Origin of the sequence: Hoeflea ulvae (assembly GCF_026619435.1) — a bacterium.
In the GTDB taxonomy this organism is placed as follows: domain Bacteria; phylum Pseudomonadota; class Alphaproteobacteria; order Rhizobiales; family Rhizobiaceae; genus Hoeflea; species Hoeflea ulvae.
Map to the genome: position 1 here is coordinate 2971371 of NZ_JAOVZQ010000001.1, position 908732 is coordinate 3880102.

A 908732-nucleotide genomic window follows, 5' to 3' on the forward strand; every position below is an offset into this window, starting at 1 on the left:
CGTCATCGATCAGCCAGTACCCGACATGGCTGCGGCGCAGATCATCAGCCGCTGCGCGCGCAAGTTCCAGTGCAGCCTCGATCACCGCGATCTCGTCCATGCCCGAACCGGTACCGAGCATTTCGACAGCCTGCCGGTAGCGGTCGCGCGTCTCGAAATCCATGCCTGCATAGACAGTGGCGGGATCGGAGCGCAACAGCGCCTCCGACATGCTGGCCTGATCGACAACATCGCGCCATTCGATCCCGCGCACCGCGATGATCGCGGTGATCGCCTGAGAAACGCAGCTGGCCGGGTCCGGCGGTAGGTTTTCGACAGCGAAACCGCTCAATTCGAATGGCGCTTCGAGGTTCTCGTCAAGTGCGGTGAAACCGTGCGCCAGGATCTCCAGACCGGCAATGCGCAACATCGAGGGCAGTGCCCAGAGTTCGGCTGTCGTCAGCGGAACGGTTTTCTGGTAGGCGCAGAGAAATTCGACAAGGCTTGTCACGGAGAGCTGAAACCGCGTGGCTGTCAGGATCGCATAGGCAATTCCAAAAATGCGCGGAAGTGCGGATCCACCATCCGCCATGACATGCAGCCGGTTGTAAAAGGCCGCGGGCATATCGTGATCGAGTTCACGAATGGCGCGTGAGACCTGGTAGTCATTGTCAAGCAGCCAGTCCGCGGCACGGGCTTGGTCGGGCCTGGGGTCATCCGCGCAGAAACGCCTTACCTTTTCCAGCCAGTCCGGAAGCGCGCCAACCTTCTGCAGCAGATCGAGCGCTGCCGCTGGCGGCGGCCCATAGCGGGTGGATTGGGCCAGAGCGCGGGCCGCAAGAACCACGGTGTCGGATTCGGTGTGTGGGGCTTCGGGTTTCATTGCGCCAGCGTTCCCGGACTACGGATGCCTTTCGATCGGGCTTGCGCGAAGGCATGTGTTTCAGCGGCATTTCCGGAAAACCGGATGACCATGGTCGGAATGTCGGAGTTTTTGATCAGGTAGTTGGCGACATCCCCGAACGGCACATCGTCAAAACCGCTATGGCCATGGGAGGCCAGAACCAGAAGGTCTGTCCCCTGCTCCACGACTGCAGCAGCCAGTTGACGGCGGACATCACCGCCGCAGAGCACCAGGCTCCTGACACGCACGCCGTCCGCGCAAATGCGTTCACACAAATGCTCAAGATATTTCCTGGCGACACGTTCATTGCGCGCGTTGAACCGGGAAATCAGCTCCTTGTCACTGGGCTCGCCAGGCCCGGCATCGGTGAGAACCGGCTCGGGCACCGCATGAACCAGCACGATCTCGGCATTTTCCGACCGGGCGATCTTTTCGACCAGCGGCAGGATGCGCTCCGATCGCCGTGAGCAATCCAGCGGCACCAGGATCCGGGAGAAATCTGGTCGTGACTCGACCCCGAACGGCACCAGGAAAAGCGAATTGCTGCCGCTCTCGAGCATCTCCCGCGCCGTCTGGCCAAGACGCGCGCCGGCTTCGTCCTGCTGGCGTCCGAGCACAGCAATATCCTGCGCCCGGCTCGCCATCACCTTGCCGATCTGTTCGGTGCAGTTTCCTTCGAGCAGGTGTGTTGCAAGCGCTTCCTTACCGTCCGCGTGCTCGGAGGCGAACCGCTCCATATGCGCCTTGGCCTCACGGCGCATGATCTCCCACTCGACCGGATCGATCGGGGCCCCGTTCGCGGCGTGGCGCTGCGCCTTGATGACGTGGACAAAGGCGAGGTCCGCATTGAGCGCCCTGGCGATCGTCTTGGCAGGCGAAATGATTCCCTGCGTTTCCTTCGCAAGATCAATGCACACCAGGACGCGCGGCGTCTCGCATCCATTGGCGGCTGAGGAATTGTGCTGCATGATCCGGTCTCCTTGAAAACGTAAACGTTCAGGAACAGCAGCCGCGCGCGGCTGCTTGCAGGCAGAATTGACCCTGCAGAGTATCTGTCGGCGGACTTTTTGGCGGCATTCCGGCAATCGGCAAATCACTCGTGACTTGACCCTATCGGCTGCGATCGCCGATCGCTTTGACCTTCATCAATTACGGGTCCGCTTGCCGCCGGTCCCGCACGTCAAACAATGGCAGCACTGATGTGCCCCGATTGTCGCAGCATCAGATTTCGGTCGGCCCGATGCGAGGGGCGCTGATCGCCCTTGACGGCAGGCCCTGACGGTCTTGACTGTTTTCAAAGCAGGTCAGCGCATCACATGCACCGAACATTGCGCATGGCGCACCACCCGCGCCGCCGTGCTGCCCAGGAGATAATCCTGCAGGCCCGGGCGATGCGAGGCGATGATGATGCAGTCGACCGCATTGGCCTTGGCCCACTGGACAATCGTGCGCCCGGCGTGCCCCTCGACCAGCACTCCCTTCGCGTTCTTGAGCCGCGCTGTTAGACCATTGAGCCGGTTGTGCATGGCCTCCATCACGCCGGTCTCATGGCCTTCCGGCAAATAGGCGACCACATAGTTGGGAACCGATTCCTTGACATGCAGGATCGTCACACGCCCGTCCCCGGCGGCCAGAACCTCGGCTGCCTGCAATGATTGTTCCGGATCATGCTCGTCATCGAGCGCCACAGCCACCAGGATATGCTTGTACATGGTCACCTCCAGTTTTGATCTTTTCATCCTATGCCAGAGCAATCCGAGGTCGCATTGATCGAGATCACGGATCTGTCCATCGTCAGGCAACAGGCGGCGGGAGGAGACGTCATTGATCCACATCAACGAAACCGGCATGAGCCCGATTCGGCCGATGGACCGTGCCCCTTGAGGGGAATTTTCTGTTCGAAAAGGGGGTGGTCGGAGCGGCAGGATTCGAACCTGCGACCCTCTGGTCCCAAACCAGATGCGCTACCAGGCTGCGCTACGCTCCGATGCCTGCGGTGTGACCCGGATACACCGGAACGTTATACCCCGCAACCTTTAATCGTCGCGCAGGCTGTGTTTATGCAAATCAGTTGGAAATCGCCCGGTGCCGCGCCTTGTCGCCCACCGATATGCCGCGATTGCTGGTTGTGCCGGCATTCAATTCAAGCACATAGCGTACCGGGCCGGGCGAGGAGATGATGGCTTCGGAAAAGGGAACCGTGTCGGCGGCAATGCCGGTGATGGTACCCAACTCGTCGAGAAACAGCATGTCCAGCGCCAGCGGTGTGTTCTTCATCCACATCATCACCGCGCGGGTCTGATCGAAGCGGAACAGCATGCCGCGATCCGCCGCCATGCTTTCGCGGTACATCAGGCCGACCGCGCGCTCTTGCGGCGTCAGCGCCAGTTCCACCGAAAACGATACGGGCCCTTCCCCGGTCTCGATGACAAGAGGCTCTGCATCAACGACATTGGTCGCAGCAACAGCTGCGGCGCTGACCATCAGGGTGAAAAGCAGGGCAAAAAGGGTGCGGAGGCTGCGCATGGCGGCTCAGTGCGAATTCGGGATCGGCGAATCGATATCGGGATGGATCTCGGCAGCCATCAGGCCTTTTTCGCCGTCTCCAAAACGGACCAGAACCACCTGCCCGGGCCGAAGCTCGGCCAGTCCGTACCGGCGCAGCGTCTCCATGTGGATGAAGATATCCTCGGTGCCCTCGCCCCGGGTCAGGAAGCCAAATCCCTTGGTGCGATTGAACCATTTGACGATGGCGCGCTCCAGACCGCTTGAGGGCGTGACCTGAACATGGGTGCGCACCGGCGGCAATTGCGACGGGTGAACGGCGGTGGATGTGTCCATGGAGATGATCCGGAACGCCTGATAACCGCGTTCGCGTTTCTGGATCTCGCACACGATGCGGGTTCCCTCAAGCACGGTCTGATAGCCATCGCGGCGCAGACAGGTGACATGCAGCAACACGTCTTCCATGCCGTTGTCAGGGACAATGAAACCGAATCCCTTGGCGACGTCGAACCATTTGATGGTCCCGGTAATCTCGATAAGATCCACCGCGTCGGCGTGGGCTTCCGCTTCCGCCTGATTCTTGTCTGAGGACCTTTCCCCCATCCGGCTGCCTCTCCAATACGCGTCACAAAGAAATGAAGTGATTCTTGACCAAAACATTAACATTGTATTGCGCTGGCAGTGCAAGCCCTGCAACGAAACTTGTTGATCCGTCCACTTCTATTGTACGGGCATTGCCTCGAACGCAATTCCGCCTATCGTAGACTGATCCAAATCAGAATCATGGGAAAAGCCAATGCGTTATCTGCACACAATGGTCCGTATCACCGATGTCGAGGCATCGCTGGATTTCTACTGCAACAAGATGGGTCTTGTGGAAACACGCCGGATCGAGAACGAGTCGGGACGCTTCACGCTGATCTTTCTTGCCGCTCCCGGCGACAAGGACCGTGCAGCTGCGGAACAGGCGCCATTGCTTGAGCTGACCTACAACTGGGATCCGGAAGATTATTCGAGCGGCCGCAATTTCGGCCACCTCGCCTATTCCGTCGACAATATCTATGAGCTTTGCCAGAAGCTGATGGACAAGGGCGTGACCATCAACCGGCCGCCGCGTGACGGACACATGGCCTTCGTCCGCTCGCCGGACGGCATTTCGATCGAACTGCTGCAGGAGGGCGACCGGCTCGAGCCGGCAGAGCCGTGGAAATCGATGGGCAACACCGGCGCCTGGTAATCCGGCGAGGTAAGCCCTGATCCGCCTGGCTATAGATCTTTGCGCGGTAAGCTTCGCGCAAAGATCACCGTTTAAGTGCTTGGTTAGGGTCATGCTTTCGCCGCATTTGCGCCGCATCGCATGCTTTTGCCGTATACGCTCAATTGTCCGGTCAAGATGCCGGGTTTGTTCGTTTACAAAAACGTTGCAAGTCGGTAGGCATCTTTCAAGGCCCTCGGGTCTGCCATTGCAAGAGATCGGGGACCTCAGAGATTGCAGACGGACGTGAACAAAGCAGTCAGGCGTAGCTTTGGCATCAACGCCCTTGTCATGACAGGCGCAGTTGTTGCCCTTAGCGGGTGTGTATCGGCCGGAGATCCGGCAATGTTTGCCACTCAGGGCTTTGCCCCCGGCGCTCCGACGATGATGACGGAAAGTTCCCGCATCGATCAGGCCGATGCGCTGCAAATGGCAACTGCGGCCGAGGCCGCGACATCCGGCAGTGTTCCGGTCCCGGTTCCCTCTCCCTCAGCCTCCGATGCAGACAGCCGCCAGGCCGTTGTGGCCGAAAGCGACACGGTCGGCCAGCTGGTCATGGCCAGCACATCCATTGACGCGGTCAACCAGGGAATTACCCAGTCCCAGCCGGCCCAGTCGACCGCCAATCTCTACAGCGCCGCACCTGTCGTCACCCAGCTTGCCGCGCCGCCGGCCGCAACTCCGGAGCCGGCCCCGGCCCCGGCACAGGCGCAGGCACCGGCAGCAGCCGAAACCGCTTCGGCGCCTGAGCCCGAGCAGGTTGAAGCCAAGCCGCAGGTGCAGGAACTCGCGGTCATCGCACCGCCGAAGAAGCCGTCGATATTTGCGCGCCTGTTCGCGCCGCAACCCAAATCCGCCAAGAACGCGCCGGCAGGAACCAAGAAACGTGTGGTTACGCCCAAGACGTCAAAGGTCGTCGTGGCCTCGGCCTCGATGGGCAATTCCGGGGCATTGCCGGGTGTTCGCATGTCCGCTGAATTCGGTCCCGGCTCGGCCAATGACGCCACCGCGCTGTCTTCCGGCAACATTCAGCTCGCGTCGGCGGCGGGTCTCGCCCGGCTCGCGCCGAACGGCCTGCACCTGCAGACCGACAAGGTTGACGCCGCCTGCTTCAAGCCGCAGCTGGTGCGCGTTCTCAAGACCATCGAGGGCCACTACAAGCGTCCGGTGGTGGTCACCTCCGGCTATCGCAGCCCGAAGCACAACCGCCGTGTCGGCGGCGCTTCCGGATCGCGCCACACCTCCTGCGAGGCAGCCGACATCCAGGTCGAAGGCGTGTCGAAATGGCAGCTGGCCAAATATCTGCGCACCATGCCCGGCCGTGGCGGCGTCGGCACCTACTGCCACACAGAATCGGTTCACATCGATATCGGCAATACACGCGACTGGAACTGGCGCTGCCGCCGCCGCAAGTAGAAAAATGCCGGTTCTGACGCGGGCTTTTCGCGTCGCCGAGCCGGAGAATTGCCTGTCCTGAAACCAAACCCGAATTCAATGTCATTTTTTTCGCCGAGACATCAATTATCCGCTTGCGGTCGGAAAGCGGGCTGACTATAAGACGGCCACATTGTACGCGCCCTTCGTCTATCGGTTAGGACGCCAGATTTTCATTCTGGAAAGAGGGGTTCGACTCCCCTAGGGCGTACCACAATCTTTCAAGCACTTCGCTTGGTTACCTCACCTGAAATTTGAGCTTTCTTGCCGCCTGCGGAACACCTGTTTGTGTTCCGCCTGGGTCATGGCTTCGGCTGTGTGGCGGCTGCCGCCTCAGCGCACCCGCGCAGCGTCGATCAGCCGGATCTGGACCCGTCGCACACCTTGCCAGTGATCAGCCGAGATCGAACCGGCGAAATGAAACTGCATGCCGCGGCCGTCGAGCAGCGCCGCACCCATTTCGGTGTCGGCAGCGCGAAAGGCTATTCCATTGAGCCGGCCGCCATCAGCACCCGACAATGTCACCTTGAGGTGATTCTGTCCGACCACCCGGACATCGCTCAGTGTATGCGCAGGCACGGCGAACACCGGCTGCGGATGACCGGCGCCATAGGGTCCGGCCCGTTCGATCATGTCGACAAGCTCGAGCGTTGCGCCGGACGCCGAGATAGCACCGTCAAGCTTGAGCCGGTGCGATGCGGTGAGGCCAGCCACGGTCGCAGCGGCGTTCTCTTCGAAGAATGCCCGCAACGCGCCCAGACGGCCTGCTTCGACTGTCAGGCCCGCAGCCATGGCGTGACCGCCGCCCTTGAGCAGCAGGCCGGTTTCCACCGCCTTGCGCACCAGCCGCCCGATATCGAGGCCGGGCACGGAACGGCCGGATCCGGTCCCCTTGCCGTTGCCGTCAAAGGCAATGGCAAAAGCGGGCCGGCGGTAGCGTTCCTTGAGCCGCGATGCCAGCAGGCCGACCACGCCCGGGTGCCAGCCCTTGCGCTCGGTGACGATGATGGCGGGACCATCACCGCTGGCCATTTCGGCGGCAGCTTCGGCATCTGCCTCTTCCAGCATTGCCGCCTCGATCGCCTGGCGTTCCTTGTTGAGCAGTTCCAGCCGCTCGGCAATCGCCTCGGCCTCTGCCGGGTCGTCCAGCGTCAGCAGGCGGCTTCCCAGTGCTGCGTCGCCGATCCGGCCGCCGGCATTGATGCGCGGTCCGATCAGATATCCCAGGTGATAGGGTGAGATCGGCCCGTTGACGCCGGCACGCTGGCACAGGGCTGCAAGGCCGACATTGTTCATCGCCCGCGCCGCCAGCAATCCCTTGACCACAAACGCCCTGTTGAGCCCCTTGAGCGGCACCACGTCGCAGACAGTGCCCAGTGCGACCAGATCCAGGCAGCCGAGCAGGTCGAACGTCCCTGCCCGCGTGTCGCCCTTCCTGCGCAGCAGCCGCAGCGTGCCGGCCAGCACCATGAACACCACGCCACAGGCACACAGATGCCCAAGGCCCGACAGATCGTCCTCACGGTTGGGATTGACCAGCGCGCAGGCCAAAGGCAATTCGCTCGCCACCTGGTGGTGATCGATCACCACCACGTCAACGCCGCGCCTGGCGGCTTCCTCGAGCGACTCATGGCTGGTGGAGCCGCAATCGACCGTGATGATCAGACCGGCACCGCGGTCGATCAACTCGCCGATGGCCGTCGGGTTCGGGCCGTAGCCTTCAAAGATCCGGTCGGGAATGTAGATTTCGCTGACAAGACCGAAATGGCGCAGGAACCGCTGCATCAGGGCCGATGAGGTTGCGCCGTCGACATCGTAATCGCCGAAGATCGCCACACGCTCACCCCGCGCTATCGCCCGGGCAATCCGGTCGGCTGCGGTGTCGCAATCGGTCAGCCTGGACGGATCGGGCATCAGCGACTTGATGGTGGGATCGAGAAATGCGACCGCGTCCCCCATGGCGACATCGCGGCCGGCAAGCACGCGTGCAATCACTTCCGGCAAGCCGGTGGTCTGGGCGATGGTGATTGCCTTGTTCTCACCCGTCATATCGAGACGGGCGATCCACTTCTGGCCGGTCAGCGATTCCTCGACCCCGAGAAACGCCCGGTCAGATGCACTGCTGCTGCCTGCCATGGAAAAACCAACCTGCCATCATGCGCGAGACCCCGATGGCCGCGCCGAAGACAATGCTCTTAGCGCAAACCGACCGGCGCGGCAAAGCATGACCGCAGGCCAGGCTTCAAAGCTTCTCAATCAGGATCGTCAGCGAAGCGGATCAGTCGAACTTGGCAAGATCCTGGTGCCGCGCCTTGATTTCGCGCACCGTGCGCGAGGACGACCGCATGACGATGGTATGGGTGATGATCGCGTCCCTGGTGAACCGGACCCCCTGCAACATGTTGCCGTCGGTTACGCCGGTGGCGGCAAACAGCACATCGCCGCGGGCCATGTCTTCCATGGTGTAGAGCCGGTGCGGATCGGAAATCCCCATCTTGGCGGCGCGTGCGATCTTCTCTTCGGTGTTGAGCTGCAACCGGCCCTGCATCTGGCCGCCGATGCAGCGCAGCGCAGCGGCCGCCAGAACGCCTTCTGGCGCGCCGCCAATGCCGATGTAGATGTCGATGCCGGTCTCGTCGGGGTCCGTCGTGTGGATCACGCCGGCAACGTCGCCATCGCCGATCAGCCGGATCGCAGCCCCCGTGGCGCGGACCTCCTCGATCAGTCGAGCATGCCGGGGCCGATCGAGAATGCAGGCGGTCACTTCGGCCACCGACACGCCCTTGGCGCGGGCCACGGCATGGATATTCTCTGTCGGGCTCGCGTCAAGTGACACCGTATTGGCCGGATAGCCGGGACCGATCGCGATCTTTTCCATATAGACGTCAGGCGCGTAGAGCAGGCTGCCCTTTTCCGCGATCGCAATCACCGCCAGCGAATTGGGCAGGTTCTTGGCGCAGATCGTGGTGCCTTCGAGCGGGTCGAGCGCGATGTCGACCTTGGCGCCGTCGCGGGTGCCGACTTCCTCGCCGATATACAGCATCGGCGCTTCGTCGCGTTCGCCTTCGCCAATCACCACGGTGCCGTCGATCGGCAAGCGGTTGAGTTCCTGGCGCATGGCATCAACGGCGACCTGATCGGCCGCCATCTCGTCGCCGCGTCCGCGCAGCCGGGCTGCGGCAACGGCGGCGCGCTCAGTGACGCGGGCGATTTCCAGCGTCAGGATACGGTCCAGCCCGCTTGTCTCTGTCGATGTGCCTGCCATGGTTCCAATCCCCCAAGCTATGTGGTTTGGCCGCTCATACAGCCTAAAAACATGGCAAGGCAATCCAAAATCCGGCAAAAAAGCCGTTGTTTTTCAGGATTTTGACCTAATCCAGCACTAAATCGATTGAACTGCGGCGCTGGCAGCGAGGCCTTGATGAAGGCTCTGCGGCTCCCCGACTGGCGCCTCAGTTCTCGCGGGTGCGTTCAATACGGATCACCTGCGGCTCGCCAGAGAGATATCCCTCGGTCTTGATCCCGTCCACGGCCGCGCGGACCTTGGACTCGGTCGTTGCGTGAGTGACCAGAATGACGGTCTGGGCATTTGCCTCGGATCCGGCCGGCCGGGCCCGCTGGACGATGGATTCGAGCGAGATGTCGTTCTTCGCCATCATCGTCGCTATGGCGGCAAACACGCCCGCCCGGTCATCCACCTTGAGCGAGATGAAATAGCCGCCTTCATGGCTCTGGATCTGGGCGCGCTGGTAAGGCTCGAGCTTGTCGGCTGGCCGGCCGAGCGCCGGGGCATGCTGATGGCCGGGACGGCTCTTGGCAATGTCGGCAATGTCGCCGAGCACCGCTGACGCCGTGGCGTCGCCGCCCGCACCCGGGCCCGACAGCATCAGTTCACCCAGGATGTCGGTCTCGATCGTCACCGCATTGGTAACGCCCTCGACCTGGGCGATCATCGAGCCCTTCGGCACCATGGTCGGATGCACGCGCTGCTCGATGCCGGTCGCGGTGCGTTGCGCCACGCCCAAGAGCTTGATCCGGTATCCGAGCTCGTCGGCGGCATGAATGTCGTCGATCGAAATATTGGTGATGCCTTCGATATAGACCTCGTCTGCGGCAATCTGGGTGCCGAATGCCAGGCTGGTCAGGATCGAGAGCTTGTGCGCGGTGTCATCGCCTTCGATGTCGAAGGTCGGATCGGCTTCGGCATAGCCCAGGCGCTGGGCTTCGGCAAGGCATTCGGCGAAACCGAGATTGTCGCGCTGCATCCGGGTCAGGATGTAATTGCAGGTGCCGTTGAGGATTCCGTAAATCCGCGTGACGGCATTGCCGGTCAGCGATTCCCGCATGGCCTTGATCACCGGGATTCCGCCGGCCACCGCCGCCTCGAAATTCAGGAGCACGCCATTTGCCTCGGCCAGCAGCGCCAACTCGACACCATGCTTGGCCAGCAACGCCTTGTTGGCGGTGACCAGATGCCGGCCGGCGGACAGCGCAGCGATCGCTGCGGCATGGGCCGGATCGGCATCACCGCCGATCAGTTCGACCAGCACGTCGATGTCGGCGTCACGCGCCATCACAACCGGATCATCGTACCAGGTCACGCCATCAAGATTGAGACCGCGGTCGCGGCTGCGGTCGCGGGCGCTGACTGCGGTGATCAGGATCTCACGTCCACAAATTTCGGTCAGCAGATTGTGCCGGGTGGTGATGGCGCGAAACAGCGCCGCACCGACGGTTCCAAGTCCTGCAATGCCGATTTTGAGGGCATCAGTCATGATTACAATCCACTTGTCTGGCTTCGTGTCGGAAAGGTCCGCGGCGATGGCGCGGACCGAAGAAATGCAAGGGCGGGTTTAACGGTGGACAGTCTGTCGGTCAACGCCGGGCGGACAAGGGCACCACGTTGTCACTGCCGCCACCGGTCTCGGTTGCGAAGAAGCGCTTGATGTTGCGGGCCGCCTGACGGATCCGGTGCTCGTTTTCCACCAGCGCGATGCGCACATGCTCGTCGCCATATTCGCCGAAGCCGATGCCCGGCGCGACTGCGACATCGGCCTTCTCGACCAGCAGTTTGGAAAATTCGAGCGAACCGAGATGCTTGAACTGCTCGGGAATCGGCGCCCAGGCAAACATGGTTGCCGGCGGCGGCGGCACGGCCCACCCGGCCTTGCCGAAACTGTCGACGAGCACATCGCGGCGGCGTTTGTAGATCGACCGGACTTCGGCGATATCCGAGCCGTCGCCATTGAGTGCCGAGGTGGCGGCCACCTGGATCGGGGTGAAGGCGCCGTAATCGAGATAGGACTTGACCCGGGTCAGCGCCGAGATCAGCCGTTCATTGCCGACAGCAAAGCCCATCCGCCATCCCGGCATCGAAAATGTCTTCGACATCGAGGTGAACTCGACGCAGATGTCCATCGCGCCCGGAACCTGCAGCACCGACGGCGGCGGCGTCTGGTCGAAATAGATCTCGGCATAGGCAAGGTCGGACAACACGATGATGTCGTGCTTGCGGGCAAAGGCCACGACATCCTTGTAGAAGTCCAGCGTCGCCACATAGCTTGTCGGATTGGACGGGTAGTTGAGAATGAGCGCCAGCGGCTTCGGAATCGAATGTCGCACCGAACGCTCCAGCGCCTTGAAGAAACTGTCGTCCGGCACCACGTCCAGCGACCGGATAACGCCGCCCGACATGATGAAGCCGAAAGCGTGGATCGGATAGGTCGGGTTGGGGCACAGGATCACGTCGCCGGGCGCGGTGATCGCCTGGGCCATGTTGGCAAAGCCCTCTTTGGAACCGAGCGTGGCGACGATCTGGGTCTCGGGGTCGAGCTTGACGCCGAAGCGGCGCTGATAATAGCTGGCCTGGGCCCGCCTGAGCCCGGGAATGCCGCGCGATGTCGAATAGCGGTGGGTGCGCGGGTCACGGACCGCTTCGCACAATTTGTCGACAATGGCGGTTGGCGTCGGCAGATCCGGATTGCCCATGCCGAGATCGATGATATCGGCCCCGCCTGCCCGCGCCGAGGCTTTCAGTCTGTTGACCTGCTCGAACACATAGGGTGGAAGTCTGCGGACTTTGTGAAATTCTTCCATGGAATTCCCCAGAATTGTGGGCTGCTGGCTCGCGCCCTGATTTGACGGGTTTGCGTCCAAAACGGCGCAAACGCAAGACCTAAAGCGGCCCGGCGGAAAAATGCCGCGCTATTAATTCTCGATTTGCTGCTGCGTATCGCTGGCATGGCTGGCCGCAAGCGCGCGCAGTTCGCGAAGCCGTGCTTCGTATTGTGCCCGCGCATCCGGCGTCGCTGCCCGGGAGCGCAGCAATTCGGCCATTTCCGCCTCGGCAGCAAGTTTCTCAGCATCTGAAAACTGCGCGCTGGCCGTGTTGGGCAAGCGGCCGATGGTCGGATACTGTCCTGTGCGGCTGGCGCCTGACGCCACAAATGCCTTGTTTTCCACCGGCGCGGTCTTCTCGATCGGCACGACCGAAGTGAAACCCGGATTGCGCCGGATCACGGTGGATTCGGTTGCCGGATCAGGGTTCGCGGCAACGTCCCGGGCCGCCCCTTCGGCCGCCCTGGTCGTGGGTGGCGCCGTCGGCGCAGCACTGGTTGCGACAGGAGGGGCGGCAAGAGCGCCCTTTGGGGCTGCATCTTCAAGCGAGGCGGTCTGGCAGGCGCTGGCAATAAGCGCAACAAGAGTGACAAACGCCGGGCGGATATTCGATATCATGATCACGTATTTTCCGGTCTCCACCAAATGGTGGTCATGACACGGACAAAAAAAGTCCGTATCAAGAAAGCACTGTAACTTTTTATGGCAAAGAAGCACCATAACGAAGCCGATTTAAGGCAGAAGACAGGTCGGAGGCAAGCTCTGGATCTTAACAGGAGGCGCTGACATGGCGGACAAGGGCAAGAATCCGGCATCGGAAACCAAACCCGACAGCGGCGCATCATCGGCTGAAGCCTATGTCGTCAAGGATCCCGAAGCCTTCGCACGCAACATAGCGCGGATGCTGGAGGAACTGGGCAAGGCAGCCTCGGCCTGGGTGGAACCGCGCGAAAAGGGCGAAGTGGCCGACACCATGTCCGAGCCGATGACCGACATGGTCAAGACCTTTTCCAAGGTCGGCGAATACTGGCTGTCCGATCCCAAGCGCGCAATCGAGGCGCAAACCTCGCTGCTCACCGGCTATTTCGACATGTGGAGCCAATCGGTCAAGCGCATGTCCGGCGAAAATGCTGCGCCACCCTCCAGGCCGCGCAGCAAGCATTTTTCCGATCCCGACTGGGAGGAAAACCCGTTCTTCGAATTTCTCAAGAACGCCTATTTCATCACCTCGGACTGGGCCAACAAGCTGGTCGCCGAAAGCGACGGGCTGGACGAACACACCCGCCACAAGGCGGCCTTCTACATGAACCAGATCACGGCTGCCCTGTCGCCGGCCAATTTCATCGCCACCAATCCGGAACTCTACAAGGAGATGGTGGCTTCCAATGGCGAAAACCTAGTCCGCGGCATGCACATGCTGGCCGAGGATATTGTGGCGGGAAAGGGCGAACTCAAGCTGCGCCAGTCCGACTCGTCAAAATTTAAGGTCGGTGAAAACATCGCGGTTTCACCCGGCAAGGTCATCGCCCAGAACGACATCTGCCAGGTCCTGCAATATGAGCCCAAGACCGACACCGTGCTCAAGCGGCCGCTGCTGATCGTGCCGCCATGGATCAACAAGTTCTACATCCTCGATCTCAACCCGAAGAAATCCTTCATCCGATGGGCCGTCGAGCAGGGCCACACGGTATTCGTGATTTCCTGGGTCAATCCCGACCAGCGCCACGCCGGCAAGGACTGGGAAGCTTATTCGCGTGAGGGCATTTCCTTTGCGCTCGACACCATCGAGGACGCGACCGGCGAACGCGAGGTCAATGCCATCGGCTATTGCGTCGGCGGAACATTGCTGGCTGCGACACTGGCGCTGCATGCCCAGGAGGGCGACAAGCGGCTTGCCACCGCCACATTCTTCACCACCCAGACCGATTTCACCTATGCGGGCGATCTCAAGGTGTTCGTCGATGACAGCCAGATCGCCTCGATCGAATCCGCCATGGAGAAGAACGGCTATCTCGACGGCTCGAAGATGGCGACGGCCTTCAACATGCTGCGCGCCTCCGACTTGATCTGGCCCTATGTCGTCAACAACTATCTCAAGGGCAAGGATCCGATGCCCTTTGATCTGTTGTACTGGAATTCGGACGCGACGCGGATGCCGGCGGCCAATCACTCCTTCTATCTGCGCAACTGCTATCTCGAGAACAATCTCTCCGAAGGCCGGATGAAGCTGGCCGGCAAGACGCTCGATCTCGCCGATATCAAGATCCCGGTCTACAATCTCGCCGCCAAGGAAGACCATATCGCCCCTGCCCGTTCCGCCTATATCGGCGGCAAACTGATGGGCGGCGATGTCACCTTCGTGATGGCCGGGTCCGGCCATATCGCCGGCGTGGTCAATCCCCCGGAAGCAGGTAAATACCAGTTCTGGTCCGACGGACCGAAAAATGCCGAATTCGAGGACTGGGTGGCCGGCGCCACGGAAACGCCGGGCTCGTGGTGGCCGCACTGGAATGAGTGGATCCGCTCCAATTCCGGCGAGGAAGTGCCTGCGCGCAAACCCGGCGGCGACAAGCTCACGCCGATCGAGGACGCGCCAGGCTCCTATGTCCGCGCACAGGTCTGACAAAAGCAGCGGGTGCGGCGGGAGCTTGCCCGCCATGCGCGACATCCCGCCGGATTTGCAGCCCGTTGCAAAGCCTGTTATCTGCCCGCCGCATGAAATTTGATCCGCCGCTCGTTCCGGCCACCCTCATCCGCCGTTACAAGCGCTTCCTCTTCGATGCCGAGCTCGAGAGCGGCGAGCTGATCACCGGGTCCTGTCCCAACACCGGCTCGATGCGCGGCCTGACCACGCCGGGATCAAGATGTTACCTCACCACCCATTCCGGCGGCACCCGCAAATATCCCCACGCGCTGGAACTTGTCGAAGCCGACGGCACCCTGGTCGGGATCAACACCGGACGGCCCAACCGGCTGGCCGAGGAGGCCATCAGCCAGGGCCTGGTCGGATCACTGGGTCGCTATGGCGCGCGCAGGCGTGAGGTCAAATACGGCGTCAATTCGCGCATCGACATTCTCCTGGAAGATGCCGAGCTGGGCCGCGCCTATGTCGAGGTCAAGAATGTGCATTTCTGCCGGACGGCCGGTCTGGCGGAGTTTCCCGACAGCCCCACCCTCCGCGGCGCCAAGCATCTCGAGGAACTCGGCGACATGTCCGAGGCCGGTCACCGCGCCATCATGGTCTATCTGATCCAGCGCTCCGACGTGGAGCGGTTCAGCATCTGCGCCGAATTCGACCCCGCCTATGCCGTGGCGTTTGATCGCGCCATGAAACGCGGGGTTGAAGCTTGCGCCTTGCGATGCAAGATCACATCTGAGCAAATAGCTGTTGAATCGCTGGTTCCCGTTGAAGAATCCGGTCTAAACAGCGTATCATGAAACCCCGCCTCAGCACCGGCCGGGACAAGACAAAGCGAGCCTGCCATGGTTACCTATATCGACGCTGCATCGGCCCCGATGAAAAACACCGGCCAGATCCGGCTTTACGGCCCCGACGGCTTCGAGGGCATGCGCAAGGCAAGCCAGGTCACGGCCCGCTGCCTCGATGAACTTGTCTCACGGGTTGTGCCCGGCGTGACCACCAACGAGATCGACCGGTTCGTCTTCGAATTCGGCATGGACAATGGCGCCCTGCCCGCGACGCTGAATTACCGCGGCTACACCAAGTCCTGCTGCACATCGATCAACCACGTCGTCTGCCACGGCATCCCCAATGACAAGCCGCTGCGCGAAGGCGACATCGTCAATATCGACGTCACCTATGTGCTCGACGGCTGGCACGGCGATTCCAGCCGGATGTATCCGGTCGGCGAGATCAAGCGGTCGGCCGAGCGGCTGATGGAAATCACCCATGCAACGCTGATGCTCGGCATCCATGCGGTCAAGCCCGGCGCCCGCATCGGCGCCATCGGCGACGCCATCCAGCGCTTTGCCGAGGCAGAGCGCTGCTCGGTGGTGCGCGACTTCTGTGGCCATGGCGTAGGAAAGCTGTTTCACGACGCGCCCAACATCCTGCATTACGGCCGCCCCGACGACGGCCCGGAAATGCGCCCCGGCATGATCTTCACCATCGAGCCGATGATCAATCTGGGCCGCCCGCACGTCAAGGTCCTGTCAGACGGCTGGACCGCGGTGACGCGGGACCGCTCGCTGACCGCCCAGTATGAGCACACCATCGGCGTTACCGAGGATGGCTGCGAAATCTTCACCCTGTCGCCTGCCGGGCTGGATCGGCCCGGCCTGCCCGCATGACATCACGCCGCCACCCGGGCCAGTCCGATAATGGGCCGGGTGACGGCGGCATCAGGGATGAAGGCCTGGAGGTCGCGCCGGAGGACGAGCGCAGCTTTTTTGCCGAAACCAGGCCGGGCAAGCCAAAGGGGCTTGCGGTTGACGCCACCACGCCCGGCCCCGCCGTGTCCGGAGAGCATTATCACGGCCATCGCGACCGCCTGCGGCAACGCTTTCGCGACAGCGGCGACCGGGCGCTTGCCGATTATGAACTGCTGGAATTGCTGCTGTTCCGCCTGATCCCGCGCCGCGACACCAAGCCGATTGCCAAGGCGCTGCTTGCCCGCTTCGGTTCGCTGCCCGAGGTGCTCGGCGCGCCGACCCATCTGCTCACGGAGGTCAAGGGCGTTGGCGACAGCGTGGCGACCGATCTCAAGTTGGTGGCAGCATTCGCCCATCGCATGCTCAAGGGCGGCCTAAAGGACCGTCAGGTCCTTGCCTCCTGGTCATCCGTGATCGAATATTGCCGCGCGGCCATGGCCTTTGAAGCGCGCGAACAGTTCCGGGTGCTGTTTCTGGACAAGAAAAACACCCTGATCGCCGATGAAATACAGCAGACCGGCACGGTCGACCACACCCCGGTCTATCCGCGCGAAGTGGTCAAGCGCGCGCTCGAACTCTCCGCCACCGCGATCATCCTGGTCCACAACCACCCCTCGGGCGACCCGACGCCCTCGCGCGCCGACATCGAGATGACAAAGCTGATCATCGACACCGCCCGGCCGCTGGGCATCACAGTCCACGACCACATCATCATCGGCAAGGACGGCCACGCCAGCCTCAAGGGACTGAAGCTGATCTAGCCGGGCGGACCATTGTCCCATCCGCGCATCTGCTGGCTTTCGAGAAACCGCCCGGAATCGTCCCTGACCTCCTTGAGCCGGTCTTTCGACATCTTGCCGAGCGATCCCATGATCAGACCCATGCGGTGGTTCTTCCGCAGAACCTGCTCGTTTTCCGACAGGAAGTTCCAGTACAGATAGTTGAACGGACAGGCCTTTTCGCCGCTCTTCTGCTTCACGTCGAACGCGCAGGACGCGCAATAATCGCTCATCTTGTTGATATAGGCGCCGGAGGCCGCATAGGGTTTTGACGCGACAAAACCGCCATCGGCAAACAGCGCCATGCCGACCACATTGGGCATTTCCACCCATTCATAGGCATCGGAATAGACGATCAGGAACCATTCCTGGACCTGGCGCGGATCAATGCCTGCCAACAGACAGAAATTGCCGATGACCATCAGCCGCTGAATGTGATGCGCATAGGCATTCGACCTGGTTTCGCAGATCGCCTGACTCATGCAGTTCATCGCGGTTTCACCAGTCCAGAAGAATCCGGGCAGTGCTCGCTTGGCCGCAAGCGCATTGGCCCCGGCATAGTCCGGCATCTTCAACCAGTAGACACCGCGAACAAACTCGCGCCAGCCGATGATCTGGCGGATGAACCCCTCGACCGCGTTGAGCGGCACCTCCCCCTCCCGGTAGGCCGTCTCGGCCCTGTCGCAGCATTCGCTCGGTCCGAGCAGTCCGCAATTGATCAGCGTCGACAGATGGCTGTGAAACAGCAGCGGCTCACCCTGCTTCATGGCGTCCTGCCAGTCACCGAACCCCGGAAGGGCGTCGGCAATGAACCAGTCGAGATAGGCGAGTGCATCAGTGCGCGTGACAGGATAGTCGAACGGTTCGATATCGCCGAAATGATCGCCAAACCGGCTGGAAACCAGCGCCATCACCTCTTGCGTGATGCTGTCAGGCTTAAACTCCGGACGCACCGGGATGCTGACCGATTCCGGCAGAGACTTACGATTGTCCTGGTCATAGTTCCACTGCCCGCCCACCGGCGCGCCATCCTTCATCAGATATCCGGTGCTGCGGCGCATCTCGCGATAGAAATATTCCATCCGCAGCGATTTCGGCTGCGCGCCGCTGTCCGTCGTGGCCCAGCTTACAAAATCCTCGTGGCTGGCGAGAAACCGGTCATCAGCGAGTATATCAAAATCGACGCCGAGTTCCTCCCGCCAGGTCTCCGCGGCCTCAAGCACCCGCAGCTCGGACGGTTCCGTGATCACCACGCGGCCTACCCCGTTGCGCTCGACTGCGGCGGCCAGTGCGCTCCCGAAATCACCGGGATTGCCATCGGCATCCAGTTGCACATAGTCGACCACAAATCCTTCCCTGCGCAGATCATCGGCGAAATGCCGCATGGCCGAAAACACAAAGGCGATCTTCTTCTTGTGATGCCTTACCGAGGTGGCCTCGCCCATGACCTCTGCCATGAAGACAACGTCGCGACCGGGCTGCGCTTCATAAAGGCTGGAGATGTCACGAGACAGCTGATCCCCAAGGACAAAGCGCAACACTTTTTCATCAGACATGGGCAACTCCGGCACAAACGACACCCGCCGCCCGGAAATGACGGCGGCTTGTGGGTGCTTACGGTCTCAGCCCCCAAATGGATTGTCCAAAACAGCAATCATCTGGTCCAAGGCCTTCACCCCGCCCCGAATCCGGCCCCAAACGCAAAACGCCGGGGCATTGCCCCGGCGTTTCAATGGTCTGGATTGATCCGGCTTATTCGGAAGCCGGCTCTTCCTTCTTGGCGGCCTTCTTCTTGGCAGGCGCCTTTTTCTTGGCAGCAGGCTTTTTCTCTGAAGCTTCCGCTTCATCATCAGCCATCAGCTCTTCCTTGGTCACGGTCTTGTCCGTCACGTCAATGACGGTCATCAGGTGATCAATGGTCTTTTCTTCAAAGATCGGGGCACGCAGCGATGCAACAGCGCCGGGGGTCTTCTGGAAATATTCGTAGATTTCCTGTTCCTGGCCCGGGAACTTGCGGACCTGCTCGAACAGCGACCGCTGCAGTTCCTCGTCGCTGACCTGAATGCCGGCTTCTTCGCCGACCTTGGACAGAACCAGGCCGAGACGGACCCGGCGCTCGGCCAGCGTGCGGTATTCCTCGCGCGCGGCTTCTTCCGTGGTGTCTTCGTCCTCGAAGGTCTTGCCGTTGTCGCTCAGTTCCTGGTTGATCTGGCGCCAGATACTTTCAAATTCCGCATCCACCAGCTTGGAGGGGGCTTCGAACTTGTGGGCTTCATCGAGCTGGTCGAGAATCTGACGCTTCAGCTTCTGCCGGGTTGCCTGGCCATACTGGTTTTCGATCTGCGAGCGAACGACTTCGCGCAGCTTCTCAGCCGAATCGAGGCCCAGCGTCTTGGCTGTCTCGTCGTTGATCTCCAGTGCGCCGGGAGCCGCAACCGCCTTGACGGTGATGTCGAAAGTGGCTTCCTTGCCGGCCAGATGTGCTGCCTGGTAATCGGCCGGGAACGTCACCGTGATGACTTTCTCGTCGCCGGCCTTGACACCGATCAGCTGTTCTTCGAAGCCGGGAATGAACCGGTTCGAACCGATGACCAGTTCGGCGTCCTGATCAGCGCCGCCTTCAAAGGCTTCGCCATCGATCTTGCCAAGGTAATCGACAGTCACCTTGTCGCCGTCGGCAGCCTTGCCCTTCTTGGGCTCATAGCTGCGGCTGTTTTCGGCAACCCGCAGCACCTGCTCCTCGACTTCTTCCGCCGGCACGTCGACAACTTCGCGTACGACCTTGAAGCTGGAGAAATCTGCGATGTCGAATGTCGGGATGACTTCATAGACCATGGTGAATTCGAAGTCGGCGCCGCCGCTCAGGATCTTGTCGGCTTCCTTCTCGTCCTCGGTCATGGAGATTTCAGGCTGGGTTGCAGCCCGTTCGCCACGCTCGGCAAGGATTGCGGTCGGCTTTTCCTGGATCATTTCATTGACCAGCTGCGCCATCATCGAGCGGCCATAGACCTTCTTGATGTGCGAGATCGGCACTTTGCCCGGGCGAAAGCCTTTGATCTGCATTTTTCCCTTGGCTTCGGCCAGCTTCTCGTTGAGCTGCGCTGCCATGTCATTGGCGGGAACGACGACCTTCAATTCGCGCTTCAGCCCTTCGGCCAGCGTTTCGGTAACCTGCATGTTCAAACCTTCATTTCCTCGCGACTGCGACCGTTCGGGTTGGCCCCGCGACTGGGCCGGTTATCCGGCGTCGCTTGTGGCATTCTTCAAAATAAGCTCCAAACCGGATCAACCGGCTGGACACTTTCTCGTGCTCGCCCTGCCCTCCTGCGCCGAGTGGCGGCCGGACCGGACAACAAACTGGAGTGGCTAGATCTCGTCAATCGGGTCAAACATGTCTGCCATCTCTGGCATCAACCCACTGATTGATGTTGGTCTTTCCTCTTTTGCAATCTTCGCATTCAGCGTCGTGGGTCCCAATCAGACAGTCCAATTGCGCCCCATTTTCCGCAAACAGATGCTCCGGCGAAACCAAGCCTCGCCGACCTGCCCCGCAACTATGCGATTTTGCTCCAAATGGCAAGCCTAGAGCGCCGTTCGATTCATGCTGCCGGACTTCAATCCGTGCCTTGCGGCGCGGTTTGCGGCGAATCGGCCGATGTCGCTAGGGCTTGATACCCATCATGATGTCATGGGTCTTGGAAAAGCCGTCCAGTGACAGTTCGAAGACGAAATCCTCGCCATCGAGAGATTTCGCCGAGATCTTCAGTTTGCTGCCCTTTCTCAGGGGATCGGAGAGTTTTGCGTCGAGCGGAAACGTCGCATAGCTGCCCGAAGCGTCCGCATGGGAAATGGTGGCCACCGATTTAGGCCCCTCGTCAACCCAGAAGGTCACGCCCTGATCGAGCAGAATGCCGTGCGGGAGCGACAGCGTGGCGACAATCTGGTCCGGCTCGGACGGGTTCCGGACCAGTTTCATCGCCAGCAGTCTTTGGCCTGAGGCGGCGACAAACAGTGTCTGTTCCATCGCGCATTGAAACACGCCGGCGCTGTTGGCATTGCTGCAGGAGACGATCCAGGCCGGCAGGCTGGCCGCCGCCTGCGCGCGCGGGCCTTTCTGCGTTTCCGTCTGGGCCAAGGAATCGCTGCCCGTGACCATGCAAAGCATGATCACGGCAGCAGAGAGAACGCCGTTCAGCATCGGGTACACTCCACGATCGGACAGAGCACCCTCAGAACTGCAGTCTCAGATTGGCCGTGATGCGGCCGCCCAGCAGATCCTTGTTGAAGGTGAGGTCGCCGCGGATACTCGCACTGACCTCCCGCAACCCGCCATCTTCCGCGTCAAGGATATTGCGATAGTTCACACCGGCCGAGAACTCGCCATAGGTCCCGAAATTGGTCGTCGTGGTCGGGGTCACAGCCAGGCTTGGCGCAATGTAATTGACAACAGGATCGCTGGCGAAATCATTGTAGAGTGTCGCCGTGACGAAAGGCTGCAGCGCCGATGTCTCATTCGGAAGGATGTAGGTCTTGGCAACCGATACACTGGCAAAGCCGACCATGTTCTCGACATCCTCGAACTGCAGCGTGCCGCCAGGAGCCGCATCGATGGTGACATTGTCCGCCACCGTGCGCGAGTAGCTGAAGCCGGCCGTGGGAACGACGGAGACATCATCAAACGAGAATGCGTAGCCCATCGACCCACTGACGGTGAAGCGGCGGGTGTCGAAATCCTCGTCGTCGACAAACAGCTGGCCACCGGCGGTCGAGGTTGATATCGAAGCGGGTCCAGTCAAACACCGTCTGCACATCCGCGAAGAACCGGCCCTTGGAATAGGTGGCATAGGCGCCGATATTGCGTGAGGTGAACCGGTTGCTCGAGACGATCTGGTTCTGGTCCTGGTTGGCCGTGCCGAGGGCGACGCCGCCAAGCATGCCCAGATTGACCGCTGCGCCCTCTCCGCCGATGTTGAAGCAACCCCAGTCGGCTCCGGCCTGGAACCCGCCGTAATTGACATCGACTTCCGATTGCGCCGAGGCGGACAAGGGGCTCGACGTTGTCGCTGTCGCTGTCGCCGTACCGCCGGTCAGGCGGCCATAGACGCCTGGCGAACAGGTATCGGGCTCGACGCCGATCGGAGTGGCGACAAAGGCGCTGGTCGGCCGGTTCACCGCGGAATTCACGATATTCTGAACCGAACTGAGACTGCCGACAAGGCCGCCCAGAGTGCCGAGATTGAGCGTCGTGCGGATGACATAGTCTTCGCCGCTGTCGACAAGATTGTACTGGACGAAGGGACCGCTGATCAGCCCGCTGACGGCGCCAAGCGAACTGGCGCTGTTGTCGGTCGAGGAGATCACCAGCGTGTCGCCGGGGGTATCACGGTTCGACGTGACCGTCGGGGTGAAGTTGACATTGACAGTGCCGCTCAGGGCGCCGTTGATGGTCACGGTATCAACCAGGCCGGTCGCGGCATTGGTCAGCGCCAGGTCGAGATTATAGGTGCCACCTGCCCCGTTGGCGACATTGCCATTGATCGTCAGGGCGTCATCCGTCGCCCCGTCAAGCAGCGATATCGTGCCGCCGGTATTGGTCACCGGACCGCCGATCGTGCTTGCGCCCAGCGCGTTGAGCGTCCCGGTATTGTTGAACGCCTCGATGGAGGCGATCGTGTTGTTGTTCATGTTGAAGGTGCCGGTGTTGTTGAACGTGTCGGCAGCCCCGGCAAGCGTCGAAGTGGCGCCCGCATTCAGCGTCCAGGTTCCGGCATTGTTGAACGTGGCGGAGGTAACGCCCGCCGCAGTCTGGAAATCACCCAGAACCGTGTTGTTGTTGGTGAATGTGCCCGAGCCCAGATTGGAGAAATTGACCGCATTGGCAGCCGAGGTGACTGTCCCGGCATTGTTTGCCGTCAGCACGCCCCCGGTGAAGTTGACCGCATTGGCGCCACCGGTGATGGTCGTGCCGGCGCCATTGATCGAAAGTGCCACGGCACCGGTGCCTGAACCGAGCCGCACACCATCCGTGGATGTACCCGTCACACTGTTGGCCACAGCTACATTGACCGCGCCTGTCCCGGTGGTGGTGGCGACAATGCCGTTCGTACCGCCGGTCACAGTCGCACCCGCTGCGGTCTTGGTGACGGTCACATTACCGTTGCCGCCCGACGAGGTGGCGCTGATGCCTGTACCGGTCGTGCCTGTGACGGATCCGCTGCCATTGACGACGACATTGCCTCCGGCAAGAGCTGCGCCGGCCGAGATACCGGTTGTACCGCCGGTCACTGCGGCGTTGTTGGTCACTGTCGCGGTGCTGCTTGCCACACTGGCTAAAATACCGGTCGCCGTGGGTGCCGTGGTGTCGCCGACGGCGGCATTTGTCGTGATCGTGACATTGTTGTTGGTCGCTCCGCCCTGAATGCCGACGGAGCCGCCATTGACCGTTCCTGTGGTGTCGATGGTGGTTGTCGCATTGCTGCCGCCGGCAAGAATGCCAATTCCGGTTGACCCGGCTGCGAGGGTCACGCCCGCGCTGTCGACATCAACAGTGCCGCTGCCACTGTTGCCGGCGTTGATACCGTTCGACGCACCGGTGCCGGTGGAAGTGATCGCGCCTGCATTGACGACGACATTACCGGTCGCGCCCGCTGCCGTAATCTGCGCATTGATGCCGGTTGAGCCTGTACCAGCGATCGTCATTGGAGCGATGCCGGTGACGGTGATATTGCCGCTGCCGGTGAGATTAGATGTGGCATTGATGCCCATGGTCGCCCCGGTGCCGGTGTTGGAAATCGCCCCGGAGCGGTCGACCAGAATGTTGCTGTTCTGTGCGCCGCCGCCGGTGATTTGCGCATTGATCGCGGTGGACCCGGCGCCCGAGGCCGTCGTTGTTCCACTACCGGAGACAGCCACGCTGCCGCCGATCGACTGCGCGTCGACGCCGAAGGTTGCGCCGGCAATCGAGCCCGCGCCATTGACCGTGTTCGCGCCCAGATCGGTGCGGCTGATGACACCGGCATTGTTGGTTCCGGTAATCGACTGGCCCGCAAAGGATGTCACGGTCACTGTTCCGGTGCCCGCGCCGCCATTGGACGAGCGCGCATCAACACCGGTGGTGTTGCCGAGAATGGCGCCGTTCCGGTTGATCAGCACGGTGCCGTTGCCGTTGGTTGTGTTGGCCAGAATGCCCTCCGCCAGGGTGCCGGTGACATTGCCCGTACCGGTCACGCTCAAGTCACCCCCAAGGGTCGAAGTCATGACGATGCCGGGATCGCCGGTGATCGTGCCATTGACCGAAATCACGGTTGCGCCCGAGGTCGCGGTAGTCTGGATGCCGTCGTCACCGGCCGCATTGCCGCCGGTGACATTGCCGTTCCCGGCAATGGTGATCGTGCCCGTGCCCGTGGCCGTGGCGTTGATACCGTCGTCGCCGGCCGTCACATTGCCGCCGAGCGTGACCAGATTGGCGCCGTCAACCACATTGGTGACAATGCCGTTGCCGGTTGGCGCCGTGGCGTTGCCAATGTCGGCAGCCGTGGTCACGGTCACTGTACCCGCGCCCGTGCTGGACGCATTGATACCGGTGGCGCCGCCATTGACTGAACCGGAGATGTCGACGGTGACGATACCGGCATTGATCGACACGGCATTGATGCCGGTGCCGGTCGAGGCTGCGGCGAGCGTCACGCCAGCGCTGTCAACGTCGACCAGACCGGAACCCGCATTCTGCGCATTGATGCCGATCGAATTGGCGGTGCCGGTGGATGTGATCGCGCCTGCATTGACAACAACATTGCCGGTCGCCCCGCCTGCCGTCATCCGTGCATTGATACCGGTCGAATCCGCACCGGCAATCGTGATTGTCGACGTGGCGACGGACACATTGCCGCTGCCGGTGAGGTTCGACGTCGCGTTGACGCCGGTGGTCGCCCCGGTTCCGGTGTTGGAAATCGCCCCGGAACGATTGACCAGAATGTTGACATTCTGGGCACCGCCCCCGGTAAGCTGGGCATTGATCGTGGAGGATCCTGCACCCGACGACGACGTCGTGCCTGTGCCGGAGACGTCGACACCGCCGCCGATCGACCGCGCGTCGATGCCGAAACCCGCGCCCGAGATCGAGCCCGCGCCTGTGACCGTGTTGAGCCCCAGATCCGTGCGGGTGATGACGCCGTCATTGTTGGTTCCGGTGATCGACTGCCCCGCAAATGAGGTGACAGTCACCGTGCCGGTGCCCGCGCCGCCATTGGAGGAGCGTGCATCGACGCCGGTGGTCGTGCCCAGGATGGCGCCATCGCGGTTGATTGCCACATTGCCGTTGCCGCCGGTGGTGGAGACCAGAACACCCTCGTCGCCGACACCGGTCACATTGCCTGCGCCGACGAGGCTGAAATTCGCGCCCGCGGCGGAATTGAACAGAACCCCGGGATCGCCCTGGATGGCTCCGGTGAGGCTGATCACGGTGGTGCCGTCAGCAGTGATGTCGATGCCGTCATTGCCCGCGCCATTGCCGCCGGCGACTGCGCCGGCGCCGTCAATCGTGACGGTACCGCCGCCTGTGGAGGTGATGTTGATCCCGTCGCCGCCAAGACCGGTGACATTGGCGCCAAGCGTGACCAGCACATCGCCGCCGGTCGAATTGTCCAGCGCTATGCCGTCGCCGGCGCCATTGTTGATCGTCCCGGTCCCGGTCGTGGTCACGGTGATGCCATCTGCCGTTGCATTGCTGGCCACAACACCACCCGCCCCGACCGGATTAACGGTGCCGCCAATGGCGACGACGCTGATGCCGGAGCTTGTAATGATCGTCGAGTTGTTGGTGCCGCCGGTCTGCACGAAGGTGGCGACATTGTAGGTTCCGGCAGCGATCGTACCGGATGCAAGATTGATCCTGGTAAGCGTTTCGGTTCCGGTCGATGTCAGCGTTCCGCCGGCCACATTGACCGTCGCCCCGCCCGCCAGCGCGCCGCCATCGGTGGACAGGGTCCCGCCAGTGATGTCGATGGTGGTCGAGGCGAGCGCACCAGAGCCCGTCAGATCCAGCGTTCCGTCGCTGACCGTGGTCGTGCCTGTGAAGGTATTGGCACCGGTCATCGTCATGGTGCCGGTGCCGTTCTTGGTAAGCCCGCCGGCGCCGGACGCGACACCGGAAAATGTGGTGGAGGTGTTGTCGCCACCGGTCGTCAGCGTGGCGCCCAGCGTCACACTGCCCGCGCCGGCCAGTGACCCGATCGTCTCGGCTGCAGTCACATCCAGCGTGCCGGTTGCAGCGACGACAACAGCGCCGGTATCGGCAATCGCCGCTCCGCCCGCCAGGGCCAGCGTTCCGGCGCTCACGGTGGTGGTGCCGGTATAGGTGTTTGTTCCCGACAAGGTCAGCGTGCCCGCACCGATTTTTTCAAGCGGCCGCGGACCGGCTGTCTCGGAAATGTCCCCCGACTGCGTCGCAGTGCCTGCAAGAACCTGCAGCTGAGTGGTGCCGGAATTGATGTTGATCGCATTGGCGACATTGATGCCATTGGCATAATCGATCACCGAGCCGGTTGTGGTGATGGTGCCGGTACCGGCCGCGCCGCTGGTGCCCAGCGCCAAGGTGCCGCCGGCAACCGTGGTGCCGCCGGAATAGGTATTGTCGGTGGACAACGTCAAGGTGCCGGTGCCGGACTTGATCAGCGCGCCCGTGCCGGAAATCGTGCCCGAATGGGTGGTTGACGTGTTGTCGCCACCGGCAGTCAGGGTATTGGCATTGAGTGTCACCGCGCCCGCGCCCGCCAGAGAACCGATGTTCAAGTCTGTCGTCATATCAAGCGTGCCGGTGGCATTGACGGTCACCGCGCTGTTATTGCCCAGGGCGGATGCATTGCCAGCACGCAATGTGCCGCTGGTGATTGTGGTGGTGCCGGTATAGGTGTTGGCGCCACTGAAGACATTCTCGCTGCCTCCAATGTTGACCACGATATTGCCGGTCCCGGAGATGACGCCTGTCGCATCTACCAAAAACGGTGACACAGACCCATTCAGAGTCAGCGTATTGCCATTCAATTCCGTGGCGCCGTTTAGATTAAGCAGTCCGATGGTTTCATCAGAGAGCAGTGTAAAATTGCCGCCCCCATTAATAATCTGGTTGTTCCCGATGGCATTTCCGCCTGAGACCTGAAGCACGCCCGCGTTGATGCCGATTCGCGCCGAACCGGTCATGGAGTTGGTGCCGCTCAATGTCAGGGTACCGGCACCATTCTTGTTGAAAGCAAGCACGCCTAGGGTGGAAGCACCGGTGAAATTGCCGGCGAAGGTCTGGTTCGCCGTCTGGGTGACGGTCAGCGAGCCACCGGCCACGATATTGATCGTGCCGCCGGTGCCCGACAGATTGGCTACGGTTTCAGCAAAACCCTGCAGATCGAAGGTGCCGCCATTGACGATGAGATCCGATGCATCCGCGATCCGCTCGTTGGCGCCGATTTGCAATGTACCGGCCGACACGGTCGTTGCGCCGGTATAAGTGTTGGCAGCGCTGAGGATCAGCGTCCCGTCTCCGATCTTTTCGAGCGGCCGCGCACCGCCGAGTTCCGAAATCACGCCCGACTGTTCCGCCGTCACGCCCGCCAGAGCCTGCAGCTGGGTGGTATCCGAGTTGATGGCAATGGGCGTCGCGACATTCACGCCGTTTGCGTAGTTGATCACCGAGCCGGTGGTGGTGATCTGGCCGCCCGCACCGCCGGCCGCGTTGTTCGAGCCAAGCGTCAGTGTGCCTCCGGCGACAGTGACACCGCCGGTGATGGTGTTGTTGCCCGACAGCGTGCTCGTCGTCCCGGAGGAAACCGTCACGCCGCCCGTCACGATCAGGTTGGAGGAAATCGTGCCGCCATCCATCTGCACCGCATTGGCCGCCGCCGAGGTGACCGTCAACGCGCCGGTGCCACTCACGGTGCCGCCGGACGTCGCCAGCGAAGTGATGGACTCCGCCACCGTGTTGATCGTCAACGCGCCTGAGGAAATACCAGCGGTGGTGCCAGCCGCGAGGCCACCATTATCAACCAGCAGCGTGCCGCCGTTGATTGTGATGTCGGTCGAGGCCAGAGCACCTGCACCGGCAAGCGTGAGCTGGCCACTCGTCACTGTTGTCGTGCCTGTATAGGTGACCGCAGCCGTCAATTCCTGCACAGCACCATCGACGACGAGGCTCCCCCCACCGGCAATGTCGGCCGACATGGTAGCGCCCACACCAACGCCGCCGAGTGTCAAGGTGTTGCCGTTGAGATCGAAAGTTCCCGCGGCGTTGCCGAGCAAAAGGCCCACGGTTTCATTCGCCAGCAATTCCAGCGTCCCGCCTGCCTGGACGAAAACGATGTTGCCGTCACCGATCGCGTTTCCGCCTGCAACCTGCAACGTACCGGCGTTGACCACAACCCGTCCGTTCCCGGATGTGCTGTTGGTACCCGACAGAGTCAGCGTGCCCCCTCCGGACTTTGCCAGATAATCCACGTTCAGCGTGGTGGCGCCACTGATGTCACCCGAATAGGTCAGATTGCTGGTCTGGTTGACAATGAGCCGCCCCGACGCGCCACCGGTAGAGATCGTGCCGGTGCCGGACAGATCCGCCACAGTCTCGGTGAAGTTGTTGAGGTCGAACGTGCCGCCGCCCATGACCAGACTGGAGGTGTCGGCGATTCGCTCACTGGCGCCGATCTGCAGAGTGCCAGCGGTTACCGCGGTCGCACCGGTATAGGTATTTGCGCCCGAGAGAATGCTGGTGCCACTATTGTTACTAAGACTGCCCGTGCCGGCTATGACCGCGCTCACATTGGCGTCAGCAAACAGCTGAACTAGAGTGTCGATTGACAAGGTTCCATTTTGCGCCGTAGCGCCGTTGCCGACAATAAGAGAGTTCTTGTTGACGGTAAGACCACCAACGTCGAGAACTGTTCCCGCGCCATGCACCTCGACATCGGGCCCCGCACCCAGGGCCGACGCATTGCCGACGGTCAGCCGACCCGCTGTAATATTCGTCAAACCAATATAGGTGTTGACGCCACTCAGCGTCAGCTCACCCGCACCTGTTTTGTCCAATCCGCCTGCACCGCTGATGTTGGACGAGATGGTGGCGTCATTGCCGGCTCCGCCGCTCACATCCGACACATTGAAAGTGGTGCCGCCCCCAGCGAGAGAAAGATCACCACCCGCAATGGTGAAAATCGTGTTGTCACCGGTCGTGCCAAAGACAACGTCGCTGGACAGTGTGATCCCGCCCGCGTCCACCGTCACCGTACCGCCGGTTGCAGTCCCGGCGGCTCCGCCGCCGAAATTGGTGGAAACCGCGGTGTTGTACGCAGCATTGTTGTTGCCGTCGGTATCGGTCCAGTTTGTCGTTGCATTGTTCCAGTCGCCACTGCCGCCATCGATGGCAGCATCGGCGACCGTTCCGGCACCGTCAAAAAACTGTTGCGCCGATGCCGGATTGGCAAACAAAGCCAGGGCAACGACTGAAAGCGCCGTGCTGGAAAACAGGCCGCTCCTCAATCTCCCCGCACCGCCAACAGCTTTTTCCGAAGAATGCCTCGATTGCCGGTCCACACCATTCGCCATGTCAGTCCCCATTTTCCTACATGCCTACCCGGACGCAAGCCGAATACATAGATATGCAGAATCATATCTTGATTACCCGGAATTGAATCCCATGCACTCTCTCGCTACACGCAATTTAACACATTCGCAACCACGTTATTGTCTGGAGCCGCCCATTTGCTTCGTGTGAATATCACTGTTGCATTCGCGCAACCGCATTTTTGAGCAACACCACTTCAGTTTTTCAAATGTAATCTGCTATCGCATTGGCATGATTATCTATTTTATTACATCCGGTCAGAAACGGCTTGGCCGGGACGCAGGCTCCGGCGTGAACTGGCTCGAATCAAATGGACACACTGACAGCGAAAATGTCTGCGCCTCGCCCTGCCTCGCAGACTGCGCCTGGCGGCAACACTGCACTTGCCTTCTGGTTGCGCGAATCCGGCAACAAGCCTGGCCCGGCATGGTTGCAAATTCGGAACACTCGGTGAAGATCGTCCTCATAACGCACCAGGTGTGAGACGGCACCGGTGTGATATTGCGAAGCATCGGGTGCTTCAGACACCACCCAGCAGCGCCAGCAGGGTCTTGCGGTAGAGCATGAATTCCGGTGATGTCTGCGCCACCGAGCGGGTTTCCGGCCGGCGCGACGCCCGCGCCACGCCGCGCCGTCCCGACATCTTGCGCTCGGCCCAATCCTTGATATAGGCCACGTCCTTGCCGGTCAGGAACTTGTTGGCGGAAATCACGCCCGAGCCGAGCAGCGACAGCAGGTCGGTGGCGTCATCATTTGACAGCACGATGCGCGCCCCTTCCGGCCCGAGAAAATGCGCCAGATACAGCCGGCCTGCCGTGATCGAATGGCCACCGGCTTCCAGATAGGCCTTGTTTTCCCTTGCCAGGTTGGCAACCATTTCCCGCGACAGGGTCGGATCGAACCGCAGCGCCAGCTGCTTGTCCCGCGGAAGCGAGCTGGCCAGATCCGGCCGGTAGGTCCGCATCATCCGCAGCCAGGTCGAATCGATGAACTGGCCCAGCCCCGTTGCCGAAGACAGCGGGTTCTTGGCCGTCGCGTTGCCGCCGCTTTCCACCTGCACGATCCTGTCGACCAATTGTCCGACGGCGCCCGGATCCGAAGCGGCACTTGCCGTCTCGGCCTCCAGCGGATTGACGGCCGTGCCGCCCCGGTAGAATTCGAAATGCAGATGCGGGCCGGTCGACCGTCCGGTGGTGCCGACATAGCCGATCGTCGCTCCCGCCTTGACCGCCTGGCCCGCAGCCACCCCCTCTGCGAAGCGGCTGAGATGGGCGTAGCGGGTCTCGGTGCCGCCCGGGTGGGACAGCTTGACCATGTTGCCATAGCCGCCGGCGTCGCCGGCATAGGCCAGAGTGCCGTCATAGGCGGCACGCACCGGCGTGCCACTCGGCGCGGCCCAGTCCACGCCCTTGTGCATCAGCACCTTTTTCAGGATCGGATGCCGGCGCGGTCCGAAACGCGAGGTCATAACCCCGCCAGAAACAGGCGTCACCATGCCATTGCTGACCGAAATCGTGCCGGTTTGGTCATGCTCGTCAAAACAGTTGAAATCATTGGCATCGGCTGGCTTGAAGATGAAGCACCTGATCGGATTCTCGGCCCTGTCCAACGCAACATACAACACCTTGCCGGCGCTTTCTCCGCCCTGGCGCGCCGTATCGGCGAATACAAGTGTCAACATGTCCTCCGGCGAGGCGAAATCGCTCAGGTCGTGCTTGCGCGACAGATACATGATCACTTCGCCGACAATGCTGCTCGGAACCCCGCTTCGCAGTCCGGTTGAAAACACCGCATCCAGCAGCCGGACCCGGACCTGAGCCGTCTGCGGCTCATCCTCGATCCGTTCGAACAGATTTCGCTCGACCCAGGGATCGACCGCCGACTTGAAACTGCCATCGGTGGTGACCGCCAATGCGCCGAGAAACCGCTCCGGCAGATAGACCGCAATCTGCACCAGCTTGCGGTCGTCGGCGCGGCCGCCGCTGCGAAGCTGCCGCATGGCGACAATCGAGCCGGCCTGCAGTTCCTCCATGTCGAGCGCCGTCCTGAAGGCGTCGCTGACCCGGGTCGAATCAAGCAGGTTGATGTTGTTGTCGGTGAGGAAGGCCTTTGGTGTCGAGGGAGCAACCACATGCACGAAAACATCCTCGGTCGGCTCATAGCGATCAGCTTCCCGTATCAGCCTCACGGCGGTGGTGTTGTTCTGGATTTCGGTCTGCTCGAATTCGGCATCGGCGCCGGATATCCCGGCGTCCTGGATGTCGCCCCAGCCTCCCGTTTCATCTCCGGCCACGGCCCCTTCTTCGCCGATCCCTGTTGCATCCGGGGCATTGTCTGCGTCGATCTCGGCGTCGGCAGGCTTCGCGTCCGCCGCGGGCTCCAGCGCGGCCTGGTCGCGTTGCGACTGGAAGAACGCGAAATCCTGCTGGGTCGAGGGCACACTCAGCGTCAGCCGCTTGCCCGACTCCATGATCCGCACCGAAACCAGGTGCAGCGGACCGGACACCCCTTGCGCCGCCAGTGGTGCAGGCACGCGCAGTTCCTTGACCGCGCTGCGGGCATGGGCGCCCAGATCGATGCGGATCGGATCGCCGGGCAGATCGATGATGGTCGGAACATAGACAGGAACAATCGCCTCGGCGACCTCGGTCGCTGTCATCTCCTCGTCGCCGGAGCCACTGTCATCGGGACGGTCAAGCCAGTAGCCGATACCCAGCACCGCAAAGACAAGTATACACAATACAAATCCAGCAAGAACACGCAGCCGTAGCGCCCGCCGGCGCCGCTTGAGCTTGGCGGTCTCCTTGTGCAGCCGGAAACTGGTGTCCAATTCATGCATTGGTCAAGACTTTGGCACACTCCGGTCGGACAGACCAACAACAGCTGCGTCCAGAAACCGGGTTGCCGGCAGCGGCGACAGCGAACCTACCTGAAAGCGCCAATCATGCTGCCGCTCTTGAGTTTCTTCGACTTCGATGCCGGCGCCTTGGCTGCCACGGCCTTCTTGGGCGGGCTCGACCGTTTCGCCACCGGCTTGGAGACTTTGCGAGTCGTTTTCGCCGCCGGCGCAGTGGCCGTGCTCTTTTTGCTGACTGTGGGCTTCGCCTTCACCGTGGTCTTGCACACGACGGTGGTTTCGGCAGACAGCATGCTGATCAGCGCTTCACTGGGGTCGGTCTCATCCGGCGTCAATTTCTGTTCGGCATAATAGCGGAGCAGCGCGCGGGCCGATTTCGGGCCCCAATCGCCATCAATGGCGCTGCGGTAACAGCCCAGCCTTTGAAGCTCGGTCTGGGCCTTCATCGCCAGCGACTTGCGCAACTCCTCGAGATCAACCACCGGCGCCGGTTCAGGCAACGGCGATTCCGGCACCATCTCGAGTGCGCCGGGACCGGAGGTCGCAGGGTCGAGCGCCGCCAGTTCGACCACGGCTTCGGCAGCAGGCGAAGCCGGCGTCGGCGCAGGCGTGGCAGTCGGCGTGAGAACCGGCGCGGCTCCCTCAGGCTGCGCCAATGTGGCCTTTATATCCGGTAGTGGCGCCGCAACCGGCTTGTCCGCTCCGGCCTGGACTTTTCGCTCCGGGACCGGGTCTGGCGCAATGGCTGCGATGACCGGCGCCGCGCTGAGCTGGCTTGGCGGCGTGAACTCCGGCATCAGCGCTGCGACATCCACGGGCGCAAGCTCCGGCGGAACGGTCGAAGGCAAGGGCTCGGGCGCGACGATCATCATTGTCGGTCTCGGCGCGGGTTCGGGGCTGGGCAGCGCACCATCCGCGGCCGCCGGATCTTCGGCTGTTGCCTCTTCGCGTGGCGCACCGGGCTCCGTCACCGGGTCGTCGGAAATCACGTCAGGGGGCGCAAGCTGCAGCCGCCCCGTTGGTCGGGCTTCCGGCACCGGAATTTGCGGCGTCGCCACGGCGGGGGCAGGCACCGCCGGCGGCGCCGTGGAGAGCACGATTTCCGGTGCTGCCAATGCAATCTCGATGTCCGGCTCCGGTGCCGGATCCGGACGCTGCTGCGGCAGCGGAATGGTGAAGTTCAGGCCGTCGCCGGCGGGGTCTGCGACAATCTCGGCATCATCACCGGATACACCCGCCGACGCGGCGGGAACAGGCGCGGGCGCGATTGCATCCCCGGCCGGATCGCTGCCTGCTGCGGGCGGCGCAGGCTGCGGCTGCGCGCCGCCGCCCGAAATCACGAGACCAGGCGTGATCAGGAGGCCCGGCTTGGCGGCCGGCATGTCCAGCAGGGCAATATCCGTCGGACCCTGCGGCGCATTCTCCGCCGGCACATCGGGCATGGCACGAACGGTCGTTTCCGCCTCGAGATCGACAGCCGGCGTCAGCGACAATTCGGCATTGACCATCTCCGGTATCGGCTCGCTCGCAGCCTCGATGCGCAAGGCCGGAACAACGGTGGCGACCATCTCGGACTGGGGTTCGCCATCGTCAGCCTCTTCGAAATTGAGGCCGAACCGCTTCTTGAACTTTTCCAGAAGCTCGGGATCGAGTTGCGCCAGCAGTTCGAGATCCTCGTCCGTCAGGGCGTCGCTGTCTTCCTCCAGCGCATTGAAGTAGAACTGCGACCGCAGCGAGGACTGGTCCCACGGCGTCTGCTTTTGCAGCGTCGTTTCCTCAACCGTGTTGCGCACCCTGATCATCATGTCGGAAATACTGATGCCTTCCGTAGGCATGTGCTCGGCAAGTGCGAGACTGAACGGGCTGTTGGCGCCGGCACCATCATTGGTGATGTTGCCGGGCTGAGTGGCAAAGGCCACGAAGGTGCCGCTGCCGGTCTCTATCTGGGCAAGTCCGTCATTGAAGGCATTGTCCCGCGATGCGCGCGGCAGCGGATTGTTGCGGCAGGCATCAAGCAACAGCAAGGTTTGCCGGTCGCGGCTTTGCAACTGGCCGATCAGGCTGTCGAGCGACAATGTCTCTTCCGAAATCCGTGCCCTGTCCGTCAGCGTCGCGTCCGTTGGCACCAGATAATTCCGTCCGCCGAGCTGAAATCCGTGACCGGCGAAATAAAACAGGACCGCGCTGGTGTCGGGGGCTTTCGCGAGCGCTTCCGACACCGCCGCCTCGAAGCCATCGCGGTCCAGATCGGTTTTCTCGATGACATCGAAGCCCAGATCCCGCAGCGTCGACGAAATCAGCGCAGCATCGCGTTCGGGATTCTTGAGCGTGGGAATGTGCTGGTAGTTGGAATTGCCGATCACCAGCGCCAGACGGCCTGCGCCGACACTTCCCGCCTGCGCCTGCGCCGTCAGCGGCATTTGCGTGAACACCAGCGCAACAGCAAGCAGCGTCCGAAAGACGACAACAAGTCCTGATTTGAACCACGCGCTCATTCGAAACAGTACCTCTGGCTGTCGCAGACCATTACAGTCCCGATCCTGGAGGGTTTCCGGCTCCGGTCGTCCACGATCGCAGACATTGGCCGACATGCAGTCCCGGGCCCATTACGGACAGGCGGAGATGAATACTTTTCCGGCTGCATCCCTGAAGAAACAGTTGCCCGGCTGCGAACTCACCTTGCCAACCAAGTCAGGTTTAGTTGCCTTGGGGACCTCGGGCGCACTTGTCGTGCTACATCCGGCCATTGATACGCAGGCCAACGCGACAAAGACAACAACTCTCATCTACCGGCTCCCTATCATCATCTCTGTTATTAGAGACGACACAGGGAAAGCAATCAAGTCTTATCTAGAGGCCAAGAATGCAGAGACTGTTTTCTTAAGCTTAGCGAAACGAACCGATGACCGGCGGCAGTGCCGACGGGATCCGTCGATCGGCGGCGGCAAGATTGCGCGCATTCTGCCGGCTCGCTGCCACCTGGCTCGGAGTTTTCAGAGTTCTGAGCGATGGAGCGACCACAACCGGCTGCTCTGTCGTTGTCCGCGTGGTAACCTCGGGCTTGGGCGTGGGAACCGGTGCGCGGCCAAAAAGAATGGAAAACATCGGAAATCCGCTTTTGACGGAATCATCAGCCGCTTTTCCGGATATACTGGAAACGACCTCCATCGACACGCCGGGGACAGAATCCGCCGCAGTCGAGTCGGCCAGAACCGGAGAAGTGACAGATGCTGCAAGCACCAGACCGACAGCAAGTGTCTTTGCGCAGGATGTCATCGCAATTTCCTTTTCCTTATTTGTCCAATCATCTCATGACAACTGGTGGTTTTCAATGCAACTCATTTTTGATGAACAACCAATAATATCAGTTGAACACTACAGCATAATTTTCGGACTGGTGTACAGATGGTTAAGTCGGGATGCACAAATCAGATGAATTCGGCATCGGGATTGAGCGACACGAGGGATGCCTTGCAAGGAATGCTGAAACTCTACGCCGCGTTGCTTGTTCTGTTGCTTGCCGCAACCCACCCGTCCCGGGCCGAACTCGTTGTGTGCAATCAATCACTTGACGTTCTCAACGTGTCGCTTGGCTATGAGGAAACCGGTGAATTCCAGACCGAGGGATGGTGGAGCATTGGCGCCAACCGCTGCTCCGAGATCATTCGCCAGCCGCTGCAAAACCGCTATTATTACCTCTATGCAGAAGACGTTTTTGCCCAGCCGGTTCTGGCAGGCGACGTGTCTGCCTGTGTGGATGTGGCCAAGTTTTTCATCCGGGGCACCGAGGAATGCTGGGTCCGCGGTCACCGCAATGCCAATTTTCTGGAAGTCGACACCCAGTCGCAAGAGCGCTGGACTGTCTTCCTGAAGGGCTCAGAATAGGGTTGCGGCCGGCCCGCGAATCAGGACTTTCCCACCAAGGACGGGCCGTCTGGGACAAGTGGCCTTCGCCCTGCCCCTTTATCAAAGTTCCTATGTTCCTCCCAGCAGGAAGAAGGAAAATGCGTATTCGAGCTCGATATCGTCGCTGCGGATGGATTCCAGCAGCTTCGGCATGAAGGTGGCGACCGTTGTCGGTTGGGCCAGCGCCGCGCCGCGGATCGGCTGCTCCGAGGTCAGTGCAATCACCACCTGCGGCAATGGATCCCGGCTCGCCAGCTCCACCAGCTTGATGTTGAAGCTCCCGGCGTCGCCATCCCGCTTGAGGAATTGATCGATCTGGTAGACGAAGCCGTCATTGTCGATCAGGTAGAGCACCGTGTTCGGCTTGGTCAAGCCCGAAAGCTTGCCCTGCAGCGAGTCCCCGCTCTTGAGCTGGTCGCTGTTAAGCTCCATCCGAACCGTCGGCAGGTCATCGACGGCCAGGCCGGCGAGGAACCGGGTGATGCCGCATTGCCGCTCCACGATCGGGCGAACCTCGATGCCCGGCTCAAATCCGAAAGCGCCGGTGAAATCACGCTCCAGAGCGGCAAATTCGGCATTGTTGTTGCCGATGCCCTCGATCCGGATTTCTTCGGCGCCGGCGGCTGTTCCGCGCGCGAAAAAGCAGTCACCACCATCATATTCCCGCACCCAGGCAAGCCGCGCACCAATCTCTCCGAGCTCGCCACGAAGGGTTTCACTGTCGGAGCCCGGTTCCGGTGCCTCCACGTCCGGCGGCGGCGTCAGCTTGCGTGGACGCACCGGGGGCTCCGGCGGGGTCAGCAGCGCAACATCGTCATCGCCAGCAGAACCACCCTCACTCGCGTCGTCCCTTTCCACCGTCGGCGTCAGGCCCGAGGACCTCCCTGTATCGGCATCCGGCCCGCCATTCTGGTTCACATACCAGTAGCCTCCACCAAGGCCTCCGGCCAACACCAACAACGCTGCAATCAGCATCCCGGCCTTGCCGGATCGCCTGGCCGGAGGCGGATGCCGGGTTGCGGGCGGCACCGTATCGCCGCGCGCCTTGCTCCGAGCCGCAATTGCAGGCGGCGTCAGCGGCAATGGGTCGTGATCGGCCGCAGCAGGCTCCATCGGCAACGGCTCGGCCTCAATCTTTGCCGCCCCACCCTCCGGGGCCATCAATGGTTTGAGAAGTTCATCAAGGTCGTCCGGGCCCGGACTGTCCGGGATGTTCGCGACGTCGCCATCAGGCCCCGGCGCAGCTTCACTGCCGGCCGGAGCGGCTCCGATCGCAGCCTCCGCTCCCGTGTCAGGAGTGCCGGGCGCAAGTTCGTGATCAGTAAGCCCGGCCTTACCTTGTGGCCCCGACTCCGCGGCCAGGTCCTCCGGTCCGGGCATGCCGGTTTCCGGCAAGTCATCACCGGGCGTCGGCAAGGGGTCGGTCACCAGGCCGTGCTCCTCGATCGGCGCGGCATTGGGAGCTGGCGCCGCGGCTCCGGGCTGTTCACTCACCCGCACAGCCGGCTGATCCGGGACATCCGCCACGCCATCGGGGGTGTTGCAGTGTCGAGATCCTGCTCCAGGAAGGGACTTGCAGCAGTGACCGGCATTGCCGCGGGCTTGTCCATCCCGGCGTCCTTGCGATATGGCTTGGGCGGTGCGGTCGGAATCGGCCGGGGTGGCGACGAGCGCTCCCGCCGCTGGATGAACCAGTCGGCAATATCGGCCATGGTCACGGTCCGGTCGGCCGGATTGGGCTGCAGCATCAGCTCGATGATGGGCCGCATCGTCGCGTCGATATCGGAAATGTCGGGAACGCTGCGGCGTTTTTCGATGATTTCGACCTGGGTTCCGTTCATGTCGATCGGCGTGCCGCGCAGCGCATTGACCATCAGCAGGCCGAAACTGTAGATGTCAGTGGCTTCCGAGATGTTGCTGTTGAACAGCCCCAGTTGCTCCGGCGACACGAAATTGTACTTGCCTGCAAATTTGCCGTCGAGCAGCGTCGCGCTCTTGCTGGTTCGCGCAATGCCGAAATCGATGATCTTGGCATTGGCGACTGCACCGCCGGCAAGGATGACATTGTCGGATGAAATGTCGCGGTGAATGACGCCAAGTTCGTGCGCGGCATCAAGCCCGGATGCCAGCCGTCCGAACAGGTTCTTGGCTTCCTCGAGCGCCAGCGGACCTTCTTCCAGCCGTTCGGCCAGCGAGGGCCCGTTGATGAATTCCATCACCAGATAGGGCCTTCCGATCGCCGGATCGGTGCCGAACGCCATGTAGCGGACGATCGCCGGATGATTGAAATCGCGCAGGATCCGGGCTTCCTTGTTGAACAACCCGACAATCGTTTCGTCCTTGGCCAGTTCCGACAGCACGATCTTGATGGCGATGGGATGGCCGCTCATGATCTCGTGACCGCGAAACACCTCCCCCATTCCGCCGGACGCGATCTTTTCATCGATCTCGAACAACCCGTTCAACTGGGTGCCCGGCCCGAGACCGACGATCGACTTGATAAGGGTTTTTTCCTGGTCACTCATAGACCCAAATTCTCCTTTCAGGCCTGTTCCAGGAAGTTGACAGGTATCGTCGCCTTGGAGGCATGAAACTGGACAGCATTGACGGTGACATTATCGGTGCCGCCCCTGTCGAGCGCAAGCTCAATCAGGCATTCGCACATTTCGCGCACCCGCCGCCCGGCCATGATTTCTCCGATCTCGGGGTTGGAAACATGCGTGGTCAGCCCGTCACTGCACAATAGGAAAGTATCTCCGGTCTGAACCCGGCCGTCGGCCACATCGAAATGCGGATTTTCACTCACCCCGACGGCACTGGTGATGACATTCTTGCGCGGATAGTTCGCTGCTTCTTCGGACGTCAGCATGCCTCGATCGAAAAGGTCCTGAACCTCGGTGTGGTCGCGCGACAATTGCGTCAGCGTGTCTCCACGCAAAAGATAGGCCCGGCTGTCTCCCGACCAGATGCAGCGATAGGCGTCGCCAAAGCACAAGAGCCCGACGACCGTGCTGCCGATGACCACATTGCCCCGGTCAATGGAAAGCTGCCGGATCTGGGCATTGGCGCGCAGGATGCGCTCGCGAAACTGCTCGTCGAGGGAAACGGCCGAGGTCGCATCCTTGAGATCGCGCAGCCCCTGGACAATCGCCTCGCTGGCCAGATCCCCGGCATCGTGGCCGCCCATGCCGTCGGCGACGACCCAGATGCCTGTCTTGGGGTCAGCGTAATACCTGTCTTCGTTGAGCCGGCGCACACAGCCGACATGGGACAATGAATAACTGTTGATCTGAAACGGGCGGCTGTTCATTCACTCGTCCTTTGTCTTTTCAGTTCAGTCATCAACACTGCGGCGCTCTCCTCAGGTCTTGTCCGGCCAGCCGGCCTGGGCTTCCGCAGAACTGCCGGACATCATGTCCGCCATGAACCAGACATCCGGCATCCCGGTGAAGACGGCCACCTGGGCGGGAACAGTCTCACTGCCCGATGTCCACCACACCGACGTCATCCTGTCGGTCTGCCTGGATCCGATCTCGCTAATGTGTCCAAATGCTGCCTTGAGCTCACCCTCCGCAAACAGCGTCCTTTGCCCGTTGGCAATCGTCGACACACCGGCGGACTGGTCCGCTGCCAGGCATCCCGGCTCGGCCACGCCATCAAGAAGCTCGCGCGGCTCGCCCGGAGCTTCTTCATCAAGCGCATGCAGCAATCTGTCATGAACATCGGGGAACCAGTGGTCGGGGTCGAGCACGCCAATCGACGGATAGCCGCCCGATTCCTCGGGCGCGTGCGCCAGGATCACCAGCGGAAAGGTCCGCCCGACGCCGTCGACCGATGGCGCCATCGCCCCCAGGCAATCGACGCCCGTGATGGAAGCCCCCAGCCGAAAGCTCCAGATCGGCTGGATCATGTAATGATCCCCCCAGGCACGGCCGAGTTTCTCCTTGCTCGCGGCAAGCCCGGACTGGATCCATTTCTCCAGCGGCTGGAGCACCGGGCGCGGCATGTTCAAGGCAATGAAATCGCGCTTTTCCGGATACTTGCCGTACAATCCCACCGGCATCTCAAAAGCCCGCCGGACATTTGAAATCATTCAGCGCAGGCAGGGTCAGCGGGTTCCTGAGCGAATTGACCTCGATCTTGTAGGACACCTCGCGCCCGCCGATCACGAATCTCACGGCAATGCCGTCGCCGCTGCGGCTGGCCCCGCCCTTTTCGATCAACCGCATGAAAGCCCACTGTCCGGATTCCGTGATGGTGGATTTCCGGCCCGGCAGCTCCGGAAAGATCGTGATGCTGGCCGAACCGGCGCCGGTGCCCGGCCAGGTCATGCTGACGGGCGCATTGCCGACCTGCTGCGACTGAATCACCGTTCCATTGACCTCCATCAACGCCAATTCGGCATTGCCGGAGATCGTGTTGGGCCGGACCACCATGCTCAGCCCGATCTGCGGCGAGCCGGATGGGAAGAAGGCATCGCGGATTTCCGACGCGCGCTGGAACTCGCGCAAGGTTGCCTTCGACATTTCCTGGGCGATCACCGAATCCACTTTCCAGTCCCACTGCTCGCCAGACATGTCGACATAGGTGGCCAGACGGTTGGCAAAGAACTTGTCGATGGCGCCATTGGGCGCAAACACGCGGGCAAATTCGGACATCTGGACATCGCGCCCGCTGCCGCGCGCAAAAGGATAGCGGTTGGCCGTCACATCCTGGCACACCCGGGTGACCTCGCTGTTTAACGCCTGATTGAGCTGCGATATCGTGGAGCCGGCCGCATCCCCCTCGAAATCGGACACCGCGACCTCCATCATCCGCTGCAGCGGCGTCGGCAGGCGTGACGCATTGGCGCGGAGATTGACGATCTGCACCTGGAGATTGGCCGTCGCCCGTTCCGTTTGCGACGGGTTCGTGGCCGCCAGGATCAGGCTCTGGTAGATTTCGTAAAGCGTCGTGATCAGCGTGTCGATCGGCCGCCGTCCCACTTCGCCGTCCACAAGCTGGTGATAGGGGCGGAAATAGCCTTCGATGTTTTCGCCCGGCACGGTCGGCCGTTGCGCGGCCCCGCCTGCGCCGAGGCGGCTTTGGGATTTCTTCAGCGCCAGGTTGATCCCGATTCTGGACCATCCGGTGGCCCGGTCGCGGGCGCGCTGTACAGCGATCCGCGCCAGTTCCGTGCCAAGGCCGGGATCGGTGGCGCCATCGACCAGATCCGCAACGCCTGCGCCAGCAGCGCCATCGGGTTCCTTGGTCAGGCTGGTCTCTCTTGCAACAGACAGGAACAGGTTGCGGATCGGCGAATTGGCTGACGAGGCGAAGGCGATTGTGGTGTATTCCGGCTTGTCTGCCGACATCCGCTTCAGCCGCACTTTGCCGAACAATCCTTCCCAGGCAGCAACGAAATCCTGGCGGTATTTTTCGAGCAGCATGTTGCCGAGCGACTGGAACTGCGATTCAACCTTGGCCTTGGCGCCTTCCTCGCCGAGCACCCAGCTTTCGGCAGACAGCTTGGTGGCGACCGCACCGAGCTGGTCGAGAAAATAGTCGTGGAACCCGCCATAGGTGAACAGGCCGGGAATGCGCAGATCCTCGACCGGCGAGCCGTCTACCGTTTCGAACACCAGCGCGGTGTCGCCGCCGCCGGCATCGACCAGCGACCAGTCGGGAATATTGGCACCACTGGCCTCCCCCTTGATCAGCGAATAGGCGCGATCGACCAGCGACAACCGCACCAACGCCTTCTGTGCCGATGCAACAAGGGCGCCGTTGAGCTCGATCTGGGGCTCTTCCGCGTCATCCAGTTCCAGCATGGCCCGCAGATGCGCTTCGAGCTCCTCGCGTCCGCGCTTGTTGCCCGCCCCCTGGTAGAGATTGTCCTCCCAGTCCCTCACCATCCATGAAATGATGAATTCATTGTCTGTCTTCGGCGCCTTGCCGCCCAGCATCAGATAGACCTTGAGCGCCTCATAGATCACCGCCGGATCATTGATGCTGGCTTCGATCTGCCGTTCGAGGCGGTAGACGAGGCGGGAGCGGAAAGTGCGTTCGAGCGCGGCGCGATAGGCTTCGTTTCCGGCCGCAGTCAATCTTGCCCGCTGGCTCAGCCCGAAGGTCTCGAGATAGCCCGGTTCCTTGTCCTGATTGGCATAGCCGGTTTCGAGATTGCGCAATTTGTGCAGAAGGTCGAGCACCGTGTGCAAATCATTGTCGCTGACCACGTCATCATTGAGCGCCGCACCGGCAATGCCGCGATATTCGGCAATCGAGGCGTTGGCTGCCGCCACCAGGTTCCGGTTCTGGTAATAGCTCCACAGCCAGGCCGAGGTCAGTCCGATGGCCCCCAGCGCCATCACCGCGATGGCGCCATAGCGGACAATCTGCGAGCGCCGCACGGCCTTCATGTCCTGCGACACCCAGCCCGACTCCTGAAACACAACCTTGGTCAGCAGGTCATGCAGGAAGTAGCTCCTGCCCCGGCCCGACATGTGGGCAACCGGTTGGGCGGAAAAGTCCTTCCCCATCGCGCCGAGCACCTGGTCGAACGGCGTGCCTTCCTGCGTGCCGGACGAAAAATAGAAGCCGCGGAGATGGGCATTGGCGTGATAGCGGGTCGGCTCGAAAATCGATTGCAGGAATTTCGACACCGGATCACGCAGGCTGGCCATCTGCGCCGGAAATCCGAAAATCGCAATCCGCGCCATCGGATCGGGCTCGGCCTGCAACCGGTCGGCGGTTTCCTCGGTCAGGCGCATGACCAGATCGTCGAATTCACTGGACACCATGCCGACGCAATTCTTCTTGCGATCATCGGTCTGGAAGGTCGCACCCCAGACCTGGCGTCGCCGCTCATCCGGAAATGACGAGAAGAATTCGTTGAATCCGGCGATCAGGTCGGACTTGGTAAACAGCGCATAGACCGGAAAATCGATCTTGAGCTCCTGGTAGAGTTCAAGCAGCCGCTTGCGGATCGCGGTCGCATGCGCATCGATCTCCTCCTGCGGAAGACGCATCAGGTCTTCCAGGCTTGTGGCCAGGATCACGCCGTTGATCGGTTGTTTCGGCCGGTTGTTCTTCAGCAGAGACAGGAAAGACAGCCAGCTCTTGGTATCGGATTCCGCGTCGGTGTCCTGCGTCGTGTAGCGCCCTGCGGTGTCGATCAGCACCGCATCCTCGGCAAACCACCAGTCGCAATAGCGCGTGCCGCCGACGCCGGCCACGGAGGCGTTCTCGCCATCGGCCGCCAGCGGGAATTTCAGCCCGCAATTGACCAGCGCCGTGGTCTTGCCAACGCCGGGAGGACCGATGATCACATACCAGGGCAGATCATAGAGAAAGTTCCGGCCGTCCGAAGCCTTGCGCAAGGTCTCCACCGCATCCGACATGCGTTGCGACAGTTCCTCGTCATCTCCGGCCTCCGGCTCGGCGACAATGGCCTGTTCCAGCGCCTTTTCGGCCTTGCGGCGCTTATAATATTTCCAGGCTGTCAGTCCCAGATAGACCGTCCAGATCAGCAGGATGATCAGCAACCGGGTCCAGAAACCGGCCAGCGGCGGATAGTCGGCAATCTCGATCAGCGGTCCGGCGAACCAGATTGCCAGCGAAAAGATGACAAGCGCCAGCGGCACAAAAGCCCAGCGAATGAACTTTTTCAGTTTCGTCCGCATCACGTGGCTGCCCTCATCATCGCGTCTTCGCTCACAGGGACTCCTCCCGGGGTATGTTGATCTCCACCCTTCGGTTTTTGGCCCGGTTCTCCGCAGTGTCATTACTGGCGACCGGATCGTCCTCGCCGCGGCCGGTCACAGTGATCCGCTCCGGCTGGGCAATGAATTTGAGGATCAGGGCGGCCACGGACTCGGCGCGTTTGACCGACAGGTCATAATTCGACTTGAACCGGCTGGTGGCGCGCAGTTTGACATTGTCGGTGTGGCCGATGATGTTGATCGGCCCCGGCTCCTTGTCCAGCGCGACTGCGATCCGGTTTGCCAGAGGCTCGAATTCCGGGGTCACATCGGCGCTGCCCGAGGGAAACAGCAGCACGTTGCTCACCGCCACGACGATTTTCTCACCCTTGATGAAAGCGTCCGCGAGGCCTTCCTCGATTTCCGGCGCCAGCGCGTTGCGAATGCGGTCGAGCTGGGCCTGGTCGGCCTCGAACACCTCGGCCACCATCGGAGTGAATTCCTCTCGGCGGATTTCGATGGCCGACTTCGGATGAAGCTGCACCATGGTCTGCGCCATGGCATCGCCCTCACCGGCAATGATGAAGCGCAGCAGCATGTAGACCCCGGCCAGAAAGGCCAGCATCAGCCCCGCGATCGCCCACAGCGGCATGCCGCCGCCCGATACCCGCATCTTGGTGATGACGCCGCGCCAGCGCGGTGAAATCTCGTCGGTTCCCCGCGGCTTGACAGTCCGAAGCGTCTGGAAGACATCCCGCCGGATCCGCTGCAACTCGATGTCGCCGCCGGCTGCGGAGCGGTATTGTCCCTCGAAGCCTAGCGAGAGACAGGAATGGATCAGCTCCAGCAGATCGTAATAGACGGTCGGATTGGCCAGCAACTGGCGGATCTTGTCAAACAGCACCGTGCCCGAGGTCCGGGCGCCGAAAAACTGTGCCAGCATGCTGTATTGCAGCCAGACATGCTTTTCGGTTCCCGGCAGGTTCTGGACAATGTCATCGGCGGTGGCGCACAGGGTGTATTTGGCGATCTGCACCTGTTCCTGGTCAATGCCGCGCGCCAGCAGGGTGCGTTCGAATTCATTGATCGAGCGCGCGACATGCTGCATCAGCGGCACTGCGTCCATGTCCACAACCAGCTGCCGCAACCGACCCAAAAGCACCAGCAGCGGCACCGCAGCCTGAGTGATCGGATTGGTGGTCTTGACCTCGGCATTGCTGTGGGCGGCAATGGCGACATTGAGCGGGATCTTGCGTGTCGGTCTGGGCGGTGCTTGTTTCGGTGCGGTTTCAGGCGATTGCTGCGACACCCAGTCGGTGGGACCACCAGTGTTTGCGGCAGGCGAACCGAATGGCTGGTTGGAGAAAACCGTCGACCCCGGGCTCGCCGGCGCCGACCCGAAACCGGAGGGGCTCGCGGCCCCGCCGGGTCTGGGACGGATCACCGTCCTGTTGCCATTGCCGGCGCCGAATGGATCGTCAGGATCGCTCATTGCCGGTCATCCAGGATCGCCCACAATTCAAGCTGAAGATCCGGCCAGTTGCCGGCAAAATGCATCGCCAGCCCGCTTGCCACGCTGAATTCCGGCCACAGCGGCGTGTTCTTCTCCAGCTGGAAATAGACATGATCGGTGATCGTCCGGATCTGCCGCGGCGGTGTCGGCATGTGCACGACTGCAATGCCCGGAAGATGTGTCTGGACGATTTCCTTCATCTTGGTGTTGGGACCGACCTTGACCAGGTCGGGAAACTGCATCTGGATCTGCGACAACGGCATCGACGCGGCAACCTCGATGATGAAGGTCGCCTTGCTGAACAGCGTCCGGTCATTGACATTGGCCATATAGGCATTGGCCCGCACTTCGGTCAGGTCAAGCCGGATCGCACGGCCGATATCGAGACTGAGCAGGCGCTGGATGGTGCTCAGCAGCGGCGCGAAGATCTCGTGCAGATTGTCATGGTCATATCGCGGAAATTCCGGAACCAGCCGGCTTCCGGAGAAGGTCGACAGCTCCCCCGCCAGCCTGAGGAACTCGATATAGAGTTTTTCGGGATGGACATATTTGGAAGCGCGATAGTGCTTGAGCACGTTGATTTCGCGGTTGAGCATCTGCAGCATGAAATAATCATAGGCTTGCAGACCGCCGCCGGAACTCGGATCGGTGGCATACCGCGCCAGCGATTCGAGCCGGGTATCGACCCAGCCGATCACCCGGTCGAGCCATCCCATCGGCTCCGGATGCGCATGGCAGACCAGCACCGGCGGCGCGATGGTATCATCGAGGATGATGGTCTTGTCGCGGACTTCGACGATGCGCGAAATCAGCAGATTGTTATGGCGCGGTTTCGGCACCTCGCTGATCGAAATCTCCACCCGCGGATGGGCAATTTCGATCTCTTCCTCGACATGCATGCCCGACGATGAATCCATCACCCGCTCCAGCGAGCGGGTAAACCGGCTGCCGCTCTTGCCCTCGGGCATGTCGATCTCGCGTTCATTCGGCTCGATGCCGGGCAAGGTCAGGTAGACATAACGCCGTTCCGACCCCTCGGGCACATCCACAGGCGCGGGAACCGGGGAGGTCTCGCCCAGATCAAACGGTGTGCCGTCCTGGAACACACCTGAAGCGCGCCTGATTCCGAACTTGTTCTGCTGGGCAAGGTCCCGGTCGATCTCGAGCGAAGCAAAACCCCAAGGGTAAGGTGTCGTGTGGCGCACGCGCAGATCCAGCAAATGCTCAACATAACGGTCATTCTGCTGAAGGTGGTGCTGCCGCAGAAACAAACCTTCAGACCAAACAACCTTGCTGTACCATGACATGCGACGCAATCCCCCAATTTTATCGTTGCGCTACGCTATCAAACACTTGGCGGTTTGTTCAACTAAACATCGATATCGGAATGATTTTAATTTGGTCCTTAATCATGCGCGGCTCCACACTACGTCCTGGAATGCTGCTTAGAAAATATGGTTGCGAACTCAAATCAAGTCCAAGGATTCAAGTGCTTCAACTATCGCGTTGTTGAGTTCAGCATATTCATGCCGTGTCTTCGGGTGCACATCCATTTCAAAGCCGCCCAGGGAATCTGCCGCGCGTGCATCAAGCGAGGGAAACATCAATCCGGCACTGAGTTCGTCGGCATCACCGGACCGTGACGCGGCTTCAAGCAGCGCGATGTCGGTCTGCAAGAGGTCGGCGAGCCGGCTTGCCGTGGGGTCAGCCTCACCGGCATCTTCGAGAGCAGCCTTCAGCTCCGCAGCTCTCGCAAGAACCCGCTTGACGTCATCAAGTGCCATTTTGGTTGTTCCATGGTGTAGGTTTCGGGGTCAAAGGTGCTTTGAGTGTACCCGGAGGTATCACGAATTGATCTGCGCCGCCTTTCAATGCGCTGACGCCGTCCGATGAGCGTTGCGCCCGCGCAGGTCCCATCCATCCGTTGAGCCCCTCTTTTCCCACCGTGTGTTCGACATAGGCGCCGTCTCCATTCCAGTCATTGAGGACGGCTGATCCGGAGCGCCAGTCCGCCTCGCTTCGTGGCGGCGGCTCCAGACTCCAGAATGCCCCGTCGGGATTGGATTCAGCGTCCACCACACGGTAGAGCTTCGTGCCCGGTTTCAGGGTCACTGCTTCGGGATCGCTTTTGAACGTGCCACGCTCCTGCCCGCGCAATGTCGGCCAGCCGGGTTTTTCGATCGGCCCTTTTGCACGGGCTTGCGCAGCGCCATTGATCTCCTTTCGCAAGGCCGGATCCATCGGAACCGCACCGGGCTCGCGCTGTCCGGTCTTCCTTTTCATGAAGGGTTGGCGATTGCGCCCCGGGGATGCCTGGTTTGGCGGCTCCTCAGGAGGGTCGGATTTCTCGCGGACCCTGTCGCGCTGCCTTGTCTTCGGCTCCTGCTTCGCAACACTGGGCTTGGCATCCGAATGCCCGCCGGTCTTGCCGACGCCCTTGGTCAGGCTCTTGGCCTTGAGCAGACGCCCGAGCACGCCTTCGACGATCAGCACCGACAGCACCGCCGCCATGGCGATCGCCGCCGGCTTGAGTTCTGCGCGCGATTTCGCATCGCGGACTTCGCCGACAATCTCATGGGCGCGCTCGAGCGCATGCAGGACGGAGGCCGAAAGGAAAAACAGATCAAAGGCCAGCACGGCGATGTTGACGCCGGGTATGAAATGGGCGCCAACCCAAGCGACGACCGCGCCGACGATAAGCCCCATGCCCAGGTCGCGAACCGCATTCTCGAAGGCCAGCCGCGTCTCACCCTCCATATATTGCGGCGCCATCTCGAAGACGATCATCATCCGGTCCGACAGATCCGGCGGCAGTGCCCCGCCGGCAATCGGCTTCACCGACGCCTGTTTGAAATCCTCGTCCAGGCTGGCGCCGGCAAAGCTCAGCGTCACGTCGGGGACCTTGGCGATGCCGATGGCGCCGCTGCTGGCGGACCGGGCCAGCGCATGGATCAGCGTATGACGTGTCGCAACCCGCAGCGAAACCGGGTCCATGCCCCAGTTCCTCAGATGCGGACGGATCAGTTGCTCCGAATTTGGCCGGCTGAGCAGCACCTCCAGCGCCTGCAGGATCGAAAAGCGCTCGCGCAACACCACCGAAGCCGCCTGTGCACCAAACGCCGACAAGGGACCGATCAGGATGGTTTCCCGCCCCGTGCTGATCGATACAATGTCCGTTGATGAACGCATACCGTTCCTCAGCCGCCCCGCAATCCCGACAGAAAACCGCCAAATATATTGACGAACCTAAAGAAACACTCTGGCCGCTTCAACACAATTCACGGAGCACTACTGGGGCGCAACCAGAGCAACAGCATCGCCGTTACTTGCGCTTGGTTCCCGTCGCCTCCTGATAGGCCTCGGAGAAATACAGCAGGAACACGTCAAGCATGCCGTTCTCATGCGCTTCCACCTTGGCGTCCCAGCGCTGCACGAATGTTTCCCAGGCCTTTGCCTTGCGGTTGGAGAAGGCGGACTTCTCGACCTTGGCTTCGATGGATTCCGGCGACATGTCGGCAAGCAGCCGCGACAATGCCTTCTGCATGGCCGAATAGGTGGCCAGTTCGTGCGACTTGATATCCTCAAAGGCTTCGCGGAAGGCCCGCATGCCGTCGAGATAGCCGGAACGGTCCTTCGCCAGCATCGCCTCGAGCGCTTCTGTCGGGTCGGCCATGAATTTGAGCGGATTGTTGTCAAGCGCACCGATCACCGTCCGGTCGGTGGTCCGCACCATCGCCTTGGCCGAAGCGCGCGCCTTGAGCAGCAGCGCCGTCTGCTCGGCAATCAGCAGCATCATCGCGCCCAGTTCCTGCGCCACTTCCTGGCTGTTGCGGTTCGCCAGGGCATGCGAGGGCAATCGCGCGCCGAGCTTGAATGCGGCAAGCATGTCATTGCCGCCCACGGCAGAGCCGGCGCGGCTTTCAGGCCGGGGCGACGGCGGAGGGCCTGGCTCGCGGATCGGTTGCGGCTCTTGCGGAAACCCGGGGTCGGCTGCCGGCGCGAATGGATTGGCCCCCGGCGTCGGACGCGCTTGCTGTGGCGCAAACGGATCTTCCGCCGACCGGGCGGGCGGCAGGTCGAGATGGGATTTGACGAAATCCGGATGGACCGGCTGATCCTGTCGTTTCGGTTTGAACACGCTGCGATCCACCGGCGCCGGACCGGTCGTGGCTGCTCCCCAGATATCATCGTCATCGGCCGCCGGCGCAGGTGCTGCCGACATCCACGCATCACTGGACGTGCCGCCGGAGGCAGCTTGCTGCACATCGCTGATCTGCACCGTGATGATGTAATCGCCTATGGCAAGCTTGTCGCCGGGTTGCAGCGTATAGGGGCTTTTCACCCTTTGCTGTGCCCCGTTCAGAAAAGTGCCATTGCGCGAGATGTCGTTGAGGATGTAGTTCTGCCCGTCGAACCGGATATCGCAGTGGCGCGATGAGATGAACAGTTTCGGATCCGGCAATGTCCAGTCGCTTGCGCTGTCACGGCCGATTTCAAACGCGCGGCCTTCGGAGCGGTAACTCAGCGGGCCACCATCGGGCAGTCTGTCCAAATTGCTGATCAAAAGCGTAATCGACTTCATTCCACACTATTCCAAACTCTGTAGGTCCCGATCCTGCCAACCATTGTGCAGGCCATTGTATTTTTTGGCAATTGAGCATGTCCATTGCGCATACGCCGCCCTCACCCGACATTCGACCGGTCGGCTGCGACATCGCGATATTTGTTGCGCAGCATGGCTTTCTGCTTTTCAGCTTCGAAATGACCCGACATCCAGTCAAACACCTTGGCTGACCCGGACTTCTCCTGTTCCAGCGTCACCTTTGTCTTGTTGGCATGGTGCTGCGACCGGGCCAGCACCGACAATGGCATCGGCAGCAATATCATCATGCCATGCGATATCGTGGTGTTGCCCTCATAGATCTTGCCGTCGGATCCGGCTGACGTCCACGGGGTGCCGCCGACGGCGCCATGGGTGCAGTGAAACCACTTGGAGTGATAGACTGTAGACCCCTTGTGGTATCTGACCCCGCAATTGCCGAAGAACTCCCGGGATTCAGCCGAAGTGGAGCGCCTTGCGTGGTAGACGCTGCGGACATTGGGTGAAACTGCATCCACATCAAGCCCCACCGCGCGGTCGACCGCGTCGAACAGGAACATGGCATCCACGGTGATCTTGCTGTCTGCCAGAACCCTGGCAGCCCAGATGGCGGCTGCACCGCCACGGCTGAATCCCGTCAGAAACACGCCGACCTTCGCGCCCTTGCGCTGCATCGGAGCCAGCGCCTGCACCAGTTGCCGGGCGGCTTCCTCACCGCGTGGCTTGGTCGAAGCCCCCTCCATCGAAGGCCCCCTTTGATAGTGACCGAAACTCGGCGGCCCCACATTGGAGGAGAACTGCTTGACATAGCTGTTGCGAAAATGCCGGCTGTACTCCGCATCATTATAGGCTCCGGTGCCGTCGATACCTGCGATGACATACATGGTCAGCCCCTATTCCAGCGCGTAAGTGTAGTTGCCGTCCTTGTGGTCGACCGTCACCGTCCTGAATTCCGCCTGCTCCATCGAGCTGTGCAGGAAATGCCGGGCAAGATCGGGCAGCAAGGTGTTGGTGATGATATTGTCGATCATCCGGCCGCCGGAATCGGGATCGTTGCAGCACGAGACGATGTAGTCGATCAGCCCGTCCGTGCAGATCAGTTCGGCATTGTGATTGTCGCGCACCCGCCGCTTGATCTGCTCGAGTTGCAATTTGACAATCCCGCCCAGCATGTCCTGGGACAGCGGGAAATAGGGGATGGTGACGATGCGGCCAAGCAGCGCTGGCGGGAAAACCTGCTGGAGATAGGGACGCAACGCTTTTGACAGCTCCTCCACGTCGGGCCGTGTCTTGCCCTCGGCGGCCAGTTGCATGATCGCCTCGGTGCCGACATTCGAGGTCAGGATGATCAGGGTATTCTTGAAGTCGATCACCCGGCCGGTGCCGTCCTCCATGCGCCCCTTGTCAAACACCTGGAAAAACAGCTCGTGCACGTCGGAATGCGCCTTTTCGACCTCGTCGAGCAGTACGACGCTGTAGGGCTTGCGGCGCACGGCTTCCGTCAGCCGTCCCCCTTCGCCATATCCGACATAGCCCGGAGGTGCGCCCTTGAGCAGCGACACCGTGTGGGCCTCCTGGAATTCGCTCATATTGATGGTGATGATGTTTTGCTCGCCGCCATAGATCGCTTCCGCCAGCGCCAGCGCGGTCTCGGTCTTGCCGACCCCGGACGGGCCGCACAGCATGAACACCCCGATCGGCTTGTTGGGATTGTCGAGCTTGGCGCGGCTGGTCTCGATGCGGCGGGTGATCATGTCGATGCCATGCGCCTGCCCGATGACCCGCTTGTTCAGCGTCTCCGACAATTTCAGGATCGATTGGATTTCATCGCGGACCATGCGGCCCACGGGAATCCCGGTCCAGGCCGACACCACGGCCGCAATCGCCTGTTCGTCGACATGGGCAAAGACCATGCGCTCGTCGTCGCGGATGTCGCTCAGTGACCTGTTGAGCTCCTCAAGCCTCAGGCCGGTATCAGTCTCTGACGGCTCAGCGGCCCCTGCCGGATCTTCCTCCGCCGCGGCTTCAGGTTCTCCCGGCTCATCCGCAGTCACATTTTGATCGCCTTGCTCGGCGGTGACTGGTCCCTGAGCTTCAGGCGTCTCCATGGACGGCGCGGCCGCGGCACGCAGAGCAGAGCGCGCGGCGATGATCTCGTCCACCAGCTCCTTTTCCCGGTCATAGGCTGCCCGCCGCTCGGCAAGCTGTGCCTCCTTCTCCGCAACGAGCTGCTCGAGCTCGGCGATCCGCTCGGGATTGGTGCTTCCCAATTCGCTCTCATTGCCCAGCGCGTCGAGCTCCTTGCCGGCCGCTTCGATGGACACCCTGATATCGGCGAGTGCCGCCGGCGTGGTGCTCTGGCTGATGGCGACCCGGGCGCAGGCCGTATCGAGCAGGCTCACCGCCTTGTCCGGCAATTGCCGCGCCGGAATATAGCGCGCCGACAATTGAACCGCGGCGACCAGCGCGGCATCGGAGATCCGCACATTGTGATGCTTTTCCATCGGCCCAAGAATGCCGCGCAGCATGTAGCAGCATTTCTCGATCGACGGCTCATCGACATGCACGGGCTGAAACCGCCGCGTCAGCGCCGGGTCCTTTTCGAAATACTGGCGATACTCGGCCCAGGTGGTGGCGCCGATTGTCCGAAGGGTGCCGCGGGCCAGCGCCGGCTTGAGCAGATTGGCAGCATCCCCGGTGCCTTGCGCCCCGCCTGCGCCAACCAGCGTGTGGGCTTCATCGATGAACAGGATGATCGGGGTGGGCGATGACTGCACCTCGTCTATCACCGAGCGCAGGCGCTGCTCGAACTCGCCCTTGAGCGACGCGCCGGCCTGCATCAGGCCGATATCCAGCGCCAGAAGCCGGACATTGCGCAGCGCCGGCGGAACATCGCCCGATGCGATGCAATGGGCAAAACCCTCCACCACGGCGGTCTTGCCGACACCGGCCTCGCCGGTCAGGATCGGGTTGTTTTGCCGCCGCCGCGACAGCACATCGATGATCTGGCGGATTTCCTCGTCGCGCCCGACAATCGGGTCAAGCTTTCCCGATGCGGCCTGCGCCGTCATGTCGATGGAAAACCGGTCGAGCGCGGTGGTGCCCTTTGCCTCCGTCAGCCCGTCTTCGCCGCCATCCGCCGCACCACTGGGCGAAAACCCATCCATCGGCCTGAGATTGGACTCGTCCGAACGCTGCCAGAACTCGCGATGCTGGGCAATCAGCGCATCCGCATCGATCGCCCCGAGACTGCGCGATGCCGATGCGATCGCGCGCTTGATGCTCGGCGATTTCAGCGCCGCCACCAGCAGATGGCCGCTGCGGATCTGCAACTCGCCAAACAGCAGCGTGGCATAGTGCCAGCCCCTGTCCAGAAGATCGATTATCTGGGTGGAGACCCCGGGCATCTCGGTTTCATTGGCCCTGAACCCGGAGGTCGTCGCCACCAGCTCGGCCACGACCGCGGATTTGTCGATACCCAGATGGGTCAGCGTATGGGCCACATCGGTTCGCTCGTTCTGCACCAGATGCAGCAGCAAATGCGCCATTTCGACATTGCGGTTGCCGGCGGTCCTGGCCTGCCTCAGGGCCTTCATGAAGGCGTCGTAACCGACGGTGTTCAGCTTTCCTGCTACGGTTTCCAGGCTAATCTCGTTCATTGGTCGCCCCCCATCTGGTCGGATTAACATCACGCATGCGCTTGGCCCGCCTTGCTGCCGGGCGCCATCGGATTGAACCGGGCTTCAAACAGGTGATCCGGACCCTCGACGGTGCGCGCGCCCTGCAGCCAGGAAGTAAGCCCCAGCTTGCCAGCACTTCCCAGTCTGATCGATGGCGCCTGGTCGCGCGGCAATCCCAGCTCCACATCGAATTCGGCCCGGTATCCGACATAATAGAACGCCAGATCGGCAAGTTCCGAGGCAAGCGCCGACCCGGGCAGCAAGCGCTCATACTCGTCCTGATCCCGGCAGCGGATGCGGATGCGGAACTTTTCGGTGATGCTGTAGATCCGCTTGCCGACAAAACTGTCCACGCCCAGCCGCGCCGATTGACGTCCCATTGCGGTGCGCTCCGTGACGTCCAGCGACAGCCAGGTGCCAACCCATTGCTCGATCTCGACGTCAAGCTTGAGCAGCCCCTGCAGCAATTGCTTCAGGCGCGATGCGCTCTTGACGTGCGAATTGACCAGCCCGGTATAGGGAATGCGGCCAATCTGCGTGCGCGCATCCGCATGGCGCATCGTCTCCGTGCCGACGCCACCAAAACTTGCCAGAAAAACCTGAAAACGGTCGAGTTCAGGACGTTCAAACTGGGCAATCGGACGTGAATCGGCCCATGCCCGGTAGAAAAGCTGCAGGAAACGGGTCGACAGCACATCGACGAACCGGGCAAAGGACGGATCCTTGCCATTGGCCCAGATCTGCGAGGTCTCGGTAATGTGCAGTGGCAGCGCGCCTTGCGGGCCGAACATGCCCAGAAACCGGATCGACAATCGCGACCCGCCGCTTGGCGTCGGTTCAATCGCGGCAATGTTGGAGGCCGGAAACGCCGTGTAGGGATCCTGCGACAGCACCACGATGTCATCCTTGACCGTGACGCCATCCCCGATCCGGGGTTTTGACGCCGCATGCCGTTCGAATTCGCGCAGGACGGCGTAGAAATTGTGGCGAAACGGATCGGCCTTGATGTCCTCTATCAGCTTCACAGCAACTGCCTTTCCCCGACGACCGGTTTCCAGACCTTGATCTGGCCCCGTTGCCGGGAGCGGATGGCGGTTTCGACAAAGCTGTTAATCGCCGCATATTCGGCCAGAAACTTGCTCAAAATCGTGCCGAGCAGAAAGGCGCCGCTGCCCTCGAAGGCGGTTTCGTCAAACTCGATGGTCACGCGGATACCGCGCGCCGCATTGTAACCGGTATCCTGTTTGATCTTGCGGACCACCGGCTCGGTCGAGACATCGACAATGCCGCGAATGCGGCGTTCGATATCCGCATTGGACGCATCGGCGAAAACCATCAGCATTTCGCGCAAGGCCGCAGCGCCATCGCCTTCAGGGCGTCCGGCCAATCCGAGATGGTTGAATTGCAGAAAATTGATCAGCTTCCACAGGATCGCCCCGGTCGGATCGGCGCCGCGGCCGCGGAAACTTCCCGACAGCAGCGAATCCCGCGGCGGGGTCGGTCCGGCGATGCACTCGAATTCCAGCTTGGTGTCCTCGACCGCCACGAAATCCGCCCTGCCGCGCCGCACCGGAAGCTGGTCGGTCAGATGCCGGTTGCTCACCAGCGCCCTGACATTGAGCGACCTCACCCGCTCGGCAACATCTTCCTCCGCCGGTTCGCGCAAGGAGATGAAGGTGTCGGTGCCCAGATAATTGCTGACCAGCCCGGTGCGGCGTTCGGCATCGGTCTTTCGCCGTTCTATCTGTCTCGACGTGTAGAAATGCGCCTTGTTGAGGGGCATGTTGCCAAGCGGCGCCGAATAGAGCGGCGACACCGGGATCTTGTCCTTTCGCCGCGGAAACAGAGCATTGACCTCGAGGATCTTGTAGATCTCGTATTCCAGCGGCCGGCTGCGGTCCACCACGACCACATGTTCATGATCCTGCGTCCGTATCGGCACCGGCGTGCATGTCGCCTCGAACAGGTTTGCAACCGGCGCGGCATAGAGCGCGAAACTCTTGGCCTTGATGATCGAGGACATGCGCTTGGACGAGGATTCGAATTCGAAATAGATTTCGAACCGGTCCGCTTCGATATGTTTGAGCTTGTCCGCAAGTCCCCTCAGGCGAAACCCGAGAAACCGGTGCGGAAACAGGAAATATTCCTTCAGCTGGTTGAAGCCGGCAAACACCTTGTCGTCATGGCCGAACAGCGATTTGCCTTCTTCAAAGCCGATCTCCTCGATCGCGGTGGCCGGCAGGATCTCGAATTTCGGCGCCATCCCCTCCTTGGCGTGACGGATGATGATCCGTCCGAGTTTTGAAAACAGCAATTCGTACAGCGTCGCCGAATCCGACACCGACTCGACCAGATGAAAGGTCAGCTCGTCCGGCGTGCAGCTGTTGACCGGTGGTCCGGGTGCCGCATCCTTGGAAACCGGCCCGCCGCGCAGCGACAATTCGAGACACAGGCCGCTGGCCACGGAGACCGAGGTCTCGATGCCGCGCGCCTGCATTGGCGCGGTGGTGGAAAAATATTCCGCCTTGGTCACCTGGTAAGGCCACAAGGCCAGATCGGTGACCAGCCGGTAGCGGCAGGCAATCCGTTTTTCGCGCTCGACGAAACTCGTGTCCAGATAGTCGCCGGCCTTGAGAAACACCCCGTCGCGCAGGCCGGGATCTGAGAAATCCGGCATCGCGCGGACCATGGCGAAGGAGGGAATCGGCGCCAGAAAGCCGGGAATCAGGTGTTCCAGCATTTCGGTCGTGAAGGTGTCGAACTCGCTCTTGATCTTGAGCTGGACCCGGGCGGCAAGGAAGGCAGCCCCCTCGAGCAATCCGACCAGCGTCGGATCCATCTGGTCCTCGGTCAACGCTCCAAGACGCGCCGCCACGCCGGGAAATTCCTCGGCGAACTCCTTCGAACGTTCATAGAGAAGTTTCAGTTCGCGGTCGTAAAACTCTAAAAACTCTCTGTTCATGACAAGGTGGACGCCTTCAGCAAACTGACCTTGCTCGCGCCGATGTCGATTTCCGCGACGAATTCGATCGGCACTTCAAGGTTGAGGAAGGACACTTCCGCATAGATCGACAGACGCAGTTTCTGGTCGACATCATTGAACTGTGTGTCACGTCTGACCCTGAGCGTTTCCTTGTTGATCCGCGGCTCGTAGCATAGCAGCGCCGCCACCACGTTCTGTTCCAGCGTTGCAAGGCTCATGTCCTCGCTGGTCAGGTGAGAAATGTCGTAAAGCCCGTAATTGAGAATGGATTTGGAAGCATAGTCCAGGCCGGTAAGGTCCACGGAGCTCTGCAGATCAATGGTGTTGACGACGTCGATGAGCGAGTCCATCACCTGCTGCCGCACCTCGGTTTCGCTCAGGCCCTTGCGGCGCAACCGGTCGGCGGCCGACATCATGATCCCCTCCTCCCGGGCCACTGCGGCGCCTTTCCTGCCAGCGCGCTTGTCCGAGCGGGATTCGACCTTCTCGGATCGAGAATCCCCGTTGTAAAAAGCATCCTGGAAACAATGCAGCAACGGAACGCGAAATCTGTCATTGTCGGCCATTGTCACCAAACATCATCCGTGCTCCCCGTTGAGCCGGGGAGCACTATAGAGAAAGGGTCGCAGCCATGATGATCCGCCGGTGCAAATCCCGGCTGGTCCAGCGTTACGCGGCAGACCGGTTTTCGGCGACATTCCAACCCTGGGTGGTCGTCGGACCGGCAGAACCATCCTCGGCCTGCTGGGTGTAGGTGACCACGTATTCGGCGAAGTTCAACGACACATCCACGGCAACCTCGTCGCTTCCCAAAGCGCCCGAAACGGTGTGATTGGTGACCAGAACCTGCTTCATCACGATCTTCACATATTCAACCGTGGTCTCGCCGCCCGCTTTCTCGCAAAACAGCGTGATTTCGGGAATATGCTTGCCGCTGCAGCAATGCTGCATCAGCGCAGCGTCGGATTTGCAGATGCTCTTGGTCAACACCACGTCGCGAACCGAAACCCGGCCCGCGCCGGAACCGTGGCCATGGCCGACAGAAGCCTGCTGATCCATCCCGAAGGCCCAGCTGGTGATCTCGATCTGTCCTTCATGCCCCTTTTTTCGGGATTCACCTTCGATACTGTCGATTTTCAGATGCATGTTTGTAGCCATGGCTGTCTCCTCTCATGGGCTCTCTTATCGTCCGCGCACCTGCCAATTCAAACGCGGCAGGAACACCGCATTACTTCTTTTCCGACGGAAGCTTGGATACGAGGCTGAGTCCGATATCCATTCCCTCGAGCTGGAAATGCGGTCTCAGGAAAAATTTTGCGCCGTAATATCCCGGGTTTTCGGGATCTTCGAACACATCGACCCGGGCATCTGCCAATGGTTTCCGGGCCTTGACTTCCGAGGTTGAGTTGCGCGGATCGCCATCGACATACCGCATGATCCAGGTCTGCAACCAGCGCTGCAGATCTTCCCGCTCCTTGGTGTCGCCAACCTGATCGCGCACCATGCATTTGAGATAATGGGCAAACCGCGAGCAGGCGAACATGTAGGGAATGCGCGCCGACAGATTGTCGGACGCCGTCGCCTCTTCCGTGCTCATCTTGCGCGGCTTGTAGAGTGACTGGGCCCCGATAAAGGCAGCCTTGTCGGAGTTCTTCCGGTGAACCAGCGGAATCAGGCCGGATTTGGACAATTCGCCCTCGCGCCGGTCGCTGATGGCGATTTCGGTGGGGCACTTCTGGTCCACAGAACCATCATCGGTCGGGAAAGTGTGGAGCGGCAGGTTGATCACCTCGCCGCCCGAATTGACACCCCGGATCCGCACCGTCCAGCCATATTCCTTGTAGGCTCGGTTGATATTGGCCGCCATCGCATAGGACGCATTCATCCATGCATATTTGCGCCCGTCATGACCGTCGACCTCCTCCTCGAAATTGAACTCCTCGACCTTGACGGTCTTGGAACCGAAGGGTTCGCGGGCCAGCACGCGCGGCATGCACAGCGCCACGTAGCGCGAATTCTCCGAATCGCGCAACGAGCGCCAGCCGGCATAATCTGGCGTTTCGAAAATCTTCGACAGGTCGCGCGGATTGACCAGCTCGTTCCAGGAATCCCAGCCGAACAGGTTCGGATCGGCGCCGGAAATGAACGGACAATGCGCGGCAGCCGCAACCTTGCCCAGATCCCGCAGCAAGGCCACATCCTGGCTGGTGTGGTCAAAGTAGAAGTCGCCGACCAATGCGCCGTAAGGCTGGCCGCCCAATTGCCCGAACTCGGCCTCGTAGAGCTTCTTGAACAGCGGGCTCTGGTCCCACTTTGCACCCGGATAGCTCTTCAGGTCACGGTAGAGTTCACTCTTGGAGACATTCATCACCCGCAGTTTCAGCGTCGAATCCGTCTCGGAATTTGTCGACAGATAGTTCAGCCCGTTCCAGGCGCTTTCGACCGCCTGGAACTCCGGGGCATGCATCACCTCGTTGAGCTGCGCCGACAATTGCTCGTCCAGCCGGCGGATCATTTCGCCGATCGTGTCGAGCACATCCTCCTGAATGACTTCACTGTCCGCCAGCGCGGTCTTGACCAGCGTGGTGATGGCATTGTCCACCTCGGTCGCCGCTCGTTCGGTCTTCGGCTTGAAGGACTGCTTCAGCAGAGAAGAAAACTCGCCGACTTCGACCTGGGTCTCCAGGACTCCCGCCTGTTTTTGATTGGATTCTTGCGCCGACATCGTACCCCCAATTTCAGTTCACAGCCCCGACGGCCTGAGTTAGTCGGTTTTGTCTGCATCTTCAGACGGATTTTCCGCATCCGCATTCTGCTTCGCAGCGCGGTGTTCGCTCATCGCCCGCATCATTTCCGGATTGGACAGAAGCTCTTTCAGCTTGTCCTCCGCAGCCACCTTGCCGTCCATGTAGCGTTGCAGGTTGGCCAGTTGCTCGCGTGCTTCCAGAAGCGCGTTCAATGCCGGAATCTGGCGAACGACGGCGGCCGGTTCGAAATCCGCCATCTTCGAGAAGGTCAGGTTGATCCCGAGCTTCTCGTTGCCAGCGTCTTCGCCCAGCTTGTTGTCAACCTTCATCGAGATGGCCGGCTTGATACTCGCCATGTATGCGTCAATATTGTCCATATCGACGTCGGAGAATTTGCGTTCCGACATAGATGGCTTTTCAACAGGCGAAGCATTGCCAGAAAGATCGGCCATGACACCCATTACAAATGGCAATTCTACTATCTTTTCAGCGTCGCCCGGGTCTTCATAGGAAATCTGAACGCGCGGCGGACGATTGCGCTTGATAAACTTCTGTCCACTATCCGAAGCCACTGTAATCTCCCCTTTTTATGTGATAGAAAGCCAGATAGAATTAGCGTTGTCAAACAAAACTATCACCGTCCCGACTTCTTTACTGACCCTCAGTTTGATTGAAATAGTCACTGAGCAGTCCACTGAAATCTTTGTTCATCAATGAGCGTGCGCGCGACAACAACAGCGGCACCGGACTTGTCGGCTCGAGAACGGCGAGGAACCGTTCGATCGACTGCATGGCGCTGCTGGCAGCCTCGCGGCTGGTCACCGCCACCGCTTCCGGCTCATCCCCTGGACCGGACTCCTCGGGCTGAAACAGCGCCGACGCCGTCAATTGCCGCATGCGGTCTATGCTCAGCGTGAAGCCGCTGCCGGTGTCGACGATCAAACGCGCCGCGTCGACGCGTGACGGAGCCAGGGCCTCGAGTGCCTCCACCAGCGGTCGTCCCAGAAGCTTGCGGGCCTGATGGACCAGGATCAGGGCCGGCGACGAGGGCTCGAAATTGCAGAAATATCTCTCGATCTGGGTCAGCAGCGCCGCGGCCTGGGAATGGCTGGAAATATCGGTCAGCGGCAGAACTGCCGCCGCCGGCGGTGCGGCAGCAAGGCTCGCCGGCGCATCGCCGCCAATGGCTTCCGCGTCCCCCGCGAGCATGTCTTCGGCACCGGGCTCTGTCTCCGGCAACAGCCACGGCGCCTCGCGCTCGAGCATGGCAATCACGTCATCGATCGCGCCCAGCGTTATGCCGAAAGATGGCACATTGTCGAAATCGATATTTTCCAGGAACACAGAGCGAATGCCCTTGAGCGCCGATTGCAAGCCCTTGAACACATCATAGCTGGCCTGCACCTGGCCGCGCCCGGCCTCGCTGTTGAAGGCCTCGGAAACCTGCAGCGCCTGCATCGGGGTTTCGGCGGGAAGTTTCAGCTCCGGCTTCTGCGCAATTTCCCAGACCCGGTAGCTCACCGGCCCGATCTTCTTGTCATTGACCAGCGGGAAATAACCGATCGGGATCGCGACCCTCGACCGGTCGTCCAGCGCTTCGACCATCGACCGGCGATACCCGAAGTCGCCGTCAGTCGCAGCGGGATGCACCTCCTCCCAGAAGGTCTCCAGCATCCGCTGCATCAGTTGCACGCAGACCAGAACCCCCTCGGGCTTGAGCAGTACCGCGTGGCACTGCGCCAGAGCCGCGACAAGGCGAAGGTCGCGGCTGCGCTCCAGCAGCCCGGATATGGACTCTATGACCTCATCAAGCTTGATGTTGGAACGGTCCGCCGGCTTTCCACCTGTCTCCAGAAAGCGCTGCGACAGCAGCTCCTCAAGCGGGAACATGAAATTGGCGTAGTCAGCGTCATCCTCGAAATCGAGATCGGGTCCGCAGACCGAATCTGCCGAAACCGGCTCCAGAAACCTTTGAAGCGCCTCGGCAAATGCTGTGTCTGCTGCGTTTGACACCTACTCCACGCTGAGACTCAGTTCCACACGCCGGTTGTCGGGATCCAGCGGATCCGCGGTCAGGGGCGCACCTTCACCAAATCCTTCGGCAACGATGCGGGAGCGGTCGACATTGCGGGAGACCAGGAAGTCCGCGACCGACCGGGCGCGCGCTACCGACAGGCTCATGTTGTAGTCGTCGGAGCCGCGGGCATCGGTATGGCCTTCGACCTTGAACTTGGCCACCCTGAGCCGGGCATCCTTGAGCGCCGCCGCAACGACCTCCAGATTGGCCTTGGCCTCCGGCCGCAATGTGCTGGAATCGAGATCGAATGTCAGCCGCATGTCGAAACCCTTGGGTTTCGGCTGCGATGCGGCGCATTCCGACTTGGTGCCGATGCACAGCGCGCGGGCACTGCCGAGATCGACCTGCTCCACCATGAAATTTACCAATTCATCGGCAGTATAGGCTGGCTCAGAGGTGTTTTGCGCTTTCGCATCCAGAGAAAACGAAGCCAGCGCCAATACCAACGGGGTAATGGTCCATAAACGCATGTCAAAAGCCTCCATGAGAATTTTCTCAACTATAGGATTGGGATTTTTTCAAGTCAATGCCGCACAAGATGCGCTTCAATTCACAAGATGTCCAAATGGGCGTACTGATATATTGATTCTTATAATCTTTTTTCAGTTTTTCGCAGTCAGACATCTCCGAATGTGACCATCACTTCGGATCGATACATGAGCCTTCAAGACATCCATCCCGCAATGCAGGCCGGTAAGCATGCTGCCGTTTGATGCCAAATGACCGGCCCTCCCGAACCAGTTCGGGACATTCTGTATGTCTTTTTCTATAAACTTATTGAAAACATTGATAATCGTGCAGTTATTGACCGTGACTTTCAGAAATTTGTATCAACAGGCTCACTTCCGAAAACCAACGATATTTTCCGTATGATTCGGGCATCGCCATTCATCCGGTCCTTGCGTTGTATGTCTAGATTTACATGACGTATTTTGACGTTTGTTGTCTCCGCGCAAATGCACGATTCTACCCATAACTAAAATATTTTGCCGATATTCGTATTTCAAACGGACCTATTCTGGTTGTCCGGAACGCAATGGCAATTGCCAAGAAATCTAAACAGTGGGAAGCTGATCTGGCAACACTTCCATGCTTCGACGGGAAAGCAGCATGTCCGAGGAAATGGTCGATTCGACTGGGCGTTTCAGCATTATGCGGCGCGAAAACTCGGCCGGACTGGACGAAGATGAGATTATCACCCAGTATTGCTCAAGCAATGACATGGGTCTGGTCCGGGGGAGTTTTGTTGCCGATGTCGAGAACCAGCCGGCAGCCGCACGCGGCCAGGCCTGCCACTGGGCGCGGAGGGGTTGATGAACGCTGTTACTCTTAAACAGGACAAGCGCGCCGGGGTTCTTGAAACGCCGTTCGGCAAGGACGTTCTCGTGTTGTCGCGTTTCGATGGCTCGGAAGGTGTCAGCGAACTGTTCGAGTACCGGATCGAGGCGCTGAGCAACGAAGGCGGCCTAGATTTCGACGAGGCCATCGGCAAGAATGTAACCTTGACCATCCATGGAACCTCCGGCGGCAAGCGCAAATTTGACGGCATTCTGACCGAAACCCAGTGGCTGGGCGTCCGCGACCATTTCCATTGCTACCGGCTGGTGCTGCGGCCCTGGCTGTGGCTGCTGTCACACCGGGCCGATTGCTTCATCTTCCACGAAAAAACCGTCACCGACATCATTTCCGAAGTCTTCGGACGCCACGGCTCGCTCGCCGAATTCGAGGACCGTACCGCCGGCTCTTTCGAACCGATCGAATATTGCGTGCAGTACCGCGAAACCGACATGGCCTTTGTCTGCCGGTTGATGGAGGAAAACGGCATCAGCTGGTTCTTTATCCACGAGGACGGAGCGCACAAGCTTGTACTGTTTGACAATATCAGCCAGTGCGAAGCAACCCCTGGCGGGTCCCGCCCCTATTTGCCGCTGGCCGGCCAAGACCGGAGGGCCAGCGAATGCATCCACCATTTCATTCCCGAGCGGCGCTTTACCTCCGGCAAGGTGTCCGTCCGCGACTACAATTTCAAAACCCCGTCGGCCAAAATGGAAGGCGTCCACGACGGTACCGCCAGCTACGAGCATGCCGACAAGGAAATCTATGATTACCCCGGACGCCATCTTGACCAGGGTGCCGGCAGGACCGTGGCACAGATCCGGATGCAATCCGAAGCTGCCCTTGACAGACGTTGCATGGGATCTGGCAATTGCGTCACCCTGTTTCCCGGCAGCCTGGTCGAGCTGACCGACTACCCCTTCGAGGCCTACAACACCGAATATGTGGTGCTGCGCTGCCAGCACAGCTTCATCTCCCAGCAGTACCGCACCGGCGCCGGCTCGACCGGCGAGGACAGCTATGAAGGTCAGTATGAGTTTCTCGACAGCGAGATCGACTTCCGGCCGATGCAGATCACCCCGCGCCCGCTGGTGCACGGGCCGCAGACCGCCAAGGTGGTGGGCAAGGAAGGCGAGGAGATCGATTGCGACGAATATGGCCGCATCCTGGTGCGGTTCCACTGGGACCGCGAGGATGACCAGTCGATGCGCTGCCGGGTGGCGCAGAACTGGGCCAGCAAGCAATGGGGCGGGATGATCATCCCGCGCATCGGCATGGAGGTGATGGTCGAATTCCTCGAAGGCGACCCGGACCGGCCGTTGGTCACCGGCTGCGTCTACAACGCCGAAAACATGCCGCCCTACACCCTGCCCCAGTTCAAGACCCGGTCAACCTTCAAATCCGATTCGCACAAGGCCGGCGGCTACAACGAGTTCCGCTTCGAGGACGAGGCCGGCGAGGAAGAGATCTTCCTGCATGGCCAGAAATATTTCAACAGCATCATTCTGGACGACGAGACCTGGGATGTCGGGGGAAATCGCGATTTCCACGTTGCAAAATCCCAGTCGCAAAGGATCGATAGAGACAAGGACATGACCGTTCACGGCGACCACCGCGAGGAGGTGGGCGGCAACCGTGACGAGACCATTGGCGGCTCGCAGACACGCAACATAGGCGGCGACGAAAATCTCACGGTCGGTGGCGACCGGCTGGTCGATGTCGGCAGCAATCTGCAGCACGAGATCGGCAACGACCTGCTGTGCAAGATCGGCAGCAAGGGTCATGTCGATGTCGGCCGAAGCTATTTTGTCGACGCCGGAACAGAGGTGGTGATCGACGCCGGCACCAGCATCTGCCTGTCAGTCGGCGGAAACTTCATCAAGATCAGTCCCGCTGGCATCCAGATCGAGGGAACGCTGGTCCGGGTCAATTGCGGCGGCGCCCCGTCGCGCGGCAGCAAGGTGAGCAAGAGTACCGTACCGCGACCGAAGAAATGTGCAGAACCGCACGCCAAACGCTATCCGAGGTCGTCGGAAAAATGACCGCCGCAGCACACAGCCCTGCGCCGGTCCGCACGGGACGGCCGACATGACAAGACCAGGGAGAACTTGATGGGACAACCAGCCGCGCGCGTGAGCGACATGCATACCTGCCCCATGGTCAATCCAGGTCCGGTACCACATGTCGGAGGCCCGATCCTGCCTGCCTGCTCGCCAAACATTCTCATCGGCAACCTGCCCGCCGCCCGGGTCACCGACAAGGCGCTATGCACCGGCCCGATCGATATGATCGTAAAGGGCTCGGCGACCGTGCTGTTCAACAACCTGCCCGCCGCCCGCCTGGGCGACACCACCGCCCATGGCGGCGTGATCATCTCCGGGATGGTGAGCGTGCTGATTGGGGATGGCGGCGGTGGACCGGGATTCGCAAAAGTCTCCAAACCCTGCCTCAAACAGGCGGCGAGCTCCGGCTCGCCCTTCGTCAAGGGCTGATCATGCCGGGCACCGATACCACCGAGGAACTGATTGAAATTCTCGACGGGATCGAAGGCCGGCGCTACGCCGTGGTTGACGCCGCCCATTTCGACAATCTGCAGGATTTGCTCACCGATGCAGGGCTGCCGTTTCACCCGCTCTATCTCGACGAAAAAGACCCCTCACCCGACACCGAAATCGCCGGCCCGCATCTGGTGGAACTGCCTAGCCGCAGCTCGGCCCGCAAGCTGATTGCACTGGCCGACAACAAACCGGCGATTGTCTGGTGGGTCTGGCCGGAACACGGCGAAGCGACAACCGACGAGATCTATCGGCATCTGCGGCGGTTGAATGTGGCCGAGATTCCTGGAAAGCCAAAAGATCCGGACACGACCGGCGATGACGACGAAACCAAATCGACCGAGGGCGCAGCGTCCGCTGAAGCAGCAATCCATGCGGGCGATCATGAAAACCATAGCAATCACACACATGATGATAATGAACCCGTTGCACCGCCCGACAGCTACAACATCGTGATTTTCCGGCACAGCGATCCCCGCGTCATGGCAATGCTGCTCCCGTTGCTGGATGCGGCCCAGGTCTCGCGCCTGTTCGGCGATGCAGAAGCGATCGTGATCGACCAGGACAAGGTGGCAAGTTTTCCGCGGCCACGTCAATTGCCATTGAAACCGCGCGGTTTGCTTAGAATTCTGCCGGAGCAATACGGTACCCTCGACAAGCGAAATCAAAGCCGTAACGACGACTTTATCGCGAAATATTTGCAGCGGGTCTTGCCCGAGGCCACACATGAGTTGTCGAGAGATCAATTGTACGAAATGGTCCGCCAAGCAGAAGCAAACCGACGCAGTCTGGGAATCAGAAGCCAGAAATCTGCCGCAAAATGGGCATATCTGGAGATGTTCACTGGCGGCCGCATACTTCAACAAGACGGAGTGCGTCGCTACATGACAAACGGTGAGCATACTCCTGACAGGAAGGTGGACTTAATGATGCGCTCATTGTCCGCCGCCTACCGTCAAATTGGGAAGACCGGCCCATGAACGCCGCAGCTTTACCTCTCGTTGCGGGTGGACCGCCAGGCTGGGTTCTTTTCGGCATAATATCCGCAGTTACGCTCGGTGCTGGTGCGCTGGTGGTCGCGAACTCAATCGACAATGCTTCAGATGAAGCGGATGAAACTTCCTCGACCTCTACTACAGATGAAAGCTGTGCCGAGTGTAATCCATGCCCGCAGTGTTCGCCGCCTGCCGGAACGGAAGAGCTCGAGCGCATTGACCGTGTGCCTCCGAGCAGACCACACTATCCGTGCCCCGGTGATCATGCCCACTACCGGGTTATGCGTCAAAATCCTCGAACATGTCAGTGCTTCTGGAACAAAGGACGGGTAGAATGTCTGTAGATCCGTCCGCTAGGCGGTGGGCCCATGCTCGACTGGGAATGCGCAAGCCGCCCCAATTAATCGGCCCTGCAGGAGTACGGCCTCCATATTTGGACGGTGATGACCGGGTCTCAATGCCTGAAAAACCGGGAGGACATGATGCTGTTATCTGAGGTGCCGGAACGTCCTCTTGCTCTCGACCTGCGCATCGATCGCGCCAAAGCCGCGCAGCGATGGGCGGCAGCCGGGGATTATTCGCTGTGGCCCGACGCCCCGTTCGGCTGCTCTGTGGATGTGGCGGTATGGCCAAGCGTGTTCGTCGGCCCTGACGCAAGCTTGCCGGGCAGGATATCGGTTCCGCCGCAGGCCGAATACTGGTCCGCATTCCAGCTTTGGGACGATTTGGGTGAGCTGCTCGGCTATGTGCCGCCGGACCATGCTTCCGGCGAGGTGATCCTGATCTGCATTGACCGCGCGTTCATCGGCAAAGCCGAGCCCAACACGCTGACACCGGCTCTGCTGGATTCGAAAATAAGCGGAATAAGAATGGATCAGCACCTGACGGCACTGGGCTATGACATATGCGACACCTATCTATCCAGCATGATCCTGAACGCGGGCGCGGATGACCAGCTTCGCACATTGGCTCCGTCCAGGTCCGACTCCGGCCTGATCAGGGAGCGTGATGCAGCCCTGGCTCTTGTTCCGGAGCTCGAAAGGCGCGATCCCGGTCATGCGCCATTGCTGCTGATGGCGGTATATTCGCTGGGTCTGGCAAGTAACGTCGCTTTGGCACTGAGACCAGCCGGCTAGCGGTCCATTAACCCTGCACGACTCTGCATCTGACAAGCCCGGCCGGAAGATCATGCGGATGGCGAGCGTCATTCGAGCCGCTGCCAGCCGTTCAGAACTATCAATCAATCAGGAAAAACAAAATGGTGCGGGTGAAGGGACTCGAACCCCCAAGCCTCTCGGCGCTTGGACCTAAACCAAGTGCGTCTACCAATTCCGCCACACCCGCACTGCAGAACCATCGGGCCGCATGCATGCGGCGGCTCTGAACTGGGCGGTCTATAGCACCCGTTTGGCACTGATCAAACAAAAAAACGTGGCTCTTGCCATCGCGTCGGGCGACCGTGCCGCGGGCGGTTTTGCCGGCGGCTGGGTCAGTAGAGGGGTTCCTGGTAGAGCGCCTCGCCATCGATCATCAACCGCGCGATCTGCGCCGTGCCGTTCTTGGATACCCGAACCGCCACCGTGGTGCGGCCGGCATTGCGCGCAGCCTCGATCTCCAGCCCCTCGCCTTCGGGCACATAATAGCGCTCGATGCCGAATTGCAGAGGCACGCTGGCATTTTGCGCGGAGCGCTCGCCATAGAGCTGCACCGGCTTGCTTTTGAGATAGACAGCCGCGGGATTGCCGGGCACCGGCTTGTCACGGGTGATGGCGGTGGGCACAGCCAGCCCGTTCTTGTCGGTTTCCAGTGTCAGCCACACGGTCACAGGACCGGGCTTGTCGGGCCACTCGCCTTCAAACAGCGCGGCGTCCGCCACCGAAATGCTTTCATAGGCGAGCCTGACATAATCGCCGCGCATCAGGTCACGCGGATCGACCGGGCCGGCCTTCAAGATGATCTCGGCGCCGTTCTGCAAAATCGCCGCCCGGCCCTGGATCATCACACCCAGCATGCCGATCAGCACCACTGCGGAGACAAGGGCGGCGATCACCGGATTGATGTCGCGGCGCAGGAACTGGCTCAACCCCGTCATGACCGGCCCTCCCCGGCCTTGAAACGCCTTTCGATCTTCATCACCGCAAAGGCGATGACCGCCAGCACCAGACCGCCAAGGAACAGGAAGCCGGCGCTACCGAGCAGGCTGCCCAGGGTTTCGCTCACCACATAGATGGTCTCGCAGGCGAAGCAGACATAGGCAAATCGCCGGATCAGCCGGTTTTCACCGCCGGCCACCACGAGGATGCCGACACTGGCAAGCAGGATCACCGCCGCAAATGCCATTTCGGCTGCAAGGCCCACATCGCCAGGATCAATCTGGACCAGGCCCAGCCCGGATAAAAACAGCACCGCGCCATAGGCCGATAGGGTTCCATGCCGCCGCATCATGCCGGGCGGCAGCGACGGCGTGAGCGATCCTGCGGCAAACGCCGCAGCCCCGATCACGATCAGCACATGGCGTGGATCGAGATCGGTGGCCTCGTCGACGATCCACATCACCCAGCCCAGAAGCAACACCGCACACACATGCCCGGCGAGCCTGGAGCGCGCGCGCCAGGCCGCAAGTCCGGTGACCAGGGCCACCGCAAGCACCGTCATATACCCCGGCAGATTGAGAAGCTCTATCGAACCGGACATGAAGATGGCCGATTCGGCCAGCAGAAAGCCCAGGCCCAGCACACCAGCGCTGATCGCCGCCATGCCCGAGGCAAAGGCCAGCGACACCACCAGGGCGCCGATGGTCCAGGCCAGCATGAAACCGGCATCATCGCCGCTGAGATGATACATCTGCCCGACCAGCGCGATCCCCGCGCCAAAAACGAGTAGCGTGAACACAAGGGCTGCTTCGGCGATCCAGCGGGCATTGCGGCGCAGCGCGACGGCAGCAATGCCAAGGCCGGCGCCAATCAGCCCGGCAATCACCGCCACCCGCAGCGGCCGGGCAATGGCCTCCCAGTTCGCCGCAACCAGCGCAACCACCGCGGCGCCGAGCAGCACCGCGGCCAACACGGCCAGCACGCCCGAAAGACTGAACCCGGTATGGCGACGGTCATGATCCGCAAGCAGTTCTTCCGCCTGTCCGGGCTGCAACAGCCCACGGCTGGACCAATGGCCGATTTCACGCGCGAGATAGCTGCGGAACATGACGCGATTCTTTCCTTGAAGATCTCGATTTGCAGACTACATCATGCGGCACAACGGACAATGGCCGCCAAAAACGGCATGTCGCCTCCGGCACATGACGGAATCGCACAGCTATGAGGCAGATTTTGCCGAACAAGCCCGCAGCCATGCAAAAACGGAATGGCTTCTATGAGAATATTGCACTGCACAAATCGATTAGATGCCCCTATATTCAAAACATCGGAACGCCACGGTGGCGAACCACACAACAGCAGGACCAGAGGAGAGTATCCATGAACTTGATCCGCTCCTACGCCAGCTGGCGGAAATACCGCGAAACATGCGTCGAGCTGAACAGGCTTTCGGAACGCGAGTTGAGCGACATCGGCATGTCACGGGGCGATATCCCATTCGCCGCACGGCGCGCCTTGTAGAAATTCAAGAATTCGGAGCGGCACCTCCTCCTCCCAAATAGCCGCTTCGATGTGACTGGTGTTCATCCTCCTCCCGAGCATCAGTCTCCCAAAATGACGCCCACCGGATCCTCCTCCCCCGGTGGGCGTTATTTTTTTGCCCCCTTCCACATCTGTTCTCCATGCCATCCGACCCATTGTCCGGGCCGCGCTCTCCCGTGCCCGGAACGGGCCCGCCGATCTCAATCGAGCGTTGAGTTTGGCGTCAAGTTATCAATCTTTAACAACAGGTTAACGGCGTGACTTGCAGATTTCGCATGGCTCCTTTGCATTTTTTTGCACTGCACAATCCGAACAACGCACCTATATTAAAATCATGAAACGCGGCGTCGAATTCCCGGCGCCAATCTGAAAGGAAAAGACCATGAACTTCCGTAAGGCTTACAAAGACTGGCGCGACTACCGCAACACTGTCAACGAACTCGGCCGCATGTCCGAGCGCGAACTCAACGACCTCGGCATCTCCCGCGGCGACATTCCCTTCGTTGCCCGTCGCCCGGCCAACTAAGACCAAGAACGTCTGACCGGGTTTAGTCCGGTCATTTAAAACGGCGCCCTGGAGACAGGGCGCTGTTTCCGTTTGTGCAGGTCTCAATTGCACTGGCGCAGGGAGTTCGGGCTGCGACAGCGCAGGACGATGCTGCTTTTTTGGGCACGATCCGAAACTGAACAGCATGCTGACCAGCCATTCGGAAAGCGCATAACAGGGCTGCGATTATTGCTCTGCACAAATGAGTGGCAAATGCCTATATGACGGGCATCAGATTGATCGCCCGCAACGGGCCCACCCGAGGAACACGACCATGAGAATCATCAACCGCGCACGCAGCTGGATGAAATCGCGCCAGACCGCTCAGGAACTCTCCAATCTTTCGAACGAAGCCCTTGCCGATATCGGCCTGAGCCGTTTCGAAATCGATTCGGTTGCCCGCGGCCTTCGCAACCGTTAATCGCTTCTGCAAACGACCGTTCGTTACGGCGTCCTTCTGGGCGCCGTTTTCGTTTCTGCCGCCGCACATATCCTCGTTGAGGCGCGATCGCGCCCGTGATAAACGGACGCCATGACCAAAACCAGTTCTTCCCGTTCCCCCATCCACGTCATCGGCGGCGGCCTCGCCGGCTCGGAAGCCGCCTGGCAGATCGCCCGCCGCGGCCTGCCCGTCATCCTGCATGAGATGCGGCCGGTCCGCGGCACCGAAGCCCACAAGACCGACAGCCTGGCGGAACTGGTCTGTTCCAACTCGTTCCGCTCCGATGACGCGGAAAACAATGCCGTCGGCGTCATCCACGCCGAGATGCGACTGGCCGGTTCGCTGATCATGGCCTGTGCCGACCGCAACCAGGTTCCTGCAGGCGGCGCGCTCGCCGTTGATCGCGAAGGGTTTGCGCAAGCCGTCACCGATGCGATCGAAGCCGAACCGTTGATCACCATTGCCCGCGAGGAAGTCACCGGTCTGCCGCCGGCCGACTGGGGCCAGACCATCATCGCCACCGGCCCGCTGACCGCTCCCGGTCTTGCCGAGGCGATCAGTGCCGAGACCGGTCAGGATGCGCTCGCCTTCTTCGATGCGATCGCGCCGATCATTCACACAGATTCGATCGACATGTCGGTGTGCTGGTTCCAGTCGCGTTACGACAAGGTCGGCCCCGGCGGCACCGGCAAGGACTATATCAACTGCCCGATGGACAAGGATCAGTATGATGCCTTCATCGATGCTCTGATCGCCGGCGACACCACCGGCTTCAAGGAATGGGAAGGCACGCCCTATTTCGACGGCTGCCTGCCGATCGAGATCATGGCCGAGCGCGGCCGCGAGACCCTGCGCTACGGCCCGATGAAGCCGATGGGGCTGACCAATGCCCATCAGCCCGACGTCAAGGCCTATGCCGTGGTGCAATTGCGCCAGGACAACGCGCTGGGCACGCTTTACAACATGGTCGGTTTCCAGACCAAGCTCAAATACGGCGCCCAGGGCGACATCATCCGGATGATCCCGGGCCTGCAGAATGCCGAGTTCGCCCGGCTTGGCGGCCTGCACCGCAACACCTATCTCAACTCGCCGCTGCTGCTGGATGGCAAGCTGCAGCTCAAGAGCCGGCCCGGCCTGCGTTTTGCCGGCCAGATCACCGGCTGCGAAGGCTATGTCGAAAGCGCCGCCATGGGCCTGCTGGCCGGCCGCTTTGCGGCAGCCGAGGTTTTGGGCGAAGAGCTTGCTCCACCGCCGGTCACAAGCGCTTTCGGTGCGCTGCTCAACCACATCACCGGTGGCCATATTCTGAGCGATGACGAACCCGGCAAACGCTCGTTCCAGCCGATGAATGTCAATTTCGGACTGTTTCCGCCGCTCGACCCCGGCGCTATCGTCAAGCCCGAGGGCGGCGGCCGGTTCCGCGGAAAGGACAAGGCAAAGGCCAAGAAACAGGCCATGGCCCGCCGTGCCTTGGCCGATTTCGGCGAATGGCTCGATCCCGCTGCGGCTCAGGATGCGGCGGAATAGGTTTTCCGGCCCTGCGCTGCAGTTCTGTCAGGGTTTGTTGACAACCATCAACAGCTATTCGGCCGGCGCAACCGGCCGGCCTGTTGGTACATCCGCGCCGGGCAAACCCGGCATTCCGGCTGAACCGGGATTCTGCGCCACATAATCGGCTTTCAGCGCTTCCGACCCCTTGCGCGATCCGTCATGGCTCCAGCCCGGCGGCGCCAGCAGATAGGCCAGCCTTTCGGTCATGGTCAGCCCCGGCTGAAACGCATCGCGGAACATGTCGATCCATTCGTGAAAGGCGACCTTGAGCGGATTGAAGGTGCCGATGTTCTTGACGATGCCGTAGCGCGGCATGTCGGCATCGAGTTCCGGCACGAAACTGCCGAACATCCGGTCCCAGATGATCAGCGTGCCGGCATAATTGGAATCGAGATAGCGCGGATTGGTGGCGTGATGCACCCGGTGATGCGAGGGCGTGTTGAAGATCAGCTCGATCGGCTTCCACATCCTGCCGATGGCTTCGGTGTGGATCCAGAACTGATAGACCAGGTTGAGCCCACCCACGAACAGCAGCAGCACCGGGTGAAACCCGATCAGCGCCAGCGGAATCCGCAGGATGAACATGCCGGTGAATGTTCCGGTCCAGCTCTGCCGCAGGGCCGTCGACAGATTGTAATGCTGCGAGGAGTGGTGGTTGACGTGCTCGGCCCAGACCCAGCGGCAACGATGCGCAATCCGGTGATACCAGTAGTAGCGCAGATCATCGAGAATGAAGCACAGCGCAATGGCCCACCAGGACGTGCCGAAATCATAAATCCGGTACTGCCAGGCCCACATCAGCACGCCGAACGCCACGAACCCCAGCAGCAAGCCCGCAACCACATTACCGACCCCCATCAGCAAGGATGTCATGGTATCGCGGGTCTCGTAGTCTCCGCGGCGCTTGAGCACGCGAATGACCAGCAATTCGAGCAGAATCGCGCCGACGAAGAACGGTATCGCCAGTTGCGTGACATCGGGGAAATCCTTGAGATCAGGCATTGCCGCCCTCGCCCGGCTCGTCAAGTTTCGGACTGGCGAGCGCAAAACTGTCGCACAGCCACAGCGAGACCTCTGCCGCCTCATCCGTGCTGTTGAACACGTAATCGCCACCCTGAAGCGTGGAATCGTGAAACGCGATGCGTAGACCCGGCTGATCCTCGAGCGGCTCCACCGAAGCCGAACCGGGAAGAATCAGCCTGGCGACAAAATGCCGGCCCATGGCTTGCATGAAGCCGGTCTTGCCATCTGCCAGCCGCAGGAAACTCGCGCGCCCGTCTTTGGTCATCGAGACGGAACGGATCGCCTCGCCCGGATAGGCTCGGGCGAATTCCAAAATCACCTCGCCATGATCGCGCGCGTCCTTCTGCGTCGACCCGCCTGAATAATGAACGGCGCCGATGATCAGAATCACGCCGAAGGCAACCACCACTACCAACACGCCAAGGCTCATGCATTTCCTCCGCATGACGCAGCACGCCGCCACGTCAACAGTGTGTGACTATGCCGCGCTGGCCTTTGTTGTGCAAGACTGGCAGGCATTGCCGCGCGCCTGACCCTGCTGCACATCCATTTCGGGAGAACAAAACGTCAAATCAGACCCGGCCGCGCCGCGCTGAGCGCCACAAGTGCCACTGTCGCCGCCATTGTGAAATGCGAATCGGCTTGTCGAGACAATCGGCGCCCAGGGTTTCGGCGCGGCGCAGCACCGCGTCGACCAGGGCGACAGGCAGATAGGCAGGAAACACCGAAGCCGGCAGTTCACCGAGTGCAGCACGCGCCTTGCCGAGATGGTCGCGCCCGAAACCGGCAAAGGCCCGCACGGCATTGGAAACCGCCGCCCGGTCGGTGCCTGCCAGAAAGCCGCCGCGGTCAAGCCCGGTGGCCGCCAGCAGATCACCGGGCAAAAACAATTGCCCACGGCTGCGTGACAATGGCAGCAGCATCAAATGCCCCGCCACAGCCTGCGCCACTCCGGCATGGCCGCTGGCCGTGGCGCTATGGTCGGAAGCTTGTGCATCGAGCAGAAATGCTGACGCCTGCAGGATCGTCGAGGCGGTCTCGCCGGCATAGCCCTCATAGCTGGTGCGGTCCGGCATTGGATCGTCATAGAGGTCAAAGATCCGCGCTTCGCACATGGCGCTCAAGGGAGCCACCGGCAAGGCCCGGCGCTCGACCAGATTCAGCAGTGCCGCGGCAACCGGATGCGCAGCCGCCTCGGCCTGGCGTCCGCCTTCGAGAACATCGCTCCACCATTGCAGCCGGATTTCACCGGGCAGCGGCTCGCGGATCCTGTCGCGGATTGCGGCGATCTCGGCATTGAACAGGAACAGGGCGGCAATGTCGGCCTGCACCGGTTCCGGCATCAAGAGCAGCGCCAGATAGCGGTCGATATCGACCTCGCGCAAGGCCGCCAGAAGTGGCTCACGCGCGCCCGTTGTCGGCGCGCCGGATGGAACTGTGCCGCTCATCCCGCTTACACGGCAATCAGCGCGGCGGCGACTGCGCGCGATTCGGCCAGCATCACATTGTAGGTGCGCACTGCAGCACCGGTGCTCATCGGATCTGAGGAGACATTGCCGGCCCGCAAGGACGTTTTCAGCTCCGCGGGAAGGAACCGGATCGACATTCCGGTGCCCACCAGCAGAAATTCGATGTCGCCGGCTTCGGCCAGCACCTTTTCGAACAGGGACGCATCCAGCGCGTCGCCCTCGGTCACATCCCAGCCATAGATGCCCGAAGGCAGGCACAGGATCGAACCGCGATGCGACATGTCGGCAAAGCGGAAGCCGCCATTGCCATAGGCTTCAATGGGCGCGCGGCCGGGGAAATGGGCTTCCCGTATTTCGATGCCGCGCGCCATGTTCTCAGGCCCTGCTCGGGTCAGACGTCTCCGGAATGGCTTCGCCTTCCGTCTCGGCGTCCAGTCCGACGCGGAAATTGTCGGCCCGCAGCTTGAACAGGATCAGCACCGGTGCCGCGATGAAGATCGACGAATAGGTGCCGACCACCACGCCGAAGATCATTGCGAAGGTGAATGACCGGATGACTTCTCCGCCGAAGATGAACAATGCCAGCAGCGCCAGCAGCGTTGTCACCGATGTCAGGATGGTACGCGGCAGCATCTGGTTGATTGATGTGTCGAGCAGGCTGGTCAGCGGCATCTTCTTGTAGCGCCGGAGGTTTTCGCGCACGCGGTCATACACCACCACGGTATCGTTGAGCGAGTAGCCGACAATCGTCAGCACCGCAGCGATACTCGACAGGTTGAACTCGATCCCCGTCACCACGAAAATCCCGATGGTCAGCACCACGTCGTGCACCGTCGCAATGATCGCGCCCAGGGCAAACTGCCACTCGAACCGGAACCAGATATAGACCAGGATCGCCAGCAGCGAGGCAATCACGGCGATGGTGCCGGCCTGTGCGAGCTCACCCGACACCGTCGGGCCGACCACTTCCACGCGGCGGATGTCGTAATCGCCTTCCAGCTCGGCACGAACCAGAGTGATGACGGTCTGCTCGGCATTCTCGCCACCGCCCTGTGCCTGCATCCTAATCAGCACCTCACGCGGCGAACCGAATTCCTGCGCCTGGATATCGCCCAGATTGAGCTCGCCCAGCCGCGCCCGGATATCGCCGACATCGGCATTGCCTTGCTTGGCCTGAACCTCGATCATCGAGCCGCCCTTGAAGTCGATACCGTAATTCATGTTGATGGTTGCAAACAGCGCCATCGAGGCAATTGACAGCACGGCCGACAGGACGAAGGTAAAGCGGCGGATTTTCATGAACCGGAAGGTGAAGTCCCGGACAATCGCATCCAGCGCACCCCGCGGCATGGCCTTGGGCCGTCTGCGACGCACCCATTCAGCGACCATCCAGCGAGTGAAGGTGAAGGCGGTAAACACGGTGGTCACGATGCCGATCGCCAGCGTGATGGCAAAGCCCCGCACCGGCCCGGTGCCGAGATAAAACAGGATCACGGCCGCAATCAGCGTGGTCACATTGGCATCAAGGATGGTGGCGAAGGCTTTCGAGAAGCCCGCGTCGATCGCCTGGATCAGTGACCGCCCTGCCCTGTGCTCCTCGCGGATACGCTCATAGATCAGCACGTTGGAATCAACCGCCATGCCGACGGTCAGCACGATTCCGGCGATGCCCGGCAAGGTCAGCGTTGCGCCCAGCATGGTCAGAAGCGCGATGATCATGGTCACGTTGGCAATCAGCGCCAGATTGGCGATGAAGCCCAGCATGCCATAGGCAACGAACATGAAGGCCAGAACCAGAAGCGCGCCGATGATGCCGGCAATCTCGCCGGCAGCGATCGAGTCGGCGCCAAGGCCGGGACCGACCGTGCGTTCCTCGATGACGGTAAGCGTCGCCGGCAAGGCGCCCGCACGAAGCAGGATCGCCAGGTCATTGGCGCTTTGGACGTCGAAATTGCCCGAGATCTGCCCGGTTCCGCCCAGGATCGGCTCGCGGATCACCGGCGCCGAGATCACCTGCTCGTCGAGCACGATGGCAAATGGCAGACCGACATTCTGTGTGGTTGCCTGGCCAAAGCGCTGGCCACCCTTCGAATCGAAGCGAAAGCTGACGACCGGTTCATTGGTGCGCTGGTCATAGCCGGCCTGCGCATCGACAAGGTTTTCACCCGAGACCAGCACCGAGCGCTGGATCAGATAGGGAACCGGCGGATCATCAGTGGAATAGAGAATTTCGGATGTCGATGGCGGACGGCCCTGAATGGCCTCCTGCACCGGCATCGAGCTGTCGACCATCCGGAATGCCAGCTTGGCGGTCTGGTTGAGAAGGCCCTTCAGCCGCTCCGGATCGTCAAGACCCGGCACCTGCACGAGAATGCGGTCGACACCCTGCCGCTGGATCAGCGGTTCGGTGGTTCCGAGCTCGTCGATACGCTTGCGCACCACCTCGATGGACTGCGCCACGGCCGAAGACACGCGGTAGCTGATGCCGTCATCGGTCAACAGGATCCGCAATTGACCCGGCTGGGTCTCTTCAATGGTGACTTCCGAGACCGTTCCACCGCCGAAAAGGCCCGAACTGACGGGCAGTTCGAGCTCGGCAAGTGCTGTCTTGGCTTCCTCGACCCGGGCATCGTCGCGGATCCGCACCTGAACCATCTGGCCGGTGCCCGACAGGCCGGTGTAGCCGATGCCTGCATCCCGCAATATCCGGCGCACATCGTCCACCGTTGTGGTCAGCCGGTCCTTAATGATGTCCTGCCGCTCGACCTGCAGCAGCATGTAGGAGCCGCCCTGCAGATCCAGTCCCAGTGTCATCTTCTTGGAAGGCACCCAGTCCGGCAAATTGTCGGCTTGCTGCTGGTTCAACAGGTTCGGGAAGGCGAACACCACGCCGGCGAGAACCGCTAGCCAGATCAGGGTTGTTTTCCAACGGGAGAAATACAGCATGTTGCTCTCGGTTCATCCCAGCGGGACGACATAGGGTGAGAAATCTGGGCGTCGGCAAGGACCGGGCAGGATCATTCTCCTGCCCGGTCTTTGCGGCTATTCCTTGGCAGGCTCGCCCTTGGCGCGCACATCGGCAATCAGGCTGCGCAGCAGACGGACCTTGACGCCATCCGAGATCTCGACTTCGAGCTCGGCATCATCAACCACCTTGGTGACCTTGGCCAAGATGCCGCCGCCGGTGACGATCTGGTCGCCGCGGCGCACATTCTTGAGCATTTCCTCACGCTTTTTCATCTGCGTGCGCTGCGGACGAATGATGAGGAAATACATGATCACGAAGATCAGAAGGAATGGCAGGATCGACATCACCATTTCGCTGCCGCCGCCGCCCATAAGGGACTGGGCATGTGCCGGGGTCACAAACATGAAAAACTCCTTGAGAATAAGTATGGAGGCCCGAAAGCGCCCCCTACAGTCGAGCGGAATATAGTGGCAAGATAGCCGATTGCAACGCAAACATGGGACACGGCGCCCCAATTTGCCTGCCTAAACAACTTTTCTGCACCTGCATGTCATGCTACCCGCTTGCCACGCCATGTCGGCAAGCCACCCGAACCCCGGACCATCGCATGCAAGATGAAATCGCCCGCCAGATCCTCGCCGAACTCGCCCGCCTGTCCCGCGCCGTGGAATCACTGGCGCCCGCAGCCCCGCAGACCAATGATTTTGACGCGGCCGAATGCTTTGTCTGGGATGCAGACACCCACCATCTCGCCCCTGTCGGCAAGCCCAACCGGATCGACATCGGTCTGATCAAGGGCGTCGATCATGTCCGTGACATCCTGGTCGACAACACCCGCCGCTTCGCCCATGGCGTTGCCGCCAATAATGTGCTGCTGTGGGGCGCGCGCGGCATGGGCAAGTCCTCGCTGGTCAAGTCGGTTCACGCCACGCTGAGCGCCGAGGACGGGCTTGTTGCGCCGCTGAAGCTGGTCGAGATCCATCGCGAGGACATCAACTCGCTGCCGGCGCTGATGAGCATTCTCAGGCCGGTTTCAGCCCGCTTCATCCTGTTTTGCGACGATTTGTCATTCGACCATGACGACACCGCCTACAAGTCGCTCAAGGCGGCGCTGGATGGCGGCATTGAGGGCCGGCCCGACAATGTCCTGCTTTATGCCACCTCGAACCGAAGGCACCTGCTGCCGCGCGACATGATCGAGAACGAGCGCTCCACCGCGATCAACCCCAGCGAGGCGGTCGAGGAGAAGGTCTCGCTGTCAGACCGGTTCGGCCTCTGGCTCGGCTTCCACAAATGCAGCCAGGACGAATATCTGGAGATGATTTCGGGTTATGCTGCCCATTACGGGCTGGACGGCGATCCGGAAGGATTGCGTGCCGAGGCGCTCGAATGGTCGACCACACGCGGCGCCCGCTCGGGACGCGTTGCCTGGCAGTTCATCCAGGATCTCGCCGGCCGCTCCGGCAAGGCGCTCTGAACCGGACCAGCATTACCATGACAAAAAGGGCCGGCGCTCAAAACGCCGGCCCTTTGTATTGAAGCCCTGAGGGGCTGCTATTCGAGATAGGTGGTCGGATCGACCGGCGCCGCATTCTTGCGCACTTCGAAATGCAGCCGCGGGGTCTTGGCCGCACCGGTCATGCCGGAACTGGCAACCACCTGACCGCGGACAACCTTGTCGCCCCGATTGACATTGAGCGTCTGTGCATGGGCATAGACCGTCACCAGGCCATCGTCGTGGCGGACCAGAACGGTCTTGCCATATTCCTTCAGCCCGTCGCCGGAATAGATGACCACACCGTTTTCTGCGGCCTTGATCGGGGTTCCGGCAGGCATCGAGATGTCGATGCCGTCATTGCGCTTGCCGTTTTCGGACTTGGCGAAGCCGGTGATCACCTGACCGCGGGCCGGCCAGCGCAGCTTGCCGATGCCGGTTGCTGCCGGCGCAATCGAGGCCACGTCAGCCTTGGTCTTGGCGGCGACGCCATCGGCGGCGGCGCTGACGGGCGGAGTGTAGGATTTCGGTGCATTTTCGGTCGGGATCGAGGCCGTAGATGTCTGGTCCGGCGTCTGCGACCCCGCACCCGGAATGACAAGCGACTGACCGATGCGGATATTCGAGCCGGAGATGTTGTTGGCCGATTTCAGCGCATCAATGCCGACACCCTGTTCACGGGCGATCTTGCTCAGCGTGTCACCGCTCTTGACCGTGTAGGCGCCACCGGCAGACGCGGGCGCTTTTGTGTTCGAAGCGGTGTCGCTGACCACTTCTTCCGACATGGTGCCGGTTGACGGATTGCGCAGCGACGGAGCGGCCGGCAGCACGGCGGCATCGCGGTGCGGCGCCGGTACCGGCATCGGAAGATTGTCCTGCCTGGCCTCGCCCTGCAGCCCTGCGCTCGACTTGGCCGACCGTGTTTTCGGATTGCTGTCAGGAGCGGATACCGGAGCCTGCCGCGAATAGACATAAACCGGGATCAGCAGCTGACGGCCCGATGCCACCTTGGAAGGATCGGAAATGCCGTTGGCCTTGATGATCTCGCTCGCCGGAACGCCATAGCGCTTGGACAGGTTGTAGATGGTCTCGCCGGGTCCCAGCGTGATGCGGGTGCCTCCGGCTGTCGTCCACCCTGCCGAGCTCGGCGCCGTGCCGGTGACAATCGGATCAGGCGCCAGAACCGGCTGGCTGTTGTTGCTGTAGACCTGTGCGACCGGGACGTTCGAGGACATCGGCGCGGGCCGTTCTGGGAAAGCTTGCGGCGCAGGGTTGCTGGGGGCAGCGAGCGCTGGCTGAGCCATGGGTTCCAAACTCCGTGAGGCAATATTCTGTGGCGATGGCAAAACCTGACGCGCAACCGATTGCTGACTCGGAATCAGGTTCGATGAGGAAGACACCGATCGCGCCACGGAACCCGGGATCGATCCGGTTGAAGTCGGTTCGTAACCCTGCTGCGCCTGCGTGCGGTAATCGCCGGGATAGGCCTGCGAGACAGAGGACGGCGCCTGCGGATAGGCTCCGGAGAAGCCTCCGGGCGGCACGGGATTGTCACCGCCCATCGGGGCGAGCGAGTCCGAGGATGGCGACGGGATCGAAGCGGTGAGCAACTGATCCGTGTTCTGATATGCAAAACGACTTGCATCCGAACTGCATGCCGCAGCCGACCCCGCCAGCAGGGCGACGCCGAACAAACGGAACACAGAAACATTCAGGACGACAGATTGTCTGAGACGCATAACACTACCCAATCAACGCAAAACCAACTGATATGATTAAAGCGTGTTAGTGTTACTCATCAGTTAAGACGAAGCATTTCCATGTAAATTATGACGCTGGATGGGTCATAACGCGGCGGCGACAGCCGGCGTCAAGGCCCGGTAGGGAACCTCGAAAAGATCTTCCCGCTCGAAACGGCTGCCGATCTTGGTCAGCCGCGCCATCTGCGCCCGGCCATCATCCTTGAGGATCGGCGCCAGCATCACACCGCCTGACGCAAGCTGGTCGACGAACAGGCGCGGCATGCCCTCGAAGGCGCCGGTGGAAATGATCCGGTCAAAATTCCCCTCGCCGCTCAACCCCTTGGTGCCGTCCGCCTGACGCGCCGTCACATTGGACAGGCCGAGATGGGCGAAACGCTGCTGCGCAAGTTGAACCAGGGTCTTGTAGCGGTCCACCGTCAGCACCCGTTCGGCAAGACGCGCCGCGACGGCGGCGAGAAAGCCGCTGCCGGTGCCGATATCGAGAACCCTGTGACCCGGCTCGATGGCCAGCAGCGACAGCAGCCGCGCCACCAGGTCAGCGCTTTCGGCAAAGCCGCCGCAATCGATCGGCAAGAGCCGGTCCTGATAACAGGCATCGGCATAGGCGGCGGAGACAAACAGGGTTCGCGGCGTCTGTTCAAACGCCGTCAGCAGCGGCTTGTCGGCAATGCCTTCAGCCCGCAGACGCAGAAACAGGCTGGCAAATCCTTCTTTTTCCAGCAGGCGGACATTCATCGATCAAGCTTCCAGGGCACTGGCGATTTTCTCCTGGACCAGATGATTGGTCAGATCCAGCTTCAGCGGGGTAACCGACACATAGCCCTTCGTGATCGCCTTGATGTCGCTGTTGGCTTCCGGAGAAAAATCACGGCGGCCGAACTTCAGCCAGAAATAGGGAAAACCGCGGCCATCATGGCGCTCTTCGATCGACAGTCCATGGGTCAGTTGACCCTGATCGGTGACAACCACGCCCTTGACCTCATCCACCGCGCAATTGGGGAAATTGATGTTGAGCAAGGTGCCTGCAGGCAGGTCGATCTCGATGAGTTTCTTCAGCAGCGCCGGCGCCAGCGTCTCGACCACGTCCCAGGGCATGATCCGGCCATCCTTGAACGCATAGGCCTGGCTGATCGCGATTGACCTCACACCGAGCAGCGTGCCTTCCATGGCGCCGGCCACGGTGCCGGAATAGGTCACGTCATCGGCGACGTTCTGGCCGGAATTGACGCCGGACAGCACCAGATCCGGCGCCCGGTCCATCAGCCGCTTCACCGCCATGATCACACAATCGGTCGGCGTGCCGCGCAGCGCAAAGGTCTTCTCGCGGACCTCGCGCAGCCGCAGCGGTTCCGACAGCGTCAGCGAATGCGCAAGCCCGCTCTGGTCGGTCTCGGGCGCAACGATCCAGACATCGTCGGACAGCGTCCGGGCGATGCGCTCCAGCACCTCAAGTCCCTCGGCATGAATGCCGTCGTCATTGGTGATGAGTATGCGCATGGCCGTTTCCCTCAAAAGTTGCCGCGTCAGACCGCTTTCCCGATTGTCGTCAGCCCGCCCATATAGGGCACCAGCGCCTCGGGCACGGTGATCGAGCCATCGGCATTCTGATAGTTTTCCATCACCGCAATCAGGCAGCGGCCCACGGCCACGCCGGACCCGTTGAGCGTATGGACGAAGCGGGTGGCCTTGTCGCCGGCCTTGCGGCACCGCGCATTCATGCGGCGACCCTGAAAGTCGCCGCACACCGAGCAGGACGAAATCTCGCGATAGGCGTCCTGCCCCGGCATCCAGACCTCGATGTCATAGGTCTTCTGTGCGCCAAAGCCCATGTCACCGGTGCACAGCACGATGGTCCGGAACGGCAGACCCAGCCGCTCGAGCACGGTTTCGGCGCTGGCGGTCATCCGCTCATGTTCGGCAAGCGATGTCTCGGGTGTTGTCACAGAGACCAGCTCCACCTTGGTGAACTGATGCTGGCGCAGCATGCCGCGCGTGTCGCGGCCTGCCGATCCGGCTTCGGAACGGAAACAGGCGGTTTGCGCCACATAGCGCTTCGGCAGCTCTTCCTCGGCAATGATCTCGCCCGCCGCCATATAGGTCAGCGGCACCTCGGCCGTCGGGATCAGCCAGCGGCCATCCGTGGTGCGGAACAGGTCGTCACCGAATTTCGGCAGCTTGTCGGTTCCGTAGGCCGCGGCATCATTGACCATCAGCGGCGGATTGACCTCCGTATAGCCGTGCTCGCTGGTGTGAAGATCAAGCATGAACTGGCCCAGCGCGCGCTCAAGCCGTGCCAGCGCACCGGTCAGGATCGTGAACCGTGCGCCCGACATTTTCGCCGCGCGCTCGAAATCCATCAGTCCCAGCGCTTCGCCGAGCTCGTAATGTTCCTTCGGTTTAAATCCGAGATCAGGCTTTTCGCCGACCTTGCGCACTTCGACATTTTCGCTCTCATCGGCACCGACAGGCACCTCGTCGAGCGGAATGTTGGGCAGCACCGACAGCGCATGCTTGAGCGCCTCGTCGAGCTCGCGCTCCCCGGCTTCGCCGAATTGCAGCTCGTCCTTGATCGTGGCGACTTCCGCCTTCAGTGCATCCGCCGTGGCCTGGTCCTTGGCGGCCATGGCCTTGCCGATATCCTTGGAGGCAAGATTGCGGCGTTCCTGCAGCGCCTGAAGCGCGCTGACATGGCTGCGGCGGGCTTCATCAAGCTCGATCAGCTTCTGCGCCTGGGGCTCGGCCCCGCGCTTGGCCAGTGCCGCGTCAAGAGCTGCGGGGTTGTCTCGTATCCATTTGATGTCAAGCATGGCTGGTCCCGGTAGTCGAATGGCAGCGCCCACCCTGGAACCGTGCCGTCAGCCGGCACGGTGCAATGTCCAAACCGAGGCTCAGGCGTCCCCTTCGGGATCGGCATCCGCAGACGAAGATGTTTCGTCAGTTTCCGCCGACGCCGCTCGCGCAGCGCGCTGACGCTCCACGAGGCGGGCGCAATAGATGGCAATCTCGTAAAGAAGGATGGTTGGCAGCGCAAGCCCGATCTGGGAGACCGGATCGGGCGGTGTCAGGATCGCGGCGGCAATGAAGGCTGCAACGATCGCATATTTGCGCTTGTCCTTCAGGCCCTGGCTGCTCACCAGGCCGACCCGCGCCAGAAGCGTGGTGACGACCGGCAACTGGAACACCAGGCCGAAGGCAAAGATCAGCGTCATGATCAGGCTGAGATATTCCGACACCTTCGGCAGCAGCATGATGGAGGCTTCGCCCGTGCCGCCGGTCTGTTCCATCGACAGAAAGAACCACATCACCATCGGCGTGAAGAAGAAATAGACCAGTGCCGCGCCCAACAGGAACAGCAGCGGCGAAGCCACCAGGAACGGCAGAAAGGCGCCGCGCTCGTTCTTGTAGAGCCCGGGGGCCACGAATTTGTAGAGCTGTGCCGCAATCATCGGGAACGCCAGCACGAGACCGCCGAACATGCCGATCTTGATCTGGGTGAAGAAGAATTCCTGCGGCGCGGTGTAGATCAGCTCGATCTTGCGGTCGCTCATTCCGGCCCAGTCCACCGCCCAGGTGAACGGCTGCACCAGCATGTTGAACAACGGCTTGGCGAAGCCGAAGCACAGCAGGAACGCCAGAAAGAAGGCGCCAACGGCCCACATCAGCCGATTGCGCAGTTCCATCAGATGCGACAGCAGCGGCTGCGGCTTGTCTTCGATATCGTCGGTCACGCCTGGCCCTCGCCTTGCTTGGGTTTCCGGGCGCGAGGCGCAGCCTTGGGCTTGGCCGGTGCCTTGGCGGCAGCGGCAGGCTTGGCCTTGGCTGCCGGTGTGGATGCTGCACCGGTCTTTGATGCCGCCGGCTTGGACTTGGACGAAGCTGTCGAAGCCGCCGGCTTGGTTTTGGCTGCCGCCTTGGCCGGAGCCTGTGCCGCGGCTTTGTCGCCGGGCTTGCGCACCGAACCGGCAGGCTTTGCTGCTGGTGTCGTGGGCTCGGCCCCGGCCGCGGTTTCGGCTTTGACCGGTGCCGGCTCGGCGGATTTGATTTCCGGCGGACCATCGGCAAGCTTCATTGTCGAGGGCGGAATATCCACCTTCGGCTGGTTGGCCACGCCCGCAGCCGGCGACTTCACCGATTTTTCCAGATCCGCGCGGATGTCCTTGGCGGAATCCTTGAGCGGATTGACGGCATCGCGAATGCTCTGCATCGGATTGAGCTTCTTGGCGTCGTCGAATGTCTTCTTGACATCACCAAGCTCGGCTTCACGCAAGGCATCATCGAACTGACCCCGAAACTCGTTCGCCATCGACTTGAGTTTCTTGGTGGTGCGGCCGAAGGCACGCAGCATCGGTGGAAGGTCCTTTGGACCAACCACGATGATCAGCACGATGGCAACGACCAGAAGCTCTGGCCAACCTATGTCGAACATTCAGGCGTCTCCTCACCCGTCAGGGTAACGGGATTGGGGTGTCAGCCGCGATCCTTGGCTTCTTCAGCCTTGGCGTCGACAGTCTTGGACTCGACGGTCTTGGTCTCGGGCGCGGCGTCATCGTCGCCCATGCCCTTCTTGAAGCTTTTGATTCCCTTGGCAACATCGCCCATCAGTTCCGGGATCTTGCCGCGACCGAAAAGAAGCAGAACGACGACCAGAACGATAAGCCAATGCCAAACGCTGAATGAACCCATGATACTCTCCTGTATGCATCCTACCCTGATTTAGGGTGTTTATCCGTTTGTTTCAAACACCAAAATGTCACGCTGGTTGACAGTAACCGAAACATCGCGGGCGCCTGCCCTTAATTGGCCAGCGCGGATGCGTGCGTCAATAGGACTTTCGCCCCCTGCAACAACCAAGGTCACCAGCTCTTCAACTCCCAGGAACCGGCGTGCGACAATTCGTGCTGAGACGCCGCAGGGCGTCTCGGTGATTTCTACGCCGGGAAGCCTTATGGCAATCGAGACGCTCGCGCCATCAGAAAAACCCTCCGCCTGCACCGGACCCACAGGTGTCTGCGCGATTCCGCCTGAAACCGAGCTTTCGAACACATTGATTTCAGAGAAGAATCCGGCAGCAAACAGGTTGACCGGCCGATGGTAGAGGTCTTCGCCGGTTCCCACCTGCTCAAGCCTGCCGTCGCGCAGCAAGGCAATGCGGTCGCCCATCCGCATGGCTTCCTCAGCGTCATGCGTCACCACGATCGCTGTCGCCCGGGCTTCGCGCAGGATGGCCAGCGTTTCGGCGCGGACACTGTCCTTGAGCCGCGAATCAAGCCCGGAGAAAGGTTCATCCATCAGCAGGACCGCTGGCCGTGGCGCCAGCGCCCGGGCCAGCGCCACGCGCTGCTGCTCGCCGCCCGACAGCGCATGCGGGAAATTGTCGGCGTAATGGATCATCCCCACCCGGTCGAGCGCCGCAAGTGCCTCGCGCCTGGCGTCAGCCTTCGACAAAGCGGTCAGGCCGAAGCGGACATTGTCGAGAATCGTAAGATGCGGAAACAGCGCGAAATCCTGGAACATCAGACCGATGCCGCGGCGTTCGGGTGGCAGGTTGACCGACGGCCCGGCAATCTCGCGGTCATTGAGCAGCAGCCGTCCCCGGCCCAGGGGCTCGATCCCGGCCGCGATCCGGAGCAAGGTGGTCTTGCCTGACCCCGACGGGCCGAGCAGGCACAGCACCTCGCCCGGTTCAGCGGTCAGGCTGACGCCACGCAATGTCGGCAGGTCGCCATAGCAATGATGGACATCTTCAAACGCCAGACGCGCGGCAAAGGTGACACCTGCCGTTCTGCGCGCGATCGCCGTTCTTGTCTGCTGTATCACGGTGGTCCGGACCCTTGCTTTGACCAATCAACCGCTCCGGATGGAAACCGGAACCGCAGGCTTAGTCCTCTGCTTCTCCCATCGGAGTCAAGAGACCAAGCTCTTCGAGATCCATTTGCGTGATCGGATCCTCCTCCTCGGTGAGGTCGTCATTGGCCGGCGGAATCGGCGGATGGAAATTCGACGGCACCCGTCCCGACAGCAGCCCGGCGCCCTTCAGCTCATCCATGCCCGGCAGGTCGCGCAGGTCTTCCAGCCCGAAATGGTCGAGAAAGGCCGCCGTCGTGCCATAGGTGACCGGACGCCCCGGTGTCCGCCGTCTGCCGCGCATTCGCACCCAGCCGGTTTCCATCAACACATCCAGCGTGCCTTTCGACGTGGCCACGCCGCGCACATCCTCGATCTCGGCCCGGGTTACCGGCTGATGATAGGCAATCGTCGACAACACCTCGAGGCCGGCGCGCGACAGCTTCTTGATTTCGGTTTCCTCGCGCCGGATCAGGAATCCGAGATCGGCAGCGGTGCGAAACGCCCAGGCATTGTCGACACGAACCAGGTTGACGCCGCGATCGGCATAGAACCGGGCCAGCCGCGCCATCACCACGCCGACCGGCGCGCCGTCGGGCAGTTTGCCGGCGATCAGGTTTTCCGCCACCGGGTCGGTCGAGGCAAAGATCAGCGCCTCAGCAATGCGCTCGGCCTCGTGCAGGGCGCGCTCCCTGAGCGCATCGAGTGCGTCCGACCCCATGTCGTCATCCTCCGCGTGGTCGGCATCGCCGGGATAGGCCATTGCCGTTCCGTGACCAGGATCCATTGTCATGGCTTGCTCCCTGCGCTGACGGCGGGCTGCTGCGGCCGCCGCATGAAGATCGGTTGAAAGGCGCCGTCCTGGCGGATTTCGAGCCGCCCTTCCCGCACCATTTCCAGGCTGGCGGCAAAGGAACTGGCGATCGCCGTGGTGCGCTCCTCCGGATCCGACAGATAGCGGATCAGGTACTGGTCAAGCGCCGTCCAGTCCTTGAGCTCGCCGATCAGGCGAAACAGGATGACCCGGGCGTCGCTGAGCGACCAGACCCGCCGCCGCGAGATCGTCACCTGGGTGAGTGACTGGCGCTGCTTCTGCGCCGCATAGGCGGTCAGCAGATCATACAGCGTCGCATCGAAACTCGACGTCCGGTCGATCACCATCGGCTCGGGGTCGCCGCGCCCGAACACGTCACGGCCCAGCCGGTTGCGGTTGACCAGACGCGTTGCAGCTTCCCGCATGGCTTCGAGCCGCTTGAGCCGGAACGCCAGCGCTGCCGCCATTTCCTCGCCGCTGGGCTCGTCGCCCTTTCCGCTCTGCGGGATCAGCAGCCGGGATTTGAGATAGGCAAGCCAGGCGGCCATCACCAGGTAATCTGCTGCCAGTTCCAACCGCAAGCCGCGCGCCTTTTCGACAAACTGCAGATATTGCTCTGCGAGCGCCAGCACCGAGATATGGGCCAGATCCACCTTCTGGGTGCGTGCCAGATGCAACAGCAGATCCAGCGGTCCTTCAAAACCCTCGACATCAATGACCAGCGACGGATCGCTCAGGGCGCGCTCGGTATTGGCATTGTCCCACACCGCATCCATGGGTGTGACGCCCCTGGCCATCCTGCCGGGCGCTCCGCCTGTGTTGCGGTTGCCGTTGCTCACCATTGCCGCCTTTCAGCCCGAAGGTTAGGAGGCTGCCATCAGCCCCTCGAATTCATCACGCAATGCCGCTTCGTCGCTTGCATCGGGGTCGCCAAACGCCGCCGTCACGGCGTGCGCCCGCCGCAAGCTGTCCGCGGCCAGAACCGGGCTTGCCGAGGCCACGGCCTCCATTTCAGCCCGGTTTCCATTGCAGTGCAATGTGACATCGCATCCCGCGGCGAAAATTGCACCCGTCCTCGTGGCGAAATCCCCAGAAAGCGCGTTCATCGACACGTCATCGGACATCAAGAGACCGTCAAACCCGATCTCGGAGCGGATCACCTCCTCCACCACGCGGCGCGATGTGGTCGCCGGCTGGTCCGGATCGATGTCGGTGAACACCACATGCGCCGACATTGCCATCGCCTCGGCGGCAAGCGCCTTGAACGGAACGAAGTCACGCGCGGAGAGCTCCGCGCGGGAGGCATCCACATGCGGCAGCTCGTGATGCGTGTCCGCACCGGCACGGCCATGGCCGGGAATATGCTTGATCACCGGCAGCATTCCGCCGGCCTTGAGCCCCTCGCAGGCCGCCTGCCCGAGCGCCGCCACCACCTCTGGCGTGATCCCGTAGGCGCGGCTGCCGATGACTTCGTGACCACCCGGCGACGGCACATCAAGCACAGGCAGGCAGTCAACAGTGATGCCCAATGGAAAAAGGTCAAAGGCATGCAGACGCGACATGATCCAGGTCGCGCGCAATCCCGCTTCCCGATTGGCCAGATACAGGGCGCCGAGATCCGCACCGGAGGGATATTGCGGCACCAAGGGTGGCTTGAACCGCTGCACCCGGCCGCCTTCCTGATCGATCAGCACCGGCGCATCCGCACGCCCGATGCTGTCGCGAAGACTGGCGGTCAGATCCGCGACCTGGTCCAGGCTGATGATGTTCCGGCCGAAGAGGATGAATCCCCATGGCTGGTTGTCGGCAAAAAACGCCGCTTCGCCGGAACTCAGCTCCGGTCCGGCGCATCCGAAAATGACTGCTTTTGATTCGCTCATGGGCCAATGGTAGTCGATCGCAAAAGTTTTGACAGAGTTCCTCTGCGTGCGGCACCACCGACTGGCAAAAGGGGCGCGCTTTGCAGCGCACCCCTTATTTCAAGTCCATCTTGTTCAGGCTTCAGCGCGACACGAAACAGCTTCCGCCGGCCGCCTTGTAGCGACTGCACAAGGCATTGGCCTGGTCGCGGGAACCGGCTGGAACCCTGACCCGGTGGAACACGCCCTTGCCGGGAATATCCGCGCGCTGGATGTCGACGGGGAGCCCGCCAAGCACCGAGTTGTAACGGCTCGACAGAGTGTTCCAGGATGCCTGAGCCCCTTCTGCGCTGGGCTGCGAGGCGATCTGCATATAGTAGCCGCCGGGATTGGCCACCGGCGCCGCTGCGGCGGGAGCGGCAGCCACTTCCACCGGCTGAGCCTGCGCTGGCGCCGTCGCAGCCGGGGTTTGAGGTGCTGCGGCAACAGCGCCGCCCTGGGTGACCGTACCAACCACATTGACCGGCTGATCGGCAGGACGGCCCTGCGGGATCGGCGCATTGGACACAGGCAGGATCTGCTGTGTGGTGACCACGCGCACCGGCGCGATCGAAGTGTTGTCGTCTGCGGTGGCGGTGCCGTTGGCATCGGCGCTGGCTTCGGTCGAAGCCTGTTCCATAACAGGAGCCTCGGCCACGACATCATCGGGCTGCGACAACTGCATGGTGGGAACCTTCGGCTCGGCCGTTTCGGCGGCGGTCTGGTCCGGGGCTGCAAGCGGCTCTGCGGCACCCGTCGGGGCTGCCTCGGCGGTCTGCGGTGTCTCGGTCACCGGCTGCGCGGTTTCTGCCACCGGATCGGGATCCTCGCGGGCCACGATGGAGCCGTCAGGCTTGACGATCATGGTGCGTACCTTGCGCGGCGAAACCACCGCAGGTGCAGCCACATTGGCGTCGGATTCCGCCATCGCCCCATCGGCGAGCAGCCGGTCTTCGGATTTGAGCGGCACGTCGCCACGGCCTTCAAGCGGCAGGATTTCGGGATCGAGCGTGCGCTGGACCACATCCACCGGTTCTTCGGCCGAATTGATCAGCGTCGGCTGTCCGGTCGAGGCGCCATCACCACCGGCGACACGGTCATAGACCGCCTTGTCCTGGTTGGGCACGGTCACGCCACCGGGGTTTTCCGGCAGCACCTTCACCGGATCGGTGTCGGCCCGGATGATCCGCGGTCCGCCGTCGGCGGTTGTCTCGTCGTTTGACCACATGCTCCAGCCCAGGGCGCCTGCACCGGCAACCAGGGCCACGCCAAGCACCACCAGCGCCAGCACCGGGCCACGCGAACTCTCCGTGCGCTCGCGCTCGCTGTCGACATACATCAGGTCGTCCTGAAGATTTTCCAGCCCGCTCAGCGCCTCATCGTGATGAACATTCGAGACCTCCTCGAATTGCGCATGGACATTGTCGACGCCGAGTTCGCGTTCCAGTTCGATATAGTCCGGCGAGTGCTCATAGCCCCGCGCAGCCGAAGCGCCGCGGTTCCATCCTTCGGCACTGCCAAATGCGCCGGTGGCGCTCGGAGCGGCCACCGCTTCGCTTTCCGGTTCATGCCGGTCGACGATATCGGCGAAGTCCCGTTCAATCTCGCTGTCATAGTCGGGATCGATGGTCTGCGGCTCGTCATGGAACAGTTCGGGCACATCGATCTCGTTGACCGCTTCCAGCGTATCCTCAGGCTGCGAAATCAGGTCGGCGTCGAAATAATAGCCGTCCTCATCCGCCTGGACCGCGGGTTCCGACATATCTGTTCCAGTGTCCATATCTTCTTGCGGCGTCACGCCGACAGTCCGCGGCGCGACAAAGGCAGCCGCGACAGCCGCCGCAGCCAAGCCCGAGCGATCATCCCCGTCGGATTCGGACGAAGTGCTCTGCGTGTCCGCGTCCGCGTCCGGATCGGTGAACGAGAACCCGGTCTCACCGGTGTCAACCTGCGGGTCGGCCGGCTCGTCGTCAAACTGCCAGTCCACCATATCCGTGGCGTCAGCAGCGTCATCAGCGACAGCGACCGGCGTTACCGCCACCGGCTCGGGTGCCGCCTGTTCATCTTCGACCACCGTATCAGCCAGCACTTGTTCGATATCGAGCTCGAACTCGTCCGCATCGTCAAAGCCGTCATTTGCGGGCGCGTCCATGCTGGCGGAAGAGCCGGAGAGATCCTCAAGTTCCTCGTCCATGGCCTCGGCAACACCGTCCTCGATGCTGTCGGACAACCAGTCGTCTGCGCCATCAGTCTCGACCGTATCCGCAGCACGGACCGTGTCGTCATAGGCGATATCGGCCAGAAGCTCCTCGGCGGCATCGTCGAAAACCGACAAATGCTCTGCCTCGGACTCCACAACCTGCGCTTCCTGGGTGGTGACCGATTCCGTCTCGGCTTCCGCGTCAGGCTCTGTTGGAGCTGCCGCTTCAACCTCGGCGCCGACGGCCGGGGCGTGTTCATCATCATTGTCCATGGCGACTTCGTGCTCGAACACATCAAGCTCGGTGGACAGATAGCTTTCGAAATCCATTTCCGCGTCGAGCGCCTCATCCGCCGGAGCGGTTTCATCGGCAGGCGCGGCGTCCGCTTCAGGCGCCTGATCGATCAGATCGGCCTCCGACCCTTCCAGGTCGCCCCCAAAGCCGCTTTCGAATGGCGACACTTCGTCAAACACTTTCGCGTCTGCCGGGTCGCCCTGCTCCGATGCGGGCTCGACTCTGAGATGAGTGATTTTCGGATCGGCTGGCGCAACCTGGAACCGGTCCATGTCGGCCAGAACGCTGTCACCGGAATCATCCGGCAACACGACCGGACGTCCGGCGCCGAAATCCGCAGCAATGACTTGTCCTGACTTGTTGAGGACCTGGTCGACGGGCACCGGCTTGCCGGTTGCCTGCGACATGGCCTCTTCCAGCCGACTGTCAAAATCGGGAATCTCCAGATCATTGATCATGTCATCGGCCTGGTCGTCGTCAGACCTGGCCGTATCCGCCGATGTCACGCCTGGCTCGTCATCCGCATCCAGATCAAGCTGAACCTCCCCGGCGTCAAAATCCGCGACAGAAACCGCCTCAGGATCGCCTTCCCCGGCATCAGGCTCGGCAGACGAGATCACATCGGCGCGCGAGTCGGCGGCCAGGGCCTCGACAGCCAGCGCTTCGGCGGCAAGAGCCTCCGACAGATCCCAGTCCAGGGAATCATCTTCGTCGTCTTCGGGATAGGAACTAGGCTCGACCGGTTCATCAGCGACCGCCATATCGTCGGCCTCTACAGGCTCGGTCATGACAGGTGAAGATGCGACCGGAACCGCCTCTTCCGCATCCGTGTCAGACGCCATCTCGGGCTCGGACGCGTCAACGTCACCCGTCTCGGGCTCGGGAGCTTCGGAATAGTCCCAGTCAGGTCCGAGATCGACGACGTCGTCACCCCAAGGGTCTTCAACATCCGCCTGCGAAACCGGCTCCTCGGCTTGCACCATTTCCTGGCGTGCAATCGGAGCTGCCTGGCGTGCAACCGGCGCGTTGTCGGAAGGACGTTCGACAGGCAGGTCCCGCTCGCGTGGTTCCGCAAGCTGCGGCACGTCAAGCTCGCGCATCAGCTCTGCTTCGAGATCCAGATCGCTGGAGTCGGGTTCCTCAACCGGCTTTTTCACCGGCTCGACGGGCCGCTCGTATCCGATGATCCGGGCAAGTTCCGCCAACGGATCATCGACTTCGGCATCCGGATTGGGGGACCGGCTGTTGCTATCCAATTGATCAACCATGCATCACTCACATACTCTTGCACAAATTCATGCCAGAGCAATGTGGGGAAAAGGTGACAACTAGCGCATTTCTACCGGAGCGTCAGTTCCCGTAATCGAGAGACCTGACTTCAATACCGAAGCGACAGCATACACCAAACCCAATCTGGCAATTGTGGATTGTCGGTTTTTATCGTTAACAAACCGCAAACTTGGCTCATCACGGCCCTTGTTCCAGTGAGAATGAAGCAATGCGGCCAGTTCATAGAGATAAAAAGCCACCCTGTGCGGCTCCTGACCAGCAGCTGCAGCTTCGATCATCCGCGGATACTCGCCGAGCTTGGTGATCAGTGCCAGTTCGCTCTCATGTGCCAGGTCAGACAGGTCTGCGGCAGCCAGCGTTTCCGGCGACAGGTCCAGATCGGGAAATGTCTCGAGCCCCTGGCGCAGCACCGAGGCGCATCGCGCATGCGCATACTGTACGTAGAACACCGGATTGTCCTTGGACTGCTCGGTGACCTTGGCGAAGTCGAAATCCAGCGATTCCGAGCTTTTCCGGTACAGCATCATGAAGCGGACCGAATCGACGCCCACCTCCTCGACCACGTCCCGGAGCGTGATGAAGTCGCCGGAGCGCTTCGACATCGCGACCGGTTCACCGTTGCGGAAGATCTTGACCATCTGGCACAAAAGCACCGTCAGCTTCGCGTCACCGCCCGACACGGCCTTGGCGACAGCCTCGAGCCGCTTGATATAGCCGCCATGGTCGGCGCCCAGCACATAGATCATCTCGCTGAAGCCGCGCTCGAACTTGTCGCGGAAATAGGCCACGTCGGCCGCAAAATAGGTATAGCTCCCGTCCGACTTGATCAGCGGCCGGTCGATATCGTCGCCGACATCGGTGGAGCGGAACAGCGTCTGCTCGCGGTCTTCCCAGTCCTCAGGCAACTGTCCCTTGGGCGGCGGCAGCTTGCCCTTGTAGACATGGCCCTTGAAGGTCAGGTCATTGATGGCCTGCCGGATGGCGCGTTCGCCATCGGCATGCAGGCTGCGCTCGGAAAAGAACACGTCATGCTCGACATTGAGCGCCTTCAGGTCGGCGCGGATCATCGCCATCATCGCATCGATGGTGCGCTCCTTGATGATCGGCATCCGTTCTTCATCCGGCATATGCCGCAGCCGGTCGCCATAATCGGCGGCCAGCGCCTGCCCGACCGGCACCAGATAATCGCCCGGGTATAGCCCGGCGGGGATTTCGCCGATGTCGTCGCCCAGCGCTTCGCGGTATCTCAGAAAGGCCGATTTGGACAGGACGTCAATCTGCGACCCGGCATCGTTGACGTAATATTCCTTCGTCACCTGATAGCCGGCATAGCTCATCAGATTGGCCAGCGCATCGCCGACCACGGCGCCGCGGCAATGGCCGACATGCATCGGACCGGTGGGGTTGGCCGAGACATATTCGACATTGACCTTGCGGTTGTTGCCTGCGGTCGAGCGGCCGAAATCAGCGCCTTCGCGCATCACGGTGACCAGCAGCCTGTGCCAGAAATCCGCGGTCAGCCGGAAATTGAGGAAGCCCGGACCGGCCACGGTGGTTTCAGCGACATCGGCATCGCCGTCAAAGCGGGCGGCGATCAGCTCGGCAAGCGCGCGCGGGTTCATGCCCAGCGGTTTGGCCAGAACCATGGCCGCATTGGTCGACATCTCTCCGTGCGCCGGATCGCGCGGCGGTTCCACGGTCATGCGTTCAAAGCTGACTTCGCTGCCCTTTTCCTTAAAGACATCAAGGGCTTCAACAGCCTGCTTGATTCTCGATTCGAAGTCTTTGAACACATTCATGGGATCAGTCCGATATGGCGGTAAAGCGGGATGAAACAGGCGCTCGCGCCGGTCGACCGCTGCCTATCTCAATTCCGGGGTATCGTCAAACAAACGCCGGTGCGCGGCGATCGCATAGGTATCGGTCATTCCTGCGAGATAATCCCGCACAGCCTGCGCCCGCCGCTCGCCCGGCAGGTCGTCGATCCCCGCATATTCGTGCTTCTCCCCCATGGCGGAGGGATCGGCCATGAAGACGGCAAAGAGGTCCCGGACGATCCGGGTGGCATGCGCCCGCACCCGCATCACGTCGGGATGGCGGTAGAGATGCCTGTACAGGAATTGCTTGATGTCCCGGTCGGCGGCAACAAACGAGTCGGAGAAACACGCCATCGTCTGCCCGGCATGACGGATGTCATCGGCCGATTGCGGCTTGACGGCAAGGATGTTGGACTGCGCGACGCCGATCACATCCTCGACCATTTCGGTGATCTGCCGCCGCATGATCTCATGGATGAACCGCGGTTCTTCAAGTCCCGGATAGCGGCTGCGCACCTCTGCCATCAGCCGCGCGAGCAGCGGCAGCTCCTCGAGCATTTCCAGCGTGATCAGTCCGGAGCGCAACCCGTCGTCGATGTCATGGGTGTTGTAGGCAATGTCGTCGGCAATGGCGGCCACCTGGGCCTCCAGACCGGCATGGGTCGCCAGCCACAGATCATGGGTCTTGTTGTAGTCGAGAATCGGGCCCGGCACCGGTTCGCCGCCCTCGACGATCAGCGGGCCATTGTGCTTGACCAGACCTTCCAGCGTCTCCCAGGAAAGATTGAGCCCGTCGAACTCCGCATAGCGCTGCTCCAGCTTGGTGACGATGCGCAGCGACTGGGCATTGTGGTCAAAGCCGCCGGCATCGGCCAGCAGCTCGGCCAGCGCCTCCTCGCCGGTGTGGCCGAAGGGCGTATGGCCGAAATCATGCACGAGCGCCACGCCTTCGGCCAGGTCCTCGTCCAGCTTCAGGGCCCGCGCCAGCGCCCGGGCGATCTGCGCCACCTCGATGGTGTGGGTGAGCCGGGTGCGGTAATGGTCGCCTTCATGCGCGACGAAGACCTGGGTCTTGTGCTTCAATCGCCGGAACGCGGTTGTGTGGATGATCCGGTCACGGTCGCGCTGGAATTCCGAGCGGGTCGGGCTTGTCGGCTCGGCAAACAGCCGGCCGCGGCTCGCCCAGGGATCCGTCGCCCATGGCGCTCGGGTCCCGTTTCCAAAACCAAGCTTTGCGATGTCGTATTCCATGCCTATCCCGTCAACAGGCCCCAACCATGTTCATGCCCGGCCTATCCAAGCATTGACGTCGGGCCACCGCCTTCATACCTATAGAGCGAATGATTTGAAACATGTCTCTGCCGGACCTTGACCCCGGCAAGGAGGTCACGTGCCTGAATCCCCATCTGTCACCCTGTCCGAATCGGCTGCCCGCCGGATCAAGGAAATTGTCGCCTCCGAGGCCGGCAAGTCCGCGCTGAGGGTTTCCGTCGAAGGCGGCGGCTGCTCCGGCTTCTCCTACAAGTTCGATCTGGCCGATCAACCCGCCGAGGACGACGTCGTGCTTGAAAGAGACGACGCCCGTGTGCTCATCGACCAGATCTCTCTGGTCTATATGGCCGGCTCGGAAATCGATTTCGTCGACAATCTGATGGGCCAGGCCTTTCAGATCAAGAATCCCAATGCGGTCGCCTCGTGCGGATGCGGAACCAGTTTCTCGGTCTGATCGGACCGCCAGCCCCCGCACAACTGCATGAGTCACGCTGAAGGATACCCGCCTTGAAAATCGTTACCTGGAACATCAACGGCATCAAGGCACGGATCGAGAACCTGCTGGCCTGGCTCAAGGAGAGCGATCCGGACATTGTCTGCCTGCAGGAGATCAAGTCGGTGGACGAGGGCTTCCTCAGGCTCGAAATCGAAGCCATGGGCTATCACGTCGAGACTCACGGCCAGAAGGGTTTTAACGGCGTGGCGATCCTGTCCAAGCAAAGCCCCGACGAGGTCAATCGCGGCCTGCCCGGTGACGACAGCGACGAACAGGCCCGCTTCATCGAGGCGGTGTTCTCCGTTGACGGCGGCGTGCTGCGGGTGGTGTCGCTCTATCTGCCCAACGGCAATCCGGTCGACACCCCGAAATTCGCCTACAAGCTGGCCTGGATGCAGCGGCTCGAAGCCTTTGCCGCCGAGCGTCTGACGCTTGAGGAGCCGCTGGTGCTGGCGGGCGACTACAATGTCATCCCCGAGCCGATCGATTGCCACGACCCGAAGGTCTGGGAAGGCGACGCCCTGTTTCGCCCGGAAACCCGGACCGCGTTTCGGCGACTTGAAAATCTCGGCTTCACCGATGCGTTGCGCGCCGTCAACGACCGGCCCGAAACCTACACCTTCTGGGACTATCAGGCCGGTGCCTGGCCCAAGAACAACGGCATCCGCATCGACCATCTGATGCTTTCGCCCGAAGCCGCCATTCTGCTGCAATCGGCCGAGGTTGAAAAACACGTGCGCGGCTGGGAAAAACCCTCCGACCACGTCCCGGTGGCGATTTCACTCGCAGTCTGAACGGCTTGACTGCGCACCGGCCAGGACCGGTGTGAAACTTGCCAATTTGCGGCTGGAAGCGCATTATATCGCCATGAAACATGCGCGATCACTGCAAATTGCATTGGGCATCTGTTTTCTGGCGCTGCCCGGTCTGTCGCTGGCCCCGGCCTTTGCCGGCGATGACTGCGAATGTCTGGGCAATGGCAAGCGCATCAAGCAGGGCGGCGTTGTCTGCCTGCAGATCGGCTCATCCCAGCGCTATCTGGCGCGCTGCGAGCGCAATCTCAACAACACGAGCTGGAAGAAAATCTCGGATGGCTGCCCGGTGGCGCAAACACAGCCTCCGACCACCGCCAAGGCGACCCTGCTCCCGGGCTGAAGCGAACAGATCCGCTTGCCCACAGATACAGGATAATTTGGCAAATCTGGGAGGTATGAACTCCGCGCATACGGCGGAGTGCAGGCGCTTTAATCAGTTCAGGCCCTTGGCCAGCATATCCTGGGCCAGGGCCACGGCAGTCCGGCGGTCCGCTTCGCCGGCCAGCGAGAACGCCCGCTCCTGCAGGGACTGGATCCATGGCTTGTCCGCCGGCGGCGAACGCTCGAGAGCCGTGGTCATGAACGCGAGCCCGCGCACCACCTGGCCCTCTTCGAACACCACATTGCCCAGCACTGCCGATGCTGCCGGGTGACCGCTGACGCGGGCCCGGTTGAGCCATTTCTTGGCCTGCTGGATATCATTGGCGCCGCCCTCGCCTTCGAGGATCATCCGGCCCAGGCGATATTGCGCTTCGGGAATGCCGAAGGCAGAGGCAGCCTGGAAATAGAGCTGCCGGGCAGCACCCAGATTGGCCTTGACCGGGCTTCCGGGAATGCCCTTCTGGTAATAGGTCGCCAGCGACAGCAGCGCATTGACGAAATAACCGGTGTCCTGCGACCCCGGCTCGACGCCCTGCCGGGCGATATCGTCATAGATCTTGAAGGCCTCGTAGTCGTTCTCGACCACGCCATCACCATAGGCATACATGTTGGCCAGCGCCCAGCGGGCGCCCGGATGGCCCTTGTCGGCGGCATATTTATAGGCTTCGACAGCCTCGTCCTTGCGGCCCTTCTTGTAGGCCGAGAAGCCGAATTTGAACAGGTCGAACGGCCCCGATTCGCGGGTCACGCCGGCATTCGGGTCAAGCGCCAGCGCCGGGCCGCCAATGCCGATGGCGGCCGTCAGCACGGCACAAAAAAGCTTGGTTCGGGTACGACTAGATGTCTGCATAGACGTGCTTTTCTTTCGCTCCGCCCGGGTGGGTTACAGCGCCGTTTCGCGCTGATCCCACCGTCTGGGCGTATTTCCACAGCGCACCCGACGCATAGTCGGTCTCCCGCGCTGTCCAGTTTTTCCTGCGTGCAGCCAGTTCCTCATCGGACAACTGCACATTCAAAATGCCATCGACAGCATCGATCTCGATGATGTCGCCGTCCTGAAGCAGGCCGATTGGCCCGCCTTCTGCGGCTTCCGGTCCGACATGGCCGATACAGAACCCGCGCGTTGCGCCGGAAAACCGGCCATCGGTGATCAACGCAACCTTGTCGCCCATGCCCTGGCCATAGATGGCCGCGGTGGTCGACAACATTTCCCGCATGCCGGGACCGCCCTTGGGGCCCTCGTAGCGGATCACAAGGACCTCGCCTTCCTTGTAATTGCGGTCCTTGACGGCCGCAAAGCACTCTTCTTCCGAATCGAAGCAGCGGGCCGGGCCGGTGAATTTCAGCCGGCTCATGCCGGCAACCTTCACGATCGCACCGTCAGCGGCAAGATTGCCCTTCAGTCCGACGACGCCGCCGGACACGGTGATCGGCTTGTCGGCCGGATGCACAACATCCTGTTCGTCGTTCCAGCGAACATGCTCCATGTTTTCGGCCAAAGTACGGCCTGTCACGGTCATGCAATCGCCATGAAGATAGCCGTGATCGAGCATGGTCTTCATCAGCACAGGAATGCCGCCGGCCTCGAACATGTCCTTGGCGACATATTTGCCGCCCGGCTTCAGATTGGCGATATAGGGCGTGCGTTCGAAGATCTTGGCGACGTCGAACAGGTCGAACTCGATGCCGCATTCATGGGCGATCGCCGGCAGATGCAGCGCCGCATTGGTCGATCCGCCCGTGGCCGACACCACGGCGGCTGCGTTTTCCAGCGATTTGAGGGTGACGATGTCGCGCGGACGAATCTGCTTGGCGATGAGTTCCATCACCTTCTCGCCCGCCGCATAGCTGAACTTGTCGCGCATTTCATAAGGCGCGGGCGCGCCGCAGGAATAGGGCAGCGCCAGGCCGATGGCCTCGGCCACGGTCGCCATGGTGTTGGCGGTGAACTGGGCGCCGCAGGATCCTGCCGACGGACAGGCCGCCTGTTCGATCTCGAGCAGATCCTCATCGGAAATATCGCCGACCGAATGCTGACCGACCGCCTCGAACACGTCCTGCACGGTGATCTGCCGGCCGCGATAGCTGCCCGGCAGGATCGAGCCGCCATAGATGAAGATCGAGGGAACATTGAGCCGGACCATGGCCATCATCATGCCCGGCAAGGACTTGTCGCAGCCCGCGAGTCCGACAATGGCGTCATAGCAGTGGCCGCGCATGGTCAGCTCGACCGAATCGGCAATCACGTCGCGGCTGACCAGCGAGGACTTCATCCCCTGGTGCCCCATGGCTATGCCGTCGGTGACAGTGATGGTGCAGAATTCCCGCGGCGTGCCCTTTGCGGCGGCAACGCCCTTCTTAACCACCTGCGCCTGGCGCATCAGCGAAATGTTGCAGGGCGCGGCCTCGTTCCAGCAGGAGGCGACACCGACCAGCGGCTGCGCAATCTCCTCGGCCGAAAGTCCCATGGCGTACAGATAGGACCGGTGCGGCGCGCGCGCAGGACCGACCGTCGTGTAACGGCTTGGAAGTTTGGACTTGTCAAAAGTGCTGGCGGTCATGTGATCCTCAAACGCGTCTTGGTCATAAAAACCGAGCCGCGGGGGGCCTTAACTGATGACCTGCCCTGCGCCTCGTTTGTGGCGGGAAATGGGCACAATCTGCCCCCGCAATTGCATAGCAGATGCTTTCACAAAATGTGTTGCGGAATCGTCACATTGCGTGATCTCCGGTGCATTTGGCGGCAAAATCAGCCCGAAATGCAACGTGTTTTCAGCCGCCTCGCACAAACCGGGTCCTCCAACGCAAAACCCCGCCACATGGGCGGGGTCGAGCAAAACCGATGAAGGTCGGATCAGAACTTGATCTTGGCCGAAGCGGAGACGGCTCCCACCAGATCGTTGCCGAACGAATACGTCAGGTTGTTGGCCGAGTCGCCACCTGTCGGCAGCGAGGTACCCGAGGTCATCACACCCAGAGCTCCACCGACGCGCAGTTCGACCATCTCGGTCGGGTTGTAGGCAACGCCGCCCGAAACCGTCCAGGTGTCTGTCTGGCTGCCCGAAGTCGTGGAAGTTCCGCGATCCCAGGAGATGGCAACCAGGCCGGAGACCTGATCGGTGAACTTGCGTCCGACGCCGCCTGTCACGGTCCAGCCGTCACGATAGAGCGGGTCGAAGGACAGGTTGGTCGGAGCGCCGGTTGCAGGGCTGCGGCCGCCGGTGATGGGGATGATGCCGAGCTTGCCCCATTCCTGCCATTTGACATTGAAGAATGCCAAGGTGCCTTCAGCAATGCCCGACTGCAGCTTGAACTCGACCGACTGCGGAATTTCCGTTGTCGCCGCGATCGGCAGTGTAGCGGTGCCCGGGATGAGCGGGCCGAAGCCGGTGTTGTTCTGGATACCGGTCAGGTCGTATTCATAGGCCGAGCTGTAGACCAGCGAGGCGCGGAACGCGATTTCCGGGATTTCGTAAGCTGCGCCGATGCGCCATCCCCAGGCTTCGCCGCCAATGTCGAACGTGCCCAAGCCGCTTGTGTTGCTCACGCCACCGACGCTGGTGATGCCCAGATTTGCAAAGTCCTGAAAGCTCTGACGTGCAAGGAAGCCATCCAGTTCCTGGTAGGACACGCCGCCGATCAACCGGATCTGACCCTTGCCCAGCGATGTATCGCCGGCCGCAAACTTGTAGGAGCAGGTCAGGCCGTAATCGTCGGTGTCGAGGGTGAATTTCACGGCTGTCGCCGAATAGGCATTGTTCGTGCCGTATCCGGTGTCGGCGCCGTAGCCCTGGCTGAATGTCGCAAGGCAGTCCACGCCATCGACGAGGGTCATCTTTGCGCCAAGCCGCGGAACGGCAAAATCGGAGTCCACATCGATCGAGGCGGACGAGGCAGGCTGCACACCAGGTGCGAACGGCGATGCGGAGTTGGTGCCGCGAACGACATTTTCGATCTTCCGCTCCGGGATGACATAGGTCACAGCCGCTTCGGTGGCGATCCGCGAGTCATCATACAGAAGGTCGGTGTTGACGCCGCCGCGATCAAATCCGCCTGCGAGCGCAACCGAAGACGTTGCGACGCCTGCAGCCAAAACTGAGATGACGGATTTTACAGTGTTGCGAATCATGAATCCCCTCCAGGATGTAAAGCTTACGATTGCCCGGATTAGGTAATGTATTCGCGTCGTTTGTAAACAGTGGCAGGAACTGCGGCCGATGAGCGTCACGATCCGATTTGGTCAAAATTCGCCAGAATCGGAGATTTTCCTCACAAATTCGGCGCTCTTGGCCGCCTCAAGGGGCATTGAAGCGGCAAAACCCGCCCAATTTTCGCCCGCGCCTCGGTTTTGTTGCATTTCGGTCACATTTGCCGTGATTTTACGCGTTCTGCCGCGCAGCTGAGCAGGCGTGGACCGGCTTTGCCGGAAAACGCCGCCCGACGCGTCAGCCGGACTGGCTGACGCGTTCGATGGCCTGCACCATCTTTTCCTTTTGATCGAGAAGGCCGGTCAGTTTCTCGCGTTCGGCCAGAACGACTTCCGGCTTTGCATTGGCAACAAACTTCTCGTTGCCGAGCTTGCGCTCGATCTTGTCGATGTCGTCACCGAGCTTGGACAAGGCCTTTTCGAGGCGTGCCTTTTCCGCCGTCAAATCGATCAGCTCGCCAAGCGGCAGGCAGGCAGTCGCCTCACCCACGACGATCTGCGCCGATCCGCCCGGCACCGCGTTTTCGAGCACGATATCGGTCACCCGGGCCAGTTGCCGGATCGCCGGCTCGTGGCGAACCAGCCGCTCGCCGGTCGTCGCGCTGGTTCCGACCATCACCAATTGCGACTTGGCAGATGGCGGCACGTTCATTTCCGCGCGAACCGAGCGCAAGCCGGAAACCAGTTCGATCAGCCAGTTGATTTCGCCGGCGGCTTCGGTGTCCTCGAACACAGGCTCCGGCCAGGACGCATGGCACGCCAGTCCGGCGTCAGCCCCTGCCAGGTGCTCCCAGAGCTCTTCGGTCATGAACGGCATGAACGGATGCAGCAGCTTGACCGCCTCGCTCAGCACATGTGCCGCACAGGCACGCGCCTCGACCTTGGCGGCCTCGTCCTCACCGTTGAACACCGGCTTGAGCAGTTCCAGGTACCAGTCGCAGACCTGGTTCCAGACAAAGCGGTACAGCGCGCTTGACGCCTCGTTGAACTTGTAGGCCTCGATCGCGGCCTTGACCTCGTTCGAGGTCCGGGTCAGTTCGGTCAGGATCCAGCGGTTGATCGTCAGCTTGGCGCCGGCCGGATCGAAACCGGGATCGAGCACCGCACCGTTCATGTCGGCAAAGCGCGTGGCGTTCCACAGCTTGGTGCCAAAATTGCGGTAGCCGGCAATGCGCGAAGGGTCGAGCTTCACGTCCCTGCCCTGGGCTGCCATGATCGCAAGCGTGAAGCGCAGCGCATCTGCGCCATATTCGTCGATCAGGTCCAGCGGATCGATCACATTGCCCTTCGACTTGGACATCTTGGCGCCATGCATGTCGCGCACCAGCGCGTGCACATAGACCGTGTGGAACGGCTCTTCCTTCATGAAGTGCAGGCCCATCATCATCATCCGGGCGACCCAGAAGAAGATGATGTCGAAACCGGTGACCAGCACGTCGGTCTGGTAGTATTTGTCGAGTTCGGGTGTCTTGTCGGGCCAGCCGAGCGTCGAGAACGGCCACAGCGCCGAAGAAAACCAGGTGTCGAGCACATCCTCGTCGCGTTCGAGGATCTCGCCGGGCTTGAAGTTCTCGAGCTTCTCCTCGACCCAGGCCTTCCATGGTCCTTCATGGGCAAGATAATGCTGGATTGCCGCTTCAAGCGCGGTTTCCTCGTCCTTTTCGACAAACACCTGGCCATCGGGACCGTACCAGGCCGGGATCTGGTGTCCCCACCACAATTGCCGCGAGATGCACCAAGGCTGGATGTTTTCCATCCAGTCAAAATAGGTCTTTTCCCAGTTCTTCGGGACGAAATTGGTCCGCCCTTCGCGCACGCTCTCGATCGCCGGCTTGGCCATCTCGGAAGCATTGACATACCACTGGTCGGTCAGGAACGGTTCGATCGGCACGCCGCCGCGGTCGCCATGCGGCACCTGGTGGGTATGCGGCTCGATATGGTCGAGCAGCCCGATCTCATCCATTTTCGCGACAATTTCCTTGCGCGCGGCAAAGCGGTCCATGCCATCGATTTCCTCGATGACCTCGATCAGCTTGCCTTCGACCTTGAGGCCGTCGAGGAAATCCTCATTGTCCTTCAGCGTCACCCGCGCGTCGGTGGTCAGAATATTGATTGCCTTGAGATGATGCCGTCGGCCGACTTCAAAATCGTTGAAATCATGCGCTGGCGTAATCTTGACAGCGCCCGAACCGGCCGTTTCATCGGCATAGTCATCACCGACGATTTTGATACGGCGGCCGACCAGCGGAAGGATCGCGTCCTTGCCTATCAGGTCTTTGTAGCGGGCATCCTCGGGATTGACCGCGATGGCCGTGTCGCCGAGCATGGTTTCGGGCCGCGTGGTGGCGACGATGATGTAATCGCGGGTTTCATAGCTGTAGGCCTCTGTATCCTCGTCAAAGGACACCGGAAACTCATAGGTGGCACCATCGGCCAGCGGATAGCGGAAATGCCACAGATTGCCCTGGATCTCGATCTGCTCGACTTCCAGGTCCGAAATGGCCGTCAGCAGCTTCGGGTCCCAGTTGACCAGCCGCTTGTCCTTGTAGATCAGACCTTCCTTGTAGAGGCTGACAAAGACCTCCAGCACGGCGCGCGACAGCCCCTCGTCCATGGTGAAGCGTTCGCGCGACCAGTCGCACGATGCACCGAGCCGCTTGAGCTGGTTGAAAATGATTCCGCCGGATTCATCCTTCCAGTTCCAGATCCGCTCGACAAAGGCCTCGCGGCCGATCTCATGCCGGTTGGGCTCCTGGCGCTCGGCCAGTTGCCGCTCGACCACCATCTGGGTGGCGATGCCGGCATGGTCCATGCCCGGCTGCCACAACACATCGCGGCCGCGCATGCGCTGAAACCGCACCATGATGTCCTGGAGCGTGTTGTTGAGCGCGTGCCCCATATGCAGCGAGCCGGTCACGTTCGGCGGCGGAATCACGATGCAGAACGGTTCCGCGCCGGGCTTGGCGCCGGCGCCGGCTGCAAATGCATTTGCATCCGCCCAGCGTGTCGCGATTTTGGGTTCTATGGCGGCGGCGTCATAGGTTTTTTCGAGCATAATCGGGGAACCGTTTGCATCTGAAGGGACTGGTCAGTGATAAACCGGAACGGGGGTGTGAAGTCAACTGAACCGCACTGCGGCCTGACGTCATCCTGACCGCGATATCGCGTGCAGCCCGACAGCTTCGCCCCCCGGCTCAGCCAGCAAGGCGGGATCGGACGCCGCTGTCGCCGCGCCACAGGCCCCGCGGGGCCGAGGCTTTTAAAAGTTGATTGTCAGGAACAGCCTGGCGTCAGCGGTTTCCGCGCGACACCCGCTCGATTTCTTCCCGCACCAGCCGTTCGACCAGCGTCGGCAGGTTGTCGTCAAGCCATTGCGTCAGCATCGGCTTGAGCATTTCCTCGGCAATCTCGTCAAAGGACCGGCGTTGCCCTGCAGCGATGGCGGCACCGAGCTCGTCAAAGGCGGCAGCCACCTTTTCTCCGGTGTGCAGCGAGACCAGCTGACCGGTGCTCTCGGACGGCCGCGCAGCAGCAACCGGTTTGGGTTGCGCCGGAGCAGGTTCGGGTTGGGCGGTTTTCGCGGATTCCGGCTCGGGGCGCGCCGCTTCCGCAGCAACCGCCGCTTCGGGCCGTTCCTGCCGGGTTTCAGGAGTTACCATCATGCGCAACACCGGCGCTTCCACCGGCTCGTCGGAGGTCAGCGCGTCGCGAAGCTCTTCCGCTGCGGCGTCGTCCATATCGGCAAAAAATTCGGCGCCGGCGTCACTTTCGACGCGATCGATGGCCTGGCTGGCCGGTTCCACCATCTTCGGTGTCTGGGCGACAAGACGAGCATGGGTCGCAACTTCAGCCAGCGATACCGGCGCGGCGGCCGGTGCCCGCGCGGCTTCCACATCCCCGGCGTCCGCAGTCTCTGCATCGTCCATCATCTGCTCGGGCGCATGGTCGTCCTCGGACTCCTGGTCGGCCGTTTCATCGGAAGTTCCGGCCCGGTCGAACCTGTCCATCTTATCGAATGCGGTCGGGGTCTCGCCTTCCTCGGGCTCATTGTTTTCAATGATCCTTCGGATGGAAGCCAGAATTTCTTCCATTGACGGTTCGCGCTGTGCGCCTGCCTGACCCATGATTACGCTCCATTACTCTCGTCACCTGGCTCTTGCGAACCGGCGAATCACCTGATCAGTCTACGGCATTGCCGACGACATGAGAATCACGCCGTGGCAAGTCTGCGTCTTCATGCACAGGAATTCACATTGCCGCGGCAGGCGGCGGCGGCGGCGCCGGCCCCGCCACGCCAACCCGCGCAAGAGGCGCCGGTGCGGGCAGACAGGCCGTGTGAGCGGCGGGCCCATGAAAAAGGGCGGGAAATCCCGCCCTGCAATCTGTTTCGGTCAGGAACCGGAAGCTGCCGGTTCAGCGTCCGTCGACCGTGCGAAGGCCGAACCAGCGGTCCTTTGTCGCTTCGTAGTGAATCTCGGGCTTGTAATTGGCCACCTGCAGGCCCAACCGGTCGATGGTCAGCTTGCCGGTGGATGCCAGCACCGAATAGGCGGCGACGATGGCGTTGCGTTCCGACTGCGAAATGGCTTCCTTGGCGTTGAGCACGGTCTGCTGCGCATTGAGCACGTCGAGCGTGGTGCGCTGTCCGACGCGGCGTTCCTCGACCACGCCGTTCAAAGCCAGGTTGGATGCGGCGAGCTGCGCCTTGTTGGCTTCAATCGTCGCGAGTGCGGCTTCCATCTGGGTCCAGGACGAGACCACCGACTGCTCAATGGCGCGGCGGGCCCGGTCCACCAGAATGCGTTGCTGGCCGAGCTGCTCCTTGGCCTGCCGGACGGTCGCGGAGGCCGCACCGCCCTGGTAGAGCGGAATGGTCACTTTTGCCTGCACCTGCGCGGTGCTGACGCCGCCGTCACCTTCGGCAACCAAGCCGCTGACGCTGACGCCGGGCAGAAATGTGCCTTCCTTGGACTTGACGTTGAAACCGGCCGCATCGACGCCGAAAAGGGCGGCCAGCACCGTTGGATGTTCGGTTGTGCCCTGTGCAACCGCCCGGTCCAGAGTGCCCGGAAGCAGCTTGCGCGGCAGCGAAACCGACTGCAGGCTCTTGGGAACCGTGCCGACGATCTGGGCGTAGACCGCGGCACTGGACTTGGCCTGGGCAATGGCGGCGGTCAGGCTGGCGCGGGCGCCGGCAAGCTCTGCCTCGGACAGGCTGACATCGGTCCGCGTGCTTTCGCCGACATCAAACCGCGCCTTGGCTGCGGAAAACTGTTCCTGCAGGAAGGCGATGTTCTGCTGACGATAGGCCACGATCTGGTTGTCGCGGTTGACATTGGCATAGGCCTCGACGGTGGCGAGGAGGATGTCGATTTCCGTGCCGCGCAGGTTTTCCCGGCCGGCAAAGACCTGGGCCTCGGCGGCACGCACATTGTTGCGCGTCTGAAATCCGTCAAACAGCGACTGGTTGATCGACACGCCGATGCTGGAGGAATTGGTGGTAAACCCGCTTGTGTTCGTCGACGTGGCGACCGCTTCCGCCGCAATGGTCGGACGGTAGCCCGATTTCGCGAGCGCCACCCCTTCGTCGGTCGCGCGCAATCCCGCGCGGGCCGCATTCAGATCCGGATTGTTCTCGTAGGCCTTGGCCATCGCCTGGTAGAGCGATTCCGCGGAAACGGGCTGGGCAGCCAGGACTGACGCCGAAATCAGGGCGAGGCAGGCAATCGAATTTTTGACAAACGACACGAATAGATACTCCAACATGCGCGGAACCAATGTCCAAGACTGCGCAGGACACGATCATGGTGTAGATATAACATATGATGGCTAGCGCCGCCTGACGCAATCACACAAGTCCGGCATTGGCCAATAATCCCGGCCACGTTGCCGTCGCGCAACAGCGCGACAATTGGCAGCATGACTCCGCAGCTTCCCCGAACAGGTTTAGAAAACGAATTCTGCCGCCTTGCGAAAACCCGGCAACGGCTTGACGGATATGTTGAATGCGGGCCGGCCCGAAACAACGCCGCCATCCTTGACGAAGACATAGGCCTCTGCCGAAAGCCCGGTGCCAATGGCCGCGACCAGTCTGCCGCCCTCGCGTAATTGCTCGAACAGCGTTTCGGGGATTGTCTCGACAGCGCCATTGAAGAAGATCCGGTCATAGGGTCCCTCGCTGGGATAGCCCTTTTCCAGATCACCGGTGACCACGGCCACATTGTCATAGCCGGTGTCGCTGAGCTTGGCGCTCGAGGCCTCGGCCAGCACCGGATCGCACTCGACCGCAACCACCGAGCCCGCCAGCAGCGACAGCAACGCCGCCGAGTAGCCGACGCCGGACCCGATCTGAAGCACCACGTGATCGCGGTTGATCTGCGCCAGCTGCAGCATCTTGGCCAGCGGCGAAGGCTCCATGACGAAACGGGGAACGCCGTCTTCGCCGCCGGACGAGATCTGCAGGTCGCTATCGATATAGGCCAGCGGCTTGAGCGGCGTGGGAAGGAAATCCTCGCGCGCAACCGTCAGAAACGCTTTCAACACCGAATGCGATGTGACGTCGGTTGTGCGGATCTGGTTATCCACCATCTTCTGGCGCGCGTCTTGATAGTCGGTGCCCATTTGGTCTCTCCGGTGCATCTCGTCTGGGCTTTCATTAAAGCGCCGTACCGGGAGTTTCAAGCTGAACCATGCCGGGGCGGACCGAATTCACTGTTTTCAACCGGCCCACGACAGCAGAAAGCGGGCCTTGCCGCCAAGATGCCTCTTGCGCCGGTGTGATTCTCCGTCTATTTGCCAGCCGTCCGGTCATTGATCGGCCAGAGGCCTCGTGGCGGAGTGGTTACGCAGAGGACTGCAAATCCTTGCACCCCGGTTCGATTCCGGGCGAGGCCTCCAATTCAATCACCAGATTCATTGCTTTCAGTAGTCTTGGTTACCGTGCTGGCCGCGTTCTTCCCCCGGCGGCGTTCGGTGCGCACCACGAACTGCCTGCGCCAGCGCCGCACAGCGGGCAGATCCTGCGACAGCACCAGCAGCCCGAGCGGAATCATCCAGAACCCGAGGATCGGCAGGAATCCCAGCGTTCCGCCTGCAACAAGGCCGGTGCCGAGCGCGATGCGCATCCGCGGATGGCGCGGCAGCCGGAAATTCCTGCCGCCGATGCGGACGTCGCCACGGGCGGCGTTGAACTGGAAGAAGCGTTTCGTCATTTTGCTGACCGGGCCCGTTCGAAGCGATTGCGATGCGTGTTCCATACCCCGAGAGATGGGATTTCGGACGCCTGAGAACAAGATAGTCGCTTTTTCTTGAAAAACAGCTTGGCAAATCAGAGAGGCATTTGTTATAGGCCCCACACGCTGCTTCAAGCAGTGATCCCCGGTAGCTCAGTGGTAGAGCAATCGACTGTTAATCGATCGGTCGCTGGTTCGAATCCGGCCCGGGGAGCCAAATTTCCAAAAACCGCGCCCTTTTCGGGTTGCGGTTTTTTTTGATCTCGCGCCGCAAGCCGCAACCTCGTGAAAAATCAGCGGTCTTTCGCAAAAGCTATGATCCGATTTTCCGCTTGGGCCGTAAGACAGGTTCATGCAGGCTCGGCGATGTTCGCCCAATCGGAAATCAGAATTCAAGATGGAACACGAGACAGACATATTGACGAAGACGGCCATTGTCTGGTTCCGCAATGATTTGCGGATCCACGACAATGCCGCGCTGGTTGCGGCAAGCCGCCACGCAGCCGTCATTCCGCTGTTCATCCGCGAGGCCGACGGCCCTGCCCGGCCACTCGGCGCGGCGCGGCGCTGGTGGCTGCATCACTCGCTTGCCGGCCTGAGCGAAAAACTCGAGCGGCTCGGTGCGCCGCTGCACCTGATCAGCGGCGATCCCACCGAGGTGATTCCCGAGCTGGTCCGGGCCACCGGCGCATCCGCGGTCTACTGGAACCGGCGCTATGATCCGGCGCATCAGTCCACCGATGCGGATCTGAAAAACCATCTGCACTCCCTGCACATTGATGCCGACAGCTTTGCCGGACAGCTCCTGCACGAGCCGACCCGGCTTCGGACCGGTGGCGGCACTTATTACAAGGTTTACAGTCCCTTCTGGCGGGCGCTTGAATCAGATCTTGAGACCAGTCCGCCGATGCCGCTCCCCGCGCCGGGATCTCTTGCCGCCTTTGACGGCGCGACCGACCTTGCGTCCGAATCGCTTGACGACTGGCAATTGCTGCCGACCGGGCCAGATTGGTCGGGCGGCATTGCCAAGGCCTGGACACCCGGCGAGGACGGCGCCCACGACCGGTTGTCGGAATTCTTGGAAAACCGGCTGCGCGGCTATGCCGAACGCCGCGACATTCCCGGCAAGGCTGCAACGTCCGGCCTTTCGGCCCATCTTGCCACCGGCGAGATCACCCCGGCGCAGATCTTTGACGCCCTGAGCCAGACCGACAATGACGCTTCCAATGAAGACCGCTCGCGGTTTCGCAAGGAAATCGCCTGGCGCGAGTTCTCCTGGCACCTGCTGGTCAACAATCCCGGCCTGCCCGACACCAATCACAATTCCAAATTCGACGCATTCCCGTGGGTCGCCGATGCCGATGCGGTATCGGCCTGGCAAAAAGGGATGACCGGTTATCCGGTGGTCGATGCCGGCATGCGCCAGCTCTGGCAGACCGGCTGGATGCACAACCGTGTCCGGATGATCGTCTCCTCCTTCCTGATCAAGCATCTGATGATCGACTGGCGCGAGGGCGAAGCCTGGTTCTGGGACACGCTCGTCGACGCCGATCCCGCCTCCAATGCCGCAAGCTGGCAATGGGTGGCCGGTTCAGGTGCTGATGCTTCGCCCTATTACCGGATCTTCAACCCGATTCTTCAGGGCGACAAATTCGACGGCGACGGCAGCTATGTGCGCGAATTCGTCCCCGAACTGGCTGGATTGCCCGACAAGTTCATCCACAAGCCCTGGACGGCGCCGGAAGACGTATTGCTTTCAGCCGGTATCCGCCTCGGCGAAACCTATCCACGTCCCATTGTCGACCATCAGGCAGCGCGCCAGCGTGCGCTCGCTTCCTATAAAAGCATCAAGGATGCCGCATGACCCTTCATTTGCCCCCACACACTGTCAAGGCCGGTCCGGCGCGCATGAAAATTGCTGTCATCGGCTCGGGCATTTCAGGTGCCTCCGCGGCCTGGGCGCTGCACGGCCTGCATGATGTCACCGTCTATGAGGCAAACAAGCGTGCCGGCGGCCATACCGCCACCGTGGATATCGACTATGACGGCGCGGCAATTTCGGTCGACACCGGCTTCATCGTCTACAACGAGCTCAATTACCCCAATCTCACCGCCCTGTTTGCCCATCTGGGCGTGAACACCCATGATAGCGACATGAGCTTTGCGCTGTCGCTCGATCACGGCAAGCTGGAATGGGGTGGCGACACCCTGTCGACCCTGTTTGCGCAAAAACGCAACCTGCTGCGCCCCTCCTTCCTGCTGATGCTGCGCGAGATCCTCCGGTTCAACAAGATCTGTCTTCAGGACCGTGCCGACGGCCATCTTATGGCGCGCTCGATTGGCGACTATCTCAACTGGCGCGGTTTTTCTCCGGGCTTCATGAACAATTATCTGGTGCCGATCGCCGCAGCGATCTGGTCGACGCCGGCAAAGCGGATGCTGGAATTTCCGGCGACCTATTTCGTCAATTTCTTTGAGAATCACCGGCTGATCTATGCCGAGCGCCCGACCTGGCGCACGGTGACCGGCGGCAGCCGCAATTACCTCACCAAACTGCTCAGCCCTCTTGGCGACCGGGTCCGGCTCGACACCGGCGTCGTCTCCGTGCGCCGCGCCGCCAACAGCGTCAACATTCTCGACACCACCGGCCACACCGAAACCTTCGACCGGGTGATTTTTGCCTGCCATACCGACCAGGCCTTGCGCATCCTCGACCGCCCGACACCACAGGAACGCGACATCCTCGGCGCCATCCCCTATGGCCCCAATCGCGTGGTGCTACACCGCGACGAGCGGCTGATGCCGAAGCGCAAGAAGGTCTGGGCCTCGTGGAATTATCTGCGCTCGTCGGATCAGCGCAGCGACGCCAATGTCGCGGTCTCCTACTGGATGAACCGGCTGCAGGGCATTGATCCGGCAAAACCGCTGTTTGTCACCCTCAATCCCGACCGCGAGCCGCGGCCGGACCTGGTCTTTGGTGACTACAGCTTCGACCATCCGCAGTTCGGCGCTGATGCCATGGAGGTCCAGATCCGGCTGAAGGCGATCCAGGGCGACAACAACACCTATTTCGCAGGCGCCTGGACCGGTTACGGCTTCCATGAGGACGGCCTGAGCTCAGGGATTGCCGCCGCCGAAGCTCTCGGCGCCACGGTGCCCTGGCGCGCCGCTCCTGCCGCGCAGACGGCCCTGGCTGCCTGAGCGTGACCGCCCCGCTCAAACACCCGGTGCAGATCGATACCGACACAAGGGCGCCTGCATGTCTTTATGTCGGCGAAGTCATGCACCAGCGCATGAAACCCGTCGGTCACCGTTTTGCCTACAAGGTCTATTCGCTGCTGCTCGATCTTGACCGGCTCGAGGAAGCCAACCGGCTGTCGCCGCTGTTTTCGGTGAACCGCGGCAATCTCATGTCGTTTCACGAGGCCGATCATCTGCGCGGCACGACAAAAACGTCGCTGCGCGCCCATATCGATGCACTGCTCAAAGAAGCTGGCCTCGACCAGCGCGCGGCACGGATCGAACTGGCCTGCTATCCCCGCGTCTTCGGTCAGGTCTTCAATCCGCTGTCGGTCTATTATGCCTATGATGGCAACGAGAAGCTTCTGGCGCTCGTCTACCAGGTCCGCAACACCTTCGGCGAAAGCCACACCTATGTCTGCAAAATTGAACCCGGCGAAATCACCGCAGCCGGCATCCGCCAGAGCCGGTCCAAGCTCTTCTATGTCTCCCCCTTCATCGAAATGGACATGCACTACCATTTCCGCATGAGCGTCCCCGGAGAGCATCTGCGCTGGCGCATTCTGGAAACGGATCAGTCCGGCCCCTTGCTTGCGGCGACCTATAGCGGCGCCCGCAAGCCACTGGGTACGGTATCAATTTCGGCTTGCCTCTTGCAGATTCCGCTTCTGACGTGGAAGATTGTCGGCGGCATCCACTATGAAGCGCTGAAATTGTGGCTCAAGGGGATGCGTCTAGTGCCGCGTCCGGCGCCGCCCCCAACTGCGAGCTTTCGCGATCAGGGAAAGTTCGATCGTCAGGTGGCAACGCCGCGGCGCACCGACAAATGGCGAGACGGAGGAGGCTGCGCGTATGAAGACTGAAGCCACCTGGAATCAGCAAAACGCCCCTGAGCGGCTGTCGGCCGACAATATTTCGGCCTATCTGCGCGGATTGCCTGCCAAGGCCAAGATGATGCTGCGCGGCCTTTTGCACATGGGCCATGGCAAATTGTCGATCCGGATGCCGGATGGTCGAACCGTTCGCGTCGAAGGCCATTCGGAAGGCCCCGAGGCGACCCTGATCCTGCACAACTGGAATCTGGCGCACCGGGCTTTGACCGGCGGCACCATAGGTGTGGCCGAATCCTATATGGACGGCGACTGGGAAAGCCCCGATGTCACCGTTTTCCTAGAATTGTTCCTGGTCAACATGGAGCTTGGCGACAAGCTCGCGGGCGGCGCCCGCGGCATTGCCCGCGTGGTCGAGCTGATCCGCCACTGGCTGAGGTCGAACTCGCGCAGCCAAGCCAGGAAGAACATCTCCGCCCATTACGATCTCGGCAATGCCTTCTATTCAAAATGGCTTGACGAGACGATGACCTATTCCTCGGCGCTCTACGCCGACGGCGCCAATGATCTGGCCAGTGCGCAGACCGCCAAATACCGGGCGCTGGCCCAGGCTGCCGGCATCAAGCCCGGCGATCATGTGCTCGAGATCGGCTGCGGCTGGGGCGGTTTTGCTGAATATGCGGCGCGCGAAATCGGCTGCCGCGTCACCGGACTGACCATTTCCAACGAGCAGCTGGCATTCGCCCGCCAGCGCATCGAAAAGGCCGGACTGTCCGACAAGGTCGAGTTCCGCTTCCAGGACTACCGCGACGAAACCGGCCAGTATGACCGCGTTGTCTCCATCGAGATGTTCGAAGCGGTCGGCGAGAAATACTGGCCGGTCTATTTCAACAAGGTGCGGCAATGCCTCAAGCCCGGCGGCAAGGCCGGACTGCAGATCATCACCATCGCGCCGTCGGCCTACAAGGCCTACCGCTCCAATCCGGACTTCATCCAGCGTTACGTCTTTCCCGGCGGCATGTTGCCGACGGAAAATCACCTGGTCTCGCTCGGCGAGGCCGCGGGGCTCCGGCAGGTCGGCCACCGCGCCTTCGGTCCCGATTACGGCCGCACGCTGGCCGAATGGCGGCAACGCTTCTGGGACGCCTGGGAGGACATCCAGCCGATGGGGTTCGACATCCGCTTCAAGCGGCTGTGGGAGTTCTATCTCTATTATTGCGAGGCAGGCTTCCGCTTCGGCCACATCAATGTTCGCCAGGTCGTCTACAGCTGATCAGCCGGGAGCGCTGACCGGTCCGCCTCCGCAGCAAAGCTGCGGCGGGTGAACCATTTGCGCCATAGGTTCGTAAACACCATCACAGTTGAAACCGTCACCGGTCCTGACCGCAAGGCTCCGGCCATCATTTGGATGAAGCATTGGCCACAGCCTCCACCCCTGCGTCTGCGCGGCAGCCCATCGCCCTGCCAAAAATCATCGCCTATGCGCTGCCGGCCATCCCGCTGGCGGCCCTCACCCTGCCGCTCTATGTGCTGGTTCCTACTTTTTACACCGAAACCCTCGGGCTCTCGCTCGCCTCCGTTGGCTTCGCGCTGCTGCTTGTCCGGATCTTCGATGCCGTCAATGATCCGCTGATCGGTTGGGCCGCCGACCGCTTCCGGCCCCGCTTCGGCCGCCGCCGCTCGTTGTTTGCCCTCAGCCTGCCGCTGACGGCGATCTCGGCCTTCATGCTGTTCTGGCCACCAGTTGGTGTGACAACGGCCTGGCTGGTCGGCTGGGGCCTGATGCTGTCGCTTGGCTATACCGCGGCGCTGATCCCGTTTTCGGCCTGGGGCGCGGAACTGGCAACCGATTACCACGGCCGCTCGCGGGTCACCGGCTGGCGCGAAGGCCTGACGCTGGTCGGTACCCTGATCGCCATCGCCCTGCCCTTTGCCATCGGCTTTGATCGGGCCACCGGCGTGCATGGACTGGCAGCTCTCGCGCTGGTCATTCTGATTGCCTTGCCACTGTTTGGCACTGTGGCGATTATCTTCACGCCCGAACCGGCGGAACATTCGCGCAGCCGGGTCAATCTGAAATCGGGCCTCGCCCACCTTGCCCGCAACCGGCCATTTCTCCGGCTGATCGCAGCCTTCTTTCTCAACGGCCTGGCCAATGGCATACCGGCGACGCTGTTTTTGTATTTCGTCTCGGCCCGGCTCGGCCTGCCCGATGCCCGCGGCCCCTTGCTGTTTTTCTATTTTCTCTGCGCCATCGCCGGTGTGCCGCTTGCCACCTGGGCAGCGCGTCGGGTCGGCAAGCACCGGGCCTGGTGCTACGGCATGCTGGCTGCCTGCCTGGCCTTTGCGCCCGCACCCGTGTTGCCCGAAGGCAGCCTGATCGCCTTCGCCGCCATCTGCGCCATCACCGGTCTGTTGCTGGGCTTTGATCTGGCACTTCCGCCCGCCATTCAGGCCGATGTCATCGATGTCGACACCGCAGCCTCGGGCGAGCAGCGCTCGGGAACCTATTTCGCCGCCTGGAGCCTTGCCACCAAACTCTCGCTCGCCGGCGGCGTCGGCATCGTGTTTCCGGTTCTGGCCGGGTTCGGCTTTGATCCGGCCTCAAGCAGCGAAACGGGCGCTGGCCTGACGGCGCTGGCAATCGCCTATGCCTGGGTTCCGATTGCCGCAAAGCTCGTCAGCATCGCCATCATGTGGAATTTCCCGCTCGACGAAGCCGCGCAAAAATCGCTTCGGGGCCAGATAGAGGCTGGCTGAAGACCAGCCTTACTCAGTCTCGAGCGGCCGCTTCTTCCACCCCGTCGCCGCATTCATCAGCGCGAAATAGGCCGGATAGGGCAGAAACTGCAGCGCCTTGAGCACATAGGTAAACCGGCGCGGGAATGTGATTTCAAAAGAGGTTGATTTCAGCCCCTCGGCGATCCGGCGCGCGGCCTCCTCGGGCTGCAGCAAGGCCGGCATCTCGAAGGCATTGTCGGCCGTTGCCGGGGTGTCGACAAAGCCGGGATTGATCACCTGTATCCGTACCCCGAACTTGTCGAGATCGAATTTCAGGCTCTCGGCCATATTGATCAGCGCCGCCTTGGTCGCGCCATAGGCCGCACTTGTCGGCATGCCGCCATAGCCGGTGACCGAGGACACAATCGCGATCTGGCCACGCCCGCGCACCTTCATCCTTGCCACCGCTGGCACCAGCCCATTGACCACGCCCGACAGATTGACCGCAAAACTCTTGTCGAAATCAGCCACCTTGAGCGTCTCGCCATGCACCGGCAGGTAGACCCCGGCATTGAACACGGCAAGTGCCAGGCCATTGCCGACCGCGTCGATCAGGCCGGCAAGCTCCGCCATCGCCTGCTCATCGGTCACATCGCCGGGTGCGGCGCGGATCTCGCCCTTGAGCGTGCCCGACTCCCGGGCCAGCTCTTGCAGCGCGTCTTCACTGCGCGCGGTGGCGTAGACCGTGTAGCCCTCACGCGCCAGTTTGAGCGCCAGGTCCCTGCCGATGCCGCTCGAGGCACCGGTCACCCAGGCTGATCCGTCCGAAGGCGTGGCGGTATAGCTGCTCATGCGTGTCTCCATTAAAAAAGCCGTCCGGAACTGACTACGTTCCAAACGGCCCTTTGGTTCAAAAACCGGGGGAATTATCGCTGGTCAGCCGATGATGTCGCCGATCAGCTGGCGGAAGGAACCGGTCAGCTTCAGCGGTGCATCCACCACCGCGAATCCGATGCAGGGCCCGCCAGTATCGGCATGCGGCCGGTGATCGACGGAATCGTCGGCGACGGAAATATCGCCCCGCGCATAATGCCCGCGCCCGTCGCTGAAGGCACCTTCCAGCACCAGCGACAACTCACTGCCCTCATGGGTGTGGGCCGGCACTGTGCGGCCCGGCTTGATCCAGAACAGATTAACGTGGCATCCCTCGATATCGCCGAGATCATATTCCTTGAAGCCCGGCAGCTTTGTCCGCCACGGCACATCGCCGGCATCAAAGCCGACAAAATCATAAAGCGCCTTCGGGAACACACGGGTTTCATCAGCCAACACCGGTGCAACGCTGTCAGGCACAGCCGATCCCAGCACCGCCGCCAGCATGGCCGCGCGGTCATCAAGCGGATCCGGCTCGAGCGCCATAAGTTCCAGCCCGGCCATCGCCTCCAGATTGCGCACCTTGATCAGGTTTTTCGGCTTGAGCTGCAGATGTGCCTCGACCAGCACCCGCGCCGGTGTCGGAAGCGTTCCCGCAACGTAGCGCGCCAGCAGCGCGTCGATCGTATCAATATGTTCACGCACCATGCGTCGGCAGCTTTCCCTGGTCTCAACGTTAACGCCGCTTGAAGCGGCGGCCGTCTGCTGTGTCTTGTCCTTGTGCCACGTGTTACGCTGTGCGGCGCAAACCGGATCACCGGTCCATGGCATTTCTCATTTTTGCCGTTCCAAGGCAAATATTCCCGCTTATGGCACGATCGGCAACAGGTGTTTTCTTGCATCCGCCCCCTTGAGAAGCCAGAACTGGCTGCCTAGTCTGAACCAGCGTGCTCTCGCAGCCAACACAGGAAATTCCATGCCAGCCCTCGACTCCGTTCTCGACGCCATCGGCAACACTCCGCTCATTCGCCTCAAGGCCGCGTCGGAAGCCACCGGCTGCACCATTCTAGGCAAGGCCGAGTTTCTCAATCCGGGCCAGTCGGTCAAGGACCGCGCGGCGCTGGAAATCATCCGCGATGCCGAATCAAAAGGCCTGTTACGCCCCGGCGGCACGATTGTAGAAGGCACTGCCGGCAATACCGGCATCGGGCTTGCGCTCGTCGCCCGCGCGCTGGGCTACAAGACCGTCATCGTCATCCCGGAAACCCAGAGCCAGGAAAAGAAGAATGCGCTGCGCCTGATGGGCGCCGAACTGGTCGAAGTTCCGGCAGCGCCCTACCGCAACCCCAACAATTACGTCCGGCTGTCGGGCAGGCTGGCCGAGCAGATCGCCAAATCCGATCCCAATGGCGCCATCTGGGCCAACCAGTTCGACAATGTCGCCAACCGCCAGGCGCATGTGAAAACCACCGCGCCTGAAATCTGGCGCGACACCGGCGGCAAGGTCGACGGCTTCATCTGCGCGGTCGGCTCCGGCGGCACACTCGCCGGCGTTGCCGAAGGCCTGCGCAGCGTGTCCGGCTCGGTCAAGATCGGCCTTGCCGATCCCGATGGCGCGGCCCTGCACAGTTTCTACACCACCGGCGAGATGAAATCCTCCGGCGGCTCGATCACCGAGGGCATCGGCCAGGGACGCATCACCGCGAACCTGGAAGGGTTCACACCCGACATGTCGTTCAACATTCCCGACGCCGAAGCCATTCCGCTGGTCTTCGACCTGCTGGAGCACGAAGGCCTCTGCCTTGGCGGCTCCTCGGGCATCAATGTCGCCGGCGCCATCCGCATGGCGCGCGAGATGGGTCCGGGCCACACCATCGTCACCATCCTGTGCGACTACGGCAACCGCTACCAGTCCAAGCTGTTCAACGCCGAGTTCCTGGCGTCCAAGGACCTGCCGGTGCCCGAATGGCTGACGCGCACCAGCGACATTTCCGTCCCCTATGTGAACGAATAGGCAGCCATGACATCCCTTTTTCTCGAAGACGCCTATCTCTCGACGGTTGAGGCGAACGTGACCGGCGTGCGCGAGGATGGCGGCATCGTGCTCGACCAGACCTGTTTTTACGCCACCTCCGGCGGCCAGCCCGGCGACACCGGCTTCTTCGAACGCGAGAACGGCGACAAGATCATCATCGCCGGCACCGTCACCGGCGACACCAAGGCCGAGATCATCCACGTTCCGGCCCCCGGCCAGGCTACGCCCGATATTGGCGAGAAACTTGTGCTGCATATCGACTGGGACCGGCGCTACAATCTGATGCGCATGCACACCGCCTGCCATCTGCTCTCGGTGGTCTGCCCCTATCCGATCACCGGCGCTGCGGTAAGCGAGACCGACAGCCGCATAGATTTCGACATGACCGAGACCATCGACAAGGCCGAGGTCACGGCCAGGCTGATGGAACTGGTTAAGGCCAATCATCCGATCTTCAACCGCTGGATTTCGGAAGCCGATCTGGAAGCCAATCCGGATCTGATCAAATCCAAGAATGTCCGTCCGCCCCGCGGCCAGGGCGACATCAGGCTTGTCTGCATCGGCGAGGAATCCGTCATCGACAGCCAGCCCTGCGGCGGCACCCATGTCGGCGAAACCGCCGAGGTGGGTGAAATCCACATCGGCAAGATCGAGAAAAAAGGCAAGGAAAACCGCCGCTTCCGCATCCGCTTCGGCCCGGCGCCGGCCTGAATGGCGGCGCCGGCACAGATAATCCCGGCACCAGGGCGCTAATCGTGCCGATCCGGCCAATCTTAGGGAATGGATTGAGGATTCGTTAACAGGGTGGGTCTAACGGTGAGAGTGCGCCGTCAGAGCAAGTTGTGCCTGCCGGTCAGCGTCATCTGCTTGAAGCCGTCGTGTTTCGGGCAGCCAATCACCGCGAGGCCAGTTCATGCCATCCATACAGGGCAATTCCTACACGGTCTCCGCTTTGGTGCCCAGCATGACGCCGTCGGCTCCGGCTGCGACCAACGACACGAAATCGACTGCATCCAAATCCGACGCTGCGCGCTCCACCAGCCAGGTAGAGGCTACGTCGAGCCGCACCAACACGACCTCGGACCGCGTCAGCGCATTTCTGGCCACGGAACAGTCTGCAAAGACCGACGAGACCCGTCCCAACCGGCCGCCACCGCCGCCTCCGGGCAGTGGCCCGCAAAAAAGTGGTGCATCCGGCGGTTCCGCCAACCAGACGGAAGCCCTCGACGAGATCCGAGACAGCGCTGCTCCTGCTGGAAACGGAAGAGACCGACGATGAGGACGAGACGGTCGAAGAGGCCGGCTCGGAGTCCATCTCGATCCTGTTTGATGACGCCGAGACCTATCAGCCTTCATCACTGTATTAGAATCGCGCAAAAGCCCGAATGGATTGCCACGGCAATCCGTTTGCAGGCAAGAACCGGCAATCTCTCATTGCCGTAGGCCGCACCCATCGCTTAAATTGCGTTGCGGCCAAAGCTGGCTTGTCGCCCTGCCCCTGATTCTAAGGACACCATCATGACCGTCCCGCCCGACCAGAGCCCGTTTGTGGTTTCATTCGACTGGCTTCAACAGCGGCTCGGCCAGCCTGACCTCAAGATCGTCGACGCGTCGTGGTATCTGCCGGCGCAAAACCGCGACGGCAGCGCCGAATATGCCGAAAGCCGCATCCCCGGCGCCGTGTTCTTCAATCAGGACAGCATCGTTGACCCTAAATCGGACCTGCCGCACACCATTGCCGGTTCAGACGATTTCGCCCGCGCAGCCGGTGCGCTTGGCCTGTCGGAAACCGACACGATCGTGGTCTATGACGGCCCCGGCATGTTCACCGCACCGCGGGTCTGGTGGCTGCTGCGCATCTTCGGCGCCGGCAAGGCCTATGTGCTCGACGGCGGTTTCGACGCCTGGAAGACACAGGGACTTCCGGTGGAAACCGGTCAGCCTGCCGCACCCGAACCTGCCAGCTTTACCGCAAGCCTCAACGCCCGCGCCGTTTCCGGCCTTGACGAGATGCGGACGATTGTCGAAACCGGGGCAGCCCAGATCGCCGATGCCCGCGGTCCCGGCCGCTTCACCGGCGTCGAGGCCGAGCCGCGCAAGGGCATGCGCTCGGGCCATATGCCCGGCGCCCGCAATGTTCCGTTCAACACGCTCTCAAAGGGCGGAAAACTCAAACCCCTCCGCGAGTTGCGCATGGTTCTTGAATCATCCGGACTGGATCTGCAAAAGCCGGTCGTGACCACCTGCGGATCAGGCGTCACCGCCGCCGTCATCACGCTGGCGCTGCAGTCACTCGGCCATCGCGACAACACGCTCTATGACGGCTCCTGGTCGGAATGGGGCGGCCGCGACGACACCGTGATCGTCACCGGAGAGGCTTGAGATGGCAAGACCCGCCAAACCGAAATCGCTCAAGGCAACCGTCACCCATCTGCAGATGACCCGGCGTCCGCGTGCGATCACGCCACTGCCGGTCAATCTTCATGCAACGCTGATGAAGGCCACCGACATTCCGCTGCATTTCTACCGCTACCTGCAATGGCAGGTTGGCCGGGAATGGCACTGGGTCAACCGCCTGCGGATGAGCGACGAGCATCTGTCGAAAATCGTCCACGCCAGGACCACCCGCATATTCGTGCTCAGCGTCGATGGCGCGCCCGCGGGCTTCTTTGAGCTGAGCGACATCGATGACGCGACTGTCGAATTGTCGTTTTTCGGCCTGATGAGCCATGTGCGCAGACGCGGACTGGGCGAATGGATGCTTGGCCAGGCCGTCTCCACCGCCTGGGCCTCGACACCTGTGCGCGTGCTGGTCTCGACCAACACGCTCGACCACCCCGCCGCACTGCCGCTTTATCAGAAGATGGGCTTTGAACCGGTGAGCCAGAACCAGGCGATCGTCCGCCCGCTGGCCGACGCGGAAATCCTGGCGCTGATGAAGGCCGAAACGCCCGCCAGTGGCTGAAATCGGGTGGCGCGCAAGCGCGGCATCGGCCTAACTCGCAGCTCAACGTGAGCAAGCGAGGACATCATGCAAATCCGATTTGAACCGATGGACATGGCCACTGCCGAACATCTGCGCGGCGGCGGCGCCGACAGCTATGGCAATGTGGCGGAACGCAAGGTCTCCGATGGTGCAGGCGTACCCTGCCGCTGCTGCATGCGGCTGGTCGGCAAGGGCGAGCCCTATCTGGTTGCCGCCTGGCGCCCGTTCAGCGCCACCCACGCCTATGCCGAAACCGGCCCGGTGTTTCTCCACGCCGAGCCCTGCACGGCCGCAACGGTCGAACCGGATCAGCTGCCTGCCTTTCTTGAAAGCCCCGACTACATCCTGCGCGGCTACGACGCCGACGAGCGCATCGTCTATGGCACCGGCGGCGTCATCCGGCGCGAAGCCATCCCGGCCCGCATCAGGCAACTGCTCGGTGCGCCCGGGGTCAAGGCCGTTCACATCCGCTCATCGCGCAACAATTGCTACCATTGCAAGGCAGTGGCGGACTGACCCGCACCACAAAAGACCCGCCCGCACCATCTGGTGCGGACGGGCGCAGGCTTGTGGGCAGCCTGCCGGAGGAACGATTGGCCGATCAGGCGACCTTGAGCACCTGGTCCATGTCGGCAAGCTCATAGCCGAGCGCATCGGCCACCGGACGGCTGGTGATCCGGCCCTTGTGGACATTGAGACCGGCGCGCAGATGCCGGTCCTCGGCAATGGCCTTCAGGCCCTTGTCGGCCAGCATCAGCCCGTAATGCAGCGTCGCATTGTTGAGCGCATGCGCCGAGGTGATCGGCACCGCGCCCGGCATGTTGGCGACGCAATAATGGATCACGCCGTCAACCTCATAGGTCGGCTCGGCGTGGGTGGTGGCGTGCGAGGTCTCGAAGCAGCCGCCCTGATCAATGGCGACATCGACAATGACCGAGCCTTTCTTCATGCCCGAGAGCATTTCGCGGGTGACAAGCTTGGGCGCCGCGGCACCGGGAATCAGCACTGCGCCCACCACCATATCGGCGGAGAAGACTTCCTCTTCCAGCGCCTCGATGGTCGAGTAGCGGGTGTGAACCCGGCCGTTGAAAATGTCATCAAGCTGGCGCAACCGCGGCAGCGAGCGGTCGAGAATGGTGACATCTGCGCCCAGGCCGACGGCCATCTTGGCCGCGTTCAATCCGACCACGCCACCGCCGATAACGGTGATCTTGGCCGGCAGCACGCCCGGCACACCGCCGAGCAGAATGCCGCGGCCGCCGGTGGCCTTCTGCAGCGAAGTAGCGCCGGCCTGGATCGCCAGGCGGCCGGCCACTTCCGACATTGGCGCCAAAAGCGGCAGGCCGCCGCGGTCGTCGGTTACCGTTTCATAGGCAATCGCCGTGCAGCCGGAAGCGAGCAGGCCCTTGGTCTGGTCGGGATCGGGAGCCAGGTGCAGATAGGTGTAGAGAAGCTGGCCTTCGCGCAGCTGCGCCCATTCGGACGGCTGCGGCTCCTTGACCTTGACCACCATGTCGGCGCGCTCGAAGATTTCCTTGGCGCTGCCGACGATCTTCGCGCCGGCTGCCTGATAGGCCGCGTCATCGGCGCCAATGCCCATGCCCGCCTTGGTCTCGATGATCACTTCATGGCCATGCGCCACATATTCGCGCACCGCGCCCGGTGTCAGACCGACGCGATATTCATGGTTCTTGATTTCCCGGGGCAGCCTACACGCATTGAGATATTCCTCCGAAAGATCATCGGCGTCTTGCGCGCCGGATCCGGTTTCAATGCGGCCTAGTCAAACATTTCGGCCATGAGAGGTCCTTGCAAAGTGAGGTTGTCGGGATCACAAAATTCGAATATTGTTGCGCCAAATCGACAATTGTTCGGATTTCCTGCGCATGAACCAGCTCGACGCACTCGATATCGAGATTCTGAAGGTGTTACAAACACAGGGCCGGATCTCCAACGCGGCGCTGGCCGAGCGGGTCGGCCTGTCAGCATCGGCCTGTTCGCGTCGGCTCGACATCCTGGAAAAATCCGGCGTCATCAAGGGCTATCACGCGCGGCTGTCGCACAAGGCGCTCGACTACCGGATGATCGCCATCGTCCATATCTCGCTCTCGGGTCAGTTCGCCAAGACGCTGGCGGAATTCGAATCCGCAGTCAAACTCTGCCCCAATGTGCTGGTCTGCTATCTGATGAGCGGCGAATATGATTACATCCTGCGGGTGGCCGCGCGGGATCTCGAGGACTATGAGCGCATCCATCGCGACTGGCTCTCCGCCCTTCCCCATGTGGTCAAGATCAACTCGAGCTTCGCGCTGCGCGAGATCATCGACCGGCCCAATGTCGGGCTGAATTAAATAGGTGAGTATTTTTGTCATGTTATTTTCCGCATGATCTGCTAGAGACGCTCGCAAAGTTGAAAATCAGGAGCTAGATCATGGCACGTCCCGAACCCCGCACGCTGCATGTCACCGGCAAGACCCAGGTGACGCCCAACATGCTGCGTGTCACCCTTGGCGGTCCCGGACTGGCCGGTTTTCCCGATCAGCAGACCAGCGCCTATATCAAGCTGCGTGTGCCCGATGCCGACAGCGGCCGCGAGGTCGTGCGCACCTACACCGTGCGCAACCACCGCGCTGACGAGATCGACGTGGATTTCGCCCTGCATGAAATCTGCGGTCCGGCCACATTCTGGGCGATGAACACGCAGATCGGCGACAGCATCGAGATCGGGGGACCCGGACCGCGCAAGCTGGTCCATGCCGAAGCCGACTGGTTCCTGCTGGTGGGTGACATGACCGCGCTTCCCGCCATCTCCGGCAATATCGAGATGCTGCCCGACACCGCCATCGGCACCGCGGTGATCGAGGTCATGGACGAGGCCGACATCCAGGATATCGCCAGGCCCCGGCATTTCGACATTCAATGGGTGGTCAATCCGCATCCGGGCCAGGACAGTCATCTGCTGGTCGACCGCGTTCGAAACGTGGACTGGTCCGCTGGGACCCCGTCCGTCTGGGCCGCGTGCGAGTTTTCGACCATGCGGCAATTGCGTGATTATTTCCGCGGCGAACGCGGTCTGGAGTCCGGCAATCTCTATATCTCCAGTTACTGGAAACGCGGCAGCAACGAAGACAACCACAAGATCGCCAAGCGCGAGGACGCCATGGCCTGAGCGGCCGGCTCCTTACAAACAGATCGACCGCCGGACGTTCCGACGGTCGATCATATGCATGGCATTCTGCGCCACGTCCGCCAGGCTGTGCGACGTCCGCACCTGCCCGATCAGCGCATCTGGCTGATCAGCGCCAATAAGGCGGCTGGCCGTAATGGGCGTAAAGCCGTTCCTGCTCCGTCAGGGTCCAGTCATAGTCGGAACCACGGTCATATTTCGGCGCGCCTTCAACCTGTTCCTTGGTGACATCGACCCGGTAGCCGCCGAGTTCCTCGTCATATTTCAGCTTTTCCCAGGGCAGCGGGTAGTGATCGTCGCCGATGCCGAAGAAGCCGCCGAAGCTCAACACGGCATAGGACACCTTGCCGCCGACCTTCTCGATCATCACTTTTTCGATGGAGCCGATGTGGCGGCCCGAGCGGTCATAGACCTCGGTGCCTGCAACCTTGTCGCTGCCGATCACGGAGGAATTTTCCTTGGTGAGTGTGGACATGAGTTTCTCCTTTGGATGTTCTGCTTTGGCCGGCTTTCTTGAGCTTCCCGATCTGGTGTTTGCCCGTGTTGCCTGCCATGCTGAGACAACGCTGTGACCGATGGCTCGTTCCCGCAAAGATTGTGATATTTTCGCGGCGGACCACCCAATTGCGGTCGCATTTTGCGACTGGAAAAACACGCGGGCGTCCCGGCAACCGCCGCCTAGCTTGACACCGGCTCACCGCCATTGGGGTGCAGCACCTGGCCGCTCATATAGCTTGAATCCTCGCAGGCCAGGAAGAGATAGCACGGCGCCACCTCATTGGGCTGGCCCGGCCGTCCCAGCGGCGTGTGACGTCCGAAACTCTCCACCTTGTCGGGCGGGAACGTGGCGGGAATGAGCGGCGTCCAGATCGGCCCGGGAGCCACGCCATTGACGCGAATGCCCTGCGGCGCGAGTTTGTGCGCCAGCGCCCGGACCAGCGCCACAATCGCGCCCTTGGTTGCCGAATAATCGATCAGCAGGTCCTGGCCGCGATAGGCGGTGACCGAGGTCGTGCAGATGATCGCCGACCCGGCGGCAAGATGCGGCAGGGCTGCCTGGATGATGAAGAACTGGCCGAACACATTGGTCTCAAAGGTCTGGCGCAGCTGTTGCTCTGCGATGTCCGCAATGTCTTCCCGGGCATGCTGCTCGGCGGCATTCGCAATGACGACATCCAGCCTGCCGAAACGCTCGACCACCTTGTCTACCGCATTCACGCAGAACGCGCAGTCTCCCACGTCGCCCTGAAGGGTGATGGCTTGAGCGCCTTCCTGCTCGACCAGGCGCCGGGTGTTCTCGGCGTCTTCCTGCTCTTCCTTGTAAAGGATGGCGATCTGCGCGCCTTCCCGGGCAAACAATTGCGCTGTTGCGCGCCCTATGCCCGAATCGCCACCGCTGATAAGCGCCACGCGCCCGGCCAGTCGCCCCGAGCCGGGATAGCGTGGTTCATGTTCGGGCTTGTCCTTCATCCTGGCTTCATGGCCTGGCTGATCCTGCAGGGCGGTTGTCATGGTCCTCTCCTGGGTTCGGTTGAACATCTCCAACAAAACTCAGCCCCGACGCAAAAGTTCCGGCCGCCGACCCCGGCAAGAGGTGCGCGGGGGAACGCTCACGCGGATCGGGCGTTTTCCCGCAGGCGCACAGTTGAAACGAAAGGAGTTGATCATGCCCGCCACTTCGAAAGCCCAGCAGAAGGCCGCCGGCGCCGCCCTGTCGGCCAAACGCGGCGAAACCAGACCGTCCGAGCTCAAGGGCGCATCGCGCGACATGTATGAGAGCATGAGCGAAGAGGAACTTGACGACCTGGCGTCGACCCCGCGCGAGGATCTGCCCGACCGCGCCTCGGACGACTGACCGGACAATACGTGAGCGACAGGCGATACCTGTGCCGCTCACGCCATAGGGTGGCGCGCGCCGGTCAGCTGCGGAAACGACCACCGGTCATCACCCCCGACGATGCCGTGCCACGACCGCCTGTGCCGCTTTTGATCCCTTAAAGAAACAGCGATTCGCCCTGCTCGTCGATCACCTGCCGGGCCTTGCGCAGCGTCGCCGCCTCGACCTCCTCCCGGTTGGAAAACACGTCGGCGCGCACCAGCTTGTGCTCCTTCGCCGCCTCGCCCTCACCCTTGACGATGCGTCCGGCAAGCCGCCACTGCCCGCCCTCGGCGATCGGCTCGGCAAAAATCAGGAAATCCTTGTAGACCTCCGGATCATTGGCCGCCTGCGGCGGGTTGGACGCGGAACTGCCGCCGAAAAGGGTTCGAATGCTGTCCAGGATTCCGGCCATGTCATCTCCTCAAGCTCTGTGTCTTCATCCGGCGATCGTCACCGCACTTCGTGTCAAACCGGTTGCGCAAGTGTCATGTCCGGATCACACTTGGCGATTATGCCTGACCGGCACAGGCTGCGCACAGCCCCGGGTGCCGGTTCGATTGCCTGCGCCGGCAATCCGCATGCAGTTCTTTTTAGTTCAACAGTGAGGAGAAAGTCCATGAAAGACCAACGCGTTCTCAACAGGCTGCACCCGATCTCGCGCCGTGCGCTGCTCGGCGGCATGGCCGCAACCGGCACCCTCGCGCTGGTCCATCCCTTTACCGCCCGCGCCGCCGCCAACCAGGCGCATCTGCGGATCATGGAAACCACCGATCTGCATGTGCATGTCTTTCCCTATGATTATTACGGCGACAAGCCCAACGACACCATGGGCCTGGCCCGCACCGCCTCGATCATCGACCAGATCCGCGCCGAGGCGCGCAATTCGATCCTCGTCGACAATGGCGACTTCCTGCAGGGCAATCCGATGGGCGATTACATCGCCTATCAGCGAGGCATGAAAGAGGGTGACATGCACCCGATCATCTCCGCCATGAATGTGCTGGGCTATGACGGCGGAACGCTGGGCAATCACGAGTTCAATTATGGCCTCGACTTCCTGTTCAACGTCATCGCCGGCGCCAATTTCCCGATGGTCTGCGCCAACCTGACCAGAGGCACACTCGCCGCCAATCCGCGCGACGATGATCTGTTTTTGAAACCCTACATGATCATTGACCGGATGATCACCGATGGCGCCGGCGCCGAGCATCCGGTGAAGATCGGATTGATCGGCTTCCTGCCGCCGCAGATCATGACCTGGGATTCCCGCCACCTGGCCGGCAACGCCGCCACCCGCGACATCGTCAAGGCAGCCGAAGCCTGGGTGCCGCAGATGCGCGAGGAAGGTGCGGATATCGTCATCGCGCTGTCGCATTCGGGCATTGGCCAGCAGGACTGGGCCGAAAATCTCGAAAACGCTTCTGTGCCGCTCGCCGCCGTGCCCGGCATCGACGCCATCGTCACCGGTCACAGCCACCTCGATTTTCCGGGACCGAAATTCGACGGCTTTGCCGGCGTCGACAATGCCAAGGGCACCATATCGGGCAAACCCGGCGTGATGGGAGGCTTCTGGGGATCGCATCTGGGTCTTATCGACCTGATGCTCGAACGCGACGGCAACAGTTGGACCATTGTCGGACACTCATCCGAAGCCCGGCCGATCTATGACCGCGTCGACCGCAAGGTCGTGGCGCTGGTGGCCGACAAGCCGGAGGTGCTGGCCGCCGCCCAGGCCGAGCATGACGCGACGCTCGCCTATGTGCGCACCGCCGTCGGCAAGACATCGGCGCCGCTGCATTCCTATTTCGCCCTTGTCGCCGATGATCCCTCGGTGCAGATCGTCAGCCAGGCGCAGACCTGGTACATCACCGACATGCTGTCGCAGACCGAATGGAAGGACCTGCCGGTGCTCTCCGCCGCCGCCCCCTTCAAGGCCGGCGGCCGTGGCGGCGCCGATTACTACACCGACGTGCCCGCAGGTGACATCGCCATCAAGAATGTTTCGGATCTCTATCTCTATCCAAACACGGTCCAGGCCGTACTTATCACCGGCGCCCAGGTCCGCAACTGGCTGGAAATGTCAGCCGGCATCTTCAACCAGGTCACGCCCGGCGCAACCGATGTCGATCTGATCAATGGCGATTTCCCGTCCTACAATTTCGATGTCATCGACGGGGTCACCTACCAGATCGACCTGACCCAGCCGGCCCGTTACACGCCCAAGGGCGAGCTTCAAAACCCTGACTCCAACCGGATTCGAAATCTCAGCTTCAACGGAGAACCCGTTGATCCGGAGCAACGATTTGTGGTCGCCACCAACAATTACCGCGGTGGCGGCGGCGGCAATTTCCCCGACATCGGTCCCGACAAGGTGATCTTCCAGGCCCCCGACACCAACCGCGACGTCATTGTCCGCTACATTGTCGACAAGGGCACCATCAACCCCTCCGCCGATGCCAACTGGAGCTTCGCGCCGGTCGAAGGCGCTTCCGCACTGTTTTCCACCGGAGCGAAGGCCCGGGAGTTCTCGGCCGCCGTCGAGGGCGTTTCCATCGAGCCCGCAGGCGATGGCGCCGACGGATTTGCCCTGTTTCGCATCACGCTGTGAGGCCTGGTGAAGCGGGCGGTCCCGGCCCTCTGGCACCGGAACCGCGCAAGCCCGGACTGCGTCTGTCTGCTGTCCGGCGCCGCGGCGCGGGGTCAACCGGCATCCGTCCGCACCCCCAATAATAAGGGGCTAAGATTTCGCCCCGGCGTTAGCCATTTGATCACCGGGCCATGAAATCCTGCGCCTTGTTGAGCCCACGGAGGGAAGACACATGCAAGGCATCATACGCCGCGCGACACCGCGCAGCAAAACACGGATCCGGGCAAGGATTGCCTGCCGCGGTCACAAGACCGTCGGATCGGTGCTGGATCTCTCCGAACTCGGTGCATGCCTGTACCTTTCCTTCGACATTCCGGTGGCCTTCGGCAACACCATCACCATCGACACCCCGGAAATGGGCCATTTGAGCGGCACCGTGCGCTGGACGCGCGAGTCCCGGGTCGGCGTGCAACTCGAGCACTCGTCCAACACCGAGGCCAAGGTCGGCAGCTACTTCAAGCAGATCGGCCGCTGACAGCCAGGCTAGCGCCCCGCTTTGCCGCAATCGCTTCTGCCCGCGGCAGGTGGCTCAAACCAGCCGCACGGTCCAGCCATGGCCTGCGGCTGCCGCGCCGCGGTTCACCGGGTCTTAACCGCGTCGGATTTTCGGATTTCCCATTAGCGATTTGATTACCGCGGCTTGTCACACTGCCGCTCTGACAGACAGGGAGCGGATGAGATGAAGGGATTCAAGGGGCGCACCCTCAAGCGCGACAAGACACGCCTGCCGGCACGCATCGACTGCATGGGCCAGAAGACCGCCGGCGCGGTGCTCGATCTCTCCCAGCACGGCATCTGCCTGATGCTCTACCACAACATTCCAGTCGGCCCCGGCGACAAGATCACCGTGGAAACCGAGGAAATGGGCCTGCTGATCGGAACCGCGCGCTGGAACCGGCCACCGCGCATCGGCGCCGAACTGGTGCTCACCTCCAACAATCGCGCCAAGGTGGAAAGCTATTACCGGATGTTCCGGGACAACCGCCAGCCGGCCTGACACCATAAAACATCCCGACAAGGGCCGTGGCATACCACGACCCATTGCGCGCCAAATTTACCTAACCTAAGTTCACGTCAATTCAGGCAACGGCGACCGGTGCCGGCATGACAAAAGGTTCCGCATGGCGAAGCAGGCTTCAAGGACGCGCAAGGTGCTGTATTTCATCGGACTTCTGATTGTCGCCGGCGTGACGGCCTATGCCCTCGGGCCCCGTCCGGTGGCCGACACCACGATCAGTTTTGATGAGGCCGCCCTCCCCGACGACCTTGATGCCCATCTGGCGCAGTCCGAAGCCCGGTTCGAGGATCTGCGGCCCGGCAATGAGCGGCAGATCGTCTGGGCCTATCCGGCTTCGAAAGCCCGCACGCCGCTGGCCATCATCTATATCCACGGCTTCTCGGCCAGCCCGGGCGAACTCCGCCCGCTTCCCGATCTCGTCGCGGCCCGGCTCGGCGCAAATCTCTATTATGCCCGGCTCAGGGGCCATGGCCGCAGCGGCGACGCCATGATCGAGGCCAGCATCAATGGCTGGGTCAATGATCTCGCCGAGGCAATCGCCATCGGCCGCAGACTGGGCGAACGCGTCGTCATCATGGCGACCTCGACAGGTGCTTCGCTTGCGGTATGGGGCGCAGCACAGCCCGAGTTGATGCGCGATGTCGCCGGACTGGTGCAGATTTCGCCCAATTACGGCGTCCAGGCGTCCGGATCGAGACTGCTGACGATGCCATGGGCGGAAAAGCTGGTGCCGGCGATCCTCGGCGAGCGGCGCTCCTTCGAGCCGAAAAACGCCACCCACGCCAAATTCTGGACCACGGACTATCCGAGCCTCGCAGTGGTGCAGATGGGCCTGCTGGTGGATCTCGCCAGACAGGTCGATGTGCGCAAGCTCGAGATCCCGACTTTGTTTGTCTACTCCCCCCAGGACCGCATCATTCAGCCCGAACTGGCCGGCAAACGCGCCGCGGACTGGGGCGGCCCCAGCCAAACCATCGAGGTCACCGACAGCGATGATCCGAACAATCATGTGATTGCCGGGGACGCGCTCTCGCCCTCGACCACGGAGCGTCTGGCGCAACAGGCCGCGGACTGGATCGCTGCGCTTTAGATGATCAGATTGGCAATGATCTCGTTGTCGGTGATATCCTGGTAGCTCAACCCGGCCTGGTCGAAGACTTCAATCAGGCGATCGAAATTGCCGGGCTTTCGGGTTTCGATGCCGATCAGGATCGAGCCGAAATTGCGCGCCGATTTTTTCAGATACTCGAAGCGCGCAATATCGTCTTCCGGCCCCAGAAGGGCCAGGAAATCGCTCAGGGCGCCGGGCCGTTGCGCCAGCCGCAGAATGAAATATTTCTTGGTCCCGGCATAACGCATTGCCCGTTCCTTGACGTCGGGCAGCCGTTCGAAATCGAAATTGCCGCCCGAGACCACCGCCACCACGGTCTTGCCGGCAAGCACCTCCGGTCCCAGCATGTCCAGTGCCGACAGCGACAGCGCGCCGGCAGGCTCGAGCACGATGCCTTCGGTGTTCAGGATCGTCGTCATGGTCAGGCAGATGGCGTTTTCCGGTACCACCAGCACCTGGTCGGGACGAAACCGCTTCAGGATCTCGAAATTGCGCTCGCCGATCTCCGCCACTGCGGCGCCATCGACGAAATTGTCGATCTTGGTCAGCTTCACCCGGTGACCGGCCTCAAGGCTCTGCTGCAGGCTGGGCGCGCCGGCAGGCTCGGTGAGCAGGAACCGGTCATTGTCCACCCGCCCTTCGAAATAGCGCGCCATGCCCGCCGAAAGCCCGCCGCCGCCCACCGGCAGCACGATCAGGTCCGGGGCCTCGCCCTCCGGCAACTGGCTGGCAATCTCGGCGCCGACCGTCGCCTGCCCCTCGATGATGTCGTCATGGTCGAAGGGCGGCGCCATCAGCGCGCCTTCGGCGACGGCATAGTCCCGCGCCGCATCATAGCAGGCGTCGAAAAAATCCCCGATCAGCCTGATCTCGATGAACTCGCCGCCAAAGATCCGGGTCTTGTCGATCTTCTGCTGCGGCGTTGTCACCGGCATGAAGATCACCCCCTTGCGTGAAAAATGCCGGCAGACATAGGCAAAGCCCTGCGCGTGATTGCCGGCCGAGGCACAGACGAACAGCGCCTGGTCCGGATTGGCGTCCAGCGCCTTGCGGATGAAGTTGAAGGCGCCGCGGATCTTGTAGGAGCGCACCGGCGACAGATCCTCCCGCTTCAGCCAGATCCGCGCGCCGTATCGGGCCGACAGATGATCATTGAGCTGCAGCGGCGTGGCCGCGAACAGGGAGCGCATGTGCTCAAGGGCGCCATCGGCGCAGGCACGGAAAGCATCAGGTGATTGTTTTTCGGTCATCGTCGGTCTATGCCACGGGAACCCGGCGGTTGCCAACCAGAACCGGCTCGATCCGGTTATCATGAGGGACACGGCTTGCACGCCCAGACCATCCGATCCGCGGTGTTCATTGCATCCATGGCGGGACTGTATCTCTCGGCAGCCATGCTGGCGCCGGCGGCGGTGGATTTCTATTTCGGCAATCCCGACTGGCAGGTCTTCACCGTCTCCTCCTTTTCCGTCGGTGCCGTCTGTCTCGCCGCGGCCGCATCCACCCGCGGCGCCAATGCGCCGTTTTCACGGCGCCTGGGCTTCCTGCTGGTAAATCTGTTGTGGATCGTGCTGTCGGTGACCGGCGCCATTCCGTTCTACCTGGCCTCGCTCGGGCTCGACATGGCCGATGCGCTGTTTGAATCGGTCTCGGCTGTCACCACCACCGGCGCCACCGTGATCTCGGGCCTTGATTCCGCTCCGCCGGGACTGTTGCTGTGGAGGTCGCTGCTGCAATGGATCGGCGGCATCGGCATTGTCGCGCTCGGCCTTCTGGTGCTGCCCTATCTCAAGGTCGGCGGCTTCACCGTGTTCAAGATGGAATCTTCCGACACTTCGGAAAAGCCGTTCGAGCGCTTTGCCGTCTTCGTCCGCGCCTTCTTTGCCATCTATATCGGCCTGACGCTTACCTGCGCCATTCTCTACAAGGTGCTCGGCATGAGCGATTTCGACGCCATCAACCATGCCATGACCACCATGGCGACCGGCGGCTTCTCGACCCATGACGCATCCTTCGGCGCCTTCCAGTCCGCGGGTCTGATCTGGACCGCAACCATCTTCATGGCCATTGCCGGCCTGCCCTTTTCGGTGCTGATCCTGTTTGCCGTCCGCGGACGCCTCGATGCGCTACGCGATCCCCAGATCTATGCCTATGCCGGCCTCGTCGTGGTGCTGACCCTGACCATCGCGCTCAGCCTGCGGCTGTCCCAGGGCGAGAGCTTCGGTCCGGCGCTCACCCATGCCGCCTTCAATGTCGTCTCGATCATCACCACGACCGGCTTTGCCAGCACCGACTACACGCTGTGGGGGCCGCTGGCGGTGGTAATCCTGTTCATGGCCACCTTCCTGGGCGGATGTTCCGGCTCCACCGCCGGCGGCATCAAGGCCTACCGGCTGGTGATCATCTACGGATCGATCCGCGCCGGTCTGATGCGGCTGATCTATCCCCACAGCGTCCGCCCGGTGCGCTACGGCTCGGTCGCTGTCGAACCGGACATGCAGCGCACGGTGTTCCTGTTCGTCTGCGCCTATGTCGGCATCTGGGCGCTCGGTTCGGTTGCGCTGGCTGCCACCGGGCTTGATGTCGAGACAGCGATTTCCGGCTCGATCACGGCGCTGGCCAATGTCGGCCCGGGTATCGGACCCGTGATCGGGCCCGCCGGCAATTTTGCCTCGCTTGGCGATCCCGCCAAGATCATCCTGGTGTTCCTGATGCTGCTCGGTCGGCTCGAAATCCTCGCGGTTCTGGTGCTTTTGCTGCCCGCCTTCTGGCGCGAATAGCCCCAGAACAACACAAATTATCACCCCTCATTATTCACTGGTTAACCAAGCTCTGCTTTCCTTTCCGAGGGTGGAGGAAATTCAAAATGCAGGCTGTGCAGGTTTCTTGTCTTAACGAACCGGCTGTCGCCGCTGATGCGGGGCCGCCAATCATTGTCGATGCCGAGGCGCCGGCCCAGGATCAGGCCCGGCTCGAACGCGCCATGAATGTCATCGGATCGCAGATCGGTGAATTGTCGATCAACATTGCCGACACCAGCGGCATGATCGGCGATGTCTCGGGCTCGCTCTCGGTGCAGGCCGAGGAGCTGCACGCGCTGACCCGCGACGTCTCGATGATCGCGCGCTCCAACCAGACCGTGGCCGAGGCCTCCAACGGCGCAATCGTGTCGGCCAAATCCACCCACAAGGGGCTGGAAACCACCACGCAGAGCGTCAGCGGCATTCTCATCAATGCAGTGTCAGACATCAAGTCGATGGCGACCAATGCCACCGAGACCACCGGCGTGCTTGACGCCGTTGCGAGCCAGATCACCGAAGTCCACTCCTTCTCGGAGGCCATTCAGGGAATCGCCACCCAGACCCAGATCCTGGCCGTCAATGCCGGCATCATGGCAGCACACGCGGGCAACGCCGGCCGCGGCTTCGCCGTCATCGCCGACGCCGTCAAGCAACTGGCCGAACAGACCGGAACGGTCTCGCGCGACATGGTGGCCAGGCTTCAGGCTTTGCGCGAGATCGTCGACCAGATGCAGAAACAGAACATCGAAAACGAAACCGCGGCGACCGCCGCGTTCAAGCGCTCGACCGAAATCGAAAGCGAGCTGAAGAAGTTCTCCGGCTTCAGCCAGAGCGTCGCCGGAATGATCACCGAGATCGAACGCATCGCCAGTCCGGTCGAGGAAACCACCCGCGCCTGCGCAACCGTGCTGGCCAAGGTCTCCGACCTCGACACCCAGGTCCATACCAGCGCCGAAATGCTGACCGCGGCCAGCACAAAGATCGACCGCCTGGTGTCGTTTTCGGAAAATGTGATCGGAGAGGTTGCCGAGAGCGGTGTGGTCACCGCCGATACGCCGCTGATCCGGCACTGCATGGAAAAGGCCGAAGAGGTGGCCGCCCTGTTCGAGCAGACGATCAGATCCGGGATCATGTCGATGGCGGATCTGTTTGACGAGAACTATCAGCCCCTGCCCGGCACCGATCCGCAGCAGCACATGACGCGGTTCACCCGCCACACCGACCGGCTGCTGCCACCCATTCAGGAAGCCATGCTGGAATTCGACCCGCGTGTGCTGTTTTGCGCCGCCGTCGACCGCAACGGCTACCTGCCGACCCACAACCGCGTGTTCTCCCGGCCGCAGGGCCCCGACCCGGTCTGGAACACCGCACATTGCCGCAATCGGCGGCTGTTTGACGATCGCACCGGACTTGCGGCCGGACGAAACCGCAAACCCTTCCTGCTGCAGACCTATCGCCGCGACATGGGCGGCGGGGTATACAGCCTGATGAAGGACCTTTCGGCACCGATCATGGTCAATGGCAGGCATTGGGGCGGCCTGCGCATCGGCTTCAAGATCAGTCTCTGAACGGCAACCGGCCGCGGCAGCTGTTTCAGCAGCGCCGCGGCCGGGGCCGTTTTATCGCCTGAAAGATCAGGCCCGTGTCAGACCATCGATCAGTTCAAGCTGCGCGACGGGTGCGGTCAACGTATTCATCGACAATGTAGTTGTGTCTTCCACGTCGCTGAAGGCACCCCAGAGCACCCAGGCCGCCACCAGCGCCAGCGCCAGGCTGACCACCAGAATGAGCAGCACCGGCCTGCCCTGCCGCGCCTGGCGGACATTGATCGGATCGATTGGTTCTTTCATGTGTAAACTTCCCTGTTGATCGGGCCTTGCGGGTCAGCTGCGGCTGGACCGGGTCAAGGCGCCTGCTGCCAGGCCGATGACCAGCCCTGCAATGATTGCGGTTGTCTTGTTCTGGGCGATCGCATTGGACGCCGATGTAATGGCAAAGGCGGAGGCTGTGCTTGTCACCGCGATCCGCTGACGCCGTCTGGCGCGCATGCGCAGCCAGGCACGGACAGCCAGGGCCAGCAGGCCGAGGACTATTGCCAGGCCGGCTGCCGCCAGCAGTCCGTAGATCGCCCCATGGGTCTCGGCGATGGACAGGGCAAAGGCGCCGAAAAGGGCGCCGCTTGCCATCAGGGTCATCAACCCGACAAAGGCAAGCACCATGGCATCACGTTTGATCTGCCGCGCCTTCGCCCCGGCAAAAGCCGAGACGATGGTCGCAATGGGGATGTTTGAAAACATCTGCTGCTCTACCGGCGCATCACGAGAGCGGCCAGGAAGCCGGCAGCAACGGCAATGCCGACGGCCTGCAGCGGATTGTCACGCACGCCTGCAGAAACCTTCCGCTCGGCGCTGGAAAGCTGGCCGGACATTTCGGAGACGAGCTTTTCGCCATTGCGCAGGATTTCGTCGACGCGCGATTCGGCGGCTTCGCGGGCTACACCGGCCTTGAGCGCGCCGGCGCCTGCCAGGGCTTCTCCGAGCGCGGCAAGCTCTTCCCGGATCCGGGCGGTGCGCTCTGCAATGTCATCAACCATCGGATTGGATTTGTCGTCGCGTGTGGATTTGCCTAGGGCCATGGAAAAGTCTCCTTTGATTGGGTTCACCGCACCAACGCGCCACCACCCTATCGGTTCCCTGCAATCGTCTGCTTCATGCAAAAAGGCCGCCGGATTGCTCCGGCGGCCCTTTGATGTTGCACTGGTACCGGATTAGCCGGCAGTCGGTGCAATCATGATCACCGAATCACGGTCGGTTTCCCATGTGTCTTCATTGTATTCCGGCTGGCCTTCAAGCTGCTCCTGGGTGAAGGGCGTGAAGACAGTCAGGTTGCCATCGGCATCAGCGCGGATGTCGAGGTTTTCCGGCGAAACTGCCACTTCCTTTTCACCCATGCCGAGGAAACCGCCCACATCGAGGACGAAACCGTCGATCTGGTTGTCGGCGCTCAGCAGCACGTCGCCGATTTCGCCGATGTTTTCATCATTGGCGCCATAGACGGTGCGGCCGATCAGATCGTCTGCACTGATGTCGCCAACGGTGACGGCGGTCATCGACATGCGGTCGATGGTCATGGTCTTTTCTTCGGCTTCGGCAACGGCGCTTTCGCCGTTTTCGACCCGTTCGGCAGTGGTGTCAGCGGCAGTGTTGTCTGCAGGAGCTGCCGGCACTGCTGCCTGGTTGTTGTCAGTGGCCATCGGCTGGGTGTTGTCTGCCGCCATGTTCTGGGTGGTGTCGACACCTTCAGGCTCGGAGCGGGCTTCGTCGTAGATCAGCGTGCGGTCGAAGGCCGGTGCAGCTTCAAGCTGTTCGCGGGTCATGTTGGCCACGAGCCAACGGTCGCCGTCGCGGTCGGCCCATTCGATGGCGCCGTATTCGACTTCAACGTCCTTTTCGCCGATTCCGAGGAAACCGCCGACTCCGATAATGACGGAGGCAACTTCGCCTTCAGGGCTGATGACGACGTCGTTGACGTCACCGATCATGTCGGCATCTTCTGCTGACGAGCCGTAAACGGCCGAACCGATCAGATCGCTGGCGAGAGTGGCGCCGTGCTGCGTGACGTTGGAGTGAGCCATGTCGGCTGTGTCGGACGTCGCTGTGGTCGCCGCATTGGTGTCGGTGGTTGCAGCCGCATTCGTATCCGTGGTTGCAGCAGCATTGGTCTCTGTTGTGGTCGTCGCAGCTGCATTTGTGTCGGTCGCAGATGTGTGGCTGGCTGCAAATGCAGACGTGGCGACAAGGGCGGTAAGGGCGGTACTGGCCAAAAGCGTCTTAATCATGGTAAATTCCTCTTTGCATCGAAAGGTGCTCGCCGGGCGGGTCCGTGTGTGAGAGCGCTGGGCCGGCTCGGCGGCGTTGACAGCATAGGAACGCCGTCCACCCCTCGCGAGTTCCGAAAGATTTCAATTTTTTTCGTTACAACCCTGTGGCCCGTCGGTGCGGCAGGGAGCGGCACGGCGTTGCGCATCACCGCGTAACCGATGAGCAGGAACGGCACCGCGAGCAGCCCGCCAATGGGTCCCCAGAGCCAGATCCAGAAGGCCAGTGACAAAAACACGAAGAACGGATTGAGCGTCACCGCCCGGCCGATCACCTGCGGAGTGACGAACTGCGCCTCGATCATGTTGAGGGTCAGATAGACCGCCATCGGAAAGAAGATCGCCGGCGGGCTGTTCCAGGTCGCCAGCCCGACACCGAGCAGGATGCCGGCCATGACAGCGGGGCCGATATAGACGACATAGTTGAGAATGAAGGCCAGCATGCCCCACAGGAACGGCTGCGGCACGCCCAGCATCCACATCGCCGCCGACGTCGCGAGGCCCAGCCCGGCATTGATCACCGAAATCGACAGGAGATAGCGCGACACGAACCATTCGGCGTCGCGGAAGATGCGTGCTGTTTTCAGCCGCGAGCGGCGGCTGAAGCACAGCGACAGCACGCTGATCCGGATCGAGTGCCGCGTCGCCAGGAAGAAATAGAGGCTTGCCAGATACAGGATGATCTGCGCCACCAGCGCCGGCGCCAGCGTGGCGATTTCCTCGATGGCCGAGCTGTCCTGGATGTCGACCGTCATCTCGGCCTTGCCGCCGGCAATGGTGCGGATCTGTTCCTGCACGCCGCCCAGCGTGTCGAACACCGTGCGCCAGTCCAGCAGATGCCGCTGCAACTCGCGCCAGATTTCCGGCAATTTGTCGGACCAGATCGACAGCGGCATCGAAAAAAGCGCAACGGCGGACGCGATCAGGCCGAGAAACAGCACCACCACGATGGCCGCCGACATAGAGGCCGGCAGACGGCGCTCCAGCATCGAGGCAACCGGCGAGGCCATCAGGCCGGTAACGACTGCGAGACAGACCGGCGCCAGCAGCGGCTGGGTGTAATCGAGTGCGGCGAAGATCGCCACCACGCCAATGGCAATGACCGCAACGCGGGCCATGGATTGCAGGCTGGCGTCCATGTTTGAACGCGCAGCGATGCGGACCACTGGCGGATCGATACGATACGGTCGTTTCATCAAAAATTTCCCTGTAAAGGACCCCAACGCGCAGCCTTGGCTTAGGTTCCGGACAGCCGCCCGCTACCGCAGCCGGAGCCGCGCGCAGCCTGGCCAGAGGAGTCATCTTTACGGAAGAAAAACAGCACCATGCCCGCCTCCCGGCCGGGCATGCCCCCTATTCCGCGCGGCGCTTGCGTTGGGCCTTGGTCGAGACCGGGGGCTTGCGTCGGGAAATCACATTGTCGAACGGCACCGTGATGGTGACGTCGATGCCGTAGCTGTGCGGCGCACTGGATATCGCGCCGCCGAGTTCGATCCGCATGGTGGCATCGAGCAGCCGGGTGCCGAAACCGCCCTTGTGGCCGACCACCTCCGCCTCTTGCGGCTCCAGCGGCTGCTCGCTGCGCTCGGACCAGTTCAAAACCAGCTCGCGCGGCTGACCCGTGGCCCGCTTCAGGGTCCAGGACACTTTCAGAATGCCGGAATTGTAGCGCGCCGATCCATATTTGAGCGAATTGGTCGCCAGCTCGTGGAACGCCAGGCCAAAGGCCTGGGCGGCAGTTTCATTGAGCTCGATGGCCGGGCCGTTCAGATGTGCCTCATCCAGCTCGTCGCCGAAAATTTGCTTGAGTTCCTGGCTGAGCAGGGTCTTGAGATCGGCTCCCTGCCAGGAGGTTCGCGCCAGCAGATCCTGCGACGCGGCCATTGCCTGCAACCGCGCATTGAAGGACTGGGTGAAATCGGGAAGGGATTCGGACGAACGCGCGGTCTGCCGCGAAATCGCCAGAACCCGGGCGATCATGTTCTTGATCCGGTGCTTCATCTCCTGCAGCAGGAACTCGCGTTCGGTCAGCGCCCGTTCGGTTTCCTGGCGCAGCGCCTCGCCCACCTCGATGTTTCGTTGCTGCGACCGCGACGAAGTCGCAAGCGCGGCCGCCAGCAGCAGCGAAGCGATCGCCAGCATGAAGGAACGGGTCTGGTCGACCGGCGAGCGGTAAACCTCCGAAGGCCGGATCTCCAGCGTCCAGGTCTGCCCTGCCACGTCGATCGTTGTCATCACCGTGTGGGCCGCACCGAGGCGCTGGCCCGGATCTCCGAGCGATTCATAGATCAGGTTCGAGGTTTCTGGCTTGCCGTCCCAGGCGGTCACATGGATCGGCAGCACCGGAATACGCTTCAGCGCGGATTCAAACAGATTGGTGACGCGGAAAGGCGCATAGACGAAACCCAGAGGCCGTCCGGAATTGACCGCGAAGAACGGCATGTAGATGAGAAAGCCCGATTGCGGGTCCCCGGCCGTTTCCTGAACCAGCTGGAGCGCGGACGAAGCGCGCATGCGCTGCTCGATCAGCGCCGCGACAATCGCCTTGCGCCGCGTCGGCTCGGAAAACATGTCATAGCCAAGGGCTGCGACATTGCGGTCGGTCCTGGGCTCCAGCAGCACGATCGGGGTGCGGTTTTCCTCGCTGGTTTCGGGCCAGGGTGCGCGCAAAATGCCGTAATTGCGATCGAGCTCGGCAGCGATCGCCTCGTCCGACTGCGGTCCGGTGCGCACATAGCGTGCAAAACCGATGCCCTGAACGCCGCTGAACTGTTCGGTTTTCTGCAGCCGTCCGATAAATACCCTGAACTGTTCGGCGCTTGGCACCTCGCCCAACCCGGCAAACAGCGCTTCGGTGGATTTGATCAGCAGCATGTGGTTGTCGATGCGGTCGCGCAGACGCTGCACCGAGCGGTCGGCCATCGCCGCAAAGCTCATCCGGTTGGCCTGGTCGATCGTGTACCACGACGCCGCAGCCGTCAGCAGGCCGACCAGCACGACCACGAAAAAAACCAGTGCTGGCTGCAATCGATACAACACACTCATACTCTTCTTCACAAGTCCGGACACAATCCGCCAGGGCGTTCGGGCCATTTTGGCCAGGGAGGGGAGAACAGCTATGCGTATGACGAACCTCCAAATGCCCGCGGTGGCCCCGACTTGTCGGTTACTTTTGGCCGGAAGATCAATCGCACACTTAGGCGCAACCGAGAAGCCAGTCTATTAAACAGGTTAATCGAAAATCAATTTCTGACCGTCCGCCCCTTCAAGTTGGGCGTGCCGGAAATGGCGGAAAAATCCATCAGGAAGCGCTGGTCGAAATCGGCAAATGCGATCGCGCGCTTGAGCTGCGGAAAGGTCATCATGCCCTTGTCGTTCTGGATCAGTTTCTCCTTGGTCAACCGGCTGAGCGAGCGGTTGACGTGCACGGTCGACAGTCCCATGCAATCGCCGATCTGCTCCTGGGTGAGTTCGAGCTCGAACCCCTTGTCGGTTGCCAGCCCCACCTGCTCGAGCCGGACCCACAGTTCCAGCAGGAAATGCAGGATGCGCTGTGCCGCGGTGCGAGCGCCCAGCGACACCTTGTGTTCGGCCAGAATATTGGAGTGGCGCACCGTCATCCAGTCCAACCCCGAGGCCAGCACCGGAAAGCGGCGGTGAATCTCAAGAATCCGCACCGGATCGATCAGCGCCAGCGACACATTGGTCAGCGCAGCAGCAGTGAATATGGATGTGTGATTGAAATTGACATGCAGGCCGATGAAATCGCCCGGCAGCGAAACGCCGATGATAAGCCGCCGGCCCTCGGGCGTCACCCGGTAGCGGATCACCCATCCCTGACGGACCAGAAACGTGACCCGCAAGGGTTCGCCATCCTGGACGAAACTGTCACCACGGGCGATCGCAGCCTGGTTGACCTGCATGGTCTCGAGATAATCGACCTCTTCCGAAGTCAGAAGAACCGCCTTGCCCAAACGCCGAACCAGGGGACTCGCATCATCGGGAATCGCACTCTGGTTCTTGACGCGCATCGGGATCACTTTCAAAACGAAAAACCCCGGCAGACCATGCTACCGGGGTTTTCTGGAAACGGACGATTAGCCCTGGTTGAGCCAGGAATCGATTTCCCGCTCGGCTTCGTCGCGGGTCTTGCCATAACGGGCCTGGATCTTGCCGGCCAGCTCGTCGCGGCGGCCTTCGACAACGTCGAGATCGTCATTGGTGAGTTCGCCCCACTGTGCCTGAGCCTTGCCCTTGTATTCGTTCCACTTGCCTTCAACGATATCCCAGTTCATCTCAAAACTCCTTGTGACGGTTAATTCGGTAGCCGGCTGCGAGACTGCAGCGGCTTGCCTCATCAACGTCGCGTGAGGCGTTTGGTTCCCTGGGCTGCCGGCTTATTCGAAATGCTTTGGAAATTGCGATTCCTCGCCAGGCTGCAGCATGGCAGTTGGAGCGACCGGCCAACCCTGTTAATCAGGGCAAACGATGCTGCCCCGTGGCAGATATCCGCCGACCTGAAGGACGCGTCGATGAAGATGAAATCATTTGTCACCCTCAACGGCTTGCTCGGTGTCCCGGGCGGCATCGCGATTGCCTTGTGGGTGCTGGCCATTCCGCTTGTCTGGCTGGACGCGCGCTTTCCCATTGTCGGCGATCCCCTGCCCTTCTGGCTGGCGATATCGACCGACACCGCCAGATCGCTGCTCGCCACCATCGCCACCGCCGCCATCACCACGCTGGGCCTGGTCTATTCGATCATGCTGGTGGTGTTCACGCTTGCCGCCGGCAACATCGCGCCGCGGCTGTTGCAGCGGTTTTCGCGCGACCGTGTCAATCAGATCACCGCCGGACTTCTTGGGGGAACATTCCTCTACGCCCTGTCGGTACTGCGCGCCACAGGGCCGGAGTTCCGCCCCGAACTCTCCGTCGCCGTGGCCTTTCTGCTGGCGGCGATCTCCGTCCTGCAGGTCATTCATTTCGTGCATTCGGTCTCGCAAAGCGTCACCATCGACGCCGAAGTGGCGACGATTTCCGAACAGCTCGAGCAGCAGGTCAACCGGCTGCTGGTCGAAACCGGCGCCGATTCGGGGGATTTCAAGGATGACCATCTCGACACCGTCATCAAGGCAGAACAGTCAGGCTATGTCACGCTGATCAACGAGGCCGACCTGCTCAAGCTGGCGCGCCAGCGCGAAAGCTATATCTCGGTTCGCGTGGCCCCGGGGGATTTCGTGCTGACCGGGCAGACCTTGGCGATGGCCGGGTTTTCCGCCGATGACGAAAAGGCCGTCAATGCCGTCTCGAGATCAATCAGCCTGGAACCCTATCGCGGCGCCGTCGACGACATCCGCTTTTCGATCCGCATTCTGCTTGAGATCGCGCTGCGTGCGCTCTCCCCCGGCGTCAATGACAGCTTCACGGCCGTTGCCTGCGCCGACCGCATCGCCGCGGCCCTTGTCAGGCCGGTCTCTGAGGGTCTGCGCGGTGACGTGCGCTGCGACACCGATGGCGTCGCCCGCCTCAAGGTGCCCGGGCTGTCGCTCGATGATCTGCTCAACATGACACTGCATCCGTTGCGGCAGGCCGCCGAAGGCAATGTGCTGATGCTCGACCACCTGGCAACGGTGCTCAATGCGCTTTATTCCGTTGCCGGCACCGATGCGAAAAAGCTGATCGCGTTTCACGGCAAGGCCCTGCTTCAGACTGCCGGCGCGGGCGAACCGATCGGTTCTGATCTGGATTTCCTCAAGAGCCGGCTTGATTTCGCTGTCGAGGATTGAGGCGCCGCGATCATCCGCGGTCACCTTGAATTTTGGGGTCAGTTGTACTGGCTGGCTTTGGCCGGTGTTTCGGCCTGGGCAACAGCGGCGATGCTCATCTCAGGGTTGATCAGCTCGATGGCGACCTCGATGCCACCGGCAGCGGTCACATCCCAGACGATCTCGGCATCTTCGTAAAACAGCGCCGGATCAATCTCGACACATTTGCCGAAAGTCTTTTTCTGAAGCTGCGCCATCGATGCCATGGCTGGGGAAAGATCCTGCCTGCACTGCTCTACTGTCTCATAGGCTTCGACGGGTGCGGGCTGCTCCGAACAGGCCTGCAGATCATCGCTGCAGGCAATCAGCAACATGAAGGCTGCAATGTGTTCCATGACGTGTCTCCTTTGGAGAGTAAACGCCCCGGCAGCTTGCGGGTTCCGCAAAAGCCGGTGGAGACAGCGATTTTATGAACAAAAAGTTAATGGCAGCATGGCCGGTCGGTCAGCGTTTCAGTGCTTGAAACGGACCTCGTACTGGCTTTCGGGAATGGTCAGCTGGTAAACCATCCGGTCGCTGACCAGCTCGTGATGCACCTCAGCCGACAGCGCCTGCGGGACAACCCGGCCAAGCACGGTGCGGGAAAATCCAGGGCTCTGGCTCGCCGCGATATCCTGCTCGCTCAGCGGCCCGGCAAAGGTCTCGGTCCAGGTCACGACCAGTTCCGGCTCGTTGCTGTCGTTGGAGCGCTCTTCGGCGGCCAGTTCTACAGTGCCGCCACCCGGGCCGAGCGCACCCCTGGCCAGCGAATCGATCGCCAGTTCGTGCAGCGCCAGTCCCAGATGCAGCGCCGCATTGGGCGCCAGATAGGCATCCTCGCCGACCATGTGAAAGCCCGAGGGCAACACGCCGAACAGCGGCTGCAACTGGGATTTGGTCAGCGCAAAAGCTCCGCCCCGCGCCAGTCGGATGCGGTCACGAGATCCTGCGACTGGGCCATCGACTGGATGCGGTTGCGGAAGGAATAGAGAAAGCCCGGCAGATCGTCTGACGACCGCGCGGTCTGAGTGGCGATCGACTGGACAATGGCCAGAAGATTCTTCGAGCGATGATTGAGCTCGCGCAGAAGCGTCTTGAGCACCGCCTCGCGATATTTGACATCATCAATGTCAAGTATAGTGGTGAACACGCCGATGACCACGCCGTCAGCATCGATATCGGGAACCATCTTCAACAAGAACCAGTGCGGATCCTGATCCACGTCGCGCAGAATCTCGAGCTTGCTCGGCTCACCGCCCTCCAGCACCCGGCGCTTGGCCGCCGCCACCTTGGCGGCCTGATCACCAAACAGCGCGCTGTCATTCTTCCCGTCGAGATCGACTTCGCTGGGCCATCCGGCCGGGAAATTCGCGACGAAGCGGATCGCCAGTTCGGCGTCCTGATACATCGTGAACACACCGGCGCTGCGCAAGCCTGCGAGCTTTATCCTCATCCGGTCGGAATCTGTGAGCGGCTTGCTGGTCATGGGACGTACTTTAAGCTTTTGAGCCTGCTGAAACGGACGGCGGACGCTGGGTTTTGTCCAGCGCCCGCGGTCACTTTGCAGTTCCCGTATCGGGCGGTCATACCTTGCGGACAAAATTCAGCACCAGAGAGATGACCAGGAATGCAAGAAACAGGAAGAAAAGGATCTGCGCGATGCCAGCCGAAGCGCCGGCGATGCCGCCAAATCCGAAAATTCCCGCGATGATGGCAACAACCAGAAAGACGAGAGCGTAGTACAGCATCGAAAATCTCCTTTGTCATTCGATGTGCCACCAACGCCCGGTTTTCCAATTGGTTCCGACCCTTAAACCGTTTCCGCCGCGCTGTTGAAGAACAGGGCCTGGCTGATCAGCGCCTTGACCATGTCGGGATTGAAGGGCTTGGTAACGAGAAATGCCGGCTCTGGCTTCTCGCCCGTGAGCAAACGCTCGGGGAACGCCGTGATGAAGATCACCGGCAGCGTGTCGTTCTTCAGGATGTCATTGACCGCATCAATGCCCGAGCTGCCGTCGGCGAGCTGAATGTCGGCCAGCACCATCTTCGGCTTGGTGCGATTATACAGCTCCAGCGCCTCGCCATGGGTGCGCGCGATGCCCGTCACCCGGTGACCGAGGGTCTCGACCATTTCCTCGATATCCATGGCGATCAGCGGTTCGTCTTCGATGATCATGATGTCGGTGGCGACCTGTTCGGAGATTTCCTTGGCGGCCTTGTCGATGAGCTCGGAGATGCCTTCCTGGTCCACGTCCAGGATCTCGGCGGTCTCAGCCGGGGTGAAACCCTCGACTGCAATCAGAAGAAACGCCTTGCGGGCATCCGGCGTCACGTTTTCGAGATTTGCCGCGGCCTTCTTCTCCCAACCGAAAGGGGTGGTGTGTTCGGGCATGGGAACCGAAAGGCTGTCAAAGAGTTTGGAATACAGGCTGTAAAGCGCAACGCGGTCGTTGCCGGTGTTTGGAAAAATGCTGAGATCGGCAATCAGGGCCTCCAGCATTGCGGCGACAAAAGCATCGCCGGATGTCTGTGAGCCGGTGACGGCGCGTGAGAAGCGGCGAAGGTAAGGCAAATGCGGCGCAATGCGCATGGAAAGTGTCGACATATTAGACCTCTTGGTTGTCCCGTGGACGTGGCAACATGACAAAAACGCACTGGCTAAAAAAAGTTCCGGAGGCTTGGAACTTTTTTTCATCTCGCGCATTCTGCATGCATGTGTTCATTTTGAAAGAGCTGGGTGGCAATGATCGAAAAATCAAACAAGGGCGGGGCAAATCCCGCCGATCGCGGTACGACAGATGCCATCGGTTCGCAACTGAAACGATATTACAAGTCGGTCGAACAGGAGCCGATTCCGGATCAGCTGCTCGACCTGCTGGAAAAGCTCGACCAGGCAGAACGTTCGGGTGGCAAAAATGGCGCGAATTGAATCTGGCGTCTCCGACACCATCACCTCCGACGCGACGGACACGTTTTCCTTCCGCCGGGAAATGCTCGCCACGCTGCCCAGCCTGCGTGCGTTTGCCTTCTCGCTTGCCCGGCGCCACGACCGTGCCGACGACCTGATCCAGGAAACCGTGATGAAGGCCTGGGGCAAGCAGGAAAGTTTTCAGCCCGGCACCAATCTGCGCGCCTGGCTGTTCACCATCCTGCGCAATGAATTCTACAGCCAGATGCGCCGCAAGGGCCGGGAAATGCCCGATCCCGATGGTGTCTTCGCCGCCAATCTCGCCACTCATCCCGAGCAATATGGCAAGCTGGACATGGCCGATTTCAAGGAAGCGCTGGACCAGTTGCCCGATGATCAGCGTGAAGCCATCGTGCTGATCGGTGCCTCCGGCTTTTCCTATGAGGAAGCCGCCGAGATCGCCGATGTCGCTGTCGGCACCATCAAGAGCCGGGTCAACCGGGCACGTGCGAAGCTGCAGGAAATGCTGACCATCACCGGCGAAAACGAATACGGCCCCGACAACACCTCGGCCCCGCTGGTCAACAAGTCCTTCCCCGGCAGGTAAGCCGCAACTGACCAACCGAACCGGCTCCGTTGCCGGTCCGGCCGAAGTCTCTGCATCACAAGCGAAATAAGCGTTACGGGGTTTCCTGGCCCCGTCACGTGATTCCGATTGCTGGGCAGTCGATAAGCTATCGTTCAAAGCAATTGGTGCGGACGACGGGAATCGAACCCGTACAGCCTTGCGGCCGAGGGATTTTAAGTCCCTTGCGTCTACCAGTTTCGCCACGTCCGCATCTCCCCCAAACCGGTAGCCGAGGTTCGCCGTGCAGGCAAGGGCTTCGCCGTCATTGGCCACAACAACAAAACGCCCCGCTGCGAGAAAACAGCGGGGCGCGTTCTGTCACCGGATCAGCGCCGGTTCGGCATTCATGCCGGTCAGGCGCTGAGCTTGGCGGCGATTTCCGCCACCCGCTTGCCCTGCACCCGCGCGCCTTCAAGCTCGACATCGGACGGTTGCCGCGATCCGTCGCCACCCGCAATCGTGGTTGCGCCATAGGGCGATCCGCCCTTGACCTCGTCGACGCCCGACTGTCCTTCGAAGGAATAAGGCAGGCCGGCGATCAGCATGCCGTGATGCAGCAGTACCGTGTGGAAGCTCAGGATTGTCGATTCCTGGCCGCCATGCTGGGTGGCCGTCGAGGTCATCACCGAGCCGACCTTGCCGATCAGGGCGCCCGAGGCCCACAATGCGCCGGTCTGGTCGAGGAAATTCTTCATCTGCGAGGCCATCATGCCATAGCGTGTCGGCGTGGCGAAAATGATGCCGTCATACTCGGCAAGCTCGCCCGGATCGGCCACCGGCGCATCCTGGTCCATCTTGTAATGCGAGGCCTTTGCAACCTCTTCGGGGACAAGCTCCGGAACCCGCTTGAGGGTCACTTCGGCACCGCCGGCCTTTGCGCCTTCAACGGCGGCCTTGGCCATCGCTTCCACATGTCCCCAGCTCGAATAGTAAAGCACCAGAACTTTCGCCATCTTAGTCTCCATTTGGTTTGGCCGCACCAGGCGGCGGATCATCCCCCACAGATAGGCGATCTGACGTTCACTGAAACCCGCTAAATACTGCACGGATTGTTCACAATTTAAGCACACCAGCCTGAACCCGGCATCGCTTGCGCCGGACCCGGAAAGCGGTTTATGCAAACATACCCAACCAAGGATCCCGACCATGAGCGAAGCCCCTGCCCCATCCGTCACCGCAGCCGCGCTCGCCATCGGTGACGAATTGCTCTCGGGCCGCACCAGGGACAAGAACATCGGTCATCTCGCCGAATTGCTGACGGCGGCCGGCATCGATCTCAAGGAAGTCCGCATCGTGCCGGATGACCAGGCGCGGATCATCGAGGCGCTCAATGCGCTCAGGTCGCGCTATGATTATGTCTTCACCTCGGGCGGCATCGGCCCGACCCATGACGACATCACCGCCGATGCGGTTGCCGCCGCCTTCGGCGTGCCCTGCAGCCATGATGCCGGGGCCATCGATCTGCTTGGCGCCCATTATGCCGAGCGCGGCATGGAATTCACCGACGCCCGCCGCCGCATGGCGAGGATGCCGGTGGGCGCCACCCATATCGACAATCCGGTCAGCCGAGCGCCCGGCTTCATCATCGGCAATGTCCATGTCATGGCCGGCGTCCCGTCGGTCTTCCAGGCCATGCTCGACAATGTTCTGCCGGCCTTGAAATCCGGTGCAAAAGTCTATTCCGACAAGGTCGATTGCCCTTATGGCGAAGGCGATATCGGCGACCCGCTGACGGCGGTGGCCAAGGCCCACCCGGATGTCAATATCGGCTCCTACCCGCGGTTTTCCGGCACCACCTTCTCCACCGAGATCGTCATCCGCGGCCGCGACCAGGCCGCGATCGCGGCGGCCAAAGCCGATGTCGAAACCATGCTGGCAGACGTCGGAGCAAGGCTCGGGCCCCGCTAGGTTTGATCGGGATCAATGCGCGCTCCGGCAGCAAAGCCCATGATTGACGGATCGTTTCCCGGTCGGGGCGTCTCAAAGGAGCAGATTATGACCTATCACACGATACTCGCCGTTTATTCCACACCTGCCGATGTCGCTCCGGTCACCACCGCCATTGCCGATTTTGCCGGCGGCAGGGAAGTCCATGTGCTTGGCTGTCATGGCGAACCGTCACAATTCGTCGTGCTCTCGGCGCCGATCGACGTCCCCGACGCCGCCACCATTGCCGCGCTGTACGAACAGGCCGACGCTCGCATGCGCGAGGTCGGCGACGCCTTCGACAAGGCCTGCGATCTGGCCGGCCTGTCGCATGAATGGCGTCCGGTGCGGTCTCCCGGCGGCGACAGCGCCGTCTCGGCACTGGCCAGCGCCCGCTCCGCCGACCTGGTGGTCGTGCGCCAGCCCGACCGCAAGGCCAATGAGGACATGGCCACCAATGTCGAGGCCCTGCTGTTTGAAGGCGGACGCCCGGTGCTGTTCCTACCCTCAAGCGGCAAGCTGGCAACGCCGATCAAGCGCATTCTCATCGCCTGGGACGGATCGCGCGAAGCCGCCCGCGCCACCCACGATGCCCTGCCGCTGCTCAAGGCTGCGGATGCGGTCGAGATCGTCGTGGTCGACCCCGACAAGCTGCCCGACATCGATGCGCCGCTGGCCGGCACCGACATCGCCAGCTGCCTGTCACGTCACGGCATCCACGCCAATGTGACAACGGTCTCCAGAGGGACGGGCTCGACCGCCGAAGCCATCTCCACCCAGGTGAGCGCCACCAATGCCGATCTGGTGGTGATGGGCGCCTATACGCATCAGCGCCTGCGCGAATGGCTGTTTGGCGGCGTCACCCGCGCCTTCCTGGAAAACTCGCCGGTGGCTGTGCTGATGTCGCGCTGAGTGATCCGGCGCGCGGGGCCTTGCGAAAGCCCGCGCGCCATTCAGCCAAGCATCATCCACAGCGCGACGCCTGCCAGCACGGATGCAAATGCCAGGTTCAGGCGCCGGGCGCTGGACTCGCTGCGAAACAGCCGTCCCAATCCATCGCCGGCCAGCGTCCACAGCAGGAACGCCAGCAGATTGTTCAGCGTGAACACCACGGAAATCAGCAAGACGCGTTCGACCATGTCGGCGGGCCCCGATGCCCCGAACTGCGAAAACATCAACAGAATGATGACATAGGCCTTGGGGTTGAGAATAAGCAGCGAAGCACCATCGGCAAAGCCGGCCCTGTTGTCGCCGGCTTTGGCGCTGGAACGGCCCGATATCGCCATTTTCCACGCCAGCCAAAGCACATAGGCGGATCCGGCCAGTTTCAGGACGTCAAACAGCGCAGTATCGGGATGAATCACCGAAATCAGCCCTGCCCCGACAAGCCCGGTCACCACCAGTGTCGCAGCATGATAGCCGGCATTGGCCGGAAGCGTCGCCATGGTTCCGAAACGCGCGCCAAGGGCAGCAAAGAACAGATTGCCGGGTCCGGGGCTGTAGGCCAGCGGAAGCAGAAAGGCCAGCAGGGTGAGAACATACAGGGTCATCGGATCATCCTTGCTTTGCGGTGATGATCGATGATGGCCCGCCGCGCACTCCGCAGCCACCCGATTCCAGCCGCGAAGCTCACACACCGCCAAATCATCGAGCGATCCACAGGACAGTGCATGAAAATTTCGCCGACTTGCTTTCGGCAGCGGATTCCGGCTATTTGCGGCGCTTAAGTTTGCAACTGCAGCCGACGGGGCCGCCCCAAAAACCAAGGAAGTCAGCCATGTCCCTTCCAGACAAAGCCTTTCCGGTCTCCTGGGACCAGTTTCATCGCGATGCGCGGGCGCTGGCCTGGCGGCTGAGCGGAACCGGCCATGCCTGGAACGCCATCGTCTGCATCACCCGTGGCGGTCTGGTTCCGGCGGCGATCATTTCCCGCGAGCTCGACATAAGGCGCATCGATACGGTCTCGGTCGCCTCCTATCATGACTATGTAAATCAGGGCGAAATGCAGGTGCTCAAGGAAATCAACTCCGATATCCTCGAGACCGAGGGCGAAGGCGTCCTCATCGTCGACGACCTGACCGACACCGGCAAGACCGCGGCCATCGTCCGCGCCATGCTGCCCAAGGCGCATTTCGCCACCGTCTATGCCAAGCCGAAGGGCCGGCCGCTGGTCGACACCTTTGTCACCGAGGTCAGCCAGGACACCTGGATCTATTTCCCCTGGGACATGGGCTTTGCCTATGTCGAACCGATTGCCAAGGATTCCCGCGGCTAAATCCCGGTTCTATGCGCCGGCGGGCATGCTGCAAGGCTTGGTCCCGTCCGCGCGCCGATTGGCCCGGCAAGCGGCTCCGCTGGCTGCCGGCCGGACCGTCCTGTCCGTGACAGGGCTTCGGCAAAGCAGCGACCGTCACAACGGCGAGCTGCATTTTTGATACGCTTCACCCGATTTTCGCGCCGGTCTTTAACCTCCCCTTATCCCCCTGCTGGCAGTATCGACCGATCGCGATCGATCCACCCGTACCGGCACGTTGCACATGCACACCCAGACATCGGCTTCAACCATGAGACAGGTCCGCATTGTCGGATTGAACCTGGCTGTGATCCTCATGGTGCTGGGCGCCGTTCTCGTCACCCCCCGCCAGGGCAAGGCCGTCGTTCTGGTCGCTCCCTGGAGCGAACCGGGCCGGGCGATCGAGGTGATTGCGGCCGCGGGCGGCTCGGTCCTCAACGGAACCGGCTCGCCCCATGCGGTGATCGCCCATTCCGACGAACCCGGTTTCGCGTTTCGATTGTTCCAGTCCGGCGCCATGCTGGTTCTTGACGGCAGCCTCGCCTTTCTATGCAGGAGTACATCCGCCCCATGATCTACATGAACAAGCTCCGCAATCAGGCAGCCATCGCAATCGTCTCGCTGCTCTGGATCAATCTCGGCCTGATGGGGCTGCGGGCCTGGTGGGGCATGGATGCCGATCCGGCCATCCTGCTCGGCGGTGGCGCGGCGATCGCCGCTGCCGCAACCCTGACCTGGTGGCATGACCGCACCGGCACCGCCACCCAGGTCTCCACCGCGCTGGCGCTGGCCGCAAGCGTCGCCCTGCTGGTCTATGCATTTTCCGGGTCGCCGCTGCAGATCGATGTCCACATGTATTTCTTTGCGAGCCTGGCCATCTGCGCGGCCTGGGTCGACTGGCGGGCAATCCTGGCCTTTGCCAGCTTTACCGCGCTGCATCACCTGGTCCTCTATCTGGTGCTGCCGGCCGCAGTCTTTCCCGGCGCCGCCGATATCGGCCGTGTCGTGCTGCACGCGGTGATCCTCGTTGTCGAAGCCGGCGCCCTGCTGGCATTGGGCCGCTCGCTGGCCAAGGCCTTTGTCCAGAATGACAAGGCAATCCGCAAGGCCCAGATTGCCACCGACCAGGCGGCGGAACTGTCAAGCAAGGTCAAACTCGCCCAGCAACAGATCCTCGACGATGCCGATCTCCGCGACAGTGAACGCAGCCGTGACAATGAGCGCCTGCAAACCGCCATGGACGCGCTCGGCCGCGGCCTGCATCAACTGGCCCAGGGCGACCTCCGCTTCCGCCTCACCGATAGCTTCGACGGATCCCTCGACAAGCTTCGCGGCGACTTCAACTCCTCGATGGAAACGCTTGAGCAGCTGGTGGCGGGCCTCAGCCGCTCCGCCCGGGAAATGCGTCATGGCTCCAACAGCGTCTTTGCCGATGCCGAGCACATTTCCCAGCGCACCGAACAGCAGGCCGTTTCGCTGGAACAGACCGCCGCGGCGATCGACCGGATCACCGGCAATGTGCAGACCGCATTCACCCGCGCCGGAGAGGCTTCCCAGCTCGTCGTGGAAGCGACCGAGGAGCGCGTCGGATTCCGAAGCCATCGTCACCAATGCGGTCAACGCCATGACCGAGATCGAGAATTCATCCTGCCAGATCGGCACCATCATCAAGGCGATCGACGGCATTGCGTTCCAGACCAACCTGCTGGCACTCAATGCCGGTGTCGAGGCCGCCCGCGCCGGTGACGCCGGCCGCGGCTTTGCCGTGGTGGCCCAGGAAGTCCGCGAACTGGCCCAGCGCACCGCCGCTGCCGCCAAGGAGATCAACGCCCTGGTCGAAACCTCATCCACCCAGGTCAGCCGCGGCGTCACACTGGTCAATCAGACCGGCGCGGCACTGCGCTCGATCGGCGAGCAGATCAACACCATCAATGACTGCATCTCCAACATCGTCGAATCCGCCCGCGATCAGGCCAGCGAGATTTCCGACATCAATTCCGCGGTCGTCAACATGGACCGCACCACCCAGCAGAACACCGCGCTGATGTCGGACACCACCTTGTCGATCCGTCACCTCGCCGCCGATGCCGACAGCCTGGTCGCCAATCTCGCCGTCTTCCAGGTTCAGGAGACCGGCACGGCCGATGGGAACAGGTCCGCTCGGCCGGGCCGCGCGCCGCTCGACCCCGCTCCCCGGTCGGCTTCCCGGCCTGCCCCATTGCCATCGGCCCGGCCTTCGCCGCCGGCGCGGCCGAAGCGCACCCTTGCCCCTGCCCACGGCAATGCCGCCGTCGCCTTTTCCGATGAATGGGACGGCTTCTGAGCCTGGCGGCGCACGCCGCCGGCCACCGCCCCGCAAGCAGCCCGTCCGGGCTGCCGCGCCCTGCTGCTGTCCCGATTGTCTCAACATTTCAGACAATAAATCAAAATTGGTCATATTCGCATGCCATCATCAGGCAGGAGGCGAATCGTTCGACATGACCGCATTTGACAGAATCAGACAGCTACTTGATCTCTTCCGCAATCCCGACGGACATGCCGGCCGCAAGCCGAAGCGTCAGGCTGCGGCCGCGGTATTCCGCGGCTCCGGCGACGGGCGCGAACTGCTGCTGATCACCAGCCGCGACACCGGCCGCTGGATCGTGCCGAAAGGCTGGATCGAAAAGGGCGAGGACGGTGCTGCCGCCGCCATCCGCGAGACCTGGGAAGAAGCCGGCTTGATCGGCGAAGTCCTGCCCGGCGGACCGGTCGGGCACTACCGCTATGTCAAGCAGCGGCCACGGCGTGGCGACGCCATCTGCGATGTCGATGTCTACCTCGTCCGACTCATCGAGGAAGGCAGCAACTGGCCCGAAAAAGGCCAGCGCCGGCGCAAATGGTTTCCCGTCGCCACCGCCATCGGGCTGGTAGGCGAGGAAGGACTCAAGGACGTGATTCGCGACGGCTTCCTCTATCTCAAGGCGGCCTGACCCGGGCTTTGTCCGATACCGTTCGGACAAATTTGTTACCCGCGATTTATCCGGCAAAAAAAGCTTGCCCTGCGATTCAACCAGCAGCCGAAACGCATGAATTCGTCATGAGCCCCGCAGTTCTGCGGTTTCTCAATCGGCAATGGGGCGGGATGCAAAAACAGGGTTTTTCCTCGTTTTCCACAATCCACAACCACAAGATATAGTGGACGCAAATCCGTCACAGACAAGCCCTTGACGCACCCACCCGAGTCGATGCTTATAGGACAAACGTTGCGGCGGCGGCGTGGCTGGAATGTTTCGAGGCCAGTCAATTCCTGAGTATTTTGGTTCAAGACATCTGGCTCTGCGCGGAAATGCGTAGGGAACGGAAACCTGCGTTTTGACCCCGGATATATCTCATCGGGACGCGAAAATAGGGCTGGCAGTAAGAACCTGTTAATACTATATTTAGTGTTTGCAGCCACCCTGACCACAAGATACAGGATTCTCCACCACGGGAATCACACTATGTGACCGAGTAGAACAACCGGCTGCGCAATGAGTGCGCAGCCTGCGGAATAGCTATTGTCGTGACGCAAGGACTGCGCTCGGCTCCGGATTTGATAAAGAGGACTACCATGCGCATCGAACGTCGGTTCACCAAGGACGGCCAGTCAGCCTATGCAGAAATCGAATTCCGCAAGGCGACCAGTGAAATCAGGAACCCGGACGGCTCGATCGTGTTCCGTCTCGCCGACATCGACGTGCCGGTCCAGTTCAGCCAGGTTGCAGCCGACATTCTCGCCCAGAAATATTTCCGCAAGGCCGGCGTTCCCGCGCGTCTGAAGAAGGTCGAGGAAAATTCGGTACCGTCCTGGCTGTGGCGCTCGGTGGCTGACGAAAAGGCGCTTGAGGAACTTCCCGAAGACGAGCGTTACGGCTCGGAAATCGATGCCCGCCAGGTCTTCGACCGGCTCGCCGGCACCTGGACCTACTGGGGCTGGAAGGGCGGCTACTTCACGTCCGAAGACGACGCCCGCGCCTTCATGGACGAGCTTGCCTATATGCTCGCCACCCAGCGCGTCGCACCCAACTCGCCGCAATGGTTCAACACCGGCCTGCACTGGGCCTACGGCATTGACGGCCCCGGCCAGGGCCACTTCTATGTCGACCCCTTCACCGGCAAGCTGACCAAGTCGAAATCCTCTTACGAACACCCGCAGCCGCATGCCTGCTTCATCCAGTCGGTCGAGGACGATCTCGTCAACGAGAACGGCATCATGGATCTGTGGGTGCGTGAGGCGCGTCTGTTCAAATATGGCTCCGGCACCGGCTCCAATTTCTCCTATCTGCGCGGCGAAGGCGAAAAGCTTTCGGGCGGCGGCAAGTCCTCGGGCCTGATGAGCTTCCTCAAGATCGGCGACCGCGCAGCCGGCGCCATCAAGTCGGGCGGCACCACCCGCCGCGCCGCCAAGATGGTGGTGGTCGATGTCGATCACCCCGATATCGAGGCCTATATCAACTGGAAGGTCAAGGAAGAGCAGAAGGTTGCGGCCCTGGTCACCGGCTCCAAGATCGTCGCCGGTCACCTCACCGCCATCATGAAGGCCTGCATCAATTGCGAGGCCGACAATGACGCCTGCTTCGACCCGATGCAGAACCCGGCGCTCAAGCGCGAGATCAAGGCCGCCAAGAAGAACCAGGTGCCCGAGAACTACGTCAAGCGCGTCATCCAGTTTGCCCGCCAGGGCTACACCGACATCGAATTCAAGACCTATGACACCGACTGGGATTCGGAAGCCTATCTCACGGTTTCCGGCCAGAACTCCAACAACTCGGTCTCGGTCAAGGACGACTTCCTCAAGGCCGTTGAAAATGATGGCGAATGGCACCTCACCGCCCGCAAGGACGGCAAGGTGATGAAGACGCTGAAAGCCCGCGACCTGTGGGAACAGATTGGACATGCCGCCTGGGCCTCCGCCGATCCCGGCCTGCATTTCAACACCACCATGAATGACTGGCACACCTGCCCGGCTGAAGGCCCGATCCGCGCCTCCAACCCGTGCTCGGAATACATGTTCCTCGACGACACCGCCTGCAACCTGGCCTCGCTCAACCTCTTGCAGTTCAAGGACGCCGGCACCAAGCGCATCAACATTGCCGATTACGAGCATGCCGTCCGGCTCTGGACCATCGTTCTTGAAGTCTCGGTGATGATGGCGCAGTTCCCGTCCCACCAGATTGCCGAGCGCTCCTACAAGTACCGCACGCTCGGCCTCGGCTACGCCAATATCGGCGGATTGCTGATGACCACCGGCATTCCCTATGATTCCAAGGAAGGCCGCGCCATCTGCGGCGCGCTGACCGCGATCATGACCGGCGTGGCCTATGCCACCTCAGCGGAAATGGCCGGCGAGATCGGCACCTTCCCCGGCTACAAGGAAAACAAGGCGAACATGCTGCGGGTGATCCGCAACCACCGCCTCGCCGCCCACGGCAAGTCCACCGGCTACGAGAATCTCTCGGTCAACCCGGTCGCACTGATCCATGACGAATGCCCCGACCAGGACCTGATCACCCACGCAACGGCTGCCTGGGACAAGGCGCTGAAACTTGGCGAGAAGCACGGCTTCCGCAACGCCCAGGCCACCGTGATTGCCCCCACCGGCACCATCGGTCTGGTGATGGATTGCGACACCACCGGCATCGAGCCCGATTTCGCGCTGGTCAAGTTCAAGAAGCTCGCCGGCGGCGGCTACTTCAAGATCATCAACAACGCCGTGCCCGAAGCCCTGCGCACGCTCGGCTATTCCGAGGCCCAGCTCGCCGAGATCGAGGCCTATGCCGTCGGTCACGGCAACATCAACCAGGCGCCCACCATCAATCCCGGCACGCTCAAGGCCAAGGGCTTCACCGACGAGAAGATCGCCGCCATCAACGGCGCCACCAAGGCCGCCTTCGACATCAAGTTCGTGTTCAACAAGTGGACGCTGGGCGAGGATTTCTGCAAGGAGGTCCTGGGCCTCACCGACGAGCAGATGGATGATTTCTCCTTTGACATGCTCGCAGCCATCGGATTTTCGCGGAAGGACATCGAAGCCGCCAACATCCATGTCTGCGGCGCCATGACGCTGGAAGGCGCGCCCCACCTCAAGGTCGAGCATTATCCCGTGTTTGACTGCGCCAATCCTTGCGGCAAGGTCGGCAAGCGCTATCTGTCGGTCGACAGCCACATCCGCATGATGGCGGCTGCCCAGCCCTTCATCTCCGGCGCCATCTCCAAGACCATCAACATGGCCAATGACGCCACCGTCGATGATTGCAAGAACGCCTATATGCTGTCGTGGAAACTGGCGCTGAAGGCCAATGCGCTCTACCGCGACGGCTCAAAACTCTCCCAGCCGCTCAATTCCTCGCTGATCGAGGATGACGAGGACGAGGATGACGCCATCGAGGCGCTGGTGGCCCAGCCGGCTGCCGCCCAGGCCGTCACCGTGACCGAAAAGATCGTCGAGCGCGTGGTCGACCGGCTTTACCGCGACCGCGAGAAGCTTCCCAACCGCCGCAAGGGCTACACCCAGAAAGCCGTCATCGGCGGCCACAAGGTCTACCTCCGCACCGGCGAATTCGACGACGGCCGCATCGGCGAGATCTTCATCGACATGCACAAGGAAGGTGCTGCCTTCCGGGCGATGATGAACAATTTCGCCATCGCCATCTCGCTCGGCCTGCAATATGGCGTGCCGCTCGAGGAATATGTCGAGGCCTTCACCTTCACCAAGTTCGAGCCGGCCGGCATTGTCCGAGGGCAATGACGCCATCAAGAACGCCACCTCGATCCTCGACTATATCTTCCGCGAGCTGGCCGTGTCCTACCTGTCACGGCACGATCTGGCCCATGTCGACACCTCCGACTTCGGCAACACGGCGCTTGGCAAGGGCATTTCCGAAGGCAAGGCCCAGCCCTTTTCCAAGGGCCTGACCCGCGGCGCCTCGCTCAAGGTCGTCAACAGCGCCAATGCCAATGCCAGCGCCGGCACGGGTGCCGGCGGCGCGGCCGGCGGTTCCGCCGAACCCAAGGGCCAGGCAGCCCCCGCCAAGCCGGCGCCAGCCAAGGCGGCCCCCGCCAAGGCGTCGCCATCCGGCGCCTCGGTGATTACCGCCTCCTTCGCCGGCAAGGGCAGCGGCAATCTGGCGGTGAGATCCGAACCCGAAGCCGTCAGCGATGACACCGCCGTCGCCTTCAAGCGCGATTACGAGGATCGCGCCGAGGTGCTGGCCGCCGAAATCGCCCTGGTCGAGAATGACGCCACCGAGCTGTTCTCCGACATCGCCGAAGCCGAGGCCCGCGACGCCAAAGCCAAAGCCTCCGCCCGCCGCGCCCGCTCTCTCGCCCAGGGCTACACCGGCAACATGTGCACCGAATGCCAGAACTTCACCATGGTGCGCAACGGGACATGCGAGAAATGCGACACCTGTGGCTCGACGAGCGGGTGTTCGTAAGCAAAAGGAATACAGGGATAAGTGGCAAAGCTGCTTTTCACTTGCATGAACTGAGATACAGTAACCCTGTGGTGATTGAGTTCACTGCAGGGTTACATCTATTAGGAATGACAATGGACAACAAAATCTACCAGATCTTCATAAGCTCGACATATTCCGACTTACAAGAGGAAAGAAGAACGGTAGCAGAAGCAATATCTAAGTCAGGTCAAATTCCAGCAGGAATGGAATACTTCCCGGCTTCAAGCCAACATCAATTTGAATATATAAAGCGCATTATAGACCGATGTGACTATTACGTTCTTCTGATAGCAGGAAGATATGGTTCACTTGCACCATCCGGAATTTCTTATACAGAAGAAGAATACAGATATGCATTATCAAAAAAAATACCTGTACTCGCTTTTCTCTATAAAAATGTCGGGAAAATACCCTCCGAGAACGTTGAAACTCAAGAAGACAAACTGGATAGCTTGGAGAGATTCCGCACTGATGTCGCATCAAATCGGATCGTCGACTTCTGGGAGGATGCCAAAGAGCTGCCCGGAAAAGTCGCCATCTCAGTTACGCAAGAAATAAATCTGAACCCAGGCAAAGGCTGGATACGCGGTGATATGGCCGCTGCGCCGGAACTATTCACAGAGTTGGCAGAATTGCGTCGCGAGAACGAAAGTTTAAAAACAGCCAAAATACATCAGGTACCCAGCGATACTGCAATGTCCAGCACTGATAGAAAATTGGCCTTAGAGTACGAGAAAAGTGGCCCCTTATTCACGTCAATTTCGGACCCAAAAAATGTGAGAAACTTTGCGAAGTTCGAAATATCCATCAAGGAAATATTGATAAAATTTCACAAGGAATTAATAAAAGATAACCCTAAAATAGATCTAAATGAAATAATACCAAATTACAATTCAAATTCATACGGCCATCAATCCAAGCAAAAACTAACGGATGAAAGCAGAGATAAGGTATTATTCTCTCTGAAGGCTTTAAATCTAATAAGTTTCGAACGATCACATACTGGAAATCCACAAAAAATTGAAATAACAAAAGAGGGAAAAAGCGCACTAATGGACATAATGTCAGAATGAAGCATAATTTACATTGCACATACGGATAGGAATACACCATATTGTCTCGTAATATTTCATAGATGCCGGGACTAAAAAAGTAAACTGACGAACCCTACCTCTATCCCTGGTAGGAGAGAAGAATAAATCGCGACCTTAGCGTGAGCTAAGTCGCAGATTTTGTTGGTGAGAGGGTCAATGCCGTGATGCCAAATCGCCGTTCACAGCTGAACCCGCAAAAACCCCCTCACCTGCAATTTCTAGCACTTAGCCTGCGGCTAAGGCGCTGAAATTGCTTCCTCTCCCACAACGGGGAGAGGCAAAATCGCGGAAATCCCGGCATCCTCTCCTCGCCCCTGGTGGGAGAGGATACAAAATCGCGATCTTAGCGTGAGCTAAGCCGCAGATTTTGTTGGTGAGGGGGTCAATTCCCGGATGACAAATCGCCGTCCACAGCGAATTCCAAAACAATCCCCTGGAAAATCTACGACTTGGCTGAAGCCAAGACCGCAATTTTCCCCCTTCCACAAGGGGCGAGGTGAAATTATCGACCCTCGCCGGTATTTCTCAGCTCCGCCAAAATCGTCAGACAGACGCCATCGATGTTGGTCTGAACTTCCTCGTTCCAGAACCGCAGAATACGAAACCCGTCGGCGACGAACACGGCGTCGCGACGACGGTCATGCGGGCTGTCGGCATGCTGCCATCCGTCGACCTCGACAATCAGCTTGCGCTCAAAACAGACAAAATCCAGAATGTAGCCCTTGAGCGGCACCTGACGACGGAACTTGAAACTCTCCAGTTGTCGACCGCGCAGAGCATCCCAGAGCTTGGCTTCAGGCGGCGTGGCATCCGCGCGCATCCCTTTGGCGCGCTGCCGGTGCAAGGCGGGTGGTTGATGACGCATGGCATAATCTCCACACCTGCAAGAATAGCACCGGTCCCCTTACGTGAAAACACGTGTGCCTATCTGATGGGAGAGGCCGAATCGCGGAAATCGCTTCACCCTCTCCTCGCCCCTGGTGGGAGAGGATACAAAATCGCGGCCTTAGCGTGAGCTAAGTCGCAGATTTTGTTGGTGAGGGGGCCAATGGCCGGATACGAAATCGCCGCCCACAGCGAATAGCAAAACAATCCCCTCACCTGGAAAATCTACGACTTGGCTAAAGCCAAGACCGTGTTTCTCTTCCTCTCCCACAAGGGGGCGAGGAAAAACCTGCAAAAAACCCGCCCCCACCGCCAGCAATTCCAGCCACTTGCCCAAAATCCACGCCGATTTCATCCACACACCGCCCACCCGTGCGACATTACACACGCCTTTGCCAGATCGGATGTTGCGGGACCACGGATCCCGGAGCGGCACAGGACGGTTGATCCGGTCGGCGCGGAGCCGAACCGTGCCGGGCCGGAGGGATTGAGGAACGACATCCCGGCGTGTTCCTGTCTTCAGACAGCCACGCCGGTGCCGGCGAGCAAGCTGCCCCGTGTCAGCCGCCGGCAGGCCCGCATGCTAGAGGGCAGCTATGCTTGAAGGCCTGCGGGAAGGACGGGTTCGGCGGTGCGGGCCGCGCGAACGGTAACGAACCGTCCGCAGCGCGTGATCGGGACTTGATTCAGGAACCACCCGGCGCCCGGAAGGCCCCGGGTCCGACACCGGCGGGGCGCCGCGCGAGCGCGCCAAAGCCACCCCTAGCATTCCATCCGGGCCCGCCCCGGGCGCCCCGCATTCCGGCCTGTCGCAGACAGCCACCGGACCACAAGAGCTCAAACCGCCGGTGACGATTGTCACGCGCGGATCCTGGTCGTGTCGTTGGGGATTGAAAATCCTGGGAATTCCCCTCACCTGCAATTTCTAGCACTTAGCTTGCGCTAAGACACTGAAATTGCTTCCTCTCCCACAACGGGGAGAGGCCGAATCGTGGAAATCTCGGCACCCTTTCCTCTACCCTTGGGGAGAGGATACAAAATCGCGGTCTTAGCCGCAGGCCAAGTCGCAGATTTTGTTGGTAAGGGGGCGCTATCCGACAATCCGAAACAATTCGCGCAAGCGCGGCGCCTGCCCGGCAAGAGGCCGGGCACAGCGAAAACTACCGGGCCTTGCGGGCGGCATAGCGCTTGTCGCGCTTTTCCTTCATCGCGGCCATGTCGGCGACGGCGCGTTCGGCGCGGGCCTTGTCTTCGGCCTCGCGGGCCAGGCGTTCGGCATGTTCGGCGGCATAGGCGGCTTCGGCATCGGCAGCGTCCTGGGCTGCCTTGCGTTCCTGCTCTTCGGCCTTCAGGCGGGCGCGTTCGGCCTGGCGCTCGGCGCGCGCCTTGGCAACCGCTTCGCGCTCGAGGCGCCGTGCAATAACTTCGGGATCATCCGCCTTCGGTGCGGCCTTGAGTTTCTCCAGAAGCTTCTTCTTGGCTTCCATGGCGTCCTCACGGCGGTCGGTGAAGGTGGTGCGTACTTGCTTTTTCAAACGAAATTCGTCCTTGGTTGGGAGTGGTGCCAATGCGGCCAACCGCCAAAACCGGCGGTAGATAAGGTATTTGACGCTTCAACGGCAACTATACAACCCCATCGGGCTGTTTTGGGCGAGACTATTTTTGATCCGCAAGCGCTGGTGACAGCCCAAATCGACCCGCAGCCACCGGACCGGACAGCACTGAACCAGCGCCGGGGTCAGCACCCGGTGAATGCAAATTGCCATGCCGCCCTTCCCCGAATCCCTTGCGCGCGCTAGACCGCAGTCCTATCAATCCGAAAGGCATGTAAGATGAGCGACGAAACCCGGGATTCCAATGGCGCAGTTCTGGCTGACGGCGACAATGTCACCCTGATCAAGGATCTCAAGGTCAAGGGCACCTCCTCCACGCTCAAGCGCGGCACCATGGTCAAGGGCATCAGGCTCACCGGCAACCCCGACGAGGTCGAATGCCGGGTCGAGAAGATCAAGGGCCTGGTGCTCAGGACCGAATTTCTGAAAAAGGCCTAGCTGCCACTGACACATGCGGTAGGAGAAAAAATCCTGCCGCATTTAACCAGAGAATGCATTTCTTCCAGTTTCAATAGATTTGTTTGTCGAATTAAGGCCATTGAAATACTGCGCGCTTTCGTCAAGGACGATAGCACCGACATCCATTGAAAGTTTTCCTGCAAGCTCAAGGAGTTCAACCTCATTTCCGTCTCTTAAAAATTTGAGCTTTTCAATTTTGGCACTATTCACCGCAGATTCTAGCTGAAATTGCGCGATACGGTGACTCCTCCAAGAGTTCTCCCAAGCAAAAAAACTCGACAATGAAATGGTTACAGCGCTGGCAAATGCAAAAAGGGAAATAAGTTTGTTCCGTTTATAACCGAACAAAACCTCTGGTTTGTCTGACGAGGAAGCTGAAAGATAGGCTACAAAAACGGCCGACAAGATGGCAAACACACCTGAGAATCTATGCAACCAGAATTTCAATGTGCCATTCCATTGATACCAGTAAATCTGCGATTCAGCGTATGAAAAGGCAATATCAAGGGCGTCCAGTGCTTCTTTCATATTAACTTCCTCCCAACCAAAGATGCCATAAATACAGATATCATCCTATCTCTATTCCCCCTCACCGCTTGCCGATGCGCCTGGCAAGCGGCGTTGAACTCAGGCCGTGGGCGAGGATCGACAGGGCCACGGTCATCGAGACGCAGGCCAGCAATTCGGCCTCGTCGGGAAAATCGAATTCATCCATGATCACTAGGGTGAACAGGATCGAGGCCAGTCCGCGCGGACCGAACCAGCCCAGAAAAAGCTTGTCCCGGGTCTTCAGCCCGGAGCCCAGAAGCGACAGCCAGATCGCCCCCACCCGCACCACGGTGAGAAACAGCACCGCGATCACCACGGTCTTGAGCGAGGCATGCGCCAGCCCGTCGGGCAGCAGCAATGCGCCAAACACCAGGAATGACGACATGGTCAGGATCTGCCCCGCACCTTCCATGAATTCGCGCACGAAATGGATATTGTGCCGGTAGGAATTGCCAAAGATCATTCCGGCGACGAAGGCGGCGATGAAGCCGTTGCCGCCGATCACTTCGGCCAGCACATAGGCCGCAAAGGCGGCCGCCACAAACACCACGCCTTCCGCCGCGGCCGCAATCAGCCGGCGGGATTGCGCCAGATCCATCAGCCGCGCCACCAGCCAGCCGGTGGCAATACCGGCCAGCGGACCGAGCACGATCTGGGTCAGCGCGTCGCGCGCCAGCCCGTCGGTGCTGGCCTGCATCATCCCCGCCGAGGCGAGAATCGCGCCAAGCAGCACAAAGGGCAGCACCAGCCCGTCATTGAGCCCGCTTTCGACATTGATGGTCTCGCTCAGTTCCTCGGGAACGCTGGAATTGGTGACAACGCCCTGCGCCAGCGCCGCATCGGTCGGCGTCAGCACCGCTGCGGTGAGCAACGCCATGGCGACGCCGCCTTCGGGGCTGACCAGAAAGGTCACCAGCGTGCCGAGCAGGATCGACAGCGGCAGGCCGATCAGCAGCATCCGCGCCGGCAGTTTCCAGTTCTGCCTGAGTTTTGAGAACTGCACATGCGAGGCATCGGCAAACAACACCAGCACCAGGGTGATTTCCGCCAGCAACCGCTTGCCCTCGTCCAGCACCTCCTGCGGCGCAGCCATGCGCAGCGGCTCAGCCAGGGCATAGCCCAGGCACATGAAAATGATCGGCAGCGTCAGGATCGAGCGATTGATGGCGCGGCTAAAGAGCGAATAGGCAATGAAGGCGGCAAGGATTGCCAGCACGACCAGATCGAGATGCAGGCCCTGGCTCATCATGTCAGCTCCGGTTGATGGTGAGCCGATTATGGGCCGCACCAACCACCTTTACCACCGCTATGACGCCAGTGCCGGCCATCAGGTGCCGCAATAGGTCGTGTACGCGCCGAAATCCGAGGGCGCGCCGAGTGCAAAGACTTCCAGCCCCGGCCGCGCTGTGAATGGATCGGCCAGCACCTCGACCAGCCGTTCAAACGGCGCAAGATCACCCTTGGTGGCTGAAGCAAGGGCAGCCTCGACCATGTGGTTGCGCGGGATATAGACCGGGTTGACCCGGTCCATCGCTGCTGCCCGGTCTTCGACTGACCCCTCCTCGCGGGCAAGGCGGGCCTGCCACAGGGGCAGCCAGACATCAAAGCCCGCAGGATTGGCAAGCAGCGTCCGGGTCGGTGACGCATCGCCCGAAAGCGCCGAGGACAGGCTGCGGAACACAAGGGTGAAATCGGCGTTCTGGGTTTCCAGCACCGCCAGCAACCCGGTGGCAATTTCCATGTCTTCCGGCTCTTCGCGGCTCAGCCCCAGCTTGGCGCGCATGCCCTTGAGCCATTCCCGCTCATAGACAAGCGGAAAGCCGTTGATCACCTCGCCCGCCTGCCGCACCGCATCGTCGCTGTCATCGGGATTGATCAGGTCGAGCAGGGTTTCGGCCAGCCGCGCCAGGTTCCACTGGGCGATCTTGGGCTGGTTGCCATAGGCATAGCGGCCATTGCGATCGATCGAGGAAAACACGGTTGCCGGGTCATAGCCGTCGATAAAGGCGCAAGGACCGTAATCGATGGTCTCGCCGGAAATCGTCATATTGTCGGTGTTCATCACGCCGTGGACAAAGCCGAGCAGCATCCATCTGGCAATCAGTGCTGCCTGCCGGTCGCGCACCGCCTTCAACAGCCCGAGATAGCGGCCAGGCTCATCGGCGAGTTCCGGATAGTGCCGGGCAATGGCATAATCCGCCAGTTGCCTCAGCCGCTCGGTCTCGCCGCGGGCTGCAAAGAACTGGAAGGTGCCGACGCGCAAATGGCTCGACGCCACCCGTGCCAGCACGGCGCCAGGCTCCGGACCGTCCTGGCGCATGATCTGTTCGCCGGTGGCCACTGCCGCCAGCGCCCGCGTCGTCGGCACGCCGAGCGCATGCATGGCTTCGCCGATGACATATTCGCGCAGCACCGGGCCAAGCACCGCCTTGCCGTCACCGCCGCGTGAAAACGGCGTCCGGCCGGAACCCTTGAGGTGGATGTCGCGGCGTATACCATCTCTGGCGATCACCTCGCCCAGCAGCAATGCGCGGCCATCGCCGAGCTGCGGCGAGAAGCCGCCGAACTGATGCCCGGCATAGGCCATCGCCAGCGGCGTCGCACCTTCGGGCGCGGTGTGTCCGGCAAAGATCGCGGCCCCGGTCTCAGTGTCGAGCGCGTCTGCGTCAAGGCCAAGCTTGGTGGCGAGATCCCGGTTGAACCGGATCATTTTGGGCTCGGGAACCTCGGCGCCCTTCCAGGGGACATAAAAGCCCTCGAGATCGCGGGCGTAGGAATTGTCGAACTGAAATCCTGCGAAGCTCATGGAAACATCCTCTGGCCAGATTTTTCCGGACACGCCGGAAAACCGAGCGACCGAAATGATCGGTCGCTCTTTATGTTTGGGACAAGCGAAGCTCGCTATTCGGCGGCGTCACGCTTGGGCAGCACCCAGCCGGGCCGGACGAAATGGCAGGTATAGCCGTTCGGGATCCGCTCGAGATAATCCTGGTGTTCGGGCTCGGCTTCCCAGAAATCGCCCACGGGCTCGACTTCGGTCACAACCTTGCCCGGCCACAACCCCGACGCATCGACATCGGCGATGGTGTCGAGCGCTGTCTGGCGCTGCTGCTCGTCGGTGAAATAGATCGCCGAACGATAGGCGGTGCCGCGGTCATTGCCCTGCCGGTTGGGCGTGCTCGGATCGTGGATCTGGAAGAAGAACTCCAGCAGCTCGCGATAGCTGATCCGGTTCGGATCAAAGCTGATCTCGATGGCTTCGGCATGGGTGCCGTGGTCACGATAGGTGGCGTTCTTCACATCGCCGCCGGTATAGCCGACGCGGGTGTCTTCCACGCCGGGCATCTTGCGGATCAGGTCCTGCATGCCCCAGAAACATCCGCCGGCAAGTACTGCGCGTTCGCTCATCTAGATATCCTCCACCTGGTCAACATACTCGCCATAGCCTTCATCCACCATCTCGGCCTTGGGGATGAACCGCAGCGAAGCCGAATTGATGCAATAGCGCAAGCCGCCGCGATCCTTCGGCCCGTCCGGGAACACATGTCCCAGATGGCTGTCGCCGTCGCGCGAGCGCACTTCGGTGCGCACCATGCCCAGCGTTACGTCACGCAGTTCCTCGACATGGGCGGGCTCGATCGGCTTGGTGAAGCTCGGCCAGCCACAGCCGCTTTCGAATTTGTCCGACGAGGCAAACAGCGGTTCGCCCGAGACGATGTCGACATAGATGCCGGCCGCCTTGTTGTCATTGTACTCACCGGTAAAGGGACGCTCGGTCCCGTTCTGCTGGGTCACCCGGAACTGCTCGGGCGTCAGCCTGGCAATGGCGTCTTCTGTCTTGGCGAATGTCTTGGTCATGGGTGCTCCTTCCATCAAGGCCTTGAAGCCTGTTTGAGAAATGGGGCATGGCGGCCCGGTTTTCAATCGCCCGGCCCGTCCGCAATCGCTGATCGGCGTCACGCGCGGTCAATTTGTGGTGAGGCCGAAGCCGCGCGCTCAATATTCGCGTTCGAAGAAGATGCCGCCCTTGGTTTCACCATCCGCACCGGCCTCGCCACGCAGCTTGATGCCCTTGCCGATATCGAGATCGATCCGGGCCTTGCTCGAACCGGCAGAGGCGCCGCTCTCGAGACCGAAATAGGTGCGGTCATTGAGATATTTGCCGACACCGAGCGATGTGTCGCCGGTTTCCTCGTCGGTGCGCACATCGATGTCGTCCACACCGGTGGCACGGCGCAGGGTTTCGACCAGTCCGCCGCCCTTGACCGCACCGGTCAACTGTCCGGCGGCTTCGGCCAACTGGGCAATCTGCAGCGGCGACAGGCTGCTCATCGAGCGCCCGAACACGAGCTGCGCCAGGATTTCGTCCTCGGGCAGATCCGGGCTCGAAGTGAAGCTGATCGTCGGCGCATCGGCCCGCCCGGTCACCAGCACGGTGATCGTGGTGGTGCCGGACTGGCTCGAGGCTGCCAGATCCAGGATCGGCACGACCGAGCCGGCAAAGCCGAGGCTGCCCCGGGTGAAATCAAGCCGCTTGCCGAGCACGCTGAGCCGGCCGCGGGTCAGATCGAAACCGCCGGCTGCCACCGGCGCGCCGATATTGCCGGTCAGCCGCAAGCCGCCGCCCAGTTCCACATCCATGCCCCTGCCGCGTACGAAGATGCGGCTGGCCCGGACCTGCACATCCAGTGCAAGCCCGCCGGACGAGCTGCCGTCGCTGCTGCCCGACAGACGCTCGGCCTGGGACTGAACCTGCGCCGTGGCGTTCTTGTGGGTGACATCAAGCCCGGCGATCGAACTTGGCAGCGTGTCGGGAACCGTGATCGTGGTCTCGTCCAGTCGCACCGTACCGCCAAGCTCCGGCAGCGCCGTCAAAGGTCCGGTCAGGGTCAGATCGGCATCAAACTGTGTCGCCACCATCTGGCCGTCGGCATAGCGCCCTCGATCCACCTTCAGGTTCAGATCGGCGGGGAAATTGGCGGCCGCGTCGATCGACACAGTCCCGGAGCCGCTGATCTTGCCGCCCGAGGACAACTCGCCCGACAGCGCGCGGATTGTTGCCTGTCCGGGCGTCAGGCCGATATCCGCGCTCAGATTGTCGATGGCGATGCCCGTCCGACCATCAACCAGCCGCGCGCCGGAGGTTGTGATCGATCCGGCAATCTGCGGCGTTGCCACAGACCCGTCGATATTGATATTGGCATTGGCCGTTCCGGTCAGCGCCAGCCCCTGCTGGGCAAGGGTTCGCGACAGCAGCGAGAACGGCACGCTGCCATTGATCTGCGCGGAGATGGCGCGCGCGCCAGCAGTATCCAGCCCGCCCGATGCAGCGAAGGACAGGCCGCCGCCATCGCCGCGCGCATCAAAGCTCAGCCGCCCGCCATTCAACCCGCCGCTTGCGCTGATCGACATCGGCAGGTCCGCGACCGATGAGGCCGCTGCAGCGCGGACATCGCTGGCATTGAGATCATAGCTGACCACCGGTGCCGAGGCCGTTCCGCTGACTTTGACATTGCCCGACAGCGAGCCCGACAATCCGCCGCCCGGAGCAACCGCATTGATCGAGGTCAGCGGCAGGCCGGTTATCGCGATATCGATGTCCAGCGCCTCGCCGGCAGTGCCGGTCACTGCAACCTCTCCGCCGCCCGGCGAGATCACAAGCCGCTCGATCCGGGCAGCGCCGTCGACAACCACCACCCGCGCCTTTTCGGTCAGTCTGACCGCAAGCCCGTTCCAGGTCGTCTGGCCGCTTTCCAGCTCCAGTTCCAGCCCCTCGTCGCCCTGACGCAGCCGAGCCTCCAGCGCCACCGGCAATCCGGCGGCCTGGGCCTTGCCGTCGATCACGGTCCAGCCGTCCGACTGGGAGAATTCTGCCTTGAGCCCGGAGACATCGGTGCCGCCGGCGTTCAATGAGGCGACATCGAGCGTGCCGGTCGGCTTCGGCGCCCCCATCAGATCGGCAATGCTGGCATCCAGGCTGGCGTCGCGCACGGAAAACCCGTCGCCCGAAAGTTCCGGGAATCCGAGCTTGATATCGGCCACGGAGATGGTGTCTTGCACGTCAAACTTGATTGTGCCGCCGCCACTGCCGGTGATCGACTGCAGCGCCAGTGCCGAGAGCGAACCGATATCCTTGAGGTCGAGATCGATAGTTCCCACGGGCCGAAAGGCCTCATCCAGCACCAGTGTTCCCGATATCAGATTGTCGGCCACCTGCAACCGCAGCGGATCGATCCGGACCGCGCCTTCGGAGCGGGCGAGCACAACACTGCCGTCGATCGGCTTGCCTTCCAGCGAGCCGGTAATGTCAATATCGGCCTGCGGCGCATCCGGATCCGCCACGCCTTTGGCCGCAAGCACCAGATCGGACAGATCGCGGCCCTGGACCATCAATCCGTCACCCGTCAGCGTCGCTTCGAAGCCGGGTGCGGAAGCCTGTCCGGACAGGGTTGCCGAAAGGCTCGCACCGCCCGACACGGCCTCGCTGACGCCTGCCAGGCTGGAGATGCTGGCTGCAATGTCGCCGGCAATCTCGCCCTCGCTGCCAAGCGCCACGCCGCCCGAAGCCTTGACGACATCGGTCGACAGCTGGAAGTCACGCACGGTGACCGCACCGGCATCATCACGCGCCACCTCGCCGCCGAATTCCATTGTTGCGCCGAGCATCTTCGGCGCTTCCGCCGACAGCACCGCGGTGCGCAGCGTTCCCGAAAGTTGGGCGGCAAGCCCGCCGGCGCTGTCATAGGCAAGATCCTGCATCACCACATTGGCAACACCCGAGCTGACAGTCAGGCTCTCGCTCGACACCGAGCCGTCTTCGGCCAGCGTGACATCGCCGGCAAGCGAGACACCGCCGGCGACGGCGCGGGCGAGGATTTCGTTGGCCGAGCCTATGGCGCCGGCCTTGACGTCAATCATGCCGGTGCCGCTGCGGGTGGCGAGCGAGAACCGGTCGAAATCGACGGTGGCGCTGATCTGGTCTGCGGTGAAATCGCTGCCCGCTACCGCATCTGTCGATGCTTCAAGCCGAATGGCCGCTTCCTCGGCATTGCCGCTCACGCGGATGGTTGCCGCCGGCACCGCCAGGGAGATGCGGGCGCCGTCTTCGCCGAATTGCAACGCGCCGGCCCCCGGTTTTGGTGACACCGACGCCGTCAGGTCAACTTGGCCTTCGCGCGCCACCCGGCCGTGGCCTTCGGCACTCAGGACGGCAGAGGAGAATGTGAACAGGTCGATGACCGCGCCCACACGGTCGGGTTCGATCAGGCCTTCGAGCACCAGATCGCTGCGTCCGGCAACCAGCTGGCCAATGGATGGCGGCAGGAACCGGTCAAACGACCCGTTGGCCTGCAACGACACCGCATCACCCGCCTCGCCCGCCACCATCTGCAGATTGGCTTCCGCCACCAGTTCGTCATTGACGATGCCGTTGGCGCTCAGACGCCAGTCCGCCAGTGACCCTTGCGATGTCGCGGTCAGGCTGATGGCATCTTCGGGAGCAAGCCGCAGCAGATGCGCCATGACCCCGCCCGCAGGCTCTGTCAGCTTGGCCGAGATGTTGAAGCGGTCTTCGGCCTCAAGATAGTCGGCATCAAGCGTCAGCTCACCGCCGACGCCGTCGATCCGCTTGACCACCAGATCCGCCAGCGCGGTCGACAGCGAGGCATCGACCTTGGCGCTGCCGCGGGCTTCAAACTGCGCAACGCGGCCGGCCACCGGCTCGCCGACGAGGATGTCATTGGCTGTAAAGCGCTTGATGTCGAACGCCGGGGGCAGCACCAGCGCGCCGCTTTCATCTTCACTTTCGGCAGCTTCGGGCAGCCGCGCCAGCTCCACCCGGTCAATCGTGATGTCGTCGATGGCCAGCGTGGCACTCAGCAGCGCCAGCGGCGACCAGTCAATGCGAATGTCCTTGATCAGCAGCCACGGCTCGCCGCTGGCATCGCTGAGCATCACATGGCCGATCCGCGTCGTGCCGGAAACAAGCCCTTCGATGCGGTCGATCTCGACGCTCTGCGCCGGAGTCGACCCGAGCCGGTTCAGCGTCAGCGCGATCAGCCGGCCGCCCGGCGTGGTCAGGAACACCAGCAATCCGGCGGCCAGCAGCACCAGCACCCCGATGGCAAACCACCGGGCCACGCGCCAGATCAGGCGCGGACGGGATCTGGGTGTCTTCGGCACGGCCATGTCAGAATGCCTGTCCGATCCCGGCATAGATTCCGTAGTCGGGATCGTTCTCGCCCTTGTTCAGGGGCAGCGCAACGTCGACGCGCAGCGGCCCGAACGGCGTCTGGTATCGCAGGCCGACGCCGGCGCCGACCTTGAATTCGGTGTCGGAGAAATCCTCATTGGCGCTGACCAGGCCGGCATCGACAAACGGCACGATACCCACCTTCTCGGTGATGCCGATGCGCAGTTCCGCCGATGTTTCGAGCATGGAACGGCCACCGGTGGGATCGCCGGATGCGTCCATCGGACCGATATCCTGATAGCCGTAACCGCGCACCGAGCCGCCACCACCGGCATAGAACCGGCGATTGGCGGGAATCGAGGCCAAGTCGGCGCCATAGATCGATCCGGCGGCGACACGACCGGCAATCACGAAACGCTTTTCGGCATCCAGCGCCCGATAGGCCGAGGCCTCGGCGCGCAGCTTGACGAAAGTCGCCCCGCCATTGATCTCGTGCGCCGGCTCGACCAGCAACGACAGGCGGGTGCCGGTGGTCGGGTTGAGCTTGTTGTTGCGGGTGTCGCGCACATATTCGAGCGGCAGCGCCACGGTCAGGGTCTCGAGATCGACATTGAAGCTGTCGGTCAGCTTGGCATATTCGATATTGACGCCGGCCGAGACGGTCTGTTCCGGGGTCAGCTCATAGGACACCCCCGCCGCAGCCTCGACCGAGAAGCGGCGATAGGCATCCGGATTTTCCTGCTCGATTTCCAGCTTGGAGGTGAATTTCGACGCTGGTCCGAGAACGCCCGGCTTTTCAAACAGCACTGCCCCGCGCCAGGTCATGTCCTCGGCCTCGGCGGTTTCGCCCAGACTGCTGACCGATCCTTCGATCCGGAGCTTTTCGGCGCGGCCGAACAGGTTGCGGTGGCCCCAATAGGCTTCTAGCCCGCCACCATCGGTGGAAGAGTAGGTCGCGCCTGCCCCAAGGAAGCGGTGCTTGCGTTCCGACACCGTCACCTGAACCGGAACGGAACCGTCGGCGGAGAGACTGTCGCTGCCACGCACATTGACGCTTGAAAACACTTCGAGCGACCGCAATCGCTTTTCCGCGGCGGTCAGGGCGGCGGGCGTATATTGCTCGCCTTGCGGAATTCCGGCCATCCGCGCGATGAAATCGGAATTGACGCTTTCGGCGCCATCCACCGCGGTCTGGCCGAAATCGGCAACCGGCCCGGCTTCAAGCTGCAGTGACACATCGAGCACGCCGCGGTCATGGTCGGCCACCACGTCGCGCCCGGTGATCTGGGCGAACGGATGACCGTTCTTCTCCAGATCGCGAACCAGGGCCGTTTCGGCATCGAGAATCACTGTCGATTTTGCCAGCTCGCCCGGCGTCAGACCCTGCGCATCGGCGGCATAGGTGCCGCCGTCGGCATCGCCGATCACGACCGTGCCGAAGCGGAACTGCTTGCCCGGATCGACCAGAATGCGCACTGGCACCGGTTCCGCGCGGCTCAGATCCGCATCCGGCGGCAGATCGGCCAAGGGCCTGCCGTCGAGCAGGATGCGCACCTCGCCGGCATAGCGGGCGTTTTCATAAAGCGCGGCGATCAATTGTTCGAAATCGCCATTGGCGCGCTGGATCAGGCCGATCGAACCCGCAACCGGGCGCTCGGCGCCCTGGATCAGCTGCGACGCTGCCTCAAGCTCGGTGTGCAAGGCGTCATCGGGATCGGCCCCGGCAACCTCGATGGTGGCAGTATAGGACAGCGGATCGACAACCTCGATCGTATCGGCCTCGTCACCCTCGAACAGCTTCAGGCCGAACACCTCGAAGGCGCCGGCAGGAACGCTCGCAAACGAAAGCGCGATACCCAGGCACAGGCCAGCCGAAAGCCTGCGCGGCCACACGGTGCCGCGCGCTTCGGAGGTTTTGGTCCGCGCGTGTGTCATTCTTACCTATCTAGCATGTCATGATGAACGCTTGCTGAACATTTTTCGTCTATCCTGCCCTTATCAGGGCCGCCCGACATTAGACATATGTCGAAATTCTGTTTTGTCGAGCAGCGTTTATCACGGCCGGCGAAAAAGCCTGCCTCGCCCTCCCCGGCCGTGCCTGGCACCTGTCGGCCCGGGCGATCGTGAGCGAAAAGCTTTGTCGGCGGATGTCGCAATTGCCTCTTGTGCGACCAGTCCCGATTACGCAATCTGCCGCGATATTCGTGTTGGGAGTTTCATGATGAGATCTCATGTCAGGGCTGTCGTTATCGGCGGCGGGGTTGTCGGGTGTTCGGTGCTGTATCATCTGGCCAAGGCCGGATGGATCGATGTCATGCTGATTGAACGCTCGGAACTCACATCCGGTTCCTCCTGGCATGCAGCCGGCGGCTTTCACACGCTCAATGGCGATCCCAATGTCGCCAAGCTGCAGGCCTACACGGTGAGCCTCTATGAGGAACTCGAAGAACTCTCCGGCCAGTCCTGCGGCTTGCACCTGACCGGCGGCGTGATGATGGCCGACAGCCCCGAGCGCATGGATTTCCTTCGTCTGGTGCACGCCAAGGGCCGCTATCTCGGCATGGAAACCGAGCTCATCACCCCGTCCGAAGCCAAGGCAATGTTCCCGCTGATGGACGAGAGCAATTTCGTCGGCGCGCTGTGGGATCCGGTCGAAGGCCATCTCGACCCCTCTGGCACCACCCATGCCTATGCCAAGGCCGCGCAGAAGCTCGGCGCCGAAATCGTGCTGCGCAACCGCGTCATCGAGCTCACCCAGGAGCCCGACGGCACCTGGAACGTCATCACCGAGCAAGGCACGGTCAAGGCCGATCACGTGGTCAATGCCGGTGGGCTGTGGGCGCGCGAAGTCGGCCGCATGGTCGGCCTCGAATTGCCGCTTCTGGCCATGGAGCACATGTATCTGCTCACCGACGAGATGCCCGAGGTTCTCGAGTTCAACGCCAGGACCGGCCGCGAACTGGTTGGCGTCATTGACTTCAAGGGCGAGATCTATACCCGCCAGGAGCGCTCCGGCATTCTGCTTGGCACCTATGAAAAGGCCTGCAAGCCCTGGTCGCCAATCGACACGCCGTGGGATTTCGGCCACGAGCTGCTGGCGCCTGATCTTGACCGCATCGCGCCGTCGCTGGAGGTCGGCTTCAGGCACTTCCCGGAGATGGAAAACGCAGGCATCAAGCAGGTCATCAACGGCCCCTTCACCTTCGCCCCTGACGGCAATCCGCTTGTGGGGCCGGTGCCGGGCCTTACAAACTACTGGACAGCCTGCGCCGTGATGGCCGGCTTCAGCCAGGGCGGCGGCGTTGGACTCGCGCTGTCGAACTGGATGGTCCACGGCGATCCGGGTGCCGACATCTGGGGCATGGATGTATCGCGTTACGGCGAATGGGCAACCTTGCGCTACACCAACGCCAAGGTGCGCGAGAACTACTCCCGCCGGTTCTCGATCTCGTTCCCGAACGAGGAACTGCCCGCCGCTCGGCCGCAGCAGACCACGCCGCTCTACGATGTCATGACCCGCGACAACCACGCCGTGATGGGCGACAGCTGGGGACTTGAAACACCCTTGTGGTTCGCCCCCACTGCAGACGAAGCTCACGATGTGCTTTCCTTCCATCGCTCCAATGATTTCAAACACATCGGCAACGAAGTCCGCGCCGTACGCGAACGCGTCGGCGTCACCGAGATCGCCAACTTCGCCAAATACCGCGTTGCGGGTCCCGGCGCGGAGGCCTGGCTGTCGTGTCTGATGACAAACACCATGCCGAAGCTCGGACGAATCGTGCTGACCCCGATGCTCAATGAATTCGGCAAGCTGATCGGCGATTTCACCATCGCCAAGGTGGCGGACGAGGACTTCATGGTCTGGGGCTCGTCGGCGGCGCAGCGCTATCACATGCGCTGGTTCAACAAACACCTGCCTGCGGGCAGCCCGATCCGCATTCACCGCTATGACCTCACACTGGTCGGCCTGTCGATCGCCGGAGCGCGCGCCCGCGACCTGCTCACAAAATTGACCGATGACGACGTGTCCAATGCCGCCTTCCGCTTCATGGATTTCCGCCAGATGGATGTCGGCGGCGCGCCCTGCATGGTCAACCGCGTGACCTATACCGGCGACCTGGGCTACGAGATCTGGATGGAACCGGCCTATCAGCAGGCTGTCTACCGCGCCATCAAGGCGGCTGGCCAGGAATTCGGCATCGCCGATTTCGGCATGCGGGCGCTGCTGTCGATGCGGCTGGAGAAGAATTTCCCGACCTGGTTCCGCGAACTCCGTCCGATCTACGGCCCCTATGAGGCCGGCATGGACCGTTTCATCAAGCTCGCGAAGAACGATTTCATCGGTCGCGAAGCCGCCGCCAAGGAACATGCCGACGGGCCGAAACTGATGCGCACCTCATTTCTCGTTGATGCTCTTGACGCCGACGTCATGGGCGACGAGCCGGTCTGGGCCAAGGTTGGCGACACCGACTACGGAACGGTCGAACAACCGCACGGCTACGGCGCGCCGCGCTTTGATGCCGACGGCACCGAAATCGCCAAGCCCGAAGGCGGAACATTGCGCGATGGCGACTGGCGCGTCGTCGGCTGGATCACGTCGGGCGGCTACGCCCACAGCATCGGAAGTTCGATGGCCCAGGGATACATCCCCGCAGCTCTTGCGAGCAACGGCGACGCCGGCATGTTCGAAATCGAAATCCTCGGCATCCGCCGCCCGGCCCGTATTGCGCTGGAAGCGCCGTTTGATCCGATGGGTGAGAAGATGCGGAGCTAAGGTGCTGCATCTTCGAACCAAGCGTGATATTGAGGACGTCTGACAGACTTCCCTTACCGTCACCCCGGACTTGATCCGGGGTCCAGCCACCGCGCGTCGGCGCGGTGAGAGACTCTATCATTTGTCGAACAGAACTGGTTTTCCGGCTCGCGGACGCTCGCCCGCTGGATGCCGGATCAAGTCCGGCATGACGGTGACGGAACATCTCGTCAAAATCCAGTTCTGTCATGTCCGCGGCATACCGAAAAGACACAAAAATACCCGCAAAGTCAGAGACTTGCGGGCATTTCACGACTCAACTTGCAAATATCTTAACTCAACCTGCCGGAGAGTCTGGCCGGATCAGTCAGCCCGCACCACCGGGTTGCCGGCCTCGGCCAGCTTGGCCAGGTCGGCGGGCTTGAGCTCGACGGATTCGCCGCAGCCGCAGGCTGATGTCTGGTTGGGATTGTTGAAGACGAAGCCGGAGCGCAGCTTGGTGACTTCGTAATCCATCTCGGTTCCGAGCAGATAGAGCACGGCTTCGGGAGCCACGAAGACGGTGGCGCCATCGCGCTCGATCCGGTCATCCTTGGGATTGACCTCGGTAGCCAGATCAATGGCATATTCCATGCCGGCGCAGCCGCCCTTCTTGATGCTCACGCGAATGCCTTCAGCACCATCTGAGGATTTCAGGACTGTCTTGACACGCTCGGCGGCAGCCGGCGTCAATGTCATTACGGCAAAACCCATCACGGTCTCCTTAAGCCACGCGGGTTCAAGGCCCGCTGCTTCGTTCCATGAATGTAGTGTGGATCGGTCAGGTTAACAAGAAGCGCCCTGAAAACCAGAAGCTGCCGGCTCAATACCAGCCAACGGCAACCTGGGCCTCTTCGCTCATCCGGTCCGGCGACCAGGGCGGATCAAAGGTCATCGACACCTCGACGCCGGAAATGCCTTCGACGGTGCTGACCGCATTTTCGACCCAGCCCGGCATTTCGCCGGCCACCGGGCAGCCCGGCGCCGTCAGCGTCATGGCGATCTTGACCATCCGGTCGTCCTCGATGTCGATCTTGTAGATCAGGCCGAGCTCGTAGATGTCGGAGGGAATTTCCGGGTCATAGACGGTCTTCAGCGCCGAGATGATGTCGTCGCTCAGCCGCGCCAGTTCGTCGCGCGGAATCGCGGAGGTGACCACAGCCTCGTTCGGCTCGGCATTTTCGGTTTCGGGTGCGTCGCTCATCGGCTTTGCTCCATCAAGAAAGAAGGCCCGCGCCTTGTCGAGTGCCTCAACCAGCACATCGATTTCAGCACGGCTATTGTACAGCCCCATCGAGGCGCGGCAAGTCGATGTCGCGCCGAACCGCTTGAGCAGCGGCTGGGCGCAATGGGTGCCCGCCCTGACCGCCACGCCCGACCGGTCGATCAGCATCGAGACATCATGGGCATGGATGCCCTCGATCTCGAAGGCAAAGATCGCCCCCTTGCCCGGCGCCGTGCCGATCAGCCTGAGTGCATTGACCGCCGAGAGTTTCTCATGCGCATAGGCGGCCAGATCGGCCTCATGCGCGGCAATGCGCGCGCGGCCGAGCTTCTCCATATAGTCGAGCGACACGCCCAGTCCGATCGCCTGCACGATCGGGGGTGTGCCGGCCTCGAACCGGTGCGGCGGATCATTATAGGTGACCGCGTCCTCGCTGACATCGACGATCATTTCGCCGCCGCCCATGAAGGGCTGCATCGCCTTGAGCGCCTCGGTCTTGCCGTAGAGCACTCCGATGCCCGAAGGGCCGTAGAGCTTGTGGCCGGTCATCACATACCAGTCGCAATCGATGTCCTGGACATCGACCGGCATGTGCACCGCCGCCTGGCTGCCGTCTATGAGAACCTTGACGCCGCGCTCATGCGCGATGCGGCAGACTTCCTTCACATCAACGACCGTGCCGAGCACATTGGACATATGGGTGATGGCGACCAGCTTGGTGCGGTCGGTGAGCGCATTGCGGAAATCGTCGAGATCGAAATTGCCCTGGTCGTCGACGCCGACCCAGACGATCTTCGCACCCTGCCGTTCGCGCAGGAAATGCCATGGCACGATGTTGGAATGGTGCTCCATGATGGTGACGACGATCTCGTCGCCATCCTTGATGTGCGGCATGCCGTAGCCATAGGCGACGGTGTTGATCGCCTCGGTGGTCGATTTGGTGAATACCACATTGTCGACCGACGGCGCATTGAGGAACCGCCTGACGATCTCGCGGGCGTTCTCATAGGCATCTGTCGCGGCATTGGACAGAAAATGCAGCCCGCGATGCACATTGGCATATTCGTTCGCATAGGCCTGGCTGACCGCGTCGATCATCACCTGCGGCTTTTGCGCCGAGGCCCCGTTGTCGAGATAGACCAGCGGCTTGCCATGCACCATGCGCGACAGGATCGGGAAATCCTTGCGGACCTCCTCGACGTCATAGGCGTGATTCAGAATATCAGCCATGGTTCGCAAGCCACTGTTCGACAAGGGATTCCAGCGCCTCGACCAGATCCTCGTTTTCGAGTTCCTCAATCAGTTCGTCGACAAAACCATTGACCAGCAAGCCGCGGGCCGACTTCTCGGTGATGCCGCGCGCCATCAGGTAGAACAGGTGGGTGTCATCGATGTCGATCACCGTGGCGCCATGGGCGCAGATCACGTCGTCGGCAAAGATCTCGAGTTCGGGCTTGGCCGCGAATTCGCCATCGTCGGACAGCAGCAGCGTGTTGCAGGCCATCTGCGCATCGGTCTTCTGCGCTTCCTGCGCCACCCGGATCTGGCCACTGGAAGACGCCGCGGGCGCGGTCGAGCACCACGTTGCGGACAATCTCGCTGGAGGTGGTGTTGGGCACGGCATGACCAAGCGTCATCGTGACATCGGTGTGGCTCTCGCCTGCCAGCAGATTGACGCAGCGCAGGTCGAAATGCGAGCCCTCGCCGGCCACGTCTACATGCAGCTCCTGCCGCACCAGCTTGCCGCCGGCATTGATGACATAGACCTTCAGCGTCGCATCGGCACCGAGCCGCGCGGTGAGCTGGCCCAGATGCTGATCTTCAACGCCGCGGCCCTGCAGGATGATCCAGCTCACCTCGGCGCCGTCGGCGAGGTCAAGCGCGGAAATCGACGTCGACAATCCGGTTTCGGCTTCATCGCCGAGATGGCGTTCGATCACCATCGCCTTGGATTTGGCGCCGAAATTCGCCACGAAGCGGTTGTGCACCTGTCCGCTGGATTGAACCGACTGCAGCTCGATGATGTCCTCGATCTGAGCTTCGGCGGCAACACTGAAGCTGTAGCCGTCGCCGACAAAGGCGCCGTTGAGCTGACCGATCAGATCATCCGATCCGCGTGCGGCAAGCTGGCCGGCAGCCTCGCCCGAGGTCAGCAGCGCGTTGAAACGCTCGAGCCGGACACCTTCAGGCATGGACACGTCGGCGCCGCGGCCCTGCACCATCGGCAGCACCACGCTGCCCCACAACAACGGATCGACCCGCTTGGCCTTGCCTGTCGAGCGCCCGGGAACGCTGCGCAACAGGTTGCGCAGATCGGTGTAATGCCAGCTCTCGATGCGCCGGGTCGGAAGACCCGCATCCGCAACGGCGCCGAGCAGCTTGTCGCGGGCGGCTGTCACCGGCGCGTCGCCGGGCAACTGGCCGGTCATCTCGGCGAAACTGTCCAGAATTGCCTGTTCTGCTGCTGTACGTGGCGGCTTTGTCTGCATGTCCATGCCTGTCTCTCCTGGCCTTTCGGCCCGTCCGTTCAGCGTCGCTTCAAGCGGCGGCTTCAATGATGCCGGTGTAGCCATTGGCTTCCAGATCGTGCGCCAGATCCTTGCCACCGGATTTGATCACCTGACCCTGATACAGCACGTGCACGCTGTCGGGCACGATGTATTCGAGCAGGCGCTGATAGTGGGTGATGACGATGACTGCGCGGTCCGGAGACCGCAACGCGTTTACGCCGTCGGAAACGATCTTCAGCGCGTCGATGTCGAGGCCGGAATCGGTCTCGTCGAGCACGCAAAGCTGCGGCGCCAGCAATTTCATCTGCAGGATTTCGGCGCGCTTCTTCTCGCCGCCGGAAAACCCGACATTGAGCGGGCGCTTGAGCATGTCCGGATTGATCTGCAGGCTGGCTGCGGCTTCCTTGACCAGCTTGATGAAATCAGGGGTTTTCAATTCGTCCTCGCCGCGCGCCTTGCGCTGCTCGTTCATCGCCACCTTGAGGAACTGCATGGTGGCCACGCCGGGGATTTCCACCGGATACTGGAAGGCTAGGAAGATGCCCTTGGCGGCGCGCTCGGATGGATCCAGCTCCAGAATGCTCTCGCCATTGTACAAAATGTCGCCTTCGGTGACTTCATAGTCCTTCCGGCCTGCAAGAATATAGGACAGGGTGGATTTGCCCGATCCGTTGGGGCCCATGATGGCCGCCACTTCGCCGGCCTTGACCGTCAGATTGAGCCCGCGAATGATCTCGGTGCCGTCCTCGGCGATCCGGGCGTGAAGGTTCTTGATTTCTAGCATGTCGTTGTTTCCCAACTCGTATTCAATTCAGATATCTGCCTGCGCTCATTCGGGGCGGCAGAGTTCGTGTCACAGTCCCGTCAGGCCTCTTAGCAGCGGCAGCACGGTGGCTGCCACAATCCCGACAACGGCGCCGATCGAGATCCGCACCAGCCTGCCGCCAAAACTCGGGGCAAGCGCCGATAAAATGCCGCAAATGACGGCGTACCAGGCAATCGCGGTTGCATCGATACTCATCATCTCACCCCTGTTGATCCAGCTACCGGTTCAGTCGTCGTCGTTCGGCTAACCCTGCAAACGCCGCGCGATATAGCCTCCAGAAGATCGTCAATCGAGCCGCCCTACACCAGATCCTCGGGACAGGCCCGAGGATGACGGGTGAGAGCAACATCAGCCCACGGAGCCTTCCAGCGAAATCCCGATCAGCTTCTGGGCTTCCACCGCAAATTCCATCGGCAGTTCCTGGATCACTTCACGCACAAAGCCGTTGACGATCAGCGCGATGGCTTCTTCCTCGGGAATGCCGCGGGCCAGGCAGTAAAACAGCTGGTCCTCGGAAATCTTCGAAGTCGTCGCCTCATGCTCGAACTGCGCCGTCGAGTTCTTCGCCTCGATGTAAGGCACCGTATGCGCACCGCACTCATTGCCGATCAGCAAGCTGTCGCACTGGGTGAAATTGCGCGCATTCGACGCCTTGCGGTGGGCCGAAACCTGGCCGCGATAGGTATTGGACGAATGCCCGGCGGAAATCCCCTTGGAGATGATCCGGCTCGAGGTGTTCTTGCCCAGATGGATCATCTTGGTGCCGGAATCGATCTGCTGATAGCCGTTCGACACCGCAATCGAATAGAACTCGCCGCGCGAACCGTCGCCGCGCAGGATGCAGGACGGGTATTTCCAGGTGATCGCCGAACCGGTCTCGACCTGGGTCCAGGAGATCTTGGAGTTCTTGCCACGGCAATCGCCGCGCTTGGTGACGAAATTGTAGATCCCGCCCTTGCCGTCCTTGTCGCCCGGATACCAGTTCTGAACCGTCGAGTACTTGATCTCGGCGTCATCCATGGCGATCAGTTCGACGACCGCGGCATGCAGCTGGTTCTCGTCGCGCTGCGGCGCCGTGCAACCTTCGAGATAGGACACATAGGCGCCCTCTTCCGCGATGATCAGCGTGCGTTCGAACTGGCCGGTGTTCTTCTCGTTGATGCGGAAATAGGTCGACAGCTCCATCGGGCAGCGAACGCCCTTGGGCACATAGACGAAGGATCCGTCGGTAAACACCGCCGCGTTGAGCGTGGCGTAATAATTGTCGGTGACCGGAACCACGGTGCCGAGATGTTTCTGCACCAGTTCGGGATATTCGCGCATGGCTTCCGAGATCGACATGAAGATCACGCCGGCCTGGGAAAGCTCTTTCTTAAAGGTGGTGACGACCGAGACCGAATCGAACACCGCATCGACGGCGATCTTCGACTGCTGCACGCCGGCGAGGATTTCCTGCTCGCGCAGCGGAATGCCGAGTTTTTCGTAGACCCGCAGCAATTCCGGATCGACGTCATCAATTGAGGTCGGACCAGCGGTGCTCTTTGGCGCCGAATAATAATGGATGTCCTGGAAGTCGATCTTCGGATAGTCGACCCGGGCCCAGCTCGGCTCTTCCATGGTCAGCCAGCGCTTGAACGCGTCCAGACGCCATTCCAGCATCCATTCGGGCTCGTTCTTCTTGGCCGAGATCATGCGGATCGTGTCTTCGGTCAGGCCCTTTGGCGCCGTATCGCTTTCGATGACGGTCTCAAAACCATACTTGTACTGATCCACGTCAATCTGACGGACCTGATCGATGGTCTCCTGCACTGCAGGCATGGCGCTCTCCAATCTTGCCGGGTCAAGGCCGGCAGCTTGCTAACGTCGAATGATGTGCCCCTTTGGGCTTCATCACTATGTAAGGCGGGACGACTGTCTTCGCCATGTCATTCGCAAAATTTCTCGCATTTGCGAACGGTATTCGTGTCAGACCCTCACGCGGCGGTCTGTGTCGCCTTGCGGGCCAGCCGCCGGGCATTGATGGTGCCAAACACATCGAGAAATCTCTCGATGTCCTCGATGGTGTGGGCGTGTCCCAGGCTGACCCGGATTGCTCCGAGATCGGCATCGGCGCCCATGGCCTTGAGCACGTGGCTCTCGCCGATCTTGCCCGACGAACAGGCCGAGCCGGCAGACACCGCCACGCCTTCCATGTCGAAGGCGATCTGTGCGGTTTCGGCCTTCAGGCCGGGCAGTGAAAAGAAGCTGGTATTGGCGAGCCGTTCGGCAATGGCGCCATGCAGGATCACATCCGGCGCCAGGTCGCGCATCCCGGCTTCCATGCCGTCGCGCATCGTCGCCACCGCGGCGATATCGGCAAGGCCATCCGCCGCAATCCCGGCTGCAGCACAGACACCGGCAAGGCCGGTCAGATTCTCGGTGCCGCCGCGATGGCCCTTTTCCTGGCCGCCGCCGCGCAACAGCGGTGCGGGCATCAGGGTTTCGCCGGCGCTGACAAGCGCGCCCACGCCCTTGGGACCGCCCATCTTGTGGCCTGAAAGGATCAGGAAATCGGCACCCAGCTCATCAAGCGAGAGCGACAGCCGCCCGGCGCCCTGCACCGCGTCGACCACCATGAGCCCGTGATGCGCCTTGACCCTGTCGGCTGCGACCCGCACCGGCTGGATCACGCCGGTCTCGTTGTTGGCAAGCTGCAGCGCCAGCATCACCTGACCGGTGGACGGGTCATGGGCGGCAAGGGCTGCATCCAGCGCGTCAAGATCAAGCCGTCCGGCGGTATCGACCGGAAGGACGCTCAGCTGGTCGGCACCAAAGCGGCCGCCAGCCAGGACAGCGGGATGCTCGACTGCGCTGACCAGCAAGCGCGACACCCGCACGGCCGACCGGCCCATGCGGAAATCCGGCGTCAGAACGTGGTTGGCAGCTTCGGTGGCGCCCGAACAGAAGGTGACCTGGGCGGCGGTAACCTGGCACAGCCGGGCGACGGCTTCGCGCGCACGCGAGACCACCGCGCGGGCCTGACGCCCTTCCGCGTGAACCGAAGACGGGTTTCCAGGCAGCGCCATCGCCTCAAGCATCGCCTCGCGCGCGGCTGGCAATAGCGGCGCGGTTGCGTTGTAATCGAGATAGAGGCGCCCGTCCGCCATGATACCCTCAACCTGTTGATCGTGGCGTCCTGACGTGACGGACGCATTTTTCTTGAATTTTCGGTGTCCGATGCCGTAAGACACATCAACTTTCAGCGAACCCGCTGCAGTTTCGAACGATTCTAAACTAGGTTCTAAGGAGCCGCCCCGCCGTCGTCAAGGGCGCGGATGCGATATCCAACCGCCTGCCAGTGTCCCGGAAACGAATGACACGCCGCGCGAACCCAGCCCATGCATGGAGTACCAATGCCTGAAGTCATTTTCAATGGACCCGCCGGACGTCTTGAAGGCCGCTACCAGCCCGGCAAGGAAAAGAACGCGCCGATCGCCATCATCCTGCACCCGCATCCGCAGTTCGGCGGCACGATGAACAACCAGATCGTCTACCAGCTGTTCTACATGTTCCAGCAGCGTGGCTTCACCACGCTCCGCTTCAACTTCCGCTCGATCGGCCGCAGCCAGGGCGATTTCGACCACGGCTCGGGCGAGCTCTCCGATGCCGCAGGCGCGCTGGACTGGGTGCAGAGCCTGCATCCGGACTCAAAAAGCTGCTGGGTTGCCGGCTATTCCTTCGGCGCCTGGATCGGCATGCAGCTGTTGATGCGGCGGCCGGAAATCGAGGGCTTCTTCTCGATCGCGCCGCAGCCCAACACCTATGACTTCTCGTTCCTGGCCCCCTGCCCCTCGTCCGGCCTGATCATCCACGGCGATGCCGACCGGGTGGCGCCTGAAAAGGACGTCAACGGCCTGGTCGAAAAGCTCAAGCTGCAAAAGGGCATTCTGATCACCCAGAAGACCATGCCCGGTGCCAACCATTTCTTCACCGGACAGGTCGATGAGCTGATGGCAGAATGCGAAGACTATCTCGACCGCCGCCTCGCCGGCGAACTGGTGCCGGAGACAACAGCCAAGCGCCTGCGCTAGGCGACGTCACTCAAGGCAGACTACGAGAGCACGGCGGAGAATATCCGCCGTGTTTTTTTGTGCTTCACACGTCAGAACCGGAGAAAATCGCCTTCACATTACCCATAGCGGTAATTGGCACGCACCGGATAACGGGCTCTAATGGTGCCCGGACACCAAATGCCATGCTCCTGTGGCCGTTTGGTTCTATGGAGGACACTCGTCATGCCAAGGTCTCTGGTTCTGCAGCTGATTGCACTGATCATGCTGGTCTCATCCCCCCATGCATCCGTTGCGGCAGAAAGCTTCGGGCCACTGAACGGCCAGAGCTTCGGCGCGGGCGACAAGCTTGTGGTGGTCTTCCTGCATGGTGACGTGTCGAGGGGCGGGCCGGCAAACTACCATGAAGCGCTGATGAAAGTCGTGGCGGCTCGAGCCAAGGGCAGCACCGCCATTGCCCTGTTGAGGCCGGGCTATGAAAACGGTCAGGGGCTCAAAAGCCCGGGCACCAACCATGACAGGCGAGACCAGTATACCCGGAAAAACAATGATCTGGTCGCGCAGACGCTGCAATCCATTCGGGATTCATATCCTGACGCCAAGCTCATTGTCGCGGGCCATTCCGGCGGCGCAGCGCAACTGGGCGCCATCATCGGCCGCTATCCCGGCCTGGTCGACACGGCACTCCTGGTCGCCTGCCCGTGTGACATCAGGAAATGGAGAGCCAAACACCGCCCCTTCCCGCGATCCGAAAAGGAATCCGCCATCAAGTTCGCCGGCAAGATCAGCCCGGAAACCCGGCTCATCGCCATGACCGGCGAAGCCGACAAGGTGACTTGGCCGGCCCTGGCCGAGGCCTATGTCGCAAAAGCGCGGAAAAACGGAGTGGATGCCACATTCATGCAGGTTTCCGGTGCCGGTCACTGGGACCGACAACTGGAAGGAACTTTCTTGCGGGTACTGCTCAAGGAAACCAGATAACCCAATCGTTCAGCCAAGCTGGACTTCCGCACGCTTGCAAACCCGGCCGGCCCGCCACCAACCCGCCATTAGGTGAGCTCAACCACCAGCCCGTCCTGCAGCGTCACGCGGCGGTCCATCAGGCTGGCAAGATCATGGTTGTGGGTGGCGATCACAGCCGACAGGCCTGATTCTCGCACCAGCGCGTCAAGCGCCTCGAACACATAGCCGGCAGTTTCGGGGTCGAGATTGCCGGTGGGTTCATCGGCAAACAGGATCAGCGGCGCATTGGCCACGGCGCGGGCGATGGCGACGCGCTGCTGCTCGCCGCCCGAGAGTTCCGACGGGCGGTGACCGGCGCGGTGGCCGATGCGCATATAGTCGAGCAGTTGCGCGGCGCGCTCGCTGGCTTCGGCCTTGGGCAGGCCGGTGATCAGCTGCGGCATCATGATGTTCTCAAGCGCCGTAAATTCCGGCAGCAGGTGATGGAACTGGTAGACAAAGCCGATCTCGGAGCGGCGGATTGCGGTCCGGCGCTCATCGGGCAAGTGCCCGCAGGCCTCGCCATTGATGATGATGTCGCCATCATCAGGCCGCTCCAGCAGACCCGCCAGATGCAAAAGCGTTGACTTGCCGGTTCCCGAGGGAGCGACAAGCGCCACCGTCTCACCGGCGTCCAGCGTGAAATTGGCGCCATTGAGGATCGAGATCTGGTTCTCGCCCTGCAGGAAATGGCGGCCGACATCGACCATCTGGAGAACCGGATGTCCCCCTTCGCGCGCCCCGTTACTCATATCGCGCTCCGTTATTCATATCGCAGGGCCTGTACCGGATCGAGCTTGGAAGCGCGCCAGGACGGGATCAGGGTGGCAATGAAGGACAGGACCAGCGCCACCACCAGAACGATGATGGTTTCGCCCGAATCCATGTCGGCGGGCAACTGGCTGAGGAAATACAGTTCCGGATTGAACAGCGTCGTGCCGGACAGCCAGGAGAAAAACTGGCGGATGCGCTCGACATTGAGACACACGACCACGCCAAGCAGGAACCCCGCAATGGTGCCGGTGACGCCGATCGCAGCACCGGTCATGAAGAATATCCGCATCACCGATCCAGAGGTCGCGCCCATGGTGCGCAGGATGGCGATGTCGCGGCCCTTGTCCTTGACCAGCATGATCAGTCCGGACACGATGTTGAGTGCCGCCACCAGAATGATCAGCGTCAGGATCATGAACATCACATTGCGCTCGACCTGCAGCGCCGAGAAGAAGGTCTGGTTGCGTTGCCGCCAGTCGGTGATGAAGATCTGCCGCTCGGCCGCCGCCTCGATCAGCGGTCGCATGGTGTCGATCTCGTCGGGCTCGTCGACAAAGACCTCGATGGATTGCACCAGCCCCTCGGAATTGAAATAGAGCTGCGCCTCCTCGAGCGGCATGTAGATGATCGAGGAATCATATTCGGACATGCCGACCTCGAAGATGGCCGAGACCACGTAGCTTTTCACCCTCGGCGTCATGCCGAAGGGCGTCACGTCCCCTTCGGGTGCGACCAGGGTGATGCGGTCGCCCGCGCCCAGTCCGAGCGACTGCGCCATGCGCGAGCCGATCGCCACACCGTCGCCGGCCACGAAACCGAGCAGATCGCCGGAGCGGATATTGTCGGAAACGATTTTCATCGACTGGAAATCTTCGGCGCGAATGCCGCGCACCAGGGCTCCGGTGCCTGCCCCGCCGACGCCTGACGCAAGCGTCTGGCCTTCGACCAGCGGGATCGCCATCGTCACGCCCTTGACCGCCTTGAGCCGTTCGGCGAGCGATTCGTAATCCTCCAGCGGCCGGTCGATCGGCTGCACGATCATGTGGCCATTGATGCCCAGGATGCGGGTGATCAGTTCGCCGCGAAACCCGTTCATCACCGCCATGACGATGATCAGCGTCGCGACGCCGAGCATGATTCCGACGAATGAAAAGCCAGCAATCACCGAAATGAAGGCTTCCTTGCGGCGCGAGCGCAAATAGCGCCACGCCACCATGCGCTCGAACGCAGAAAACGGCTTCGCCGACGGCGATGGCGTAATCGGCAGGTTGTCGACGTCCGTATCGGTCATGCGCAAAATCCCTTTGGGCGGACTATCTGCTAGCGGGCTTGCGCGAGGCGGTTGATGGCCTCGTCGAGCGACAGGGTTTCGCGTTCACCGGTGGCGCGCACCTTGATCTCGACATTGCCCTCGGCCACCGAGCGCGGACCGGCAATCACCTGCAGCGGCAGGCCGATCAGGTCGGCCCCGGCGAATTTGGCGCCGGCGCGTTCATCGGTGTCATCGTAAAGCACTTCGAGCCCGGCATTTTCAAGTGCTGACTCGATCTTTTCGCAGGCTGCATCGCAACCCGCGTCACCCGGCTTCATGTTGATCAGCCCGACATCGAAGGGCGCCACGCCCTTGGGCCAGATGATGCCGTTTTCATCATGCGAGGCCTCGATGATGGCGCCCAGCAAGCGCGAAGGGCCAATGCCGTAGGAGCCCATCGAAACTGCATGCTGCTTGCCATCGGGCCCTTGAACAACAGCGTTCATCGGCTCGGAATATTTGGTGCCGAAATGGAAGATGTGGCCGACCTCGATGCCGCGGGCGGACACGCGGCTGTCTTCGCCAAGCCCGTCCCAGGCCTCGCGCGCCCAGTCTTCCTTGTCCATGATCTCGTCGGTGGCGGCAAAGGTGTTGTCCACTTGTCGACCACGGCGGCAACGGCCGCGGCATCGTCGTAATTCATGTCCGCGCCCGGCACCTCGAAGGCTTCGAAATCGCGGTGGCAGAACACCTGGGATTCGCCGGTTTCGGCCAGAACGATGAATTCATGGCTGAGGCTGCCGCCGATCGGGCCGGTGTCAGCGCGCATCGGGATCGACTTGAGACCACAGCGCTCAAAAGTGCGCAGATAGGACACGAACATCCGGTTGTAGGCTGCCTGCGACGCTTCGTAATCGAGGTCGAAGGAATAGGCGTCCTTCATCAGGAATTCGCGGCCGCGCATGACGCCGAAACGGGGCCGGCGCTCGTCGCGGAACTTCCACTGGATATGATAGAGGTTGAGCGGCAGGTCCTTGTACGACTTGACGTAGGACCGGAAGATGTCGGTGACCATCTCCTCATTGGTCGGCCCGTACAGCATCTCGCGGTCATTACGGTCATTGATGCGCAGCATCTCCTGGCCGTAATCGTCGTAGCGCCCGCTCTCCTTCCACAGATCGGCAGGCTGAACGGTCGGCATCAGAATCTCGATGGCGCCAGCCCGGTTCTGCTCTTCACGGACGATGTTGCAGACCTTGTCGAGCACGCGCTTGCCCAGCGGCAGCCACGAATAGATCCCGGCGGATTGCTGCTTGATCATGCCGGCACGCGCCATCAGGCGGTGGGAGACGATTTCCGCATCCTTGGGGTTTTCCTTCAGTATGGGCAAAAAATATCTGGACAGACGCATGGGATAATCCGGTTCGACAACAAGCCTTGGTGGCTGAATCAGGCAAATTGAGGGTTGACGTGCAAAGCGTTCTTATCCGCTTCGCCCTGCAAAGAAAACCCGTGGAAGCAGGTGTTGCGGGCCGGATCGGGCGGGCGAGCGCTTTTGTGCGGGCGGGCCTGCCTAAAAATGATATAAAACAGGTGACAAGCGCATTCGATTGCGGTAAATAAAGCTCACTAAAGAGGCATTTCCCACTGGGAAACGCCCATTTCGCGGTCAAAGTCTTGGGAGGATTGGATCTCAGGCGCGCTTTGTTCGCTGCCCCCGGGTAACCGGGAAATAGATCACGCGATACTTTTACAACAAGGCTTTACGCCTTGTTTTTTTTGACTGTTGTCTGGCCGGTTGCTGGGCATCCGCTCGCCTGTATCGGGCGTTGCCTTCAGGCCATTGACGCGGCGCAACAATTGGCGCCGGCGCGAAAGCGGCGCCCGTCAACCGGAGTTGCGCGCGCCCTTGTTCAGTTCCCGCTCGGCGCGGACGTCCTTGTCCATCTTTTCCAGGCTTTCGACGACGCTGTCGTCCGGCTCCTGCTTGACGTCCGGAACGGCCTGGCGCTGGTTGCGCACATTGGACTGATCATTGCCCTGCAGGGAATTGTCACCCATCTTGTCCTGGGCCAGATCGGCTTCGGTGAGGCGTTTCGACGTGTTCTGGGAATCGGCCATTGCAAGTCTCCATGGATCAATTGCGGTTCGTTTCTCCAACGGAGACCGAACGGCAAAGTTCCATGATCTTTGGTGTGGCAGTCAGGCCCGGGTCAAACGGCTGGCATCCGCCCGCCCTGTCACAGATGGCCTCAGTTGCCTGAAGGCATGAAATCCGGCGACAGCGAGATCAGGTCGTCAAGCGTGTAGCCGCCGACCACTGTGATCAGGAGATAGGCGCCGAACACCACTCCGGAAATAAGCGTGGTGCGCCAGAAGATCGGGCCGAAGCGGAAATTCGCCGGCGCGCTGTGTGTGGTGCCGAGCGTCACATCGCCCTCGTCGGCCTGGCTGCGCGACGAGAACGGCAATACCGTAAACAGCACCACCCACCAGATGATGAAATAGATCGCAAAACCGGTTCCGAAACCCATGATGATCTTCCTTGTGGCGCCAGTGAAGTCTTGCGGCTCGCCAAAACGCTGCGGTGTCAGTCTCAGGCCTGCTCGAGTTCAATCAGCGTGCCGTTGAAATCCTTCGGATGCAGAAACAGCACCGGCTTGTCGTGCGCGCCCAGCCTGGGTTCGCCATCACCGAGCACGCGTGCCCCTTCCTGGCGAAGACGGTCACGCGCGGCCAGGATGTCATCGACCTCGTAGCAGACATGATGCATGCCGCCCGACGGGTTCTTGGCCAGAAACGCCGTGATCGGCGAATCTTTTCCCAGCGGTTCCAGCAATTCGATCTTGGTGTTGGGCAGAACGATGAACACCACGGTCACCCCATGCTCGGGCAGGACCTGAGGCTCCGTCACCTCGGCCCCGAGCATGGTGCGGTACTGGGCGCTTGCCGCGGCAAGGTCCGGCACCGCAATGGCGACATGGTTCAGACGTCCAAGCATTCCTGCTGCCTCACACCTTGTTGACGAAGACGGTCACGATCGGCTTCTTGCCCCATACCTCGTTTGCCGCGGCGCGAACAGAGCGGCGAATTGCCTCGCGCACACCGTCGGTGTCCTTGCGGCGGCCGCGCGGAATGCTTTCGACCGCACCCAGCACCGCGTCATAGAGAATGTCTTCCATCTCGTCGCCCTCGCCGTCGACGGCAGGCAGGCCGATGGCGACGACCACCGGATCACGCTGGAATTCCAGGCGATGATCAAGCAGCACATTAACCGCGACATGACCGGTGAACGACAGTTTGCGCCGTTCGGAAATGCCCACCTCGTCGAAATCGCCGATGAGGTGACCATCCTTGTAGATCCGGCCGTGATGCGCTTGGCCGATGACTTCCGGCGCACCGGGCGCCAGCCGCAGAATGTCGCCATTGCGCACCCGCGGGGTGATCTCGATGCCCGAGGCCTGCGCCAGGGCTGCCTGCGCCGTCAGATGCGCGGCCTCGCCATGCACCGGGACCAGGATCTTCGGCTTGACCCATTCATACATCTGCACCAGTTCGGTGCGGCGCGGATGGCCCGAAACATGAACCAAGGCATCGGCGTCGGTGACGATCTTGACGCCCTGCTCGATCAGGCCGTTCTTGATGTCGATGATGCCCTTTTCATTGCCGGGAATGGCGCGCGAGGAAAACACCACGGTGTCGCCCGACGTCAGCGCCACATTGCGCATTTCATCGCGCGACAGCTTGGCCAGCGCCGCACGCGGCTCGCCACTGGCTGCCGGTGAGGATGACAACCACCTTGTCGCGCGGAATGTAGCCATATTCGTCTTCGGCGAGGAATTCCGGAATTCCGTCCATCATGCCGAGTTCGGTGGCGACATTGACCACCCGCTTGATCGAACTGCCCAGCAGCAGCACTTCGCGGCCGGCGTCACGCGCGGCTTCGGCGATCGAGCGGATACGTCCGACATTGGAAGAGAATGTGGTGATCGCCACCCGGCCTTCGGCCCGTTCGATGACTTCGCGCAAACCGGCGCTGATTTCCTTTTCCGAGGGCGACACCCCTTCGCGCATGGCGTTGGTGGAATCGCACATCATGGCGAGGATGCCCTCCTCGCCCAGCTGCCGGAACCGGTTTTCATCAGTCAGCGGTCCCAGCGAAGGCGTCAGATCGATCTTCCAGTCACCGGTATGGATCAGATTGCCCAGCGGGGTGCGGATCGCCAGCGAGAACGGCTCGGGAATCGAATGGTTGACCGCAACCGGTTCGACTTCGAAGGGTCCGACGGTAAAGCGCTCGCCGGCCTTGAACTGGTGAATCGGCACTTCGGCGCGGGTGCGCTCATAGGCGCGCTTGGCTTCCAGCATTCCGGCGGTGAAGGCGGATGCATAGACCGGGACATTGTCGAGCCGCGGCCAGAGCTGCGCCAGGGCACCGTAGTGATCCTCATGCGCATGGGTGATGATGATCGCCTTGAGCTGCTTGCCCAGGCTCTTGACGAACTTGATGTCCGGCAGCACCAGATCGACACCGGGAAGTTCCGGTCCCGGAAAGGTCACGCCGCAATCAACCATGATCCATTCACGCAGTTTCGGCGAGCCGTAGCCGTAGAGCGCGAGGTTCATGCCTATTTCGCCAACGCCACCGAGTGGTACGAATACGAGATCCTGGTCTTTTGTCATCAATTATCCTGTCTGGTCACATCATGATCAGGAGAAAAACACGTCGCCGGAGGCGATCATCTGCTTTTGTCCGTCCGGCAGAGCAAGCATCAACCTGCCCTCGCCGTCTATTCCGTCAAACACACCCTGAAGTTGGCGGTCTGGCAAATTTACTGTCACCGGCTTTCCGATGCCGTTGGCGCGCTCAAGCCACGCATCGCGGATCCGCGAAAGTCCGCGTCCCTGATCCCATACAGCAAGCGCTTCACTCATGGAAACCACCAGTTGCGCAAACAGGGTCTGCGGCGTCGCCGAACTGCCCTGCTCTGCCAGGCATGTGGCCGGGTAGAGGCCCGTCTCGGGCCGGTGCGCGACATTGATACCACAGCCGATCACGACTGCCCTGCGGCCATCCGCAAGCTGCTCGGCCTCGATCAGGATGCCGGCCGTCTTGCAGCCATCGACCAGCACGTCATTGGGCCACTTGATCCGCAAGGCCCCCGCCTTGCCCGGCAGGACCTTTGCAACGGCCTGGTGCACGGCGAGCGTCACCGCCAGCGGCAGGCTCGGCATCTGCGCCCAGGGCGCCGGATCGATCAGCAGCAGCGACGAATACAGATTGCCTGGCTCGGAAACCCAGACCCGGCCCCTGCGGCCACGGCCGCCGGTCTGGCGCACCGCCGTGATCCAGAGACCGCCCGCCTCGCCGGCCCTGGCGCGCTCCATGCATTCCACATTGGTGGAAGCAACGTCGCCCAGTTCAACATGGCGGAAGTCCAGTGCCTTCATACGGCCCGCCGCCGCATTCTAGAAGAACGTCTTCGCGGCAACGTCTGCGGCAAGACCCAGCGGGTTGGAAACCAGCACATAAAACAGCACGAACAGTCCCGAAACACCGAACACCAGCTTGAGCTCGCCCGCCACCGGCACGAAATTGCCGGAAGGCTGATCAAACCACATGATCTTGATGATCCGCAGATAGTAATAGGCGCCGACCACCGATGCCAGCACGCCGATGATGGCCAGGCCATAGAGCTTGGCCTCGATCGCCGCGACAAAGACGAAATACTTGCCGAAGAAGCCTGCCAGCGGCGGAATGCCGGCCAGCGAGAACATCAGGATAGTCAGCATCAGCGCCATGAACGGATTGGTCGAGGACAGGCCGGCCAGATCGTCGATCTGCTCGACATTGCCGTCTTCCTTGCGGCGCATGGCCAGGATGCAGGCAAATGTGCCCAGCGTCATCACCATGTAGATCAGCATGTAGAGGATCACGCCCCGCACGCCGGCCTGGCTGCCGGCGGCAAGCCCGACCAGCGCAAAGCCCATATGGGCGATGGAGGAATAGGCCATCAGCCGCTTGATGTTCTTCTGGCCGATCGCGGCAAAGGCGCCGAGCACCATCGAGGCGATCGAAATGAACACCACGATCTGCTGCCAGTCGATGGTCACCGGCTCGAAGGCGACGATGACGATGCGCACGAAAAGCGCCATGGCGGCAATCTTGGGAGCCGCGGAGAAGAACGCGGTGACCGGTGTCGGCGCGCCCTCATAAACATCCGGCGTCCACATGTGGAACGGAACGGCCGAGATCTTGAAGGCAATGCCGGCCAGCAGGAACACCAGGCCGAACACCAGGCCGAGCGAGCGCTCGCTGTCGGCAATCGCCGCGGCGATCTCGTCGAAGCCGGTATGGCCGGTATAGCCGTAGACCAGCGACGCGCCATAAAGCAGCATCCCGGAGGACAGCGCGCCGAGCACGAAATATTTGAGGCCAGCCTCGGTCGAGCGGGTGCTGTCGCGGTTGATGGCGGCAACCACATAGAGCGCCAGCGACTGCAGCTCGAGGCCCATATAGAGCGCCATCAGGTCATTGGCGGAAATCATCAGCAGCATGCCGAGGGTCGCCAGCACGATCAGCACCGGGAACTCGAACTTGTCGATGCGTTCGGACTTGGCATGACCCACGGTCATCACCATGGCGGTGATCGAGCCGATCAGCGCCAGCACCTTCATGAAGCGCGCAAAGGGATCGGACAGGAAGGCGCCGTTGAAGGCTTCGCCATTGCCGGTCACCAGCACCAGCACCAGTCCGGCCATGATCAACAGCGCCACGGCCAGTCCGTTGACCAGCGTGACCGACTTTTCGCCGGAAAACACGCCGACCATCAGGAGCAGCATGGCGCCGACGGCCAGCATGAGTTCGGGAACGGCAAGCTGTAGGCTGGAAGTGAGTATCTCTGGCGTCATGGTCCCGCAGTCTCCGTAGCTCAGTTAACCGACAGCGCGAGATCGCGCGCTGCCTGCAGCGAAGCCGAGTAGTTGTTGATCAGCGCGTCAACCGAAGCTGCCGTCACATCAAAGATTGGCGCCGGATAGACACCAAAGAGAATTGTCAGCGCCACAAGCGGATACAGGATCACTTTCTCGCGGCCCGACAGATCGAGCATGGCCTTCAGGCTTTCCTTTTCCAGGGCGCCGAAGACGACCCGGCGATACAGCCACAATGCATAGGCCGCCGACAGGATCACGCCGGTGGTGGCAAACAGTGCCACCCAGGTATTGACCTGGAACACGCCGATCAGCGTCAGGAATTCGCCGACGAAACCGGAGGTGCCGGGCAGACCGACATTGGCCATGGTGAACAGCATGAACACCACCGCAAATTTCGGCATGTTCTTGACCAGACCGCCATAGGCGGCGATCTCGCGGGTGTGCATCCGGTCATAGATCACGCCGACACAGAGGAACAGCGCGCTGGAGATCAGACCATGGCTGAGCATCTGGAAGATCGCGCCCTGCACGCCCTGCTGGTTGGCGGCGAAGATACCCATGGTCACGAAGCCCATATGAGCGACCGACGAATAGGCAATCAGCTTCTTCATGTCTTCCTGCATCAGCGCCACCAGCGAGGTGTAGACGATGGCAACAACCGACAGGGTGAAGATGAAGGGTGCGAAATCGGCGGAAGCCAGCGGGAACATCGGCAGCGAGAAGCGCAGGAAGCCGTAGCCGCCGAGCTTGAGCAGCACGCCGGCCAGGATCACCGAGCCGGCGGTCGGGGCCTCGACATGGGCATCCGGCAACCAGGTATGCACCGGCCACATCGGCATCTTCACCGCAAAGGAAGCAAAGAACGCCAGCCACAGCCAAGTCTGCATTTCCGCCGGGAAATCATAGGCCAGCAGAGCGCGAATGTCGGTCGTGCCGGCATCCCAGTACATCGCCATGATCGCCAGCAGCATCAGCACCGAGCCGGCCAGCGTGTAGAGGAAGAACTTGAAGCTGGCATAAACACGGCGCTTGCCGCCCCACACGCCGATGATGATGAACATCGGAATCAGGCCCGCCTCGAAGAAGACGTAGAACAGCACGATGTCGAGCGCGCAGAACACGCCGATCATCATCGTCTCGAGCACCAGGAAGGCGATCATGTATTCCCGCACGCGGGATTCGACCGATTTCCAGCTTGCCAGGATGCACAGCGGCATCAGGAAGGTGGTGAGGATGACGAACAGCATCGAAATGCCGTCGACGCCCATGGCATAGGAGAACATCGAGCCGGGTAGATCGATGGCTTCCACCATCTGGAAGCCAGGGTCGCTGACATCGAAACTCGCCCAGATCAAGAGCGACATCACGAAGGTCGCGGTGGTTCCGAGCAATGCGACCTGACGGATATTGCGCCGTCCGATCTCGGTGTCATCCTTGATCGGCAGCAGAAACAACACACAGATCAGCGGTATGAAGGTGACAACTGACAAAAGTGGCCAATCGGTCATCAGAATGCACTCCCGAGCATCATCCATGTGACAAGCGCTGCAATTCCGATCAGCATCACGAAGGCGTAGTGGTAAAGATATCCGGTCTGCAGCCGGACAACCCAGCCGGTAATATCCTGCGCGCGGGCGACAACACCATTGGGGCCATAGCCGTCAATGATGCGGACATCGCCCTGCTTCCACAGGAAGGTGCTGAGCCATTTTGCAGGCCGGACAAAGATGAAGTCGTAAAGCTCGTCGAAATACCATTTGTTGAGCAGGAACTGGTAGAGGACGCGATGATCCTCGGCCAGCCGCTTGGGCGTTTCAGGCGAACGAATGTAGAAGTACCAGGCGGTCACAAGCCCCAGCAGCATGGCCACGAACGGGCTCAGCTTGACCCACAGCGGCACATGGTGGAATTCCTCAAGGATCTCGTTGCCGGCGCCGGTAAACAGCGCCCCCTTCCAGAACTCGGCATATTCATGACCGAAGAAGAACTCCTTGAACACCACGCCGGCGAACAGCGCACCGGCAGCCAGGATGAACAGCGGAACCAGCATCACCATCGGTGATTCATGGGCGTGATGCATCACATCGGCAGACGCCCGCGGCTTGCCGTGGAAGGTCATGAAGATCAGCCGCCAGGAATAGAAGCTGGTAAACAGCGCCGCGATCACCAGCAGGCCGAAGGCGATGCCGGCGGCGGACCCATGCGCGGCATAGGCCGATTCAATGATGATGTCCTTGGAGAAGAACCCGGCGGTGCCGATCAGCGTGCCGGGAATGCCGACGCCGGTGAGCGCGATGGTGCCGATGATCATCATCCAGTAGGTCGTCGGGATCTTCTTGCGCAGGCCGCCCATGCGCCGCATGTCCTGCTCGTCGGAGACGGCATGGATCACCGAACCGGCGCCAAGGAACAACAGCGCCTTGAAGAAGGCATGGGTGAAAAGGTGGAAGATGGCGCCGCCATAGGCGCCGATGCCGAGCGCCACGAACATGTAGCCAAGCTGCGAACAGGTCGAATAGGCGATCACCCGCTTGATGTCGTTCTGCACCAGGCCGACGGTGGCTGCGAAGAAGGCCGTGATCGCTCCGATCCAGGTGACGAAGGTCAAGGCATCGGGCGACAATTCAAAGATCGGCGACATGCGCGCTACCAGGAACACACCGGCGGTGACCATGGTCGCGGCATGGATCAGCGCCGACACGGGTGTCGGGCCTTCCATCGCGTCGGGCAACCAGGTGTGCAGCAGGAACTGTGCCGACTTGCCCATGGCGCCCATGAACAGGAGCAAGCAGATGCCGGTCAGCGCATGCGCCTTGTCGAGCTGCATGCCGAACAGCGTGATCACCGCGTCGCCCGCTTCGGCGCCTTCGGCCGGCAGGTAGTCGGCGGCACTGGCAAAGATCGTGTCGAAGGAGGCCGAGCCGAACAGAACGAACAGGCCGAAGATGCCGAGCAGGAAGCCGAAGTCGCCGACCCGGTTGACGATGAAGGCCTTCATTGCCGCGGCATTGGCGGACGGCTTCTTGTACCAGAAACCGATCAGCAGATAGGAGGCCACGCCGACGCCTTCCCAGCCGAAGAACATCTGCAGCAGATTGTCCGAGGTCACCAGCATCAGCATGGCGAAGGTGAAGAACGACAGATAGGCGAAGAAGCGCGGCCGGTGCGGGTCATTGTGCATGTAGCCGATCGAATAGACATGGACCAGGCAAGACACGGTATTGACCACCACCAGCATGACTGCCGTCAGCGTGTCGATGCGCAGCGACCACTCGACGCTCATAGCGCCCGAATCGATCCAGCGCATGATCGGGATACGGACCATTTCGCCATGGCCCATGGCGATGGTGAAGAACGCCACCCATGACAGCAGCGCCGCAACGATCAGGAACGATGTCGTGACATATTCCGACGCCTTGGCGCCGATGGCACGGCCGCCGAAGCCGGCAATGAGGGCGCCCAGAAGAGGAAGAAAGACGATAGCTTGGTACATGGCTCTCTCAGCCCTTCATCATGTTGACGTCTTCCACGGCAATGGAGCCGCGGTTTCGGTAGAAGACGACGAGAATGGCCAGACCGATCGCCGCTTCCGCTGCGGCCACCGTCAGGATCAACAGCGCGAATACCTGACCGACGATGTCATTGAGATGCATCGAAAACGCCACCATGTTCAGATTGACGGCCAGCAGAATGAGCTCGATCGACATCAGGATGACGATCACATTCTTCCGGTTCAGGAAAATCCCGAAAATGCCGAGCGTGAACAGGATCGCGCTGACAGTCAGGTAATGGGAGAGTCCGATTTCCATTCGCTTGTTCCTTCACGTCGCCGCGTTCAAATGCCCTGGCCGGGTTTGACCTTGACCACTTCCATAGCGGTTTCGGGTGTCCGGGCGACCTGCTGGTTGATGTCTTGCCGTTTGATGTGTTCACGATGCCTGAGCGTCAGCACGATGGCGCCGATCATGGCCACCAGAAGCACCAGTCCGGCGATCTGGAAGTAGAAGATGAAATCGGTGTAGAGCACGTCGCCGAGCGCTTCGGTGTTGGTGCGCTCGCTCAGCGGCGGTATCGGATTGGCGCCGCTGCCCGCGGCCGCCGGATTGAAGGCGTTGCCGGCCAGGACCACGATCAGTTCGGCGGCGAGAATGATCCCGACAAGCGCGCCCATCGGCGCGTATTCGAGCGCGCCGGACTTCATTTCGGCGAAATCGACATCCAGCATCATCACCACGAACAGGAACAGCACCGCTACCGCGCCGACATAGACCACCAGCAGGATCATCGCCAGGAATTCGGCGCCGGTGAGCAGGAACAGTCCGGCGGCGTTGAAGAAGGTGAGAATCAGGAACAAAACCGAATGCACGGGATTGCGGGCCGCGATCACCATGAAGGCGGATGCCACTGCCACGAAGGCAAACAAATAGAAAAACAGAGCCTGCAGACCCATGATCGGCGCCTTTTCGTCTTTCTCACGGGTAACAGGAACCGTCTGTCCCTGGCCCGAATAAGGGCGGGATTGGCTGATGCCGTCCCCTGCCCCGCGTAGGTTTCAAAACAGCGCGCCCAACCGGTGCGCCGCTTCGGTGTCTTATCTGTAGGGCGAATCGATCGCGATGTTGCGAGCGAGTTCCCGTTCCCAGCGGTCGCCATTGGCGAGCAGCCGGTCCTTGTCGTAATAGAGTTCTTCGCGCGTTTCGGTCGCGAATTCGAAATTCGGTCCTTCGACGATGGCATCGACCGGACAGGCTTCCTGGCAGAAGCCGCAATAGATGCACTTCACCATGTCGATGTCGTAGCGCACCGTGCGGCGGGTGCCGTCATTGCGCCGCGGACCGGCCTCGATGGTGATCGCCTGTGCCGGGCAGATCGCCTCGCACAATTTGCAGGCGATGCAGCGTTCTTCGCCGTTGGGATAGCGCCGGAGCGCGTGCTCGCCGCGGAAGCGCGGGCTGACCGGTCCCTTTTCATTGGGATAGTTCAACGTCGCCTTGGGCGCGAAGAAATAGCGCATCGACAGGAAGAACGCGCCAACGAACTCCTTCAGGAACAGCGATTTTGCGGCTTGAGCTAACATGGTCAGACTCCGCTCTTGCGTGGCTGGTTCAGCCCGGTGTTGGAAACGGTGGTGCGGATCATGGGGCTGTTCCCGTCAATTTGAGAACGAAGGCCACGATCACCAGCATGCCCAGCGACAGCGGCAGGAAGACCTTCCAGCCCAGGCGCATCAACTGGTCATAGCGGTAGCGCGGCACGAACGCCTTCACCATGGCGAACATGAAGAACACCATGCAGGCCTTGAGCACGAACCAGATGATGCCGGGCACCCAGTTGAGGAACCACACATCCACCGGCGGCAGCCATCCACCCAGGAACAGGATCGTTGTCAGCGCGCACATCAGCACGATGGCCGCATATTCGCCCAGCATGAACATCATGTATGGCGTCGAGCCGTATTCGACCATGAAGCCGGCCACGAGTTCGGATTCGGCCTCGGGCAGATCGAATGGCGGACGGTTGGTTTCGGCAAGTGCCGAGATGAAGAAGATGATGAACAGCGGGAACAGCACGAACCAGTGCCAGTCAAACAGCGAATTGGGCAGGCCCATGCGGGTGCCGATGCCGTTGGACTGCGCCATGACGATGTCGGTCAGATTGAGCGAGCCGACGCAAAGCAGCACCGAGACAATGACAAAGCCGATCGAGACCTCGTAGGACACCATCTGTGCCGCAGACCGGAGCGCGCCCAAAAACGGGTATTTCGAGTTCGAGGCCCAGCCGCCCATGATGATGCCGTAGACTTCGAGCGACGAGATCGCGAAGACAAACAGGATGCCGACATTGATGTCGGCGATCACCCAGCCTGCGCTGACCGGAATCACCGCCCAGGTCGCAAGCGCCAGCGTCACCGCGACCAGCGGCGCCAGCAGGAACACGCCCTTGTTGGCGCCCGACGGAATCACCGGCTCCTTGAAGACGAATTTCAGAAGGTCGGCAAAGGACTGGAACAGCCCCCAGGGACCGACCACATTGGGGCCGCGGCGCAGCTGCACGGCAGCCCAGATCTTGCGGTCGGCATACAGGATATAGGCGACAAAGATCAGCAGCGAGACCAGCAGCAGCAGCGACTGCCCCAGCATGATGGCTGCAGGCCACAGGTAAGTTGAGATGAAACCGTCCATGATGTGTCCCGCCCCTATTCCGCCGCCACTGCCTTGGCGGTCTTCGCCAAGGCCGAGCATTCAGCCATCACCGCCGAAGCGCGTGCGATCGGGTTGGTCAAATAGAAGTCTTTGACCGTCGAAGCAAACGCCGATTTGTTCATCTTGCCCGGTTTCTTCGCAATTGCGGCAATTGCGCCACCATCGCCGGTGGATATCGCATCGATTTCAGCGAAGTGCGGGTATTCGGCATAGAGCGCGGCACGCAGCGCCAGCAGCGAATCATAGGGCAGCTTCTTGCCCAGCACATCCGAAAGCGCCCTGAGCACCGCCCAGTCCTCGCGTGCTTCGCCAGGAGCGAAGGCAGCGCGGTTGGTCATCTGCACCCGGCCCTCTGTGTTGACATAGGTGCCCGACTTCTCGGTATAGGCAGCCGCCGGCAGGATCACGTCGGCATGATGGGCGCCATTGTCGCCATGGGTGCCGATATAGACGGTGAAGCCCGCGGTCTTCCGGGTGAAATCGAGCTCGTCGGCGCCAAGCAGGAACAGCACGTCGGTGCCGGTCAGCATCTGTGCTGCATTGAGGCCGCCCTCGCCCGGCACCAGGCCGAGATCAAGACCGCCGACGCGCGCGGCTGCCGTGTGCAGCACCGCGAATCCGTTCCAGTCCTCGGTCACAGCGCCAATCGCATCGGCAAGCCTTGCGGCATTGGCCAGGACACCGGCGCCGTCGCTGCGGGTGAGCGCACCCTGGCCGATGATGATCATCGGCTTCTTGGCGTTCTTCAGCGTGTCGGCAAAGGAGTTCGAGCCGTCGACCAGTCCGGCCAGCGTTTCAGGTCCGGCGCCGAGATATTCATGGCCGAAGCGCAGATCCGCCGCCTCGCCGATCAGCCCGATCGGCAATTCGCCCATCCGCCAGCGCTTGCGCAGCCGGGCGTTGAGGATCGCGGCTTCGCGGCGCGGATTGGAGCCGATGATCAGCACCGCATCGCAGTCCTCGATGCCCTCGATGGTCGGGTTGAAGATGTAGCTGGCGCGTCCCAGTGACGGGTCGAGCGCGGCACCGTCCTGACGGCAATCGATATTGGTGGAACCGAGCGAGGCGACAAGCGTCTTGAGCGCGTACATCTCCTCCACCGTTGCCAGGTCGCCGGCAATCGCGCCGATGCGTTCGGGCGCGGCGGCGGACACGGCCATGCCGATGGCGGCAAAGGCTTCGCCCCAGGATGCCACTTCCAGCTTGCCGTTGCGCCGCACATAGGGGCGGTCGAGCCGCTGGGTGCGCAGACCGTCCCAGATGAAGCGGGTCTTGTCGGAAATCCATTCCTCGTTGATCTGCTCGTTGACGCGCGGCATCACCCGCATCACTTCGCGGCCGCGGGTATCCACCCGGATCGCCGAACCGACCGCATCCATCACGTCGATGGATTCGGTCTTGTTGAGCTCCCACGGACGCGCCTGAAACGCGTAGGGCCGCGAGGTCAGCGCCCCGACCGGGCACAGATCGATGACATTGCCCTGCAGCTCGGAGCTCATGGCATGTTCGAGATAGGTGGTGATCTCGGCATCCTCGCCGCGGCCGATCAGGCCCAGCTCGGAAATGCCTGCCACTTCCGTGGTGAAGCGAACGCAGCGCGTGCAGTGAATGCAGCGGTTCATGATCGTCTTGACCAGCGGTCCGATATATTTGTCCTCGACCGCACGCTTGTTTTCGGCGTAGCGGGAATTGTCCATGCCGAAGGCCATGGCCTGGTCCTGCAGGTCGCATTCGCCGCCCTGGTCGCAGATCGGGCAATCCAGCGGATGGTTGATGAGCAAAAACTCCATCACCCCTTCGCGCGCCTTCTTGACCATCGGCGTGTTGGTGAAGACTTCCGGGGTCTCGCCATTGGGGCCGGGCCGCAGGTCGCGCACGCCCATGGCGCAGGATGCGGTCGGCTTGGGCGGTCCGCCCTTCACCTCGATCAGGCACATGCGGCAATTGCCGGCAATCGACAGCCTTTCGTGAAAACAGAACCGCGGCACCTCTGCACCGGCCTCCTCGCACGCCTGCAACAGCGTGTAGTGGTCCGGCACTTGGATCTCGTTTCCATCAACCTTGATCTTGGCCATGCAAGCAGTCCTACCTTTGCGAACGGTCCATAAGACCGCGTATCATCCCTGAAAGGGACCTGATTGTGTCTGGCCGGGCGGCAGTCAAACCGCCCGGCCCAAATCTGCTACCCGGCGGTTGCGCCGCCCTTTGCCAGCCTACTGGCCTGAGAAATCCAGTCGTCGCGGCCGATCCGGCCCTTGAACTGAAGATAATCCTCGACCCAGGCCACCTCTTCCGGCTGCCATTCGGCAATCTGCGCGTAGGTCCAGACCCCCAGGCCATTGAGCACCTGTTCGAGCTTCGGCCCGACCCCGGAAATCACTTTCAGATCGTCCGGCGTTTCGGGCTTCGCCATCTCGACAGGCCGGCGAAAATCCTCGGGCGCCAGGCCGGTTGCCGGATCCGCCTGCGCGGCCTTGGCAACCGCAGAAGGCTCCTGCGCCATGGCAACGGCGACATCCGCGTCCGACTTGAGCTTCTCGACAACCACCGCTGCCGCATCCTTGGCGGCGGCGGGCGCCTTGGCCTCGGCCTGTGCAGCTTCGACCTTGGAAGCCTCGGCCTTCGCCGCCTTCGCCTTGGCAGTCGCCGGCTTTGTCTTGGCCGGCTTTGCCGCAGTCGTCTTGGCCGGTGCCGTCTTGGCCTTGACCGGCTGAACGGCCTCTGCCGCTGGAGCGGGTTTTTCGGCCTGCTTCAGCTCGACCACATCGGCGGACCTGGCTTTCGCCGCAGGCTTGGAAGCGACAATCGCTTCTGCCTCGTCCTCTTCCGGCGCCAGATCTTCCGCCAATCCGGGGATCATCCAGCTCATATCCGGATGCGCGCCCATCAGCGCGCTCTGGGTCTGCATGGCGCCCTGGACGGCGCCCAACATCAGCCCGGTCATCTGACCGGCAATGCCGAAACCCACGGCCGTGGCAGCCGCCGCGGCACCCAACGGATAGACCATCAGCGGCGAAACCGTAAGGTCTGCCGTCTTGGTCCAATCAGCCATCGGATTTATCGGTTTCATCATCTCGCTCATGTTCATCTCGGTGGGAAAAGAAAACATCGACATCAGTTTCTCCTAAGTCGTCTGTTGGCTCTGATCCCCTGTGACGTTTCCTATCATGCCGGGTCCGGTTGTGCGGACCTCTTATTCAGCCGCTTCCAGCCGCACATTGCGGCTCTGGACGGCGTTTCGTGTGTACTGATCGATCCGCGCTTCCATCTCGGGACGGAAATGCCGGATCAAACCCTGGATCGGCCAGGCGGCCGCATCGCCAAGCGCGCAGATGGTGTGGCCTTCGATCTGCTTGGTGACATCAAACAGCATGTCGATCTCGCGCTTCTGCGCATTGCCTTTGACCATACGCTCCATCACCCGCATCATCCAGCCGGTGCCTTCGCGGCACGGCGTGCACTGGCCGCAGCTCTCGTGCTTGTAGAAGGCCGACAGCCGCCAGATGGCTTTGACCACATCGGTCGACTTGTCCATGACGATCACCGCCGCGGTGCCAAGACCCGACTTGAGATCGCGCAGGCTGTCGAAATCCATCGGCGTGTCGATGATATCGGCGCCCGGCACCATCGGCACCGAGGACCCGCCCGGGATCACCGCCAGCAGATTGTCCCAGCCGCCGCGAATGCCGCCGCAATGGGTCTCGATCAGCTCGCGGAACGGAACCGACATCGCCTCTTCCACCGTGCAGGGCGTGTTGACGTGACCGGACACGCAAAACAGCTTGGTGCCGGTGTTGTTGGGGCGGCCGATGCCGGCGAACCAGGCGCCGCCACGGCGCAGGATGGTCGGGGCGACTGCAACCGATTCAACATTGTTGACGGTCGTCGGGCAGCCATAGAGGCCGACATTGGCCGGGAATGGCGGCTTCAGACGCGGCTGGCCTTTCTTGCCTTCAAGGCTTTCGAGCAGTGCAGTTTCCTCACCGCAGATATAGGCCCCGGCGCCATGGTGCAGATAGATGTCCATGTCGTAGCCGAGCTTGGAATTCTTGCCCAGCAGACCGGCATCATAGCACTCATCGATCGCGGTCTGCAGCGCTTCGCGTTCGCGCATATATTCGCCGCGCACATAGATATAGGTGGCGAAGGCGCCCATGGCGAAACCGGCGATCACGCAGCCTTCGATCAGCGTATGCGGATCATGGCGCATGATGTCGCGGTCCTTGCAGGTGCCCGGCTCGGACTCATCTGCATTGATGACGAGATAATGCGGACGGCCGTCGCTTTCCTTGGGCATGAACGACCATTTCAGCCCTGTCGGGAACCCGGCTCCGCCGCGTCCGCGCAGGCCTGATGCCTTCATCTCGGAGATGATCCAGTCGCGCCCCTTTTCCAGGAACCCCTTGGTGCCATCCCAATGGCCACGCGCCATCGCACCCTTCAGCGACTTGTCGTAAACGCCATAGATATTGGTGAAAATCCGGTCTTTGTCAGCTAGCATCATTCACCTCTATCGCGGCTTCTTGCCGAAGACTTTGAAGTACTCGGCCTCGCCGCCCTTGGCCAGCGCCTTGGCCTGGTTGAGCCAGTCATCCCGATCGATCCGGCCCTTGAACCGGAGATAGCCGTCGGCCCAGTCGCACTCCGCCTGTGTCCAGGCGGCGATCTGCTCGAACGTGTAGATTCCCAGCGAATTGAGAATGCCCTCGATCTTCGGACCGACGCCGGAGATCAGCTTGAGATCATCCGGATTGGCCGGCTTGTCGATCCCTGCGGGACGGTTCTCGTCGTCAAGCGACGGCTTGGCCGCGGCGGATTTGGTGCCGCCCTCAGCCCTGCCCGCAACGTCCGGTTTGGCATCGCCCTCGGTCGCAGGCTTGGTCTCGTCGCCGGCCTTGGCCGCAGCCGACGATGTCCGCGCTTCCTTGAGTTCGGGCGCATCGGTTGCGCTTTCCGCCGACTTGGCGTCCGCTCTCACATTGGCCTTGGCCTCTTCCGGCGATTTGGTCGCAGGCTCCGTTGCTGGCGACTTCGGACGTCCGGCCTTGGTTGCTTCGGGCGATCCCGCTCCGGCCACCGAATCCGATGACGCGTCCATCCTGGCGGGCTTGATTTCCTCGGTCAGGCTCGTCAGCCCGCTTTCGGGCGCCGAATAGATCCGGTCGATCTGCGGCCCTGGCCGGATTTCCTCAGGCCGTCCTGCACCGAACCGGTCAATGATATAGGCCAGACGCTCCGGCGAAAGATCCTCGTAGGAATCCTTGAAGATCATCACCATCGGCGCGTTGACACAGGCGCCCTGGCACTCGACCTCTTCCCACGACAGCGTTCCCGCCTCGTTGAGATGGAACGGCTCCGGGTGGATCTTCGCGCGGCAGACATCCATCAGCGCTTCCGAGCCGCGCAGCATGCATGGCGTGGTGCCGCAGACCTGGATATGGCCACGGGTGCCGACCGGCTTGAGCTGGAACTGGGTGTAGAAGGTCGCCACTTCCAGCGCGCGGATATAGGGCATGCCGAGCATGTCGGCGACCTTTTCGATCGCGCCCTTGGTGACCCAACCGTCCTGCTCCTGAGCCAGCATCAGCAACGGGATCACCGCCGATTGCTCGCGGCCCTTGGGATATTTCTTGATCCAAACCTGCGCCTGTGCGGCAAATTCGCTGTTGAAGGCGAAGCCTGCGGGCTGGACACTATCTTCGGCAAGTCGACGAACGGACATGGTGAACTCTTTGTCTTTCTTCCGGCCTAGTTGACGTCGCCGCAGCGCGGCGCGGTCAGTGTAACGTCGCTGCGGGAGCTTGCGACAGGTGCGATGCTGATCACCGGTCGACCTCCCCGAACACGATATCGAGCGAGCCCAAGGCAGCGGACACGTCGGCCAGCTGGTGGCCGCGGCAGATGAAGTCCATCGCCTGCAGATGCGCGTATCCCGGCGCCCGGATCTTGCAACGGTAAGGCTTGTTGGAGCCATCCGAGACCAGATAGACGCCGAATTCGCCCTTGGGCGCCTCGACCGCGGCATAGACCGCGCCTTCGGGCACCCGGTAGCCCTCGGTATAGAGCTTGAAGTGGTGGATCAGGGCTTCCATCGAGCGCTTCATCTCGCCGCGCTTGGGCGGCACGATCTTGCCGTCGGTGGCCGAGACCGGTCCGACCCGCTCCTTGCCGAGCAGCTGCTCGACACATTGCTTCATGATCTTCACCGATTCGCGCATTTCCTGCATGCGGATCAGGTAGCGGTCGTAACAGTCGCCATTCTTGCCGATCGGAATGTCGAAATCGAGTTCCGAATAGCACTCGTAAGGCTGCGAGCGGCGCAGGTCCCAGGCAGCACCCGAGCCGCGCACCATGACGCCGGAAAAGCCCCAGGCCCAGGCGTCGTCGAGCGAGACGATGGCGATGTCGACATTGCGCTGCTTGAAGATCCGGTTGTCGGTCAGCAGCGTCTCGATGTCGTCACAGGTCTTCAGGAACGGATCGCACCAGGCGCCGATGTCCTCGACAAGTTCATGCGGCAGGTCCTGATGAACGCCGCCGGGACGGAAATAGGCCGCATGCAGACGCGCACCACAGGCACGCTCGTAAAACACCATCAGCTTTTCGCGCTCTTCGAAGCCCCACAGCGGCGGGGTCAGCGCGCCGACATCCAGCGCCTGCGTGGTGATGTTGAGCAGGTGCGACAGGATCCGGCCGATTTCGGAGTAAAGCACCCGGATCAACTGGCCGCGCTTGGGCACGGTGGTGCCGGTCAGCTTCTCGATCGCCAGGGCGAAGGCGTGTTCCTGGTTCATCGGCGCGACATAGTCGAGCCGGTCGAAATAGGGAATTGCCTGCAGATAGGTCTTGGCCTCGATCAGCTTCTCGGTGCCGCGATGCAGCAGGCCGATATGCGGATCGACGCGCTCGACGATCTCGCCGTCGAGTTCCAGGACCAGCCGCAGCACGCCGTGCGCGGCCGGATGCTGGGGGCCGAAATTGATGTTGAAGTTGCGGACGTTGTGTTCGTTCATGGCTGCGCCCTCACCCCTTGGCTTTTTCATCGCCCGGAAGCACGTAGTCGGTGCCTTCCCAGGGGGAGAGAAAATCGAAATTGCGGAATTCCTGCCGGAGTTCCACCGGTTCGTACACCACCCGCTTGACCTCGTCGTCATAGCGGACTTCGACAAAACCGGTGAGCGGGAAATCCTTGCGCAGCGGATGACCCTCGAAACCGTAATCGGTGAGGATACGGCGCAGATCCGGATGGCCGGAGAACAGGATGCCGAACAGGTCATAGGCTTCGCGCTCGAACCAGTCGGCGCCCGGATAGACCGCCGTCAGCGACGGAACGGGCACATCCTCGGAGGTAGAGATCGACACCCGGATTCGGAAATTCTGCCGCGGCGACAAGAGGTGATAGACCACCTCGAACCGCTCCGGCCGGCCCGGCCAGTCCACACCGCAGATATCGATGAAGCTGACGAACTGGCACTGCGAATCGTCGCGCAGGAAGGTCATCAGCTCGATCAGCTTCGACGGCTGCGTCGTCAGCGTCAGTTCGTCATAGGCGATCACCGCGCCGTCGAACAGATCGCCTTTGACTTCCGTGAGATAGTCCGAAAGTTCCTTGAGGGCTTGGCTCATCATCCGCTCTCCTAGCGCTCGATCGTGCCGGTGCGGCGCATCTTCTTTTGCAGAAGCAGCACCCCGTACAGCAGGGCTTCGGCTGTCGGCGGGCACCCGGGGACATAGATGTCCACCGGAACCACGCGGTCACAGCCGCGCACCACCGAGTAGGAATAGTGGTAGTAACCGCCGCCATTGGCGCATGATCCCATCGAGATCACGTAGCGCGGCTCCGGCATCTGGTCATAGACCTTGCGCAGCGCCGGGGCCATCTTGTTGGTCAGGGTGCCGGCGACGATCATCACGTCCGACTGGCGCGGTGAGGCGCGCGGCGCGAAACCGAAGCGCTCGGCGTCATAGCGCGGCATCGACATCTGCATCATCTCGACGGCGCAGCAGGCCAGGCCAAAGGTCATCCACATCAGCGAGCCGGTGCGCGACCAGTTGATCAGCTCATCGGTCGAGGTGACCAGAAAGCCCTTGTCGGCCAGCTCGTTGTTGATCTCGCCGAAAAACGGGTCATTGCTGCCCACCGGCTTGCCGGTGGCGGGATCAATGATGCCCTTGGGCGCAGGCGCCACCAATGGTGCGTTGATCACTCCCATTCGAGGGCTCCCTTTTTCCATTCATAGACAAAGCCGATGGTGAGCACGCCGAGAAACACCATCATCGACCAGAATCCCATCCAGCCGATATCGCCGAACGACACCGCCCAGGGAAACAGGAATGCGACTTCAAGGTCAAAGATGATGAACAGGATCGACACCAGATAGAACCGCACGTCGAATTTCATGCGCGCGTCATCGAATGCGTTGAAGCCGCATTCATAGGCCGAGAGTTTTTCCGGATCCGGATTCTTGTATGCGATCGCGAAAGGCGCGATCAGCAAGGCCAGTCCGATGACCAGCGCAAGTCCGATGAAAATGGCAATTGGCACATAAGCGCCCAGAAGTTCCGTCATGACGTCCGTTCCTGTATCCGCGACAGTCGAGGCTCCGGTCCTGGCTCAAGGTCTGGAGCAGGCCCCTCACCTGCGCGGCTGATCATGTTGCAACGCGGCGTGGTTAGCGCAGCCCGGCACCCTGCGCAAGAGCACGCAAGGCATTTGCTGCTATAGTACCAGCTTTCACGCGTCATTGTTTCGCCAGACCGGCACCCCATGGCAAGCTTTTTCAGCAGCGTTCAGTTCAGGCCAATCGCCGCATCCCGCAGGAAATCGCGACAAGCCAGACTCATCCCCACAAGGAGGAGCAGTCTGGTATAGCCTGTGAACAAGAGCAGGAACAGTCCGGACGAAACAATCGGGCGCCGGAGCGCCGAATGTTCGGTCTGTATGCAAGACTGAAGAAGGGGCTGTTTTGCGAAACAGCCGAAAAGTTGAAAAATGGCGCGAGTGACGGGACTCGAACCCGCGACCTCCGGCGTGACAGGCCGGCACTCTAACCAACTGAGCTACACCCGCGCATTTTTCAGACGAAACAGTGGGTGACCGCCGTTCCGTGAGCGGTGAATTACGGGGTTCGCACAGAGGTGTCAAGCGTCGATTGCGAAGGAAATCGACAAAGTTGAAACTTGTTGGAAAACAGCCCCCTCCAAACCCGTCTGCGAAGCGCGGGCAATCCCGCAAGCTTGCGCTTTGATGTCAAACCGGGCTGCTTTTTTCTTGCGGAACCGCCGCGAACCTCCTAAAGGAAGCGCCACCGAACTGGGGGCGATTAGCTCAGTTGGTAGAGCGCCTCGTTTACACCGAGGATGTCGGGAGTTCGAGTCTCTCATCGCCCACCATATTCTCCCTGATTTCAGCATTCTCGCGTTGCCGCACCCGTCGCCCGGCAGAGCCATGTCCTGCGTCCGCAAACATGCGCCCTTGGCCTATGGTGCGCTCACCATCCAGCCGCGATTGTCGGCGCCGAACACCTCATGGCCGGATTCGGTGAGAATGACGGTGTCCTCGAGCTTGATATAGCCGCGCACTGGGATGCTGCATGGTGGTTTCCACCGACAGCACCATGCCGGGCTGGAACGGCCTGTCGGCGTCACTGCCCTCATAGGCCACCGGATGGTTTGTCATCAGGAACGGCGCCTCGTGGCTGATCAGGCCCATGCCATGGGCAAAGAAGTCGTTATGGGCGGCATTGGGCCCGCGCCGCAGTTCAGCTTCGGCAGCAGTCACCATCGCGGCGCCGGTTTTCCCCGGCGCGATCTCGGCAAAGGCCGCCTGCTGCACCGATTCGACCTCGGCAAGGATGTCGACCAGTTCCGAATCGGGATCGCCAAGTACGCCCATGCGGCAGATGTCGCCGATATAGCCGTGCAGATTGCCGCCCGAATCGATCGACATCACCTCGCCCTTGTTCCATCGCTGGCCTGAACCGGCGCGAATGTGGCTGTCACCGAGCGTGAGCAGGCAATACTCGAATGTCAGCTCCCGCTTTGTCTCTTCCTGCCGCAGCCGCTCGATGATCTCGAATTTCGACGTCCCCTCGCCCGAAGCCTTTATCGTCGCCTGCATCGACTCGCTGATCCGCGCCGTCGCCTCGCGCAGGAGATCCAGCTCTTGCCCGGTCTTGATCATCCTGAGCCGTGTCAGCACCATGCTGGCATCCGCAAAACTGGCCTGCGGCAGCGCCCCGGCAAGGGCGTCGTAGCCGTCCTTGGGCATGAACCCGGCTTCAAAGCCGATCCGCCCGCTGGCGACGCCGCAGGACTGCAGATAGTCGGCCGCGGCTTCCATGGTGTCGACCGAGCCCCAGTGGTCGGGCCGGAACTCCGGCACCCAGAACGGCGCCACCTTGTGCTCATAGATCTCCATCTTGTTGGCGAAATAGCCGGTCTTGCCGGCATCGCCCCGGATATAGACGAAGGCCGGCAGATACCGGCTCTGGCCGATGGCATCCATCGCCGAGAAGAAGATGAACTGATAGCCGCCAAGCAGATAGCGGACATTGTGTTTCGAGGTGGCGACAATGGCATCAAGCCCGGCGGCCTCCATTGCGGCGTCAAGGTCCTCGAACCGGTATGGCAGGTCCTGGGCGGATGCGGCATGCATCGGGGCGATATCGTGGATCATGGCAGTCTTCCTGGTTCAATCATGGGGCGGCAGGACAAGGCGGAAATCGGGCAGTTCGCGCAGCGCCTCCTCGGGCCCTGCCGGACTGTAGACCACAAACAGCTTCATCGGCTCGGAGCCGGTGTTGAGCGTCGAGTGGAAACGGCTTTCGGGCACGAAGATGGTGCAACCGGCGCGCACATGTTGGGTGACCGGGTTGCCGTCGGTATCCTCGATCATCTGCTCGCCGCTGCCTTCAAGCACATAGATGATCTCCTCGGCGCCGGGATGATTGCGGCGGGTGTGGCCCTGGCCGGACGGCACATGGACGACCCCGGCCGAGAATTTGCAGGCGCCATTGACCTTCGGCCCGCAGGTCAGCGTCAGATGGCCCCAGTCAAAGGCGAATCGCTCCACAGCTTCCGGATAGACAAATAGATTCTCGCTCATGCCTGGCTTCCTTTCAGATTTGGCAGCGCCTTGAAGGTCTTGATCTGGTCGCGGATGGCGGTTTCCGCCGGCAGCCTTTCGGCCGAGCTTGCACCGTAAAAGCCGTGGCAGCCATTGCAGCGCGACAGCACATAGGCGGTGTCATCGGGCATCGAGATCGGCCCGCCGTGACACAGGACGATGATGTCGGGGCGAATCGCCCGCGCCGCTGCGGCGATGCCATCGATTTCGCTCACGCAATCATCCAGGCTCTTGGCGGACGTCGCGCCGATGCTGCCGCCGGTGGTCACCCCCATATGGGCGACGATGATGTCGGCGCCGGCGCGGGTCATGGCTTCGGCCTCTTCCGGGTTGAAGACATAGGGCGTGGTCAGGAGATCCAGCTCGTGGGCCGCCGCAATCATGTCGACCTCGAGACCGAAGCCCATGCCGGTCTCCTCGAAACTCTGTCGCATGGCGCCGTCAAACAGGCCGATGGTCGGAAAATTCTGCACCCCGGAAAAGCCCATGGCTTTCAGCTCCGCCAGGAATTGCGGCATCAGGATGAAGGGATCGGTGCCGTTGACGCCGGCCAGCACCGGGGTGTGACGCACCACCGGCAGCACTTCCACCGCCATTTCCTTGACGATCTCGTTGGCATTGCCATAGGCCAGAAGCCCGGCGGCCGAGCCGCGACCGGCCATGCGGTAGCGGCCGGAATTGTAGATGATGATCAGATCGATGCCGCCGGCCTCCTCGGCCTTGGCCGAAAGCCCGGTCCCTGCCCCGCCGCCGATGATCGGAACACCTTCGGCCACCATGGCTGTGAGTCGTGCGAGAATGTCGGAGCGGGAAATTGCTGGCATGGATGGTCTTTCTAGGTCAGGTGATGGACAGGAAGGCGTCGGCTGCGGCCACTGGCGAAGGCCGGATCATTGATATGCAGCGGCAGACGCTCGATGCGACGATTTTCGGAGGTCTCGAAGGCCGCCTCGATTGCGCCAAACAGGGCCGCATCGGCTTCAGGATCGAAAAACGCGCCGCCCTCGATGTCGAGCGCCGAAACGCCGCGCTCGGGAATCAGAAACCGCACCGGGCCATTGCAGGCATTGAGCTTGCGGCCAATCCAGTCGCCGACCCGGCGGCAGTCTTCCGGTGTGGTCCGCATCAGCGTCACATTGGGATTGTGATGGTAGAATTTGCGGCCCGCATGGATCTCGGGGACCGTGTCCGGCGCCCAGAAATTGACCATGTCGAGCGCGCCCACTGATCCGACATAGGGCACGCCGCTGCGGGCGATCGCGTCAAAGCGCTCGGCGGTGGCCGGCAGCACTCCGCCCAGCAGGAGATCGCAGACCTCGGTGGTGGTGATATCGAGCACGCCGGAGAGCACCCGGTCATCGACCAGTTTTTCCATGGTTCGCCCGCCGACACCGGTTGCGTGAAACACCATGCAATCATGCGTGGCTTCAAGCCGGCTGACAATTGCGGTAACGCAATCGGTGGTGACGCCGAACATGGTCAGCCCGATCGACTGCTGTCGATCCGTCTTTTCGTAAGGTGAGGCAGCCATGCCGGCGATGGCCCGGGCGGCATTGTGAAGGATCATCCGGCTCAACTGGTTGAGCCCGGCAAAATCGGTGACCGAGGGCATCATGATGATGTCGGAAATGTCGACATAGGGCGCAACATCGCCGGACGCCAGCGTCGAGACCATGATCTTCGGCAACCCGTAGGGCAGCGCGCGCATGCCCTCGGTGATGATCGAGGTGCCGCCGCCGCCGCCGAAACCGATGACTGCGGCAATATCGTCGCGGCCGACGACATACCGTGCGAATGCCTCGCCCATGGCGCTGACGGCCACGCCGCGGTCGTCACCGCCAAGCACCGCATCTGCGCCGTCGGGGTGATGAGCGGCCATCTCCCCGGCGCTCACATCGACCTCGACCGATCCCGCCCGGGTTCCCACATCAAGGCTGCGCACCGGCACACCCGCATCGGCGACACGCCGCGCCAGATAGGCGAGTTCCGCTCCCTTGGTGTCGGCAGTGCCGACCACATAGACGTATTTCAAAGCTTCCTCCCGCCTTTCAATACCCTCTCCCGCGTCCGGCTCCGGTCCGGCGCGTCCGCCCGCCGGCAGACCCGGTCCTGACAGCACGATAGCCTCCTGCACCAGTCGATTCCGTCGATCTGGTCTTACCAAATAGGAGTCTGTTCAGCTTCAAACGTCAAGTGAAATAGCGACAGTCAACCCAAACAAACTTCAAATTCCCTATGTTCCATGGCCTTTTTAGCTGAGAAGCCGGGGAAGTGCGCGAAAATCAGCTGACAGGAAGCGCTTGACCGTTTTGCTTTTTGGTAATACCAATTTGGAATTAACCGTGACAGTGGAGGGTCACCCAGAACGCCACAGGAGTGAAGCATACCGGCAACGGTCAGGATCGCGGCGCAACTGCCACCGATTCACAATCCGAACATGTCGGCGACTGAAAACCGAATGTGATTCAACGGGAGGAGAACAACATGCGCAATAAACTCATCGGCATGGCCGGCGGACTGGCGCTTGCACTGGCAAGCGGCACCTCGGCCTATGCGCAGGAACTGACGATTTTCTGGGCGGAATGGGATCCGGCCAACTATCTTCAGGAGCTTGTCAACGAATATGAGGCCGAAACCGGCGTCTCGGTGACGGTGGAAACCACGCCGTGGTCGGATTTCCAGACCAAGGCGTTCACCGAATTCAACGCCCGCGGCTCGGCCTATGACATGATCGTCGGCGACAGCCAGTGGCTCGGCGCCGCATCAGAAGGCGGCCATTATGTCGACCTCACCGACTTCTTCAACGAGCACAATCTCGGCGAAGTCATGGCGCCGGCCACGGTGAAATACTACGCCGAATATCCGGGCAATTCCGGGAAATACTGGGCGGTTCCGGCTGAAGGCGACGCCGTCGGCTGGTCCTATCGCAAGGACTGGTTCGAGGATCCCGCCGAAATGGCGGCGTTCAAGGAGAAATACGGCTATGACCTGGGCGTTCCGGCAGACTGGAAACAGCTCACCGACATCGCCGAGTTCTTCCACCGTCCCGACGAGAACCGCTACGGCATCGCCATCTACACCGACAATTCCTATGATGCGATGGTGATGGGTGTCGAGAACGCGATCTTCTCCTATGGCGCAGAACTCGGCAATTTCGAGACCTACGAAGTCGACGGCTACGTCAACAGCGACAAGGCCGTGGCAGCGCTGGAGAACTACAAGAAGCTTTACAGCTTCACCCCTCCGGGTTGGGCCAAGACCTTCTTTGTCGAGAACAACCAGGCGATCACCGAAGGCCTCGTGGCCATGTCGATGAACTATTTCGCCTTCTTCCCGGCATTGCTCAACGATTCCACCAACCCGCACGCCGCCAATACCGGCTTCTTCGCCAATCCGGCAGGCCCGGATGGCGACCAGTTCGCCGCCCTTGGCGGACAGGGCATCTCCATCGTCAGCTATTCCGAAAATCAGGAAGAGGCGATGAAGTTCCTGGAATGGTTCATCAAGGACGAAACCCAGAAGCGCTGGGCCGAACTGGGTGGCTACACAGCCAGCGCGGCAGTGCTCAAATCCGACGAGTTCCGACAGGCCACGCCTTACAACGAGGCGTTCTACCAGACCATGTTCAAGGTCAAGGACTTCTGGGCAGTGCCGGAATTCGCCGAATTGCTGACCTCTGCCAACCAGCGTCTGTATCCGTTCATCGTCGGCAATGAAGGCACGGCCAAGGAAACCCTCGACGCCCTGGCGGCGGACTGGGAAGCCACCTTCAAGAAATACGGTCGCGCGCAGTAACAGCGTTCAATCACCGCGACACATAAAGGGGCGCTGCGGCGCCCCTTCCTTCCCAGCCAATCAGAAGCGCAAGGAATTTTACCCGTGGCGTCCCAAGTCATGACCAAACTCGACCCCGAATCGCGCGCCGCCGCCCGAGGGCTGAGTGACCTGACCATCCGCAACCTGTTCATCATTCCGACAATTGCGTTCTTGATCATCTTCAACATTTTCCCGCTGCTCTATTCGCTGGCCTATTCGTTCACCGATTTCCGGGCATCGACCAACGCGCCGGCAAATTTCGTCGGCCTGCAGAATTACCGTGACCTGCTCAGTGACCCTTTCATCTGGAAGAACTTCTCGATCACCGCGAAATATGTGCTGATCTCGGTCACCGGCCAGGTGTTCGTCGGCTTCGGCCTCGCCATGCTGCTCAACCGCTCGATTCCGGCCAAGGGGCTGATCACCACCCTGTTGCTGTTGCCGATGATGCTGTCGATGGCCGTGGTCGGGCTGTTCTGGAAACTGCTTTACGATCCCAATTTCGGCATCATCAACTATTTCCTCGGCCTCGACAAATTCGAATGGCTGGCCGATCCGGACATGGCGCTCTACGCCATCGCCATTGTCGACATCTGGATGTGGGCGCCCTTCGTCATGCTGTTGTCGCTGGCCGGGCTGTCGGCGGTTCCAAAACATCTCTACGAGGCCGCCGAGATCGACCGCGCCTCGGGGCTTTACACCTTCTTCCGCATCACCCTGCCCCTGGTGGCGCCGATCCTGATGATCGCCATCATTTTCCGCACCATGGAAGCCTTCAAGACTTTCGATCTGGCCTATGTGCTGTCGTCGCAGCCGACGACCGAGCTGATCGCCATCCGGCTCTACAAGATGGCGTTTCAGGAATGGCAGACCGGCATGTCCTCGGCGCTGGCCTACATCGTGCTCATCATGGTGGTGGCAATCACCAATATCTATGTGAAATACCTCAACAAAGTGAAGGCGCGCTAAGATGGCCGGCGTTCGTACCCCCCAGGAAAAATGGACGAACCGTGTGGCAATTGTCGCGGTGTTCGTTGCCCTCGCAATCATGCTGACCCCGATCTACTGGATCGCGGCCACCTCGTTCAAACCGCGCAATCTGGCGACCACCATTCCGCCGACGGTGGTGTTCCAGCCGACCGTGTCGCCCTTCGTCAAGCTGTTTACCAAGCGCTCGCAACTGCGCGACCAGCCAAGTGCGGAAGAATATGCCGCCGCCCCCTGGTGGGAGCAGATGGTGTTTGACGGCGGCGAGAAGGTTGTCCGCAACGGCAAGACCGGCGAGGTCCGCTCATCGGGCTATGGCGACCGCTTCACAAATTCGCTGATCATCTCGATCGTCTCGACCATATTGGCGGTGTCAATGGGAACGCTGACCGCCTATGGCTTCAGCCGCTTCAAGGTGGCGGGCGAGGACGACTGGCTGTTCTTCATCCTGTCGACGCGCATGCTGCCGCCGGTGGTCGTCGCCATCCCGATGTTCCTGATGTACCGGGTGGTCGGGCTCAACGACACCCATCTGGGGCTGATCATCCTCTACACAGCCTTCAATCTGAGCTTTTCGGTGTGGATCATGAAGGGCTTCATCGACGAGATCCCGCGCGAATACGAGGAAGCAGCCCTTGTCGACGGCTACACGAGGATGCAGGCCTTCTTCAAGGTGGTGCTGCCCGAGGCGCTGACCGGCATGGCGGCAACTGCGGTGTTCTGTTTCATCACCGCCTGGAACGAATATGCCTTCGCCCTGATCATGACCAACCGCAACGCCCAGACCGCGCCGCCCTATATCCCGTCCCAGGTCGGCAGCGGTCTGCCGGACTGGACCGTGATTGCCGCAGGCACATTGCTGTTCCTGATCCCGGTGGCGATCTTCACCTTCCTTCTGCGCAACCATCTGCTGCGCGGCATGTCCTTCGGAGCGATCCGCAAATGAGTTTTCGCAGCATCAACCAACGCTTCCTTGCCCCTGCGGCGCAGAGCCTGATGATCTTCGGCATCATCTCGCTGTGCCAGCCCTGGAGCCTGTTCCTGCACAAATACGGCGTCACGCTGACGCTGATCGGACTGATCACCTTCATGATTACCTCGAAAATTGCCCCCGATCCCGAGCCCGAGGAAAGCTTCATCGACGAATCCCTCGACACGCTGGAAATCAATGACAAGGCCCCGAGCAGCGGCTCCGGCATCGCGGGGACCAACTGATGGCGCAGATCGACATTCGCAATGTGCAGAAATTCTTCGGCCACCTGCAGGTGCTCAAGGATCTGAACCTGACCATCGAGGACGGCGAATTCGTCGTCATGCTGGGCCAGTCCGGCGGCGGCAAGACCACCGCTCTGCGGGCAATCGCCGGGCTTGAAACCGTGACCTCGGGACAGATCCTGATCAATGGCACGGAAGTGCAGGATCGCAAGGCTGCCGACCGCGACATTGCCTTCGTGTTCCAGTCGTTCTCGCTCTACCCGCACATGACGGTGCGCGAGAACATAGCCTTCCCGCTGCGCGCTGTGCGGATGAACGCCGCTGACCGCGACAAGGCCGTCAACGAGGTCGCCGAGACCCTGCAGATCGCCGAACACCTCAACCGCAAGCCCTCGGCGCTGTCGGGCGGCGACATGCAGCGCGTGGCCATCGGCCGGGCGCTTGTGCGGCGTCCGCAGGCCTTGCTGATGGATGAGCCCCTGGGCGTGCTCGACGCCAAGCTGCGCGAGCAGATGCGCGCCGAGATCAAGCGCCTGCACATCGCCCGCGGTTCGACCTCGGTCTATGTCACCCATGACCAGATCGAGGCGATGAGCCTGGCCGACCGCATCGTCATCCTGCATGACGGCGTGCTGCAGCAGGTGGGAGCGCCCGATGAAGTCTATCTGCATCCCACCAACCTGTTCGTGGCCAAATTCGTCGGCTCGCCGGTGATGAATGTCAGCGATGTCCGCATCACGGACGACACCGTCGCCCTTGATGGCGCGCAATCGGGTTTCCGCTTCCCGGCCGAGGCACTGGCCAATGTCCGCAATGCCGGCGTGCCGCTGGCACTGGGCATCCGCCCCGAAGCGGTGCTGCTGGCGCATGACCAGACCGACGGCTTCATCGAAGCCGTGACCACCAATATCGAGCCCCTGGGCAGTCACGATATCGTCGATGTCCGCGTCGGCAACACCTCGCTGCGCGCCCGCACGGCCAGCGGCTTCGTCTCCGGCGAGGGACAGCGGGTCTGGGTCAATCTGGCCCCTGCACAAGCCCATTTCTTTGACACGGCCACCGGCCTCAATCTACGCGGAGCACACTGATGGCCGATATTGCGCTGAAAGGCATCACCAAGAAATTCGGCCCCAACAGCGCCCTGCGGGAGCTGGACCTCGACATCAAGGACGGCGAGTTCTTCGTGCTGCTTGGACAGACCGGGGCCGGCAAGACCACCACCTTGCGGGTGATCGCCGGGCTGGAAATCCCCAATTCGGGCCAGGTGATGATCGATGGCAAGGACGCGACCAAATGGAACGCCGCCGAGCGCGACGTGGCGCTGGTGCTGCAGCAATACTCGCTCTATCCGCGCCTGACCGTGCGCGGCAATCTGGAGTTTCCGCTGAAATCCAGGACGCAGAACTTCACCGCCGCCGAAATCAAGGAACGCGTCGACCGCGTCGCCGAAACCCTGCAGATCACCAAGCTGCTCGACCGCAAGGTCGAACGGCTGTCGGGCGGCGAAATGCAGCGGGTGTCGATCGGCCGCGCCATCGTGCGCAAACCGCGGGTGTTCCTGATGGACGAGCCGCTGTCGGCGCTTGACGCCAATCTGCGCGACGTGCTGCGGGTGGAGCTCAAGAAGCTGCACAGCGAATTGGGCGCGACCTTCGTCTTCGTCACCCACGACCAGGTCGAGGCCATGTCGATGGGCGACAAGATCGGTGTGCTCAACAAGGGCAGACTGGTGCAGGTCGGCACCCCGTCGGAAATCTATGCCAGACCGATCAACACCTTTGTCGCCCGCTCGGTCGGCACCCCGCCGATGAACCTGCTGGATGGTACCCTGAGCGGATCAAATGCGGTTCTGGACGCCGGCAGTTTCAGCCTCCCGGTCACAGCCCCCGCCGGATCAGATGGTGCAAAGCTGCGCTTCGGCATCCGGCCGGAAGATGTGCTGCTGGATTCCCAGGGACCGGCAACCGGCCGCGTCTTCGACATCGAAAACCACGGCGTGATCAAGATCCTGACGCTGGATGTCGGCGGCGTCCACCTGCATGCCACGGTGTCGGCACAGACCAGGGTTCAGATCGACGAAACCGTGACATTCGGCTGGCGGCCCGACAAGGTGCTCTATTTCGATCCGGCAACCGGGCGCAATCTGGCACTGGCCTGAGCCAGGCCGTATCGCTTCGGCCGGCGCGCGCAGAGCATGTCAGCCGAAGCGCCTTAGATATCTTTCCCAGGCAGTCGGGTTGCAGAAATTATCCGGCCGTTCGCCCGCCAGGATGCGCCTGGTTTCCATCACCACGCCCTGCCCCATGCGCAGCATGCTCTCCTCGGTGATGCCCGCCATATGCGGCGTCAGGATCACATTGTGCATCGCCAGATAGGGATGGTCGTCCGGCAAGGGCTGCGTGTCGAACACATCCAGCACCGCGCCGCCGATCCTGCCGCTCTCAAGCGCCGAAATCAGCGCCTGCTCATGAACCACCGGGCCCCGCGCGACATTGACGAGAATGGCGCCCGCAGACATCAGGCCAATCTCATCGGCTCCGATCATCCCCCGGGTGGCTTCGGTCAGCGGGCAGCACAGCACCACCACATCGCTCTGCGACAGCACATCGCGCAACGCCGCCGCCTGCGCGCCCTCGGGCAGAGCTTCGGGCCGGCTGGTCACGGCAAGAACCTTCATGCCGAACCCCGCATGGGCGATGCGAAACAGCGCATTGCCCACATTGCCCATGCCGACAATGCCGAGCGTCCGGCCGCTGAGTTCCCGGCCATGGTCCGAATGCGCCCGCGCCTTGGTCCAGCCGTCCGATTTCAGATCGTGGCTCAGCTGCGGATAGCGGCGCAACAGCGCCAGCGCCGACCAGATGCAATGTTCGGCCACGGTCACCGCGTTGACGCCGGGCACATTGGCGACCAGCACACCGGCTGCCGTTGCCGCATCAAGCGGGATCATGTCGAGCCCCGCGCCATGCCTTACCGCCGCCCGCAGGCCCGGTTCGCGGGCAAATATCTCCGCAGGAATTGGCGCCCGCACGACGATGATCGACGCCCCGGCGCTTTCAGCCAGGATCGCCGCAGGCGACGGTTCGCTGGCCACCACCAGCGTGCCGAGGCTGCGCAGCTCCCCGGTCACTTGCGGATGCAGCGGATGGGTGGAGAAGATTTTCTCAGACATGGACGCGTGGGGCGTTGCCCAGGCCAGTGTCCTGCTCGACGCCATTGTCCAGAATTTCCGTCCAGTAGCTTTGCGCGCGTCCCAGATGCGTGTTCATCAGCGCCTGGGCCAGAATGCTGTCGCGGCGGTACAGCGCCTCGAAGATCTGCTGATGCTCCTGGTGGGATTTGAGATTGCGGTCCGGCTTGCCGAAATAGATCGGCATGCGCTGCTCGCTGGCGGCATAAAAGCCCGAACAGATCTTGTAGAACATCTCGTTCTGGGTGGCGCGCACGATCTCGAGATGGAACTCGCCATCGAGCCGGTAGAGCCCCAGCCCGTCGGCGATCTGTTTTTCCGAGCGGTCGAGAATGTCGCGCAGCCGGTCAAGATTGTCCTCGGTGGCGCGTTGGGCTGCGAGTTCGGCGGCCTTGATCTCGTGGATCTTGCGCAATTCCACCGCTTCGAAGATCTGCCGCGCGTTGAGCTGGACGCCGGCGCGCGCCAGCAGCGCCATCGAGCTCAGCCCGGCTGCGTCCATGGTCAGGTAGATCCCGGATTTGGCGCGCCGTTCGATCAGTTGCATGGCTTCCAGTATCGCCAGTGATTCCCGCACCTGGCCACGGCTCACGGCAAAATGCTCGGCCAGTTCCCGCTCCGAAGGCGCCTTGTTGCCATTGACGCTCGCCACCGCCACGATGTGCGCCACCAGGTTGGGCAAGAAATCAGTTTCGGAACTTGTCATAGGGGCCTTGCATAGGTCTGCAGAACGGCTTCGTTCATGGTGAATCCAAGTCCGGGTTTGTCCGGAATTTCGATCATTCCATCCCGCGCTTCGACAGTGTCGTCAATGATATCATGTATCATCGGATTGGCGCCAAGGGAAAACTCCACGGTAAAACTCGCCGGAGACGCCGCGCAGACATGCAATCCTGCGAAAAAGCACGGGGCGCCGGCCCATAGATGCGGCGCCAGCCGCAGATTGAAGGCCGAGGCAATGGTGCCGATGCGCATCGATTCGGTGATGCCGCCGCAAAAGGCGGGATCGGGCTGGAAGATGTCGGCCGCCCGCATCACCGCCAGGTCACGAAAGGCAAACCGCGTCGCCTCGCTCTCGCCCGTGGCGATCGGCACCGAAACCGACGCCCGCAACTCGGCGATACCCGCCTTGTCGTCGGCGATGATCGGTTCCTCGAACCACGCAAGGTCGCAATCCGACACCAGATGCGCAAACCGCCGCGCACCGGCGACAGTGAAGGTGCCATGGGCGTCGACCGCCAGCTCGACGTCCGGCCCAAGTGCTGCGCGCGCGGCCTTGACCCGTAGCGCCGAGGCATGCGGCGACGCATCCATGGCGCCGACCCGCATCTTGACCGCTCTGAAGCCGCCGATATCGATATAGGATTTGAGCTGGTCGCCGATCTGGTCCGCGCCGGCCCATCCGCCCGACGCATAGGCAGGCATCCGATCCGCCTTGCGGCCGCCAAGCAGTTTCCACACCGGCTTTCCGTCAGCCTTGCCCAGAATGTCCCACAGCGCGATGTCGATGGCGCTGATCGCCGAGACCGTGAGCCCGCGCCGCGCCATTTCCGGCATGGCATGTCCGGCGCGGGCGGATTTTTCGGCGCGGACGCCATTGTAGAGGTCTTCCCAGATGAAGGTGACGTCGGCCGGATCGCGGCCGATCAGCCGCGGCCCGAAATCCTCGTTGATCAGGTGAACCAGGGTCGCGTAATTGCCGGAGCTGCCGGCGGCATTCTTGCCCTCGCCCCAGCCGACCACGCCATCATCGGTCTCGATCCGCAGGATGGCGGCATCGAAGGTGCGCAGCGTTCCGAAATCGCTGGTGTGCTGGCGTGCTTGCTCGATCGGTATCTGGATCCACCAAGCGCGGACGGATTTGATTTTCATGGCAAGGGCCCTCGCCCTCCGCCGGCGGCAACCGCCGCCCCGGAGGAGCGCCTGATTCGGGTTACTTGATCAGCGGCAGCAGCGTTTCCGCTGTGATCCGCATCTGGTCCGAATAGAATTTTTCGGTGAGCAGGCTGGATCCGTGATCCTGGATGAATTTCAGCTGCTCGGGCGAGATGTCGACCGGGTCGCGCTCCACCATGTCGGGATAGATCGCCGCCGGCGTGCGGTCGACCGGTGCGACGAACTCGTTGGTGAGCGCGCCGTCATAGCCGATCTCCTTCAGCGTCTCGACGATCTTCGGCCAGTTGAGATGGCCGAGCCCCGCGGCAAAGCGGTTGTTGTCGGCGACATGGAAGTCGAACAGACGCCTGCCGGCCAGCCGAATGGCGTCATAGATGTCGGATTCTTCCATGTTGAGATGGTAAGCGTCGAGGCACACACCGCAATCGGGATGCACGGCGTCAGCCAGGGCCAGCGCCTGCGCACAGCGGTTGAAGATATAGGTCTCGAAACGGTTGAGCGGCTCGATGCCGATCTTCACCCCGACTTTCTGGGAATGCGCGAAACATTCCTTCGTGGCTTCAACCAGCCAGCCCCACTCTTCCTCCTCGGTCGCATCCGGCTGCACCTTGCCCACCGTTGCCGGAACCAGTGTGATCACCTCGCCTTCGAGCTCGCTGACCATGGTCAGCACGCTCTTGACGTAATCGACCGTGCGCGCGCGCTGGCCCTCGTCCTTGGCCGCCAGGTTGCGCTCGCCCAGGGTCAGCGTCACCGCCCCCCAGCAGCGAATGCCGTGCTCCTTGAGCAGCTTGCGGGTTTCCTTGGTGTCGTACTGGGTGGGCTCACCCGAAATCTCGATGCTTTCATAGCCGAATTGCTTGATCCGGCGAAGCGTGACCTCAAGCGGCTCGGCCCGCATCCAGTTGTGAGTCGACAGGTGCATGATGATCCTCCCTTGCTGCAGGACTCCTCCATCCTGCACTGTGTTGCATTACCTCTTCTGGTTAGACCAATTAAGCCCAAAATGGATTCTAATCAAGCCGACCACACCGAGAAATATTCCATGAACGCCAGTCAAACGCGCTATTTTGGCACTTGCGCGCCGTTTGCAAACATGATTGCGTATCTCCTGTCGCTATTTTGGTATTACCAGTTACCGTCAAAACGAGGAACGCTGTGAAAATCGGGATGAACATGTTTCTGTGGGCCACCCATATCGGCCCGGAACACGAACCGCTGCTGCGCGCGCTCAAGGCGACCGGCTATGACGGGGTGGAAATTCCGGTCTTCGAGGGCGACGTCAGCCATTACACCGAGCTTGGCCGCATGCTCGACGATATCGGGCTCGAACGCACCGCGGTCACGGCGATGGGCGACCCCGCGATGAACCTGATCGGGCCGGATGCGGCGCGTGCCCGCGGCGTCGACTACATGCGCGCCACGCTAGACAGGACACAGGCGCTCGGCGCCAGGTTGATCTGCGGCCCGCTGCATTCGACGCTGGGGCATTTCTCCGGCGAAGGCCCGACGGCTGATGAATTGTCACGCTCGGTCGCTTCGCAGCGCCTGATCGGCGACCATGCGGCGGGCTTGGGCATCACCATTGCGCTCGAAGCGCTCAACCGCTTCGAATGCTACCTGGTCAACACCATGGATGCCCTGGCAGCGCATCTGGTCGAGATCGGCCATCCGAATATCCGCGCCATGTACGACACCTTCCATGCCAATATCGAGGAAGCCGACCCGATCGGGGCGCTGAACCGCAACGCCGATGTGGTCGCCCACATCCATATTTCCGAAAATGACCGGGGTGTGCCCGGCCGCGGAAACATTCCGTGGCGCGAGACCTATGCCGCGATAGTCGAAACCGGTTATGACGGATGGCTGACGATTGAAAGTTTCGGCCGCGGCCTGCCCGATCTGGCGGCAGCGACAAAAGTATGGAGAGACTTCGCCGAGAGCCCGGAAGCGGTGTATCGAGACGGATACAAACATATTACAAGGTCACTCAAGGCGGCCGAACTATTTTCTGGAGGAGAAAACCGATGAAAACCATCAAGGGTCCAGCGCTGTTTCTGGCGCAATTTGCAAGCGACGAGGCACCGTTTGATTCCTGGGCCTCGATCACCAAATGGGCGGCCGATTGCGGCTACAAGGGGGTGCAGGTCCCGAGCTGGGACGGACGGCTGATCGACCTGCAGAAGGCCGCCGATTCAAAGGACTATTGCGACGAATTCAAGGGCGTCGCAGCCGAAAACGGCGTCGAGGTCACCGAATTGTCGACCCATCTGCAGGGCCAGCTTGTCGCCGTGCATCCCGCCTATGACGAGGCTTTTGACGGATTTGCGGCGCCGGAAGTGCGCGGCAATCCCAAGGCGCGGCAGGAATGGGCGGTCAACCAGGTGCGGCTGGCGCTGACTGCCTCCAAACACATGGGCATCGGCGCGATGGCGAGCTTTTCCGGCGCGCTGGCCTGGCCCTATGTCTATCCGTGGCCGCAACGGCCGGCCGGACTGGTCGAGACCGCCTTTGACGAACTGGCCAGACGCTGGCGGCCGATCCTTGATCACGCCGAGGATTGCGGCGTCGATGTCTGCTACGAAATTCACCCCAGTGAAGACCTGCATGACGGCATCACCTTCGAGATGTTTCTGGAGCGCGTTGGCAACCATGCCCGCTGCAACATGCTCTACGACCCGTCGCATTACCTGCTGCAATGCCTCGACTACATCGACAACATCGACATCTACAAGGACCGGATCAAGATGTTCCACGTCAAGGATGCCGAGTTCAATCCGACCGGACGCCAGGGCGTCTATTCGGGGTACCAGCCGTGGGTGGACCGGGCCGGACGGTTTCGCTCGCTCGGCGACGGACAAGTCGATTTCGGCGCGATCTTCTCGAAGATGGCCGCCAATGATTTTGACGGCTGGGCCGTGGTCGAATGGGAATGCTGCCTAAAACACCCCGAAGACGGCGCACGCGAAGGCGCGCAGTTTGTCTCCGACCATATCATCCGCGTCACCGAGCGCGCCTTCGACGATTTCGCCGATGGCGGCACCGACGACGCCGCCAATCGCCGCATGCTCGGCATTTCGTGAGCGGGAGGGACACAATGGCTATCGAAGGTTCCAGCACCTCATCCACGCGCCGCATTCGTCTCGGCATGGTCGGCGGCGGGCGCGACGCATTCATCGGCGGCGTGCACCGCATCGCCTCGCGCATCGACGATCGCTATGAGCTGGTCGCCGGTGCATTTTCCTCCACGCCCGAGAAATCAAAGGCCTCGGCCGCCGATCTCGGCGTGGCGGACGACCGCGCCTATGGCGATTATGTCGAGATGGCCAAGCGGGAAGCGCGGTTGAAAAACGGCATTGAGGCGGTGGCGATCGTCACCCCCAATCACATGCACTTCCCCGTCGCGCGCGAATTCCTCAAGCGCGGCATCCATGTGATCTGCGACAAGCCGCTGACCTCGACGCTGGCCGACGCCCGCAAGCTGGCGAAAGTGGCCGAGGCGTCAGGCGCGCTGTTCGTGCTGACCCACAACTACACCGGCTATCCGATGATCCGGCAGGCACGCGAGATGATCGCCCGGGGAGACATCGGCGCCATCCGGCTGGTGCAGGTCGAATATGCCCAGGACTGGCTGTCGGAACCGCTCGAGGAAACCGGGCAGAAACAGGCCGGCTGGCGCACCGATCCGGCGCAGTCGGGTGCCGGCGGCTCGACTGGCGACATCGGCACCCATGCCTTCAACCTGGCAAGCTTTGTCTCGGGGCTCGAACTCTCCCAGCTCTGCGCCGATCTCGATAGTTTTGTCGAAGGCCGGCAGCTTGATGACAACGGCCATGTGCTGATGCGGTTTTCGGGCGGCGCCAAGGGCATGCTGTGGTGCAGCCAGGTCGCACCCGGCAACGAGAATGCCCTGAAACTGCGCATCTATGGCGAAAAGGGCGGGCTCGAATGGGCCCAGGAAGATCCCAACTACCTCTGGTACACGCCGCTGGGACAGCCCAAGCAGCTGCTCACCCGCAACGGCGCTGGCGCCACAGCCGCCGGACAACGGCTCAGCCGCATTCCCGGCGGCCATCCCGAGGGCTATCTCGAAGGCTTCGCCAATATCTACACCGAAGCCGCCGATGCCATTGTCGCCCGCCGCAGCGGCAATCCGATACCCGATGGCGTGATGTTCCCCGGCATTGACGAGGGCCTCGCCGGCGTCGCCTTCGTCACGGCCTGCGTGGAATCCTCGCGCCGTGGCGGAAGCTGGGTGAAATTCGGTACCTATTGCAAGCGCTGAAGCCCGTTCCGGGTTGAGGTGACTGAACGCCAGACCGCGCGAAACTGAAGTGCCGGCAAGATCTGCCGGCACTTCAGTGCATTTATGAGATCACGACAAGGCGTGGCAACGAACCGGAGCCGCGTGCCGCGTCAATGCGAGCCGCGCTCAGCCATCCTCGGGTTCATTGGCAAACAGCGACCAGGCCGAAATGAACATGGCGGCGATCAGCGGCCCGACAATGAACCCGTTGATGCCGAACAGCGCCATGCCGCCAACCGTCGAAATCAGCACGACATAATCCGGAAGCTTCGATTCCTTGCCGACCAGAGGCGGCCGCAGCAAATTGTCGATCAGGCCGATGACGAAGAGGCCGACCATGATCAGGACCACGCCCTTGATCCAGGCGCCGCTGAACAGGAAGAACACCGCTGCAGGGGCCCAGATGAAGGCCGCGCCGACGGCGGGCAGCATCGAAAAGAAGGTCATGACCACGCCCCACAGCAGCGCCGCCTCGACCCCCAGCGCCCAGAATGTGACGCCGCCGATAGTGCCCTGGATCATCGCGATGATGATGTTGCCGCGCACCGTGGCATTGATGACGGAAGTGAATTTTTCGAGGAACTGGCGGGAATAGTCGCTGCTGAGCGGCATCCCGCGCTTGATCCTGTCGACCAGGCCCTCGCCGTCGCGAAACAGGAAGAACAGCAGATAGAGCATGATCCCGGATCCGATGAAGAAGTTCAGCGTGGTCTCGCCCAGATTGACCAGGTGCCCCGCCATCGACTGGCTGGCCTGCATGATCCCGCCGGAGAACTTGTCGCGGAGTTCGGGAAAATCGCCAAGCTGGATCGGCGTCCAGCGCTCGATGAAGCTCGGCACCGCGCTGGCAATGGTCTCGATGCGCCCCTGCAGGTCAAATTCCGGATCGCTGACCTTCTGGTAGAGGCTCGCGCCCTCCTGGGCGATGGAAGCGAAGATGACCACGACGGGAATGATCACGAGACAGATGCACATCAAGACGCACAGCAGTGCCGCCGCCCCCTTCCGGCCCCTGAGCCGGCGAAGCAGGAACTGCTGCACCGGATGGAAGATGATCGCCAGGATCACCGCCCACAGGATGGCGGTATAGAACGGGGAAAGCAGAATGCAGAATGCCACCGTGATCAGCGCCAGCATCAGATAGAAGCTCACATGCTCAACCGAGCTCTTGTTCTGTTCCATAGCGGATCCTTCACAACACGGCGTTGCCGGGCAGGAGCAGGTGCTGCTCGTCAACCGCTATGTAGCCGACACGCCCGGATTGTCCAAGCGCCATCCACGGCCCGTCAGCCGTAACGGCAGTCGGCGCGGCAAGATCGGCGGATGGATGTCCCGTTTCAGATTCATGGCGGCGGATTGCGCTATATCAAATCCCCCGTGCTGCGATGCGCTATAAATCAGTCCCGGACCAGATTGAGGGAATGATGATGACACAGCCCAGCCTGAGGGACGAGATTGCAGGCCTGCGCGCGGAAGTCGAGCAATTGCGTCGCGCATCCGCTCAGCCCAGGCCGGACCCCGACCCCGCCAATCCCGACTCCGACACCCCGCCCGACGAGATCCAGAGTCTGCTCGCCGAAGTCTCCGGCCTTGTGCAGACCATGCTCGACGAGGCCGAGGAAAGCTTCACCGAACATCCGGTCGCGTCGGTTTCAGCCGCGCTGGCGCTCGGCATCGTCATTGGCCGTCTAACAGCAAGGTAATGTGAAGCCATGTCAGTCCATACAATCGTCAGGATCCTGCGCCTTTATCTCCGCTCCGAACTGATGGTCGGCGAGATCCGTCTGAAGCTGCAGTTGCGGAAATTCTCGCTGATGATCTTTGCGACGCTGATCACCCTGATGGCGCTGGTGTTTCTCAACATCGCCACCTATCAGTGGCTGCTCGCCGGCTGGGGCGCAATCCATGCGCCGCTGATACTTGCCGTCGCCAATATCGGCCTCGCCGTCATTCTCGTTATCATAGCCTCCTTCACCAGTCCCGGCCCCGACCTCGCCGCCGCCGGGGAACTGCGCGACCTGACCTCGGCGACGCTGGAAAACGAGTTGAAATCGAATCCGGCATCGGCCGCATTCGGAAGCATTGCGGGTCTCAACGGCTTCAAGGGCTGGGACAATGCCCGGCTTCTGGTTCCGGTCATCTCCGCCATCATCCGCAGCCTGCGACGCCGCAAGACGGAGTCCTGACAGGTTCAAAACCTCAACGCGCCTGCGCTCACCGCGCCTGCCTGCGCTCAACCCATCCACCCAAGACAAGGAAACGACAATGGCCGACCTCAACAAAATGACCGAAGAGCTCAAACAGAATTATGATGAAATCAAGCTCAAGGTGCATCTCGGCTCGAAGGATGCGCAGGACGAATGGGACGAGCTTCAGGAGCGCTGGAGACATTTTGAAAGCCAGGCAAACCTGAAAAAGAGCAAGGAAGACCTGGGCGATGCCCTCGAGATCCTCGGCTCGGAACTCAAGCAGGCCTTTGACCGGATCCGCAAGGCTCTCTGAACGCGAAAGGCGCGAACGCTTCGGCGCCATTTCCGGCACGCGCCAGCCGGAATGGCGCCATGGGCCCCGCTAGGGACGCGCCAGAACGCCACCGGTGGCGGGCTCCTTCACGCCGGTAGTGCCGGGATAGGTCAGCGGCAGGCCGTGCAGCGAGCGCACCGCCAGCCAGGCCCAGGCCTCGGCTTCCATCGAATCGCCGTTCAGACCCGCCTCTTCCGCCACAATCACGCGGCCCGAATGCCGGGTGGCGACGGTCAGGTCCTCGACGATGATCCGGTTGTGGCGGCCGCCGCCGGTCAGGATCCACAGTTTCGGCTTGGCCGGAAAATGCGCTTGCGCCTTGGCAATGGCTGCGGCTGAAACAAAGGCGAGCGTGCGCGCGCCATCTTCAAGCCCGGCCTCGTCATCGGCGGGCAGCGTGAAATCATTGCGGTCAAGCGAGATACGTTCTTTGGCTGTGAAGAAGGGCGAGGCCAGATAGCGGTTGGCGAGCCCCGACAGCACCCGCCCCTCCGAGGCGATGGCGCCGCCGGAATCATAGGGAATGCCGGCATGGCGCGCCACCCACTGGTCAATCAGCGTGTTGCCCGGGCCGCTGTCGAAGGCCAGCAATTCGGATTGCGGATCGACATAGGTGATGTTGGAAATGCCGCCGATATTGACGAAGGCCACCGGCGTCTCGCTGGCCAAATCGTCAGGCAATCCGGCCGCCAGCGCGCGGTGATAGGCCGGGACCAGCGGCGCGCCCTGCCCGCCCAGCGTCATGTCGTGAGCGCGGAGATCATAGACGACATCGATACCCAGCCGTTTCGCCATCCGCTGGCCGTCGCCCAGTTGCACCGTCAGCGCCTTGAGCGGCCGGTGCAGCACGGTCTGGCCGTGAAAGCCTATCACATCAATATCCGTGGCCTCCAGCCCTTCCCGCGCCAGAAAGGCTTCGACCGTCGCCGCATGCCGGTCGGTCAGGTCGGCCTCCAGCCCGGCCAGATCGTCCGGCCGGTCGCTGCGGGCGTCGATGCTTTTGGCGGTTTCAAGAGCTGCCTCGAGCCGCTTGCGGAAGGCCGCGTCATAGGGCGTGGACGAAGAGGCGCCGCGATGCACAATGCTGTCGCCGTCGGTCTCGAGCATGGCCAGGTCGATCCCGTCCATCGAGGTGCCGCTCATCAGACCGATCGCCCGTTTGAGATCGCTGCCAGTCGCCATCATCCGCTGTCCCTGTTGATCGGCTGCTCCTCTTTTAGGAATCAGCCCCGTTGCGGGTGAGAACCTACATGCCCAAGCAGTGTCCGTCAGCAACGGAAGCGTGGCCTGAGTTGAATGCGCCTGCCGCTAATGCTAAAGGCCCGCCCGGGCACCACATACTGATCGGCGCCCCTTATGTTTCCGGAACAGCCGAGATAACCGCAAGGACAGTGATATGTCAGCCTTCAAGTCCGATTTCCTGCGCACTCTTTCCGAGCGCGGGTTCATTCACCAGGCCTCCGACGAGAAGGGCCTTGATGATCTGTTCCGGACAGAGACGGTCACGGCCTATATCGGCTTCGACCCGACCGCCTCGAGCCTTCACGCCGGCGGTCTGATCCAGATCATGATGCTGCACTGGATGCAGCAGACCGGTCACCGGCCAATCGCGCTGATGGGCGGCGGCACCGGCATGGTCGGCGACCCCTCCTTCAAGGATGAGGCGCGCAAGCTGATGACGCCGGAACTGATCAACGAGAACATCGCCGGCATCAAGAGCGTCTTTTCCAATTACCTCACCTTCGGTGACGGTCCGCAGGACGCGGTGATGGCCAACAATGCCGACTGGCTGATGGGCCTCAACTATGTCGAGTTCCTGCGCGATGTCGGCCGCCATTTCTCGGTCAACCGGATGCTGGCCTTCGATTCGGTCAAGACCCGGCTCGACCGCGAGCAGTCGCTGTCGTTCCCGGAATTCAACTACATGATTCTCCAGGCCTATGATTTCGTCGAGCTCAACAAGCGCTATGGCTGCCGCCTGCAGATGGGCGGATCGGACCAGTGGGGCAACATCATCAACGGCATTGATCTCGGTCACCGCATGGACTGCCCGCAGCTCTACGCGCTGACCTCGCCGCTTCTGACCACCTCTTCGGGCGCCAAGATGGGCAAATCCGCCAATGGCGCGATCTGGCTCAACGCCGACATGCTCGGCGCCTACGAGTTCTGGCAGTACTGGCGCAATTCGGAAGATGCCGATGTCAGCCGCTTTCTCAAGCTCTACACCACCCTGCCACTCGACGAGATTGCCAGGCTGGACGCGCTGGGCGGCGCCGAGATCAACGAAGCCAAGAAGATCCTGGCGACCGAGGTTACCGCCATGCTGCACGGCCGTGCCGCAGCCGAGCAGGCATCTGCGACCGCGCGCAAGACCTTTGAAGAGGGCCAGACCGCAACCGATCTGCCCTCCATCACGGTCGCCGCGTCCGAGCTAGATGCCGGCATCGGCCTGCTGGCGCTGTTCGTTCAGGCCGGTCTCGCCGGCTCCAATGGCGAAGCCCGCCGCCATGTCCAGGGCGGCGCGATCAAGCTCAACGACGTGGCCATCAGCGACGACAAGACCATGGTCAATTCCGGCTTCCTCAACGACGATGGCGTCATCAAGCTGTCGCTGGGCAAGAAGAAGCACGTGCTGGTGCGTCCGCAATAGGCCGCGACCCGGCTGAAACAAACCCGATCAATGCCGCCGGAGCACCTGTTTCGGCGGCGTTGTGCATCAGGGCCTGTATTCGAAGATCGAGCGGAACACGCCTGGCGCGATCACCGAGAGCGGATTGACCTGCAGCAGCGGCGAGTCGGTCTTGCCGGCAAGCCGGAAGGTGATGCCGATCAGGCCGCGATCGCGGCCATTGCCGAGCAACAGTCCGATCAGCGGCAATTCGCCAAACAGCCGGTTGACCCCGTAGGCCGGCATGAAGGTTCCGGTCAGATCGATGTCACCCTTGGCATTGTGCACCAGCCCCTGGAACGACGCGCCGATCTGCGGGCCGCGGACAATACCTTCGCTGATCCTGAGCTCCCCGTTGCCGGAGACGACCCGGGCATTGGCAACCTCGAATTCCGCCACCGAAAGGTCGATGTCGCTGTTGACCGCATCGCTGAGGCTCTTGCCGTCCTGCTTGCTCGGCGTCGACACCAGCGAATTGAGCCGCGGCTCGCCCACCACTTCGAAATTGCGGATATCGACGACACCGCGCCGCAATGGGCCACCCTCCCGCTTGAGCCTGACATTGAGCAGGCCACCGCGGATCCGGGCATAGATGCCGGCAAAGCGGGCGAATGCACCGGCGTCACCGCTGGTCACCTCCACCGATTCACCGCCCGCATCGCGCATCACCGCCATCACCAGAGCCTGCCCGCTCTTGGTCACCGCCTTGAAATCGAGCAGGTCAATACGCGCGCCCTGCCCCTTGTAGACGAAACTCGCGGTGGACAGGGTCTCGTCGGAATATCCGTGCACGGCGTCGACACTGCCGGAAAGTTCGACCTGCGCCGTCTTGGAATCGTCCACCGTTTCGCCGCCCTCGACCGACTTTGCCAGCGCAATCAGCGGCCGCACATCGATGGACTTGCCGCCAAGCTCGATCATGTAGCCCTTGCCCTTGCGGGTGATGGCCACGTGGTAATCGTCGCGCGGCGAAAGCGCCACATGATCAAATGTCGCCGTGGTCAGTTGCCCCTGAGTGAGGGAGACCTGGCCGGTTGCCCTGAATCCCTCGCCCGAAAGGGTCAGATTCGACAGGCCGGTCACCTCGCCATCCGTGTGCATCGAAAACTCAAGTGTCGCCGCCACACCCTTGCCCTTGGTCCAGCCAAGCCCCGGCACGACAAGCCTGGCCGGCTTGAGATCGAGCGACACCGTCTGGCTGCCATCGGGCTGGCTGGCCATGTTGAAGCCGACCGGACCGGTGATCAGGGCATCCGTGCCGGGCGCCAGCAATTCGCGTGCCTCGGGCGACAGCGTGCCCGACAGGGTCCGCCTGGCCTCGATGCCGGAATCGCCCACCGGCTGCACCACGTCGAGCGCCATCCGCGCGCCGTCGACCAGCGCCTCGGCCTTGAGTTCGGCCTGTTGCGGGGTCACGTAAAGCCGGCCATTCATATCGGTCAGCATCCGCCCCTCGATCGGCTTGGCGATATTGACTCCGCCCATGTCGAGATCTGCGGTCCAGTCCGGCGGCGGTGGCGACTGGTCCGGAATCAGCCCGAAACGCGCCGTCACCGTCGACGAGATCGAGCCGCTGAGCTCTTCCGGTTTCAGACCGATCTGGTCGAGCACATTGATCGGGTGATAGGTGATCAGTTCGGCCACCGCATCGGCCTCGCCGCGAACCGACATCGACAGTTCCGCCATCAGCGGCCGTTCATGGGTGGCGGGGATCGAGAACACCGCATCGGCGACCTCGACGGTCCGGCCGGTGGGGAAAAACGCCGTTGCGGAATCGATCTTGAAACTGATCTCCGAGCCGCGCAACCGCATGTGGCCGACAGTGTCGCGCAATGGCGGAATGTCGCCTGCCACATTCATCCGCGCCCGGGCGATGTCGAAATCGATCTGCAACTGGTCCTCGTCGAAGCGGACATCTTCAAAGGGTTTGTAGTGGCCCGCCGGCGTCGCCAGCTGGATCCGCCCATTGCTGACCGTGCCGCCATATAGATTGTTGAGCACCCATTGCCGGGCGCGTTTGCCCATCCAGTAGGGCCAGAACTGCTTCACCGCCGCCGTCGTCATCTGCGGCACTTCCGCCACCATGTTGATTTCCGGCGATATGCCTTCGACAAAGCGCCAGGAGGCCGATCCGAGCAGGTTGCCCTGCGTTGTCGACACCGCCAGTTGCTCGGCCACCAGCCGCCGGTTGGCCGCGTCGAACCATCCCAGCGCCTTGCCCGCGAACGGGATCGCGGCCTCGCCGGAATCGCCGGGGTCGGCCAGTCCGTTGGTGATGACGAAATCAAAGGCAATTCCGGCACCCTCGACCTTGTCGGTCCTGTCGGCATCGATCAGGCCGCCGGTAAAGGGCAGCACGGCATCGGCCGCCCGGATGATGGAAGGCGTGATCTCGATCTTGTTGGCCAGCGGCATGTAGACCAGGTTGACCCGCGCCTCCTGCAGGCTTGCCTGGATGCCGCCCATGGTCAGAGTGCCGCCCAGCGCCGTTGTCTTGACGGACAGCGCCGGCTGCTTGCCCGGCAGGGCGCGCGCCGCGGTGAAGGTGACGCCGAGCGGTGTCGCCACACCGTTTTGCCGGTTGGTGGCGCCTTCGGTCAGAAAATCGATGACCAGGCCCTCGATCTTGCCGGTGATGCGCGAAAGCCCGGCCTGGTCGGGGACCGCGCTGGCCTTGCCGGAAATGGTAAAGCTCTGCTTCTTGCCGGCGATATCGGCTTCGAACTGATAATTGCGCCCGTCAATCCGGCGCACCTCCGCCGTTTCGATCGCCACATCGCCCCCGGCGCCGGTAACGCTGATGTCGGAAAACCGGAACGACCCGGCATCCACCGCGTCCACCTGTGTGGCGATCCGGTTGAGAACCGAAAACATCTGCTCGATAATCGCGCCGGTCTCGTCGACCCGGAACGCGGCAAGATCGGTAAGATTGAATCCGTCGCCTTCCGTGGAGGCGAGCCCCACCCCGGTGATGTCGACCGAAGCCACCGAGATCCGGCCCCTGAGAAGCGCCCAGGGTTCGAGCGCGATCATCACCCTTTCGATGCTGTTGACATCCGACGGATCGTCGCCGCGCTGAAGCACCACATCGCCCGCGACAAGGGCGAGCTTGCCGCCGGCGGTCAGGCGCAGGGCGGCGGAGGTCAGTTCCGCATGGTTGTCGGGGCCCACGGCCTGCGCAAGAGCCATTCTTGCCCGGTCCCGGATGAAGCCGTCGACGACCCCCGCTTCCAGCGCCGCAAGCAATCCGCCGATCATCAGCGCCAGCACCAGCACAGTGCCCAGCGTCCAGCGCATTGCCGAATGCCGCCATTTGCGCGGGTGGTGCCCCCGCACCAGGATCGATCCATCGACATTGGCCGACGGCAGCTCATGCAGCGAAACGATGTCGCGCTTCTTGAACTGAACCTTGTCTATCGGTTGATCCGGCATGGGCGTGAAGCTGTGATCTCTTGGTTGGGGATGATTCTTCTGGACTGTGGCTGTTGCGCTTATATATCCCCTTGGGGCAGGTTCACCTGAAAAACAGCCGACTGAATCGATGAAAGGTATAGACAATGAGCGAACTTGCCGAAGGCATGACAGCGCCTGGCTTCGATCTGCCACGCGATGGCGGCGGAAACGTGTCGCTGGGCGGATTGGCCGGCAAGATCGTGGTGCTCTATTTCTACCCCAAGGACAACACCAGCGGCTGCACGGTCGAAGCCATCGACTTCACCGCGCTCGGCAGCGAACTCGACGCAGCCGGCGCGGTCGTGGTCGGCATGTCGCCCGATCCGGTCAAGGCGCATGACAAATTCGTCGCCAAGCACCAGCTCGGCGTCATCCTGGCGTCCGATGAAGACAAAGCGGTCCTCGAAGCCTATGGGGTCTGGAAGGAAAAGAGCATGTATGGCCGCAAATATATGGGTGTCGAGCGCTCGACATTCCTCATCGATAAAGACGGCAAGATCGCCAGGACCTGGCGCAAGGTCAAAGTTCCCGGCCATGCCCAGGCCGTGCTCGACGCGGTAAAGGCACTGTGATCCGCCCAAAAGCTCCGAAGACGGGATCCCGCACTTGCTGAACGAGACGCCCCCCGTTCTTTCGCTGCGCGACGGTGCGGCACGGGCAATCATGGCCGAAGACCTTGATGTCAAGACCGCGCTGGCCCAGTCCGTCGCCACACGCTGGCAGGAACGGCGGCTGTCCCTGCGCTCGCCGCTCGATGCGCTTGCGCCGCTGCGGCCGGGGCGCCCCGCCAAGCCCGATCTGGTGCCGCCGACCCAGGTTGCCCGGCGCTCGCTGCATACGCCGCATGGCCGGATCGCCCTGCTGCATGCCATCGCCCATATCGAGCTCAACGCCGTCGATCTTGCGCTCGACATCGTCGCCCGCTTTGCCGCAGCGCCGATGCCGCAGAGTTTCTTCGACGGCTGGATGCAGGTCGCCTTTGAAGAAGCCAAGCATTTCAACCTTGTACGCGGGCGGCTTCATGCACTTGACGCCGATTATGGCGACCTGCCGGCCCATGACGGGCTGTGGCAGGCAGCGCATGACACCCGCAACGACCTGACCGCCCGGCTGGCGGTGGTGCCGCTCATTCTCGAAGCCAGGGGCCTTGATGTCACCCCCTCTTTGCTGCTCAAGATGCGCGAAGTCGGCGATGACGAAAGCGCTGCCGTTCTCGACATCATCTATGAGGACGAGAAGAAGCATGTCGCCATCGGCGCCAAGTGGTTCCGCTTCATCTGCGCCCGCGAAGGCAAGGATGCGGCGGCCACTTTCCGGCTACTGGTCCGCGCCAATTTCCGCGGCGGGCTGAAACCGCCATTCAACGACCTCGCCCGCGCCGCAGCCGGTCTCACACCCACCTTTTACCGGGCGCTGACCAGCCAGAACATGTCCTGATCCGCAGGAAATGACGCCAGACGGCAAATGTTCAAACGTTTATTAACCTTAACAGGGTGTAATCGGCCTCGAACCAGCAATGGCAACCCGTTCCGGCGAGGATTATCGAGTGTCGCAGAGGCAGGACAGCCGCGTATTTGGCAAACGGCCAAAACGGTCCCACACGATCATATTCGCCAGTGGTGACACCATAAGACACATGACCATACGCCCGTGGATTGCGGGGCTTTGCGTTTCGGTTCTCGGCGTCATGGCCATCGGCTACCTGGCAGCGACCACCTATCTGGTGCTGCGCGACGACCTGATCGGCGCCTCGATGGCCCGCCAGGCCCGCATGCAGCACGCCTATGAAGACCGCATTGCCGCGCTGCGCTCGCAGGTCGACAGGGTTACCAGCCGTCAATTGCTCGACCAGCAGCTGATGGAAGAGAAGGTCGCCGAACTGATTGCCCGGCAGGAAGCCCTGACCAACCGCCACGGCAAGCTGGGCCCCTTGCTTGACCGGGCCGGCGCCGAGCCGAAGAACATTCCGGTTCCGGTCGCCAATCCGAAGAATCATGCCGGGCTTGCCACCGCCTCGACCAAGACCAGGCGCCTCGCAGCCCTCACAAGCCAGCCGCAGCAGCCGCTGGCCGCCGCGCCCACCATCAACGTCAATCCTCTGGCCTATGCCGCGCTTTCGAGCAGCCGCAACGCGGAGACCGTCGGCGAACGGGCCGACCGGATTTTCTCGACCGTCACCCTGTCGCTCAAGTCGATCGAACGCGAGCAGATCGAGAAAATGCAAAATCTCGCCATCGACGCCTTCGAGACCGCCTCCGAGATCGACGAGATCATCACCGCCGCAGGCCTGCCGATGCCGGACATTCAGGACACCGCCGTCGGCGGTCCGTTCGTGCGGCCGAATGATCCCAATGCTTTCGAAGCCACGCTTGGCGATCTCGACCAGGCACTGGGCCGCCTCGACGCCGTGCGCCGCAGCGCCCGCAAGCTGCCGATCGGCATCCCTGCCCCCGGCGCTGAAATCACCTCGAAATTCGGCAATCGCCGTGACCCTTTCCTCGGCCGGCTCGCCTTTCACGGCGGCATCGATTTTCGCGTCAAGAGCGGAACCCCGGTCTACAGCACCGCTTCGGGCAAGGTTGTCCATGCCGGCCGCAATGGCGGCTACGGCAAGATGGTCGAGATCCAGCACGGCAACGGGCTGACCACCCGCTACGCCCATCTCTCCAGCGTCTCCGTCAACAAGGGCGACGTGGTGACCATCGGCACGCGCATCGGCAAATCCGGCTCGACCGGCCGCTCCACCGGCCCGCATCTGCACTATGAAGTGCGCCGCAACGGCAATGCCATCGACCCGATGCGCTTTCTCCGGACAGCCAAGAAACTCAAGCCGCTGCTGGTCTCCAACTGACCGACCTGTCGCTTTTCCAAGCGATAGAACGGGACGCAACGCGAGCCTGGTGTCAGCGCTTGCCGAGGTAGGATTTGCACAACAACGGTTTTGCCAATGCCTGACTTGGCTAAGTTGATTTTGCTGTCGCGAGCGCCCTGCAGGAACATTAAAACACTGCCACAGGAAGCGCCACGCCGCAGCAACGCTCAATTCCGGGCTTTTTCTTGACTTAATGCACTGCAGCGACTATTCGAGACCCATAGGGATCGCCTCAAGAGCGCGCTCCCGCGCAAAGCCGCACACTCCGAAACGGATAACGCCCCCAATTGACCACTTTTGCTGATCTTGGCTTGAGCCAAAAAGTACTGTCCGCCGTGACTGACGCTGGATACACGACGCCAACTCCTATCCAGGAAGGCGCCATCCCGCCTGCGCTCGAACGGCGCGACATTCTGGGCATCGCCCAGACCGGAACCGGCAAGACCGCCGGCTTCGTGCTGCCAATGCTGACCATGCTGGAAAGAGGCCGCGCCCGCGCCCGCATGCCGCGCACCCTGATCCTTGAACCAACGCGCGAACTCGCAGCCCAGGTTCACGAGAATTTCGAGAAATACGGCAAGAATCACCGCCTCAACATCGTGCTGCTGATCGGCGGCGTCTCCTTTGACGAGCAGGACCGCAAGCTCGAACGTGGCGCAGACGTGCTGATCGCCACCCCGGGCCGCCTGCTCGACCACACCGAACGCGGCAAGCTGTTGATGACCGGCGTGGAAATCCTGGTGATCGACGAAGCCGACAGAATGCTCGACATGGGCTTCATTCCCGACATCGAGCGCATCGTCAAATTCATTCCGTTTACCCGTCAGACCCTGTTCTTCTCGGCCACCATGCCGCCGGAAATCCAGAAGCTGGCTGACAAGTTCCTGCAGAACCCTGCCCGCATCGAAGTGGCACCGCCATCCTCCACGGCCGCCACCGTCGAGCAGCGCCTGGTTGCCTGCGGTAGCAAGGACTTTGAGAAGCGCGAACGCCTGCGCGATCTGATCAAGACGCAGACCGAACTGACCAACGCCATCATTTTCTGCAACCGCAAGAAAGACGTGGCCGATCTTTACAAATCGCTGGAGAAGCACGGCTTTTCCGTCGGCGCCCTGCATGGCGACATGGATCAGCGCTCGCGCACCAACATGCTGCAGGGCTTCAAGGACAACGAGATCACCTTGCTGGTGGCTTCCGATGTCGCCGCCCGCGGCCTCGACATTCCGGCCGTCAGTCACGTGTTCAATTTCGACGTGCCGATCCATGCCGAGGATTATGTCCACCGCATCGGCCGCACCGGCCGTGCCGGACGCGCCGGCGCAGCCTTCACCATGGTCTCGCGCAAGGACGCCAAATATGTCGACGCCATCACCAAGCTGATCGATCGCGACATCGAATGGCTTGATGGCAAGGACGCCATTCAGGCGTCTTCCGAAGATGCGGACGAAAAACCCGGCCGTGGCCGCCGCAGCGACAGCAAGGGAACGGCACGCCGGTCCAGCCGTGGCGAGAAGAAGAGCCAGGAAGAAAAGCCCGCGGCTGTCGAAGCTGCAGCGCCTGTGGCCGAGACTGCAGCGCAGCCCGAAGCGGTGACCGAGACCGTCACCCGCGACGCGCCCCGCGAAGAAGCCCGGCCCCGCCACGAGGCCCGCGAAGAGCGCAAGCCTCGTGAAGAGCGCCAGCCCAAGCAGGAACGCCAGGAGCGTCCGGCACCGCAGCGCGCGCAGGAACCGGCCAACGCCAATGAAGACCGCAACCGCAATCGCAACAACCGCCGTGGCCGTGACAATGACGACCGCGAGCCGACACCGGTTGGATTCGGCGACGAGATTCCCGCCTTCATGATGATCGGCGGCTGAGCCCGCGCATCACGACCTTGCATGAAAAGGCCGTCGGCATCCCAGCCGGCGGCCTTTTTCATGCGGATCGCCCGGGATGACCCGTGGCAAAGATGACCGCCTGGTTCTCCAAAGCACGTTGCATTCAATCATATTCATGCAATCTGCTTCAGGATTTTGTTTTGACGCATGTTTTTTCCGCAAACCGGTTCCCACTGTTCGGAACACGTTTTAAAGCGTGTCTCAGCTTTTCAGATTCAGGATTCCCTGACTGATTGATTTATGATTCACTTTCTCCATGGAAGGAGAACCGCCATGGGCAAGCCGCATCCGGTCGAGTTGCGTGCGCGTGTCGTTGGGTTTGTAGAAGAAGGTAACAGCCATCGGGAGGCGGCTCGGCATTTCCGGGTGTCGCCGAGATTTGTCAATAACATGATGATCCTGCATCGAGCCACCGGCTCGCTTGCGCCTGCAAGGCAGGGCCATCCGCAAGGCGGCAAGCTGACGGCGCATGGCGGATGGATTGAGTCCCGTGTCGCTGCGAATGGTGAAGTGACGCTCGACGAACTCTGCGTCGAACTCGCCGAGCGTGGCGTTGAAGTGCACCGCTCGACGGTCGGCCGGTTTCTCAATCAGCTTGGGCTGAGCCATAAAAAAAGTCTCAAGGCAAGCGAACAGTTGCGGCCGGAGATCGCCCACGCTCGTGATCTCTGGATCGAACGACGCCGGCGCTTCTTCAACAAGGCATTGGCGCGGCTGATTTTTATCGATGAAACATCGACCAACACCAAACTGACCAAACGCACAGGATGGTCAGCCAAAGGTCAGCGCTTCAACGCCTATACGCCGTTCGGCGCATGGAAAACGCAGACCTTCATCGCCGGCTTGCGCAGTCACGGACTGACCGCGCCATGGATCGTCAACGCGCCGATGAACGGGCGCATCTTCGAAACCTGGGTCGAAACCCAACTGGCTCCAACCCTGTCAAAAGGCGACATCGTCATTCTCGACAATGTCGCCTTCCACAAAAGCGAGCGGGCCGAGCAATTGGTCAGGGCCAAAGGAGCCTGGCTCCTCTTCCTGCCACCCTATAGCCCAGATCTCAATCCCATCGAGATGGCCTTTTCAAAGCTCAAGGCGCTGCTGCGAAAGCACGCAGCACGCAGCTTCGATGCCATCAGCATGGCGCTCGGCGAAATTGTAGATCTCTTCTCCGTCACCGAATGCCGCAACTTCTTCAAGGCTGCAGGCTATGAGGCACAATAGATGCGACACGCTTTAGTCCCGCTGCAAGAGCCGCGCCGCCAGTTGATCGGCCAGGGCGCGCACCCGCCTGGGCTGGGCCCGGCTCGGCGGAAACAGCATCTGGATCGGCGTCGGCGGCGGCGCGTGCTCGGCCAGCAGCTCGACCAGGCGCCCTGCCCTGATATCGGGCCCGACATCGAGCTCCGAGCGGAACATGATGCCATGCCCGTCCAGGGCCCATTGCCGCACCAGCGCACTGTCATTGGCCACCCGGTCACCCTGCACCGTGACGATCTGCTGCATCGCATGCGGACCAAGCCGCCAGACATTGTCGAGATTGACACCGAACCGCATCACCAGGCAATTGTGATCCTTGAGATCGGCAGGCGCCCGCGGCGTGCCGTGCCGCGCGAGATACGCGGGCGCAGCGCAGACCAGACGGCGCCATTCGCCCATGCTTCGCACACGCAGAGAACTGTCGATCACCGTGCCGAAGCGCACCGCCATGTCAAAGCCCTGACCGACAATGTCGATATAACCGTCCGACAGCAGCAACTCGACCGAAATTGACGGGTGCTGCGCCAGAAACAGATTGATCTGTTCGGAAACAATGGTGCGGCCAAGATCGCTGGGCGCGCTGACGCGGATCAGGCCTGAAAGGGTCTGCGCGCCGTGGCGGATGCGGGTTTCCAGATCCTCGATCTCGCCCAGCACATGCTTGGCGCCCTCGACCAGCGTCCGGCCTTCCTCGGTCAGGCTGATGGCGCGGGTGGTGCGGTTGAGCAGCACGATGCCGTAATGGGCTTCCAGCGCCGACAGCCGTTCGGAGACAGTGGTCGGCGACAGCCCCAGCTCGCGTCCGGCAGCCGACAGGCTGCCTTTCTCGACGATCTTTTGAAACAGGGCGATGTTGTTGAGCAGCATTTTGCGGAATTTCCGGATTATCAATTTGCATATTGCCGGTTTATTCGGATTAGGCAAGAAGCTACATCTCCGCCATCACCAATTGGGGAGTTACCACAATGAGCAAACTGACCATCGTCGCCAATATAAAGGCCAATCCGGACAAGATCGCCCTGGTCAAGAAGGAGCTCGAAAAGCTCCTCGCCGTGACCCGCGCCGAAGCCGGCTGCATCAATTACGACCTGCACCAGGACAACGACAATCCCGCACATTTCATGTTCTATGAAAACTGGGAATCGCGCGAATTGTGGCAGACCCACATGAACGCCCCGCATCTGGCCGCCTATATGCAGGCCACTGACGGTGCCGTCGCCGAATTCGTGCTCAACGAAATGACCCGGATCGGCTGACCGCCGGACAGCAAGGAAGCACCATGCAGAAGACAATCCTCATCACCGGTTCCACCGACGGCATCGGCCTGGAAACAGCTAAGCTGCTGGTCGCAGACAGCCACACCGTGCTGCTGCATGGCCGCAACCCGGCAAAACTGGCGCAAGCCGAAGAAGTCCTCGCAGCACTTGGCAAGGGCGGGAGCGTCGAAACCTATGTCGCCGATCTGTCGCGCATGGCCGATGTCGAAGCCTTGGCGACAGCTGTGGCCGGGCGGCGTGACAGGCTCGATGTGCTGATCAACAATGCGGGCGTCTACCACGCACCGGTAACCGTCACGGCTGACGGGCTTGATGTCCGTTTCGCTGTCAATACCATCGCACCCTACCTGCTGACACAAAGGCTTCTGCCGCTGCTGGGCGAAACCGGACGGGTGATCAACCTGTCGTCAGCCGCCCAGTCTCCGGTCAATCTCGAAGCCCTCTCCGGCAAAGCCCGGCTGTCAGATGGTGCGGCCTACGCGCAAAGCAAGCTGGCGCTGACCATGTGGTCGCGCGCCATGGCCGTATCAAGCAAGCAGAGCGGTCCGGTTGTCGTTGCGGTCAATCCCGGATCCTTGCTTGGCAGCAAGATGGTCAAGCAGGCTTTCGGCGTGGCTGGCGGAGATCTTGCCATCGGTGCCGAGATTCTCTTCCGCGCCGCTCTCTCGGATGAGTTCGCTCAGGCCACCGGCCTGTATTTCGACAATGATAGTGGCAAGTTTGCCTCGCCCCATCCCGACGCGCTCAACACCCAAAAGTCCGAAGACGTCGTCAGCATGATCGAGACGATTCTCTCCAAACTCATAAAACAATAGGAAGATCCCCATGAAAGCCGTCGCTCTTACCCATTACCTTCCCATCGAAAATCCGAAATCCTTCCTCGATGTCGATCTGCCCAAGCCGGTTGCTTCCGGCCGCGACATCCTCGTTGCCGTCAGGGCCATCTCGGTCAACCCGGTCGACACCAAGGTCCGCGCCCCCAAGGATACGATCGAGGAAACGCCGCGCGTCATCGGCTATGACGCCTCCGGCATTGTCGAATCCGTCGGCCCCGAGGTCACGCTGTTCAAGGCCGGCGACGAGGTCTATTACGCCGGCGATATCACCCGCTCGGGCACCAACCAGCAATTCCATCTCGTCGATGAGCGCATTGTCGGCCGCAAGCCGAAGAGCCTGAGCTTTGCCGAAGCCGCGGCCCTGCCGCTGACCACGATCACCGCTTACGAGGCCTTCTTCGACCGCCTTCATATCGACCGCGAAGGCGCCGACAAGGGCCAGACCGTTCTGATCATCGGCGCCGGCGGCGGTGTCGGCTCGATCGGCATCCAGCTGGCCAAGGCCGCCGGCCTTGTCGTCATCGCCACCGCCTCACGCCCGGAAACCGAAAGCTGGGTCAGGGAACTTGGCGCCGATCACGTCGTCAATCACCGCAAGGACATGGTGGCGCAAGTCCGCGCGCTCGGCATCCACACGGTCGATCACATCGCCATCTTCAACGACATGCGCCACTGGGAAACGGCGGTTGAGCTGATCCGTCCGCAGGGCGGCATCGTCTCCATCGACGACACCGATCTGCCGATGCCAATGGGTGGCATGAAGATGAAGGCCGCCAGCCTGCATTGGGAATTCATGTTTGCCCGCGCCATGCACCAGACGCCGGATATGATCGAGCAGCACAATCTGCTCAGCTATGTCGCCGATGAGATCGACGCCGGCCGGATCCGCACCACGCTCGACACAGTGCTGAGCCCGATCAACGCCGAAAACATGCGTAAGGCGCATGCGCTGATCGAAACCGGCACCGCAAAGGGCAAGGTCGTCGTCGAGGGCTTCTGATCAGTCTGATCGTGACTGGTCGCACCTGACCCTGTTCAAGCCTCCGGCCTTCCACGGGCCGGAGGCTTCTTGCTGTCTGGTGGCAATCGTTGCTACTGCTTCGCCCGCAGTGCCGCGGCCCGGGCAAGAGCCACCCATCTGGCAAGCTCCTCGGGATCATCAAGCGCTGCCTCGGGGATTGTCCAGTAGGGCATTGCCACCGGCTTGGTCTTGCCGTCATAGACCCACTGGATGGCGCCGGCTTGCGCAAAGTCCGGCGCAGTCTCCGCGTCAGCCTTGAGCAGGATGTCGCCGCTCACTTCGAGCGCCAGGATCCTGCCCTGGTGATAGATGCCCTTGCCGCCAAACATGCGCTTGATCGTCACCTCGCCGAGGCTGTCGAACATCTCGCGGATCGCCTCATTGTCCATCCGCAGCCCCTTTCCTCTCGGTCACCCCGCCGGCCAGACGCACCGCGTCCGGGGTGTCGACGTCGAGCCGTGCCGCCGGCCCGATCTCGACATCGATCACCGGCCAGGCGCCGCTCTCGATCAGTGTCCGCGCGCCGACATCGCCGGCAAGCTGCATAGCCTCTCCAAAGGCCGAGCGCGGCAGGATCACCGGATTACCGCGGCGATCGCCGTCACAGGCGCGGACGATCGCAGTGCCGCCACTTTCGACGAAGGCGCTGACAAGCCGGTCGAGATGCTCCGCCCGCAGCGCCGGCATGTCGCCCAGCAGCACCAGCGCACCCGAAAAATTCTCGGCAAGCGCACCAAGTCCAAGCTTCAGCGAAGACGCCATGCCTGATGCGAAATCCGGATTGTCCACCAGCTCCAGCGCCAGGCCGGAAAGGCTCGCGGCAATGTCATCGCCGCGATGGCCGGTGACCACAACCGTCGCATCGGCCCCGGAGGCAAGGGCGGTGCGCGCCATCTTGCGGATCAGCGGCTCGCCGCCGAAATCCGCCAGCAGCTTGTGCCCGGCCGCCTCCCCCATGCGGCTGGCCTTGCCTGCCGCGAGCAGCACAACGCCGACCGAGACCGCTGCCTGGTCGGCATCGGGCCGCGCTGCCTGTTGCCGTGGCTGTGGCCGCGTTGCGATCTCCTTGAGCAGTCCGCCCACCCCCATCCGGGAGATGTCGCGCGCCGATGGCGTCTCTTCGGCCAGAACCCGTGCCAGCACCCAGTCAAAACCGTTTTCCTTGGGACTGCGGGCACAGCCGGGCGCGCCGATCACCTGGGCATTGCCGGCAGATCCCAGCACCAGCAGATTGCCCGGATCGACCGGCATGCCGACCCGCTCCACCGCGCCGCCGGCCTTGCGGATGGCGGCCGGAATGACATCGTCGCGATCGGTCACCGCCGAGGCCCCGAACACGATCACCAGTTCATAGCTTGCCCCCATTCGGACAATCTCGGCAGCCACCGCATCGGTCGCGTGCGGCACCCGGCTTTCCTCGACCAGGCGCGAGCCACTCGGCGCCAGGCGGCTGCGCAGCAACTCCCGGGTCTTGTCCATGACGGTGGATTTCAGCGTCGGCAGCATGGTTGCGATCAGCCCGACGCGCATCGCCCGGAACGGCGCGACATAAGCGAGGTTTCGCGCAGCAATGGCCGTCTTAGCCTGTTTGAGCGAAGCCCCCGAGACCGCCAGCGGGATGATCTTGATGGTCGCCACCATTTCATCGGGCAGCACCGAGCTGCGATCGGCAAGGCAGGCAAATGTGATGGCCGGATCAATGGCATTGAAATGGTCGACCGAAAGCCGTTCGGCCCGGAACAGCCCGGCCCGCGTCGCATGCAGGTTGACCCGTCCGGTGGCGGCATTGGCGGCCCGGATATGCGCGCCGGAAAAGGCCTGCGCCAGGATTTCCGCTGCCTGGTCCTCCCCGACATCGGTGTCGCCGAGCCGTGCCACGATCACCTCGGTCACGCCCCCTTGCCCCAGCATCATCACGTCTGCGCTGGTCAGCACATGGCCTTTCTTCAGCCGCCAGGTGCCCAGTGACAGCGAATGCGCCAGCACCGCGCCCTCGGCGTCAGCAATCGCGACAGGGCCGAATTTCATCGCACCGGACTGCCTGCCGCTGGAGACGACGGTTGCTCCTGTGCAGGGTCCGTCGGGCGTCGCAAAGCCGCAATCACCTGCGCCAGGATCGCCACGGCAATCTCGGCCGGGCTCTGCGCCCCGATATCAAGCCCGATCGGGGCGGCAATCCGGCCAATCTGGCGCGCGTCGAGCCCGGCTGCCGTCAGCCGTTCCACCCGCCGTCCATGGGTCTTGCGCGAGCCCAGCGCCCCGACATAGAACGCCTCCGCATTGAGCGCACTGGTCAGCGGCCAGTCGTCGATCTTGGGGTCATGAGTGACGGCGACAAGTGCTGTGAACGCATCGATGGGCTGGTCCTCGAGCGCATCCTCGGGCCAGTCGGCAACCAGATCGACATCCGAGAACCGCGCCGGCGTGGCAAATGCAGTGCGCGGATCGATCACCCGAACGTCAAATCCCGCCATCTGCGCCATCGGCGCCAGCGCTTGCGAAATATGCACAGCGCCGATGATCACCATGCGCGGCGACGGCACATGCACATTGAGAAAGAGCCGCTGTCCATCGGCTTCGACAATGCCGGACCTGGCCGAAAGGAAGGCCTTGGCGACTGCCGTCCCCAGATCGCCCGTTACCGGGTCACCCTTCAGGATCAGCCGGCTGCCACCGTCGCCGAGGTCGGTGAGCAAGATCGCCGCCTGCCGGTTGCGCCGCGCCGCATTGAGCTGTGTGAGCAGTTGCAGGTCCATCAGACGATCCGTTCCAGATAGACCTGGATCTTGCCGCCACAGGACAGCCCGACCTGCCAGGCGGTCTCGTCGGCGACACCGAATTCGAGCATTTTTGGCTCGCCGCTGGAAATCACCTCGGCGGCTTCCGAAATCACCGCGCCTTCGACACAGCCACCCGACACCGAACCACTGAAATTGCCGTCGGCGTCAATCACCAGATGCGATCCCACCGGCCGAGGTGCCGAGCCCCAGGTCTCGATCACCGTGGCGACAGCGACCTTGCGGCCATCCGCCATCCAGCGCTCCGCCAGCGTCAGCGGATCAAGTTGGTCGTCCAGGGTCTGTCCGGGGATCGGAGTTGTCATGCCTGCCTCCATCGACTGCAACGGGCAGTATGGCCACCGCGCCGGGATGATTTCAAGTAAGTTTGTCAACCAAATGCAGCGCCTGCCGCTTTGCCGGGAAAAGCCCGTAAATTGCCGAGCCGAATGGGTCGGACTTCAGCGTGGCTTTACAGATAGCGGCGTGGATCGGCTTTCGCGGAACCGGTCTCGCCAAGCGCTGCGACAAGATCGGCCATCGCCTCGATGCTGTGCACGGCGCGGAATTCATCGACATGGGCTAGCATGGTGCGAACCCCGCGCGCCCGCGCTTCGAAACCATCGAACCGCAGCAGCGGATTGAGCCAGATCAGCCGCCGGCAGGACCGGTGCAGACGGTCGATCTCGGTGTCGAGTTCCTCGATCGAATCGCGCTCGAGCCCGTCGGTGATCAGGATCACCACGGCGCCTTGCCCCAACACCCGGCGTGACCATTGCCGGTTGAACAGGCGGAGCGCCTCGCCGATACGGGTGCCGCCCGACCAGTCCTTGACCGCGCCGGTGCACTGGTCCACCGCCTCGTCGGGATCCTTGTTGCGCATCTGCCGGGTGATGTTGGTCAGCCGCGTGCCGAACAGGAAGGTGTGCACCCCGCGGCGCTTTTCGCTGATCACATGCATGAAATGCAGAAAGATCCGCGTGTACTGGCTCATCGATCCGGAAATATCGGCGATGATGACCAGCGGCGGATGCACCTTGCGGCGTTTGCGGAACCGCGGCAGGATCAGATCACCCCCGGTCCGCATGGCCGCGCGCATGGTGGCGCGCGGGTCAATCCGTTTCGGTGTCGAGGATGGCTTGTAGCGCCGGGTCTCGACCTGGTCGAATGGCAGCGCCAGCCCGGCAATCGCCCGCTTCGCCGCGGCCAGTTCAAGCGCGCTCATCTGGGCAAAGTCCTGCTGGCGCAGCACCTCGTTGCCCGAGGTCGTCTCCCGCGCATCGATGTCGATGATCGGCTTGTCTTCCGGCGGACGCTGCTTCTCATGGCCTTCAAACAGCGCCTGGCTGACCCGGGTCTCCCCGGCCTTGAGTTTTTCGCGCTGCCGGTTTTCTATCGCCACCGGCGAGAACATGGCGATCATCTTTGCCACCAGATCACGCGAGCGCCAATACAGCCTGAAAGCCTGGTCGAAAACCTGATGATCCTCGCGCCGCTTGACGAAGACCGAATGCAGGATCCAGTAGAATTCTTCGCGGCTGCCGATCCCGGCAATCTGCACCGCCTCGACCGCATCGCGCACCGCCGCCGGCCCGACCTTCATCCCCGCCTTGCGCAGCACCCGGGCGAAAAAGACGATGTTGTGCACCAGGCGGCCATCCGCGGCGTCTGCGCCATCCGGGTGGGCGGCTTGCTCCATCAGAGCCCCTGAGCCAGCTCGGCCTTCACTTCGCTCAACAGTTCACGGCCCGCCGAGCCCTCGATGCGGGCGATGTCGTCCTGATATTTGAGCAGGGTCCCGAGCGTGTCCGACACGGTTTCGGGATCAAGCGCCAGCCGGTCCAGCTCGGTCAGCGCCGTCGCCCAGTCAATGGTTTCGGCGACACCGGGGCTCTTGAACAGGTCCATCTGCCTCAGCTTCTGCACATAGGCCACGACCTGGCGCGACAGTTCCTCGTGGCAGCCGGGCACCTTGAGCCGGACAATTTCGAGCTCGACCTCGGCACTGGGATAGTCCACCCAGTGATACAGGCAGCGCCGCTTCAAGGCGTCATGGATCTCGCGGGTGCGGTTGGTGGTGATGATGACGATCGGCGGCTCATCGGCCTTGATGGTACCGAGTTCGGGGATCGTGACCTGGTAGTCCGACAGGATTTCCAGCAAAAACGCCTCGAACGCCTCGTCGGTCCGGTCAAGTTCGTCGATCAGGAACACCGGCGCACGGCCGCCTGTACCTTCGAGCGCCTGCAGCACCGGACGCCGGATCAGGTGCTTTTCCGAGAATATCGACCGCTCGATTGCCGAACGGTCATCCTCACCGGTCGCTTCGGCCAGCCGGATTTCCAGCATCTGCGCCGGATAGTTCCACTCATAGACCGCAGAGGACACGTCCAGCCCCTCATAGCACTGCAGCCGAATCAGCGGCCGGTCCAGCGCGTTCGACAGTACCTTGGCAATTTCGGTCTTGCCGACACCGGCCTCGCCTTCGAGAAACAGCGGCCGCTGCATCCGCAGGCTGAGGAACAGCACCGTCGCCAGCGCCTTGCTGGAGACGTAGCCCTGGCTCGAAAGCAGCGCGCGGGTTTCATCGATGGAAGTCGGCAACGGATTGGATATCGACATCGGGGCTCCGTCAGGAAGGTCAGAACTGGGCCCCGCCAAAGCTAAACGCTATGGTATCCGCGGTCCATATACAAAAGCGCCGGTCCGGGCGGGCCGACCCGCAGCCCGATGACCTCGCCGATCAGGATCGTGTGAGTCGCCACCGTCTTGGCCTCGATCAGGCGGCAGTCAAACACCGTGGCGGCCCCGATCAGCGCCGGCGCACCGGTTGTGATCTGGTCCCATTCGGCCAGCGCGAATCGCGCGTCGACATCAAGGTGATCGACACCGGAAAAGGCAACCGCCAGCGGCTGGTGCTCGGCCATCAGGGTGTTGAGTGCAAACACGCCCGACTGGATGAACAGCTCATTGTGCGGATTGGAGTGGTTGAGGCAGACCAGCAATGTGCCCGGATTGTCCGAAACCGAACAGGCCGCCGTGACCGTTACACCACGCCGCACGCCGTCATGCATGGTCGTGGCAAGCTGCACATGCCCGGCATAGCGCGCCATCGCGTCGCGATACTCCCGAGAATCAATGGTTTGCCGTTTCAACACGCATGCGCCTCAATGTTGTGACCGTTGCCGGTATCTCTTGGTCTGATGACCATACATAAAGAGCGGATCGGAATTTGAAACCCGCGGCCGCGACTTTTTCTCGTTCAGGCCCGCCGCACACGGCCTGTACGGCCGAAATCGGCGTAAAAAGCGAGACAGGAAGGCGTGAGTCTGATCGCGGCCGGGTGGAATTGGCAGAACGCCTGCCTTTTGCCATCCGGCAAGGCGCTTCCCTTTGCGGATGATCGGCTCTAAATATCGGCCATGATGATCCGTTCTGCACTTGCCGGTCTGGCGCTCGCCCTGACCTTCCTGATGACCGCCGCGCCTGTCAGCGCGCAAACCGTGCGCGTCGGCATCGTCATTCCCCAGTCCGGGCAGTTCAAGCTGCTGGGCGATCATGTCCGCCAGGCCTTCGAGGTGTGGAACGCAGGCAATCCGGGTGTGTTCAGCGATGTCGTCGAAGGCGATGACGGCTGCACCGAGCAATCGGGCAAGGATGCGGCCGCAGCCATGGCCGAGGCCGGTGTCGATATCGTCGTCGGGTTCCTGTGCACCGAAACCCTTGCCGCAGCGCTGCCGCTGCTGACCGCGGAGGGCATTCCGGTGATGACCCTGACGGTCCGCGCCGACATCATCGCCGAAGAGGCGGCGCGGCTGGGCTGGAAATTCTTTCGCCTCGCGCCGCGGGCCGGGTCCGAGGCCGACATTGCCGCCGATGCCATTTTCCGCCTCTGGGCCGACCAGCCTTTCGCGCTGATCGAGGACGGCGCCATTTCCGGCCGTGAACTGGTAGAGGCGATCCGCATCCAGCTCGAGAACCGCGGGCTCAAGCCGACTTTCGTCGACAATTACCGGCCCGGACAGGCAACCCAGCCAAGCCTGATGCGGCGGCTCAAATCCGCCGGCGTCTCCCGCGTCTTTGTCGGCGGCGAACGCGCCGACCTGGCGGTGATCGCCTATGAGGCCGATTACCAGAGCGTTCCGCTCAAATTCATGGGCGGCGACGCGCTCAATGCGCCGGAAGGCGAAAATCCGATTCCCGAGGGAACCATCGCCGTGCTGGCAGCCGCCGCCACATCCGGTCCGGAGGACCAGGCTGCCCGCGACGCCTTTGCCGGCCACGGCCTGATCGCCGAAGGGTTGCGCATTCCCGCCTATGCGGCGGCGGAAATCATCGGCGCGGCCGCGACCCGCATGACCTATGGCGAAACCAGCCTGCAGGACCTGCTCGGCCAGACCACATTTTCCACCGCGCTTGGACCGGTGACATTCGAACCTGATGGCGAACGCCGCGAGCCGGGCTTCGTGCTCGCCATTCTCGAGGACGGCAGTTTCCGGCGGCTGAGCATCGAGGATACCGCGGCCCTGGCCGGAGACAGCAATTGACCAGCACCGGCCCCCGCAACCTGATCACCGATGTGGCCGGCCTCAAGGTCGGCAATGCCGGCGACTGCGATCTCAATTCCGGCGTCACCGTTGTCGTCTGCGATCCTCCGGCCACCGCAGCCGTGCAGGTTCTCGGCGGTGCCCCCGGCACCCGCGAAACCGATCTGCTCGAACCGCACAATTCGGTCGAGACCGTCAACGGTCTGGTTCTTTCGGGCGGGTCAGCCTTTGGCCTCGATGCCGCCAGCGGCGCCCGGGCATGGATGCGGCAACAGGGCATGGGTTTCGAAGTCGGTCCACACCGCATTCCCATCGTGCCCGCGGCGATCCTGTTCGACCTGATCAATGGCGGCGACAAGGATTGGGGCCGGTACCCGCCCTATCGCGAGCTTGGCTACCAGGCCGCCGCTGCCGCCGCGCAGGAGTTCGAGATCGGAACCGCCGGCGCGGGCATCGGCGCCTTGACCGCGACCTTCAAGGGCGGCCTCGGCTCGGCTTCCGCGCTGACGCCGGATCAGTATTGCATCGGCGCGCTGGTCGCGGCCAATCCGATGGGCTCGGCCACCATTGGCGACAGCGGTCATTTCTGGGCCGCACCTTTCGAGGCCGGTGCGGAATTCGGCGGGCTTGGCATGCCTTCCCCTTCCCGGCCGACGCTGAAGATCTGAGGATCAAGTTCCGCGATCTCGCCCGGGGCGTCTCCAACACCACGATTGCCGTCATCGCCACCGACGCGGTGCTGACCAAGGCCGAAGCCAAGCGGCTTGCGATTGCCGCCCATGCCGGCTTCGCCCGCGCGATCTGGCCAAGCCATACCCCGTTTGACGGCGACCTGGTCTTTGCGCTGGCAACCGGCGCATCGGGCCGCAAACCGTCACCCGATGCGTTTCTGGACATGTGCGCGGCGGCGGCCTCGACCATGAGCCGCGCCATTGCCCGCGGCGTCCATGCGGCAACACCCGATCCGCGTGACCTGATGCCCGCCTGGGTGACGCACCAAGATTGAACCGGTTGCGGTTGCCCGCCCGCCCCGGCAGTGCTACCCGGAGCATTCTGACCAATCCGAGAACCCGCGATGCCAGCCCTACGCCATTTGCTGTTTGCCGTCATTGCCTTGAGCTTCGAGGCCGGTGCTGCGACCGCCGGGGAATTTGCGGAATTCCGGCCCATCGGCTTTTCACAGGACGGCAAGGTCTTCGCGTTTGAGGAATTCGGCATTCAGGACGGATCCGGCTTTGCCTTTGCCAACCGCTTCTTCATCGACACCACCGATGATTCGTTCCTGCCCTCATCCACCGTGCGCATCGTCATCAAGGACGATCCCGGCTCCATCGGCGACGCCCGGGCCAGGGCTGCGGCGCAGTCGGCAACGCTGGAGGCCCGATACAGGTTTGCGGACACACCCGGCACTTTCGCCGCCTTCAATCCGCTTTCCAATCTTGATGGCGCGGCCCATCTCTTGCGCTACACGGCCTTCTCCATGGTACCGCAGCCCTTCGCCCCCTATGCGGTGACCCTGCAGGAAAAGCCGCTGCCGCCCTCGGCGCTCTGCGAGGCCTTCAGCGACCGCTCCGTCGGCTTCCGGCTGGAACTGGCCGAGATCAATGGCGAACCCGCCTCGCTGGTGCTTCACGACGACAAGTCGGTGCCGCAAAGCCGCGGCTGCCCGACCGGTTACCGCATCGGCGGCGCTCTCACACATCTTGCAGATGGCGTGTCGACCCATGTCGTGCTGGTGCTGGTCCGCTCGCTCGGCTTTGAAGGCGAAAACGGCCGCTGGATCGCCGTCACCCGACGCCTGGAATGAAAACTCCCGTCAAACGGCACAAGGGCCCGGCGCCAAGACCGGCCAATGACAATTCCAACCTGCGCGACCGGCTCCGCGCGGCCCGGATTTCCTGGCGCGACGGCGTGCTCGGCGCCATCGGCTGGGGCGCTGCCATGGCGCTTTCGGCGCAGGCCTCGCTGTGGCTGTCGACGGCGGCGCTGACCAGCCATTACTGGAGCCTGACGGCGCTGGCGTTTTTTGGCGCTGCCCTTGCCTGGCCCTTCAGTCTCGCCTGTTGCCGCTTCATCTCCTATGGCCGGGCCCGCGAGGCAGCCTTTGCCGCAGCCTTCCTGTGCCTGACCATTTTCACCATCGGCGTGACCTCGGTGACCTTCGCCCTTGTCTACCGCACCTTCTATGCCCAATGGCACGGTGACCCCTTCACCATGCTCTGGCTGATGCAGCTGGTTTTCACCATCGGCGCAGCACTTTACCAGTTCGCGGTCCAGGGGCTGCGGCTCTATCTGCCGCTCGGTGTGGTGTTCCTGTTTGCCGCATCGGTCCTGCTGGCGAAGCATCACGACCGCGCAAAACGGGCCAAAACCCGTAATATCCCCCGGGAAAACCGATCTGCCGTTTGATTTCGGTTCAAAATGAACTAGACCCGGCGCAACGCAACAAACCCACGGAACCTGCCATGATCCCGCGCTATTCCCGCCCTGAAATGGTCGACATCTGGTCGCCGGAAGCCAAGTTCCGCATCTGGTTCGAAATCGAGGCGCACGCCTGCGATGCGCTGGCCGAACTGGGCGTGATCCCCAAGGAAGCCGCAAAGACAATCTGGGAAAAGGGCAATGCGGCGAAATTCGACGTCGCCCGCATCGACGAGATCGAGGCTGTCACCAAGCATGACGTGATCGCCTTCCTGACCCATCTGGCCGAAATCGTCGGCCCCGACGCGCGGTTCGTGCATCAGGGCATGACATCGTCGGATGTGCTCGACACCTGCTTCAACGTGCAGCTGGTCAATGCCACCGACCTGTTGCTGGCCGAGATGGACGCGCTGCTGGCGGCAATCAAGCGCCGCGCATTCGAGCACAAGGACACCGTCTGCATCGGCCGCTCGCACGGCATTCACGCCGAGCCGGTCACCTTCGGGCTGAAGATGGCCGAGGCCTATGCCGAATTCGACCGCAGCCGCACCCGGCTGATCAATGCCCGCGCCGAGATCGCCACCTGCGCCATTTCCGGCGCTGTCGGCACCTTCGCCAATATCGACCCGCGGGTCGAGGAACATGTCGCCAAGGCAATGGGACTGACCGCCGAGCCGGTCTCCACCCAGGTGATCCCGCGTGACCGCCACGCGATGTATTTCGCCACGCTCGGCGTCGTCGCCTCCTCGATCGAGCGCGTCGCCACGGAAATCCGCCATCTGCAGCGCACCGAGGTGCTCGAAGCCGAAGAATATTTCTCTCCCGGCCAAAAGGGCTCGTCGGCAATGCCGCACAAGCGCAACCCGGTTCTGACCGAGAATCTCACCGGCCTGTCGCGGCTGGTGCGCATGGCGGTGACGCCGGCGATGGAAAATGTCGCGCTGTGGCATGAGCGCGATATCTCGCACTCCTCGGTCGAGCGCATGATCGGCCCCGATACCACCGTCACGCTCGACTTCGCGCTTCACCGCCTCACCGGCGTCATCGACAAGCTGATGATCTATCCTGAGCGGATGATGGGCAATATGGACCGTCTCGGCGGCCTTGTGCATTCCCAGCGCATCCTGCTGGCGCTGACCCAGGCCGGCTCGTCGCGCGAGGACGCCTATCGTCTGGTCCAGCGCAACGCCATGAAGGTCTGGGACAGCTACCAGGTCTCCGGTGATTCCAGCGTCGACTTTCTCACCGAGCTTCTGGCCGACGAGGATGTGCGCAAATACCTTTCCGAAGCCGACATTCGCGACCGCTTCGACCTTGGCTATCACACCAAACATGTCGATGTGATCTTCAATCGAGTGTTCGGCGAGAGCTAGCGCGTCCACAGGTTAACGGCTGTCACCGGAAGTGATCGGGGTGCATGATTTTGCCCCCGTGTCGCCGCTGTTGTGTCGCCATGTCGCCGCGGTTGCCGCCCAATCTGCCGGTCAATCCACGTCATGGAGGACGCTATGCAGAATTATCCGCCGGTTTTCGACCAGGACCGCCGCGATCGCCGGGACCACGGCTATGAACCCCGCGAACCCAATGCCAGCGGCGCGAGCCTCTGGGTGACCGCGGCCGTGGTCATCGTGTCGCTCGCCGCCTTGCTGTTGCTCAATGAAGGCAAATTGAACAATGGCGGCGCGCCTTTCGTCATCACGCCGCCAAGCCAGGCGACGGCCACCCCCGCTGTGAACCTCTGATCGTCGGCGCCAACTGACGGCGCGGCCCTTGCCGCATCCCGCACCTGATCCACCGGTTGACATTTGCGCCGTGTTCACCCACCTCGGCAGCATGAAAGTTGCAGACGCCGACATCCTCATCGTTCCCGGCTACACCAATTCCGGACCCGACCACTGGCAGACCCGCTGGCAGGCGCGGCTGTCGACCGCGCGCCGGGTCGAACAGGATTCCTGGGCCAAGCCGGTGCGCGAAGACTGGACCGCCCGCTTTGCGGAATGCGTCAATCAATCCAAAAGACCGGTGGTGGTCATCGCCCATTCGCTGGGCGTCGCCACGGCCCTGCAGGCCTTGCCGCAATGCAACAGGAAAATTGCCGGCGCCTTTCTGGTTGCCCCTCCGGAAGTGGCCAATCCCGGCATCCGGCCCCGGCACCTGATGACCTTCGGCCCCTATAACGAGGACCCCTTGCCGTTCCCGTCGATCGTGGTGGCAAGCCGCAACGATCCTTTCGGCTCCTTCGAGCATGCCGGAGACATGGCCAATGCCTGGGGCTCCCGGCTGGTCGATGCCGGCGAGGCCGGGCATATCAATGCCGAATCAGGCCATGGCCCCTGGCCCGAAGGCATCATGGTGCTGGCCCGGTTCCTCTCCCGGCTCTAGATCGCCGGATCAGGCGCACGCCTTGCCGAGCATTACCGCTGCGCCGGCATGGAAGATACCCGGATCGGTGTTGAGCGCCGCCATGCGGTAGCCCATCCGGGCAAAACCCGGCACATCGGACGGGTCGACCGCGAAGATGGAGGCAAACTTGCCCGCTTCACGGGTACGCCGGCCGATTTCGGCAAGCACGTCCTGCAGTTCGGCATTGCGCGGGTCAACGCCTGCGCCATTGAACCAGGATATCGACAGGTCGGACGGCCCGACAAAAATGCCGTCGATCCCGTCATTGCCGAGAATTCCGTCAAGCGCCGCAAACGCCTCGCGGGTCTCGATCATCGCCAGCGCCAGGGTCTCCCGGTTGGCTGCTGCGAAATAGCTTTCCGGCGAATGCGACCGGTGCATCTGCAGCGCCTTCGTCGGCCCCCAGGATCGCTCCCCCAATGGCGGATATTTCATCGCCTTCGCGAAGGCGTCCGCGTCGGCGACCGAATTGATCATCGGTGCGATGACGGCTTCAAATCCCATGTCGAGCGCCCGGCTGGCCAGATCATTGCGCCCCACCGGAATGCGCAGCATCGCGGGCTTTCCCGCGGCAAAGATCGCCTTGGCCGAGGCAAAGGCCGAAGCCTCGTCATGGGCGCCATGCTGCATGTCGACGGTGACCGTGTCGAAGCCACACCCGGCAAGCGCGCCCGCCATGTCGGCCGAGGCCGATGACGACCAGGCCGTGATCAACACCTTGTCCTGATCGATTTCATCTCGCAACTGCATGGCTGGCTCCTCCCGAATCACCACTTCGCCCCCCAAAGGGTGCCCCGTTTCCTCAATCCAACAAAAAACCGCCTGCGGCAAGCCGCAGACGGTTCTGGAAAATCAGACCTTGACGGGATCAGCCGGCCTGGATCTGCTCGACGGCGAGAGCCAGCAGCTCGTCCATCTTGCGGCGCAGCTGGTGGTCGGACTGGCCGACATTGCCGGCGTCGAAATCGGCACGGACCTTGCGGAACACATCCTCATCGCCGGCTTCTTCGAAATCGGCCATCACCACGCTCTTGGCATAGGTCTCGGCATCGTCGCCTGTCTTGCCAAGCAATTCGGCGGCCCAGAGCCCCAAAAGCTTGTTGCGGCGGGCTTCCGCCTTGAACTTCAGTTCCGCATCGTGAGCAAACTTGTTCTCGAATGCGTTTTCGCGATCTTTCATGTTGCTCATGGCTGGCTCCAGACTGTGAATCAATGATCCCTATATGGGGGTTTGCCCCATAAAACAAAAGACCGCCGAAAGTGCAATGCAAACCCGCATGTTGCGGCTTATTTCCGGGGACATTGCCGACAACGGCGTTGTGAAAGCCGGGACAATCCGCTAAAGCACGGCTCAAAATCGACCCTATGCCGAGTTGCCGCGGCTTCAGCCGGCTCAAAAGACAGAGATGCTCCATGACCCGTCGTCGCCGTATCTACGAAGGCAAGGCCAAGATCTTGTATGAAGGCCCCGAGCCCGGCACGCTGATCCAGTTTTTCAAGGACGACGCCACCGCGTTCAACAAGAAGAAGCACGATGTCATCGACGGCAAGGGCGTGCTCAACAACCGGATCTCCGAATACATCTTCTCGCATCTGAACCGGATCGGCATTCCGACCCACTTCATCAAGCGCATCAACATGCGCGAGCAATTGATCAAGGAAGTCGAGATCATCCCGCTCGAAGTTGTGGTCCGCAACATCGCAGCCGGCTCGCTGTCCAAGCGCCTCGGCATCGAGGAAGGCACGGTCCTGCCGCGCTCGATCATCGAATTCTACTACAAGGCCGATGCGCTCGACGACCCGATGGTCTCCGAAGAGCATGTTACAGCCTTTGGCTGGGCCAGCCCGCAGGAAATCGACGACATCATGGCCCTCGCCATCCGCGTCAACGATTTCCTCACCGGCCTGTTCCTCGGTGTCGGCATCCAGCTGGTCGATTTCAAGATCGAATGCGGCCGGCTGTTCGAGGGCGACATGATGCGCATCGTCGTTGCCGACGAGATTTCGCCCGATTCCTGCCGGCTCTGGGACATCAACACCAGCGAGAAGTTCGACAAGGATGTCTTCCGTCGCGATCTCGGCAGCTTGGTCGAAGCCTATCAGGAAGTCGCCCGCCGCCTCGGCATCATGAACGAGAATGAGCCGAACCGTCCCACCGGACCGGTTCTGGTCAAGTAAGGTTTGGAGTTGCGGACATGATCAAGGCACGCGTCACGGTAACGCTGAAGAACGGCGTTCTCGACCCGCAGGGCAAGGCCATCGAGCACGCGCTCGGCGGCCTCGGCTTTTCCGGCGTCGATTCGGTCCGCCAGGGCAAGATCTTCGATGTGGTTCTGGCAACCTCCGACCGCAAGGAAGCCGAAGCCGAGATCAAGGCGATGGCGGCCAAACTGCTCGCCAATTCCGTGATCGAGGATTTTTCGGTCGAGGTGATCTGAGCCATGAAAGCCGCAGTCATCCTGCTTCCCGGCCTCAACCGCGATCGCGACATGATCGCGGCCCTGACCACCATTTCCGGCCAGGCGCCGCTGACCATCTGGCAGACCGAGACCTCGATCCCCGATGATGTCGACCTGATCGTCATCCCGGGCGGTTTTTCCTATGGCGATTACCTGCGTTGCGGCGCCATTGCCGCCCGCATGCCGGTCATGCAGGCCGTGCGTGAAAAGGCCGAAAAAGGCACCCGCGTCATCGGTGTCTGCAACGGCTTCCAGATCCTGCTCGAAAGCGGTCTTCTGCCCGGCGCGCTGATGCGCAACGCATCTCTGAAATTTGTCTGCCGCGAAGTGAAGCTCGAAGTCGCCAATGCCAATACGGTGTTCACGCAAGGCTATGCGCCCGGCCAGATCATCCGCTGCCCGGTGGCCCATCACGACGGCAACTACTTCACAGATGCCGCCACCCTTGCCGAGATCGAAGCCAACGACCAGGTCGCCTTCCGCTATACGCCGGACACCAATCCCAACGGCTCGGTCAACAACATCGCCGGCATCGTCAACAAGGCCGGCAATGTGCTCGGCCTGATGCCGCATCCGGAAAACCTGATCGAGGCTGCCCATGGCGGCACCGACGGGCGCGCCCTGTTCGAAGCGGCGCTGGGGCTTGTCGAAGCCTGAGGCTTTCGCCATAACAGGTCGGCAATCTGACGGTTCGGGCGGGGCAAGCAGCATGGCTACGCAGATGACGGGTTTTGGCCTTCACCAACGCTGGCTCGGCCGGGCGGCAGCCCTGTTGGTCGCGGGTCTTCTTGCTGTCACCGCCGCCGCCCCTGCCCGCGCCGCCTCAGCCGCATCCGAAGCGCCGACTCAGGTCTATTTCATCCGCGGCTTTCTGGGCATTTTCTCCACCGGCTTTGACCAGATGGCCAAGAGCCTCGCCAAGGACAGGATCAAGGCGGAAGTCTATGGCCATCTCAGCGGCTCTTCGGTGCGCGCCAAGATCATCCGGGAATATGACCGGTCCAGACGAAAAAGGCCGATCATTCTCGTCGGCCATTCCTTCGGCGGCAATGCGGTGTTCGAAGTCGCGGCAAAACTGCGCAAGAACAACATTCCGGTCGCCCTGCTGATCAGCGTCGACCCGACCCGCGCCGGTCCGCTGTCGGACAATGTCAAACGCTACGTGAATTACTTCTTCCCCGGAAACGGGCTTGGTTCGGAACTCAAGCCGCAACCCGGCGTGCCGAAATCCCGCATTAAAAACATCGACATGCGCAAACGTGTTGATGTGGCGGGCGCCGGCGATGATCACTGGACGGTGACCACCAACGCAGCTCTTGCGCGGGAAATCCTCAAGGCGGTCAAGCGCGCCGCGCGATAGACGGCCAAGCAGGGAGCTCTACTTCCCGAAGTCGCACAGCACCTTGTCGAGTTCAGCGGCATATTCATGGGTGTCGACCTGAACGGCATGCCGGAGGCTGGCCTTGTAGCGCTTCGCATCACGCCGGTTGTCGCGCTCGATCCGCGCCTTGATGTCCGCGGGCCGCCGCCAGGCCCCGGAAATTTCCGCTGCCGCAAGTTTGGCCTGCTGGTCCGCCAGCACCCAGATGCAGCCGATCGGCTGGATCAGCCCGATGAAAAACAGATCGGGCACATCCGCCAGCATCATCTTGAGATAGAGCGGCACCTGCGCAGCTTCGTTCCAGTCGGGGCAGACATCACCGAGAAACGGCGCACCGAGCCGGTAGCCCGTGGCCCAGATGATGACGTCGAAATCCGCTCTGGTGCCGTCGGTGAACGTCACCTCCCTGCCCGCAGCAGAACGCACACCCGGACGACCCGTCACCATGCCGTGGCGGATCCGGTCGAGAATCACCGTGTTGAGCGTCGGATGATGGCTCAACACCCGTCCGCGCGGCTGTTGCAAACCGTAGCGCTCATAGGGACCGACCAGCAGCGTCAGGCCGAGTTTGAGCAGACCATCACGGGCCCAGCGCAAATGGGGTTTGCGCAATTTGGCAAATTGCACGTCGAGCGGCCGGCCGGCGACCAGCTTCGGCACGATGACCTGCGGACTGCGGATGCTGAGACTGACATGAGATGCCACCCGGCTGACCGCCGAGGCGATGTCGCAGCCGGAATTGCCGCCGCCGACCACGAGCACCTTCTTGCCGGCAAATCCGTCGGCTTTCTTGTACTGGCCAGCATGCAACTGCTCGCCTGAGAATTCACCCGGCAGGTCCGGCATCACCGGCTCCCGGTGATGGCCTGAGCAGACGATCAGATAATCGGCGGTCTGGCTGTGGCCTCCTGTTGCGTCCTCGAACGAGATCTCCCATCCGCCATTGTCGCGCGGTCTTGCGGCCGTGACCTTGGACTTGAGCCGGATATATCGGCTCAGATCGAAACGGGCTTCATAGGCGCGCATGTAATCGAGGATCTGCCGGTTAGACGGATAATCGGGATATGCGTCGGGCATCGGAAAATCGGGAAACTGCGACAGCATCTTGGAACTGATCGTGTGCGCCGTCTGGTAGACGCTGGGCCGCTCCGGATCATCGGAATAGACCCAGATGCCGCCAGACGCATCCTGGGCTTCGTGACAGATGAGATCTGTTATTCCAGCCTCCGCCAGGCTCTTGATGGTGGCAAGCCCCGTGGGCCCGGCACCAACAACACAGACACGGTAATGATCCACTTTCAACCTGATGCCACCCTCACACACACGCAGTCGTCATAACAGCGTTGACGGTCGGGTCAACCGAAGCCATCCACACCAAACCCCATTGCCGCGTTGAGAAATCATGCTATTGCAAGCTAGCGCGCGCCAGTGATCGCGATGTCGGCAGGAGACCCTCATGAAACGAATTTGGCCGGCATGTGCCATCGCGACCGTCCTGGGCCTGTCGGCCTGCGCCCCGGCGCCCCGGCCAAGCGCCGGCCTCGACGGCCATGCGGCGGCGGTGGCGACACTGCAGAAGATCAACACCCAGGCCCATGCCTGCTGGCTCAAGGACGGCGATTTCAAGGACTACGGCATCATCCCCGAACTTGACACCACCAGCATCCCGCGGCTGCTGGTCATCCCGCGCGGCAAGCCGCAATCCCTGCCCAAGGCGGTCATCGTCGCCTCGGCAGACAAGGCCCAGTTCTATGGTCCGCTGTCGACCACACCGCTGGCAGGCCGCATCGACAGCGACATCACCCGCTGGGCCTCGGGCAGCAAGGGCTGCTAGAATCTGCTGCCGCCAGGGCGGCTTGGTCCACAGGATTGCGGACCTATTCGCGATTCTGTTGAAATTCAAGCTGCCATCGCCTGCCGCAGTGCGCTATAGCCTGCTGCATACCGAGGACAACAAGGGCGCCATCCGCCATGACCATTCCAAATAGCATTCCCATCACCGATGAGCTGATCGCCGCGCACGGGCTAAAGCCCGAAGAGTACCAGCGCATTCTCGATCTCATCGGCCGCGAACCGAGCTTCACCGAGCTGGGGATCTTCTCGGCCATGTGGAACGAGCACTGTTCCTACAAATCCTCTAAGAAATGGCTCCGGACCCTGCCGACCGAAGGCCCGCGCGTGCTGCAGGGCCCGGGCGAGAACGCCGGCGTGGTCGATATCGGTGATGGCGACTGCGTCGTCTTCAAAATGGAAAGCCACAACCACCCCTCCTATATCGAGCCCTATCAGGGCGCAGCCACCGGCGTCGGCGGTATCCTGCGCGATGTCTTCACCATGGGCGCGCGTCCGATCGCTGCCATGAACGCGCTGCGCTTCGGCGAGCCGGACCATCCCAAGACCCGTCATCTGGTTTCCGGCGTCGTCGCCGGTGTTGGCGGCTACGGCAATTCCTTCGGCGTGCCGACCGTTGGCGGCGAAGTCGAATTCGACGCCCGCTATAACGGCAATTGCCTGGTCAACGCCTTTGCCGCAGGCATTGCCAAGACCGATGCGATCTTTCTGTCCGAAGCCAAGGGCGTCGGCCTGCCGGTGGTCTATCTCGGCGCCAAGACCGGCCGCGACGGCGTTGGCGGCGCCACCATGGCATCCGCGGAATTTGATGAATCGATCGAGGAAAAGCGTCCCACCGTGCAGGTCGGCGATCCGTTCACCGAAAAATGCCTGCTCGAGGCCTGCCTCGAGCTGATGCAGACCGGCGCGGTCATCGCCATCCAGGACATGGGGGCTGCCGGCCTCACCTGCTCGGCGGTCGAAATGGGCGCCAAGGGCAGCCTCGGCATCGAGCTCGATCTCGACAAGGTGCCTGTGCGTGAAGACCATATGAGCGCCTATGAGATGATGCTGTCGGAAAGCCAGGAGCGCATGCTCATGGTGCTCGAGCCAGCAAAAGAAGCCGAGGCCAAGGCGATCTTCGTCAAATGGGGTCTCGATTTCGCCATTGTCGGCAAGACCACCGACGATCTGCGCTTCCGGATCCTGCACCAGGGCGAGGAAGTCGCCAATCTGCCGATCAAGGAACTTGGCGACGAAGCCCCGGAATATGACCGCGAATGGCGCGAGATCGGCGGCCTGTCGCCGCTTGAAACCTCCGATGTCGAAGAGCCCGAAGATTACGGCCAGGCGCTGCTCGACCTGCTCGGCTCGCCCAACAACGCGTCGAAACGCTGGGTCTGGGAGCAATATGACACCCTGATCCAGGGCAATTCGCTGCAGATCCCGGGCGGCGACGCCGGTGTGGTCCGCGTCGAGGGCCATGCCACCAAGGCGCTGGCGTTTTCCTCCGATGTCACCCCGCGCTATGTCGAGGCCAATCCTTACGAAGGCGGCAAGCAGGCTGTTGCCGAATGCTGGCGCAACCTGACGGCCACCGGCGCCGAGCCGCTGGCCTCGACCGACAACCTCAATTTCGGCAATCCCGAGCGGCCCGAGATCATGGGCCAGCTGGTGATGGCCATCCAGGGCATCGGCGAAGCCTGCACCGCGCTCGAATTCCCCATCGTCTCGGGCAATGTCTCGCTCTACAACGAGACCAATGGCGAAGCGATCCTGCCCACCCCCACCATCGGCGGCGTTGGCCTGATCGATGACTGGAACAACATGGCCCGCATCGGCGGCGCCAACAGCGGTGACGCGGTGATCCTGATCGGCATCGACGGCACCCATCTGGGCCAGTCGGCCTGGATGCGCGATTGCCTCGGCCGGGCCGAAGGTGCACCGCCCTCCGTCGACCTGATGGAAGAACGCCGCAACGGCCATTTCGTCCGCTCCGCCATCCGCAATGGCCAGGTCACCTCCTGCCACGACATTTCCTCGGGCGGCCTTGCTGCCACCCTGGCGGAAATGGTGATGGCCTCTGATCTCGGCATGGACATCGATCTGTCGGGCTGCAGCGGCCCGACGCATGCGCTGCTGTTTGGCGAAGACCAGGCGCGGTACGTCATCACCGTGCCGGCAGACCTGGCCGGCTATGTCATGGCCAGCGCCGAGGGCGCCGGCGTGCCCTTCCGCCATCTCGGCATTGCCGAAGGCGACAGATTGAACATCAGCGGGGTCCTGTCGGTGCCGGTATCTGCATTGCGCACCAGCCATGAATCATGGTTCCCTGCCTACATGGACACCCCCGCAGCGCTCGCCGCTGAATAGACCAATCAGGAGCCTGAACGATGGCAATGAATGCTGGCGATATTGAAAAACTGATCAAGTCGGGAATACCCGACGCCCAGATCACCATCCGCGACCTGGCCGGCGATGGCGATCACTATGCAGCGGAAGTGGTCTCCGAAAGCTTCCGCGGCAAGAGCCGCGTGCAGCAGCATCAGATGGTCTACAACGCACTGCAAGGCAATATGGGCGGCGTGCTGCATGCCCTGGCGCTGCAGACCAGTGTTCCGGACTAGGCAGTACCGGTGGCGGGGTTTCTCGACGGCCTTCTGAGCGAGATCATCGACGGCCTCGCCGACGGAATGGCCAAGGGTGCGGTGACCCGAAAACGCCGCCGCACCACCCGTCGCAGGACCACCCGCCGGAAATCGACCAGCCGGCGCAAGCGCTCCACCACCACATCCACCATCGAGAAGGTGCTGATGGAGGCGCTGACCGGAAAGAAACCGGCACGCAGCCGCGCCAAGACGCGCCGGACCAGCAGCCGGAGCAAACGGCGCAAGAGCGCGCGGAGCCGCAGGAAATAGGTTCCGTGCCGCCCGCGCTCAGCCCCCGTCCTTGGCAAACACCGCCACGATTGGTCCCGCCGGCTCGCCCGAATCGATTTCCATATGTTCGCCCCAGGCAAGGCTTGAAACCCCGCCGTCAAAAAACAGCGCATTGGGGCAATCCGCAGCCTGCTGAAACAGCCGTGCGAAAACGCCGAGGCTGACCGGGTCGCGGGTGATCGCCAGCACCACCTTGCCGTCTTCGCGAACGCCCACCCCGTTGCGGATATAGCGTGTCGTGCCATCGGGCAGAAACCGCGGATGGATCGCGCCATCGATCACAAGCATCGGGCCGGACTGGGTGGCGAAAGCCGGGCTGATCCCGGCGGACTTATAGGCTTCGGTCTCCATCACGCCGGCCTGTCCGTCATCCCGCAGATAGAACACGCCATTGGGCTTGAGAAAGAAATTGCCGAACGCAGTGCCGGTGTTGAGCGGCGCAAGCTCCACACCCTGTTCGACATAGAGCCCGACCGGCGTCATGTCCGCATGATACATGCCGGCATTCATCGCCAGCACCGGTATCCGTCCGTGAGCGGCCAGTGCCGCAACCGCCTTTGGCACACTGCCGTAAGGCCGGTTGTCGGTCCCGCGATAGACGAGTGCCACCTCGTGCAGCGCCGGGTCGATCACGCAGACACTGGCGCGCGCGCCCTCAAACACGATCTCTTCACAGATATCCGGTCTGTCTGGCACATCCCCGCTCCCGGCTTGATCCTTCACCCCCGGCCCGGGCGCAATCCGCTCCGAAGGCCGCTGTATCAATGTCCATAGGGTCCACAGGCCGGCAATTGCCAGCAAAACCAACACGAATTGTCCGATGCGACCTGACCTCATCCGATCACTTATAGAGCGGGCCTGCTTGTCTTGTCATGCGCCGTGCATTATCTGATGGATAAGAAATATCGTGGCCACACGTTCTGAAAGGATCTTACGATGTCCGGCATCAATGAATTCATCGACAACGAAGTCAAAAGCAATGACGTGGTGCTGTTCATGAAGGGCACGCCGCAATTTCCGCAATGCGGTTTTTCGGGACAGGTCGTCCAGATTCTCGATTACCTCGGCGTTCCCTACAAGGGCGTCAATGTGCTTGCGGACGACAGCCTGCGCAACGGCATCAAGGAATATTCCAACTGGCCGACCATTCCCCAGCTCTACGTCAAGGGCGAGTTTGTCGGCGGCTGCGACATCATTCGGGAAATGTTCCAGTCCGAAGAGCTGCAGCAGCACATGAACGAAGCCGGCGTTCCGGTCAAAGCCGCCTGACTGCAGGCCCCATATGATACGGCAAGAGGCGGATTTTCCGCCTCTTTTCGTTTCAGCGGCACAGCCCTTGCGGCACCGCCCCACCTTTCGAAGAAATTGCGACTGGAGACCTGATCATGACCTGGACCATCTATCTCTCGGGCGAGATCCATTCCGACTGGCGCGAACAGATCGAAGCCGGCGCCAAACAGGCCGGGCTTCCGGTCAGCTTCAGCGCGCCGGTGACCCATCACGAGGCCTCCGATGATGTCGGCGTCGCCATCCTCGGCGCCGAGCCCGACAAGTTCTGGCACGACCACAAGGGCGCGCAGATCAACGCCATCCGCACCCGCACGCTGCTCGAAAAGGCCGATGTCGTCGTTGTCCGCTTCGGCGAGAAATACAAGCAGTGGAACGCGGCCTTTGACGCGGGCTACGCGGCAGCGCTCGGCAAACCCTTGATCATCCTGCATCAGGACGAGCATGCCCATGCGCTCAAGGAAGTCGATGCGGCAGCCCTGGCCGTCGCCAAGACCCCGGATCAGGTGGTCTCGATCCTGCGCTATGTCATCAACGGCACGTTGTCGGGCTACACCGAGGCGCTGGACGCCGGCCAATGAGCGACGGCAGCTATACCGGTTTTGGCGACAAGGCCCTGCCCTTCCTCAAGGCGCTCGGCTTTCACCAGAACCGGGAATGGTTTCACGACAACAAGGCGATGTTCGAAGAGCATCTCAATGAACCACGCGGCCGCCTGATCGATGATCTGGCCGGACGGCTGGCTCAGAAGAAGATCCCGCTCACCTGCGCCCGCAAGACCTCGACCTTCCGCATCAATCGCGACGTCCGCTTTGCCAAGGCAAAACACCCCTACAACACCCATGTCAGCGCCGTGGTCACCCGCTCGGGCACCAAGAAGGACCAGGGGCTGCTCTATTTCCACGTCTCTCCCGATGACAGCTTCCTGTCGGTCGGCTTCTACGCGATGGAACCGGATGAGCTGCGCGCCTTCCGCGAGGCCATTGTCTCGCGCAAATCGCAACTGGACGCTGCCCTCAAGCCCTTGCTCGATGCGGGCTTTGTGTTCGACCAGGAAGACAGCCTCAAGCGCACGCCGCGCGGTTTCGAAGCGGTCACCGATCCCGAAACCGTCGCCCTGCTGCGGCTCAGGCACCTGACATTGTCGCGCAGATTTTCATCCGGCCGCCTCAAGGGCACCGCCCTGCTCGAGGACCTGGTCGATCTGGCCGAGGCCGCGCAACCCTTTCTCAGCTTCGGCTGGCGGGTCATCGATCCGGTCCGCGCAGCCAGGGACGAGCAAACCCACTGAAGAGGAGCCGCCGATGCGTCCGAGAATCCTGATCAGCCTGATGGCTTTCATCCTGGCACTCGCGCCGCTGCCGGCCCGCGCCAACGAGGCCAACGAGATCAATCTCAGGCTGTTTGGCGAGAACGTGATCGAGGGCTGGGACGGCTGCCGGTTCGGCCTGTGGCAGCACAATCGCGACCCGGACGAGGATCGATATGCCTATGTGCTGTTTGCCCCGATACCCGATGGCGAGGCCCTGCCGGCCTGGGTCAAGATCGGCGACGAGATCATCGAAGTGTCGCCGGTCGATATCGGTTCGGCCGACACCGGCTTGATCGAACCGTTCCGGCTCTACCGCGATCTGGACAGCAAGCTCACTGTGATGCTGGAGATCTTCGAGCAGGCCCGCACCGATGCGGGAATTGCGATCTCCGACGCGCGGCTGACCTTCCTGCGCGACGACAAGTTTCCCTTCTCCATCCGCGTCAAGGGCCTCAACGGCTGTCCCGGAACCGCGAGCGCGTCCGGTGCGCAGGCGGACAACCGGCTCAGCCTGGGCGCGTCCGTCGGCTTTGACAGCCTCGACAGCGTGCCTGCGCCGGTGCTGCGCGCAATCGCCACCGAAGCGCCCGAATGCGAGCCGGAAAACACCGCCGGTTTTTCCTCGGCCTATTCCATCTCCGACGAGATGACTTTGTGGGAAGTGCCTTGCAATCTCTACGCCAGCCATGGGTCGAGCGTGTTTGCGGTGAGCTGGACCTATCACCCCGACCACGCCACGGTCCTGCTGTTTCCCGGCCCACCCGGCCTCGACATTGCCGATTACGCCGGGCTGCTCAATGCTGGTGTCGATCCGGCAACCGGCACAGTCACCTCCTATTCGCTGGAGCGCGGCGGCGATTGCGGCTCCTTCGACAAGTTCCAGCTCGTGGATGCCGAGGGTGAAACCGTGGAGTTCAGACTGGTCGAATTCCGCGAAAAGACGGTCTGCGATGGCATCGAGACCGATCCGGCGGATTTCCCGCTGGTCTATGACGGCCGCTGATCTGGCTGGCCACCGGCTGCACATCCCGAAGCGTGGCTTCAGGCAAGGTTGCCCCGCCGCACCGCCATGGTCTGCGCTTTCAGCGCCAGGCGGCAGACCTGGAAGGTGTGGTTCTGGCTGCAGGCGGTTTCGGTCCGGTCGCGGATATCGGCCGCCAACTGGCTGAAATAGGGCAAGTCCGCGCTGCTGCAATCGATGTGCTCGCAGCGAGTCCTGTTGACCACGAACAGATGATCCGTCCCCTCGCGTCCGGCCACATCGACATATTTGCGCAACTCGATATTGCCCTCGGTGCCGAGGATGAACAGGCGCCCGTCGCCCCAGTTGGGCAGCGCGTCCGGCGTGTACCAGTCAAGCCGCACATAGCCTTGGGCGCGCGCATTGACCAGCGCCATCTCGCCGAAATCCTCGAATTGCGGCTTGCCGGGATTGGCGAAATTGCCCACCGCCGCATGCACCACATCCGCCCCCTCACGCCCCGCGAAATGCAGGAACTGGTCGATCTGGTGCGTGCCGATATCGCCCAGAATGCCGCCATAGCGCGCCGGCTCGAAAAACCAGTCCAGCCGGGTGGCGATGTTCAGCCGGTGCGGCGCCAGGCTCATGGTCTGCACCACCTCGCCGATAACGCCGGCCTGGACGAGTTCCGTGGCGACCGTTGTCGCCCGGACCTCGAACCGTTCGGAAAAATTGATGGACCAGATCCGCCCGGTTTCCTTGACAGCGGTTTCGACAGCCTCCAGCTCCGCAAGCGTCAGGCAGCCCGGCTTGTCGACCATCACATCCTTGCCGCATCGCATGGCTTTGATCGCCACCTCGGCCCGGTGTTCGGGCGCGCAGGCGATCAGCACCAGCCTTATGCTGTCGTCCTCGAGGATCCGGTCCAGCTCGGTTATCCGCGGCGCATCGGGAAACCGTCTGCGAAATCCAGGCAAAGGCACCGGTTCGCCATCGGTCCAGTAGCCACACATCCGGGCCCCGGCTGCAATCATGCCTTCCGACATGCCATAGGCGTGCCGGTGATCAAGCCCCAGAACCGCGAAATCGAGCGTGCCGCTCATGGCGCGTCCGCGATCGAAGCCACCGGCGCCACCGCGCCCTCCGCCGAGGACCTGATCATGGCATCGATCAGCGCATGAACCTTCAGCGCCTCGCGGCCGGTGATGCAGGGCGGCCGGTTGCTGCGGATTGCAGCGGCGAAATCGGCGATTAGCGCCTTGTGCCAGTCGCACGGAAACGCCATGTGATCGGCCCCGCCCCCGGTGCCCGACAGCTCTCCGGTCTCCTCGGTGCGGCCGTCGCGCCATGCGACCTGCAACCGCGCCGCGCCAAGCGTTGCCGTCCCCAGGGTGCCGTCCAGGGTGATCGTTTCCGACGCGCCCGGAAAGGTCGCGGTCGTCGCCACAATCGAGCCGACAGCGCCATTTTCAAAGCGGACGCCGGCCGTGGCGAAATCCTCGGTTTCCATATCGTGCAGCCGCGTCGTCGCGCACAGCGCCTGAACCGATCGGGCAGGCCCGGTCAGGCTCAGCATCAGGTCCAGCGTGTGGATGGCCTGGCTGATCAGCACGCCGCCGCCATCGCGCGCAAAGCTGCCGCGCCCGGGCTCGTCATAATAGGCTTGGTCGCGCCACCACGGCACCTCGACCCGCACCAGTCCGATCTCCCCCAGGGCCTTGTCGGCCACCAGGCTGGCCAGCCGCTGCGCTCCGGCGCGAAACCGGTGCTGGAACACGATGCCCAGCTTCACCCCGTGCCGTTCACAGCTTTCCACCAGTTGCAGCGCTGCCGCTGATGTGCGCTCCACCGGCTTTTCCATCAGGATATGCTTGCCCGCCTGCGCCATCATCTCGACGATCTCGCGCCGCTGGTCGGGCGGAGTGGTGACAATCACCGCCTCGACCTCCGGGCAGTCCGCAATCTCTTCGAGCGTGTCGAATATCCGGTGGCCATAGCGCTCGGCCACGGCCTCGGCCTTGGCACGGCTCCGGTTGTAGACGCCGGCGACCGTCACGCCACAGGCCGGATCGGTAAAGGCCTCGAGATGAGGCCGGGTTGCCATGCCAAGCCCGATCAGGACAAGGCGCACGGGTTCGATATCTTGCACGCGGTTTTTCTCCTCGTTTTGTTCCGGCGGGCCCGGTTCCCGAGCCGCCCTCCTCACACCGATGCTGTCTGCAAATGTAGCCGCCTTGCCTGTATCCCGATAGTGCAGCCATCACAAAACCGGCCTGTAAGGTGGTCTTGGCGAAGCGGAACAAGGCCGTCTCGGCGTGGTCAAAATCAAGTGATTGCCATGGCTGTTGCAAGGCTTGCCCGATGGCCGGGCCGCGGCTATGAACAGTGTCGGCACCGGTCACGACGGCCAGCCTTCTGAGTCCCAGTCCGCATCGGCTTCCGGCAGTCTTGCCCCGCGAAGGGTGCCTGGGTTCAGCTTTGCAATGAACAGATGCCGATACGCATCCGGTTCCGATAGGATGAACCTTCTCATGAGCGGACCAACAGCTGCCACCGCAAGCCCACCTGCGACCATCGGGAGCATCAGCCGGCCGCATTTCATCGCCATCATCGCCTCGATGATGGCGCTCAATGCGGTCGCGATCGACATCATGCTGGCGGCCTTTCCCAATATCGGCGCCAGCTACGGCATCACCGATCCCAACCGCATCCAGTTTGTGCTGTTGTCCTATATTATCGGTTTCGGCCTGGCGCAGCTGTTCTTCGGGCCGATCTCCGACCGCTATGGCAGGCGCGCGCCGCTGTTTGCCGGAATAGCTCTTTACGCCACCTGCGCCGTTGCCGGAGCTTTCGCGCCGAGCTTCGAGTTCCTGCTGGTTGCCCGCTTCCTGCAGGGCATTGGCGCCGCCGCCACCCGAGTCATCGCCATCTCGGTGGTGCGCGACACCCATTCCGGCCGGGGCATGGCCTCGACCATGTCGCTGGTGATGATGGTGTTCATGGTGGTGCCGGTCTTCGCCCCGATGATCGGCCAGGTGATGATCCTGTTTGGCGACTGGCACCTCATCTTCCTGTTCATGGCGCTGGTGTCGCTGCTGGTCGGCGGCTGGGCCATGCAGCGTCTGCCCGAGACCCTGAAAGAGGAAAACCGCAGGCCGCTGACCGCCAGGAGCATCGGCCAGGCCTTTGCCATCGTCCTGTCCAACCGCGTTTCGCTGTTCTACACTTTGGCGACCAGCTTCTTTTTCGGCTCGCTGTTCGGCTTTCTGAATGTGGCGCAGCCGATCTATGTCGAGATCTACCAGCTCGGGACCTATTTCCCCCTGGCCTTTGCCGCCGTTGCCATCATCATGGCGGGCTCGGCCTTTCTCAACTCGCGCCTGGTCGGGCGTTTCGGCCAGCGGCGGCTCTCCCATGGCGCCCTGATCGGCTATTTCGGCTTTGCGGCGCTGCTCGCGGGACTGGCGGCCATGGGGCCTGTGCCGTTCTGGCTGTTTTACGGCATCTCGATCCTGATGATGCCGCTGTTCGGCTTTGTCGGCTCCAACTTCAATTCCATCGCCATGGAACCGCTCGGCGCCATCGCCGGCACCGCGTCCTCGACACTGGGTTTTGCCCAGACCGTTCTGGGCGGCATCGTCGGCGCGCTGATCGGCCAGGCCTATGACGGCACGGTGTTCCCGCTCGCCGCAGGCTATGCCGCGGTCTCGGCCCTGTCGCTGCTGATGGTTCTGATTGCCGAAAAAGGCCGCCTGTTCGGCGTCGGCATGCCGGACTGAGGGTTGCCCGTCAGCCTCAGGCGCGCCACAGCGCCTCGCGCACCATGTTCCAGCTGTCGGGATCGGTGGCCGCCAGTACGCCGCCGCCAAGATGCTCGGGGAGATAGCGGCTGCCGTCGAGGCGGCGGACATGGCCGCCGGCCTCCTCGGTGAGCAGCGTCCCGGCAAGATGGTCCCAGGGCATCAGCTTGTGATAGAGCACGAAATGGATATGTCCGCTGCAAACCAGCCGGTACTCCTGCGCCGCACAGCGATAGGCCACGCTGCCCAGGCACTGGCCCTGATTGCGCGCCACCATGCTGCGTTCCGGTTCCGGCATCAACTGCCACGAGGCAGAGCCGATCATCCGGTTGACCGCGCCGGCCGGCTCGGCCACCCTGAGCGCGCTCTCGCGTCCGTCGAGCCGTCGCAGGATCGCGCCGCCGCCCTTTTCCGCCATGATCCAGTCTTGGCCGACCGGATCATGAATGATCCCGGCAATGGTCTCGCCGTCCTTGACCACCGATAGCATCACCCCGAAGGCGGCCACACCTGAGGCAAAATTGAAGGTGCCGTCGATCGGGTCGATGACGAAGGCCAGCCGGTCTGTCCTGCTCCAGCCGTCGAGCAATCCCGGATTGTCGGCCACGGCTTCCTCGCCGATGACGATCGACTCGGGAAAACGCTCCAGCAGGGCTTTCGTGATCATCCGTTCGGCATTCACATCCGCTTCGGTCACCAGGTCGGCGGCGGATGTCTTCTGCTGCACATCGCCATCCCCCAGATTGCGGAACCGCGGCATGATTTCCTCGACACCTGCATCCATCAGCAGCGCCGCCAGCCAGTCCATATCCGCCGGGTCAAGTGTGGTCATGTCTCTGCCTTTCCCGGAACTGCCGCAAGTGAAGCGAAATCAAACAGCGACCGGTCGAGAAGATGCGAAGGCCGTGTATTGGCCAGCGCCCGGATCATCGAATCCTTGCGCCCGGGCATGCGGCGTTCGATATCGCCGATCATGTCCTTCATGGCGTTGCGCTGCAGCCCGTCCTGCGAGCCGCAGAGATCGCACGGGATGATCGGGAATTTCAGCGCTTCGGCAAAGCGCGTGAGATCCTCTTCGGCGCAATAGGCCATCGGCCTGAGCAGCATCACGTCGCCATCATCATTGAGCAGTTTCGGCGGCATCGCCGCCAGCCGCCCGCCGTGAAAGAAATTGAGAAAGAAGGTCTCCAGAATGTCGTCGCGGTGATGGCCCAGCACCAGCGCCTCGCAGCCCTCTTCCCGCGCGATGCGGTAGAGATTGCCGCGCCTGAGCCGAGAACACAGCGCGCAATAGGTAGCACCCTCGGGCACTTTTGACGTCACCACCGAATAGGTGTCGCGATATTCGATCCGGTGCGGCACCTTATGCGCCGTGAGATAATCCGGCAGGATGTGCTTGGGAAAATTCGGCTGGCCCTGGTCGAGATTGCAGGCAATCAGGTCGACCGGCAGCATGCCGCGCCATTGCAGATCCATCAGCAATGCCAGCAGACCGTAGGAATCCTTGCCGCCCGACAGCGCCACCAGCCAGCGCGGACGCGGCGAACCCGCGCTGTCCGCCGCGACCATGGCAAAATCCTCGATCGCCTGGCGCACATTGCGGATCAGCCGCTTGCGCAGCTTGTTGAACGACACGCTCGAGGGCGCCTCGGTATAAAGCGACGGTCCGGACCCTGCCACCAGGTCAGGCATCACCTCCGGCGTCAGCTCCGCTGCCAGGTCCGGCATGTCCACAGTGTCGATGATTTCGCTCATGGCAACGGGATGATGGCTTTGGCCGGTCCAGTCAAGCCCCGAACACAGACCATTCCATCCGCCTGGCCAATTGTTCGAGTGCCGCCGTGCCGAGTTTGGAGTTGCCGACCCGGTCGAGACCCGGCGACCAGACCGCGATCGAGGCCTTGCCCGGCGCAATCGCCAGAATGCCGCCACCGACACCGCTCTTGCCGGGAAGGCCGACGCGGAAGGCGAATTCGCCCGATCCGTCGTAATGGCCGCACATCAGCATGATGGCGTTGATGCGCCGCGCCCGCTGTTCCGACACGACCTGCGCGCCGGTCACCGGATCACGCCCCTGGCACGCCAGGAACAACCCGGCCCGGGCCAGTTGCCGGCAGTTCATGACGATGGCGCATTGATGGAAATAGACGCCGAGAACGTGATCCACCGGATGATCGATATTGCCGAAGGAGCGCATGAAATGCGCCAGCGAGGCATTGCGGTCGCCATGGGCGGTTTCCGAGCGCGCCACCTGCTCGTCGATCAGGATCGAATCATCATCGGCCAGGTGACGGATGAACTGGATGATCTCGCCGATTGCTTCCTTGGGCTGGTGTCCGGCCATGATCAGATCGACAACCGCAATGGCGCCGGCATTGATGAACGGATTGCGCGGCCGTCCCTTTTCCTGCTCAAGCTGGACGATCGAGTTGAACGGGTTGCCCGACGGCTCGCGCCCGACGCTGCTCCAGACAGAATCGCCAAGCTTGCCCAGCGCCAACGCGAGGGTGAACACCTTCGACACGCTCTGGATCGAAAACCCGGTGCCGGCGTCACCCGACGACAGCACGCGTCCATCCGGCAGCGCCACGGAGATGGCGAATTGCGCGGCATCGACCTTGGCGAGCTCGGGAATGTAATGCGCCACCATCCCCCGATCGGCCTCCTCGGCCATTTCGGCGGCGATGGCGTCAAGAACATCCTGCAAATCGGTCATTGTCTGTCTCCGGGCGCAAGGTCAGCGGTAAACGGCGGATACAAAAAGGCCGCCCCGAAGGGCGGCCTGATCTGACGTGATCCACAAAAAGGGATCAGCGTGAATAGAATTCGACGACCAGGTTCGGTTCCATCACGACAGCGTAAGGAACATCGCTCAGGCTCGGCACGCGCACGAAGGTTGCGCTCATCTTGTGATGATCAACTTCGATATATTCCGGAACGTCGCGCTCGGACAGCTGCGTCGCTTCGATGACGAAGGCGAGCTGCTTGGACTTTTCCTTGACCGCAACGACATCGCCCGGCTTGCAACGGTACGAACCGATGTTGACGCGCTTGCCATTGACCGTGACGTGGCCGTGATTGACGAACTGACGTGCTGCAAAGATCGTTGCAACGAACTTGGCGCGGTAGACGACGGCGTCGAGACGCTGCTCAAGCAGGCCGATCAGGTTTTCAGGCGTATCGCCCTTCATCCGGTTGGCTTCGTCGTAGATCTTGCGGAACTGCTTTTCCGACACATCGCCGTAATAGCCCTTCAGCTTCTGCTTGGCGCGCAGCTGAATGCCGAAATCGGAGAGCTTGCTCTTGCGGCGCTGTCCGTGCTGGCCGGGGCCGTATTCACGACGGTTCACCGGGGACTTCGGACGACCCCAGATATTCTCGCCCATACGGCGATCTAGTTTGTATTTTGACGATTCGCGCTTGCTCATCGCATTTCCTTTCAAACGGTTGCACCAGCTTGTACTCAAACTGGTTGAAGGAAACGCGCCCTCCTCTGGCCCCTGTTTTTGAGACCTGACAGGACGGTCGACGCACGCTTTGTGCAAACCGTCCACGGGACACGTAAGAAAACGCGAGGGAATGAACCCTCGCGCCAGCGGTGTCTCTAAGGGGGAATCACGGCGAAGTCAATCGCTGGGGCCGCAAAGCGTGGGACAATCCGGCGCAGACGAGGCTTGCGATATTTCCGCCAGCCTCAAGGAGCGCTATAGCATGACCACCCCGCACACAGGAACAGGACACACAATATGACAGACACCGTTTTAGACCGCCTGCTCCGCTACGTCGTCATCGATACCCAGTCGGACCCGGATTCCCGCGCGCAGCCTTCGACAGAGAAGCAGAAGGATCTCGGCCGGGTGCTGGTCGCCGAGCTGCAGGAGCTGGGCCTGAGCGATGCGCATATGGATGAGCACGGCAATATCTATGCGACGCTGCCGTCCAACACCGGCAAGGACGTGCCGGTGATCTGCTTCTGCTCCCACATGGACACCGCGCCGGATTTCACCGGCACCAATGTCAAGCCGAACCTGGTGCGGAACTACCAGGGCGGCGACATCCAGCTCACCGGCGACGTGAGCCGCATCATCAGGGTCAGCGAGCACCCCGATCTCACCCACCAGATCGGCCATGACATCGTCACCACCGACGGCACCACGCTGCTCGGCGCCGATGACAAGGCCGGCATCGCCGAAATCATGACCGCCACCGCCACGCTTCTGGCCAATCCAGAGATCCGCCACGGCACGATAAAAATCCTCTTCACCACCGACGAGGAAATCGGCCGAGGCGCCGACAAGGTCGACATCGAAAAACTCGGCGCCGCCTTCGCCTACACCATGGATGGCGGCCGCATTGGCGAGATCGACAACGAGACCTTTTCCGCCGACGGCGTCGAGATCGACATCACCGGCGTCGCCCAGCACCCGGGCACATCCAAGGGCGTGATGGAAAACGCCATCAAGATCGCCGGCGACATCATCGCCCGCCTGCCCGGGGAGATTGCGCCGGAAACCACCGACGGCCGCCAGGGGTTTATCCATCCCACCGATGTCAGCGGTTCGATGGACAGGGCCAGTCTGAAATTCATCATCCGTGATTTCGTCAATGAGGGCCTCACCGAAAAGGAAGCCCTGCTCAGGCAGATTGCTGATGGGGTCATGGCCGGTTATCCGGGCTCGACCATGCGCTTCACCGTCACCGAACAGTACCGCAACATGAAGGAAGTGCTCGACCGCAACCCCGAGATCGTCGGCAATCTCACCGAAGCCGTCCGCCGCGCAGGCCTTGAACCGGTCACCAGTTCGATCCGCGGCGGCACCGACGGCTCCCGCCTCTCCTTCATGGGCCTGCCCTGCCCCAACATCTATACCGGCGGCCATTCCTATCACTCGCCGCTGGAATGGATCAGCGTTCAGGACATGGAGAAGTCAGTGGAAACCATCGTCGAACTGGTCAAGGTCTGGGAAGAGCGGGCCTAGCCCGACCGCCAGGCAACAGCTTGCACCCCCTGTTGTCGAAGTCGCGGCCCTCGATCCGCGACCTCGCCTGCCCTGCTTGCGTCCCGTCCGGTCGGCACCTTCGACGCGGTAAAGCAGTGGCGATTACTGCGCCTGCAGACGGTCCTGCATCAAAACATCATATCTGTTAGATGTGTCCCAAATTCCGCAACTGTTTTTTTAACCTTAAGTCATACAATTGGCCCCGGGAAAATCATTTCTGGATCCATCAGACCGCTTTCAACACCCATGGATCGATGATGGCCTCGAAAATGCCGACAGGGGGAGCCGACCATGCGCAGAACCAAACAGTTTCTTCATGAAACATCCGGGAATTTCGGTCTCGTCTTCGGCATCCTCGCCGTTCCGGTCATGCTGGCCAGCGGTCTTGCCATCGATTATGTCGGCCTCAGCGTCGAGAAAAGCGGCTTGCAGAACGCCACCGATGCGGCAGCCCTGGCCGTTGCCCGCGAAGGCAAGATCACCCAGGCGCAGGCCGTGGAAATCGCACGCCAGATCATCGCCGCCAACTACAATTTCACCACGGCACAGGTGTCGGTGGTGATGAATGACGGCACCGCAAACGTCAATGCAAGCATTGAAAAGCCGCTTGTGTTCGGTGGCGTCATGGGAAAGAAGTCGGCGCCGGTCCGCGTCACCTCCGCAGCGACCTTCGCCTATACCAATTATGAAATCGCGCTGGTGCTCGACACCACCGGCTCGATGGAGGGCGGAAAGCTCACATCCTTGCAGAACGCCGTGATCGGCCTGGTCGACGGCATGGCGGACCTCGGTCTCGACAAGGACCAGATCAAGTTTTCGCTGGTTCCCTACGCAGGCTTTGTCAATGTCGGGCCTGAATACGGGCCGACCATCAACGGCCTCGGCCTGGTCGTCAAGGATGGAGCGGACTGGCTGGATCAGGACGCCAAGGCGCCGATCCCCCAATCCGACCTGCCCTCGAATTTCAGCCGCTTCGCGCTCTACAAGCAGCTGAAGATCAAATGGCCCGGCTGTGTGGAAACGCGGATACCCAAGGGCAAGATTCAGCATGATGTCGACGACACCGAACCGAACCTGACCGACGTCAATTCGCTGTTCACGCCGTCATTTGCGGTCGACGAACCCGACAACGCCTGGAAATATCCCAATTCCTATCTTCCCGACGGCGGCACCCCGATCAAGGGCAAGAACGCCACGGAGACCGACAAGGAAAAGCAGCTCAGCCGTTATGGCCAGACCGGCAAATATGTAACGCCGAAAAACGTCATTGATGCCATTTTGCAGACGCTGCTCTGGAAAAAGCCCAAGACCGACTATTCGGCCTCAAGCTTCTATTCCAACAAGCACGACCCCAAGGGTCCGGGTTTCGGCTGCGAGGTCGAACCGCTGGTGCCGCTGACCACGAAGTTCCAGGACATCAAGAACACGGTCAAGAAACTCGAGGCCAATGGCTCCACCAACATGCTCGAGGGCGTCATGTGGGGCTGGCGCGTGCTTTCGAGCCGCGAACCCTTCTCGGGCGGCGCGAGCGAAAGCGACAGCTCTGTCGAGAAGATCATGATCTTCCTGACCGACGGCCAGAATTCCTTCGGCAATCTCAACAATGATCTGGGCTCAGGCTACACCAGCATGGGCTATCTGGTCGACGGGCGCCTGGACAACCTCACTGCGGCGACCAGCGGCCAGACCAATAGCGCCCTGGACAAGAAAACCCTCACCGCCTGCACCAATGCCAAGAAGGACGGCATCGAGATCTACACGATCCGGCTCGAGGAGCCCGATGTCAGCACAGGGACATTGCTGGAAAACTGCGCCACCACCAAGGCCCATTACTTCGACGCGCCGTCCCGCCAGCAGCTCGCCCCGATCTTCGACACGATCAAGAAGGGCGTGGTCAAGCTCCGGCTCTCGTCGTGAGGTGAAGCGGACGAGCGTGGCAAAGACTGCTGCAACCATGGCGGCTTACTGAGCTCTCACTCTGCCGCCTCGGCGCTCCCGGCATCCTCGTCCGCCGCATCCGCGGCCCCAGGTGCTGTCTCGGCCTGCAGGTCGGGAATGCCGACAATGCGTTTGCCGGAAAAATCGGCATGGACGATGATCAGTTCCTGCTCTTCGAAATAGCCCAGCAAACGCCGGGCGCGGCGGGCGGAATGGGTGCCGTAGGCGCGCGCGATGCGGGCGTCGGAGGGGCACGGGTCGGCCTTGATCGCGGCATTGGCCAGCATCAGGAACACGCCCTGTAGATCTTCCGACACCTTGGCCGACAGCGACAGCGCGGTCGCCCAGGCCTCGGACTCGGCCGTCTCGGCATCGACGCCGGAGCGGGCAATGGCGACGCGGCGGCGGAAGGCATGAAGCGGCATCGGCGGTCCCGACACCCGGCCCATCCTCAGCCGCACCATGAAATCCTGGTACAATGCCGCGTCGGTGCGGTAGCCCGATTGCGGATCGCTGAGAATTTCGTCCAGAACCCGGTTGATGCGCTGCTCGCGCTCGCCCGAATCGATTTCCGGCGCGGCATTGTCCTTGCCGGGGCGCGACAGCGGCGCATCGCTGAGCGGCGTGGCGCGCGACAGTTCGGCCAGGATATCGGTGGTCGGCCGTGGCGCCGGCCGGGACCGGCGGGCGAGCTGCTGGGTGAACTCCTCCGGATCAGGCGTGAAGATCAGGTCCTCGACATCGGCCACCGCGTCGGGCATCGGCATCAGCTTCGGGCTCGATGAACGCGCCTGGGTCTCCACCTCGCCGATGGCGATCGGCAGCGGCCGCCGCGACAGCGCCGGTCCGAGCCCAACAAAATTGCCACGTTGCAGATCGCGGAACATCTCGGCCTGGCGCCGGTCCATGCCCAGAAGATCGGCGGCGCGGGCCATGTCGATATCGAGAAATGTCCGGCCCATCAAAAAATTGGAGGCTTCCGCGGCGACATTCTTGGCCAGTTTCGCCAGCCGCTGCGTGGCAATGACGCCGGCGAGTCCGCGCTTGCGGCCGCGGCACATCAGATTGGTCATGGCGCCGAGCGACATCTTGCGCGCGTCTTCGGAGACGTCGCCGCCGACGGCGGGCGCAAACAATTGCGCCTCGTCGACCACCACCAGCACCGGATACCAGAACTCGTGCTCGGCATCGAACATGGCGTTCAAAAACACGGCTGCCGCGCGCATCTGCTGCTCGACATCCAGCCCCTCCAGCGACAGCACGCAGGACACGCGGTGCCGCCTGATGCGGCTGGCGATGCCGGCGAGTTCCGCTTCGCTGCGCTCACCTTCTACCACCAGGTGGCCGTACTTGTCGGAAAGCGTGACGAAGTCACCCTCGGGATCGATGATCACCTGCTGCACCCATTGCGCCGACTGCTCCAGCAGGCGCCTGAGCAGATGCGACTTGCCGGACCCGGAATTGCCCTGCACCAGAAGACGGGTCGCCAGCAATTCCTCAATGTCGAGCTTGGCCGGCTGTCCGCCCGTCAAACTCCCCATGTCAATTCCGACCTGCACTTTGGCTCAACTCCGTTTACTGAACGCGGCACGCAACCGATTCTCTTAGGCAACCACTTACCGGTCTACCTAGCAGACAATTGCGCGCCCGCGTCCCGCCATCGGCGAAATACACAGGATTTCGAGCCTCTGCCTGCCGAGCACAATGTCGCACCATCAGCCGCGCTAATCAAAGAACCATCGCTTCATCTCCTGCCGCGCCTGGCTGCGGGTCAGCCCGATATCGCGCAGATGATGATCTGCAAGCTCGCCCAGATGACGTCTCTGCCGGCGGCGCTCGGGCCAGGTGACCAGCACCATCTGCAGCAGGTCCGGAAAAGCCGGCCATCTTGCCTGGCGCGCCGGCAGGCTGATCTCTGACCTGCGGGGATTGGCGGTGAAAGTCATGGCTGCTCTCCGGTTGATGGGGAGCTCTTCAATAGGCCGCTTCGCCGGCCTGATGCTTCGGCCGGCGCCGAAGCGATCGCGGATGACAGCGCCACGTCATTCGGACTAGTCTGATGCCATGAACAATCTTGTTTCGGGACAATCCATCTCCGCAGTGGCCGCCATGATCGGCGATGCGGCGCGCGCCAACATCCTGTTTGCACTGATGAACGGCAAGGCGCTGACGGCCACCGAGCTCGGCCATCATGCCGGCGTCAGCGCCCCCACCGCCAGCGGGCATCTGGCCAAACTGCTCGATGGCCAGCTGATCACGCTCGAGCGACAGGGCCGCCACCGCTATTACCGCTTGGCCTCGCCCGCCGTGGCCGAAGCGCTGGAAGGCCTTTCAAATCTTGCCGCCAGCGGCCCCAAACGCCACCGGCCCACCGGGCCGAAAGATGCCGCAATGCGCCAGGCACGCACCTGCTACGACCACATGGCCGGGCGTCTGGCCGTGGCCATCACCGATGCGCTCACTGCCCGGGATCTGATCGTGGTGGAAGACCGCTCCGGCATGATCACCGATGAAGGCCGGCGGTTCTTTGCCGATTTCGGCATCGATCTCGACGACGGGCCTAAATCTGCGCGGCCGCTTTGCCGCACATGCCTCGACTGGAGTGAACGGCGCATGCATCTGGGTGGCCGGCTCGGTGCATCGCTGCTTGCTCGCTCGCTCGAGCTGCACTGGGTCCGCCCGGCCAATTCCAGCCGCTCTCTGACCATCACCCGCGATGGCGAACGCGGCTTTCAGGAGCAGTTCGGGATCACGGCCGAAACGCTGGTGACTCAGCCCAAGGCATAACGCCTTGAGATGCGGTCCACTGGCGTGCCATCGCGCAAGGGCACACCTTGGGCAACGCTGTAATCGACAAACCCGAGCTTGCCATAATAGGCCAACCCGCCGGTATTGTCGGCGCGAATGGTGGCGTTGATCGTCGTGAACCCGGCAGACCGGGCATGATCGCGCGTCACCGGAAACAGCGCCGATCCGACGCCAGGAACCCTTGGCCTACGGGTGAAGGTCGCGACATCGACCCAGCCGTCAGGCAGATGGCCGGGTTTCGCCAGCGCCTGGAAACCGGCGATGCGCACATCCGGCATCACCGCGACATGACAGGCGACGCAGTCGGGCCCGGACAGGAACCAGAGCGCGAAGTCGGCTTCCGTCAGCGGTTCCTCAATCGCCGTCGTGCCGCCAAGCTCAATGATCCGGTTGAGCAGCTCCACCAGTTCAGCAACATCGCCGGGCCGGGCCGGACGGATGCTCAGGGATTCAACAAGGGATGGCGTTGATCCGGGCATGACCAAAATCCTATCGCATGTCCTGGCTCAGGCCAAAGCCGTGCATCAGCCGCTGGGCACTGTAATCGGGCGCGTTCGAGGTGAAGACCACGCTGTCGCGGGCATCGGGCAGCGCGTCGCCGCCGGGCAGCGTCTCGACAATCGCCAGCGCGCGGCGGGCAATGGCTTCCGCCGGATCGATCCAGTCCACCGGCCACGGCGCCATCTTGCGCATGCGGTTGACCAGAAACGGAAAATGCGTGCAGGCGAGCACCACGATATCGGTCTGGCGCCCGTCCTTCTCGACAAAGCACGGATCAATCTCCGCCTTCACCGCCGCCTCGTCGACAAAGCCCTTGCGCATATAGGTTTCAGCCAGGCTGGCGAGATGTTGCGAGCCCACCAGCCGCACATGCACCTTGTCGGCATAGTCGCGGATCAGGTCGCGGGTATATTGCCGCTTCACCGTGCCAGGCGTCGCCAGCACAGAGACAAGACCCGAGCGGGTGCGTTCGGCGGCGGGCTTGATCGCCGGCACCGTGCCGACAAAGGGCAGATCCGGATAGGCGGCGCGCAAGGCCGGCATGACGATGGTCGAGGCGGTGTTGCAGGCAATCAGCGCCAGCGCAGGATTGTGGCGCTCGATCAGCCCGGAAAAAATCGCAACGATGCGGTCCCGAAGCGCCTCTTCTTCCCAGGCGCCATAGGGAAAGCCGGCATCATCGGCGACATAGACGAAGCGGCGGCCCGGCATGATCACCCGCGCCTCGCGCAGCACGCTCAGCCCGCCAATGCCGCTGTCAAACACCAAAACCGGCTGATCGCTCATTCCTCGTCCCCCGCCTCAGCGGCCTTGCGCTGGCCGGAGCGACTAAACTTGTCAAATGAGGCAAAAAGACCGCGCAGCACGGCAATTTCGTCGGTCGAGAACCCCGGCCGGGTCAGCACCGCGCGCAAATTGTCGACGGCCTTCATCCGCTTGGTCTCGGAGCGGAAATAGCCGCGCGCATCGAGCCCCTCCTCGATCTGGGCAAACAAGCCGTGCAGGTCGGCTTTTTCCGCCGGCTCCACCTCGGCCTTGGCGAAAGCCGTCTCATGCGGGTGCGACAGCCCCGATTTCATCCATTCGTACGACATCAGCAGCACGGCCTGAGCGATATTCAGCGACGCGTAGGCCGGATTGACCGGGAAAGTGACGATCTCGTCGGCAAGCCCCACTTCCCAGTTGCGCAACCCGATGCGCTCGCGCCCGAACAGGATACCGGTCCTTTCGCCCGCGCTCTCGCGTCCGCGCAAGATTTCGCCGGCTGCCACCGGGCCGCGCACCGGCTTGTGCCCGTCGCGCGGCCGCGCCGTGGTGGCATAGACGAAATTGAGGTCCGCAACGGCTGCTTCCAGCGTCTCGTAGACCACAGCGCCCGATATCACATGATCAGCCTTGGCCGCAGCACTGACCGCCTTGTCATTGGGCCAGCCGTCGCGCGGATTGACGATGCGCAGATTGGACAGGCCGAAATTGGCCATGGCGCGCGCCACCATGCCGATATTCTCGCCCAGTTGCGGCTCCACCAGGATGATCGCCGGTCCGCCGGTGATCAGCTCGCGATTTCGGTCGGTTCCGGCCATTAGTTCGCTCCCCGGCGCAGATCCGCCCATTCTCTCGACAACATGGCGTAATAGAATTCCTCGTCCCACCCGCCCTTGAACACCGCATGTTCCCGAAAATGCGCTTCCCGGCGCATGCCAAGCCGCTCCATCAGCCGCCAGGACGGCGTGTTGCGGGCGTCACAGCGTCCGAAAATCCGGTGCAGGCCGGACTGCCCGAAGCCGAAATCCAGCACGGCATGCGCCGCCTCCGTGGCATATCCCTGACCAGCATGGGCAGGGTTGAAGGTGAACCCGATCTCCCCCTGCCGCGCGGCAACGTCCCGGAACAAAAGCACCATGTCGCCGATCAGCGCCCCACTGTCGTTTAGCGTGACCGCAAATGTGATGACGTCTGGCGCTTGCGCTGCTGCCTCGTGCTCAAGCCACTTCGCCACTTCCGCCGCCACCTCGTCACGCGAACGCGGCTGCCAGTACTGGTAACGGGCAACCTCCTCAAGACGGTGATAGGCGTACACGGCATCGACATCCGCGACCGTGAACGGGCGCAGCCGCAATCGCGCGGTTTCAAGTGGAGTTGTTGTATCAGCCAAGGCGACCCCGCTTCTGTCAGGCCGACACCACTACTGCCGCCTTGGCGCACAATCAAGACAAGGCGTTATTCCAGAGCGCTGACCACCAGCGACGCGTTGACCCCGCCAAAGCCGAAGGCATTGGAGAGGACGTGCTTGAGCTTCTTCTCGCACGGTGTGTTCGCCACCAGGTCAAACCGCGCAGCAGCCTCATCCGGCTGATCCAGATTGATCGTAGCCGGCATGATGCCGTCCCGCAGCGCCAGAATGGAAAACACTGCCTCGATGGCGCCCGCTGCCCCGAGCAAATGCCCGGTGGAGGATTTGGTGGCCGAGACCGCGAGATCCTGCCCCCTGCCCGCAAAGACATGGCTGATGGCGGCAATCTCTGCCGCATCGCCCACCCCGGTCGAGGTCGAGTGGGCATTGATGTAGTCAATGTCGGCGGGCGTGAGACCGGCCATCTTCAGCGCGTTGTGCATCGCCTTTTGCGCGCCGATGCCCTCGGGGTGTCCCGCCGTCAAATGATAGGCGTCAGCCGATGTGCCGTAGCCCGACAGGATCGCCAGCGGCGTGGCGCCGCGCGCGATGGCGTGGCTCAGCCGCTCGATCACCAGCACGGCAGCCCCTTCCGACAGCACGAAGCCGGCGCGTGACTGATCGAACGGCCGCGAGGCCCTGGCCGGGTCGTCATTATAGGCCGTGCACAGAGCGCGGGCCGCCGCAAAGCCGCCGATCGAGATCGGATCGACCGAGCCTTCCGCCCCGCCGCAGACCACCACCTCGGCCTCTCCGGTCTGGATCAGCCGCATGCCGTCTCCGATCGCCTGCGCCGAGGCCGCGCACGCCGTCACCGGCGCACCGATGGGGCCGGTAAAACTCTCCCGGATCGAGATCCAGCCTGCCGCCAGATTGGGCAGAAACGCAGGCACGGTAAAGGGCGACAGCCGCCTGGGTCCTTTTTCCGCGATGGTCTGCGCAGTCTGTGCCATCAGCGGCGACCCGCCAACGCCGGTGCCGATGATCGTCGCGGTCGCATCACGATCTGCTTCGGTATCAGGCTTCCAGCCCGCCTGGGCCAGAGCCTGCGTGGCTGCCGCCAGCCCGTACTGGATGAACCAGTCCATCTTCTTGATGTCCTTGGCATCGATCCAGTCACGCGGATCAAACCCCTCCGCATCCTCGTCTTTCGACGGGACCAGGCCGGCAATGGTGCTGCCATAGGCGCTGACATCGAAGCGGGTGTTGGCGACCACGCCGCTCCTGCCCGCAAGCAGCCGCGACCAGCTTGTTTCCACGCCCACACCCAGCGGGCTGACGACACCCATTCCCGTCACCACGATCGGATCCAAATTCATATCAACTGCCTTCCATTGCTATTACACTAGTGTACTTACACTATTAGGGTCAAAAAATGGCCGCCACAGCAAGGCTCTTCAGCCTGCCGTCAGCGCCCTTAGCGCCGGGAGCAGATGCTCCAGCTGCGGTCTGTCCAGCAGGCCGCGCACCTCTGCCTGCGCCGCCTGCCAGTGAGGCACCAGTTCCTCGACCAGCCGCTTGCCCTCCGCCGTCAGCTTGAAGCTGCGGCCATTGCCCCTTTTTGCCGGCGCGGCAGAGACCAGCCCCTTGCGCATAAGAAGCTCGAGATTGCGAATCAGCGTGGTGCGATCCATGGCGATCCGCTCGGCCATGTGGCTTACCGGCTCGTCACGCTCCTGCCTGAGCACCATCAGCACCGAAAACTGCACCACCGAAACGCCGAAACGCTGCAACCGCGCATCATAGCGCCGGGTCATGGCGCGCGCGGCCATCACCGTGTTGAGCAGCAGGCAATCGGAGACATCATAGGTCATGCGCGCAAAGTACCGTGTATCTACACCTTGTCAATCCGAATCACCGCTTCCCTGTGTAGTAACCGGCTAATACCCGTCCGCCCCTCGAACGTGGCACTTTTGCGCATCCATCATTTACGGGAGGTTGAAGATGAGCGGACAGAAAATTCTGATGATTTGCGGAGATTACTGCGAGGATTACGAAACCATGGTGCCGTTCCAGGCGCTGCTGGCAGTCGGACACACCGTGCATGCGGTCTGCCCGGACAAGAAGGCCGGCGACACCATCGCCACTTCGATCCATGATTTTGAAGGCGACCAGACCTATTCGGAAAAACGCGGCCACAATTTCGCGCTCAATGCCAGCTTCGCCGATATCCGGGCGGAAGACTATGACGCGCTGGTCATTCCCGGCGGCCGCGGCCCGGAATATCTGCGGCTCAATGCCAGAGTCGTCGCCATGGTCCGCCACTTCTTTGACGCAGACAAGCCGGTCGCAGCAGTCTGCCACGGCGCGCAATTGCTTGCCGCCGCGCGGGTGCTGGAAGGCCGTACCTGCTCGGCCTACCCCGCCTGCCGCCCGGATGTGGAACTGGCCGGCGGAGTCTATGCCGATATTGCCATTGATGCCGCGGTGACCGATGGTAATCTGGTCAGTGCGCCCGCATGGCCTGCTCATCCAGCCTGGATCGGCCAGTTTCTTGAGGTTCTCGGGACGCGGATCGAGCATTCCGTGACGCCGCAGGCGCAGGTCGCGGCACAATAACCGGACCGGGGCCGGCGCATTCCGGTCCCGTCCAAACTGGGGAGGAGTGGCCATGTGCCAATTGTTCGTCGGAGCAGATCCGGCCTTGTGGGAGAACGAAACCCGCTCGCTGCGGCTCGAAGGCATGGCCACAAGTGTCAGACTCGAGGCGTTTTTCTGGTCTGTGCTGGAACAGATCGGCGCCCGCGACCAGCTGACCGTCAGCCATTTGCTGCAGCGGCTTTACCGCGAAAGCCTCGATGAAGGCCATGATCTCGACAACTTCGCGTCCTTCCTGCGGGTCTGCTGCGGCCGCTATCTCGCCCTTCAACTGTCCGGCGACGTGCCGGTGGATACGACCATTGCCTTGAGAGATGTCGACGCTTCGCGAATTCTCGCGCGAGAAAACAAGCAGCGCGGCCCGGCATCAGCCCGGCACCGCGAAACCGCCCTGCCCGCCCAATAGACCGCGCAGTCCCGCAAGGCAAAATCTTCTACCTTCGTTGCGAACCTGCTCCGACAGGCTGTCAGCATGTTGTGCGCGTGCGCGGCTTTTGTTATGAGATGCGCCAACTGAACGGGCGGCATCCGCCTCCCCCGACAACCCCCTCAAAAGGTCAATCAAGCATGGCAAAGATCAAGGTAGCAAACCCGGTCGTCGATCTCGACGGCGACGAGATGACACGCATCATCTGGCAGTTCATCAAGGAAAAGCTGATCCTGCCCTATCTTGATCTGAAGATCGATTATTACGACCTGTCGGTGGAATACCGCGACGAGACCGACGACCAGGTGACCATTGATGCCGCCAACGCCATCAAGAAGCACGGCGTCGGCATCAAGTGCGCCACCATCACGCCGGACGAAGCCCGCGTCGAGGAATTCGGCCTGAAGAAGATGTGGCGTTCGCCCAACGGCACCATCCGCAACATTCTCGGCGGCGTGATCTTTCGCGAGCCGATCATCATGAAGAACGTGCCGCGTCTGGTTCCCGGCTGGACCAAGCCGATCATCGTTGGTCGTCACGCCTTCGGCGACCAGTACCGCGCAACCGATTTCAAGTTCCCCGGCAAGGGCAAGCTGTCGATCAAGTTCGTCGGCGATGACGGCGAAACCATCGAGCACGATGTGTTCGACGCGCCGTCCGCAGGCGTGGCCATGGCGATGTACAACCTTGATGATTCGATCCGGGATTTCGCCCGCGCCTCGCTCAATTACGCGCTGCTGCGCGGCGTGCCGTGCTACCTGTCGACCAAGAACACCATTCTCAAGACCTATGACGGCCGCTTCAAGGACCTGTTCCAGGAAATCTTCGATGCCGAGTTCAAGGACAAATACGAGGAAGCCAAGATCTGGTACGAGCACCGCCTGATCGACGACATGGTCGCTTCCGCGCTGAAATGGTCCGGCGGCTATGTCTGGGCCTGCAAGAACTATGATGGCGACGTCCAGTCCGACATCGTCGCCCAGGGTTTTGGCTCGCTCGGCCTGATGACCTCGGTGCTGATGACCCCGGACGGCAAGACCGTGGAAGCCGAAGCCGCCCACGGCACCGTCACCCGTCACTACCGCCAGCACCAGAAGGGCGAGGAAACCTCGACCAACTCGATCGCCTCGATCTTCGCCTGGACCCGTGGTCTCGCCCACCGCGCCAAACTCGACGACAATGCCGAACTGGCAAAATTCGCCGATACGCTGGAGCAGGTCTGCATCCAGACCGTGGAATCGGGCTTCATGACCAAGGATCTGGCGCTGCTCATCGGTCCCGATCAGCCCTGGCTGTCGACCACCGGTTTCCTCGACAAGATCGACGAGAACCTTCAGAAGGCCATGGGCTGATTGATGGCCGCCGGACCTGTCGTCACGCTCAAGAAGCTGTGGCGGCACAACCGGTGGCTGACATTGTCCTTTCTGATCACATTGACGCTGGCGCTGGTGTTCATCATCCGCGCCGGCGTTTTTTTTGTCTATTGGCAGAACCATGCCGATGAGCCGATCGAAGGCTGGATGACCATCCGCTATGTCGCCCGCTCCTACCGGGTGGATCCGAAAATCGTCCACGCCGCCGCGGGCCTTGCCGAGGCAGGTCCGGACCGGCGGCCGCTGATCCGCATGGCCCGTGACCAGGGCCTGCCGCTCAACACGCTGGCGACATCGATCATCGAGGCGATCGAGGCCGACCGCGCAGCCCGTGGCGTGGCCAACAGCGAGCTGCCGGATCCCGACATTCCCGACACCTCCGGCCAGCCATGACCGGGCAAGTGCTCGATTATCTGGCGCTGTACGGCGTGCCTGCAGCCGCGTTCCTGCTTGCCATCGGCCAGTTCGGCGTACCGCTGCCCACCTCGCTGGCGCTGCTGACCATCGGCGCGCTTGCCGCCAATGACGATGCCGATCTGTTCACAGCCTTTGCCTGGGCGCTGACCGGCGCAACCCTTGGTGATCAGGCGGGCTTTCTGGCGGGACGCTTCGTGATCCGCTCCGCCGGCGACCGACGCGGATTTCTTGGCGGCCTCGCCCGCAAAGCGCAGGCGGCCGAACCGCGCATGGCCAAATGGGGGATCAGCGGCGTCTTCTTCAGCCGCTGGCTGCTCACCCCGCTCGGGCCCGCCTTCAACATCGCCAGCGGCGTCATCGGCCTGCCCTGGCCGGCCTTCAGCCTGTCCGCCCTGGCCGGGGAATGCCTGTGGGTCTGCATCTATATCGGTCTGGGCTTCACCTTCGGCTCCAACATCGAAATGCTGGCCGGCATTCTCGGCAACCTGTCGATGGCGCTGGTCATGCTGACGCTGGCAGCCTTCCTCGGCTGGCGGCTGCTCAAGGCGGTCCGCAAGCTGCAGAAACGACCCAACCGGACAAGGCCATCATGACAGCCGCCCGCGAAATCCCCTCTGTGACGCTGACCGGCGCCGATTACAGCGTCTACACCCGCATTGCCCGGATCGCGCTTGATCTCAAGGGCGTCCGCTTCCGCTTCGAGCCGCTGGATGTCTTTGCCGAGGGCGGAACCGGAAAGGCCCGCCTTGCCGGTCATCCCTTCGGCAAGATCCCGGTCCTGCGCCACGGCGATCTGACACTGTTCGAGACGCTGGCCATCACCCGCTATATCGACCAGGCCTTTGACGGTCCGCCGCTTGAGCCGGCCGAGCCGGCCGGCCGCGCCCGCATGAACCAGATCATCTCGGTCGTCGACACCGCCGTCTATCCGGTCCTGGTCTGGGGGCTTCATGTCCCCAGATCGGAAGGCCGCGAGCCGGAGCCGGAGACGATCGCCGAGGGCCGCAAGGTTCTCTCCGTGCTGGAGGATCTTGCCGGCGCCCCCTGGATCTGCGGCAGCACGCCCTCGCTGGCCGATGCCTATCTGGCCGCCACAATGGATTATGTCCTCGACAGCGCCGCCGGCGACCGGCTTTCCCGAGACGCGCCGCGGCTGTGGGACTGGTGGCAACGCGCAGAGGCCCTGATGCACGAATCCTGACCGGGAAACGCCCCTTTTCACGACCAGTGGCCGGTTGCCGCGCGGCCTTTTTTGACCCGGCCAGCCCCCTGCAGGATCGAAGCATGGGCCGCATTTGCCGTAAAATTCGGCGAATCCGTTCAAATACCAGGCGAAAATGACGCCAATCAACAAAGCCTTAACCGGCGACTGGCATCACTTGCCGCAGAAGATTGGCGAGGGTTTTGTTTTGGGATTGTCCCCACGCTACAAATGTTATCATTTGGGCAAACAGGCGGCAGGCACCGTCGTCGAGGTCGTGTTGTCCTGCGTCAACAATGTCCGCCTGATGGATCACGCCAATTTCCTGCTCTACAGCGAAGGCAAGACCTTCCAGTTCATAGGCGGGCGGACTGAAAAGTCGCCGGCCCGTCTCGCCATCCCGAGAACAGCCAATTGGCACATCGTGGTCGACAGGGTCGGCTTTCAGGCGCTTTCGGATTCCAATGTCCGCACCATCCCGCCCAAGGGCGCCAAACCGGCGGCACCGCTGCTTGCGCCCGGAACCGGAAACGCCGCCCCGGCGGCCGCAGCCGGCAGCCAGGCAGCGAGGCCGACATCGGAAGCAGACGTGCTCACCCGCATGCTCAACGAGCTCAACACCTACAAGCAGATCGCCAATACCGACTCGCTGACCGGTCTGGCCAATCGTCGCGCCTTCGATGCCCGGATGACGCAGATCTTCAGCGATCCGAAGAACCTCGCCGGGACCGCGCTCATTCTCACCGACATCGATCATTTCAAGTCGTTCAATGACCGCTTCGGCCATCTCGTCGGCGACCGCATTCTCAAAAGCGTCGCTGAGGCCATTCGCGGCAGCCTGCCGAAGGCCGCCTTTTCCGCCCGCACAGGCGGTGAGGAATTCGGCATCATCGTCCAGGTGACCAGTCCCGACGATGCCTTTGACATTGCCGAGCTGGCGCGGCGTGCGGTCGAAAGCACCTCTTTCACCCATCAACCCGGCGCCACTGAGGGCAGCAAGATCACGATTTCGCTGGGACTGTGCATGGCCGGCCAGTCCCTGTCGCTGGAAGATCTCTACATCAAGGCGGATCTCGCCCTGTATGGCTCGAAGAATGATGGCCGCAACAGGACCAGCGTCTACCAGGACGACATGCAGGACAATTCCACACCGGCGTAACGCCGGCTGCAGCATGCATCCACAGGCCAGACCGCCGGGTAACCCGACCGAACCGGTCTGTTGTCGTGCCGGCAAGACACCCAAGCCTTCGAAGACACAATCGGCTTCAAGAGAATCGCGCGTCCCGGCCATGACCTCATGCATAGGACTTGGAAGCGCCCTGCGCCTGACGCAGGGCGTCTGCCGTCACTGTCAGCTGATGGCCGCAGCCACCGCGTCGATCGCCGCATCGGCATTGACACCGTCCGGGCCGCCGGCCTGGGCCATGTCAGGCCGTCCGCCGCCGCCCTTGCCGCCAATCGCCTCCGACGCAGCCCGCACCAGATCCACCGCCGACAGCCGCGACGTCAGATCTTCGGTGACCCCGACCACGACACTGGCCTTGCCGTCGTCGCTGACGGCAACAAAGGCCGCAACGCCCGAGCCGAGCGAGGTCTTGGCCGCATCGACCAGGCCCTTGAGATCCTTCGGCATCACGCCGGTGACCACCTTGCCGAGGAATTTGACGCCGCCGATGTCGCGGCTTTCATCGCCACCGGCACCGCTGCCGCCGAGCGCCAGCTTCTTGCGCGTTTCCATCAATTCGCGTTCGAGCTTCTTGCGCTCGTCCATCAGCGCCTCGACGCGCGCAGCGACATCGCCCGGCTGCACCTTGAGCAGCGCTGCCACCTGCTTGAGTTTTTCGTCCTGCTCGGCCAGATGCCGCCGCGCAGCATCCCCGGTCAAGGCCTCGATACGGCGCACCCCGGAGCTGACCGCGCTGTCGGACAGCACCCGCACCAGGCCGATATCACCGGTCGACGCCACATGGGTGCCACCGCACAATTCGACCGAATAGGGCCGGTTGGCCTTGTCGCCATGCGTGGCCGTGCCCATCGACACCACCCGCACCTCATCACCATATTTCTCGCCGAACAGCGCCATGGCGCCCTCTGCAATGGCGTCGTCGACGGCCATCAGCCGGGTTTTCACCGGGCTGTTCTGCAGGATGATCTCGTTGGCCATGTTCTCGACCACAGCCAGCTCCTCGGCCGTCATCGGCTTGTTGTGGGAGACGTCGAAGCGCAGCCGCTCAGGCGCCACCAGCGAGCCCTTCTGCGCCACATGGGTGCCCAGCACCTCGCGCAGGGCCTCGTGCAACAGATGCGTGGCCGAATGATTGGCGCGGATTTTCGACCGCCGGCCATGATCGACCACCAGCTGCGCCACCGCGCCCCGCTTGACCGTGCCCCTGGTCACCCTGGCCCGGTGCACCCAAACGCCCTCGCCGCGCTTTTGCGTGTCGGTGACTTCGAGTGCAAAACCCTCACCCGAAATGGTGCCCTGGTCGCCCATCTGGCCGCCGGATTCGCCGTAGAACGGCGTCTGGTTGACCACCACATCGACCTGGTCTCCGGCCTCTGCCGTCTCGACCTGGGCGCCATCGCGCACCAGCGCCAGGATCACGCCCTCGGCCATTTCGGTGTCATAGCCGAGGAAATCGGTGGCACCGACCTTGTCCTTGATCTCGAACCAGATTGTCTCGGTCGCCGCATCGCCCGATCCGGACCAGTGCTTGCGGGCCTCGGCCTTCTGCCGTTCCATCGCCGCCTTGAACGCATCGGTGTCGACATCGACACCGCGCGGGCGCAGCGCATCCTGGGTCAGGTCGAGCGGAAATCCGTAGGTGTCATACAGCTTGAAGGCTGTCTCCCCATCCAGCCGGTCGCCCTCGCCAAGGCCGGTGGTGGCTTCGTCCAGCAGACCCAGGCCCCGCTCCAGCGTCCTGCGGAAGCGGGTTTCCTCGAGCTTCATGGTTTCCGATATCAGCGCTTCGGCCCGGTGCAGTTCCGGATAGGCCCGGCCCATCTCGGCGACAAGTGTCGGCAGCAGCCGGTACATCAGCGGATCCTGGGCGCCGAGCAGATGCGCGTGCCGCATGGCGCGGCGCATGATCCGCCGCAGCACATAGCCACGGCCGTCCTTGGCCGGCAGCACGCCGTCGGCAATCAGGAAGGCCGAGGAGCGCAGATGGTCGGCGATCACCCGGTGGCTTACCCGGTTCTTGCCCTCGGCCGGAACACCTGTGGCGTCTTCCGACGCCGTGATCAAGCGGCGGAACAGGTCGATGTCGTAATTGTCATGCTGGCCCTGCAGCAGGGCGGCGATGCGCTCGAGCCCCATGCCGGTATCGATCGACGGCCGTGGCAGATCCACCCGTTCGTCGGCGCTGATCTGCTCGAACTGCATGAACACCAGGTTCCAGATCTCGATGAAACGGTCACCATCCTCATCGGGCGAGCCGGGAGGTCCGCCCGGGATATGGTCGCCGTGGTCGTAGAAGATCTCGGAACAGGGACCGCACGGGCCGGTATCGCCCATTGCCCAGAAATTGTCATTGGTCGGGATCCGGATGATCCGGTCCTCGGGGATTCCGGCGATCTTGCGCCACAGCTCGAAGGCCTCGTCATCGGTGTGATAAACGGTGACGAGCAGGCGGTTCTTGTCGATTCCAAATTCCCTGGTCAGCAGGTTCCAGGCCAGCTCGATGGCGCGGTCCTTGAAATAGTCGCCAAAGGAAAAATTACCCAGCATCTCGAAGAATGTGTGGTGGCGCGCGGTGTAGCCGACATTGTCGAGGTCATTGTGCTTGCCGCCGGCGCGCACGCATTTCTGCGACGTGGTCGCCGTCGAATAGGGCCGCTGCTCAAGGCCGGTGAAGGCATTCTTGAACTGCACCATCCCGGCATTGGTGAACATCAGGGTCGGATCATTGCGCGGCACCAAGGGGCTCGACGCCACGACCTCGTGATCGTTTTTCTTGAAATAGTCGAGAAAAGACGACCGTATCTCGTTTACGCCACTCATGATCAACCCTTTGTCAGATAACAGCCAGTGCCCGTCGGGGGCGCAATTGTCACATCCGCTGTGCAACTGGCGGACCGCCGCTTTTATCGCTCACCCGGTTGCCTGTCCAGACGGCAGCGGCCGCAGTCAAAACAAAACCGGCCGCCAGCCCGGCATGGACTGGCGGCCGGCTCTCAGGCCAGCAGGCTCACGCCTGGCTCGATCCTACATTTCGGCAGTTTCGGCGCCGCCGTCATCCTTGCCGTCGGCTTCGAGGAACTTTTCGGCAATCAGGCCGGCATTCTGGCGCAACAGCAGCTCGATCTCGTCGGCCACGGCCGGATTGTCGCGCAGGAACTGCTTCGAGTTCTCGCGCCCCTGCCCCAGCCGCTGGCTGTTGTAGGAGAACCAGGCCCCGGATTTTTCGACGATACCGGCCTTGACGCCGAGATCGACCAGTTCGCCGACCTTGGAGACGCCCTCGCCATACATGATGTCGAATTCGACCTGCTTGAAGGGCGGCGCCATCTTGTTCTTGACCACCTTGACCCGGGTCTGGTTGCCGACCACCTCGTCGCGGTCCTTGACCGAGCCGATGCGGCGGATGTCGAGCCGCACGGAGGCGTAGAATTTCAGCGCATTGCCGCCGGTCGTGGTTTCGGGCGAACCGAACATCACGCCGATCTTCATGCGGATCTGGTTGATGAAGATCACCATGCAGTTCGAACGCGAGATCGAGGCGGTGAGCTTGCGCAGCGCCTGGCTCATCAGGCGCGCCTGCAGGCCGGGAAGGCTGTCGCCCATCTCGCCCTCGATTTCGGCGCGCGGCGTCAGCGCCGCAACCGAATCGATGACCAGCACGTCGATGGCGCCGGAACGGACCAGGGTGTCGGTGATTTCAAGCGCCTGCTCGCCATTGTCGGGCTGCGAGATCAGCAGGCTTTCGAGATCGACGCCCAGCTTGCGGGCATAGACCGGGTCAAGCGCGTGCTCGGCATCGATAAAGCCGCAAATGCCGCCCTTCTTCTGGGCTTCGGCTATGGTCTGCAGCGCCAGCGTGGTCTTGCCCGAGCTTTCCGGGCCGAAAATCTCGATCACCCGGCCGCGCGGCAACCCGCCGATGCCGAGCGCGATGTCGAGTCCCGGGGAACCGGTCGGAACCGTTTCGATCTCGACCACGCCCTCATTGGCGCCGAGCTTCATGATCGAACCCTTGCCGAACGACCGTTCGATCTGGGAAAGTGCGGCGTCCAGCGCCTTGCTTTTGTCCACGGATTTTTCCTCTACCAGTCGCAAAGAGTTCTGTGCCATTTCGTCCACCTTTAGGTTATCGTGCCATCGCAAGCAATAAGTACACCGTGATTGGGTTTGTACTCTATTTGTTCCAGTTGCGCAAGCCCCACCCAACGCGTTGTAAAACAATGAGAAACATATCCATGTTCCATTTTTGTTTCATCCATCCGATAAATTCCTTCGCATCTCCGGATCGCGCGGTTCGGCACAACGCGTCCGGCCTGGCGATTCGGTCCGGCGCGATTGCGCCGGGGATATAGCCATGGCCAGCATCCTCGTCATCGGCGGCGCCCATATCGACCGCAAGGGCTGGCTTTCCGTCCCGCATCGCGCCGGCGCCTCCAATCCGGGCCGCTGGGAAACCGAAGCCGGCGGCGGCGCCTTCAATGCGGCGCGCAATCTCGCGCGCCTGGGTCACGACGTCTGCCTCGTCGCCCCGCGTGGCGGCGATGCGGCGGCCGATCTGGTTGCCCAGGCCGCCGAAGATGCCGGCATCGAGGATTGCCCCCTCACCTTTCTCGATCGCGCCACGCCGAGCTATTCGGCGATCCTCGAACCAGACGGCAATCTGGTTACCGCGCTGGCCGACATGGCGCTCTATGATCGGGTGCCGGCGGGGCGGCTGCTGACCTCGCGGTTGCGCAGGCGGCTGGCTGCCGCAGAGCTGCTGCTGGTTGATTCCAACCTGCCCGAAAGCGCGCTGGCAGCGCTGGCCGAGGCAGCCTTTGCGCGCGGCCTGCCGCTGGCCGTCATTGCCGTCTCGCCGGCCAAGGTGGTGCGCTGGCGCTCGAGCCTTCCCAAGATCACGGTCCTCGCCATGAATGCGGCGGAAGCCGCCGCGCTTGCGGGCCGGCAAGCAAAGACACCACAGGAGTGGCCGGAGCTTCTCGCCCTTGCCGGACTTTCCGGCGGGCTGGTCAGCGACGGCGCCGGCCCGGTCACGGCCTTTGCCGCAGGCCAAGTCCTTGTCAGCCAGCCCCCCGCGCTCGACCGGCTCATCGATGTCGTCGGCGCCGGCGACGCGCTGGCCTCGGGCTATCTCGACGGGGTGCTGGCCGGCGGACCGATCGAGGCCAATCTCAAGCGCGGGATCGCTCTGGCGCGGCTGACGGCGGCAAGTCGCGGTCCCGTGCGCAGCGATTTGTCCCCCGCCCTGCTTGCGCAGGCGCTTGCCGGCATGCCAAAGCCGCATCCAAGTCACAGTTCAGTTCAGGAGCATCACGCATGACCGGGTCCATCAAGATCGAAACCACGCAAGAGGTCGCCGACGCCCTGGCGCAGGGCCGCCCGGTCGTGGCGCTCGAATCGACCATCATCACCCACGGCATGCCCTGGCCGGGCAATCGCGACATGGCGCTGGAGGTCGAGGCGGTGATTCGGGCCGAGGGCGCGGTGCCAGCAACAATCGCGATCATTGACGGCCGCCTGCATGCAGGCCTTGACGAGGCCGCGATCACCAAGCTGGCGCAGGCCAGGGACGTGATGAAACTCTCCCGCGCCGATTTCGCCTTTGCGATTGCCCAGGGCCGCACCGGCGCCACCACGGTGGCCGCCACCATGATGGCCGCGCATCTGGCCGGCATCCAGGTCTTTGCCACCGGCGGTATCGGCGGCGTACACCGCGGTGCGGAAGAAAGCTTTGATATCTCCGCCGATCTCGAGGAACTGTCCCGCACGCCGGTCATCGTCGTCTCGGCCGGCGCCAAGGCCATTCTCGACATCCCCAAGACTCTGGAAGCGCTCGAAACCCGCGGCGTCCCTGTAGTAGCCTTTGGCCAGGACGAGATGCCGGCCTTCTGGTCACGCAAGTCCGGCCTCGCCGCCCCCTTGCGGCTCGATAATGCAGCATCGATCGCCCGGTTCGAAGCCACCCGCCAGGAGCTCGGCAGCCATGGCGGCATGCTGATTGCCAATCCGGTGCCTAAGGCCGACGAGATCCCGGCAAGCGAGATCAACCAGCATATCGAAGCAGCATTGGCTGCAGCCAGGGCGCAAGGCATCGAGGGCAAGGCGGTCACGCCTTTCCTGCTCGGCGAGATCCTGACGCTCACCGGTGGCGCCAGCCTCAAGACCAACATCGCGCTGGTGCTCAACAATGCCCGCCTCGCCGCCCGCATTGCCACGGCGCTGACGGCCGCAACAAAATGATCGTCAGCGGTCTCCTGTCGTCAATTCGCAAAGGATATCTCCGATGAAGCCAACACGACGCACCGGCAACGCCTTCGACCGGGCCGAGGCCGCCTTCAAGTCCGCCACCAGCAAACCCGTCGAAGCCGCCCCGAAACCCAGAACCGTGCCCGAAGGCAAGGAACTGGTCTCCGTGCGGCTCGACCGTGCGGTGCTCGAGAATTTCCAGGAAGACGGCCCTGGCTGGCAGGACCGCATCAATGCCGCGCTGCGCACAGCCGCGGGGCTTGATTAGCCAGTCGCCGGGCGCGTTGTGCCCGGTCGGAGCTGATCATGCCTGATCCGGAAGCGGCCGCAGCGTGGCGGCGCCTGCCACCGCGGCCAATCCGGCCAGAACCGCAAATCCGCCCGCGGCAGCATAAAAAACCGGATCATAGCCAAAGGCGGCAATGGCCGGGATGCTGGCGAAGGGCGAGGCAAACTGGCCCAGGAACATCGTCGAGGTCATGATGCCGCCGACAATGCCGCGGCGCTGCACCGGCGCCAGCTGCAGCGCGATGGCGATGAAGATCGGCGTGACCATGGCATAGCCGGCGCCGATCAGGCTGCCGCCGGCCAGCAGCAGCCAGAACTGCCCGCCTTCGGGCAGCAGCGCAAATCCCAGCGCCATCAGCCCGAAGCCCGCCGCATAGCCGCCCAGGTCGCCGATCCGCTGCTTGATGCGGCTGTAAAGCAGCGCCGTCAGTCCACCGGCACACATCAGCACACCCAGATAGGCGCCGGTGGTTGCCGCGCTGTCATAGCCCAACGCCACGGCAAAGAACGGGATCTGGGTCGGGTTGAGGAAGAACACCATGGCCGTGAGCATCTGCAACCCGGCAAGCCCCAGGATCGGCCACAGCCATGGTCTGGGCGCTGGATCAGAGCCTGTCTGCCGGGCCGCGTCCGTTGCCCCCTCCTGTCGCGGCACATCCCGGACCGTGTGCCAGACAAAGGGCAGGTAGAGGATCGCCAGCCCGTAGATCGCAAAGGGCAGCCGCGGCGCGATCGACGCCAGCAGTCCGGCCAGCAGGATGAAGCCCATGCCGCCGAAATTGCGCGCCGAGACCTGCAAGCCCATCAGCGCGCTGCGCCGCTGTCCGGTAAAATAGTCGCCGACCAGCGCCGTCTGCGAGGTCATGATCATCGCAACCGCCACGCCCAGCGCCAGCCGGCTGGCAAAGATCCATTCCAGGTCCGGCAGAAACAGTCCTGCCGGGCCGGTCAGCACAAACAGCATCAGCCCCGCCAGCAACAATGGCCGGCGTCCGAAGCGATCGGTCGCAACTCCGGCAAACGGCGCGGCCAGCACCACCGCCAGCGAGGGCGCAGGCACCAGCAAACGGGTCAGCACCTGCGCATTGGGACTGCCGGCAAATTCGGCCTCCAGCCCCGGCAGCGCCGGGCTGATGGTGGCATTGGCCATGATCACCAGACTCGCCGCCAGCAGCAGCGCAATGGCCCGCGGCTCGCGCCAGACCGGGTGTCTTGTATTCTCGGAAAGTGTTTTCATGCGGGATCCTCTTGGAATTTGTTCCGTCTCGAGGCACTCTACGAATTCAAGTCAACTTGAGGTCAAGCATGAAAATTCTCGACATCGCGGACATTGCCAGCGGCGCCGGTCTGCCGCCTTCGACATTGCGCTATTACGAGGAAATCGGGTTGATAAGCTCGATCGGCCGCCACGGCTTGAGACGGCAATACGAGCCCGAAACGCTGATGAAACTGTCGCTGATCGCGCTCGGCAAAGCGGCCGGCTATTCGCTGCAGGAGATTGCCGGCATGTTCGGCAAGTCGGGCGAGCCGGTGCTGTCGCGCCCGGACCTGCATGCGCGGGCCGATCAGCTCGAACAGCAGATCCATGAGCTGACGGTGCTCAAGAACGCCATCCGCCATGTTGCCGACTGCCCCGCGCCCTCGCACATGGAATGCCCGACCTTCCGCCGCCTCATCCGCCTGGCCGGCAAGCGCAGCCCGGCCAAACGCAAGCCGCCGCGCCGGTCAGGCCGGTAGCCACGATATAGTGTATCGGGCTGAACGACCGTGCTGTGAATAGAAAAAGGCCCGGCAGCGTCAGCTACCGGGCCTGATGGTCTTGAGTGATTGCAGCGCTACTGATCAGCTCAGCGGCGAAATCTGGATTTCGACGCGGCGGTTGGCGGCGCGGCCCGCATCCGTTGCATTGTCCGCAATCGGACGGCTTTCGCCAAAGCCCTGGGTGTAGAACCGGCGCGGATCGTTGCCCTGCGAGATCAAATAGCTCGACACCGACTGGGCCCGCTGCTGCGAAAGCGTCAGGTTGTGGCTGTCAGAACCGGTCGAGTCGGTATGGCCGGCGACATCAACCAGCGAACGGTTGAATTTCTGCAGCACCAGCGCCACCGAATTCAGCGTCGGATAGAACTCCGGCTTGACTGCCGACTGGTCGCTGTCAAAGGTGATGTTGGACGGCATGTTGAGAATGATCTTGTCGCCCATGCGGGTCACCGAAACGCCGGTGCCCTGCAACTGCGCGCGCAACTGGTTTTCCTGCTGGTCCATGTAACCGCCGATGGCGCCACCGGCGAGTGCGCCAACGCCGGCGCCGATCAGCGCGTTCTTGCGATCATCGCCGCCGGCAAGCGTGCCGAGAGCTGCGCCGCCGAGAGCGCCAAGCGCGGCCCCGCCGGCCAGATTGGAGACCTTGGACTGGCCGGTATACGGATCGGTGGTGCAGCCGGATACGAAGACTGCAGCCAGCGCCGCGATCAAAAGTTTGGTTTTCATGATGGCCCCTCTTGGCAATTCGGAAATTCGAGTTCTAGCGGAAAATGCGGCAGGATGATGAATATTTCGTCACTCCGCCCTGCCCCGGCTCTCTCCACGCCGGGCACCGGCCCGTTCGGTATGGTTACCGGGCTGCGGCACAAGAGCCGTCTGAAACAGGTCCGGCCCTGTAAGGCGGCCTTGCCTCAGGCGTCCAGCATCTCGCGCACCGAGGTCGCCAGTTGCTTGAGCGAGAACGGTTTTGCCAGGAAGCCGAACTTTGCGTCGGCGGGCAGGTTCTTGGCAAACGCGTCCTCGGCATAGCCCGAAACGAAGATGAACTTCATGTCGGGATAGTCCTTGCGCAGCTCGGTCAGCAGCGTCGGACCGTCCATTTCGGGCATCACAACGTCAGAGACCACGATGTCGACCTTGCCTTCGAGCTCGGCCAGCACTTCCAGCGCTTCCACACCGGTTCCCGCTTCATGCACCTCGTAGCCGCGGGCTTCGAGCATGCGCTTGCCGCCGCGCCGCACCGCTTCCTCGTCCTCGACCAGCAGCACCACCGCCGAGCCGCCGGTGAGGTCCTCGGGCCCTTCGGTGGCGGCTTTGGCCAATTTTGCATCGGCGCCGGCTTCAATCAGCGCCTCAGCCTCGGCGGCCGCCGCCTTTTCGGCCTCGTCCTCGATATGGCGTGGCAGGAACACGCGGAAGGTCGTGCCCTTGCCGAGTTCCGATTCCGGGTAGATGTAACCGCCCGACTGCTTGACGATGCCATAGACCATCGACAGCCCCAGACCGGTGCCCTTGCCGACATCCTTGGTGGTGAAGAACGGCTCGAAAATCTGCTCCATCACTTCAGGCGTGATGCCGGTGCCTTCATCGGTGATTTCGATCAGCACATATTCGCCCGGCACCATGCCGCGGTAATTCAGCTGCTCGGTTTCCGCAGTCTCGACATTGCGGGTCCGCACCGTGATGGTGCCGCCTTCGGGCATGGCATCGCGTGCATTGACCGCCAGGTTGATCAGCACCTGCTCGAACTGTCCCAGATCGGTCTTCACCGGCCACAGATCGCGGCCGAACTCCAGCACCAGCTTGACATTGCTGCCGATCAGCCGGTCGACCAGCATCCGCAGATCACCGATCACATCCGTCATCGACAGCACTGTCGGGCGCATCGTCTGCTTGCGCGAGAATGCCAGCAACTGCCGCACAAGCACGGCTGCGCGGTTGGCGTTGCGCTTGATCTCGATCAGATCGGCAAAGCTCGAATCCGCGGGCCTGAGCGACATCAGCAGGTGATCGGCCGACAGCAGGATCGCGGTCAGCACATTGTTGAAGTCATGCGCAATGCCGCCGGCCAGCGTGCCGACCGCATTCATCTTCTGGGTCTGCGCCATCTGCGCCTCGAGCGCCTTCTGCTCGGTGGTTTCCACCGCATAGATGATGGCCGTCTCTTCCGGCGCCTCTTCCGAATGCTCGATCACGGCATTGACGTAGAAGCGGAAATGCCGCTCCTCGTCGTCGGCCCTGCGGCTGTCGATCGGCGCGATATCGCCCTGCTTGTCGGCGGCCTGTCGGATCGAATCCTGAAAGGCCAGCCGGTCGTCCTTGCGCAGCACCGTCTCGAACAATGTGCCGCGCTCCATGTCGTCGCGCGTCACCAGCCCGTTGAACATCTGCAGGAACGGGCCGTTGGTGCGCAGGATCTTGCCGTGCCCGTCCACCGAGGCAATCGCCATCGGGGTATTGTTGAAGAACCGGGTGAAGCGCATTTCGGCATTGGCCGCATCCTGGGTGTCCGCGCCGCCGTCCTCGCGGTTGATGACAATGGTCCGGCTTTCGCCGGGCGAGCCATCGCGTGTGGCGGTGACCCGGTGCACCAGCCGCACCGGCAGGCTCTGGCCATTGGACTTGAGCAGATCGAGATCGAGCTGGGCGGTGCGGTTGAGGCCCGGCTCGGCCTGCACCGATTCCACCAGCGCCATGCCCGCACCCGCCACCAGTTCGCGCAGCTTGACCTTGCCTGGCGTGAAGGCGGTCAGGTCCATGCCCAGCCAGTCGGCCAGCGTTGCATTGAGATAGACGATCTCGCCGTCCCTGCCGGCGGAGAAAAAGCCGACCGGCGCATGATCGAGATAGTTGATGGCGTTCTGCAGCTCCTTGAACACCAGCTCCTGCTCGATGCGCTCATGGCTGATGTCGGACAATTGCCAGGCCATCAGCCTGGCGGCGCCATCGCCCTCGCCCGAGGTGATCGGCCGGCCGCGCAAGCGGTACCAGTGGCCGGCGCCGGCGGTTTCCTGCGCGGCCCCCAGCGGCTGCGTCATGCGGAATTCTTCCTGTCCGTCACGGCCCTCGCGCATGGCGTTGGTGAGCCGGTACACCGCCTCGGCGGATTCGCGGTGGCGCGACAGGATCGACTCGATCGACTGCACATCCGCCGCATTGGTCGAGCCGGTGAGCACGCCATAGGCGTGGTTGGCATAGATCACCCGGTCCTTGTCGTCGGTCACCAGGGTGCCTTCGGGATGGGTGTCGATGAAGGCGCGGGCGAGCGGATCCGCCGTGGCCTTGGGCATCACCGCGACAAAGCCGATCACGGTGGAGACAAGAAAGAAGATGCCGACCACTGCCAGCACGCCGAGAAGGCCGAGCATCAGGTCATTGTTGAGCCTGTCCTTGAACAGGAAGAACACCACCGAGGCGCCGACCATCACCAAAGCAAGGAAAACCAGCCTCGACACCGAGCGTGGTTTGGCGCTTCGGTCAACAAGAGCCGCCGGAGTCCCGGTCGCTGGGGTCGTTTCACTCATCAATCACTCTTTCGTCCCGCCACGGATCCGTCCGGTATGAATCATATTCCGACAACCATGGAAAGCCAAAACACCCGCCACGACAACCGGGCAGTCAGGTTACCCCCGCAAAAACTGCATTCTGCCGCGTCCGGGCACCGGCCCAGACGCCACGAGACAGCACACAGCTTGGGAAAACCCCTGCTTCCGGCTTGTGGTATCGTCCGAAAAAACGTCAAATGCAAACATGCCCGGGCCAAATGGGGCGAAATAGCTCCAGGCCGGGCGGCCACCAGCTGGCAAACAGGAGGGCACCGGATGCCGGACAATATTCTTGGCGGTCAGGGAGCAACGCTTTTGATCGCCGTTATCGTCGTTGCGGTGGCTCTGCTGGCTCTTGTCGGGGTATTCTGGCTGATCCGCAACCGGGCGGCCTCGACCTTCATCCGCGGCGGCAAGAACCGCCAGCCGCGCCTGGCCGTGCTTGATGCGGCCGCGGTCGACACCCGCCGCAGGCTGGTTCTGATCCGGCGCGACGATGTCGAGCATCTCGTGATGATCGGCGGCCCGACCGACATCGTCATTGAAAGCCGCATCATGCGTCCTGACAGTGTCGCCGGTGCCCAGCCACACCAGCCCGCCCGCCCCGAACCGTCACCGCAGTCGGAAGCTGCGCCCAGACCCGCCGAATTTGTCCAGCGCACACCGGCCTCGCGTGTACAGCCGGCACCCCGGCCCGCGCCGGAACGCCCGGCAGCCTCGGCAGCGCCGGACCCCGCGCCGTCGCGCACCGCTGCGCCAAGACCGGCAGTACTGCCCGCCGCCCAGACCCGCTGGACCGAGCCGGTGCCGTCCCCGCAGGCGCCAGGCCGGCCCGCACCGGCGGCTGCACCTGCAGCCGCCGCCACAGTCGCCGCAGGTGCAGCCGGCAATCTCCGCACCGAGGCCAGCAAGGCGCTGGAAAGCGCCAGAACCCGGGTGTTCGAGGAGCCGAGTTTCGATGAAGCCACCTTTGACGAGCTGACCCGGGGTCTCGACAGCGAACCCCTGCCAACATTTACCCCCCGGACGCCGGTCGAGACACCCGAGCATGTCTATGAGCCCGCGCCGCAGCGTCAGACGGCACAGGCGTCCAGCGCAGCCGGAACTGCCCAGCATGATTTCGAAGCCATGCTCGCCGAGGAAATGGCGGCAGCCCTTCCCGGCGACCCGGAAGACGACAGCCAGACCGATCCTCCGCTTGCGGCCGACCGGACCGAGGATGACGAGCTGCCCGAGGTCCAGCCGGAAACGCGCCGGAGCCGGATATCTCTCGAAGAGGAAATGGAGCAGCTGCTCGGCGATTTGTCACGCAAGCGCTGACGGGCGCCAGGGTCCGCATCACCGGCGCCACATCCAAAAACACCCGCCAGCATGCTGGCGGGTGTTTTTTTCAGGTCTGGTATCAATCCTTGCGGTAGATCGCCCTATTCGTCGCGATAGACTTTCTCGCGGCGCTCATGGCGCTCCTGCGCCTCGATCGACAGGGTTGCGATCGGGCGGGCATCGAGCCGTTTCAGGCTGATCGGCTCGCCGGTCTCCTCGCAATACCCGTAGGTACCCTCTTCGATGCGTGTCAGCGCCGCATCGATCTTGCCGATCAACTTGCGTTGCCGGTCACGGGCGCGCAGTTCGATGGCGCGATCTGTTTCGGACGATGCGCGATCAGCCACATCGGGGTGGTTGGAACTTTCCTCCGCGAGATGATCAAGCGTCTCGCGAGCCTCTTTGAGGATGTCATTGCGCCAAACAGTCAACTTGGCCCTGAAATAGGCCCGTTGCTGGGTGTTCATGAAATCCTCGTCTTCCGAGGGCACATAGGAGGAAAAATCGATGTCTTCACTCATGACGATTCTCCCGGCTAAGACATTCGGGGGCTGTATAACCAGAGGCTTGCATCCGTACAAGCTGTAAATTTCCCGATCAACGCAATTTCATCCATCTGTCAAAAACCATGCAGGGAATTGAAAAAGACGCGTTATTTGCGTCCTCAAGATTGGCAATCCCGCCACGCAATGCCCATCTCATTGCCTCCCGGTCCCCGCGAAAGGCGTTCCATGCGCACATCTGTTTTCATGCTGCACTGCACTTTGGGCTTTCGGCGAATTGTAGCATCCGCACAAATGCTTAAACTCACCCAATGAGCCAGACTCCGCCAACCGCCCTGCGCGTCTTCATTGTCCGCCATGCCCACGCAGTCTGGGCGATGCCGGGCACCCGTGATTTTGACCGGCCGCTGGATGATCGCGGACGCGAGGAGGCAGCCCGGCTTGCCGCCACCCTCACCGTCAACGGTTTCGACCCGGATCTGATCTTCTGCTCGAATGCCCGTCGCTGCATCGAGACTCTCGCCATCCTGCTGGAGCGTGACACGTCCCGCCCGCGCATCGTGCACAGCGACGCGCTCTATGCGTCGGGCTACAAGGCCTATCTCGATGCCATCGGCTCCGTGCATGACGACGCCGTCCAGTCGATCATGATCATCGGCCACAACCCGATGGTCGAGGAGACCGCCCATGCACTGTTCGAGCATGATGCGTCGGCCTATGAAGAAGCGCTTGGCATGGGCTTTCCCACCGCCGGCCTGCTGATCCTGGACTGCCCGGAAAAGGGCGAAGGCGCCGTCAATGGCACCGCCCGTTTCGTCGGCCTGCTGTCGCCGGTCGACGCCTGATCCGGCGCTCGCCGATGCTCTTGAGCACCTTGCAAACCGCGTCCTGTGCGGCCGACCCGTCTGATGCCGCAAGACGGGGTCCTACCAAAGCAGCCTCGTCTCACCTATATCTGCATGAGCCATTCAAAGCAGGATCAATGTGTCAAATTCCATCACCACTCTGACCGACGAAGCGCTGATCGCGTTTGACACCCTGACCGATCGCGCCGCCAATCTGATCCAGCCGACCTTGCGGCTGGGCGTCACCGGGCTGTCGCGGGCGGGCAAGACCGTGTTCATCACTGCGCTGGTGCACAATTTGCTCCATGGCGGCCGCCTGCCGATGTTTCAGGCCGCCCATTCCGGCCGGCTTGCCCGCGCCTTCCTCGAGCCGCAACCGGACGACGCGGTGCCGCGGTTTCAATATGAGGACCATGTGGCGCGGATGATCAGCGACCGGCTCTGGCCGGATTCGACCCGCGCCATTTCCGAGCTGCGCCTGACCATCGAATATGAATCGGCCAGCGGCTGGAACCGCTTCTTCTCCGGCGGCAAGCTCTGTCTCGACATTGTCGACTATCCCGGCGAATGGCTGCTCGACCTGCCGCTGCTCGGCCAGGACTTCTCCGAATTCTCGCTCAACGCCACATCGCTCGCCCGCTCGCCTGTGCGCACGGACCTCGCTGCACCCTGGCTCGAAAAGGCGCAGTCCATCGATCCGCTCAAACAGGCCGACGAGGCCGATGCGCGCGAACTGGCGCGGCTCTTCACCGATTACCTGCGGGCCTGCAAGCAGGAGGAGCGCGCGCTCTCCACCCTGCCCCCGGGACGCTTCCTGATGCCCGGAGATCTCGACGGATCGCCGGCGCTGACCTTTGCCCCGCTGCCCAACCTGCCCGACACCTCCGCCCCCAAGGGCTCGCTGATGGCGATGATGGAGCGCCGCTACGAGAGCTACAAATCGGTGGTGGTCAAGCCGTTCTTCCGCGAGCATGTCGCCCGGCTGGACCGTCAAATCGTCTTGATCGACGCCATGCAGGCGATGAATGCCGGCCAGGAGGCTGTAATGGATCTCGAGCGCGCGCTGTCGGACGTGCTCTCCTGCTTTCGCCCCGGCAGCGGCAACCTGCTCACCAATCTGGTCTCGCGCCGGATCGACAAGGTGCTGATCGCCGCAACCAAGGCCGATCACCTGCACCATGAAAGCCATGACCGTCTCGAAGCGATCGCCCGCCGCATCGTTGACCGCGCAGTCGCCACTATCGGCGTCAATGGCGCCAATATCGAGGTGCTGGCGCTCGCCGCGGTACGGGCCACCCGCGAAGCCACAGTGCGCCAGGACGGCGAGGAACTCCCGGTGATCGTCGGCACCCCGCTCAAGGGCGAGCGCATCGGCGGCGAGCTGTTCGACGGCAACCGCAAAACAGCCATATTTCCCGGTGACTTGCCACGGAATCCGGATTCATTCTTCGAAGCCGTTGATTCACACTCTCAGCCGATAGTGCCGGAGATCAACATCGTCCGCTTCCGCCCGCCGCTGATCGAGGAGAGCGATACCGGCGTCAAGCTGTCGCTGCCGCATATCCGGCTCGACCGGGCGCTCGAATATCTCATGGGAGACCGGCTGGCATGACCGACCACGATGCTTCCGAGCCGGTGCGCAAGCCGCGCGCCTTTACCGTCGATGACCCGCCGCGCAGGAAAGCCGCGCCGGACGCCGGAGCCAGGACGACCGACAAACCGCGCAAGCCCGCGGCGATCCCGGTCACCGTGGCAGTGACGATGTCCGAGGACGACCCGTTCATGCCGCCGCCCGACAATCTCGACGCGCTGACGCCACCGCCGGCATCGCCGCGGCCGCGACGGTTCACTGCCGGAAAACTGCTGACCGCCAGCCTCGGCTTTCTTGCCGCCCTGGCGATCGGGGTCTGGACCGACACGCTGATCCGCAGCCTGTTCGAGCGCCTGCCCTGGCTCGGCTGGGCAGCCTCGGTCGCCGCCGCGATCGCCGTCGTCGCGCTGCTGGCGCTGGCGATCAGGGAATTCACCGGCATCCGCCGCCTGACCAAGGTCGCGAGCCTGCGCCAATCCATTGCCGCCAAGACCGGATCCGCCACCGCCGTGGAAGCCCGCGCCCTTGCCGGCGAGGTCACCGCCCTGGTCGCCGCCAATCCGCTGACCGCGCGGGGCCGCAAGAACCTCAAGAGCCTAGACGATGAAATCATCGACGGGCCGCATTATCTGGCCTTTGCCGAGCGCGAACTGATGACGCCGCTCGACCGCCAGGCCCGGCAACTGATTGTCAACGCCGCCCGCCGTGTCTCCGTGGTGACCGCGATCAGCCCGCGCGCCTTCGTCGACCTTGCCTATGTCGGCTATGAGGCGATCCGGCTGACCCGCGCGATGGCCGAACTCTATGGCGGGCGCCCCGGCACGCTGGGCATGATCCGGCTGTTTCGCGATGTCATTGCCCATCTCGCCGTCACCGGCGCCATCGCCGCCGGCGACAGCCTGATCCAGCAGGTGGTCGGTCACGGCATCGCCGCCAAGCTGTCGGCGCGGCTGGGCGAAGGCGTCATCAATGGCCTGATGACGGCGCGAATCGGCATCTCCGCCATGGATCTGTGCCGCCCGATGCCGTTTAAGACGCTCAAACGCCCCGGCATCGGCGACTTTATGTCCGTCATCGCCGCTGCGGCGGCCAGGGATGGCGACCCGAAAACCGCAGCCGGGGGCAAATCCTGAAATAGGACTTGCGGAAATCGCGGCGCCGATTACTCTCCATTAACCATTCGAAGTCATTTTGAGGCTTCATTTCCAGCCGCACAGGTGTGCCCCATGTCCTCGAAATTTCGCATTCTCTCGCTTTGCCTTGCGGTCACCGCTGCGGTCTGCGCATCACCCTCGGTGGCGCGTGACAAGGACTCGGTCTTCTTCGAATCCGTCGCCGGCGTCTGGAAGGGCCCGGGCGAGATTGTCGCCGGGAAATACAAGGGCACGAAATTTGTCTGCAACCTGACCGGCGATCCGAACAATCTGACCTCGGCCGGCATCACGCTGGATGGCTCCTGCCGCGTCGGCGTCTTCAATCAGAAGATGTCCGCAGTGATCACCCGCAAGGGCAAGAGCTACACCGGCCGCTTCCTCGACGGTTCGGCAGGCGACGGTCTCGACATTGTCTCCGGCAAGGTTTCGGGCAACCGCGCCGTCATGGGCATCAACCGCAAGACATTGAACGGCGCCATGATCGCCAGCCTCAACGATGCCGAGACGATGAATGTGACGATTTCGGTCAAGGTCGGCAAGCAGATGGTTCCGGTCATCGGCATGACCCTCAAGCGCGGTGCTCAGAAGCTCGCCAGCGGCGGCTGACTCTGGTCAGCGCGACCTGGGGCCATGGCAATCGGCTTATTCTTCGCCCTGCCACCAGTCACCGGCCTGGCTCAGCGCCTCGATGCCTTCGGAATCCACCAGGCTTGACCAGTCATCGATGCTCTGCAGGTTGACGATCGCCCGCGGCGCGATGTCGGCCAGCGGCACCATCACGAAGGCGCGTTCGGTCATGCGCGGATGCGGCACCGTCAGGTCGGCGTGATCGGACAGAAAATCCCCATGCAGCAGCACGTCGAGGTCAATCGTGCGCGGTCCCCAGCGATCGGTGCGAACCCGGCCAAGCTGCAGCTCTATCTCGAGACACACTTTCAGCAGTTCATGCGGATCGAGCCGGGTCTCCACCAGCGCGCAGGCATTGTGAAACCATTCCTGGTCGGTCTTGCCCCAGTGGCGGAGTCCGGTAAAGACGGGAAACAGTGCGCAGCTTGATGTCACCATGCGCGTCGAGCAGCTTCAGCGCCCGCGCCATGGTCCGGCGCGGATTGCCGATATTGCCGCCCAGCCCGATCGCCGCAATGACCGTCCTGGCCTCAGGCACGGTGTTCAACCGTCACTTCGACATGATCGAGAATGCCCGGCACCGCCGCACTGGGCTTGCGCACCGTGATGCGCGCCAGCCGGATCTGTGAAAACCGGGAAGTCAGCGCCTTGGCGATGTCGAGCGCCAGCGCCTCGATCAGATAGCGGCGCTTGCCGGTCACGATCTCCTCGATCACCTTGAACGCCACACCGTAATGAACCGTGCCCTCGATCGAATCCGTTTCCAGGGCGTCGTTCTGGTCCACTTCAAGCTCGGCATCGACAAAGAAGCGCTGGCCGAGGAATTCCTCCTCGTCATGCACGCCATGGCGGGCGAAGAACGCGCAATTAGCGAGACGGATGGTGTAACACTCAGCCATGACCGGGCTCCTTTTCGCGGCTGCTTTGAACCAAAGCGTCGGCAACCGCAAGGCCGTCCATGTTGAAAGCCACATTGTGCACCCGAAACATCGCCGCTCCGGCCAACCGCAAGATCACGCTTGTGGCGGTCGTCCCAACGTCGCGCCCCGCTGCCTCCCGCCCGGTCAGGCCGCCGATGAAGCGTTTCCGCGAGGTCCCCGCCAGCAGCGGCAATCCCAGCCGGTGCAGCTCGGCAAACCGGGCCATCAACTCGATATTGTCATCGGCGTCCTTGGCAAAACCGAAGCCCGGATCAAGCAGGATCTGCTCATCACTGATCCCGGCCTTGCGGGCAATCTCCAGCGAGCCGGCGAACCAGGCGAACTGGTCATCGACCAGATCCGGCAGGCAGGCGCGCTCGCGCCCGGTATGCATGATCGCCACCGCCGCACCGGCATCTGCGGCGACCTGCGCAATCTCCGGCTCGCGCTGCAGCCCCCAGACATCATTGATCAGATGCGCGCCGGCAGCGAGCGCCAGCCGCGCCGTTTCCGCCCGCCAGGTATCGACCGAGACGAGCATCCCTCCCCGGTGGCACAGGGCCTCGATCACCGGCATGATCCGGCGCTGCTCGTCCAGGGCCGAAACCGGCTCGGCGCCTGGCCGGGTTGATTCCCCGCCGATGTCGACAATGTCCGCGCCGGCCGCAACCATCGCCAGCGCCGCAGCCACGGCCGCGTCGGCCTCGGCGTGCAGCCCGCCGTCGGAAAACGAATCCGGCGTGACATTGACAATGCCCATCACTTTCGCGCGCGGACCCAGCTCGATCACGCCATTGCGCGCGAGCTTGAGCAGTCTGGGTTCAAAGGCATTGTCGGGAGGCAGCTGCATCGAAAGGTTTTCCTCATGCCTGTGGCAATTTGACTCCGGCTTGCTGTTGCATGACCTGGCGGCTTGGCGCAAGTTCCGCAGCATTGTCCTCGACCGGAGTTATTCATGCGCCTCACTCGCATCGGCATCATGGCGCTGTCATTGTCCCTGTTCCCGTATCCCGGCGTCGCCGACCCGGTGATCAGCAAGACCTATTCCTATTTCAACATCAGCGGCCGCACCGGTGCCGAGCTTGAACGCGAGCTGACCCTGCGCGGCCCGATGCTCGAGCAGACAGGCACCCGGCATCCCGGCGCCACCCGGATCAAGCTTGGCGGTTCGGTGAAATATGAAAAGCTCGACGGCAGATGCCGGGTGATCGGGACCGAGGTCAAGCTCGAGACCCACCTGACCCTGCCGCGCTGGAAGAACCGCGCCTCGGCCGACAAGGACACGAGACTGATCTGGGACACGCTGTCCTCCGACATCAAGCGCCACGAGGAACGCCACGCCGAGATCGCGCGGCAACATGCCCGCAAGATGGAAAAGGCACTTGAAGCGCTACGGCCGCAAAAGACCTGCGAGAAGATGAAGGCCCGGGTCGACGCCACCACCAAGTCGATCATCGAAAAGCACGCCGCCGATCAGGCCCGCTTCGACCGTGTCGAGGCGGCAAGCTTCGAACGGCGCATGCTCAGGATGCTGCGCTTCAAGGCGGAAAAGCGTCACAAGGGCGGCTGATTCTCCGCCGGGACACGTGCGAAGCCAACGTCCCTTGAGAACCTGCGATGCCATCTGGAAACAACCGGGTTGACGCCTGATGCTGATTTTGTGCTGTCTTTTTCCGTTGCTGGGATCAAAACACCCACAGGAACAACAACATTTTCACAACCACAGTATTCTCAAGTGATGCGAGTGTAAATTTGGCACCCCAAATTCCCACCGGGCACTCCTGACAATATTCGAAGCGCCGCAACTAGGTCATATTGCAGTCAAGAGGTCTTTTAATCAAATGATTCGAGTTCTCCCGGCGCAAGGAAGCCTCTTGATGGTCCTCCCCCATCGAGTCTGATAACCAATGCGCCCATTTGCCTCGCTTCCCCACCAGGGGAATGCGAGGCTTTTTTTGTCCGCAATAGGGGCCTACTGAACGCCGAGCTTCTTCTGCAGGCTGGTCGAGGAGGTTGTGTACTGGAACACAAGCTTCTGGTCTGGATGGGCCAGCCGCTTGACCGCCTGCGTCATCAGGGCGGCTTCATGGAAGCCAGACAGGATCAGCTTGAGCTTGCCCGGATACCAGTTGATGTCGCCGATGGCGAACACGCCGGGAATGCTCGTCTCGAATTTTTCGGTGTCGACCGAAATCAGGTTCTCGTGCTGATTGAGGCCCCAATCGGCAATCGGCCCGAGCTTCATGGTCAGGCCGAAGAACGGCAGCATGCGATTGCAGGCCACCTCGATCTCGCCGTCGGGGCTCTTCAGCGTCGCCGCGGTCAACTGGCCGTCCTCGCCCTTCAGGCCGGTGACCTGGCCGACCTGGAAGTCGATCTTGCCCTCTTCCTTCATGGCGAACATCTTGTTGACGCTGTCGGGTGCAGCGCGGAAATCCGGACGGCGATGCACCAGCGTCACCGATTTAGCCACCGGCTGGAGATTGAGGGTCCAGTCGAGCGCGGAATCGCCGCCACCGACGATGAGCAGGTCCTTGTCGCGGAATTCCTCCATGCGCCGCACGGAATAGAACACGCTCTTGCCCTCATAGGCCTCGATGCCGGGCACCGGCGGCCGCTTGGGCTGGAACGACCCGCCGCCGGCCGCGATCACCACCGCGTGGCAATGCAGCAGTTCGCCCTCGTCGGTCTCGACTTCGAAACGGCCATTGTCGAGCTTGCGGAACCCCGAAACCATGCGGTTGAAATGGAATTCCGGCGAAAACGGTGCGATCTGCTCCATCAGGCGGTCCACAAGAGCCTGCCCGGAAATTTCCGGCCAGGCCGGAATGTCGTAGATCGGCTTTTCCGGATACAGTTCCGCGCATTGTCCACCCGGACGGTCGAGAATATCAATCAGGTGGCATTTCAGATCATAGAGACCAAGCTCAAACACGGCAAACAGGCCAACCGGCCCGGCGCCCACGATCACGACATCGGTTTCAATCGGGGTAGACATCAGCACTATCCGGGAAAAAGAGGAAAATCAGGCCTGCCGCTCGGGCACATGCACCACCAGACCGTCCAGTTCCTTGCGAACCTTGATCTGGCAGGAAAGCCGTGAGGTCGGACGCACGTCGAAAGCGAAATCGAGCATGTCCTCTTCCATTGGCGCCGGCGCCCCGACCGTTTCAACCCATTGCTCGTCGACATAGACATGGCAGGTCGCGCATGCGCAGGCGCCGCCGCATTCTGCTTCGATTCCGGGAACGGAATTGCGGATTGCGTTCTCCATGACCGTCGAGCCGTTTTCGGCATCAACGTCAAAACGCGTTCCGTCATAGGCGACTAGGGTAATTTTGGTCATGACAGCCTCTGGCGTATTCACTTGTGGAAGTGAGGCTTTCATACACGCTGGACCGCATGAGGCAAGAATGAAAACCTCGCTGCGACCGCGTTGCGCGGCATGGTTTTCCAAAACGGCGATTTTTCTGCAGAAATCGCCGCATCCACCGCGCATTGACGCGGTGGCGTCTCAGACCGCCGTCTTAGCGCATCAGGCCGACGATGAAACTGTCGGCGTCGATCACCGACCCGGCAAAGGCCGACACGGCGGCCGCATTGCCCGGTCCGGTTTCGACCTCGGCTGCACGACGCGCCACATCAAAGGCGCCGATTGCCTTGGCGGCTCCTGCGAGCCGGTGTGCCAGTTCGGAGCGCGCCGCATCGTCCAGTGTTGCCATCTGGGCCACGGCCTCGCGCGCCTGCTTTGCAAACAGCGCCAGCACTTCGGTCTCCAGCGACTTGTCGCCGCCGGTCTGCCGTGCCAGGTGCACCAGATCGACCGGCCGCCCGCCCGAGGGTCGGGGCTGGTAGCTGAGTTCCGGGGCTTCGAATGCAATACTGAGCGCCGCCATGGCGGATATCCTTTATGTCAACAACGGTGGAGGTGAGTGTGATGGTGGCGGCCTCTCCATTCCGTAAACACCTGCGTGGCCCGGACGGGAAAAACTGCCGGCATGGTTAACGGCCGGTAAATGTGGCGAATGATTGGCGTTTACGCCTCTTTCTGACACAGAAGTGCACCAAAAACCGGTGGACGCCGGGGCCATCCCATCGCTTTTGTTTGTTAAATTCCGCCGTGTGTGCCACTAAATTGGAGGTTTGAGGGTCCGGAAACGGGCGTTGGCCGGATTCTCCGCTCGTTCGCGTGGAACCGGCACCCTCAGCATTTGGGCGTGCAGCACTGGCGGATCGCACGAACAATCCCTCTTTCGGGCAACGAGGCTTGAGTAGTATGAGTAAGACACCAGCGGACAAAAGCATAGACGAGCAGACATTCGAGGCGCTTGAAGACGCCCTGAATATTGATCTGGCCGATGACGGTCTGGACATGCTTGACGACATCTCGCTCGAGGAACTGGAAGACAAGGTCTCCAGCGCTGCCCGGGAGCTCAAGAGCGCCGGTCAGAAGCCCGAGACCGCGAACCTGTCTGCGCCGCAGTCCGAGCAACAGGACAAGCCCTCCCCGCAGCGCACCCCACCGCCCACATTCACGCCTGTCGGCCCGCTGGCGCCCGCCAATGATGACGGCCGCAAGACCACCGCCGGTCTCCTGCGCGCACTTGAAATCCGTTCCAGCCGCAGCGCCGTCCGCAATGCCACCGTCATTTCTGTGCTCTGGACCGTCGGCGTCCTTGGCCTGGCAAATCTGCTCTACGGCCCTGACATCTGGCAGATCCGCTCGGCCTCCGATATTCTGGCGATGCCCGCCGCCATCGGTTTCCTCGTAGCGATCCTGGTACCCGTGCTGGTCTTCTTCGCCTTCTCGATCATGATGGCGCGCGCACGCGAAATGCGCTCCGCCGCCCGCTCAATGGCCGAAGTGGCGCTCCGCCTCGCCGAACCCGAAAATGTCGCCGGCGACCGCATCCTGACCGTCGGCCAGGCCGTGCGCCGCGAAGTCTCGGCCATGAACGAGGGCATCGAACGCACCATCGCCCGCGCCTCTGAACTCGAAACCCTGGTCCATTCCGAAGTCAACGCCCTGGAACGCAGCTATTCGGACAATGAAATGCGGGTCCGCGGCCTGGTGCAGGAGCTGGGCTCGGAACGCGATGCCATCGTCAACCATGCCGAACGCATCCGCGCCTCGATCTCCGGCGCCCATGAACAGCTCAAGGACGAGCTGACCACGGCCAGCGAAGAGATTTCGGCACGCATCTCGACTTCCGGCGAGGCATTTGCACAGCTGATGGAAACCCGGGCCGCAAGCCTGCAGGAACGCACCATCGAAACCAGCCGCCATCTGGAAGACCTGCTCGATGGCCGCGCCGATGCCCTGGTGACCGCGCTCAAGACCTCCGGCAGCGAACTGACCGACGAGTTCGACACAAGGCTGGAAATGCTCAATGTCCAGCTCAACCAGCGCGGCAAGGCGCTGTTGTCCGAATTCGAGACCCGCGCGTCCACGCTCGACGCCAACACCGAAAAACTCAATGCCGCGCTGGGTGAACGCGCCAGCCAGCTCAATGAAACGCTGATTGCCCGCACCCGCGAAATCTCCGACAGTCTCGGCGTCGGACAGCAGGCGATCACCTCGGGTCTCGAACAGACCCTGGCGATGCTCAATTCGTCGCTCGATGAAAAGGGCGCATCGTTCCGCCAGTCGCTCAAGAGCAGCGCCGATGATGCAATCATGGATCTCGATCTGCGCTCCGGCTTCTTCGAGGAGAAACTGGAATCCTCGATCAGCCGCCTGACCGCCGCCTTTGACGAGCGGGTTGGTGAATTCACCTCCGCCTTCGACAGCCGCGCGGGCAGCCTCGACGGCAAGCTGTCAGACAGCCTGTCGCGCATCAACGAGACCCTCAATGGCGGTACCAATGCGATGGACGGCATTCTCGCCGCCAGCCTCGAACGCATTGGCGCAACACTTTCCGATCGCGCCCAGGCCCTGGAATCCTCGCTGGGCACCGGCGTCCAGCGTCTGGAAAACTCCACCTCTACCGCCGCATCCCGGATCGAAAGCACCTTGACCCAGCGCGCCCAGGCACTGGAAACCGCGCTCGGATCCGGTGTCGAACGGCTGGAAACCACCACCGAAACCGCCGCCAACCGCATCGAGACAAGCCTGGCCGAACGCGCAGAGACACTCGAATCGGCCATGGGCGCCGGCGCGCAGCGGCTGGAATCCTCCACCGTCACCGCCGCCTCCCATATCGAAAACACCCTGGCAAAACGCGCCGAAGCGCTGGAATCGGCGCTGGGCTCTGGTGTCGAACGCATGGAGACCTCCGCTGCGACCGCCACCAGCCGCATGGAAACCAGCCTGGCCGAACGCGCCGAGGCACTGGAAAACGCCCTTGGCGCCGGCGCACAGCGGATGGAATCCTCCACCGCCACCGCCGCTTCGCATATTGCCGCCACCCTGGCCAAGCGCACCGAGGCGCTGGAGACGGCGCTGAGCTCGGGCGCCGAGCGGGTGGAATCGTCCACAGCAGATGCCGCCTCGCGGATCGAGACAACACTGTCAGAACGCGCCCAGGCGCTGGAGACGACCATGAACTCCGGCGCGCGCCGGATGGAATCGTCCGCCGCCAATGTCACCGCACGCATCGAGTCCACCCTGACCGAACGCGCCGAGGCACTTGAAAATGCGCTCGGCTCCGGCGCCGACCGGATGGAATCCTCCACCGCAAACGCCGCATCGCGGATAGAGACCACCCTGACCGAACGGGCCGAGGCGCTGGAAACGGCCATTGGCACCGGGACGGCCCGGATGGAATCCTCCTCCAACAATGCTGCAGCCCGGATCGAAACCACCCTCGCCCAGCGGGCCGAGGCGCTGGAGTCCACGCTGGAAGCAGGCATGGGCCGGCTCGAAAGCTCGACCTCGAATGCCGCCAACCGGATCGACGAAACCCTGTCCAAGCGTGCCAGCAACCTGGAAGCGGCCCTTGCAACCGGCGCCGAACGCCTCGACGAAAGCCTGTCGGAGCGGACCAACGAAATCGTGTCCGGCATCGCCGGCAAGGTCACCGATCTGGAATTCGCGCTCGCCGCCGGCGCGGAGCGGATCGACACCAGCATGAACGAGCGCTCTGCCGCCCTGTTCGGCACGCTGTCCGAGAGCGCCGAGTCGCTGGACCGCAAGCTTGGCGAAAGCGCCGCAATCTTCGGATCGACGGTCAACCAGGCTGCCGATGCGCTCGACGGACGCCTTGCCGAGCGCGCCGCGGCCATCAGGTCCGGGCTCACCGATGCGACCCAGCAGCTTTCCGCCACGCTCGACAGCGAAGGCCAGCGCTTTGCCGAACTGACCACTTCCGCCTCGGATCGGATCGACGCCAGCTTCGTCAAGGGCAATGACCGGATCGAGGAACGCCTGACGACCATGAACAACATGATCGGCATCGGGCTGGAATCGGTCTCCAAGACGATCGAAGGCAAGGCCACCGGCCTCGCCGCCAAATTGCGCGATGCCGTCGCCAACGCCGCCGTCGAACTGGACGAAGGCGCGCTCAAGGCCGGCGAAGCGCTGGGATCGATCGGCTCTGGGTTTGCCAGCAACATGGATGAACAGGCCCGCCAGTTCGCGCGGACCATCGACGAACATGTCGAACAGCGCACCGCCAACCTGGCCGCCCACGCCGACAACATAGCCGAGCGACTTTCCAGCGGCGCCGCCAATATCGGCACCGAGGCCAACCGCATCAGCGATCTGGTCGAGCGCGTCGGCCACACCGTCGAAAACCAGGCAAACACCATTGCCACCACGCTGGATTCGACCGAAGCCCGCTTTGCCGCCCAGGCCACGGCACTCACCTCGCGGCTGGAATCCGAAACCGGCGCGATTTCGAGCCGGATATCCAAGACCGCAAGCGACCTGGTCACCGCCCTTGACGACACGGCCGGCGCCGTCGATGCCCGCCTGACGACATCGGGAGACAAGCTCATTGCCCGCACCGGCTCGCTTGGCGAGACGCTCGAGCAGAAGGCGGCCGCCATCATCAAGCAGATGGTGGAAGCCGAACAGGCCATGGACACCCGCGCCACGGCGGTTCACTCCACCCTGGACGAGCGCACCCGCGAACTCAATTCGATGCTGGCCAGCCGCTCCGCCGAGCTGTCCCGTGTCATCGACGAACAGGCCCGTCCGCTGGTTGACCGCTATGCGGCCAGCGGCGAGGAATTCGCCACCCGGCTGACCGAGGTCACGCAGACCTCGACCGATCGCCTCCGCGCCGAAAACGCGGCGCTGATCAACGCCATCACCAACAGGACCAGCGAAACGCTCTCGGCCATCGAGAATGTCAACCAGAGCCTCAGCGGCAATGTCGGCACCTTGCTTGAGCGTCTGGGCGCCAGCAATGCGGACATCTCGGCAGTTGTCGAAAAGGCTGCCGCCACCCTGGGCGCGGCCAACGCACAGCTGAGCGAGACGTCGGGCGAGATTTCCTCCTCGACCGAAAAGGCGGCGGAACTGCTCTCCGGCTCCGCCCGGCTCCTCGACGGCAAGGTCGAACGGCTCACCGACATTTCCAGCCGCACGCTCAACCAGGTCGGCGCCATCGCCGGCCGCTTCGACGACCACTCGCGCGTGCTGGCTTCCGCATCGGATCTGCTCGGCGCGGCGCAGTCCAATCTCGCCTCGACGCTGGAAGAGCGCCGTGAAGCGCTGCAGGAACTCTCGCTCGGCCTGGTCAATCGCTCCGAACAGATCGAAACCACCATGCATTCGCTCGAGGACATCGTTCTCAAGGCCTTCTCCGGCGCCGACGAACTGTCCAAGCGCGCCGCGGTGCGCCTTGAAGGCGGGCTGCGCAATGCCGCCGAAAGCGCCACCAGGCTGCTTGATGACACGGAAGGCAAGGCACATTCGGTTGCGGCGGTGATGCGCGAGAGCGTCCGCGAAGCGGTCGAGGACACCGACAAGCTGTTGAGCGAAGCCGAAGCCCGTGCCAAGGCCGCCGCCGGAATCATCGCCGGAAACATGCGCGGCGCGGTGGAAGACACCGAAAAGCTGCTGAGCGAAACCGAAACCCGCGCCCAGTCCGCAGCCAGCCTGATGACCGGAAACATGCGCGGCGCGATGGAGGATGCCGACAAGCTGATGCGCGGCTCCGAAACCCGGGCCCAGTCCGCAGCCGGCCTGATGCGCGAAACCGTGCGTGAAGCCATTGAGGATGCAATTGCCCGCTTCTCCGGCGCCACCGACGAGATCCGCAAGTCCGCCGCAGACATCAAGCGCGAACTCGACGACACCAGGAGCGAGCTCAAGCGCGGCGCATTCGACCTGCCCGAGGAAACCCGCGAAAGCGCAGCCGCCATGCGCCGTGCTGTCGCCGACCAGATCAAGGCGCTGCAGGAACTCTCGCAGATCGTCGGTCAGTCCAGCCAGCGTGCCGAAGTCAGCCAGCCGGCGCCACGTCCGGAACCGCGTGCGCCTGTTCAGCAGGCCGCGCCGCAGCGTCAGCCCGCTCCCGCCCAGGCAGCACCGGCGCCCCGCAACGAGGTTCCCGCCCAGCGGGCTCCCTGCGCGGCAGCGTCGATACGGCATCGGCCGCACCGGCCAAAAGCCAGGGCTGGGTCAGCGACCTGCTCCGCGCCGCATCCCGCGAGGAACAGAGCGCTGCACCGGCTCCCGTCGCCCCGAAGAAGCAGGAGCGCAATCCGCGCCATGTCGTGGAATCGCTCAATTCGCTGTCGGTCGACATTGCCCGCGCCATCGACCATGACGCCTCGGTCGAGCTGTGGCGGCGTTACCAGCGCGGCGAGCGTGATGTCTTCACCCGCCGGCTCTACACGCTCAAGGGTCAGCAGACCTTTGACGAGATCAAGGACAAATACGGACGCGAGCCCGAATTCCGCGCAGCCGTCGACCGCTATATCGCCGATTTCGAAAAGCTGCTCTCCGATGTCGCGCGCAATGATCGCGACAACATGATGACCCAGACCTATCTGACCTCCGACACCGGCAAGGTCTACACCATGCTGGCCCACGCCAGCGGCCGTTTTGACCGCGACTGATCATGTCCGGGCCATCTGACAGACTGCAAAACCCCGCTCAAAGGCGGGGTTTTGCCATTTCAGGACTGGGCGAGATCGCCATCCGGTGCGTTGATATTGCCGCCATGACCGCCTTCTACCGCGACATGCTGGGGCTCGAACTGCTGGCTGATCGCGGCGGCATCATCTTTTTCAGGCTGAACAATGGCGTCGAGGGTCACACCGCCGTGCTGGCGCTGTTCGATCCGCTCGTCAATCCCGAACGCGGCGCTTCCGTGGCCGCCTCGTCGACGCTGCATCACATTGCGCTGAGCCTGAGCCAGGCCGACCAGCAGACCGCCTGTTGCTGGTTCGACGCCCATGACCTGCCCTACAGGATCCAGGACTTTGGCTGGATCGGCTGGCGTGGTGTCTTTGTTACCGACCCCGACGGCAACACCGTCGAGCTGGTCTCCGCCGGCTGGCCCGTCAACGACTGAAGCTCGACACACGTCAATCCGGGGACCAGCGCACTGGTCCCCGGACGAGACGTCCGGTCTGTTGTGGGGTGGACGTCAGTCCGCCGGGGAGGCAGGCGGAGTGGCTTGGTCCGCCGGGGCATCGGTGATCGATCCGGGGACCGTTTCGCCCTGCTCCGTATCCGCTCCGCTTCTGTCATCACAGCCGGCAATGCCGAGCAGTGCCAGGGCAAGGGCCGACGCCGTGATGAGGCTGGTCAGGGGATGATGTGTCATGGCGAAGGCCTACTGGCCCGTTACCGTGGCATATTCTTCCGCCGAGAGATCCCCGCTTCCATCGACATCAGCCGACTTGAAGGAATCTTCCGACGCGTCCGGCATTGCGGCCGAGACTTCTTCCCAGCTCACGGCGCCGTTCTGGTCTGTGTCGACCGAGGCGAAATCCGCAGCCTGGGCGAAAGCGGGGGCGGCAAAGCCGACAAGGGCGAGTGCTACAAGAATGCGTTTCATTGCGTCTCTCCTGTTTTCTGGACATGTCCAGTGGGGTGTCAGGGCCCGATCCTTGAAATGGACCAGTACCCGCACGCAACAATAGTCCGGCAATCAGGGCCGCAATTCGACTATTCAATGTCGAAATATTGATCGCAGATCACAATAGATGAACATATATGAAAATATTTGGCGAACACTTCATGTGAACTCGCAATCTACACAGATCACATCACGATAAATATCTGACTATACGCTACATTCCGAAATATTTCGCGATGAATTGAAGCGTGTACATAGGCAATCCGGGGAAAATACCCTTTGGATTGTCATCGGATGCAATGGAAATGGATTGCCGGCGCGGAAGCATCGCGGCAGCAAACGCGCAGCCCCGTCAGATCTGTCCCAGCGTCCAGCCGACCAGATCCTGCACCACGGCTTCGAATGCCTGGTCGAGCGACTGTACGTAAGCCGCATTGCCGCTGCCGCTGACCGGTGTCGTGGCGCGGAACACTTTCGTGGCCACCACGACGCCATTGCGGTCATTGAGGATCTTGGCCGACAATTCGACCACGGCGCGCTCGCCGGCATCGACCTTGATCTCGAAGGCGCGGATGGCGGTGATGATCTTGAAATCGATCGCCAGCCCGTCGCCGGGACGACCGACCCCGCCGACCCGGCCGGAATTCTCGAACGCCTGGACCAGCTTGTCCTGGACGATCTTCGGCAGCCGGTCCGACCATTGCGACTTCGCCAGATATTCGATCGAGGACGGCGTCGGGCGGATGACGATCTGCTCGCTGTCGAGCGCCTTGAGCGCGGTCGGTTCGTTGATCAGGATCTGGCGGTTGCGCGACGACTGGCCGGCCACTTCGGGGGCCGCGGAAAGGCCGTAGGTGTCTGGCGGTGTGGAGGCGACAAGCCCGCCCGCGCAGCCGGACAGTGCTGACAGCATGGCAATCGCAACTATCCATCGACTCAGGTTCACGCTTACGCCACTCCCAAAGGCCTGTGTCAGGCCGCTTTCCAATTCGTTAACACATCTCTTGCGAGGCATACAACAAAGAGTCAACGGCGCGTCCGTCCGTCATATTGCTTGACCGTGTCGCCGCCGAAGATCAGCCGCTGCGGATCCTGCTCGATCGAGGAGATCGACCGCTCGATGCGCTCGATCGACCGCCGCGCGTCATTGACCAGCGCCTCGACGTCACGCAGGCCGGAGCCCGAAAAGCGCTGCAGATTGTCCGCGATCGGGCCGATCCCGGCATTGAGCGAATTGGCGACATCCCGGAACGATTTGAGCGTCGCCTCGGCATCGGCAATCAGCGAGGAGGCATCGCCCTCCCCGAGGAAGCCGTCGAGCTTGGCCAGAACCCCGTCGACGCGGGTAGACGCCGCATTGAGCGTGCTGGTCATCTGCTTCACATCGGTGATGATGAGATCGTAGTCTTCCTTGCGCGCGCTGAATGTCTCGGCCACGCCGCGGGCATCGGCCAGCGCCTTGCGCGCATCCGCACTTGCCAGCGCGATGTCATCGACAGCCTGGCCGACCTTGGCCGGATCGATCCCGGAAATCAGCGTGTCGACCTTGTCGAGCGAGGCGCCGGCATCGGCCGTGAATGTCTCCAGCGATTGGGCGGCATTGCGAAAGCTTTCGAGCGTCTGGGTGATGTCGCCCGACGCGTCGGCGATACTGGCTGTGACCTTGTCGACATTGCCGAGAATACGGTCGATTTTCTGTGGATCAACCGCCTTGATCAGGTCTTCCGCCGAGCCAAGCGCGCTGTCGATTCGGCCCGAGAGCGATTTCACCGTCTCCGACAGGCTTGCCACGCTCCTGAGGAAGTCATCGATGCCGTCGGCATTGTCGCGCAAGGCGCCGGTGAAGATCTCGGTGTTCTTCAGCGTCTCGGTCAGCGGGCTGCGCGCATCCTTGACGAAGCCTTCCACCTCGCCGATCACCGTATTGGCCCGGTTGAGAATCTCGTCGGCGGTGGCAAGCAGGTTGGTGACGCTGGACGGATCGGCCTCGATCTCGGCGATCTTCTCCTCGGTCAATGCGCGCAGCAGGATATTGTCCTTGGACGGCGTGCCGCCCTGCAGCTCGATATAGGCCGATCCGGTCAGGCCCTGGATCTCCAGCGCCGCACGGGTGTCGGTGTAGATCGGCGTATTGGCCTGCACCTCGGTCTGCGCAATCACATAGTCGGGATTTTCCGAGATCGACGCTCAGCCGGCGGATCACGCCGTAGGGAATGCCGTTGAACCGCACCGGGGATCCGACCGAAAGCCCGTTGGCCGAGCCGGGAATCCGGACGATCAGCTGCGTGGTTTCACCGCCGCCGCCATAGCGCGCCATCCAGTAGACGAAGCCGAATGCCGAGATCATCACCACAAGGGTGAAGAAACCGACGATGGCGTAATTGGCCCGCGTTTCCATTACTGCGCTTCGCTCTTCCTGCTGTCCGCCGGGCTCGATCCCGGATCCTGCTGTGCGTCTGGCTTCCGGGGAGTGCCTGGAATCCGGCGTGCTCTCTTGCCCTGGAAATAGGACTGCACCCAGGGATCGTCAAATGAAAGCATGTCCTCGATGGTTCCTTCCACCAGAACCTTCTTCTGACCCAGCACGGCGATCCGGTCGCAGACCGAAAACAGGCTGTCGAGATCATGGGTCACCATGTAGACCGTCAGCCCCAGCGTGTCACGCAACTGCGCGATAAGCTCGTCGAACTCGGCTGCTCCGATCGGATCCAGCCCGGAGGTCGGCTCGTCCAGAAACACCAGGTCCGGATCGAGCGCCAGCGCCCGTGCCAGCGCCGCCCGCTTGATCATACCACCGGACAGCTCGGAGGGGTATTTGTCGGCCGCATCCGGCGCCAGGCCGACCATCGCCACCTTGAGCTCCGCCAGTTCGTCCATCAGCGGTTTTGGCAGATCCAGATATTCCCGCATCGGAACCTGGATGTTTTCGCGCACCGTCAGCGCCGAAAACAGCGCACCCTGCTGGAACAGCACGCCCAGGCGCATGTCGAGTTCGATCTTCTTGGCCTCCCTGACCTTGTCGTAATCCTCGCCGAGAATCCGGATCACGCCCTTCTGGCGCGGAATCAGCCGCAGGATCGAGCGCATCAGCACCGACTTGCCGGTGCCGGAGCCGCCGACAAATCCGAGGATTTCCCCGCGATAGACGTCGAGATCGAGATGGTCGAGCACCTTGTTCTTGCCGAAGGCCACGCAGACATCGCGGGCCGACAGGATCACCTCCCGCTCCGCTTCGGGATCCGGCACCAGTCGTTGCGAATGATTTGGCTCTTGCGGGGTCATGTCGTCCTGTCTCAAAAGTCGATCGCCGCGTAGAACATGGCAAACAGCCCGTCGACAAGGATCACCACGAAGATCGCCTTGACCACCGAAGCCGTCACCCGGCGCCCCAGCGATTCGGCACTGCCGCCGACCTTCATGCCTTCCACCGCCGCGACGATGCCAATGATCAGCGCCATGAACGGCGCCTTTATCATCCCCGATGTGACCGTCGACATGTCGATGGCTTCGCGCAGCCGCGCCACGAAGACGTCGGGGGTAATGCCCGAATAGGTCCACACCACGGCGGCCGCGCCGAGCAGCGCCGCGAAATTGGCAACCACGGTGAGCAGCGGCAGCACCACGGTCAGTGCCACCATGCGCGGGAACACCAGCACCCCGATCGGGTTCAGTCCCATCACCTTGAGCGCGTCGACCTCCTCGCGCATCTTCATCGAGCCGATTTCGGCGGTGATCGCGCTGCCCGAGCGTCCGGCGATCATGATCGCGGTCAGCAGCACGCCGATCTCGCGCAATTGCAAAATGCCGACCAGATCGACGACGAAGACCTCGGCGCCGAAATAGCGCAACTGGAAGGCACCCTGCTGGGCAATGATCGCGCCGATCAGAAAACTCATCAGCAGGATGATCGGCACCGCACGCACACCCATGTGGTCCATATGGGTGACGATCGAGGCCGGCGATATCCCCGAGGAACGGTCGAGCTTGAGCTGGGCGCCGCGCACGGCCGATCCCAGAATGTAGAGCGAGGCGATGAAATCATCATAGAGCTCATAGATGGTCTTGCCGATCGGCGCGAACATCCGTTCGAACAGCGGCGCCTTGGCCTTGGCCGTTGCCCCTTGCCTGTCGGCGAGATCCGGAAGCGCGGCGATCAGCCCCTCTGCCTGCCCCGACGCCCCCACCAGCCGGGCCTCTGCGCCGCGGGCATGGGCTGCGGCCATGGTCTTGCGCACCAGCCAGGCTCCGGCGGTGTCCAAATTGCTGACATCGCTCAGATCGATCTCCAGCGGCTTGCCCGACAGGCTGCCCTGGAATTCCAGCATCCGGCCATAGATCCCGGAGATCGCGGCATGGCGCCAGTCTCCGGACAGGACCAGCGTCTCGGTCTCGCCCGAAATGTGCCGCTCGATCTGGGGCGGCGGACCGCCGTTTCGCCCGATCTGAGCATCGGCCCTTGTATCTTTTGGCTGTTCAGTCAACATGTTCCACACATAGCGGGTCACTGTGGAACTGTCACCGGACAGCTTCTGTATAACTGCCGGCCGGCTTTATAATCGACACTTTATTCACGGACACACACCCATGCCCAGACAGCTTCACGCCCAGATCGACAGCTTCCCCCTGACGCGCGCCTTCACGATTTCGCGCGGCGCCAAGACCTCCGCCGAAGTCGTCACCTGCACGATCACCGAAAACGGCGTCAGCGGCCGCGGCGAATGCGTTCCCTACAAACGGTACGGCGAGACGGTGGAAGGTGTTGTCGAGGCCATCGAGGCCTTCAACGACGCCATCGCATCGGGCATGAGCCGCGAGGAACTGCAGGACGCGATGGCAGCAGGCGCTGCCCGCAACGCCATTGACTGCGCCCTTTGGGACCTCGACGCCAGGCTCTCCGGCAACCGCGTCAGCACGCTTGCCTGCCGCATCCTGCCGCGTCCGGTTCCCACCGCCGTGACCATCTCGCTGGGCGATCCCGCCGACATGGCCGATGAAGCCCGCGCCCATTCCTCGCAGAAACTGCTCAAGGTCAAGGTCGGAACCTCCGACGACCGGGCGCGGATGCATGCGGTGGCAAGTGCGGCGCCCAATGCGGAAATCATTCTCGATGCCAATGAAGGCTGGGACGAGAGCAATATCCGTGAGCATCTCCTGCTGGCGGCCGAACTGCACATCGGGCTGATCGAACAGCCGCTGCCGGCCGACAAGGACGAGATCCTGGCCCACATTCCGCATCCGGTACCGATCTGCGCCGACGAAAGCGTGCACACGCTGGCCGATCTCGAATCGCTTGTGGACCGCTATGACGCGATCAACATCAAGCTCGACAAGACCGGCGGCCTGACCGAAGCGCTGCGCATGCGCGACCATGCCCGCGAGCTCGGTTTCGGCGTGATGATCGGCTGCATGGTCGGCACCTCCCTGGCCATGGCGCCGGCCGTGCTGCTGGCCCAGGATGCCGACTGGGTCGATCTTGACGGGCCCTTGCTGCTGGCGCGCGATCGCTCGCCGGGACTGGTCTATGCCGGCTCTCTGGTTTCACCGCCATCTGCCGAACTGTGGGGATGACGCCGCCCGGCGCGGCGCCGGGTGATCAAACAGGTTTCATTTGCGGTGGATCAGTTCTAGAACTGAGGTCGATCGACCAGGTTTTTTAAGGGGGGACATCCGCATGATACCGGATCAGGTCAGCGTCGCGCATTGCAGAGCCGCTGGAACAGTCCCCGTCGGCCCCTGCCCGCCCTTTCCGCCGGTTCCTCCGGGCCCGTTCACCACCCCCGCCGCCCACGCCGCGCGCCGTCGCAGACCCCCGGTCCGGCGCGCTTTTTGCCGCGCATGCGGGTGAACCGAACCCGCCTTTTGCAGCCGATCCCAGCCAAATTGCCCAGTCAAGAGAAGTACCGCAGATGACCTCCAAAGACACCAAGCGCGTCAGCGACCCGAAACCCACCAGCGGTGATCTCGACGAGAACGCGCTGTTTTACCACCGTTACCCGCGGCCGGGGAAACTCGAGATCCAGGCGACAAAGCCCCTGGGCAACCAGCGCGACCTGGCACTGGCCTATTCGCCCGGCGTCGCCGCCCCCTGCCTGGCGATCCGCGACAATCCGGATGCGGCCGCAGCCTATACCGCGCGCTCCAATCTGGTCGCCGTCGTCTCCAACGGCACGGCCGTGCTCGGGCTTGGCAATATCGGCCCGCTGGCTTCCAAGCCGGTGATGGAGGGCAAGGCCGTCCTGTTCAAGAAATTCGCCGGCATCGATGTTTTTGACATCGAAATCGACGCGCCGGATGTCGACCGCATGGTCAGCGTGATTTCCGCGCTCGAGCCGACCTTCGGCGGCATCAATCTCGAGGACATCAAGTCGCCCGAATGCTTCGAGGTCGAGCAGCAGCTGCGCGAGATCATGGACATTCCGGTGTTTCATGACGACCAGCACGGCACCGCCATCATCGTCGCCGCCGGCATCCTCAACGGCCTCGAACTGGCCGGCAAGTCCATCGAGAGCGTCAAGATCGTCACCTCCGGCGCCGGCGCTGCGGCCCTGGCCTGCCTCAATTTGCTGGTCGAACTGGGCGCCAAGCGCGAGAACATCTGGGTTCATGACATCGAAGGCCTGGTCCATGAGGGCCGCGAGGTGCTGATGGACCAGTGGAAATCGATCTATGCGCAGCCCTCGGACAAGCGGACCCTGGCCGAATCGATCGGCGGCGCCGACGTGTTTCTCGGCCTGTCGGCTGCCGGCGTGCTCAAGCCGGAACTGCTGGCAACCATGGCCGAGCGGCCGCTGATCATGGCGCTGGCCAATCCCTCGCCGGAGATCATGCCTGACCTTGCGCGCGAAGCCCGGCCCGACGCGATGATCTGCACCGGCCGCTCGGATTTCCCCAACCAGGTCAACAATGTCCTGTGCTTTCCCTATATCTTCCGCGGCGCGCTCGATTGCGGCGCCCGCACCATCAATGAAGAGATGAAGATGGCGGCTGTGCGCGCCATTGCGGCACTGGCCCGCGAGGAGCCCTCCGACATCGCCGCCCGCGCCTATTCCGGCGAGACACCGGTGTTTGGCCCGGAATATCTCATCCCCTCGCCTTTCGACCAGCGGCTGATCCTGCGCATCGCTCCGGCGGTCGCCGAGGCTGCGGCCAAATCCGGCGTCGCGCGCCGGCCGATCACCGACATGGAAGCCTATGTCGACCAGCTCAACCGCTTCGTGTTCCGCTCCGGACTGATCATGAAGCCGCTGTTCACCGCCGCCAAGACTGCGACCAAGAAGCGCGTCATCTTTGCCGAGGGCGAGGATGAACGGGTCCTGCGCGCCGCCCAGGTGCTGCTTGAGGAAGGCGTGGCCGAACCGATCCTGATCGGCCGTCCCGGCATCATCGAATCTCGGCTGCAGCGCTTTGGCCTGCGAATCCGGCCCGGCGTCGATTTCGAGGTGACCAATCCCGAGGACGATCCGCGGTTCCGCAATTATGTCGACGAGTATTTCGCGCTGGTCGGACGCAAGGGCGTGATCCCGGAAGCAGCGCGCACCATCGTGCGCACCAATCCCACAGTGATCGGGGCGTTGTCGCTGCGGCTGCGCGAGGCTGATGCCATGATCTGCGGTCTTGAAGGCCGCTATGCCCGGCATCTGCGCGATGTCTCGCAGATCATCGGCAAGCGCGAGGGCGTTATCGATTACTCGGCGCTGAGCCTGCTGATCTCGCAGCGCGGCGCCACCTTCTTCACCGACACCTATGTCTCGTTCGATCCCTGCGCCGAGGAAATTGCCGAGACCACGATCATGGCGGCCGAGGAAATCCGCCGCTTCGGCATCGTGCCGAAGGCGGCGCTGCTGTCGCATTCGAATTTCGGCTCGCGCGATTCCGAAAGCGCGCTGAAGATGCGCCGGGCCATCGAGATCATCCGGGCCACCGCTCCGGAGCTCGAAGCCGATGGCGAAATGCACGGCGACTCGGCGATGTCGGAAGCGCTCAGGCGCCGGGTGATGCCCGACAGCACGCTCTCGGGCGAAGCCAATCTGCTGGTGTTTCCCAATCTCGATGCCGCCAACATCGCGCTCGGCGTGGTCAAGACCATGACCGAGGCGCTGCATGTCGGTCCGATCCTGCTCGGAGCGGCGATGCCAGCGCATATCCTGTCGCCATCGGTCACCTCGCGCGGCGTGGTCAACATGGCGACGCTGGCCGTGGTCGAAGCCTCCTCGGCGGGCGATTAAGGTAAACAAACGGTTGTGATTGGCGCTTACACACACAAAGACTAGAATGCGATCTTCAATGCCATCCAAGAATTAACTCTTGATGGCATAGAACGCTATTGCATTCGTGTTGGAGTTGATCATGCGCCGGGTCTGGTTTCGCAGTCATTTGCTGGTGCTCGCGCTTGCCCTTTCGAGTGGCGGCGCGGCTCAGGCCTCTGCCGTATGCACCCAGCTCAAGGCGCAACTGGTCACGGCCAACTCGGCCAGCGGCTCCTCAGCCAATTACCGCCGATTTGCCGAAGCCGCGATCAAGCAGGACCGGCAGATCGGCAAGGTGCGGTCCGATTTGCGGCGCTATGGCTGCAGCAGCGGCAGCATCATCGTCCGCGGCGGCAGCAATGCCCGGGCCTGCGCCAAGCTCGAATCGGCCCACACCAAGATGCGCGCCAATCTCAAGGCGCTCGAGCGCAAGCGCGATTCCTATGCCCGCCGATCCAACAAGGCGCTCAAGCGCCGCATCCAGGCCGAGCTCAAGGCCAATGATTGCGATGGCAAGCGCGCCTCGATCCGCGCCGCCGCACTCAAGGGCAACAATGATGCCGTGACCGCGCGCCGCAGCAAGAGCTCCGGCCTGGTCGCCATTCTCGGCGACAGCGGCGGCACGTCGAGCTCGCGCGTTGTTGTCGAACCCAGAACCACGCGCGGCGGCAATTACCGCACCCTGTGCGTGCGCAGTTGCGACGGCTTCTTCTTCCCGGTTTCCTCGGCGGCCTCGCCGTCCGATTTCAGCCGCGACGAACGCACCTGCCAGATGATGTGCCCCGGTACCAGCGCGGAGCTGTATTTCCATTCCGCCACCGGCGAGGAGAGCGAGGACATGATCTCGGCCCGGACCCGCGAGCCCTATTCCGAGATGCCCAACGCCTTCGCCTATCGCAATGTCGGCGCGCCGATGAGCAAGGCCTGCAGCTGCAACATGGGCGCGTTCTACAAGGAAATGCAACGCCGCGAGGCGATCCTCAACGGCACCGCCACGGCCGAAGCGCCGCTGACCACCTGGGTGCGCCCGTTCAGCCGGCCCGACCCGGGCGAGGATCCCGAAACCGTTCTCGATGCCGAGATGCGGCTGACATCGGAAGATGTCGCCGCGGTGCTGGCCGCCGCCGGCAGCGAGCGCCCGCTGCCGCAGGAGCGCCGGCAGGTGCGGATGGTCGGCCCAACCTTCCTGCCTGACCAGGACGAGCATCTGGACCTGAGAGCCGGCGGCCAGCCCCTGATCCGCTGAACAGCTGACCTCGAAAGCAGCGGCTGCTCCCTGGCCTTTTCCGCTTCAGACCCTTGCCTGTATTTCCCGTATCCAGTCAGGGCCCCAGAGCCCTTTCAGCCGGCCGCACGCCGCCGCAGGGCCGCGCGGCTGACCTGGATCAGCACGGTGCTGATCAGCACGCAATAGATGCCCATGGCGGCGATCTGGGCCGGATAGGAGACGCCCGCATCGATCAGCGCGCCTGTGGCGCCGGGGCCGATGGCGGTGCCGAACACCATGAAGGCGACGATCAGCGAGCGGATGCCGCCGAGATGTTTTGCGCCATAGATCTCCGGCCACAGCGAGCCGAACAGGGTGGACGAGAACCCGTAGGAGACCCCCATCAGCGCCATGAAGACATAGGCGCCCCACGGCGCATCGGTTGACGCCAGCACGAAACACGACAGCGACAGCGGCACCAGGAACACCGGCAGCATCCGGATCGCCGAGAATCGGTCGATCAGATAGCCGGCAATCAGCGCGAAGCCGATGGTCATCGCCGACATGATCGCATAGGAGGCGGCGAACACGCTGGGTGGCCAGCCGCGCAGTTCGGACAGATAGACCTGGTGGAAAAACACCGTGGTGCCGATCACCGACGGCGCCATCACCCCCGACAGCGCTGCCCAGAACAAGGGATCTCGGATCACTTCAGCCCGGGTCCAGTCACGCACCGCCGGGGTGCCTGCATGATGCACCACCGATTGCGGCGTCCGCTCCAGCTTGAGCAACTGGTAGATCACCGGCAAGGCGACCAGCATCAGCACGGCGGCCGCCACCAGCCAGGAACCGCGCCAGCCGACAAGGGCGGCCACAGTGACGAAGCTGATCGGAAACACCGCCTCGCCGAAATTGACGCCGATGGCCGTCAGCGAGATCGCCCGCCCACGCTGGAGAGCAAACCAGCGCCCCATCGCGGTCATGGCGATGTGGCTGAACATGCCCTGCCCGAACAGCCTGAGCAGATAGACCGACAGCACCAGGAGCGCCAGCGAGCGCGACCAGGCCATCAGCACGCAGGCCAGCGCCAGCACGGGTGCCGCCAGCATCACCGTGGAGGCAACGGAAATGCGGTCGACGATCTTGCCGATCTGCGGCAGCGTTGCCGCACTGGCCAGCGTGGCGACCATGTAGAGCGTGCCGAATTCGCCGTGGCTCAGACCGTAGTCGGAGCGGATCTCACCGGCCGACAGCGAGATGAAATAGGTCTGGCCGAAGGACGAGAAGAATGTCAGCAGGAAGCCGCCGGCCAGCCAGCGGGCATTGTCGCGCAGAAATGTCAGGATCATCAGCGATCCCGGTAGCGGTTGGTGATCGGGTAGCGCCGGTCGCGGCCGAAATTCTTGCGGGTGATCTTGACGCCGGGCGCCGACTGACGGCGCTTGTATTCGGCGATATAGAGCAGATGCTCGATGCGGTGAACGACCGCCACATCATGGCCGCGGGCGACGATCTCGTCGACGCCCATCTCGTTTTCGACCAGGCATTCGAGAATGTCGTCAAGCACCGGATAAGGCGGCAGCGAGATCCTGGTCGGTCTGATCGGGTCTCAGTTCCGCCGAGGGCGCCTTGTCGATGATGTTGACCGGGATCACCTCGCCCGAGGGGCCGAGCGCGCCGGGCGGCACATGGCTGTTGCGCCAGCGCGACAGCGCATAGACCTGCATCTTGTAGAGGTCCTTGATCGGGTTGAAGCCGCCATTCATGTCGCCATAGAGCGTGGCATAGCCGACGCTCATCTCGCTCTTGTTGCCGGTGGTCACCACCATCGAGCCAAACTTGTTGGAGATCGCCATCAGGATGACGCCGCGGGCCCGGCTCTGCAGGTTTTCCTCGGTGATGCCTTCCTCTGTGCCTTCGAACATGTCGCCAAGGGCTGTGAGGAAGCCCTGCACCGGCTCCTCGATCGCCACCGAATCGTAGCGGCAGCCCAGCGCCCGGGCACAGGCCTCGGCATCGGCCAGCGAGCTTTCCGAGGTGTAGCGGTAGGGCAGCATGACGGCGCGCAGGCGTTCCTCGCCCAGCGCATCGACGGCCAGAGCGGCGCAGATTGCCGAATCGATACCGCCCGACAGGCCGAGCACCACATTGCGGAAACCGTTCTTGTTGACGTAATCGCGCAGGCCCAGCATGCAGGCGCGGTAATCGGCCTCCTCGGCCACCGGGATCTGCGAGACCGGTCCGCTGGCGCAGACCCAGCTGTCGTCAGGCTGGCGTTTCCAGGTGCTGACCGAGACTGCTTCCTCGAACTGGCTCATCTGGAAGGCGAGGCTCTTGTCGGCATTCATGGCGAAGCTGGCGCCATCGAAGACCAGCTCGTCCTGGCCGCCGACCTGGTTGGCATAAAGCATCGGCAGGCCGCTTTCGATGACCTGGCGCAGCACCACCTGATGGCGGATATCGACCTTGCCGCGATAATAGGGCGAGCCATTGGGCACGATCAGGATTTCGGCGCCGCTCTCGCCCAGCGTTTCGCAGACGCCGAGATCGCCCCAGATGTCCTCGCAGACCGGAATGCCGAAGCGGACGCCGCGCAGCGCCACCGGGCCGGGCATCGCGCCCACGTCAAACACCCGCTTCTCGTCGAATTCGCCGTAATTGGGCAGATCGACCTTGTCGCGCCAGGCCACCAGCTTGCCGCCATCGAGCACGGCGACCGAATTGAACCGCTTGCCGGCCTCGCTGCGCGGATAGCCGATGACCACCGCCGGGCCGCCATCGGCGGTGTCGGCAGCCAGTTCCTCGATCGCCCTGAGGCAGGAGCGCAGGAAGGCCGGCTTGAGCACCAGATCCTCCGGCGGATAGCCGGAAATGAACAGCTCGGTCAGCAACAGCACATCGGCGCCATGGCGGGCGGCATCGGCGCGCGCCTGCCGGGCCTTGGCGAGGTTGCCGGTAATATCGCCGACGGTGGGATTGAGCTGGCCGGTGGCAATGCGGATGGTGTCGGTCTGGGCGGATTGAAACTGGGTCATGGGTTTGGTGTTACCCCAAGTCGCTGCAGTTGAAAATCAGTGTTTTCCGATTGGCTCACCAAAGCTGACGACAAGATGCGCCGTGCGCTGCAGCAGCCTATTCGATCTGTTCATCCTGTTCCTGGGCAAGACCGACCACGGCGCCGGCAGTCGCCCCCACGGCCTTGCCGGACAGTTTCACCGCGCCGACGGCACCGCCGACCACCATGGAGCCCGCCCCGGTGACGGTCTTGGCGACGACATAGGTGCCGCAGCCCGCCAGCGACACGGACAGCGCCAGGACAAGACAGTGTGAAACAAGGCGGCGGTAAATGCTCATGGCAGAGGCCATAGGCCGGCCATGCTGAAAATCCGGTTAAGCCGCCGCTGCAATCCTTGCCTTGTCAAACCGCCACATGGTCATCGCCAGCACCCCGAATTCGGCGCTGTCATGCACCAGCTGCGCCCTGCCCGCCTCACCGGCGGCCCCGAGCGCCACAAAGAGCGGCAGCAGATGCTCGTCGGTGGGATGGTTTTGCGCGGCAAAGGGCGCCAGCCGGCGATAGTCGAGCAGCGCCGCAATGTCACCGGCGGCGATCTTGTCGTTCATCCAGTCGGCAAACTGCTGCACCCAGCCCGGCACCGCCAGCTGGCGCTGCCCGGACCGCAACGCCTTGAAGGCCTCGCCAAGATTGTGGGTGAACGAGCCCGAGCCGATCACCAGCACGCCGTCGGCGCCAAGCCCGGCGAGCGCCTGGCCGAGTTTGAAATGATGCTCCGGCCCCTGGGCCGGGTCAACCGAGACCGACACCACCGGAATGTCGGCCTCGGGATAGGCAAGTTTCAGCGGCACCCAGACGCCATGGTCAAAGCCGCGCCTGGCGACCGCGCGGGCCGAAAAGCCGGCCGCCTGCAGATCGGTCGCAATCCGCTGCGCCAGCGCCGGATCTCCGGGCGCGGGATATTGTATCGCATAAAGCTCGGGCGCGAAGCCGCCGAAATCATGGATGGTTTCGGGATGCGGATCAGCCGAGACGGCGACGCTGCCCGTTACTTCGAAATGGGCGCTGGCCACGACAATGGCGCGCGGTCGCGGCAGCTCGGCTGCCAGTTGCTTGAGCCAGGCTGCAGCGTCGGTGTCGGCAATCGCGGTGTCGGGCGAGCCGTGCGACAGGAACAGAGCCGGCATAAGGGTTTTGGACGAATGGGTCATGGATATTCTCCTTGGGCTCAATATAGGCGGGCAATTGCGTTCACGACAGACCATCGATTGATCACTAAGCGTTCGCAAATACTGAACACTCTGGCTGACTCCCCGAACACGGACATGGCAAAGCGCCCGATCGACCGCATCGCCGGGGTGTGAGCAGAAAATCAGTCCGGAGGGCCGCACGCAGGCTTTGCCTCTAGAAATTGATATTGGGTGGCGCAGCGCGCGCGCGGCCCGAGCATCGCCGGATGATGTCCGCATCCGACAGGCGGTTCCTCGCATCCTCGGGGTTTTACGCCCGCCCGGATTGCTCCGGCCGCAGCCTGGACCGGCCGCGGGAGATGGTTTTCGTGGTCCGGCACGTCTTTCCGTCTCGGGAAATCCGCCACAGGCCCGTTCCGGTGCCGCAGTCAACTCCGCCCGAAGGCGGGATCTGCCCGAAGGCAGTTCGCGAATGCAAGCCCGGCCCGGTGGCTGGCTTGGCCGGTTTACCCGGCTGCCAGCGGAGCCACGATGGTCACCGCCTCCTTCCGCGATCTGCCGCACGTTCCGGCACACCCCGAAAGGCCTTCCACCCGCCTGGTCCAGCACGTTCACGTTCCATCCGGCAGCGGGAGCACGCTGATCATGGCACGGGGGTGCGGAATGTGGAGAAAATGTCGGAGAATATTGATGGGATGGACAGGGCGCTGTTCCAGATTGTCGTCATGCCGGACCCCGATCCGGCATCCAGCGGGCGAGCGTCCGCGAGCCGGTAAACTCATGCAGCATAATCGTTTTTTGCGAGACGCTCTCCCGCGTCCGCAGAAGCGGGCGCAGCTGGATCCCGGCTCGGGGGCCGGGATGACGGTTGAGTGGGAACGGCGTTCAATCATAGCTCTTTATCCCCGACAATTTAGTATTTGCACTGCGTCCAATCTCCCCCCTTGCGGGGGAGATGTCACGAAGTGACAGAGGGGGCATGTTGCGTTTTATACCGGCAGCGCAGTGTTCGCTGAGGCGCATATTTTTGCACGATGGTGCCGCGCGCACCCTCTCCACCCTGGTGGGGGAGAAAGCAAAATCATGACCTTAGCTTCAGCTAAGTCATTGAATTTGCAGGAGAGCGGATTGGTTTCAGTGCCCAAAATTGTCCCCTCACTTGCGAATTTCCAGCACTTGGCTGAAGCCAAGGCGCTGAAATCGCTTTCTCTCCCACAAGGGGAGAGAAGGAGCTTCGCGCCTCATCTATAAACCATTGAAATATCTCAGGGATGGAGGGGGCGCTGTGCCAGATTGTCGTCATGCCGGACCCCGATCCGGCATCCAGCGGGCGAGCGTCCGCGAGCCGGTAAACTCCTGCGGCATCAAGGTTTTTGGCGAGACGCTCTCCCGCGTCCGCAGAAGCGGACGCAGCTGGATCCCGGCTCGGGGGCCGGGATGACGATGGAGAGGGAGTGGCGCTCAATCATAGCTCTTTTCCCCCGACAATTCGGTATTTGCACTGCGGCCAATCTCCCCCTTTCGGGGGATATTGCAACAAACCCAAAGCCCCTTAATCCTCCGCCACCAGCAACCCGGCCGAGCCTTTTTCATATTGCGGCAATCCGTCGGTGATCTCGTAGAAATCGCCCTTGTCGGCGCAGAAAATGTGCTTGGTGATCGCCAGGCCGGTGGGCTGGTCGAAGCTGCCGGCCAGCACCGAGATGTGCTGGTCCGCCTGATGCTTCCAGAACAGCGCCGAGCCGCAAATGGCGCAAAAACCGCGCCTGGCGACGTCGGAGCCCTGGTACCAGGTGATGTTGGCCTCGCCCTCGATCTCGATCATGTCATCAGCCACATTGGTGGCAGCGAAATAGAGGCCCGACTGGCGGCGGCATTGCGAGCAATGACAGGCCACGACCTCGCGCAAGGGGCCACGGGTGCGGAAGCGGACGGCACCGCAATTGCAGTGTCCGGTGCGGGTGTGGGTGTCTGACATGGCGGCTCCGAGGGATGTGATTCCGGTTGGCGTGATCAGACCACAAAGGCGTGCTGCCGTTCTACTGACATTTGCGACATCTCTGCGTCGTCGTCGTCTTCGGCGCAGCCGGCAGAGGATCCAGTGGGGGAGCGTCGGCGAGCCGGAAGACCATAGCAGCATTTCATATGTCGGAGAAAAGCTCTCCCGCGTCCGCAGACGTGGACGCTGCTGGATCCCGGATCAGGTCCGGGATGACGATGGTGGGGGGTGCACTACAAACCCGGCGCCGAAACGTGCCACCCAACCTCCCCCTTGAGGGGGGCCGAAGGACGGGGCGAGACCGGTGGCTCGTTCCCACGAGAGACAAGCTTTTGCAAAAAAGCGCAGTCGATCCGGGTGGGGGTCGCGGTGCCAAAAGCAGGCCCTGCAGAGTTGGGCGCATCCACACCCCCACCCGGATCAGCTGCGCTTCTCCGACCTCCCCTCAAGGGGAGGTTGGAATTTGTGCCGAATCTCGCGCCATGTGTGGATGAGGATTGCGGAACGGATCTCAGGGTCGGGGTTCTGGGATGACGAAACGAGAAGGCGGCGGATGACGATGCAAAACCGGCATCCTCTTTACGCACTCTCAAGTTCCGTCATGCCGGACCCCGATCCGGCATCCAGCGGGTGAGCGTCCGCGAGCCGGGATGCCCGATTACTCGACAAGTGAAAGAGTCCCTCACCGCGCAGACGCGCGGTGGCTGGATACCGGATCAAGTCCGGCATGACGGAGTTAGGATTGCGCGAGCGCCCCAAAAACCAAAAACGCCGGAGTTTCCTCCGGCGTTTTCATACCAATATCAGTCAGGTGCGACCAAAGATCAGCCGTTCACGACAGCCTTTTCCTCGTCGCGGCCGCCCTTCATGCGTTCGGCGACGAGGAAGGCGAGTTCGAGGGCCTGGTCGGCGTTGAGACGCGGGTCGCAATGGGTGTGGTAGCGATCCTGCAGGTCCTCGCCCGAGAGCGCGCGGGCGCCGCCGGTGCATTCGGTGACGTTCTTGCCGGTCATCTCGATGTGGATGCCGCCGGGATGGGTGCCCTCGGCGCGGTGGATCTGGAAGAACGAGATCCACTTCCGACAGGATCCGCTCGAAGGGACGGGTCTTGTAGTTGTTCATGGTGATGGTGTTGCCATGCATCGGATCGCACGACCACACCACCTTGCGGCCTTCGCGCTCGACGGCGCGGATCAGCTTGGGCAGATGATCGGCAACCTTGTCGTGACCGAAGCGCGCAATCAGCGTCAGCCGGCCGGCTTCATTGGCCGGGTTGAGGATGTCGATCAGCGAGAGCAGCTCGTCGGGCTCGAGCGACGGGCCGCATTTGAGACCGATCGGGTTCTTGATGCCGCGGGCATATTCGACATGGGCATGGTCGAGCTGGCGGGTGCGGTCGCCGATCCAGATCATGTGGCCGGATGTGGCGTAGTGATCGCCCGAGGTCGAATCGATGCGGGTCATGGCTTCTTCATAGCCAAGCAGCAGCGCTTCATGGCTGGTGAAGAAATCGGTCTCGCGCAGATTGGCGTGGTTGTCGGCGGTGATCCCGATCGCCTTCATGAAATCCATGGTCTCGGAAATCCGGTCGGCGAGCTTGCGGTAGCGCTCGGCCTGGGGGCTGTCCTTGATGAAGCCGAGCATCCACTGGTGCACATTGTCGAGATTGGCATAACCACCCTGGGCAAAGGCGCGCAGCAGATTGAGCGTGGCCGCCGACTGCCGGTAGGCCATGATCTGGCGTTCCGGATTGGGGATGCGGTCGGCTTCGTTGAAATCGATGCCGTTGATGATGTCGCCGCGGTAGCTCGGCAGCTCGATGCCGTCCTTGGTCTCGATATTGGACGAGCGCGGCTTGGCGAACTGGCCCGCAATGCGGCCGATCTTGACCACCGGCTGCTGGGCGCCGAAGGTCAGCACCACGGCCATCTGCAGGAAGACGCGGAAGAAATCACGGATATTGTCGGCCTCGTGCTCGGCGAAGCTCTCGGCGCAATCGCCGCCCTGAAGCAGAAAGCCCCTGCCTTCGGCGACATCGGCAAGCACCGATGTCAGCCGGCGGGCCTCACCCGCAAACACAAGCGGGGGAAACTTGGCCAGCCGCGCTTCGGTCACTTTCAGCGCCTCTGCATCGGGATAATCCGGGACCTGCTGGATCGGTTTGTTGCGCCAGCTCGAAGGGGTCCAGTTCTGTGCCATGTCGTTCACCGTGTTGGCCGGGCGGTCACCCGGCAGTTTTGCGGGATTGAGCCCGCTGATTGATCGATTTGACCGGGCTTATAACGATCAATTGACCGCCTGCAAACCCGGGAATGCGAATCAGCTTCCGGTTGGCCGCCGGCGCCGGCCCAGCGACAGCTCGAACAGCTCGATTTCGGCCGGCGAAAGCGTCACCGCGCGCGGATAGAGCGGCGCGTGCCGGTCCTCGTGGATTTCGGTGTGAAAGGCGTCGGTTTCGGCGACGAAGCGGTGCACGCCTTCCGCCCCGAATTCGCGCAAGAAACCCTGCATCACCGCATCGAGATAGGAGCGCAGGATCGGCGAAGGCCCTTCGGCCCGCGGGTGCTCGGGACGCGCCTCATAGACATGCAGGCTGAAATCCGGCGCAGCGGCAACCCCGGTCACTGCCGGCAGGTGGTCCGGACCGAATTCGAGGTCGGCAAGCACGATGTCGCGGCGGTGATAGCGGAATTCGCGGGCATCGATGGCGGGCAGATTGGCGGCAAAATCAATCACCAAGAGCCCGTCGATAAAGCTTTCCGGCGCGCGCTCGGCGGTCAGCATCGACGGCGTCAGCGTGTGACCGGTTCCGGCGACGGCGTCGTGTTCCATCACCGGACGCGGCCGCCAGGTCCGGCGCCAGCCTTTCAGCCGGGCCGGCCAGGCTGCAAGGATTTCGGTGCGCAGAGTGGCGTGGTTGACCAGCGAGCCATAGCCGAAATAGCCGACCAGGTCTTTTGACCCGGCAAGGTGTTTGAGATCGGCGATGGAAGGCTGTGATGACATGATGGTCCCGGGCCTGGAAGTGCCGCATGGGCAGCGATGGCGTTGTCACAGAAATGGGGTGTGAAACGCCCGATGTCAAAGCCGTACCGATGCTGACCGGCTGCAGGGACGGCGTCAGACGCCCCTCGTCCGGTCAAAAAGCGCGAACGCGCTTGAGTTGAAGACGGCCGCAGTGCGACATAGATGTGAAGCAGAATGATCCTGTCCCTCCGATTGCAGGCAGACCCGCATGACCCAGACGCCCGAGACCCAGACTCCAGAGCCCGAGACGCCCGAGATTCCCGAGACCCAGTCGCCGGAGGCACAGATTCCCGGCATGATGGCCGGTCTGCGCGCCACATTCGAAAGCCGGGCGACCCGGCCGATCGAATGGCGCCGGGCGCAGTTGCAGCGCTTGAGCGCGATGATCAAGGACAATGAGGCCGAGATCCTGGCGGCGCTGAAGGCGGATCTCGGCCGTTCGGCCAATGAATCGCGGCTGGTCGAGACCAACACGCTGCAAGGCGAGATCAGCCATGTGCTCAGGCATCTCAAGCGCTGGATGCGGCCGCAGCGGGTGCCGACGCCGCTGACCAACCAGCCCGGCCGCTCGGAGATCATGTCCGAGCCGCTGGGCGTGGTGCTGATCATGGCGCCGTGGAACTACCCGGTCTATCTGGTCGGGATGCCGCTGATCGGGGCGATTGCGGCGGGCAATTGCGCGGTGCTCAAACCCTCGGAGATTTCCGCCAATACCTCAAAGCTGCTGGCGCGGCTGATCCCCTCTTATATGGATGCCGAGGCGATCAGGGTTGTCGAAGGCGATGCCGACACCGCCAATCAACTGCTGCAGCAACGGTTCGACCATATCTTCTTCACCGGCAGTGCGGCGATCGGCAGGATCGTGATGGAAGCGGCGGCGAAACATCTCACCCCGGTGACGCTGGAGCTTGGCGGCAAGAGCCCCTGCATCGTCACCCCCGATTGCGATCTCGAGGTTGCTGCACGGCGGGTGGCCTGGGGCAAGTTTCTCAATGCCGGCCAGACCTGCGTTGCGCCGGACCATGTGCTGGCGCACGAGAGCGTGGCCGGGGACTTCGTCACCCGTCTCAAAGCCGCGACGAAACGCTTTTACGGTGATGACCCGAAGGCCAGCCCGGATTATCCGCGCATCATCAATGACAGGCATTTTGCCCGGGTCAGCCGGCTGATCGCCGACGGCACGGTGGAATGCGGCGGCGACACCGAGCCGGCCTCGCGCTACATCGCGCCGACCATCCTCACCGGCGTCGATCCGGCCTCGGACGTGATGAGCCAGGAGATCTTTGGCCCGGTGCTGCCGGTGATCACCTATGCGAACATCGACGAGGCGATCGGCTTTGTCAGCGCCCGGCCGAAACCGCTGGCGCTCTATCTGTTTTGCAATGACGGCGAGACCCGCGACCGGGTGCTGAGCGAGACCAGTTCGGGCGGCGCGGTGATCAATGACGTGGTCACCCATCTGGCGGTGCCGGAACTGCCCTTTGGCGGGGTCGGCGCCAGCGGCATGGGCGCCTGCCATGGCCGTGCCTCGTTCGACACATTCAGCCATGCCAAGGGCGTGCTGACCAAGTCGGAGAGATTCGAGGTGAAACTGCGCTATGCCCCGTTTACGGCGCTGAAATCACGGCTGATCCGGCTGGTGAGCTGAGCCGGGCAGCGGCGGACACAGCCAAATCAACCGGCGGGCTTTGACACATATCAAGGCCGCGATGTCTGCCGGTGCTATGGCTAAACCATGCAACAAGCCAGCGGAGAAACGCAGATGAGCGGACAGTCAGCCTATTCCAACACCACCGAAGCCGTCGGCGTGTTCCACACGGCCGAAGACCTGCAGGCCGCGATCGACGATCTGCTGTCCCAGGGGTTCAACCGCATGGATCTGAGCATCCTGGCCTCGGAAACGGCGATCGAGGACAAGCTGCATGAAGCCTATGTCCCGGCCAAAAAACTCGAGGACCGGGTCGAGGTGCCGACCACGGCCTTCGTGTCGACCGAATCCATCGGCGACGCCATGGGCGCGGTGATCGGGGTGCTGGTCTATGTGCCGGCAATGATCGGGGCTGCCGCCGTGGTGGCCTCGGGCGGCGCGCTGGCGGCGGCGGCCACGGCGGCGCTGATTGCCGGCGGCGTCGGCGGATCGATCGGCACGGTGATGGCCGGGCTGATCGGCGCGGCCAAGGCCGAGGAGATCGAACAGCATCTGCAGGCCGGCGGGTTGCTGCTGTGGGTCCGCACCCGCGACGAGCAGCACGAGGAACGCGCGCTCGGCATCCTCAAGGGCCACAATGGCGACGGCGTTCACCTCCACACCCTGCCCTCGCTGGTCGGAACCGGCTACACTGCGCCGATCGAGGACGTCGTTGACGTCGACATGGCCAAATCCGAATGAGACCCGCATGAGCGACCCGATTCACATCGTCTGCCCGAAATGCCAGGCGAAAAACCGCATCCCGGCACAAAAGCTCGGCGCCAAGCCCACCTGCGGCGTCTGCAAGGCGCCGCTGTTTCCGGCCACGCCGTTCGAGCTTGACGAGGCAAAGCTCAACAAGCACCTCAAGGGCGACGAGATCCCGCTGCTGGTGGATTTCTGGGCGCCCTGGTGCGCCCCGTGCAAGGCGATGGCGCCGGCATTCGCCGAGGCGAGCCTGCAGATGGCGCCGGATCTGCGCTTTGCCAAGCTCGACACCGAACAGCACCAAAGCGTTGGCGGAAGATTCCAGATCCGCGGCATCCCGCTGATCATCCTGTTCGACAAGGGCAAGGAAGTGGCCCGCCACGCCGGAGCCATGGATTCGCGCGGGATTGTGAACTGGGTGGGGCAGTATTTACAGGGGTAGAGGTGACCGGTTTGGTATGATGGCAAGTCCGGTTCTTGAGAGATCGAGAACAGGAGCTTGTGGCCCTGAGCCGACCTTCGTGTCATTACTATCCGCTCTCGCGTTGCAGCACTTGGCACCGGGCATTCGCCGCGACTGCGAGAACTAGCGTTGGCACCATGCCTGCCTATGCAGCTTCTGGGTCAAGAAGATCAGCAACTGCGTTCATGCATTCGGCAAACCGTCCACGGTCCACGCGGCTCATATGATAACCTACAGACCCGAGGCCGTAGCGGTCATTTGATGGGTTTTTGGCAATCTCGCGAAGATCATCGGCCGCCCGCTTTCGAATTTCTTCATCGATCGACCTTCCTGGGAGGCGGATGGTGAACTCGTTCTTGAGCCAAGTCACCCAGCCTGAGCCTTCCTTCCACACAGCCAAAACACAGAGCGCCGTCAAAGCACGCGCAAGAGACCCCCAGCCGGTCTGATACTTCCCTGCCTTCAATGACCAGCGAAACAAGACATAACGTGCAGCTTCTGCAATCTCATCCTCCCCTTTGCCATGCATTTCTAGAGTGACTTCGAACAGTTGTTCAATGAACTGGAAGTTTTCTACAAATGCCACAACTTCCTTTTCATCCGGGAGCCAGTCTAAAACATAAATAAGTCTCTTTGCATTTCGTATTAGTTCGGTTCGGTCATGATCCGAGGCAGCCGGAGCGGTGGAGGCGACAACCAAAACCTTGGTGATATGGCAAATCCAATTTATGAGGTCCAGCGCGAGGAATGATTGCTTATTCACAGCGGCCAGAAGTAGCTGCTTCTCCCCTTCGTGGATGCCGTCAGACCAAGCCGAAAGATGATCTAATATCCTCTTCGCATCGTCATCCACGGCGGGGCGCTCAATGACGGCATTGATGAGCTTCCTCAGCCCGTCGCCAAAAGTTCCGTAATCCGTAAGCGCATAGTAGGGCTTGAGATGAGCGCTATGTTGGCTCGCCAATGGCTTGTCCGCTGTGAGCAGCACAGCATGTGCTATTGTCCGTATAGATGAACTAACCTCTTTGCTTGGGAAGTTGATATCGCGTTCCTCGCTTCTCAGCATGCTAAATGCCAAATTGGCGAGTTGCTGAACTGCTGTAGAGGTGATCGGTTCGTGACCTGGCTTTACCAACCCTAGTAGCGCGACGGTCGAGATGCTCTTGGCAATCGTTATTACGCCAAGTGCGCGACGGGCCTGAACCAGAACGAGCGCGCACTGACCGAGGAGGCGCACTCCTTCCATCAAAACATCCGGCCCGAAGGTTCGCGGTGCCCCCTCGACAACACCGGTGAGATAAGACGCAGCCAATTGCGAGTGGCGCAGTTCCACGTTGAATTTCCTGCCGTAATCGATATGGGTGTATGTACCGCAAAGGCTCGCCAGCGTACTCATCACTTGAATAAATTGTTCCTCATCCGATCTCCCTTGCGCCGACATGGCCAACCGGCGCAGTTTCTCCAGCGTGTCTGAAATTAAGGCTTCGGTTGTAAGAGGGTTTGTAAAGAATGGATTTGAGGCGAAGAAAGTATCTCCTCGGGTGGATATATATCGCCCATTGATGCGCACTAATCCATTCAGAGCGATGGCCGAAACGTCATATTCGCCTTGCTCCGCGTATCGCCGCGCGAACGCAAGCATATGAGACGAAGCTTCGCGAACATCGCTCTCCCATTCCGGGTGCAACTGGAAGAACGATGCCCGCGCAATATCTCGGTTAACGCCGGGCGTGGGCCTGTTTTCGAGGAACGGGGCGAAGCGATCTGCGCGTTTTTCCCATCGGCGCATTGAGCGGTCGGCTTTATGAAGAACGATCTGCATTTGTTTGGCGGGACTTATCAGATCTAGCGCACGCTTGTAGGCGATGAAGAACAGGGCAAGCGCAGCCAGCATACACCAGCTGCTCACGATCACAGCTGGTGCAATCCACGTTTCGTCAGGCAGCAAAGCGCAGAGGCCGATGACGACTCCGAATATGAAGGTGGCTGCGAAGCTGGCTAGCAACGGCACATCGGAACTCAATCTGCGGAACAATCCAAAAGGGATGCGCGCGAAATTGAGCTGCACCGCCAGCATAACCACCGAGAAGATGATGGCGGTTGCGCCAATCAGAGACGCACCGATGCCCACAAGCAGAGAACGGAAAGCAGACAGTCTCTCTGATGCCAAGAAAAAGTGCGGTTCCAAGTTACTTTGAAGGGTAGGCGTCAGCATAATACTTGCAGCGATCAGGGAGGCGGTCACGGCAAATAGGAATATGGTGCTATGACTAAACAGCCAACGGGTAAATCTAATCCTGTGGTTGAGCAGTTTCCATTGCGATCTTGCGACGAAGCGGCTTATGCGCCTCGGAAGGCGACCAAATAATACTCTTCTACGTCTCCGCAATCGCGTGATGCGAAACCTGATGAAACCCCGTAAACAGCTAAGAATATTTCTGATCCCCATGTGCAAGTTGTGCTTTTATGGCTCTGCACTGTCAAGTTTCTCCCCGAAGGCGTTTGTCGGCCATAGGAAAGCGTCAAGACAGGCGCATTTTGGTTTCGTGCGCCTTGCTACCGCACCGCTTCGCTCGGATGGAAGCGCGGTGAAGTATGTGTCTAAATTCAAAGCCGCTACATTGACGCCGAAAGATCGTCTGCAGTTCTTGCTACTGTGTGACTTTTCAACGTCCGCTTCCTGCAGATGATACTTTTAGCGTTCCAAGACGCGAACTACCGCTCCCCGCCCAAAGCGACCAGGCCCGTCTTCCAGCACCCAGCCAACACGACATTATCCCTGCCCCGCAACCCACCACCTCACCCCCCTGAATCAGTTTACCCGAACCTCCCCGCAAGCCTCTGAAACAACGCCCTTATCCGCGCGCCCACCGGCGTCACTTGCGGCACCGGCCAGTCCACTGCGTGCTGCGGTGGCCCGAAATTCTGGTCCGCGCCAGCCGCCTTCAGCGCGGCTTCGAAAATCCGGCAATTGCGGGCGATTTCGGGGCCGATCTGTTTGGCGTCGCCATTGACGATGTCGCGGGCGGCGGCGTAGTCGAGGCCCTGGGCGGTGGCGAAATCGGCGAGCTTGCAGGGGCGGAACCAGCCTTCGATCATGCCGGAAAACGCCACATGGGCGGAGATGACGGGATCGAGGATCAGATCGTAATTTTCAGCCAGGCCGATGCGGACGCCGAAGCGGGTCTTGAGCCTTTGTTCGGCGTTGACGTAATTGCGGCGGTGGGTGAGCTGGATGTCGCCGCCGCCGACCGGGTGGCGTCCGGTCTCGTCGGGCAGCCAATAGGGTGACTTGACCCATTTCAGCCGGCCCGCGTCAAAAGCTTTCTGCAGGCGTTCGGCCGAGGTCTTGCGGTCGGGCGCAAAGGCCTCGAGCACCGGCTCCATCCGCCCGCCGGTCTCGCGAAAGATCTGGCCGAGGGCTGCGGCGAGAAAGCTCACCGGGTGGCCTGCGGCGTACCACCGGGCCCAGACATCAAGCTTTGTCTGAAACCCTGCCCGCTGCGCCGCGCTGATCCCGTCCGGAAACAGCTGCGGATCGGTGACGCTCAGGTGATGATAGAAGGCCTTGCGGTCCAATCGCGTTACCCCGGAGGTCTCAGACCCGCTCGCCACCCTTCACCCGGTAGCTGGGCTGATACATGGTCACCAGCTCTTCCGAGGCGGTGGGGTGGACGGCCATGGTGCGGTCGAAATCGTCCTTGGTGCAGCCGGCCTTCAGCACGATGCCGAGGATCTGCGCCAGTTCGCCGGCCTCGTGGCCGAGAATATGGACGCCGACCACCTTGCGGTCTTCGGCATTGACGACGATCTTCATGATCGATTTTTCGTTCCGGCCCGACAGCGTCGCCTTCATCGGGCGGAATTCGGCGCGGTAGATTTCGAGCTCGTCAAAACGTTTCGAGGCCTCGTCCTCCGACAGGCCGATGGTGCCGATCTCGGGCTGCGAGAACACCGCCGTGGCGATCAGGTCATGATCGGGCGAGGTCGGGCGGTCATGGTAGAGCGTGTCGATGAGGCACATGGCCTCGTGGATCGCCACCGGGGTGAGCTGCACCCGGTCGGTGACGTCGCCGACGGCATAAATGCTCTCGACATTGGTGCGCGAATAGTCATCGATCAGGATCTCGCCCTTGTGGCCGGTTTCAACGCCCGCCTTGTCAAGCCCGAGGCCTTCGGTGTTGGGATCACGGCCGAGCGCCAGCATGACCTGGTCAGCCACCAGCGCCTTGCCATTGGAGGTGTGGGCCAGCAGCCGGCCGTCCGGGCCGCGCTCGATCTTCGAAAACACCTCGTGGCAGAGGATGCGGATGCCCTTTTCCTCCATCGCCGCATGCAGCCCGCGGCGCATGTCCATGTCGAAGCGCGACATGATTTCCTTGCCGCGATAGATCAGCGTGGTTTCGACGCCCAGACCATGGAAGATATTGGCAAATTCCACCGCGATATAGCCGCCGCCGGCGATGACGATGGCCTTGGGCAGCGCATCGAGATGGAAGGCCTCGTTGGAGCTGATGCAGAGCTCGTGGCCCGGCAGCGAGGCATGCGGATTGGGCCGTCCGCCGACGGCAATCAATATGTGTTTGGCGGTCACCGTGACGCCGGTGGCCTTGATCAGCACCGAATGTGGCCCGGTGAGTTCGGCGCGCGAGGCGATGATCTCGGCGCCGGCATTTTCCAGTCCGCGCTTGTAGAGGCCTTCGAGCCGGTCGATCTCGCGGTCCTTGTTGGCAATCAGCGTCGGCCAGTCGAAGGAGGTTTCGCCCACGCTCCAGCCAAAGCCGTGGCTGTCTTCGAAATGCTCGGCAAATTGCGAGGCATAGACAAAGAGTTTCTTCGGCACACAGCCGCGGATGACGCAGGTGCCGCCAAAGCGGAATTCCTCGGCGATGGCCACCTTCTTGCCCAGCCCGGCAGCCAGCCGCGCCGCGCGCACCCCGCCCGAACCGCCGCCAATGACAAACAGGTCAAAGTCAAATTCGGTCATGGCGGAATTCCTTTTGGTGAATGCTGGCCGGAACGGCGGGGCCAAGGGGACTGCCCTATTTAGCCATCTCAGGGCAAAATAAAAGCCCGGGGACCGGCCCGGGCTCTCGATTTCAGGCTGCCACACGGCAAAGTGATGGCAGCATCAGCGCAAGACCCGAAAGGATCAGGGCTGCTTTTCGCCTTCCACCTTGGGGCGCGCGCCGATCTTTTCCTGCAGCGCCTTGTTGGTGTTTTCGGCCAGGTCACGGCTGATTCCGGCGGACCAGATTTCAGCCGACTTGATCAGTTCGCGGGTGACCAGCGGGCCATTGTCGATCAGCTTCTTGCCGGCATCGGAATTGTAGAAATCGGCAATTGCGGTGAGTTCTTCCTTGCTGAAGGCCCGGGCGTAGATCTGCGCGGCTTCCTTTTCCAGATCGGCGCGGCGTGGCACGATCTTGAGTGCCTCCTCGTCGATGGTCTCGCTGATGACTTCCTGCAGATCGGCATTGGCCCGGATCAGGTTGACCTTGAGCTGCTCTGCCGATGCGGGGATCACGACATCGAACTGATCGGTGGATTTGAGCGCAGTGATGGCGGCGCGGGCGGCGGCGAGATGGTCGTCGCTCAGTTCCTGCGCCAGGGCCGAATGGCTCGCAACGGCGAGGCTCGAGGCGACGATCATGCCCGCGCCGAAGCGCTTGAGACCGGTAAAGATAGTCATGTTCGGTGTCACTCCTGTTTAATCCTTCGCCAACAAGGTCCGTGCACCGCTCTGCGAGGCGATGATGGCGGCACTTGCCATATTAAGAAACAATCCGTGTTCGACCACGCCGGGAATAGCGACGAGCCCGTTTGCCAGCGCTTCTGCATCCGGAATGCGGCCAAATGATGCGTCGAGAATGAAATGGCCGCCATCGGTGAGAAACGGGCCGTCGCGTTCGGGACGCAGTTCAATGGCGCCCGACAGGCCCAGCCTTTCGGCCAGGCGCTCGACAGCGATCCGCGTTGCGGTCATGCCGAAGGGCGCCACCTCGATCGGCAGCGGAAAGCGGCCCAGCGTCTCGACCAGCTTGGTCTCGTCGGCAATGACGATCATCCGCGCCGAGGCTGCAGCCACGATCTTTTCGCGCAGCAGCGCGCCGCCGCCGCCCTTGATCAGGCCGAGCGAGCCATCGACCTCGTCGGCGCCGTCAATGGTCAGGTCGAGTTCGGGCAGGTCGTCGAGCGAGAACAGCGGCACGCCGAGCTCGACGCAGAGCCGCGCGGTGCGCTCCGATGTCGGCACGCCCTGGACCCGGAAGCCGTCGGCGACCTTTTCGGCCAGCAGCCGGACGAATTCATCCGCGGTCGAACCGGTGCCGATGCCCAGCCGCATGCCGTCCTCGACATGTTCGAGGGCAGCCTGGGCTGCGGCGATCTTGAGTTGACGGGCGTCCATACCGGTCTGCCATGGTTGTTGATACTGGTTTGCCTGTTAGCATGGAAGCCTGACAAGGCAAAGCCCGAGTTGGCATCCGATCGCCCGCAGGCCGGCGCCGGCCGCGCCGCGGCCTCGGCCGGCGCCAAGGCGGCAGCCCTTTCCGGGCGTACAGGCCGCAAGCTGGTACGGCGGGCGGCAAAAGCTGCGGCGCGGAGATTGCCAGCGCGCGGGCCAGGCGCTACTGAACCCGCATCGCACGCATCAGACACTGACATTTCCGGAGCCCGCATGACCTCTCCTTTGGTAATCTTCGACCTCGACGGCACGCTGATCCACACCGCCCCGGATCTGATGACCAGCCTCAACCATGTGATGGATCTCAACGGTCTTGCCCATGTCAGCTTCGACGACATGACCTGGCTGGTCGGCCAGGGCGCCAAGGTGATGATCGAGCGGGCCTGGGCGCTGCATGGCCATCCGACCTCGCCCGAACAGCTCGAAGCCGCCTTCGACGCCTTCCTGGTCAGTTATGCCGCCGACATGCCGGGCAAGTCCCTGCCCTATCCCGGCCTGATCGATTCGCTCGACCGGCTCGAGGCCGCCGGCATGCAGCTGGCAGTCTGCACCAACAAGACCGAGGCGCTGGCCCGCAAACTGCTTGACGCGCTGGAGCTGACCGAGCGCTTCGTTGCGATTACCGGCGGCGACACCTTTGCGGTGCGCAAGCCGCATGGCGATCATATCCTGGGCACGATAGAGCTTGCCGGCGGCAATGCGGCCAAGGCGGTGATGGTCGGCGACAGCGTCAACGACATCCTGGCAGCGCAGAATGCCGGAATTCCGACCATCGCCGTGCCCTTCGGCTATTCCGACAAGCCGGTGGCAAGCTTTGACCCCGACATCATCATCGAGCATTTCGACGAGCTCGACGCAGCACTGGTGGAAAAACTGATCGCCAAGGCAAGCCGGGCGGCCTGAAACAGGCCCGGGCAGGCAACCGCGTCCGCCCGGGCGCGGCGGCACAATCGACACCGATGGTGCACAAGCGCCAAACTGCCGCTTGACGCCTGCCCGGCGCACCGCTTATACCGCCGCTGGATCCGTTCGGTTCGCACAGCGAGCCGGCAACGGGCGCGTAGCTCAGCGGGAGAGCACTGCCTTCACACGGCAGGGGTCACAGGTTCAATCCCTGTCGCGCCCACCATTTTTCTTTACCAACTGAATTTTGCCCGCGACCGGCGGCGCTGCAGACCGGACGCCGCGGCGGGTATGCCGGCCTGGTGCACGCGGCATGGCCCGGCCATGTGCTGCGCGCAACGTGATCAACCGTGATCCAACGTTAATTGCCCAGCCGCCGGGCGATTGCTACCGACTGCGTATTGAACGTCTCCTCCCGAAGAAAGTACGCAATGTCATCTGAGAACACGCTTTCCACCAGACAGATTGTCCTGTCGATCATCCTTGCCGGCCTGATCGGCGAAATCGCCTTTGAACTCTATGCCTGGCTGGTCTCGCCGATCCTGTTCGATGTGATCCTGCAGCCTTCAAACCTGGTCATCGCCATCACCGCGAAACTGACCGGCGTGCAGATCTCCAAGAGCCTGGCATTCCCGATCCACTTCCTGATCGGCTCGCTGGGATTCGGTCTGTTCGTCTATGCCACGCGCCTTCTCATGCCGGCCCGGGTCTGGCTGACCGGGCTCGTTTCCGGACTGGTTCTGTGGTTCGTCGCCCAGGGCATGCTGGCCCCCTTTATCGGACGCAGCTTCATGATGGATTTCGGCACCTATACGCAGTCCTCCTTCATCGGACATGTCGGCATGACACTGCTGATGGCGCATCTGCTTGCTGCCTTCCTGGCCTATTTTCGGAACAAACAAGGCCTGGATCATCCGCTGGAGCGCGCGGCTGCGGTGCAGTAAAGGCCCTTCCGGCCTTTCACCTGCGCGAGATGCAAGCCGATAGCCGGCTGTATCTCACAGCCAAGGCCTGAACACAGTTGCGGCGCCCTCCGTCAGGAAGGCGCCGCAACTGTGTTTGAGACCAGCCTGGCTACTGGAACGAGCTTGGCATCAGCGTCGACGGCAGCCAGAGCGCGATCTCGGGGAAGATGATGATCAGCATCAGGATCACCAGCATCGGGATCAGGATGATGATCACGTCGCGCATCACCTGCACCACATTCATGCCGCCAATCGCCGCCGAGATCAGCAGACAGAGCCCGTAGGGCGGCGTCACCAGTCCGAAGGCCAGCGAGACAATGCCGATGATGGCAAAGACGACGGGGTGAATGTCGGCGGCTGTCGCCACCGGCAGCAGCACCGAGCCCAGGATGATGATGGTCGGGATGGCGTCGATGAACAGGCCGAAGAACAGGAACAGGCCGGCGATCACCAAGGCGGTGCCGAAACTGCCGAACTGCAGGCTGGTCATGAAATCGACGATCAGCCGCGGCACATTGTAAAACGACAGCATCCAGCCGAAGGCCGAGGCGGTGCCGATGGCAAACAGCGAGATCGAGGCGAAGCGGCCGGTCTCGTAGAAGATATGGCCGAGATCGCGCACCGACACCGTGCGGTAGACAAAGACCCCGAGGATCAGCGCGTAGCCAGCGGCAATGATGGCGCTTTCGGTGGGCGTGACAATGCCGGTGACGATGCCGCCGATCACCAGCACCGGCGTCATCAGCGCCAGGATCGAGCCCTTGAACGCCACCCAGAAGGAAGACAGCGTCGGCCGCACGGCGATCGGATAGTCATAGACCTTGGCATAACCATAGACCGTGCCCATCAGCGCCAGGCCGATGAGCAGGCCGGGCACGGCGCCGGCCAGAAACAGGGCGCCGACGGAGACCTGCATGACGCCGCCCCAGACCACCATCAGGATGCTGGGCGGGATGATCACCCCCATCACCGAGGAACAGGCGGTAATGGCAATGGCGAAACGGACGTCATAGCCCTCCTTGACCATGGCGGGGATCAGGATCTTGCCGCAGCCGGCGGCATCGGCCGTGGACGAGCCGGAAATGCCGGCAAACAGCATCGAGACCGCGACATTGACATGGCCCAGCCCGCCCGGCATCCAGCCGGTGAGCTCTCGCGCCAGACCGATCAGCTTGTCGGTGATCTTGCCCGAATTCATCAGATTGGCGGCGAGCAAGAAGAACGGCACCGCCAGCAGGATGAAGGAATTGTAGGACTGGAACATCCGGTCCATGATGATGAACGGGGTAAGACGCAGATCCAGCGACACGATCGGGATGATGGCGATGCCGAGCGCGAAGGCCACCGGCACGCGGATCAGCACCAGCAACAGAAATCCGCCAACAAGGATGGCGCAGGCAAGTCCGGTGGAGACAATCATGCCGAAGCCTCGTTTGCGGTTTGATATTCAAGAATGGCCTGGTAGATGCGGAAACCGGCGAAGATCGCCCAGAACGCGCCTGCGAGCGGCACCGAGATATAGGTGACAAGCAGGTTGGCGCGCATCATCACCGAATTCTGGATGTAGCCGAACTGCGCATATTCGATGCCGTAAAAGGCAAACAGCGCGCCAAAGACGGCGATCAGCGCCAGCACGACCGTGTTCTGCAGCAGGATCGTCAGGGGCCGGGATGCGTCCGGCGTCACCCGCACGTCGAAATGGGTTCCGTCCCAGACCGCGATCACCGAGCCGATCATGACGATCCAGACAAAGATGAAGGTGGAAAGTTCCTCGGTCCACAGATAGACCGGGATGATGCCGGTGTAGCGGGCGATGACCTGCATGCCAACGGGTATGGCGAGCGCCGCCATCAAGAAGCCGAGCAGAAAACGCAAGCCCTGGCAAAATTTTTCGAGACTGTTCTCAAGCACGTGTCCATCCCCCTGCCCGCACCCTCCCAATGACGATGCGATCGCGTTCAAGCCGACATGGCATAAAGGCGCCGGAGATGAGTTCCCCGGCGCCCTGAGTGCAGTGCGCGCTTACTTGGCGCGGATGGCAGCGAGCAGTTCGGTCGCGCCCAGGCTTGCGGCATATTCGTCCTGAACCGGCACAACCATGCCCAGAAGCTGGTCGCGGCCTTCGAATTCCTGAACGATGACCTGGCCGGCATCGACCATTTCCTGCAACTTGACGGCATCTTCGCGCGATTCCAGCTCGCGGCCATAGGCGCCGGCTTCGGCACCGGCCTTGAGCACCACGGCCTGCAGGTCTTCCGGCAATTTGCGGAAGGTCTTGCCGCTCATGACGATCGGACGCACGGTGATGGTGTGGCGGGTCAGGGTCAGATGCGGTGCGACCTCGTAGAATTTGAGGTTCTGGATGCTGGCAGCTTCGTTTTCGAAGCCGGCAATGACACCTGACTGGATGGCGTTGTAGACCTCGTTATAGGCAATAGCCGAGGGGGCTGCGGTCAGCGCGGCGAAGATCTGGGCCTGGATCGGCGCGCCCATGACCCGCATCTTGTGACCCTTGAGCTCGTCCAGATTGCCGATCGGGGCGGATGACAAAAGGTTGCGGGTGCCGCCACCGGTATAGCCGATGATCTTGATGTCGGCCTTTTCCAAGAGCTCGGCTTCCAGCGGCGCCAGAACGTCGCTCGAGAGCGTCGCATTCCAGTGATCGAGATCGCGGAACAGGAACGGCATGTCCATCAGCGGGATCGACGGGGCGAAGCTCGCCATGTTGGACGGCGCCATGATGGTGTAGTCGATGGCCACGCCCTGCTGCAGGAAGGTGACATAGTCGGATTCAACGCCGAGTTCGCCGTTGAGCCGCAGATCGAATGTGACGCCGTCATAGTTTTCATCCACCAGCTCGGCGAATTTGACCATGGTCTTGGTGAAGGCATGGTCATTGTCGAACATGCTGGCGCCACGCAGCGTGATGTCGTCGGCGTAAACGCCCGATGTCGCGACAGCGGTCAGACCGATGGCGATCGCGGCACCGCGGGCCAGTCGTTTGGCAGTGGTAAACAGGGTCATGATTTTCCTCCAGAAAAGTGTTGTCGAGCCTTGATTCCGGATCCGCACATCACGGTCACCCGCCTCAAACTCCCGCCCCGAGATAAACACCGGTTTCCGGTTTGGTCAAGCAAAATGTTGACTAGTATGGTAATATGCGATCTAGTCCAGCCCAAGAATGTGGCACCAGACGGGAGCCGAGTTGAGCCCCGCGCCGTTTGCAGCTACACCTGAATTTCGCTCAACCGACGCATGGCCCGCACCGCCGCCTGCCGGCGATGGCGCAGGCCAGAAGCGGCGCCGCCGGCGCCATCAAGAACGAGATATGACATGACAGTTCACGAGAGATTTTCCGACACCGGACGGGGAACCGCATCGGACAGGGTTTTCCACCAGTTGCGCGCCGACATAGTCGGGCTGCGGCTGCTGCCGGGCACCAAGCTCTCCGAGGTCGAGGTTGCCAGGCAGCACAATATTTCCCGGCAGCCGGTGCGCGAGGCCTTCATGCGGCTGGGCGACATGAACCTGCTGCAGATCGTGCCGCAAAAGGCCACGCTGGTGCGCAAGATCTCGATGCAGGACATCCTCAATGCCCGCTTCATCCGCACGGCAGTCGAGGTCGAAGTGGTGCGCCGCGCCTGCGATGTCGCCTCCGAGGAAGCCCTGACCGACATAGAGAACAATCTCAGCCAGCAGAAAGTGGCGATCGCCGACGGCAATGCCGACGGTTTCCACGATCTCGATTACGAATTCCACCGTCTGATCTGCGTGGCCGCCAAGTGCGAGCCGGCCTTCAGGACCATTGCCGAAAACAAGGAACATGTGGACCGCCTGTGCATGCTGGCGCTGGCCGACGCCGCGGGCCGGGAGGAACTCTACCAGGACCACCGCGCCATTTTCGTGGCGCTGTCCAAGCGCGACGAAGCCACCGCGGTGAAACTCACCCGCCTGCATCTGGCGCGACTCGATGACACCATGCAGGCCGCCCGCGAAAATCACGGTGCGCTTTTCGAGGACTGACCGCCAAGATCTCCACCTTGACATAATTGGGATACTACCATACTAGTATCGGCGAACACCGAACCGGCCAGGCCGGTCCCAGACAAAGCAAGGAATGATCATGACATTGAATGGCGCAACCGCAATCGTGACCGGTGGCGGCCGGGATATTGGGCGGGCAACCGCGCTTCGTCTGGCCCAGGAAGGCGCACGCGTTGCGATCAACTATCACTCCAGCGCCGAGGGTGCGCTTTCGGCGGTGCGGGAAATCGACAATGCCGGCGGCAGCGCCTTTGCCATGCAGGGCGACATGACCAATCCGGCCGATGTCGACGCCCTGGTTGCCGCGACCCGGTCGAAATTCGGCCCCGACATCAATGTGCTGGTGCATGTCACCGGCGGCCTGGTTGCCCGCAAGAAGATCGACGAGATGGATCTCGCCCATTTCAACACGGTGATGAGCCTCAACCTCACCTCGCTGTTCCTGCTGGTCAAGGCCGTGGCGCCCTTCATGCCGGCCGGCAGCGCCATCATCCCCTTCGCCTCGCAGGCCGGACGCGACGGCGGCGGCCCGGGTGCCGTGGCCTATGCCGCATCCAAGGGCGCGGTGATGACCATGACCCGCGGCCTGGCCAAGGAGCTGGGTCCCAATATCCGCGTCAACGCGCTGTGCCCGGGCATGATCGACACCGATTTCCACAACATCTTCACCAAGCCCGAAGTGCGCAAGGCCGTTGCCAATGGCACGCCGCTCAAGCGCGAGGGCACCTCGGAAGATGTCGCCAATCTGGTGGCCTATCTTGCCTCCGACCAGGCCGCCTTCATGACGGGCGCCTGTGTCGATATCAATGGCGGCACGCTCTACTCCTGAGACCTTTCGGGGGCGACCCGGAGAGCCAGAATACAAACCAACATCCTCCCAGGATGTTTCAGCGTCGCGCATTCATCCGGATGCGCGGCGTTGTCATGTCCGGCCGGTGCCTTGATCTTCCGACTTGATCAAGCTCAAAGACGCGACCGCCGGCGCGGCTTTATATCATGGTGCAAAGACGTCATTGTCGCGATGAGACGTGCATGTCGGCGCCGGGCACCCCATATAGGGGCCGGGATCTGTCAGCCGGCCCTTGCGTGCACGGTTGCCGCCCCCACATGTGCGTTTTGAATACGACTGACCTACCGGAGCCTTATGGAATGAAAAATCCCTATGAAACCCTCGGGGTCAAGCAGAAGGCAACGGACCACGACATCAGGGAAGCCTTCAAGAAGCTTGCCAAGAAATACCACCCGGACCTGCATCCCGACGACAAGAAGGCCGAAGCCCGGTTCAAGGACATATCCGGGGCCTATGACCTGTTGAAAGACAAGGACAAGCGGCGCAGATTCGATGCCGGAGAGATTGATGCGACCGGCGCCGAAAAACAGCAGCATTTCTACCGCGACTATGCAGGCCCCGGAGCCTCGGGCAGCCATGCGCGCCAGGACGGCTTTGCCGGCAATGAGGGTCTGGACGAGTTCTTCGCCCAGGCCTTCGGTCGCCGCGCCGGCGGCATGGGCGGCGGGCCGGGCAGCATGAAGGCGCGCGGCCAGGATGTGAGCTACACCCTGCGGGTCTCGTTCATGGATGCCGCCACCGGTGGCGTCAACACGCTGCAACTGCCCGACGGCAAGACGCTGAAAGTGACGATTCCCGAGGGCGCCGAGGACCGGCAGACGCTGCGGCTGAAGGGCCAGGGCGGACCGGGCTTTGGCGGCGGCCCCAATGGCGACGCCTTCATCGAGCTGCACATCCAGCCCCATGCCTATTTTGTCCGCAAGGATGACAACATCCATCTCGACGTTCCGGTGACGCTGAAGGAAGCGGTTCTGGGCGCCGGGATCGAGGTGCCGACGCTGGCCGGGCCGGTCAGCCTGACGGTGCCGAAGGGGTCGAACACCGGAACCAAGCTGCGGCTCAAGGACCGTGGCATCCGCAACAGGAAAACCGGCCAGAAAGGCCATCTCTATGTGACGCTGAAGGTGATTCTGCCGCAGGCCGAGGAGCCGGAACTGGCGGCGTTCCTGGAAGGCTGGACACCCCGCCATGCGCAAAATCCTCGCAAGGAGATACTTTCATGAGAAACCTTGAAGAGATCATCTCGCTGGTGCCGGATCTCAACCGTGAAGATCTCGACCGATGGATCGAGGACGCGCTGATCGAGGCCGAACAGGAAGCCGGCGCCCCGGCGCTCTCCGAGATGCAGTTTGCCCGCGTCCGGCTGATCTGCTCCTTGCGTTTCGACATGGATGTCGAGGAGGAGACCCTGCCTGTGGTGCTGGATCTGCTCGACCAGCTGCACGACACCCGCGCCAGGCTCTACACGCTGAGCCAGGCGGTGATGGCGCAGGATGAAACCGTCAAGGGCGCGGTGCTGCAGGCGCTGTCGCAACGCAAGCCCAGAAACGAAGGCTGATCCCTTAGCGGCACCGGATCCCCCCCGGGGTCCTGCGGCAGGTGCCTCTCCGCCCTAGCGGTTGACCGGCAGATCCATTTCCGCTGCCATGGTGTCGAGGCAGTCGATCAGGGTGACGATGATTTCGCCGATCTGGTCTTCGGTGATGATCAGCGGCGGACAGACCAGGAAATGGTCGCCCTCGAGCCCGCCGCGGGTGCGGCGCGAATAGATGATCAGGCCGCGCTCATAGGCCAGATCAACCAGCCGGTTATAGGCATTGAGCGCCTTGGGCAGCGGGGTCATGGTTTCCCGGTCCGACACCAGTTCGAAGGCCAGAAGCAGGCCCTTGCCGCGAACGTCGCCGATGAACGGATAGCGCGCCATCAGCGCACCGAGTTCGGCCTTGAGCCGGTCGCCCATCACGCTGGCATTGTCGACCAGCCCGAGCCGGTCCATTTCCTCGAGCACCGCGCAGCCGGCCGCACAGGCGAGCGGATTGCCGGCATAGGTGAAGCCGTGCATGAAACCGCCGGCATCGAGCACCTTTTCGACGATTGCTCCCTGCGCCACCATGGCGCCGAGCGGCGCGTAGCCCGCGGCAAACCCCTTTGACAGCGCCACAATGTCAGGCACCACGCCCCAATGTTCCGAGGCGACGAAGGCGCCGGTGCGCCCTGCCCCGGTCATCACTTCGTCATAGATCAGCAGGATGCCGAACTCGTCACAGATCTCGCGGATGCGGCCGTAATAGCTGTCGGGTGCGACCAGCGCGCCGGTGGAGGCGCCGCCGACCGGTTCCATGATGAAGGCCAGCACCGTTTCGGGTCCCTGGGCGATGATCTCGTCGCGCAGCATCTCGGCATATTTGAGCCCGCGGTCATGGTCGGAGAGATTGTCCCGGTCGAGATAGCACAGCGGCGCCGGCACCTTCGGCATCTCGCGCATCATCGGCGAGAACGGCCGGGTCAGCGGGTCGTAGCCGGTCAGCGCCACGGCGCCGAGCGTGCCGCCATGATAGGAGGGATAGCGCGAGATCACCTTCCAGCGGCTGCCCTCGTCGATGGCCAGCGCATATTGCCGCGCCAGCTTGATGGTGCTTTCCACCGCTTCCGATCCGCCCGAGACGAAGAACACCCGGTCGAGACCCTCCGGCATCCGCTCGGCCGTCATCCGCGCCAGTGTCTCGGCCGGTTCGTTCTGGAAATGCAGCCGGTAGCCGAAGGTGGCCTTGTCCATCTGCGCCTTCATGGCTGCGAGCACATTGGCGTTGGAATGGCCGATATTGGAGACCATCGCGCCGCTGGAGCCGTCGAGATAGCGCTTTCCGCTGGTGTCGTAGAGATAGATGCCCTCGGCCCGGTCGAGCATCGGGCGGCTGAGACGGGACTGGTAGAACAGGTTGGACCTGGGAATAGTGGTCATGACGCGGTGTATCCACAAAGGAGTGCCGGACTGTCGCGCCGCGCCGGAAATTGGCGAGTGCCACATCAGCCCCGGGAGAAGATGTGGCATGGCGGCTTGGCATCGATCAAACAGATATTGTCAATCTCGGCCATTGAGCAGATTTATGATTGCCGCCCGCGGTCAGCGGCTCGGTGAAGCTTCAGCCGCCTTTCGGTTGAGCCAGGGACAGGCCGGCGGCCGGGGCGCCCCGGCCCGGCCTGTTGCTCCTACGAAAGGACAAGGCGCATTGCCACTTTTGGGGTGTATTTCGTCCCGCATGCCCGTTTTCGCTGATTGCGCCCGCCAATCCTATCGGTTAGATTCTGAGTGAGGGGTGGCCGTTTTGAGCAAGATCAGACAATTTTCATACCAGTATCGCCGATGAGCTCGCAGGAATCGGCAGTTTTCGAGTTTATCGAACGGGTCGACAAGCATAATTCGATCGATGACCTGCTGGATGACCTTCTCAACGTCGTCAGCGTCTACGGCCTCAAGCACATGATCTACAGCGGACTTGCCGCCGACAATTCGCCGCTCGATTCGCTGGTCAAGACCAACAGGTTTCCGACTGAATTGTGGGACCGTTATATTGCCGAGGATTTTTCCAAGTCCGACCCGGTTTACCAGCAGGTGCTCAACACGATGGCGCCCTTCTGCTGGCTTGAGGCGGAACCTCGCTTCCTCAAGGCTGAAGGCGCGGCGCGCGTGGTTGGCGAATCCGCGGATCACGGCATGTCCGACGGCTATATCGTGCCGGTGTTGTCACGCGATGAATGGCTCTCGGCGGTGTCCTTTGGCGGGCCGCACAAGCTGGAACTGAGCGCGCGCGAACGCGGCGCCATCAATCTGCTGTCGGTCTACGCCTCATCCGCCATCGAGCGGCGGCTGAGCAACGCGTCCATGCAAAGGAAACTGACCGATCGCGAGCGCGAGGTGCTGTTGTGGACCTCGGCGGGGAAATCCTGCTGGGATGTGTCGGTGATCCTCGGGGTCAGCGAGCAGACGGTGCGCTATCACACCGCCCAGATTCGCGACAAGCTCAATGCCAGCAACACCACCCATGCGGTGACACGCGCACTGCAGCAGGGCGAGATCACGCTCGATCAACTGGCGGAATCGCTAGGCGACATGCACTGAGGCCACGGACTATCTTTCCCCTCGACAAGGGGAAAGCCGATGATTCAGGCCCATGTGGTAAACACCCATAACAAGCAGCTTTACACCCGCGCCTTCGACGAGTTCCTGCGGCGGCGGCTGGAGCATTGCGCCGCCGGATCCCGGCGGGTGCCGCTCAGCGATGACGGGCTGGAACTCGACCCGTTCGACGCACCGCAGGCAACCTATCTGCTCGGCATGAAGGACGACAGGGTCATCGCCTCGGCGCGGCTGATGCCAACGGTGACGCCCAATCTCGTTTCCGAACGATTTGCCTGCTGGTGCCAGGCCATCGACGCGCCGTGCCATCCCGAATGGGCCGACCTGACCCGCACCTGCGTGCTGCCGGGATATCACGGCCTGGGCCGCGCCGGCCTTCTCAGCCGGATGCTCTGCGCGGTGATGGAATACTGTCTTGACGAAGGCATCACCCATACCGGCGGGGTCGTGCAGCAAACCGTTCTCAAGCGCTGGCTGGATATGGGCTGGAAGGTGATTCCGGCCGGTCTGCCGCGGCTGCGGGCGGGAGACTGGTGCATGGTAGCCTATGCCGAGGTCAGTGAGAAATCGCTGACATCGGCCCGCGATCATGCCGGCATTGATCATCCGCTGGTCCGGCGCAACGGCGCCCAGCGCCCCTTCATCACACCGGCCCACATCCCGGCCCGCAATCCGACCAGGGAGGCTGTATCATGAGCCGGAAACCGAAAAGCAATGACGAAACCCTGGTCATGCTGAAGATACAGGGGCTGCTGGCAGCCGCCTATGACCTGTCGCGCACCACGGACGAGCATTTCCTGTCCTATCTGATCAAGATGGCGCGGATGGAGATGCACAACAAGTTCGACCCCGGCCAGGAAATCGAGGACGAGATCGGCAAGCCCGACGACATGGACCGGTTCTGAGATCCGGCTCCTTCCACCTCGCCCGGACCGGCGTTCGCACCGGTTCCGGTCAAGGCACCGGGCTGCGCCGAAGCTGACGGTGCCGGCGGCGGCTCCCCCGCGCACAAGTTTTCGCCATGCGGTTTTCACCATTCCTTAAAGCCCGGTGGATAGGCTTGCCCGGCGAGTTTCCCGACCGGAAAGCATGATGCGCACTCGCACCGCCGGTTTGATCCCACCCGATCCCGGCATGCCGCAGGAACAGAATTTTCGGTGCATCAGCACCTTGCACATCTGAGCCCGGGCGCATGCTCTGTCGGTCCCCCGACACGACAGCGCCGCGCGGTTTTCAGCACAGGAGTTTAGCGTGGCAGGTCAGAAGGCAGAAAAGGGCAAGGCCCCGAAGAAGAAGGCTGGCGGCATGATGGGCATGCTGTCGAAGGTTTTTGCACTGATCGCCGCGGTTCTGGCGAGCCTGTTTTTCGCCGCGATGTTCGATGTCGCGCATCTCGGACTGCTGCAAACGCTCAGCGGTTTCGCCATCGGGCTGGTGCCGCTGTTTGCGGTGCTCAGCATCGCCTCGATGGTGCTGACGCCAAAGCCCGACGCCGATATCGAAGCACAGGCCGCAAAGATCGCCGGGCTGTCGGAATCCCTGTCCAAGGTCACTTCGCAGATCGTCGCCCTGCAGGATCAGATCGATTCGCTCAGCGGCCAGGACAATGAAACGCTCAAGGCCCGAAACAAGGAGCTCGAGGCGCAGCTTGACGCGATCCACCAGGTCGAGCGCGACAAGGTCGACGGCGAAATCGAGGCGCTGCGCAGGCGCAATGAAGAGCTCGAAGAGCAGATCAAGAAATGGGCGTTCGAAGCTGTCGGCAAGAGCATCAGCGGCGAAGCGGTCGAGCCGATGAAGGCTGCCTGAGTTTACCTATAGCGCCACTTGTCCTGCTTAGATTACAAGTTTATCCGCCTCCGGCTTGCACAAGCCGGAGGCGGTTTTGATTTGGATTTGGCCTTTGGCTCAGGCCAGATCGACTGGCACACCTGTCGCCAGCGACGTGGCGGCCGCGTCGGCGATCAGCTGCGCAGCGAGTCCGTCGCGGATGCCTGGCGACGGCGCCTGACCTGACTGCAGGCAAGCGACGAAATGCGCCATCTCGGCGAGATAGGCTCCAGCATAGCGCTCGAGAAAGAAATGCTGTGCGGGTGCTGCGCAAAACCCTGCGCCACTGGCGATTTCGACATTGTTTTCAGCCACATTGTTGGCCTTGAGCAGGCCCAGCGAGCCGTGCACCTCGGCGCGCTGATCATAGCCATAGGTGGCGCGGCGGGAATTTGAGATCTGGCAGATCTTGCCCGACGCGGTTGTCAAGACGGCCACGGCAGTGTCGACATCGCCGGCCTCGCCGATCGCCGGATCGACCAGCGCCGAACCGGTGGCGTAGACCCGGACAATCTCTTCGCCGAGCAGGAACCGCGCCATGTCGAAATCATGGATCATCATGTCGCGGAACAACCCGCCCGAGCTCTTGATATAGGCGACCGGCGGCGGTGACGGGTCGCGCGACAGGATGGTGACCAGTTCGACATCGCCGATCTCGCCGGCAGCGATGCGGGCGCGGATGCCGGCAAAACCGGCGTCAAAGCGGCGGTTGAAGCCGGTGAGGAACGCCACGCCGGCTGCCTCCACCGTCGTGATGCAGTCACGGATGCGGTCAGCCGACATGTCGACCGGTTTTTCACAAAAGATCGCCTTGCCAGCCCTGGCGCTCCTCTGGATCAGATCGAAATGGGTATCCGTCGGCGTGCCGATGATCACCGCGTCGATGTCGGGACTGGCGATCATTTCCTCGGCGCTCATGACCTTGGCGCCGGTTTTTTGGGCCAGCGCATTGGCAGCGTCGGGAAATGCATCGGTGACCGCAGCCACGGATGCGCCCTCAACCATGAACAGGCTGCGGGCATGGACCTGGCCAATGCGGCCGCAACCGAGAATTCCGATCTTCAACATGTCTCAGGCTTTCTGTTGCGATGCGCCAAAGGCGCGGATGACGGTGCGGGCAGCTTCCATCACCGGGTCGTGGGTTTCCTTGAGGATCGTCACCCGGTCAAAGCGCTCCGGATCGCGGTTGACCGCTTCGCGAAGTGCCGCGCCAAAGGCCATGCGGAGCTCGGTGCCGATATTGAATTTGCAGATGCTGGAGCCGGTGGCAAGGACCTTGCGCTGGGCCAGCGGAACGCCGGAACCGCCATGGATGACCAGTGGCACGGTCGTCAATGCCTCGATGGCGCGGATCCGCGGCTCGTCGAGCCCGCCCTGCTTGTCCTGCTGCAGATGCACATTGCCGACCGAAATCGCCATGGCGTCGACGCCGGTCTCGCGGGCAAAGCGTGCGGCCTCTTCCGGATCGGTGCCGGCGGAATTCTCGCCACCGGAATAGCCGACAAAGCCGATCTCGCCCTCGCAGGAAATGCCGGCGGCATGGGCCATCTCGGCAATGGCCGCGGTCTCGTCGATGTTCTGGGAGAGCTCCTTGCGCGAGCCGTCAAACATCAGCGAGGTAAAACCGCTGTCGAGCGCCTCCTTGCAGTCCTCATAGGTGTAGCCGTGGTCGAGATGGGCAACCACCGGCACGCTGGCATTTTCAGCCAGGTAGCGGAACATCTTGCCCAGCACCGGCAAGGGCGTATGCGCCCGGCAGGATGGCCCCGCCTGCAGGATCACCGGCGCGCCCTCGGCTTCGGCAGCAGCCACATAGGCGCGCATGTCTTCCCAACCCAGTGTCACCAGACCGGCAACGGCGTAGCCATGTTTGAGTGCCGGCTGAAGCACGTCTGCGAGTGTTGCAATACTCATTTGAACTTCGCCACCATGTCCTTGATGCCCGGGATCGTTTCGATCTGATAGGCATGCGTTGGTTGGAAATACTGCACCAGCGAGCGCTGGCTCAGCCCGCCCAGGATGGTGAAATAATACATCTCGTAGCCCGGCAGAACCGCGCAAGGGTGGTAGCCCTTGTCGATGCAGATCGTCGAGCCGTCGACGATGTGATAGGCGTCGCCGGCCTTGTTCTCCTCACGCTGCAGCATCTGCACGCCGGAGCCGTGATTGGGCCGGAAGCGGAAATTATAGGTCTCGTCGTGACGCGTTTCCAGCGGCAGACGGTCGGTGTCGTGCTTGTGGCTGGGGAACCCCGACCAGCCACCCTGCCCGACGGTGAACAGCTCGCTGACCAGCAGGCGGCCAACCTTGCCGTGATGCTTCTGGCCCAGAATATGCTTGATCTTGCGGTGGGTCTTGGTGTCGTCGGAGCCGTATTGCACCTTGTCGAGATCGTCGGCGCGGACATCGAACGGGTCGAGAACCTTGTCGTATCTGGCCCCGGCGATGAAGACCTCGGCCGCATCCGAAAGGCAGACAAGGGTCGCCTTGGCGCCTACCGGGACATAGACGCCCTCCGGTTCGCCGTCCCAGACATCGACGCCGCGTTTGCCAAGGGCTACGAAACCGACGCCTTCGACATCGACATCGACCGTGCCGGTGGCAGGCACGATGCAGGTCTCGTAGCCGGGAACCTGATAGGCGAAGGCTTCGCCCTTCTTCAGCTTGACGATGTTGAAATAGTTCAGCGGAACGCAGGAATCCTCCGCATCGACGATCGGTTTGTTGTGGTTGTCATAGGGCGCGATATGCATGGGGTCGGATCCTTTCGGGTGACGTGCGGCTCAGACAGAGGTCGGGCCGGGATGCGAGGACAGGAAAGCTTCAAGCTCCGAAGTGACGGGCATGGCGGGCGCGCAACCGGGCCGCGACACCACGATCGAGGCGCAGGCCGAGCCGCGCAGCACCGCGTCGCGCAGCTCCCGGCCTTCGCCAAGCCCTGCCAGCAGGCCGGCCATGAAACTGTCGCCGGCGCCGGTGGGCTTGAGGGCTGCTGCAGGATAAATCCCGGTGCGCAGTTCCTCGCCTTCAGAAAATGCAATGGCGCCCTCGGGGCCCATCTTGTAGACGACGATGCCTGCGCTGGTAGCCGCCAGCTCCCGCGCCTTGCCAAGCCCCTTGTCGATGCCGCCGGCCATGAAACCGAATTCCTCGTCATTGCCGACAATGACATCGGCCATGGCGCCGGCGCGCGACAGCACCTCCTCGGCAACCTCGGCTGAGGGCCAGGAATAGGGCCGGTAATCGACATCGAAAATGATCGGCAGACCGGCAGCGCGGGCCAACTCAAACGCCCGGAACGCGGCCGAGCGCGAGGGTTCGGCGGCAAACACCGTGCCGGCGGTGATCAGCGCACCGAAGCTTCTGTAATCCACCGCCTCGACATCGGCGATGTCCATCTGGAAATCGGCGGCATTGTTGCGGTAGATGACGCTCTGATGCTCTTCGATGCGGGTCTCGTAGACCGCCAGCGACGTGCGGCATTCGCCGGTGATCGCCTGCACATGGCTGCGGTCGACGCCGTAATGGTCGAGCTGGTTGAGGCAGTACCAGCCGACCGCATCATCGGACACCTTGGTGACCAGGGCAGCCTTGCAGCCGAGCTTGACCAGACCGGCGGCGATATTGGCGCTCGAGCCGCCCATGGCAACCATCATCGAGGTTGCGTCACGGGTGCGGGTGCCGGCGGGGTCGGGTGAGAGATCCATGCCGACGCGTCCGATGACCAGAAAATTCCGCGTCTTGATGCCGTCGAGACTGCTCATGTCCGGCCCTCCGTGTTGCCGGCGCGGGCTGCATCGAGCACTTCCGGATAGGGATAATTCAGCCCCAGAAGCTGGCGCATGTCGGGGCTGGCGGCATCGATGAAGGATTGCGGCAAGGCGGCCGGCATGTCTTCCATCGGCTTGACCCACTTGGGCAGATACTGGATCAGGATGGCGCTGCGGTCGTGATCGGAATTGTTGGGCATGGCGCAGTGCCAGGTGACGCCGTAAAACAGCGCCACGTCGCCGGGTTCGCCGGTCATCCGCTCGCAGCGGTCGTAAAACCTGTCGTCAGCAGTCGGATAACGCAGTTGCTTCTGGCTGCCAGGTGCATAGGCAGTGGCGCCGCTTTCGGCCGTGAACGAATCGAGGATCACCGAGACCTGGGCATTCATCGGGAACGAGCCGTTGAAGCCGACCGGATGGGTTTCGGGCTTGTGGAAATCCCAATAGGGATAATCGACATGCGGCTCCTGCCCCGGTCCGCCCGGCAGGATACGGTTGGCGGCAATCGAGCCCATGATGAATTCGCTGCCCAGGAACTTGCGCAGAATGTCCATCAGCACCGGGTGCGCCGCCATGCGCGAAAACACCTCGCCCTTGGCCAGCAGGTTCCAGACCCGGCGCTGCAGGTTAATCTTGCCTTCTTCGGCTGCCGCGCCCTGGAAATGCGTCACCTTCTCGGATTCATTTTCCGAATGCGCCATGACAATGGCGCGGGCTTCGGCAATGTCCTCGGGGGAAAACAGCCCCGAGATCGTCACCGCACCACCGCCATAGAGCAGTTCTTCGATGATGATGCCGGGATCGGCGTTTTCGGCTGTGAAGCGCTTCATCTCAAACGCCCTTGCGCTGTTTGGAGCGGGTCGATTCCCAGTCCTCATGCGCGGCCTTGACCTTGGGATTGTCGGTGACATGCGGCGTGCCGACTTCCCACCATGTATGGCCCTCGGTGGTCCAGCCGTCATAGGCATCGACCTTCATGACGATGACATGGGTTTTCGAGCCCTGCTTGGCGCGGCTGAAGGCCTCGCCCAGTTCGGCCGGATTGGACACGGTCTCGGCGATTGCGCCCATCGATGCCGCATGGGCCTCGAAATCCACAGCAAAGGGTTCGTCAATGGTCGGGCAATCGGCGATCAGATTGTTGAAACTCTCATTGCCGGTGTTGTTCTGCAGCTTGTTGATGACGGCGAATCCGCCATTGTCGAGCACCAGGATGATCAGCTTCTTGTTGCTCAGCACCGAGGAATAGATGTCGGAATTCATCAGCAGATAGGCGCCGTCGCCGACAAAGACGATGGTATCCTTGTCGGGCTCGCGCTCGGATTGGGCAATGCGCGCACCCCAGCCGCCGGCGATCTCGTAGCCCATGCAGGAAAATCCGAACTCGACATCGACCGTGCCGAGCGACAGCGTGCGCCAGTTGGCCGTCACTTCGGCCGGCAATCCGCCCGCCGCTGTCACCACCCGGTCGCGCGGATCGCACAGCGCATTGACCACGCCGATGGCCTGCGCATAGGAATTGGGCCTATTGCCATGCGCCACATTGCCGGCGACATAGTCATCCCAGGCCTTGCGCTTGTCCTGCGCCGATTCTGTCCAGTCCGACGGCGCGCTGTAGCCGTCCAACGCCGCGCCAAGGGCCGTGAGACCGAGTTTCGCGTCGCCGACAACCGGCATCGACAGATGCTTGGCTGCGTCGTGACGCGCGGCATTGAGCGAGATGATGCGGGCGGATTTGTCAAACGCGGTCCAGGACCCGGTGGTGAAATCCTGCAGCCGCGTGCCGATGGCCAGAATCACATCCGCGGTTTCGGCAATCGCATTGGCGCTGTCAGAGCCGGTAACGCCGACCGGACCGATATTGAGCGGGTGATCGTTGAGCAGATTGGCCCGCCCGGCGATGGTTTCGATCACCGGGATCTGATGGGCTTCGGCAAAGGCTGTCAGTTCAGCCGTGGAGCGCGAATATTGCACGCCGCCTCCGGCGATGATCACCGGGCGCTTGGCTGCCTTGAGAAGCGCCGCGGCTTCGTCGATCTCGCGCGCATCAGGCGCCTGACGGCGGATGCGGTGCACTTTCCTGGCAAAGATTTCCTCCGGGTAATCATAGGCCCAGCCCTGCACATCCTGCGGCAGGCCCAAAAATGCCGGGCCGCAATCGGCCGGGTCGAGCATGGTGGCAATCGCCGCCGGCAGGGACTGGATGATCTGCGCCGGATGGGTGATCCGGTCCCAGAACCGCGACACCGGTTTGAAGGCGTCGTTCACCCCGATGGTCGGATTGCCGTAATGCTCGAGCTGCTGCAGCACCGGATCGGGCAGTCGGGTGATGAAGATGTCGCCGCACAGCATCAGCATCGGCAGCCGGTTGGCGTGTGCCAGAGCAGCCGAGGTGAGCAGGTTCGCCGTCCCCGGCCCGGCCGACGCCGTGCAGAACATGAACCGCTGGCGAAGCCATTGCTTGGAATAGGCGGCCGCGGCAAAGCCCATGCTCTGCTCGTTCTGGCCGCGATAGAGCGGCAGTTCGGCGCGCGCATCATGAAGCGCTTCACCCAGACAGGTGACATTGCCGTGGCCGAAAATGCCGAAGCCGCCGCCGCACAGGCGCATCTCTTCGCCATCGATCTCGATGAACTGGTTGGCAAGATAACGGATAATGGCTTGAGCCGTCGTCAGACGTATCGTCTTCCCGGTCATGTGCCGAGACCTCCCTTTTTATGGCAAACCGCGCCGGAATGATCCGGTTTCCAAAATGCCGCTTGCGAAACTCCAATTCCGAAGATACAAAATTTGCAACCGGTTGCAAACTCTATTTCACGATAGGCCCGAATATGCGTGACATCGGCATTGGCATTGTTGGCGGAGGCTATATGGGCAAGGCCCATGCGGTAGCCATGGCAAGCGTTGGCGCGGTGTTTGACACCGGGCTGCGGCCTCGCCTTGAAATGGTCTCCGCCGGATCCCCCGACTCGGCCGAGCGCTACCGCGCAGCTTACGGCTTCGCCCGCGCGGCATCGGACTGGCGCGAGCTGGTGGCCGATCCGAAGGTGGAGGCCATCGTCATCGCCTCGCCGCAATCCACCCACCGCGCCATTGCCGAAGCAGCCTTTGCGCTGGGCAAACCGGTGCTGTGCGAAAAGCCGATGGGGGCGTCATTGGAGGATAGCCGCGCCATGGTCGAGGCCGCGGAGAAAAGCGGTGCAGCCAATATGGTCGGTTTCAACTATATCCGCACGCCTGCCAGCCAGTTTGCGCGAAAACTGATTGCCGATGGCGAGATCGGCGAGATCACCTGGTTCCGCGGCGAGCACACGGAAGATTTTCTCGCCGACCCGCAGACGCCTGCCAACTGGCGCACCGAGGGCCAGGCCAACGGCACCATGGGCGATCTCGCCCCGCACATGATCAATGCGGCGCTGGCGCTGGTCGGGCCCATCCGGTCGCTGATTGCCGAGGTCGAAACGGTGCATGCCACCCGCCCCGGCGGCACGGTCAGCAATGACGATCAGGGCCAGATGATGTGCCGCTTTGAAAACGGTGCCGGCGGCGGCGCCATGGGGCAGATGCATTTCAGCCGCATCGCGACGGGCCGCAAGATGGGCTACGCCTATGAGATCACCGGCACCAAAGGCGCCATCAGGTTTGACCAGGAAGACCAGAACGCGCTGTGGCTTTACAAGATGGACGAGCCGGAAGCGGTGCGCGGTTTCCGGAAAATCCTCACCGGCCCGGCGCATCCCGACTATCTGCCGTTCTGCCAGGGCCCCGGCCACGGCACCGGCTATCAGGACCAGATCATCATCGAGGCACGCGATTTCCTGCGCGCCATCGAGACCGGAAAGCCGGTATGGCCGAGCTTCCGCGACGGGTTGGCGGTCAATGAAATCGTGGCGGCGGCGCTCGCCTCGTCGCAATCAAAATCATGGCAGACACTCGACGGGATCGAGTAAGCGGAGGGGAAACCACATGACAATCCAAATCGGCAATGCACCCTGCTCCTGGGGTGTCGAATTTGCGAGCGACCCGCGCAACCCGGACTGGCAGACCGTATTGAAGCAATGCGCCGCCGCCGGCTACAAGGGAATCGAGCTCGGCCCGGTCGGCTTCATGCCGGAGGACCCGGCAGTCCTTGGTGAGGCGCTTGAGGAGAACGGCCTGGAGCTGATCGGGGGCGTGGTGTTCCGCGCATTCCATGATGCCAGCCAATGGGACAATGTGATGGACGGCGCCGTGCGCACCTGCAAGGCGCTGACAGCCCATGGCGCCAAGCACCTGGTGCTGATCGATTCGATCTCGCCGCGCCGCGCCCCCACCGCCGGCCGCGCCAGCGAGGCCGAGCAGATGGACCAGGCCGAATGGTCGGCCTTCCGCGACCGCATCGCCACCGTGGCGAAAATGGGTGCCGAGGAATACGGCCTCACCGTCGGCATGCATGCCCATGCCGCGGGCTTCATCGATTTCGAACCGGAGCTCGAGCGGCTGCTTGACGAGGTGGACGAGAAGATCCTGAAGATCTGCTTTGACACCGGTCACCATTCCTATGCGGGGTTCGATCCAGTGGCTTTCATGAAGCGCCATATCGACCGCATTTCCTACATGCATTTCAAGGACATCAATCCGGACATCAAGGCGGCGTCGATTGCCAACCGCACCGGCTTCTACGATGCCTGCGGCCAGGGCATTTTCTGCAATCTCGGCGACGGCGACGTTGACTTCCCGGCGGTGCGGCAGATCCTGCTCGATGCGGGCTTTGAAGGCTGGTGCACTGTGGAGCAGGATTGCGATCCGCTGCTCGATCCCGATCCGGTGGGCGACGCGAAGGCCAATCGCGACTATCTGCAATCCATCGGATTTTGAGCGGAGGGGCAGTCACCAGACCCCGTCATGCCGGACACTGAAACGACATCTATCGGACTGGCAATGACGTCGTGCTCGGGGGCCGGGGTGACGGAAATCGGGACGCTGTTTCACATCGATTTGGAGGCAAATCACAATGACAAAGCTCAAATGGGGAATGATCGGCGGCGGTGAAGGCAGCCAGATCGGACCGGCACACCGGCTCGGCGCCGGACTTGACGGCGAATTCGAGTTTGCCGCCGGCGCGCTCGACCATCGGCCTGAGGCGGGCCGCGACTATGGCCAGCGGCTGGGGCTTGATGCGGCCCGCGCCTATGGCGACTGGCGCGAGATGCTCGACGGTGAAAAGAACCGCGCCGACCGCGTCGATCTGGTCACCGTGGCCACGCCCAACGCCACCCATTACGAGATCACCAAGGCCTATCTCGAGGCCGGTTTTCACGTGCTGTGCGAAAAGCCGATGACCATGACCATCGAGCAGGGCGAGGACATTGTCCGCACCGCCGAAGCGACCGGCAGGATCTGCGCGGTCAATTATGGCTATTCCGGCTATTCGCTGGTGCGTCACATGAAGGCGATGGTGGCGCGCGGCGATCTGGGCAAGATCCGGCTGGTCAAGGCCGAATTCGCCCATGGCCACCATGCCGATGCGGCCGATGCCGACAATCCGCGGGTGCGCTGGCGCTATGATCCGGCCCAGGCCGGCGTTTCCGCACAGTTTGCCGATTGCGGCATCCACGCGCTGCACATGGCGAGCTTTGTCACCGGCCAGGAAGTGACAAAACTTTCCGCCGACACTGTCTCCTGCATTCAAAGCCGCGAGCTCGAAGATGATGCCATGGTCAATTTCCGCATGGATGGCGGCGCTGTCGGCCGGCTCTGGACCTCGTCGATTGCCATCGGCCGCCAGCACGGGCTGACGCTGCAGGTGTTTGGTGAAAAAGGTGGTCTGCGCTGGGCCCAGGAACAGCCCAACCAGCTCTACTGGATGCCGCTGGGCGAAAGGCTGCAGACCATCGAACGCGGTGAAGCGGGTCTGTCACCCGAAGCCGACCGCACCTCCCGCGTCACCATCGGCCACGCCGAAGGCATGCCGCTGGCATTTGCCAATATCTACAAGGACCTGGCCGAAGCCATCCGGGCTGAAAAACAGGGCCGCGAGATGGATCCCGCCGCCAATCTCTACCCCCGCGCAGAGGACGGCCTGCGTTCGATGGCGGCCGTCTTCGCCGTGGCGCAATCAGGCAAGGCGGATGGCGAGTGGGTCGACGCACGGCCGCCGATGTACAGGTAGAAGCGTGGGCCGAATTATCAGACCCGCGGTTCCTGATCAAAGGACATGGCCGCATTGATCAGATGACGCAACTGGCGTTCATAGACGTCCGGTTCAACGTCCGCCATTCCCGGCAGGTGCAGGGAATGGCGGACCATCGAAGCGCCGAGGATGACGGTGACGAGCATTGCCAGTCGCGCAGATGCCTGGGGATCGCCCATGCGGGCCTGCAGCGGATCAATCAGCGCCTGCCGCAGCGCCTTGCGGACCAACTCGCCTGCTTGCGGGTCATTGGCATTCATGAGAATCAGCTGCGCCGTCGAAATGGCGTGGCTCTCGGTGTCCGGGTGGGCAAATTTCCGAATGGCCACCTCGATCGGATCCTGGCCCTTGTCCAGGAGTTCCGGCCACTCAAAGGCCGATTCCAGCGTCGCCTCGAACAATCCCAGCTTGCCGCTGAAATATCTGGAAATCAGCGCAACATCGACCGATGCCGCTCGCGCAATTGCGCGCAGCGAGGTGTTTGAATAGCCCTGGTTCCAAAACGCTTCTTTGGCAGCTGCAATCAGTTTGGCGCGCGTGGCATCCGAATTCCGCATACCGGAGAGATATATCCGGAATCGGATTGTCTACAAGCGTTGACATTCTGTCGAGCCATACCATATGCATATCAACAAGTGTTGACTTAATTGGAGAAAACCCATGCCGAACATTGCCTTGATCACCGGCGCATCTTCAGGAATCGGCCGTGAGATGGCGCGCTATCACGCAAGCAAGGGCGGAGACCTGATCATCACCGCGCGCCGCGCCGCGGAGCTGGAGAGCCTGAAAGCCGAACTGGAAGCCAGACATGGCGTTCAGGTGATGACCGTGCCGCTGGATATTGCCGGGGAAAGCGGTGCAGAGGCCCTGTATCAGGCGACCAGGGGCCAGACGATCGAGATCCTGATCAACAATGCCGGCTTTGGCGGCCACGGCGAGTTTCTTGATCGTGGTCTAAAATCCGATGAAGCGATGATCAACCTCAATATCACGGCGCTGGTCAGATTGTGCCATTTGATCGGCGGCGACATGGTGGCGCGTGGCAAAGGCAAGGTTCTCAACGTCAGCTCGACGGCGGCCTACCAGCCGGGTCCCTTGCAGGCGACCTATTTCGCAACCAAAGCCTTCGTCAGCAGCCTGTCCTGTGCCCTTGATTACGAATGGCGTCCGCATGGCGTCACCGTCACGGCACTCGAACCCGGTTTCGTCAAAACCGAATTTGCCGAGGTCGCGGCGATGACTGACCTCGACGTGACCAAGACCGGCGCCACGGCTGAAAGTGTGGCGAAGTTCGGCTATGACGCGATGCTCAAGGGAAAATTGCGTGTCATCAACGACCGCAAGATGCGGTTCATGCTGAACTGGATCGTGCCGCTCCTGCCGCGCCGCATGGTGCTCAAGGCCGTGCATGACATGCAGACAAAATAGGCTGGCGCTTGGCTGGCCTGCCTTGTCACGCCGCGCGCATCGCCCTGGCCTTTTCCTCCAGAACCGCAAGCCCGCCGGGTTCGCGATCGAGCAGCAGCAACGCGGTGGTGATCGCGTGGCTGACAAGCACCTCGCCGCTTTCATATTTTTGGAAGGCGTTGGGACCGCCGCCGATCAGGCGTCCGGCATCCTTCTGCGACAGCTTCAGCCGCTTGCGGATACGTCTAACGGCGTCGGGTGACAGGCGACCCTCCACCCTCGCCTTCAGCTCTGTCAAAGCCCTGTCGGAGACCTTGATGTCGGAGCCATCATGCATGCTCTCGTCACTCGCATCGCAATACCAACCGGGCATGTCGATGGTTGTCGACTGCCCCTTGTAGGAAATCGTCATCGGCCGCCTGTCGCGGACCATGGGGCGCCCGGTTTCGGGGCAGACTGGATCAGCCATTGTCTTTCTCCTTGAAGGACAACAATAAAAACTCACTCACCACATCAGCCGTGAACTTCACATACAGCTCCCCTGCATCCGAGGGGACATGATGGACGTCCTGCCAAATACGATGGTTCGCATGTGACGTCATCGACTTCTGAAAATGTCGCCGCTCCATCGATTGAATGGTCAGAACGATCTCCACGCTGCCAAATCCGAGCGCCGCAGCAGACCGGATTGCCGAACCCGTGGCTTTCAGACGCCTGGGCGTGCTGAAGCAAGATTTGATCGCGTCGAGATCATAGGTCGGTCTGCGCTTTTCAGTCACACATAGATTACACCATTATGGTGCCGTTTCAAGAGATGTGGTCGTTCCAAATCCCGGTACTGATTGCCATTAACCCGGCTGGAGAGCAGCTTGGATGAGCACCCGCCGCTCGAAAGTCCGGTGCGAGCGAGATTGCGCTGTCATATTTGCAGTCGGTCGCGCTGAATAAAAACCCCAGCCACGCAACTCCTTGGCCGTCCGCGCGTTTGTCACCCAGTTGGCACATAGGGCACCGGGCGATTTCATGATTGAGAATTTTTTTGCGGAATTCATGAGAGACACGCCTTCGGGTCTCTCGGCCCTGATCCTCGGGTTCCTGTTCGAGGAACTGTCGCCCGCCGCTGTCGCCACAGCAGACGGGCGGGCAAATATCAACAGCCGCCCTCACCCCTGATAACCGGCCTTGCGCAGGCCTTCGATCAGGTCGGCCTGGTCCTTTGTGGTGAGGTTCCATTTGTCCATTTCGGCGGCAGCTGAGCCACCGGGCTTGATCTCATGCATCATCGCCAGGGATTGCGCCGCCTCCTGGCTGCGGCCGAGCTGGCCGAGGGCTGCGGCGTTGAGCATGTGCGACCAGTAGAAGCTCGGCATCGAGATGCGCTGCACATCCATCACCGTCTCTCCGTACTGACGCTCGCGGTAGTGCAGCCGGGCAAAACTGAAATGGTACCAGCCAGGATGTAGCGGGTTGAGCGCCTGCGCCCGGCGCGACAGCGCGATGCCGCGCTCGAAATCGCCCATGAAGGACAGATAATGCCCGACTTCGGCCAAAATTTCCGGATCGGTGGGATTGAGATCCAGCGCGCGGGCCGCTTCGGCTTCGAACTTTCCGATGTCCTTGCGGAAAAAATGCACGATCGCCAGCCAGCAATGGGCATAGGCGCTTTGCGGATCGAGCTGGGTGGCTTTCAACGCCATCTCCATCGCCCGCCCGATCGGCTCTGGACGAGGATTTGCGTCAAAGCGGTGCTCGGCAAGATAGACATTGGCAAGCAGCGCATGCGCCTCGGCGTAGGTCGGGTCAAGCGCAATGGCTTTTTCCAGGAGATCGCGCGCCTCGGCATGCATCTCCACTTCCAGTGTGGCGGTGTAGCGCCGCGCATGCAGCAGGCAGTCATAGGCGTCGAGTTCGGACGGGCTCTTTTTCAGCGCCCGCGACAGCGCGGTGTTCTGCATCTTCACCCCGAGCGAAGCGGCGATCATGTGGGTGACCGCGTCCTGAACCGCAAAAATGTCGCCCATCGGCCGGTCATAACGGTCGGCCCACAAAGACACACCGGTGGCGGCTTCGATCAGTTGCACCGCAACACGCAGCCGCTCGCCCTCGCGGCGCACGCTGCCATCGACAATGTAGTCGGCGCCAAGCTTTGCGGCGATCTCGGCCAGCGGCACATCACGCGATTTGAAATGAAACGAGGAGGCGCTGGCAATCACCCTGAGCTCGCTGAAATGGGTCAGATTGGAGATGATGTCCTCGGTCAGACCGTCGCAGAAATATTCATCGAGCCCGAGACTCGCCCGCTTGAACGGCAACACCGCCAGTACCGGCATCAGCGTCCTCTGCCGGCTGTCCTCGAGTAGCGCCGGCACCGGACCGGCAGTGCCGGGATCGGGTGCGGGTTTCAGACCGGTATCCGGCGCAGCGATGGACGGATCGCCCTGCCCGGTCTCTCTTGATTCAACAGCGTCGTCATCGCTGGTCACCTCGGCGACGAAGCGGAAGCCGCGACGCGAGATGGTGCGGATCACCTCCTGGGTCTCGCCGGTGTCGCCGACGGCGCGGCGCACGGCAAAGATCCGGCTGCTCAGCGTGGTGTCAGATACCGCACGGCCATCCCATACTTCTTCGATCAGTTCCTCGCGGGAGACGATGCGGTCGCGGTTGATGACAAGGTGCCACAGCACATTGAACACCTGGGGTTCGATCGGCACCGGTTGGCCGTGCTGGCTCAGCTCAAAGATCGCAGGATCGATGGCGAAAGCGCCAAACCGGTAAATCATTGAATACCCATCTTATCCTGACCGAAAATCGTAGCAATCCGAATGTAATCCCAATCCCCTCGTCAAGCAACGATACTGACCACGCCTTAGGGTGGTGCGATACCAACCACAAGGAGACGGCAATGACCTGGTCACTCAAGGGAACCTATTTCGAAAGCTGCAATTGCGACACCGTTTGCCCCTGTCTTTTTCTCAGCCCGCCAACAGAGGAGGAATGCACGGCGCTGGTCGGCTGGCATATCGAGGACGGCAATGACGAGGGCGTCTCGCTGTCGGGGCTCAATATGGCGCTGGCCGTGCATTCGCCTGGGAACATGGCGACCACCCAGTGGAATGTCGCCGTCTATGTCGACGAGCGCGCCAGCGAGGCGCAGAATGCCAGCCTGATGAAGATCTTTGGCGGCCAGGGCGGCGGTCACCCGGCGCGGCTCGCCAGCCATATAGGCCAGATCGTCGGGGTCCGCTCGGTTCCGATCAATTTCACCGCCAGCAACGGAAAATACGGACTGAGCATCCCCAAGATCGCCGATGTCGAAATCGAGGCGATCACCGGTCAGGGCGATGGTCCCGTCACCATCACCGGCCACCCGCTGTGCATCGCTCCCGGCTTTACAGCCACCATGGCAAAGGCCAGCAGGAACATCTACCAGGATCACGGCATGGAATGGGGCCTCACCGACAAGACCGGCATCTTCTCGCCCTTTGCCTATCAGAGCGAACAATGATGACCGGCGAAACAATGATCAGCCGCGCAGGAGTAAAATTCACCCCGGCGCGGCTGGCGCTTGTGCTCGGCGGACCGGTGGCGCTGGCGCTGGTGAGTTGGATCTATCTGGGCTTGATGATTGGCGACATGTCGCTGATCCCGGGCATGGCTCAGATGATGATGCCGGGTCAGATGTTCAGTCCGGCGCCGCTGTTTGGCCTGTTCGTAATGTGGGCGGTGATGATGGCGGCGATGATGCTGCCGACGGCCATGCCGATGATCATCGCCTATGCACGGATGCAGGCGGTGGACCGAAGCCGCGGCGCCGGCTGGATGCCTGTCTTCATGTTCTCGGGCGGTTATGTGCTGGCCTGGGCCGCCTTCAGCCTCGCTGCGGCTGTGCTCCAGGCCGGGCTGACGCATCTGGCACTGATGTCGCCAATGATGATGAAGGCCGGATCCGGGCCGCTGGCCGGCGGCATTCTGATTGTTGCCGGGCTCTACCAGTTCACGCCGCTCAAACAGGCCTGCCTGCGACTGTGCCGTTCGCCGCTGAGCTTTCTGATGACCGAGTGGCGCGAGGGAAATCCCGGCGCGCTCACAATGGGCTGGCGCCACGGGCTGTTCTGCATCGGATGCTGCTGGGCGCTGATGGGGCTGCTGTTTGTCGCAGGCGTGATGAACACGCTGTGGATCATCGCCATTGCGCTCTATGTGCTGATCGAGAAGATCGTGCCGGGCAGCCAATGGCTGACACGGTTGACCGGTGCTGCAATGATTGCCGCGGGGGTGTGGATGGCGACAGCCTGAAGCCGCCGGCGGCCTCCCCTGTTGCCCAATTGAAAGCCCGCGCGGATCTTGCCGCGCGGACTTTGGTCACAAATTAGCCTGGTCCGGAGAAGGCTTAGCCGGACTTCTTCATCTGCTTGGGGGCGCCGGTGGTCATGTCGGTGCCGGTATATTCGAGCCCGGCATCCTTCCAGGCGCCGAAGCCGCCTTCCATATGGGCCACGCGGTCATTGCCCGCCTGGAGATATTTCTCAGCCACCTTCTTCGACCGCACGCCGGAGCCGCAATGAAACACGATGCGCTTGTCGCTCTGGCCCGGCATGTGCATCGGCTGGAACGCCTGCATCGGCGCCAGCAGCGCGCCGTCGATGCGCTCAAAACTGTATTCCTGCGGGGTGCGCACGTCGATCAGCACGATCTCGTCACGGGCAAAAGCGTCGGCTACTTCCTGTGCTGTCCAGGTTTCCAGCGTTCCACCGGCAATGTTTTCGGTTTTCATCAGGTCTCTTTCTCAAATCGGTTGAGGGGAATCTTGAGGTAACGCTTGCCGTCGCTTTCCGGTTCCGGCAACCGCCCTGCCCTGAGGTTCATCTGCAGCACGTGCAGCATCCGGTCGGGCAAGGCGAGCGTCTGGTCGCGCTCTTCGCGCAGCTTTATATAGGCATCCTTAGATGTATTGCCAGCCAGATGGGCGTTGTCGCGGCGCTGCTGCCCGACGGTGGATTCCCAGGCCGGGTCCTCGCGCTCGTCGGTGCCGTAATCATGGCCGACAAACAGCCGCGTGTCGTCACTGAGCGCCAGGATCGCCTGCAGGCTGTCATAGAGTTCGGCTGCCGATCCGCCGGGAAAATCCGCCCGTGAAGTGCCGACATCGGGCTGCATGAAAGTGTCGTTGACGAAAGCGGCGTCGGCGCCGACCACATAGGTGATCGACCCCAGCGTATGGCCCGGCGTCAGCATCACCCGCACCGGCAGCGAGCCGATCTCGAATGTGTCGCCATCAGCAAAGAGCCGGTCGAAATCCCGTGGCGGATCAAAGGCGCCGGGCATGTGGTAGAGCTCGCGCCACAATCCGGCGATCTCGCAAACCTTCTCGCCGATGGCATTGGGCGCGCCCAGTTGCTGCTTGAGCCAGGACGAGGCCATGAGATGGTCGGCATGGGGATGGGTGTCGAGGATCCAGGTGATCTCGATATTGGCGGACCGGGCAAAGGCGAGGATCTCCTGAGCCCCGGATGAATCGGTGGAGGCTTGGGCCGGGTCAAAGCCCATGACGGTGTCGATCACCGCCCCCTTGCCGGTTTCCGGGTCCGAAACAAGATACTGGATGCTGCCGGTATCGGCATCGTAGAACCCGGTCACTTCCGCCGATCCCGGTCCGCGCGACGGGCTGGTCTTGTTCAGTGTCATCTGCTCTCCCTTCATATCTTGCTTATTGAATGTTTGAGGATACAGAAGGTTCCCTGCCTTGTGTCAAGCACCGCCGGTGACGCTGGTCGCACGCGTCAGCCGCCGATCGCTTCCGCCCCGACGCAGGCATGGCGCGAGCATTCGATTTCCAGCGTCGTGTGGCTGAGGTCAAAATCCCGCTTGAGCAGGTCCTTGACCGCCTGCTTGATGGCGTCGGCATTGGTCCAGCGATCGGGGTCGATGACCAGATGGGCGTCAAGGGCTGCCTGGTGCTCCTGCATCTGCCACAGATGCAGATGATGGGCGCTGGTCACGCCGTCGACCTGTTTCATGGCGGCAAGCACCTCGCCCGCGTCGAGTTCCGGCGGGCTGCCGAGCATCAGGATGCGGATGACGCCGCCGATCTCGGACAACGACATCCACAGGATGTAACCGGCGATCAGCAGGGTGACGAGCGGGTCGATGATCTGCCAGTCATAGAGAATGATCAGCGTTCCGGCGAAGATCACCGCAATGGACCCCAGCGCATCGGCGACATTGTGCAGGAACGCGGCGCGGATGTTGACGCTGTCCTTTGACAGCGAATAGGTCAGCATCGCGGTTGCCACATCGACGGCGAGCGCAATCCCGGCAATGATGACCACCAGCCAGCCATCGACGCCGGAGGGCTCGATAAACCGGATCACCGCCTCGTAGATCAGGTACAAACCGATGACGATCAGCGTGGTGTAATTGATCAGCGCGGCCACCACTTCGGCTCGGCCATAGCCAAATGTCATTGCCGCATCCGCCGGCCGCCGGGCGATCTTGCGGGCAAAAAACGCGATGATCAGCGACAGCGCGTCCGAGAGATTGTGGACGGCATCGGCAATCATTGCCAGGCTGCCCGACAGGATGCCGCCGATGACCTGCGCCACCGTCAGCCCGAGATTGACGATCACCGCCCAGAACACGCGCGCGTCGCCGGCATCGGGGTCGACGTGATGATGATGATGGCCCGCCATGCGCTTGTCCTGCCTGTGCGTAATATCCGGTTGGCGGCAAGCTTAATCCCTCTAACCGCTACAGGTTCAAGCAAAAACGCCACTGCGCGTTCATGTCACTGGCGAGCCCGGTCAGCGCATCGACCCGGTCAACGCTTCGAATTGTATTGGCAAAGCCTAATACCTAAATTGGCGGCTGAGACCAGATCGCCAAATCCAGCAGTGTCAGGGCGTCACGCGTGAGCCAGTTCAATTATCCGACCTACCCAGTGCGGCATGGCTACATGTCGGAGAAAATCCAGCAGGACTACATCCTGTCGGCGATGGCGCAAAAAGTGCTGCCCAAGGATGCGCACCGGATGGCGCCGATCCTTTCGCTGACCGCCTCCAATGACATCACCCGGCCGATCCAGTTCTGGCAATTGTTCTCGGTGCTCGGTCCCGACCGCATCGTCGCCATTGTCACGGATTTTTACGGGCGCGTCTTTGCCGACGAGGACTGGTTTGCCTCGGTGTTTGCCCGTGTCGGACCGGTGGAGCACCATATCCACACCCAGTCGGCTATGTGGATTGATGTCATGGGCGGCGGTCCGGCCTATCATGGCGGTGACTTCCGGCTGAATTTTCACCACACCCACAACGCCATCCAGCTGATGAACGACAAGGGTGCCCAACGCTGGACAAGCCTGATGCTCGACTCATTAGAGGCGTCGGCACGGCACATGACCGACGATCCGCGCGTCAGGCCGGCGCTCAACACCTTCCTGACTCACTTCATGGGCAAATACGCCCAAGAGTTTGGTTTTGAAAACAAAAGCCTGTTCGGCGACACCAACCCGCCGGTCAGGCGCAAGCTTAATTTCATGAATATGAGCTCAGAGGCGATTGAGGCGCTGAGCGAAGAAGAGTTGCGCAAGGCGCTGACAGATCAGGGAGTCGATGTCTCGCTCTATCCGGGCAAGCAGGAGCTGGTGGACAAGGCGCAGATGCTGTGAGCAACAGCGTTGCCCATCATGCCGAGGCTCGAGCCCTGCTCTGTATCAAATAACCGGCCTGAGCGTCCCCCGCTCGATCACCCGGCAGGGAAACAGCCGCGCTTCGGGGTAGCGGTCGGGATTTGCCAGGAGCGAGACGATCAGCTCGATCGAGGAATCGATGATCTGGGCGATCGGCTGGCGGATGGTGGTCAGGTTGATGTTCTCCCAGCCCGCCATTTCCATGTCGTTGAGCCCGATCAGACCGATGTCGCCAGGCACTTTCAGTCCTGAATCGGCAATGGCGCTCAGCGCTCCGATCGAGAGAACATCATCGCCGCAGAAATAGGCCTGCGCCGCCCCCTCATCCAGTCGCGCCAGCATCTCCTTGCGTCCGGCATTGAAGGAATAGGCCTCGGCATAGCTGTGCCGCATGGCGATCTCGGAATGGCCGGAAAGCTCCTCCACAAATCCCTTGAACCGGTCCTGGGTCGAGGTTGCGGTGATCGGCCCGCCCAGAAACGCCACATCGTGATAGCCGCGTCGCGCCAGCTCGCGCGCCGCCATGCGGCCGCACTCGACATTGTCGATGCCGACCACATGCACATCCGGCGAACTGGCGTAACGGCCAAAACTGTGGACCACCGGAACCCCCGCATCACGGAAGGATTTGGCAAAACCCGGCGGCAGGGTCGATGACGCCACCACCACCGCATCGACCGAATATTGCCTGAGCATCCGGATCGAATGAACGGGGTCGGTTTCATCGGAAAGATTGACCAGCAGCGGCCGCAAGCCACGGTCCTGCAGACCGCGGGTGAACAGGTCGAACACCTCGAGAAAGATCGGATTGTGAAAATTGTTCGACACCAGGCCGATCAGCTTGGTGCGCCCCGTTGTCAGGCTCGAGGCCAGCGCATTGGGGCTGTAACCCAGCTCGTCAGCGGCCTTTTCCACCTTTTTGCGCATCTTCAGCGACACCGAAGCGCCGTCCGTAAACGTCCGCGAGACCGCTGCGCGCGACACGCCTGCCCGTTCGGCGACATCCTTCAGCGTGGGTGGCATTGCTCTGGGTCTCCCGTTGTCCGGCTCCTGCGGTTGGCATTACTGCCCAGAAAAACCGCCAAAAGCAAGAAAATCGGAATCAAATTTGCAACCGGTTGCAAAATTATTCGATTCGTGGTTTCCTGATCATCGAGGGACGGCTGGAGGTCGGCTTTTCCGCGCATTCGACACAAACCTCTGGGAGGAGATCATGATGTCACTGACTAAGAAGCTCGCATTGGCAGTTGCAGTATTTGCAGCGCCCGTTCTGGGAGCAGCCACCGCGTCAGCCGAGGGCGAACGCTACGTTCTCGTCAGCCACGCACCCGACAGCGACAGCTGGTGGAACACCATCAAGAACGGCATCGCACTTGCCGGCGAGCAGATGGGCGTTGAAGTCGAATACCGCAATCCGCCCACCGGCGATCTGGCCGACATGGCCCGGATCATCGACCAGGCCGCAGCGTCCGGCCCCAATGGCATCATCACCACGCTCGCCGATTACGACGTGCTCTCCGGTCCGATCAAGGCCGCCGTTGATTCCGGCGTCGACGTCATCATCATCAATTCCGGCACCCCGGAACAGGCCCGCGATCTGGGCGCGCTGATGTATGTCGGCCAGCCCGAATATGATGCCGGTTACGCCGCCGGTCTGCGCGCCAAGGGCGACGGTGTGGGCAGCTTCCTCTGCGTCAACCACTACATCTCCTCGCCATCGTCGACCGAACGCTGCCAGGGCTTTGCCGATGGTCTCGGTGTCGAACTGGGCAACCAGATGATCGACGCCGGACAGGACCCGGCCGAAATCAAGAACCGCGTCATGGCCTATCTCAACTCCAACCCGGACACCGACGCGGTGCTGACGCTCGGACCGACCAGCGCCGATCCGACATTGCAGGCGCTTGATGAAAACGGCATGGCCGGCGACATCTATTTCGGCACTTTCGATCTCGGCGCCAACATCGTCGAAGGCATCAAGGCCGGCACCATCAACTGGGGCATCGACCAGCAGCCGTTCCTGCAGGCCTATCTGCCGGTGATCGTGATGACCAACTACCACCGTTACGGCGTTCTGCCAGGCAACAACATCAACTCGGGCCCCGGCTTCGTCACCGCCGACGCTCTCGAAATGGTTGAAAAATACGCCGGCGAATACCGCTAGAGGGTTCCTCCCTGGCAGTGGCGCCTCCGCGCGCCGCTGCCGCCTTTGCATTTCCCCCACCCGACTCAATTTTGTGAGGTCTCATGTCCGATACGGCTGCAGCACCCGCAAGTGACGAACGCATCAAGCAAACATCGGCCCTGCGCAAGGCGTTGATCCGCCCCGAGCTCGGCGGCATTTGCGGTACGGTGATCGTGTTCGTGCTCTTTGCGATTTTCGCCGGCGACAGCGGAATGTTCAATTCCCAAGGCATTCTCAACTGGTCCGTCGTCTCCGCCCAATTCATGATCATCGCGGTGGGCGCCTGCCTGCTGATGATCGCAGGAGAATTCGATCTCTCGGTCGGCTCGATGATCGGCTTTGCCGGGATGATGATCGCGATCTTCACCATCACCCTGGGCTGGCCGGTCTGGCAGGCCATCATCGTCACCTTCGCGCTGTGCCTGGCCATCGGCGCGCTCAACGGCATCATCGTGGTGCGCACCGGACTGCCGAGCTTCATCGTGACGCTGGCCTTCCTGTTCATCCTGCGCGGCTTCACCATCTATCTGCCGCAGCTGATCGAGCGAAAAACCATCATCGGCGGCATCGACAAGGCAGCCGAGGGCGACTGGCTCGCGGCACTGTTCGGCGGCAAGGTTCTCTCCGGCCTGTTCACCTGGCTCGGTGACGCCGGCATCATCGCCGTGTTCGAGCGCGGCAACCGCGCCGGCCAACCCGTGGTCGACGGCATTCCGATGCTGATCATCTGGGCGCTGGTGCTGGTGGCCTTCGGTCACTTCGTCCTGACCCGCACCAAATTCGGCAACTGGATCTTCGCAGCCGGCGGCGACGCCCAGGCCGCCCGCTATGTCGGGGTGCCGGTCAACCGGGTCAAGATCCTGATGTTCATGTTCACCGCCTTCTGCGCCTGTGTCTTTGCCACCTGCCAGGTGATGGAGTTCGGCTCCGCCGGCGCTGACCGCGGTCTGCTGAAGGAATTCGAGGCCATCATCGCAGTGGTCATCGGCGGCGCGCTGCTGACCGGCGGCTACGGCTCGGTCATCGGCGCCGCCCTTGGCGCCCTGATCTTCGGCGTGGTCCAGCAGGGTCTGTTCTTCGCCAATGTCGAAAGCTCGCTGTTCCGGGTGTTCCTCGGTGTCATCCTGCTGTTTGCCGTGGTGCTCAACACCTATATCCGGCGCATGATCACGGGGGAGAGATGATATGAATCCCGAACACGCTCCCCTCATTGAAATGAAGAACATCGAGAAGCATTTCGGCTCGGTCATTGCGCTTGCCGGCGTGTCGCTGGAAATCTATCCCGGCGAATGCCATTGCCTGCTCGGCGACAATGGCGCCGGAAAGTCGACCTTCATCAAGACCATGTCCGGCGTCCACAAGCCGACCAAGGGCGAGATCATGTTTGAAGGCAAGCCGATGCATTTCGAGGATCCGCGCGATGCGATCTCGGCCGGCATCGCCACCGTCTACCAGGACCTGGCGATGATCCCGCTGATGTCGGTGAGCCGCAATTTCTTCATGGGCAACGAGCCCGAGAAGAGGTTCGGCCCGTTCAAGCTGTTTGACCATGACCACGCCAACCGCGTGACCATGGAAGAAATGACGAAGATGGGCATTTCACTGCGCGGCCCGGACCAGGCTGTCGGCACCCTCTCGGGCGGTGAACGCCAGACCGTGGCGATTGCCCGGGCGGTGCATTTCGGCGCCAAGGTGCTGATCCTCGACGAACCGACCTCGGCGCTCGGCGTGCGCCAGACCGCAAATGTGCTGGCAACCATCGACAAGGTGCGCAAGGACGGCATCGCCGTGGTGTTCATCACCCACAATGTCCGCCATGCCATGGCGGTCGGCGACCGCTTCACCGTGCTCAACCGCGGCAAGACGCTGGGCACCGCCCAGCGCGGCCAGATCACCCCGGACGAGCTGCAGGACCTGATGGCCGGCGGCCAGGAAATGGTGGCGCTGGAAGGCTCTCTCGGCGGCACCGTCTGACGCAAGCGCCTGCATTCAAACGATATCATGGCGCGGCCTCCGGTCGCGCCATTTGCTTTTTCGGGCGCTGGCGCAGCTTCGATGTTCGGATGGGGTGCGTTTCAGGTTCCTTATTTTCGAATTATCTTCGCAATCAGCACATCCCGCAGGCGGCACCGGATCCGCCCCCTCACCTTTTCCACACGCAAAGCCTTGGAATTCGGGGCTGGCTGAAAAGAACTCTGCACATAAGGCTTGCCATTTGGCGGCTGACCCAGAATAGTCACGGCGAAAACGAAAAAGCCAAACGGGAGGAAAACCATGACTTTGAAATCGTTTCTGCTGAGCACCATCGCCGGTGTCGCCCTGACCATCGCCGCACCGCTGGCTGCATCCGCCGCCGATTGCGAACGCGGCACACTGGACGAGCGCTATTGCGATGTCGACGGCGACCTGATTGCCGACACGCCGACCGATGAAGCCGAGCTGCTTGATCCCGATACGCTGATCTTCGCCTATACCCCGGTTGAGGATCCTGCAGTCTACAAGGAAGCATGGTCGGATTTCCTGACCCACCTCGACAGCGTCACCGGCAAGAAGTCGGTCTTCTTCCCGGTCCAGTCCAATGCGGCCCAGATCGAAGCCATGCGCTCGGGTCGCCTGCATATTGCAGGCTTCAACACCGGCTCGAACCCGCTGGCCGTCAACTGCGCCGGCTTCCGCCCCTTCACCATCATGGCGTCGCTTGATGGCGGCTTCGGCTACGAGATGGAAATCATCACCTATCCGGGCTCCGGCATCGAAAAGGTCGAGGACATCAAGGGCAAGACCCTTGCCTTTACCGCCGAAACATCGAATTCCGGCTTCAAGGCTCCGTCCGCTCTGCTGAAGGCCGAATATGGCATGGAGTCGGGAACCGATTTCGAGCCTGCCTTCTCCGGCAAGCACGACAACTCGATCCTCGGCGTCGCCAACAAGGATTATCCGGCAGCCGCCATCGCCAACTCGGTGATGAGCCGCATGATTGAACGCGACGTGATCAAGGCCGACCAGGTCAAGTCGATCTACAAGTCGCAGACCTTCCCGACCACCGGCTTCGGCGTTGTCTACAACCTCAAGCCCGAGCTTCAGGAAAAGATCAAGGAAGCCTTCTTCACCTTCCCCTGGGAAGGCTCGTCGCTGAAGAAGGAATTTGAAAAGTCCAATGAAGGCCAGTTCCTGGAAATGAACTACAAGGACTTCTGGGACGTGGTCCGCAAGATCGACACGGCCAACGGTGTGGAATACACCTGCGGTTAATCTGACCAGGCTCTGCCGTGTCCCCCGGGATGCGGCGGAGCCTTTTTTCATGCGATTGCGCAGCATCTGACCGCCGCGCTTCCCCTGCCGATCACGGAACCCCATGCTGCAACTCAACAAACTGACCAAGACCTATCGCACAGGCGACAAGGCGCTTCAGGACGTCACCCTGACCATTCCCAAGGGCCAGGTTCTGGCCCTGATCGGACCGTCCGGCGCAGGAAAATCGACATTGATCCGCTGCATCAACCGGCTGGTCGAGCCGACATCGGGATCCGTGATCCTCGACGGCACCGACGTGACGGCGCTGAGCTCGGGCGGCCTGCGCAAGATGCGCCGCCAGATGGGCATGATTTTTCAGGAATATGCGCTGGTCGAGCGGCTCACCGTGATGGAGAACGTGCTCTCCGGACGGCTTGGCTATGTCGGCTTCTGGCGCTCGTTCCTGCGCAAATACCCGCAATCGGATGTCGATGAGGCGTTTCGGCTGCTTGACCGCGTCGGATTGCTGGCCATGGCCGACAAGCGCGCCGATGAGCTCTCCGGCGGCCAGCGCCAGCGTGTCGGCATTGCCCGCGCGCTGATCCAGAACCCGCGGTTGCTGCTGGTCGACGAGCCCACCGCCTCGCTCGATCCGAAGACCTCGCGCCAGATCATGCGCCTGATCTGCGAATTGTGTGCCGAACGCGATCTCGCCGCCGTCATCAACATCCACGACGTGGCGCTGGCGCAGATGTTTGTCGAGCGCATTGTCGGCCTGAAGGCCGGCGAACTGGCCTTTGACGGCAAGCCGACTGAAATGAGCGACGAGGTTCTGACCACGATCTATGGCGAAGAAGACTGGCATGCCACCATCCGCGACGTCGATGACGAGGAAGAAGACACCGTCGCGGTGGAGCCTGTTCTATGACCACGGCCACGCTTGACGACCGGCTTGGCCAGAGCTGGCAAAAGCCGCATCTGATCACCAATCCGCTTCTGCGCTGGGGCCTGTTCATTGGCGCTCTCGTCTATGTCGTGCTGGCCGTCAGTTCGATCGACGTCAACTGGTCGCGCGTCGCCGAGGGCCTGAGCCGCGGCTGGGCCTTCGTGACAGCCTTCTTCAATCCCGATTTCGTCTCCCGCGGTGGCGACATCTGGGACGGCATCATCGAAAGCATCATCATCACCATCACCTCGACGGTGGTGGGCATCGCGATTTCGATTCCGATCGGCCTGGGTGCTGCGCGCAACATCGCGCCGCTGCCGATCTATCTGGTCTGCCGGGGCATCGTCGCGCTGTCACGCGCGCTCAACGAGATCATTGTCGCCATCCTGCTGGTCGCCATCTTCGGCTTCGGCCCGCTGGCCGGATTCCTGACGCTGTCATTTGCCACCATCGGCTTCATGTCGAAACTGCTGGCCGAGGACATCGAGGAAATGAGCAAGGTGCAGGCGGAAGCCATCCGCGCCACCGGCTCATCCTGGCTGCAATGGATCAATTACGGCGTCCAGCCGCAGGTGATGCCGCGGCTGATCGGACTGTCGATGTATCGTCTCGACATCAATTTCCGTGAATCCGCCGTGCTCGGCCTGGTCGGCGCCGGCGGCATCGGCGCCACGCTCAACACCGCTTTCGACCGCTATGAATTCGACACGGCGGCTGCAATCCTGCTCATCATCATCGTCACCGTCATGGCGCTGGAATATCTCTCCGGCATCATCCGGGCAAAGGTGCAATAATGCCGGTATCAACTGACGTTAATGGCGCCAAGGTCTGGCAGTTGCACAATCGCAACCAGACCATCACCCGCTGGGCCGGCTATCTCGCCGCCGTCGCCATCTTCATGTGGTGCTGGCAGCGCATCTCGGAGGCCACCACCTGGTTCTTCGTCTGGGATGCGCCACGCATTGCCGCCGACATCGGCAGCCGCGCCTGGCCGCCGCGCTGGTCCTATATGGACAATCTGTGGGGGCCGCTGTGGGACACGCTCAACATGGCCACGCTCGGAACCATCCTGGCGCTGTTCATGGCGGTGCCGGTGGCCTTTCTGGCCGCGCGCAACACCACGCCATCGGCCGTGTTCATCCGCCCCATCGCGCTGTTCATCATCGTCGCCACCCGTTCGATCAACTCGCTGATCTGGGCGCTTCTGCTGGTGGCGGTCATCGGACCGGGTGTCTTTGCCGGGCTGCTGGCGATTGCCTTCCGCTCCATCGGCTTCTGCGCCAAGCTGCTCTACGAGGCGATCGAGGAGATTGACGAGAAGCAGGTCGAGGCGATCACCGCCACCGGCGCCAGCCGCTGGCAGGTCATGGCCTATGGCATCGTGCCCCAGGTGATGCCTGCCTTTGCCGGCATCAGCGTCTTCCGCTGGGACATCAATATCCGAGAATCCACGGTTCTGGGCCTCGTCGGCGCCGGCGGCATCGGGCTGCAATTGCAGTCATCGCTCAACACGCTGGCCTGGCCGCAGGTGACGCTGATCCTGATCGTCATCCTGGCAGCCGTGATCGTCGGCGAATGGGTCTCGGCCAAGGTGCGCGGAGCCATCATGTGAGCACCGGAGCTGCCATCCTGAAAGGCGCGGACACCACGATCGCCTTCGACGAGTATGAATCCGTGCGCCATCGCCTGCCGGTGATGCGCCGTCGGGCCGACTTCGTCCGGGCCGAAAACCTCGACGCCATCGCCGATCAGATCGACGTGTTCCTGCTCGACGCCTTCGGCGTGCTCAACATCGGCGAGACCGCCATTCCCGGCGTCGTCGACCGCGTCAACGGGTTGCGTCAGCGCGGCAAGCAGGTGCTGGTGGTTACCAATGCGGCGGGCTATCCCTCCTCGGTGCTGCATCAGCGCTACACGCGGCTGGGCTACAGTTTCGGCAGCAATGATGCCGTTTCGAGCCGCATGGCGCTGCTGAGCGGGCTCAATTCCTATCCGCACCGCAAATGGGGCATGGTGGCCGCGCCAAAATTCGGCCGCGAAGAGCTTCCCGACGGCGCCATCTTTCTCGAAGACGACCCGGCTGCCTATGCCGAGGCCGAGGGATTTTTGATGTTCGGCGCATCGGCCTGGAGCGAAAGCCGCCAGGCACTGCTCGAGCAGGCGCTGAAAGACAAGCCGCGAGAGCTGCTGATCGGCAATCCCGACCTGGTCGCGCCGACCGAGGCCGGACTGTCGCTCGAACCCGGCCACTATGCGCACCGGCTTGCGAGCGCCACCGGGGTGGAACCGGTGTTTTTCGGCAAGCCGTTTCCGGCAGTCTTTGACATGGTCCGCAAGCATATCCGCCCCGGCGTGCCCGACGAGCGGGTGGTGATGGTCGGCGACACGCTGCATACCGATATTCTCGGCGGCAATGCCGCGGGTTTCCGCACCGCGCTGATCCAGGGCTTCGGGTTCTTCGATGGCGGGGACCCCGAAGCCGCGATCCTGAGCTCCGGCATCACGCCCGATTTCATCCTCGACCGGCCCTGAACCGGCGCCTGCCGCCCCGCCGGTTGCGCCTCTCCGCATGGGTTCAATCGTTTCGGTTGCCGCTTGATGCACGTCAAGGCGGCAGCAATTGCCCGATTTATAGTGGCCTCTCGTCCAGTCCTGCTTCACACAGCCTTTTCGGGAGCCCCACATGTCCGCAGCCAACAAGAATGTCATCTGGTTTGAAGATCTCGCCCGCGGTGATGTCGCGCTGGTTGGCGGCAAGAATTCCTCGCTGGGCGAAATGGTGCAGCAGCTTGGCAGCAAGGGCATCGACGTGCCGCCCGGCTTCGCCACCACCTCGGATGCGTTTCGCGCCTTCATCAAGGCCAATAATCTCAACCAGGTGATCGCCGACGCGATGGCAATGCTCGACAGCGGCAAGCGCACGCTGGCCGAAACCGGCAAGGCCGTCCGCGCCGCGATTGCCGAGGGCGACTGGCCCGACGACATCCGCGAGGCGATCCTCTCGGCCTATCGTGAACTCTCCGAACGCACCGGCAACAAAGAGCTTTCCGTCGCCGTCCGCTCCAGCGCAACCGCCGAAGACCTGCCTGATGCCAGCTTTGCCGGCCAGCAGGAAACCTATCTCAACGTCCGCGGAGAAGCGGCGCTGCTGTCCACCTGCCGCCGCTGCTACGCCTCGCTGTTTACCGACCGGGCCATCACCTACCGCAAGATCCAGGGTTTTGATCACAACCAGGTGGCGCTGTCGATCGGCGTGCAGCTGATGGTGCGCTCCGACATTGGCGGCTCCGGCGTGATGTTCTCCATCGACACCGAATCCGGCTTTGACAAGGTGGTGCTGATCAATGCCGCCTGGGGACTGGGCGAAAACGTTGTTCAGGGCGCAGTCACCCCCGACGAATATGAAGTGTTCAAGCCATTGCTCGACAAGCCCGGCCTCAAGCCGATTGTCGAGAAGACCTGCGGCGCCAAGGAGATCAAGATGATCTATGCCGGTGCGGAAGGGGGCGAGACCAAGAACGTGCCGACCTCGAAGGCCGAACGTGGCGCCTATGTGCTGTCCGACGACGAGATCCTCAATCTCGCCCGCCAGGCAGCGACCATCGAAGAGCATTACGGCCAGGCGATGGACATGGAATGGGCCAAGGACGGCGAGACCGGCAAGCTCTATATCGTGCAGGCGCGGCCTGAAACCGTGCAGTCGCGCATCGATGTCACGGCGCTCAAATCCTACACCATCGGCAAGACCGGCAGGACCCTGCTCACCGGCCTGAGCGTCGGCGCCGCCGTGCGTGCCGGGAAGGTCTGTCTGATCGAGAACGTCAAGGACATCGACAAGTTCATCGACGGCTCCATTCTGGTGACGTCGACGACCGACCCCGACTGGGTGCCGATCATGAAACGCGCCGCGGCGATTGTCACCGACCATGGCGGGCGCACCTCGCATGCGGCCATTGTCAGCCGCGAACTCGGCCTGCCGGCCATCGTCGGCACCGGCAATGCCACCCATATCCTGCACGATGAGCAGGAAGTCACCATTTCCTGCGCCGGCGGCGAGGATGGCGTGGTCTATGAAGGCATCGCCGAATACGAGGTCACCGATGTCCGTCTTGACCATGTGCCGGCCACGAAGACCCGGATCATGCTCAATCTCGCCGATCCCTCGGCGGCCTTCCGCTGGTGGCGTCTGCCCGCAGATGGCGTTGGCCTTGCTCGGATGGAATTCGTCGTCAATTCCGCTGTCCGGGTGCACCCGATGGCGCTGGTCAATTTCGACACGCTCAAGGACGAGGCAGCCAAGGCCGAGATCGCCGAGCTGACCCGCCGCTACGACAACAAGGGCGATTATTTCGTCGAGACCCTGGCCCGCGGGTTGTCGCGCATCGCTGCCGTCGCCTATCCGAAACCGGTGATCGTGCGGATGAGCGATTTCAAGACCAATGAATATGCCGAACTGCTCGGCGGGCACGCCTTCGAGCCCAAGGAAGAAAACCCGATGATCGGGTTCCGTGGCGCCTCGCGCTATTACTCCGACAACTACCGCGCCGGCTTTGCGCTTGAATGCAAGGCGATCAAGATGCTGCGTGAGGAAATGGGCTTTGACAATGTCGTGGTCATGATCCCGTTCTGCCGCTCGCCCGACGAGGCCGACAGGGTGCTTGCCGTCATGGCCGAGAATGGCCTGGCCCGCGGCGAAAACGGTCTTCAGGTCTATGTCATGGGCGAGATCCCTTCCAATGTGATCCGCGCCGCCGAATTCGCCGAGCGCTTTGACGGCTTCTCCATCGGCTCCAACGACCTGACCCAGCTGACGCTGGGCGTCGACCGCGATTCGGGCGAACTGGCCGGCCTGTTCAGCGAGGCCGATCCGGCGGTGATCTGGATGATCGAAACGCTGATCGAGCGTGCCCATGCAGCCGGTGCCAAGGTCGGGCTCTGCGGCCAGGCGCCGTCCAACAACCCGGCATTCGCCAAGCTGCTGGTGCAGGCCGGCATCGACACCATCTCGGTGACGCCCGACAGTTTCGTCGCGGTGAAGGAAAATGTGGCGGAGGCGGAAAAATCCGCGAAATAAGTGCGCGCTCCGGCGTTGGAGCAGATTGAAACCACCTGCCCTGTTGTGTGATGGTCGGCCCCATGTCTGATATCCTGACCATCACGCTCAATCCGGCCTTTGACGTGTCGACCTCTGTCGGCACGGTCAAGCCCGGCCCCAAATTGCGCTGTGACGAGCCGCGATATGATCCCGGCGGCGGCGGCGTCAATGTCTCGCGTGCCATCTCGCGGCTTGGCGGCGTGTCCACCGCCTTCGTGGCGCTGGGCGGCCAGACCGGCGCCATGTTTCATTCCCTGCTCGACGCAGAGGATTTCGAGGTGACGCAGTTCGACATCGAGGGCAACACCCGCCAGTCCCTCGCCGTGATCGAGACCTCGACCAGCAAACAGTACCGCTTCCAGCTGCCCGGCCCTGAGTGGTCACCCGCACAGACCGCGCGCATGCTCGAGCATTTGCGCGCGCATCTCAGCGCCGGCCGCGTCGTGGTGCTGTCGGGCAGCCTGCCGCCGGGCGTGCCTGCCGATATTGCCACCACCGTCAATCAACTGGCGGTCGAGGCCGGTGCACAGCTCATCCTCGACACTTCGGGCGCCGCCCTCGCCGCCGCCGCCGGCAATCCCGGCCCGCCCTTTGCCTTGCTGCGCATGGATGGCGCCGAAGCCGCCGAAGTGTCCGGGCTCAAATTCGCCACGCCCGCAGAACTTGCCGATTACGGCTTAGACCTGATCCGCAAGGGCGCTGCGGAGCGGCTGGTGATGTCGATCGGCGCAAAGGGCACGGTCGGGGTTTCGGCCCAGGAGCGGTTTTTCTGCCAGCCGCCGAAACTCGAAACGCTCAGCGCCATCGGCGCCGGCGACAGCATGGTCGCAGCCATCGCGATGCAGCTCGCACAAGGCGCGAGCTTCCCCGACGCCGTCCGTCACGGCGTCGCCGCTGCAGGATCCGCCGTTTTGACCCCGGCCACGGAACTGTGCTCCAAGGCAACGGCGGAAGAGATATTGGGGCGCGTGGTGACGGCGGAGATCTGAGCGGGCCTCAAAAACGCAGCTTTGTCGAAAACCCCGAAATCACCTCGGCGCTGTGTTTGAGCGCGGCGCGTTCGCCTGCGTCGAGATCCGGCATCAGCGTGGCGACGACGCCTTCGCGGCCGATAACGCGCGGCAGCGACAGGGCCACGTCACGCACGCCTTCGATCTCGCCGGTGACCATCGACACCGACAGCACCGTGCGTTCGTCATCGGTGATCGAGCGGACAATCCGGGCGAGCCCCGCGCCGATGCCATACCAGGTGGCGCCCTTGCCTTCGATGATGGTGTAAGCTGCACCGCGCACCTGATCGGCGATTTGTGTGCGGGCGGCGGCGTCAAGCGGGCGGCCGATCTGTTCGGCGAACGAGACGATGGGGACGCTGCCGGCCATGGCGCTCGACCACACCGGCACTTCGCTGTCGCCATGCTCGCCCAGCACATAGGCATGAACCGAATTGGGCGCGATGCCCAGATGATCACCAAGCAGGCTTCTGAGCCGCGCTGTGTCCAGGATCGTGCCAGAGCCGATCACCCGTTCGACCGGCAGGCCGGAGATGCGCTGGGCGGCAAAGGTCATCACATCGAGCGGATTGGTGGCGATGAGAAGAATGGCTTCGGGCGCGGCCTTCATCACACCGGCGATGACAGAGCGGAACACCTCGACATTGCGCTCAAGCAGCGCCAGCCGGCTTTCACCGGGTTTCTGGCTGACACCGGCGGCAATGATCACCACCGCGGCATTTTTGAGATCGGCATAATCGCCGGCGCGCACCGCCACCGTGGTGGCAAAGGGCGTGGCGTGGGCGATGTCCTGGGCCTGGGCCCGGGCCAGGGCAGGATTGGCGTCAACGAGAACGATTTCAGTGCCGACACCGAGCAGCGCCATGGCATAACCCGCCGCACTGCCGACCATTCCGGTTCCGACAATTCCGATTTTCATGTGATCCTCGCTCCGATGTCCGCGGCACTGCCGGTTCGGCAGCGCTTTCATTGCTAGCAGAGAAGATCATATGGCGATGTGACCGAAGTCAATCCGGAACCGGCGCATGGCAAGGCCCCGGTCGGCGCCGCACATCCGGGTCGGAGCGCGGCGCCGGCATGTCAGGAACTGCGCGCCTCATCGGTGGCGGCAATCGCCTTGCGGAGATAATCGTCGCGATTATAGACGTCGGCATAATAGTTCACCACGCCGGCTTCATCCGGCCAGGCGGTGAAATAGGAGACATGAACCGGAATTTTCTGCTGCAGGTTCACCTGCTTGTTCTGGCCGGTTGCGATGTAGCTGCCGATGTCGGCGACTGAGGTGCCGAGCACCTTGGCAGCCATGCCGCGCGGGTCCTTCAGGCGGATGCAGCCATGGCTGAGCGCGCGGGTGTCCCGGTCAAACAGCGATTTAGACGGCGTGTCATGCATGTAGATGGCATGCGAATTGGGAAACAGGATCTTGAGTTCACCCAGCGCATTGCCGTCGCTTGGCGGCTGGCGCACGCCGATGCCGCTGCCCTTGCCGACAGCGTTCCAGTTGACCGAACTCGAGGACACCGCGCGGCCACTGACGGTCACCTCATAACCGAGCCGGTCCAGATAGGACGCGTCAGCGCGAAGCTTGGGCAGCATCTCGTTGATGATGATCGACTGTGGCACGCCCCAATAGGGGTTGAACTCGACCAGTTCGATCTCGTCGTCGAAGAAATTGGTCTGGTTGCCCTTCTTGCCGACCACGACCCGCATCGAGAGTTCGGCCTTGCCGTCATTGTAATAGGTGGCGGTATAGGCAGGCTGGTTGATGAACACCCGCCGCGCTGCCAGCACGCCCGGCAGCCAGCGCGAGCGCTCCATTGCCAGCCGGACCTTTTCGATCTTGTCGGCATTGGTGATGCCGACCAGCGCCCGCCGGGTTGCCGGACCGACGACACCGTCCGGCTTGAGACCGGCTTCCTTCTGGAAACCCTTGACCAGAGAGACGATCTCGTCGTCATATTCGGGCTTGCCGGCATAGCTTGCCAGCACCAGCGCATTGTCGACCTTGAGCGCATCGCTGCCATTGAGCGCGATGGCTGCCATCACATTTGCCAGTTCCGGATTGGATTGACCGGGCTTGAGCAACAGGTTTTCGGCAATGGTGACGCGCTTGCCTTCATCGAGGTCCTCGAGCCGTTTGAGCTCGGCTTTCAGCGCTTCGAAATGCGCGCCTTGCGGATTGTGCGCCAGCAGGGCTTCGGCCGGATCGGCGGATTTGGCGAGCGCTTCAAGGCTGGCGGCCAGATCGAGGCTCTTGCGCTTGAAATCGTGATAGCCAGAGATCCGGTTGGGATCGACCCGGCCACGGGTGGCGTCGAGAATATAGTCGGCAACAGCCGCCGACAGCTTCATCTCGAAAGCCATCAGTTGCTTCTGACGCTCGGCGCCGCGGGTGACATCAAAGGCCTCGGCAGGGATTTCGACGTGATAGTCGGCAGGCGACAGGCCGACAGCATCGGCATTGGCCAGCACGTCGACCACCGCGCGCGCGCGTTCGGTGACGGCTGTGCCGGCGACCCAGATATAATCGGGATGATGCGAATAGTGGTCGACAATCGCCTTTGCGGATTCGGGCAGCGCCCGCAGCGACAGTTCAGCCAGCGCCGGGCGGCCTTCGGCGAAGGCATCGATCCCCAGCGGTGAGAGCACCATGTCGCCAATCGCGCCGGTGACCACCGGGTCGGCGAGCTTGGAAAAATCGACCTTCGCCAGCTTGTCGGCCCTGTAGGTGTGGTAGCTCGGCCCCCGGACGCGGGTCACCGGCTTGGGCGCCGGGGCAGCAGCCTGGGGCTGCGACCGGGCCTTTTGCCGCGCCAGTTTCTCACGCTGCCGCTGTGCCGGGCTCTTGAACAGCACGTCGAACAGGCCTTGTGCCTGCGCCGGCGGTGTGGGCGCAATCACGCCGGTAAACCCAATCGCAATGGCGATCAGCGCCACCCCTGCTCTACTCTTGTAACTCATACCCAACCCAGATCCTTGTGCGAAGCCTGCCGGCCGACGTGTTCGAGATGAAAACGCTGCGTGCGGGCGCACCGTACCAAAACATGGTTACGAAGAAAAGAATGCCGGGCGAGATCGGACAGGCAATCGGCGATTGACACGATCAGCCGGAAGCACCCTCGCCGCGAGGCTGCGGGAGGAAAGGCCCTGCCCGCCCGCTCGCCAGGCGCGCCAAAATGCCGTCCGCGATGGCTGGCGGCAGGTTATTTGGCAGGCTTTTGCGCCGCGCGCCGCGACAGCGCAGGCGCCATTTCGTACCAGCCCTTCGACCGGTTGACGATCCAGACCAGCGACAGCATCACCGGCACTTCGATCAGCACGCCGACCACGGTGGCAAGGGCGGCACCCGAGGTGAAGCCGAACAGGCTGATCGCCACCGCGACCGCCAGCTCGAAGAAGTTGCTGGCCCCGATCAGCGACGAGGGAGCCGCGATCTCGTGGGTTTCGCCGACCACGCGATTGGCCACATAGCCGATGCCGAAGATCAGATAGGTCTGAATGATGATCGGCACAGACAGCAGCACGATGATCATCGGCTGCGCCAGGATCGCCTGGCCCTGAAAGGCAAACAGCACGACCAGGGTCGCCAGCAGCGCCAGGATGGCCAGCGGCTGAAGCTTTGCCAGCAGGGCCTGGAGCCCCGTCTCGCCGCTTGATGCCAGGATACGGTTGCGCAGAACCTGTGCAATGATCACCGGCACGACGATATAGAGCGTCACCGACAGAAGCAGCGTCTGCCACGGCACCGTGATCGCCGAGATGCCCAGAAGCAGCGCCACGATCGGCGCAAAGGCAAACACCATCACCAGATCATTGACCGTCACCTGGCTCAGGGTGAACAGCGGATCGCCCTTGGTCAGATTGCTCCAGACAAAGACCATCGCCGTACACGGCGCGGCGCCGAGCAGGATCAGGCCGGCAATGTAGCTGTTGATCTGGTCAGCGGGCAGAAATGGAACGAACAGCCAGCCGATGAAGAACCAGGCCATCACCGCCATGGTGAAGGGCTTGATCGCCCAGTTGACGATGAGCGTCACCGAGATGCCGCGCCAGTGCCGGCTGACCTGTCCCAGCGAGGCAAAGTCGATCTTGACCAGCATCGGAATGATCATCAGCCAGATCAGCACCGCGACCGGCAGATTGACATTGGCGATTTCAGCCGAGCCGACAGCCTGGAAAAAGGCAGGAAACACATAGCCAAGCGCAATGCCCGCAACGATGCACAGCGCCACCCACAGGGTCAGATATCGCTCGAATTTCGACATGTCATGGTCCTGTTCAACACGAGTTGCAGCCTGCCCGACACCCGGATCGACGGGATCGGATCCGGTGACTCAGGCGGCCAAGATAATTCTATAAATCATGATATATTGAATTACTCAAGCGCGACATCGAGCCCCTCCCCGCCTTGCCGCAATTGCATTCGCCGTGTCTTCATCCTAAGACCCGAATTCTCAATCTGGCAATCAGGCGACCGGAAAGGTACCCCTTGGCAAACGATCTGTTCCCCCTCGGCCCCGACACGACCACTTGGAAAAAACTGACCGATCAGCACGTCAATGTCGAGCAGTTCCGCGGCCAGGAAATCCTGACCGTGCAGACCGACGGGCTGCGGATGCTGGCGGAAGCGGCCTTCGGCGACATCAATCACCTGCTCCGGCCCGCCCATCTCAAGCAGCTGGCATCGATCCTCGAGGATCCCGAGGCCACAGAGAACGACCGCTTCGTGGCCCTTGATCTGCTCAAGAACGCCAATATTGCCGCCGGCGGCGTGCTGCCGATGTGCCAGGACACCGGCACCGCCATCATCATGGCCAAGAAGGGCCGCAAGGTCTGGACCGAGGGCGGCGACTACGAGGCGCTGGCCGGTGGCGTCCGCGACGCCTATGAGAGCCGCAACCTGCGCTACTCGCAGCTGGCGCCGCTGTCGATGTTCGAGGAAAAGAACACCAAGACCAACCTGCCTGCCCAGATCGACATCTATGAAGAGGGCGTCGACAGCTACGATTTCCTGTTTGTCGCCAAGGGCGGCGGATCGGCCAACAAGACCTTCCTGTTCCAGGGAACGCCATCGCTGCTGACCCATGACCGGATGGTCGAGTTCCTGCGCGAAAAGATCCTGACGCTGGGGACTGCCGCCTGCCCGCCCTATCATCTGGCGATCGTCATCGGCGGCACCTCGGCCGAGATGAACCTCAAGACGGTCAAGCTCGCCTCGACCAAATATCTCGACGAGCTGCCGACCAAGGGCTCGGAAGCCGGCCACGCCTTCCGCGATCTCGACATGGAAGCCGAGATCCACAAGCTGACCCAGCAGATGGGCGTCGGCGCGCAGTTCGGCGGCAAGTATTTCTGCCACGATGTCCGCGTCATCCGCCTGCCGCGTCATGGCGCCTCGCTGCCGATCGGTCTGGGCGTTTCCTGCTCCGCCGACCGGCAGGCCAAGGGCAAGATCACCAAGGACGGGATTTTCCTTGAGCAGCTGGAGACCGAGCCGTCGAAATATCTGCCGGACATCGACGAGGGCAAGCTCTCCGAACACGTGGTTCACATCGACCTCAACCGGCCGATGAGCGAGATCCTTGCGGAACTGTCCGGGCATCCGATCAAGACGCAATTGTCGCTGACCGGCCCGATCATCGTGGCGCGCGACCTGGCGCATGCGAAAATCCGCGCCCGGCTGGAAGCCGGCGACCCGATGCCCGATTATCTCAAGGATCACCCGGTCTATTATGCCGGCCCGGCCAAGACGCCGGAAGGCTATGCCTCGGGTTCCTTCGGGCCGACCACGGCGGGCCGTATGGATTCCTATGTCGACCAGTTCCAGTCCTTTGGCGGTTCGATGGTGATGCTGGCCAAGGGCAACCGCTCGCGCTCGGTGCGCGAAGCCTGCGCCAGCCACGGCGGATTCTATCTCGGCTCTATCGGCGGTCCGGCGGCCCGTCTGGCGCAGGACTGCATCAAGAAAGTCGAAGTCGTCGAGTACCCCGAAATGGGCATGGAAGCGATCTGGCGAATCGAAGTCGAGAATTTCCCGGCATTCATCGTGATTGACGACAAGGGCAATGATTTTTTCAAGGAACTGAACCTGGGCTGAAGCCAAGTTGTTTCAAAGACGAAGACTTGCCCTGTCGCTACCATTGCGGCAGGGCAAGGTTTCTCTGCAATTAACATTTCCCAAACAATTGTCTCGTAATATTCACCCTACAAATTTTCGTATGCCACGCTTGGGGACATAAGATGTCGGCAGTAGCTGCAAAAAAGGTCCAGAACCTGGACACCGCAACCATGGTTCTTGCAACCATGCGTAGGCGAGGAATTTCCGGACTCCCCGCAATTACGAGCTGGTCTACGAGGCACTCAACGCGTCCAACTCACGGCTGAGCAAGATGTTCGAAGCGCTGGGCCGCAACCCGGCGCAGGGCGATCTCGACAGGCTTGGCAAGGAGCACTTCCCCCACCACCACAGGACCGGTGTGGTCGAGGGCGCTCATGACAAGATCTCCGGCGAACTCGAAGGCATGTTGCGGCTGCTCAAGCAGGAGCAGTCCTCGCTTGAAAGCTATTCGAAACTGCTGGGCGAGACCTACACCCGCATTTCCACCAAGAGTGCGTCCAGCGCCGACATTCTCTCCAATGTCATCGGCATCCTGAGCAATGCCACCGGCGACACCATGGAAAAGGGCAAGGTGGTGGTCGAACACATGGTCGAGCGCGCCCGCGAAATGGAGCAGGTCAAGCTCGAACTCGATGAATACAAGCGCATTGCCAATACCGACACGCTGACCCGCCTGGCCAACCGGCGGGCTTTCGACGAGGTGCTTGCGGGGATTTACGACGACAAGCGCAATTCGCTTTACTACTCGCTGATCGTCGCCGATATCGATCACTTCAAGAAATTCAACGACACCTATGGCCATCCGGTCGGCGACCGGGTTCTGGGCGTCGTCGCCGCGATCATGAAGAGCACGCTGCGCAAGGATGTCTTCATCGCCCGCACCGGCGGCGAGGAATTTGCCGTGGTGCTGCAGGGGACCAGCCTCGAGGTCACCATGGAAATCGCCGAGCGGGTGCGCAGGGCGGTTGAGGCCACGCCGCTGAAGAACCAGAAGACCGGCGTCGATTACGGTCCGATCACGCTGTCGCTGGGCATGTGCATGGCAACCGAAGCCTCCTGCGCCGAAGACCTTTACAACAAAGCCGATCTCGCGCTTTACGCGGCAAAACACACCGGCCGTAACCGGGTGCATCTTTACAATCCTCAACTTGACAACGACTCGAGCAAATCCCGCGCCATCTACAAGAGTTGAGCCGCTCAACTCCGCGCGCGGGCGGCGACGGCGCGGTATCTGTATTTTGCTGGGGCGATGCTTGCCACAATTTCGCCTTGAAGCTGGACAGGTCCCGGCGAAGCAGTTACCCATGAGCAACGGACGGCCAGTGGCTAGTCAGTGGACTTGCGGCGGGCGTGACTTGAATTCAACCACAGCACCGGAACCCGATATGAAACGTCTCATTTCCTCCGCATTTCTCGCCTTGTGCCTGATGGCACCCGCAGCCGTTCAGGCGCAACCCGCAAGCCAGAGCACTGCCGAATCGAAATCGCTGCTGCAGCTTCTGTTTCCGCCATCGAAAAACTACAACCAGTACCGCCGCTCGGACAAATCGCCGATCAAGCGCAAGGTCATTTCCTTCAAGGAAAACCATGCGCCGGGCACAATCATTATCGATACATCGGACCGTCGCCTGTATCACGTGATCAAGAAGGGCAAGGCCATGGTCTATGGCATCGGCGTCGGCCGCGAAGGCTTTACCTGGCAGGGTCAGAAGAAAATCACCCGAAAGGCCGAATGGCCGGGCTGGACCCCGCCGCAGGTGATGCGCGACCGGGTCAAGCGCCAGGAAGGCCGTGTGCTGCCGGCCTATATGCCCGGTGGCCCGGAAAACCCGCTCGGCGCCCGCGCCATGTATATCGGCTCGACCATCTACCGCATCCACGGCACCAACCAGCCCTGGACCATCGGCAAGGCGATGAGCTCGGGCTGCATCCGCATGGCCAATGAGGATGTCGAGCACCTCTATGACCAGGTCAAGGTCGGAACCCGGGTGATCGTCCGCCAGTAGAATTTCCTGCGACGCAGATCCATGTTTGAAAAAACCGGCTGTCATGGCCGGTTTTTTTGTCACCACATGCTGGTCTTTGCCCGTTCGGGCCATTCACGATCATAAAGCCGGCTGTCGAAACCGGGTTTGAGCTCCTGCATCAGGCGGCCCGGCGTCGGCAAGGCCTCTGCATCGGGCCAGGTCTCCGCCTCCCAGATCTTCGCGCGCATCAGTGCTCTGGCGCATTGGAAATAGACCTCCTCGATGGTGATCACGATCGCCGAGCGCGGCAGCCTGCCCTCATTGGCGAGGCTTGCCAGCAGCTCCGCATCGACCGAGATTTCCGCCCGGCCATTGACCCTGAGCGTGCTGTTGGAGCCCGGAATCAGGAACAGCAGCGCCACCCGGCCGTCGCGGACGATGTTGCGCAGCGAATCGATCCGGTTGTTGCCGCGGCGGTCAGGCAGGATCAGGGTTTTGTCATCGCGGATGGTCATCACCTGCCCCGGATCGCCGCGCGGCGAGCAGTCGAGCCCCTCGGGCCCGCAGGTGGCCAGCGCGACCAGCGGCGAGGACTCCACCAGTTGCCTGTAGCCCCTTGTCAGCCGGTCACTGACCTTGATCACCGAAGCCTCCGCGCATTCGCCGTAGATCGCGTCGAGTTCGGCGACCGAGGTTATGATGGTCATGCAAGCCTCCTGAATGCCCCGCTGTCACTGGTGGCAAGTTTATTGATTTTGGCCAGGCTGGAAAGCGGCAAATCCACCACATCGCCATTCCCGACGCCGCCGACGAAGCCGGCAACGGCCTGGGTGACCGGAGCGGCCGAGACGATGCGGCGATGGCCGAACCCGTTGGCCTTCATCAGCCGGACATGCGGGCCGGTGGCGGCGATCGCCTCGGCATTGGCGAACCTGACCTCCTTGTCGTCCTCGGCATGGATGACCAGCGTCGGGATCCGCAGGTCATTGAGCATCCGGTCAACCCGGAATTCCGACAGCGGCCGCCCGGTCGCGCGCAACACCTGCCGTTCGAACGCGCTCTGCGCCGCTGCTCCAAGCCCCATATAGCTGCCGGCCCATTCGAACACGTCGGCCATGTTCGAGGGGGCGGCGATGGTGACGATGCGCTCGGGTGTCCGCTGCGGCACATGCAGGATCGCGCCTGCGGCGGCGGCCATTACCGAGGGGCCGCCAAAGGAATGACCGACAAAGGCCTCGAACGGCCCGTGCTGCCGCCAGGCGGCGTCGATCGCCTCCACCGCCTTGCCCAGATGCAGCTTGCGCCCGGTCGAGGCGCCGTGACCGGGCAGATCGAGACAGACGACCGTCCTGCCCTGCGCCACCAGCGCTTCGGCCAGCGCCACCATGTGGTCGCTGCGCGAGCGGTATCCGTGGACCAGCAGCACACGCCGGCCGTCTTCCTGGCCCGCCGCCGGACGGAACACATGGGTGGCGACAACACTGCCGGGAATCACCAGACGCACCAGTTCCGCCTGCGCCATGCGCGGCCCGGCGCTGGCGATGGCGCGCCGCTCCTTGTCGCTTTGCGGCTTCGCAGGCGGCGTCCGGCAGAACAGCCAGAACGCCAGTTCGCCAGCCTTTTCAGGTGATTGAGCCGCGACCTGCCGAAGCACGGCACGGGTGACCTTTTCAACAAGAGATGCCATAGTGGGTATCCGGATTGGTTCAACTATGAACAGAATTGTACAACCATGAACAAAAATCAAGTCCTGCCGTGGGACAACCCGCGCTTTCGCAACTGGATCGCCGTCGCCCGCGCCTGCCAGGTGATGGGCCTGACGCTGACGCGCGCCCTGCAACCGCTCGACATCAAGCCGCCGCATCTCGACATTCTCGTCAACCTGTTCCGCACGCCGGGCATTTCCCAGCAGGACCTGGCCGACAAGCTGCTGGTCGGCCGCTCCAACCTGTCAATGCTCTTGCCGCAGCTCGAAAAGCGCGGCCTGCTGGTCCGCAGCATCGATCCCCAGGACCGTCGCATCCTGCGGCTGGAACTGACCGCGGACGGCACCCGGCTCACCGAGCAGGCCATCACCATCCAGTCGGCCCTGATTGACCGCACCATGAAATCCTCGACCGCCGAAGAGTGCAATCTCGTCGGCGATGTGATGATGCGCATGATCAGCGAATTGACCCAGAGCGAGGACGTGGAGCCGGCTGACACTGCCGACCAGGATCGGAAGACTGCCTAGAACATCAGTTCCTGCGTCCGTGACATGTTCTTTTCTTCCAGTTCCGCCAGATATTCGCCCCAGCGCTGGTCCTTTTCCGCGCCAAGCTCGGACAGGAAGGCCCAGGTGAAGATACCGGTATCATGGCCATCGTCAAAAGCCAGGCGCACCGCGTAATTGCCGACCGGCAGCACCTTGGAGATGCAGACCTCGCGCTTTCCGCCAACGGTGACCCGCTGTCCCGGGGAATGCCCCTGCACTTCCGCCGACGGCGAGCGGACCCGCAGCAATTCGGCCTCGATCTCGTAGGAGCGGCCATCGGTGAAACTGACCACCAGGGTCTTGCGATCGGCAGACACGCGCAGTTGTGTCGGCCATGCCGTCTGATGATCGCCCATCGGCTAACCCTCCTGGTTTCAACGCCTGTCAGCGCTGATGTAGAGTTGATTGGGCCGGTCCACAAGCCGCCAGCGTGAAAACATCCGCCGTGAAGCGCCCCTGCCCTTGACGGAACCGGGATGGACGACGACATTGAGACCACAGCAATGAAGGATCATCCGCAATGGAAGACGCCGCAGCACCGATCATGATCGACCCGTTTGGCCGGGCTGTATCCTATCTCAGGGTGTCGGTGACGGACCGCTGCGATTTCCGCTGCACCTATTGCATGGCGGAAAACATGACCTTCCTGCCCAAGAAGGATCTCCTGACCCTTGAGGAACTCGACCGCCTGTGCACCGTCTTTGTCGAAAAGGGCGTGCGCCGGATCCGGCTCACCGGCGGTGAACCGCTGGTGCGCAAAAACATCATGCAATTTGTCCGCCAGGTCGGACGCCATATCGACGCCGGCCGCATGGACGAGCTGACGCTGACCACCAATGGCTCGCAGCTGGCAAAACACTCCGCCGAGCTGTTTGACTGCGGCGTGCGCCGCATCAATGTGTCGATGGACACGCTCGATCCGGACAAGTTCCGCAAGATTACCCGCTGGGGCAATCTCGACAAGGTGCTCGAGGGCATCCGTGCCGCGCAGGCGGCGGGACTGAAGATAAAGATCAATGCCGTGGCGCTGAAGAATTTCAACGACACCGAGATTCCGGAGATGCTGCGCTGGGCCCATGGCCAGGGCATGGACATGACCGTGATCGAGACCATGCCGATGGGCGAGATCGACGAGGACCGCACCGATCAATACATGCCGCTGTCGCTGCTGCGCAGCAATCTCGAGCGGCAGATGACGCTTGAGGACATTCCCTACCAGACCGGCGGCCCCGCCCGTTATGTGCGTGTCAAGGAAACCGGCGGCCGGCTCGGCTTCATCACCCCGATGACTCATAATTTCTGCGAAAGCTGCAACCGCGTCCGCCTCACCTGCACCGGCACGCTCTATATGTGCCTGGGCCAGAACGACGCCGCCGATCTGCGGGCGCCGCTGCGCGCCTCAGAGGGCAACGAGCTGCTGTCGCAGGCGATTGACGAAGCCATCACCCGCAAGCCCAAGGGACATGATTTCATCATCGACCGGACCACCCGGCAACCGGCCGTCTCCCGCCATATGAGCGTGACCGGCGGCTGAGACCGGCCCGGCAGCTTACCCGCTCGCACGCCGCGGCACAGCCCACTGATTGACGATCAGTCTGTCCGTGACCGATCAATTCCAGTGATGGATCGGCAATCCGGCACGGATGGGTCGTTGTTGCCGACAATGCTAACCTGACCCTTGAGCCGACGATTCCACGCCGGCATTTTCCGGAACCCTCATGGCCATTTCCCCCAACCTGCGTGGCGCCTTGTTCATGTCCCTGTCGATGGCAGGCTTCACGTTCAATGATTCCATCATCAAGCTGCTGACCAGCGATCTGAGCATTGCCCAGGTGATGTTTCTGCGCGGGGCCATTGCATCGCTTCTGATCTATCTGCTGGCCCGGCAGCAGCGCGCGATGCGGCCGTTTCGGCTGCTGCTCAACCGCTGGGTGGCGATCCGGATCCTGGGCGAAGTCGGCGGAACCGTGTTCTTTCTGATCGGGCTCTCCCACATCCCGCTGGCCAATGCCTCGGCGATCCTGCAGGCCCTGCCGCTGGCGGTGACCATGGGCGCGGCCCTGTTTCTGGCCGAGCCGGTGGGCTGGCGGCGCTGGGGCGCCATCCTGGCGGGCTTTGCCGGCGTGCTGATCATCGTCCGGCCCGGCGTCGACGGATTCTCGCCCTATGCCCTGCTGATCGTCGGCACCGTGATCTTCGCCTCCGCCCGCGACATCGCCACCCGCAAGATCCATGCGGCGATCCCGTCGCTGTTCCTGTCGACCGTCACCGCCATAGCCGTGGCTCTTGCCGGGCTTGTGCTGATCTGGCCGATGGGCGGCTGGAATCCGGTGAGCGTCCCGGAATTCGGCCTGATCAGCCTGGCCGCCTGCCTGGTTCTGGTGGGTTATCAGTTCATCATCATGTCTATGCGCGAAGGCGAGATATCGTTTGTGGCGCCGTTCCGCTACACCGGGCTGATCTGGGCGGTGGTGCTGGGCATGGTGTTGTTCGGCGAATTTCCGGATATCTACATGCTCACCGGCGGTACAATCGTCATCGGATCGGGATTGTACACGCTCTATCGCGAGCGCATCAAAAGCAGCGCCAAGCCGGCCAGCCGGGCCGCAGCGCGGCATTCGCCGTAAGTCCCGCCATGCAGGAACAGGCTTACTTGCCGGCCGAATCGGCCGTCCGCACCGCAGCGATGGGAATGATCTTGCCGGCCTCGAGCCGCCCATCCGGGATGGCAGCGCTCCCCAGCTCCGCCAGTGCTTCCCTGAACAGGGCGTCTGTCTCCCATTCAAGCAGCAATTGCACATGGCCACACTCACCCCATGGCGCATTGCAAAACGGGCACTGGTCGCTTTCGCTTTCCGGCATTCTGTCTACCACCCACGTTACTCAATACACGGAACTAGAAAAACCCCTAAGGATTAATGGCATGTTGACATTTGGACACAGCGCTCAAAGTATATCTTATCTATTTTTCATGCAACCTGCCGCAAAGCCGGAGCAAGACTGTTCCGGCGATCTCGTTTCCGGCGCGTCGGATTTCATTTGCATCGCAGCGCCCGACAGCACAAAACACTGCAAATGACCAAGGCGATATTCCTCGACCGCGCGACCCCGCCCCACATCGTCACACTGGTGGTGATTTCCGGCCTTTCCGCGCTCAACATGAACCTGTTCCTGCCTTCCCTGCCGGGCATTGCCGCCTATTACCAGGCCGATTACGCCGTGGTGCAGCTGGCCGTGTCGGGCTATCTGGCTTTCACCGCGCTGTTGCAGCTTATCATCGGACCCTTGTCGGATCGTTACGGCCGCCGTCCGGTGATGCTGACGGGCCTGCTGATTTTCCTGCTGGCCACCGCACTGGCGCCGTTTGCCCCGACGGTGGAGAGCTTTCTGGCTTTCCGGATGCTGCAGGCCGGCGTGGTTTCCGGCATGGTGCTGTCGCGCGCCATCGTCCGCGACATGGTCGGCACCGATCAGGCCGCCTCGATGATCGGCTATGTCACCATGGGCATGACCCTGGCGCCGATGATCGGCCCGGTCATGGGCGGCGTCCTGGAGGACCTGTTTGGCTGGCAGTCCTCCTTCGCGCTGCTGTTCGTGCTGGGACTTGCGACGCTGGCTCTGGTCATTGCCGATCTCGGCGAAAGCAATCTCAGCCGCTCGCCCAGCATGCTCAGACAGTTCGGCGCCTATCCCGAACTGTTCCGCTCGCGGCGGTTCTGGGGCTACACGCTGACGGCCACCTTTGCCTCCGGCTCATTTTTCTCGTTTCTCGGCGGCGGCCCCTTCGTGGCCACGGCGATCCTGGGCATGAACCCGACGCAGCTCGGCTTCTACTTCGTCTTCATTGCGCTGGGATATATGAGCGGAAACTTCCTTTCGGGCCGGTTCGCCCGGCAGATGGGCATCAACCGCATGATGATCGCCGGCTGCATCCTGGCCACCTTCGGCATGGCGCTGTCCCTGCTGCTGTTTCTCGCCGGCATCTGGCATGCACTGTCCTTCTTCGGCCCGATCTTCTTTGTCGGGCTCGGCAACGGAATCACCCTGCCCAGCGCCAATGCCGGCATCGTCAGCGTGCGTCCGCATCTGGCCGGCTCTGCGTCAGGTCTCGGCGGCGCCATGATGATCGGCGGCGGTGCCGCGCTGTCGGCGCTGGCCGGCGCCATCCTGTCCCAGGAAAGCGGACCCTATCCGCTGATCCTCGTCATGCTGGTCTCGTGCATCTTCAGTATCTTCGCGACACTCTATGTGCTTCGCGTCGAGCGCAGCCTGGCGACCGAAGCCAGGACGGCACAGGCCAACTGAAGCCGCGGCCGCAGGCTGCGGCACCCCGCGCCGACCGCGTCACCGGCAGGTTGATATGGATTATCCCCAGCTTACCTTCGGGCAGGTTACGTAAGCTGGATTTTCTGTTGCATTAGCCAATGAAACAATGGGAGTATTCCGGTTCACGCGGGAGACAATGAACCGCGATAAAATGGAATGCGGCAACCACAGGCCGCAATCCGGACAACTGAGAGGACACCCATGCCTATTTCCAAGCGTTTCACTCTGGCAGTCTCGGCTGTCGCACTTGCCATGACCATGGGCGTCTCCGCCCAGGCCGCCAGCCATGGCGGCATGAAGAAGGTCGTCATCGGCACCGAAGGCGCCTACCCGCCCTTCAACAACCTGGAATCGGACGGCAGCCTCGTCGGCTTCGACATCGACATTGCCAAGGCGCTTTGCGAAGAAATGAAGGTCGAGTGCGAATTCGTCACCCAGGACTGGGACGGCATCATTCCAGCTCTTCTCGCCGGCAAGTTCGACGCCATCATCGCGTCGATGTCGATCACCGAGGAGCGCAAGGAGAAGGTCGACTTCACCAACAAATACTATAACACGCCGCCGGCCATTGCCGTGCCGAAGGACAGCGACATCACCGAAGCCAGTGATGCGGGTCTCGCCGGCAAGATGATCGGCGCGCAGTCGTCGACCACCCACTCCAACTATGCCGAAGAGAAGCTTCCCTCGGCCGAACTGAAGCTCTACCCGACGCCGGACGAGTACAAGCTCGACATCGACTCGGGCCGCATCGACGCGGTCATCGACGATGTCATCGTTCTCACCGAATGGCTCAAGTCGGATGCGGGCACCTGCTGCAAGCTGCTGGGCACGCTGACACCGGATCCGGTGATCAACGGCGAAGGCGCCGGCATTGCCATCCGCAAGGGCGAAACCGAACTGCGCGACATGTTCAACACGGCGATTGCCGCCATCCGCGAAAACGGCACCTACAAGACCATCAACGACAAGTATTTTGACGTTGATGTCTATGGCGACTAAGCCGGACGTGAGCCTGTAACACCAGACCTGAAGCGGCGGGCGATGTTTCGTCCGCCGTTTTTATGACAAGACCGGACCACCGGCCATCAGCAGGGGACGACATGGAACCAACGGCATCGCTGGGAGGACAGCTTTACGCACTCGTGTCCCTGCTTGATCCGTTTTGCGGGCCGGTGGGTTTTCTCAACCTGCTTGCCGAAAACTCGCTGCTGTCCTGCGGCGACACCGGCTGGGGCGACGAGGTGGCCCGCGGTTTCTTCGTCACCATCACGCTTGCCGCCTGCACGCTGCCGATCGGGCTGACCATCGGGTTGTTTCTGGCCCTGGCGCAGCAGACCGAGGTCCGCTCGCTCAGGATCTCGGCCAATATCTACACCACCATCTTCCGCGGTCTGCCCGAACTCCTGACCATCTTCATGATCTATTTCGGCCTGCAGATTGCCGTGCGGGAAGCGGCCCTGGCGCTGGGGTTCGAGCGCGGCTTCGACATCAATTCCTTCGTCGCTGGCACCGTGGCGCTGTCGCTGGTGTTCTCCGCCTATGCCTGCGAGGTGCTGTCATCGGCGTTCAAGGCAATCCCCAAGGGCCAGTACGAGGCGGGCTATGCGCTGGGCCTGCGCCCGGGCAAGACCATGCGGCTGATCATCCTGCCGCAACTGGTGCGCATCGCCCTGCCCGGCCTGGGCAATCTGTGGATGATTCTGATCAAGGACACCGCGCTGATCTCGGTGATCGGGCTTGGCGACACGCTGCGCCAGACCGGCATCGCCGCCAAGGTCACCAAGGAGGCCTTCTTCTTCTACGGCACCGCCTGCCTGCTGTTTCTTGTGCTGGCCATGGCCTCCTCGATCGTGTTCTCGAAGATCGAGACCCGGGTGCGCCGGTCGGGAGTGAACCGATGAGCGCGGTCAAGCAACTGATCGAGCCGCAGCCAGCGCCGCCCGTACCGGCATTCCTGTGGAGCCGCATGCGCATTCTCGGCGCAACCCTGCTCGGCCTGTGGATCGTCGCGGGCATCGCCCTGGTGGCCTGGCTGTTCGACGCCTGGGACATCGACAAGGTGACGACCTACGGTCCGAAATTCATCTCCGGCCTTGGCACCACGCTGACCCTGGTGGGGATCTCGATCACGCTGGGCGCGGTGCTGTCGGTGCCGATCGCGCTGGGCCGCATGTCCTCGAACCGGGTCCTTTCCGCGATCGCCTATGGCTATGTCTATTTCTTCCGCGGCACGCCGCTGATCGCGCAACTGTTCCTGATCTATTACGGCTTCGGCAGCTTCCGCGAACAGATGGAGGCGCTGGGACTGTGGGGCTTCTTCCGCGACGCCTGGAACTGCGCGCTGTTCGCCTTCACGCTCAACACCGCCGCCTATCAGGCCGAGATCCTGCGCGGCGCCATCGAGAGCGTCTCGCGCGGCCAGCATGAAGGTGCGGCCGCCCTCGGGCTGACGCGGTTGCAGACCTTCCGGCTGATCATCCTGCCGCAGGCGATGATCGTGGCGCTGCGCCCCTATGGCAACGAGATCATCCTGATGATCAAGGGATCGGCGATTGTCGCCATCGTCACCGTGTTTGACCTGATGGGCGAAACCCGGCGGGCCTATTCCCGCACCTTCGATTTCCAGACCTATATCTGGGCGGCAGTGTTCTATCTCGTCATTGTCGAGGCCCTGCGCAACATCTGGGCAAAGCTGGAACAGCGGCTGACCCGGCACCTCAAGCGATAATCGCGGCTTGCCGCGGTCGCTCCTTTCTGCAAAAGCTGCGCGAAACCAGATTTGGAGGCTTAAATGGCCAAGACCGACGACGACGCACTGGCCGAAGCCTATAACCGCGCTCTGGCGCAGGAAAAAGCCGGCGATCTCGATGCCGCAGCATTGGCCTATGCCGACGTGCTGGCGCTCGACCCCGACGATCATGGCGGCGCGTCGGTGCGGCTTGCCAGCATGAAACGCGGCGATGTGCCCCTGCGCGCGCCGGAAGCCTATGTCGCGACCCTGTTTGACCAGCATGCCGAAGTCTTCGACAAGGTGCTGGTCGAGGATCTGGGCTACCATGTGCCGATGCTGCTCAGGCAACGGCTGGGCGAGCTTGGCGAGACAAATTTTGAGCGCATGCTGGATCTGGGCTGCGGCACGGGCCTCACCGGCGGCGCGCTGGAAGACATGGTCGACGACGCCACGGGGCTTGATCTGGCCGAGAACATGGTCGAGATCGCCCATGAAAAAGGCCTTTACGACACGCTCTACGTCGCCGACGCGGTCGACTTCCTCGAAGACAATGACGACGACCCATTCGATCTCGTCGCCGCCACCGATGTGCTGCCCTATCTGGGCGAACTCGAACCGCTGTTTGCAGCGGTGGCAAAGAATGTCCTGACCGGCGCGCTGTTCTGCTTTTCCAGCGAAACCCTGCCGGAAGAGGCGTTTCAGGGCCGGCCCTACACGGTTGGCGGCTTCCAGCGCTTTGCCCACACGCAAGCTTATGTGCGCGAGGCGCTCGACGCTGCGGGCTTCGACTGCCTCGAGGCCGGCGACATCGTCGTCCGCCATGAGCAGGGCCTGCCGATCGCCGGACATCTGTTCATCGCCCGCAAGCGATAGAGCAACAGCCGTCACCCTGTGTAGGACATCTATTTCGCTTGCCGGACGATGGATGCAGGCATAGCATCGGCGCATGATCTCAATTGTTTCACTCGGCGGCCGCGCCATCGGCGCGGTCTATGGCAAGACACAGGGCTGGTGGCCGCCTCCGGGCCTCTGAGCGTGCCTGTGACCGATCCCCGCGGATCGATTCTGCCCACCTGAAACAATTTGGATTTCCCATGATGATGACAGACCTTTCGGTCCGTGCCGACACGCTTGCCGTGACCTGGACGGACGGCACCTCGACTAACTACCCGACCATCTGGCTGCGCGACAATTGCCCGTCCGGGCTGCACCCGCAAACCCATGAACGGATTCTTGATCTGCTCACTCTCGATGATGCACCGGAGCTGGACACGGCGCGCCTTGACGGTGACATTGCCGAACTGACCTATGCAGACGGACATGTCAGCCGCATGCCCGTGTCACTTCTCAACGCCCACCGCCCCGGCCAGCCTGAAGCTGATCCGGGCACGCTTGCCGCTCGGCTTTGGCACAGTGATCTCGGCGCAACCGGCATCCCGCGGCACAAGGCAGCCCAGATCGGAGTGGATGACGCCGCACTCAATTCCTGGATGCACGACACCGCCAGTCTCGGCCTCACCATTGTCCAGCATCTCGATGACCGGGTTGGCGCAGGCGTTGATATCGCCGAGCGGATCGGCTTTTTGCGTCAGACCAATTTCGGCACCACGTTTGAGGTGGTCAACAAGCCCGACCCGAACAATCTGGCCTACACCTCGGTCGCCCTGCCGCTGCATACGGACCTGCCAAACCAGGAAGTGCCACCCGGCTATCAGTTCCTGCATTGCCTCGCCAATGAGGCGACCGGCGGCGGATCGATATTTGCCGATGGCTTTGCCATGGCCGAGGATCTTCGCAATGAAAACCCCGATGCCTTCCGCCTGCTCTGCGAGGTGCCGATCCCGTTCCGCTTTCATGATGGCGAGGCCGATATCAGGGTGCATGAGCCGGTGATCACACTGGATGCAGCAGGCGCGGTGATCGAGATCCGCTACAACGCCCATCTGGCCGCGATTTTCGACATGAACCCCGAGATCATGCCGAGCTATTACCGCGCCTACCGCGCCTATATGGCCAAGACCCGGGATCCGAAATACCGGCTGACGCTGAAGCTGAAAGGCGGCGAGATGGTGGTGTTTGACAACCGCCGGGTGCTGCACGGACGCGATGCCTTCGATCCGTCGACCGGATACCGGCACCTGCACGGCTGCTATGTCGACCGCGGCGAATTCTCCTCGCGCCTGCGCCAGCTCGCGCGCCGGACCACCGCCGCAAAAAACGCAGCGTAACCGGCCACCCTGAAGCGACAAACAACAACGTGGCGGGCGTCATCGTCCGCCATGAGCCCGGCGATTTGTCGGATATCTTTGGTGCCCGGAAGCGACAGAAGCCTCACCAGACGAACGTTTCAGACCTGCTCGATCTCGTTGGGAATGTAGCCGCCGGTCTGGCGTTTCCACAGCCGGGCATAGAGCCCGTCGCGTTCCAGCAGCTCGGCCGGCGGTCCCTGTTCGACGATACGCCCCTCGTCGAGCACGACAATCCGGTCCATGCTGGCAATGGTCGAGAGCCGGTGGGCGATGGCGATCACCGTCTTGCCCTCCATCAGCAAGGCCAGCTTGTCCTGCACCGCTGCCTCCGCCTCGCTGTCAAGTGCCGAGGTGGCCTCGTCGAGCACCAGGATCGGCGCATCCTTGAGCAGCACGCGCGCAATGGCCACGCGCTGGCGCTGTCCGCCGGAGAGCTTGACCCCACGGTCGCCGACAAATGCGTCATAGCCGGTCCGGCCCTCCATATCGCTCAGCCCTTCGATGAAGCCTTCGGCTTCGGCGAGTGCAGCAGCGCGTCTGATCTCCTCCTGCGAGGCCTCGGGCCGTCCATAGCGGATATTGTCGCCGACCGACCGATGCAGCAGCGAGACATCCTGGGTCACCACGCCGATATGGTCGCGCAGGCTTTCCTGGGTCACCTCGCTGATAGCCTGGCCATCAATCAGGATGGTGCCGTCGCGAACGTCGAAGAAGCGAAGCAGCAGACCGACCAGAGTGGATTTGCCGGCACCGGAGAGCCCGACCAGACCGACTTTTTCGCCAGGCTCGATCATAAGCGACAGGTCGGCGATCACCTTCTGGTCCTGCCTGTACTCAAACCCCACATTCCTGAATTCGACCTGACCCTTGCTCACCTCGAGCGGCCGCGCATCCGCCGCATTGGTGATCGTCGGCGGCGTGGTGATGACCGGCATGGCGTCGCGAATTGTGCCCAGAGCCTGAAAAATCTGCTGGCCCATCTGCAGGAAAGCGCGGGAACTCCCGGTCAGCCTGAGGACGATGGCGATCGATGCGGCAAATTCGCCGATCGTGACAAAGCCCGAGACAAGTCCCCACACACCAATGGCGACATTTGCGAGAATCAGAAGCACGTTGAGCAGCACTACGGTGATGTCGGTTGTCAGATGAAGCCGGCGTTCCAACTGCTGGGTGCGGATGGACTCGCCCATCACCTTGCGCATCAGGCCTGCCTCACTGTCCTCGGCGGCAAACAGCTTGACCATCTGGATATTGGCGTAGAGGTCGGTCATCGCCCCGACGACCATGCTGCGGGCGCGCGCCGTGTGACGGGAGCGCGCGGCAAAATGCGGCACGGCAGCCACCGAAACGACGATGTTGGCTGCAATCCAGACAACCACCGGAACCGCCAGCGGCCAGGACAGTGTGGCCAGCAGCACCAGCGAGCCGACAAACTTCATGGCAATATAGGGAACGTGGTAGAAGGCGACGACGATCTGCTGCTGCACGGCGGACGCGACCTGCCCAATACGCGACGCCACCTGGCCCGCGAACATGTCGTGGAAGAAAGCCAGGTCTTGCCGCTCCACCGCCTTGTGGCCCTGCCACGCCATCGCCGTCGGCATGCAGACCGCCACCACCAGAGAATTGATCGTGTTGGCGAGAAAGATCAGCACCGGCATCAGCGGAAACACCAGCAGGCCAAGAACCATCAGGACCGGCCATTCCTCTTGAAGGAAGACCGCTGCGCCCTTTGTATCAATCCCGTCAACGACGAAGGAAACGCCCCATATCGTCGCCAGGTTGATCAACTCTATTGCCACCATCAGGATGGTCACGGTCAGGAGCACGCCGCGGAAAAGCCGCACAAAATGCATGACCAGCGCGAATGGCCCATCTGTCGGCAGTGGCGCGCAGGGAATGTCCAGCGGACGGACCATCGTTTCGAAGGGGCGATAAACGAAATCTGATAACGACATGGCGGTTCACTTGAGGCCCGTTGGAATCGCCGCAATTAAAGCACACAATGATGTGCATGCTGCAATTGCAATACGTGCGGTTGCATACGGCACAGCCGTCTATCACCCGGCAATTCCGGTCCAGCCCAGCAAAAACCCGCCAGATGCGGTCTGCAGCTGGCGGGTCGGGTCTGTTCCGAAGTGGGCCGGCCTTACATCAGCTTGAACACCGTCGCATCCGGTCCGCAGCGCAGGCCGACATCGAGGGTTGCGATGGCGCTCATCTCGGCGTCGGTCAGCGTGAAATCGAACACGTCGAGGTTTTCCGCCTGGCGGCCGGGATTGACCGAACGCGTTATCACCGCGTGACCAAGCTGGACATGCCAGCGCAGCACCACCTGCGCCGGACTCTTGCCGGTGCGCGCGGCTGCGGCCTTGATCGGCTCGGCGTCAAACGAGTTGCCATTGCCCAGAGGCGTCCAGGCCTGGGGGACGATCTTGTGCGCATCGCAGGCGGCACGCAGTTCGGGCTGCTGCAGTTGCGGATTGATCTCGATCTGGTTGAGCACCGGCGCTTCCCCGGTGGCCTCGATGATCCGCTCCAGATGATCGGCGTTGAAGTTCGACACGCCGATCGAGCGCATCAGCCCTTCATCACGCATCTCGATCAGCGCCTTCCAGGTCTCGACATAGAGATCCTGGCTCGGCACCGGCCAGTGGATCAGCACCAGGTCAAGCTGGTCGACGCCGATGCTCTTGAGGCTGCGCTCGACCGAGGCGCGGGCCTTGTGGCGGCCATGCGAATTGTTCCACACCTTGGTGGTGACGAAAATCTCCTCGCGGGGCACATCCGAGCGCTTGAGCCCTTCGCCCAGACCGTCCTCATTGCCATAGATGAAGGCGCCGTCGATCAGCCGGTAGCCCAGGCTCAGCGCGCTCTCAATGGCGGCTGCGGTTTCGTCCTGCGGGATCTGCCAGATGCCGAACCCGAGCTGCGGAATGGAGTTGCCGTCATGCAGGGCAATGCGTTTTGTATCCGTCATGTTTCGTCTCGCTGTTTCAACCCGATCGCGGCGCGCGCCACGGGGCGCAGGCTTTGCGGGCTGGTTTCACCAATAATCGTGATCCGGTCTGAGCGGTGTTCCTGCCAAGCGTTATACCCATGCAGACGCACCGGCTCAACCACCAGTGGCGGCAACTTTCGTGACGCCACTGCTCCTCGCCGGCTTCAGCCCGGGCTGAGTGTCCACACCCCTTCGGGATCCGCCACATCGGTGGCCGGGATCTCGATCGACCTGACATCGGCCCAGAGCGGGGCGAAATCATTGTAGTGGCCGGAAAACACATTGCCCGACTGACCGGTGGTCTGGATATAGGTCGCGCCATCGAGATCGGCCAGGTCGAAAATGCCGCGATAGCTGGCCGCATTGGTGTTGGCGTAGGGTTCCTCGTCGTCCTGGATCTGGGTGCGCCCGCGATCCAGCGTGAACGGTCCGCCGCCGCTTTCGACTTCGACATTGAAGAAACCCTTGAGCAGGCCGACTTCGCCGAACGGGCGGTGCGCGCCCTTGGCGTAATGCGCCGCCCCCAGCGCCAGGATCCCGAATCCGCGCCATAGCGCGACGCCAGCTCGGCGACCGCCGCGTCAAAGGCCTGTGCGACGATCTGCTCGCAGCTTTCCTCGGTCTCGGTGGTCTTGACGTCGCACCAGTTGCGCGCGGTCTTTCCGTCGAGCAATTGCTCCAGAACCCGCCCGCGCAGCTTGAACCAGTCGGTAAACAGAAAGCCGAGATCGTCCTCAAAGCTCAGTTTCGTAATCTGGCGAACCCAAGCGATAAACAGCAAGGGCTCCATCCTGTCGCGCGCCATCTCGCCGTCCCAGTCGGCAATCCGCGCAACCAGCGCCTGATCGGCGTCTGACAACTCCGCGCCTTCCAGCATCCCGAGCAGGCGTGGTTTCAGCTCCGCAAGCGCCGGCGAAAACACATCGGCCTGCATCTGCCGCGACATCTCGACCGTGTGCTTGCCCTCGAACCCGTCGACCAGCGCGTCGATACGGTTTTGCCGGTAGGGTTCTTCCCAATCGAATGTCAGGTGCACCGGATAATCCGGACCGACGATCTTGGTGTTGGCGGTGGCGATCAACCCGCTGTCGGGATTGGTCTGCTGCGGCAGAGCCTCGTAGGGCACATAGCCGCGCCAGTCGTAAATCGCGTTCCAGCCCGGCGCCGGCGCCCGGCCCATCAACTGGTTGGCCGGGTCACGCTGCGGCACCCGGCCGGCGGCGACAAAGCCGATGGTCCCGGCCCTGTCAGCCACCACCATCGACTGCATTGGCGTCAGGAAGGCTTCGAACCCGGCCTGGAAATCCTGCACCGTGCGCATGTCGAACAGCCGTGCACCGGCCATTGCCGTGGTGTCATCATGCGCCAGCGCCACCCATTGCAGCGCGGCCACGGTGTTCTCCGGCAAGAGCCTGTCGAAATGCTTGTAGCTTGCCGGGAACACCGGGCCGTGCCGGGTCCAGCGGCGGGCAAAGCTCTGATCTTCGCCGCCACGGACCTTGATGATTTCCTGCTTCTGCCCGAACGGCGCCCAGCCGGTCGGGGTCAGATATTGATCCGGGTTTTCGGGATTGATCCGTTCGACAAACACGTCCTGGGCGTCGGTGGCGGTGTTGGTGAATCCCCAGGCAATGTCGTTGCTCCGGCCGAGCAGCACAAAAGGCGTGCCCGGCAGCGACGGGCCGATCAGATGACGCGGTTCGTCGAATTCCTCGGTGACTTCCAGATGGGCCAGATACCAGACCGATGGCGCCATCAGGCTCAGATGCGGATCATTGGCCAGCACCGGCAGGCCCGACTGGGTGCGCGCGCCCGAAATCACCCAGTTGTTGGAGGCGCCGGTGGACAGCATGCCGTCGACGCCGGCAAAAGCCTCTGCGGCATCGGCAGTCACCATGGCCTCGCCGATCGGTGCCGTATCAAGCCCCAGCAATGTGGTCAGGTCCGGCATTGGCGGCGGGGTGTCGGCATCCAGATAGGGCAGAAGATCCAGCATTTCGGCGTCACTCAGTCCGATCCGGCGAAACCCGAGCCGCAACGCCTCCTCGCCGAGATTTTCGGCCAGTGAAATCGACATCATCTTGATCGCGGTCAGCGTGTCGACGGCTCGCCAGGGCTCGGGCTCGTAGCCCAGAATCAGATATTCCGGCGGCAACCGCGCCGAGAAGATCTGCGGTGAGCGCTCGACCCAGGCATTGACGCCGCGTGCATAGCCTTCGAGCATGGCCATGGTGTCGGCGTCCATGACCTGCAGCGAAGCTTCCGCCGCGTCGTGAATGCCCATGGTCCTGAGCCAGATGTCGGTGCCGACAGTGGCCTCGCCAAACAGTTCCGACAGGCGCCCCTGCCCGGCCATGCGGCTGACCTCCATCTGCCACAGACGGTCCTGCGCATGGGCAAAGCCGAGCCCCGCGGCGACATCGGCCCGGGTCGCGGCCTTGATGTGCGGCACGCCGTTGCGGTCGCGGGTGATGCTGGTCTGCGCGCCCAGTCCGGCGATCTGCATGGCCCCATCAGACGGCGCCTGCGAACGCGACGCCCACAGCATTGCCGCTCCTGCCACCATCACCGCCAGCGGGACGAGAAGAAGAATGAGCTTGATAAGCCCTTTGACGATGCGCATCATTGGTTTATGTCCCTCCCAGGAGCTGACGGGTTGCTTTACGTAACTTGCAATCAGGTCAGCGGTAAAGCGCATTTGTGACAGAAGGATAGATGAGATGGCAACAGTAGCATTCATTGGTTTGGGCGTTATGGGCTACCCCATGGCAGGACATCTCAAGACCAAGGGCGGCCATGAGCTCCGGGTCTATAACCGCACCGCGGAAAAGGCGCGCAAATGGGCCGACGAGTTCGGCGGCACCGCCTGCGATACCCCCGCCGAGGCTGCCAAGGGCGCCGATTTCGTTTTCACCTGCGTCGGCAATGACGATGATCTGCGCGCCGTCACCATCGCTCCTGGCGGTGTCCTGCACGGCATGAACAAGGGCGCGATCCTGATCGACAACACCACTGCTTCCGCCGAAGTGGCGCGGCAACTGGCCGATGCCTGCAGCGACAAGGGCTGCGGCTTTCTCGATGCGCCGGTGTCCGGCGGCCAGGCCGGCGCCGAAAACGGCGCGCTGACCGTCATGGTCGGCGGCGACGATGCGACCTTCGAAAAGGCCCGACCCGTCATCGACGCCTATGCCCGCATGGTCGGTCTGATGGGCCCGGTCGGCAGCGGCCAGCTCACCAAGATGATCAACCAGATCTGCATTGCCGGCCTGGTCCAGGGCCTCGCCGAAGGCATCCATTTCGGCAAGAAGGCCGGTCTCGACATCGAGAAGGTCGTCGACGTGATTTCCAAGGGTGCCGCCGGGTCCTGGCAGATGGAAAACCGCCACAAGACCATGAATGCCGGCGAGTATGAGCACGGCTTTGCCGTCGACTGGATGCGCAAGGATCTCGACATCGTGCTCAACGAAGCCAAGCGCAATGGCGCGACGCTTCCCGTCACAGCATTGGTCGACCAGTTCTACGCCGATGTGCAGGCCATGGGCGGCAATCGCTGGGACACTTCCGCGCTGCTGGCGCGCCTGGAAAAATGACATGGCGCCCCGCCGGCCGCCGCAAAACGCCGATTATACCGTGCCCGACATTCTGGCATGGCTCAAGGCAAGCGGCTCGGCGGACAACATTGCCGGTATGGCGCGTTTCGGGATCAACACCGGCAAGGCTTTCGGCGTCGGCAATGCGGCGCTGAGGCCTTTTGCCAAGACGCTCGGCCGCAATCATGAACGGGCGCTCGAACTCTGGCAAACCGGGTTCCGCGAGGCCCGGCTGCTGGCGCTGTTTACCGACGAACCCGGCCGGCTCAGCCCCGCCCGGGCACGACAGATGGTAGATGATTTCAACAGCTGGGAAATCGTCGACACTGCCGCTGATCTCTTTGTCGATGCCGGTCACCTTGACGAGCTTGTTCCGGATTTTGCCATGAACGAGCGCGAATTCGTCCGCCGCACCGCTTTTGCCATGATCGCCTGGGGGGCGGTTCACCTGAAACAGCGCGACGACGCCGATTTCCTGCGTTTTCTGCCTTTGATCGAGAAGCACGCCACCGACCCGCGCAATTTTGTGAAGAAGGCGGTCAACTGGGCCCTGCGGCAGATCGGCAAGCGCTCGCTGGCCCTGCACGGCCCGGCTCTTGCTCTCGCCGAAAAACTGGCGGCATCCAGAGACAAGAGCGCCCGCTGGATCGGTAAGGGCGCGGTCAGGGAGCTGACGGACGAGACGATCCGGCAGCGCCTGATCTCAAGGCAACGTTAGACCCGTCGCTATTAAAACCCGTCGGCCGCGGTCCTAACGATCTCGCCGAGCAGCTCGTTGACCTGGTCGCGGGCGCCGCCTTCCGGCAGCGTGCGGTGACCGATGGTTACCTTGCCCGGCGTGGCGGCATCCTCATAGACAAACACCACATAGGGGCAATAGGCGATGTCGCCGATTTCGGCTTCCATCACCTCGCGCGAGACCACCGCCGAGCAGAAGGTGAAGAACTCGGCATCGGTGTAGAGCTCCCTGGTGGCCCCGACATCACCGGCGGTGCGCTTGAGCATGTCGCCGATGAAGCCGTGATAATCTATCTTGAAGCCCTCGTTGACGATCGCGTCATTGACGCCCTGGGCGGCATCCGCAAACGGCACCTCTGCAACAACCGTGAAAACGTCATCACCGGCGGCCTGCGCAGGCAGCGCGGCCAGGGCCGCAAGCCCTGCTCCGAAAACAAAACCTTTCATGACATCGGTCCTTCCCAATGGTTCGCCCTGCCGCGACCAGTGCCGCGGCGAATTACATCGGAATAATTGCATATTTTGAACGCAATGGACAAGCGCGGTTTGTCGCGCCGGTCGGACCGGGTGCGCGCGGCAGGCTCACGCCTCAGCTCGCCTCCGGCTTTTCTTTTGCCAGTTGCAGGTAATCCAGCGGCAGTTGCGTGGTGTATTTGATCTGCTCCATGGCGAAGGACGAGGAGACATCGCGGATCTCGATCTTGGCGATCAGCCGCTTGTAGAAGGCGTCATAGGCGGCAATGTCGGGCACCACCACGCGCAGCAGGTAATCGACATCGCCGCTCATCCGATAGAATTCCACCACTTCGGGAAAATCCGATATCACTTCGGAAAACCGCTTGAGCCATTCATTGGAGTGCGAATTGGTGCGGATCGAGACGAACACCGTCACCTTGGCGTTGACAGCCGCCGGATCGAGCAGCGCCACCCGGCGCTTGATGACGCCGTCTTCCTCGAGCTTCTGGATGCGGCGCCAGCACGGGGTCGTCGACAGCCCGACCTTCTTGGCGATTTCGGCCACGGCCAGGGTGGCGTCTTCCTGCAGCAGGCGAAGGATCTTGCGGTCGAGGCGGTCCATGAGTGTCTCCGGAAACAGGAATATGCTCCCTGATATCGTGACGGCACCCACTCTACAAAGATTATTTTACCTCAAATCCGCCTATCATGAGGATTGTGTTCCATTGGCCGATGGAATCAGCGTCGCCACCCGTTGTTTGAGTTCCGGCAGCAGCTCTGCTTCGAACCAGGGGTTCTTTCGGATCCAGCCGCTGTTGCGCCAGGACGGATGCGGCAGCGGCAGCACGGCGCAGTCCCGATCCCCGGCATCGATGATCTCGCGCCAGTTGCGCACCGTCTCGGTCAGGGTCTTTTGCCGCAGGGGTCCCAGATGCCAGGCTTGCGCATATTGGCCGATGAGCAGGATCAGTTTGAGCTGCGGCATCAGCCCCATCACCTTGCTGCGCCAGGCCGGTGCGCATTCGCGCCGCGGCGGCAGATCCCCGCCCTTGGCGTCATTGCCGGGAAAGCAGAACCCCATCGGCACGATGGCGAATTTCGCCGGATCGTAGAATGCTGCCGCATCAACGCCGAGCCAATCGCGCAGGCGGTCGCCCGAAGGATCGGTGAAGGGCTGGCCGCTGCGATGCACCCGCGCGCCGGGTGCCTGGCCGGCAATCAGGATCGGCGCGCTGGAGGATGCGACACAGACCGGGCGCGGCTCATGCGGCAGCGCCCTCTCCGGCCCGCCCAACGGATTGTCCCGGCAGATCCGGCAACCGGATATCTCGGACAGCAGTGCGGAAAGCGCGCGTTCCCGGGTTTCCATCAGCGCATTCGCTCCCTTATGCCTTTGCGCTCGGCCGCGACGACACCGCCTGATACCAGCGCATGACATGGCTGAGATGTTCGGGCCGCTCGATCCGCGCCGGCTTCATGAAATCGAATCCGATCATGCCGGTGATGTCGGCAATGGTGAAGCGGTCGCCGGCGATGAATTCACGGTTCGCCAGTTCCCGGTCCAGCAGTTCCAGAAAGGTCACTGCCCTGGGCCGGTTGATTTCGCCCCATTCGGCAAGCTGCGGCACCTCCCACTCCTTCATCGCCGGATGGGTGTGGCGGAAGGCATTGGCGACGGCGGCCAGAAAATTGAGCTCCATGCGCCGGTTCCACATCTCGACGATTGCCTTGTCGCGCGCATCCGTTCCCATCAATGCCGGTTCGGGATGCAGCTCCTCGAAATAGCGGCAGATCGCCACCGATTCCGCGATCGCCGTGCCGTCGTCAAGCACCAGCACCGGCAGCCGCTGCAACGGATTGAGCCCGGTGACTTCGGCGGATTTGTGGCCCAGCTGCCCCATATCCACCGGCACCCTTTCGACCTCGATCCCCTTCTCCGCCAAAAACACACTCACCCGCCGCGGATTTGGCGCGCGTCCACCATCATAAAGCTTCATGGGAATCCTCTCCGTTTTTCAATCGGCCGGATCAGACACCAAAGCGTTGCGGCAGGAAAGCCTGAAAAGCGTCCCGCATGGCCGACTTACCCCAGCGTCCGATTTTCGACTCGATCCCCTTGACCGGCAACCTGCAATGTCCGCATGTCTGGTCCGACCAAAAGGCTGAGCATTACACAGCCGCGTTCGGCAGAACCGAATCCGCGCGCACGGGCAATGCAAACAGAACCTGGGTAGGCGGCGCCAGATTTAAAAGGGGGAAGACACATGAGCGGCAAGAAAATCCTGATGCTGACCGGCGACTTTACCGAGGAATACGAGATCTTCGTCTTCGAACAGGCGCTGGAGGCCGTCGGCCATACCGTGCATGTGGTCTGTCCAGACAAGAAGGCCGGAGACATTCTCAGAACCTCGCTGCATGATTTTGAAGGCGACCAGACCTATACCGAAAAGCTCGGACACAATGTCACGCTGAACAAGACCTTCTCCGAGGCCGAGACCCAGCTCGACAGCTATCACGCGGTCTATTGCGCCGGTGGGCGCGGTCCGGAATATATCCGCACCGACAAGCGCGTCCAGGCCATCGTCCGCCACTTCCACGAGACCGGCAAACCGATCTTCACAATCTGCCACGGCGTGCAGATCCTGATCGCGGTCGATGGCGTGGTGCGCGGCAAGAAGGTCGCCGGACTGGGCGCCTGCGAACCTGAAGTCACGCTGGCGGGCGGCACATTCATCGACCTGTCACCGACCGACGCCTATGTCGACGGAACCATGGTCTCGGCCAAGGGCTGGACGGCGCTTGCCGCCTTCATCCGCGAATGCCTCAAGGTACTCGGCACAGAGATCATCCACAGATAGGCGCGGATTTGATCATTGCGGTACGGCGCTGGAGCCGGACGAAAGCGCGTGCAGCTCACCACCGGCTCATCAATTGCCGCAGCAGGGCCATCACCGTCGCAAAGCCCGCATGCAGCTCTTCGCTGAGGCCGCCATGGATCACCCGCCATTGCTTCGGCGTCTCGAATTCGCCGGCCCAGAGCCCGGCGGCCTCGTCTCTTGCGGCCGCTTCGGCGCCCTGATAGTCGCCAAAGGCAACAGCCTGGCCGGCGCGGACCATGGCCAGGTTGAGATCGACGCCGCCCGCCGCGCAGCGCACCAGGTCGCGGCCATAGCGGTCGAGGCCTTCGCCTTTGCATTCGACGCCCTGCCCGCCGATCAGGCCACGCAGATAGGAGGCCGACTCGATTCCGCATCCGTATTCGAACCCGTCGCGGCGGCAGCGCTGCCGGATTTCCGGCGCATCAATCCCCTTGAGGCGCAGCCGCCGGCTGCCGAGGGCCAGGCTGTCGCCGTCGACCACCCGCATCACTCCGCTGATGTCCTCGCCGGCAAGCTGCTCGATGCGCCCGACACCGAAGGCCACGCCGGCAATCGCCAGCACGGCCACGGCGAGATCAAGATATCTGCGCCAGCCAAAGCGTCGCTTCCGGGCGAATCGGGTTTGATATCTCATGAGAGAAAATGACCTGGTTTCAACTTTCGGCTCAAGCCCAATGATCTGTGGACTGGCAAAACTGCAAACAGCTTCTTAAACTTTGACTGTTAATTATTGCGTACAAACTGGAACTGGCGGAATTACCTGGTGGAACATTCGCAGACCATGACCGACAAGAACATTGTCGACCGATCGCGCACGCACAAGAACGCGGCGGTGGTCAAGGCTGTGCGCGCCCAGCGTGAACGGCTGCAGCATGGCCGTGAGATCACCCCCGCCTATGACAATGAGATGTTCCGACTGCACATCAACGCCGTTTTGCAGGGCGCCGCTGCCCCTCCGGTGCTGGTCATGCTGGCAGCCATCGGCGGCCTCTGGTTTGATGACGCCGTCTGGCTGATGGCCTGGGCACTGACCACGATGTTTGTCTATGCCGGACTGGTGCTGATGGCGCGGCGGGCCTCGCGCGATTCCGTCACCGACCAGACAGCCGAACACTGGCGCCGCCGCTTCCTCGGCATCTATGCCCTGATCGGGCTCTGCTGGGCATTCTTTGCCTATCAGGACTGCACCACCTGTCAGGGCGACATCTTCAATTTCTACAAATCCGCCGTGCTGCTGATCGCGCTCGCCGCCACCGCGATGGCGACATTCGCGCTGCGCTATGCGCTGTATTTCGCCACCGTCCCCATGGTCGCGACCCTGGGGCTGCGGGCAACCATGACCCGCGACGTCTCGGATTTTTCCGTCCTCGCCATGATTTCGGCCGCCACGCTGTTCTTCATCTTCATGTCGCGGCGGCTCTACACGACCAATCTGAAGATGCTCGGCTACCAGACCGAGAAAGACGACCTCATTGCCGAACTGGAAGTGGCAAAGTCTGTCTCTGACGAAGCCCGGCGCCGCGCCGAGGAATCCAACCTCGCAAAATCGCGCTTCCTCGCCTCGATGAGTCACGAGCTCAGAACGCCGCTCAACGCCATTCTCGGCTTCTCCGAGGTAATGTCCGGCGAGGTGCTGGGGCCGATGGAGAACGAAAGCTACAAGGAATATTCGGGAGACATTCACCGGTCCGGCCAGCACCTGCTCAACCTGATCAACGAGATCCTCGACCTCTCGCGCATCGAGGCCGGCCGCTATGATCTCAACGAGAATGCGCTGGCGTTGTCCGACATTGCCGAGGATTGCATCGGCCTGGTCCAGCTCAAGGCCCGCAGCAAGAACATCCGGATCACCGAATCCTTCGAGGAAAAAATGCCGATGGTCTGGGCCGACGAGAAATCGATGCGCCAGGTCATCCTCAACCTGTTGTCGAACGCGGTGAAATTCACTCCGTCCGGCGGCGAGATCAAGGTCAAACTCGGCTGGACCGCAGGCGGCGGCCAGTATCTGGCCATCAAGGACAATGGCCCCGGCATCGCCGAGGAGGAAATCCCGGTGGTGCTCTCGGCCTTTGGCCAGGGCTCGGTCGCCATCAAGAGCGCCGAACAGGGCACGGGGCTGGGCCTTCCGATCGTCCAGGCCATCCTGGCAAAACATGGCGGCGAGTTCGTGCTCAAGTCCAAACTGCGCGAAGGCACCGAGGGCATCGCCATCCTGCCGCGCGAACGGGTGCTTGAAAGCATGGCCCCGGTCGAAGGCCTGACCGGCGCCGGCCAGAAGAAAAAGCGGGCCTTCCGCTAGGCCCGCTCCTAATTCATGCGGCCGCTTCAGTCCTTGCCGGCAACGCCGGCCTGGGCAAAGGTTGCCATTCCGGAATGACACAGCGCCGCTGACTTGACGATGCCGGCGGCAAGTGCTGCGCCGGTGCCCTCGCCCAGCCGCATCCCCAGCGCCAGCAACGGCGTCTTGCCCAGTCTCTCGATGGCCGCCATGTGCCCCGGCTCGGCGGATACGTGGCCGATCAGGCAATGATCGAGCGCATGCGGATCGGCGGCATGCAGCACCGCAGCCGCGGCCGTGGCCACATAGCCGTCGATCAGCACCGGGATGCGCTCCATCCGCGCCGCCAGAATGGCGCCGGCCATCGCGGCAATCTCGCGCCCGCCAAGACGCCGAAGCACTTCGAAGGGATCGCCCAGATGCGCCTTGTGCAGGGCGACGGCTGTTTCCACCACGGCGATCTTGCGCGCCAGCACGTCGCCTTCCGATCCGGTTCCGGGACCGACCCAGTCCACTGCCGATCCGCCGTAAAGGCCGTAAAAGATCGCCGCTGCGATGGTGGTGTTGCCGATGCCCATCTCACCGATGCACAACAGATCCGTGCCGCCGGCGATCGATTCCATGCCGAACGCCATGGTCGCGGCGCAGGTGCGCTCATCCATCGCCGGCTCCACCGAGATGTCAGCGGTCGGCACTTCCAGCGCCAGATCGAAGATCTTCAGGCCCAGATCATTGGCGACGCAGATCTGGTTGATGGCAGCCCCGCCTGCGGCGAAATTCTCAACCATCTGCGCCGTCACCGATGAGGGAAACGGCGACACGCCCTGCGCCGTGACACCGTGATTGCCGGCGAATATCGCCACCAGCGGCCGGGTCACCTGCGGCGCGCGGCCGGTCCAGGCAGCCAGCCAGAAGGCGATCTCCTCAAGCCGTCCGAGCGCCCCTGCCGGCTTGGTCAGTTGCGCATCGCGCTCCCGTGCGGCAGCCAGCGCTGCGGTGTCGGGCCCGGGCAAATTGCGCAGGAGCTCACGAAAATCATCGAAAGGCAGACCGCTGGCACTCATTTTTCTCTCCTCGGGCTGTTGTCGCGCATGACGCGCGTCCTGCCCCCGTGTAATTGTCGAATCGCTTGGGGACAATATCGTTCACGCCCCCGGATGTCGCAGCCGGCAGGAGACTAAAATGCAGATCCGCGATTATATCGACGACATCGCCCGCTCCACCGGCTTTTTGAGCCGCCTGCCGGTGCCTGCGCGGTTCTTCACGGATCATGACGGTGCATTGTCGCGCGCGTCAGGCATGTTTCCGGCTGCCGGCGTCATCATCGCGCTTCTGCCGGCGCTCATCATGCTCGGCCTGTCCGCGGCCAATGCCAATGCCGCCCTGACCGCGCTGCTGGTGCTGATGGTTCTCACCGGCGTCACCGGCGCCTTGCACGAGGACGGGCTCGCCGATTCCGCCGATGCCTTCGGCGCTCGCGGCGGCCGCGCCCACATGCTCGAAATCATGAAGGACAGCCGCATCGGAGCCTATGGCGTGCTGGCGCTGATGACCGGTTTTGCGCTTCGCGCCACGGCATTGACCATCATCCTGTCCGTGACCGGCGGCTGGTATGCCTGCCTGCTGCTGCTTGCCGCCGCAGCGATCTCCCGCGCCTGCATGGTCTGGCACTGGAATGAGCTGCCGCCGGCCCGGCTCGACGGCGTCGCAGCCTCGGTGGGCGCGCCCTATGACAGCGCCAGGACCACCGCGCTGGTGTCCGGCGTAATCCTCTTCGGCGTCCTTGCCGCATTCTGCATCGGCCTGATACCAGCCGTGATCGCGCTGGCGATCACGGCGCTTGCCGCCCATCAATGGACAGCACTGGTGCGCAAGCGGCTTGGCGGCCACACCGGCGACACCATCGGCGCCACCCAGCAGATCACCGAGACCGCCTGCCTGGTCACCCTTGCCCTTTTGCTCTGAAGACCCGATATAGTTTCCTGCATGCCGCATCATGATTGAAGGACCCGATGAGCATAAAATCCCCCTGCATCCTTGTCTGCTCGATGGACCTTGCTTCCGGCTATTGTTTCGGATGCGGGCGCACGCGCGATGAAATAGCAGGCTGGATCGATTTCACGCCGGAAGCCCGGCGCCAGGTCATGGCCGAACTGCCGGCGCGGATGGACACCATCGAGCGCAAGCCGCGGCGGGAAACCCGGCGTCAGCGCATGGCGCGCGAACGTCAGGATGTCACCCAGGAATGATCTTCCTTCTCACCATCATCGGCGCAGCCCTTGCCGTACTCATCTACAATCATGATTCCGGCATGAGCTTCGGACTGCAGAATGCCGACCTCGCCTTCCTGGTCAAATACGGCCTGCTCGCAGCCGTCATCGGCGCCGGCGTCGTCGGGCTGCATCGCAACATGGGCGAAATGATCAAGAACCTGCTGATCTGGGCCATCATCATTCTGGGCCTGTCCACCGGCTGGCTCTATCAGGATCAGGCCAAGGAGACGGTGGCGCGCATTGCCGGCGGCCTGTCCCCCGGCCGCCCGGTGAGCATCACCGATGAAAACGGCATTGCCGTCTCGATCCGCAAGTCGATGAACGGCCATTTCGAGGCCGCGGGCGCGGTCAACGGCAAGGCAGTGAACTTTCTCATCGACACCGGCGCCACCTCAATCGCGCTGTCGCACGCCGACGCCATCGAGATCGGGTTTTCAGACGCTGACCTGAACTACTCTCTCATTATCAACACCGCCAACGGCAAGGCCAAGGCAGCCCCCGTTCGGCTTGACAGCGTCGAGGTGGGATCGATTGTCCGCACCGGCGTGCAGGCCATGGTGTCGGAACCCGGACGGCTCGACCAGAGCCTGCTCGGCATGAACTTCATCTCGTCGCTGACCGCTTTCGAGATGCGCCGCGACGAGGTCATTCTGCGCGACTGATGCCAAGGCCGCCGGGCCCGGCGCGAGGACAGTTTCAGGCAAGCAGCCAGCGGCACTATCGGCGGTAGAATCGCCTGTATTTCCGCCAGATCCGAATTGCCCCAATGGAACCGCGACCTCCGGCAGCACCATGATAACCAGTTATCAAAGCTACACCTTCTACACCCGGGACATGAACGAGACGCTGCGCCGCGCCGCCGCCGATCCGATCGTGACCAGGGAGGCGCAGTATTACCGCGACACCATCGGTTCGATCACCAGCGTCGACGAGTTCCTGGCGGATGATCGCGTCTATGCCTATGCCATGAAGGCCTATGGCCTGGAGGAAATGGCCTATGCCAAGGCCTTCATCCGCAAGGTTCTGGAAAGTGACCTGACCGATACCGGCAGCTTTGCCAACCTGCTCACCGACGTCAAATACAAGAACCTGGCGGCCGCCTATGACTTCGGCAGCACGGTGACCAGCGAGATTGTCCAGACCACCAGCCAGATTGACGACCTGGTCGACACCTATGAGCGGTCGATCCAGAACAATGATGCCATCCTGCGCCAGGAAACCGCGTATTTCACTGCCGTGTCGAAGACCTTCACCGAGGTTGACGACCTGTTCCGCAACACCGCCGCGCGCGATTTCGTGTTCGGCACATTCAACATAGATCCCAAGACCTTCGACTATGAAACCATCCGCAATGTCATCACCAGCGACATTGCCGATCCGGACAGCTATGTGAATGCGGTGCTGGCGCCCAAGGTCGCCGAGTGGAATGGCCTGATCGCCGATCTCACGGCGGACCTAGCGGACCCCACCAAGACACCCGCCCAGATCGAAAAGATCGACTACCTGATCACCCAGTACAACAAGTCGATCGACACGATCGCCAATTATTACGAACTGGCGGCGTCGTTCAACTTCAATGCCGACGGCAGTCTCGATGCAGGTGTCGAGGCAATGAATGATGCCCAGCGCAAGCTGGTGACCGACCGCTATGTCTTTTCGCAACCGCGGCTGACCACCACCGGCGCCCTGCTCAACAAGCAATATTACGAAGAGACCATTTCCGGGATCACCAGCCTGGACGAGCTCCTCAATGACGGACGCCTCAGCCAGTTCATGATGACGGCCTATGGGGTTCCCCTGACCACGAGCCGGGCCGACGTCAAATGGGCGCTGCAGCAGGACACCTCCGATCCCAACAGCGAGATCTACACCAAGAGCAATGCCATCGTCGCGATGGCAAAAGCCTTCAATTTCGAGAGTGACGGCAGCATCACCCCCGGAAAGGACATCCAGGATGCGACCCAGCTCTACACCACGACAGCCAATTACATTTCCACCTATGACGATGCCGACGAGGAAAAGGATGCGGCGGCCATTGCCAAATACAAGCTCTATGTCGGGCTTACGTCCGACCTGAACGACTTCCTGTCGCTGCAGCCGGCCGCCGTGACCATTCGCGAATTTGCGCTCAAAGCCTTCAACATATCGCCCGACGAGGTCTCGACCTTCAAGCTGAAGCAGATCTTCACCAGCGATCCCTATGACCCCAACAGCTATGTCGGCAAATTGAAGGACGAGCGGTTCGTCGAACTGGCCAAGTCATTCAACTTCACTGCAGATGGCAGCATTGGCGCGCCGCGCTACGCCCAGTCCGAAAACGAGATCACCCGGATCACCAAGGCCTATTACACCGCCTATACCAGGCTCGACCCCAGCGATTCCGGCAAGGCTGCCGCCGAGACCGAGGCCTCCTATTACCGCACGCAGCTGCAGAGCCTGGAAACCGTCGACCAGCTCCTGGCCGATCCGCGCCTGACCAATGTGCTGCTGGTCGCCGAGGGCCTGAAGCCCAAGGACGTCAGTTCCGAAACCCTGAGGGCCGTGTTGATCTCGGATCTCGATGATCCGGAGAGCTTTGCCAATCAGCAGCCTGACATCAGCTACCAGAAGCTGGCCGGCTCGTTCAATTTCGATGCCGATGGCGTCATCCAGAGCAACGCCACCAACAGCATCCAGAATGATCGTGGACTGGTCGAGACCCAGCGGCTGTACCTGACCCAGGAAGTCGAGGTCCAGGCCGGCGAAGACAGTCTGGGCGCGCGTCTGGCGCTCTATTTCGAACGCATGGCTCCGACCATCACCAGCACCTACGAAATCCTCGCCGACGAGGCGCTGGCACAGTTTTTCCGCACCACCTTCTCGATTTCCGATGAAACCGCAGCCAGTGACATCGATGTGCAGAAGGAGATGTTCGAGCGCTATTTCGAGATCGACGATCTTCTTGATCCCGAAAAGATCGAATCGATGGTCCAGCGGTTCCTGGCGCTGCATGATGTCGAAAGCGGCGTCCAGGATCCGGTGCTGTCAATCTTCAACAACAGCACCTCCATCAGCTTTGAAACCGTGGCGACACTGACACAGCTGCGCAGTGCCCGCTGATCGGCCATCAAGTACGCCCTGAAGGGGGAACGTCAGGTCAGGCTGTAGAAAAACCGCGCTGCGACGACCATCATGAACAGGCCGAACCAGATTTCCAACTGCCGCTTCTCCAGCGCATGCGCCAGCCGCACGCCGATCGGCGCCACCAGGAGAGTGACCGGGATGATCAGCGCGGCGGCAACCCAGTTGACATAGCCGGTGGAAAACGGCGGCAGGCCCGCAGCCCCCCAGCCGGCCCAGACATAGCCGAAAAGCCCCGGAACCGAGATCAGCACGCCCACGCCTGACGAAGTCGCCACCGCCTGGTGCACCGGTCGGCCGAACAGCGTCATGAAGGTGTTGTTGAGAACACCGCCGCCAATGCCCATCAGCGCCGAGAGCAGTCCGATCAGCGCGCCGACCCCGGCACGGGCCGGGTTTGGCGGCAGGTCCGATCCAAGCCGCCAGCTCTGCCGGTTGAACAGCATTCGCAAGCCGACAATGATGGCGATGCCGGCAAAGATCGCCCGCAATCCGGCGCTCGACACCGAGGCCACGATCAGCGACGCGGCCACCACGCCGAACGGGATCGGCAGGATCCAGCTTTTCAGCAGCTCAACGTCGATGGCGCCGCGGGCCTTGTGCGCCAGGAAGGAACGGATCGAGGTCGGCACGATGATCGCCAGCGAGGTGCCCACGGCAAGGTGCATGCGCACCGCCTCGTCAATGTGGATAAGACCGAAGATCTGATAGAAGACCGGAACCAGAATGGCGCCGCCGCCAATGCCGAACAGTCCGGCGAGCAGACCTGCGACGACACCTGCCCCCGCCAGCGCCGCGGCAAACCAGATCAACTCCCCCACAGGTGGCATGCGGCACGGTTCCCTGTCCGGATTTTGAGCCGCTGGCAGGCGGGAGGACGCAATCAGGATGATCACGCGCCAGGCGTCATCACAACGAGACGTTTTCATGCATTGTTTCAGCGGGCCGGGCAATCGGATTTGCCGGAAATCGGGTCGCGCTGATGCTTAGCGCCAGGGTGAACCTCAGCCCCGCCGGCGCCCCCATCATTTCAAGGACATCTCGAGGCCGGTGCTTCCGGCCTCAGTCACAATGCCGGTAGGACGTCTTGCGCTGCCTCAGGTCGAAATGGAAATGGTCCTTGTGGTGGACATCGCTGCCCGGCCCCAGAACCGTGGTAAAATACTTGCAGCTGTCGGCGCGGATATTGTTGAGCAGGCTCTTTTCGCGAAAGGCGAAAAAGCCGGGTTGCCTGACGAGGATTCCGCGGCCGTTGTCCAGCGTGATCTTGCCCACATCGATCGCATTGCCCTTGGCGTGTTCCGACATCGGCGCACCGCGCTTGGAGTTCATGGTGCGGCAGGAATAGGACGAGAGCTGCCGGATCGACTTGACCCCGGAGAGATACCGGACCCGGGCGGCCGGTGCGAGTTCATTCTTGACCCATTGCGCAAAAGCGTCGGTGATCTGGCAATTGAGCTTTGCAGCCGGCTTGATTTCGATCCCGCCGGAAAGCTCGGTGACCTCCACCGGATAGGGAATCGAGCATCCCTTGCCGCTGTTGATTGCCGGCACGTCGCGGAATGTCACGCCCAGTCGTTTGAGCCGCTGGCGGCAGGCTTTCTCGGCCGCCGGCATGCCGCCCGCCCATTGCGGCTTGGCAAGCGGATTGCTGAACCGTGGCAACAACCCGGCCAGCAGTCTCGGCTTCTCTTCCACCCTGGACATCTCGGGCTGCGGGGCTTGGATCTGCGGCTGGGCTGCCGGTTCCATACGCGGCGCCGTGGCCAGCCGTGGCTGGTCCGTGCCGATTCCCATCACGACCGGCTGATCGACACGGCCTTCGGGCAGTGCCGAAGTCATTTGCTGCATATCGACGCCACTCGACACCGGATAGGCCAGCACATTTTGCATGGGCGCATCGGGGCCATTGGGCAGAAGCGCCAGATCCGGATCGTTGAACATCGCCTGGCCCACGGGCGCGGCGGACACCACCGGCGCGGCAGATGGGGCGAACATTGCCGGGGCTGCCGACTCGGCGCGGATCATCGGAGAGGCCTGCTCCATGCCCAGCAAATCTCCAGGCGGCGCCAGGCCGGACTCGCCTGAACATCCGGCAGCGACAAGCGCCACCATCAGCGCCAGGCCCGCAAGGGGCGGTCTGGAACGCAGCGACTCTGGGGAAGAAAACGACATGGGGAGGTCCGATACAACGCAAAACTGATGCTGAATTTCCCACAGAAGGGTAAAGGAAGGCTGATGACCGGCCTTAACCTCTGGGGCAATATTGTGGCACAACGGGCTGCATCGCCGTCGGGTGCTGCACGCGCAACCGGCACAGTTTCCAGATCGTCCCCAGCTTCCGGCGCGGCAAGGCTTCAAATGGCGCGCCCGCCCCGGTACAGATATGGACCAACAAGGGAGCAGCAGGTCATGGTCAAGCCAACGGGTGAACTGACATTGCGAACGCTGGCCATGCCGGCCGATGCCAATGCCGCCGGCGATATCTTCGGCGGCTGGGTGATGGCCCAGATGGACTTGGCCTGCGGCATCCGCGCCGCCGAACGGGCGCACGGACGCGTCGTCACCGCCGCGGTCAACGAGATGTCCTTTGCCATGCCGGTCAAGATCGGCGACACGCTGTGCATCTATACCGACATCGTCAAGGTCGGCCGCACATCAATGACGCTGCTGGTCGAGGCCTGGGCGCAGCGCTACCTGACCCCGCAAATGGACAAGGTGACCAATGCCCTGTTCGTCATGGTGGCGCTTGACGCCGACAACAAGCCGACGCCGCTGCCTGCAGAATAAGCCCTCAGCGCCACAGGCCGCCGCCTGACGGCCGCGCTCTCTCCGGACACTGCCATGGAACCAGCTTGCCCGCAGGGCGTTGGAGACAGGCAATCAAAGGAGAATCCCATGCCAACCATGATGAACAGCTCAATCTTCGATCCTGTCAGCGCACAGGTTGGTGGTGATGCAGATATGGATGGTATTGCCCAGACCATCACCGCCGACGACATCAACACGGTGCTGATGTCAGCCCGTCCGGTCGACCAGCGGCTCTATGTGCTGCGCTCGATGCGTGACGAGCTCGAAGACCGGTCGCATGCCGATTTCGGCAATGACATGCAGCCGCTGATCGACCAGATCGACGGCGCCATAGATCAACTGTCGCGGCAGATGTGAGATCCCGTCTGACATTGCCCGCCCCATCTTCAGCGAGGATGCAACATGGCTTCCACCAAGCACGGACCTTCCGTCAAGGACAGTGACACATATGAGGCTCTGCGCGACGACGGCGCTTCCAAGCAGAAAGCCGCCCGTATCGCCAATGCCCAGGCCAATGACAGCCAGCACCCCTCCTCCAAGGGCGGCAAGGCTGCAGCCTATGAGGACTGGACCAGGGACGAGCTTTACGCACGGGCGCAGGAGCTTGATATCGAGGGCCGGTCATCGATGACCAAGGGCGACCTGATCCAGGCGCTGCGTAACAGCTGACGCCCTACGCCCGCCATTGAAAAACCCTACGCCCGCCATTGAAAACAAGACTGTTTTACCTGAACGCCGCCGGCCATGACGCTGGCGGCGTTTTCGTCTCAGGTTACCCGGCGCAGAAAGTCGCGGGTCCGAGAATCCTCGGGCGCGTCAAATATCTGCGCGGGCGGGCCCTGCTCGACAATGCGTCCGCCTTCCATGAAGACGATACGGTCAGCGATCTCGCGGGCAAACTGCATCTCGTGAGTGACAATCAGCATGGTCTGGCGCTGCTCGGCGACACGGCGCATCAGATCCAGCACCTCGCCCACCCATTCGGGATCGAGCGCCGAGGTCGGCTCGTCAAACAGCATCAGATCGGCATCCAGCGCCATCGCGCGGCCAATGCCGACGCGTTGCTGCTGTCCACCCGAAAGCGCTGCCGGATAGGCATCGGCCTTGTCGCTCAGACCGGTCTCACGCAAAACGGCATCGGCCCGGGCCTCGGCCTCGGCCGGCAACCGCTTCTGCACCGTGATCAGCGCTTCGGTGATGTTCTGCCGTGCGGTCTTGTTGGCAAACAGCGCGTAATTCTGGAACACGAAGGCCGTGCGGCGACGCAGAGCCAGGATGTCGGCGCGGCTGGCGCGGGCCGCGTCAACGCTGAGATCACCCACGGTGATGGTGCCGGCATCGGGCTGGTCGAGGAAATTGATCGATCGCAGCAATGTCGACTTTCCGGTGCCCGACGGGCCGATGATGGCCACCCGTTCGCCGTCGGCGATGTCGAGATCGATGCCGTCGAGTACGGTATTGGCGCCAAAGCGCTTGATCAGTCCGCGAACGCCGGTCATCGGGCGTAGGCCTGTTCCATGCGGCCCTCCAGCAGGCGCTGGCCATAGGACAGCACCTCGACGATGATCCAGTAGAGAATGGCAACCACGATGAAACTTTCAAAATAGAGGAAACTGCCGGCGGCTTCCTTCTGGGTGGCGCCCATCATTTCGGTGACGCCGAGGGTGAAGGCGAGCGACGTGCTCTTGATCATGTCGATGAAATAATTGACCAGTGTGGGGGCAGCCACGCGCGAGGCCTGCGGCAGCACGATGCGCCGGAGCATCTGGCCGCGGGTCATGCCCACAGCCATCGAGGCTTCCCACTGGCTTCGGTCGACTCCGAGGATGGCAGCCCGGATGCTCTCGGCCATATAGGCCGAGAAATGCAGCGTCAGGCCCATGATCGCCGCGGTGACGCCATTGATCTGGGCCAGCGCCGACACCAGTTGCGGCAGCCCGTAATAGAACAGGAACAGCTGCACCAGCAAAGGCGTGCCGCGGAAGAAGCTGATGAACAGCATCACCGCCTGATCCAGCACCGGAATCCGCAGGATCCGCTCGACGGCCAGCAGCGACGCCAGCACCAGCGCCAGCGCCATCGACGCCAGCGCCATGGCCAGCGTCAGCGGCACGTAGCTCAGGAGCACCGGGACCAGCCCCAGCATGTAGTCCAGATCGAGCGGTTTCATGGCTAAACCCTATTCGGTCGAGGTGATATCCGACCCGAACCATGTCTGGGAGATTTCCGCAAGCGTGCCGTCTTCCTTCAGCGCCGTCAGCGCCGCGTCGACCTTGTCCCGCAGGGCCCGGCCTTCCTCGTCATCGCGGAACGGCAGGGCATTGTGGATCTCGGCAAAGGGCTTGCCCGCGAGCGCCAGCGGCAGCGGGCTCTTGTCGATGACTTCGGCCGAAGACACCCGGTCCATCACGAAGGCATCGACGCGGCCAAGTGCCGTGTCCTGCTCGATATTGGACTCGTAGGTCTTGATGGTGATCTCGCCGGCATAGGGAAGCTCGCGCAGCAATTGCTCGAAATTCGAACCCAGATTGACCGCCACCGTGCGGCCCTTGAGATCCTCCGGACCGTTGATGTCGCCCTCATTGCCCTTCTTAACCACCACCTGGGCGCCGTCATAGACATAGGGCTGGGTAAAGGCGAAGGCCTCTTCCCGCTCCGGCGTGATGGTGATCTGGTTGGCAACCGTGTCGATGCGGCCGGAGCTCAGGGCGCCGATCAGGCCGGAAAACGACATGGTGACATATTCGACCTCAAGCCCGGCCTGGCGGCCGACCGCGTCCATCACGTCCACTTCAAAGCCCTGAAGCTTGTCCTGCTTGACGAAGGTGAAGGGGAAATAGCCGCCCGACATGCCGACCCGGAGCGTGTCCTGGGCCTGTGCCATGGTAACGAAGCTGGCCGTGGTGACGGCAGCGATGACAAGTGCTTTCAACATTGAATTATCCCTTGATGGTCCGGACCGGCGCCGGAAACCGGCGCATCGAGGCTCGCGGCCCCTTGAACTGAACGGCTTAGATGGGCGTTGGTTCCCGTTTGTCAAAGGCGGATTGCACTATGTGTTGCCGCGTGAACAGGCGTGATCGCCGGTGGTAGCGGCACGCGCTTCACTCCGGGATTGTCGCGGCGGGCTCAGGCCGCAGCGGTAAGGTCGCTAAAATCGATCGCAGCGAAGGCTGCGGCGATCACCTCCGGCCCCGCCCCCGGACGCACCGCCTCGGTTGACAGGATCTGCCTGAACCGCCGCGCGCCGCGCACCCCCAGGAAAAGGCCAACCATGTGCCGCGTGATGTGGATCAGCCGCCCGCCGGAAGCCAGATGCGCTTCCGCATGGGTCATCATCGCCGCGCAGACTGCATCCCAGTCGGTTTCAGGCACATCCATCCCATAGACCCGCCGGTCAACGTCAGTCAGCAATGAAGCATTGTGATAGGCCGCCCGCCCAAGCATCACGCCGTCCACATGATTCAATTGATCAACGGCCTGATTCAGATCGGCAATTCCGCCATTTATGCCGATGAAAACATTGGGGTAATGCTGCTTGAGGCGATAGACACGATCATAATCGAGCGGCGGAACATCGCGGTTCTGCTTGGGTGAGAGCCCTTCCAGCCAAGCCTTGCGCGCATGCACCCACAGCGCATCCGTGCCCGCGTCAACGAGCGCATTTGCCAACTCCGACAGGGCGATTTCGGGGGCCTGCTCGTCAACGCCGATGCGGCATTTGACCGTCACCGGCATGTCCGACACCGCCTTCATTGCCGCCACACAGCGCGCCACCAGATCCGGCTCGCGCATCAGGCAGGCCCCGAAGGCTCCGGACTGGACCCGGTCGGACGGACAGCCGACATTGAGATTGATTTCGTCATAGCCGAAGTCACCGGCAATCCGGACCGCCTCGGCCAGCTTTTCCGGCTCCGATCCGCCCAGTTGCAGCGCCACCGGATGCTCGGCCGGATCATAGCCCAGAAGCCGCTCCCGGTCGCCATGGATGATGGCTTCGGCCACCACCATCTCGGTGTAAAGCAGCGCCCGGCCGGTCAATTGCCGGTGCAGGAACCGGCAATGCCGGTCCGTCCAGTCCATCATCGGTGCCACCGAGAGGATCTTGTCGTTGTTTTTCAATGCGTCGCGATACATGAAGTCTGCCTGAAGCCTGTCGTGGGCACGTCGATGGGTGGAGATGCGGGGCCTCATAGCGGATTTCCGGCCTGATTGCACGATTATTACGCGCGCAACGCACCTGTACCACCCTGCCCCGGCAAAGCGGCATTCCGGGCAGGCCACGGAGCTAGCCAGGCAAATGGTCCGGGCCCCGCCGCCTGGCACCGGTCGGCCAGATTGTCGCAGCGCATGGAACTCATAGGCGGTCAGGACATTGTAGACCGGTAAGTTTCAAACGCAAAGGAGACCCCGATGCCGAATATGGAAAACGCAAAAATCCTCATCATGTCGACCAATGGCTTTGAGCAGTCCGAGCTGGAATATCCGCTTGAGCACCTCAAGCAGGCCGGCGCGACCGTTCACGTCGCAACCCCTGACGGCAACTCGATCAAGGGTTGGGACAATGGCGACTGGGGTGCTTCGGTCGAAGCCGACCTGAAGATTTCCGACGTCAAGGTCGATGACTACATTGCGCTGGTGCTGCCCGGTGGCCAGATCAACCCAGATATCCTGCGCGTCAACAAGGAAGCCGTTCAGCTGGTCCGTGACTTCGTCACCGGCGACAAGATCGTTGCTGCCATCTGCCACGCCCCGTGGCTGCTCATCGAAGCCGATGTCATAAAGGGCCGCGAAGCAACGTCTTACCACTCGATCCGCACCGACATGGAAAATGCCGGCGCCAAGTGGAAAGACAGCGAAATCGCCATCGACAACGGCATCATCACCAGCCGTTCGCCCGAGGATCTGGAAGCCTTCGTTTCCAAGATCATAGAAGAAGTTCGCGAAGGTGAGCATCACCGCGATTCCGCAAACGCTGCCTGATCCGGTTCTTGGGGTGGTCGCTTCGGCGGCTGCCCCGACCCGCCGCAATGGCCGCCATCCCATGACGGGCCAGACTTTTCACATACAGCGGGAGATCGCATGACCCACAAACCAGTTCCTCACAAGACCCTCATCGTCGTAGGCACCGGAGAAGGCGCCAAATTCTACCGCAATTCCGGCAAGAGCGGCGAACTCAAGCTGCAGCACGAACATGATCTCGAGCCCGGCGATCTGGCTGACCAGGGCCCGGCCGGCAAGCAGCCGCCGGACGTCTCCGCCAAGGAATCGATGGAGGCGACATTCGCCAAAATTCTCGCCAATCACCTCTATGACCTGGCCCAGAAACACAAGTTCGACCACCTGATCCTGGTGCTCGATCCCGACACCCTGGGCGAGACCCGTCCGAGCCTGCATGTCAGCGTCACCGACAAGATCATGCTTGAACTGCCCAAGACGCTGGTCAACAGCCCCGTCGACCAGATCGAGAAATCTGTTCTGGCTGCACTCTGATATCAGCCGATACGCATCAAACGGCCGGGCGCTCTGCCCGGCCGTTTGCATGTCTTGGCGAGTGCGGAGGGCCCGGTCAATCTCCCGACGCCCCATCCCCGACCTTTTGCCATGTGGCCCGGAGTTGCCTCTTTCCGCCCCTCATGCGAAACCTGCGGGTGCTTTGATCAGGACTTGGGGGGAACATGACTGTCAGCTACACCACCGACCGCATGCTGCATTTCGGCGACTGCGACATCTCCGGCACCGCCTATTACCCGGCCTATCTCAATCTTCTCAACGGCGTGATCGAGGAATTCTGGTCCTCGATCGGCTACCCCTGGCATGAAATCATCTGGAAGGAACGCTGGGGCACACCCACCGTCCATCTGACTTGTGATTTCTCCAAGCCGTCGCTGTTTGGCGAGAAACTGACCTTCGAACTCACCGTCACGCGCGTCGGCAAATCGTCGATGACGGTCGAGCATGTGGTCCTGTGCGGCGAGGAACATCGTTGGTCGGGCAAACAGGTGCTTGCGGCCAGCTGGCTCGACAAGCACACCTCCATGCCATGGCCGGATGATGTGCGCGCCAAGCTGGTGTCGTTCCTGCCGGCCAACCCCGCGGAATAGATCCGCGGGACACCAGCAACACTTCTAGTCAGATCTGATTTTCGGTGATTTCTCCGGCACCAGTCCGGAGCGGAATTTCTGCAGCACGAATTGCAGCAAGAGCCCCACCAGCAGCATGCGGATATAGGAGGACCGGGTCACCCATTCCGGCGGCAGCCGGCTGGTGAAGATCTCGGTCGCCGACCAGATGAACCAGATCGCCAGCGCGCCGACAATGGCGCCGCGATTGTTGCCCGATCCACCGGCCATCAGCATCACCCAGACCAGGAATGTGACCAGCAGCGGCTCGGTGGCCGAGGGCGACAGGAACTTGAAGTAATGCGCCGACAGTCCGCCTGCGAGCCCCATGATGGCGCAGCCGATGACGAAGGTCTGCAAGCGGAACCAGTCGACATCCTTGCCCGCAGCGCGCGCCGAGTCCTCATTGTCGCGGATTGCTCGCAAGGTGCGGCCCCAGGGGCTGACATAAAGCCGCTGGCACAGGATGTAGACACCGAGCACACAGAACCAGACAACGGCGAGATAGAGAAGATCGGCCTCCCTGCCCTGCACCAGATTGCCGAAGGGGCGCGGCACACCGGCAATGCCGAGACTGCCATTGGTGAGCCAGGATTCATTGACGATCACCAGCCGCAGGATCTCGGCGATGCCCACCGAGGCCATGGCCAGATAGTCGCTCTTGAGCCGGACGCAGATCTTGGCCACCACCCATCCGGTGATGCCGGCGACGATCATGGCCGCTGCCAGCCCGAACGGGATCGGCAGATCAAAGCCGCCGAGATGCTTGGACGACATCGCCGTGGTGGCGATCGCCGAGGCATAGGCGCCGACGGCGAAGAAGCCGGCTATGCCCGCATTGAACAGGCCACCCATGCCCCATTGCACATTCAGCGCCAGGCACAGCACCGCATAGATGCCGCCGGCGATCAGCACGCTGACCAGATAGAAGAACAGACCGGTCATTTCCATTACAGCAACCTCCCCTTGAACAGACCCTGCGGCCTGAACAGAAGCAGCGCCACCATGATGAAGAAGGCCACGGCGGATTTGTAGGACGGCGAGATGAAGGCTTCATCGCTGAACCAGGTAAACGTGGCGGTCTCCTCGGCGACGCCGATGATAAGACCGCCGACAATCGCCCCCATCGGCTTGCCGATGCCGCCCAGCACCGCTGCGGCAAACATCGCCAGCAGCAGGTTCCAGCCGAGATTGGGGTGCATAGAGGTGTCCATGCCGGCAAACACGCCTGCGGTGGCGGCCATCGACGCGCCGATCACCCAGGTCCAGCGGATCACCCGCTCGGTGTCGAGACCTGCCACGGCCGCCAGTTCCGGCTCATCCGACACCGCCCGCATCGCCCGGCCCAGCTTCGAGCGGGTCAGGAAGAAATGCAGCGCGATGGCGATGATCAGCGTCAGAATGATCACCTGCATGTGCAGCTCGGAAATCCGGAACGTGTCAAACAGCACCACCGGCATGCGCACGCCCGGGATGAACACCTGATTGCCCGAGCTCCAGAACAATTGCGCCAGCGAGCGGAAGATCAGCGCCACGCCGAAGGAGGCAATCACGGTGTAGATGGTCGGCAGCTTGCGCAGCGGCTTGTAGAAGAACTGGTCGACCGCCAGCGCCGCCACGATGGCCAGCGCGATGCCGAAGGGCAGCAGCAGCAGCGGATGGATCGGAATGAACCAGACCGCCGTCAGAACGCCATAGCCGCCAAGGGTCATCAGGTCGCCATGGGCGAAATGCGCAAACCGCAGGATGCCGAAGATCATCGAGATGCCGACCGCGCCGAGCGCATAGACGCTGCCGATGGTCAGTCCCGGAACGAGATACAGGTTGATGAAATCGATCATGCCGCAGCACCCCCGAGGAACGAGCGCCGCACCGCGTCATCGTTGAGCAGCGCCTCACCGGTTCCGGATATGAAATTCCTGCCGCTGACCAGCACATGGCCGTTGTCGGCGATCCGCAAGGCCTGCTTGGCGTTCTGCTCGACCATCAATATGGTGACGCCGCGCCTGCGGATGTCGAGCAGCAGGTCGAAGATGATCTCGAGATAGGCGGGCGACAGTCCCGCTGTGGGTTCATCCAGCAGCAGCAGTTTCGGCTCGCTCATCAGCGCCCGGCCCATCGCCACCATCTGCCGCTGGCCGCCCGACAACTCGCCGGCCGCCTGGCCGAGCTTGTCGCGCAGATCGGGAAACAGCGTCAGCACATTCTCCCGCACCGCTTCCTTGTCCCTGGGAGGTGCTGCATAGGTGCCGACATCGAGATTTTCATCGACATTGAGCGTCGGAAACACGTTGCGGCTCTGCGGCACCATGGAAATGCCGAGCGGCACCAGTTGCGCGGTTTTCAGACCGGTGATGTCCTTGCCGGCAAAGGAGATGCCGCCTTCAGACCGCGCCGTCAGCGCGAAAATGGTTTTCAGCAGGGTCGACTTGCCGGCCCCGTTTGGCCCGATGATCACCGAGATCTCGTGTTCCTGGACATCGAGATTGATGCCTTCGATGATAGGGACGCCCCCATAACCGGCGGTCAATTCCTTGACAGACAACAACGCGCTCATGGCCGGGCCTCATATTTTCCGCCGCCGAAATAGGCTTCGATGACGCGCGCGTCCTGGCGCACCTCGTCGACCGCGCCGCGCATCAACAGCGTGCCCTGGGCCATGACGATGACTTCGTCACAGAGTTTCGAGACATAGTCGAGATCATGCTCGATCAGGCAGAAGGTCAGGCCCTGCTCCCTGTTGAGCAGCAGGATCTTGTCGGAGATCTTGGCCAGCAGCGTGCGGTTGATGCCGGCGCCGATCTCGTCGAGCAGGATGATCTTCGGTTTGCGCATCAGCGCCCGGCCGAGCTCGAGCAGCTTCTTCTGGCCGCCCGACAGATTGCCGGCCTTTTCGTCCTTGACCTGGTCGATCTCGAGAAAACTCACCATGTCACGCGCTGCGCGATAGGTCGCCTCCTCTTCGGCGGCAAAGCGGCCGCGCCGGAAGATGACGTTGAAGACGTTTTCGCCGATCGGCGTGGCGGCGGCCGCCATGAAATTCTCGATGACAGTGAGCTGCGAAAACTCGTGCGGAATCTGGAAGGTTCGCGCCAGTCCGCGCGCGGCGCGCTGATGCGGCTGCAGCCCGGTGATGTCCTTGCCCTCGAGCAGCACACGGCCACCGGCAAGCGCCACATGCCCGGCAATGGCATTGAACATCGTGGTCTTGCCTGCCCCATTGGGCCCGATCAGACCGGTGATCTTGCCGGCGGGAATGTCGAAGCTGACGTCATCGACGACATTGGGGCCGCCATAACTCACCTTCACATGTTCAACTGAAATCATATGCGCCCCATGTAGCGGGTTATCCGCTGGCGATGCCTTTCCCGGCCGGTCATGGTCCGGCCCGGTGGCTCGCGCTTTGTTTGTGTCCCTCCCCGCATGCGCAGGGAGGGAGGGTCTTGTCAAATCCGGATAGGATTATTCGACGATGGCAATCTGCTTGTAGACAGTGCCGTCGACGACGAACTTGCCGATGAAACCGGCGACATCGCCGTTTTCGTCAAAGTCATAGCTGCCGCCGGCGCCATCATAATCAATGTCCTTGCCTTCGGCGATCAGCGCCTTGGCCCTGGCCCATTCGCCGGGACCGACCTTTTCGCCCGGAGCCGATGCGATCGCGCGCAGGGCTTCGGCCATCTTGGCGCGGTCAGCGGAACCGGCCTGCTCGACAGCAAGCAATGCCATGAAGGTGGCGTCATAGGTCTGGTCGACGAACGGCTTGTCGGCAGGCTCGTTGTAGGCTGCGGTATAGGCATCATGCAGCTTGGCCTGGTTCGGATTGTCGTCCGGAGATGTCGGCGCCGAGAAGAACGAGGTCGCCAGCGCTTCGGCGCCGATATCGGCAATCAGGGCTTCGTCGCGCAGTCCGTCGGTGCCGACGAACTTGGTGAACAATCCGCCCTCGATCGCCTGCTTGACGATCTTGCTGCCGGAATCACCGGCATAGGCAATCACCACCAGCGCATCGCCGCCGGCCTTGGACAGGGTGGCAAGCTCGGAGCGGTAGGAGTTCTTCTTCTCCTCGTGCTTGACTTCGGCAACGACTTCACCGCCAAGCGCCTTGTAGGCCTCGACGAAGGTGCCGCCGATGCCGACGCCATAGTCATTGTTGACGAAGGTCACGGCGACCTTGGTCAGACCTTCATCCATCACCATCTTGGCCAGCACTTCGCCCTGGAAATTGTCCGACGGCACGATGCGGTAGAGCAGGTCGTTGTCGTTGATGCCCGTCATTGCCGGCGAGGTGGCGGTTGGCGAAATCTGCACCACACCGGCCGGAATCGCGGCAGCTTCCGCGGCGGCGATTGTCGTGCCCGACATCAGCGCACCCATGATGATCGGCACGTTTTCGACATTGATCAGCTTGCCGGCGGCATCGACCGCGCCCTGCGACGAGCCGGTGGTGTCGCCATAGACCGGCACAGCCTGGCCATCAAGCAGACCGCCCTGCTCATTGACCTGCTGAACGGCCAGGTTGGCGGCGTTCTGCAAGGGCGGGATGAAGCTTGCGATCGGACCGGTGATGTCCATCAACAGGCCGATCTTGGTGTCGGCGGCAAGGCTCGAGCCGCTGGACGCCAGCAAGGCCGCGATTGCTGCTGCATAGATTGTCTTTTTCATTTGACTGCTCCCATTGTTTTTATGCCCTGTGTTACGTGAGCGAACGGCGGGCTACCATCCGAAACGCTCAGATCTCGTCGACAGCATGTGTCTCGAATGTTCCGGGAAGTGAGACCTCCAGCAGTTCAAGATCGCTGCTGGGTTCACTGTAGCGTGTTGCCATGCGTGGAGGAATGACAAAAGCGTCGCCTTTTTCAAGACGATAAGGCTCCTTGCCCTCGCCCTCCAGCAACATGCTCCCCGACATCACGAAATTGAACAGTATATCACCCTCATGCCGGGTCCAGACCGGGTCATGCACGCCTGAAGGCCGCGCCACCATCACCGAGGCCACGCCCTTGGTGTTCTCGTTTATGGTCGTGTCGCGCGCCTCGAATCCCGGAATGCGGAACGGCTTGAACTGGCCGTCCTTGACCAGGCTGTGCACGAAACGCTGGCCGTCCCACTCGCGGTCGGGCCGCTCATGCGGCGTCGGCAATTCCATGTCATGGTCGATTTCGGTGACGTGGTCGGCCGGCACGCCAATCTCGATCACCTCGATGCCATCGGCCGCATGCAGCACCTTGTGGCGGATCTGCGGAGGCTGGATGAAACAGTCCCCGGCGTGCAGGCGGCGGATGCCGCCCTGATCTTCATAAAGCACATCAACCCAGCCGCTGATGCAGAAGATCAGCTGGAACCCGACCTTGTGGAAATGCACCATGTCGGGCACCGGCCCGTCCGGCACCCTTATATGCGACGCAATCATCGCCCCGCCCAGCCGGGTCGGAATCAGGTCCCGGTATTCCATGCCGGCGCGGCCGATCACCCAGGGCGCCTGATCGGCCAGCCGCCGGACCACGAAAGCGTGCTTGGTCTCGGGCATCACCAGAGGCGGATTCAATTCGTCGATTTCAATGCGTGTGCCATTGGGCGCGATCAGCTCGCGCTTGCCGCCGGCAAAGCCGTCGGGATCATCGGTCAGGATGCGCAGCGTGCCCGGCGCTTCGGGCGCGCCCTTCTGGATCCGGATGCGCAGGCCGTGGCCGGACAGAACCGCGACTTCGGGATCGTCGGCCGGATAGATCATGTCGAGACGCATTTTCAGCGTTTTCGTGAAAAACGGCAGGTCGTCCCTGAGTTCCAAAGTCGGCAACCTGATTTCCGCGCGCGTGTCCAAACTGCTCTCCCAAGCCACCATTCGCCGCCCTTTTATCCGGATCGGCCCTCAGCGACAGCCGCAGACCGGGATTTTCAACAGCAATTCAAGACTATCCGAGCCGATAGATATTTCAAGACTAAAACAACTCGCCTTCGGCCCGTATCTCCAGACTACAACTCCGTTCGCACCCGCCAGAGCTCGGGGAACAATTCCACATCCAGCATGCGCCTGAGATAGCTGGTGCCGCCGGTGCCGCCGGTGCCGCGCTTGAGCCCGATCACGCGCTCCACCGTGGTGACATGGTTGAACCGCCAGCGCCGGAAATAGTCTTCCAGATCGACCAGCTTCTCCGCAACCTCATAAAGTGCCCAGTGCTTTTCCGGGTTCTCGTAGATCACCTTCCAGCCGGCCGTCACGCCGTCATGCAGCACATGGGTTTCGCGGACATCGCGGCCAAGCACCTCGTCGGGCATCGCCACCCCGCGCCGGTTGGCCAGACGGATGGCTTCATCATAGAGGCTGGGCTCGGCAAGTTCGGCCTCAAGCTTGGCGATGGCGTCGGGCACATGCGCGTGCGGGCGCATCATGGCGTGATTGCGGTTTCCCAGCGCATATTCGATCTGCCGGTATTGCAGCGACTGAAAGCCGGAAGACTGGCCCAGCTTGTTGCGAAAATGGGTGTAATCGGCGGGCGTCATGGTCCGGAGCACATCCCAGGCCGAGTTGAGTTGCTCGAATATCCGCGAGACGCGTGCAAGCGTCTTCATGGCCGGTTGCAGATGATCGCCCCTGATGGCCGCGCGCGCCGCCGTGATCTCGTGGATCACCAGCCGCATCCACAGTTCCGAGGTCTGGTGCTGGATGATGAACAGCATCTCGTCATGGGCGTCGGTCCTGACCTTTTGCGCCCCGAGGATCTGGTCGATGCAGAGATAGTCGCCATAGGACATGCGCCCGTCGAAATTCATCTCCGCCCCCTCCTTGGAAGGGTCGTAATCCCCGGGCTCGCTCATGTGACGGCTTTCCGGGTCTTGAACTCCGGCCGGTCCCATTCACCCGTGGCAATGATCTCGCACAGCGCGGCTGCGGCATGGCTGACCTCGTCGGGCGTGTTGTAGAGCGGGCAAAAGCCGAACCGCATGATATCGGGGGCGCGAAAATCGCCGATGATGCCGCGGGCGATCAGCGCCTGCATTGCCGCATAGCCTTCGCGGAAGCGGAACGAGACCTGGCTGCCACGCGCATGCGGATCGCGCGGGCTGGCAAGCTCTACATCCTTGCAGCCGGATTCTACCTCGGCAATGAATTGTTCGCAGAGTTCGATCGAGCGCGCCCGGATGGCTTCCATGGCAATGCCGTCGAATTCATCAAGGGCTGCGTCAAGCACCGCCATCTGGATCACCGGCGGTGTGCCGACGCGCATCCGGCTGATGCCCTCGCCCGGACGGTAATCGAGATCGAAGGAAAACGGCGCCTCGTGCCCGAGCCAGCCCGACAGTGCCGGACGGACCTGATCGATCAGATCCGGGCGCACATGGATGAAGCCCGGCGCGCCGGGGCCGCCATTGAGATATTTATAGGTGCAGCCGACGGCGATGTCGGCATTGCAATCGGTCAGATCGATCGGCAATGCGCCGGCTGTATGCGCCAGGTCCCAAATCATCATCGCGCCGCTGGCATGGGCCTTGGCAGTGATCGTCTTCATGTCGTGCAACCGGCCGGTGCGGTAATCGACCTGGGTCAGCATCACTGCTGCCACATCCTCATTGATATGATCGGCCACAGCCTCCGGGTCGACGATTTTGAGCTCATGCCCCTGCTTGAGGCTCTTGAGCAGGCCGTCGGCCATGTAGAGGTCGCTGGGGAAATTGCCACTATCCGACAGCACGATCTTTCGGCCGGGACGCAGCTCCACCGCGGAGGCCACCGCCTGGTAGACCTTGATCGACAGGGTGTCGCCGACCACGGTGCTGCCCGCCGGCGCGCCGATCAGACGGCCGATGCGGTCGCCAAGACGCGCGGGAAGATCCATCCACTGGGCCTTGTTCCAGCCGGTGATCAGCATCGGGCCCCATTCATCGGCAATCGTCCTGCGCGCGCGTTCGACTGCAGCCCCGGGCAAGGGCCCGAGCGAATTGCCGTCGAGATAGGTTATGCCCGCGGGAAGATCGAACCTGGCCCGGCTTGCTGAAAAATCCGTCATGGGATCATGCTTCCTTCTGCGACTTGCCGATTTCCGCTGTCGCCTCGATTTCGACCATCGCCGCATCCTCGATCAGACCGGCGACCACGATCACCGACATGGTGGGAAAGTGCCGGCCCATGATCTTGCGATAGGCCGCGCCGACCTCCTTCTGCCGCGCCATGTATTCCTTCTTGTCTGTGATGAACCAGGTCAGCCGCACGATGTCGGTGACCTCGCCGCCGGCAGCGCGGACGATGGCTGCGATATTGGCCAGCGTCTGTTCAAGCTGGCCGACAAAATCGAGATGCTCGAAAACCTGATCCTTGTTCCAGCCAATCTGGCCGCCGGTGTAAAGCCGCTCGCCGTCGACAAGCATGCCGTTCGAGTAGCCCTTCGGCTTCTCCCAATCCGGTGGATTGACTGCTTCGATCATGATGAAATTCCTCGTTTATGTCCTGGGATTGTCTGCTTCAAACCGCGGCGCCAGGCCGCAGCCTGAAACGCTGGATCTTGCCGGTCTGTGTCTTGGGAAGTGTCTCGATGAAGATGATCGACCGGGGATATTTGTAGGGCGCAATCACCTGCTTGACGTGATCCTGCAGCAGCTTTGTCATCTGCGCATCCGCGGCCGAACCGGGCTTGAGCACCACATGCGCCTGGACAATCTGGCCGCGCGCCTCGTCGGGCACGCCGACCACGGCGCATTCGGCAACATCGGGATGGGCCAGAAGTGCGGCCTCGACTTCCGGGCCGGCGATGTTGTAACCGGCGGAAATGATCATGTCGTCGCTGCGGGCGGCAAAATGGAAGAAGCCGTCCTCGTCCTGGGTGAAGGAATCACCAGTCAGGTTCCAGCCATCGCGGACATATTTTTGCTGCTGTTCCGGATCGGCGAGATACCGGCATCCGGTCGGCCCACGCACCGCCAACCGGCCGACTTGGCCACGCGGCAATTCGGTCATGGTCTCGTCGACGATTTTCGCTTCATAGCCGCCGACCGGCAGCCCGGTGCAGGCGGGTTGCGAATTGGAAAACCGGTTGGAGATGAAGATATGCAGCATCTCGGTGGCGCCGATGCCGTCGAGCATCGGCTTGCCGGTCTTTTCCATCCACTGCTCATAGACCGGGCCGGGCAAGGTTTCCCCCGCCGACACCGCAGCGCGCAGCGAGGACAGATCCGCCCCCTCCTCCAGCGCCGCCAGCATGGCGCGGTAGGCTGTCGGCGCGGTGAAGCAAACGGTGGCTTTGTGGTTCTGGATGATCTCGACCATATTGGCCGGTGTCGCCTGCTCAAGCAGGGCGGCGGCCGCGCCGAAGCGCAGCGGGAACACGGCCAGACCGCCAAGCCCGAAGGTGAAGGCCAGCGGCGGCGAGCCGATGAAGATGTCGTCCGGCGTCACGCCGAGCACTTCCTTGGCATAACCGTCGGCAATGATCAGCATGTCGCGGTGAAAATGCATCGTCGCTTTCGGCATGCCGGTGGTGCCGGAGGTAAAGCCTAGCAGCGCAACATCGTCACGGCCGGTCTTCACGGTGTCGAAGCGGACGGATTTCGACAGCGCCAGACGGTCGAGCTCGGCATCGTGATTGGCGGTACCGTCAAAGCCCACCACATTGTCCAGATACCGGTTCACCTTGGCGCAGGCCACCATCTCGTCCATCAGCCGCGTGTCGCACAGCGCCAGCGAGATCTCGGCCTTGTCGGCGATCTTGCCCAGTTCGACGGCGCGCAGCATCGGCATGGTGTTGACCACCACTGCGCCCGCCTTGGTCGCGGCAAGCCAGACCGCGACCATGGCCGGGTTGTTGGCCGAGCGGATCAGGATACGGTTGCCCGGCTTGACGCCGTAATCCTCGACCAGCACATGGGCGATGCGGTTGGTCCAGTCGGTCAGTTCCTTGTAGGTCCGGATCCGGCCATTGCCGATCAGCGCCGTATGGTCGCCAAAGCCGCGGGCCACCATAGCGTCGGTCAGCTCATAGCCGCAGTTCAGCCACTCCGGATAGTCGAAACCATCCAGCGGCAGATCCGGCCATTGCGCCAGCGGCGGCAGATTGTCCCGCGTGAACGTATCGATATGCCCCGATGGTCCCAGCACTTTAAACTCCCTTGGAATTGGCCAATGTCTGTCGCGCGATCACGACCTTCTGCACGTCCGATGCGCCTTCATAGATCCGCAAGGCCCGTATTTCCCGATACAGGCTTTCAACGATATGACCCTTGCGCACACCGTCGCCGCCATGCAGCTGCACCGCCTTGTCGATCACATCCTGGGCGTGATCGGTGGCATAAAGCTTGGCCATTGCAGCTTCGCGGCTGACGCGCGGCGCGCCCTGATCCTTGAGCCATGCCGCGCGATAGACCAGCAGCGCCGAGGCATCGACATCGAGCGCCATCTCGGCAATGTGGCCCTGCACCATCTGCAGATCACTCATTGGCGCGCCGAAAAGCTGGCGTTCGCTGACCCGGTCGAGGCTTTCATCCAGTGCGCGGCGGGCAAAGCCAAGTGCGGCGGCCGCCACGGTCGAGCGGAACACGTCGAGCACCGACATGGCGATGCGAAAGCCTTCTCCGGGCTTGCCGATCATTGCCGAGGCAGGCACGCGGCAGTCTGCGAATTTCAGCCGCGCCAGCGGATGCGGCGCAACCACTTCCAGCCGTTCGGCAATCTTGAGGCCCGGCGTGGTGGCCGGCACGATGAACACCGAAAGTCCCTTGGCGCCCGGCGCTTCGCCTGTGCGGGCAAAGACGGTGTAGACATCGGCGATGCCGCCATTGGAAATCCAGGTCTTTTCGCCGTTCAGAACATAGTCATCGCCGTCGCGGGTCGCGGTCATGGCGATATTGGCCACGTCCGATCCGGAGGCCGGCTCCGACAGCGCGAATGCAGACAGGGCCTTGCCCTGGCGGGTCAGGGACAGCCATTCGGACTTCTGGTCGCGGCTGCCGAACAGCGAGATCGCACCGGTGCCCAGCCCCTGCATGGCGAAGGCAAAATCGGCCAGACCGTCATGACGGGCCAGCGTCTCGCGCAGGATGCACAGGCTGCGCACATCGATGCGCGACGTCTCGTCGGCCGGATCGACCGCGGTCAGCTTCAGCCAGCCGGCCTCGCCCAGCGCCGCCACCAGCGCCTTGCAGGCTGCATCCACATTGGAGTGGTCGACATCGGCCAGTTCGGCGCGCGCCCATTCATCGACGAGATCGGCCAGATCCCGGTGGGCTTCATCGAAAAACGGCCAATCGAGAAAGCTGCGGTCTGACATCAGTTGCCCTCGAACACGGGTTTTTCTTTGGCGGCAAAGGCCTCATAGGCGCGGCGGAAATCTTCGGTCTGCATGCAGATCGCCTGGGCCTGGGCTTCGGCCTCGATCGCCTGCTCGATGCCCATGTTCCATTCCTGCGCCAGCATGGTCTTGGTCATCATGTTGGCGAAGGTCGGTCCATCGGCAATCCGCTTGGCAAGCTTGCGCGCCTCGTCCTCGATCTCGGAAGCCGCAACAACGCGATTGTAAAAGCCCCAGCGTTCGCCTTCCTCCGCACTCATCGAGCGGCCGGTGTAAAGCAGGTCGGCAGCGCGGCCCTGGCCGACGATCCGCGGCAGGATGGCGCAAGCGCCCATGTCGCAGCCGGCGAGGCCGACGCGATTGAACAGGAACGCGGTCTTGGCTTCCGGCGTCGCCATCCGCAGATCACTGCACATGGCGATGATGGCACCGGCCCCGGCACAGACGCCGTCGACGGCCGCAATCACCGGCTTGCCGCAATTTACAATGGCCTTGACCAGATCGCCGGTCATGCGGGTGAAGGCAAGCAGACCCTTCATGTCCTTGTCGATGAGAGGACCGATGATCTCGAACACATCGCCGCCCGAGCAGAAATTGCCGCCATTGGAGCCGAAGATCACCACCTTGATGTCGTCGCGATAGACCAGCCCGCGAAACCAGTCGCGCAGTTCGGCATAGCTTTCGAAGGTCAGCGGGTTCTTGCGCTCCGGCCGGTCAAGCGAGATCTCGGCCACGCCATCGGTCAGCTTCAGTCGGAAATTTGTCGGAGTATCAGTCGTCATAAAATGCTCTTTCACTTCGAATTCTTGCGGGCAATCCGCTCGAGCTGATCAGACATTTCCTTGACCTCGCTCGCGTCGATGCCGTCCAGCAGGGTGTCGACCCAGGCTTCGTGACTGGCGGCCATCATCGCAAACTGCTCGCGTCCGGCGCGGGTGAGCCGCACGGTGGTGGCGCGGCGGTCATTGTCGACCGGCACCCGCACCAGCACGCCGTCATCGACCAGACGGTCGACAATGCCGGTGACATTGCCGTTGGAAACCCGCAGCACGCTCGACAATTCGCTCATCTTCAGGCCGGATTCGGCCCGGTAGAGTGCGGCCATCACATCGAAGCGCGGAAGCGTGGTGGCAAATTCGGTGCGCAGGTTCTCGCGCAATTCACCCTCGACATGCTTGGTGGCCTTGAGAAGCTTCAGCCACAGCCGCAGCCGCGCCTTGGACGCCGCCTTGTCCTGATCGCCGAATTCTGTCGTTGCTTCATGGGCTGATGCGGTATTGGTCATGTTTCCCCTCCCGACAATGAGATAGCCTGCCCCGTCACGGACGCCGCGGCGTCGCTGCAAAGCCAGATCACGGTTTCTGCGATTTCGTCCGGCTGAATGAACCTGCCTTGCGGGTTCACGTCACGCAGCGAGGCTACCGACTCCTCACGGGAGCGTCCGGTCTTTTCGACAATATTGTCAATGGACCGTTGAAGCATCGGCGTGTCGGTGAAACCCGGGCAGACGGCGTTGACGGTGACGCCGGTCTTGGCCAGTTCCTGAGCCAGGCTGCGCACCAGGCCGACCACCCCGTGCTTGGCGGCGCAATAGGCGCTGACATAGGGATAACCCTTAAGGCCGGCGGTCGAAGCAACTGCAATCAGGCGGCCTGGCTGCTTGCGATTCATTTTCGCAAATCCAGCCTGGAAGGTATTGAAAACGCCGGTCAAATTGACATCAAGCGTGGAACGGAAACTCTCTGCGCTGGTGCGATGGAACGGTGCACTTTCGGCCGATCCGGCATTGGCGATGACGATTGTCGGGGCGCCGTTCTTCTTCACGGCCTCTTCCATTGCAACGGCCATGGCGCCGGCATCGGTGACGTCGGCCGTTGCAGCAAAAATCCGGTCATCCTTCCGCGCCAACGCCTGCAAGGGCTCAAGACGCCGGCCGATCGCCGTCACCCGCGCGCCCCTGGCCGCCAGTGCCAGCGCAATCGCCTCGCCAACGCCGGAACCGGCGCCGGTGACAATCGCATGATGGCCCAACAGCTCAGACATGGTCAGACCTTTCCGAGCATGGTGTCGGCGCGCTCGGCCAGCCGCCACATCTGGTCGCGTCCCGGATGATAGGGATCGGGCCATTTCTCGTCATGGTCGCCCAGTGCGGCTGCCGCATGCAGCGTCCAGTAGGGATTGGCCAGATGCGGCCGGGCAAGACAGACCAGATCGGCGCGGCCCGCCATCAGGATCGAATTGACGTGATCCGGCTCGTAGATATTGCCGACCGCCATGGTCGCCATCTGCGCCTCGTTGCGGATCCGGTCGGCAAACGGCGTCTGGAACATGCGGCCATAGACCGGCTTGGCCAGTTTCGAGGTCTGGCCGGCGGACACGTCGCAGATATCGACACCGGCATCTTTGAGCATGCGCGCGATCGCGACGGATTCCTCAGGGGTGATGCCATCGCCCTCGACCCAGTCGCTGGCCGAAATCCGCACCGAGATCGGCTTGTGCTGCGGCCAGGCATCGCGCACCGCGCGATAGACCTCAAGCGGATAGCGCATGCGGTTTTCCAGGCTGCCGCCATAGTCGTCGTCGCGCCGGTTGGTCAACGGGGTGATGAAGGAGGACAGCAGATAGCCATGCGCCATGTGGATTTCGATCATGTCGAAACCGGCTCGGTCGGCCATTTCAGTGGCGGCGACAAACTGGTCGCGCACCATGTCCATATCCGCGCGATCCATCGCCCTGGGCGTCTGGTTGGCCGACGACCAGGCCACGTCCGATGCCGACAGGATCGGCCAGTTGCCGCTCTCGAGCGGCGCGTCCATGGTTTCCCAGCCGAGCTGGGTCGAGCCCTTGGCGCCGGAATGGCCGATCTGCATGCAGACCTTGGCTTCGCTTTCGGCATGGATGAAATCGACAATCCGGCTCCAGGCGGCTTCCTGTTCCGGTGAATAGAGCCCCGGACATCCCGGGGTGATCCGGCCTTCCGGCGAGACACAGGTCATCTCGGTGTAAACCAGACCCGCGCCGCCCTTGGCGCGCTCGCCGTAATGCACAAGATGCCAGTCGGTCGGGCAGCCATCGACCGCCTTGTACTGCGCCATCGGCGACACCACGACGCGGTTCTTGAGCTTCATGTCGCGCAACCGGTAGGGCGCAAACATCGGCCGCCGCAGCGGCGCCTGCGCCGACACCTCCGCCTGGGTCTGGAACCAGCGCTCGGCGTCTTCCAGCCATTCCGCATCGCGCAGCCGCAGATTTTCGTGGCTGATCCGCTGCGACCGGGTCAGCAACGCATAGGTGAACTGCACCGGATCGAGATGGAAATAACGCTCGATTTCCTCGAACCACTCCATCGAGTTGCGCGCCGCCGATTGCAGCCGCAACACTTCCAGCCGGCGATCGTCCTCGTATTTGTCGAAAGCCTTCTGCAGGCTAGGTTCGGAATGCAAATAATCGGCAAGCGCGATGGCGCTTTCCAGCGCCAGCTTGGTGCCGGACCCGATGGAGAAATGAGCGGTTGCCGCAGCGTCCCCCATAAGCACGATGTTCTCGTGGCTCCAGCGCGCGCACAGCACCCGCGGGAACTGGATCCAGGCCGAGCCGCGAATGTGATTGGCATTGGTCATCAGGCTGTGACCGCCCAGATGCCTGGCAAAGATCTTCTCGCAGATCGCGATGGTCTCATGCTGGCTCTTTTCACCAAAGCCGTAGGCGTCAAAGGCCTCCTGGGTGCACTCGACGATGAAGGTCGCTGTCTCGTCATCGAACTGGTAGGCATGCGCCCAGAGCCAGCCCTTGTCGGTTTCCTCGAAGATGAAGGAGAAGGCGTCGTCGAATTTCTGATGCGTGCCGAGCCAGACGAACTGGCATTTGCGCACATCGACCTCAGGCTGGAACTTGTCGGCAAATTCGGTGCGCGTGCGCGAATTCAGGCCATCGGACGCCACCACCAGGTCGAAATCCTTAGCGTAGTCGGCAGCGCTGGAAATATTGGTTTCAAAACGCAGATCGACGCCGAGCTCCTTCGCCCGCGCCTGCAGCAGCAAGAGCAGCTTCTTGCGGCCGATACCGCAAAAGCCATGACCGGTCGAAACGGTCTTGGTGTTCTTGAAATCGACGGCGACATCATCCCAATAGGCAAAATTCTCGCGGATCGAGGCGGCGCTGACCGCGTCGTTTTCGGCGAGATTGTCGAGCGTCTCGTCAGACAGCACCACACCCCAGCCGAAGGTGTCATCGGCCTTGTTGCGTTCGAACACGACAACTTCGTGCGAGGGATCGCGCAACTTCATCGAGATTGCGAAATAAAGGCCGGCGGGTCCACCACCTAAACAAGCTACCTTCACGTTTCGCACCTCCTGCGTGATTTGCTGTAACCGCGATCATATGCCCGGCAGGAGATATTTCAAGCATATAATTTTCATGTCACGGATAAATCCGAGAGCCCGGCAACAATCCTCTCAAACAGATGGCGCCGCGGCAAATCAGATCAGGCGGAGGCGCGCCGGAGGCTGCCCAGCGCGTCCGCCAGTCGGTCGACACCGGCCTGCGTGGTGACGAAGCCGGGCGAACAGCGCAATAAGGCTCCCCGCGCATCGGCATAGACCTTGCGGGTGCGCAGGTCGGCAAGCAGGGCCTGCGGATCGACATCATCGGGCAGTCGCATCATCACGCTGCCCCCACGATGGGCGGCATCACGCGGTGACGCCAGTTCGAAACCGGCCGCATCGGAGGCAGCGATGATCTGGCTGCAGAAGGCGCGGTTCTTCTCAAGCTGCGCGCTCCAGTCCTGCGCCGCGTGCCACTCCAGCGCCGGCACCGAGGCCGCACAGGCCATCACCGACGGCGTGCCATTGTCAAAGCGGCGGATATCCGGCGCATAGGCGAATGTGTTGATGTCCCAGGAGAAGATATTGTCCTGGCTGAACCAGCCGCGCAGGCTTGGCTGACAGCGGGCAATGACATCCGGCATCACCTGCAAAATGCCGCCGCCGGGCGAACCGCACATCCATTTCAGGCTGGTCGAGATCGAAAAATCCGCCGCCACCGCCATGCAGTCATATTCGATCAATCCGGCAGCTTGCGTGATGTCGACGCCGATCACCGAGCCCTGCTTGCGGCCATGCGCCATCAGCGTGGCGAGATCGCAACGGTGCGAGGAGGTGGAACTGACCCAGGTCAGCAACGCCAGCCCGACCTCGGGGCCCCAGGCCGCAATCACGTCTTCGTCTTCGACCCAGTGCGCGCCTTCGCGCAGCGGCACGGTGCGCAGCCTGAAGCCGTAGCGCTCGGCAAGACCGGTAAGCAGGAAATGCAGGCTCGGGAAACAGTCCCCCGCCACCAGCACCACCCTGCCCTCGAGATCTTCCCGCGGCAGCGCCATAATCAGTGCTGCCAGCGCCGAGGTGACGTTTTCCGTCGTCGTCAGCGAGGCCGATGGCGCCTTCAGCAACTGGCTCCACAGATCGATGAAACGCTGTCGCTGGCCCAGCGCATAGCCCCACTGATCGTCATTGGCCGCACCCCAGCAGTCGGCGAAGGCCGTCAGCGACCTGGCCATGTCAGCGGCCTTGTCGGGATATTGCCCGATCGAGTGATAGAGGAAATAGCCTGACCTGTCGGTGTCGCGCTGGTCTGTCATGTCGGTCTCCTTCGGCATCGCCGGTCAAAAGCTGCTGCCGGATCCTGTTGTCGTATTTGATTCTACCAGCCTGCCTGTTCGGGGTCAGGCAGGGGAATGGCATCCAGAAGCTCACGCGTATAGGCCGCCTGCGGCGCATCGAACAACTGGTCGGCATCAGCATATTCGACAATGTCACCGCGCTGAAGCACCATCACCCGGTCGCACAAGCGCCGGATCACCGACAGATCATGGCTGATGAAGGCCAGCGTCAGTCCAAGTTCCTTGACCAGGTCGGCTACCACATTGAGCACCTGCGCCTGTGACGACACATCAAGCCCCGAAACGATCTCGTCGGCCAAAATGAATTCCGGCTTCAGCGCAATTGCCCGGGCAATGCCGACGCGCTGGCGCTGGCCGCCTGACAATTCATGCGGATATCGGTTGCGGAAATTGCGCGGCAGCCCGACATGGTCGAGCGCCTCGTCAATGCGGCCATCTATGCCGTCAAAACCATGCATCTGCATCGGGTCGGCAATGATCGCCCCCACCCGGCGGCGCGGATTGAGCGATGACATCGGATCCTGGAAGATCATCTGCATCCGCCGGCGGACCGGTCTCAGCCCGTCCTCGTCGAGATGAGTGATATCCTGGCCGTCAAACAGGACGGTGCCCGCAGTCGGTTCGATCAGCCGCAGCAGCGCCCGCCCCAGCGTCGATTTTCCGGAGCCCGAACCGCCGACGATGCCCAGCACCGAACCGCGCGGAATGTCGAGATCAATCGAGTTGAGGATCCGGATCAGCGGTGCCCTGCCAAATACCGGCTTGGCCGCCATGTCCGGCAGGGCCACCTCAAGCGACCTGACCGAAAACAGCACGTCCTGGTCTGCTCCGGATTGATGCGGCACTTGTTCAGGCACCATGACGCCACTCCTTGTCAGCAGCCACGACCTCGGCCGCCACCGCCTCGATCACCGCCTCATCCACCGGCAGCAGCGAGGCATCGGGATCGGTGTATTTCGGCGTTGCCGCCAGCAGTGCCCGCGAATAGGCGTGTTTCGGGCCTGCAAAGAAGCCAGGCACGCTGGAATTCTCGACGATCTTGCCGCCATAGAGCACCGACAGGCGCTGGCAAATTTTGGAGACCACGCCCAGATCATGGGTGACGAAGACCATGGCCGTGGAATGCCGCGCCTGCAATTCGCGGATCAGCCGCAGGATCTGTTTTTGCACGGTGACATCCAGCGCCGTGGTCGGCTCGTCCGCAATCACCAGCTTGGGATTGGCGGCAAAGGCCGAGGCGATCAGCACCCTTTGGCGCATGCCGCCCGACAACTCATGCGGATAGCTCGCCATCACCCGTTCGGGATTGTCGATATGAACCTCGTTGAGCAGTTCCAGCGCCCGCACACGCGCAGTGGCCTTGGTCCAGCCCAGAATATCGACCAGGCGATTGGTGATCTGCGGCTCGATCCGCCGCGAAGGGTTGAGCGCAGTCAGCGGATCCTGCGGGATCAACGCCGCCGTGGCCCCGATCAGCCGGCGCCGGTCGGCCGGTTTCATCTTCTGCAAATCCTCTCCATCGAGCAGGATCTCACCTTCAACAATCGAGATTGCCGACGGCAGGATGCCGAGAATGGCCTTGCCGATCATGCTCTTGCCTGCGCCGCTTTCCCCCACAAGCCCCAGCACTTCGCCGGTGTCGATGGAAAACGACACCGAGCGCAACACCCGCTGCTCATAGCCGTGCAAGGCAGCGGAGAGATTGTTGACGGTCAGAAACGCACTCATCGCAGCACCGGATCAAAGCGGTCCTTGAGGCCTTCGCCAAACTGGCTGAAGGACAGGACGGTGAGGAACAAGACACCGAGCGGAAATGCCAGCACCCACCAGGCCTGATGGATCGAGGTGCGGCCCTCGGCAATCATACCGCCCCAGGTCGGCGCATCGGTGGAGATCGACAGATTGACAAAGGACAGGATCGCTTCGACGATCACCGCAATGCCCATTTCCAGCGTCGACAGCACCACGATCGTCGGCAGCACATTGGGCAGGATCTCCCGCCACAGGATATCGCGCCGCGGCCGGCCGGCGACGACAGCGCTGGAAACATAATCCATCGCCGACTGGTTCATAGCCTCGGCGCGGACGACGCGGCAGAAGCGGGTCCAGTCGATAACCACGATGGCGATGATGATCGAGCTCAGCCCGGTGCCCAGCACCGCAATCAGCAGGATCGCAAACAGCACCGGCGGAAACGCCATCCAGATCTCGACCAGCCGCGAGATCACCACATCGACCCAGCCGCGCATATAGCCTGCGAGCAGCCCGAGGGCCGAGCCGACAAAGGCCGTCGCCAGCCCGGCGACAAGCGCCACAGCAAAGGCAATGCGCGCGCCATGGATGAGCCGCGACAGCACATCCCGGCCAAGACTGTCGGTTCCGAGCAGAAAAGTCGGATCGGAGCCTGCCTGCCAGAACGGCGGCAGGCGCCCGGAAAACAGATCCTGCGCCAGCGGATCATGCGGGCTGACCAGCGGCGCAAACAGCGCCAGCAAGGCCATGACACCGAGCCAGGTGCCCGACATCCACAACCGGGCGCCCAGGCGCCGTTTTAGTGTTCCGCGGCCATCAAGCATGACGCAGCCTCGGATTGAGCAGCGCATAGGTCATGTCGACAACCAGGTTGATGATGGTGAACAGCAGCGCGAAAACGATCACGATGCCCTGGATCAGCGGCAGGTCGCGGTTGATCACCGCGTCGATGGCCATGTTGCCGAGCCCCTCATAGGAGAACAATCGTTCGATGATCACCGTGCCGCCGATCAGGAAGGTGAACTGCACCCCGATCAGGGTCAGCGTCGGCAGCACCGCATTGGGCAGCGCTTCGGACAGGATGACGTGGTTCTCGCTGTAGCCCTTGGTGCGCGACAGCGTGACATAATCAAGATGCATGGTTTCCTTGAGCGACTGCTTGAGCAGCTGGCTGATAATAGCCGCCAGCGGAATGGCCAGCGCCAAAGCCGGCATGAACATGTGCTTGAGCAGGTCCCACCACAGATCAAAGCGCAACCGAAAAAGGCTCTCGAAGACATAGAACTGGGTGACAAAGGGCAGATCCAGCGACGGCGAAATCCGGCCGGAAATATGGAAAATCGGCATCAGCACGCCGAACAGAACAATCAGGATCAGCGCCCAGAGAAAATCCGGGATCGACAATCCGACGCCATTGGCGACATCGACGGCGGTTTCGGTGCGGGTCTCGCGGTGGCGAACCCCGGTCAGCGCCAGCGCGCCGCCAATCACCACGGCAATCACCAGCGCGAAAATCGCCAGTTCAAGCGTGGCCGGCAGGCGTCCCAGCACCAGCGGCATCACCGGCTGGCGCAACGATATCGAGGTACCGAAATCGCCCTGGAAGACACCGCCCAGCCAGATCCCGAATTGCTCGATGATGGTCTTGTCGAGGCCGTAATGCGCCGTCAGCCGCGCCACATCCTCCTCCGTCGCGCCCGGCGGCAGCATCATGGCAATGGGATTGCCCGGCACCACGCGGATGACGAAAAACACCACCACCGCCGCCCCGATCAAGGTGACCGTCATGGTCGCAAGGCGTAGCAGAATTGCGCGCAACAATTTCAAATCAATATGTCCTGAAAAACAGGACCGCCGCACTGTGGCGGCGGTCCATGCGTGTGGTCGAGGCTTAGGAAGCCCGCTTCATCAGATGCGGCAGCAGCGCGCCCGAGGCGTGCGGCGTCACTTCGATGCCATCGGCATGCAGGATCGGCTGCACATACTGCAACAGCGGGATCACCAGCGCATTGTCGGCGATGTATTTGTCCACTGCCTTCCAGCCTTCGATGCGCTTGTCCTCATCGGCCTCGCCCCAGAGCGGTCCGATCATGTCGACAAGATCCTGACCATCCCACACCGAGTGCGGCGAAGGGCCGAACATGGCAAAGCCGGTCGATGTGGTCGGATCGCCAACCGAGTTGCCCCAGTTGTAAAACGCTGCCGGTGCGAGCTGATCCGCAGCGCGCAGTTCGTAATGCTTGGCGATCTCGTAGACTTCGATTTCCGCCTCGATGCCGACCTTGCGCCACAGACCGACGATCGCCTGGATGATCTCGTAATCCTTCGGCTTGAAACCGCGTGTTGTCTGGATCTTGAACTTCACCGGATTTTCCGGAGAGAAGCCCGAGGCAGCCAGCAGTTCCACGGCCTTTTCAGGATTGTAGGGAACCTTGATCGATTCATCGAAGGCGATATATTCCGGCGTCTGCAAGGTGTCGATGGCCACACCATAGCCTGACAGAAGACGGTCGATGATCAACTGCTTGTCGATCGACATGGCAGCCGCCATGCGCACATTCGGATCCAGCATAGCCTCGATGTCGTTGAGGAAGATCATGCCGATATCGGAGATCGGGGCTGCGGTGCCGACAATGCCGTTGCCACCCTTGAGCCGGTCATATTCCTCATAAGGCATTTCCAGCGTGACATGGGCATTGCCGGATTCGATTTCGGCGACACGCGATGCGGCGTCGGTGACGAATTTGATGGTGACAGTTTCAAAGTCAGGCTTGCCGCCCCAGTAATTCGGGTTGGCTTTCAGCCGCACGAAAGCGTTGCGCTCGAATTTCTCGACCATATAAGGGCCGGTGCCGATCGGAGCAGCTTCAAACCCGTCCGCGCCGACCTTTTCATAATAGGCCTTGGGCAGCACATAGCCGGTGAGGAAGTACATCCACTTGAAGATCGTCGGCTCGAAGCGGGCGACGTCTGCCGTTACCACATTGCCTTCGGCCTTGATGTTGGCCAGCGTCGACCAGACGAACTGGATCGGATTGCCGGTGGCTTCGTCGGCGGCGCGGGTCAGCGACCAGGCCACATCCTCGGCGGTGAACGGCGAGCCGTCATGCCAGGTCACGCCTTCGCGCACGGTCATCATCACCTTGGTCTTGTCGTCGTTCCAGCCCCAGTCGGTCAACAGACCCGGTGCCGGCGACAGGTCGGGCTGCTGCAGGATGAACTGGTCGAACACCGACTGGTAGATCCCCTGAATGGTCGGGTTGACCGCCGAAGGTCCGACCGTCGGATCCCAGGACGGCAGGTTCACATTATAGGCGATGACCAGTTCATCGATGCCCTGGGCAAGTGACGGTCCGGCAAAGGCGGTGATCGCCAAAGCGGCTGCCGAGCCCTTGAGTATCGTGCGACGCGAAATCTGTTTCATGCTGTTCTCCCTGCTTATTTGCTTCATTTCCCGCCCAGTTTCTGAGCGAGCATATAGCCTGCGCCCGCGCCGGTCCCCGCACCGGGCCAGACACTGGCGCCGGTGAGATGCAAACCGTCAACGGGGGTTTTTCCAGTGGCGTGGCCCAGGGCCGGACGGAACAGGAAATTCTGTGAAAGGTGATGACTGCCGGCCACCTGATCGCCGCCGACCAGGTTCGGATTGTCGGCTTCCAGATCAAGCGGAGATACCACCGTGCGGCCGATGATCTTCGCCCTCAGGCCCGGCGCATGCCGTTCGATCATGTCCAGCGCCCGCTCGGCATAGATCTCCTTGACCTGAGCCCAGTCGGTTTCGGTGATCTTGCCCGCTGCATCGCCGCGGATCTCGCCCGGAACCATCCGCACCTGCACCCAGAGCACATGCTTGCCCTCGGGCGCCCGGCTCGGGTCAATCGTCGTCGGCTGGCCCACCACCAGCACCGGCTCGTCGGGCAAAAGCCCAGCGACGGCCTGCTGATAGGTCCGGGCCATCTGCTCCAGCGATGGCGCGATATGCACATAGGCAAAGGACTTGAGCTCATCGCCGGCTGTCCAGTCGGGCAGACCGTCAAGCGCCAGATGGATCATCATGGTGCCCGGAGCATGGGCGAATTTGGTCATCTTGGTGTCAAACACGTCATCGCCGGACTGACCGTCCAGCAAATCCATCAATCCGCTTGGCGCAACATTGGCGATCACAGCCCGCTTGGCCTTGACGATTGAGCCATCTTCCAGCTCGATCCCGGTGGCCTTGCCTCCCTCACGGATGACGCGGGCCACCCGCGCGCTGCAGTGTACCGCGCCGCCGGAGGCTTCGATCCTGGCCACCAGCGCCCGCGTCAGCGTGGCTGCGCCGCCCTTGCCGATCACCATGCCGAAATTCTGGTTGGCCATCGATTCAAGATAGGGAAACACCGCCCCGCCGGCCATGTCGGGTGCGAAATCCAGATGCATGCCCCAGGCCGCCATGGTGGCGCGGACATGATCGGATTCAAAGGTTTCCGTCAGCCATTTGCGCGGCGAGGACAGCAGAAACCGGACCAGATCGGCCGCCCAGGCAAAGCCTTTGCGGAACAGCGCCTTTGCCAGCAACTTGCCTTGTATATGCATTTGCATGGGATTTCCGAGCAGCGCGAAGACATATTCCGCCGTGCCGGGAAACTCGTCGCAGAGCCGATCCCAGGTCTTCGCATCGGCCTCGGAAAACGCCGCAATCCGCGCCCGGGTCTCGCCCGGACCGGTGCTGACACCGAGCCATTTTCCATCGTCGAAAACACTGGCAAAACAGTGGGAAGCCGGAGCAAATTCAAGGCCATGGCCGGTCAGCTCCTCACCATAAGCCTTGAAAAACCCCGAACCTGCAAACAGGCTGATATTCATCGCCGCCCAATCATGGTGAAAGCCGGGTGCAGTGAGCTCCAGCGTCTTGACCGCGCCGCCAGGTGTCCCCGCCTGTTCGAACACGCCGACACGCCAGCCTTTCGCCGCCAGGTGCACAGCACAAGCCAGGCTGTTCACGCCGGCGCCAATTATGATCGCATCATATTCGCTCTGCACTGCTGCCCCTCTTCATTCGAGATTTATAATTGCAAATGCATATTATTCTGTCTAGCATCTATTTACCGCAGACGCACATCCCGTCATCCGGGACGTCACCAGAAGCTACGAACAAGCCTGTCAGGGAGGGTCACACATGAACGCTGCAGAAACTCTAGGTAATCTCGCCGGAATGCTGATTGAGGGAAAAGTCGAAGTCGTCGACCTCTCCGGCTCGCTCGGCCCCGACACGCCGCTTTTGCAACTGCCCGAGGATTTCGCCAAGAACACCCCAAAAATCGAAATTCACAAGATTTCGGAATATGACAGCGACGGCCCCTTCTTTGCCTGGAACTGGCTCAAGCTCGGCGAACATTCCGGCACCCATTTCGACGCGCCGCATCACTGGATCACCGGCAAGGATTATGCCGATGGCTATACCGATTCCATTGCGCCGCAGAATTTCGTGGCGCCGGTCAATGTGATCGACTGCTCGGCTGAAGTGGCTGAAAATCCCGACTTCCTGCTCGATGCAGCCCGCGTCAAGGCATGGGAAGCCGAACACGGTGAAATCAAGGCCGGCGAATGGGTGGTGATGCGTTCCGACTGGGATTCCCGCGCCGGAGATCAGGACGCCTATCTCAACGCCGACGAAACCGGCCCGCATTCGCCTGGTCCGACGGTGGATTGCATCGAGTACATCCTGTCCAAGGGCGTGATCGGCTGGGGCAACCAGTGCATCGGCACCGACGCCGGCCAGGCCGGCGGCATGGAGCCGCCCTACCCGGCGCACAACCTGCTGCATGCGGCCAACAAATACGGTCTCGCTTCGCTCGCCAATCTCGACAAGCTTCCGCCCAAGGGCGCGATCCTGATCGCTGCGCCGCTGAAGATCGTCAAGGGCACCGGAAGCCCGATCCGGGCCATGGCGCTGGTCGCGCGCGGCTGAGGCGCATCCACGCCGGGGACCGGACCAATGGCAGATTTTGACCACATCATTGTGGGCAGCGGGATCAATGCGCTCGTTGCCGCGGCCATGCTGTCCTCCAAGGGCAAGCGTGTGCTGGTCCTCGAGCGCGAAAGCCGCTTCGGCGGCTGCATGCGCACCGAGGAGATCACGCTGCCGGGCTTCCATCATGATGTGATGGCGGCGACCTTTGTGCTGTTTTTGACCTCCCCGCCCATGCCGCGCTCGGCTCCGATCTGGCGCGGCATGGGCTGGAGTTCTGCCATACCCCGCATCCCACCGCGGTGCTGCGGCCGGACGGCTCGTCGCTGGTGCTGACCACCGACCGGGCTGCCAATATCAAGACCTTCAATGATCTGTCAGCCGGCGACGGAGATCGCCATGGCGCTGATGTCGGTGCCATAGAGGCCGACGCTCCGTTCCTGTTCGCGCTCTTGGGCGGCGAATTGTGGAGCTGGCCGACGGCCAAGCTTCTGATCAGCCAGGCGTGGAAGCGCGGCTTGCGCGGCCTTGCCGCCTGGATCGGCGAAGCCCTGCGCCCCACCCGCGCATGGCTCGAATCCACCTACGCCTCAGACCTGGTGCAGGCGCTGTGGGCGCCCTGGGCACTGCACACCGGGCTGACTCCCGAATCCGCCTATGGCGGCCAGATGGGCAAGGTCATTGCCTTTGCGCTCGAAGCTGCCGGTGCACCAGTGGTCAAGGGCGGCGCCGGTCAGGCCGTCGCTGCCTTCAAGAGCCTGATCGAGGCCAATGGCGGTGAATTGCGCGCCAATGCCGATGTCGACCAGATCATCACCCGCGACGGCAAGGCCGCCGGCGTCAGGCTTGCCGATGGCAGCGAGATTTCAGCCTCCCACGTGATCTGTTCCGTGGCGCCGGGACAGCTCTACAACCGGCTGCTGCGCGACGACACAGCCCGGCTTCCGCAGGAGACAACCTCCGATCTCAACCAGTTCCGCCATGGCCGCGGCAATTTTCAGCTGCATTACGCCATTGATGGCCCGATCCGCTGGAAGACCGCCGGGCTGGACCAGGTCGCGCTGATCCATCTGGCCGAAAGCATCGACTCGGTCTCCAAATCCTCCAACGAGGCCGAGCGCGGCATGCTGCCGGTGACGCCGACCATCTGTGTTGGCCAGCCGCACAGTCTTGATCCCGGACGCTGCCCCGAAGGCAAGTCGATTCTCTGGCTGCAGATCCCCGATGCGCCGCGCAGCATCAAGGGTGATGCCGCAGGCGAAATCGACACCGGCGGCGTCTGGAACGAAGCCACCCGCGAAGCCTTCGCCGACCGCATCGAGGCCATACTGGCGGCTCACATCGATGGCTTTGCCGAGAGTGTTCTTGCCCGCAAGGCCTGTTCGCCGGTGGATCTGGAAGCCATGAACATCAATCTGGTGGGTGGCGATCCCTATGGCGGATCCTGCGCGCTCGACCAGTTCTTCATCTGGCGGCCCTTCTCCCATTCGAAGAACAATTCGACTGCGATCGAAAACCTGCACCACATCGGCGCCTCGACCCATCCCGGCCCCGGGCTCGGCGGCGGATCGGGCTTCCTGCTGGCGAAAAGGCTGGGCGGATGAACGAGGTCAAGATCCCCGACAGCGACAAATCCGAACCCTTGCAGCGGCTGGGCGAAATCGGGCTGTCAAATTTTCCGCCCTATCTGATGAACCGCATCATGGGCCGTTACAATGCCGACCTGAGGCAGGAACTGGCCGGCCTGGGACTGACCACGGCGAAGATGCGCGCGCTGGCGGTGCTTGCGGTGATCGATGCGCTGCCGATTTCCGAGCTCGCGGTCTATGCTGTTGTCGAACAGTCGACGCTCAGCCGCTCGCTCGAGCAACTGACATCGGATGGCCTGGTGCGGCGCGACCCGGACCCCAATGACAGCCGCGTCACCCGCATTGCCATCACCGATGCCGGCCGCGCCGCATTCGACCAGATGTGGCCGTCAATGTCGCGGATCTATTCGCAGATGTTCCACGGCATTCCGGCCGACGAGCGCGCCGCCTTCGTCGCGACGCTGAAGACAATGCTCCGGAACATTCGAAAGCACGATTTTTGATCCTTTGAACCACCACTGTTTGCAGTCCAATTCATATGACCAACAAGGAGAAGACCCATGAAGCATAGCATTCTCGCCGTTGCCGCACTTGCCATGAGCTTTGGAGCTTTCTCCGCCCACGCAGACACCTTGCCGGGCGTCCGCGGCGTCAATCACATCGGGTTGACTGTGCCCGACATTGCCGAAGCGGAAACCTTCTTCTCCGATGTCCTGGGCTGCGAAAAGGCCACCTCCTTCGGTCCGTTCCGCGATGACAGCGGCACCTTCATGCAGGATCTGCTCGATGTCGACCCGCGCGCCGTGGTCAACCAGATCGCGCTGATGCGTTGCGGCTTTGGCAGCAATATCGAGCTGTTCTCCTATGATGCACCCGACCAGAAAACCGTGCGGCCTCGCAACAGCGACATCGGCGGCCACCACATCGGCTTCTATGTCGACGACATCGAGGCGGCTGCGGCCTATTTCAAGGACAAGGGCATCCGTACGCTGATGGGCCCCTTCCCGGTCAATGAAGGACCGGCTGCCGGACAGTCGATCATCTATTTCTTCGCTCCCTGGGGCCTGCAGATGGAAGCCATCTCCTTCCCTGAAGGCATGGCTTACGAAAAAGACGGCGGACCGGTTTTGTGGTCCAACACCGACCCCGCCAAGTAAAACGCACACGCATTTAAGGGTATCAGATGGCTGAACGCTCATTCGCCAAGGAAGTCCAGAAGCTCAAGGTCGGGGAAGGTGAAACCTTTTCCGGCGAGGGCATTCTGGCGCTGACCAAAGCCCTTCTGGAAGCCGGTGTCGGCTATGTCGGCGGCTATCAGGGCGCGCCGATCAGCCATCTGATGGATGTGCTCGCCGATGCCGAGGAAATCCTCACCGAGCTTGGCGTGCGCTATGAAGCCAATGCCTCGGAGGCTGCCGCCGCGGCCATGCTCGCAGCCTCGGTGCATTATCCGATCCGCGGTGCCGTCACCTTCAAGGGACCGGTGGGCGTCAATGTGGCCTCCGATGCACTGGCCAACCTGTCCTCCTCCGGCGTCACCGGCGGCGCATTGGTGATCATCGGCGAGGATTACGGCGAAGGCTCCTCGATCATGCAGGAACGCAGCCATGCCTTTGCGATGAAATCGCAGATGTGGCTGCTCGACCCGCGGCCCAACCTGCCCTCGATCGTTCAATCGGTGCATCAGGGGTTTGAGTTGTCGGAAGCCAGCAACACGCCGGTGATGCTGATGGTGCGGATCCGTTCCTGCCATGTCACCGGCAGCTTCCAGGCCAGGGACAACAAGCGTCCGCCCTTCACCGTCAAGGACGCGCTTGCCAATCCGCGCAGCGATTATGCCCGCGTGGTGCTGCCGCCGATGTCCTACATGCAGGAACATGACAAGATCAACAACCGTTGGCCGGCGGCGCAGAAATACATTGTCGAGCACAAGCTCAACGAATTCTTCGGCCCCGGCTACGCCCCGGTCGGCATTGTGCTGCAGGGCGGCATGTACAATGGCGTGATCCGCGCCCTGCAGCGGCTCGGCCTGGCCGACATCCATGGCGACACCGAGATCCCGCTTTATGTGCTCAACGTCACCTATCCGCTGGTCAATGACGAATTTTTCGATTTCTGCGACGGCAAGTCGGCGGTTCTGGTGGTCGAGGAAGGCCAGCCGGAATTCATCGAAACAGCTTTGGGTGCAGCCCTTTACAAGGCCGGCAAGACCATCCGCCTGCACGGCAAGGACATGCTGCCGATGGCAGGCGAATACACCGGCCAGGTCCTGCTCGACGGACTTGAGGCATTTTTGAAAAAGGCGGCGCCCGAATTGCTTCCCGCCCGGCTGCGCGCGCCCAATTCGGACCACAAGCCGGCGCTGCCCGATCTTTCCAAGACCGTGCCGATCCGCCCGCCGGGCTTCTGCACCGGCTGCCCGGAACGGCCGATCTTCGCCGCGCTGAAAATGACCGAACAGGAATTCGGCAAGCACCAGATCGCCGGCGACATCGGCTGCCACCTGTTTGCCAGCCTGCCGCCCTTCGAGATCGGCGGATCGACCATGGGCTACGGCCTCGGTCCGGCCTCCAACGCCGCCTTTGACGGTGGCGGCGACAAGCGCTCGATCTCCATTCTCGGCGATGGCGGCTTCTGGCATAACGGCCTGTCGTCTTCGATCGGCAATGCGGTCTACAACAAGTCCGACGGCGTCATCGTCATCGTCGACAATTTCTATTCCGCCGCCACCGGCGGACAGGACATCCTGTCGTCGCGCGCCGACAACGCGTCCAAGGCCACCGGTCATCCGATTGCCGAGGCGGTCAAAGGCGTCGGCGTCAAATGGGTGCGCCAGCTCGACCGCACCTATGACGTGCCGAAGATGCGCGAAATCCTCAACGAGGCGCTGACCACCGACCATGTCGGCCCCAAGGTGATCATCGCCGCTTCCGAATGCATGCTCAACAAGCAGCGCCGCGAAAAGCCGCTGATGAACAAGGCGATCAAGGAAGGCCGCCGGGTCGAAAAACCGCGTTTTGGCGTTGATGAAGACATCTGCACCGGCGACCACGCCTGCATCCGTCTGTCGGGCTGCCCGTCCTTGTCGCTCAAGAAGCTCGATGATCCGCTGCGCGACGATCCGGTCGCCAGCATCGACCAGAGCTGTGTCGGCTGCGGCAATTGCGGCGAAGTCGCCGACGCCGCGGTGCTGTGCCCCTCCTTCTACCGTGCCGATGTCGTCCACAATCCGGGCTGGCTCGAAACCAGGCTCGGCGCCTTCAGAAGCCGCGCAATCGCCTGGCTGCAATCCCGCCGCTCCCGCGGCCGCATCGAATTCGTCCGGACCTGACCATGGCACTCAACATCGCATCCGAATTCACACCGAAACGGCAAGACCCGGCGCTTGACCAGATCATCAAGCTCGCCGTCATGGCCGTTGGTGGCCAGGGCGGCGGCGTGCTGACCAACTGGATCGAGGACTGCGCTCACCGCAATGGCTATGTCGTGCAGGCAACCTCGGTGGCAGGCGTGGCCCAGCGCACAGGCGCGACGATCTATTACATGGAAATGGCACCCGCCCAGGAGCGCAATCCGGTGTTCTCGCTGATGCCGGCGGCGGGTGATGTCGACATTCTGGTGGCGGCCGAAATGATGGAAGCCGGACGCGCCATCATGCGCGGTTTCGTCACCCCCGACCGCACCACGCTGATTGCCTCGTCGCACCGGGCGCTGGCGGTGTCGGAAAAGATGGTGCCGGGCGACGGCATTGCCGATTCCGAGGAAGTCATTGCAACGGCTGAAATCGCGGCCCAGCGCTTCATCGCCTTCGACATGGAAAAAATGGCGATTGATGCCGGATCGATGATCTCGGCAAGCCTGTTTGGCGCATTGGCGGGCTCCGGCGCCCTGCCCTTCGAGCGCGAAAGCTTTGAAGCCGCCATCAGGGCTTCGGGCCGCGGCGTCGAGGCCAGCCTGCGCGCCTTTGCGGCAGGTTTCGAAGCAGCAGCCGGCGGCATTGTCGAACGCCCCTCATCAGGCAAGTCGAAGCTCCCGGCAGCCAGCACGCCCGCAGGTCCGGCCCGGCTGGTGGAGAAATGGAACGCGCTTGAAGCCCGGGCGACGGACCTGCCCGAAAGCGTGCGCGACATGGCGCTGACCGGCCTGCGCGCCGTGGTCGATTTCCAGGACCTCGATTACGGCCGCGAATATCTCGACCGGGTCGAGACCGTGCTGGCGCAGGACGATGCCTTCAAGGGCCATGAACTGACGCTTGAGGCCGCCAAATACATCGCCAAGGCAATGGCCTATGATGACGTCTTCCGGGTGGCCGATCTCAAGACCCGCGGCAGCCGTTTTGCCCGGATCCAGACGGAGATGAAGCCGGCCAGCGGCGCGCAGATGAAGCTGACCGAGTTCATGCATCCGCGTGCCGAGGAAATCGTCGGCATGATGCCATCGCGGCTGGGCCGCCGGCTGTCCGCAAGCCAGAGCGCCATGCGGCTGATCGACAAGCTGTTCAATCGCGGACGCCGCTTGCGCACCGATCGCCTGCTGCCGTTTGCGCAGCTCTATGTGCTCGGCGGGCTGCGCAAATACCGCCGCGGCACCCTGCGGCACGCCATTGAAAAGCAGCACCTGGAAGACTGGCTCGTGCTGGTGATGACCTATCGCAAGATCGACTACGCGCTGGCTGTGGAAACCCTGCGCAACCGCCGTCTGGTCAAGGGCTATTCGGATACGCACACGCGTGGTCTGTCGAAATTCGACCGGGTGATGGATGGCGTGGCGCTGCTTGCGGGCCGCGACGACGCCGCCCACTGGTGCAAGCTGTTGCGCGAAGCAGCCCTGGCTGACGAAAAGGGCGACCAGCTCGAAGGCGCGCTCAAGACCGTCCGCTCCTTCGCCGGACAAAGCGAAAGCGGCCATCAGGCCTGAATCAGATCATCCGCAAACCGCCGCAACCGACTGGCTCGACTCGGCTTTTAACCTACGCCGCAAACCCGGCCGTGGCGGGCCGGCAGGACTGCGGCGCCAGGCTGCGCACCCTTTCGTGAAGCGCGGAGGCAAGATTGGGGCTTGCGCGCAGGCCCCGGGACCATAAATAGGCATCAGGCGAGGACGACCTCCCCCATCCGGGAAAGACGATCGGGACGACCCGAAAATGATGAGGGACGTTCCATGCGAACCACCAAAGACAGAATCCGCCACGCTCTGAGTTTTGAAATCATTGCGCTGGTCATCGTCACGCCACTGGGCGCATGGGCGTTCGCCATGCCGCTCGAAGACATCGGGGTGGTCGCTCTTGTCAGCGCCACCATCGCCACCGGCTGGAACTATCTCTACAACCTGCTGTTCGACCATGCACTGCTGCGGCTTGCCGGCCATGTCCGCAAGACTCTTCTGATGCGCATTTTCCACGCCCTTCTTTTTGAAGGCGGCCTGTTGCTGATCCTGCTGCCGTTCATCGCCTGGCATCTCGGTGTGACGCTGCTGCAGGCCTTCCTGATGGATGTCTCGTTTGCGGTCTTCTACCTGGCCTATGCATTCGTCTTCAATTGGGTCTACGACATCGTATTCCCCGTGCCGGCGCTCGACCGGCCTGCCGGTCTGAACAGCCCGGCGCAGCGCTGAACGAAAAGGGCCGCGGATTGCTCCGCGGCCCAAAGAATTTTCAATCAAAGCCTGGGATCAGGAGAACCACCAGCGTTCGGCGAGCTTGCCACCGTCAGCCTGCCAGTTGGCAGCAACATGTTCATCATGCGCAAGCGTCTTGGAATGAGCATGGATGAAGTTGGCCCACATGCCGACGATCGCGCCGCCATCGTCCTGCAGCAGCCGCTGCGCTTCCCAATACTGTTCCTTGCGCTTGTCTTCGTCGGTTTCCGACCGCGCCATGACCACCAGATCGTTGAACTTGTCTGCGGATTCGCCGGTTTTCCAGGCGGTATCATTCCACTCGGTGTCTGCAGTGTAGGCTGATGCATACATCCAGTCCTGGGTGGGGCGTCCGCTCCAGTAGCAGGCGCTCCACGGCTTCTTGTTCCAGACGTTGGACCAGTAACCATCGCTCGGCTCGCGCACCAGTTCGATCTCGATCCCGGCTTCCTTGGCAGAGGCCGCGATCAGCTGAGCCGCATCGACGGCGCCCGGGAAGGCAGCGTCCGAAACGGAAAGCTGGATTGCACCGGAATGGCCCGACTTCTTGTAGTGTTCGGCAGCCTTTTCAGCGTCGAATTCATGCACCGGAAGTTCGGTGTTGAAAAACGGCATTGAAGCGTTGACCGGAACGTCGTTGCCGGCTTCGCCGTGGCCGAGCAGGATCTTGTCGACCAGTTCCTGACGCTTGATGGCGTATTTCAGTGCCATGCGCAGGTCGTAATTGTCGAAAGGCGCAGCATTCACCCGCATCGGGAATGTGTAATGCTGTGTGCCGGTTGTCTGCAGGATTTCGAGGATTGGAACCCGGCCGAGCAGTGACACTGTCTTGGGATCGACATTGTCAATGAAATCGACATCGCCATTCATGATGGCGTTCTGCCGCGCGGTCGTGTCGGCCAGCGTGATGAATTCGACTTCGTCGAAATGCGCGTGGCCTTCCTTGAAGAAGTTGGGATTGCGCTTCATCAGGGTGCGCACGCCCGCCTCGTAGCTTTCCACGATATAACCGCCGGTGCCGATCGGGCTGTTGGGGTCTTCGATCTTGCCGTCAACAGAAGGCATGATCATGATGTGATAATCGGAAACAATATACGGGAAATCGGCATTGCCGCCTTCAAGTTCGAAGATCACCCGGTTGTCGCCGTCCTTCTTGATTTCCTTGATCGCGGACAACAGACCCTTGGCAGCGGACTTGGAATTCTCGTCTCGGTGGTAGTTGAATGTTGCGATCACATCGTCGGCAGTCATGGTCTTGCCGTCGTGGAATTCCACACCCTTGCGCAGATCGAACACCCAGGTCTTGGCGCCATTTGACGGCTCGTAGCCTGCAGCTAGTTCCGGGATCAATTTCCCGTCCTTGCCCACTTCGGTCAGATGGTTGCCGCGGGCGTAATTGATAGACTGCGACATTCCGTTTTCCGACGTACCCGGATCAAGCGCATCCGTCGTCGAACCGTAGGAAGAGCCGAAGCGCAGCTTGCCGCCGCTCTTGGGTGTTGCCGCAAGCACGTCGGTTGCCAGCGTAAGCGCTGTTGGCACGGCCAGGCCTGCAGCAATTGCAGACGTGATGAACTGGCGGCGGCCGATCTGGCCTTCGCTGAGCCAGCGTGCCTGTTTTTTCAGATACTCATCTCTCATGGTACGTCTCCGTTCGGTTCCCGAATTTTTTGATTGGCGGCGTGACGCGTGCGCGACGCCGCTGAGGTTTTTCCCGTCCCGTTCCGCCGACCAAGATGGTCAACAGCCGGAACAAGCCTCGGCGATCCTGCCGATATACCCCATCAGAACAGGAAAATGTAGAGCAAAGACGCACTTAACCGCGACAATCGTGATGCCGAAGGAGAGCGCATGACAGCTCATGCACGCCATGCGCGTGCCGCTCATATCATTATACCTTCATAATCCGGGCAGCCTGTTTACAACGGCCCTGCACTGGACAACAATATGCGCAGATTCCGGACGGGCGGAGTGTCATCACTCTTTCCGATCTGGACAGGGGGCGTAAAGACCTCCGACCAACCAAGGGGATTTTGCGTTTGAACGCAGTGCTGTCGACCATATTGAAACGACTGGGAATGGGCGTTGCCACGCTGTTCGTCGTCTCAGCCATCATCTTCAGTTCCATTTCAATGCTGCCTGGAGACTTCAGTGAGGCAGTCCTCGGCCAGGCCGCGACCGAAGAGACCGTCACCGCCTTTCGCAAGGAGCTCGGCCTCGATAAATCCGCGCCGGTCCGCTATTTCGAATGGGTCGGCTCGGTGCTGCAGGGCGATCTCGGGACCTCGTTTTCGGGCCGCAACGCCTCCGGCCAGGACCGCTCCCGCCAGGTCAGCGATCTTGTCATTCCGCGGCTGTGGAACACCCTGTTTCTCGCCGGCGTGACCGCGGTCATCGCCGTGCCTCTGGCGCTGTTTCTGGGACTGACCGCAGCACTTTACCGCAACACCGCCTATGACCGGATCGTCAACGCGGCGACGCTGACCACGATTTCCACGCCGGAATTCTTCGTCGCCTATATCCTGATCCTGTTCTTCGCCTCGCTCTGGCCGGTGTTTCCCTCGCTCGCCAATATCGATGCCTCCACCGCGATGGGCGAAAGGCTCTACCGGGTGGCGCTTCCCGCGCTCACCCTGACGCTGGTGATTGTCGCGCACATGATGCGCATGACCCGCGCCGCCATCATCAATCTTCTCGCCAGTCCCTATATCGAGATGGCCCGGCTCAAGGGCGCCTCGCGGTCCGAGATCATCCTCAAACATGCCCTGCCCAATGCCTGGGCGCCGATCGCCACCGTCATCGCCTTCAACCTCGCCTATCTGGTCGTCGGTGTGGTCGTGGTTGAAGTGGTCTTTGTCTATCCCGGCATCGGCCAGCTGATGGTTGATGCAGTGACCAGCCGCGACATCCCGGTTGTCCAGGCCTGCGCGCTGATTTTTGCCGCGACCTACATTCTCCTGAACCTGACCGCCGACATCATCGGCATCGTCACCAACCCGCGATTGTTGCACCCCCGATGAGCGAGCAACCAGACACCTACGCCGCCGCTGCCGAAGTCGGCGCCGTCCGCAAACGCCGAAGCCGCATGGAGCGGGTTGGATTGCTGCTGAAATCGGCACCGCCCAGCGCCTGGTTCGGGATGATTGTCGTCTCGCTCTACATCCTCGTGGCAATCTTCGCAGATGTGCTTGCGCCCTATGGCGAGGCCCAGATCCATTCTGTGGCCTTCGCGCCCTGGAGCGACGAGTTCTTTTTCGGCACCGACCAGATCGGCCGCGATGTGCTCACCCGGCTGATCTACGGCGCCCGCAACACCATGGGCATCGCGCTGGCGACAACCTTCCTGTCCTTCCTCATTGGCGGCGGACTGGGCCTGGTGGCGGCCATCAACCGCCGCTGGCTCGACCAGGCGCTGAGCCGCTTTGTCGATGTGCTGATGGCCATTCCCAGCCTGATCTTCGCGCTGATGCTGCTGTCGATCTTCGGATCGACCATCACCAGCCTGATCATCATCATCGCCGTGCTCGATTCAACCCGCGTCTTCCGGCTTACCCGCGCTGTCGCGGTCAATGTTGCGGTGATGGACTATGTCGAGGCCGCCAAGCTGCGGGGCGAAGGCCTTGGCTGGATCATGCGCCGGGAAATCCTGCCCAACATCATGCCGCCGCTGGTGGCCGAATTCGGGCTGCGGTTCTGCTTCGTGTTCCTGACCATTGCGGCGCTGTCCTTCCTCGGCGTCGGCATCCAGCCGCCAACCGCTGACTGGGGCTCGATGGTGCGCGCCAACGCTTCGCTGATCCAGTTCGCCAAATATGACATGACCGCAGCGATCACTCCCCTGCTGCCGGCTGCGGCGATTGCGCTGCTGACCGTCGCGGTGAACTTCATCGTTGACTGGTTCCTCCAGAAAACAAGCGGGCTTCGCGAATGACCGACACTTCCGGAACCGCCGCTGAGGCCAACAATGACATCCTGCTGGAGATGCGCGGCATCACCATCGACGGCTATTCCGACGAACAGTGGCATCCGATTATCAAGGGCGTCGACCTGACGCTTCGCCGCGGCGAGATCATGGGGCTGATCGGGGAATCCGGCGCCGGCAAATCAACCCTCGGCAAGGCCGCCATGGGCTACACCCAGCCCGGCTGCAAGCTCACCGGCGGCTCGATCATGTTCGACGGCATCGATCTGGCCAAGGCCAGCGACCGGGAAAAGCGGCAATTGTGGGGAACCCGCATCGCCTATGTGGCGCAATCCGCCGCCGCCTCGTTCAACCCTGCCCACCGGCTGATCGACCAGACCGTCGAGGCCGCGACGCGGCGCGGCATCCGGCCAGACGCGGAATCGCGCGCCGATGCGGTGGAGCTGTTCCGGGCGCTGCAATTGCCTGATCCCGAAACCATCGGCAACCGCTATCCGCACCAGGTTTCCGGCGGACAGCTGCAGCGGGTGATGACCGCCATGGCGATGTCACCGCGGCCTGACCTGATCATCTTTGACGAGCCGACCACGGCGCTTGATGTTACCACCCAGGTCGAAGTGCTGGCGGCGATGCGCAACATCGTCGAGGAATTCAACACCGCCGCGATCTACATCACCCATGACCTCGCAGTCGTGGCCCAGATGGCTGATTTCATTCAGGTGCTGCGCTATGGCGAAGAAGTCGAAGAGGCCCCGACCCGGCAGATGCTGAGCGCGCCGAGGGAGGACTATACCAAGTCGCTCTGGTCCGTGCGCGCGCTGGAAAAGCCCGAAGTCAAGGGCGAGGATATCATCCTATCCATCGACAATATCGACGCCGCCTACGGCCCGCTCAAGGTGCTGCACGATGTCTCCATCAAGCTGCCGCGCGGCCGGACCGTCGCCGTCGTCGGCGAATCCGGCTCGGGCAAGTCAACCACGGCTCGGGTGATGACCGGGCTGTTGCCGCCGCTCAGCGGCACCGTCACTTTCAATGGCGAGCCGCTGCCGCCCGCTCTGCGGGATCGCAGCAAAGACCAGTTGCAGCGCATCCAGATGATCTACCAGATGGCGGACACGGCAATGAACCCGCGCCAGACGGTTGAGGACATCATCGGCCGGCCGCTCGAATTCTATCTCGGCCTCAAGGGCAAGGAGCGCGAGGAGCGCATCCTCGAGCTTCTCGACATGATCGAGCTCGACGAGAGCTTCATGGACCGGCTGCCGTCCGAACTCTCCGGCGGCCAGAAACAGCGCATCTGCATCGCCCGTGCGCTGGCGGCCCGGCCCGACATCATCATCTGCGATGAAGTCACCTCGGCGCTCGACCAGATCGTTCAGGAAGGCATTTTGCAATTGCTGCTGCGGCTGCAGAAGAAATACGACATCACCTATCTGTTCATCACTCATGACATCGCCACGGTGAAGGCGATTTCCGACGAGATCGTGGTGATGTTCGAGGGCAAGGTTGTCGAGCAGGGATTGAAAAGCGAGATCCTGTCCCCGCCCTTCCCCGATTACACCAAGCTGTTGTTGTCCTCGGTGCCGGAAATGGACCCCGACTGGCTCACCAATCTTTTGGAAAAACGCGACGCCTGAGCACACTGCAGCGCCGCGCAGCCAATTGGATGCGCAGGGATCGGTGACTCTTATCTCTCAGCCAGCAAAGCTGGCAGATCCGCCACCGACCCGATCAGCACATCGGCCAGGGGCTCCAGCGTCTGGCGCGTGCCCGTGCCCGACAGCACCCCGATTGCCGCACCTGCGCCGGCAGCGCGGGCCATCTCCAGATCATGGCCATTGTCGCCGACCATGGCGATTTCCGCAGGGCTCACTCCCAGATGCGCTGCAAAGGCATTGATCATGCCCGGCTCGGGCTTTGGTCCATGGCCGCTGTCATAGCCGGCGATAAAGCTGATATGGCGTGACAGGCCCAGCACCTCGACGGTGCGGCGGATGCTGGCCTCACCATCGCTTGAGGCGATGCCGAGTGCCAAACCAGCGCCGGTGAGGCTCTCCAGCAGGCTGTCCAGATCACAAATCGGCCAAGGCTGTTCCGCGCCGTCGATAAAGATCTGATCGAGCCGGCCAAGCAGATCACCATGCGCGAGTGGGCTGCCATGGGTCACCATATGCGCGGCGATCTCGCGGGCATTGGCTGCAGCAAACATGCTGTCGGCCCGGGTCTTGCCGGTCTGCGGGTCCATGCCGCAGGCATCGAGCAGGATGTCGGCCAGTTGCGGGTCGCCGTCAGCGGCGATCAGGGCGCCCTTGCGGTTGGTCGCAGCCCAGGTCTTGTCGAAATCGATCAGTGTGCCATCCTTGTCGAACAGGATGGCTTTGATGGTTTTGCTCAATTTCCATGTCATGATGTGTTTCCGGTTTGACTCAAGCTGTGCCCCGCGCTTGCATGGGCGTCAACACCAACACCTGGATCTCCAAGGAATTCCCATTGCGCCCCTCGCCCTATGACACGCTGCTCGACGACGAAACATGGAGATTCATCGACATCTCGGTGGCGTTCTACCCCGAGGATGCAACCAGTCTCGACCATGCCGGCCAGCGCCGCGTCTATGATGATTTGTGCAAGGCATTTGACGCCGGCCGGCCCTCGGGCGTGAGCGTCAGGGATTATTCCATCCCCGGACCCGCCGCTCCCATTCCGCTGCGCGAATACATGCCCGCATCCGGCAAGCCCCAGGCCTGCGTGCTCTATCTGCATGGCGGCGGCTTCGTCCTTGGTGGGCTCGACAGCCATGACAGCATCTGCGCGGAGATCTGCGACGGAACCGGCTATGCGGTCATCGCGGTGGATTACCGCCTGGCCCCCGAACACCTGCATCCGGCCCAGTTCGACGATGCGCTGGCAGCCTTCCGCCATGTCGCGGAGACTTATGATCTCCCGGTGGTCCTGAGCGGCGACAGCGCCGGCGGCAATCTGGCGGCCGCGGTTGCCTGGGCAACACGCGGCGAAGCGTGGGCCCCGGCAGGACAGGTGTTGATCTACCCTGCGCTGGGCGCCGAAACCACCAAGGGCTCATTTGTCAGCCACGCCCATGCGCCGATGCTGACCACCGAAGACATGATCTATTACGACAATCTGCGCTCGGGCGGCCGCTCACCGGTCGATGATCCGGCGTTCACGCCGCTCGCCGCGACAGAATTTGCCGGCCTGCCGCCGACACTTGTTTTCACCGCCGAATGCGATCCGCTGTCGGGCGATGGCCCGGACTATTGCGCCCGCCTCACGAAAGCCGGCGGCAACGCCGTCTGTTTTGAAGAGAAAGGCCTTGTTCACGGCTATCTGCGCGCGCGCCATTCGGTCACCCGCGCTCGCGACAGCTTTGCCCGGATGGTCAGGGGCATAAAATCGCTGGGCGCCGGCGACTGGCCCTATTAAGGTTTTGCCTTATGATCAGGGAGTGTTGCTGCTCTGGCTTTAGACGAAACGACGCGCAATCTTTTCGTCCCAGTCCTTGTCGAACATCACCTCGCCATTCTCCGTCGCCACCAGTTTTCCGGTAATGTAGAACCAGTCCCTGTCACAGCGCATCTTCATCTCCGCAACGGTGGCAGTTTGCCAGTGATCGCGGCCGATGGTCTGCTCCCAGCGGATATGTGATGTCGCCGAGAGCGGATCATCGGGATGGATCGACCAGGTCTCATGGGTGGTGCTGCCGGATACCAGGCCATGGTCGGAATCACGGTTCTCGCCCGCATCATTGAATATGGTCGTCGTCACCACGCCGGTCGCCGGATCTGTCTCGCTCTGCCGCGTAGAGGCGGACGGTCTCAAATTCTCGTGCTGCCAGGGCGTCGCCCCGACCGGCTTTTCAAAGCTGCACTCATCCGCATCGGCAATCACCGTTCGCAACGGAAGCGCCAGTTTTCCCGCTTCAAGCGTCACCGTGGCGCGTTCCGGCGTGGGCCAGATGAACGGCCAGCAGGCCGTCGACACCGCAATCCGCAAGCGATGCCCCGCCGGAATGCGATAGGCGATCTGGTCAAGCACCACCGTGGTGTCAAACACCTCTCCGGGCGTCAGCAGTTCCGGCTGCTCGCTAGACTTGCTGTGGGTCAGGTTGAGCACGCCCATCGTGATCAGTGCCGAAGTGCCGTCCGGACGCAGATCACACAGCCGCACCACCAGTTGCGCCATTGGCTTGTCCGAGTGCAGCGTCAGCGCCAGCTTTGGCGCACCGACAATATCCAGCGTTTCAGTGAGGACCTCACCATCAAAACAGGCGGACCGCAGATCATCCGGTGTCTGCTCGTCTGGCAATTCCGGCCCGTAGGCAAAGGGAAAATATTCGCCGGCCTGACTGCCGCAATCATTCGGAGTGTTGACCGGCACCGCTGTTGTCAGCTCCGCCTCGCCGAGCGAGCCGTCTCCCAGTTTCAGAACCAGCTCGTCACTGTCCGGCGACGGCCACTCGCTCTCGGCAATCCAGCGCCCGGGGCGTTCATCCACCCAACGCTGCGGCTTAATGCTGTCCATCAGCCAGGCCCTATAGGCCGGCAGGCTCTCGGCACCATTGTCGGCGCCCTTGAGCCAATGGTCCCACCAGCGTTTGGCTTCCTGCAGGAATCCGATGCGCGGCTCGGGGCCGGCATAATGCGGATATTTATGGATCCACGGCCCGACGATGCCCTTGACCGGCGCCTCGATGTTTTCGACCAGATGCGAAATCGTGTTGCGATAACCGTCATGCCAACCGCCGATCGACAGCACCGCAGCCTCGATGGCGCCAAAATCCTCGCAGACGGAGCCATGCTTCCAGTAATCGTCGCGCGCCTGCCGGGAAATCCACTCGCGCGCCAGGAACGGCATATGTTCGAGCCGGTTGAGCCACAATTCGCGCCAGCCCGGTCCGATGAGCAGCGGATCCGGCGGCCGTGACGAATAGGACAGCATATTTGCCGCCCAGCCGAAATTCTCGCCCAGCAGGCAGCCGCCCTTCAAATGGATGTCATCCGCAAAGCGGTCGACGGTGGAGCAGATGGTGATGATCGCCTTCAGCGCCGGCGGCCTGAGTGCTGCGACCTGCAACGAATTGAACCCACCCCAGGAAATCCCCATCATGCCCGCAGTGCCTGAACACCAGGGCTGGGCCACAGCCCATGCAATCACATCGCAGGCGTCCTGCAATTCCTGCGCAGTGTATTCATCCGCCATCAGGCCTTCGGAATCGCCATTGCCGCGCATGTCGACCCGGACACAGGCATAGCCCTGCCCCGCCATCCAGGGATGGGTGAGACTGTCGCGGACAATGGTGCCGTCGCGCTTGCGATAGGGCAGATGCTCGAGGATCAGCGGAACCGGATGGTCTTCCGCATCCTTCGGCATCCAGACCCGCGCCGACAACCGGCAGCCGTCCGGCATGACGATCGGCTGATCGGCAATCTCGATAATCTCGCGCGGAAAATCCGTTTGTATCTCCGGCATGAAGGACGCCATGGCCTGTCTCCCTGGTTCGCTCCGCAGCGACAATCTCACAGACCATGCCCGGCACATTCTGATGTCAGGTCAGCACCGCCCTGGTCAAGCCGTCAGCCGGTCTAATCGCTCAGGCGATGGCATCGCCGCGACCGGCCTGCCGGCCCGAGAAGATGCAGCCGCCGAGAAAGCTGCCTTCAAGCGCGTTGTAGCCATGATAACCGCCACCGCCGAAGCCGCTGACCTCGCCTGCGGCAAACAGCCCCTCGATCCTTTCGCCCTGCGCGTTGAGAACCTGGCCATTCAGATCGGTCTCGAAACCGCCCAGCGTCTTGCGGGTGAGAATGTGCAGCTTGATGGCGATCAGCGGCCCGTTTGCAGGATCGAGCAACCGGTGCGGCTTGGCGGTGCGCATCAGACGGTCGCCGCGATAGTTGCGCGCCGCATGCACGGCCATCAACTGCGCGTCCTTGGTAAACGGATTGTCGATCTGGCTGTCGCGCGCCACGATCTGGGCGCGCAGTTTTTCAAGATCGATCAGACCGCCGCCCTTCTGATTCATGCCGTCAACCAGCTCCTCCAAGCTATTGGCAACAATGAAGCCTTCGCCGTGGCTCTTGAAGGCCTCGACCGCCGGCGTCGCCTGCTTGTTCAACAGGCGCTGCCGGATCACCTGGCCCCAGCTCCTGGCGGCAAAATCCGGGTTCTGCTCCGAGCCCGACAGCGCCACTTCCTTCTTCAGGATCTTCTGGGTCATCACAAACCAGGAATAATCATGGCTTGTGGACAGAATCTCGCGCAGTGTCGACAGCGTGTCAAAGCCCGGCAGGCATGGCGGCTTGAGCCTGTTGCCCTCGGCATCAAACCACATCGATGATGGACCCGGCAAAATCCGAATACCGTGATCGGGCCAGATCGGATCCCAGTTCTTCACGCCCTCGGTGTAGTGCCACATCCGGTCGGCATTGATCACCCGTCCACCGGCGGCTTCGGTGATGGCGATCATCCGGCCATCGACATGGGCCGGCACCCCGGCGATCATCTCGCGCGGCGGTTCGCCCAGCCGGTCTCGCGGCCACGCCTTGCGCACCAGGTCGAAATTGCCGCCGATGCCGCCCGAGGTCACCAGCACGCTTGGTGCCCTCAGCTCGAAGGCGCCGGTGATCTCGCGGCTGGTCGATTGGCCGCGGTCCTTGATGTCCTCGACCAGAACCTCCCCGGACACCCCTTTGACGATGCTGTTTTCTGTGATGATGTGGGAGCAGCGGTGCCGGAACCTGAGTTCGATCCGTCCGGCTTTGACATGTGCCCGGACACGGCTTTCAAATGGCGCCAGCGTGCCGGGACCAACGCCCCAGGTGACATGGAAACGCGGCACCGAATTGCCGTGGCCATCGGCAAAGCCGCCGCCGCGCTCCGCCCATCCGACAATCGGAAACCAGCGCATGCCCATGCTGTGAAGCCAGGGCCGCATTTCGCCGGCGGCAAAATCGACATAGGCCTCGGCCCATTTGCGCGGCCAGAAATCTTCCTTGCGGTCAAACTGCGCCGAGCCCATCCAGTCGTTCAAGGCCAGTTCGCGGCTGTCCCTGATGCCCATCCGCCGCTGTTCGGGCGTATCGACCAGAAACAGCCCCCCCAGTGACCAGAACGCCTGCCCGCCAAGCGAATTCTCCGCCTCCTGATCGAGGAGGATGACCTGCTTGCCGCGATCGGCAAGCTCGTTCGCCGCCACCAGTCCGGCCAGGCCTCCCCCCACCACGATCACATCGCAACTGTCCATTTTTGTCCTGCTCCCGCTTGCCGGCACCGCCGCGGTCCGCGACCGGCGACAGCGGCCATCATCTCCGGCAGGCGCGCCCCTCCTCGTCTCGGGCGAACCGCCAGTTCACCAACGGGACCATAATTTTCAGGCCGTGTCGATGGTCAATTGCGGCTCCGGCAGCGGCGCCGGAAGCTCCATTTCGGGCCGCATCGCCCGGCATGAAGCTGGCGTTTCAATCAATGCGCCACTGAACCTTGTCGGCATCCAGAAAGTCGATCGTGTGCACCACCACATTTTCGTCCTCCAGGAAACAGACATTGTAGTTGGGCGCCAGATCGCCATAGCCCATCCGGTTGGCCTCGCCCGCGAAATCCGGCCAGCAGCTGTGGTTGGTCGAGCGCGGCGCCGAATAGGAAATGCCGCAGACAGCGCCGCTCAGCGTGTAGTGGCAATGACCGAAAAACATGTGGCCGATCGTGTCGGAATAGTCCCTGAGCAGGGCTTGCAGTTCCTTCTCGTTGAGAATGCCGATCACATCCGCATTGGCGACATGCACCCGCACCGGGTTGTGATGCATGAACAGATAGGCTGTCTGGCCCTTGGCCCGCGCCTCATCCAGCACGCGCTTGAGCCAGGCCATCCGCTTGTCGCAATAAAGCCCGCCATGCCGGCCGGCATCGACTGTGTCCATATAGACAAACAGGCCTGCGGGCGTGTCCTCGGTCCATTGAATGAAGCCGTTTTCATCGCGCCTGGTCTGCGCGAATACCGAGGCGAATGTCTCGCGGTTGTCGTGGTTGCCGATCATCAGCCTTGGTTCCAGACGGCCCTTGAGCGAACTGGCGTCAAGGATGCCGACAAGCTCCCGGTAGCTGTCTTCCTGGCCGTAATGGGTCAGGTCACCGGTGATCACCACCAGGTCGGCGTCGTGGTCATTGGCTTCGACATGGGCCAGGCATTTCTTGAAATTGGCAATGGAATCAAGTCCGAGGATCGGCGCGGCATTGATGTGAATGTCGGAAATATGCACAAGTTTCATCATGGCCTCCATGCCGGTCCCTGTGTGATTAGCCCCGTTGTGTTGCCGCGCGATGACAGCATTCGTTTCCGGAACTCCATCATCCCGGCCGCGGTTGTTTGTGACACCGGACATCACTAACAATCAGGGTGCGACTTGAATATCAGGAAACAGCGAGAACGCGCGAATGCCCGGCAAAAAGACCCGCAAGGTTTATGACACGCTGATCGAAGGAGCCTATCTCGGCCTGTCGGATGTGCAACTGCACGACTATGTCTTCGCCAATTGCCCCAAGGCCACCAGCAAACGGCTGGTCCGCGCCTCTCTCCTGGCGCTGAGCGACCCGCATGTCGAGGATCGCAATGTTCTCAATGTGATCTACGCACTGGCGATCAAGCATCGGCTTGATGGCGGGCCGGACATTGAAGAGGATGATGCCGAACAGGATCCGGCCGCTAGCCGCTGATACTGCCGGTGCGGGCCTGCCGGATGTAATCGGTCAGTTCAGCACCCGCGGCTTCAACCTGTCCGGAATTGTCGATGATGATGTCGGCCTCAAGCCTGTCGGTGAGGTCCGACGCGCGCTGCAGCCGCGCTTCAATCTCGCTGGCGCTTTCCCTGCCCCTGGCCTGCAGCCGTCTGGCCAAAGCCTCCGGCTCCACCTTGATCTCCACAGCCATCGCGGTGGGAAACACCCTGCAGATCACATCCCAGGCGCCGCGGGAGCCATTTGCGACCGCCACCCTGCCCGCGGCCAGATGTGCCTCGACGCTGCGCGGCAACCCGTAGCGCAGCCCGTTCGCCGCCCAGGTCAGCGAAAACTGCCCGTCATCCATGGCGGCATCGAATTCGGCATCGGTCATGGCGATGTGATCTTCATTCCCGGCATCCGCCGGCCGCGTGATCACCCGCCTCACGAACAGGACATCGGAGGAGCCCGACAGCTCGCGCCGCGCATGCGAAATCAACGTGTCCTTGCCCGAGCCGCTCGGCCCGAGCAGCACGATGAACGCGCCGCCGGGCGGCTGCGCAGTATCCGCCCATGTCTCGATTGCCATCACGCCACCCGCTCGCCCCGGCGCCAGACCGAGCGGACGACCGGAATGCCGCTGTCGCGGCGCACCCGCACCAGATCGGCGCGCTTTCCGGGCGTCAGGCTGCCGCGGTCATCCAGTCCAACGGTTCTGGCCGGTGTCGAGGTGACCAGCCGGATCGCCGTGGCCAGATCGAGATCCTCGATCTCGTCAGCCAGAACGAAGGGGGCCTGAATCAGGCTGAAGGGGATATAGTCCGACGACAGCACGTCCAGCACGCCGGCCCGGGCAAGATCGGTCGCGGCGATATTGCCGGAATGCGAGCCGCCGCGCACCACATTGGGTGCGCCCATCAGCACGCTCATGCCGGCCTTGTGCGATGCCTTTGCCGCCTCCAGACTGGTCGGAAACTCAGCCAGCTTGACGCCAAAGCCGACCGCCTCGGTGACATGATCCAGGGTGGCGTCATCATGACTGGCTACGGTGATGCCCCGTTCTGCGCAAGCGTTGGACAGGACCTTGCGGTGCCTGTCGGAATATTGCGCGGAGGCCGCCTGCCGCCGGGCGACGAAGATATTGAACGCCTCGTCGGTCAATCCGCGCTTGACCTTGTGGTAGACCGCATATTGCTCAAGGGTCTGAAACTGGCGCTGGCCGGGCGCGTGATCCATCAGCGAGGCGAGCCGGACCCGGGAATCGGTCAGGAAATCGGCAAAATGATCCAGCACATCTGCCGCAGACACCTCGCAGCGCAGGTGAATGAGGTGATCGGCGCGCAAGCGGTTTTCCGCCCGCGCTTCGGCCAGGGCATCGGCAATCGCCCGCATTTCGCCCACCTCGAAACCGTCACCGGCATCCGATCCCAGCCGCAGGCAGTCAAACACCGTGGTAATGCCCGACGACGCGATCTGCGCGTCATGCGACTGGATTGCAGAAATCGCGTTCCAGCGCACGCCGGGCCGTGGCGTGTAATGCGCCTCGAGATGGTCGGTGTGCAGCTCGACCAGACCGGGGATGACATAGTCGCCCTCCATGTCGATGCCGCCGGCCGCATTGCCTTCGGAGATGTCGGCAATGACCCCGTCGCGCAAGACAATGCTCCCGGAGATCACCCGGTCTTCCAGCACCAGGCGGGCATTGGTGAAAACTGTTTCGGTGCGCATTCAGGCAGTCTTTCTCAATGGGCCCGACACCAGCGGTGTCCGGCTGTGAAACTCAAAGGGCGCGCCCGGTTCGGGCTCGACAAACAGCGACAGAGCGCTGACCGGAACCGGCCGGGACAGGATCGGGGCAAAATGCGCTTCCGCCGCCGCTTTCACGCGAAAAATGTCGGTCGCGGCCAGGCGTGTGGTCAGGGTCATGTGAAAGCGGAAACGGTCAAACACGTAAGGGTAGCCCCAGCGCAGCAGGTTCTTCAGCTCGACCGAGGACAGCGAATCGGGATTGCGCCGCTCGATGTCGCGCTCCGACAAGGGCGCGCGCAACGGCTCGAAGGCCTCGACGACGGAATTGGCAAAAAGGTTGAGCTCAGCAACCGGACCGCCCGGCACAAGGGCCAGGAACCCGTCGAGATTGCCGACAACCAGCGACGGGATCTCGAAGGCCGCGGCCGTGTCCGCAAAGACCTCGAGCGCATCAATCAGATCCGCCTCGCTCATGCCTTTGGCCAGTCGAAACGGTGCTTTCAGCGTCGCGTGGAAACCGTAGCGCCGAGCCGGACCGGTGATCGACGCCAGTTCGCCCGCTCCCACGCCGCCGAGGTCCGGGTGATCGACCGCCCTGCCGGTGGCCACATCGCGCCCGATCCAGCTGGCGCCCAGATCCGCGAGCACTTCGCCGGGACCGGGAGAAAAATAGAATGCATAGCGCATCAAGCCTGTCCCCTGCCGATCAGCAACCCGCGCAGGCGCGCGGATATCGTGTCAAAAACATACACCACCACCAGGATCAGCAGCACCATATAGGCAACATTTTCCCAGTCCGCATTGGTGCGCATCGCCTCCCACAATTTGAGGCCGATGCCGCCGGCGCCAACCGCCCCGATGATCGTCGCCGAGCGGGTGTTTGATTCCCAGAAATACAGCGACTGGCTGACAAACACAGGCAAAACCTGTGGCACCACGCCAAAACGCTGCACCAGAACCGGATTAGCACCCAGGGAGCGTACACCCTCACGTTGCTTCTCGTCGATATTCTCCAGCGCCTCGGAATAGAGTTTTCCCAGCGTTCCGGTGTCGGTGAAGAAAATGGCGGAAATACCGGCCAGCGGCCCCGGCCCGAAGGCGCGGGTGAAAAACAGCGCCCAGATCAGCATGTCGACCGAGCGCAGGAAGTCAAACAGCCGCTTGGTCACCTGGTTGGTCAGGAAACTCGGCGTGATGTTGCGCGCCGCCATGAAGGACAGCGGAAAGGCGATCGCGGTGGCAAACAGGGTGCCGACAAAGGCCATGACGATTGTCTGCCCCAGCTTGATGAACACATCGGCATGCTGCCATTCGGCATTGTAGAGAAAATTGTCGACGGCCAGTGACAGATTCGATTGCCCGGATTTGATCCGCTCGCCCCAGAGGATCGCCGCCATGACATCGCCAAAGCCGCGGTTCCAGAAGGCTGACGAGGGGTCGAAGACAAAATTCTCCCAGCCCAAAAAGCGCTGCCGGATCTTGACCTCGTCATCTTCGACTTCGACCCGGCCATCAAGGCCGAAACTGGCGATGATCTTTTCGCCGGGGCGGCGCTGAACCGCCCAGTCAGGCAATTCGCCCTCGGCGCGGACAACACCATCGGATCCAATATTGATGAGAAGACTTTCGCTGCCGCGATTCAGCAGTACCCGGTAGGGCTCAACCGCAACGCTGCCCGAGCCCATGTCGACCACGGCGCGCACCGGCAGTATTTTGCGTTCAGCGCTTGCGACGGCGTCCGGTTGTTGTTCTACCGTCGCACCGCCTGTTGCCGCCCCCGGCGCCATGAAACCGGTGGCCGTGCCCTTGGCTCCGGGAACCAGGAACCCGGAGGCTGCCGGCGTTGATGCAGCGGATGCCGCGGCTCTGGCCTCGGCCTGCACCGTCACTTCCGCAAGGTCTGTTACCAGCCAGTCGGGCTTCGGATCGGAACCGAGCGGCGAAAACCGCGGGAATTCCACATCGAGATAGCCGTCGTGATAGCCTATATCGGGCCGCACTTCATAGGACACCCAGTCCGCCAGATAGCTGCCGGCGATATCCCAGCTGCCGCGCTGCATCACCTGCCCGATGGTAAACAGGTTCCAGGCAAAGACCAGATAGAGACCGACCCCGGCGGCGATCAGAAGCTTGCTGTAACGGGCCAGGCACGACCGGTGGAACACGTCCGGATAGCGCTCGACGATGTCGGCAAGCCGATCTGCGGTCATCGCGGTCATAACAGGGCTCCTTTACGGGCACTGGCGAAGAATTGTTCACCCGCCACGCGTTTGCGCAGCCAGGCGGAAAACTGGTCCACGGCAATGACCGTAGCCAGAAGCAGCAGCACGATGGCGATGATCTTGGCCTCGTGGCCGCGGCTGATCGACAGGCGCAAGGCTTCGCCGATGCCGCCACCGCCAACTGCGCCGATGATGGTCGAGGCGCGCACATTGATTTCCAGCCGCATCAAGGTGTAGCTCAGGAAATTGGGCAGCACCTGCGGCACCATGCCGAAGCGCACCCGCTCGACCCAGTTGCCGCCCACGGCGCGCAAGCCCTCATCCGCCTTCATGTCGGCGTTCTCGACCACCTCGAAGAACATCTTGCCGAGCGAACCGATGGTGTGGATCGCCACGGCGATGATCGCCGGCACCGGCCCCAGCGACAGGATCGCGGCAAAAAAACCGGCAATGACGATTTCGGGGAAGGCGCGCAGGATCTCCAGAAACCGCCGCACGAAGCCACGCAGCCAGCCCCTCGCCGTCAAATTGGCTGCGGCCAGAAAGCACAACAGGAAGCCGAAGACGAAGCCGATGATGGTGGAGACGATGGCGATGTTGATGGTCTCGATCATCTTGTAGACATATTCGGGCACGTAAAGGCTCTCGGTCAGCCAGACCCGGCCGACCGGATAGTCATATTTCAGCGAGCCGTCGTCATAGGGGCTCTTGAGATCGAACATCGCGCGCCAGATCTCCCAGCCGTCGCGCGGGATCAGGTCGCCGAAAAAGTCGAACAGATGCGGCAGCCGGTCCCAGAACTTGCCGGCATTGGTCTCGTTGGCAAACCACAGCGACCCGGCCAGCGCCAGCAGTAGAAGCGCAAGGCCCAGGCCGGTATAGATCCGGCGCTGACGGGCCAGCGCCTGCCAATGCCGTTCGGTCTCGGCAACCATGTGGGAATGTCGCGGCGTGGTCATGGAGAATTCCTGTCTCGACAGGGCAAACCGCGGCCCCTTTGGCAGGAACCGCGGTTGTTCGGTGGGTGTGAAGCTTACGAGCCGATCTTGGCGCGGCGCGCGTCGATGATCGCCTGATAGAAGCTGGCGTCAACTTCGGTGAAGCCCTTGTAGTCGCCGCCCTGGATCGCCGAGAAGCATTCCGGATCGCTTTCCGGCAGGGCCATCATGAAATCCTTGAACTTGGCCTTCATGTCGGTGTCCATCGATGTGCGAACCACGATCGGGCCGTTCGGGATCAGCGGCGACTGCCAGACCTGGACCAGGTCACCCATGTCGACGATACCCTTGTCGACCATCTTCTTCAGATTGCCCGAGGTGTAGCCGTCCTTGAACTCGCCAACGCCGGAAGCCCAGGTGGTGCCGGCATCGAAATTGCCCTTGACCACTTCGAGAACCAGGTTCTCGTGACCGCCGCCGAAGCCGGTTTCACCGAAAAACTCGGCAATCGGCGCACCGATGGCGGCAGGCAGGGTCACCGAGGGAACCAGGTAACCGGAGGTGGAATCCGGATCGGCAAAACCGAGCTTCTTGCCCTTGAGGTCAGCCAGCGTGGTGATGCCCGAATCCTTGCGCGCGACCATGACCGAGTAATAGCCGGTGGCGCCATCGGTCTGGATGGTGGTCAGGATCGGCTCGACCGCCTTGGGGTCCTCGAGATAGACCTTGGCATAGCCCGAAGCGCCGAGCTCCGCATAATCGAGCGTGCCGCCAAGCAGGCCCTGAATCACGCCGTCATAATCGGCAGCCGGAAACAGCGAGACTTTTTCAACGCCGAGAACTTCCGGCAATTTGTCTGACATGCACTGGAAATTGCGCAGCCGGTCGGCTTCGTTTTCGCCACCGATGATACCGATGCGGAAATCCTTGAGGTCTTCGGCAGCGGCCGGCTGGGCGGCAGTGACAGCGGCAATCGAGGCCGCGGCGAGAAGGGCTTTCTTGAACATTGATCTGCTCCTGGTGAGATCCGGCGGGATGCCGGCTGTTTGTCGGGTATGGCCTGTCACGCGGGCAAGGCGACCCCGGCGACTGCAGTATTGGCGCTCAACGCCGGCTGCAGCGGACCGGTGGATTTGGGCCTGACCGGCACCACGGGGCGGTCGGCGGAAATCGATGTCGAGGTGATGCTCTCGGAGATCTCGGTGCCGTCGCCGGAAGCGCCATAGATCATCCGCACGGCGCTGGTGGTGAGCTCCGTCGGCGAGTCGTCAAACACCACCTTGCCGCCGGCCATGCCGATCACCCGCTCGCAATAGGCGCGCGCGGTGTCGAGCGTGTGCAGATTGGTGATCACGGTGATGCCTTCACGCTCGTTGATGTCCCTGAGCGCATCCATAACGATCTGCGCATTGAGCGGGTCGAGCGAGGCGATCGGCTCGTCGGCCAGAACCATCGATGGCGACTGCATCAGCGCTCGCGCTATGGCGACACGCTGCTGCTGTCCGCCCGACAGGGTGCCCGCCATCTGCAATGCGGTCTGGGCAATGCCGAGCCGCTCAAGGGCAGCAAGAGCGCTGGCGCGCTCCTCGATGGTAAAGATATTGAGGATGTTGAGGATCGTCGAGCGGTGGTTAAGGCGGCCAAGCAGCACATTGGTCAGCACATCCAGCCGCGGCACCAGATTGAACTGCTGAAAGATCATGGCGCAGTCGCGCTGCCAGTTGCGCAGGTCCGCGCCGCCGAGCCCGGACACGGTTTTGCCCTCAAATCGGATCTCGCCGCTGCTTGTCGGGGTCAAGCGGTTGATCATCCGAAGCAATGTCGATTTGCCCGCCCCGGACCGACCGATAATACCGACCATCTGCCCTTCCGGGATCGACAACGATACGCAATCAACAGCGATGTTGGCGCCAAAGCGTCGGGTCACGTCGGTCAATTCAAGCATGGACTGGCTCCTCTGGGGTCACGGTTGATCGTGTGACTTTCGAGGACTGGACTAGCCCAGCCATGTGAAGCGGCAATGTCGGTTTGATGTCAGATTTGTTACTCCCCACAAGCCCGCTTCCAAATGGGTCAGCTGCCAGCATTTGTGCCGTTTACGGGCTTGCGCTCCCGTCTCCGCCGTGGCCCTATGCGCAGGTCTGGTGCCCGCTGATGCGGGAGAATCGGGAATTCGGTGAAAATCCGGAACGTGCCCAACGCTGTAAAGGGGATGGTCCGCGCGACAGGCCACTGGGAAAGCCCCGGGAAGGCGCGCCGGCCAGATGATCCGAAGTCAGAAGACCGGCCAGATGTCATAGCCTTTCAGCGCACGGACAGCGCTGCGGGGTGTTCACGGATTGTTGGGGGATCAAACAATGCCGAAGACATCCATGCTGCGTGCAGCAGAGCCGTTTCTGGCGGCTGAACGCGACGCCGTCTACAAGGCCATCTTCACCCGCCGCGATGTGCGCGACCAGTTTCTGCCCGACCCCATACCCGGAGACGTCACCCGACGGTTGCTGAATGCTGCCCACAATGCGCCGTCTGTCGGTTTCATGCAGCCGTGGAATTTCATCACCATACGGGACCAGGCCGTGCGCGAGCGCATCGCCCATGCCTTTGGCAAGGCCAATGACGAAGCCGCCGCAATGTTTCCCGAGCACAAGCGGTCCGAATACGCCGCGCTCAAGCTTGAAGGCATCCGCAAGGCGCCGCTCAACATCTGCGTGACCTGCGACCGCACCCGCGGCGGAAAGATCATTCTGGGCAAGACCCACAATTCCAACATGGATCTCTACAGCACCGTCTGCGCGGTGCAGAACCTGTGGCTCGCCGCGCGTGCCGAGGGCATCGGCATGGGATGGGTAAGCATCTTTCGCGACGCCGATCTCAAATCCATTCTCGGCATTCCGGACCGGATCGAGATCGTCGCCTATCTCTGCCTGGGTTATGTCGACGAGCTCTATGAGCGGCCGGAACTTGAGGTCAAGGGCTGGAACCGCAGACTGTCCCTTGAGGATCTGATTTTCGAGGAGCGCTGGCAGGGCGAACCCTAGCCCTCATACTTCTCGATAAACGCCTCGACCGGCAGCGCGCGGAAATCCTTGAGCGCCGCATGCAGCCGTTCGTGCTCCCAGTCCCACCAGGCCAGCGCGTCAAGCCGGCCGGAGATATCGTCCGAGAAACGCTGCCGGATGGTCCGTGCCGGCACGCCGACGGCAATGGCGAAATCGGCGACGTCTTTTGTGACCACCGCATTGGAGCCGATGATGGCGCCGTTGCCGATGCTCACGCCAGGCATCACCACTGCGCCATGTCCGATCCAGGTGTCGTGGCCGATCGAAATCCCCTGCCCGGCGCGCCAGTCGAAAAATTCGGGGTCGTCGCTCTCGCCGTCGAAATACCAGGATGAGCGGTAGGAAAAATGATGCTGCGAGGCGCGCTGCATCGGATGCATGCTGGCATAGATCCGGACATGGCTGGCGATATTGGCGAACTTGCCGATGGTCGCATAGGCAATCTGGGTGTTCTCGACGCAATAGGAATAATCGCCAATCGTCGAATGCGACACCGTGCTATGGGCGCCGACTTCGGTGTAGCGACCCAGCGTGGACTCCACGATTTTCGCCGTGGGATGCACCAGCGGTGTTTCCGACAGCTTGGTCATGCCGCCGACTTTCCGGCGGCAAATGCCGCTACATCGATGATGTGATCGGCCACTGCATTGCGCACGTCCTGGTCGTGGAAAATGCCCAGCAGTGCTGCGCCATCGGCCTTCTTGCGGGCGATCAGATCGATCACCACTTCGCGGTTGGCGGCGTCCAGCGACGCCGTCGGTTCATCGAGCAGCAGGATCGGGTGATCGGTGATGAAGCCGCGGGCAATGTTGACGCGCTGCTGTTCGCCGCCGGAAAAGGTCGCCGGCGGCAGCGACCAGAGTTTTTCCGGCAGATTCAGTTCGGCAAACAGATCGGCCGCCCGCTGGCGCGCCACCTCGCGCTCGACGCCGCGGATCAACAGCGGTTCCGCCGCCACATCGAGTGCCGACACGCGCGGCACCGCCCGCAAAAACTGGCTGACATAGCCGATGGTGTCGCGCCGGATCTCCAGCACCAGGCGCGGATCGGCGCTGGCGACATCGATGTGACGGCCGTGATGGCTGACCAGGATCTGGCCGCTGTCGGTGCCGTAATTGCCGTAGAGCATCTTCAGGATCGAGCTCTTGCCCACCCCTGACGGGCCGCCAAGCACCGCGCAGGAGCCGGCTGTCAGCGAAAACGACACATTGGCGACAACCGGCAGTTCGACGCCGCCGCGCATATGCATGATGAAGGTTTTTTGAACGTCTGAAGCAACAAGCAGCGTGTTCATGGGGCTAAACCTGCAGGATCGAGGAAACGAGGAGCTGGGTGTAGGGCGCGCGCGGATCATCAAGCACCCGGTCGGTAAGACCGGCCTCGATCACCCTGCCCTCCTTCATCACGATCATCCGGTCCGACAACAGCCGCGCCACCGCCAGATCATGGGTGACGACGACCACGGCAAGACCGAGATCCGAGACCAGCCCGCGCAACAGATCCAGCAGCCGCGCCTGCACCGAGACATCCAGGCCGCCGGTGGGCTCATCCATGAACACCAGCCGCGGTTCGGTGACCAGGTTGCGGGCGATCTGCAGTCGCTGGCGCATGCCGCCGGAAAAGGTGCGCGGCTGATCATCGACGCGATCGGCCTGGATTTCCACCCGTTCGAGCCACTCGATCGCAGCCCCGCGGATATTGCCGTAATGCCGGTTGCCCACCGCCATCAGCCGCTCGCCGACATTGGCGCCGGCCGAGACTGTCATCCGCAACCCGTCGATCGGGTTCTGATGTACGAAACCCCAGTCGGTGCGCATCAGATAGCGGCGCTCGGCTTCCGCCATCTTATAGATACCGGCACTTATCCCGTCCCGCATCCGGTAGCGCACGGTTCCACAGGTCGGCGTCAGCCGCGAGGAAATGCAGTTAAGCAGCGTGGTCTTGCCGGAGCCCGATTCCCCGACAATTGCTAGCACCTCACCCGGCCAGACATCGAAACTGACATCGGTGCAGCCGATGCGGTTGCCATAGACCCGGGTCAGGCTGTCGACGCTGAGCAGCGGCTGCTTGGCTGCAGAGGTGATCCCCCCAACCGACGCTTCAAGTGTTTCAGAAAGGCTCATCACATCGCCTCCATTTCGCCATCGGCTTCATCGCCCAACAGCTCACCACGGTGGCCATCGGCCCTGCGGCTTTCGCAATAATGGGTGTCGGAACAGACGAACATCCGCCCTCCCTTGTCATCGAGCACCACCTCGTCGAGATAGACCTGCTCGCCGCCGCACAACGCGCAGGGCTGCTCAAAATGCTGGATTTCGAACGGGTGATCCTCGAAATCAAGGCTGACCACCTCGGTGTAGGGCGGGATCGCGTAGATCCGCTTTTCCCGGCCCGCGCCAAACAGTTGCAGCGCTTCGGACTGGTGCATTTTCGGATTGTCGAATTTCGGCGTCGGCGACGGATCCATCACATAGCGCCCCTCAACCTTGACCGGATAGGCATAGGTCGTGGCGATATGACCGTTGCGGGCGATGTCCTCGTAGAGTTTGACATGCATCAGGCCATATTCCTCGAGCGCATGCATCTTGCGGGTTTCGGTCTCGCGCGGCTCGAGGAAGCGCAGCGGTTCCGGGATTGGCACCTGGTAGACCAGAACCTGGCCCTCGGTCAGCGGCGTTTCCGGTATCCGGTGCCGGGTCTGGATGATCGAGGCGTCGGCTGTCGCGGTTGTCGTTGCCACGCCCGCGGTCTTGGCGAAGAAGGCCCGGATCGACACCGCGTTGGTGGTGTCATCCGCTCCCTGGTCGATCACCTTCAGTACATCGTCGCGCCCGATGATCGCCGCAGTCACCTGCACCCCGCCGGTGCCCCAACCATAGGGCATCGGCATTTCGCGGGACGCAAACGGTACCTGGTAGCCGGGAATGGCGATGCCCTTGAGGATTGCGCGGCGGATCATCCGCTTGGTCTGTTCGTCGAGATAGGCGAAATTGTAACTCGCCAGATTCTGCGAGCTCGTGTCCTGTGTCAGCGCGTTCATTCCGCGGCCTCCTTCGTGTCATCCTCGGCAGCGGTGTCGTCTCCCGCCTTCGCTGCGGCCTCGAAATGCTCAGTGCGCATGCGGCGCACCAGATCGAGTTCGGCCTGGAAGTCGACATAGTGCGGCAGTTTGAGGTGCTCGACAAAACCGGTCGCCTGCACATTGTCGCAATGCGACAGCACGAATTCCTCGTCCTGCGCCGGCGCAACAATGTCCTCGCCGAGTTCGGATGCGCGCAGCGCCCGGTCGCACAATGACATCGCCATCGCCTTGCGCTCGGCCTGACCGAAGACCAGCCCGTAGCCGCGAGTAAACTGCGGCGGCGCCTTGTCCGAGCCCTGGAACTGGTTGACCATCTGGCATTCGGTCAGTTTCACCCGGCCGATCGCGACGGTAAAACCGAGTTCGGGGATCACCACCTCGACATCGACTTCGCCGATGCGGATTTCACCGGCAAAAGGGTGGCTGCGGGCATAGCCGCGCTGGGTCGAATAGGCGAGTGCGAGCAGAAATCCCTCGTCGCCACGCGCCAGCGTCTGCAGCCGCGCATCACGTCCCATCGGGTATTCCGTCGGCGTGCGGGTGATATCGGCCACCGGGCGGGAGGCGTCCGTTACCGGATCGTCCTCGATCAGCCCTTCATCGCCCAGAATGTCGGAGACGCGGGTGACTTTCTCACCGCTCTCGGCAGCCGTTGCGGGAGACGGCACGGGCGCATCCCCGCCGAGCTCCGGGTCCAGCAGCCGGTGGGTGTAATCGAAGGTCGGACCAAGTAATTGCCCGCCCGGCAGATCCTTGTAGACCGCCGAAATCCGCCGCTCGACCACCATCTTGCCGGTGTCCATCGGTTCGGAATGGCCAAACCGCGGCAAGGTGGTCCGGTAGGCGCGGAGCAGGAACACCCCCTCGATCAGGTCGCCGCGTGCCTGCTTGATGGCGAGCGCGGCCAGTTCGGGATCGTAAAGCGAGCCCTCGCCCATCACCCGGTCGACGGCGAGCGACAATTGCCCGGCTATCTGTTCCAGCGTCAGGCCCGGCACATCCGTGTCGCCCCGGCGGCGGGCGGCAAGCAGGCGATGCGCATTGGCGATGGCGGCTTCGCCGCCTTTTACTGCAACATACATCTTACGCTCCCTCTCGGACAAGACGAGTGCTGCGCGGCAATGCCGCCACGCAGTCAGGACCTGCCAGGATCAGATCGATGCCGCGCGGAAACGCAGCCCGGTTGGCCTGCCATTGCGCCTCGAAATGCGGCGGCATCGGATCGGGCGCCAGCGACGCCTGATGCTTGATGCCCGGACCCTGCAGCACCAGCGGCGCGCCATCGGACAGGCTCGCAACCTGCAGGATCACCGTCGTCGAACGGTCCGGGAATTCGTGGGTGCCGAGCGAAAACCCGTTCAGCGCCGAAAGGCTTTGCGGTGCGGCGACAAGTGCGAAGGCGGCATCCGAAGGCTGGCTTGTAACCGGCGCGCCGGTGTGGAACACGATCCAGTCCCGGACGGCGGATGATCTGGTCAGCGCCGGATCCAGCCAGACGGGCGTGTCCGCATCGGCCAGCATGACGATCAGCGCCGAGGCCGAAGCCGATAACGGCGTCGGCGGCGCGGTCACCACCGGCAGATCCTGCACCGAGCCGGGGCGCGCCATGGCGTCCATCAGGGCGCGGAACACGGTTTGCGAGGCGCCGACTGGATTGGCGAACCCGCCTTCATAGATAGTGGAATCAAAATCAGCGGATGGCATCAGTCTTCCCCCCGCACCATGGTGAAAAAATTGACCCGCGTCGCCGCGGTCTCTTCGCGCAGCCTGGCATCAGCCTCGCCTGCCAGTTTCTCCAGCGGCGCAATGATATCGCGCTCGATCATCTCCGAATGGGCCGGGTCCTGCGCCAGCGCGTCGATGACGGCGACCAGTTGCGCCTTGCGGCTGTCGCGGCCGCTGATCATGGCGTGCCCCACCTGTCCGCCCTCGATCCGCACCGTCACCCGGGTCGCCGACATTTCGCCGACATGGAACGGCTGACCGCTGCCGCCGATCTGTCCCTGCAGCGCCACCAGCCCGGATTCCGGGCCACGCAGCACATCCACCGCCGGGTCCAGCCCGGTCTGTTTCCACAACCCCAGCAGCTCACGGCTTGGCGCCTTGGCCAGCACCGACAATCGTCGTTTCCGTGCGGCCACGTCGGCGGTCTCCGTTGCATCCTCTGTTGTTCCGGCCAGCGCCATCGCGATCTCCTAATTTGTCTATTTATCTAGACAACCATATCAATTACACTATACCTAAACCCACCCTGTGACGAGCCTGTGACAGCACGAAAGGAAGTTGTGCGTGGAGAGATTGCAAAGACGCACCGGCATTGCGCTGTGGCGGCAGGTTGCCGACCAGATCCGCCAGTCGGTGCTGACTGGAATGGCCGCCAATGAGCGATTGCCCGCCGAAGCGGAACTGGCCACCCGGTTCGGCGTCAACCGTCATACCGTGCGCGCAGCCATTGCAGCACTCGAGAAGGAAGGCATCCTGCGCGCCGAACAGGGCCGCGGTACCTTTCTCAATGACCGCAAGCGGCTGAGCTATCCGATCGGCCCACGCACCCGGTTCTCCTCGGGGCTGGAGGATCAGGCGCAGACCCGATCCGGCCGGCTGCTGTCGAGCCGGACCACCCCTGCCCCGCCGCATGTGGCCAGCGCCCTGTCATTGCCGGCGGATGCGCCGGTGATCCAGATGGCGACGGTGTCGGCGGCGGACGGCGTCCCGGTCTCTGCGGCGACGTCGTGGTTTGATGCCCGCCGCTTTGGCGAGATTGCAGAAATTTACGCCGAGACCGGCTCGATCACCGCCTCGCTGGCGCGGCTGGGCGTGGATGATTACACCCGCAGGAGCACCGCGGTGGAGGCCCGTCATGCCAGCCGCGAGGATCTCGACCTGCTCGGGCTCTCGCCCGGCGCCATCGTGCTGCTCACCCGTTCTATCGACGTCGATCCGGAAGGCCGGCCGCTCCAATATGGCGAATCCCGCTTTGCCGCCGACCGGGTGGAATTGCTGATCGACAGCGCACCTCCTGCGCGACCGGTCGGCATCATCTGATCTCACTGCTCCCATCGTCACAAAACTGAGAACTGAATCATGTCTAAGCCTGCCAGCAAGACGATTGCTCAAGGTTCAGGCGGGACCCGTGACCAAAAAATACCGGACCATCTTTCTTTCCGACATTCACCTCGGCACGCCCGATTGCCAGGCTGACATCCTCATCGACTTCCTGCGCGAGCACGACGCGCAGACCATCTATCTGGTCGGCGACATCATCGATTGCTGGCGCATGAAGCGGAAGGGGTTCTTCTGGCCGCAATCGCACAATGACGTGGTGCAGAAATTGCTGCGCAAAGCGCGCAAGGGAACCCGCATCGTCTATGTCCCCGGCAATCACGACGAGTTGCTGCGCGATTATCAGGGCGTCCATTTCGGCGGCATCGAGGTACGCGAGCGCGACCTGTTCGAGACTGCTGACGGCAGGCGGCTTCTGGTCATCCACGGCGACGAATTCGACATGGTGGTGATGAATCACCGCTGGCTCGCCCATCTCGGCGACATCGCCTATGGCCTGGCGATGTGGACCAACAAATGGCACAACCGCACCCGCCGGTTGCTCGGCCTGCGCTACTGGTCGTTCTCCCGTTGGGCCAAGCTCAAGGTCAAGAGCGCCGTCAATTTCATCTCCGATTTTGAGGAAGTGCTGGCCGAGGAAGCCCGCAAGCATGGCGCGGACGGCGTCATCTGCGGCCATATCCACCACGCCGCCAACGAGATGCGCGACGGCATCCGCTACATCAACACCGGCGACTGGGTCGAAAGCTGCACCGCGGTGGTCGAGCATGCCGATGGCCGCATGGAGATCATCGACTGGTCGCGCCGCATCTCGGAAAAAGCCGGACTGGCGACAACGCCGTCGCCTCGGCAGATCACCAATCCACAGGACCGCGCCGCATGAGCGCCGGCACCAAAAATTCTCTCCATTGGAGCATTCAGCATGACCATGATTGAATCCACCGCCATCGGCGCCCGTATCGACGGCGCCGTCGTGCGCAACACCGCCCTGTCCTCGACCGGATTGCTGGAACGGGTGTTTTCCACAGCCTTCCGCGGCCTGGTCTATCCGCAGATCTGGGAAGACCCGCTGGTCGACATGCAGGCGCTGGCGCTCAAACCAACCGACACGCTTGTCACCATCGCGTCGGGCTCCTGCAATGTCATGTCCTATCTGACCGCCAATCCGGCCGAAATCATCGCCGTGGATCTCTCGCCGGCGCATGTGGCGCTGGGCAGGCTCAAACTGGCCGCGGCCGCCCATCTGCCGGACCACACCTCGTTTTCCAACCTGTTCCGCCATGCCAATCTCAAATCCAACGTGGCGCTTTACGAGCGTCACATCCGTCCGCATCTTGATGAGGCAACACGGGCCTATTGGGATGGCCGCGAAGTCAGTGGCCGCCGCCGCATCAGCCGCTTTTCCCGCGGCTTCTATTCGACCGGCTTGCTCGGACGGTTCATTTCCGCCGCCCACGTCATCGGCAAACTCTACGGTGTCGATCCGCGCGACTTGCTGCGCATGGACAGCGTCGAGAAACAGCGCGAATTCTTCCAGTCCCGCATCGCCCCGGTATTCGACAGCCGCAGCTTCAAAGCGCTGACCTCGCTGCGCGCCTCGCTGTTCGGGCTTGGCATTCCGCCGGCACAATATGAAGCACTGGCCGGTGACGCAGCCGATGGCATGGTTGGCGCTTTGCGGGTGCGCACGGAGCGGCTGGCCTGCGGCTTTCCGCTCAAGGACAATTACTTTGCCTGGCAGGCCTTTGGCCGCGGCTACCAGCCAGGCGAAGCAGCCAGCCTGCCGCCCTATCTGCAGGCGCATCATTTCGAAACGGTCCGGCGCAACGCCGGCCGGGTGGCAATCGTCAATGAAAGCATCACCGCCCTTCTGGCCCGCCGTCCCGCCGCCTCGGTTGACGCCTTCGTGCTGCTCGATGCCCAGGACTGGATGACCGACAGCCAGCTCTCGGAACTTTGGGCCGAGATCAGCCGCACAGCGAGCCCCGGCGCGCGGGTGATCTACCGCACCGCTGCGGCGGCCTCGCCGTTGCCGGGGCACATTCCCGAGGGCATCCTCGCCAAATGGGATTACCGCCGCGAGCAAAGCCTGGCACTGGGCGCACAGGATCGCTCGGCCATCTATGGCGGCTTCCATCTGCATGTGAAGCGCGACGCCGGCGCATGAGCATCGTTTCCGCCAATGCCTCGGCGATGGATGGCATCTACCGGCATCAGCGTCACATCTATGACCTGACCCGGCGCTACTACCTGCTCGGCCGCAATGATCTGATCGCGGCACTTCAGCCGCCACCGGGCGGCACCGTGCTCGAGATCGGCTGCGGCACCGCGCGCAACCTGACCCTGACGGCACGGCGCTATCCCGATGCGCAGCTCTTCGGTCTCGACATCTCGGCCGAGATGCTCAAATCCGCCGAGGCGATGGTCTCAAAAACAGGCATGGGCGACCGCATCCGGCTGGCGCAGGGTGACGCAACCAGCTTCAAGGCCGATGAGATATTTGGCGTGCCCGGTTTTGACCGGGTATTTCTGTCCTACAGCCTGTCGATGATCCCCGGCTGGCAGGCAGCACTTGAACAGGCATTGCACGCAGTCGCACCCGGCGGCGAACTTCACGTCGTCGATTTTGGCCAGCAATCGGCCTTGCCAAAATGGTTCGGCAAGGCGCTGAAAACCTGGCTGGCGCGCTTTCATGTGACCCCGCGCCAAAACCTCGAAGCGGCCATGGCAGCGCTTGCCGGCACCCATCAGGCACACCTGACATTCTCACCAGTCTACCGCGATTACGCCCGCATTGGCATGATCCGGCTGTCCTGAATCAGGATGCCGCCAAACCGGACCTCACCGGTCCGCCATGTCCCTGCAATGGTCGTCGACGATCCGCTGCACCATCGGCGCATAATGGGAAAAGGGCTGCGTCGTCAGACCCGCCTCCTTGCCGGCATCGTCATAAAGCCGAACCCGGATGATCGCCGGACAATTCCTGTTCAGTTCAAATGACCGGACCTCGCTGTCGCTCATGGGGCCGCCCTGCAGGTTGAGCGAGTGGACCGACGCCTCGGACAGCTTGCCGAAATAATCGGGGGTGGTCGCGCACAGATAGCGCTTGGCGGCGACGTGATACCGGACGCAATCGGTGACGAGCGTCGGAAAGAACCGCTCCAGCACCTTGGCGCCCGCTTCCTCGTGATGCCTGTCCTCGACATCATCCATCGAGAAAGTGCCGAACTCCGAGGTGAAATGACCGATGTCGTGCAACAGCGCCGCCACCACGATGATCTCCGGCTCGCCGGCCTGTTCGGCGAAATGCGCGCCCTGCAGCATGTGTTCGGCCATGGTCACCGGCTCGCCGAGATATTCCTCGCCGCCGCGGCGCTCGAAAATGTCTGCCAGGAAATCGACAATCGTGTCCGCCGACAGGGTTTGCGATCTGCTCATGCTCATTCAGCCGCCTCCTGGATCTCTGTTTCCAGCGAAGCCAGCGTCGACAACAGCCCGTCCTTGTCGGCATAGCATCCCTGCAGCCAGCGTGATCCCGCACCGGAATAGCCCTTGCGGGCATGCAGCACCCGTGTGTTGTCGACCAGGAAACATTCCCCCGGCGTCAGCTTGAAGGTCACTTCCATCGCAGGATCATCTATGATCTCGCCGAACCGGCGATAGGCCGCATAATAGGTGGCCATGTCATCAAACGGCACGTCGGTGATTGCCGCGGTGGAGCGATTGTTGAAACGCACACCGATCAGTTCACCATCGGCGGACACTTCGATCATCGGACGCCGCGCGCGCAGGCAGACACCCTTTTCCCCGGCATATTCGAACCGCGCGCAATATTTCGACAACACGTCGAACCAGGCCGGGTTCTCCGCCTTCAACCGCAACGCGGCGGCAAAGCCGTCAACCACCATGTTCTCGCCGCCCTCGGCCGAGTTCTCGAGGCAATACAGAATCTGCACTGTCGGCACCGGGTCGCGGTAGGGGTTGTCGGTATGGGCCTGCAGACCGAGGCCGGTATAGGCCAGATTGGTCGGATTGACCTCGGTCCGCACTTCAAAATACCTGCCGTAATTGGTTTCGCGGACATAGCCGAACAGCGCCGCGATCTTCAAAAGCGCCTCGCGCTCCACCGGGCCTCCGGTCATTTTGCCAAAGCCGTATCTGCGCAACTGCGACAGCCAGTTACGCAGGACGCCGCCATCGGCGGTGGCGCGGTTGAAATCGGCAAGCGGGATCGCCGACATCAGGCCACTGTCCCAGGTCTCTGTCCCGGGCGCCAGCCACCCGGCCTCGCGCCCGGGCCCGTTGTCATAGCCATGCGCCAGCAGCCAATCGACATTGTAATCGATGCTTTTAATCTCGGGCTGAAAATCCAGCGTCAAGGTGGAACCGGCAATCCGCGCGCGGTCGATACGGAGATCAGGCGGGATATCGCGAAGCGCGATCAGCCGCTGTCCGTTACCCGCCGAGCGGGTCTCGGGATCCCAGGCATTGTCGCGCAGCCAGATCGCGTGGAAGCGCGTCCGCGTGCCGCTCCCGGAAATCAGGGTTACAATCTGACCGTCATCACTCAGTTCAACATCCGGCATCGGTGCGCATCCTCGATCATTTGGCGTTAATGACAGTTAGCGCCACAAGTGCCATAATGACAATTCAGCAATATCCATGCTTAGCTACGGTTTTCATTATGTCTCTTAGCAAAACCGGCCGGCTGCCGCTGGAATGGGTCCGCGTTTTCGAAGCCGCAGGCCGCACCGGCAGCTTTACGGCGGCAGCCGCCGAAATCGGATTGACCCAGGCCGCGGTGAGCCAGCGCATCAGGAATCTCGAACAGCTTGTCGGCGTCAGCCTGTTTTCACGCCAGCCACGCGGCGTGATCCTGACTGTGGATGGCGAAGCCTGGCTGCCCTATGTCACCCAGTCCCTGCAGGCGCTCAACCGCAGTGCCGACGAGCTGTTCGGCAAGGCGCCTGACCGGATCGTCATGTCGGCGAGCGCATCGGTGGCGCAATTGTGGATCGTGCCCCGCCTCGCAGCTCTGCGCGACAGGCCGAAGTTCCAGATCTCGATGACCACCATGACCATCGAGCCGGACTTCGCCAAGGCCAACGCGACCATCGAGATCCGCTATGTGCGCGACCCCCGCCCGCCGGGGCGCGCCACCCGCCTTTACCGGGAACATCTGGTTCCGATGAGTGCCCCCGGCTTGCTGGACAACAACACATCCTGGTGGAAACTGCCCCGCATCACCGTGTCCGGCCCGCGCCCGGGCTGGCAGGAATGGGCGGTGCAGACCGGCGATGCAGCAACCGCCGTTCCAAACTACCGTTTTGACAATTACGTCTCTGCGCATGCCGCCGCCCTGGCAGGACTTGGTGTGATGCTGGGATCCGTGCCGCTTTCCGGCCCTGATCTGGCAAGCGGAAAACTGATCCGCCTCTCGGACAAGGCGCTGACGCCGGACGCGGGCTACTGGATGACGGCAATCGAGGACATGCTGACCCGAAAAAACTGGGAGGAGCTTGTCGCGATGTTCTGCGAGCCTTCCGAACCGGCCTGATCAGGCCCCAGGGCCTTACCCGGCGCCGCCGACATCGGTGCGGGCAACGGCAACGGTCTTGACGATGGCAAAGCACTGCGCACCCGGTTCGAGCTGCAGCGCCAGCGCCGAGCGCCGGGTGATCCGCGCCAGCAGCAGATCATCGCCGGCCTTGAGCTGGATGATGGCGCCGGGCCCGTCGCCGAGCCGCACCGCCGATACAGTGGCCGGCAGGACATTGAGCGCCGACAATCCCTCGGGCCGGGTCCGCGACAGGATCACGTCCTGGGCCAGAATACGGATCGACAGCCGCGCGCCGATCCTGGCGTCGACCCTGGGCAGATATAGCGGTCCGGCAGATGCCTCGAGCCGCGTCAGCCCGTCATCTTCCTGCGCCGTCACCACCGCATGCAACGACGCGCCGGCGGTGCGGATGCCGAGCGCCGGCACATTGTCGGGATCGGAGAGTATATCCTCGGCCGGACCGGCGCGGACCACCCGGCCTGCGTCCATCAACACAAGGGTTGTGGCCAGCCGCGCCACTTCCACCATCGAATGGCTGACATAGAGCACCGGCACCGCAGTCTCTTCGCGCAACCGCTCGAGGAACGGCAGGATTTCCGCCTTGCGCTCCTCATCAAGCGCTGCCAGCGGTTCATCCATCAGCAACAATTGCGGTCTGGCGAGCAGCGCCCGGCCGATGGCCACGCGCTGTTTTTCGCCGCCCGACAGCCCGCCCGGCCGCCGCTCGAGCAATCCGTCAATGCCGAGCATCGCCACCACATGGTCGAACTCGGCGCCAACCCCGCGCGGCGCAAACCAATGGCCATAGCTCAGATTCTGCCGCACGCTGAGATGCGGAAACAGCCTGCCTTCCTGAAACACATAGCCAAGCCGCCGCTGGTGCACCGGCACCGACGCGCCCTGCTCAGCGTCAAACAACACCCGCCCGTCAAGCACGATCCTACCCGCATCAGGCCGCAGCAGCCCGGCCACCGCATTGACCACGGAAGTCTTGCCGGAGCCGGAGCGACCGAACAGCGCGGTGACACCAGCCGGTGCCTCGAAATCGACATCGAGCGCGAAATCGCCAAAGCTGTGCGCCAAGTGCACCGAAAGGCTCATGATCCCGAGATCCTTCGCGCCACGGCCCGGCCGATCCACTCCGACAAAAACAGCGCCAGAAGCGCAATCGCCACGGCGATCAGCACCAGTTGCATCGCCCGGGAATCGCCCCCGGGCACCTGCAGGAAACTGTAGATTGCCGATGGCAGGGTCTGGGTCTGGCCCGGAATGTTGGAGACGAAGGTGATGGTCGCACCGAACTCGCCCATCGCCTTGGCAAAGGCCAGGATGACGCCGGCAAGAATGCCGGGCAGGATCAGCGGCAGGGTGATTGTGGCAAACACCCAAACCCGCGAGGCGCCCAGCGTCGCCGCCGCCTGTTCGAGCTTCGGATCCACCGCCTCGATCGCCAGCCTTATCGCGCGCACCATCAGCGGAAACGCCATCACGGCCGCTGCAAGGGCTGCGCCGGTCCAGCGAAAGGCGAAGACCAGTCCGAAGGCGTCCTCGAGAAAGCCGCCAACCGCGCCGCGGCGTCCGAAGGTCAGAAGCAGCAGATAGCCGGTGACCACCGGCGGCAGGATCAGCGGCAGATGCACCAGCCCGTTGAGCACCTGCTTGCCCCAGAACTCGTGCCGCGCCAGCGCATAGGCCACCGCCACGCCCAACGGCAGGCTCAGCACCGTGGCCCAGAACGACACCTTGAGCGACAGCGCAACCGCGCTCCATTGATCCGGGGTGAGCCAGTCAGCCATCGCCCTGCCCGGTCAGCGGCGCAAACCCTTGCGCTCTGAAGATCTCCACTGCAGCCGGGCTGATGAGAAAGTCCAGAAAGGCTTTGGCATCCGGATGCATCGAGGTGCGGACAATGGCAGCCGGATAGATGATCGGGGCGTGGCTGTCTTCGGCAAAGGTCGAGACCACGCTGACAGCGTCATCGGCCACCGCATCGCTGGCATAGACAATGCCGAACGGGGCTTCACCGGACGACACCAGCGCCAGTGCGGCGCGGACATTGTCGGTCTGCGCCACCCTGGTGGACACCGTGTCCCAGAGGCCGAGATTGCTGAGCGCTTCCTTGCCGTAGATCCCCGCCGGCACGGAATCGACCAGCGCCATCGCCAGCCGGCCGTCCCCAAGCAGGCCCGGCAAATCCGTCTTCGGGCCGAGACTGATCCCGGGTGCATTGCGGCCATGGGCGATCAGCACCAGGCGGTTGCCCAAAATATTTGTGCGGGTGTCGGCTCGGATCATTTCCGCATGTTGCAGATAGTCCATCCAGTCAACCGAGGCAGAAATGAAGATATCGGCGGGCGCGCCCTGCTCGATCTGCCGCGCCAGGCTGGAACTGCCGGCATAGGAAATCCTCACGGCGGTGCCTGTCTGACTGCCCCAGTCCATCGCCACCTGGTCCAGCGCCGTCTTCAGGCTGGCCGCGGCAAACACCAGCATATCATCTGCCCGGGCGCCCACGGCGGACAGCGTCAGCCCGGCAGCAACCAGCATACCAACCATGCGGCGGATCAAACGGGCAGGCATCCGGCAAGCTCCCTGATTATAAGGTCCTAAGGGACGTATCAGCGGGAAGCATCGGCTGGCAAGCACCAAGGCCTGCAGCCGCTATTTGGCGTGCGCAGAACTGGAGCCGGAGGCAGGGACATCCCTGCTCCCTGCCCGTTTGTCGTTCAGTAAGGACTAGCCGAACATGTCGGCGGTTATCCCGGCATACCAGCCGGCGGATTCCTCGTAATTGGCCTTGCGCAGCGCCGCATCCTCATCCATCTGGCTGACAAAGCTCTGGGTCGAGGCGATCTTGCCGTCGCCGGGTTCATATTGCGCCCCGACCTTCACGCTGTCATCGGTCTCGATCAGGCTCCAGCAGGTATTGGCATATCTCGCCGGAAACACCTTGGCGTCGACCAGATCGCCGCGAATGGTCATCGCCGCCACCTTGGCCTGGCTGTTGGCGGAAAAGCCGGATTTCGGCATGTCGCCGGCAATGCAGGCGTCGCCAATGACAAACACTGCCTCATCCATCGTCGAGCGCATGCTCTCGGGCTCGATGGGACAGAAGCCGCTGTCATCGGCAAGCCCCGCAGCAGCGGCAATCGCGCCCGCCTTTTGCGCCGGAATGATGTTCATGAAGGCGCCCTTGAAGGTGTCGAGATCGGTCTCCACGGTGCCATTGCCGACATCGACACTGACGATGCCGCCATGCACATCCGGCCCGTACCATTCGATCATGCCGGGATAATGCTTCTCCCAGCCCTCCTGGAATACTCCCTGCTTGGAGAACTTGTCCTTCGGATCGAGAATGATCACCTTGGAATCAGAGAGCCCCTTGGCCTTGAGCACATGCGCCATCATCGAGGCGCGTTCATAGGGTCCGGGCGGGCAGCGATAGGGATTGGGCGGCGCCACCATCAGGATCTGCTGGCCGTTTTCGATGGCGTCGAGCCCGGCCTTCAATAGCTTGGTCTGCGGCCCGGCCTTCCAGGCATGCGGGGCGACCTCCGAGAGGTCCTCCGAATAGCCCTCGACCGAATCCCAGATCAGATCGATGCCGGGTGCGACCACCAGCCGGTCATAGGAAATGGTGGCCCCGTCGGCCATCGTCACCGTTTTGGCCTCGCGGTCGACGCCGGTTGCCATCCCGGTCACCTTGGTGATGCCGTAGTTCGATTGCAGCCCGTCATAGCTGTGGGTGATCGAGTCAAAGCTGCGGAACCCGCCGACATAGAGATTGGAATAGAAGCAGGTGGTGTAGACATCCGAATTCTCGATCAGCGTCACGTCGATGGCGCCGTCGGAATCCTTGGCGATGTAGCGCGCCACGGTGGCTCCGCCCGCACCGCCGCCGATGACGACCACCCGCGGTTTGCCCTGGGCACGCAGATAGGTTGGAAGCGTCAGCGCCGCAGCTCCGGCGCCGGTTAAAAGTCCGAATTGGCGTCTTGTCAGGCCTGCCATGATATCCTCCCGATTGCAGGTTGCAGTTATTGCGGTTCCAGCGAACTGAAATAGGCGGCCAGCGCGGCGATCTCCTCATTGCCGAGATTGGCGACGCGCAGCTTCATCACATCATTTGAGCGCACATTGGTGACGTATTCAAACAGCGAGCGGACGAAATAGTCTTTCGGCAGCCCGACAATCGACGGAATGCCGTCGGCATGGCCGCTGGCCTGGTGGCAGGTCACGCATTCGCCGGCCAGATATTCGCCATAGTCCGGGTCGCCTTCCATCTGCAGCACGATGTCGGCAAAGCCGTGCACCTCCCCATCGTCCGAGGCGTCGCTCGCCACCGGATCCGGCGCAGGTGCGGTCCGTGTCGCGGATTCAAGCCAGTTGATCAGCGCCGCACGGTCCTCGGCATCAGTCATGCCGCGAAACGACATGCGGTTGCCCTTGATATAGTCACGCGGTTTTTCGAGATAATCGCTCAGTGTTTCGGCGGTCCAGACCAACCCGGCTTCGCCGGCCGCGCGCATGCTGTCAGAATAGCGGAAATCATCGAGGCTGCCGGCTGTGCGGCCGAACAGATTATCGAGATGCGGGCCGACCTTGTGCCTGGCCCCTGCCCCGATCTCGTGACAGGCAGCGCATGGTTTGAACAGGGCTTCCGGCTCGGCCGCTGCGGCATTGGCGGTCAGCCACGCCAAAAAGAAGGCAGGCACCAGACCGCGCAACAATCTGCTGTGGATCCGGTGCCTGCCATGGTCAGTCATTCCTGTCTCCTCATGGGCGCTGATCGCCCCGTGCGGTCAGTCTATACCGCCTCCCGAATTCTCCTCATCGCCATTGCCTTCCGGCGTCACGTCGATCACCTGGGCGCGGGCGGTGATTTCCACCGGACCCGGCTTGCAGTCGGCCATGCAGGGCTCGACGCCCTTGGCGTAATGCGGCTCGCTCAACCGGTCGTCGGCGATGAAGTTCGCCTCATTCGGCAACCGCATCTCAGTGAAGTTTTCCCCGGACAGTTCGAACTCTTCATCCTCGACGATATCGTTAAGATACATCAGATAGGCCGTCAGCGCATAGACATCGTCATCCGACAGCGACCGGGCGTCGCCAAAGGGCATGGCGCGGCGGACATAATCGAACACCGTCGACAGATAGGGCCAGTAGGAGCCGATGGTCTTGACCGGACGGTCCTTGAGCAGCGTGTCCTGGCCACCCGCCAGCACCGGCCAGCGTCCCGCACCCTCGCCGAAATCGCCATGGCAGACCGCGCAATTGTCGGAATAGATCGGCTCGCCTTGCGCCACGGTGCCTTTGCCCTCGGGCAGACCGGTGCCGTCGGGGCGAATGTCGATATCCCAGGCGGCAACCTCGTCCGGCGCAGCCACCCGGCCAAGCCCGAACGCGCCCTGGCTTGCCTCCGTCGCCATCTCGGGCTCGGCTGCCATTACCGGTTCCGCCGCTGGTTCCTCGGCAGCGGGAGCGGCTTCGGCGGTTTCGACCGGTTCGGCCTCAACCACGGCCTCGGCAGCCGCCGCCTGCTCTGTCGAAAAGCTCTTCAGATAGGCCAGAACATTGGCGATATCGTCGTCCTTCTTCAGACCGGCAAAGGCCATCTTGGTGCCCTTGACCATGTCTTTCGGCTTGGCCAGGTACCGGGCGACGTTGGCGTCGTCCCAGATCAGCCCCTCTTCGCCCGCAGCCATCATCGCCTTGGAATATTTGTACCCCTCGGCCGATCCCGCCACACGGCCGAACAGATCATTGAGCTCGGGACCAACCCGGTGCTTGGCGCCTTCGCCGACGGCATGGCAGGCCTTGCATTTCTTGAACACTTTTTCGCCGGCATCAATGTCGCCATCGGCAAATGCCGGGTTGGCAAAGGCAGCCAGTGCGGCAACGGCCAGCGCCGCAGACTTAGGAAACTTCAACATTTTCAACCACCCCGTCTTTGTTGACGTGCCATGTCTGGATGCCATTGTTGTGATAGATCGAGTTGCCGCCACGCGCGGCGCGCAGCGCGTTCTTGGTCGGCTGAACCAGTCCCTGATCATCGATGGCGCGCGACTGCAGCAGCAGTTCCGACCCGTCCCAGTTGATGTCGAGATAGAACCGGTGCAGCGCCTTGGGCAGGCTCGGCCCGTCGATCCGCGCCGTCTGCCAGGTGCGTCCACCATCAATCGTCACGTCAACGCGCTTGATCGTGCCGCTGCCCGACCAGGCCAGGCCGGAGATCACCAGCGGCCCCTTGCCATGGGTCACCGGCGCCTGCGGGCTGGGGCTGGTGATCACCGATTTCACATCCATCACCCAGGTGTGGCGGCGAGCCTTTCCACCAGCCAGGAGATCGGTGTATTTCGAGGTCTCCTCGCGCTGGGCCCAGGGCGCATCGCCGATTTCGAGACGACGGAGCCACTTGACCCACATATTGCCTTCCCAACCGGGAACGCACAGCCTGAGCGGATAGCCCTGCTCGGGACGCAGGGATTCGCCGTTCATCTTGAAGGCGACAAGGCAATCATCCAGCGCCTTGTCGATCGGGATCGAGCGCGTCATCGCCGAGGCGTCAGCGCCCTCGGCCAACAGCCATTTGCCACTGGTCTTCACGCCCGCCTCTTCCAGCAGGTAGCGCAGCGGAACGCCGGTATAGACCACGCAATGGATCATGCCGTGGGTGAACTGGCAGCCATTGAGCTGCGCGCCCTTCCATTCCATGCCGCCATTGGCGGCGCATTCGAGGAAATAGACCCGGTTTTCGCGCGGGAACCGCTTCAGGTCCTCCATGGTGAAGACCAGCGGCGTATCGACCAGTCCATGAATCATCAGCCGGTGATCGGCGGGATCAATCGTCGCCGTACCACCATGGTGCCGCTCGAAGCACAGACCATTGGGCGTGATGATGCCGTCGAGTTCATGCAGCGGCGTGAAATTGATCGACGAAACCGGATCGGCCGTCAGCCACGGCACACTGCGGCGCACCACATTGGCCTCGAACTCCGACGGTGTACCATAGGGCGCGACATCGACGCCTTCGCCCGGATAGCGGTTCCAGTCCTGGATCTCGGTGATCAGCGGATCACCGGCGGCGCGCGCCACACTGGTGCTTGCTGCAACCGCAGCGCCGCCCATCAGGCCGGCCTTGAGAAAGGCGCGCCGTGACGCAGTCTGTTGTCTCGATTTCGTGTCGGTCCGGTCTACCATGAGAGCCTCCCGTCGTGCATGTCCTGCATCTGCATCATTGTCTCCGTCGTCATCGCCAGGTTCTTGGACCCCGGCCATTCAAGTCAAATCAGGTTCACCGGATCACCCGGACCGCCGCAGCGTCCGGATCCAGCGAAACCACCGATTTCTTGGTGATGTAGTCTTCCATCAGGTCGTAGATGGCAGGTCCTTCGACCCCTTCATTGACCGAGGCCCAGCCGCCGACTGTGTAGGTCTTGTCGGCTTGCATCGGTTCGCCGCTGCCGGTGAGCCGCATCTCCGAAATCCGCGACCCCATATTGGCATCGGGCGTGCAGGCATAGGTAAAGCCGCCAACGCGGACCATGTCGCCGCCCTGCTGCAGGAACGGGTCCTTGTTGAACAGGTTGTCACAGACGTCTTCCATGATGTCCTTGAGCTGCGCGCCGGTGAACTCCAGCCGGTAGACCGACGGGTAACTCATCGAGGTTTCGGTGTAGAGATCATCAATAGTGATGTCCGAACCCGGCAGCAGCGTCGTGCCCCAGCGGAACCCCGGCGACAGCGCAATCTCGGTGTCACGCTCTTCCATGATGCCCTGACAGATCAGGTCGTCCCAGGTGCCGTTGAAATTGCCGCGCCGGTAAAGCAGTGTGTCGGTGGTGCCGATCACCCGTTGCGTCTCGGCCTCATAGGGCGCGCGCACTTCGTCGATCTTGGCAGCCATCTCCGGATCAGGCGTGATCACATCGGCAAACACCGGGATCAGCGTCGAGCTGTAGCCGGCAACCTTGCCGTCCTTGACCTCGAGATCGATGCGGCCGAGATATTTGCCGTGCGAGCCCGACGACATCAGCAACGTGCCCTCGACTTCCAGCGCTACCGGGGTGGCGTCATGGGTGTGGCCGGTGACAATCACGTCAAGGCCGCTGACCGTCGACGCAATCTTGCGGTCGACGTCGAAACCGTTATGCGACAGCATCACCACGATCTCGGCGCCTTCAGCCCGCGCCGCATCGACATTGGCCTGCAGCACTTCGGGGCGGATGCCGAATGACCATTTCGGAAACATCCAGCTCGGATTGGCAATCGGCGTGTAAGGCATGGCCTGGCCGATGACGGCCACCTTGACGCCGCCACGCTCGAAATAGGCGGTGTGCTCGAAGGCCGGCTCGTCCCATTCCGCATCGAAGATGTTGGACGCCAGGAACGGATAGCCCATCGCATCGACCAGTTCGAGAAACCGGTCTTCGCCGAAGGTGAACTCCCAGTGCCCGGTCATCGCATCGGGCTTGAGCAGTTTCATGCACTCGACCATGTCCATGCCGTTGGTCTTGAGCGAGGTGTAAGAGCCCTGCCAGGTGTCTCCACCATCCAGGAACAACACCTTGTCGTCGCCGCGCTCGGCGCGGATCGCCTTGACCAGCGTCGCGGTGCGGTCAAGACCGCCAAGCTGGCCATAGGTGCGGGCCAGGTCGACATAATCCACCATCGTGTGGGCATAGGCGTAGGGGCTGCCCTTCTCGATATCGAAATAGGCGAGGAATTCTTCTGCGACCAGATGCGGCGGCACGCCGGCATAGGCGCCGACGCCGATATTGGTGTCGGGCGGACGGAAGAACACCGGCTTGAGCTGGGCGTGGCAATCGGTGAAATGCAGCAACGTCACCTGCCCCTTGGAATCGAACTTGAGCAGATCGTCCTGGGTCAGCTTCTGCTGCGCCAGCGCACGGGTCGGATTGGCGCCCAGCCCGGCGGCGCCAAGCACGAAACCGGCATTCAGGGCATATTGCAGGAAATCGCGTCTGGTATGCATCCCATTCTCCATTCAGCGGAAAAACGAACAAAGTGTCCCGCTCCGGCTTTTGCCAGATTTGAATTTCGCCAACATTTCAACTCGTTATCGCATTGTCATCAAAACCGGAGCCGGCTTGATGAAGCGCCTGGGCGCATTCTTGTACCGCGACGGCGGCCTTCCGGGTCAGATCTGACACAAGGGCCTGGCCGTGGCTGCCGGAGGCGTCAAGACGCCTCCGGCAAGATCCAAACTACTGACGCACCGACGGGGTTTCGACCGAAAGGCCGGTGCCGCGCCATGTCACATAGGTTTCAAGCGCCATCAGATCGTCCGAAAACGCCTTGGGCTGTTCGGCGCGGGTATCACGGATACAGCCGCGGAACCGCTGATGCAGCGATGTCAGGCCGCTCTTGAGCCGGTAGGTCGGGAAGCCGTTGACTTGCCCCTGGCTCAAATGGTCGGCGCGGATGAATTTGCCCATCGCCACTTCGTGGCAGCTTGCGCAGGCAAGGTTGAGCTGACCGGTGCGGGTGTAATAGACATCCTTGCCCTTTTCCCACCACGACTGCATGTCGCCTTCCGACAGATCAAGCTCCACCGGCATGCCCAGTGACTGATGCTTGATGTAAGCCGTCAGTTCCTGCTGGCCACCCTTGTTGAAGGGCAGCGCTTCGGCGCCCATCTGCTCGGTGCGGCACTTGTTGATCTGCAGCTCGATATTGATCGGCTTGCCGGAATCCGCATCCCATTTCGGGAAACTGGCTCCGACGCCCTTCATGGTTTCGGCCGCATCATTGTGACAGCTCGCACAGGATTTGCCCTGTGTGCCGTCCACCGTGTTCCACAGCGTTTCGCCATCTTCGACAGCAATCATGCCGGGGTTCTCGATGGTGTCGCGCTCGACGTCGCGGGTTTCCGCCTCGCGGAACAGCCAGCCCGAAAGAACCTCGTCAAAGGGATGGCCTTCAGGCGCCTTGGTCCGTGTGACCATCGGCACGCCGTCAATTTCGAGTGTGTCATCCACCGGCTCGGCCCAAACCGGACCGGACCCCGCAAATGCAGCCGCCAACACGACACCGGCTATCAAAAGTCTTTTCATAACAGTCTCCGTCCTCCCGGGATGTCCTGTGCGCGAGCCTCCTCCCGCACGGGATCCCTGCCAAAGTTATTTGACTTCGATCGGTGCCTCGGCCTCGTAGACCGTACCGTCATCATCAAGCCAGGTGAACTTGAACGTTCCGCTGGCCGGCACCTTGGCGTTGAATTCGAAATAGGGATTGGCGGAAATCGCCGGATCCAGATCGCATTCGAACACCGTCTGCCCTTCGAAGGTGCAGGTGAACTTGTTGATGATCTGACGCGGAATGGGATTGCCATCGCCGTCCTTGCGCTGGCCAGATTCCATCTCGTGGCTGATCAGCGTCTTGATGGTGATCACCTCACCGGCCGAAGCCGACTTGGGCACCTTGATGCGTGGTTTTGATGCCATTTTTCTAAATCCTGTCCTGGCTCAGCCGCCGCAGCCGCCGATGGTTACCTTGACCTGCTTCTTGTCCATGAAGAAAGAGCCGTCCTTCATCTTCGCAACCGCGATGACGTTCTGGGTCTTGGCAAGACGCATGCGTGTGGTTGCTAGCGCTTCACCGCTCATTTCGGTAAAGTGGAACGTGGCAACCGCCGGGCTGGGGTTTCCGTCAGCGAAGATGATGATCGATTCAACAAGGTCATCGCCTTCCATGGCGCTGTCCACATTGACCGATACCGGCACGGTGTTGCCGTTCTCGGCGATTTCCGGTGCAGTCAGGGTGATCTTGCCCTCGCCTGCCGTCGCGCCGCCGGTAAACTCCATGATCGACTTTTCCGTGGCTTCTGCCGAGGCAAAGGCCGGGGTGACCCGTGCGCCTGCGACCGCAAATGCGGCGGCGCCGGCCGTCAGTCCTAAGACATTTCGTCTTGTCAGTTGCATTGGCTTCGAGCTCCTTTGCTCCAGTTATTCCTTGAGTGTGCCGAGATAGGCCACGACATCCTCGACCTGCTGGGCGGAAAGAATCGTCTTGCCCACAAGGTCCTCGTTCAAATGCGCGCCGACTTCCAGCGAATAGAAGCCGGGCATGATGGTCTCATCGGTGAAGATCTGCTTGGAATTGGCGACGATGGCTCTGAGCATCGGCTCGTCCCAGCGATCCGCCACGCCGTCCAGCTCCGGTCCGACATCGCCGTGAAACAGCTCGCCCGACATGTCGCTATTGGCATGGCATGCCAGACAATTGCCCAGCTTGCGGCTCTTGAAGGTTTCCGCACCGGCTACAGGATCACCCGCAACCCCGGTCAGCGACATGGTGACGCCGTCATCGGTGAAATCCACCGCGTCCGGCGCAACCTCGCTGGCAAAGGCTGCAGTCGACAATGCGAGTGCCGTGACCGCCCCCAGTGTAAATTTCATTCGCCTCATCATTTGGCGCTCCCTCCTCCAATTGACCGGGCACTCGAGGCCCGGCTCCGCTCCGATTCCAAGGATAATCATAGTTTGCGGGACAATCAATGCAAAAATATGATTTCTTGAATATGTATCACTGTCAGCTCACTCCGCGTCCAGTCGTCCGGCCGCGCGCAGCTCGTTTATAATGCGGGCGTGATACTTCTGGAAGTGCTCATCGCCTTCATAACCTTTTTCACTCACCCATTTGAACATGTTGAGAAAGGTCCACTTGCCGAATGCGCCCGGCATGGTTGCCACGGCCGCCTCGGCAGCGGTTTTGCCCTCGGGCACCTCCTCGGGCAGAAACATCAGCGTCGGGGTGAACACGAAGCCCCATTTGCGCGCCGCGGTTTTCTCGGTCAGCACTTCGCCGTCGAGATCGGTGACTTCCTCGTCGCCGAACATGTTGTACTGCACCACCTTGAAATTGGCCTTGATGAAGTCGGCCACTTCGGGGTCCGACAACAGCGTCTCGTGCATCTTGGCGCAATAGATGCAGCCGCGCTGCTCAAAAATCATCACCAGCCGCTTGCCCTCTTCCTTCGCCGTCTCGATGTCCTCGGCGACATCGCGGAAGGTGAGCGCGAACCAGTCCTGCTTGTGCAGGCCGTCCTCGCCGATCTCGGCAGACCAGGCCTGGGCCGTCAGGGCCGCGACGGCGGCGAATGCCAGAAATGCGCGTCTGATCATGATATCTCTCCTAACCGATCGTAGCGAATGCGGGGAACATCTCAAGCAGCCATTGCGCAATTCGCGACATCTGGCCGGTCATGAACAGGATGCCGGTGATCACCAGAAGTACGCCCATGGCCTTCTCGATCACAGCCATATGTTTCTTGATTCGGGTCGAAAACCGGATGAAACGGCTGGCAAAAACCCCGGCGACGACAAAAGGGATCCCGATGCCCAGCGCATAGAGCCCCAGCAGAAGCGCGCCCTGTCCGGCCGATTCCTTGGCCGCAGCCATGAACAGGATCGCCGCCAGGATCGGACCGACACAGGGCGTCCAGCCAAAGGCGAATGCCAGCCCCATGATATAGGCGCCGACCATGCCCGCAGGCTTGCGCTCGACCTGGACGCGCGCCTCGCGATAGAGCAGCGCAAAGCGGAACACGCCGAGAAAATGCAGCCCCATCAACAGGATCAGAATGCCGGCGATGATCGACAGCACGTCGAAATAGCGCGCCACCGACTGGCCGATGATGCTCGCCGTTGCCCCCAGCGACACGAACACGGTGGTGAACCCCAGCACGAAGGCGATAGAGGCCAGCGCGATGCGGCGCGAAGCCACCGCATCGGCATCGGCGTTCTTGACCTCGTTGAAGCTCATTCCTGCCAGATAGGCGAGATAGGGCGGCACGATCGGCAACACGCAGGGTGAGAAGAACGACAGCAGCCCGGCCAGAAAGGCGGCTCCATACCCGACATCAATCATCTGCCTGTCCTCTCCGGCGGATCTGCGCACCAGACCGGCGCCCAATGCCACCACCACATTTCAACCTGCCGCATGCCTGCCCGGCACCCGCCCTGTCAACCAGATTGGTCACGCAGCGCAGCCCCTCCCCGGCCGTCAGCGGCCGGTCCCGAGCAGAATGCGTTTGCAAGATATGCAAATCGCACTATATATTGCAATCACTAATTTCAGGATCCGGACCCGCACCATGCCGCAACACCTCGCAGCCGTTCTCGCTGTCTTCATGAGCCTTTCGGCGCCGGTCGTGGCGGCCGAAATGATCATGTATGAACAGCCCGGCTGCGTCTGGTGCCAGCGCTTCAACGCCGAAATCGCCCCGGCCTGGCCGAAGACCGATCAGGGCCGGCGCGCGCCGCTGCGCCGGGTCGACATTCACGAGACCATCCCTGCCGACCTTGCCGGCATTCCGGTGGAGCGGTTCACGCCGACATTCGTGCTGGTCGAGGACGGGCAGGAAATCGGCCGGTTGCGCGGCTATCCCGGCGATCAGTTCTTCTGGGTGCTTGTCGACGAGATGCTGGCAAAGCTGGACCCATGACCGGCGCGCGCCCTGCAGGCCATGATTTCGGCGGTCAGGACATCACCCTGCTCGCCGGTCAGGCCCGCAAGGCCAGCGATCTGCTCAAGGCGCTGTCGCATGAAACCCGGCTGCTGATCCTCTGGCTGCTGTCGGAGGATGAAAAATCTGTCTCCGAGCTCGAAGACATCCTGGCGCTGCCGCAGGCCACCGTGTCGCAACAGCTGGCCAGGTTGCGGCTCGACGATCTGGTCAGCACCAGGCGCGAGGGCCGCATGATCCATTACTCGATCAGCAGCCCGGAGATCTCGGCGGTGGTGACCTCGCTCTACGACCTGCTCTGCAGGCCGGCCGACCGGACCAGGTGATACGGAAGCATCACTTGCCCGCGCCGCGGCACCTGCCTAAGCTTTGACACGGCCCGTGGGACGGCTGCAATGGGAGGAGACCGCCGTCATGATCGATTCGGGATGGATGCTTGCGTTGTCGGGCGGCCTGGTTGGCGCGATCATCGGCTTTGTCGCCAGGCGCAGCCACTTCTGCACCATGGCGGCACTGGAACGGCACTGGTACGCAAACGACGACAACCCTCTGCGCGCCTGGGCGCTGGCGGCGTTTACCGCGCTGATCGCCACGCAACTGCTCAGCGCCGCAGGCCTCGTGAGCATAGACCAGTCCTTCTATTTGACCGAACCGCTGCCCATCGCCGGCGCCATTGTCGGCGGGCTGATGTTCGGGCTCGGCATGGCGCTGGTCGGCACCTGTGGCTTCGGCGCGCTGGTGCGGCTCGGCGGCGGCAATCTGCGCGCGCTGGTGGTGCTGACCGGTCTGGGACTGGCAGCCCTCGCCGCCCAGCGCGGCATCACCGGCCATGTCCGCGTTGCCCTGCTCGATCCGCTGGCAATTGACCTGTCAGGCCTTGGCGGACAATCCGCCGGTACTCTGCTATCGCGCGCCATCGGCTTCGACGTCAGCCTGATCCTGGCTCTCATTCTCGGCCTTGCCGGTCTGTGGTGGGTGTTCAGATCCGCAAGCTTTCGCGCCGACCGCAGCCGCCTGGCCGCTGGCCTTGTCATCGGGCTGGCGATTGCCGCTGGCTGGGTCATCACCAGCTTTTTCGCCGCCCGCGCGCTCTACCCGGTGCAGCTCGAGGCCGGCTCCTTCGTCATGCCGGTCGGCGACACCATCCTGCAGATCATCACCGTCACCGGCGAACTGCCCGATTACGGTGTCGGCCTGATTGTCGGCGTGTTTTTGGGCGCGGCAGTCTCCGCCTTCCGCTCCGACGACATGCGCTGGGAAGCCTGTGACGATGCGCGCGAACTCTCCCGCCATCTGCTCGGTGCCTTCCTGATGGGAACCGGCGGCGTCTTCGCGCTCGGCTGCACCATCGGCCAGGGCGTCAGCGCTGTCTCGGTTATGGCCATCTCCGCCCCCATCGTGATGATGTCCATCGCCGCCGGCGCCCGCATGGGCCTCGGCCTGCTGATGGAAGGTAATGCCTTCGGCTTTCTGGCAGATTGGCGGGCGACGGATACGAAGGGTTGAGAGGCGCGACTTTGTTTTCTACGGTTGACCATATGTAATTAGGAGCAGACATCGAAAATGTGCAAGATAATTAGCATAGCCGTTCTATCTCTTACCATGATGGGTGTTTCGATCGCTTCAGCCGAAGACCTAACTGGACCCCAAAAAAATGCTGTTAGGTCGGCAAATAACTATTTAAGCTTCAAAGGCTTTTCACGGCTCGGTCTCATTCAGCAGCTTTCTTCTCCATACGGTGATGCCTATGATGCCGCGAACGCTACAGCGGCGGTGGACAGCCTATCGGTCGATTGGAACATTCAAGCGGCGAGGTCCGCAAAAACCTATCTGGAGATGATGGGCTTTTCCTGCAATGGGCTAATACGGCAACTGTCATCGGATGCTGGCGACAAATTTACAGAAAGCCAAGCAACTTATGGAGCGGAGCAGGCCGGAGCTTGCTGAATTTGGATTAACTAGCCCAAGTTCGGCTGCTTCACTCACCCCTCAGCCACAAACCGATACGCCGTCCCATCCCGCTCCACCCTGCCCTCGCCGGGCGTAGGCAGATGATAGGCGGCCAGCGATGCCTTGTCAGTCGCCAACCGGTCGAGCAGTTTGAACCTTGTGGCAATGCCCATTTCCGGGTCCTGGTCCGAGCCGCTGGGCCAGCTAGGATGAGCGAAGGAGACAGCGAAATGCAGGATCGCGTCACCGGCGATCAGCACAGGCTCGGCGCCGCCATGCAGCATGTAGGACATGTGACCGGGTGTGTGGCCTGATGTGTCGAGGGCCTCGACGCCCGGCAGCACTTCGGCGCCGGGCTCGAACAGGTTGATCATGTCTTCGAGATAGCTGAGCCGGTTCTGCGCCCCCACCGCAAAGGTCTTGCGCGTTTCAGGCATGGCGTCCACCGTGCCCGGATCGCGCCAGAAATCCCATTCCGCGCGGCCCATGTGGAAGCTCGCATTGGGGAAGACGATCTCGTCGAAATCATCGATCAGCCCCCAGAGATGGTCGGGATGGCCATGGGTGAAAACCACATCGGTGACATCGGCCGGATCAAAGCCCGCCGCTTCCATGTTCTCGATCAGCCTGCCTGCTGTGGGCATGAAATTGGCGCCCGAGCCGACATCGAACAGGATCAGCCGGTCACCGGATTTCAGGATCGGCACATTGCAATCGGGCTCCAGGCTGTCGGTCGGCAAGCCGTTGGCCTTCAACAGCGCAATCAGTTCGTCCTGCGGCGCGTCAGGATAGGAAAAGCTCAGCGGCAGCACCAGATTGCCATCGCTGACGCTGGTCAGAACCGCGTCACCGATGGCCAGTGCATTGGCCGGCCGCAAGCCCATCGGCAGCATCGCGCTTGCTGCGGCAGCCAAGCCGGTCTGCATGAGGGTGCGTCGCGTCAGAACAAGCGGTGCCATGAAGTCTCTCCCATATAGATTTATATGAATATTTGCCTTTGTCTTGACCAAGGTCAATGCCTGATGCCCGAAATCGGTGTCTTTGGTATCAGGAGACATAGCATGGACCTCGCGCTGATTGCCGACCGTTTTGGTGACAAGTGGACATTGCTGATCGGCGGCGCCATCATTGGTGCCCTGTTTGGCGCCTTTGCCCAGCAAAGCCGGTTCTGCCTGCGCGCTGCCGCGGTCGAGTTCTCCCGCGGCCGGGTCGGCGGCAAGATGGCGATCTGGCTGATCGTGTTTTCGACGGCAATCGCCGGAACGATGGCTCTCGCAGCCCAGGGCCTTTTCAGCGCCACCGAAACCCGCCAGCTGGCCTCGCCGCAAAGCCTCTCGGGTGCTGCCATCGGCGGCCTGCTGTTCGGCACCGGCATGGTGCTGGCCCGCGGCTGCTCGTCGCGACTGCTGGTGCTATCGGCCACCGGCAATCTGCGCGCCCTGCTCTCCGGCCTCGTCTTCGCCGTTGTGGCGCAAGCGAGCCTGCACGGCTTTCTTTCGCCGGTGCGCGATGCGCTGGCGGCACCTCTGACCACCCTGTCGATCGGGTCAAACGATCTTCTGGTGATGTCCGGCATTTCAGACCAGCTGGCCTTCACTCTGGTGGTCATCGGCCTTCTGGCCAGCCTAGCCTTGGCCGCATGGCGCAGGATCGGCATCTGGAAAACCGTCGCGGCCTTTGCCGTCGGCGCCTGCATTCCGCTGGCCTGGTGGTTTACCAGCGCCATGACCGCCATTGCCTTCGAACCGGTGCAGCTCGAAGCGCTGAGCTTCACCGGTCCCTCGGCCAACACGCTGATGCTGTTTCTCTCGGAGCCCGGCTCGATGATCGATTTCGATGTCGGCCTCGTCCCCGGCGTCTTCATCGGCGCGTTTCTTGCAGCCTTGGCAACCGGTGAACTCGAGCTTCAAGGCTTTGAGGGCGGCGATTCCATGCGCCGTTATCTGGCCGGTGCGGCGCTGATGGGCTTTGGCGGCATGCTGGCCGGCGGCTGCGCGGTCGGTGCAGGTGTGACGGGAGCGAGCATCTTCGCGCTGACCGCCTGGGTAACATTGTTTGCGATCTGGATTGCTGCGGCGACAACCGATTGGGTGGTCGATCGCAAATGGCCCGCGCGAAAAGCCCCTGGCCTGGCTTCGCCCAGCCTTCAGCCGAGCGAATAGAAAAAGCCGCCAGCCAGGCGCTGTCCGTACATCCGGGACTCGCGTGATCCTGCCTGACGGCCCTTGTCTCAGCGCGCTCTTTGCGAGCGTCGTTGGCGATCCCCTCTGGATCCAGTTTTAACCATGCAGGAAGCGTGCCAGTTCGCGGCTTGCCTTGAAAACCCGTTCCCCACTGATATTGCGTCCAGCCCCCTGACAGGCTGCACCTGCAATGAGCAGCGCTCCATCACAATTGCAGCAATTGCCCAAAAGCTGAGCATTTGTCGCAAAGCCATATCCGTTGTCTGCTTTCATACCGACACCGCCTCGCGCAAAAGCTCCTTGCTCAGGCTCTCGCGGTCACCGGCCAGCTTCACTTCGCCGCGCTCGATCACGCAGAACCGGTCGGCCAGGCCATAGGCAAATTCGAAATATTGCTCGACCAGCACGATCGCCATCTTGCCTTCATCACGCAGCAGCGCGATCACCCGCCCGATCTGCTGGATGATATTGGGCTGGATGCCTTCGGTCGGCTCGTCCAGCAGCAACAGCTTGGGCCGCGTGATCAAGGCGCGGGCAATGGAAAGCTGCTGCTGCTGCCCGCCCGACAGATCGCCGCCGCGTCGGTTGCGCATGTCTTTGAGCACCGGAAACAGCTCGTAGATATGATCCGGGATCTTGTGCTCCGAGCGCGGCAGGCAGGCAAATCCGGTCTCGAGATTTTCCGTCACCGTCAGCAGCGGAAAGATGTCGCGCCCTTGCGGCACATAACCAACGCCTCTCGCTGCCAGTTGATGCGCCGGGATCCTGCCGATGGCCTGGCCATCCAGCGTATAGTCGCCGCCGGATCGGTGATGCACCCCGGAGATCGCTTTCAACAGGCTGGTCTTGCCCACCCCATTGGTGCCCATCACGCAGGTCACCTGGCCGACATCGGCCTCAAGCGAAATGCCCTTGAGGATTTGTGACTGGCCGTAATGCAGGGTCAGATTTTCAATGTTCAGCATTGCTCAGCGCCCCAGATAGACATCAATGACCTCGGAATTGGCGGTGACGTGGTCGAGCGTCCCTTCCGCCAGCACCGAGCCCTCGTGCAGCACCGTCACCTTGCAGTCGAGACGGCGGACAAATTCCATGTCATGTTCGACCACCACCACGGCGCGCGTTTCCGCCGCCCGCCGCAAAAGATCGGTGGTGTGCTCGCGTTCGCCCAGCGTCATGCCCGCCGCCGGTTCATCCACCAGCAGCAATTGCGGGTCCTGCGCCAGCAGCATGCCGATTTCGAGCCATTGCTTCTGCCCGTGCGAAAGTTCGCCCGCGGTGCGATCGAGCTCCTCCGACAGGCCGATTTCGCGGGCCAGCTCGGACACCCGCTCACCGTCCCTGGTCGAGGATTTGTAGCGCAGCACCGCAAATGGCAACCGGTCATTGCTCAGCGCCATCGTCAGGTTGTCACGCACGCTTTGCGCCTCAAACACCGTCGGCCGCTGAAACTTGCGCCCCACCCCGGCGCGCGCAATCTGGCTTTCCGACAGCCGCAGCAGATCGAGCTGCGGCTCGCCGAAGCGCACCCGGCCCTCGTCGGGCCTGGTCTTGCCGGTGACAATGTCCATGAAGGTGGTCTTGCCGGCGCCATTTGGTCCGATGATGGCGCGCAATTCCTGCCCGCCGATCTCGAAGGAGAGATTGTTGATTGCCTTGAAGCCGTCAAACGACACCGAAATCGAGGTCACTTCCAGTAGCGCGCTCACGATGCAGCATCCTTTCTGACCAGCCGGTCGAACAATCCGCCAATGCCCTTGGGCGCATAGAGCGTCACCAGCACGAAGCCGAGGCCGAGCAGCACCTGCCACCAGTCGACCCAGTCGACGGTGTAGAAGCCGAGCGGAATGCTCGGCGCCTGCCCACCGGTGAACCAGGACGACAGCAATGACACGGTGGCAGCCCCGATGACCGCGCCGTAAAGCCGTCCGCGCCCGCCGATCGCCACCCACACCGCCAGATAGATCGAGGCAATCGGCGCGATTTCCGCCGGATTGATGATGCCTGCCTGCGGGTAGTACAGCGCGCCTGCGATGGCCGCGATCACTGCCGTCAGGGTGAACACCACCAGCTTGTAGGTCTCCACCGGATAGCCCATGAAGCGGATGCGCGCCTCGTCATCGCGGATGGCGCGGATGACATTGCCGAATTTGCCCGAAACCACCCAGGCAGCAATCAGATAGCCCCCGCCCAGCGCAAAGGCCGAGGCCAGGAAAAACCAGACCGAAACGACGGATTGCGGCACATCCGTGAGGCCCGGAATGTTCTGCAGTCCCGACAGGCCATTGTTGCCGCGCAACCCGCTGTCGTTCTGGAACAGATAAAGCGACAGCGCCAGGGTCATCGCCTGCGTCAGGATAGAGAGATAGACCCCGGTGACGCGGCTGCGGAACGCCAGCCAGCCAAACACCAGCGCCAGCAGTCCCGGCACCAGCACCACCAGCGCGAGTTGCGCAAACAGGCTGTCGGCGAAATACCAGATCACCGGAATCTCGGCGCCGCCGACGACACCGAAGATCTGCGTGCCGATGCCTTCGCGGATTTCCTCGGCCGTCGCCGGCAGTTCACCGCCGGCGAGCGAGGCTATGACGATGTCCTTGGTGCGCTCATACATCAGCCACATGCCGATCATATAGCCGCCGAGGCCGAAGAAGGCGAAGTGACCCAGCGACAGGATCCCGCAATAACCCCAGACCAGGTCCATGGCGATGGCGATCAGGCACAGGCACAGCGTCTTGCCGAGAATCTTGATCAGGCTGGTCGAGACCAGACCCACGCCAAGTCCTTCGGACAGAACCACCATGACGACCGTAAAGACCGCGAGCAGCGCGATGAAGATCAACACAGAAGGCTGCCGGGCGAAAAGAGAACGCTGCATGCTCTAATCCCCCGCCGCCCGGCCCTTGAGCGCAATGATGCCCTTGGGTCTGAACTGGATGAAAATGATGATGAAGATGATCATGTAGGTCTGCGCGGCCAGCGTGTTGGACGGATTGAAGAACTCGATCACCTTCTGCAGCGAGCCGATCATTCCCGCTCCCGCCAGCGTGCCCGAGATATTGCCGACGCCGCCGACCACCACGGTCATGAAACTTTGCACGATATAGCCCGAGCCGAGTTCCGAGGTGACCTTGGCAAACAGCCCGATGGCGACGCCTGCGATCCCGGCAATGCCGGAGCCGAGGCCAAAGGTCAGCATGTTGATGCGGTCCGGATTGATCCCCATCGACGAGGCCATGCGCGGATTCTGCGTCACCGCCCTCACCTCGAGCCCGAGCCGGGTACGATTGAGGATGAACAGCAGCAAGCCGAGAAAGGCGAGCGCCAGGACGAAGATGGCGATGCGGATATAGCTGATCGAGACCACGTCGTTGAGCACCCAGGCGCCATCGAGCCAGGACGGCGAGGTCAGCGGCCGCGCCTGCGTGCCAAAAATGTTCTTGGCGATCTGCTGCAGCGCGATCGAGATGCCGAAAGTGGCCAGCAGGGTTTCCAGCGGCCGGTGCGCCAGGTGCCGGATCACCAGCCGTTCGAGCGCCACGCCGGCCAGAAACGCCACCGCGAAGGCCAAAGGCAGGGCGACGATGATCGACACGGTGTAATCGGGGATGATCTGCTGGACGACATAGCCGGTATAGGCGCCGATCATGATGAACTCGCCATGCGCCATGTTGATCACGCCCATGACGCCAAAGGTGATGGCAAGCCCGATTGCCGCGAGAAAATAGATCGATGCCAGCGACAGGCCATCCATGGCCAGATCGACAAACTGGTAAAACCCAACCGTGCCGCTGATATCGGCCAGCGTCTCGCGCGCGGCCGTCGTCAGCACCGGATCGGGTTCGGTGTAGATTTCCGCAAACACATGGTCGGCCACGGCGGCGCGCTGTTCCTGCCGGCTCACCAGAGGCGGCACCGTGCCATCGGCAGCAAGCGCCAGATAGGCCCGGTCGCGCGCCTCCTGGGTCGTCAGCTCGCTCACCGGCACACCGCCGACTGTGCCGTCCTCGATATGGGCAATCAGCGCCTGCTTGCGCGCTTCCAGCGGAACGATGGCGCGCGCCTTGCCGGCGTCGACCAGCAATTGATAGGCAACATCCATATCGATGTCGCTGCCGGGCGTCAGCACTCTGGCGACATTGACACCTTCGGGTGCCGCGTCGAAGACGGCCACATTGCTGGCCAGCAGCGGATTGAGCGCCGCGCGGGCATCGACACCGGGGTCTCCGGCAAAACTCGTGATCGCGGCGACGCGGGTGGCCTGGTCGCTGCCGAACTTGATGGTCAGGAGCCGCTGCAGCCGTTCCTTGCGAGCCTTGATGGCCGGCACGGTCTCGGCTTCGATCGCCGCCCTGAGAATGCTCAGGTGAGACTGGTTGGCGTCGCGCTCAAGCGCGGTCAGCGCCTGCAGGCGGCGTTCCGGATCCGGATCTGACAGCTGGAATTGGACCAGGGCAGCGGCAATGACGCCGCGCACGCCGCTGTTCGGTTTGAGATTCTTGATCTCGGTCTTCTCAGCCAGCCCGGCTTCGGCGCCGCTGTCGACATCGATCAGCATCATCTGGCCGTCCTCGGCCTCGCGGACAAAGAAGAACCGACCGTCAGCCTCGCGCTGCCAAAGTTCCTTCTCGCGCCATTTCTCCAAAAACACCGCCACGCTGGGCAACTGGCTGTCGACCAGCTCTTCGAGCACCGGACTGATGGTGGTCCGGGACGGCTTTTCGATCTTGGCGCGGTGAATTTCGAGAAGCGCATTGAGACCGCTCTCCTGCGCATGGGCAGGCGCGAGCGCAACCAGCGCGAACAGGACGGCAAACAGAATGCGGTGCATGGAAATCAAAACCGGTTAAAAAGGTGGAAGGGGGCCACAGGGACCCCCTTCCCGCGTCAGGGATCAGTAGTTGGAATTGAGCTGCACGCAGGTCTTGGTGTCGGTGTTGTACATGCCGCACTCAAGATCTTTCCAGTCCGATTCCAGCACCGCGGATTCCGGCAGGAAATCGGTCCAGGCGTCACCGGCAACCGGCTCGGTCTGGCTGATGATGTCGAACTGGCCGTCGGACTGGATTTCGCCGATCAGCACCGGCTTGGTCAGGTGATGATTGGTCAGCATTTCGGCTTCCGACCCGGTCAGGTTCGGGAATTTCTGTCCGTACATGGCGGTGCGAACTGCATCGACATCGGTGGTACCGGCGGCTTCCACCGCGTTAACCCACATGTTGAAACCGATATAATGGGCTTCCATCGGGTCGTTGGTAACCCGGTCTTCTCCAGCATAGGCTTTCCATTCCTTGATGAATTCGGCGTTGACCGGAGCATCGGCCGACTGGAAGTAGTTCCACGCAGCGAGGTGGCCGACCAGGTTGGTGGTGTCGAGACCGGAAAGCTCTTCTTCGCCGACCGAGAAGGCCACGACAGGAATGTCGTCAGCCGAGATGCCGGCAGCGGCGAGTTCCTTGTAGAAGCCGATATTGGCGTCGCCATTGATGGTCGAAATCACGCCCACCTTCTTGCCGTCGGCGCCGAGCGCAACCACGTCCGCCACGATCTTGGACCAGTCGGAATGACCGAACGGCGTGTAGTTGACGAAAATGTCCTCAGCCGCGATGCCCTTGTCCTTGAGATACTGCTCGAGAATCTTGTTGGTCGTGCGCGGGTAGACATAGTCGGTGCCCAGCAGCGCAAACTTCTCGACGCCGAGTTCTTCAAGGAAATAGTCGGTTGCCGGAATCGCCTGCTGGTTTGGAGCAGCACCGGTGTAAAACACGTTCTTCGAGGATTCTTCGCCCTCGTATTGAACCGGGTAGAACAGCAGACCGTTGAGCTCTTCAATCACCGGCAGAACCGACTTGCGGCTCACCGAGGTCCAGCAGCCGAACATCACGTCGACATTCTGCACGGTCATCAGTTCGCGGGCTTTTTCCGCAAACAGCGGCCAGTCCGAGGCCGGGTCGACCACGACGGCTTCAAGCTGCTTGCCGAGCACGCCGCCCTTGGCGTTCTGCTGTTCGATCAGCATCAGCATGGTGTCTTTCAGTGTTGTTTCCGAAATCGCCATGGTGCCTGAAAGCGAGTGCAACACACCGATCTTGATGGTGTCGTCTGCGGCCAATGCCGAATGGGTCAAAATGGTTGAAGTAAGAAATGCCGCCGCCCCTGCGATCCGCAATTTGGTGGTAAATGTCATGTCAGCCTCCGTGCTGTTCGTGTCCACGGAGCGGTGCAATGCAAGTGCCTTGCCAGTTGGAATTTTTACCGGATCTTAAGGGATTGCGAGGGCTCCCCATCCCGCGCGTCGTGTCCAGGCACACAACTCCTCCATGTTTTCGCCCAATTTATAAGCAATGGTGAATTATTAGGCGTGAACCGCATGCAGAAACCCTTCCGGGCTGGCGTGGTGAGCGGAAGCATTGCTGCCCGGCAGCCAAGTCACCGCCAAAAACTTATCCCCAGCACACGCTTGCATACGCGTCTCTTTTCGCCTCTTATGGGTTTTACAGACGCCAATTCTTATGTCCTCGGTTGATGTCGCATGACTGTGCCAGAGACCGGCAATCTAGGAGCACCGTCGCGCACATGACTGTACCTTTTTTCTTGCTCGCCACCGTCGCGGCACTGTTTTCCTTGCTGACACCATGCCTGGCATCGACCTGGCTCAAGACCGGCAAGGAAACGTCCCGGCCCTATGGCCATGTCGAATATTGTTCGCGCAATGCATCCGACTGCCGCAATCGCTCCACCAGTTCCAACCTGCCATCGGCCCGCATGGGCGTACTGAGCAGCGTCAATGTCGCGGTGAACCGGGCCATCAAGCCGACATCGGACAAGACCGCTTTCGGCCGCAGGGAATTCTGGACGGAAAAGGCCCGCTCCGGTGATTGCGAGGATTTCGCACTCGCCAAGCGCTCGAGACTGCTGCGCCGCGGCTACAATTCCTCGCAATTGCTGCTAACCATGGGCTACACCGGCAGCGAAGCCCATACCGTGCTTGTGGTCAGGACCCGCGATGGCGATTATGTGCTCGACAATCTCAATGACGAGGTGACCCCGGTCCAGTCGGCGCGGATGAGCTTCCGCAAGATCCAGTCGCCCGATCATGGCGGCCGCTGGCTGAAAGTCACCGGCAAGACCGGCAAGAAGCCCTGATACAGACCACCGCCGCGCCGGTTTAAAACGACCGCCAGACACAGGACCTCCCGGCGCCAAAGCTCGGGAAAGATCGCGAAAATTGCATGGTGACACCCATCAGCTGTGCTATGCCTGCATCCTCATTCGCTTGAACGGCCAGGACAAAGCCCGAGGAGCCGCCGATCGCCGCCTATCGTTTCATTCACACCGCTGACATCCACCTTGATTCGCCGCTGAAATCGCTGGCCCTGCGCGATGCGGAACTCGCCGGCCTCATCGGTGCGGCGACGCGCTCCGCGTTCAGCGCCATCATCGACCTGTGCATTACTGAGCGCGTCGACGCGCTGGTCATTGCCGGTGATCTCTATGATGGCGACCAGACCTCGATGAAGACCGCGCGGTTTCTCTCCGAGGAACTGCGCCGCCTGTCATCGGCAGGAATCCGCAGCTTCATCATTCGCGGCAATCACGATGCGCTCTCCCGGGTATCGAAGGAACTGGTACTGCCCGATGAGGTCAAGCTGTTTGGCGGGCGGGCCGAACATGTGATGGTCGAGCGCGACCCTGGCCTAAAACCGGTGGCGATCCACGGGCTGAGCTTCGCCAATCCGACAGCGCCCGAAAGCCTGCTGCCAAAATACAAGCCGGCCGTGCCCGATGCGATCAATATCGGCATTATGCACTCGAGCCTCGGCGGCGCGCCGGGGCATGATCCATATGCGCCCTGCAGCCCGGCCGAGCTGCACGCCACCGGCTATGACTACTGGGCGCTCGGCCATATCCACAAGCGCTCCGTAGTCACCCGGCCCGATGCCGCTGACCGCAACATCGTGGTGATGCCGGGCATGCCGCAGGGCCGCGACATCAACGAGGACGGCGCAAAATCGGTGACACTGGTGTCGATCTCCGACGACGGCACCGTCAGCCTCGAAGAGCGCTTCACCGCGCTGGCGGAATTCGCCCGCGTCCACATCGACGCTGCCGGCCTCACCGGGTGGAGCGACCTGGCCCAGGCCATCACCGATGCGCTCAAACAGGCGCGCGCCAGCTCCGCCACGCCTGAACTTGTGGTGCGGCTGAGCTTTTCCGGTGCCACCGATCTCGCCTGGCGCATGCGCCGCGATGCAGACCTGCTGGTCACCGAAGCGCAGGACCGGGCCGCCCGCATCGGCGCAGTCTGGATCGAGAAAATCGAAACCGACTGCGTCCCGCCGAGATCCGAAGGCCCTGCCTCGACCGATCCGCTGCACGAACTCCGGGCGCTGATGCAGACAGATATTCTGGGTTCCGGCGGCTATGCCGCAGCGCTGACCGCGATGGCCGACCAATTGCAGGGGCAACTGCCGGCCGAGCTTCGCGACCTGCTCGGAGCCGACGAGGCAGACACCCGCGAGACGCTTCAAAGACTGGCCCGCGAGGGCGCCGAGGACGTGCTAGCACGGCTTCAGGGCAGCGCCGAGAGCGGGAGCGAGACCGCCTGATGCGCCTCAACCGCCTTGACCTGACCCGCTACGGCAAGTTCACCGATCACGTCATCGATTTCGGATCGCGCAGCGATGGCAAAGCGGATCTTCACATTGTCTACGGCCCCAACGAGGCCGGCAAATCCACCCTGTTCAATGGCTGGCTCGACCTTTTGTTCGGCATCGGGGCCCAGAGCAGCTACAATTTCCTGCACCCCTACCCGACCATGCGCATTGGCGCCGCCATCGACATCGACGGCGAGACCCGCGAATTCGTCCGCATCAAGCGGCCGCAAAACAGCCTGTTTGACGGCCGCGACCAACCGGTGCCGGAAACGGCTCTGCTTGCCGGTCTCGGAGGGCTTGGCCGGGATGGCTACCGGACCATGTTCTCGCTTGATGACGAGACCCTGGAACAGGGCGGCGAGAGCATTCTCGCCAGTCGCGGCGATCTTGGCGAATTGCTGTTTTCGGCCAGCGCCGGGCTTGGCGACCTGTCGCAGCAGCTCGCCGGGATCCGCTCTGAAACCGAGGAATTCTACAAGCCGCGCGCGCAAAAACGCATTCTCGGTGACCTCAAGGCTGAATTGGCCGAGCTCAAGGCCGAGCGCGACCGGATCGACACACAGGCCAGCCGGTATGCCCAGCTCACCAAAGCTCTCGAAGAGGCGAATGCGCGCCATGCCGAGGCCAGCGCCGAACGCCGGCGCGCCGGCACGCGTCTTGCCGCCATCAACCGCCTGCTCACCGCCCTGCCGCGGCTTGGCGAACTTGACCGGCTGCACCAGCAGATCGAGCCGCTCGCCGGCCTGCCCGACGTCGCACCGGACTGGCGCGCGCAGATCGGCCGGTTGCGCGACGATGATGCGACGCTTGAGGCCAGCCGCAATGCACTTGCCGAGGAGATCGAGCGGCTGACCACGGACCTCGACGCAGGTACGGTCGATGACCAGATCCTGGCGCTTCAGGGCCGGATCAGCGATCTCGATCGCCTGCGCACCCGCCATGACACTGCCGAGCAGGATCTGCCCGAACGCCGGCTGGCGCTGGGCCGCATGGAAGGCCACATCGAACAGTTGCTGGCGCGGCTCGGCCGGAGCGGCAAGGCCGATGACGTGCTGCTCGACACCGCCCGCACCGCCGCGCTGCGCGACCTCATCGACGCCCGCTCGGCGCTCGATGGTCGGCTGACGTCGGCACGCAAGGAAGCATCAGACGCAAAGGCCGCCCATGACGAAGCGCTGGCCGAGCTGCAGATGGCCGGCGGCAGCAGCGAGGACACGGCAAGCGGAGATCGGCCAGCCCGGATTGCCGCGCTGAGCGAGACCCTGACGGCGCTGCGCAATGATGACCACCGGCTGCGCAAACAGGCTGCCGAACGCGCCATCGGTCCCGCACGCGACAAATGCGCAGCCAGTCTGCAGGCGCTTGCCCCCTGGCAAGGCGATATCGCCGAGCTTGCCGCCATGCGGCCACCCTCACCCGCCACGCTCCGCAGCTGGAAATCCGGCCTTGAAGAGACAGCACGTGGGTTGGAGAAGACCGGGGCCGACATCGCCCGCCTGACCCAGTCGCTCAGGCGCCATGAGGCCGAAGCCGGGGCGATTGCCCAGTCGCGCGCCCTGCTGTCGACCGGCGAGTTCGAAGCTTTACGCGCCGCCCGCGACGCGGCCTGGACGCAGCACGCAGCGGCGCTCGATATCGCCACGGCCAAGGCGTTCGAAACTGCCATGCAGGCCTATGATGCAGCTGCCGACAAGCGCGCCGCCCACCAGGCCGATGTCGCGAAGCTCAACGAGATTTCGGTGCAAATCGCCATCACCCGGTCCGAACTCGAAGGCGCGTCCACTTCAAAAGCCGAGCTTGAAACCGCACGCGCCGGCCTGCTTGATCAGATCGCCACCGCGCTGTCCGCGTTGTCACCCAAACTGCCTGCAGACATGAGCCCGGACGCAATCGAGAGCTGGCTTGGCCTGCGCGAGCTGGCGCTGGAAGCCGATCAGGACTTGCGCGCCCGCCTTGATGAACGCGACATCGCCACCCGGGATCAGCAAGCGGCCACCGACCGGCTGCTCAAGGCGCTGGCGCCGCTCGGCGTTCAAGCCTCAGATGCCGAGGAGTTCGACGCGCTGATCGCCCGGGCCCAGGATCTGGTCAGCCGCGAGACCCGGCTCGATGCCCAGCGCCGGATCGCGGCCTCCCAGGAGCGCATGCTCAGGCAGCGCCAGCACGAGTTGCGCGCTGCGGAAGACGAGCTGCAGGCCTGGATCCTGGCTTGGAAAACCGCCTGCGACGGCTGCTGGCTCGGAGAACCGGACCGGGTGGCAACCGCGGCCGAAGTGCGCGAGGCGCTGCCGCTGCTGACCGATCTCGGCACCGCGATCCACGACCGCAGCGGGCTGGCCGACCGCGTCGCCAAGATGGAACGCGATCAGGCCGATTATGCCGCAGCGCTAGCCGACACCGCCCGCGCTGCCGGGATCGACCCGACCGATATTCCCGTCAATGTGCTGGCGCGGCAGTTGAGCCAGCGTCTGGCGGCAGCCCAGGCGGCGCAATCGCGTCATGATACCGTCGCAGCCCAGATCGAGGCGGCGGTCGCGCGGCAGCGGGCGCAATCGGAAGCCCATGCCGCCCATAGAGCCAAGAAAACCGAAATGCTGACGGCACTCAATGCCGAGACGCTGACCGAAGCAGCTTTGTGCGTCGACCGGGCGCTGGAGCGCAAGGCGCTTGGTGAACGTCTCGACGAGATCCGCGACCAGATCCGTGCAAGCCTCGACGCAGCGACGTTTGAAGAGGCGCAGGCACAGCTCGACGCCAGCGAACCGGACGGGCTGAACGCGGAAAAATCCGAGCTCGAAGCCAGGCTCGAAACGCTCGATGCCGATGTGCAGGAACTCCATGCCGCCCGCACCCGCGCCACCGAAGACCTCAATGCCGTGGGCGGCGATGATGCCGTCGCCCGCATCGAGCAACAGCGCAAGACCATTCACCTCGCCATCGCCGAGGGCGCCGAACGCTATCTGAAGCTGTCAGCCGGGATCATAGCCATGGAACAGGCGCTCACGCTCTACCGCGAGCGCCACCGCTCGTCGATGATGGCGCGCGCCTCCGAGGCCGTGCGCATCATCAGCCGCGGCCGCTACACCGGGCTTGCCTCGCAGCCCGACAAGGACCGCGAATTGCTGATCGCGCTGCAAAATGACGGCTCCTCCAAACAGGCCGCCGAAATGTCCAAGGGCGCCCGCTTCCAGCTCTATCTGGCGCTGCGTGTCGCCGGCTATCATGAATTCGCCGAAACCCGGCAGACCGTGCCCTTCATCGCCGACGACATCATGGAAACCTTCGACGATTTCCGCGCCGAGGAAACCTTTCGCCTCTTTGCCGAAATGGCCGGCGTCGGCCAGGTGATCTATCTGACCCATCACAAGCATCTCTGCGATATCGCCAAAACCGTCTGCCCGGACGTGAAAATCCACGAATTGACCGCCTGAACCGGTTTAATTCCCCTGATTTTTCGCGGCTGCGAACAGGCTTGGCTTGGCATCAGCGCCTTATCCCTGTATCGAGGCCGCAAATCTCCATGTGTTTTCTTGGATTCCATTCTCTGCAGGCAGCTTGATTGCCGGGCCGCAAATGCATTTCGCAGGCGCCGCTTTCGCAAACGTCGCATTGTCACACCATCCTTTCACCGGACAGGACGCCAACTCGCCATGATCTCGTTCAACAGCTATCTCGCGCAATGGACCGGCAACGTCCGCGGTGACATCCTTTCGGGACTCGTCGTCGCTCTCGCGCTGATCCCCGAAGCCATCGCATTCTCGATCATCGCCGGCGTTGATCCGAAGGTCGGGCTCTATGCTTCCTTCTCCATTGCCGTGATCACCGCCATCGTCGGCGGCCGCCCGGGCATGATCTCGGCCGCCACCGCCGCCACCGCGGTGCTGATGGTTACCCTGGTCAAGGAACACGGGCTTGAATATCTGCTCGCGGCCACGGTGCTCGCCGGCCTGATCCAGGTCGTCGCCGGCCTGTGCAAGCTCGGCTATGTCATGCGCTTTGTCTCGAAATCGGTGATGACCGGTTTCGTCAATGCGCTGGCGATCCTGATCTTCATGGCGCAATTGCCCGAACTCATCGGCGTGCCCTGGCTCACCTATGTCATGGTCGCAGCCGGCCTTGCCATCATCTATCTGTTTCCGCTGATCACCAAGGCGGTGCCCTCGCCGCTGGTCACCATCATCGTGCTCACCGCCGTCACCCTGTTCTTCGGCTTCGACCTGCGCACCGTCGGCGACATGGGCGCCTTGCCCGACACCCTGCCGATCTTCCTGATCCCGGACATCCCGCTGACGCTGGAAACCCTGCTGATCATCCTGCCCTATTCGGTCGCCGTGGCCGCCGTCGGCCTGCTCGAATCGCTGATGACGCAGACCATCGTCGACGATCTCACCGACACCCCGTCCGACCGCAACATGGAATGCATCGGCCAGGGCATCGCCAACACCGCCACCGGCTTCATCGGCGGCATGGCCGGTTGCGCCATGATCGGCCAGTCGATCATCAATGTGAAATCCGGCGGACGCGGCCGGCTGTCGACCTTCATGGCCGGCGCCATGCTGCTGTTCTTCATCGTCGTGCTCGGCGACTGGGTGGCGCGCATTCCGATGGCGGCGCTCGTGGCGATCATGATCATGGTCTCGATCGGCACCTTCTCCTGGTCCTCGATCAAGAACCTGCGCACCCATCCGCGCTCGTCCTCGGTGGTGATGCTGGCTACCGTGCTGTTCGTGGTCTTCACCCACAATCTGGCGATCGGCGTGCTGGTCGGCGTGTTGCTCTCGGGCCTGTTCTTCGCCTGGAAGATCGCCCAGCTGTTCGGCATCCGCTCCACCCTGTCCGAAGATGGCAACACGCGCACCTATATCGTTGAAGGTCAGTTGTTTTTCGCCTCCGCCGATGATTTCATGCAGGGCTTCGATTTTCGCGAAGTGCTGGAAAAGGTGGTCATCGATGTCTCCCGCGCCCATATCTGGGATATCTCCAGCGTGATGGCGCTCGACATGGCGGTGCTGAAATTCCGCCGTGATGGCGCAACGGTGGAGATTGTCGGCATGAACGAAGCATCCGAGACCATCGTCGACAGGCTTGCCATTCATGACAAGCCCGGCGCGATGGACCAGCTGATGTCGCATTAAGGCGTGGTCCGAAAGGCGGAAACCGGTTTTCGGGAAAAACGTGCCAAACAGAAACCTGAAGCACATTGCATGAATACAATTCAATGCACTGTGCTTTAGGGCATCCTGCGGACAGGCCCCATTGACCGGCCGCAGACAAGGTGCCCTAGATCAAGCAATGGGAGCGCTGCGACCGGATACAGGCGCCGCGCTCCAGGGGAGCAAGAACCATGACCAATATCATTCTGGCCCTTGTCGACGGGTCCGCCTATTCGAAGAGCGTCTGCGACCATGCGGCCTGGGCTGCCGGGCGGATGAACGCCGAGGTCGACCTGCTGCACGTCCTGGGCCGCCGCTCCGGCGCCGACAAGTCCGATCTATCAGGCTCGATCGCGCTGGGCGCCCGCACGGCGCTGCTGGAGGAGCTGTCCACGCTCGATGAGCAGCGCGCCAAGCTGTTGCAGCTCAAGGGCCGCGCCATTCTCGACGATGCCCGCGCCATCATCGAGGCCGCGGGCGAAAAGGTCGCCGGCGCCCATCTCCGCCAGGGCGAGATCGTCGAGACCGTGATCGAGCAGGAAGCCCCTGCCAGCATGATCATGGTGGGAAAACGCGGCGAGGAAGCCGATTTTGCCAGCCTGCGTCTGGGCGCGCATCTCGAACGCTTCATCCGCGCCAGCCACAAGCCGGTCTTCGTCGCCTCGCGCGCCTTCAAGCCGATCAACACCGTCATCGTCGCCTATGATGGCGGCGCCTCAAGCCAGCGGCTGGTCGATCACATCGCCCGCAACCCGCTGTTTACCGGCCTCAAGATCGACGTCGTCACCGTCGGACAGAAGAACCGCGACACCGAGAAGGCACTCGAAGACGCAAAAGCCATTCTGACCGGCGCAGGCCTGGAGGTCGAAACCACCATCCTGTCGGGCCAGCCCGATGAGGTTCTGGGCAAGCGCGTCGAAGACTGCGGCTCCTGCCTCGTCGCCATGGGCGCCTACGGCCACTCCCGCATCCGCGCCTTCGTCCTCGGCTCGACCACGACGGAAATGCTGAGATCCTGCAAGGCGCCGGTGCTGCTGATGCGGTGATGGGGCTGGGTGGGTTTGGTTGCAGTCGACCACTTTAACCCAATTTCGGGCCAATTGAGTTATTAACCCGCTTTTGGGTTAAATACCAAATTGACCCAAAAATGGGCTAATGATATTGTCGGGGCATGACCCACTCCACCTCCTCTTTTGCTGTTCTTATGGGCGATCTCGTAGGTAGCGAGCGCCATGCGAACCCTAAAACTCTGCACGCCCATTTCAATGCCGCCATTGACCGTCAGAATGAAGTCCTTGCCGCTGACATGGTCTCGCCGTTAACAATAACCCTTGGCGATGAATTCCAAGGTTTGCTCAGTTCGCTCGTCGCCGCGGCGCAAGCCGCGCGCGAGATTCGATTCGAGTTGATGCGCAAGAATATCGACTGCCGGTTCGTAATCGGCAGCATCGACCTCAAGACTCAAGTCAATCACGAGCGTGCGTGGAACATGATGGGGCCGGGCTTTGCAGCCGCGCGCGCGCGACTCAGCGAGAAACGGTCTCCAAGCCGCTATCGCTTTTCCATTCAGCAGGACGCGCTTCTCGAGACGATGCTCGAAGCGAGCGGCGCAAGCCTCACCACGATCGAGCGCCGCTGGTCGGAAGCCCAGCGCGAGGATATCATCAAGTTGCTGGAAGGCGCCTCTGTTGCTGAAATCGCGCGCGCGCGCAATGTCAGCGTACACAATGTTTACAAGGTGCGAAGCGCTGGTGACTTTGACCTCTATGTGATCCAGTGGGACGCAATTCAAAAAGCTCTTGCCGAGCTTGACCGTCGCTACGAACTGCCAGGAGCCGACAAGTGGTGCACGCACTCCTTTACACCAGCGTAGCTCTGTTACTTCTGACTTGGGCCGGCAACCAGATCTGCCGCGGAATTTTCAAACTCACCGGATTAAAGAATTCGATTGCTAATCTTCCTACACCCACGCATAGCGCTGGGCGCTGGATTGGTGCCTTCGAACGATTGATCATAGCTCTCGGCTTGATCGTTCACAGCTGGGAAATACTCGCCGTGGTGATCGCACTCAAGACTGTTGCGCGCTTCAAGGAGATGGACGAACGCGACTTTGCTGAATATTTTCTGGTCGGATCACTGTTTAGCATATTGTGGACGATGCTCGTGACCAGTGCTTGGCTCGCATATGATCATAAGCTCGGGATTGACATACGCAATCTCATGGAACAATGGCTTGGCATTTAGACAAACAATCTGCAATCGAGCGCGAACAAGCAGCCCACTCACAGTAACTACACCTTTTGCTTGAGCAATGCCCGCTTCTTCGGTCCGAAGGACTTGATACTGCCATTCACCTCCACCCCACTCCCCCTACCACGGCGACTTCAGCGGCGTCTGCCACAGCCAATAATAATACACCTCACCTCCCTGCCAAGATCTTCGGCACCTTGTTGGGCCGCAGCCTATGTGCATCCGGCATGCCTGAACCCAGCAGCGGGCGCAGATACATGCGGAATGCGTCGGTCACGTCGTGGCCGCAGCCGGAGATGAAGTCGTCGGGCATGGTCCGGGTCTTTCCGGCGACCAGTTCGAGCGGCACCAGTTCATAGTCGACCGAGTAATGGCCGGTGCGCTTGATCGCCACCGATCCGTCGCGGTCGCCGAACATGCCATATTGCACCGCCTTCTCGCCGACCTCGCGGGCTTCGTTCTGGTCGACATCGGACACGCAGCCGACAAAACTGCGCTGGATGTAGCCGAGCGTATCGCCCCGCACCCGGGTGATCCCCAGCTTCTGCTTGACCTGCTGCGTCAACAGATCGGCCAGCGCACCGCTGCCGGACAATTGCACATTGCCATGCGCGTCGCGTTCGACCTCGTTGGCCAGTTTTGCGATGATCGGCTGGCCCGAGCCATCATGAATGCCTTCGCTGACGGCCACGACACAGCGCCCGAGCCGGTCATAGACCTGCTTGACGTCGCCCAGGAACCGGTCGATGTCGAAGGCTCGCTCGGGCATGTAGATCAAATGCGGCCCGTCATCGGAGAATTTCTTGCCCAGCGCCGAAGCCGCGGTGAGAAAGCCTGCATGGCGCCCCATGACCACGCCGATATAGACGCCGGGAAGCGCTGCATTGTCGAGATTGATGCCCATGAACGCCTGGGCCACATAGCGCGCAGCCGAGGGAAAGCCCGGCGTATGATCGTTCTCGACCAGATCATTGTCGATGGTCTTGGGAATGTGGATGCAGCGCAGATTGTAGTCCGCCTTGCGCGCCTCGTCATTGACGATGCGAACCGTGTCGGAGGAATCATTGCCGCCGGTGTAAAAGAAATAGCCGATCTCGTGCGCCCTGAGCACCTTGAAGATTTCCTGGCAGTATTTCAGATCCGGCTTGTCACGCGTCGAGCCAAGCGCCGAGGACGGCGTGTTGGCGACCATTTCCAGATTGTGGGTGGTCTCCTGGGTCAGATCGTAAAAATCCTCGTCCAGGATGCCGCGCACGCCGTGGACCGCGCCATAGATCAGCTCGACCTCGCGGAATTTGCGCGATTCCAGCACCGCGCCCACCATTGACTGATTGATAACCGCCGTCGGTCCACCCCCCTGGGCGACCAGCACCTTGCCATGAAACACTGAGCTCTCCTCCTTTTCACCGGCCTACAATCAGCACGATTTGTCATCGGCAAACAAGTGCCGGCGCAAGATCCCTGTTGTCTTGGTCCGATCGTTCCGGCTGCTTTTGCGCCGCGCGCATGATTGGACGGATCTCGGCATGGCCCGCCATGTCGGAGGAAATGCCCCTTGGCGGCAGCGATGGCGGCGGCGGGGATGATCAGGCTGCGCACATGCGCGCGGCTAGTCGATATCGATCTCGGTGGAAAAGGTCGTGCCGTCTTCAAATGTGTAGCTGTGGGTTCCGCCGAGCTGCATCACCATGCCCTTGATGATCTTGGTGCCCATGCCGGTGCGGGCGCTGGCGACATCGAAGCCGGGTCCGTTGTCCCTGATGACAAGCCTGGCTCGTGTCTCCGTCATGCGCTTGAGGCTGATGGATATCTCGGCATCGGGCTTGTCGAGACCGGCATATTTCAGGGCATTGGTCACCACCTCATTGATCAGCAGCGCCAGCGGCGTCGCCCTTTCGTGACTGATCGTCAGCGGATCGATGTCGAGCGTCAGTCTGGCTGACGAGCCATAGGCCCGAAACAGCTTGTCCGTGACCGAGGAAATGAAGGTCGGCGCGTCAAGCGCGGCAAAGGCATCATGGTTGTACATGTGCTCGTGCACGGAAGCCATCGCCGCAAACCGCAACTGGATATCGGTCTTGATGGCTTCCGGCAGATCCTGCATCCTGACCAGCGACTGCATCGACTGCAGGTTGTTCTTCACCCGGTGATGGATCTCGCGAAACAGCATCGTGTTGGTCGCCAGCGCCATGCTGAGTTCCTCATGGCGACGCCCGTCGCGTTGAAGCAGCCGGATGATCCAGATCGCGCAGATCGCCAGGCCAAGAGTGGTCGGAATGACGATGGCCAGGAAAATCCGGACGCGATGCCAGAAGCGGCCCACCGTTTCGGCCGTGCCGACTGAAGCCAGGGCGATGAGCTCCGTGTCCGGCACGGTCTGGTAGCTCACCACCCGCTGCACACCATCGACGGGCGACGTGCTGGTATAGACCCCGAATTCCGATTGCGGCAGCAGCTCGGTGAACAGGATGTGCTGGCTCAGGTCCAGCGGGGCTTCCGTCTGGGGATAGCGCGCAACCAGCATTCCGTCCGACCGCAGGATGCTGATGGTCGAATCGGTTCCGATATCCAGCGAATCGAGCAGGTCTTCCAGCAGCGCGGCATCGAATGAAATGATCGCCACGCCGATGAACACGCCCCCGCGCTCGAGCCGCCGGCTGAAGGCAAAGATCTGGCTGCCGTCAAGTCGGCTGATCAGCAGCGACGACGTGAAGAAGGGCTTGCCCTTCGCCGGTGCGGAAAAATACTCCCGGTCCCGGATGTCGAGATTCACGAAATTGGGATCGGTGGTGTAGAGCGTCTGGCCATCGGCCGCGACAATATAGGCCTTGGCGCTCGCGGGCAGGCCCTCAAGCGCGTCGCGGACGCTGATCAGGGTCGAGGTGTCGTTGGGCTGGGCCTCCAGGCCAAGCGCGGCGTCCATGCGCCGCAAGGCCTGGGCCGCGACCTCGACGATCCAACCGGTGTTGATCTTCACCGCCTTGGCGGCTGCGGTCGCCGACGCCTCGGCCCGCTCCTCGGCGTCATTAACCCCCTGATAGACAAGCGATCCGATGATAAGTGAGTAGATGAGCAACGTTGCGACAATGAATGTTATCGCCGCACGCGCTGAACCAGCAATCGCCCTGGTGACCACTGAGCATCCTCTCCAAAATCGCCTCGCAGCAATGCTTATCGGCAATGCAAATTCTTGGCTATAGCGCTTTTGTTCGAGCTCGATTTAAAAGATCAGAAGCAGGGTCGCGAGAAGGCCGGAAGCCCCGGCACCAGCGCCGCATATCCGGCACAAAATGCTCCAAACAAGCTGGGAAACGGACTGCCGGCTGCTCGTCGCCCACGCAGTGGGGCTATTGAACGCGGCATCTGTCCGGTGTCCGGGACAGGACGTTTTGCCGCGGGCAGCCGCACCCTGCCCTATCCCGGCAGTCCCAGCGGACGCTGCCGCCGCCAGTGATAAAACACCTTGGCCAATGCCGCCGAAACGATGCGGGCGTCGACGGTGTCGGACCGGCTGGTCAGCATGATGGGCACCCGGGCCCCGAGCGCAATTCCCGCCGACGACGCGCCGGCCAGATGGATCAACTGCTTGGCGATCATGTTGCCGCTTTCAAGATCGGGCGTCACCAGGATGTCGGCACGGCCCGCCACATCCGAAACGATCCCCTTGGCGGCCACGGCGGCCGGCGAGATGGCGTTGTCAAAGCCCAGCGGACCGTCGACCTTGCCACCGACAATCTGGCCCCGGTCATGCATCTTGCAGATCGCCGCGGCAAGCAGCGTCGAGGGCAGCTTGCCGGTCACGGTCTCGACCGCCGACAGCAGCGCCACCAGCGGCGTCTCCACCCCCAGCGCGATCGCCAGGTCGATGGCGTTCTGGACGATGTCGCTGAGCGCCTCGAGATCGGGCGAGATGTTGATGGCCGCGTCGGTGACAAACAACGTCCGGTTCTGCCCCGGCATGTCGAGCGCGAAGACATGGCTCAATCGCCGCTCGGTGCGCAAGCCATGGCTGCGGTCAAGCACGGCCAGCAGCAATTCGTCGGTGTGCAGCTTGCCCTTCATCAGGGCTCCCACCCGCCCCTCATGCACCAGTGCCACCGCTTGTTCCGCCGCGGCATGGCTGTGCGGCGCATCGACGATCTCCACGCCCTGCAGATCGAGCCCTGCAGCCTCGGCTGCGGCCCTTATCTTGGCCTGCGGGCCGACCAGCACCGGCACGATCATGCCCTCGTCGCGCGCCGCAATCGCCCCGCCCAGGCTCAGATCGTCGCAAGGGTGCACGATCGCCGTGACCAGCGGATCAAGCGATCTGGCCCGCTCCACCAGCGCGCCGAAGCGGACACCGTGGGCGTGGCGGACGGCGGTGGGCATGCGGGCGACCGGCCGCTTGATCTTTTCACGCGGCGCGCGCACTTTCGCGGTGCCGGATACCACCGTCACCCCCTCGGCATTGACGCAGGTGCAATCGAGCGTGACATGTCCGGTATCCCTGTTCACACCGGTGACTTCCACCCGCACCGTCACCCTGTCGCCGATGCCGACCGGTTGGTGAAAGCACAGCGTCTGTCCCAGATGCACCGTTCCCGGTCCCGGCAACCGCGTTGTCAGAACCGCGGAAATCAGCGCGCCGGCCCACATGCCGTGCGCAATGCCCTGTTGCAGGCCCGCGGCTTCCTCGTCCTCGGCGTCGATATCAGCGGCATTGACATCGGCCGAGGCAGTGGCAAACAGCGCGATGTCCTGACGGGTCAGCACCCGGTCCAGGTCCGCCGTCTCGCCAATGCCGATTTCATTGATGGTGCGGTTTTCAATCAGGTTCATGGGGGGCTCCGGGCACGGTCGGTTCGGGGACGGCAGGTGTCCGGAGCCAGGCTTGCCAGGAGGCCCGGACGCTGCCGACCTTGCCCCACGACCTCTTGAGATACAAGACAGACAAAATGACCCGCCAGGGCGAACCCGCCCCGGCAGGCCTGTCAGACATCTGTTTGCAAATTATTGGGCGGTGCTGCGATGTGTCCGTCCGCGCAAGCGGATGATCGTGGACGGAAGGCCGAGCCTCCGCACCATGCTGCGAGGCAGCGGCTCGCTAGAGCGTACCCGGCGGCGGTTCCGAGCCTTAAAATCTAGCCGGTGGCGGATTTGGGCGCAGCAGACGTCTTTCCGGTCACCTTGAGCCAGTTGCCGCCATGATCGGGCGACTGGACCTTGATGAAGGCGAGCTTGCTCTTGGACACCGGCAGCACCGCCTCGGTCAGATTGTCGAGCACGAAATCGCCCAGGCGCGTGCGCACCACCAGCACGGTGTGATATTCGCTGCCGGTATGGGTCATGGCCAGCAGCAGGTCTTCCGCATGGAAGCCCTTGCGCATCAGACGGGCGCGTTTTTCAAGCGCGTAATCTTCGCAATCACCGGCACTGACATTGAGTTTCCACACCTCGAAGCGGCCATATTGATCCTCGTCGGTCACCGGCGTGATGGCGCGGTTGACGGCGCTGTTGATCTGTTCGAGCACGGCCAGCCGGGCCGGCGGCAGGGCCGCCCGCGTCATCCGCGCGCCGCAATCGGACACATGCCGGGAGCAATAGTCGACATGGCCATAGGGCCGGCTGGTGAAGGTTCCAAGGCGCAGCCAGCTCGCGGCCGAGGCCGGAATGGCCGAGGTCGACAGCATCAGCGTTGCCAGTGCGGCAGGCAGAAAGGTTGATCTGGTTTTGGTCATGACAGTCCTTTCATCCCCCGATTTAGATATATTGGTCGCGATGAGGACCTCGTACGGCGCCTTTGAGCACAGACCGGCCTTCAAACGCATACGGGGCGCCCAGGTCAGACCTGGCGCGCCCCGCGATTGTCCTGCGGTGAAGCCGGGCTTACTGGAAGCGCGGCGAACCGTCATTGTTGGCGCGGTCGTAGACGACCTTGTCATTGACCACATCGCCGACCGAAGCGGTCGCAGTGTAGTCGACACCACCCTGCGGGGCCTGGAAGGACGGCGAACCGTCATTGCCGGCGCGGTCATAGGTGACCAGGTCATTGCTGGTGCCGACGGCATAATTGGCCGAACCCTGTGCAGCAGGCACATTGTAGGCATCAAGTGCGGTGGAATCGGCAAATGCGCCGGTGGAAGCTGCGAGTGTCAGGCCGAGAGCGATAATGAGCTTGTTCATGATGAAATTCCTTTGAATGGGGGTCTTGTCTTGGGAGGACAAATAGATGTTTCGATTTCCGTCTCAGCGGCAGCGGAGCATCGGCTCCGCCGCCGGCAGAAGCGGCTTACTGGAAGCGCGGCGAACCGTCATTGTTGGCGCGGTCATAGACGACTTTGTCATTGGCCACATCGCCGACCGAAGCGGTCGCGGTGTAGTCGACGCCACCCTGCGGAGCCTGGAAGGACGGCGAACCGTCATTGCCGGCGCGGTCATAGGTGACCAGATCATTGCTGGTGCCGACGGCATAATTGGCCGAACCCTGTCCAGCAGGCACGTTGTAGGCATCAAGTGCGGTGGAGTCGGCAAATGCGCCGGTGGAAGCTGCGAGTGTCAGGCCGAGAGCGATAATGAGCTTGTTCATGATGATATTCCTTTGAATTTCGTGTCGTGTCTTGGGAGGACAACGCTTTGATTTGATTTAGGTTCCGGACCGGGGTGGCGAAGTTTCTGCCTCACCACCCGCACAGGCCGATTACTGGAAGCGCGGCGAACCGTCATTGTTGGCGCGGTCATAGATGACCTTGTCATTGGCCACATCGCCGACCGAAGCGGTCGCGGTGAAGTCGACGCCACCCTGCGGGGCCTGGAAGGACGGCGAGCCGTCATTGCCGGCGCGGTCATAGGTAACCAGGTCGTTGCTGCTGCCGACTGCGTAGTTGGCCGAGCCCTGTGCGGCAGGCACGTTGTAGGCATCAAGTGCGGTGGAATCGGCGAATGCACCGGTGGATGCTGCGAGTGTCAGGCCGAGGGCGATAAGGATCTTGTTCATTGTGTATACTCCGTCGTCATTGTGTTCTTGTTGTCATTTCGAGCGGAACGGCGAAGGCGTTGGGAGGCGCTTGGTCGCTGCGTTCCGATGACCCTGAGATGGGCCTGCCCGATCGGAATTGCCAACCACACTTTTGTGAGAACCTGTGCTGAAACTAAATCTTGAAAGTCACGTAGCGGATTCATAGCGCGACGATAAATCATTGATTATCAACAGCTTAGCCGTTCCATATGCGTCATCCGGCCGATAACGCAAAACGTGACTGTGCACCCCATGGTGCCCACAGCGTTCACAAAACGATGATCAAAGAGGCAAAATAATTGGCCGGATCCTGCCGCTTGCAGTTTTTGGTGTTGGACGGAGACCCAAATCAGCAAGGTTCCGGTCGATTTCTGCTGCCGGTGCGACAGGTCCGGACTTCGACTCGGGCGACAGGCGTCACCGCCGGCAGCCCGAACCTTTGGTCAGTCCAGTGTCCGGCGGAATCGGGCCAGCGCCAGCGCCATGAACACCACCACGAAGATCAGCAGTGCCGCCAGCGGCGTGGCCACCCCCTGCAGGTCGGCGCCCTTGAGCATGACGGCGCGGATGATTCTGAGAAAATGCGTCAGCGGAAAGATTTCCCCCAGCGTCTGCGCCCAGGGCGGCATGCCGCGAAAGGGAAACATGAAACCTGACAACAGCAGTGACGGCAGGAAAAAGAAGAAGGTGAGCTGCATTGCCTGCATCTGGGTCCGCGCCAGGGTCGAGAAGGCATAGCCCAGCAACACCAGCGCCAGAACGAATATAAGGATGGAGACCAGAAGCAGCGTCAGCGAGCCGACAAACGGCACATCGAACAGGAATTTCGCCGCCGTCAGCACCACCACCACCTGAACCCCGCCCACCGCCAGATAGGGCAGCACCTTGCCAAGCATGATTTCGAGCGAGCTCGCCGGCATCGCCAGCAGGTTTTCCATGGTGCCGCGCTCGACCTCGCGGGTCAGCGCCATCGAGGTCATCATCACCATGGTCAGTTGCAGGATCACCCCGAGCAGGCCCGGCACGATATTGTACTGGGTGATGCCTTCGGGATTGTAGAGCCGGTGCACCACCACCTCGAGCGCCGCGGTCGATTGCTGCGCGGCCAGCGCTTCGGCCGATTGCTCGCGCAGCAGCGCCTGTGCCGCCACCGTGCCAAGCGTCGAGATTGCGCCCGAGGCCACCGAGGGGTCGGTGGCATCTGCCTCGATCAGGATTTGCGGATGGTCGCCGCGCTGTACCCGGCGGGCAAAGTCCGATGGCACCGTGACCACGAAGGACACCGCACCCGACTGGATCAGCCGCTCGGCCTCGGCCGCACTCGCCACCACATGGTTGAATCGGTAATAACCGGTGTTCTCCATCGCCGAGACCATGGCGCGGGTGTAGTGGTCCTGGCTGGTGGTCACCAGCGCTGCCGGCAGCCCCTTGGGATCATTGTTGATGGCAAAGCCGAACAGCACCAGCTGCATCAGCGGCACGCCCAGCATCATCGCGAAAGTGATGCGATCGCGCCGCATCTGGATGCTTTCCTTGGTGATGATCGCCATCAGCCGGCGGAAGGAAAACAGCGCGCTCATGCCATGTTGTCCGTCGATTGGCCCATGAACTGGATGAAGACATCCTCGAGGCTGGTGGTTCCCCGGCGAAATGTAGCCCCGGTCTGCTCTGCCACCCGCGCGACCGCCGGCTCCAGCAGCCCCGCATTCTGACCGACGACATGCAGGGTCAGGCCGAAGGGTGCGACCTGGTCGACACCCTCCACCCCCTGCAGCAGCCGCGCCGCTTCGGTGATCTGGCCGCCTTCGAGGATGAAGGTGGTCAGCGCCGCATCGCGGATCACCTCCGGCACCGTGCCGCTGGCCAGAAGCTTGCCATAGGAGATGTAGTGGATCCGGTGGCAGCGTTCCGCCTCGTCCATGTAATGGGTCGAGACCAGCACCGTCAGTCCGTGGCTGGCGCGCATGTGGATTTCGTCCCAGAACTCCCGCCGCGCCTTCGGATCAACCCCGGCAGTCGGTTCATCGAGCAGCAGCAGTTTCGGCTTGTGCATGATGCAGGCGGCCAGCGCGAGCCGCTGTTTCCAGCCGCCCGACAAGGTGCCCGCCAGTTGCTTTCGCCGCGACGACAGGCCGAGGTCTTCCAGCGTGTCGCGCACCACAGTTGACACCGGGTCGAGATCATAAAGCCGGGCGACGAAGGTCAGGTTCTCCTCGATCGACAGATCCTCGTAGAACGAGAATTTTTGCGTCATGTAGCCGACATTGAGCTTGATCAGCCGGCCCTCGGTGCGGATGTCATGTCCAAGCACCCGCCCCTCGCCCTCATCCGGCGTCAGCAAGCCGCACATCACCCGGATGGTGGTGGTCTTGCCCGATCCGTTGGGACCGAGAAATCCGGAAATCTCGCCCTCGGCCACCTGCATCGACACATGATCGACCACGGTCTTGTCGCCAAACCGCTTGACCAGCCCGGAAACCTCGATGGCGTTCATCGGCTTTCGCCTTCGAGCTCGACATCGACAATCTGCCCCGGCTCCAGCGCCCGGGCATCCGCCTCCGGCCGCGCCTCGACCAGGTAAACCAGCTTCTGCCTGTTCTCGAGCGAATAGATCACCGGCGGGGTGAATTCAGGATCGGCCGAGACATAGCTCACGGTCGCCCGCATACCCTCGCCGCAGCCGTCGCAATGCACCACGAGCAAGCTTCCGACATGGATGCTCGATAACGCGAATTCCGGCATATAGACCCGGAGCTTGCGGGCGCCATCGGGCAGCACCGACAAGACCGGCGCCTGCGGACCGGCCACCTCGCCGGCATTGCGGATGATGTCGGAGACGACGCCGGCCAGCGGCACCGACAACGTCCGCTTCGACAGCCGCCACTCGGCCGATTCCAGCACAGCCTCGGCCTGTTCGACCGCGGCCTGCGCCGCCTTGATCTCGTTGGAGCGCGCCGGCAGCCGCGCCACCGCCAGATTGGCTTCCAGTTCGGCGACCTTGGCCTGGGCCAGCTCGACCGCGGTGGAAGCAGAATCATAGGTCGCTTGCGTAGATATTCCCTGCCTGAGCAGGTCTGCCTGCCGTTGCCGCACGCGCTCGGCCTCGTCGGCCTGGGCCTGGGCCGACCTCAGCGAAGCCGCGATGCTGGCGATCTCTTCGGGCCGCCGGCCTTCCTGCAGATTGGCGAGCTGGCTCTCGGCCTGCGCCAGCCCGGCTTCGGCCTGGGCGACGGCGATCTCCGCATCGCGCCGCTCCAGACGCCCCAACGGCTGGCCGGCGGCAATCCGATCACCGCGCTTGACCGCCAGATCGACGATCTGGGCAATCTCGATCGGCGCCACCAGCACATATTCACCCTCGACATAGCCGACAGCCAGCGGCGCAGCGCCAGTGCAGGCGGCAAACAATCCGGCAAGCAGCGGAAGCGAACAGAGAAAGGACATCATCGGACTGGTTTCCTGTTGGTGGCGACAAAGGCGCGAATATTGCCGAGAATGACGGTCTTGATCGCCGCAAGCTCGTCCGGCCCGGGCTGTTGCCATTCCATCCGTCTGGCAACAATGGCGTGACCGATGCGGAAATAGACGACCTGGCCGGCAATGCTGAAGGTGCCAAGGCGGATCAGGTCGCTTTCGGGATCCTGACCGGTGGCCAGTCCCAGAAGCGTGCACAGGCTGCGATGCACCGGCAGAATGAAATCGGCATAGACCTTGTCGAACACGGGACCGGGAACGCCCATTTCACGCACCATGAAGCTGGCGATGTCGCGGGCCTCGACCTGCCCCAGCATGAAATCGGCCACGCCCATGATCACCCGTTCGAACGCCGCCTGCGCCGCCGCCGGATCGTCGCGCGCGTCGATCGACTGCAGAACCGGAAGCACGACCGCCTGGATCCGCCCGGCCACCATCTCGGCGCAGGCCAGCCGCAAGCCGTCCTTGCCACCGAAATGATAGGCGATGGAGGCAATATTGGCATTGGCCGCGGCAGCGATCTCGCGGGTCGAGGTGGCGTCGACCCCCTTGGTGCCGAACAGGCGCACGCCGGCCATCAGCAGCGCCATGCGGGTCTGGTCTCCGGCTTTTCCGGTCTGGGCTGAGAGTTTCGGCGGCACGGCAATCCTCGCGGGCAGATGTAACTGCCCCGATGATAACCGAGATCAGAAATTAATCAATCGATTGATTATATTTTTCACCTGCGCTGCCGATGCTGCCCCACTACCTTCAGATTAGCTTCCGCCCTGTTCAGCAGCATAAAGCCTGCGCAATTCGGTCTTTAGCACCTTGCCGTAATTGTTCTTGGGCAGCTCAGTGACAAACCGGTAGGCCTTGGGCCGCTTGAAGCGGGCAATGGAGGCAAGGCAATGCTGATCAAGCTCCGCAGCCTCCGGAGACGTCTCCGCATCCGTGACCACAAAGGCCAGGATGGTTTCGCCCCACTCGGCATCGGGCACCCCGATGACGCTGGCCTCGCGCACACCGGGATGGGTCAGCAAAGCTTCCTCCACCTCGCGCGGATAGATGTTGGTGCCGCCCGAGATGATCACGTCCTTCGAGCGGTCTTTCAGCGTCAAAAACCCGTCCGCATCCAGCGCGCCCATATCGCCGGTCCAGAGCCAGCCATCGCGCAAGGCCGCGGCACTGGCCTCCCGATCGCGCCAGTAGCCGGACATCACCGGTGCGCCGCGCACCACGATCTCTCCGGTTTTGCCCGTGGCCATCACGTTTCCCGCTTCATCGACAATCCGCACCTCGACACTGGATTGCGCCGTGCCGACCGAGGCCAGCCGTTCGCGCCAGCGCGGATGCGCCCGATCAGCCACCGAGGCCCGGTCCAGTGCAGTGATCGTCATCGGGCTCTCGCCCTGGCCATAGATCTGGCAGAAGCGCGGCCCGAGCACCTCGACCGCCTCGACAATATCGGCGAGATACATCGGCCCGCCGCCATAAACGATGGTGCGGATCCCCTCCCCGGCCTCGCCCCGCTCACGGGCAGCGGCAACCAGCCTTTTGACCATGGTGGGCGCTGCAAAGATGTGGATGTCGCCGAGACTGCGGGCCAGCGCAAAGATTTCATCCGGTTCGAACCCGCCCGTGACCGGCACGACATGGCGCGCGGCCTTGAGCACATGCTGCAGGCAATAGAGCCCGGCGCCATGGCTCAGTGGCGCCGCATACAAGGCCGCATCGGTGGAATGCACAGCGTCGACATCGGCAAGATAGGAAAACACCATCGCCTGCATGTTGGCATGGCTGATCATCACGCCCTTGGGCCGCCCGGTGGTACCGGAGGTGTAAAACAGCCAGGCCATGTCCGCCCCGTCGCGCGCCATGGGGGCTACAAGCGGCTGGCTCCGCCGCAAGGCCTCAAACTCCGCGCCAGCCAGATCAATCAGCGCCGGCACCGGTTGCTCCAGCGCCCCGGTCAGTTCCGCCCCCAGCGGTGCTGAGCAAAACACCACCGACGCGCCTGAATTGGCGATGATATAGGCGGCCTCTTTGGCATGAAGCTTGGCGTTGATCGGCACAATTGCCGCGCCGGCAAACCAGGCGCCGAACATCGCTTCCAGATAGGCCGGCGAATTCTTGGCAAAGATCGCCACCCGGTCACCGGGCCTGACGCCGTGATGGTCGCGCAGGCCCGCACCGATGGCCGCGGCACTCCGGGCAAAACCCTGATAATCCGACAGCTGCCGTTCACCTGAAAACAGCGCCGGATGGCCGGGATATTTTTGCCCGCTGCGCGCCAGCCATTCCGCGACATTCATGATTCTCTCCCCAAAGCCTCAGGCCGCAAACCATCGCGCCGGCACTGGCAAATGGCAATGCACCAGGCTGCAGGGACCAGGACTCAGTCGTGGATTTTCCGCTTCATCAGCCAGTAATACAGCCGCGGCGACAGCCTATTGATCAGCCAGCCAAGGCGCGCCACCCGTCCTACCGGGATAAAGCGCTTGCCGCGCCGCCAGCCGTCAAGAATGATCCGGGCGGCCTGCTGCGGGCCCATTTCGTCAAATCCGTCACTCGCTGCCCCCGGCCTGCCGATGCCGTCCGTCTCCGCATCAAGCCGCCCCGGATTGGTGGCGACGAAGGAAGGAGCCGCGATCACCACTTTGACCCCATGCTGTTCTTCTTCCGATGCGAGTGAGGAGAAAAAGCCGTTGAGCGCATGCTTGCTCGCCGCATAGGCGGTGCGTTTGTAGAGCGGCGCAAAACCCGCCACCGAGGAGATCGCCAGATGCGTCCCCCGGGCGGTCCGCACGGCCTGCAGCAGACCCGACGCCATCCGCACCGAGCCGAAATAATTGATCTCCATCACCCGCCGCTGCGAGGCCAGCGTTGTTTCCGAAAACAACCCGATCTGGGTGACCCCGGCATTGTGGATCACCAGATCGATCGCCTTGTGGCGCTGCGTCAGCTCGGCGCAGACCATGGCGACAGCAGCCTCATCGGTCAGATCGCACGCCATCCGCTGCATTTGCTGCCCGCCGGCAGGCAAGGCCTCGAGTGCTGCCGGCAGATCAACCAGCACCACCTGCCAGCCTTCCGCCACCAACTGAGCGGCAAAGGCCTGCCCCAGCCCTCCCGCGCCGCCGGTGATCACCGCCACCGGGCTCACAATCCCGCCGCCTTCTTCCACAGATCAAAGGTCTCGGCGCTGGTCAGCTCCGGCTGGTATCCGAACACGGTCTTCAGCGCCGTGTTGTCGAGCACCGGGCGATACTGCAAGAACCGCACCTGTTCCGGGCCATAGCGCGACACGCCCAGCGGCTTGGCCACGGCAAGCGCTGATTTAAGCAGCCAGGCCGGCAGCGCCATCACCGGTTTTCCGAGTGCCGCAGCAAGCTCCTCCACCGACATCGCACCATCGCCGCAGACATTGAAGATGCCGGCCGGCCCGTCCGTGGCGGCCCGCGACAGGATCCGCGCCAGATCCCGGGTCCAGATGAACACGAAGGGGCTGTCCGCGCCGCGAACCGCGATCAGCTTGGGACGGTGAAACAGTTCGGTGATCTGGTTTTCCAGTCCGGCGCCGAGCACGGTGCCGACACGCAGCACCACCTGCTCGACATCCGGATGGGTCTCCCGCGCCTGTGCCAGCATCTCCTCGACCTGCCGCTTGTGGTCGGAATAGGCAAATTCCGGGTTTCCGCGCAGCGCGTCGGTCTCACGCAGCGGCACCGGATTGTCGGCATGGTAGCCATAGGCCGCCCCGGACGATGTCACCACCAGCCGCCGGACCCCGTGAATGATTGCCGCCTCAAGCACATTGCGGGTGCCCTGGACATCGACATCATGGGCGAATGCCCGCGTCATGCCGCGCGTCGGCGAGACGATCGAGGCCAGATGGATGATCACCTCCGGCTCAAACGCTTCCACCAGGCGGGCCGCATCGTCGCCGCGCACGTCAAGCGTTTCAAAGGCCATGCCCTCGGGCAGCGCTTGCGGCCGCCGCACATCGGTCGCCAGCGTTTCGCAGCCCGATGCCGCGAGCTCTTCAAGCAGCACCTGCCCGACAGCACCCGCAGCCCCTGTCACCAGAACCCGGCTCATCGTTTTGCCTCGCTGCGTGACCAGAGGCTGGCCAGCGCCAGTCCGGATATCGCATGCCAGATGCCCCAGAAGGCTGCCGCCACCGCCATGCCGCCAAGCCCGCCGAAAAAGGCGAAGATCAGCACCAGGCCAAGGCCGGAATTCTGAATACCGGTCTCGATGGTGATGGCGCGGCGGTCATAGTCCGACAGCCGCATCAGCGTGGCCGTCAGATAACCGCCCGACAGCGCCAGCCCATTGTGCAGCACGACCAGCCCGGCAACGGCGGCCACATAGGCCAGGAAAAAGCTCCAGTTGGCGGCCAGCGCCAGCACGATGAAGCCGATGAAGATCGCCATCGACAGTCCTTGCATCGGCTTGCGGATGCGCGCCGCCAGCCCAGGCTTTCGCACATTGAGCAGGATCCCGAGGATCAGCGGCAGCACCAGCATGAAGAACACGGTGATTGCGATCGACACCGGATCTAGCGTCGTCTCCCGCAGCAGCGCCCGCGTCGGCTCATAGAGATTGCCCCAGAACGCCACATTGAGCGGCGTGAGCAGGATCGCCGACAGCGTCGCAACTCCGGTCATCGAGACCGAAAGCGCCGAATTGCCGCCGGCGCGATGGGTGATGAAATTGGAAATATTGCCGCCCGGACAGGCCGCCACCAGGATCAGCCCCAGCGCAATCGACGGCTGCGGAGTGGTGACCAATAACATCAGATAGGTCAGCGCCGGCAGCACCAGGAACTGCGACACCATCCCGGTCAACAGCGCTTTCGGCGCCCGCAGCAGGGCGCGGAAGTCCGACGGCCGCAGATCCAGCGCGATCGAGAACATCACGATCGCCAGGATCGCATTGAGCAGGGTCAGGCTTTCCGGGCTGAAATTCAGCCGCACGGCATCGATATCGGTCATTTGCCATTCCCCTTGAGAGCCGCGATCCAGCTGGTCACGGCGGTGCGGTAGGTCGCCTTGTCGACATAATAGGCCATGCGCGGCAGGTCGATATAATGCATCCCGCCGGTCGCCCGGGTGAAGCCGGCGGCCTTTTCCTCCTTCAGCGCCTTGGCGGCCATTACGCCCTTTTTCAGCCCTGCTATGTAGCGCGCCACCATCTCGGCCTGCTCATGCCGCCCCTGCCAGCCCAGCCCCGAGGCCTCGACCATGCCCAGCACGAAGAGATCGTCGCGCTCGGGATGAAGACAATTGAGAAACAGATGCGGCGCAGCGCCCTGCCAATTCAAAAGCGCCTGGTCGATGAACGGATAATGCAGATGATAGCCGGTGGCCGCCAGGATCAGATCGTAATCGGCTTGGCTGCCATCCTTGAAATGCACCGTATGGCCGTCAAAGCGATCGATGTCGGGCTTCACCGTGATGTCGCCATGACCGGCATGAAACAGGATCAGCGAATTGACCACCGGGTGGGATTCGTAAAGCGCGTAATCCGGCTTCGGAAATCCGTATTTCGCCGGATCGCCGGTGAACCATTTCAAAATCATGCCGTCGACGCGGCGCTTGAGCCACATCGGCAGCTTGATCGCCCCGCCCATCGTGTCGGCAGGCCGGCCGAAGACATATTTGGGCACGAAGTAATAGCCGCGCCGCATCGAGATATCGCAGCTCTTGCCGTGATGGATCGCATCGACGGCAATGTCGCAGCCCGAATTGCCCGCCCCGATGATCAGCACCCGCTTGCCCTTGAAGATTTCGGGATCGCGATAGGCGCTGGAATGAATCAGCTCTCCGGCGAAATCTCCCTTGAACTCCGGCATGTTCGGCTCGGACAGGGTGCCATTGGCAATCAGCAGCCCGGCAAATTCGCCCGCATGCTCCTGGCCCTCTGCATCGCGCCAGACCAGGCGCCAGCCCTCGCCGGTCTTGCCCAGCGGGGTGGCGGAAACCACCTCCGTGCCAAACAGGAAATGATTCCTTATTCCATAGTGATCGGCAAATTTCTGAAAGTAGGACTTCAGCTCGCGGTGCGAGGGATATTCCGCCACCCGGTCTTCCATGGGAAAATCCGCGAACTCGGTCATCTTCTTCGACGAAATCAGGTGCGCGGTCTCGTACATGGTCGATTTCGGACCGTCGATATCCCACAGCCCGCCAACATCGGAATGCAGCTCAAAACCTTGAAAGGCAATGCCCTGCTCGATCAGCGTCTTGGCCATGGCCAGCCCCATCGGCCCGGAGCCGATCAGCGCATAGCGCGAGCGTCCGTTCTGGCTTGCGGCCTCATCTGTGCCTGCCGGTGTCAGTTGCGTGCCCAACTGTCCCCCTCCCTTGGTTCAGTCGATTTTCTCTCGCGCCTACAATTGAACGATCGTTCATAATAAGGCAAGATGATTTATGAGCGAAATTTCAGATCCCCCCGATCGGCCCCGCCGTCGCGCCATCTCGCAGCGGGCGCTGGCCACCAGCCTGCGCATTCTCGATGCGGCCGAAATCCTGTTTGCCGAGCGCGGCTATGACGGCGCCTCGGTGCGCGACATCGCCGCCAGCGCCGGCGCGCAGCTGGCCTCGATCAGCTTTCACCATGGCGGCAAGGAAGCTTTGTTCGAGCGCGTTGTCGAGCGTCGGGCATCGGAACTCTCCCAATTGCGGCTCGATGCCCTGGCTGCGCGCAAGGCCAGCGGTGAGCCGCTGACGCTCGACGCCGTGCTGTCGGCCTTTCTGCGCCCCTATCTCGAAAAGGCCGGCGCCGGCGATCCGCAATGGCTGGCCTATGCAAGGCTGGTGGCCATCGTCTCGGCGGATGCCCGCTGGCATGCGATCTCGGAACGCTGCTTCGACCCCACTGCAGGGGTGTTCATCCGCGAAATCGCAAAACTGTTTCCCGATGCCGATCCGGCCGCCATCGCCGTCGCCTTCGTCTTTTCGGTTTCAGCCATGCTGTCGCTGTCGACCTCGACCTGGCGCATCGAGGCGCTGTCGGCGCCGTCGGGTCAGCAGGCTGCAGAGCATCGTCTTGCCGATGATCTGGTCCGCTTCTGCGAAGCCGGCATGCGCGCCGCGATCAACGGCTGATCCCGGACACTGCGGCTTATGGCAGAGCCGGCACCGCTCCGGTCGTGTCCCTGGCCGCCTCGGCCAGCAGCCATTCGCAAAATACCCTGACCTTGGCCCGCCGCATGTGGCTGTGCGGGCAGACAAGCCAGTAGCCGATATCGCTCTGCACGGCGAGATTGAACGGCCTGACCAGCCGACCCGCCTTCAGATCCTCGACCACCGCGGAATGGCTGACCAGGGCCACGCCATCGCCGTTGATCGCAGCTTCGATCGCCATGCTTTCAACCGTGAACCGTGGCCCCCGCTTGACATCGATGTCTTCAAGCCCGGCCGCCTTGGCCCACATCCGCCAATCGGGTGATTGCAGCGTCAGCGCTCCCCATTCGACATGCAGCAGCCGGTGGTTCCGCAGATCCTCGAGCGAAACCAGCGGCTTTGCACCCTTGATCAGCTTCGGGCTGCACACCGGGCTGACTTCTTCGCCAAAGATCCGGGAGACGTGAAGCCCGGGATAATCTCCCATTCCCAAGCGAATGCTGACATCGATGCCGTCACGCTGGAAGTCGCGGGTCTCCAGCGAGGCGTCGAGCCGCACATCGATATCGGGATAGCGGTTGGAAAAATCCGTGAGCTGATGAACCAGCCATTTGATTGCGAAGGTCGGCGCACTGCTCACCGTCAGCAGGCCGGTCTCCTCCTCGAGAGCCAGCCGTTCCACCGCCTCGGCAAGCCTGTCAAAACCTTCGGTCACCAGGGGAAGCACGGTCCGGGCTTCCTCGGTCAGCTGGACCGCTCTGGTCATCCGGTGAAACAGCGGAATGCCGAGATAGGCTTCCAGCTGCTTGATTTGCTGGCTGATGGCGGCCGGGGTGACAAACAGCTCCTCGGCAGCCTTAGTAAAACTCAACCATCTGGCCGATGCCTCAAAGGCCTGCAGTGACTTGAGCGGAGGCAGGCGGCGCATCAGGATTCCCAATCAGACATGAATAAGTTTTTCTAACTCATCGAGATAGAAATCACCGTTTGTCCCGGCTGTCAAATGCAAGCTAGGTGAGACCATAGACGCGATGTCACATCCAACCCTGGAGACACCCCATGAACGCCCAGCTTCCAAACCAGTCGCTCGCACTTTCCCTGATGTTTTCCCGGGCAGCCTACCGGGCCGTGGTCGGCATCGAAAACCTGGCGCGCTTTGGCGCCCAGCTGCTCCGCTCGGCCAGCTAACCCGCCCGGCCCGGCTCCGGCGGGCAATCCCGCGCGCTTGCATCAATTGCGAAGAATGGATTCCGGCCTGGGGCAAGCATATGCCCCTCGCCGGAAACTGCGTTTTACGGGACTATAGGTTCGCCGCGAACCACGTGCAGACCATCCGCGCTACTCGCCGGTCTGGTCCTCGGCGTCATGCTGCTTGCGGATCGAGCGCACCACCATCCAGGTAAATCCGATGGCAACCGGCACGAACAGCGCCGAGGCCAGGCCGGACTTGATCGGCAGTCCGAACCCGTCCAGCGGCTTGGCCAGATAGCCGAACAGGCCGACAATGTAATAGGAAATGGCGGCGACCGAGAGCCCTTCCACGGTCTGCTGCATGCGCAACTGCAGCTTGACCCGGCGGTTCATCGAACTCAACAGCGCGCTGTTCTGCTGCGCCAAGGCGACATCGATCCAGCTGCGCAACAGCGTGGTGGCGCGGGACAGCTTGCGCGACAGGTTGGCTTGACGCTCCTCGATCGACTGGCAAGTGCGCATCGCCGGTGCCAGCCGCTTTTCCAGGAATGCCCCGATGGTCTCGAATCCCGGCTGCTGGATTTCATCCAGAGCGGCGATCCGCTCGCGCACGATGTTGTAATAGGCGCGGCTCGCTCCGAACCGGTAGAGACTGAGCGCAGCGCTTGCCTCCAGTTCGGCGGCAAGCCCGGTGATGTCGGAGAGCAATGAGTCGGCATTGTCGCGGGCGCCGGTCTTCATCGCCTGGGTGATCTTTGTCAGGCTGTCCTCGATCCGCCGCATCTCCGGCGACAGCGACCGGGCCAGCGACAATCCCATCGTCGCCAGCGTCCGGTAGGTCTCGATGTCCAGAAGCCGCTGTACCACCGCGCCGCGGCCGGCATCGGTCATGCCCTTGTCGATCACCAGAATGCGGGTCAGCCCGTCGCCGTCCTGGCGGAAATCCGTGGCGATCATCGCCTGTCCGCCCTTGACCTCGCTCAGGCACAGGCTGGTCGGATCAAACCTGTCCATCGCGGCTTGCGTCTCGGCCGAATCCGCCCGCACCTCGAGCCGGATCCCGGAAATCATGCTGCCCGGTGCTGCGAACTGGTCGCCGAATGGATGGGTGTCGATACTGTCGCCAAACCGGTCGGGCGCCGGCGCATCCCAGAAATAGGTGGAAAATTCCGTATGCCGCTCCCAGCGCAGCGTGCCCTGCCCCCAGCCCATGGAAAAATGCGCCGTATCACGGCCGGGCACGGCCACACCGCGGGCGCGCGCCAGTTCTGCCAGCACCGCATGATCGACCACCGCGCCGCCTTCGGTCAGGAATGCCAGCTGAAAGATCACCCGCGACTTGCCCACCAGCGCGAATGGCCGCGCATGAATCTCGCCCAGCGCCTCGGCCCGGCCTGCCGCCATCGGAAATGAAAATCGGCCCATGATGTCGTCCCCCGTCCAAGCGGCCCGCCCGGGCACCCGTCAATTCCGCCGGCATGCAGCGACCGCAAACCCGCCCGCAGGCGTGCACGGTAACGGCCAAACAACGCCAAGTCCCGCATTATCGCCCGAATGGGATCAGATGCCGCACCGGCGGCTTTTCATCGGAAGGTAACCTGCACCCGGAATCTGCCTGAATTCACGACGCCTTGCGAACTTGAGCGTCATTGTCCTGCCCGGCGGCCCGCGCCAACACCTCTTCCGCCCATTGATTGAGACTCTTGCCGGCAAGATCGGCAGCGATGGCCGCTGCGCGGTGTGTTTCGGGATCTACCCGGAACATGACCTTCCCGGAATAGGGCTTTTGCGGATCCTTGCCGATCCTCGCGCATGCGTCGATATAGTCGTCCACGGCATCGTGAAAGGCTGCCTTGAGTTCGGCCACCGTGTCGCCGTGAAAGCCGACGACATCCTGAATTCCGGTAATCCGGCCGAAGAACAGCTCATCATCGCCATCATACTCGATGCGGGCATGATAGCCCCTGTGGGTCATCGTGTTCATCGCTTCACTCCAATCATCTCCAGAAAGGCGCGTGCGTCCCGCACCTGATACCGCTTGGCTTCCTTTTCCGGATGCGGCCGGTGAAACGAGGCGACGACCCCGTCCTTTTCAAACCGAACCCGCGAACCTCGCCCCTCAACGATCCTTGCACCGGCAGCCACCAGCACTGCTTCGATATCGGTCCAGGCGATGGTGCCGGAAACCGGGTTTTTAAAAATTGCAGCAAGGGTCTTTCTTTGCTTGCTATTCATGCAAGCAATATGAGCACACCGCGCACAAATTGCAAGCAATTAATGCTAGCAAGCCTGTCCTGGACCCGAGTGAGGCACTACCTTCGACAAGATCCGGTGCGATCACCGCAGACCGAACCGCCCCAGTTTCTCGTTCAGTGTGCGCCGCGGAATGCCCAGCTTTTCGGCGGCGAGCTTGCAACTGCCATTGCAGTCCGCCATCGCCGTCCGGATTTCGGAGATCTCGTAGGCGGCGAGCCGTTCGGGCAGTGTCTCGCCGGTAATGGCTGCGGCCGCCGGTTTGCGGGCATCCTCCAGCCCCAGTGCAAAGCGTTCGGCATGGGCCTTGAGTTCACGCACATTTCCCGGCCAGTCATGCGCCAGCAGTTGCGCCACCACGGCCGGGGTGATCGTCCGTTCATCGCGCCCGTGGCGGCGGGCGGCAATGCCGGAAAAATGGGCAAACAACAGCGCCACATCCTCCTGCCGCTCGCGCAGCGGCGGAATGCGGATTTCGCCGCCGGCCAGCCGGTAATAGAGATCCTTGCGCAGCCCGCCCGCCGCGATGTCGCCGCTCAGATCGCTCTTGGCGGCGGTGACCACCCTGACATCGATGCCGCGCGAGCGGTTGTCGCCGAGCCGCTCGACCGAGCGTTCCTGCAACAGCCGCAACAGCTTGGCCTGAAATCCGAGCGGCATCGATTCGATCTCGTCGAGAAACACCGTGCCGCCCTCGGCATGCTCGAACTTGCCCTTGCGCTCGGCCAGGGCGCCGGTGAACGCCCCCTTGGCGTGGCCAAAGACCTCGCTCTCGAACAGGCTTTCGGGAATGGCCGCGCAGTTGATCGCCACGAATGGCGCCCCCCGCCGCGGGCTGCCCTCGTGCAGCGCGCGCGCCACCAACTCCTTGCCGACGCCGGTCTCGCCGATCACCAGCACATCGATGTCGATGCCGGCAAATGTCGTCACCCGGTCGCGCAGATGCCGCACCGCCGGGCTGTCGCCCAAAATGCCGTGGCTGCCGTCGGCCCCCGACGCCACCAGATCCTGCAACCGGGAGATTTCCCGCTTCATCCGCCGCTTTTCCACCGCCCGGTCAAGCACCGTGACCAGATAGTCGGCGTCCCAGGGCTTTTCGACAAAATCCTCCGCCCCGGCCCGCATCGCGCCGACCGCCAGTTGAATGTCGCCATGCCCGGTCATCATCACCACCGGAAGCCCTGGCCTCAGCGCCAGGATGTCCGGCAGCAGGGTCATGCCATCGAGCCCCGGCATGCGGATATCGCTGATGACGACATCCGGGTCGCTCTGACTGATGCGCTCCAGCGCCGCGCGGGGATCCGACACCGACGTGACCATGAAACCGGATACTTCCAGCCAGTCGCAGGCAGCCGTCAGCAGGTCGGCATCGTCATCGATGATCAGCACATGGCCGCGCGCGCTCATCAGGCTATGGGTCCCGTATCGGTGTCGCTGTCGCCGGCGACGGGAAGTGTGATGCAGGCAATGGTGCCGCCGCCGGGCCCGGCGGAAAACACGATGTCGCCGCCAAATTCCTGCATGATCGCAATCGAGATCGACAGGCCGAGACCAAGCCCCTCGCCGGTCAGCTTGGTGGTGAAGAAAGGCTCCTTGATCCGCGACAGATGATCCGGCGCAATGCCGCCGCCATTGTCCTGCACCCGCACCGATACCATGCCATCGGCCTGTCCTCGGCTGACCTTGACCAGACCGTCCGAGCGGCCATCGACGGCGTCGAGTGCATTGATCACCAGATTGATCAGCACCTGCTCGAATTTCACCGCCACCGCCAGCACCTTCGGGGCTTCGCCCGTCGCCTTGAACACCGGCGCGATGCCGGCTGTTGCAGCCCGCGGCTGGGTCACGTCGAGCGCATTGCGGATCGCTTCGTCGACATTGACCTTTTCCAGCACCGCGCCGTCCTTGCGGCCAAAACTCTTCAAGTGCTTGATCGTGCGCTGCATCCGCCGGACCAGGCCACGCGCCGCCGTCATCCGGTCTCCGGCCTGTGGCGCATCCTCCTTCTGCGCCAGCGCCTGGGCGCTCGCCAGTGTCGTTTCCAGCGCCGCCAGTGGCTGGCTGACCTCGTGCACGATGGCGCTCGACATCCGGCCCAGTGCGGCCATCTTGGCCGAATGGATCAAACCTTCCTGAGCGGCGCGCAATTCGGTCTCGGCGCGGCGGCGGTTTTCGTTCTCCCGCGCCAGCTCAAACGTCCGCTCGGCGACCATCCGCTCCAGCGTCTCGGTCTGGCGGGCCTTCAGCCGGGCGAAATTGCGCCGCTGTTCCAGCGCCCGGACAATGCCCGTGGCCAGCAGGCCGAGCACACCCGCAACCAGCACCCAGAAACCCGCGGCACTGCGCGCCGGTGCAGCCGTAGCCGCCGACAGGATCAGCCAGCCATCGGGCTCGATCGAGCGGAACCGGGTGATCAGCCGCTCGTCCAGCCCGGCCCCCAGTCCGGCCTCCCCGCCCTCTCCGCTGGCCAGGCCCTCGGCGTTCAGGATCGGGGTTTTTTCATCAATGCCGATGCCGTCATAGGTGCGTTCGGCGTCAAGCCGGGCCAGTGTGGCCGCATCGAGAACCGTGAGCGGCCGGTAGCGCCAGTCCGGATTGCCCGACAGGAACACCACGCCATAGCGGTCGGCAATCGCGGTCAGCGCATCGGCATCGCGCCAGGCCTGTTCCAACGGTTCGAGATCCACCTTTGCGACAACCACGCCGCGGCCGCCCGGTACATCCAGCCGCGAGGACAGGAAATAGCCGGGCCGTCCGGTGGTCACGCCGATGGCGTAATAACGTCCCTCGCCATCGGCGATGGCATCGGCGAAATAGGGCCGGAAGCCGTAATTGTTGCCGACAAAACTGCCCTCTTCGCGGTAATTGCTGGCCGAAAGCGTCAGCCCCGAGGCGTCGATCACATAGATCTCGGCCACGCCGGAATGGTTGGCGACGCGTTCCAGATAGGCATTGGCCGAGGCAATGCTGGCTTCATCCGCCGGGTTTTCGATCAGCGCCAGGATCCGCGCATCCTCGCCGACCACCCGCGGCAGGGTGCGAAACCGCTCGATCTCGCTTTCCACCGCCCGCCGTGTGACGATCAGGCTTTGCTCCAGCCCGGCCTCGATCTCCACCGCCGCCAACCGGTAGGCGACCATCCAGGCAGCAGCCGCTGCGGCAATCGCCGCAACAATCATGATGGCTGTCAGGAGAGGGCTTGGCCGCACCATGGGAAAATCCGGGATCGTCGACATTCTTGCGTCACCGATCCTAGTGGTTTCGCCATGATCGGCAACAGCACCGCTGCTCATGGCGCGCAAGGCGAGATGCGGACAGGCGCCGCCGCTTCGGCTCCGAGTCTCTCGCAGCCGCCTGCATGGCAAAGCTGCCAGGCCGACACCGTGGCGCCTGATGATGCCAGAACCAGTTCCGGCACCACCGGCAATGTGGGCGTCCAGACCCACCAGCCGTCTTCAAGCGTCGCGCCTTCGCCCGGGTCCATGCCGGCGCCCGAGCCCTTGACCCGCGCCTCGGTCAGTTCCAGCCCCTCAGCCGTGACCTGCCAGCTCTCCCGCCACTCGGTCTTTTCCACCGAATGGGTCCAGGACAGGCTGAACACAGCCGTCGCGATGGTCATCGCCTTGCCGCCTGCCAGGATGCAAAGCGAAAGCCCCATTCAGGCAGCCTCCATGCCCGCGCGCATCTGCCGGTAGGCCAGGAATGCGAAGACCGCCGCCAGCGCAAAGCCGATCTCGTCGGTCAGCGGCAGGGAGGCGACCAGAGTGAACGCCGCCGCCATGCCCAGCGCCCGGAGCGGCCAGCCAAGCGGTCCGCCGAGGAATCCGATCACCGCAGCGCCCCACAGCCCGATTGCCAGCGTCGTCTTGGCGACAATGTAGATCACCGCCGGCACATAGCCGATTTCGGACGCCAGCGCGCCGCCATCCTGCAGCATCAGCGCCGGCGTGTAGACCGCCATGAACGGGATCACGAACCCGGCGGCGGCCACCTTGATCGCCTCCATCGAGATTTTGAGCCCGTTCTCCTTGGCAATCGGCGCGGCTGCGAAACAGGCCAGCGCCACCGGCGGCGTAAGATCGGCCAGAATGCCGAAATAGAACACGAACATGTGGCTGACGATCAACGGCACGCCAAGTTCCAGAAGCGCCGGACCGGCAATCGACGAGGTGATGATGTAGTTGGGGATCGTCGGAATTCCCATGCCGAGCACGATGCAGGTGATCATCGTCAGAACCAGCGACAAGAACAGGCTTTCCTGACCGACCGAGACAATGAACTGGCCAAAGGTATTGGCAGCCCCGGTCAGCGTCATGGTGCCGATGATGATGCCGACCACGGCGCAGGCGACACCGACCGGCAGCGCCGTCTTGGCACCTTCGGCCAGCGCATCCCGGCAGATCACCAGCGTCTCCCGCCCGCCCTTGGACAGCGCGTTCCAGGCAATCAGCGCCAGCACCGCCGCCAGGATCACCATGATGCCGAATTGCAGAAAGGCCGCGGCGACAACGCCAAGCCCGATCCAGAACATCAGCCGGATTACGCCGGCAGGCAGGCCCAGCGCGATTGATCCGCCGAGAATGAGCAGCACCGTCAGCGCCAGTCCCACAGTTCCGGCAAACAGCGGCGTGTAGCCCGAAAACAGCAGATAGATCAGCATCAGCAACGGCAGCACCAGGAACCACTGCTGTTTCAGCGCCTTCATCGGTGATGGCAGCTGGTCTTTTGGCAGGCCGACCAGATTGTGCTTGCCGGCCTCCAGATGCACCATCCAGAAGGCGGAGGCGAAATAGAGCACCGCCGGAATGATCGCCGCCTGGACGACCTCGTAATATTCGACGCCGAGCGTTTCGGCCATGATGAAGGCCACCGCCCCCATCACTGGCGGCATCAGCTGTCCGCCCATCGAGGCGGTCGATTCCACCCCGCCGGCGAAGGCGGACCGGTAGCCGAACTTCTTCATCAGCGGGATGGTGAACTGTCCGGTGGTCACCACATTGGCAACGCCGGAACCGGAAATCGTGCCCATCAGGCCGGACGAGATCACCGACACCTTGGCCGCGCCGCCGCGCTTGTGGCCGACCAGGCCCAGCGACACGTCGGTAAACAGCTGGATCATGCCTGCTTTTTCAAGGAAGGCGCCAAACAGGATGAACAGGAAGATGAAGCTCGACGAGACAAAGATCGGGATGCCGTAGATGCCCTCGGTGCCATAGGCCATATGGTCGATGACCTGGGCGAAATCATAGCCGCGGTGATCGAACGGCGCCGGCAGATATTCGCCGAACAGGCAATAGGCCAGAAACGCGCCGGAAATGATCGGCAGCGCCGGGCCCATGATCACCCAGGCCGCGGCAAACACGGTTGCCAGCGCAATCACGCCCATGACGATATCGCGCTCGAGCGGATCGCCGGCACGCATCAGCAGTTCGGTATATTCATACCATTGGTAAAAGGCGACGAGGACACCCAGCCCGCCCACGATCCAAGCGACACCCTTCATCGCCGGACCGGCATTGCGCACCAGCGCGATCAGCGGAAATGTCAGCAGCATCAGGAAGCCGACGTGAAACGCGCGGACGATCTGGCTGGCGAAATCGACAATATGGGCGGCCGTGGCGATCTGGAAGACCGAGAAGACAAGCGCGATCCAGAACAGGAAGCGGCCTTCGCGCGTGGCCGGAAAGCTTTCCGCCAGGGGATCATGCAGACCGAGGTCCGGCTGCTCCTCCGGAGCCTGATGTGGCGTCTGATCATGCAGCATGCGTTGTCCTCCCCAAACACGCGGAATTTTGTGGCGGAACCGCTTTCGAGGTCCCGCCACAGTCAAGTGATGATGCTAGTCCGGATTTGTGCCCGGTCTTACATCATGCCCTTTTCCTTGTAGTAGCGTTCTGCGCCCGGATGCAGCGGCACCGGCATGCCCTTGAGGGCATTTTCCAGCTTGATCTGGGCTGCGGCCTTGTGGGCGGCTTCCAGGTCGGGAAGGTTTTCGAACAGCTGCTTGGTCATCTCATAGGCGAGATCGTCACTGACATCGGAATGGGTGACGAGGAAATTGACCACTGCGACGGTCTGAACATCGGCGTCCTGACCGGTATAGGTGCCGGCCGGAATGGTCGCCGAGATGTAAGGCGCGCCGAGCGCATCGACCACGTCGGAAGGCACGGCCACCATCTGGATGTCCACCGAGGTCGACAGATCCTTGATCGACGACACGCCGAGACCGGCCGACTGCAAGGTCGCGTCCAGCTGACGGTTCTTGATCAGCTCGACCGATTCCGCAAATGGCAGATATTCGGTCTTGGACAGATCGTCATAGGACATGCCGGCCGCTTCGAAGATCTTGCGCGCGTTGAGCTCGGTGCCGGACTTTGCCGCACCCACCGACAGGCTCTTGCCCTTCAGGTCGGCGAAATTGGCAATGCCGGATTCCTTCGACGCCACGATCTGGATGTAGTTCGGGTAGACGGCTGAAATGCCGCGCAGCTTGTCGAGCGGGGCCTTGAAACCGGCATCCGCATCGCCCTCCCAGGCGAGCTTGACGGAATCGCCGAGCGCCAGGGCCAGTTCACCCTTGCCCTGCTGCAGCAGGTTGAGGTTTTCCACCGACGCCTTGGTCGACTGCACCTGGGTGCGCACGCCTTCGATCTTTTCGGCATAGATCTTCGACAGGCCGACACCGAGCGGGTAATAGACGCCCGAAGTGCCGCCGGTGAGGATGTTGACGAACTGGTCGGCCTTGGCCGGCGCCAGCGTAAGGCCCATGGCAGTGGCTGCCATCAGGGTAACAAGACTTCTGCGATTGAAACTGATCATCGGGTTCTCCTCCATTATTCCGATACATGCAAAGCGCGTTTCTCCATTGCGCCTCGCCACGGCCTTTGGCTAGCAATGCGCGTGCCAGATCCTGCTCTACAGGATTTTCAGGGCTTTGGCCAAATTCGAAACCACAATCCGGCAATATCTTGCCAGATAGGCGCCGCGTCCTGGCAAGATATTGCCAGAGTGAGCTGTTTAGGCAGGAAATGTCCGGCTGCCGGGATGGCCGTCTCATGCTCTGCGGAAAGCGACGCGATAGGCCGAGGGGGTGAGGTTGCGGGCCTTTTTGAACCGCCGCGCGAAATCGGCGGCATCGGAAAAGCCGCAATCGGTGGCGATCCGGCCGATGCCCGCATCCGTCTGCACCAGCATCTGGCAGGCGCGCCCGAGCCGCAATTGCTGCACATAGGCGCTGATCGACATCCGGGCGCTGCGCTTGAACACGCGCTGGAGCTGGCTCTCGGTCAGATGCACCAGTTCGCAGAGCGGCGCCAGCCGCAGCGGCTGATCATAATGGACATGCAGATGATCAAGCACACGCTGCAGCCGCACCCGGTCACGCGGCAAATCGCTGACCGCCACTTCACCGCTGGCCAAGGCGGTGCAGTCAGACGCCATGCTCAGGTCGAACAGGATTGATTGCAGGGCGAGCACTTGTGGCAGACCGTCGACCTCGGTCAGCTGCAACAGCCGCGCCCGCAACAGCCTTGTCGTGACGGGCGCAAAATGCAGGCCGCGCCTGGCCTGCAACAACAGACCAGCCACCGGCGCAAGCTCCGGCACCGCACCGATCAAGCCGCTGATCCAGTCCTGCGTGAACCAGCACACCACCGCCCGATGCGGCGAGGTCGCCTCGATCAGCGACTGCGACTGGAAGGCATGCGGCACATTGGGCGCGATCAGCACCAGGTCACCGTCGTCATAATGGCCGAAATGATCGCCGACAAAGCGCATGCCGCGGCTGTTGACGGTCAGCGTCAGCTCGAATTCCGGATGGTAGTGCCAGTTGAACGGAAACTCGTCCAGCCGCCGGTCAAACACCAGAAGCGAGCGATCCGGCGGGATTGTCACCGTCTCGAAAAAGGGAGCCTGTATGACCATTACGTCGCTTGTCCGAATTGCTATGCGGGAATCATACAAAAAGCCGCGGTGATTGGGAATGGCTTGCGATGCGCCGCTCTGCCATTCAGGGTGGGAACGGGAGGCGCTTTCATGCAGAGCATCAAGGCAGATGTGATCATCATCGGCACCGGCGTCGGCGGCAGCGCCGTGGCGCATCAACTGGCTGGTTCCGGCGCCAGGATCCTGATGCTCGAGCGCGGTGACTTCTTGGCCAACGAACCCCAAAACAGCGATGCCGAGTCGGTGTTTGCGCAGGCCCGCTACAAGACCACCGATCTCTGGCAGGACCCGGCGGGCAGAACCTACCGGCCCGGCCAATACTATTATGTCGGCGGTCATACCAAATTCTACGGCACCGCCATGTTCCGGTTTCGCGAAAGCGATTTCAACGAGACAGAGATGGACCATGCCGCTTCGCCTGCCTGGCCCGTCAGCTATGCCGATCTTGAACCCTATTACGCCGCCGCCGAAAATCTCTATGGCGTGCGCGGAGACCAAGGCACCGACCCGACAGAGCCGCCGCGCTCCGCGCCATTCCCACACCCCGCCATCCCGCATGAGCCGGTGATCAAAACCCTGTCCGGCCGCTTGCGCGATCTCGGGCTGACGCCATTCCCGATGCCCGCGGCGGTGGATTATGGCGAAGGCGGCAACTGCCGGCGCTGCGGCACCTGCGACGCCTTCGCCTGCCGCTTTGATGCCAAGGGCGATGCCGATGTCAGGATCATGCGGCCGCTGCTTGACCATCCCGACATAAGGCTGGAACGCAATGCAAAGGTCACAAGGCTGATCGCCGACAGAGACGGTCGCCGCATCGTCGCCGCCGAAATCCTGCGCGACGGCGAGACCCTGCGCGCCGAAGCACCGCTGTTCGTGCTGTCTGCCGGGGCGATCAATTCGGCGCTGATCCTGCTGCGCTCGGCCTGCGAGCCGATGCCCGATGGCCTCGCCAACAGCTCCGGTGTTGTCGGGCGCTATTTGATGAACCACCATCTGACCGGGCTGATGGGCGTCAACCCGCTCGCCGTCAACGACACAAAATTTCCCAAGACGCTGTCGGTCAATGATTTCTATCACGGCCTGCCGGGCGATCCCGACGCCCGCGGTAACATGCAGATGCTGGGCAATATCCAGGGCGCGATGATCCGCGCCACCTATCCGGCGATGCCGCGCCTTGCCGCCAACTGGCTGGCGCGGCACTCGGTCGATGTGCTGGCGATGTCGGAAGACCTGCCCGATGCCTGCAGCCGGGTGCGGATGCTTGCGGGCGACCGCGTCGAGGTCGACTATCGTCCCGGCGGGACTGCTGCGCATGACCGTTTCGTCACCCATCTCAGGCGCGTTTTACGCCGTGCCGGATTTCCGCTGGTGCTGCGCCACGGCTTCGGCATCGAGGCGCCGTCGCACCAGTGCGGCACCGTGCGGATGGGCGATGACCCCGCAAGCTCGGCGCTCGATTCGCTTTGCCGGGCGCATGACCACCCCAATCTCCATGTCGTGGATGCAGGGTTCTTCCCCTCTTCCGCAGCCCTCAACCCTGCCCTGACCATCGCCGCCCAGGCGCTGCGGGTCGGGGCACATCTGCGCGACACCCACGCCGCCTGACCGCCACGCCAGAACAAGGACCGGACCCGATGAACTTTCTGCTTCCGCTTACCGGCTGCTTTGCCCAGCCCGTCGCCGAAAACCCCACCGTTGTCATGATCGAAGCCGCCTACCGGCATCACGGTCTCGACTGGCGCTATATCAATTGCGAGGTCGCGCCCGAGGATCTGGGCGATGCGGTGCGCGGCGCGCGCGCCATGGGCTGGCGCGGCTTCAACTGCTCGCTGCCACACAAGGTCGCTGTCATCGACCATCTCGACGCACTCGGCCAGTCGGCCGCAATCATCGGCGCGGTCAACACCATCGTCCGCGATGGCGACCGGATGATCGGCGAGAACACCGACGGACGCGGCTTCGTCGTGGCGCTGAAGGAGGTCGTCGATCCGAAGGGCAAATCCGTGGTGCTGCTGGGCGCAGGCGGCGCGGCCCGAGCGGTGGCCGTCGAGATGGCGTTGGCTGGAGCTGCCCGGATCACCATCGTCAACCGCAGCGCCGAACGCGGCCAGGCCGTCGTCGACCTTTTGAACGACAGCAGCCCGGCAAAGGCCAGCTATGCTTCGTGGCAGCAGACCTTTGCCGTGCCCGCCGACACCGACATCGTCATCAATGCCACCTCCATCGGGCTTTATCCGGATGTCGAGGCAATGCCCGATATCGACACCGGCAGCCTGACGCCCGGCATGGTCGTCGCCGACGGCATTCCCAATCCGCCCCGGACCCGCTTTCTGCAAGCAGCACAAGCCCGCGGCTGCCGTACCGTCGACGGGCTCGGCATGCTGGTGCAGCAGGGCGTCATCGGCATCAAATACTGGACCGGCGTGGATGCCGATCCGCAGGTCATGCGCAAGGCGCTGCTCGACCTCGGCTTGTAGCGCGGTCTGGGCCATTGTATCCATTCCGATCGACAGGATTTCGGGAGACAGAGCATGGACCGGTTCACGGGCGGATGTCTTTGCGGCAATGTCCGCTTTGTGGCACAAGGCGCGCCCTACCGGGTCGGCCTGTGCCACTGTCTCGACTGCCGCAAGCATCACGGCGCGCTGTTTCACGCCTCTGCCATCTTCCCGCAAGCTTCGGTCACGACAAAGGGCGAGACCAGCGCCTATTCCGGCCGGCATTTCTGCCCGAAATGCGGCTCCTCCGTGTTCGGCCACAGCGGAGACGAAATCGAGATCAATCTCGGTGCGCTCGATGCACCGGACCAGTTCAAGCCGACCTACGAGCTCTGGACCTGCCGCCGCGAATCCTGGCTGCCGCCATTTGCGCAGACGAGACTCTACGACCTCGACCGTGACACCACCGGGCGCTCGGAAGACTAGGCGGCAGGACTCATAACCGAATCCGGGTTTTCTGCCGCCGGCAAATTCGCGATCATGCTCACGTCTTCCCTGATGGCCTGACGGTCCGGCCTGCGTCTGACCCGGCCTCGGCTATGTCAGACGGTGCAGGGTCTGCGTCTCCCGGAGCAGCGAGATGCAGCTTCAGGCGATCGAGCGCCCCATCCCATTTCTCCCCGACCTGGGCCAGGAATGCATTCGCCTGTACCAGCTTCCGCTTCTCGAGACTGTAGAGTGTTTCGCGTCCGGATTTCTCCGACGAGACCAGCTGCGCATCGGCAAGCGTTTTCAAGTGCTTGCTGACGGCCTGCCTTGAGATGTCCATGCCTTCGCACAACACCGAAACAGACAGGGCGCCATCACCATACAGTCTCTCGACAATGGCGATCCGCCGCGGATCTCCAAGCGCGGAAAAGGTCATGGCGAGATCGGTCGCCTGCCCCTGCTGCGACAAAAGACTACTCGACATGGGTTTTGATGTTGTTCATCTGGATCGCCCAGCCTCCCGTATTGTCCCGGAACAGCTGCACACGTCGGGATTCCGGCAGCCGGTCGAAACCGCTTTCGCGAACCGTCAGCCGCGTGCCACCGGTAATATTTTGCAGCGTGAACTCCACCAGCGTCACCTTGTTTTCAAGCTCCGGGTCATCAGGATCGACTGTTTCATCGTATGGCCAGAAAAAACTGAACCTTGTCGGTGCATCGAGGGTCTCGACCCGCGCCCAGAACCGATGCCCTTCAAAACCCGGATAGGTCACTTCGCCGGTCGTGATTTTTCCGGGCAAAAATGGGCCATGCAGCTTGAGTCGGAACCAGGTTCCGAACTCCGTATGATCGGTAAGGGCTTTCCAGACCCTTTCTTTCGGTGCGTCTAGGTCCACCGTCCGTTCGATGCTGTTTGACATGCGCAACTCCTTGGTTGCCTTTTTATGCCATAACCGGGGGAAATACGCAACCCAATGGTTGCATATCCGAACATCCGTAAACGGCAGTCGGTGCGGGACGCGCCTGCCTCACCACTGCGCAACAGCTGAACCTAGCCTGTTCGCCGGCCTTTCCCACGCAATCGCCGCTCCATCGAGCTGCAATGCAGACCGCAACCTGAGCGCCGGACCCCAGTCCGTCGGCTCGATCGCATCGGCATAATCCGCCCGCTGCGGCTTGCCGATTTCCACCCTACCCGCGCCTAGCGGCCAGTCAGTCAGAAACCCGCCAACCCGCGCCAGCGATGTGCGCCAATGCGAGCCTGTCGCCTGTGTCTGGCGCAGCGTCAGTCCGCGCACCACTGCTGCGGCCAGCAGATAGCCTGCGCCCTGATCGAGCGCCTGCACCGGCAGCGGCACCGGCCTGTCCGCGCCGGCCTCAGCCATCCCGGCATCGGCAATGCCGCAGCTCATCTGCACCAGGCTGTCAAAGCCGCGCCGCCTGGCCCAGGGGCCGCTCCAGCCATAGGCGTCAAGCGCCACGTCGATCAGTCCGGGATTGAGCTGCGCCCGGACATCGGCGCCCAGCCCCAGCGCCTCGAGCGCGTCCGCGCGGTAGCCATGCACCAGCGCATCGGCCTCAGCCAGCAAGGCCTCGAAGCGCTCGCGGTCACCGGCTTGTCTGAGATCAAGCCGCGCGCAGCGCTTGCCCGGCGTCACTTCCGGAATCACCACACCTTCATCCCATCCGGGCGGATCGATCCGCAACACATCGGCGCCGAAACCGGCCAGCAACCGCGTTGCCACCGGCCCGGCCAGCACCCGGGTCAGATCCAGAATTTTCAGGCCCGTAAGCGGCCGCGCCGCGTCGAAACCAGCCGCAAATTTCGCCGCGCCCGCGCCGAAATCCATCCGCATCAACGGTTCGGACAGCACAGAGCGTCCCTGAGGATGCGCGGCCCATTGCTGCCGGCTGCGCATCGCCGCCGCACATCCGCCTGCAGCCACAATTGCTGTCTCCAGCTCATCCGCCCGCCAGCTTGCGACAACGGCGGCGACCGCCTCGCGCTCCACTCCGGCCCCAAGCACCGAGAGTGCCGCGTCACGATGGTGCAGCGCATTGGTGTGCAGCCTTATCCAGCCATCGGCAGCCTGGTAGTCCCCGGCAATGGCGTCCCAGACCGGCGGCAACTCCCAGCCTTGCGGCGCGATGGAAAAGCCGAACCACAGCGACGCCAGGCGCCTATCGACACTGACATCTGCAATGCTGCCCGACCGCGCCCCGGTCCATTCGGCAAGCGCCAATCCGGCCGTGGCAATCGCGGCAGCAGCAAAATCGCTCACCGCAAACACCGACGGCAGCGCACCCTCGCCCTTGACCTGCACGTTTTCGATCAGGCCCGGCTCTCCGTCCAGTGCGGCCCACAATGCGGTCATCATGCTGGTGGTGACGGCACTGTCACTGCCTTGATTATGCGACATCGCTGAGATCCTTTTACCGGGCAGCCGTCACACAAGCGGCAAATCCGGATGCCGTCAATATTGATTGATAGGCAACCAAAAGCATGGCGGGTGCGCGCCCCGCCCTTGCCGGAAGCAAAGCCCGGTCATTTCGTCCACGGCTGAAAGATTTTCCCGGCTTGTGAACACAGCCCGTTACTGGCACCTTGCGCAGGTACGATTCACACTGCATGGAGAGGAAGCAAATGGCCCACAAGTTCGAAATCTACAAGGACAAGGCCGGCGAGTTCCGGGTTCGGTTCAAATACAACAGCGAAGTGATGTTTTCGACGGAAGGCTATTCGAGCAAGGCCAGTGCGCAAAACGCCATCGACTCGATCAAGAAAAACGGTCCGGGAGCCCCCACCGAAGACAACAGCTGAGCCAGATCCAGGGGACGGCTTGCTCCTGCTGCTGTGACCGCTGAGGCCATTGCATGCCCGGCAGCCTGTGGCGCCAGAGGCAAACCGTCCCCGCCCGGCTATTGTTTGGCCGCTTCCGCCGCGCACACCGCCGGCAAGCCGCCGATCACCATGTCGGCGACGATATCGGCATAGGCGTCGCGGTCGACAGGTCCGCCCGGCCGGTACCACAGGAAAAACCAGTTGAGCATGCCGAAGATCGACATGGTCACCGGCCCCACCAGTTCGGGCCGGTCTGCAAACCGCTCCGGCTCGATCGCCCGCACACTGTCCGACATGCAGGTTACCAGCCGCCGCTGCAGCGCGCGCAGATGCACCTGGTTGTCCTCCGGCAGCGATGACAGCGCATCAAGCTGCACCTTGTGCTCGGCATCGGAATCCCGATAGGCGATCAGGATTGCCCTGATCAGCGCCCGCAGCCGTCCCGAGGCCGAGCCGGCCCCCGCAGCAGCCTTCTCCACCACATCCACCAGATCGGTCAGATGCGTGTCGATAATATCGAACAGCAGCGCGTCCTTGGACGGGTAATAGTGATAGATCAGGGCCTTGGATACGCCGCAGGCCTGCGCCAGCTTGCCCATGGAAGCGCGGTCGAAGCCCTGTTCGGCAAAGAAGACGGCGGCAGTCTTCAAAATCGCCTCGCGCTTGGCTTCATAGTCCTTGGCAATGGTGCGGGCCATCCGTTCAGCTCCGCGGCCGGTTGTCGACGACGCGCTTGGCCTTGCCTTCGGACCGCGCCACATTGCCCGGTTCGGCGACATTGATCCGCGCGGTGACGCCGACCACGCTCTTGATGTGATGCGCCAGTTCCTTGCCGGATGCGGCGCGGGCCTCCTCGCCGGCGGCGACGATCGTGCATTCGACGTGCACGGTCATGTCGTCCATCCGCCCGCTGCGGCTCAGCTCGATCTGGAAATGCGGCGCAAGACCGGCGCATTTCAAAATCTGCTCCTCGATCTGGGTCGGAAACACATTGACGCCGCGCAGGATCATCATGTCGTCGGAGCGGCCAGTGATCTTTTCCATCCGCCGCATCGAGCGCGCCGTGCCCGGCAACAGCCGGGTCAGGTCGCGGGTGCGGTAGCGCACCATCGGCAGCGCTTCCTTGGTCAGCGTGGTGAACACCAGTTCGCCGATCTCGCCATCGGGCAGCACCTCGCCGGTCACCGGATCGATCACTTCAGGGTAGAAATGATCCTCCCAGATATGCAGCCCGTCCTTGGTCTCGACGCATTCATTGGCCACGCCCGGCCCCATGATTTCCGAGAGTCCGTAAATGTCGACCGCATGCATGTCGAAGGCCTGCTCGATCTCGCTGCGCATCGCATTGGTCCAGGGTTCGGCCCCGAAGATACCGACCGCCAGCGAGCTTTCGCGCGGATCGATGCCCTCGGCGCGGAACTCGTCGAGGATCGACAGCATGTAGGACGGCGTCACCATGATCACCTGCGGCTTGAAATCGGTGATCAGCGACACCTGCCGCTCGGTCATGCCGCCCGACACCGGCACGACGGTGCAGCCGAGCCGCTCGGCGCCGTAATGGGCGCCAAGCCCGCCGGTAAACAGCCCGTAACCGTAGGACACATGAACGATGTCGCCCGGACGCCCGCCCGAAGCGCGGATCGAGCGCGCCACCAGATCCGACCAGATGTCGATATCACCCGCCGTATAGCCCACCACCGTCGGCTTGCCGGTCGTGCCAGAGGAGCCATGCAGCCGCACCACCTTTTCGCGCGGCACGGCAAACATGCCGAAGGGGTAGTTGTGCCTGAGGTCATCCTTCGTCGTGAACGGGAATTTCGCAAGATCACCTAATGTCCTGAGATCATCGGGATGCACGCCCTTGGCGTCGAACGCCGCCCTTGTGTGCGGGACGTTCTCATAGGCATGGGCCAGCGACCATTTCATCCGGCTGAGCTGCAGCGCCGCAATCTCGTCGCGGGACGCCGTTTCAATCGGATCAAGACTGGCCCGGTCGGGCGTCAGATCAAGCATCGGGATCTCCTCAAATCACCAGGGCGCTGACGTCAGCATTGCCGCGTGCGCCCACTCCCAAATCCGCCTTGCTGCGGCTCAGGCAGAAGGCTCTTCAAAATGCGTGCCCGCTATCGTGCGCGACAGCCCGCGGAATTCGGCAATCGCCACCCCGTCCTCGCGGGATACCGTCACGTCATAGATTCCCGAGCGTCCGGCCAGCGTCACTTCCCGCGCGGTTGCCGTCAGCCGGTCTCCCTCCCGTCCCGGCGCCAGAAAGGTCACCGAGCAATGCTGCGCCACGGTCACCTTGTTGTGGCTGTTGCAGGCGAAGGCGAAGGCGCTGTCAGCCAGTGTGAAGATCGCCCCGCCATGGCAGCTGCCGTGACCGTTGAGATGGTCCTTGCGCACCACCATCGACAATGTCGCCATCCCCGGCGCGACCGCCTCGATGGTCATGCCCATGGCTTTGGTGGTCTGGTCATCCTTCAGCATGGCTGCGGAGGATTTCTCGGCGCGTTGCTGATCGGACAACGCGCTCATTGCGGGCCTGCGAATTTCGGCTCGCGCTTTTCCAGAAACGCGCGCACGCCCTCGGCGTAATCATCGGAGAAACCCGCTGCGCGCTGGGCTTCGGCCTCAAGATCAAGCTGCGCGTCGAGCTCCTGCCCGGCGGCCGCCTGGATCAGGCCTTTCATCCGGCCGAGCCCCGCCGTCGGCCCGGCAGCCAGACGTGCGGCCAGGGCTCTCGCCTCGGTCATCAGCTCGGCATCCTCGACCATCTGCCAGATCATGCCCCAATCGGCTGCCTTTTCGGCAGACACCGGTTCGGCAGTCATGGCAATCGCCTTGGCCCGCGCCTCACCGATCAGCCGCGGCAGCATCCAGGAACCGCCGGCGTCCGGGATAAGGCCGACCCGGACGAAGGACTGGATGAATTTGGCGCTGCGGGCTGCCAGCACGATGTCACAGGCCAGCGCCAGATTGGCCCCTGCCCCGGCCGCCACGCCATTGACGGCGCAGACGATGGGCTTTTCCAGCGCGCGTATGCGGCGGATCATCGGATTGTAGAACCGGACCAGCGTATCGCCCAGATCGGGCGGTCCCGACATCTTTTCCGGGTCTCGCGCCGAAAGGTCCTGGCCGGCGCAAAAGCCGCGCCCGGCGCCGGTCAGCAGCACTGCCCGGCAGCGCGCATCGCCCTGCGCCAGCTCAAGGGACTTGGCCATCGCCGCATGCATCTCGTCATTGAATGCGTTCAGCCGGTCGGGCCGGTTCAGCGTGATCTCCAGCACGCCGCCGCTCAAGGAATGCACTACCGCTTCGCTCATCGACATGGTCCTCCTGAAAATAAGGGTTGCATAAGCCGACCGGTTGGTCAATTAATAATCCATCATCTTTCACAGTCAGATTTGCCGCGAAAAACTCGAGGAGCCGCCATCGTGACCACCCGTTCCGCCACCCCAGAAACCGGTCCGGAAACACGGGTGGTCGATGTCGTCATCGAAAATGGCCATGCTCTCGTCACCATCGACAATCCGCCGGTCAACGCGCTGTCGGTCAGCGTTCGCCGCGGCCTGATGGACGCGCTCGAGCAGGTCAACGCGGCCAATTGCATCTCCGCAGCCATCGTCTGCGCCGGGCGCACCTTTGTTGCGGGCGGAGACATTTCCGAATTTTCCGGACCGCCGCCGCTGCCGCATCTGCCCGACGTGCTTGACGCCATCGAGGCGAGCCAGACGCCCTTCATCGCCGTGATGCACGGCACCGTGCTCGGCGGCGGACTGGAACTGGCGCTGGCCTGCGCTTGGCGCATCGCCGACGCGAAGACCGGGTTCGGCTTGCCGGAAGTAAACCTCGGCCTGATCCCCGGCGCCGGCGCCACTCAGCGCCTGCCGCGCGTCATCGGACTGGAACGCGCAGCCCGCATGGCCGCCAATGGCAAGCCGGTGAGTGCCAGGACCTTCGAGGAATTCGGCGGACTGGATCATGTCTTCTCAGGCGATCCGATGTCAGCTCTGGCCGCCTTCCGCGACCCCCTCCCCGCGCGGCCCGTCAACACCTCGGAGCGCCCGGTCACAGATGCCGACCTGACCGCGCTCAAGGCCGAGATCACCAAATCGGCCAAGGGGTCCGATGCCCCGATGATCGCTCTGGAAACCACCGCGCTTGCCGCCACCCTGCCCTTCGCGGAAGGCAGCAGGATCGAACGCCGGACCCATCTCGATCTGCGTGACAGCGCCCAGTCCCGCGCCTTGCGGCGGCTGTTCTTTGCCAGCCGCTCGGTCACAAGGCCGGCGCGGCTGAAGGCGCTTGAGCCCGCACCGATCAACCATGTCGCCATCGTCGGCGGCGGCCTGATGGGTGCCGGCATCGCAGCAGCCAGTCTCGCCGCCGGGCACCGCGTCACCCTGCTCGAACGCGACAGCCAGAGTGCTGAAGCCGGCGCGGCCCGCGTCGAGGCCATCATCGCCGGGGATCTGGCCTCGGGCCGCATCTCAGACGACAAGGCGCAAGCCCGCCGCGCGGCCTTCTCCGCCGGCGCCGATTACGCCGCCGCCAGTGACGCCGACATCGCCATCGAAGCCGTGTTCGAGGACCCGGAGGTCAAGCGCGCGGTGTTCAGTCAGCTCGCGGAAGTGATGTCCGAAACAGCTCTGATCGCCACCAACACGTCCTACCTTGACCCCAACATGATCTCCGAAGGCATGCCCGGTCCGGGACGTTTTCTCGGCCTGCATTTCTTCTCGCCGGCCAACATCATGAAGCTGGTTGAAGTCGTCGGCACATCGGTCACCACCGACCAGACCATGGCCACTGCTTTTGCCTTCGCCCGCGGTCTCGCAAAGATCCCGGTCGAAACCGGCGTCTGTGACGGCTTCATCGGCAACCGCATTCTTTCGGCCTATCGCCGCCAGGCCGATTACATGGTCGCCGATGGCGCCTCGCCCTATGATGTCGACGCCGCCATGCGCGGCCTCGGCATGCCGATGGGCCCCTATGAACTGCAGGACCTGACCGGGCTGCAGATCAGCTGGGCCAACCGCAAGCGCCAACTGGCTGCAGGCACCTGGCCTGGCCGCTATGTCGACATCGCCGACACGCTTTGCGAGATGGGCCGTCAGGGCCGCGGCAGTCCGGCGAAAAAGGGCTGGTACAATCACACCGAGGTGGCCGGCGCCCGCGACCCGGAGGTCGAAGCCCTGGTTGCCGACTGGCGCGACGAGCATGGTTCCGCCCGGCAGGCCTTCACTGCTGACGAGATCGTCATCCGCATCATGGCCGCCATCGTCAACGAGGCCAATCTGATCCTCGAAGAGGGCATCGCCACCAGCGACACCGCCATCGATATCGTCTGGACCGAGGGCTATGGTTTCCCCAAACATCTGGGCGGCCCGATGTTCTGGGCAGAAGAGACCGGGATGGAGCGGATGCGCGCGGCTTTTGCCGCCATTGAGGCGCAAAGCCCCGGCTCCTGGAAGGCCGCCGGCGTGTTCAGGGACTAGCGCCGCGGCGCCGCATCACCTCGTATGACGAGTGGCGGACCGCCGTCACAAGGGAGAGAGACATGGGTTTGATCAATGTGCACAGCTTTCTGGCCGGGCAATGGTTGCCCGCCGATGACGGCGCCCGCGCCATAGCCAGTGCCGTCACCGGTGAGCCGCTTGCCATTGCCGGCCAGTCGTCGCTCGATACGCAGGCCATGCTCGAATTCGCCCGCACCAAGGGCGGCCCCGCACTCCGCGCCATGAGCTTTCATGACCGCGCCCGCATGCTGAAAGCCCTGGCGCTGGAACTCGGCAAGTTCAAGGACGAGCTCTATGCGCTCTCCTGCACCACCGGCGCCACCAGGCCGGATTCGATGATCGACATTGATGGCGGCATCGGCACCATGCTGGTCTATGCCTCAAAAGGCCGCCGCGAGATGCCCGATGGCCACATCTATGTCGATGGCGATCTGGAAATGCTCTCGCGCAATGGCACTTTCGTCGGCCAGCATGTCGCCACATCGCTCCACGGCGCCGCGGTTCACATCAACGCCTTCAACTTCCCGGTCTGGGGCATGCTGGAAAAGCTCGCCCCTACGCTGCTCGCAGGCATGCCGGCGATCGTCAAACCGGCGACGGCCACTTGCCATGTCACCGAGCAAGCCGTCCGCCGCATCATCGAAAGCGGCATTCTGCCCGAAGGCGCGCTGCAGCTTGTGTCAGGCGGGTTGGGCGATCTGCTCGACCGGCTGGATTACCAGGACGTGGTCAGCTTCACCGGCTCGGCCAGGACCGCGCTGATGCTCCGTTCAAATCCGATCCTGCTGGAAAAATCCGTCCGCTTCGTCGCCGAACAGGACAGCCTCAACGCCTCCGTTCTCGGCCCGGACGTCACCGAAGCCAGCCCGGAATTCGACATTCTGGTCAAGGAAGCCGTGCGCGAAATGACGGCCAAGGCCGGCCAGAAATGCACCGCCATCCGCCGCATCATTGTGCCCGAGGCGCTTCTCGGCCCGGTTGGCGACGCCATTGCGGCAAAACTCGGCACCATCCGCATCGGCGATCCCGCACTCGAAACCACCCGCATGGGCGCGCTGGCCTCCGCCGCGCAAAAAGCCGACGTGCTCGACAAGGCCCGCCAGATCGCCGCCGAATGCCACGGTCTCACCGGCGCCCCGGATGATTTCGAAGTCGATGGCGCCGACAAGACCAGGGGCGCTTTCGTCAAGCCGATGCTCTATGCCTGCGACGATCCTGATGCGGCCGAAGCCGTACACTCGGTCGAGGCCTTCGGCCCGGTCGCAACGCTGATGCCCTATCGCGATCTGCCTCATGCCGGCCAACTGATGAACCGCGGCAAGGGCAGCCTCGTCGCCTCCGTCATCACCCATGATCCCTCAGTCGCCCGCTCGCTGCTGATGGACGCCGGCGCTGCCCATGGCCGCATCTATGTCAACAACCGCGACAGCGCACACGAAGCCACCGGCCACGGCTCGCCTTTGCCGCACATGGTGCACGGCGGCCCCGGACGCGCCGGTGGCGGCGAGGAACTCGGCGGCATCCGCGGCGTCATGCATTACATGCAGCGCACAGCCATCCAGGGCAGCCCCGACATCATCTCCGGCATCACCGGCACCTGGATCAAGGGCGCGGCCAAGCCGAAATCCTCCGCACACCCCTTCACCCGCACCTTCGATGACCTCGCAATCGGCGACACCATCGAAGCCGGCCCGCGTACGGTAACGCTCGAAGACATCGAGACCTTCGCCCACTTCACCGGCGACACGTTTTATGCCCACATGGACGAGGAAGCGGCAAAGGCCAACCCGTTCTTCCCCGGCCGCGTCGCCCATGGCTACCTGCTTCTCTCCTTCGCCGCCGGCCTGTTCGTCTCCCCAGATCCCGGCCCGGTTCTGGCCAACACCGGCCTCGACGGGCTCAAATTCATGAATCCCGTCTCGCCCGGTGACGCCATATCCGTGGCGCTGACCGTCAAGCGCAAGACGCGCCGCACCGAAGACTATGGCGAAGTCCGCTGGCATGTCGCAGTCACCAACCAGGACGGCGACGACGTCGCCGAATACGAGCTGCACACGATGAACCAGTATGGCTGAGCCCGCGCGCTAGGCTGCCAGCCGTTCTGTGCCGTGATCAAGCGGGCCGCAGCGCACCTGGTGGATCTCGCGGACCTGGTCGAGCGCGGCACGGCAATGCTCGATATAGCGTTTCGAGTTGAGCTTCAGATCGATCAGCACCCAGGCCCTGCGGTGCAGCGGGTAAAGCCGGTCAATGTCCAGCCCGCACTGGTCGAACACCTTGAAGGGCAGCGTCTGCAGCATCATCAGCAGGTTCATGAAACTCAGCGACATCAGCGCCGTGTGATAGATGTGGTTGCCATGCTTCATGATCGCCTCGCAATCGAGCTCGTAAAGCGGCAGATCGGCGAGCTTGCCCGTGAAGAACAGATGCGTCAGGAAATAGCCCGAAGCGGTCGACAGGAAATAAGGCAGCGAGCGCGTTGTGATGGCCAGAATCGTTCCATGTTTCGATAGATACGGCTCATATTCATGATCCTGCCGGACCAGGTGACCGGTGCAATTGACGAACACGCTGCCCTCGGCCACCGCATGCCGCTTGCCGCTGCGCATCACCATTTCGGGACCAATCGCCCCGTCGACAACATCTTCGAGATAGTCGTCATGTTTGGCCGTGAGGCCGTTCGCGATCGTGTCGCGTTCCTGATCCGAGAGAATGCCGAAGAAGAAATTCTCGGCGGATCCCGGCAGGTGCACCATCAGCGTGCTGCGCAGATGGGCAAAGACCTCATCCTCATTGCGGCCATCAAACCGCAGCGCCGCATCGCGAAAGAATGTCGCGATCATCTCCCCGTCCCACCAGAGTTTCACCCCGCGCGGAAAGAACGTCTCGCGCCGGACGAAGGCTGTGCCGCGGCCATTGATCAGGCTGACCTCGCGTCCCGGAGAACGGCTGATCAGCGTGTGCGCCGTATCCATCCCGGTCTTGCCGCCGCCGACAATGACAACCGGTGCGGTGTCGCCAGACCCTGGCTTCAGATCTTCCGGTGTCGTCGAGGTCACATGCGCACTGCTCAGCTTCAATGGCTCAAGCCTTGGCACGTCAAAGCCGGCCGCCTTGATCACCCGTTTCGCCTCGATGGTTTGCAGCTCGCCGGCGCTGCCGCTGCGGCACTCGACGCGCGCAATCGCCCCGCCCGGCATTTCGATTTCTTCGCAACTGACGGCCTCATGACCGAACAGGGTCTCAAGCCTGACGCGCGATTTCATCTTGTCGAGGCATGCTTTGAGATGCGCCTCCACCTCCGCGCCGGTCGCCAGATAATGGGTCGGCTTCGACCATCCCCAGTCCAGATTGCCCACCGTGAAAGCGGGATGCGGCTGATGCAGCCGGCAATAATCATAGACATCCGCCCACATTCCGCCGGCGCCATCACGCCTGTCGATCAGGATCACCCGGGCGCCCGGTTCAAGATATTGCGTCGCCACAAACAGCGCGTTCAGTCCCGCCATGCCGGCGCCGATAATGCAGAGGTCGCATTTGACCGGTTCCGTCATGGTGTTTGGGGCCAGTGTCTCCGTGTCAGTCAATCTCATCTCCCGCGGCTGACAATCCTTGGTCGGGTTCAAGGGGAGAAACTCTCGGCTCCCGCCGCTTCGCAGCTGCCGATCCACCCTCCGCACCCGCATGCAAGTAAAAACAGATTTTTCTGAAATGTAAAATTTCATACAATTCGAAATTCTGATGAACCAAGAATGTGAATTACACATGCGAACTAAATTTGCAGTTAGATTAATGAAATATCACGACATTACATGGCGGAAAATCGACTCATCAACATTCCCGAACCGAATGTGATCAGCCATTCATTGCAATCATGACTATACATTAAAATATAGACAACAACCCGCACAAGACTTCACCAGCCTTCATCTTGCTGTCGCTTTCCGCCAATGCTTGACCGTCGCTGCGACCAGGTTTGAACGGCGATCCCGCGGACGCCGGCGGGCCGGGAAACGGCATGCCGGATCGCAGACCTCCTTGAGGTCATCCCGCGCCCCTGTCGGGAGCCCCGGCCGGGCCGCGGCTCCACCAGATCTTCATCAATCATCAGCACTAGCTGCAACATTGCCATTGAATCCGGCATCCGCTGGTGCATATTAGGGCTGCTGCATGGGTTTGCCCCGAACCACGGGGACTGCGCGCGGTGAAGGGATCTCCGGCCATGTCGATCACGACCGTATCCAGCCTGCCCGACCGCTCGGGGCTCGAGACCTCGCGCCCCTTGCTCGATGCCATGGCCGGCGCCGTCTACACCACCGATCGCAATGGCATCATCACCTATTTCAATCCCGCTGCCGCCGGTCTGTGGGGGCGCGAGCCGGAAGTCGGCATCACCCGCTGGTGCGGCTCCTTGCGGATGCGGCGTCTCGACGGAACCCCGCTTCCCCATGACGAGTGCCCGATGGCGGTCTGCGTGAAGACCGGCGCGGCGGTCGGCAACCAGGAAATCCTCGTCGAGCGGCCCGATGGCGCGCAGAAACACGTGCGCATTTCGCCGCGGCCGATCCGCGACAGCGCCGGCCAGTTGATCGGCGCTGTCAACACCATCGATGACATCACCGACCAGCGCCAGAGCGAGCGCGACCGCGACAGCAGCTACAAGCTGACCCAGTCGATCCTGCGCAACTCCAAGGACTGCATCAAGCTGCTTGATCTCGACGGCACGCTGCGGTCGATCAATCCCTGCGGCTGCACCAGCCTTGAACTGGCCTCCCAGGATGACGCGCTCGGCTTGAACTATTTCGATTTCTGGCAGCCCGGCGACCGCGAGGCGGCCCGTGCGGCGGCCGGCACCGCCCAACGCACCGGCTCCGGCCGGTTCTCCGCCGGTTTCGTCAGCCGCTCGGGCAAGCAGACCACCTGGGACGAGATGCTGTCGCTGATCAGCGATGCGGACGGAAATCCCACCGGCTTTCTGGTGATCTCGCGCGACATCACCGCGGAACTGAACGATGCCCGCGAAAAGACCCGGCAACTGGCGCGCCAGGAAGCGCTGAGCGAGATCGGCGCGCTGGCACTGGTCGAGGGCTCGTTCCAGAGTTTCATGGACCGGACCATTGCCCGCGTGGCCGAGGTGCTGGAAGTGCCGCTGGCCAAGATCCTGCCCTTTGCCGATCAGGCCGATCACCTGTGGCTGGCCGCCGGTGTCGGCTGGAAGGAGGGGCTGGTCGGCAAGGCCAGCGTCGGCGTCGAACTGGCCTCCCAGTGCAGGTTACACCCTGTCGGTCGGCGGCCCCGTGGTGGTCCATGACCTCCGGAGCGAGACTCGGTTCGAGGGCCCGCCGCTGCTGCATGAGCACGGCGTGCGCGGCGGCATGAGCATCACCATTCCCGGCACCGGCCAGCGCCCCTTCGGCGTCATCGGCGTCCACGACACGCAATTGCGCGACTTTGACGAGGGCCAGGTTGCCTTTCTGGTGACAGTGGCCAATCTGATCGCCAGCTGCCACCGCCACCACGAATCCGCCAAGCGCCAGACGCTGCTGGTGCGCGAAATCGCCCATCGCTCCGGCAACATGCTTCAATTCGTCACCTCGATCTTCAACCAGACGGTGCGCAATTCCGAAAGCCTGAGCGAGGCGAAGGCCAAGTTCGAGCTGCGACTGGCGCAGATGTCGAAATCCAACCTGCTGATTTCCAATGACGGCTGGACCAAGTCCAGCCTCCGCGACCTGGTGGCGCAGACGCTGGAGCCGTTCGAAGGCCGCGTCCAGATCAGCGGCCGCGACGTCATCCTGCCGGCGGATCTGTGTTTCGATCTTGGTCTGGTGCTGCACGAACTGGCGACCAATTCGAGCAAATACGGCGCCTTTGCCGGCGACGAAGGCGAAGTGTCGCTGAGCTGGGTGATCGAGACGGACGCCGGCAAGCCGCAATTCGTGCTGACCTGGAGCGATGGCAAGCGCCAGCCGACCGCCGCAATGCCCAGCACCGGCTTCGGCACCAAGCTGATCCATCAGCTCATCGAGGCCAAATGGCGCGGCAGGGTCACCACCGGACTCGACCCCACCTTCATCTGCCGGATCGCGCTGCCATTGCCCGCAAGCTGATCCGCCCGTCCTGCCCGCAGCCTTGCGTCAGTTCAGGCTGGCAAGCTCGAGGATGAATTTCTTGCGGATCATCTCGCCGAAGGAGGCATAGCCCCCGGCAACCTGGACAAAGGCGCCCGGGCCGCCCACCACATTGGTCTCGAAATAGCGCACAAGACCACCATCGGGCCGGGTATGGGTTCCGTCGGGAAAGGGAGCGAGCGAATCCTCGATCGCCAGCGCGTTGATCACCACCCCCTGGCTCACCGCCAGGTCTCGAACCCTGTCGATGCGGGCACCGACATTGTTGGTGCCGTCCGAGGAGATGTCGATCACCCGGCGCCGCGCCACTGCCGGCGCGGTCTGGAACCGGCGCAGGCAATACTCCACCACCTGGCTGGTCGAGGTGTTGCGGACGCTCATGCCGATCCACGGCGGCGAGGCCGAATTCCGGATCTTGTCGGCCACGGCCCGCGCCGAGGCCGGATCGCCTATGATCTGCCAGTCGACATCGGCGTGCTGCTGCAGCTGGTCGGCCCATTCCACATACAATACGGCGATCTTGCCATGCAGCCCGGCGGCGATGATGGAGACCACCTCGGCGTCCTCGATCGCCGCGGCATGACCCTGGCGCTGAAGGTCATATTCGCCGGCCGTGACACTTTCCGAGACATCCGCGGCCAGGCACAACAGCATGTCCACCGGCTCGCCCTGCGCCGCGGTAGCCGCTTGCAGCAGCAGCGCAATTGAACCTACAAAACCGTTTCGCAACATGGATCTCTTCCGCGTGGCCGTTAGCGCCAGGACAACCAGTCTGCCACACTTTCCGGATCTTTAAAATCGCCCGCCCCGCCGGGCCCGGTGCGCAGCGCATGGCCGGCCACCGGGCAAGACTTGGCAACCGGCCGATAGTCGGCTGTCCAAGGTGTCGCGGGAGGGCGGATCCCCATTGCTGCCGGCGGCCTTCCGCCTTGCCTCACGTCAAAAAAATATTGACGCGACGGGTTCTTATCCATTCCGCTTGGGACTAGTCTCGCCGCACCGGACCCGGGGTGAGAGACTTGCAGCCAGAACCGACCAATCCACGCACCCACACCTCGGCGGGCATCATCCTGATGTGCACAGGCGTTGCCTGCCTCTGCGTCAATGACGCGCTGGCCAAAACCCTGACCGATCATTATTCGCCGCTGCAGATCCAGTTCCTGCGCAACGCCATCGCCCTGCCCTTTGCCATTCTCATCGCCTTCAGGATGGGCGGCGGTGCGGCGCTGCGCTCGCACCGTCCGGTGGCGCATCTGTTTCGCGGCAGCCTCTGGATCGGCGCCACCTTCCTGTTCTTCACCTCAATCAAATATATGGGCCTGGCCGAAGCCACCGCGCTGGTCTTTGTGGCGCCGCTGTTCATCACCGCCCTCTCAGCGCTGATCCTGCGCGAGCAGGTCGGCTGGAAGCGCTGGCTGGCGGTGCTTATAGGCTTCGCCGGCGTGCTGATTGCCGTGAGGCCCGGCACTTCCGCCTTCCAGACCGTCTCGCTGCTGCCGATTGCCACCGCCTTCGTCTATGCGCTTCTGATGCTATCGGCCCGCTGGGTCGACAGCCGCGAAAGCGTCTGGACGCTGCTCTTGTACATGACCGCCACCGGCGCCCTCCTCAGCCTGTTCATCGTGCCCTTCGCCTGGACCCCGGTCCGGCCCCAGGACTATTGGCTCTTCGCCGCCGTCGCCATTTTCGGCACAGCCGGCATGACCATGATGACCCAGGCTTTCCGCTTCGCCCCCGCCGTGGTCGTAGCTCCGCTCGACTACTCGGCCATCATCTGGGCCACACTGCTCGGCTGGCTGTTCTGGAACGAAATCCCCGACGCGCTGACCTTTGTCGGGGCCGCGGTGATCATCGCCAGCGGCGTGTTCATTATCTGGAGGGAGCATCGGGCGGCGGCCTAGCCAACCAAGCGCGGTATCTGAGGGGAATAGCCTACCCAAGCAGCAAATGAATGCGTTTCAACGCCTGAGGCCGCCCCATCCCCACAGGCTGGCAACACCCTTGAGCGTCGCCGCAAAAGCCATTGCACACAGGAAGGACTTCGAAATGGTCTCCATCGTCCCCTCAATCAGCAATGCATGGACAATGCTTCCCACGACAATGATCAGCGCTAGCGACATGTGCGCGCGGCGCCAGTTTCGCGGACGCAATTTCAAACGCCGGCGCAAGGCAACAAAAAGTGCAGTGGCAAAGACCGCCCACATGGCAATGACGCCCCATGCAGAAAACGGCGTCGGTGATCTGAACAAAAGGGCGTCGACAACGTCCGGCGGGCTGGTAATCCAGAGCCCCGCCACATGGGCCACCACCGCCGCGATCAGAAAACTGCCGATCCAGCGATGCGCGCGCTTGCCCCGCGCGCCCTCAAGGCCCGGCAGATAGCCGGATGCAAGCAGCGGCTGAACGAGCAAGGCCGACATCGCGAAAACGCCGGCAAATCCTGCCGCAATGTAGACTGGATCCCGCCACGCCAGCAGCGGGCTCATCACGGCAGCGGCAAAAGGCAAGATGACGGCGGCCGCGAGGACCGACCAGATGACGGTCTTTCGGATCGTGTCAGGCCCGTTTGGCCTCACTGGGCTCAGACCGCAGGCTGCAGAACGAAGTCCGCGCTGAGGCTGGTATCGTTCGGGCTCGACATGACCGGACGCAGGAAGACCGTCTCGAATTCAGCGTCATCATAGGCCAGATGACCGTGGGCCTGGCCGAAGGCAGGCACAATCTGCGGCATTTCGAGGCGAAACTCCCCGTTTGCATCGGTCAGGGTGGCGCCATGGCTGTGCGGGTCGCGCTCGTTTCCTTCGGTCGTATGCGCCCAGATCTGGATGCGTTGACCGGCGAGCGGCGCTCCGTCACCGGCGCGGCGCACGGTGCCTGTCATCCAGAAACCACCGCCGCCGATCCGCTCGACAATCGCCGCTCCGGGCAAATAATTGTTGGCTCCACCCCGCATTGTGGGTGTGGCCGCGAGGCCGTTTGCCCGGGCTGGCACGAGCAGGCCGGGCATCCCGGCGGTCACCACTGCGCCTGCGGCGGCGGTCAGAAGCATGCGGCGGGTTGTGAGATTGTCAGCCAAGTGGATGCCTCCTGAAGTTCTGTTTGCTTCGGCCACACAGCAATTGGCCTCATGATCTAGCGGTATTTGAGCACAGAATTGGGGCAAAGGAATGGGCGTTCAACCAAGCTCACGACTTCGTGATGCTTTGCTTCCGCCAGCAGACAGTATCTTGTTTAGCGGCCTCACCGGTCAGATGAACAGGTGCCGCAAAGACCTGTCAAAGCTATTCTGTCAGCTTCCACCCTTCACATGGGTTCACGAACGGAGATCCATTCCCATGACACGTCTCACCGCCAAGGATTTCGATCCAAAACTGCTTGAACTCTATGATTTCTACGCCCACGGAATGATCACAAAGCGTCAGTTTCTTGATGGTGCTGCGAAATTCGCCGTCGCCGGAATGACCGCCACGACCATTCTTGGCATGATGTCGCCCGACTATGCACTGGCTGAACAGGTATCCTTCAACGATCCTGATATTATGCCTGAATACATCATGTACCCGTCACCAAACGGCCACGGGGAAGTGCGCGGATATCTGGTAAGGCCTGCCGGCGCCGAGGGAAAACTGCCCGCGGTTGTTGTGGTCCATGAGAACCGGGGACTTAATCCCTACATCGAGGATGTGGCACGCCGTCTGGCAAAGGCCGGCTTCATGGCGCTGGCGCCCGATGGCCTGACCTCCGTTGGCGGCTACCCGGGAAATGACACCGAAGGCCGTGAGCTGCAGCGCACTGTCGACAGCGAAAAGCTGATGAACGACTTCTTTGCCGCTGTCGAGTTCATGATGGCCCATGAAGGCTCGACCGGCAATGTCGGCATCACCGGCTTTTGTTATGGCGGCGGCGTTGCCAATGCGGCCGCAGTTGCCTATCCGGAGCTCAAGGCCGCCGTTCCCTATTATGGCCGCCAGCCTGCTGCCGAAGATGTCCCGAAAATCCAGGCCTCCCTGCTGATCCACTATGGCGAGCTGGATGAACGCGTCAACGCCGGCTGGCCGGCCTATGAAGCGGCTCTGATTGCCAATGACAAGGATTATCAGGCCTTCATCTACGAAGGCGCAAACCATGGCTTTCACAACGACAGCACCCCACGTTATGACAAAGCCATGGCCAACCTGTCCTGGGACCGGACGCTCGCGCACTTCAAGATGCACCTGGGATAAGCGGCACCGGTTTTGAGCAACCAGCGATGCACCTCGCTGCTCCACGCGTGGGGCAGCGACGTAACTTATCCGACCACCCCACCAAACCACGCTGCTTGATGCCACCCTGCCATCGCACCAATTGTTACATGTAACAACGTGGGAGCTTTGACATGGCAACGCCGGTCAACCAGCGGGTAAAGAAGCGCCGAGACGTTCTTCGCGCTGCCGGCTTCCGGCCGGTGCAGATCTGTATGCCGGATACGCGTCGCCCGGATTTCGCGGAAGAGTGTCGTCGTCAGTCGCAAAACGTAGCCGCAGCCGATGCTGCTGACCGCTATCTCGACGCCTTCATGGATGTAGCCCTCTCCTGAGACCGCCTTCGTTGCTTGCTGGCTCTTACAAGCCCACCCCTTCGACCCCCGTCACCGCAATTTCGAACGGCTCGAAATGTTTTACATTCCGTGTCACCAGCATAAGTCCGTGATGGTGCGCCGTGCCGGCGATCATGGCGTCCGAAGCGCCGGAATTGAAGCCGCCGGCTATCGCCCTTGCCTCCAGTTCGCCAGAAACCTGCGCCACCTCTGCATCCACGGCCAAAATGACATCGGCATAGTGCAGGACCAGCGACCGTAACCAGCCTTCGAGCGATCGCGCCTTGCGGGAGGCGCCCTTGGCTTCGAGAAGTCGCACGCCCTTTTCAAGTTCATGGACCGACACTGCGGACAGATACAGCTGTCCCAACCGGTCCTGGTTTTCGGCCCAGGGTACAAAACTCTCCGGCACGCCGGAGCGCCCCGGCGCCAGCAACGAGATCACGTCGGTGTCGAACAGATAGCCATTCACAAGTCGATCTCGCGCGAGGGCGCCCGGTTGCGCGCAAACACCGCGTCATCGGAATCAAGATCAGCCGGAAACCGCATGAGATGCGCAACAAGGCTCGGCCTGCCCTTGCCCAATTCGCGTTTCGCCGCCTCCGCCGCCTCGACGCTGACCAGCACCGCCGCCGGTTTGCCGTGGCGAGTGATGGTCACAAATTCACCCGACGCGGCGTCATCAACAAGCGCTGACAGCCCGGCCTTGGCATCCTTCACCCCGACACTCGACATCGAGACGCCTCCAGTTGTAACCACATAGGACCACAATATAAGACAATTCGGCACTTTCGGCAATCATCCCGGCCGTCCACCCGAACTTGTGTCACCCATACCGCTCCGCCGTCAGCCCGTCGAAATCGATCTCCGGCTTGTTGCCCAGAACCACATCCGCCACCGCCCGCCCCGAGCCGCAGGCCATGGTCCAGCCCAGTGTGCCGTGGCCGGTGTTGAGAAACAGATTGTCATAGCGCGAGGGGCCGAGCACCGGCGTGCCGTCCGGTGTCATCGGCCGCAACCCGGTCCAGCCTTCGGCCCCGGAGATGTCGCCGCCCTTGGGGAACAGGTCGCTGATCACGTGTTTGACAGTATCGGTGGCATGCGGGCCGAGGCGGTTGGAATAGCCGGCAATCTCGGCGGTGCCGGCCACGCGGATGCGGTCGCCCAGCCTTGTGATCGCCACCTTGTGGGTCTCGTCCATGATGGTCGATTGCGGCGCGAAGGCATCGTCGGTCACCGGCAGCGTCACCGAATAGCCTTTGACCGGATAGACCGGCAGATTGACGCCGATGGGCTTGAGCAGCCGCGGGCCAAAACTGCCGAGCGCACAGACATAGGCGTCGCCTTCAATCCGCCCGGCGATCTCGGTGTCGACCCCGGCGATCCTGCCGTTCTCCACCGCAATCGCCCGGATCGACTGGCCATACTGGAATTCGACGCCCATCTCGGCACATTTCTCCGCCAGCGCCATTGTAAACATGCGGCAATCGCCGGTGCGGTCGGCCGTCAGCCGCAAGCCGCCGACAAACTTGTTGCGGACTTCGGCCAGCGCCGGTTCAACCGCAATGCAGGCGTCGCGGCCCAGCACCTCATAGGGAGAATCATATTCCGCCAGGATCTCCTGGTCGGCGCGCGAATCCTTCATCTGCTTGGCGTTGCGGAACAGCTGCAGCGTGCCCTGTTCGCGCCCGTCATAGTCGATGCCGGTTTCCGCGATCAGCTCGGGCATCACGTCGCGCGAATAATTCGAGATCCGCACCATCCGGCTTTTGTTGACCCGGTAGCTCTCGTCGTTGCAGTTAGCGAGCATCTGCAGCCCCCACTTCCACATCGTGGGGCTGATCAGCGGCCAGATGAACAACGGCCGGCGCTTCATGAACAGCCATTTCAGCGCCTTCACCGGCACGCCGGGGGCGGCCCAGGGCGAGGTCATGCCGTAGCTCAGCTCTCCCGCATTGGCATAGCTGGTTTCCAGCCCCGGCCCGGATTGCCGGTCAAGCACCACGACGTCGGCGCCGCCCTTGGCCAGATAATAGGCGGTGGTGACGCCGATCACGCCGGCCCCCATGACGACAACTCTCATGACTAACAATCCTTCCGGGTTTCGCACGCGCCTGTTGGCGTGAAGCCTAGCTGATGGCGGAGCAAACCGCCACCAGCGCAAGCGTCAATAACGTCGCCTGAAGCGCCCTCAACCCCTGTTCGCAACAGACGAAAAATGGCAGCGTCAACGCCACCGGCGCATAGCCGCAAGGCGATGTCGCTCATGAGAGCCTGCAAGCCGGATTTTTCTTTCCCAGAATAATAATAATACGGTTCTTCCATTTCCTGCGAGCCGTATAATGCGGCTCGGACGATCACTGGAACCCGTGGATGAGGACAGATTATAGACCTGAATCAGATTGTTGACTTCACCACCTACCCCATTGAAAGTCCTGTCTTTCGTGCCAACTGCCGCAAAGCATACGAAGACCACGGCATTCTGGTGATGCCGCAATTCGTCACCCAGCCAGCGATCGAGGCAATTCAGGCCGAGGGGCGCGAGAACGAGACCAAGGTTTTCGCCAGCACCTCCAAACACACGGTCTATCTCAGCCCGCAGGACCCGGACTTTGCCCCCGATCACCCGCGCAACCGGCTTGTCGTATCGTCAAAAGGCTGCATCACCGATGATCTGATGCCGCAGGAGTCTGCGCTCAGAATGCTCTACAACGCGCCGGAATTCCGCGATTTCCTGTGCGAAGTCCTCGGCGAGAAAGCGCTTTTTGAGTACGCCGATCCGCTGTCGTCGATCAATCTCCACTTCGCCAAGACCGGCCAGGAACTCGGCTGGCATTTCGACAATTCGTCCTTCGCCATCACCCTGATGGTGCAGCCACCTGAAAGCGGCGGCCAGTTCGAATATGTCAACGCCGTGCGCGATGCCGATGCCGGTGAAATGAACTTTGACGCGGTTGCCGATATTCTCGATGGCCGGACCGAAGTCGAGCAATTGAATGCGGAAGCCGGCACGCTGGTGTTTTTCCGCGGTCGCAATTCGATGCACCGCGTCGCGCCAAACGAAGGCGATCGAACCCGCATGCTCGCCGTGCTCGCCTACAACACCGAGCCGGACGTCTCCCTGTCCGAGGCTGCGCGCATGACCTTTTACGGCCGAACCGGCTGACCCCGGTCCGCCGGGCGCAAAAATGACATCGCAAGGCCAAGCCTGTGAAAGCGGCGCATCTCGGGCTGGCTGGAACCTTGACGCACTCGGATGGCTGGTATTTGTCATGCAGGGTCAGCGCCTCCGGTCCGGACTGGTTGCTGACAGCCGCGCCGCCTCCGCCAACACGCTCTGCACACAAGCCAAGGACCCGACATGACAGACCAGGACCCGAGACTTTCCAGCCCGGCCGCTTTGCGCAACCGCGATCCCATCGCTGGCCTGCTGCGTGATGTCCTTCCAGACAGCGGAACCGTGCTGGAACTTGCCAGCGGCTCGGGCGAACATGTCATCCATTTCGCCAGGCTGTTCCCGGATCTCGTCTGGCAGCCCTCCGATCCCTCGCCGGACGCCCGCGCCTCGATCGCGCACTGGATCACGACCGAGCCCATTTCCAATGTGCTGCCGCCGCTCGACATCGATGCCTCAAGCGAAAGCTGGCCGGTCGCGCGCGCCGATGCGTTGATTGCCATCAACATGATCCACATCAGCCCCTGGACGGCGACACAGGGCCTGCTCAAATCCGCAGGCCGGTTGCTCCCCGCCGGAGCCCCGCTCATTCTCTACGGCCCCTACCGGCGCCGGGGCCTGCCGCTCGTTCCCAGCAATGTCGAATTCGACGCCAGCCTGCGCGCCCGCAACCCCGAATGGGGCATCCGCCTGCTCGAGGATGTGCAAGACCTTGCCGGGCAGTCCGGACTGACCCTGACCTTGACCACCGAACTCCCGGCCAACAATCTCGGCGTGGTGTTTACGCGGCAGTGAGGCTGGAGAACCTGTCTGGCGCTGCCGCCGCCGGCGGCAGCTCAACCCGGCTTCACATCCGCGCCGCTCTCGACACCAGAATCCGCAAGTCACCCACGGTCTCGAATCCGGCCCGGCGCGCCTGCTGCAGGTCTTCGCCGGACTCATAGCCCGTGATCGGAAGATGCGGCGCCAGCGACGCCACCGCTGCGGCAGCTTGCACAAACAGCCCGTCCGGCGGCGTTTTCGAAAACACGTTGGAGATGCCGACACAGTCCCCGGACAGATTGGCGATGCATCCCGAGACAATTTCGCCACCTTCCCGCCGCCCCAGAAAGGCAATGTCCGGGCGCTCCAGCAGTGAAGGCCTGAACATGCGCTGGCGCGTCGGTGAGCCTGTGTTTTTCCAGGTCTCTTCCCAAAGCTCCAGACCGGCCTGATCCGCGATCCGCTCCCAGCCATCAAGGCTTGCCGGCACGCCCGCCGCGCGCCAGATCCATGATGCGCCAAACAGGATTTCGAAACCGAGGGGCGCGGGATCCAGTTCGCAAAAACTGTCCTTGACCCCGAGTGCGCCGGCAAATTTCTTGCCCAGCACACGAAGCTCGGCGGCGATCTCGTCACCATGGCCCGGCGCCAGCACGGTGAGATTGGAGTAATAGGGCGGTGGTCGGTCGATGCCGACAAAGACATGGGGCAGCCGCTTTGAGGCCAGGCCGTGGGAGGCAAACATTGCGGCGTAGAGATCGGCATTGTTGCCGGCTGCTGACAAGGCGCGCGGATCGACGGTCATCCCCTATCCTCTCGGCTCATCGGGCCAAGCCAGAACTACCGGCGATCCGCCCGAGCGTCAATTTCCGGTTCGCGCGGCAGCGCCACCGCCCGTGCCGCTGGCTCAGTGTCGGCGCAGAAGGGCTTCCCGACCCGCGCAAATCCGGCTATTGCCACTGCCCATGCGCACGCCCGATCCGATTGCCAGAACCATCACCGCCCGCCTCGTCGCCCTTCAGGCCGCGCAGCGGCTGTCGGCCTGGTCGCTGATCATCACCTTTCTCGGCGATGCCATCGGTCCGCGCGGCGGCGAGGTGTCGGCGGGCAGCCTGCAGAGCCTGATGCAGCGGCTCGGCATCGGCCATGGCGCGGTCCGCACGGCGATATCGCGGCTGTCCGCCGATGGCTGGATCGAGCGCTCGCGCGAGGGTCGCAACAGTTTCTACCGCCTGTCCCCCGGCGTGGCCGAGACGGTGCTGTCGGCCGAACGGCGGATCTATGCCGCCTCGTCACTGTTGCCGGCGGAGACGCCGCGCTGTCTGGTCATCGCCGCTGCCCCCTTGTCCGACGACACCCGGCAGGCGGTTGAGGCTGCCGGCGCACTGCAGCTCACCCCGCAGCTGCTGCTGGCATTCGCGCCCGCAACCGGCCTGCCCTCTGCGCTGCGCCTGCCCGGCGCAACACTTGCCGACGCGCCGCTGCTGACGCCTGGCGCAGCATTGCGCAGCCAGTTGTCCGAGGCGCGGCAGGCCACGGAGATAAATGTCCTGCGCAAAGCCTATCTGCCGGTTCGCGCTGCCCTTGACCGTGGTTCGCCCGCTGCGACCGGGGATGCCATGGCGCTCAGATGCCTGATGATCCATGAATGGCGGCGCATTGCGCTGCGGGTGCTGGCCGTGCCGGCCGATCTGGTGCCGGCGGACGACCCCGAACCTGAAACCCGTGCGCTGATTGCCGCAATCTATGCGCTTCTCCTGCCTGCCTCCGAAGCCTGGCTCGACGCCAATGCCACCACCCCGTCGGGTCCGCTGCCGGCCGCGGATCAGCGGCTGGCCCGGCGCTTCGGCGCCCCGTGACGCAAAATCATCAAACCCGGCAACATGTTACGGACTGCGATTGACTTCATTCAAGCCCGTAACATATATTGATCCTCACAGCGGAGGATCTCGACATGTACAGCCAGGGCCTGATCGGCGCGGACTCAAGCACCACGGAATCGGAAGAGTTTCTCAAAACCTTCCAGGCGCGGGTTGACCGCGAGGAAAAGATCGAACCCAACGACCCGATGCCCGAAGGCTACCGCCGCACACTGGTGCGCCAGATTGGCCAGCACGCACATTCCGAAATCGTCGGCATGCTGCCCGAGGGCAACTGGATCACCCGCGCCCCGTCGCTCCGCCGCAAGATCGCGCTGCTGGCCAAGGTGCAGGACGAAGGCGGCCACGGCCTCTATCTCTATTCGGCGGCTGAAACGCTGGGCGTTTCCCGCGAGCAGATGACCGAGGAGCTGCTCTCGGGCAAGGCCAAGTATTCCTCGATCTTCAACTACCCGACGCCCACCTGGGCCGATATCGGCGCCATTGGCTGGCTCGTCGATGGCGCTGCGATCATGAACCAGATCCCTCTCTGCCGCTGCTCCTACGGGCCTTATGCCCGTGCCATGATCCGCGTCTGCAAGGAAGAAAGCTTCCACCAGCGCCAGGGCTACGAGATCATGATGACGCTGGCCAAGGGTTCCGACGAGCAGAAGGAGATGGCGCAGGATGCGCTCAATCGCTGGTGGTGGCCATCGCTGATGATGTTCGGCCCGTCGGACACCGAAAGCACCAATTCCGACCAGTCGATGATGTGGAAGATCAAGCGCTTCTCCAATGACGAGCTCAGACAGAAATTCATCACCGCCACCGTGCCGCAGGCGGAATATCTCGGCCTCAGTGTACCCGATCCCGATCTCGAGTGGAACGAAGAGACCAAACTATACGACCACGGCGAGATCGACTGGGCCGAGTTCAAGGCCGTGGTCAAGGGCGACGGCCAGATGAACCGCGACCGGCTGCGCGCCCGCAACAAGGCCTGGGACGATGGCGCCTGGGTGCGAGAGGCAGCGCTTGCCCATGCGGAAAAACGCGCCAACCGCCAACCGCTCGCGCAGGAGGCCGCCGAATGACCGCCAAGATGCACGTGGCTGAACTCAATATCGCCCGCCCACGCTACCCGCTTGAAGACGAACGGATGGCGGGTTTCACCAACAATCTCGACCGCATCAACGCCCTTGCCGAACGCAGCCCCGGATTTGTCTGGCGTTTGACCGGCGACGGCAATGATGCAACCGATCTGGTCTTTCCCGGCGAACCGGATGCCATTGTCAATATCTCCGTCTGGGAGAGTGCGGAAGCCCTGGAACACTTTGTCTGGAACACGGTTCACGCCAAGATCTACAATCAGAAAGACCGGTGGTTTCCCGCATTCGGCAAACCCTATTTCGTCATGTGGCCGGTTCCCGTCGGGCACGAGCCGGGACTGGACGAAGCCTTTGCAAGACTGACCCGGCTGACGGTCAGTGGAAACACTGACGTAGCCTTCGGCTGGGATGGCCTGCCGCAACTCAAGAGCTGGATGGAGAAACGTTGTGCCTGACGCCCCGATGAGCAATTCGAAAACACCGCACCTCACGCCGCTTTGGGAAGTCTTCATCCGCCCGCGCAACGGCCTGCACCATCGCCATGTCGGCTCGCTGCATGCGGCTGATTCCGCGCTGGCGCTGCAGTCGGCCCGCGATGTCTACACCCGCCGCGGTGAAGGCAATTCGATCTGGGTGGTCCGCTCGTCCGATATCGCGGCTTCCGATCCGTCCTTTGCAGAGCCCAATTTCGAGCCCGCCGACGACAAGATCTACCGCCACCCCTCCTTCTACGACATCCCCGATGAAGTGGGGCACATGTGATGAGCGCGCCCGTTGCAAGCGCTGAGGAAACCGCCGTCCGCGCCATCATCGAAATCGCCGATGATGGATTGATCCTCGGCCATCGCCTGTCGGAATGGTGCGGCCATGCGCCGATCCTCGAGGAAGAACTGGCGCTGGCCAATATGGGGCTCGATCTGCTCGGCCAGGCCCGCGCGCTCTATGCCTGTGCCGGTGAGCTCGAAGGCAAGGGCCGCAGCGAGGATGATTTCGCCTTCCTGCGCCGCGAGCGCGACTATCGCAACTGCCTGCTGGTCGAACGCGAAAACCGCGATTTCGCCCATACCATGTTGCGCCAGCTCTATTTTGCAGCCTTCATGCAGCCCATGTGGCAGGCCATCGCCGAGAGCTCCAGCGACGAGAACCTGCGCGGCATCGCCGCCAAGGCCGACAAGGAAATGACCTATCACCTGCGCCATGCCGGCGAATGGGTGATCCGCCTGGGCGACGGCACTGAAGAAAGTGCCGCCCGCATGGCTGACGCCGTGACTGAGCTGCACCGCTACACCGGCGAGCTGTTCATGGCCTCGCCTGCCCGTGCCCAGGCGATCACGAACGGCCTGCTGCCTGATCCGGAAACCATCCGCGCCACATGGGATGACACCATCGCCACTGTCTTCGCTGCCGCCAAGCTTGAGCTGCCGGAAGTCCGTGTCCCGCAAAAGGGCGGTCGCGACGGCATTCATGGCGAGGACATGGGCCATCTGCTGGCCGAGCTGCAGTTCATGCAGCGCGCCTATCCCGGCCAGACCTGGTAAGCGCTGTGAGCCAGACTCCGACCATCACCAAGGATCACGCCACGCCTTTTGCAGACTTCGAGCTCGTCCGCGCGCTCGAGGTGGCAAGCGCCGTGCCCGATCCGGAAGTGCCCTGCGTTACGGTCGCCGATCTCGGCATCCTGCGCTCGGTCAGCCGTGACGAGACCGGCGCCATCGTGGTCCGATTGACGCCGACCTATTCCGGGTGCCCGGCAGTGATCGCCATTGAGATGGCGGTTGAGACAGCGCTGCTAAGCGCCGGAATCGACTCCACAATCGAGCGCGTCATGTCGCCGGCCTGGACCACCGACTGGATATCCAATGAAGGCCGCGAGAAACTGCGCGCCTATGGCATCGCCCCGCCGGTGGGCTCGTCGGGTGGCCGTCGCGCCTTCTTCGCAGAAGACGTGATCGCCTGCCCGCGCTGCGGCTCGACCCACACCACGAAGATCTCCGAATTCGGCTCCACCGCCTGCAAGGCGCATTACCGTTGCGATGATTGCGCCGAACCGTTCGATTATTTCAAGTGCATCTGAGGAACTGACAATGGCCGCTCCGCGCTTTCATGAACTCGAAATTGCCGCTGTCCGCAACGAGACCCCGGATGCCGTGGCCATCACCTTTGCGATCCCTCAAGACAGCCGCGACGCCTTCGCCTTCCTGCCCGGCCAGTATCTGACGCTGCGCGCCGAGATTGATGGCGAGGACATGCGCCGCTCCTATTCGATCTGCTCACAGCTTAGCGAAACCGGCCACCGCACCGTCGGCGTCAAGCGCATCGAGAATGGCCGCTTTTCCGGCTTCGCCCAGACGCTGAGGAAAGGCGACCGCATAAGGGTGATGCCGCCGCAGGGCCGGTTTACCGCTCAGATCGGCGGCCGCCATGACTACCTGCTGCTCGCCGCAGGCTCCGGCATCACGCCCTGCCTGTCGATCGCCAAATCGGTACTGGCCGGCGAGCCCGAGTCCAGCGTCACCCTGCTTTATGCCAACCGCAATTCGTCCAGCGTCATGTTCCGCGATGATCTCAATGATCTCAAAGACCGCTACACCACCCGCTTCACCCTACTGCACGTGATGGACGAGGAAGTCCAGGACGTCGAGATCATGAATGGCAGGCTGGATGCCGAAAAGCTCGAGACGCTCCGCCGCCACGGCTTGATCGATCCGGCATCCGCCGACGCCATCTATATCTGCGGCCCCGAGCCGATGATCCGCGCCGCATCAAGCGCGTTTGCCGCGATGGGTGTCGACGACGACCGGATCAGGTTCGAGCTGTTCACCCCTGCCCCGGGCTCGGCGCCCGCCCATGCGCCGAAACCGAAAGCTGCGAATGGCGCCAAACATGGCGCCTCGGTCGACATCATCCTCGACGGCGCGCGGCGCACCATCGAGGTCGACGCGGCCACCGACACGGTGCTCACCGCCGCACAGAAGGCCGGCATGGACCTGCCTTTTTCCTGCGCCGGCGGCATGTGCTGCACCTGCCGCTGCAGGATCATCGAGGGTGCTGCCAGCATGGACGAAAACTTCTCGCTCGAACCCTGGGAAATCGACGCCGGCTTTACGCTGAGCTGCCAGGCGCGGCCCGATACGGACCGACTGGTGCTGGATTTTGATGCGCAGTAGGTCGGGAACAGCGACTGTCTTGGTTCAGGTTACGACATTTGTGTGTTTGTATCCCTCCATGGCTGGCCTGACTTGCACATCTGATTGAGGATGATGAGCATTTTCCGGATGACGGCGATGAGGACGACCTTGCCCGGTTTTCCCTTCTTCTTGAGCTTGTCGTGATATGCCTTCATGGCGGGATTGAACCGGATGGCGACAATGGCAGCCATGTAGAGCTGGCTTCTGAGCCATGACCTGCCACCCTTGATCCTTCGAACGCCGCGCAGGGCGCCGCTGTCATGCGCCATTGGGGCCACCCCGACCAGAGCGGCAATCTGTCCGCGGTTGAGCTCGCCCAGTTCAGGCAGTTCGCCAACGAGGCTTGCGGCGACCTTCGGACCGATGCCCTTCATCGACTGCAGCAGGGTAAAGCGCTGCTTGAGTGTGTCATCCCGTGCGATTTCGGTTTGAATGTCTGTCATGACATCGTTCTGTTCGCGCCTGAGCCAGTTGATGTGCACCTGACAGCGTCGCTTGAGCCTTGCGTCGCTCATCGCCTGCATCCGGTTGGTCTCCATGACGATCATCTTGGCAAGCTGGCGGCGGCGGTCATTGAGCCCGGCAAGTGCGGAGTTCTTTTGCTGTGCCAACGACTTGACGCGCGGGTTGGCCTTCTGGCCGTGGAGTGCCAGCATGAAGGCGTCGATCTTGTCAGTCTTGGCGAGTAGCCCCAGACCCTGGGCGAAGCGGCGCGCCACCAGCGGATTGACGACGGCCACCGGCAGGCCGTTCTCGGCAAGCGCGATTGCCAAAGCCTGTTCGTATCCCCCGGTTGCCTCCAAAACGATGGCCCTGACCGGATACTTGCTGCTCAGCCTGACGATCTGCTCAAGCCCCTTGGGCGTGTTGGCGAAGCGGTCACGCAGGGGCGTCTGGTCGGTACCGTCACCGATGAGGCACAGGTCCAGCCAGGCTTTGGAGACGTCGATGCCGATCCATGCGGATGGCGTTTGAAATGAAGCAGTGTTTGGGTGTAACATTGAAGCGGCCCTTACTCATGGTTCGAGCTCGGGATGTCGGTCAAAACATGGCCCGGCTCATGCGACTGTTCGGGTTCAAAAGAGCAAGGCGGTGCGGCCTCGCTGTCCCCCGATCTGTCGGCAAAACCGCCGCCGATCCGTTTACATAGGGTCTGCACCGCCTCATTGCTCTGCGGCCATGCTACACCAAGGCCAGCAAACACAGAATGTCAGTCAGAAATCCCAATTGCTGCGACATGAGTTTACTTTCGGGCTGACGCCCGTGGGTGGCTCGCCGGTTGATCGCCCGAAAGTAAACTGTCCCCGAACTGCAGCCGCAATTGCTCCCGCGCGAACCGTGCCGCCGGGGTGTGAGCAAACAGGATCCGGAGGGCCGCGCGCGGGCAGTGCCTCTGAATGAATGCAATAATGGGTGGCGCTGACAGCGCGCGGCCCGAAACTCGCCGGATGGCGTCCCCATCCGACAGGCGGCGGCCTCGCAGAAACACGCGGAGGTTGGCTTCTTCACCTGCCCCTCTTCAGGGCCCTGCCGCCCGGGTTGCCCCGGCCGCGGCCTGGACGGGCCGCGGGAGCTGCTTTGGGCGCGGTTCCGGCACGGACCCTGACGCGAAAGACGCGCCATGTCCGCCACAGGCCCGCGCCGGTGTTCCGCGCGCCCCGCCCGCGTGGTGCAGGCAGGAACGCAGAACCCGGCCCGGTGGCTGGCTTGCGTCCCGATCCCGAAGGACAGACGCCGCCAGCGGAACCGCACTGGCCATCGCCTCCTTCCGCCCGCCGCACTGACGTTTGCGTGGCCTTCGGAAGGCATTCCCTCCCCCTGCATCGAAACGTTCGCGATCCATCCGGCAGCGGGAGTGGCTCAAGCATGGCACGGTGATGAAAGGTGGGGATGAAATGGGGCGGATTTTGCGGAGCAGGCTCGGATTTGCTAGGGTCTGGGTGCGGGATTTTCCCCGTTTTGGGAGGAATTCCGCAGGTCGTCAACTTATCGACGCAATATGCGCGCGGCACACTCTCCGGCATCTGCACGTCCCTCTCCGTCGTCATCCTCAGAGGCTAGGACGCCGCTTCGCTTGTCTTAGTCGGGGCCCGAGGATGACGAAATAAAAAGTCGGTGATGATCTACGAAAGCCCGCAAGGATAAAAGGAAGAGAGATCGCTGCTTGATTACGACGCGCAGTAACGCGTGAAAGTAAACTGCCCCCAGATTTTCTCTTGCTTTCCCATTCGATTGTCCTTGCTCGTACGACCGTTCAGCAGTTTATCTCAGATGCTGCGGAGACCATAGTTCAATCCGACAAGCCCAATTCCAGCTAACGGTAAAGCGTCGGCGTGTGGCTAATGCGACGCGCCGCTGTTACGTTCCTGTTCGGTATGACTGTCCAATCGGCAATATAACTGTATGGGGAATGCATGAAGCGTCGTACGATTAGCATAATACTGGCTGGGGTAACAATTTCGAGCGCGCTTGGCCTCATACTTGCCAATCCCGATCCTTTTGTCCGCAACGAACTCTGCAATCTTTGGTGTCCTCGATCAGCTAACCCTCAGTTTTGGAACGCAATCATTTTTGATCTCTCAGTAGGGGCTATCAGCAGTGTTATCTTTTACCTGCTGCTTGTCGCCCTACCCGATACAAGGCGGCACCAGAAGCTCAAGCGAAGTTTGTTGCGCCGATATGAGGAGTTTAGGCGCGAGTGCGTGTCTCAGTTACTGTATGCCTCTGGTAATGCGTCGATCGGGATGTCAGAGGTTGAAGTATTGATGAAGCCCAGCTCCTTCAAAGATCATTTTTATGGAGATCCGTGGCAGACAGCAGCAAGTGCGTTCAACTACGATGAGCATCACTGCTACCTTGAAGACACGAAACTCGCAGCGCAGAGATTTAAGGCTGAAGTCGATTACGTTCTCGATCAGGTGGACATTGATGACGACGAGATATTCGAGCGTCTCAAGCTGTTGTCTGACAGCCTAGACCGGCTCACTCGTACAACGCGAGAATACGATTCAGTGAAGTCTCTGTTCCGTGATCTCTGGGCAATTTTTACAGGGTGGGACTTTAGCGACGGCCAGTATGGACGGGACCGCATACGCGAGTTGCTCGAAGCCATCTGACGATGGCTAGCTTTAAGTGAGTAGTCCGTAAGCCTTGAGAAGACGGTAGGTCACCTGTCCGTCCATGACGCAAAAGAACTTTGGATGACCAGGAGTTACAACCATGGCGCGGAGCGTTTCTCGTACGGCTGTTCCGATCAGATGCGAGTGTTGAACAACGGAGACATCAGCTCCGGCTCGTGTAAGTCGGTAGATTTGATCGCCGTTCTTACCGCACATTGCAGGTGTCATCTCTTCGAAACGCGAGGGCCCCTTTAGCAGAAATGCCGCCGTCCGGCGGCGTTCGGCTACAGTGACGTTGGACGAGAAGTGGTCGTTCTCTTCTCCACCCCAGTCTTTCTTTGTCGGCTCTGATAACAGTTGGGCGATAGAGGCCTTTACATACGCCTCGGGCGTGCGTTGCATCGTAGTCATCCATTCATCAGCGTCGGCGGTTGTAACCTGGCGAATTTTGCTAAACTCCGCAATGTCCTCGGCGAGAATTTCGCCGTAGTCGTAGCCGCCCCATACTGCTTGCGATCCGCCCTTGGCATTGTTGCGTGGATGATCGATGAAGGGCGCTCCCATGACGATGGGTTCAATTTCAAATCGATCGCCCTTGTCGTGAAGCAAGCCGATAATAGCTTCGCGATATCCATCGGTATAGCCATCATTCAGCACCATCTTACCCGTATCGCTGACGATATGCGACGTATGGTAGGCGATCACGACAGGCTTGCCGTAGTCAAACTCCAAGTGCACACCTTGAGTGACACGGTCGCTTGTCCTGATCTCTGGGCAGGGATCTAGGCGCTCCGTGCTCATAAAGACCACACGCGGCTTACCGAGCGTGAGAGCTTCAGCCAGCGAAGGCACTCCGACCTCTGAGCAGATGTCGATCAGCATCGTGACCAGCAAGTGGTCATTACCGAGCCGTGTCATGTGATCGCCGCCTGGTTTTTGCCGCGCGATGAATTCCTCGCGCAAGGATCCGAGGGCGCTAATCGCGAGACGTCGGTTCAGGAAGCCCATGTCGATGTGACTGAAAAATTCCTCAACGCGATATTTGGCAGGCATGGTTTCTGCAGACATGCGAAGAAGTATAGGTAAAAGCTAGGCTTTGCCAAGCGAACATCTATTGACACAGTACCACCCAGCCTAGTCGGCTTTAGCTCTTTTGGGGTCCGTGGCAAAGTCCATATTGTAGCTGTCAGCCTTGGCGCTCCTCACGTAGATCTTCGGTGTGCGCACGCAGTTCGCTTGCGGATACCGCAAACGGCCAGTCTGCTTAGGGATCCTTTCGATTGTCAGTCTGTAGCCCGAAAAAAGCCCCTCACCGCCCCTCAAGCGCCAGATAGACCGCATGCGCCATCATCACATCGAGATGCGCGTCGACGCCGTCCTTGAACATGGTGATCTCGTCATCGGCGCGGCGACCCGCCTTGCCCTACACCAGATCATGCATGCCGCCTTGGATATCGGCTTTCACCGACGTGTATTGAAATGATGCGAGATCAATGCCGCCCCCTCACCCGATCGCCTCGACAATCCTGCGCAGCTCCGCCGTCTTGGCGCCCAGCAGCAGCACGCTTTTGAGTGCCGCCTTGGGGTCGGCGGTTCTGAACAGGAGGCCGTTTTCGCGGAAGTCGCGGTTGATCACCTGCTGGGGTTTTTCGCCGGTCTGCTCGCGTTTCATCGCCACCGCGAAATACATCCGGGCGTAATTGGGATCGATGCGCTCGAAGAAATGCTCGTCCGCGGTGATGTCGGCCCAGAAATTGGCGATGTAGAAGCCCCAGCTCACATCCTTGTATTCGGCAAAGTCGGTCTTCGACGCGGTCACATGGACATAGCCGAGATGCGGCGCGGCAGCCAGGGTCTTGTGAAAGATGACCTTTGGAAACTTGATGTCGGCGTGGAAATTGTTGAGCCGTTCATGGGTCTTCTTGCCGACATTTTCGAGCCGGATTCCGGTCCGCTCCGCGACCTCTTCATCGGTCAGGAAGCGGCGTTCTTCCTCGATCCAGTCCTCCGGGCTGCGGACAATCCGTCCGGTGCGGAGGAAGTTGGTGTGGACCGCCACTCCGGGACCGGAAGCCTGCCCCTTGGCCCTGGCCGCGTAGTATTTGAACTTCGACATGTCGAATACGCGCTCTGCTTGAATGGGTGATTCTATGATCGCACAGTATCCATGAATACTGCAGGTCCAGCAGAAAAGGGCAATATGCTGCGGGCTTATCCCTGCATGATCACATCACGAAACATGCGGCGGCTGTTTCTGGCCGCGGCAAACTTGTCTCGGCTCTTCAAATCCCCGCAAAAGCCCAGATCGCCAGACAGCTCGCGACACCGACAACGACATTCATCACCAGCCCGACCTTGAGGAAATCGGCGAAGCGGTAATTGCCGGCGGCATAGACCAGGGTGTTGGTCTGGTAGCCGATGGGGGTGGCGAAGCTCGCCGAGGCGCCGAGCATGATGGCGTAGATCAGCGGTTTCGGGTCGATGCCGAGCGAATTTGCCAGCCCGATCGCCATCGGGGTCAGGATCACGGCGACGGCATTGTTGGAGATCAGCTCGGTCAGCACCGAGGTCAGTGCATAGATGGCAAACAGCACCACCAGCGGCGAGACGCTTTGCAGGAACGGCGTCACCGCATCGACCAGGCTCTGGACCACGCCGGTGTTGTCGAGCCCGCGGCCGATGGCGAGCATGGCGAAGATCAGCACCAGGATCGATCCGTCGATGGATTTCCAGGCGTCCTCCGCCTCGACGCAGCCCAGCAGCAGGATGACGCCGACGCCGAGCAGCGACAGGGTGACGATCGGCGCCACATTGAAGATCGACAGCACGATGACGGCCATCATGGTCAGGATCGCCATGCCTGCCCGGTGCCGCTTGTAGGGCCTGAGTTTCGGCGCGGTGGCGGCGACAAAACTTTCCGACTGCAGGATGTCGGCGAGATCGCCGGGGCTGCCTTCGAGCAGGATGCGGTCGCCCGCCCGCAACCGCACGCCGGCCAGCTCCGGCCCCGGATTGTGCCTGCGCCGCGAGATGCCGAGCACCCGCACGCCGGCCTTGAACCAGCCCAGATCGCGCAGCTGCCGTCCGCTGCTGCCGGCGTCGCCGGCATAGACCGCCTCGAGCTTTTCGGTCTTTTGCTGGTCGTCGGACGACAGCAGCGCCTTGAAATAGCCCAGCACGTAATTGGGGTGATCGCGCAGCGTCAGCAGCTCGGACTGGTTGGCATGGAAGATCACCCGGTCATTGGTGTCGAGTTCGAGCTCGGGGTCGGGCTTGAGCCGCTCGTTGCCGCGCAGAATGCCGAGCACGCGGGTTTTCGACAAGGCGCTGAAATCCGACAGCGCCCGGCCGGTGGAGCTGCCCTCGGCCTCGTCGTCGGCGGGCGCGATGATCTTGACCTCGGACATGAACTGCGTGGCGCTGTCATCGATGGCGTCGCCCGAGACGATATGGGCGGGCAGGAGTTTCGGCCCGAGCAGCAGCAGGGTGAGCCCGCCCACCACCAGCGCCACCAGCCCGAAGGGCAAAAGCTCGAGCATGCGCATCGGCTCCATGCCCTCGCCCTGCGCCACGCCATCGATCAGCAGATTGGTCGAGGTGCCGATCAGCGTCAGCGTGCCGCCGAGAATGGCCATGTAGGACAGCGGGATCAGCACCTTGCTCGAGGCGATGTTGAGCGCCGCGGCCATTTTCGAGATGATCGGGATCAGCACGATCACCAGCGGCGTGTTGTTCATCAGGCCAGATGCAAGTGCGGCGCCGAGCAGCAGCAGCACGATCGCGATCGGTCCGCGCCGTTCCGACAGGCCAACGAAATAGGACGAGGCGGCGTCGAGCACGCCGGTGCTGACCAGCGCCGAGGACAGGATGAACATCGCCGCAATGGTGATCGGCGCCGGATTGGAAAACACCGCCAGCGCCTCTTCGGTCGAGACATAGCCGAGCAGCAGAAACGCCGCCGCGCCGGCGGTGGCGACGGCTGCGGGCGGCAGTTTCTCGAACAGGAAGCCGAGGAAGACCAGGCCGAGGATCAGGGCGGAGAGACCCGAAGGCGTGTCTCTCATGAATTCGGCGTAGAAATTCTCAATCATGCAATCGCCCGGGGCTCAAGGTGCAGCTTTTGACACAAACGCACTGGCCGCCCCGGAGTTGCGTGGCGCAAGGATTTATTCGCGGGCGGCGCGAGCGGGATTGAGCCACGCACCGCCGCCGCTGCCGGACCGCCTGGATCCGGCCTCAGGGATCGTGACGTGCGGCGCAGGCCGCCGGACGACGACAGGGCCGGACTAGTGCTGCTGCGCGCCCAGCGCCGCGAAATAGTCGTCCCAGCTCTGGTGCGGTCGCCCGGCTGCGGTGGTGAAATCGCTCGGGTTGTCATTGGCGCCCTCGCGGATGCCCTGGTAGATGCCTGCAATGACCGTGCCGATGAATTCGCCCAGTTCGGCGATGCGGTCTTCCCGGTAAGCCTCGAACGGCATCGGGCGGTAGACCAGTCGGGTGCCGAAGGCCCGGTTCATCAACGCCGCAAGCTCGGCCTGGGTCAGCAGCGCGCCATGAAGATTGTAGGTCTGGCCATTGTGCCGGGCTTCGGTCAGCATCCGCGCATAGGCAAAGGCCAGTTCCGGGCGGGTGGTATAGCCGCAGCGGCCGTCACCGGCGCAATTGGCGATCTCCCCGGCCTTCCGGTAGCTGTCAATATAGTCGACATCGGGTTCGATATAGATGCCGTTGCGGCCGATGACCCAGTCGAGACCGCTGTCGCGGATATCGGCCTCGGTCTGGCGGTTGCTCTGGATGACGGGGGAAAATGCCGTGCCCTGCTCCGCGCCCTGCACGCTGGTATAGACGATCTTCGCCACCCCGGCGGCCTTGGCGGCATTGATGACATTGCGATGCTGGCCGATGCGGTCTTCGGGCGCCGTCATGCCCGACACCAGCAACAGGGTATCGACCCCGGCCAGCGAGGCGCGAAGCTGGTCGGCATCATCATAGTCACCGGGGCGGACATCGATCCCCATATCTGGCGCCTTGCCGGGGCTGCGGGCCAGGCCGACAATGGTCTCGCCCGTGTTCATCCCGATGAGCGCCCCGGCGATCGCGGCGCCAAGCTGGCCGGAGACTGCGGTTACTGCAAGTGTCATGGGTTCATCCTGTGTTTTTCGAATGCGTTTGCGGCCTGCGCGGCCCGCTCTCCGTCGCCGGGTCTCACCGTCCTTCAAGGGCCAGATGGACTGCATGGGCCATCATCACATCCAGATGGGCGCCGCCGCCGTTCTTGAACACGGTAATCTCGTCGGCGGACTGGCGTCCAGCCTTGCCCTGCACCAGATCATGCATGTCTCCCAGAATGTCGTCCCTGCTGATGGCGCCCGAGGCCATCGGGATCATCACCTCGCCGATATGGCCGATCGTGGTGGCAAGGCTGTCGACGAACAGCCGCCCGCGGGTGAGCGCCGCATCATCGGCCTCGCGCATATCAGGTGTATAGGCGCCGACCAGGTCGACATGGGTGCCGGGTCTGAGCGCCTCGCCGCGGATCAGCGGCACCTTGGTCATGGTCGCCGAACAGATCAGATCGGCGCGCGACACCGCCTCGTCGAGATCGGTGACCACCTCGACGGCGACGCCCTCAAGCGAAGCCGCCAGTTGCTCGGCCCGCTCCGGGCTGCGGTTCCAGATCATCACCGTGTCGAGCGACGGCCGCACCGCGCGGTGCGCCGCAATCAGCGGACCGGCCATCGAGCCGGCGCCGGCCATCAGCATGGTCTTGACGTCCTGGCGCGCCAGGCAGGACGCGCCGAGCGCGGAATCGCCCGCCGTCTTCCAGGCGGTCAGGTCGACGCCTTCCAGCACCGCAACGACATGGCCTTGCGCCTCGTCGAACAGCAGCACCTGCCCCTGCACCGAAGGCCGCGCCGGTTCGGCAGACGGATTGTCCGGATAGATCGTCACCGCCTTGACGCCGGAAGCCAGGCCGGGGATCCAGGCGGTGCGCACCAGCATCTTGCGACCGGCATTCTCCACCAGCGAATCCCGCAGATCCGCCGGCTCCATCAGGTGGCCGGCGCGCAGGGCCTCCACCGCAAATGGCCAGGAACAGACCGAGCGGATGTCGTCTCCGGTAACAATGCGCATGTTCAATCCTTTGTGTGAGCGGGCCGAAAATCTGCCCTCGTTCTAATCCGCCCGGCGCGGCTTTTACAAGCTCAGCCGGACCGGTGCCGCCACTGATGCAGGCCGAAGCCATGCCCAGGCACGAAACTGCCGGCGACAGTGTCACCGGCAGCTTTTGCGCAACGGAGTCCCGCAGCCTACTTTTTTGTGGTCTGGGTCATCGCCTTGCGGGCTTCCTCAAGCGTTTCCTGCATGTTCTGCTGCAGAACCTTGAAGGCTTCGGTGGAGGACGACTGCGCCAGCGCGGCAATCTCGCTGGTATTCTTGATTGCCATCTCGAAGGAGCGCTTGGCAAATTCGGCCTGCGCCGTCATCAGCGATTGCGGATCGCCGCCGGCCTTGAGATTGTCGGCCATGGCGGAAATCTCGTCCAGCGCCTGCTGCACCATTTCGCGCTGCCGCGCCATGATGGTGCTGGCGCCCGAGCCCGCGGTCTTCGACGCCGTGTCCAGCGCCTCGAGGTTCTTCTTGTGACGTGCGACCAGCGCTTCGAGATCCGGCGACGGCAGCTTCATGTCCTTGCCGAAATTCATGAACATGGACACCATGTCTTCGGTTGGGTTTTTCTCGGCCATTGTGTTCTCCCGGTTGCGGCGGCACGGGTCCGCCTGTTTGCTGCTTCGTCCACTATACAGATCCTGTGCCCGGAGCCCGCATGCATTTTTGGCGCAAGCTCCGGGACACAAAAAACCAGCCTCCCATGGCCGGGTCACAGCAGCATGACGGCGCCCGGCGCCAAAGAAACTTCCGCCAGAGCCTGAGAGCCCCTTGAAGTTTATGCTGCACTGCAACATATACCATGCATCGCCACTCGCGCGATACCAGATCACAGCCCCGGGCCGCACCGGACGGGGCATGACCCATTGCTCAACAGAGGATGACCGACATGACCAAGACCACCAAGACATCGAACGCCAAGACGACTGCCGCCGACGCAACCAATGACGCCCGGACCATGATCATGGACGCGGTTGAAAACCTGCAGGAAAAGATTGCCGTGCCGGAAGCCGCCCGCGACTTCGTTGCCCAGCAGGCAGCCACCGCGCAGCAGCGCACGGAAGCTGCCCAGCAGAACGCCGCCGAACTCAATGCCGAGACTGAAAAGGCCGCCGTTTCGCTGATCGGCAGCTATGCCGGCTTCACCAAGAGCCTGATCGACATGACCACCGCCAATGTCAGCCACGCCTTTGCCACGGTCGAAAAGATCGCCGGCGCCAAAACGCTGCCCGACGCGATGAAGATCCAGGCCGAGTTCGTCCGCGACAGCTCCAAGGCCAATCTCGACCGCTTCAAGGAAGTCTCCGAAACCGCCACGGCGACAATGGCGCAGGCCACGGCAAGCGCACGCGACGCCGCTGCCAAGGCCCTGGCCCAGGGCCGCACCGCCGCCTGATCCGCCACGCCACTGACCAATACGAAGGCCCGGGACACGCAAACCGTCTCCCGGGCCTTTTTTCATCCTGCTTCTGCAGGGATCAAGCATCATTGGTTTTCAAGGGCTTGCCGGAAGAGCCGGACTCACATTGCCAACCGCTTGATTCAATCTCTCATGACAGCGGATTAGCCATTTCGGGCGCCTCGCCCACCGGCAGCGGCACCGGATAATTCTGTTTCGCCACATGCCGGCCGGCCAGCCGCAATCCTTCGGCGACATTGATGCGCCCGACGGACTGATCGCCGGCAAGCTGCATCCGGGCGCCAAAGCGCCGCGCCAGGGCTTTCATCGCCTGGTTCTGCCCGCCGGTCTCGACGATGATGGTGGAGATGTCATTCTCGGACGCCGCCCGCAGCAGGGCCTTGAGCAGGATCGTGCCAAGCCCCTTGTGGCGCCAGTCAGAGGCCACGGAGAAGGCCGATTCGCCCTGCCCCGGCTCGATCTGCCCACCGGTGTGCAATTCGGCCACGGCGACCAGATGATCATCCTCGAAGGCGCCGATGACGATCGCTTCATTCAGCGACCGGGCGATATAGCGGTCGAGCCAGTCATCCGAAACCAGACCGTTGAAACGGTCACGGAAATCTTCGAAATGCAATTCGTGGATATGGTCGCGAAACGCGCGTGCGTCGGACGGGCCGAGATATCTCAGCTTGACGTCCTCGCCGAGGGCGAATTGCGGTGTGCGCTGCTTGAACAGGAACTTCAGAAACATGGTCGACCTCCAAAGGTCATTCCTCCCGAAATCTCCAGACCCTCACCTAATGTTGCGATGCAACAATATCAAGACACGAATTCGTGACGCCGGATATATCGCGTGTGTGCGCGATGTTTTTCGGACTATTACCTCTGGCTGATGCAATCAACCGGCAAGCCGGGGAGAGAATCGGCCCGCCGACGCTTTCATTTTGACCGGGCCGGTCCATTCTGCCATTGCAGTCGGACCCAAGAACTCCCGCCGTGACAGCGGCAAAACCCCCGCACTGGAAATCCCGTGATACCGCACATCGCCAAGGACAGCCGGGCCAATCTGCTCGGCAGCATCTGGATGGTCGCCGCAATGGCGATATTTGCCATTGAGGATGCCCTTCTCAAGGCCGCAGCGCAATCGCTGCCGGTCGGACAGGTCCTGATTCTGTTCGGCATCGGCGGCGCGCTGGTCTTTGCCGCTGTGGCGCGGTTCACCAATCAGCCCCTGTTCATTTCGGACGTGATATCCAAACCGATGCGGATCCGGGTGGTTTTCGAGATCACCGGGCGGCTGTTCTACGTGCTGGCGATTTCGATGATACCGCTGTCGGCGGCAACCGTGATCCTGCAGGCCACGCCGATTGTGGTGGTCGCAGCCGCGGCCCTGATCTTCGGCGAAAAGGTCGGATGGCGCCGATGGACCGCGATCGTCATGGGGCTGGCGGGCGTTGTCATCATCATTCAGCCGGGAACCGAGAGTTTTTCGGTGCTGTCGATCCTTGCAATCATCGGAATGATCGGCTTTGCCGGGCGTGATCTCGCCAGCCGCATGGCGCCTGCATCGCTGAGCACCGTGCTTCTCGGCCTCTATGGGTTCCTCTCCGTCATCGTCGCCGGCGCATTGTTCTCGATCTGGCAGGGTGCAGCTTTCAGGATGCCGGATATCGAAACGTCAGCCTGTCTGGCGTTGGCTGTGCTGGCTGGCGTGGCAGCCTACTCGTCGCTGATGAAGGCGATGCGCTCGGGCGAGGTCTCGGCTGTCACGCCATTCAGATACACCCGGATGCTGTTCGGCATCGGCCTGGGCGTGCTGGTCTTCGGCGAGACCCTGAGTGTTGCGATGCTGACAGGCTCGGCCCTGATTGTCGTCTCCGGGCTGTTCATCCTCTGGCGCGGCAGGGCCGTCCGCGCACAGGACTGACCCTTTCGGCGCAATTCGGGCGGTTTACGGCCGCCTGCTCACAGCAGCGCCAGATAGCGCAGGGCCGGCAGGCTGGGCAGGAAGAAATATTCGCCGCCGGCAAGCTGGACGAAGGTTTTGACCTGGATGCGCCGCCTGAGCGGATCCTGCGGAATGGTCATCCAGCCATCAGGCCCGACCAGCGGATCGACCTCTTCAAACAGTGTCGAAAAATCCGGATTGAGCAGCCAGGTCTGCTGGATGAACTCGAATTGCCGGGCGATGTCGGTGTTGAGACACATGAACAGCAGCCCTCGGTCGGCGCCGTCATCGGTATCGGTGCGGTCGATCCTGGGCCCGTAATTGCGGCCGCGGCGCAGGATCCGGTGGTTGTTGGCCGCACTGAGCAGCGATTGTTTCATGCCCTCCCGCGGCGCCAGCGAATCGCGCGGATTGGCCCGGCGCACATGGCTGCCGAGCGGGCATCCATGGCCGTGGCGGTCATCGTCGAAATAGAGAAAATCATTGTCCGGCCGGCCGTCGCCGCCTTGCGGCTGCCTGCCCTGAGGTCTGAGCACATCGCCGTCGCGGTTGCGTCCGACCACTTTCTCCGCCAGCCATTCGGCCGTCACCGTCGTGGCCTTGGGATCGGCCTTGCGGATCACCTCGGCGGCCTCCTCCATCGAGCGCCAGAACGCGGCCACATCCTGCCGCAGCTCGCGCACCACCAGATAGGTGCCGTTCCTGCCGATATCATAGAAGCTGCGGGCATCGGGATGCTCCGGCAGGCCGGCCCGGTACGGACGCGGATCCGCCTCGCCATTGACCTGGCCGGGAACCACCGGCCCGGGCGCGATCTCCTGATGGCCGTTGAGATGGCCCATGAGAAACTCGCCCAGCGGCGCGCCGTTGATCATGTCCGCCTGTTTCACGGCCTGGCCGTCGAGGCGGATGCCGTCGCGCTCGTCAAAGGGCACGGGCTGGGAAATTCCGTCGGCGAAGCCGAAATGCTCCCTGCCCGGCCGGCTGTCATCCTCGTCCAGTTGCAGCGACAGGCTGTGCACCACGCGCACGTCGTGGCTTTCCAGCAATGCGCCGATTTCGGAAGCTGCCTTGCGGGTACCGGCCTCGTCCTCGGTGTAGATCAGCACGAGCGCGTGCACCGCCTGGCCGATGGTGCCGTCGGTTTCGGCGGCTGCCGGCCCGGTGTCGGCCTCCACACTGTAGGCGCCCACCGCCTTGCGGCTCCTGTGCGACTGGGTGTTGCCGCTCCAGCGCGGTGTCGCGTCAATCACCGTGTCCTGCCACTCGCCCTTGCGCTTGTCGCCCAGGCGGCGCATGCGGTTTTCCTCGAACATGCCTTCGCGGAAGGGCGCGGAAAATGACGCCAGCGCGGTTTTAGGCATTTGCAGGCGCTGCAGTCCCGACCAGGTAAAGGCGATCGAGACGGCCTGGCTCACATGCGCGCCGCCGCCCACCGCAAAGGCCGGCGTCACCGGAAATTCGGTCTGCAGCGCTGCAATCCACTTGCCGTTGCCGGCATCCGGAAGCTCGAGGAAAAGCGCGCAGCCATGTTTGAGCGAACCGAAGCCGGAGGCGACAAAGCCCTGCGTCTCCCGTGCGATCGAATCCTTGAGCTTCCAGTGTTTTTTCTTCGTCGCCGCCATCACAGTTCCCTCATCCAGTCCCGCGTTTCGGCTTCGCTCATGTCCTGGCGGCGCAGGCCATTGCTGATGCGATGATTGCGTTCCACCTGGTCGACCGACAGATCCGGATAGGCGCTGTACCAGAACCGGCTGGTGCTGCGGCTGGCCAGCGCCCAGTTCTTGAACAGCCGCCCATGGCTGGCGCCGTCAAAGATCAGGAACCGGGTCGTAGGAAACCCCACTCCGCAGCCCCAGGCCAGGGTCAGCCCGACATGGGCCTTTTCGATGAAATCATCGAGATAGGAGCCCCAGCTCTGGTCGAAATTGGAGAAGAACACCAGCCGGCTGCTGTTGTTGAGAAAGGCCCAATGGGCGAAATGCACGGTCCGCATGCTGCCCAGATAGCCGTCCCCGGCCTTGACCCGCAGCAACAGGCCGAGGCCGCGATGGCCGGCCTTGACGATGATCGTCCGCAGCACGCCGGGCCGGATGTGAACGATGGAGCCCATGTGGTTCTGCGACACCCAGTCCTCGTGATCGGCCATCTCGGCCACCCGTTCGGCGTCGATCGGCGGCGCGGTTTGCGACGAATCCCGTTTTTCCAGGTAGCGCAGCCACAGGATCACCGCCGGAACCGTGAACAACAGGCTGAGCTGGCCGTAGAAGATGGTCAGCGCCACCGTCCACCACCAGTCCCTGACCCCGCCGGCAAAACTGTCGAACAGGAGATCAATCACCGCGGCAAAGCCGACGCCGGCGACAATGAGCAGGATGAGCGGCGGCGCCAGCACCAGCACGATGGTGGGAATATTGCGCAACAGGAATGCCGGCAGGTTGAACGCCGTCTCGACACTGGTGCCGGGCAAGGGCGTGCGCAGCACCCCGATGAACACCACCAAGATCACGGCAAAGCCGATGACCAGGCTCAGATAGAGCGCGTGGTTGATCAGCGATGCGGCCAGGATCCCCGGCAGGGTGAACACCAGCAGCACGAGCGACATGAACCAGAGCAGGCGCCACAGGTCGCCCAGCCGCTGGCTGAGCGGGATCCGGGGCGCGTCCGGCTCGTTCAACCAGCCATGATCGGCCAGAAGCCGGACCCTGAGCCGGTTGTGAAACTCTTTCGGCGCCACGGCGCGGTAAGGCTCCGGACCCTGGTGATCGGGAGCATCCAGTTCGCTGCGGATCGCCCTGAACAATTTCGCCTCGTTGAGGATCTGGTCCCGGGTCAGCCCGCGATTGCCATGGTGGAACACACTCGGCGCCTGGGTTCTTGCCTTGAGGTAAGGCGTCACCCGCGCGGTCGAGCCATCCCGGGTGACGGCGTCATAGAGATCCGCGTCTTCATCCAGCGGCTTCTTGCAGCAGCGCAGCATCTCCCTGATTGTCGGGCCGGCAAGGGCTTCGAGCTGTTGCCAGAACACGCCGGGCTCGCCGTCGAAATTTGCCTCGATGATGAAGATCGGGTCGTAGCTGCGGTCCTCGAACACGCTCATCGACAGGAAGTGCAGGCTGGGCACCTGCTTGATGAAGCGTTCGAAATTCTCGCCTTCGCCGGGAAGCAGCTTGTCTTCGCGATATTTGAATTCGTCCACCAGCGCCGACAGCCTGGCCGCACTTTCCGGCTTGACCTCAAGCGGGACCGACAATGTGGTCTGGATCATCAGCGTCCCCCTCCCAAAACAGCAAGCCAGGCCAAATTGTGCCCTGCACCTCGAATAGTTCATCAGTGCATTTTCTGATCGTCCAACTATAAGGACAAACATTTCGTTTTCAATTGGCAAACTGAATTGAAACAAAAACTGAGATCAGCAGATCCGCCCACATGAATATTAATCTTTACATATGAACTATTTCCCGAACCGGAACACTTCCAGGTCTGCACGAGTTTGACACGGGATTTCCGGCGCGCATCTGCTGCCGGTCAGCCGGCCAGCGCAATTGCCCGGGACAGGCTTTGCGCCAGATCGCGGGCATAGGTGGAAAACGCCATGATCTCGAAACTGTCATCTCCGGTCCGTGTGAGTTGCACCGGCACATGATTAAACAGGGTCGGCGCGCTGGCGCCCGGCTTGAACGCCTTCGGATGGGTGTCGATCGCTGACTGGGTGGCGATGATCTCCGCAGCGTCTGGTCCGGAGATTGAAAACCGCACCCGCGCATCCGACAGGTCGCACAGGCTCACTCCCGATGCGGCGCCAAGTCGTGCGGCCAGTTTGGCATGGTCCTCGCCCGCTTCGCCGACGGCGAGCGCCTGGCCCGGCTGCACCGGACGCAGCAGCCCGTCCCCGGCCCTGGCCGCGCGCCGTATAGCGGCTGATTTGGCAACCGGCCCGGCCACCAGACAGACCGGCGCATCGGGCAATTGCGTGAGCAACACCCTGTCCGAGGCACTGACAACGAGGCCCTCGAGCAGGACGGACGCCACCGGCGCGGCCGCCACAACCGGCGCATGCGCCCGGCCCGGAGGCGTCCTATCCGCCTCTTCGGCATCCAGAAACACCGGCGGACAGACGGTCACCTCGGTCTCGATGCCGCGCAATCCGTCCCAGACCACCAGGTTCTCGCCATGGCGCGCGCGCCCGCGCTTGAGCATGGCAAGCGCGATGGTCGACTGGAAATGCGGCGACCAGCAGGCCGAGGTCACATGGCCCTGGTCATTGGCCATGCTTGGATCCGTGCCCGGTGCAAGCAAATGCCCGCCAGCCAGGATCCTGTGCTCCGGATTGACGGGCCGCAAGCCAACCAACTGCTCGCGGTCATCGCGCTGCAGGCCTTCTCGCGAAAGCATCACCCGGCCGATGAAATCATCCTTTTTGGCACTCACCATCTTGCCCAGACCCAGATCGCCCGGCGTGGTGCGGCCATCGATCTCGGAGTGCGTGATGAATCCCTTCTCGATGCGGAGCACATTCAACGCCTCCAGTCCGTAAGGCACAATCCCGAACGGCTGACCGGCCTCAACAATGGCATCGGCCACCGCCTCGCCGTGACGCGCGGGCACCGCCAGCTCAAACGCCAGTTCGCCCGAAAACGAAATCCGGAACATTCGCGCCTTGAGCCCCGAATGCAGCTTTACCTCGCGCGCGGCCAGAAACGGCATCGCCTCATCCGACAGATGATCGGCAACAACACGGCCAAGCACGTCCCGCGAAAGCGGGCCGGCAACCGTGATCTGGGCCCACTGGTCTGTGACCGATGCGAGCCGCACATCGAGCTCCGGCCACAGCGCCTGGGCGCAGAATTCCAGATGTGCCATCGCCTCAACGGCCGCCGCCGTGGTGGTGGTGATCAGGTAATGGCTCTCGCCCAAGCGGCTGACCGTGCCGTCATCCATCAGCAAGCCGTCCTCGCGCAGCATCAGCCCGTAGCGCGCCTTGCCGATCGCCAATGTCGACATCTTGCCGGTGTAGATGAGATCAAGAAAATTGGCCGCATCCTTGCCCGACAAATCGATCTTGCCCAGCGTCGAGGCATCTGAGATGCCCACGCCCGCACGCACCGCCAGCGTCTCGCGGTCGCACGCTTCCTTCCAGCCCGTTTCGCCCTCGCCCGGGAAATGCGAAGCCCGCATCCAGGCCCCGGCCTCGATGAACACAGCGCCCTGCTTCTCGGCCCAGCCATGCAACGGCGAGCGCCGCACCGGACGGTAATGGCTGCCGCGATGCTCACCCGCCAGCGCCCCGATGCTGACCGGCGTATAGAACGGGCGGAACGTCGTGGTGCCGACCTGGTCCGGCGTCACGCCCCGATTTTCAGCCAGAATGCCGATGGCGTTGACATTGGACAGCTTGCCCTGATCGGTCGCCATGCCGGTGGTGGTATAGCGCTTGGCGAGTTCAACATGGCCATAGCCCTCGCGCACCGCCAGCCCGAGATCGGACACGGTCACATCGTTCTGGAAATCGACAAAGGCCTTGCCGCGTGCCTCGCCCACATGCCACAGCGTTTGAAATCCGGTCGATCCGCCACAGGCTTCGCGTACGGCCTCGGCGTCGACTTTTCGCGGTTTGAAGCCGAGGTCACGCGCCGCACGGGTCCCGGCCTCGGCGCCACTCTGCAGGCAACCGGCGAGATCGAGCACACCCGCCGCGCTGCCCGCAGCACTCAATCCGTCGCGCGGCGCGGGTGGAAGGAACATACCGATCTCCTCGTCCCACACCGGCCGGTCGCCGCGATGGCAGGCGAGCCCCACAACCGGGTTCCAGCCGCCCGACATCGCCAGTGCGCTGACCTTGATTGTCTGCCGCTTGCCCGAGGCCCGCTCGACGATTTCGACGCCCGAAACAGCCTTGCCGCCCAGCGCATCAGCGACGACGTGACCCGCAAGCACACGCGCGCCTTCGGATGCCGCCAGTTCCGCCGCAGGTACTTCGCTCCGTGCATCGACAAGCGTCACCGCAAGCCCGCGCGCCAACAAATCCCGCGCAGTTTCGTGGCCCGAGCCGCCGGTGGCAAAGACCGCCACATGATCGCCCGGCCGTATCGCCTGGCCATTGACCAGCCCGCGCAACGCCGACGCCGTCATCACGCCGGGCCGGTCATTGCCGCCAAACACCAGCGGCCGTTCCTCGGCACCCGCCGCCAGCACGGCGCGCTTGGCCACTATGCGCCAGACCCGCTGCGCCGGGCCGGTGTCCGCACCATCGCGCCGCTCGACCGCGCCATAGACGCCGCTGTCATAGGCGCCGAACACCGTGGTGTTTGAAAGCAGCCGCACATTCGGGTTGGCCGCCAATTCTGCGATCACCGCCGCCACGAATCCCGGCCCGTCAGTGTCCCCGATTTCGACCCGGTCCTTGAGCAACCGCCCGCCGAAGTCCGGATTCTCGTCGCACAGCACCACCCGCGCGCCGGACCGCGCTGCCGTAAGTGCCGCCATCAGCCCGGCAGGCCCGGAGCCGATCACCAGCAGATCGCAATGGGCCCAGCGCTTCTCGTATTCCTGCGCATCCGGCGCGTGGCTGGCCCGCCCCAGCCCCGCAGCCCGGCGGATCAGCGGCTCGTAAAGCTTTTCCCAAAGGGCCGCCGGCCACATGAAGGTCTTGTAGTAAAATCCCGCCCCCAGAAACGGCGACAGCGCGGAATTCACCGCACCGACGTCAAAGCCCAGCGATGGCCAGCGGTTCTGGCTCTCCGCCCTGAGCCCGTCGCGCAACGCCACCATCGAGGCGCGCAGATTCGGCTCCCGCGTTGCGCCATCGCCCAGTGTCACCAGCGCATTGGGTTCCGACGCCCCGCCGCTGAGCAATCCGCGCGGCCGGTGATATTTGAACGACCGCCCGATCAGCAGTTGATCATTGGCCAGCAGCGCCGAGGCCAGCGTGTCGCCGGCAAAGCCCTCGAACTGTCTGCCATCGAAGCTGAATCCGATGCGATCGGAGCGGTCGATCAGCCCGCCATTCTCAAACCGGGAGAAGCTCATGGTGTCGCCCTCCCCTTGGCAGGTTTCGCCGCTTTGCCGGTCGTCCCTGCCTTGGCCCGCGCCCGGGCAAACTCCGCCGCGTCCGTCACCCCATGCACATCATGGGAAAACGTATCCCGCTCCACCACCAGCCAGCGCCGGCAGCCGCCCGAATGCTGCCAGTGCTCATGCATGACGCCGCGCACATTGACGCGTAAGTGCACATAGTCGTCCCAGGCATCAAACTTCGCCTCCGGCGCGGGCCGCACCGGCTTGGCATCGCCGCGAATGGTGAACTCTTCCTTGGGCCGAACCCCGCAATGGGGACAGGTGATCAGACTGGCCATCTTCTCTGCCCCCCTAGTGCAGGTTTGCCTGGGCGCCATGCCCGGTTTCATCGATCTGGTATCCACGCGAAAACCGGTCGAGGCGGAAGGCGCGTGCCAGTTCATGCGTCTCGCCGGTCGCCAGGAGATGGGCAAAACACCAGCCCGAAGCCGGGGTCGCCTTGAAGCCGCCATAGCACCAGCCGCAATTGAGATAGAGGCCGTCCACCGGTGTCTTGTCGATGATCGGCGAGCCATCCATCGACATGTCCATCACCCCGCCCCAGGCGCGCAGCACTTTGACGCGAGACACGGCGGGCACCATGGCGCAGGCGGCTTCCATCACGCTTTCCACCGTCTGGAGATTGCCGCGCTGGGCGTAGGAATTGTAGAAATCGAGGCTGCCGCCAAACACCAGCCCGCCCTTGTCCGACTGCGACAGGTAAAACAGCGCCGCGCCAAAGGTCACCACCTGGTCGATGAACGGCTTGATTCCTTCCGACACAAAGGCCTGCAGCACCTGGCTTTCCACCGGCAGCCGCATCCCGGCCATCGCCGCCACGCGGGACGAATTGCCCGCTGCCGCCAGGCCAAGCCTGTTGCAGCTGATAAAGCCGCGCGAGGTCTCCACGCCAGTCACCTTGCCGCCCTCGCGGCAGATGCCGGTGACTTCGCAATTCTGGATCAGATCGACGCCGCGACTGTCGGCGGCGCGCGCGTATCCCCAGGCCACGCCGTCATGCCGCGCCGTGCCGCCGCGCCGTTGCAGCAGCCCGCCATGGACCGGAAACCGCGCATTGTCGAAATCGAGATAGGGCACCAGCGCCCGCACTTCCTCGCGCCCCAACAACTCCGCATCCTCGCCTGCCAGCCGCATCGCATTGCCGCGCCGCGCGTAAGCATCGCGCTGCCCGTCGGAGTGATAGAGATTGATCACCCCGCGCTGCGACATCATGGCGTTGAAATTGAGCTCCTGCTCGAGCCCCTCCCACAGTTTCAGCGAATGCGCAAAAAACGGCTCATTGCCCTCCAGCAGATAATTGGCCCGCACAATCGTGGTGTTGCGCCCGACATTGCCGGAGCCGAGATAGCCTTTTTCCAGCACCGCCACATTGGTGATGCCGTGATTTTTCGCCAGATAATGCGCCGTCGCCAGCCCATGCCCGCCGCCGCCGACTATGATCACGTCATAATGCGATTTCGGCTCCGGCTCCCGCCACGCCGGCTGCCAGCCCTTGTTGCCCGACAGTCCCTGCCGGAAGATCGAAAATGCGGAATATTTCATGGCTGCGCCCCGGCCCGGAATTTATCCTCATAGGAGAGCGCGAGGGGGCGTGGTGTCAATGGTGCGGAGCGACGGAAGACGGGATTGTTTGTGGCGTCCAGTCATGCAGCCTTGAAACAATTGGTTCGATGCCAGTCGAGATAATAGGGATGCGGTCGCAATCTCGGATTGTCCGGCACAATCGCCTTCATATCCGGCCTGAGCAAATGCGACACATCATGGTTGAGCTGACGGGATTTCAAAATGGTGAAATCATCGTTCATTGGCTGATCACGTAAGTGGTCAAGACCGACAGCCCCCGTCATGCCGGACTTGATCCGGTATCCAGCCGCCGCGTGTCCACGCGGCGAGAGGCTCTTAGAAGCAGGCGACGATTCTTCCGCGCCGCCGACGCGGCGCTGCTGGACCCCGGATCAAGTCCGGGGTGACGGAGTGCCGAGATCTTGCGTCCCCCAATCTCCCCCTTGCGGGGAAGATGCCCGACAGCGCAGAGGGGGTAAATCGCTGCATACAGCACCCTCTCGGACTTGCGGCACCCACACCCCCTTCTGTCGGCGATGCCGACATCTCCCCCGCAAGGAGGGAGATTGGGCTCGGCGCAATTGGCACAAATCACGGCCCATTGGCCGCATTGGTTGCGATGCCTGACTTCCCAACAGGGATCAGCCTCCCCCGCCTTAACCTCCCCGTAAACCAGCCGTGCGAAAATGCAGCCCAAAGGCAGCAGTCAGGACAAGGCCGGCGGTGCAGACAAGCCTCGCAAACGCCTGTCCCGCCTAGCCACCGGACAAACACGCAGGAAGCTTCGTGATGAGACAAAGCCAGGATCAGATCGCAAGGCACGCGCCGCCATCCGGCCCTCAGGCAATCAATCCATGATCGACCAAGCATTGATCCGCGCGTTTGCGGCCAGCGCCGAATTCGAGAAGTCGGGGGCCATCGTCAATCAGGCGCTGCGCAGTGGAAAGCAGACGGCGTTTTTATGCCACAGCCGCAAGGACGCAACACTCGCCCGGGGCCTGCAGGGGTTTCTGCAATCGAAGGGCTGGATGGTCTATATCGACTGGGAGGGCTCTGCGATGCAGCCGACACCCAGCCCCTTGACCGCCCAGAACACAAGAGAGCGGATCAAGCGGCTTGACTGGTTCGTCTATCTCGCCACTGCGCATTCGGCCGCCAGCCGCTGGTGCGGCTGGGAGATGGGCTATGCCGACGCGGTCAAACCCGCTGACCGGATCCTGATCATTCCGACCTATGACAGCGACTCAAAACCCCATGGCCGGGAATTCATGGATCTCTACCGCCACATCAGCGTGGCGGCGCAGGGCGGCTACGGTGTTTTCGATCCCGTTACCCGGCGCGGACCGCTCCTGCAAAGGCTGAAGCCGGGCAAGCCGGGGCCTGATGGCTAGGGACTCGGCAAGCGCCGGCAGTCTGCCTCTTCCTTGGTGGAAGAGGGAAATCTTTTCCAAGAACCCAAAAGCGGCCCTGCCCCGTCACCCGGCCAGGACTATCACCTAATCCTCGACAATCCGGTTGAAATCATCCCATTCCAGCGTCTCGCTGGCCGCTCCGCTGTGCGCAAGCGCGGTACGGTCGAGATTGAGCGCAATGGCCTGGCCAAGGCGTGCCACTTTGACGCCGCGCAGCTTGCGCAGTGGCCCCGCAAGCAGCGGTGTGAGCCAGGGCCAGACCGCCAGTGTCAGCGCCTGGCTCGCGCCGTAGCGGTTGGTTGGCGTCAGTATCATGCTTGGGTGAAACAGGCTCAGCCGCGCAAAACCAAGTTCATCGAGCCCGTCTTCCAGTTCGCCCTTGCTGCGCAGATAGAAGGATTTTGACGCGGAATCGGCGCCCACCGAACTCAGCAGTTCAAAATGCCCGACCCCGGCCTCGCAGCAGGCGCGGCCGAACGCCAGCGGCAGATCCCGGTCGATCTTGAGAAATTGCGCCCGCTCTGCCTTCGATGGCTGGCCGATGCCAAGCGTGCAGATCGCGTGGCTGTGCCCCGGCAACAGATGCCGGTAGTTTTCGGGATCGGAGACATCGACCACATGGTGGCTGATCCGGTCGTCGCCCGGTCCCTCATAGCGGCTGCGCCCGAGCAAAGTGATGCCTGCAATACTGTCCATGCCGATCAGCGCCTTGACCACCTCGCCGCCGACGGCGCCGGTCGCCCCGATCATCACCACCTGGCTGCCATCGGCCATCATGCTCTCCTGTCGATTTTGGGTTGGATGGTTCGCCGTCGCGCGGCAAGTCCTGTGAAACAGTCATTACTTTGCTTGCCCCACCCTGCCAAGGCCCACGGCCCGGAACCAGCCGACGCCGGGCGCGCAAGGCTTGCGCCGCACCCCCGGGCATTGACCCGCCACAGGCCATCCCGTTACATAGGTATATCTGAATATTTTATCCGGATCTTGCGCAGTCCTGCTTGCGAGAACACCGGGCCAATGAGGAGAAAACGATGCCCCGGATGATAGCTCTTATATCAGCGATGTGGCTGCTGTTTGGATCAGCTGCCGCTTTTGCCGCCGACGACAAGAAGGAAGTCAACATCCGGCCTGACATTGCCGGCGTCGAGGTGCAGACAGAGGACGGTCCGGTGACCATCGAGCGCATTCAGGACACCGAGCACGAGATCAGCGGCTATTTCGCAAAAACCTCGCGCGCCTGTCCGCCATTCTGCATTCAGCCGGCACAGGTGGCCGACGGCGTTGCCACCATCGGAGAGCTGGAACTGCTCGACATGCTGGCTGACGAAGCGGCCATCGTGGTCGACGCCCGCACGGTCGACTGGCATGCCGAGGAAACCATTCCCGGCGCGCTCAACATTCCCTACACCGAAATCGCCGGACGTCTGGATGAGCTCGGCTGCACCGGCAGCAGCGGCGCCTGGGACTGCAGCAATGCCAGGAATGTGGCGCTCTATTGCAACGGATTGTGGTGCGGCCAGTCCCCCACCGCCATCCGCGCCATGTTGCGCGAAACCTATCCCGCCGATCGCATCTTCTATTATCGCGGCGGCATGCAGGCCTGGAAGATTCTCGGCCTGACCACGGTCGAAGGCGGGCTTTAAAACAGGTCGGGCCCAAGTGGAGTGCACTTGAGCCCGAAATTGTTTGTTTCAAAACCTGACGGCCAAGCCCTCAGAAAAACGCCTGAATGCCGGTCTGTGCCCGACCGAGGATCAGCGCATGCACATCATGCGTGCCCTCATAGGTGTTGACGGTTTCAAGGTTCTGCGCGTGGCGCATGACGTGATATTCGGCCTGAATGCCGTTGCCGCCATGCATGTCACGCGACATCCGGGCGATATCCAGCGCCTTGCCGCAATTGTTGCGCTTCATGATCGAAATCATCTCCGGCGCGAACCGACCCTCGTCCATCAGCCGGCCGACGCGAAGCGAGCCCTGAAGGCCGAGTGCGATTTCGGTCTGCATGTCGGCAAGCTTCTTCTGGAACAGCTGGGTGCCGGCCAGCGGCTTGCCGAACTGGTGCCGGTCAAGACCATATTGACGCGCCCGGTGCCAGCAATCCTCAGCCGCGCCCATCACGCCCCAGGAAATGCCGTAGCGCGCCCGGTTGAGACAGCCGAACGGACCCTTGAGGCCCGAGACATTCGGCAGGATAGCATCCTCGGAGACTTCGACATTCTCCATGACGATCTCACCGGTGATCGAAGCGCGCAAGCTCAGCTTGCCGCCGATCTTCGGCGCCGACAGGCCCGTCATGCCCTTTTCCAGCACGAAGCCGCGGATCTGGTTGTCATGGGCTTCCGACTTGGCCCAGACCACGAAGACATCGGCGATCGGCGAATTCGAGATCCACATTTTCGAGCCGTTGAGCACATAGCCGCCATCGGTCTTCCTGGCGCGGGTCTTCATGCCGCCCGGATCGGACCCGGCATCCGGCTCGGTCAGGCCGAAACAGCCGACCCACTCGCCGCTGGCGAGCTTCGGCAGATATTTTTGCCGCTGCTCTTCGCTGCCATAGGCCTGGATCGGGTACATCACCAGCGACGACTGAACGCTCATCATCGAACGGTAGCCCGAATCGACGCGCTCGACTTCGCGCGCCACCAACCCGTAGGAGACGTAACCAGCTTCCGCACCGCCATATTGTTCAGGAACGGTGACACCAAGCAGACCCGCTGCCCCCATTTCCGAGAAGATGTCGCGGTCGGTGGTCTCGTTGAGATAGGCGTCGGTCACCCGCGGTGCCAGCTTGTCGGCGGCAAAGGCGGCCGCAGCGTCCGAGATCATCCGTTCTTCCTCGGTCAGCTGATCGGTGATCAGGAACGGGTCATCCCATTGGAACGAGGATTTCGAGGACTTGGTCGAAACGGCGGGGGACACGGACATCGCTAAAAACTCCAGTTTGATCCAGAAGGGCAGCATTACCCTTTGTCTGCAGCCAGCGCCACATTCAATCGAATGCGCAAATGACGCAGCATCATGGCGAAGCGGCGCTGTCGCGGCAGCTCATCGGGGCGGATGCGACACGCACCGGCGGCAAAGGCCGCCATGCGGTTTCCTTATCATGGATTGCCGGAGATACTATAGGCTTAAAATATTTTTCAGACACATCGGTCAGGCGGTCGCGACGACATCCCACAGGGCGATCAATTCCCGCCGGTCGCCATCCACCAACGGCGCCACCAGCCGCGCCAGCGTCACGCACTGGCCGTCATGCTTCCACGAGGTGGTCTCGTAATAATTGGGAACGCCGCTCGCAAGCGTCTCCTCGAATGCGCCCATCACCCGCTTCTTGCTGTGCTCCGGCACGAAATCCGTCAAGGGCCGGTCCTTGACCGGTGTCATGAACGGCCAGCGTTCGGCAATCGCCACATCATCCAGCACAAGCGTTTCTTTCGGCCCTTCGAGCCGGATGCGCACCAGCAGCGGATAATCGCTGCTCAGCGTCGCCACATCGAAGTCTGCGGCAGAAGGCATGTCGCCATCGGCCTTCTGGTGCCAGAGCGTCAGAAAGGCACGGATCCGCTCCGGCGCGCTGTCGGGCAGTTCGAAACTCATGGGCGAGATATGGCTGTTCACGAAAAACTGATCCACTGAGATGGGAATTCCGTATCTAGAATACATTCGAACTCGACACCGTCATCTGTTTGACGTTTACTTTTCATGCCATTATTTTAACACTGGACGCCATAGCGATGTTTACGACCCTTGCAGACCAGTTTGAAGTGACGGCCGGTCTCGCCTCCGGGATCAGCCTTTACGGCACCAGCCAGGGTCTGGATGTCGACCCGATTGCCCGCGCCTGCGGGCTTGATCCGGACCGGTTCAGCCTCATCAATGAACGCATCAGCCTCAACCGCCTGTGCCGCTATCTCGAGGCCCTGGCGCTGATTTCCGGCGACGATGTTTTCGGCCTCAAATCCATTGCATCCTTCCAGAAAGGCTCGTCCGGACCCTTCGGCTACGGCCTGATGAATGCGCCGACCGTGCGCGACTTCCTGATGTTCTTCGGGCGCAACATGCAAAAGGTCAGCGAGACCCGGATCTGCACGCTGGAGATCGGCGCCCGCTCCGCCCATTTCGAATGGACCTACTCGCCGCTGATCCTGCACCGGGGCCAATATGTCGACATGGGCGCGGCCCAGGGCTTCATCCATCTGCGCGCGCTGCTTGGTGACGACATCAACAAGGTGCGGCTGGAGCTGGAGCGCTCGAAACCGGTAAATACCAGCCTGCACAAGCAGTTACTGACCCAGAACCTGACTTTCAACGCCCCCATCAACACCATGATCCTGCCCGCGGAATTCCTTGATCGGGTCAATCCCAATGCCGACCCGCAGCTGTTTGCGATGATGAGCCAGCAGATGGACGAGATACCGCTGCGCCACACCGACGCCAGCGATCCGCTGGTGGCGATCCGGCTTCACGTCGCCGAAAACCTGTCCTTTAACACCCCCACTCTGGCCAGCGAAGCCCAGCGTCTGGGCATGAGCCCGCGCACCTTGCAACGGCGCCTCAACGACGCCGGTACCAGCATGCAGGCCATCATTGACGAGTGCCGCAGGGAGATGGCCAAGCGGCTGCTTCTGGAGACATCGCACACCCTCTCCAGCATCGGCTACAAGCTCGGCTTTTCCGCGCCCGCCGCCTTTACCCGCTCCGCCATCCGCTGGTTCGACATGACGCCCAGCCAGTACCGGCAGGACCACGCCAAATCCGCGTGACGGCCCGGCCCGACGGCCACCTGCCCTCCGCATCGAGATAAATCAGGTAAATTGATTTAAGGCCGATTTTTTGGCGCGCAGCGTGAATGTGCTCGCGCCAAAGCAGGTGCATAAGATCTCCAGCATTTAAGACATGACTGATGGTTGCCGCGACGGGCTGTTTGGTTCGCCGCGTTTTTTCGCTCAAATCTGCGGACCGGGCGATCCCGAGGAGGATGACACGATAATGGATCTCGGAAATGAAGGAGGGTTTCACCCGTTGACACGTACAGAGATGAAATGCCTGCGCCGCTGCGCAGAAGGCCGCACCGACACCCAGATCGGTGCAGAGATGGAACTGACCGCCGGTGAGGTGAAGTCGGTTCTCTCGGTTATCATGATGAAACTGCGCGTTCCCAACCGCATGGCCGGCATGGCCAAGGCGGCCCGCCTGGGACTGCTGGAACTGCAACAAACCCATTGAGCACTTCGGGTGGCCCGCTTGAGCGTCACCTGAAACAGGATTTCCCGGCTTGGCAGCCGCCCGCGTTTGAAACAACCGCAGCCCTGCCCCGGACCGAAGAACTGCAGCCCAGCCACCTCGGGGCGGGGACGGGCTTGAGGCGCAGTTTTTCCAAGGCGTCAGCCGGAGCCATGCGGGGTTCCGGCTGACGCCGCCTCCCAAGACATTTTTGCCTGAAACCGGAGCGCTTTAGAGCCAGGTGTCGTAATCCGACACCAGCAGATGGCTGGGCTTTTCGTCCTCGATGATGGTCGAAAACCGGCCGATCGGCTCGCGGAAGACGTTATCCGTCAGATCGTCATTGACGGTCGAGACCTCGCCGATCAGCACGTCGCTGCCTTCTCCCCAGAAGGCATGCCAGACGCCGGGCAGCAGCGTGACGCTCTCGCCGGGATCGAGCTTGAGCAGCTCACCGGGAGCAAATGTCCGGACCACGCCGTCGGTGTGCACCGAAACCGATGCATCCGGATCGACCGACCCGTCCGGCGCCGAGGCAAACAGTTCCAGCACCAGCTTGCCGCCGCCGCGGTTGATGATGTCCTCGGCCTTGATATTGTGCCGGTGCATCGGCGAGACCTGATCCTTGCGCGAGATCATGATCTTCTCGGCATACAGCATGCCCTTGCCCTCGGAGAGGTCGGTGGCCGAGCCATTGCGGACGGTGAACAGGAACAGGCCGAGATCCTCGAAATTGCCCTGGCCGTAATCGGTGATGTCCCAGCCCAGCCGGTTGGCGCGGATGCTGCTGGCGTCCGTTGCCGTGCGGATGCGCAGCTCCTTCGGGCTCCAATAGGCAAAGGGCGGCATCACATATCCGAAGGATCGGATGAATTTGTCACTCTCTTCCAGGATCTCGTTGATCTGGCTGCGTTCCATGGCACCCTCCGGCCGAAGCCACGTTCTGTCAATTGTCGTGAAAGATTTAAGGCCTTGGCCGCCGCGTGGCAATTGAAACCATGCCGTTTCGGCGCTATGTCCGCAAAGTTACAAACGCAACGATCCCGGACATGCCCATGCCTCCCCATCGCGACAAACCGGCTGATGAGCTTGCGCCCGACGTGCTGGCGCTGGAGAGTTTCCTGCCCTACCGGCTGGCACGCGCTGCCGAAACCGTCAGCCGCCAGTTCGCAGCGCTGTATCGCGAGCGCCACGGCATGACCCGGCCGGAATGGCGGACCCTGGCCACCATCGGCCAGTTCAACCGGATCACGGCCACGGATATCGGCGCCCATTCCTCCATGCACAAGACCAAGGTCAGCCGGGCCATCCGCTCGCTGGAAGACCGCAAATGGATCACCCGCCAGGCCGATGCCACCGATCGCCGGGTCGAGCATATCGAATTGACCCGCGAGGGCCGTCATCGCTATCGCGATCTTGTCGCGCTGGCCAGAACCTATGAGGCCAAGCTCATCGACATGCTTGGCGACGACGGAGCGAGCCGGCTCGAGGCCGGCATCACCGCCGTCGAGAACAGGCTCCTCCGCCCCTGACACCCCGGCCGTTGCTGCCGGCCGGAATGCTGCTCAGCTGCCCCAGGGTCCGTGGTGTTCGCCCTCGGCGTCGAGCCGGGCAAAACCATGCGCGCCGAAGAAATCGCGCTGCGCCTGGATAAGGTTGGCAGTGCCGCGGGCGCGCCGGTAGGTGTCGAAATAGGCCAGCGCGCTGGCCAGTGCCGGCACCGGCATGCCGTTCATCGCCGATTCGGCCACGATCCGCCGCAGGCTGGCGTCGGTATCCCTGATCATCGCAGAAAACGCCGGTGTCAGCGCGAGATTGGCCACGTCGGGATCATTGGTAAAGGCGGTGGCGATCTCGTCGAGGAAACGCGACCGGATGATGCAGCCGGCGCGCCAGATCCGGGCAATTGTGGCCATCGGCAGGTTCCATTTGAACTCAGCTGACGCCGCGGCCATCACCGCAAAGCCCTGCGCGTAAGCCGCAACCTTGCCGGCCAGCAGCGCCTTTTCGAGATCCTTGATCACCGCCTGCCCCTCGCGCCGGTCGTGCTGCGCAGGAAGCCCGAACTCGGCCTGCGCCAGGGCGCGCTGCTCCCGCATCGCCGAGAGGCTGCGCGCAGCCACCGCCGCCTCGATCGCCGTTGCCGGAACGCCCATCATCTGGCTTTCGATCACCGACCAGCGGCCGGTGCCCTTCTGGCCCGCGGCATCGACAATGATGTCGGCGATCGGCCGTCCGGTGTGGGCGTCCTGAACCATCAGCACTTCGGCGGTGATGTCGATCAGATAGGAATCGAGCGGTCCGGTCGACCAGGCCGAAAACACCGCGGCAATCGTCGGCGCATCCATACCGAGATGATCGCGCATCACGCCATAGACTTCGGCGATCATCTGCATGTCGGCATATTCGATGCCGTTGTGAATGGTCTTGACGAAATGTCCGGCGCCGTTCTCGCCGAGCCACGCGGCACAGGCTTCGCCCTCGAACTTGGCCGAGATCGCCGTCAGCACCGGCTCGACCCGCTTCCAGGCGTCCTCGGCGCCGCCGACCATGATTGACGGCCCGTGGCGCGCGCCCTCTTCGCCACCTGACACGCCCATGCCGATAAAGGTGAGGCCCGAGCCTTCAAGATCGGTGAAGCGGCGCATGGTGTCGCGGAAATTGGCATTGCCGGCGTCAATGATGATGTCGTTGGCTGCCAGCAACGGCTTCAGCGCCGCAATCTGCGCGTCGACCGGCTCACCGGCCTTGACCATGATGATGACCGGACGCGGTGGCCGGATCGCGGCAACGAAATCTTCCAGCGTGGCGCAGGCGGTCACCTTGTCGGACAATTCGCCCGCCGAGGCCGCGAACTCGTCCGTCCGCGCCGTGGTGCGGTTGTAGACGGCAACGTGATAGCCATTGTCCGCAATATTGAGCGCAAGATTGGCGCCCATGACGCCCAGCCCGATAACACCAATTTCCGCTTCAGCCATTTCCGGTCTCCCCCTACGGCGCTTTCATCAGATCACCTTGTGACCGATGCCGGCGCGAGCGGCAAGCCTCCGCGGCGATCAACTGTGGGGATGCGCGCCGATTTTTCCAGGCGCCGGAATGCGAGGAACCGGGTTCAGTCCTGCTCGGGCTTGTCGTCACCATCATCGAGAATGCGCCAGGCTGCCCCTTCAAGATCGTCATACTGGCCGGATTTCATCGACCACAGGAATGCCGCCAGGCCCAGGGCTCCCAGAAGCAGGGCAATCGGAATCAGGAAAATCAGCGTGTTCATGCGGATGTCCTGAGGCTGCTTTCCGCGCGCGCCTCCCCCGGCAAGGCCGGCGTGATCCGGCTGACGGCGCCCCGCGCGAAGTGCTCGATGCGGGTCTTGCGCCGCAGCCGCAGCGAATTCAGCACCACGATCACCGAGGATGACGACATCGCCAGCGCCGCAATCAGCGGCGTTGCGTGGCCCAGAACCGCGGCCGGAACCGCAATGCAATTGTACAGGATCGCCAGCGCGAAATTCTGCCGGATCAGGCTGCCCGCCTTGCGCGAGACCTCGATGGCCAGCGGCACAGCCTCGAGCGAATCATGCAGGAACACGAAATCCGCCGCCATCCGCCCGACATCGGCGGCACTCGCCGGCGCCATCGAGACATGCGCAGCCGACAGCGCCGGCGCATCATTGAGCCCGTCGCCCACCATCAGCGGCTTGCCACCCGCCTCAGCCAGCGCCTTGAGCCGGTCGACCTTGCCGCGCGGCCGCACGCCGGCGACATAGCTCGCCAGGCCCAGCTCGCCCGCCAGCGCCCTGACCGGCGCCTCCCGGTCGCCCGAGAGGATTTCGGCGTCGAGCCCCAGTGCTGCCAGCCTTGCCACCGCCTGTATGGCACCGCGCCGCAACTGGTCGGAGAACAGGAACACATCCATGAATACGCCGTTTTTCGACAGGATGACCTGGCTGGCGTCGGCGGCCTGGTCGAGACCCTGATTGTGGCCATCGAGCGCAAACATGGCCCGGCCCAGCCGGTAGACCTCGCCTTCGGGCGAGATCGCCTCGACCCCCTCGCCCGGGGTTTCGATGATGTCGAAATCCGGCATCAGCTCTCCCGCCGTGTCATGGGAGGCCAGCGCCTGGCTCAGCGGATGCCGCGAGGCGCGTGCGATGCGCGCCGCAATCGCCAGATTTTCCGGCGCCACAGCCGCCGCATTGACCAGCTGCGGCCGCCCGCGCGTCAGTGTCCCGGTCTTGTCGAAGACCACATGATCGGTCTGCGCCAGCCGCTCCATCGCCGAGCCGTCCTTGACCATGATGCCGTTTTCGAACAGGCGCCCGGCAGCCACCACCTGCACCACCGGCACCGCCAGCCCAAGCGCGCAGGGACAGGTGATGATCAGCACCGCCACCGCGGTCATCATTGCCATGCGCCAGTCGCCGGTGGCCATCATCCAGCCGGCGAAGGTGCCAAGGGCCAAAAGGTGCACCACGGGTGCGTAGATGGCGGAGGCCCGATCGGCGATCCGGCGGTAGCCGGCCCGTCCGCTCTCGGCGGCCTCCATCATCGAGACCATTTCGGCCAGGAACGAGTTGCGCGCGCTCTTCGTCGCCTCCAGCACCAGTGAGCCGGTGAGGTTGAGCGTGCCGGCCGGCGTCAGCGATCCGGTCTCGACCGGAAGCGGCGCGCTCTCGCCATTGACGACGGCGAAATCCATGTCCGAGCGGCCCGAAACCACCCGCCCGTCCACCGGGATGCGGTCGCCCGGCGCAATCGCCAGCCGCATGCCCGGTTCGATCTCGTCGAGCGCCAGGTAGTCCCGGCTGCCGTCATCCCGGATCACCATCGCGCCGCGCGGCGACAGCCGCACCAGATTGCGCACCGCCGAGCGGGCCTTTTCGCGCATCATGTGGTCGAGCGTCCGGCCCGCCAGCAGAAAGAACAGCAAGGTCACCGAAGCGTCGAAATAGGCATGTTCGCCATGGGTGATGGTCTCGTAGAGCGACATCGCATAGGCCAGAATCACGCCGAGCGAGATCGGCACATCCATATTGGCGTGGCCATGGCTGAGCGCGTCCCAGGCAGAGCGGAAGAAGATCCGGCCCGAATAGGCCAGCGCCGGCGCGGCAATCAGCGCCGAGATCCAGTGAAACAGGTCGCGCGTGGTGTCGTCGGCGCCCGACCAGACCGAGACAGACAGCAGCATCACATTCATCGAGGCAAAGCCCGCAACCGCCAGCGCCTTGAGCAACTCGCGAAACGCCGGATCGGCGCCCTCTTCGCCGCCGCCGGGCAGATGTGCGGGATAGCCCAGCGCCTTGAATTTTTCTGCCAGCGCCGTCAGCACGGTCTCGGCATGGCTGCCGCTTATGGGTGCGGCGCTCCCTGCGCCGGCCTTGTTTTCAAACACCACCGACACCCGCCGGGTCGACAGGTTGACCCGGGCATGATCGACACCGGGTGTCCGGGGAAGTTCGCGTTCGAGAAGTGCGATACAGGCGCCGCAATGCACCCCTGGCACGATCAGGTCGACCTGGCGCATTCCGTCGCCGAGCGGTCGGCTCGACAGCCAGATTTCCTCTGCCGACGGGCCTTCGGATTTCAGCGCCTCAAGCTCGGCGGCACTTTCGGTGCCTGCGGCGCAGCAGCTCACGGCAGCAGGCTCCCATCTGCCCTGACGTGAAACCGCCGCCCCCGCTTGTAGAGCGTCTGGCCATTGTTGCTCGCCGTCACCGTGGCGATCCATTCGCCTTGTGCCAGTTGTCCCTCCGCCCGGTAGATGCCATCGCTGCCGCGCACCATCACCAGTTCACGGTCCTGATCGGTGCCGACCGGCCGGCGCAGGGCCACGACCATGCTGTCGGCCAGCGCCGGTTCGCCGCGGCGATCGGAAAAACGGATCGACAGGCCATCGACATCAGAGCCGAATTCGAGCTGGTAACCCAGGGCGGCAATGTCGCGCGATTCCGCGGCCTTGGCGTTGAACTGCTGGCTGGCCACATAGGTGTTGGGCACGACAAGCCCGCTCCAGGTGGTGACCGCAAACCGCGCCATGATCAGGTTGACGGTGATGATCACCCCGAAAAACGCCACCATGGTGAACAGCATGTGCCTGCCGGTAAATTCCTTGGGCTGGAAAATCGCCCGGATCATCTGCATCACTTTGTCTCCGGTGCATGGAAATTGGCGGTATAGCTGTCGCGTTCGGTGCTGGCCCGGTCTTCGGTGATGAAGCGGAACTTCGCCGTCTCGGAGCTTACATATTCCTTGGGCTGAAGCACATTGACCCGCAATTCGCGCAACCGGTCGGGCTCGACCGGAATGGCAAACGACACCCCTGCGGGCTGATCAATGCCCGGAATCCGCATCGTCGCGCCCGGCAGGCCCTCGATCGACAGGAAGATCACCCGCGGTTCGGGGATCATGTTGAGGATCTTCACCGAATATCCATTGCGAATGTCGCCGTTGGATTCCAGCACATATTGCGGATTGCGGTCATGCAGCACATTGACCTCCAGCCGGTCGCGCGACAACAGCCCCACCAGCAGGGCGATGCCGACCAGCGACCATACACCCATATACATGAGGGACCGGGCGCGGAAAACGATGCGCCAGTTGAAATGCTTGACCGCATCGACAAAGCCGCCGTCCTCGGTGCGGGTGCGCCCGGGATCCAGCGTGCCGGTGACCGGATCCTGGGCCAGCGCCATGTTGTCGGCATAATCGGCCAGCGTGGCATAGGAAATCAGCCCGCGCGGCCGGTCGAGCTTGTCCATCACGGTGTCGCAGGCATCGATGCACAGCGCGCAGGTGATGCATTCGAGCTGCTGGCCGTCGCGGATGTCGATGCCCATCGGACAGACCGCGACACAGGCATTGCAGTCGACGCAATCCCCCTGCACCAACCCTTGCGCCGCCGCCTTCTTGGCGTGGCGGCCACGCGGTTCGCCGCGCCAGTCATTATAGGTCACCACCAGCGAGTTCTCATCCAGCATGGCGGCCTGGATGCGCGGCCAGGGGCACATATAGATGCAGACCTGCTCGCGCATCAGCCCGCCGAATGTGTAGGTCGTCGCCGTCAGCACCGCCACGGTGATATAGGCGATCGGCGCGGCATTGCCGGTGAAGAAATTCACGAACAGCGTCGGCGCATCGGCGAAATAGAAGATCCAGGCGCCGCCGGTGGCGACCCCGATGAAGATCCAGCTTGCGTGCTTGGCCACCCGCTTGAACAGCTTCGACGCGCTCCACGGTGCGGCATCGAGCTTCATGCGCTGGTTGCGGTCGCCCTCGATCCACCGCTCGACCACCAGGAACAGATCGACCCACACCGTTTGCGGACAGGTGTAGCCGCACCAGGCGCGGCCGACCGCCGAGGTGATCAGGAACAGTCCGAACCCGGCCATTACCAGCAATCCGGCGACAAAGAAGAACTCCTGCGGCCAGATCTCGATGAAAAAGAAATAGAACCGCCGGTTGGCGACATCGAGCAGCACCGCCTGGTCGGGCGCAAACGGCCCGCGATCCCATCTAAGCCATGGCGTGAGGTAGTAGATTCCGAGGGTGACCAGCATCACCAGCCACTTGAAGCGCCGGTAGGTGCCTTCGGCGCGTTTCGGGAAAATCTTCTTGCGCGCCTCGTAAAGCGGCTTGCGTTTCCAGGCGGCATTGACCGATTCGGCATCAAGCCGCTCGATTTCATCCGCATCCTGTGACGCGACGGTGGGCGTTTGCGTGTTCATCATGGGCACCATTGATCTGAGCCGCACCATGCGCGCACCACAGCGCCGATGCCTTGATCAAGATCAAGCCGTCACAACCAGCTTTTGCCACGCACCCGCGCCGGGCGGTTGCCGGCAGGGGTGGCGACCTCGACCATGGCGCCCTCCTCCCAGCAGTCGCGATTGATCATGGAGATTGCCACATTGGTTTCAAAATCCGGCGACCAGGCAGCCGAGGTGACCTGGCCGACCGGCTCCCCCTGGGCGCTTACCGTCCAGGGCTCGGGGCATGGCGGCACCGCATCGCCGTCGATCTCGAGATAGCGGATCTGCTTGAGCGGGCCTTCCCTGGCGACCCGCAACAGCGCGTCACGGCCGACGCAACCGATGGCTGACCTGGTGTCGCAAAACCGGCCCAGCCCGCATTCATGCGGCGTGTTGGCCCGCGTCATGTCATTGCCGTAAGACAGCATGCCTGCCTCTATCCGCTCGATCAGGTTGGGGCACCCTGCCCGCACATCGAGATCCCGGCCGGCTTCAAACAGCGCGTCCCACAGCGGTTCACCATGCTGGCCGCCCTCGACATAGATCTCGAAGCCGCCCTGCTTGGAATAGCCCGAGCGGGCAACGACCAGATCGACGCCATTGAAGGCAAGGCGCTTGTAGCGGAAAAACCGGATCGAGCGGACTTCGTCGCCAAATACCCGGGCGGCCAGATCATCGGCGCGCGGGCCACTGGATCGCCAGCGGCGACACATCGGGTTCGATCACATCGACGGCCAGCCGGAAGCCCACCGCCAGCGCCTTGACCCACAACAGCAGATCGCTGTCGGCGATCGACACCCAGTAGCGGTCCTCGTCGAGCTTGACGGTGACCGGATCGTTGAGCATGCCGCCGGTCTCGTCGACCATCGGGGTGTAGAGACATTGCCCGACCGCCATCTCCGAGAGATCCCGCGGTGTCAGCATCTGCACCAGTTCGGCCGCCTGCGGACCGCGGATCTCCACCTGCCGCTCGCAGGCCACATCCCAGACCTGAACGGCGCTTTTGAGATGGTGATAATCCTCGACCACCGACCTGAACACGGTGGGCAAAAGCATGCGGTTGTAGACCGTATAGGCCGACACGCCTGCAGCGGTGACACGGTCCGTGAACGGCGTGCGGCGGGTGCGGCGGGATATCGACAGAAAAGGCGGCATTGGCTGTCTCCGGAGCAAGGGGCGCGTCATGCGCAGGCACCGGCAGACTAGTTGCGGCACATCCGTCAAGGCGCGCCAGATCGCGTCATGGGAGAACTATTTTTTGTCTCTCAACCCACCCATCCGAGCCGTTCGACAAACCACCAGGCCGCCACGGCGGCGATCGCCAGCGACATCGGCATGGTGATCCGCGTCCGGTACCAGCTCTTGTCGGAGAACCAGGCGCCGAACAGCGCATAGCAGCCGGCGACAACGGCAAGCTGCCCGGCCTCGACACCGATATTGAAGGCCACCAGCCCACTGACGAAATGCGCCGGCGACAGGCCGATCTCGGTCAGCACGCCGGCAAAACCGAGCCCGTGCAACAGACCGAAGCCGAACACCACGAAGGGCCGCCAGGGACTGAGCCGGTTGGTCGCCAGGTTCTCCACAGCGATGAAGACGATCGAGGCGGCAATCAGCGGCTCGACAATGCTGGCAGGCAGCGAGATCACGCCCAGCATCGCCATGGCCAATGTGACCGAATGTGCGATTGTGAAAGCGGTGATCTGCACCAGCAGCGGCTTGAGCCGCGGTGACAGCAGAAACAGCCCGACCACGAAGAGAATGTGATCGAGTCCCTTGGGCACGATATGGGCAAAGCCGATGCCGACATAATCGACAAAGACCTCTCCGGCGCTGCGGCTGAGCCCGCCCTCCACCGGGATCGCTTCGCTGGGGCCGCCATCTGCAAGATAGGCTGAATAGCTGTATTCACCATCGGCGTCCGGCACCCGGATGACGCTGGGGCCGAAGGCCGGATCGAACGAGAACACCACCGCGCCGGCGCCCGGCGGCAATTGCCCCGCCAGCGTAAGCCGGCTCAGCCGGGCGAAATCGGTATCACCCACCGGAACAAGTTCCACGGCAACAATGTCGAGCGGCACCCTGGCGCCATCGGCCAGCAGCGCGACACCGTCGAGAAAGCGGGGTTGAAAGCGCTCGAACTCCGCTGCCAATGCGGCCTCGTCGAGCAGCCGAAGCGCGTCGTAGCGCTGCGCGTTGGGGCTGTCGTCGGTGTCACCATGCTCCGCGCCGATTTCGGCCAGCGCGGCCTCGAGTATCAGAGACATCTCGAGCCGCACCGTGCCGTCGCCGGCAAACACCAGATCGGCAATCGCCGGGCGGATTTCATGGGAGCGAACGGTCCCTGCCGCCCAAAGCAGCACGGCCACGGCCACAAGCAGGCTGGCAAGCAATTGATTTATCGAGCGCAAAGACAGGGTCATCATCAGATCCACGGCACAAGGACAGGACGGGGCGGTCACACAACCACAGGGCGGTGTCCGGCTTACTTGGACCGGTGATGCCGTTTCGTCCAGTCTCGGCAGGAGAATTTGCAGCAATTTCCTCTGGCAGCGGTCGCAAGGGCAGGATTTCAGTCAACCAACGCAACCGGTGCCCGCGATGCTCCCAGCCGGCGCTGCCAGAACGGGGCGTCCGGCCAGCGCCGCTCCATGCCGTAATAGGTTGCATGATGGCCGGCATAGGCCTGCCAGATGCGACCGGTCCGCGCCGCATGCGCCGGCATCGCGGTTTCATCACCGTCCAGCAGCGCAAGCGCCGACTCGCCGGCTTCCATGCCGGTCACCAGCGCGTTGAAAAGGCCCTGCGAGGACAAGGGATCCAGCGCAATGGCACTGTCGCCGGCGGCAAGCCAGCCCTGCCCGGCGGAGCTTGCAGCGGCGCTGTTGGCGGCACACACCTGCGGTTTCGAGACCGACCCATCATCCAGCTCACCCAGCGCCTGCGCCAGGCCGGCCGTGCGCCGGGCCGCAGCAATCGGCCCCTCCCGCATCAACGCGCGGATCACCGGCTGGTCGCTGTCTCCGTGAAAGCCGATGACGCGCCAGCCATCAGGCAGCAACGCCGTGTACCACCAGCCTTCGGGTGTCGACTGAGTATAGGTTGCCGGGTCCGCCTCACCGCGCTGGCGCAGCCGCTGATAGACGCAGGCGAGCCGGTCCATCACCATGCGGCGCTGGCCGAAGGGGCGCAGCAATTGCGAGCGCCGGCCGCCGGCATCGATGATCTGGCGGGCCATGATCATGTCGCCGCCCTCGAGCCGGACGGTCCAGCCCTGCGCACCACGATACAGGCCCGACACACTGACCGGCGCCATCAGGATGGCGCCGCGCGCCACCGCGCCGGCACGCAGATCCGCCTCGAACCGCGCCCGGTCGATGCGCCAGCCGGCTCCGTCGGGATCGCGGAAAGCATCGAGTTCAACGGCCTCGTCCGACCCCCAGCGGCTGACCTTGAGCGGTGCGGCGCCATGACCGGCCGCCTCGAAGCGCTGCCAGGCGCCCAGCGTCGTCAGCACCCTCCGCGCGGCACCCGGCAGGGTTTCGCCGATTCGCCAGACCGGCGGCGCAACCCGGTCAAGCAGCACCACGGAGGCGCGCGGTGCAAGCGTGGCCGCGGCGGCGGCGCCGGCGGTTCCCGCCCCGATAATGGCGACGTCGACCCTCACCGCTGGGTCGGCAGGCCGCGGGGAAAGCGGTTGACGAGATCAATTTCGCTCAGATCGACTTCCGTGGCCGAACGCACACCGCGCCGGCGCACGCCTTCGAGCGAATGGGTCAGGGGGCCCGGCGATGTCGCCTCCGCCCCGAGATTTTCGCGTTCCCGGTAATGCTCCTCTTCCGGGGTGATCAGCCGGGCGTAATCCTCGACTTCGATCTTGTCGGGAAATTCCGCGTCGCCGGGCCCATCGCGGACTTCGACCACACCGAGGAAATCGAAATGCTGGATCATGTTGTTGATCTGGTGGGTGTAGCCGTCCGCGCCCAGCGGTTCGATCCAGGCTTCCCGGTTGGCGAATGCCTTGCGCCGTTCCGACATTGGCCGGTTGGTGTCCATGACGATGTCGTAATTTTCCCGTGTCAGCACCTCATTGGGCACCCGCGCCGGCCAGAAACTCGGCACATAGGGATCGTAGCTCGGCGTGTAGCCGGAGCGGCAGCTGCTGGTGTCGGTCTGCCATGGCACCGCCATCCAGCGGGTGATGCCGCCCGGCAACTGCCCGAACAGCGGGCCGTTGGGGATGGTCACCGAATCGGTGGTCAGCACCTCGCTCTGCTGCGGCTCGATCCAGCCTTTCGGCGCGTGCAGGAAGCGGAACGGCGCCATGTACATCGAGGACGCACGCACCGGCCATGTCATTTCGCAGCCCGGATGGAATGCATCGGCGAGGCAGAATTCCAGCGCCGCGCGGGTCAGCATCTCGCCCTGTTCGGCCGGCGGCAGCTCGTCAACCTCGCGCACCGGCAACCGGTCGGGGTCATAGTCGGGCTCGAAATTGCCCTCGGACCATTTCTTCAGCATCGCCATCTGGCAATCGCTCAGCACCGCGTTCTGCCGGGGCGTGTCCGCCGGCGGCACATTCATCGCGTCACCGTAGAGCCATGGCCACGGCACCGGAGAATAACTGTCGCGGGCAAAATTTCGGAAATTGTTGTAGATCACCCGGCGCTGCTCGCGAAAAGCCGGGCTGGTGCTGCCCAGCCCGGCAAGCGCCTCCCTGCTGGTGAGATCGAAGGCCCCCTCCCAGCCAAAACCGCCGGCAAAGCCGGCATTGGTCCATTGCAGTCCCGCCATCCGTTCGAAGATCGGCAGGATTTCGGCGGTGAATGAGGGGCGCGTCGGTGCCGCCAGCATCTTCGACTTGATCGCGATGTCGCGCATCAGGTCCCACATGGTGCGCACTGACTTGCGTTGCGGCCCGTAATTGGGCGGCGCGACGACCACCCAGGCCGGAACCACCTGCAGGCGCTGGCCGTCGAGAAACACCTCCGCGGTCACCGGCCCGTCGGAGACATCGTCATACCAGCCTTCATTGTTGGCGAATGTGATGGCGGCGCTGTCATCATAGCTTTGCGAGCGCCCCATGCCGCCAAGCACGGTCAGCCGCGCGGCCGCATCGGTGCTGATCTCTCCGAGATAGACCGGGATATCCATGAATTTGCCCTCGAACCGCTCCGGCCCGGCCTCCGCACCCTGAAGGTGACGCGCTTCGGGCGTGATCGCCAGCCGGGTCCTGTCGGCCACGCCCGGATTGCGCAATGTCGTCGGCGGGGCATAATTGGCCTCCGGAATGTCGAGCGCGAGCTGGAAGCCGTACCAGGCCGCCTTCTGGTTGGCGAGTTGCACCGACCAGCGGATTTCCGCATCCCGGTCCTCGCCGGTCAGTTCGCGGATGATGTCGCCGCGGGCATTGCAGCCATAGATGCGGAAGCGCGCCGCCTGGCGTTTGAGTTTCTTGTCCGCATCGCGATAGCTGCCCGGCGGCAGCGGCGCCGGATCGATCACTTCGGGACCGTAGAAATATTCCTCGCTCGAGCCCACCCGGGCCACGCCGATGGACGGATAGATCACCGCCTGGACGATGCAGTCGTCCGTCTCGTCATGCATCGGCTCGACCGGACGCGGCTCGACTGGGTCACCGATCAGCTGCCCATTGGCGCTCTGGCGCAAGGCCGCGCCGGCGGCATAGACGCTGCGGCGGACCACGGCGATGGAGGACTCCTCGCTCGGACGGTTTTCCGGCGGCACCCGCCAGATGTTGAACGACAGGTTCTGGCCATAGTCGGACTGTCCGCGCGCATCGACGCGCTGCCGCGGGATCACCAGGGTTGCGACCGGCCGGAACTCACTTTCCGATTCAGGCCATTCGACCATCGCCTTGTCGAGCGGCATGGTGTCGGGATTGGTGCGCAGCTGGACCGACAGCACGAAGCGGTAGTCCCGCTCGGACAGCCGGTTGACCATATCGGTCTTGAGGTAATCGGTGGCATCGTCCGGCACATTTTCGGGTGCTGTTTCCGGCTCCAGCCGGTACTTGATGATCTCGTCACCGAGATGAAACGGCAGGATCGCCCAATAGGTGGTGGTCAGCACCGAGCCCTTGGGCGCGGTCATCGCATTGAGGATGTCGTTGGTTTCCCTGTGGCGGGCGAGATAGGCATTGTAGTTTCTCTGCACCACGCCGGCATAGGTGAACTCGACCATCTCCTTCGCGTCATTGACGAAGAACCGCGATGCCGCCTGCATGATCAGATCGGCGGTTTCGCCCTGTTCGCCCAGCGCGTTTTCACCCGGCACGCCGAACAGTTTCAGCCCGATGCCGAGCGTGCTGCCAAGGTCGGGAGAGGTCGGCCCGGTGTCGCTGGAAAACCGCATCCAGGCCTTGAGCCGCTGATGGGCAAAAATGCCGACGCGCATGTGCTCGGGCATGTCGTCATGCCGTTCGAGATAGCCATGGGCCACACCATGCAGCTTGCGGAAGACGGCACGTTGCGCCGGCGGCGGATCGACACGGGTGCGCTTGGCCTGGCCCATTTCGACAAACATCTCGATCAGCCGTTCGGCGGATGTGGCCTCGGTCTCAAAACATTCCGGGACTGGTGGTTCCTTTTCCATGCCGATCTCCTCAATTCAAAGGCAATATTGCGGTCCGCACGCGTCGAATACCAGCAGGCTAGCCGAAGTTGCTTCCGCAGGGAACAGCCCGAAACATAAAGACAGCACAAATCGACAGATTTATGCTCGGAATGACGCCGCTTTATTCGTCCAAATAAAACTTCATACGTAATCTGTATTTACGAATTTCAGCTTTTAGAACATTTGACTTTTCACACTCCTATTTGTTCTGGATACATCGCCGACCCCGCCGGCAAACCGCGTGCGAGGTCTGGTCGCCGCGCCCCGAAACCGCCCGGTTCTGCAGTGTGGATAATCGATTGATCGAGGCGGCGAACGGATGCATCTTGGCCGCCCATCTGGAGAGCGATCATGACACGACGGACATCCCTCAAACGGGCAACCGCCTTCTTCGGACTGGCGCTGACTTTCGCCCAGGTTTCCGCCGTGTCGGGACATGAATTCTGGATCGAGCCGGAGGCCTTTGCGGTGGCCCGCGATAGGGAGATCCGCGCCGACATCCGCGTCGGACAGGATTTCAAGGGCGATATCCTTCCCTATATTCCCTCGCGCTTTACCGCCTTCAAGCGCTACGACCGCCTTGGCGAGAGCGATGTTTCAGGCACCACCGGCGACCTGCCGGCGCTGGCCCTGACACCGCGCAGCGAAGGGCTCACCCTGTTCACCTATGTCTCGGTTGCCGAGCGGATCCGCTTTCAGGGCTGGGACAAATTCGCCTCCTATCTCGAGCTTGAAGGCCTTGACGCCATTCCCGCCCGCCATGACGCCCGCGGGCTTCCCCGCGACGACATCCGCGAGCTCTACACGCGCTGCGCCAAGACGCTTGTGACCGTGGGCGATGCAACAGGCGACCAGGACCGCGCCACCGGCATGCGGCTGGAGCTTGTCGCGGGCGAAAACCCGCAGGCGCTGGCAGCCGGATCGGAAATGAGCTTCACCCTGCTGTGGGAAGGCGCACCGCTTGAAGACACGCAGGTGGCATTGTTCCAGCGCGGCGAAGACGGCGCCCTCGCCGCCCGGACGCTTGCCCGCACGGACGAGACCGGACAGGCCAGCTTCACCCTCCCCGCTGGAGGCACCTATATGGCCGCCAGCGTGCACATGATCGAGGCGCCGGTAGAGCGCAACGCCGACTGGCAGAGTTTCTGGGCTTCGCTGACCTTTGCTGTGGACTAGCCGGACTGCTGCCATGGGACCGTTTTCCGGGTTCCGGGGCCTTGTTCGCAACATGGCCAGGCCGGGGCTACCAGTCTCCTGGCGCATCGCAAAGCCGACCTTCGATGGTCCGTCCGGCAACGCCCGCTTGCCGTCCCCATGCAGGACGCTCGACAATTGTCGTAAAAAGAACAGCAGCTTGCTAAACTTTGGCCGAGCAAACTGACACAATATTAAGCCCCAGCCGACAAGATGCCCACGCGACAGGACGCATATCCTGTGAACAGGGGGTTGATGTGCGTTACCGAGAGACCGACGAAGTTTTCAAGACGCTGGTATCGGAACTGACCTCCACGATTCTGCCGACGACGATCATGGGCCTGACAATCCTGGCCATCGGCCTGTTTGCCTTTGACAGCCTTGGCGGCATCGAATTCGTGCTCGCCACCATCTGTGGAAGCCTTGCCTCGCTTGCCAAGATCGTGGTGACGGTGGCCCACCGGCGCATGAACGCGGCGAAACCCGCAACAGTTGAGCAGGCGGCGCGCTGGGAGCTGGCGCACGCGCTGCTCACCTTCGTCATCGCCGCCTCCGTCGGTGTGCTGGCAACCGCGGCCTTCGCCTATGACGACCTGTCAGTCCATATTCTCGCCACGGCGGTGATCTTCGGCTATTCCGCCGGGGTTGCCATCCGGATCTCGGTCCGGCCTTTCATTGCCGCGCCCGCGATCATGATTGCAGGGATACCGACAACGGTTTCCGCCATGCTTTACGGCGATACGGCCCACTGGATACTGGCGGCGGTCTGTGCGGCCTTCCTGGTGGCGGCGATGCAGAGCGTCTGGCATGTCTATGCCACCGCCACCCGGCAGATCTGCCTGCGCCTGGAAATGCAGCATCAGGCACGCCACGATCCGTTGACGGGGCTGCGCAATCGCACGGCGCTTGGCGAGGCTTTCAGGACACTTGGCAGCGCTGAAGATGCGCTGACCTGCGTGCATTGCTTCGACCTTGACGGCTTCAAGAGCGTCAATGACCGCTTTGGCCACGCCGTCGGAGACGAATTGTTGGCGGGTATCGGATCGAGACTCAGGGACAACCTGGAGCAGCCGAGTATCGCCGTGCGCGTCGGCGGCGATGAATTTGCCATTTTGCAGCCGGATGTCCGGCATCCCGTCGAAGCCGACCTGCTGGCCAGGCAGATCGCCAATGTTCTGAGCCTGCCGTACCGGATTGCCGGCGAAGAGATCACCATCGGCATCAGCCTGGGATACACATTGGCACGCTCCGGCTCTGCACGGCTTGAACAGATGATGGCTGTGGCGGACAAGGCCTCGTATCGCGCCAAGCGCAATGGCGGCGGTATCGAATGCGACCTTGCGTCCCCATTGGAAGCGCGCACATCCTCTGTCGCCGCATGACCGCATCTTCTGCGCCATAGCAACCGGCATTTCCAGCGACTGCCAGGGCGATCGCCAGCGGATCCAAGCGGTGATCCGCCGTTCCGGTTTCCAGGTCATTTCCGCAAACAAAAACCCCGCCGGGCAACCATCCGGCGGGGTTTGAACTTGCAAGTGAGCTGCGCCGAACGTCGGCGCCGGTCCGGCCCTACAGCCCGCCACCCAGCGTGTGCACATAGACAGCCAGCTGCTTGACGGTCGGTTCGCCGAGACGGTCGACCCAGGCGGGCATGACGCCGTGCTTGGGGCTGCGGATCTGGGCAACGATCTGGGCTTCGGTGGAGCCCTTCAGCCAGATGCCGTCCGACAGCCTTGGCGCGCCGAAATCGACGATGCCTTCGGCCTCATCGCCATGGCAGGCCGCGCAGTTGTCGACATAGATTTGCTCACCCGGTGCGACCAGGGCTGCATCCGACGGCGTATCGCTGAGGCTGACCACATAGGCGGCAACCTGGTTGATCTGGTCGGGTTCGAGCATGTCGGCAAAGGCCGGCATTTCCGAATAGTGGGTGTCGTCATCGGCATCAAAGCGGATGCCGTGAGCGATGGTGTGGTAGATCTGGTCGATCGTGCCGCCCCACAGCCAGTCATCGTCATTGAGGTTGGGATAGCCCGCCGATCCGGCAGCGCCTGAGCCATGACACTGGGCGCAATTGACCTTGAAGGCCGAAGACCCGCCGGCAATGGCGAATTGCAGCAACTCCTGATCGCCGGCAATGTCGGCGACCGGCGTGGCGGCGATCTTTTCGAGCAAGGCCCCCTGCGCCGCCTTGGCGTCGGCCAGTTCGGCCACCACCTCTGCGCGGCTCGAATAGCCCAGCAGTCCCGGCGTGGCGCCCTTGATCAGCGGGATCGCCGGATAGGCGATGGCATAGCCGATGGCCCAGATGATGCAGAGATAAAAGGTCCACAGCCACCAGCGCGGCATCGGATTGTTGAGCTCCCGGATCCCGTCCCACTCGTGGCCGGTGGTCTCGACACCGGTGATTTCGTCAATCTGTTTCCCGGACATGTCTCAGTCCTCCTTCAACGGAATTTGCGCTGCATCATCGGCGGCTTTCTTGGCGCCCGGCCTGAGCAGGAACAGAACCACGCCGATGAACACGGCAAACAGGAACACGAGCCCCCAGCTGTCGGCGAAATGGCGCATTGCAGTGTAGGTTTCCATGACTGATCCCCCCTTACCGGTAGCCGGATGCTTCGTCGTAGGTCGAGAAATCGACCAACGTGCCAAGCATCTGCAGATAGGACACCAGCGCATCCATTTCGGTGACCATCGCCGGATTGCCGTCAAAATCGCCCAGCTTGGCCTTGGGGTAGCGCTCCTCGATACCGGATGTGTCGGCATCCGGGTCGGATTGCCCCATCAGGTCGGCCTTGGCATTGGCGATCATGTCCTCGGTATAGGGCACGCCGACGGCGAGGTTTGCCTGCAGATCGGCGGTGACATTGGCCACCTTGAGCGGTGTCGTCGCCAGGAACGAATAGCTCGGCATGATCGATTCCGGCACCACCGAACGCGGTTCCTTCAGATGCTCGACATGCCATTCGTTGGAATAGCGGTTGCCGACGCGGGCCAGGTCCGGCCCGGTCCGCTTCGATCCCCACTGGAACGGATGGTCATACATCGATTCCGCCGCCAGGCTGTAATGGCCATAGCGCTCGACCTCGTCCCGGAAGGGACGGATCATCTGGCTGTGACAGGTGTAGCAGCCTTCGCGGATATAGATGTTGCGCCCGGCCAGCTCCAGCGGCGAATAGGGCCGCATGCCGTCGACTTTCTCGATGGTGTTCTCGAGATAGAAGAGCGGCGTGATCTCGACGATTCCGCCGATGGAAACCACCACGAGCGAACCGACCATAAGCAGCGTCGCATTGCGCTCGATGATACCGTGTTTGTCTAAGAGTGACATCGTTGTTGTCTCCTACTGTGCCGGCTGCATGGCGGGTTCGCTGCCTGGAATCGGCACCTCGTTGCGCTCATGGCCAAGAATGGTCATCCATACGTTCCAGCCCATGATGATGCCGCCGGCGAGATACATCAGTCCGCCGATGGCGCGCAGCAGGTAGTAAGGGAACATCGCCGCCACGGATTCGGCGAAGGAATAGACCAGGAAGCCCTGATCATTGTATTCGCGCCACATCAGGCCCTGCTGGATGCCGGCAACCCACAGAACCGCCGCATAGACAACGATGCCGAGCGTGGCCAGCCAGAAGTGCCAGTTGACCAGCCGCATGGAGTAGAGCCGCGGACGGTTCCACAGTTTCGGCACCAGGTAGTAGATCGCGCCGAAGGTGATCATGCCGACCCAGCCGAGTGCACCGGAATGCACGTGACCGATGGTCCAGTCGGTGTAGTGGCTCAGTGAATTGACCGCCTTGATCGACATCATCGGGCCTTCGAAGGTCGACATGCCGTAAAAGGCAACGGCAATCACCATCATCCGGATGATCGGATCGGTGCGGATCTTGTCCCAGGCACCCGAGAGTGTCATCAGGCCGTTGATCATGCCGCCCCAGGAGGGCATCCACAGCATGATCGAGAACACCATGCCCAGCGTCTGCGCCCAGTCGGGCAGTGCGGTATAGTGCAGATGGTGCGGACCGGCCCAGATATAGAGGAAGATCAGCGACCAGAAATGGATGATCGACAGCCGGTAGGAATAGACCGGCCGGTTGGCCTGCTTGGGAATGAAATAATACATCATGCCCAGGAAGCCGGCGGTGAGGAAGAAGCCGACCGCATTGTGGCCGTACCACCATTGCGTCAGTGCGTCCTGAACCCCGGCAAACAGCGAGTAGCTCTTGACCCCGAGGAACGACACCGGCATCGCCAGATTGTTGACGATGTGCAGCATGGCGATGGTGACGATGAAGGCCAGGTAGAACCAGTTGGCCACATAGATATGCGGCTCCCTGCGCCGGATGATGGTGCCCATGAACACCACCAGATAGGCCACCCAGACCAGCGTCAGCCACAGATCGACATACCACTCGGGTTCTGCATATTCGCGCGCCTGGGTGATGCCCAGCAGATAGCCGGTCGCAGCCATGACGATGAACAGCTGATAGCCCCAGAACACGAACCAGGCCAGATTGCCCCCAAACAGCCGGGCGCGCGAGGTGCGCTGCACCACATAGAGCGAGGTCGCAATCAACGCGTTGCCGCCGAAGGCGAAGACCACCGCGGAAGTGTGCAAGGGCCGTGTGCGGCCGAAATTGAACCAGGGCTCGATGTTGAGGTCCGGAAAGGCCAGCTGGAAGGCGACGATGACGCCGACCAGGAACCCGACGATGCCCCAGAATGTGGTGGCGATGATGCCGTAGCGCACCACCTCGTCGAAATAGCCGGATGTGTCATCGGCGGACGGGGCGGTGACTGGCGAGAAATTGACCCGCCGCAGCAGCAGCACGGTTCCCGCCAGAAGCACGACGAACAAGACCCACATATGGGCCTCGAACTGATCGTCCTTGGCGAAAGCCACGCCGAGCAGCGCCAGAAAGGCGCCTATGCCCACGGCGATTGTTTCGAAAGCGTATTTCATTGTTGGTATCCCCCAGGGGTATCAAATCCGTAACCGGAACAGTCCGCGTGCCGCCCCCTTGGACAAACCGCGGCCTTTGCCGAACTGAGCCACAAATCGCAGAAGCAAAGGCGTGTCGCCTTGATCCAAGTCAAGGACGCCGAATGATCCCAAACCTAGTTTCGGCCGTGAGGGAGACCCAAAACGACAAGAAAATCGGTCTTTTACGGGAAGAGCGCTCATGACGGATGATGCCACAATCAGGTTGGCGCACGGCGAAGACCCGATCGCCGCCTTGCGCAAGGCGCACAAGGAACAGTTGCTTTTGTGCGACCGCCTCGAGGAGATTGCCGATTCGCTTCCGGACGGCATCAACCGGCAGAAATGCATCTATGCGGCCCGCGCTCTGGGGCCAATGATTCGCGGCGTGCACCGGTTCGAGGAAGAGGTGGTGTTTCCCCTTATCGCCAGGCGGCACAAGGGCGACAGCAAGATCGAGGCGACGCTCAACCGTCTGCGCTTCGAGCATTGCGAGGACGAGTGTTTCGCCGAGGAGCTGATCGAGGCCCTGCATGCGCTGGGCGCGGGGAGTGCCGACATCAATATCGAGGCCACAGGCTACATGTTGCGCGGCTTTTTCGAAGCCATGCGCCGCCACATCGCCTTTGAAAGCGAGCACCTGCTCTCGCAGGAAACCTGACCGGGATCGCCCGTACGGCAAGGGCCGTGATCAGCCACACAGCCCGGCCCGCCGCGCGAGCCCCTCTCGCCTCCCGTGCGGCAGGTGTGGCCCGCGCGGATCATCTCGCCCCGGGCGTGCAAGGCCACTCCCGATTCGGCGCCTGAAACAACCCCTGCCCGGTGCTTTTTCGCAGTTGTCTGCGCTTTGCGCTTTCAGTCTTGTGGACAAGTGTGGACAACGTGCACAACATATCCACTTCGGCGAATCGCTTGAGATTAGGACTGGCCATGCACTGACAGGGCCAGCCAGCTTTGCTATTCCAGGCTACCGCCCCGCACCAAGTTCAGGACCGCCCAGACAATGAATGATGCCGCCCGCAAGATAGAGCCGATTCCGGCCCGAGCCGAAAAGAGCCCGCTGTTTCGCGAGGCGCCGTCCAATATCGAGGCCGAACAGGCCCTGCTGGGCGCCATGCTGGTCAACAATGACGCGTTTTACCGCGTGTCGGACTTTCTCAAGCCGACCCATTTCCAGGAACCGCTGCACAGCAAGATCTACGAGGTCGGCGGCGACATCATCCGCATGGGCAAGACCGCCAACCCGGTGACGATCAAGACCTTCCTGCCCGCCGATGCCAAGGTCGGCGACATGACGGTGGCGCAGTATCTCGCGCGGCTGGCCACCGAAGCCGTGACCATCATCAATGCCGAGGACTATGGCCGCGCCATCTATGACCTGGCGCAGCGCCGGGCGCTGATCTCGATCGGCGAGGACATGGTCAACATCGCCTATGACGCGCCGCTCGACATGCCGCCGGGCACCCAGATCGAGGACGCCGAACGCCGCCTGTTCGAGCTTGCCGAGACCGGCCGCTACGATGGCGGCTTCCAGTCGTTCAACGACGCCGTGTCGCTCGCCATCGACATGGCCGGCGCCGCCTTCCAGCGCGATGGCGGCCTCTCGGGTGTCTCCACCGGCATCTCCCAGCTCGATGCCCGCATGGGCGGCCTGCAGCATTCCGACTTGATCGTGCTGGCCGGACGTCCGGGCATGGGCAAGACCTCGCTGGCCACCAACATCGCCTTCAACATTGCCCAGGCCTATGAGGGCGAGGTGCAGGCCGACGGTTCGATGAAGGCCAAGAATGGCGGCGTCGTCGGTTTCTACTCGCTGGAAATGTCGGCCGAACAGCTCGCCACCCGCATCATTTCCGAGCAGACCGAAATCTCGTCCTCGAAGATCCGCCGCGGCGAGATTTCCGAGGCCGACTTCGAAAAGCTCGTCGGCTGCTCGCAGATGATGCAGAAGATCCCGCTGTTCATCGACCAGACCGGTGGTATCTCGATTGCCCAGCTCTCCGCCCGCGCCCGCCGTCTCAAGCGCCAGCGCGGCCTTGACGTGCTGGTGATCGACTATATCCAGCTGATGACCGGCTCGGGCAAGTCGAGCGACAACCGCGTGCAGGAAATCACCCAGATCACCACCGGCCTGAAGGCGCTCGGCAAGGAACTCAATGTTCCGATCATCGCGCTCTCGCAGCTGTCGCGTCAGGTGGAAAGCCGCGAGGACAAGCGTCCGCAGCTCTCCGACTTGCGTGAATCGGGATCGATCGAGCAGGATGCCGACGTGGTGCTGTTCGTGTTCCGCGAAGAGTATTACGTCAAGAACGGCGAACCGCGCCGCTCGCCCGACGAGATCGCCGCCGACATCAAGACGCCGGAATATCTGGCCTGGGAAGAAAAGATGCTCAAGGTCAAGGGCACCGCCGACGTCATCATCGCCAAACAGCGCCACGGACCGACCGGTACCGTGCAGCTGGGCTTCCAGGCGGAATTCACCCGGTTTGCCGATCTGGCCGACAATTCCTACAACCAGTTCGCTCACGACGAATAGGCCGCGGCTTGACCTCCCCCTTCACCATGCCCGCCCCGGCGGCCACCACGCGCCTGAGCATCGACCTCGGCGCGCTGGCCGCCAATTGGCGGCTGATGCGGGATCTCTCCGGCAATGCCCGCTGCGGCGCGGCGGTCAAGGCGGATGGCTACGGAACCGGCGCGGCACAGGCAGCGCCCCGGCTGGCGCGCGAGGGCTGCCGGGATTTCTTCGTCGCCGACGCCAATGAAGGCGCCAGCCTGAGGCCATTGCTGCCCGATGCCCGCATCTTCATTCTCAATGGCGTGTTCGACGGTTCCTTTGCCCTGACGCTGGCGCATGACCTGATCCCGATCATCAATTCGCCGGACCAGGCGGCGTTCTGGCGCAACAATGCCGGAGACCGCGCCTATGCGCTGCATGTCGACACCGGCATGAACCGGATGGGGCTGACGCCCGAGCAGGCCGTCGCCCATTCGCAAAGCGGCGGGCCTGCCCCCTGCCTGGTGATGAGCCATTTCGCCTGTGCCGACGATTCCGCGCATCCGCTCAATGCCGAACAGATCCGGATTTTCCAGGGACTCAGGCCGTGCTTTGCCGGGGTGGAGGCCAGTCTCGCCAATTCTGCCGGCATTCATCTCGGCTCCGCCGCGCATCATGACATGACCCGGCCCGGCATTGCGCTTTATGGCGGTGAGCCGGTGTCGGGCGTGCCCAACCGGATGGCCCCGGTGGTGACGGCGGAAGCCCGCGTGCTGGTGATCCGCCACGCCCGGGCGGGGGAGACCGTGAGCTACGGCGCCAGTCACCGCTTCAGCCGCGACAGCCGCATCGCCGTGTGCGGTGTGGGCTATGCCGACGGCTTCCACCGCTCGGGCTCCGGCTCCGGCGTTCCGCTGCGCTCGGCCGTGCCGCAGGGGGCGTTCGGCGCGTTCAATGGCACCCGTGTCCCGGTGATCGGCAAGATTACCATGGATCTGACCATGTTTGACGTCACCGACGTGCCCGAGGATTGTGTCAATGCCGGGGATTGGGTCGAGCTTCTGGGGCCAACCATCACGCTGGAGGAAGCCGCAACCGCGGCGGGCACCATCAGCTATGAACTGCTGACCAGCCTCGGCCAGCGTCATGCACGCACCTACGTGGACTGACCGCTCTCGAGCCCGGCAAGCACAGTGGCAACCACCGCCCGCGCACGGTCTTCAGTGATCAGCGGCCGCATCCGGGCAATCACATAAGGGTCGCGGAACATGCGCGTGGCATCGTTGAACACCCTTGCCGCGGCAGCCGCATCGCGGTCGGGAAACCGTTCGGCCATCAAAGCGGTCAGCACCCTCTCCATCTCATGCACATGTGTCATGGCGATGTCTCCATGTCCGGACGCAAGGTCCAGATAGGCGGCAAACAGCACCGGATCCGCGTCATGCGTGGCGCATTTCATCCGCATCTGAACAAGCACGAAATCCTCCAGCCGCGATCCGACCGGTCCGGGCCCGCAGACAAGCGCCCGAACGGCTTGGGAAACATCATCAAACCAGTTTTCGGCCATCGCCGCGATCAGGGCATTCTTGTCGGCGAAGAACCGATAGGCATAGGATTGCGACATTCCCGCCTCCGCAGCCACGTCGGACATTACCAGCCGCCGCCCCCGGTTGGCTTTCAATACCCTTTCGGCAGCGGCAAGCAGCGCGTGTCGTCGCGCATCAGCATCGGCTTGTGGACGCGCCATCTCAGATCCATCGCCTGGTTCGCGCCTTGTAGGCGGCATACTCCGAACCAAAGACCTCCTCCGCAGCCCTTTCCTCGAAAGGAATGTACCAGAACCTGGCCAAGAGAAAGAACACGAGCGGCGCCACGATGCCGGCAGCATAGCCAGCCAGAACCGTAACACCCACCAGGAGCAGCAGGAAACCGAGATACATCGGGTTGCGGGTCAACGCGAAGGGTCCGGAGGTCACCAGCTTCTCCGGACGGTCGAATGTCATGATGGTGGTCTTTGACCGCAAGAATGCAAGCCGGGCCGAAACCAGCAGCCAGAGGCCGGCAATCAGCGGCACAAGCCCCCACAGCACGTCGGGCCGGTGGAGAAGCTGGGGACCGATGCCGGCCAGAAAAATCGCCTTGATCAGAATCACAAGCAGCAGCACGTGAACCGGTGGAAGAGACAGCATGATCATTCTCCTGATAAATGATAATATATCTCATTTTATTACTTAAATACCTCGACTGGCAAGCGATTGCACTCAAGGGCAGGATCCTGCGTGTCCACAAAACACTTGCCGTACTTACGGGTCCGGGAAATCAGTCAGAAAACAGGAACAAACAGTGGACATACTCGCATCTTCCTGACAAACCGTCAGCAGCAACAAGGAGATCCGGCTCTTGGCCAAAGCACGCGTTCAATTCGTCTGCCAGTCCTGTGGCACCGTCCATTCACGCTGGGCCGGCAAATGCGACGGCTGCGGTGAGTGGAACACCATCGTCGAGGATGACGCGACCGGCGGCGTCGGCGGTGGTCCGGGCACCGCGATGCGAAAGGGCCGGCCGGTGGCGCTGGCGAGCCTGGCCGGTGAAATCGAGGAAGCGCCGCGCATCTCCACCCTGATCAACGAGCTCGACCGGGCCACCGGCGGCGGCTTTGTCCGCGGTTCTGCGGTGCTGGTCGGCGGCGATCCCGGCATCGGCAAGTCGACGCTGCTGATGCAGGCCGCGGCTGCCTTGGCGCGCCAGGGCCACCGGGTGATCTATGTCTCGGGCGAGGAAGCCGTGGCCCAGGTGCGGCTCCGGGCGCAACGGCTGGGGGCCGCCGATTCAGGCGTGCTGCTGGCCGCCGAAACCAATGTCGAGGACATCCTCGCCACGCTGGCCGACGGCAAGCGCCCGGATTTTGTCATCATCGATTCGATCCAGACGCTGTGGAGCGACCTTGCCGGATCGGCGCCGGGCACGGTGACCCAGGTCCGCACCGGCGTGCACGCCATGGTCCGCTACGCCAAGCAGACCGGGGCCGCCATGGTGCTGGTCGGCCATGTCACCAAGGACGGCCAGATTGCCGGGCCGCGGGTGGTCGAACACATGGTCGATGCGGTGCTTTATTTCGAAGGCGACCGCGGCCATCACTACCGCATTCTGCGCACCGTCAAGAATCGCTTCGGCGCCACCGACGAGATCGGCGTTTTCGAGATGTCCGACAAGGGCTTGCGCGAAGTCGCCAACCCGTCAGAGCTGTTCCTGGGCGAACGCAATGCCAAATCGCCAGGTGCTGCGGTCTTTGCCGGCATCGAGGGCACAAGGCCGGTGCTGGTCGAAGTCCAGGCACTGGTGGCGCCATCGAGCCTCGGCACCCCGCGGCGTGCGGTGATCGGCTGGGATTCCTCGCGCCTGGCGATGATCCTGGCCGTGCTTGAAGCCCATTGCGGCGTGCGCCTTGGCAGCCATGATGTCTACCTCAATATCGCCGGTGGGTACCGGATCACCGAACCGGCCGCGGATTTAGCTGTGGCCGCAGCCCTGGTTTCCTCTCTCGCCGGGCTTGCCCTTCCTGCCGATTGCGTCTATTTCGGCGAAGTCAGCCTGTCAGGAGCCATCCGGCCAGTGGCGCAAACAGGTTTACGGCTGAAGGAGGCCGAAAAGCTGGGCTTCGCCAATGCAGTGTTGCCGTCGGGATCCGCCGACCTGCCTTCCAAATCGGGTGCAGGTCTGGCACTGATGGAAACGCTGGCCGATCTTGTGGCGCGCATCGCCGGATCGAAAGCGGCGCAGCTGACTGAAGGTGACGAGGACGAAAACTGAATTCAGCCCATCTGATGCCCGAAGCGGCGATGGCGGGCAGCGACTGAACGGAACGCGATTTCATGCCTATTACCCTTCTTGACGCCATCCTGCTTGGTATCACGCTGTTTTCGGCAGTGCTTGCCATGGTGCGTGGATTTTCACGCGAGGTTCTGGCCGTCGCTTCCTGGATCGCCGCGGCTGCCGCTGCCTATTTCCTCTATCCGATCCTGACCCCTTTCGCGCTCAAATACACCTCGTCCGACAAGATCGCCATGATTGGTTCGGCTGCGGTGGTGTTCCTGATCGCGCTGATCATCGTGTCCTACATCACCATGCGGATTGCCGATTTCATCATCGACAGCCGCATCGGCGCACTCGACCGGACCCTTGGTTTTGTTTTTGGCGCTGCCCGCGGCGTGTTGCTGGTGGTTGTCGCCATGTTGTTCTTCAATTGGCTCGTGGCCGCGCCGAAACAGCCCGAATGGGTGGCGACGGCGAAATCGAAGCCGATGCTCGATTCGCTCGGGACCAAGCTGATCAACATGTTGCCCGATGATGCGGATGCAACGATCCTTGAACGCCTGCGCGGCGGCGGGGCAGAAGACCCCGCCATCGACGAGGCGCCCGCCACGAGCGGATGAGTGATTCCGGTCGGGGATCAATCCGGCCGGTCTAGAAAAAGGTTCGATACCGATGACAGACACTGGATTGAAACCGGTCGACAACGAAGCCGACTGTTTCCATGACGAATGTGGCGTATTCGGAATATTCGGCAAGCCCGAGGCCGCGGCCGTCGTCACGCTGGGGCTGCATGCGCTTCAGCATCGTGGCCAGGAAGCGGCCGGCATCGTCGCCTTTGACGGCCAGCAGTTTTCGGTCGAGCGCCATGTCGGCCTGATCGGCGACACCTTCACCAAGCGCTCGGTCATGGACCGCCTGCCCGGCGACCGCGCCATCGGCCATACCCGCTATTCCACCACCGGCGGCGAAGGCCTGCGCAACATTCAGCCCTTCTTTGCCGAATTTGCCGGCGGCGGTTTCGCCATTTCCCACAATGGCAACATCACCAATGCGCTCACCGTGCAGCGGGAATTGCAGAAACGCGGCTCGATCTTCTCCTCGACATCGGACACCGAAGTCATCCTGCATCTGATCGCTACCAGCGAGAAGACCCGGATCGTGCCGAAATTCATCGATGCGATCTCCCGTCTCGAAGGCGCCTATTCGCTGGTCGGACTGTCGGAGAAGAAGATGATCGGCGCGCGCGATCCGCTCGGCATCCGGCCGCTGTGCATCGGCGATCTCGACGGCGCCTATATCCTGGCGTCGGAGACCTGCGCGCTCGACATCATCGGCGCCCGCTTTGTCCGCGACGTCGCCCCCGGCGAGGTGGTGGTCATCACCACCACCGGCATCGAGAGCCATTTCCCCTTCGAGAAACAGCCGCCGCGGCTTTGCATCTTCGAATATGTCTATTTCGCCCGGCCCGACTCCAATATCGAAGGCCGCAATGTCTATGAGGCGCGCAAGCGCATCGGCGAGGAACTCGCCAAGGAAAGCCCGGTTGATGCGGATGTCATCATCCCGGTGCCCGATTCGGGGACGCCGGCGGCCATCGGCTTTGCCCAGCAGGCCAATCTGCCGTTCGAACTCGGCATCATCCGCAACCACTATGTCGGCCGCACCTTCATTGCGCCCTCCTCGGCCATCCGCCACATGGGCGTCAAGCTCAAGCTCAATCCCAACCGCAACATGATCGAGGGCAAGCGCGTCGTGCTGGTCGATGATTCGATCGTCCGCGGCACCACCAGCCAGAAGATCGTCAAGCTGGTGCGCGAGGCCGGCGCACGCGAAGTGCATATGCGCATCGCCTCGCCGCCGACCATGTCGTCGTGCTTTTACGGCGTCGATACGCCGGAAAAATCCAAGCTTCTCGCCTCGCGCATGTCGGTGGCCGCCATGGCCGATTTCATCCGCGTCGACAGCCTCGGCTTCGTCTCCATCGACGGACTTTATCGTGCGGTGCGCGAGCCGGGCCGCAATGCGGAATGCCCGCAATTCTGTGACGCCTGCTTCACCGGCGACTACCCGACGGTGCTCACCGACCAGGAAGACCACGTCAATGTGCGCAGCCTGTCGCTGCTGGCCAACAACGGATAATCCAGAGCATGACTTCACTCGACGGACGTATCGCGCTTGTCACCGGCGCTTCCCGCGGCATTGGCTACTGGACCGCACTGGCGCTGGCCGGGCAGGGCGCGCATGTGATTGCCGTGGCCCGCACCGCCGGTGGCCTCGAAGAACTCGATGACGCCATCCAGGCCGGCGGCGGCAGCGCCACGCTGGTACCGATGGACCTCACCGACATGCCGGCCATCGACCGGCTCGGCGGCGCCATCAACGAGCGCTGGGGCAAGCTCGACATTCTGGTTGCCAATGCCGGCGTGCTGGGCACCATTTCGCCGGTCGGCCATGTCGAGGCAAAAGTGTTCGACAAGGTCATGGCCGTCAATGTCACCGCCACCTGGCGGGTGATCCGCTCGGTCGAGCCGCTGCTGATCAAGTCCGATGCCGGTCGCGCCCTGATCCTGTCCTCCAGCGTCGCCCATTCCGCCCGCGCCTTCTGGGGCCCCTATGCGGCATCCAAGGCAGCGGTCGAGACCCTGGCCCGGGTCTGGGCGGCGGAGACCGAGAAGACCGCGCTCACGGTCAATTCTGTCGATCCGGGCGCTGTCCGCACCGCCATGCGGGCCCAGGCGATGCCCGGCGAAAACCCCGATACGTTGCCGCACCCGTCCGAGATAGGCGAAAAGCTGGTGCCGCTGTGCGCGCCGTCCTGCACCGAAACCGGCAAGCTGTTTCGCGTGACGGAAAACCGCTTCTTCGACTACCGCCTGCCTGAATAGGCCGCTCGCCGCTTCCACCACCATCTGACCGGTTCCCTTTCGCCGAAATCGGTTCTAGGTTTCCTGTCAGAGGCAGTTGACCGGCCCGGCGCGTCAGGCGTTTAGGACTGGTCACAGGTGGAGGAGACCGCTGATGGCGGGTTGGGTCACGACACTGATCATCCTGGTGCTGGGCGCCGGACTGGTGGCAGCCTTCATGACCGCGCAAAAACGCGGCATCAGCCTGCCGCAGGCCATAGCCCTGATCAAGCTCAGGATTCCCTTCCGGCTGCACCTGCCCGAGGGCCTTGATGCCGCGGATGGCAAGTCTGACCGTCCGGTCATTCATGTTTACGCGCGTCAGTCCGGCCTCGATGCGGCCGTCATCTGGTCGGTGCTTGACCGCACCTGTCTGCATGTGTTGCATGAGGATGACCAGCGCTCGCTGAGCCTGCTCGGAATGCGGCTGTTAGCCCGCACCGCTCCGGCCGGCGACACCGCTGCCATCGAGGCGGCGCTGTCCCAAGGCAGCTCGGTGTCGATTGCCCTGCCGCCCCAGGTCGAGCCCGCACCCGACACGCTTGCCCGCTGCAACCAGATCGCTGCACTTGCCCGCAAACACAAGGCGCGGCTGCGAGCCTTGCACCTGCGCGGCTCCAGCCAGTCGCTCTGGTCGGCCCATCCGCGCGCGGAATCCCCGCGCCTGCTGTGGCCGCGCTTCAGGCTGGCGCAATCGGGCCTGCTTGATTTCGACGACATCATCCCGCCCGAAAATGGCGCATCCGCGCCGCGCGACGAGGACCGGATACATGACCTGCTGGCGCTGGCGCGGCTTAACAGCAATGATTTCGAGCGCGGCCTGTTCCTCGCCTTTCGCGACGCCGCCGACCGCTATGGCAAGGCCGGACCGGTGCTCGAGGACGCGCTTGGCGGCAAGCTCAGCTACAAGCGGCTGATGATCGGCGCCCGTGCGCTGGGCGCCCGTTTCGAGCAGATCAGCAAACCCGGCGAAGCGCTCGGGATCATGCTGCCCAACGCCAACGGTGTGATCGTCACCTTCCTGGCGCTGCAGTCCGCAGGCCGCGTCGCTGCCATGCTGAACTACACCGCGGGTTCCGCCGCCTTGGTCTCGGCGCTGACAACGGCGAAGATCAATACCGTGCTGGCCAGCCGCGCCTTCGTCGAAAAGGCCGGCCTCGAGCCCCAGGTTGCAGCCATCGAGGCCGCCGGGGTCACCATCATCTGGCTCGAGGACCTGCGCGAGACCATCTCGCCGATGGAAAAAGCCAGCGCCTTTCTCAACTGGCGCAGGCCGTTGCAGCCGGTCAAGGCCAGCGATCCGGCGGTGATCCTGTTCACTTCAGGCTCCGAAGGCACGCCCAAGGGCGTGGTGCTGTCGCACCGCAATCTGCATGCCAATGCCGCCCAGGCCGAAGCCCGCATCGACATTTCGGTCTGCGACAAGCTGTTCAACGTGCTGCCGGTGTTTCATTCCTTCGGGCTGACCGGCGGCGCAATCCTGCCGCTGCTCTATGGCGTTCGGCTGTTCCTCTACCCCTCGCCGCTGCATTACCGGATCATTCCGGCGGTGGCGCGCGAGGTCAGGCCGTCCATCATGTTCGGCACCGACACATTCCTGGCCGGCTACGCCCGCGCAGCCAAGGACACCGATTTCAACAGCCTGCGGCTGATCGTGGCCGGCGCCGAAGCGGTGCGCGAGGAAACCCGGAAAATCTATCGAGAGCGCTTCGGCGCCGTGATCCTAGAGGGTTTCGGCATGACCGAGGCCGCACCGGTCGCCGCGGTCAATTCAACCAGCCACAACAAGGACGGCACGGTCGGCCGGCTGCTGCCGGGAATGGCGCTCAGGCTCGAACCGGTGGACGGCATCAATGACGGCGCCCGCCTGTTCGTCTCAGGCCCCAATGTCATGCTCGGCTACATGCTGGCATCGGACCCCGGCGCGCTGCACCCGCTCACCGACGGATGGCATGATTCGGGCGATATCGTTGCGGTGGACGAGGACGGCTATATCGCCATTCGCGGCCGCGCCAAGCGCTTTGCCAAGATTGCCGGCGAAATGATCTCGCTGGGCGCCATCGAACTGATGGTGCAAAAGCTCTGGCCGGAATATGCCCACGCCGCCGTCGCCGTCGAGGACAGGCGCAAGGGCGAACGCATCGTGCTGGTGACCACCAAGATGCCGGCGCTGCGCGAGGAATTGCGCGACTATTCCCGCCGCTTCGGCGCCACCGACCTGATGGTGCCGGCCGAGATCGTCAATGTTCCGGAAATTCCCGTGCTCGGGTCGGGCAAGACCGACTATGTCACCGCGCAGAAGATCGCCGACGAGTGGATCAGCTCACACCGCGCCGGCGAGACGACGAGATAGCGTTTTCAGTCTTTCGGGTCTTCGCCCGCGTCGGACGGGCCGTCCTGCGCGCTTCTGAGCCGCGAAATCGGCCCGTATTTGCGCGACCAGGCCCGTGCCCCGAAGGGCAACGACACCAGATAGCCAACCGCTGTCAGGGTCAGCGTTTCCCAGGTGAAACTCATCAGCAGCGACACATAGACCACTGCCACCAGGATGAACGGCATCACCAGATCGCGACGAACACCGCCGCCGATTCCCTTGCCGGAAAACACGGGAACCCGGCTGACCAGCAGAAAGCCGATGAACATGGTGTAGCCGGCGGCAATGAAGCCGGTACTCTTGTCGATCGGCATGCCGAGAAAGCCCAGATAGATCGGCAGCAACACCAGCAGCGCTCCCGCCGGTGCCGGCACGCCGACAAAATAATAGTTCTGCCATTCGGACTTGGCGGTGGTTTCGGAAATGACATTGAACCGCGCCAGGCGCAGACCGGCGGCAACAGCAAACACGATTGCCGCGATCCAGCCGAAGGACCGGGCCTGGTCGAGAATGAAGACATAAAGCACCAGCGCAGGCGCAACCCCGAAATTGACGATATCGGCGAGCGAATCCATCTGTGCGCCGAATTTCGACTGTGCCTTGAGCAGCCGCGCCACGCGGCCGTCGATGCCATCGAGGAAGGCTGCGATCAGCACCATGGCGACCGCCAGTTCGAAGCGGTTTTCAAAGGCCAGGCGAATGCCGGTCATGCCGGCACAGATTGCCAGCACGGTGATCAGGTTGGGCACCAGCATCCGGAAGGGAATTTCGCGCAGGCGCGGGCCGCGGCCCTCGTCCAGCTCTTCATCCTCCGGACCATGCGGTTCATAGGGTGGGAACGGCGTCGGCATGCATTTCTCCCTTGTCACCCGGGCAGACAGCCTCAATCGCGGCGGCTGACCACAGGTCCCTTGTCTGATCCGAATTCGGCAAGCATGGTTTCGCCGGCAATCGCGGTCTGTCCGACGCTGACCAGGGACCGGGCAGATGCCGGCAGGAACACGTCGAGCCGCGAGCCGAAGCGGATCAGGCCGAAGCGTTCACCCGCATCAAGCTGCTCGTTCTGTTCGGCCCAGCACAGGATGCGGCGCGCCACCAGTCCGGCGATCTGGACCACACCGATTTCGCCATGGCGCGTGGTGTCGATCACCAGGCCGCTGCGCTCGTTCTCGGTGCTGGCCTTGTCGAGTTCGGCATTGAGGAACGATCCCTGCGAGTGCACCTTGCGCACAACCCGGCCTTTGACCGGCGCGCGGTTCACATGGCAGTCGAACACATTCATGAACACCGAGATGCGCAGCATTTCATCGGTGCCAAGACCAAGCTCGGGCGGCGGCAGCATCCGCACCACCGAGGAGACGCGGCCATCAGCAGGGCTGATCACCAGATCTTCATCCAGCGGCGTCACCCGTTCGGGATCGCGGAAGAAATAGGCGCACCATGCGGTCAGAACCATGCCGATCCAGAACAGCGGATCGGCGATCCAGCCCAGCAGAATCGATACGCCAAAGAATATGGCGACAAATTTGTAGCCTTCCCGGTGAACCGGAACCAGCGCGTTGCGAACGCTGTCGATAATGCTCATGACATCTTCCCTGATTTGTCCATTGGCCGTGACTACAGCAATTTCCCCCAAAGGGGAAACCACTTTCAGGCGGCAATTGCACGCGGGCGGATCAGGCTTCGCCGACTTCCGGCGTGCGCCGCCGCGTCACGATCCCCAACTCGTCGTCCTCGCGCATCCGCTTGAGCTGTTCTTCCGCTTCGGTGGCTTCGCGCTGGCGATCCCACATCGAGGCGTAGAGGCCCTTTTGCGCCAATAGCTCGGCATGGCGGCCACGTTCGGCAATCTGTCCATCCTTGAGCACGATGATCTCGTCGGCGCTGACCACTGTCGAGAGCCGGTGCGCGATCACCACCGTCGTGCGGCCCTTGGACACGAAGTCGAGAGCCGTCTGGATTTCCTGCTCGGTGGCGGTATCGAGCGCCGATGTCGCCTCGTCTAGAATCAGGATCGGCGGCGCCTTGAGGATGGTCCGGGCAATCGCCACGCGCTGCTTCTCGCCGCCGGAAAGTTTCAGGCCGCGCTCGCCGACCATGGCCTTGAACCCGTCCGGCAGGCTGCGGATGAAACCGCCGATCTGGGCCAGGTCGGCAGCCTGGTTGACCTCCTCTTCGCTGGCGTCAATGCGGCCATAACGGATATTGTAGGCGATGGTGTCGTTGAACAGCACCGTGTCCTGCGGCACCATGCCGATGGCCGCGCGCAGGCTTTTCTGGGTGACATCGCGGACATTCTGCCCGTCAATGGAAATACTGCCCGACTGGATGTCGTAGAACCGGTAGAGCAGCCGCGAGATCGTCGACTTGCCCGCACCCGATGGCCCGACAATGGCAATGGTCTTGCCGGCGGGAACCTCGAACGACACGCCCTTGAGGATCGGCCGCGACGGATCATAGCTGAAATTGACATTGTCGAAGCGGATCGCGCCCTGTTCTACATTGAGCGGTTTGGCATCCGGCGCATCACGCACTTCCGGCTCGACGTCGAGAAGCTCGAACATCTGCTCGATATCGGTGAGGCCCTGGCGGATCTCGCGATAGACGAAGCCGATGAAGTTGAGCGGCACCGAGAGCTGCATCAGCATGGCGTTGATGAAGACGAAATCGCCGATGGTCTGGGTGCCGGCCTGCACCGCAAGCGCCGACATCACCATCATCACCGTCATGCCGACACCGAAGATCACCCCCTGCCCCATGTTGAGCCAGCCCAGCGATGTCCAGACCTGCGTCGCCGATTTCTCGTAGGACTTCATCGAGACGTCGAAACGGCGCGCCTCCATGTCCTCATTGCCGAAATATTTGACGGTCTCGTAATTGAGCAGCGAATCGACTGACTTTGTGTTGGCGTCGGTGTCAGATTCGTTCATCGAGCGCCGGATCGAGATCCGCCAGTCCGACGCCCGCACCGTAAACCAGATATAGAGCCAGACGGTGACGCCGGTGACCAGCACATAGCTCCAGCCATAGGCCACCCCGAAGATCACCGCCGTCAGCGCGAACTCGATCAGCGTCGGCGCGGTGTTGAGAATGGTGAAGCGGACAATGGTCTCGATGCCCTTGGTGCCGCGTTCGATGACCCGCGACAGGCCGCCAGTACGCCGCTCAAGGTGAAACCGCAGCGACAGTTCGTGCATGTGAACGAATGTCTTGTAGGCGAGTTGCCGCACCGCATGCTGACCCACCCGGGCAAACAGCGCATCGCGCAACTGGTTGAAACCCCATTGCACGATCCGCACCACATTATAGGCGATCACCAGCATCACCGGTGTGGCGATCAGCGCCGGCATCCAGGCGACAACATCGGGCTGGCCGTTGAGCGCGTCGGTCGCCCATTTGAAGAAATAGGGCACCGAGATCAGCACCAGCTTGGACAGCAGCAGGAACAGTGTCGCCCACAGCACCCGCATCTTCAGGTCCGGCCGGTCGGCGGGCCACATATAGGGCCACAGGTTCTTCAGGGTGCCGAAGGGGTTTCCCTGGTCGGCGGATACGGTCTTGGAAGCCAAATCATATGTCCTTGTGTCCGGTCAGGCTGCCGGTGTGTCCGCCTGCCGTTCGATATCTGAATTCTCGCCACCCTGCTCGGCGCAACAGGCGCTGCCGCAGCAATGATCAAGCGTTTGCCCGATGATGCTTGCAAGCTGACGCAGGGCTTCGGCGTTGACGGTGTATCGGGAGCATTGCCGTTCGGCCCGGAAACTGACCAGATCGGCCTCGACAAGCACCTTGAGATGCTGCGAGACCGTCGACTGGGCCAGCCCGGCCCCGCAGGTCAGATCCTTGACGCAGCAGCTTTCGGTGGCGCCCAGATGCCTGAGCAGCCGCAGCCGGGCGGGATGTGCCAGGGCCGCCAGCTTGCGCGCCACCGCGTCATCGCCCGTCTCGAGTGGGTGTCCGGATACATTCATCGTTCATCGGCGATATACGATGAAGACCGTCCAGTCAACCGGATGCGGCAATCCGCCATGGCTCTTTGCGGCCATGAAAATGGATCAGGCAGAGTGACTCAGGACCTGTTGCCGGCATCCAGCAACTGCTTGTGCAACTCTTCGGCATTCTCCAGCGGGCTTTCGGGCACCGAGAACACCTGTCCCGGCTTGATCCGGTCCGGATTCTGGATCTGCGACTTGTTGGCCACATAGATCGTGGTGTAGCGCACACCCTGTCCATAGGTCCGCCGCGAGATCTGCCACAGCGTGTCGCCGCGCCGGATGATCACGGCCCCCGGTGTCGAGGCCAGCGGCGCCTGGACGATGGTCCGCGGCTCGCCCGATTGCGCGGCAGCGCCTGTCGCGGCTTGCGGTGCATTGGCAGCGGCCACGTCAAGGCTCGACGGCTCGGACAGCCCGGTTTCGGCCTGTTTGAGCATTTCGCGCGTCCTGGCCGGATCTGCCAGCAGATCGTCTCCGCCATCGGCCATCGGCTTGAGCACGGTGAGCGCCGCGTTCGCCTGGGCCCGCATCGATTGGGCCATCGCCGAGGCCTCGGCGCTGCTTCCTGCCGGCAATTCAGCCGTTGCTGCAGCCGTAAGCTTGGAAACCGTGTCCTTCAACGCGGCCGTGACCGCAGACGCATCCGGCGCATCGGGCCCGGAGACCATTCCCTCCAGGGCCGTCAGGGCGCCAAACGCCTCTTCGCGCATCTGCGACAATCCGGACAGGTCAGGCATGACCAGTTCGCCCGGGGCAGCAGTGGTCGCGCCCTCTGCAGCCGGATCCGTCGCCGCCGGTTCGCCCGGAGCCACGGCGGCAAGGGCTTCGCCCTCCGGCCGGTTGAACGGCACGCTGGCGCGCAACAACACCGTCTTCCCGTCGCGATCCAACAGGTCTGCGCTGATGATATGGTCACCGACCGAAAGTTCGGCAGTGGCTTCGATGATGAAACGTCCGGTCTCGTCGGCCTTTTCGGTGCCGATCACGGCGCCATCGGCCGAGACCCGGACCGAAAAGCCCGGCGTCGCCGATCCGGCGATGAAAATGCGATCCCCCTCGATTTCAATCGCGTCGACACGCACATTGGAATCGGACGGGATTTCCGCCGCCTTCGGCTCTTCCACGGGATCGGGCGTCACCATGGCGACGTCGACATCGGGTTCCTGCTCCGCCGGTGCTGCGGCTTCCGTGCCGGCCGGTTCAACGGTTCCCTCATCGGTCAACGCAACCTCGGGCGCCGAAGTGGTCAAGAGCCCGGAGGCATCAGGCAGCGCCGGGGTTTCGACGGCTGGCTGCGCGTCAGCGGACGCGTCGGCCACCACTTGCGCGGGCGCGTCTTCCGGCTCAGCCTCTGCAGGGCTCGCGTCACTTGTTGCGGATTGAGCGGTTTCGTCCGCAGTCTCGTCATTTACGGCGTCGGCGGCATCGGCCATTGGGGCGGGTGCCGGTGTTTCCGCAGCCGTTTCCGTTGTTTTCTCTTCAGCCGGGGCGACCGGCTGCGCCATGATCCGGCTCGCCTCGCCCGGCTTGCTGACCATGGCCAGCAATTCGCCGCTGGCCGATTTCGGCACCGACACCGTGGCGACCTCGGCCGACTGGCGCACGGCCCCGTCGGCGCTGACATTGCGGAGCGTCAGGAGGTGATCGCCAGCCGCCAGAGGCGTGTCGAGCACGGCTGCGAAATCTCCGGTGGCGCCAACCGATGTCGAGGCGATCACCGTCTCGCCATTCATGATGTCGAGCTTGGTTCCGGGTTCGGCCCTTCCGGCAATCACCGTCGAACCATCCGGCTCGACCCTGAGCAGATCGAAGCTCGGCGCCTCGGTGGTGTCGGCGGCAGTTTCCGGATCGGCTGTCTGGTCCGTCTGCGCATCGGACACAACGGCCGGCGCTTCGGCCGGAGCGGCATCGGTGGCAGCCGTGTCCTTGCCCATCAGGCTGGACACTTGCGCGGGCTCGGACGGTGTCTCTTCAGCCTGGCCGAGAAGCTGGGGCGCGACATAATAGGTGCCGACAGTCGCCGCGACGATCACACCTGCGATCGCCGGCAGAACCGTACCCATTTTCATCACACCGGCGATCTTCGCCAAACCGGCGCCAAAATTCATCATAGTCCACTCCGCATCCCCGGCGAAAAACCGCCGGTATGACTATAAAACCTATCCGGTTTGAATCTCCCGCACAAGAAAAAGCAAGCTGCAGCGCAGCATCGGACTTGACCATATCCACGACGGCATGTTCATTCGACCCATGAACATACATTCCGCCTCCATCAAATCCATCTGCGTCTATTGCGGCTCACAGCCCGGACGCGACCCGGCCTATCGTGCAGCGGCTGAAATTCTCGGCCGCGCCATGGCCGAAAACGGCATCGATCTGGTCTATGGCGGCGGAACCAAGGGCATCATGGGCGCAGTCGCCGACGCGGTGATGGCCCATGGCGGCAAAGCCATTGGCATCATTCCCGAATTCCTGATGGACAAGGAAGCCTCGGAGGAATCGCTCGGCCGCCTCAACGAGCTGCACGTCACCCGGGACATGCATGAACGCAAGCACATGATGTTCGAGCGCTCCGACGCTTTCGTCACCTTGCCCGGCGGCATCGGAACGCTCGAGGAAATCATCGAGATCATGACCTGGGCACAGCTTGGGCGGCACACCAAACCGATGGTATTTGCCAATATCAACGGCTTCTGGGATCCGCTCAATGCCCTGATCGGGCACATGACGGGCGAAGGCTTCATCCACACCGCGCATCTGGTGCGGCCGCTGGTGATCGATCAGACCGAAGAGATCGTGCCGACGATTCTCGCCGCCGCACGCAGCGGCACCGAAGAGGGCGAGCCCGAGCTGATCAACCGGATGTGACAGCCGCAGCCGCTGCTGCGGCCTGCCGCGCCTTGCGGCTGCGCAAAAGCGACGATGTGTAGATCGCCAGCGCGATCCAGATCAGCACGAAGGCCGCCATCTTGTAGGGACCGAACGGCTCCTTGAAGATGAACACCGCGATGACGAAAATCATCGTCGGCGCGATATATTGCATGATCCCGATGGTCGACAGCCGCAGCAGCTTGGCGCCATTGGCATAGATCATCAGCGGCACGGCCGTCACCACCCCGCAGCCAAGCAGCAACAGCACGTCACCCGATCCGGTATCGCCGAAATGCCCGGTCCCGTTGAACTCGGTATAGGTGATGTAGGCGAGCGCCGGGATGGTCAGCACCAGCACTTCGAGGAAGAAGCCCTGATTGGGTCCGACCGGAAGCGATTTCTTGAAGAACGCGTAAAAGCCCCAGGACAGCGCCAGGCCGACCGAGACCCAGGGCAGACCGCCCGATTCCCATGCCAGCAGCGCCACGGCGACCACCGCCAGCGCGATGGAGACCTTCTGGCGCCCGTCCAGGCTTTCCTTGAGCAGCACCGCGCCGAGGAAGATCGAAAACAGAGGGTTGATGTAGTAGCCCAGCGCGGTCTCGATCGCCCTGTCGGCAGCGATCGACCAGACATAGATGCTCCAGTTGACCGTGATCAGCGCCGCGGTGATCAGCGCCATGCCCATGGTGCGCGGTGATTTCAACGCCGCCCGGATGTCCTGGGTCCGGCCCAAGAAAATCAGCACCACCGCGGCGATCGGCACCGACCAGACCACCCGGTGCGCCACCACCTCGACCGCCGGAATATGCGCCACCGCCTTCATGTAGAACGGCAGGAATCCCCACAGCAGATAGGCCGCCAGCGCAAAGGCAAAGCCGCGCGGCGTGTCTTCGTCATAGGGCGCCGGGGCAGTTTTGGTCGCCATCATGCTGTCCGATCGATCATGGGGTCTGATATTTGAGGAGTATGGCAACCGGCATGAATGAGCAAATTCATTCCACTGAACTGTCACGGGGCGCTGACAGGCTGATCAGCGGCCCGGCAAACCGCCCTATTCCGCCGCCACCCTGCCCGCCATGTCGCGGTTCTTCATCAGCTTGAAGACGATGGAATCCATCAGCGCCTGGAAAGAGGCATCGATAATGTTGTCGGACACGCCCACGGTCCACCAGCGGCCGCCCTCGCCATCGGCGGATTCGATCAGCACCCGGGTGATCGCCTCGGTGCCGCCATTGAGGATGCGGACCTTGTAGTCGACCAGTTCGAGATCGGCGATCTCAGACTGGTAGACGCCGAGATCCTTGCGCAGCGCGATGTCGAGCGCATTGACCGGGCCATGGCCTTCGGCGACCGACATCATCTCGACGCCGTCGACCACCAGCTTGACCACCGCTTCCGAAACCGTGGTGATCTGTCCCATGGCGTTGAAGCGGCGTTCGATCATCACCCTGAAACTGCTGACCGAGAAGAACTCCGGAACCCGGCCCAGCGTGCGGTGCGCCAGCAGCTCGAAGCTCGCATCCGCCCCCTCATAGGCATAGCCGGTGGCTTCGCGCTCCTTGACCAGGCTGATCAGGTAATCGAGCTTCGGATCATCCTTGGCGACCGTGATGCCGCGCCGCTTCAGCACATTGATGAAATTGGATTTTCCGCCCTGGTCCGAGACCATCACCTTGCGGAAATTGCCCACACTTTCGGGCGGCACATGCTCATAGGTGCGCGGGTCCTTGAGCAGCGCCGAGGCGTGAATGCCGGCCTTGGTGGCGAAGGCGGACGCCCCGACATAGGGCGACTGCGCCGGCGGCGAGCGGTTGAGCAACTCGTCAAAAGCATGACTGAGTCCGGTCAGGCCTTCGAGATTTTCCGGCGGAATACCGGTTTCGAAGCGGTCGGCAAAGGCAGGCTTGAGCATCAGCGTCGGGATCAGGGTGATCAGATTGGCATTGCCGCAGCGCTCGCCGATGCCGTTGAGCGTGCCCTGGATCTGCCGCACGCCGGCTTCCACCGCAGCCAGCGAATTGGCCACCGCCTGGCCGGTGTCATTGTGGGCGTGGATGCCGAGCCGGTCGCCGGGAATGCCCTCGGCAATCAGCTCTGAAATGATCCGGGTGATCTCCGAGGGCTGGGTGCCGCCATTGGTGTCGCACAGCACGATCCAGCGCGCGCCAGCCTCAAAGGCTGCCCTGGCGCAGGCCACGGCATAGTCGCGATTGTTCTTGTAGCCGTCGAAGAAATGCTCGCAGTCGACCAGCGCCTCCTTGCCCGCGCCGATGACCGCCTCGACCGATTCCGAGATCGATTGCAGGTTCTCCTCGTTGGAGCAGCCGAGCGCCACCTTGACGTGGTAATCCCAGCTCTTGGCGACCAGGCAGACCGCATCGCCAGACGCCTGGATCAGACCGGCAAGGCCGGGATCGTTTGACGCCGACACACCGGCACGCTTGGTCATGCCAAAGGCGACGAAGGAGGCCTTCTCGGTGCGGCTCTCGGCAAAGAACGCCGTATCGGTCGGATTGGCGCCGGGATAGCCGCCCTCGACATAATCGATGCCGAACTGATCGAGCATCCCGGCAATGGCGATCTTGTCCTCGACGGAAAAATCGATCCCCGGCGTCTGCTGGCCATCGCGCAGCGTGGTGTCGAACAGGTAGATGCGGTCTTTTTTCATGATTTCGTTCCGGAATTGGCGGGGCAATCGCCCCCCTCTGCCCCTTCGGGGCATCTCCCCCGCAAGGGGGAGATTGAATGCGGAGATTTCGGCGGATCCATTCTCCCCCCTTGCGGGGGAGATGTCGGCGCAGTCGACAGAGGGGGGTATGCCTTAAAACCTCAAGCATCGGCTTTCCCCGCAAATCTGTCCGTCGCCCGTATCAGTTGATCCAGAATCCCCGGCTCGGAAAACGCATGGCCTGCGCCCTCGATCAGGTGGAAGCCGGCGCGCGGCCAGGCCTTGTGCAATTGCCAGGCGATGCGCGCCGGGCACGGCATGTCGTAACGCCCATGCACGATCACGCCGTCGATATCAGCCAGCTTGTGGGCGTCGCGCAGCAATTGCCCCTCTTCCAGCCAGCCATTGTGGACGAAGAAATGGTTCTCGATCCGGGCGAAGGCCAGCGCGAACTTGTCCTCGTGAAACTTATCACTGGTTGAGGGTTCGGGCAGCAGCGTGATGGTCTCGCCCTCCCAGGCGCTCCAGGCTTTCGCCGCCGCAATCTGCTCGGCCTGGTCATCCCCCACCAGCCGCTTGCGGTAGGCCACCATCAGGTCGCCGCGCTCGGCCTCCGGGATCGGTGCCAGGAAGCGCTCCCATTTGTCGGGAAACATCTCCGAGACGCCGACCTGATAATACCAGTCGAGTTCGGCCCTGGTCAGCGTGTAGATGCCGCGCAGCACCAGTTCGCTGACATGCGCCGGATGGGTCTCGGCATAGGCCAGCGCCAGCGTCGAGCCCCAGGAGCCGCCAAAGACCAGCCATTGCTCAAACCCTGCCATCTCTCTGAGCCGCTCGATGTCCGCAACCAGATCCCAGGTGGTGTTGTTGTCGAGCGAGGCAAACGGCGTCGAGCGGCCGCAGCCGCGCTGGTCAAACAGGATCACGTCATAAAGTGCGGGATCAAACAGCCGCCTATGCACCGGACCGAAGCCGCCGCCCGGCCCGCCATGCAGAAACACCGCCGGCTTGGCGCCCATTGTGCCGACGCGCTCCCAATAGACCTGATGCCCGTCGCCAGTATCGAGAAAGCCGCTGTCGAATGGTTCGATCTCCGGGTACAATCCACGCAAGTCACTCATACTCTCAACTCCATTTGACCCAGACGACGACGGCGACTGTGACAACGACCACCAGTACGCCCTTGCCGATCAGCCCGTAAAGCAGCCATTTCGGCATTTCCGTTCCCGGCTTGCGCCCGCTCATGTCTTCGGCTCCGGCGGCCAGGCTTCGGTGTCACGGTCGGGGTGCTGATAACTGATCAGCGTTTTGAGAAAACTCACCGCGTCCGGGTCTTCCAGCGACTGCCGCTCGGGCAACGACGGGATGCCGTCGCACCAGATCCGCTTGCCCTCGACACCATAGGCGATCGTCGGCGGCACGGTATCGGGATCGTCAAACGCCAGCACCGTCAGCGCCAGCCCGTCCGGCGCATCATAGGCCAGCGGCGTTCCGCAGGCGCTGCAAAATCCGCGCCGTACCGCGTCCGAACTTTGAAACCAGGACGGTGCGCCGCGGGTCCATTCGATCGCCGCCTCGCCCACCGAAACCAGCGCCAGCGCCTGACTGGCAGAGGCTTTTTGGCACATCCGGCAATAGCAGACGGATGATGTGCCGGGCGCCCCGGTGAGCCGGAACCGCACCGCGCCACACTGGCAACCGCCCGAATGAATTTCCGCACTCATGATCTGCCCTCCTCGGGCCAGCTATCCGTGTCGTGATCCGGATGCTGATGATTGCTCGCGGCAATGCTGGTAAGCCCGCCCGGCAGATCATCGCGGTCGACATTCTTGCCCGGCAAACTGCCGTGCGCCGCATGAAACGGCATGCGTGTTTCAATCCCGTCCTGAGCAATCGGTGGAAACGCCGCCGGATCATCAAGGCTGCCAAGCGTCACCGCCATGCCGTCCGATTGCAGCGTGTCGAAAAACAGCGGCGTACCGCAATCCCGGCAAAACCCGCGCCGCACCGGATCAGACGACTGGAACCAGCCCGGTTCGCCCCGGGTGATGGTCAGCGTCTTGCCGGGCGCGAAACCGAGCGGCATGAAATAGTTGCCCGCAGCCTTCTGGCACATGCGGCAATGGCACAGATGCGCATAGTCAAGCGCGCCCTCGACGCGGTAGCGAATTGCGCCGCACTGGCAGCCGCCGGAGTGAACTCCCGTCATTGTTCGTCCTCCGGCTCAAAGCAGACCGCCTCGATGTTGTGGCCTTCCGGGTCCGTGACGAAGGCCGCGTAATACTCCGGATGATAGATCTCGCGAATGCCCGGCGCGCCATTGTCGCTGCCGCCATGGGCAAGCCCTGCGGCATGAAAGGCGCGAACCGCTCTGCGCGAATCTGCCCGGAAACAGATATGCGCCGACGGTGTCTGCAGCCCGTCCTCCGCAATCCACAACTGCCCCTTGCGGCCAATGCCAAACCCGGCATGGGCCACCGAGCCCGATTGCTCCGCCGTCACCTCACCGACCAGCTCCATGCCCAGTTCGGCAAGAATGGCCGCATAAAACCGCTTGGCGCTATCCATGTCGGCAACGCTGAGACTGACGTGATCCAGCATCATTTTCAGTTCAGTGGTCATCAAGGTACCTGCTGATGGTTTTTTCGATTTCCAGGAAAACGTGATCTTCGGCTTCAATCAGGTCTGCATTGTCAAACCGGAGCACAGCGTAGCCCTGCTGTTTCATCCACGCATCACGAACCCGGTCCCGGGCACGCCCCTGAACCGTTTCATGGCTGTCACCATCAACCTCGATGACAATCTTTTTCGACAGCCAGGCAAAATCGGCGATATAGGGACCAATCGGCGTTTCCCGCCGAAAGCGTGCCCCACGCGGCCGGAAATCGCGTAGCAAATTCCACATCTTCGCCTCGGCGCGCGTCAGCTCCGTGCGCAGCTTGCGGGCTCGCTCGCGGGTCTTGGGCGTGATGTTGGAATGGGGCATGAATCATGCTCCTCGCGAAACCGAAATCGGGTCAGGCAAAGTCCCCTCCCCAACCCCTCCCCACAAGGGGGAGGGGCTAGAAAGATCAGCCATCCCGGACAGCCTCAGACCGCACGAACAAGGCGCATAGGAATGAAGACGACTACGGCGAGAGCTGATTTGAAAATCACCCTCCGATGCACCCGCACATTCCGACCGATGATTGGGCAGGGTCGTGCCGCAGGCAAGCCCCTCCCCCTTGTGGGGAGGGGTTGGGGAGGGGACTTTTTCAAACCCACCGCTCACCGCTTGACCTCCCAGGTCGTCACCCGCTCACCAGTCTCCGGATCCTTGCCATCCTTGAGCTGGATTCCCTGCTCAAGCAATTCGTCGCGGATCTTGTCGGCTTCGGGCCAGTTTTTGGCGGCGATAAGTTCGAGGCGTTGGCCGCTTAGTACGGAAATCTCTGCATCGGTTGGATAGTCTTTGACCACATAACCGAACAAGTCGGACGAGGGTCCAGAATAATACAAACCCAAGAATTCGAGCGCACTCCTGAGCTCACCCGCTTTTTCTTCCGGCGTCTTGCCATGAACTGAGCTTGCGATTTCACTGCGCAATTCGGACAGGGCCACCAGCACCTGCGAAAAATTCAAATCATTTGCCAAACATTCAACTATAGATCGTGGCAAATCCTGAACTGCAGCTCCATGACAAGCTGAATTTAAGTCGTAGAGCTTGCTAGCCGCCTCCTCCAGCCGCTTCACGCTAAAATCGATCGGCTCGCGGTAATGCGTCATCAGCATGGCCAGCCGCAGCACTTCGCCGGGCCATTTGCGACCTCCGAATTTGTCGGTTTCCAACAATTCCGCAATCGTCACGAAATTGCCGTCGGACTTCGACATCTTCTTGCCTTCGACCTGCAGGAAGCCGTTGTGCATCCACAGATTGGCCATCCGGTCATTGCCGTGGGCGCAGCAGGACTGGGCGATCTCGTTTTCGTGGTGCGGGAAGATCAGGTCGAGACCGCCGCCATGGATGTCGAATTTGTGCGGCTCGGCCATTGCTTCTTGCGACAGCTTTCCGGCCTGGCTGGGGGCCTGCCAGAGCAGTTGATCGGCCATCACCGAGCATTCGATGTGCCAGCCCGGGCGGCCGTGAATGGTGACGGACTCGCCGGCCTCGGTGAAGCTTGCATCCCAGCCGGGCTCGTCGCTCGCGGATTCTTTCCACAGCACGAAATCCCCCGGATTGCGCTTGTGATCCTCCACCGCGATGCGGGCGCCGGCCTGCTGGTCCTCGAGCTTGCGGTTGGACAGCTTGCCATAGTCCGGCATTGAGCTCACCGAAAACAGCACCTCCCGCCCTTCCCGGCCCGACGTCACATAGGCATTGCCCTTGTCGATCAACGTCTGGATCATCTTGGCCATGCCATCGATATGGGCGGTGGCGCGCGGCTCATGCGTCGGCGGCAGACAGCCGAGTGCCGCGACATCCTTGTGGTAGCGGTCAGCCGTCTTCTCGGTCACCTTGGCAATCGCTTCATTGAGCGGCAGATCGGGATAATCGCGCAAGGCGCGAGCGTTGATCTTGTCGTCGACATCGGTGAGGTTGCGCACATAGGTGACGTGCTCCTCACCATAGACATGGCGCAGCAGCCGGAACAGCACATCGAAGACGATCGCCGGGCGGGCATTGCCGATATGGGCGAAATCATAGACCGTCGGGCCGCAGACATACATCCGCACATTGTCCGGATCGATCGGCGTAAACTCCTCCTTGACCCGCGTCAGAGTGTTCCAGAATTTGAGTTCGGTCATGGTAACTCCCCGATGCCAGAACCCTGGCCCGGGTCGTTTGTCCTGTTTGATCAAAGAAGACGAAAACGGCCGAGCCAGCGAAGCGCTAGCGAATAATGATGCCGCAAATGCAGGTGGCGCGTGCGCCGTGTGCCGTTTTCATGCTGTTCTTATCCCCGATTGAACCCGCCTGGTCAAGATGCCCGGCAGCGGCTTTCAGCCGGCGAAAAACCGGTAGAGCAGCGACAGCGACAGCGCCGCCATCACCGCCGCGATCAACCCGTCGAGCACCCGCCAGGCCGAGGGCTTCAAAAACAGCGGTTCCAGCACCCGCGCGCCATAGCCAAGCCCGAAAAACCAGATGAACGACGACGACATCGCCCCGATGGCAAACGCCAGCCGTGCGGTGCCCTCGTAACGTCCGCTCAATCCGCCGACCAGCAGCACGGTGTCGAGATAGACATGCGGATTGAGGAAGGTGAAGGCGAGGCAGGTCAGCACCGCAGCCTTGAGCGATGCGGGACCGGATCTGGCCGCTTCCAGCCCGGACGGGGAGATCGCCCGCCGGAACGCCAGGAACGCATAGACCGCGAGAAATGCCGCCCCGCCGAGCGTCACCACACCGATCAGGATTTTCGAACCTGAAATGATCGCGCCAAGCCCGGCGACGCCAAGCCCGATCAGCACGGCATCTGACAGAGCGCAGATCAGGCAGAGGATGAAGACGTGCTGACGCAGCAACCCCTGCCGCAGGATAAAGGCATTCTGCGCGCCGATGGCGATGATGAGCGAGCCGCCAAGCAGCAGGCCGGAAACGGCCGGGGCGAAAAGGGGTGTCATCGGGTCAGAACAACTTCATCTGGTCATCGGCCGGATCGGCGGCCTTGGGTTTGCGGGCCGGCCTTGTCTGTTCCGGCGGTTCGGTCTCGTCTGTCGCAGGCTCCTGCACCTCGGGGCCGGAATTGGCAACCTTGTTGACCAGATCGGAGACCCGGATCGCCTCGAAAAAATCATCCGGCGCCGGCGCCATCAGGTCGTTCACATGCCGCGGTTCCTGGTTGAGGCAGTCGAGCCAGCGGGAGAAATCCTCCGGGCGGATCACCACCGGCATCCGGTTGTGAATTGGCGCGATTTCCGCGTTTGGCCCTGTTGTCAGCACAGCCGCGGTGTCGATCTCCGCCCCGTCGGCGCTCATATAGGTCTCAAGCAAACCGCCAAAGGCAACGATCTCGCCATTTCTGGGCTTGATCCAGTAGGGCGTGGATTTCTGTTTCAGAATCCTTGCCCGGCCGGTGCCATTCATAAAATCCAGAAGCCGCGATCAGCACCCGGCGGTGCCGCATGGCGGCACGGAACGAGGCTTTTTCGGCGGCGGTCTCGGACCTTGCATTGATCAGCAGCGGAAAATCGGCCGGATCCTTGACCCAGCCCGGCAAAAAGCCCCAGCGCGCCAAGAGCGCCCTGCGGTCGGTGCGGTTATCGCCCTCGGCGCGGCGGCGGTCGCCGGCAATGATCAGGATCGGCTGTGTTGGGGCAATATTGTAGCGCGGCGGGAAATCCTCGATTTCCTCGAGCCCGAACAGTTCCTGCACCTCTTGCGGGGTTGCTGTTAATGAAAAACGTCCACACATTGCCAATCCATGACGCAGGACAGGGACAGGGTCAAGCAATGGCAACTCAGGCAGATGACGTCGCAACCGGTCCGGCACTGGCGGTCTCGGTGGCGCTCGAGCGCGACGGCAGATATCTGCTGGTGCTGCGCGCCAACCCGCCGGCGCAGAACATGTACGCCTTTCCCGGCGGCCGGGTCGATCCCGGCGAAGCGCTGGAAACCGCGGCCCTGCGCGAACTCGAGGAGGAGACCGGGCTCAAGGCCAGCAATCCCCGCCCCTTCGCCACCTTCGACCTGCCCTCGCGCCAGCCCGATGGCAGCGTGGCCGCGCATTTTCTGCTCACGGTGTTTGTCGCCGATGATCCCGGCGGCGAGCCGCAGGCGCTTGACGATGCCAAGGCCGTCGGCTGGTTCAGCCCTGAGGAGATCCGCAGCCTGCATGCGCCCCAAAGCATGGTCGAGTGCATCGACATGCTGGCGGCCATGGCCCGGCCACGGGACCAGGACGACACGCCGCAGGTGCGGTGAACGCCTGCTGAGGCGTCAGGAACGGTTGCCTTGTCGCCCGGTTGCGATTACCCCGGCCCGGAAACCAGGTGATCACCCGCCTCGCGGCGGCAACAATGGAGATCGGCCCATGACCGGCACAATACGTATCCTCGATGGCGGCATGAGCCGCGAACTGATGCGGCTGGGCGCCCGGCTGGTGCAGCCGGAATGGTCGGCACTCGCATTGATCGAAACGCCCGACATCGTGCGCCAGGTGCATGCCGAATTCATCGCCGCCGGCGCCGACGTCATCACCACCAACAGCTATGCGCTGGTGCCCTTCCACATTGGCGACGACCGGTTCCGTGACGATGGCGCCGAGCTGATTGCCAGGTCGGGCCGGCTGGCGCGCGAGGCGGCGGACGCCGAAACCCGCGGCAAAGTGCTGGTCGGCGGCGGCCTGCCGCCGATCTTCGGCTCCTACGAGCCGGACAATTTCGATCCCGCCCGGGTGCAGGACTATCTCTCGGTGCTCGTCGAAAACCTCGCGCCGCATGTCGACATCTGGCAGGCCGAAACGCTCAGCCTGATCGCCGAGGCCGAGGCGGTGCGTGTGGCCACGGAATCCACAGGCAAGCCGCTCTGGGTGTCGTTCACGCTAGCCGATGCGACGACTGCCGAAAGGACCGGCGAACCGGCGCTGCGCTCGGGCGAAAGCGTGACGGCTGCTGCGGAATGGGCAGCCGGCGCGGGCGTCGCGACGCTTTTGTTCAATTGCAGCAAGCCCGAAGTGATGGAGCCGGCGATCCGCACCGCCGCCGCGGTGTTTGCGCGCTTGGGCGTCGACATCGCCATCGGCGTCTACGCCAATGCCTTTGAAGAAGAGACCGACGGCGAGAAGGCCAATGAAGGCCTCAGCGGCATGCGCGAGGAGCTTTCCGGCGACGGCTATCTTGCTTACGCCCGGACCTGGGTTGCAGCCGGTGCCACTCTGGTCGGCGGCTGCTGCGGCATCGGCGCCGACCAGATTTCCCGGCTGGCCTCGGAACTGAAGGCCTGAGCCGGCCGCTGCGCGGCTCCCGCTTCACCCGGCGCCTCAGAACCACCTTCAGGCCCGGCCTCACCGCAATGTGACCGGGCTTGATTGGCGCCGGGTCCGCCTCCTGGCGCAGAGTGGGGCGATGCAGCCCTTCGCCTCTCCCCGACCGGCAAGCGCCGGACATGCTTATCTGTCAGGCATCATCGTCATGGCGCTGCTCGCAGGTCTTGGCCTTGCCGCCTCGACCATCAGCGCCACCGCCAATCCGGAGCTGTGGCAGCGCGAGGGCTGGCGCACCGATTTTTCCAAAACCGCCATCGATCTTGCCGAGATCATGTCCGGCGGACCGCCGCGCGACGGCATCCCGCCGATCGATGAGCCGATCTTCCTGCCGGTTTCGCAAACGGCCGGGCTGGATGACAAGGAACCGGTGATGTCGGTTGTCATCGACGGTCAGGCCCGGGCCTATCCGCTCAGCATCATGATCTGGCACGAGATCGTCAACGACACCCTGGCCGGACGGCCGATTGCGGTGACCTATTGCCCGCTGTGCAATGCGGCCATCGTCTTTGACCGCACCATCGCCGGCGCGGTGACGACATTCGGCACCACCGGCAAGCTGCGCAATTCCGATCTCATCATGTATGACCGCGACACCGAGAGCTGGTGGCAGCAATTCACCGGTGAAGCCATTGCCGGGTCGCGCACAGGAACCAGGCTGGACGTGATCCCGTCACGGCTCGATTCCTGGCAGAATTTCCGCGCCCGTCACCCCGGCGGCGAGGTTCTGGCGCCCGGCAATCCCGGCCTGCGCGCCTATGGCAAGAACCCCTATGCCGGCTATGACAGTTCCGCGGTTCCGTTTCTCTATCGCGGCACCATGCCCGACGGCATCGCGCCGCTTGCCTATGTCGTGGTGGTGCGCGATGCGCCCGCTCCGCTGGCCGTATCGCTCGACAGGCTGCACCGCGACGGGTCGGTGGATCTCGACGGGGTTGAAATCACCTGGGTGCCGGGCGTCCGCTCGGTGCTCGATACGGCTGCCATCGATGAGGGCCGCGAGATCGGCGGCGTCACGGTGACCCGCAATGGCATGGATCTGGCGCATGAACTGACCTTCGCCTTCGTCGTGAAGGCGTTCCTGCCGCAGACCGAGATCATGCAATAACCACGGCACCTGATTCGCGATTTCATCGCGCGATGTCTTGGTGTAAGGGACATCCATGTCACCCCGCTTCGCCCAGATTCTGACCATCGTGCTGCCCCTGGCATTTGCCCCTGGCCCACACCAGCTGTGGGCGCAGACGGCCGCGGAGATTGCAGACGAGGACCTGGCGGAGACCGAACCCGATCAGCCGCCTCCACCCTATGAAGCAAGGCTGCTGCGTCTGGCCGAAATTCTCGGCTCGGTGCAGTATCTGCGCAATCTGTGCAATGCCGAGGGCGAGACCGGCTGGCGCGAAACCATGCAGAAGCTGCTCGACAGCGAGACGGCGGGCGAAGAGAATCGGCGCGAGCAACTCACCGCCGGCTACAACCGCGGATTTCGCGCTTTCGCCTCGGTTTACACAGTCTGCACCGATGCCGCCCTTGTTGCCGAGGAACGTTACCGTCGCGAAGGAGCAACACTTGTCACAGAAATCGTGGCGCGCTACGGAAATTGAGGATTTGTTAACCGATATCGTCGCAGCCCCGTGCCGAAACGCATCAAGGCATGTTACGGTGTTAACAAGATGGTAAGTAAAAGTTGGTCCGCATGACACATCAGACACCGCATACGCCCGATGAACTCGATGATCTGATCATCCAGGAAAAGCTCCAGGTGGCGATGGAACTGCAGCATGACGCCTGGGCCGAAAGCACGGCAGACGGCATCGAGCCCGAAATCATCGCCGACGCAGCCATGATCACGGCGATTCGCGAAACCGTCCGGGCATTGGGCGAAGATCAGGCTGAAGCTCTGGTCGACTCGCTGCGCGAGCGCATTCTCGCCGGTGAATTTTCTCCCGGCCGAGTGCTTCAATAGGATTATCGGCGGGGAGACAGGTGGGCGACAGGCGCAACAGCGGGTTTGAAACCGGCAGATTGAAGGACATCGCAGCCCTGTCAGTTGCGCTTTTTGTGGTCGTGTCCACAGGCCCGGCGCTGTCACTGAGCGAGCTCGCACCGGCCCAGCCTCCCTCGGAAGAGGTCGAGCAGGGAGCGCCGCTGCCGCCGCTTGACGAACCCCAGACCGGACTGGATGGCGGCCTGCCCGAACCGGGACCAGTCATCCGCACAACGCCCCAGTCCGGCGAACCGGCATCCGAGGCCGGCGTGACCGAAGAACTCCCCCCGGTCGAAATTCTCACCGACTTCACGCAATTGCCCGAACCGGCCCGGCGCATGCGCCAGTTGATGCTGGATGCGGCCGCCACCGGCGAAATCGAGAATCTCAGGCCGCTGCTCGGCACCGGCCCCACCGCGACCCAGTTGTCATTCGGTGAAATCGAGGCCGATCCGGTCGCCTATCTGCGATCGATCTCGGGCGACGGAGAAGGCCAGGAAATCCTGGCAATTCTCATCGACCTGCTCAACACCGGCTTTGTCCGGATCGATGCCGGCGACGCCAATGAAACCTATATCTGGCCCTATTTCGCCGCCCTGCCGCTCGACGGGCTGACGCCGCCGCAGCAGGTCGAGCTGCTGCGCATTGTCACCGCCGGCGACGTCGAGGACATGAAAGCCTATGGCGGCTACAATTTCTACCGGGCAGGCATCTCGCCGGATGGCGAGTGGCGGTTCTTCGTGGCCGGAGACTGATCCTCCGATCTTCGCTTCCACCCTTGCCCGAAGCGCCGCGACCGCCTACCTGTTCACCAGTTCTTGTTGCCGACCAAACCGGAGTGCCGCGCTGTGCCAGCCCTCGTCCTTGCCGACCGGATTCTCGTGCGCGTGGATGGCGCCGATGCCGGTCATTTTCTGCAAAACCTGATCACTGCCAATATCGACGCGCTGCCGGATGGACAGGCCAGGCCCGCAGCATTGCTGACACCGCAAGGCAAGATCCTGTTCGATTTCCTGATCTCGAAATCCGGCGAGACCGGTTTCAACTGCGATATCCGCACCGAAATCGCCGATGATTTTGTCCGTCGGCTGACGCTCTACAAGCTGCGCGCCGCCGTCACGCTCGAAAAGAGTGCCGATACGCCGGTGATTGCCGGCTGGGATGGCAATGCCCCGGTCGGCGCGCTTGCCGACACGCGGTTTCCGGAAGCTGCCGGGGTGTGGCGGCTCTATGGCAGCGGCGCGGTTCTCGATGCGGAACGGCCGGACTGGGAAACCATGCGAATCAGCCACGGCATTGCCGAATCCGGCGCCGATTTCGCCCTGTCCGACATTTTCCCGCATGACGCCATGATGGACAAGAATGACGGCGTGGATTTCCGCAAGGGCTGCTATGTCGGCCAGGAAGTGGTGTCGCGCATGCATCACCGCGGCACCGCGCGGCGGCGGGTGGCGATCGTCACCGCCGAGACCGACCTGCCGCAGGCGCCTGCGGACGGCGACGGCATCAACATTCTGGCGGGCGAAAAGACAGTCGGCAGCCTCGGCTCCACCGCCGGCAAGACAGGCCTTGCCATGGTCCGCACCGACCGGGTCGCCGATGCGCTCGCCGACAACATCCCGCTGACTGCTGGTGGCACGCCGGTGACGCTTGAGCTGCCCGCGTGGAGTGGCCTCTCCTTTGCCAGCCCTGCGCCGGACGCATAAGCCGTGGCGAGTTCCGAAAAAGCCCCCCGCGCCTGGCAGCGCATGCTCTCGGGCCGCAGGCTCGATCTGCTCGACCCCTCGCCGCTGGATGTCGAGATTTCCGATATTGCGCAAGGATTGGCCCGGGTGGCGCGCTGGAACGGCCAGACCCGCGGCGACCATGCCTTCTCCGTGGCCCAGCATTCGCTGATGGTCGAGGCCATCGTCGGCCGGCTGACCGATGCCTCGCCCCCGACCTTGCAAATGGCTTTGCTGCATGACGCGCCCGAATATGTCATCGGCGACATGATCTCACCATTCAAGGCGGTGGTCGGCGGCGGCTACAAGACGGTGGAAGCCAGGCTGGAGGCCGCCATCCATATCCGCTTCGGGCTTCCGCCCGTCACGCCCAAATCCGTCAAGGCGCTGATCAAGCGGGCAGACCGGATTGCCGCCTATTTCGAGGCAACGGAACTCGCCGGCTTTGGCGACGCCGAGGCGCGGGCCTTTTTCGGCTCGCCGCGCGACATCAACCGCGACATGCTCGATGTGCCGCCGCGGCCCGCAGCCGAAATCGAGACGCAGTTTCTCGCCCGTTTCGAGGCGATCGAGGCGCTGCGCCGCGCCGGAGGGAGCTGAGCCATGTCCTATCTCATCGTCTGCCGTCTCAACCAGATCGCCGAATCCGCCGTGCTCCACGGCGCCCGCGAAATGGTCAGCCTGCTCGCCGAGAACCAGGATTTTCACCGCCCTGCGGTGATCGACCAGGCCCGGCATCTCAGGCTCGGCCTCAATGACATTTCCATTGTCCGCCCCGGGCTCACCGCCCCGGGTGAAGCCCATGTCGACCAGTTGATAGACTTCGCCCGCAGCTGGGATCAGACCGCCCCGCTGGTGGTGCATTGCTGGCTGGGGATTTCCCGCTCGCCCGCCGCGGCCGCCATCACCGCACTGGCGATTGAACCCGATCAGGACGAGATGGCACTGGCGCAACGATTGCGCGCAGCCTCCCGCTTCGTTACGCCCAATGCCAGGCTCATCGAAATCGGCGACGCGATGCTTGGCCGCGGCGGACGGCTGGTGACGGCGATCAAGTCGATCGGCCGGGGCGCCGATGCCTATGAGGGCAGCCGCTTCTGCTTCGCCATCCGGCCCGGTGAAGACGTTCCGCCTGCCACGCCCCACCGGCGCAAGAAGATGGGCTGAGCACACCATGCAGCCCAGCTTCCCGGACATGGACGACATTCCTCCGTTGCGGATCGGGCTCAACGCGGCAATCGTCGCGGTCACCAACCACACGCCGAGCATCCTCGCGGTGCCGGCCTCTCCCGGTCACGGCCCGGCCGACGGGCTGCCATTCGGCCCGTTCGACCCGGCCCGCCACCGAACTTTCGAGGCCAGCCTGCGCGCAAGCGTAGAAAGCCAGACCGCGCTCAATCTGGGCTATGTCGAACAGCTCTACACCTTTGGCGACCGCGGACGCCAGATGCGCAGCGATGATGCCGGCCATGGCGACGGACCGCATATGGTCTCGGTCGGCTACCTCGCCTTGACCCGGGCCGATGCGGAAAATCCCGAAGCGCTGCACGCCACCGGCGCCCGCTGGCGCGACTGGTACGAGCTGTTTCCCTGGGAAGACTGGCGCGACGGCCGCCCCGGGATGCTCGACGCCGCCATTTTGCCGCGGCTGTTGCCCTGGGCGGGAGAAAAGATCGCCAATCCGCAAAATCCCAGCCGCATGGCCCGCATCCGGCTGGCCTTCGGGCTCAATGATTTCCCCTGGGATGAAGAGCGCGTGCTCGACCGCTATGAGCTGCTCTACGAGGCCGGGCTGCTGGCCGAGGCCGTGGCCGACCAGCGCGTAAGCTCCACCGGCCTGACCGTTCCGCTCGGCCGCGCCATGCGCTTTGACCATCGCCGCATCGCCGCCACGGCCGTGCAGCGGCTCAGGGCCAAGATCAAGTACCGCCCGGTGATATTCGAGCTGATGCCGCCCGATTTCACCCTGACCCAGTTGCAGACCACGGTAGAGGCGATTTCGGGCCGGCACCTGCACAAGCAGAATTTCCGCAGACTGGTCGAGGGCGCCGAACTGGTCGAACCCACAGGGGCGGCCAGCTCCGCCACCGGCGGCCGTCCCGCAGCGCTTTACAGGTTCCGCGCCAAGATCCTCGAAGAGCGCCCCGCCCCCGGCCTGCGCCTGGGCGGCAGGGGATAGACCGCCGGCATCGCGGCCACGGAGCCAGCGTCTGTGCGGCCTCGATCATTCGACGGAACCGGATGGACAGGCTGCGGACTACCGAATCATTGCTCGGCTGGATCAAAGCAACACAACAACAGAAAACTATCCGGCCGCGATTTACCAATATTTCACCGCGAAACAGAGTTTGCATGTAAAAACAAAGCCAGATGATCACCCACAGCAATCCCTGTTGTATTCACTCAGGCCATGACGTAATATTTCAAATATATACACAAGGTGATTGCAGCGATCGGCAAAGCTGGAAGATATACAATCAAGCTCTGCTGATCCGTTTGAAAACAAGGGGAATGGCATGACGAGGAACTGTTCCGTTGCATGGACGATCTTGACCGCAGGGCTTGGACTTGCCATCGCATCCACCGCAGCCATCGCGCAGGATACGCGCCCGGCCTATGAACCGATCTCGGCGCTGTATCGCTATTTCCAGGAAAACAAGGAGCTTGATGCCGCGGTTCAGGCCGGAGACCGCGCCTTTGTGCGCAACCATTCCTGGAACCTCTGGGCCGGCATGATGCAGCCGCTGACAAAGGACGAAAATTCCTGGCCGATCTGGTTCAGCTGGCAAACCTCCCACCAGGCCTTCGCCCAGGAAAACGGCGCCCCGGGTCCGAAAAGCCGCCCGGCTCGGCGGATACCGTCTCAGGCGGGCCATTCCCGCCTGCCCGTCTCCGACGGAGCCGGCGACGAAGTCAACACGCCGCAACCGCAATACCAGGTCCCGACCTATGTCATCCGGACCTATCCGGACGGTGTCACCAAGGGAACCGGAGGCAGCTATTCGGTCAATGACGGCACCTATTTCGTCAACAATGGCGATATATTGATCGCGACCGAAAGCCTGTCACAGGAAGGCTACGACGCCATTCGCAGCGAGAAGCTCTATCTGAAAAAGACGCTGGAAAACGCACTCAAAGACAACGAAAACATCGAGCTTCCGCGCAAATATGTCTCGACAAAACACATGTACTGGCCGGCCAAGGCCGATGGCCTGACCCCGCTCCCGGTCTGGAATGAGAATTTTCCGGATTTCTACGCAGGCTATGCCGGCTATGAACTGTGGAACTCGGTCGTTGCCATTGATCCGAGCAACACGCGCGACGGGGAACAGGTGGAAGTGACCTATCTCTTCGGCGTGAAAACCAATGAAGGGGCAACCATTCCGCCCCAGACCAAGACGGCCACGGTCGCCTCGATCGACAGATTCTACCACCACCGCGTCACCGACAAAGATTGGGAGCTGTTCAGCGACGCGGACAAGGCCATCCTCAATGCCGCCAGCATCTGGCTCTATGACGAGCCCTTTGGCGTCGGCGACTACCTGGTAACGGTCGCCGCCCACGTCAACACCAAGGAAATCGAAAGCTGGACCCTGCAGAGCGTCTGGTGGTCGCAGACCCCCGACAAGGGCCCCTATGCGGCCAACCGTCCGGAGTTGCCCGAAGCCGTGGGGCCGTGGAAACATTACCTGATGACCGACGCCTATGCCTTTGCGCCCGACGCGCAGGGCAATCTCGAAAAGGCGGTCAATCCCTATATCGAGGGCGTCACCCATCCGATTGCGACCAGCTGCCGGAACTGCCATGTGCGCGCCGGCACCGGCAACACCGGATACCAGACCCCGCAATGTTTCGGCTTGCTGACATCGCTGACGCCCGACAGCGAATGCTTCAAGGGCGCATCGCTCACCGATTACATCTGGATCATTCCCGACCGCGCGCACTGATCCGGCACGGACATGCTTCGGGGCGTCCTTGCAAGGGCGCCCCGGATCTGTTGGCGGGCGAGCAGGAGCCTGCGCGCCAAGCGCGGAGCTCGAAGGCAACGCCGCAGCGGAATCAATCCGGCAACCGGCTCGTCTAACAGGTTGGTTTGAAACAACTTATGACATGACAAACGGTGGAGATCTTGCTCGTTCAATGCCGGTGATGCCGAAGAGCGAGTTCTTATCATCGCGATGTCCGGTGCACCAAGCCGTGCGTGCGCGCCAACTCCATCTGGTCCCCGCCCCCGGGTCCAGCCTGTCCTAACGCACCCATGCAGCAAGACACCATTGAACGGCGAATACTGATGTTTTCGGCAATCCCTTGAAGAGTAGGCGTTCCGGTTGTTAAATACCGGCATGTAGTTGGGGGACACAGTCATGGGATACGCATTTTACACCGTCAAACGCAATGATCAGTTGAACGTGATCTTGCGTAATCATTACGGAAATGCTGCGTTTCAGCGTGACCGCGAGGCTCTTGTCTCGCTCGTTGTGCAAAACAATCCCACCATCAAGAACATCAACATGATTTTCCCCAACCAGGTAATCATGTTGCCCGAATTCGGCCCCTCGCACATGGCCGCCGGCTCCGCGCTTCCGGCCACCCAGCTTCCCATAGTGCAGGCCTGCTCGGTTGTCAGCGGCGGGCTTTCAAGCCTTGGGCCCGTAGCCCGTGATTTTCTCAGCAGCATCGATTTTCACAAGGCCGGTGCGGAAGCGGGCCAGGGATTTGTCGAGTTTGTCGGGAAATCGGTTGAAAATGCCATTCCGGATATGCGCAACATCGCACTCGAATACTACCGGAAGGAATCCGGCACGATCACCACCAATCAGTACAATTACCGGCGCTCGGTCAATGTGAAGAACGTGTCCTACAAGATCGGACCGCTTCATCAGTTGATCAATCCGGGCAAAAGCCCCGGGCAGATCCTCCGTATCCGCCCCAATGCGCCCATACGACCGCAAGCCATCCTGAAACAGGCCGATCAGGCCACCCGTATCACCAAGGTTGCCAAATCTGGATTTGTCATCCTCAAGGTTGCCTCCCTGGCGGAGGCCGGCGCAAGTATCCATCTCGCCTCCTCCAACCATGAGCGAACCACCATTCTTCTTGACGAGGTGTCAGGTTTTGTCGGTGCTGCCGCAGCCACTGCCGTGGCCGTCGCACTGGTCGGCACACCGGTTGGATGGATTGCCATTGCAGGTGTCATCGCGGCAGGCGCCGGCGGGTCTATTGTCGGCGAAGCGGTTGGAAAGGCTCTCCAGGATGAAATGCTTTTCGATGAGAATGGCAAGCGGATCAACACCAAGGCCGACCGTATGTGGCGCTCTTTCTACGGGCCGCAATAAAGGTCGGTTCTAGCCGATCGTCATATCCAGTCCGATGTCCAGCGTCGGGGCCGCCATGGTGATCTTCGAAGTCGAGATATAGTCGACGCCGGTCTCGGCGATGGCCCGGATAGTGTCGAGCGCGACATTGCCCGACGCTTCCAGCGTGATCCTGCCACTGGGCCATCTCGACCGCCTGGCCCAGCATGTCGGGGCCCATATTGTCCAGGAGGCAGGCATCAGCGCCATGCTTGAGCACGGTTTCGAGCTGGTCGAGCGTGTCGACCTCGATCTCGACCCGGACAAGATGGCCGGCAAAGGCCTTCGCCGCCTTCAGCGCCTGCTCGATGCCGCCGGCCACGGCGATGTGGTTGTCCTTGATCAGGATCGCGTCATCAAGACCATAGCGGTGCGAGGAACCGCCACCGCAGCGCACGGCGTATTTTTCCACCGCACGCAGTCCCGGAATGGTCTTGCGCGTGCAGGTGACCTTGGCGCTGGTATGGGCGATGGCGTCGGCAAAGCGTGCCGTGTGGGTGGCGATGCCCGACAGATGCATCATGTAATTGAGCGCCACCCGCTCGGCCGACAGCAAACCGCGCGCCGGGCCGGAGATGTGCGCGATCCGCGCGCCGGGTTCGACCCGCGCGCCGTCGGCAACCAGTGCCTCGAAGCGAATCGCCGGATTGATCAGCCGGAACGCGGCCGCAGCCAGCGGCAATCCGGAGATGACGCCGGCCTCGCGGCTGTTCATTTCGGCTGTGGCCTGCCTGTCCGGGCCGATCGTGGCATTGGTGGTGATGTCGCCGGCGCGGCCCAGATCTTCAAGCAGGGCTGCGCGCACCTGGTCCTCGACCATCAGCTGCGGCAATTCGGGAAGGAAGGGGGTGGTCATGGCTCAGCTCTCCAGAAGGTCGGGAATGATGGAATGGGCCTGTCCGAGCGTCAGCAGCGTCCGCCGTTTCCAGGCCAGCTCTTCCTCCGGGTAATCGATGCGGAAATGCCCGCCTCGGCTTTCGCTGCGATTGAGCGCGCAGACCGCGATCAGCTTGGCCGTGGTGATGACATTGTCGAAACGGACGGAATGGCTGTTGCGGGCAAGCTCGAGGATCTTGTCGAGCGCCTCGCGCATGCCTTCTCCGTCACGCAGCACACCCAGATGCGCGCTCATCACCTGGCGCAAGGCCACCATGTTGGGGTGGTCGTTTTCGGTGATGTATTCGGTCGTCGTCACCGACCCGTCCTGCCAGTTGGCGGGCGCGTCGGGCTTGATTTCGGCCTTCAGCGCTTCGGCGATGCGGGCGGAAAACACCACCGCTTCCAGAAGCGAGTTCGAGGCCAGCCGGTTGGCGCCATGTGCACCGGTCGAGGTGCACTCGCCGCAGGCCCAGAAGCCCGGCAGCGACGAGCGGCCATTGATGTCGGTCCAGATCCCGCCCATGAAATAATGCGCTGCCGGGATCACCGGGATCATCTCCCTGGCCGGATCGATGCCTGCTTCCTGGCAATAGCCGAACACGGTGGGAAATTCCGCCGCGAAATCATCCACTGCCGTACGGCAATCGAGAAACGCGCCCCTGCCCGCCTTGACCTCGGCAAAGATACCCCGCGCCACCACATCGCGCGGCGCAAGTTCGGCGTCGGCGTGCAGCGGCAGCATGAAACGCTCGCCGGCGGAATTGTGCAGCGTCGCGCCATGGCCGCGCAGCGCTTCCGTTGCAAGCGGCGCCGGGTCCTTGCCGACATTGATCGCGGTGGGGTGGAACTGGACGAATTCCATGTCGGCCAGCCGGGCGCCGGCGCGTGCCGCCATGCCGATGCCGCCGCCGCGCGCCTCGGTCGGATTGGTCGTCACCTCGTAGAGGTGGCCGATGCCGCCGGTGGCCATCACCACATTCGAGCCGGTGATCCGGTGCAATTCTTCGCCGCTGCCGGCCTTGTCACGCGCGACGACGCCGGTCACCCGGCCGTCCTCGAGGATCAGATCCTCGACCACATAGCCTTCCAGCACCCTGATCGACGGCGTGTTGCGCACTGAGGCGACCAGCGCCTCCATGATGGCGCGGCCGGCCATGTCGCCCTTGACCCGGACAATGCGGCTTTCCGAATGCGCCGCCTCGCGGCTGACGGCCAGATGGCCCTCAAGATCGCGGTCGAACGGCACGCCATAGCCGAGCAGATCAAGGATCCGCTCCGAGGCTTCCGTGGCCATGGCGCGGATGACCGCCTCATCGACAATGCCGTCGCCGGCAACGATGGTGTCATGGACGTGGCTTTCGATGGTGTCGCCGGGTCCGACGGCGGCGGCAATGCCGGCCTGCGCCCAGGCCGACGAGGCGCCGCGGCCGATGGGGGCCGCGGCCAGCACGGTCACCGCCTTGGGCGCCAGTTTCAGCGCGCAGAACAGGCCGGCAAGCCCCCCGCCGATGATGACGACCTCATCGGACCGCTTGACCGCTTGCGGCTGATGGATGGCAATGGCAGTCGACGTCATGGCAGGCTCCTTGCTGGCGGCAACCGGAACTCCGGCGCGGCACCCAGACGTCAGTTCTTCAGATTGATCATCCGCTCGACCGCCAGCCGGGCACGGCCGGCAATGGCCGGATCGACCACGACCTCCTCGGTCATGTAGAGCAGGCTGTCGAGGATCTTGGGCAGCGTGATCCGCTTCATGTGCGGGCACAGATTGCACGGCTTGATGAATTCGACACCCTCGACTTCGCTCTCGATATTGGATGCCATCGAGCATTCGGTCACCAGCAGCACCCGCGGCGGTCGCGTATCCTTGACATAATTGATCATGCCGGCGGTCGACCCGGAATAGTCGCACACCGCGATCACGTCCGGGTGGCATTCCGGATGGCCGATGATCTCGATGGTCGGATCAGCTTCCTTGTAGGCCAGCAGCTCTTCGGCGGTGAAGCGCTCATGCACTTCGCAATGGCCCTTCCAGGTCAGGATCTTCTTGCTTGTCTGCTTGGCGACATTCATCGCCAGATATTCGTCCGGAATGCACAGGATCGTGTCGGATTCGAAGCTTTCGCAAACCGCCACGGCATTGGACGAGGTGCAGCACACATCGGTCTCGGCCTTCACATCGGCAGAGGTGTTGACGTAAGTCACCACCGGCACGCCGGGATAGCGTTCCTTCAACAGCCGCACATCGGCCCCGGTGATAGAATCCGACAGCGAGCATCCGGCCTTGGCGTCCGGGATCAGCACGGTCTTGTCCATGTTGAGGAGCTTCGAGGTCTCAGCCATGAAATGCACGCCGCACTGGATGATGATCTGCTCATCGACCAGCGACGCCTCGCGCGCCAGCTGCAGCGAATCGCCAGCGATATCGGCAACACAGTGAAAGATGTCCGGCGTCTGGTAGTTGTGCGCCAGTATCGCGGCACCGCGTTCCTTCTTGATCCGGTTGATCGCATGCACATAGGGCGCATAGACCGGCCATTCGATTTCCGGAATGTGATTGCGCACGCGCTCATACAGATGCGCCGTCTCGCGCGCCACCGCCGGGGTGTATTTCAGCTCCGGACGATCCATTACGCCGAACCGTTCCGCGGCACTCTGGATCCGTGGTGCGGTCTGGGTGGCAGCTTCTGTGTGCAACCGGGTCATGGCAAACCCTCCTGTCATCCTATTATGCTCAATTTGAGCATAATTATGGTCAAAAAGAAACCGGCAATGCCGGGGAACCACTCACATAGGCCTTTGCCGGCATGATTGCAAGCGAGCCACGCCTGGCAATCATGCCCGGTCAGCCCCGGCTCACTCGAAAAGCTTGCTCTTTGCCGCGTCTTCCGCCGGTGCTGCATCCGGGGTCTGGGCAAGTGCTGTTTCGAGCGCGTACCCGGCTTGCGCAGCATATTTCTGCGCCGGATTGAGGCCCAGGCCGAAGGCCTTGGTGACGCCACCCAGCACATGGTCGATCCGCACCGAGCCATTGCTCTGCGCGTCGGAGACGAAGATGATCGACAGGTGCTCCGCCTCGCCTTCAGTCCCGATCACATCGCCGATCGGCTTGGAAAACAGTCCGACCTTGTTCTCCGCCGCCACCGTGGCCCACTCACGCCCCTTGCGCAGATGGGCGATGAAATTGCGCGCCTGGTCTACCGTCATCATCATCGCATGGCCGCCGCCATCGGCACCGTCCTGCGCCGGAACCATCACCGAGGCCATCAGCAACAGCCCGCGGTCCTTGTCGGGAACCGTCGAGCAATAGGTGAAGCCGATACGGTCGGTGGAAAGATCGGTCACCTGCGCCGGGTCGCCGAGAATTGAACCATAAGGCGTTATGACAAATTGTATCGCCGGATCGAACGTGCCCCGGTCGGGGTCAAAATCGTCCGCACTCGCATTTGAGATCGATCCCAGGATCAGCGCAATCGCCATCGCCCCCGCATAGATTCCCTGCTTCATGGCTTCGCCTCCCACCAGATCACAACCCGGCAAGCATTCCCGCAGCCGGGACCGCTGTCAACAAAGGCCGTTTTCAGGCGCCTGGATCTGACCGGTTGCCGGTGCGCAACAGCACCCGCTGGTAGAACCGGCCGATCACCATCAAGGACAGGCCCAGGCCGATGAAGGAGAAGGCCCGCAAGGCGCCGGTCAGCGCCGACATGTCGATGAGAAAGACCTTTGCGACCGTCAGCAGGATCACCGCTGCCGACGCCGCCCGCAGCGGCACCGAGCGGAAGATCAGCCCCAGCGCCAGCACGCAACCGCCCATCAACAACCACGCCACCGAATAGGACCAGATTTCAGCGTCGGATGTGGTGCGGAAAAATCCGACCTTCTCGCCCTGGAAGCCATGCCGGACCATCAGCGACACATAGATGAACAGCAACACCGCGCCGGTCGCGCCATAGCCGATCCGGTACCAGTTCGGCCGCGATGCCGAAGCCAGATAGCCGGTCAGCCCGGCCAGCAGACCGGGGAGCAGGTAACCGGGCAGCAGCAGATTGAACACCCGTCCTTGGCCGAGCGCGGCGTTGGTGAAGAAGGGATTGAAGGCCACGACCAGGCCAAGCACCATCGCCAGTATTCCCAAGGCCCCGACGCCAAGCGAGGCCAGCCGGAATACCCCTGCATCGCTGCGGCGCGAGGCCAGTTGAAGACCGATGGAAAAGCCCAGGGCCGCCATCGACTGGGTCGCCATGTCGATCAGGCCGAATGGCGCGCCGACAATGTCGCCACCGGCAATGAAGTGCCGCAGTTCGAGCGCCACGAACAGGGCTGCCAGAGCCAGGCCGAAGGCGATGACCAGTTCGCCAGGCCGGCGCCCACCGGATCGGCGCAAGGCCAGGCCGCCCCAGACCAGCAAAGCCGCCGGCAGGGCGATGATCACGATCAGCAGGTTGAACAGCGGTGTCGTTCCGATGGCATCGGCGGCAAATGGCGCGTTGAAATAGAGCCCGGCCGATGCCAGCATCGCCAGAGCCACCGCAAGCCAGCCAAGCGCCGGGACCGGCCGTTTGCCATGGATCTGGCAAGCACCGGCAGCCGTCACCGCAAAGCCGACCGGCATCCATTGCCGCGTGAGCAGGATGGCAACCGCGAGCCCGGCAAGCGCCACGGCACCCACGGCCAGCCATGCCGGCGCCGGCGCCGACCAGTCGTCCGGCCGGGCACGACAGAAGGTCTCGGTCAGCCCAACCATCAGCGCCGCCAGCGCCAGCGCCGCCAGCCCGCTGGCGATATGGGTTTCAAACGGAGCAACCGACAGGTAGATCGCCGTCATGGTCAGCACCGCTATGCTCATCGCGGCCAGCGCCAGGCGCCCGGCCATGGCCGGCGCCGTGGCCGCCGCCCGCAGCCCCAGCAACACCGCCAGCAGGAAAGACGGAACCGCCAGCAGCAGGCTGTTGCGCACAAAGCCGGAAATATCGGCCGCCATTACCCCGTCGCGAAGATCAAGGCCCGAGGTGATCCCGGCCAGAACCGGGAAATCCAGTTGCAGGGACAACAGCGCCACCACGACCAGCACCGTTGCAAGCGGCGCGACAGGTGACATTGCCGGCCAGATCCCGGCAGCGGCCACCAGCAGCGCGGCAAGAAGCGATGTCAGCAGCAGCAATACCATCTGGTCGTCCCGGATGAGCGTGCCCAGCACCGCGACCAGCACGACGCAAAGCGTTGCCCCGATTGCAAGCCGAACCGCCGGACGGTCCTGCAGCGGCGCCGGCCGTTCGGCGCGTCCGGCGACAAGGCTTGCGACATGAACGCCAAACAGGGCGATCATCAGGACCGAGAGCGTGATCCGCGCCGTGTCGGTATCGACCGTCAACAGCAGCATGGCGAGAATCGTCGAGCCTGCGATGCCGCCGCTCGCCAGCCAGCGCCAATTGCGGATCCGTGCGACGCCCATCACGGCGGCGGTCACCACCAGGATATGGGCTGCAAACGCCACCGGGCTCGGCTCCTGCGTCGAGACCAGCAGCGGAGCGGCATAGGCCCCGACCAGTCCGAGCGCGGCGAGTTTCGGCCCGTGCACTGCGGACAACAGCAGGCTGGCAATGCCCAGCACGGTCAGCCCGACAAAGGCGATGACCGGACCGACAAAGCCGTAGAGCGCATAGGCCGCATAGATCGTGCCAAAGGCGCCAATCGCCCCGGCGCCGGTGAGAATGCCCGGGATATCCGCGCTCATCATCGACGGAAGCGCGTCCCGCCGGTCGCGGCGGCGCATGATCTCCCCTGCGCCAAACAGCGCCACCGACATCACTGCACCCATCGCTATCCGCGCCCGTGGCCCCAGCAATCCGGCCTCGATCGAATAGCGCGCCAGGAACAGTACACCCAGGGCCACGGCAAGACCGCCCAGCAGCGCCGACCAGCGGCCGCCGATCAGGCTCTCCAGATCCATGCTCTTGCGCACGGCCGGTTCCAGTGACGCGGTTGCAGCGGCTTCACCCGGCGCAGGCAGGTCCGTTGCCGAACCGGCGGATGGTTCGGCTGTCTCGGCACTCGCCGCGGCAGGATCGTCAGCCACCGCCTCCGGCGCGCCGGTCTCTTCCCCTGCGCCCTCGCCCTCATCCGCCGGTCCCCGGGATCGAAGCTGGTCGAGATCACGGCGCAGCGATGCCAGTTCCGCGCTCAACCTGCGCTGATCAAGCGCAACGGTCCGGACCCACAAGCCCAGCGCAATCAGAACAAGGAACCAGAAAATTGAGAACATGCTGAAATCCCGAAACAGAATGACCCCGACTATACATGACTGACCCGGCCTACAACCATGGTCTGCAGACCGGGCATCACCGTCGGCCTTCGCGGTTAACGGCAGCCAAACATCAAGATCGCTGATTGATCGCTTCAATCAAATGCACTTGTCGAATACGGGAAAACTTTTAAAGTCGCGGCTCACTCTAGGAGTTCCCATGTCCGCATCCCGCCCCGCCGCATCCAGCGCCGCGCTGCCCTGGCTGATCATCACTGCCGGATGCGCCATCGCGCTGCTGTCCTTCGGGCCGCGCTCGGCGATGGGCTTCTTCCAGTTGCCCATGCTCGCCGACACCGGCTGGGACCGCACCACCTTCGGTCTGGCGATGGCGATCCAGAACCTGTTCTGGGGGCTCGGCCAGCCGTTCTTCGGCGCCATTGCCGACAAGTTCGGAACCTGGAAAGTCCTGGCGCTGTCCTCGCTGCTTTATTCCGGCGGGCTGTTCATGATGTCGGTCGCGCCAAGCCCGGGCTGGTTCTATATCGGCGGCGGCGTGCTGGTCGGGCTCGGCATCGCCTCGGCCTCTTTCGGCATCGTGCTGGCTGCCTTTGCCCGCAATGTCGCGCCCGAACGCCGCTCGATGGCCTTTGGCATCGGCACCGCCGCAGGCTCGGCCGGCATGTTCGTCTTTGCACCGCTGAGCCAGGGCCTGATCGACGCCTATGGCTGGCAGGAAGCGCTGGTCTGGATGGCGGCGATGATGTTCATCATCCCGTTCCTGGCAATCCCGCTGCGCGGCAATTCCAGTTCCGGGTCGCAAAAGGACGTCCAGTACAAGCAGTCGATCGGTCAGGCCCTGCGCGAGGCGCTGGGGCACAAGAGCTATGTCCTGCTGGTGTCGGGCTTCTTCGTCTGCGGCTTCCAGGTGGCCTTCATCACCGCCCATTTCCCGGCCTATCTGGGCGATATCGGCATCGACAGCTCCTATGCGGTGCTGTCGCTGGCGCTGATCGGATTCTTCAACATCATCGGCTCTCTGGCCTCGGGCTATATCGGCCAGCGCTATTCCAAGACCATGTCGCTGGTCTGGATCTATCTCGGCCGCTCGATCGCCGTCACCGCCTTCCTGCTGCTGCCGCAGACCGGCACGTCGGTGGTGATCTTTGCCATCGTCATGGGCCTGCTGTGGCTGTCGACCGTACCGCCCACCAATGCGCTGGTGGCGATCATGTTCGGCACCCGACATCTGGGCATGCTCGGCGGCGTGGTGTTCTTCTCCCACCAGGTCGGCTCGTTCCTCGGTGTCTGGCTCGGCGGCTATCTCTACGATATTTTCGGCTCCTACAACCCGGTCTGGTGGCTGGGCGTGGCGCTGGGCATCTTTGCCGCCATCGTGCATTGGCCGATCAAGGAACAGGCGGTCGACCGCCCGGTGCTGGCGCCGGCCGAATAGGCTTCGAGTCTCCCGCGCGGTTTCAAGCATGTCGTCAACGGTGTGCGCCGCTTGGTGCGCTCAGCGCATCAGTTTTTCGATCGGAAAGATCGCGCAGGTTTCGGTGCCATGCGCCAGCAGCTTGCCGGAACCGTCGCGCAGATAGGCTTCCGAGGTGGCAATCGTCCGGCCGCGGTGAACCACCCGGCCTTCGCAGACCAGCTCGCCCATGCCGGGCAGGATCGGCCGGGTCAGGTTGAGCTTGAATTCCACCGTGGTGTATCCCTCCCCCGGCGCAAGCGTTGTCATCACCGCGCAGGCAAGGGCTGAATCCATGATCGTCGCGGCCCAGCCGCCATGGATCGTGCCCAGCGGGTTGAGATGGTCCTGATTGGGTGCGCCGGTAAAGGCGATGGCCCCGTCTTCGACCTTGCTCAGCCAGAAATTCAGTGTCTTCGCCATCGCCGCACCCGGCAGACGGCCGTCGAGAATGCCCTGCATCACACTCAACCCGCCTTCCCTTGCCACCAGATCGAGCGGCACGACACCGGTAAACTGGCCATTGACGTGGGCGGAAGCTTTGTCGGTCATGCAATCGGTTCCTGGATCGGGGAAAGAACGGGCTCTGCCTGCCGCATCGCCTTCAAAGCCGCGGTGCAGAAACTCTCGCGGCTGATCGGCGGCTCGACCCCGCGCGGCTCAAACACGTGCCGGCCGAGAAAATAGCCGGTCAGCCGCAACGCCTGGCCCAGCATGCCGGCATCGCTGCAGGCCATCGACCGGTCGGTGAGAAAGCCCGGCAACGGCAGCAGCCGGTCGGCCCGGGGCGCGCCGGCATCGGCAGACACCGCGCGGCCGGTTTTCGGCGACACATAGATCAGCCCCGAACGAACCCCGGTCGCCGCACAGGCGCTCAGATCCAGCCCGAAGCCGAGATCCTCCAGAATGGCAAGCTCGAAGCGGACATAGAGCGCGCCGGCTCGTGCCGGCGTGTCGAGACTGTCGAGAATGATGGCGAAGGCATCATGCAGCCGGGCGTGGGAATCGCGCTCGGGCAGCAGCCGCAGCAGCGCCGCCATGGCCTGGACCCCGTGCACTCCGATCGCACTTTCCATCAGCCGGCCGGCGCGGCCATTGAGCAGTTCGACCTGGTATTGCCCCAGATGCTCGTCGAGCCGCGCACGCCAGACCAGATCAACCGAATTTCCGGGCTGCAGCACCGGCTGCAGCCGCTTGGAGCGGCCGCCGCGCACAATGCCCATATGCCGGCCATGGGCATGCGTCATCACCTCGGCGATGACCGAGGTCTCGCCATGTTTCCTCAGACCGAGGATGATTCCTTCGTCGCGCCATTCCATGCGGGTGACTTTGACCGCTCAGTGCGGAAATTCAAGTCCGATCTCGCGGTAGCGCTCGGGGTCGTTGCCCCAGTTGCTGCGCACCTTGACGAACAGGAACAGGTGCGTCTTCTGCTCGAGGATCTCGGCGATCTCCTTGCGCGCGGCCTGGCCGATGGCCTTGATGGTCTCGCCCTTGTGACCAAGCACGATCTTCTTCTGGCTGTCGCGCTCGACATAGATCACCTGCTCGATGCGAACGGAGCCATCCTTTTTCTCTTCCCAGCGTTCGGTCTCGACATGGGAGGCGTAGGGCAGTTCCTGGTGCAGCCGCAGATAGAGTTTTTCGCGGGTGATCTCGGCTGCGAGCTGACGCATCGGCAGGTCCGAAATCTGGTCTTCCGGATAGTACCAAGGGCCTTCCGGCAGGGTCTTGGCCAGATAGTCGAGCAGGTCCTTGCAGCCCGATCCGTTGAGCGCGGAGATCATGAAGGTCTGGTCGAACTTGGCCTTCTCGTGGCAGGCCGCCGTCAACGCCAGCAAAGTGTCGCGCTTGACCTGGTCGATCTTGTTGATCACCAGGATCTTGTTGTGGCGGACATCGGCAAGCGAATCGAGCAGCGCTTCGGCGTCGCCCCTGATGCCGCGCTCGGCGTCGATCATCACCAGCACCAGATCGCCATCCTTGGCCCCACCCCAGGCCGATGACACCATCGCCCGGTCAAGCCGCCGCTTGGGCGTAAAAATGCCCGGCGTGTCGATGAAGACGATCTGGGTGCGGTCGTGAATGGCGATGCCGCGGACAATGGCCCTTGTCGTCTGCACCTTGTGCGACACGATCGAGACCTTGGCGCCGACAAGCTGGTTCATCAGGGTCGACTTGCCGGCATTGGGCGCGCCGATCAGGGCCACGAAACCCGAGCGGGTCGGGCCAAGCGGTTCAGACGGAGCTGCGTCCGTCTCTGGTGTTTCAGGTGTATCAGTCATCATCTTTTCCTGCGCCGGGTTGCCAGACGCCTTCACGTTCGAGGAGAGCGGTCGCCGCAACCTGTTCTGCGGCCCGCTTGGAACGGCTTTCGCCGCTGGCAGGCTGGGTTCCGTCAACCTGCACATCAACTTTGAAGACCGGATCATGGTCGGGACCCGACCGGTCTGTGACCTTGTAGACCGGCGTCACGCCGAAGCGGGCATGGGCCCATTCCTGCAATTCGGTCTTGGCATCGCGCCGCGCCGCATCATCGGCCAGCGCACGGCTCTTCCAGTGCTTGTGGATGAAGCTGCGCGCAGCCTCCAGACCGGCATCGAGATAGATCGCCGCAATCAGCGATTCGACCACATCGGCGCGCACATTGGCCATGCGCTTGTCGGTCATCTTCTTCACATCCGCGCCGGTGCGAATGAATTCGTGCAATCCCAGCTCGTCGGCAACCTCGCCGCAGGTCTGGGCGCTGACCAGCTGGTTGAGCCGCACCGACATCTCGCCTTCGCTGGCCTCGCTGAACTGGTTGAACAGCAGTTCCGCCACGCACAGGCCCAGCACCCTGTCACCGAGAAACTCGAGCCGCTCGTAATTGCCGCCGGCGGGATTGCGCATGCTGGCATGGGTCAGGGCCCGTTCGAGCCGCACCGGATTGGCAAAGACATGGCCGATCCGGTCCTGGACCCGTGCAACAACCTCCGCCTGTTTTTTGGCCGCCCGTTTCATCGCTGTGCTGATTTGAAGAACCGGTCGAACCGCAGATCGCTCGGCCAGTTCCACACTTCCAGCGGCGAGGAATCATTGGCGATCGAGAAGAAGATCACCGTCGCCCGGCCGATGAAGTTTTCAAGCGGCACGTAACCGACTTCGAATCGGCTGTCCTGCGAATTGTCGCGATTGTCGCCCATCATGAAATAATGGCCTTCAGGCACCACGAATTCACGGGTGTTGTCGCCCGGCGAATTGGGATTGAGGTCGAGCGTGGTGTAGGTCACGCCATTGGGCAGGGTCTCGCGGTAGACCGGCACCTCTTCGCCCTGGTTGTAGCGTCCTTCGGGCTCGTAACTGCCCTCCAGCTCGCGCTTGACCGCCTCGCCATTGATGAAGAGGACACCGTCGGTGACCTGGATGCGGTCGCCCGGAAGCCCGATGACCCGCTTGATATAGTCGATCTTGGTGTTGCTCGGCAGCCGGAAGACCGCGACATCGCCGCGCTCGGGCTCATCGCTCCAGATCCGTCCGGAAAACAGGTCGGGCGAGAACGGCACCGAATATTTTGAATAACCGTAGGAATATTTGGACACGAACAGGTAATCGCCGACCAGCAGCGTCTCCATCATCGATCCGGACGGGATGCTGAAAGGCTGGAAAAACAGGGTGCGGATGATCACGGCAAGCAGCAGCGCCTGGACGAGCACTTTGACGTTTTCCCAAAGTCCGCCCGATTGGTCTTTTTTTGTTTCAGACACGCGTAAAATTCCTCAGGTGTGGCGCAGATGCGCTTTCTCTAGCTGTTTGCATCGTTCGCGGCAACACCGCGCGCCGATGTCCGGCCATCCGGGTCGTTTCCCGGCTGGATTGATGCCATTCCGGCGGCTTCGACGCCGATCCCGGCATCCCGGACGCGGCGGGCTTGCCCCGCGACGTCCTGCCCTCAGACTTGCGGCAATGCCTCGATGATCACAAAGGCCTGCGCCAGCGGATAATCATCGGTTATTGTCAAATGAATGGCGCAGACCATGCCTGCCGGCGTCATCTGTTCCAGCCGCTTGGCCGCGCCCCCGCTCAAGCGCATTGTCGGCTTGCCGCCGGGCAGATTGACGACGCCCATGTCGCGCCAGAAGACACCCTGCGACAGGCCGGTCCCGAGCGCCTTCGAACAGGCCTCCTTTGCCGCAAAGCGCTTGGCGTAGGACGCCGCACGCATGGCCCTGCGATCGGATTTGGCCTGCTCCACCTCGGTAAAGCACCGGTTGGTGAAGCGCTCGCCGTGGCGCTCCAGGGTCTTTTCAATCCGTCTGATGTCAATCAGATCGCTGCCGATCCCGATGATCACGCGCGTTTCGCCCGGTCTGCCGACCTTTCGGCGCGGGCTGCGGCCATTTCCCGGATCCGGGCCTTGGCGCGCGCCGCCAGTCGGGATTTGCGGCGGGTCTGGAACACCCGGACGCCCCAATAGGTCAGAATGTAGAAGCCCACGGCGGTGATGACCCCGGGTGGAATCGCCCCGATCAGCATCGGCTTGATCACCGGATCCCACAACTGGCCGACATCAAGGTGGCGCAGCAGCGCCTGCAGATCAACCTGCTTGTGGTGTGCGCCGGTGTCGATACCGATCAGCAGATTGCCGATCTTGAGCGTCAGCGCCCAGATGAAGGGAAAGGACAGCGGGTTGCCGAAACCGGTTCCGATTGCCGCGGCCATCATGTTGCCGGCCAGCGCATAGGACAGCGCAAAGGCCAGGATGAAATGAAACCCCAGCAACGGTGTCCAGGACGCAAAAACCCCGGCGGCCACACCGGCGGCAATCGCATGCGGTGTCGCGGTCAGTCGCAGCACCCGCTTGGCGAAATACTGAAACGACCGGCCAAACGACCTCCGTGGCCAGAGCGCGGTGCGCATCCGGTCAAAAAGTCCCTCTGGTTTTCGACGGCGAAACAACATCTGGGTGTCCGTATATAGCTCGGTTTGTGTCAACCCTAAGTCAGCGCAGCAAAAATTCGCTGCGACAGTCACATATGCGCAATCTCTGGTCCCGAGCTTGCCAGACAACAGCGAAGAACTGGTAAAGACCCGCTCCGCGATCCCGGTCCGGATGCAGCCAGGCGATCGGTCCACAGCGCTGCGGACCGATCAGCCCCACCCTACTCGTAGATTCGCTCGATCGTCGACACCGACCCCAGTTCCTTGAGCTGGGTGATCAGCTGGTTGAGATGCTTGAGATCCCAGACCTGCAGATCGATCAGCATCTCGGTGAAATCCGCAGCCACGCGGCCCATCGACAGATTCTGGATATTGGTTTCGCTGGTCGCAATCATCTGCGCCACATCGGCCAGCGTTCCCGGCGCATTGATCGCGGTGACGAGAATGCGCGCGGGAAACCGGTTCTTGTTGTTCTCATCGATATCCCAGCGGATATCGACCCACCTGTGCGGCTCGTCATCGAACTTGGTCAGACCCGGCGACTGGATCGGATAGATGGTGATTCCGGCGCCCGGTTCAAGGATGCCGACAATCCGGTCGCCCGGAACCGCGCCGCCGGGGCCGAAGCGCACCACCGCATTGTCGTCCATGCCGCGGATCGGCATGGCGTCCATGTCCGGATCGCCGCCATGCAGCCGGGAGACCCTGGCAGGCTTTTGCGCCTTGTTGAGGCCGGGCAGCTTGAAGATAAGCCCCGCGGCGCTGCGCAGGTTGAACCAGCCCTCATCCGCAGGCTTGCGCGGTGACACCCGCGTTTCCTGGTGATTGGGATAGACCGCGCGGATCACATCTTCCGAGATCAGCTCGCCGCGGCCGACGGCCGCCAGCATGTCGTCGACTTCCTTGTGGCCCAGCCGGTGCAGCACCGGCTTCAGGCTTTCCCGAGACAGCGGCTTGCCGGCCCGGTTGAAGGTGCGTTCGAGAATCCGCATGCCCAGGCCGGAATATTGCTTGCGCACCGCGGTCTTGGTGGCGCGCCGGATTGCGGCGCGGGCCTTGCCGGTGACGACGATTTCCTCCCAGGCCGGCGGAGGCACCTGAACGCCCGAACGCAGGATTTCCACCTCGTCGCCATTGGCCAGCCGCGTCACCAGCGGCATGATCCGGCCGTTGATCTTGGCGCCGACACAGGTGTCGCCGATGTCGGTGTGCACCGCATAGGCGAAATCGATCGGCGTGGCCCCGCGCGGCAGCGCAATGAGCTGCCCCTTCGGCGTAAAGCAGAACACCTGGTCCTGAAACAGTTCAAGCTTGGTATGCTCGAGAAAATCCTCGGGATTGTCGCCGACCGAGAGCGCCTCGATGGTCTGGCGCAGCCAGGAATAGGCCCGCGAATCCTTGGACAGCAATTCCGCATCGCCGCTGTTTGTGGCGTCCTTGTAGAGCGCGTGGGCCGCCACGCCCCGTTCGGCAATGTCCTGCATCAGCCGGGTGCGGATCTGCAGTTCGACGCGCTGGCGCGAGGGCCCGACGATTGTGGTGTGAATCGAGCGGTAGTCATTCTGTTTGGGCGTCGAGATGTAATCCTTGAATCGTCCCGGCACCACCGACCAGCGCATGTGCACGATGCCCAGCGCCCGGTAGCAGTCGGCCTCGGTGTCGACGATGATGCGGAAGCCGAACACGTCCGAGAGCTGCTCGAACGACAGCGACTTCGACTGCATCTTCCGGAACACGGAATAGGCCTTCTTCTGCCGCCCCTTGACCTGGGCCGTCAGGCCCTGCTCGTGAAACAGCGCCGACAAATCATCCTCGATGGTGTGGATGAGATCGCGATTGCGCTTGGACAGTTCCGCCAGCTTGCCGGTGACGGTGTCATAGGCTTCACTGTTGATGTTCTTGAAGGCGAGTTCCTCAAGCTCCTCGCGCATGTCCTGCATGCCCATGCGGCCGGCCAGCGGCGCATAGATATCCATGGTCTCTTCGGCAATGCGGGCGCGTTTTTCCGGCGGCACGTGGTCGAGCGTGCGCATATTGTGCAAACGGTCGGCCAGCTTGACCAGCAGCACCCGGACATCGTCGGAAATGGCCAGCAGCAGTTTTCTCAGGTTTTCCGCCTGCTTGGCCCGCTTGGTGACCAGGTCGAGCTTCTTGATCTTGGTCAGCCCTTCGACCAGCCTGCCGATGTCCTCGCCAAACAGCTCGTCGATCTCGGCCCGTGTCGCGGAGGTGTCTTCTATGGTGTCATGCAAAAGAGCGACCGCAATGGTCGATTCATCAAGCCGCATTTCGGTCAGGATCGCAGCAACTTCCAGCGGGTGGGAGATGTAGGGATCGCCGCTGGCGCGCATCTGCTTGCCATGCTTCTGCATGGCATAGACATAGGCCTTGTTGAGCAGGGCCTCATTGGCGTCCGGCTTGTATTTTTGCACGCGCTCCACGAGCTCGTACTGACGCATCATCGGAATGGCACTCCAAAACAAGAAAATGCGCCGAATCGAACGACCGGCGCATTGTATAGCATCAGCTGTCTATCGGCCTCAGGGTCGAGTCCCGCCAGTCTGAAGCAAATCAGCGGGGTTTCGACCAGACGCTTAATAGTCGTCGCTTTTTCCGGCGGCACAAGCCCTTCGATGCCTGCAAGCAGGTCTTCTTCCGACATCGTGCCGAAGGAAACGGCTTCGGGCTGGTCGTCTTCGGCTGCGGCTTCTTCCGTCGCATCGCCGGCCGGGATGAAGTGGGACGGATCGGGCTCCGGCTCGTCAACTTCAACATGCTTCTGCAGCGAGTGAATCAGGTCTTCCTTGAGGTCGCCGGGCGACAGCGTTTCATCCGCAATTTCGCGCAGGGCAACGACGGGGTTCTTGTCGTTGTCGCGGTCGATCGTGATCTGACCGCCTTGCGAGATCTGGCGGGCTCGATGGCTGGCAAGGAGAACCAGTTCAAAACGGTTATCTACTTTGTCAATGCAATCTTCGACTGTGACGCGGGCCATTGCCTGTCCTTTACAAACTGCTATGGGGAGGTTGGCCCTGCGATAAACACATTGTGTGGCTAATTCAAGTCTTTTGGATCAATCGTCATCGTTTAAAAAGCGCGAAATGGCAAGCGGTGATGGAACAAGTGTCCCATCCGGGGGTTGTACGGATGGAAAATCGGTTCACCAGGGCTCTTGAAATGTGTGACGTCGCGCAGCATTTGCTATCCTGTCTGAAGAGCCAAGGTCAAGGCCGACAGGACCGCGGATCTTGGCTGATGTTATTGAACAGCAACCAGACGCCACATTATCAATCCAGAATTACCGAACCGGCCTGTTGAGGCCAAAAAACGTTCATTGCAATTATTTGAAAGGAAGAATCGAAGTGTTTGATCCAAGAGAGAAGATTGCATTGTTTATTGACGGGGCAAATTTATATGCCGCATCGAAAAGCCTCAACTTCGATATTGATTACAGAAAACTTCTCAAGGCCTTCCAGTCACGCGGCTATCTACTGCGCGCCTATTATTACACCGCACTGATCGAAGATCAGGAATATTCCTCGATCCGGCCGCTGATCGACTGGCTGGACTACAACGGATACAAGGTCGTTACCAAGCCCGCCAAGGAATTCACCGATTCCATGGGACGCCGCAAGATCAAGGGCAATATGGACATCGAACTGGCCATTGACGCGATGGAGCAATCCGACGTGGTCGATCACCTGGTCATCTTTTCGGGCGACGGCGACTTCACCTCGCTGGTCGAAGCGCTGCAGCGCAAGGGACGCAAGGTCACCGTGGTCTCGTCGCTGACCTCGCAGCCGCCGATGATCGCCGATGACCTGCGCCGCCAGGCCGACTATTTCATCGAACTGAGCAGCCTCAAATCCGAAATCGGCCGCGACCCGTCCGAACGGCCGATGCGGCCTGTAGCACCGGCCGAAGACGAAGAGGACGACGAATTCGACGATTGAGCGATGCTGTCGGACGCCCGGCGCCCCGGTTGAACCGGCACCGGGCTACCTCGATGCTCATTCATGAGAAAAATGCGACCGCGCCGACGCGTCCCGTGACTGAGCTTTGGCTTCAGCCGCGATCACGCAACAGCCGGGACTTGTCCCGGTTCCAGTCGCGTTCCTTCTGGGTCTGGCGCTTGTCGTGCAGCTTCTTGCCCTTGGCCAGCGCCAGTTGCAGCTTGGCGATGCCCTTGTCGTTGAAATAGATTTTCAACGGCACCAGCGTCATCCCGTCGCGCTGCACCGCCTGCGCCAGCCGTCCGATTTCCCTGGCCTTGACCAGGATCTTGCGCCGCCGCCGCGGCTCGTGATTGAACTGGTTGGCCTGCAGATATTCCGGCACATAGGAATTGATCAGCCACATCTCCCCGCCCTCTTCATTGGCGTAGGAGTCAGCGATGTTGGCCTTGCCTTCGCGAAGTGATTTCACTTCGGTACCGGTAAGAACCAGGCCTGTCTCGAACGTTTCGACAATCTCGTAGTTGAACCGCGCCTTGCGGTTCTCAGCGACGATCTTGCCATATTGCGACTTGTCTTCTTTCTTCGGAGCCATGATCAGACGGCCACACCCGCCTGAGCAAGCGCGGCATCAAGCAGGGCTGCGGTCCCCGGCTCGACCCTTGTCAGCGGGGATCGGACAACATTCTTGATCAGACCCATCCGGGCCAGGCAATATTTGACCCCTGCAACGCCGGGCTCGGCAAAGATCGCCTTGTGCAGCGGCATCAACCGGTCGAGCATTGTCAGCGCAGTGGCGTAATCGCCCTTGAGGGTGGCTTCCTGGAAATCGGCGCATTGCTGTGGCACCACATTGGCGGTGACCGAAATGCAGCCGACGCCACCATGCGCATTGTATCCAAGCGCTGTCGGGTCTTCTCCCGAAAGCTGCACGAAGTCCTTGCCGCAGGCCATGCGCTGCTCGGGCACCCGGGCCAGATTGCCGGTGGCATCCTTGACGCCGATGATATTGGCGAAATCACGGTTCAGCGCCGCCATCGTCTCCACCGACATGTCCACGACCGAGCGTGGCGGAATGTTGTAGATGATGATCGGCAGCCTGGTGGCCTCGGCCACAGCCTTGAAGTGCTGGTACAGCCCCTTCTGGGTCGGCTTGTTGTAATAGGGCGTCACCACCAGCACGGCATCGGCGCCTGCATGTTCGGCATGAACGGCAAGTTCGATGGATTCCGTCGTATTGTTCGATCCGGCGCCGGCGATCACCGGAACCCGGCCCGCGGTAACCTCGACGCACAGCTCGACAACCCGCTTGTGCTCGGCATGGGACAGCGTCGGAGATTCGCCGGTGGTGCCGACGGGCACGACACCGGTGCTGCCGGCTTTGATCATCCGCTCGACATGGCTCGCAAAGCCATCCTCATCCACCGCGCCATTTTCGGTGAAAGGGGTAATGAGGGCCGGAATGGAACCCTTGAACATGCTGATCTCCAAAAAACTGTCGCTCCGCGCCTCAGGGACGCGGTTCATCATCTGCCCCTGAGCCGATACAGGAAATCAACGCCGCCGAAAAGCCTTGCGAGACATCAAGACGCGCTTTTGCCCGCAATCGCGCCCGGGAGCCGATCAATCCGCAGCGATTGCCGCAGATTACCCGCAATTGTAGCTTTGTATCGAATGCGAGGAAAGCTGATAAGCTTTTGTTTACTCTTGCTTCACCGGCTCCTGATACAATCCCGCCAAGGGTTTGGCGATACGGGAGCCGCATGAACAAAGCGGCCATCCCAAGCAAACAGGGTCATCAGTCGAACGGAATGCCCATCATGTCCAAGATCGCTCTCGCCGCGCTGTTCACGCTTTCCACAGCGCTTGCAACGCTCACCACCGCCGCCCCGCTGCCGAGCGGCCCGGTGCCCCTGCCCGTTCCGAAACCCGGCAGCATCAGCAGCGAAACCACGGCGGCCGTGCTCAAGACCAATGTGACCGCACCGGCGAGCCACGAGCTCAAGGCCGGGCTCGAAGCCTTGGGCAAGGGAGATGCCGCCAGGGCGCGGGCCCTGCGCGATGCCATGCCCGGCAACACGCTGGACCAGCACATCCTGACCTGGGCGATCGCCGTGTCGGGGCTGGAAGGCGTGCCCTCGGGCGAGATAGCCCGGGCGGCGACCGAACTCAAAGGCTGGCCGGGCCTCACCTCGCTGCGCCAGCTCTCCGAACGCGCCCTTTATTTCGAAAACCCGGCAGCGCCGAAAGTGCTTGCCGCCTTCGGCACGTCGAAACCTGAAACCGCCAAGGGCGCGATCGCACTGATCAGGGCCCTGAAGGCGTCCGGTGACACCAAACGCGCCCGCAGCCTTGCCGCCGAGACCTGGCGCACCGTCAACATGGACGGCCGCGACGCCCGGACATTCCTCAGCGAATTCGACAGCCTGCTCGACAAGGCGGATCATCTGCGGCGCATGGAGATGCTGCTTTACCGCGACCACGTCAATGATGCGAAGGCGCTGTCGCAAAAGGCCGAAGCCCAGTCGCTGTACCGGGCCTGGGCGGCGGTGATCACCAACCCGGCCAAGGCCGCCGGTGCCATCGCCGCGGTGGACAAATCCTGGCACGGCCGGCCCTCCTATCTCTATCTGCGCATCAAGCACCTGCGTGAACTCGAGCGCGACAAGGAAGCGGCCGCGCTGCTGGCAAAGATGCCGCGCGACCCCGCCGCCCTCGTCGATGCCGATGAGTGGTGGGTCGAGACGCGGGTGGTCAGCCGAGGCCTTTATGAAAAGGGCGACGCCAAGACCGCCTATCGCCTGGCTGCAGCACATCTGGCGCAAAGCCCGGAGGAATTCGCCGAAGCCGAATTTCATGCCGGCTGGTATGCCTTGCGCGGCCTCAAGGACGCCAGCACGGCCGCGAAGCATTTCGCCGCCATTCTGGGCGTCGCCAACGGCCAGATATCCCGCGCCCGCGCCCATTACTGGATGGGCCGCGCCGCCGAAGCCGGCGCCGGCGGCAGCGCGTCCGAGCATTATGCCCGCGCGGCCGGCTTTCCGTCGACATTCTATGGCCAGCTGGCCAGCGCAAAACTCAAGCGCAAATCGCTCAACATCGCCTATCCCGCGCCGAGCGATCAGGACCGGGTGCGATTTGCCGGCCGCGAGGCGGTCAGAGCCATCCGCAAGCTCGAGGACGCCGGCTATGACTGGCGCGCCGACATGCTCTATCGCGGGCTCGCCGCCGAACTCGACAGCCCCGGCGAACTGGCGATCCTTGCAGCCCTCGCCGAAAAGCGCGGCGATCACCGGGTGTCTTTGCAGATCGGCAAGATCGCCTGGAATCGCGGCCTGGATGTCGCGGCACTGGCCTACCCCCTGGGCGCCGTGCCGGCCAGCGCCAACATCACCGGCGCAGGCAAGGCGCTCGCCTATTCCATCGCCCGACAGGAAAGCGCGTTCAACACCTCGGCCGTTTCCCCGGCCAATGCCCGCGGATTGCTGCAGATCCTGCCGGGCACGGCCAAGGGCGTGGCGGCCCGCCATGGCCTGCCCTATTCGCAAAGCCGGCTGACCAGCGATGCCGGATACAATGCGACACTGGGCGCGCATTTTCTCGGCGAGCAGATCACCGATTTCGGCGGCTCCTATATCCTCACCTTCATTGCCTACAATGCCGGGCCGCGCCGGGTGTCGCAATGGATCGACCGTTTCGGCGATCCGAGGGGCCGTCCGCTTGACGAGGTGATCGACTGGATCGAGATGATCCCCTTCACCGAGACCCGGCATTACGTCCAGCGCGTGATGGAAAACTACCAGGTCTACAAGGCGCGGCTGGGACAATCCGCCAGCATCGAATACGATCTGCGCTTCGGCCGCCGCTAACGACTGTCGCAAGCCGCGCAAAATGCGCTATAGGCATGGAAACACTCCGGTATGAACCGAGGCGCATGCATGGCGGCCCTGCACCGAGGACCGGACTGCCGCTGGAGCCTTGACGACAGAACAACAGGATCAGGATGTGACTATGGCGGATGACAAGACCGGCACGACGGCAACCAGGACACAAGACGGCTGCGCGGATGTGTTCTTTTCAGCCAGCGACGGCTTGCGGCTGCATGCCTGCGACTATGGCCGCGACAATCCCGCCACCCGCAATCGCCTGCCGGTGGTCTGCCTCCCCGGACTGACCCGCAACACCCGCGACTTTCATGATCTGGCGCTGATCCTGTCGCGCGACGAAACCGCACCGCGGCGGGTGGTCAGCTTCGACTATCGCGGCCGGGGCCGATCCGCCTGGGACAAGGATTCCTCCAGATACAGCATCGTCATCGAAGCCGAGGACGTGCTCAGCGGCATGGCGGCGCTCGGCCTGGAACATGCCATCTTCATCGGCACCTCTCGTGGCGGACTGATCATGCATGTGCTGGCGGCCATGCGCCCCGGCGTCATGGCAGCCGGCGTGCTCAATGACATCGGGCCGGTGATCGAGGGAGCAGGCCTGGTCCAGATCAAGGCCTATCTGTCGCGCACCTCCACGCCGAGGAGTTGGGCAGAGGCGGCAGAAATTCTCGCGGAAGCCCATCAAAAGGCCTTCCCGGCTCTCACCGCGCAGGACTGGGACGATTTCGCCCGGGCGGTTCTGGTGGAAAAGAACGGCAAGCTGGTGCCCGATTACGACCCCGCCCTGCTCGAGGGGCTCAAGAATGTCGATCTCAACACCCCGGTGCCGACCCTGTGGCCGCAATTCGAGGGTCTGGGCGGCATGCCGCTGATGGCGTTGCGCGGAGAGAATTCGACATTGCTCTCCTCCGACACGCTCATCGAAATGAAAAACCGCGTCCCCTCGCTGCAAACCGCCACGATACCCGGCCAGGGCCATGCGCCGATCCTGCATCTGTCGGGCATCCCGGAGATTCTCCGCCAGTTCTTCGCATCCGTCGACAAGCAGCGCCGGCACTGATCCCGCGCAGCACCGCCGGCCGGTCAGGTTTTGCTGCCGCGCCTGGGCTTCGCTGCAGAGCTTGCGACCTCGCCCTTGGCGACCCGCCTTGAGAATTCCGTCGCTTCCCCGCTGGCCAGCAGCTTTGCCTGGTTGACCCAGTCCTCGCGCTCGATTCGACCGGCAAATGACAATTGCTCGGCGAAATCGGCCTGTTCCTGCGTGCTCCACGCCGCGATCTGGGCAAAGCTGTTGATCCCGGCAGCGTTCAGCTTGGCTTCAATCGTCGGACCTATACCCTTGATTTTCTTAAGATCATCGGCGGTTGCCGCTGCTTTCGATCTGACTTTTGCCGGTTTTGGCTTCGCCTCCGCCGGCTTCGCAGCTTCGATGCTTCCGGAGGCAGGATTGGCCGAAGCTGTTTTGGCCACGGGCGCTTTCTTGGCCTTGACGGTCGCGGCACCCGCGGCCTTAGCATTGCGCGGCTTCGGCGCCTTGGCAGAAGTCTTGGCGGCGGCGGATCTGGCTGCTTTCGGCTTGCCCGTCTTTTTCGCTGACGCGGGCACCGTCTCGGTCACGGCCGGGGCTGCCGGTTCGTCAGCCTTGCTCACCGCGGCAGGGCTTGCTGCCAATGCGGAGGCCGGCTGCGGCGTGCTCGAGGGTTCGTAATGCGGCGGCTGTGCTGCAAGCTCGGAAGCTGTCGCGGTGCGTGCCGCCCCTTTGCGGCTGACTGCGCCCGCCGCTCCGGAATGATGTTCGCTTGCCCCGAACCTGCCCTTGAGCCAGCAGCCAAACAGGCAACCCAGCCCAAAGAACACAGCCATGAAAATCAGTGCCTGCAAGAAAAACATCGTCATCCCTCCGCCTCCAGACCGGGCCGCCCGCCACGTCCGACAGGACGCGTCATTCAGGCCCGGTTATCCTGTTTCCAGTTCAGTCCGGCCGCGCGAGCCTCGCCGCCCGGCCGCTCAGTGCCCTGGCCGATTTGGCTGTCAGGCCCGCTTGCGGCCGCATGTCATCCAGCCGACAACCGAACCGATCACAAATGCGCACAACAGCCAGAACCAAAGATGCTGGAACATATACCACATGCCGACCTCCCCTGGGCGCAAAGGCCCGTTACCAGTTGAGAATGCAATTCCAGGCGCCGCGGGACCGCCCCGGTCTCACTGCCCTTCACCACCGATGTCGGCAGTGCCAAGCACCAGCCCGCCGGCCAATCCGCCCGCCAGCCGCTCCTGAACCTGCCGGAAATGCGTTGAATCAACGGCCTGGCCCGACACATCGAGCACCCTGCCCCGGATCGAAACCGAGCCCTCGCTCAAATGCGATGCCACCGCCAGCGCTTCGCCGACTGCGGTCTGCCAATCGACGCCGGCGGGAACGCCTGTGGCAAACCGCATGTCGTCATTCACCGTCAAATCCGGATGAGCAGCCTGGACGGCGGCGACAATGCCGCTGCGTGCGCCTGCATCGGGCGCATAACCGGTGAGATCCATGGAACCTGCGGTGATCGATGCCGACCAGCTATATCCGTTCGTCGCAGCAGCGGGGGTGATGTCGACCGAGCCGACACGCCCGCCAGCAGGCGGAGGCGCTGCAAGCGCTTCAAGGGCAATGTCGTGATCATCGGGATTGAGCGCGTGACCCGACACCTGCAATGTGTGATCGGTGAGTTCGAGAGAGCCGGTGGAAAACCGTGTGAAGGCCGCCATTCCATAATTGACCAGATCGACCAGCCCCTCGGGCGCGCCGCGGGCCAGTTTCATCTGGTCGGTCACGGCAATACCGGGCAGCAGATTGCTCAACCCGGTGATGATGCCGGCGCGCGCGGCCTCATTGGGAACAAATCCGCTTAGCAGCACCCCGTTCGAGGTCTTTTCGGCGGTAAAGCGATAGGGTTTTTCCTCGGGCAGCAGCGTTGAATTGTCTCTGGCAACCCGTACGCCATAGACGGCCCCGGCAATCTCGAGGGCTGTGGACCGGCTTTCCTGGTCAGGTGCAAGACCGGTCAGGGTCAGATCGCGGCCCTTGAGCGACACTTGCGCCCAGGCACTGTCCTGGCGAAGTGCGGCCAGTGCCCGAGCCTTCAGATCGGCTTCAACGCCGCCGGCTTCAAACCAGATCGCCAGAGCGGTCAGACAGGCCACTGCCGCCAGTCCCGGCCATATCCAAAGTTTCAAGATGTGCATGAAGTCTCCGCCGCAATGAACTTGCGCGCAAACCTAACACCCTTGCTCCGGGCAGGCCAACTCAAAAGCAGGCTGCGGCTGCGGCCGGAATCACAACGAAAAAACCCGGCAGCCTGAGCTGCCGGGTTCTATCAGATCAAACCGAGGTTTGATTAGAACGAACGCTGTACGCGGAAGAAGCCGCCGAACGCATCGCCATCGACAGTGCCGTTGTCGCGGTAAGCGACTTCAGGTGTCAGTGTCAGGCCGGGAACCAGCGTGTATGCAACGTTGCCGACGAGGCTCCATGCATCGGACTGGCCAACGGTGTTGCTTTCCTGCCACTGGCCCTGCACGTTGAGCGAGGCCTTGTCGTTGAGCTGGTAAGAACCACCGGCTGTGACAGCGAAGGTTTCTTCGGTCGAAGCGCCATTTGCCCAGGTTGTGTAGGCCGACGAGTTTTCACCGTAGTGGACCATTGCGAAGACCGAAGCCTGATCGTTCAGGGTCAGGTTTGCACGGACCTTGGCAGACCAGCCGCCACGATTGACGAGACCGATGTCTTCGCGTGTGTCGTAGCCGAGCACTGCGCTCAGGTCGAGCATGCCAGCGGTGTAACCAACGCCTGCAACAACATGCGGCATGTAGTCGTCGATGCCCCAGCCGGCAGTAGCCGATGCGCTGTCGTCACCCTGCTCAAGCGAGAGAGCTGCACGGAAAGCGCCGCCATTGTAGGCATAGCTGATCAGGTTGGTGTCGAACGGGCCCGGATCGTAGATGAGACCGTCGTTGATGACCGAACCGGCATAACCGGTGAAGGTTGTGAACACGGATTCGTCTTTACCGATGCGCAGGCCGCCGAGCTGGACCCAAGCGAAGTTGACGCTTGTTTCGCCGTCATTGGTGTAGCCTGTCAGAGCAGCGTTTGTATCCCACTGGAAGCGAAGCTCAGTGTAGGTACGCAGGGTGCCCATTTCGGTTTCCGAAGCGGTCGATGTGCGGAACGAGAAGCGAGCGCGCTTGTTGTAGGTTTCGTCGCCAGTGGCCGAAGTGCGTTCGAACAGTTCGCCGGCGCCGACATCGTAACGGACATAACCGTGGATGCGCAGGCAAGTTTCTGTGCCCGGGATGTAGAAGTAGCCGGTGCCGAAAGCGTCGCAAACGCGAACATATTCAACGGGTTCTGGTTCTGCTGCAACGATAGCGTCTGCAGCGCGAGCGCCGGATACAGCAACGAGAGCTGCTGCGGAGCCGAGGAGAAGGCTCTTAATGTTCATTTCTGACCTCCAGTCAAAAGTTAGTACGATTTGGGTTGTCGCTGAAGGACAGTATTCTCTGTCCCATCCCCACAATGGAAGAAGCTAAGCAGAAATCCGCCGTGGCTTCGAGAGTGAACATACTCACCAGCGCGGCCCGCGCAACGCCGATCACGCCGCATGAGGGGGTCACGACCTGCCTTCACATTCCCCTGTTGCACAAATGACACGAAATCCCCGGCAGCAGGCGGTTTTGTTCATCTCTTGTTAGGGAATTGGCGGCTTTGCGGCACTTCAGACCGGATCCGGCCTGCGCGATTCCACGGCTTCCGGGCGATTTTTACCGGGATTCGACCAGAATCAATCGACGCCGGGCTTGCTGTGCGGGGAATCGTTTGCGCCCGATGCGCCGAGATTCGCCAGGCAGAAGGACCACCGAGTGATGCGGTTCTGAAAAGCGGTCCGGTTTCGCGCTGACAGCTCCCCTCCTGAACCCCTTCTGCGCCCCTCCTATATAGAGGGCAGGATGGCCGGACGTGACCCTCCCCCTCATCGATACCGACAAACAGGAGACAGGATGAAGGACGCCGGCATGAGCTGGAATCCTTGCAAACTCCGCTGCGCATCGGAACAGATGAGACAGCTGTAAAGGGCGTCGAATTACGCCATTTTCGCAATTTATTTGGAATTTCAATAACTTGATAGGCCGTCTCTTTATGCCTTTTGTCTTCTGACTGGAGGTCAGAAATGAACATTAAGAGCCTTCTCCTCGGCTCCGCAGCGGCCCTCGTCGCTGTATCCGGCGCTCGCGCTGCAGACGCTATCGTTGCTGCCGAGCCTGAGCCCGTTGAATACGTCCGCGTTTGCGACGCCTTCGGCACCGGCTACTTCTACATCCCAGGCACGGAAACCTGCCTGCGCATCCACGGTTATGTCCGTTACGACATCGGTGCTGGCGAACTGTTCGAACAGACATCGGTTACCGGTGACGAGACCTACAACAAGCGCGCTCGCTTCTCGTTCCGCACATCGACCGCTTCGGAAACCGAAATGGGCACGCTGCGCACCTACACGGAAATCCGCTTCCAGTGGGACACCAACGCTGCAATTACTCAGCCAGGCTACACCAACAACAGCGAGACAAGCGTCAACTTCGCTTGGGTCCAGCTCGGCGGCCTGCGCATCGGTAAAGACGAATCCATGTTCACGACCTTCACCGGTTATGCCGGTTCGGTCATCAACGACGGCCTCATCTACGATCCGGGCCCGTTTGACACCAACCTGATCAGCTACACCTACAATGGCGGCGCTTTCCGTGCAGCTCTGTCGCTTGAGCAGGGTAACGACAGCTTTGCGACTGCAACCGGTGTAGCCGGTTGGGGCATCGACGACTACATGCCGCATGTTGTTGCCGGTATCGGCTACACCGCCGGTATGATCGATCTGAGCGCAGTGCTCGGCTACGACACACGCGACGACATCGGTCTCATCAATCGTGGCGGCTGGTCGGGCAAGATCCGTGCAAACGTGACCCTGAACGATCAGGCTTCGATCTTTGCAATGCTGCACTACGGTGAAAACTCGTCGGCCTACACAACCTGGGCAAATGGCGCTTCGACCGAAGAAACCTTCGCTGTCACAGCCGGTGGTTCTTACCAGCTCAACGACAAGGCTTCGCTCAACGTGCAGGGCCAGTGGCGCGAAAGCAACACCCTCGGCGTCTCCGATGCCTGGAGCCTCGTCGGCAACGTTGCCTATGAACTGGTCCCTGGTCTGACACTGACACCTGAAGTCGCTTACCGCGACAACGGCACTGTCAATGGCGACGAATTCGGCGGCTTCTTCCGCGTCCAGCGTTCGTTCTAATCAGATCTCAATCTGACTTCGAAGTCTCACCCGGCGGCTATGCTCGCCGGGTGATTTTTTTGGCCTGCTTCGAAAGCATTCATGACCCCCAATACAATTGGTTTTGATTTTTCTACTGAACTCAACTATGACGGGAGCATGAGCCCGGAACCACCAGACTTGGAATCAGGCACTACCTATTCGAGTGCACCCCATGCGGGCGCGAGTGATCCACTACGCCCTTCCGAGCTCTGGCAGCAGCACGCCGGCGCGCTCTGGGAAAATGGCCGTCACAAAGACAATTGTTACGCCTTTATTCATGAAATTGATGAGTTCATGTGGTTGCGAAAAATTGCAACCTATGATGATATGTTGATTGACAGGCTCGTGGATTATTTCCGCGGAATCGGCAACCGCAATTCAACCATCAATCGCAAGCTTTCCGCGCTTTATCGCCTGCTCAGGAAAGCGGAGAGGAGCGGACAGATTACACGGCTTCCGACCTACCTCCGATTACGCGAACGCAACTCCCGCGTGCGGTTTTTGACCGCCGAGGAAGAGGCGAAAATGTTCGGCAGCATCGGTGCGCGCAGCGCTCATCACGAGCTTCTGTGCCGCTTTCTGGTCGACACCGGCGCCCGGATCGGCGAAGCGCTGGCGCTCAAATGGGGCGATATTCACAACAATACTGCGACGTTCTGGATCACCAAATCCGGCAAGAGCCGCTCTGTTCCCCTGACCAACCGCGCTGCCCAGGCGCTGGAATCGGCACGCGCCTTTGGCGGCAGCGGGCCGTTCAACCTGATTTCCTATCCGAACTTCAAATATAACTGGAACCAGGCGCGCAAGCATAACAACTTCAAGGAAGACCCGCATATGGTGCCGCATATCCTGCGCCACACCTGTGCCTCGCGCCTTGTCCAGGCCGGGATCGACCTTCGGCGCGTACAGACTTTTCTCGGTCACCAGACCATCCAGATGACGCTGCGTTACGCCCATCTTGCCACCAATGACCTCGACCAGTGCGCCACCGCGCTCAACGCCGCCAATATTGTTGCGGCAAGCAAGCTGGAAGCATCCGCCCGGCCCGCGCCCCCGCCCCCGCCACAGCCGCGCACAGCGCCGAAGCCGGTGCGGCGGGCCACGTCGAAGAGCACCGCATCCGGCACCCAGAAGCCTGCCGCGTCAGGCACGCGCAAGCCGGCGTCGCCTCACCCCGATGCAATGCATCAGCAATGATGAATTCCTGTCTGAATTGCGGTTGATTACACGGTCACGCTAGGGTATCAGACGCACACCGGAGAGGTGGCCGAGTGGTCGAAGGCGCTCCCCTGCTAAGGGAGTATACCAGAGATGGTATCGAGGGTTCGAATCCCTTCCTCTCCTCCATTCCCCGCTTAAGAAATTGATTTTGTTTGCTGCATCAGGATCCATGGCTCAACAGCCAGCCTGCAATGGCCCGTCTCGCCGGTGCCTCCGGCCGGGATGCACGCCCTCTCCCTGACGCTGCCGAGCTGGATTTGCCGGTTTCGGCCCGTGCCACGCAGCGGACCGGCCGGCCGTTATGCGTGGCCTGCCGCAGAATCAGTCGCCCGCCTGGCGAAACATCGCCGGCATCGCGCACTGGGAAGCCAAATTCCTGTGGGCAAGGCCGCCGATCGCGCCTGAAACCAGTGTTTGCTTGAGTTGCCGTCCGACAATGGGTATCTGATGGTTACCGCAGGCGGGCGCTCCGCGAGACCAAGGTACAGTGTTGCATGACTCCAGATTTCCTCGTCACCCATTCCGGCGGCTTCCATGCCGACGAATTGCTGTCCAGCGTCATCCTGACCCGGCTTTTTCCGGATGCACGCGTGGTCCGCAGCCGCGCGCCGGAGTGGATCACGCCCGGCGAGGACCGCATCATCTATGATGTCGGCGGCGCCTATGATGCCGAAGCGCGGATCTTCGACCACCACCAGCGTGGTGCGCCGCTGCGCGACGACGGCCAGCCCTTCAGTTCCTTCGGCCTGATCTGGAAGCATTTCGGCCGAGATTATCTCACCGCCTGGGGCCTGCCGGAGGTCCATGTCGAGACCGTCCATGCGGCACTCGATGCCAGTTTCGTCCTGCCGATCGACCTGTTGGACAATGGCGCCATGAGCCCTGCCGTTGCCGGACCGCTGGCGGTGCTGACCCTGCCGGTTCTGCTCGAAACCCTCAAGCCGGTCTTTGACGAGCCGGATCCCGAAGCGCTGGAACGCGCCTTCGGCCAGGCGCTTGCCATCGCGCGCAGCTTTTTCGAGGCCCGGGTGGCGGGAAGTGCTGCAAAGCTGCGCGCCGAGGACCTGGTGCTAGAGGCGGTCTCGGCTGCCGGCGACAGCCGGGTTCTGGAACTGCCCAGAGGCATGCCCTTCCGCCCCGCGGTGATGAAGGCCGGTGCGGATCATCTGTTGTTCGTGGTTCACCCGCGCGACAGGGACTGGTGCCTGACCGGCATCCGCCGTGCCGATGAAGGCTTCGAACAGCGCGCCGATCTGCCCGAAGCCTGGGCCGGCCTGACAAATGGCGACCTGGAGGCCGCTTGCGGTGTGCAGGGCGCCAGCTTCTGTCACAATGGCCGTTTCATCGCCGCCGCCAAGACCCGCGAAGCCGCGCTCGCCATGGCCGATCTGGCCGTCAGCGAAGCCCTCGCCGCACAGGGTCAATCCGCCGCTCGATAGGCAAGCCGCTGCTTACGCTCCGGTCGCTGATCAGCCGAAACCCGGCGAACCGGGCCCGGCAAAGGCCTAAAGATCGTCCAGATAGGTATTTTCACTGCGCGAGCCGGCATAGAGCGCTGGATCGATATCGGCGGTCAGCAGTGCTTCCGTCAGTTCTGCAGCGGCCAGCACCGAGCCGTCCGGCGCGGCAATGACGGACTGCCCGGCATAGGCAAAATCGCCATCGCGGCCGCAATTGTTGGCATAGGCGATGAAGATCTGGTTCTCGAAACAACGCACCGGGATCATCTTCTCGGCGATGAACCGGCCAGAAGCCCCCATTGGCGTTGCTGTAGGCACCAGAACCATCTCGACCCCGGCCTGCGCCAGGCGGCGGACATTTTCGGGAAATTCGACGTCGTAACAGATCAGCATGCCAAGCTTGATGCCATGATGATCAAACACGCAGGTTTCGGGCTTTTCCGGCGAAAACAGACCACGCTCATAATCACCATAAAGATGCGACTTGCGATAGATCGACGGCCGGGCGACGCCATCGGTATAGACAGCTGAATTGTAGACTGCGCCATCTGCCTTCTCGGCAAAGCCTGCGACGATGGCAATGCCGGTCCGGCGGGCGATTTCGCCCAGACAGCTGACAATCTCTCCATCGGCGGGCTCGGCGAGATCGAGAATGGCCTGTCCCCCGCCATAGCTGGTCACCCCCAGTTCCGGCGTCAGCAGCAGCGTCGCACCGGCCTCAGCCGCCTCAATCGCCGCCTGTTCGATTCGCGCCAGGTTAGCGGCCGTGTCAGCGCCCGCCGTTTGCATTTGCAGCAGGGACAGGCGGATCATGTCTCCTCCTTGGCATTGGCGCCGAGCAGCTTCAGCAAATCGCCATAGCGGGCGATCAGCGAATAGATCACCGCCGCCAGCACCACGAACAGCACCGTCACCGAGGCCATTGTCGGGGTGTAGCCATATCTGAGCGCATTGAATATCTTGATCGGCAGCGTTTCCATGGTGAAGCCCACCGTCATATAGGCGACGATATATTCATTCAGCGACAGCACGAAGGCAAAGGCATAGCCCGACACCAGATAGGGCGTGATCAGCGGCAGCACCACTGTGCGGAAGATGGTGCGGTCATCGGCCCCCATGGTGGCTGCGGCCTCGACCAGCGAGCGGTCGATCGCGGTAAAGCCCAGCGACAGGGTGACCAGCGGCAGCGTGACGAAGAAGATCGCGTGGCTGATCACCGCCGTCCAGGGCTGACCGTAAAACCCGGTCGTAGCCCAGAAGGTGAGCAATCCCAGCGCGGTGATCACCGGCGGCAGCGTGAAGGGCGCGATGCCGAGCAACTGGAAGACATTGGCCCAGGGCGCGATTCTGCGCCACAGGAACCAGCTCAGCGGCAGCGCGATGGCCACAGCAAGTGCTGCCGACAGAATTGCCAGCGTCAGCGAGGCAAACAGCGCATTGCGCCAGCCGGTATCGGTGAAGATATCGACATACCAACTCAGCGAGAATCCCTGGGGCGGGAAGGCCAGCGTCTGCTTGGCATTGACCGACACACCGGCTACGACGATCAGCGGCGCGGCCAGGAACAGCCCGATCAGCAGAAAATAGATCCGGCGCAATAAAACGCTCATGCCTCAGCCTCCCGTTTGCGCCCGACAAACAGCGTCAGCGCCACCAGCCCCAGCGTGACCAGCACCAGGAACACCGCCATGGCTGCGGCGAAGGGCATGTTGGACTGGTAGATCGCCTGATCGGTGATCAGCACCGACAGCGTCCAGTGCTGCGGCCGGCCAAGAATCTGCGGCAGCAGATAGGAGCCGAGCGCGAAGATGAACACCATGATCAGCGTCGCCAGAATGGTGGTCCTCAGCGCCGGCACCACCACGGTGAAAAAGGCCCGGATCGGCGAGGCGCCGAGCGTCCGCGCAGCTTCCGTCAGCGTCGGATCAAGCCGCACAAGTGCCGGATAAAGCACCAGAATCGTATAGGGCAGCGCCTGGTAGACCATGGCCGTCAACACAGCCGGAAAGCCAGGCGCCAGCGCTATTGCCTTGTCCATCAGCCCCAGCGTTACGAAAAGATTGGTGATCCCTGCAGTGCGGGAAAACAGCGTCGACCAGGCAAAGCCGATGATCACTTCCGACAGCGACAGCACAGAGAGCAGCGCCACCATCCAGACGATCTGCGACCGCCGGGTCAATCGCGTCAGCATATAGGTGAACGGCACCCCGATGGCGACGCAGCAGATGGCAACCAGAACCGCCAGCATCAGCGAGAAGCCGAGCACATTGGCAAAGAACAGGCTCAGGAACCGCTCATAATTGGAATACACGAAGGCCGGTGTGTAGAACCCGCCCTGAAGACGCTGGAAGAAGCTGACCGCGATCATGGTCCCGAACGGAATCACGAAAAACACGATCAGCATGATCGCCGGAAATGCCAGCGGCCCGTAATCGGTGAGCTTTTGCGGCGCCTCGCGTCTCATTTCGAAAGCACCACACAGACGCCGGGCTCGAGCACGACGCCGACCGGCTGTCCAACCGAGACGTCGGGCCGCGCCCGCGGCGTCGACACCGCGATGACCGGCTTGCCGCCGCAATCGATGAAGGTCTCGATGGTGCCACCGAGATCGCGGACGAAGGTCACGGTGCCGGTAATCGCGCCGTCGCTGCCAGGTGCCGTCAGATGCACATCTTCCGGCCGGATCGAGATGATCGCCTTGCCGCCGCCCGGTGCGGCCAGGCCCGGAATCGCCTGGCCGAGCGCCACGGCGCGGCCGGCGCTGTCAGTGTCCATGTCGATGAGATTGGTCGAGCCGATGAAATCGGCCACGAACGTGTCGGCGGGCTGCCGGTAGATCTCCATCGGGCTTGCCGCCTGGCGGATCTCGCCCTTGTTCATCACCACCACCGTGTCGGCCATGGTCATGGCCTCGCGCTGGTCATGGGTGACGACAATGGTGGTGATGCCGAGCTGCTGCTGCAATTGCCGCAATTCCACCTGCATCGCCTCGCGCAATTTGGCGTCGAGCGCTGACAAGGGCTCATCGAGCAGGAACAATTTGGGCGAGCGCGTCAGCGCCCGGGCAATCGCCACCCGCTGGCGCTGGCCGCCGGAAAGTCTGGCCACTGGACGGTCGGCATAGCCGGAGAGATGGATCATCGACAGGAGCTCGTCGACGCGCTTTGTCTGCTCCTCGCGCGGTGCGCCGCGAATCCGGAGCGGATAGGCGATGTTCTCGCCGACGGTGAGATGCGGAAACAGCGCCAGCGACTGGAACACCATGCCGAGATTGCGCTTGTGCGTCGGCACCCGCGTGATGTCCTCGCCGTCAAGCAGGATCGACCCGCTGCTCGGCAGGTCCAGCCCGGCAATCATCCTGAGCAGCGTGGTCTTGCCGCAGCCCGAGGGGCCGAGCATGCAGACAAAGGTGCCGTGCGGCACGGTAAGTTGCACATCGTTGACTGCGGTGAAGCTGCCGAAATCCTTGCGAACGGTATCGAGCGTCAATCCAGACATTGTGTCCCCATTGTCTTCCTGCCCCGGTCGGGGATCGGGAGAGCCGGCAAACCGGCTCTCCTTTGGTCATGCAATCACGTCGCTTTACGGCGCGCAATCGGGTCTCAGCCGACGATCAGCTCTGTCCACTTCTGGTTCAGCCAGTCGGACTTGGTCTGGTAGAGGTCGTAGCGCGGGATGATCGGATCGATGTCCGACGACACGCTGGCAAACTCGTCGTCGGTTAGGTCGAGCAAATTGCGCTTCAGCGTCGGCGCGGTGCCGACCTTGCGCGACAGCGTCGACTGGATTTCCGGCTGGCTCATATAGTCGATGAACACATGCGCTTCCTCGACCTTGTCGGATGCGCGCGACAGCGCCCAGCAGCCTGAATCCTGAATGCCGCCTTCCTTGGGGAAGGTGGAGCGGACCGGATGGCCGTCTGCGGCGGCAAGCCCGGTGACGTCGTGATAATACTGGCCCATCGGAATCTCGCCGGATTTCAGCGCCTGTTCGAACTGGGCTTCGTCGCGGTACCAGAGCCGGACATTGGGTTTGACCTCCGCGAGCTTCTCGAACGCCTTGTTGAGGCCTTCCTCGGTATCGAGCGCATCGGTGCCGCCCAGATAGGTCTTGGCGGTCACTTCCAGCAGGAACGAGTTCGACACCAGCGCCAGCAGGCCGAGCTTGTCGGCATTGGCCGGATCCCACAACGCGGCCCAGCTGTCAGGCGCTTCGGGGTAGGAATCGGTGTTGCTCACCAGCGTGATGTACCAGGCCACAGCACCGATACCGGCAACGCGGCCATCGGGATATTTGTTGACGAAGCGCTCGAGCAGATCGTCATAGTTCTTGATCTTCGCGGTGTCGATCGGCGCCCACAGCTCGGTCGACTGGCCCTTGAGCATGGCAACCTGCGACATCATCGAGACATCGGCCGGCGCGACACCGGCCTTGGCGGCCTGTTCGAGCTGCACCAGCCAAGCTTCGCCGGTGGGCTCTGCGATCGATTCCACCGCAATGCCGCTGGCGGCGGTAAAGTCGGGAAAGATGTTCTTGTCGAACGAGATCCTTGAAGTAGCCGCCATAGACGCCGACCTTGAGCGAGCGGTCCTGGGCGCGCAGGATCGACGGCATCGAAAGCGCTCCGATTGCCGCCGCTGTGCCGCCGAGGACGGCCCGGCGGCTGATGGATGAGGTGAGAATCTTTCGCATGGTTTTCTCCTTTGTTTTCCGGTCCCTGACCGGGGTTCCCTTGCAGTGCACTTGAGGTTCTTCGCCTCAATAAGCGGTTTGTCTGGCCTCCAGTATCCGCGCATATTGGGTCAGCGGAAAGCAGAGGACGAAAAAGATAAGCGCCACCAGTCCATAAACCCGGAACGGCTCGAAGGTGGCGTTGTTGATGGCGTTGGAGGTGCGCAACAGCTCGTCAAATCCGATGATCGAGGTCAGCGCCGTGGCCTTGATCAGCTGCACCAGAAAGCCGACGATCGGCGCGCGGGTGATCGAAAACGCCTGCGGCAGGATGATCAGCCGGAGTTCCTGCACCCGGTGCAGACCGAGGCTTTGGGCGGCATCCCACTGGCCGGAGGGCAGCGCCTCGACACCGCTGCGCCAGATTTCGGCCAGATAGGCGCTGGCATAAAAGGTCAGGCACAGCACGGCGGCCGTCCACGGCTCGATGCGGAAACCCAGCATCGGCATGCCGAAAAAGATCAGGAACAGCTGCATCAGCAGCGGCGTGCCCTGAAACAGCGCGATATAGCCCTTGCCGACCCGCCTGATCCAGCCGGATTTGGAAATCCGCAGGATCAGGATCACGACCCCGACGCTTGCGCCGCCGACAAAGGCTGCCAGCGACAGCGCCACGGTCCAGCGGGTGGCAAACAGCAGGTTGCGGATGATGTCCCAAAGCGTGAACTCGATCATGACACACCCGCTGGCAGACTGGCGCGCCCTGCCCCCACCAGCAGCCGCCTCAAGGCGATCGACAGGCCCAGATAGACAAGCGTGATGATGAAATAGGTCTCGAAAGCGCGGAAGGTGCGCGCCTGCAGCACGTCGCCCTGATAGGTCAACTCGGCAACGGAAATCTGTGACACGACGGCGGATTCTAGCATCATGATGACAATCTGGCTGGTGAGCGCCGGAAAGATGATCTGCAAAGCCTGCGGCAGCACGATCTTGACGAAGACTTGCCGTGGCCGCAAGCCCAGCGCGAGCGCCGCTTCCCGCTGGCCCCTTGGCACGGCGTCAAGACCGGCGCCGACGATCTCCGTGGTATAGGCCGCCATGTTCAGCGTCATCGCCAGGATTGCCGCCGAGATCGGATCAAGCCTGATGCCCATACTCGGCAGGCCGAAGAAGATGAAGAACAGCTGCACCAGGAACGGTGTGTTGCGGATCACTTCAACATAGATGGTGATGGCCTGGCGAAGCGGCCGGTTGCCGCTGCGCCGTCCGGCTGCCAGAACCACGCTGATCACCGTGCCCAGAACGGTGGTCACCGCAATCAGCAGGATGGTCATCGACGCGCCGCGGGCAATTGCCCCCAGCGCGTCGTAAAGCCAGCCGAAGTCGAGGCCATAGGACAAGGTCTAGTCCTTGAGGTTTTCCGGGTTGAGATCAACCTTGAGCCAGGTCTGCGAAGAGGCATTCAGGCTGCCGTCTTCGATCATCTTGGCGATGGTGTCGTTGATCGCGGTCTTCAGCGCCTCTTCGCCCTTGTTGAGCGCAATGTGGGACGGCGAGCTCAGCAGCTGGAACTTCTGTTCCGGCTTCATCTCGTCCTGCTTGGCCAGCACGCTTGCGCCGACATCATTGCCGACGACCATCAGGTCGGTCTGGCCGGAGATGAAGGCCTGGATCACCGAATTGTAGTTGTCGAACCGCTTGATGTCGGTGCCTTCAGGCGCCGCTTCGGTCAGCGAGGTGTCTTCCAGCGTGCCCTTGTTGACGGCGATCGACTTGCCGGCGAGATCCGCGGGCTCGGTGACATCCGCAGCGGCAGGCCCGATGACGGCGATGTAATAGGGTGCATAGGCCGCGGCATAATCGATGACTTCCGCGCGCTCGTCGGAGTAGCCGACGCTCATCAGCAGGTCGACGCGACGGTCGTTGAGATAGGGAATGCGGTTCTGGCCGGTGACGGCAACAGGAACCAGCTCGACCTTCAGCGCGTCGGCAATCGCCTGGGCGACGTCCATGTCATAGCCCTTCAGGCTCATGTCGGAGCTCGCCGAGGAGAATGGCGGGAAGTCGGCGAACACACCAACATTGAGCTTGCCGGCGGCCTGGATATCGACGACGGCATCGGCATTGGCCGGAGCGGCAAAGCCCAGGCCTGCGCCAAGCAGCGCGAGGGCTGCGATGGAGGATTTCAGGTTGCGATGCAGTGACATGGATGTTCCTCTGGAATGGTTCATTATGTTCGGCGTGGGCCGCCGTTGCTCATTGCATTCCGTTCAATGGCGAAATTGGTGGCCGGGCGTCAGGCCTGCCCGTCGGTGACGGCCGGGCTGAAGACCATCAGGCTGAGGATCTCGAACAGCACCTGCGCGCCGGCATGTGCCGTGTTGGTAGTGGAATCATATTGCGGCGCAACTTCAACAACGTCGCCGCCGACAATGTTCATGCCTTTCAGGCCGCGGATCAGTTCCAGCACTTCGCGTGTGGTCAGACCGCCGACCTCGGGCGTGCCGGTGCCTGGCGCAAAGGCCGGATCGAGACTGTCGATGTCGAAGGAGAGATAGGTCGGGCCGTCGCCGATGATCTGTTTGGCCCGTTCGATGATCGCCGGCATGCCCATCCCGGTGACCTCCTCGGCGTGGATGACGGTCATCCCCGATTCATAGGAGAATTCCCACAGATATTCGGCCGACCCGCGAATGCCGATCTGGATTGTCCGGGTCGGGTCGAGCACGCCGTCGAGCACGGCGTTGCGGAACGGGCCGCCATGATGGAACTTGGTCAGGTCATAGGCGCCGCCGGTGTCGCAATGGGCGTCGATATGGATCATGCCGACCGGGCGGCTCTTGCCGACGGCCTTCAGGATCGGGTGGGTGATCGAGTGGTCGCCGCCCACCGACAGCGGCAGCACGCCGGCATCGACGATCTGGCCGACGCGGCGCTCGATGTCCTCGTGGCTCATCTCCAGCCGGTAGCGGCTGCGGAAGCTGACATCGCCGATATCGGCGACGCGCAGTTCCTGCACCGGGGCACAGTCGAGCACGTGATTATAAGGTCCGATGCGTTCGATTGTGCGCAGGGCGCGCGGCCCGAAACGCGAGCCGTTGCGGTTGGTGACGCCCAGATCCATCGGCATGCCGATAATGGCCACCTGCAGATCGCCGAAATCCGGATTGTCGTTGTCGATCTCGACGTAAGGAGCTGTCAGGAAGGTGGGGATGCCGGAATAGGGTGCGAGCCGCGTGCCGCTTTCGGTGAAGATCTTGTCGGCAACCCGACGGAATTTCGGATTGAACAACTCGCCGCCGTGGCTTTCGGCATATTTGCCCTTGAGCGCGTCGAGCTTTGTCTTGTCCCAAGCCATTGATTCGTCCTCGCGATAGGTCATGGCGCGCCGGAAAGCACCGCCGTTGATCAAAATGTTGCAAAGCAGCGATGCGAAAGCAATTGATATTGTTAACACGGTTTGTGTGAGTTATTCTCACATCAGGAGTGCCTGACAATGACCCAGCGACTGCCGCCGCTCAATCCCCTGAGAGCCTTCGAGGCGACCGCCCGCAACCGCTCGCTGACCAAGGCGGCGCAGGAGCTCTGCGTCACCCACGGCGCTGTCAGCCACCAGATCAAGGCGCTGGAAGCCTCGCTCAAGGTCAAGCTTTTCAACCGCAGCGGCCAGCGGCTGACCCTGACCGAACATGGCGCAGACCTGTTACCTTCGGTGACATCCGCCTTCGGCGAAATCGCCGCTGCAACCGCCCGAATGACCCGGCCGGCCAAGGCCGGCTCGCTGTCGATTTCCTGCGTGTCGGCGCTGCTGTCGCTGTGGCTGATGCCGCGTCTGGCGAGTTTCACCGCGCGTTATCCCGAGATCCGCCTGACCTTCACCGCCGGCAATGATCCCGCGATGATCCACTCGCCCGATGTCGATGTCGCCATTTTGTATGGCGATGGCAGCTGGACCGATTGCTGGCTCAAGCTGTGGTCGCATTTCGACCTGTTCCCGATCGCCAGCCCGTCGCTGATCAACAACCGGCCGATCCGGACCGCCCGAGACCTGGCCGAGCACACCATTTTGCATGGCGACAACGGACATGAATGGCACATCTGGCGGACCGCCGCCGATGTCCGCGGCATCACCGGCGGCCAGCAACATTATTTCTCCGACGTGCGGCTGGCGCTCGAGGCGGCGGTGCTTGGCCACGGCATTGCGCTTGGTGACACCTTGACAGCGGCGAGCCTGTTGACCAAGGGACAGGTGATCGTGCCGTTCAAGCTTGCCGTTCCTGCAGTCCACGCCTTCTATGTCGCCTGCAGCAACGATCTGCGTTCGACGCCTGTGGTCGACGCCTTCATCGACTGGCTGTTTTCCAGCATCGAGGAGGAGGACGCCAGTGGCCGAGCCGCTGATTGCCGCCCGCCGGACCATTCGCCGGGCGCAGCAGGCCCAGACGCCGCATCACACCGAAACCGATCCTGTCACCGAGACGGATCCATGAAAGCATCCATCATGCCGGCCGCCCGTTTCAATCCGCTCGTCGAAACCCTTTCCGCGCCGCCAATTCCTGCGGTCCAGGCCTGGAAGCGCGACTATCACGGCCATCTCGGACCGCTGATCGACCTGTCGCAGGCCGTTCCCGGCTATCCACCGCATCCCGACATGCTGGGATGGCTCGGCGAGGCGGCCAGTTCGCCTGATACGGCAGGCTATGGCGACATCGAGGGCGAGCCGGATCTGCGCCTGGCCTATGCGGACTGGGTCAGCACCATCTATGCGGCCAAGATCGCAGCAACCAATATCCAGATCACCTCGGGCTGCAACCAGGCCTTCATGGCGGCGATGATGGCGATTGCCGGTCCGGGCGACACCGTGCTCCTGACCAATCCTTGCTATTTCAACCACGAAACCACGCTGGCGATGTCCGGCGTCAAGGTCGGCTATGTCGATTGTCATGCCCAAAACGGTTTTCTGCCGACAGTGGCAGCGGTGGAAGCCAAGATCGCTGACGGCGTCCGCGCGCTGGCCGTGGTCACGCCCAACAACCCCACCGGCGCCACCTATCCCGACGGCCTGCTTGGCGAGTTGTTCGAGCTGTGCCGCAAGCATGGGCTCTGGCTGATTGTCGACGAGACCTATCGCGATTTCCTTCCGCTCGATTCCGGTCCTCCGCATAGGCTGTTTGCCATTCCCGGATGGCAGGACACCCTGATCGGGCTTTACAGTTTTTCCAAATCCTTCTGCATTCCCGGCCATCGCGTCGGCGCGGTGACGGCGGGGAAAGACGTCGTCAGCCAGATCGCCAAGGTGATGGACAATCTGCAGATCTGCGCGCCGCGCCCGCCGCAGGCAGCCCTTGCCAGAGCCATTCCTGCGCTCGTCGATTGGCGTCGCGACAATACTCTGGAGATCTCCGCACGCAGTTCGGCGCTAATCGAGGTGATGGCAGGTGCGCCGGGCTGGGAGGTTGCCGCACTCGGCGCCTATTTCGCTTTTGTCCGCCATCCTTTCACAGACCTCAGTGCCTATGACGCTGCTCAGAAGCTGGCCCGCGACGCCGGCATCATCACCATTCCCGGCTCGTTCTTCGGCCAGGGACTTGAGCGCTATCTCCGCGTTGCCTTCGCCAATGCCGATGTGCCAACCATCCGGCAACTCGGCGTCCGTTTTGCCGCCACCGGCTGACCACGCCCCTGCCCGCAAACCCGGCGTCCTTCGCTCCTCACACGGCCCTGCCCCGGCGCATGGCTTGACCTTGCAACGGGTTCGGCCTATTTTCTGAGTGATCACTCATAATTTCAGGTGCCCTATGAACAGCCCCGTGTCCCATCGCGATATCTCGATTCCCCAGACCTGGGACCGCAGCGGGCTGCCCGGCTGGACCTATCACAGCGAGGCCTTTCTCGAGCTCGAGAAACAGGAGATATTCCGCAAGCACTGGCAGATCGCCTGCCATGTCTCGGACCTGCCGGAACCGGGCAACTACATCGCCTTCGACATGTGCGGCGAGCGGGCGCTGGTGCTGCGCGGCGGCGATGGCGAGGTCCGCGCGTTCCACAATATGTGCCGGCATCGCGGCGCCCGTGTCGTCGCCGACGAACAGGGCTCCTGCAAGGGCGCGCTGGTCTGCCCGTTTCACGGCTGGGTCTACAATCTCGACGGCACCCTGCGCGGCGCTGCAAAGCCAAGATCCTTCCCCGATCTCGACAAGACCGAATTCGGACTGCAGCCGCTCGACACCGAAATCTGGAACGGTTTTGTCTTCATCCGATTCGAAAAAGGCCCGCAGCCGGCGGTCGCGGAGCTGTTCCAACCCTTCGCCGAGGAAATCGCCCATTTTGACATCGCCGACATGGTCCCCTGCGGGGAAACCTGGACGATGGTTTCCAAGGTCAACTGGAAGTCTGTCCGCGATGTCGACAATGAAGGCTACCACGTGGCGCTGGCCCACCCGGCGCTGCAGGATCTTTACGGCCGTTCCTATTTTGACGAACCCTTCGTCAATGGCCTGTCGCGATCCTATGCCGAATGCAACGAAAACGGCCGCCGCTGGAGCGTTCGCAATTATCTCAAGGCCATGCAGCCGCGCCCGGGCATGCCCGACCATCTCAAGCGCGCCTGGGTCTATTACGGATTGTTCCCCAATGCCGTCATCGCTGCGACGCCGGAACTGGTGCAGTTCTACCAGGAATTTCCGCTCTCCACCGGCGAAACCCTGCTGCGCGGCGCGATCTACCGCTATCGCGACGAGACCCGGGAGCAGACGCTCGCCCGCAAACTGGCGATCCGCATCGACTACGAGACCATGGGCGAGGATGTGCGGCTGACCGAATGGTCAAACGAGGCGATGAACTCCACCGCCTTCAAGGGCTTTTATCTCTCCGACCTCGAATATGGGGTGCGCAGCCATCACGATCACCTGCGCGCCGTGCTGCCGGTCAGCACGCTCGAACAGCGGCCGCACGAGGATGATGTCAAACAGCTCAACGCCGAAATGACCATCAGCATCTGATCCGTCACCGGTCACCTGCAATCGAAAACAGCCGCTGCAGACATTTCCGCAGCGGCTGTTTGTCTTGTGCAATTCGTCGACCGTGTGCCCGGCACTCAGCCCTGCCAGATCCCTTCCTGGCGCAGATCCCGCATGGTCCGCGAAATCCCCTCATGCAGGATGTCCGCCATGCTGTCGATCTGCGCGCGAGTGATCACCAACGGAGGCGACATCACGCACATATGCACCAGCGGCCGCACCAGCAGACCCAGTTCCTGGCAATGCCGGTCGATCCGCACGCCGACTTCGGTGTCGAGCCGGATCGGATTGTGACTTTTCCGATCAGCGACACATTCGATGCAAGCCATCAGCCCCATGCCGCGCACCTCGCCGACCAGTTCCAGCTCTTCCAGCGCTTTCAACTTCTCATGAAAATAGGGCGTGATCTCGCGGGTGTAGTCGAGAAGATCGTCTTCGAGAATGTCGAGATTCTTCAGCGCCACCGCGCAGCCGATCGGATGGCTGGAATAGGTCAGCCCGTGCGCAAACATCGCTTCGGGATGGTTTGAGGCGCGGAGGCCGTCGAGCAGCCGGTCCGAGACCACCATACCGCCGAGCGGGAAATAGCCCGAGGTCACGCCCTTGGCGAAGGTGATGATGTCCGGCACCACATCGAAACAGCTTTCCGAGGCAAAGACATGGCCGAGGCGGCCAAAGGCGGTCACCACCTCATCGACGATGAACAGGATGTCATTGGCGCTGCAGATGTCGCGGATGGCCTTGAAATAGCCCTCCGGCGGCACGATCACCCCGCCCGAGGCCATGATCGGCTCGCCGACAAAGGCGGCAATGTTCTCCGGTCCATGCTCGCGCACCGCGTCGGCAAATTCGGTGACGAGCCCGGCGCAAAAATCCTCAAGGCTCATGTCCCTGGGGCGGCGGAACGGATCCGGACACGACAGGCGGATCATCATCTCATCGGCAAAATCCATCCAGTTCCGCGAGCGCTGGCTGCCGTTCAGGCTGGCCGAGAGATAGGTGCTGCCATGATAGCCGCCATCCCGGCAGATGATCTTCTTCTTGCCCTCAAGCCCGCGCACATTGCTGTAGAATTGCGCAAAACGCAGCGCGCTCTCCACCGCGGTCGACCCACCGGTGGTGAAGAAAACGTGGTTGAGATCGCCCGGCGCGTGTTCGGCAATACGCCGCGCCAGTTCCGCCGAGGGCTCGTTGGTCGTGTACCAGGGCGAATTGTAGGACAGCTCCATCGCCTGTTCCTTGAGCGTCTCGGCCAGAACCTCGTTGCGGTGGCCGACATTGGTGCACCACATCCCGGCCGGGCCGTCGATCAGCCTGCGGCCGTTCTCGTCATGCACATAGACGCCCTCGCCCGACGCCAGCATGCCGCGCGCTTCCGCACCGATCGACCCCGCCGACGGCCAAGGCTGGACCAGGTGATCGACCGCCTCCTGGGTGGCCTTCTTGTAGAGATTGGCTTGCTTGTCGGACATGATGCGGAATTCCCGAAAGAGAGGCGCGACGCCGGATTTCAACAGCTTTCCAGCGCAATATGAACTCGTTATTGAATGGCTGTTCAATCAATTTGACAGAAAAACGGCTTGCATTCAACTCTCATTTGGCTTCAAATCATCGCGTCCGGTCACGGACCGAACCGGTCAAACCAGCAATCCGCATACAGGCTTTGAAACGGTCGGTGCTTCCGGAAATGGCGAGGAACTGCATTTGGAGTCATCTGCCCCGACATTGCCTGCTGCACGCCCCCGGGCCAGGCGCGGCTCTCGCGGTTCCTGCGCACGGAGACCGGCAAGGGCTGGCTGACCATCTCGCCGCCGCTGCTTTACGCCATGCTGCTGCTGATCGGGCCGATCATCGTCATCGTCGCAAACAGCTTCTGGTCGCAGGACTATCTGACCATCGATCACACATTCACGCTGAAGAATTACCAGGCCGCGCTGACCGAACCGATCTACCGCGATCTGCTGATGCGCTCGCTGTTTGTCTCGGTCACCGTCGCGGTCGTCACCGTCATCCTCGCCTATCCCGTGGCCTGGTTCGTGTCCTTTCATGGCGGTCGCTACAAGGGGCTCTGGCTGTTCATCATCACCGTGCCGTTCTGGTCGGGCTATCTGCTCAGGATCCTGTCGTGGAAGGTCATCCTGGGCTACAAGGGCGTGCTCAACACCGGTCTGCTCTATCTGGGCGTCATCACCGAGCCTCTGAGCACGCTGATCTACAACGTCAACGCCGTCATCATCACGCTGGCCCACAGCTGGGCGGCATTTGCCATCCTGCCGCTGTTCGTCTCGCTTGAAAAACTTGACCGCTCGCTGCTCGAGGCCGCGGCCGATCTCGGCGATGGTCCGGTGCGGCGGTTCCTGCGCATCACCCTGCCCCTGACCATGCCCGGCATCATCGCCGCGCTGATGATCGTGATGATCCCCACGGTCGGCGATTATGTCACGCCGAAACTGGTGGGCGGCAAGGACGGCGTGATGATCGCCAACGCCATCCAGGTGCAGTTCGGCAAGGCCTCGAACTGGCCGCTGGGCGCAGCGCTGGCGGTCTCCACCATGGTGATTGTATCGATCGTCGCAGGCGCGCTCGTGCTGCTGCTCGCGGGACTGAAGAGGCTTCTCAAATGAGGTTTCTGCCCTCCCCCAGACGGCTGCTGTCAACCTATGTGATCCTCTATGTGGCGATCCTGTATTTCCCGGTGCTGCTGCTGCCGATCTTCTCCTTCAACGATTCCGCCACGCCGAAACTGCCGCTCGTCGGCTTCACTTTCAAATGGTACGAGGGCCTGGCCGGCAATGCGGCGATGCAGGGCGCTGCCTGGAACTCGCTGCTGGTCGGCATCACCGCCGCTTTCGTGAGCACCATTTTGGGCATTTGCGCGGCCCGCGCCATCACCCGGCACCGCTTCCGCGGCAAGGGTGCCGCCAGCGGCCTGATCATGGCGCCGCTGATCCTGCCGGAGATCATCATCGCCATATCGCTGCTGGTGGTCATGCTCGGCCTGGGCCTGCAATTGTCGCTGTTCACCGTCATTCTTGGCCATCTGCTCATCTGCGTGCCCTATTCGGTCACGGTTCTGGTCTCCGGTTTCGAGGGCTTTGACCCCAGCATGGAGGAAGCCTCGCGCGATCTGGGCGAGACATCCTTCGGCACCCTGCGGCGGGTGACACTGCCGATGCTGGCGCCGTCGATCGTCTCCAGCCTGCTGGTGACGTTTACCATTTCACTGGACGAATTCATTCTCGCCTTCTTCCTCAGCGGCACCGAACCAACGCTGCCGGTCTATATCTGGGGACAATTGCGCTTTGCCGCCAAGCTGCCCAACGTGCTGGCGCTCGGCTCCATCCTGATTGCCGCATCGCTGGTGCTGCTCACGGTCGCGGAACTGTTCCGGCGGCGTGCCGAGCGGAAAATGGCGCTTCGCCCATGAGGAATACATCCGATGCGAAACCGCAACATCGCCAAGTGGACGGACAAGACATGAGCGCCTCGCCGATGATCGAAATCAACAATGTCGACAAGCTTTTCGGCACGTTCCGGGCGCTCGACACGCTCAACGCCACCATCGGCGAAGGCGAGTTCTTCTCGCTTCTCGGGCCGTCAGGCTGCGGCAAGACCACCTTGCTGCGCATGATCGGCGGATTTGACACTCCCACATCCGGAGACATCCTGATCGGTGGCAAATCCATGGCCGGCATCCCGCCGAACCTGCGGCCGACCAATATGGTGTTTCAGAGCTACGCCATTTTCCCGCATCTCAACGTGTTCGAAAACATCGCCTATGGCCTCAAGCGCCTGCGTCTCGGCCGTGCGGAAGAGGAGGCCCGGGTCAAGCAGGCGCTGGCCCAGGTCGAGCTCACCGGACTGGGGCCGAGAATGGGCAACCAGCTTTCCGGCGGCCAGCGCCAGCGCGTAGCCCTTGCCCGCGCCCTGGTAATGCGCCCGAAGGTGCTGCTGCTCGATGAACCGCTGTCGGCGCTCGACAAGAGCCTGCGCGAACAGATGCAGGTGGAACTCAGGCACCTGCAGCGCCAGATCGGCATCACCTTCGTGCTGGTCACCCATGACCAGTATGAGGCGCTGAGCATGTCGGACCGGATCGCGGTGATGTTTGCCGGCCAGATCGCCCAGATCGCCGAACCCAAGGAAATCTACCAGAACCCGGCCACCCGGCAGGTCGCCGATTTCCTCGGCGGCATGAATTTCCTCACCGCCTCCGAACTCTCCGTCAGCGGCAAGGAATTCAAGGCGGTCCTGCCAGGAATAGGCCCCATTACCGGGCATCTCTCCGGCAAGGCGATCTCCGATCCCTCAACGGCGATGATCGGCATCAGGCCCGAGCGTCTGCGCATTGTCTGGGAGGGCGAAAACGCCGAACAGATGATCAGCGGCAAGGTGGTCGACCGCAATTATTTTGGTGAAGTCACGTCGCTGCAGGTGTCCATCCCCGGGCAGGACGAGCATCTCTCGGTGGTCGAGACCAATGATTTCGGCGCCGACGACATCCCGACAGGCTCGGAGATTCGCCTCACCTATGACCGCGATGCCTTCATCATCATGCAGAGCTGAGCCGGCTGAACCGCACAAAAAAAGACGCCGGCAATGCGGCGTCCTTTTCAGTCTCGCGTCGGGAATGCCGGTTTGCGGCTCCCGCTTTACTCGTCGCCGCCAGCACCCGAAACATATTTGGCGCTGTAGGCCTTCTCGCCGAGCCGGTCGATCAGGCTGAGCTGCAATTCGAGCCAGGCCTTGTGGCCTTCCTCGTCGAGCACGATCTTTTCAAACAGTGTCCGTGTGCCGATGTCGCTTTCCTCGGTCGCATGCTGCGAGGCCCGGGTGTAGAATTCGATAGCCTCTTCCTCGTCGGCCAGATCTGACTTGAACATGTCGACCAGGGAGCTCGCCAGCTTGGGCTTCTTGTAGAACTGGAGTTCAGGCTCGCCGCGCAGGAACAGAATTCGCTCGATGAACAGGTCGGAATGGCCCAGTTCTTCGTGCAGTTCCTTGCGCATCTGGGCCGCCAGCTTGTCGAGGCCCCAATCGTCGAGAACATGCGAGTGCAGCTGATACTGATGCGCTGCGGTCAGTTCCATATGCAGTGCTTTCTGCAAATTTTTCATGGTTTCATTGTCAGCCATTCCGGTCACCTTTTCTCAATGCAAATTCATCAATGCAACACAAATGAATTGTGGCAGGAAAAGTTCCATCGCGGAACCGGAAACATTCAGATTTGACAATATGTCGCAAGAGGCCTGCCGCCGGGCGCGCACAAGGGCGCCCGGCATCTTGTCAGCGGATCAGATCAGTATCCGGCCTTGATCTTCTCGAATTCGGCAATCATCTTCTGCTTCAGCTCGACCGGCACCGGCGACTGGAACAGCGTCTTGTCGACAAAGGCCGAAACGTCGCCATAGCCTGCGCCGTCCAGCGTTTCCGCATCGATTTCCGCCATGCCCTTGGCATTGGAATGGCCATAGCCCCACTCGGTCACCAGATAGGACGACACTGCCGGATCAAGCGTGGCATTGAGATAGTCATAGGCCTTGTCTTCATTGCCTTCGCCGCCTTCCAGCAGCACGTAACCGCAGACCCAGGTCGACAGGCCTTCGTCGGTGTCCTTCTTGATCGCAACCGGCACGTCATCGGCCATCAGCGTGGTGGCAGTTTCGTTCCAGGCCCAGGCCAGATCGACTTCCTCGCCGGCCATGGCCTGGCTCAGCTCGGTGTTGTCGGTCCAGTACAGCCGCACATTCTTGTGCACCTCGCGCAGGAAAGCCGAGGCTTCGTCAAATTGCGCGTCGGTCATTTTCGCCCAGTCGGTCAGCCCGATGGCAAGCGAGGCCAGCGCATAGGCATCATCGACATTGTCGCCGATCGACACGCGGTCCTTGAACTTCGGATCGGCAAAGGCTGCGAGCGACTGGATATCGGCCTCATCCACCTTGTCGGTCCGGTAGGTGACTGCGGTGTTGCCCCAGTCGAACGGCACCATCCAGGCCTTGCCGTCTTCCGTCGTCATCAGGTCCTTCATCGAATGGAACCCGGGCAGGATATTGTCCCATTCCGGAATCCGCGAGGTATCAAGCGGCTTGAGCAGCCCGGCATCGCGCCATTTCACCACGCTTTGCGAGCACGGATGCCCGACATCGGATGTGAAGCCGGTCCGGAGTTTCTGGAAGGCTTCCTCCTCGTCGCCGAAAAATGCAAAGACCGGGGAAACTTCATGCTTGGCGACATAGGCGGGATGGAACGCCGGATCCTCATAACCCGACCAGTCAAACACGGTGAGCTCGCTGTCTGCGGCCGATGCCAGCGGTGCCGCACTGAGCGACAAGGCGACGGCAAAACCCGAAATCAACCCTCTGGAAAGTGCATGATGCATTGGTATCTCCTTTATTGTTCTTCTGCTTGAATTTTCAACGGCGAACCGTCGGCTGCGAAGTGTTTTGGAAATATCGTGCACAGCATGTCGAGCACGACCCGTAGCGCGGATTCGCGCTTGTAGTCCTTGCCGAACAGCATCATCCGCAGCCACAGGCCCTCCTGCATGGCGTAGATCGCGTCGGCTGTGCTCTGTGCGTCAAAAACATACCCGCCCTCCTGCTTGGCGGCGGCGCAGACCGAGGCCAGCGTGGTGCGGTAATTGGCATCCCGCTCCCAGGCCAGCTTGTGATAGGTCGGCCGTGACTTGGCCTCGGTGATCAGCGCAAACCAGGCCGCCAGCTTGCGATGGGTGCAGATTTTCCGGTCAAGATCGGCCGTCACCATCGCCAGCAATTGCGACGCGGTGTCGGTGTCCGCCTTCTTCACCAAGGCCAGCCAGTGGGCCGTGTATTCGTCTTGCAGATAGCGGATGGTTTCGCTCAGCAGGTTGTCCTTGCTGGTGAAATGGAAATTGACAATCCCGCGCGACAGCCCGGCGCCGTCAGCCACGTCTGCAAGCGTGGTGGCCGCGTAGCCGCGCTTGGCCAGGGAATCGATCGTGGCGTTGATCAGCTGCTCCCGCCGCAGCGCCTTGGGCTCGCGCCGTCTGGCAGATTCCGTGACCGGCTTGCCCGGATTGGCTGTCTCTTCTTCAGGGTCTTGGCTCAGAACATTCTTCCTTCTTCATAAGCGGAGCGGTTCATCAGGTCTGGTGCCGAACACATGGGTGGGGCAATGTTCGCCGCTGTCGAGCACCGTCTGCATGGCGCTCCAGGTCCTGATGTTCTTGTCGACATAATCGGCGCCAACGGCATCTGCGACGGGCGCATAGAGCGGCCCCTTGAGCCGTTCCAGTTCCCCGCGAGCGACCTCGCGATACCAGCCATTCCGGTTGACGGTCCGGATGTCAGTAAAACCGGCCGATGCCATCGCCGCCTCGTAGCGCACAGCTGACGCCATTCCGAAACTCAGGCCTTCGGCCGCAAGATATGTCACCATCGCCTCGGACGGAGCGCCGTCATGCGATGTCAGCCAGTCGCTGGCCGCGAACCGTCCGCCCGGTTTGAGCACGCGGAAAATATCGGCAAACAGCGCTTCCTTGTCAGCCACGTGAATGAGCGCGTCCTTGGAAAACACCACGTCAAAACTCTGATCCGCAAAGGGCAGCACCCCTGGTGCGCCGCGCACGAAGCGGGCCTTGTCCTGCAGCCCCTGCTCGCGGGCGCGTCTGTTCGCCAGATCGACAACCGGCTGTTCCACGTCAAAACCGATGATGCTTTCTGGCTGGTACGCGCGCGCCAGAAACAGCGTGATGCCGCCGGATCCGCAGCCGATATCGAGCACATTCTTGCCGCCAAGATCAACATCGGCAACCACCGCGCGGACCTCCTCCGGTCCTCCCGGCGACAAGAACCCCTCCCCCCACAGCGCCTCCAGAAACCGGATCGCCCTGTCGTCATATTCAGGCGCAGGGTCCGGCACATGGCCGGCCTGCAACTTCATGGTCGGATGGGAGACGCCATCTGTCATGATGGGGTGTGGTCCTCGCTCAATCGATTTGGCGAATTATTGGCGCAACAGACCCGATTTGCAACCTGTTTGTTGAACGTTCATTCAATAGCTGCCCGGAGCAAACCGCCTGTCACGTCTTAGACATGGTTTGCGCGACGGGGGTTTTGCTCAGATCTGGTCGGCGTGATGGGGCAGCAGAAGCCGCAGATGCGCCAGCGCCGACTCGAGCGCTTCCGCACGAGTAATCGGGAAACCCTGCATGTGCATCTGCAGCCAGAGACCGTCGGTGAAGGCATCGATGGAATTGGTCAGCAGCACCGGGTCGGGTCCACCCGAGCTCTCCACCAGATCCCGGCAACTGGCAAGCATGGCCTCGTAGCGCGCCACCTCCGCCTCGACGCAGATCTTGCTGTAGAGCGGTTTGGCGCCGGCCTCCCCCCAGAAGGAAAACCACAGCGCCAGCTTCTTGCGGCTGCAGATAGACGGGCTGAAATCCGCGCGGATCAGACCAAGAATGCGGGTCAGCGGATCGGGTGCTGCAAAGGCCGCGCTCCAGGCCTGTTCATATTCCTGCAGCAGGCGCGACAGCGTTTCCCTGAGCAGGCCGTCTTTGGATTTGAAGTGAAACACCAGCGCGCCCTGGGACACCCCGGCAGCCGCCGAGACATTGGCAAACGTGGTGCCGCTGATGCCGTGGCGGGCCACCACATCCACCACCGCCTCGATCATCCGCGCCTGCGTCTTGAGGCTCGTCGGGGAAATTTTTGGATCATCAGCCTGTCGCACCATGCCCCTTGTCTAGCGCACCGTCTGGAAAGTTGACAGAATATTTTTTTGACTGAACGCTCAGTTTATTCTAGCCTGCCTTTTTCCAATGCGAGGCGGATCATGAGATATGACGCGATCATCGTGGGCGCGGGCCACAACGGCCTCACCGCCGCCTGTTTCATGGCCCGGGCCGGGCTGAAGACCCTGATCGTCGAGAAGGAGAATCATGTCGGCGGCGCCGCCGTCAGCCTGTCGCTGACACCCGGCTGGACCTATTCCAACTGCTCCTATGTCTGCTCGCTGCTCCGCCCCGAAATCATCCGCGCACTGGAATTGCCCAAGCACGGCCTGCAGGTCATCCCCTATGAGGGCGGCGGCGTGTTCAATTCCAAAGGCGAGTATTTCGCCTATATGTCCGACCATGACGCGCTGCGCCGCGAGCTGATCCGCCATTCGCCGCGCGATGCCGATGGCTATGAGCGCTATTCCCGCGCGGTGATGCGCCAGTGCAAATTCATCAAGCCGCTGCTGTTGCGCACCGCACCCGACCCTGCCTCGCTGAAGCCCCGCGACATCTCCGAGCTGCTCTATATCCTCAAGCGGTTTCACAATCTCGGCGCCCGCGAGATGGCCGAGACCGTCCGCTTCTGGACCATGTCGATTGCCGAATATCTCGACCAGTATTTCGAAACCCCGATGGTCAAGGCCTATATCGCCGGCTCCGGCATCATCGGCACCGGCCTGGGCCCCTATTCCCCCGGCACGGCCTATGTTCTGCTGCATCACTACATGGGCGAAGTCGACGGCGCGATCGGCGCCTGGGGCTTTGCCCGCGGCGGCATGGGCTCGATCACCCAGGCCATGGCGCGCTCGTTCGAGGCTTCGGGTGGCGAAATCCGCACCGGCTCGGGCCTCGATCATTTCACCGTGCGCGACGGCAAGGTGCGCGGCGTAGTGCTCGAAAATGGCGACGAGCTTGAGGCTGAAACAGTGGTCTCGGGCATGGATGTGCGCCGCACCTTCATCGACCACACCACGGAAAAGGAATTACCGCAGGATTTCGTCAAGGGCGTCAAGCGCTACCGCTTTCGCGGCTCCTCGGGAAAGCTCAATGTCGCACTCGACGACATGCCCACCTTCACCGGCGCGCCGAAAGACGCCGCGTTCCTGCGGGGCGACCTGCATTTCCTCGACGACATGGCCGAGATCGAACGTGCCTATGATGACTGGAAGGACGGAAAATGGTCGGCCAGCCCCTATGTCGATTTCCTGATCCCGACCCAGATCGACCCGACCATGGCCCCGCCCGGCAAGCACTATGCCACCATCTTCGTGCAATACGCGCCCTATGAGCTGGCGAACGGCGAATGGAATGATGCCAACCGCGAGGCTTTTGCAGAAACCGTGATCTCCAAGATCGAGCGCCACAGCCCGGATTTCCGCAAGCTGATCGTGCACAAGGAAATCCGCACGCCGAAGGACATCGAGGATCAGGTCGGCCTCACCGAGGGCAATATCTTCCGGGGCGAGCTCACCTTCGACCAGCTTCTGTTCAATCGCCCGGTGCCCGGTTACGCCCAGTATCGCTCGCCGATCAAGGGGCTCTATATGTGCGGGTCCTCCACCCATCCCGGCGGCGGCGTCATGGGCGCGCCCGGCGCCAATGCGGCGCGCGAAGTGCTGAGCGACCTTGGCCACAAGATCGACATGGGGTTGTCGGCATGAGCGCGCGCTACGACGCCATCATCATCGGCGCCGGCCACAATGGCCTGGTTGCCGCAGCCATGCTCGCCCGCAAGGGCCGCAAGGTGCTGGTGCTCGAAGCCCGCGATCATCTCGGCGGCATGCTCGGCGACGCCGATTTCCGCGTCGCCCCCCTGCCCTACGCGCTTCGCCCGGAGATCATCCGATCGCTCGGTCTCCCCGCCCAATTGATGGGAACTTCAAAACCGGTCGAGACCATCTCCTTCAATCCCGACGGGCCATCGGTCACGGTTCTGGGCGCACGCACCATCGGCCTCGCCCCGGAGGTAGCGCAAACCTACGCAACACTTCGCGCCCGCCTCGGCCGCCAGGCCAAGGCACTGGGCGTGATGATGCTTGAGCCCCCGCCGGGACTGGGCAAGGCCAGTCTTGGCGAGATGACGGGTCTCGCCCGCATGGCGTTGAAAATGCGGCTGCTCGGCAAGACCGAAATGCGTGATCTGTTGCGCATCATCCTCTCCAATGTCTGGGATTTGCTCAACGACGAAATCGGCGACGGACCGCTGGCCGGTGCTCTGGCCATGGACGCCACGCTTGGCGGCGCCATGGGCCCGCGCTCCCCCGGCACGGTTCTGACATTGCTCTACCGCATGGCCTCTCACTCCGCCCATGGCCATGGGTTGCGGGTCATGCCCGAAGGCGGACCGGACGCGCTGGTCAAGGCCCTGAGCGATTGCGTCACCGCCGCCGGCGGGGAAATCCGCACCGGCACGCCAGTGGAGAAGATCCTGGTCGATCAGGACAAGACGGCAGGCGTGCGGCTGCAGTCCGGTGAGGAAATCGCGGCACCGCTGGTGCTCTCGAACGTGTCTCCGAAAACCACGCTGATGACGCTTCTCGGCGTCGAGCATCTCGATGGCGAATTCGTCCGTCGCTGCCGCAACATGGCGTCGAAGGGCATGGTCAGCCGGCTGGATTTCGACATCGCGCAAGCACCTACACTCGGTAGTGGCAGCACATTGCAAAACGGCCAGCGGCTGATGATCGCGCCCGGCATGCATGCCATCGAGACCGCTTTCAACGCCGCCAAATATGGCGATCTGCCGGAGCGTCCGGTGCTGGAAGCCAGCTATGACGCGGCCGCCAACCGGCTCTGTGTCAGCGCCCAGTTCACGCCTCATGATCTCACCGGCGGCTGGACGGACGATGTCAAGGCAAGACTTTCAGCTTCGGTTCTGGCCGTCCTGGAAGACGCCCTTCCGGGGCTCTCGTCCGCAGTCACCGCCAGCCGGGTGATGTCGCCCGTCGATATCGAAACCGGCTATGGCGCCGCCGGCGGGCACTGGCATCATGGCGAGCTGCGGGTCGACCAGCTGTTGATGCTGCGTCCCTTCGATGGCGCCGCCCAATACCGCATGCCGGTGGCGGGTCTGTATCTTTGCGGCGCCGGCGCCCATCCCGGAGGCGACATTTCCGGCGCTCCCGGCTTCAATGCGGCCCGCGCTGCGCTGCGCGACGGGAGAAACTGAAATGACAGCCACTGCAGAACCCGTCGCACAGGTCGTCTCGGGCCTGAAATCCGGCCCTTTCCATGATCGTCTGGTCGCCCACAACCGCCAGCAGGCCTGGATGAACTGGATGGGCTATGCCTCACCGTCGGTGCTCGACAGCGTCGAGTTCGAGTATTTCGCCATCCGCAACCAGTCGACGCTGTTCGACATTTCGCCGATGTGCAAATACGCCATCACCGGCCCGGACGCCGAGGCCGTGCTCAACCGGCTGGTCACCCGCGACATCCGCAAGCTCAAGCCGGGACGCGTCGCCTATTGCATCTGGTTAGACGAGGACGGCCAGGTCGTCGATGACGGCACCGTCTTCCGGCTTTCGGAAACGGAATTCCGGCTCTGCTGCCAGGAGCCGCAACTGTCCTGGCTCGAAGACATCGCCTGGGGTTTCGATGTTTCCATCAGCGATGTCACCCGCGACATCGCCGGCCTGGCTCTTCAGGGCCCGACCAGTTGTGCGCTGCTCAAGGATCTGGGGCTTGCGGGCATCGAGACGCTCAAAACCTTTGGCATCGCCGAGTTTGCAATCGGCGGCGCTGACGTCACCATTTCCCGCACCGGCTTTACCGGCGATCTAGGCTATGAACTCTGGATCGCGCCCGCTGATGCGCTCACCATCTGGGATGCACTGATGGGCGCTGGCAAGCTTCGCGGCCTGCGCGTCATCGGCTATGAAGCGCTGGACATGGCGCGCATCGAAGCCGGCTTCCTGTTGCCGAAGGTTGATTTCCTCTCGGCGCAGACCGTGCTGAGGCCCGACCGTGCCAACACACCCTATGAACTTGGCCTTGAATGGCTGGTGACGCTCGACAAGCCGCATTTCAACGGCCGCCGGGCCCTCCTCGATCTGTCCGGGCAGACACCGCCCCGCAAATTGGTGGCGATCGAGATCGAGCGCGACAAGCCGGCCCACAACGCGCTCGTCTACCACAAGAAGTCTCGCGAGGTGGGCATGGTGACATCGGCCTTGTGGTCGCCCACCTGCAAGCGCAATATTGCCTATGCTTGGCTCGACGCGCCCTATGGCCAGTCGGTCACCACTGACCTCTGGGTCGAGATCTATCTGCAGAAGGAAATCCGCTGGCAGCGCCGCATGGCCCGCTGCCATCCGGCCTCCCGACCGTTCTTCAGCCATCCGCGGCGGACAGCCACGCCGCCGGCGGATTACTAATCCGGAGCATGGACCATGCCGTTGATAGATCCCGGAAACGAGGAAGACGCCCGGCAGTTGCAATTGCTGACCCTGCCGCTCGGCGCGCCTGGTTCCGGCTGGCACCGCTACGGCGCGGCGATGTATTTCTATCAGCGCGGCAAGCTCGACGCCGACTCGCTTGAAGCCTACCGCATCTGCTGCAATCTCGATTTCGAAGATCCGGAGGCGGTCGCCCGCTCTCGCCACCCTGTCGATAAAGCTGACAAATAATTCTGGCAGTTCGATTGTCTCGTCTGAAGCGGTCGCTACGCACCGACGGATCAGCAACAAAGCATTTCTTTGGTCACACGCGGGCATTCTCTTTCCACCGGAGAGGCCACACGCGTGAACGGACTATGTGCATTTGAAAGGTAAGTGAAGCACACACTCGGAGAACGACCCACCTAAACCGGACTGGATTTGACTTTAAAAACCAGATGTTAGATTCAGTCATCGCAGACCATGCGATTGGAACGGCCATCCCATTCATTATAGCAGCCGTCGGTGCGAAAATTAATCTTGTCGCCTTGAGAAGCCGCGAGATAGATAACGAGAGCCAGCCCAGCCACCCCGCCCGCTATTGAAGCATGACGCAATTCACCGGAACGAAAATAGCTAAACGCCACCCACGCAGAAATAGGCGCAATGAACAGCGCAGGTATTGCGAGGATAGTGAGTAACAAGCTCAGTTGGATTTCCTATTTACGGACAAATTTATGGTAACGCTGGCTGCGACCTTACCCTAGCTGAAAAGCTCCAGTAAGGCCCAGATACATTGCCGGACGAGAAAAAGGGCCGGACGCATCCAAGCACCCGGCCCTTTCATTTCATATTTTCAGATTACGACTTGAGCTTGGTCCAGACCTTTTCGCGCAAATCCTTGGAGGCTGGCGAGCAGGCCTTGTAGGCGCGCAGCCGGTCATTGTATTCCGCCGGCGTGTTTACGGCAGGATCAGCCTTGAGATCCTCTTTCAGGAACTCGCCGGAGCCGGCAACGGCATTGGAATAGCCGGTATAGTTCGACGCAATCGCTGCCACTTCAGGCGACATCATCCAGTTGACGAAGGCCTTTGCCTCTTCCATGTTCGGCGCGTCCTTCGGCACCGCGATCACATCGGTCCAGAAGGTGGTGCCTTCCTTCGGATAGACATAGACAACCTCAGGCTTCTTCGCCTTCACCCGGTGCGCGGCGCCATTCCACTGCATGTGGACCGGCACTTCGCCGGCAATCATCCGGTCGATTGTGCCGTCATTGGAATAGAGCTTCACATCCGGCTTCTGCGCCATCAACACGTCGAGGATCACCTGCGCTTCTGCCGGGTCCTCGGTGCACTTATCGATGCCCTTGTAATAGGCCGCCGCATTCCACACGTCAGACATTTCGTTGAGCATGGCGATCTTGCCTTTCAGCTCATCCCGCGGCTCGAACAGCTCCTTCCAGCTTTCCTCGAGCTTGCCGCCCGGAACCTGTTCCGGATCATAGGTGAAGCCGGTGGTGCCCCACATGTAAGGGGCCGAATAATCACGGTTCTCGTCGCCGGCAATGCTGGTAAACGCCGGCAGCAGGTTCTTGAAATTCTCCATCTTGGAGACTTCGATCTTGGCCAGCATGTCCTTTTCCACCATCACGCCGAGCGTGGTGGTGCCGTGGAAGATCACGTCATAGCCGCCGCCGCCGGCCTGCAGCTTGGCCAGCAGGTCTTCTTCGGAAGCGAAATTGTCGACGGTCACCTTGGTGCCGGTTTCCTTCTCGTAGCGCTCAAGCAGGTCCGGGGCGAAATAGTTCGACCAGTTGTAAAGATGCAGTTCGCCAGCCGCCGAGGCAGCGCCGCTTAGTGCGGTCAGCGCCAGTGCCGATGCCAGCAGCAATTTGGCGGTGTGCTGTCCTACCCTGTTGTTCTTGATCATGAGTTGCTCCAATTGTTTGTGGGCTTTTCGTCTCAGCCGGGCCCTGATTTCCGGTTTTGATCCCGCCCCAGGAAGAGGGACAGGGAGACTAGAGAGAGCGACAAGAGCAGCATCAGCGAGGAGATCGCATTGACCTCCGGGGTGACGCCGGTTCTCACCAGGCCGAAGATATAGATCGGCAGCGTGGTCGAGCCCGCACCGCCAAGGAAGAACGTGGTGACGAAATCATCCAGCGAGATGATGAAGGCCAGCACCAGACCTGACAGGATTCCCGGGATCAGTTGCGGCAATGTCACCCGCCAGAAGGCCTGCACCGGAGTGGCATAGAGATCCGCCGCCGCCTCGCCGATCTTCGGGTCCATGCCCTCGAGCCGCGCCCGGATCGGCAGATAGGCGAAGGGGATGCAGAACACGATATGACCGATGATCACGGTGCCGAGCCCGAAGGTCAGGCCGAGGCTGGCAAAGAACATCAGCGTGGCGACAGCCGGCACGATTTCGGGCACCGTGATCGGCAGCGCGAACACCGCATTGATGCCGGTCTTGCCGAAGAACCGGTCCTTGCTCGCCATCCTCAGCGCCGCCAGTGTGGCAAGTGCCGTTGCGGTCACCGAGGCGATCGACGCGATGATCAGCGAATTGGTCGCCGCACTGACGATGTCGCGGTTGGCAAATGCCATTGCGTACCAGTCGAGCGAGAACCCGGTCCACACCGTCACCGTGCGGTTCTCGTTGAACGACAGCGCCACCAGGATCAGGATCGGCAGATAGACATAGGCGAAGAAGGCCGCCGTGGCGGTAAACAGCCCCGGCCAGTGCCGGGCGTCGCCGGGGAAGGCGCGGCTGCGGAACGGGTTGATCCTCATTGCGATCCCTCCAGCTCACCGCGATAGCGCCGGGCATAGGCCCCGAGCGATATCAGCACCAGCGCCAGCAGGAACAGTCCGAGAGCGGCGCCGAACGGCCAGTTGCGCGCAGCACCGAACTGGAAGCCGATCAGATTGCCGATCATCAGCGTCTTGCCGCCGCCCAACAGTTCCGGCGTGATATAGGCGCCAAGGGCCGGAACGAAGACCAGCACGCAGCCGGCGACGATACCCGGAAAGGCCAGCGGCAGGATCACCCTGCGAATGGTCTGCCAGCGGTTGGCGTAAAGATCGAACGAGGCCTCGACCAGCCGGAAATCCATCTTCTCGAGGCTCGAATAGATCGGTAGAACCATGAACGGCAGGAACGAATAGGTCAGCCCCACCGCCACCGCGAAGGCGTTGTGCAGAAGCGGCAGCGGTTCGGAAATGACGCCCAGCCACATCAGCGTGGAATTGATGGTGCCGTGATCGCGCAAAAGCAGGATCCAGGCGTAATTGCGCACGAGCAGATTGGTCCAGAACGGCAGCGTCACCATGAACACCAGAACCGCTTTCCACTTGCGGTCCCGCGTCGCCATGAACATCGCCACCGGCAGCCCGACGGCGAGCGAAATCACCATGGTCAAAAACGACAGCCAGACCGAGCGCAGGATGATGAACATGTAATTGAAATTGAGCGCCAGGGTGCCATCAAGTTCGCGTTCGAAGAACAGCCGGACATAGGCCTCCGCGCTGAACTGGTCCCACAGCACGCCGCCGGAATAGTCCCTGCCCCGAAACGAGATATAGGCCATCAGGCACAGCGGCACGATCATGAAGATGGTGATCGCCAGCAGCGCCGGCCCGATCAGCAAAGCGCGATAGAGGGTGTTTTTACCGGCCCGGGTCATGACGGGTCATCGGCCAGAACGGAAACCGAGGACGCGTCGACCGACCAGCCGATGTCATCGCCCTTGGCGAAGGACCGGCTTTGCGCGGTGTTGTTCTGCGAGCGCGCCCGCATTTCCAGACCATCGGCCAGCCTGAAATGAAAGATCGTGTCGGTGCCGTGATAGACCACATTGGAAATGACGCCGGGCAGGCTTGCCGTCGACGGCTTTGACAGCGTGATCCGCTCCGGCCTTACCGCCAGTGTCGCGGCAGCGCCATTGGGCAGAGCGGTGACATCGTCGGACCGCAGCAGTCCCACACCCGCAATCGAATGCTCGCCCTCACCCATCGAGACGGCCGGAAGCAGATTGATCTCGCCGATGAAGCCCGCGACAAAGCGGTGCTGCGGCTTGTCGTAAATGTCGCGCGGCGATCCGATCTGGAGAATTTCGCCGCCATTCATGACCGCGATCCGGTCCGACATGGTCAGCGCCTCGTCCTGGTCATGGGTGACGAAGACGAAGGTGATGCCGGTATCGGTCTGCAGCCGCTTGAGTTCAAGCTGCATATCCTTGCGCAATTGCAGATCAAGCGCCGACAGCGGCTCATCGAGCAGCAGCACCTTGGGCTTGGGCGCCAAAGCGCGGGCCAGTGCGACGCGTTGCTGCTGACCGCCTGAAATCTGGGTGATGCGCCGGTCGGCCATGGCTTCAAGCCGCACCAGCCGCAACATCTCGGCAGTAACGGATTTGATCTCATCCTTGGGACGGCCCAGCATTTCGAGCCCGAAGGAGATGTTCTCGGTTACCGTCATGTGCGGAAACAGCGCGTAATTCTGAAACACCGTGTTGACCGGGCGCTGATAGGGCGGCCTGGCCGACAGATCCTCGCCATCGAGCAGTATCTCGCCGGAGCTGGGCTGTTCAAAGCCTGCGATCAACCGAAGAAGCGTGGTCTTTCCGCAGCCCGATGGTCCCAGCAGGGTGAAGAACTCGTTCTGCCTGATCTCCACTGACACATCGTCGAGTGCCCGAAATGCGCTGGCGCCGGAGCCGAACACCTTGCTCAGCGAGCGAACTGAAACCGCAACGCTTTCTTGCGCTGATGACGGCTCCTCATCGGATTGGGTCGTGGTGTTCAAAGGCACTCCTATTGGAAAATTCCGGCTTTCACATGCTATCAGGCAAACGAAACTCCAGCCACTTGAAAATGCTGAAACCGGTCAGCCGGAAGCGGCCGGAACCCCGTTTGATATTGAATGATCGTTCAGCAATTAAGCAGCGGTGTCAAGTTGAACGGGACCGGAAGCGCGTCGCTGGCGTCCATGCAAATGTCCTGAAACCGACATGCGGCACATCACCGGATGCGCAGCCTTTCGACGGAGGCCACGCCTTGCCAAAAGGCGAAGGTTGTCCCTTTCGTCTCCGCTGCGCGAGCCGTGCGTCCGATGCAAATTTGTAAATTACAATCAGCAGCTTAACCAGATAAATTCGACTCCCCGGCAAAAGCCGCATGCGGCATCCCGGGACACGGGTTTACGCTGAAAAATTCACCCAGCTCAGCCGGTCGGTGCGGCTTTGGCTGCTTGTCATGAACCGACAAGACAAAATTCGGCAAAATCTCCATGCGATCCCTGATCATCGCCCGGAAATGCAAAAGGCGCCGGGCTGTCAAGAACCCGGCGCCTGCTGTTCGAGTCAGCCCGAAGGCATGCGTGCTACTCGGCGGGCTCGGGCCGTGCATCGGGCGCCGCCGGCTTGCGGCCAAGCCCGACACGCGCCTTCATCCGCTGCCACCAGGCGGTGATCCTGCTGTCTTTCGACCGGGTGACGATCATCAGCAGCGACGGCGTCACCACCAGCGTCAGGATGGTCGAGAACGCCAGTCCGAAGACGATCGCGCTCGACAGCGAAATCCACCACTGCGTCGACGGCGCGCCATAGGTTGTCTCATGCGCCAGGATCTCGAGATTGACCCCGAACGCAATCGGCAACACGCCGAGGATCGCGGTGACCGCGGTCAGCACCACCGGCCGGGCACGCTCGCGGCAGGTTTCGAGGATCGCATCGAGCTTGTCGATGCCCTCGCGCCGCAGATGGTCATAGGTGTCGATCAGCACGATGTTGTTGTTCACCACCACGCCGGCAAGCGCGATGATGCCGATGCCGGTCATGACAATGCCGAGCGGCTGCCCCATGATCAGGAGCCCCAGGAACACGCCGATGGTCGACATCACCACCGCCGACAGCACCAGCGCCACCGACAGGAACTTGTTGAACTGGGCCAGAAGCACCACAAAGATCAGGAAGATCGCGGCACCGAAGGCCTTGGACAAAAACTCCCCGGCGGCTTTTTGTTCTTCATCCTCGCCCGCCAGTTTCCAGCGGATCCCCAGAGCCTCGAGATTGGCTTTCTCCAGTTCCGCCACGATACCCTGGCGCACCGGGTCGGCCTGCAGGCCTTCGCTGATGCCGGCGGAAATGGTGATCGTCCGCACCCCGTCGATCCGGGTCAGCGTGCCGACGCTCGCCGCCGGTTCGCGGGTGACGAAATTGGAAATCGGCACCGAGCCCTGCGCGGTTTCGATCCTGAGATCGTCCAGCGTCGACAAGGTGCGCCGGTCCTCGGGCAGCCGAAGCCGGATGTCGACTGCGTCATCGGCGCCCGCAGGCCGGTAATCGGTCAGTTTCAGACCGCTGGTGACCAGTTGCACCACCGTGCCCACCGAGGACGGACCGATGCCATAGCGCGCAGCCACGGCGCGATCGACCTTGATTTCCCAGTCCACGCCCGGCGGCGGCAGGCCATCGGAGATATCGATCACGCCCGGCGTCGCCTCAAGCTGCGCAGCAACCTTGCGCGCGACATCGGCCAGGCCGGAAGGATCGGCCGCAGACAGCTGAATCTGGATCGCCTTGCCCGTTGGCGGACCGCCCTGCGGCACAAGAACCTCGATATCCACACCGGGAAAACCGGTCAGCTCGCGGCGGAAATCGTCGAGGATCTCGCCCGCGGCCTTGCGCTCGCGCCAATCGACAAATTCATACTGGATCACGCCAACGACATCTTCGCTGACATCATTGCCGCCACCGCTGACCTTGCCGACGCGGGTATAGACGCTGGTCAGCCCCGGCCAGCCGAGAATGCGCTGCTCGACCTTGCGGACTGCCGCGTCCTTTTCCTCAAGCGAGAGATTGCCGCGCGCATGCACATATAACAGCCCGTAATCCGGCTCGACATTGGGGAAGAACTCGACGCCCTTGCCATATTTGCCATAGGCAACCGGCACGATGATCAGGGCAGCCAGCGTGAAGAACACCACGATGAACGGATGGCGCACCGCGCGCGCGACAAAGCGCATATAGAGCCCGTCGCGCTTGGGCCCCTCCTCGATGGTCGGTTTGGCAAACATTGCGCCCAGCGTCGGCGTGAACACAAGCGCATAGAGCAGCGAGGCCGACAGCGTCGCAATCAGCGTGATCGGCATGTATTTCATGAACTCGCCAACCATGCCGGGCCAGAACAGCAGCGGCGAAAACGCGGCGACGCGGGTCAGCGTCGCAGCAATCACCGGTCCCGCCATGCGCTTGGCCGCCAGCGAGAACGCCTCTGTCCGGTCCATGCCCTCGGTCATGCGGCGCTCGGCGAATTCGGTGACGATGATGGCGTCGTCGACCAGCATGCCGACCGCCAGGATCAGGCTGAACAGCACCACGATATTGACAGTCAGTCCTGCCAGCGACAGCGCCAGAATGCCCATCAGGAACGAGGCCGGAATGGCAAAGCCGATCAGCAGCGAGGCGCGTCCCGACAGCGCGTACAAGATCACGATGAACACCAGGATCACCGCCGTGAGCACCGAGTTCTGCAGATCACCGAGCAATTGCCGGATCGAGGTCGACTTGTCCTGGCTGAAGCCGATGACAGCGCCTTCGGGCAGCAACGTCTTGAACTCGTTTGCCACTTCCTTGACCGCATCCACGGTCTCGATCAGGTTCGCCCCGGTCCGCTTGGATACTTCGATGGCAATCGCCGGCTTGCCGTTGAGCCGGGTGATCGTTTCGGCGTCCTTGAAGGTCGAGCGGATGGTCGCCAGATCGCGTGCGCGCACCACCGCATTGGAGCCGGCAATGATCGGCAGATTGGCAACGTCTTCGGCGGTCTCGATCAGCAGCGGCACCTTGACCGCGTAATAGCCCTCGTCGCCTTCCAGCGCGCCGGCCGCCACCACCGAATTGGAAGCGTTGACGCCTGCAATCAGCTGATCGAGCTGCATGCCGTAGGATGACAGCTTCACCGGATCGATGATCACCTCGACCAGATCGTCGCGTGCACCCTGCAGCGAGGCGTCGAGCACGCCGGTGACTTCCTCGATGCGGTCGCGAAGCTCGCGCGCGGAGCGGGTCAGCGCGCGCTCGGGCACGTCGCCCGCCAGCGTCACCACCAGAACCGGAAATTCCGAGATATTGACCTCGTTGACGGTAGGCTCGTCCGCCCCCTGCGGCAGGTCCGGCTTGGCGTCGGACACCTTGTTGCGCACATCGTCAAGCGCCTTGGACAGATCGGCGCCGGCCATGAACTCGATGATCACATTGCCGCCGCCCTGATAGGCGGTCGAGCGCATTTCCTTGATGTCGGTGATGTTTTTCAGCCGGGTTTCCATCGGCCGCAGCAGCAGCCGTTCGGAATCCTCTGGCGAAATCCCCGAATAGGACAGGCTCACATAGATGATCGGAATCTGGATGTCCGGCTCGGCTTCCTTCGGAATCGAGACATAGGCCATCGACCCCGCCACGATCAGAAACAGCAGGACAGCCAGCGTCAGCCGCGCATTGCGGATGGCAACGTCGACAAAATTCATCGCGAGGGCTCCGCCGTGCGCACGGTGGCCGTGGCAATCAGATCGGGATCGGCCGGCACCGCATTGACACTTTCGCCGTCACTGACCAGGTCCTGGCCGGCGACGATGATCCGGGCATCCAGCGGCACGCCGCTGAGCACCAGGCCCTCCGGCGAATCGTCGATCAGGTCGATCGGCACGAACCCGACCGTGTTGTCGGGCTTGAGGATGCGCAGGCCGAGATTGCCCGCCGCATCGAGGGTGACCACCGAGCGCGGCAGCTTGACCGCGGTCACCGCTTCCGACTTGATCATGATTTCCGCCGTCATACCGGCAGGCACCTTGTTGTCGGGATTGGGAATGGCGACCTCGATCGGAAAGGTGCGGGTTCCCGGCGTGGCTTCAAGGCTGACATGGCGCACCGATCCGGAGACCACTTCGCCGCTGATCAGGCGCACATCGGCTTCGCGCCCGACACTGACGAGATTGATCTCGCGTTCGCTGACTTCACCCAGCGCCACCACCGGATCGAGCTGCAACAGCACCGCCACCGCCTCGCCCGAGGGCAGCCAGCTGCCTTCCTCGACCAGAACCTGATCGATCACGCCGGAAAACGGCGCAACCACGGTCAGCCGGTCGACATCGGCCTGGGCGGCTTCCAGTTGCGAGCGCGCCGAAGCAAGCGCCGAGCGGGCGCTGTCGCTCTGGGTCGAGGGCGAAATGCCGTTCTTGACCAGCCGCTCGATATTGTCGGCTTCCTTCTGGCGCTGGTCCAGAAGCGCCCGGGCGGTTTCCACCACCGATTGCTTCTCCTCGCCATCAAGCACCAGCACGACATCGCCGGCCTCGACCCTGTCGCCCTTCTCGATTTTCAGTTCGCCGAGAATACCGGCGCTGCGGGTGGCAAGCGTCGAGCGCTTGTCGGGCGCCGTCACCCCGGAGATCCGGATGATGCGGTTGTGCTCGATAAAATCGGCGTCCATGACCGCAACGGTGCGCAGTATTTTCGCCGGCTCGGCGGCGGCAGCCTGCTCCGTCCTGGCCGCTTCCTCGGACGCGTCCGGCGCAGCACTGCCGATCGAGGAGAACTCTCCGGTCAGAACCCAGGCTGCCGAAACGGCGAGCACAACAAATGCGGCAACGGTGTGAAACCTTGGCATAGCCATAATAAACCTGCTCTCAAATAATTCTGCCCAGAGGCCCGGATAAAGCTTCGACGCCGAAATGGGCGCAAGCTAACGGTCAATCAACCGCGATCAGGCGTGTGCTTCGGCGCTATATAGTGCCATCAGTGCGGCCTAAAAAGGACAACAGTGTTGAATTCTTGATCCTCTCGCCATTGGCGCGGGCGGCGTGGCTTGGCGGCAACAGGTATAAATTGCGCGATATATGTCCCTAAATCCACCTCTGGTTTCAGCTTCATCCACCAGCGCGCGCATGAGATCAAGGCTTTGCATCTGCTTTGCCTGCAAGACCGGGAATCGGGCTAGACTCTGTTTTGGTTGAATTGAGCGATTGATATCACGGAGGATTTTTGATGACGGAAACTGCGCCAACCATCGGCATCATCGGCGGCTCGGGCATGCTCGGCCGCGCCATCTCGCTGGCATTGCTGGATCGCAAGGTCATTGCGGAAACGGATTTCTGGATCTCCAACCGCAGTGGCAGCCGCGCCGGCTTCGAGCAGTTCCCGGGCATTCATGTCACCAGCGACAACAGCCAATTGGCCGACGCTTGCGAAATCATCATCCTTTCGGTGCCGCCCGGCTCTGCCTCCGGCATTTCCATCGATGCCGACAACCGGCTGATTGTCTCGGTGATGGCGGGCGTCACGCTCGCGGAGCTTCAGGCGCTCACCGGCTCCAGCCGCATCATCCGCGCCATGAGCAGCCCGGCCGCGGAACTGGGCCTCGCTTACAGCCCGTGGGTTGCCGGCGCGCAGGTTGACGCAGCCGACCGCGCTTTGGTCACCACGATCCTTGAAGCCTGCGGCGGCACCGACGAGATCATGGAGGAAGCCCATCTCGATCATTTCACCGCGATGACCGGGCCGGTGCCGGGTTTTGTCGCCTTTTATGCGCAATGCATGATCGATTATGCGGTCAGGTCCGGCATCGCGCCCGCCATCGCCGACCGCGCCGTGCGACAGCTGTTCTTCGCCTCCGGCGCCATGCTGATGCACGGCAAACCGACGCCGTCAGACCATGTGCAGGAGATGATCGATTATGCCGGCACCACCGCCGCCGGGCTGATCTCGATGCAGAATTCACCGATTGCCGAGGCGATTGCCGAAGGGCTCGACGCCGCCGTCGATCGCGCTCGAAACATCCGCTGAGCCAGATCCAGCAGCAAAGCCCCTGCTGCTCAGGACGCCATGGTCTCGATCAGCTCGACATCGAATTCGCGGCAGATGTTTCTGATCTTGTCATTCGGGCAGCGGTCGGTGACGAAGGTGTCGACCTGTTCGAGATGCCCGATCCGCACCGGCGCGGTGCGCTCGAACTTGGTCGAGTCGGCCACCAGGATCACTTGCCGGGCATTGGCAATGATCGCCTGGGCCACCTTGACCTCGCGAAAATCATAATCCAGCAGCGCGCCGTCATGATCGATCGCCGAGGCGCCGATCACCGCGTAATCCACCTTGAACTGGCGGATGAAATCCACCGCCGCCTCGCCGACAATGCCGCCGTCGGCGGCGCGCACCACGCCGCCGGCGATCACCACCTCGAATTGCGGATGGGTGCGCATCCGGTTGGCAACATTGATGTTGTTGGTGATCACCATCAGCCGCCCATGCCTGAGCAGGGCCTGGCTGACTGCTTCCGTGGTGGTGCCGATATTGATGAACAACGACGCATTGTCGGGGATCAGTTCGGCGGCGGCGGTGCCGATGGTTTCCTTCTCTTCCGCCGCGATCTTGCCGCGCTGGGCATATTCCATGTTCTGCGTGCCCGACGGGATCACCGCGCCGCCATGAATGCGCATCAGCAATTGCCGTTCGCACAGATCGTTGAGATCCTTGCGGATGGTCTGTGGCGTCACCTCGAACCGGTTTGCCAGATCATCGACCAGAACCCTTCCCTCGACCTTGGCAAGTTCGATGATTTCAGAGTGGCGCGGGGCAAGGTACATGGGCAGCAGCATCCAGGGTTCGTTGGTTTCGCGCCCATTTTAAAACGAAAGAAACGAAAATCACAATGCAGCCGGCGATTTCAGCCTGGTCAGAACCGGTCGGACCGCACCACCGCGACGTCGGAGATGGTGATCACCCCCATCTGCGGACTGACCACATCGAAGATGTCGGCAAGCACCCGGTCGAGATCCTCAGGATCAAGCACCACCAGCACCATCACCATCTGACCGGCATCACCGATCATGCCTTCCCGGTCCCATTCCCCCTCGGATCCGGAGCCCGAAAGGGCTGGAAACACGGTGAATCCCTTGACGCCGGCCTCGGTGAGATGGCGCTGGACGCGCTTGAGGATCGGCCGTTCGCAGATGATCTGGATCTGCTTTTTTGCAAATGTGTGCATGGTGATCTCCTCAATTATCCGTTCGCCAGCCGCGCCAGCGCAATATAGGCAGGAATGCCGATGGTCAGGTTCATCGGGAATGTGATCCCCAGCGACAGGGTCAGATAGATCGAGGGCCTTGCCTCGGGAAGCGCAAGCCGCAAGGCCGCAGGCACGGCGATATAGGACGCCGAAGCGCCCAGAACCATCAGGATCGCCACACCACCCGTCGACAGGCCGATGGCAAGACCGGCGCCAAGCGCGAACACCGCCCCGACATAGGGCATCACCAGTCCGAACAGCACCAGCCCCGGGCTCATGTGCTTCCAGCCGGAGCGAATACCACGCCCGGCGACCGCGCCCATGTCGAGCAGGAACAGGCACAACACGCCCTTGAACGGATCGACGATGAAGGGGCCGATATCGGCAAGCCCCTTCGGGCCGGTCAGGAAACCGATCACGAAGGAACCGATCAGCACCACGACGGAGGAGTTCAGCATCACCTCCGACAGCAGCCCTTCCTGGCGTGCGCCGGACCGGGCATTTGCGCCCGGGCGCGCGCCGCCGGCATGGGCCAGATAAAGCGCCACCAGAATCGCCGGCGTTTCCATCACCGCGGCAACCGCCACCAGATAGCCCTCGAACGACAGGCCTGCGACCCGCAGCGCCTCGCTGGCTGCGACAAAGGTGACAATCGAGATCGAGCCGTAATGCGCAGCCACGGCAGCGCGGTCGACCCGGTCGAGCCGCGCCATCACGCTCAACAGCGCAAAGGCCACTAGCGGTATCAGCGCCGAAAGCACGACCCCCGCCCCGAGCGCCAGCAGAATGTCGATCCCGAGCCCGTGCTCGGCCACCGCAACCCCGCCCTTGAAGCCGATCGCCAGCATCAGATAGATCGACAGCGTCTTGGCCACCGCTTCGGGCAACGTCAGCTGCGAGCCGGCCATCGTGCCCAGAAAGCCGAGAGCAAAAAACAGCACCGCCGGTGACAAAAGGTTGGCGCTCGCCAGAGCCAGAATCTCGTTCATCAGTTATCCAGCCCCGTTGCACCCGCTCCGACTGCCATCTAGATCAGCGCGGCCCCACTTGCCAGTGCGCAGAGCCGGAAACTTTCGTCGAAACCGGCACAGTCAGTTCTGCGCCGTGCGCCGCCTGAGAATATCGGCGAAAAACACAGCTGCATCATGCTGCCGGTCGCCCTCACGGGTGATCAGCCCGACGGCGCCCATGGTCGAACTGGTGTCGATCGGCAGTTCGACAAATTCGCCCGATGCGATTTCCGCCGCCACCACGCCGCGCGAGATGATCCAGATCGCGTTGGACGCGCGCAAAAAGGCGCGGCCGAAACTGTCCGACACGGTTTCCACCGCCTGCACCGGGCGCGCCATGCCCTGTTCCAGCATCACCCGCTCGACAAAGGGATGGATGATCGACCCCGCCGGCGGCACCAGCACCGGATGCTGCGCCAGAATGTCGGCGGCGACCTGGCGCTGACCCGACAGGGGGTGGGCCCCGGCGACGATGAACACCACCCGGTCGCGGTAGAGCGGCTCGAATCTCAGGCTTGCCATGTTTTCCGGCGCCGGCATCCGGCCCATCACCAGATCCAGATCGCCCTTGCGCAACTGATCAAGCAACACACGGTTTTCGCCGGTGCTGACCCGGAGCGGGCTTTTCAGTCCCGACGCCAGGAAATCCGCCACCGCACCGGGCATGATCGTGGCCGACACCGTCGGCAGCGCACCGATACGCACCGGCGGCCCCGATGCGGTGGCCACATTGGCAAGCGCCGCGATCCCGCCACGCACCGCCGCAAGCCCGGATCCGGCATGGGACAGAAACACCTCGCCCTGATGCGACAGCCTGATGCCGCGGCCATCGCGTTCGATCAGCGCCGCGCCGACGATCTGCTCGAGTTCACGGATGGTCCGCGTCACCGCCGGCTGGGTCAGCGACAAGGTGATGGCCGCGCGGCCGACGCTCTTTTGCCGGGCCACTTCGACAAAGGCTTCCAGATGCCGGATCTTGATGCGCCGAGAGATATCCATATCAATTCCGGGATTGTTACTGCGTCAAAAAATCATTATTCATTTCCATTCCAGTATGTAAAGTGAATCCTGGAACGAGACAGGCAGGGAGGATCCGATGGCCGAGACCAAGTCCATTGGCGAGAAAACACGACGCAGCGTTTTGGGCGATGCCCATGTCGACCGGTCGATCGCCGCCAAGACCGCCTTCGATGCTCCGTTTCAGGATCTGATCACCGTAAGCGCCTGGGAAGGCCTGTGGTCGCGGCCGAACTGGAGCAAGCGCGACCGTTCCATCGTCACCATCGCGCTGCTGGCAGCGCTTGGCCACGAGGAAGAGGTCGCCATGCATGTCCGTGCAACGGTCAACACCGGCGCCACCGAGGATGACATCCGCGAGGCGCTGATGCATGTGGCGATCTATGCCGGGGTGCCCGCCGCCAACACCGCCTTTCGCATTGCCAAACGGACCCTGGCCGAAATGAAGGCAGAACAGGGAGGAGCCAGCACATGAAGAACAGCCAGCCATCCGTCGCCAACTATTTCACCCGGGACCGGGCCTGGCATCCGCAAGCCTATGCGCCAGGCTACAAGTCATCGGTGCTGCGCGCCCCGACACGTGCATTGATTGCCTTCGGCAATTCCCTGTCGGAAACATCGGGCCCGGCCTTTGGCCATGACATCATCGGTCCGCTCGACAATGACATGATCCTCAATTTCGCCCAGCCGGGCGAGAGCGCCATCGGCGAACGCATCATGGTCCAGGGCCGGGTGCTAGATGAGCGCGGCCAGCCGGTGCCCGGCGTGTTGCTCGAATTCTGGCAGGCCAATGCCGGCGGCCGCTACCGTCACAAGAAGGATGGCTATCTGGCGCCGCTGGACCCGAATTTCGGCGGCTGCGGCCGCACCATTTCAGGCGGCGACGGGACTTACGCCTTTCGCACCGTCCGCCCCGGCCCCTACCCCTGGCCCAATGGCCCGAATGACTGGCGCCCGGCCCATATCCACATTTCGGTCTTCGGCCATGGCTTCGCCCAGCGGCTGATCACCCAGATGTATTTCCAGGGCGATCCGCTGATCCCGATCTGCCCGATCGTGCGCACCATCAACGATCCCAAGGCGATCGAGCAGTTGACCGCGCGGCTCGACATGAATGCATCCGCGCCGATGGATGCGCTGGCTTACCGCTTCGACATCATCCTGCGCGGCAGCCGCTCGACGCTGTTTGAAAACCGGCTGGAGGGCAATTGAGATGACACACCCGACCGACACGCCGCTCTATCCGTTCAAGGAATCCCCGTCCCAGACCGCCGGCCCTTATGTCCATATCGGCCTGACACCGAATTTCTGCGGCATCTCCGGGGTCTATGACGCCGATCTCGGCACCGCCATGGTCGATGACAGGACCAAGGGCGAGCGGATCACGCTGCAAGGCAGGGTCATTGACGGCGCCGGCAATCCGCTCACCGATGCGCTTGTCGAGATCTGGCAGGCCGATGCGGACGGACGCTATCCCGACGGCAGAGAGCCCGGATTTTCCGGCTGGGGCCGCGCGCCCGCCGATGCCAAAACCGGCATGTTCCGCTTCGACACCATCAAGCCCGGCCGGGTCTCCTATCCCGACGGCCGCATGCAGGCGCCGCATATCAACATCTGGATCGTCGCCCGCGGCATCAATCTGGGCCTTAACAGCCGGATCTATTTCGAGGACGAGGCCGAGGCCAATGCTGCCGATCCGGTGTTGTTGCGCATGGACCTGCAGGAGCGCGCAGGCTCGCTGATCGCCAAGGGCGGCGGCGGCAGCTACAGCCACGACATTCACCTGCAGGGACCGCAGGAAACCGTGTTTTTCGATATCTGAAAGCGAAGCAAACCATGGCACAATTCATGACGCTGCCCGAAGCGGTGGCGCAAAACCTCAAATCCGGCGACATGGCCGCCTTCGAGGGGTTCACCCACCTGATCCCCCATGCCAGTGCGCATGAGGCCATCCGTCAGGGCATCAAGGATCTCACCCTTGTGCGGATGACCCCCGATGTCGTCTATGACCAGCTGATCGGCATGGGCGCGGTCCGCAAGCTGATCTTCTCCTATGCCGGCAATCCCGGCGTCGGCCTGCTCCGGCGCTTGCGCGATTCGGTCGAGAACGGCTGGCCCAACCGGATCGAGATCGAGGAACATTCCCACGCCGCCATGGCCAATGCCTATGAGGCAGGTGCCGCGGGTCTGCCCTTTGCCGCCTTCCGCGGCTACAAGGGCGCCGAACTTGCCGGGGTCAACCCGAACATCAAATCGGTCACCTGTCCCTTCACCGGCGAGGAACTGGCTGCCGTTCCGGCCATCCGCCCGGATGTCAGCTTCATTCATGCCCAGAAGGCCGACCGCAAGGGCAACGTGCTGATCGAGGGCATTGTCGGCGTGCAGAAGGAAGCGGTGCTGGCCGCCAAACGCTCGGTGGTCACCGTCGAGGAGATCGTCGACGATCTCGACAGCCACCCCAATGCCTGCGTGCTGCCCGGCTGGGCCGTCACCGCAATCTGCGTCGTCCCCGGTGGCGCCCATCCATCCTACGCCCATGGCTACTATTCGCGCGACAATGCGACCTATATCGCCTGGGACAAAATCGCCGCCGATCGCGACACATTCCTGGCCTGGATGAAGGACAATGTCCTTGACGCCACGCCTGAGGATTTCGCCGACCGGATCAAACATTTGAGGAGCGCGGCATGAGCGGGACAGACTTCACCTCCACCGAAATGATGACGATTGCCGCCTCGCGGGCCCTGAAGAACACCGATGTCTGCTTCGTCGGCATCGGCGCGCCGTCGGCTGCCTGCAACATCGCCCGCCTCACCCATGCGCCCGACGTCACCCTGATCTATGAAAGCGGCACCATCGGCACCGCGCCCAACGTGCTGCCGCTGTCGATCGGCGATGGCGAACTTTGCGACACCGCCGTCACCACGGTCTCGGTGCCCGAAATGTTCCGCTACTGGCTGCAGGGCGGCCGCGTCACCGTCGGCTTTCTCGGCGCCGCCCAGATCGACCGCTTCGGCAACATCAACACCACTGTCATCGGCGACTATGATCAGCCCAAGACCCGCCTGCCCGGCGGTGGCGGCGCGCCCGAGATCGCGTCCTCCTGCGGCGAGATCTTCATCACGCTGAAACAGTCCAGACGCGCCATGGTCGACAAGATCGATTTCTTCACCAGCTTCGGCCACGGCGAAGGCGGCGATCACCGTGAACGGCTCGGAATCACCACCAAGGGACCGACACTGATGGTCACCGATCTTGCGGTCTGGAAGCCTGATCCGGTAACACGGGAATTCACCGTGGTGTCCCTGCATCCCGGCGTGACGCGCGAAATGGTCCAGGCCGAATGCGGCTGGACGGTGCGCTTCGCCGATGCGCTTGAGGAAACACCCGAACCGACCGGGATCGAACTGACGACGCTGCGCGATCTCAATGCCCGCACAAAAGCCGCCCATTCCGGCGGGAAAACTGGAGAAGCTGCCTGATGGCCGACGCTTTCATCTGTGATTATGTCCGCACCCCGATCGGCCGTTTCGGCGGCGCCCTGTCCGCGGTTCGCGCCGATGATCTGGGAGCCATCCCGATCCGGGCGCTCACCGAGCGCAATCCGGGCGTCGACTGGGCCAGCGTTGACGAGCTCTATTACGGCTGCGCCAACCAGGCCGGCGAAGACAACCGCAACGTCGCCCGCATGTCGGCCCTGCTGGCCGGACTGCCGGTGACGGTGCCCGGCACCACCATCAACCGGCTCTGCGGCTCGGGCATGGACGCCGTGCTGGCCGCCTCCCGCATCATCCGCTCGGGCGAAGCCGAGCTGGTGATTGCCGGCGGTGTCGAGAGCATGTCGCGCGCGCCCTTTGTCATGCCAAAGGCTGACAGCGCATTCTCGCGCAAGGCGGAAATTTATGACACCACCATCGGCTGGCGCTTTGTGAATCCGGTGATGAAAGCCCAGTATGGCGTTGATTCGATGCCGGAAACCGGCGAGAACGTCGCCGCAGATTACGGCATTACCCGCGAAGACCAGGATGCCTTCGCGCTGCGCAGCCAGGCCCGCGCCGGCAAGGCACAGGCCTCGGGCCGTTTCGCCAAGGAAATCGTCGCCGTGACAATCCCGCGCCGCAAGGGCGACCCGATTGTCGTCGACACCGACGAGCATCCCCGCCCCGAAACCACGCCGGAACAGCTGGCCAAACTGCCCACGCCGTTTCGCGCAGGCGGCTCGGTCACCGCAGGCAATGCCTCCGGCGTCAATGACGGTGCGGCGGCCCTGATCATTGCCAGCGAAGCCGCGGCCAAGAAATACGGCCTGACGCCGATCGCCCGCATTCTTGGCGGCGCAACCGCCGGCGTCGAGCCGCGGATCATGGGCATCGGCCCTGCCCCGGCCAGCCAGAAGCTTTGTGACCGGCTCGGTCTGCGGCCTTCCGACTTTGGCGTGATCGAGCTCAACGAAGCCTTTGCCAGCCAGGGCATCGCCGTTCTGCGCCAGCTGGGTCTCGACGAGGACGCCGATCACATCAACCCCAATGGCGGCGCCATTGCGCTGGGCCATCCGCTCGGCATGTCCGGCGCCCGCATCACCGGCACAGCCGCACTCGAACTCGGCATCCGCAATGAAAAACTGGCGCTGGCTACCATGTGCATCGGCGTCGGCCAGGGCATCGCCATTGCGCTGGAACGGGTCTGAGATGACCACTGGCGGACAGGGCTGGACCTCCGGACTGTTCCGGGATCAGGAGCTCGCCGGGCAGTTTTCGGATGCGGCCATGTTCGCCGGTTTCGCCCGCTTCGAGCAGGCGCTGATCAATGCGCTTGCCGAGGCCGGCCTCGTCGAAGCCGAGGACGCAGGGCGGCTGGTCAGCCAGATTGCCGGCTTTGAACCCGATCACCAAGCCATTGCCGAAGCTGTCGTTCGCGACGGGTTGCCGGTGCCCGACTATGTCCGGCAGTTGCGCGCCCATGTCTCCGGGCCGGGCAGTTCGATGCTGCATCACGGCGCCACCAGCCAGGACCTGATCGACACCGCCACGGTTGAGGCGCTGGCCAGGACCAGCGACATTCTCGCCGCACGGCTCGACGCGCTGCTGGCGCTGATCGCCGACCGCCAGAGCAGCGATGGCGGCCACAGGTTGCAGGCCATCACCCGGATGCAGGCGGCACTTCCATTTGAAGCCTCCGCACGGCTTTCGGCCTGGATGCACCCGCTTGAAGATCTGCGCGAACGGCTGACGGAACTCACTCAGCGCAGCCGGGTTCTGCAATTCGGCGGCGCCGTCGGCGATCTTCAGGCGCTTGGCGACAAGGCGCCCATCATCGCGCAATCGCTGGCAAAGCAGCTTGATCTTTCCTGGCCCGGCCACAGCTGGCATTCCGCCCGCGGGCCCGTCATGGCGCATGCCAACTGGGTGTCGGAACTCAGCGGTGCGCTTGGCAAGATCGGCCAGGACCTGGCGCTGATGGCGCTGCGCGGCGGAGAAGATATCGCCCTCTCCGGTGGCGGTTCGTCCTCGGCGATGCCGCACAAGCAGAACCCGGTGACCGCCGAGTTGCTGGTCACATTGGCCCGCTACAACGCCACACAGATCTCCGGCATGCATCAGGCGCAGATCCACGAAATGGAGCGCTCGGGGGCTGCCTGGATGCTGGAATGGATGATCCTGCCCAATATGTGTGAAACCGCCGGCGCCGGCCTGACGGCAGCCTGTGGCCTGTTTCAATCCATAGAACGCATCGGAGAGCCGTCTTGAAGACACTGTCCACCCAGGTCTGCATCATCGGCGCCGGCCCCTCGGGCCTGCTGCTGGGCCAATTGCTCAATGATGCGGGCATCGACACCATCATTCTCGAACGCTCCAGCCTCGATCATGTGCTGGCGCGGGTGCGGGCCGGCGTGCTTGAACAGGGCACCGTGCAATTGCTCGAACAGGCCGGCGCCGGCGCACGCATGCGCGCCGAGGGCCTGCCGCATGACGGCTTTGCCATCACCCGCGAAAACGACACCCATCGGATCGATCTCGCCCGACTGACCGGCGGCAAGAACGTCATGGTCTATGGCCAGACCGAGGTCACCCGGGATCTGGTCGACCGTCGCGCCGAAACCGGCGGCATCACCTATTACCAGGCCGACTCCGTGCAGCCGCACGAGTTCGACAGCGCCACGCCGCATGTCACCTGCCGCATCGGCGGCGAAGAGGTCCGGATCAACTGCAGCTTCATCGCCGGCTGCGATGGTTTTCACGGCGCCAGCCGCCGCGCGGTGCCCGAAGGCGCGATCCAGAGCTTCGAGAAAGTCTATCCGTTCGGCTGGCTCGGCATTCTCTCCGAAGTGCCGCCGGTCAGCCATGAACTGATCTATGCCAGCCATTCGCGCGGCTTTGCATTGTGTTCGATGCGTTCGATGACGCGCAGCCGCTATTACATCCAGTGCAACGCCGGCGACAGCGTGGACGCCTGGTCCGACGCACAATTCTGGACCGAATTGCGCCGCCGGCTGCCGCCGGAAATCGCCGAATCGATGGTCACCGGGCCGTCATTTGAAAAATCCATCGCACCGCTGCGCTCCTTCGTTGCCGAACCGATGCGGTTCGGCAGCCTTTTCCTGGTGGGCGACGCCGCCCATATCGTGCCGCCGACCGGCGCCAAGGGGCTCAATCTGGCAGCCTCCGACGTGCATTACCTGTTCGAGGGGCTGCGCTCCCACTTCCTTGAACGCGATGATTCGGCTCTTGACGCCTATTCCCAACGGGCGCTGACCCGGGTGTGGCGCGCCGTGCGGTTTTCCTGGTGGATGACCACGATGCTGCACCGCTTTCCCGAGCAGGCGCCATTCGAGACACGCATTCTCGAAACCGAACTCGGCTACACCCTCGACTCCGAAGCAGCCAGGGCAGCCCTTGCGGAAAACTATGTCGGCCTGCCTTACTGAAGCCCGTTTTTATAAGTCTGTTCAGCTTGTATTCAGCATAATCTGACAATGATGCACTCATTGTTATTTGAGCCGCAGGTTGACCCAAGATGACGACACCCCGATTTCGTTTCGCCGCAGCGCTTCTTGCCGTCGGCGTTCTCGCCACTCCGCAGGCTTTTGCCGCTCCGCTGGACGGACAGCGCATGGTTCTCGTCGACACCGACGGACGCTTGATGCGCGAGATTCCGGAGGCCGGTTCGGTGCGCATCGTCATCGACAACCAGGGCCGCCGCCTGCTGGTGGACAACTGGAACCAGGTCATCGGCTTCGAGGTGCCGGCCTGGCAGTACCGTGATCAGGCTGGGCAGCGCGGCAATGGACGCCGGTTTGACCGCCAGGCTGAGGCATCGCCCTTCCCGGAGCGGCCGCTGCCGCCGCGCGAGCGGTTTCAGCGCGACGATTTTGCCTCGACACCATCGGGCGCTGGCATCGAGCGCCGCGATCTCAACCCGATGACCGGAACGGTTCCCGCAACTCCGGAGGTGATCGAAGCCCCGGCTCCGGAGACACCACCGGCGGCCAAGCCGCAACAGGCCAAGGGGCCTGCCTTGTCAAAGGCGCAAGTGGCCGCATTGCAGGTCTTTCTCGATCGCAATGGCGTGTCCCCCGGCGTCATTGACGGCCGCATGGGTTCCAATGTCACCAAGGCGCTGGACGCCTGGTTCGAGGAGACCGGCGAACGCATCGACCCTGCAGATACCGACCTGATCGTCAGCCGCCTGGCAGCCGGCGGCGGGCTGGCCTTTACCACCTATACCATCACCGCCGAAGACGCCGCGGGCCCGTTCATCGCCTCGATCCCGTCCGACTATGCCGAGAAGGCGCAGCTCGAGCGCCTCTCCTATACCTCGACAGTGGAAATGCTGGCCGAGCGGTTTCACATGGACGAAGACTATCTCAAGGCGCTCAATCCCGGCGTCGATTTCACCCTGCCCGGTGTGCAGATCAAGGTGGTGGGCATCGGCGAGGAGAAGACCGGCGTCGTCACCCGCATTGTCGCCGACAAGGCCCGCAAGCAGGTGCGCACCTATGACGCGTCGGGCAAGCTGGTCACGGCCTATCCGGCCACCATCGGATCGAGCGACACGCCCTCGCCCTCGGGCGAAGTCACCGTCGAGCGCGTGGCCCGCAATCCGGGCTACACCTACAATCCGAAGATCAATTTCAAGCAGGGCGACAATGACAAGATCCTGCAGGTACCACCCGGACCCAACGGCCCTGTCGGCTCGATCTGGATCGCGCTGTCCAAACCCACTTATGGCATCCACGGCACGCCCGACCCCTCGACCATCGGCAAGACTGCCTCGCATGGCTGTGTGCGGCTGACCAATTGGGACGCGGCCGAACTGGCCGGCCTGGTGGCGCCGGGCGTTACCGTCAGCTTCATCGACTGAAATCGGCAAGACCGGTCAGCACCGGGGCCGAAGCGTCACCGGTGCTGATCGACCAGGATCGGATTGCCGTCGGGATCGGTGATGATGAAGCTTGCGGGTCCGCTGCCTGTCTCGTCGGCCTCGGTGTCAAAGGCGACGTCCCCGGCCTTGAGCTGCTTCTGCAGCTCGCGCACATCGGTGAAATCGTCGACCGGCCGCGCGCTGGTGTTCCAGCCGGGATTGAAGGTCAGGATGTTCTTTTCGAACATGCCCTGAAACAAGCCGATGATGCAGTCGCCATTCTTCAGGATCAGCCAGTTCTGCTCGGCTTCGCCGCCGGTCACTTCAAAGCCGAGTTTCTCGTAAAACGCCCGCGAAAGGGCCAGATCCTTCACCGCGAGACTGATTGAAAACGCGCCAAGCTGCATGGGGTGGTTCCTCCTCGTTTGATCCATGATAGACGATTTCCGGCCCGGACACATCGCGGCGAGAGCGCATTGCGATCAGCTTGGCGCGGTTTCGATCCACGACCCGATCAGCCCTGCCACCAGATCCGGCTGCTGGTGGCAGATCCAGTGATCCGCATCGGCCACATGATGCACCGTCAGATCGGCGGCAAACTCTTCGAGCCCCTCGATACAGACCGGCAGCAACGCGGTGTCCTCATCGCCCCAGATCAGCAGATGCGGGCAGCGCACCACCAGCCTGTCACGCGGCAGCGGCGGCAGATCGGTCAATGGCTCGCCGGGACTGGCAACCTGCAGCGGCGAGGCCCGGTACCAGTTGATCATCGCCTTGAGCCGCCCGGGGCGTGACCACTCGGCCTTGTAAAGCTTCAGCCGCTCCGGCGTCAGCCAGCTCAGATCCATCCGCGCGGAAAACAGCTTCCATAATTTTTCGAACTCATTGGCCGACAGCCGGTCTTCGGAGCCCTCAGTGCGCAAGACGTGGATATAGTGTGAGGCGCTGGTTTGGGCGCCGCCGGCGGCCAGTTCACGCTGGAATGGCACCGGATGCACCCCGTTGATGATCACCAGCTTGGACACCAGTTCCGGCCGGAACATCGCCAGCCCATAGGCCACCGCCGCGCCCCAGTCGTGGCCGACAACCGTGACCGGTCCACCCAGAACGTCGATCAGAGCCGCCATGTCGCTGACCAGATGGCGCAAGCCATAGGCCTCGACCTCGGGCGGCGCCCAGCTCTGGCCATAGCCGCGCTGGTCGGGCGCGATGCAGCGATAGTCCGCCGCCAGCCGCTCGGCGACCTCGCTCCAAGCCGCGCCATATTCGGGAAATCCGTGCAGAAACAGCAACACCGGCGCCTGCGCACTGGCCCCATTCGAGATAATGGAACGGGTTGCCGTCAAGCTCGACGAAACGGTGTGCAGGCGCGTGCATCAGCTCTCCTCTTAAGGGCTTAGGGCAGGCGTCGTGCGGTCCGGCTGGTCTGGTGCGAGGGCCGGGTTTCGGCCTAGCTCAGCGTCCGCCGCACCGCGTCGCGCCAGCCCTTAAGTTTGGCGTTGCGGGTCTTGTCATCCATCTGCGGCTTGAACTGGGTGTCGAGCGCCCAGGCCTTGGCGAATGCCTTCTGCTTGGGCCAGACCCCTGCCCGCTGCCCGGCGAGCCAGGCAGCCCCAAGCGCGGTGGTTTCGAGAATGGTCGGACGGTCCACCGGCGCGTCGAGAATATCGGCGAGCCGCTGCATGGTCCAGTCCGAGGCGACCATGCCGCCATCCACGCGCAACACCGTGTCGGCGTCCGAACTCTTCCAGTCCTTGTGCATGGCGTCGAGCAGATCGCGGGTCTGGTAGCACACCGCCTCAAGTGCCGCGCGGGCAAACTCCGCCGGTCCGGTGTTGCGGGTCATGCCATAGATCGCACCGCGCGCCTCGGCATCCCAATGCGGTGCGCCAAGGCCGGTGAATGCCGGCACCAGATAGACATCCTGGGTCGGATCGGCTTCGGCCGCCAGATCGCCGCTGTGCTCGGCCTTCTTGATCACCTTGATACCGTCACGCAGCCATTGCACGGCTGCTCCGGCAATGAAGATCGAACCTTCCAGCGCATAGGTGACCTTGCCGTCGAGCCGGTAGGCGACCGTGGTCAGCAGCCGGTTCTTCGAGCGCACCATGTCCGCGCCGGTGTTGAGCAGCGCAAAACAGCCGGTTCCATAGGTCGATTTCAGCATGCCGGGCTCGAAACAGGCCTGCCCGATGGTGGCCGCCTGCTGATCGCCGGCGACGCCGAGGATCGGGATTTCCGCGCCAAAGAGTTTCTGCTCGGTGACACCGAAATCCGCCGCGCAATCTTTCACTTCCGGCAGCATGTCAGCCGGGATCCGCAGGATCTTGAGCAGTTCCTCGTCCCAGTCCTGGCTTTCGATGTTGAACATCAGCGTGCGCGAGGCATTGGTGGCGTCGGTGACGAACGACTTGCCGCCGGTCAGCCGCCAGATCAGAAATGTGTCGATGGTGCCGAAGCAGAGTTCGCCGCGCGCCGCCCTGGCCCTTGTTCCTTTCACATTGGCCAGCATCCACGACAGCTTGGTGCCGGAGAAATAGGGATCGAGCAGCAGCCCGGTCTTGCGGGTGAAGGTCTTTTCCAGATCCTGGCGCTTGAGCTTTTCGCAATAGGAGGCGGTGCGCCGGTCCTGCCAGACGATCGCATTGTGGATCGGCTTGCCGCTGTCGCGCTCCCAGACCACGACGGTCTCGCGCTGGTTGGTGATGCCGATCGCCGCAATGTCGGAGGCCTCGAGACCGGCCTTTTTCAGCGCCTGCCGCACTGCCCAGACCACGGTTTTCCAGATTTCCTCGGGGTCATGCTCGACCCAGCCCGACTGCGGATAATATTGCGTGAACTCTTTCTGGGCGCTGCCGGCGATGCGCATATTGCCGTCAAAAACGATGGCGCGGCTCGAGGTGGTGCCCTGATCGATCGCCAGAATATATCCGCTCATGCTGTCCTCCAATGCTTGGCGCATTTGATCCGAATTCGCGCCCTGCGGAAAGCCCGTAGCTGCGCGACGGACACTATTCCGACCGTTTTTCCGCCATATAGGTCTCAAGCGCTGCCACTTGCGCTGCATCGAGCCGCAATCCGCGCTTGGTGCGCCGCCAGATCACGTCTGCTGCCTCCAGCGCCCATTCCTGCGCCATCAGATAATCGACCTCCAGCGCGTAAAGCCCATAGCCGAAATCCTGCCCCAGGTCCGCCATGGCCTTGGCCTCGCCGAGCAGCACCCGCGCCCGGGTGCCGTATTGGCGGACATAACGCCAGGCCTGCGCCGGTTCGAGAAACGGATAGGCCGCCTGCACTTGCGCCACCTGGGCATCGAACCCGTCGGCGGGAAAATCACCGCCCGGAAGTGCGGCGCGATGGGTCCACGGCGCTGATTTCTTGCCGAGCCGGTCCTCGATCAGCTCCAGCATCGATTCGGCCAGCTTGCGCGAGGTGGTGATCTTGCCGCCGAAGATATTGATCAGCGGCGCGCCGTCGGCCGGATCGGGCTTGAGCACATAGTCGCGCGTTGCCTCCTGGGCGGCCGATGCGCCGTCATCATAGAGCGGGCGGACGCCGGAATAGGTCCAGACAATGCTCTCGCGCTCGACCGGCCTGGCGAAATATTCGCTCGCCGCGGCGCAGAGATAATCGATCTCCGGATCGGTGATCACCACATCCTTGGGATCGCCCTGGTAATCCTGGTCGGTGGTGCCGATCAGGGTGAAATCCTGCTCATAGGGCAGCGCGAAAATGATCCGCCCGTCGCCATTCTGGAAGATATAGGCGCGGTCATGATCATGCAGTTTCGGCACCACGATGTGGCTGCCCTGCACCAGCCGCACATTGTGCGCATCATTGTGGCCGACAACGCCCGACAGGATCCGGTCGACCCAGGGGCCGCCGGCATTGACCACCAGCCGGGCCCGAACGGTCTCGCGCTTGCCGGTGGCGCGGTCGGCAATGGTCACCACCCAGATGTCGTCCTGGCGCTCGGCCGAGACAACTTCGGTGCGGGTGCGGATCACGGCCCCGCGGTCGGCGGCGTCACGGGCATTGAGCACCACCAGCCGGGCGTCATTGACCCAGCAGTCGGAATATTCAAAGCCCTTTGAAAAGATCGGCTTCAGCGGCTTGCCGACCGGTGACGATTTAAGGTCCACCGTTTTTGTGCCGGGCAGAAGCTTGCGGGTGCCGATGTGGTCATAGAGGAACAGGCCGAGCCGCAGCAGCCATGCCGGGCGCATCTCCTTGTGATGCGGCAGCACGAAGCGCATCGGCCAGATGATATGCGGCGCATTGGCGAGCAGCACTTCGCGCTCGCTCAGCGCTTCGCGCACCAGCCGGAACTCGTAATATTCGAGGTAGCGGAAGCCACCATGGATCAGTTTCGACGACCAGGACGAGGTGCCGGAAGCCAGATCGTTCATCTCGGCCAGAAACACCGAATAGCCGCGTCCGACAGCGTCGCGGGCTATGCCGCATCCATTGATACCGCCCCCGATGACGAAAACGTCGTAGAGCCTGTCATCCCCCATTGGTTTCTCCCGTCACGCGAGGTACCTGCGACATTTTTGTAATTCGAAACAATAGCGAATGTCAAAAGAAAACAAACGAAAGCGAAACAATGCATCGCGCGCCTGTTGAAAGCCTGCTCAGAACACCGCTTCGGCGATCATCAGCCAGACCCCGGTTGTTGCCGCGGCAAATGCCGTGCCCAGTGTCATCGAGCTTGAGGCCAGCCGCTGGCCGGTGCCCAGGCGGTTGGCGATCAGCCAGCAATTGACCCCGGCCGGCAGCGAGGCGGCGGCCACCACCACCTTGGCCTGCAATTCGGGCAAGCCCAGCAGCAAGGCCATGCCGAGCCCGACCGCCGGCATCAGCATCAGCTTCAGCATCACCAGCGAAATCGCCTGCGGCACCTGCCCACGAATGCCATAGCCGCGCAGCGACACCCCCATGGCAAACAGCGCCAGCGGACCGGCAATGCCGCCGAGACTGGCGATCACCCGGTCGGCCACCACCGGAAGTTCGAGGCCGGAGATCCGCACCAGAAAGCCTGACAGGATGCCGATGATCAGCGGATTGGAAAACAGCTGCCGCAGGAACCCGCTGACCAGCGCCACTACCGATTTGGTCCCGGTGCTGGCGCCATCGCGCTTGAGCGCCCATTCGAACAGGATCACCGAGGCGCCCATCATCACCGGCATGTGCACCGAGACCAGCTGCGACAGGATCGCCAGCCCGCCTTCGCCATAGACCCCGCTCATGAACGGGATGCCCAAGAGCACCAGGTTGGAAAACCCCGCCGTTACGCCTGCCACCACGGCCGAGCGGGCATCGCGGCCAAAGCCTGCGCGAATGACGAAATGCGCCGAGACCCAGGTGACCAGCACCGAGGTGAAATAGGCCGCCCACAGGGCCCAGGGCGCGCCGTGATCAAAACTCGCCGTGGCGATGATGCGAAACAGCAGCAGCGGCACGGCGATGGTGAAGACGAAATCCGACAGCCCGTCGCCGGTCTCCGGCCTGATCAGCCGCACCGCGGTGGCGCCATAGCCGATGGCAATCAGCGTGAAGACAACAAGGATGGTTTCGGCGAATGGAGGCATCGGCGGGAGACTCAGCTGCATGGCGGGACCCTGTTCATAGACTGTGCAGGCGATGGCGCAAAGCGGCGGGGGTGGATTGAGCTTTCGAGGCGAATTGAGGGCGGAGCAAGCGAGTTCTTTTGCGCCCTTCCCAAACCAGCGGCCTCGCGTCATCGGCCGTAACTGATCGCGAGATGTCTCATGTCTTCGTCATGCCGGGCCTGGACCCGGTATCCAGTGGCGAGCGTCTGCGAGCCGAAAAGACTCCTTTCGATTGGCCGATGAGTCATTCCACGGCGCGGACGCGCCGTGACTGGACCCCGGATCGGGGTCCGGGGTGACGGAAGCTGTTGAGCGCTGAACTTCACGACCGGGCGTTTTGCCCTTGCTCCACCCCAAAACCCCGCACGCGAAACATCTTCGCCGGCGGTGTGGGGTATTCGGGGCTTTCCGGTCGCAACCGGACTGCGGGGCGCGCACGAGCACACGGCCCGTGATGGATAAAGTGGTGTTGGCTTTGGCGCGTGTGGGCGCGCCCCGCCGGTGGCCGGTCCTGACGCCTTCCGGGCGCCAGCGCTCTCCGGGACCAGGTCTGGTGACACGCGCAACGGACGGTCGTTATCGTTCGGCGCCCGACACCGAACCCGCCCTTCCCGAGGGCTGCCCGGGATCATCTGACCCCGTCTCGCCTTCGGGCCCGCCGGACGCGGGAACCGGGCCCGCTTGATGTCTGGCGCCGGCTGTCCCGCTCAATGGCACGGGGCAGCCGGGATGTCGCCTTCCGGATCCCTTTTGCGCAAGGTTACGGAACACCCGTACGCAAAAGACCACCGCCCGCCGCCGCGCCGGGCTCCGTTCACCCGGCACATCCGATCTGGCGGAAGGCGCAACAAGTGTGGCACGGGCGGTGGAGGTGTGGATAAAATGGGGCGGATTTTTGGGGTAAATGGTTGCCGCTTCTGCCTCTACCCTTGTGGGAGAGGAAGCAATTTCAGCGCCTTAGCGCAGCTAAGTGCTAGAAATTGCAGGTGAGGGGTTTGTTTCGACTTCCTCCACTATTGGCCCCCTCACCTACAAAATCTACGACTTGGCCCTTCGGTCCAAGACCGTGATTTTGTGTCCTCTCCCACCAAGGGAGAGGCAGGCCGCAGCAAGCTCAGCGGCTTTGTGCGGACCGCGAGCCGCTTGCCCGCTTGATGCCCTGCGCCGTTGGCGCTAGGGCTTTTCAGGCCATTTATCGAGGACGCCCCGCCATGACCGCTTTTTCGCGTTTTACCGCTCTTGCCCAATCCCTGCCGCCAACGGTGCCGTTTGTCGGGCCGGAGACCCAGGAGCGGGCGCGCGGGGAGATATTTGCGGCCCGGCTCGGCGCCAATGAGAGCGGGTTCGGGCCGACGCCGTCGGTGATAAAGGCGATTGCGCGCGAAACGCATGTTTGCTGGCAATATGCAGATCCGGAAAACCACGATCTGCGCGCGGGGCTTGGCGCGCATCTGGGGCTGGCGCCGGAGCGGGTGGTGGTGGGCGAAGGCATTGACGGGCTCTTGGGGCTGATTGTGCGGCTGATCGTCGAGCCGGGGGCGCCGGTGGTGACATCGCTGGGCGCCTATCCGACCTTCAATTTTCATGTCGCGGGCTTTGGCGGCAGACTGGTCACCGTGCCTTACCGCGATGACCACGAGGATCTCGACGCGCTGCTTTTGGCGGTGCGCCGCGAAAATGCGCCGCTGGTCTATCTCTCCAATCCCGACAACCCGATGGGCACCTGGCATTCCGCCGAGGCGGTTGTGGCCTTTGCCGGGGCGCTGCCGGAGACGACGCTGCTGGCGCTCGACGAGGCTTACGGCGAAACCGCTCCGGCCTCGGCAATACCTGCCATTGCTGAGCTCGCCGACATGCCCAATGTGCTGCGCTTCCGGACCTTTTCCAAGGCCTATGGCCTGGCCGGTCAGCGCGTCGGCTATGTGTTCGGCGTCAAAGAGACGGTGGCGATGTTTCACCGGGTGCGCAATCATTTCGGCGTCAACCGCCTGGGCCAGGCGGCAGCCCTTGCCGCACTTGAGGATCAGGCCTGGCTTGCGCATGTTTTGGCCGAGGTGGCCACGTCGCGGGCGCGGATCGCAGGCATTGCAGAGAGTCACGGATTTGCGCCGATCCCGTCGGCCACCAATTTCGTCACCATCGATTGCGGCCGCGATGCTGGCTACGCCAAGGCAATCCTTGACGGGCTGGTCCGTCGCGGCGTGTTCATCCGCATGCCCGGCGTGGCGCCGCTCAATCGCTGCATCCGGATTTCGACCGGGCTCGAGGCGGAGTTGGATATCTTTGAGGAAAAACTGGCCGGGGTGATTGCCGAACTGGGTTGATCTGCGTGCAACAAAAAGGCCGCAGCTGACCGGGTGCGGTCAAGTGCGGCCTTGATGTGAAGCCTCTCCGTGTTGTCCGGAGTTGAGAGCATGGTGCTCTGGCTTCGCCCCGTTCCCCTCGAGGTGTGTCTTGCTGCCGTCGGATGGACCGCTGTGTGCCCGCGTCCGAAAGCGGATCAATGCATGGTCATCCATTCGCGGGCAGCGCGCAGTGCTGCGGCGAGATCGGCCTTGCTCATGCTTTCGGCCAGTTCGGCGCGCAGCGTGGCGGCCCGTTCCGAGCCCTTGATCGCGGCGATGTTGAGCCATTTGTGCGCGGCGACAAAATCGATGTCGCAGTCGCGGCCGGTGGCATACATCAGGCCCATTTCGCAGAAAATGTCAGCCCGGGTTTCGCCGCCGGTGATTGCCTGGTCGTGATTGTGAATGTCGTAGCGTGCCATTTTTTCAGTCCCTGTAAAACCTGTGTTTCGGTGTCCCTGTCAGCCCTTGAGAGCCTTCTGTTTTTGTGTCTGTCCGGGTTGGCCCGGCGCTGTCTTGTTGGATTGAAGTGTGCCGGGTTCGCCTGAAAGCTGCGTTAAATTGCATGCTTAACTGGAGACGAACAAAGTCCAAACGCTTGGTAAATTTGCGGTTTTGTTAAACATCCAAGGTCCAGCGTTTCCGCCAAAGCGACGATTTTCACCGATTTGAAGCGCGGGAAAAAAGTTACGAAGGGCTAACCAAAGATCCATCGCATTTTCTGAAAAAGCCGCCGAAGCGGGAAAACCGCGCTTAAAGATTGCCGTTGCCAGCCCGGTCCGGGGGCGTCGAAAAAGCCGCCTGGCCGCTGAAAAATCCCGTTTACCTTTACGTAGACGTAAGTTAAGTAAGAAATGCGCTGGAGGTAGCGCGTATCTGTTGGAGGAACATCATGCTTCGCAAACTGATTGCAACTGGCGCGCTCATCGCCGCCATGACCGCCCCGGCGCTGGCCGATCCGATTGAAGGCGCCTGGAAGACCCAGGCCGGCGACAACGCCATGATCAGCAGCTGCGGCAGTTCATTCTGCATCAAGCTGACATCGGGCGAATACTCCGGCAAATCCATCGGCAAGATGAAGGCCGATGGCAACGGCAAATATGTCGGCTCGATCACCAAGCCGTCCAATGGCAAGACCTATTCCGGCAGCGGCACGCTGTCGGGCGGCAAGCTGAAAATGACCGGCTGCGTGCTGAAGGTGTTCTGTGAAAGCCAGACCTGGAACAAGCTCTGATCGCACAGCGATTGCCTGAGACTGAAACGGGAGCCATCGGCTCCCGTTTTGCATTCTGCGCGTCCGTTTTGCCGCGGGTTTACCGCGCGGTCTGGCCGAACAGCACCTTTTGCGCATCCTTGTCGTCGGCGACGCTCTTGCGGAACTCGATGCCGACCGCGCAGCCCCTCGCCACCGCCGGCCGGGCCAGCATGGTCTCGAACCAGCGCTTGAGATCGGGAAATTCTTCCAGGTCCTGGCCCTGGTTCTTGTAAGGCTTGACCCAGCCGAAGGCGGCCATGTCGGCGATCGAATAGTCGCCGGCGAGAAACGCCCGGTCGGCCAGCCGCCGGTTCATCACCCCGTAAAGCCGGTTGACCTCCCTGGTGTAACGCTCGATGGCGTAAGGCACCTGTTCGGGCGCATATTGGCGGAAATGATGCGCCTGGCCGGCCATCGGGCCGAGCCCGCCCATCTGCCAGAACAGCCATTGATCGACCTCCACCCGCCCGCGCTCGTCCGACGGATAGAACTTTCCGAACTTGCGGCCGAGATATTGCAGGATGGCGCCGGATTCAAACACCGAGATCGGCGCGCCGTCCGGACCTTCCCGATCGACGATCGCCGGCATCCGGTTGTTGGGCGCGATTTCCAGGAATGACGGTTCGAACTGCTCGCCGCGGCCGATATTGACGTATTTGACCTCGTAGGGAACGCCGAGCTCCTCGAGCATGACGGTGATCTTCCAGCCATTGGGCGTCGGCCAGTAATAGAGATCGATTGCTTTGGTCTGGGTGGTCATCCGCCATTCCTCTGGTTGCGTGGATCAAAATGTGGAGTGGACCGGCGCGCTTGGCAAGCCTTGCACGGCGGGTCAGCCCGTTAATCTGTTTGAACGGCAGATGAATGGCGGGCTCAGGCGCGGTTCAGCCGGCCCATGCGATTGTCTCCTCACACAAGGGGACAAAGACATGGCCATTCTCGCACGCCGCTTCACCATCATCTGCCTGATCTTCGTGATCTTCGCTCTGCTGATGGCCGCCGCGGTGGCCAACAGCGACCGGGCCACCGGCGGATGGCGCAACGGCGCCATCGATGCCTGCGTCTTTCACCCCGAGATCAATTGCATGGCTTCGCGCTGAAGCCGAGACCGAAGGATTTTGTCATGAGTATCCAGGCCACCATCACCACCCTGCTGCGCATCACCGCATTGGCCGTCTTTCTGGTCGGCCCGGTCGGCGCCTATGCCTATGCCCAGTCCGGCGACAAGCAGTCGGGACTCTCCGGCGCCGGTTTCGTGCTCTATATGAGCCTGCAGCGCAATTCCTACTGATGCGGCCGGCATCGTTGCCTGATGGCGCAGGCGGGAGGCGGATGGCTTCGCCGCATCGGCAGAAACACCTTTCGGTGAGCATGTCTTTTCCTTGTCAAGGTTTCTCGTATATAACGGCGCATGAACCAGAGAATCTCTTCCCACACCGCCAATGGCTTCATTTCCCCCGACCCGATCCAGCCGCAGGAATTTTCCGATGCGGCGAGCGCAGTCGCGGCACTTGAAGCCATTTATGAACGCAACACCCGGTTTTTGTGCGAGGCCTTCCAGCGCCTGGCGACGGACAAGCCGGAAGGCCGCTACCGCGCCTTTTATCCGCAGATCAGTCTCGAAACCACATCCTTCGGCAAGGTCGATTCGCGGCTGTCCTTCGGCCATGTCGTCTCGCCGGGGCGCTATGCCGCCACCATCACCCGGCCGGCGCTGTTTCGCACCTATCTGACCACCCAGTTCGAACTGCTGCTGCGCAATCATGGCGGCACGCTGACGATCTCGGAATCCGAAACCCCGATCCCGCTGCATTTCGCCTTTGGCGAAGGCGCCTATGTCGAGGCCGCGGTGGCCGAAAAGCTCGACATGCCACTTCGCGACCTGTTCGACACGCCCGATCTGGCCACCACCGACGACGAGATCGTCAACGGGCTCTATGAACCCGGTCCCGGCGAATTGCTTCCCTTGGCGCCGTTCAAGGCGCAACGCATCGACTATTCCTTAGCAAGGCTGTCGCATTACACCGCAACCGCGCCGGATCATTTCCAGAATTTTGTGCTGTTTACCAATTACCAGTTCTACATCGACGAGTTCTGCGAACACGCCCGCTCGCTGATGGAAGAGACCGGTCATGATTATGAGTGTTTCGTCGAACCCGGCAACCTGATCACCCCTGTCGGCCATGGCAGCCCGACCGAGGGCGTTGCCCCGCCGCGGCTGCCGCAAATGCCGGCCTATCATTTGAAGCGCAAGAATCATGGCGGCATCACCATGGTCAATATCGGCGTCGGGCCCTCCAACGCCAAGACCATCACCGACCATATCGCCGTGCTCAGGCCCCATGCCTGGCTGATGCTGGGCCACTGCGCCGGCCTGCGCAACAGCCAGAATCTCGGCGATTATGTGCTGGCCCACGCCTATGTGCGCGAGGACCATGTGCTTGACGACGACCTGCCGGCCTGGGTGCCGATCCCGGCGCTGGCCGAGGTTCAGGTGGCCGTGCAGGATGCGGTTGCCGAAGTCACCGGCCTTGATGGCTATGACCTCAAGCGCATCATGCGCACCGGCACGGTGGCCACCATCGACAACCGCAACTGGGAACTCAGAGACCAGCGCGGCCCGGTGCAGCGGCTGTCGCAGTCACGCGCCATCGCGCTCGACATGGAATCGGCCACAATCGCCGCCAACGGGTTTCGCTTCCGCGTGCCCTACGGCACGCTGCTCTGCGTCTCCGACAAGCCGCTGCATGGCGAGCTGAAGCTGCCCGGCATGGCCTCGGCATTCTACAAGACGCAGGTCAACCAGCACCTCAAGATCGGCCTCCTGGCGATGCAGAAACTCGCGGCAATGCCGCCCGAACGGCTGCATTCGCGCAAGTTGAGAAGTTTCTTCGAGACGGCGTTTCAGTAAAGGACAGAAAAGGCGGGATCTCGGGATTCCGCCTTTTTCCTATCGGCAGATCCTGTGTATCCACACTGTGGACAGAGGGACCAGGGCGGAATGCTCTACTCCGCCTGAACCTCTTCCAGGCCGAGAGCCATGGGGATTGCTGCGGCACACATCAGCGCCATCGTGACCAGAACAACCGAAACCCCGAACAATTCCGCGGTGATGCTGAAAATTCCGCCAGCGAACAGCACCACTCCGATGATCGTGTTTGACAAGGCGGTATAGGCGGCTCTCGTGTCGACGCTCGCCATATCCACCAGATGGGTGGACCTTCCGAGCCGGACGCCCTGATATGCGATCATGATGCAAAAGAGCAAAACCGGAAGGACCATGGGCGCCGTCAGCCACCCCGTGAGCGAAAACCAGGAGGCGAGCGCCAGCACCAGCATCGATATCGCCGATGCAATGAAAAGAACCTTGCGGCTGGATCGATCGGCCAACCGGCCCCAGACATAGGCGCTGACAAGACCCGCAAAGGCGGATGCCAGGACAAGATAGCCCAGGCCGCCAAAACCGCCTTCGCCCGACTGGCTTGCTGCAGCAATCATGAATGGTGGCGCCAGAGCGGTTGTGGTCAGAAGTGCCCTGACCATGATGAAGCGGCGAAGCTGCGCATCGGATGACAGGTATTGCAGATCGGCAATTGCCGATTTGAAGGCATTTTTTCCGCCCTGCGTTGCGCCGGCCTCTTCGTAAAGAGTGGAAAAGACCATCGCGGCGATCAGCCAGCAGCCCGCTGCGACAAACAAACCGCCGATAACAAGCGTCATTCTCGGCACAAAGCCGGAAATGAGCAGGATCGCGTAAAGGATCGTCACCGCCGCTGCCAGCGATCCAGCCAGTCCTGTTGCTGTGCCGCGCGTGGATTTTGACACGGTCTTGCCCAGCACATCCTTGTAGGACACCGAGCACACGCTGCGCGCGACGGCCAGAACCGCGAGGGACAAGACGATGGCCCAGCCCGCGACCGCGCCTTCCAGGGTCAGCGCGCACACAGCGATCATTGCCGCAGCCAACCCCTGTGTCAGGCTTCCGATCACCCAGACCCGTTTGCGCACCCGGAACCGTCTGATGGTGCCGGCCGTGAATATTTGCGGCAACAGGGCGCCGGCTTCGCGAACCGGCACGAGCAGACCTATGAAAAACAGTGGCGCCGCAAGTTCCGTCAGCAGCCAACTCAGCACAAGCTTTGGATCGATCAGTCCATCGGATGATTTGGTCAGCGCCAGCGACCCGACATGAACAAAGAAATTTCGCGGCTCTTCGTGACACACGCTCTCGGGAATGTCCCTGCACGCGCGTCCTTCATCATCGATGGCGACGGCTTCAAAGGCCTCGCGCATCCGTTCACTCACTTCAGCCATCAAACCGCTTTCCCGCAACCCCGCCAGAGGGACTGTGAATAGATTTGACCTGTCTGCAAAAAGCAAGGCCTTCGGATCAGGCCGCATCTCTGGCAAGGATGGTCGGTTGCCGACATTGATCTGCCGGGACCGCCGCGGATCATGGAAGGTGACGGCGGTCCGCAAAGGGGTCGCCAGTGACCGTCGGCCGCAAAGGCCGAAGGTCCGGCGCGCGGAGGCAGATCCACGCGATTTGCGGCATGTCGAAGCCGTCACCACAAAGCTGCGGCTTCAGGCAGAGCGCAGCCGCCCTGCCCTGCCATCCTCACAAATTCGTGTACACCGGCCCCTCGCCGCCCTGGGGCGGGACCCAGTTGATGTTCTGATTCGGGTCCTTGATGTCGCAGGTCTTGCAGTGAACGCAGTTCTGGGCGTTGATCACGAAGGTCGGGGTGCCGTTGGTTTCGACCCATTCATAGACCCCGGCCGGGCAATAGCGCTCCGACGGGCCGCCATAGACATCATGCTCGGAGGATTTCTGCAGCGCCATGTCCTTGACCTGAAGGTGAACCGGCTCGTTTTCCTCGTGATTGGTGTTGGACAGAAACACCGAGGACAGCCGGTCGAAGGTCAGCACGCCATCGGGCCGCGGATAGGCGATCTTCTTGTGCTTGGCTGCAGGCTCGAGCATGGCGTAATCGGGCTTGCCGTGGCTCAGCGTGCCAAAGGGCGAGATGCCGAACAGCGTGTTGAGCCACATGTCGAGGCCGCCAAGCGCGACGCCGCCAAGGGTGCCGAGCTTCGACCACAGCGGCTTGACGTTGCGCACCTTCTTGAGGTCCTTGCCGATCTCGGAGGCCTGCCAGGCGGCATCATAGCCGTCGAGCGTGTCCTGCGCCCGGCCGGCAGCAATGGCGTCGGCAGCATGGTCGGCCGCCATCATCCCTGACAGCACCGCATTGTGCGAGCCCTTGATGCGGGCGACATTGACGAAACCGGCCGAACAGCCGATCAGCGCGCCGCCCGGGAAGACCAGCTTCGGCACCGACTGCCAGCCGCCCTCGGAAATGGCGCGGGCGCCATAGCCCAGCCGCTTGCCGCCCTCGAACACCGGCGCGATCGCCGGGTGGGTCTTGAAGCGCTGGAATTCCTCGAATGGCGACAGCCACGGATTCTTGTAGTTGAGGTGCACGACGAAACCGACGGCCACCTGGTTGTCGTCAAGATGATACAGGAACGATCCGCCGCCGGTCTTCATGTCGAGCGGCCAGCCGAAGGAATGCTGCACCAGGCCCGGCCTGGAATGTTCCGGCTTGACCTGCCAGAGTTCCTTGAGACCGATGCCGTATTTCTGCGGCTCGCGGCCCTCATCAAGCTTGAATTTGGAAATCAGCTGCTTGGCCAGCGAGCCGCGCACGCCCTCGCCGATCAGCACATATTTGCCCAAGAGCGCCATGCCGCGGGCATAGTTCGGGCCCGGCTCTCCATTGCGCTCCACGCCCATGTCGCCGGTGGCGACGCCGATCACGGCGCCGGCGTCATCGGTCAGCACTTCGGTGGCGGCAAAGCCGGGATAGATCTCGACGCCGAGCGCCTCGGCGCGGTCGCCGAGCCATTTGGTGACATTGGACAGCGAGACGATGAAATTGCCGTGATTGTTCATCAGGGGCGGCATCAGGAAATTCGGCAACCGGATCGACCCGGCCGGGCCAAGCACCAGGAAATGGTCGTCCTTGACCGGGGTCTTGAACGGATGATCGGGATCGTCGCGCCAGTCGGGAATGAGCTTGTCGATGCCGACCGGATCGACGACGGCGCCGGACAGGATATGCGCGCCGACTTCGCCGCCTTTTTCCAGGACGACCACCGTCAATTCGGGATCGCGCTGCTTGAGCCGGATCGCGGCGGAAAGGCCGGCAGGGCCTGCACCGACGATCACCACATCAAATTCCATGCTCTCGCGCTCGGGAAGCTCGTTCACATCAGTCATCGGACGTCCTCACCTCTTTGATCCGGCGGCGCCAGGTTGTGGCGGACGCGTCAGATCAATCCAACATCGGGCTCTGGCCGGGCTGGCACGGGACCTGACGATCCTCCCTCCAGACCCACCAAACGGCCTTGCGGCCGGTTCGTCCTGTCATGGCAAATGGCGCGCGCGAAGTCGAGCCGGGATGCGACAGGTTTTGCATTCTCACCTAACAAATATTGACGCGCACGTAAACGTCAATCGCAGAATTTGTGATTGTCCGATCCGGAGCTGTGGAAACGGCACAGCATCTGCGGCCCGCCTAGCCCGCCGACTGGCGAGGCACGGCACGGCACAAAGCGGCCGGCGCAGGTTTGCCAACGGAATAATCAAGCCGGCTGCAGGACGGTGGGGATAATGGGGAGGGGTCAGCCGGCGCGTGCGAACATCGGCTGCATGTGGAGCACCAGCACGGCGCCGGCGACCTTGCCGTTCTTGTCGAGAAACGGGGTCATGCGGCAGATCACTTCGAACATCCGGCCACGGGCATCGGCGGCCTCATAGGTATAGGACACCCGGGCGCCGCCGAAACACTGGTCGAGGCGTGGCTTGGCCCGCGCCTGAAACCGCTCCATGTCGATCATGTCGAGCAAATGCTTGCCGATGAAATCGATCGGCCGCTTGTCGTGGAAATCGGCATTGCGCTTGTTGCAATAGATATAGCGGTAATCGAGGCCGATGACCGCAATGCGCTCCAGCACCGAATCGAGAACCAGCTCCTGCAATGAGGGATCATAGCCGTCGACAAGCACGGGTTGCCGGGCGACGACCCGGGCGACCCTCTGATCGGTGCTGGAATCCAGGTAGCGGTTGAACAGCGATGACATCATGTCGGTGTAGCGCGCGACACTGCTGCCATCTTCACTGTCGCGCAGCGCAAGACGGTTGAAGAAATTGATCTGCGTCGAGATTTCGCTGCGGCTGCGGGCCTGCATGTCGAAGATATCCCGCACCACGCTCTGAAGCTCGCTGTCCAGCCGGTTGACCTGAACCTCGTCCTCATCACGGACAGCGATCAGCAATTCGCTGGCAGTGCGTTCAAACTGTTGAATTAGCTCATAGAGCATCAAGACACCGGGATATCAGTTTCTGCTGGGAACTCTATTTACCGTGACAATCTCACGTTGTCGACATTTGCCAACTGACATAATGGCGACAGCCTTAATTCGTCATCACCCACGCAATGTTTCGAAACAAGCACGGGCTCAGCACGACAAGCGACGGCGAACCACATGAATCTATGATTCATTTTATAAACGGAAAACCGAAAACCATCAAGCGGCAACAGCGCAGAAAACAGCGACTGAACTTTAGTCTAAACCGGACCGGCACCTTTGACGGCCCCAGCAGGATGCAGGTCGGAATATATATTTATACTTGCAAACGCCTTTCTATAGATCAGCCCCTCAGCAACACCCGTTTTGATCCAGTCACAGGCAACAACAGTCGAGATCGATTCTCTTTGTCTCACCTTGGCACGCCCGCTCAGATCGACGCCCGCTCGGCCAGCAGCGACAGGTCCGGCACCTCGACATGACGGTTGTTGGCGATCCGGATGATCCCCGCCTTGCGCAAGCCGGTGATCTGCCGGCTGACGGTCTCGATGGTCAGGCCGAGGAAATCGGCGATGTCCGACCGGGTCAGCGGCAATTCGAACCGCGCCGTCTCCAGATCGGATGAAGGATCGATATTGGTGGCGATCAGATAAAGAAAGCTCGCCACCTTTTCAGCCGCCGTCTTGCGCCCCAGCGTCAGCATCCAGTCGCGGGCCTCGTCGAGTTCGTCGAGCGATTGCTCGAGCAATTTGCGTTCGAGCTCGGGCGATTCCTTGATCATCCGGTCCAGCGCCGCCTTGGGAAAGCTGCACAGATTGACATCGGTGGCCGCCTCGGCGGTGACGTCGCTGGCGCTGCGGAACGGCCGGCCGAGGAAATCCGGCGCGAATTGCAGGCCGACGATCTGCTGGCGCCCGTCGGCCATCATCTTGGTCAGCTTGACCACACCCGACAGGATATTGGCGTAGCCGCCGGTTTCCTGCCGCTCGCCAATCATTTCGGACCGGGCCGCGACAAGCCTGCGGGTTGCCTGCTTGCTCAGCACGGTCAGCTGCGCCGGCGACAGCGCGCCGCACACGCCCCTGTGACGTGCTTCGCAGGCGCGACACAGCACCGGGATCTCGGAATTGTGGATATCCTTGCGTTGAGCGTCCATCAAACCCTCGCAACCGCGCACCAGATTGCCTGCAGGGATTCCCTACAAGCGCAAGCCTGCGCCCTTCGCAGGCGCATCGAACCCAGACAAAAGCAGCCGGGTTTGATCAGAGTCAAGGCGGCAGCACCCTGTCGAGGCATTGTGTACGCCGATCCAAGAGAGTCAGCCCATGCAAAAAGAATTCGTTCGCAAGCACGGTGGCCCGGCGCCACGCTACACCAGCTACCCCACGGCTCCGCATTTTCATGCCGGAATTGACGGCAATGTCTATGCCCGCTGGCTGGGCAAGCTGAAGCCTGAGCAAACGCTGTCGCTCTATATTCATGTTCCCTGGTGCGACCGGCTGTGCTGGTTCTGCGGCTGCAACACCAAGCAGACGCTGAAATACGAGCCGCTGAAGACCTATCTCGCGGCGCTGGAACACGAGATCGAGACCATTTCCGGGCTGATCGATCCCGGCTGCCGTGTCACCGCGCTGCATCTGGGCGGCGGCTCGCCGACCATGCTGCGCCCCGACGACATTGTGGCACTGAACGAGGCCCTGCGCAGCCGCTTCAATTTCCAGGCCGATGCCGAAATCAGCGTCGAGATGGATCCCAACGACCTCACCGACGACCGCTATGACGCGCTGGCCGAAATCGGCATGACCCGCGCCTCCATCGGCGTCCAGGATTTCGACGAGAAGGTGCAGCAGGCGATCAACCGCGAACAGAGTTTTGAACAGACTCGGGACGTGGTCGAACAGGTCCGGGCGCGCGGCGTCCGCTCGGTCAATTGCGACGTGCTGTACGGCCTGCCGCACCAGACCCGGCGCACCATCGACCGGACCATCGAACAGGTGCTGACGCTGGCTCCCGACCGGATCGCGCTGTTCGGCTATGCCCATGTCCCCTGGATGAAGGCCAATCAGAAGATGATCGACGAGGCCGCCCTGCCCGACATCACCGAGCGTTTCGCGCAGATGAACCGCGCGGCCTCGGCGCTGACCTCGGCCGGCTACACGGCCATCGGGATTGATCATTTCGCCCTGCCCGGCGACAGCCTGGCGGTGGCAGCGGCTTCGGGCGCCATGCGCCGCAATTTCCAGGGCTATACCAGCGACACAGCCGATGCCCTGATCGGCATGGGCGCCTCCTCGATCGGCCAGTTGCCGCAGGGCTATGTCCAGAACCAGCCCTCGACCGGCGAATATCAGCGCCAGGTCAAGCAGGGACGGCTGCCGGTGGTGCGCGGCTTTGAACTGTCGACCGATGACCGCATCCGCGCCCGCATCATCGAGCTGCTGATGTGCGATTTCGCCTTCTCCTTCGCCACCATCCGGCACGAGTTCGGCGGCGATGCCGAGGCGGTGCTGGACGAAGCCGAATATCTGGCCAGTTGTGACACCGACGGCATGATCGAATTCAACGGCGGACTTTTCCAGGTGACGGCCAAGGGCCAGCCCTTCGTGCGCTCGGTGGCGTCGGCGTTTGACAGCTATTTCGGAGCCGGCGCCGCACGCCATTCGCTGGCGGTCTGATCCCGCCCGGCAGCTGCAAGACCTGCCCCGCGGCACACCCGTGCAACCACGCGCAAAGAAGCCATTGGCTTTTGCGCCGGATTTTTCTATAGCTTCGCTCAAACAGTTATCCAATGAGGACAGAAGCGTGACCGCAACATTTGACAAGGTCGCCGATATCATCGCCGAAACGAGCGAGATTGACCGCGACTCCATCACCACCGAAAGCCACACCATTGACGATCTGGGTATCGACAGCCTCGATTTCCTCGACATCGTGTTTGCGGTCGACAAGGAATTCGGCATCAAGATTCCGCTCGAGCAGTGGACTCAGGAGGTCAATGACGGCAAGGCTTCGACCGAGGAATATTTCGTGCTTGGCAATCTGTGCACCAAGATTGACGAGCTCAGAGCCGCAAAGGGCTGAGGCCCGGGCGGCGGGATTGATACATGCAACTTGAATACTTCCAGATGATCGACCGCGTTGAAGCGCTTGATCTCGAGGCAGGCACATTGGTTGCAAGCTCGACCGTCCCCGCTGCCAGTCCGGTGTTCGAAGGCCATTTCCCGGGCATGCCGCTGGTTCCCGGAGTGCTGCTGATCGAGACCATGGCCCAGGCCAGCGGCTTTCTGGTCCTGGCCAAGACGGATTTTGCGGCGATGCCGTTCCTGATGTCGGTCGACGTCGCCAAGATGCGTGATTTCGTCAAGCCCGGCGCGGTGCTCGAGATCACCGCCACACTGGAACATGTCGGCTCGGGCTACGCGGTGACCAAGGCAAGGATAACGAGCGAAGGCAGGAAGGTGGCCGATTGCCAGCTGAAGCTGAAGACCGTTGCCTTTGACCAGGTTCCGCTTTCAGCAATCGTCCGCAGCCGGGCCGGCGAAGTCGGGCTCTTGGGCGCCATGGCCAATGCCGCAGGAGATCAGCAATGACGAACAAGCGCCACGCCGTGGTGGTCACCGGAATAGGTCTTGTCACCTCGCTCGGAGTCGGCCGCCAGGCCCATTCCGAGGCCTTGATGACCGGATCGACACCGGCCAGAAGGACCGACAGCGAGCGCTTTGCGCCCTACACGGTTCACCCCTTGCCCGAGATCGACTGGTCCGAGCAGATCCCGCGCCGCGGCGATCAGCGCCAGATGGAAAACTGGCAGCGGCTCGGCGTGTATTCCGCCGGCCTTGCGCTGGACGATGCCGGGCTCAAGGGTGATCTCGAGGCCTGTGCCGCGATGGACATGATCGTTGCCGCCGGCGGCGGTGAGCGCGACATCGCGGTGGACACGCTGATCATCGAGGAAAGCCGCACCCGCAATGACCGCGAGCAACTGCTCAACGAGAAACTGACTACCGAATTGCGCCCCACGCTGTTTCTGGCACAATTGTCCAACCTGCTGGCCGGCAATATTTCGATCGTGCACAAGGTCACCGGTTCTTCGCGCACCCTGATGGGCGAGGAAGGCGCAGGCATTTCCGCCATCGAGACGGCACATGCCCGCATTGCGGCGGGTCAGTCGACTCACTGCCTGGTCGGCGGCGCCTTCATCGCCGAACGGCTGGACATGCTTATGGTGATGGAAGCGGTCCAGGGCCTCGGCCAGAGCCCGGACGCGCCGTTCTGGGGCAGCGACGGCCAGGCCAACGGCATGAATCTGGGAACCGCCGGCGCGTTTCTGGTGCTGGAATCACTCGAACACGCACAGGCGCGCGGCGCCCATATCTATGCCCGCCTCGACGCCGTGCTTGCCGACCGCGGGAACCGCGCCGATGGCGGCATGGAGCGCCGGCTGCAGGATCTTGCCGACGGCACCGGGGCCAGCGCGGACGGCGCCGGCTCGGTCGTGTTCTGCGGCACCCCCGGCCTTTCCGACCTCAGTGGCCGCGAGCGCGCCTTCCTTGAGACCCGGTTCCCAGAGGCGCCGCTGCGCACCATCGGAGCCCTGTTCGGGCATTCGCTCGAAGCCCAGTTCCCCACGGCCGTGGCGCTGGCCTGCCTGGCGCTCGACGCCGAAACCCCGATCAGCCCCTTTGCCGACGGTGAAGGCGCAGCCGCAACCGCGGCCGGTTCGGCGATTGTGACGACGATCGGCCATGTCCGCGGCGAAGGCATTGCCCGCCTGACGAGAATGCCATGAGACGGAGACAGCCATGAGCAAAGCTGCATATACAGACCATCTCGGCCGTCCGCTGGTCGCCGTCACCGGCATGGGCGTCGTCTCCTCGCTGGGACAGGGCATCACGGACAACTGGGCGGCACTGACCGCCGGCAAGTCCGGCATCCACCCGATCACCCGATTTCCCTCCGACGGCCTCTCGACCCGCATCTGCGGCACCGTCGATTTCATCGAGATTCCGGTCGCCAATGCGGTGGAGCGGTCCTTTGCCTTTGCCCGCGAAACCACGCTCGAGGCCCTCGCCCAGGCCGGCCTGTCCGGCGATTTCGGCGGCCCGCTGTTTCTCGCCGCCCCGCCGATCGAACCCGAATGGCTGGCCCGGTTCGAGCTTGGCGACCGGGTTCGCCCCGAGCAGATGACCGGCAATGCCTATGAGCAGTTTCTCGCAGTGCTGCGCGAAAAGGCCGATCCGGCCTTCCATGAGGCCGCCATGTTCGGCTCGATCTCCGAGCGGCTGGCCGACCAGTTCGGGACCCGCGGCCTGCCGGTGACATTGTCGACCGCCTGCGCTTCCGGTGCCACCGCGATCCAGCTCGGCGTCGAGGCAATCCGCCAGGGCCGCACCGACCGGGCGCTGAGCGTGGCCACCGACGGCTCGGTCAGCGCCGAAGCGCTGATCCGCTTTTCGCTGCTGTCGGCGCTGTCGACCAACAATGACGCGCCCGAAAAGGCCTCGCGGCCCTTCACCAAGGACCGTGACGGCTTTGTCATTGCCGAAGGTGCCGCCACTCTGGTGCTCGAATCGCTGGAATCAGCCCTTGCCCGCGGCGCCCGGGTTCTCGGCATCATCAGCGGCTGCGGCGAGAAGGCCGATGATTTCCACCGCACCCGTTCCTCGCCGGGCGGCGCGCCGGCAATCGCCACCATTCGCGCAGCCCTGGACGATGCCGGGCTCTCGGCCGACGAGATCGGCTATGTCAACGCCCACGGCACATCGACTCCGGAAAACGACAAGATGGAATATATGTCGCTGTCGACCGTGTTCGGCGACCGGATGGCCGATGTGCCGGTGTCATCGAACAAGTCGATGATCGGCCACACGCTGACGGCGGCTGGCGCGGTGGAAGCGGTGTTCTCGCTGTTGACCATTGCCAATGGCGTGTTGCCGCCGACCATCAATTACGACAATCCGGACCCGACGATCGCGCTCGATGTCGTCCCCAATGTCAAACGCGATGCGGCGATAACCAGCGTGTTGTCCAACTCTTTCGGCTTCGGCGGACAGAACGCATGCCTTGTCATGTCGGCTGAACCCGCTTAAGGCATGGCGCGCTCCAGCAAACCGGCCGGGGCCACGGTGATCACGCTTTCCGGCATTGCGTGACCGCGCCATCCCGGCGCTCACCTGAAGCCCGCGCGCGGGCTCGAGATCTGAATTCATGGCGGCCGATATGGCCACGCCGAGCGGCGAAGGACGAGTACCATGCGGGCATTGCAGCTGATCGAAGACCGCAAGCTTGAAACCGTGGATCTGCCACCGCCACCGCCGCCCGGCATCGGCGAAGTCACCGTGTCGATCAAGGCGGTCGCGCTCAATCACATCGATGTCTGGGGCTGGCGCGGCATGGCGTTCGCCAAGCGCAAGATGCCGCTGGTCATCGGCGCCGAGGCCTCGGGCGAGATCGATGCGATCGGCCATGGCGTCGCAGGACTGGTTCCCGGCCAGCTCGTCTCGATCTACGGCGCGCGCACCTGCGGCCTGTGCCGCCCCTGCCGCGAAGGCCGCGACAATCTGTGCGAACATGTCGGCGGCGTGCACGGTTTCCATCTCGACGGTTTTGCACAGGAAAAAATCAACCTGCCGGCCCGGCTCTTGGTCCCCGCCCCTCCCGGTGTCACCGCGGTGGGTGCGGCCGTAGCACCGGTCACCTTCGGCACCGTCGAGCACATGCTGTTTGACAATGCCAGGCTCGAACCGGGCGAAACCATCCTGATCCATGCCGGCGGATCCGGCATCGGCAGTGCCGCCATCCAGCTTGCCAAGAAGATCGGCTGCACCGTTATCACCACGGTCGGCTCGGATGCCAAGATCGAACCGGCAAAGGCGCTGGGCGCCGATCACGTGATCAATTACCGCGAGGACCGCTTCGAGGGCGTGGTGCGCAAGCTCACCAAGAAGCGCGGTGTCGATGTGGTGTTCGAACATGTCGGCGCCGACACCTGGGCCGGCTCGATGCTGTCGCTCAAGCGCGGCGGGCGGCTGGTCACCTGCGGGTCGACCTCCGGCGTCTCCACACAGATGAACCTGATGATGCTGTTCCAGCAGCAATTGCGCCTGATCGGCTCCTTTGGCTGCCGCATGGAAAACATGGCCAATGCCATGCAGAAGATGGCCGCCAACCAGGTTCAGCCGGTCATCGACACCGAAATCGGCTTTGACGACATCTCCGTTGCCCTGGCACGCATGGAAGGGAGAGATGTCTTCGGCAAGATCATCCTCCGGATGGATTGAGGCCGCGAAACATCTGATGTCGAAACCATTCCGCATGGCGCTGACGCGCATTGTCATTGCCTTGAGACGGGTCAGGGACTGGACAATCGCCGCCGTCGTGCTGAGCCTGTTGAAGCTGATCTCGCTGTTGCCGGCGCACAAGGCGATCCCGCTGGTCGATCGCCTCGCCCGGCGCATCGGTCCGCTGACCTCGCGCCACAAGCTGGCGATGTACAACCTGGCCCGGGCCTTCCCGGAAAAATCCGAGGCCGAGCACACGCAGATCGCCACCGATATGTGGGGCAACATGTCGAGGCTTGCGGCTGAATATGTGTTTCTCGACCAGATTTTCGATTTTGACCCGGAGTCTGACGAACACGGCACGATCGAGGTCGAGGGCGCCGAGATCTTTCTCAAGCTGCGCGACTCCGACAAGCCCTTTATCGTATTCACCGCCCATACCGGCAATTTCGAGCTTCTGCCAATCGCCGCAGCGGCTTTCGGTCTGGACGTGATGGCGCTGTTCCGGCCGCCAAACAATCCCTATATCGCCAAGAAGGTGCTGGCCGCGCGCCGCACCTCGATGGGCCATCTGGTGCCCTCACGTGCGGGCGCTGCCTTCACGCTCGCCAGGCGGCTTGAAAGCGGCGGCGGCGTCGGCCTGCTGGTCGACCAGAAATTCCACAAGGGCGCCAAGACCTCGTTCTTCGGACTGGAAGCGCACACCAATCCGCTGCTGGCCAAGCTGCTCAGGCAATATGAATGTGATGTCTATCCGGCCCGCGCCATCCGGCTGCCCGGCGGCCGGCACCGGCTGGTGGTCGAACCCGCCGTCGAGATACCGCGCAAACCCGATGGCAGCGTCGACATCACCGCCACCTCGCAAATGCTCAACGACAAGGTGGAAAGCTGGGTCCGGGAATATCCCGGCCAGTGGCAGTGGTTTCATGACCGCTGGCAGATCAAGCACCTGCTCAAATAGGATCCGGGACCCGGCGCAGGCCGGGCCCTCGGCAATTGTCAGGTCGTGTCAGTTCTGGACGACGATCCGGATATTGTGCTTGCCCATTTTCTCGACCAGCGAATAGAACCGCGCCGCGTCCTGTTCGGCCAGGCGGACACAGCCATGCGAAGCACGGCGGCCCAGGCGCTTGGTGTCGCGGGTGGCATGGATCGCATAGCCGCCGCGGAAGAACACGGCATAATGCATCCAGGCATTGTTGTATTTGCGCGACCGGTGATAGCGCGAAAGCCATTTCGGCGAATAGGTGCCGCGCGGCGTCGCATAGCCCGACCGGCCGGTTGACACCCGCCACTTGTATTTGACGCGGCCATTCTGGCTGATCACCATGGTCTGCGACGAGACGTCGATCTTGGCGATCACCTTGGCTGCGAAGGCGGATGCGGATGAGAATGGCATAAGCGCCAGGGCAAGGACCCCGGCCAAGAATAGTTTACGCATTGCTGTACCCCCTGTTACCTTGAACCGAATATTATTATCTTCGGATCAACCTGAACAGATATTCGTGCCATATACAGTTAAGATGCATGACGGCATTTTATCTATCTGTCCGTTTTACGAATATGCTGCGCTAGAATGAGACAATAAAAACCACAAGCGCCAGCAACGCAAGGCAATCGCAAGCTCTGCCAAACACCAGAAGCGCATCGGCAATGTCCCGGGCACGTGCGTTGCTGCGGCCCGCGGCATTCAGGCTTGCCTCGATGACGGTCTCGCCGCCATATTGACGCGGACCGCCGAGCGCCAGCCCGAGCCCGCCGGCCATCGCCGCTTCCGGCCACCCGGCATTGGGCGAGCGGTGCAGGCCTGAATCGAGCAGGGCTGTTTCACCGGCGCGCCACATTGCCTTCTTGCCCTTGACCAGGCCCGCGCCCGCTGCAATCAGCCCCGCCGACAGCCGCGCCGCCGGCCAGTTGGCAAGGTCATCGAGCCGCGCCGCCGCCCTGCCGAAATCCCGGTGCCGGTCATTGAGATGGCCGATCATCGAATCGGCGGTGTTGAGCATCTTGTAGGCCATCAGCCCGGGCAGCCCGAGCAGCGCATACCACAGCGCCGGCGCGACGATGCCGTCGGAGAAATTCTCCGCCAGGCTTTCGATCGCCGCCCGCGACACCCCGGCTTCATCCAGCGCCTCGGGATCGCGCCCGACAATCATCGACACCGCCTTGCGGCCCCCGGGCAATCCGCCCTGCATCAGTCCTGCGCCCACCGCGCCGACATGATCGGCGAGGCTTTTCTGGGCCAGAAACACGGCCACCACGATGATTTCCAGCACCAGGCCGGCCATGCCGAGCTCCGCAAACAGGCGTGCCAGACCCCAGCCGGCAAGGGCTGCGACGAGCAGCAGCCCGGCAATCGCGGCGCGCCCCTTGCGGCGGCGGATATCTGCAGTGTCAGAGGAGTGGTTGAATTTGCGGTCGGCAAAGCCGATGGCGGCGCCGAACAGCACCACCGGATGGCTGATCCGCCGCCACAGCCAGTCGGGATCGCCAATGACGCGATCAAGCAGCAGCGCCGCAACAAGAACCGGCAGATGCCCCATCACGAGACGCGCGCACCTGCGAACCGCAGGGTTTCGCGCAGCCGCACCGCCGACAATTCGTCCGGCACCAGGCCGATCCTGATCCGCGACGGGCTGTGGTCAAAGGCCCGCACCAGCACCTGCCGGCTGGCCATCGCATCGCGCACCGCCGCGCCGTCGCCGACATCGCAATAGAAAAACAGCGGCGCTTCGCCGACAATGCGCACCCCTGCCCGGCTCAGGGCCGAGCGGGTCATGGTGTTGGCCTTGTCGATCCTGCCGCGCAGCTCGCCGATCAGGTCGATGCGCGAGAACGCATGCGCCGCAATCGCCAGCGCCGGCCCGGAAACCGCCCGGGGACCGATCCGCTGGCTGAGGATCCCGGCCAGCCGGGGCTCGGCAAAGACAAATCCCAGCCGCAGGCCGGCCAGGCCGAAGAACTTGCCGAAGGACCGCATCACCACGAGATTGGGTTCGGTTCCAGCCGCACCGACCATCGACAGGTCCTGGCGCAGATCGGCAAAGGCCTCGTCGACAATTACCAGCCGGTGCCGGTGCGCCCGGGCGAAGCCGAAAATATCGTCTCGCATGGTCTCGCGGCCATCGGGATTGTTCGGATTGGCGAGCACCACCGTGCTGGCCAGGGTGCTGTCTGCGGCTTCCAGGGTTTCGATATGTTTGACCGTCTTGCCGACCCGGCGATAGGACAGCTCATATTCGCCATAGGTGGGGGAGACGATTGCCGCCATGTCGGCACTGGGTGCAAGCCAGGGCAGCAACTGGATCGCGGCCTGGGTGCCCGGCACGGCAACCGGCACCACCGAGCCGCCATAATGCCGCTTGGCCAGTTCGCAGACCCGGAGCACCTCGGCCTGTTCCGGCAGGCGCCGCCAGCAATCGGCGCTCAGTTCCGGCAGCGGCAGGCTGAACGGACTGATGCCGGTCGACAGGTCGAGCCATTCCGACGCCGAACCGCCATGGCGGGCAACGGCCTCCGACAGCGCTCCGCCATGGGCAATCCGGTCGTCAGTGGGGTCCATCATCGGGTCTAGTCGATCCTGTCAATCACATGCATGAAGGAGCCCGCCACGGCGCCACGCTGCAGGCCGGCGACACCCATGTCCGCGCCCAGCGCATCGCGGGAGGAAAACACCCGGTCGGCCTCGCCTTCCGACACGATGGTGGCATAATGGAATTCATGCGCCGAAAGCTCCATCGGCCAGAAGAAACCCGGCATCGGCACGAGCCGGCGATAGCCAAGCTGCCGCTTGCGCTCGGCAAAGCTGCTGACCAGCGGCAGGGCACCGAGCATTTCGTGCCGCGCGCCCTTGGCGTCGATCAGCGCATCGCCCAGCACCATGTAGCCGCCGCATTCGCCATAGACCGGAAGCCCGCGCGAGATCGCGTCCTTCATGCCGGACTTGAACCTGCCGGCAGCGGCGATCGTGCCGGCATGGAGTTCCGGATAGCCGCCGGGCAGAACCACCGCGTTGCAATCGGCCGCAGGGGCTTCGTCGGCCAGCGGCGAGAAGAACGAGATTTCGGCACCGCGCCGCTGCCAGCCCAGCAGCATGTGTTCATAGGCGAAGGCAAAGGCGATATCCCGCGCCACCGCGACCTTCTGGCCCGGAGGCGGCAGCCGCGAGATATTGGCCGGCGCGGTCTTGGGATGGGCGCGTTGCCCCAGCTTGATCAGCATGTCGAGATCAATGCGACTTTCGATCAGGTCGGCGGCATCATCGATCAGTCTTGCCAGTTCGTCGTTCTCACCGGCCTGGACCAGGCCGAGATGGCGGGCCGGCAGTACCAGCTTCTCCACCACCGGCAGGCAGCCGACCACGTCGATCCGCGCCTTTTCGAGCGCCTGGCGCAGCATGCCTTCGTGCCGGGGGCTGGCCACCCGGTTGAGGATGACGCCCGGCATCAGGATATCGGGATGGAAATTGGCAAAGCCGCGCGCCAGGGCCGCCACCGAATGCGACATGCTGGCGCAATCGATCACAAGGATCACCGGCAGACCCAAGAGACCGGCCAGATCGGCGGCGGATCCGGATCCGTCGGCAGCACCGTCAAACAGCCCCATCATGGCCTCGATCACCAGCATGCGGCCGCCCTGGGACTGCAGCGACGCATTGGCCAGCAGCAGATCGCTGCGCATGGCCCAGGGATCATAGTTCAGGCAGCTTTCGCCGCTGGCGGCAGCATGAAACGCCGGATCGATGTAATCCGGACCGGCCTTGCCCGGCGCCAGCGCCACGCCCCGGCGCTTGAGCGCCCTGAGCAGTCCCAGGGTCACAGTGGTCTTGCCCGACCCCGACTGGGGGGCGGCGATCATCAAACCTGTCATGCACTGTCTTTCTGCGCGTCTGCGCGATTTCCAAGGGGTCGGCGGTCAGAACCCGTCCGGCAGCCGCCCCCATCCAGTCGAGCGCCGGGCGCAGCCGCACCACCTGCCCGACCACAACAATGGCCGGCGGCTTCAGCCCGGATGCGGCGACATCATCGGCTGCCCGCTCCAGCGTGGTTTCGAGCACCTGCTGCGCGTCGGTCGAGGCATCGGTGACAAAGGCGACGGGTTCATCCGCAGCCCGGCCAGCGGCAATCAGCTGTGAGGCGATCGCGGCGATATGTTTCATCGCCATATACATGACGATGACCTGGCTGCCGCGCGCCACGCCATCCCAGTCGACCCGGTCGGGCACCAGGCCGGAGGAATCATGGCCGGTCAGGAATGTGACCGTATGGTTGGTGTCGCGGTGGGTCACCGGAATGCCGGCATAGGCCAGCCCGCCAATGCCGGCGGTAATTCCCGGAACGACCCGGAACGGGATGTGATTTTCCACCAATGTCAGCGCTTCCTCGCCGCCACGCCCGAAGACGAACGGATCGCCGCCCTTGAGCCGCAACACCTTGTTGCCGGCCCGCGCCAGTTCGACCAGCCGCAACGAGATGTCGCGCTGCTTGGCCGAGGGCTTGCCGCCGCGCTTGCCGGCATATTCGATCACCGCACCGGGCCGGGCAAATTCCAGGCACCCGGCATTGACCAGAGCGTCATGGACGATCACATCGGCCTGGGCGAGCGCATTGGCGGCATGCAGCGTCAGCAGGCCCGGATCGCCCGGTCCGGCGCCGACAAGCCACACTTCACCCGCTTGCATCTGCGGCAGATTCTGTTGCCAGTTGGTCATGATTTTCCGTTCACGCTCGTGGGGCAAGTCCTGCAAAACACTATGGGTTACACCCGTATCAATCGCACTCTATAACGGCAACAGGCAAGACTCGACCGAGAACTGCGACATGGATGCTGACGAAACCGAAATCCGGCTGGAAAAACCCGCAACGGCCCTGCGCCGCGGCTGGACCACCGGCGCTTGCGCGACGGCTGCGACCAAGGCGGCGCTGACCGCATTGCTGACCGGCACGTTTCCCGACCCTGTCGAAATTACCCTGCCGAAAGGCGAACAGCCGGCCTTTCCGCTGGCCCGCGAAAACCTGTCCACAGAACAGGCCATGGCCGGGATCATCAAGGATGCCGGTGACGATCCCGATGTCACCCATGGCGCACTGGTCATCGCCAGTGTCCGCCGCCTGCCCGAGGCCGCGGGCATCATCTTCCGGGCCGGCGATGGCGTCGGCATGGTGACCAAGGCCGGCCTGCCGGTGGCCGTCGGTGAGCCGGCGATCAATCCGGTGCCGCGGCAGATGATGACCGAGGTGGTCACAACGCTGTGCCAAGAGCATGGCGTGTCACCCGATGTCGAGATCGAGATCGCCATCGGCAATGGCGCCGAGCTGGCGCTGCAGACCTGGAACCCGCGGCTCGGCATTGTCGGCGGCCTGTCGGTGCTCGGCACCACCGGCGTGGTGCATCCGTTCTCCTGCTCGTCCTGGATCCACTCGATCCACCGCGGCATCGATGTCGCCCGCGCCGAGGGCTATGCCCATGTGCTCGGCGCCACCGGCTCGACATCAGAAAAAACCGCGCAGGATTTCTACAAGCTGCCCGATATCGCCTGTCTCGACATGGGTGATTTTGCCGGCGGGTTGCTGAAATATCTCCGCTTCCATCCGGTGCCGCGCCTGACGATTGCCGGTGGCTTTGCCAAGCTGACCAAGCTGGCCCAGGGCGCGCTCGACCTGCATTCCGGCCGCAGCCAGGTCGACATGGTCTGGCTGGCCGACCGCGCCATGGCGCTCGGCGCTCATGTGGATTTGAGGCAGCGGATTCTGTGTGCCAACACGGCGATGGAAGTGCTTGAATTGACTCGGGAACAAGGACTCGACCTGCCTGGTGCAATTGCCGCTGAGGCGCGGACAATGGCGCTCGAAACCCTGCGCGGCGCGCCTGTGGAGGTCGATGTCATGGTGATGGACCGTGCCGGAAAGCTGCTCGCCCATGCCCGATGAACCGGCGCCATCAGAGACCATCCTGATCCTTGGCGGCACCCGCGAGGCCGCCGAACTGGCAAAGGAGCTGGTCGAAAGCCGACCCGCGGCACGCGTCATCATCTCGCTTGCCGGCCGCACCAGGGAACCCGCGCCGCTGGCCGGCGAGGTCCGCAGCGGCGGCTTTGGCGGCATCGATGGACTCGTCTCCTATCTGCGTGAAAACCGCGTCACCCGCCTGATCGATGCCACCCATCCCTTTGCCCGCCAGATCAGCGCCAATGCCGTTGAAGCCGCGCAGATGGCAGGCGTGCCGCTCGAGATCCGCACCCGAATGCCATGGGCCAAACAGCAAGGCGACGAGTGGATCGAGGTCGACACACTAGAAGACGCCCGCAACGCCATCCCGCCACGCGCCCGCGTGCTGCTGGCCCTGGGATCGCAACACATCGGCGTTTTTGCGAGCCGCGATGATGTGCATTTCGTCGTCCGCATGATCGATCCGCCCGAGACCAAGCTGGAGCTTCCCGACCACGCATTGGTGCTCGGCCGCCCCGGCGACACCTCAGCGATCGAGGCAATGCTGCTGATCGCCCATTCCATCACCCACATCCTCTGCCGCAACTCCGGCGGCAAGGCGGCCTACGCCAAGATCGAAGCGGCACGGGAGTTGGGGCTGCCGGTGATCATGGTTGGACGGAGTGATCAAGGCGCGCAGTGAATGCCTGCCGCTCCGACCTACCGGAATTGATCCGGTATCCGGACAGCCCAGATCCTAGGGCTGATCGGGTTGGCAAATCCGTTGCAGCCGATTTGCTCAGTGTGCACCGAGGGGGGCACATGGCCGTCTGCTTTTGCCAAAAATCCGGAACGATCCCTCCAAATCATGACCGACAAGGAAAACCTCTGCCGGAAAGAAATCGGGCGTGTTCTTTCGAATTATTTCATTTCTTTTGCAGCACTTTGCGCGTGTTTTGATGCCTTGTGGTGAGTCTGTTTGTCTGCAAAAATGAACTTGGATCTCGTCCCCATTTTGCCATTTGTATTATTCCAAACAATAGGAAACCCAACATGAAACGAGAAGCGGTCAATCCCTCGACAATGTATAATGCAACGCAGTTTGGGTTTTCGCATGCAGTTGCATCTGAAGGACGCAGAATGCTTCATCTCTCTGGGCAGGTTGCGTGGGACAAGGACAACAACCTGGTTGGCCCGGGAGACCTGGGCGCGCAAGCGGCGCAGGCCTTTGCGAACCTCAAAGAGGTGCTGGCCGCGGAAGGTGCGTCCGCAGCCAATGTTGTCAGGCTCAGGACCTATGTGGTCAATTATTCGCCTGACCAGCTCGAAATCATCGGCCCTGCCATCGGTGCGTTTTATGGCGATGTTATACCCGCAGCCAATACATTGATCGGCGTGCAGTGCCTTGCAATGCCGGATTTCCTAATCGAAATCGAAGCCACCGCAGTTCTGGACTGAGCCAAATTCAACACCAGAACAAGGTCTCTTCACCCAGCGGACGGCGGGTCGATAGGTCCCGGCTCAAGGCGGGGATGGCGACAACTGAGGGACCAGCAATACAAGAGTGTCCTTGTGACGAGAACCGCGGTTGAAATTCCGAAGACAGAGAGGCGCTACGCCACCTTCACCTTCTTCTTTTTCCCGACATTTCTGAGCACATGCGAGTACTCGGCATTGTACAGGTCACTGTCGCGAAAACTGACATCGCCGAACACCTTGCCAACCATGATCAGCGCGGTGCGGGTGATCTTGTGCTTGCGGACCTCTTCCTTCATGCCTTCCAGCGTGGTGCGGATATAGAGCTCATCCGGCCAGGTGGCGCGGTAGGCGATCACCACCGGACAATCGGCGCCGTAGAATGGCTCCAGCGCGCGGCGCACATAGTCGAGATTGCGGATCGACAAATGGATGGCCAGCGTCGCCCGCGACTGGCCGAGGATCTCCAGCTGCTCGAATTCCGGCATCGACGACGCCTTCATGCCGGTGCGGGTGATGATCACTGTCTGGGCGATCTCCGGCAGCGTCAACTCTGTGGCGAGCTTGGCCGCAACCCCGGCAAAAGCCGGCACGCCCGGCACCACCTCATAGTCGATCCCCAGCGCATCGAGCCGCCGCATCTGCTCGGCCACGGCGCCATAGATCGCCGGATCGCCCGAATGCACCCGGGCCACGTCCTGACCGGCGTCGTGCGCGGTCTTCATGTCGGCAATGATCTCGTCGAGATGCATTGGCGCAGTGTCCTTGACCAGCGCATCGTCGGGTGCGGCATGGACGATCTCTTCCGGCACCAGAGAGCCGGCATAAAGACACACCGGGCAACGCTCGATCAGCTTGAGCCCGCGCACGGTGATGAGGTCGGGCGCGCCGGGACCGGCGCCGATGAAATAAACGGTCATGCCGCGTCTCCTGAAGCAATGGATGTCATCACGGTGCCTTCCTTGCGGGCATAACCGCGCGGGGTATAGACCCAGGCCTTGCCGTCACCGGTGGCCACGGTGGTGGAATTGGACGAGCCGACCACCACCACGGTGAGCATGTCGACATCATCGACATTGAGCGCGCCCAGCGGCACGATGCGGATCAGCTCTCCCTCGCGGCCCAGATTGGTAGCAAGGATCACCGGCGTCGAGGCCGGGCGATGTTCAAGCAGCTTGTCACGCGCCCAGGCCAGTTGCGTGCGGCGCTTCTTCGACACCGGATTGTAGAACGCGATGACGAAATCGCCCTCGCCAGCCGCCGTCACCCGGCGCTTGATGTCGTCCCAGGGTGTGAGCAGGTCCGACAGCGAGATGGTGCAGAAATCATGGCCCAGAGGCGCACCCGCGCGTGCCGCCGCAGCCTGCAGCGCCGAGATGCCCGGCGAGACCGCGATCTCGATGCGGCGGGCTTCTGCCGTCAGGCCTTCCGGCCCGTCCGACTTGTCGAGCAGTTCGAACACCAGTGTCGCCATGGCATAGATCCCGGCATCGCCGGAACAGACCAGCGCCACCGATTTGCCTTCGCCCGCCAGTTCCATGGCATGGCGCACCCGCGCCTCTTCCTTGCCGAGATCGAAATCATGCCGCGCCTTGCCTTTGGTCAGCGGCCCGAGCAGATCGAGATAGAGCGAGTAGCCGACCAGATCGGTCGAGGCCGAAACCATTTCGGAAACTTCCGGCGAACGCCAGCCATCCGATCCCGGACCGATGCCGACCACCATCAACTTGCCGCGCGCCCTGCCCGGCAGATTTTCCTGTGTGAAAGGCTGCGGTGCACGGGCGATGGCGCAGGTGGCGCGGCGGCTCTTGCGTTTCTCGGCGATCAGATCACCCGAAGCGCCGGCAGCTGCCAGTGCGGCGCCTTCGGACACGCCGTGGCAGCCGACTTCGGCAAAGACGATGTCGGAGGGATGTTTCAGACGGGGCGTTTCAGCCTCCAGCGTGGCCGCATCAAAGAACCGCGCCGGGCACTCAAAATGGCCCGCCACATGATGCACCGCAGCCTCGTCGGCCTTCACATCAATCGAGGCCACCAGCCCGACCGAGGCCGGTGACAGGCCAGCCTCAGCGAGACTTTCCAAAGCCAGTTTCAACGCTTCATCGCCACTGGCGCCACGCTCGCAGCCGATGCCCAGCACGAGGTCTTGCGGATGATAGAGCAAGCCGTTTTCAGGCGGCGCAATTGCCCTGTCCGAGACCGCCAGAACCAGCTCACCATCCGGCGACAGGGGCAATCCGCTTCCGCTGAGCCAGGGTGCACCGCCGTCGAGCCGCGCGGTTCTGCCGGCCACCAGGTCAGCCATCACCCGCTTGGCGTTTTGGGGATTGGCAAGCACCCAGCCTTGCGGCGGCGCATCCAGCGCGATGCCGAATTTCAGATCGCCCGCCGTGGTGATCGCCGCAAAGCCATCGACGATCCCGGCGATTGTGCGCGCCAAATCATTGGCGCCGTGATGGCCGCCCAACAGCGGAAGCACAGCCGAGCCATCCTCTGCGACAGCCAGCACCGGCGGCTCGGTCATCTTGTCGGACAGGTGCGGCGCCAGCAGCCGGATCACCGCGCCCGCAGCCATCACCGCAATAATCGGCCGGCCGGCCTGAAACAGCTCTGCCAGATGCGCGCCGGTGTTTTCAAATGTCTCATCGACGCCTTCGGAGACGCGGCGGGCAAGCCCGTGCACCTGGCCATCAATGCCGTCGGCAATGCGCCGTGCCAGTGGCAAGGCGGCGTCGGACAGGATGATGACGGCTGGGGAATTTGTCATGCAGTGCTCCCGGGCAGCGCGTGGATCCAGTCCTCGCCGCCCTTGTAAATCAGGATCATGGAAAAATAGGGGGCGGTGTCTTCGGGAACATCGGCGAGCGGCATCAGCCTTTCGGCGTCGAGCGACACGCGTTCCACATAGATTGCATGAGGCAACAGATTCAAACTCTCAATCAGCCCCCGCAAGCGCTTGAAATGCCTGCCGATCTTGATGATCGCCACGGCGTCGGCCGTGTTGATTCTGTTTGTGAGCTCTTGATCGCCAAGCGGTCCGGGCAGCACGGTCAGCACATCGTTGCGCGCCGCCAGCGGACGCCCGGCGGCACTTGCCGCAGCCATCATCGAGGAGACGCCCGGCACCACTTCGGTGTCGTAGCGTTCGGCCAGCCGCTCGAACACATACATGAACGAGCCATAGAAGAACGGATCGCCCTCGCACAGCACCGCCACGTCGCGGCCGGCATCAAGCTCGGCTGCGATCTCGACCGACGCCTTGTCATAGACATCGCGGGCGGGAAAGCGTTCGGTGCGCATTGGCACCACGATCGGGATCTCGGTCTGCCCGCCGGGCAGATGCGGCGTGGCGATGGACCGGGCAAAACTTGCGCCCGTGTCAGGCGCCGGCCAGGCAATCACCGGCACCGCTTGCAGGATCTTGAATGCCTTCAGCGTGATCAGATCGGGATCTCCCGGGCCAAGCCCGAGTCCGTAAAGTTTGCCGCTCATGACGCATACTCATTCGAGGGAAACGCAATTGGTTGGCTTCGGCTACCCCGCACCATTTCATGGTTGTGGCTTACCCCCACCCCAACCCCTCCCCTCAAGGGGGAGGGGCAAGGACGCAGCAAACAGGTTGCCGAAACCTGCACAGACTGAAAGGCGAAATCTGGTGGCATGTGGGACGTGTTCGTCCGCTTAAGCCCCTCCCCCTTGAGGGGAGGGGTTGGGGTGGGGGTCGGCAAAAAACACTTACCTGCAATCAAACCATCATACCCGCTCATGCCTGCTCCTTGGTCACCGACCAGAGTGTGACCGGCACCAGCGGTTTCCAGCCGAGATAGCGGCCGACCGGTTCGGCGCGGTTGACCTGCAGCCGGATCAGCTCGCCGCCATGCACTGCTTGAAGGGCAAACAGCCGTGCCTCGCCTTCCACCGTCACCGCATTGGCGACCAGCCGGCCGGAGGGTTTGAGCGCATCCCAGACCGTCTCGAAGACGCCGTCATTGGAGATGCCGCCGCCGATGAAAACCGCGTCGGGCGTTTCCAGATCGGCAAGTGCTGCGGGTGCCGTGCCGGCGACAATCTCCAGCCCCGGCGCCCCCAGCGTAATGGCATTGTGCGCGGTCATCTTTCTGCGCGCCTCGTTCGATTCAATGGCGATCGCCCGTGCGCCGCGTGCGGCGCGAATCCATTCGATGCCGATCGAGCCGCAGCCGGCGCCGACATCCCACATCAACCCGCCAGGCACCGGCCCGAGCCGGGACAGGGTCACCGCCCTCACCTCCCGCTTGGTCAGTTGCCCGTCATGCTCGAAGGCGTCGTTCGGCAATCCTGGGACCGTTGGCAGCAGCGCTGTTCCGGGCTGCGCTTCGCAGGCAATCGCCAGCGTGTTGAAATCGGCAAAATAGGGCTTGTCGGCGGCAACCCGGTCGGCCCGCATCACCCGCACGCGCTCGTCGGGTCCGCCGATATGTTCGAGCACATGCATCTCGGAGCGGCCATAGCCGCGGGCGCTCAGGATCTGCGCCGCCTCGATCACCGTGCGGCCGGCCGAGGTCAGCGCGATGATCCGGTTGCCCGGCTGCACATGCGCGGCCAGGCCATGCACCGAGCGGCCGTGCAGCGAGATCATCGCCACATCCTGCAGCGCCCAGCCAAGCCGCGAGGCAGCCAGCGAAAACGCCGAGGGCGACGGGATCACCCGCATCTCGGCGGCCGTGAGCGTGCGCATCAGCGTGGCGCCGACGCCGTAAAACATCGGGTCACCCGTGGCCAGGATGGTCACCGGCGTGCCGCGCCGCGCCATCACCAGCGCGATGGTTTCCTTGATGCCAAAGGTCCAGGCAATGGTTTCGCGATCACCGCAGTCAATCCGCGCCAGCACCCGCTCGGGCGCAATGATGGTCTCGGCTGCGTCAAACAGGGTCCGCGCCGGCGGCGTCAGGCTGTCGAGGCCGTTGTCGCCGATGCCGATGACGGTCAGCCAAGGTGTGTCAACCATGCCCTTCAAGCCCCCGGCCAGCGCATTGACCGCCGCACTGGCAAGCGCGCTGCCGCCACGACGGCCGGTGACGGTCAAAAATTCGACGCCGCGCGGATCGGCTGCAAGCGCCGCCTTGCTTTCGGCCGCGCCGACAAAGCCCACCGGCACGCCGATGATGGCTGCCGGTTTCGGCGCACCGGCATCGATCAGTTCAAGCAGCCGGAACAAGGCCGTCGGCGCATTGCCGATGGCAATCACAGCACCGCCCATCTTGTCGGCCCAGAGATCGACCTGAGCCGCAGAGCGGGTGGTCGCATCGCGCGCCGCAATGCCGCGCACCTGCGGATCATTGAGCAGGCAAACCACCTCGTTGTTCACAGGCATCAGCCGCGCGATCACCCCGTGACGCACCATCTCCGCATCGCACAGCACCGGCGCACCAGCTTCAAGCGCCGCCCGCGCGGTTTGGCCAAAACCCTTTGAGGCAACAATGTCATCGGCCAGATCGACCATGCCGCAGGCATGGATCATCCGCACCACGATCGAGCGGGTGCCGGCGTCAAACCGCGCCAGATCCGCTTCCGCCTGGATGATGGCAAAAGACCGCCGATAGATTTCCGCCGGGTCGAGAATGGGGGCCGAAGCACTCATGCCTCAGACCTTCTTCTTGTCCATCGAGCGCGGGCCATGCGGATGGTCGGCATGCGGATAGGGATGGTGGTGGTGATCATGGCCCGGTGCATGATCATGGCCGTGCGCGTGGTCGTCCCCGTGAGAATGCCCGTGATCATGACCATGTTCGTGGCTGTGATCGTGGGAATGCCCATGGTCATGAGAGTGATCATGGTCGTGGGCATGGCCGTGACCGGTCACCGGTTCCAGCGGCGCCGGGCTGGCATGGCTGTGCACCGGCGTCCATGGCAGGCCATGCGCCCTGCAGAATTCCTCCTCGCGGCAGGAGGCATCGCAATCTCCCTTGCAGGGGCAATCCTCCAGACCGCCGCCAATGCCTTCGACATGGTGGTGATGGCTTTCCTGCGGCAGGCCGACTTCGGTCTCGAAGCCCAGCACCTGTTCGCGGTATTTGCACATCTGGCAGTTCATCAGCGCCTGGCCGTCGACGATTTCCTGCACCCGATCCTGGAACGTGTCGAGCACCAGCGGATGATCGCTGAGATAGGACGCCTTGATGAACTGGATCTCGGGATGGTTGGCCGCCACCTCGTCGGTCTGCGCATAGATCCGCTTGACCAGCACGCCGGTGAACAGGAAATAGGGAAACACGATGATGCGCTTGTAGCCGAGCTTGGCCGCATGGCTGAGCCCCGGACCGACCAGCGGAAAGGTGACGCCGGAATAGCAGGTCTCGGCCCAGCCGAAGCCGAACCCTTCCCACAGCATCCGCATCACTTTCGACGCGTTGGAATTGGCGTCGGGATCGGAGGAGCCACGGCCGACAACCATCAGCAGCGTGTCATGCAGGCCGACCTCGCCATGCTCCTTGTTGGCGCTGTCGAGGGCTGCCTGGATGCGTTCGCCGGCGGCGCGGATCATCTTCAGGTCGATGCCGAGCTCGCGGCCATAGCTGATCACCATGCCCGGATTTTGCGCCTGATAGGTGTTGAGCACCGAGGGGATGTCGTTCTTGGCGTGACCGGCGGCAAACAGCATGCCCGGCACCGCCAGCACCCGGGTGACGCCCTTGGCATGCAGCCGGTCGAGCCCTTCGGAGATCACCGGATTGCAGAATTCCAGATAGCCATATTCCACCGGCGTGTCCGGATAGCGGGCCTTGAGCCCCTCGGCCACGGTGGCGAATTCCCCGGCAGCATTCTGGTTGCGGCTGCCATGGCCGCAGACCATGATGCCGATGGTTTCCTCGGTCTTGTGCAAAACTCAGGCCTCCGCAGCGTCGGGTTGCTCGCCGGATTCGGCGTCATCGGCGCGGTCTTCGGCGCGGGTCTTTGCCTTGGTGCCGCGCTTGATCGCCCAGGCCGCAACCGCGCCCGCAGCCGCAGCCGCGGCCCAGCCGACCCAGTGCGAATGGCCAGCCAGATCGCCCATATGCCCTCCATGGGCATAGGCGCTCTGCACGAGCAAAAACGGGATGAGAAGAGAAACAATAAGGGTGCGCATCGGGGCCTCCGGACAACGTGACAAATTCAGCACGATACGCCGGACACCAGGACGCGACCGTCAGGACGCATCTTGTCTTGCCGAACTGGACAGCTCCGGAATTGACCCTTGGAATAAGTCAGCCGCACCGGAATATCTCTCAGCCTGTGATCAGGCGCCGTCGCACATGGGCAAGTCTTAGGCTTTCGGCCAATTGAGGTCAAACACCGAATGCGCCACCTCAGCGCCGATCTGCGCCAGAAGCCGGGTTTTCCCGGATTTCCGTCTCAGCCAAAGCCCAGCCGGCGCGCCGTGGCCTCGAGCAGCCGCCGCTCGCGCGCATCGATGTCGCCATCGGCCCCGGCAATGGTGGCCAGGTGGTCGAGGATCTCGCGCTTGCGCGCCTCGTCTAGCCCGGCCAGCATGTCGGCGGCCTGCGCATCGGTGGTCTCGTAACCGAAATCATGAAGATATTTCAAAATATCGGTCAGCTCGTCGCCATTGAGCCCGAGCAGACGGGTGCAGATCGCGGCAAAGGCGTCGGCCTCGGCGGCTTCAACCGTCTTGTCGGCAAAGGACATCCTGACCAGCAGCAGCAGTTCCGCTGTGAGCACCGGATCATTGGCCACCTTGTGCATGGAGGAATTCTGGTCGAGGAAGGCCCGGACCCTGTCACCGAAACCGGCGCCACCATTGGCTGCATCGCTCATGCTCTATTCCTCTTTTGCGCCAAGTCTCGCCTCGAATTCCAGCCCGAGAAGACCTGCCGTCCTGCGGATCAGGCGGTCCTCGCCCGTCCCCACATCGGAATGGGCCCGGGCGATCCGCATCATGTCGTCTAGAAGAGCAGTTCGGGCCTCCGTGTCAAGCTGGCTGAGCAGGGTGAAGGCCTCCGCATCCACCAGCCTCGCCCGCGGCGAATCGAGCAACGCGTGCAGTTCCGGCATGTCGCGTGGGCTGATGCCGAACTGACGCTCGCAGATCCGCTCGAACGCGGTCAGCTGTGACGGATGCACCACGCCGTCGGCCAGCACCATGCGGAACAGCACCAGCACTTCGGCCAGCGCCACGGGGTTTTCGGCGAGCTTGCCCAGCGCCCCTGTCCATTCCGGCTTGGGTTCAAACATCCGCGCAATCGAAGCAAAAAGCCCCCCGACATGACATCTCCTTCCGACGAGATGATTCCCACCCCCTAAAAACTAATGGGTGCGCGCCGATTGTCCAGAGCAGCGCCGCATGCGATAGCTCGCGACGCCTGTTCCCCCGCCCCCTGCCCTACGGACACCGCCATGGAAGATCTGACGCTGACGCTGACCTTGCTGCTGCTGGCAGCCGCATTCATGGCCGGCTTTGTCGATTCGATCGCCGGCGGCGGCGGATTGATTGCGGTGCCGGCGCTGTTGCTGGCCGGTTTCTCGCCGGTGGAAGCGCTTGGCACCAACAAGCTGCAGGGCCTGTTCGGCTCAGGCTCGGCGACAGTCGCCTATGCCCGCAAGGGCCATGTCGATCTCAAGGCGCAATTGCCGTCGGCTGCCCTGTCTGCCGCCGGAGCAGCGCTTGGCGCCATACTGGCCACCATAATTCCGGGCGAGATGTTCCGCGCCTTCCTGCCGTTTTTGCTGGTCGCCATCGCGCTCTATTTCGCCTTCAAGCCGAATATGGGCGACATCGACCGAGCCCGGCGGCTGTCGCCGTTCCTGTTCGGGCTGATGATCGTGCCGATGATCGGCTTCTATGACGGCGTCTTCGGCCCCGGCGCAGGCTCTTTCTTCATGCTCGCCTTTGTGGCGCTGGCCGGCTACGGCCTGCTCAAGGCGACCGCCCACACCAAACTGCTCAACTTCGCCTCCAATCTCGGCGCCTTTGGCATTTTCGCCTTTTTCGGCGTCATCTCCTGGAAGATCGGCTTGATGATGGGCGCCGCCCAGTTTTTGGGCGCCCAGGCCGGATCGCGGCTGGCGATGAAAAACGGCGCAAAAATCATCAAGCCACTGCTGGTGATCACCTGCGTGGCGCTGGCGGCGAAGCTGCTGCTGGATAAATAGAGCCGGTAGCCGGCCAGCATCGTCATCCCTCAGCACCAGCCGCCGCATCTTGACGGCTTGAGCAAATTCGTATTTAACGTAGTTGTTATATAACAGGTACGTTAAATGCAAACCGACCAGCTGTCCCTCACCTTTTCCGCACTCGCCGATCCGACCCGCCGGGCCATCCTGCAGCGTCTGAGCGAGGGTGAAGCGTCGGTTGGGGAGCTTGCTGCACCTTTTGACATCTCGATGCCGGCCATCTCCCGGCACCTCAAGGTGCTGGAGCGTGCCGGTCTCGTCGCGCGCACCCAGAACGCCCAGTGGCGGCCAGTGCAGCTCAACGCGACACCTTTGGTCGAGGTCGCCAATTGGGTGGAGCTGTACCGCCGGCATTGGCAGGGGGCGTTTGACCGCATGGATGCGTATCTGGCCGAGATTCAGAAAGGAGATCCCGATGTCGAACACTGATGCAACACCCGGGCAGCTGGCGCTCGACATCGACAGGGTGTTCGCCGCGCCGCGGGAACTCGTCTGGAGGTTATGGAGCGATCCCGAACATCTGGTGCGCTGGCATGGTCCCGAGGGCTGCGCGCTCAGCCAGTGCGAGCAGGATTTTCGCGCCGGCGGAAGCTGGCGACGCACCATGACCGCTGGTCCGGGACATGCCCACGTGATCTTTGGAGAATTTATCGAGGTCGATAAACCGCGCCGGTTGAGCTTCACCTACACCAATGAGCGCGACGGCTTCGAGACAATCGTGACCATGGACTTCCTTGAGCAGCCCGACGGCACCACGCGGATGCTGTTCAGGCAGACACCGTTTATCAGCCGCGAGGAACGGGATGGCCACGACCAAGGCTGGAACAGCAGTTTCGATCTGCTCAGCCGCTATCTCGCGCTGCTGGCAGGCCATGACTGGGGACCAAGGGGACGCCCGCGCATAGACGGAGTGGCGGAGGATCTTGCCGCGGCGAAGGCACGCCACGAGCAGGAGATGAAGGAAAAAGCGAATGAAGATCGGCACACCGACAGTCGTTGAATACGCCGCCAGACCCTACGTCGCGTTGCGGCGTCAGGTGGTGATGCCAATCGGCAAGGACGCGACCGAAACCATGGACCAGCTCGTCAGGGAAATCGAAGCGCAAGGGGTTCAGGGAACGGGTGCCGCGATTTTCAAATACAACATCGTCAAGATGCCGGAGCTCGAGATGGAGTTCGGTTTCGAGACCCGGATAGCACAAACGACGACCGGCGAACTGATGAGCGGCATCCTGCCGGCAGGGCGCTATGCGGAGCTGATATTCGTGGGGCCATACCGCTATCTCACCAAAGTGAATGGCGCCCTTATCGACTGGTCGCGCCAGAATGGTCTGGCATTCGACATGCACCCCGATGCCGACGGCGACCATTTTGCCTCTCGTGTCGAATTTTACCCCAACAGCCCGCAGGACGTACCGGACCCCGACAAGCTCAAGACTATAGTGGCCATCAAACTGAAAGACTGACCCTGGCTGGACGCGGTCATTGCCAGAGTGATGGGCAAACCGTGAAATGGGGCCAGAAGAGGTCATCAAGGCCGACTTCCGCTCCGCCTCCGCGCTCCAACACTACCGCCCCTAAAACACCGCCAGCAAGATCGCCCCCGCACCAATCAACACCACACCGAACCAGTTCATCGCCGAGAGATGTTCGCCCAGAAACATCACCCCGAAAATCGCCACCAGCACGATCGAGAGTTTGTCGAGCGGCGCCACGCGGGCGGCGTCGCCCAGTTTCAGGGCCCGGAAATAGGCGAGCCATGACGCGCCTGTCGCCAGACCCGACAGGCCCAGAAAGATCCATGTCTTGAGCGGGATGGTCTGCGGATTGCGCCATTTGCCCATCGCCGTCAGGATTCCGCCGAGCACCAGCATGATCACGCAGGTGCGGATGAAGGTGGCGAGATCGCTGTCGATGTCGCTGATGCCGATCTTGGCGAAGATCGCGGTCAGGGCGGCAAACACCGCCGCAATCAGCGCCCAGAATTGCCAGTTTGCCGAAAGGCTCATGGCCACCCCCTTTGTCAGAACTCGACGCCGACCTGGGCCTTCACGCCGGAGCGGAACGGATGCTTGATCACTTCCATCTCGGTGACCAGATCGGCGAACTCGATCAGCTCTTCCTTGGCGTTGCGGCCGGTGATGATGACGTGCTTCATCTCGGGCTTGGCCTTCAGCGTCTCGATCACTTCACCCACGTCAAGATAGTCGTAGCGCAGCACGATGTTGAGCTCGTCGCACAGCACCATGTCGATCTCGGGATCGAGGATCATCTCGCGCGCCTTGTTCCAGGCCTCGCGCGCGGCGGCAATGTCGCGGCCTCGGTCCTGGGTTTCCCAGGTAAAGCCTTCGCCCATGGTCGCCATGGTCACCTGGTCGGGAAAGGCTTCCAGCACCTTGCGCTCGCCGGTCGACCATTTGCCCTTGACGAACTGGACGATGCCGACCTTCATGCCGTTGCCGATGGCGCGGAAAATCATGCCGAAGGCGGCGGTGGATTTGCCCTTGCCCTTGCCTGTGTGGACGATCACCAGGCCCTTTTCGATGGTCTTGGTGGCGATGATCTTGTCGCGCGCCGCCTTCTTCTTCTTCATCTTTTCGGCATGGCGCTCATTGAGCTGCTCTTCGCTCATTCCGTCAGTGATCTTTTCGCGTTCGCTCATCGCTTGTCCATCCTGTTCATCATCACTACTGACCGGCAAATCTGCCGGGTCGCTGGCCCTGCCGGGCCATTCAGGCCTGCGGCGGATCGAAGGTCTTGGCAAACCAGATCCGCTGCTTAGCCCCCTCGACTGCCGGCAGCCGGCCGCATTCACTATAGCCCAATCCCTTGTAAAATCGCGGGGCCTGGAATTCGAAGGTGTCGAGATAGACCCCGGCCAGATTTTTCTGCCGGGCAAAGTCCTCGGCCCCGGCCAGCAGCGCGCGACCAGTGCCGCTGCCGCGCTGGCCCTCGGCAATGCCGAGCAGCTTGATGAACAGCCAGCCCTGAACCGTATGCGCCGTCAGGCCGCCAGCCAGTTCCCCATCGACGCCACAGGCCTTGAGCTGCAGCTGCTCGGGCTCGAACGGCAGTCCCAGCTTGGCCGCGGTCCCGTCGATAATGGCTTCGATCGTGTCTGCGAACTCGCCACTTGTGTCGGTGATCACGCTTATGTCGACAGTCATGCTCAGTCCTTGTGTCCGTGGGCAAGATCGGCAAGCGCAAACTTGGCCGAATTGCTCTTCGGCGTCCACAGCCCGCGCTCGATTGCTTCCTCGAATTTTTCGGCCATTTCTCTCAGCGCATCCGGGTTTTTCTCACGCAGAAAAGCGAGCGTGTCCTCGTCCATCAGATAGGCCTGGTAGACCGCGTCGAAATGCGCGTCGCGCACCGCCCCGGTGGTCGCCGCAAAGGCAAACAGATAATCGACCGTCGCCGCCATCTCGAAGGCGCCCTTGTAGCCATGACGCTTGACGCCCGCGATCCATTTCGGATTGACCGCCCGACCGCGCACCACCCGGGCGATCTCTTCCTCCAGCGAACGGATCACCGGGCGCTCGGGCCGGGAATGGTCATTGTGATAGATCGCAGGACGGGTGCCGCGCGCCGCTTCCACTGCCGCCGTCATGCCGCCTTCGAACTGGTAGTAATCATCGGAATCCAAGAGATCATGCTCGCGGTTGTCCTGGTTCTGCACCACCGCCTCCACGGTTGAGAGCCGCTGCTCGAACAGCTCATGCGCTGCCTGCCCCTCTTCGCCCGCGCCATAGGCATAGCCACCCCAGACGACGAAGGCCTCGGCCAGCTCGCCACGATCAGTCCAGCCGCCCTCATCCATCAGCGCCTGCAGCCCGGCGCCATAGGCCCCCGGCTTGGAGCCGAACACCCGGAACGAGGACTGCCGTGCAGCGGCCTCGGGCGAAGCCCCGCTGGCAATCAACCCGGCGGCTTCGCTTCGCGCCCGTGCCGCCAGCGGATTGTCAGCCTCGTCCTCGTCCAGCGCCGCAACAGCACGGGTTGCCCGGTCAAACAACGCGATCTGGTCGGGAAAGGCATCACGGAAAAAGCCGGAAATCCGCAAGGTGACGTCAACCCGCGGCCGGTTCATCATCGCCAGTGGAATGATCTCGTAGCCGGTGACCCGCCGCGAGGCCGGATCCCAGACCGGCTTGGCGCCGATCAGCGCCAGCGCCTGGGCAATGTCATCACCGCCGGTGCGCATGTTGGATGTGCCCCAGGCGGTCAGCGCCATCGAGGTCGGCCATTCGCCGTGATCCTGAACATGCCGGGTGACCAGCAATTCCGCCGATTTCTGCCCCAGCTCCCAGGCCGCCGGCGTCGGCACCGCACGGCTGTCCACCGAATAGAAATTCCGCCCCGTCGGCAAAACGTCCGGCCGCCCCCGCGTCGGCGCACCCGAAGGCCCCGGCGCGACGAACCGCCCATCGAGCGCCGTCAGAAGCCCGTTGATTTCAGCATCGCCGCAAGCCTCGACCGATGGCTTGATCAGGGTTTCGATGTTCTCCATCACCGCCCGCGTCGCGGGCCAGTCATCCGGCAAGGCCAGGCGTTCCGACACCAGCTCAATCGCCAGCAATTCGATCCGCTCGACCGTATCGCCATTCGTGCGCCAGAGATCGTCGGAAACTGATTGCAAAATTGAAGGCTTGGGACCGGACCATGGTTCGCCCATGGCGCAATCGAGGGGGTCGAACAAAGGCCCCTCCCCAACCCCTCCCCACAAGGGGGAGGGGCTAGACGGCCGCGCCTTCACAGAAGAAAATCCGGATTTTCCGTTGTCGATAGTTGTTTCAGAATGCGCGTCACCCGCTGAGCCGAGCCCCTCCCCCTTGTGGGGAGGGGTTGGGGAGGGGTTTTGACCCGACAGTCCAGCATCCCGCGCAATCGCCCGCTGCAGACTGTCTTCGCCCGGCGCCTCGCCGCGCTTGATCCGCGCCAGCGCCACGGTGAGATCGATGAGCAGCCCGCCCTCGGGCGAGAGCCCGAAGATGTGCAGCCCGTCGCGGATCTGCATTTCCTTGAGATCACACAGCCAGGCGTCGAGCTTTTCCAGCGCCAGATCATCATCATCACCAGGCACAATCCCGGCATCGGCGTCGAGCCCGATATCGCGCACCAGATCAAGGATCTGGGCTTTGAGCAATTTCAGCCGTCGCGGATCATGGCCCGACGCCTCGTAAAATTCATCGACCAGCGCTTCGAGATCCCTGAGCGGTCCGTAGCTTTCAGCCCGGGTCAGCGGTGGCGTCAGATGGTCGATGATGACGGCCGAGGTGCGCCGTTTGGCCTGCGTCCCCTCGCCCGGATCATTGACGATGAAGGGATAGATATGCGGCATGGCCCCAAGCACAGCTTCGGGATAGCAGGCCCGCGACAAGGCCAATGCCTTGCCCGGCAGCCATTCGAGATTGCCGTGCTTGCCCATGTGGATGACCGCATGGACATCGAAACTCTGGCGCAGCCAGGCATAGAAGGCGAAATAGCCATGCGGCGGCACCAGATCCGGCGCATGATAGCTGGCCTTGGGATCGATATTGTAGCCGCGCGCCGGCTGGATGCCGACGGCGACATTGCCGAATGTCAGCAGCGCCAGATGGAATGCGCCGTCGCGGTAGAACGGATCGGTCTCGGGCGCGCCCCAGCGCTCGGTGACTGCGGCTTGGATAGTTGGATCGAGTGCTTCGAAAAACGTCCTGTAGGCATCAAGCGACAACGGCACCCCGCCTCTGCGATCGTCGCGAATGGCATTGGTCGGCCCGGCCTTCAGCGCCGTGACCAGCGCGTCGCCGTCAGCCGGAAGCTCGCCGGTCTGGTACCCGGCCTTGGCCATCGCCCGCAGCACTTCGACGGTGCCGGCCGGCGTGTCCAGCCCGACCCCATTGGCTATACGGCCATCGCCGTTGGGATAATTGGCCAGCACGATCGCCACCCGGCGATCCGCGGCTTGTGCGCGCCGCAACCGCGCCCAGCGCGATGCCAGCTCAGCGACAAACTGCACCCGGTCCGGCTCCGGCGCATGGGTGACGATATTGGCCTGCACCGTCTCGTCAAAGCGCGCCGCCGACTTGAACGACACAGCACGGCTCAGCACCCGGCCATCGACTTCAGGCAGCGCCACATGCATGGCCAGATCGCGCGAGGTCAGGCCCTGTTGCGACGCGGCCCAGGCCTCGCGGCCGCCACCGGCAAACACTACCTGCAACACCGGTGCGCCAGTCGATTCCAGCACCGTGCCCTTGGTCTGCCCGCCCGGCGAGGACACCGCGAATCCGGTGGCATTGATCACAACGTCAGGCGCCGCATCGGCGAAAATCGCTTCCACGGTGCCGACCGAGACCGGGTCCTTGAGGCTGGAGACAAACACCGGCAGCGCGTTGACGCCCTCGGCCTTCAGCCCGTCGCACAAGGCAGCCACCGGCGCAGTCTGTCCGCTCTGAACCAGCGCCCGGTAAAAACAGATCGCTGCCACCGGCGCGCCCGGGATCCAGTCCTTGCTCAGATCGTCTAGCGCGGGATTGCTCACGGTTGGATGCCACAGCCCGGCCTTGAGCAGCGGAGCCGCCGGTGCAGGTTGCTCGCCGCCGTCCAGCAGCGCTTCGGCAAATTCGATCAGCCCGCGGGCATTTTCGGCACCACCCTCGATCAGATAGGCCCAGAGCTGGTCGCGCGCCGCCGGATCCAGCGTCGACAGCGGCTCCAGCCCAGGATCGGGCCGGTCATCGCCCGGCAATGCCGCAATCTTGAAGTTATTTGCGACCGAGGCCGCATGCAGGCTTTCGAGCGCATAGGCGAAATAGCTGGCACCGCCCAGCGCACGGACGACCACCAGCCTGGCCTTCGGCGCCATCTTCGCGACAAAGGTGTCGACCGACATCGGATGCTTGAGATCGCTGAGGCTCGCCAGCCGCCAGGTCAGATTGCCTGTCGTCTGCCGCGCCGCTGCGATGCTGGCAAGTTCGGTATCGGCAGCACTCAGGAACAGGATGTCGCCCGGGCTCTGCCCGAGGTCGACGGCCTCGTCGCCATCGCTCAGGCTTCCCTTCTGTGCGACCAGCAGATGCATTATCCGGTCAGCCCGGCGAGACCTGCGCGGATGGCTGTCTCGTCAAGGTCGTGCAGGCCGATCACCACCAGCCGGGTTTCGCGCGTTTCGCCGCCCGCCCATGGCCGGTCGAAATGGGTGTCGATGCGGCTGCCCACCGCCTGAACCACCATCCGCATCGGCTTGCCGGGCATATCGGCAAAGCCCTTGAGCCGCAGGATGTCGTGGGTGGTGATCAGGTTCTTGAGCCCTTCGTTGAACGCAGCCGCGTCGCTGACAGGGCCGAGCGAGACAACAAAGCTTTCGAACTCGTCGTGATCATGGTCATGCTCATGGCCATCAGCGTGGTGGATGTCGTGATGCGACTTGCGGTTGGCGATGTCGTCTTCAGTGCCGATCCCCAGCCCCAGCAGCACTTCTGGCGCCACTTCGCCCTGCCGCGCCTCGACAAAGATCGGCTTGCGCGTCAGGTGGCCGGCTATTCCGGCGCGCACGCCTTCGAGTTCGGCGGCGCTGATCAGATCGGCCTTGTTGAGGATGATCAGATCGGCGGCCGTGAGCTGGTCCTCGAACAGCTCCTCGAGCGGGCTTTCGTGATCGAGCCCCTCGTCAGCCAGACGCTGCGCGTCCAGCTTGTCGTGATCATGGGCGAAGCGGCCGGCGGCAACGGCGGCGCTGTCGACCACGGTGACCACACCATCAACGGTAACTTGCGTCTTGATGCCGGGCCAGTTGAAGGCGGCGACCAGCGGCTGCGGCAGCGCCAGGCCGGAGGTCTCGATAACGATGTGATCCGGCCGGTCCTTGCGCGCCAGCAGCTTTTCCATGGTCGGGATGAAATCATCCGCAACCGTGCAGCAGATGCAGCCATTGGTCAGCTCGACAATATCGTCGGCGCTGCAGACTTCCTCGCCGCAGCCCTTGAGCACGTCGCCATCGACACCGAGATCGCCGAACTCGTTGATGATCAGCGCAATCCGCTTGCCCTTGGCATTGGTCAGCATGTGGCGGATCAGCGTGGTCTTGCCCGCACCTAGAAAGCCGGTGATCACGGTGGCGGGAATTTTCGAACCAATCATGGCGTCAGCCCTTCATTTTGAGTGGCAGGCCGGCGGCGACGAAATGAACTTCGTCGGCCAGACCCGCAATTAACTGGTGGAGACGGCCGGCATGATCACGGAATGCCCGCGCCATGGCGTTGTCGGGCACAATGCCCAAGCCCACTTCATTGGAGACAAGAACCACGGGGCCCTTGAGCGTCGGAATGGTTGCGGCAAGCCCGTCAAAGGCTGTGCCGATATCGTGTTCGCCGAGCATCAGATTGGTGACCCACAGCGTCAGGCAGTCGACCAGCACAGGGCGATCGGCACGGGCCTGGGTCTGCAGGGCCTGCGCCAGCTCAACCGGGGCTTCGATGGTTTCCCACCCCTCGCCCCGCCTTTGCTGATGCGAGGCGATCCGCTCGCGCATCTCGTCGTCCCAGGCCTGGCCCGTCGCCAGATAAAGCCGCCTGGCCGAAGCGCGTTCGACCAACCCTTCGGCAAAAGCCGATTTGCCCGATCTGGCACCGCCCAGCACCAGTGTCACCGGTGGCAGGCGATCGCTCACGCCGTTTGTTCCTCTGGAACCCGCGACAGGAACGAGCCCAGCAGGCCACCGAGCAGCAGCCAGAAGAACAGCGTTGTCGCCAATGACGCCGCCGCATAGGCCGAGGCGATATAGGCAGGCACTTCGCTTGAGAGGTCTTCCGGGACCGGCGAGCCCCAGATATGCGGCGCGACAATGAGGACGACGCCCAAAGCCTTGACCAGCCATTCCGGCCGCATCGCGATGCACCAGACACCGATCGCCGAAGCGACGACGTCGATCACCCACCAGCCTTGCCGGTCGCCAAGATCGGCATAGGGAAAGCCGGGCACCGCGGGCGGCAGGCTCATCGACGGGGCGAGCTGGACGCAGAACCACGCTGCCGCGCCGAGCAGCAAACCGCGCGTCACACCATCACGGCCCTCCGGGAAACCAATCCCGGTAAGCAGTGCCACGGCGGCAAGCATCAAGGCAAAGCCGGCGCCGGCCACCAGATTGGCCAGAACCGTATCCCAGAACCGGCCGAAACCGAGCATCGAGTCTTCGGCGCCATGGTCATGGCCATGGCCAGTGGCCTCCGCAGCAGGCGCTGCGACGGCATTTTCAGTTTCCCCGTGACTGTGGGGAACCTCGCCATGCTCATAGGCTTCAGCCTGCATGATGAGCGGAATGGTCTTGAGGTATTGAGCGGGCGTCATCGCCATACCGGCAATGAGCCCGGCGGCCAGGGCCGCCAGGAGCAATCTGACAATCATGACATCAATCCCTTAGTGGCAGGGAAAGCCGTAGGAATGACGGGTGTCGTGCGCTGCATCGTGCAGCGTCTGGGAATTGGCAAGGCCAACTCCGAACACCAGAATGGAACCGATGACCAGGGCCATCAGGCCGGCAACGGTGCGTGCGCCGATACGATCGGTCAGGGAAAGCGATTGGGTATGGGTAGACATGACAACCTCCGTGAGTGACTCCGGAAGAACATTCCTCCGAAGGTCCGGCTCTCAACCGGTGCGAATGGCAGGTCTCCTGGCTCGCGGGTCACGTCGACGTTGCCGTCGATCATCAGCAAATGCCGGCCTTCCCAACGTGAATGCGGTCATGAAAACGGGACGATTCGTAGACAAAGAGGCGTCCGCGCCGATTGATCATGCCGCCACGTCAGTGGCTTGTCCGGTCCGGAGCTTCAAGATGACGGAAAAACACCATTGTATTTCCACCACTCTGGCCTGCCGGGCCCGGTGACATTCGCCTAACCGCTCTACAGTCGCGGGGTCGGCTGCGATAAAGATGCCCTGATTGGGTCCATCTCGTCGCATTCCCTTTTGATCCGGAAAACCAACTTGGGTTTCTGGAACCATTCGAACCTCAAGTGATAGGACCGGCGTGCCGGACTGTCAATCACCGCAGCGCCACCGCACAGCCTATCCGCGACGAATCCGGGCAGCCATCTCCATCATCCGCGCGAACCCGACCAGGCGGTCAAGCTCCGCAGCGATCTCGTCCAGCGCCGCATCGACATCGGCACGGTAATTGGTCTTGCCGCCGTGGATCTCGAACTCCGCCAGCAGGCTTGCGCGGTAGGCGTCCGAATCGAACAGCCCGTGCAGATAGGTGCCCGACACCTTGCCGTCGGGCGAGACAGCGCCGTCGGGACGGCCATCGAGCAGCGTCATCGGCCGGGCGCAGTCCGGCCCCTGACTGACACCGAGATGGATCTCGTAGCCCGAGAGCGCGATGTCGCTTTCCGCCGAGCGCGCTTGGATGTTGCGGACGGTTTTCTCCGGCGCCATTTCGGTGTCGATGTCGAGCAGGCCCAGACCTTCGGCAAGCGTTTCGCCGCCTTCCAGCGCCTGCGGGTCGCGCACGCTCCGCCCCAGCATCTGGTAGCCGCCGCAAATGCCGATGATGCGCCCACCCCGGCGGCGGTGCGCCTGCAGGTCGTCGTCCCAGCCCTGGCGGCGGAAATCACCGAGGTCCGCAATGGTCGATTTCGATCCCGGCACGATCACCAGGCCGGCATCAACCGGCAGCCGCTCGCCGGGGCGCACGAACACCAGCTCCACCTCCGGCTCGGCCCTGAGCGGATCGAAATCATCGAAATTGGCGATCCGCGACAACACCGGCACCGCGATCTTGAGCGCCCTCGCCTCACCCCGCGTCAACCGTTCCAGCGCCACCGAATCCTCCGCCGGCAGACGCGCCGCGGATTTGAGCCACGGAATCACCCCCAGGCACGGCCAGCCGGTGAAGCGCTCGATTGCCGAGATTCCGTCATCGAACAGGCTGACATCGCCGCGAAACTTGTTGATCAGATAGCCGGCGATTATCGCCCGGTCTTCATCCGGCAGGATCGTGTGAGTGCCGACCACCGAGGCGATCACTCCGCCCCGGTCGATGTCGCCCACCAGCACCACCGGCACACCCGCCGCTGTCGCAAAGCCCATATTGGCGATGTCGCCGGGTCTCAGATTGATCTCCGCCGGCGAACCGGCGCCTTCGACCAGCACCAGGTCGGCGCCATCTGTGACACGGGCAAAACTGTCCATCACCGCCGCCATCAGCTGCGGCTTGAGCTTCTGGTAGTCGCGGCCCCGCGCATGGCCGAACACCTTGCCCTGCACCACCACCTGCGACCCGGTTTCCGACTGCGGCTTGAGCAGCACCGGGTTCATGTGCACGCTGGCCGGCACCCGGCAGGCCAGCGCCTGCAGCCATTGCGCCCGGCCGATTTCCCCGCCGTCATCGGCGACGGCGGCATTGTTGGACATGTTTTGCGGCTTGAACGGCCGCACTGTCAGCCCGTGATTGGCCGCCAGCCGGCAGAAGCCCGCAACCAGCACGGTCTTGCCGACATCCGACCCTGTTCCCTGAAACATCAATGCCTGCGTCATGGCCTGTCGATAGCATCGCAATAGCGATTACCAAAGGGGTTTTGGCCCTCCGGAACGCCTTGGCTCCGGGCCGCCCAAAACTTTCTTTTTGCCCCATCTGAAATGCGACATCCGGTGGCGGCTTTGGTGCATCCCGGCAAGGGCCAACCGCATAGAGCAGATGCCAAGTCAACGTCGTCAACACAAAATGGAAGGACATCGCTATGCTTTACGTATTCAACTCCGCCAATCGCGTTCAGATTGCATGGAACAACGTCCTTCCGGCAGCCAAGGCCAATGAAAAGCCGCGGACGGGCATCCTCAACAGCTTCATCCGCACCTTTTCAGCCGGCTGACACCCGCTCACGCGGGCTCACCGACACCACGGCAAGAATCAGCAAGGCCGGGCGTGCACAACGTCCGGTCTTTTGCTGTCGGCGCAGCCGATCATCAGGAAGCGACGAGGCGTTCAAGGCACAAATGCGAAGGCCGCCCGGACCTTGCGATCCGAACGGCCTGCCAAAGAATACGCCTGGCGTCCTCGCAAATACGCGCGAGGCTCACGACATCCCGGTACGCAATACCTGATCCGGAATGGTCGGCGGTTGTCCCCCGCCGTGAGTTAGGTTTACCCCGGACATCCTTACCGGAGAGTTAGTGAAACCCTAAGCAATCATGAATCTGGCATTTAATTTGGATAACGCACAATCCGATGTCCCGCCGAACGCTCATCCGCAGCCAATTTCGCGATTTATCAGAGGCGCTGTTGATTTCCCGCGCCAAGTCCTTACCCTGATACATGGCATTTCAATCAGCGATCAAGCGCGCCTCTCAATCCACGGTCAGCTCTATTCAGAGCGCCGTGAGACGCACTTACGCTAATTGATGTCGTCTTTGCGTCGCAAATGGCGTATGTTTTGGTTTTCAATAACCAAGAGGCGAACTGCCTTCAATTCCATAGGCTCCGGTATAGGCGCAGTGACCGGATTTGCTGAAAAATGGAACAAACACTGCAGTAATAAGACTGGGAGGTCTTAACATGAAGAAGCTTCTCGCTTCCACCGTCCTCGCCGCAGGCCTCATGGGTTTTGCCGGCGCAGCATCCGCCGCCGATTGCGGCCGGGTCACAATCGCAAACATGAACTGGGCTTCGGCTGAAGTTCTCGCCAACATCGACCAGGTCATTCTGTCGGAAGGCTATGGCTGCGAAGCTGAACTGGTTGCCGGCGACACCACGCCGACACTGACTTCGATGGTTGAAAAGCAGGAACCGGATGTTGCTCCGGAAGCCTGGATCAACTCGCTCCGCACCCTGCTGGATGCCGCTGTTGCCGAAGACAAGCTGCATTACGCCTCCGAATCGCTCAGCGATGGCGGCGTCGAAGGCTGGTGGATCCCGAAATATCTGGCGGACGCCCACCCGGAAATCAAGACCATTGACGATGCGCTGGCTCACCCGGAACTGTTCCCTGCCCCCGGCATGGAAAACGAAGGCAAGGGCGGCGTCTACAACTGCCCTGAAGGCTGGGGTTGCCGCATCATCACCACCAATCTCTTCAAGGCCTATGGCGCTGAAGAAAAGGGCTGGGTCACTGTTGAAACCGGCTCCGCTGCAGGCCTCGACGGCTCGATCGCCAAGGCCTACGAAAGCGAAAAGCCTTGGCTTGGCTATTACTGGGCACCGACCGCGATCCTCGGCAAATACGAAATGGTCAAGCTTGACCATGGCGTCGAGCATAACAAGGAAGAATGGGACCGCTGCACATCGATCACCGATTGCCCGGATCCCGTGAAGAATGCCTGGTCCAAGTCCGAAGTCTACACGGTTGTCACCGACGACTTCAAAAAGCGTGCCGGCCCTGCCTATGACTATCTGGCAAGCCGCAGCTGGCCCAACTCCACTGTGAACACGCTGCTCGCATGGATGGCCGAAAACCAGGCAACCGGTGAAGCCGGCGCTCGTCACTTCCTCAAGACCAATGAGGACATCTGGACGAAGTGGGTTTCCCCGGAAGCCGCTGAGAAAATCAAGAAAGCAGTGATGTAACCCATCGCTTGCAATATGGCGGGCCTCGGTCCGCCATATTTTTATCCGGACAACCGCAGCCGGGGGACAGTCAGCTGCGTTGGCCGGGAGCCGGAACCGGGGGCACGCGCCGCAATGCGCATTCGTCGGACTGAAGGCAGCGATGGATCGCTGATCCCACGGGATCCGCACACACTATTTCCCGTTTTTGGAGCGTGACAATGGACTGGCTCACAGAATTTCCCGCAATGGACACCGACAGACTGACCGCCTTGAAAAAGACGATCGACCTGGGTTTCCGCAATTTCACCCGCGCCAATGGCGACACTTTTGAAGCTGCGCTTTATCCGGTGCAGTGGTTCATGTACCGCGTCGAGCAATTGCTCACCAGCTCGCCCTGGCCGCTGGTTATCCTCGGATTTGCACTGATCGCATGGTTTGCAAGCCGCAGCGCCAAGATCACCGTCGGCGTTGTCATCACCCTGCTGCTGATCGGCTATTTCGACATGTGGGAAGACACCATGAAAACCGTCGCGATGACGGTCGTTGCAACGATCCTTGCGATCATCGTCGGCATCCCGATCGGGATCCTGATGGGCCGTTCCGACCGGATCCAGGCGGTGCTTAATCCGGTTCTCGACGTGATGCAGACCATGCCGAGCTTCGTCTATCTCATTCCCGTGGTCATGCTGCTCGGCATCGGCCGCGTGCCGGGCCTGATTGCGGTGATGGTCTATGCCATTCCGCCGATCATCCGCCTGACCAATCTCGGCATCAGGCTGGTCGACAAGGATGTGCTCGAGGCGGCTGACGCCTTCGGGTCATCGAATTGGCAGCGGCTCAAGAATGTGCAGATGCCGCTGGCGCTGCCGACCATCATGGCCGGCGTCAACCAGACCATCATGATGGCGCTCGCCATGGTCGTCGTCGCCTCGATGATCGGCGTGCAGGGCCTTGGCCTGCCGGTTCTCAAGGCCATTTCGAACCAGTATTTCACGCTGGGTATTTTCAACGGCCTCGCCATTGTCGGCATCGCCATCATCTTTGACCGCACCAGCCAGGCCTATGGCAAACGGTTGCAGAAGCACTTGGAGGTCGTTCATGGCTGAGGATACTGTTGGCAGCGGGATTAGCATCCGGAATCTGTACAAGATTTTCGGATCCGATCCGGAAGCGCATATCGAAGCCGTCAAGAACGGCATGTCGAAGTCCGAACTCAATGACAAGCACAACCACGTGCTGGGTCTGAAGGACATCAATATCGAGATGCCGGGCGGGCGCATCCAGGTCGTCATGGGCCTGTCGGGCTCGGGCAAATCAACCCTGATCCGTCACATCAACCGGCTGATCGACCCGACCGCAGGCGAAGTCATCGTCGGCGACGAGGACGTGGTCAAGATGAACGAGATGGAACTGCGCGAGTTCCGGCGTCACCAGACTGCGATGGTGTTCCAGAAATTCGCGCTTCTGCCGCATCGCACGGTGCTGGAAAACGCGGTCTATGGCCTCGAAATCCAGGGCATTCCCCGCGATGAGCAGGAAAAGCAGGCGCGCCGCTGGATTTCCCGCGTTGGCCTGGACGGCTTCGAGGACAACTACCCCAACCAGCTCTCGGGCGGCATGCAGCAGCGCGTCGGGCTTGCCCGGGCGCTGACCAATGACGCCCCTATCCTCTTGATGGACGAGGCATTTTCCGCACTTGATCCGCTGATCCGCATGGACATGCAGACGGTTCTGCTTGATCTGCAGAAGGAAATCCGCAAGACCGTGGTCTTCATCACCCACGATCTCGACGAGGCGCTGCGCCTTGGCGACCGCATCGCCATTCTGCGCGACGGCGAGGTGGTGCAGCAAGGCACTAAGCAGGAAATCGTGCTGCGCCCGGCCGACGAATACATCTCCAGCTTCGTGCGCGAGGTCAATCGCGGACGGGTCATCTCCATCGACATGGTCATGGAGCCGGTGACCGGCGAGCCCAAGGGCATGCCTATCAAATCCGGTACCGTGCTGGAAGTCGCCGCCAAGAAGATGACCGACGACAACATGTCCGAGGCTCATGTGATCGACGCCGCCGGCACCGTCATCGGCAAGCTGGCGATCAACGAGGTGATCTCGGCCATGGTCACCCCGGTCGACCACGAGTCGGCCGCCGCCTGATCCTTGCCGCCGCGGGCCGCATCGCCCGCGCACTCAAATGGAAAAACCCGCAGACACCAGCGTCTGCGGGTTTTTTGATGTCCGTCCGCGATCTTTCTTGCAATGACATAAAGATATCTTTATGTGGTAGAGAGTTTAACAGGAGAATTCCATGCCCGCTTCCAATCCGCTTGCCGATCTGCTCGCCGAAAAAGGCGTTCTGCTCGCCGACGGCGCAACCGGGACCAACCTCTTCGCCATGGGGCTGGAATCAGGCGAAGCGCCGGAAATGTGGCTCGAGAGCGCGCCGGAAAAGATTACCAAGCTGCATCAGGATTTCGTCGATGCCGGCTCCGACATCATCCTGACCAACAGTTTCGGTGGCACCCGCAACCGGCTCAAGCTGCACGACGCCCATGGCCGCGTCCATGCGCTCAACAAGAAGGCTGCAGAGATCGCCCGCGCCGTCGCTGACAAGGCGCCGCGGAAGGTGATTGTCGGCGGCTCCGTCGGCCCCACCGGCGACCTGCTGGTGCCGCTTGGCGCCATGACCTATGAGTCAGCCGTCGAATCCTTTGCCGAACAGATCGAGGGCCTCAAGGCCGGTGGCATCGATGTCGTCTGGATCGAAACCATGTCGGCGACCGATGAAATCCGCGCCGCCGCCGAAGCCGCGGTGCGCCACGATCTGCCCTATGTCTATACCGGCTCGTTCGACACCGCCGGCAAGACGATGATGGGCGTGCATCCGCGCGACATCCATTCGCTGGCCAAGGATATCGGCGACGGCCCTTTTGCGGTCGGCGCCAATTGCGGCGTCGGCGCTTCCGACATCCTGTCTTCCCTGCTCGACATGACCGGTGCCGATCCGGATGCGATCGTCGTGGTCAAGGGCAATTGCGGCATCCCCGAATTCCGCGGCGCCGAAATCCATTATTCCGGCACACCGCCGCTGATGGCCGATTATGCCCGTCTGGCCATTGATGCCGGCGCCCGCATCATCGGCGGCTGCTGCGGCACCTCCTGCAATCACCTGGCCGCGATGCGCGAAGCCGTCGACACCCATATCAAGGCCCAGCGCCCGACGGTCGAATCCATCGTCGAGCGCATCGGCCCGATGCGCAACACCGTCGCCGCCACCTCGGCCCCACCGACCCGCGAACGCCGCGGCCGTCGGGGGTGACACCACGAGCAGATCGACATGATGAGAAGGCCGGAGCGCGAGCCCCGGCCTTTTTCATGTTGCGTCAGGGCGCTTGAAGCCGACCGTCAGTCGCGGCCGCCCTGATCCTGCAGGGCTTCTATGTCGCCGCGGGCCTTTTTCAGGATTTCCAGCGCCTTTTGCGCCTGATCCGCTGAAAACCCGCCGCTTCTGACCTGCCGGAACAGCGACTTGCGCAGGGCGCGGAACTCGGCCCCCAGCGACACACCCTGGATTTCTTCGGATGCCTCGTCGATTTGCGCATTGATCCGGTCGAGATCCACCCGGTTTTCCCCGAGATAGGCCTTCCCCTCTTCGGTGATTGCAAAAAGCTTCTTGGCGCCCTGCATTTGCGAGGACACGAGATCAGCTTCTTCCAGCATCTGCAGCATCGGATAGATCGCGCCGGGGCTCGGGCTGTAGGCGCCCTGGAAACGGGCTTCCAGCGCCTTGATGATGTCGTAGCCGTGACGCGGCTGCTCGGCGATCAGACCGAGAACCACCAGCCTCAATGCGCCAGCGTCAAACATGCGCTTGCCGCCGCCGCCAAAGGGTCCGCCGCGATGGCGCCCGAACGGGCCGCGTCCGCCGCCGCCACGTCCGCCTGGTCCGTCCGGACCGGCGAAATGGAGATGTGGGCGGTGGCACCTGTGTTTGTGCATTCCAAACATTGTGAGTTTCCTTTCCGGATATCGATAGCACTTGATACCGTATTATCTGCGTAAAGATATATCTTTTGCAAGAGCGAGACTTTGAGAATCCATGAGATTCCCCTCTAACAAATTGATTTCAATGAAAATATATTCTCGATCTGACACGATCAAGATCCAATGGATCGTTACGTTCGAGCCGGTCTTGGTGTGTCTTTCAGACAAATGCCGCCATGTGAAACCGGATCTGATCGGCGCCGTAGCGATAGGCCCGGCCGACAGGACAGGCATCGCGCGCAAGGCATCCCGACCGCATACAGCCATCCTGCCCTGCCCTGCTGTCCAGATGCGAGCGGCACTGAGCCACCGCAAATCCGCCTGCCGCAAAGGCCTCGACCGGACAGGCGGAAAGGCAGGGCTTGTCGGTGCAAGTGTCACATGGATGTAGCGCGGCAGTGCCCGGGCCGTGAACAGCCACAGGGTCCGGCATCCCCTTCCCGGCAAGCGCTTGCTCGCCAAACAGGATCGCCCCGCGATAGCCGTGCCAGAGGCCGAATCCGGGATGGATCAACAGCCCCAGCGGCGAGGGTTTGAGCCCTTCGGCGGCCATGGCCCATTGCTGGAACGGATGCCACGGAATGTCCGAGGGAAACACCGCCTCGCCGCCAAGCGCGCCGGCCACCGGGCCGATCACCGATTTCGACCAGTCGTCAAGCGGCTGGTCACTAGCAGGATGCGCCCGCCACCACTCCGCAAAAACCGGCCAGAACCCGCCACCCGCATGGCCGACAAGGCAGATCCCGGCGGCAGGCCTTCCAGTGGCGAGCAAAGGTGGAGTTTCAGGCTCCGGTCCCAGCCAGCCGCGCGGCACCAGCCCGCTTGGCGCCAGCGCCGCCACGACAGCCGCGTTGAGCGACAGGCTAGCCACCTGCCCCTCCGTCCTTGAACGCAGAGCGCCAGACCTCCTGGTGTATGAGGTTGGCCACTTTCTCCTGAGCGCCTGTCTCCCTGGCTTTATCGGGCTGTGTTCAGGTGAAGGCGTCGGGCATCGACTCCTTGCGGCCCGCAATGAACGCCAGCAGCGCTTCGTCGATGGCCGGGTCGAGTTCGGGAGCCACATAGCTGGCAAGCCATGACCGGCAAAGGTCGCGCGCGCGTTCCTCGATCCGCTTCTCGCCCTCGGCCAGCCACTGCTCATAGGAATTGTTGTCCGCCAGCGACGAGCGGAAGAAGGCCTGCTGGAAATTGGCCTGGGTATGGGCGCAGCCGAGATAATGGCTGCCCGGTCCCACTTCGGCAATCGCATCCAGCGCCTGGCCGGTCACCGACAAATCGATGCCTTCGGCAAAACGCTGCTGCATGCCGAGCTGATCAACGTCGATCATGAATTTCTCGTAGGAGCTGACCAGCCCGCCTTCGAGCCAGCCGGCGGAATGCAGTGCGAAATTGGTGCCCGCCAGCAGCGTCATGTTCAGCGTCGAGGCGCTTTCATGAGCTGCCTGCGCGTCAGGAACCTTGGAACCGCACAACGACCCGCCGGTGCGGAACGGGATCTTCAGCCGCCGCGCCAGCTGTGCCGCGCCATAGGAGACCAGCGCCGGTTCCGGCGTGCCGAAGGTCGGTGCGCCCGACTGCATCGAGATCGAGGCGGCGAATGTGCCGAACAGCACCGGCGCGCCGGGACGGATCAGCTGGGTGAAGGCGGCGCCTGCCAGCACTTCCGCCAGAATCTGGGTCAGCGTGCCCGCCACCGTCACCGGGCTCATCGCACCGGCAAGAATGAACGGCGAGACCACGCAGGCCTGGTTGTTGCGGGCATAGACCTTGAGCGCGCCGAGCATGGTCTCGTCAAACACCATCGGCGAGTTGGCGTTGATCAGGTTGAGCGTCACACAGTTCTGATCAACAAATTCCGCGCCGAACAGGATCTTGCACATCTCGATGGTGTCTTCGGCCCGTTCCGGTGCGGTCACCGAGCCCATGAACGGCTTGTCGCTGTATTTCATATGGCTGTAGACCATGTCGAAATGGCGCTTGTTGACCGGCACGTCGACCGGCTCGCACACGGTGCCGCCGGAATGGTGCAGCGACGGCGCCAGATAGGCGAGTTTGACGAAATTGCGGAAATCCTCGATCGTCGCATAGCGCCGCTCGCCATCAAGATCACGCACGAAGGGCGGCCCATAGACCGGTGCAAAGACCGTGGCCTTGCCGCCGATCTGCACCGAGCGCGCCGGATTGCGGGCATGCTGGGTGAACACCTCCGGAGCCGTTTTCAACAATTCGCGGCACAGGCCTTTTGGAAACCGGACCCGCTCGCCCTTCACATCGGCGCCGGCTTCGCGCCACAGCGCCAGCGCTTCGGCGTCATCGCGGAATTCGATGCCGATTTCCTCCAAAATCGTGTCGGCATTGGCCTCGATGAGGCTCAGGCCTTCCTCGTCCAGCACCTCATAGGTGCCGAGCTTGCGCATGATGAACGGCATGGATTGCCCGGCGCCGCCGCCCGAACGGGCCGCACGCCGGCCGGCCGCGCCCTTGCCGCGCCGTCCCGACGCAGCTTCCGGAGCTGCTTCTGGAGCCAGGTCTGTTGTCGAAGGAGTGTCTGAATGAGCCATCAAGAGCCTGCAGTGTCTGGAGTGACGCACCATCGCGCCCATGCATCCATGCTAACCAAAACCGGAGCCCGTACATTCCTCTTAGCGCCAAGCCTTGGCGCTAAGAGGAATGTCGTCGAAATGACGCCCCGTCGCATTTTCCGGCGCGAGCGTCGTTTTCAAGGAACTTTTGCAAACGATCGTCTATATCGCTATGCAGGATGGATCAGCTGTGCCGATCCGTGGACGGGTGCAATCAAGGGAGAAACTGATGTCTGACGATGAAATCATCCTTTCTGAACTCTCTGATGACGAGCTTGTCCAGCAGATGCACGACGATCTGTATGACGGGCTCAAGGAAGAGATCGAGGAAGGCACCAATATCCTCCTCGAACGCGGCTGGACCCCCTATGACCTGCTGACCCAGGCACTGGTCGAGGGCATGCGGATCGTCGGCGAGGACTTTCGCGACGGCATCCTGTTCGTTCCCGAAGTGCTGATGAGCGCCAATGCCATGAAGGCGGGCATGTTCATCCTGCGCCCGCTGCTGATCGAAACCGGCGCACCGAAGCTTGGCAAGATGGTTGTCGGCACCGTCAAGGGGGACATCCACGACATCGGCAAGAACCTTGTCGGCATGATGATGGAAGGCGCAGGCTTCGACGTCATCGATCTCGGCATCAACAATTCTGTGGAAAAATATCTAGAGGCCATCGAGCGCGAAAAGCCCGACATCCTCGGCATGTCGGCGCTGCTGACCACCACCATGCCCTATATGAAGGTTGTCATCGACACGATGAAGGAAAAGGGCATCCGCGACGATTACATCATCCTTGTCGGCGGCGCGCCGCTCAACGAGGAATTCGGCAAGGCCGTGGGCGCAGATGCCTATTGCCGCGACGCCGCCGTTGCGGTTGAAACCGCAAAGGACCTGATCAAGCGCCGGCACAACCGTCTGGCCGGCGCCTGATCATCATTTGGCCCGATTCGCGCGTTGGGGATGCTGTCAGTAGGTGACAGCGTCGCCGACGGCATTTGCGGATTCCTTCACGTCCTTGCCGACGCCGCGTATCGTGTTGGCGCAGGACGCCAGCGACAGGGCAAGAATGAGGATGGTTGCGATCTTGAAATGTGTCATTTTCTGCTCAATCCCGGAACAAGCTGTTGAAGCCGGAATTTGGCGCGGATGAAAGGCAACATGATGGCAGAACAGTCCAACCCAGCCAGCCAGGGCGAAATTGGTCCGGAAAAAGTCCGGGTGATTGCCTGCGGAATGCTGGCGCGCGAGATTCTGGCTGTCAATCAGCAGCTTGGCCATGACCATGTCGACCTCAAATGCATCGACGCCAATTACCACCATTACCCCGACCGCATCGCACCGGCCGTTGATCGCGCCATAAGGGCGGCCCGTGACGAAGGCTATGAGCATATCTTCATAGGCTATGCCGATTGCGGCACCGGCGGCGAACTCGACAAGGTTTGCGCGGCCCATGGCGTCGAGCGCATCGCCGGACCGCACTGCTTTTCATTCTATATGGGCAATCAGGCTTTCGAGGCCGAGGGCGACGATCTGATGATGACCTTTTTCATCACCGATTTTCTCGCCAGGCATTTCGACGCCTTCCTGATTCGGCCGCTCGGACTCGACCGCTTTCCCGAACTGCGCGACACCTATTTCGGTCATTACCAGCGCGCGCTTTATCTCGCCCAGACCGACGATCCGGAGCTGGAGGCCAAGGCCCGCGCCGCCGCCGAGCGCCTCGGCTTGCGCTACGAACGCCGCTGGACCGGCTATGGCGAACTGACGGATGCGCTGACGCCGCTGTGAGTCAAGCCACCGGATGAGGCTGGCGCGCCCGGAATATTTTTGGCTTTCCGCCACAATTTTTTAGCAATCCGTGCTTAGATGGAAGCCAGTCACAATTCAGGGTTTTTGCAAGTGAGTCCGCAGTCCGCCGTATCCTCCGTTCCCGCCATCGCATCAGGCACACATCGTCATCCCGAAAAGCTCTCGGATTTGCTCGAGCGTCTGGCGCGCGAGGCCGGGGACCGGGTGAGCATGCGCGAGATTGCCAATGCGCTGGACGACCGCTCTTTCGGCGCCTTCCTGCTCGTCTTCGCCCTGCCCAACCTGATTCCGCTTCCGCCCGGCGCCACCATGGTGCTCGGCCTGCCGATGGTCTTCGTCGCCTGGCAGATGGTGATCGGCTTGCAGAAAGTGTGGCTGCCGAAGGCGCTTGCCAATTACACCGTCGACCGCGCCACCTTCCAGCGCATGGTCTCCCGGGTCTCGCCCTGGCTCAGAAGCGCCGAAACCTGGGTCCGGCCGCGCAACTGGCCGCTCGACGGCCCGATCCTCGAGCGCCTGTTCGGACTGTTTGCACTGATCCTAGCCGTCACCTGCGTGCTGCCTATTCCCTTCGGCAACTGGTTGCCGGCGCTGGCCGTCGCCGTGCTCGGCGTCGCCCATACCGAACGCGACGGCAATTGCCTGGCCCTCGGCGTGATCACCGGGCTTGTATCGGTCCTGGTCGCTGGCCTCGTGGTCTTTGCCACCGGCGCCCTGCTGTTCCGGCTGTTCTGACCGGCCCGTCGGGCTGAGACAATCTTAACTGCACTGATGTAGCCTTGCGGGTCTGCAACGACACGCCGGGCAACCATGAGCCAGACCAGAAACATTCTCGTTCTCACCGCCGGCGGCGACTATGCCTGGGTCATCGTCAACGCCCTTGCGTCGCATCTGGATGGCGTCGAAGTGGCGCTCGAGCAGCCTGAATCCAAGACCGTCTTTCTCAAGCGCCGGGCCCGCAGGATCGGCTGGGTCCAGACCGCGGGCCAGTTCGGCACCATGGTGATTTCCCGTGTCGGCAAGCGTCTTGCCGGCGCGCGAGCCAGGGCCATCATCGCCGCCAGCGGTGCGCAAACCGGGATGCCGGACCATCTGCCGGTCACGCCGGTGTCGTCCGCAAATGCCGGCGACTGCCTGGAACTGATCGCGGCGCGAAAACCCGATATCGTCCTGCTGGTCGGATGCCGGATGCTGAGCCGGGCGACACTCGCTGCCATCCCCTGCCCGGTGCTCAACTACCATTCCGGCATCAATCCGAAATATCGCGGCGTGGCCGGCGGCTGGTGGGCGCGAGCCACGGGCGATTGCGGGAATTACGGCACCACCGTGCATCTGGTTGATGCCGGCGTCGACACCGGCGACATTCTCCATCAGGCGTTTCTGGCGCCTGACCCGCGCGACACTTTGCTCACCGATTCGCTCGCCATGGCCGCAGGCTCGCGCGAGATGGTCGTGCGCGCCGTCGAGGACGCGCTGAGCGGAAATCTGGAAACCAGACCGGGCCCGTTGCCATCCGTGCAGCGGTTCCACCCGCCGCTCTGGACCTATCTCGCCACCGGGCTGACCAGAGGCATCTGGTAGTTTTTGCAGCGCCGGATTTGACCCCGCGCGTCATCCCCAATACCAGCATCATCATTCAGGTCGCTTTTGACGCGCCGCGCGTCGTCGTGAGCGAAGCTGCCAGAAATTCCCATGCGCATTGTAACTCTCAAGGAGACCCCCATGGCCAACTGCATCATCGTCTACTGGCGCGACATTCCAGCCCAGGTGATCGTCAAGAAGGGACGGGCTTCCGCCAAGCGGGAGCTGACCCTCAGATTCACCGAGGCCATCGACATGTGCGCCATGCGGACCGGTGCGGCCGAGACCGATGACTATCTGGCCGACTGGCGCCGTGCCGATCCGGTGGAAGTCTCCGATGATCTTGAAGCCGAAGCCGAACGGGCCGCGGCGGAACTGGAAACAGCCTATGACAAGGAACGCCTGGTGGCGCTGGTCAAGGGCGGAGGCAGGGAGAGCCATGGCTGACCAACCGACCACACCGACGCAGGCAAGCCTGAACAAGAAGGCGGTCCAGAAGACCGCCTACAAGCCCTCGGGCGTGTCCGCCACCGGCCGCAATGCCCGCAGCTTTGCCGTCCGGCTCTGGGCGGTGCGCCATGCGCGCGGGCTCGAGTGGTTCTACGGCCGCTTTGCGGACCTGTTCCTGCGCCTGCACCCGGTCTGGAAGGCGGTCGGCTACCAGCGCGCCGAGAAGCCGGTCAAGTTCATTGAGAAACACGTCAAGGGCTTCCTGTTCGACTGCCGCATGTGCGGCCAGTGCGTGCTGTCCTCGACCGGCATGTCCTGCCCGATGAACTGCCCCAAACAATTGCGCAACGGCCCCTGCGGCGGCGTTCGCGCCAATGGCAATTGCGAGGTCGAACCCGACATGCCCTGCGTCTGGGTGCAGGCCTGGAGCGGATCGCAGAAAATGGTCGAGAACCAGGCCATCCTCGCCGTGCAGAAGCCGGTTGACCAGTCCTTGCGCGAAACCTCGTCCTGGTTGCGGGTGACCGCCCAGGCAGCCGCCCTTGCCGAAGCCGCCAAACCCACGGAGCCCGCATGAGCACGTCCGACGTCAATCCCGCCGGCATCGACCTGCCGCTCGATCCGCTGCCCGGCCACTCCTCCCGCGGCCGGCTGGAGCGCGTGCTGCGCCGCGGCGAATTTGCCGTCACCACCGAACTCAACCCGCCCGACAGCGCCGATCCGGAAGACGTCTACAACCGCGCCGCCATTTTCGATGGCTGGGTCGACGGCATCAATGCGGTCGACGCCTCGGGCGCCAATTGCCACATGTCCTCTGTCGGCATCTGCGCCCTGCTCACCCGCATCGGCTATGCGCCGATCATGCAGATCGCCTGCCGCGACCGCAACCGCATCGCCATCCAGGGCGACGTGCTCGGCGGCGCCGCCATGGGCGTCGGCAATATCCTGTGCCTGACCGGCGACGGGGTTCAGGCCGGTGACCAGCCCGGCGCCAAGCCCGTCTTCGATCTCGACTGCATGTCGCTGCTCGAGACCATCCGCATCATGCGCGACAATGGAAAATTTCTCTCCGGACGCAAGCTGACGACACCGCCGCAGGTGTTCCTCGGCGCCGCCATCAATCCATTTGCACCGCCCTATGATTTCCGCCCGCACCGTCTGGCCAAGAAGATCGCCGCCGGCGCCCAGTTCGTCCAGAGCCAGTATTGCTACGACGTGCCGATGTTCCAGCGATACATGCAGCAGGTGCGCGACATGGGGCTTCACGAGGAGTGCTTCATTCTCTGCGGCGTCGGGCCTCTGGCCTCCGCCCGCACCGCCAAATGGATGCGCGCCAATGTGCCCGGCGTTCACATTCCCGATCACATCATTGCCCGTCTGGAAGGTGCTGCCGACCAGAAAGCCGAAGGCAAGCAGATCTGCATCGACATCATCAATGAGGTCAAGGAAATCGACGGGGTCTCCGGCATTCATGTTATGGCCTACCGGCAGGAAGAGTTCGTTGCCGAGATCGTCCATGATTCGGGCGTGCTCAAGGGCCGCAAGCCCTGGCGCAAGGAACCCAACCCTGCCAATGAACTCGCCGATTTGCACCAGGAGGAAGCTCGCGACACGTCGCGCATGACCCCGCATGTCATGGCCGGCGTTGCCGCCGACAGCGGCGACTAGCCCGGACGCGACGGCTTGATCTTCACTCAGAAAACAGCATAATGACATAAGCAAATCTTTATGTCTTCACCGAAGGACCGAATATGACCCGCACCATCGTCGCCTCAGCCACAAGAGAAGTGATCATCGGCTTTGATCAGCCCTTCTGCGTCATCGGCGAGCGCATCAACCCGACCGGCCGCAAGAAGCTTGCCGCCGAGATGATTGCCGGCAATTTCGAGACCGTGATCAAGGACGCGCTGGAACAGGTCGCCGCCGGTGCCACGATGCTGGACGTCAATGCCGGCGTCACCTCGGTCAACCCGAACGAGACCGAGCCCGGCCTTCTGGTGCAGACCATGGAAATCGTCCAGGGCCTGGTCGATGTGCCGCTGTCGATCGACAGTTCGGTCACCGCCGCGATTGAAGCTGCCTTGAAGATCGCCAAGGGCCGCCCGCTGGTCAATTCGGTCACCGGCGAGGAAGAAAAGCTCGAAGCGATTTTGCCGCTGTGCAAGAAATACGACGTACCGGTGGTGGCGATCTCCAACGACGAGACCGGCATTTCCATGGATCCCGATGTCCGCTTCGCCGTCGCCAAGAAGATTGTCGAACGCGCCATGGATTATGGCATCAAGCCCTGCGACATCGTCGTCGACCCGCTGGTCATGCCGATCGGCGCGCTTGGCGATGCCGGACGCCAGGTCTTCTCGCTGCTCTACCGGTTGCGCAACGAACTCAAGGTCAACACCACCTGCGGCCTCTCCAACATCTCCTTCGGCCTGCCGCACCGTCACGGCATCAATGCCGGCTTCATCCCGATGGTCATCGGCGCCGGCATGACCAGCGCCATCATGAACCCCTGCCGTCCGCAGGAAATGGAAGCCGTGCGCGCGGCCAATGTGTTGAACGGCACCGACCCCAACTGCACCAACTGGATCAAGACCTACAAGGACTACCAGTCCCATGTCGCAGGCTCCGCCCCTGCCCCGCAGGCCGCTTCGGCCGGTGAAGGCGGCCGCCGCCGCGGCGGACGCGCTGCCCGGTCCGGCGGTGGCGCCTGATCTTGCAATGACCACGGACGCACCGCCCCCTCGCCTGACGGGAAGCGGGGCGGGGGTGGGATCGGAAGAGCAGTACTCATCCAGTTCACACCACCGTGCGACCAGACTGCCACCCGGATCAGCTTCGCTGCGCTCCCTTCTCTGACCTCCCCTCAAGGGGGAGGTGAAAGGCTCCTGCCATGACCGACCATCTTGTTCTGTTCATGCCATCAGGCAAACGCGGCCGCTTTGCCACCGATACGCCCGTGCTCGATGCCGCGCGGCAACTGGGTGTGCATGTGGAAAGCGTCTGTGGCGGTCGCGGCATCTGCGGTCGCTGCCAGGTCGATGTCCAGGAGGGCGTGTTTGCCAAGCACGGCATCACCTCGTCCAACCAGCACATTTCGCCCTTTGGCGGCAACGAAGTGCGCTATGCCGAAAAACGTGACCTGAAACCCGGCCGCCGGCTGTCCTGCTCGGCAAAAATCCTCGGCGATCTGGTCATCGACATCCCGCAGGACGCGGTGGTCAACGCCCAGGTTGTGCGCAAGGATTCCGACGGCCGCGTCATCGAGCGCAACCCGGCAATCCAGATGTGCTATGTCGAGATCGAAGAGCCCGACATGCACAAGCCATTGGGCGACCTCGACCGCCTGCTGATGGCGATCGAGGCCGACTGGGGTTACAAGACCCTGCAGATCGACACCTATCTGCTTGGCGAAGTGCAAAAGATCCTGCGCAAGGGCGACTGGAAAGTCACCGCCGCCATACATGAACCGGTCGAGGGCGGACAGGCGACGCTGGTGGCGCTGTATCCGGGCCTCAAGAACGAAGCCTATGGCATTGCCTGCGACATCGGCTCCACCACCATCGCCATGCATTTGTCCTCGCTCTTGTCGGGCCGCACACTGGCGTCCTCGGGCACCTCCAATCCGCAGATCCGCTTCGGCGAGGATCTGATGAGCCGGGTCTCCTATGTGATGATGAACCCGGAAGGCCGCGAAGGCATGACCAATGCCGTGCGCGAGGCGCTCAACGGCTTGATCGACAATGTCTGCAAGCAGGGCGAGATCGACCGCGCCGACATTCTCGACGCTGTCTTTGTCGGCAACCCGATCATGCATCATCTGTTTCTCGGCATCGATCCCACCGAACTCGGCGGCGCGCCCTTTGCGCTCGCCGTCTCCGGTGCGGTCAATATCAAGTCCTCCGAGATCGACATCCCGCTCAATCCCGGCGCCCGGGTCTACATGTTGCCCTGCATTGCCGGCCATGTCGGCGCCGATGCGGCGGCCGCGACGCTGACCGAAGGTCCACACCGCCAGGAGGAGATGATGCTGCTCGTCGATGTCGGCACCAATGCCGAAATCGTGCTGGGCAATTCCACCCGCACCGTCGCCGCCTCCTCGCCCACTGGCCCCGCCTTCGAGGGCGCGGAGATTTCCTGCGGCCAGCGCGCCGCCCCCGGCGCCATCGAACGCATCCGCATCGATCCACTCACGTTGGAACCGCGCTACCGCGTCATCGGCATCGAGCCCTGGTCGGATGAGCCGGGCTTTGAGGAACAGGCCAAAAAGGTCGGCGTCACCGGCGTCTGCGGCTCCGGTATCATCGAGATCATCGCCGAAATGTATCTCGCCGGCATCATCACCGAAGACGGCGTCATCAATGGCGATCTGGCTGCACAGAATCCGCGCATCATCTCCACCGGCCGCACCTTCTCCTATCTCTTGAAGGAAGCCGAACCCAAGCTGATGGTGACACAGACCGATGTCCGCGCCATCCAGCTGGCAAAGGCTGCCCTTTATGCCGGCGTCAAATTGCTGATGGACAAGCAGGGCATCGACCATGTCGACCGCATCGGGCTCGCCGGCGCCTTCGGCTCCTTCATCGATCCCAAATATGCGCTCGTGCTCGGGCTTGTGCCCGATTGCGATCTCGACAAGGTCAAGGCTGTCGGCAATGCCGCCGGCACCGGCGCCCGCATGGCGCTGCTCAACCGCGCGCATCGCCGCGAGATCGAACTGACCGTCACCCGCATCGAGAAGATCGAAACCGCGCTGGAGCCGAAATTCCAGCAGCATTTCGTCAACGCCATGGCCTTTCCCAACAAGGTCGACGCCTTCCCCAGACTCACCGAAGTGGTCAAGCTGCCGGAGCGTTCGATGCACACCGATGCCGCAGCCGGCATCGAACCCGGCGCCGGACGCCGCCGCGGCGGACGGCGCAACCGCGACTGAAGCCGCGCTTCAGCCTTTACCCGAATCGAAGTTGGGTCTAGGGCGGTGATCATGGTCTCCCTCATCCGCTCTCCCCTGTTTCTGGTGCTGGCCCTCTGGGCCGCGGGGCTGGGCGCTGCCACGCAATTTGCCAAGATCGTCGTCATCTTCCCGGAACTGCAGGCCTTTTATGGTGAGACGGGCGCGGTATCGGGCTATCTCGTCTCGCTGATCTCAGTCGTCGGCATGCTGCTGGGGCTGGTGGCCGGCGTCATCGGCATCCAGATCGGCATCCGCCGCCTGCTCTTGTCGGGCCTGGTGCTCGGCGCCCTTGTGTCTGCCTGGCAGGCAACCCTGCCCGGCTTCGAGTGGATGCTGGCAAGCCGCCTGCTCGAAGGCCTGTCGCATCTGGCCATCGTTGTCGCCGCCCCGACGCTGATCGCGCAGCTGACCACGCCGCGCTATCAGGGCATGGCGCTGACGCTGTGGGGCACCTTTTTCGGCGTCGCCTTTGCCGCTGTCGCGCTCACCGCTCCGATGATTGTGCAAAGCTTCGGGCTGGGCGGTCTGCCGGCACTGCACGCGGCCTGCATGGCGATCATCGCGGCGCTGCTGGCGCTGGCCTTGCCGCGGCCCGGCCGGCGCGACATGTCGCCCTGGCCGTCGCTGGCCGACATCGCCCGTCGTCATATCGCAGCCTATTCCTCGCCCTTCATCGCAGCCCCTGCGCTGGGCTGGATGTTTTACACGCTGACATTCGTCTCCATGCTCGCCATCCTGCCGACCATGCTCGAGCCGGCGCAGCGCGCCTTTGTCACTGCCGCCATGCCGCTTGCCAGCATCGCCTCGTCCATGACCCTTGGCAACCTGATGCTCAGGCACATGGCAGCGGTCAGCGTCATCGTCACCGGTTTTGCAACGGCCATCGTGCTGGTGGTGGTGTTCCTGCTCACCGGACCTGGCGCCATGCTGTTCATCGCGCTCTTTGCCGCCCTGGGGCTGGTGCAGGGCGCCAGCTTCGCCGCCGTGCCAGAGCTCAATGCAGGCTTGCCCGACCGGGCGCTGGCCAATGGCGCCATTGCCCAGACCGGCAATATCGGCAATGCGCTCGGCACCCCGGCCCTGCTCGCCGTCGCCGCGACAGGCTCGGCCGCCGGCCTGCCTGCCATGCTGATCATCTGCTATGCCGGCGCCATTCTGGCGCATCTGGCCATGGCGCGAAGCCGCAAGCGGAGCCAGCGGAATCCGGCCTGATCGGCAGGATCGCGAGGCCGCCGTACACCCTTCGGCACCGGGCTAGTCGCCAAATGTTCCGGTCTGCCGGAACCGCTCGAAGCCCGCGCGAAAATGATCGCTGAGCGCGCAGACCGGCGCGGAGGGATCAGCCGCCACCTTGAGCAGCAATTGATACTCTCCCGGCGCCGGCAGTCCGCAATCCTCGTCAAGGATCTGGATATCCGAACCGATGAAACTCCGGCCCACCGGTGCGATGGCAAGATCGGACAGGATCGCTGCCCGCTGCCCGGCCATATGCGAGGTCATGAACGCCACCCGGTAGGACCTTTTCACCTTTTCCAGCGACGAAAGGGCCCTTTCCCGCCAGACACAGCCTTCATCCCACATCGACAACGGCACCGGATCCATCAGATAGGCCTGCCCGCCCTTGGCCCCGGCCCAGACGATATCGTCTGTCATCACGATCTCTCCCGGATCGGGTGTATGGTCCTTCATGCAGCTGATCAGGGCAATGTCGATATGTCCCGAGTTAAAGCGCTTGAGCAGGCTGGAAGACTGGTCGATCACCACATCGACGACCACCGAGGGGTGCGACTTGGCAAATTGCTTAAGCACGCTCGGCAACACCGCCTCGCCGTAATCAGATGGCGAGCCGATCCGCACCACGCCGGTGACCTCTGAGGTGACAAACCGCGAAATCGCTTCGCGGTTGAGCGCGATCAGCCGACGGGCATAGCCGAGCAGCACTTCGCCATCATGGGTCAACGAAACATTGCGCGCGTCCCGCAGGAACACCGACACGCCCAGCTGCTCTTCAAGCCGCTTGATCTGCATCGACACCGCCGACGGCGTACGGAAGATCCGCGCGGCGGCAGCGGTGAAGCTTCCGGTCTCGGCAATGGCGACGAAACTGCGCAGGACATCCGGGTCCAGCATCAGCAGCGGGTGAGTGATCGGCGCGTTCATATCGTTCAATTCCGTTGATCGCAAAGGTCAATTCATTTCGTTTGATTGAATCATGCAACGCGACGATGCTGTTGTCAATCCAGTCTGACTGGGCAACACGGAAACAGGAGATACGATCATGTTCGGTTTCACGCAGATACTACGCCATGCCCGCCAATGGCAGGCCGACCGCAAGCGGACTGCCATGCAAGCCATGTTCGAGAAGCTCCCGCTGGAGCTGCAGAAGGACATCGGATGGCCGGCCGCCCGCGATCTGGGCCGCCCCCGCACCGCCCGTCACGATGTCCATGCCCGCCCGACGCTGTTGTGACTGCGGGCCCATGTCGCAAGCCGAGAAATTTCGCTTCGATACCAGTGACAAGCGGTGAAATTTATGGCCTGATCGCGACATGGGCCTCTTGGGGGCCGCGCAAGGGATTTGGGCATGTCCTCACCAAGCAAGCAAAAACGGTCGATCGTCTTTTTCATGGTTCCGGATTTTTCGATGATCGCCTTCTCGATGGCAATCGAACCATTGCGGCTGGCCAACCGGATGCTGGGCTATGACTGCTACAAGTGGCGCCTGACCTCGCATGATGGCGAGCCGGTGACGGCGTCGAACCGTGTCCAGGTCGCAGCCGACACCTCGCTTGCCGATGAACGCCGCAGCCTGTCGGGCGAGAACCGGCCGACCATGGTATTCGTCTGCTCGGGCGTCAATGTCGAACGCTTCACCAACAAGTCGGTGCTGGCCTGGCTGCGCGAGGAGCACAATCGCGGCGTCGCCGTCGGCGGCCTGTGCACCGGCGCCCATATCCTGGCCATGGCCGGACTGCTGTCCGGCCGGCGCTGCGCCATCCACTGGGAAAACATGCCCGGCTTCGCCGAAGCCTTCCCCAAGGCCAATGTCTTTGCCGATCTCTATGAAATCGACGGCTCGATCCACACCTGCGCCGGCGGCACCGCCGCGCTCGACATGATGCTGAGCCTGATCGGCGAGGACCATGACGAAACACTGGTCAACCGCATCTGCGAGATGGCGCTGACCGACAGGGTCCGCAACGCGCATGACCGCCAGCGGCTGCCGCTGCGCGCCCGTCTCGGCGTGCAGAACGCCAAGGTTCTCTCGATCATCGAGCTGATGGAAGCAAACCTGTCCGAACCCCTGTCGCTGATCGAGATCGCCGATGACGCCGGGTTGTCGCGCCGCCAGATCGAACGCCTGTTCCGCCAGGAGATGGGCCGCTCGCCGGCGCGCTATTATCTCGAGATCAGGCTCGACCGGGCCCGGCATCTCCTGATCCAGTCGCCGATGCCGGTGGTCGAGGTGGCGGTTGCCTGCGGTTTCGTGTCCGCATCGCATTTTTCCAAGTGCTACCGCGAACTCTACAACCGCTCGCCGCAGCAGGAGCGCGCCGACCGCAAGCAGTATCTCACCGCGGCCTGATCTGCCCGAACGGGTTTCCATTGAGCGTTTGGGACCGGATTGGCGGCAGCGGGGCCGTGTCCCCAAAGCGTGTTCCGGAAACCGGATTTCGGAACACACACGCGCCAAATCAGGATCTTAGGCACATCGCATACGATTGAATGCAACGTGCTTTGGCTTCACGCGACGGCGCGGACGGCCAGATCGGATTCGGAAAAGACGCAATTGCGCCCCGCACTTTTCGCCATGTACAGGAACTGGTCGGCGGCATTGAGATAATTGTCGAAGCTTTCCTTGTCGGCAATCTCGGCAAGACCGATCGATGCGGTCACCTTGACGATGCCGTCATCGGTCTTGATCGGCAGCACCTCGATCGCATGACGCAGAAACTCGCAGAAGCGCCGGGCATCGGCAAAGCTGCAATCCGAGATCAGGATACCGAACTCCTCGCCGCCCATGCGCGACAGCAGATGGCTGTGTCCGCAATATTTGTTGAGCTGCCGGGCAACGGCCTTGAGCACGACATCGCCGACCTCGTGGCCATAGGTGTCATTGACCAGCTTGAAATGGTCGATATCGACAATCGCCAGCGCCTGTCCGCGCCCCTGCTTGCGGTTCAGTGCCACCTTGCGCGGACCGTCTTCGAAGAAATGCCGGCGATTATAGGTTCCGGTCAGATAGTCCCGGGCCGCCAGTTCCCGCAGCCTGCGGATCTGGCTGGAAATCTCGATGTTCTGGGCAACCCGCCAGCGCAATTCCTCGATCACCAGCGGCTGGATCAGGAAATCGCTGGCTCCGGCGCGCAGGAACTGTCCGGCCAGGGTCCGGTCTTCAAGCGTCGAGACGCCGACAATCCGCATGTCCTCGAGTTCACTGCGGTTGCGGATCTGCTCCACCAGCTTCAGGCCGTTCATTTCCGGCATCAGATAGTTGATGATGGCCAGATCGAAATCCTGGCTCTCTTCCAGCACCTCCAGCGCCACCCTGCCGCTGGCAACCGCGGTGACCCGGTAAAGCTGACGCTGCATCTGTTCGCTCAGCATCTCCCGCATCGAGGCCGAGTGATCGACAACCAGCACATGGGCGTCGCGATTGGAAAGAATGCGGATTGTCGCCTTGATCAGTTTGTCGATCGCATCATGGCCGTCCTTGAGCACATAATCGGCGATATGCCTGGCGAAAACCTGCTTGCGCCTGATATCCGCGACGGTCGATGTGAAAAGCACGGCCGGTACATCCTTGGCCGACACAAGGTCCAGCGCCTCGCCTGACGGGGCACTTGGCAGATTGAGATCCACCAGCGCCAGCGCGAATTTTTCCGGATTGTCCTCCAGCGCGGAAGCGAGCAATTCCAGCGTTTCGCAGCTCGTCACGGTCATTCCGAGCTGTTCAAGACGTTGCCGCACGACAGCCGTACAGGCCTGCGAGATCCTCGACCAGCAGGATTTCCAGTCCCTTGAAGCTGGCATCAGAATCTCTGGCTTTGTCTTGTTTTCTGAATGGCACGCGAGATATCCGCAAAATCGTAAACTCGGAACCGATTATTAGTTTGCAGGCTTCTCCATTTCGTTAACGAGCCAAAATGCAGCGCAAACAACTTCCCGGCAAAATTGCAATTCAAGGCACAAGACCAAGTCGAATCTAGCGGTCGTCAAACATCCATTGCCGCTGTTCCCAGATTTTTTCACCGATCAGACAGTCATGCGAGGCCGATATCGGAGAAAAAGACTGGCCCGGCAGTGCCTGGGCCGGAATGACTTGGTGCGGAAGGTCAGGCGCAGCCCCGATCTCCAGAACCAGCTTGCGGCGGATAGCTTCGGGAAACTGTTCCCAACTGTTGACCGGCACCAGAAAACTGCCCGGCCCGCCGATCACGCAGTCGGCGTAATAGCTGTCGAGATCGGCGATGTTGAAGCCGCCCCCCGGACCGTCGCGCGTCATCAGCGGCAGGCCGTTGATGACGATCCGCTGCGACAGCGCGATCTGCCGCGCCTCCAGAACCGGCGCGCCCTGATTGTTCGGCCCGTCTCCCGACACGTCGATAACCTTGCGAAACCCGTCATACGGTGCCGCCTCCATCCGCTGCACCGCGTGCAGGATCGCCCCGGAAATCGATGTGCGCCGCTGCGCCACGGGTCTGGACGCCCGCACGATCTCCGAAAGCCGGTCCGCATCCGCGCCGGTCTCGATCAGCGTCCAGTCAAACACCTGGCGGATTGCGCTGGTCCCGGCCCATTCGAACATGGTGATGGCGATACGGCCATAAGCGCCCTGGGCCACGGCGCGGACCACGTCGGGGTGATTGAGCGCCGCAGCATAGCCTTCGCGCTGGATCTCGAGCTCCCGCACCGACATGGAGCGCGACACATCGACCGCCAGCACCAGCGCGACATCGACCGGCTCACGCGCCTGTGCGCCGGTGTCGAACGCCAGCAAGGCTGCGGTCGCCAGAACTGCCTTGATCCAGTCTGCCATGACACAATTTAGCATGACAGAATGGAAGCTCGAAACTGAATTTCTGTCCAGTTCAGCGTGGTAACGCTTCTGCACTGTACTGCGCTGCGAAATCGGCTGTCGGCGGAATCGGCTTGATCACATCGATCAAGGTGCCGGACGGGTCTTGCGCGATGAAATGGCGCTGTCCGAACGCCTCGTCACACAAGTGTTTGAGGACGGTCCACCCTTCAGCCAGAGCCCGGCCATAGACCGCATCAACATCGTCGACCTCGAAATTCAGGATCACGCCGGTGTGAGTCCGGTCACTTGACGGGATCGTCGCGTGGCCTTGCTCCAGAACCGCCAGATTGACCTGAGGGTCCACTTTCGAACGCAAGTGCACGTACCAATCGGACTCGAATGCCGGCTCGAAATCGAGATGCCGGATGTAAAAGTCACTGGTCTCCGCCACCTTGGGCGTGATCAGAACGGGATAGTAGCTTGTGAATTTCATGACTTGCTCCTTCATCGAAACAGACATACAGTTTGTATGTAAGTGATATTTACATACAGGCTGTTTGTATGAATAACAAGATCAAAATGTCGAATGAGGATCGCTCAACCACCACCCGCCGCGCCTTGATCGGGGCTGCGCGTGAACTGTTCCTTCAAATGGGATATGCTGAAGCCAGCACGCCGGAACTGGTCAAGGCTGCCGGAGTCACCCGCGGTGCGCTCTATCACCATTTCGAGGACAAGAAGGCAGTGTTTCGGGCGGTGGTCGAAAACGAGCTGTCCGAAGTTGCCGAGGCCATACGCAACTCGGCCAAGGCCCCCGAAACTGCTATGGCGGGACTCAAGAGCGGTACCCGGGCCTATCTCGATGCAATGCAGATCCCCGGCCGCGCACATCTGTTGCTTGTCGAAGGCCCGGCCGCGCTCGGCATTGAAACCATGAAGCAGATCAATGACATCAGCACGGGGCAAACCCTGCGCGAGGGCCTTGAAACAGCCATGGCCTCCGGAGAGATACGCACCGTACCGCTGTCGGCCCTTGCAACGCTGCTGGATGCTGCCTTTGACCGCGCAGCGCTCGATATTGCCGGTGGCGGCTCCCCGGAGGACATCGACACGGCACTCACTGCACTGCTCGATGGCCTGGCCACAACGAGCTAGCGCGGCAACCGAATCTGCACCGCGCCGCTCTCGTGGGGCGGAGCAGCCCTCAGATGGGCAAGGTGGAGATCAGCTCCGCGGCTTGAGGTTCTCCGGATCGTAGAGCGGCTTGTAGCCGACGGCTGCGACATCCACCGGATAGGTCTCGCTGAAATATTCGACATTCAGCCTGCGCCCGACCTGGCAATATTCCCACGGCAGATAGGCCAGCGCGATGTTCTTGCCGATGGTCGGCCCATAGGCGACGGATGTGGTGTAGGAGATGCGGCCGAGTTCGTCGACGAGCGTCTTGCCGGTCTCCGGATCGATCACCGGCATGGCGCCGACGGGATAGCGGGCGACGCCCTTGCTGTCGGTGTTCTCGGCCATCACCAGCGTGCACAGCATGGCCGGCTGATGCTCACGCGCCTTGTATTCGAGGTGTTTGGCCTTGCCGCGGAAATCAGCTTCCTTGACCTTGGGACGGGCGAGATCAGCTTCAATCAGGTTGTATTGGGTCAAGAGGTCGCCATTTTGCAGCCGCAAGCTCTTTTCCATGCGGCGCGAATTGGCATAGGTCTCCACCCCGAAAGCCATGACGCCGGTAGCCCGCAGCGCGTCCCAGACAGCCAGGCCATCCTCATATTTCATGTGCAGCTCCCACCCCTGCTCGCCGACATAGGACAGGCGGAAGGCGGAGACGGTCTTGCCGGCGATGACGACCGGCTTGATCGCGGCAAAGGCGAAATTTTCGATATCCAGGCCGTCCGGATCGGCCACCACCTTTTTCAGTGTCTGGCGGGCATTCGGGCCCCAGATGCCGATGGTGGTATAGGCCTCGGAGACGTCGGTGATGGTGACGTCAAAGCCCTTGTCCTCGGCCATGCGGCGCATGTAGTGGAAGTCGCGCGGACCGGCATCGGCCCCGTTGATCAAACGGCAGCGGTCGGCCATGCGGATCACCGTGAAGTCGGCGCGGACCATGCCCTCGTCATCGAGGAAGTGTGTGTAGATGCCCTTGCCGATATTGCCGTCGCCGCCGATCTTCGCCGCGCACAGCCATTCCATCAGCGCCACATGATCGGGCCCCTCGATGTCGACCATGTGGAAATGACTGAGATTGACGATGCCGCAATCCTCGCTCATCGCCAGATGTTCGGCATTGGAGACGCGCCAGAAATGGCGGTTGTCCCATTCATTGGCACGCACCGGCACCCGGTCGCCGTATTTTTCCAGCAGATGTTCATTGGCCGCATAGCCATGGGCCCGCTCCCAGCCGCCAAGCTCCATGAAATGGCCGCCGAGCTCGACCTCGCGGTCATGGAAGGGCGAACGCTTGACGCCGCGGCCCGAGGCATAGGGCTCGCGCGGATGGATCGCCGGGAAATAGATCTTCTGCGCCGCCTCGCGGCAGCGGCCCGCGATGAAGTCCTCGGTCATCTGGTGCGGGTAGAACCGGGCGTAATCGATCGAGTTGTGATCGATTTCGGTGCGGCCATCGGTCATCCAGTCGGCGATCAGCTTGCCGTAGCCCGGCGCGTCCTTGACCCAGATGGCCACGCAATACCACAGCCCGCGCACCTTCTGGCTTTCGCCGCAGGAAGCGCCGCCGGCGGCTGAAACCTGCAGCAGGCCGTTGAAGGAATGGCCTTCATTGTAGCCCAGCTCGCCAAGGATCGGCGTCAGCTCCATGGCGCGCTCGAGCGGTTCGATGATCTGTTCCATGTCGAGATCGCGCTGCGAGGGAGACAGCCGCGCCTCGTTCTTCTCGAGAATGTCGCGGGGGTGGCACAGCCGCGGCTCGTCGGTCTCGTAATAGCCCCACTCGATCTGGCCGCCCTCGGCGGTCTTCGGGTCACCGGTGTCGCGCATATAGGCCGAATTGCCCTGGTCACGCATCAACGGCCAGCCGATATCCTTGCCGGAGCCCTCGAACTCGTTATAGGGGCCGAAAAAGGTCAGCGGATGGTCGACCGGCATGACCGGCAGATCCTCGCCCACCATTTCGGCGATCAGACGGCCCCAGATGCCGGCACAGACGATGACATGATCGGCCATGATGGTGCCGCGATGGGTGACGACGCCCTTGATCCGGCCGCCCTCGACGATCAGCGACTGCGCCGGCGTATTGGCGAAGACATTGAGCTTGCCGGTCTTCTCGGCCGCATCGACGAGCTTGCCGGCAACCGTCTGCGAGCGCGGAATCACCAGACCGGCATCCGGGTCCCACAGGGCGCCGGCAACCATGTCTTCCTCGACCAGCGGGAATTTTTCCTTCACCTCTGCCGGACCGATGAAGCTGGCGCGGGTGCCGAAGGCCTTGCCGGAGGAGATCTTGCGCTTGATTTCCTCCATCCAGGCATCGTCGCCGGCGCGGACAATTTCCAGGCCGCCGATGCGCGCGTAATGGCCCATCTTCTCGAAGAAATCGATCGAGTATTGCGTGGTCCAGACCGAGAGATAGTCGTGGGAAGTGGTGTAGCAAAAGTCCGAGGCATGCGCCGTCGATCCGATATCGGTCGGCACGCCGGACTTGTCGATTCCGACAATGTCGTCCCAGCCACGCTCGATGAGGTGGTGCGCGATGGAGGCACCGACAATGCCGCCCACACCGATGATGACGACCTTTGCCTGCTTCGGGAACTCTGCCATTTTCGTCTACCCTGATTGCGCCTGGAGCAGAATTTAGGATCTCGCGGAACAAAACCAGAGCCTGTCTACGACATTATAGCCATGCTGCACGACCAGTGGATGGTTGATGCACGCACGCCCGGGCCCCGACCGGAACGGCAAAGGGCGCGATCCTTTGAGATCGCGCCCCTGTATCACTGGCAGCGTTTCCGGCTGCCCTACTTGATCACGGCACTGCCGTTGACAATCTCGATGCTTTCGCTGCCGGCAAGCGTTTCGCGATCGCCGGACGGCATGGTCACGAAACAGCCCGAGGGGCAGAAATTCACTGTTGCGCCGGCTTCGATCACCAGATCGATCTTGTTGCCGCCTTCGGTGACGATCAGCACCTGGGACTGATCGTCTTTGTTGGTGACATTGGCTGCGCTCGCGCCGCCGATCATCGCCAAACTCACTGCAAACCCGATTAGCATGGTCTTCATGGGCTACCGGCGAACTGATCGCCGCTCCTTGTTGAAACACTGTCGGACCCGTCTTGGCCCGGTATGGATGAATGTCTAGCACTGCGAAACTGAATGCAGTCTGAACGCAGGATTGTCACCGGTCGCTGCCTGCGGGTCCGGACCCGTCTCCCATCGTATCCTGCCCGGCCCGTGTCGGCCTGCGCCGCTTGGCCGGTTTGTCTTGAGCCGCTTCCGGATCAGCCGCAACATCCGATGGCCTGGATGGTTCGGCAAGCTTGGCCTTCCGCTCCATCAGCTTCTCGCTCAGCACCGTCAGCGGTTCGTCCTGATCGCCAAGCTTGATGTTGAGATCGCGCTGCGGGAACGGAATTTCAATCCCCTCGGCCTTCAGGCGCTCGAAAATGCGCAGGCGCAATTCGGTCCGCACGGTCATGCCGTTGAGCACGTCGGCGATATGCGCCTTGACCTCGAAATCCAGCGAGGAATCGCCGAAATTGATAAAGAACACGCCAGGCGCCGGAAAGTTCAGCACCAGATCGTGTCCGCGCACCACCTCCTCGAGGATTTCGAGGACGCGTCGCGGATCGGCGTCATAGCTGACGCCCACCGGCACATCGACGCGGCCCATCTTGTTGCGGTGGGTCCAGTTGCCGACCGGCGCATTGATCAGTTCCGAATTGGGCACGATGATCGACTGCCGCGAGAAGGTCTCGATCTCGGTGGCGCGGACCGAGATCTTCTTGACGAAACCCTCCGTCGACCCTGTCACCACCCAGTCGCCGACCTTGAACGGCCGTTCGGCAAGCAGGATCAGGCCCGAGACGAAATTGCTGACGATGTTCTGCAGCCCGAAACCAATGCCCAGCGACAGGGCACCGGCAACCAGAGCCAGGCTTGAAAGGTCGATGCCGGCTGCGGAAATGCCGATCAGGCCCGCGACCGCGACGCCGAGATAGCCGACGCCGATCTTGATCGAGTTGCGCACCCCGGATTCCATGCCGCCGCGCGCCATCACGCTGCTGTCGAGCCAGCGCTGGAACCAGCGCGTGGCCAGCAGGCCGACGATGAACAGCAGGATGCCGAAAAGGATCCCGACCAGCGAAATGGTGATGCCGCCGATGCGGATCTCGGTCATGATCCGGTAGAACCAGAGCTCGATATCCTGGACCTGGAAGCCCCACAGCAACAGGATCATCGGCACGCCGAGCAGCAGCACCATCAGGTTGATCAACAGGCCCGCCGCCAGCCCGGTGCGGTCTAGCGTGACATGGCCCGGATGGTACCGGGCCTCGATCCGCCGCCCGACCACGGTATGGGCGAATGCCCCCTCTTCCGAGATCGCGCGCGCAGACAGGTAGCCGATATACATCGTCGTCAAAATGGCGCCGGTGACCACGATCTGGGTGGCGGCAAAGCGGGCCAGTCCGACATAGCCCAGGGCCGCCGTCGCCATCAGCCCCAGGCCGGCGACCAGCAACGTTGCCGAGATCACCCGCGGCCAGGGCCGGCCGGGATCGGCGGGATCACCGGAAGCGGCGACCACCGGCTTGCCCATGGCCATGGCAATCAGGATCAGCGCCATCAGGAACACCGAGATGATGCCCTTGAACACCGTCAGCACCACCGGGGATCCGAGTGACTGGCTGAGCTGGTCCTCGACGAAATCGAAACCGTTGACGAACACCATCGCCACCACCAGCAGGTAGAGTGCGCGGGCGCCGCCATTGGAAATATTGACCAGGCGCCAGGCCGGCATGTTCGGCGCCAGAATGCCGCGTGCCAGCTTGCTGACAAAGAAGATCGCCACCATGATCGCCAGCGTGCTGGACACCACCGGGGCGATGTCGCCGCGCAGGATCGCAAAACTCTCGAGCAGCCCGTAGATTGTCGCCGCCAGCGCCGTCATCGCGATCGTCGGAATGACGGTGGCCCAGAAGGCGACCGACAGCCGGCTTGTGTAAGACGGGTCCTCATCGGTCGGATCGCGGTCGAGCAGCCCGCCGAACAGGCGGTAGGCTCCCGGCAGGAACACCAGTGCCGCAAGCAGCGAGAAGAAGATGCAGCCCAGCAGCGCCTGCCATTTGAAGGTCCAGACGAATTTCGCCCACGACCCGTAGGTCCGCACCAGATCGGTCCATTCGTCTTCCATCGCAACCAGCGACTGGGTCAGCATCAAGGGGCCAATTTCGGTGCGCTTGAACAGGGTGTTGGAAAACAGGTCGCGGCGCACTTCGGTGATCCTGTCGCCCAGATCACTTGCCTTGACCGACACCGCTTCGGCCCGGCCGGTGAGCGTGTTGATCAGCGCGCGCTCGTCGATGAGCCGGGCGCGTTCTGCAACAATGGCGTCCGGTTCGGCCGGCTCGCCTTCCGCCGGGGAGTTTCCGAGCTGCTCGATCCGGGCCTTGATTTCCGTCATCCGCGGCCGCAGCGAGACACCGATATCCAGCATGCTGCGCGCCAGGGCTTCAAGTTCGAGCTTGAGTTCGACCAGGGTGCTGTCGTTGTCAGCGTTTTCGTCGATGCGCCGGGCCAGCCGCGTGAGGTTTCCTTCCGCCGCGGCCAGTTCGGCCTCCGCCGCAATCACGGTCGGCGAGACAACAGCTGCAGCAGGAGCAGCCGCAGGCGCAACCTGCTGCTCCTCGGCCGGCACGACAGCGGGCGCCACGGTCTGGGAATGGGCGGCAAGTCCGGACCCGGCCAGCACCATGGCGGCCAGCAGGGCGGCTTTCAACCAGTCAAAGCGCATGAAATCCCCATCCGGTTGCGAAGTCTCGGTCTTCTTTAGAGCAGTTCATCGGGAGATGGAACCATTGCGCCCTCAAGCACTCCGCTGGGCCCATGCGCTATCACAGCGCCAAGGGGCCGAAGCACCCGGCCCGCCAGGATGAAAAATCCCTAGAAGCCGGCGCCGGGCTCGGCCAGATAGGCCTCTTCCTCGGCCGTCGATGTCCGCCCCAGGATCGGGTTGCGGTGCGGAAACCGGCCGAAGCGCTTGATCACGTCCTGATGCTTGATCGCGTAATCAAGGTAAGTCTCGTTGCCGAGCGCCTCGCACAGCGCCACGGCGCGGGCCTGTTCCTCGAGACTTTCGGCATGCTCGAACGGCATGTAGAAGAAGATCCGGCGGTTTTCCGGCGTGGCGGCATCAGCGCCCACGGCGATGGCCGCCTTGGCGGCATTGAGCGCCAGACGGTCGGTGGCAAAAGCCAGTGGCGAGCCGCGATAGATGTTGCGCGGGAACTGGTCGAGCACGATGATCCGCGCCAACCGCGCCTCCGGCGTTGCGCGCCATTCGGGCGTTGCCTCGCGCGACTGGGCAAGATGCAGCTCAGCAAAGCGCTCGGTGATGAGGCGGTCGATCTCGTCGCTCTTGACGAACCAGTCCTTGCTCGTGAGTTCCTCGAACCAGAATTTGAGGACGCTTTCGGGTGTTTCAGTCATGGGAGATCCTGTTCTGTGTCCAATTGCTGCGCTGATCTGGCGACCGCGGGACTTTACCGATCCGCGCCGCGATTTCCACCGCAAATCGTGTGGCCCGCGCCAGACCGGTCGCGGTCAGGCCGCCTTCACCGCGGCTTCCAGCAGAACGAGCCTGACGCCGTCGGTGACCTGCGCACCGGCGCTGACCAGCACTTCGGCCACCACGCCATCGCGCGGCGCGGACAGCGTCATCTCCATCTTCATGGCTTCCATGATCACCAGGGCCTCGCCGTTCTTGACCTCCTGGCCATTCACCACCAGCACCTGCTTGACGATGCCCGGCATCGCCGAGACCACCGAATCGCCGCCCGCGGCCAGATCGTCGCTGCGCCTGCGCTGCTGCTTGCCGAACCGGTGGGTCAGCCCCTCGTGAAACACCACCACTTCGACGCCGCTCTGAACCAGCCTGCAGCGCTGGGTGACGCCGCCGGCCGAAAAGGCCCAGTCGTCCTGCCGATGCCCAACCGCTTCCAGACGCAGCTCGCCCGCTTCAAGCGCGGAGCCGGTGATGCGCCAGGTGTAGGTGCTTTCCCGCTCCACCGTGAATGCGCTGGCGATGCCCTCGACCTCGAGGATCACCGAGCGTTTCGGAGCCCCCCAGATTTCGAAGGGACCTATCGCCGTCACGGGATTGTCCGCAGGCGACGCAATCATGCCGGATGCGGCCAGCGCCGCCAGCGCGGTGATTGCCTCGGGCGCTGAGACACGCTCGGTCAGGCTGTCGATATTGCGGTCGATCAAGCCGGTGTCGAGCCGGCCGGAGGCGAAATCCGCATCCCGGCAGAGCTTGGTCAAAAATGCCGTGTTGGTGACGGTTCCGGCAATCTCGGTGCGGCCGAGCGCACCGGCAAGCTTGCCCAGCGCCTCGGCGCGGGTCTTGCCATGCGCAATCACCTTGGCGATCATCGGATCATAAAACGGGCTGATCTCGTCACCGGCGCGCACGCCGGCATCCACCCGGACGTCGCCATCCGGGAACGCCAGATGCGCAAGCCGCCCGACCGCCGGCAGAAACCCCTTTTCCGCGTCCTCGGCATAGATCCGCGCTTCCACCGCATGACCGTTGATCGACAACTGATCCTGGCGCAGCGGCAGCGCCTCGCCGCCGGCGACCCGGATCTGCCATTCGACCAGATCAAGACCGGTGATCAGCTCGGTGACCGGATGCTCGACCTGCAGCCGCGTGTTCATTTCCATGAACCAGAACTTGTCTGCCTGAAGCCCTTCACTGGCATCGACGATGAACTCGACCGTGCCCGCGCCGGAATAATTGATTGCCCTGGCCGCTTGCACCGCCGCGGCTCCCATTGCCGCCCGCATGTCTTCGGGCATATCAGGCGCCGGCGCTTCCTCGATCACCTTCTGATGCCGCCGCTGGGCCGAGCAGTCGCGCTCGAACAGGTGCACCACATTGCCGTGATTGTCGCCAAACACCTGGATTTCGATGTGCCGCGGGGTGGCGACATATTTCTCCACCAGCACCCGGTCATCGCCGAACGAGGCCTTGGCCTCGCGCCGCGCCGAGGACAGCGCCGCCGGGAAATCCGCCTGGTGCTCGACCTTGCGCATGCCCTTGCCGCCACCGCCGGCGCGCGCCTTGATCAGCACCGGAAAGCCGATCTCGTTGGCCTTGCCGGCCAACACCACCAGTTCCTGCGCCTCGCCGTGATAGCCCGGCACCACCGGCACATTGGCCTTTTCCATCAGTGCCTTGGCCGCATCTTTCAATCCCATGGCGCGGATCGCCGACGCCGACGGGCCGATGAAGATCAGCCCCGCCTTGTCCACCTGGTCGACAAAGCCCGGATTTTCCGACAGGAATCCGTAGCCCGGATGGATCGCATCCGCGCCGGTGCGCCTGGCGGCATCGAGAATGGCGTCGCCCTTGAGATAGCTCTCGGACGCCGGCGCCGGCCCGATCAGCACCGCTTCATCGGCCATCTCCACATGCAACGCGTCAGCGTCCGCTTCGGAATAGACCGCCACCGTGGCAATGCCCATTTTCCGCGCCGTGCGAATGATCCGGCAAGCAATCTCGCCCCGGTTGGCGATGAGGATTTTGGTGATCATTGTCATGGCTCACTCTTGTTTCATTCAAAACTCAATTCCGCAAACCCGACGCGGGCCATGCTTGGAGGCATCCGAATACCCTTGTCATCGCTCAGGAATGTTTGGCAACCGGCAGCCACCGCCGAGGCCAGATGGATTGCATCCGGCAATTTCGTGCCGGCAACCGCCCGCAATCCGGCAGCCTTTACCAATATGTCGCGGCTGACCGGCAGCAGGTCCACATGCTCCTGATGTTCAAGAAACTGAAGCACGGCTTCTATCGCCGGTTCATTGCTCTCGCGCATCGGTTTGACCAGACATTCAGCCAGCGTCAAATGACTTGAAACCCCTGTCAGCTGTCCGGTCTCAAGTGCATTGATGAACCTTTCCTGCGAATGGTTCAGCGGCGCGGTGTGTTCGAGAATGGTGATCACGATGTTGGAATCCAGATAGACGTGATCGCCATTCTTCACCGGTCAATCCTCCCATTCGTCTCGGAGTACGCGGATCTCCGCCACGATTTCCTCAGCCGTGCGGCCCGACGACACGCTCCCCACCAGTTCTGACAATCGTTTTCTGGTCCGGAGGCCAGTTTGATCCGGCAACTCGACCGCATTCGAAATGATATCGCGGACCTCCGCCTCGGTTGACCGGTTGTTGGCCTTGGCCCGCGATTTGACCGCTTCCAATACTGCATCTTCCAATTGCCTGACCACGATCTGGCCCATATCCGTCACTCCTTTTGATATCATAATGATATCAAATTCCATATCCGGTTTCCATCACATCCCGAGCACACCGAATTTGGTGCGTCCAGTCCGTCGGCGTCACGCAAACCCAAGCCACTATCGTCCTTGCGATTTCAGAAATGCCTGGAGATGAAACGCGATGGCTTCCGGTGCATCTTCCTGCATCAGATGACCGGCCCCGGGAACGGATATGAAATCCGACCCGGGTATCATGGCATGCAGTTCCCGGCCTCTTTCGATCGGGATCCATTCATCGTCCTCGCCCCACAGGATCAGCACCGGGCAGCGGATCTCTCCATACCGGTCCTGAACCTCGTCGGTAAAACGCTGGTCCATCTGCGCGATCTGGCGGTAGAACGATGCCTGTTTTTCCGCGCCAGCCCACTGATCGGCATAAGGCGCCAGTGTCCCGTCCGTCGCGTCCCGCTTCATCGCAGACTTGAGATAGGCCGGCAGAATGGCTTCATGCATGTAGCCCGGCATGCCGGCAAAGGCTGCCTCATGGTGTTTGACATGCTGCACCAGCGGCGAGCCCCAGGGACGGATGGCCACGGGATCGATCAGGGTCAGGCTGTTGTACGCGACCCCGTCGATCAGATGCGCCCGCAAGGCTGTCGCACCGCCGAAATCATGCGCCACCACATCCGGACGGCTCAGCCCCCAATGTGTCACCAGTGCCGCGAATATCCGGTTTTGGACACCCAGCGAAACGTCACCATCCGGCCGGTCGGAATTGCCGTAGCCGAGCATGTCGAAAAAATAGACCTTGCGTCCCCGCGCCAGCAACGGCGCCAGCCGCGCCCATTCGTAGGACCAGAACGGCGTCCCATGCATCAGCACAAGCGGCTCACCTTCCCCAAGCGATCCCCAGCGGATGCTGTGGCCCTCGAACAAGAATGTTTCCGGTGTCTGCCAGGTCATTTTCGCCATCACATCCTGAACACGCCAAACTTGGTCTCTTCCACCGGCGCATTGAGCGCCGTCGACAGGCTCAGCGCCAGGATCTCGCGGCTCTTCAGCGGGTTGATAATGCCGTCGTCCCACAGCCTTGCGGAGGCGTAGAGCGGATGGCTTTGGGTCTCGAACATCTCGATTGTCGGCCGTTTGAATTCGGCCTCGTCTTTTGCCGACCATTCGCCGCCCTTGCGCTCGATGGCGTCGCGCTTGACGGTGGCGAGCACACCTGCCGCCTGTTCGCCGCCCATCACAGAGATCCGGCTGTTGGGCCAGGTCCACAGGAAGCGCGGTGAATAGGCCCGGCCGCACATGCCGTAATTGCCCGCGCCAAACGAGCCGCCCACAATCATGGTGATTTTCGGCACCTGCGTCGTTGCCACGGCGGTGACCATCTTGGCGCCGTCCTTGGCGATGCCGCCGGCCTCGTATTTCTGGCCCACCATGAAGCCGGTGATGTTTTGCAGGAACACCAGCGGGATCTTGCGCTGCGAGCACAGCTCGATGAAATGCGCCGCCTTCACCGCACTTTCGGAAAACAGCACGCCATTGTTGGCGACAATGCCCACCGGCATGCCCAACACATGGGCAAAGCCGCAAACGATCGTGGTGCCATAGCGCGCCTTGAACTCGTCAAAGCGCGAGCCGTCGACCATGCGGGCAATCACCTCGCGAATATCATAGGGCTGGCGCGTGTCGGCAGGAATGATCCCGGCAATCTCGGCCGGATCATAAAGCGGATCTTCCGGCGTCTGAATATCCATCTGGCACAGCCCTGCTTTGCCCCGGTCATTGAGATTGGCCACAGCCTGCCGCGCCAGTTCCAGAGCGTGGGCATCATTGTCGGCCAGATGGTCGGCCACGCCCGACAGCCGCGTGTGCACATCACCACCACCAAGATCCTCGGCACTCACCACTTCCCCGGTAGCGGCCTTGACCAGCGGCGGCCCGGCCAGAAAGATAGTGCCCTGATCGCGCACGATGATGGTCTCGTCGCTCATCGCCGGCACATAGGCGCCTCCCGCCGTGCACGAGCCCATCACCACGGCGATCTGCGCAATCCCTTTGGCGCTCATGTTTGCCTGGTTGAAGAAAATCCGGCCGAAATGATCCCGGTCGGGAAACACCTCGTCCTGGTTGGGCAGATTGGCGCCGCCCGAATCGACCAGGTAAACGCAAGGCAGATTGTTTTCGAGCGCGATTTCCTGGGCGCGCAGATGCTTCTTCACCGTCAGCGGATAATAGGTGCCGCCCTTCACCGTGGCGTCGTTGCAGACAACCATCACGTCGCGGCCCCTGACCCGGCCGACACCGGCGATCAGCCCGGCCGACGCAATGTCGCCGCCATAAAGCCCGTGCGCCGCAAAGAGCCCCACTTCCAGAAACGGCGAATCCGCATCCAGCAATGTCGCCACCCGCTCGCGCGGCAGCAGCTTGCCGCGTCCGACATGGCGCTCGCGCGAGGCCTCCGGCCCACCCTGCCCGTGCAGCGCTGCGGCCTCGGCTGTTTCGGCGATCTGCACCTGCATCTTCGCGGCGTTGTCCTTGAACGCCTGCGAGCCGGTCGAGATCTTGGATTGGATGATGGACATCAGCGAATAAGCTCCACTTTGCAAGGCAGGTCGAGATCGGCCCAGTTTCGATCTGCGGTCAATGCCGTCGCTTTCTCCCTGATGGCAAGCGCAAGGCAGGCCCGGTCTCCCAGAGACAACCCGCGATGGCGCGTATCGGTACGCAAACGACCTGCCAACAGAGCGGTATCGGCATCAAACGACACCACATCGAGACGAAGGGCCGCTACATCCTCTACAGCGATTTCAGGCTTGCTCCCTATGTCGATAAGTTTGGAAACGACTTCCGCAAGATTTACCGAACAAATCCGCGATCCTACCGACCGTTTCCAAAACAACTCAGCGCCGGGTTCATTTTTCAATCCGGCAAGGACCGCTGACGCATCCAGAATAACGTTCACTTATCTTTTTCCCGCATGGCCATTCCTTCGCGATGCAAGCGTTCAAAACGCTCATCAGACCTTCGCTGCTCTTCCCGGCGCTCTGCCAGGAAGTCCTCAACAATATCCACACCCGGCGGAACGAGCTCTTGTACACGAGCCTGGATTTCCCTGATCACCGCAAGATAGGGCTTGATCTTCAGCTCTCCATCCGCGACTTCCAGCGCCAGCTCATCGCCCGGCTTGACCCCGAGCGCCTCACGCATCGCTGCCGGGATGACAAGCCGCCCGCCTTCGCCGAGCTTCACGCGGTCGAGCATCGGCTTTTTCACTTCCCCGAACGCCGGGTCGTAACCCGACTGGCCCGTTTCGGCGAAGCCTGTCTCTTTCTCGCGCCTCGTCATCATGCCACCTTTCTCTGATCTGCCATGTTTATTAAACATGGCAATATAGCACAATTACGTCATGCGGTCTCCGCCATCATCTCGCGCCCGATCAGCATGCGGCGCACCTCGCTCGTGCCTGCGCCGATTTCATAGAGCTTGGCGTCGCGCAGCAGCCGGCCGGTCGGGTAGTCATTGATATAGCCATTGCCGCCCAGCGCCTGGATGGCTTCCAGCGCCACCTGCGTCGCCTTTTCCGCCGCGTAGAGAATGCAGCCCGCCGCATCCTTGCGGCTGGTTTCGCCACGATCGCAGGCCTGCGCCACCGCATAGACATAGGCCCGGCAGGCATTCATCGTCGTGTACATGTCGGCGAGCTTGCCCTGCATCAGCTGGAAATTGCCGATCGGTTCGCCGAACTGCTTGCGCTCATGGCAATAGGGCACCACCACATCCATCGCCGCCGCCATGATGCCGAGCGGCCCGCCCGACAGCACCACGCGCTCGTAGTCCAATCCCGACATCAGGATCTTGACGCCCTCGCCTTCCTGGCCGAGCACATTGTCAAACGGCACTTCGCAGTCCTCAAACACCAGTTCGCAGGTGTTGGAGCCGCGCATGCCCAGCTTGTCGAGCTTCTGCGCGGTCGAGAACCCGGCCATGCCCTTTTCGATCAGGAAGGCGGTGATGCCGCGCGATTTGGCTTCCGGATCGGTCTTGGCATAAACCACCAGCGTGTTGGCGTCGGGTCCGTTGGTAATCCACATCTTGTTGCCGTTGAGCACGTAGCGGTCATTGAGCTTTTCGGCCCGCAGCTTCATCGACACCACGTCCGATCCCGAGCCCGGCTCGCTCATCGCCAGCGCACCGACATTTTCGCCCGAGCACAGTTTTGGCAGATAGCGCTCCTTCTGCGCCGTCGTGCCCCAGCGGTTGATCTGGTTGACGCAGAGATTGGAATGGGCGCCGTAGGAGAGCCCGATCGAGGCCGACGCGCGGCTGATTTCTTCCATCGCCACCACATGCGCCAGATAGCTCATGCCGGTGCCGCCGAAATCGGGATCCGCGGTCATGCCGAGCAGGCCGAGCGCGCCCATTTCCTGCCACAGGTGATCGGGAAACGCATTCTCCCGATCGGTTGCCTCCGCCACCGGTGCGATGCGGTCATTGGCAAAACGGGACACCGTGTCCCGCAACGCGTCAATGTCTTCGCCATGGCCAAAATTCATGCTCGTCGTGAACATATCAATCTTCCTCTTTTTGCCCCACCAGCCGCGCCACAAGGCGGACATAGACCGCCTCGATCTCGTCGAGCGACAGCCGCCCGTTCTCGCGGTACCAGGTGGTCATGCCGGTGAGCATGGCGATGATTGCCATGGTGGTGATCTGCGGATCGATGATGGCGAAGGATCCGTCTGCGGCACCGCGTTCCAGGATGGCGCGGGGCACTTTCTCATAGTCGCGGCGCAACACTTCGATGGCGCTGAAATTCTCGTCCTCGAGGCTGCGCAGTTCCATGTAGGAGATGAACACCTCGCGCGAGCGGTCGAGATGATAGCGGATATGGAACCGGACGAAATGCTCGAGCGCCTCGGGCGGCGCCAGACCCGGCACCTCGACCTCTTCCCAGGCGCTCAGCAGCGTTTCCATATGGACCCGCAACAGCTCGTTCAGGAGATCCTGCTTGGTCGGGAAATGGTTGTAGATGGCGCCGGCCTGGACCCCGGTTTCAGCCGCGATCGCCCGCATCGACACGGCCGCGTAACCCGAGCGGGCAAACAGCTCCAATGCGGCCTTGCGCACCTTTTCTGCCGTTTCGGCTCCCGTTGTACCCGCCCGTCGCGCCATGACTCACACAATTAAATGAACGTTTGTTTATTTTTATCGCCTTCCGCGCCGTCCCGCAAGCCCCGGCTCGGGTTCCGATCAAATTTCGGTCCCTCCGCCGGTTTCGCCGGCCAGAAGCTCAGGCCAGCCAGCGCTTGCGGCGCTTGTAATGCTTGACGTTCTTGAACGAGCGCCGCCCCTCGCCGCCCACGCCGAGATAGAATTCCTTGACGTCCTCGTTCTCGCGCAGATCGCTGGCAACGCCGTCCATGACGATGCGGCCCGATTCCATAATGTAGCCATAGGTCGCGTAGCGCAGCGCGATATTGGTGTTCTGTTCGGCCAGCAGAAACGACACCCCCTGCTCCTCGTTCAGCTTCTTGATGATCTCGAAGATCTCTTCCTGCAATTGCGGCGCCAACCCCATCGACGGCTCGTCCAGCAGGATCATCTTCGGCCGGCTCATCAGCGCCCGGCCGATTGCCGTCATCTGCTGCTCGCCGCCGGAAGTATAGCCCGCCAGGCTGCTCTTGCGCTCTCTCAGACGAGGGAAATAGTCATAGACCATCTCGATGTCGCGCTTGATCGCCGCATTGCCGTCCTTGCGTGTGAAGGCCCCGGTCAGCAGGTTCTCCTCCACGGTGAGGTGACCGAAGCAGTGCCGGCCCTCCATCACCTGGATGCAGCCGCGGCGCACCAGCTCATTGGCGGTCTGCGCCTCGATCCGGTTGCCTTCGAATTCGATCGATCCCTTGGTCACCTCGCCGCGTTCGGAGCGCAGCAGGTTGGAGATCGCCTTCAGCGTCGTCGACTTGCCGGCCCCGTTGGCGCCCAGCAGCGCCACAATGCCGCCTTCCGGCACCACCAGGGACACGCCCTTGAGCACCAGAATCACGTGATCATAGATCACCTCGATATTGTTGACGGTCAGGATGTTGGGCTGTGTGGACGTATCGGCTGATACGGAAGTGGACATGGTCACGGACCCTCTCCGGTCGGAACGAATTGGCGCAGGCTGTTGCCTGCCGCGCGAAACAGGTTTTCGCGCGGCAGGTCATCTTGGCCGTCAGTTGAGGCAGGGTTCGGTCCGCTCCGGCCATGGAGCGTTGCTCGCCGCGTAGTCGGCGGCAGCCTGCTTGGCCAGCGGATTGACCATGTTGACGTCCGGTGAGAACCAGTCGCCGGACTTCATCCAGTCCTTGCCGTCCCATTCCACCACATAGACCTTGTGATGGCCGGAATGGTCCTCACAGGTCAGCTTCATCGGCAGGGCAAAGCCTTCCATGCCCATTTCCTTGAGACGCTCCTCGGTGATGTCGAGGTTCTCCAGTGCCATTGCGCATGTCGGTCGCGTCGATGACCGGCTTGCCCGCGATTTCCTGCGCCTTGCGGATGCCTTCGACGATCAGCATCGAGTTGTAGACACCGCGGTTGTAGAGATTGTCGGCGAATTTCGCCGGATCAACCTGGCTTTTGCCGGCATCGACAACATATTTCTTGATGTCCGCGATGAACGGATAGTCGGAGCCCACACCGTGGAAGTTGAGTGTGCGGTAACCCTTGGCTGCCTCGCCGCCGGCTGCCGCGTCGTCATTGCCGCCGGACCACCACACACCGTAGAAATTTTCCATCGGGTAGCGGATCTTGGTGGCTTCCTTGACGGCGGTCGGGCTCATTGCACCCCAGCCCCACATGATCATGTAATCGGGCCTGTCGCGGCGGATATTGAGCCACTGCGAGGACTGGTTCTGCATTTCCTTGCCGGCAACCGGATATTGCATCAGCTCGAAGCCCATATTGGCAGCCATCTGCTCGAGCAGCGGGATCGGCTCGCGGCCATAGCCGGCGTCGAGGAAGATGTAACCGATCTTCTTGCCCTTGAGGTTTTCAGCACCGCCTTCGCGGCGGGCGATGTCGGTGACGATTGCAGATGCGCCATCCCAATAGGTATCCGGCGGATTGAACACCCACGGGAATGTGTTGCCTTCAGCCGCGGCGGACAGGCCATAGGCCATCGACAGCACCGGGATCTTGTCGACCGATGCCTTCGGAATCACCTGAAGCGTAATACCGGTCGAATAGGGGCTGATGACCAGCGCGCCTTCGCCCTTGACCTGCTCGTAGCACTCCACACCCTTCTGGGTGTCGTAGCCGGTTTCGCATTCGGTGACGCGGATCTTGACGCCGTTGATGCCGCCGTCACGCTCGTTGAGCATGGTCAGGTAGTCATGCATGCCATTGGCAATCGGGATACCCGAACCGGCATAGGGGCCGGTGCGGTAGCTAAACAGCGGCACGTGCAGCTCATCGGCGGCGAATGCCGGCAATGCTGCGCCCGCCAGGGTGCCGGTCAAGATGGTTCCGGCAATCAGACATTTCAGTCGCATGGTATTCCTCCCATTAGGCGCGGGGTTCACGCCAGTTCGGGGACCCTATTCCTCCCGGCAGTGCTGGTCCGGACGGGTCCCTTGCCCGGACATTGCCTTCTATGGAACCTTTCCGGACCGCCGCTCAAGGCAGTGCGGAAAGCACCAGTCGGTCAGCCGTATGGAAACGGCCAGACGCGCATTTTCTCCTTGCCGAGCGACCAGAGCCGCGCCAGCCCATGCGGCTCGACAATGAGAAAGAAGATGATCAGGGCGCCCACAACCATGGTCGCGATGTGGAAAACCGTTTCGGCGCCGATGCCGATGCCCAGGATCGGCAGGCCCGAGCGCAGCACGATCGGCAGCCCCCAGATGAAGGCCGCACCGAAGAAAGATCCGACCAGGCTGCCCAGTCCGCCCAGAATCACCATGAACAGGATCTGGAACGACAGCGTGATCGAGAATGCCGATGGTTCGGCAGCCCCGAGATAGAAGAAGATGAACATCGCGCCGGCCACGCCGCACAGATAGGACGACACCGCAAAGGCCGAGAGCTTGGCGGTCAGCGGCCGCACGCCCATCAATTCCGCGGCGATATCCATGTCGCGGATCATCATCCACTGCCGGCCAATCCGGCCGCGAACGATGTTCTTGACGGCAAGCGTCACCACCACCACGATGCCGAGAACAACGAAATACTGGGTCATGGGTGCGGCCGACGGTCCGGTCAGGATGATGTCGCCAAAGCCGCGCCGCTCCGGCACTTCGATGGCGCCAGAGGCATTGTAGTTGTAGAGCCACGGAATCCGGATGAAGCACCATTCGAGAAAGAACTGCGCCGCAAGTGTCGTCACGGCCAGATAAAGGCCCTTGATCCTGAGCGACGGCAATCCGAACAGCACCCCGATTCCGGCGGAGAAAAGTCCCGACAGCAGCACCAGAACAATGATGTTGGTTTCCGGGAAAATCGTCGTCAGCTTGTAGCAGCTATAGGCGCCCACACCCATGAAGGCGCCGGTGCCGAGCGACAACTGCCCGGCATAGCCGGTCAGGATGTTGAGCCCGATCGCGGCCAGCGACAGGATCAGGAACGGCGTCATGATCGCATTGAGAAAGAAGTCCGACGCCACGAAGGGGATCGCCAGCGCAATCGCCCCGATGATCGCCATGCCGATCCGGTCCTCGCGGATCGGGAAGATCGCCTGATCCGCGATATAGCTTGTCTTGTACTGGCCGGATTCGCGGTACAGCATCAGTCGTCTCCCCAGACATTCCCGCTCGACGGCAGTATATGAGAACTCGGCCCGGTGAGGCGGAACCGGTGTCCGGTCGGCGCCTCCATGATCACCGAATGGTCGACCACGCTGACCTTGCGGCCACCGAGGTTTTCGATGCGCTGGATTTCGGCGCCGAGATCATTGGTTTCGATGTCGAAATGGATCTTCGCCTCGTCACGGACCGCCTCGATGACCAGCGAAACGCCCTTGTCTCCGGCAAGGATGGTGGCGCGGTGGCCATCATCATCGGCATGTGCGGGCTGCCCCAGCAATTGCGACCAGAAACCGGCTGCCTGTTCGATGTGATCGGTGTGACAATCGATGACGATGGAGGAAAGTCGGCTCTTGTGCATCGCTTATACCCTCTCGATTATGCGTTCGCCAAACAGACCCTGTGGCCTGAACAGCAAGAAGATAAGCGCAATCATGTAGGCAAGCCAGCTTTCGATGCCGCCGCCCACCAGGGGGCCCCAGTAGATCTCGCCGATTTTCTCGCCGACACCGATGATCAGACCGCCGACGATGGCGCCGGGAATCGAGGTGAACCCGCCCAGGATCAGCACCGGCAAGGCCTTGAAGGCAATGATCTCGAGCGCAAACGAGACGTCCGAGCGCGCCCCCCACATAATGCCCGTGGTCAGCGCCACGATGCCTGCGGCAAACCAGACGATGGCCCAGATCTGGTTGAGCGAAATGCCCACTGAAAGTGCTGCCTGGTGGTCGTCGGCCACCGCGCGCAGCGCCCGCCCGATGCGGGTCTTGTTGAAGAACACGGCCAGCACGCCGACCATGATCAGCGCGATCACCGCCGCGGCGATATCGATATGCTGCAGGATCAGCAATCCGCCGTCACCGATTTCGAACGCCGTCGATCCGGTCGGCAGTCCCAGTTCCTCGGTGATCATCTGCTTGGGCTCGCCGCCAAAGACGAACTCGCCGAATCCGACCAGAAAGTAAGTCAGTCCGATGGTCGACATCAGCAGGATGATGTCGGGCTGGTTGACCAGCGGCCGCATCACGAAGCGCTCGACGGCCAGCGCCAGAACGCCCATCACCCCGATGGTCAGGATCAGCGCCAGATAGGCCGGCACCCCCTTTTCATGCAGGCCCACCAGCGTGAGGCCGGCAAACACCACCATGATGCCCTGCGCGAAGTTGAACACGCCCGAGGCCTTGAAGATCAGCACGAAGCCGAGCGCGATCAGCGCATAGAGCACGCCGGCGACAAAGCCTTCCCACAGCACCTGCAGGAAGAAGTCCGGCATGTCGACCATCTGCAGGAAGGGGTCAACCAGAATGGAGTGGAGAAAGTCCATCAGTGTGACACTCCCAGATAGGCGTCGATGACATCCTGGTTGTTCTTCACCTCGTCGGGTGTTCCGTCACCGATCTTGCGACCGTAATCGAGCACCACGACCCGGTCGGAAATATCCATCACCACGCCCATGTCGTGCTCGATCAGCGCGATGGTGGTGCCCATCTGGCTGTTCACATCGAGGATGAAGCGGCTCATGTCCTCTTTTTCCTCAAGATTCATGCCGGCCATCGGCTCGTCGAGCAGCAGCAGGTCGGGCTCCATCGCCAGCGCGCGGCCCAGCTCGACCCGCTTCTGCAAGCCGTAGGGCAATTTGCCCACCGGGGTCTTGCGGATCGCCTGGATCTCGAGAAAATCGATGATCTCCTCGACCTTGAGCCGGTGTTCGATTTCCTCGTTGCGCGCCGGTCCGACATTGAGCACCTGCCAGAAGAAGTTCCTGTGCATCTTCAGCGTCCGGCCAGACATGATGTTGTCGAGCGTCGACATGCCCTTGAACAGCGCCACGTTCTGGAAGGTGCGGGCAATGCCCGAGGCCGCGGCCTCATAGGGCTGCATCCGCGACCGGGCCTGGCCGCGGAAGGTGATCACGCCCTCCTGCGGATGGTAAAAGCCGTTGATCACATTCAGCATCGAGGTCTTGCCGGCGCCGTTGGGGCCGATGATGGCGCGGATCTCGCCCTTGCGGATGTCGAAGGAAATGTCGGAGATCGCCTTCACGCCGCCAAAGGACAGCGAGACATTGTCGACCTTCAGCAACACCTCGCCGGGGTCGAGTCCGTCATCGCCGGCGTGAAGCTCGACATGCTTGATGCGCGCATTCATTCGGCTGCCTCCGGCATCGCGTCGACAGCGGCATGGGTCTGGGCGTCGCCCACCTTCACGGTGGCGCGAATGACCCCCTTGCGGCCATCCTCGAACGTCATTTCGGTTTCGATGAACTGCTCGGCCGAGCCGTCATACAGCGCCTCGATCAGCGGGCCGTAGCGCTCGGCGATGAAGCTGCGCCGCACCTTCTGGGTCCGGGTCAGCTCGCCGTCATCGGCGTCGAGTTCCTTGTGCAGCACGAGGAACCGCTTGATCTGCGCCCCGGCCATCATCGGTTCGGCCGCCAGATCCCGGTTCACCTGGTTGATGTGATCGGTCATCATCTCGTAGACCTGCGGCAGGCCGGCCAGTTCCTGGTAGGAGCCATAGGAAATATTGTTGCGCTCGGCCCAGTTGCCGACCGCGGTCAGATCGATGTTAAGAAACACCGAAACAAACTCACGGCCGTCGCCAAAGGCAACCACTTCCTTGATGTTGGGGAAGAATTTGAGCTTGTTCTCGATATATTTGGGTGCATAGAGCGCGCCGCTGGTCAGCTTGCCGACATCCTTGGCCCGGTCGATGATCTTGAGATGGCCATGCGCATCGAAAATGCCGGCATCGCCGGTCATCACCCAGCCGTCGGGCGTCATGGTTTCCCGGGTCTTCTCCTCGTCGCCATAATAGCCGGTGAACATGCCCGGAGAGCGGAACTGCACCTCGCCGCTCTCGGTGATGCGGATCTCCACATCGGGCGCTGCCGGGCCGACAGTGTCGGGGCGCACGTCGCCATCCTTCTGCACGGTGACATACAGAAAGGCTTCGGTCTGGCCGTAGAGCTGCTTGAGGTTAATGCCCAGCGAACGGAAGAACGAAAACAGGTCGGGCCCGATCGCCTCACCTGCCGTATAGGCGGTGCGGATCCGGGTGAAGCCGAGCACATTGCGCAAAGGTCCATAGATCAGCTTGTCGCCGATCCAGTAGGAAATCCGGCCCGACAGCGGCACCGGACGGCCTTCCAGGATCCTTTCACCATAGGCCTTGGCAACGCCGAGAAAATGGTGGAACAGCCATTTCTTCGGCGCGCTCGCATCCTCCATCCGGATCATCACGCTGGTCAGCAGGCCTTCGAACACCCGCGGCGGCGCGAAATAGAAGCTCGGACCGATCTCGCGCAGGTTCTGCGCCACGGTGTCGGGGCTTTCCGGGCAGCTCATGCACAGGCCCGCGACATAGCCCTGGGCGTAATTGAGATAATGATCGCCGACCCAGGCCAGCGGCAGATAGGCCAGCACCTCGTCCTGCTCGCTCAGATTGTCAAAGGCCGCAGTGTCTTCCGCCGCCTTGACCGAAGCCGCGGCCGTCAGCATCACGCCCTTGGAGCGGCCGGTGGTGCCGGAGGTATAAAGGATGGCCGAAATCTCGCTGCCATCGGAAGCGCGAATGCCGGCTTCCCAGTCGCTCACGGCGGATGGATCGGCGGCGATGAGCTCACGGCCCTTGGCCTGGACGTCGCCGAAATCATGCAGATGCTCGCGATCATAATCGCGCAGGCCGCGCGGCTCGTCGAAGATGATTTCGGTCAGCCCGGGAACCTCGGCGGCGACGGACTGGATCTTGTCGACCTGCTCCTGGTCCTGCACCACGGCAAAGCGCACGCCGGCGTGGTGGAGCACAAAGGCCATTTCCTCTGCGACGGAGTCGGCATAGACCGGAACCGGGATCGCCTTGAGCGACTGTGCCGCGCAAAACGCCCAGTAGAGCCGCGGCCGGTTGGAGCCGACAATGGCGATGCGCTCGCCCTCGGCCAGGCCCATGGCCTTTAGCCCAAGCGCAAACTCGCGCACCTCGTCCAGCTGCTCGGACCAGGTCCAGGTCTGCCAGATTCCATAGTCCTTGATCCGCATCGCAGGACGCGCTGCAAAACGCCTGGCGTTGAGCAAAAGATACTGCGGAAACGTCACCGGCTTGCCGCCGGCGGTCACGCCTGTGGCTTCCATCTCCTCACTTCTCCTCCTGTCCGGACGGCTTTTCGCCTTGTCCGGGCGCACGGACCGAAATCCGCGCCATGGGCCGTTCCCCCGGCCGTTTTTTCGCACCGGTCAAGCCGGTGTCTTGTTGTGTCCGGACTCCAGCCGCTGTCCTCTCAGCAGCTGGTTTCCGTTTGCATCCATGAATTAAATGAACGCTCGTTTACCTTAGACGCCCTGACCTTTGTTGCAAGTGCTACTTTGGTGGTCCTTCACACTTTTTCATTGATCGTCAGCAGCCGGTCGACCAGAGCCGAGACGCCGAAGCGGATCGGGTCGGTGGCCGGCACGCCATACTCATTTGCAAGCTGTTCCAGCAGTGCCCTCGCCTCGGTCTCGCCGAGCTTCTGGGTGTTGACCGCGATCCCCGTGCAGGTGATCGCCGGATTGGTCAATTTCCCGCAGGCGATGGTCATGTCGATGACCTCCTGGATGCTCGGCAGGCCGTGCTTGACGCCGCGCATGGTGGTCCGCGTCGGCTCGTGGCACACCACGAAGGCATCGGCCTGCGCACCGTGCAACAGCCCCAGCGAGACGCCGGCAAAGCTCGGATGAAACAGCGACCCCTGCCCTTCGACCAGATCCCAGTGGCCGGGTTCATTGGCCGGGGCGATCCATTCCACCGCACCGGAAATGAAATCCGCCGCTACCGCGTCGATTGCGGCCCCACGGCCGGAAATGAACACGCCGGTCTGGCCGGTGGCGCGGAAATCCGCGTCCCAGCCACGCGCCCGCATTTCGCGTTCCAGCGCCAGGGCGGTGTATTTCTTGCCCACCGAACAGTCGGTGCCCACGGTGAGGCAGCGCAAACCGGAACGCTTGGTCCCCTTGCCGGTGTCAAACCGCTGATCGGAAAACCGCACGTCATGCAGCTTGGCGCCGCCACGCTCGGCAGCCGCCCTGATTTCAGGAATCGATGCCAGCCGCGTGTGCAGGCCGGTCGCCACATTCAGACCCGCATCGAGTGCCGCAACGATCGAGGCGATCCAGTGCGCCGGCAGAACGCCGCCGGCATTGACCGACCCGACCACCATGGTCTTCACCCCGGCGGCCACCGCCGCCTCGATCGACAGATCGGGAATACCGGCATCGGCCTGGCAGCCCTCGAGCCGCAATTGCCCGATGCACCATTCCGGACGCCAGTCGACGATCCCGAGACCGGTCTTGGCTGCCAGCGCGTCTGGGACGTCACCGAGAAAAATCAGATAGGGCGGATCGATGACCATCACATACTCCAGACTTAGGGATTGGCTTCAGGCCGCCACTGTCCTGCGCCCGGGTGGTGGCGTCAAGATGACAATTGCGCTCTCCCCTGCGATTGCTCGCAACCGTCGCACATGTCCACGCAATTACTGCGCGGGCGGCAGCACGAAGGCGTCATAGCAGGGGGTCAGCGTGATCCGGGTATGGCCGGTCAGCGCCGAGGCGTAATGCTCCAGAAGCTGCTTGCGGGCATGGTGCACCGGACAGCCCGGCACCAGGATCAGATCGGTCTGCGACACCGCGGTGCGGGTCTTGGCGTCAAGCTCGGGCAGCGCCCGGCTCGGATCGGCGCCGATGGCGACGAATTCCGCGCCTTTCCTGTTGAGGAGATAGGGGAACGGATTGGCAAAATCGAGCGTGAACACGCGCTCGAAACGGCGGCCGGTCCTGGCCTCCTCCGCCCTGATCGCCACCGTGACCGCCTCCATTTCCTGAAGCAGCAGATACTGGTAATCCGGGTCCGAGAACATCAGGAACGATGGCAGCGCCTCGGTGTCGGCGATCGCCTTGTAGGTGTCGCGGTGCGCGATGTAGATGCCACGCATCCGCTCGGCCTGCTCGACGAACACATTCTTGGCCGACACCCGGCCCAGCGGGCCCATGGCCGGCGCGTCCAGGGCGATATAGCCCGGAGCCACAGCCGATGTCCGCGCCGCCTTGTGCAGCACATTGCTGACATTGGGCACCGCGGTGAAGGCGATCAGCACCAGAACGACCACGCCATAGCGGCCATAGCCTGCAACCGGCGACATCAGCACCGCCAGCAGCGCCGGCCAGATGATCAGCCCGGCCTGTCCGCCGGTGTTCTGGGTTTCGAAAAACAGGCTGCAAAACAGCAGCAGCCCGACCCAGAACCAGTGCGCGTCGATGATCCGGCCCAGCCTGTTGCCGGACTCGCGGGCGCTTGCGGCCTGCTGCCCGGTCAGGGCCGCGATCAGCAGCACGAGCGCCAGCAGCCCGCCGGCACCCAGAACATTGAAATGCTGGGAAATCGCGGTGAGAAACCGCGGCAGCAGGGCATCGCTGTTTTGCGAGGCGAGCAGGATGATGTCCTGCACATAGGGCGTGACCAGCCCGGTCAGGATTTCGGCAATGCCGGTCGCACCGATGCAGATCAGCGCCGTGGCAATGGCGGTCCGCAGCGTTATCCGGCCCAGCAGCAGGCCGAACAGCAGGATCGGCCCGGCAGCAAGCAGAGCGGTGATCTTGCAGAACGCCATCGACAGCACCAGCAGGCTGAAGACGATGGTCTGGATGACCGGGCTGCGCACGAACAGCACCGTCGCCGCGGTCAGATAGATCAGATGCGCGCCATGCCGGTTGTAGATGCCGAAGGCGTCGGTTCCCGGATAGGGATAGAAGTCGATGACGTTGAACGGCAGCGCGGTGAAGACCATCCACGGCACCAACAGCCACACCGCCGCGGCCGAACTGCGTCTGGACGTGTCCCAGAGAATCAGCGCCATCACCGGCGCCGTGACCGGCACCCAGATCCACTGCGTCAGCAGCACCGGATGGGCGTTGGGAAAGACCTGCGCCGAGAAGGCTGCAAAGAAATATTCGAGCGGCCCCACCGGTGCGAAGAAATCGATCGCCGGCCATTGCCCCTGCGCGATCCGGCCGATCGCATCGTAATAGATCAGCACATCCCAGTACATCGGGCCGATGGGCAGAACCAGAGGCAGGGACTGCAGCACCGCCAGGATCCCGACAAAGCCGACAAGCGCCGGATAGAGCCAAAACAGCGCGCGCCGCCCCGGCGCAGCCGCAACTCCAGTGTCATCCATGCTCATACAGTCCCCCGGACCTGATTCCCTGTGTCGGGAGTGTGTTCGATTTGCCAGCCACGGGTCAATCACGGCAGCAGCCGCCAGTACCCGTTCCATCCAACCGCTTCAACTATGGCCGCAGACCGGAGCGGGTGGACGAAATTTCCGGGCAGAAAATGAAAAAAGTCCCGAAGGACTTTGATCGACACGGATTGTCTTGAAAAAGATGGTGGGCGCGCACGGGCTCGAACCGTGGACCCGCTGATTAAGAGTCAGCTGCTCTACCAACTGAGCTACGCGCCCCACCTGTCCCGTTACCGGAACGAAGGGGCGTATAGACCGGATGGATGGGCTTGTCCACACCGTTTTTCACAAGAACCGACAAGTCGTTGCACAACGGCCCGGATCTGCGTCAGACCAGCAGCCGGCCCTCGGCAATTTTGACCGCTTCGCCGCCGATGCGGACATGGCGCACACGGCCTTCGGCGCAATCGACATGCATGTGAATCAGCGACGGCCGGCCCATCTCCACACCCTGCTCGATCACCAGCGCGTGGTTGCCGTCGAGCATGCCGTCGAAATGGTGGATTGCACCCGACAGCGCCGCTGCCGCGGAGCCGGTGGCCGGGTCCTCGCCGATCCCGATACCGGGCGCGAACATGCGGGCGTGGAAGGCCGCGGTGTGATTGACCCCGCCGCGGCAATAGACATAGGCATCGGCCAGCATGCCGTCGCCCATCGGCGCCACCCGGTCCCATTCCGCGGCCACGCAAGCCGCCTTGGCTGCGGCCGCCATGTCGTGCACCGGAACCATGACGAACGGTATGCCGGCGCTCCACAACGAGACATGGTGGTTTTCAAAGCCGATATCCTGCGGGTCGAGCCCCAGCGCGGCCCCGATATCGGCCGGTTCGATCTCGACCTCGATCCGGCGCGACAATCTTGGCAGGTCGAATTCGGCGAATCCGGGGCCCTTGCGGCTGATCCGGACCGCGCAGCGGACCTGGCCGATCTGTTCTTCGAGCATGGTCACCATGTCGACACCGCTGTCGGGCACCTGGTCGCCGAGACGGCGCTCGGCCAGCGCAATGGCGACGCCGACCGTCGGGTGGCCGGCAAAGGGCAGCTCGCGCGCCGGCGTGAAGATCCGCACCCGGGCGGTGTGCGCCGGATTGTCCGGCGTCAGCACGAAGACGGTCTCGGCCAGATTGAATTCATTGGCAATCGCCTGCATCCGGGCCTCGTCGATGGCATCGGCATCGAACACCACCGCCAGCGGGTTGCCGGCCAGTGCGGTGCCGGTGAAGACATCGTAGATTGCATAATCCGTCATGGTCTGCGGGTTCCCTGCCGATGCTGCGCGGCGGCTCCGCGCGGCCCTGTGCCGGGCAGCCTACCCCATTCCACCGGCCTGACAACCGGTAACGAAATCGGGGGCTGCAAAATGAAAATCGATCATCGCCTTCATGTAGGGGGTCACCGACGGCCCGGCATCTGCGGGAGCGCGCACCACCACCATGTCCTCGATCTCCTGCTCGGGATCGGTGCGGATATGCTCGCGCATGCGCTCGACCAGCACCGCGGCAGGCTCATTGAGGCGGAAGCGGCGGAACACCGCCACCCGGTGGTCAAACCGCCAGCACCACAGCGGCTGTTCTGCTTCCGCACGCGCCAGATCATAGCCGGTCTCTTCCAGCGCCTCGCGCACGAAACCGCTTTCGACATCGACGCAGCCACCGCTGATGTCGTTCTCGTCGAGCGAGCCCGACGGCGCATAGACCTTGCCGGCATTGGCGGTGCGCGCAGCCATGCGGATCAGCAGCATGGCATTGTCCGAGGATATCATCACCGCCGAGCCGAACAGATGCCAGGCATCGGCGCGAGGCTGGGTCTTGATCCAGTGCAGCAGCGCCGCATAGGGCACCCGGTGGCTGATCCCCGTGACCACCCCGGCCTCGTGCCGCAATCCGCGGTGCAGCATCACCGTGCCGTTGAACAGCCATGGCCGCTCGACCTGTTCGCGCGCCCAGTGGGCATCGACTGCCTGCGCTTCGGCCTGATGCCAGGGATGCATGGCCTCGTCGACGCGGAGCCGGACGGCTTCGAGCCGGATCATGCGGTTTTGCGGAATGCCGGACATGCTCACGGGTCAGACCAGATCGAAGGTCATTGCCACCGGGCAATGATCCGACGCCTTGGGCCGGTCCCAGCCGGTGCGCGGATAGCGCTCGACATCCTGGCCTTCGGGAAACAGGGTGCGCCAGGGCTGACCGGCGCGGATGATGTCGGGCAGCCGGTCGCGGCTGGTGCGGGTCAGCGCCGGCGAGGCCAGCAGATAATCGAGCTGGCACAGATGCCGCTCCTGCGGCCCGCGGGTGTGGTACAGCGTCCAGCGGTCCCGCTCCGGCCGCCGCGCCACCACGTTTTCGGTGAATCCGTCACCGGTGAGCACCCCGACCGCACCGTCACCGGCGGGTTCGGCGGTAAACACATAGCCGCTGCGGCGGTCGCCGGTGATCGCCAGCCGCTCGGAATAGTCATTGCAGTCGCCGGCGATGATGTAGCGCTTGCCGCCGCCATCGGCGCCAAAGCGCTTGGCGATGATCTGCCGCACCGCCCGCGCCTCGGCCACCCGCACCGGCATGGTCAGGGTGCGGCCGTCTACGCCGTCGCGCGGACTGCCCATGGATTTGAAATGGACAACGTAAATCGTCAGCCGCTTGGAACCGATCCTGACATCGACCTCGAGGCAGTCGCGCTTGAAGATCTTGTCGCGCGGATGGGCGAGGCCTTCGAGTTCGGCGGTGTAGAGCCCCATCGATTCATAGGTCTGGTGCGCATGGCTGGTTACCGACAGGATCTCGATCCGGGCGCCGTCGAGCGTCTCCTCGCGCGCCAGCAGCGCCAGATTGATGCCGCGGCTGTCATTGGCCTCGATCAGCACCTTGTGGCGGTAGCCGTCGCCGATCATCTTGAACAGATAGCCATATTCGAAGCGGTGCAGCGTATCGAGATTTTCCACCTCCTGCAGGCAGATGATGTCGGCATCGGCCTCGGCGATTGCCAGCGCGGTCAATTGCCGCGTGTCATCGGTCAGCGACATGGCCCGGGCAATCTCGGCCTGGCGGTACTGCGCTTCGGAGCTGAACTCGTAAAGCTGCGCCACCCGGTCCTGCCTGAGCTCGTTGCGGAAGCCGGAAAAATCAAACCGGCTGAGCAGGTTTTCGGCATTGAAGGTGGCGATGCGAACACTCATGCGGGGGCTGGTTCCTGCTGTCATTGACGTTTGGCGAGACTAGGCAGCCATCCCGGCCACGGCAAGGCCAATCCCGCCGGCAATCACCCGGGACAGCCCGACCGCCCCGCTCAGCGTCCCTGCAACAGGTCCAGCACCAGCTGCTGGACATTGCCGCCCGCGCCCATCTCCATCTGGTCGAAGGCGCGGCCGCGGGCCCGCTGCTCGTCCGACAGCCGCTTGAGATGGCTCTGCAATTCGGCCCGCACCTTGGTGCAGCCGGGATCATTTTTGGCGCTGATGCCGGTGCTGACCGCCTCGATGGCGCGCACCATGTCGATGATATACTGGCCGTGCACCCGCTCGTGCTCCGCCAGCCCGTCGGCAAAGCGCTTCCAGCTCGATGCCACCGGGGACGGGATTTTTCCGCGCGGTTTTGGCAGCGTATAGGTGATGATCAGTTTCGGCCTGGCCGAGGCCAGCACGCAATCGCCGCCCCGCTCCTGGTAGTCGCGCTGCCAGGTCAGCTTGAAGGTGGTGTGGGCGATTGTGCGCCGGCCGTCGCCGATCACCGGGCCGTTGGCGCCGATCGATTCATACAGCGCCGCCCCGGTCTGGCCGCTGACCGGATAGGTCTTTGTCTGCTCGACCGCCTCCCAGGCCAGCGCCGGCTGGAAGCAGAGCGTGACTGTGGCCAGCAGCGTGGCGGATGAAATCAGGCGTCGGAAACGGGTCATGCGGCCTCACTTGGTCATCCCGGGATAAACCGGCTCTTGCGCAAAGGCCAGCCCGAAACCGGCAGGATTATGGCGATGCCCGCCGGCACACACTCATTGACTTGCATCAATGCGGCGCGCAACCATCCATCATCCATCATCAGGCGATGCACCGCAACGCCGGCACCAGGGGAGTTTGCCATGACACGCACAATGCTGATTTTCGCCGCCGGCCTGGCTTCAGGGATGACCGCTCTGGCGCCGGCGGCGCTGGCCGCGAGCTGTTTTGATCTCTGGTACGAACGCAACGCGATTTACGACCACAACGGCTACTGCTTTTCCTCCAATCTGGGCAAACGCACATTTGACAATTCCGATTGCTGGACCAAACACGCCAATCTGAGCCAGTGGGAAACCCGCCGCGTTGCCGAGATCAAGGCCGAGGAACGCCGCCGCGGCTGCAAGGTCAACAACTAGGCCGGCGACACAGGTTCGGGGGAAGTTTCCTTTCGGAGTGACTCTCGTCCAAAGTCAGGCTGCCGCCGGCAAGCCCGAAAGCAAACTGCCCCGCTGCATGTGGCCATTGTTCCCGACAGCAGGGCAAGCTTCGGACAGCCGCAAGGGATGCCGCGCGACAATGCCGCCGGGGTGTGGGCAGGAAATCAGTCCGGAGGGCCGCACGCGGGCAGAGCCTCTCTAGGATTTGGTATGGGTGGCGCTGTTCGCGCGCGGCCCGGAACCCGCCGGATGCTGTCCACATCCGACAGACGGCGCCTCGCCTCCCCCGGGATTTTCAGGCCCCGCCCGGATTGCTCCGGCCGCGATCGGGACAGACCGCGGGAGATGCTTTGGTCGCGTTCCGGCACGGACCCTGATGCGCCGGTGCGATGCCGCCCGGTGGCGCCCGAAAATTTCGGGCGCGGGCTGCATCCAGCCACATCATGTCCGCCACAGGCCCGTTCCGGTGTTTTCGCGCTCACCCGCCTTGCGGCAGCTTGACGCTGAACCCGGCCCGGTGGCTGGCTTTGCACGCTCCTCCCGAGAGGACCGCCCGCCAGCGGAACCGCGATGGCCTCCGCCTCCCCTCATCCGCTGCGCCACGTCAGCGCACCCGACCAAGGGCATTCCCCCCGCGTGGCTCGAAACGTTCGCGATCCATCCGGCAGCGGGAGTGCGACGAGTATCGCATGGGGGTGGAAGGTGTGGAAAAAATTGGGGTGGATTTGCGGATGGCTCCCCGGGTCCGGGCTCGGGGATAAAGACGGCGATACTGAAGATGACCATGGTGGCACGGCACGACGAAGAAAGGGGTTCGAGGCGAGTTGCGGTGTTAAAACGATCCCCAACGCCTGGCTGACGCTGGCTACGTTTTTCGCAGCGTCATCGTTTTGCTTGCGCGTGTTAAACACAAAATCAACTTTACATTGCATTTCTCGCCGACAGGGCAGAGTGTCGTGTCAGCTCATCAGGAGCAGGAGTGAATGCCATGAAAAGATGTCTCGTGCTGTCTGCGGTCATGTCGCTTGCGTCGGCCGGCCTCGCCCAGGCTCATGGCGGCGGATGCCGCAAGAGTTCACCGCCGGGCCAATGCTGCCATATGGAGAAGAGGACCGGCCAAGTGCATTGCCACTAAGCGTGCCAAGCGCGAATTCCTGTTGCCCAAACTCCGTCATTCCGGACTTGATCCGGTATCCAGCGGGCGAGCGTCCGCGAGCCGGAAGACCCGTCGTTGAACGGACATCACGAAAAGAGTCTTCCGCGCCTGCCGACGCAGGCGCTGCTGGACCCCGGATCGAGTCCGGGGTGACGGGTGGAGGGTGCCGCGTCCTACCTCACCCCTGGTGGGAGAGGATACAAAATCGCGGTCTTGGCAAAGCCAAGTCGCAGATTTTGTTGGTGAGGGGGTTCGGACGCCGGAAAGTGCGGCAATTACCCCGCTCTTGCAATTTCCAGCACCTGGCTGAAGCCAGGAGATGAGACAGCCTTCGGGCGGCGTCGGGCTCAGGCCTTCGTGCGCTGAAATCGGATTCTCCGATTTCTGGCCTTCTGCCACTGTTCCGAAGACTCCCACACCAAGCGGGAGAAAAACGCCCCGTCCCTGCCCTAGTTTTCCTCGATCGAAATGCCGCCTTCGCCGATCTTGATCTCGACGCCGGAGGTCTGCTGGTCCTGGTAGTACAGATAGCCGAGAATGGCGGCGCCGACGGCGAGGATGGCGATGACGATGGCAAGGGTCTGGCGGGACATGGCGTTGATCCTGAAAGCTGGCGCGGAGATGCGGCGAGCCAGCGATCTAGCATGGTTTTGACGGATGCAAAGCGAATTCGGCGGCGCGGCAGGCCGGGCCGCGATCAGCGCCAGCGCTCGTCGCGGTCCTTGGGCTCCAGCGCGCTCATCAGCGTGTCCCACATGTCCATGCCGGTTTCCATCACCGCGACATTGGCCTCATAGGCGATCTTCGTGCCGATCATGTCGACAAGTTCGGTGGCCAGATCAACGCCGCTGCCGCCGGCGGCCTCGCGCGTCACCGCCTTGACCCCGCCGCCGGGCGCCGCGACCATGTCGGTGCGCTTGCGGGTGTAATCGGGCGTGTCGGCATTGGCGATGTTGCTGGCGATCCCGTCGAGCCGCTGCTGCTGCGCGGCCATGCCGGAAAATGCCGTGGTGATGACGCTCGAGATCATGCGGCGCTGCTCCTTGAACGGGCAAGCCTAGCGCCGGGAGATTAGGAGCGGGTTAGCAAGGACAGTTAAGAAAGCATGTCGAAGGGCGCGCATTCTGCGCCGATCCGGCGGATGGACGCGGTGAGGCCTGGCGCGACCCGGATCCGCGCGCGCCGGCCCGACGCGCCCGGACCTGACGCGATCGGGTCCGGCGTGACCGGACGGGGCGACCGGGCCGGCGCAAACCGGCCAAGCTGGCCGAGCCGAACCGGACGCTCAGTCCCGCGGCTGCCGCGACAGCGCCGCCGCCAGCATGTCCCAGAAATCGGAATCGGATTCGGGCGCCGTGTTGGTGGCGGTATGGGTGATGACGGTCTCGCTGAGATCGAGCAGCTGGCTTACCAGGTCGACCGCGCCGGGGGACGGCCAGACCGCGGGCGCAATCCGCGCGGTCACCTTGCCACTGCCGGCCATGACCGGCAGCGGTGCGACGGTGTCGACCGCGGCGGTTTCGGGCATCGGGCTTGAGACCGCGCCGGAGGATGAAACAGGAAAGAGTTCTGGCATCTGGCTTGCACTCCTATGCGGAAGGTACGTTGCTGCCGGTGTCAGGGGCGCGCGAAGCCTAGCGCCCGCGGTTTTGAGCGGGCGTTAAACCGGGAAGCCGGAATTGAATCAAATGCAGGGAATGGCCCGGCGCGCGCTGCGGTGCGACCGTTCTGCCGCCCAGCCCGCGGGTTCGCAGTGGCCTGATCGCCTGTGCTGCGCGGGCAGATCCGGCAAGGGGCAGCCGCCCGTGAAGGCGGCATCGCGCGCTTTGCTCCGCGGCGCAGATCTCTCGCCCCGAAAAAGCAAAAGACCGGAGGTTCCGCCGCCAAGGCGCCTTGCATTCGATCATGTTCGTGCAAAGCGCGTTGGCGTTAGCTGTTTTCCGGACTCCGCCTTAGCGCCCCGGCCGTCCGGTCTTGCCAGGGCGGCGTTTTGAGCGCGCGGCTTCCGCCGGATCCTCATAGGATCCCGCGCCGACCTTGCCGCGCTTCAGGATCGGATCGGAATTCCTTTCGCTCGCGGCCGAGCGGGCTTCGCCCTGGCCTACGCGGGCGCCTCGCACTGGCTCGGACGGGCGGTCGCCCTTGCCGTCCACCGGACGGGGCTTCGCCGGGGTCTTGCCCGGAACCGGCTTCTCGGTGCGGCCGACGGTCATCTCGTCGAGATCGTTCTTGCGGAAATAGGAGGCCTTGTCCGGGGGCGCGGAGCCCGCAAGCGGTTTCACCATGTCGGTGCCGGGGCCCATATTGTCGAGCGTCGGCTTCTTGAAATAGCTCGATTCCGGATTGCGCAGGATATCGGGATTGGGGGCCTTGGAAGGCCCCCGCTGCGGCTTGCCGGTGGCCGCAGCCTTGCGCGACGCCTTGGTGTTCTCGATGCCGGCATCGCGGGCCATCGGGTCGTCCATCATGTCGAGCTCGACGGCTTTCAGCCGCTTGACCTCGTCGCGCAGACGGGCGGCGGTTTCGAAATCGAGGTCGGCGGCGGCATCGCGCATCTGCTTTTCCAGAGCCTCGAGATGCGCCTTGAGATTGGCGCCGACCATGACGCCTTCGCTGCCGGCCTGGCCCTTGCCGCCGGGAGACGAGATCGAGGCGCGGACATGGTCGCGCTCATAGACCGATTCGAGAATGTCGGAGATATGCGCCTTGACCGATTCCGGGGTGATGCCGTGGGCGGTGTTGTATTCTTCCTGCTTGGCGCGGCGGCGCGAGGTTTCCTCCATGGCGCGTTCCATCGAGCCGGTGATCTTGTCGGCATAGAGGATCACCTTGCCGTCGACATTGCGCGCCGCACGGCCGATGGTCTGGATCAGCGAGGTCTCGGAGCGCAAAAAGCCTTCCTTGTCGGCGTCGAGGATCGCCACCAGCCCGCATTCGGGGATGTCGAGGCCCTCGCGCAACAGGTTGATGCCGACCAGCACGTCGAAGGCGCCGAGCCGCAGGTCGCGAATGATCTCGATCCGCTCCAGCGTGTCAATGTCGGAATGCATGTAGCGCACCCGCACCCCCTGCTCGTGCAGATACTCGGTCAGATCCTCGGCCATGCGCTTGGTCAGCACCGTGCACAAGGTGCGGTAGCCGGCTTCGGCCGTGGCGCGGATTTCGCCGAGCACATCGTCGACCTGGGCCCGGGCCGGACGGACTTCCACCGGCGGGTCGATCAGGCCGGTGGGGCGGATCACCTGTTCGGCGAAGACGCCGCCGGCGGCTTCCATTTCCCAGTTGCCCGGCGTCGCCGAGACGGCGACGGTGCAGGGCCGCATCGCGTCCCATTCCTCGAAGCGAAGCGGCCGGTTGTCGAGGCACGAGGGCAGCCGGAAGCCATATTCGGCCAGCGTCGCCTTGCGGCGGAAGTCGCCCCGGTACATGCCGCCGATCTGCGGGATCGAGACATGGCTCTCGTCGATGAACAGAAGCGCGTTGTCGGGAATATATTCGAACAGCGTCGGCGGCGGTTCGCCGGGCGCACGGCCGGTGAGATAGCGCGAATAGTTCTCGATGCCCTGGCAGACGCCGGTGGCCTCGAGCATTTCGAGGTCGAAGCGGGTGCGCTGCTCGAGCCGCTGCGCCTCGATCAGCCGGCCCGAGGCCTCGAGTTCGGCGAGCCGGTGCTTGAGCTCCTCGCGGATCGATTTGGTGGCCTGGTTCAGCGTCGGCCGCGGCGTGACATAGTGCGAATTGGCGTAGATCTTGACGCTCTGCAGCTCGCCGGTCTTGTGGCCGGTGAGCGGGTCGAACTCGGCAATGCTCTCGATCTCGTCACCAAACAGCGTGATCCGCCAGGCCGCGTCCTCAAGGTGGGCCGGAAACAGTTCGATGGTGTCGCCGCGCACCCGGAACGAGCCGCGCTGGAAATCCATGTCGCGGCGCTTGTATTGCTGCGCCACCAGGTCGGCCAGCAATTGCCGCTGGTCGATGCGGTCGCCGACCGCCATCTGGAAGGTCATGGCGGTGTAGGTTTCCACCGAGCCGATACCGTAGATGCAGGACACGCTAGCCACGATGATGACGTCGTCACGCTCCATCAGCGAACGGGTGGCCGAGTGGCGCATCCGGTCGATCTGCTCGTTGATGGTCGATTCCTTCTCGATGAAGGTGTCGGTGCGCGGCACATAGGCTTCCGGCTGGTAGTAATCGTAATAGGAGACGAAATACTCGACCGCATTGTCCGGGAAGAAATTCTTGAACTCGGAATAGAGCTGGGCGGCCAGCGTCTTGTTCGGCGCCAGGATGACGGCGGGGCGCTGGGTCTCGGCGATCACCTTGGCCATGGTAAAGGTCTTGCCCGAGCCGGTGACGCCGAGCAGCACCTGGTTGCGCTCGTTCTCGTTCGCGCCTGCGACAAGATCGGCGATCGCGGTGGGCTGGTCGCCGGCGGGCGCGTAATCGGTGACCATGCGGATCTTGTGGCCGCCCTCGGATTTTTCCGGCCGCGCCGGGCGGTGCGGGGTCCAGGTCTTGCCGTTCTTGAACAGCGGGTTGCCGCTTTCAATCAGGTCGGACAGCGCCTGCACGGTGGCGGTGTTGGCGCTGGTGGCGCCCGAGGCTTCCGCCTCCTCCATCGACATGTCGAGCCCGGCCACGGCGTTGAGGCCTGCGGCGGAGCGGGCGCGCGGATCATTGCTGGCGCCGATCGAGGTGCCGCGGGCGGTCTTGGCGTTGCCGTCCTTGCCGGTGCTCTTGGCGGCCGTCTTCCTGGCCTTGCCCTTGGGCGGCAGGGCTGCGGCCTCCTCGACGCTGAGCTGGCCGGCCTTGCGCCGGTGCTTGCCGGCCTGCGAGCGGATCTCGCGGTTTTCGGCCTTGCGCCGCGCCTTGACGGCATCAAGCTCGGCTTCCTTGGCCAGGTCGGCGGCCCAGTCGGCAATCGAGCCGGAACTGGCGACGCGCTCGCCGCTGAGCGGCGCCTGCGGCGCCTCCTCGAAACCGTCGAATTCGGAGCCCGCAGGGCGGGATGATCTTGCAGGGGATTTGGCCATAGCGGCAATATGGGCAGAGTCGATGGCGAAAGAAAGGGGTGGCCGGGGCAAAGCGGGAACAAAACCGGCTGATGCTGACAGCGGGTGTCAGCAGGAGGCTCGGCGTACCCCATCGCACCGCGACATTCTCACCCTAGGCATATTCGCCGGATATGATACATACGGCTGCAATTCGAGCGGTGGTTCGGGCCCCGCTTGGGAGCCCTTACGCATCGCCTTGACCCGATGGAAAGACCGCATGGACACGACGCTGACTGCCCCTTTGATCTTTCTGGACCCGCAAGGGGTGATAACCGGCTGGAGTGACGGCGCCGAGCGGCTGCTGGGCTGGAAAGCCGACGACATTGTCGGCCGGCCCTATTCCGAGATCTATGACGACCGCGGCTTCTTCATCGGCCCCGACGGCGCGCTCGATCTCGATTCGGTTGCTGTTCCGACCCCGGACAAGGGCCAGGTCGTGGCGTTGCGCAGTTCGCAGACCAAGCATCTGCTGGAACGGCTCGACCTGACCATGACCAATGCCGATGTGATCGGATCGTGGAACTGGGACGTGTCGGACGACCTGATCATCACCGACGGCCGTTTTGCCGAAACCTTCGGCCTGTCGGCCAAACAGGCACAGAAGGGCCTGCCGCTGGAAGAATTCGTCAACAGGATCCATGAGGATGATCGGCCGCGGGTCGCGTCCGAAATCGTCAGCACCATCGAATCCGGCGGCGCCTACAGCACCGAATACCGGGTGGTGCGGCCCGACGGGTCGATTTCGCATGTGCTGGCCCAGGGCAAGCTTGTCGAGGGCAAGGACGGCAAATCCGACCGCTTTCCCGGCGTGCTGTTCGACGTTTCCGCGCGCCGCAAGGCGGAGATGGAGGCGCAGGCGCAACGCGAACGCTACCGCAACCTGTTCGAAAACCTCGAATCCGGCTTCTGCGTCATCCGCATGATCTGGGACGAGGACGGCAATCCGGTCGATTACGAGTTCCTCGAGGTCAACAAGGCCTTTGCCCGCCACACCGGCATCGAGGACGCGGTCGGCAAATGGATCCGCCGCGACATCGCGCCCGGCCATGAACAGTTTTGGTTCGATTTCTACGGCAAGGTGGCGCGCACCGGCGAATCCGCCAGCAGCGAAAGCCCGGCCAGCGAACTCGACAACCGCTGGTTCCAGGTCCAGGCCTTTGCCATTGACGGCGCCGGAAGCGACAATGTCGCGGTGCTGTTCACCGACAACACGGTCAGCAAACACGCTGAATTGTCGCTCAAGGCCAGCGAGGAGGAATTCCGCACCCTGTCGCAGTCGATGCTCAACCATGTCTGGACGGCGACGCCGGACGGCAAGATCGACTGGCTCAACGACCGGGTGGTGGCGTTCAGCGGGGTTCCGCAGGAACAAATCGCCGGCGACTCCTGGGGATCGATCGTCCATCCTGACGATCTGCCGGCCGCCGCCGCGGCTTGGCAAACGGCAATCGAGGCCGGCGAAGTGTACCAGACCGAGTTCCGGGTCCGCCGCCATGACGGCGTCTATCGCTGGCACGTGGTCCGGGCCACGCCGGTCAAGACCGAGCAGGGCGAGATCCGCCGCTGGGTCGGAACCAACACCGACATCGAACATGCCAAGCTCAACGAAGCCGCGCTGGCCGAGCTCAATGCCACGCTGGAAGAGCGCATTGCCGAGCGCACCGAGCAATTGCTGCAGTCGGAAAAGGCGCTGCAGCAATCGCAGAAGATGGAAACCATCGGCAAGCTGACCGGCGGCATCGCCCATGATTTCAACAACCTGCTCCAGGTGGTGGCCGGAAACCTGCAATTGCTGGCCAAGGATGTCGCCGGAAACGAGCGCGCCGAGGACCGGGTCAGGAACGCGCTGGCCGGGGTCGACCGCGGCGCCAAGCTGGCAAGCCAGCTGCTGTCATTCGGCCGCCGCCAGCCGCTGGAGCCGAAGGTGATCAATGTCGGCCGCTTCGTCACCGGCATGGAAGATCTGCTGCGCCGTTCCATCGGCGAGACCGTGGATTGCGAAATCATCATTGCCGAGCGACTTTGGAACACATCCGCCGACCCGACCCAGGTTGAAAACGCCATTCTCAACCTGGCCATCAATGCCCGTGACGCCATGGACGACACCGGCAAGCTGACGATCGAGGCAGGCAATGCCCGGCTTGATGACAGCTATACCGCCGGCATCGACGACGTCAGCAGCGGCGACTATGTGCTGATTGCGGTGTCCGACACCGGCAGCGGCATTGACGAGGAGACGCTGGACCAGGTGTTCGAACCGTTCTTCTCGACCAAGCCCGAGGGCAAGGGCACCGGCCTCGGCCTGTCGATGGTCTATGGCTTCGTCAAGCAGTCGGGCGGCCATATCAAGATCTACAGCGAGCCCGGCCACGGCACCACGGTCAAGCTCTATCTGCCGCGCTCCGTCGACGAGGAGCACCTGGAAGAGCAGATCCTGACCGGCCCAGCCGTCGGTGGCAGCGAAACCATCCTGGTGGTGGAAGATGACGACGAGGTCCGCGCTACCGTGGTGGCGACGCTGCGCGACCTTGGCTACAATGTGCTGACCGCGCGCGACGCGCAGGCCGGCTTGTCGGTCATCGAAAGCGGCATCCCGGTGGATGTGTTGTTTACCGATGTGGTGATGCCGGGAACGCTGAAAAGCCCGGAGATGGCCAAGATGGCTCGGGCCCAGCGGCCCGACCTGGTGGTGCTGTTCACTTCCGGTTACACCGAAAACTCCATCGTCCATGGCGGCAAGCTCGACCCTGGCGTGGAATTGCTGTCCAAGCCCTACACAAGGGAATCGCTGGACGGCCGCATCCGCCATCTCCTTGCCAACCAGAAGCAGCGCACCATGCCCGCAGCCAAACCGGACCAGACCAGCCCCGCAGCGCCCAATGCCGACAGGCTGACCATCATGCTGGTCGAGGACGAGGCGCTGATCCGCATCAACACCGCCGACATGCTTGAGGACATGGGCCATGCCGTCATCGAGGCGGGCACCGCCGCCCAGGCGCTGAAGGCAGCCGAGGAACAGGAGTTCGACATTCTGGTCACCGATGTCGGCCTGCCCGACATGAAGGGCGGCGATCTGGCCAAGGAAATACGGCGGCTCAGGCCTACGGTCGGCATCGTCTTTGCCACCGGCGAAAGCGAAGTGCCCGCCGGCGCCGATGAGGATGCGGTGCTGCTGATGAAGCCCTATTCCGACAACTCGCTGAAATCCGCGCTGAAACGGGTGCGGTGAGCCGTTCATCTTGAGTTGCAATTGAGCGCCCGGGTTTCGTGATCCGGCAAGAAATCTGCGGCAAGGCCGTCTGCCCTGCCCGCTCGAGACCACGGCCAAGACCGGAGCCGGGCAGCCGAAGCTGAACCGGGCATTAACGGCTCGTTAACCAAACATTCAGGGTTGGTGTGTTCGACAGGGGCATGAGATGAACAGCCGGAATGCACCGGCGTGACCAGACAGGGGCTTCACATGATCCGCAAAATTCTGACCGTGGCATCACTCACTCTGGCGCTTGCCGCCTGCAGCGACGAGAACAAGGACGCCAGGACGGAGACCGAGGCCGCTCCTGCCGTCTCGCAGGCCGACGCGCAGAAGGCCGAGGAAGCCGCCGCCGCGGCGAAGCTTGAAGCCGAAGCCCGCGCCGAGGCGGAACTCAGGGCGAAGGCCGAACGCGAAGCCCGCATCAAGCTCGAGGCCGAGGACAAGGTCCGCGCCGACATGGCCGCCGAAAAACAGGCTGCCGAAGCCGCCGAAGCCAAGGCCGCCGAAGACCGTGCGGCCCGGCAGGCCAAGGCGGATGAGGCCGCGGCTGCGCAGGCCGCCGCCGAAGCCAGGGCCAGGCAGGAAAACGAGAATTTCGAGCGGCTGCAGGCCGAGGAGGAGCTCCGGGTCAAGGCCGAACGCGAGGCCCGCATCAAGCTCGAGGCCGAGGAAAAGGTTCGCGCCGACATGGCTGCCGAAAAACGCGCCGATGAGCGGGCCGCGGCCCGGGCAGCCGACTATGAGGCCGCGCTGGCCGCGGAACAGGCCGCCGCCGACAAGGCCGCTGCGGAAGAAGCCGCAAGGCCGAAGACCGAGGAAGAGCTGAAAGCCGAAAAAATGCAGAAAACCATCAACGACGTCGGCAATGCGGTCAACGCCATCGGCAACCTGCTGGAAAAATCGAACTGAGCTGACGGGTGCCTGCCGCCGCCATCAAGGGCGGCGGGACGGCGCGTCGAGGGACATATATACGCCGGACCGGTCTTCGGATGGTCCGGCGAATTTGATGAAGACATTGAAGGAAGAAATTTATGTGTGAGCAATACGCGAAAGCGGCCATCAGCCGCCGGGGGCTTTTCGGAGGCGGTCTGGCTGTCGCCCTGACGGCAACGGCGGCCGGTTCCCGGGCATTTGCTCAAACCGACGAAACGCCACCAGCCACACCCGATCTGGCACTTCAGCGCCTCATCGACGGCAATGCGCGCTACGTGGCAAATACCGCGATCAACACGGATCATTCCGCCAGCCGGTCGGCCCGCTCGCTCGGGCAGCAGCCCTTTGCCGCCGTCGTCGCCTGTTCCGACTCCCGCGTCGTGCCGGAATTGATTTTCGACCAAGGGCCGGGCGACCTTTTTGTTGTCCGCGTTGCCGGCAACTTCATAAATGAAGACGGCTTGGCCAGCCTGGAATACAGCGCTGCGATTCTCGGCATCAAGACGATTGTTGTTCTCGGACATACATCCTGCGGAGCGGTTGGCGCCACCATCACGTCGATTCAGGACAATATCCTCCCGCCCGGACACCTGCCGAGCCTCGTCGATGCAATTCGGCCTGCCGTCTATGATGTCATGCACGGCAAGCCGAGTGACCTGCTGGCAGCAGCAACTGCGCAAAACGCCAAGCTCAACGCGGAAAAAGCAGCAGCCGCCGGTCCGATCCTCTCCGAATTTCACGCGTCAGGAAAGATCAAGTCCGCCGCCGCGGTCTATGACATCGCAACGGGGAAAGTGGAATTTCTGACGCTTGCATGACGCAGCTGCGCGCGGAGCCAAGGTGGCGCCGACCTTCGGATAGGTCAGGTGAATTTGGCTTCGCGTCCGGTTTACTGCCTGAGTTTCTCAAATGTCGCCTGCAATTGCGCCGCTGCTTGCCTGGCCTCGCTTGAGACTTCGCCTGACAGCAGGTCGGATTGCTCCAGTGGATCGGCGTCGAGATCAAACAGCATCTGCTGTGCGTCATCCATCGCCACCAGCTTGTATCGGGTGTCGCGAATGGCCCAGCCATAGACATCGGGGCCGGTCGGCGGGACGTCGGAAAAATGTTCGACATAGACATGGCTGCGGGTGCCGGGTGCCCCGCCAAGCACCGGCGCGAGATCGACGGCATCGGGCGTTTGCGGATGGATGCCAGTCTTGGCCGCGATGGTGGCAAACAGGTCGGTGGAATTGACCAGCGCATCGCTGCGGCCGGCGGCAATGCCCGGCCCCTGAATGATCAGCGGCACATGAGTGCCGCCTTCAAAGATGCTGCCCTTGGCCCCGCGCGCGCCATAAAAAGATCCGGCGACCTTGCCCGGCGTGCCGTTGTCACCGATGAACATCACCATCGTATTGGCCCGCACATCCTCCGGCATAGAGGCCAGCAGCCGGCCGATCTCTGTGTCCATCGCCTCGAGCATCGCGTTGTAATAGGGCAAGGGATTGCGCCGGATCTCGTCGGCATCATCAGCCAGGGTGCCGGCGCTGTGCAGCTCGGCCGGCGGCAGATGGAACGGCGCATGCGGCGCATTGTAGGCCAGCCACAGGAACCACGGGCTCTGTTGGGCCGCGACCCAGTTGATCGCCCGGTCGGTGAAGTCGGTCGTGGTGTAACCGTCGACCTCGATCGCCGCGCCGTTTTCCACGCCGTCCCAGTGGAAATAGTCCTTCACCGCTCCCTTGTAGGTGCCGTAGTAATCGGTGACGCCGAGCCGGGCTGGATGATCGAGCCCGTCTGCCGCTCCGGCGAGATGCCATTTACCGATGACGGCGCTGGCATATCCATTGCCGCCGAGCACATCGAACAGGCTGGTTTCATCGGGCGACAGCCCGGTGCCGCCCTGCGGTGTGATGGCCGCACCGACCCCGGTGCGAAAGCCGTATCTGCCGGTGATCATCGTCGCCCGGGTCGGCGAGCAGGTCGGCGCCGCATAGGCCGCGTCGAACACCATGCCCTGGCGGCACAATTCCTCGACAACCGGCATCGGCGCCTGGTCCTCGCCGACCTGGTAGCAGCGCGAGGCGTCCAGCCCCATGTCGTCGGCGATGATCAGCAGGATATTGGGTTTTTTGGATGCGGTCTGCGCCGCGGCCGGCCCGGTGGAGAATGCGGCAGCAATGATCGCCACGGCGGCCAGGCCCGCCAGGAGCCGCATCCGCTGCGGCTTTCCGCGGGAGCGGGTCATGGCCGCGGTTTCGCAAATGACGGATCCGGCTGGCCGGAGAAGCACTTGATCACCCAGGGATAGCTGTCGGTGACATAATAGCCATATTGGCCGTTGACCACCATGCCGTTGCAGGCGTCGAGATCGCCGGTGCCGGTGAACTCGAAATCATCGACATACATGCCGTCATGGTCCCCGCCGGGATCGCTGGCCGAGGACGGGCGGGCGCCGGGCTTGAGGCTGTAGCCGGATATGGCCTTGCGCACGGCGCCGCTTTCGTCCTTGAACCAGCTGCCAAAGACCGGAAAACCGTCGGCGGCAAAGCCAATCACCGGCGAGCCGTCGGCGCCGGGCTGATCGTCAAACATCGCCATCGGGTTGCCGTGATAATGGTACTGGCCATTGGGCTGGGTGTGGGCGTGATGGATGTCGGCGCCGAAGCCGGCGCCGGGTCCCAGCGGGTCGAGCAGCCATTTGTCGGTCGAGCGGCAGCCGATCGCCACATTGCCATTGGCATCGACCCGGTTGCCATCGGGCCGGTAGCAGCCGGCCGACAGGATGTCGACAACCACGCCATTGAGCAGGATCGCATCATAGCTGCGCTGGTCGAGCGCGGTTGCCGAGCTGTGCCGTTTCGGATTGCGCGGGATGCGGAAGCTGCCGGAAATTTCCGTCACAGGAGCGACGAAATCGCGGCCGCTGCCCTCGCCGGTGTCGTGATTGGGGATCGAGTTGGACTCGAGCACGCAGTGATCGTCAAAGGCCGTGACATGCACAGCACCCGTGAGCGCGCGGTCTTGCTGGGTGTCGGTGACGCGCGAGGAATAGCGGTTTTCGTAACTGGCGCAATCGGCCCGGGTTTCAGCAAAGATCGCATTGGTGATGTCGATGCTGGTGGTCTCATGCGCGGTCGCCGGATGCGCCATCGCAACCGCCGCAAAACCTGCCAGCAGCGCGCATGCATCGCGCGCGGCTCTCCGGGTCACTGGCGGAAGCAAAGTCATGGGGGCGTCCTTTCGTACATATATTCATAATGCTGCAATGAAAACAGTAACCGCCGGGTGCTCGAAAATGAACTTACCATTTGGACAGGTCGCGAGGGGACGGCGGGTTCGGCTAGTCTCGATCCGCCTTCTCCGCCCGGCCGGGGCCGCGTCCGCCAAGGGCATTGCGCAATTCATGGGTCAGGCCGGCAAGCTGCGCGGCCTTTTCCACACCCAGCGTGTCGGCGATCATCCGGTCGATGTCGGACCAGGCCTTGTAGACTTCCGAAAGCACATCGCGGCCCTTGCCTGAGAGCGCAAGCACATAGCTGCGCGCCTCGTCGGGATGCGATGTGCGCGAGATATAGCCGGCCTGCAGCAGTCTTGCGGTCATCGTGCTCATGCTGGCGGGCGTGAGATCAAATTCGCGCGCGAGCTCTGCCTGCGAGGCCTTGCCCATCCGGTCTAGCGCATCCAGAACCCGCGCCTGGCGCGGGTGAATGTCCAGATCGGCCAGTCTCAGACGCAGCCGCTCCTCCACGAGAGCGGAGGAATGAAGCAGGAAATGAAGTCTGTGCGGCTCGGTTTGCATGCCTGATATTAGTATGCTAACTATAGAGCCATTGCAAGACACCATCTCCGTGCCCCGCGACCCGAGCGAAAAAATTCGATGACACGATACAAAGCCCTTGCCCTGACATCCGCCCTCATCGCGGGCATGGCTGCCGCGAGCACGGCGGCTTCGGCCCAGACGGAAACCGACACCATCTCCCGGATCTCCGCATTCTTCCAGGGTGCCGATCTGCGCGGCGCGCCGGAAATCGTCGACTGCACGCTTTCGGGCGGAGCCCGGACCAGGTGCGTCTTGATCACTCTCAAGGCCGAGCCGAAAGGCTACACACCCGGCCCCTGGTGTCCGGGCAATATTTCCGACGGTGCCGAGGCCGGCGGCATCTGGCTCAAGGATGGCGAGGTGCACGATGTTGACGGCAGCTTCATCAAGAATCTTGCCGAACTTTATGGCGACACCGAATGGCAGCTCTACGATCCCGACACGGGCGACATCCGCTTCACCGGCACCTTGCAGGCCTGCGAGGCCGCCGCACGCCCCGATGTCGATCCGGCCTATCAGAACTATTGCGTCCAGTGCCTGCCGGAATACATGCCCGAAAATGCGACCGTGACCTTTGTCATCCCGCTGGAACCGCAGCCCGCGGGCCGGCCGCAGCCGACACATTTCTCCGGGTCCGGCATCGCCTATAACGGCATCCGGCTCGATGGCCCGGCTCCGCTCGACGCGATCCTCGCCGCCCACACCATCGCGCCCTTTGATGATTGCGGCGGTCACGTCAACACCCATGTCGGGTATCACTACCACGCGGTCACAGACTGCCTCAAGCAGGCGCCAGCCACATTCGGCCCGGTTCCCGCCGAGCATGGCACCCAGATCGGCATCGCCATGGATGGCTACCAGATCTTTCCGCATCTGATGGTGGCGGGCACCGAACCCGACGATCTCGACAGCTGCAATGGCCACGAAAGCGAAGATGGCAGCTATCATTACCATGCCGGCGCGGCCGGTTCGAACGCCATTCTGGGGTGCCTGACCGCCCAGGCCGGCTGCGTGTTTGAAGCCGGCACGGCCACCTGCGATGCATCGAAACCTCCGCCGCGCCCGTGAAAGGACTGACGGTGATGGGCAAGACGCGTGCGGGATGGCTTGGTTTCATGCAAGCCGACGGCACGGCCTATCCGGCCGTGACCATGGCCTTCACATTGCTCAGCGTCGCCGGCCTGTGGTCGGCCTCGAGCTACGGCTATTACGCCCTCGTCAACGCGCTGGGACTGGAAAGCGGCTACAATGATGCGCCGGGCCTGTTCGCCGCCTATTACCTGATCTGGTCCGGACTGGCCGTGTTGTGGTTCCGCCGGGTGCTTGCCGACAGCCTGGTGCGCCACAGGATCCTCGCCCATATCAGGGCGATGGCGCCGGTCATGCTCGGATTTGCCATTTTCGTCGCCGTCATCCTGCCCACCCTGCCGCCGGTCTCGGTCTGGCGGGCGCCCAGCGATCCGCCCGAATTCATGTTCGCGTCCGGCTGGTACTATCTGCCAAAGTCGACCGACATCCTGTTCCAGCAGGTTCTGGTGGCCTCGATGATCTTCACGGCCTCGCGGTTGAAATTCCCGATGCCGGTCATCGCCATCGGCATGGGGCTGATGTTCGGTGGCTTCCATATCCTGCTGGCACTGGATGGTTTCACGCCGCTCTACGTGACGCGCTTCACCCTGGCGGCAACATTGTTCGGTCTTGTCGTGCCCTATCTGTATCTGCGCATGAAGCATGGCTTCCGCTGGGCCTATGGCCTGCACTGGTCATTCTATGCTCTCGATGCAGCCATCACGCATTTTGTTCTGGCTGTCCCGCGCTGGGCGATACCCTGACGCCATTCCGATCGCAAGGGCTGACGAGAGGCGCACCCCGCGAGCCTGTCCCGGGCCCCCGCATCACATCTCAAGCAGCCATAGGGATGCTGCCTGATGCCGAACATCATCTTGAGCTCGTTGATCTGCTTGCGCGCGGTGAGGAGGACGCGGGTTAAGCGGAGGTGGCTTTCGGAGAGGAGTAACGGTTTTCTCAACTGGCTCAATCGGCCTGCGTGCCGGCAACGGTCTCGTTGCTGCTGTCGACACTGGCGGTCTCATGCGTGATGGCGCAAACGGCAGGAAAATTTCGCGGTAACCCGCCTCGGCCGAAACAACTTTTGGTTTTATCTCGTCAACTCCTCACCAAGAATTCAGGGATAGTTAAGGGTTGGCGCCATACACTTTGCGGTAGAAATTTGAATACATTTTTTCAACTTGAAACCCGTGTCCGATGTTCAGCATTCGCACAAACCATTCCGCCATGAGTGCGCTTGCCACGCTGCGGCAGATCAACGCCCAGATGGAAACCACGATGCAGCGCATCTCGACCGGGTTGCGGGTCAACGATGCGTCGGACAATGCCGCCTACTGGTCGATCGCAACCACCTTGCGGTCGGACCTCAAGGCCAAGAGCGCCGTTGTCGACGCGCTGGGCCTGTCTCGCGCCATGACGGATATTGCCTCGGCCGGCATGAGCCAGGCGGTCGACATCGCCGGCGAAATCAAGGCCAAGCTGGTCCTTGCAAGCGAACCCGGAGTGGACAAGACAAAGATCAACAAGGAACTCGATGAGCTCAAGGCGCAGCTTCGCAATGTTGCGCAAAGCTCGTCCTTCAATGGCCAGAACTGGCTTTACGGCTCGCCCGGGATCGTCTCCATGCCGGCCTCGACCAAGGACTATGGCGGCTTTGTCAGTGTCGGCTATATCGAGGTGGACAAAAGCGAGACAACACTGATCGATCCCGCTGACGACAGCAACGGAATTCTGACAGTGGACAGGGATGTCACCACGGCGGGCGGCTCTGCCGAAACATTCTACCTGCTCGGCTCGGGAACATCGGGAACTGCAAAACAGATCACGCTCGACGCCAACACCACCGCCGATGAGTTGAGCGGCATGGTCCAGGCCATGGACGACATGGAAAAGGATCTGATCGATGCCAATGCCATGCTTGGGATCAAGGCAAATGGCATCGAAAGGCAGGAAGCCTTCACCAGGAAGCTGATTGAAGTGTCGAAGAAAGCGCTCGGTCGTCTGGTGGATGCGGATATGGCCGAGGAATCAACCCGGCTCAAAGCCCTGCAGGTGCAACAGCAGCTGGCGATCCAGGCGCTGTCTATTGCCAATTTCCAACCCAACATGATCCTGCAACTGTTCAGATAACGCGGCAGACCGCAGCACCATCACGCCTCGAGCAGGCCTTCGAGATAATGCTGCCTGATGCCGAACATGGTTTTGAGCTCGGAGATCTGCCTGCGCACGGTGTCGGGATCGCGGGCTGAGCGCAGGTCGGATTCGGCGACGATCAGATTGTTTTTTGGCGTGTGTGCGTCGGAGACGAATTCGAACACCTTGGTGCGGTAGCCGTGAAGTTCGAGCAGCAGCGCGCGCAGCGTGTCGGTGAGCATTTCGGCCTGCCGCTCGACGAAGATGCCGTGGCGCAGCAGCGGGTTGAGCCGCTGGTCGGGATGGCCGTCGGCCATCTGCCGGCGGATCTGCTTGTGGCAGCACGGCGCCACCGCGATCAGCGCCGCCCCTGCACGGATGCCCTTGAAGATGGCATCATCGGTGGCGGTATCGCAGGCATGCAGCGCAATCACCGCATTGGCACCGCTGGCGTCGAAATCCATGATGGTGCCGGTCTCAAAACTCAGGCCCCCAAAACCTGATTTCCGCGCCGTGGCATTGCCGTCATTCACCAGTTGCTCACGCATCTCGACGCCGACAATGCGCACCGGGTGGGAGACGACCGTGGCGAGATAGTCATAGAGCGCGAAATCGAGATAGCCCTTGCCCGCACCCATGTCGACGATCAGCGGACTCTCCACTTTAAGCGCCTGAATCAAAGGCGCAAAGATTTCCACCATCTTGTTGATTTGACGGAACTTGTCCTGGGCGTTGTGGCGCACGGCGCCGTCCTTGCCGGTGATGCCGAGCGCCTTGAGCCAGGGCTTGTCGGTGGCGGCCAGCGGCCGGTTCTTGGTGCGGTTGTGATCGGTCGAGGGTGCGGCGCGGCCACTCACCTCGGTGCGCTTGAGCTTGGTCCTGGCGCCGTGGCGCTCGAAATCCAGGTCGAAATCGGTGGTCGCCAACTGGGCGCTGCCAAAGCTTTCGCTCAAGGCTGTACGCAGCAGATCCAGCGCCTCGGCTTCGAAGTAATTCTTGATGGTGTCGCGGGTCTTGTAGCGCCAGGTGAAGGAGTATTTGTCACCGGCCTTGACCGTGATCTTCTTGATCTCGGCCAGCTTCAGATCCGGCTCGGTGCCGTGATAGCCGCCGAGCTTGAGACGGACCAGGGCGCCGCTCTGGAACGCGGTCCTGGTGGCGCTCAACAGCTCTTCGAGATGATCGGGAGTGGTCAATGGTATTCCTTCGGGGTCAGAAATCGGCGTGCCGGCAAAGTTCGTGCCCGGCGAAGCTCCTTCTACGCTCCCGGGCGGAAGATGCAAATTGGCATTTCGACCAGCGGACGGCCGGGTTCGCTGTGCCCGTCGGCAAAACGGGTCCACGCTGGCAGCATGGACCCGAAATTATTTCGATCAGGCGGTAGTACCCGTGAAGGCTCAGCCCAGACCACCATTGTACCAGTCATGCAGCTTGACCTCGGTCGCGCTGCCGGCGTCGCTCAGCAGCTTGGCGAAGACCTGCGGGTCCTGGGTGCCGCCATCGCGGCCGCGATAGTGGTAGGGGATTGCCATGGCCGGGGCGAATTCCGCCACCGCGTCGGCGGCCTGTTCGGCGTCCATCGTGAAGGGCAGGTTCATGCAGACAAAGGCGAGATCGATATTTTCCAGCGCGCGCATTTCCGGCGTGCCTTCGGTGTCGCCGGAGATATAGACGCGGGTCCCGTCAATCGTCAGAATGAAGCCGACATCGCCGCGCTCCTTCGGGTGAAAATCCTGCCTGTCTGCAGACGTGTTGTAGGCCGCAATCGCCGCGATCGGGATGCCGAGCATTTCGGCAGATCCGCCCGGAGCAATGACCTCGGTGCGCGCCTGCAGGGCCTCGGGCATCATGCCCTTCACATCGGCATTGGTCAGGATCGGCGTGTCAGCAAGGGCAGCCAGAAGATCGGCATTGTAATGATCACCATGGCGGTGGGTGATCAGGATCAGGTCCGGCTTGGGCAGCGCCTCATACAGTCCGGCCTCGCCGACCGGGTCGACATAGAGAGTTCCTGCCGGAGTCTCCATGACAAAGGAGGCGTGCTCGACCGGGTGGATGACGATCTTGCCGTCCATCAGGTTGAAGCTCGCGGCATGCGCGGCCGCAAAGCCGAGCGATGGCAGCAGCGTGACGGCGCCGGCAGTGGCGGCGCCAACAATAAAGGTGCGTCTGGTGGTCATGGCAATCTCCCTCAGCATCATTCGGTTGATCGTTTTCGTGATGTCTGGATCATAGCAGATGCTTCACCGCACCGGAAATTCAAGAGGGCTTCAGCGCAAAATCCGGACCCAGCGCGCCAGATTGAGCAGGCTCATCAGCGCACCGGCGATATAGGTGAGTGCTGCAGCCTTGAGCACGCTGCGCGCGCCGGCAAGGTCCTGATCGCCGAGATAGCCGCCCTCGCGCAGGATCGGCAGCGCTTTGTTGAAGCTCGCGTCATATTCGACCGGCAGCGTCACCAGATGCACGACAATGCGGATCGCCAGCAGGCCGATGCCGATCACCGCCATGCCGAGCATGGCCGCCGGCGCCCGCAGCAGGATCGCCAGCACCGGGGCGGCAATGAAGAACACTGAAGCGATCCGGTCGGTGACCATGGCGATGCGGACCAGCGACTGGCGCAGCGCCAGCCCGCCTTCGCCGCGATGGTGTTGCAGCGCGTGGCCGACCTCGTGGGCTGCGACTGCCACGGCGGTCAGGCTCGACGCATCGTAATTGGCCTTCGACAGCCGCACCATGCGGGTCTCCGGGTCGTAATGATCGCCCGCCTCGGTGGCCTCGACGCCGACGCCCTTGAGATCGAACCGCTCGACCAGATGCTGCGCCATCTCGCCACCGGTGCCGGGAAAATCCGGCCGGTGCGCGCCGTGGCGGCGCATGGTGTGGCCGACCCAGTATTGCGGGCCATAGATGGCGGCCAGCAGCACGAGGACGCCGATTATTCCCGGGAACGCCATGGTCAGCCTTGGTCAGAGCGAGGTTGCATCATCAGCCTTACATAGGGTGCGAAGCCCGGCCGATAAAGGGCACCCATGCGGAGGGCCACGGCGGCCGCAGCCGCACAATGCAGATCTGCACCACCGGCCAGGCTGCAATTGCGGGTTGACGCCGAGGCCGATGTGGCTTTCGATGAGGACATGTCTTGGCCAAGCGCCGCGAGACCTGGTCCGCAGCGCTGACAGTCTTGAAAGGACCTCCCCGATGATCCGTCCCCTCGCCGCTCTCGCCTCCGCCGCCCTGTTTGCTCTCGCACCAGCTGCCGCCCATGCCCAGGAAGCGGCGATCTACAGCTCGATGGATGCGGTGCATCCGGTCTGGGCGAAAGAGGCCATGGTCTCGGTGCAGGAGGCGGTCGCAGCCGAAGTCGGGCTGCAGGTGTTGAGAGACGGCGGCAATGCGGTGGATGCAGGCGTCGCCGTGGCGCTGGCGCTGGCTGTCACCCTGCCCCGTGCAGGAAATCTGGGCGGCGGCGGCTTCATGCTGGTGCATGACGCCGAGTCCGGCGAGACCAAAGCCATCGACTATCGCGAGATGGCCCCGGCGAGTGCCACCCGCGACATGTATCTCGACGCCGACGGCAATGCCGACAGCAATCTGTCGCGCTTTCATGGTCTCGCCGTCGGCGTGCCCGGCACCGTCGCCGGCATGCAACTGGCTCTCGAGACCTACGGCACGATGACGCTGGCTGAGGCCGCAGCCCCGGCGATCAGGCTGGCCGAGAGCGGCATTGTGGTCACGGCCGATCTGGCCGACAGCCTCAAGGCGCTGGAGAAGCGGCTCAAGACCTGGCCGGCCTCGGCGGCGATCTTCTACAAGGAAGATGGCAGCTTCTACGAACCCGGCGACGTCATCAAACAGCCGGATCTGGCCGCAACGTTGAAAAAGATCGCGGCGGAAGGCCCCGATGGTTTCTACAAGGGTGAAGTGGCGGAGAAGATCGCAGCGTCCGTACAGGAAGCCGGTGGATCGATGACGGTAGAGGATCTGGCGAACTACAAGGCGGTCATCCGCGAGCCGGTCAGCGGCAGCTATCGCGGCCACGAGATCGTCTCGATGCCGCCGCCAAGCTCGGGCGGCACCCACATCATCCAGATCCTCAATGTGATGGAAGGCTATCCGGTCGGCTATCTCGGGCACAATTCATCTGACACCATCCATCTGATGGCGGAAGCGATGAAGCGCGCCTATGCCGACCGCTCGAAATATCTCGGCGATCCGGATTTTGCCGATGTGCCGGTAAAGGCCCTGACCTCAAAGGCCTATGCGGCAAAAATCCGCGACGGCATCAGCCTCAACCGCGCCACGCCGTCGGACACGATTCTGCCGGGCACGCTGGCGCCCTATGAGAGCGACCAGACCACGCATTTCTCGATCGTGGACAAGGACGGCAACGCGGTGTCCAACACCTACACGTTGAACTTCTCCTATGGTTCGGGCATGACCGCGGCGGGCACCGGCGTGCTGCTCAACAACGAGATGGATGATTTTTCCGCCAAGCCCGGCGTGCCCAACGCCTATGGCCTGATCGGCGGCGACGCCAATGCGGTGGAGCCCGGCAAGCGGCCGTTGTCGTCGATGAGCCCGACAATCGTGCTGAAAGACGGCAAGCCGTTCCTGGTCACCGGAAGCCCCGGCGGCTCGCGCATCATCACCACCACGCTGCAGGTGATCTCCAACATGATCGATCACGGAATGAACGTCGCCGAAGCCACCAACGCCGCGCGCATCCACCACCAGTGGCTCCCGGATGAAATCCGCGTCGAGGATGGCGGCCTGAGCCGCGACACGGTGGCCGCACTTGAGGCCAAGGGCCACATGATTGCAGTGGGAAGCGTCATGGGCTCGACCCAGTCGATCCATGTCGACGCCGACAAGGGCCTGCTGCTGGGGGCATCGGATCCGCGCCGGACGGGATCGGCGACGGTGGGGTATTGAGGGGCGGAAGCGACAAGCACTCAGGGGACAGCGACTGTCTTGGTTCAGGTTACGACATTTGTGCGTTTGTACCCCTCCATGGCTGGCCTGACTTGCACATCTGATTGAGGATGATGAGCATTTTCCGGATGACGGCGATGAGGACGACCTTGCCCGCCTTTCGCCATCATCCGCCGCTCTCTCCTGTCGTCAACCTCGGCCTCCTCATTTCGTCATCCTCGGCCTCCGAGCCGAGGATCCAAGCCCAAACCACATTGCGTCCCGGCTTGGTTTTGGATCCTCGGGTCAAGCCCGAGGATGACGACGTGGGGGCGTTTCATGACGGAAATACGATGACTGAATCAGGGCCATGATGCTCGAAAGCCTTTGAAATTTCGGGGACGGTTTACGTTGCGCCGTTACCGCACCTGCCAGCCGACACATGGCGAAAAGTAAACCGTCCCCGTCTTCCCCCTACCCCGCACCGCCCCTTTCCACATCCTCCGCCATCATTTCTATGAAAGCTTTGGACGCCGGCGAGAGCGAGCGGGCGGTGTGGGTGACGACGCCGAGCGGGCGGGTCACCACCGGATCGACCAGCGGCACGGCGCGCACGCCGTCCATGCGGCTGGCAGCCGCGATGCGCGAGGGCAGGATGCCCATGCCCATGCCGCAGGAGGTCATCCAGATGGCACTGCCCAGAAAAGCCACCTCGGCCGACATCTTCTGCCGCACGCCGAGACGCGCGAGATTCTTTTCGACCAGGTTGCGCACGCCGTAATCGCTGCGCGACAGGATCAGCGGCACATCGTGCAGCTCGGACCAGGACACCGATGCGCGGGCGGCGAAGGGATGATCGTCCGGACAGATCAGCTGCAGCGGATCCTGGTGCAGCGGCCGCCAGTCAAACACGTCGGGATCATCAGGCTCGGTGCCGATGCCGAAATCGGCGCGCTCGTAGCGGATATTGGCAAAGAACTGGTTGGGCGCGCAATCATCCAGCATCAGATTGACGCCGGGATGATTCTGCCGGAACCGGCGCACCACCGACGGCAGATAGGTCATGCCGGTGGCCGGTGTCGTGGTCAGCCGGATGCGGCCGCGGGTCAGATCGCCCAAGCCGCTGACCGTGTCTTCCAGCGCGCCGACATCATCGAGAATGCGCTCGACCATGCCGATGATCATTTCCGCCGCATCGGTGGGCGCCAGCGTCCGCGTCGTGCGATCGAAGAGATGCGCCCCCAGCGCCTCCTCCGATTGCCGGATCAGCACGCTGACCGCCGACTGGGTGACGTTGAGCACCTCCGCCGCAGCCGAGATCCGGCCGGTGCGATAGACCTGCAGGATGGCGCGCAATTGCTTCAGTGTGAGGGCGGAGACAGACATCGGATTACTCGATATATTAGTTTCCTTCATGAATGTTTTATAAAAATTCCATTTTCAGATCAAGCATGTTCGGCTACCGTCAGTTCATTCCTGACGCCAGTCATCGCAGAAGCGTCATGGAGAGGGAGGATACAATGCTGAACAATTTCAAACAGGTGATCGCCGCCGCCGTCATCGCGGCCGCGTTCGCAATGCCCGCCGTTGACGCCTCGGCGCAGTCGCGCATCACCATCGGAACCAACCCGCAGGGCTCGCTCTATTACACCATCGGCGGCGGCATGGCCGCAGCCCTGCAGGACCGCCTCGGCCGTCAGGTCACCGTGCAGCCCTTCACCGGCTCCTCGGTCTATCTGCCGCTGATTTCGGCGGGAGAACTGACGCTGGGACTGAACTCGTCCATCGACATCAATGATTCCTACAGCGGATCGGGCGACAGCAAGCCGCTCGCCAATCTGCGGGTGCTGGCGCGGCTATGGCCGCTGCGGCTGGCCTTCATCGTCCGCGCCGACAGCGACATGCGATCGGTCGCCGATCTCAAGGGCAAGCGCACCGTCACCGAATTCGCCGCGCTGGCAGCCGTCAGCCAGGTCAATGTCGCCACGCTCGAAGCCGCCGGCCTGAGCCTCGACGATGTCGAGCAGGTCACGGTCTCGGGCCTGACGACCGGGCTCGAGGGCCTGACCGAGAACCAGCTCGACGCCACTTCCGCCGCCATCGGCATTCCGATGGTGCAGCAGGCCAATGCCGGCATTCCCGGCGGTATCCGCTATTTGACGCTGGAAGGCGAAAACGCCACCAAGGCCTTCTTCGACGAGCGCCTGCCCGGGCTTTACCCGATGACCGTCAATGCCAATCCGCGGATGCCGGAAATCACCGATCCGGTGGTGGTCTCGGCATTCGACATCTACCTCACCGCCAGCGCCGACACGTCGGATGAAGAGGTGCAGGCCATTCTCGGCGCGCTCTACGAGGCCTTCCCGCAATTGCAGGAAGACTATCCGCCGCTGCGTGGTGGCGCCCAGGACATGCTCTCGGCCCCGACCAACACCGCGCCCTACCATTCCGGCGCCGTGGCGTTCTGGAAGGAACGCGGCATGTGGACCGATGAAAACGATGCGCTCGAGGCCTCGCTGGCCAACTGACCGCAGACGCTGACGACCGGCCTGACCATCGGGCCGGTCGCCCCACCCGTTTTCGCCCGCCTCATCACCTGAGGGAGACCCCCAATGCGCGCCGCCCATGTCGCTGCATCCCTGCCTGTCGTCGGCATCTTGTGGATGCTCGATGCCCCCCGGTGGATCGGCCAGGTCTGGCTCACCGAGCAGTATCTCGCCTTCATTCTCGGCCTCGGCGTGCTGGCCGGGATCGCCACCCGTCCGCTGCCGCGGCTGCCGCAATGGCTGGATCTGGCCTTCGGCCTGGTGGCGATGCTGAGCTGGTGGTGGCTGGCGCGCAATTACGATGTCTGGCTGCTCGATCCGGTCGACCGCGGCCCGCACAAATGGGTGCCGGCGGTGTTTGCCATTGCCGGCGCGCTGGAAGCCACCCGGCGCTATTGCGGCGCGGTTCTGGCGCTATTGTGCTCGGCCTTCCTTGTCTACGGCTTCATCGGCTTTCTCGCCCCCGGCATTTTCGAGGCGGCCTATCTCAAGCCGGCCCGCTACCTGCTCTATCTCTACAACGACACCAACGGCATTCCGGGCCTGGTGCTCAATGTCGGTGCCACGCAGATTCTCGGCTTCATCGTCTTTGGCGCGGTGCTCAACGCCGTCGGCGGCTCGGAGCTGCTGACCCGGCTGGCGATGGCGGCCATGGGCCACCGCCGCGGCGGTCCGGCCAAGGTCGCCATTCTCGCCTCGTCGCTGTTTGGAACCCTGTCGGGCTCCACCGTCGCCAATGTGATGTCGACCGGCGTGGTGACGATCCCGATGATGAAGCGGTCCGGCTTTCCGGCCCGCTATGCCGCAGCCATCGAGGCCGTCGCGTCCAATGGCGGGCAGATCGCACCGCCGGTGATGGGCGCCACCGCCTTCATCATCGCCGAGTTCCTGCAGATCTCCTATGCCGAGGTTGTGCTTGCAGCCCTGCTGCCGGCGATCTTCTATTACCTGCTGCTCTACCGCCAGGTTGACCGCTATGCCGCAGCCCATGGCCTGACCGGCGAGCAAAAAGAAAACCTGCCGAAGATCGGCGATGCGCTGATGAAGAGCTGGCCGCTGCTGTTCCCGCTCGGCGCACTGATCTACTTCCTGTTCTTCCTGGGCTATGCGCCGGGCAAGTCGGCGCTCTATGCGGCTGCCGCCGCCTATGCGCTGCATCTGGTCATGGCCCCGCGCGGCGCCGAGCGGCTGGGGCTGATCCCGAAGATCGCGGTGCGCGCCGGGGAAACCCTGATCCCGATCCTGCTGGTTTGCGCCGTTGCCGGCATCATCATCGGCACCATCAACATCACCGGGCTGGGCTTTGCGCTGACCCTGGCGCTGAGCCGGATTGCCGAATTCGGCGGGGTGCTGCCGCTGCTTGCCGTCACCGCGATCATCGCCATCGTGCTGGGCGTCGGCATGCCGACATCGGGCGTCTATGTGGTGGTCGCTGTGCTGCTGGCGCCGGCGCTGATCGCGCAGGGCATTCCGGCAATCTCGGCGCATTTCTTCATCTTCTATTTCGGTCTCCTGTCGATGCTGACGCCGCCGGTGGCGATCGCCTCCTATGCGGCGGCATCGATCGCCGACAGCGACATGTGGCAGACCGGAACCACCGGGGTGAAGCTCGCCGCCGTCGCCTATCTGCTGCCCTTTGTCTTCGCCTTCAATTCGGCGCTGCTGTTTGACGGCAGCTGGTTCGAGATCGGCATCTCCTGCCTCACCGTCTATGCCGCGGGACATTTCCTGGCAGAGGTGCTGGCCCGCCGTTCCGCCTTTGGCGGCGGACTCCGCCGCTGGGCCGCCGGGCTTGCAGCTCTGGCGCTGGGCGGACTGACCGCCGTCATTGCACCCGACCACCCGGTCGCCATCACGGCTGCAATCCTCGGCCTCGGCGCGGTGCTGGTGTCGAACCGGATGCTGCCCGACGCGCCGCACCCCGCCTAATCCTCTACAACCAACGGAGTTTCAGATGACCGAGAGAACCCAGAACCCGCCTTACAAGCGCATCGCCACGGAAGAGGCCTGGCTGCCCGAAGATATCCTCAAGCTCTACCGCAAGGAAATCCGCGAAAAGAACATCGGCGAACCCGGCTTTCATTCGCTGTGGGGGTTCTATTCCGGCGACAACGAGATCGCCCAGGCGCAAAACCGCCGCATCGTCAGCCTTGGCGACACCCGGCTGGCCGACATGGATGCCGCCGGCGTCGATATCGCCGTGCTGGCGCTGTCCTCCCCCGGCGTGCAGATCTTCGATCCGGCAACAGCGCACAGCCTGGCCGTCAGCGCCAATGACGAACTGGCCGAAGGCATTGCCCGCCACCCCGACCGCTTCACAGGTCTGGCAGCCTTCTCTCCGCTTGACGAGGTCAACGCGGCCAAGGAACTCGAGCGCGGCGTCACCAAGCTGGGCCTGAAGGGCGGGATTTTGAATTCCCACACGCTGGGCACCTATCTCGACGACGAGAAATACTGGGGCGTGTTCGAGGCGGCCGAAGCGCTGGGCGTGCCGATCTATCTGCACCCCAACACGCCCTCGCCGCAGATGCTCGACCCCTTCCTCAAGCGCGGATTGGATGCGGCGGTCTACGGATTTTCCTGCGAAACCGGGCTGCATGCACTCCGGCTGCTGGTCTCCGGCCTGTTCGACCGCTTCCCGAAACTGCAGATCGTGCTCGGCCATACCGGCGAGGCGCTGCCGTTCTGGCTCTACCGCATCGACTTCATGCATACGCGGCTGTCGCGTTCCAACCGCTATGAGGGCGCCAAGCCGCTCAACCGCAAGGCGTCGGAATATCTGCGCGAGAATTTCTACTACACATCCTCGGGCGTGGGCGACCCCAAGCCGATCATGTATGTGCAGGACGTCATCGGCGCCGACCGGGTGATGTATGCGATGGATTACCCCTGGCAATATGTGCCTGAGGAGACCGCGCTGCTCGACAACATGCCGGTCGAACCGGCCGTGCTGAAGGCGTTTTACGAAGACAATGCAAGACGGGTTTTCAACATCAAATAGGCGTCAACCCTGGCTTCTCTGAAGCCAAAGCAGAAGCCGGACCGGCGTCGCAAACCGCCGGTCCGGTCCCACCCTTCATCCGCACCGGAATGCATCAAGGACTCAGCCAGCCGCTCCCGAATCATCCATTGGCACGCGGTTCAGGCGGCCCTGGACCAACGCCGAGCCGATCAGCCCGAGGCAAAGGGCAAGCACCCCAGCCGACGTCTGTTCCGGTGCGACAGAGCCAGCTTGAGAGACGACGACAAGACCAGGAAGCAGCTATTCCGGCACCACCGCTTGCAACACCCAGAGCATGCCGCTTAAGTACCCCGCAATCGAACCGGTGCCCCGATGATCTGGCTGCTCCGATATTTCCCCTATATGCGACGGGCCCTGACTGGAATGAAACTGCTGAGCTACAACATTCAGGCCTGCATCGGTAGCCGGCACTACAGCGATTACCTTTTCGGAATCAGAAAACAGATTGCGCACAGCCCGGCAAAAGACAGGACCTTGAAAAGGATTGGCCGCTTTATTTCCGGCTTCGATATTGTCTGTCTGCAGGAACTGGATCTGGGAGGAAGGCGGGGCGGCTTTTCATCGCAATACGATGCGTTGAAGAAAATATCCCGCTTCCAGTTTGGCGCGTCACAGACAACCAGGGTAATACCCGGGATCTCGCAACACGGGAATGCAATTTTTTCGCGCTATCCGATTGACGAGATTGAAGAATACCGGTTGCCCGGAAGAATGAGAGGCCGCGGTCTTCTGGTCTGCACAATACAGGGCCATACAATTGCGAACACCCATCTGAGCCTCTATGCCAAGATGCAGGTCAGGCAATTGGAACTGATCAGGGAAGTGTTGCATGGGCGGCAAAGGACCATCCTGGCAGGCGATTTCAATTGCCGCTCGGACCGCCCCTGGATGCAGGATTTTGCCAATAGCTCCGGACTTGACCTGATTACCGGAAATTCGACAAACACTTACCCTTCCTGGAAGCCCAATTCCGATATCGATCACATCTTTGCTTCAAACTCGATCCAATGCCACAAAGCCGAGGTTTTGAACGTTCGGCTATCCGATCATCTGCCTGTAAAGACAGAATTCGAGCTGTTGGACCCGTAGGCAGGTATTTGCAGCAGGTCTGATTACAACAGTGGCGATGCGAGACGCGCCAGATTGACCAGCAATCGGAACAGAAGCGGGCGACTGGCAAGATGGCCGGCCGGCATCGGTTCGCTACGTTGAAAATCACGCTGCAGCATTGATTTTACTTTTTGCGCGAACTCTTCATCCAGGACAAGCAAGCTGGCTTCGAAATTGAGGCAAAATGAACGATTGTCCATGTTTCCTGACCCCACGGAAGAAAGCCGCTCGTCAATCAGAATGACTTTCTGATGCATAAAGCCAGGCTGGTATCGATGCACCTTTGCTCCATTGCTCAGTGCGCGGTCGATCCAGGCATGAACAGCCAGTCCGACTATCCAGTGGTCGCTGAATTCGGGCACCAGCAACCGAACCTCGACCCCTCGCATCACCGCCAGATGGAGGGCGGTAATCACCTCCTCATCCGGCACAAAATAGGGAGTGGCAATCCAGATCGACTCCTGCGCGGCATTTATTGCCTGAACCACAAACAGTTTGAACGTGTCATCCTTGTCTGCAGGTCCTGTGGCCAGAAACAGAGCGGTTTTTGCATCATTCTGTATCGCCGGTATCGACCAATCGAGCTCAAGCTGCTCACTGGTTGCCCAATGCCAATCTTCCAGAAAGGAGAATTGCGCGGCTTTGACTGTCGGGCCCGCAAATCGAAGATGGGTGTCCCGCCATGCTTGGCGCCTTCTTGATTTGCCAAGATACTCGTCACCAATGTTGAGCCCTCCGGTGAACCCGATTTGAGCATCAAACACTGCAATTTTCCGGTGGTTCCTGAAATTTATCTGGAACCGTTTCCCCATCCTGGTTGCGCTTCCAAATGGCGAAACCGATATTCCGGCGCTTCTGAGCCTCGAAAAATACGCCTCCGGGGTCCTGTTGCAACCGATCTCGTCATAAAGCAACCGGACCTCAACCCCGCGCTTTGCCGCACTGATCAGGTGTTGTGCAAAATCCCGGCCCGCATCATCATCATTTATGATGTAGAACTGCATCAATATGCTGCGCGTCGCGCGATCTATCGATTGAAAAAGTGCCGCATAGGTTTCTTCGGCATCAACCAAGAGGTCGGCTTCATTGCCTCGGGTAAACGGAAACCGCGCAAGCTTTTCGATGACCTGCATCGCGCCCAACTCAGTTTTTGTCAGGCGCGGAATATTCGGAAGCAAATCCCTGTTTATCGGCGTCTTCGCCAATTGTGTTCGAAATTTCTTGACATAACCACTGAACCGCCATCCTCCGAAAACGACAAAAAGCGGAACGGATATGAACGGCATCGCGACCAGGGCGACGGTCCAGGCCACCGCCCCCTGGCTGCTGCGCTCCTGTGAAATTGCAACAAACGCAAAAATCACGCCAACGGCATAGACCAGCGGGACCAGAACCAACGAAAAGATATTCAAGCTGATCGCCATTGTTTTGCTCTATCAAATCCTCTCGCATCAGCACAGCTGTATTCGTCCCCCAAGGCGAATGATCCGCGTCGGGCAGAACAAGCGAGGTGCAGGCAGAGCTTGGCCTTGCCGGCATTGAACTGGTTCACCGGACACGCGTCCTGTAGGACAGGTTTGCCGACGACCCGGCCCTCATCGCGTGCCGGGCCGCGCCAGGATCAGCCAGGCCTGCCCAAGTGCCAGAGGCACCAGGCTTGCCACCGCCGACAGCAGCAGTCCCGGCGCACCCGGATCGGGCAGCCCGAGCAGATCGGCAAGCGCCGGCTGCCACAATGCCAGTCCGATCAGCCCCAGGCACAGCGCCAGCGCACCCCAGACATAGCGGTTGCGGGTGACATCATTGTCCAGCAGGCCGGAATCGGCATCGCGCATGTTGAACACGTTCCACATCTGCGACAGGGCCAGCGTCAGGAACGCCACCGTGACGGCCGGACCCGCATCGAGCTCGAGCCAGACCAGCGCCGTCACGAAGGCACCGAGCGTCGCCAGCGTGATCGCCGCGCCGAGCACGCCGGTCAGAACCCAGCGCGGCCGGTCCATGAGCGCCTCGGCCGGATCGCGCGGCGGCTTGCGCATGACATTCGCGTCGCCCCGGCCCAGGCCGAGCGCAAAGGCCGGGAACACATCGGTGACGAGGTTCAGGAACAGGATCTGAAGCGGCAGCAGCGGCATCGGCAGGCCGGCGCCGACGGCGACGCCGACCACCAGCACCTCGCTGACATTGCACGACATCAGATAGACGACGAATTTGCGGATATTGCCGAAGATCACCCGGCCCTGGCGCATCGCCGACAGGATGGTGGCGAACTTGTCGTCGCGCAGCACCATATGCGCCGCCTCCTGGGCGACCTGGGTGCCGCGCTGGCCCATGGCAATGCCGATATCGGCCTTCTTCAGCGCAGGCGCATCATTGACGCCGTCGCCGGTCATCGCCACCACGTGGCCGGCCTCTTGATAGATCGAGACGAGCGTGAGCTTGGTTTCCGGCGCCACCCGGGCAAACACATCGGCCGCCAGCACCCGCGCGCGCATCGCCGGGCTGATACCCCCAGGCCTGATGCCGGCAAGCTCGCGGCCTTCGATCACCGTCAGCTCGCCATCACCGAGACCCGCATGCCGGGCAATGGTGGCGGCGGTATCGGCATGATCGCCGGTCAGCATGATCACCCGCACGCCCGCCGCGCGGCTGGCCCGGATCGCCGGGGCGACATCGTCACGCAGCGGATCGAGCAGGCAGACAAGCCCCACCAGCGTCAGATCGGCATAGGGGGCGCCGTCGGCGCGATCGAGATGTTTCATCGCCAGCGCCAGCACCCGCAGCCCCTCGCGCGCAGCGGCCGAACTGCGCTGTTTCCAGGCCTGCCGCGCCGCATCGTCAAGGGTCCGCACCCCGTCCGGAGCGAGCACGGCCGTCGCGTGATCGATAAGCGCTTCGGGGGCGCCCTTGACCGCGACGAGAAAGCCCGCGCCATCGGCATGGACCGTGGCCATCATCTTGGTCTGGGGATCGAAGGCATATTCCCGGATCTCGGGCCGGGCCTTGCGAAGACCGGCGCGGGTGAGCCCGGCCCTGCCGGCAATCGCCAGCAGCGCGAGTTCCATCGGATCGCCCGCGCGTCCATCCGCCTGGCCGTCGCCCAGCTCGGCATTGTTGCACAGCGCCCCGATGCGGACCGCCCAGCCCAGCGGATCGTCGGGCGCGGCGTCGAGCTTGCCTGCGCCATCGCCGTCACAATCGACGTCCCTGCCCTCGAGCAGGTAGCGCACCACGGTCATGCGGTTCTGGGTCAGGGTTCCGGTCTTGTCGGTCAGGATCACCGTGGTGGCGCCCAGCGTTTCCACCGAAGACAGCCGCCTGATCACCGCGTTGCGCCGGTTCATCCGCCACATGCCGCGGGCCAGGCTGAGTGTGGCGACCACCGGCAAGCCTTCGGGCACGGCCGCCACCGCCAGCGCCACGCCGGTCTGGATCATGTCGATCACATCATGGCCGCGCAGGATGCCGGCGCCGATGGTCAGTGCGGCCAGCACCAAGGTCAGCCAGACCAGCCGGTGACCGAGCTTGTCGAGCCGTTTTTCCAGCGGCGGCGCCTCGCTTTCGGCGCCACTGGGCAAGATCGCTGATGCGGCCGATCTCGGTCCTCATACCGGTGGCGACGACCAGGCCCTCCCCCGTCCCCTGGGTGATGGCGGTGCCCTTGTAGGCCATGCCGGAGCGGTCGCCCAGCGGCGCCTCGCGGCCGGCAGGCTCGACCGATTTCAGCACCGGCGCCGACTCGCCGGTCAGCACCGATTCATCGGCCTGCAGGTTGGACGCCTGGCTGATCCTGAGATCGGCGGTCACCATATCGCCCGCCTCGAGGATCACCACATCGCCGGGCACCAGTTCCTGCGCGTCGATCATCCGTTCCCGGCCGCCCCGGCGCACCCGTGTCCTGACCTCGGCGATACGCATCAGCGCTTCCATCGACCGCGCCGCGCGAAGTTCGGTGACGAAACCGATGGCTCCATTGATCACCAGCACCACGATGATCGCCGCCCCCTCAGCGATATCCCCGAACAGGAACGACATGGCGGCGGCTACCGCCAGCAGCCAGACGATGATCGAATTGAACTGGCGCGCCAGAATGACAAAGGGGCTTTTGGTCTTCTGGCGCTGCAAGCGGTTGGGACCGCAGGTCTTCAATCTTGCGCTGATCAGGGCCGGATCGAGGCCTGTCGCAGGATCGGTTTCAAGTCGGCGGGCCACCTCCTGCACCGGCAGCGCATATGCATTGTCAAGCCTGTGATTGTCCACGCGATCTCCTGGCTCAAGAACCGCGCCGCTATATCACCCTGCCGCTGCCATCAGCCATGCAGCTCTGCGCGATGAACCGGCAGTACGGCTTCCCTGAAGCAGGAAATGTTCACGGTTTTGCAAGTCCGCACAAGCCCCGTACCGAAAATCGGCAGGCCCGGGCCGGAGCATTCGTCCGGCGATTGCGAACCGGACGATCGCGGCAAGCTTATGGCTTGCCGTTTTCCCACGTCACGTCCTGGCCGTAGAGCGGCACGGTGGAGATGTTCATCTTGGCCGAACCGTCCTGGACCTGCTGCGAATTGACCAGATAGATCAGCGTGTCATTGGCCTTGTCGTAGATCCGGCGCACCACCAGCGACTTCCAGATCAGCGAACGCGATTCCTTGAACACCACGTCGCCGTCCTCATCGAGATCGATGTCCTTGATGGTGATCGGGCCGGTCTGGCGACAGGCGATGGAAGCATTGGACGGGTCCTCGAACCAGTTGCCCTTTTGCAGCCGGTCAATGACGCCGCGGTCGAAATAGGCGACGTGGCAGGTCACGCCGGCCACTTCCGGGTCGGTGACCGCGTCGATCAGGATGTCATTGCCGAGCCAGTCGACGCCGACCTCGCCAACCTGTTCGGCCTGCGCCGGTGTCACCAGCATGGGGGCGGCCAGAACGGCGGCGGCAAAAAGACCGGCGGAAAACGCCGAATGGATGGTTTTGGCAATAAGCATGTAAAATCTCCTTGTGTCGTGAACGCCGCAGCGCCGGGTCGGTTCCCGACGTACCACGATTGCGCGTCTCACCCGCATATGGTCCCGGTGGGCGACAAATGGAAGATAGGACGCGGATGGCAGAAAATCCTGCGTCACATGCGCGCGTCGGCGGCCGGGCGGGCCCGGGTCGCTTGGCATTGCTCTTCCGGCGCGCTAGATAGGAGCCATGACCATGGTGCCCGCAGATCCACCGCGTTCGAGTTCCTTCAAAGGCGTGTTTGTCCG

838 protein-coding genes, 11 tRNA genes, 23 pseudogenes and 2 riboswitches (2 of these 874 cut by a window edge) are annotated in these 908732 nt (G+C 62.4%); of the genes and pseudogenes, 350 read left to right on the forward strand and 522 right to left on the reverse strand.

What is annotated here, in order from left to right; genetic code table 11:
- From OEG82_RS14105 to OEG82_RS14130, 6 genes are all read right to left on the reverse strand, one after another.
- Window positions 1-862, reverse strand: the 5' end (the start) of a protein-coding gene (locus tag OEG82_RS14105; RefSeq protein ID WP_267613045.1) for a glycosyltransferase family protein. It extends 1739 nt beyond the left edge of the window; the window shows 862 of its 2601 coding nt (coding positions 1-862); the start codon lies at window positions 860-862; its stop codon lies beyond the left edge, outside the window.
- Window positions 859-1851, reverse strand: coding sequence for a universal stress protein (locus tag OEG82_RS14110; RefSeq protein ID WP_267613046.1), 993 nt, complete (start codon window positions 1849-1851; stop codon window positions 859-861). The genes OEG82_RS14105 and OEG82_RS14110 overlap by 4 nt, the downstream gene beginning before the upstream one ends.
- 336 nt (window positions 1852-2187) lie before the next feature.
- Window positions 2188-2595: a universal stress protein gene (locus OEG82_RS14115; protein ID WP_267613047.1), complete on the reverse strand. Its 408-nt coding sequence runs from the start codon at window positions 2593-2595 to the stop codon at window positions 2188-2190.
- A 198-nt stretch (window positions 2596-2793) separates the two neighbouring features.
- Window positions 2794-2870: transfer RNA gene (locus tag OEG82_RS14120), tRNA-Pro, on the reverse strand.
- Window positions 2871-2950: 80 nt separating this feature from the next.
- Complete coding sequence (locus tag OEG82_RS14125) at window positions 2951-3409, reverse strand: DUF192 domain-containing protein (protein WP_267613048.1); 459 nt, start codon at window positions 3407-3409, stop codon at window positions 2951-2953.
- A gap of 6 nt (window positions 3410-3415) precedes the next feature.
- Window positions 3416-3991: a cold-shock protein gene (locus OEG82_RS14130; RefSeq protein ID WP_267613049.1), complete on the reverse strand. Its 576-nt coding sequence runs from the start codon at window positions 3989-3991 to the stop codon at window positions 3416-3418.
- Between the two features lie 193 nt (window positions 3992-4184).
- Between OEG82_RS14130 and OEG82_RS14135 the strand changes: the two genes are divergently transcribed.
- From OEG82_RS14135 to OEG82_RS14145, 3 genes are all read left to right on the forward strand, one after another.
- Entirely contained in the window at window positions 4185-4625 is a 441-nt protein-coding gene (locus OEG82_RS14135; RefSeq protein ID WP_267613050.1) for a VOC family protein, read from the forward strand.
- A gap of 363 nt (window positions 4626-4988) precedes the next feature.
- Window positions 4989-6059: a YcbK family protein gene (locus OEG82_RS14140; RefSeq protein WP_267613051.1), complete on the forward strand. Its 1071-nt coding sequence runs from the start codon at window positions 4989-4991 to the stop codon at window positions 6057-6059.
- Between the two features lie 157 nt (window positions 6060-6216).
- Window positions 6217-6291: transfer RNA gene (locus OEG82_RS14145), tRNA-Glu, on the forward strand.
- A 119-nt stretch (window positions 6292-6410) separates the two neighbouring features.
- Here the strand turns inward: OEG82_RS14145 and recJ are convergent.
- From recJ to OEG82_RS14170, 5 genes are all read right to left on the reverse strand, one after another.
- Entirely contained in the window at window positions 6411-8213 is a 1803-nt protein-coding gene (gene recJ / locus OEG82_RS14150) for a single-stranded-DNA-specific exonuclease RecJ (RefSeq protein ID WP_267613052.1), read from the reverse strand.
- A 142-nt stretch (window positions 8214-8355) separates the two neighbouring features.
- Window positions 8356-9342: a class II fructose-bisphosphatase gene (glpX, locus tag OEG82_RS14155; RefSeq protein ID WP_267613053.1), complete on the reverse strand. Its 987-nt coding sequence runs from the start codon at window positions 9340-9342 to the stop codon at window positions 8356-8358.
- A gap of 187 nt (window positions 9343-9529) precedes the next feature.
- A complete protein-coding gene (locus OEG82_RS14160) occupies window positions 9530-10852 on the reverse strand; it encodes a homoserine dehydrogenase (protein WP_267613054.1) in 1323 nt (440 codons plus the stop codon).
- A gap of 100 nt (window positions 10853-10952) precedes the next feature.
- Window positions 10953-12173, reverse strand: coding sequence for an LL-diaminopimelate aminotransferase (locus tag OEG82_RS14165; RefSeq protein WP_267613055.1), 1221 nt, complete (start codon window positions 12171-12173; stop codon window positions 10953-10955).
- Between the two features lie 111 nt (window positions 12174-12284).
- Window positions 12285-12914 carry a hypothetical protein gene (locus OEG82_RS14170; RefSeq protein ID WP_267613056.1) on the reverse strand — a complete coding sequence of 210 codons (630 nt, stop codon included), beginning with the start codon at window positions 12912-12914 and terminating at the stop codon, window positions 12285-12287.
- 67 nt (window positions 12915-12981) lie between these two features.
- On the opposite strand from OEG82_RS14170, the gene phaC reads away from it, so the two are divergent.
- The 4 genes from phaC (at window position 12982) to radC (ending at window position 17347) form a co-directional block, all read left to right on the forward strand.
- Window positions 12982-14817 (forward strand): class I poly(R)-hydroxyalkanoic acid synthase, encoded by a 1836-nt coding sequence (gene phaC, locus OEG82_RS14175; protein WP_267613057.1) that lies wholly within the window; start codon window positions 12982-12984, stop codon window positions 14815-14817.
- Between the two features lie 92 nt (window positions 14818-14909).
- Window positions 14910-15632 carry a DNA/RNA nuclease SfsA gene (sfsA, locus tag OEG82_RS14180; RefSeq protein ID WP_267613058.1) on the forward strand — a complete coding sequence of 241 codons (723 nt, stop codon included), beginning with the start codon at window positions 14910-14912 and terminating at the stop codon, window positions 15630-15632.
- A 45-nt stretch (window positions 15633-15677) separates the two neighbouring features.
- A complete protein-coding gene (gene map / locus OEG82_RS14185) occupies window positions 15678-16505 on the forward strand; it encodes a type I methionyl aminopeptidase (protein WP_267613059.1) in 828 nt (275 codons plus the stop codon).
- Window positions 16502-17347 (forward strand): RadC family protein, encoded by an 846-nt coding sequence (gene radC / locus OEG82_RS14190; RefSeq protein ID WP_267613060.1) that lies wholly within the window; start codon window positions 16502-16504, stop codon window positions 17345-17347. Before map ends, radC begins: the two co-directional genes overlap by 4 nt.
- On the opposite strand, the gene OEG82_RS14195 is transcribed toward radC, so the two are convergent.
- The 7 genes from OEG82_RS14195 to OEG82_RS14225 form a co-directional block, all read right to left on the reverse strand.
- The gene (locus tag OEG82_RS14195; RefSeq protein WP_267613061.1) at window positions 17344-18921 is read right to left on the reverse strand and encodes a cryptochrome/photolyase family protein; all 1578 of its coding nucleotides are present in this window, start codon (window positions 18919-18921) and stop codon (window positions 17344-17346) included. The two genes, radC and OEG82_RS14195, sit on opposite strands and share 4 nt — an antisense overlap.
- A gap of 196 nt (window positions 18922-19117) precedes the next feature.
- Window positions 19118-20542 (reverse strand): trigger factor, encoded by a 1425-nt coding sequence (gene tig, locus OEG82_RS14200; RefSeq protein WP_267614959.1) that lies wholly within the window; start codon window positions 20540-20542, stop codon window positions 19118-19120.
- A 484-nt stretch (window positions 20543-21026) separates the two neighbouring features.
- On the reverse strand, window positions 21027-21563 hold the full coding sequence (locus tag OEG82_RS14205) for an invasion associated locus B family protein (protein ID WP_267613062.1): 537 nt from the start codon (window positions 21561-21563) through the stop codon (window positions 21027-21029).
- 31 nt (window positions 21564-21594) lie between these two features.
- Window positions 21595-22062, reverse strand: coding sequence for an autotransporter domain-containing protein (locus tag OEG82_RS14210; RefSeq protein ID WP_267613063.1), 468 nt, complete (start codon window positions 22060-22062; stop codon window positions 21595-21597).
- Entirely contained in the window at window positions 22040-29947 is a 7908-nt protein-coding gene (locus OEG82_RS14215) for a beta strand repeat-containing protein (RefSeq protein WP_267613064.1), read from the reverse strand. Before OEG82_RS14215 ends, OEG82_RS14210 begins: the two co-directional genes overlap by 23 nt.
- Before the next feature lie 539 nt (window positions 29948-30486).
- Window positions 30487-32706, reverse strand: a complete 2220-nt coding sequence (locus OEG82_RS14220; protein ID WP_267613065.1) for a M23 family metallopeptidase — start codon at window positions 32704-32706, stop codon at window positions 30487-30489.
- A gap of 185 nt (window positions 32707-32891) precedes the next feature.
- Complete coding sequence (locus OEG82_RS14225) at window positions 32892-35318, reverse strand: caspase family protein (protein WP_267613066.1); 2427 nt, start codon at window positions 35316-35318, stop codon at window positions 32892-32894.
- A 407-nt stretch (window positions 35319-35725) separates the two neighbouring features.
- Here OEG82_RS14225 and OEG82_RS14230 point away from each other — a divergent pair, with 407 nt between their 5' ends.
- Together OEG82_RS14230 and OEG82_RS14235 are read left to right on the forward strand one after the other, a co-directional pair.
- Window positions 35726-36259, forward strand: coding sequence for a hypothetical protein (locus tag OEG82_RS14230; RefSeq protein WP_267613067.1), 534 nt, complete (start codon window positions 35726-35728; stop codon window positions 36257-36259).
- A 44-nt stretch (window positions 36260-36303) separates the two neighbouring features.
- On the forward strand, window positions 36304-36708 hold the full coding sequence (locus OEG82_RS14235; RefSeq protein ID WP_267613068.1) for a DUF1036 domain-containing protein: 405 nt from the start codon (window positions 36304-36306) through the stop codon (window positions 36706-36708).
- A 90-nt stretch (window positions 36709-36798) separates the two neighbouring features.
- Here the strand turns inward: OEG82_RS14235 and OEG82_RS14240 are convergent, their stop codons facing one another.
- The 20 genes from OEG82_RS14240 to OEG82_RS14335 all read right to left on the reverse strand — a co-directional run bounded on the left by OEG82_RS14240 (window position 36799) and on the right by OEG82_RS14335 (window position 62481).
- Window positions 36799-38223, reverse strand: a complete 1425-nt coding sequence (locus OEG82_RS14240) for a hypothetical protein (protein ID WP_267613069.1) — start codon at window positions 38221-38223, stop codon at window positions 36799-36801.
- Entirely contained in the window at window positions 38220-39254 is a 1035-nt protein-coding gene (locus OEG82_RS14245) for a serine/threonine-protein kinase (RefSeq protein WP_267613070.1), read from the reverse strand. The genes OEG82_RS14240 and OEG82_RS14245 overlap by 4 nt, the downstream gene beginning before the upstream one ends.
- A 17-nt stretch (window positions 39255-39271) precedes the next feature.
- Window positions 39272-40039, reverse strand: a complete 768-nt coding sequence (locus OEG82_RS14250) for a PP2C family protein-serine/threonine phosphatase (protein WP_267613071.1) — start codon at window positions 40037-40039, stop codon at window positions 39272-39274.
- Between the two features lie 51 nt (window positions 40040-40090).
- The gene (gene tagF / locus OEG82_RS14255; RefSeq protein WP_267613072.1) at window positions 40091-40792 is read right to left on the reverse strand and encodes a type VI secretion system-associated protein TagF; all 702 of its coding nucleotides are present in this window, start codon (window positions 40790-40792) and stop codon (window positions 40091-40093) included.
- Window position 40793: 1 nt separating this feature from the next.
- On the reverse strand, window positions 40794-44393 hold the full coding sequence (tssM, locus tag OEG82_RS14260) for a type VI secretion system membrane subunit TssM (protein WP_267614960.1): 3600 nt from the start codon (window positions 44391-44393) through the stop codon (window positions 40794-40796).
- Between the two features lie 31 nt (window positions 44394-44424).
- Window positions 44425-45903 (reverse strand): type VI secretion system protein TssL, long form, encoded by a 1479-nt coding sequence (gene tssL / locus OEG82_RS14265; protein ID WP_267613073.1) that lies wholly within the window; start codon window positions 45901-45903, stop codon window positions 44425-44427.
- Window positions 45900-47231, reverse strand: coding sequence for a type VI secretion system baseplate subunit TssK (gene tssK, locus OEG82_RS14270; RefSeq protein WP_267613074.1), 1332 nt, complete (start codon window positions 47229-47231; stop codon window positions 45900-45902). The genes tssL and tssK overlap by 4 nt, the downstream gene beginning before the upstream one ends.
- A gap of 159 nt (window positions 47232-47390) precedes the next feature.
- Window positions 47391-47708: a hypothetical protein gene (locus tag OEG82_RS14275; protein ID WP_267613075.1), complete on the reverse strand. Its 318-nt coding sequence runs from the start codon at window positions 47706-47708 to the stop codon at window positions 47391-47393.
- Window positions 47698-49113, reverse strand: a complete 1416-nt coding sequence (locus OEG82_RS14280; protein WP_267613076.1) for a hypothetical protein — start codon at window positions 49111-49113, stop codon at window positions 47698-47700. The genes OEG82_RS14275 and OEG82_RS14280 overlap by 11 nt, the downstream gene beginning before the upstream one ends.
- A gap of 133 nt (window positions 49114-49246) precedes the next feature.
- Window positions 49247-50506, reverse strand: a complete 1260-nt coding sequence (tagH, locus tag OEG82_RS14285; RefSeq protein ID WP_267613077.1) for a type VI secretion system-associated FHA domain protein TagH — start codon at window positions 50504-50506, stop codon at window positions 49247-49249.
- A gap of 101 nt (window positions 50507-50607) precedes the next feature.
- Window positions 50608-51408 carry a hypothetical protein gene (locus OEG82_RS14290; RefSeq protein WP_267613078.1) on the reverse strand — a complete coding sequence of 267 codons (801 nt, stop codon included), beginning with the start codon at window positions 51406-51408 and terminating at the stop codon, window positions 50608-50610.
- Window positions 51409-51417: 9 nt separating this feature from the next.
- Window positions 51418-54183 carry a type VI secretion system ATPase TssH gene (tssH, locus tag OEG82_RS14295; protein WP_267613079.1) on the reverse strand — a complete coding sequence of 922 codons (2766 nt, stop codon included), beginning with the start codon at window positions 54181-54183 and terminating at the stop codon, window positions 51418-51420.
- Between the two features lie 29 nt (window positions 54184-54212).
- Window positions 54213-55229 carry a type VI secretion system baseplate subunit TssG gene (gene tssG, locus OEG82_RS14300; protein WP_267613080.1) on the reverse strand — a complete coding sequence of 339 codons (1017 nt, stop codon included), beginning with the start codon at window positions 55227-55229 and terminating at the stop codon, window positions 54213-54215.
- A complete protein-coding gene (tssF, locus tag OEG82_RS14305) occupies window positions 55226-57166 on the reverse strand; it encodes a type VI secretion system baseplate subunit TssF (protein WP_267613081.1) in 1941 nt (646 codons plus the stop codon). Before tssF ends, tssG begins: the two co-directional genes overlap by 4 nt.
- Entirely contained in the window at window positions 57163-57603 is a 441-nt protein-coding gene (locus OEG82_RS14310; protein WP_267613082.1) for a GPW/gp25 family protein, read from the reverse strand. The genes tssF and OEG82_RS14310 overlap by 4 nt, the downstream gene beginning before the upstream one ends.
- Window positions 57604-57856: 253 nt before the next feature.
- Window positions 57857-58345 carry an Hcp family type VI secretion system effector gene (locus OEG82_RS14315; RefSeq protein WP_267613083.1) on the reverse strand — a complete coding sequence of 163 codons (489 nt, stop codon included), beginning with the start codon at window positions 58343-58345 and terminating at the stop codon, window positions 57857-57859.
- A 70-nt stretch (window positions 58346-58415) separates the two neighbouring features.
- Entirely contained in the window at window positions 58416-59912 is a 1497-nt protein-coding gene (gene tssC, locus OEG82_RS14320; RefSeq protein ID WP_267613084.1) for a type VI secretion system contractile sheath large subunit, read from the reverse strand.
- Window positions 59913-59951: 39 nt separating this feature from the next.
- Window positions 59952-60506 carry a type VI secretion system contractile sheath small subunit gene (tssB, locus tag OEG82_RS14325; RefSeq protein ID WP_267613085.1) on the reverse strand — a complete coding sequence of 185 codons (555 nt, stop codon included), beginning with the start codon at window positions 60504-60506 and terminating at the stop codon, window positions 59952-59954.
- A gap of 79 nt (window positions 60507-60585) precedes the next feature.
- Complete coding sequence (locus tag OEG82_RS14330; RefSeq protein ID WP_267613086.1) at window positions 60586-61947, reverse strand: type VI secretion system protein TssA; 1362 nt, start codon at window positions 61945-61947, stop codon at window positions 60586-60588.
- Entirely contained in the window at window positions 61948-62481 is a 534-nt protein-coding gene (locus tag OEG82_RS14335) for an OmpA family protein (RefSeq protein ID WP_267613087.1), read from the reverse strand.
- A 640-nt stretch (window positions 62482-63121) separates the two neighbouring features.
- Between OEG82_RS14335 and OEG82_RS14340 the strand changes: the two genes are divergently transcribed.
- The 5 genes from OEG82_RS14340 to OEG82_RS14360 all read left to right on the forward strand — a co-directional run bounded on the left by OEG82_RS14340 (window position 63122) and on the right by OEG82_RS14360 (window position 68032).
- Window positions 63122-63325 (forward strand): hypothetical protein, encoded by a 204-nt coding sequence (locus OEG82_RS14340; RefSeq protein ID WP_267613088.1) that lies wholly within the window; start codon window positions 63122-63124, stop codon window positions 63323-63325.
- A complete protein-coding gene (locus OEG82_RS14345) occupies window positions 63325-65388 on the forward strand; it encodes a type VI secretion system Vgr family protein (RefSeq protein WP_267613089.1) in 2064 nt (687 codons plus the stop codon). The genes OEG82_RS14340 and OEG82_RS14345 overlap by 1 nt, the downstream gene beginning before the upstream one ends.
- Before the next feature lie 69 nt (window positions 65389-65457).
- The gene (locus OEG82_RS14350; RefSeq protein ID WP_267613090.1) at window positions 65458-65838 is read left to right on the forward strand and encodes a PAAR domain-containing protein; all 381 of its coding nucleotides are present in this window, start codon (window positions 65458-65460) and stop codon (window positions 65836-65838) included.
- Between the two features lie 2 nt (window positions 65839-65840).
- Window positions 65841-66881 carry a DUF4123 domain-containing protein gene (locus OEG82_RS14355; protein WP_267613091.1) on the forward strand — a complete coding sequence of 347 codons (1041 nt, stop codon included), beginning with the start codon at window positions 65841-65843 and terminating at the stop codon, window positions 66879-66881.
- A 458-nt stretch (window positions 66882-67339) separates the two neighbouring features.
- Window positions 67340-68032 (forward strand): hypothetical protein, encoded by a 693-nt coding sequence (locus OEG82_RS14360; RefSeq protein ID WP_267613092.1) that lies wholly within the window; start codon window positions 67340-67342, stop codon window positions 68030-68032.
- A 123-nt stretch (window positions 68033-68155) separates the two neighbouring features.
- On the opposite strand, the gene OEG82_RS14365 is transcribed toward OEG82_RS14360, so the two are convergent.
- The 3 genes from OEG82_RS14365 to OEG82_RS14375 form a co-directional block, all read right to left on the reverse strand.
- Window positions 68156-68240: transfer RNA gene (locus OEG82_RS14365), tRNA-Leu, on the reverse strand.
- Window positions 68241-68385: 145 nt separating this feature from the next.
- Entirely contained in the window at window positions 68386-68988 is a 603-nt protein-coding gene (locus OEG82_RS14370; protein ID WP_267613093.1) for a GDYXXLXY domain-containing protein, read from the reverse strand.
- Window positions 68985-70097, reverse strand: coding sequence for a DUF2157 domain-containing protein (locus OEG82_RS14375; RefSeq protein WP_267613094.1), 1113 nt, complete (start codon window positions 70095-70097; stop codon window positions 68985-68987). The genes OEG82_RS14370 and OEG82_RS14375 overlap by 4 nt, the downstream gene beginning before the upstream one ends.
- Before the next feature lie 272 nt (window positions 70098-70369).
- Here OEG82_RS14375 and OEG82_RS14380 point away from each other — a divergent pair, with 272 nt between their 5' ends.
- From OEG82_RS14380 to trmFO, 4 genes are all read left to right on the forward strand, one after another.
- Window positions 70370-70510 carry a DUF1127 domain-containing protein gene (locus OEG82_RS14380; RefSeq protein WP_267613095.1) on the forward strand — a complete coding sequence of 47 codons (141 nt, stop codon included), beginning with the start codon at window positions 70370-70372 and terminating at the stop codon, window positions 70508-70510.
- Between the two features lie 403 nt (window positions 70511-70913).
- Window positions 70914-71057 (forward strand): DUF1127 domain-containing protein, encoded by a 144-nt coding sequence (locus OEG82_RS14385; RefSeq protein ID WP_082128072.1) that lies wholly within the window; start codon window positions 70914-70916, stop codon window positions 71055-71057.
- A gap of 295 nt (window positions 71058-71352) precedes the next feature.
- Window positions 71353-71499, forward strand: a complete 147-nt coding sequence (locus tag OEG82_RS14390; RefSeq protein WP_267613096.1) for a DUF1127 domain-containing protein — start codon at window positions 71353-71355, stop codon at window positions 71497-71499.
- Between the two features lie 111 nt (window positions 71500-71610).
- Window positions 71611-73047: a methylenetetrahydrofolate--tRNA-(uracil(54)-C(5))-methyltransferase (FADH(2)-oxidizing) TrmFO gene (gene trmFO / locus OEG82_RS14395; protein ID WP_267613097.1), complete on the forward strand. Its 1437-nt coding sequence runs from the start codon at window positions 71611-71613 to the stop codon at window positions 73045-73047.
- A gap of 54 nt (window positions 73048-73101) precedes the next feature.
- On the opposite strand, the gene OEG82_RS14400 is transcribed toward trmFO, so the two are convergent.
- The 6 genes from OEG82_RS14400 to yajC all read right to left on the reverse strand — a co-directional run bounded on the left by OEG82_RS14400 (window position 73102) and on the right by yajC (window position 78935).
- The gene (locus OEG82_RS14400; RefSeq protein ID WP_267613098.1) at window positions 73102-74073 is read right to left on the reverse strand and encodes a sterol desaturase family protein; all 972 of its coding nucleotides are present in this window, start codon (window positions 74071-74073) and stop codon (window positions 73102-73104) included.
- Window positions 74066-74524 carry a hypothetical protein gene (locus OEG82_RS14405; protein ID WP_267613099.1) on the reverse strand — a complete coding sequence of 153 codons (459 nt, stop codon included), beginning with the start codon at window positions 74522-74524 and terminating at the stop codon, window positions 74066-74068. The genes OEG82_RS14400 and OEG82_RS14405 overlap by 8 nt, the downstream gene beginning before the upstream one ends.
- 142 nt (window positions 74525-74666) lie before the next feature.
- Entirely contained in the window at window positions 74667-75542 is an 876-nt protein-coding gene (locus tag OEG82_RS14410) for a phytoene/squalene synthase family protein (protein ID WP_267613100.1), read from the reverse strand.
- 5 nt (window positions 75543-75547) lie between these two features.
- Window positions 75548-75934: an Mth938-like domain-containing protein gene (locus OEG82_RS14415; protein WP_267613101.1), complete on the reverse strand. Its 387-nt coding sequence runs from the start codon at window positions 75932-75934 to the stop codon at window positions 75548-75550.
- 4 nt (window positions 75935-75938) lie between these two features.
- Window positions 75939-78509: a protein translocase subunit SecDF gene (gene secDF / locus OEG82_RS14420; protein WP_267613102.1), complete on the reverse strand. Its 2571-nt coding sequence runs from the start codon at window positions 78507-78509 to the stop codon at window positions 75939-75941.
- Between the two features lie 96 nt (window positions 78510-78605).
- Window positions 78606-78935 (reverse strand): preprotein translocase subunit YajC, encoded by a 330-nt coding sequence (yajC, locus tag OEG82_RS14425; protein WP_267613103.1) that lies wholly within the window; start codon window positions 78933-78935, stop codon window positions 78606-78608.
- Window positions 78936-79138: 203 nt separating this feature from the next.
- On the opposite strand from yajC, the gene OEG82_RS14430 reads away from it, so the two are divergent.
- On the forward strand, window positions 79139-80008 hold the full coding sequence (locus OEG82_RS14430; RefSeq protein WP_267613104.1) for an ATP-binding protein: 870 nt from the start codon (window positions 79139-79141) through the stop codon (window positions 80006-80008).
- Between the two features lie 77 nt (window positions 80009-80085).
- Here the strand turns inward: OEG82_RS14430 and OEG82_RS14435 are convergent, their stop codons facing one another.
- The 14 genes from OEG82_RS14435 to OEG82_RS14500 all read right to left on the reverse strand — a co-directional run bounded on the left by OEG82_RS14435 (window position 80086) and on the right by OEG82_RS14500 (window position 97198).
- Entirely contained in the window at window positions 80086-81261 is a 1176-nt protein-coding gene (locus OEG82_RS14435; protein ID WP_267613105.1) for a peptidoglycan DD-metalloendopeptidase family protein, read from the reverse strand.
- A gap of 609 nt (window positions 81262-81870) precedes the next feature.
- Window positions 81871-82524 carry a protein-L-isoaspartate(D-aspartate) O-methyltransferase gene (locus OEG82_RS14440; RefSeq protein WP_267613106.1) on the reverse strand — a complete coding sequence of 218 codons (654 nt, stop codon included), beginning with the start codon at window positions 82522-82524 and terminating at the stop codon, window positions 81871-81873.
- Window positions 82525-82527: 3 nt separating this feature from the next.
- Window positions 82528-83286: a 5'/3'-nucleotidase SurE gene (gene surE / locus OEG82_RS14445; RefSeq protein WP_267613107.1), complete on the reverse strand. Its 759-nt coding sequence runs from the start codon at window positions 83284-83286 to the stop codon at window positions 82528-82530.
- A 26-nt stretch (window positions 83287-83312) separates the two neighbouring features.
- On the reverse strand, window positions 83313-84596 hold the full coding sequence (serS, locus tag OEG82_RS14450; RefSeq protein ID WP_267613108.1) for a serine--tRNA ligase: 1284 nt from the start codon (window positions 84594-84596) through the stop codon (window positions 83313-83315).
- 81 nt (window positions 84597-84677) lie between these two features.
- On the reverse strand, window positions 84678-85469 hold the full coding sequence (gene tatC, locus OEG82_RS14455) for a twin-arginine translocase subunit TatC (protein ID WP_425497651.1): 792 nt from the start codon (window positions 85467-85469) through the stop codon (window positions 84678-84680).
- A 44-nt stretch (window positions 85470-85513) separates the two neighbouring features.
- A complete protein-coding gene (gene tatB, locus OEG82_RS14460) occupies window positions 85514-86215 on the reverse strand; it encodes a Sec-independent protein translocase protein TatB (RefSeq protein WP_267613110.1) in 702 nt (233 codons plus the stop codon).
- 41 nt (window positions 86216-86256) lie between these two features.
- On the reverse strand, window positions 86257-86472 hold the full coding sequence (locus tag OEG82_RS14465; protein ID WP_267613111.1) for a twin-arginine translocase TatA/TatE family subunit: 216 nt from the start codon (window positions 86470-86472) through the stop codon (window positions 86257-86259).
- A gap of 39 nt (window positions 86473-86511) precedes the next feature.
- A complete protein-coding gene (locus OEG82_RS14470; RefSeq protein WP_425497590.1) occupies window positions 86512-87633 on the reverse strand; it encodes an ABC transporter ATP-binding protein in 1122 nt (373 codons plus the stop codon).
- 34 nt (window positions 87634-87667) lie between these two features.
- A complete protein-coding gene (scpB, locus tag OEG82_RS14475) occupies window positions 87668-88354 on the reverse strand; it encodes an SMC-Scp complex subunit ScpB (RefSeq protein WP_267614962.1) in 687 nt (228 codons plus the stop codon).
- 68 nt (window positions 88355-88422) lie between these two features.
- Window positions 88423-89289 carry a segregation and condensation protein A gene (locus OEG82_RS14480; protein ID WP_425497591.1) on the reverse strand — a complete coding sequence of 289 codons (867 nt, stop codon included), beginning with the start codon at window positions 89287-89289 and terminating at the stop codon, window positions 88423-88425.
- Window positions 89290-89310: 21 nt separating this feature from the next.
- Window positions 89311-90345, reverse strand: a complete 1035-nt coding sequence (nagZ, locus tag OEG82_RS14485) for a beta-N-acetylhexosaminidase (protein WP_267614964.1) — start codon at window positions 90343-90345, stop codon at window positions 89311-89313.
- A 103-nt stretch (window positions 90346-90448) separates the two neighbouring features.
- Window positions 90449-94108, reverse strand: coding sequence for an SPOR domain-containing protein (locus OEG82_RS14490; protein WP_267613112.1), 3660 nt, complete (start codon window positions 94106-94108; stop codon window positions 90449-90451).
- Between the two features lie 60 nt (window positions 94109-94168).
- Window positions 94169-95929: an arginine--tRNA ligase gene (gene argS, locus OEG82_RS14495; RefSeq protein ID WP_267613113.1), complete on the reverse strand. Its 1761-nt coding sequence runs from the start codon at window positions 95927-95929 to the stop codon at window positions 94169-94171.
- A gap of 63 nt (window positions 95930-95992) precedes the next feature.
- The gene (locus tag OEG82_RS14500) at window positions 95993-97198 is read right to left on the reverse strand and encodes a deoxyguanosinetriphosphate triphosphohydrolase (protein ID WP_267613114.1); all 1206 of its coding nucleotides are present in this window, start codon (window positions 97196-97198) and stop codon (window positions 95993-95995) included.
- A 139-nt stretch (window positions 97199-97337) separates the two neighbouring features.
- Between OEG82_RS14500 and erpA the strand changes: the two genes are divergently transcribed.
- Genes erpA through OEG82_RS14515 form a run of 3 tightly spaced genes read left to right on the forward strand, consistent with a single transcriptional unit; the run spans window position 97338 to window position 98870 of the window.
- On the forward strand, window positions 97338-97673 hold the full coding sequence (erpA, locus tag OEG82_RS14505; RefSeq protein WP_267613115.1) for an iron-sulfur cluster insertion protein ErpA: 336 nt from the start codon (window positions 97338-97340) through the stop codon (window positions 97671-97673).
- A gap of 53 nt (window positions 97674-97726) precedes the next feature.
- Window positions 97727-98509: an exodeoxyribonuclease III gene (xth, locus tag OEG82_RS14510; RefSeq protein ID WP_267613116.1), complete on the forward strand. Its 783-nt coding sequence runs from the start codon at window positions 97727-97729 to the stop codon at window positions 98507-98509.
- 31 nt (window positions 98510-98540) lie between these two features.
- Window positions 98541-98870 carry a hypothetical protein gene (locus OEG82_RS14515; RefSeq protein ID WP_267613117.1) on the forward strand — a complete coding sequence of 110 codons (330 nt, stop codon included), beginning with the start codon at window positions 98541-98543 and terminating at the stop codon, window positions 98868-98870.
- Between the two features lie 93 nt (window positions 98871-98963).
- Here the strand turns inward: OEG82_RS14515 and OEG82_RS14520 are convergent, their stop codons facing one another.
- The 3 genes from OEG82_RS14520 to OEG82_RS14530 all read right to left on the reverse strand — a co-directional run bounded on the left by OEG82_RS14520 (window position 98964) and on the right by OEG82_RS14530 (window position 103040).
- On the reverse strand, window positions 98964-99761 hold the full coding sequence (locus OEG82_RS14520) for a tetratricopeptide repeat protein (protein WP_267613118.1): 798 nt from the start codon (window positions 99759-99761) through the stop codon (window positions 98964-98966).
- A complete protein-coding gene (gene ilvD / locus OEG82_RS14525) occupies window positions 99748-101472 on the reverse strand; it encodes a dihydroxy-acid dehydratase (protein WP_267613119.1) in 1725 nt (574 codons plus the stop codon). Before ilvD ends, OEG82_RS14520 begins: the two co-directional genes overlap by 14 nt.
- 293 nt (window positions 101473-101765) lie before the next feature.
- The gene (locus tag OEG82_RS14530) at window positions 101766-103040 is read right to left on the reverse strand and encodes an outer membrane protein transport protein (RefSeq protein ID WP_267613120.1); all 1275 of its coding nucleotides are present in this window, start codon (window positions 103038-103040) and stop codon (window positions 101766-101768) included.
- An 88-nt stretch (window positions 103041-103128) separates the two neighbouring features.
- Between OEG82_RS14530 and OEG82_RS14535 the strand changes: the two genes are divergently transcribed.
- Window positions 103129-103314: a hypothetical protein gene (locus OEG82_RS14535; protein ID WP_267613121.1), complete on the forward strand. Its 186-nt coding sequence runs from the start codon at window positions 103129-103131 to the stop codon at window positions 103312-103314.
- Between the two features lie 42 nt (window positions 103315-103356).
- On the opposite strand, the gene OEG82_RS14540 is transcribed toward OEG82_RS14535, so the two are convergent.
- The 4 genes from OEG82_RS14540 to OEG82_RS14555 form a co-directional block, all read right to left on the reverse strand.
- A complete protein-coding gene (locus tag OEG82_RS14540) occupies window positions 103357-106173 on the reverse strand; it encodes a valine--tRNA ligase (RefSeq protein WP_267613122.1) in 2817 nt (938 codons plus the stop codon).
- 235 nt (window positions 106174-106408) lie between these two features.
- Window positions 106409-107242, reverse strand: a complete 834-nt coding sequence (locus OEG82_RS14545) for a PopZ family protein (protein ID WP_267613123.1) — start codon at window positions 107240-107242, stop codon at window positions 106409-106411.
- Between the two features lie 289 nt (window positions 107243-107531).
- Window positions 107532-108866: a TolC family outer membrane protein gene (locus OEG82_RS14550; protein ID WP_324288956.1), complete on the reverse strand. Its 1335-nt coding sequence runs from the start codon at window positions 108864-108866 to the stop codon at window positions 107532-107534.
- A 198-nt stretch (window positions 108867-109064) separates the two neighbouring features.
- Complete coding sequence (locus OEG82_RS14555) at window positions 109065-109739, reverse strand: protein-L-isoaspartate O-methyltransferase family protein (protein WP_267613125.1); 675 nt, start codon at window positions 109737-109739, stop codon at window positions 109065-109067.
- 202 nt (window positions 109740-109941) lie between these two features.
- Here OEG82_RS14555 and OEG82_RS14560 point away from each other — a divergent pair.
- Window positions 109942-110015, forward strand: a tRNA-Cys gene (locus tag OEG82_RS14560).
- 2 nt (window positions 110016-110017) lie between these two features.
- Here OEG82_RS14560 and OEG82_RS14565 read toward each other — a convergent pair.
- A complete protein-coding gene (locus OEG82_RS14565) occupies window positions 110018-110329 on the reverse strand; it encodes a hypothetical protein (protein WP_267613126.1) in 312 nt (103 codons plus the stop codon).
- Between the two features lie 163 nt (window positions 110330-110492).
- Between OEG82_RS14565 and OEG82_RS14570 the strand changes: the two genes are divergently transcribed.
- From OEG82_RS14570 to OEG82_RS14595, 6 genes are all read left to right on the forward strand, one after another.
- Window positions 110493-110567, forward strand: a tRNA-Asn gene (locus OEG82_RS14570).
- 180 nt (window positions 110568-110747) lie between these two features.
- The gene (locus OEG82_RS14575) at window positions 110748-112214 is read left to right on the forward strand and encodes a cryptochrome/photolyase family protein (RefSeq protein WP_267613127.1); all 1467 of its coding nucleotides are present in this window, start codon (window positions 110748-110750) and stop codon (window positions 112212-112214) included.
- Window positions 112211-113551: an NAD(P)/FAD-dependent oxidoreductase gene (locus OEG82_RS14580; protein WP_425497592.1), complete on the forward strand. Its 1341-nt coding sequence runs from the start codon at window positions 112211-112213 to the stop codon at window positions 113549-113551. The genes OEG82_RS14575 and OEG82_RS14580 overlap by 4 nt, the downstream gene beginning before the upstream one ends.
- A gap of 2 nt (window positions 113552-113553) precedes the next feature.
- Complete coding sequence (locus OEG82_RS14585) at window positions 113554-114453, forward strand: DUF1365 domain-containing protein (RefSeq protein ID WP_267613129.1); 900 nt, start codon at window positions 113554-113556, stop codon at window positions 114451-114453.
- A complete protein-coding gene (locus OEG82_RS14590) occupies window positions 114443-115693 on the forward strand; it encodes an SAM-dependent methyltransferase (RefSeq protein ID WP_267613130.1) in 1251 nt (416 codons plus the stop codon). The genes OEG82_RS14585 and OEG82_RS14590 overlap by 11 nt, the downstream gene beginning before the upstream one ends.
- A gap of 143 nt (window positions 115694-115836) precedes the next feature.
- A complete protein-coding gene (locus tag OEG82_RS14595; RefSeq protein ID WP_267613131.1) occupies window positions 115837-117180 on the forward strand; it encodes an MFS transporter in 1344 nt (447 codons plus the stop codon).
- A gap of 9 nt (window positions 117181-117189) precedes the next feature.
- On the opposite strand, the gene OEG82_RS14600 is transcribed toward OEG82_RS14595, so the two are convergent.
- Together OEG82_RS14600 and OEG82_RS14605 are read right to left on the reverse strand one after the other, a co-directional pair.
- Window positions 117190-117993: an SDR family NAD(P)-dependent oxidoreductase gene (locus OEG82_RS14600; protein WP_267613132.1), complete on the reverse strand. Its 804-nt coding sequence runs from the start codon at window positions 117991-117993 to the stop codon at window positions 117190-117192.
- Between the two features lie 84 nt (window positions 117994-118077).
- Window positions 118078-118722, reverse strand: a complete 645-nt coding sequence (locus tag OEG82_RS14605) for a ChrR family anti-sigma-E factor (protein ID WP_267613133.1) — start codon at window positions 118720-118722, stop codon at window positions 118078-118080.
- 268 nt (window positions 118723-118990) lie between these two features.
- Between OEG82_RS14605 and OEG82_RS14610 the strand changes: the two genes are divergently transcribed.
- From OEG82_RS14610 to OEG82_RS14635, 6 genes are all read left to right on the forward strand, one after another.
- Window positions 118991-120028: a cysteine synthase A gene (locus OEG82_RS14610; protein ID WP_267613134.1), complete on the forward strand. Its 1038-nt coding sequence runs from the start codon at window positions 118991-118993 to the stop codon at window positions 120026-120028.
- Window positions 120029-120034: 6 nt separating this feature from the next.
- Window positions 120035-120760 carry an alanyl-tRNA editing protein gene (locus tag OEG82_RS14615; protein ID WP_267613135.1) on the forward strand — a complete coding sequence of 242 codons (726 nt, stop codon included), beginning with the start codon at window positions 120035-120037 and terminating at the stop codon, window positions 120758-120760.
- A gap of 458 nt (window positions 120761-121218) precedes the next feature.
- On the forward strand, window positions 121219-121416 hold the full coding sequence (locus tag OEG82_RS14620) for a hypothetical protein (protein WP_267613136.1): 198 nt from the start codon (window positions 121219-121221) through the stop codon (window positions 121414-121416).
- Between the two features lie 151 nt (window positions 121417-121567).
- Window positions 121568-122431 (forward strand): 3-mercaptopyruvate sulfurtransferase, encoded by an 864-nt coding sequence (gene sseA, locus OEG82_RS14625; protein ID WP_267613137.1) that lies wholly within the window; start codon window positions 121568-121570, stop codon window positions 122429-122431.
- A gap of 1 nt (window position 122432) precedes the next feature.
- Window positions 122433-123014, forward strand: a complete 582-nt coding sequence (locus OEG82_RS14630) for a GNAT family N-acetyltransferase (protein ID WP_267613138.1) — start codon at window positions 122433-122435, stop codon at window positions 123012-123014.
- 66 nt (window positions 123015-123080) lie between these two features.
- Window positions 123081-123551 (forward strand): DUF1203 domain-containing protein, encoded by a 471-nt coding sequence (locus tag OEG82_RS14635; protein WP_267613139.1) that lies wholly within the window; start codon window positions 123081-123083, stop codon window positions 123549-123551.
- A gap of 85 nt (window positions 123552-123636) precedes the next feature.
- Here OEG82_RS14635 and ald read toward each other — a convergent pair.
- A pseudogene (gene ald, locus OEG82_RS14640) lies at window positions 123637-124754 on the reverse strand (alanine dehydrogenase).
- Window positions 124755-124921: 167 nt separating this feature from the next.
- Here ald and OEG82_RS14645 point away from each other — a divergent pair.
- The gene (locus tag OEG82_RS14645) at window positions 124922-125386 is read left to right on the forward strand and encodes an Lrp/AsnC family transcriptional regulator (protein ID WP_267613140.1); all 465 of its coding nucleotides are present in this window, start codon (window positions 124922-124924) and stop codon (window positions 125384-125386) included.
- Window positions 125387-125466: 80 nt separating this feature from the next.
- A complete protein-coding gene (locus tag OEG82_RS14650; protein ID WP_267613141.1) occupies window positions 125467-126204 on the forward strand; it encodes a siderophore-interacting protein in 738 nt (245 codons plus the stop codon).
- A 127-nt stretch (window positions 126205-126331) separates the two neighbouring features.
- Here OEG82_RS14650 and OEG82_RS14655 read toward each other — a convergent pair whose 3' ends face one another.
- Both OEG82_RS14655 and OEG82_RS14660 read right to left on the reverse strand, forming a co-directional pair.
- Entirely contained in the window at window positions 126332-126697 is a 366-nt protein-coding gene (locus OEG82_RS14655; protein WP_267613142.1) for a PRC-barrel domain-containing protein, read from the reverse strand.
- Window positions 126698-126900: 203 nt separating this feature from the next.
- Entirely contained in the window at window positions 126901-127734 is an 834-nt protein-coding gene (locus OEG82_RS14660) for an SDR family oxidoreductase (protein WP_267613143.1), read from the reverse strand.
- A 154-nt stretch (window positions 127735-127888) separates the two neighbouring features.
- Here OEG82_RS14660 and OEG82_RS14665 point away from each other — a divergent pair, with 154 nt between their 5' ends.
- Window positions 127889-128077 (forward strand): DUF3008 family protein, encoded by a 189-nt coding sequence (locus OEG82_RS14665; protein ID WP_267613144.1) that lies wholly within the window; start codon window positions 127889-127891, stop codon window positions 128075-128077.
- A gap of 139 nt (window positions 128078-128216) precedes the next feature.
- Here the strand turns inward: OEG82_RS14665 and OEG82_RS14670 are convergent, their stop codons facing one another.
- Window positions 128217-128513 (reverse strand): HlyU family transcriptional regulator, encoded by a 297-nt coding sequence (locus tag OEG82_RS14670; protein ID WP_267613145.1) that lies wholly within the window; start codon window positions 128511-128513, stop codon window positions 128217-128219.
- Window positions 128514-128717: 204 nt separating this feature from the next.
- Here OEG82_RS14670 and OEG82_RS14675 point away from each other — a divergent pair, with 204 nt between their 5' ends.
- From OEG82_RS14675 to OEG82_RS14690, 4 genes are all read left to right on the forward strand, one after another.
- Complete coding sequence (locus OEG82_RS14675; RefSeq protein WP_267613146.1) at window positions 128718-130709, forward strand: bifunctional 2',3'-cyclic-nucleotide 2'-phosphodiesterase/3'-nucleotidase; 1992 nt, start codon at window positions 128718-128720, stop codon at window positions 130707-130709.
- 211 nt (window positions 130710-130920) lie between these two features.
- Window positions 130921-131223 carry a PilZ domain-containing protein gene (locus OEG82_RS14680; RefSeq protein WP_267613147.1) on the forward strand — a complete coding sequence of 101 codons (303 nt, stop codon included), beginning with the start codon at window positions 130921-130923 and terminating at the stop codon, window positions 131221-131223.
- 204 nt (window positions 131224-131427) lie between these two features.
- A complete protein-coding gene (locus OEG82_RS14685) occupies window positions 131428-131745 on the forward strand; it encodes a PilZ domain-containing protein (protein ID WP_267613148.1) in 318 nt (105 codons plus the stop codon).
- A gap of 124 nt (window positions 131746-131869) precedes the next feature.
- Window positions 131870-132856 (forward strand): alpha/beta hydrolase, encoded by a 987-nt coding sequence (locus tag OEG82_RS14690; protein ID WP_267613149.1) that lies wholly within the window; start codon window positions 131870-131872, stop codon window positions 132854-132856.
- Here the strand turns inward: OEG82_RS14690 and ilvA are convergent.
- Entirely contained in the window at window positions 132853-134127 is a 1275-nt protein-coding gene (ilvA, locus tag OEG82_RS14695) for a threonine ammonia-lyase IlvA (RefSeq protein ID WP_267613150.1), read from the reverse strand. The genes OEG82_RS14690 and ilvA overlap by 4 nt on opposite strands.
- Window positions 134128-134202: 75 nt before the next feature.
- Here ilvA and OEG82_RS14700 point away from each other — a divergent pair, with 75 nt between their 5' ends.
- Window positions 134203-135657, forward strand: a complete 1455-nt coding sequence (locus OEG82_RS14700; protein ID WP_267613151.1) for a TrkH family potassium uptake protein — start codon at window positions 134203-134205, stop codon at window positions 135655-135657.
- An 86-nt stretch (window positions 135658-135743) separates the two neighbouring features.
- Window positions 135744-137246: a methyl-accepting chemotaxis protein gene (locus tag OEG82_RS14705; protein WP_267613152.1), complete on the forward strand. Its 1503-nt coding sequence runs from the start codon at window positions 135744-135746 to the stop codon at window positions 137244-137246.
- A 66-nt stretch (window positions 137247-137312) separates the two neighbouring features.
- Here OEG82_RS14705 and OEG82_RS14710 read toward each other — a convergent pair whose 3' ends face one another.
- From OEG82_RS14710 to OEG82_RS14745, 8 genes are all read right to left on the reverse strand, one after another.
- Window positions 137313-137528, reverse strand: coding sequence for a hypothetical protein (locus OEG82_RS14710; RefSeq protein ID WP_267613153.1), 216 nt, complete (start codon window positions 137526-137528; stop codon window positions 137313-137315).
- Between the two features lie 33 nt (window positions 137529-137561).
- Window positions 137562-137975, reverse strand: coding sequence for a hypothetical protein (locus tag OEG82_RS14715; protein WP_267613154.1), 414 nt, complete (start codon window positions 137973-137975; stop codon window positions 137562-137564).
- 8 nt (window positions 137976-137983) lie between these two features.
- Window positions 137984-138313, reverse strand: a complete 330-nt coding sequence (locus OEG82_RS14720) for a DUF883 C-terminal domain-containing protein (protein ID WP_267613155.1) — start codon at window positions 138311-138313, stop codon at window positions 137984-137986.
- Between the two features lie 132 nt (window positions 138314-138445).
- Window positions 138446-139516, reverse strand: a complete 1071-nt coding sequence (locus OEG82_RS14725) for a PRC-barrel domain-containing protein (RefSeq protein WP_267613156.1) — start codon at window positions 139514-139516, stop codon at window positions 138446-138448.
- On the reverse strand, window positions 139513-140751 hold the full coding sequence (locus OEG82_RS14730; RefSeq protein ID WP_267613157.1) for an AI-2E family transporter: 1239 nt from the start codon (window positions 140749-140751) through the stop codon (window positions 139513-139515). Before OEG82_RS14730 ends, OEG82_RS14725 begins: the two co-directional genes overlap by 4 nt.
- 157 nt (window positions 140752-140908) lie before the next feature.
- Window positions 140909-142600, reverse strand: a complete 1692-nt coding sequence (locus OEG82_RS14735) for a CHASE domain-containing protein (RefSeq protein ID WP_267613158.1) — start codon at window positions 142598-142600, stop codon at window positions 140909-140911.
- A 197-nt stretch (window positions 142601-142797) separates the two neighbouring features.
- Window positions 142798-143586 (reverse strand): Crp/Fnr family transcriptional regulator, encoded by a 789-nt coding sequence (locus tag OEG82_RS14740; RefSeq protein WP_267613159.1) that lies wholly within the window; start codon window positions 143584-143586, stop codon window positions 142798-142800.
- A gap of 66 nt (window positions 143587-143652) precedes the next feature.
- Window positions 143653-143850, reverse strand: coding sequence for a CsbD family protein (locus OEG82_RS14745; RefSeq protein ID WP_267613160.1), 198 nt, complete (start codon window positions 143848-143850; stop codon window positions 143653-143655).
- A 237-nt stretch (window positions 143851-144087) separates the two neighbouring features.
- Here OEG82_RS14745 and OEG82_RS14750 point away from each other — a divergent pair, with 237 nt between their 5' ends.
- The gene (locus OEG82_RS14750; protein ID WP_267613161.1) at window positions 144088-145338 is read left to right on the forward strand and encodes a DUF2254 domain-containing protein; all 1251 of its coding nucleotides are present in this window, start codon (window positions 144088-144090) and stop codon (window positions 145336-145338) included.
- 38 nt (window positions 145339-145376) lie between these two features.
- Here OEG82_RS14750 and OEG82_RS14755 read toward each other — a convergent pair whose 3' ends face one another.
- From OEG82_RS14755 to OEG82_RS14775, 5 genes are all read right to left on the reverse strand, one after another.
- A complete protein-coding gene (locus tag OEG82_RS14755) occupies window positions 145377-145712 on the reverse strand; it encodes a hypothetical protein (protein ID WP_267613162.1) in 336 nt (111 codons plus the stop codon).
- Between the two features lie 117 nt (window positions 145713-145829).
- Window positions 145830-146243: a sensor histidine kinase family protein gene (locus OEG82_RS14760; protein ID WP_267613163.1), complete on the reverse strand. Its 414-nt coding sequence runs from the start codon at window positions 146241-146243 to the stop codon at window positions 145830-145832.
- 11 nt (window positions 146244-146254) lie between these two features.
- Window positions 146255-146842: an HWE histidine kinase domain-containing protein gene (locus OEG82_RS14765; protein WP_267613164.1), complete on the reverse strand. Its 588-nt coding sequence runs from the start codon at window positions 146840-146842 to the stop codon at window positions 146255-146257.
- 97 nt (window positions 146843-146939) lie between these two features.
- Complete coding sequence (locus tag OEG82_RS14770; RefSeq protein WP_267613165.1) at window positions 146940-147104, reverse strand: DUF1328 family protein; 165 nt, start codon at window positions 147102-147104, stop codon at window positions 146940-146942.
- 62 nt (window positions 147105-147166) lie between these two features.
- Entirely contained in the window at window positions 147167-147961 is a 795-nt protein-coding gene (locus OEG82_RS14775) for a response regulator (RefSeq protein WP_267613166.1), read from the reverse strand.
- Window positions 147962-148099: 138 nt separating this feature from the next.
- Here OEG82_RS14775 and OEG82_RS14780 point away from each other — a divergent pair, with 138 nt between their 5' ends.
- Together OEG82_RS14780 and OEG82_RS14785 are read left to right on the forward strand one after the other, a co-directional pair.
- Window positions 148100-148285 carry a NepR family anti-sigma factor gene (locus tag OEG82_RS14780; RefSeq protein ID WP_267613167.1) on the forward strand — a complete coding sequence of 62 codons (186 nt, stop codon included), beginning with the start codon at window positions 148100-148102 and terminating at the stop codon, window positions 148283-148285.
- Window positions 148272-148871, forward strand: a complete 600-nt coding sequence (locus tag OEG82_RS14785) for a sigma-70 family RNA polymerase sigma factor (RefSeq protein ID WP_267613168.1) — start codon at window positions 148272-148274, stop codon at window positions 148869-148871. Before OEG82_RS14780 ends, OEG82_RS14785 begins: the two co-directional genes overlap by 14 nt.
- A 144-nt stretch (window positions 148872-149015) precedes the next feature.
- On the opposite strand, the gene OEG82_RS14790 is transcribed toward OEG82_RS14785, so the two are convergent.
- Together OEG82_RS14790 and wrbA are read right to left on the reverse strand one after the other, a co-directional pair.
- Window positions 149016-149102: transfer RNA gene (locus OEG82_RS14790), tRNA-Leu, on the reverse strand.
- Between the two features lie 143 nt (window positions 149103-149245).
- Window positions 149246-149845 (reverse strand): NAD(P)H:quinone oxidoreductase, encoded by a 600-nt coding sequence (wrbA, locus tag OEG82_RS14795; protein ID WP_267613169.1) that lies wholly within the window; start codon window positions 149843-149845, stop codon window positions 149246-149248.
- Window positions 149846-150038: 193 nt separating this feature from the next.
- On the opposite strand from wrbA, the gene OEG82_RS14800 reads away from it, so the two are divergent.
- Window positions 150039-150800, forward strand: a complete 762-nt coding sequence (locus OEG82_RS14800) for a competence/damage-inducible protein A (protein WP_267613170.1) — start codon at window positions 150039-150041, stop codon at window positions 150798-150800.
- 87 nt (window positions 150801-150887) lie between these two features.
- On the forward strand, window positions 150888-151730 hold the full coding sequence (locus tag OEG82_RS14805) for a universal stress protein (RefSeq protein WP_267613171.1): 843 nt from the start codon (window positions 150888-150890) through the stop codon (window positions 151728-151730).
- A gap of 41 nt (window positions 151731-151771) precedes the next feature.
- Here the strand turns inward: OEG82_RS14805 and OEG82_RS14810 are convergent, their stop codons facing one another.
- Window positions 151772-152368, reverse strand: a complete 597-nt coding sequence (locus tag OEG82_RS14810) for a LysE family translocator (protein ID WP_267613172.1) — start codon at window positions 152366-152368, stop codon at window positions 151772-151774.
- A 227-nt stretch (window positions 152369-152595) separates the two neighbouring features.
- On the opposite strand from OEG82_RS14810, the gene gpt reads away from it, so the two are divergent.
- The 8 genes and pseudogenes from gpt (at window position 152596) to OEG82_RS14845 (ending at window position 161659) form a co-directional block, all read left to right on the forward strand.
- Window positions 152596-153093 (forward strand): xanthine phosphoribosyltransferase, encoded by a 498-nt coding sequence (gene gpt, locus OEG82_RS14815; RefSeq protein ID WP_267613173.1) that lies wholly within the window; start codon window positions 152596-152598, stop codon window positions 153091-153093.
- A gap of 289 nt (window positions 153094-153382) precedes the next feature.
- The gene (locus OEG82_RS14820) at window positions 153383-153685 is read left to right on the forward strand and encodes a hypothetical protein (RefSeq protein ID WP_267613174.1); all 303 of its coding nucleotides are present in this window, start codon (window positions 153383-153385) and stop codon (window positions 153683-153685) included.
- Window positions 153682-154857, forward strand: coding sequence for a methyl-accepting chemotaxis protein (locus OEG82_RS14825; protein ID WP_267613175.1), 1176 nt, complete (start codon window positions 153682-153684; stop codon window positions 154855-154857). Before OEG82_RS14820 ends, OEG82_RS14825 begins: the two co-directional genes overlap by 4 nt.
- On the forward strand, window positions 154745-155434 hold the full coding sequence (locus OEG82_RS14830) for a methyl-accepting chemotaxis protein (protein ID WP_267614965.1): 690 nt from the start codon (window positions 154745-154747) through the stop codon (window positions 155432-155434). Before OEG82_RS14825 ends, OEG82_RS14830 begins: the two co-directional genes overlap by 113 nt.
- Window positions 155435-155588: 154 nt before the next feature.
- The gene (locus OEG82_RS14835; RefSeq protein WP_267613176.1) at window positions 155589-156080 is read left to right on the forward strand and encodes an NUDIX hydrolase; all 492 of its coding nucleotides are present in this window, start codon (window positions 155589-155591) and stop codon (window positions 156078-156080) included.
- A 620-nt stretch (window positions 156081-156700) separates the two neighbouring features.
- A pseudogene (locus OEG82_RS14840) lies at window positions 156701-160056 on the forward strand (vitamin B12-dependent ribonucleotide reductase); the annotation flags it as partial.
- A 239-nt stretch (window positions 160057-160295) separates the two neighbouring features.
- Window positions 160296-160565: pseudogene (locus OEG82_RS24320) on the forward strand (hypothetical protein); the annotation flags it as partial.
- Between the two features lie 113 nt (window positions 160566-160678).
- On the forward strand, window positions 160679-161659 hold the full coding sequence (locus OEG82_RS14845) for a DUF4062 domain-containing protein (RefSeq protein WP_267613177.1): 981 nt from the start codon (window positions 160679-160681) through the stop codon (window positions 161657-161659).
- Window positions 161660-162182: 523 nt separating this feature from the next.
- Here OEG82_RS14845 and OEG82_RS14850 read toward each other — a convergent pair.
- The gene (locus OEG82_RS14850) at window positions 162183-162545 is read right to left on the reverse strand and encodes an endonuclease domain-containing protein (protein WP_267613178.1); all 363 of its coding nucleotides are present in this window, start codon (window positions 162543-162545) and stop codon (window positions 162183-162185) included.
- Between the two features lie 1180 nt (window positions 162546-163725).
- Window positions 163726-164100 carry a DUF6481 family protein gene (locus OEG82_RS14855; protein WP_267613179.1) on the reverse strand — a complete coding sequence of 125 codons (375 nt, stop codon included), beginning with the start codon at window positions 164098-164100 and terminating at the stop codon, window positions 163726-163728.
- Between the two features lie 297 nt (window positions 164101-164397).
- Between OEG82_RS14855 and OEG82_RS14860 the strand changes: the two genes are divergently transcribed.
- On the forward strand, window positions 164398-164616 hold the full coding sequence (locus OEG82_RS14860) for an alkylphosphonate utilization protein (protein ID WP_047029839.1): 219 nt from the start codon (window positions 164398-164400) through the stop codon (window positions 164614-164616).
- A 42-nt stretch (window positions 164617-164658) separates the two neighbouring features.
- On the opposite strand, the gene OEG82_RS14865 is transcribed toward OEG82_RS14860, so the two are convergent.
- The 7 genes from OEG82_RS14865 to OEG82_RS14895 form a co-directional block, all read right to left on the reverse strand.
- On the reverse strand, window positions 164659-165165 hold the full coding sequence (locus tag OEG82_RS14865; protein WP_267613180.1) for a hypothetical protein: 507 nt from the start codon (window positions 165163-165165) through the stop codon (window positions 164659-164661).
- Between the two features lie 61 nt (window positions 165166-165226).
- Window positions 165227-166435 (reverse strand): cation:proton antiporter, encoded by a 1209-nt coding sequence (locus OEG82_RS14870; RefSeq protein WP_267613181.1) that lies wholly within the window; start codon window positions 166433-166435, stop codon window positions 165227-165229.
- 78 nt (window positions 166436-166513) lie between these two features.
- Entirely contained in the window at window positions 166514-167992 is a 1479-nt protein-coding gene (locus OEG82_RS14875) for a protein adenylyltransferase SelO (protein WP_267613182.1), read from the reverse strand.
- A 95-nt stretch (window positions 167993-168087) separates the two neighbouring features.
- Window positions 168088-168594, reverse strand: a complete 507-nt coding sequence (gene msrA / locus OEG82_RS14880) for a peptide-methionine (S)-S-oxide reductase MsrA (protein WP_267613183.1) — start codon at window positions 168592-168594, stop codon at window positions 168088-168090.
- Window positions 168595-169044: a peptide-methionine (R)-S-oxide reductase MsrB gene (msrB, locus tag OEG82_RS14885; RefSeq protein ID WP_267613184.1), complete on the reverse strand. Its 450-nt coding sequence runs from the start codon at window positions 169042-169044 to the stop codon at window positions 168595-168597.
- 138 nt (window positions 169045-169182) lie between these two features.
- Window positions 169183-173373 (reverse strand): translocation/assembly module TamB domain-containing protein, encoded by a 4191-nt coding sequence (locus OEG82_RS14890; RefSeq protein ID WP_267613185.1) that lies wholly within the window; start codon window positions 173371-173373, stop codon window positions 169183-169185.
- A 1-nt stretch (window position 173374) separates the two neighbouring features.
- Window positions 173375-175312: an autotransporter assembly complex protein TamA gene (locus OEG82_RS14895; RefSeq protein ID WP_267613186.1), complete on the reverse strand. Its 1938-nt coding sequence runs from the start codon at window positions 175310-175312 to the stop codon at window positions 173375-173377.
- 286 nt (window positions 175313-175598) lie between these two features.
- Here OEG82_RS14895 and OEG82_RS14900 point away from each other — a divergent pair, with 286 nt between their 5' ends.
- Window positions 175599-178154: a GcvT family protein gene (locus OEG82_RS14900; protein ID WP_267613187.1), complete on the forward strand. Its 2556-nt coding sequence runs from the start codon at window positions 175599-175601 to the stop codon at window positions 178152-178154.
- A 342-nt stretch (window positions 178155-178496) separates the two neighbouring features.
- On the opposite strand, the gene sufA is transcribed toward OEG82_RS14900, so the two are convergent.
- From sufA to OEG82_RS14940, 8 genes and pseudogenes are all read right to left on the reverse strand, one after another.
- Entirely contained in the window at window positions 178497-178886 is a 390-nt protein-coding gene (gene sufA / locus OEG82_RS14905; protein WP_267613188.1) for a Fe-S cluster assembly scaffold SufA, read from the reverse strand.
- Between the two features lie 109 nt (window positions 178887-178995).
- Window positions 178996-179376 carry an SUF system Fe-S cluster assembly protein gene (locus OEG82_RS14910; protein WP_267614966.1) on the reverse strand — a complete coding sequence of 127 codons (381 nt, stop codon included), beginning with the start codon at window positions 179374-179376 and terminating at the stop codon, window positions 178996-178998.
- An 18-nt stretch (window positions 179377-179394) separates the two neighbouring features.
- A pseudogene (locus OEG82_RS14915) lies at window positions 179395-180627 on the reverse strand (cysteine desulfurase); the annotation flags it as partial.
- Window positions 180620-181892 (reverse strand): annotated as a pseudogene (gene sufD / locus OEG82_RS14920) (Fe-S cluster assembly protein SufD). The pseudogenes OEG82_RS14915 and sufD, both read right to left, overlap by 8 nt.
- 43 nt (window positions 181893-181935) lie before the next feature.
- Window positions 181936-182691, reverse strand: a complete 756-nt coding sequence (gene sufC, locus OEG82_RS14925; RefSeq protein ID WP_267613189.1) for a Fe-S cluster assembly ATPase SufC — start codon at window positions 182689-182691, stop codon at window positions 181936-181938.
- Window positions 182692-182760: 69 nt separating this feature from the next.
- A complete protein-coding gene (locus OEG82_RS14930) occupies window positions 182761-182928 on the reverse strand; it encodes a hypothetical protein (RefSeq protein WP_267613190.1) in 168 nt (55 codons plus the stop codon).
- Between the two features lie 153 nt (window positions 182929-183081).
- The gene (gene sufB, locus OEG82_RS14935) at window positions 183082-184551 is read right to left on the reverse strand and encodes a Fe-S cluster assembly protein SufB (protein ID WP_267613191.1); all 1470 of its coding nucleotides are present in this window, start codon (window positions 184549-184551) and stop codon (window positions 183082-183084) included.
- Between the two features lie 155 nt (window positions 184552-184706).
- Entirely contained in the window at window positions 184707-185879 is a 1173-nt protein-coding gene (locus tag OEG82_RS14940; protein ID WP_267613192.1) for a cysteine desulfurase family protein, read from the reverse strand.
- A gap of 246 nt (window positions 185880-186125) precedes the next feature.
- Between OEG82_RS14940 and OEG82_RS14945 the strand changes: the two genes are divergently transcribed.
- Window positions 186126-186803: an alpha/beta hydrolase gene (locus OEG82_RS14945; RefSeq protein ID WP_267613193.1), complete on the forward strand. Its 678-nt coding sequence runs from the start codon at window positions 186126-186128 to the stop codon at window positions 186801-186803.
- A gap of 204 nt (window positions 186804-187007) precedes the next feature.
- On the forward strand, window positions 187008-187763 hold the full coding sequence (locus OEG82_RS14950; RefSeq protein ID WP_267613194.1) for an alpha/beta hydrolase family protein: 756 nt from the start codon (window positions 187008-187010) through the stop codon (window positions 187761-187763).
- 68 nt (window positions 187764-187831) lie between these two features.
- Here OEG82_RS14950 and OEG82_RS14955 read toward each other — a convergent pair whose 3' ends face one another.
- The 24 genes and pseudogenes from OEG82_RS14955 to OEG82_RS15070 form a co-directional block, all read right to left on the reverse strand.
- Window positions 187832-188494, reverse strand: coding sequence for an ABC transporter ATP-binding protein (locus tag OEG82_RS14955; protein ID WP_425497652.1), 663 nt, complete (start codon window positions 188492-188494; stop codon window positions 187832-187834).
- Between the two features lie 53 nt (window positions 188495-188547).
- Window positions 188548-189849: a lipoprotein-releasing ABC transporter permease subunit gene (locus OEG82_RS14960; RefSeq protein WP_267613196.1), complete on the reverse strand. Its 1302-nt coding sequence runs from the start codon at window positions 189847-189849 to the stop codon at window positions 188548-188550.
- Between the two features lie 29 nt (window positions 189850-189878).
- Window positions 189879-191221: pseudogene (gene proS, locus OEG82_RS14965) on the reverse strand (proline--tRNA ligase).
- A gap of 476 nt (window positions 191222-191697) precedes the next feature.
- Entirely contained in the window at window positions 191698-191931 is a 234-nt protein-coding gene (locus OEG82_RS14970; RefSeq protein WP_267613197.1) for a hypothetical protein, read from the reverse strand.
- A 131-nt stretch (window positions 191932-192062) separates the two neighbouring features.
- Entirely contained in the window at window positions 192063-192344 is a 282-nt protein-coding gene (locus OEG82_RS14975) for a DUF1467 family protein (RefSeq protein ID WP_267613198.1), read from the reverse strand.
- A gap of 62 nt (window positions 192345-192406) precedes the next feature.
- Window positions 192407-192811 (reverse strand): methylmalonyl-CoA epimerase, encoded by a 405-nt coding sequence (mce, locus tag OEG82_RS14980; RefSeq protein WP_267613199.1) that lies wholly within the window; start codon window positions 192809-192811, stop codon window positions 192407-192409.
- 10 nt (window positions 192812-192821) lie between these two features.
- Window positions 192822-194493, reverse strand: a pseudogene (locus OEG82_RS14985) (ribonuclease J).
- 27 nt (window positions 194494-194520) lie between these two features.
- A complete protein-coding gene (locus OEG82_RS14990) occupies window positions 194521-195261 on the reverse strand; it encodes a biotin--[acetyl-CoA-carboxylase] ligase (protein WP_267613200.1) in 741 nt (246 codons plus the stop codon).
- Window positions 195262-195279: 18 nt separating this feature from the next.
- Entirely contained in the window at window positions 195280-196722 is a 1443-nt protein-coding gene (gene nuoN, locus OEG82_RS14995; protein ID WP_267613201.1) for an NADH-quinone oxidoreductase subunit NuoN, read from the reverse strand.
- Between the two features lie 20 nt (window positions 196723-196742).
- Entirely contained in the window at window positions 196743-198254 is a 1512-nt protein-coding gene (locus OEG82_RS15000; protein ID WP_267613202.1) for an NADH-quinone oxidoreductase subunit M, read from the reverse strand.
- Complete coding sequence (nuoL, locus tag OEG82_RS15005; protein WP_267613203.1) at window positions 198254-200239, reverse strand: NADH-quinone oxidoreductase subunit L; 1986 nt, start codon at window positions 200237-200239, stop codon at window positions 198254-198256. The genes OEG82_RS15000 and nuoL overlap by 1 nt, the downstream gene beginning before the upstream one ends.
- A gap of 7 nt (window positions 200240-200246) precedes the next feature.
- Window positions 200247-200555 carry an NADH-quinone oxidoreductase subunit NuoK gene (nuoK, locus tag OEG82_RS15010; protein ID WP_047029814.1) on the reverse strand — a complete coding sequence of 103 codons (309 nt, stop codon included), beginning with the start codon at window positions 200553-200555 and terminating at the stop codon, window positions 200247-200249.
- Between the two features lie 26 nt (window positions 200556-200581).
- Window positions 200582-201196 (reverse strand): NADH-quinone oxidoreductase subunit J, encoded by a 615-nt coding sequence (locus OEG82_RS15015; protein WP_267613204.1) that lies wholly within the window; start codon window positions 201194-201196, stop codon window positions 200582-200584.
- Between the two features lie 141 nt (window positions 201197-201337).
- On the reverse strand, window positions 201338-201823 hold the full coding sequence (gene nuoI, locus OEG82_RS15020; RefSeq protein WP_197078416.1) for an NADH-quinone oxidoreductase subunit NuoI: 486 nt from the start codon (window positions 201821-201823) through the stop codon (window positions 201338-201340).
- A 58-nt stretch (window positions 201824-201881) separates the two neighbouring features.
- Window positions 201882-202928, reverse strand: coding sequence for an NADH-quinone oxidoreductase subunit NuoH (nuoH, locus tag OEG82_RS15025; protein ID WP_267613205.1), 1047 nt, complete (start codon window positions 202926-202928; stop codon window positions 201882-201884).
- A gap of 14 nt (window positions 202929-202942) precedes the next feature.
- Window positions 202943-205024 (reverse strand): NADH-quinone oxidoreductase subunit NuoG, encoded by a 2082-nt coding sequence (gene nuoG / locus OEG82_RS15030; protein ID WP_267613206.1) that lies wholly within the window; start codon window positions 205022-205024, stop codon window positions 202943-202945.
- Window positions 205025-205131: 107 nt separating this feature from the next.
- Entirely contained in the window at window positions 205132-206064 is a 933-nt protein-coding gene (locus OEG82_RS15035; protein WP_267613207.1) for an NADH-quinone oxidoreductase subunit E, read from the reverse strand.
- Window positions 206065-206142: 78 nt separating this feature from the next.
- On the reverse strand, window positions 206143-207450 hold the full coding sequence (gene nuoF, locus OEG82_RS15040) for an NADH-quinone oxidoreductase subunit NuoF (RefSeq protein ID WP_267613208.1): 1308 nt from the start codon (window positions 207448-207450) through the stop codon (window positions 206143-206145).
- A gap of 9 nt (window positions 207451-207459) precedes the next feature.
- Window positions 207460-208671, reverse strand: a complete 1212-nt coding sequence (locus OEG82_RS15045; RefSeq protein WP_267613209.1) for an NADH-quinone oxidoreductase subunit E — start codon at window positions 208669-208671, stop codon at window positions 207460-207462.
- A 100-nt stretch (window positions 208672-208771) separates the two neighbouring features.
- A complete protein-coding gene (locus OEG82_RS15050; RefSeq protein ID WP_267613210.1) occupies window positions 208772-209962 on the reverse strand; it encodes an NADH-quinone oxidoreductase subunit D in 1191 nt (396 codons plus the stop codon).
- A 10-nt stretch (window positions 209963-209972) separates the two neighbouring features.
- Complete coding sequence (locus OEG82_RS15055; RefSeq protein ID WP_267613211.1) at window positions 209973-210575, reverse strand: NADH-quinone oxidoreductase subunit C; 603 nt, start codon at window positions 210573-210575, stop codon at window positions 209973-209975.
- Window positions 210576-210586: 11 nt separating this feature from the next.
- Complete coding sequence (locus OEG82_RS15060) at window positions 210587-211162, reverse strand: NuoB/complex I 20 kDa subunit family protein (protein WP_267613212.1); 576 nt, start codon at window positions 211160-211162, stop codon at window positions 210587-210589.
- The gene (locus OEG82_RS15065) at window positions 211153-211518 is read right to left on the reverse strand and encodes an NADH-quinone oxidoreductase subunit A (protein ID WP_267613213.1); all 366 of its coding nucleotides are present in this window, start codon (window positions 211516-211518) and stop codon (window positions 211153-211155) included. Before OEG82_RS15065 ends, OEG82_RS15060 begins: the two co-directional genes overlap by 10 nt.
- 424 nt (window positions 211519-211942) lie before the next feature.
- Window positions 211943-212019, reverse strand: a tRNA-Asp gene (locus tag OEG82_RS15070).
- Window positions 212020-212266: 247 nt separating this feature from the next.
- On the opposite strand from OEG82_RS15070, the gene OEG82_RS15075 reads away from it, so the two are divergent.
- A tRNA-Val gene (locus OEG82_RS15075) sits at window positions 212267-212342 on the forward strand.
- Between the two features lie 87 nt (window positions 212343-212429).
- Here OEG82_RS15075 and OEG82_RS15080 read toward each other — a convergent pair.
- The 4 genes and pseudogenes from OEG82_RS15080 to OEG82_RS15095 all read right to left on the reverse strand — a co-directional run bounded on the left by OEG82_RS15080 (window position 212430) and on the right by OEG82_RS15095 (window position 216109).
- A pseudogene (locus OEG82_RS15080) lies at window positions 212430-213627 on the reverse strand (M24 family metallopeptidase).
- A gap of 15 nt (window positions 213628-213642) precedes the next feature.
- Window positions 213643-214056 carry a cupin domain-containing protein gene (locus OEG82_RS15085; protein ID WP_267613214.1) on the reverse strand — a complete coding sequence of 138 codons (414 nt, stop codon included), beginning with the start codon at window positions 214054-214056 and terminating at the stop codon, window positions 213643-213645.
- The gene (locus OEG82_RS15090) at window positions 214053-214901 is read right to left on the reverse strand and encodes a phosphoenolpyruvate hydrolase family protein (RefSeq protein ID WP_267613215.1); all 849 of its coding nucleotides are present in this window, start codon (window positions 214899-214901) and stop codon (window positions 214053-214055) included. Before OEG82_RS15090 ends, OEG82_RS15085 begins: the two co-directional genes overlap by 4 nt.
- An 11-nt stretch (window positions 214902-214912) precedes the next feature.
- Window positions 214913-216109, reverse strand: coding sequence for a Tm-1-like ATP-binding domain-containing protein (locus OEG82_RS15095; RefSeq protein WP_267614967.1), 1197 nt, complete (start codon window positions 216107-216109; stop codon window positions 214913-214915).
- A gap of 452 nt (window positions 216110-216561) precedes the next feature.
- Here OEG82_RS15095 and OEG82_RS15100 point away from each other — a divergent pair, with 452 nt between their 5' ends.
- The 6 genes from OEG82_RS15100 to OEG82_RS15125 all read left to right on the forward strand — a co-directional run bounded on the left by OEG82_RS15100 (window position 216562) and on the right by OEG82_RS15125 (window position 222253).
- Window positions 216562-217872 (forward strand): ABC transporter substrate-binding protein, encoded by a 1311-nt coding sequence (locus OEG82_RS15100; RefSeq protein WP_267613216.1) that lies wholly within the window; start codon window positions 216562-216564, stop codon window positions 217870-217872.
- Window positions 217873-217971: 99 nt separating this feature from the next.
- Window positions 217972-218862 carry a carbohydrate ABC transporter permease gene (locus tag OEG82_RS15105; protein ID WP_425497593.1) on the forward strand — a complete coding sequence of 297 codons (891 nt, stop codon included), beginning with the start codon at window positions 217972-217974 and terminating at the stop codon, window positions 218860-218862.
- Between the two features lies 1 nt (window position 218863).
- A complete protein-coding gene (locus tag OEG82_RS15110; protein ID WP_267613218.1) occupies window positions 218864-219826 on the forward strand; it encodes a carbohydrate ABC transporter permease in 963 nt (320 codons plus the stop codon).
- Window positions 219823-220095: a hypothetical protein gene (locus OEG82_RS15115; protein WP_267613219.1), complete on the forward strand. Its 273-nt coding sequence runs from the start codon at window positions 219823-219825 to the stop codon at window positions 220093-220095. The genes OEG82_RS15110 and OEG82_RS15115 overlap by 4 nt, the downstream gene beginning before the upstream one ends.
- Window positions 220095-221183, forward strand: coding sequence for an ABC transporter ATP-binding protein (locus OEG82_RS15120; RefSeq protein WP_267613220.1), 1089 nt, complete (start codon window positions 220095-220097; stop codon window positions 221181-221183). The genes OEG82_RS15115 and OEG82_RS15120 overlap by 1 nt, the downstream gene beginning before the upstream one ends.
- Complete coding sequence (locus OEG82_RS15125) at window positions 221183-222253, forward strand: ABC transporter ATP-binding protein (RefSeq protein ID WP_267613221.1); 1071 nt, start codon at window positions 221183-221185, stop codon at window positions 222251-222253. The genes OEG82_RS15120 and OEG82_RS15125 overlap by 1 nt, the downstream gene beginning before the upstream one ends.
- Before the next feature lie 39 nt (window positions 222254-222292).
- Here OEG82_RS15125 and OEG82_RS15130 read toward each other — a convergent pair whose 3' ends face one another.
- The 4 genes from OEG82_RS15130 to OEG82_RS15145 all read right to left on the reverse strand — a co-directional run bounded on the left by OEG82_RS15130 (window position 222293) and on the right by OEG82_RS15145 (window position 226106).
- On the reverse strand, window positions 222293-223267 hold the full coding sequence (locus OEG82_RS15130; RefSeq protein ID WP_267613222.1) for an NAD(P)-dependent oxidoreductase: 975 nt from the start codon (window positions 223265-223267) through the stop codon (window positions 222293-222295).
- On the reverse strand, window positions 223260-223991 hold the full coding sequence (locus tag OEG82_RS15135; protein ID WP_267613223.1) for a FadR/GntR family transcriptional regulator: 732 nt from the start codon (window positions 223989-223991) through the stop codon (window positions 223260-223262). The genes OEG82_RS15130 and OEG82_RS15135 overlap by 8 nt, the downstream gene beginning before the upstream one ends.
- On the reverse strand, window positions 223988-225157 hold the full coding sequence (locus tag OEG82_RS15140) for a mandelate racemase/muconate lactonizing enzyme family protein (RefSeq protein ID WP_267613224.1): 1170 nt from the start codon (window positions 225155-225157) through the stop codon (window positions 223988-223990). The genes OEG82_RS15135 and OEG82_RS15140 overlap by 4 nt, the downstream gene beginning before the upstream one ends.
- Before the next feature lie 61 nt (window positions 225158-225218).
- Entirely contained in the window at window positions 225219-226106 is an 888-nt protein-coding gene (locus OEG82_RS15145; protein ID WP_267613225.1) for a sugar phosphate isomerase/epimerase family protein, read from the reverse strand.
- Between the two features lie 233 nt (window positions 226107-226339).
- On the opposite strand from OEG82_RS15145, the gene OEG82_RS15150 reads away from it, so the two are divergent.
- From OEG82_RS15150 to OEG82_RS15160, 3 genes are read left to right on the forward strand one after another with little or no spacing between them, the layout of a single operon-like run.
- Window positions 226340-227212, forward strand: coding sequence for a sugar phosphate isomerase/epimerase family protein (locus OEG82_RS15150; protein ID WP_267613226.1), 873 nt, complete (start codon window positions 226340-226342; stop codon window positions 227210-227212).
- Window positions 227209-228264 carry a sugar phosphate isomerase/epimerase family protein gene (locus tag OEG82_RS15155; RefSeq protein WP_267613227.1) on the forward strand — a complete coding sequence of 352 codons (1056 nt, stop codon included), beginning with the start codon at window positions 227209-227211 and terminating at the stop codon, window positions 228262-228264. The genes OEG82_RS15150 and OEG82_RS15155 overlap by 4 nt, the downstream gene beginning before the upstream one ends.
- A 14-nt stretch (window positions 228265-228278) precedes the next feature.
- Entirely contained in the window at window positions 228279-229466 is a 1188-nt protein-coding gene (locus tag OEG82_RS15160; RefSeq protein ID WP_267613228.1) for a Gfo/Idh/MocA family protein, read from the forward strand.
- A 147-nt stretch (window positions 229467-229613) separates the two neighbouring features.
- Here OEG82_RS15160 and OEG82_RS15165 read toward each other — a convergent pair whose 3' ends face one another.
- Entirely contained in the window at window positions 229614-230669 is a 1056-nt protein-coding gene (locus OEG82_RS15165; RefSeq protein WP_267613229.1) for an AI-2E family transporter, read from the reverse strand.
- A 245-nt stretch (window positions 230670-230914) separates the two neighbouring features.
- Between OEG82_RS15165 and OEG82_RS15170 the strand changes: the two genes are divergently transcribed.
- The 3 genes from OEG82_RS15170 (at window position 230915) to OEG82_RS15180 (ending at window position 231989) form a co-directional block, all read left to right on the forward strand.
- Window positions 230915-231190, forward strand: coding sequence for a hypothetical protein (locus OEG82_RS15170; protein WP_267613230.1), 276 nt, complete (start codon window positions 230915-230917; stop codon window positions 231188-231190).
- A gap of 9 nt (window positions 231191-231199) precedes the next feature.
- Window positions 231200-231673: a hypothetical protein gene (locus OEG82_RS15175; RefSeq protein WP_267613231.1), complete on the forward strand. Its 474-nt coding sequence runs from the start codon at window positions 231200-231202 to the stop codon at window positions 231671-231673.
- 79 nt (window positions 231674-231752) lie between these two features.
- Window positions 231753-231989, forward strand: coding sequence for a hypothetical protein (locus OEG82_RS15180; RefSeq protein ID WP_267613232.1), 237 nt, complete (start codon window positions 231753-231755; stop codon window positions 231987-231989).
- A 69-nt stretch (window positions 231990-232058) separates the two neighbouring features.
- Here the strand turns inward: OEG82_RS15180 and OEG82_RS15185 are convergent, their stop codons facing one another.
- The gene (locus OEG82_RS15185) at window positions 232059-233192 is read right to left on the reverse strand and encodes an anhydro-N-acetylmuramic acid kinase (protein WP_267613233.1); all 1134 of its coding nucleotides are present in this window, start codon (window positions 233190-233192) and stop codon (window positions 232059-232061) included.
- Between the two features lie 214 nt (window positions 233193-233406).
- Here OEG82_RS15185 and tyrS point away from each other — a divergent pair, with 214 nt between their 5' ends.
- On the forward strand, window positions 233407-234660 hold the full coding sequence (tyrS, locus tag OEG82_RS15190; protein WP_267613234.1) for a tyrosine--tRNA ligase: 1254 nt from the start codon (window positions 233407-233409) through the stop codon (window positions 234658-234660).
- Between the two features lie 66 nt (window positions 234661-234726).
- Here the strand turns inward: tyrS and OEG82_RS15195 are convergent, their stop codons facing one another.
- Entirely contained in the window at window positions 234727-238110 is a 3384-nt protein-coding gene (locus tag OEG82_RS15195) for a YhdP family protein (protein WP_267613235.1), read from the reverse strand.
- 125 nt (window positions 238111-238235) lie between these two features.
- Between OEG82_RS15195 and OEG82_RS15200 the strand changes: the two genes are divergently transcribed.
- The 5 genes from OEG82_RS15200 (at window position 238236) to OEG82_RS15220 (ending at window position 244107) form a co-directional block, all read left to right on the forward strand.
- Window positions 238236-238703, forward strand: coding sequence for a peroxiredoxin (locus OEG82_RS15200; RefSeq protein WP_267613236.1), 468 nt, complete (start codon window positions 238236-238238; stop codon window positions 238701-238703).
- Between the two features lie 91 nt (window positions 238704-238794).
- Complete coding sequence (locus OEG82_RS15205; protein ID WP_267614968.1) at window positions 238795-239568, forward strand: ferritin-like domain-containing protein; 774 nt, start codon at window positions 238795-238797, stop codon at window positions 239566-239568.
- A 199-nt stretch (window positions 239569-239767) separates the two neighbouring features.
- Window positions 239768-240982, forward strand: coding sequence for a M23 family metallopeptidase (locus OEG82_RS15210; protein WP_324288957.1), 1215 nt, complete (start codon window positions 239768-239770; stop codon window positions 240980-240982).
- A 308-nt stretch (window positions 240983-241290) separates the two neighbouring features.
- Window positions 241291-242862: a DEAD/DEAH box helicase gene (locus tag OEG82_RS15215; RefSeq protein WP_267613238.1), complete on the forward strand. Its 1572-nt coding sequence runs from the start codon at window positions 241291-241293 to the stop codon at window positions 242860-242862.
- A gap of 294 nt (window positions 242863-243156) precedes the next feature.
- On the forward strand, window positions 243157-244107 hold the full coding sequence (locus OEG82_RS15220) for an IS630 family transposase (RefSeq protein WP_267613239.1): 951 nt from the start codon (window positions 243157-243159) through the stop codon (window positions 244105-244107).
- Between the two features lie 12 nt (window positions 244108-244119).
- On the opposite strand, the gene OEG82_RS15225 is transcribed toward OEG82_RS15220, so the two are convergent.
- Window positions 244120-245010, reverse strand: coding sequence for a LysR family transcriptional regulator (locus tag OEG82_RS15225; RefSeq protein WP_267613240.1), 891 nt, complete (start codon window positions 245008-245010; stop codon window positions 244120-244122).
- 98 nt (window positions 245011-245108) lie between these two features.
- Here OEG82_RS15225 and OEG82_RS15230 point away from each other — a divergent pair, with 98 nt between their 5' ends.
- From OEG82_RS15230 to OEG82_RS15240, 3 genes are read left to right on the forward strand one after another with little or no spacing between them, the layout of a single operon-like run.
- Window positions 245109-245399, forward strand: coding sequence for a putative quinol monooxygenase (locus OEG82_RS15230; protein ID WP_267613241.1), 291 nt, complete (start codon window positions 245109-245111; stop codon window positions 245397-245399).
- 23 nt (window positions 245400-245422) lie between these two features.
- Window positions 245423-246235, forward strand: coding sequence for an SDR family NAD(P)-dependent oxidoreductase (locus tag OEG82_RS15235; protein ID WP_267613242.1), 813 nt, complete (start codon window positions 245423-245425; stop codon window positions 246233-246235).
- Between the two features lie 10 nt (window positions 246236-246245).
- Window positions 246246-247256 carry a zinc-binding alcohol dehydrogenase family protein gene (locus tag OEG82_RS15240; RefSeq protein WP_267613243.1) on the forward strand — a complete coding sequence of 337 codons (1011 nt, stop codon included), beginning with the start codon at window positions 246246-246248 and terminating at the stop codon, window positions 247254-247256.
- Between the two features lie 92 nt (window positions 247257-247348).
- Here OEG82_RS15240 and OEG82_RS15245 read toward each other — a convergent pair whose 3' ends face one another.
- The 7 genes from OEG82_RS15245 to OEG82_RS15275 all read right to left on the reverse strand — a co-directional run bounded on the left by OEG82_RS15245 (window position 247349) and on the right by OEG82_RS15275 (window position 253167).
- Window positions 247349-247666, reverse strand: a complete 318-nt coding sequence (locus OEG82_RS15245) for a TfoX/Sxy family protein (protein WP_267613244.1) — start codon at window positions 247664-247666, stop codon at window positions 247349-247351.
- Window positions 247656-249305 (reverse strand): molybdopterin-binding/glycosyltransferase family 2 protein, encoded by a 1650-nt coding sequence (locus OEG82_RS15250; RefSeq protein WP_267613245.1) that lies wholly within the window; start codon window positions 249303-249305, stop codon window positions 247656-247658. Before OEG82_RS15250 ends, OEG82_RS15245 begins: the two co-directional genes overlap by 11 nt.
- Complete coding sequence (locus OEG82_RS15255) at window positions 249302-250033, reverse strand: XdhC family protein (RefSeq protein WP_267613246.1); 732 nt, start codon at window positions 250031-250033, stop codon at window positions 249302-249304. The genes OEG82_RS15250 and OEG82_RS15255 overlap by 4 nt, the downstream gene beginning before the upstream one ends.
- Complete coding sequence (locus tag OEG82_RS15260) at window positions 250033-250380, reverse strand: XdhC family protein (RefSeq protein ID WP_267613247.1); 348 nt, start codon at window positions 250378-250380, stop codon at window positions 250033-250035. Before OEG82_RS15260 ends, OEG82_RS15255 begins: the two co-directional genes overlap by 1 nt.
- A 146-nt stretch (window positions 250381-250526) precedes the next feature.
- On the reverse strand, window positions 250527-251753 hold the full coding sequence (locus OEG82_RS15265) for a vWA domain-containing protein (protein WP_267613248.1): 1227 nt from the start codon (window positions 251751-251753) through the stop codon (window positions 250527-250529).
- Window positions 251753-252676: an AAA family ATPase gene (locus OEG82_RS15270; protein ID WP_267613249.1), complete on the reverse strand. Its 924-nt coding sequence runs from the start codon at window positions 252674-252676 to the stop codon at window positions 251753-251755. Before OEG82_RS15270 ends, OEG82_RS15265 begins: the two co-directional genes overlap by 1 nt.
- A 41-nt stretch (window positions 252677-252717) precedes the next feature.
- Complete coding sequence (locus OEG82_RS15275; RefSeq protein WP_267613250.1) at window positions 252718-253167, reverse strand: flavin reductase family protein; 450 nt, start codon at window positions 253165-253167, stop codon at window positions 252718-252720.
- Window positions 253168-253476: 309 nt separating this feature from the next.
- Between OEG82_RS15275 and OEG82_RS15280 the strand changes: the two genes are divergently transcribed.
- From OEG82_RS15280 to OEG82_RS15310, 7 genes and pseudogenes are all read left to right on the forward strand, one after another.
- Window positions 253477-254601, forward strand: coding sequence for an ABC transporter substrate-binding protein (locus tag OEG82_RS15280; RefSeq protein WP_267613251.1), 1125 nt, complete (start codon window positions 253477-253479; stop codon window positions 254599-254601).
- Window positions 254598-255607: pseudogene (locus OEG82_RS15285) on the forward strand (P1 family peptidase). Before OEG82_RS15280 ends, OEG82_RS15285 begins: the two are co-directional and overlap by 4 nt.
- Before the next feature lie 69 nt (window positions 255608-255676).
- Window positions 255677-256408, forward strand: a complete 732-nt coding sequence (locus OEG82_RS15290; RefSeq protein ID WP_267613252.1) for a DUF2259 domain-containing protein — start codon at window positions 255677-255679, stop codon at window positions 256406-256408.
- Entirely contained in the window at window positions 256405-257010 is a 606-nt protein-coding gene (locus OEG82_RS15295) for a hypothetical protein (protein ID WP_267613253.1), read from the forward strand. The genes OEG82_RS15290 and OEG82_RS15295 overlap by 4 nt, the downstream gene beginning before the upstream one ends.
- Window positions 257011-257066: 56 nt before the next feature.
- Window positions 257067-258395: an adenylosuccinate lyase gene (gene purB / locus OEG82_RS15300; protein WP_267613254.1), complete on the forward strand. Its 1329-nt coding sequence runs from the start codon at window positions 257067-257069 to the stop codon at window positions 258393-258395.
- Between the two features lie 135 nt (window positions 258396-258530).
- On the forward strand, window positions 258531-258764 hold the full coding sequence (locus tag OEG82_RS15305; RefSeq protein WP_267613255.1) for a hypothetical protein: 234 nt from the start codon (window positions 258531-258533) through the stop codon (window positions 258762-258764).
- A 91-nt stretch (window positions 258765-258855) separates the two neighbouring features.
- Window positions 258856-259404 carry an RBBP9/YdeN family alpha/beta hydrolase gene (locus OEG82_RS15310; RefSeq protein ID WP_267614969.1) on the forward strand — a complete coding sequence of 183 codons (549 nt, stop codon included), beginning with the start codon at window positions 258856-258858 and terminating at the stop codon, window positions 259402-259404.
- A 9-nt stretch (window positions 259405-259413) separates the two neighbouring features.
- On the opposite strand, the gene OEG82_RS15315 is transcribed toward OEG82_RS15310, so the two are convergent.
- Window positions 259414-260175, reverse strand: a complete 762-nt coding sequence (locus OEG82_RS15315; protein ID WP_267613256.1) for an HpcH/HpaI aldolase family protein — start codon at window positions 260173-260175, stop codon at window positions 259414-259416.
- Window positions 260176-260293: 118 nt separating this feature from the next.
- A complete protein-coding gene (locus OEG82_RS15320; protein WP_267613257.1) occupies window positions 260294-260614 on the reverse strand; it encodes a DUF1476 domain-containing protein in 321 nt (106 codons plus the stop codon).
- Between the two features lie 224 nt (window positions 260615-260838).
- On the opposite strand from OEG82_RS15320, the gene purC reads away from it, so the two are divergent.
- Genes purC through OEG82_RS15340 form a run of 4 tightly spaced genes read left to right on the forward strand, consistent with a single transcriptional unit; the run spans window position 260839 to window position 263244 of the window.
- A complete protein-coding gene (gene purC, locus OEG82_RS15325) occupies window positions 260839-261603 on the forward strand; it encodes a phosphoribosylaminoimidazolesuccinocarboxamide synthase (protein ID WP_267613258.1) in 765 nt (254 codons plus the stop codon).
- Between the two features lie 17 nt (window positions 261604-261620).
- Window positions 261621-261863 (forward strand): phosphoribosylformylglycinamidine synthase subunit PurS, encoded by a 243-nt coding sequence (gene purS, locus OEG82_RS15330; RefSeq protein ID WP_267613259.1) that lies wholly within the window; start codon window positions 261621-261623, stop codon window positions 261861-261863.
- Between the two features lie 3 nt (window positions 261864-261866).
- A complete protein-coding gene (purQ, locus tag OEG82_RS15335) occupies window positions 261867-262541 on the forward strand; it encodes a phosphoribosylformylglycinamidine synthase subunit PurQ (protein WP_267613260.1) in 675 nt (224 codons plus the stop codon).
- Between the two features lie 52 nt (window positions 262542-262593).
- On the forward strand, window positions 262594-263244 hold the full coding sequence (locus OEG82_RS15340; RefSeq protein ID WP_267613261.1) for a thioesterase domain-containing protein: 651 nt from the start codon (window positions 262594-262596) through the stop codon (window positions 263242-263244).
- An 18-nt stretch (window positions 263245-263262) separates the two neighbouring features.
- Here OEG82_RS15340 and OEG82_RS15345 read toward each other — a convergent pair whose 3' ends face one another.
- Entirely contained in the window at window positions 263263-264561 is a 1299-nt protein-coding gene (locus OEG82_RS15345; RefSeq protein ID WP_267613262.1) for a flavin-containing monooxygenase, read from the reverse strand.
- 160 nt (window positions 264562-264721) lie between these two features.
- Between OEG82_RS15345 and OEG82_RS15350 the strand changes: the two genes are divergently transcribed.
- From OEG82_RS15350 to OEG82_RS15365, 4 genes are all read left to right on the forward strand, one after another.
- A complete protein-coding gene (locus OEG82_RS15350) occupies window positions 264722-265099 on the forward strand; it encodes a hypothetical protein (protein WP_267613263.1) in 378 nt (125 codons plus the stop codon).
- Window positions 265100-265236: 137 nt separating this feature from the next.
- Window positions 265237-267468 carry a phosphoribosylformylglycinamidine synthase subunit PurL gene (gene purL, locus OEG82_RS15355; RefSeq protein WP_267613264.1) on the forward strand — a complete coding sequence of 744 codons (2232 nt, stop codon included), beginning with the start codon at window positions 265237-265239 and terminating at the stop codon, window positions 267466-267468.
- Window positions 267469-267488: 20 nt separating this feature from the next.
- Window positions 267489-267722, forward strand: coding sequence for a BolA family transcriptional regulator (locus OEG82_RS15360; protein WP_267613265.1), 234 nt, complete (start codon window positions 267489-267491; stop codon window positions 267720-267722).
- 9 nt (window positions 267723-267731) lie between these two features.
- A complete protein-coding gene (locus tag OEG82_RS15365) occupies window positions 267732-268013 on the forward strand; it encodes a hypothetical protein (protein ID WP_267613266.1) in 282 nt (93 codons plus the stop codon).
- Between the two features lie 18 nt (window positions 268014-268031).
- On the opposite strand, the gene OEG82_RS15370 is transcribed toward OEG82_RS15365, so the two are convergent.
- Window positions 268032-268730 (reverse strand): phosphodiester glycosidase family protein, encoded by a 699-nt coding sequence (locus OEG82_RS15370; protein ID WP_267613267.1) that lies wholly within the window; start codon window positions 268728-268730, stop codon window positions 268032-268034.
- 240 nt (window positions 268731-268970) lie between these two features.
- On the opposite strand from OEG82_RS15370, the gene grxD reads away from it, so the two are divergent.
- The 4 genes from grxD to OEG82_RS15390 all read left to right on the forward strand — a co-directional run bounded on the left by grxD (window position 268971) and on the right by OEG82_RS15390 (window position 271636).
- A complete protein-coding gene (gene grxD / locus OEG82_RS15375; RefSeq protein ID WP_267613268.1) occupies window positions 268971-269303 on the forward strand; it encodes a Grx4 family monothiol glutaredoxin in 333 nt (110 codons plus the stop codon).
- A gap of 116 nt (window positions 269304-269419) precedes the next feature.
- Complete coding sequence (locus OEG82_RS15380) at window positions 269420-269902, forward strand: YtoQ family protein (RefSeq protein WP_267613269.1); 483 nt, start codon at window positions 269420-269422, stop codon at window positions 269900-269902.
- A complete protein-coding gene (locus OEG82_RS15385) occupies window positions 269899-270612 on the forward strand; it encodes a TIGR02453 family protein (protein ID WP_267613270.1) in 714 nt (237 codons plus the stop codon). The genes OEG82_RS15380 and OEG82_RS15385 overlap by 4 nt, the downstream gene beginning before the upstream one ends.
- 13 nt (window positions 270613-270625) lie before the next feature.
- The gene (locus OEG82_RS15390; RefSeq protein ID WP_267613271.1) at window positions 270626-271636 is read left to right on the forward strand and encodes a DUF1176 domain-containing protein; all 1011 of its coding nucleotides are present in this window, start codon (window positions 270626-270628) and stop codon (window positions 271634-271636) included.
- Between the two features lie 38 nt (window positions 271637-271674).
- On the opposite strand, the gene OEG82_RS15395 is transcribed toward OEG82_RS15390, so the two are convergent.
- Both OEG82_RS15395 and OEG82_RS15400 read right to left on the reverse strand, forming a co-directional pair.
- Complete coding sequence (locus OEG82_RS15395) at window positions 271675-272697, reverse strand: Gfo/Idh/MocA family protein (RefSeq protein WP_267613272.1); 1023 nt, start codon at window positions 272695-272697, stop codon at window positions 271675-271677.
- A complete protein-coding gene (locus tag OEG82_RS15400; protein ID WP_267613273.1) occupies window positions 272694-273743 on the reverse strand; it encodes a Gfo/Idh/MocA family protein in 1050 nt (349 codons plus the stop codon). Before OEG82_RS15400 ends, OEG82_RS15395 begins: the two co-directional genes overlap by 4 nt.
- Before the next feature lie 382 nt (window positions 273744-274125).
- On the opposite strand from OEG82_RS15400, the gene OEG82_RS15405 reads away from it, so the two are divergent.
- Window positions 274126-275373, forward strand: a complete 1248-nt coding sequence (locus tag OEG82_RS15405) for a multidrug effflux MFS transporter (RefSeq protein ID WP_267613274.1) — start codon at window positions 274126-274128, stop codon at window positions 275371-275373.
- A gap of 16 nt (window positions 275374-275389) precedes the next feature.
- Here the strand turns inward: OEG82_RS15405 and OEG82_RS15410 are convergent, their stop codons facing one another.
- The 4 genes from OEG82_RS15410 to rpsD all read right to left on the reverse strand — a co-directional run bounded on the left by OEG82_RS15410 (window position 275390) and on the right by rpsD (window position 278822).
- On the reverse strand, window positions 275390-276226 hold the full coding sequence (locus OEG82_RS15410) for an inositol monophosphatase family protein (protein ID WP_267613275.1): 837 nt from the start codon (window positions 276224-276226) through the stop codon (window positions 275390-275392).
- Window positions 276223-277086: a tRNA 2-thiocytidine(32) synthetase TtcA gene (gene ttcA / locus OEG82_RS15415; RefSeq protein ID WP_267614970.1), complete on the reverse strand. Its 864-nt coding sequence runs from the start codon at window positions 277084-277086 to the stop codon at window positions 276223-276225. The genes OEG82_RS15410 and ttcA overlap by 4 nt, the downstream gene beginning before the upstream one ends.
- Before the next feature lie 94 nt (window positions 277087-277180).
- Entirely contained in the window at window positions 277181-278110 is a 930-nt protein-coding gene (locus OEG82_RS15420; RefSeq protein WP_267613276.1) for a glutaminase, read from the reverse strand.
- Between the two features lie 94 nt (window positions 278111-278204).
- Entirely contained in the window at window positions 278205-278822 is a 618-nt protein-coding gene (gene rpsD / locus OEG82_RS15425; RefSeq protein ID WP_267613277.1) for a 30S ribosomal protein S4, read from the reverse strand.
- 318 nt (window positions 278823-279140) lie between these two features.
- Here rpsD and pepT point away from each other — a divergent pair, with 318 nt between their 5' ends.
- Both pepT and OEG82_RS15435 read left to right on the forward strand, forming a co-directional pair.
- Entirely contained in the window at window positions 279141-280373 is a 1233-nt protein-coding gene (pepT, locus tag OEG82_RS15430) for a peptidase T (protein WP_267613278.1), read from the forward strand.
- 312 nt (window positions 280374-280685) lie between these two features.
- Window positions 280686-282311 (forward strand): vWA domain-containing protein, encoded by a 1626-nt coding sequence (locus OEG82_RS15435; RefSeq protein WP_267613279.1) that lies wholly within the window; start codon window positions 280686-280688, stop codon window positions 282309-282311.
- Window positions 282312-282367: 56 nt separating this feature from the next.
- On the opposite strand, the gene OEG82_RS15440 is transcribed toward OEG82_RS15435, so the two are convergent.
- Window positions 282368-283891: an ATP-binding protein gene (locus tag OEG82_RS15440; protein ID WP_267613280.1), complete on the reverse strand. Its 1524-nt coding sequence runs from the start codon at window positions 283889-283891 to the stop codon at window positions 282368-282370.
- A gap of 165 nt (window positions 283892-284056) precedes the next feature.
- The gene (locus tag OEG82_RS15445) at window positions 284057-284278 is read right to left on the reverse strand and encodes a DUF1127 domain-containing protein (protein WP_267613281.1); all 222 of its coding nucleotides are present in this window, start codon (window positions 284276-284278) and stop codon (window positions 284057-284059) included.
- Between the two features lie 118 nt (window positions 284279-284396).
- Between OEG82_RS15445 and OEG82_RS15450 the strand changes: the two genes are divergently transcribed.
- Window positions 284397-285119, forward strand: a complete 723-nt coding sequence (locus OEG82_RS15450; RefSeq protein ID WP_267613283.1) for an ArsR/SmtB family transcription factor — start codon at window positions 284397-284399, stop codon at window positions 285117-285119.
- Here OEG82_RS15450 and OEG82_RS15455 read toward each other — a convergent pair.
- From OEG82_RS15455 to OEG82_RS15480, 6 genes are all read right to left on the reverse strand, one after another.
- Window positions 285104-285586 (reverse strand): GNAT family N-acetyltransferase, encoded by a 483-nt coding sequence (locus OEG82_RS15455; RefSeq protein ID WP_425497653.1) that lies wholly within the window; start codon window positions 285584-285586, stop codon window positions 285104-285106. The two genes, OEG82_RS15450 and OEG82_RS15455, sit on opposite strands and share 16 nt — an antisense overlap.
- Window positions 285587-285629: 43 nt before the next feature.
- Window positions 285630-286427 (reverse strand): glutamate racemase, encoded by a 798-nt coding sequence (gene murI, locus OEG82_RS15460; protein ID WP_267613285.1) that lies wholly within the window; start codon window positions 286425-286427, stop codon window positions 285630-285632.
- Window positions 286424-287224: an RNA methyltransferase gene (locus tag OEG82_RS15465; protein WP_267613286.1), complete on the reverse strand. Its 801-nt coding sequence runs from the start codon at window positions 287222-287224 to the stop codon at window positions 286424-286426. Before OEG82_RS15465 ends, murI begins: the two co-directional genes overlap by 4 nt.
- A complete protein-coding gene (locus tag OEG82_RS15470) occupies window positions 287224-287796 on the reverse strand; it encodes a GNAT family N-acetyltransferase (protein WP_267613287.1) in 573 nt (190 codons plus the stop codon). Before OEG82_RS15470 ends, OEG82_RS15465 begins: the two co-directional genes overlap by 1 nt.
- Before the next feature lie 65 nt (window positions 287797-287861).
- Window positions 287862-289133 (reverse strand): beta-ketoacyl-ACP synthase II, encoded by a 1272-nt coding sequence (fabF, locus tag OEG82_RS15475; protein ID WP_267613288.1) that lies wholly within the window; start codon window positions 289131-289133, stop codon window positions 287862-287864.
- Window positions 289134-289211: 78 nt separating this feature from the next.
- Entirely contained in the window at window positions 289212-289628 is a 417-nt protein-coding gene (locus tag OEG82_RS15480) for a MarR family winged helix-turn-helix transcriptional regulator (RefSeq protein WP_267613289.1), read from the reverse strand.
- A gap of 130 nt (window positions 289629-289758) precedes the next feature.
- Between OEG82_RS15480 and OEG82_RS15485 the strand changes: the two genes are divergently transcribed.
- The 7 genes from OEG82_RS15485 to OEG82_RS15515 all read left to right on the forward strand — a co-directional run bounded on the left by OEG82_RS15485 (window position 289759) and on the right by OEG82_RS15515 (window position 294989).
- Window positions 289759-290373: a DJ-1/PfpI family protein gene (locus tag OEG82_RS15485; protein ID WP_267613290.1), complete on the forward strand. Its 615-nt coding sequence runs from the start codon at window positions 289759-289761 to the stop codon at window positions 290371-290373.
- A 52-nt stretch (window positions 290374-290425) separates the two neighbouring features.
- Window positions 290426-290818, forward strand: coding sequence for a ribbon-helix-helix domain-containing protein (locus OEG82_RS15490; RefSeq protein WP_267613291.1), 393 nt, complete (start codon window positions 290426-290428; stop codon window positions 290816-290818).
- 161 nt (window positions 290819-290979) lie between these two features.
- Window positions 290980-292191 carry an NADP-dependent isocitrate dehydrogenase gene (locus OEG82_RS15495; protein ID WP_267613292.1) on the forward strand — a complete coding sequence of 404 codons (1212 nt, stop codon included), beginning with the start codon at window positions 290980-290982 and terminating at the stop codon, window positions 292189-292191.
- A gap of 3 nt (window positions 292192-292194) precedes the next feature.
- Window positions 292195-292605, forward strand: coding sequence for a hypothetical protein (locus tag OEG82_RS15500; RefSeq protein ID WP_267613293.1), 411 nt, complete (start codon window positions 292195-292197; stop codon window positions 292603-292605).
- The gene (locus OEG82_RS15505) at window positions 292602-293222 is read left to right on the forward strand and encodes a DedA family protein (protein ID WP_267613294.1); all 621 of its coding nucleotides are present in this window, start codon (window positions 292602-292604) and stop codon (window positions 293220-293222) included. The genes OEG82_RS15500 and OEG82_RS15505 overlap by 4 nt, the downstream gene beginning before the upstream one ends.
- The gene (locus OEG82_RS15510; RefSeq protein ID WP_267613295.1) at window positions 293219-293830 is read left to right on the forward strand and encodes a glutathione S-transferase family protein; all 612 of its coding nucleotides are present in this window, start codon (window positions 293219-293221) and stop codon (window positions 293828-293830) included. Before OEG82_RS15505 ends, OEG82_RS15510 begins: the two co-directional genes overlap by 4 nt.
- 178 nt (window positions 293831-294008) lie before the next feature.
- The gene (locus OEG82_RS15515) at window positions 294009-294989 is read left to right on the forward strand and encodes a DUF1883 domain-containing protein (RefSeq protein WP_267613296.1); all 981 of its coding nucleotides are present in this window, start codon (window positions 294009-294011) and stop codon (window positions 294987-294989) included.
- A gap of 192 nt (window positions 294990-295181) precedes the next feature.
- Here the strand turns inward: OEG82_RS15515 and alaS are convergent, their stop codons facing one another.
- Window positions 295182-297836, reverse strand: a complete 2655-nt coding sequence (gene alaS / locus OEG82_RS15520; protein ID WP_267613297.1) for an alanine--tRNA ligase — start codon at window positions 297834-297836, stop codon at window positions 295182-295184.
- 204 nt (window positions 297837-298040) lie between these two features.
- Window positions 298041-299126 (reverse strand): recombinase RecA, encoded by a 1086-nt coding sequence (gene recA / locus OEG82_RS15525; RefSeq protein ID WP_267613298.1) that lies wholly within the window; start codon window positions 299124-299126, stop codon window positions 298041-298043.
- Between the two features lie 244 nt (window positions 299127-299370).
- On the opposite strand from recA, the gene OEG82_RS15530 reads away from it, so the two are divergent.
- Genes OEG82_RS15530 through OEG82_RS15540 form a run of 3 tightly spaced genes read left to right on the forward strand, consistent with a single transcriptional unit; the run spans window position 299371 to window position 301530 of the window.
- Window positions 299371-300336, forward strand: coding sequence for a PfkB family carbohydrate kinase (locus OEG82_RS15530; protein ID WP_267613299.1), 966 nt, complete (start codon window positions 299371-299373; stop codon window positions 300334-300336).
- On the forward strand, window positions 300333-301256 hold the full coding sequence (locus tag OEG82_RS15535; protein WP_267613300.1) for a pseudouridine-5'-phosphate glycosidase: 924 nt from the start codon (window positions 300333-300335) through the stop codon (window positions 301254-301256). Before OEG82_RS15530 ends, OEG82_RS15535 begins: the two co-directional genes overlap by 4 nt.
- A gap of 43 nt (window positions 301257-301299) precedes the next feature.
- Window positions 301300-301530: a BrnA antitoxin family protein gene (locus OEG82_RS15540; RefSeq protein ID WP_267613301.1), complete on the forward strand. Its 231-nt coding sequence runs from the start codon at window positions 301300-301302 to the stop codon at window positions 301528-301530.
- Window positions 301531-301566: 36 nt separating this feature from the next.
- Here the strand turns inward: OEG82_RS15540 and OEG82_RS15545 are convergent, their stop codons facing one another.
- Window positions 301567-302787 (reverse strand): MFS transporter, encoded by a 1221-nt coding sequence (locus tag OEG82_RS15545; RefSeq protein WP_267613302.1) that lies wholly within the window; start codon window positions 302785-302787, stop codon window positions 301567-301569.
- 68 nt (window positions 302788-302855) lie between these two features.
- Between OEG82_RS15545 and OEG82_RS15550 the strand changes: the two genes are divergently transcribed.
- Window positions 302856-303287 carry a helix-turn-helix domain-containing protein gene (locus tag OEG82_RS15550; RefSeq protein WP_267613303.1) on the forward strand — a complete coding sequence of 144 codons (432 nt, stop codon included), beginning with the start codon at window positions 302856-302858 and terminating at the stop codon, window positions 303285-303287.
- 105 nt (window positions 303288-303392) lie between these two features.
- Here OEG82_RS15550 and OEG82_RS15555 read toward each other — a convergent pair whose 3' ends face one another.
- Entirely contained in the window at window positions 303393-304040 is a 648-nt protein-coding gene (locus tag OEG82_RS15555; RefSeq protein ID WP_267613304.1) for a YiaD family glycine zipper/OmpA-like lipoprotein, read from the reverse strand.
- Between the two features lie 185 nt (window positions 304041-304225).
- Complete coding sequence (cckA, locus tag OEG82_RS15560; protein WP_267613305.1) at window positions 304226-306838, reverse strand: cell cycle histidine kinase CckA; 2613 nt, start codon at window positions 306836-306838, stop codon at window positions 304226-304228.
- 297 nt (window positions 306839-307135) lie between these two features.
- Between cckA and OEG82_RS15565 the strand changes: the two genes are divergently transcribed.
- Complete coding sequence (locus tag OEG82_RS15565; protein ID WP_267613306.1) at window positions 307136-308179, forward strand: flagellar biosynthetic protein FliO; 1044 nt, start codon at window positions 307136-307138, stop codon at window positions 308177-308179.
- Window positions 308180-308283: 104 nt separating this feature from the next.
- Here OEG82_RS15565 and dksA read toward each other — a convergent pair whose 3' ends face one another.
- Window positions 308284-308703, reverse strand: coding sequence for an RNA polymerase-binding protein DksA (dksA, locus tag OEG82_RS15570; RefSeq protein WP_267613307.1), 420 nt, complete (start codon window positions 308701-308703; stop codon window positions 308284-308286).
- A gap of 293 nt (window positions 308704-308996) precedes the next feature.
- Here dksA and OEG82_RS15575 point away from each other — a divergent pair, with 293 nt between their 5' ends.
- The 4 genes from OEG82_RS15575 (at window position 308997) to OEG82_RS15590 (ending at window position 312881) form a co-directional block, all read left to right on the forward strand.
- Entirely contained in the window at window positions 308997-309530 is a 534-nt protein-coding gene (locus OEG82_RS15575) for a SixA phosphatase family protein (protein WP_267613308.1), read from the forward strand.
- 139 nt (window positions 309531-309669) lie between these two features.
- Complete coding sequence (locus OEG82_RS15580; protein WP_267613309.1) at window positions 309670-311142, forward strand: YcjX family GTP-binding protein; 1473 nt, start codon at window positions 309670-309672, stop codon at window positions 311140-311142.
- Entirely contained in the window at window positions 311139-312254 is a 1116-nt protein-coding gene (locus tag OEG82_RS15585; protein ID WP_267613310.1) for a YcjF family protein, read from the forward strand. Before OEG82_RS15580 ends, OEG82_RS15585 begins: the two co-directional genes overlap by 4 nt.
- Before the next feature lie 93 nt (window positions 312255-312347).
- Entirely contained in the window at window positions 312348-312881 is a 534-nt protein-coding gene (locus tag OEG82_RS15590) for a hypothetical protein (RefSeq protein WP_267613311.1), read from the forward strand.
- A 36-nt stretch (window positions 312882-312917) separates the two neighbouring features.
- Here OEG82_RS15590 and folK read toward each other — a convergent pair.
- From folK to folP, 3 genes and pseudogenes are all read right to left on the reverse strand, one after another.
- Window positions 312918-313440: pseudogene (folK, locus tag OEG82_RS15595) on the reverse strand (2-amino-4-hydroxy-6-hydroxymethyldihydropteridine diphosphokinase).
- The gene (gene folB, locus OEG82_RS15600) at window positions 313433-313801 is read right to left on the reverse strand and encodes a dihydroneopterin aldolase (RefSeq protein ID WP_267613313.1); all 369 of its coding nucleotides are present in this window, start codon (window positions 313799-313801) and stop codon (window positions 313433-313435) included. Before folB ends, folK begins: the two are co-directional and overlap by 8 nt.
- Entirely contained in the window at window positions 313794-314672 is an 879-nt protein-coding gene (gene folP / locus OEG82_RS15605; RefSeq protein WP_267613314.1) for a dihydropteroate synthase, read from the reverse strand. Before folP ends, folB begins: the two co-directional genes overlap by 8 nt.
- Before the next feature lie 105 nt (window positions 314673-314777).
- Here folP and OEG82_RS15610 point away from each other — a divergent pair, with 105 nt between their 5' ends.
- Window positions 314778-315392: a DUF922 domain-containing Zn-dependent protease gene (locus OEG82_RS15610; protein ID WP_267613315.1), complete on the forward strand. Its 615-nt coding sequence runs from the start codon at window positions 314778-314780 to the stop codon at window positions 315390-315392.
- Window positions 315393-315794: 402 nt separating this feature from the next.
- Here OEG82_RS15610 and OEG82_RS15615 read toward each other — a convergent pair whose 3' ends face one another.
- From OEG82_RS15615 to OEG82_RS15625, 3 genes are all read right to left on the reverse strand, one after another.
- Complete coding sequence (locus OEG82_RS15615) at window positions 315795-316820, reverse strand: NAD(P)/FAD-dependent oxidoreductase (protein ID WP_267613316.1); 1026 nt, start codon at window positions 316818-316820, stop codon at window positions 315795-315797.
- Between the two features lie 27 nt (window positions 316821-316847).
- Window positions 316848-317168, reverse strand: coding sequence for a 2Fe-2S iron-sulfur cluster-binding protein (locus OEG82_RS15620; protein WP_267613317.1), 321 nt, complete (start codon window positions 317166-317168; stop codon window positions 316848-316850).
- A gap of 181 nt (window positions 317169-317349) precedes the next feature.
- Window positions 317350-317718 carry an Hpt domain-containing protein gene (locus OEG82_RS15625; RefSeq protein ID WP_267613318.1) on the reverse strand — a complete coding sequence of 123 codons (369 nt, stop codon included), beginning with the start codon at window positions 317716-317718 and terminating at the stop codon, window positions 317350-317352.
- A gap of 380 nt (window positions 317719-318098) precedes the next feature.
- On the opposite strand from OEG82_RS15625, the gene OEG82_RS15630 reads away from it, so the two are divergent.
- Both OEG82_RS15630 and OEG82_RS15635 read left to right on the forward strand, forming a co-directional pair.
- Complete coding sequence (locus tag OEG82_RS15630) at window positions 318099-323750, forward strand: apolipoprotein A-IV repeat region-like domain-containing protein (protein ID WP_267613319.1); 5652 nt, start codon at window positions 318099-318101, stop codon at window positions 323748-323750.
- Between the two features lie 85 nt (window positions 323751-323835).
- Window positions 323836-324291: a VOC family protein gene (locus OEG82_RS15635; RefSeq protein ID WP_267613320.1), complete on the forward strand. Its 456-nt coding sequence runs from the start codon at window positions 323836-323838 to the stop codon at window positions 324289-324291.
- A 75-nt stretch (window positions 324292-324366) separates the two neighbouring features.
- Here OEG82_RS15635 and OEG82_RS15640 read toward each other — a convergent pair whose 3' ends face one another.
- From OEG82_RS15640 to OEG82_RS15665, 6 genes and pseudogenes are all read right to left on the reverse strand, one after another.
- Window positions 324367-324546, reverse strand: coding sequence for a hypothetical protein (locus OEG82_RS15640; RefSeq protein ID WP_267613321.1), 180 nt, complete (start codon window positions 324544-324546; stop codon window positions 324367-324369).
- Between the two features lie 9 nt (window positions 324547-324555).
- The gene (locus OEG82_RS15645; protein ID WP_267613322.1) at window positions 324556-324780 is read right to left on the reverse strand and encodes an EF-hand domain-containing protein; all 225 of its coding nucleotides are present in this window, start codon (window positions 324778-324780) and stop codon (window positions 324556-324558) included.
- 373 nt (window positions 324781-325153) lie between these two features.
- The gene (locus OEG82_RS15650) at window positions 325154-325714 is read right to left on the reverse strand and encodes an ABC-type transport auxiliary lipoprotein family protein (RefSeq protein ID WP_267613323.1); all 561 of its coding nucleotides are present in this window, start codon (window positions 325712-325714) and stop codon (window positions 325154-325156) included.
- Between the two features lie 113 nt (window positions 325715-325827).
- Window positions 325828-327199 (reverse strand): annotated as a pseudogene (locus OEG82_RS15655) (MlaD family protein).
- A complete protein-coding gene (locus OEG82_RS15660) occupies window positions 327199-328083 on the reverse strand; it encodes an ABC transporter ATP-binding protein (protein WP_267613324.1) in 885 nt (294 codons plus the stop codon). Before OEG82_RS15660 ends, OEG82_RS15655 begins: the two are co-directional and overlap by 1 nt.
- Before the next feature lie 11 nt (window positions 328084-328094).
- Entirely contained in the window at window positions 328095-329213 is a 1119-nt protein-coding gene (locus OEG82_RS15665) for an ABC transporter permease (RefSeq protein WP_267614971.1), read from the reverse strand.
- Window positions 329214-329385: 172 nt separating this feature from the next.
- On the opposite strand from OEG82_RS15665, the gene dgcA reads away from it, so the two are divergent.
- From dgcA to OEG82_RS15680, 3 genes are all read left to right on the forward strand, one after another.
- Window positions 329386-330369, forward strand: coding sequence for an N-acetyl-D-Glu racemase DgcA (gene dgcA, locus OEG82_RS15670; protein ID WP_267613325.1), 984 nt, complete (start codon window positions 329386-329388; stop codon window positions 330367-330369).
- Window positions 330370-330707: 338 nt separating this feature from the next.
- Window positions 330708-333026, forward strand: a complete 2319-nt coding sequence (locus OEG82_RS15675; RefSeq protein ID WP_267613326.1) for an NADP-dependent malic enzyme — start codon at window positions 330708-330710, stop codon at window positions 333024-333026.
- Window positions 333027-333147: 121 nt separating this feature from the next.
- A complete protein-coding gene (locus tag OEG82_RS15680; RefSeq protein WP_267613327.1) occupies window positions 333148-334293 on the forward strand; it encodes a DUF2865 domain-containing protein in 1146 nt (381 codons plus the stop codon).
- A gap of 95 nt (window positions 334294-334388) precedes the next feature.
- On the opposite strand, the gene OEG82_RS15685 is transcribed toward OEG82_RS15680, so the two are convergent.
- The 7 genes and pseudogenes from OEG82_RS15685 to OEG82_RS15715 form a co-directional block, all read right to left on the reverse strand.
- Window positions 334389-335606, reverse strand: coding sequence for an MFS transporter (locus OEG82_RS15685; RefSeq protein ID WP_267614972.1), 1218 nt, complete (start codon window positions 335604-335606; stop codon window positions 334389-334391).
- Window positions 335603-337289, reverse strand: a pseudogene (locus tag OEG82_RS15690) (NAD+ synthase). Before OEG82_RS15690 ends, OEG82_RS15685 begins: the two are co-directional and overlap by 4 nt.
- 97 nt (window positions 337290-337386) lie before the next feature.
- A complete protein-coding gene (locus OEG82_RS15695; protein WP_267613328.1) occupies window positions 337387-337608 on the reverse strand; it encodes a hypothetical protein in 222 nt (73 codons plus the stop codon).
- Between the two features lie 36 nt (window positions 337609-337644).
- Window positions 337645-338481 (reverse strand): DODA-type extradiol aromatic ring-opening family dioxygenase, encoded by an 837-nt coding sequence (locus tag OEG82_RS15700; protein WP_267613329.1) that lies wholly within the window; start codon window positions 338479-338481, stop codon window positions 337645-337647.
- A 1531-nt stretch (window positions 338482-340012) separates the two neighbouring features.
- On the reverse strand, window positions 340013-340438 hold the full coding sequence (locus tag OEG82_RS15705) for a GFA family protein (protein WP_267613330.1): 426 nt from the start codon (window positions 340436-340438) through the stop codon (window positions 340013-340015).
- 845 nt (window positions 340439-341283) lie between these two features.
- Window positions 341284-342658, reverse strand: a pseudogene (locus tag OEG82_RS15710) (class II 3-deoxy-7-phosphoheptulonate synthase).
- A gap of 120 nt (window positions 342659-342778) precedes the next feature.
- Window positions 342779-343465, reverse strand: coding sequence for a gamma-glutamylcyclotransferase family protein (locus tag OEG82_RS15715; RefSeq protein WP_267613331.1), 687 nt, complete (start codon window positions 343463-343465; stop codon window positions 342779-342781).
- Window positions 343466-343694: 229 nt separating this feature from the next.
- Here OEG82_RS15715 and OEG82_RS15720 point away from each other — a divergent pair, with 229 nt between their 5' ends.
- The 3 genes from OEG82_RS15720 to trxC all read left to right on the forward strand — a co-directional run bounded on the left by OEG82_RS15720 (window position 343695) and on the right by trxC (window position 346323).
- Window positions 343695-345134 carry an aldehyde dehydrogenase family protein gene (locus tag OEG82_RS15720; protein WP_267613332.1) on the forward strand — a complete coding sequence of 480 codons (1440 nt, stop codon included), beginning with the start codon at window positions 343695-343697 and terminating at the stop codon, window positions 345132-345134.
- A 114-nt stretch (window positions 345135-345248) separates the two neighbouring features.
- Entirely contained in the window at window positions 345249-345875 is a 627-nt protein-coding gene (locus OEG82_RS15725; protein WP_267613333.1) for a hypothetical protein, read from the forward strand.
- A gap of 7 nt (window positions 345876-345882) precedes the next feature.
- Entirely contained in the window at window positions 345883-346323 is a 441-nt protein-coding gene (trxC, locus tag OEG82_RS15730; RefSeq protein WP_267613334.1) for a thioredoxin TrxC, read from the forward strand.
- A 166-nt stretch (window positions 346324-346489) separates the two neighbouring features.
- On the opposite strand, the gene OEG82_RS15735 is transcribed toward trxC, so the two are convergent.
- The 5 genes from OEG82_RS15735 to rpiA form a co-directional block, all read right to left on the reverse strand.
- On the reverse strand, window positions 346490-348514 hold the full coding sequence (locus tag OEG82_RS15735; protein WP_267613335.1) for a DUF2254 domain-containing protein: 2025 nt from the start codon (window positions 348512-348514) through the stop codon (window positions 346490-346492).
- A 647-nt stretch (window positions 348515-349161) separates the two neighbouring features.
- A complete protein-coding gene (locus tag OEG82_RS15740) occupies window positions 349162-349923 on the reverse strand; it encodes a hypothetical protein (protein WP_267613336.1) in 762 nt (253 codons plus the stop codon).
- 19 nt (window positions 349924-349942) lie between these two features.
- On the reverse strand, window positions 349943-351331 hold the full coding sequence (gene gor / locus OEG82_RS15745) for a glutathione-disulfide reductase (protein WP_267613337.1): 1389 nt from the start codon (window positions 351329-351331) through the stop codon (window positions 349943-349945).
- 165 nt (window positions 351332-351496) lie between these two features.
- The gene (locus tag OEG82_RS15750; protein ID WP_267613338.1) at window positions 351497-352036 is read right to left on the reverse strand and encodes a DUF2059 domain-containing protein; all 540 of its coding nucleotides are present in this window, start codon (window positions 352034-352036) and stop codon (window positions 351497-351499) included.
- Between the two features lie 18 nt (window positions 352037-352054).
- Complete coding sequence (gene rpiA, locus OEG82_RS15755) at window positions 352055-352753, reverse strand: ribose-5-phosphate isomerase RpiA (protein ID WP_267613339.1); 699 nt, start codon at window positions 352751-352753, stop codon at window positions 352055-352057.
- A gap of 270 nt (window positions 352754-353023) precedes the next feature.
- On the opposite strand from rpiA, the gene OEG82_RS15760 reads away from it, so the two are divergent.
- From OEG82_RS15760 to OEG82_RS15770, 3 genes are all read left to right on the forward strand, one after another.
- Complete coding sequence (locus OEG82_RS15760; RefSeq protein ID WP_267613340.1) at window positions 353024-353713, forward strand: HAD family hydrolase; 690 nt, start codon at window positions 353024-353026, stop codon at window positions 353711-353713.
- A 151-nt stretch (window positions 353714-353864) separates the two neighbouring features.
- A tRNA-Val gene (locus OEG82_RS15765) sits at window positions 353865-353939 on the forward strand.
- Window positions 353940-354144: 205 nt separating this feature from the next.
- On the forward strand, window positions 354145-354657 hold the full coding sequence (locus OEG82_RS15770) for a hypothetical protein (RefSeq protein WP_267613341.1): 513 nt from the start codon (window positions 354145-354147) through the stop codon (window positions 354655-354657).
- Window positions 354658-354787: 130 nt separating this feature from the next.
- Here the strand turns inward: OEG82_RS15770 and OEG82_RS15775 are convergent, their stop codons facing one another.
- From OEG82_RS15775 to OEG82_RS15785, 3 genes are all read right to left on the reverse strand, one after another.
- Window positions 354788-356098: a TRAP transporter large permease gene (locus tag OEG82_RS15775; protein WP_267613342.1), complete on the reverse strand. Its 1311-nt coding sequence runs from the start codon at window positions 356096-356098 to the stop codon at window positions 354788-354790.
- Window positions 356095-356589, reverse strand: a complete 495-nt coding sequence (locus OEG82_RS15780) for a TRAP transporter small permease (protein ID WP_267613343.1) — start codon at window positions 356587-356589, stop codon at window positions 356095-356097. The genes OEG82_RS15775 and OEG82_RS15780 overlap by 4 nt, the downstream gene beginning before the upstream one ends.
- A gap of 111 nt (window positions 356590-356700) precedes the next feature.
- A complete protein-coding gene (locus OEG82_RS15785) occupies window positions 356701-357702 on the reverse strand; it encodes a TRAP transporter substrate-binding protein (RefSeq protein WP_267613344.1) in 1002 nt (333 codons plus the stop codon).
- 309 nt (window positions 357703-358011) lie between these two features.
- Between OEG82_RS15785 and OEG82_RS15790 the strand changes: the two genes are divergently transcribed.
- From OEG82_RS15790 to OEG82_RS15805, 4 genes are all read left to right on the forward strand, one after another.
- Entirely contained in the window at window positions 358012-358701 is a 690-nt protein-coding gene (locus OEG82_RS15790) for a GntR family transcriptional regulator (protein WP_267613345.1), read from the forward strand.
- Window positions 358702-358798: 97 nt separating this feature from the next.
- Complete coding sequence (locus OEG82_RS15795; RefSeq protein ID WP_425497654.1) at window positions 358799-359551, forward strand: SDR family NAD(P)-dependent oxidoreductase; 753 nt, start codon at window positions 358799-358801, stop codon at window positions 359549-359551.
- A gap of 320 nt (window positions 359552-359871) precedes the next feature.
- Complete coding sequence (locus OEG82_RS15800) at window positions 359872-360795, forward strand: DnaJ C-terminal domain-containing protein (protein WP_267613347.1); 924 nt, start codon at window positions 359872-359874, stop codon at window positions 360793-360795.
- Complete coding sequence (locus tag OEG82_RS15805) at window positions 360792-361130, forward strand: chaperone modulator CbpM (RefSeq protein WP_267613349.1); 339 nt, start codon at window positions 360792-360794, stop codon at window positions 361128-361130. The genes OEG82_RS15800 and OEG82_RS15805 overlap by 4 nt, the downstream gene beginning before the upstream one ends.
- Before the next feature lie 54 nt (window positions 361131-361184).
- Here OEG82_RS15805 and OEG82_RS15810 read toward each other — a convergent pair whose 3' ends face one another.
- Window positions 361185-362534, reverse strand: coding sequence for an aminotransferase family protein (locus OEG82_RS15810; protein ID WP_267613350.1), 1350 nt, complete (start codon window positions 362532-362534; stop codon window positions 361185-361187).
- A gap of 402 nt (window positions 362535-362936) precedes the next feature.
- Between OEG82_RS15810 and OEG82_RS15815 the strand changes: the two genes are divergently transcribed.
- The 4 genes from OEG82_RS15815 to OEG82_RS15830 all read left to right on the forward strand — a co-directional run bounded on the left by OEG82_RS15815 (window position 362937) and on the right by OEG82_RS15830 (window position 365519).
- Window positions 362937-363692: a helix-turn-helix transcriptional regulator gene (locus tag OEG82_RS15815; RefSeq protein WP_267613351.1), complete on the forward strand. Its 756-nt coding sequence runs from the start codon at window positions 362937-362939 to the stop codon at window positions 363690-363692.
- 39 nt (window positions 363693-363731) lie between these two features.
- On the forward strand, window positions 363732-364406 hold the full coding sequence (locus OEG82_RS15820) for an acyl-homoserine-lactone synthase (RefSeq protein WP_267613352.1): 675 nt from the start codon (window positions 363732-363734) through the stop codon (window positions 364404-364406).
- The gene (locus tag OEG82_RS15825; RefSeq protein ID WP_267613353.1) at window positions 364403-364615 is read left to right on the forward strand and encodes a hypothetical protein; all 213 of its coding nucleotides are present in this window, start codon (window positions 364403-364405) and stop codon (window positions 364613-364615) included. Before OEG82_RS15820 ends, OEG82_RS15825 begins: the two co-directional genes overlap by 4 nt.
- 346 nt (window positions 364616-364961) lie before the next feature.
- Complete coding sequence (locus OEG82_RS15830; RefSeq protein WP_267613354.1) at window positions 364962-365519, forward strand: hypothetical protein; 558 nt, start codon at window positions 364962-364964, stop codon at window positions 365517-365519.
- Between the two features lie 99 nt (window positions 365520-365618).
- On the opposite strand, the gene iolG is transcribed toward OEG82_RS15830, so the two are convergent.
- From iolG to iolD, 6 genes are read right to left on the reverse strand one after another with little or no spacing between them, the layout of a single operon-like run.
- Window positions 365619-366608, reverse strand: a complete 990-nt coding sequence (gene iolG / locus OEG82_RS15835) for an inositol 2-dehydrogenase (protein WP_267613355.1) — start codon at window positions 366606-366608, stop codon at window positions 365619-365621.
- A gap of 3 nt (window positions 366609-366611) precedes the next feature.
- Window positions 366612-367454 carry a class II fructose-bisphosphate aldolase gene (locus OEG82_RS15840; protein ID WP_267613356.1) on the reverse strand — a complete coding sequence of 281 codons (843 nt, stop codon included), beginning with the start codon at window positions 367452-367454 and terminating at the stop codon, window positions 366612-366614.
- Window positions 367451-368293 carry a 5-deoxy-glucuronate isomerase gene (locus OEG82_RS15845; RefSeq protein WP_267613357.1) on the reverse strand — a complete coding sequence of 281 codons (843 nt, stop codon included), beginning with the start codon at window positions 368291-368293 and terminating at the stop codon, window positions 367451-367453. Before OEG82_RS15845 ends, OEG82_RS15840 begins: the two co-directional genes overlap by 4 nt.
- A gap of 30 nt (window positions 368294-368323) precedes the next feature.
- A complete protein-coding gene (iolC, locus tag OEG82_RS15850) occupies window positions 368324-369304 on the reverse strand; it encodes a 5-dehydro-2-deoxygluconokinase (protein ID WP_267613358.1) in 981 nt (326 codons plus the stop codon).
- Window positions 369301-370140 (reverse strand): phytanoyl-CoA dioxygenase family protein, encoded by an 840-nt coding sequence (locus OEG82_RS15855; RefSeq protein WP_267613359.1) that lies wholly within the window; start codon window positions 370138-370140, stop codon window positions 369301-369303. The genes iolC and OEG82_RS15855 overlap by 4 nt, the downstream gene beginning before the upstream one ends.
- A gap of 1 nt (window position 370141) precedes the next feature.
- Complete coding sequence (gene iolD / locus OEG82_RS15860) at window positions 370142-372007, reverse strand: 3D-(3,5/4)-trihydroxycyclohexane-1,2-dione acylhydrolase (decyclizing) (protein ID WP_267613360.1); 1866 nt, start codon at window positions 372005-372007, stop codon at window positions 370142-370144.
- Between the two features lie 134 nt (window positions 372008-372141).
- Between iolD and OEG82_RS15865 the strand changes: the two genes are divergently transcribed.
- The 3 genes from OEG82_RS15865 to OEG82_RS15875 all read left to right on the forward strand — a co-directional run bounded on the left by OEG82_RS15865 (window position 372142) and on the right by OEG82_RS15875 (window position 375461).
- Window positions 372142-373260 (forward strand): Gfo/Idh/MocA family protein, encoded by a 1119-nt coding sequence (locus tag OEG82_RS15865; RefSeq protein ID WP_267613361.1) that lies wholly within the window; start codon window positions 372142-372144, stop codon window positions 373258-373260.
- Between the two features lie 16 nt (window positions 373261-373276).
- The gene (locus OEG82_RS15870) at window positions 373277-374167 is read left to right on the forward strand and encodes a TIM barrel protein (RefSeq protein WP_267613362.1); all 891 of its coding nucleotides are present in this window, start codon (window positions 373277-373279) and stop codon (window positions 374165-374167) included.
- A gap of 136 nt (window positions 374168-374303) precedes the next feature.
- Window positions 374304-375461: a Gfo/Idh/MocA family protein gene (locus tag OEG82_RS15875; RefSeq protein ID WP_267613363.1), complete on the forward strand. Its 1158-nt coding sequence runs from the start codon at window positions 374304-374306 to the stop codon at window positions 375459-375461.
- A gap of 17 nt (window positions 375462-375478) precedes the next feature.
- Here OEG82_RS15875 and OEG82_RS15880 read toward each other — a convergent pair whose 3' ends face one another.
- Window positions 375479-376039, reverse strand: a complete 561-nt coding sequence (locus OEG82_RS15880; protein WP_267613365.1) for a TetR/AcrR family transcriptional regulator — start codon at window positions 376037-376039, stop codon at window positions 375479-375481.
- A 103-nt stretch (window positions 376040-376142) separates the two neighbouring features.
- On the opposite strand from OEG82_RS15880, the gene OEG82_RS15885 reads away from it, so the two are divergent.
- A complete protein-coding gene (locus OEG82_RS15885) occupies window positions 376143-376910 on the forward strand; it encodes an SDR family NAD(P)-dependent oxidoreductase (RefSeq protein ID WP_267613366.1) in 768 nt (255 codons plus the stop codon).
- 25 nt (window positions 376911-376935) lie between these two features.
- Here OEG82_RS15885 and OEG82_RS15890 read toward each other — a convergent pair whose 3' ends face one another.
- Entirely contained in the window at window positions 376936-377358 is a 423-nt protein-coding gene (locus tag OEG82_RS15890; protein ID WP_267613367.1) for a type II toxin-antitoxin system MqsA family antitoxin, read from the reverse strand.
- Window positions 377351-377668, reverse strand: a complete 318-nt coding sequence (locus tag OEG82_RS15895; protein ID WP_267613368.1) for a type II toxin-antitoxin system MqsR family toxin — start codon at window positions 377666-377668, stop codon at window positions 377351-377353. Before OEG82_RS15895 ends, OEG82_RS15890 begins: the two co-directional genes overlap by 8 nt.
- 244 nt (window positions 377669-377912) lie before the next feature.
- On the opposite strand from OEG82_RS15895, the gene OEG82_RS15900 reads away from it, so the two are divergent.
- Window positions 377913-378062: a hypothetical protein gene (locus tag OEG82_RS15900; RefSeq protein WP_267613369.1), complete on the forward strand. Its 150-nt coding sequence runs from the start codon at window positions 377913-377915 to the stop codon at window positions 378060-378062.
- Here the strand turns inward: OEG82_RS15900 and OEG82_RS15905 are convergent.
- Window positions 378053-379669, reverse strand: coding sequence for a winged helix-turn-helix domain-containing protein (locus OEG82_RS15905; protein ID WP_267613370.1), 1617 nt, complete (start codon window positions 379667-379669; stop codon window positions 378053-378055). The genes OEG82_RS15900 and OEG82_RS15905 overlap by 10 nt on opposite strands.
- Before the next feature lie 122 nt (window positions 379670-379791).
- Here OEG82_RS15905 and OEG82_RS15910 point away from each other — a divergent pair, with 122 nt between their 5' ends.
- Complete coding sequence (locus tag OEG82_RS15910) at window positions 379792-380394, forward strand: DUF1326 domain-containing protein (RefSeq protein WP_267613371.1); 603 nt, start codon at window positions 379792-379794, stop codon at window positions 380392-380394.
- The gene (locus OEG82_RS15915; protein WP_267613372.1) at window positions 380394-381185 is read left to right on the forward strand and encodes a DUF2182 domain-containing protein; all 792 of its coding nucleotides are present in this window, start codon (window positions 380394-380396) and stop codon (window positions 381183-381185) included. The genes OEG82_RS15910 and OEG82_RS15915 overlap by 1 nt, the downstream gene beginning before the upstream one ends.
- Window positions 381186-381279: 94 nt before the next feature.
- Here OEG82_RS15915 and OEG82_RS15920 read toward each other — a convergent pair whose 3' ends face one another.
- The 3 genes from OEG82_RS15920 to OEG82_RS15930 all read right to left on the reverse strand — a co-directional run bounded on the left by OEG82_RS15920 (window position 381280) and on the right by OEG82_RS15930 (window position 383578).
- Window positions 381280-381663: a rhodanese-like domain-containing protein gene (locus tag OEG82_RS15920; protein ID WP_267613373.1), complete on the reverse strand. Its 384-nt coding sequence runs from the start codon at window positions 381661-381663 to the stop codon at window positions 381280-381282.
- Window positions 381663-382574, reverse strand: coding sequence for an MBL fold metallo-hydrolase (locus OEG82_RS15925; protein WP_267613374.1), 912 nt, complete (start codon window positions 382572-382574; stop codon window positions 381663-381665). Before OEG82_RS15925 ends, OEG82_RS15920 begins: the two co-directional genes overlap by 1 nt.
- Before the next feature lie 95 nt (window positions 382575-382669).
- Window positions 382670-383578, reverse strand: coding sequence for a cation diffusion facilitator family transporter (locus OEG82_RS15930; RefSeq protein WP_267613375.1), 909 nt, complete (start codon window positions 383576-383578; stop codon window positions 382670-382672).
- Between the two features lie 218 nt (window positions 383579-383796).
- Here OEG82_RS15930 and OEG82_RS15935 point away from each other — a divergent pair, with 218 nt between their 5' ends.
- Complete coding sequence (locus OEG82_RS15935) at window positions 383797-384552, forward strand: globin domain-containing protein (RefSeq protein WP_267613376.1); 756 nt, start codon at window positions 383797-383799, stop codon at window positions 384550-384552.
- A 45-nt stretch (window positions 384553-384597) separates the two neighbouring features.
- Here OEG82_RS15935 and OEG82_RS15940 read toward each other — a convergent pair whose 3' ends face one another.
- Complete coding sequence (locus OEG82_RS15940; RefSeq protein WP_267613377.1) at window positions 384598-385596, reverse strand: LacI family DNA-binding transcriptional regulator; 999 nt, start codon at window positions 385594-385596, stop codon at window positions 384598-384600.
- Window positions 385597-385789: 193 nt separating this feature from the next.
- On the opposite strand from OEG82_RS15940, the gene OEG82_RS15945 reads away from it, so the two are divergent.
- The 10 genes from OEG82_RS15945 to OEG82_RS15990 all read left to right on the forward strand — a co-directional run bounded on the left by OEG82_RS15945 (window position 385790) and on the right by OEG82_RS15990 (window position 397022).
- On the forward strand, window positions 385790-386737 hold the full coding sequence (locus tag OEG82_RS15945) for a sugar ABC transporter substrate-binding protein (RefSeq protein ID WP_267614973.1): 948 nt from the start codon (window positions 385790-385792) through the stop codon (window positions 386735-386737).
- Window positions 386738-386820: 83 nt separating this feature from the next.
- On the forward strand, window positions 386821-387942 hold the full coding sequence (locus tag OEG82_RS15950) for an ABC transporter permease (RefSeq protein WP_267613378.1): 1122 nt from the start codon (window positions 386821-386823) through the stop codon (window positions 387940-387942).
- Window positions 387943-387973: 31 nt separating this feature from the next.
- A complete protein-coding gene (locus OEG82_RS15955) occupies window positions 387974-388732 on the forward strand; it encodes an ATP-binding cassette domain-containing protein (RefSeq protein ID WP_267614974.1) in 759 nt (252 codons plus the stop codon).
- Window positions 388733-389032: 300 nt separating this feature from the next.
- A complete protein-coding gene (phnD, locus tag OEG82_RS15960; RefSeq protein ID WP_267613379.1) occupies window positions 389033-390010 on the forward strand; it encodes a phosphate/phosphite/phosphonate ABC transporter substrate-binding protein in 978 nt (325 codons plus the stop codon).
- Window positions 390011-390113: 103 nt separating this feature from the next.
- A complete protein-coding gene (gene phnC / locus OEG82_RS15965) occupies window positions 390114-390920 on the forward strand; it encodes a phosphonate ABC transporter ATP-binding protein (protein WP_267613380.1) in 807 nt (268 codons plus the stop codon).
- The gene (gene phnE / locus OEG82_RS15970) at window positions 390917-391732 is read left to right on the forward strand and encodes a phosphonate ABC transporter, permease protein PhnE (RefSeq protein ID WP_267613381.1); all 816 of its coding nucleotides are present in this window, start codon (window positions 390917-390919) and stop codon (window positions 391730-391732) included. Before phnC (OEG82_RS15965) ends, phnE (OEG82_RS15970) begins: the two co-directional genes overlap by 4 nt.
- Complete coding sequence (gene phnE / locus OEG82_RS15975; RefSeq protein ID WP_267613382.1) at window positions 391732-392550, forward strand: phosphonate ABC transporter, permease protein PhnE; 819 nt, start codon at window positions 391732-391734, stop codon at window positions 392548-392550. Before phnE (OEG82_RS15970) ends, phnE (OEG82_RS15975) begins: the two co-directional genes overlap by 1 nt.
- Complete coding sequence (locus OEG82_RS15980) at window positions 392547-393470, forward strand: HAD-IIA family hydrolase (protein WP_267613383.1); 924 nt, start codon at window positions 392547-392549, stop codon at window positions 393468-393470. The genes phnE (OEG82_RS15975) and OEG82_RS15980 overlap by 4 nt, the downstream gene beginning before the upstream one ends.
- A gap of 151 nt (window positions 393471-393621) precedes the next feature.
- A complete protein-coding gene (ppsA, locus tag OEG82_RS15985; RefSeq protein ID WP_267613384.1) occupies window positions 393622-396012 on the forward strand; it encodes a phosphoenolpyruvate synthase in 2391 nt (796 codons plus the stop codon).
- A gap of 62 nt (window positions 396013-396074) precedes the next feature.
- Window positions 396075-397022 (forward strand): 1-phosphofructokinase family hexose kinase, encoded by a 948-nt coding sequence (locus tag OEG82_RS15990; protein ID WP_267613385.1) that lies wholly within the window; start codon window positions 396075-396077, stop codon window positions 397020-397022.
- A 7-nt stretch (window positions 397023-397029) separates the two neighbouring features.
- Here OEG82_RS15990 and OEG82_RS15995 read toward each other — a convergent pair whose 3' ends face one another.
- From OEG82_RS15995 to arsB, 3 genes are all read right to left on the reverse strand, one after another.
- Entirely contained in the window at window positions 397030-397962 is a 933-nt protein-coding gene (locus OEG82_RS15995) for an L-lactate dehydrogenase (RefSeq protein WP_267613386.1), read from the reverse strand.
- 161 nt (window positions 397963-398123) lie between these two features.
- Entirely contained in the window at window positions 398124-400004 is a 1881-nt protein-coding gene (locus tag OEG82_RS16000) for a L,D-transpeptidase family protein (protein WP_267613387.1), read from the reverse strand.
- A gap of 242 nt (window positions 400005-400246) precedes the next feature.
- The gene (arsB, locus tag OEG82_RS16005; RefSeq protein WP_267613388.1) at window positions 400247-401308 is read right to left on the reverse strand and encodes an ACR3 family arsenite efflux transporter; all 1062 of its coding nucleotides are present in this window, start codon (window positions 401306-401308) and stop codon (window positions 400247-400249) included.
- 224 nt (window positions 401309-401532) lie between these two features.
- On the opposite strand from arsB, the gene OEG82_RS16010 reads away from it, so the two are divergent.
- The 3 genes and pseudogenes from OEG82_RS16010 (at window position 401533) to OEG82_RS16020 (ending at window position 405167) form a co-directional block, all read left to right on the forward strand.
- Window positions 401533-403140 carry a fumarate hydratase gene (locus OEG82_RS16010; protein WP_267613389.1) on the forward strand — a complete coding sequence of 536 codons (1608 nt, stop codon included), beginning with the start codon at window positions 401533-401535 and terminating at the stop codon, window positions 403138-403140.
- A gap of 143 nt (window positions 403141-403283) precedes the next feature.
- Window positions 403284-404353, forward strand: a pseudogene (locus OEG82_RS16015) (GGDEF domain-containing protein).
- A 193-nt stretch (window positions 404354-404546) separates the two neighbouring features.
- Complete coding sequence (locus OEG82_RS16020) at window positions 404547-405167, forward strand: L,D-transpeptidase (RefSeq protein WP_267613390.1); 621 nt, start codon at window positions 404547-404549, stop codon at window positions 405165-405167.
- A gap of 59 nt (window positions 405168-405226) precedes the next feature.
- On the opposite strand, the gene OEG82_RS16025 is transcribed toward OEG82_RS16020, so the two are convergent.
- Window positions 405227-405835: a pyridoxamine 5'-phosphate oxidase family protein gene (locus tag OEG82_RS16025; RefSeq protein ID WP_267613391.1), complete on the reverse strand. Its 609-nt coding sequence runs from the start codon at window positions 405833-405835 to the stop codon at window positions 405227-405229.
- Window positions 405832-406815 (reverse strand): alpha/beta fold hydrolase, encoded by a 984-nt coding sequence (locus OEG82_RS16030; protein WP_267613393.1) that lies wholly within the window; start codon window positions 406813-406815, stop codon window positions 405832-405834. Before OEG82_RS16030 ends, OEG82_RS16025 begins: the two co-directional genes overlap by 4 nt.
- Before the next feature lie 45 nt (window positions 406816-406860).
- Here OEG82_RS16030 and OEG82_RS16035 point away from each other — a divergent pair, with 45 nt between their 5' ends.
- The gene (locus OEG82_RS16035; RefSeq protein ID WP_267613394.1) at window positions 406861-407361 is read left to right on the forward strand and encodes a MarR family winged helix-turn-helix transcriptional regulator; all 501 of its coding nucleotides are present in this window, start codon (window positions 406861-406863) and stop codon (window positions 407359-407361) included.
- Here OEG82_RS16035 and OEG82_RS16040 read toward each other — a convergent pair.
- Entirely contained in the window at window positions 407358-407738 is a 381-nt protein-coding gene (locus OEG82_RS16040) for a gamma-butyrobetaine hydroxylase family protein (protein WP_267613395.1), read from the reverse strand. The genes OEG82_RS16035 and OEG82_RS16040 overlap by 4 nt on opposite strands.
- Window positions 407739-407902: 164 nt before the next feature.
- Between OEG82_RS16040 and moaA the strand changes: the two genes are divergently transcribed.
- Both moaA and OEG82_RS16050 read left to right on the forward strand, forming a co-directional pair.
- Complete coding sequence (gene moaA / locus OEG82_RS16045; protein WP_425497594.1) at window positions 407903-408916, forward strand: GTP 3',8-cyclase MoaA; 1014 nt, start codon at window positions 407903-407905, stop codon at window positions 408914-408916.
- Window positions 408917-409100: 184 nt separating this feature from the next.
- A complete protein-coding gene (locus tag OEG82_RS16050; RefSeq protein ID WP_267613396.1) occupies window positions 409101-410009 on the forward strand; it encodes a DMT family transporter in 909 nt (302 codons plus the stop codon).
- A gap of 22 nt (window positions 410010-410031) precedes the next feature.
- On the opposite strand, the gene OEG82_RS16055 is transcribed toward OEG82_RS16050, so the two are convergent.
- Window positions 410032-410244, reverse strand: coding sequence for a hypothetical protein (locus OEG82_RS16055; protein WP_267613397.1), 213 nt, complete (start codon window positions 410242-410244; stop codon window positions 410032-410034).
- A 213-nt stretch (window positions 410245-410457) separates the two neighbouring features.
- Between OEG82_RS16055 and OEG82_RS16060 the strand changes: the two genes are divergently transcribed.
- The 6 genes from OEG82_RS16060 to OEG82_RS16085 all read left to right on the forward strand — a co-directional run bounded on the left by OEG82_RS16060 (window position 410458) and on the right by OEG82_RS16085 (window position 416667).
- On the forward strand, window positions 410458-411687 hold the full coding sequence (locus tag OEG82_RS16060; protein WP_267613398.1) for a multidrug effflux MFS transporter: 1230 nt from the start codon (window positions 410458-410460) through the stop codon (window positions 411685-411687).
- A 222-nt stretch (window positions 411688-411909) separates the two neighbouring features.
- Window positions 411910-412707 carry an ABC transporter substrate-binding protein gene (locus OEG82_RS16065; protein WP_425497595.1) on the forward strand — a complete coding sequence of 266 codons (798 nt, stop codon included), beginning with the start codon at window positions 411910-411912 and terminating at the stop codon, window positions 412705-412707.
- A 101-nt stretch (window positions 412708-412808) separates the two neighbouring features.
- Window positions 412809-413609, forward strand: coding sequence for an ABC transporter permease (locus OEG82_RS16070; protein WP_267613399.1), 801 nt, complete (start codon window positions 412809-412811; stop codon window positions 413607-413609).
- A complete protein-coding gene (locus tag OEG82_RS16075; RefSeq protein WP_267613400.1) occupies window positions 413606-414436 on the forward strand; it encodes an ABC transporter permease in 831 nt (276 codons plus the stop codon). The genes OEG82_RS16070 and OEG82_RS16075 overlap by 4 nt, the downstream gene beginning before the upstream one ends.
- A gap of 63 nt (window positions 414437-414499) precedes the next feature.
- On the forward strand, window positions 414500-415312 hold the full coding sequence (locus OEG82_RS16080) for a class I SAM-dependent DNA methyltransferase (RefSeq protein WP_267613401.1): 813 nt from the start codon (window positions 414500-414502) through the stop codon (window positions 415310-415312).
- A gap of 221 nt (window positions 415313-415533) precedes the next feature.
- The gene (locus tag OEG82_RS16085; protein WP_267613402.1) at window positions 415534-416667 is read left to right on the forward strand and encodes a TauD/TfdA family dioxygenase; all 1134 of its coding nucleotides are present in this window, start codon (window positions 415534-415536) and stop codon (window positions 416665-416667) included.
- 119 nt (window positions 416668-416786) lie between these two features.
- On the opposite strand, the gene OEG82_RS16090 is transcribed toward OEG82_RS16085, so the two are convergent.
- From OEG82_RS16090 to OEG82_RS16100, 3 genes are all read right to left on the reverse strand, one after another.
- A complete protein-coding gene (locus tag OEG82_RS16090; protein WP_267613403.1) occupies window positions 416787-418646 on the reverse strand; it encodes an ABC transporter ATP-binding protein in 1860 nt (619 codons plus the stop codon).
- A gap of 191 nt (window positions 418647-418837) precedes the next feature.
- Window positions 418838-419668: an aldo/keto reductase gene (locus OEG82_RS16095; protein ID WP_267613404.1), complete on the reverse strand. Its 831-nt coding sequence runs from the start codon at window positions 419666-419668 to the stop codon at window positions 418838-418840.
- 16 nt (window positions 419669-419684) lie between these two features.
- Window positions 419685-422315 (reverse strand): penicillin acylase family protein, encoded by a 2631-nt coding sequence (locus OEG82_RS16100; protein WP_267613405.1) that lies wholly within the window; start codon window positions 422313-422315, stop codon window positions 419685-419687.
- Between the two features lie 94 nt (window positions 422316-422409).
- Between OEG82_RS16100 and OEG82_RS16105 the strand changes: the two genes are divergently transcribed.
- On the forward strand, window positions 422410-423279 hold the full coding sequence (locus OEG82_RS16105; protein ID WP_267613406.1) for an NAD(P)-dependent oxidoreductase: 870 nt from the start codon (window positions 422410-422412) through the stop codon (window positions 423277-423279).
- A 1-nt stretch (window position 423280) separates the two neighbouring features.
- On the forward strand, window positions 423281-423997 hold the full coding sequence (locus tag OEG82_RS16110) for a DNA alkylation repair protein (protein WP_267613407.1): 717 nt from the start codon (window positions 423281-423283) through the stop codon (window positions 423995-423997).
- Window positions 423998-424008: 11 nt separating this feature from the next.
- On the opposite strand, the gene OEG82_RS16115 is transcribed toward OEG82_RS16110, so the two are convergent.
- From OEG82_RS16115 to OEG82_RS16130, 4 genes are all read right to left on the reverse strand, one after another.
- A complete protein-coding gene (locus OEG82_RS16115) occupies window positions 424009-424464 on the reverse strand; it encodes a DUF302 domain-containing protein (RefSeq protein ID WP_267613408.1) in 456 nt (151 codons plus the stop codon).
- Between the two features lie 142 nt (window positions 424465-424606).
- Window positions 424607-425095 (reverse strand): Lrp/AsnC family transcriptional regulator, encoded by a 489-nt coding sequence (locus OEG82_RS16120; protein WP_267613409.1) that lies wholly within the window; start codon window positions 425093-425095, stop codon window positions 424607-424609.
- Window positions 425096-425179: 84 nt separating this feature from the next.
- Window positions 425180-425842, reverse strand: coding sequence for a uracil-DNA glycosylase family protein (locus OEG82_RS16125; RefSeq protein WP_267613410.1), 663 nt, complete (start codon window positions 425840-425842; stop codon window positions 425180-425182).
- A 16-nt stretch (window positions 425843-425858) separates the two neighbouring features.
- Window positions 425859-426470, reverse strand: a complete 612-nt coding sequence (locus OEG82_RS16130; RefSeq protein ID WP_267613411.1) for a glutathione S-transferase — start codon at window positions 426468-426470, stop codon at window positions 425859-425861.
- 267 nt (window positions 426471-426737) lie between these two features.
- Here OEG82_RS16130 and OEG82_RS16135 point away from each other — a divergent pair, with 267 nt between their 5' ends.
- Window positions 426738-427331: a DJ-1/PfpI family protein gene (locus OEG82_RS16135; protein WP_267613413.1), complete on the forward strand. Its 594-nt coding sequence runs from the start codon at window positions 426738-426740 to the stop codon at window positions 427329-427331.
- A gap of 55 nt (window positions 427332-427386) precedes the next feature.
- Here OEG82_RS16135 and OEG82_RS16140 read toward each other — a convergent pair whose 3' ends face one another.
- On the reverse strand, window positions 427387-427986 hold the full coding sequence (locus OEG82_RS16140) for a thermonuclease family protein (protein ID WP_267613414.1): 600 nt from the start codon (window positions 427984-427986) through the stop codon (window positions 427387-427389).
- Window positions 427987-428133: 147 nt separating this feature from the next.
- Here OEG82_RS16140 and OEG82_RS16145 point away from each other — a divergent pair, with 147 nt between their 5' ends.
- Window positions 428134-429651 (forward strand): sensor histidine kinase, encoded by a 1518-nt coding sequence (locus tag OEG82_RS16145; RefSeq protein WP_267614977.1) that lies wholly within the window; start codon window positions 428134-428136, stop codon window positions 429649-429651.
- Between the two features lie 26 nt (window positions 429652-429677).
- Here the strand turns inward: OEG82_RS16145 and cobT are convergent, their stop codons facing one another.
- Complete coding sequence (gene cobT / locus OEG82_RS16150; protein ID WP_267613415.1) at window positions 429678-430694, reverse strand: nicotinate-nucleotide--dimethylbenzimidazole phosphoribosyltransferase; 1017 nt, start codon at window positions 430692-430694, stop codon at window positions 429678-429680.
- A 118-nt stretch (window positions 430695-430812) separates the two neighbouring features.
- Here cobT and cobS point away from each other — a divergent pair, with 118 nt between their 5' ends.
- From cobS to OEG82_RS16170, 4 genes are all read left to right on the forward strand, one after another.
- On the forward strand, window positions 430813-431595 hold the full coding sequence (cobS, locus tag OEG82_RS16155) for an adenosylcobinamide-GDP ribazoletransferase (RefSeq protein ID WP_267613416.1): 783 nt from the start codon (window positions 430813-430815) through the stop codon (window positions 431593-431595).
- A 47-nt stretch (window positions 431596-431642) separates the two neighbouring features.
- The gene (locus OEG82_RS16160) at window positions 431643-431879 is read left to right on the forward strand and encodes a DUF1289 domain-containing protein (protein ID WP_267613417.1); all 237 of its coding nucleotides are present in this window, start codon (window positions 431643-431645) and stop codon (window positions 431877-431879) included.
- Window positions 431876-432565 (forward strand): TIGR02281 family clan AA aspartic protease, encoded by a 690-nt coding sequence (locus tag OEG82_RS16165; protein WP_267613418.1) that lies wholly within the window; start codon window positions 431876-431878, stop codon window positions 432563-432565. Before OEG82_RS16160 ends, OEG82_RS16165 begins: the two co-directional genes overlap by 4 nt.
- Window positions 432566-432695: 130 nt before the next feature.
- Window positions 432696-435002, forward strand: a complete 2307-nt coding sequence (locus OEG82_RS16170) for a DUF1217 domain-containing protein (protein WP_267613419.1) — start codon at window positions 432696-432698, stop codon at window positions 435000-435002.
- A gap of 32 nt (window positions 435003-435034) precedes the next feature.
- Here the strand turns inward: OEG82_RS16170 and OEG82_RS16175 are convergent, their stop codons facing one another.
- Window positions 435035-435853, reverse strand: a complete 819-nt coding sequence (locus OEG82_RS16175; RefSeq protein ID WP_267613420.1) for a sulfite exporter TauE/SafE family protein — start codon at window positions 435851-435853, stop codon at window positions 435035-435037.
- Window positions 435854-436085: 232 nt separating this feature from the next.
- On the reverse strand, window positions 436086-437198 hold the full coding sequence (locus OEG82_RS16180; protein WP_267613422.1) for an extensin family protein: 1113 nt from the start codon (window positions 437196-437198) through the stop codon (window positions 436086-436088).
- A 237-nt stretch (window positions 437199-437435) separates the two neighbouring features.
- Between OEG82_RS16180 and OEG82_RS16185 the strand changes: the two genes are divergently transcribed.
- From OEG82_RS16185 to OEG82_RS16195, 3 genes are all read left to right on the forward strand, one after another.
- Window positions 437436-437813 carry an acyl-CoA thioesterase gene (locus tag OEG82_RS16185; RefSeq protein ID WP_267613423.1) on the forward strand — a complete coding sequence of 126 codons (378 nt, stop codon included), beginning with the start codon at window positions 437436-437438 and terminating at the stop codon, window positions 437811-437813.
- Between the two features lie 108 nt (window positions 437814-437921).
- Entirely contained in the window at window positions 437922-438191 is a 270-nt protein-coding gene (locus OEG82_RS16190) for a hypothetical protein (RefSeq protein ID WP_267613425.1), read from the forward strand.
- A 45-nt stretch (window positions 438192-438236) separates the two neighbouring features.
- Window positions 438237-438503 carry a DUF7218 family protein gene (locus OEG82_RS16195; RefSeq protein ID WP_267613426.1) on the forward strand — a complete coding sequence of 89 codons (267 nt, stop codon included), beginning with the start codon at window positions 438237-438239 and terminating at the stop codon, window positions 438501-438503.
- A 98-nt stretch (window positions 438504-438601) separates the two neighbouring features.
- Here the strand turns inward: OEG82_RS16195 and OEG82_RS16200 are convergent, their stop codons facing one another.
- From OEG82_RS16200 to dusA, 4 genes are all read right to left on the reverse strand, one after another.
- Window positions 438602-439333, reverse strand: coding sequence for an amino acid ABC transporter ATP-binding protein (locus tag OEG82_RS16200; RefSeq protein ID WP_267613428.1), 732 nt, complete (start codon window positions 439331-439333; stop codon window positions 438602-438604).
- On the reverse strand, window positions 439330-440004 hold the full coding sequence (locus OEG82_RS16205; protein ID WP_267613429.1) for an amino acid ABC transporter permease: 675 nt from the start codon (window positions 440002-440004) through the stop codon (window positions 439330-439332). Before OEG82_RS16205 ends, OEG82_RS16200 begins: the two co-directional genes overlap by 4 nt.
- A 9-nt stretch (window positions 440005-440013) precedes the next feature.
- Entirely contained in the window at window positions 440014-440769 is a 756-nt protein-coding gene (locus tag OEG82_RS16210) for an amino acid ABC transporter substrate-binding protein (RefSeq protein ID WP_267613430.1), read from the reverse strand.
- Between the two features lie 194 nt (window positions 440770-440963).
- Entirely contained in the window at window positions 440964-441971 is a 1008-nt protein-coding gene (dusA, locus tag OEG82_RS16215) for a tRNA dihydrouridine(20/20a) synthase DusA (protein ID WP_267614978.1), read from the reverse strand.
- A 276-nt stretch (window positions 441972-442247) separates the two neighbouring features.
- Between dusA and OEG82_RS16220 the strand changes: the two genes are divergently transcribed.
- The 3 genes from OEG82_RS16220 to OEG82_RS16230 all read left to right on the forward strand — a co-directional run bounded on the left by OEG82_RS16220 (window position 442248) and on the right by OEG82_RS16230 (window position 443938).
- Complete coding sequence (locus tag OEG82_RS16220) at window positions 442248-442817, forward strand: type 1 glutamine amidotransferase domain-containing protein (RefSeq protein ID WP_267613431.1); 570 nt, start codon at window positions 442248-442250, stop codon at window positions 442815-442817.
- A 99-nt stretch (window positions 442818-442916) separates the two neighbouring features.
- Window positions 442917-443327, forward strand: a complete 411-nt coding sequence (locus tag OEG82_RS16225; RefSeq protein WP_267613432.1) for a host attachment family protein — start codon at window positions 442917-442919, stop codon at window positions 443325-443327.
- 185 nt (window positions 443328-443512) lie between these two features.
- Window positions 443513-443938 (forward strand): acyl-CoA thioesterase, encoded by a 426-nt coding sequence (locus tag OEG82_RS16230; protein ID WP_267613433.1) that lies wholly within the window; start codon window positions 443513-443515, stop codon window positions 443936-443938.
- Window positions 443939-443962: 24 nt separating this feature from the next.
- Here OEG82_RS16230 and OEG82_RS16235 read toward each other — a convergent pair whose 3' ends face one another.
- From OEG82_RS16235 to OEG82_RS16340, 22 genes are all read right to left on the reverse strand, one after another.
- Window positions 443963-444907: a branched-chain amino acid ABC transporter permease gene (locus OEG82_RS16235; protein ID WP_267613434.1), complete on the reverse strand. Its 945-nt coding sequence runs from the start codon at window positions 444905-444907 to the stop codon at window positions 443963-443965.
- Complete coding sequence (locus tag OEG82_RS16240; protein ID WP_267613435.1) at window positions 444907-445797, reverse strand: branched-chain amino acid ABC transporter permease; 891 nt, start codon at window positions 445795-445797, stop codon at window positions 444907-444909. Before OEG82_RS16240 ends, OEG82_RS16235 begins: the two co-directional genes overlap by 1 nt.
- Entirely contained in the window at window positions 445794-446513 is a 720-nt protein-coding gene (locus tag OEG82_RS16245; RefSeq protein WP_267613436.1) for an ABC transporter ATP-binding protein, read from the reverse strand. Before OEG82_RS16245 ends, OEG82_RS16240 begins: the two co-directional genes overlap by 4 nt.
- On the reverse strand, window positions 446510-447283 hold the full coding sequence (locus OEG82_RS16250) for an ABC transporter ATP-binding protein (protein ID WP_267613437.1): 774 nt from the start codon (window positions 447281-447283) through the stop codon (window positions 446510-446512). Before OEG82_RS16250 ends, OEG82_RS16245 begins: the two co-directional genes overlap by 4 nt.
- Before the next feature lie 135 nt (window positions 447284-447418).
- A complete protein-coding gene (locus OEG82_RS16255) occupies window positions 447419-448621 on the reverse strand; it encodes an ABC transporter substrate-binding protein (RefSeq protein ID WP_267613438.1) in 1203 nt (400 codons plus the stop codon).
- A gap of 67 nt (window positions 448622-448688) precedes the next feature.
- On the reverse strand, window positions 448689-449780 hold the full coding sequence (locus tag OEG82_RS16260; protein WP_267613439.1) for a cupin domain-containing protein: 1092 nt from the start codon (window positions 449778-449780) through the stop codon (window positions 448689-448691).
- Window positions 449781-449932: 152 nt separating this feature from the next.
- Window positions 449933-450775, reverse strand: a complete 843-nt coding sequence (gene kynA / locus OEG82_RS16265; protein WP_267613440.1) for a tryptophan 2,3-dioxygenase — start codon at window positions 450773-450775, stop codon at window positions 449933-449935.
- Window positions 450772-451965, reverse strand: a complete 1194-nt coding sequence (kynU, locus tag OEG82_RS16270) for a kynureninase (RefSeq protein WP_267613441.1) — start codon at window positions 451963-451965, stop codon at window positions 450772-450774. Before kynU ends, kynA begins: the two co-directional genes overlap by 4 nt.
- Window positions 451966-451969: 4 nt before the next feature.
- Entirely contained in the window at window positions 451970-452380 is a 411-nt protein-coding gene (locus OEG82_RS16275) for a RidA family protein (protein ID WP_267613442.1), read from the reverse strand.
- 37 nt (window positions 452381-452417) lie between these two features.
- A complete protein-coding gene (locus OEG82_RS16280) occupies window positions 452418-454046 on the reverse strand; it encodes an AMP-binding protein (protein ID WP_267613443.1) in 1629 nt (542 codons plus the stop codon).
- A 1-nt stretch (window position 454047) separates the two neighbouring features.
- A complete protein-coding gene (locus OEG82_RS16285; RefSeq protein ID WP_267613444.1) occupies window positions 454048-455214 on the reverse strand; it encodes an acyl-CoA dehydrogenase family protein in 1167 nt (388 codons plus the stop codon).
- Window positions 455214-456017 carry an enoyl-CoA hydratase family protein gene (locus tag OEG82_RS16290; RefSeq protein ID WP_267613445.1) on the reverse strand — a complete coding sequence of 268 codons (804 nt, stop codon included), beginning with the start codon at window positions 456015-456017 and terminating at the stop codon, window positions 455214-455216. Before OEG82_RS16290 ends, OEG82_RS16285 begins: the two co-directional genes overlap by 1 nt.
- An 11-nt stretch (window positions 456018-456028) precedes the next feature.
- On the reverse strand, window positions 456029-456520 hold the full coding sequence (locus OEG82_RS16295) for a MarR family winged helix-turn-helix transcriptional regulator (protein ID WP_267613446.1): 492 nt from the start codon (window positions 456518-456520) through the stop codon (window positions 456029-456031).
- On the reverse strand, window positions 456517-457278 hold the full coding sequence (locus OEG82_RS16300; protein WP_267613447.1) for an SDR family NAD(P)-dependent oxidoreductase: 762 nt from the start codon (window positions 457276-457278) through the stop codon (window positions 456517-456519). Before OEG82_RS16300 ends, OEG82_RS16295 begins: the two co-directional genes overlap by 4 nt.
- A 2-nt stretch (window positions 457279-457280) precedes the next feature.
- Window positions 457281-459575, reverse strand: a complete 2295-nt coding sequence (locus OEG82_RS16305; RefSeq protein WP_267613448.1) for a bifunctional salicylyl-CoA 5-hydroxylase/oxidoreductase — start codon at window positions 459573-459575, stop codon at window positions 457281-457283.
- Window positions 459576-459718: 143 nt separating this feature from the next.
- Window positions 459719-460870 (reverse strand): aminotransferase class V-fold PLP-dependent enzyme, encoded by a 1152-nt coding sequence (locus OEG82_RS16310; RefSeq protein WP_267613449.1) that lies wholly within the window; start codon window positions 460868-460870, stop codon window positions 459719-459721.
- 62 nt (window positions 460871-460932) lie between these two features.
- Window positions 460933-461772 carry an ATP-binding cassette domain-containing protein gene (locus OEG82_RS16315; RefSeq protein ID WP_267613450.1) on the reverse strand — a complete coding sequence of 280 codons (840 nt, stop codon included), beginning with the start codon at window positions 461770-461772 and terminating at the stop codon, window positions 460933-460935.
- Entirely contained in the window at window positions 461762-462640 is an 879-nt protein-coding gene (locus OEG82_RS16320; protein ID WP_267613451.1) for an ABC transporter ATP-binding protein, read from the reverse strand. Before OEG82_RS16320 ends, OEG82_RS16315 begins: the two co-directional genes overlap by 11 nt.
- Window positions 462637-463488 carry an ABC transporter permease gene (locus OEG82_RS16325; protein WP_267613452.1) on the reverse strand — a complete coding sequence of 284 codons (852 nt, stop codon included), beginning with the start codon at window positions 463486-463488 and terminating at the stop codon, window positions 462637-462639. The genes OEG82_RS16320 and OEG82_RS16325 overlap by 4 nt, the downstream gene beginning before the upstream one ends.
- Entirely contained in the window at window positions 463481-464491 is a 1011-nt protein-coding gene (locus OEG82_RS16330; protein WP_267613453.1) for an ABC transporter permease, read from the reverse strand. Before OEG82_RS16330 ends, OEG82_RS16325 begins: the two co-directional genes overlap by 8 nt.
- A gap of 64 nt (window positions 464492-464555) precedes the next feature.
- Complete coding sequence (locus tag OEG82_RS16335) at window positions 464556-466088, reverse strand: ABC transporter substrate-binding protein (protein WP_267613454.1); 1533 nt, start codon at window positions 466086-466088, stop codon at window positions 464556-464558.
- 23 nt (window positions 466089-466111) lie between these two features.
- Window positions 466112-467686, reverse strand: coding sequence for a phytoene desaturase family protein (locus OEG82_RS16340; RefSeq protein WP_267613455.1), 1575 nt, complete (start codon window positions 467684-467686; stop codon window positions 466112-466114).
- A 136-nt stretch (window positions 467687-467822) separates the two neighbouring features.
- On the opposite strand from OEG82_RS16340, the gene OEG82_RS16345 reads away from it, so the two are divergent.
- The 7 genes and pseudogenes from OEG82_RS16345 (at window position 467823) to OEG82_RS16375 (ending at window position 475816) form a co-directional block, all read left to right on the forward strand.
- The gene (locus OEG82_RS16345) at window positions 467823-468614 is read left to right on the forward strand and encodes a cyclase family protein (RefSeq protein WP_267613456.1); all 792 of its coding nucleotides are present in this window, start codon (window positions 467823-467825) and stop codon (window positions 468612-468614) included.
- A gap of 27 nt (window positions 468615-468641) precedes the next feature.
- A pseudogene (locus tag OEG82_RS16350) lies at window positions 468642-470218 on the forward strand (phytoene desaturase family protein).
- Window positions 470215-470706, forward strand: coding sequence for a MarR family winged helix-turn-helix transcriptional regulator (locus OEG82_RS16355; RefSeq protein ID WP_267613457.1), 492 nt, complete (start codon window positions 470215-470217; stop codon window positions 470704-470706). The pseudogene OEG82_RS16350 and the gene OEG82_RS16355 overlap by 4 nt, the downstream one beginning before the upstream one ends.
- Before the next feature lie 57 nt (window positions 470707-470763).
- A complete protein-coding gene (locus tag OEG82_RS16360) occupies window positions 470764-471360 on the forward strand; it encodes a VOC family protein (RefSeq protein ID WP_267613458.1) in 597 nt (198 codons plus the stop codon).
- 26 nt (window positions 471361-471386) lie between these two features.
- Window positions 471387-473534: an indolepyruvate ferredoxin oxidoreductase subunit alpha gene (locus OEG82_RS16365; RefSeq protein ID WP_267613459.1), complete on the forward strand. Its 2148-nt coding sequence runs from the start codon at window positions 471387-471389 to the stop codon at window positions 473532-473534.
- 2 nt (window positions 473535-473536) lie between these two features.
- Window positions 473537-475120, forward strand: a complete 1584-nt coding sequence (locus tag OEG82_RS16370; RefSeq protein WP_267613460.1) for an indolepyruvate oxidoreductase subunit beta family protein — start codon at window positions 473537-473539, stop codon at window positions 475118-475120.
- Between the two features lie 243 nt (window positions 475121-475363).
- Window positions 475364-475816, forward strand: a complete 453-nt coding sequence (locus tag OEG82_RS16375) for a PACE efflux transporter (protein WP_267613461.1) — start codon at window positions 475364-475366, stop codon at window positions 475814-475816.
- Window positions 475817-475873: 57 nt separating this feature from the next.
- Here the strand turns inward: OEG82_RS16375 and OEG82_RS16380 are convergent, their stop codons facing one another.
- Window positions 475874-477481, reverse strand: coding sequence for an ABC transporter substrate-binding protein (locus tag OEG82_RS16380; RefSeq protein ID WP_267613462.1), 1608 nt, complete (start codon window positions 477479-477481; stop codon window positions 475874-475876).
- Window positions 477482-477879: 398 nt separating this feature from the next.
- Here OEG82_RS16380 and OEG82_RS16385 point away from each other — a divergent pair, with 398 nt between their 5' ends.
- From OEG82_RS16385 to OEG82_RS16395, 3 genes are read left to right on the forward strand one after another with little or no spacing between them, the layout of a single operon-like run.
- Entirely contained in the window at window positions 477880-478860 is a 981-nt protein-coding gene (locus OEG82_RS16385; protein WP_267613463.1) for an ABC transporter permease, read from the forward strand.
- A complete protein-coding gene (locus OEG82_RS16390; RefSeq protein WP_267613464.1) occupies window positions 478857-479771 on the forward strand; it encodes an ABC transporter permease in 915 nt (304 codons plus the stop codon). Before OEG82_RS16385 ends, OEG82_RS16390 begins: the two co-directional genes overlap by 4 nt.
- Window positions 479768-481399: an ABC transporter ATP-binding protein gene (locus OEG82_RS16395; RefSeq protein ID WP_267613465.1), complete on the forward strand. Its 1632-nt coding sequence runs from the start codon at window positions 479768-479770 to the stop codon at window positions 481397-481399. The genes OEG82_RS16390 and OEG82_RS16395 overlap by 4 nt, the downstream gene beginning before the upstream one ends.
- A gap of 50 nt (window positions 481400-481449) precedes the next feature.
- On the opposite strand, the gene OEG82_RS16400 is transcribed toward OEG82_RS16395, so the two are convergent.
- Complete coding sequence (locus tag OEG82_RS16400) at window positions 481450-482169, reverse strand: HAD family hydrolase (RefSeq protein ID WP_267613466.1); 720 nt, start codon at window positions 482167-482169, stop codon at window positions 481450-481452.
- Window positions 482170-482210: 41 nt separating this feature from the next.
- Between OEG82_RS16400 and OEG82_RS16405 the strand changes: the two genes are divergently transcribed.
- Window positions 482211-483200 carry an alpha/beta hydrolase gene (locus OEG82_RS16405; protein WP_267613467.1) on the forward strand — a complete coding sequence of 330 codons (990 nt, stop codon included), beginning with the start codon at window positions 482211-482213 and terminating at the stop codon, window positions 483198-483200.
- Between the two features lie 39 nt (window positions 483201-483239).
- On the opposite strand, the gene OEG82_RS16410 is transcribed toward OEG82_RS16405, so the two are convergent.
- The 3 genes from OEG82_RS16410 to OEG82_RS16420 form a co-directional block, all read right to left on the reverse strand.
- Window positions 483240-485258, reverse strand: coding sequence for a CocE/NonD family hydrolase (locus OEG82_RS16410; RefSeq protein WP_267613468.1), 2019 nt, complete (start codon window positions 485256-485258; stop codon window positions 483240-483242).
- A gap of 109 nt (window positions 485259-485367) precedes the next feature.
- A complete protein-coding gene (locus tag OEG82_RS16415; protein WP_267613469.1) occupies window positions 485368-487020 on the reverse strand; it encodes an FAD-binding dehydrogenase in 1653 nt (550 codons plus the stop codon).
- A 214-nt stretch (window positions 487021-487234) separates the two neighbouring features.
- Entirely contained in the window at window positions 487235-488041 is an 807-nt protein-coding gene (locus OEG82_RS16420) for a metallophosphoesterase (protein WP_267613470.1), read from the reverse strand.
- Window positions 488042-488207: 166 nt separating this feature from the next.
- On the opposite strand from OEG82_RS16420, the gene OEG82_RS16425 reads away from it, so the two are divergent.
- Window positions 488208-488486: a hypothetical protein gene (locus OEG82_RS16425; RefSeq protein WP_267613471.1), complete on the forward strand. Its 279-nt coding sequence runs from the start codon at window positions 488208-488210 to the stop codon at window positions 488484-488486.
- Here the strand turns inward: OEG82_RS16425 and phnN are convergent.
- From phnN to phnC (OEG82_RS16460), 7 genes are all read right to left on the reverse strand, one after another.
- Window positions 488476-489078, reverse strand: a complete 603-nt coding sequence (gene phnN / locus OEG82_RS16430; protein ID WP_267613472.1) for a phosphonate metabolism protein/1,5-bisphosphokinase (PRPP-forming) PhnN — start codon at window positions 489076-489078, stop codon at window positions 488476-488478. The genes OEG82_RS16425 and phnN overlap by 11 nt on opposite strands.
- Window positions 489078-490217: an alpha-D-ribose 1-methylphosphonate 5-triphosphate diphosphatase gene (locus OEG82_RS16435; RefSeq protein ID WP_267613473.1), complete on the reverse strand. Its 1140-nt coding sequence runs from the start codon at window positions 490215-490217 to the stop codon at window positions 489078-489080. Before OEG82_RS16435 ends, phnN begins: the two co-directional genes overlap by 1 nt.
- Entirely contained in the window at window positions 490218-490925 is a 708-nt protein-coding gene (locus tag OEG82_RS16440) for a DUF1045 domain-containing protein (protein ID WP_267613474.1), read from the reverse strand.
- Window positions 490925-492457 carry a phosphonate ABC transporter, permease protein PhnE gene (gene phnE, locus OEG82_RS16445; RefSeq protein WP_267613475.1) on the reverse strand — a complete coding sequence of 511 codons (1533 nt, stop codon included), beginning with the start codon at window positions 492455-492457 and terminating at the stop codon, window positions 490925-490927. Before phnE (OEG82_RS16445) ends, OEG82_RS16440 begins: the two co-directional genes overlap by 1 nt.
- Entirely contained in the window at window positions 492454-493419 is a 966-nt protein-coding gene (phnE, locus tag OEG82_RS16450) for a phosphonate ABC transporter, permease protein PhnE (protein WP_267613476.1), read from the reverse strand. Before phnE (OEG82_RS16450) ends, phnE (OEG82_RS16445) begins: the two co-directional genes overlap by 4 nt.
- Window positions 493420-493493: 74 nt before the next feature.
- Window positions 493494-494405, reverse strand: coding sequence for a phosphonate ABC transporter substrate-binding protein (phnD, locus tag OEG82_RS16455; protein WP_267613477.1), 912 nt, complete (start codon window positions 494403-494405; stop codon window positions 493494-493496).
- Window positions 494406-494461: 56 nt separating this feature from the next.
- Window positions 494462-495343, reverse strand: a complete 882-nt coding sequence (phnC, locus tag OEG82_RS16460; RefSeq protein WP_267613478.1) for a phosphonate ABC transporter ATP-binding protein — start codon at window positions 495341-495343, stop codon at window positions 494462-494464.
- A 180-nt stretch (window positions 495344-495523) separates the two neighbouring features.
- Window positions 495524-495704: riboswitch (cobalamin riboswitch) on the forward strand.
- A 51-nt stretch (window positions 495705-495755) separates the two neighbouring features.
- Between phnC (OEG82_RS16460) and bluB the strand changes: the two genes are divergently transcribed.
- Window positions 495756-496436 carry a 5,6-dimethylbenzimidazole synthase gene (gene bluB, locus OEG82_RS16465; RefSeq protein ID WP_267613479.1) on the forward strand — a complete coding sequence of 227 codons (681 nt, stop codon included), beginning with the start codon at window positions 495756-495758 and terminating at the stop codon, window positions 496434-496436.
- Here the strand turns inward: bluB and OEG82_RS16470 are convergent.
- The 7 genes from OEG82_RS16470 to phnG are packed head-to-tail and all read right to left on the reverse strand — an operon-like array spanning window position 496433 to window position 501725.
- Window positions 496433-497047: a DapH/DapD/GlmU-related protein gene (locus OEG82_RS16470; RefSeq protein WP_267613480.1), complete on the reverse strand. Its 615-nt coding sequence runs from the start codon at window positions 497045-497047 to the stop codon at window positions 496433-496435. The genes bluB and OEG82_RS16470 overlap by 4 nt on opposite strands.
- Entirely contained in the window at window positions 497044-497751 is a 708-nt protein-coding gene (phnL, locus tag OEG82_RS16475; protein WP_267613481.1) for a phosphonate C-P lyase system protein PhnL, read from the reverse strand. The genes OEG82_RS16470 and phnL overlap by 4 nt, the downstream gene beginning before the upstream one ends.
- Before the next feature lie 4 nt (window positions 497752-497755).
- Window positions 497756-498580, reverse strand: a complete 825-nt coding sequence (gene phnK / locus OEG82_RS16480) for a phosphonate C-P lyase system protein PhnK (RefSeq protein WP_267613482.1) — start codon at window positions 498578-498580, stop codon at window positions 497756-497758.
- Complete coding sequence (locus tag OEG82_RS16485) at window positions 498580-499497, reverse strand: alpha-D-ribose 1-methylphosphonate 5-phosphate C-P-lyase PhnJ (protein ID WP_267613483.1); 918 nt, start codon at window positions 499495-499497, stop codon at window positions 498580-498582. The genes phnK and OEG82_RS16485 overlap by 1 nt, the downstream gene beginning before the upstream one ends.
- Entirely contained in the window at window positions 499494-500621 is a 1128-nt protein-coding gene (locus OEG82_RS16490; RefSeq protein WP_267613484.1) for a carbon-phosphorus lyase complex subunit, read from the reverse strand. Before OEG82_RS16490 ends, OEG82_RS16485 begins: the two co-directional genes overlap by 4 nt.
- 1 nt (window position 500622) lies before the next feature.
- A complete protein-coding gene (gene phnH, locus OEG82_RS16495; RefSeq protein WP_267613485.1) occupies window positions 500623-501243 on the reverse strand; it encodes a phosphonate C-P lyase system protein PhnH in 621 nt (206 codons plus the stop codon).
- Complete coding sequence (gene phnG, locus OEG82_RS16500) at window positions 501243-501725, reverse strand: phosphonate C-P lyase system protein PhnG (RefSeq protein ID WP_267613486.1); 483 nt, start codon at window positions 501723-501725, stop codon at window positions 501243-501245. Before phnG ends, phnH begins: the two co-directional genes overlap by 1 nt.
- 97 nt (window positions 501726-501822) lie before the next feature.
- Here phnG and phnF point away from each other — a divergent pair, with 97 nt between their 5' ends.
- From phnF to OEG82_RS16520, 4 genes are all read left to right on the forward strand, one after another.
- Window positions 501823-502584, forward strand: coding sequence for a phosphonate metabolism transcriptional regulator PhnF (phnF, locus tag OEG82_RS16505; protein ID WP_267613487.1), 762 nt, complete (start codon window positions 501823-501825; stop codon window positions 502582-502584).
- Between the two features lie 88 nt (window positions 502585-502672).
- A complete protein-coding gene (locus OEG82_RS16510; protein WP_267613488.1) occupies window positions 502673-503485 on the forward strand; it encodes a UDP-2,3-diacylglucosamine diphosphatase in 813 nt (270 codons plus the stop codon).
- Window positions 503486-503524: 39 nt separating this feature from the next.
- Complete coding sequence (locus tag OEG82_RS16515; RefSeq protein ID WP_267613489.1) at window positions 503525-504769, forward strand: BtaA family protein; 1245 nt, start codon at window positions 503525-503527, stop codon at window positions 504767-504769.
- Window positions 504766-505419, forward strand: coding sequence for a class I SAM-dependent methyltransferase (locus OEG82_RS16520; RefSeq protein ID WP_267613490.1), 654 nt, complete (start codon window positions 504766-504768; stop codon window positions 505417-505419). Before OEG82_RS16515 ends, OEG82_RS16520 begins: the two co-directional genes overlap by 4 nt.
- A gap of 24 nt (window positions 505420-505443) precedes the next feature.
- Here the strand turns inward: OEG82_RS16520 and tmpB are convergent, their stop codons facing one another.
- Both tmpB and tmpA read right to left on the reverse strand, forming a co-directional pair.
- Window positions 505444-506046, reverse strand: coding sequence for a (R)-1-hydroxy-2-trimethylaminoethylphosphonate oxygenase (gene tmpB / locus OEG82_RS16525; protein ID WP_267613491.1), 603 nt, complete (start codon window positions 506044-506046; stop codon window positions 505444-505446).
- Window positions 506043-507188, reverse strand: coding sequence for a 2-trimethylaminoethylphosphonate dioxygenase (gene tmpA / locus OEG82_RS16530; protein WP_267613492.1), 1146 nt, complete (start codon window positions 507186-507188; stop codon window positions 506043-506045). Before tmpA ends, tmpB begins: the two co-directional genes overlap by 4 nt.
- Window positions 507189-507286: 98 nt before the next feature.
- Between tmpA and OEG82_RS16535 the strand changes: the two genes are divergently transcribed.
- Window positions 507287-508159 carry a LysR family transcriptional regulator gene (locus OEG82_RS16535; RefSeq protein WP_267613493.1) on the forward strand — a complete coding sequence of 291 codons (873 nt, stop codon included), beginning with the start codon at window positions 507287-507289 and terminating at the stop codon, window positions 508157-508159.
- A 15-nt stretch (window positions 508160-508174) separates the two neighbouring features.
- Here OEG82_RS16535 and modC read toward each other — a convergent pair whose 3' ends face one another.
- The 14 genes from modC to OEG82_RS16605 all read right to left on the reverse strand — a co-directional run bounded on the left by modC (window position 508175) and on the right by OEG82_RS16605 (window position 521053).
- Window positions 508175-509263 carry a molybdenum ABC transporter ATP-binding protein gene (modC, locus tag OEG82_RS16540; protein WP_267613494.1) on the reverse strand — a complete coding sequence of 363 codons (1089 nt, stop codon included), beginning with the start codon at window positions 509261-509263 and terminating at the stop codon, window positions 508175-508177.
- Entirely contained in the window at window positions 509260-509958 is a 699-nt protein-coding gene (gene modB, locus OEG82_RS16545) for a molybdate ABC transporter permease subunit (RefSeq protein ID WP_267613495.1), read from the reverse strand. Before modB ends, modC begins: the two co-directional genes overlap by 4 nt.
- Complete coding sequence (gene modA / locus OEG82_RS16550) at window positions 509951-510742, reverse strand: molybdate ABC transporter substrate-binding protein (protein ID WP_267613496.1); 792 nt, start codon at window positions 510740-510742, stop codon at window positions 509951-509953. Before modA ends, modB begins: the two co-directional genes overlap by 8 nt.
- A 156-nt stretch (window positions 510743-510898) precedes the next feature.
- A complete protein-coding gene (locus tag OEG82_RS16555) occupies window positions 510899-512173 on the reverse strand; it encodes an NAD(P)/FAD-dependent oxidoreductase (protein ID WP_267613497.1) in 1275 nt (424 codons plus the stop codon).
- A 26-nt stretch (window positions 512174-512199) separates the two neighbouring features.
- Window positions 512200-512928 (reverse strand): c-type cytochrome, encoded by a 729-nt coding sequence (locus tag OEG82_RS16560; RefSeq protein WP_267613498.1) that lies wholly within the window; start codon window positions 512926-512928, stop codon window positions 512200-512202.
- 36 nt (window positions 512929-512964) lie between these two features.
- Window positions 512965-514095, reverse strand: a complete 1131-nt coding sequence (locus OEG82_RS16565; protein WP_267613499.1) for a c-type cytochrome — start codon at window positions 514093-514095, stop codon at window positions 512965-512967.
- The gene (gene soxC, locus OEG82_RS16570) at window positions 514079-515362 is read right to left on the reverse strand and encodes a sulfite dehydrogenase (RefSeq protein ID WP_267613500.1); all 1284 of its coding nucleotides are present in this window, start codon (window positions 515360-515362) and stop codon (window positions 514079-514081) included. Before soxC ends, OEG82_RS16565 begins: the two co-directional genes overlap by 17 nt.
- Before the next feature lie 94 nt (window positions 515363-515456).
- Window positions 515457-517157 carry a thiosulfohydrolase SoxB gene (soxB, locus tag OEG82_RS16575; RefSeq protein ID WP_267613501.1) on the reverse strand — a complete coding sequence of 567 codons (1701 nt, stop codon included), beginning with the start codon at window positions 517155-517157 and terminating at the stop codon, window positions 515457-515459.
- Between the two features lie 232 nt (window positions 517158-517389).
- Window positions 517390-518238 (reverse strand): sulfur oxidation c-type cytochrome SoxA, encoded by an 849-nt coding sequence (soxA, locus tag OEG82_RS16580; RefSeq protein ID WP_267613502.1) that lies wholly within the window; start codon window positions 518236-518238, stop codon window positions 517390-517392.
- Between the two features lie 66 nt (window positions 518239-518304).
- A complete protein-coding gene (gene soxZ, locus OEG82_RS16585; RefSeq protein ID WP_267613503.1) occupies window positions 518305-518628 on the reverse strand; it encodes a thiosulfate oxidation carrier complex protein SoxZ in 324 nt (107 codons plus the stop codon).
- Between the two features lie 21 nt (window positions 518629-518649).
- Entirely contained in the window at window positions 518650-519105 is a 456-nt protein-coding gene (gene soxY, locus OEG82_RS16590) for a thiosulfate oxidation carrier protein SoxY (protein WP_267613504.1), read from the reverse strand.
- Window positions 519106-519129: 24 nt separating this feature from the next.
- Window positions 519130-519591 carry a sulfur oxidation c-type cytochrome SoxX gene (gene soxX / locus OEG82_RS16595; RefSeq protein WP_267613505.1) on the reverse strand — a complete coding sequence of 154 codons (462 nt, stop codon included), beginning with the start codon at window positions 519589-519591 and terminating at the stop codon, window positions 519130-519132.
- 129 nt (window positions 519592-519720) lie between these two features.
- On the reverse strand, window positions 519721-520308 hold the full coding sequence (locus OEG82_RS16600) for a thioredoxin family protein (protein WP_267613506.1): 588 nt from the start codon (window positions 520306-520308) through the stop codon (window positions 519721-519723).
- 10 nt (window positions 520309-520318) lie between these two features.
- Window positions 520319-521053 (reverse strand): cytochrome c biogenesis CcdA family protein, encoded by a 735-nt coding sequence (locus OEG82_RS16605; RefSeq protein WP_267613507.1) that lies wholly within the window; start codon window positions 521051-521053, stop codon window positions 520319-520321.
- A gap of 226 nt (window positions 521054-521279) precedes the next feature.
- Here OEG82_RS16605 and OEG82_RS16610 point away from each other — a divergent pair, with 226 nt between their 5' ends.
- The 4 genes from OEG82_RS16610 to OEG82_RS16625 all read left to right on the forward strand — a co-directional run bounded on the left by OEG82_RS16610 (window position 521280) and on the right by OEG82_RS16625 (window position 523598).
- Window positions 521280-521630: a thioredoxin domain-containing protein gene (locus OEG82_RS16610; RefSeq protein ID WP_267613508.1), complete on the forward strand. Its 351-nt coding sequence runs from the start codon at window positions 521280-521282 to the stop codon at window positions 521628-521630.
- Complete coding sequence (locus tag OEG82_RS16615; RefSeq protein ID WP_267613509.1) at window positions 521627-521977, forward strand: ArsR/SmtB family transcription factor; 351 nt, start codon at window positions 521627-521629, stop codon at window positions 521975-521977. The genes OEG82_RS16610 and OEG82_RS16615 overlap by 4 nt, the downstream gene beginning before the upstream one ends.
- An 88-nt stretch (window positions 521978-522065) precedes the next feature.
- A complete protein-coding gene (locus OEG82_RS16620; RefSeq protein WP_267613510.1) occupies window positions 522066-523157 on the forward strand; it encodes a YeeE/YedE family protein in 1092 nt (363 codons plus the stop codon).
- Window positions 523158-523214: 57 nt separating this feature from the next.
- Window positions 523215-523598 (forward strand): Ltp family lipoprotein, encoded by a 384-nt coding sequence (locus OEG82_RS16625; RefSeq protein WP_267613511.1) that lies wholly within the window; start codon window positions 523215-523217, stop codon window positions 523596-523598.
- 35 nt (window positions 523599-523633) lie between these two features.
- Here OEG82_RS16625 and OEG82_RS16630 read toward each other — a convergent pair whose 3' ends face one another.
- Window positions 523634-524560: an MBL fold metallo-hydrolase gene (locus OEG82_RS16630; RefSeq protein ID WP_267613512.1), complete on the reverse strand. Its 927-nt coding sequence runs from the start codon at window positions 524558-524560 to the stop codon at window positions 523634-523636.
- A 102-nt stretch (window positions 524561-524662) separates the two neighbouring features.
- Between OEG82_RS16630 and OEG82_RS16635 the strand changes: the two genes are divergently transcribed.
- Window positions 524663-525763 carry a YeeE/YedE family protein gene (locus OEG82_RS16635; protein ID WP_267613513.1) on the forward strand — a complete coding sequence of 367 codons (1101 nt, stop codon included), beginning with the start codon at window positions 524663-524665 and terminating at the stop codon, window positions 525761-525763.
- Between the two features lie 290 nt (window positions 525764-526053).
- On the opposite strand, the gene urtE is transcribed toward OEG82_RS16635, so the two are convergent.
- From urtE to urtA, 5 genes are all read right to left on the reverse strand, one after another.
- Window positions 526054-526749, reverse strand: a complete 696-nt coding sequence (gene urtE, locus OEG82_RS16640; protein ID WP_267613514.1) for an urea ABC transporter ATP-binding subunit UrtE — start codon at window positions 526747-526749, stop codon at window positions 526054-526056.
- A 3-nt stretch (window positions 526750-526752) separates the two neighbouring features.
- Window positions 526753-527493, reverse strand: coding sequence for an urea ABC transporter ATP-binding protein UrtD (urtD, locus tag OEG82_RS16645; RefSeq protein WP_267613515.1), 741 nt, complete (start codon window positions 527491-527493; stop codon window positions 526753-526755).
- Window positions 527490-528662, reverse strand: coding sequence for an urea ABC transporter permease subunit UrtC (urtC, locus tag OEG82_RS16650; RefSeq protein ID WP_267613516.1), 1173 nt, complete (start codon window positions 528660-528662; stop codon window positions 527490-527492). The genes urtD and urtC overlap by 4 nt, the downstream gene beginning before the upstream one ends.
- A 3-nt stretch (window positions 528663-528665) precedes the next feature.
- Window positions 528666-530615 carry an urea ABC transporter permease subunit UrtB gene (gene urtB, locus OEG82_RS16655; RefSeq protein WP_267613517.1) on the reverse strand — a complete coding sequence of 650 codons (1950 nt, stop codon included), beginning with the start codon at window positions 530613-530615 and terminating at the stop codon, window positions 528666-528668.
- A gap of 63 nt (window positions 530616-530678) precedes the next feature.
- The gene (gene urtA, locus OEG82_RS16660) at window positions 530679-531971 is read right to left on the reverse strand and encodes an urea ABC transporter substrate-binding protein (RefSeq protein ID WP_267613518.1); all 1293 of its coding nucleotides are present in this window, start codon (window positions 531969-531971) and stop codon (window positions 530679-530681) included.
- A 389-nt stretch (window positions 531972-532360) separates the two neighbouring features.
- Between urtA and OEG82_RS16665 the strand changes: the two genes are divergently transcribed.
- The 7 genes from OEG82_RS16665 to OEG82_RS16695 all read left to right on the forward strand — a co-directional run bounded on the left by OEG82_RS16665 (window position 532361) and on the right by OEG82_RS16695 (window position 541838).
- Window positions 532361-532930, forward strand: a complete 570-nt coding sequence (locus tag OEG82_RS16665) for a transglutaminase-like cysteine peptidase (RefSeq protein ID WP_267613519.1) — start codon at window positions 532361-532363, stop codon at window positions 532928-532930.
- A gap of 164 nt (window positions 532931-533094) precedes the next feature.
- The gene (locus OEG82_RS16670; protein ID WP_267614979.1) at window positions 533095-534393 is read left to right on the forward strand and encodes a metallophosphoesterase family protein; all 1299 of its coding nucleotides are present in this window, start codon (window positions 533095-533097) and stop codon (window positions 534391-534393) included.
- Complete coding sequence (locus tag OEG82_RS16675; protein ID WP_267613520.1) at window positions 534393-537872, forward strand: ATP-binding protein; 3480 nt, start codon at window positions 534393-534395, stop codon at window positions 537870-537872. Before OEG82_RS16670 ends, OEG82_RS16675 begins: the two co-directional genes overlap by 1 nt.
- A 219-nt stretch (window positions 537873-538091) precedes the next feature.
- Entirely contained in the window at window positions 538092-539576 is a 1485-nt protein-coding gene (locus OEG82_RS16680) for a SulP family inorganic anion transporter (protein WP_267613521.1), read from the forward strand.
- Window positions 539577-539785: 209 nt separating this feature from the next.
- Window positions 539786-540640, forward strand: coding sequence for a universal stress protein (locus OEG82_RS16685; RefSeq protein ID WP_267613522.1), 855 nt, complete (start codon window positions 539786-539788; stop codon window positions 540638-540640).
- A gap of 125 nt (window positions 540641-540765) precedes the next feature.
- The gene (locus OEG82_RS16690; RefSeq protein WP_267613523.1) at window positions 540766-541467 is read left to right on the forward strand and encodes a SatD family protein; all 702 of its coding nucleotides are present in this window, start codon (window positions 540766-540768) and stop codon (window positions 541465-541467) included.
- Entirely contained in the window at window positions 541437-541838 is a 402-nt protein-coding gene (locus OEG82_RS16695) for a hypothetical protein (protein ID WP_267613524.1), read from the forward strand. Before OEG82_RS16690 ends, OEG82_RS16695 begins: the two co-directional genes overlap by 31 nt.
- Before the next feature lie 175 nt (window positions 541839-542013).
- Here the strand turns inward: OEG82_RS16695 and OEG82_RS16700 are convergent, their stop codons facing one another.
- The 16 genes from OEG82_RS16700 to OEG82_RS16775 form a co-directional block, all read right to left on the reverse strand.
- The gene (locus tag OEG82_RS16700; protein ID WP_267613525.1) at window positions 542014-543231 is read right to left on the reverse strand and encodes a 6-phosphofructokinase; all 1218 of its coding nucleotides are present in this window, start codon (window positions 543229-543231) and stop codon (window positions 542014-542016) included.
- A 222-nt stretch (window positions 543232-543453) separates the two neighbouring features.
- Complete coding sequence (locus OEG82_RS16705; RefSeq protein WP_267613526.1) at window positions 543454-544920, reverse strand: sensor histidine kinase; 1467 nt, start codon at window positions 544918-544920, stop codon at window positions 543454-543456.
- 338 nt (window positions 544921-545258) lie between these two features.
- Entirely contained in the window at window positions 545259-546665 is a 1407-nt protein-coding gene (locus tag OEG82_RS16710) for a bifunctional enoyl-CoA hydratase/phosphate acetyltransferase (RefSeq protein WP_267613527.1), read from the reverse strand.
- Between the two features lie 302 nt (window positions 546666-546967).
- Window positions 546968-547564 carry a transglutaminase-like cysteine peptidase gene (locus OEG82_RS16715; RefSeq protein ID WP_267613528.1) on the reverse strand — a complete coding sequence of 199 codons (597 nt, stop codon included), beginning with the start codon at window positions 547562-547564 and terminating at the stop codon, window positions 546968-546970.
- 148 nt (window positions 547565-547712) lie between these two features.
- Entirely contained in the window at window positions 547713-548009 is a 297-nt protein-coding gene (locus OEG82_RS16720; protein ID WP_267613529.1) for a hypothetical protein, read from the reverse strand.
- Window positions 548010-548115: 106 nt separating this feature from the next.
- Window positions 548116-548412, reverse strand: coding sequence for a hypothetical protein (locus tag OEG82_RS16725; RefSeq protein ID WP_267613530.1), 297 nt, complete (start codon window positions 548410-548412; stop codon window positions 548116-548118).
- 111 nt (window positions 548413-548523) lie between these two features.
- Window positions 548524-548820, reverse strand: a complete 297-nt coding sequence (locus OEG82_RS16730; RefSeq protein WP_267613531.1) for a hypothetical protein — start codon at window positions 548818-548820, stop codon at window positions 548524-548526.
- 464 nt (window positions 548821-549284) lie between these two features.
- Entirely contained in the window at window positions 549285-550421 is a 1137-nt protein-coding gene (locus OEG82_RS16735) for an ABC transporter permease (RefSeq protein WP_267613532.1), read from the reverse strand.
- Complete coding sequence (locus OEG82_RS16740) at window positions 550418-551335, reverse strand: ABC transporter ATP-binding protein (RefSeq protein ID WP_267613533.1); 918 nt, start codon at window positions 551333-551335, stop codon at window positions 550418-550420. Before OEG82_RS16740 ends, OEG82_RS16735 begins: the two co-directional genes overlap by 4 nt.
- Window positions 551332-552285: an HlyD family secretion protein gene (locus tag OEG82_RS16745; RefSeq protein WP_267614980.1), complete on the reverse strand. Its 954-nt coding sequence runs from the start codon at window positions 552283-552285 to the stop codon at window positions 551332-551334. Before OEG82_RS16745 ends, OEG82_RS16740 begins: the two co-directional genes overlap by 4 nt.
- A complete protein-coding gene (locus OEG82_RS16750) occupies window positions 552285-552956 on the reverse strand; it encodes a CerR family C-terminal domain-containing protein (RefSeq protein WP_267613534.1) in 672 nt (223 codons plus the stop codon). The genes OEG82_RS16745 and OEG82_RS16750 overlap by 1 nt, the downstream gene beginning before the upstream one ends.
- Before the next feature lie 114 nt (window positions 552957-553070).
- Complete coding sequence (locus OEG82_RS16755) at window positions 553071-554609, reverse strand: class I adenylate-forming enzyme family protein (RefSeq protein WP_267613535.1); 1539 nt, start codon at window positions 554607-554609, stop codon at window positions 553071-553073.
- An 83-nt stretch (window positions 554610-554692) separates the two neighbouring features.
- Window positions 554693-555451: an SDR family NAD(P)-dependent oxidoreductase gene (locus OEG82_RS16760; RefSeq protein ID WP_267613536.1), complete on the reverse strand. Its 759-nt coding sequence runs from the start codon at window positions 555449-555451 to the stop codon at window positions 554693-554695.
- 5 nt (window positions 555452-555456) lie between these two features.
- Entirely contained in the window at window positions 555457-556395 is a 939-nt protein-coding gene (locus tag OEG82_RS16765) for an SDR family oxidoreductase (protein WP_267613537.1), read from the reverse strand.
- Entirely contained in the window at window positions 556392-557294 is a 903-nt protein-coding gene (locus tag OEG82_RS16770; RefSeq protein ID WP_267613538.1) for a bile acid:sodium symporter family protein, read from the reverse strand. Before OEG82_RS16770 ends, OEG82_RS16765 begins: the two co-directional genes overlap by 4 nt.
- Window positions 557291-558652 (reverse strand): flavin-containing monooxygenase, encoded by a 1362-nt coding sequence (locus OEG82_RS16775; RefSeq protein ID WP_267613539.1) that lies wholly within the window; start codon window positions 558650-558652, stop codon window positions 557291-557293. Before OEG82_RS16775 ends, OEG82_RS16770 begins: the two co-directional genes overlap by 4 nt.
- Window positions 558653-558731: 79 nt before the next feature.
- Between OEG82_RS16775 and OEG82_RS16780 the strand changes: the two genes are divergently transcribed.
- Entirely contained in the window at window positions 558732-559409 is a 678-nt protein-coding gene (locus OEG82_RS16780; RefSeq protein ID WP_267613540.1) for a TetR/AcrR family transcriptional regulator, read from the forward strand.
- A 16-nt stretch (window positions 559410-559425) separates the two neighbouring features.
- On the opposite strand, the gene OEG82_RS16785 is transcribed toward OEG82_RS16780, so the two are convergent.
- Window positions 559426-560355, reverse strand: coding sequence for a transcriptional regulator GcvA (locus OEG82_RS16785; protein ID WP_267613541.1), 930 nt, complete (start codon window positions 560353-560355; stop codon window positions 559426-559428).
- A gap of 131 nt (window positions 560356-560486) precedes the next feature.
- Here OEG82_RS16785 and OEG82_RS16790 point away from each other — a divergent pair, with 131 nt between their 5' ends.
- On the forward strand, window positions 560487-560615 hold the full coding sequence (locus OEG82_RS16790) for a hypothetical protein (protein WP_267613542.1): 129 nt from the start codon (window positions 560487-560489) through the stop codon (window positions 560613-560615).
- A gap of 150 nt (window positions 560616-560765) precedes the next feature.
- Here the strand turns inward: OEG82_RS16790 and OEG82_RS16795 are convergent, their stop codons facing one another.
- The 9 genes from OEG82_RS16795 to OEG82_RS16835 form a co-directional block, all read right to left on the reverse strand.
- Complete coding sequence (locus OEG82_RS16795; RefSeq protein WP_267613543.1) at window positions 560766-562043, reverse strand: DUF3422 family protein; 1278 nt, start codon at window positions 562041-562043, stop codon at window positions 560766-560768.
- A gap of 196 nt (window positions 562044-562239) precedes the next feature.
- Entirely contained in the window at window positions 562240-562602 is a 363-nt protein-coding gene (locus OEG82_RS16800) for a type II toxin-antitoxin system HicB family antitoxin (protein WP_267613544.1), read from the reverse strand.
- Window positions 562599-562853 (reverse strand): type II toxin-antitoxin system HicA family toxin, encoded by a 255-nt coding sequence (locus tag OEG82_RS16805; RefSeq protein ID WP_267613545.1) that lies wholly within the window; start codon window positions 562851-562853, stop codon window positions 562599-562601. The genes OEG82_RS16800 and OEG82_RS16805 overlap by 4 nt, the downstream gene beginning before the upstream one ends.
- 102 nt (window positions 562854-562955) lie before the next feature.
- Complete coding sequence (locus tag OEG82_RS16810) at window positions 562956-564278, reverse strand: sigma-54-dependent transcriptional regulator (protein WP_267613546.1); 1323 nt, start codon at window positions 564276-564278, stop codon at window positions 562956-562958.
- Window positions 564278-566107, reverse strand: coding sequence for an ATP-binding protein (locus tag OEG82_RS16815; RefSeq protein ID WP_267613547.1), 1830 nt, complete (start codon window positions 566105-566107; stop codon window positions 564278-564280). Before OEG82_RS16815 ends, OEG82_RS16810 begins: the two co-directional genes overlap by 1 nt.
- A 53-nt stretch (window positions 566108-566160) precedes the next feature.
- Complete coding sequence (locus tag OEG82_RS16820; RefSeq protein ID WP_267613548.1) at window positions 566161-566529, reverse strand: DUF1850 domain-containing protein; 369 nt, start codon at window positions 566527-566529, stop codon at window positions 566161-566163.
- On the reverse strand, window positions 566530-568635 hold the full coding sequence (locus tag OEG82_RS16825; protein WP_267613549.1) for a TRAP transporter permease: 2106 nt from the start codon (window positions 568633-568635) through the stop codon (window positions 566530-566532).
- Between the two features lie 98 nt (window positions 568636-568733).
- Window positions 568734-569690, reverse strand: coding sequence for a TAXI family TRAP transporter solute-binding subunit (locus OEG82_RS16830; RefSeq protein ID WP_267613550.1), 957 nt, complete (start codon window positions 569688-569690; stop codon window positions 568734-568736).
- Window positions 569691-569924: 234 nt separating this feature from the next.
- Window positions 569925-570794: an AraC family transcriptional regulator gene (locus OEG82_RS16835; protein WP_267613551.1), complete on the reverse strand. Its 870-nt coding sequence runs from the start codon at window positions 570792-570794 to the stop codon at window positions 569925-569927.
- A 111-nt stretch (window positions 570795-570905) separates the two neighbouring features.
- On the opposite strand from OEG82_RS16835, the gene OEG82_RS16840 reads away from it, so the two are divergent.
- Genes OEG82_RS16840 through OEG82_RS16850 form a run of 3 tightly spaced genes read left to right on the forward strand, consistent with a single transcriptional unit; the run spans window position 570906 to window position 573739 of the window.
- On the forward strand, window positions 570906-572420 hold the full coding sequence (locus tag OEG82_RS16840) for a GMC oxidoreductase (RefSeq protein WP_267613552.1): 1515 nt from the start codon (window positions 570906-570908) through the stop codon (window positions 572418-572420).
- 29 nt (window positions 572421-572449) lie between these two features.
- Window positions 572450-573292 (forward strand): shikimate dehydrogenase, encoded by an 843-nt coding sequence (aroE, locus tag OEG82_RS16845; protein WP_267613553.1) that lies wholly within the window; start codon window positions 572450-572452, stop codon window positions 573290-573292.
- A 54-nt stretch (window positions 573293-573346) separates the two neighbouring features.
- Window positions 573347-573739, forward strand: coding sequence for a GFA family protein (locus tag OEG82_RS16850; protein ID WP_267613554.1), 393 nt, complete (start codon window positions 573347-573349; stop codon window positions 573737-573739).
- A gap of 58 nt (window positions 573740-573797) precedes the next feature.
- Here the strand turns inward: OEG82_RS16850 and OEG82_RS16855 are convergent, their stop codons facing one another.
- The 3 genes from OEG82_RS16855 to OEG82_RS16865 all read right to left on the reverse strand — a co-directional run bounded on the left by OEG82_RS16855 (window position 573798) and on the right by OEG82_RS16865 (window position 576162).
- The gene (locus OEG82_RS16855) at window positions 573798-574226 is read right to left on the reverse strand and encodes an ArsR/SmtB family transcription factor (protein ID WP_267613555.1); all 429 of its coding nucleotides are present in this window, start codon (window positions 574224-574226) and stop codon (window positions 573798-573800) included.
- The gene (locus OEG82_RS16860) at window positions 574216-574662 is read right to left on the reverse strand and encodes an SRPBCC family protein (protein ID WP_267613556.1); all 447 of its coding nucleotides are present in this window, start codon (window positions 574660-574662) and stop codon (window positions 574216-574218) included. Before OEG82_RS16860 ends, OEG82_RS16855 begins: the two co-directional genes overlap by 11 nt.
- Window positions 574663-574770: 108 nt before the next feature.
- The gene (locus OEG82_RS16865) at window positions 574771-576162 is read right to left on the reverse strand and encodes a CoA transferase (protein ID WP_267613557.1); all 1392 of its coding nucleotides are present in this window, start codon (window positions 576160-576162) and stop codon (window positions 574771-574773) included.
- A 224-nt stretch (window positions 576163-576386) separates the two neighbouring features.
- Here OEG82_RS16865 and OEG82_RS16870 point away from each other — a divergent pair, with 224 nt between their 5' ends.
- A complete protein-coding gene (locus OEG82_RS16870) occupies window positions 576387-576563 on the forward strand; it encodes a YegP family protein (RefSeq protein ID WP_082128038.1) in 177 nt (58 codons plus the stop codon).
- Between the two features lie 98 nt (window positions 576564-576661).
- On the opposite strand, the gene OEG82_RS16875 is transcribed toward OEG82_RS16870, so the two are convergent.
- From OEG82_RS16875 to paaG, 4 genes are all read right to left on the reverse strand, one after another.
- Window positions 576662-577282: a TetR/AcrR family transcriptional regulator gene (locus tag OEG82_RS16875; protein WP_267613558.1), complete on the reverse strand. Its 621-nt coding sequence runs from the start codon at window positions 577280-577282 to the stop codon at window positions 576662-576664.
- Between the two features lie 4 nt (window positions 577283-577286).
- Window positions 577287-578597, reverse strand: coding sequence for a phenylacetate--CoA ligase PaaK (gene paaK / locus OEG82_RS16880; RefSeq protein WP_267613559.1), 1311 nt, complete (start codon window positions 578595-578597; stop codon window positions 577287-577289).
- Window positions 578598-578675: 78 nt separating this feature from the next.
- Complete coding sequence (gene paaI / locus OEG82_RS16885; protein WP_267613560.1) at window positions 578676-579119, reverse strand: hydroxyphenylacetyl-CoA thioesterase PaaI; 444 nt, start codon at window positions 579117-579119, stop codon at window positions 578676-578678.
- Window positions 579116-579913, reverse strand: coding sequence for a 2-(1,2-epoxy-1,2-dihydrophenyl)acetyl-CoA isomerase PaaG (gene paaG / locus OEG82_RS16890; RefSeq protein ID WP_267613561.1), 798 nt, complete (start codon window positions 579911-579913; stop codon window positions 579116-579118). The genes paaI and paaG overlap by 4 nt, the downstream gene beginning before the upstream one ends.
- Window positions 579914-580018: 105 nt before the next feature.
- Between paaG and OEG82_RS16895 the strand changes: the two genes are divergently transcribed.
- Both OEG82_RS16895 and paaZ read left to right on the forward strand, forming a co-directional pair.
- The gene (locus OEG82_RS16895; protein WP_267613562.1) at window positions 580019-582082 is read left to right on the forward strand and encodes an FAD-dependent oxidoreductase; all 2064 of its coding nucleotides are present in this window, start codon (window positions 580019-580021) and stop codon (window positions 582080-582082) included.
- Between the two features lie 62 nt (window positions 582083-582144).
- Entirely contained in the window at window positions 582145-584178 is a 2034-nt protein-coding gene (gene paaZ / locus OEG82_RS16900) for a phenylacetic acid degradation bifunctional protein PaaZ (protein ID WP_267613563.1), read from the forward strand.
- 9 nt (window positions 584179-584187) lie between these two features.
- On the opposite strand, the gene OEG82_RS16905 is transcribed toward paaZ, so the two are convergent.
- Entirely contained in the window at window positions 584188-585690 is a 1503-nt protein-coding gene (locus OEG82_RS16905; RefSeq protein WP_267613564.1) for an FAD-dependent oxidoreductase, read from the reverse strand.
- Window positions 585691-586325: 635 nt separating this feature from the next.
- Between OEG82_RS16905 and OEG82_RS16910 the strand changes: the two genes are divergently transcribed.
- Together OEG82_RS16910 and OEG82_RS16915 are read left to right on the forward strand one after the other, a co-directional pair.
- Window positions 586326-587414: a PAS domain-containing protein gene (locus OEG82_RS16910; RefSeq protein ID WP_267613565.1), complete on the forward strand. Its 1089-nt coding sequence runs from the start codon at window positions 586326-586328 to the stop codon at window positions 587412-587414.
- The gene (locus OEG82_RS16915; protein ID WP_267613566.1) at window positions 587404-588213 is read left to right on the forward strand and encodes a sensor histidine kinase; all 810 of its coding nucleotides are present in this window, start codon (window positions 587404-587406) and stop codon (window positions 588211-588213) included. Before OEG82_RS16910 ends, OEG82_RS16915 begins: the two co-directional genes overlap by 11 nt.
- Before the next feature lie 27 nt (window positions 588214-588240).
- On the opposite strand, the gene OEG82_RS16920 is transcribed toward OEG82_RS16915, so the two are convergent.
- A complete protein-coding gene (locus tag OEG82_RS16920) occupies window positions 588241-588966 on the reverse strand; it encodes a DUF1194 domain-containing protein (RefSeq protein ID WP_267613567.1) in 726 nt (241 codons plus the stop codon).
- A gap of 278 nt (window positions 588967-589244) precedes the next feature.
- Here OEG82_RS16920 and OEG82_RS16925 point away from each other — a divergent pair, with 278 nt between their 5' ends.
- Window positions 589245-590135, forward strand: coding sequence for a DMT family transporter (locus OEG82_RS16925; RefSeq protein WP_425497596.1), 891 nt, complete (start codon window positions 589245-589247; stop codon window positions 590133-590135).
- 57 nt (window positions 590136-590192) lie between these two features.
- On the opposite strand, the gene OEG82_RS16930 is transcribed toward OEG82_RS16925, so the two are convergent.
- Window positions 590193-590654 carry a ferric reductase-like transmembrane domain-containing protein gene (locus tag OEG82_RS16930; protein WP_324288960.1) on the reverse strand — a complete coding sequence of 154 codons (462 nt, stop codon included), beginning with the start codon at window positions 590652-590654 and terminating at the stop codon, window positions 590193-590195.
- Between the two features lie 161 nt (window positions 590655-590815).
- Window positions 590816-591283, reverse strand: a complete 468-nt coding sequence (locus OEG82_RS16935) for a peptidase associated/transthyretin-like domain-containing protein (RefSeq protein WP_267614982.1) — start codon at window positions 591281-591283, stop codon at window positions 590816-590818.
- Between the two features lie 286 nt (window positions 591284-591569).
- Here OEG82_RS16935 and yghX point away from each other — a divergent pair, with 286 nt between their 5' ends.
- Window positions 591570-592457 (forward strand): YghX family hydrolase, encoded by an 888-nt coding sequence (gene yghX, locus OEG82_RS16940; RefSeq protein ID WP_267613569.1) that lies wholly within the window; start codon window positions 591570-591572, stop codon window positions 592455-592457.
- A gap of 152 nt (window positions 592458-592609) precedes the next feature.
- Window positions 592610-592810 (forward strand): antitoxin MazE family protein, encoded by a 201-nt coding sequence (locus OEG82_RS16945; protein ID WP_267613570.1) that lies wholly within the window; start codon window positions 592610-592612, stop codon window positions 592808-592810.
- A gap of 25 nt (window positions 592811-592835) precedes the next feature.
- Here the strand turns inward: OEG82_RS16945 and OEG82_RS16950 are convergent, their stop codons facing one another.
- The 3 genes from OEG82_RS16950 to OEG82_RS16960 all read right to left on the reverse strand — a co-directional run bounded on the left by OEG82_RS16950 (window position 592836) and on the right by OEG82_RS16960 (window position 594893).
- Window positions 592836-593282, reverse strand: a complete 447-nt coding sequence (locus OEG82_RS16950; RefSeq protein ID WP_267613571.1) for a type II toxin-antitoxin system VapC family toxin — start codon at window positions 593280-593282, stop codon at window positions 592836-592838.
- Entirely contained in the window at window positions 593279-593545 is a 267-nt protein-coding gene (locus OEG82_RS16955) for a type II toxin-antitoxin system Phd/YefM family antitoxin (RefSeq protein ID WP_267613572.1), read from the reverse strand. Before OEG82_RS16955 ends, OEG82_RS16950 begins: the two co-directional genes overlap by 4 nt.
- Window positions 593546-593636: 91 nt before the next feature.
- Window positions 593637-594893 (reverse strand): D-amino acid dehydrogenase, encoded by a 1257-nt coding sequence (locus OEG82_RS16960; RefSeq protein ID WP_267613573.1) that lies wholly within the window; start codon window positions 594891-594893, stop codon window positions 593637-593639.
- Window positions 594894-595235: 342 nt separating this feature from the next.
- On the opposite strand from OEG82_RS16960, the gene OEG82_RS16965 reads away from it, so the two are divergent.
- Window positions 595236-595976 carry a HalD/BesD family halogenase gene (locus OEG82_RS16965; RefSeq protein ID WP_425497655.1) on the forward strand — a complete coding sequence of 247 codons (741 nt, stop codon included), beginning with the start codon at window positions 595236-595238 and terminating at the stop codon, window positions 595974-595976.
- A 195-nt stretch (window positions 595977-596171) separates the two neighbouring features.
- Window positions 596172-596780, forward strand: a complete 609-nt coding sequence (locus OEG82_RS16970) for a DUF938 domain-containing protein (protein WP_267613575.1) — start codon at window positions 596172-596174, stop codon at window positions 596778-596780.
- Between the two features lie 52 nt (window positions 596781-596832).
- On the opposite strand, the gene OEG82_RS16975 is transcribed toward OEG82_RS16970, so the two are convergent.
- Window positions 596833-597552, reverse strand: coding sequence for a hypothetical protein (locus tag OEG82_RS16975; protein ID WP_267613576.1), 720 nt, complete (start codon window positions 597550-597552; stop codon window positions 596833-596835).
- A 160-nt stretch (window positions 597553-597712) separates the two neighbouring features.
- Here OEG82_RS16975 and OEG82_RS16980 point away from each other — a divergent pair, with 160 nt between their 5' ends.
- From OEG82_RS16980 to paaE, 7 genes are all read left to right on the forward strand, one after another.
- Window positions 597713-598606, forward strand: coding sequence for a PaaX family transcriptional regulator C-terminal domain-containing protein (locus tag OEG82_RS16980; RefSeq protein ID WP_267613577.1), 894 nt, complete (start codon window positions 597713-597715; stop codon window positions 598604-598606).
- 95 nt (window positions 598607-598701) lie between these two features.
- Entirely contained in the window at window positions 598702-599697 is a 996-nt protein-coding gene (gene paaA / locus OEG82_RS16985) for a 1,2-phenylacetyl-CoA epoxidase subunit PaaA (RefSeq protein WP_267613578.1), read from the forward strand.
- A complete protein-coding gene (locus tag OEG82_RS16990; RefSeq protein WP_267613579.1) occupies window positions 599694-600167 on the forward strand; it encodes a DUF3291 domain-containing protein in 474 nt (157 codons plus the stop codon). The genes paaA and OEG82_RS16990 overlap by 4 nt, the downstream gene beginning before the upstream one ends.
- Before the next feature lie 7 nt (window positions 600168-600174).
- Entirely contained in the window at window positions 600175-600474 is a 300-nt protein-coding gene (gene paaB / locus OEG82_RS16995) for a 1,2-phenylacetyl-CoA epoxidase subunit PaaB (RefSeq protein WP_267614983.1), read from the forward strand.
- Window positions 600474-601250 (forward strand): 1,2-phenylacetyl-CoA epoxidase subunit PaaC, encoded by a 777-nt coding sequence (gene paaC / locus OEG82_RS17000; RefSeq protein WP_267613580.1) that lies wholly within the window; start codon window positions 600474-600476, stop codon window positions 601248-601250. The genes paaB and paaC overlap by 1 nt, the downstream gene beginning before the upstream one ends.
- 23 nt (window positions 601251-601273) lie before the next feature.
- On the forward strand, window positions 601274-601786 hold the full coding sequence (gene paaD, locus OEG82_RS17005) for a 1,2-phenylacetyl-CoA epoxidase subunit PaaD (protein WP_425497656.1): 513 nt from the start codon (window positions 601274-601276) through the stop codon (window positions 601784-601786).
- A 10-nt stretch (window positions 601787-601796) separates the two neighbouring features.
- Window positions 601797-602879, forward strand: coding sequence for a 1,2-phenylacetyl-CoA epoxidase subunit PaaE (paaE, locus tag OEG82_RS17010; RefSeq protein ID WP_267613581.1), 1083 nt, complete (start codon window positions 601797-601799; stop codon window positions 602877-602879).
- A gap of 29 nt (window positions 602880-602908) precedes the next feature.
- Here paaE and OEG82_RS17015 read toward each other — a convergent pair whose 3' ends face one another.
- The gene (locus tag OEG82_RS17015) at window positions 602909-603901 is read right to left on the reverse strand and encodes an IS110 family RNA-guided transposase (protein WP_267613582.1); all 993 of its coding nucleotides are present in this window, start codon (window positions 603899-603901) and stop codon (window positions 602909-602911) included.
- A gap of 1413 nt (window positions 603902-605314) precedes the next feature.
- On the opposite strand from OEG82_RS17015, the gene OEG82_RS17020 reads away from it, so the two are divergent.
- Window positions 605315-606016 carry a hypothetical protein gene (locus OEG82_RS17020; RefSeq protein WP_267613583.1) on the forward strand — a complete coding sequence of 234 codons (702 nt, stop codon included), beginning with the start codon at window positions 605315-605317 and terminating at the stop codon, window positions 606014-606016.
- Between the two features lie 12 nt (window positions 606017-606028).
- Here the strand turns inward: OEG82_RS17020 and OEG82_RS17025 are convergent, their stop codons facing one another.
- Window positions 606029-607072, reverse strand: a complete 1044-nt coding sequence (locus OEG82_RS17025) for a hypothetical protein (RefSeq protein WP_267613584.1) — start codon at window positions 607070-607072, stop codon at window positions 606029-606031.
- A 286-nt stretch (window positions 607073-607358) separates the two neighbouring features.
- On the opposite strand from OEG82_RS17025, the gene OEG82_RS17030 reads away from it, so the two are divergent.
- The gene (locus OEG82_RS17030) at window positions 607359-607502 is read left to right on the forward strand and encodes a hypothetical protein (RefSeq protein ID WP_267613585.1); all 144 of its coding nucleotides are present in this window, start codon (window positions 607359-607361) and stop codon (window positions 607500-607502) included.
- A 21-nt stretch (window positions 607503-607523) separates the two neighbouring features.
- On the opposite strand, the gene OEG82_RS17035 is transcribed toward OEG82_RS17030, so the two are convergent.
- From OEG82_RS17035 to OEG82_RS17055, 5 genes are all read right to left on the reverse strand, one after another.
- The gene (locus OEG82_RS17035) at window positions 607524-608135 is read right to left on the reverse strand and encodes a DUF6656 family protein (RefSeq protein ID WP_267613586.1); all 612 of its coding nucleotides are present in this window, start codon (window positions 608133-608135) and stop codon (window positions 607524-607526) included.
- 166 nt (window positions 608136-608301) lie between these two features.
- Window positions 608302-610110, reverse strand: a complete 1809-nt coding sequence (locus OEG82_RS17040; RefSeq protein ID WP_267613587.1) for an SLC13 family permease — start codon at window positions 610108-610110, stop codon at window positions 608302-608304.
- A 195-nt stretch (window positions 610111-610305) separates the two neighbouring features.
- The gene (locus OEG82_RS17045) at window positions 610306-611160 is read right to left on the reverse strand and encodes an SDR family oxidoreductase (RefSeq protein WP_267613588.1); all 855 of its coding nucleotides are present in this window, start codon (window positions 611158-611160) and stop codon (window positions 610306-610308) included.
- 64 nt (window positions 611161-611224) lie between these two features.
- The gene (locus OEG82_RS17050; RefSeq protein ID WP_267613589.1) at window positions 611225-612154 is read right to left on the reverse strand and encodes an ornithine cyclodeaminase family protein; all 930 of its coding nucleotides are present in this window, start codon (window positions 612152-612154) and stop codon (window positions 611225-611227) included.
- Between the two features lie 176 nt (window positions 612155-612330).
- Window positions 612331-612768, reverse strand: coding sequence for a phasin family protein (locus tag OEG82_RS17055; protein ID WP_267613590.1), 438 nt, complete (start codon window positions 612766-612768; stop codon window positions 612331-612333).
- A gap of 311 nt (window positions 612769-613079) precedes the next feature.
- On the opposite strand from OEG82_RS17055, the gene OEG82_RS17060 reads away from it, so the two are divergent.
- On the forward strand, window positions 613080-613586 hold the full coding sequence (locus tag OEG82_RS17060; RefSeq protein WP_267613591.1) for a phasin family protein: 507 nt from the start codon (window positions 613080-613082) through the stop codon (window positions 613584-613586).
- Window positions 613587-613740: 154 nt separating this feature from the next.
- Here OEG82_RS17060 and OEG82_RS17065 read toward each other — a convergent pair whose 3' ends face one another.
- A complete protein-coding gene (locus OEG82_RS17065; protein ID WP_267613592.1) occupies window positions 613741-614343 on the reverse strand; it encodes a GNAT family N-acetyltransferase in 603 nt (200 codons plus the stop codon).
- Window positions 614344-614622: 279 nt separating this feature from the next.
- Here OEG82_RS17065 and OEG82_RS17070 point away from each other — a divergent pair, with 279 nt between their 5' ends.
- Entirely contained in the window at window positions 614623-615519 is an 897-nt protein-coding gene (locus OEG82_RS17070; RefSeq protein ID WP_267613593.1) for a DMT family transporter, read from the forward strand.
- A 38-nt stretch (window positions 615520-615557) separates the two neighbouring features.
- Here the strand turns inward: OEG82_RS17070 and OEG82_RS17075 are convergent, their stop codons facing one another.
- From OEG82_RS17075 to OEG82_RS17100, 6 genes and pseudogenes are all read right to left on the reverse strand, one after another.
- Window positions 615558-617165, reverse strand: coding sequence for a Dyp-type peroxidase (locus OEG82_RS17075; RefSeq protein ID WP_267613594.1), 1608 nt, complete (start codon window positions 617163-617165; stop codon window positions 615558-615560).
- The gene (locus OEG82_RS17080) at window positions 617165-618808 is read right to left on the reverse strand and encodes a hypothetical protein (RefSeq protein WP_267613595.1); all 1644 of its coding nucleotides are present in this window, start codon (window positions 618806-618808) and stop codon (window positions 617165-617167) included. The genes OEG82_RS17075 and OEG82_RS17080 overlap by 1 nt, the downstream gene beginning before the upstream one ends.
- A gap of 821 nt (window positions 618809-619629) precedes the next feature.
- A pseudogene (locus tag OEG82_RS17085) lies at window positions 619630-622569 on the reverse strand (sarcosine oxidase subunit alpha family protein); the annotation flags it as partial.
- Window positions 622566-622895, reverse strand: coding sequence for a sarcosine oxidase subunit delta (locus OEG82_RS17090; RefSeq protein ID WP_267613596.1), 330 nt, complete (start codon window positions 622893-622895; stop codon window positions 622566-622568). The gene OEG82_RS17090 and the pseudogene OEG82_RS17085, both read right to left, overlap by 4 nt.
- Window positions 622896-622908: 13 nt before the next feature.
- Entirely contained in the window at window positions 622909-624159 is a 1251-nt protein-coding gene (locus OEG82_RS17095) for a sarcosine oxidase subunit beta family protein (RefSeq protein WP_267613597.1), read from the reverse strand.
- 101 nt (window positions 624160-624260) lie between these two features.
- Window positions 624261-624422, reverse strand: a complete 162-nt coding sequence (locus tag OEG82_RS17100) for a hypothetical protein (RefSeq protein ID WP_267613598.1) — start codon at window positions 624420-624422, stop codon at window positions 624261-624263.
- 612 nt (window positions 624423-625034) lie between these two features.
- Here OEG82_RS17100 and OEG82_RS17105 point away from each other — a divergent pair.
- Window positions 625035-625571: a toll/interleukin-1 receptor domain-containing protein gene (locus tag OEG82_RS17105; RefSeq protein WP_267613599.1), complete on the forward strand. Its 537-nt coding sequence runs from the start codon at window positions 625035-625037 to the stop codon at window positions 625569-625571.
- 105 nt (window positions 625572-625676) lie between these two features.
- On the opposite strand, the gene OEG82_RS17110 is transcribed toward OEG82_RS17105, so the two are convergent.
- Complete coding sequence (locus OEG82_RS17110; protein ID WP_267613600.1) at window positions 625677-626366, reverse strand: NAD(P)H-binding protein; 690 nt, start codon at window positions 626364-626366, stop codon at window positions 625677-625679.
- Between the two features lie 257 nt (window positions 626367-626623).
- Between OEG82_RS17110 and OEG82_RS17115 the strand changes: the two genes are divergently transcribed.
- Window positions 626624-627235: a rhodanese-like domain-containing protein gene (locus tag OEG82_RS17115; RefSeq protein ID WP_267613601.1), complete on the forward strand. Its 612-nt coding sequence runs from the start codon at window positions 626624-626626 to the stop codon at window positions 627233-627235.
- Between the two features lie 70 nt (window positions 627236-627305).
- Here the strand turns inward: OEG82_RS17115 and OEG82_RS17120 are convergent, their stop codons facing one another.
- The 3 genes from OEG82_RS17120 to OEG82_RS17130 all read right to left on the reverse strand — a co-directional run bounded on the left by OEG82_RS17120 (window position 627306) and on the right by OEG82_RS17130 (window position 629213).
- A complete protein-coding gene (locus OEG82_RS17120) occupies window positions 627306-628520 on the reverse strand; it encodes an acyl-CoA dehydrogenase (protein ID WP_267613602.1) in 1215 nt (404 codons plus the stop codon).
- Window positions 628521-628555: 35 nt separating this feature from the next.
- Window positions 628556-628684, reverse strand: coding sequence for a hypothetical protein (locus tag OEG82_RS17125; RefSeq protein WP_267613603.1), 129 nt, complete (start codon window positions 628682-628684; stop codon window positions 628556-628558).
- Between the two features lie 64 nt (window positions 628685-628748).
- Window positions 628749-629213, reverse strand: coding sequence for a hypothetical protein (locus tag OEG82_RS17130; RefSeq protein ID WP_267613604.1), 465 nt, complete (start codon window positions 629211-629213; stop codon window positions 628749-628751).
- A 116-nt stretch (window positions 629214-629329) separates the two neighbouring features.
- On the opposite strand from OEG82_RS17130, the gene OEG82_RS17135 reads away from it, so the two are divergent.
- On the forward strand, window positions 629330-630358 hold the full coding sequence (locus OEG82_RS17135) for an AraC family transcriptional regulator (RefSeq protein WP_267613605.1): 1029 nt from the start codon (window positions 629330-629332) through the stop codon (window positions 630356-630358).
- 133 nt (window positions 630359-630491) lie between these two features.
- Entirely contained in the window at window positions 630492-630821 is a 330-nt protein-coding gene (locus tag OEG82_RS17140) for a helix-turn-helix domain-containing protein (RefSeq protein WP_267613606.1), read from the forward strand.
- A 228-nt stretch (window positions 630822-631049) separates the two neighbouring features.
- Here OEG82_RS17140 and OEG82_RS17145 read toward each other — a convergent pair whose 3' ends face one another.
- Window positions 631050-631736 (reverse strand): D-lyxose/D-mannose family sugar isomerase, encoded by a 687-nt coding sequence (locus OEG82_RS17145; protein WP_267613607.1) that lies wholly within the window; start codon window positions 631734-631736, stop codon window positions 631050-631052.
- A 137-nt stretch (window positions 631737-631873) separates the two neighbouring features.
- Between OEG82_RS17145 and OEG82_RS17150 the strand changes: the two genes are divergently transcribed.
- Entirely contained in the window at window positions 631874-632350 is a 477-nt protein-coding gene (locus OEG82_RS17150; RefSeq protein ID WP_267613608.1) for a MarR family winged helix-turn-helix transcriptional regulator, read from the forward strand.
- 33 nt (window positions 632351-632383) lie between these two features.
- On the opposite strand, the gene gndA is transcribed toward OEG82_RS17150, so the two are convergent.
- The 10 genes from gndA to OEG82_RS17200 form a co-directional block, all read right to left on the reverse strand.
- Complete coding sequence (gndA, locus tag OEG82_RS17155) at window positions 632384-633796, reverse strand: NADP-dependent phosphogluconate dehydrogenase (protein WP_267613609.1); 1413 nt, start codon at window positions 633794-633796, stop codon at window positions 632384-632386.
- Window positions 633797-633930: 134 nt separating this feature from the next.
- Entirely contained in the window at window positions 633931-634089 is a 159-nt protein-coding gene (ccoS, locus tag OEG82_RS17160) for a cbb3-type cytochrome oxidase assembly protein CcoS (protein WP_267613610.1), read from the reverse strand.
- Entirely contained in the window at window positions 634086-636449 is a 2364-nt protein-coding gene (locus tag OEG82_RS17165; RefSeq protein WP_267613611.1) for a cation-translocating P-type ATPase, read from the reverse strand. Before OEG82_RS17165 ends, ccoS begins: the two co-directional genes overlap by 4 nt.
- On the reverse strand, window positions 636446-636955 hold the full coding sequence (locus tag OEG82_RS17170; RefSeq protein ID WP_267614985.1) for a FixH family protein: 510 nt from the start codon (window positions 636953-636955) through the stop codon (window positions 636446-636448). Before OEG82_RS17170 ends, OEG82_RS17165 begins: the two co-directional genes overlap by 4 nt.
- The gene (gene ccoG, locus OEG82_RS17175) at window positions 636955-638538 is read right to left on the reverse strand and encodes a cytochrome c oxidase accessory protein CcoG (protein WP_267613612.1); all 1584 of its coding nucleotides are present in this window, start codon (window positions 638536-638538) and stop codon (window positions 636955-636957) included. The genes OEG82_RS17170 and ccoG overlap by 1 nt, the downstream gene beginning before the upstream one ends.
- Window positions 638539-638609: 71 nt before the next feature.
- Complete coding sequence (locus tag OEG82_RS17180) at window positions 638610-639275, reverse strand: glycine cleavage T C-terminal barrel domain-containing protein (RefSeq protein ID WP_267613613.1); 666 nt, start codon at window positions 639273-639275, stop codon at window positions 638610-638612.
- Entirely contained in the window at window positions 639235-639717 is a 483-nt protein-coding gene (locus tag OEG82_RS17185) for an aminomethyltransferase family protein (RefSeq protein ID WP_267613614.1), read from the reverse strand. Before OEG82_RS17185 ends, OEG82_RS17180 begins: the two co-directional genes overlap by 41 nt.
- Window positions 639718-639827: 110 nt before the next feature.
- A complete protein-coding gene (locus OEG82_RS17190; RefSeq protein ID WP_267613615.1) occupies window positions 639828-640985 on the reverse strand; it encodes a HupE/UreJ family protein in 1158 nt (385 codons plus the stop codon).
- A 149-nt stretch (window positions 640986-641134) separates the two neighbouring features.
- Window positions 641135-642229, reverse strand: a complete 1095-nt coding sequence (locus OEG82_RS17195) for a tryptophan 7-halogenase (RefSeq protein WP_267613616.1) — start codon at window positions 642227-642229, stop codon at window positions 641135-641137.
- Window positions 642226-645177 carry a LodA/GoxA family CTQ-dependent oxidase gene (locus OEG82_RS17200; protein ID WP_267613617.1) on the reverse strand — a complete coding sequence of 984 codons (2952 nt, stop codon included), beginning with the start codon at window positions 645175-645177 and terminating at the stop codon, window positions 642226-642228. Before OEG82_RS17200 ends, OEG82_RS17195 begins: the two co-directional genes overlap by 4 nt.
- 372 nt (window positions 645178-645549) lie before the next feature.
- Between OEG82_RS17200 and OEG82_RS17205 the strand changes: the two genes are divergently transcribed.
- Both OEG82_RS17205 and OEG82_RS17210 read left to right on the forward strand, forming a co-directional pair.
- On the forward strand, window positions 645550-646374 hold the full coding sequence (locus OEG82_RS17205) for a DUF4198 domain-containing protein (protein WP_267613618.1): 825 nt from the start codon (window positions 645550-645552) through the stop codon (window positions 646372-646374).
- Window positions 646375-646649: 275 nt separating this feature from the next.
- Complete coding sequence (locus OEG82_RS17210; RefSeq protein WP_267613619.1) at window positions 646650-647774, forward strand: GGDEF domain-containing protein; 1125 nt, start codon at window positions 646650-646652, stop codon at window positions 647772-647774.
- Between the two features lie 187 nt (window positions 647775-647961).
- Here the strand turns inward: OEG82_RS17210 and ccoP are convergent, their stop codons facing one another.
- From ccoP to ccoN, 4 genes are read right to left on the reverse strand one after another with little or no spacing between them, the layout of a single operon-like run.
- Window positions 647962-648825 carry a cytochrome-c oxidase, cbb3-type subunit III gene (ccoP, locus tag OEG82_RS17215; protein WP_267613620.1) on the reverse strand — a complete coding sequence of 288 codons (864 nt, stop codon included), beginning with the start codon at window positions 648823-648825 and terminating at the stop codon, window positions 647962-647964.
- A 3-nt stretch (window positions 648826-648828) separates the two neighbouring features.
- Complete coding sequence (locus OEG82_RS17220; RefSeq protein ID WP_267613621.1) at window positions 648829-648981, reverse strand: cbb3-type cytochrome c oxidase subunit 3; 153 nt, start codon at window positions 648979-648981, stop codon at window positions 648829-648831.
- Between the two features lie 13 nt (window positions 648982-648994).
- On the reverse strand, window positions 648995-649726 hold the full coding sequence (gene ccoO / locus OEG82_RS17225; RefSeq protein ID WP_267613622.1) for a cytochrome-c oxidase, cbb3-type subunit II: 732 nt from the start codon (window positions 649724-649726) through the stop codon (window positions 648995-648997).
- Between the two features lie 12 nt (window positions 649727-649738).
- Window positions 649739-651358, reverse strand: coding sequence for a cytochrome-c oxidase, cbb3-type subunit I (ccoN, locus tag OEG82_RS17230; RefSeq protein WP_267613623.1), 1620 nt, complete (start codon window positions 651356-651358; stop codon window positions 649739-649741).
- Window positions 651359-651578: 220 nt separating this feature from the next.
- Between ccoN and OEG82_RS17235 the strand changes: the two genes are divergently transcribed.
- From OEG82_RS17235 to alr, 3 genes are all read left to right on the forward strand, one after another.
- Window positions 651579-652037: a hemerythrin domain-containing protein gene (locus OEG82_RS17235; protein ID WP_267613624.1), complete on the forward strand. Its 459-nt coding sequence runs from the start codon at window positions 651579-651581 to the stop codon at window positions 652035-652037.
- A 342-nt stretch (window positions 652038-652379) separates the two neighbouring features.
- A complete protein-coding gene (locus OEG82_RS17240) occupies window positions 652380-653912 on the forward strand; it encodes a replicative DNA helicase (protein WP_267613625.1) in 1533 nt (510 codons plus the stop codon).
- Between the two features lie 26 nt (window positions 653913-653938).
- Window positions 653939-655042, forward strand: coding sequence for an alanine racemase (alr, locus tag OEG82_RS17245; RefSeq protein WP_267614986.1), 1104 nt, complete (start codon window positions 653939-653941; stop codon window positions 655040-655042).
- Here the strand turns inward: alr and OEG82_RS17250 are convergent.
- On the reverse strand, window positions 655030-655620 hold the full coding sequence (locus tag OEG82_RS17250) for a TetR family transcriptional regulator (RefSeq protein ID WP_267613626.1): 591 nt from the start codon (window positions 655618-655620) through the stop codon (window positions 655030-655032). The genes alr and OEG82_RS17250 overlap by 13 nt on opposite strands.
- A gap of 1 nt (window position 655621) precedes the next feature.
- Window positions 655622-656062 (reverse strand): methyltransferase family protein, encoded by a 441-nt coding sequence (locus OEG82_RS17255; protein ID WP_267613627.1) that lies wholly within the window; start codon window positions 656060-656062, stop codon window positions 655622-655624.
- 211 nt (window positions 656063-656273) lie between these two features.
- On the opposite strand from OEG82_RS17255, the gene radA reads away from it, so the two are divergent.
- The 5 genes from radA to OEG82_RS17280 all read left to right on the forward strand — a co-directional run bounded on the left by radA (window position 656274) and on the right by OEG82_RS17280 (window position 662942).
- Window positions 656274-657683 (forward strand): DNA repair protein RadA, encoded by a 1410-nt coding sequence (gene radA, locus OEG82_RS17260; RefSeq protein WP_267613628.1) that lies wholly within the window; start codon window positions 656274-656276, stop codon window positions 657681-657683.
- Window positions 657684-657745: 62 nt separating this feature from the next.
- Window positions 657746-658306 (forward strand): CvpA family protein, encoded by a 561-nt coding sequence (locus tag OEG82_RS17265; RefSeq protein ID WP_267613629.1) that lies wholly within the window; start codon window positions 657746-657748, stop codon window positions 658304-658306.
- Between the two features lie 52 nt (window positions 658307-658358).
- Complete coding sequence (purF, locus tag OEG82_RS17270) at window positions 658359-659825, forward strand: amidophosphoribosyltransferase (protein ID WP_267613630.1); 1467 nt, start codon at window positions 658359-658361, stop codon at window positions 659823-659825.
- An 8-nt stretch (window positions 659826-659833) separates the two neighbouring features.
- On the forward strand, window positions 659834-660571 hold the full coding sequence (locus OEG82_RS17275; RefSeq protein WP_267613631.1) for an SDR family NAD(P)-dependent oxidoreductase: 738 nt from the start codon (window positions 659834-659836) through the stop codon (window positions 660569-660571).
- 133 nt (window positions 660572-660704) lie between these two features.
- Entirely contained in the window at window positions 660705-662942 is a 2238-nt protein-coding gene (locus OEG82_RS17280) for an AMP-binding protein (protein WP_267613632.1), read from the forward strand.
- Between the two features lie 5 nt (window positions 662943-662947).
- On the opposite strand, the gene pssA is transcribed toward OEG82_RS17280, so the two are convergent.
- The 5 genes from pssA to OEG82_RS17305 all read right to left on the reverse strand — a co-directional run bounded on the left by pssA (window position 662948) and on the right by OEG82_RS17305 (window position 669069).
- Entirely contained in the window at window positions 662948-663814 is an 867-nt protein-coding gene (gene pssA / locus OEG82_RS17285) for a CDP-diacylglycerol--serine O-phosphatidyltransferase (RefSeq protein WP_267613633.1), read from the reverse strand.
- 32 nt (window positions 663815-663846) lie between these two features.
- The gene (locus OEG82_RS17290) at window positions 663847-664548 is read right to left on the reverse strand and encodes a phosphatidylserine decarboxylase (RefSeq protein WP_267613634.1); all 702 of its coding nucleotides are present in this window, start codon (window positions 664546-664548) and stop codon (window positions 663847-663849) included.
- Window positions 664549-664639: 91 nt separating this feature from the next.
- Window positions 664640-666532, reverse strand: a complete 1893-nt coding sequence (locus OEG82_RS17295; protein WP_267613635.1) for an ABCB family ABC transporter ATP-binding protein/permease — start codon at window positions 666530-666532, stop codon at window positions 664640-664642.
- A 21-nt stretch (window positions 666533-666553) separates the two neighbouring features.
- On the reverse strand, window positions 666554-666934 hold the full coding sequence (locus OEG82_RS17300; protein ID WP_267613636.1) for an ArsR/SmtB family transcription factor: 381 nt from the start codon (window positions 666932-666934) through the stop codon (window positions 666554-666556).
- 98 nt (window positions 666935-667032) lie between these two features.
- The gene (locus OEG82_RS17305) at window positions 667033-669069 is read right to left on the reverse strand and encodes an Ig-like domain-containing protein (protein WP_267613637.1); all 2037 of its coding nucleotides are present in this window, start codon (window positions 669067-669069) and stop codon (window positions 667033-667035) included.
- Window positions 669070-669208: 139 nt separating this feature from the next.
- On the opposite strand from OEG82_RS17305, the gene OEG82_RS17310 reads away from it, so the two are divergent.
- Complete coding sequence (locus tag OEG82_RS17310) at window positions 669209-669826, forward strand: LOG family protein (protein ID WP_267613638.1); 618 nt, start codon at window positions 669209-669211, stop codon at window positions 669824-669826.
- On the opposite strand, the gene rarD is transcribed toward OEG82_RS17310, so the two are convergent.
- From rarD to OEG82_RS17360, 10 genes and pseudogenes are all read right to left on the reverse strand, one after another.
- The gene (rarD, locus tag OEG82_RS17315; RefSeq protein ID WP_267613639.1) at window positions 669813-670757 is read right to left on the reverse strand and encodes an EamA family transporter RarD; all 945 of its coding nucleotides are present in this window, start codon (window positions 670755-670757) and stop codon (window positions 669813-669815) included. The two genes, OEG82_RS17310 and rarD, sit on opposite strands and share 14 nt — an antisense overlap.
- A gap of 126 nt (window positions 670758-670883) precedes the next feature.
- Complete coding sequence (gene cimA / locus OEG82_RS17320) at window positions 670884-672500, reverse strand: citramalate synthase (protein WP_267613640.1); 1617 nt, start codon at window positions 672498-672500, stop codon at window positions 670884-670886.
- 161 nt (window positions 672501-672661) lie between these two features.
- On the reverse strand, window positions 672662-673624 hold the full coding sequence (gene pip, locus OEG82_RS17325) for a prolyl aminopeptidase (protein ID WP_267613641.1): 963 nt from the start codon (window positions 673622-673624) through the stop codon (window positions 672662-672664).
- A gap of 120 nt (window positions 673625-673744) precedes the next feature.
- Window positions 673745-674227 (reverse strand): GFA family protein, encoded by a 483-nt coding sequence (locus OEG82_RS17330; RefSeq protein WP_267613642.1) that lies wholly within the window; start codon window positions 674225-674227, stop codon window positions 673745-673747.
- Window positions 674224-674712 (reverse strand): GFA family protein, encoded by a 489-nt coding sequence (locus tag OEG82_RS17335; protein WP_267613643.1) that lies wholly within the window; start codon window positions 674710-674712, stop codon window positions 674224-674226. The genes OEG82_RS17330 and OEG82_RS17335 overlap by 4 nt, the downstream gene beginning before the upstream one ends.
- Window positions 674709-675125 (reverse strand): VOC family protein, encoded by a 417-nt coding sequence (locus OEG82_RS17340; protein ID WP_267613644.1) that lies wholly within the window; start codon window positions 675123-675125, stop codon window positions 674709-674711. The genes OEG82_RS17335 and OEG82_RS17340 overlap by 4 nt, the downstream gene beginning before the upstream one ends.
- On the reverse strand, window positions 675115-675489 hold the full coding sequence (locus OEG82_RS17345; protein WP_267613645.1) for an endonuclease domain-containing protein: 375 nt from the start codon (window positions 675487-675489) through the stop codon (window positions 675115-675117). The genes OEG82_RS17340 and OEG82_RS17345 overlap by 11 nt, the downstream gene beginning before the upstream one ends.
- Before the next feature lie 281 nt (window positions 675490-675770).
- Window positions 675771-677288, reverse strand: a complete 1518-nt coding sequence (cysS, locus tag OEG82_RS17350) for a cysteine--tRNA ligase (RefSeq protein WP_267613646.1) — start codon at window positions 677286-677288, stop codon at window positions 675771-675773.
- Between the two features lie 195 nt (window positions 677289-677483).
- Complete coding sequence (locus tag OEG82_RS17355) at window positions 677484-678107, reverse strand: LysE/ArgO family amino acid transporter (protein WP_267613647.1); 624 nt, start codon at window positions 678105-678107, stop codon at window positions 677484-677486.
- A gap of 4 nt (window positions 678108-678111) precedes the next feature.
- A pseudogene (locus OEG82_RS17360) lies at window positions 678112-678898 on the reverse strand (SOS response-associated peptidase).
- Between the two features lie 38 nt (window positions 678899-678936).
- Here OEG82_RS17360 and OEG82_RS17365 point away from each other — a divergent pair.
- From OEG82_RS17365 to OEG82_RS17420, 12 genes are all read left to right on the forward strand, one after another.
- The gene (locus tag OEG82_RS17365) at window positions 678937-679407 is read left to right on the forward strand and encodes an NUDIX hydrolase (protein ID WP_267613648.1); all 471 of its coding nucleotides are present in this window, start codon (window positions 678937-678939) and stop codon (window positions 679405-679407) included.
- A gap of 109 nt (window positions 679408-679516) precedes the next feature.
- Window positions 679517-680428 carry a homocysteine S-methyltransferase family protein gene (locus tag OEG82_RS17370; protein WP_267613649.1) on the forward strand — a complete coding sequence of 304 codons (912 nt, stop codon included), beginning with the start codon at window positions 679517-679519 and terminating at the stop codon, window positions 680426-680428.
- A 121-nt stretch (window positions 680429-680549) separates the two neighbouring features.
- Window positions 680550-681575, forward strand: coding sequence for a DUF3179 domain-containing protein (locus OEG82_RS17375; protein WP_267613650.1), 1026 nt, complete (start codon window positions 680550-680552; stop codon window positions 681573-681575).
- 55 nt (window positions 681576-681630) lie between these two features.
- The gene (locus tag OEG82_RS17380; RefSeq protein ID WP_267613651.1) at window positions 681631-682071 is read left to right on the forward strand and encodes a TIGR02301 family protein; all 441 of its coding nucleotides are present in this window, start codon (window positions 681631-681633) and stop codon (window positions 682069-682071) included.
- A gap of 92 nt (window positions 682072-682163) precedes the next feature.
- Complete coding sequence (locus tag OEG82_RS17385; RefSeq protein WP_267613652.1) at window positions 682164-682433, forward strand: hypothetical protein; 270 nt, start codon at window positions 682164-682166, stop codon at window positions 682431-682433.
- A gap of 20 nt (window positions 682434-682453) precedes the next feature.
- Complete coding sequence (locus tag OEG82_RS17390; RefSeq protein WP_267613653.1) at window positions 682454-683209, forward strand: hypothetical protein; 756 nt, start codon at window positions 682454-682456, stop codon at window positions 683207-683209.
- Window positions 683210-683302: 93 nt separating this feature from the next.
- A complete protein-coding gene (ygfZ, locus tag OEG82_RS17395; protein ID WP_267613654.1) occupies window positions 683303-684160 on the forward strand; it encodes a CAF17-like 4Fe-4S cluster assembly/insertion protein YgfZ in 858 nt (285 codons plus the stop codon).
- Window positions 684161-684202: 42 nt separating this feature from the next.
- Window positions 684203-684778, forward strand: coding sequence for an HD domain-containing protein (locus OEG82_RS17400; RefSeq protein WP_267614987.1), 576 nt, complete (start codon window positions 684203-684205; stop codon window positions 684776-684778).
- 3 nt (window positions 684779-684781) lie between these two features.
- Window positions 684782-685345: a tyrosine phosphatase family protein gene (locus OEG82_RS17405; RefSeq protein WP_267613655.1), complete on the forward strand. Its 564-nt coding sequence runs from the start codon at window positions 684782-684784 to the stop codon at window positions 685343-685345.
- 7 nt (window positions 685346-685352) lie between these two features.
- Window positions 685353-686357: an NUDIX hydrolase gene (locus tag OEG82_RS17410; RefSeq protein ID WP_267613656.1), complete on the forward strand. Its 1005-nt coding sequence runs from the start codon at window positions 685353-685355 to the stop codon at window positions 686355-686357.
- Between the two features lie 337 nt (window positions 686358-686694).
- Window positions 686695-688125: a hypothetical protein gene (locus tag OEG82_RS17415; protein ID WP_267613657.1), complete on the forward strand. Its 1431-nt coding sequence runs from the start codon at window positions 686695-686697 to the stop codon at window positions 688123-688125.
- A 417-nt stretch (window positions 688126-688542) separates the two neighbouring features.
- On the forward strand, window positions 688543-689514 hold the full coding sequence (locus tag OEG82_RS17420; RefSeq protein WP_267613658.1) for a hypothetical protein: 972 nt from the start codon (window positions 688543-688545) through the stop codon (window positions 689512-689514).
- A 9-nt stretch (window positions 689515-689523) separates the two neighbouring features.
- Here the strand turns inward: OEG82_RS17420 and nadC are convergent.
- The 5 genes and pseudogenes from nadC to OEG82_RS17445 form a co-directional block, all read right to left on the reverse strand.
- Window positions 689524-690388 (reverse strand): annotated as a pseudogene (nadC, locus tag OEG82_RS17425) (carboxylating nicotinate-nucleotide diphosphorylase).
- Window positions 690389-690391: 3 nt separating this feature from the next.
- Window positions 690392-691987, reverse strand: coding sequence for an L-aspartate oxidase (locus OEG82_RS17430; RefSeq protein ID WP_267613659.1), 1596 nt, complete (start codon window positions 691985-691987; stop codon window positions 690392-690394).
- Window positions 691988-692037: 50 nt separating this feature from the next.
- On the reverse strand, window positions 692038-693117 hold the full coding sequence (gene nadA, locus OEG82_RS17435) for a quinolinate synthase NadA (protein WP_267613660.1): 1080 nt from the start codon (window positions 693115-693117) through the stop codon (window positions 692038-692040).
- Between the two features lie 150 nt (window positions 693118-693267).
- Window positions 693268-693918 carry a hypothetical protein gene (locus tag OEG82_RS17440; RefSeq protein ID WP_267613661.1) on the reverse strand — a complete coding sequence of 217 codons (651 nt, stop codon included), beginning with the start codon at window positions 693916-693918 and terminating at the stop codon, window positions 693268-693270.
- Window positions 693919-693991: 73 nt separating this feature from the next.
- On the reverse strand, window positions 693992-696676 hold the full coding sequence (locus OEG82_RS17445) for a DUF2339 domain-containing protein (RefSeq protein ID WP_267613662.1): 2685 nt from the start codon (window positions 696674-696676) through the stop codon (window positions 693992-693994).
- 199 nt (window positions 696677-696875) lie between these two features.
- Between OEG82_RS17445 and OEG82_RS17450 the strand changes: the two genes are divergently transcribed.
- Window positions 696876-698111: an MFS transporter gene (locus tag OEG82_RS17450; RefSeq protein ID WP_267613663.1), complete on the forward strand. Its 1236-nt coding sequence runs from the start codon at window positions 696876-696878 to the stop codon at window positions 698109-698111.
- Between the two features lie 60 nt (window positions 698112-698171).
- Here OEG82_RS17450 and OEG82_RS17455 read toward each other — a convergent pair whose 3' ends face one another.
- From OEG82_RS17455 to rpoZ, 9 genes and pseudogenes are all read right to left on the reverse strand, one after another.
- On the reverse strand, window positions 698172-698681 hold the full coding sequence (locus OEG82_RS17455) for a PaaI family thioesterase (RefSeq protein WP_267613664.1): 510 nt from the start codon (window positions 698679-698681) through the stop codon (window positions 698172-698174).
- Window positions 698678-699448: a DNA repair protein RecO gene (recO, locus tag OEG82_RS17460; protein ID WP_267613665.1), complete on the reverse strand. Its 771-nt coding sequence runs from the start codon at window positions 699446-699448 to the stop codon at window positions 698678-698680. Before recO ends, OEG82_RS17455 begins: the two co-directional genes overlap by 4 nt.
- An 18-nt stretch (window positions 699449-699466) precedes the next feature.
- Window positions 699467-700414 (reverse strand): GTPase Era, encoded by a 948-nt coding sequence (era, locus tag OEG82_RS17465; RefSeq protein ID WP_267613666.1) that lies wholly within the window; start codon window positions 700412-700414, stop codon window positions 699467-699469.
- Window positions 700407-701132, reverse strand: a complete 726-nt coding sequence (gene rnc, locus OEG82_RS17470) for a ribonuclease III (protein WP_267613667.1) — start codon at window positions 701130-701132, stop codon at window positions 700407-700409. Before rnc ends, era begins: the two co-directional genes overlap by 8 nt.
- Window positions 701129-701875, reverse strand: coding sequence for a signal peptidase I (gene lepB, locus OEG82_RS17475; protein WP_267613668.1), 747 nt, complete (start codon window positions 701873-701875; stop codon window positions 701129-701131). Before lepB ends, rnc begins: the two co-directional genes overlap by 4 nt.
- A gap of 185 nt (window positions 701876-702060) precedes the next feature.
- Window positions 702061-702462 (reverse strand): holo-ACP synthase, encoded by a 402-nt coding sequence (gene acpS / locus OEG82_RS17480; protein ID WP_267613669.1) that lies wholly within the window; start codon window positions 702460-702462, stop codon window positions 702061-702063.
- Entirely contained in the window at window positions 702459-703070 is a 612-nt protein-coding gene (locus OEG82_RS17485; RefSeq protein WP_267613670.1) for a DUF2062 domain-containing protein, read from the reverse strand. Before OEG82_RS17485 ends, acpS begins: the two co-directional genes overlap by 4 nt.
- A gap of 200 nt (window positions 703071-703270) precedes the next feature.
- A complete protein-coding gene (locus OEG82_RS17490) occupies window positions 703271-705511 on the reverse strand; it encodes a RelA/SpoT family protein (RefSeq protein WP_267613671.1) in 2241 nt (746 codons plus the stop codon).
- A gap of 143 nt (window positions 705512-705654) precedes the next feature.
- Window positions 705655-706044, reverse strand: a pseudogene (gene rpoZ / locus OEG82_RS17495) (DNA-directed RNA polymerase subunit omega); the annotation flags it as partial.
- 367 nt (window positions 706045-706411) lie between these two features.
- Here rpoZ and OEG82_RS17500 point away from each other — a divergent pair.
- The gene (locus tag OEG82_RS17500; protein ID WP_267613672.1) at window positions 706412-707002 is read left to right on the forward strand and encodes a LabA-like NYN domain-containing protein; all 591 of its coding nucleotides are present in this window, start codon (window positions 706412-706414) and stop codon (window positions 707000-707002) included.
- A gap of 112 nt (window positions 707003-707114) precedes the next feature.
- Here the strand turns inward: OEG82_RS17500 and smpB are convergent, their stop codons facing one another.
- Window positions 707115-707597 (reverse strand): SsrA-binding protein SmpB, encoded by a 483-nt coding sequence (gene smpB / locus OEG82_RS17505; RefSeq protein WP_267613673.1) that lies wholly within the window; start codon window positions 707595-707597, stop codon window positions 707115-707117.
- A 2-nt stretch (window positions 707598-707599) separates the two neighbouring features.
- Window positions 707600-708481, reverse strand: a complete 882-nt coding sequence (gene dapA, locus OEG82_RS17510) for a 4-hydroxy-tetrahydrodipicolinate synthase (protein ID WP_267613674.1) — start codon at window positions 708479-708481, stop codon at window positions 707600-707602.
- Window positions 708482-708822: 341 nt separating this feature from the next.
- On the opposite strand from dapA, the gene OEG82_RS17515 reads away from it, so the two are divergent.
- Complete coding sequence (locus tag OEG82_RS17515; protein WP_267613675.1) at window positions 708823-710871, forward strand: lytic transglycosylase domain-containing protein; 2049 nt, start codon at window positions 708823-708825, stop codon at window positions 710869-710871.
- Window positions 710872-711013: 142 nt separating this feature from the next.
- Window positions 711014-711949 carry an alpha/beta fold hydrolase gene (locus OEG82_RS17520; RefSeq protein ID WP_267613676.1) on the forward strand — a complete coding sequence of 312 codons (936 nt, stop codon included), beginning with the start codon at window positions 711014-711016 and terminating at the stop codon, window positions 711947-711949.
- Between the two features lie 23 nt (window positions 711950-711972).
- On the opposite strand, the gene OEG82_RS17525 is transcribed toward OEG82_RS17520, so the two are convergent.
- From OEG82_RS17525 to OEG82_RS17535, 3 genes are all read right to left on the reverse strand, one after another.
- Complete coding sequence (locus tag OEG82_RS17525) at window positions 711973-712506, reverse strand: NADH-quinone oxidoreductase subunit E (protein ID WP_267613677.1); 534 nt, start codon at window positions 712504-712506, stop codon at window positions 711973-711975.
- Window positions 712507-713094: 588 nt separating this feature from the next.
- Window positions 713095-714120 carry a BON domain-containing protein gene (locus OEG82_RS17530; protein WP_267613678.1) on the reverse strand — a complete coding sequence of 342 codons (1026 nt, stop codon included), beginning with the start codon at window positions 714118-714120 and terminating at the stop codon, window positions 713095-713097.
- Between the two features lie 152 nt (window positions 714121-714272).
- Window positions 714273-715376, reverse strand: a complete 1104-nt coding sequence (locus OEG82_RS17535) for a porin (RefSeq protein WP_267613679.1) — start codon at window positions 715374-715376, stop codon at window positions 714273-714275.
- A gap of 726 nt (window positions 715377-716102) precedes the next feature.
- Between OEG82_RS17535 and OEG82_RS17540 the strand changes: the two genes are divergently transcribed.
- The 4 genes from OEG82_RS17540 (at window position 716103) to OEG82_RS17555 (ending at window position 719902) form a co-directional block, all read left to right on the forward strand.
- Complete coding sequence (locus OEG82_RS17540) at window positions 716103-717221, forward strand: porin (RefSeq protein ID WP_267613680.1); 1119 nt, start codon at window positions 716103-716105, stop codon at window positions 717219-717221.
- 81 nt (window positions 717222-717302) lie between these two features.
- Window positions 717303-718439 (forward strand): tyrosine-type recombinase/integrase, encoded by a 1137-nt coding sequence (locus OEG82_RS17545; protein WP_267613681.1) that lies wholly within the window; start codon window positions 717303-717305, stop codon window positions 718437-718439.
- A gap of 60 nt (window positions 718440-718499) precedes the next feature.
- Window positions 718500-718589: transfer RNA gene (locus OEG82_RS17550), tRNA-Ser, on the forward strand.
- A gap of 368 nt (window positions 718590-718957) precedes the next feature.
- Window positions 718958-719902, forward strand: a complete 945-nt coding sequence (locus OEG82_RS17555; RefSeq protein ID WP_267613682.1) for an MYG1 family protein — start codon at window positions 718958-718960, stop codon at window positions 719900-719902.
- Window positions 719903-719968: 66 nt separating this feature from the next.
- Here OEG82_RS17555 and OEG82_RS17560 read toward each other — a convergent pair whose 3' ends face one another.
- The 9 genes and pseudogenes from OEG82_RS17560 to speB form a co-directional block, all read right to left on the reverse strand.
- Window positions 719969-720736: a carbon-nitrogen hydrolase family protein gene (locus tag OEG82_RS17560; protein WP_267613683.1), complete on the reverse strand. Its 768-nt coding sequence runs from the start codon at window positions 720734-720736 to the stop codon at window positions 719969-719971.
- Window positions 720733-721533, reverse strand: coding sequence for an ABC transporter permease (locus OEG82_RS17565; protein ID WP_267613684.1), 801 nt, complete (start codon window positions 721531-721533; stop codon window positions 720733-720735). The genes OEG82_RS17560 and OEG82_RS17565 overlap by 4 nt, the downstream gene beginning before the upstream one ends.
- The gene (locus tag OEG82_RS17570; RefSeq protein ID WP_267613685.1) at window positions 721530-722387 is read right to left on the reverse strand and encodes an ABC transporter permease; all 858 of its coding nucleotides are present in this window, start codon (window positions 722385-722387) and stop codon (window positions 721530-721532) included. The genes OEG82_RS17565 and OEG82_RS17570 overlap by 4 nt, the downstream gene beginning before the upstream one ends.
- Window positions 722384-723421 carry an ABC transporter ATP-binding protein gene (locus OEG82_RS17575; protein ID WP_267613686.1) on the reverse strand — a complete coding sequence of 346 codons (1038 nt, stop codon included), beginning with the start codon at window positions 723419-723421 and terminating at the stop codon, window positions 722384-722386. Before OEG82_RS17575 ends, OEG82_RS17570 begins: the two co-directional genes overlap by 4 nt.
- A gap of 104 nt (window positions 723422-723525) precedes the next feature.
- Window positions 723526-724615: pseudogene (locus tag OEG82_RS17580) on the reverse strand (ABC transporter substrate-binding protein).
- Window positions 724616-724681: 66 nt separating this feature from the next.
- Complete coding sequence (locus OEG82_RS17585) at window positions 724682-725329, reverse strand: amino acid ABC transporter permease (RefSeq protein ID WP_267613687.1); 648 nt, start codon at window positions 725327-725329, stop codon at window positions 724682-724684.
- Window positions 725326-725994: an amino acid ABC transporter permease gene (locus tag OEG82_RS17590; protein ID WP_267613688.1), complete on the reverse strand. Its 669-nt coding sequence runs from the start codon at window positions 725992-725994 to the stop codon at window positions 725326-725328. The genes OEG82_RS17585 and OEG82_RS17590 overlap by 4 nt, the downstream gene beginning before the upstream one ends.
- A gap of 3 nt (window positions 725995-725997) precedes the next feature.
- Window positions 725998-726801: a transporter substrate-binding domain-containing protein gene (locus tag OEG82_RS17595; RefSeq protein WP_267613689.1), complete on the reverse strand. Its 804-nt coding sequence runs from the start codon at window positions 726799-726801 to the stop codon at window positions 725998-726000.
- A gap of 89 nt (window positions 726802-726890) precedes the next feature.
- Window positions 726891-727952: an agmatinase gene (gene speB / locus OEG82_RS17600; protein ID WP_267613690.1), complete on the reverse strand. Its 1062-nt coding sequence runs from the start codon at window positions 727950-727952 to the stop codon at window positions 726891-726893.
- Window positions 727953-728090: 138 nt separating this feature from the next.
- Between speB and OEG82_RS17605 the strand changes: the two are divergent.
- From OEG82_RS17605 to OEG82_RS17615, 3 genes and pseudogenes are all read left to right on the forward strand, one after another.
- Window positions 728091-728921 (forward strand): annotated as a pseudogene (locus OEG82_RS17605) (LysR substrate-binding domain-containing protein); the annotation flags it as partial.
- Window positions 728922-729095: 174 nt separating this feature from the next.
- Complete coding sequence (locus tag OEG82_RS17610; protein ID WP_267614988.1) at window positions 729096-730268, forward strand: aminotransferase; 1173 nt, start codon at window positions 729096-729098, stop codon at window positions 730266-730268.
- A gap of 136 nt (window positions 730269-730404) precedes the next feature.
- A complete protein-coding gene (locus OEG82_RS17615) occupies window positions 730405-731595 on the forward strand; it encodes an aromatic ring-hydroxylating oxygenase subunit alpha (RefSeq protein ID WP_425497597.1) in 1191 nt (396 codons plus the stop codon).
- A gap of 95 nt (window positions 731596-731690) precedes the next feature.
- Here the strand turns inward: OEG82_RS17615 and OEG82_RS17620 are convergent, their stop codons facing one another.
- Window positions 731691-733085: an aminotransferase gene (locus OEG82_RS17620; protein ID WP_267613692.1), complete on the reverse strand. Its 1395-nt coding sequence runs from the start codon at window positions 733083-733085 to the stop codon at window positions 731691-731693.
- Window positions 733086-733325: 240 nt separating this feature from the next.
- On the opposite strand from OEG82_RS17620, the gene OEG82_RS17625 reads away from it, so the two are divergent.
- From OEG82_RS17625 to OEG82_RS17635, 3 genes are all read left to right on the forward strand, one after another.
- Complete coding sequence (locus OEG82_RS17625; protein WP_425497657.1) at window positions 733326-734237, forward strand: ABC transporter permease; 912 nt, start codon at window positions 733326-733328, stop codon at window positions 734235-734237.
- Window positions 734234-735040 (forward strand): ABC transporter permease, encoded by an 807-nt coding sequence (locus tag OEG82_RS17630; protein WP_267613694.1) that lies wholly within the window; start codon window positions 734234-734236, stop codon window positions 735038-735040. The genes OEG82_RS17625 and OEG82_RS17630 overlap by 4 nt, the downstream gene beginning before the upstream one ends.
- 65 nt (window positions 735041-735105) lie before the next feature.
- Window positions 735106-736179, forward strand: coding sequence for an ABC transporter ATP-binding protein (locus OEG82_RS17635; RefSeq protein ID WP_267614989.1), 1074 nt, complete (start codon window positions 735106-735108; stop codon window positions 736177-736179).
- Window positions 736180-736265: 86 nt separating this feature from the next.
- On the opposite strand, the gene OEG82_RS17640 is transcribed toward OEG82_RS17635, so the two are convergent.
- From OEG82_RS17640 to OEG82_RS17660, 5 genes are all read right to left on the reverse strand, one after another.
- Entirely contained in the window at window positions 736266-736748 is a 483-nt protein-coding gene (locus OEG82_RS17640; protein ID WP_267613695.1) for a bacterioferritin, read from the reverse strand.
- 164 nt (window positions 736749-736912) lie between these two features.
- The gene (locus OEG82_RS17645; protein WP_267613696.1) at window positions 736913-737992 is read right to left on the reverse strand and encodes an ABC transporter substrate-binding protein; all 1080 of its coding nucleotides are present in this window, start codon (window positions 737990-737992) and stop codon (window positions 736913-736915) included.
- 11 nt (window positions 737993-738003) lie between these two features.
- Window positions 738004-738702, reverse strand: a complete 699-nt coding sequence (locus OEG82_RS17650; RefSeq protein WP_324288986.1) for a TetR/AcrR family transcriptional regulator — start codon at window positions 738700-738702, stop codon at window positions 738004-738006.
- 15 nt (window positions 738703-738717) lie between these two features.
- Complete coding sequence (locus OEG82_RS17655) at window positions 738718-739563, reverse strand: methyltransferase domain-containing protein (RefSeq protein ID WP_267613697.1); 846 nt, start codon at window positions 739561-739563, stop codon at window positions 738718-738720.
- A 150-nt stretch (window positions 739564-739713) separates the two neighbouring features.
- A complete protein-coding gene (locus tag OEG82_RS17660; RefSeq protein WP_267613698.1) occupies window positions 739714-740334 on the reverse strand; it encodes a TetR/AcrR family transcriptional regulator in 621 nt (206 codons plus the stop codon).
- A 45-nt stretch (window positions 740335-740379) separates the two neighbouring features.
- Here OEG82_RS17660 and OEG82_RS17665 point away from each other — a divergent pair, with 45 nt between their 5' ends.
- The 4 genes from OEG82_RS17665 to OEG82_RS17680 are packed head-to-tail and all read left to right on the forward strand — an operon-like array spanning window position 740380 to window position 745005.
- The gene (locus OEG82_RS17665; RefSeq protein WP_267613699.1) at window positions 740380-742038 is read left to right on the forward strand and encodes a phytoene desaturase family protein; all 1659 of its coding nucleotides are present in this window, start codon (window positions 740380-740382) and stop codon (window positions 742036-742038) included.
- Entirely contained in the window at window positions 742035-743546 is a 1512-nt protein-coding gene (locus tag OEG82_RS17670) for a phytoene desaturase family protein (RefSeq protein ID WP_267613700.1), read from the forward strand. The genes OEG82_RS17665 and OEG82_RS17670 overlap by 4 nt, the downstream gene beginning before the upstream one ends.
- Before the next feature lies 1 nt (window position 743547).
- Window positions 743548-744753, forward strand: a complete 1206-nt coding sequence (locus tag OEG82_RS17675; protein WP_267613701.1) for an aminomethyl transferase family protein — start codon at window positions 743548-743550, stop codon at window positions 744751-744753.
- 15 nt (window positions 744754-744768) lie between these two features.
- A complete protein-coding gene (locus OEG82_RS17680; RefSeq protein ID WP_267613702.1) occupies window positions 744769-745005 on the forward strand; it encodes a hypothetical protein in 237 nt (78 codons plus the stop codon).
- A gap of 215 nt (window positions 745006-745220) precedes the next feature.
- On the opposite strand, the gene OEG82_RS17685 is transcribed toward OEG82_RS17680, so the two are convergent.
- From OEG82_RS17685 to OEG82_RS17715, 7 genes are all read right to left on the reverse strand, one after another.
- The gene (locus OEG82_RS17685; RefSeq protein ID WP_267613703.1) at window positions 745221-745457 is read right to left on the reverse strand and encodes a hypothetical protein; all 237 of its coding nucleotides are present in this window, start codon (window positions 745455-745457) and stop codon (window positions 745221-745223) included.
- Window positions 745458-745614: 157 nt separating this feature from the next.
- Window positions 745615-746682, reverse strand: coding sequence for an extracellular solute-binding protein (locus OEG82_RS17690; protein WP_267613704.1), 1068 nt, complete (start codon window positions 746680-746682; stop codon window positions 745615-745617).
- Between the two features lie 32 nt (window positions 746683-746714).
- Window positions 746715-747548, reverse strand: coding sequence for an ABC transporter permease (locus OEG82_RS17695; protein ID WP_267613705.1), 834 nt, complete (start codon window positions 747546-747548; stop codon window positions 746715-746717).
- Window positions 747545-748441 carry an ABC transporter permease gene (locus tag OEG82_RS17700; protein ID WP_267613706.1) on the reverse strand — a complete coding sequence of 299 codons (897 nt, stop codon included), beginning with the start codon at window positions 748439-748441 and terminating at the stop codon, window positions 747545-747547. Before OEG82_RS17700 ends, OEG82_RS17695 begins: the two co-directional genes overlap by 4 nt.
- Window positions 748438-749562 (reverse strand): ABC transporter ATP-binding protein, encoded by a 1125-nt coding sequence (locus tag OEG82_RS17705; RefSeq protein WP_267613707.1) that lies wholly within the window; start codon window positions 749560-749562, stop codon window positions 748438-748440. Before OEG82_RS17705 ends, OEG82_RS17700 begins: the two co-directional genes overlap by 4 nt.
- 576 nt (window positions 749563-750138) lie before the next feature.
- Window positions 750139-753282 (reverse strand): efflux RND transporter permease subunit, encoded by a 3144-nt coding sequence (locus OEG82_RS17710; protein WP_267613708.1) that lies wholly within the window; start codon window positions 753280-753282, stop codon window positions 750139-750141.
- Window positions 753279-754427, reverse strand: coding sequence for an efflux RND transporter periplasmic adaptor subunit (locus tag OEG82_RS17715; RefSeq protein WP_267613709.1), 1149 nt, complete (start codon window positions 754425-754427; stop codon window positions 753279-753281). The genes OEG82_RS17710 and OEG82_RS17715 overlap by 4 nt, the downstream gene beginning before the upstream one ends.
- Window positions 754428-754798: 371 nt before the next feature.
- Here OEG82_RS17715 and OEG82_RS17720 point away from each other — a divergent pair, with 371 nt between their 5' ends.
- The gene (locus tag OEG82_RS17720; RefSeq protein WP_267613710.1) at window positions 754799-755596 is read left to right on the forward strand and encodes a pyrroline-5-carboxylate reductase family protein; all 798 of its coding nucleotides are present in this window, start codon (window positions 754799-754801) and stop codon (window positions 755594-755596) included.
- A 29-nt stretch (window positions 755597-755625) separates the two neighbouring features.
- Here OEG82_RS17720 and OEG82_RS17725 read toward each other — a convergent pair whose 3' ends face one another.
- From OEG82_RS17725 to pcaQ, 4 genes are all read right to left on the reverse strand, one after another.
- A complete protein-coding gene (locus OEG82_RS17725) occupies window positions 755626-756393 on the reverse strand; it encodes a DeoR/GlpR family DNA-binding transcription regulator (protein WP_267613711.1) in 768 nt (255 codons plus the stop codon).
- An 89-nt stretch (window positions 756394-756482) separates the two neighbouring features.
- Entirely contained in the window at window positions 756483-756794 is a 312-nt protein-coding gene (locus tag OEG82_RS17730; RefSeq protein WP_267613712.1) for a DUF190 domain-containing protein, read from the reverse strand.
- Window positions 756795-756808: 14 nt separating this feature from the next.
- The gene (locus tag OEG82_RS17735) at window positions 756809-757804 is read right to left on the reverse strand and encodes a sodium-dependent bicarbonate transport family permease (protein WP_267613713.1); all 996 of its coding nucleotides are present in this window, start codon (window positions 757802-757804) and stop codon (window positions 756809-756811) included.
- 102 nt (window positions 757805-757906) lie between these two features.
- Complete coding sequence (gene pcaQ, locus OEG82_RS17740; RefSeq protein ID WP_267613714.1) at window positions 757907-758824, reverse strand: pca operon transcription factor PcaQ; 918 nt, start codon at window positions 758822-758824, stop codon at window positions 757907-757909.
- 97 nt (window positions 758825-758921) lie between these two features.
- On the opposite strand from pcaQ, the gene pcaC reads away from it, so the two are divergent.
- From pcaC to OEG82_RS17785, 9 genes are all read left to right on the forward strand, one after another.
- Window positions 758922-759317 (forward strand): 4-carboxymuconolactone decarboxylase, encoded by a 396-nt coding sequence (gene pcaC, locus OEG82_RS17745; protein WP_267613715.1) that lies wholly within the window; start codon window positions 758922-758924, stop codon window positions 759315-759317.
- Window positions 759314-760054 (forward strand): protocatechuate 3,4-dioxygenase subunit beta, encoded by a 741-nt coding sequence (gene pcaH / locus OEG82_RS17750; protein ID WP_267613716.1) that lies wholly within the window; start codon window positions 759314-759316, stop codon window positions 760052-760054. The genes pcaC and pcaH overlap by 4 nt, the downstream gene beginning before the upstream one ends.
- Window position 760055: 1 nt before the next feature.
- Window positions 760056-760664: a protocatechuate 3,4-dioxygenase subunit alpha gene (gene pcaG, locus OEG82_RS17755; RefSeq protein ID WP_267613717.1), complete on the forward strand. Its 609-nt coding sequence runs from the start codon at window positions 760056-760058 to the stop codon at window positions 760662-760664.
- 14 nt (window positions 760665-760678) lie between these two features.
- Entirely contained in the window at window positions 760679-761533 is an 855-nt protein-coding gene (locus OEG82_RS17760; protein ID WP_267613718.1) for a CoA transferase subunit A, read from the forward strand.
- Window positions 761530-762324, forward strand: coding sequence for a CoA-transferase subunit beta (locus OEG82_RS17765; RefSeq protein WP_267613719.1), 795 nt, complete (start codon window positions 761530-761532; stop codon window positions 762322-762324). Before OEG82_RS17760 ends, OEG82_RS17765 begins: the two co-directional genes overlap by 4 nt.
- On the forward strand, window positions 762324-763529 hold the full coding sequence (pcaF, locus tag OEG82_RS17770) for a 3-oxoadipyl-CoA thiolase (protein WP_267613720.1): 1206 nt from the start codon (window positions 762324-762326) through the stop codon (window positions 763527-763529). The genes OEG82_RS17765 and pcaF overlap by 1 nt, the downstream gene beginning before the upstream one ends.
- Window position 763530: 1 nt before the next feature.
- Complete coding sequence (locus tag OEG82_RS17775; RefSeq protein ID WP_267613721.1) at window positions 763531-764589, forward strand: 3-carboxy-cis,cis-muconate cycloisomerase; 1059 nt, start codon at window positions 763531-763533, stop codon at window positions 764587-764589.
- Between the two features lie 5 nt (window positions 764590-764594).
- A complete protein-coding gene (gene pobA / locus OEG82_RS17780; RefSeq protein ID WP_267614991.1) occupies window positions 764595-765767 on the forward strand; it encodes a 4-hydroxybenzoate 3-monooxygenase in 1173 nt (390 codons plus the stop codon).
- Window positions 765768-765856: 89 nt separating this feature from the next.
- Window positions 765857-767203: a L,D-transpeptidase gene (locus OEG82_RS17785; RefSeq protein WP_267613722.1), complete on the forward strand. Its 1347-nt coding sequence runs from the start codon at window positions 765857-765859 to the stop codon at window positions 767201-767203.
- Between the two features lie 35 nt (window positions 767204-767238).
- On the opposite strand, the gene OEG82_RS17790 is transcribed toward OEG82_RS17785, so the two are convergent.
- The 5 genes from OEG82_RS17790 to OEG82_RS17810 form a co-directional block, all read right to left on the reverse strand.
- Entirely contained in the window at window positions 767239-767610 is a 372-nt protein-coding gene (locus OEG82_RS17790; RefSeq protein WP_267613723.1) for a VOC family protein, read from the reverse strand.
- 75 nt (window positions 767611-767685) lie between these two features.
- Window positions 767686-768495, reverse strand: a complete 810-nt coding sequence (locus OEG82_RS17795; RefSeq protein WP_267613724.1) for an alpha/beta fold hydrolase — start codon at window positions 768493-768495, stop codon at window positions 767686-767688.
- Between the two features lie 158 nt (window positions 768496-768653).
- Window positions 768654-770141 carry a glycerol kinase GlpK gene (glpK, locus tag OEG82_RS17800; protein WP_267613725.1) on the reverse strand — a complete coding sequence of 496 codons (1488 nt, stop codon included), beginning with the start codon at window positions 770139-770141 and terminating at the stop codon, window positions 768654-768656.
- Between the two features lie 73 nt (window positions 770142-770214).
- The gene (gene glpD / locus OEG82_RS17805) at window positions 770215-771720 is read right to left on the reverse strand and encodes a glycerol-3-phosphate dehydrogenase (protein ID WP_267613726.1); all 1506 of its coding nucleotides are present in this window, start codon (window positions 771718-771720) and stop codon (window positions 770215-770217) included.
- Between the two features lie 117 nt (window positions 771721-771837).
- Window positions 771838-772815 carry an AEC family transporter gene (locus tag OEG82_RS17810; protein ID WP_267613727.1) on the reverse strand — a complete coding sequence of 326 codons (978 nt, stop codon included), beginning with the start codon at window positions 772813-772815 and terminating at the stop codon, window positions 771838-771840.
- 1211 nt (window positions 772816-774026) lie between these two features.
- Between OEG82_RS17810 and OEG82_RS17815 the strand changes: the two genes are divergently transcribed.
- Window positions 774027-775139, forward strand: a complete 1113-nt coding sequence (locus OEG82_RS17815; protein WP_267613728.1) for a pyridoxal phosphate-dependent aminotransferase — start codon at window positions 774027-774029, stop codon at window positions 775137-775139.
- Between the two features lie 176 nt (window positions 775140-775315).
- On the opposite strand, the gene OEG82_RS17820 is transcribed toward OEG82_RS17815, so the two are convergent.
- Window positions 775316-775582 carry a sel1 repeat family protein gene (locus OEG82_RS17820; RefSeq protein ID WP_267613729.1) on the reverse strand — a complete coding sequence of 89 codons (267 nt, stop codon included), beginning with the start codon at window positions 775580-775582 and terminating at the stop codon, window positions 775316-775318.
- Window positions 775583-776052: 470 nt separating this feature from the next.
- On the opposite strand from OEG82_RS17820, the gene OEG82_RS17825 reads away from it, so the two are divergent.
- Window positions 776053-776394, forward strand: a complete 342-nt coding sequence (locus OEG82_RS17825; protein ID WP_267613730.1) for a DUF2147 domain-containing protein — start codon at window positions 776053-776055, stop codon at window positions 776392-776394.
- Between the two features lie 79 nt (window positions 776395-776473).
- Here OEG82_RS17825 and OEG82_RS17830 read toward each other — a convergent pair whose 3' ends face one another.
- On the reverse strand, window positions 776474-777175 hold the full coding sequence (locus tag OEG82_RS17830) for a glutathione S-transferase N-terminal domain-containing protein (RefSeq protein WP_267613731.1): 702 nt from the start codon (window positions 777173-777175) through the stop codon (window positions 776474-776476).
- 169 nt (window positions 777176-777344) lie between these two features.
- Between OEG82_RS17830 and OEG82_RS17835 the strand changes: the two genes are divergently transcribed.
- The 3 genes from OEG82_RS17835 to OEG82_RS17845 all read left to right on the forward strand — a co-directional run bounded on the left by OEG82_RS17835 (window position 777345) and on the right by OEG82_RS17845 (window position 779326).
- Window positions 777345-777515 (forward strand): hypothetical protein, encoded by a 171-nt coding sequence (locus OEG82_RS17835; protein WP_267613732.1) that lies wholly within the window; start codon window positions 777345-777347, stop codon window positions 777513-777515.
- Between the two features lie 23 nt (window positions 777516-777538).
- Window positions 777539-777706 carry a hypothetical protein gene (locus tag OEG82_RS17840; protein ID WP_267613733.1) on the forward strand — a complete coding sequence of 56 codons (168 nt, stop codon included), beginning with the start codon at window positions 777539-777541 and terminating at the stop codon, window positions 777704-777706.
- Window positions 777707-777826: 120 nt separating this feature from the next.
- On the forward strand, window positions 777827-779326 hold the full coding sequence (locus tag OEG82_RS17845; protein WP_267613734.1) for an AMP nucleosidase: 1500 nt from the start codon (window positions 777827-777829) through the stop codon (window positions 779324-779326).
- A gap of 95 nt (window positions 779327-779421) precedes the next feature.
- On the opposite strand, the gene OEG82_RS17850 is transcribed toward OEG82_RS17845, so the two are convergent.
- The 4 genes from OEG82_RS17850 to OEG82_RS17865 form a co-directional block, all read right to left on the reverse strand.
- Window positions 779422-780729, reverse strand: coding sequence for an MFS transporter (locus OEG82_RS17850; protein WP_267613735.1), 1308 nt, complete (start codon window positions 780727-780729; stop codon window positions 779422-779424).
- Window positions 780730-781033: 304 nt separating this feature from the next.
- The gene (locus tag OEG82_RS17855; protein ID WP_267613736.1) at window positions 781034-782698 is read right to left on the reverse strand and encodes an electron transfer flavoprotein-ubiquinone oxidoreductase; all 1665 of its coding nucleotides are present in this window, start codon (window positions 782696-782698) and stop codon (window positions 781034-781036) included.
- 404 nt (window positions 782699-783102) lie between these two features.
- Window positions 783103-783801, reverse strand: a complete 699-nt coding sequence (locus OEG82_RS17860) for a PAS domain-containing protein (RefSeq protein ID WP_267613737.1) — start codon at window positions 783799-783801, stop codon at window positions 783103-783105.
- Between the two features lie 418 nt (window positions 783802-784219).
- Window positions 784220-784945, reverse strand: coding sequence for a Crp/Fnr family transcriptional regulator (locus tag OEG82_RS17865; protein WP_267613738.1), 726 nt, complete (start codon window positions 784943-784945; stop codon window positions 784220-784222).
- 169 nt (window positions 784946-785114) lie between these two features.
- Here OEG82_RS17865 and hemN point away from each other — a divergent pair, with 169 nt between their 5' ends.
- The 7 genes from hemN to OEG82_RS17900 all read left to right on the forward strand — a co-directional run bounded on the left by hemN (window position 785115) and on the right by OEG82_RS17900 (window position 792030).
- Window positions 785115-786464 carry an oxygen-independent coproporphyrinogen III oxidase gene (hemN, locus tag OEG82_RS17870; protein ID WP_267613739.1) on the forward strand — a complete coding sequence of 450 codons (1350 nt, stop codon included), beginning with the start codon at window positions 785115-785117 and terminating at the stop codon, window positions 786462-786464.
- Window positions 786465-786591: 127 nt separating this feature from the next.
- Window positions 786592-786870 carry an acyl carrier protein gene (locus OEG82_RS17875; protein WP_047032279.1) on the forward strand — a complete coding sequence of 93 codons (279 nt, stop codon included), beginning with the start codon at window positions 786592-786594 and terminating at the stop codon, window positions 786868-786870.
- A 23-nt stretch (window positions 786871-786893) separates the two neighbouring features.
- On the forward strand, window positions 786894-787379 hold the full coding sequence (locus OEG82_RS17880; protein WP_267613740.1) for a 3-hydroxyacyl-ACP dehydratase FabZ family protein: 486 nt from the start codon (window positions 786894-786896) through the stop codon (window positions 787377-787379).
- Window positions 787376-788578 carry a beta-ketoacyl-ACP synthase gene (locus OEG82_RS17885; RefSeq protein ID WP_267613741.1) on the forward strand — a complete coding sequence of 401 codons (1203 nt, stop codon included), beginning with the start codon at window positions 787376-787378 and terminating at the stop codon, window positions 788576-788578. The genes OEG82_RS17880 and OEG82_RS17885 overlap by 4 nt, the downstream gene beginning before the upstream one ends.
- A 13-nt stretch (window positions 788579-788591) precedes the next feature.
- Window positions 788592-789878: a beta-ketoacyl-ACP synthase gene (locus tag OEG82_RS17890; protein ID WP_267613742.1), complete on the forward strand. Its 1287-nt coding sequence runs from the start codon at window positions 788592-788594 to the stop codon at window positions 789876-789878.
- A 162-nt stretch (window positions 789879-790040) separates the two neighbouring features.
- On the forward strand, window positions 790041-791069 hold the full coding sequence (locus OEG82_RS17895) for a zinc-binding dehydrogenase (RefSeq protein WP_267613743.1): 1029 nt from the start codon (window positions 790041-790043) through the stop codon (window positions 791067-791069).
- Between the two features lie 16 nt (window positions 791070-791085).
- The gene (locus OEG82_RS17900; RefSeq protein WP_267613744.1) at window positions 791086-792030 is read left to right on the forward strand and encodes a lipid A biosynthesis lauroyl acyltransferase; all 945 of its coding nucleotides are present in this window, start codon (window positions 791086-791088) and stop codon (window positions 792028-792030) included.
- Between the two features lie 48 nt (window positions 792031-792078).
- On the opposite strand, the gene OEG82_RS17905 is transcribed toward OEG82_RS17900, so the two are convergent.
- The 5 genes and pseudogenes from OEG82_RS17905 to cobA form a co-directional block, all read right to left on the reverse strand.
- Window positions 792079-792510 carry a L,D-transpeptidase gene (locus OEG82_RS17905; protein ID WP_267613745.1) on the reverse strand — a complete coding sequence of 144 codons (432 nt, stop codon included), beginning with the start codon at window positions 792508-792510 and terminating at the stop codon, window positions 792079-792081.
- Between the two features lie 130 nt (window positions 792511-792640).
- Window positions 792641-793612, reverse strand: coding sequence for an adenosylcobinamide-phosphate synthase CbiB (gene cbiB / locus OEG82_RS17910; protein WP_267614992.1), 972 nt, complete (start codon window positions 793610-793612; stop codon window positions 792641-792643).
- Window positions 793612-794634 (reverse strand): threonine-phosphate decarboxylase, encoded by a 1023-nt coding sequence (locus tag OEG82_RS17915; RefSeq protein WP_267613746.1) that lies wholly within the window; start codon window positions 794632-794634, stop codon window positions 793612-793614. The genes cbiB and OEG82_RS17915 overlap by 1 nt, the downstream gene beginning before the upstream one ends.
- A gap of 5 nt (window positions 794635-794639) precedes the next feature.
- The gene (locus OEG82_RS17920) at window positions 794640-795938 is read right to left on the reverse strand and encodes a cobyrinic acid a,c-diamide synthase CobB (RefSeq protein ID WP_267613747.1); all 1299 of its coding nucleotides are present in this window, start codon (window positions 795936-795938) and stop codon (window positions 794640-794642) included.
- Between the two features lie 34 nt (window positions 795939-795972).
- Window positions 795973-796779: pseudogene (gene cobA, locus OEG82_RS17925) on the reverse strand (uroporphyrinogen-III C-methyltransferase); the annotation flags it as partial.
- Window positions 796780-796888: 109 nt separating this feature from the next.
- Between cobA and OEG82_RS17930 the strand changes: the two are divergent.
- The 3 genes from OEG82_RS17930 (at window position 796889) to OEG82_RS17940 (ending at window position 799453) form a co-directional block, all read left to right on the forward strand.
- Entirely contained in the window at window positions 796889-797998 is a 1110-nt protein-coding gene (locus OEG82_RS17930; RefSeq protein ID WP_267613748.1) for a cobalt-precorrin-5B (C(1))-methyltransferase, read from the forward strand.
- Window positions 797988-798698, forward strand: coding sequence for a cobalt-precorrin-6A reductase (locus OEG82_RS17935; RefSeq protein WP_267613749.1), 711 nt, complete (start codon window positions 797988-797990; stop codon window positions 798696-798698). Before OEG82_RS17930 ends, OEG82_RS17935 begins: the two co-directional genes overlap by 11 nt.
- Window positions 798699-799048: 350 nt before the next feature.
- On the forward strand, window positions 799049-799453 hold the full coding sequence (locus tag OEG82_RS17940) for a RidA family protein (protein WP_267613750.1): 405 nt from the start codon (window positions 799049-799051) through the stop codon (window positions 799451-799453).
- A gap of 155 nt (window positions 799454-799608) precedes the next feature.
- Here OEG82_RS17940 and cobM read toward each other — a convergent pair whose 3' ends face one another.
- The 8 genes from cobM to OEG82_RS17985 all read right to left on the reverse strand — a co-directional run bounded on the left by cobM (window position 799609) and on the right by OEG82_RS17985 (window position 807682).
- Window positions 799609-800391: a precorrin-4 C(11)-methyltransferase gene (gene cobM / locus OEG82_RS17945; protein WP_267613751.1), complete on the reverse strand. Its 783-nt coding sequence runs from the start codon at window positions 800389-800391 to the stop codon at window positions 799609-799611.
- Window positions 800388-802238: a precorrin-3B C(17)-methyltransferase gene (cobJ, locus tag OEG82_RS17950; protein ID WP_267613752.1), complete on the reverse strand. Its 1851-nt coding sequence runs from the start codon at window positions 802236-802238 to the stop codon at window positions 800388-800390. The genes cobM and cobJ overlap by 4 nt, the downstream gene beginning before the upstream one ends.
- Window positions 802235-802963 carry a precorrin-2 C(20)-methyltransferase gene (gene cobI / locus OEG82_RS17955; protein ID WP_267613753.1) on the reverse strand — a complete coding sequence of 243 codons (729 nt, stop codon included), beginning with the start codon at window positions 802961-802963 and terminating at the stop codon, window positions 802235-802237. Before cobI ends, cobJ begins: the two co-directional genes overlap by 4 nt.
- 271 nt (window positions 802964-803234) lie before the next feature.
- Complete coding sequence (locus OEG82_RS17960; RefSeq protein ID WP_425497598.1) at window positions 803235-805091, reverse strand: precorrin-8X methylmutase; 1857 nt, start codon at window positions 805089-805091, stop codon at window positions 803235-803237.
- A 3-nt stretch (window positions 805092-805094) separates the two neighbouring features.
- Entirely contained in the window at window positions 805095-806303 is a 1209-nt protein-coding gene (locus tag OEG82_RS17970) for a sirohydrochlorin chelatase (RefSeq protein WP_267614994.1), read from the reverse strand.
- Window positions 806304-806336: 33 nt separating this feature from the next.
- Window positions 806337-806576, reverse strand: a complete 240-nt coding sequence (locus OEG82_RS17975; protein ID WP_267613754.1) for a DUF6732 family protein — start codon at window positions 806574-806576, stop codon at window positions 806337-806339.
- 266 nt (window positions 806577-806842) lie between these two features.
- Entirely contained in the window at window positions 806843-807265 is a 423-nt protein-coding gene (locus tag OEG82_RS17980) for a TerB family tellurite resistance protein (protein ID WP_267613755.1), read from the reverse strand.
- A 3-nt stretch (window positions 807266-807268) separates the two neighbouring features.
- Window positions 807269-807682 (reverse strand): tellurite resistance TerB family protein, encoded by a 414-nt coding sequence (locus OEG82_RS17985; protein ID WP_267613756.1) that lies wholly within the window; start codon window positions 807680-807682, stop codon window positions 807269-807271.
- Between the two features lie 162 nt (window positions 807683-807844).
- Here OEG82_RS17985 and OEG82_RS17990 point away from each other — a divergent pair, with 162 nt between their 5' ends.
- From OEG82_RS17990 to OEG82_RS18005, 4 genes are all read left to right on the forward strand, one after another.
- Window positions 807845-808600: a TSUP family transporter gene (locus tag OEG82_RS17990; protein WP_267613757.1), complete on the forward strand. Its 756-nt coding sequence runs from the start codon at window positions 807845-807847 to the stop codon at window positions 808598-808600.
- Window positions 808601-808705: 105 nt separating this feature from the next.
- Window positions 808706-809050 carry an ArsR/SmtB family transcription factor gene (locus OEG82_RS17995; RefSeq protein ID WP_267613758.1) on the forward strand — a complete coding sequence of 115 codons (345 nt, stop codon included), beginning with the start codon at window positions 808706-808708 and terminating at the stop codon, window positions 809048-809050.
- Window positions 809037-809621, forward strand: a complete 585-nt coding sequence (locus tag OEG82_RS18000; protein WP_267613759.1) for an SRPBCC family protein — start codon at window positions 809037-809039, stop codon at window positions 809619-809621. Before OEG82_RS17995 ends, OEG82_RS18000 begins: the two co-directional genes overlap by 14 nt.
- Window positions 809593-810087, forward strand: a complete 495-nt coding sequence (locus OEG82_RS18005) for a GyrI-like domain-containing protein (protein WP_267613760.1) — start codon at window positions 809593-809595, stop codon at window positions 810085-810087. The genes OEG82_RS18000 and OEG82_RS18005 overlap by 29 nt, the downstream gene beginning before the upstream one ends.
- A gap of 111 nt (window positions 810088-810198) precedes the next feature.
- Here OEG82_RS18005 and OEG82_RS18010 read toward each other — a convergent pair whose 3' ends face one another.
- From OEG82_RS18010 to OEG82_RS18050, 9 genes are all read right to left on the reverse strand, one after another.
- Window positions 810199-810630, reverse strand: coding sequence for an EamA family transporter (locus OEG82_RS18010; protein ID WP_267613761.1), 432 nt, complete (start codon window positions 810628-810630; stop codon window positions 810199-810201).
- 14 nt (window positions 810631-810644) lie between these two features.
- On the reverse strand, window positions 810645-811283 hold the full coding sequence (gene cobO / locus OEG82_RS18015; RefSeq protein WP_267613762.1) for a cob(I)yrinic acid a,c-diamide adenosyltransferase: 639 nt from the start codon (window positions 811281-811283) through the stop codon (window positions 810645-810647).
- A gap of 70 nt (window positions 811284-811353) precedes the next feature.
- Complete coding sequence (locus OEG82_RS18020; protein ID WP_267613763.1) at window positions 811354-811788, reverse strand: GNAT family N-acetyltransferase; 435 nt, start codon at window positions 811786-811788, stop codon at window positions 811354-811356.
- 2 nt (window positions 811789-811790) lie between these two features.
- A complete protein-coding gene (gene cobN, locus OEG82_RS18025; RefSeq protein WP_267613764.1) occupies window positions 811791-815687 on the reverse strand; it encodes a cobaltochelatase subunit CobN in 3897 nt (1298 codons plus the stop codon).
- Window positions 815687-816745: a cobalamin biosynthesis protein CobW gene (gene cobW, locus OEG82_RS18030; RefSeq protein ID WP_267613765.1), complete on the reverse strand. Its 1059-nt coding sequence runs from the start codon at window positions 816743-816745 to the stop codon at window positions 815687-815689. The genes cobN and cobW overlap by 1 nt, the downstream gene beginning before the upstream one ends.
- A 4-nt stretch (window positions 816746-816749) precedes the next feature.
- A complete protein-coding gene (gene cobU / locus OEG82_RS18035; RefSeq protein WP_267613766.1) occupies window positions 816750-817274 on the reverse strand; it encodes a bifunctional adenosylcobinamide kinase/adenosylcobinamide-phosphate guanylyltransferase in 525 nt (174 codons plus the stop codon).
- Complete coding sequence (locus tag OEG82_RS18040) at window positions 817271-818008, reverse strand: CbtA family protein (RefSeq protein ID WP_267613767.1); 738 nt, start codon at window positions 818006-818008, stop codon at window positions 817271-817273. The genes cobU and OEG82_RS18040 overlap by 4 nt, the downstream gene beginning before the upstream one ends.
- A 12-nt stretch (window positions 818009-818020) precedes the next feature.
- The gene (locus OEG82_RS18045) at window positions 818021-818200 is read right to left on the reverse strand and encodes a CbtB domain-containing protein (RefSeq protein WP_267613768.1); all 180 of its coding nucleotides are present in this window, start codon (window positions 818198-818200) and stop codon (window positions 818021-818023) included.
- A gap of 49 nt (window positions 818201-818249) precedes the next feature.
- Window positions 818250-818624, reverse strand: a riboswitch (cobalamin riboswitch).
- Window positions 818625-818671: 47 nt separating this feature from the next.
- Window positions 818672-820141: a cobyric acid synthase gene (locus OEG82_RS18050; RefSeq protein ID WP_267613769.1), complete on the reverse strand. Its 1470-nt coding sequence runs from the start codon at window positions 820139-820141 to the stop codon at window positions 818672-818674.
- 203 nt (window positions 820142-820344) lie between these two features.
- Between OEG82_RS18050 and OEG82_RS18055 the strand changes: the two genes are divergently transcribed.
- From OEG82_RS18055 to bmt, 5 genes are all read left to right on the forward strand, one after another.
- Entirely contained in the window at window positions 820345-820476 is a 132-nt protein-coding gene (locus OEG82_RS18055; protein WP_267613770.1) for a hypothetical protein, read from the forward strand.
- Between the two features lie 683 nt (window positions 820477-821159).
- Complete coding sequence (locus tag OEG82_RS18060; protein ID WP_267613771.1) at window positions 821160-822167, forward strand: ABC transporter substrate-binding protein; 1008 nt, start codon at window positions 821160-821162, stop codon at window positions 822165-822167.
- Between the two features lie 200 nt (window positions 822168-822367).
- Window positions 822368-823255: an ABC transporter permease gene (locus OEG82_RS18065; protein WP_267613772.1), complete on the forward strand. Its 888-nt coding sequence runs from the start codon at window positions 822368-822370 to the stop codon at window positions 823253-823255.
- Window positions 823248-824303 (forward strand): quaternary amine ABC transporter ATP-binding protein, encoded by a 1056-nt coding sequence (locus tag OEG82_RS18070; protein ID WP_267613773.1) that lies wholly within the window; start codon window positions 823248-823250, stop codon window positions 824301-824303. Before OEG82_RS18065 ends, OEG82_RS18070 begins: the two co-directional genes overlap by 8 nt.
- A 151-nt stretch (window positions 824304-824454) precedes the next feature.
- The gene (gene bmt, locus OEG82_RS18075; RefSeq protein ID WP_267613774.1) at window positions 824455-825465 is read left to right on the forward strand and encodes a betaine--homocysteine S-methyltransferase; all 1011 of its coding nucleotides are present in this window, start codon (window positions 824455-824457) and stop codon (window positions 825463-825465) included.
- An 86-nt stretch (window positions 825466-825551) separates the two neighbouring features.
- On the opposite strand, the gene OEG82_RS18080 is transcribed toward bmt, so the two are convergent.
- The 3 genes from OEG82_RS18080 to OEG82_RS18090 form a co-directional block, all read right to left on the reverse strand.
- On the reverse strand, window positions 825552-826154 hold the full coding sequence (locus OEG82_RS18080; RefSeq protein WP_267613775.1) for a PadR family transcriptional regulator: 603 nt from the start codon (window positions 826152-826154) through the stop codon (window positions 825552-825554).
- A gap of 196 nt (window positions 826155-826350) precedes the next feature.
- Window positions 826351-827061 (reverse strand): ferredoxin, encoded by a 711-nt coding sequence (locus tag OEG82_RS18085; RefSeq protein ID WP_267613776.1) that lies wholly within the window; start codon window positions 827059-827061, stop codon window positions 826351-826353.
- A 100-nt stretch (window positions 827062-827161) separates the two neighbouring features.
- Window positions 827162-828751 carry a trimethylamine methyltransferase family protein gene (locus tag OEG82_RS18090; RefSeq protein ID WP_267613777.1) on the reverse strand — a complete coding sequence of 530 codons (1590 nt, stop codon included), beginning with the start codon at window positions 828749-828751 and terminating at the stop codon, window positions 827162-827164.
- Between OEG82_RS18090 and OEG82_RS18095 the strand changes: the two genes are divergently transcribed.
- Together OEG82_RS18095 and OEG82_RS18100 are read left to right on the forward strand one after the other, a co-directional pair.
- On the forward strand, window positions 828743-829009 hold the full coding sequence (locus OEG82_RS18095) for a hypothetical protein (protein ID WP_267613778.1): 267 nt from the start codon (window positions 828743-828745) through the stop codon (window positions 829007-829009). The genes OEG82_RS18090 and OEG82_RS18095 overlap by 9 nt on opposite strands.
- Complete coding sequence (locus OEG82_RS18100; RefSeq protein ID WP_267613779.1) at window positions 829002-829700, forward strand: corrinoid protein; 699 nt, start codon at window positions 829002-829004, stop codon at window positions 829698-829700. The genes OEG82_RS18095 and OEG82_RS18100 overlap by 8 nt, the downstream gene beginning before the upstream one ends.
- Window positions 829701-829736: 36 nt before the next feature.
- Here OEG82_RS18100 and OEG82_RS18105 read toward each other — a convergent pair whose 3' ends face one another.
- On the reverse strand, window positions 829737-829868 hold the full coding sequence (locus tag OEG82_RS18105; RefSeq protein ID WP_267613780.1) for an EncA/B family entericidin: 132 nt from the start codon (window positions 829866-829868) through the stop codon (window positions 829737-829739).
- Between the two features lie 63 nt (window positions 829869-829931).
- On the opposite strand from OEG82_RS18105, the gene OEG82_RS18110 reads away from it, so the two are divergent.
- From OEG82_RS18110 to OEG82_RS18150, 9 genes are all read left to right on the forward strand, one after another.
- On the forward strand, window positions 829932-830558 hold the full coding sequence (locus OEG82_RS18110) for a DUF1638 domain-containing protein (protein WP_267614995.1): 627 nt from the start codon (window positions 829932-829934) through the stop codon (window positions 830556-830558).
- A 111-nt stretch (window positions 830559-830669) separates the two neighbouring features.
- Complete coding sequence (locus OEG82_RS18115; protein WP_267613781.1) at window positions 830670-831314, forward strand: exopolysaccharide biosynthesis protein; 645 nt, start codon at window positions 830670-830672, stop codon at window positions 831312-831314.
- A 75-nt stretch (window positions 831315-831389) separates the two neighbouring features.
- The gene (locus OEG82_RS18120) at window positions 831390-832160 is read left to right on the forward strand and encodes a formyl transferase (protein ID WP_267613782.1); all 771 of its coding nucleotides are present in this window, start codon (window positions 831390-831392) and stop codon (window positions 832158-832160) included.
- A gap of 141 nt (window positions 832161-832301) precedes the next feature.
- A complete protein-coding gene (locus OEG82_RS18125; protein WP_267614996.1) occupies window positions 832302-832607 on the forward strand; it encodes a virulence factor in 306 nt (101 codons plus the stop codon).
- Window positions 832600-833187 (forward strand): methylenetetrahydrofolate reductase C-terminal domain-containing protein, encoded by a 588-nt coding sequence (locus OEG82_RS18130; protein ID WP_267613783.1) that lies wholly within the window; start codon window positions 832600-832602, stop codon window positions 833185-833187. The genes OEG82_RS18125 and OEG82_RS18130 overlap by 8 nt, the downstream gene beginning before the upstream one ends.
- Window positions 833184-834278, forward strand: coding sequence for a methylenetetrahydrofolate reductase (locus tag OEG82_RS18135; protein WP_324288961.1), 1095 nt, complete (start codon window positions 833184-833186; stop codon window positions 834276-834278). Before OEG82_RS18130 ends, OEG82_RS18135 begins: the two co-directional genes overlap by 4 nt.
- A gap of 83 nt (window positions 834279-834361) precedes the next feature.
- Window positions 834362-835321 (forward strand): methyltetrahydrofolate cobalamin methyltransferase, encoded by a 960-nt coding sequence (locus OEG82_RS18140; RefSeq protein ID WP_267613784.1) that lies wholly within the window; start codon window positions 834362-834364, stop codon window positions 835319-835321.
- A gap of 179 nt (window positions 835322-835500) precedes the next feature.
- The gene (locus OEG82_RS18145) at window positions 835501-837540 is read left to right on the forward strand and encodes an ASKHA domain-containing protein (protein WP_267613785.1); all 2040 of its coding nucleotides are present in this window, start codon (window positions 835501-835503) and stop codon (window positions 837538-837540) included.
- Between the two features lie 51 nt (window positions 837541-837591).
- Window positions 837592-838773: an MFS transporter gene (locus OEG82_RS18150; protein ID WP_267613786.1), complete on the forward strand. Its 1182-nt coding sequence runs from the start codon at window positions 837592-837594 to the stop codon at window positions 838771-838773.
- Window positions 838774-838815: 42 nt separating this feature from the next.
- On the opposite strand, the gene OEG82_RS18155 is transcribed toward OEG82_RS18150, so the two are convergent.
- Window positions 838816-839721 (reverse strand): LysR family transcriptional regulator, encoded by a 906-nt coding sequence (locus OEG82_RS18155; RefSeq protein WP_267613787.1) that lies wholly within the window; start codon window positions 839719-839721, stop codon window positions 838816-838818.
- 118 nt (window positions 839722-839839) lie between these two features.
- On the opposite strand from OEG82_RS18155, the gene OEG82_RS18160 reads away from it, so the two are divergent.
- Window positions 839840-840031 carry a hypothetical protein gene (locus OEG82_RS18160; protein ID WP_267613788.1) on the forward strand — a complete coding sequence of 64 codons (192 nt, stop codon included), beginning with the start codon at window positions 839840-839842 and terminating at the stop codon, window positions 840029-840031.
- A 114-nt stretch (window positions 840032-840145) separates the two neighbouring features.
- The gene (locus OEG82_RS18165) at window positions 840146-841147 is read left to right on the forward strand and encodes a GlxA family transcriptional regulator (RefSeq protein ID WP_267613789.1); all 1002 of its coding nucleotides are present in this window, start codon (window positions 840146-840148) and stop codon (window positions 841145-841147) included.
- 158 nt (window positions 841148-841305) lie between these two features.
- Here OEG82_RS18165 and OEG82_RS18170 read toward each other — a convergent pair whose 3' ends face one another.
- From OEG82_RS18170 to OEG82_RS18180, 3 genes are all read right to left on the reverse strand, one after another.
- On the reverse strand, window positions 841306-842595 hold the full coding sequence (locus tag OEG82_RS18170) for a GGDEF domain-containing response regulator (protein WP_267613790.1): 1290 nt from the start codon (window positions 842593-842595) through the stop codon (window positions 841306-841308).
- Between the two features lie 172 nt (window positions 842596-842767).
- Entirely contained in the window at window positions 842768-843601 is an 834-nt protein-coding gene (locus tag OEG82_RS18175) for a DUF1194 domain-containing protein (protein ID WP_267613791.1), read from the reverse strand.
- Window positions 843602-843653: 52 nt separating this feature from the next.
- Complete coding sequence (locus tag OEG82_RS18180) at window positions 843654-844076, reverse strand: VOC family protein (protein WP_267613792.1); 423 nt, start codon at window positions 844074-844076, stop codon at window positions 843654-843656.
- Between the two features lie 68 nt (window positions 844077-844144).
- Between OEG82_RS18180 and OEG82_RS18185 the strand changes: the two genes are divergently transcribed.
- On the forward strand, window positions 844145-844738 hold the full coding sequence (locus OEG82_RS18185; RefSeq protein ID WP_267613793.1) for a TetR/AcrR family transcriptional regulator: 594 nt from the start codon (window positions 844145-844147) through the stop codon (window positions 844736-844738).
- A 69-nt stretch (window positions 844739-844807) separates the two neighbouring features.
- Here the strand turns inward: OEG82_RS18185 and OEG82_RS18190 are convergent, their stop codons facing one another.
- From OEG82_RS18190 to OEG82_RS18320, 27 genes and pseudogenes are all read right to left on the reverse strand, one after another.
- The gene (locus OEG82_RS18190) at window positions 844808-847369 is read right to left on the reverse strand and encodes a GcvT family protein (RefSeq protein WP_267613794.1); all 2562 of its coding nucleotides are present in this window, start codon (window positions 847367-847369) and stop codon (window positions 844808-844810) included.
- A gap of 197 nt (window positions 847370-847566) precedes the next feature.
- Complete coding sequence (locus tag OEG82_RS18195; RefSeq protein ID WP_267613795.1) at window positions 847567-847830, reverse strand: hypothetical protein; 264 nt, start codon at window positions 847828-847830, stop codon at window positions 847567-847569.
- Window positions 847831-847945: 115 nt separating this feature from the next.
- The gene (locus OEG82_RS18200) at window positions 847946-850561 is read right to left on the reverse strand and encodes a mechanosensitive ion channel family protein (RefSeq protein WP_267613796.1); all 2616 of its coding nucleotides are present in this window, start codon (window positions 850559-850561) and stop codon (window positions 847946-847948) included.
- Window positions 850562-850710: 149 nt separating this feature from the next.
- The gene (locus OEG82_RS18205) at window positions 850711-851256 is read right to left on the reverse strand and encodes a DUF924 family protein (protein WP_267613797.1); all 546 of its coding nucleotides are present in this window, start codon (window positions 851254-851256) and stop codon (window positions 850711-850713) included.
- Between the two features lie 114 nt (window positions 851257-851370).
- Window positions 851371-853365: an acetyl/propionyl/methylcrotonyl-CoA carboxylase subunit alpha gene (locus OEG82_RS18210; RefSeq protein ID WP_267614997.1), complete on the reverse strand. Its 1995-nt coding sequence runs from the start codon at window positions 853363-853365 to the stop codon at window positions 851371-851373.
- A 20-nt stretch (window positions 853366-853385) separates the two neighbouring features.
- Window positions 853386-853817, reverse strand: a complete 432-nt coding sequence (locus OEG82_RS18215) for a type II toxin-antitoxin system VapC family toxin (RefSeq protein WP_267613798.1) — start codon at window positions 853815-853817, stop codon at window positions 853386-853388.
- 3 nt (window positions 853818-853820) lie between these two features.
- Entirely contained in the window at window positions 853821-854114 is a 294-nt protein-coding gene (locus OEG82_RS18220) for a FitA-like ribbon-helix-helix domain-containing protein (RefSeq protein ID WP_267613799.1), read from the reverse strand.
- 75 nt (window positions 854115-854189) lie between these two features.
- Entirely contained in the window at window positions 854190-855014 is an 825-nt protein-coding gene (locus OEG82_RS18225) for an alpha/beta fold hydrolase (protein WP_267613800.1), read from the reverse strand.
- A gap of 8 nt (window positions 855015-855022) precedes the next feature.
- Window positions 855023-856639, reverse strand: a complete 1617-nt coding sequence (locus OEG82_RS18230) for a carboxyl transferase domain-containing protein (protein WP_267613801.1) — start codon at window positions 856637-856639, stop codon at window positions 855023-855025.
- Window positions 856639-857019 (reverse strand): type II toxin-antitoxin system VapC family toxin, encoded by a 381-nt coding sequence (locus OEG82_RS18235; RefSeq protein ID WP_267613802.1) that lies wholly within the window; start codon window positions 857017-857019, stop codon window positions 856639-856641. Before OEG82_RS18235 ends, OEG82_RS18230 begins: the two co-directional genes overlap by 1 nt.
- The gene (locus OEG82_RS18240) at window positions 857016-857405 is read right to left on the reverse strand and encodes an AbrB/MazE/SpoVT family DNA-binding domain-containing protein (protein ID WP_267613803.1); all 390 of its coding nucleotides are present in this window, start codon (window positions 857403-857405) and stop codon (window positions 857016-857018) included. The genes OEG82_RS18235 and OEG82_RS18240 overlap by 4 nt, the downstream gene beginning before the upstream one ends.
- A 56-nt stretch (window positions 857406-857461) precedes the next feature.
- On the reverse strand, window positions 857462-858625 hold the full coding sequence (locus OEG82_RS18245) for an isovaleryl-CoA dehydrogenase (protein WP_267613804.1): 1164 nt from the start codon (window positions 858623-858625) through the stop codon (window positions 857462-857464).
- A 1-nt stretch (window position 858626) separates the two neighbouring features.
- A complete protein-coding gene (locus OEG82_RS18250; RefSeq protein ID WP_267613805.1) occupies window positions 858627-859229 on the reverse strand; it encodes a TetR/AcrR family transcriptional regulator in 603 nt (200 codons plus the stop codon).
- A 118-nt stretch (window positions 859230-859347) separates the two neighbouring features.
- Window positions 859348-860184 carry an ABC transporter ATP-binding protein gene (locus OEG82_RS18255; RefSeq protein ID WP_267614998.1) on the reverse strand — a complete coding sequence of 279 codons (837 nt, stop codon included), beginning with the start codon at window positions 860182-860184 and terminating at the stop codon, window positions 859348-859350.
- A 90-nt stretch (window positions 860185-860274) separates the two neighbouring features.
- Window positions 860275-861595: pseudogene (locus OEG82_RS18260) on the reverse strand (ABC transporter substrate-binding protein).
- Window positions 861596-861747: 152 nt separating this feature from the next.
- Complete coding sequence (locus tag OEG82_RS18265; protein WP_267613806.1) at window positions 861748-862827, reverse strand: branched-chain amino acid ABC transporter permease; 1080 nt, start codon at window positions 862825-862827, stop codon at window positions 861748-861750.
- A complete protein-coding gene (locus tag OEG82_RS18270) occupies window positions 862827-863204 on the reverse strand; it encodes a VOC family protein (RefSeq protein WP_267613807.1) in 378 nt (125 codons plus the stop codon). The genes OEG82_RS18265 and OEG82_RS18270 overlap by 1 nt, the downstream gene beginning before the upstream one ends.
- 3 nt (window positions 863205-863207) lie before the next feature.
- Entirely contained in the window at window positions 863208-864167 is a 960-nt protein-coding gene (locus tag OEG82_RS18275; RefSeq protein ID WP_267613808.1) for a branched-chain amino acid ABC transporter permease, read from the reverse strand.
- Window positions 864167-864991 (reverse strand): ABC transporter ATP-binding protein, encoded by an 825-nt coding sequence (locus OEG82_RS18280; protein ID WP_267613809.1) that lies wholly within the window; start codon window positions 864989-864991, stop codon window positions 864167-864169. The genes OEG82_RS18275 and OEG82_RS18280 overlap by 1 nt, the downstream gene beginning before the upstream one ends.
- Window positions 864988-866973: an AMP-binding protein gene (locus OEG82_RS18285; protein ID WP_267613810.1), complete on the reverse strand. Its 1986-nt coding sequence runs from the start codon at window positions 866971-866973 to the stop codon at window positions 864988-864990. Before OEG82_RS18285 ends, OEG82_RS18280 begins: the two co-directional genes overlap by 4 nt.
- A gap of 242 nt (window positions 866974-867215) precedes the next feature.
- The gene (gene dgcN / locus OEG82_RS18290; RefSeq protein WP_267613811.1) at window positions 867216-868229 is read right to left on the reverse strand and encodes an N-acetyltransferase DgcN; all 1014 of its coding nucleotides are present in this window, start codon (window positions 868227-868229) and stop codon (window positions 867216-867218) included.
- A gap of 123 nt (window positions 868230-868352) precedes the next feature.
- Complete coding sequence (locus tag OEG82_RS18295) at window positions 868353-870053, reverse strand: hypothetical protein (protein ID WP_267613812.1); 1701 nt, start codon at window positions 870051-870053, stop codon at window positions 868353-868355.
- Window positions 870054-870262: 209 nt separating this feature from the next.
- Window positions 870263-870338 (reverse strand) — tRNA-Lys (locus OEG82_RS18300).
- 109 nt (window positions 870339-870447) lie between these two features.
- Window positions 870448-871368 (reverse strand): PhzF family phenazine biosynthesis protein, encoded by a 921-nt coding sequence (locus OEG82_RS18305; RefSeq protein WP_267613813.1) that lies wholly within the window; start codon window positions 871366-871368, stop codon window positions 870448-870450.
- A 60-nt stretch (window positions 871369-871428) separates the two neighbouring features.
- A complete protein-coding gene (locus OEG82_RS18310) occupies window positions 871429-872181 on the reverse strand; it encodes an NUDIX hydrolase (RefSeq protein ID WP_267613814.1) in 753 nt (250 codons plus the stop codon).
- A gap of 3 nt (window positions 872182-872184) precedes the next feature.
- Window positions 872185-873291 (reverse strand): endonuclease/exonuclease/phosphatase family protein, encoded by a 1107-nt coding sequence (locus tag OEG82_RS18315; RefSeq protein WP_267613815.1) that lies wholly within the window; start codon window positions 873289-873291, stop codon window positions 872185-872187.
- Between the two features lie 110 nt (window positions 873292-873401).
- Window positions 873402-874007 (reverse strand): DUF922 domain-containing Zn-dependent protease, encoded by a 606-nt coding sequence (locus tag OEG82_RS18320; protein ID WP_267613816.1) that lies wholly within the window; start codon window positions 874005-874007, stop codon window positions 873402-873404.
- A 180-nt stretch (window positions 874008-874187) separates the two neighbouring features.
- On the opposite strand from OEG82_RS18320, the gene OEG82_RS18325 reads away from it, so the two are divergent.
- A complete protein-coding gene (locus tag OEG82_RS18325) occupies window positions 874188-874463 on the forward strand; it encodes a YARHG domain-containing protein (protein ID WP_267613817.1) in 276 nt (91 codons plus the stop codon).
- 1626 nt (window positions 874464-876089) lie between these two features.
- On the opposite strand, the gene OEG82_RS18330 is transcribed toward OEG82_RS18325, so the two are convergent.
- The 4 genes from OEG82_RS18330 to uvrB form a co-directional block, all read right to left on the reverse strand.
- Window positions 876090-876233: a hypothetical protein gene (locus OEG82_RS18330; protein ID WP_267613818.1), complete on the reverse strand. Its 144-nt coding sequence runs from the start codon at window positions 876231-876233 to the stop codon at window positions 876090-876092.
- Between the two features lie 104 nt (window positions 876234-876337).
- Window positions 876338-876670, reverse strand: coding sequence for a flagellar basal body rod protein FlgC (locus OEG82_RS18335; protein WP_267613819.1), 333 nt, complete (start codon window positions 876668-876670; stop codon window positions 876338-876340).
- Window positions 876671-876925: 255 nt separating this feature from the next.
- Window positions 876926-877216: a hypothetical protein gene (locus OEG82_RS18340; protein ID WP_267613820.1), complete on the reverse strand. Its 291-nt coding sequence runs from the start codon at window positions 877214-877216 to the stop codon at window positions 876926-876928.
- Window positions 877217-877592: 376 nt separating this feature from the next.
- Window positions 877593-880676: an excinuclease ABC subunit UvrB gene (uvrB, locus tag OEG82_RS18345; protein WP_324288962.1), complete on the reverse strand. Its 3084-nt coding sequence runs from the start codon at window positions 880674-880676 to the stop codon at window positions 877593-877595.
- 238 nt (window positions 880677-880914) lie between these two features.
- Between uvrB and OEG82_RS18350 the strand changes: the two genes are divergently transcribed.
- The 3 genes from OEG82_RS18350 to OEG82_RS18360 all read left to right on the forward strand — a co-directional run bounded on the left by OEG82_RS18350 (window position 880915) and on the right by OEG82_RS18360 (window position 885701).
- Window positions 880915-883926, forward strand: a complete 3012-nt coding sequence (locus OEG82_RS18350; protein ID WP_267613821.1) for a PAS domain-containing protein — start codon at window positions 880915-880917, stop codon at window positions 883924-883926.
- A gap of 231 nt (window positions 883927-884157) precedes the next feature.
- Complete coding sequence (locus tag OEG82_RS18355) at window positions 884158-884859, forward strand: hypothetical protein (RefSeq protein ID WP_267613822.1); 702 nt, start codon at window positions 884158-884160, stop codon at window positions 884857-884859.
- 122 nt (window positions 884860-884981) lie between these two features.
- A complete protein-coding gene (locus tag OEG82_RS18360) occupies window positions 884982-885701 on the forward strand; it encodes a carbonic anhydrase (protein ID WP_267613823.1) in 720 nt (239 codons plus the stop codon).
- Window positions 885702-885772: 71 nt separating this feature from the next.
- Here OEG82_RS18360 and OEG82_RS18365 read toward each other — a convergent pair whose 3' ends face one another.
- The 3 genes from OEG82_RS18365 to OEG82_RS18375 form a co-directional block, all read right to left on the reverse strand.
- Window positions 885773-887113: a sulfatase-like hydrolase/transferase gene (locus tag OEG82_RS18365; protein WP_267613824.1), complete on the reverse strand. Its 1341-nt coding sequence runs from the start codon at window positions 887111-887113 to the stop codon at window positions 885773-885775.
- A complete protein-coding gene (locus tag OEG82_RS18370) occupies window positions 887110-888096 on the reverse strand; it encodes a YHYH protein (protein WP_267613825.1) in 987 nt (328 codons plus the stop codon). The genes OEG82_RS18365 and OEG82_RS18370 overlap by 4 nt, the downstream gene beginning before the upstream one ends.
- Before the next feature lie 112 nt (window positions 888097-888208).
- A complete protein-coding gene (locus tag OEG82_RS18375) occupies window positions 888209-888667 on the reverse strand; it encodes a MarR family winged helix-turn-helix transcriptional regulator (protein WP_267613826.1) in 459 nt (152 codons plus the stop codon).
- 78 nt (window positions 888668-888745) lie between these two features.
- Here OEG82_RS18375 and OEG82_RS18380 point away from each other — a divergent pair, with 78 nt between their 5' ends.
- The 3 genes from OEG82_RS18380 (at window position 888746) to OEG82_RS18390 (ending at window position 891886) form a co-directional block, all read left to right on the forward strand.
- The gene (locus OEG82_RS18380; protein WP_267613827.1) at window positions 888746-889756 is read left to right on the forward strand and encodes a YHYH protein; all 1011 of its coding nucleotides are present in this window, start codon (window positions 888746-888748) and stop codon (window positions 889754-889756) included.
- A gap of 14 nt (window positions 889757-889770) precedes the next feature.
- Window positions 889771-890520, forward strand: coding sequence for a hypothetical protein (locus tag OEG82_RS18385; RefSeq protein ID WP_267613828.1), 750 nt, complete (start codon window positions 889771-889773; stop codon window positions 890518-890520).
- A gap of 433 nt (window positions 890521-890953) precedes the next feature.
- Window positions 890954-891886 (forward strand): flagellin N-terminal helical domain-containing protein, encoded by a 933-nt coding sequence (locus tag OEG82_RS18390; RefSeq protein WP_267613829.1) that lies wholly within the window; start codon window positions 890954-890956, stop codon window positions 891884-891886.
- Window positions 891887-891906: 20 nt separating this feature from the next.
- Here OEG82_RS18390 and OEG82_RS18395 read toward each other — a convergent pair whose 3' ends face one another.
- The 3 genes from OEG82_RS18395 to OEG82_RS18405 all read right to left on the reverse strand — a co-directional run bounded on the left by OEG82_RS18395 (window position 891907) and on the right by OEG82_RS18405 (window position 894846).
- Window positions 891907-893085: a class I SAM-dependent methyltransferase gene (locus OEG82_RS18395; RefSeq protein WP_267613830.1), complete on the reverse strand. Its 1179-nt coding sequence runs from the start codon at window positions 893083-893085 to the stop codon at window positions 891907-891909.
- 201 nt (window positions 893086-893286) lie between these two features.
- Complete coding sequence (locus tag OEG82_RS18400) at window positions 893287-894069, reverse strand: MBL fold metallo-hydrolase (RefSeq protein ID WP_267613831.1); 783 nt, start codon at window positions 894067-894069, stop codon at window positions 893287-893289.
- A gap of 90 nt (window positions 894070-894159) precedes the next feature.
- Window positions 894160-894846, reverse strand: coding sequence for a zinc metallopeptidase (locus tag OEG82_RS18405; RefSeq protein WP_267613832.1), 687 nt, complete (start codon window positions 894844-894846; stop codon window positions 894160-894162).
- Between the two features lie 244 nt (window positions 894847-895090).
- Here OEG82_RS18405 and ggt point away from each other — a divergent pair, with 244 nt between their 5' ends.
- Window positions 895091-896824, forward strand: a complete 1734-nt coding sequence (gene ggt, locus OEG82_RS18410; protein WP_267613833.1) for a gamma-glutamyltransferase — start codon at window positions 895091-895093, stop codon at window positions 896822-896824.
- Window positions 896825-897277: 453 nt separating this feature from the next.
- Here ggt and OEG82_RS18415 read toward each other — a convergent pair whose 3' ends face one another.
- Window positions 897278-898189: a LysR family transcriptional regulator gene (locus OEG82_RS18415; RefSeq protein WP_267613834.1), complete on the reverse strand. Its 912-nt coding sequence runs from the start codon at window positions 898187-898189 to the stop codon at window positions 897278-897280.
- A 134-nt stretch (window positions 898190-898323) separates the two neighbouring features.
- Between OEG82_RS18415 and OEG82_RS18420 the strand changes: the two genes are divergently transcribed.
- The 4 genes from OEG82_RS18420 to OEG82_RS18435 all read left to right on the forward strand — a co-directional run bounded on the left by OEG82_RS18420 (window position 898324) and on the right by OEG82_RS18435 (window position 903460).
- On the forward strand, window positions 898324-899331 hold the full coding sequence (locus OEG82_RS18420; RefSeq protein WP_267613835.1) for a TAXI family TRAP transporter solute-binding subunit: 1008 nt from the start codon (window positions 898324-898326) through the stop codon (window positions 899329-899331).
- An 84-nt stretch (window positions 899332-899415) separates the two neighbouring features.
- Window positions 899416-901278: a TRAP transporter permease gene (locus OEG82_RS18425; protein ID WP_267613836.1), complete on the forward strand. Its 1863-nt coding sequence runs from the start codon at window positions 899416-899418 to the stop codon at window positions 901276-901278.
- Window positions 901279-901303: 25 nt separating this feature from the next.
- A complete protein-coding gene (locus tag OEG82_RS18430; RefSeq protein ID WP_267613837.1) occupies window positions 901304-902350 on the forward strand; it encodes an amidohydrolase family protein in 1047 nt (348 codons plus the stop codon).
- A gap of 333 nt (window positions 902351-902683) precedes the next feature.
- The gene (locus OEG82_RS18435; RefSeq protein WP_267613838.1) at window positions 902684-903460 is read left to right on the forward strand and encodes an endonuclease/exonuclease/phosphatase family protein; all 777 of its coding nucleotides are present in this window, start codon (window positions 902684-902686) and stop codon (window positions 903458-903460) included.
- 23 nt (window positions 903461-903483) lie between these two features.
- Here OEG82_RS18435 and cls read toward each other — a convergent pair whose 3' ends face one another.
- The 4 genes from cls to OEG82_RS18455 form a co-directional block, all read right to left on the reverse strand.
- Window positions 903484-904905 (reverse strand): cardiolipin synthase, encoded by a 1422-nt coding sequence (gene cls, locus OEG82_RS18440; RefSeq protein ID WP_267613839.1) that lies wholly within the window; start codon window positions 904903-904905, stop codon window positions 903484-903486.
- Window positions 904906-905076: 171 nt separating this feature from the next.
- Window positions 905077-907026 (reverse strand): cation-translocating P-type ATPase, encoded by a 1950-nt coding sequence (locus tag OEG82_RS18445; RefSeq protein ID WP_267615000.1) that lies wholly within the window; start codon window positions 907024-907026, stop codon window positions 905077-905079.
- Window positions 906929-907741, reverse strand: coding sequence for a P-type ATPase actuator domain-containing protein (locus OEG82_RS18450; protein WP_267613840.1), 813 nt, complete (start codon window positions 907739-907741; stop codon window positions 906929-906931). The genes OEG82_RS18445 and OEG82_RS18450 overlap by 98 nt, the downstream gene beginning before the upstream one ends.
- A 208-nt stretch (window positions 907742-907949) precedes the next feature.
- A complete protein-coding gene (locus OEG82_RS18455; RefSeq protein WP_267615001.1) occupies window positions 907950-908393 on the reverse strand; it encodes a CreA family protein in 444 nt (147 codons plus the stop codon).
- Window positions 908394-908673: 280 nt separating this feature from the next.
- Here OEG82_RS18455 and OEG82_RS18460 point away from each other — a divergent pair, with 280 nt between their 5' ends.
- Window positions 908674-908732: the 5' end (the start) of a hypothetical protein gene (locus tag OEG82_RS18460; protein WP_267613841.1), read on the forward strand. 118 nt of this gene lie beyond the right edge of the window; the window shows 59 of its 177 coding nt (coding positions 1-59); its start codon is at window positions 908674-908676; its stop codon lies off the right edge, out of view.

What these genes read in the sequence shown, in the direction of transcription:
- paaI (WP_267613560.1), bottom strand. Translation starts at nt 579,119, where the DNA reads ATGAGCGCGTTGTCCGATCAGCAACGCGCCGAGAAATCCTCCGCAGCC.
- OEG82_RS15590 (WP_267613311.1), top strand. Translation starts at nt 312,348, where the DNA reads ATGTCCTCGAAATTTCGCATTCTCTCGCTTTGCCTTGCGGTCACCGCT.
- OEG82_RS16440 (WP_267613474.1), bottom strand. Translation starts at nt 490,925, where the DNA reads ATGCGCTATGCATTCTATTTTTCTCCCGGTCCCGGCGAAGTGCTCGCG.
- OEG82_RS15230 (WP_267613241.1), top strand. Translation starts at nt 245,109, where the DNA reads ATGAGCAAACTGACCATCGTCGCCAATATAAAGGCCAATCCGGACAAG.
- purF (WP_267613630.1), top strand. Translation starts at nt 658,359, where the DNA reads ATGACAGACACTGGATTGAAACCGGTCGACAACGAAGCCGACTGTTTC.
- OEG82_RS15885 (WP_267613366.1), top strand. Translation starts at nt 376,143, where the DNA reads ATGCCGAACATTGCCTTGATCACCGGCGCATCTTCAGGAATCGGCCGT.
- OEG82_RS17985 (WP_267613756.1), bottom strand. Translation starts at nt 807,682, where the DNA reads ATGTTTGAACCCAAGCCGGAATGGACAGGGGCGCTGGGCAAGCTCGCC.
- OEG82_RS15160 (WP_267613228.1), top strand. Translation starts at nt 228,279, where the DNA reads ATGGCTATCGAAGGTTCCAGCACCTCATCCACGCGCCGCATTCGTCTC.
- trxC (WP_267613334.1), top strand. Translation starts at nt 345,883, where the DNA reads ATGAGCGACCCGATTCACATCGTCTGCCCGAAATGCCAGGCGAAAAAC.
- cobI (WP_267613753.1), bottom strand. Translation starts at nt 802,963, where the DNA reads ATGAGCGGCAAACTTTACGGACTCGGGCTTGGCCCGGGAGATCCCGAT.
- OEG82_RS16690 (WP_267613523.1), top strand. Translation starts at nt 540,766, where the DNA reads ATGACCCACTCCACCTCCTCTTTTGCTGTTCTTATGGGCGATCTCGTA.
- OEG82_RS15875 (WP_267613363.1), top strand. Translation starts at nt 374,304, where the DNA reads ATGACAAAGCTCAAATGGGGAATGATCGGCGGCGGTGAAGGCAGCCAG.
- bmt (WP_267613774.1), top strand. Translation starts at nt 824,455, where the DNA reads ATGCCCGCTTCCAATCCGCTTGCCGATCTGCTCGCCGAAAAAGGCGTT.
- OEG82_RS16555 (WP_267613497.1), bottom strand. Translation starts at nt 512,173, where the DNA reads ATGGCAGGCCTGACAAGACGCCAATTCGGACTTTTAACCGGCGCCGGA.
- OEG82_RS17545 (WP_267613681.1), top strand. Translation starts at nt 717,303, where the DNA reads ATGACCCCCAATACAATTGGTTTTGATTTTTCTACTGAACTCAACTAT.
- soxB (WP_267613501.1), bottom strand. Translation starts at nt 517,157, where the DNA reads ATGCATACCAGACGCGATTTCCTGCAATATGCCCTGAATGCCGGTTTC.
- OEG82_RS17380 (WP_267613651.1), top strand. Translation starts at nt 681,631, where the DNA reads ATGTCACCCCGCTTCGCCCAGATTCTGACCATCGTGCTGCCCCTGGCA.
- yajC (WP_267613103.1), bottom strand. Translation starts at nt 78,935, where the DNA reads ATGTTTGTGACCCCGGCACATGCCCAGTCCCTTATGGGCGGCGGCGGC.
- phnC (WP_267613478.1), bottom strand. Translation starts at nt 495,343, where the DNA reads ATGCTTGAATTGACCGACGTGACCCGACGCTTTGGCGCCAACATCGCT.
- OEG82_RS18110 (WP_267614995.1), top strand. Translation starts at nt 829,932, where the DNA reads ATGGCAGAACAGTCCAACCCAGCCAGCCAGGGCGAAATTGGTCCGGAA.
- OEG82_RS14110 (WP_267613046.1), bottom strand. Translation starts at nt 1,851, where the DNA reads ATGCAGCACAATTCCTCAGCCGCCAATGGATGCGAGACGCCGCGCGTC.
- kynA (WP_267613440.1), bottom strand. Translation starts at nt 450,775, where the DNA reads ATGAGCGAGCCCGGGGATTACGACCCTTCCAAGGAGGGGGCGGAGATG.
- OEG82_RS16780 (WP_267613540.1), top strand. Translation starts at nt 558,732, where the DNA reads ATGAGCGAAATTTCAGATCCCCCCGATCGGCCCCGCCGTCGCGCCATC.
- OEG82_RS16165 (WP_267613418.1), top strand. Translation starts at nt 431,876, where the DNA reads ATGATCTTCCTTCTCACCATCATCGGCGCAGCCCTTGCCGTACTCATC.
- ilvA (WP_267613150.1), bottom strand. Translation starts at nt 134,127, where the DNA reads ATGACCGAAAAACAATCACCTGATGCTTTCCGTGCCTGCGCCGATGGC.
- OEG82_RS18360 (WP_267613823.1), top strand. Translation starts at nt 884,982, where the DNA reads ATGTGTGAGCAATACGCGAAAGCGGCCATCAGCCGCCGGGGGCTTTTC.
- OEG82_RS18225 (WP_267613800.1), bottom strand. Translation starts at nt 855,014, where the DNA reads ATGACCTGGCAGACACCGGAAACATTCTTGTTCGAGGGCCACAGCATC.
- OEG82_RS17725 (WP_267613711.1), bottom strand. Translation starts at nt 756,393, where the DNA reads ATGTACCTTGCCCCGCGCCACTCTGAAATCATCGAACTTGCCAAGGTC.
- paaK (WP_267613559.1), bottom strand. Translation starts at nt 578,597, where the DNA reads ATGCTTGATCTGACGCCCGACCGGGCCAGTCTTGATCCGATTGAAACG.
- OEG82_RS16205 (WP_267613429.1), bottom strand. Translation starts at nt 440,004, where the DNA reads ATGAAACCGCTCGATCTGGACTACATGCTGGGGCTGGTCCCGGTGCTC.
- OEG82_RS14835 (WP_267613176.1), top strand. Translation starts at nt 155,589, where the DNA reads ATGACCGCATTTGACAGAATCAGACAGCTACTTGATCTCTTCCGCAAT.
- OEG82_RS14680 (WP_267613147.1), top strand. Translation starts at nt 130,921, where the DNA reads ATGCAAGGCATCATACGCCGCGCGACACCGCGCAGCAAAACACGGATC.
- OEG82_RS18065 (WP_267613772.1), top strand. Translation starts at nt 822,368, where the DNA reads ATGGACTGGCTCACAGAATTTCCCGCAATGGACACCGACAGACTGACC.
- OEG82_RS18100 (WP_267613779.1), top strand. Translation starts at nt 829,002, where the DNA reads ATGTCTGACGATGAAATCATCCTTTCTGAACTCTCTGATGACGAGCTT.
- OEG82_RS14900 (WP_267613187.1), top strand. Translation starts at nt 175,599, where the DNA reads ATGAGATCTCATGTCAGGGCTGTCGTTATCGGCGGCGGGGTTGTCGGG.
- OEG82_RS14675 (WP_267613146.1), top strand. Translation starts at nt 128,718, where the DNA reads ATGAAAGACCAACGCGTTCTCAACAGGCTGCACCCGATCTCGCGCCGT.
- cobO (WP_267613762.1), bottom strand. Translation starts at nt 811,283, where the DNA reads ATGAGCGAACGCGAAAAGATCACTGACGGAATGAGCGAAGAGCAGCTC.
- OEG82_RS17080 (WP_267613595.1), bottom strand. Translation starts at nt 618,808, where the DNA reads ATGATCCAGACCACATTGTCGGTCCCGCTTGAGGTCAAGCCGGAAAGT.
- OEG82_RS17140 (WP_267613606.1), top strand. Translation starts at nt 630,492, where the DNA reads ATGACTGATGGTTGCCGCGACGGGCTGTTTGGTTCGCCGCGTTTTTTC.
- OEG82_RS17845 (WP_267613734.1), top strand. Translation starts at nt 777,827, where the DNA reads ATGAACCAGAGAATCTCTTCCCACACCGCCAATGGCTTCATTTCCCCC.
- OEG82_RS14845 (WP_267613177.1), top strand. Translation starts at nt 160,679, where the DNA reads ATGGACAACAAAATCTACCAGATCTTCATAAGCTCGACATATTCCGAC.
- OEG82_RS14655 (WP_267613142.1), bottom strand. Translation starts at nt 126,697, where the DNA reads ATGTCCACACTCACCAAGGAAAATTCCTCCGTGATCGGCAGCGACAAG.
- pssA (WP_267613633.1), bottom strand. Translation starts at nt 663,814, where the DNA reads ATGCCGACGCCGTTCCCACCCTATGAACCGCATGGTCCGGAGGATGAA.
- OEG82_RS15950 (WP_267613378.1), top strand. Translation starts at nt 386,821, where the DNA reads ATGTCCGATACGGCTGCAGCACCCGCAAGTGACGAACGCATCAAGCAA.
- OEG82_RS18385 (WP_267613828.1), top strand. Translation starts at nt 889,771, where the DNA reads ATGGGCAAGACGCGTGCGGGATGGCTTGGTTTCATGCAAGCCGACGGC.
- OEG82_RS15390 (WP_267613271.1), top strand. Translation starts at nt 270,626, where the DNA reads ATGCGTCCGAGAATCCTGATCAGCCTGATGGCTTTCATCCTGGCACTC.
- OEG82_RS14730 (WP_267613157.1), bottom strand. Translation starts at nt 140,751, where the DNA reads ATGAAACGACCGTATCGTATCGATCCGCCAGTGGTCCGCATCGCTGCG.
- OEG82_RS15500 (WP_267613293.1), top strand. Translation starts at nt 292,195, where the DNA reads ATGGCCGCCGGACCTGTCGTCACGCTCAAGAAGCTGTGGCGGCACAAC.
- OEG82_RS18190 (WP_267613794.1), bottom strand. Translation starts at nt 847,369, where the DNA reads ATGGCAGAGTTCCCGAAGCAGGCAAAGGTCGTCATCATCGGTGTGGGC.
- OEG82_RS14490 (WP_267613112.1), bottom strand. Translation starts at nt 94,108, where the DNA reads ATGGTTGATCAATTGGATAGCAACAGCCGGTCCCCCAATCCGGATGCC.
- OEG82_RS14565 (WP_267613126.1), bottom strand. Translation starts at nt 110,329, where the DNA reads ATGACGAAACGCTTCTTCCAGTTCAACGCCGCCCGTGGCGACGTCCGC.
- OEG82_RS14865 (WP_267613180.1), bottom strand. Translation starts at nt 165,165, where the DNA reads ATGAAAGAAGCACTGGACGCCCTTGATATTGCCTTTTCATACGCTGAA.
- OEG82_RS17385 (WP_267613652.1), top strand. Translation starts at nt 682,164, where the DNA reads ATGACACATCAGACACCGCATACGCCCGATGAACTCGATGATCTGATC.
- OEG82_RS18060 (WP_267613771.1), top strand. Translation starts at nt 821,160, where the DNA reads ATGAAGAAGCTTCTCGCTTCCACCGTCCTCGCCGCAGGCCTCATGGGT.
- OEG82_RS17675 (WP_267613701.1), top strand. Translation starts at nt 743,548, where the DNA reads ATGACAGCCACTGCAGAACCCGTCGCACAGGTCGTCTCGGGCCTGAAA.
- OEG82_RS16920 (WP_267613567.1), bottom strand. Translation starts at nt 588,966, where the DNA reads ATGTTGCGAAACGGTTTTGTAGGTTCAATTGCGCTGCTGCTGCAAGCG.
- OEG82_RS17930 (WP_267613748.1), top strand. Translation starts at nt 796,889, where the DNA reads ATGGATGCTGACGAAACCGAAATCCGGCTGGAAAAACCCGCAACGGCC.
- dapA (WP_267613674.1), bottom strand. Translation starts at nt 708,481, where the DNA reads ATGTTCAAGGGTTCCATTCCGGCCCTCATTACCCCTTTCACCGAAAAT.
- OEG82_RS15925 (WP_267613374.1), bottom strand. Translation starts at nt 382,574, where the DNA reads ATGACACTGAACAAGACCAGCCCGTCGCGCGGACCGGGATCGGCGGAA.
- OEG82_RS15055 (WP_267613211.1), bottom strand. Translation starts at nt 210,575, where the DNA reads ATGAGCCAAGCCCTCAAGGAACTTTCGGACTATCTCACGGAAGTCAAA.
- OEG82_RS15410 (WP_267613275.1), bottom strand. Translation starts at nt 276,226, where the DNA reads ATGACCACACTTGACCCGGCGGATATGGACTGGCTGGCGGCGCTGCTG.
- OEG82_RS16960 (WP_267613573.1), bottom strand. Translation starts at nt 594,893, where the DNA reads ATGAGAGTTGTCGTCATGGGGGCCGGCGTGATCGGCGTCACCACCGCC.
- OEG82_RS17620 (WP_267613692.1), bottom strand. Translation starts at nt 733,085, where the DNA reads ATGTCCGACAAGCAAGCCAATCTCTACAAGAAGGCCACCCAGGAGGCG.
- OEG82_RS16365 (WP_267613459.1), top strand. Translation starts at nt 471,387, where the DNA reads ATGGCTGAACGCTCATTCGCCAAGGAAGTCCAGAAGCTCAAGGTCGGG.
- tssK (WP_267613074.1), bottom strand. Translation starts at nt 47,231, where the DNA reads ATGTCATGGTACAGCAAGGTTGTTTGGTCTGAAGGTTTGTTTCTGCGG.
- OEG82_RS14465 (WP_267613111.1), bottom strand. Translation starts at nt 86,472, where the DNA reads ATGGGTTCATTCAGCGTTTGGCATTGGCTTATCGTTCTGGTCGTCGTT.
- OEG82_RS15880 (WP_267613365.1), bottom strand. Translation starts at nt 376,039, where the DNA reads ATGCGGAATTCGGATGCCACGCGCGCCAAACTGATTGCAGCTGCCAAA.
- OEG82_RS17025 (WP_267613584.1), bottom strand. Translation starts at nt 607,072, where the DNA reads ATGCCTGCCAAATATCGCGTTGAGGAATTTTTCAGTCACATCGACATG.
- OEG82_RS16875 (WP_267613558.1), bottom strand. Translation starts at nt 577,282, where the DNA reads ATGGCCCGCACCATTGCCAAGGACTATGAAGCCAAGCGCGAGGCGATT.
- OEG82_RS17060 (WP_267613591.1), top strand. Translation starts at nt 613,080, where the DNA reads ATGACCAAGACCACCAAGACATCGAACGCCAAGACGACTGCCGCCGAC.
- OEG82_RS14125 (WP_267613048.1), bottom strand. Translation starts at nt 3,409, where the DNA reads ATGCGCAGCCTCCGCACCCTTTTTGCCCTGCTTTTCACCCTGATGGTC.
- OEG82_RS17150 (WP_267613608.1), top strand. Translation starts at nt 631,874, where the DNA reads ATGCCTCCCCATCGCGACAAACCGGCTGATGAGCTTGCGCCCGACGTG.
- OEG82_RS17075 (WP_267613594.1), bottom strand. Translation starts at nt 617,165, where the DNA reads ATGGCGGCGACGAAGAAAAAACACTGGAAGCTCAAGGATTCGATCGCA.
- OEG82_RS14340 (WP_267613088.1), top strand. Translation starts at nt 63,122, where the DNA reads ATGTCCGAGGAAATGGTCGATTCGACTGGGCGTTTCAGCATTATGCGG.
- OEG82_RS16765 (WP_267613537.1), bottom strand. Translation starts at nt 556,395, where the DNA reads ATGAGCCGGGTTCTGGTGACAGGGGCTGCGGGTGCTGTCGGGCAGGTG.
- OEG82_RS15490 (WP_267613291.1), top strand. Translation starts at nt 290,426, where the DNA reads ATGTGCCAATTGTTCGTCGGAGCAGATCCGGCCTTGTGGGAGAACGAA.
- OEG82_RS16295 (WP_267613446.1), bottom strand. Translation starts at nt 456,520, where the DNA reads ATGACCAATACCGCATCAGCCCATGAAGCAACGACAGAATTCGGCGAT.
- purL (WP_267613264.1), top strand. Translation starts at nt 265,237, where the DNA reads ATGACCATTCCAAATAGCATTCCCATCACCGATGAGCTGATCGCCGCG.
- OEG82_RS17820 (WP_267613729.1), bottom strand. Translation starts at nt 775,582, where the DNA reads ATGGCACGCTACGACATTCACAATCACGACCAGGCAATCACCGGCGGC.
- OEG82_RS14415 (WP_267613101.1), bottom strand. Translation starts at nt 75,934, where the DNA reads ATGGCGCGCGGCATCGAAATACGGGAAGCCCATTTCCCCGGCCGCGCG.
- OEG82_RS17645 (WP_267613696.1), bottom strand. Translation starts at nt 737,992, where the DNA reads ATGCATCATGCACTTTCCAGAGGGTTGATTTCGGGTTTTGCCGTCGCC.
- kynU (WP_267613441.1), bottom strand. Translation starts at nt 451,965, where the DNA reads ATGACGGATTTTTCAGCAAGCCGGGCCAGGTTCGATCTTCCCGCGGGC.
- OEG82_RS16245 (WP_267613436.1), bottom strand. Translation starts at nt 446,513, where the DNA reads ATGAGCGCGTTGTTGTCTGTCAAGGAATTGACCGCCGGTTATGGGGGC.
- phnE (WP_267613476.1), bottom strand. Translation starts at nt 493,419, where the DNA reads ATGACCACGCCGCGACATTCCCACATGGTTGCCGAGACCGAACGGCAT.
- phnD (WP_267613379.1), top strand. Translation starts at nt 389,033, where the DNA reads ATGACTTTGAAATCGTTTCTGCTGAGCACCATCGCCGGTGTCGCCCTG.
- nuoL (WP_267613203.1), bottom strand. Translation starts at nt 200,239, where the DNA reads ATGTACCAAGCTATCGTCTTTCTTCCTCTTCTGGGCGCCCTCATTGCC.
- OEG82_RS18020 (WP_267613763.1), bottom strand. Translation starts at nt 811,788, where the DNA reads ATGACTGTCGACATAAGCGTGATCACCGACACAAGTGGCGAGTTCGCA.
- OEG82_RS16830 (WP_267613550.1), bottom strand. Translation starts at nt 569,690, where the DNA reads ATGATCAGTTTCAATCGCAGAAGTCTTGTTACCCTGATGGCAGCCACT.
- OEG82_RS14115 (WP_267613047.1), bottom strand. Translation starts at nt 2,595, where the DNA reads ATGTACAAGCATATCCTGGTGGCTGTGGCGCTCGATGACGAGCATGAT.
- OEG82_RS14350 (WP_267613090.1), top strand. Translation starts at nt 65,458, where the DNA reads ATGGGACAACCAGCCGCGCGCGTGAGCGACATGCATACCTGCCCCATG.
- OEG82_RS18045 (WP_267613768.1), bottom strand. Translation starts at nt 818,200, where the DNA reads ATGTCTACCCATACCCAATCGCTTTCCCTGACCGATCGTATCGGCGCA.
- OEG82_RS14140 (WP_267613051.1), top strand. Translation starts at nt 4,989, where the DNA reads ATGTTTGCCACTCAGGGCTTTGCCCCCGGCGCTCCGACGATGATGACG.
- OEG82_RS14540 (WP_267613122.1), bottom strand. Translation starts at nt 106,173, where the DNA reads ATGCTCGAAAAAACCTATGACGCCGCCGCCATAGAACCCAAAATCGCG.
- OEG82_RS16170 (WP_267613419.1), top strand. Translation starts at nt 432,696, where the DNA reads ATGATAACCAGTTATCAAAGCTACACCTTCTACACCCGGGACATGAAC.
- OEG82_RS16000 (WP_267613387.1), bottom strand. Translation starts at nt 400,004, where the DNA reads ATGAGTTACAAGAGTAGAGCAGGGGTGGCGCTGATCGCCATTGCGATT.
- OEG82_RS15615 (WP_267613316.1), bottom strand. Translation starts at nt 316,820, where the DNA reads ATGTCTACCCCGATTGAAACCGATGTCGTGATCGTGGGCGCCGGGCCG.
- OEG82_RS16490 (WP_267613484.1), bottom strand. Translation starts at nt 500,621, where the DNA reads ATGTATGTTGCAGTAAAAGGCGGCGAAGCCGCCATCGCCAATGCGCAT.
- OEG82_RS14800 (WP_267613170.1), top strand. Translation starts at nt 150,039, where the DNA reads ATGAGCGAAGCCCCTGCCCCATCCGTCACCGCAGCCGCGCTCGCCATC.
- OEG82_RS18425 (WP_267613836.1), top strand. Translation starts at nt 899,416, where the DNA reads ATGCGCGCCGCCCATGTCGCTGCATCCCTGCCTGTCGTCGGCATCTTG.
- OEG82_RS17570 (WP_267613685.1), bottom strand. Translation starts at nt 722,387, where the DNA reads ATGAGACGCGAGGCGCCGCAAAAGCTCACCGATTACGGGCCGCTGGCA.
- OEG82_RS17180 (WP_267613613.1), bottom strand. Translation starts at nt 639,275, where the DNA reads ATGTGTCGCCGCTGGCGATCCAGTGGCCCGCGCGCCGATGATCTGGCC.
- OEG82_RS17990 (WP_267613757.1), top strand. Translation starts at nt 807,845, where the DNA reads ATGGAAGATCTGACGCTGACGCTGACCTTGCTGCTGCTGGCAGCCGCA.
- OEG82_RS15815 (WP_267613351.1), top strand. Translation starts at nt 362,937, where the DNA reads ATGAGCTCGCAGGAATCGGCAGTTTTCGAGTTTATCGAACGGGTCGAC.
- nuoI (WP_197078416.1), bottom strand. Translation starts at nt 201,823, where the DNA reads ATGTTAGCTCAAGCCGCAAAATCGCTGTTCCTGAAGGAGTTCGTTGGC.
- OEG82_RS17610 (WP_267614988.1), top strand. Translation starts at nt 729,096, where the DNA reads ATGCCGGCCGCCCGTTTCAATCCGCTCGTCGAAACCCTTTCCGCGCCG.
- OEG82_RS16055 (WP_267613397.1), bottom strand. Translation starts at nt 410,244, where the DNA reads ATGCCGGAAAGCGAAAGCGACCAGTGCCCGTTTTGCAATGCGCCATGG.
- OEG82_RS15315 (WP_267613256.1), bottom strand. Translation starts at nt 260,175, where the DNA reads ATGCAGTTGCGAGATGAAATCGATCAGGACAAGGTGTTGATCACGGCC.
- OEG82_RS16535 (WP_267613493.1), top strand. Translation starts at nt 507,287, where the DNA reads ATGTCTCTTAGCAAAACCGGCCGGCTGCCGCTGGAATGGGTCCGCGTT.
- OEG82_RS17995 (WP_267613758.1), top strand. Translation starts at nt 808,706, where the DNA reads ATGCAAACCGACCAGCTGTCCCTCACCTTTTCCGCACTCGCCGATCCG.
- OEG82_RS15805 (WP_267613349.1), top strand. Translation starts at nt 360,792, where the DNA reads ATGAGAAACCTTGAAGAGATCATCTCGCTGGTGCCGGATCTCAACCGT.
- OEG82_RS17860 (WP_267613737.1), bottom strand. Translation starts at nt 783,801, where the DNA reads ATGCTCTATGAGCTAATTCAACAGTTTGAACGCACTGCCAGCGAATTG.
- OEG82_RS15235 (WP_267613242.1), top strand. Translation starts at nt 245,423, where the DNA reads ATGCAGAAGACAATCCTCATCACCGGTTCCACCGACGGCATCGGCCTG.
- OEG82_RS14990 (WP_267613200.1), bottom strand. Translation starts at nt 195,261, where the DNA reads ATGAAGGCACTGGACTTCCGCCATGTTGAACTGGGCGACGTTGCTTCC.
- OEG82_RS17540 (WP_267613680.1), top strand. Translation starts at nt 716,103, where the DNA reads ATGAACATTAAGAGCCTTCTCCTCGGCTCCGCAGCGGCCCTCGTCGCT.
- OEG82_RS17375 (WP_267613650.1), top strand. Translation starts at nt 680,550, where the DNA reads ATGCAGCCCTTCGCCTCTCCCCGACCGGCAAGCGCCGGACATGCTTAT.
- cobS (WP_267613416.1), top strand. Translation starts at nt 430,813, where the DNA reads ATGCAGATCCGCGATTATATCGACGACATCGCCCGCTCCACCGGCTTT.
- rnc (WP_267613667.1), bottom strand. Translation starts at nt 701,132, where the DNA reads ATGAAACGGGCGGCCAAAAAACAGGCGGAGGTTGTTGCACGGGTCCAG.
- urtA (WP_267613518.1), bottom strand. Translation starts at nt 531,971, where the DNA reads ATGACATTTACCACCAAATTGCGGATCGCAGGGGCGGCGGCATTTCTT.
- paaE (WP_267613581.1), top strand. Translation starts at nt 601,797, where the DNA reads ATGGCCGCTCCGCGCTTTCATGAACTCGAAATTGCCGCTGTCCGCAAC.
- OEG82_RS14970 (WP_267613197.1), bottom strand. Translation starts at nt 191,931, where the DNA reads ATGGCCGATTCCCAGAACACGTCGAAACGCCTCACCGAAGCCGATCTG.
- OEG82_RS14555 (WP_267613125.1), bottom strand. Translation starts at nt 109,739, where the DNA reads ATGGGCACCGACTATCAAGACGCGCGCCAGAAGATGGTGGATAACCAG.
- OEG82_RS17455 (WP_267613664.1), bottom strand. Translation starts at nt 698,681, where the DNA reads ATGACCGACAAAGCTTCCGCCCACGTCAATGGCCAGTTTACCGGTGTC.
- OEG82_RS16105 (WP_267613406.1), top strand. Translation starts at nt 422,410, where the DNA reads ATGGCAACAGTAGCATTCATTGGTTTGGGCGTTATGGGCTACCCCATG.
- OEG82_RS17520 (WP_267613676.1), top strand. Translation starts at nt 711,014, where the DNA reads ATGGCGGATGACAAGACCGGCACGACGGCAACCAGGACACAAGACGGC.
- OEG82_RS16685 (WP_267613522.1), top strand. Translation starts at nt 539,786, where the DNA reads ATGACCAATATCATTCTGGCCCTTGTCGACGGGTCCGCCTATTCGAAG.
- OEG82_RS16230 (WP_267613433.1), top strand. Translation starts at nt 443,513, where the DNA reads ATGACTGTCAGCTACACCACCGACCGCATGCTGCATTTCGGCGACTGC.
- OEG82_RS16770 (WP_267613538.1), bottom strand. Translation starts at nt 557,294, where the DNA reads ATGACCGATATCGATGCCGTGCGGCTGAATTTCAGCCCGGAAAGCCTG.
- dksA (WP_267613307.1), bottom strand. Translation starts at nt 308,703, where the DNA reads ATGAGTGAAGACATCGATTTTTCCTCCTATGTGCCCTCGGAAGACGAG.
- OEG82_RS14945 (WP_267613193.1), top strand. Translation starts at nt 186,126, where the DNA reads ATGCCTGAAGTCATTTTCAATGGACCCGCCGGACGTCTTGAAGGCCGC.
- OEG82_RS15260 (WP_267613247.1), bottom strand. Translation starts at nt 250,380, where the DNA reads ATGACAACTCCGATCCCCGGACAGACCCTGGACGACCAACTTGATCCG.
- iolG (WP_267613355.1), bottom strand. Translation starts at nt 366,608, where the DNA reads ATGTTGAAGATCGGAATTCTCGGTTGCGGCCGCATTGGCCAGGTCCAT.
- OEG82_RS15275 (WP_267613250.1), bottom strand. Translation starts at nt 253,167, where the DNA reads ATGGCGCGCTATGCCGGGCATGTGCAGCTTGCCACGACCATGCATGAC.
- glpD (WP_267613726.1), bottom strand. Translation starts at nt 771,720, where the DNA reads ATGGGGGATGACAGGCTCTACGACGTTTTCGTCATCGGGGGCGGTATC.
- ccoP (WP_267613620.1), bottom strand. Translation starts at nt 648,825, where the DNA reads ATGTCCGGGAAACAGATTGACGAAATCACCGGTGTCGAGACCACCGGC.
- OEG82_RS14755 (WP_267613162.1), bottom strand. Translation starts at nt 145,712, where the DNA reads ATGGAACACATTGCAGCCTTCATGTTGCTGATTGCCTGCAGCGATGAT.
- cobJ (WP_267613752.1), bottom strand. Translation starts at nt 802,238, where the DNA reads ATGACAAATTCCCCAGCCGTCATCATCCTGTCCGACGCCGCCTTGCCA.
- urtE (WP_267613514.1), bottom strand. Translation starts at nt 526,749, where the DNA reads ATGCTGAACATTGAAAATCTGACCCTGCATTACGGCCAGTCACAAATC.
- OEG82_RS14275 (WP_267613075.1), bottom strand. Translation starts at nt 47,708, where the DNA reads ATGGCACTTGATGACGTCAAGCGGGTTCTTGCGAGAGCTGCGGAGCTG.
- OEG82_RS16020 (WP_267613390.1), top strand. Translation starts at nt 404,547, where the DNA reads ATGAAACGTCTCATTTCCTCCGCATTTCTCGCCTTGTGCCTGATGGCA.
- OEG82_RS14195 (WP_267613061.1), bottom strand. Translation starts at nt 18,921, where the DNA reads ATGTCTGATGAAAAAGTGTTGCGCTTTGTCCTTGGGGATCAGCTGTCT.
- OEG82_RS16740 (WP_267613533.1), bottom strand. Translation starts at nt 551,335, where the DNA reads ATGAACGCCATCGAGGTTTCCGGGCTGGTCAAGCGGTTTGGCGACAAG.
- OEG82_RS17830 (WP_267613731.1), bottom strand. Translation starts at nt 777,175, where the DNA reads ATGACCACCCAGACCAAAGCAATCGATCTCTATTACTGGCCGACGCCC.
- OEG82_RS17785 (WP_267613722.1), top strand. Translation starts at nt 765,857, where the DNA reads ATGACGACACCCCGATTTCGTTTCGCCGCAGCGCTTCTTGCCGTCGGC.
- OEG82_RS15720 (WP_267613332.1), top strand. Translation starts at nt 343,695, where the DNA reads ATGACCCAGACGCCCGAGACCCAGACTCCAGAGCCCGAGACGCCCGAG.
- OEG82_RS17055 (WP_267613590.1), bottom strand. Translation starts at nt 612,768, where the DNA reads ATGGCCGAGAAAAACCCAACCGAAGACATGGTGTCCATGTTCATGAAT.
- OEG82_RS15420 (WP_267613276.1), bottom strand. Translation starts at nt 278,110, where the DNA reads ATGACCGATTTGCAGGATGTTCTTGACGCCATCGCCGCCGAAATGGCC.
- OEG82_RS17045 (WP_267613588.1), bottom strand. Translation starts at nt 611,160, where the DNA reads ATGACACTTGCAGTAACCGCAGTCTCCGGCCAGCTTGGCGCCGCGATC.
- nuoN (WP_267613201.1), bottom strand. Translation starts at nt 196,722, where the DNA reads ATGACGCCAGAGATACTCACTTCCAGCCTACAGCTTGCCGTTCCCGAA.
- OEG82_RS15185 (WP_267613233.1), bottom strand. Translation starts at nt 233,192, where the DNA reads ATGGCGACTGGCAGCGATCTCAAACGGGCGATCGGTCTGATGAGCGGC.
- era (WP_267613666.1), bottom strand. Translation starts at nt 700,414, where the DNA reads ATGACTGATACACCTGAAACACCAGAGACGGACGCAGCTCCGTCTGAA.
- OEG82_RS17815 (WP_267613728.1), top strand. Translation starts at nt 774,027, where the DNA reads ATGACCGCTTTTTCGCGTTTTACCGCTCTTGCCCAATCCCTGCCGCCA.
- OEG82_RS18285 (WP_267613810.1), bottom strand. Translation starts at nt 866,973, where the DNA reads ATGGAAGCCACAGGCGTGACCGCCGGCGGCAAGCCGGTGACGTTTCCG.
- OEG82_RS17120 (WP_267613602.1), bottom strand. Translation starts at nt 628,520, where the DNA reads ATGTCCGTGTCCCCCGCCGTTTCGACCAAGTCCTCGAAATCCTCGTTC.
- purC (WP_267613258.1), top strand. Translation starts at nt 260,839, where the DNA reads ATGACCCGTCGTCGCCGTATCTACGAAGGCAAGGCCAAGATCTTGTAT.
- OEG82_RS17975 (WP_267613754.1), bottom strand. Translation starts at nt 806,576, where the DNA reads ATGCGCACCCTTATTGTTTCTCTTCTCATCCCGTTTTTGCTCGTGCAG.
- OEG82_RS14235 (WP_267613068.1), top strand. Translation starts at nt 36,304, where the DNA reads ATGCTGAAACTCTACGCCGCGTTGCTTGTTCTGTTGCTTGCCGCAACC.
- OEG82_RS16565 (WP_267613499.1), bottom strand. Translation starts at nt 514,095, where the DNA reads ATGTTGAAGTTTCCTAAGTCTGCGGCGCTGGCCGTTGCCGCACTGGCT.
- OEG82_RS17440 (WP_267613661.1), bottom strand. Translation starts at nt 693,918, where the DNA reads ATGAAGCAGGGAATCTATGCGGGGGCGATGGCGATTGCGCTGATCCTG.
- OEG82_RS15265 (WP_267613248.1), bottom strand. Translation starts at nt 251,753, where the DNA reads ATGGAGCAAGCCGCCCACCCGGATGGCGCAGACGCCGCGGATGGCCGC.
- nuoF (WP_267613208.1), bottom strand. Translation starts at nt 207,450, where the DNA reads ATGCTAGCTGACAAAGACCGGATTTTCACCAATATCTATGGCGTTTAC.
- OEG82_RS14535 (WP_267613121.1), top strand. Translation starts at nt 103,129, where the DNA reads ATGAGCGTCACGATCCGATTTGGTCAAAATTCGCCAGAATCGGAGATT.
- OEG82_RS15840 (WP_267613356.1), bottom strand. Translation starts at nt 367,454, where the DNA reads ATGAGTATTGCAACACTCGCAGACGTGCTTCAGCCGGCACTCAAACAT.
- OEG82_RS16210 (WP_267613430.1), bottom strand. Translation starts at nt 440,769, where the DNA reads ATGTTGAAAGCACTTGTCATCGCTGCCGTCACCACGGCCAGCTTCGTT.
- OEG82_RS16980 (WP_267613577.1), top strand. Translation starts at nt 597,713, where the DNA reads ATGCGCACGCCCGATCCGATTGCCAGAACCATCACCGCCCGCCTCGTC.
- OEG82_RS14775 (WP_267613166.1), bottom strand. Translation starts at nt 147,961, where the DNA reads ATGTCGACACTTTCCATGCGCATTGCGCCGCATTTGCCTTACCTTCGC.
- OEG82_RS18320 (WP_267613816.1), bottom strand. Translation starts at nt 874,007, where the DNA reads ATGACCCGTTTCCGACGCCTGATTTCATCCGCCACGCTGCTGGCCACA.
- OEG82_RS17115 (WP_267613601.1), top strand. Translation starts at nt 626,624, where the DNA reads ATGCCCCGGATGATAGCTCTTATATCAGCGATGTGGCTGCTGTTTGGA.
- OEG82_RS16085 (WP_267613402.1), top strand. Translation starts at nt 415,534, where the DNA reads ATGATGATGACAGACCTTTCGGTCCGTGCCGACACGCTTGCCGTGACC.
- OEG82_RS16935 (WP_267614982.1), bottom strand. Translation starts at nt 591,283, where the DNA reads ATGCTTCTGACCGCCGCCGCAGGCGCAGTGGTGACCGCCGGGATGCCC.
- OEG82_RS17850 (WP_267613735.1), bottom strand. Translation starts at nt 780,729, where the DNA reads ATGGCTGAAGTGAGTGAACGGATGCGCGAGGCCTTTGAAGCCGTCGCC.
- OEG82_RS15060 (WP_267613212.1), bottom strand. Translation starts at nt 211,162, where the DNA reads ATGGGAGTGATCAACGCACCATTGGTGGCGCCTGCGCCCAAGGGCATC.
- OEG82_RS18105 (WP_267613780.1), bottom strand. Translation starts at nt 829,868, where the DNA reads ATGACACATTTCAAGATCGCAACCATCCTCATTCTTGCCCTGTCGCTG.
- OEG82_RS15350 (WP_267613263.1), top strand. Translation starts at nt 264,722, where the DNA reads ATGAAACGAATTTGGCCGGCATGTGCCATCGCGACCGTCCTGGGCCTG.
- OEG82_RS14135 (WP_267613050.1), top strand. Translation starts at nt 4,185, where the DNA reads ATGCGTTATCTGCACACAATGGTCCGTATCACCGATGTCGAGGCATCG.
- OEG82_RS15210 (WP_324288957.1), top strand. Translation starts at nt 239,768, where the DNA reads ATGACCATACGCCCGTGGATTGCGGGGCTTTGCGTTTCGGTTCTCGGC.
- OEG82_RS18180 (WP_267613792.1), bottom strand. Translation starts at nt 844,076, where the DNA reads ATGAAATTCACAAGCTACTATCCCGTTCTGATCACGCCCAAGGTGGCG.
- OEG82_RS15175 (WP_267613231.1), top strand. Translation starts at nt 231,200, where the DNA reads ATGTCAGTCCATACAATCGTCAGGATCCTGCGCCTTTATCTCCGCTCC.
- ttcA (WP_267614970.1), bottom strand. Translation starts at nt 277,086, where the DNA reads ATGCCTGACCTGGTGGCAGGGTCCGGACCGTCGCTTTATACCGAGGCG.
- OEG82_RS17310 (WP_267613638.1), top strand. Translation starts at nt 669,209, where the DNA reads ATGAACATACATTCCGCCTCCATCAAATCCATCTGCGTCTATTGCGGC.
- OEG82_RS18010 (WP_267613761.1), bottom strand. Translation starts at nt 810,630, where the DNA reads ATGAGCCTTTCGGCAAACTGGCAATTCTGGGCGCTGATTGCGGCGGTG.
- murI (WP_267613285.1), bottom strand. Translation starts at nt 286,427, where the DNA reads ATGAGCGATCAGCCGGTTTTGGTGTTTGACAGCGGCATTGGCGGGCTG.
- OEG82_RS17145 (WP_267613607.1), bottom strand. Translation starts at nt 631,736, where the DNA reads ATGGAACGCAGCCAGATCAACGAGATCCTGGAAGAGAGTGACAAATTC.
- tagH (WP_267613077.1), bottom strand. Translation starts at nt 50,506, where the DNA reads ATGAAGTCGATTACGCTTTTGATCAGCAATTTGGACAGACTGCCCGAT.
- OEG82_RS16815 (WP_267613547.1), bottom strand. Translation starts at nt 566,107, where the DNA reads ATGTCGACGATCCCGGATTTTCCCATGGTGCGGCCAAGCCCTCTCCTG.
- OEG82_RS17825 (WP_267613730.1), top strand. Translation starts at nt 776,053, where the DNA reads ATGCTTCGCAAACTGATTGCAACTGGCGCGCTCATCGCCGCCATGACC.
- phnE (WP_267613382.1), top strand. Translation starts at nt 391,732, where the DNA reads ATGCCGGTATCAACTGACGTTAATGGCGCCAAGGTCTGGCAGTTGCAC.
- pcaH (WP_267613716.1), top strand. Translation starts at nt 759,314, where the DNA reads ATGAAGAACAGCCAGCCATCCGTCGCCAACTATTTCACCCGGGACCGG.
- OEG82_RS16855 (WP_267613555.1), bottom strand. Translation starts at nt 574,226, where the DNA reads ATGTCGAGTAGTCTTTTGTCGCAGCAGGGGCAGGCGACCGATCTCGCC.
- wrbA (WP_267613169.1), bottom strand. Translation starts at nt 149,845, where the DNA reads ATGGCGAAAGTTCTGGTGCTTTACTATTCGAGCTGGGGACATGTGGAA.
- OEG82_RS15505 (WP_267613294.1), top strand. Translation starts at nt 292,602, where the DNA reads ATGACCGGGCAAGTGCTCGATTATCTGGCGCTGTACGGCGTGCCTGCA.
- secDF (WP_267613102.1), bottom strand. Translation starts at nt 78,509, where the DNA reads ATGCTGTATTTCTCCCGTTGGAAAACAACCCTGATCTGGCTAGCGGTT.
- OEG82_RS17290 (WP_267613634.1), bottom strand. Translation starts at nt 664,548, where the DNA reads ATGAGCATTATCGACAGCGTTCGCAACGCGCTGGTTCCGGTTCACCGG.
- OEG82_RS18240 (WP_267613803.1), bottom strand. Translation starts at nt 857,405, where the DNA reads ATGATGACGAGGCGCGAGAAAGAGACAGGCTTCGCCGAAACGGGCCAG.
- ppsA (WP_267613384.1), top strand. Translation starts at nt 393,622, where the DNA reads ATGTCCGCAGCCAACAAGAATGTCATCTGGTTTGAAGATCTCGCCCGC.
- OEG82_RS15340 (WP_267613261.1), top strand. Translation starts at nt 262,594, where the DNA reads ATGGCTACGCAGATGACGGGTTTTGGCCTTCACCAACGCTGGCTCGGC.
- OEG82_RS15695 (WP_267613328.1), bottom strand. Translation starts at nt 337,608, where the DNA reads ATGAGCATTTACCGCCGCCTTGTTTCACACTGTCTTGTCCTGGCGCTG.
- OEG82_RS14850 (WP_267613178.1), bottom strand. Translation starts at nt 162,545, where the DNA reads ATGCGTCATCAACCACCCGCCTTGCACCGGCAGCGCGCCAAAGGGATG.
- OEG82_RS15480 (WP_267613289.1), bottom strand. Translation starts at nt 289,628, where the DNA reads ATGACCTATGATGTCTCCGATTGCCTGCTGCTCAACACGGTGATGGCC.
- OEG82_RS15220 (WP_267613239.1), top strand. Translation starts at nt 243,157, where the DNA reads ATGGGCAAGCCGCATCCGGTCGAGTTGCGTGCGCGTGTCGTTGGGTTT.
- OEG82_RS18390 (WP_267613829.1), top strand. Translation starts at nt 890,954, where the DNA reads ATGTTCAGCATTCGCACAAACCATTCCGCCATGAGTGCGCTTGCCACG.
- OEG82_RS16075 (WP_267613400.1), top strand. Translation starts at nt 413,606, where the DNA reads ATGAGCGCGGTCAAGCAACTGATCGAGCCGCAGCCAGCGCCGCCCGTA.
- gndA (WP_267613609.1), bottom strand. Translation starts at nt 633,796, where the DNA reads ATGGCTGAAGCGGAAATTGGTGTTATCGGGCTGGGCGTCATGGGCGCC.
- sfsA (WP_267613058.1), top strand. Translation starts at nt 14,910, where the DNA reads ATGAAATTTGATCCGCCGCTCGTTCCGGCCACCCTCATCCGCCGTTAC.
- pcaQ (WP_267613714.1), bottom strand. Translation starts at nt 758,824, where the DNA reads ATGGATATCTCTCGGCGCATCAAGATCCGGCATCTGGAAGCCTTTGTC.
- OEG82_RS17365 (WP_267613648.1), top strand. Translation starts at nt 678,937, where the DNA reads ATGGCAACTCAGGCAGATGACGTCGCAACCGGTCCGGCACTGGCGGTC.
- OEG82_RS18185 (WP_267613793.1), top strand. Translation starts at nt 844,145, where the DNA reads ATGAATAACAAGATCAAAATGTCGAATGAGGATCGCTCAACCACCACC.
- OEG82_RS14725 (WP_267613156.1), bottom strand. Translation starts at nt 139,516, where the DNA reads ATGATTAAGACGCTTTTGGCCAGTACCGCCCTTACCGCCCTTGTCGCC.
- OEG82_RS15640 (WP_267613321.1), bottom strand. Translation starts at nt 324,546, where the DNA reads ATGACACATCATCCCCTGACCAGCCTCATCACGGCGTCGGCCCTTGCC.
- tssC (WP_267613084.1), bottom strand. Translation starts at nt 59,912, where the DNA reads ATGTCGGCGCAAGAATCCAATCAAAAACAGGCGGGAGTCCTGGAGACC.
- OEG82_RS14910 (WP_267614966.1), bottom strand. Translation starts at nt 179,376, where the DNA reads ATGAGCGACGCACCCGAAACCGAAAATGCCGAGCCGAACGAGGCTGTG.
- OEG82_RS17335 (WP_267613643.1), bottom strand. Translation starts at nt 674,712, where the DNA reads ATGACGGGAGTTCACTCCGGCGGCTGCCAGTGCGGCGCAATTCGCTAC.
- rarD (WP_267613639.1), bottom strand. Translation starts at nt 670,757, where the DNA reads ATGGCGACCAAAACTGCCCCGGCGCCCTATGACGAAGACACGCCGCGC.
- OEG82_RS14480 (WP_425497591.1), bottom strand. Translation starts at nt 89,289, where the DNA reads ATGGTGAGCAACGGCAACCGCAACACAGGCGGAGCGCCCGGCAGGATG.
- OEG82_RS17450 (WP_267613663.1), top strand. Translation starts at nt 696,876, where the DNA reads ATGTCCGCATCCCGCCCCGCCGCATCCAGCGCCGCGCTGCCCTGGCTG.
- OEG82_RS16625 (WP_267613511.1), top strand. Translation starts at nt 523,215, where the DNA reads ATGTGCAAGATAATTAGCATAGCCGTTCTATCTCTTACCATGATGGGT.
- OEG82_RS15845 (WP_267613357.1), bottom strand. Translation starts at nt 368,293, where the DNA reads ATGCATATCGCGCCCTATGACAACCACAACAAACCGATCGTCGATGCG.
- OEG82_RS16040 (WP_267613395.1), bottom strand. Translation starts at nt 407,738, where the DNA reads ATGGGCGATCATCAGACGGCATGGCCGACACAACTGCGCGTGTCTGCC.
- OEG82_RS14435 (WP_267613105.1), bottom strand. Translation starts at nt 81,261, where the DNA reads ATGTCCTCGAACGTCCCGGTCGCACAGGTCTACAGCAACAACAGCCAG.
- soxA (WP_267613502.1), bottom strand. Translation starts at nt 518,238, where the DNA reads ATGAAAAGACTTTTGATAGCCGGTGTCGTGTTGGCGGCTGCATTTGCG.
- OEG82_RS17410 (WP_267613656.1), top strand. Translation starts at nt 685,353, where the DNA reads ATGCAGCCCAGCTTCCCGGACATGGACGACATTCCTCCGTTGCGGATC.
- ccoG (WP_267613612.1), bottom strand. Translation starts at nt 638,538, where the DNA reads ATGAACACGCAAACGCCCACCGTCGCGTCACAGGATGCGGATGAAATC.
- tssL (WP_267613073.1), bottom strand. Translation starts at nt 45,903, where the DNA reads ATGAGCGATCCTGACGATCCATTCGGCGCCGGCAATGGCAACAGGACG.
- OEG82_RS16805 (WP_267613545.1), bottom strand. Translation starts at nt 562,853, where the DNA reads ATGAATAGCAAGCAAAGAAAGACCCTTGCTGCAATTTTTAAAAACCCG.
- OEG82_RS16175 (WP_267613420.1), bottom strand. Translation starts at nt 435,853, where the DNA reads ATGCCACCTGTGGGGGAGTTGATCTGGTTTGCCGCGGCGCTGGCGGGG.
- OEG82_RS18195 (WP_267613795.1), bottom strand. Translation starts at nt 847,830, where the DNA reads ATGAAGACCATGCTAATCGGGTTTGCAGTGAGTTTGGCGATGATCGGC.
- OEG82_RS17305 (WP_267613637.1), bottom strand. Translation starts at nt 669,069, where the DNA reads ATGATGAATTTTGGCGCCGGTTTGGCGAAGATCGCCGGTGTGATGAAA.
- OEG82_RS14280 (WP_267613076.1), bottom strand. Translation starts at nt 49,113, where the DNA reads ATGCGTTCATCAACGGACATTGTATCGATCAGCACGGGGCGGGAAACC.
- OEG82_RS14615 (WP_267613135.1), top strand. Translation starts at nt 120,035, where the DNA reads ATGACATCCCTTTTTCTCGAAGACGCCTATCTCTCGACGGTTGAGGCG.
- OEG82_RS17205 (WP_267613618.1), top strand. Translation starts at nt 645,550, where the DNA reads ATGACACGACGGACATCCCTCAAACGGGCAACCGCCTTCTTCGGACTG.
- OEG82_RS16840 (WP_267613552.1), top strand. Translation starts at nt 570,906, where the DNA reads ATGCAGAGCATCAAGGCAGATGTGATCATCATCGGCACCGGCGTCGGC.
- nuoG (WP_267613206.1), bottom strand. Translation starts at nt 205,024, where the DNA reads ATGGCCAAGATCAAGGTTGATGGAAACGAGATCCAAGTGCCGGACCAC.
- OEG82_RS16945 (WP_267613570.1), top strand. Translation starts at nt 592,610, where the DNA reads ATGGCAACGCCGGTCAACCAGCGGGTAAAGAAGCGCCGAGACGTTCTT.
- OEG82_RS16615 (WP_267613509.1), top strand. Translation starts at nt 521,627, where the DNA reads ATGACCGGCGCGCGCCCTGCAGGCCATGATTTCGGCGGTCAGGACATC.
- OEG82_RS15955 (WP_267614974.1), top strand. Translation starts at nt 387,974, where the DNA reads ATGAAGAACATCGAGAAGCATTTCGGCTCGGTCATTGCGCTTGCCGGC.
- OEG82_RS16850 (WP_267613554.1), top strand. Translation starts at nt 573,347, where the DNA reads ATGGACCGGTTCACGGGCGGATGTCTTTGCGGCAATGTCCGCTTTGTG.
- OEG82_RS15920 (WP_267613373.1), bottom strand. Translation starts at nt 381,663, where the DNA reads ATGAAAACCGAAAACATTGCCGGTGGAACGCTGGAAACCTGGACAGCA.
- OEG82_RS14205 (WP_267613062.1), bottom strand. Translation starts at nt 21,563, where the DNA reads ATGCTGAACGGCGTTCTCTCTGCTGCCGTGATCATGCTTTGCATGGTC.
- OEG82_RS15535 (WP_267613300.1), top strand. Translation starts at nt 300,333, where the DNA reads ATGACCGGGTCCATCAAGATCGAAACCACGCAAGAGGTCGCCGACGCC.
- OEG82_RS15810 (WP_267613350.1), bottom strand. Translation starts at nt 362,534, where the DNA reads ATGACCACTATTCCCAGGTCCAACCTGTTCTACCAGTCCCGTCTCAGC.
- OEG82_RS16325 (WP_267613452.1), bottom strand. Translation starts at nt 463,488, where the DNA reads ATGCTTGATGGCCGCGGAACACTAAAACGGCGCCTGGGCGCCCGGTTG.
- OEG82_RS16300 (WP_267613447.1), bottom strand. Translation starts at nt 457,278, where the DNA reads ATGTCTGAGCTGTTGGGCCATCATGCGATTGTCACCGGCGCCGGTTCC.
- msrA (WP_267613183.1), bottom strand. Translation starts at nt 168,594, where the DNA reads ATGAGCGAACGCGCAGTACTTGCCGGCGGATGTTTCTGGGGCATGCAG.
- OEG82_RS17345 (WP_267613645.1), bottom strand. Translation starts at nt 675,489, where the DNA reads ATGCCCCATTCCAACATCACGCCCAAGACCCGCGAGCGAGCCCGCAAG.
- OEG82_RS14960 (WP_267613196.1), bottom strand. Translation starts at nt 189,849, where the DNA reads ATGACCGATACGGACGTCGACAACCTGCCGATTACGCCATCGCCGTCG.
- radC (WP_267613060.1), top strand. Translation starts at nt 16,502, where the DNA reads ATGACATCACGCCGCCACCCGGGCCAGTCCGATAATGGGCCGGGTGAC.
- OEG82_RS16785 (WP_267613541.1), bottom strand. Translation starts at nt 560,355, where the DNA reads ATGCGCCGCCTGCCTCCGCTCAAGTCACTGCAGGCCTTTGAGGCATCG.
- OEG82_RS18415 (WP_267613834.1), bottom strand. Translation starts at nt 898,189, where the DNA reads ATGTCTGTCTCCGCCCTCACACTGAAGCAATTGCGCGCCATCCTGCAG.
- OEG82_RS18255 (WP_267614998.1), bottom strand. Translation starts at nt 860,184, where the DNA reads ATGTCCACTTCCGTATCAGCCGATACGTCCACACAGCCCAACATCCTG.
- OEG82_RS16605 (WP_267613507.1), bottom strand. Translation starts at nt 521,053, where the DNA reads ATGATTGATGTCGGGTATGGAGCCGCCTTTCTGGCCGGGCTGCTGTCG.
- OEG82_RS15785 (WP_267613344.1), bottom strand. Translation starts at nt 357,702, where the DNA reads ATGACCCTGTTTACCACTGCCAAACGACTGGCCCGCGGTGCCGCGATC.
- OEG82_RS17980 (WP_267613755.1), bottom strand. Translation starts at nt 807,265, where the DNA reads ATGAGCGATGCAGCCAATGGTGGCGCCGGTTTCGGTGACAGGGTCCGG.
- OEG82_RS18205 (WP_267613797.1), bottom strand. Translation starts at nt 851,256, where the DNA reads ATGACTGAAACACCCGAAAGCGTCCTCAAATTCTGGTTCGAGGAACTC.
- modB (WP_267613495.1), bottom strand. Translation starts at nt 509,958, where the DNA reads ATGGCTGACTGGCTCACCCCGGATCAATGGAGCGCGGTTGCGCTGTCG.
- OEG82_RS17330 (WP_267613642.1), bottom strand. Translation starts at nt 674,227, where the DNA reads ATGAGTGCGGAAATTCATTCGGGCGGTTGCCAGTGTGGCGCGGTGCGG.
- phnC (WP_267613380.1), top strand. Translation starts at nt 390,114, where the DNA reads ATGCTGCAACTCAACAAACTGACCAAGACCTATCGCACAGGCGACAAG.
- paaG (WP_267613561.1), bottom strand. Translation starts at nt 579,913, where the DNA reads ATGTCGATGAGCGAAGCGGTAGTGCATTCCTTGAGCGGCGGCGTGCTG.
- OEG82_RS15270 (WP_267613249.1), bottom strand. Translation starts at nt 252,676, where the DNA reads ATGTCGATATCCAATCCGTTGCCGACTTCCATCGATGAAACCCGCGCG.
- OEG82_RS16835 (WP_267613551.1), bottom strand. Translation starts at nt 570,794, where the DNA reads ATGGTCATACAGGCTCCCTTTTTCGAGACGGTGACAATCCCGCCGGAT.
- OEG82_RS16290 (WP_267613445.1), bottom strand. Translation starts at nt 456,017, where the DNA reads ATGACGACTGATACTCCGACAAATTTCCGACTGAAGCTGACCGATGGC.
- OEG82_RS14660 (WP_267613143.1), bottom strand. Translation starts at nt 127,734, where the DNA reads ATGACAACCGCCCTGCAGGATCAGCCAGGCCATGAAGCCAGGATGAAG.
- OEG82_RS16600 (WP_267613506.1), bottom strand. Translation starts at nt 520,308, where the DNA reads ATGATCAGACGCGCATTTCTGGCATTCGCCGCCGTCGCGGCCCTGACG.
- fabF (WP_267613288.1), bottom strand. Translation starts at nt 289,133, where the DNA reads ATGAATTTGGATCCGATCGTGGTGACGGGAATGGGTGTCGTCAGCCCG.
- OEG82_RS17090 (WP_267613596.1), bottom strand. Translation starts at nt 622,895, where the DNA reads ATGGCCAGTCTGATCACCTGTCCCCATTGCGGGGTTCGGCCCAAGGAA.
- OEG82_RS16110 (WP_267613407.1), top strand. Translation starts at nt 423,281, where the DNA reads ATGGCGCCCCGCCGGCCGCCGCAAAACGCCGATTATACCGTGCCCGAC.
- OEG82_RS18455 (WP_267615001.1), bottom strand. Translation starts at nt 908,393, where the DNA reads ATGCTGGTGACACCGGCGCAGGCCGAACAGGTTGGCGAGGTCGGCGTC.
- OEG82_RS14530 (WP_267613120.1), bottom strand. Translation starts at nt 103,040, where the DNA reads ATGATTCGCAACACTGTAAAATCCGTCATCTCAGTTTTGGCTGCAGGC.
- OEG82_RS14735 (WP_267613158.1), bottom strand. Translation starts at nt 142,600, where the DNA reads ATGAGTGTGTTGTATCGATTGCAGCCAGCACTGGTTTTTTTCGTGGTC.
- OEG82_RS17255 (WP_267613627.1), bottom strand. Translation starts at nt 656,062, where the DNA reads ATGCTGTCTCTTCCACCGGTTCACGTGCTGCTGCTTGTGATTCTGATC.
- OEG82_RS15545 (WP_267613302.1), bottom strand. Translation starts at nt 302,787, where the DNA reads ATGAAAACACTTTCCGAGAATACAAGACACCCGGTCTGGCGCGAGCCG.
- OEG82_RS17835 (WP_267613732.1), top strand. Translation starts at nt 777,345, where the DNA reads ATGGCCATTCTCGCACGCCGCTTCACCATCATCTGCCTGATCTTCGTG.
- OEG82_RS18050 (WP_267613769.1), bottom strand. Translation starts at nt 820,141, where the DNA reads ATGACGCAGGCATTGATGTTTCAGGGAACAGGGTCGGATGTCGGCAAG.
- OEG82_RS15225 (WP_267613240.1), bottom strand. Translation starts at nt 245,010, where the DNA reads ATGCTGCTCAACAACATCGCCCTGTTTCAAAAGATCGTCGAGAAAGGC.
- tig (WP_267614959.1), bottom strand. Translation starts at nt 20,542, where the DNA reads ATGCAGGTTACCGAAACGCTGGCCGAAGGGCTGAAGCGCGAATTGAAG.
- cimA (WP_267613640.1), bottom strand. Translation starts at nt 672,500, where the DNA reads ATGAAAAAAGACCGCATCTACCTGTTCGACACCACGCTGCGCGATGGC.
- OEG82_RS18175 (WP_267613791.1), bottom strand. Translation starts at nt 843,601, where the DNA reads ATGGCAGACTGGATCAAGGCAGTTCTGGCGACCGCAGCCTTGCTGGCG.
- OEG82_RS16255 (WP_267613438.1), bottom strand. Translation starts at nt 448,621, where the DNA reads ATGAAAAAGACAATCTATGCAGCAGCAATCGCGGCCTTGCTGGCGTCC.
- OEG82_RS15385 (WP_267613270.1), top strand. Translation starts at nt 269,899, where the DNA reads ATGAGCGACGGCAGCTATACCGGTTTTGGCGACAAGGCCCTGCCCTTC.
- pcaG (WP_267613717.1), top strand. Translation starts at nt 760,056, where the DNA reads ATGACACACCCGACCGACACGCCGCTCTATCCGTTCAAGGAATCCCCG.
- OEG82_RS15530 (WP_267613299.1), top strand. Translation starts at nt 299,371, where the DNA reads ATGGCCAGCATCCTCGTCATCGGCGGCGCCCATATCGACCGCAAGGGC.
- paaB (WP_267614983.1), top strand. Translation starts at nt 600,175, where the DNA reads ATGAGCAATTCGAAAACACCGCACCTCACGCCGCTTTGGGAAGTCTTC.
- cysS (WP_267613646.1), bottom strand. Translation starts at nt 677,288, where the DNA reads ATGACCGAACTCAAATTCTGGAACACTCTGACGCGGGTCAAGGAGGAG.
- OEG82_RS16435 (WP_267613473.1), bottom strand. Translation starts at nt 490,217, where the DNA reads ATGCGCACCGAAACAGTTTTCACCAATGCCCGCCTGGTGCTGGAAGAC.
- OEG82_RS16120 (WP_267613409.1), bottom strand. Translation starts at nt 425,095, where the DNA reads ATGGACCGCCTCGACCGCAAGATCCTTCGCCTGCTGCAGGAAGACGCC.
- paaZ (WP_267613563.1), top strand. Translation starts at nt 582,145, where the DNA reads ATGGGTTTGATCAATGTGCACAGCTTTCTGGCCGGGCAATGGTTGCCC.
- OEG82_RS17720 (WP_267613710.1), top strand. Translation starts at nt 754,799, where the DNA reads ATGACGGAAACTGCGCCAACCATCGGCATCATCGGCGGCTCGGGCATG.
- OEG82_RS14950 (WP_267613194.1), top strand. Translation starts at nt 187,008, where the DNA reads ATGCCAAGGTCTCTGGTTCTGCAGCTGATTGCACTGATCATGCTGGTC.
- OEG82_RS15180 (WP_267613232.1), top strand. Translation starts at nt 231,753, where the DNA reads ATGGCCGACCTCAACAAAATGACCGAAGAGCTCAAACAGAATTATGAT.
- OEG82_RS15110 (WP_267613218.1), top strand. Translation starts at nt 218,864, where the DNA reads ATGGCCGGCGTTCGTACCCCCCAGGAAAAATGGACGAACCGTGTGGCA.
- OEG82_RS15120 (WP_267613220.1), top strand. Translation starts at nt 220,095, where the DNA reads ATGGCGCAGATCGACATTCGCAATGTGCAGAAATTCTTCGGCCACCTG.
- OEG82_RS18405 (WP_267613832.1), bottom strand. Translation starts at nt 894,846, where the DNA reads ATGGCGTTCCCGGGAATAATCGGCGTCCTCGTGCTGCTGGCCGCCATC.
- OEG82_RS14360 (WP_267613092.1), top strand. Translation starts at nt 67,340, where the DNA reads ATGACCGGGTCTCAATGCCTGAAAAACCGGGAGGACATGATGCTGTTA.
- OEG82_RS18370 (WP_267613825.1), bottom strand. Translation starts at nt 888,096, where the DNA reads ATGACTTTGCTTCCGCCAGTGACCCGGAGAGCCGCGCGCGATGCATGC.
- cls (WP_267613839.1), bottom strand. Translation starts at nt 904,905, where the DNA reads ATGGCGATCAGCTTGAATATCTTTTCGTTGGTTCTGGTCCCGCTGGTC.
- OEG82_RS17735 (WP_267613713.1), bottom strand. Translation starts at nt 757,804, where the DNA reads ATGAACGAGATTCTGGCTCTGGCGAGCGCCAACCTTTTGTCACCGGCG.
- OEG82_RS16810 (WP_267613546.1), bottom strand. Translation starts at nt 564,278, where the DNA reads ATGAGCGCGCGCGGCCATGTGCTGATCATCGATGACGATGCCGACCTG.
- OEG82_RS15255 (WP_267613246.1), bottom strand. Translation starts at nt 250,033, where the DNA reads ATGGACCTGCAACTGCTCACACAGCTCAATGCGGCGCGGCGCAACCGG.
- OEG82_RS17920 (WP_267613747.1), bottom strand. Translation starts at nt 795,938, where the DNA reads ATGACAGGTTTGATGATCGCCGCCCCCCAGTCGGGGTCGGGCAAGACC.
- OEG82_RS18430 (WP_267613837.1), top strand. Translation starts at nt 901,304, where the DNA reads ATGACCGAGAGAACCCAGAACCCGCCTTACAAGCGCATCGCCACGGAA.
- OEG82_RS18125 (WP_267614996.1), top strand. Translation starts at nt 832,302, where the DNA reads ATGGCCAACTGCATCATCGTCTACTGGCGCGACATTCCAGCCCAGGTG.
- OEG82_RS15105 (WP_425497593.1), top strand. Translation starts at nt 217,972, where the DNA reads ATGACCAAACTCGACCCCGAATCGCGCGCCGCCGCCCGAGGGCTGAGT.
- phnD (WP_267613477.1), bottom strand. Translation starts at nt 494,405, where the DNA reads ATGTTCAAGAAAGCCCTTCTCGCCGCGGCCTCGATTGCCGCTGTCACT.
- OEG82_RS15495 (WP_267613292.1), top strand. Translation starts at nt 290,980, where the DNA reads ATGGCAAAGATCAAGGTAGCAAACCCGGTCGTCGATCTCGACGGCGAC.
- OEG82_RS15135 (WP_267613223.1), bottom strand. Translation starts at nt 223,991, where the DNA reads ATGACAAGTTCCGAAACTGATTTCTTGCCCAACCTGGTGGCGCACATC.
- OEG82_RS17050 (WP_267613589.1), bottom strand. Translation starts at nt 612,154, where the DNA reads ATGCGCATTGTTACCGGAGACGACATCCGCTCGGTCTGTTCCTGGCCA.
- OEG82_RS14405 (WP_267613099.1), bottom strand. Translation starts at nt 74,524, where the DNA reads ATGAGCCTTGGCGTGTTGGTAGTGGTGGTTGCCTTCGGCGTGATTCTG.
- OEG82_RS17575 (WP_267613686.1), bottom strand. Translation starts at nt 723,421, where the DNA reads ATGTCTGGATTGACGCTCGATACCGTTCGCAAGGATTTCGGCAGCTTC.
- OEG82_RS15890 (WP_267613367.1), bottom strand. Translation starts at nt 377,358, where the DNA reads ATGGCTGATCCAGTCTGCCCCGAAACCGGGCGCCCCATGGTCCGCGAC.
- OEG82_RS15945 (WP_267614973.1), top strand. Translation starts at nt 385,790, where the DNA reads ATGTCACTGACTAAGAAGCTCGCATTGGCAGTTGCAGTATTTGCAGCG.
- OEG82_RS14380 (WP_267613095.1), top strand. Translation starts at nt 70,370, where the DNA reads ATGAACTTGATCCGCTCCTACGCCAGCTGGCGGAAATACCGCGAAACA.
- OEG82_RS14975 (WP_267613198.1), bottom strand. Translation starts at nt 192,344, where the DNA reads ATGGGTTTCGGAACCGGTTTTGCGATCTATTTCATCATCTGGTGGGTG.
- OEG82_RS16745 (WP_267614980.1), bottom strand. Translation starts at nt 552,285, where the DNA reads ATGTCCTTTCTCTGTTCGCTTCCGCTGCTTGCCGGATTGTTTGCCGCC.
- OEG82_RS14605 (WP_267613133.1), bottom strand. Translation starts at nt 118,722, where the DNA reads ATGGTGCGTGAACATATTGATACGATCGACGCGCTGCTGGCGCGCTAC.
- OEG82_RS16970 (WP_267613575.1), top strand. Translation starts at nt 596,172, where the DNA reads ATGACAGACCAGGACCCGAGACTTTCCAGCCCGGCCGCTTTGCGCAAC.
- OEG82_RS14765 (WP_267613164.1), bottom strand. Translation starts at nt 146,842, where the DNA reads ATGACCAGCAAGCCGCTCACAGATTCCGACCGGATGAGGATAAAGCTC.
- OEG82_RS15510 (WP_267613295.1), top strand. Translation starts at nt 293,219, where the DNA reads ATGACAGCCGCCCGCGAAATCCCCTCTGTGACGCTGACCGGCGCCGAT.
- OEG82_RS14575 (WP_267613127.1), top strand. Translation starts at nt 110,748, where the DNA reads ATGGAACACGAGACAGACATATTGACGAAGACGGCCATTGTCTGGTTC.
- cobT (WP_267613415.1), bottom strand. Translation starts at nt 430,694, where the DNA reads ATGAGTGCCAGCGGTCTGCCTTTCGATGATTTTCGTGAGCTCCTGCGC.
- OEG82_RS15990 (WP_267613385.1), top strand. Translation starts at nt 396,075, where the DNA reads ATGTCTGATATCCTGACCATCACGCTCAATCCGGCCTTTGACGTGTCG.
- cobM (WP_267613751.1), bottom strand. Translation starts at nt 800,391, where the DNA reads ATGACCGTTTATTTCATCGGCGCCGGTCCCGGCGCGCCCGACCTCATC.
- speB (WP_267613690.1), bottom strand. Translation starts at nt 727,952, where the DNA reads ATGGCTTGGGACAAGACAAAGCTCGACGCGCTCAAGGGCAAATATGCC.
- scpB (WP_267614962.1), bottom strand. Translation starts at nt 88,354, where the DNA reads ATGGGGTCGGACGCACTCGATGCGCTCAGGGAGCGCGCCCTGCACGAG.
- tssF (WP_267613081.1), bottom strand. Translation starts at nt 57,166, where the DNA reads ATGAACAGAGAGTTTTTAGAGTTTTACGACCGCGAACTGAAACTTCTC.
- soxZ (WP_267613503.1), bottom strand. Translation starts at nt 518,628, where the DNA reads ATGGCATCAAAACCACGCATCAAGGTGCCCAAGTCGGCTTCGGCCGGT.
- OEG82_RS14400 (WP_267613098.1), bottom strand. Translation starts at nt 74,073, where the DNA reads ATGCCTGATCTCAAGGATTTCCCCGATGTCACGCAACTGGCGATACCG.
- phnN (WP_267613472.1), bottom strand. Translation starts at nt 489,078, where the DNA reads ATGGCAATCGAGACATGGGCGGATACTGCGCAGCCGCCCGGCGGCGCG.
- OEG82_RS18080 (WP_267613775.1), bottom strand. Translation starts at nt 826,154, where the DNA reads ATGTTTGGAATGCACAAACACAGGTGCCACCGCCCACATCTCCATTTC.
- OEG82_RS15280 (WP_267613251.1), top strand. Translation starts at nt 253,477, where the DNA reads ATGATGATCCGTTCTGCACTTGCCGGTCTGGCGCTCGCCCTGACCTTC.
- OEG82_RS17935 (WP_267613749.1), top strand. Translation starts at nt 797,988, where the DNA reads ATGCCCGATGAACCGGCGCCATCAGAGACCATCCTGATCCTTGGCGGC.
- OEG82_RS14245 (WP_267613070.1), bottom strand. Translation starts at nt 39,254, where the DNA reads ATGAGTGACCAGGAAAAAACCCTTATCAAGTCGATCGTCGGTCTCGGG.
- OEG82_RS15700 (WP_267613329.1), bottom strand. Translation starts at nt 338,481, where the DNA reads ATGACCCATTCGTCCAAAACCCTTATGCCGGCTCTGTTCCTGTCGCAC.
- OEG82_RS17905 (WP_267613745.1), bottom strand. Translation starts at nt 792,510, where the DNA reads ATGCGTAAACTATTCTTGGCCGGGGTCCTTGCCCTGGCGCTTATGCCA.
- OEG82_RS15450 (WP_267613283.1), top strand. Translation starts at nt 284,397, where the DNA reads ATGAACAATCTTGTTTCGGGACAATCCATCTCCGCAGTGGCCGCCATG.
- OEG82_RS17585 (WP_267613687.1), bottom strand. Translation starts at nt 725,329, where the DNA reads ATGATCGAGTTCACGCTTTGGGACATCATCCGCAACCTGCTGTTTGCC.
- OEG82_RS14160 (WP_267613054.1), bottom strand. Translation starts at nt 10,852, where the DNA reads ATGACTGATGCCCTCAAAATCGGCATTGCAGGACTTGGAACCGTCGGT.
- OEG82_RS18170 (WP_267613790.1), bottom strand. Translation starts at nt 842,595, where the DNA reads ATGCCAGCTTCAAGGGACTGGAAATCCTGCTGGTCGAGGATCTCGCAG.
- OEG82_RS15245 (WP_267613244.1), bottom strand. Translation starts at nt 247,666, where the DNA reads ATGGACAATGAGGCGATCCGCGAGATGTTCGACAGCCTCGGCGAGGTG.
- OEG82_RS15050 (WP_267613210.1), bottom strand. Translation starts at nt 209,962, where the DNA reads ATGAACGAACACAACGTCCGCAACTTCAACATCAATTTCGGCCCCCAG.
- OEG82_RS17400 (WP_267614987.1), top strand. Translation starts at nt 684,203, where the DNA reads ATGCTCTCGGGCCGCAGGCTCGATCTGCTCGACCCCTCGCCGCTGGAT.
- OEG82_RS16035 (WP_267613394.1), top strand. Translation starts at nt 406,861, where the DNA reads ATGAACAAAAATCAAGTCCTGCCGTGGGACAACCCGCGCTTTCGCAAC.
- OEG82_RS14130 (WP_267613049.1), bottom strand. Translation starts at nt 3,991, where the DNA reads ATGGGGGAAAGGTCCTCAGACAAGAATCAGGCGGAAGCGGAAGCCCAC.
- tssH (WP_267613079.1), bottom strand. Translation starts at nt 54,183, where the DNA reads ATGAACGAGATTAGCCTGGAAACCGTAGCAGGAAAGCTGAACACCGTC.
- OEG82_RS15125 (WP_267613221.1), top strand. Translation starts at nt 221,183, where the DNA reads ATGGCCGATATTGCGCTGAAAGGCATCACCAAGAAATTCGGCCCCAAC.
- OEG82_RS15725 (WP_267613333.1), top strand. Translation starts at nt 345,249, where the DNA reads ATGAGCGGACAGTCAGCCTATTCCAACACCACCGAAGCCGTCGGCGTG.
- OEG82_RS15405 (WP_267613274.1), top strand. Translation starts at nt 274,126, where the DNA reads ATGAGCGGACCAACAGCTGCCACCGCAAGCCCACCTGCGACCATCGGG.
- OEG82_RS17700 (WP_267613706.1), bottom strand. Translation starts at nt 748,441, where the DNA reads ATGACCCGGGCCGGTAAAAACACCCTCTATCGCGCTTTGCTGATCGGG.
- OEG82_RS16470 (WP_267613480.1), bottom strand. Translation starts at nt 497,047, where the DNA reads ATGACCAAGCTGTCGGAAACACCGCTGGTGCATCCCACGGCGAAAATC.
- OEG82_RS15555 (WP_267613304.1), bottom strand. Translation starts at nt 304,040, where the DNA reads ATGAAAACCAAACTTTTGATCGCGGCGCTGGCTGCAGTCTTCGTATCC.
- OEG82_RS16190 (WP_267613425.1), top strand. Translation starts at nt 437,922, where the DNA reads ATGCCAACCATGATGAACAGCTCAATCTTCGATCCTGTCAGCGCACAG.
- OEG82_RS17300 (WP_267613636.1), bottom strand. Translation starts at nt 666,934, where the DNA reads ATGAATGTATCCGGACACCCACTCGAGACGGGCGATGACGCGGTGGCG.
- recO (WP_267613665.1), bottom strand. Translation starts at nt 699,448, where the DNA reads ATGGAATGGCGCGACGAAGGAATCATCCTCGGTCTGAGGAAACATGGC.
- OEG82_RS15565 (WP_267613306.1), top strand. Translation starts at nt 307,136, where the DNA reads ATGCCGGACAATATTCTTGGCGGTCAGGGAGCAACGCTTTTGATCGCC.
- OEG82_RS17020 (WP_267613583.1), top strand. Translation starts at nt 605,315, where the DNA reads ATGAAGCGTCGTACGATTAGCATAATACTGGCTGGGGTAACAATTTCG.
- OEG82_RS17680 (WP_267613702.1), top strand. Translation starts at nt 744,769, where the DNA reads ATGCCGTTGATAGATCCCGGAAACGAGGAAGACGCCCGGCAGTTGCAA.
- OEG82_RS16125 (WP_267613410.1), bottom strand. Translation starts at nt 425,842, where the DNA reads ATGGAAACCCGGGAACGCGCGCTTTCCGCACTGCTGTCCGAGATATCC.
- OEG82_RS17250 (WP_267613626.1), bottom strand. Translation starts at nt 655,620, where the DNA reads ATGGCGCGTCCACAAGCCGATGCTGATGCGCGACGACACGCGCTGCTT.
- OEG82_RS16820 (WP_267613548.1), bottom strand. Translation starts at nt 566,529, where the DNA reads ATGGGGCTTTCGCTTTGCATCCTGGCAGGCGGCAAGGCGATGACCATC.
- OEG82_RS18340 (WP_267613820.1), bottom strand. Translation starts at nt 877,216, where the DNA reads ATGCCAGAACTCTTTCCTGTTTCATCCTCCGGCGCGGTCTCAAGCCCG.
- OEG82_RS15705 (WP_267613330.1), bottom strand. Translation starts at nt 340,438, where the DNA reads ATGTCAGACACCCACACCCGCACCGGACACTGCAATTGCGGTGCCGTC.
- OEG82_RS16095 (WP_267613404.1), bottom strand. Translation starts at nt 419,668, where the DNA reads ATGACGGATACAAAACGCATTGCCCTGCATGACGGCAACTCCATTCCG.
- OEG82_RS15820 (WP_267613352.1), top strand. Translation starts at nt 363,732, where the DNA reads ATGATTCAGGCCCATGTGGTAAACACCCATAACAAGCAGCTTTACACC.
- OEG82_RS14230 (WP_267613067.1), top strand. Translation starts at nt 35,726, where the DNA reads ATGACCGGCGGCAGTGCCGACGGGATCCGTCGATCGGCGGCGGCAAGA.
- OEG82_RS14545 (WP_267613123.1), bottom strand. Translation starts at nt 107,242, where the DNA reads ATGGGTCAGGCAGGCGCACAGCGCGAACCGTCAATGGAAGAAATTCTG.
- OEG82_RS15800 (WP_267613347.1), top strand. Translation starts at nt 359,872, where the DNA reads ATGAAAAATCCCTATGAAACCCTCGGGGTCAAGCAGAAGGCAACGGAC.
- OEG82_RS17110 (WP_267613600.1), bottom strand. Translation starts at nt 626,366, where the DNA reads ATGGCCGATGGCAGCCAGGTGGTGATGATCGGGGCGACCGGCGCCGTC.
- OEG82_RS16250 (WP_267613437.1), bottom strand. Translation starts at nt 447,283, where the DNA reads ATGATTTCAGTTGAACATGTGAAGGTGAGTTATGGCGGCCCCAATGTC.
- OEG82_RS15085 (WP_267613214.1), bottom strand. Translation starts at nt 214,056, where the DNA reads ATGAGCGAGAATCTATTTGTCTATCCGGAAGCTGTGGAGCGATTCGCC.
- OEG82_RS17490 (WP_267613671.1), bottom strand. Translation starts at nt 705,511, where the DNA reads ATGATGCGTCAGTACGAGCTCGTGGAGCGCGTGCAAAAATACAAGCCG.
- OEG82_RS18365 (WP_267613824.1), bottom strand. Translation starts at nt 887,113, where the DNA reads ATGACCCGCTCCCGCGGAAAGCCGCAGCGGATGCGGCTCCTGGCGGGC.
- OEG82_RS15585 (WP_267613310.1), top strand. Translation starts at nt 311,139, where the DNA reads ATGACCGACCACGATGCTTCCGAGCCGGTGCGCAAGCCGCGCGCCTTT.
- OEG82_RS18275 (WP_267613808.1), bottom strand. Translation starts at nt 864,167, where the DNA reads ATGGACTTTCTCCACTCCATTCTGGTTGACCCCTTCCTGCAGATGGTC.
- OEG82_RS16630 (WP_267613512.1), bottom strand. Translation starts at nt 524,560, where the DNA reads ATGGCACCGCTTGTTCTGACGCGACGCACCCTCATGCAGACCGGCTTG.
- OEG82_RS15630 (WP_267613319.1), top strand. Translation starts at nt 318,099, where the DNA reads ATGAGTAAGACACCAGCGGACAAAAGCATAGACGAGCAGACATTCGAG.
- OEG82_RS16635 (WP_267613513.1), top strand. Translation starts at nt 524,663, where the DNA reads ATGGACCTCGCGCTGATTGCCGACCGTTTTGGTGACAAGTGGACATTG.
- OEG82_RS18055 (WP_267613770.1), top strand. Translation starts at nt 820,345, where the DNA reads ATGCTTTACGTATTCAACTCCGCCAATCGCGTTCAGATTGCATGGAAC.
- OEG82_RS14940 (WP_267613192.1), bottom strand. Translation starts at nt 185,879, where the DNA reads ATGGCGGACGGGCGCCTCTATCTCGATTACAACGCAACCGCGCCGCTA.
- OEG82_RS17065 (WP_267613592.1), bottom strand. Translation starts at nt 614,343, where the DNA reads ATGTTTCTGAAGTTCCTGTTCAAGCAGCGCACACCGCAATTCGCCCTC.
- tagF (WP_267613072.1), bottom strand. Translation starts at nt 40,792, where the DNA reads ATGCCGGTGGGATTGTACGGCAAGTATCCGGAAAAGCGCGATTTCATT.
- OEG82_RS16070 (WP_267613399.1), top strand. Translation starts at nt 412,809, where the DNA reads ATGGAACCAACGGCATCGCTGGGAGGACAGCTTTACGCACTCGTGTCC.
- OEG82_RS14785 (WP_267613168.1), top strand. Translation starts at nt 148,272, where the DNA reads ATGGCGCGAATTGAATCTGGCGTCTCCGACACCATCACCTCCGACGCG.
- OEG82_RS17535 (WP_267613679.1), bottom strand. Translation starts at nt 715,376, where the DNA reads ATGAACATTAAGAGCCTTCTCCTCGGCTCCGCAGCAGCTCTCGTTGCT.
- OEG82_RS17015 (WP_267613582.1), bottom strand. Translation starts at nt 603,901, where the DNA reads ATGTTACACCCAAACACTGCTTCATTTCAAACGCCATCCGCATGGATC.
- OEG82_RS18400 (WP_267613831.1), bottom strand. Translation starts at nt 894,069, where the DNA reads ATGACCACCAGACGCACCTTTATTGTTGGCGCCGCCACTGCCGGCGCC.
- OEG82_RS18350 (WP_267613821.1), top strand. Translation starts at nt 880,915, where the DNA reads ATGGACACGACGCTGACTGCCCCTTTGATCTTTCTGGACCCGCAAGGG.
- OEG82_RS15770 (WP_267613341.1), top strand. Translation starts at nt 354,145, where the DNA reads ATGTCATCTGAGAACACGCTTTCCACCAGACAGATTGTCCTGTCGATC.
- soxX (WP_267613505.1), bottom strand. Translation starts at nt 519,591, where the DNA reads ATGAGGCGAATGAAATTTACACTGGGGGCGGTCACGGCACTCGCATTG.
- OEG82_RS17265 (WP_267613629.1), top strand. Translation starts at nt 657,746, where the DNA reads ATGCCTATTACCCTTCTTGACGCCATCCTGCTTGGTATCACGCTGTTT.
- pepT (WP_267613278.1), top strand. Translation starts at nt 279,141, where the DNA reads ATGACAGACACCGTTTTAGACCGCCTGCTCCGCTACGTCGTCATCGAT.
- OEG82_RS16725 (WP_267613530.1), bottom strand. Translation starts at nt 548,412, where the DNA reads ATGAACAAGCTCATTATCGCTCTCGGCCTGACACTCGCAGCTTCCACC.
- OEG82_RS16730 (WP_267613531.1), bottom strand. Translation starts at nt 548,820, where the DNA reads ATGAACAAGATCCTTATCGCCCTCGGCCTGACACTCGCAGCATCCACC.
- OEG82_RS15205 (WP_267614968.1), top strand. Translation starts at nt 238,795, where the DNA reads ATGGCCGAAGACCTTGATGTCAAGACCGCGCTGGCCCAGTCCGTCGCC.
- OEG82_RS17565 (WP_267613684.1), bottom strand. Translation starts at nt 721,533, where the DNA reads ATGAGCGTTTTATTGCGCCGGATCTATTTTCTGCTGATCGGGCTGTTC.
- OEG82_RS15290 (WP_267613252.1), top strand. Translation starts at nt 255,677, where the DNA reads ATGCCAGCCCTACGCCATTTGCTGTTTGCCGTCATTGCCTTGAGCTTC.
- OEG82_RS14520 (WP_267613118.1), bottom strand. Translation starts at nt 99,761, where the DNA reads ATGCAGACATCTAGTCGTACCCGAACCAAGCTTTTTTGTGCCGTGCTG.
- ggt (WP_267613833.1), top strand. Translation starts at nt 895,091, where the DNA reads ATGATCCGTCCCCTCGCCGCTCTCGCCTCCGCCGCCCTGTTTGCTCTC.
- OEG82_RS16680 (WP_267613521.1), top strand. Translation starts at nt 538,092, where the DNA reads ATGATCTCGTTCAACAGCTATCTCGCGCAATGGACCGGCAACGTCCGC.
- OEG82_RS15915 (WP_267613372.1), top strand. Translation starts at nt 380,394, where the DNA reads ATGACCGGCGAAACAATGATCAGCCGCGCAGGAGTAAAATTCACCCCG.
- OEG82_RS15675 (WP_267613326.1), top strand. Translation starts at nt 330,708, where the DNA reads ATGACCTCCAAAGACACCAAGCGCGTCAGCGACCCGAAACCCACCAGC.
- OEG82_RS18270 (WP_267613807.1), bottom strand. Translation starts at nt 863,204, where the DNA reads ATGCACAAGAGCCGACTTTCCTCCATCGTCATCGATTGTCACACCGAT.
- nadA (WP_267613660.1), bottom strand. Translation starts at nt 693,117, where the DNA reads ATGACCCGGTTGCACACAGAAGCTGCCACCCAGACCGCACCACGGATC.
- OEG82_RS15045 (WP_267613209.1), bottom strand. Translation starts at nt 208,671, where the DNA reads ATGTCCGTTCGTCGACTTGCCGAAGATAGTGTCCAGCCCGCAGGCTTC.
- OEG82_RS14750 (WP_267613161.1), top strand. Translation starts at nt 144,088, where the DNA reads ATGAAGATGAAATCATTTGTCACCCTCAACGGCTTGCTCGGTGTCCCG.
- OEG82_RS14335 (WP_267613087.1), bottom strand. Translation starts at nt 62,481, where the DNA reads ATGCGTTTATGGACCATTACCCCGTTGGTATTGGCGCTGGCTTCGTTT.
- OEG82_RS14500 (WP_267613114.1), bottom strand. Translation starts at nt 97,198, where the DNA reads ATGGAATACGACATCGCAAAGCTTGGTTTTGGAAACGGGACCCGAGCG.
- OEG82_RS18335 (WP_267613819.1), bottom strand. Translation starts at nt 876,670, where the DNA reads ATGATCTCGAGCGTCATCACCACGGCATTTTCCGGCATGGCCGCGCAG.
- OEG82_RS16320 (WP_267613451.1), bottom strand. Translation starts at nt 462,640, where the DNA reads ATGAGTGCGTTTCTGACCGTCAACAATCTCTCCGCTGCCTTGCACGGC.
- OEG82_RS14710 (WP_267613153.1), bottom strand. Translation starts at nt 137,528, where the DNA reads ATGAAAGAACCAATCGATCCGATCAATGTCCGCCAGGCGCGGCAGGGC.
- OEG82_RS18150 (WP_267613786.1), top strand. Translation starts at nt 837,592, where the DNA reads ATGGTCTCCCTCATCCGCTCTCCCCTGTTTCTGGTGCTGGCCCTCTGG.
- OEG82_RS15660 (WP_267613324.1), bottom strand. Translation starts at nt 328,083, where the DNA reads ATGACCCCGCAAGAGCCAAATCATTCGCAACGACTGGTGCCGGATCCC.
- OEG82_RS17170 (WP_267614985.1), bottom strand. Translation starts at nt 636,955, where the DNA reads ATGCAGATGATCCGGGCGATTTTCCAGCCCAAGGAATTTACCGGCAGG.
- OEG82_RS16080 (WP_267613401.1), top strand. Translation starts at nt 414,500, where the DNA reads ATGGCCAAGACCGACGACGACGCACTGGCCGAAGCCTATAACCGCGCT.
- OEG82_RS17810 (WP_267613727.1), bottom strand. Translation starts at nt 772,815, where the DNA reads ATGCAGCTGAGTCTCCCGCCGATGCCTCCATTCGCCGAAACCATCCTT.
- OEG82_RS16870 (WP_082128038.1), top strand. Translation starts at nt 576,387, where the DNA reads ATGGCCCACAAGTTCGAAATCTACAAGGACAAGGCCGGCGAGTTCCGG.
- sufB (WP_267613191.1), bottom strand. Translation starts at nt 184,551, where the DNA reads ATGCCTGCAGTGCAGGAGACCATCGATCAGGTCCGTCAGATTGACGTG.
- OEG82_RS15550 (WP_267613303.1), top strand. Translation starts at nt 302,856, where the DNA reads ATGAAAATTCTCGACATCGCGGACATTGCCAGCGGCGCCGGTCTGCCG.
- ccoO (WP_267613622.1), bottom strand. Translation starts at nt 649,726, where the DNA reads ATGTCACTCTTAGACAAACACGGTATCATCGAGCGCAATGCGACGCTG.
- OEG82_RS14390 (WP_267613096.1), top strand. Translation starts at nt 71,353, where the DNA reads ATGAGAATCATCAACCGCGCACGCAGCTGGATGAAATCGCGCCAGACC.
- OEG82_RS16865 (WP_267613557.1), bottom strand. Translation starts at nt 576,162, where the DNA reads ATGTCGCATAATCAAGGCAGTGACAGTGCCGTCACCACCAGCATGATG.
- OEG82_RS15540 (WP_267613301.1), top strand. Translation starts at nt 301,300, where the DNA reads ATGAAGCCAACACGACGCACCGGCAACGCCTTCGACCGGGCCGAGGCC.
- OEG82_RS14165 (WP_267613055.1), bottom strand. Translation starts at nt 12,173, where the DNA reads ATGGAAGAATTTCACAAAGTCCGCAGACTTCCACCCTATGTGTTCGAG.
- OEG82_RS16025 (WP_267613391.1), bottom strand. Translation starts at nt 405,835, where the DNA reads ATGACCATCATAACCTCGGTCGCCGAACTCGACGCGATCTACGGCGAA.
- OEG82_RS16375 (WP_267613461.1), top strand. Translation starts at nt 475,364, where the DNA reads ATGCGAACCACCAAAGACAGAATCCGCCACGCTCTGAGTTTTGAAATC.
- OEG82_RS17730 (WP_267613712.1), bottom strand. Translation starts at nt 756,794, where the DNA reads ATGCACACATTTGCAAAAAAGCAGATCCAGATCATCTGCGAACGGCCG.
- OEG82_RS18145 (WP_267613785.1), top strand. Translation starts at nt 835,501, where the DNA reads ATGACCGACCATCTTGTTCTGTTCATGCCATCAGGCAAACGCGGCCGC.
- OEG82_RS15680 (WP_267613327.1), top strand. Translation starts at nt 333,148, where the DNA reads ATGCGCCGGGTCTGGTTTCGCAGTCATTTGCTGGTGCTCGCGCTTGCC.
- OEG82_RS17890 (WP_267613742.1), top strand. Translation starts at nt 788,592, where the DNA reads ATGAGCAAAGCTGCATATACAGACCATCTCGGCCGTCCGCTGGTCGCC.
- OEG82_RS15435 (WP_267613279.1), top strand. Translation starts at nt 280,686, where the DNA reads ATGCGCAGAACCAAACAGTTTCTTCATGAAACATCCGGGAATTTCGGT.
- OEG82_RS17840 (WP_267613733.1), top strand. Translation starts at nt 777,539, where the DNA reads ATGAGTATCCAGGCCACCATCACCACCCTGCTGCGCATCACCGCATTG.
- OEG82_RS16405 (WP_267613467.1), top strand. Translation starts at nt 482,211, where the DNA reads ATGGGCGTCAACACCAACACCTGGATCTCCAAGGAATTCCCATTGCGC.
- OEG82_RS14630 (WP_267613138.1), top strand. Translation starts at nt 122,433, where the DNA reads ATGGCAAGACCCGCCAAACCGAAATCGCTCAAGGCAACCGTCACCCAT.
- phnG (WP_267613486.1), bottom strand. Translation starts at nt 501,725, where the DNA reads ATGGCGCTGGCCGGAACAACAGAGGATGCAACGGAGACCGCCGACGTG.
- OEG82_RS16130 (WP_267613411.1), bottom strand. Translation starts at nt 426,470, where the DNA reads ATGAAGCTTTATGATGGTGGACGCGCGCCAAATCCGCGGCGGGTGAGT.
- tssM (WP_267614960.1), bottom strand. Translation starts at nt 44,393, where the DNA reads ATGCGGACGAAACTGAAAAAGTTCATTCGCTGGGCTTTTGTGCCGCTG.
- OEG82_RS15320 (WP_267613257.1), bottom strand. Translation starts at nt 260,614, where the DNA reads ATGAGCAACATGAAAGATCGCGAAAACGCATTCGAGAACAAGTTTGCT.
- OEG82_RS15575 (WP_267613308.1), top strand. Translation starts at nt 308,997, where the DNA reads ATGAGCCAGACTCCGCCAACCGCCCTGCGCGTCTTCATTGTCCGCCAT.
- OEG82_RS17235 (WP_267613624.1), top strand. Translation starts at nt 651,579, where the DNA reads ATGACGGATGATGCCACAATCAGGTTGGCGCACGGCGAAGACCCGATC.
- OEG82_RS18210 (WP_267614997.1), bottom strand. Translation starts at nt 853,365, where the DNA reads ATGATCACCAAAATCCTCATCGCCAACCGGGGCGAGATTGCTTGCCGG.
- OEG82_RS14345 (WP_267613089.1), top strand. Translation starts at nt 63,325, where the DNA reads ATGAACGCTGTTACTCTTAAACAGGACAAGCGCGCCGGGGTTCTTGAA.
- OEG82_RS16415 (WP_267613469.1), bottom strand. Translation starts at nt 487,020, where the DNA reads ATGGACAGTTGCGATGTGATCGTGGTGGGGGGAGGCCTGGCCGGACTG.
- glpK (WP_267613725.1), bottom strand. Translation starts at nt 770,141, where the DNA reads ATGAGCGGATATATTCTGGCGATCGATCAGGGCACCACCTCGAGCCGC.
- OEG82_RS16195 (WP_267613426.1), top strand. Translation starts at nt 438,237, where the DNA reads ATGGCTTCCACCAAGCACGGACCTTCCGTCAAGGACAGTGACACATAT.
- urtC (WP_267613516.1), bottom strand. Translation starts at nt 528,662, where the DNA reads ATGCAGCGTTCTCTTTTCGCCCGGCAGCCTTCTGTGTTGATCTTCATC.
- OEG82_RS18005 (WP_267613760.1), top strand. Translation starts at nt 809,593, where the DNA reads ATGAAGATCGGCACACCGACAGTCGTTGAATACGCCGCCAGACCCTAC.
- OEG82_RS14430 (WP_267613104.1), top strand. Translation starts at nt 79,139, where the DNA reads ATGCAAGATGAAATCGCCCGCCAGATCCTCGCCGAACTCGCCCGCCTG.
- OEG82_RS14955 (WP_425497652.1), bottom strand. Translation starts at nt 188,494, where the DNA reads ATGGTCGATGTCGGCCGCCATTTCCTGCAGGGCGAGAACCAGATCTCG.
- OEG82_RS14225 (WP_267613066.1), bottom strand. Translation starts at nt 35,318, where the DNA reads ATGAGCGCGTGGTTCAAATCAGGACTTGTTGTCGTCTTTCGGACGCTG.
- OEG82_RS17900 (WP_267613744.1), top strand. Translation starts at nt 791,086, where the DNA reads ATGTCGAAACCATTCCGCATGGCGCTGACGCGCATTGTCATTGCCTTG.
- OEG82_RS14290 (WP_267613078.1), bottom strand. Translation starts at nt 51,408, where the DNA reads ATGTATGTCATCGCAGGTATCGACGGCACCGGAGCCTATAATGATGCG.
- OEG82_RS17135 (WP_267613605.1), top strand. Translation starts at nt 629,330, where the DNA reads ATGTTTACGACCCTTGCAGACCAGTTTGAAGTGACGGCCGGTCTCGCC.
- OEG82_RS17695 (WP_267613705.1), bottom strand. Translation starts at nt 747,548, where the DNA reads ATGAGGATCAACCCGTTCCGCAGCCGCGCCTTCCCCGGCGACGCCCGG.
- OEG82_RS14805 (WP_267613171.1), top strand. Translation starts at nt 150,888, where the DNA reads ATGACCTATCACACGATACTCGCCGTTTATTCCACACCTGCCGATGTC.
- OEG82_RS16145 (WP_267614977.1), top strand. Translation starts at nt 428,134, where the DNA reads ATGACCGACAAGAACATTGTCGACCGATCGCGCACGCACAAGAACGCG.
- OEG82_RS15145 (WP_267613225.1), bottom strand. Translation starts at nt 226,106, where the DNA reads ATGCACCTGTCGACTCACAACTGGATGCGGGCCGAGCCGCTTGAGGTC.
- OEG82_RS14600 (WP_267613132.1), bottom strand. Translation starts at nt 117,993, where the DNA reads ATGAGCAGCTATACCGCCACGCCTTCGGACGGATCAGCCTGGGTGACC.
- yghX (WP_267613569.1), top strand. Translation starts at nt 591,570, where the DNA reads ATGACACGTCTCACCGCCAAGGATTTCGATCCAAAACTGCTTGAACTC.
- OEG82_RS17035 (WP_267613586.1), bottom strand. Translation starts at nt 608,135, where the DNA reads ATGTCGAAGTTCAAATACTACGCGGCCAGGGCCAAGGGGCAGGCTTCC.
- OEG82_RS18375 (WP_267613826.1), bottom strand. Translation starts at nt 888,667, where the DNA reads ATGCAAACCGAGCCGCACAGACTTCATTTCCTGCTTCATTCCTCCGCT.
- OEG82_RS17405 (WP_267613655.1), top strand. Translation starts at nt 684,782, where the DNA reads ATGTCCTATCTCATCGTCTGCCGTCTCAACCAGATCGCCGAATCCGCC.
- rpiA (WP_267613339.1), bottom strand. Translation starts at nt 352,753, where the DNA reads ATGGACGCCCGTCAACTCAAGATCGCCGCAGCCCAGGCTGCCCTCGAA.
- OEG82_RS14715 (WP_267613154.1), bottom strand. Translation starts at nt 137,975, where the DNA reads ATGTTTTCAAACATCCCCATTGCGACCATCGTCTCGGCTTTTGCCGGG.
- OEG82_RS16235 (WP_267613434.1), bottom strand. Translation starts at nt 444,907, where the DNA reads ATGGAAATGACCGGTCTGTTCTTCTATCTGGTCAGCGTGCTGATCGCC.
- OEG82_RS16420 (WP_267613470.1), bottom strand. Translation starts at nt 488,041, where the DNA reads ATGAAACTTGTGCATATTTCCGACATTCACATCAATGCCGCGCCGATC.
- ccoN (WP_267613623.1), bottom strand. Translation starts at nt 651,358, where the DNA reads ATGAAATACGCTTTCGAAACAATCGCCGTGGGCATAGGCGCCTTTCTG.
- OEG82_RS14875 (WP_267613182.1), bottom strand. Translation starts at nt 167,992, where the DNA reads ATGAGCTTCGCAGGATTTCAGTTCGACAATTCCTACGCCCGCGATCTC.
- OEG82_RS16360 (WP_267613458.1), top strand. Translation starts at nt 470,764, where the DNA reads ATGAAGCATAGCATTCTCGCCGTTGCCGCACTTGCCATGAGCTTTGGA.
- hemN (WP_267613739.1), top strand. Translation starts at nt 785,115, where the DNA reads ATGCAAAAAGAATTCGTTCGCAAGCACGGTGGCCCGGCGCCACGCTAC.
- alaS (WP_267613297.1), bottom strand. Translation starts at nt 297,836, where the DNA reads ATGAGTGGCGTAAACGAGATACGGTCGTCTTTTCTCGACTATTTCAAG.
- tatB (WP_267613110.1), bottom strand. Translation starts at nt 86,215, where the DNA reads ATGTTCGACATAGGTTGGCCAGAGCTTCTGGTCGTTGCCATCGTGCTG.
- OEG82_RS15250 (WP_267613245.1), bottom strand. Translation starts at nt 249,305, where the DNA reads ATGAAATTCGGCCCTGTCGCGATTGCTGACGCCGAGGGCGCGGTGCTG.
- dusA (WP_267614978.1), bottom strand. Translation starts at nt 441,971, where the DNA reads ATGTATCGCGACGCATTGAAAAACAACGACAAGATCCTCTCGGTGGCA.
- OEG82_RS14810 (WP_267613172.1), bottom strand. Translation starts at nt 152,368, where the DNA reads ATGACCCTGTATGTTCTCACCCTGCTGGCCTTTCTGCTTCCGCTGGCC.
- OEG82_RS17100 (WP_267613598.1), bottom strand. Translation starts at nt 624,422, where the DNA reads ATGAACGATGATTTCACCATTTTGAAATCCCGTCAGCTCAACCATGAT.
- sufC (WP_267613189.1), bottom strand. Translation starts at nt 182,691, where the DNA reads ATGCTAGAAATCAAGAACCTTCACGCCCGGATCGCCGAGGACGGCACC.
- OEG82_RS17275 (WP_267613631.1), top strand. Translation starts at nt 659,834, where the DNA reads ATGACTTCACTCGACGGACGTATCGCGCTTGTCACCGGCGCTTCCCGC.
- OEG82_RS17095 (WP_267613597.1), bottom strand. Translation starts at nt 624,159, where the DNA reads ATGAAATATTCCGCATTTTCGATCTTCCGGCAGGGACTGTCGGGCAAC.
- OEG82_RS16610 (WP_267613508.1), top strand. Translation starts at nt 521,280, where the DNA reads ATGCCGCAACACCTCGCAGCCGTTCTCGCTGTCTTCATGAGCCTTTCG.
- bluB (WP_267613479.1), top strand. Translation starts at nt 495,756, where the DNA reads ATGCCGAAGACATCCATGCTGCGTGCAGCAGAGCCGTTTCTGGCGGCT.
- OEG82_RS14580 (WP_425497592.1), top strand. Translation starts at nt 112,211, where the DNA reads ATGACCCTTCATTTGCCCCCACACACTGTCAAGGCCGGTCCGGCGCGC.
- OEG82_RS14440 (WP_267613106.1), bottom strand. Translation starts at nt 82,524, where the DNA reads ATGAATGTCCGCCTGCTGGAAAAAGAAGGATTTGCCAGCCTGTTTCTG.
- OEG82_RS16410 (WP_267613468.1), bottom strand. Translation starts at nt 485,258, where the DNA reads ATGGCGTCCTTCATGCCGGAGATACAAACGGATTTTCCGCGCGAGATT.
- tmpA (WP_267613492.1), bottom strand. Translation starts at nt 507,188, where the DNA reads ATGCCGGATGTTGAACTGAGTGATGACGGTCAGATTGTAACCCTGATT.
- OEG82_RS16390 (WP_267613464.1), top strand. Translation starts at nt 478,857, where the DNA reads ATGAGCGAGCAACCAGACACCTACGCCGCCGCTGCCGAAGTCGGCGCC.
- OEG82_RS17240 (WP_267613625.1), top strand. Translation starts at nt 652,380, where the DNA reads ATGAATGATGCCGCCCGCAAGATAGAGCCGATTCCGGCCCGAGCCGAA.
- nuoK (WP_047029814.1), bottom strand. Translation starts at nt 200,555, where the DNA reads ATGGAAATCGGACTCTCCCATTACCTGACTGTCAGCGCGATCCTGTTC.
- OEG82_RS17640 (WP_267613695.1), bottom strand. Translation starts at nt 736,748, where the DNA reads ATGGCTGACAATGAAACCATGAAAAATTTGCAGAAAGCACTGCATATG.
- OEG82_RS14860 (WP_047029839.1), top strand. Translation starts at nt 164,398, where the DNA reads ATGAGCGACGAAACCCGGGATTCCAATGGCGCAGTTCTGGCTGACGGC.
- OEG82_RS14770 (WP_267613165.1), bottom strand. Translation starts at nt 147,104, where the DNA reads ATGCTGTACTACGCTCTCGTCTTTCTGGTTGTTGCCATCATCGCGGGA.
- OEG82_RS17765 (WP_267613719.1), top strand. Translation starts at nt 761,530, where the DNA reads ATGAGCGGGACAGACTTCACCTCCACCGAAATGATGACGATTGCCGCC.
- OEG82_RS16485 (WP_267613483.1), bottom strand. Translation starts at nt 499,497, where the DNA reads ATGAACGCGCTGACACAGGACACGAGCTCGCAGAATCTGGCGAGTTAC.
- OEG82_RS18250 (WP_267613805.1), bottom strand. Translation starts at nt 859,229, where the DNA reads ATGGCGCGACGGGCGGGTACAACGGGAGCCGAAACGGCAGAAAAGGTG.
- moaA (WP_425497594.1), top strand. Translation starts at nt 407,903, where the DNA reads ATGGAAGACGCCGCAGCACCGATCATGATCGACCCGTTTGGCCGGGCT.
- OEG82_RS16100 (WP_267613405.1), bottom strand. Translation starts at nt 422,315, where the DNA reads ATGATGCGCATCGTCAAAGGGCTTATCAAGCTCATTCTTCTTCTCGTC.
- purB (WP_267613254.1), top strand. Translation starts at nt 257,067, where the DNA reads ATGATCCCGCGCTATTCCCGCCCTGAAATGGTCGACATCTGGTCGCCG.
- OEG82_RS14410 (WP_267613100.1), bottom strand. Translation starts at nt 75,542, where the DNA reads ATGAGCGGCACAGTTCCATCCGGCGCGCCGACAACGGGCGCGCGTGAG.
- OEG82_RS18305 (WP_267613813.1), bottom strand. Translation starts at nt 871,368, where the DNA reads ATGACGGATTATGCAATCTACGATGTCTTCACCGGCACCGCACTGGCC.
- OEG82_RS16370 (WP_267613460.1), top strand. Translation starts at nt 473,537, where the DNA reads ATGGCACTCAACATCGCATCCGAATTCACACCGAAACGGCAAGACCCG.
- OEG82_RS17855 (WP_267613736.1), bottom strand. Translation starts at nt 782,698, where the DNA reads ATGACTGATGTGAACGAGCTTCCCGAGCGCGAGAGCATGGAATTTGAT.
- OEG82_RS14215 (WP_267613064.1), bottom strand. Translation starts at nt 29,947, where the DNA reads ATGGCGAATGGTGTGGACCGGCAATCGAGGCATTCTTCGGAAAAAGCT.
- OEG82_RS15445 (WP_267613281.1), bottom strand. Translation starts at nt 284,278, where the DNA reads ATGACTTTCACCGCCAATCCCCGCAGGTCAGAGATCAGCCTGCCGGCG.
- OEG82_RS17530 (WP_267613678.1), bottom strand. Translation starts at nt 714,120, where the DNA reads ATGCACATCTTGAAACTTTGGATATGGCCGGGACTGGCGGCAGTGGCC.
- OEG82_RS18000 (WP_267613759.1), top strand. Translation starts at nt 809,037, where the DNA reads ATGTCGAACACTGATGCAACACCCGGGCAGCTGGCGCTCGACATCGAC.
- tmpB (WP_267613491.1), bottom strand. Translation starts at nt 506,046, where the DNA reads ATGAGCATGAGCAGATCGCAAACCCTGTCGGCGGACACGATTGTCGAT.
- phnK (WP_267613482.1), bottom strand. Translation starts at nt 498,580, where the DNA reads ATGAGCCTTTCTGAAACACTTGAAGCGTCGGTTGGGGGGATCACCTCT.
- OEG82_RS17445 (WP_267613662.1), bottom strand. Translation starts at nt 696,676, where the DNA reads ATGTTCTCAATTTTCTGGTTCCTTGTTCTGATTGCGCTGGGCTTGTGG.
- nuoH (WP_267613205.1), bottom strand. Translation starts at nt 202,928, where the DNA reads ATGGACGGTTTCATCTCAACTTACCTGTGGCCTGCAGCCATCATGCTG.
- OEG82_RS16395 (WP_267613465.1), top strand. Translation starts at nt 479,768, where the DNA reads ATGACCGACACTTCCGGAACCGCCGCTGAGGCCAACAATGACATCCTG.
- OEG82_RS16220 (WP_267613431.1), top strand. Translation starts at nt 442,248, where the DNA reads ATGCCGAATATGGAAAACGCAAAAATCCTCATCATGTCGACCAATGGC.
- OEG82_RS16910 (WP_267613565.1), top strand. Translation starts at nt 586,326, where the DNA reads ATGTCGATCACGACCGTATCCAGCCTGCCCGACCGCTCGGGGCTCGAG.
- OEG82_RS16735 (WP_267613532.1), bottom strand. Translation starts at nt 550,421, where the DNA reads ATGAGCGCGCTGTTTTCCTTCCGCCGGCTGATGGCGATCATCACCAAG.
- OEG82_RS17040 (WP_267613587.1), bottom strand. Translation starts at nt 610,110, where the DNA reads ATGATTGAGAATTTCTACGCCGAATTCATGAGAGACACGCCTTCGGGT.
- rpsD (WP_267613277.1), bottom strand. Translation starts at nt 278,822, where the DNA reads ATGAGCAAGCGCGAATCGTCAAAATACAAACTAGATCGCCGTATGGGC.
- OEG82_RS16335 (WP_267613454.1), bottom strand. Translation starts at nt 466,088, where the DNA reads ATGAAACAGATTTCGCGTCGCACGATACTCAAGGGCTCGGCAGCCGCT.
- OEG82_RS16180 (WP_267613422.1), bottom strand. Translation starts at nt 437,198, where the DNA reads ATGTCGTTTTCTTCCCCAGAGTCGCTGCGTTCCAGACCGCCCCTTGCG.
- OEG82_RS18420 (WP_267613835.1), top strand. Translation starts at nt 898,324, where the DNA reads ATGCTGAACAATTTCAAACAGGTGATCGCCGCCGCCGTCATCGCGGCC.
- OEG82_RS17200 (WP_267613617.1), bottom strand. Translation starts at nt 645,177, where the DNA reads ATGGAAAAGGAACCACCAGTCCCGGAATGTTTTGAGACCGAGGCCACA.
- OEG82_RS15930 (WP_267613375.1), bottom strand. Translation starts at nt 383,578, where the DNA reads ATGGCGGGCCATCATCATCATCACGTCGACCCCGATGCCGGCGACGCG.
- OEG82_RS17355 (WP_267613647.1), bottom strand. Translation starts at nt 678,107, where the DNA reads ATGACACCCCTTTTCGCCCCGGCCGTTTCCGGCCTGCTGCTTGGCGGC.
- ccoS (WP_267613610.1), bottom strand. Translation starts at nt 634,089, where the DNA reads ATGAACACGCTGATTTTCCTGATTCCGATTGCCCTGCTTCTGGGAGCC.
- OEG82_RS17670 (WP_267613700.1), top strand. Translation starts at nt 742,035, where the DNA reads ATGAGCGCGCGCTACGACGCCATCATCATCGGCGCCGGCCACAATGGC.
- OEG82_RS16275 (WP_267613442.1), bottom strand. Translation starts at nt 452,380, where the DNA reads ATGATCGAAGCAGTCAATCCACCGGATTGGGAGAAGCCGAAGGGCTAC.
- OEG82_RS17630 (WP_267613694.1), top strand. Translation starts at nt 734,234, where the DNA reads ATGAGGTTTCTGCCCTCCCCCAGACGGCTGCTGTCAACCTATGTGATC.
- OEG82_RS15870 (WP_267613362.1), top strand. Translation starts at nt 373,277, where the DNA reads ATGACAATCCAAATCGGCAATGCACCCTGCTCCTGGGGTGTCGAATTT.
- soxC (WP_267613500.1), bottom strand. Translation starts at nt 515,362, where the DNA reads ATGGTAGACCGGACCGACACGAAATCGAGACAACAGACTGCGTCACGG.
- OEG82_RS15905 (WP_267613370.1), bottom strand. Translation starts at nt 379,669, where the DNA reads ATGATTTACCGGTTTGGCGCTTTCGCCATCGATCCTGCGATCTTTGAG.
- phaC (WP_267613057.1), top strand. Translation starts at nt 12,982, where the DNA reads ATGGCGGACAAGGGCAAGAATCCGGCATCGGAAACCAAACCCGACAGC.
- OEG82_RS14890 (WP_267613185.1), bottom strand. Translation starts at nt 173,373, where the DNA reads ATGGCCGTGCCGAAGACACCCAGATCCCGTCCGCGCCTGATCTGGCGC.
- modA (WP_267613496.1), bottom strand. Translation starts at nt 510,742, where the DNA reads ATGCCTGCCCGTTTGATCCGCCGCATGGTTGGTATGCTGGTTGCTGCC.
- OEG82_RS16795 (WP_267613543.1), bottom strand. Translation starts at nt 562,043, where the DNA reads ATGGGCCGATTTTCATTTCCGATGGCGGCAGGCCGGGCCGAGGCGCTG.
- phnL (WP_267613481.1), bottom strand. Translation starts at nt 497,751, where the DNA reads ATGAACACGCTGCTTGTTGCTTCAGACGTTCAAAAAACCTTCATCATG.
- OEG82_RS16720 (WP_267613529.1), bottom strand. Translation starts at nt 548,009, where the DNA reads ATGAACAAGCTCATTATCGCTCTCGGCCTGACACTCGCAGCTTCCACC.
- ilvD (WP_267613119.1), bottom strand. Translation starts at nt 101,472, where the DNA reads ATGACCGCCAGCACTTTTGACAAGTCCAAACTTCCAAGCCGTTACACG.
- folP (WP_267613314.1), bottom strand. Translation starts at nt 314,672, where the DNA reads ATGCAGCTGCCTCCCGACAATGCCTTTGAACCCAGACTGCTCAAGCTC.
- OEG82_RS17885 (WP_267613741.1), top strand. Translation starts at nt 787,376, where the DNA reads ATGACGAACAAGCGCCACGCCGTGGTGGTCACCGGAATAGGTCTTGTC.
- OEG82_RS15865 (WP_267613361.1), top strand. Translation starts at nt 372,142, where the DNA reads ATGCGTGACATCGGCATTGGCATTGTTGGCGGAGGCTATATGGGCAAG.
- tatC (WP_425497651.1), bottom strand. Translation starts at nt 85,469, where the DNA reads ATGGAACTGCGCAATCGGCTGATGTGGGCCGTTGGCGCCTTCTTTCTG.
- OEG82_RS14645 (WP_267613140.1), top strand. Translation starts at nt 124,922, where the DNA reads ATGAACCAGCTCGACGCACTCGATATCGAGATTCTGAAGGTGTTACAA.
- OEG82_RS15035 (WP_267613207.1), bottom strand. Translation starts at nt 206,064, where the DNA reads ATGTCGATGTTTTCTTTTCCCACCGAGATGAACATGAGCGAGATGATG.
- OEG82_RS15015 (WP_267613204.1), bottom strand. Translation starts at nt 201,196, where the DNA reads ATGGGTCTGCAGGCTCTGTTTTTCTATTTGTTTGCCTTCGTGGCAGTG.
- OEG82_RS17660 (WP_267613698.1), bottom strand. Translation starts at nt 740,334, where the DNA reads ATGGTGCGACAGGCTGATGATCCAAAAATTTCCCCGACGAGCCTCAAG.
- OEG82_RS15790 (WP_267613345.1), top strand. Translation starts at nt 358,012, where the DNA reads ATGACAGTTCACGAGAGATTTTCCGACACCGGACGGGGAACCGCATCG.
- OEG82_RS15610 (WP_267613315.1), top strand. Translation starts at nt 314,778, where the DNA reads ATGCGCCTCACTCGCATCGGCATCATGGCGCTGTCATTGTCCCTGTTC.
- OEG82_RS18230 (WP_267613801.1), bottom strand. Translation starts at nt 856,639, where the DNA reads ATGTCCATCATCCAATCCAAGATCTCGACCGGCTCGCAGGCGTTCAAG.
- OEG82_RS17280 (WP_267613632.1), top strand. Translation starts at nt 660,705, where the DNA reads ATGGCGGGTTGGGTCACGACACTGATCATCCTGGTGCTGGGCGCCGGA.
- OEG82_RS14650 (WP_267613141.1), top strand. Translation starts at nt 125,467, where the DNA reads ATGGCACGTCCCGAACCCCGCACGCTGCATGTCACCGGCAAGACCCAG.
- OEG82_RS16065 (WP_425497595.1), top strand. Translation starts at nt 411,910, where the DNA reads ATGCCTATTTCCAAGCGTTTCACTCTGGCAGTCTCGGCTGTCGCACTT.
- OEG82_RS17715 (WP_267613709.1), bottom strand. Translation starts at nt 754,427, where the DNA reads ATGGCTATGCCAAGGTTTCACACCGTTGCCGCATTTGTTGTGCTCGCC.
- OEG82_RS18295 (WP_267613812.1), bottom strand. Translation starts at nt 870,053, where the DNA reads ATGGATGACACTGGAGTTGCGGCTGCGCCGGGGCGGCGCGCGCTGTTT.
- OEG82_RS14375 (WP_267613094.1), bottom strand. Translation starts at nt 70,097, where the DNA reads ATGTTCCGCAGCTATCTCGCGCGTGAAATCGGCCATTGGTCCAGCCGT.
- OEG82_RS16355 (WP_267613457.1), top strand. Translation starts at nt 470,215, where the DNA reads ATGAACGAGGTCAAGATCCCCGACAGCGACAAATCCGAACCCTTGCAG.
- OEG82_RS17555 (WP_267613682.1), top strand. Translation starts at nt 718,958, where the DNA reads ATGACTCCAGATTTCCTCGTCACCCATTCCGGCGGCTTCCATGCCGAC.
- OEG82_RS16115 (WP_267613408.1), bottom strand. Translation starts at nt 424,464, where the DNA reads ATGAAAGGTTTTGTTTTCGGAGCAGGGCTTGCGGCCCTGGCCGCGCTG.
- OEG82_RS16665 (WP_267613519.1), top strand. Translation starts at nt 532,361, where the DNA reads ATGACTGTACCTTTTTTCTTGCTCGCCACCGTCGCGGCACTGTTTTCC.
- OEG82_RS15170 (WP_267613230.1), top strand. Translation starts at nt 230,915, where the DNA reads ATGACACAGCCCAGCCTGAGGGACGAGATTGCAGGCCTGCGCGCGGAA.
- map (WP_267613059.1), top strand. Translation starts at nt 15,678, where the DNA reads ATGGTTACCTATATCGACGCTGCATCGGCCCCGATGAAAAACACCGGC.
- OEG82_RS14170 (WP_267613056.1), bottom strand. Translation starts at nt 12,914, where the DNA reads ATGGTGCTTCTTTGCCATAAAAAGTTACAGTGCTTTCTTGATACGGAC.
- OEG82_RS15465 (WP_267613286.1), bottom strand. Translation starts at nt 287,224, where the DNA reads ATGGCCGGAACCGACCGAAATCGCGAGCTGATCACCGGCGGACCGGCG.
- tyrS (WP_267613234.1), top strand. Translation starts at nt 233,407, where the DNA reads ATGTCAGCCTTCAAGTCCGATTTCCTGCGCACTCTTTCCGAGCGCGGG.
- OEG82_RS16240 (WP_267613435.1), bottom strand. Translation starts at nt 445,797, where the DNA reads ATGATCGATTTCATCAACCTGTATCTCGTTCCGGGACTGACCATCGGC.
- OEG82_RS14370 (WP_267613093.1), bottom strand. Translation starts at nt 68,988, where the DNA reads ATGACGGGGTTGAGCCAGTTCCTGCGCCGCGACATCAATCCGGTGATC.
- OEG82_RS16715 (WP_267613528.1), bottom strand. Translation starts at nt 547,564, where the DNA reads ATGACCAAAACCAGATCAACCTTTCTGCCTGCCGCACTGGCAACGCTG.
- OEG82_RS15395 (WP_267613272.1), bottom strand. Translation starts at nt 272,697, where the DNA reads ATGAGCGGCACGCTCGATTTCGCGGTTCTGGGGCTTGATCACCGGCAC.
- OEG82_RS15090 (WP_267613215.1), bottom strand. Translation starts at nt 214,901, where the DNA reads ATGCCAGCAATTTCCCGCTCCGACATTCTCGCACGACTCACAGCCATG.
- OEG82_RS14665 (WP_267613144.1), top strand. Translation starts at nt 127,889, where the DNA reads ATGCCCGCCACTTCGAAAGCCCAGCAGAAGGCCGCCGGCGCCGCCCTG.
- OEG82_RS16755 (WP_267613535.1), bottom strand. Translation starts at nt 554,609, where the DNA reads ATGAATGTCGCGGAATGGCTGGCGCGCAGCGGGCAAAAATATCCCGGC.
- sseA (WP_267613137.1), top strand. Translation starts at nt 121,568, where the DNA reads ATGACCGTCCCGCCCGACCAGAGCCCGTTTGTGGTTTCATTCGACTGG.
- OEG82_RS14895 (WP_267613186.1), bottom strand. Translation starts at nt 175,312, where the DNA reads ATGACACACGCGCGGACCAAAACCTCCGAAGCGCGCGGCACCGTGTGG.
- purS (WP_267613259.1), top strand. Translation starts at nt 261,621, where the DNA reads ATGATCAAGGCACGCGTCACGGTAACGCTGAAGAACGGCGTTCTCGAC.
- OEG82_RS17485 (WP_267613670.1), bottom strand. Translation starts at nt 703,070, where the DNA reads ATGTTGTTTCGCCGTCGAAAACCAGAGGGACTTTTTGACCGGATGCGC.
- OEG82_RS16620 (WP_267613510.1), top strand. Translation starts at nt 522,066, where the DNA reads ATGATCGATTCGGGATGGATGCTTGCGTTGTCGGGCGGCCTGGTTGGC.
- OEG82_RS15305 (WP_267613255.1), top strand. Translation starts at nt 258,531, where the DNA reads ATGCAGAATTATCCGCCGGTTTTCGACCAGGACCGCCGCGATCGCCGG.
- OEG82_RS14385 (WP_082128072.1), top strand. Translation starts at nt 70,914, where the DNA reads ATGAACTTCCGTAAGGCTTACAAAGACTGGCGCGACTACCGCAACACT.
- OEG82_RS17030 (WP_267613585.1), top strand. Translation starts at nt 607,359, where the DNA reads ATGCGCCATCATCACATCGAGATGCGCGTCGACGCCGTCCTTGAACAT.
- cobW (WP_267613765.1), bottom strand. Translation starts at nt 816,745, where the DNA reads ATGATTGGTTCGAAAATTCCCGCCACCGTGATCACCGGCTTTCTAGGT.
- OEG82_RS14610 (WP_267613134.1), top strand. Translation starts at nt 118,991, where the DNA reads ATGCCAGCCCTCGACTCCGTTCTCGACGCCATCGGCAACACTCCGCTC.
- OEG82_RS14690 (WP_267613149.1), top strand. Translation starts at nt 131,870, where the DNA reads ATGGCGAAGCAGGCTTCAAGGACGCGCAAGGTGCTGTATTTCATCGGA.
- OEG82_RS17940 (WP_267613750.1), top strand. Translation starts at nt 799,049, where the DNA reads ATGAAACGAGAAGCGGTCAATCCCTCGACAATGTATAATGCAACGCAG.
- OEG82_RS15995 (WP_267613386.1), bottom strand. Translation starts at nt 397,962, where the DNA reads ATGAAAATCGGAATTGTCGGAACCGGAATGGTCGGCAGTGCGGCGGGT.
- OEG82_RS17105 (WP_267613599.1), top strand. Translation starts at nt 625,035, where the DNA reads ATGATCGACCAAGCATTGATCCGCGCGTTTGCGGCCAGCGCCGAATTC.
- OEG82_RS14720 (WP_267613155.1), bottom strand. Translation starts at nt 138,313, where the DNA reads ATGGCCCTAGGCAAATCCACACGCGACGACAAATCCAATCCGATGGTT.
- modC (WP_267613494.1), bottom strand. Translation starts at nt 509,263, where the DNA reads ATGAGCCTTTCGGTGCACTTGGCGCACAGCTTTGGCGATTTCGCGCTC.
- iolC (WP_267613358.1), bottom strand. Translation starts at nt 369,304, where the DNA reads ATGAGCAGTCTCGACGGCATCAAGACGCGGAATTTTCTGGTCATCGGA.
- OEG82_RS16030 (WP_267613393.1), bottom strand. Translation starts at nt 406,815, where the DNA reads ATGGCATCTCTTGTTGAAAAGGTCACCCGTGCCGTGCTTCGGCAGGTC.
- OEG82_RS17190 (WP_267613615.1), bottom strand. Translation starts at nt 640,985, where the DNA reads ATGACCCTGTCTTTGCGCTCGATAAATCAATTGCTTGCCAGCCTGCTT.
- OEG82_RS16310 (WP_267613449.1), bottom strand. Translation starts at nt 460,870, where the DNA reads ATGACAGACCAGCGCGACACCGACAGGTCAGGCTATTTCCTCTATCAC.
- OEG82_RS18245 (WP_267613804.1), bottom strand. Translation starts at nt 858,625, where the DNA reads ATGTTCACGACGAGCATGAATTTTGGCCATGGCGAAGACATTGACGCG.
- OEG82_RS17760 (WP_267613718.1), top strand. Translation starts at nt 760,679, where the DNA reads ATGGCACAATTCATGACGCTGCCCGAAGCGGTGGCGCAAAACCTCAAA.
- OEG82_RS18130 (WP_267613783.1), top strand. Translation starts at nt 832,600, where the DNA reads ATGGCTGACCAACCGACCACACCGACGCAGGCAAGCCTGAACAAGAAG.
- OEG82_RS17635 (WP_267614989.1), top strand. Translation starts at nt 735,106, where the DNA reads ATGATCGAAATCAACAATGTCGACAAGCTTTTCGGCACGTTCCGGGCG.
- OEG82_RS18135 (WP_324288961.1), top strand. Translation starts at nt 833,184, where the DNA reads ATGAGCACGTCCGACGTCAATCCCGCCGGCATCGACCTGCCGCTCGAT.
- OEG82_RS18265 (WP_267613806.1), bottom strand. Translation starts at nt 862,827, where the DNA reads ATGCTGTACCGCGAATCCGGCCAGTACAAGACAAGCTATATCGCGGAT.
- OEG82_RS17340 (WP_267613644.1), bottom strand. Translation starts at nt 675,125, where the DNA reads ATGACCACTGAACTGAAAATGATGCTGGATCACGTCAGTCTCAGCGTT.
- OEG82_RS15750 (WP_267613338.1), bottom strand. Translation starts at nt 352,036, where the DNA reads ATGACTATCTTTACCGGTCTCAAGCGCTTCGGCGCGGGCATGATCGTC.
- OEG82_RS15650 (WP_267613323.1), bottom strand. Translation starts at nt 325,714, where the DNA reads ATGCTGTCAGCACTGTCCGGCTGCGCGGGCGGGCTTGTCGCCTCCACA.
- uvrB (WP_324288962.1), bottom strand. Translation starts at nt 880,676, where the DNA reads ATGGCCAAATCCCCTGCAAGATCATCCCGCCCTGCGGGCTCCGAATTC.
- OEG82_RS18330 (WP_267613818.1), bottom strand. Translation starts at nt 876,233, where the DNA reads ATGTCCCGCCAGACCCTTGCCATCGTCATCGCCATCCTCGCCGTCGGC.
- OEG82_RS14310 (WP_267613082.1), bottom strand. Translation starts at nt 57,603, where the DNA reads ATGATGTCGGCCGCCGACCGGTTGCGCCGCAAGGGCCTGAGCGAAACC.
- gpt (WP_267613173.1), top strand. Translation starts at nt 152,596, where the DNA reads ATGTCCCTTCCAGACAAAGCCTTTCCGGTCTCCTGGGACCAGTTTCAT.
- OEG82_RS17655 (WP_267613697.1), bottom strand. Translation starts at nt 739,563, where the DNA reads ATGACAGATGGCGTCTCCCATCCGACCATGAAGTTGCAGGCCGGCCAT.
- OEG82_RS18090 (WP_267613777.1), bottom strand. Translation starts at nt 828,751, where the DNA reads ATGGCTCATTCAGACACTCCTTCGACAACAGACCTGGCTCCAGAAGCA.
- OEG82_RS16380 (WP_267613462.1), bottom strand. Translation starts at nt 477,481, where the DNA reads ATGAGAGATGAGTATCTGAAAAAACAGGCACGCTGGCTCAGCGAAGGC.
- OEG82_RS17775 (WP_267613721.1), top strand. Translation starts at nt 763,531, where the DNA reads ATGACCACTGGCGGACAGGGCTGGACCTCCGGACTGTTCCGGGATCAG.
- smpB (WP_267613673.1), bottom strand. Translation starts at nt 707,597, where the DNA reads ATGGCTCCGAAGAAAGAAGACAAGTCGCAATATGGCAAGATCGTCGCT.
- paaA (WP_267613578.1), top strand. Translation starts at nt 598,702, where the DNA reads ATGTACAGCCAGGGCCTGATCGGCGCGGACTCAAGCACCACGGAATCG.
- OEG82_RS15195 (WP_267613235.1), bottom strand. Translation starts at nt 238,110, where the DNA reads ATGCCGGATCAACCGATAGACAAGGTTCAGTTCAAGAAGCGCGACATC.
- OEG82_RS14210 (WP_267613063.1), bottom strand. Translation starts at nt 22,062, where the DNA reads ATGGGCTACGCATTCTCGTTTGATGATGTCTCCGTCGTTCCCACGGCC.
- OEG82_RS17915 (WP_267613746.1), bottom strand. Translation starts at nt 794,634, where the DNA reads ATGATGGACCCCACTGACGACCGGATTGCCCATGGCGGAGCGCTGTCG.
- OEG82_RS16800 (WP_267613544.1), bottom strand. Translation starts at nt 562,602, where the DNA reads ATGAACACGATGACCCACAGGGGCTATCATGCCCGCATCGAGTATGAT.
- cckA (WP_267613305.1), bottom strand. Translation starts at nt 306,838, where the DNA reads ATGAGTGAAACGACCCCAGCGACCGGGACTCCGGCGGCTCTTGTTGAC.
- OEG82_RS18220 (WP_267613799.1), bottom strand. Translation starts at nt 854,114, where the DNA reads ATGGAATTTGATATCATTATGATATCAAAAGGAGTGACGGATATGGGC.
- OEG82_RS14745 (WP_267613160.1), bottom strand. Translation starts at nt 143,850, where the DNA reads ATGAACTGGGATATCGTTGAAGGCAAGTGGAACGAATACAAGGGCAAG.
- dgcA (WP_267613325.1), top strand. Translation starts at nt 329,386, where the DNA reads ATGCCCAGACAGCTTCACGCCCAGATCGACAGCTTCCCCCTGACGCGC.
- OEG82_RS16060 (WP_267613398.1), top strand. Translation starts at nt 410,458, where the DNA reads ATGACCAAGGCGATATTCCTCGACCGCGCGACCCCGCCCCACATCGTC.
- OEG82_RS16560 (WP_267613498.1), bottom strand. Translation starts at nt 512,928, where the DNA reads ATGACTGACCATGGCAGGCACCGGATCCACAGCAGATTGTTGCGCGGT.
- OEG82_RS15635 (WP_267613320.1), top strand. Translation starts at nt 323,836, where the DNA reads ATGTCCGGGCCATCTGACAGACTGCAAAACCCCGCTCAAAGGCGGGGT.
- OEG82_RS16520 (WP_267613490.1), top strand. Translation starts at nt 504,766, where the DNA reads ATGAGCATCGTTTCCGCCAATGCCTCGGCGATGGATGGCATCTACCGG.
- recJ (WP_267613052.1), bottom strand. Translation starts at nt 8,213, where the DNA reads ATGGCAGGCAGCAGCAGTGCATCTGACCGGGCGTTTCTCGGGGTCGAG.
- OEG82_RS14590 (WP_267613130.1), top strand. Translation starts at nt 114,443, where the DNA reads ATGAAGACTGAAGCCACCTGGAATCAGCAAAACGCCCCTGAGCGGCTG.
- OEG82_RS16860 (WP_267613556.1), bottom strand. Translation starts at nt 574,662, where the DNA reads ATGTCAAACAGCATCGAACGGACGGTGGACCTAGACGCACCGAAAGAA.
- phnE (WP_267613475.1), bottom strand. Translation starts at nt 492,457, where the DNA reads ATGACCGCGATGACCGCAGATCGGCTTGCCGACATCGTCGAGCGCTAT.
- OEG82_RS16200 (WP_267613428.1), bottom strand. Translation starts at nt 439,333, where the DNA reads ATGACCGGCGTTCGCGGACTGATCAAGCGCTTTGGCGCCAATACCGTA.
- urtB (WP_267613517.1), bottom strand. Translation starts at nt 530,615, where the DNA reads ATGCACCGCATTCTGTTTGCCGTCCTGTTCGCGCTGGTTGCGCTCGCG.
- OEG82_RS14930 (WP_267613190.1), bottom strand. Translation starts at nt 182,928, where the DNA reads ATGAGTATCGATGCAACCGCGATTGCCTGGTACGCCGTCATTTGCGGC.
- OEG82_RS16790 (WP_267613542.1), top strand. Translation starts at nt 560,487, where the DNA reads ATGAACGCCCAGCTTCCAAACCAGTCGCTCGCACTTTCCCTGATGTTT.
- purQ (WP_267613260.1), top strand. Translation starts at nt 261,867, where the DNA reads ATGAAAGCCGCAGTCATCCTGCTTCCCGGCCTCAACCGCGATCGCGAC.
- mce (WP_267613199.1), bottom strand. Translation starts at nt 192,811, where the DNA reads ATGCTTGGACGTCTGAACCATGTCGCCATTGCGGTGCCGGACCTTGCC.
- OEG82_RS18355 (WP_267613822.1), top strand. Translation starts at nt 884,158, where the DNA reads ATGATCCGCAAAATTCTGACCGTGGCATCACTCACTCTGGCGCTTGCC.
- OEG82_RS15940 (WP_267613377.1), bottom strand. Translation starts at nt 385,596, where the DNA reads ATGCCACCCACGCTGAAGGATGTCGCCGAACGGGCAGGCGTGTCGCGC.
- aroE (WP_267613553.1), top strand. Translation starts at nt 572,450, where the DNA reads ATGAACTTTCTGCTTCCGCTTACCGGCTGCTTTGCCCAGCCCGTCGCC.
- OEG82_RS14635 (WP_267613139.1), top strand. Translation starts at nt 123,081, where the DNA reads ATGCAAATCCGATTTGAACCGATGGACATGGCCACTGCCGAACATCTG.
- OEG82_RS15775 (WP_267613342.1), bottom strand. Translation starts at nt 356,098, where the DNA reads ATGATTGTCTCCACCGGACTTGCCTGCGCCATCCTTGTTGGCGGATTT.
- cobN (WP_267613764.1), bottom strand. Translation starts at nt 815,687, where the DNA reads ATGCATCTGCTGGTCGCACAGAAGGGAAGCCTGAGCGATGGCGACGAG.
- trmFO (WP_267613097.1), top strand. Translation starts at nt 71,611, where the DNA reads ATGACCAAAACCAGTTCTTCCCGTTCCCCCATCCACGTCATCGGCGGC.
- cbiB (WP_267614992.1), bottom strand. Translation starts at nt 793,612, where the DNA reads ATGGGGCATCTGCCGGTTCTTGTTGCGGCGCTGCTGCTTGATCGCGTC.
- surE (WP_267613107.1), bottom strand. Translation starts at nt 83,286, where the DNA reads ATGCGCATACTCATCACCAATGACGACGGCATTCATGCCGAGGGACTT.
- OEG82_RS16345 (WP_267613456.1), top strand. Translation starts at nt 467,823, where the DNA reads ATGAACGCTGCAGAAACTCTAGGTAATCTCGCCGGAATGCTGATTGAG.
- serS (WP_267613108.1), bottom strand. Translation starts at nt 84,596, where the DNA reads ATGCTTGACATCAAATGGATACGAGACAACCCCGCAGCTCTTGACGCG.
- msrB (WP_267613184.1), bottom strand. Translation starts at nt 169,044, where the DNA reads ATGACCAAGACATTCGCCAAGACAGAAGACGCCATTGCCAGGCTGACG.
- OEG82_RS15900 (WP_267613369.1), top strand. Translation starts at nt 377,913, where the DNA reads ATGATTGAGAATTTTTTTGCGGAATTCATGAGAGACACGCCTTCGGGT.
- pcaF (WP_267613720.1), top strand. Translation starts at nt 762,324, where the DNA reads ATGGCCGACGCTTTCATCTGTGATTATGTCCGCACCCCGATCGGCCGT.
- OEG82_RS16160 (WP_267613417.1), top strand. Translation starts at nt 431,643, where the DNA reads ATGAGCATAAAATCCCCCTGCATCCTTGTCTGCTCGATGGACCTTGCT.
- OEG82_RS17515 (WP_267613675.1), top strand. Translation starts at nt 708,823, where the DNA reads ATGTCCAAGATCGCTCTCGCCGCGCTGTTCACGCTTTCCACAGCGCTT.
- OEG82_RS17595 (WP_267613689.1), bottom strand. Translation starts at nt 726,801, where the DNA reads ATGTCACTGCATCGCAACCTGAAATCCTCCATCGCAGCCCTCGCGCTG.
- phnH (WP_267613485.1), bottom strand. Translation starts at nt 501,243, where the DNA reads ATGCCATCCGCTGATTTTGATTCCACTATCTATGAAGGCGGGTTCGCC.
- OEG82_RS14740 (WP_267613159.1), bottom strand. Translation starts at nt 143,586, where the DNA reads ATGCGCGTCAAGAACCAGAGTGCGATTCCCGATGATGCGAGTCCCCTG.
- OEG82_RS14315 (WP_267613083.1), bottom strand. Translation starts at nt 58,345, where the DNA reads ATGGCTACAAACATGCATCTGAAAATCGACAGTATCGAAGGTGAATCC.
- OEG82_RS17970 (WP_267614994.1), bottom strand. Translation starts at nt 806,303, where the DNA reads ATGGTCTGCGGCCATGGCAGCCGCAACCAGAATGCTGCCGGGGAATTC.
- OEG82_RS16090 (WP_267613403.1), bottom strand. Translation starts at nt 418,646, where the DNA reads ATGTCGTTATCAGATTTCGTTTATCGCCCCTTCGAAACGATGGTCCGT.
- OEG82_RS16930 (WP_324288960.1), bottom strand. Translation starts at nt 590,654, where the DNA reads ATGTCGGCCTTGCTCGTTCAGCCGCTGCTTGCATCCGGCTATCTGCCG.
- OEG82_RS15380 (WP_267613269.1), top strand. Translation starts at nt 269,420, where the DNA reads ATGACCTGGACCATCTATCTCTCGGGCGAGATCCATTCCGACTGGCGC.
- OEG82_RS16675 (WP_267613520.1), top strand. Translation starts at nt 534,393, where the DNA reads ATGCGCCTCAACCGCCTTGACCTGACCCGCTACGGCAAGTTCACCGAT.
- OEG82_RS18155 (WP_267613787.1), bottom strand. Translation starts at nt 839,721, where the DNA reads ATGAACGCGCCGATCACTCACCCGCTGCTGATGCTGGACCCGGATGTC.
- OEG82_RS15760 (WP_267613340.1), top strand. Translation starts at nt 353,024, where the DNA reads ATGACCTCTCCTTTGGTAATCTTCGACCTCGACGGCACGCTGATCCAC.
- OEG82_RS18435 (WP_267613838.1), top strand. Translation starts at nt 902,684, where the DNA reads ATGATCTGGCTGCTCCGATATTTCCCCTATATGCGACGGGCCCTGACT.
- argS (WP_267613113.1), bottom strand. Translation starts at nt 95,929, where the DNA reads ATGAATGTGTTCAAAGACTTCGAATCGAGAATCAAGCAGGCTGTTGAA.
- OEG82_RS18325 (WP_267613817.1), top strand. Translation starts at nt 874,188, where the DNA reads ATGACACGCACAATGCTGATTTTCGCCGCCGGCCTGGCTTCAGGGATG.
- OEG82_RS15825 (WP_267613353.1), top strand. Translation starts at nt 364,403, where the DNA reads ATGAGCCGGAAACCGAAAAGCAATGACGAAACCCTGGTCATGCTGAAG.
- OEG82_RS15485 (WP_267613290.1), top strand. Translation starts at nt 289,759, where the DNA reads ATGAGCGGACAGAAAATTCTGATGATTTGCGGAGATTACTGCGAGGAT.
- OEG82_RS17895 (WP_267613743.1), top strand. Translation starts at nt 790,041, where the DNA reads ATGCGGGCATTGCAGCTGATCGAAGACCGCAAGCTTGAAACCGTGGAT.
- OEG82_RS15065 (WP_267613213.1), bottom strand. Translation starts at nt 211,518, where the DNA reads ATGACGGAACTTCTGGGCGCTTATGTGCCAATTGCCATTTTCATCGGA.
- OEG82_RS16285 (WP_267613444.1), bottom strand. Translation starts at nt 455,214, where the DNA reads ATGTCAGACCGCAGCTTTCTCGATTGGCCGTTTTTCGATGAAGCCCAC.
- OEG82_RS16225 (WP_267613432.1), top strand. Translation starts at nt 442,917, where the DNA reads ATGACCCACAAACCAGTTCCTCACAAGACCCTCATCGTCGTAGGCACC.
- OEG82_RS17185 (WP_267613614.1), bottom strand. Translation starts at nt 639,717, where the DNA reads ATGCCGCCTTTTCTGTCGATATCCCGCCGCACCCGCCGCACGCCGTTC.
- OEG82_RS14250 (WP_267613071.1), bottom strand. Translation starts at nt 40,039, where the DNA reads ATGAACAGCCGCCCGTTTCAGATCAACAGTTATTCATTGTCCCATGTC.
- OEG82_RS15855 (WP_267613359.1), bottom strand. Translation starts at nt 370,140, where the DNA reads ATGAAGCGCTTCACAGCCGAAAACGCCGATCCCGGCATCATCATCGAA.
- OEG82_RS16140 (WP_267613414.1), bottom strand. Translation starts at nt 427,986, where the DNA reads ATGAGATATCAAACCCGATTCGCCCGGAAGCGACGCTTTGGCTGGCGC.
- OEG82_RS16135 (WP_267613413.1), top strand. Translation starts at nt 426,738, where the DNA reads ATGAGCGGCAAGAAAATCCTGATGCTGACCGGCGACTTTACCGAGGAA.
- OEG82_RS18140 (WP_267613784.1), top strand. Translation starts at nt 834,362, where the DNA reads ATGACCCGCACCATCGTCGCCTCAGCCACAAGAGAAGTGATCATCGGC.
- glpX (WP_267613053.1), bottom strand. Translation starts at nt 9,342, where the DNA reads ATGGCAGGCACATCGACAGAGACAAGCGGGCTGGACCGTATCCTGACG.
- OEG82_RS18200 (WP_267613796.1), bottom strand. Translation starts at nt 850,561, where the DNA reads ATGCGCTTTGACTGGTTGAAAGCCGCCCTGCTGGCCGCCATGGTGCTG.
- OEG82_RS15715 (WP_267613331.1), bottom strand. Translation starts at nt 343,465, where the DNA reads ATGTCATCACAGCCTTCCATCGCCGATCTCAAACACCTTGCCGGGTCA.
- OEG82_RS17415 (WP_267613657.1), top strand. Translation starts at nt 686,695, where the DNA reads ATGACGAGGAACTGTTCCGTTGCATGGACGATCTTGACCGCAGGGCTT.
- OEG82_RS15140 (WP_267613224.1), bottom strand. Translation starts at nt 225,157, where the DNA reads ATGAAAATCAAATCCGTCCGCGCTTGGTGGATCCAGATACCGATCGAG.
- OEG82_RS15165 (WP_267613229.1), bottom strand. Translation starts at nt 230,669, where the DNA reads ATGGAACAGAACAAGAGCTCGGTTGAGCATGTGAGCTTCTATCTGATG.
- OEG82_RS15000 (WP_267613202.1), bottom strand. Translation starts at nt 198,254, where the DNA reads ATGACCGATTGGCCACTTTTGTCAGTTGTCACCTTCATACCGCTGATC.
- OEG82_RS15295 (WP_267613253.1), top strand. Translation starts at nt 256,405, where the DNA reads ATGAAAACTCCCGTCAAACGGCACAAGGGCCCGGCGCCAAGACCGGCC.
- OEG82_RS17220 (WP_267613621.1), bottom strand. Translation starts at nt 648,981, where the DNA reads ATGGAAACCTACACTGCAATGCGCCATTTCGCCGACAGCTGGGGGCTC.
- OEG82_RS15620 (WP_267613317.1), bottom strand. Translation starts at nt 317,168, where the DNA reads ATGACCAAAATTACCCTAGTCGCCTATGACGGAACGCGTTTTGACGTT.
- OEG82_RS14825 (WP_267613175.1), top strand. Translation starts at nt 153,682, where the DNA reads ATGATCTACATGAACAAGCTCCGCAATCAGGCAGCCATCGCAATCGTC.
- OEG82_RS15910 (WP_267613371.1), top strand. Translation starts at nt 379,792, where the DNA reads ATGACCTGGTCACTCAAGGGAACCTATTTCGAAAGCTGCAATTGCGAC.
- OEG82_RS17880 (WP_267613740.1), top strand. Translation starts at nt 786,894, where the DNA reads ATGCAACTTGAATACTTCCAGATGATCGACCGCGTTGAAGCGCTTGAT.
- pip (WP_267613641.1), bottom strand. Translation starts at nt 673,624, where the DNA reads ATGAGTGACTTGCGTGGATTGTACCCGGAGATCGAACCATTCGACAGC.
- alr (WP_267614986.1), top strand. Translation starts at nt 653,939, where the DNA reads ATGCCCGCCCCGGCGGCCACCACGCGCCTGAGCATCGACCTCGGCGCG.
- OEG82_RS15645 (WP_267613322.1), bottom strand. Translation starts at nt 324,780, where the DNA reads ATGAAACGCATTCTTGTAGCACTCGCCCTTGTCGGCTTTGCCGCCCCC.
- OEG82_RS14670 (WP_267613145.1), bottom strand. Translation starts at nt 128,513, where the DNA reads ATGGCCGGAATCCTGGACAGCATTCGAACCCTTTTCGGCGGCAGTTCC.
- OEG82_RS16825 (WP_267613549.1), bottom strand. Translation starts at nt 568,635, where the DNA reads ATGCTGCATGATCAGACGCCACATCAGGCTCCGGAGGAGCAGCCGGAC.
- recA (WP_267613298.1), bottom strand. Translation starts at nt 299,126, where the DNA reads ATGGCACAGAACTCTTTGCGACTGGTAGAGGAAAAATCCGTGGACAAA.
- OEG82_RS14705 (WP_267613152.1), top strand. Translation starts at nt 135,744, where the DNA reads ATGCAGGCTGTGCAGGTTTCTTGTCTTAACGAACCGGCTGTCGCCGCT.
- OEG82_RS15360 (WP_267613265.1), top strand. Translation starts at nt 267,489, where the DNA reads ATGGCAATGAATGCTGGCGATATTGAAAAACTGATCAAGTCGGGAATA.
- OEG82_RS17790 (WP_267613723.1), bottom strand. Translation starts at nt 767,610, where the DNA reads ATGCAGCTTGGCGCGTTTTCAATCAGTCTCGCGGTGAAGGATCTGGCC.
- OEG82_RS16050 (WP_267613396.1), top strand. Translation starts at nt 409,101, where the DNA reads ATGGCCATTTCCCCCAACCTGCGTGGCGCCTTGTTCATGTCCCTGTCG.
- arsB (WP_267613388.1), bottom strand. Translation starts at nt 401,308, where the DNA reads ATGTCGAAATTCGAGCGATATCTGACCCTGTGGGTGGCGCTGTGCATC.
- OEG82_RS17865 (WP_267613738.1), bottom strand. Translation starts at nt 784,945, where the DNA reads ATGGACGCTCAACGCAAGGATATCCACAATTCCGAGATCCCGGTGCTG.
- OEG82_RS17960 (WP_425497598.1), bottom strand. Translation starts at nt 805,091, where the DNA reads ATGAGTGCTTCGGCCCCCATTCTCGACCCGGCGGAAATCTATCGGCGG.
- OEG82_RS17420 (WP_267613658.1), top strand. Translation starts at nt 688,543, where the DNA reads ATGGGATACGCATTTTACACCGTCAAACGCAATGATCAGTTGAACGTG.
- paaC (WP_267613580.1), top strand. Translation starts at nt 600,474, where the DNA reads ATGAGCGCGCCCGTTGCAAGCGCTGAGGAAACCGCCGTCCGCGCCATC.
- OEG82_RS16710 (WP_267613527.1), bottom strand. Translation starts at nt 546,665, where the DNA reads ATGAACCTGATTGAAAACCGCACCATCAATGAAATCGGCATTGGCGAG.
- OEG82_RS18160 (WP_267613788.1), top strand. Translation starts at nt 839,840, where the DNA reads ATGTTCGGTTTCACGCAGATACTACGCCATGCCCGCCAATGGCAGGCC.
- OEG82_RS16400 (WP_267613466.1), bottom strand. Translation starts at nt 482,169, where the DNA reads ATGACATGGAAATTGAGCAAAACCATCAAAGCCATCCTGTTCGACAAG.
- OEG82_RS15130 (WP_267613222.1), bottom strand. Translation starts at nt 223,267, where the DNA reads ATGTCTGAGAAAATCTTCTCCACCCATCCGCTGCATCCGCAAGTGACC.
- OEG82_RS18095 (WP_267613778.1), top strand. Translation starts at nt 828,743, where the DNA reads ATGAGCCATCAAGAGCCTGCAGTGTCTGGAGTGACGCACCATCGCGCC.
- OEG82_RS17370 (WP_267613649.1), top strand. Translation starts at nt 679,517, where the DNA reads ATGACCGGCACAATACGTATCCTCGATGGCGGCATGAGCCGCGAACTG.
- OEG82_RS18280 (WP_267613809.1), bottom strand. Translation starts at nt 864,991, where the DNA reads ATGAATGCGCGCATCAAGCATGTCGAGCTTCACGCCGGCGATGACGGA.
- OEG82_RS17690 (WP_267613704.1), bottom strand. Translation starts at nt 746,682, where the DNA reads ATGATCAAGAACAACAGGGTAGGACAGCACACCGCCAAATTGCTGCTG.
- OEG82_RS16515 (WP_267613489.1), top strand. Translation starts at nt 503,525, where the DNA reads ATGACCATGATTGAATCCACCGCCATCGGCGCCCGTATCGACGGCGCC.
- OEG82_RS15240 (WP_267613243.1), top strand. Translation starts at nt 246,246, where the DNA reads ATGAAAGCCGTCGCTCTTACCCATTACCTTCCCATCGAAAATCCGAAA.
- OEG82_RS17560 (WP_267613683.1), bottom strand. Translation starts at nt 720,736, where the DNA reads ATGATCCGCCTGTCCCTGCTGCAAATGCAAACGGCGGGCGCTGACACG.
- OEG82_RS18315 (WP_267613815.1), bottom strand. Translation starts at nt 873,291, where the DNA reads ATGAGTGTTCGCATCGCCACCTTCAATGCCGAAAACCTGCTCAGCCGG.
- OEG82_RS14685 (WP_267613148.1), top strand. Translation starts at nt 131,428, where the DNA reads ATGAAGGGATTCAAGGGGCGCACCCTCAAGCGCGACAAGACACGCCTG.
- OEG82_RS15625 (WP_267613318.1), bottom strand. Translation starts at nt 317,718, where the DNA reads ATGGCGGCGCTCAGTATTGCATTCGAAGCCCCGGAACTCAGCTACCAG.
- OEG82_RS18070 (WP_267613773.1), top strand. Translation starts at nt 823,248, where the DNA reads ATGGCTGAGGATACTGTTGGCAGCGGGATTAGCATCCGGAATCTGTAC.
- OEG82_RS18380 (WP_267613827.1), top strand. Translation starts at nt 888,746, where the DNA reads ATGACACGATACAAAGCCCTTGCCCTGACATCCGCCCTCATCGCGGGC.
- OEG82_RS17125 (WP_267613603.1), bottom strand. Translation starts at nt 628,684, where the DNA reads ATGGCGGCCTTTGCCGCCGGTGCGTGTCGCATCCGCCCCGATGAGCTG.
- OEG82_RS15310 (WP_267614969.1), top strand. Translation starts at nt 258,856, where the DNA reads ATGAAAGTTGCAGACGCCGACATCCTCATCGTTCCCGGCTACACCAAT.
- OEG82_RS16955 (WP_267613572.1), bottom strand. Translation starts at nt 593,545, where the DNA reads ATGTCGAGTGTCGGGGTGAAGGATGCCAAGGCCGGGCTGTCAGCGCTT.
- OEG82_RS16425 (WP_267613471.1), top strand. Translation starts at nt 488,208, where the DNA reads ATGCCCGGCAAAAAGACCCGCAAGGTTTATGACACGCTGATCGAAGGA.
- OEG82_RS16315 (WP_267613450.1), bottom strand. Translation starts at nt 461,772, where the DNA reads ATGGTGCCTGAACAAGTGCCGCATCAATCCGGAGCAGACCAGGACGTG.
- OEG82_RS14355 (WP_267613091.1), top strand. Translation starts at nt 65,841, where the DNA reads ATGCCGGGCACCGATACCACCGAGGAACTGATTGAAATTCTCGACGGG.
- grxD (WP_267613268.1), top strand. Translation starts at nt 268,971, where the DNA reads ATGTCCGGCATCAATGAATTCATCGACAACGAAGTCAAAAGCAATGAC.
- OEG82_RS16185 (WP_267613423.1), top strand. Translation starts at nt 437,436, where the DNA reads ATGGTCAAGCCAACGGGTGAACTGACATTGCGAACGCTGGCCATGCCG.
- iolD (WP_267613360.1), bottom strand. Translation starts at nt 372,007, where the DNA reads ATGACCGGGAAGACGATACGTCTGACGACGGCTCAAGCCATTATCCGT.
- OEG82_RS17430 (WP_267613659.1), bottom strand. Translation starts at nt 691,987, where the DNA reads ATGACGTCGACTGCCATTGCCATCCATCAGCCGCAAGCGGTCAAGCGG.
- OEG82_RS16975 (WP_267613576.1), bottom strand. Translation starts at nt 597,552, where the DNA reads ATGACCGTCGATCCGCGCGCCTTGTCAGCAGCCGGCAACAATGCCGAT.
- OEG82_RS14780 (WP_267613167.1), top strand. Translation starts at nt 148,100, where the DNA reads ATGATCGAAAAATCAAACAAGGGCGGGGCAAATCCCGCCGATCGCGGT.
- OEG82_RS18165 (WP_267613789.1), top strand. Translation starts at nt 840,146, where the DNA reads ATGTCCTCACCAAGCAAGCAAAAACGGTCGATCGTCTTTTTCATGGTT.
- OEG82_RS15100 (WP_267613216.1), top strand. Translation starts at nt 216,562, where the DNA reads ATGCGCAATAAACTCATCGGCATGGCCGGCGGACTGGCGCTTGCACTG.
- OEG82_RS15200 (WP_267613236.1), top strand. Translation starts at nt 238,236, where the DNA reads ATGAGCGAACTTGCCGAAGGCATGACAGCGCCTGGCTTCGATCTGCCA.
- pcaC (WP_267613715.1), top strand. Translation starts at nt 758,922, where the DNA reads ATGGCCGAGACCAAGTCCATTGGCGAGAAAACACGACGCAGCGTTTTG.
- gor (WP_267613337.1), bottom strand. Translation starts at nt 351,331, where the DNA reads ATGACCGAATTTGACTTTGACCTGTTTGTCATTGGCGGCGGTTCGGGC.
- soxY (WP_267613504.1), bottom strand. Translation starts at nt 519,105, where the DNA reads ATGCAACTGACAAGACGAAATGTCTTAGGACTGACGGCCGGCGCCGCC.
- dgcN (WP_267613811.1), bottom strand. Translation starts at nt 868,229, where the DNA reads ATGGTCATCGATCCGCCCTATCTGATTTTTCTCGGTGACGTCCCAGAC.
- OEG82_RS15155 (WP_267613227.1), top strand. Translation starts at nt 227,209, where the DNA reads ATGAAAACCATCAAGGGTCCAGCGCTGTTTCTGGCGCAATTTGCAAGC.
- OEG82_RS16990 (WP_267613579.1), top strand. Translation starts at nt 599,694, where the DNA reads ATGACCGCCAAGATGCACGTGGCTGAACTCAATATCGCCCGCCCACGC.
- OEG82_RS14870 (WP_267613181.1), bottom strand. Translation starts at nt 166,435, where the DNA reads ATGATGAGCCAGGGCCTGCATCTCGATCTGGTCGTGCTGGCAATCCTT.
- phnE (WP_267613381.1), top strand. Translation starts at nt 390,917, where the DNA reads ATGACCACGGCCACGCTTGACGACCGGCTTGGCCAGAGCTGGCAAAAG.
- OEG82_RS14820 (WP_267613174.1), top strand. Translation starts at nt 153,383, where the DNA reads ATGAGACAGGTCCGCATTGTCGGATTGAACCTGGCTGTGATCCTCATG.
- folB (WP_267613313.1), bottom strand. Translation starts at nt 313,801, where the DNA reads ATGGCTGAGTGTTACACCATCCGTCTCGCTAATTGCGCGTTCTTCGCC.
- OEG82_RS17710 (WP_267613708.1), bottom strand. Translation starts at nt 753,282, where the DNA reads ATGAATTTTGTCGACGTTGCCATCCGCAATGCGCGGCTGACGCTGGCT.
- OEG82_RS18120 (WP_267613782.1), top strand. Translation starts at nt 831,390, where the DNA reads ATGAGCCAGACCAGAAACATTCTCGTTCTCACCGCCGGCGGCGACTAT.
- OEG82_RS15115 (WP_267613219.1), top strand. Translation starts at nt 219,823, where the DNA reads ATGAGTTTTCGCAGCATCAACCAACGCTTCCTTGCCCCTGCGGCGCAG.
- OEG82_RS18040 (WP_267613767.1), bottom strand. Translation starts at nt 818,008, where the DNA reads ATGATTGTCAGATTGCTCCTGGCGGCCCTGGCCGCCGGGCTCATTGCC.
- sufA (WP_267613188.1), bottom strand. Translation starts at nt 178,886, where the DNA reads ATGGGTTTTGCCGTAATGACATTGACGCCGGCTGCCGCCGAGCGTGTC.